This window comes from Rhodospirillales bacterium (assembly GCA_016699855.1).
In the GTDB taxonomy this organism is placed as follows: domain Bacteria; phylum Pseudomonadota; class Alphaproteobacteria; order Reyranellales; family Reyranellaceae.
On sequence record CP064988.1, the window covers coordinates 1,507,215 to 2,415,418 of the forward strand.

A 908,204-nucleotide genomic window follows, 5' to 3' on the forward strand; every position below is an offset into this window, starting at 1 on the left:
ACTGGCGGCTGATGGCCTTCGGTTCGCTGATCCTCTCCGCCGGCTTCGCCGCCGCGCTGGTCTGGCAATCGGCGCGCGGCACGATCGTGCCCTGGGTGGTGCAGGTCGACCGGCTCGGCCAGGCGCAGGCAGTGGCGCCGGCTGTTGCCGACTATCGCCCGACCGACCCCCAAATCGCCTTCCACCTGGCACGATTCATCGAGCAGGTCCGCTCGATCCCGGCCGACGCCATCATCGTGCGGCAGAACTGGCTGCGCGCCTACGACTTCACGACTGATCGCGGCGCGGCAGCGCTCAACGATTATGCGCGGGCCAACGACCCGTTCACCAAGGTCGGCCGCCAGCAGATCGCCGTCGAGGTCTCCAGCGTTATCCGCGCGTCCCCCGACAGCTTCCGCGTGGCCTGGGTCGAGCGCCGCTACGAGAACGGCCAGCTCGCCACGACCGAACGCTGGACCGCGATCCTGACGATCGTCGTGCAGGTCCCGCGGAACGCCGATCGGCTCAGAGCGAACCCGCTCGGCATCTACGTCAACGCCATCAACTGGTCACGGGAGCTTGGGCAATGAAGCCGTATTTCCGTAAAGCCGGAAACCCGGCTTCACACATTCTCGTATTTCCGGCTCTGCGCCGAGGCGCATTGCCGACCCTCCTGCTGGCCACCTCCGCACTTGCCGGCTGCGCCACCAGCACTCCGCCTCCGGAAATTTCCTACGACGCCGCTGCTCCGGCCGTGCAGACCGTCGATCCGCCGGCGCCCGTCACCGTCGTCGAGATCCCGCGACCGCTTCCGTTGCCTGGACAGATGCAGCGCGTCGAACCCTCTCGAACCACACCGGAGCCGACCGATCCGACCGCCCGGGTCAACCAGGCCAACGCCGCTGCGCGCATGCAGCCGATGCGCAACGGCTTCATCAACTCAATGCAGGTCTACCCATTCACGCAAGGCGCGCTCTATCAGGTTTACACCGCCGTCGGGCAGATCACCGACATCGCGTTGCAGCCGGGCGAGCAGCTCGTCGGTTCGGGCCCGGTCGCCGCTGGCGACACGGTGCGCTGGATCATCGGCGACACGCAGAGCGGCGCCGGGCCCACCTTGCAGGTCCATATCCTCGTCAAACCCACTCGGCCCGACCTGATGACCAATCTCGTCATCAACACCAACTTGCGCACCTACCATATGGAGCTTCGCTCTACCGAGCGGACCTACATGGCCTCGGTCTCCTGGCAATATCCGCAGGATCAGCTCATCGCGCTGCGTCGCCAGAACCAACAGGCCGAAGCCGCGCAGCCGGTCGCATCCGGCGTCGATCTCGCCAATGTCAACTTCCGCTACGCGATCGATGGCGACCGCGCGCCGTGGCGGCCACTGCGCGCCTTCGACGACGGCCGCCAGGTCTTCATCGAATTCCCGCGCGGCATCGGCCAGGGAGAGATGCCGCCGCTGTTCGTGGTCGGTCCCGAGGGTAACACCTCGGAACTGGTGAACTACCGGGTTCGCGGCCATCACATGATCGTCGATAGGCTCTTCGCCGCCGCCGAGTTGCGGTATGGCTCTGGCGATCGCCAGAAGCGCGTCCGCATCGTGCGTACCGATGGGAGGCCAGCGTCGTGAGCGAGACGGATCCCCGGAAAGAGGAAGGTCCGGACGAGGAGGCACGGCCGTTGATCAGCGCGCCCGTCGGTCCCGCGCCGATGCGGCTGCGCGCCGAACCGCCGCGCGTCACCCGACTGTCGCGAAAGGTGCTGGCCGGTCTCGGCCTGGTCGCGAGCGTCGGGATTGGCGGGGCGCTAATCTATGCCCTTCAGACCCGCGACGGCGGTCGGCCGAACGAGGAACTCTACTCGACCGATAACCGCTCGACGGCCGATGGCATCGCGGGCCTGCCACGCGACTATAGCGGCGTACCTCAGCTAGGCCCGCCGCTTCCGGGCGACCTCGGACGCCCAATTCTCGGAGCCCAGAACCGCGGCCAGCCCGTACCGACGCCCGGCGTAGCCCCGCCCAACCCCGGCCTCAGTCCGGAAGAGCAACGGCGCATTCAGGAGCTTGAATCCGCACGCACGGCGCGCTTGTTCGCCGGCACCGAGACCCGCACTGCCAATCCGGCGCCCACGCCGCCGGCCGCTGCTGCGGTCCCGCCCATCCCGGATCTCACCGGTCTCGGTCTGGCGCCGCCGCCGGCGACGCCTACGGCCCAGGATCGCCAGAACGCCTTTCTCAACGCAGCCGCTGACCGCCGCACCGTTGCGCCCGATCGCGTCTCCGCTCCGGCTTCGCCCAACATCCTGCAGGCTGGCGCCATCATCCCGGCCGCGCTGATTACCGGTATCCGCTCCGATCTTCCTGGCCAGATCACCGCACAGGTCACCGAAAACATCTACGACAGCCCGACGGGTCGCATCCTCCTCGTGCCCCAAGGCACGCGCGTCATTGGCCAGTACGATAACAACGTCCAGTTCGGACAAAACCGCGTGCTGCTCGCCTGGAACCGGCTGATCTTCCCGAGCGGACGGTCGATCGTACTGGAGCGTCAGCCCGGCGCCGACGCCGAGGGCTATGCCGGCCTCCAGGACGGCGTCGATTATCACTGGTGGGAGCTCGCCAAGGCGGCGGGGCTCTCAACGCTGCTCAGCATCGGTTCGGAGCTGGCGGTCGATGATGAGGACCGGCTGCTCCGCGCCATCCGCGACGGCGGTCAGGACACCTTCAATCAGGCGGGACAGGAGATCGTCCGCCGACAACTCAACATCCCCCCGACGCTGACAATCCGTCCGGGCTTCCCAGTCAGGGTCATCGTCACGCGCGACATGATCCTCGAACCCTACGGAGGCTGAACGTGACCAAACTGAAACTTGGCCCCATCGTCGACGACAAGCCGGTCAAAGTGACCGTCGAGCTACCGGCCTCGCTCCACAGCAATTTGAAGGCTTACGCCGAGCTTCTTGCCCGCGAACAGCAGCAGGCCATTGGCGATCCCGTAAAGCTCATCGTCCCTATGCTCGAACGATTTATCGCGACGGATCGAGGGTTCGCCAAGGCTCGCAGGGACCAGAACCAGCTGAAGACGCCCCCACGAGAGGCATAGATGCGGGTTCAGTTCTCGTATCAGCGCTACCTCGTAGCGATCTGCATCCGCTGCTTGCCAGCAGCTGCGCGGTCTGCAGGAAGCTCAGGAAGGCCGGATTGTCGTTCGCCCCTAACCAGACGACGCTGAACGGCACGATGTCGGCTCGAGCGGTCAGCGGCCGCAGCACCAGACCAGGGACCTTGACCGCGTTCCACGCTGCGGAGACCAGAGTGATGCCCTGGCCAAGGCTGACGAGGTTCATCAGCGTGTCTTGCAGTGCCGCCTTGTCTTCGACGTCAGGATAGGTGCTGTAGTCAGCCGACCGACGAACGATATAGTCATGCACCTCCGGGCCAGGCTCGCCCCGGCTGACGATGAAGTGCTCCGCCTTGATATCGGGCCAGTCGAGCTTGGGCCTTCCCGCAAGCGGATGGCCGGCCCACAGCGCGACATGGACGCGCTCGCGCCACAACTCGCGTGTCTCGCATCCGGGAACGGGATCCGACCCTGTGATGATGGCAACATCCAGTCGCTGGGCCCGGACCGCCGCTAGGTGCTCGCGCCGGCCGCCGTCGCGCAGATCGATTCTGACCCGCGGGTGCCGCTCCGTATAGGCTTGGACCAGTTGGCGCAGGAATCCGCCAGCCAGCGAGGTCAGGATGCCGATGCGTACCAGGCCTGTTTCAGCACGGCGCGTCGCACGGGCGGAACGTCTTGCCGACTCAAGTTGCTCAAGCGCTGGCGCGACCTCCGCCAGGAACCGCTCTCCCGCCGGTGTCAGCCGCACGCCGCAGCGTGTCCGCTCGAACAGTGTCACGCCGAGATGATCCTCGAGTTGCTTGAGGGCACGACTGATACTCGACTGGTCGACATCGCACATTTCCGCGGCGCGCCTGAAGCTGCCGACCTGGGCGGCGACGGTGAGGTAATGAAGTTGCCGAAGAGCATGCCTCATGCCACCGCCCCGGCTAGGAATGCAGCGACTTTCTTCCTCAGCTCTGGCGCGATCCCTCTTGGGAAGTGCGAAGCGATCTCGGGCTTATTCACTTCGCGTCCGTTCGTGCATCTGGGCGGAGCGTGAGCAGGCAAACTGCAGCCGTGATCGTCGCGAGCAGCGCCAGGACGATGAGGAGGGTCACGAGGGCGTCCGTGGATCCGAAGCTGACTCCGAGCGCAGAGCCGCTGACGACCAACCCCGCCCGCAGCAGGTCGACACTAAAGTCATCGACAATCTGCGGCAGCACGTCGACGCTCGGATACTCGGTGGCACCGATGGCAAATCCGCCGACCATCATCGCCAACAAGGCGGGCAGTCTGTTCGTACTCATACTCAAAGTGAATCTGCCTTCTCGGGTTGGGCCGGATTGGCGATGAAGGGCTCGGTCGATGAGGATGCGCGGAGAAAGCCGTCCGCGCCGGATTTCACTCGACATGAAAGATATCACAAGGTATGTTTCTAGTCGAGCCGCTCTTACCGGCATCAACCCTCAGGTTCAAGCCTTTGGCCGTGTGGCTCGCCGGAGGGCGCGCTGCACATTGAACGAACGATGCGAAAGGCACGATGGTCATGCGAAAAGTAGTCGTCATTTTTGGAGCCGGCCCCGGCCTAGGGGCCTCGGTCGCCAGGCGCTTCGGCAACGAAGGCTATCAAGTCGCGCTAGTGGGTCGCCGGCTCAAACCGTTGACAGCGCTCGCAGAAGAACTCGGGCAGAGCGGCATCCCTGCGGTGGCATTCTCAGCGGACCTGGGGCACACGGATAACGCCAAGGCCGTAGCCATGAACATTCAGGACCGGCTGGGGCGGATCGATGCTGTCTATTATGCCCCCTCTGGAACGGAGGCATTTTTGCCTGCCGTCGAGATGACCGTCGAGATGACCCGCGAACGAACCGAACTCATGTTTCATGGCCTCGTCGCCATCATGAACGCGGTTCTGCCGCAGATGCGACAGCGCGGCGAGGGAGCTATCCTGGCGGGCTTCGGGGCCTCGGCTGTCGTTGGCGAGCCCTTTATGAGCGGGCCGGCACCAGCCCAGGCGGCGGCGCGAAACTACCTCTATTCACTTCATGGAGAAGTGCTCGGAGATGGTGTTCGCGTGGGCATGGTGACTATCGCCGCCGTCATCAAGGAAAGCGCTTATTATCAATCCGTCTTAGCGGGCGCAGACGACGCGCCGGATGGCTTCGAAATGCCGCTCGTCGATCCAGACGATCTCGCAGGCCAGCTTTGGGAGGTTGCTGCCGGGCGGGGCGAATTGGAGAAGGCTTTCCCCTCCGCAGAATCCTAGCAAGCCCGAGGTCTCACAAAGTGAATCCGGATGTAGTTAGACATTCCACTCCTTTGAAAAGCCTGGCGGTTCTCCGCGCGGCAAGCAACTCCTAGTTAGTTCACCCGTGCTGCACCTCGCTCAACTTGTTGACTTGACGCCCGTTCGAAGATACCGCCCGGTCGGTATGATTCCCTGACCCCGCTTGGAAATTTCATGAGCTATGATTCGACATTAACGCGTCCCGGTGTGGCGAACCTCGCCTGGAGGATGGTCGCGTGACCGGACCGAACGCCTATGAGCGCAAGAAGGATCCCCAGGGCGTCCGGCGCGCGCTGCTGAACAAGGCGGCGCATCTCGCCGCCGAGCAGGGTCTCGCTGCCGTCACCGTGGAAGCGGTGGCACGCGCGGCGGGCGTCACCAAGGGTGGGCTGTTCCATCACTTCCCGAACAAGAGCGCCTTGATTCACGCCATGTTCGCCGACCTGCTGGCGCATTTCGACGCGGCGATCGATGCGCGCATGGCGCAAGATCCGGTCGCCCATGGACGCTTCACCCGCGCCTATTTGGAAGCGGTGTTTACCGATCAGGCGCTCGGCGACGACAACCCTTCGGCCGCCCTGTCAGTTTCGACGATCGCCGATCCCGAGCTGCTGGGCGAATGGTCCACGTGGCTGGCGCAGCGCCTCGAACAGCATGCCGCAACCGATGACAACGCGCTCTGTGAAGTGGTGCGCTTAGCGGCCGATGGCGTCTGGCTGATCTCGATTTCTCCTGATCCCACGTCGCCAATCAACTTTGCCCGCGCCCGCGCAGCGATGCTCGCGCTGACAATGCTCGGTGCTTGATTCTCTCAGTTTCCGGCTTCGGCCGATGGAGTTATGCCTTGTGACCCTGTTTCCTTCTCTTGGCCGTTTCGGCGTGCCTCTAGTCGCGTCGCTGATCCTTGCCGGTTGCGGAGATGCGGGTGGCGGCGCGCGAGGTGGAGGCGCGCAGGGCGCTAACCCGCCGCCGCTTGTCGAGGTGATCACGGTCCAATCGCAGGCGGTGCCGAACATTGTCGAACTGCCCGGCCGTATCCAGGCGGTGCGCTTGGCCGAGGTCCGCGCGCGCGTCGATGGGATCGTCGAGCGCCGCCTCTATCAGGAAGGCACCGACGTCGCCGCAGGGGATCCCCTCTTTCGGATTGATCCGCGTGATATGACGGCCCAGTCGGATCAGGCGCGGGCGGCGCTGCGTCGAGCGGAGGCGGCGAGGCTCAATGCCCGGCAGATCGTCAGCCGCTTTGGTCCGCTGGTGTCCGACAAGTCGGTCAGCGCGATGGAGTACGATCAGGCGCAGGCCAATCTGCGACAGGCGGAGGCGAGCGTCGATGATGCCCGCGCGACGCTCGCCCGCACGCAGCTTCAGCTTGGCTATACTCTCGTCCGAGCGCCGATCGCCGGTCGTGTCGGTAGCGCTCAGGTTACGGAAGGTGCGCTCGTCAGCGCGGGGTCGGCGACGCTGATGACGACCGTCGATCAACTCTCGCCGGTCTACGCGGTGTTTACCCAATCGAGCGCGGCAGTGCTCGACTTACTAGACGCGCAACGCACGGGCACGGTCGATGTGCCCGCACTTTCCCAGATAGAGGTAAAGCTGATCCTCGCCAACGGACGCGAGTACGGCCCGACCGGACGGCTCGATTTCGCCGCGCAGACGGTCGATCCCTCCACTGGCAGCCAGACGCTGCGCGCGGTCTTCCCGAATGACGCACGCCTTCTGCTACCCGGGCAGTTCGTCCGCGGCCGGATCTCCCTCGGCACGCTTCCACAGGGCATCATGATCCCAGCCCAGGCGGTGCAGATGGGACAGAACACCGCCGTCGTCTCAGTGGTCGGCCGTGACATGACCGTAGCGTCGCGCACCGTGCAGCTTGGCAACCAGTCCGGCGGCAACTGGATCGTCCTATCCGGCCTCAAGCCCGGCGAGCGGGTGATCATCGCCGGATGGCAGAAGGTCCAGCCTGGCCAGCCGGTGCGGGTGAAGGGCGATGCCCGAGCCACGACAAAGCCGCAGGGCGGCCGCTAACCCATGGACAAGCTGTTCGTTCAGAAACCCGCCGTCGCGTGGGTGATCGCTCTCTTCATCACGCTGTTCGGCTCGATGGCGCTCGTCAACCTGCCGATCGAGCAATATCCCGCGGTGGCACCTCCGTCGCTGACGCTGAGCTACACCTATAACGGCGCTGACGCCGAGACCATGGACAAGAACGTCACCGCCGTACTGGAGCGCGAGCTCAATGGTGTGAAGCGGTTCCTCTACATGTCCTCGGTCAGCCGGGCCAACGGCACCGGCGAAGTCGTCGTCACGTTTCAATCGGGCACCAATCTCGATGTGGCGCGCACCCAGATTCAGGATCGTCTCAACCGGGCCGAACCGCGCCTGCCCGAGGAGGTCCGCCGCCTCGGCATCAGTATCCAGGACAACGCCTCGGGTTTCTTGCAGGTGGTCGCGATCAAATCGAAGACCGGCAAGACCTCGCCGCTCGAACTGGGCAATTTCGCCGGCACCAAGATCGTCAATGAGCTGCGTCGGGTCCCTGGTGTCGGCAACGTCAACATGTTCTCGTCGGAAAAGGCGATGCGCATCTGGCTCGATCCGGAAAAGCTAGCGGGTTACGGCTTGTCTTCGACCGAAGCGCTCGCCGCCGTGCAGGAGCAGAACAGCCAGACCGCCGGCGGAGGATTGGCTGAACAGCCGCTCGCCAATGGCGCGGCTTTCAACGCGCGTATCGTCACCCAGAACCGCTTCACGACGCCCGAGCAGTTCCGCAACATCATCGTGCGTTCCAACCCCGATGGCTCCGCGGTGCGTCTGAGCGACGTCGCCCGCGTCGAGGTGGGCGCCGACAGCTATGCCTTCAAATCGACCCTCGACGGCAAGGAAGTGGCCGGGCTGGCGATCCAGCTGTCGTCGGGCGCTAACGCCATCGCCACCAAGAACGCTGTCGCGGCCAAACTGCGCGCGCTGGAAGCTACCTTCCCCGAGGACATCACCTGGTCGGTGCCCTATGACACCACCCCATTCATCCAGGCCTCGATCGACAATGTCATCCAGACGCTGGTCGAGGCCATGGCGCTGGTGTTCCTCGTCATGTTCCTGTTCCTGCAGAACTGGCGCGCGACGCTCATTCCCGCGGTCGTGGTGCCCGTGGCGCTGCTCGGCGGCAGTCTCGGTCTGTGGCTGTTCGGTTTCTCGTACAACCAGCTGACGTTGTTTGCGATGGTGGTGTCGATCGGCATCCTGGTCGATGACGCAATCGTCGTGGTCGAGAACGTTGAACGACTGATGGCCGAAGAAGGCCTTTCTCCCGCCGCCGCCACGATCAAGGCGATGGGCCAGATTCGCGGCGCGATCATCGGCATCACGCTGGTGCTGATCGCCGTGTTCATCCCCATGGCGTTCTTCCCCGGCTCCACCGGCGGTATTTACCGCCAGTTCTCGGTAACGCTCGCGGTCTCGATCTTCTTCTCCGCATTGCTCGCGCTCACGCTCACTCCAGCGCTGTGCGCGACGTTGCTCAAGCCGCATCCGCTGGGCGGGCATCAGGACGCGCCGGCCAGGCCTGGCTGGCGCGGATGGCCGCAGCGCTTCTTTGGCTGGTTCAACCGCATGTTCGCGCGTTCGACCGACAAATATGTCAGCGGCGTCGGAGCGATGCTGTCGCGCCCGCTACGCTGGCTGGCGGTTTTCGTCGCCATCTTCGGCGTGACGATCCTGCTGTTCGGACGCCTGCCGGGCGGTTTCCTGCCCGACGAGGATCAGGGCTATTTCGTCATCAGCTACGATGCGCCCGCTGGCTCGACCATGCAGCACACCTCGGCGGCGGTCGCGGCGACCGAAAAGGCGTTCCATCAACTGCCGCAGGCTCAGACGATCTTCTCGGTCGTCGGCTTCAACTTCTCGGGCCAGGGTCAGTCGGCGGCCCTTTCCTGGGGCATGCTCAAGCCCTATGCCGAGCGGCATGGCGCGCAGGGCTCGGCGGCCTCGACGATCGGCGCGATCTTCGGCGCTGCCGGGGACATCCCGGGTGCCTCGCTCTTCGCCGTGAATCCGCCCGCGATCGACAGTCTGGGCAATGCGACCGGCTTCACGATGAAGGTCGAAGACCGCAGCGGCAACGATCCCGCCGGCCTGCAGGCGGCGATGGGCCAAATACTGGGCGAGGCGGCGCAGAACCCAAAACTGATGGCGGTGCGCCCGGAAGGTCAGGGTACCTCGCCGCAGCTCTATGTCGACATCGACCGGGTCCAGGCGCGCGCACTCGGGCTCTCGATCGCTGACGTCAACGCCACACTCTCGATCGCCTTCGGCTCCGCCTATGCCAACGACTTCTCCAACCAAGGTAGCGTGCAGCGGGTCTATTTGCAGGCCGACGCCAGTCAGCGGATGACGCCCGAGGACGTGCTGAAGCTGCGGGTGCGGAGCCGCAACGGTCAGATGGCGCCATTCTCGGCCTTCACTCGCGTCACCTGGACGAACGGTCCGACGCAACTCCAGCGCTACAACGGTTATCCCGCGTTGACGATCGCCGGCCAAGCCGCGCCCGGCCAGTCATCGGGCACCGCGCTGAAGGAAATGGAAGCTATTGCTGACCGAGTGCTCAAGTCGCACCAGGCCTATGAATGGACCGGCACGGCGTTCGAGGAAAAGCAGGCGGGCGGTCAGATCGGCCTGCTGCTTGGCCTGTCGCTCGTCGTCGTCTTCCTGCTCCTGGTGGCGCTCTACAACAGCTGGGCGATCCCCTTCTCAGTGCTGCTGGTGGTGCCGTTCGGCGTGCTGGGCGCGGTGATCTTCACCATGCTGCGCGGACTGTCGGCCGACGTCTATTTCAACATCGGGCTCATCACCATCATCGGCCTAGCCGCCAAGAATGCGATCCTCGTCGTGGAGTTCGCGATCGACGACGAGGTGGGGGATCGCACGCCTCTTCAAGCGACACTGGAAGCGGCTCGACAGCGTCTGCGTCCGATCCTGATGACCAGCCTCGCCTTCATTCTCGGCATGGTGCCGTTGGTGATCGCGGGCGGCGCGGGCGCGGCCAGTCGGCATGCTGTCGGCACCGGGGTGATGGGCGGCATGATCGCAGCCACCGCGTTCGGCATCTTCTTCACGCCGCTCTTCTACTTCGCCGCGCGCAAATGGCTCGCGCGGCCGCGCCAGGATCACGGGGAGGATGCCGTGCAGACGCCACCCATTTCCGGTCCGGACGAAAAGCGGGGAGTTCCGGCCGATGCGTAAGCTCGTGATCCTCGCCAGCGCGGCGACCTTGTCCGCCTGCAACCTCGCCCCGCGCTATCATCAACCAATCGCACCGGTTTCCGCGGCCTTTCCCGAAGTGCAGGCCGGAGCCCGCGCGGCGAACGAGATCGGCTGGCGCGAGTTCTTCGGCGATCCCAGGCTCCAGGCCTATCTCGCCGCGGCGCTCGCCAACAATCGCGATCTCGCCCAGTCGGTCGCCCGAGTGGCGCAGGCGCGGGCGCAATACCGCATCCAAGATGCTGAGCGCCTACCGCAGCTCAACCTGCAGGCCGGCGCCTCACGCACGCGCCAGCCCGCCAACTTGCCGGCTCTTGGCAGTACGCCGTCGCCCGGCGGTCCGGCCGCCATTACCTTCGAGCAGTATAATCTGGGTGTTCAGGTACCGAGCTTCGAGCTCGATTTCTGGGGCCGAGTGCGCAACCTGTCCGAAGCGCAGCGGCATCAATATCTGGCGACGGTCGAGGCCGAGCGCGCTTTCCGCCTCTCGCTGGTCGGCCAGGTCGCAGCGACCTATCTCCAGATACGTGCGGGCGAAGAGCAGATCGCGCTCGCTGAGCGTACTCTGGCGAGCCGCCAGGAGGGCGAGCGGATTGCGCGGCGCCGGCTGGAGGCGGGCGTCACCTCCACAGTCGACCATGATCAGGCGGTGCTGCTGGTCACCCAAGCTGAAGCCGAACGCGCGGAGCTGCGTCGCACCACCTCCCAGGCGGAGAACCTGCTGACGGTGCTGGTCGGCGGCCCCATTGATCAGACTCTTCCGTCACCGCGGCCCTTGGCGGACCAAGGTCAGTTCGCGAGCATCGAACCGGGCCTGCCGTCATCGCTCCTCGCCAACCGGCCCGACATTCTGCAGGTCGAGCAGCAGTTGCGCGGGGCCAACGCCGACATCGGCGCCGCGCGTGCCGCTTTCCTGCCGTCCATATCCCTGACTGGGTTGGCAGGGGTCGTATCGCCACAGCTGGGCGAGTTGCTAAATTCGGGATCGCGCCAGCATCAAGCGTCGTCTGCGGCCCTGCTCCCGATCTTCGATTGGGGTCGGCGCGACGCGCTGCTCAAGCTCAGCCGGGCTCGCGCCGACGAGCTGGTGGCGGCTTATCAGCGCGTAGCGCAGGGTGCTTTCCGCGAGGTCGCCGACGCACTGATCGCGCGGCAGCGGTACGCCGAGCAGATCGACGCCCAAACCCGTGCCGTTGTCGTCCAGCGTCACCTCGCCCAGACCGCGCGCCGACGGTACGATAATGGCATTGCCATCTATCTCGAGGTGGCCGACGCCGAGCGGAACCTGTTCGCGGCCGAGCAGCAATTGCTCGCTCTGCGCAGCGCCGAACTGCAAAACGGCGTCTCGCTCTATGTCGCGCTCGGTGGCGGCCTGACCGAGACCTCCCATGTCGCTGCCCAAGCAGCAAACTCGACTAGCTATTAGGAAGGCAACGGTATGACTGCCTCGCATTCGAACAGGTGGATGTTGCTGGTGACGGTGGCGGCGGGACTGCTGCTGATCACCCTCGACAATTCCGTGCTCTACACCGCGCTTCCGACGCTCACCCGCGAGCTGGACGCCTCATCGACACAAGGGCTGTGGATCATCAATGCCTATCCGCTGGTGATGGCTGGGCTGTTGCTTGGAACCGGCACGCTGGGCGACCGCATCGGCCACCGACAGATGTTCCTGATCGGCCTGGTGCTGTTCGGCATCGCCTCGCTCGTCGCGGCGTTTTCACCTTCCGCCAATATCCTGATCGCGGCGCGGGCGTTCCTGGCCGTTGGCGCGGCAGCGATGATGCCGGCGACGCTGGCCCTGGTGCGGGTCACCTTCACGGTCGAACGGGAGCGCAATTTCGCGATCGCGGTCTGGGGATCGTTGGCGGTCGTGGGCGCCGCGCTCGGACCGATCCTCGGCGGCTTCCTGTTGGAGCATTTCTGGTGGGGATCGGTGTTCCTGATCAACGTCCCGGTGGTCATCGCCGCCTTCGTCTCGACCCTGATCGTCGCGCCGAAGGGCGAGAAGGATCATTCAAAGCCGTGGGACCTCGTCTCCTCGCTACAGGCGCTTGTCGCGCTGTCGGCTCTCGTGATCGCGATCAAGGAATCGGCGCATGCTGGCCAGTCCTGGCTGGTTCCGGCGGGAGCCCTGGTCGTCGCCGTCGCGGCAAGCACCCTGTTCGTCCGCCGCCAGTCGCGGCTAGCCTTTCCGCTGCTCGACTTCGCCATCTTCCGCAACGCCGCCTTTACCTCGGGCGTGATGGCGGCCGCCTTCGCCATGTTCGCGATCGGCGGCATCCAGCTTGTCACCACGCAACGCTTCCAGCTCGTCGCCGGCTTCTCGCCGCTCGAGGCGGGCCTTCTCGTCTCGGCGGCTGCGGTGGGCTCGCTGCCAACCGCGCTGCTGGGCGGGGCGTTCCTGCACCGGATCGGGCTTCGCTTCCTGATCTCAGGGGGGCTCGCGGCCGCTACCCTTGCCGTCCTGCTCGCGACCTGGGGCCTGACGCACGGTCTCGGCTGGCTAATCGCCGGCATGGCTTTGACGGGGGCTGGCGTCGGTGCGGCGATGTCGGTCGCCTCGACGGCGATCGTCGGCAACGCGCCTGTCCATCGCGCCGGCATGGCCGCATCGATGGAGGAAGTCTCCTATGAGTTCGGCAGCCTGCTCGCCGTTGCCTTCCTCGGCAGCCTGCTGTCGGCGATCTACACGTTCAGCATCGCGCTGCCGCCAGGCGCTCCCGAAGCGGCCCGCGACAGCATGAGCGCGGCTCTCGAACTTGCCGCACAGGCTGGAGCTGGCGGCCAGCCCGTGCTGGAGGCCGCGAGCCAGGCCTTCGACCGCGGCTATCAAACGGTAATGTATGTGATCGCCGCCGTGCTTGCAGCGGGCTCGATCAGCACCGGCGTGCTGCTTCGCAAGTACGGCCCCGGCTCGCAATCCTCGACCTATCCCTCGCATTGACAGGGACGTTCTTATGCGAACCAGCAAGCGCACGCAGATCCTCGACGCCATCGTCGACATCATCCAGCGCGACGGCGTCACCGCCCTCAGGACCAGTCAGCAGTCACCAATAACGACAGGAATTCGAGGACTTTCATGCTGCTGCAACTGTTTCGCGGGATCGCCGTCATCGAAGGCATCACGACGCTCGCTCTCGTCCTCATCGCGATGCCACCCAAATATCTGGCCGGCAACGAGGCGATCATGCCGCTCGCCGGCTGGGGGCATGGCTATGCCTTCGTCGCCTACATGCTCGCGATCATACCCGCACTCTGGGGCAAGGGGTTCACCGCCTGGGAATGGACGCAAACCGTTCTCGCGTCGCTGGTCCCGTTCGGAACCTTCCTCAACGACCCGATGCTGAAACGCAAACTGCCGAACCGGGAGGCCTGAACCCATGTGGAACTCCCGCACATCCAATTTCGGTCGGGGAGAGCGCGGTCCTTGGGTGTGAAGGTGGCGATCGAGGCCGGACCGACATCATCGGCCGGGTTTGCTACCTTCTCGCCGTGAGAATGGCGAAACCGTAGATCTGCTTCAGGATATCGCGCACATGGATCGCCGTCGCCGGTGCGCCCCGTTCCACGATCTTGGCGCAATGGGCTCGGAGATCATCGGGGGTGATCTCAATCAGCAGACGGTTTCGCCAGATCGGCATAAGCTCCCGTTTCGATTTTGAGGGAGCAAAGAACGGAAGCGGCCGTTATCCAGCAAAGTCGAAACGGAGGCTGTAGTGATCCACCATGTCTCGATAGGGACGAATGATATCGGGCGTTCGAAGCGCTTCTACGATGCCGTTTTGCCCCTCGTGGGCATATTGCCCATGGCTGAGGACGAGGGTGGACTGGGTTACGGAAGCGGTACGTTTCACTTCAGCGTCCAAGTTCCAATCGATGGCAAAGCTGCGACGGTGGGCAATGGCACGCATATCGCCTTTGCCGTCGAGGACCGTTCCATGGTCGATCGATTTTACGCCGCAGCATTGAGATATGGCGGCAGCGACGATGGCGCTCCGGGGCTGCGGCCGGCCTATGATGCCAACTATTATGGGGCGTTCGTCCGCGATCCCGATGGTCACAAAATCGAGGCGGTGACCTACTCGGCAAAATAGTCGCTAATGGAGCCGCCCATGCCGACCCGTTCCTACGCAATTCTCGAAGCCCCTTCCACATTGGGCCTGGCGACCTATGGAGTGGAGCGTTTGCCCGAGCAGCTGCTGGATTTCGGCCTTGCGGTGCGCATCCATGCGCGCCGCGCCGTGCGGCTGGCCGTGCCTCCAAAGGATCCTGTGCCCGATCCCGAGACCGGTATCCTGAACACCAAGGCAATTGCGACGTGGTCGCCCAAGCTCGCCGACGCGGTGGAAGCGGTGCTCGACGCGGGCGAGTTTCCGGTAGTGCTAGGTGGCGATTGCACGATCGTGCTGGGCTCGATGCTCGCGTTTCGACGGCGCGGTCGCTACGGCCTGTTCTTTATCGACGGCAACGCCGATTTCTTCCAGCCCGAGGCAGAACCGAATGGTGAGGGCGCCTCGATGGATCTTGCCCTCGTCACCGGCTTCGGCCCGTCGCACCTAACCGACATTGAAGGTCTCTGTCCTCTGGTCCGTCCCGAAGACGCTGTCGCGTTCGCGTATCGCGATCATGAGGATCAGGAGGAATATGGTAGCCAGCCGCTCCCTAAAGAGCTCAAGGCGATTGACTTTCCCGCCGCGCGCGCGGCGGGCATCGAGGCCGCTGCGCGCGAAGCGGTCGACCACCTGACGCGAGAGGAACTGGACGGCTTCTTGATTCATCTCGACGCCGATTGCCTCGACGACGCCATTATGCCAGCTGTCGATTTCCGCGTGCCGGGTGGGTTATCGTGGGACGAGCTAGGGGTCGCGCTTCGGGTTGCCTTGGCGAGCGGCAAGGCAGTCGGCATCGAGATCACCATCTACAATCCGCGCCTTGATAAGGACGGCAGCGCCGGGCGCGGCCTGGCCGACGTATTAGCCGTAGCGCTCGGAACGGCAGCGCCCTGAACGCGGCGAGCAACGTATGCTTTCCGGCGCGCTTTGGCCCGAGGCCGAGCAGAACAGCACGATGATGCTCCCAGCCTTTCTTGGTCAGTATCAGGCCGTCAGAGTCTGCCGAAGCGGACTCGGCGGCATGGATCGCCCTGAGCGCAAGGCCGGCCAAACGCGGTGCGGAACGAGCAGTATCGATACTACTCACCGTCCGCCTCCGATGCTGCGGTAGACGACGATCGCCGCGTCGAGCTGGGCATGTGCATCGGCCTTAGCCACCAGGCCGCAACAATCAGGACGGCGCGCGCAATCGCGACGGCGCCCCAAAGACGCCGATCGCGCAGTGCGCCGGGCCGGAAGGAAAGAACGTTCATGGGCGGCCTAGCGAATGAAGAATTCGACAGGCACGACGAATTCGATCGTGTCGCCCACGATATCGACCGGCGGTTTCGGCAGGGGCTGCGCCCGACGCGGCAGGTTCACGGCTTCGGAATCGAGCGCAGCGGAGCCGGAGGATCGTTCGAGACGCGACGAAAGCACCCGGCCGTTCCGGTCGATGACGAAGCGGATGTAGGGCACGCCCTGCTGGCGGCGTGACTGCGCCGACGATGGGTAGCGCTTCACCTTGTTCAGCGCGCCGAGCACCAGTCCCTGCCAGGTCGGGACACCGCTCGACAGCGTCGGGGCCGGCGGCGCGGGGCGCGCGGGCGGCGCTGTCGTCTCCGCTGCCGGAGCCTTTGCCTCCATCTTCGGCTCGGGCGGTTGAACCGGCAGCGCCACGGCCGGGGTCAGCGCCTGCGGCGTCTTCACCATCTCGCGCTGCACGACGGGCTTGGACAGGTCGGCCTTGTCCTGCTTCGGTCCTGGCGGCCGCTCGGTCGGCGGAGCCGGAGGTGCGGCCAGCGGCATCATGTCGATGACGATCGCCGGTTCGGGCGCGGGCGTGCTTATCGTCGGGCCCAGCCAATAGGCCGCGACGAGCGCCGGAACGGCATGGACGCCGACCACGACGGCGAGCGCGATGGCCCAGCGCCGGACCTCACGCGGATCAGCGAGTGGATCGGCAGAAGGGACGATCTCAGGCCGCGGCGCGATCTGATTCATCGCATTCACTGGCCCGCCGTCTCTTCCATGCCGACCAATGCGACCTTGAGATAGCCCGCTCCGCGAAGCTCGTTCATCGCCTTCATCAGCGTGTCGTAGTCGACTGTCTTGTCGGCGCGCAGGAACACGCGCTGTTCCTTGTCGTTTCCGGTGCGGCGGTCGAGTTCGGCCGGCAATGCTTCATGACTGACCGGCGTATTGTCGAGCGCGAGGGTGCGGTCGGCCTTGATGGTCAGGAATATCTGCTTGTCCGGTTTAGGCTGCGGCTGCGCGGTGGACGCCGGCAGGTCGACCTTCACGTCCACTGTCGCCAAGGGTGCCGCGACCATTAAGATGATGAGCAGGACGAGCATCACGTCGATGAACGGCGTGACGTTGATCTCATGGGTTTCTTCCATGTCGTCGTCATGGTGAAGCTTGGCGGCCATCCTCTTTACTCCGCCACATGCAGTTCGGGCTTGCCGACGATCCCACGCGAATGATCGCGGGACACAAGGCGCAGCACGGCGGCAGAGGTATCGCTGATCAACGCCTTGTAGGCAGCGATCTGGCGGGCGAAATGATTGTAGATCACGACGGCTGGGATAGCCGCGACCAGGCCCATCGCCGTCGCCAGCAACGCCTCGGCGATGCCGGGCGCGACCACGGCGAGGTTGGTCGTCTGCGAGGCGGAGATGCCGATAAAGCTGTTCATGATGCCCCACACCGTGCCGAACAGACCGACGAAGGGCGCGGTCGCGCCGATCGTCGCCAGCACACTAGTTCCTCGCGTCATGCGCCTTCCCGCCGCTGCCTCGATGCGGTCCAGCCGCGAGGCGACGCGCTCTTTCAAGCCCTCGCCGTCGTGCAGGGCGTCGGCCGACTGCCTGATCTCCGTTGCCGCCACGCCCAACAGCGTCACGGATACGACCGCGTCCTTGCCAACCGTCTGCGTCGCCTCGCTGAGAGAGCGTGCGCCCTCGATCTTCTCGAACGCGGTCCGCTGCGCCGCTAACACCTTCTTGAGTTCCACCGATTTGGCGACCAGTACGGTCCATGTGATGACCGAAGCGATTGCGAGGCCGATCATCACAGCCTTCACCACCCAATCGGCAGAAACGAACATCCCCCAAGCGGTGAGGCCTTCCGGCAGAGTCCCGGTCATCGGTTGAGCAAGGGCTGGGGTTGCCGCACTGGCAAGAGCGACGGCAAACGCGGCCCACCGGCGGAATGTGCTTGTAGTCATGATCGGGGCTTTCTGTCGGTAGCCGCGTAGCGGCAGGGTTAGGAAGGCCGGAGTGCTCATGGGAGGATCCCGGCGGGCAGTTGCCAAGCGAGCGCAAGCAACACGCTGCCGACTGCCAGCCATGCCCAGGTCCGCGTCAGGTTGCGGGCATGGAACACAACCATGGCGATGACAGCGAAGATGGCGAAGCTCGCCAGCGTGGCGGCATGGACGGCTTCGACCCGATTCATGCCGAGCGCCGCCAGTGCGAGGGACAAGGCGACGGTGACTAGCGCGGCCAGGCCATAAGCGCCGAGCGTTCCGGCAAGAACGCGAACGGCGACCGCCCAGCGGGCACGGGCCGGATCGCCCAACCGCATCATCGCCGAACCTTTCCGATGAATGCGCGCTCGGTTGATGTTGACCGCCACGACAAGCGCGGCCGCGATGGTCAGCCATCCGAACCACGCGACCACGCCATAACCATAGCCAAGACCGATCTCCGCGACGGCGAACGCAAGCGCCAGCAGCACGAATCCCGTTGCGCGCAGAATCCGATCGCCAGATGGTGGCAGCCTGCGGCCAAGCCAGTCCCGCTGGTGCCGGGGCATCGCCAGCAGCAGCAGTGCGAACCCGGCGAACGACAACAAAAAGATCGGGGCGTCGATCACAGGATGGCCTCAACCGACGCGCATGTGCGCCGCTCGGCGGCGGCGTTCGGTTTGCGCGCCGCGACCTTTCCTGCTGCGAACGCCAGCGCGGCCGCCATCACCAGCACGGTCAGGTCGAAGCCGACGAAGATCCAATCGCGCGCGATCAGGCTGGGGATCAGGCCGCGCTCGGTGGTGCAGGCATTGACGACGGGAACCAGCGCATAGAGCAGCGCACCCGCCGCCAGCGTCTCGATCCATGCTCGCTTCGCCGGACGCCCGATCGACCAGACGAATAGCGCGCCCCAGGCGATGAACAGGCTGTTGATTTCCCAATCGGCCCGGTGTGCCATGCCGATGGGCAACAGGCGGTTGGCGAGGAAATAGACGGCGATCGCGGCGGTTGCTCCAGCGACGACACCGATGTTCAGCCGCCCGACCAGCTTGAACCCGATGTGCGGGCGATCAGGATCGGAGAGCTTGGCGCGGCGCTTCACCGTCCAGAGGACAAGTCCGCTGGCGATCATCGCCGTACCGCCAGCGCCGGCCAGAAAGTAAAGCCAGCGCAATACCGGGTCGGCGAAGCGGGCAGCATGGAGGTCGATCATCACGCCATTCGTGGCGATTGCCGGGCCTTGCGCCTGCGGAGCTTGAAGCACCTCGCCGGTGACGCCGTTCAGGTGGACGGCGCCGTGCGGACTGGGAAGTCGGTCGCGTTGCGGCAATATCTCCACGACGGCATTGGCATCGCCGGGGTGCTCGACCACGATATAACCGGGAACGAAATCAACACCGACTCTCGTCGCACGGGCGACGAGGTCGCTCAGCGGCAAAAGGGGCGCGGATCGGCCGCTGGCCTCGACATGCGGATGCGGAGCGACCGCATCGAAAAAGGCATCGCGAACCGGATAGGCGGCGCTGATCGCCCAGGGCATGGCGACGAACATCAGCGTGACCAGGCCGGTATAGGTAATCATGAGGTGAAACGGCAGCGCCAGCACACCCGCGACATTGTGTGCGTCAAGCCAGCTTCGCTGCCCCTTGCCGAAGCGCAGCGTGAAGAAATCGGCGAACATCTTCTTGTGCGTGACGACGCCCGAAAGGATTGCAACCAGCATCGCCAGCGACGCCGCTATAACAATGTAGCGCGCCCAGAGCGCCGGCATGTAATACAGATTGTAATGGAAGAGATAGAGGAAGGTGCCGCCTTGCGTCTCGCGGATCGTGACCGGCTCACCAGTGATCGGGTCGAGCGTGGCCTGCTCCCGCTGGGACGGTGTTACGCCTTTCGGCAGCCATGACACATAGAATCCGTCGCCCCGCTCGGCTCCCTCGAACGACAGGGTCCAGCCATCCGCACCCGCTGCTCTTGTCGCCAGCAGCGCGCCCGCCGCATCAAGCGCCCGAGCGGATACCGGCGCGACTCGGGCCTCAGGCCGCATCCAGCGGTTGATCTCCAAGTGGAAAAATGCCGTCGTTCCGAACATGAATATGAGGAACAGCACCCAGCCGGGCAACAGTCCTGCCCAAGTGTGCAGCCACGCCATCGACTGACGAAAACTACTGTTCGACGGCGCATCCGTCGTCTGCTGATCGTTTTCTTTACATGGCATCTCAGATCGCCCCGAGCGCCAGTTTAAAACTTGGCGTTTACACTGAACAGGACGCTGCGCGGTTCGCCGTAATAGCCGAAGGACGTGTCCGTATAATATGACTTGTCGAACAGGTTGTTGGCATTGAATGCGACCGAAAGCCGGTCGGTGACGTCGAAGCGCGCCAACAGGCTTACCAAAGCATAGGCGCCCTGTTCGACCCTGAGGTCGATATCGATGTCATCATGCGCGCCATTTTGCCAGACGATACCACCACCAATGGTCAACCGATCGTTCAGGACCGATGGTTTCCATGTGGTCTGCAACTTGGCACTCTTCCGTGGCGTATAAGTATTGACGAGTTGGCCGGCAGGATTCCTCGTTACGTTCTGGCTATAGCCCGTATAGAGGTTCCAGCGATCAGTGACGGCGCCGCTTAGCTCGATCTCCCAGCCGCGTGTCTTGTTACCTTTCCCCGTCGATCGATAGGCGCTGTCGCCGTTCGGCAGGATGAACTCCGGCACGACCAGTCTGGCTTCATTGTCACGCTTGGCCTCGTAGATTGCCGCGTTAATGGTTAGGCGCTCGTCCAGCAAGGCCGCCTTGAGGCCGATCTCCTTGTTGCTGCCCACAATCGGATCAATGATGCTGTTGTTCACATCGCGTAGGCTCTGCGGAGTGAAGAGATCGGCATAGCTGGCATAAACGGTCAGTTCCGGAATGATGTCGAACGTCGCTGCATAGAATGGCGTGAACACCTTGCCCGGTTTGGTTTCCTCGAACGTCGCGGTGCCGGCTATTCTGTTCTCGACACGTTGCGAGGTCCGCCAGGCCGTCAGGCGGCCGCCGATGATGACATGAAGCGGGTCGGCGAGTGACAGGCGGACGCTTCCGAAGATGCCGTCCATCTTCTCCTTCGCGGTGTCGAAGACGGTTCGCGCGCCGCGTGCCGGTTTCGGCACGATGCCTGTGAAGGTGAAGATGTTCGTGTCGACCCCATCCAGATTAAGCGGCGCTATGCCCCCGGATTGCCGATCATCCCGCCGACGGTAGCCATTGACGCCGAACATGAGCATGTGCTCACGGCCAAACAGCCCGAAGCTGCCGTTGAGATGGGCGTCATAGGTCCATTGGTCGCGCCTTCCGTCCGCGTCGAAGAACCAGAAGGACCGGCCATTTCCCGCCCGGTCAGGCACGCCCCTGCCGAGGAAATAGGCTCTTGGATCAGATAGGGTTCGCGTCCAGCCGAGCGCGGCCACCAACTTCCAGTCCTCGCCGATCTGTTGTTCCAGCGTGATATCGGCCCGGTTCTCGGTCTTGTCCCAACGCGCCCATGTGGTGGCTAGATTGGTCGAACGTGGCATGTCGAGCCGGCCACCGTCGCTATAATAACGCGGCAAGCCGCCATGGGTCGCCCCGCGCGAATTAGTATCCTGCCAGACATTGGCGATACGCAGCAGAGTCGACGGACCAACATCCACCTCCAGCATTCCGGAAAGGAGCAGGCGGTCATCGGACGCGCGGACGCGCCAGGAATCACCCGTATGGTACAGGCCGATCAACCTAGCTCGCACCCCTCCATTGGCGGCAATCGGTACGGTGAGGTCGACGCCTCCACGATACAGGTCTCGGCTGCCGACAGAGGCGAAACCGGAAAGGGCAAATTCCCTGCCTGGCTTCTTGCGGATCAGGTTGAGGGTGGCGGAAGGATCGCCGGTCGCGCTCAACAACCCCGTAGCACCGCGCACCAGTTCGATCCTGTCGTACAGATACGTATCCAGATAGGGACTGGCGATCGGGGAAGGCGTGATGGGCGTAAATGGCGAAGCGATCCCGTCGACCTGCATGTTGGTGATGACAAAGCCGCGCGCGACAAAATTGCTTCGGTCGCTCTCGCCGCGCTCTTCCGTAACGCCGACGATGCTTGTCAGCACCGACTGCATCGTCTGCATCTGGAAATCGTCGATGCGCTGCCGGGTGACGATCGTGACCGATTGGGGCGTCTCCCTCACCGTCAGCGGCAGCCGGCTCGCAGTCGTGGTTTGCGAACCGGTGTAGAGGCCAGTCCCTTCGGTCGCCGCCGAATCGCTGGTGATGCTCGCCGCGGCACCGGCGCGAGAGCCTTCACCCTCGACCCGCACCGGACCCAACTGGATCGCTCCGTCGGAGACTTGCGGCGCGGGCTCAAGCCGCACGGCATCCCGCCCGTCGAACCTGAAGGTCAACCCGGTGCCTGTCAGAAGCCAGCTAAGCGCTTCGGCCGGCGGGAGATCACCGGAAACCGCCGTGCTGGTGCGCCCCTCCACTAGCGGCCCCTGTGTTGTGACCTGAAGCCCGGATTGCTGGCTGAAGATCAGCAGCGCCTCGCGCAACGATTGAGCCGGAATGTCGAAGCGGCGCTGCTGAACGGAAGCGCCCTGCGCCTGGGCCACTGCCGGCAATGCGACTCCGCCCAGCGCTGTGGTCGCCATCAGCAGCGCGCTGAATACCGCTCCGCGCTGCGCCGTAAATCCGTTCCTCATGTAACCCCCGCTCCTTACAAATGACCTGCCAGACAGCTCTATGCGAATGCGATGCAGTAGCGAGTCATAGGATGGATGGTCGGGGAAGCCGGATTTCCTCAAATTTCGGGATTATTTTTTTTGCGCCCGCTCAAGGCATTGATTTGCAGCGCTTTATCGGGTGACGATCATCAGCCAGGGCGTGACGCGCATTACGTCTCCCCCATAAGGAGCGACGATGAGCTTGAGGCTGCGAGCAGGGTCGCGAAAGTCATAAGCGCCGCTGACGAGCTTCTTTCCAAGCGAGCTGTCTGCGAGGATGATCTTGCCCCCGTACCAAGGCCGCATCTCGTCGATCGCCTCGGAGATCGGACGATTGCGTACGGCGACCTTGCCCGAGCGCCACGCCCCGACCAATTCGGGCGCCTCTTGCCCTGCCGACAATGGAGCGCCCGGCACGATACGGACCCATTGGCCTGCGGTGAGTTCGCGCGCGGCAAACGGCTTCGTCCCGCTATCTTCGACGCGCACCCGTCCATGGCGAACGGCGACGCGGGTCAACTCGCCAACCATGCGAACCTCGAAGCCCGTGCCAAGGACAGTCGTGGTAACATCGCGCGCCGCCACCCGAAACGGCCGAGCGGGATCGCGACGCACCTCGAACATCGCCTGGCCGGAGAGGAGGCGGATTTCACGGCCGCGCGGGCCAAAATCGACAGCGATGGCGCTGTCCGGCCCGAGCTGCGCTGTCGAGCCATCGGCGAGTGTGATCGTTTCGACCTCACCTGTTCCTGAGACATGATCGGCGGCCAAACGCAGGCTGAGTGTCGGCGCTGCGATCACAGCGACGCAAGCCGCAGCGGCGGCAACGGCTGCCTGCCTCCATCGCCGGCCCGGTCCAAGGGCGCCGCGACGCCGCGCACTCCGCCGCGCTGTGACGGACGGCAGTTCGTAGGTACGCCGCTCGGCCGGCGCGGTGGCGATGATCCTGGCGGTCTCGCCCAACTCCGACCATGCGCCGGCGTGACGCGGATCGGCGTCGCGCCACTGTGCGAAGCGGGCGCGCAATTCGGGATCGTCGGGGCTTTCCCGCAGGGCGATGAACCATTCGGCTGCGGCGCGCTCCGGCGTCAATCCATCTGTCATCACAGCCGGCCAGCCGTCAGGCATAAGACGCAGATGCCCATGGGCGCTGGTCGAAAGACGCGACTGATCCTGCATATCGGATAGATGTTCGACCGCGGGGCTTTTCCCGTGATTTTTTCCAGTCGCACGAATTCAGAGCCCCTCACGCCGCCGCTGATTGCAGATATCCATGCCCTCGGCGATGAGCCGGTGGGTATAGGACACGGACAGGCCGAGTCTCTCAGCAATCTCGCGGAGCTTCATATCCTCGAAATGGTACATCTTGATCGCGGCCCTTTGCCGGGTCGGCATGGCGTCGATCGTGTCGAGTATCCGTTCCATCATCTGGCGGGCCGCCAGTTCGGCTTCTGCCGACGGCCGGTCATCCGCGAGGCCGCGCAGGTCGTCCACCGCCACGAGGGTTTCGCGCGACCGACGTCGGGCCTGGGCGAAGACGAGGTTGCGGATGATGCGGCGAAGATAGCCGATGGGTTCGCGGATCACGGCCTCGTCTGGCTGGCGATCCATCAGCAGCCAGGCGTCCTGAACGATATCCTCGGCACCCGCGCGGTCGCCCGACAGCTTGCCCGCATAGTTCACGAGCGTGTCGCGGTGCGTCCTGTAAAGGCGCAAGGCTATACGTTCGTGGTTCAAGCTGCCTGACTTCCTTCGCGCGCGCCTCGCGCGAAGTGGAAGAAACCGACCAGTTGCGAGACGTTCGCAATAAGGCCTAGCGGAAGGTCAGCCGTTCTGCAACGAAAACCGACCCGCGCCATCCGCGCAGTGGAGACGGGTGGAAAATCGCGGTCCGCGTGCATCCTTCCTTTGAGCGCCTCGGACACCAATTCGGCGAAGGGCGATGGGCTTTCGTGCCAAAATTCTCGCTGACTCTCGGCGCGCGTTACACGCATGACGAGAAGCGGCTGAACTATGTTCATGGCGGCAGCCTAGCGCCGATCTAGGGGGCCGCGGTCGCCCCCGCTCAGACGATCGACGACAAGCGAAACTGGGGCGCGTTCACGCCCCAGGTGACGCTCGAGTTCATTCCTTCCCCCGCCCTGCGCACCTGCCTCTGCGGGCTTCGGCGGTTATCGCCCAAACCCGCCGCCGAGCGCCTGGTGGAGCGTCACTTGGTTCTGTAGCCGCAAGAGCCGGTTGGCCGATAGCGAGAGGTTTGCGCCGCGCCGCCGCTCCTGCGCGTCCAGCCAGGTTCGGAGCGGCACGGCGCCGGCGCGGTAACGCACTTCATAGAGGCGCTCGGCCTCGCTGGCGGCGTCGCGGGCGCGCAGCAGCGCATCGCCCTGCGCATCCAGCTCCGCGCGGGCCGACAGCGCAGTCTCGACCTCGGCCAGTGCGGTGTAGAGCGACTTGCGGAACAGGATCACCGCCTCCTCATACTGGGTGCGGGCGATGGCCGTATCGAACCGCATCGCGCGGGCATTCAGGAATGGCAGGGTAAGGCCCGCCCCGAGGGTCGCGACTGGATTGGCGATCAGGTTGAGGAGCCCGGTGCTCGACGTACCGAGCGCCCCGGTCAAGGTCAGCGCCGGATAGTAGCTGGCGCGGGTGGCATCGCCGCTGGCCAGCGTGCGGCGCAGACGCAGCTCGGCGGCGCGCAAGTCCGGCCTCCGGCCGAGTAGATCGGCGGGCAAACCGGCGGCCACGCTCGGCAGAGGCGCGCGGCCGAGCGCCTCGGGCTCAGGCCCGGGCGGCGATACGCCGTCGAGCAACACCATCAGCGCCTCGCGCGCCTCGGTGCGGGTCTGCCGGAGCTGGCTCAACGCCGCCTCCTGCGCCGTGACCGTCTGCTCCACCTCGCGCCTTTCGAGCGCCGAGACGGCGCCGGCGCGATACTGGGTATCGACCAGCGTCTGGGTGCGCCGGGCATAGGCGAGGCTTTGCTCGCCAAGCGCGATGCGCTCGTTGGCCAGCGCGATCTGCCAATGCAGCGAGGCCGCCGTGCCGACCAGCGACAGGAAGGCGGCGTCACGATCCTCGGCGGTGGCGAACGCTTCGAACCAGGCGGTGTCGCGCTCGGCATCGAGACGGCCGAACAGGTCGACCTCCCAGCTCAGGCCAAGCGAGCCCGTGGCGGTCTCGGCCGTGCGCGGCGCGGCCCCGGAGAGCGGGCGGGAGGCGCCCGTCGAGAGACTGCCGCTGGGGATCGGCAGCAAGGCGTTGCCAGTGCGCCGCGCCTGCAAGGTCGCGCGGCGGACTCTGACCGCCGCGGCGGAAAGGTCGGGATTGCGCGCGATGGCCAGATCGACCAGCGCGTCGAGAGACGGATCGCCCAACTCGTGCCACCAGGCGTCGTCAGCAACCATCGGCCAAGCCGTCGAGCTGGCGTGCTGAAACGTCGGCGGCAACGGGGCGAGCGGTGGCGCGTAGGGCGTATGTGTGGCCGAAGCGCAGCCCGAGAGGAGCAGGCCGGTTAAGATTGCGACGGAGAGTGAATGACGCATCAGTCGCGCGCCAGGGCTTCGACGGGATCGAGCCGGGCGGCGTTGCGCGCCGGCAGGAAGCCGAACAGGATGCCGATCCCGGTCGAGCAGGCGAAGGCGAGCAGGATCGAAGGCAGCGAAAAGACCATCTGGAACCCGCTCCCGGATAGAGTGACGATCAGACCGAGCGCCAGCGCCAGGGCAACGCCGATCGCGCCGCCAATCAGGCAGACCAGCACCGCTTCGATCAGGAACTGCTGGAGGATGTCGCTCTGGCGCGCGCCGACCGCCATCCGCACCCCGATCTCGCGCGTGCGCTCAGTGACCGACACCAGCATGATGTTCATCACCCCGATGCCGCCAACCACCAGCGCGATCACCGCGATCGCCGAGATCAGCAGGGTCAGCGTTGCGCTGGTCTGGGTGATCGCCTGGCGGATCTGGTCGGAATTGAAGATGAAGAAATCCTTGGTCCCATGGCGTCGCGTCAGGAGCTGCGTCACCGCCTGCTGGGCGGCGGCGGTCGACACCGTGTCGGCGACGCGGACGGTGATGCTTTCAAGATGACTCTTGCCGAGCATCCGGGTGGCGGCGGCGCTGTAGGGGACATAGACGGTCGGGTTTGAGCCGCCGAAGCCGCCGCCCTGGGCAGGCTTGAGCACGCCGATGACCCGCGCCGGCATCGCGCCGAGCAGGACCGTCGCGCCGATCGGGTCCGCGTCATGCGGGAACAGCGCCGTTTTCGCCTTCTGATCGAGGACCGCGACCTGAGCGAGCCGAGCCGCCGCAGCCTCGTCGAACAGGCGTCCGGCGGAGACGCGCAAGCCCTTGACCCGGAAGTGATCGGCGCTGACTCCGTTCACTTGCGCGGTGACCGCGAGATTGGAACGACGCGCGGTGACGCTGGATGAGACGTTCGGCGAGACGCTGTCGACATAGGACTGTCGCGCCAGGGCGCTTGCGTCAGGTTCGGTCAGGGTCTGGACAGCCGCGGCGCGCAGGTCGCCGAAATCCTTGCCCGGAAAGACCTCGATCGTGTTGGTGCCGAGTTCGCTGATCTGCGCCATCACCTTGGCCTGCGCGCCCTTGCCGAGCGCCACTACCGAGACCACCGAGGCGATGCCGATGATGATGCCCAGCATCGTCAGGAAGGTCCGCATCCGGTGCGCCGCCATCGCCAGCAACGCCATGCGGAATGCCTCGCCGAAGCGGTCGGCGAGCGCCCGCCAAGTTGAGGCGGCGGGCTGCGCCGCAGCCAGCGATGACGGCGCACGCTCGCTGTCTTGGCCGGTCCGCCGATCGGCGACGATAATCCCGTCGCTGATCTCGATGATCCGCCGGGCGTGCGCCGCGACGGCCATGTCGTGGGTGACCAGGATGATGGTGTGGCCTTCGGCGTTCAGATCCTGGAGGATGCGCATCACTTCCACGCCGCTCGCCTTGTCGAGCGCGCCGGTCGGCTCGTCAGCCAGGATCACCGTGCCGCCGTTCATCAGCGCCCGCGCGATCGAGACGCGCTGCTGCTGCCCCCCGGATAGTTGGCCGGGCCGGTGATGAGTGCGGTCGGCCAGACCCAGACGGCCGAGCAAGCTCCGCGCGCGGTCCTCCCGCGCCGCCGCATCGCGGCCGGCATAGATCGCCGGGACGGCGACATTGCCGATGGCGGTCAGGTCGGAGAGCAGATGATAGCGCTGGAAGATGAACCCGAAATGCTCGCGGCGCAGCGCCGCCAGCTCGTCAGGCGCCAGCGTGCCGGTGTCGCGGCCCTCGACCCGGTAGGACCCCGAGGTGGGCCGGTCGAGACAGCCGAGGATGTTCATCAGCGTCGACTTGCCCGAGCCCGAAGCTCCGACGATCGCGACCAGCTCACCGGCGTGGATCTCAAGGTCGATGTCCTTGAGCACGGCGACCACGCCCTCGCCGGCGGGGAATTCTCGCCTAAGCCCGGTCATCTGCAGGAGCGGCTCCATCATGATCAGAATCCCATTCCCGAAGCCGCTTCCGGCGCGCCGGTCGTCGCGTCGGCGAGCACGACTTTTTCGCCGGGCCGCAGGCCGGCCAGGACGACGACATTGCTGTCGTCGGCGATGCCGATCCGGACCTTGCGGTCGGCGGGCCGGCCACGATCGTCGATCACGCGGACGTTATGGCGGCCTTGCGCGTCGGCGGCGCCCAGCGCGGCCGAGGGGATGATCACAGCCGCTTTCACCCGCGCCAGCAGCACCGAGACCTGGGCCGTCATCGAGGGACGTAACCGGCCATCGGCGTTCGGAACGTCAAACAGCGCGTTGTAATAGATAGCGGTGGAGGCGCCGGCGCCGCTTGATGTGCCGGCCGGATTGGCCCCTTCGCTCGATATAGAGTCGGGCGCCGGCTCAATCCGCTCGATCCGCGCATAGTGGCGGCGGCCAGTCGCCCCCAGCGTCGTGAACCACACGGTCTGGCCGGGCCGAACCTTCTCGACATCAGCCTCAGAAATCTCCGCGCGCACCGTCATCACGTCGAGCTGGGCGAGCATGACGATCGTCGGGGCCGACTGGAACGAGTTCACCGTCTGGCCCTGTTTAGTGACCACCGCAACGACCACGCCGTCCATCGGCGCGACGATGCGGGTGAAGCCGAGGTTCAGCCGCGCGGTATCGACCTGGGTGCGCGCCTGGACGATCTGGGCGTCGAGCGAGCGGATCTCACCGCGCACCGACAGCAGAGCCGCGCGGGCGGCTTCATAGTCCGCCCGCGCCGTTGCGTCGGCGGCGAGCATCGTTTCCTGTCGCCGATGCGCGAGTTCGGCCTGCACCAGTCCACCTTCACGCGCCGCCTTCTGGGCGAGCAGCGACTGCACGGCCGCCTCGGCGTTGCGCAGCGCGAGCTGTTGTGGCTGGGCGTCGATATCGGCGATCGGATCGCCGGCTTTCACCGACTGGCCGAGGCTGACGTAGAGGCGCCGGACCTGACCGGAGACCTGCGCGCCCACGCTGACCAACTCCTTGGGGCGAAGCTTGCCGGTGGCCAGCACCGTTTGCTCGATGTCCCCCACCGTCACGACGGCGGTGGCGAGCCCCGTCGCTGGCGCTGGCCGTAGCGCGACGTAAAGGGCGATCGCGACTAGGATCAGCGCGACGGGCAGGACGATCTGGATGAGGCGGCGTCTGGATGGCATGCCGCGGCTTATGCCCTGCGCGAAGCGATCCGTGGGTCAAGTCTTCGCAAGCTAAGTGGAAAGAATGCGTAAAGGCGGCTGACATCGTTACGGATATCGCCCAGCATCGAACGATGCCGTGGTTAGAAAACAAGTGACCGATATCTTGATTATCGACGATGATGCGGAGCTGAGCCGGATGCTCGGCGAGTATCTCGCCGACGAGGGCTTCACGGTGACAACGTCCGGGAACGGTCACGACGGCGCCGACCTCGCGCTTTCGGGGCGCTTCGCCGCGGTGATCCTCGACATCATGCTGCCGCGCATCAACGGCATCGAGGTCCTGCGCCGCCTCCGCCAGGAAAGCGATATCCCGGTCATCATGCTCACGGCCCGAGGGGATGATGTCGATCGGGTCGTCGGGCTGGAGCTGGGCGCCGACGACTATATCGCCAAGCCTTATTATCCGCGCGAACTGGTCGCCCGGCTCCGCGCGGTCCTGCGGCGCATGGGAACCACACGGACAACCGCCCCCTTGTCACGCGGCGCCCTCCTTCTCGATCCAGCCCGGCGCGCAACCCTGTGGGAGGGCCGACCAGTCGACCTCACCGCCACCGAGTTCAACCTGCTTGAAGCGCTGCTGCGGGCCGGCCCTGCCGTGGCCACCAAGGAAGAGCTGTCATTGACCGCGCTCGGGCGAACGCGGCAGCGCTACGACCGCAGCATCGACGTCCATGTGAGCAACCTGCGTCAGAAGCTGGCACGGGCCAGCGGCGGCGCGATCGAGATCGAGACGATCCGGGGGTCGGTTATCGGCTGACGGCGCGACCATGAAGCGGCGGCTGTTCTGGAAAATCTGGATGGCGTTCTTCGCCACCATCCTGCTGCTCGGCAGCGGTCTCTGGCTGTTCTGGTCCCTGCGTCCGGCGCAGGTTTATCCCGAGTGGGATGGGCCTTATGCCGTTGGGAACGTCCTGATCGAAAGCGCCGCCACGGCGCTGCGCGACGGAGGTTCTGACGCCTTGGCTCGTCAGACTGCCGCCTGGCCGGGCGCGCATCGCGCCAGGTTGACGGTCACAGCCTTGTCGGCCGATCGCTGTCAGCCCGAGGCTGATCACAGACGGCTCGCAAGGCAGATTGGGCAGGACTACTGCCTGCGCTATGCAACGCCGCCGTTGCCCGCTGGCGATGGCTGGAGCAGCCAGGTCTTGCCCCCCGATTATTTGATCGCGACCGCGCTGGCTGGCCTCGTGTTCAGCGCGGCCCTGGCCTGGTATCTCACCCGCCCGATCCACCGGCTGCGGCGCGGGTTCGAGCGCCTGGCCGGAGGGGATCTGTCTGTCCGTCTTGGGCCGTCGGTCGGCCGGCGCCGCGATGAGGTCGCCGATCTGGCGCGGGATTTCGACCAGATGGCGACCCGTCTGGAGGAGTTGGTCGCCGCCCGCGATCGTCTTCTCCACGATGTATCGCACGAACTACGCTCGCCGTTGGCCCGCATGCGGCTGGCGACGGGCCTGCTGCGCCGCGATCCGAGCCGGCTTGAATCGTCACTCGACCGCGTCGACCGCGAGGCCGATCAGCTCGACGCGCTGATCGGAGAATTGCTGACACTCGCCAAGCTCGAAAGCGGCGTGGACGGGTCGACGGAGTATTTCGACCTGCTCGACGTCCTGGAACTGGTCCTCGAGAATGCCGGGTTTGAGGCGGCTGCGGCAGGAGTCACTCTCAACGCCGACCTTCCCGACGAGGGGGACGACACCGCCTGGCTCATCCTCGGGAGTGGCCTGCTCGCCCATCGCGCCATCGAGAACATCTTGCGCAACGCCCTGCGCTTCTCCGCCTCAGGTCAGACGATCGACATCCGTCTCGAACGATGCGCCGCCGCCCGCTGCATCGTCATGGTCGATGATCAGGGGCCAGGCATCGGTGAAAGCGGCCCTAGCGACCTGTTGCAGCCGTTTGTTCAAGGCGGGGCGGTCAGCGGCAGCGGATTTGGGCTCGGCCTCGCCATCGCCCAGCGCGCCATCGCAACCTGTGGCGGTTCGGTCAAGCTGGCCAATCGCGCGCCTTCCGGGCTTCGGGTCACAATCAGCTTGCCCTTGGCGCGGGACATAGCGCCCGCCTAGCCGGAAGGTGTTACGGCAACCACTCTCGCGACGTCGCGGAACTCATTTCGCCGCCTCCAATCGGCGCAGGACGGGCGACAGGAAGCCCAGGAGGCTGACCAGTCCGCCGAGGACGCCCATCAGCACGAACAAGCCATCGGATCCCGATCAACTCACCCACGGGTGTCGCGATGGCGCCGGACCGGCTGCTCGACTATCCGAGGATCGGCGAGAAGCTGGAAGCCTATGAGCCGCGCGCGGTCCGCCAGATCATCGTCGGCAATTACGAGATGCGCTACGAGATCGCCGCCGCGACGATCTTCATCCTGCGTCTCTGGCATTGCCGCGAAAACCGCAGCTTCGAGTCGCAGGACTGAAGATGTGGACGACCGAAGAGACGCGACCATGAAGCTTGCCGCTGTCCACCCCAGCGGGTGGAAGTCGATCGCGAAGAAGTCCGCATCATGGGCTCGAAGAGCAACCTGCTGCGATTGCTTGCCGCTAACGGCGCAGGAACGACGGCAGGCGGGGTGCCCACTGTTGTTCCGAACTGGCGGGCCACGAGGGATTCGAAATCCCCATCGTCACATTCCGTAGAGAAAGAAGGTGGTGCGGGTGGTCGGAATCGAACCGACACTCCTTGCGGAACCGGATTTTGAATCCGGCGCGTCTACCAGTTCCACCACACCCGCACATTTGCCGCCGATTCTAGCCGAGGCTCTGTGCACCTATACTGCACCTAGAGCGAAAACAGAATATCGTCAGCCTCTTTTCCTTCCTTCATAACCCTCTGAAAACACGACGTTTTCAACTCGTCGTGTTTTCCTGTGGATTGGTAGACAAACCACTTTTTGAGTCAACTGCGTCTACCAGTTCCGCCACGCGGGCACGCGACAGGGCCGCCCGATTAGCCTCTTTCCCATCCGCTCGCAAGGCGGCGGCCGGCCCCGGCGCCGGGCGCCGCCCACGAATCGACACACGTTTGAAATGAACACCCCCTCGACTCGCGACGATATTCGGGACATGCTTTTCGCAGCGCCCCGGCGAACACCGGGCGGGTGGGGTACTTCATTACAGGGACGCGCGCCGGCGCACCGCGCCGCGTCGCAAGGGGAGACTATTTATGGCCGTCGATCTCAAATCGCTCGTCGCCAAGCTCAACCAGCCGTGCCGCAAGGCGCTGGAGGACGCCGCCGGCCTGACGATGACGCGCACGCACTACAACGTCGAGATCGAGCACTGGCTGATCAAGCTGCTGGAGATCAAGGACGGCGACATCGCGCGCATCGTCGGCCGCTACGAGGCCGATCTCGGCCGGCTGACCGCCGATCTCAACCGCGCCGTCGAGCGCTTCAAGACCGGCAACGGCCGCCCGCCGGGCCTGGCGCCGCAGGTCGTGGGCCTGGCGCGCGAGGCGTGGATCTTCGCGTCCGTCAACAAGGGCGAGCACCAGGTGCGCTCCGGCCACATCCTCGTCGCGATGCTGTCGGACGAGACGATGTCGATCGCCGCCAACAACGCCTCGAGCCAGTTCGCCAAGATCCCGGTCGAGGCGCTGGCGCGCGACTTCGACGCCGCCACCGAGGGCTCCGCCGAGGCCAGGGCGGCCGAGGCGATGCAGCACGTGCAGTCCGGCCAGGCGGCGGCCGGCGGACCGGCGGCGCCCAAGGGCAGCACCGGCTCGCTCGACCTCTACACCACCGACCTGACGGCGCGCGCCAAGGCCGGCAAGCTCGATCCCGTGCTCGGCCGCGACGCCGAGATCCGGCAGTGCATCGACATCCTGCTGCGCCGCCGCCAGAACAATCCGATCCTCACCGGCGAGGCCGGCGTCGGCAAGACGTCGGTGGTCGACGGGCTGGCGCTGAAGATCGCCGAGGGCGACGTGCCGGACAAGCTGAAGAACTGCGCGATCCGCGTGCTCGACCTCGGCCTGCTGCAGGCCGGCGCCGGCATGAAGGGCGAGTTCGAGAACCGGCTCAACGGCGTGCTGCAGGACGTCAAGGCCTCGCCGCAACCGATCATCATGTTCATCGACGAGGCGCACATGATGATCGGCGCCGGCGGCCAGGCCGGCCAGGGCGACGCCGCCAACCTGCTGAAGCCGGCGCTGGCGCGCGGCGAGCTGCGCACGATCGCGGCCACGACCTGGGCCGAGTACAAGAAGTACTTCGAGCGCGACCCCGCCCTGACGCGGCGCTTCCAGGTCGTGAAGGTCGAGGAGCCCGACGAGAAGAACGGCATCGACATGCTGCGCGGGCTGGCCAACGTCATGGAGAAGCACCACGGCGTGCGCGTGCTCGACGAGGCGGTGCAGGAGGCCGTGCGCCTGTCCAACCGCTACGTCGCCGGCCGCCAGCTGCCCGACAAGGCGATCAGCGTGCTCGACACGGCCTGCGCGCGCGTCGCGATGGGTCTGGCCTCGACGCCGCCGGCGGTCGACGACCTGCGCCGCCGCATCGGGCTGCTCGACGGCCTGATCGCGATCCAGAAGCGCGAGCAGCAGGCCGGCACCGACCACGCCGAGGAGATCGCCGAGGGCGAGGTGCTGCTCGCCCGGCTGCGCGAGGAGCTGACGGCGCTCGAGGAGCGCTGGGCCAAGGAGAAGGTGCTGGTCGACGAGGTGACCAAGCTGCGCACCGAGCTCGAGGGCGAGGTCGACGAGACGGCGCGCCCGGCCAAGAAGGCGCAGCTCGACGCCAAGTGGGCCGAGATGAAGGCGCTGCAGGGCGAGTCGCCGCTGGTGATGCCGCTGGTCGACGCGCAGGCGGCGGCGGCGATCGTCGGCGACTGGACCGGCATCCCGGTCGGTCGGATGCTGGGCGACCAGATCCGCACCGTGCTCAACCTCAAGAACAAGATGGCCGAGCGCGTCATCGGCCAGGACCACGCGCTGGAGCTGATCGGCAAGGGCATGCGCACGGCGCGCGCGCGCATGCAGGATCCGCGCAAGCCGCTGGGCGTGTTCATGCTCGCCGGCACGTCCGGCACCGGCAAGACCGAGACGGCGCTGACGCTGGCCGAGGAGATGTACGGCGGCGACCACGCGCTGACGATCATCAACATGAGCGAGTTCAAGGAGGAGCATAAGGTCTCGATGCTCGTCGGCTCGCCGCCGGGCTACGTCGGCTACGGCGAGGGCGGCGTGCTGACCGAGGCGGTGCGCCGCCACCCCTACTCCGTGATCCTGCTCGACGAGGTCGAGAAGGCGCATCCCGGCGTGCAGGACGTGTTCTACCAGGTGTTCGACAAGGGCATGCTGCGCGACGGCGAGGGCCGCGACATCGACTTCAAGAACACGGTCATCATCCTGACGTCGAACGCCGGCACCGACCTGATCGCCAAGCTGTGCGCCGACCCCGACACGCGGCCCAATCCCGACGCTCTCAACGAGGCGCTGCATCCGGAGCTGCTGAAGACCTTCAAGCCGGCCTTCCTCGGCCGCATCACGATCGTGCCGTACTATCCGCTCGACGACGACACCATCAAGAAGATCGTCCGCCTGCAGATGGGCCGCGTCGTGAAGCGCGTCGCCGACAACTACAAGGCGACGATGACCTACGCCGAGGCCATGGTCGACACCATCGCCAGCCGCTGCACCGAGGTGGCGTCCGGCGCCCGCAACATCGAGCAGATCATCCAGCGCACCCTGCTCCCCGAGCTGTCCAGCGAGTTCCTCGGCGCGATGGCCGACGGAAAAGTTATCCACAAGGTTCACGTGGGGGTGGACAGCGAAGGGCGATTCGAGTATATGATTGAGTAATCGCTCATATTGAGTGCCTCCTCCGACGGAGGGACGCGGCCTGGCCCGGGCCGCGGCGTATCGGAGGATGGATCGGGCAGGCGCAGAGTAGGCCCCGCGCGGGCCACACATGGAGGATACAATGGCTGACATCTACGTCGAAATGACCGGCATTCCCGGCAACGCGACCGCCAAGGGTTACGAGAACCAGATCGTCGTCGACTCGTGCCAGTGGGGCGCCCACAACGCCGCGCCGGTCACCGGCGGTTCGGCGTCCGGCGCCCAGGGCGGCGGCGGCAAGGCGAGCTTCTCGGAGTGCTCGATGTCGAAGCAGACCGACAAGGCCTCGGCGCCGCTGATGCTGCACTGCGCCACCGGCAAGCACATCCCGACGACCAAGATCTCGTTCGTGTCGTCGAAGAACGACAACACGACCCAGCTCGAGATGAAGATCACGCTGACGGACTGCCTGGTCTCGAGCTACTCGAACTCCGGCCACGGCGGCGGTAGCCAGGGCGTGGCGATGGACATGTTCAGCCTCGCCTTCGCGAAGATCGAGTTCGAGCACAACACCTTCGACGCGAAGGGCAAGCCGACCCCGTCGAAGGCGATGTACGACGTCACCTCGGCGACCAAGGGCTAGGGTCCAAGGCCGAGCGCCACACGCGGAACGGCGCCGCCCCGACGGGCGGCGCCGTTTCCGTTGAAGGGACGGCCGGGCGCATCCGGCCGTCGACAGTCGCATCAAATAAATGATTGGTTGATCACTTTTTTATTGACCGCGGCGCGCCGGCGGCATAACGTTGCGCGGTTTCGGACGCGGGTTATCCTCGCGTCAAGCAGGAGGGCGAGATGGCCCAGGGCACCAGAAGGGTCCGGCAGGATCGGCGTTGGCTGCAGGCCCGGACGCCGCTCGCGCAGGACGAGTTCATCCTGACGGGGTTCACCGGCGAGGAGCGCGTCAACGAGCCGTTCCGGTTCATGCTCCGCTTCCTCTCGCACGTGGAGCACATCGAGCCCGAGCGCCTGCTCGGCGCCGACATCGCCTTCTCGATCGGCCTCACCGACGAGGATCTGCGCTGGTTCCACGGGATCTGCAGCCGCGTGCTGTACGGCCAGCGCCTGTCCGGCAAGCGCGAGGAGGAGAGCTGGTTCGAGTACCACCTCGAGGTGGTGCCGCAGATGTGGCTGCTGACGCACCGGGTCGACTGCCGCATCTTCCAGCAGAAGACCACGCGCGACATCATCTCCGACGTCATGCAGCGCGGCGGCCAGCCGACGCCGACCTTCCAGCTCTCCGGCCCGGGACGCACGTGGGAGTACTGCGTGCAGTACCACGAGAGCGATTTCGACTTCGTGTCGCGGCTGATGGAGGAGGAAGGGATCTTCTACTTCCACAAGCACTCGGAGCAGCGCCACGAGCTCGTGATCGCCGACAGGACCAGCGCCTACGAGCCGGCCCGCGACAACGAGGTCTACCTGCGCACGACGCACGCGCACCAGTCGCGCGTCACGCACTGGGACAAGCAGCACCGCTTCCTGCCCAGCCGCTGGGCGCACAAGGACTACGATTTCAAGGTGCCGAAGAAGGACCTGCTGGCCCAGAAGAACCGCCGCGGCGACATCCGCGTCAGCCGGGCCGGCGAGTTCGAGATCTTCGACTGGCCGGGCGACTACATCGACAAGGGCAACGCGGACGGCAAGGGCGACCGCATCGCGGTGCGCCGCATGGAGGCGCTCGAGGCGACCTGGACGGTGGTCGAGGGCCGCGGCGACGCACGCTCGTTCACCGCCGGCGCCCGTTTCAAGCTCAAGGAGAACGAGGTCAAGCAGGACGACGACAAGGAGTGGGTGCTGCAGCACGTCTCGCACGCCGCCAGCGGCGGCTCGTTCCTCGGCGGCGACGAGGAGGGCGCCCATTACTCGAACTCGTTCACCTGCGTGCCGAAGGACGTCGTGCTGCGGCCGGAGCGCAAGACGCGCCGCCCCGTGATCCCCGGCCCGCAGACCGCCGTCGTGACCGGTTCCGGCGAGATCGACGTCGACGAGTACGGCCGCATCTTCGTGCAGTTCCACTGGGACCGCCACGCCAGCGGCCAGACGTCGTGCCGCATCCGCTGCGCCCAGTCGCTGGCCGGCGACAAGTTCGGCGCCGTGTTCCATCCGCGCGTCGGCCAGGAGGTCGTGGTCACCTTCATCGACGGCGACCCGGACAAGCCGCTGGTGACGGGCTGCGTCTACAACGGCGACAACAAGCCGCCGTGGGATCTGCCCGGCAACAAGACGCAGAGCGGCTGGGAGACGCGCAGCACCACCGGCGGCGGCAAGGCCAACGCCAACCTGATCCGGTTCGAGGACAAGAAGGGCTCCGAGGTCCTGTTCATCCACGCCGAGAAGGACCAGTTGCGCGAGGTCGAGAACGACGACACCCTCGACGTGGGACACGACCAGACCGAGACCATCAAGAACAACCGCGAGACCACGATCACGCAGGGGAACGACACGCTCACCGTCAAGACGGGCAAGCAGAAGATCAAGGTGGCCCAGGAGATCGTGATCGAGTGCGGCGACATGGGGACGCGGATAACGATGACGCCGGGGACCATCAAGCTCGAGTCGATGAAGATCGACATCGTCGCCAACGGCATGATGAACATAAAGGCCGGCGGCGTGATGACGATCACGGGCGCCATGGTGAAGATCAACTGAGCCGAAGGCACGCGGGAGAGAAGGCATGGCGGAGGACACGCGGCCGTTCGTGAAGCTGGCGAGCACGTCGGTCGGCGACGTGGCGGCGCGCTGCGAGCTCACGGACCCGGCCAAGGATCTGGCGCGCACGGCGCGGGAGCCGGACGCCTATCTGCGGCAACTGGTCGACGCCGGCATGCGCTCGGACGCGATCCGCTGGCTGGCCCAGGGCCTGCGGCCGCGCGAGAGCGTGTGGTGGGCCTGCATCGCCACGCGGTGCTTCGCCGAATGGGGCCACAAGCTCGAGGAGCCGGACGTCGCGGCGCTGACCGCCGCCGAGGGCTGGGTGTTCAAACCCGACGAGGAGAACCGCCGGGCGGCGATGTCCAAGGCCGAGGTCACCGGCTACCAGACGCCGGCGTCGTGGGCGGCGGTCGCGGCGTTCTGGAGCGGCGGCAGCCTGTCGTCGCCCGAGCTGCCGGTGGTGCCGCCGCCGCCGCACCTGATCGGCCGCGCCGTGTGGGGCGCGGTGATGCTGGCGACCACGTCCGGTCCGCCGGCCGAGGTCGAGGCGCGCCAGAACCGCCTGCTCGGCCAGGGCCTCGACATCGCCCGCGGCGGCAGCGGCAAGGGCCCCGCGGCCTGACCGCGCGGCGGCGGTACCCGCCGCTCAAACGGCGCTTCGCGCCGCCGCGTCGAGGCCGTATCATCGGCGCCGTCGTTCCCGAGGTGCGTTCCCGATGCCGTCAGATCAGCCCTTGCGCCTGCGCGTCCACGCCCATCCGCTGACCGAGACGCCACCGCCGCCCGTGCTGCTGGTCGGCGGCGCGATCACCGTCGGCAGGCGGGACGACAACGGCTGGATCCTGCCCGACCAAAGCGCCAGCGTGTCCCGCCGCCACGCCACGATCGAGGAGCGCAACGGCCGCTGGTGCGTGATCGACGATTCCGCCAACGGCACGTTCCTCAACGGCCAGATGATCGGCAAGGGCGGCGTCCGGCCGCTGACGCCGGGCGACGTGATCAAGATCGGCGACTACGAGGTGATCGTCGAGACGTCGACGGACTCCGGCGCGCCGCCGATGCGCTCCGGCATGCCGGGACTGCCGCCCGCCGCCGACCCGTTCGGCATCGGCGACCTGTCGCGCCCGGAGTACGGCGCGCCGCCGCCGCCGCCGTCCGGCCCGTCGCCGTTCGATCCGCCGCCGCCGGAACGCCCGCTCGAGGGACCGCGCGCCGCCGACATCTTCGGCGATTTCGGCGCCCGCGACGTCGCCCCCGGCGTCGGCATCGGCGCCAATCCCGACACGCCGCTGGCGGCGCTGGGCGGTGGCATCGATTCGGCGATCGACGGTCTGGGCGGCGGAGCGCCGGCGTTCGGCGGCGGCGCCGATCCGTTCGGCGCGCAGCGGCCGCCGGCGGGCGACGGATGGGGCGCGCCGGGCGCGCCCTCCCCCGGGTTCGGCGGCGGCGGACTGATCAACGATCCGCTGTCGGCGCCGGGCGGCGGCTCGGCGTTCGGCGATCCGTTCGGCTCGGCCAACGCCATCCGCGACCCGCTCGCCAACGCCCAAGGGCCGCGCAACGACGCGCTCGGCTCGTCCGATCCCTTCAGCACGCCCGGCGGCGCGTCGGTGTTCGGCACCGACCGCGGCGGCTCGGCCGATTCATTCGGCGCGACGCCGCCGCCGGCGCCGCTCGGCTTCGACGCCGTGCCGATCGCGCCGGTCAGCGGCCCCGGAAGCTCGGCGCTGCCGTCGGACTGGAATTCCGCGCCGGGTGCCGGCCTGGCGCCGCCGCCGGCCGACCTCGACCCGATCGAGCAGGCGCTGTCGGGCCTCGGCGCGGGCGCCGGCGGCGCGGGCGCGGCGCGACCGACGCCCAGCGGCGGCGCCATGCCGTTCGGCGCGGCCGCCGCGCTGGGCGCCGGCGCGCTCGCCGGCGCGGCCGCGCGCCCCGCTCCCGGCGGCCCGCCACCTTCACGGCCCGCTCCAGCGCCAGCGCCGGCGGCGCCCGCCGCCCCGGCCGGCGCGCAATGGCTGCAGTCCCCGCCGCCCGGCGCGGCGGCCGGCGGGCTGTTCGGCGACGCCAGCGCCGGCGCCGAGGATCCGTTCTCCCATCCCGCCGCCCCGGCGGCGGCGGCGCGCGCCCCGCGACCCGCGACTCCCGTCGGAGCGGCGATGGCGCCGCAGGGTCCGCCGCCGCAGGCGTTCCAGCATGGCGCCGCGCCCCCGCCGCCCGCGCCCGCGCGGCCCATGCCGGCGCCGGTCGCGTCGCCGGCCGCGGCCGCGCCCGCCGCGGCGTCCGCCGGCGGCGACGCGTTGCTGCAGGCCTTCATCGAGGGCGCCGGGCTGCGCGAGATCCCCGCCGGCCTCGACACCGTGAAGGCGATGCGCACGCTCGGCTCCTCGACGCGCGCCATCGTGTCGACGCTGGCGCGGCTGCTCGAGGCCCGCCGCCTGCTGAAGGGCGAGTTCCGCATCACGCAGACCGTGGTCGGCGCGCGCGAGAACAATCCGCTGAAGTTCTCGGTCGACGACAGCGAGCTGATGCTGGTGCTGCTCGGCGCCGTGCGGCCCGGCTTCCAGAGCGGCGAGGCCGCCGTGTGGGACGCCGGCCGCGACCTCGAGGCGCACCAGGTGGCGATGCTGTCGGCGTTCCGCGCCACGCTCGACGCCGTGTTCGCGCGGCTGTCGCCCGAGGCGGTCGCCGCCGGCGAGGAGGCCGGCTTCTTCGGCCGCGTCCTGCCGCAGGCGCGCGACGCCGCGCTGTGGGAGCGCTACGCCAAGATGCACGCCGAGATGCGGCAGGATCTCGGCAACACGCTGGCAGGGCGCATCGGCCAGATCTTCGCCGAGGCCTACGAGGCCGAGAACGGACGCCGCGGCGGCTCGCGCTGAGCCCGCCCGCCGTTCAGGGGACGCGGTCGCACGACAGGGTCGCCTCGTCGCGGTCCGCGACGTGCGGCGTGGCGCTCACCCAGGTGTTCCATCCCAGCATGGCGCCGCCGTCGAGCTTGAGCGGCGGCACGTCCTCCTTGCGCAGCGTCAGGCGGACGTCGAAGTACAGCGCCTCCCCCGTGAACAGCCGCGCGAAGTGCACGAGCTCGCGCAGCAGCGAACGGTCGGGCAGGAAGTCGCGGAACCGGGCGTAGGTCAACGGTCCGAGCGAGATCCGGTAGGCGCCCTCCGGCCGCATCGTCCTCTCGCCGATGACCGCCTCGCCGCCGAGCCGGCAGAACCCGCCGGGCGAGAGCCGCGTGCGGTCGGCCTCGGGCAGCCGGTCCCAGCGCGGCACGAACGTGTCGACGACGATGCGCTCGCCGAAGAAATCCGACAGCACGCTCTCCAGCGCCACGGCCGAGCGCGGATGGCCGGCGAGCGCGCCGGCGTAGTAGCGGAACGCCTCGTGGGTCGGCGCCAGACGCCCCTTCAACCCGCTCGTGCCGAACCCCACGAGGGCGTCGATCAGGCCGGTGACGCCGGCCTCGGCCGGCGTGGCGTCGCGCTTGTCGGCCCCGCCCGGCTCCTGCGCGGACAGCCGGTACTTGGTCCAGGCGCGCATGAAGAAGCTGGCGCTGCGGTGGAGGAACAGGTCGAGGAACGCCGCCAGCGCGGCGTCCTTCTCGCGCAGGCGCCCGATGACCATCTCGGAATAGGCCTGCGGCAGGACGCCGGAAGCGCCGATCAGGCCCATGTATCCGACCACCAGCGTCGGCGCCGCGCCGGGAGATTCGCGGAAGCCCGAGATCTCGGCCGCCGGAACGCCAGCTCGGGATCGCCCGCGAAGCGGACCGCCTCGTCGCGCGGATGGGCGTCGCGGCCCACCGGCGCGTTGCCGGCGACCCGCCCGGCGCCGGCGTGCGCGGCGCCGCGCTCCAGCACCAGCAAGGCCTGGAGCGGATCGAACGCCCGCGGATCGGACCGCAGGCGCTCGATCAGAGGAGCGTCTTCTCGCCCGTCCGTGGCGGCCATGTCGCGAGCTTTCCCGTGCGGCCGCTGAGGCGCGCCGTGGTGCGAGTGAACGCGTTGACGTTCGCGTAGAGTCCGAAGAACCGGTCGAGCACGCAGGCCATCAGATAGGCGGCGGCCTGCGGGAAGCGCGCGGGATCGAAGGTGACGTCTATGTCCAGCCCGTTGGCGATCGCGCTCGAGCCGCCGGTGGCGACCCGCGCGATCGAACGCCGGCTCTCGACCGACACGATGCCCTCGATCGGTCCGCGCGTCACCTCCTGATCGCCCCAGTCGTAGAGCCGCAGCACCTCGCGAAGCGCCTCGGCGCCCTCGGCGCCATCGGTGATCGACAGGTGGTTGAGCGAGAGGTGGGACAGCAGGCGCCACAGGCGTCCCGACGACAACGGCGGCCGCCGCGTCGGCGTGAACGGCGTGACCATCACGAGCCGGCCGACCGCCGGCAGCGGCGTCGCCAGATCGAGCCTGATCTCGCCGCCGACGCCGGACAGGCGTCCCAGCAGGTCGCGGTTGAACGCCAGCGTGTCGATCGACACCACCCAGTTGGCGGGCGCGCCGGCGCCGGCGTCGCGGTCCATCACCGACAGGAACACCTCGGTGCCGCGGTCGCGCGATCCGACGCTGACGCGCCGGCTGACCTGCCAGAACCGGCTGCCGCGCGCCGAGTCGTGGCGGACGCCGAAGAACGGCGACAGCACGCTCTCCTCGCCGCCCGGCGCGGTCGCCACGACGCGCTCGATCGAGTGGATCTCGAGCGCCTCCGGGCGTCGCGCGTCGGCCACGATGCGGTTCTCGAACTGGGTGCCGTCGAGGCGCACCGGCTCGGCCCGGTGGCGGAACAGGTTCACCACCGGCACGCAGTTGAGCGCCAGGTCGCCCAGCGACACGCCGCGCTCGAGCTCCTTGTCGCTGTCGCCGAGGTAGAGGTAGACGTCGAGCTCGCGGCCGGCGCCGGCCATGCAGCGCGCCGAGATCCCGGATATCTCGAAGAACAGGAACTTCTGCGGCAGCGCGAAGAACTCGGTCAGCAGGCGGTAGCCGACGAAGGACCGCGCCGTGTAGGGCAGCATGCCGTCGTCGCGGTCGAAGCCGACGGCGCGGACGGCCGACGGCGGCAGGAACACCGCGCGCGGATCGTCCGGTCCCTCGGAGACGGCGACGCCCACCAGCCGGTTCATGACCAGCTCGTAGAGCGGAAGGGCCCGCACCAGCGGCGCGGCGAGGTAGAAGCGCAGCGGGTCGGGTTGAAGATCGCCGAACACCGCCTGTTCGCCCGCGCAGCGCAGCTTGAGGTGCAGGACGCCCAGCGCGGCGCCGCCGCGCGGGTTGACCGGCGCGCGGAACGGCCGGCCCTGCAGTGCGGTGTGCGTCACGTCGATCGGCCACACCCGCAGGTCGCGGGTGGTGCGCAGCCGGCAGCGCTCGCCGTCGACCGGCGGCGTCTCGAGCTCCTCGTGCGCCGGCAGATCGACCGGCTCGGCGACGTCGGGCGCGATCTGGGCGCGCGCGATGCCCATCGGCGGCGTCGGCAGCAGGTAGTGCGGATAGAGCGCGTTGAGCACCGACTCGGTGAGCTCGGGGAACTCGTCCTCGACCTTGAGACGGACGCGCGCGTTCAGCAGCGCGACGGCCTCGATCAGCCGCTCGATATGCGGATCGTCCGAGACGTCGGGTCCGAGCCGCAGCCGTCCCGCGACCTTGGGATAGGCCTCGGCGAAACGCTGCGCGTCGCGCCGCAGGAACTCGAGCTCGCGGTTGTAGAGCGGAAAGAGGTCGTCCATCCGCCGCTCACCCGTCCGCCACGGACATCTGGCGCGTGAGCGCGTCGACGCTGGTGTCGAAGCTGACGGGCTCGGGCGCCGGATCGGCCTGCATCAGCGCCTCGATGCGGAACCGCGCCGCGCGGTCGAGCTCGTCGCCGATGCCCTCGAACCGCACCTCGACCGACGACAGCCGCGGCTCGAACCGGCGGATCGTCTCCTGCACGCGCCGGCGCAGGTTCTGGCGCCAGTCGCCCTGCATCGAGAGGACGGCGAAGTCCGGCAGGCCGTAGCCGACGACCGAGGAGTCGATCTCGCCCAGCACGTCGGGCCAGCCGCGGCAGCGCTCGCGCGTGTTCAGCAGCGCCTCGAGGTCGCGCCGCACCGCGTTGCGCAGCCGCTGCAGCGTCTGCGCCGGCGTCATCGGATGGTCGTGCTCGGCCTCCGGCCGCTCGTCGATCAGGCGGTCCAGCACCGAGAGCTGGGCGCGCAGCGTGTCGTCGTCGATGGCCATCGCGGGCGTCCCCGGGTCAGGCCGGAGCGGTGAATTCGACCGTCGACAGCTCGTCGAAGCCCACGCCGTCGTCGCCGACCAGGAAAAGGCGCAGGCCGACGCCGCGCGTCGGCGCGCCCTCGCCGCCGGCCCAGTCGGTGGTGCGGCCGAGGCGGCAGGCGTCGATGTCGCCGCCCGTCGGCGCCGTCGGATAGGTCGACGGCACGTAGACGACGCCCTCGGGCCCGCCGCGCACGTCCATCGCGCACTGGCGCCAGACGATGTCGCGCGGCCGCGACGGCTTCTCGAACACCATGAGGTCGATCTTGTCGGTCGGAATCCACAGGTACTTGCCGGTCGTGGTCAGGACCTCGACGAAGCCGGCGCACAGATCGTCGGCGTCGCGGAAATCGTCGAACGCGGCGCCGCCCTCGCCCAGCCGGCCGGCGATCCGCGGACGCTTCTCCTCGGCCTCGGCGAGGATCGCCGCCGCCTCGGCGGCGTGGCCGTCGCGCAGCTCGATGAGCGCGCGCAGCGCCGCCTCGACGCTGGGGCCCGGGTCGGTCGCGACCTCGGGCGCGCGGCCCTTCTCGAACACCTCGCGGCGGGCCATCGCGGCCCGCACCAGCTGGCGCGACAGCGCCACGGCGACGGCGAGGTTGGTGTGCTGGGTCGACAGCAGGTCGAGCTGCCGGTCGGCCTTGTCGTAGGCGCCGACGATCATGTGCATCTCGGCGAGGAACGCCCGCGCCTCGGGATCGGTCGGCTTGTCGCGCACCAGCGCGGTCTGCGCCTCGATGGCCTCGTCGAGCTTGCCGTCGCGGAAAAGCGTCTTGCCGTCGCTAGCCATGTGCCCTGACTCCTGTCGATCGCGGTGGCGCGGCGGTCACGCCGCCCGTTGCTGCTGCTGCCGCACGGTGCTGATGAGGCTGAAGGTGGCGCCGATCTCGTCGAGCTGGAACTGCGGCTGCAGCCGCGCGACGACGGCGTAGTGGCCCGGCTTGCCCGGCATCTCGCGCACGTCGATCTGGGCGGCGCGCAGCGGGTACTTCGCCTTCATCTCGAGCGACGCGTCGCCCTCGCCGAGGCAGTACTGCGCGATCCACGTCGCCAGGCGCTTCTCGCAGCTCTCCGGCGTCGACGACGAGCCGATCACGTCGCGCGCCAGCACCTTGATGTAGTGCGCGAAGCGCGACGCGCACAGGATCTGCTGCAGCATCGACGACAGCCGCGCGTTGGCGCGCGCCGCCGGCTTGTCGTAGCGCGCCGGCTGCCACACCGACTGGTTCGACTGGAACACGACGTAGGGCGTCAGGCGGGCGCGCACGACCGGGATGAAGCCGAGGTCGGAGAGCTCGCGCTCCTGCCGCTCCGTCAGCGAGATCTCGACCGGCGCGCGCACGCCGACGCCGCGGCGGTCCGTCGCGAACCATGGCGCCGGCAGCTCGTCGACCAGGCCGCCGCCGGGCAGGTTGCGTCCCGCGCCGCGGATGTCGCCGAACCAGCCGTAGGTCGCGTAGGAGCGGATGACGGTGGCGCCGAAAGCGTAGGCGGCGGACGCCCACAGCCACTGCCCCGCGTTCTCCGCGTGCGCCGACTCGCGGTAGATGAAGCCGTCGGCGCGCGCGCCGTCGGGGCGGTACGGCAGGCGCATAAGCACGCGCGGGAGCGCGATGCCGAGGTAGCGGGAGTCCTCGGTCCCGGACCGCAGGCTGCGCCAGCCGAGGAACTCGGGTCTCAGGAACAGGCCGGTGAGGTCGACGGTCGACGTCAGGTCGCGGAACGAGTCGAGGCCGAACATGGAGGCGGCGCAACCGAGCACGGTGGGCGTGTGCGGCGCGGCGACGACGCCGGCCAGCGCCCGCAGCGTGTCGAGGTCGCGCGGATGCTTGGTCGGCGCGTAGTCGGCGATCATGAGGCCGAAAGGCTCGCCGCCCGGCGTGTCGAACTCCTGGGTGTAGATCTTGTCGAACGCCTCGCTCTGGTCGAACTCGACGGCGCGCTCGAGGTCGCGGGTGAGCTCCGCCCATGACAGGTTCAGCAGGCGGATCTTGACGCCCTTGGCGCCGTCCGCGACGCGCACGAGCCACAGCAGCCCGCGCCACGATCCCTCGAGGCGCTGGACCTTCGGATGGTGGAGGATCTCGTCGAGCTGGCGCGAGATCAGCGCGTCGATGCCGGCGATCAGCCGGTCGATGCGCTCGGCGCACGCCCGGTTGGCGGCGGCGAAGGCGCGCCGCCGCGCGTCGGTCAGCCGGACGGACCCGGCCGTGCGACCGCCGCCGCCGTCCGGCGCCTCGGCGCCGGACGGCGGGAAGTCGACGGCGAGACCCGCGTCCGCGAGCGAATGGCCCGCGGCGTCCCGGGGAAGCGCGTCCTCGGGCGCGGTCACGCGTGCCCCGTCAGCCCGCCTTCTGCGGGATGCGGGCGACCATGCGCAGCGAGGTGGTCAGCTCCTCGAGCTGCAGCCACGGCCTCAGGTGCGCGACCGCGTAGTACGAGCCGGGCGCGCCCGGAACCTCGCTCACGGTGACGCGCGCCTCGCGCAGGGGGTACTTGGCCTTCATCTCCGGACCCACGTCGGGATTGGTGTTCACGTAGTTGTTGATCCACGTGTTCAGCCATTTCTCGGCGTCGTCCCGCTCCATGAACGAGCCGATCTTGTCGCGGCCCATGATCTTCAGGTAGTGGGCGAAGCGCGACGAGGCCATGATGTACGGCAGCCGCGAGGAGATCGCGTCGTTGGCGGTCGCCTCGTGCTTGTCGAACTTCTTCGGCCGGTGCGCCGTCTGGGCGCCGAAGAACACCGCGTAGTCCGTGTTCTTGTAGTGGCAGAGCGGCAGGAACCCGAGGTCCGACAGCTCCTTCTCGCGCCGGTCCGTGATCGCGATCTCGGTCGGGCACTTCTGGTCGACGTCGCCGTCGTCGCTGGTGAAGGTGTGCGACGGCAGGTTCTGCACCATGCCGCCGTTCTCGGCGCCGCGGATCGACGTGCAGAACCCGCTGCGCGCGAACGAGTCGGTGAGGCGGGCGCCGAGCACGTAGGCGGAGTTCATCCAGCAGTAGTGCTCGTGCGCGAGCGCCTTGCCGGGCTCGCCCTCCTCGTAGCCGAACTCGTCGATCGGCTTGGTCTCGCGGCCGTAGGGCAGGCGGGCCAGCGAGCGCGGCATCGTCAACGTGACGAAGCGCGAGTCCTCGCTGTCGCGGAACGACTTCCAGGCCGCGAACTTGACGCTCTCGAAGGGCTTCTTGAGGTCGCGCACGTCCTTGAGGCCGCGGAAGTCCTCGATCTCGAACATCTTCGAGTCGGCCGCCGCGATGAACGGCGCGAAGCTCGCCGCCGCGACGCCGCCGAGGCCGCGCAGCAGCTCGATGTCGTCGGGGTGCGGCGAGAACTCGTAGTCGCCGATCAGCGCGCCGTAGGGCTCGCCGCCCGGCGTGCCGAACTCGTTCTCGTAGATCTTCTTGAACAGCAGGCTCTGGTCGAACTCCGTCGCCTTGGCGAAGTCGTTGAGCATGTGCCGCTTGGACATGTTGAGCACCTTGATCTTCAAGGTGGTCCCCGTCTCGCTGTTCATCACGAGATGGTGCAGGCCGCGCCAGCTGCCCTCGAGCTTGAGGAACTTCTCGTTGTGCATGATCTCGGCCAGCTGCGACGAGATCTTGCCGTCGATCGCGTCGATCGCCTTCTTGATCGTCTGCGTCAGGTTGCGGCTGAACTTGACCGTGCCGGCCATCGCCTGCTCGGTCAGGGCCCGCAGCAGGTCCTGGGCCTCGTTGGCCTCGGTCTGCTTGGTGGCGCCGATCGCCTGGTCCAGCAGCGAGACGCTTTCGGTGGTCGTGGTGGCGGCCGCGGCCGCCTGCGTCTGGGTCTCCCTAGCCATCGATCAGCCCTCCCCGCCGCGCTTCTTGATCTCTTCCTGGAGCTGCTTGAGCGAGCCCTCGTCGGCGAGGATCTTCTCCAGCAGCGCCTCGAGGTCGCCCGAGCGGTCGGCCTTGCCGAGCAGATCGCGCAGCTTGTCGCGGGCCTCGCGGAGCTTCTTGAGCGGCTCGACCTGGTCGACGATGCGCGCCGGCTCGAAATCGTCCATCGAGTTGAACTTGAGGTTGACGGCCATCTCGCTGCCGTCGTTCTCGAGCTTGTTCGCGACGCGCAGGTTCGCGCCCGGCGCCATGTTCGACATGATGCGGTTGAAGTTGTCGCGGTCGATCGACGTGAACTTGCGGTCCCGCACCTCGGGCAGCTTCTGCGTCGGATCGCCGGAGAAGTCGCCCATCACGCCGACCACGAAGGGCAGCTCCTTCTGGACGGTCGCGCCCTCGGTCTCGACTTCGTACTTGATGTGAACACGCGGCTTGCGCACGCGGTCGAGTTTCTCTTGCGTACTCATCGGCCTGCCTCCTTCGATCGATCCTCACGTGACCATAACACACGAATCGGCGCCGGGCGCCACGTTCACTCCGGCGGCGGCGGGCGCGCGCCCGCGTTCTGGAGCATGCGCCGGCGCGTGTCGTCGTCCGGCAGCAGGTCGGCCAGCAGCTCGTAGAGAGCGGCATGCGGGCGCGGTCGACCGTGCCCTCGATGGCGTAGGAGATCGGCGAGTGCGGCTCGCGCTCGCGGAAGTACCGCGCCACCGCCGACAGCATCTCGATCGCCTGCTCGCGGCTCGCGAACGTGCCGGTGCGCGCGAACCCGACGTCGGCGGCCGCGCCCGGCGCGCCGCCGGCCGCCGCCGCCGCCGCGCCGTCAGCCGCCGCCGCCGTCTCCTCGACGATGTAGTGCGTCGCTATCTGCTTGAGCATCGCCTCGACGGCGTCGAGCGTCTCGACCAGCTGCGCGAACGACGGCGCGTCGCCGGCCATCTTCTCCTCGAACACCGCGCCCAGGCGCCGCACCGCCTCGCGCGCCGCCAGCAGGTCGCGGTTGAGCGGCAGGTAGAAGCGTCGGCCGCCGTTGCGGACGACGTTGTCGACCTCGCCCAGGCGCGAGTCGCGCTGCAGCAGCTCGCAGTTCCACAGCGCCAGCGCGCCGTTCTCGCCCGGCTCGGTGATCTCGATCTTCTTCAGCGGCGCGATCAGCGCGCCCTCGCCGTCGGTGCCGTTGAGCGCCGCGAAGGGTTGCGCCTTGGCGCCGGGATCGTCGGGATCCTGCATCGAATGCACGGCGTCCCAGTAGCGTTCCGCGAGGTCGGCGGCGAGATTGAAGCCGTCGCGCACGCCGGCGAAGCCGTGCAGGCGCGTCAGCGCCTCGACCATCCACGCGACGACCTCGAGGTCCTTTGAACTCTCGCGCAGCGCCTTGTCGCAGGCGTCGAGCAGCTGCGCCCACTCCGGCACCAGCGGCGGCGTCACAGGCGGCGCGCCGTCCTCGCCGCCGACCACCTCGCGCTCGGCGCGGCGCTCGGCGGCGCGCGCCTGCTGCCGCAGACTGCGCAGCGTGTAGAACAGGGCGGTGTCGGACGTGTCCTCGCGCAGGTCGGGTCCCGTCGGATTGTCCTCGGCGATCGGCGCGAGCAACGCGTCGAACTCGATGACGGGCGGCGTTCCCTGCGCGTCGGCCATGGTCGGCTCAGACTCCGGTTGCGGTGGGGGACGCGCCGGCGCCGTCCGGACGATCACGCGCGAGCATCATGGTCCCCCCCCTGCGCGGCCGGATCAACAAGCGACGCAACCCCAAGCCGGAACACTAGCAGCATCGCCGCGGAAATCGCAAGCGCAAATGAGTGATCGCTCGGCGCGATTGGATATCGACGGCGATCGGCGCGCGCGGCGCCGCGCGGAACGGAAGACCGCGCGCGCGGACGCCGGGTCTACGCCGCCTGGAGACCCAGACGCGCCGCCATCTGGAGGAGCACCTGCGCCTGCTTGATCGAGGCGTTGTCGATCAGCTTGCCGTCGAGCGCGACGGCGCCCTTGCCCTCGCTCTGCGCCTTGAGCATCGCGTCGAGGACGCGCTTGGCCTTGGCTATCTCCTCGGCGCTGGGGCCGAACACCTCGTTGGCGAGTCCGACCTGCGAGGGGATGGATCGCCCATTTCCCCTCGCAGCCCAGCACGGCGGCGCGGTTGGCCTGGGCGCGGAAGCCCTCGGCGTCGGAGAAATCGCCGAACGGGCCGTCGATCGGCCGCAGACCGTGGGCGCGGGCGGCGACGACCATGCGCGAGATCGCGTAGTGCCAGACGTCGCCCCAGAAATAATCGCGCTTTCCGGCCGCGTCCTTGTCCGTCAGCACGCCGTACTGCGGGTGCGGACCGCCGATGTTGACGGTCTTCGCCTTGGTCGAGGCGGCGTAGTCCGCGACGCCGAAATGCAGCGACTCGTTGCGCTTGCTCGCGCCGGCGATGGCGTCGACGTTCTGCATGCCCAGCGCCGTCTCGATGATCATCTCGAAACCGATGCGCTTCTTCGCCCTGGTCGCCGTCTCGATCTGGGTCACCAGCATGTCCAGCGCGTAGATGTCGGCGGCGGTGCCGGCCTTGGGGATCATGATCAGGTCGAGCTTGTCGACGGCCTGCTCGAGCACGTCGATCACGTCGCGGTACATCCAGTGGGTATCGAGCCCGTTGATCCGCAGCGACACCGTCTTGCCGCGCCAATCCATCGTGTTCAGGGCCTCGACGCAGTTCCTGCGCGCCCGCTCCTTGTCGTCCGGCGCGACGGCGTCCTCGAGGTCCAGGAAGATCACGTCGGCGGCGCCCATGGCCGCCTTCTCGAACAGCTCCACCCGGCTGCACGGAACCGCCAGTTCGCTGCGGTTCAGGCGCTGCGGCGCGGGCTCGGCGACGGTGAACGACATGGCGCGGTCCTCTATGCGGCGGATGCGAAGGTCCCATCACCTTTGTTGCATCGCAGCATCGACGTCAAGGGGCCGGTCAGTCCTTGGCCAACGGATGCTTGTCCTCGACCAGCGCGCGCAGCTTCTCGTCCAGCACGTGGGTGTAGATCTGGGTGGTCGCGATGTCGGCGTGGCCGAGCATCATCTGCACGGCGCGCAGGTCGGCGCCATGGGCCAGCAGATGGCTGGCGAAGGCATGCCGCAGCACATGCGGCGACACGCGCGACGGCGCGATGCCGCACTCGACGGCGAGCTCCTTGAGCACCTGCGCGAAGCGCTGGCGGGTCAGGTGGCCCTCTCGGCCGCGCGACGGGAACAGGAACGGCGAGGCGTGCGCGCCCTTCAACGCGGCGGCCCGCGCGCCGAGCCAGGCGAGGACCGCGTCGCGCGCCGGCTCGCCCAGCGGCACGAGGCGTTCCTTGTCGCCCTTGCCGCGCACGATCAGCGCCTCGGGATCGCGCTCGACCGACGCCAGCGGCAGCGTCACCAGCTCCGACACGCGCATGCCGGTGGCGTAGAGCAGCTCGACCAGCGCCGCGAGGCGCAAGCCCTCCAGCGCGTCGCGCCGGCGCGCCGCCTCGATCAGCGCCGCGACCTCCTCCTGCGTCAGCACCTTCGGCAGGCTGCGCTCCAGCCGGGGCGAGTCCAGGGTCGACGACGGATCGTCGGCACGCCGCCCATCGGCCAGCAGGAAGCGGAAGAACTGGCGGATCGCGCTCAGCCGCCGCGCCGAGGTGCGGCCGCTCATGCCGATGTGCCGCTGGCTGGCGATGTAGGCGCGCAGCGCTTCCGGTGTGGCGTCGAGCGGTCCCTCGCGGCGGCGCGCCAGGAACGCGCACAGCCCGTCAAGATCGCGGCCGTAGGAATCGAGCGTGTTGCGCGCCGCGCCGCGCTCGGCCGCCAGCATCTCGAGGAACAACTCGGTCTCCGGCGGACGCTGCGGCCGCTCCCGCGCGCGCCGGCCGCGCGGCCGGCGCGGCGCCTCGGCCGATGGGCGCGCGGCGGCGCCGGGCGCGTCCTCGGCCATCGCCGTCAGACCCCGGTCGCCAGCACGTGCTCGACCGCGAGCGCGCGCGCGAACGACGCCAGACCGACCGCGCGCAGGGCCGCGATGCCGCGGGCGATGGCGTCGGGATCGGCGCGCGACAGCGGCGTCGCGCCGATCGCCACCAGCAGGTTCGCGACCGTCTCGCCGGCGCGGCCGGCGGCGGCGGCGGCCTCCATCGCGCGCAGCGCGTCGGGCGCGGCGACGACACCACGCGCCGCGCCCGGCGGAATGGCCGCGCCGCCGGATGTCCGAGGGCGCGCAACGCGCCCGCGAGCGCCATGGCGCGCCCCGGCGCGCGCGCCGGATCGTCTGCCTGCGCCAGCTCGAGCCAGCGCGCCAGCCGCGACTCGTCGAGCGTCGCGCGCGGATCGAGGTCGGCCAGCGTCGCCACCGGCAGCAGGCGCTCCAGCGCGTCGACCGCGCGCGCGTCGCGCGCCGACTCGGCGAAGGCGAGATCGAGCCACGCCCGCGCCCGCGGATAATCGGCCGCGATCAGCGCCGCGCGCAGGCCCTCGCCGACCACCGCGATCTGGGCCGGCGCCACCGGCAGCGCGGCGATGCGCGGGCCCGAGGCCCGCACCAGGCCGGCGAACGCGTCCTGGCCACGCGCCTGCGCGAACATCGCGGCCAGCGCCTGCGCCACGGCGGCGTCGCCGCGCGCGTCGCGGACGGCGACATGGAGCGTGGCGCGGCCGGCGGCGGGCTGCTCGCGCGCGAGCGCCTCGTAGAGCCGCGCCAGGGTCTCGGGCTCGACCACGCCCGCCGCCTCGCCCGCCTCCGCCAGCGCCACGCGCCGCGCCAGCGGCACGGCGGGGTTGTCGACCAGCGCGCGCAACAGACCCGGCGTCGGCGCATCGGCGCCGGCGACGGGCGCGAGCTTCTGGATCTCGAGAAGGACGACGTTGAGCGCGTTCGCGGGGCCGGCGCGGGTCGCGCGACCGCCCGAGAGCGCGGCTTCCAGCAGCGCGGCGAACGCGGGATCGGCCGATGGCCGGGCCTCGGCCGCGGCGCGTGCGCCGGCGGGGTCGCCTTGAAGCAGGCGGCACAACGCGACCGCGTCGCTCCAGTAGGTGTCGGTCGCCGCGGCGTCGCCCGCGGGACCGTAGGACGCGATCCGGGCGCACGCCGAGGCGCGATGGCCGGCGAGCAGCAGGCTGTCGGTCAGCAGCCGCGCGACCGGCTCCGACTCGCGCCCGGCCGCGGCGCGCGACATCTCGTTGGCGCTCTCCGCCTCGCCCATCGCCGCCAGACCGCGCAGGCGCGCCTCGTAGAGGCTCTCGCCCGGCGCCGCGCCGGACGGCGGCGCGACGCGGCTGGCGAGGAGGCGGAACTTCAGATCGCGCAGCACGCGCGACGACGGCGCCATCGGCAGCGCCGCGACCAGGCGCTTCGCCTCCGCCATCGTCGTGCCGCGCCACGTCGCGGCCGGCAGGCCGCCCGATCCGGCGTCGATCAGGCCGGCGCGGGCGGCGGCGCCGGCGTCCAGCGACTCCGGCGCGGGACGCGCCGCGGCGGCCGCGGTCGATGCCGCCGCGGCCGGGGGCGTCGGTGGCGCCGCGGGCGCCGTCACGGGCGACGGCGCCGAGGAGGGCGTGGTCGGCGGCGGCGGCGTGGCGCTGGGCGGTGTCGTCGGCGCGGGGGTCGGCGGCTCGGTCGCCGCGGCGGCCGGCTGGCCCGCGGCCGGCGGCGTCGCCGGGACGGCCGGCACGGCGACGGGCTCCGCGGGCTTGCTCTCGCGCGGCCGCGGAGTCTCGACTGGCGGCAGCCCCGCCGGACTCCAGGTGCCGCCCGGGAACCCGAACTGCGCCACCGCCGGCGTCACCGGCGCCAGCGTCGCGAGGATGATCGACACCATCAGCGCGCGCCGGCGGCCGGCGTCACTTGGCGAAGCGTTCATGGGGGATCGCGATCTCGTGCGAGCGCATCGGCGGCGGCACGTCGATGACCGCCAGCGCGATGAATCCGACGACGCACAGCGCCGCCACGACGATGGCGACGATGCCGCCGACGCCGATTCTCGGCTGGTATCCGCTTCTGCGGCCGATCACGTCGGTCGCCTTTCGCTCAAAGGGGGACCACCCGCGCCCCGCTTGTGCGGCGGCGCGCGAGCGGCGATAAAGAGCACACTACCCTGCGGCGGCCGCGATGACAAACGCGCGGCGACGCGCAACACTTTGAGAACGTTCGGTGAATCGCCTTTCGTCGGAACAGGGACACGCGCCGACGGCGGAGCCCGCCCCGGCCGCGCTGGCGCTATCGGCGCGTTCCATCGCCCTGGTCGGGCTGATGGGCGCCGGCAAGAGCGCGATCGGGCGGCGGCTGGCCGCCCGCCTCGGCCTGCCGTTCGTCGACGCCGACACCGAGATCGAGCAGGCCGCCGGCTGCACCATCGCGGAGTTCTTCGAGCGCTACGGCGAGCCCGAGTTCCGGGCCGGCGAACGCCGCGTCATCCAGCGTCTGCTCGACGGGCCGCGCATCGTGCTGGCGACCGGCGGCGGCGCCTACATGGATCCCGCGACGCGCGCCGCGATGCGCGAGCGCGCCGTGACCATCTGGCTGCGCGCCGAGCTGCCGGTGCTGCTCGAGCGCGTCGCGCGGCGCACGCACCGCCCGTTGCTGCGCGGCGGCGAGCCCGGCGAGATCCTTCGCCTGCTGATGGAGGCCCGCTATCCCGTCTACGCCGAGGCCGACGTGATCGTCGACAGCCACGACGCGCCGACCGACCGCACCACCGACGACGTCGCGGCGGCGCTCGAGGCCTATCTCGGCGCGCGCGCCGCGGACGCCGCGGCATGACGCCGGCGCGCCGGGTCGCGGTCGAGCTCGCCGACCGCCGCTACGCGATCGAGATCGGGCCCGACCTGCTCGACCACGCCGGCGCGTTGTGCGCGCCGCACATCCCGCGGCGGCGCTGCGTGGTCGTGACCGACGCCAACGTCGAGGCGTTGCACCTGCCGCGCGTCGTCGCGTCGCTGGAGGCGGCCGGCATCCGCGCCGACCGCGTCGCGGTGCCGCCGGGCGAGGGCAGCAAATCGTTCGAGTCGTTCGGGCGGCTGATGGATTCGCTGCTCGACCTGCGGCCGGACCGCGACACCGTGCTGGTGGCGCTGGGCGGCGGCGTTGTCGGCGACCTCACCGGCTTCGCCGCGGCGACGCTGCTGCGCGGCGTAGAGTTCATCCAGATTCCGACCACGCTGCTCGCGCAGGTCGACAGCTCGGTCGGCGGCAAGACCGGCATCAACACGCGCCACGGCAAGAACCTTGTCGGCGCCTTCCACCAGCCGCGGCTGGTGATCGCCGACACCGCCGCGCTCGACACGCTGCCGCGGCGCGAACTGCTGGCGGGCTACGCCGAGATCGTGAAGTACGGGCTGATCGACGACGCGCCGTTCTTCGACTGGCTCGAGGCCAACGGCGCGCGACTGCTGGCCGGCGACGCCGCCGCCCGCGTCGAGGCGGTGGCGCGCAGCTGCGAATCCAAGGCCCGCATCGTCGCCGCCGACGAGCGCGAGACCGGCGACCTGCGGGCGCTGCTCAACCTCGGCCACACATTTGGCCACGCGCTCGAGAAGGAGACCGGCTATGGGCCGGACCTGCTGCACGGCGAGGCCGTCGGCATCGGCATGGCGATGGCGTTCGACATGTCGGCGGCGATGGGGCTGTGCCCGCCGGAGGACTCGGCGCGCGTGCGCCGCCACCTCGACTCGGTCGGCATGGCAACGTCGCCGCGCGCGATCCCCGGCGACAACACGCGGGCCTGGGACGCCGACCGCTTCGTCGGCCACATGCGCGGCGACAAGAAGAACCGCGACGGGCGCATCACCTTCATCCTCGCGCGCGGCATCGGCCGGTCGTTCGTCGCCCGCGGCATCGACGAGGCGCCGGCGCTGGACGCCGTGCGCCGCGCCATCGCCGGCTGAGGACCGCTCAGGCCGCGACCGGCGGCGCCTCGGCGGCCGGCGCCGGATCGTCGGGCGCCAGCTTGCGCACGGCCGGCGACGCGGCCACGACGCCGCGCGCGGCGTAGGCCTCGTGGTTGGCCTCGATCTCGTCGAGCTTGTAGAGGTAGTTGACCATCAGCCCGTGCGACTGGCGCAGGCCGTTGGCCGAGAGGTCGGCCCCGGGCAACAGGCGCTCCAGCCGCGCGCCGTTGCCGAGGTGGAAGCGCGCCACCGGATCGACCGGACGCCCGCCGAGGCTGCGCGCCCGCAGGAAGTAGTGCGCCGCCAGCGGCGTGAGCGTCGCGCGCGCGGCCGCGACCTTGGCCGGATCGTCGATCCACGCCGGATCGTCGAGGACGGCCAGCGCGTCGGCGGCGCGCGCCACCGGCGCCGCCGGCTTCTTGCGCGCGCGCTCGCGCTTCAGCCACGCCGCGAAGCCCGGCGCCGGCGACAGGGTCGCGAAATGCGTCAACCGGGGCAGCTCGCGGCGCAGATCCTCGACCACCTGCTTGATCAGGAAATTGCCGAACGAGATGCCGCGCAGCCCGTCCTGGCAGTTCGAGATCGAGTAGAACACCGCCGTCGTGGCGTCGGTCGCGGCGATCGGCTCGCGGCCCTCGGCCAGCAGCGGCGCGATCGCCGAGGGGATGCCGCGGGTCAGCGCGACCTCGACGAAGATCAACGGCTCGTCGACCAGGCGCGGATGGAAGAAGGCGAAGCAGCGCCTGTCGGTCGGCTCCAACCGCCGGCGCAGATCGTCCCAGCCGCTGATCTCGTGGACCGCCTCGTAGCGGATGATCTTCTCGAGGATGTTGGCGGGAGTCGTCCAGTCGATGCGCCGCAGCACGAGGAAGCCGCGGTTGAACCACGACGCGAAGAGATGCGCGAAGTCGGAATCGACGGCGGCCAGCGCCGGATCGCCCGGCACGCGCTTGAGCAGCTCCTCGCGCAGGCGCACCAGCGCGCCGATGCCGCCCGGCGCCAGGTTGAGGCGGCGGATCAGCTCCTGGCGGCGCGATTCGGCGGCGGCGTGCAGCGCCGACGCGGCGCCGGGCTTGGGGTCGGCGAGATAGGCCTCGGCCGCCGCGCGCAGGCGCTTGGCGTCGGGTCCGAACCGCTCGGCCAGCGCCGACAGGAAGGCGCCGCGGCCGGCCTCGTCGAGCGCCGTCCAGCGGTCGAGCACCTCGCGCGCCAGCGCCACGCCGGACGCCTCGCCGCGGCTCGACAGCAGCGCCTCGCACAGCGCCGCCAGCCCCTCGCCGCCCGACGCGGCGTCGCGCGGCGCCATGCCGAGCAGGTCGCGGCCGCGGTCGGCGATGGTCTGCAGCAGGTCACCGAGGAACGAACCGGACATCGACGTTACTCCCGTGACGGCACCCCACGCGGTCAAGGATGCCATGCCGCGCCGGCGGTTGCGCGGCGACATACCGCCACTATAGTCCGCGCCTCGTGAATCGCCGTTCATGCGAGAGGACCGTCATGCCGTTGTCCGCGCCCGTCGCGCGCCAGGATCTGCACACGCGAAACGTCGTCTGCCGCGGCTTCTTCCGCGACGACGGGATGTGGGACATCGAGGGCCGCATCACCGACGAGAAGCACTACCGCCACGCCGGCGAGTGGCGCGGCGACCTCGAGGCGGGCGACTACGTCCACAGCATGTCGATCCGTCTGACCATCGACGAGACCATGACGATCCGCGATGTCGAGACCGTGACGGACGCCTCGCCGTACCGGATCTGCCCCGACATCGCACCGAACTTCCGCAAGCTGATCGGCCTGCGCGTCACCGGCGGCTTCCACCGCCAGGCGCGCGAGCGGGTCGGCGGCACGATGGGCTGCACGCACATCGTCGAGCTGCTGGGTCCGGTGGCGACGACGGCGTACCAGACCATCGGCTCGGACAAGGCGCGCGAGCTGATGCGCGCGTTCAAGGCGCGGCAGGCGGTCGAGCGCGGCGAGGCGCCGCCGGCGAAGCCCAAACCGCGCGACGTGTCGGAGATGCGCCCGCCCCGCGTGATGGACACCTGCCACGCCTGGGCGTCGGACGGCCCGGTGATCCGCCGCTGGGCGCCGTTGTTCTACCAGGGACCCGACGGTGCCGCCGTGCGCGCCGACGCGGAGGCCAAGATCCGCGCCCGCGTCGCCGCCTACGACGAGGAGCCGCCGGGCGGCTGACGCCTCAGGCGCGCGACGGCAGCAGGACGCCGGGGTTCATCACGCCGGCGGGGTCGAGCGCGTCCTTGGCGCCCTTGAGCGCGGCGGCGAACAGGTCGGGGCGCTGCTTCACGTACCACGGCATGTGGTCGCGGCCGACGGCGTGGTGGTGCGTGATCGTGCCGCCCAGCCGGTTGAGCGCGTCCGAGCACGCGGTCTTGATGGCGCGCCACTGCGCCTCCATCGCGCCGGGCCGGCCCTTGCCGTAGAAGCTGAAATAGGGCGCCGGCCCGTCGGGGTAGACGTGGGTGAAGCGGCACGACGCGACGTAGCCCGGCCCGCACTCGCGCAGCATCGCCGCGTTCAGCGCGTCCATCACGCCGGCGTGGAAATCGCCGAAGCGGTCCCAGGTGGTCGACGTCTCGAACGTGTCGAACAGGACCGCCAGCGGCGTCAGGATCTCGCGGAAGAACGGCATGCGGATGAAGGCGTTGCGCCACGCGCCGGAGGCGCCGGCGCGGTGGCCGCCCTCGGCGGTGAGCTGGTCGGTGTCCGGCTGGCCGCGATGGTCGCGGGCGCACTCCAGGGCGCGCGCCATCCACGGCCCGACATCGTGGTCGGCCGATTCGAAGGCCAGCACCATGATGTCGGACGATCCGTCGCCGGCGCCCGTCGTCAGCGCCTCGACGCGGTCGAGCAGACGGACGTTGGACGGATAGAGGCCGGCCTGCGAGATCGCGCGGACCGCGCCCCAGGCGTCCTCGAACGTGGCGAAGCGCACCGACGTGCCGGCGCGGAAGCGCGGGCGGTCCTGCAGCCGCATCCACGCCTCGGTGACCAGGCCGAGCGAGCCCTCCGAGCCGATCACCATGCGGTCGGGGCTGGGGCCGGCGCCGGAGCCGGGAAGCCGGAAGCTGTCCCAGACGCCGCGCGGCGTGATCATCCGCGCGGATTCCACGAAATCGTCGATATGCGTGTAGAGCGTCGCGAAGTGCCCGCCCGAACGCGTCGCGATCCAGCCGCCCAGGGTCGAGTACTCGAAGCTCTGCGGAAAATGCCGCAGCGTCAGATCGTGCGGCTTGAGCTGCGCCTCCAGCGCCGGTCCCAGCACGCCCGCCTGGATGCGCGCCGCGCGGCTCTTCCGATCGACCTCCAGCACGCGGTCCAGCCGCTGGAGATTGACCGAGACGACGCCTTTGAAGGCGCCGCCGACGGCCGGCTCGACGCCGCCGACCACCGAGGAACCGCCGCCGAACGGGATGACGGCGACGCCGCTCGATCCGGCCCAGTCCAGCAGGGCGGCGATGTCGGCCTCGTCGGCGGGATAGGCGACGACGTCCGGCGGCTCGGGCACGCGGCGCTCGAAGATGCGCACGGAGTCGATGAAGGATTTGCCGTAGGCGTGCACCAGCCGGTCGATGCGGGCGCTGGAGCAGAACCGCGCGAGGCTGGCCGGCGGCGACACCCGCGGCGGGCGCAGCTCGAATTCGTCCTCGCGCGGCGGCGTGTCGTCGAAGCTTGCGGCGCCGTAGCGCTCGCCCGCCAGCCGGTGGACGAAGGCGCGCTCCTCGGCCGTGGCGCCCTCGCCCTCGAAGCCCCAGCCCCAGAATTTCATCCGCCGCGGCAGGAATGAAGACATCGGCTCGCCCTCCCCTCGTTCCGTCGACGCATCATGGGCGGCGCGCGGCGCGGCACGCAACGGCCGACGAGAATTGCGCACGGAGCAACTGCCGAGCGTTCCCGCCGGAAACCCGGCCTACTTCCGCTCAAGACCGCGTCGGCCAACAGCGCCACGCCCCGGCCGGGTCGCTTCCTGCGTTTCGATATACGCGAGCGCCCAAGCGGAAAACGCCCGTTCCTCCGCGATCTCGTGCAGCAACGACGAGCGCATCTCGGGATGGCTCGTGGCGACGTCCCCCTCCTTGGAGGCGATCCAAGCCGCGCGCAACGCCAGAGCGCGACGCGCCCGCTTGAAACGCCGCAGAAGGAGGAGCCCGCCAACCATGGCCCAACTCCGTTCCACATGGTCGGCGCGATTTACCGAGCGCATCGCCACGAGCACGCTCGCGGCGGTCCGACGCCGCTCCAACCATGCGAACGGCCCGATGTCCATCTCCGCCAGCATGGCCTCGACGATCGGTTCGATGGCGGCGTCGCGCGGAAAGCCCGCCTCGAACATGCCTTCGTCGCACGGCCCGCAATCGTAGCCTCGTGGAAAGAGCGAGAGCGCTGTCGCATGCAGGAACGGCTGCGATTCTCGCGCGCGCAGTGGCGGCGGCGCGTTCGCGGCGAGAAAGTCGACGACACGGGGTGACGTCATCCCGATGCTTGGACTTACGGCGAAGCTGATGGAGGGCGGATCGCGCCAATCCACCCAGCTGTGGAATCCGAAATCGATCAACGCCGTGGCCTCGGGAGAGAGCACCTTTTCGAAACTCTGGCCAGGCAGGTCCTTCCACGGCGGCAGGGCCACGTACCCGCGTGCCGCCATGCGCGGCCGAAGCGCGCGCAGGACCAGCTCCTTGCGGCGCCGGGTGGACGGGGGACGTACATCCTGTGGTTTTATCATGAGAATGACTTTCGTCATTTTATATTATAGTGAACATATATGAAAATGATGTTCGGGGGCAACACACCGCCCGGATTCTTGTGACCCGCGGCGAGGAGCGAGCGGTGGGCCTCCTTACCGACAGGGGTGACCAGGAGGCCTTCGCGCACGGCGGCGATAGCCTCGGTCTGCCCTCGTGACAGCGACGCGTTCGGACCGTTCTTCACTTCGACGAAAGCCCAGGTCCTTCCATCCGGCATCTTGACGAACTGGTCGATGCGAGCGCTGATCTCTCCGGTCTGGCCCCGGCGTCGAATCGTGATCGGAATTTCCGTTTGTACGACTTCGCCTCCTGCGCGCTTCAAGGACTGCGTCCACTTCATGACGCCCATCTTGCCTTTCAAGATCGGCCAGACACCCGTGAACGACCCCGGCCGCCCTTCCTGAACGCGATGGATGTTCTCCCGCCACGAACGCCTTCGATCATCCTCGATCTCGGTCGAGTCGATGTCGTCGCCATCGGCGCGATCGCCGACACCGCCGCCGCTTCCATTGACGAGATGGCTCGCGAGTTCTGGATGCTGCGCTAGAAAATCGTGGACAATACGCAGCGGCTCCGGAACGCTCGGATCGTTCTCGCGGTGCATCGCGCGCGCGTTCTCAGTCGACGCATCTGAACGTCGCGCCGCCGCAACAGCGGCGCGCACATCACGGAGTCGCGACAGAACCTGGACTCGAGCGTCGGGGTCAGAGATCCCTCGCCGGCGCAACTCGTCGCGCGATTGGAGCAGCGCCTTCGTCAACGTGTCGCGGTTGTCGGCGAGAAATCCGTCATCGAACCCCGCGGCCCGGAGCTCTGCGGCGACATCGGCCTCAAACCGCGTGTCCCGATGATCGTTTGAGCGTGACGTAGTCGAGACGGAACGAGAGGCTGCCTCCGGTCTCAGACCGGCCGGCCGCGTCTCTTGCTCCAGCGTGCGGGCGTCCTGGTAGAGCCGCCACGCCGTCGCGCGCAACGCATCCGGCGTCGCATCCCCAGGAACCGCGACGCCGGCAGGATCGTGCGCCGGGTCGGCGGCGCCAAGTGCGCGTGAGTCGGCCGTGCGTCCGATCGCTATCGATTGCCGCCGCAAGCTGTCGGCCGCGCGCGTTGCAGCGTCGGCCGGAGGCGGCGACGGCGCTACCGTAGCTAAAACCAGTGCCTCAAGATCGCGGTCGACGATACCGTTCGACGAAAAAGCGCTGCGGCTGGGCAAACCTTCATCGATTGGTCCGAACGTCATGAGCCGGCCTCCACAGATATTCGTTCTGTGAATGCCATAGTAAATTCTCAAACTGGATAAATTTAAAAACAGGCAGCAGCATGCAATTTTCTGCGTTAGTTAATTGATATCGCTCACGTAAATTATATCGAAACCTTTCCATAGTCGAAAAATCAACGAGATATGACAGCGTGTCTATATCGAACACGATCCGTCAAATTACAGTATAAATGTTCATAATGCATATATTATCAAGCCGCGGACAACTCTGTGGCCTCGTTGCGGCGCTGGAAATGGAATGCTTGTCTGCCCGTCCCGCCGCGACAGAGCCCACGCCGTGACCGAAGAAACCGCCCCGCGCCACGAGACGCCAGAGCCGTTCAAGATCGACGTGCCGGAGCGCGCGCTGATCGATCTCGACGAGCGGCTGCGCAAGTGGCGGCCGCCGGTGTTCGTGGCCGGCGGCGGGTGGGACTACGGCACGGAGGAGCGTTTCCTCAAGGAGCTGATCGACCACTGGCGCCACGGCTACGACTGGCGGCGCTGCGAGGAGCGGTTGAACGCGTTCCCCAACTACCTCGTCGACATCGGCCCGCAGCGGCTGCACTTCATCCGCGAGCCGGGCACGGTGGTCGACGGCGCGCCGCCGCCGGTGCCGCTGATCCTGACGCATGGCTGGCCGGGCTCGGTGGTCGAGGTCCTCGACGTGATCGACAAGCTGGCGCATCCCGAGCGCCACGGCGGCGACGCGCTCGACGCCTTCGACGTCGTCGTGCCGTCGCTGCCGGGCTACGGCTGGTCGGGGCCGCCGATGCGTGACGGCGGGCCGGGCCCGATCGGGCCGCGCGCCATCGGCCGGCTGTGGCACAGGCTGATGACCGAGGCGTTGAACTACCGCCGGCCCTACGTGGCGCAGGGCGGCGACTGGGGCGCCGCGGTCTCGACCTGGCTGGCGCACGACCATCCCGTGGTCGAGAAGGACGACGTCAAGACTGGCTGCCAGGCGCTGCATCTGAACATGATGGTGTTCCGGCCGGGCATCGACCGGAAGGCGACGGCGCTGACGCCCGAGGAGACGGCGTGGCTGAAGGCGGCGACGGACGAGCGCGCCGCCAAGACCGCCTACCAGGGGATCCAGAACACCAAGCCGCAGTCGCTGGGGATCGGGTTGACCGATTCGCCCGCCGGGCTGGCGGCGTGGATCGTCGAGAAGTTCCACGGCTGGAGCGATTGCGGCGGCGACCTCCGCTCGCGCTTCTCGATGGACACGCTGCTCGACAACGTCATGGTCTACTGGCTCAACGGCAACATGGCGACGGCCACGTGGCTGTACCGCGGCGTGCGCGAGGAGGACGCCCGGCTGGCCGTCGGCGAGAAGGTGGCGACGCCGACGGCGTTCATGGCGTTCCCCGCCGATCTAGCGCCGCCGCCGCCGGAGGCGTGGGTCGAGCGCGCGTACAACCTGCGGCGCTACCGCGCGCAGCCGCGCGGCGGCCATTTCGCGGCGCTCGAGGAACCCGACCTGCTGGTCGACGACATCCGCGACTTCGTCCGGCCGCTGCGCTTCGGCGCCGCCAACGATTGACGATGGCGCCGGCGCCGGTCGCGATGCGCGCCGCGAAGCGGCACGAGCTGGCCGCGATCCAGGACATCGAGAGCGCGGCCGACACGGTGTTCCGCTGCGCCGCCATGCCGTGGGTGCTGGCGATGCCGCCCGCGGATCTCGAGATCCTGGAGACGGCGCGACGCCGCGGCCACCTGCGCGTCGCGGTCGACCGCGCCGACACGCCGATCGGCTTCGCGCTGCTCTCGACGCTGGGCGGCGAGGCGTTCCTCCACCAGCTCTCGGTCGTGCCGCGCCACGCCGGCCGCGGCGTCGGCGGCGCGCTGCTGGAGGCGGCATGCGCGATCGCCCGCGACGAGGGCCGCGCCAGCGTCGCGCTGTCGACGGCGCTGGGCGTGCCGTGGAACGCCCCGTTCTACGCGCGGCGCGGCTTCGTCGTGGTGCCGCCGCGCGACTACACCGCCGCGATGCGGCGCGAGCGCGCGCACGAGATGCGCATGGGCCATCCGGCGTGGCGCCGCTGCTTCATGCGCCGCGCGCTGGACGCCGCCGGCGCGCCAAATCCGGGCGCATCCGCGCTATAGTGCTTCCGCCCGACGGCGGGATGCCGGCGCGGACGGCAGGGGGGACCGACGATGTTCGAGCGCATGGACGTGCAGCAGCTCTTTCCGACGCCGCTGTGGGTCCTCGACCTGAAGCCCGACGCGCACCGCGCGCTCAACGCGCGGCTGAAGGCTGAGATCGACAAGCTCGCGACGCCGCGGCCGCCGGTGCCGGCCGGCGCCAACTGGCAGACCGATCCGGTCCTGCACAAGCTGCCGCAGTTCGCCGATTTCACGGCGCTGGTCGAGCAGGCCGCCCGGGGCGCGCTGCGCTCGCTGCGGCTGGAGAAGTACGGCCTGTTCGTGACCGGATGCTGGGCCAACATCAACCCGCCCAACGGGATCAACTCGAGCCACAGCCATCCCAACAACTTCCTGAGCGGCGTGTACTACGTCTCGATCCCGACCGGCGGCGACCGCATCGAGTTCCTCGACCCGCGGCCGCAGGCCGCCGTGATGATGCCGCAGCCGGCGGAGTTCAACGTCTTCAACGGCAACAGCGTGACGGTCGAGGCGAAGGACGGGCGGATGGTGCTGTTCCCGGGCTGGCTGACGCACCAGGTGCCGGTCAACGCCTCGGCGTCGGAGCGCTACTCGATCGCCTTCAACCTGATGTTCGAGCGCTTCGGCGAAACGGCGGCGATGCCGCTGTGGAAGGGCCGCATCCCGCTCACGCCGCCGGGGTGACGGGCGGACGACCGATCGGAGGGACCGCGATGCTGGTGAGATTTCTCCTCGCGCTGCTGCTGACGTTCCCCGTCGCGGCCGGCCACGCGCAGGCGCCGCCGGCCGCGACGCCATCAGCCGCCGAACGCGAGCGCGCGCTGGCGTCGGCCTGGGAGGCGGCCTCGCAGGCCGCGAAGCGCGGGCCGGCGACGGTCGCGCTGATCGACCAGGGCAGCTTCGCGGTGCCCGCCGGCGCCGTCTACATCCCGCTGCCGCAGGCGGCGGCGCTGATGCGCGCGATGGGCAACACGGTGCGGCCGAACATGCTCGGCGTGCTGGCCTCGGAATCTGGCGACGACTGGATGGCGGTGCTGACCTTCGTCAAGGAAGGCCACATCAAGGACGACGACGCGCGCGAGTGGAACGCCGACGATCTGCTGGCGAGCCTGCGCGAGGGCACCGCCGCCGGCAACGAGGAACGCCGCCGCCGGGGATTTCCCGGGCTGGAGCTGATCGGCTGGATCGAGAAGCCGGCCTACGACGCCGCCACGCAACGGCTGGTGTGGTCGGTCAACGCGCGCCAGGAGGGCGCAGCGCCCGACGCCGACCGCACCGTGAACTACAACACCTACGTGCTGGGCCGCGAAGGCTATTTCAGCCTGAACTTCCTGACGTCGGAGAAGCTGATCCCGGCGCAGAAGCCGGTCGCGCACGGATTGCTGGCCGGACTCAGTTTCGTCGACGGCAAGCGCTACGCCGATTTCGACGCCTCGACCGACAAGGTCGCGGCCTACGGGCTGGCGGCGCTGGTCGGCGGCGCGGCGCTGAAGAAATTCGGGCTGTTCGCCGTGATCGGCGCGTTCCTGCTCAAATTCTCCAAGCTCGGCCTGCTCCTGCTGATCCCCGTGCTGTGGATCGGCCGCAAGCTGTTCACGCGCCGCGGCGGCGGCCAGTCCTAGGACGCGCCGCGCTCACTTGCGGGTGGCGTCGCGCATCGCGGCGAGGTCGAAACGCTCGGCGAACGACAGCGCCTCGTCGGGGCCGACGCGCGTGAACTGGATCATCAGCGTCGGCGCCGCGGCGGCCTGCGTGTTGAACGGGTTGCCCGAGGTCAGCGACACGATCACGATCCCGGCGCGGTCGGCCTTGTCGTACATGCTGAAGACCGGGAAGCCCTTGACCGTGACGGGCTCCGGCGCGGCGCCGCCGCCGGCCAGCCCCATCATCTGGACCTGCGCGCCCATCGGATGCCCGATGCCGAGGATGGCCGTGATCTCCGCGTCGCCGCGCTTGTACTCGCGCGTCGCCCAGGTCATGTCCTGGCCCTGCATCTGCACGCTCATGCCGTCGGCCTTGCCGCCCTTCCACTGCGGCACGTCGACCAGCAGGGCCGCGAGCGCCTTGTGGGACTGGGCCGCCGCGCCCAGCGGCAGGGCGGCGGCGAGCGGCGCGAGGGCGGCGAGCGCCGCGGCGCGTCGTGTCAGGGCGAGCATGCGATCCTCCCGGCTCCGTCGCGGTCCGGCTACATCGCGCCGTGGCAGTGCTTGAACTTCTTGCCGGAGCCGCAGGGGCACGCGGCGTTGCGCGGCACCTTGCCCCAGGTCGACGGATCGGCCGGGTCGACCGCGCGCTGGCCGCGCCGCGCGGCAGGCGCGGACTCGCCGGCGCCGCGCTGGCCGCCCGGCGCCGAGACGGCGGGGTCGTCGGGATCGAGCGAGGCCGGGGGCGCGTCGCGGAACACCGCGCCGTCGTCGGCCATCGCCGCGGCCAGCGCCGGATCGGCGTGGATCGCGCGCAGCTGCTCCGGCGGCGTCTCCTCCGGCATCGGGACCGGCTCCTCCATGCGGATCTGCACGTGCGCCAGCACCTGCGAGGCGGTCTCGCGCATGCCCGCGAGCATCGACTCGAACAGGTCGAACGCCTCGCGCTTGTACTCGTTCAGCGGATCCTTCTGGCCGTAGGCGCGCAGCCCGATCCCCTGGCGCAGGTGGTCGAGGTGGAGCAGATGCTCCTTCCACGACTGGTCGAACACCTGCATCAGCACGCTCTTCTCGACCTGGCGCAGGATGTCGGGGCCGTAGTTGGCGGCCTTCTCCGCCATCTGGCGGTCGACCGCGTCGAGCAGGCGCTGGCGGATCTCGTCGTCGGCGATGCCCTCCTCCCTGGCCCAGGCGTCGACCGGCAGATCGAGGCCGAACACGCGCTCGACGTTGTCCTTGAGGCCGGCGACGTCCCACTGCTCGGGATAGGCGCTCTCGGGGATGGCGCGCTTGACGAAGCCCTCGACGACGGAATGGCGCATCCCGCCGACCATCTCCGAGAGGTCCTCCTGCGCCATCAGCTCGAGGCGCTCGCGGTAGATCTCCTTGCGCTGCGCGTTCATGACGTCGTCGAAGCGCAGCAGGTTCTTGCGCATCTCGAAGTTGCGCGCCTCGACCTTCTGCTGCGCGCGCTCCAGCGCCTTGTTGATCCAGCGGTGGACGATCGCCTCGCCCTCCTCCAGCTTCAGGCGCTGCAGCACGCCGTCCATGCGCTCCATGCCGAAGATGCGCATCAGGTCGTCGTCGAGCGACAGGAAGAACTTGGACGCGCCGGGATCGCCCTGGCGGCCGGAGCGGCCGCGCAGCTGGTTGTCGATGCGCCGGCTCTCGTGGCGCTCGGTGCCGATGACGTAGAGGCCGCCGGCCTTGAGCACCGCCTCGCGCGCGGCGGCCACCTCGGCCTCGATCGCGCGGCGGCCCTCGGCCAGCGCCGCCTCGTCGGTGACGCCGGCGAGATCGACCCGCACCCGCATCTCGACGTTGCCGCCGAGCTGGATGTCGGTGCCGCGGCCGGCCATGTTGGTGGCGATCGTCACGGCGCCGACCCGGCCGGCCTGGGCGATGATGGTCGCCTCCTGCTCGTGGTAGCGGGCGTTGAGCACGCTGTGCGGCACGCCGCGCTTCTTGAGCTCCTCCGACAGCGCCTCGGACTTCTCGATCGACACCGTGCCGACCAGCACCGGCTGCTCGCGTCCGCGGCACTCCTCGATCAGGTCGATGATCGCCTTCGTCTTCTCGCGCGCCGTGCGGTAGACCTCGTCGTCGTGGTCCTTGCGCGCGACGGGGACGTTGGTCGGGATCTCGACCACCTCGAGGTTGTAGATCTCCTGGAACTCGGCCGCCTCGGTCATCGCCGTGCCGGTCATGCCGGCCAGCTTCGGGTAGATGCGGAACAGGTTCTGGAAGGTGATCGAGGCCAGCGTCTGGTTCTCGCGCTGGATATCGACGCCCTCCTTGGCCTCCAGCGCCTGGTGCAGGCCCTCCGAGTAGCGGCGCCCGCTCATCATGCGGCCGGTGAACTCGTCGATGATGACGACCTGGCCGTCCTTGACGATGTAGTCGACGTCGCGCGCGAACAGCTTGTGGGCGCGCAGCGCCTGGGTGGCGTGGTGGACCAGCGAGACGTTCTGCAGCGCGTAGAGGTTGCTGTCGGCGTCGAGCAGGCCCTTCTCCTTCATCAGGCGCTCGATCTCCTCGGTGCCGGCCTCGGTGAACGACACCGCGCGCTGCTTCTCGTCCTTCTCGTAATGGTCGGCCGTCAGCAGCGGGACCAGCGCGTCGCAGGCGCGGTACAGCTCGGAGGAGTCCTCGGCCGGGCCGGAGATGATCAGCGGCGTGCGCGCCTCGTCGACCAGGATCGAGTCGACCTCGTCGACGATCGCGAAATTGTACTCCCGCTGCGTCATCTGATCGCGGCGGTACTTCATGTTGTCGCGCAGGTAGTCGAAGCCGAACTCGTTGTTTGTGCCGTAGGTGACGTCGCAGGCGTAGGCCTCGCGGCGCTCGTCGTCCGACATGTCGTGGACGATCACGCCGACGGTCAGGCCGAGGAAGCGGTAGACGCGGCCCATCCAGTCGGAGTCGCGGCCGGCCAGGTAGTCGTTGACGGTGACGACGTGCACGCCCTTGCCCGACAGGGCGTTGAGGTAGACCGCGAGCGTGGCGACCAGCGTCTTGCCCTCGCCGGTCTTCATCTCGGCGATCTTGCCCTGGTGCAGCACGATGCCGCCCATGAGCTGGACGTCGAAGTGCCGCTGGCCGAGCGCCCGGCGGGCGCCCTCGCGCACGGTGGCGAAGGCCTCGACCAGCAGGTCGTCCAGCGTATCGCCCTTGGCGATGCGCTCGCGGAACATCGGCGTGCGCGCCCGCAGCTCGTCGTCCGACAGCTTCAACAGGTCCGGCTCGAGCGCGTTGATCCGCGCCACGACCTTGTCGAGCCCCTTCACGAACCGGTCGTTGGCGGTGCCGAAGATACGGCGGGCGACAGCCCCGAACATGAAAAACCTCGGCGAATCAAACGGGTCGCGGGGAATCGGCCTTCTCAGGCGGACCCGGCCGGGGAGAGATAGAGACGGCATCCGCGGGTGTCAACGCGACGCCGCCCGCGCGGGCGTCACGGTCGAGTGCGGCCCGGGACGCCCGGCCGGCCCGCCCCCGCCAGCGGCCCGGAAATCCCGCCACTGGCTCCGGAATCGCGCATTTTCGCCGCAATCCGCGTCGATCTTGCGACCGGGCGCGGATTATCTGGATTCGGAGAGACCGTTGGACGGCGACAGGCTGCTGGAGACCACCGGCGACGAGCTGCGCCCGCTGGGCGTCGGTGGCGTCGCGGTGCACCGCGCCTTCGGCCAGCTCCGCGCCGTGCTCGGCCGCCGGCTCGGCGCCCGCCACGCCGCCCTGCTCGCCGAGCCGCACGTCAGCGACGGCGACACGGATTGGTACAGTCCCGCCATCGGGCCGGTCGTCCGCCTCGGCATGCTGCCGCCGGCCCGGCGCGCCGCCGCGCTGGACGACCTCGCCGGATTGCTCCGTGACATCGAGGCCCTGGCGGCGGCGCTCGAACGCGAACCGGCGACGGACGGACCGCGGCTGGCCGCCAGCCTCCGCCTCGCCCTCCACCGCCCCGGCGACCACCTCGTCTTCGTCGTCGGCGACCAGCCGGTGATCGTCGGTTGGGGCTGCGAACCGGATACCGCGCTGCCGTCGTCGTTCCTGCCGGCGGTCACCGACGCGCCGGCGACAGCGGCCGCGCCGGCGTCGATCGACGGGCTCGCTGCCGCTGGCGCCGCGCCCGCGGCGCTCCTCGCCCCTCCGCCATCCGCGCCCGCGTCGCGCCGCCGCCTGTATGCCGGAGGCGCCGTCGCGTGCCTGTTGGTCGGCGTCGTGGCGGCCGGCGCCTGGTCGCTAGTGGCGCCGCCGACCACCGGCCGGGTGGTCGAGGCCCGGCGCGCCGCCGAAGCGCCGCGCGTCGCCGCGACGACGGCGCGCGCGCCGGCCGGCGTGGCGGGCGCCCTGCCGTCCGCCCCGGATGTCGACGACCCGTCGATCGCGCTGTCGGTCACCCTCGCCGCCGAGCGCGAACGCGGCCGCGAACTCGGCATCGAGCTGGCGTCGCTGCGCGAGCGCGCGCGCCGCGAACTCGAGATCTGCGCCGCCACGCCACCGGCGCCGCCGCGTTCCACCGCCCCGCCGGCGATGGCATCGGCCGCCCCGAAGCCGTCGGCCGCCACGCCGGCGCCGGCCGCCGGCGCCCTCGTGCTGGCCGCGCCGGCGCATCGCGCGGCGGCCGCCGAATGCCCGCCGCCGCGCCGCGCCGACGCGCCGCCGCCCGACATCGTGATCGTGCTCGACGCGTCCGACAGCATGATGGCGGCCAGCGGCTCGCCCGTGGCGGCGCGCGACGCCACCGCGGCGCGCGAACGCCGCGGCGACCGGACCGCCGACGTCAAGGCCAAGCCGGCGCCGCCCGGCGCGCGGCGCATCGACGACGCCAAGCGCGCCGTCGCGCGCGTGGTGCCGCGCCTCGGCAGCGACGTCGCCGTCGGCTACATCAGCGCCGCCGGCTGCCGCGGGATCACCGCCCACGGCACGTTCGAGGCGGGCCAGCGAGACCGCCTGATGGCGCTGGTCGACACCACGCCGACGCGCGGCGGCACGCCGCTGGCGCGCGCGATCGACCGCGCCGGCGCCATGCTGCGCGCCGACGACGGCGTCATCGTCGTGATGACCGACGGCGGCGACACCTGCGGCGGCAACGTCTGCGCCGTGGCGCAGCGCCTGCACGAGGCGCGTCCCGGCGTCCGCGTCCATCTGATCGACCTCTCGGGCGGCGCCGGCGAGGCGATGTGCCTGGCCGGCATCACCGGCGGGCGCGTCCTCGTCGCGACCAACGCGCAGGCGGCGCAGGCGGCGCTGGGCATCGCGACGACGCGGCCCCCGGCGCCGGCGGCCTGCCAACCCGCCCGCTAGATATGCTACGAAGGGCCGGGACGGCGCGCCGGCGCCGTCTCCCCTCGACGCCGCCGATCCCGGCGGCGTCCGGTTCGCGCAGGGAGTCCATGCCGCGATGAGCTCGGGACCTTTCCTGATCGGCGCCGAGACGGCGCGCTATCGGGCGCTGGGCGAAGGCGGCGACCTCGTGTGGCGCCGCGCCACGCAGCTGCGCGCCGCCGTGGACACGCGCCTCGGCAAGCGTCACGCCGAGCTGTTCGCGATCCCCCGCGCCGGCGAGACGTCGGACCGCGTCGACTGGTACGCCCCGTTCGAGGGCGCCGCGCGGGCGTGGAGCGATCTGGCCGAGCCGGAGCGCCGGGCGCTCCAGGCGAAGGTGCAGGAGCTGCGCCCGGAGCTCGAGCGCCTGGTCGAGCGCCTCGACGCCGCCGGCCGGTCCGACGGCGAGCGGGCGTTCGGCAAGCTGCTGCGCCACGCCCTGATCGCGCCCGGACCCGAGACGTTGTTCGCGGTCGACGGCAAACCGGTGCTGGCGTTCTGGGGATTCGCGCCCGACGACGGCAAGCCCGGCCAGCTTCTCGGCATCGCCGCCGCGCCGGCCGCGTCGCTGCCGACGTGGAACGCGCCGACCATGGCCGCGCCGCCGCCCTCGACCACGATCATGGCGCCGTCGTCGACGACCATCGTGGCACCGCCGTCGACCACCGTGGTCGCGCCGCCGTCGGCGCCGACCATGGCGCAGCCGCCCGGTGGCTATCCGCCGCCGCCGGGCATGACGCAGGTCGGCGCCTATCCCCCGCCGCCTGGCGTCTACCCGCCACCGCCCGGCGCCTACCCACCGCCGCCAGGCGGGTATCCGCCACCACCCGGCGGTGGATACCCGCCGCCACCGCCCGGTGGCTTCCCGCCGCCGCCGATGGCCGCCGCGGCCGCGCAGCCGCCGTCGAACTGGTGGAAATGGACGCTGGTGGCGTCGATTCTGCTGCTGGCGCTGGCGGGCTCTGCGTATCTCGTCGCGCCGTACCTACCGTTGTGGAACGGCATGACGCAGGCCCAGATCAACGAGGAGGTCGCCCGCCGCATGGCCGGCGCACCGGGCGCGCCCGGCGGCGTCGCGGTCCTCGACCGTTCCGCCCTCGACGCCGAGACGCGCCGCACCGAGGCGTTGACCACCGATCTGCAGCGGCTGTTGACCCAGGTGGTCGAGAAGCGCGCGCAATGCACGCCCGGCCGGCAGGGATCGGTGATCGTCCCCGGCGGCACCGTGCCCGGCACGACGGTCCCCGGCGGCACCGTACCGGGTACCGGCGTCCCCGGTGGTCCGGTGGTCGGCGGACCCGGCACGGTGCCGGCGGCGACGACGCCCGGCGCCGAGCGCGGACCGGCCATCGGTCCCGACGGCAAGCCACTCGATCCGTCGCGGACGCCCAAGGCCGGCGAACTGGACCCCGGCAAGGGACCCGGAACCGCGCCGCGCCCGGGTGAGCCGAAAACCGCCATGACCCCGCCGGAGAAGGGCAAGGGCGAGCCCGGCACCACGCCACGCCCGCCGGAGGCGAAGCCCGGCGAGCCCCAGGAAAAGGGCAAAGCGGGCCCCGGCGCGGCGCCGAAGGGCGAGCCCAAGACGGCTGCCACGACTCCGCCACCGGCCGGCAAACCGATCGAGCCCAAGGTCGAGGCGGCGCCGGGTCCGGCCGGTCCGCAGGGCAAGGCGCCGGGCAAGCCCGGCGAAAAGCCGTTCGAGAAGCCGGCCGAGAAGCCGATCGAGCAGATCAAGCTACCGCCGGGGCCCGGCACCGGGTTCCTCGAAGGCACCTGGCGCTCCGACACGGACCTGACGACGCAGTCCGGCGAGGAGGTCCGCCCGCAATACACCTTCGACAAGGACGGCAAGGGCACCACCAAGATCACCCAGAAAAACGGCGTGGTGTGCGAGGGTCCGGCGCAGGCCACGCGCGAGGCCGACGGCAAGCTGGTGATCCGCGAGAGCGAGGCGCTCAAATGCTCGGACGGCACGACCTTCGCGCCCTCGACGGTGACGTGCGCGCCCGGCCAGCAGGGTGTCGCGCAGTGCACCGGCCGGAGCGAGGGCGGACCGCCCTACACGGTGCGCCTCGGCCGCTGATCGCGTGGCGCGGCGGCAGCCGCGCCGGCGTGACGTGACGGTGGAACTCCGGCGCCGGGACTGCCGCGGCGCGGGCGCTCGCTGACGAAGGTTGCGGCGCGGTGCCACCCGCCGATACACTGTCGCCACGCGTCGCACCGGCGCGCCGCCCGCCGTCAGCGTCGTCATCATGAGCGATCTCGCCTATCTCCCCCGATATCCCCAGCCGACGACCCTGATCGCCAAGAGCGGCGTGCAGTTCCTCGATTTCGGCTTCGATCCCAACCGCCTCATCGTCAAGGAGTGGCGGTTCCAGGACACCAACGCGCTCGGAGCGACGTCGCCGTCGCCCGACAAGCTCGTCCAGTTCGAGTACGACGCCGGCACCGGCGTCTACACGGTGATGGAGGGCGGCAAGCGCAAGGAGGCGCAGGGCAACCTCGACATCGGATTGAAGGACGCGCTGGCGCCGTTCATCGACAAGTGGATCCCCGTGCCGTTCTTCCAGGTGCGGCCGGGCCGCAGCTTCAAGGACGGCCCCAGCGACTGGGCGCGCGTGCGGCTGGTCGATCTGGAGGCGCGCAACGGCGAGGGCTTCCGCGACGAGCACGGCTTCCGCTACCGCATCGTGCTGGCGTTCGACACCGGCCTGCTGCCGGAGCTCGAGGGCCGCGCCTACCTCGCGCCCTCGGCCAAGGACGTCGCGTCGGGCGCGATCTTCTCGCTGGCGCCGCGCCAGGCCGACAACCAGTGGTTCCTGCGCCAGGACTGGGTGCAGAAGTGGATCGACGAATCGTTCCGCGAGCTGTTCCCCAAGCTGTCGCCGCAGGAGATCGAGAGCGAGGCCAAGCGCTCGCCGGCCGAGCCCACGGCGCGCTACCTGTCGTTCCTCGGCCTGCTCGACGGCGCCGGCGTCTTTCCGCCGATCAAGATGGTCGGCGACGCCGAGCATCCCGGCCGCGGCGCGATCGACGTCGACCTCGTGCTCGACGTCGGCAACTCGCGCACCTGCGGCATGCTGATCGAGTCGACGGGCGAGCGGGCGGCCAACCTCAACGATTCCTACGAGCTGGCGCTGCGCGACCTGACGCATCCCGAGCGGGTCTACGCCAAGCCGTTCGAGTCGCGCATCGAGTTCGCGCAGGCGGAGTTCGGCAAGAACCACCTGTCGCGGCTGGGCGGACGCACCGACGCCTTCGTGTGGCCGACCATGGCGCGCATCGGGCCCGAGGCGACGCGGCTGGCGGCGCGCCGCCGCGGCACCGAGGGCAACACCGGCATGTCCTCGCCCAAGCGCTACCTGTGGGACGTCGACGCCCAGAAGCGCGAATGGCTGTTCAACACCGCCTTCTCGTCGGAGATGGGCACCATGGCCGCCAACAGCGGCCCGCTGGCGCAGCTCGTCAACCAGAAGGGCGAGGCGCTGCACCGGCTCGATCCGGAGGACCCCGACAACCTGCCGGTGTTCGAGCCGCTCTACTCGCGGTCGTCGATGATGACCTTCGCGATGTGCGAGATCGTGCTGCAGGCGCTGACGCAGATGAACTCGGCGGCGCAGCGCGGCCGGCGCAGCCACGCCGAGGTGCCGCGCCGCCTGCGGCGCATCCTGATGACGGTGCCGACCGGCATGCCGCTGGCCGAGCGCCAGATCTTCAAGCGCCGCGCCGAGGCGGCGCGCGACCTGGTGTGGATGGTGCTGGGCTGGCGTCTCGACGACTGGGACGCGCCGCCGCCGGAGGTGTTCCTCGAGTGGGACGAGGCGAGCTGCACCCAGCTCGTCTACCTCTACACCGAGGTCGCGCGGAATTTCGGCGGCGACGCGCGCGCCTTCTTCCAGGCGGCGCGCAAGCCGCGCCTGCGCCAGGACCGCTCCGACACGCTGCGCATCGCCAGCCTCGACATCGGGGGCGGCACCACCGACCTGATCATCAACACCTACACGGTCGAGGGCGCCGGCACGTCGGTGACCATCCATCCCGAGCAGAACTACCGCGAGGGCTTCAACAAGGCCGGCGACGACATCCTGCTGCGCGTCATCCAGCAGCACGTGCTGCCGCCGATCGAGCGGGCGCTGGCCGACGCCGGCATCGCCGCCGCCGACGACCTCACGGCCGAGCTGTTCGGCGGCGACCGCGGCGGCGAGGACGTCGAGACCCGCAACCTGCGCCGGCAGTTCGCGCTCCAGGTGGCGAGCCCGATCGGGCTGGCGCTGCTGGGCGCCTGCGAGGCCTACGCGCCGCTCGACGGGACGGCGTCGGCCGAGGCGCGGCCCTTCGAGTCGTTCTTCGCCGCGCACGCCCGGCCGGCGGCCGAGGTGGTGACCTTCATCAACGAGACCGCGCGCAAGCGCGGCGGCCGCGACTTCGACCTGCGCAAGGTGGTGTTCCCGGTCGACCTGCCGGGCATCGACGACACCGTGCAGGCCGAGATCAAGAACGTGCTGACGCCGCTGTGCGAGCTGGTCTACGCCTACGACTGCGACCTGCTGCTGCTGACCGGCCGCCCGTCGCGGCTGCCGGCGCTGCGCTCGCTGGCGCTGAAGCTGCTGCCGCTGTCGCCCGACCGCGTCGTGCCGCTGCACGAGTACCGCGCCGGCGTCTGGTATCCTTTCCGCGACAGCCGCATGCGGGTCGGCGACCCCAAGACCACGGTCGCGGTCGGCGCCATGATCTGCGCCCTGGGCCAGTCGCAGCTGCCCGGCTTCTCGTTCCGCTCCGACAAGCTGAAGGCGCGCAGCACCGCGCGCTTCATCGGCAAGATCGAGGGCGCCGGGCGGATGCTGAAGCAGGACACGTACTACTCCAACGTCGACCTCGACAATCCCGAGTTCCAGCTTCCCGAGTCGCCGTTCGAGTTCCGCGGCCCCATGACGCTGGGCTTCCGGCAGATGGACCTCGAGCGCTGGCCGACGACGCGGCTGTACTTCCTCGAGTACGCCAGCAAGAAGGACGGCGACGCGCTGAGCCGGCGCACGCCGCTGTTCGTGACGCTCAAGCGCGCGCGGCCCAGCGAGCGCGGCGGCGTCGACGTCGAGAACGTCGACATCGGCACGGTGGTCGACCGCGACAGCAACAACGTCAACCGCCGCGCGCTCTCGCTGCGGCTGCAGACGCTGGCGCAGTCCGAGGGCTACTGGCTCGACACCGGCATGCTGAAGACGGTCTGAACGACGGCGGCGCGCGAAGGACGGATACCCGCAAGATGGAAGAAGTCGATCTCAAGCTCTCGCGCGACTGCGACGCCACCGCGACGGCGGCGTCGGAGGCGATCGCGTGGATCCGCGACGTCGCGCCCACCGCCGAGAGCATCGGCCAGCAGTCCGGCCCGCTGGTGTCCGAGCTGCAGAAGGTGCGCAACCAGAGCCGCAAGCTGGCGCGCGCCGCCAAGCGCAAGATGTGCGTCGGCGTGTTCGGCCCCAGCCAGGCCGGCAAATCCTACCTCGTGTCGATCCTCGCCAGCCGCGAGGGCCGGCCGCTGACGGCGAAGTTCGACGGCAAGTCCTACGACTTCCTGCGCGAGATCAACCCGCCGGGCGGCCGCGAGTCGACCGGTCTGGTGACGCGGCTGAGCGCCGACGCCGCCGACGCGCCCGATGGATATCCGGTCGAGCTGCGGCTGGTGACGCAGACCGACATCGTCAAGATCCTGGCCAACTCGTTCTACCTCGACTTCGACCACCAGAAGGCGGCGTTCCAGCGGCCGGACTCCGAGCGCATCCGCAAGCGGCTGGGCGAGCTGCGGCCGCTGGCCAAGGACAAGCCGGTCGACGGGCTGGACGAGGACGACGTGCTCGACCTGGTCGAGTACTTCGACGGCTACTTCAAGGGCATGACGCAGGACTTCCACGTCGACTTCTGGCGCGAGGCGATGTCGCTGGCGCCGCGGCTGGCGGGCGCCGACCGCGCGCGGCTGTGGTCGCTGCTGTGGTACGATTTCGAGCCCTACACGAAGCTGTACCTCGAGCTGTTCGAGGGCCTCAAGAAGCTGTCCTTCGCCGAGGAGGCGCACTGCCGCATCGACGCGCTGGTGCCGCGCGAGAACAGCATCATCGACGTGCTGATCCTCGACCGCCTCGGCACCGACTCGGCCGACGCGCTGAAGGTGCGGCCGCGCAAGTCCGGCGCGCCCGAGGCCGAGCTGGCGCGCTCGCTGATCTGCGCGCTGACGGCGGAGCTGCGCATCTCGATCGACGACAAGCCGTGGCCGTTCTTCGACCACACCGACCTGCTCGACTTCCCCGGCGCGCGCTCGCGCCTGAAGCTCGAGAAGCTCGAGGACGCCGGCAAGGGCAGCGACGGCACGCAGAAGGCCAACCCGCTGCGCGAGCTGCTGCTGCGCGGCAAGGTCGCCTACCTGTTCCAGCGCTACTCCGCCGAGCGCGAGATCTCGGCCATCCTGCTGTGCATCCCCGACGGCGTGCAGGAGGTGCGCGACCTGTCGCCGATGATGGAGGGCTGGGTCAACGCCACCTTCGGCGAGACGCCGCAGGCGCGCGCCAAGCAGAAGAACGGCCTGTTCCTCGTGCTCACCAAGATGGACCGCGAGTTCGAGCAGAAGGCCGGCGAGACCGAGTTCAGCGGCCGCTGGTCGGCGCGCGTCAACAACTCGCTGCTGACGAATTTCCGCGGCGACTGGCCGCGAAACTGGGACGGCCGGCCGTTCCGCAACACGCTGTGGCTGCGCAACCCGACGGTCAAGGACGAGCGCCTGATGACCTACGCGGACAACCGCGAGGTCGGCATCGCCGACGCGTTCAAGGAGCGCTGCGACCAGCTGCGCGCCGCCTTCGTCGAGAACGAGATCGTGCGCCAGCACTTCGCCGATCCGGCGACGGCGTGGGACGAGTCGTTCCGCCCCAACGACGGCGGCCTGTCCTACATCGTCGCCAACCTGTCGCCGGTGTGCGATCCCGCGATCAAGCGCTCGCAGGTGCGCGGCCAGATCGACGAGCAGATCCGCCGCCTGTCGGACCGGCTGGCCGGCTTCCACAACGGCACCGACGCCGACGCGCGCCAGAAGAAGCAGCAGCTGGTCCAGCAGGTGCTGCGCGGGCTGGGCCCGTGCATCAAGGCGCAGCGCTTCGGCGAGCTGATCTCCGGGCTGCAGGTCGACGAGGAGGAGCTGCGCGGCATCTATTTCCGCGTCGCCACGCTGAAGGCCGGCGCCAACGGCAAGGACGGCGCGCCGGCGCCGCGCGCGGGCGAGGCGGTCGGCGCGGGCGTCGATCTCGGCGACATCTTCGGCGAGGTGTTCGGCGACGACGCCACGGTCGCGGCGCCGGAGGGCGCGGGCGGCGGCGGCTCGCTGCAGGACCGCTCGCAGCGCTTCGCCGGCGAGGCGGTGGCGCACTGGATGGAGCGCCTGCGCCGTACCGGCGGCGACGAGCGCGCGGCGTCGCACTTCTCGATCGACCGGCAGCATTTCGGCTGGCTGGTCGACGAGCTGACGGTCGGCGCCAACCGGCTGCGCATGGCCGACCACCTCGCCAAGGAGGTGCGCGTCGTCGAGAACAACGCCAACGCCAAGTGGGAGGACATCGCCGAGCGCCAGGTGCGGGCGGCGGCGAACGCCATCAACCGCTACGTCGACTGGCTCGGCTACGACCGCGTCACCCGCGACCTGCGCCCCGGCCTGCCGCCGCAGGCGCCGACGCGGCGCGTGTTCGAGGATCCCTCGGCCTTCTCGGAGAGCGGCCCGCCGCCGCTGACCGAGGAGCCGCTGCCGATCTACAACACCTTCTGCGCCGACTGGATGCGCGCCTTCCTGCAGCTGGCGATGGACAACGTCGGCTTCGAGGGCGGCCGCGACATCACGCCGGAGCAGAACGACCGCCTCGGCGCGATCCTGAACCGCGCCGACAAGGCCCGTCTGGCGGCGTGACGCCGCGGCCCTGATTCGGCGTTCCGGCGACGCGCGCCGGCCGATGTGAGAGTCCCGTGTTTCCGGCATCGGATCGCCCCGCATGGACGGATCCGAGCGTTCGATTCGCGTTTGTATATTGTATTTTGCATACAATATACAAAATGACCTCTTTCGAGCCCGGAACCCGGTCGCGCCTTCGGCTGGCCGGTCCAGCTCGCGACGCCGGCCGCGGCTCGAGCGGGCTCGGAACGCCTCGGGGTGGCGCTCCGGCCCGGCGCCGGCGCGGCCGATCGACCGGCGTCCATTGCCGGAACCGCGATGGCGGGCCAAAATGGCGCCGCAATCGCGACATTAGAGTGGGGCCATGCGCGCCGAAGTCCTTCCCAAGCCGGAACTGCCCGGTCACGCCGTGCTGCGCGTCCATGGTTTGGACGCCGGCGCCGACGGTTTGACCATCTGCATCGAGCGCCGGCAGGGACCGGAGAAGTACCTCTCGGACGGAGGCTGGCAGCGCTCGGAGACATGGCTGGCGCCGGAACGGATCGAGGGCTTCGAGGGCGGCATCGACTTCCACGTCGGCCCCGTCGTCTGCGACATGGTCGCGGGCATGACCGCGCGGCTGTCGATCCGCGAGCCCGGCATCGGCACCGTCGGCGCCACCGTGGTGGCGTGGCCGGCGATGCAGACCTCGGGCGCCTACGACCCCAACCGCATCCTGACGGACGATTCGGCGGCCGGCACCGGCCGGTCCTTCGGCACCGGCTCGGCGCCCACCATCGTCGCCAACCTCAAGGCGGCGCCGGCGCTGCCGTCGATCCTGCAGGCGCCGCCGGAGCCCGATCCGCCGCCGCCGCCGCTCCAGATGGAGCCGCCGCCCCCGTTCCAGCCGCCGCCCTTCCAGCCGCCTCCGTTCCAACCGCCGCCGTTCCAGCCGCCGCCGCAGGCCGAACCGCCGCCGGCGTTCGCGCCCGATCCGCCGCCGATGTTCGCGCCGCAGGCCGAGCCGCCGCCGCCGTTCGGCATGGATTCGCCGTTCGACCGGCCGACCACCGTCAGCACGCCGGAGCCGCGGCCGGCCCCGCCGCCGAAGAAATCGGGCGGCGCCGGAATCTGGATCGCGCTCGCGGCCGTCCTCGTGCTGCTGATCGGCGGTGGAGGCGGAGCGTACTGGTGGTTCTTCATGCGCGAGGAGCCGGTCGTCATCGTCGATCCGAACAAGCCGGATCCGAACAAGGGCGGACCGCAGACGGCCGACTACACCACGCCGATCCGCAAGCAGGTCGAGGACTTCCTCAAGACCAACCCGACGCCGGCGCAGATCGTCGAGAAAGGTCGCGCCTTCCTCAAGGCCGGCCAGCTCGAGGGCGCGTTCCTTGTCTGGCGCCACGGCGCGGAGACCGGCGATCCGGTCGCCGCCGCCGAGCTCGGTGGATTCTACGACCCGGTGAACCCGATCGCCAATTCGCCGTTTCCACCCAGCGCCGAGCGCGCCGCGCAATGGTACGAGCGCGCCGCCAAGGTCGAGCTACCGGCGGCGATGCGCAAACTCGGCATGCTCTACGCCAAGGGCGGCGAGGGATTTCCAGCCGACAAGTCCAAGGCGCGGGACTGGCTGACCAAGGCCGCCGACAAGGGCGACGCCGAGGCCAAGCGGGCGTTGGCGGAGCTTTGACCGGCGCGGCGCGTTGTCGCTCGCGCGGCCGGCGGGACCGCGCGTCCGCACGCCGCCGCGCCGCAGATCCGACAGGAGCCGCGACATGAACCGCTTTCCATCGACCGGGCGCGCGCGCCGCCTCGCCGCCGCCGTGCTCGTGGCCGCGACCGCGCTGGCGTGCTGGGCGCCGACGGCCGGCGCGCAGCGGACGCCGCCGCCCGCCGGCCCGCGCGCGCCGCTGCTGATGGAGGGCAAGAAGACGCTGTTCCAGCGCGTGCTCACGCGGCCCGACGCGCGCCCGTTCGACAAGCCGGCCGGCACCGCCGGCGCGGCGCTGCCGCCGATGACGGCGCTCTACGTCTACGCCCGCCAGAAGGTCGGCGCCGGCGAATGGTTGGAGGTCGGGGCCACGTCCGACGGCCGCGCCCCGGCCGGGTGGCTCAAGGCCGAGGACACGGTGGCGTGGAAGCAGACGCTGACGCTGGCCTTCACCAACCCCTCGGGCCGAGGCCGCACGATGTTCTTCCGCGAGCGCGAGGCGCTGCAGAAGGTGCTGGAGGCGGAGGACCGCCAGGCCCAGGCGCGGGCGTTGCGCGACCAGATCGTGGCCGGCGGCGCCCTGCCCGCCGCGTTCCCGGTGCTGTCGATCGAGCCGACCACGCACATCGACATCGCGCAGAAATTCTACCTGCTGCCGATCCTCGAGGCGTCCGAGACCTACCTCGCCAACAACATGAAGGCGCGCATGCTGAAGGTGGCGTCCGTCGCGCTGCGCGAGGAGGGCGAGGATCCGCTGAAGCCGAAGGTGCGGCAGAACATGTACGAGTCGCTGAAGGATTTCAGGCTCGGCGTGGTCTTCGTGGTCGACACCACCACCTCGATGCAGCCCTATCTCGACAAGGCGCGCGAGGCGGCCAAGCGCTTCTACGACCAGATCGAGCGCGCCGGCCTGAAGGCCAGCTACGGCCTCGTCGCCTTCCGCAGCAGCCTGCAGGTGACGCCGGGGCTGGAGTACCTGACCAAGGTCTACGCCCAGCCCAAGGAGGCGCTCGACGGCAAGGCCTTCATGGAGAAGCTGAAGGACCTCAAGGCCACGACCGTCTCCAGCCACGCCTTCACCGAGGATTCGATCGCCGGCCTCAAGGCGGCGATCGACGAGATCGACTGGACCGGGTTCGACGGCCGCATCGTCGTGCTGATCACCGACGCGGGGCCGCTCAAGAGCAGCGACCCGACGTCGGCGACCGGCCTGGACATCGGCGGCGTGCGGGCGCTGGCAGACGCCAACAACATCCACATCATGGCGGTGCATCTGCGCACCGCCGCCGGCAAGGCCGACCACCAGCCGGCCGGCGCGCAGTACACGACGCTGACCGGCGGGGGCAACCTGCCCGGCGCGCTCTACTATCCGATCGAGGCCGGCGGCGTCGGCGATTTCGGCAAGAGCATGGACGGCGTCGCCGAGGGCGTCACCGGCCTGATGCGCGCCTTCGCGCAGGGCAAGCTGGAGGAGCAGCGCCGGCAGGAGGCGCAGGCGGCGCCGCAGACCGGCCAGCCGCCGCGCATCCAGCGCGACGTGGCGCTGATCGGCCACGCCATGGCGCTGGCCTATCTCGGCCGCCAGAACCAGACCGTGGCGCCCAAGATGTTCGAGGCGTGGGCGACCGACCGCGACGTCGACACGCCCACGGCGACGGCGCTGGAGGTGCGCGTCCTGCTCAGCAAGAACCAGCTCAGCGACCTGCAGCAGACGATCAAGCGCGTGATCGACGCCGGCAAGCGCGGCCAGCTCACGCCGTCGGGCTTCTTCGACGAGCTGCGGAGCGCGGCGGCGGCGATGAGCCGCGATCCGTCGCGTATCGGCCGCGGTGGCGGCGAGAAGCTGGGCGAGCTGGGGCTGATGGGGGAGTACCTCGACGACCTGCCGTACAAGAGCAAGCTGATGGGCATCGACCAGCAGACCTGGTCGACCTGGTCGATCGCCGAGCAGCAGGCGCTGATCGACGAGCTCGAGGCCAAGGCGCGGCTCTACGAGCGGCTGCACAACGACACCAAGCTGTGGGTGGCGTTGGGTGGACCGAACACCAACCCCGGCGATCTCGTCTATCCGATCCCGCTCGACGCGATGCCTTGAGGCCGGCGGCGGGACGTCCCCGATGACGGAGCGCGCCGCGCCGCTGCTGTCGCTGCGCGGCGTCGCCAAACGCCGCGAATCGGCCGGCGCGCGCTTCGAGCTGCGCGTCGAGTCCCTCGATGTCGCGGCGGGCGAGCGCGTCGCGCTGGTCGGCGAGAGCGGTTCCGGCAAGAGCACGTTGCTCGATCTTCTGGCGCTGGCGTCGGCGCCGGACGACGCGGAGGCGTTCGCTTTGGCGACGGCGGACGGCGCCACCGACGCCGCCGCGTTGTGGCGCGACGGCGACGGCGACGCGCTGGCGGCGCTGCGCGCCCGCCATGTCGGCTACGTGCCGCATACCGGCGGGCTGTTCGCCTTCCTGAACGTGTTCGACAACATCGACCTGCCGCGCCGCCTGCTCGGCATGGCCGACGACGGCACCACGGCGGCGCTCGCCAAGCGGCTGGGCGTGGCAGACCATCTACGCAAGAAGCCGGCGGCGCTCTCGGTCGGCCAGCGCCAGCGCGTCGCCATCGCGCGCGCGCTGGCGCACGGCCCCGCGCTGGTGCTGGCCGACGAGCCGACCGCGTCGGTCGATCCCGCGACCGCCGATCTGGTGACGGAGCTGCTGCTGGAGCAGACCGCCGAGCGCGGCGCGGCGCTGATCCTGGCGTCGCACGACTGGGCGCGGATCGAACGGCTGGGCCTGCCGCGCGTCGCGCCCGAGATCGAACGCCGCCGCGACGGCGACGGCGTCGTCGTCCGCTCGGTGTTCGCGAGGACATCGTGAGCGCCGCCGCCCGCCCGCCGCGCGATCTCGCGCGCATCGTGTCGCTGGCGCTGGCCGACGCGCGCCACGAGTGGCGCTCGACCCTGTGCCTGGTGCTGGCGCTGGCGGCCGTGCTGGCGCCGCTGCTGGTGCTGTTCGGCCTGCGCTTCGGCGTCGTGCAGACGCTGACCGACCGGCTGGCGCGCGACCCCCGCAACCTCGAGATCGCGCCGATCGGCGCCGGCCGTTTCGACGCGGCGTGGTTCGACAGGGCCAAGTCGTGGCCGGAGGTCGCGTTCCTCGTGCCCCGCACCCGCGCCATCGCGGCCAGCGTCGATCTGCTGCGGCCCGGGGGCTCCGCGCTGAACGTCGAGCTGGTGCCCACGGCGCCGGGCGATCCGCTGGCCGTCGCGGTCGCGCCCGACCCGGGAACGCCCGGCGACGGGGCGCTGTCGATCACCCTGTCCGGCTCGGTGGCGCGCAAACTAGGCCTGACGCCCGGCGACGCGTTGGCGGGCATCGTCGGCCGCAGCGTCGAGGGGCGTGTCGAGAACATCCGCCTCGCGCTGCGCGTCGGGAGCGTGCTGCCGGAGAACGCCTATCCGCGCGACGCCGCGTTCGTGCCGGTCGGACTGTTGGACGCCACCGAGTCCTTCCGCGATGGATACGCCGAGCCGCTGCTGAAGGCCGATGGCAGGCCGCGGCCGGAGGGCGCGCGGCTCTACGCGGGCTTCCGCATGTACGGCCGCACCATCCACGACGTGCCGGCGCTGCGCGACCGGCTGCGGGCGGAGAAGGTCGAGGTCTCCACCCGCGCCGCCGAGATCGAACAGTTGATCTCGCTCGACCGCAATCTCGGCCTGCTGTTCTGGCTGATCGCCGGTATCGGTACCGTCGGCTTCCTGCTGTCGCTGGGCGTCAGCCTGTGGGGCGCGGTCGAGCGCAAGCGGCGCGATCTCGCGACCCTGCGCCTGCTCGGCTTCCGCGCCCGCGCCACCGTCGCCTTCCCGGTGGTGCAGGCCGCGGCCGTCGCGGTCCTCGGCATCGCGCTGGCGCTGGCGGTGTTCGCGGTCGTGGCGCGCGCCATCAACGTCGAGTTCGAGACCAGCCTCGGCGCCGGCGAGGCGGCGTGCCGCCTGCTGCCCGGCCACGTCGCCGCCGCCGCCGCCGCGACGATCGTCTGCGCCCTGCTGGCCTCGGCGCTGGCCGGGCGCCGCGCCGCGCGCGTCGATCCCGCCGAAGGTCTGCGGGAACTATGACATCGCCTTCGACAAGTGGTTAGCGGGACAGCCGGAGATGTCGCCATGACCTTCGCGCTTTCGTTACTCCCTCCCCCCTTGTGGGGGACGGTCGGGGTGGGGGGTGCCACCGCACGGGATCGGCTCGGTGAGTCGCTTCGGCGCCGCGATTCGATCTCGAACATCGTCACCTGCGCCCCCCCACCCCGACCGTCCCCCACAAGGGGGGAGGGAGCATGAGCAATCGACTCGCGGCGCTAAGGGTGGATGCTCCCGCCGCTTGCGGGAGAGGGAGCGAGAAGGCGCGTGATTTCGCGTGGCACGAGATGGCGACATTGAGATCGCGAACCGCCCCACCATCCGCCCGCGCGGCGGTTTGTGACGCCGGCCGGATTCCAGTATATGGGCGCCGCCCCGGCGCCTTCCCGCGCGCGGCATGAGGATGGCGATGGCGCACAACCGCCGGATTTCCGTGATCGGACTGGGATATGTCGGCCTGCCGGTGGCCGCGGCGTTCGCGCGCGCCGGCGTGCCGACGGTGGGTTTGGACATCTCGCCGGCCCGGATCGCCGAGCTGACGGCGGGCCGCGACCGCACCGGCGAGGTCGACCCGGCCGACCTCAAATCCCCGCATCTGCGGTTCACGACCGATCCCGCCGCGCTGGGCGACGCCGACTTCCACATCGTCACGGTCCCGACGCCGATCGACGCGTCGAACCGGCCGGATCTCGGCCCGCTGCGCGCCGCCTCGACCACGATCGGCAGGGCGCTGCGCAAGGGCGGCGTCGTGGTCTACGAGTCGACCGTGTACCCCGGCGTCACCGAGGACGAATGCGTGCCGATCCTCGAAAAGGAGTCGGGCCTGCGCTGGAAGACCGATTTCAACGTCGGCTACTCGCCGGAGCGGATCAATCCCGGCGACAAGGAGCGCCGCTTCGAGACCATCCTGAAGATCGTGTCGGGCGACACGCCAGCGACGCTCGACCTGGTCGACGCGGTCTATGGCGGCGTCGTGCGCGCCGGCACCCACCGCGCGCCGTCGATCCGGGTGGCGGAGGCCGCCAAGGCGGTCGAGAACACCCAGCGCGACATCAACATCGCCCTGATCAACGAGCTGGCGCTGATCTTCGACCGCATGGACATCGACACCCGCGACGTGCTGGCCGCCGCCGGCACCAAATGGAACTTCCTGCCGTTCAAGCCCGGCCTGGTCGGCGGCCACTGCATCGGCGTCGATCCGTATTACCTGACGCACGCCGCCGAATCGGTGGGCTACAACTCGCAGGTGATCCTGTCGGGACGCCGCGTCAACGACGGCATGGGCCTCTACGTCGCCAACCGCGTGGTGCGCAACCTGATGCGCCGCGGCTGGAGCGGCCGGCCGCTGGTCACCATCCTCGGCGTCACGTTCAAGGAGGACGTGCCGGACGTGCGCAACACCCGGGTCGCCGACATCGCCCGCGAGCTGCGCAATTTCGGCATCGCCGTGCAGCTCCACGATCCGCTCGCCGATCCCGCCGAGGTGCGACACGAGTACGGCCTCGAGCTGATGCCGCTCGACGCCATGTCGCCGGCCGACGCCGTCGTGGCCGCGGTCGCGCACGCCGACTACGTCGCGGGCGGCTGGTCGCTGGTGCGTGGATTGCTGCGCCCGAAGGGCGGCTTCGTCGCCGACGTGCAGGGCCTGCTTGACCGCGCGACAGTCCCGCCCGACGTGACGTTGTGGCGGCTGTAGGAACGCCGCCGGCCGGGGGTCAGCCCTCGACCAGCGTGCGGATACGCTTCTTGGCGCCGTACCAGGTGCGGGTCTTGTTCTCGAGCACGAACCGGTAGCGCACGCCCGGCCGCTTGGCCGCCGCCGCCGCGAGCACCGGCCGCCACCACGATTCCGGCCGCGCCGTGCAATGGGCGTTCTCGCCGTTGGGCAGCACCGATTTGGCGAGGTGGCAGGCGATGTTGCCGTACACGAATTTCTCCGCGAACCCGAAGATCTCGTCGAGGATCCAGGGGATGTCGGACTCGGGGCAGTGCTCCAGCACGTCGGTGCACACCACGCCGTCGAAGCGGCCCGCCGGCAGACCGGTGAACGGCGGATAGGCCGCGTCGTAGCAGGTCACCTCGTCGAGACCCCAGAACGACTTCAGGCTCTGGACCTTGCGTCCGTCGCTGAGCGTCAGGTCGGTCCACTGGTACTGCATGCCCTTGCCGGCGCCGTAGTCGAGCAGCGTGCGCGCGCCGGTGCGGTCGATCAGCTCCTTGATCGGCACGGCGTGGATCGGCAGCGAGCGGCCCGGAAAGACCTCCTCGGGCGGCAGGTTGCGCGCCTTCTCGCCGTCCACGTGCATCTCGCGGTACATGCCGACGAGCTGCTGGTAGCGGGGGCTCGGGTTGGCGCGGCTGAAGGCCGTCTGGGTCGACATCGATCTCTGTCCTCGGCAGGCGCCGCCGGCGCGGGTCGGTCGGCGGGTTCGTAGGGGCCGCGCCGACTCCCGTCAAGCCGGCCGGTCAGGGGCTCCTGGGCGGCGCCTCAGGCACCAGCCGCAGCGATTTCAGCTGCGCCGCGATCGCCTCGGCGGCGACGCGGTGGCCCAGCGGCGTCATATGCTCGTCGTCGAGCCCGAAATACAGCTTCGGCTTGCCCGGCCCGCCGGCCGCCTGGACCGCCGCCAACAGCTCGATCACGGGGATGTCGAGCGCCTTGCCGAGCGCCTTCAGCTCGCGCTCCGGCTTGGCGATGTCGATCCGCGCCTTGGGCAGCGCCTGGCGCATCCGCGCCAGCGTCTCCGGCTCGCCCTGCAGCTTGTTGACGTAGGACCACATCGCGAACCGCGCGCCGGCGTCGCGCGAGCGGTCCCGCATCTCGCCGATCAGCGCGCCGGTCACGGCCCAGCCGTCGCGCCAGAGCCGCTCGTACTGGTCGCGGGTACGCCCCTTCAGGGCGTACTCCATGGCGAAGTCCTCCATCATGATCCAGCCGATCCAGACGTTGGGATCGGTCCTGCGGCCGCCGCCCAGCGCGCGGTTCGCCTGCCGGATCACCTTCTGCGTCATCGGGCCGACCAGCGCGTCGTAGACGCGTTCGCCCAGTCCCGGCCCCTTGCGCTGGCGGTCCAGCGCGGTGGCCAGCGGCTCGTTGTCGATCACGACCTTGCCGGCGGCGTCGAGCCGGGCGTAGGGCCGGCGCGCGTCGCGCTGGAACCACCGCTGCAGCGGATAGTGGCTGGTCTGCACGTCGTTGCCGGGCGAGAAGCCGAGCAGCACGAGGTCGGGCTTGTACTTGAGGCCCTCCTCCACCAGCCAGAGATACTCCTGCACCGTGCTGTAGGCCGCGACGCTCAGGTTGATCACCTCGAAGCGGCCGGCGCCGAGCGCGTCCTGGAGCTGGGCGGCGAGATGCTCGCGGTCGCCGACGCCGCTGCCGAAGGTCCCCGAATCGGAGACCACGAGGATGCGGAACACGCCCGGCTTGGGCGCCGCGTCGAACTCCGGCCCGCGCACGCCCTTCGAGTTGATGGTGGCGACCTGGGAGAACGCCAGCTTCTGCATGTGGAACACGGCGCCGGGCCGGTGCGCCCAGCCGCGCGTGGCGTGCGGCACGTGCCACTCGCGCTCGTTCTCCGCCGCGTAGCCGAGCCGGCCGTGGAAGGCCAGCCGCAGGGCGTACTCGGCGGCCCACAACGCCAGCCAGGCCGAGACCAGGACGAGCGCCACCGACGCGGACCAGCGCCCCATGCGGGCCTTCCAACCGGTCATTCCGCCTTCCTCCCGCGCGTCGATGAAGGGATCCGCCTCAATGCCGGCCGGTCGCCTCGAGCAGCTCGAAGGTCGACAGCTTGTTGACGTTGTCGACGCGGACCCGGTAGCGGCGCCGCAGATTGTGCCGCAGGAAATGGACGTTGTTGAAACGGCCGTCGACGACCATGAAGAAGCCGCCCTTCAGCGACGGCTCCAGCAGGATGAGGTCCGCCGCCGCCGCCTGGCGCGGCCCGCCGCTCTCCAGCGTGAACGACAGGCCGCCGACCTCGCCGACCACGTCGAGCGGGTTGGGCGCGTCGAGATAGACGAAATCCGGCACCACGCTCGGCAGATCGACGTAGCGGTGGCACAGCTGGCCGTTCACCTCGCAGGCCCGCACCTCGCTGTGGTGGAACTCGACGAAGCCGCGCAGCGAGTCCGGCACCTTGCCGGCGGCGTTGCGGATCCAGCGCTCGTTGGCGTCGACCGACCACAGTTTCGGCGGCGGTTGAAGCGTGGCCTTCGCCTTGGCGGGGCCGGCGGGAGGCGCCTCGCGGGCGTTCAACGACAGGGCGTGCGCCAGCACCAGCGTGCTGAAACCGGTGCCGAACTCGAGGATCGTGGTCGGCCGCCGGCGCCGGACGATGGCGTGGAGGTTGTGCAGGTCGTGGAGCACCGGCGGGATCTCGGACCCCTCGCCGGTCCGCAGCAGCTCCATCGCGCCGCAGCGCTCGAGGTACTCCCGCGCCTTCGCTTCGTTCCGGCGGCGCAGAAATGGGCCAAACATGCGGTGTCCCTTGGAGGTGCAGATGTGTCGCCGCCGTCCGCGGGCCGGGACCGGATACGCCCGCGGTCAACGGGTGTCAACGCGGCCGGGACCGCGGACCGGCGGCGCGTCCATGGTCACGCGGGCGGCGCCGCGGCGGCGCGCCGTATGCGCGAATCGACGGCGCGCATCACGACCGCGCCGAACACGGCGCAGCTCAGCGCCTCCGTGAATATCCGCGACCACGCGGCGCCGACCAGGCCGAACTGCCACGTCGCCAGGATCAGCACCGGCACCGTGACGCAGGTCATGATGAAGGCCAGCTTCAGGTTACGGTAGGCGCGGCCCATCGCGGTCAGCGCCGGCATGAACGGCGAGGCGAACATCGTGATCACGCGCGAGCACAGGAACAGCAGGCCGGGCTCGAACGCGGCCACGAAGTCCTTCTGCGTGGCGCGGAAGAAGAACAGGTCGAGCAGCGCCGGCCCCCACAGGGCGTAGACGACCACGACGCCGACGGCGCCGACGGTCGAGACGGCGCCGCCGCGCAGCACGAGGCTGCGGAAGCCGCGGTAGTCGCCGGCGCTCCACATCCGGGCCAGCTGCGGGAACACGGAGTAGACGAACAGCTTCGCGGGCACGCCGAGCACCGACGACACCTGCTTGACGATCTTCCAGAGCGCGACGCCCGTGGCCCCCAGGAACGCCGCGACGATGAGGTCGTCGGCCTCCTTGGCGACGACGGCCAGCGAGATGCGCGCGTTGTTGGACAGCGCGAACTTCCAGATGCCGCGGTGGCCGGCCGTCTTGGAGGCGAGGAAATGGGACCAGCCCGGCGCCAGGCCGCGCTTGGCGAGCTCGCGCCAGCCCAGCCACACCGTGACCGCGCGGTCGACGGCCGACGACGCGAGGTAGGCGGCGCCGAACGCCCACAGGTCCCAGCCTTGCCAGAAGCAGACCGCGCAGAGCGCGACGCGGACGCCGGGGCCGATCGGCTGGGTCACCGCCTGGATGCCGAACTTGTCGAACAGCCGCAGGATGCCCACCGGCGTCGCGCTCACCGTGAAGAACGCCGACAGGCTCATGAACAGCACGAACGGCAGGTAGTCGCGCGTCACGTCCTTGACCGGCAGGATCAGCCACGCGAGCCCGGCGCACACCAGCAGCGCCGCGACCGCCGTTCCAAGGTCGAGCAGGGTGCCGAACGCGATCAGCCGCTTGAACGCGTCGTTGTCCTCGCGCGCCAGATCGTCGGCGCCGTACTTGACCACCGCCTCCCAGGTCGAGAACTTGAGCGCGTTGCCGATGAGATGCGTGAAGCTCAGGGTCGTGACCAGGATGCCGAAGGCCAGGAGGCCCAGGCCGGCGGTCGCGAACCAGATCGCGCCCAGCCCCACGATGGCGCTGAAGACGTGCCCGGTGAACAGCTTGAGCACGTTGGCGTAGAGCTTCGCGAGCACGGCGTCATGCCGCCACGCCCACACGCGCGCGGCGACGGCGCGCGGCGTCAGGCCGTCGGATCGCGTTGTCGATGGAGGCACGGACATCCGGGGGAACCGTTGCGGGCGAATTGAGGCGGCGTCGTGGCGGGCGGCGGACCGTCGGAACGGCCGCGGCCGCGCCGGGCGGGCGGCGACGCGCGCGCTACCGGCGCCGTCGCGGCGGGACTTCCAGCGCGGTCGCGCCGTCCGCGCACGCCACGGTCAGCGGCGGAACTCCCAGTGCACCAGCGCCAGGGAGTTGAACGGATTCCACCCGATCACGTCGCGCTCCATCCGCCGCACGACGATGTCGGGCCGGCGCTGGATCTCGCCGAACAGGTTCCTGTTGTAGTCGTTGATCTCGAGATAGCGCCGCCGCATCTGGCCCAGCAGCGTGTCGGTCGGCTGCAGATCGTAGGCGGGCTCGATGTGGAACACCGCCGATATCTTGTCCTTGTAGCGCGCCAGCGTGTCGAGCGTGCTCCGCGAATCGGGGATCTGCTCCTGGGCCTGGCTGGTCAGCACGACGACCGGCCCGTCGGCCTTCTCGATCACCGCGTAGCGGCTGTCGTAGAAATCGACGCGCTCGACCGAGATGTCGGGATGCGCCGCGTACAGGCCGTCCGCCAGCTCCACCGCGCTCGCCGTGAACTCGCCACCCCGGTAGGCCTTCCCGGGAAAGCGGCGGCGCAGCGACCAGAGCACATGCCCGAATCCGCAGCCGAGCTCGACGATGGTGCGGCAATCGGCCACCGCGCCGGCCATCCACTCGTACAGCAGCTCGTCGTACCAGCGCATGATCTGGGCCGCCGGCGCGGCGACCAGCTCGCCCTTGTAGACACCGGGACGCAACTCGGCCGGATCGAGCAGATAGTGCTTCTCGCGGAGCTGGTCGGCGTCGAGCGTGCCGCCGGAGCGCTTCCACGCGTCGAGGCAGGCCTGCCATTTCACCTTGCCGTACTCGTCGTCGATCTTGGCCTGGTCGCGCCGCGGGACCTCGAACGCCGCCAGCCCGAGCAGCCGGGCCGGCCAGTCGGACCAACGCGGCAAATCGTCGATTTCTATGCGCCTCGGGCTGTTCATTGCGTGGATTTCATTGGATGATGCCGGGGGGTCGGCGGTTCGCGGGGACTGCTATCATCGGCCTTGCGACGGGGCAAGGGGCCGCTAAATCTGCAGAGAGCGCTCATTTCCGTGGCGCCGAACGGGCTATCGGCGCGGACGGCGGGCGCACGCGGTCGAATTTCAGCGCGACTCCTGTTGCATCGCGGCGGCCGATGCCGGAAACATCCGGCCGCCCGACGTCGACGCATCGCGGGCGGGGAACAGGGAGCCGAGAACGACTCATGAACACCGGCCAGCAGGACGATACCCGTCGCTACTTCCACGATTTCGCCGAGGATTGGCGGCGCAAGGGGTCGGGCGAGATCGCGGCGCGGGTCAACATCATCGCCCAGCGCAACCAAGTGGCGCTCGACACGCTGGCCGGCCTCAAGGCGCCGCGGCGGGTGCTCGACATCGGCTGCGGGACCGGCGATCTGGCGCTGGACGTCGCGCGTCGCGGCGTCGAGGCCGTCGGGATCGATTTCGCCGCCGACATGATCCGGATCTGCGAGGAGGCGCGCGCCGCCGCCGGCCTCGGCAACGCGCGCTTCGAGCACGTATCGATGTTCGACTTCGATCCGCGCGGCGCGAAATTCGACCTGATCAGCGCCCAGGGGTTGATCGAGTACATCTCGTCGGAGCAGCTCGACGCGCTGTGCCGGAAGGTCCTCGACATGCTGGCGCCGGGCGGCGCCTTCGTCGTCGGCTCGCGCAACCGGCTGTTCAACGTGGTGTCGCTCAACGCGTTCACGGCCGTCGAGCGGGAGCTCGGCAACCTCGACGACCTCTCGCGCGAGGCGCAGGCGTGCGCCACGGCGTCCGGCCAGGCGGAAGCGATCGCGGCGATGGAGGGCATCGCGCGGACCTATCCGCAACCGGACCGCCATCCGACGACCGGCGTCGCCGTGTCGGTGCGCTACCAGTACAGCCCCGGCGAGCTGGCCGCGCGGCTGCGGCGGTTCGGCTTCGCGCCCCGGGCGCTGGCCGGCGCGCACTACCACGGCCTGCCGCCGGCCGTCGCCGGCGAGTGGCCGGCGCTGCACGCCGTGCTCGCGGACACGGTGTACCGCGAGCGGCGCGACGACGTGCGGCTCCTGCCGTTCTGCTCGACCTTCGTGCTCGACGCGCGTCGGCCGGCGTGACGACGGGCGACCGGGGGATCGGGACGACGACATGAGCACGGCGCTGACGGTCGTCAACTACCACTACGTGCACACGCCCGTGCGCGGGCCGTTCGGCCGCCTCGTCGGTCGCTCGTATGAGGATTTCCACGGCCAGCTCGACCATATCCAGCGCAACTTCACGGTGGTCGGCCCCGACCGCCTGCTCGACGCGCTTGCCGGTCGCCGGCCGTTGCCGGCGAAGGCCTGCGCGCTGACCTTCGATGACGGCTACCGCGTCCACCACTCCGTCGCGTTCCAGGCGCTGCGGGCGCGCGGCCTGTCGGGATTCTTCTTCCCACCCGCGCTTTCCGCCCTCGAGCCGGTCGTGCTCGACGTGCACAAGATCCACTTCGCGCTCGCCTCGTCGACGCCGCACGCCGACATGGCGGCGGAACTGCGCGACTGGATCGACGCCGAGGCCGGCGTCCGGGCGCTGGAACCGGCCGACGCCTACTGGAAGACCTACGCGACGCCGTCGCGCTGGGACCCGCCGGCGACCATGTTCATCAAACGCGTGCTGCAGAAGGGGCTTCCGGAGGCGGCCCGCGACGCCGCCGTCGACTGGCTGTTCCGCCGCTTCGCGGGACACGTCGAGGCCGAGCTGTCGCGGGCGTTCTACATGAGCCCGGCCGAGCTCTCCGAGATGATCGCCGCCGGCATGTATGTCGGCTGCCATGGTTACGCGCACCGCTGGCTCGACACGCTGTCGGACGCCGACCGGCGCGAGGAGCTCGACCGCTCGCTGGCGTTCCTCTCGGGGATCGGCGCGCCCACCGACCGGTGGTTGATGTGCTACCCGTACGGCGGATTCAACGCGCCGCTGCTCGACGCGCTACGGCCGCTGGGGTGCGTCGGCGGGTTCACGACCAGGGTCGCCACGGCCGACCTCGCGACCGACGACCCGCTGCTGCTGCCGCGGCTGGACACCAACGACCTGCCGCTGCGCGCGGCGGCGTAGGCGGCGCTACCTGGGCGCCGCGCCGGCGGGGACGATCCGGAAGATGTTCTCGTCCAAAGTCGCGGCCCGCACGCCCTCGAACCGCCCCAGGATGCCGGCGAAGGCGTCGATCCGCCGCTGCACCTCGGGCTCCACGATGCCCGGGAAGCGGTGGCGCGTGTAGGCGACGTTGGATTTGTGGCGCGGCACGCTGGCCGCGCGCTCCTTCTGCCGCGTGCGCCAGCGCGCCGCGATGTGGCCGACGAGGCGGTCACCGAGGCCCGGCGCGCCGCCGCCGTCGCCGGCCCGTTCGACGCCCTCCACGACATCGGCGATGCGCTCGACCGCGAGCGGCCCGTCGAACGCCGAGATGTGCCTGTCGAGCAGCTCGCGCTGGGCGCGCGCCTCGGAGGCGTCGATCTCGAACCGGCCGGCGAGGATCGCGTCGACGGTGTCGATCAGCTCGGCCTCGCCGAAGATCTCGTGGCTCAGGCTGTTGGGAAGCTTCAGGTCGTACTCGTCGGACGCGACCGGGCGGTACGCCAGCGGCCGCGCGCCGAGCACGTAGGCCTCCAGCCCGGTGGTGCAGCCGTTGTGGATCACGGCCTGCGCCGCCAGCAGCCATGGCACGACGTTGCCCTCGTGAAGCACCACGACGTTCGTCGCCCCCTGCGCCGCGCGCGTCCAGGTCTCGTGGTTCTCGGCCGGATGCGGCCGGATGACGATCGGCGTGTCGGGGAAGCGCGCCGCCAGCGCCGGAATGGCGCGCTGGAAGGCGGTGAAGATGCCGTAGCGGTGGTGCGCCAGCGACGTCGCCCAGTCGGCGCCGGCCAGCGGCGCCGCGCCGCCGTCAGGCACGCGGACCGGCGTCAGGTTGGGGAAGAAATGGTTGAGGCTGCCGAAATTCGTGTTGATCAGCACGAAGCGGCCGAACCGCCGCGTCAGCGCCGCGACGTCGTCGGCGAAGAACGCCCGGAGCTCGGGCCGCATCATGTCGACGCGCGGATTGCCGGTCTCGTGGATCGGCACGCCGTGGTAGTGCGGCGACTCCCGCCACGCCAGCGCGTTGTCGGGCCCCCACGCCATCAGCGCCGACGTCGCCTGCAACGCCGGCCGCGCGACGCGGGCGCGGCGGTAGGTCTCGCGCGTGTAGTAGAACTGCGCCTCCTCGTCGAGCGCCACGATCGTGTGCCCGAGCCGCTTGAGGATGCCGGAGATGCGGTCGCTGGAGTGGCGCACGTCCTTGCCGACGTAGATCGAGCGCGGCAGGCGCGCGATGGCCATGTGGATCTCGTTGCGCGAGCCGACGACGCTGGCGAAGCCGCGCTCCGCCAGCACGCAGGCCAGCAGCAGCTTCGCGTCGAATTCGCGCGACTGGATCTCGCTGGGGATGATGACGGGCGTGCGGGCGGGGTCCATGGGCCTCAGAAGTCGAAATAGACGAATTTCTTGGAGCTGCCCTGGCTGAGCGTGATGGCCAGGGCCCAGACCAGCCCGATCGCCGGCCAGAACACCGCCTGCGGCAGGCGGCTGGTCCAGCGGCGGATGACCCGGTGATCGTCCCAGCGGTGGGTCAGCACGAACACCGCCAGCAGCGTCAACGGAAACGCGTTGGCGGCGGCGAACGCCGCGATGTCGCCGGCCGGGGCCGTGAACGGGCCAGTCGCCACGCGCACCATCGCGCCGACGACGGTCTCGCCGCCGGACTGCCCGCCGCTCTGCAGTCCCAACGCGCCGGCGCGGAACGGCACCCACACCCAGGTCACGAAGTTGAACGTGACGAACAACCACACCCAGCGCGGAACCGCGGCCACGACGCCGGCGAAGGGCGACCAGCGGACCATGTGGACCAGACCGATGGCGGCGCCGTGCAGCGCGCCCCACACGACGAACGTCCAGTTGGCGCCGTGCCACAGCCCGCCGAGCAGCATCGTGATCAGCAGATTGAGGATCTGGCGGACCTTGCCGCCGCGGTTGCCGCCGAGCGGGATGTAGAGATAGTCGCGCAGCCAGGTGCTCAGCGTGATGTGCCAGCGGCGCCAGAACTCGACGATCGACACCGACGCGTAGGGCTGGCGGAAATTGGTCGGCAGCCGCACCCCGATCGCCAGCGCCACGCCGATCGCCATGTCGGTGTAGCCGCTGAAATCGCAGTAGATCTGCAGCGTGAAGCCGTAGATCGCCAGCAGGTAGTCGAACGCCGTCAGGCTTCCCTGCCCCATGTAGACGCGGTCGACGGCGTCGGCGAGCGGATCGGCAAGCACCAGCTTCTTGAACAGCCCGAGCGAGAACACCGCCAGCCCGAACACCAGCCGCCGGCCGAGCGCGCGGCGCGCCGACTGGCGGCGCGCGAGCTGCGGCATCAGCTCGTGCGGCCGCAGGATCGGGCCCGCGATCAGGTGCGGGAAGTAGAGCACGAGCCCGGTCAGCAGGCCGAGACGGCGCTCGACCGGATAGGTGCGGCGGTAGACGTCGACCACGTAGGCGATCAGCGTGAAGGTAACGAAGCTGATGCCCAGCGGCAGCGCGATCCCCAGCGGCTTGCCGGTCCAGCCGAAGGCCGGGCCGAGCACGTCGGCGTAGATGAAGTCGGTGTACTTAACGAACGCCAGCGGCAGCAGCAGCGCCGCCACCAGTCCGACCATGCGGCGCTTGCGGTCGGGATCGGCCGCCGCGCGCTCCATCCACAGCACGCCGAGATAGGCCAGCAGCATCAGCGCGTGCGGGATCCAGACGTAGCGCCAGTTCCACCAGCCGTAGAACACCGTGCTGGCGACGATGACGAGCGCCAGCCGGTGCCGCGCCGGCACGACCACGTGCAGCAGCAGGTAGAGGAGGAAGAACGCGAAGAATTCGGGCGCGCTGAAGAGCACGGGCGGGTTCCGGCCGGAGGGCAGCCCGCTAGGAACCCGACCGGGCGCGGCGCGTCAAGCGCGGCGGCGCCACGGCCTAGTTCCCGCGGCGGATGGCGGGGAAGATCGCCTCGGCCATCAGGCGGTGGCCGAGGCCGTTGGGATGCGGGTCGCCGGGCATCGACCACAGCTCCTGCGGCGTGCGGTTGCGCATCGCCGGCAGCAGGTCGACGTAGGTGAAGCCGTCGGCGGCCGCGATGGCCTTCACCCGCTCGTGGATGAAGTCGAACTTGTAGTCGACGAGGTCGTGCACGTCGGGCGTCATCGCGAGGTAGACGCGGATGCCCTTGGAGTCGGCGTAGGTCTTCAGCCGCTTGAGCGCCTCGATCATCGACTTGTAGCCGGGCTGGTCGGGCGCGTAGACCGCCTTGTAGTGCTCCTCCAGCGACTTCTCGCCGGCCTTCCCGGTGACCCGCGACAGCGCGATCCACAGCGTGACGGCGAGCTGGCTGTTGCGCAGCAGCCAGTTGCCGCCGCCGGCGTCGAGCCGCTCGGCGTCGCGCACGAAATAGTGCACGACGATGTCGGTCGGCTGGAGGTGCGTCATCGTGGTCAGGAAGCGCTGGGCGTAGCGCTCGGCGTTGTAGTTGCCGATGCCCGCGTTCATGACGACGACGTTCTCGCCGGCCTTGCGCAGCATCTCCTCCAGCCGCGCCTCGACCGTCTCGTTCTCCGGCACGCCCCAGCCCAGCGTCACCGAGCTGCCGAGGAACAGGATGCGGCGCTGGCCGGGGACGACCGGCGGCGTCGGACCGCCGCGCAGGCCGTCCTCGTTGATGCGGATGTCGACCGACTGGAGTTTCGCCGACCTGCCGCGCACGTGCTCGTGGCCGAGCACGGGGTCGGCGGCGCGCTTCTTCAGCTCCAGCGCGTAGCGCCACATCTCGATGTCGTAGTTGCGCATGTCGCCGTTCTTGAAGCGCAGCGCGGCCTCGCCGATCCCGAGCGCGACGATCGTCGACACGGCGAACAGGGCGATGGAGGAGAGGATGTTCTTCACGTTGGCGTTCCGGCGTGGCGCTCAGATGTCGTAGGTCAGGCGTTTCTCGATCAGCGGCGGCGACGTCGCCAGCGCCTCGGCGATCTTGGCGCCGGCGTGGCCGTCGCCGTACAGCGTGTCGCGCGGATGGCGGCCGGCGCGGGTCTGCCGGCGCAGGGCCGCGAGGATCTCGACGGCGTCGTAGTTGACGTCCTGGACGTTGAGCCCGCGGTCGCGGCCGGACTGCCGCGAGCCGATGTTCACGGCCGGCACGCCGAGCCAGGCGCATTCGCGGATCGCGACGCTGGAATTGCCGACGATGGCGCGGCTGCGGTCGAGCAGCGAGATGAAATCCTCGGGCGGCAGGTTTCGGAAGAACGCGACGCGCGGCAGGCGGCCGGCGGCGCGCAGCTCGCGCAGCGTCGCCGACACCCCGTCCGATCCGGCGTCGACGTTGGGCCAGAACCACAGCGCCGGCAGGCCGAGCTCGGCGACCGCCGCGGCGGTCTCGCGCGTCTGCGCCGCGGCCTCGCCGTGCTCGCTGGTGACGGGGTGCTGCGCCACCACGACGAAGCCGTCCCGCAGCGGCAACCCGGAATCCGCCTCGAGCCGCGCCAGGACGGCGTCGCCGGCGCGCGCGTCGGCGATGGCGGCGCGCGCCACGTCGATCGACGGGCAGCCCGTGACGATGACCCGGCCGAGCCGCTCGCCCATGCGCACGACCCGCTCCTGCGCCTTGTCGTTGGCGACCAGGTGCAGATCGGCGAGCTTGGTGACGGCGTGGCGCACCTTCTCGTCGATGTTGCCGGTGACCTCGCCGCCCTGGACGTGCGCGAGCGGGATGTTCATGTAGGCCGCCGCCACGGCGGTCGCCATGGTCTCGAACCGGTCGGCGACGCTGACCACCCAGTCGGGCTTCAGCGCGTCGAAGGCGTCGGCCATCGCCGTCAATCCGGCGCCGGTCGAGCGGGCCTGGCCGACCAGGGTGCCGCTCTCCGTGCCCATCGAGACGCGCCGGTGGATCCTGAAGCCCTCGGCCTCGATCACGTCGGCGACGTTGCCGTAGTCGTCGCTCAGCGCCGAGCCGGCGGCGATCAACTGCAGCTCGAGGTCGTCGCGCGCGTGGATCGCCGTCAGCGCCGAGCGGATGCGGGCGTAGCTCGGGCGCGCGGTGACGGCGACGCAGATCTTGCGCGGCCGCGCCGTCACGCCCCGGGCTCCAGATCGTCCCAGGTCAGCGGCCGGTCCTCGGCCACGTCGCGCGCCAGGCGCCGCCCCACCACCGCCGCCTTGTCGCGCGCCGGGATGCCGGTGCCGGGCTTCTTCGACGTCAGCTGCGCGCGGTCAGGACCGTTCCGGCGGGCAGACCGGCGACCAGCGCCACGCTCTTCATGAAGATGTGGCGCATGGAGTCGAGCGCGCGTGCGCTCTCCGCCTTGTCGACCGGCGCCGCGCGCATGGACTCGACGAAGCGCACGCCCTCCACCAGCTGCGCCAGCTCCTCCGGCGTCACCGACGCGACCGTGTCCGGACCGAACATGCGGCGCGACAGCGCGACGTGGACCTCGAGCACCTCGATGCCCAGCGTCGCCGCGGCGATGCCCGGGAAGATCTTCGACGAGTGGTCGGACAGCCCGAGCGCCGCTCCGGCGCCGAAGCGCTGGCGGAACAGCGGCAGCACGTTGAGCCCTACCGCCTCCGGCGGCGTCGGATACATCGTCGAGCACTGCATCACCGCGTAGGGCGCGCCGCGCCGGCGCACGACCTCGACGGAAGCCGCAAGTTCGTCGATGTCGCTCATGCCGCTCGACAGCATCACCGGCTGGCCGGTGGCCGCCATCGCGTCGATCATCTCGTGGTTGGTGACCTCGCCCGACGCGACCTTCCAGCCGGCGACGCCGACGCGCTTCAACAGCTCGACCGCCCGCATCGAGAAGGGCGAACTGAGGAACAGCAGGCCGCGCTCGTCGGCGTGCGCCTTCAGGCCGTGCCACTGCTCCTCGGTGAACTCCATGCGCTTCCAGTAATCGTAGCGCGTGGCGTCCTGGCGGCTGAATTTCTTGCGCCACGGCTCGGCCGGCGTGCTCTCGGCCTCGGCGATGTGGGTCTGGAACTTGATCGCGTCGGCGCCCGCGTCGGCGACCGCGTCGATGAACGCGTGCGCCTGGCCGAGGCTGCCGTCATGGGCCTGGGCGACCTCGCCGATGATCGTGCAGGGACGCCCCGGACGGGGGTCGGTGAGCCACGTCGCGGGCTTGGCCGGAGCGGTCATAGTATATTGATTTCCTTCGCTTTTTCGCCTCTTACGCGGCGGCTACGGCGGAAAGCGGGCGCAAACTACCCGCGTGCCGGGGGCAAGTCAAAGCGCGGTCCCCCACAGCGCCAGCAGGTCGGGGCGCTGGCGGTCGGCGCCGGACGCCAACGGCGCGCCCTTGTCGAGGATCCAGTCGGCGATGTCGCGGTGCAGCGCCTCGGCGTCGAGATCGCGCAGCAGCATGTGGTAGCCCTTGGGATAGAACGCCAGCCGCGAATCGGCACGACGGGGCAACGCCGCGATGGCGCCGCGCATCGGCCCCTCGGGAATGATGCGGTCGTTCAGGCCGTAGAGCAGCAGATACGGCGTCGCGATCCCCGGCACGGCGGCGCGCCCGGAATCCATCAGGTCGGCGAGGCCCCAGATCATGTCGAACCGCGGATAGCGCAGCACTTTCGGATCGCGCGAATAGCGTTCCAGCATGCGCCGGTTGTTCGACGGCTGGAAATCGATCGAGGTCGGGCCGACCGGGTGCCAGGGCGCGACATGGGCGAAGAACCACAGTCCCGACCGGCCGAGCGCCCCGATCGTGTCGCGCGAGCGCACCGCCGGGCCGATCAGGATCAAGCCCGCAGGCGCCGCGCCGTGTTCGGGACGCGAGGCCAGACGGCCGGCGGCCGTGAGCGCCACGGCCCCGCCCATGCTCTCGCCCAGCAGGTACACGGGCTTGCCGGGATGCCGCGCCGCGACCAGCGCGACCGCCGCCAGCGCGTCGTCGACCATCGTCTCGACCCCGGCCCAGCGTCCGCGGTTGGGGCCGTCGCCGAAACCGCGCTGGTCGAACGCGTAGGTCGCGATGCCGCGCGCCGCCCAGGCCGGCGCCGGATCCTCGAACGCGCCGGAGTAGTCCCCAAAGCCGTGCAGGGCGACGATCACCGCCTTCGGCCTGCCCGGGCCATCCGCCGGCCACACGCGCAACGGCAACACCGCGCCGTCGGACGCCAGGATTCGCGAACCGTCGAGCGCCGGCGCCCCGACCGCCGGCCCCGCCGGCGCCACGACGGGCGCGCAGCCGGCCGTCAGCGCCAGCGCCGCAGCGCTCACCACCGCGACAACGCGGGACCGCCATCCACTCATCGCGGCAGTATAGCCCAAGGCACGGCCGGGGTTGATCGCGGGGACGCGATGGCTATGATCCGCGCGCCCGCCGTCCGGAGTACCTGAACATGGCCGAAACCAAGCCGCCCGAGACGATCGAAGTCGAGACCGACCGCGTCGGTTGCGACGGCGGCGGCGGCGCGCTCGGCCACCCCAAGGTGTTCCTCAACCTCGGCAAGGACGGCGAGGTCCATTGTCCCTACTGCGGCCGGCTCTACCGCCTGAAGGCCGGCGCCCACGTCCACCACGCCCACTGACGGCGGCGGCGGCCTGCCCTTTCCGGATTGCTCCCGGCGCCGCGCTGCGCCAGCATCGCCTCTCCATGGCGGAGGATGTCGATGCGCACGCTCGGTGGCGGCCTGTACTACACGGACCTGAAGGTCGGCGAGAAATTCCGGACCCAGGGCCGCACGATCTTCGAGGCCGACCTGGTGAATTTCATCTCCTGCACGGGGATGAACGAGCTTCTGTTCAACAACATCGAGTACATCGAGAACCACTCGCCGACGAAGAAGCGGCTGGTGCCCGGCGCGCTGGTCTACAGCTTCGCCGAGGGGTTGCTGATCCCGGTGTCGATCCAGGGCACCGGCATGGCGTTCCTGAGCATGTCGCTGGACGTCAAGGGGCCGAGCTTCGTCGGCGACACGATCCACGTCGAATGCGAGGTGACAGAGGTGCGGCCGACGTCGAAGGATCCGACCCGCGGCCTGGTGCGCACCATGAACCAGGTGAAGAACCAGCGCGGCGAGACGGTGCTGACCTACGATCCGCTGCGCATGGTGCGCGGCCGGCCATGACCGCCGCGCCGCGACGGAGGTCGCCATGAGCAAGGTCGTCGTCGAGCACGACGGTCCGCTGACGATCGTCTCGATCAACCGCTTCGCGGAGGCGCGAAACGCCGTCGACGCCGAGACGGCCGTGCTGCTGCGCGCGGCCTTCGAGGCGTTCGACCGCGACGACCAACGATCCGTTGCGATCCTCACCGGCGCCGGCGGCGGCTTCTGCGCCGGCTACGACCTGAAGACGGTCGCCGGCGACACGCCGCGCGCGCTCCACGATCCCGAGGGGCCGGGCCCGATGGGTCCGTCGCGTCTGCTGCTGTCGAAGCCGGTGATCGCCGCCGTCGAGGGCTACGCCGTGGCCGGCGGGCTCGAGCTGGCGCTCTGGTGCGACCTGCGCGTGGCCTCGGGCACCGCCAAATTCGGCGTGTTCTGCCGGCGCTGGGGGGTGCCGTTGATCGACGGCGGCACCGTGCGGCTGCCGCGGCTGATCGGCCACAGCCGGGCGCTGGACATGATCCTCACCGGCCGCGAGATCGGCGCCGAGGAGGCGTTCGCCTGGGGCCTGGCCAACCGGCTCGCGCCGGCCGGCGGCGCGCTGGCGGCGGCGAAGGAGCTGGCGCTGTCGTTGACGCGCTTCCCGCAGCTCTGCCTGCGCAGCGACCGGCTGTCGTCGTACGAGCAGTGGAACCTGTCGGTGCCCGACGCGCTGCGCAACGAGGGACGGCGCGGCATGGCGGCGCTGACCCGCGAGGCGCGCGCGGGCGCCGGCCGGTTCGCCGCCGGCAAGGGCCGCGGCGGCGATTTCGGAGATCTGTGACGATGGCCTACGAGACCTCGATGCCGCTGTCGGACGACGCCGTGGCGCGCTACCAGACGGACGGCGCGATCTGCATCCGGGGCGCGTTCGACGCGGCGTGGATCGAGCGGCTGCGCGGCGCCATCGACGCCGACATGGCGGCGCCCGGGCCGATGGTCCGCATCAACACGCCGGCCGGCGCGCCGGCCTGTTCTTCGTCGATTTCCAGCTCTGGCAACGGCACGCGGCGTGCCGCGATTTCGTGTTCGAGTCGCCGGCGGCCGGGATCGCGGCGCGGCTGATGGGCTCGGCGGGCGTCGTCTACTACCACGACCATCTGCTGGTGAAGGAGCCCGGCACGGCCGAGCGCACGCCGTGGCACCACGACCAGCCCTACTACCCGATCGACGGCGCGCAGATCGTGTCGTTCTGGCTGCCGCTCGATCCGGTGGCACGCGACACGTCGGTCGAATACGTCCGCGGCTCGCACCGCTGGGGCCGCTGGTTCCGGCCGAAATTCTTCCGCCAGGGCGGCGTCGATCTCAAGGTGGCCGACGACCGCTTCGAGGACATGATCGACATCGACGCCGAGCGCGGCGACCACGAGTTCCTGTCGTGGGACATGGCGCCGGGCGACGTGGTCGCGTTCCACGCGCTGACCGTGCACGGCGCGCCGGGCAACCGATCGACCACGACGCGGCGGCGCGCCTGGGCGACGCGCTGGTGCGGCGACGACGCGCGCTACGCCGCTCGCAGCGGCCAGATCTCGCCGCCGATCGAGGGCCACGGCCTGCGGCCGGGCGACCCCATCGAGTGCGCGACGTTTCCGCGCGTGCTGCCGCGCGCGGGCGCCTAGGAATCGTACTTGAGCAGCGTGTCGACCGGCACGTCGAGCCGGTCGCGCCCCTTCAGGAACTCCAGCTCGATCACGCACAGCGCCGCCGAGACCTCCGCGCCGACCTGGCGCAGCAGGCGGACGCCGGCGTCGAGCGTGCCGCCGGTCGCCAGTAGATCGTCGATCAGCACGACGCGCTGGCCGGGCCGCACGGCGTCGTCGTGGATCTCGAGTGAATCGACGCCGTATTCCAGCGTGTACTCCGCCCGCGCGACGCTGCCCGGCAGCTTGCCCTTCTTGCGCAGGATGGTGAATCCGCAGCCCAGCGCGTAGGCGACCGGCGCCCCGAAGATGAACCCGCGCGACTCGATGCCGGCCAGCAGGTCGGGACGGTGCGGCCGCGCCAGGTCGGCCAGCGAATCGACGGCCTGCCGCCACGCGCCGGAATGCAGCAGCAGGGTCGTGACGTCGTAGAAGAGGATGCCCGGCTTGGGGAAATCGGGGATCGAGCGGATATGGGATTTAAGATCGAGCGGCATGGCGTCCTGTCTGGAAAGCGACGACGCCATGGTAGCCGGGGCGCGGTCGGCCCGCCAAACGCAAAGCGCCGCCGTCAGTGCCCGCGTTCGATGGCGAAGTCGACGGCCTCCAGCAGCGCGCGCTTGACCGGGCCGTCGGCGAACAGGCCGAGGGCGTCCCGGGCCATGGCGCCGTAGTGCCGGGCGCGCTCCAGGGTGTCGGCGAGCGCGCCGTGGCGGCGCAGCAGCTCGAGCGCCGCGTCGAGGTCGGCCGGCGTCTGGTCGAGCCTCTCGAGGCAGCGCTTCCAGAAGCCGCGCTCCTCCTCGTCGCCGCGCAGGAACGCGAGGATCACCGGCAACGTGACCTTGCCCTCGCGGAAATCGTCGCCCACAGCCTTGCCCAGCCGCGCCGAGCTGCCGCCGTAGTCGAGCGCGTCGTCGACCAGCTGGAAGGCGATGCCGAGGTTCATGCCGTAGCTGGCCAGCGCGGCGCGCTCGGCCACGGGGCGCTCGGCGATCACCGGCGCGATCTCGGCCGCCGCCGAGAACAGCTTGGCGGTCTTGGCGCGGATCACCTCGAGGTAGGTGGCCTCGCCGGTGGCGGTGTTGTTGGCGGTCGAGAGCTGCAGCACCTCGCCCTCGGCGATGACGCTGGAGGCGCCGCTGAGGATGCCGAGCACCTCGATCGAGCCGACCTCGACCATCAGCTCGAAGGCGCGGGTGAACAGGAAGTCGCCGACCAGCACGCTGGCCTTGTTGCCCCACAGCGCGTGCGCGGCGGGCTGGCCGCGGCGCAGATCGCTGCCGTCGACGACGTCGTCGTGCAGCAGGGTGGCGGAATGGATGAACTCGACGCAGGCCGCGAGCTGCACGTGATGCTCGCCGCGATAGCCGCACAGCTTGGCGGCGGCCACGGTGAGCATCGGCCGCATGCGCTTGCCGCCGGCGCCGACCAGGTGGTCGGCCAGCTTCGGCACCAGCGCCACCGAGGATTGCATGCGGGCGCCGATCATGGCGTTGACGCGCTCGAGATCGGCGGCGCACAAGGCGACCAGCGGATCGAGGCTCGGCGCCTTCTTCCGCTTCTCGTCGAACGGCAGGACCACGGCCATCGTCGTCTCCCCGCGGGCGGCGGACCTTTTGACGGCCGGCCCGTCCACCCCCCGCCGCGACGTGTCGCACAGGTGGCGATAAGGTGCAAATAATGTGCAGCGGACGGCGGCGCCTTGTGACCGCGCGTCGCAGGGATCCGGGATGACCGCCGCCGATTCGACCACCGACGACGCCTTCCTCGACGGCCGCCTGCGCCTGACCCAGCCGGCGCGCGGCTACCGGGCGGCGATCGACGCGGTGCTGCTGGCCGCCGCCGTCGAGCTGGCGCCCGGGCAACGCGCGTTGGACGTCGGCTGCGGCGTCGGCACGGCGGCCCTGTGCCTGCTGGCCCGCGCCCGCGCCTCCAGGATCGCCGGCGTCTCGGCGATGGGGCTGGAGGTCCAGCGCGGCGTCGCGGCGCTGGCCCGGCTGAATGGCTCGGGCAACGGATTCGAGGACGCTTTCACGGTGGTCGACGGCGACGTCGCGGCACCGCCGGCGGCGCTGGTCGGCATGGTGTTCGACCAGATCCTCACCAACCCGCCCTACCTGCCGCCGGAGCGTGCAGATCCCTCGCCCGATCCGGCCAAGGCCCTGGCGACGGTCGAGTCGAGCGCCGATCTGGCGTCGTGGCTCGCCTTCTGCCGCGACCATCTGGCGCCCGGGGGCACGCTGACGCTGATCCACCGGGCGGACCGGCTGGTCGAGATCGAGCGCCTCCTGGCCGACGGCTTCGGCGACATCGCGATCCGCCCGCTGGCGCCGCGCGACGGCGTCGCCGCCCGGCGGGTGCTCGTCCGCGCCGGGCGCGGCGGTTCCGGCCCGACCTCGCGCCTCGCGCCGCTCGTCCTGCACGCACCCGGCGGTGGATTCACGCCGGCGGTGGAGGCCGCGTTGCGCGACGCCGCCCCGCTCGCCTGGTAGCCCGCGCGCTTGCGCCGAGGCCGGCGACGCACGACATACGGAAACCCGCGCCTCCAGGACCTCCCATGTTCGACCGCCTCGTCGACCTGATCGCCCGCCTCCCCTTCGTGAAGATCGAGCGTCCGCCGGTCGTGCCCGTCGTGCGGCTGGTCGGCATGATCGCGCCCGCCGGCATGATCGGCCGGGCGCTATCGCTGGCGACGGTGGCCGGCGGCCTCGAGGCCGCCTTCGGCGTCCGCGGCGCCAAGGCGGTGGCGTTGATCGTCAACTCGCCCGGCGGCTCCCCGGCGCAGTCGGCGCTGATCGCGCGGCGGATCCGGTCGCTGGCCGAGGAGAAGAAGCTGCCGGTGCACGTCTTCGTCGAGGATCTGGCGGCCTCCGGCGGCTACTGGCTGGCCTGCGCCGGCGACGACATCCACGCCGACGCCAGTTCCATCGTCGGCTCGATCGGCGTGGTCAGCGCCGGCTTCGGCTTCACGGGATTGCTGGAGAAGTGGGGCGTCGAGCGGCGCGTGCACACGTCCGGCAGCAGCAAGTCGCAGCTCGATCCGTTCCGCCCCGAGAACCCCGACGATGTCGCCCGGCTGCGCGCTCTGCAGGACGAGATCCACGTCGCGTTCAAGGACTGGGTGCGCGAACGGCGCGCCACGCGGCTCAAGGGCGACGACGCGACGCTGTTCGAAGGCGAGTACTGGACCGGACGGCGGGCGCTCGAACTGGGTCTAATCGACGGCGTCGGACACCTGCGCGACACGCTGCGCGCCCGCTACGGCGAGAAGGTGCGCACGCCGCTGGTCGGCGAACGCCGCGGCTTCTCGCTGCGCCGGCTGATCGGACTGGAGGCCGCCATCCCCGCGCCCGACGCCGTCGCCGACGCGTTGATCGACGCCGCCGACCGCCGCGCCGCCTGGGCCCGCTACGGGCTGTAGCGCCGGCGCTAAGGCGCGATCCCCAGCTTCCGCATCGCCGCCACCATTGCATCCGAATCGGGGCAGTCGCCGGCGGCCGGACGCGGCGGCTTCGCTGCCTCGCGCCACACCGCGCCCTCGCCCGGCGCGACGCCGTAGGTGCAGGCGATCAGACGGCCCGTCGACGACACCGCGACGGTGACGTTGCTGGGCCCGCAATTATGCGCCTGGCACATCCAGCCCACGGTCCAGTCGCCGGTGCGAACGACAGGCGAAGTCGGGCCCCAGCCCTTGCGCAGCTTGGCCGCCAGCGGCGCGCCCAGGGTCCGGTCCAGCGCCGGACCGAGCGTCGTCCAGAAGTCGCGGCCGTCGATCTTGTCGAAGGTGTATCTGCCCACCCACGCCGACGGGTCGGCGGCGAGCGCCGGCGCGGTGGCGAACAACGCCGCGACGAGCGCCGCGCGGGCGGTTCCACGCCGACGTCTCACGGCATGCCTCGCGGCTCGGGAATCACCACACCGTCTCCAGGATCGCCTTCACCGCGTCGGTGTCGGGGATCGGGCGCGGATTGGTGCGCACCCAGAGGTTCTGCATCGCCGCCTTGGCGACGGCGTCGAACTGCTCGCGCTTCAGTCCGACCTCGCGCAGCGTCGACGGCAGGCCGAGCGCCTTCACCAGATCCGCGACGCAGTCCGCCGCCGCGACGCCGGGCCGGTCGAAGGCGGCGACGATGCGCTTCTGGCGTTCGGCCGTGACGGCGTTGTTGTAGCGCAACACCGCCGGCAGCATGACGCAGGATGTGTATCCATGCGGCACGTCGGCCGCGCCGCCCAGCGCGTGGCCGATGCCGTGGCTGGCGCCGTAGTTGATGCGGTTGATGCCGCAGCCCGCCAGCCACACCGCGACCATGCTTTCCAGCCGGGCGTCGAGATCGGCGGGGTCGGCCTTGGTGCGCGGCAGCGAGCGCGCCAGCAGCCGCAATCCCTCGGCCTGCAGCGCGTCGGTGTAGGGATGCGAGTCCGGCGACTCCAGGCCCTCGGCGGCGTGGTCGACGGCGCGGATGCCGGTCGACAGCCACAGCCACATCGGCGTGTGCAGCGTGATCGACGGATCCAGGATCACCGACAGCGGGCCGATCTCCTTGGCCACGAACGCGTCCTTCACCTTGCGCTTGGGATCCGTGCAACCGCCGAGATTGCTGTACTCGGCGCCCGACAGGGTCGTGCCGACCGCGATCTGGCGCAGCGGCGGGCTCTTGATCTCGGGGAACACGCGCTTGCCGTCCGGCCCGACGCGCACGTGCCACTTGTCGAGCGAGTCGACGTCGCGGATGTCCTCGGCCAGGCAGATCAGCATCACCTTCACGGTGTCGATCGGAGATCCGCCGCCGACGGTGACGATCAGATCGGCGCGGGCGGCGCGCACCGCCTCCGCGCCGGCGACCACCGCCGGGCGCGGCGTGTGGGCGTAGGTGTCGTCGAACAGGCCGGCGAAGCGCGGTCCCAGCGCCCGCTGGATGTCGCCGACCACCGGGGTGCGCCGCGACAAGGTCTTGGAGGACACGATGAACACGCGTCTGGCGCCGAGCCGGTTCGCCTCGTCGACCACCGCCGCGCCGGCCGGGCGGCCCCAGATGATGTTCTCCTGCGACAGGTAGGTGAACGAGCCGGGCTTCATGTCGGTCTCCGCGATCCGTGCTTCCGGCGCCGACCATAGCCGCCGGCCGCCGCCATCGCGAGCGGCACGAAAGGCGGACCGGGCCCGGAACGGCTTGACCTCGCGGGCGGCGCCCCGCACAACCGCGCCATGGGTTTCATCGGCAAGTTCATGCTGGTCGCGGCCGTGATCGGCTTGGCGCTGTTCGGCTGGCGCTGGTGGCAGGCCGCCAACGGCCGCCTGGGCGCGCGGCGCGATGCACGGCGCGACGAGGTCCGGCCGCCATCGCGGCCACCGGCCGACGATCTGGTGTCCTGCGGCGTCTGCGGCGACTACGTCTCCGTCGACCAGGGCCGCTGCGCCAGGGGCAACTGCCCCCGCGGCTAGGCGGACGGGCCGCGCGCGGGCGTCGCGGCGCCGCGCCTTGACCCGTCCGGGGCCCTCCATATGTTGCGGCGCGGCGAAAATCCGTCGCACGGTCCGGAAAACCTTGGAGAATCAAGCCCGTGTCGCTGCCGGCCGAGCTTCCGAAGCCGACCTGCTTCCAGGAACTGATCCTGACGCTCCAGAGCTACTGGGCGGCGCAGGGCTGCGTCGTGCTGCAGCCCTACGACATGGAGATGGGTGCCGGCACGTTCCACACGGCGACGACGCTGCGCACGCTCGGGCCCGATCCGTGGTGGGTCTGCTACGTGCAGCCGTCGCGGCGGCCGAAGGACGGCCGCTACGGCGAGAACCCCAACCGCCTGCAGCACTACTACCAGTTCCAGGTCGTGCTGAAGCCGTCGCCGAGCGACATCCTCGACCGCTACTTCGGCTCGCTGAAGGCCATCGGCATCGATCCCGACGTGCACGACCTGCGCCTCGTCGAGGACGACTGGGAGAGCCCGACGCTGGGCGCCTGGGGCCTCGGCTGGGAGGTGTGGTGCGACGGCATGGAGGTGACGCAGTTCACCTATTTCCAGCAGGTCGGCGGCATCGAGTGCGAGGTTGTGTCGGGCGAGATCACGTACGGCCTCGAACGGCTGGCGATGTACCTGTTCGACAAGAAGAGCGTCTACGAGCTGCCGTTCAACCGCGCCGACTCGGCGGTGCCGCTGACCTACGGCGACGTGTTCCTGCGCAACGAGCGCGAGCAGTCGGCCTACAATTTCGAGCGCGCCGACACCGAGATGCTGTTCCGCCATTTCCAGGACGCGGAGAAGGAATGCGCCGCCCTGCTGGGAGACGCGGACGTGAAGCTCGCGCTGCCGGCCTACGAGCAGTGCGTGCGCGCCAGCCACGTCTTCAACCTGCTCGACGCGCGCGGCGTCATCAGCGTGACCGAGCGCCAAGCGTATATCGGCCGCGTGCGCGCGCTGTCGAAGGCGTGCTGCGAGGCGTGGCTCGCCGGAGCCCGGCGATGACCGCCGCGCGCGACGCCGCGATGCGGGGGGCCTGAACCATGGCCAAGCTCCTGGTCGAATTGCTGTCGGAGGAGATCCCGGCGCGCATGCAGGCGCGCGCGGCCGAGGATTTCCGGAAGCTGGTGGTCGACGGGCTGCGGGCCGCCGGACTGGTCTTCGCCGACGCCCGCGCCTTCGCCACGCCGCGCCGCCTCGCGCTGGCGGTCGACGGCATCCCCGCGTCGCGACCCGACACGACGGACGAGCGCCGCGGTCCGCGAGTCGGCGCGCCCGACGGCGCGATCCAGGGGTTCCTGAAGGGCGCCGGGCTGGCGTCGCTCGAGCAGGCCGAGAAGCGCGACACCGGCAAGGGCGAGTTCTGGTTCGCCGTCGTCCACAAGAAGGGCGGACCGACCGCCGACATCCTGCCGGAGATCGTTCTGGCGGCGATCCGCGGCCTGTCGTGGCCGAAATCGATGCGCTGGGGCACCGGCACCTTCGCCTGGGTGCGGCCGCTGCATTCGATCATCGCGATGTTCGACGGCAAGGTGCTGCCCGGCGCGCTCGAGCTGGGCGGCGACATGGCGCCGATCGCGTTCGGCGACCGCACGCGCGGCCACCGCTTCCTGTCGCACGGCGCGATCAAGGTGGTCGATTTCTCGGACTACGCCCGCCAGCTCCGCAAGGCCCGCGTGATCCTCGACGCGCGCGAGCGCAAGGCGGTGATCCACGCCAAGGTCGCGACGCTCGCCGCCGACGCCGGTCTGCGTCTGCGCGAGGACGACGGGCTGCTCGACGAGGTCGCCGGCCTCGTGGAATGGCCGAGCCCGCACATGGGCACGATCGACCCCGCCTTCATGGACGTGCCGGCCGAGGTGCTGATCACCTCGATGCGCGCGCACCAGCGCTATTTCGCCTGCGTCAAGCCCGACGGCGCGCTCGCCAACCGCTTCGTCATCGTCGCCAACACGCTGACCCACGACGGCGGCACCGAGATCATCGCCGGCAACGAGCGCGTGCTGCGCGCCCGGCTGAGCGACGCGAAATTCTTCTGGGACCAGGACCGCAAGGTGAAGCTGGCGGACAGGCTGCCGGCGCTGGACGGCATCGTGTTCCACGCCAAGCTCGGCACCCAGGGCGAGCGCGTGAAGCGCATCGCGGCGCTGGCCAAAGCGATTGTGGCTCTGGAGCCCGAATTCTTTAGGGGGGTCGATCCGGCCGATGTCGAGTTGGCCGCGACCCTATGCAAGGCCGACCTCACCAGCGGCATGGTCGGCGAGTTCCCCGAGCTGCAAGGCGTGATGGGCCGCTACTACGCGCGCGGCGAGGGGCTGCCGCTGCCAGTCTGCGACGCCATCGCCGAGCACTATCAGCCAGTCGGCCCGAGCGATTCCTGCCCGACCGCGCCAATCTCGGTCGTTGTGGCTCTCGCCGACAAGATCGACATTCTGGTTGGTTTCTGGGGCATCAAGGAAACGCCGACCGGGTCGCGCGATCCCTACGCGTTGCGCCGCGCGGCGCTCGGTGTCATCCGCCTGCTGACGGAGAACAATCTCCGGCTTGCCCTCGACGCGGTGTTCGACGCCGCCGAGTCGCGGCATCTCCAATCCGAACGCGGTCGAGAGGGCGTCGCCGACCGCGCCCACCTCCTCGACTTTTTCGCCGACCGCCTGAAGGTGCAGGTCCGCGAGCGGGGCGTGCGGCACGATCTGGTGGACGCGGTGTTCGCGCTGGGCGGCGAGGACGACCTCGTGCGCCTGCTGGCCAGGGTGACGGCGCTGCAGGAATTCGTCGGGACCGAGGACGGCAAAAACCTCCTCGTCGCCTACAACCGCGCCGCCAACATCGTGAAGGCCGAGGAGCGCAAGGAGAAGGATCTCGCCGCCCGCCTCGCGGGCGACGCCGATCCCGCGCTGCTCGAGGCGCCGGAGGAGAAGGCGGTGCACGCCGCCCTGACGGTCGCCCGCGCCGCCGTCGATCCGGCGCTGGCGCGCGAGGATTTCACGGCCGCGATGGCGGCGCTGGCCGCGCTGCGCGCCCCGCTCGACGCGTTTTTCGACAAGGTGACGGTGAACGTCGCGGAAAATCCGCCGCTGCGCCTCAATCGCCTCAAATTGCTGCGCGACATCCGCGCCGCCGTCGACGGCGTCGCGGATTTCTCGAGGATCGAGGGATAGGCGCCGCGGCGCCGCACGGCTTGAGGATCACGGGATCGCCATGACCAAGTGGGTATACGGCTTCGGCAACGGCGCCGCCGACGGCAAGGCGGAGCTGCGCGAGCTGCTCGGCGGCAAGGGCGCCAACCTCGCGGAGATGTCCAGCATCGGCCTGCCGGTGCCACCGGGCTTCACGGTCACCACCGAGCTGTGCACGTATTTCTACGCCAACGGCCGCACCTACCCGGCCGAGCTGAAGGCGCAGGTGACGGAGGCGCTCGGCAACATCGAGGCCATCGTCGGCCGCAAATTCGGCGACGCGGCAAATCCGCTGCTGGTCTCCGTGCGCTCCGGCGCGCGCGCCTCGATGCCCGGCATGATGGACACGGTGCTGAACCTCGGGCTCAACGACGCCACCGTGCTGGGGCTGGCGCGGTCGTCGGGCGACGAGCGCTTCGCCTACGATTCCTACCGCCGCTTCATCCAGATGTACGCCAACGTGGTGCTCGACCTCGACCACCACGATTTCGAGGAGGTGCTGGAGCGCAAGAAGGAGGACCTCGACCTCCGTCTCGACACCGCGCTCACGGCCGAGCACTGGAAGGACGTCATCCGCCAGTACAAGAAGGTGGTCGAGCGCGGCCTCGGCAGGCCGTTCCCGCAGGATCCGCACGAGCAGCTCTGGGGCGCCATCGGCGCGGTGTTCGGCAGCTGGATGAACCAGCGCGCCATCACCTACCGCAAGCTGCATTCCATCCCCGAGAGCTGGGGCACCGCCGTCAACGTGCAGGCGATGGTGTTCGGCAACATGGGCGAGGACTGCGCCACCGGCGTCGCCTTCACGCGCAACCCGTCGACCGGCGAGAACGTGTTCTACGGCGAGTACCTGGTGAACGCGCAGGGCGAGGACGTGGTCGCCGGCATCCGCACGCCGCAGCAGCTCACGATCGCCGGCAAGGCGGCGCAGAAATCCGACAAGCCGGCGATGGAGGAGACGATGCCGGCCGTCTACGCGCAGCTGGCCGAGATCCGGAACACGCTCGAGCGGCACTACCGCGACATGCAGGACATCGAGTTCACGGTGCAGTCAGGCAAGCTCTACATGCTGCAGACCCGCAACGGCAAGCGCACCGCCAAGGCGGCGCTGCGCATCGCCGTCGACCTCGTGCGCGAGGGCCTGATCGACAAGCGCGAGGCCGTGGCCCGCGTCGTGCCCGCGTCGCTCGACCAGCTCCTGCATCCGACGCTCGACCCCAAGGCGGCGCGCAAGGTGATCGCCCGCGGCCTGCCGGCCTCGCCCGGCGCGGCGTCGGGGATCGCCGTGTTCACCGCCGACGAGGCGGAGAAGCGCGCCCGCGGCGGCGCCCGCGTGATCCTGGTGCGGCGCGAGACCAGCCCCGAGGACATCCACGGCATGCACGCCGCCGAGGGCATCCTGACCTCGACCGGCGGCATGACCAGCCACGCCGCCGTGGTGGCGCGCGGCATGGGCCGGCCCTGCGTCGCCGGCGCCGGCGACGTGCGCATCGACGCCGCCGCCGGCACGCTGACGGTGCGCGGCACCGTGGTGCGCGCCGGCGAGGACATCACGCTCGACGGCTCGACCGGCGAGATCATGCTCGGGGTGGTGCCGACCATCCAGCCGGAGCTGAGCGACGATTTCGCCGAGCTGATGGCGTGGGCCGACGGCATCCGCACGCTCAAGGTCCGCACCAATGCCGACACCCCGGCCGACGCCCGCACCGCGCGCGAGTTCGGCGCCGAGGGCATCGGGCTGTGCCGCACCGAGCACATGTTCTTCGAGGGCGACCGCATCGTGGCGGTGCGCGAGATGATCCTGGCGGACGACGAGAAGGGCCGCCGCACGGCGCTGGCCAAGCTCCAGCCGATGCAGCGCCGCGACTTCGCCGAGCTGTTCGAGATCATGGTCGGGCTGCCGGTGACGATCCGCCTGCTCGATCCGCCGCTGCACGAGTTCCTGCCGAAGACGCAGGCCGAGATGGCGCAGGTCGCGGCCGAGCTGGGCCTCGCCGTGGCCGAGATCGAGGCGCGCGCCGCCAAGCTGCACGAGTTCAATCCGATGCTGGGCCACCGCGGCGTGCGGCTGGGCATCTCGTACCCCGAGATCTACGAGATGCAGGCCCGCGCCATCTTCGAGGCGGTGGTCGACATCGCGAGGAAGGGCGGCGCCACGGTCGAGCCGGAGATCATGATCCCGCTGGTGGCGACGCGGAAGGAGTTCGACCTCATGAAGGAGGTCGTCGACCGTGTGGCGACCGAGGTCGGCGGCGTCGCCGGCATGACGCTGGAGTACAAGGTCGGCACCATGATCGAGCTGCCGCGCGCGGCGCTGCGGGCCGGCGACATCGCCGCGACGGCGGAGTTCTTCAGCTTCGGCACCAACGACCTGACCCAGACCACGTTCGGCCTGTCGCGCGACGACTCCGCCTCGTTCCTCGAGCGCTACCAGCGCCGCGGCATCTTCGAGAACGATCCGTTCGCCACGCTCGACATCGAGGGCGTCGGCGAGCTGATCCGCATCGCGAGCGAGCGCGGCCGCGCCACGCGGCCCGACCTCAAGCTCGGCATCTGCGGCGAGCACGGCGGCGATCCGGCCTCGGTGTTCTTCTGCCACCAGGTGGGTCTGGACTACGTGAGCTGCTCGCCGTTCCGCGTGCCGATCGCCCGTCTCGCCGCCGCCCAGGCCGCGCTCGGCGTCGCGCTCAAGAACGACTGACACGGCCGATCCATCGAGGTCGCTCCGTCACTCCGCGCGGCGCTCGGGATGGCGACGGTGGGCGGCCCTGAACCATGGCGTCGGCGTTCCGCGGTCCGGACCGGCGCGATTGCCACCTCCGGAGGCGCGCCCTAGCCTTCGCGCCGGGGGGGCTCGCCTCGCCTGGCCCGACCTCCGCCGGCGACAACCACCCCCCCCCCCTCCACCGCCCGCCCGACCCGGGGGCCGGAGGCCGCGCCGGGGCGGGCGGCTGCCGCCGCACACGGGGGAGCTCCACGACGGTCTGCACTGGTTCGTCGAGGCGCAGGACAAGGGCATGTGGAACGGCGTCGGACCGGGCTTCCTCAAGTACCAGCAGGGCTCGTTCAAGCGCGTCGACGAGATGCGCGCCTCGGGCTTCGCGTGGGACCACCGGCGGGGCGCGGCGCCGCGGCCGACCACGCCGGAGCTGCGCATCGCCGACCTCGACCGCGACGGGCAGGACGCCGAGATCGTCTACGGCTGCCTGATGATCAACGAGATGATCGCCGATCCCGGCCTCCGGACGTGGTGCGACGGCATCTACAACGACTGGGTCGCCGATTTCGCCAAGCGCGCCGATCCCAACCGCGTCTTCCCGCTGGCGATCATCCCCAACCACGACCCGAAGGCCGCGGCCGCCGAGCTGCGGCGCTGCGCGAAGATGGGCCTGAAGGGCGGCGACCTCGCCTTCAAACGCATGACGCCGCCGCTGTGGCACCACGACTGGGACGCGCTGTGGCAGGCCTCGGCCGAGTGCCGGTTCCCGATCTCGTTCCATTCGACCGGCTTCAAGGCGCTGCGCGCGCCCGACGACGCGGCGATGGAGAAGGAGTATTTCACCCAGTTCCGGCTCGTGCGCTCGGCGCTGTTCCAGCTCGACACGATGGAGGTTCTGGTCTCGGTGCTGGCGTCGGGCGCCTGCGAGCGCTTCCCCGACTTCAAGTTCGTGCTCGGCGAGTCGGGCGTGACGTGGCTGCCCTACGTGTTCGACCGGCTGGATACGGAGTACGAGGACCGCGCGCGCAGCCTCGGCCTCAAGATGAAGCCGAGCGACTATTTCCGCCGCCAGGGGTTCGTGACCTACCAGCAGGACAAGTACCTCGAGCCGATCCTGCCGTTGATCGGCGAGGACAACATCATCTGGGGCGCCGACTATCCGCACCCCGACTGCCTGTGGCCGGATTCGCGGACGATCCTCGCCGAGAACCTCGCGAACTTCACCCCGGCGGTGCGCCGCAAGCTCACGCGCGACAACGCCCTGCGCCTGTACGGGCTGAACTGACCGCGGCGACGCCGCGGTCGCGCCCGGCGCGGCCGCGCGCTACGCTTCCTCCGTGCGATCCGAAACGGACACCCTCGCGGCGCTGGGCGCCGGCGGCAAACCGGCGCTGGCGGCGGCGCTCGCGCGGCTCGAGCGCGATCCGGATTCCGACGCCAGCCGCCGCCTGCTGGACGAGGCCTACCGCCATCCCCGCGCGCACGTCGTCGGCGTCACCGGCCCGCCCGGCGTCGGCAAATCGACGCTGTTGTCGTCGCTGATCGCGGAATGGCGCGGCCGCGGCCGCGGCGTCGGGGTGATCGCGGTCGATCCGTCGTCGCGCCGCACCGGCGGCGCGCTGCTCGGCGACCGCGCCCGGCTGGCGACCGATCCCGGGGATGCCGGCGTGTTCGTCCGCTCGATGGCGGCGCGCGACCGGCTCGGCGGCCTCGCCGAACTGACCCTCGGCGCCATGGTCGTGATGCGCGCGCTGTTCGACGTGGTGCTGATCGAGACGGTGGGCGTCGGCCAGTCCGAGACCGACGTCGCCGGCGTCGCCGACACGGTGCTGTTCTGCGTCCAGCCCGGCTCGGGCGATTCGCTGCAGTTCATGAAGGCGGGCATCGTCGAGATCCCGCACGTCGTCGCCGTCACCAAGGCCGATCTCGGCGCCATGGCCGAGCGCGCGCGCAGCGACGTGTCGGGCGCGCTGACCCTGACCGACCCGACCGCGCCGGACTGGACTCCCCGGGTGCTGGCGGTGTCGGCGCGCAGCGGCGGCGGCATGGCCGAACTGGTGGCCGCGCTCGACGCCCATCTCGACTCGCTGCGCGACGGCGGCCGTCTCGACGCGGCGCGCCACGCGCAGGCGGAGATCTGGGTCGCGGCCGCGATCCGCGACCGCTTCGGCCGCGACGGTCTGGCGCGCGCCGGCCATCTCGGGCTGGCCGCCGGCGAATCGCCGTTCCAGCGCGTCGCCGCCATCGCCGCGCGGCTGGCGGACCGCGGTTGACCTAGAACCCGAACGCGGCCCGCACGTTGCCGCCGAGCAGGGCGGCGCGCGCGGCGTCGGGCAGCGCGGCGGCCATCTCCTCGAGCGACGCGAGATAGTCGCCGGTGTGGTCGGGGTGCGGATAGTCGCTGGCCCAGAAGAACCGGTCGGCGCCGTAGATCCCCGACAGCGCGGGGATGGTGCGCTCGTCGGGATCGGCGGAGATCCAGACCTGGCGGCGGAAATAGTCGCTGGGCTTCAGCTTCAACGGCGCGCGGCCGCCGATGAACGTCGCGCCCGTCACGCCGTCGAGCCGATCGAGCCAGTAGCCGATCCAGCCGGCGCCCGATTCGAGGATCACCAGCTTCAGCGCCGGAAAGCGGTCGAAGGTGGCGAAGTCGAAGAAGGTCGTGAAGGCGTGGCGCACGCCGTCGGCCGCGGTGGCGCTGGCCAGCAGCGACAGGCGGTGGGCGTTCTCGAACCGGGTCGAGCGCAGCGAGAACGGCTCGAAGGCGGGATGGATGGCGATCGGAACGTCGAGCGCGCAGGCCTTGGCGAACACCGGATCGTGGTCGGGATGGCCGTGCGGCTTGCGGGTCCAGGTGAACGGCACGACGAAGCCGCCGTGGCAGCCGTCGTTGACGGCGCGCTCGAGCTCGGCGGCGGCGGCCAGCGGATCGCCCAGCGAGAGATGCGCGACCGGGATCAGCCTGCCGCCGGATTTGCGGCAGAAATCGGCGATCCAGCGATTGTAGGCGCGGCAATAGGCCTGCGACAGCTCGGCGTCGTCGAGCTCGGCTTCCCACAGGATTCCGAGCGTCGGATAGAGCACGGCCGCGTCCAGTCCCTCGGCGTCGAGCAGCGCCAGGCGCTGCGCCGGATCGCAGGCGCCGAACGGCATGTTGGCGGCGTAGGTGCGGTCCGGCCGCGGCGCGAACTCCGCCAGCTCCTTCTGCCCCATCCGGCCGAGGGTCGCGGGATAGCCCTTGCGGGTCATCTTCGACGGCGCGCCGCCGATCTCGAGGTACTCCAGCCCGTCGGTGTCGCGGCGCAGGCGCAGCGCGCGGTCGCGGTAGCGCGCCTCGATGTAGTCCTCCCACAGCCCGGCGTCCTCCAGCACGTGGCCGTCGGCGTCGACGCCGCCGGGGTACTTCAGGCGATGGACGGACGATAGGTCGAACACGGGCTGCATGCGGTCGCTCCGATACGCGCGGCGCGGGGCGCCACGCCGGCATGATCGCGCGCGCGGGCCATGCGCCGCAACCGAAGATAGGCGTACGTCCGCTTCGCGCCCGCGGCATGGCACGCCGGCGCGTCGGCGCGCTACAAGCGGCGGGGCCGGCGCCGCGCCGGCGCGATCCACCACGGAGCCGTCACGATGTCGCGCGATCCCCGCCTCGCCCGCCGCGCCTCCTACCGGTTCTGGACGCGCGACACGATCCGGTTCAGCGACACCGACATGGCCGGCCACGTCAACAACGTGGCGATGTGCGCCTATCTGGAGACCGGCCGGCTGCTGTTCGTGCGCGAGATCAGGCTGCGCGACCGGCCGCCGCCGCAGCGCGGCATCGCCGCCGGCCTGAACGTCAGCTTCCTGCGCGAATCGCACTGGCCGGGCGAGGTCGAGATCGGCTGTGGCGTCGTGCGCATCGGCAACGCCTCACTCAACATCGGCGGCGGCGTTTTCATCGGCGACGCCTGCATCGCGGCGGCCGAGATGACGATCGTGAACTTGAGCGGGTCGGCCCCGGCGCCGTTCGACGCCGAGACACGCGCGAAGCTGGAACGTTGGCTGCTGCCGGTGGTGTGACGGCGCGCCGTCGCGCCGTCGCGCCCAGCTATGAGCGACCGGCCAAAGCGTTTCCGCTGTCATCCCGAGCGTAGCGAGGGATCCAGGGAGCGGCGCCTAGATCCCTCGCTACGCTCGGGATGACAGCGGGGTATGGGGTCCGTCAGGCCGCGAGTGGCAAGGCCGGACGGACCTCCTCCAGCCCGTCAGCCGCCGTGGCGGAGATCGTGGTGCGCACCATGTAGCGCGCCTCGTCGTGCGGCCACGGCCGGCCGCGGTGCATGGTGGCGCGGTTGTCCCACATGATCACGTCGCCGGGCCGCCAGGTGTGGCCGTAGGTGAACTCCGGCCGTGTCGCCTCGTCCATCAGCCGGCCGAGCAGCGCCTTGGCCTCGTTGTCGCCCATGCCGTCGACCGCGCCGGCGTGCGAGGCGATGTAGAGGGAGCGCCGGTCGTTGGCGGGATTGCGCCACGTCATGCGCCAACGCACCGGCGGCAGCGCCGCCCGCTCGGCCGGCGTCATCAACTCGGGATCGATCTGGTCGCGGGAGTTGGCGTAGCTATGGGTGACCACGGCGTCGCGCAGCCGCGCCTTGTCGGCCGCCGGCAGCCGGTCCCACGCCAGCCGGGTCGAGGTGAACTGCGTCTCGCCGCCGTGGGTCGGGATGGTGCGGGCCGACAGCACGGAGGCCAGCGCCGGCGTGCGCTTGAACGAGCTGTCGGTGTGCCAGAGCTGGTTGGCGCGCGCGACCAGCGCCTGCCGGTGGGTCGGCGGCACCAGCGCGCCGTCGACGCCGACATTCGTCAGGCGGCCATAGAGCGTGCCGGCGCTGAACGAGCCGACCTTGGTGACCTCCAGCGGGCCGAAGGCGCGGGAATAGGCGATCTGCAGGTCGTCGGCGACGTTCTGGTCGCGGAACAGCAGGACCGAATGCTCCTCGAACGCCGCGCGCACGGCGGCGTAGGCCTCGGCGCTGCTGGCGACGTCGATCAGGCCGACACCCCTGATCTCGGCGCCGAATCCCGGTCCGATCGGAATCACGTCCATCGCCGTCCCCTCCTCCGTCCGCGTCCCGTCACGGCGGGACTTCGCCACCCTAGTCTACCGCCATTCGCCGCCGGGCGCAGGCCCCGCGCCTACGACCGCAGCGCCATCTCGGCCCGCGCCGCCATCGCCAGCAGCGGCCGGTCGTGCAGCCGGGGCGCCACGATCTGCAGGCCGACGGGCAGGCCGTCCCGACCGGCGCCGCAGGGCACGGAGATCGCCGGCGCCAAGGCGAGGTTGAACAGCGGCGTGAAGGCGGCATGGCCGCGCGGTCCGGCCGGCTTGTTCTCGATGATCTCCGGGAACACCCTCTCGACCGGCCACGACACGCAGGCCGTGGTCGGCGTCAGCAGGTAGTCGTACCCGGTGAAGAACGCCGCCACGGAACGGGCGGCGGCGTCGGCGAAGCGGAACGCGGCCACGACGTCGGTACCCGCCACGCTCCGGCCGCGCTCGATCAGACCGGCGACGTTGTCGCCGACCAGGTCGGGATCGGCGGCGTGACGCTCGCCGTAGAGCAGCGCGCTGGCGGCGGCGTTGACGGCGGCGAAGGCCAGCTCGCCCGTCCCCTCCGGCCACGTGATATCGGCGAGGTCGATGGCCCACCCGGCGGCGCGCAGCCGCTCGATAGCGGCGTCGACCGCGCTCCGGACGTCGGCGTCGACCGCGACGTCGAGCCCCAGCCGAGGGCTGTAGGCGATGCGCGGCCGCGCCGGCGGCGCGATGTCGAACGTCGGCACCGAATGCGGATCGCGCGGATCGGCGCCGGCCATCACCTCGAACATGATCCGGGCGTCCGCCACGGTGCGGCCCATCGGCGCCGTGACGCCGTAGAGCGGCCCGTAAGCGCCGCCGAAACCAAACGGCGACGGGATAGCGCCGGCCGAGGTCTTGAGGCCAACGACGCCGCAATGCGACGCCGGACGCCGCCCCGACCCGCCGCCATCGGTGCCCAGCGCGATGGGCGAGAAGCCGGCCGCCAGTCCCGCCGCCGCGCCGCCCGAGGAGCCGCCGGGCGTGAGCGCCGGGTTCATCGGGTGGCGGGTCGGGCCGTAGACCTTGTTCTCGGTGTGGCCCTTGGCGGCCATCTCGGGCGTGTTGGTCATGCCCAGAAACACGCCACCCGCCGCCTTAAGCCGCTCGACCGCGACAGCGTCGCGCGGCGCGATGAAGTCCTTGTAAAGCAGCGAGCCGTTGGTGACGCGCCGGCCGGCGACCCAGGTCGTGTCCTTCACCGTGTACGGCACGCCCAACAGGGCGCCATCGAACCCGTCCTTGCGGCGCCGGTCGACGGCGTCGGCCGCCGCCCGCGCCTCGGTGGGGTTGAAATCGACGACCGCGTTGAGCGCGGGGTTGCGCGCCTCGATCCGCGCGATCGCCGCCTCCGCGACATCGCGCGCGCTGCTTTTCCCCGCGCGCACGGCGGCGGCGATGGCCGAAGCCTCTTGATCCAGCAAATCCATGGCCGCGCACCCTCGTCCGCCCCGCTCCGGTCGATCCTGTCTGCACGCTCCTCGCCCGACAAGACCGCACGCCCTTCGCCGGCGCATCGCAGACGCGCGGCCGCGACGCCGACCACGCGGAAATTGTTGCCGGTGGGAGCGGCGGGTATACGCTGTCAGGGCACCCGCCGCCCCGCGCCCGCACGGAGGACCCCGCCATGGACATGCCGATCGCCGACCCGCCGCTGACGGGCGTCGACGTGTACGAGCTGCCGCCGGAGCAGGGCGAGCTGGTGCTGCGCCGGCAGCTCGCGGCGGCCTACCGGCTGGTCGACCATTTCGGCTGGACCGAGCTGATCTACGGCCATCTGACCGCGCGGGTGCCCGGCGACAAGCCGCATTTCCTGATCAACCCCTACGGGCTGAACTACGACGAGGTCACGGCGTCGAACCTCGTGAAGATCGACATGGACGGCAACGTCGTCGAGCCCTCGGCCCATCCCGTCAACTTCGCGGGCTTCGTCATCCATTCCGCCATCCACATGGCGCACGCCGCGCGCCACAAGGTGGTGATGCACACCCACACCCGCGCCGGTATGGCGGTGTGCGCGCTGAAGGACGGGCTGCTGCCGATCTCGATGGTGTCGACGGCGTTCCACGGCAAGCTGGCGACCCACGACTACGAGGGCCCCAGCCTCGACCTCGACGAGCGCGGCCGGCTGCTGGCCAATCTCGGCGACCACCAGGCGATGCTGCTGCGCAACCACGGTCTGCTGGTCACCGGCCGCTCGGTGCCGGAGGCGTTCCTGCGGCTGTACCGGCTGGAGCGCGCCTGCCAGATCCAGATCGACGCGGCCGCCGCCGGCGCCCTCAACGTCATGGGCGACAACCTCGCGGGCAAATCCGGCGCCGACATGGACCGGTTCTCCGAGATGGAGTCGTCCGCGGGGGTCGGCGATCTCGAGTTCGCCGCCCTGATCCGCAAGCTCGACAAGACCGACACCGGCTGGCGCCACTGATCGCGGAAGGCCGCGCGGGGCTACTCCGCTCTGCGCCGGCGGCTGTTGTCACGTCGCCGCCGCGTCGGCATGTTGCGCCGCGCCCGCTTCCGGGCGGACGGATCTGGAGCAAGGCATGGCCGGCGCGTTGGACGGCGTTCTCGTGATCTCGGTCGAGCAGGCCGTCGCCGCGCCGTACTGCGCGGCGCGGCTGGCGGACGCCGGCGCTCGGGTCATCAAGATCGAGCGGCCGGAAGGGGATTTCGCCAGGGGCTACGACACGCATATCCGCGGCGAGAGCGCGTATTTCGTGTTCCTGAACCGCGGCAAGGAATCGGTCTGCCTCGACTTCAAGAAGCCCGACGACCTCGCCCTGCTCCACCGCATGATCGACCGCGCCGACGTGCTGATCCAGAACCTGGCGCCGGGCGCCGCGACGCGCGCCGGCTTCGGCGCCGCGGCCATGCGGGCGCGCAATCCGCGCCTGGTCACGGTCGACGTGTCGGGCTACGGCGATTTCGGACCCTACGAGCACCGCCGGGCCTACGACCTGCTGGTGCAGGCCGAGTCGGGGCTGGCCTCCATCACCGGCTCGCAGCACGCGCCGGGCCGCGTCGGCATCTCGGCCACCGACATCGGCACCGGCATGTACGCGCACGCCGCCGTGCTCGAGGCGCTGATCGCGCGCGGCGTCACCGGCAAGGGCCGCCACATCGAGCTGTCGCTGTTCTCCTCGATGGCGGAATGGATGGCGATCCCGTTGATGTCGTGGGAGCACAATTCCTACGACTGGCCGCGGCTGGGCCTGACGCATCCCTTCATCGCGCCCTACGGCGTCTATCCGACGGGCGACGACGTGCCGATCCTGATCTCGATCCAGAACGACAAGGAGTGGGCGCGTCTGTGCGTCCAGGTGCTCGACCGGCCGGACATGGTCGACGATCCGCGCTTCGCCACCAACAACGCGCGCAACGCCATCCGCGACGAGACCAACGCCATCGTCGCCGCCGTGTTCCACGCCCACACCTGGGACTCGATCACGCCGAAGCTCGAGGCCGCGCAGATCGCCTACGCGCGCGTCTCCACCGTCAAGGACCTCGGCGCCCATCCGCAGGTCCGCCGCACGACGATCACGGCCGCGTCGGGCGACGTCAGCGTGCCGGCGCTGGCCGCCACCATCGACGGCGACGTGCGGAAGCTGGGAAAGGTGCCGGCGCTGGGCGAGCACACCGAGCGGGTGCGCGCCGAGTTCGCGGCCTGACGACGGCGGCATGGTCCCGGCCCGGCTGGCGTTCTTCTTCGGCGCCTATTTCTTCGCCGGCGGCGCGGCCCTGAGCTATTGGGCGGTATGGCTCAAGGATCGCGGCGTCGGCGACGCCGAGATCGGCACGATCTATATGGCGCGCCAGTTCGTCACCGTCGCCGCCACCATCGCGGCGGGCTGGCTGGCGCAGCGCCTCGCCGGTACGCGCGGTCTGATGCTGGCGCTGCTCGCCGGCGGGCTGGCGATGATCGTGGCCTACGAGTTCTCGTGGGGATTCTGGCCCAACCTCGTCGTCACCATGATCTGGGGCGCGATGTGGCATCCCGTGCTGTCGCTGGGCGACGGCAACGCCGTCGCCGTGACGCGCGCCGGCGGCATCGACTACGCGCGGGTGCGCATGTGGGGATCGGTGACATTCATCGTCGGCGCGCTGGCGGCAGGCGTCGCCGTCGACCGGTGGGGACCGCCGTGGGTGCTGTACCTGCTGGGACTGGGCGTGGCGCTGACGATCCCCGCGGTGGCGCTCCTGCCGATGCCGGCGGCGAAGACCGCGTCGGCCGAGCGCGGCACAGCGCGGGCGCGCGACCTGCTGCGCAACCCGTCCTTCGCGCTGTTCCTGGTCGCGAGCGGCTTCTGCCAGGCGAGCCACGCCGTGCTCTACAGCTTCGGCACCTTGTCGTGGCGCGACGCCGGCATCGACGACGTGGTGATCAGCCTCCTATGGGGCGAGAGCGTGCTGGTCGAGATCGGCCTGTTCATGGTCGGCGGCGCGCTGACGGTGCGCTTCGGCGCCGTCGGCATGCTGGCGCTCGGCGCGGGCGGCGCCCTGGTGCGCTGGGCGGCGATGCCGTGGTTCGGCACCGAAGTCGCGGCGCTGGTGGCACTGCAGGCGCTGCACGCGCTGACCTTCGGCGCCACGCACCTCGCCGCCATGGCGTTCCTGCGCCAGGCGGTCCCGACCCACGCGATGCCGCTGGCGCAGAGTCTGTACTACGGGCTGGCGAGCGGCCTCGTCATCGCCGTGGTGTTCCAGCTCTCGGGCGCGCTCTACGCCCGGTTCGGCGGCGACGCGTTCTTCGCCATGGCGGCGCTGGCGGGCGTCAGCCTGCTCGCGACGATCGCGCTGTCGCGCCGATGGAACGGCGCGCCGCTGATCTAGGGTGCTGGCGGTCGGGCGGGATCGAGCGGACGTCCACCGGCCGCCGGCTCGGGCCCGCTTACATCGCCCGTCGGACAAGGTACAGTGCACGGGCTGGAGGCGCGCATCGACACCGAGACCGGCGCCCGATGGACACGGAGGACGTCGTGCCCGACGCCATGACAGCGCAGTCCGACCACGACCAGCTCGTCGCGCTCAACCGCGACTACATCTCGTCCGTCCAGAACGGCGACGTCGGGCGCTTCGACGAGATCCTCGCCGCCGACTTCCGCTGCTCGAATCCCGACGGCTCGCTGCTCGACCGCGCCGGCTTCCTGGCGCAGACCGCGAAGCCGGTGACCATCTCCGGCCTGGTGGCGGAGGACGTCGAGATCCGGATGTTCGGCGACACCGCCATCATCCACGCCCGCACGCGCTACGCGCACGCCGATGGCCGCGCCGGCGGCGGCCGCTACACCGACGTCTGGGTACGCCAGGGCGGAGTCTGGCTCTGCGTCTCCGCCCACGTCACGCGGCTGTAGCCGCGACCGTTCAGCGGCTGCGTCCGCGGGCGTCGATCGTCCAGATGTCGACGAGGGTCCCGTCGCGCACGACGTGGTAGGCGTCGTAGAGGTTGACCGTCGGATCGCAATGCGGCGGCACCAGCGTGACCCGCGCGCCGTGCGCCGGCGCCTCGGCGCCCTCCGGCGCGATCACCGCGCAGTGCTCGTCGCCCATGAACCGCGTCTTGCTGCCGGGGACGGCGCCGTCGAGGATCGTCGGCGGTCCGGATTCGGTCGCCATCGCCTTGAGTCCGGCGTCCATCGTCGCCATCCCCTGGGTGTTGCGGCTGACCACCCGGGCGTCGATCTGCAGGGACTGCTCGTAACCCGGCGCGCCGTCTCCGGTGATGTCGCAGATGTTGTACTGGTGGTCCATGAACACGTAGGAGCCGACCTGGAACTCGGTGAAGACGCCGAGCCGCGCGTCGATGCGGTGGGTGCCGGTTCCCGAGCCGGTGACGATCCCCGGCTTCAGGCCGGCGGCGTCGAGCGACGCGACGATGCCCTTCAGGTACGCCGTGCGCTCCTCGATCTGCTTCTTCCGTTCGGCGTAGTCCTCGATGTGCTGGTGGCGGCCGCAGTAGAACTGCACGCCGGCGTAGGTTAGCGAGGCGTGCCCGGCGATGCGCTTGGCCAGCGCGAGGACCGCCTCGGGCGAGGCCACGCCGGTGCGGTGCATGCCCGGATCGATGTCGATGACCACGGCGAGCGCCTTCCCGGACCTCTTCGCCGCCGCCGCGAGCGCCTCGACGTTGTCGGGATGGTCGACCACGACCATCAAGCCGATGGCGCGGGCGTTGAGCGCGATCAGCCGCTCGATGCCGGGCGCCGGGACCACCGGCGAGGTGATCAGCAACCCGCCGATGCCGCCATCCGTCAACGCCTCGGCCTCGCCGAGCTTGGCGCAGCAATTGCCGAGCGCGCCGGCGGCGATCTGGCGTCGCGCGATCTCCGCGCATTTGTGGGTCTTGGCGTGCGGCCGCAGCTTGACGCCGTGCGTCGCCGCGAACGCCGCCATCGCGGCGATGTTGCGCTCCAGCCGCTCGATGTCGAGCGCCAGCGACGGCGTGTTCAGAAGGCCGCGCGAGCCCTGCTGGCCGATCAGGTGCGCGTGAAGTCGATGCGAATCCGTGGGGTGCATGGGGTACTCCTCGGCGCGACATTAGCGCCAAGCAGGCCTGCGCGGTACCGGCCTTGAAGCGTCCGCCGCGGGGCGCCTATGCTCGCACCAGATCCGGCGGCGACCGGACGGGAGGACCGCCATGAAGTTCGGGATTTTCTACGAGATCTCCATCCCGCGGCCGTGGACGCGCGAGCGCGAGCGCGAGGTCTACATGAACTGCCTCGAGCAGGTGAAGCTCGCCGACGAGCTGGGCTTCGAGCAGGTCTGGGCGGTCGAGCACCACTTCCTCGAGGAGTACTCGCACTGCTCGGCGCCGGAGCTGTTCCTCACGGCCTGCGCGATGGTCACCAAGAACATCCGCGTCGGCCACGGCATCGTGGTCTGCGTGCCGGAGTTCAACCACCCCATCAAGATCGCCGAGAAGACCGCCACGCTCGACATCCTGTCGGGCGGACGGCTGGAGGTCGGCACCGGCCGCTCGGCCACGTGGACCGAGCTGGGCGGCTTCCGCGCGAACCCCGACGACACCAAGAAGTCGTGGGACGAGTTCGTCCGCTGCCTGCCGAAGATGTGGACGCAGGAGACGTTCTCCTACCAGGGCGAGTTCTGGTCGATGCCCGAGCGCACGATCCTGCCGAAGCCCTACCAGCGTCCCCATCCGCCGATGTGGGTCGCCGTCACCAGCCCCGGCACCGAGCTCGACGCCGCCGACCGCGGCCTGGGCAGCCTCGGCCTGACCTTCTCCGGTTTCGCCGAGCAGGAGAAGAAGATCAGCGAGTACCGCCGGCGCATCCAGCTCTGCGATCCGGTCGGCGCCTTCGTCAACGAGCGCGTCGACACCACCAACTTCCTGTTCTGCCACGAGGACAACGAGCAGGGCGTCGCCATGGGCCGCAAGCTCGGCGACACGTTCAACTACCTCGCCGCCCAGCTGATCTCGACGCGCGAGGTGTTCGCGTCGCGCTCGTATCCGTCGCTCGGCCTGCTGCCGCAGCTGCGCCGCGCCGCCACCGGTCCCGACGCCACCAACGAGCAGGCCGAGGGCCTGGCCTTCGGCAACCCCGAGCGCATCATCCGCGCCGTCAAGCGCTGGGAGGCGATCGGCGTCGACCGCATCAACTTCATCCTGAACTGCAACGAGGTCATCCCGCAGGAACAGGTGCTCGCCAGCCTGCGCCTGTTCGCCAAGGAGGTGATGCCGGCGTTCGCCAAGAAACCCGCGCCGGCGCTCGCGTCGGCCGCCGCCGGAGCCTAGGCGATGCCGCAGTATGGCCAGCTCGACCTCGCCACCATCGCGGCACGCCTGCCGACGCTGCCGCATCTCGACGCCGAGGCGTGGGCGCTGCCCGGCGCGGAGACCATGCAGCTCCTCGTCGAGACGTCGCGGGCGGCGGCCGACAGGCTGCTGCCCCGGGCGATGCACCCCGCCGTGCCGTCGTACCTCGCGATCAGCGTCACGCGCTTCCCCGAGAGTCCGGTCGGCGCCTTCACGCTGGCGACCGTCCGGCTGGGCAGCCGCGCCGGGGCGCATCCCCGCGGGCTGGTGCTGGGCGCCTACGCCAGCTCGCCGGAGGCGGCGGCGGCACTGAGCGCCGGCTGGGCGATCCCCGCGACCGCCGCGAAAGTGTCGCTGACCCGCCGGCACGACCGGCTGATCGGCAGCGTCGTCAAGGACGGCGCCACGCTGCTCGATTGCGCGCTGGTGAACCCCGAGGCGATCGCCGGATCGGACGTGCAGCTCATCAACTGGGTGACGATGGCCAACGCGCCGCTCGACGGTGTCGTCTCGCCGATGCTGATCCAGGTCGATCCGAAATACGTGTTCCACAAGGCGGAGCGCGGCCGTCCGGAGGTGAGCGCGTTCGACGCGGCGGCGTGGAACGCCGGCGACCTGCGGCCGGCCGACCCGATCGTGGCGACGGCCTGCGTGGTCGATACCGACCTGCCGCGCATCCGATTCGTGATGGATCCGCTCAAGCCGGTGCACCAGGGCACCCGGCGCGTGCGCGCCTCGCGGGCCGAGGACTGAGCGCCGCGCGGTGTCCGACCGCCTGACGATCTACGGCACCGCGCGCACCCGCGCGATGCGCGCGATCTGGATGGCCGAGGAGCTCGGCCGTCCCTACGACATCGCGGCGGTCGACGCGACCGCCGGCGGCGACCTCAGGGCGGCGCTGCTCGCGGCCAATCCGAACGGCCGCGTGCCCACCGTCGACGACGGCGGCTTCACCGTCTGGGAGTCGATGGCGGTGAACCTCTACCTGGCGAAGAAATACGGCGGGGCACTGTATCCGGCCTCGCTCGAGGGCGAGGCGCGCGCCTGGCAGTGGAGCTTCTGGGCCGTCACCGAGATCGACCAGCCGATCATCGACTGGGCGCGGCACAGCTTCGTCCTGCCGCCCGCCGAGCGCGACCGCGCCACGGCCGCCGCGGCGCTCCTGCGGCTCGACCGACCGCTATCGGCGCTCGAGGCCCATCTCGGCGGCGCGCCGTGGATCGGCGAGCCCGACCGCTTCACCGTCGCCGATCTCAACGCCGCGGCGACGATGTACCGGGCGCTGGCGATGGACCTGTCGGCGCGCCCGAGGGTCGCGGACTGGCTCCAGCGCTGCTGGGACCGCCCCGCCGCCAAACGCACCCGCGCCATGCGGGAGTGACGGCGGCGCGCCACTCAAGTCCCTCTCCGCCACGAAATGGAGGAGAGGGGGTGGGCGGCGCCGTGACTCCCCTGTCGTCATTGAAGTCACGCCTGCGTCGTGCCGACCACCGAGAATTTCGGATTGCCGTCGGGGAGCACGGCGAAGGCCGCGGTGGATTGCGCGATCGGCGCCGGATCGCCGTCGGCGAAGAACACCACCTCGCCGAACACCGTGGAGCGGCCGAGCTTGAGCGCGCGGGCCTCGGCGATGACATCGCGGTCGACGGCGGCGCGCATGAAGTTGGTGGTCAGGCTGATCGTCGCCATCGACGGCAGGCGTCCCAGCGCCTCGGCGAAGGTCAGCACCAGCAGCGTGTCGGCGGCGGCCATCAGCGCCTGGCCCAGCAGCACGCCGCCGGGCCGCTGGATATGGACGGAGCGCGGTAGACGCGCGCGCACGCCGTCCTTGGAGACCGCCTCGACGCGCAGGCCGAGGTCGCACACCCAGGCCGGAAAATGGCCGCCCGGCGTCAGCATCTCCTGCGCCGTCGCGACCGTCAGCAACCCCATGGTCCGATCCCCGATTCGCGCTACGATGCGGCCAGCATAGACGATCCGGGAACCGAGTCATGAGCGCCATCGCCGACGGCTTCGCGCGGGACTATCCCGACGCGCGCGTGAAGTTCTGCGCCGCGGCGGCGGCGCAGGGCGGCCGCTTCCGATCCTACGAGAACCCGACGCGCGGGCCCGACGGCGGCCGGCTGTTCATGGACACCGTCCGCTTCGGCGACGAGGGCGCGCCGAACATGCTGGTGCTGATGGCCGCCACGCACGGCGTCGAGGGCTTCTGCGGCTCCGGCGCGATGGTCAACTGGCTGCGCGCCGGCGGGCCGTCGCGGCTGCCGCGCGGCACCGGCGCGCTGCTGATCCACGGCGTCAATCCACACGGCTTCGCCTGGATCCGCCGCGTCAACGAGGACAACGTCGACCTCAACCGAAACTTCATCGACCACGGCAAGCCGCCGCCGCGCAACGACGGCTACGCCGAGCTGGCCGACGCGCTGAAGCCCGCAGTGTGGGACGACGCGTCGCTGGCGGCGGCGCAGCGCGTGATCGACGCATACACCCAGAAGCACGGCGCGTTCGGCTTCCAGGGCGCCGTGACCGGCGGTCAGTACACCCACCGCGACGGTTTGTTCTACGGCGGCGCAAAGCCGACCTGGTCGAACCGCACCATCCGCAAGGTCATCCGCCGCGAGCTCGGCGCGGCGAAGCGCATCGGCTGCGTCGATTTCCACACCGGACTGGGGCCGTTCGGCCACGGCGAGATCATCGGCATCGGCGATCCCGGCTCGCCGATCCTCAACCGCGCGCGGGCATGGTGGGGCGACGAGGTCACCTCGCCCGAGGGCGGCACGTCGAGCTCGGCCGTGGTCACCGGCGTGGTGATCGACGCCTTCCCGCAGGAGGCGCCCGACGCCGAGTTCACGGGCATCGCGCTGGAATACGGCACCTACCCCGTGCCCGAGGTGCTGGAGGCGGTGCGGCGCGACAACTGGCTGCACCACCACGGCGACGTCGCGTCGGCGCAGGGCCGCGAATTCAAGGCCTACACGCAGGAGCGGTTCTATCCCGCCGGCGACAAGTGGGCGGAGCTCGTCTGGGCCCGCGCCGACGAGATCATCGGCAAGGCCGTGCGCGGCCTCAACGGCTAGGCGCGGCGCGCTCGCTCCCCGCGGGCGGCCACCGCCTCGCGGTGCGCGAGGTAGCTCGTGCTGGCGACGATGATCGCGGCGCCGGCGAAGGTCTCCCAGTCGGCGTTCCGGCCGAACAGGAAGTGGTCGAACAGCGCCGCCCAGACGATGCCGAGGAACATGATCGGCTGCACCGCCGAGATGTCGGCCAGCTTGTAGGCGGTGGTCATCGTGAGGTAGCCGAGCTGGCCGAACAGCCCCGCGACCACCAGCCAGCCGAGCTGCGTCCAAGTCGGCGTCTGCCAGTCCCACAGCGCCAGCGGGAAGAAGCAGACCACGGCCAGCACGCTCTGCCAGAACACGATCGAGCGCGGCCCTTCCTTCGCCGTCAGCTTCTTGGCGACCAGGTTGGAGCCGGCGATCACCGGCACCGAGGCCAGCATGATCAGCGTGCCCATGCTCACCTCGGCGAATCCCGGGCGCACGATCACCAGCACGCCGGCGAAGCCGATCACGACGGCGGCCCAGCGCCGCGCCCGCACCTTCTCGCCCAGAAACAGCGCGGCGCCGACCGCGACGAAGATCGGGCCGCTGAAGCCCAGCGCCGCCGTCTCGGCCAGGGTGATCGTCACCACGGCCGTGTACCAGAGGTAGTAGCCACAGGTGTGGAACGCCGCTCGCAGCCCGTGCCATGGCAGCTGCGTCGTGCGCAGCCCGGCGACACCGCCGGACGCCAGCATGAACGGCAGGATCATCAGCAGCCCCGCGGTCCAGCGGCTCCACGACACCATCATCGGCGGCAGTTCGACGACGAGGTGTTTCACCGTGCCGTTGAGGCACTGGAAGAAGACACCGGAGACGACGGCGAGGACCAGGCCGCGCAACGTCGGCGAGGGCACGAGGCGCTCGAACGCGGCGAACGCCCCGGCGATCATGGCGCCGCCGCCGGGGTCGAGACGGCGGTCATTCCGCCGGCTTCGCGGCGGGCGGCGCGGCGGCCGCGTTCCGGCGCGCCCGCGCCAGCAACGCCTCGTGCCGCGCCAGCCATAGCGTGGCCGAGAAAATCACCGCGCCGCCGATCAAGGTCCACGATTCGGGGACCGCGCTGAACACCAGGAAGCCGCCGAGCGACGCCCACAGCAGATCGAGGAAGCGCACCGGCTGGATGACGGAGACGTCGGTCGCCTTGAGGGCCCGGGTGACGCAGTAGTGGCCGCCGGCGCCCAGAACGCCGCAGACGATGAACCACAGCCACTGCTCCAGCGTCGGCCACTTCCAGACGAACAGCGCGAACGGCAGGCTGAACACGGCCACGAGGAGATGCTGCCACAGCACGACGATCTCGGTGGAGTCGTGCCGGGTCAGCACCTTCGCGGTGATGAACGAGGCCGCGAACACCGGCGCCGCGAGCAGCATGACCGCGTTGCCGACGCTCATGCCCGACAGCTCGACGCCGCTCCAGGGGTGCAGCACGATGATGACGCCGACGAAACCCATGAGGACGGCGCCCCAGCGCGCCAGACTCATCCGCTCGCCCAGCACGAGGACCGCGCCGAGGCACATGAAGATGGGGCCGGTGAAGCTCATGGCCGTCATCTCGGTCATCGTGACCATCGGCAGCGCGTAGAACCAAAGCAGCAGGCCACCGCAGTGGAACACCGCGCGCAGCGCCTGGAGCCCCGGCGCGCGCGTCATGCTGCGCGCCAGCCCGATGCGGAACATCATCGGCACGAACACGAGGAAGCCGAACAGGTAGCGCAGGAAGCCGACCAGCCACGGGTCGAGCCCGTCGTGCGTCAGCCACTTCATGATGGTGTTCAGGAAGGTGAACAGCGCGCCGCTGGCCGCCATCCACAACATGCCGCGCAACGTCGCAGGCAACCCCGCGAGCCGCGCGCCCGCCCGTCCCGCCGTCAACGTGGAACCCTTTCCCGATCGTGCGCCGCCATTATCCCGGCGCGCGGGGCCGCCACCAGCGGCGGCTTCGCGCGTCTGGCATGCGCCGCCCGGCCGCGGCGGGTGGTCAGAACGAGCGTTTGAAGAACGATTGCAACGGCGCCACGTCGAGCGCGCCGGCCTTGGCGGCGGCGATGCCCTCGACGGCGGCGCGCGCGCCGGCGGCCGTCGTGTAGTACGGCAGCTTGTTCATCAGCGACGCGCGCCGCAGCGTGAAGCTGTCGGCCGTCGCCTGGGCGCCCTCGGTGGTGTTGAACACGAGGTGCACGCCGCCGTCCTTGATCAGATCGACGATGTGCGGCCGGCCTTCCAGCACCTTGTTGATGCGCGTGGTCTCGACGCCCTTGCCGCGCAGGTAGTCGGCCGTGCCGCCGGTGGCGACGATGCGGAAGCCCAGCCCCGCCAGCTTGCGCGCCGCGCCGACGATGCCCGGCTTGTCGGTGTCGCGCACGGAGATGAACACGGTGCCCTCGGTCGGCACCTTGGTGCCGCTGCCGAGCTGCGACTTGGCGAAGGCGCGGCCGAAATCGCTGTCGATGCCCATGACCTCGCCGGTCGAGCGCATCTCCGGTCCGAGCGTGACGTCGACGCCGGGGAAGCGCGCGAAGGGGAACACCGCCTCCTTGACGCAGATGTGCCTGCCGACCGACGCCGACCTGAGGTCGAGGTCCTTCAGCGTCTCGCCGGCCATCAGGCGGGAGGCGTATTTGGCGATCGGCAGGCCGGTGGCCTTGGCGACGAACGGCACGGTGCGCGAGGCGCGCGGATTGACCTCCAGCACGTAGACCACGCCGTCCTTGACGGCGTACTGCACGTTCATCAGACCGACGACCTTGAGCGCCTGGGCCATGGCCACGGTCTGGCGCTCGATCTCCTGCACCACCTTCCTGGCCAGCGAATACGGCGGCAGCGAGCAGGCGGAGTCGCCGGAGTGCACGCCGGCCTCCTCGATGTGCTCCATGATGCCGGCGACGAACACGCCGTTCTGGCCGTCGCACAGCGCGTCGACGTCGACCTCGATGGCGTCGGTCAGGTAGGTGTCGATCAGCACGGGATTGCTGCCGGAGACCTTCACGGCCTCGCGCATGTAGCGCTCGAGCCCCTCGCGGTCGTGCACGATGCGCATGGCGCGGCCGCCGAGCACGTAGGACGGCCGGATCACAACCGGATAGCCGATGCGCTCGGCGATCTCGATCGCCTGCTTCTGCGACGTCGCCGTGCCGTTCTCCGGCTGCAGGAGCTTGAGCTTGTGCAGCAGCTTCTGGAACCGCTCGCGGTCCTCGGCCAGGTCGATGGCGTCGGGCGTGGTGCCGAGGATCGGGATGCCGGCGGCCTCCAGCGGCTTGGCCAGCTTCAGCGGCGTCTGGCCGCCGAACTGCACGATCAGACCGAGCACCTCGCCGCGCGCCTGCTCCTTGCGCACCAGCTCGACCACGTCCTCGGCGGTCAGCGGCTCGAAATAGAGCCGGTCGCTGGTGTCGTAGTCGGTCGACACCGTCTCCGGGTTGCAGTTGACCATGATGGTCTCGATGCCGGCCTCGCGCAGCGCGTAGGCGGCGTGCACGCAGCAATAGTCGAACTCGATGCCCTGCCCGATGCGGTTCGGACCGCCGCCGAGGATGATGATCTTGCGCCGGTCGCTGACGTTGGCCTCGCACTCCGGCGTCTGCACGCCGTCGCCCTCGTAGCAGGAGTAGAGGTAGGGCGTGCGCGATTCGAACTCGGCGGCGCAGGTGTCGATGCGCTTGTAGACCGGCCGCACGTCGAGCTTGATCCGCAGCGCCGTCACGTCGCCGCCCTTCAGGCGTGCCGCCCGCCAGCTCGGCCAGCCGGTCGTCGGAGAAGCCCATCTTCTTGAGGCGCAGCAGGCCCTGCCGGTCCTTGGGCAAACCGGCCTTGCGGACCTCGTCCTCGGCCCGCACCAGCTCCTCGATCTGGCGCAGGAACCACGGCTCGTAGCGGCAGGCCTGCGCCACATCGTCTACCGACAGGCCGTGGCGGAACGCCTGGGCGATGGTCAGCACGCGGTCCGGCGTCGGCTTGGCGAGCGCCGCGACCAGCGCCGCGCGGGCCGGCGCGCCGGGGATCTCGATCTCGTTGAGCCCGGTCAGCCCGGTCTCCATCGAGCGCAGCGCCTTCTGCAGCGACTCCTGGAAATTGCGGCCGATCGACATCGCCTCGCCGACGCTCTTCATCGAGGTCGTGAGGTACGGATCGGCGCCGGGGAACTTCTCGAACGCGAAGCGCGGGATCTTGGTGACGACGTAGTCGATGGTCGGCTCGAACGAGGCCGGCGTGACGCCGGTGATGTCGTTGGCGAGCTCGTCGAGCGTGTATCCCACCGCCAGCCGGGCGGCGACCTTGGCGATCGGGAATCCGGTGGCCTTCGACGCCAGCGCCGAGCTGCGCGACACCCGCGGGTTCATCTCGATCACGACCATGCGGCCGGTCTTGGGATCGATCGCGAACTGGACGTTCGATCCGCCGGTGTCGACCCCGATCTCGCGCAGCGTCGCGATCGAGGCGTTGCGCATGATCTGGTATTCCTTGTCGGTCAAGGTCAGCGCCGGCGCCACCGTGACCGAGTCGCCCGTGTGGATACCCATCGGATCGACGTTCTCGATCGAGCAGATGATGATGCAGTTGTCGGCGCGGTCGCGCACGACCTCCATCTCGTACTCCTTCCAGCCGAGCACGGATTCCTCGACCAGCACCTCGGTGGTCGGCGACGCCTCGAGCCCGCTCTGCACGATCTCGAAATATTCGTCGCGGTTGTAGGCGATGCCGCCGCCGGTGCCGCCGAGCGTGAAGCTGGGCCGGATGATCGCCGGCAGGCCGACCGCCTCCAGCGCCTTCACCGCCTCCTCGCGGTCGTGGACGATCTGGCTCTTCGGCGACTCCAGCCCGATCTTCGTCATGGCGTCGCGGAACAGCAGACGGTCCTCGGCCTTGTCGATAGCCTCGGCGTTGGCGCCGATCAGCTCGACGCCGTACTTCGCCAGCCGGCCGTCGCGGTGCAGCGCCATCGCGGTGTTGAGCGCCGTCTGGCCGCCCATCGTCGGCAGCACCGCGTCGGGCCGCTCCTTCTCGATGATGCGCGCCACCATGTCGGGCGTGATCGGCTCGATGTAGGTGGCGTCCGCCAGACCGGGGTCGGTCATGATGGTGGCCGGGTTCGAGTTCACCAGGATCACCCGGTAGCCCTCGGCCTTCAGCGCCTTGCACGCCTGCACGCCGGAATAGTCGAACTCGCAGGCCTGCCCGATCACGATCGGCCCGGCGCCGATCACGAGGATGGATTTTATGTCGGTGCGCTTCGGCATCGCGGGCGCCTCACTTCTTCTTTGTCTTGGTGGCCGCGATCATCTCGACGAAGCGGTCGAACAGGTAGTGGCTGTCCTCCGGGCCGGGCGACGCCTCGGGGTGGTACTGCACCGAGAAGGCCGGCTTGTCGGTCAGCCGCAGCCCCTCGTTGCTGCCGTCGAACAGCGAGACGTGCGTGACCTCGGCGTTGGCCGGCAGGGTCTCCGGCAGCACCTCGAAGCCGTGGTTCTGGCTGGTGATCTCGACCTTGCCTGTGGTCAGGTCCTTGACCGGCTGGTTGGCGCCGCGGTGGCCCTTGGCCATCTTCGCCGTCCTGCCGCCGATCGCCAGCGCCAGCATCTGGTGTCCGAGGCAGATGCCGAACAGCGGCACCCCGGCGGCGAGCACGCCCTGGATCGTCGGCACGGAGTAGATTCCGGTGGCCGCCGGATCGCCGGGACCGTTGGACAGGAACACACCGTCCGGCTTGTGCCGCAGCACGTCCTCGGCCGTGGCCGTCGCCGGCACCACCGTGACCTTGCAGCCGGCGGCCGCGAGGCAGCGCAGGATGTTGCGCTTGGCGCCGTAGTCGACGGCGACGACGTGCAGCGTCGGCGCGGTCTGCTTGCCGTAGCCCTTGCCCAGCGTCCAGGTGGTCTCGTCCCAGGAATAGGTCTGGCGCGTGGTCACGTCCTTGGCGAGGTCCATGCCCTCGAGGCCGGGCCAGGCCGCGGCCTTCTTGACCAGCGCGGAAACGCCGATCCTGCCGTCCGGCGCGTGGACGACGACGCCGTTGGGCGCGCCGCCGTCGCGGATGCGCCGCGTGATCTGCCGCGTGTCGACGCCGCAGACGCCGGGCAGCCGGTGCGATTTCAGCCACGCGTCGAGGTGGCGCGTCGCGCGCCAGCTCGCCGGCTCGGTGATGTCCTCGCGCAGCACCGCGCCGCGCGCCGCCGGCGTGATGGTCTCGATGTCCTCGTCGTTCGTGCCGACGTTGCCGATATGCGGGAAGGTGAACGTGATGATCTGACCGGCGTAGGACGGATCGGTCATGATCTCCTGGTAGCCGGTCATCGAGGTGTTGAAGCAGACCTCGCCCACCGCCGAGGCGGCCGCCCCGATGCCGCGCCCCCAGAACACCGATCCATCCGCCAGAACGAGGGCGGCGGTCGCGCCTTTCGGCTGCGCGGGCGCGACCCGAGTCGCGGCGGCCGAAGGGGCGCCGGTCGAGGAGGAGGAGGCCATGGGTTTGGTCCGGTCGGTTGGGCCCCCCGCGCGCGACACGCCGACGACCACGAAATCCGGCGCTTTGTAATGTTCGGCCGGTGACGCGTCAACCCCGTGCTGGGGAGGAAAAATCGGGCGATTTCAATGGGTTATTTTCATTGCCCGGCGCGCCGGGGGCGACTATGGTGCGTCCTTTCCGGCATAGATACGGCGTTTCCGCCGCCCCGCTCCCGTTCGAGGCCCGCCATGCTGCGCGACCAGTTCACCGAAGCGCTCAAGGACGCGATGCGCGCCAAGGACGCGGCCGCCGTCTCCACCATCCGGCTGATGATCGCCAAGATGAAGGAATGGGACATCGAGGCGCGCACCAAGGGCAACAAGGACGGCGTCCCGGACGCCGATCTGCTGCAGATGCTGTCCGGCATGGTGAAACAGCGGCAGGAGAGCGTTGCCGCCTACCAGCAAGGCAACCGGCAGGACCTCGCCGACAAGGAGACCGCCGAGATCGCGGTGATCCGGCGCTTCATGCCGCAGCAGCTCGACGATTCCGGCATCGAGGCGGCGATCCGCAAGGCCATCGCCGAGACCGGCGCCAGCGGCGTCAAGGGCATGGGTCCGGTGATGGCGTGGCTGAAGGCCAATCTCGCGGGCCAGATGGATTTCGCCAAGGCCAGCGCCACCGCGAAGAAGCTGCTCGGCGGCTGAGTCGCCGCCGCGTCGGGGCCGCCGGCGTGACGAGGTCAGGCGTCCGCACCGCCGCCCTCGCGCTGATCGCCTTGGTGCTCGCCGCGTGCGCGGCCTCCGAAACCGCCACCCCGACCAGCCAAGAGATCGTCGTCGGGGACGTTCGACCACGCGGCGGGATGATCGCCGCCGGCATCCCGGCTAGCCGCGAAGCCCTCGTGCGCTTCCGCCTCGCCGGCCGCGTCGCGCGGGTCAACGATGGCGATACCGCCGAGATCCGGCTCGCCGACGGCGCCGTTGTCGCCCTTCGCTTCTCCGATATCGACGCGCCGGAGACCGGCCACGGACCGGAGCGGCCGGGCCAGCCCGGCGCGCGCCACGCGCGTACGGCGTTGCGCCAGCTGCTTCCGCTCGGCCGTGCGGTGCGCGCGGAATGCTACGAGCGCGACCGCTACGATCGCGCCGTGTGCCACGTGTTCGTAGGCGCGGTGAACGCCAACCTCGAGCAACTCCGCGGTGGTTGGGCGATGCTGCCGCGCCGGGCGGCCTGGGTCCGCGACCCCGAAAGCCCGGCGGCTGAAGGCGAGGCGCGACGCGCCCGGCGCGGTCTGTGGGCGTCGGCCGCCCCGGTGCATCCGGACGATTGGCGCCAGCGCTGCTGGGAGCGCCGGGACTGCGCCGGCGCGGAGTAGCGCGGAAGCGCGGTGGCTAAATCGCGCGGTGGCCGCGGAGCCCGCTCGTTCCCGCCGATTCAGTCCCCGCTATTCGCCCACCGTACGGCGTGCGCCGGCGGCCTCGAGCGCCTATGGTGCGCCATGGCCTTCCCGCCGGAATTCATCGAGGAACTGCGCAACCGCATCACGCTCTCCGAGCTGGTCGGACGCCGGGTCGCGCTCAAGCGCAAGGGCCGCGAGCACGCCGGCCTGTGCCCGTTCCACAACGAGAAGACGCCGAGCTTCTGGGTCAACGACCAGAAGAACTTCTTCCACTGCTTCGGCTGCGGCGCCCATGGCGACGCCATCGGCTTCACCATGCGGATCGACAACCTCCAGTTCCTCGAGGCGATCGAGAAGCTGGCGGGCGAGGCCGGCCTGCAGGTGCCGGTGGCGACGCCGCAGGAGCGCGAGCGCGCCCGCGTCGCCGCCACGCTGCATTCCGTCACCGAGGCGGCGGCGCGCTGGTTCGAGCAGCAGCTCCGCATGCCGCACGGCAAGGCCGGTCTCGACTACCTGCGCCGCCGCGGCTTGTCGGACGACGCCATCGCGCGCTTCCGGCTGGGCTTCGCGCCCGACAACCGCGAGGCGTTGATGGCGGCGCTGAAGCGCGACGCCGACGCCTCGGATGAACAGCTCGTCGAAGCGGGCCTCGTGATCGTGCCGGACGAGGGCGGGCGGGCGCCCTACGACCGCTTCCGCGGCCGCGTGATGTTCCCGATCCACGACCGGCGCGGACGCGTGATCGCGTTCGGCGGCCGCGTCATCGGCGACGGCGAGCCGAAGTACCTGAACTCGCCGGAGACGGCGCTGTTCCACAAGGGCGACAACCTCTACTGCCTGCACTTCGCGCGCGAGGCGGCCGGCCGCGACAAGCCGGTGATCGTCGCCGAAGGCTACATGGACGCCATCGCGCTGCAGCTCGCGGGGTTCGACGGCGCGGTGGCGCCGCTGGGCACGGCGCTGACCGAGGGTCAGCTCGCGATCCTGTGGAAGCTGGCGGACGAGCCCTATCTCTGTTTCGACGGCGACAACGCCGGCCGCCGCGCTGCCCTTCGGGCCGCCGAGCGCGCCCTTCCGCTGCTCAAGCCCGGCAAGAGCCTGCGCTTCATCGCGCTGCCGACCGGCGAGGATCCCGACAGCCTGATCCGCCGCGCCGGACGGCCGGCGTTCGACGCCTGTCTCGCCGCGGCGCGGCCGCTGGTCGAGATGGTGTGGGAGTTGGAGACCGACGGCCGGCCGGTCGACACGCCGGAGCGCCGCGCCAAGATCGAGCAGGCGCTCCAACGACGCGTCGCGGAGATCGCCGACGAGACGGTGCGCGGCTACTACCGCGACACGATCCGCGAACGCCTGTGGCAATCGCGGCGCGGCGGCCGCGGCGGCCCGGCGCCGCAAGGTGGCGCGCCCGGCGTCTATGTCGGCGCCCGGCGCCATCTGCCGGCGCGGCCGTTCGCGCGCGGGCCGGGCGCCGGCCGCTTCGGGGCGCCGGCCGAACCGCAATGGTTCGCGCCCGGCTCGGCGGCGGCGGCCGGCAGCGCCGACCAGGACGTGGCGCGGCGCGAACAACGCCTGCTCGGCGCGTTCCTGCTGCGGCCCCGCGCGATGGCGCCCAGGCTCGACGAACTGGTCGACCTGCCGCTGGATTCCGCCGAGGCGGCCGAATTGCGCGCCGCGCTGGTCGACGCCTACGACGGGCTGATCGCGCCCGCCGCCGAGACGCCGCCGGAGCCGCTGGCGACGGACGCGCTGCCGGCGGACGCCCGCGTCGCCGCCGCCCGCGCGCAGACCGCGGCGCGCGACTGGATGGGCGGTCGCGGGCGCGCGCTCGACGACGCCGAGTTCATCGAGAAATGGGCCGCCATGGCCGAGATGCACCGCGACAAGCTGGCCGACGCGGCGGAACGGACGCGCCTGGCCGGCCAAGCCGGCGACGACGACTCCAGCGAGGCGCTGGAGCGCGCGATGTCCGTCGGGCTGCACCTCGCCCGTAGCTTCCGCGGCGCCGACCGCGGCTAGCGCTTTCGCAGCCCTTCCCCATCGGCGGACATCGGCTACGATGGTCCGTCGATCCGAACCCGCAGGAGTCCGCCATGGCCGATCCGATCTTGTTCCCCGGCACCGTCGAATGGTCGGGCGAGAATCCCGGCATCTCGCTCAAGGAGCGGCCCGACGGCGCATTCACGACATTGGCGAGCTTCTTCCGCGTCGTGCTGTCGCCGCACGGGCGGGGCCATGCGCTGGTGCTGATGCGCTCGCCGCAGGACGCCAATCCGCCGGCCGAGCGCTCGAACGTCGTGCTGCACGACAACGAGAAGCTGGCGCGCTACCTCGTCAGCGATTTCGTGTCGAATTTCGGCGCCTGGAAGGGCCTGCCCGGCATGGCGTCGCTGGCCTACCGCAGACTCGACAGCGTCGAGAGCGGCGGCGATCCGTCGAGCGCCTATAGCGAGACGGTGAAGGCCGGCGATCTGACCGTGAAGATGGAATGGACCGGCCTCGGCGCGCCGTTCTGCTTCGCGCTGCCGCCGGACAAATCGGCCACCGGCCGGCACCACATGCCCAGCCTATTCGTGGGCTGCGCCGACGCCACCATCACGGTCAACGGCAAGTCGATCCCCGGCAAGCCGGCGCCGCGCGAGGTCGCCGGCAACGCGATCTCGACCGCGATGCTGGCGTTCTCGGAGACGTGGATCAAGGTCTGAGGCGCGGCCTCAGAACTTCGGCGTGGGGCCGACGTGGAGCGCGGCCCACGTCATGGGGCCGACGATGCCGTCGACGGCGAGGCCGCGCGACGCCTGGAACTGCTTCACGCGCGCGTCGGTCTTCGCACCGAAGACGCCGTCGACCCAGAGCGGCGGCGGTCCCATGCGGACGTTGAGGATGTTCTGGCAGTAGGCCACGCGCGGTCCGCTGGAGCCCATGCGGATCGTCGTCGACTGTCCGCCGGATGGATTGGTTTGGGGCTTCGACAGGCCGCCGCCGGACGAGGGCGACCACCCGCCGGCGCCGGAGCCGGAGCCGCCCTGCGGCTTCTGGCCGGCCATCGCCGCCTCGCCGGCGGACATGATGTTGTAGTGGTTCTGGATCATAATGTTGCGGAACTGCTCGGCCTTCACGGCCTGGTTCCGCTCCATTGCCTCGATGATCTTTTGCACGGGACTATTGATGTTCTTCTCGATGCCCCCGAACTGCTTCATCAGGTTTTGCATCAGCTTCGGTGCGACGCCCTGTTGCGCCAATTTCTTCAGGGGATCCTGCTCGGTGGACATGTAACCTCCGCAAGCATGGGTGGAGCGTCGCCTTCAGATCGTCTTCTGGCGGCAGTGTCGCACTTGCGGTGCGGAAAGGCCACGGAAGTCCCCGCGAGACCACAAAAAGTGATCGATTATTGATTTTATTCCAACGCGGCAATGTTTTTGCGAAAACGGACGGACGATTTGGTGCTAGGCGCACCGCGCACAGGCGGCGATCACCGGCAGGAAATCCCGGAATGAGGGCGTCTCCGCTCCCGGGATCTTGGCCTCCTCGTCGAACCGACGCAGGGTGATCGCGTCGCGCCAGAACGGCTCGGCCTCGAACGCCGCCCGCTCGACCGCGTCCATCGGCCCGCCCTGCAGGCGCAGGCTCAGCACCGAATCGGCGGACAAACGCCCGGCGTAGGTCGGATCGGCGGCGACGAGGTAGCGCTTGGCCGCGACATGCAGACGGACGGGATCGACCACCTCGGCCGGGAACCACGTCGCCAGCCATTCGGCGCCCAGCGCCTCGTGGCGGTCGTCGACGCCCTCGGCGGCCGGATTCTCACCGAGGTCGTGCACCAGATTGCCGACATCGTGCAGCAGACACGCGACCACCAGGGCGTCGGATTTGCCGGCCCGGCGCGCCAGATGGGCCGATTGCAGCGCGTGTTCGAGCTGGCTGACGCCCTCCAAGCCGTAGGCGCGGACGGCGCGGGTCTCGTAGACGCGGGTCAGATCGTCGAGCGTCATGGTCGGGCCTCGCGGGCGCTGGAACGTCTCCGGCGCGGCTTTAGACCCCGGCCGCGCCGCGATCAACGGGCGCGACATCCGCGATCCGGGGCCGCCGCGCCCGCCCGCCCCGCGATCCAACGCGCTCCGGCGGGTTTTTCACTGGCAGCGCGCGGACGGCGTCGCTATATACCGCTGGCCTGTCGCTCCCCCGGCGACGGGCTTTTTGTCCTGTCCGGGTCCCGCGCCCCGGCCGGACGGCGCCCTTTCCCGCCCCCGCGAACCTGGGAATAGAACCGATGGCGACCAAGCCGGCGACCGCCGCCGAAGCTCCCGAGAAACCCGAGGACTCCATCGACTCGCCGCTGCTCGACTCGCTCGGCGCCGGCCTGAAGAAGCTGGTGCAGAAGGGCAAGGAGCGCGGCTACGTCACGGTCAACGAGCTGGCCGCCGCGCTGCCGCCCGACGACGTGACCTCGGAGCAGATCGAGGACACGATGGCGATGATGTCCGAGATGGGCATCACGCTGGTCGACGCCGAGGACACCGAGGACGGCGGCGAGGAGAAGCCGGCCGCCAACGGCACGCCGACCGACGGCAAGGTCGCGGCGCCCGCCTCGGGCGAGGACGAGGAGGAGGATTTCGGCCGCACGGACGATCCCGTGCGCATGTACCTGCGCGAGATGGGCAGCGTCGAGCTGCTCAGCCGCGAGGGCGAGATCGCGATCGCCAAGCGCATCGAGGCCGGCCAGGAGAAGATGATCGGCGCCATCTGCGAGGGGCCGCTGACCATCAAGGCGCTGCTGGAGTGGCGCGACGCGCTCAACGAGAACCGCATCCTGCTGCGCGACATCATCGACCTCGAGGCGACCTACGGCGGCGCCCCCGGCGCCGAGGGCGCCAAGGTCGAGGGCGCGCCGGGTGCCGTTCCCGGCCAGCCGCCCAGGCCGCCGGGCCCCCGGCCGCCGATGCCGCCGCGCGTCGCGCCGGCCGCCGTCGAGGGCGAGGCCGGCGGCGAGGCCGTGGAGGGCGTCGAGGAGGACGACGCCGCCAACGTGCCGCTGTCGGCGATGGAGGAGAAGCTCAAGCCCGAGGTCCTCAAGACCCTGTCGAAGATCGCCAAGACCTACGGCGAGATGTCGAAGGTGCAGAACCGGCGCCTCTCGACGCTGCAGCGCGGCCACAAGCCGTCGCCGGAGTTCGAGCGCCGCTACGAGCATTTCCGCAAGAAGATCGTCGAGATGGTGCGCACCATCCATCTCAACAACAACCGCATCGAGCAGCTGCGCGACCAGCTCTACGAGGCCGCCCGCAAGCTGATGATGGCGGAGGGCAAGCTGCTGCGCCACGCCGACGCCTTCCGCATCCGGCGCGACGAGTTCCTGCAGGCCTATCTCGGCCACGAGCTCGACCCGAACTGGCTCGACAAGGTCCAGAAGCTGCCCAACAAGGGCTGGAAGGAGCTGGCGCGCCGCCGCGCCGGCGACATCGCCATCGCCCGCGCCGAGGTCGCCGAGCTGTCGGCCCAGTCCGGCCTGCCGATCTCGGAGTTCCGCCGCATCGTCAAGACGGTGCAGGAGGGCGAGCGCGAGGCCACCCGCGCCAAGAAGGAGATGGTCGAGGCCAACCTGCGCCTCGTCATCTCCATCGCCAAGAAATACACCAACCGCGGCCTGCAGTTCCTCGACCTGATCCAGGAGGGAAACATCGGGCTGATGAAGGCGGTCGACAAGTTCGAGTACCGCCGCGGCTACAAGTTCTCGACCTACGCCACGTGGTGGATCCGCCAGGCGATCACGCGCTCGATCGCCGACCAGGCGCGCACGATCCGCATCCCCGTGCACATGATCGAGACGATCAACAAGCTGGTGCGCACCAGCCGCCAGATGCTGCACGAGATCGGCCGCGAGCCCACGCCGGAGGAGCTGGCCGAGAAGCTCGGCATGCCGCTGGAGAAGGTGCGCAAGGTGCTGAAGATCGCCAAGGAGCCGATCAGCCTCGAGACGCCGATCGGCGACGAGGAGGATTCGCACCTCGGCGACTTCATCGAGGACAAGAACGCGGTCATCCCGCTCGACGCCGCCATCCAGGGCAATCTGCGCGAGACCACGACCAAGGTGCTGGCGACGCTGACCGCCCGCGAGGAGCGCGTGCTGCGCATGCGCTTCGGCATCGGCATGAACACCGACCACACGCTGGAGGAGGTCGGCCAGCAGTTCTCGGTCACCCGCGAGCGCATCCGGCAGATCGAGGCCAAGGCGCTGCGCAAGCTGAAGCATCCCAGCCGCTCGCGGCTGCTGCGCAGCTTCCTCGACCAGGGCTGAGCCCGGCGCGGACGCGCCGCGCGGAACGGAACGAGGGCCGCCGGCGGAAGCCGCGCGGCCCTTTCCACGCCCGCCCGCCGCCGGCGCTTGCCGGAACGGAGCGATTCCCCTTACATCGGCGCCGCGCGCGGGGGGCCCGTAGTTCAGCGGTTAGAACGGACCGCTCATAACGGTTATGTCGCAGGTTCGAATCCTGCCGGGCCTACCGCGCGCGCCAGGTCAGCCGCGCGCGAAGGCGGCGGCCACCGCGGCGAGGCACATCGCCGCCGCGACCACGGACGTCGTGTCGGCGTAGCGGATGTAGATCCGGCGCAGCGCCTCGTTGACGACGCCGCCGGGGTAGCCCTCCGGCAGATCCGCGCCGTTGTCGAGCATCGCCCAGACCTCGGTGGCGCGGTGGTTGCGGCCGCGGGCCCGCAGGGCCATCAGCCCCAGCCCGGCGGCGATCAGCGACACGAGGATCGCGCCCGAGCGCAGGCACAGGACGATGTCGTAGGACAGGCCGAACATCACGGTGACGACGCCCAGCCAGGCGAAGGCGCAGCCGCGGCGCACCGAGACGTTGGCGAGATACTCGATCCGGTCCATCGCGATCCCCTCGCGGCAACGGGCCCGGCGCCGCGGCGGACGTCCGGAGAGATCCCGCGGATCGTAGGCGGGCGCCGGCCACCGGACCAGCCCCCGCCGTCAGGCGACGGCGCCGGACATCAACAGCATGCGCACGAGCGCCGGGACGCTCAGGAACAGGGCGGCGGCGATCCACACCCACATCGGCGCGGCGGAGCCGCGCAGCCCGGGCGCCACGCGCTCGAGCAGGGCCGCCGGCACGCCGGCGACCATCAGCGTCGTGGTCGAGACGACGAGGCTGCTGAGATAGAACAGCGCGCCCGGGCCGTCCGGCAGCCATGTCGGCGCCCAGATCAGGCTGGCGCGCGCGACGAGCTGCACGAAGGGCGAGAAGATCCCGTTGACGACGCAGATCGCGAGCGTGAGCGCGAACAGGTTGGCGCGGTCCACGGTCAACCTCCCGTCGGCAGGCGCGGCACCATGCCGGCGCCGGCGAGGACGAGGAAGGCCGCGATCCGCAGATAGTAGAACCAGATCGCCGTCAGCAGCGGCAGCCACACCGGCCGCACGATCGACGGCGTGATGAAGCCGACGATCCTGACCGGCCACTCCGTGAGCGCCACGAACGCGCGCCAGATGTAGTTTCCGGGCTGCATCGCCGGCATGAAGAAGCCGAGCAGGAACCGCCCGACGCAGCTCCAGACCACGATCGCCAGACCGTAGTTCAGGATCCAGAACGGCAGATAGCCGAGGATGTAGTCGCCGGAGCCCATGTGGCCTGCCCTGTCCGCGCGGGGGCGTAGTGAAATCCGGTTTCACGCCGCCGGGCAAGCGCCGTGGCGCCGCCGGCGGAAACGACGAAGGGGCGGGTCTCCCCGCCCCTTCGGTTGCGTGGGCCGTCCGGCCGGAGCGTCAGCCCCGGGCCCGCTCGATGTCGGTCACCGCGCCGGTGGGGACGCGGATGGAGTCGATGAACTCCTGCATCTCCTTCGACGCCGGCTTCGACACCATGCCGACGATCCACATGGCGACGAACGCCGCGGGGATGCCGAAGATGCCGACCGAGATGTTGTTGATGCCCCAGATGTACGCGACGTCGCGGCCGCGGATCTTGACCATCTGGATGTCGCCCATCCACGACAGCGCGCTCTTGACCCACAGGCCGTAGAACTCGGTCGTGATCAGGAAGAACATGCACAGGCCGAAGCCGACGACGATGCCCCATATGCCGGCGGCGTCGCCGCAGCGCTTCCACCAGATGCCGAGCACCAGGCCCGCGAACAGGCCGGCGGCGGCGATGGAGAACGCCCAGGACACGAGGAACAGGATGTCCGCCCCGAGCGTCCCGGCCACGTAGGCCGCGATCAGCGCCACGAACATCAGCAGCACGCGGCTGATGATGAGGCGGCGCTTGGTGTCCGCGTTGGGGTCGATCATCTTGTAGTACAGGTCGTGGCTCAGCGCGTTGGCGATAGCCAGCAGCAGACCGTCGGCGGTCGACAGCGCGGCGGCGAGGCCGCCCGCCGCCACGAGGCCGGCGATCACGTAGGGCAGGCCGGCGATCTCCGGCGTCGCGAGCACGACCGCGTCGGGATGGATGCGGAACTCGCTGAGCTGGAGGATGCCGTCGGCGTTGCCGGCGACGCCCTTGCACATCGCGTACTGCGCCGCCGCGTTGGCCGCGTCGCAGACGCCGATCACCCCGACCCGGCCCCATTCCGCGAGCCACGCCGGCAGCTTCGCGATCGGCTGTCCGATCACGTTCTGGTAGACCTCCAGCTTCGCGAAGGCGGCGTAGGCCGGCGCCGTGAAGTAGAGCAGGAAGATGAAGAACAGCGACCACGCCACCGAGTCGCGCGCCTGCTTGACGGTCGGCGTGGTGAAGTAGCGCATCAGGATGTGCGGCAGCGACGCGGTGCCGACCATCAGGCAGAGGATCAGCGCGAAGAAGTTCCACATCGCCGTGGCGCTGAAGGCGCCCTTGGCGTCGACGAACGCCGCCGCGTGCGGCTGGGCGATCTGCAGCGTCTTCTCGAGCGCCTCGATCTTCTCCAGCGCGATGCCGTAGGTGAGCTGCGGGATCGGGATGCCCGTCAGCTTGGCCGACATCACCATGACCGGGATCAGGTAGGCGATGATCAGGATGATGTACTGGGCCACCTGGGTCCAGGTGACCGCCTTCATGCCGCCGAGCAGCGAGCACAGCAGGATGCCGGCGAGGCCGACGAAGCAGGCGATCTCGAAGCCGATGCCGAGGAAGCGCGACGTGATGATGCCGACGCCGACGATCTGGGCCACGACGTAGGTGAACGACGCGACGACCAGCACGATGACGGCCAGCAGGCGCACGACGTTGCCGCCGTAGCGGGCGCCGAAGAAGTCCGGCACCGTGAACTGGCCGAACTTGCGCAGGTACGGCGCCATCAGGATCGACACCAGCACGTAGCCGCCGGTCCAGCCCAGCACGAAGGCGAGGCCGCCGTAGCCGCCGAAGTAGAGCGATCCGGCCATGCCGATGAACGAGGCGGCGCTCATCCAGTCGGCGCCTGTCGCCATGCCGTTGTAGAACGCCGGCACGACGCGGCCTGCGACGTAGTACTCCGACACCTCCGAGGTGCGCGACATGACGCCGATCAGCGCGTAGACGCCGATGGTCATGAACACGAAGAGGTATCCGAGGATCCGGTTCGGCACCCCGAAATACTCGAGGATGCCGATGAGGACGGTGAAAAAGACGAACCCGCCCGTGTACATCAGGTACACGCGGCCGAGGTTCTGGAGGAAGCCCCCCTGCATAGCGGCCATGGTCGGTCCCTCCCTACTCGTCCGAAACGCCGAATTCGCGGTCGATCTTGCCCTGGGCCCTGGCGTTCCAGATGCACATGAGCACGAACGCGATCAGCGAACCCTGCGCGGCCATGTAGTAGCCGAGCGGAAAACCGATGACGCGGATCTTGTTGAGCGACGGCGCGAAGAAGTGGATTCCGAAGCTGAACACGAACCACGCGGCGAGGATCATCCACATCAGCGTGGACGTCCTTTTCCAGTACGCGGCGAACCGTTCCGGACTGAGCTTGTTGTCCATTCGGACGTCTCCCTCTGTTGGGCCCCCAGGAACGCCAGACCCGGCGCCCCCGCCCGCCCCGGTCCGCCGCCGGCGCGGGCGGAGGTGGAGGCATCGCGGGTCGTGTTAGCGGTCGCGTTGAAAGTCTCGTTTCCCCCCGACATGATCTTCCGGTTTCCCGGGCCTGTCGGTTATTTACTTGTCGCCACGATACACAAGGATCGCCGAAAAGAATTGCGGCGTTCTGCCGCTGTCCGCGCGGCGACCGAATGCCCTTACTGTCGCAGGGGAAAAGGTGGGCGCCGATGCTCTCGAGACTGAGGGACTACTTCTTTCCACCGCCGATCGAAGACGTCGCCGCGCTGCGCCGCTTCCTCAGCGGCGAGGCATCCTACATCGCGCAGCGCGCCACCTACGAGTTCTCGCGCAACACGCTGGCGTGGTTCGGGCAGCACCATTTCGGCGACGACAAGTTCAACGAGGCGTTCGCGGTCTGCCGCTGGGAGTCCTACGCCGCGATCCTCGCCGGCATGGTCGTGCTGACGCGCGGTCATTTGTTGTCGGCTGGGGTCCACCACGACGCGCTGCCGGCGCCGCTGACGCGTCTCTACGCCGAGGCGCTCGGCGAGTATCCCGTGCCGGCGCACCGGCCCGAGGGCTGGCGCGACATCGAGGAGGCGCTGCTCGGACGGCTGCGCGCGCTCGGCGCCGACGCCCGCCCGGAGGTGCGCGCCGTGGCGGCGGCGGCGGCGACGCGCGCGTTCGAGACGCTGCCCGTGCTCTCGCGGGACAAGGACGAGGACCGGCGCGTCATCACCGGCGCGGTCACCTTCGGGATGATCTCGTTCGCCGACCGCCTGCGGACCCGGGTCGACGCCGGCAGCGTCGTCGAGCGCCTCGACCCGGCGCGGCCTTCGGGCTCCTGAGATGGCGACGGCGCGCGCCCTCGTCTCACGCCTGATGGAGGGCCTCGGCGTCGTCGAGGCCGATGGCCGCGTCCCGCGCGCGATGCTCGGCCGGCCGCTGCGCGCGACGCGCTTCGTGTCGATCGACCTCGAGACCACCGGCCTGGACCGCCGGCGCGACGCGATCGTGTCGGTCGCCGCCGTCGAGATCGACGGGCTCGCGCCGGTCGAACCACCGGCGCTGAACGCGCTGGTCGCACCCGGACGGGGTATCCCGGCCGCCGCGACCGCGATCCACGGCATCACCGACTCGATGGTCGCCGGGGCGCCGCCGATCGACCGCCTGCTGCCCGCGATCGTCGAACTGTGCGCCGGCGCCGTCGTCGTGGGCCACCATGTCGCCTTCGACATCGCCATGCTGCGCGGCGCCGCGCGCGCCGCCGGCCACTCCATGCCGCCGCTCGCATGGCTCGACACCTGGCGCATGGCCGGCGCGCTCGATCCGCGCCTCGCGCACCGCGATATGGCCGACATCGCGCGCCGTCTCGGCGTCGATCCCGACGCCTTCCGCCGCCACGACGCCCTCGACGACGCGCGGCTGGCGGCGCGGCTCTTCGTGCGGCTGGCCGACCGCTACGCCGAGCTCGGGCACGCCACGCTGGGCGCGGTCGAGGCGATGTCGCGTCGCTGGCGGCCGGCTGGATGAGCGGGGGCGGCATGGACGCGGCGCAGTTCGAACGCATCGACGGTTTCCCCTACCGCAAGCGGGTCCGCGACACGATGTCGGCGCCGGCCGTCACCGTCCCGGCCGACGCCACCCTGGGCGACGCGGTCGAGGCGATGACGACGCGCGCCGTCAGCTCGGTGCTCGTGGTCGACGGGACCGGCCGGTGCGTCGGCATCGTCACCGAGCGCGACGCCTTGCGCGCGCTACGGCGCGACATCCCCGGCGTCCTGGCCACGCCCGCGGCGGCGGCGATGACGTCGCCGGTCGCGGGCGTGGCCGCCGACGATTTCCTGTTCCGCGCGATCGGCCGGATGGACCGGCTCGGCGTGCGGCACCTTCCCGTGCTCGACGCGGCCGGCCGGCCGCTGGGGATGCTCAGCGCGCGCACCTTGTTGAAAGTGAGATCCTCGACCGCGCTCGCGGTCGGCGACGAGGTCGATGTCGCCGCCGACGCCGCGGCGCTACGCGCGGCGCACGACCGGTTGCCGCCGCTGGCTGTCGGTCTACTGGCCGACGGGGTGCCGGCCACCGGGATCGCCGGCGTCGTCTCGGCGGTGACGCGCGACATCACCGCGCGCGCGGCGGCCCTCGCCATCGCCTCGGCGCGCGCCGAGGGGCGCGGCGAGCCGCCCTGCCGCTGGTGCCTGCTGGTCCTCGGTTCGGCCGGCCGCGGCGATTCCCTGCTGGCGCCCGACCAGGACAACGCTCTGATCCTGGACCCGCCGGCCAGCACCGACGCCAACGCGGTGGACGCGTGGTTCGCCGCCTTCGCCGGCCGCCTGAACGAGACGCTGGCCGAGGCCGGTATCCCGTTGTGCAAGGGCGGCGTGATGGCCAGGGAACCCGCCTTCCGCCGCACGGCGGTGGGCTGGCGCGCCGCGGTCGACGGCTGGATCGCGAAGCCGGACGGCGAGGCGGTGCTCGCCGCCGACATCTTCTTCGATTTCGCGCCGGTGGCCGGCGACGCGGCGCTGGCCGACGGGTTGCGCGCCGACGCTCTGGCACGGGCGGCCGCGGCGCCGGTCTTCCTGCGGCGGTTGGCCGCCGACCTCGATGGCGCCGCCGCGGCGCTGGGCTGGCTGGGCCGCTTCCGGCTGGTCGACGGCCGCGTCGATCTGAAGCGCGGCGGCACGCTGCCGATCACCGCCGGGCTGCGCGCGCTGGCGCTGCGGCGCGGGATCGCCGCGACGTCGACGCTCGACCGCCTGGAGGCGCTGCGGGCCGTCGGCGCGGTCGGCGCCGAGGACGCCGCCGCGATCGGCGAGGCCTACGGCGTCATCGTCGACGCGGTCATGCGCCAGCAGATCGCCGACCTCGCGGCCGGCCGCCCGGCGGGACCGCGGGTCGATCCCCGGGCGCTCGACCGCCGGAGCCGGCGCGCGCTGCGCGCCGCCGTCGGGCGGGCGGCGCTGATGCCGGCGATGGTGAACGACGCGCTCGCCGGCTGACCGGCCTCAGACGATGTAGAGCCGGGACGCCAGCGGCTCGCCGCGCACGTTCTCCAGCGCCTCCATCGTTGCGCGGTAGCCGGCCTCGACGGCGCGGTCGAACTCCTGCCACTCCAGCAGGTCGATGTCCTGCATCGACGGCAGCACCAGCAGATCGACGGCGGACCGGTCGGCCAGCGCGCGCGACGTGCTGCCGATCAGCGCCGAGCGGAGCAACAATCGGACGATGGACGGGATCGGCAGCGTCTGGCTGCGCTTCCAGACGAGACGGCGGGCGAACTCCCACGCCGACCACGAATCGACCACGTCGGCGCCGGCCACGAGGCCGCCGCCGGTGTCGATGTCGGCGCCGATGACCGGCCCGCGGCCGATCGCGCGCATCGCGTCGACCGGGAAGTTGTCGATCACGCCGCCGTCGACGTGCACGTGGCCGCCGTCGACGACGGGCGGCAGCACGCCGGGGATCGAGACGCTGGCGCGCAGCCAGTACCAGAGCTTGCCGCGGCGGTGCACGTCGGCGCTCTGCCGCGTCAGGTTGGCCGAGACGCAGTAGAACGGCTTGGGCATGTCCTCGATGTCGAAATCGCCGAACGCCATGCGCAGCAGCGACGTCACCTTGCGGCCGGAGTAGAGCGACACCAGCGGCAGCGTGAAGCCGCTGAGCGGGTTGGAATCGACGAAGGAGCGCCGGAAGCGCTCGCCGAGTTCCTCGTCGGTCCAGCCCGAGGCCGCGCCGGCGGCGACGATGGCGCCCATGCTGGTGCCGCCGAACATGTCGACGGGCACGCCCGCCTCGCGCAGCGCCTTGATGACCCCGATATGGGCGAAGCCGCGGGCGCCGCCGCCGGCCATGACGACGCCGACCGAGCGGTTCAGCAGCAGCCGCGCGAGCCGGTTGAAGTCGTTGTCGCGCCCCAGCCGCACGTGGTGGTGCATGCCGTAGTCCTGGCCGGCCAGCCATGTCGCGGTCGAGCCGGGCCTGGGCCGGCGGCCGTCATGCACCAGCACCAGCTCGCGCCGGGCGCGGAACGGGCCGCCGCGGAACGCCTCCTCGGCGCGGATCGCGTCGATCAGCTGCGGGCCCTGCGGCGGCTCGCCGGCGCGCGCGACCACCAGCAGGGAGTCGGCCTGCCGCAGGCAGCGCCGCGTCCACGGGGTGAGCCCGGTGTCGGCCCGGTAGACGACGAACGCCGATTCCGCCTCGGCGCGGTGGAAGTACTCCGGCGGCTCGCCGGCGGCGTCGGGGCCGATCACGGCGACCTTGCCGGCGCCGCCCTGCAACCTCATCAGCGCCGCGGCGAGGCCGCCGGCGAAATCCGCCGCCGGCGCGTCGCGCCCGTGCGGCATCAGCGCGATTGTGCGCGGCGGGCGCTGGTCCGGCCGCGGCGTGGAACCGTAGCGGTCCACCAGCTTGCTCAGCAGGCCCATCAGGGCCCCGGGGTGGTCGGCGCACAGGCGCTCGAAATCGGCGCGCGTCAGGCGCAGCACCTCGCTGTCGCGGATCGCCGCGACGGTGTGCGAACGGCGCCGGTGGCCGATCAGCGACATCTCGCCGACGATGTCGCCGACCGGGATCTCGGCGATGACCCGGGGGCTGCCGTCGAGAGCCGGACTGTCGAACACCGCGAGGCAGCCGAACGACACCACGTAGAGCGCGTCGCCGGGGTCGCCGGACTGGAACAGCGTGCCGCCGCCGGGCACGGGCACCGGCTCGACGCGGGTCTCCACCGCCGCCAACGTACCCTCGTCGAGGCCCGAGAACAGCGGCGCCCGCCGCAGCGCCGCGGCGCGCCGCGCGCTCGTCTCGACCGGCCATGCCGCGCCGTCCGCCATGTCTCCCCTTCCTCCCGGCCCGCGCGCAAGATCGCACCGCGCGACGCCCGCCGGCAAGCCGCGCCGCACCGGCCGGCGGCGGCTCGCCGGCGGTTCGCCGCCGGCGAGGGTTCCGCGCCGCGAACACCCGCCGGCCGCGAGCCTTGCCGGACGGGTCGCCGCTGCTAGTATCCGGCCCTCGATTGCGGCCGCGGCGGCGCGCAGGCGCGCGGGAGTGTGGACCATGGATCTCGCCTTCACCAAAGAGGACCTCGCCTTCCGCGACGAGGTGCGCGCCTTCGTCGAGGCCGAGCTGCCGGCCGACGTCCGCGACAAGGTCGCCAAGGGCAAGCATCTGGAGCGCGACGACTACATGCGCTGGCAGCAGGCGCTCGGGCGCAGGGGCTGGCTGGTCTACACATGGCCGAAGAAGCACGGCGGCCCGGGCTGGACTGTGACCCAGCGCTACATCTTCGAGAACGTCTGCGCCGACATGAACGCGCCGGGCATCATCCCGTTCGGCTCGAAGATGGTCGGTCCCGTGATATACACCTTCGGCACCGACGAGCAGAAGGCGACCTACCTGCCGGGCATCCGCGAATCGAAGGTGTGGTGGTGCCAGGGCTATTCCGAGCCCGGTTCCGGCTCCGACCTCGCCTCGCTGCGCACCCGCGCGGTGCGCGACGGCGACCACTACGTGGTCAACGGCTCGAAGACCTGGAACACGATGGGCCACTGGGCCGACTGGATCTTCTGCCTCGTGCGCACCGACCCCGACTCGAAGCCGCAGGAGGGGATCTCGTTCCTGCTGATCGACATGAAGACGCCAGGCATCACCGTGAAGCCGATCATCATGGCCGACGGCGGCCACGAGGTGAACGAGGTGTTCTTCGACGACGTCCGCGTGCCGGTCGCCAACCTCGTCGGCAAGGAGGGCGAGGGCTGGACCTGCGCCAAGTTCCTGCTCGCCAACGAGCGGCTGGGCATCGCCGCCGTGCCGCAGTCCAAGCGCGGCGTCGACGCGGTCAAGAAGATCGCGCGCGCCGAGAACGACAACGGCCGCCCGCTGATCGAGGACGCGTCCTTCCGCGAGAAGATCGCCGACCTCGAGATCCAGGTGACGGCGCTGGAGTACACCGAGCTGCGCGCGCTCTCGGCCATGGCGGCCGGCGGGGCGCCGGGCCCGGAGGTGTCGTTCCTCAAGATCCGCGGCTCGGAGATCCAGCAGCGCATCACCGAGCTGGCGCTGGAGGCGGTCGGCTACTACGCCATGCCGTACCAGCCGGCGCTGCTGTGGCACGGCGCCAACGAGGAGCCGATCGGGCCGGAGCACGCGCACACCGCGGCGCCGCGCTACTTCAACGTGCGCAAGACGTCGATCTACGGCGGATCGAACGAGATCCAGAAGAACGTGATCTCCAAGATGGTGCTTGGACTCTAGGCGCGCGGACGCGGCGCGCGCCGCCGGAATTTCGTAGGGAGCGGGACAAATGGACCTGTCGTATTCGGACGAACAGAAGCAGATCAAGGAAGGCGTCGAGCGCTTCGTGCGCGAGCAGTACGCCTTCGAGACGCGCCGCAAGATCGCGGCCACCGACCGCGGCTGGTCGCCGGAGAACTGGGCCAAGTTCGCCGAGCTGGGCTGGCTCGGCATGTCGTTCTCCGAGGACGACGGCGGCTTCGGCGGCGGCGCGGTCGAGACCTCGATCATCATGGAGGCGTTCGGGTCCGGGCTGGTGCTCGAGCCGTACCTGCCGACCGTGGTGATGGGCGGCGGCCTGCTGGCCGCCGGCGGCACGGCGGCCCAGAAGGAGGCGCTGCTGGCGCCGATGATCGCCGGCGAGAAGCAGTTCGCCGCCGCCTACGTCGAGAAGCAGGCGCGCTACAACCTCGCCGACGTCGCCGTGACGGCGAAGAAGAGCGGCGCCGGCTGGACGATCTCGGGCCACAAGGGCGTCGTCTACAACGCCGCCTCGGCCGACACGATCTTCGTCACCGCGCGCACCGCCGGCGGCCAGCGCGACGAGAAGGGCGTCACCGTGTTCGCGGTCGACGCCAAGGCCAAGGGCGTGTCGCGCCGCGACTACCCGACCCAGGACGCGCTGCGCGCCTCGGAGGTCACCTTCGCCGACGTCGCGGTCGGCGCCGACGCGGTGGTCGGCGAGGTCGACGGCGGCCTGGCGCTGTTCGAGGGCGTGGTCGACCGCGCCATCGTGGCGATGTGCGCCGAGGCGGTCGGCTGCATGGACGCGCTGAACAAGGCGACCTTGGAGTACATCAAGACCCGCAAGCAGTTCGGCGTGCCGATCGGCAAGTTCCAGGTGCTGCAGCACCGCATGGTCGACTGCTTCACGAACGCGCAGGAGGCGCGCTCGATGACGCTGATGGCGACGCTCAAGATCGACGACCCCGACGCCGCCACGCGCAAGAAGGCGGCGTCCGGCGCCAAGGTGCAGATCGGCAAGTCCGGCCGCTTCGTCGGCCAGAGCGCGGTGCAGATGCACGGCGGCATGGGCGTCACCGACGAGCTCAGCGTCAGCCACTACTTCAAGCGCCTGACGATGATCGAGACGATGTTCGGCAACCAGCAGCACCACCTCAGCCGCTACGCCGGCCTGTCGATGGCCGCCTGAGCGACCGCCTCCTTGTTCCAGGAGAACGCCCCGGACCGGCCGTCCGGGGCGTTTCCACGTTCGGATATCGGACCGCCCCGATCGCGTTTCCACGATCCGGAACCGGGGCCACGCCGGTATGGCTTCCAGTCGAATTTCGCTGTCGCGCCGGCCGCGGACCGGGTCTAAGGTGAACGCCTGTTTACGACGCCGTCGCAGCCCGCGTGACGGGGCGCATAGTCGGCGCGGCGTCGCGACGGATGACCGGGAGGGGATCTGCGAATGGTCGGTATCGTGGCATACGGCGCCTATGTGCCGCGGCTGCGCCTGCAGCGGCAGGCGGTCTACGACGCGAACAAATGGTTCGCGCCCAATCTGCGCGGCCAGGCCAAAGGCGAGCGGTCGATGGCCAACTGGGACGAGGACTCGGTCACCATGGCGGTCGAGGCGGCGCGCGACTGCCTCGGCGAGGTCGACGCCAAGTCGCTGCGCAACCTGCACTTCGCCTCGACCACGCTACCCTTCAAGGACCGCCAGAACGCCGGCGTGATCGCCGCCGCGCTGACCGTCGAGCAAGGCCTGATGGCGTCCGACGTCGCGGGCTCGCAGAAGGCCGGCACCTCGGCATTGATCGCCTCGCTGCGCTCGGCCGACAGCGGTCCCTCGATGGTGGTCGCCTCCGACAAGCGGCTGACGCGCGTCGCCTCGGCCGCCGAGCTGCAGTACGGCGACGCCGCCGCGGCGTTCCTGTGCGGCACCGACAAGGTGATCGCCAAGCTGGTCGCGACGCACTCCGTGTCGATGGACTTCATCGACCATTTCCGCGGCGACGAGTCGGACTTCGACTACGGCTGGGAGGAGCGCTGGATCCGCGACGAGGGCTACCTGAAGATCGTGCCCCCGGCGGTCAAGGCGGCGCTGGCGGCGGCGAACCTCAAGGGCGCCGACATCGCGCACTTCATCATGGCCAGCCTGATGCCGGCGGTGCCGAAGCAGATGGCCAAGATGTCGGGCATCGCCGAGACGGCGGTGCGCGACGCGCTGTCGGACCGCCTCGGCGACACCGGCACCGCGCACCCGCTGGTGATGCTGGCGCACACGCTGGAGACCGCCAAGGCCGGCGAGCGCATCATGGTGCTGGGCTTCGGCCAGGGCCTCGACGTGATCATCCTCGAGGCCACCGGCGAGCTCGCCAAGCTACCCAAGCGCATGGGCGTGTCGGGCTGGCTGGCGCGGCGCAAGGCGGAGACGAACTATCTCAAGTTCCTCGCCTTCAACGAGATGCTGCCGATCGACAAGGGCATGCGCGCGGAGTTCGACAAGAAGACCGCGCTGTCGATCCTGTGGCGCAAGCGCGACATGATCTACGGCCTGGTGGGGGGCAAGTGCCGGGTGTGCGGCACGGTGCAGTTCCCCAAGAGCCAGGTCTGCGTCAATCCGAACTGCCACGCGGTCGACAGCCAGGACGACTACCGCATGTCGGGCCTCGAGGCCTCGGTCATGTCGTTCACCGCCGACTCGCTCACCTACTCGCCGGACCCGCCGGCGTGGTACGGCATGATCACGTTCCCCGAGGGCGGCCGCTTCATGGCCGACTTCACGGACTGCGACAAGGAGCAGGTCAAGGTCGGCGCCAAGATGCGGATGACGTTCCGCATCCGCGACAACGACCAGATGCGCGGCGGCTTCAAGCGCTACTTCTGGAAGGCGACGCCGGTCTGACCGGCGCCGCCTCCGCGATCAAGGACGACGGTATCTTCCGCCTTCACTGCACGAAAGGAGACGTGCGATGGCCAAGGGAATTCGCGACAAGGTCGCCATCCTCGGGATGGGTTGCTCGAAGTTCGGCGAGCGCTGGGAGAGCGGCGCCGAGGAGTTGATGCTCGAGGCGTTCAAGGAGGCGCTGGCAGACGCCGGCGTCGACAAGAAGCAGCTCCAGGCGGCGTGGTTCTCGACCGCGATCGACGAGGTGCACGTCGGCAAGTCGGGCATCCCGCTGTCGATGACGCTGCGGCTCGACAACATCCCCGTCACGCATGTCGAGAACATGTGCGCATCAGGCACCGAGGCCTTCCGTGGCGCGGTCTATGCCGTCGCCTCGGGCGCCGTCGACTTCGCGCTGGCGCTGGGCGTCGAGAAGCTCAAGGACACCGGCTACGGCGGCCTCCCCGGCGGCCGCGGCGCGCCGCTGCAGCAGCTGTGGAACGCCAACGGCACCGCGCCGGGCAACTTCGCCCAGCTCGCCTCGGCCTACCAGGCGGCGCACGGCGTCGGCTACGACGACATCAAGAAGGCCATCGGCCACGTCTCGTGGAAGAGCCACCAGAACGGCGCCAAGAACGCCAAGGCCCATCTCCAGAAGGCGGTCGAGATGGACACCATCCTCAACGCGCCGATGATCGCGGCGCCGCTGGGGCTGTTCGACTGCTGCGGCGTGTCCGACGGCGCGGCGGCGGCGATCGTGACCACGCCGGAGATCGCGAAGTCGCTCGGCCGCCACGACGTCATCAGCGTCAAGGCGCTGCAGCTCAGCGTGTCGAACGGCTCGGAGTCGGGCTTCAACTCGTGGGACGGCAGCTACTTCCACACCACGCGCATCGCGTCGAAGAAGGCCTACGAGGAGGCCGGCATCAAGAACCCCCGCGAGGAGGTCTCGATGTTCGAGGTGCACGACTGCTTCTCCGTCACCGAGCTGGTGACGATGGAGGATCTGCACATCTCCGAGACCGGCAAGGGCTGGAAGGACGTGCTCGACGGCTTCTACGACGCCGACGGCAAGATCCCCTGCCAGATCGACGGCGGCCTGAAGTGCTTCGGCCATCCGATCGGCGCCTCGGGCCTGCGCATGCTCTACGAGATGTACCTGCAGCTGCAGGGCAAGGCGGGCCCCCGCCAGCTCAAGGATCCGCGCATCGGCATGACCCACAACCTCGGCGGCTCGCCGCGCGAGAACGTGGCGTCGGTGTCCATCATCGGCCGCCTCGACGCCTGACCGACCCGTTCCGCCGCCCGGTCCCCCGAGGGACCGGGCGGTTTTTTTCGCCCGTCCCGCCCGCCCGAACGGAGCCCGCCGCTCCGCTCCGGTGGACAGGACCGCCAACGAAGACAACGGAGGAACCGACCGCCCATGCTCGACAAGAAACACATCGGCCACGCCTTCAAGCCGTTCACCACCACGGTCGAGGCCGGCAAGATCCGCCTCTTCTGCAAGGCGATCGGCGAGGAGAACCCGGTCTACCAGGACGAGGCCGCGGCCAAGGCCGCCGGCTACCGCGCCATCCCGGCGCCGCCGACCTTCCTGACGGCGGTGACCAACGACGATCCCGACAAGGGCGGCCTGCTGCGGCTGCTGAACGTCGATATCGGCCTGATCCTGCACGGCGAGCAGCACTACGAGTACCTCGCCCCGGTGCATGTCGGCGACCGCATCACGTGCCAGTCGAAGGTGGTGGACATCTACGACAAGAAGGGCGGCGCCCTGTGGTTCGTGGTGTCCGAGATGGAGCTCAAGGACGCCGGCAGCGGCAAGCCCGTGGCGCGCGCCCGTGGCGTGACGGTCGTGCGCAACCCCGACGCGGCGAAAAAGGCCTGAGGAGACGATCATGGCGAACGCACCGAAATTCGCGGACGTGAAGGTCGGCGACAAAGTCCCGTCCCTCGTCCTGCCGCCGATCAGCCGCCACCAGCTCGCGCTCTATTGCGGCGGTTCGGGCGACCACAACCCGATCCACGTCGACATCGACTTCGCCAAGAAGTTCGGTTTCAAGGACGTGTTCGCGCACGGCATGCTGTCGATGGCCTTCCTCGGCCGGCTGGCGACGTCCTATGCGCCTCAGTCGGCCCTGCGCAACCTCGGCACGCGCTTCACGTCGATCACCTGGGTCGGCGACGTGATCACGGTGTCCGGCGTCGTGACGGGCAAGCGCGAGGCCAACGGCGAGAAGCTGGTCGACCTCGACATCCGCTGCACCAACCAGAACGGCCAGGACACGCTCCAGGGCAACGCCACGGTGGCGCTGGCCTAGGGGCCCGATTGGCGGACCCCTTCCCGCTGTCATCCCGAGCGCAGCGAGGGATCCAGGAGCGGCGCCTGGATCCCTCGCTGCGCTCGGGATGACAGCGGGGTGATCGGTACGACGCCGCCCCCGCCACGCGGCCGGAACCACACTAGAGAACCAGGAGAATCGACATGGGTCAGCTCGACGGACGCGTCGCCATCGTCACCGGATCGGGACGCGGCATCGGCCAGGAGGTCGCGCTCCGCCTCGTGCGCGACGGCGCCAAGGTTGTGGTCAACGATCTCGACGAGGGTCCGGCCAAGGAGACCATCGCGCTGATCGAGAAGATGGGCGGCAAGGCGGTGGCCTGCAATGGCGACGTCGCGGCCAAGGATTTCGGCGACCGCATCGTCAAGACCGCCATCGACGCGTTCGGCGACTGCCACGTCGTCGTGAACAACGCCGGCTACACCTGGGACAGCGTCATCCAGAAGATGACCGACGAGCAGTGGTACGCGATCCTCGACGTGCATCTGACGGCGCCGTTCCGCATCCTGCGCGCCTTCCAGCAGCACCTGCGCGGCGCCGTCGAGAAGGAGCGCTCGGCCGGCACGCGCATCGTGCGCAAGGTCGTCAACATCTCCTCGACCTCGGGCGTCAACGGCAACGCCGGCCAGGTCAACTACTCGGCCGGCAAGGCCGGAATCATCGGCGTCACCAAGACGCTGGCCAAGGAGTTCGGCCGCTACGACACGACGGTCAACGCCGTCGCGTTCGGCTACATCCAGACGCGCCTCACCAAGCCGCTGAGCGAGGGCGAGGCCGGCGAGATCGAGGTCCAGGGCCGCAAGGTCAAGATCGGCGTCCAGGGCGGCCGCATCGCCGCCATGAACCAGATGATCCCGCTGGGCCGCGGCGGCCTGCCCGAGGAGGCGGCCGGATCGGTCTATCTGTTCTGCAGCCCCGACAGCGACTACGTCAGCGGCCAGTGCCTGGTCGTCAACGGCGGCCTCTGAGCGGCGCTCCAACATCCATCGACGCGACGGGCGGCCCACGGGCCGCCCGTTTCATTTCAGGGAGGCCGGCCGTCGCGCATCTACCGTTTCGAACGCAGCATCGTCGCCAGCGCCAGCGCGCTGACGGCGGTCGCGGCGGCGACGAGCGAGAAGCCGGCGGCGTAGGAGCTTGTCGCGTACAGGATGGCGCGGAACACCAGCGGCGCCAGCATCGGCCCGATGAACATGAACAGCACCGCGGCGCCGGTATATTCGCCGACGCGGCCAGGCGGCGCGCGGCGCGCGACCTCGGCCAGCATCACGCCGTGCCAACCCAGCGCCGTGGCGCCGAGGACGGCCGCGACGCCGTACAGCGCCCAGCGCGGCCAGTCCGGCGCGGCGCCGGCGTAGGCGATACCGCCCGCCGACATCACCATGCCGACCAGGCACAGCATGGCCAGCGGCCGGCCGGTGGCGTCGGCCACCGCGCCCCAGAACACGCGGCCGATGGCCCCGGCGGCGGTGGCCACCGACAGCAATGCGCCGGCCGCGACGATGTCCATCCCCAGCCGCTCGACGCCGAACAGCGTGGTGAAGCCGACCACGCTGGTCTGCATCACGCCGAAGGCGGTCGAGCCGAGATAGAGCCGGCGCAGCACCGGATCGGCCCATGCCACGCGCAGCGGCGCCAGGATCTCGCGCGGCCGCGGAAACGCGCCGGGCCGCGCGCCATCGCCCGGACGCGGCGTCTCGTAGCGCGCCCGGGTCGGGTGGATCGCCAGCGCCAGCGCCACGCAGGCGGCCGACAGCGCGAGCGCCGCCCAGCGCCAGCCGAACCCCACCGCGATCGCCGGCAGCGCCAGCCCGCCCAGCGTGTAGCCCAGCGGCACGCCGCTCTGCTTGATCGAGAAGGTGACGTTGGCGAGCGACGGCGGCGTCACGCGCGACAGGATCATCGAGCTGGCCACGGTCAGCGGGCCGACGCCGAAGCCGATGCACAGCGCCGCGAACGGCAGCAGCCACAACGATCCCGTCGCGAACAGCGCCGCGCCGCAAGCGCAGGACAGCAGGCCCGCCTGCGTCAGGCGGATCTCGCCGAGGCGCGCCGCCAGCGGCCCGCCGCAGATCGCACCCAACATGCAGGCGACGTAGATCAGCGACACGAAATAGGCGAGGTCCTCGCCGCGCACGCCGATATCGGCGGCCGCCAGCGGCGCCAGCACCGGCGCGGTGTTGCTGCCGACGGTGGAGAAGGTCTGCGCCGCCGTCAGGATCAGCACGGCGAGCGCGTAGTGTCCGATGCCGCGCCGCGCGATGTCCGCCTCGCCCATCGGCGGATTGCGCACGATGGCGGCCGCCCGGACAACCGCCGCCGCCGCGCGACAGCCATGACGGTGGCGCTTTATCCACACACCCTCGGATCCGGAGGCCACCCGCAAGTGAACCATTCAAAGTTGTCATTTCTTCCGACGTCGAAACGCGGCTACGCCTCGGTCGGCAAATTTTCAACAACCAGTCGCTTCGATCTGTCAATCTGATCATTGATGAAGCTCAGTGCGTCCACGCCGGTATCCACGCCCAGCTCGGTGCACTCACGACAAATGCGCGCGACGGCCTCAGGTGAAAGTTGCCTCGCCGCGCTCTGAACGACAAGCACAGTCAAAATTGGAAGTTCATTGCGGATGCAATAGCTAATCACACGTTCAAGTGTATTTGACATTACTTGCTGCGAGTGCCGGCCCTGCCAAGGCGTGTTCGGACGGAATGATGCCCAAAGCTGCCCGTAGGTAAGTAGGTTGTCCTCCGACTTCTTGGACAGCTCAATGATTCTCTGCGCCACCTCCCGTGTATCAAATGGGCTGGGCAGGCGGCGACGGCGTTCCAAGAGAACTTCCGCCAAAGAGTATTTCCCACCGCCGGTACGATCCATCCGTCGATAGTTGTTGTGAAGGTTCTCTAACTGATCATCGGTGAGATCCGAAATTGGCATCGTACGCTCCGCAAGAAGCTAATGGATAAAAGTACCACACAAAACACGCTTCCTTTGCTGCGTTGGCTGTCGACCCTGAAGAATGCTGCCGATCACCGAAGACCTGATGCTGGAGATCGACTGCGCGGATCCCGCACCGCCACCCGCCAAGGCGCCCGCGGCGCCTCGCGCGGTAGGTACGCCGCCTCGGCGTTGCCGCTGACGGCTTCAGGCTCGGCGGGGCCAGGCGTCCGTCGTCGCGCCGACCGGCGGCGTACGCCGCTCCACGGATTTCGGTCCACGACCTGCGAGCAGGGCACCGGCGCTCAGAAGTCCGCCCCTCCCCCTTACAAGACCGACGCCGGCCGCCGCTTGTAGGACGCGGACTGCGTCCCGCCGGGACGTGGCCGCCGTCCAGTTCAGACGGCGGACCCCGCCTGTAGGCACGGTTACCGGTCTAAAACGCTCCGAAAATTTGCAATGTCATGCAACGACTGGAACCCCGATCGGCGGACGCACGTCCCGGCCGGACGAGGCGCCGCGTTAGGCGGCGTTGATCAGCCAAACCCCGGCGCAGATCAGCACCAGGCCGCCGATCTTCAGCGCCGTCAGCGGCTCGCCGAACATCGTCCAGGCGAGGACGGCGACGATCACGTAGCTGAGCGACACGCTGGGGAAGGCGATCGACACGGGGATGCGGCGGATCGCGATCAGATAGGCGAAGGCCGCGGCGCCGTAGAGGAACAGGCCGAGGATGGTCGTCGGCCGCAGGAGCTGGGCGACGAGGGTGGGCGCGTCGGCGCCCTGCTTCAGCAGGATCTGTCCGCCGATGCCGGCGAGGATGCCGATGCCGAGCGCCGCGTAGTAGGGCCACATGGGACGGGTCTCCGGGATCGGGGCGCGGGCCGTCACGCCTCGCGCGGCGCGGCGTTGGCGGGTGGCGGCTCGGCGACGGGGGAGGATTGCGCGCGGTCGTCGACGGCGTGCGGCCGGCCGGCGGCTGCCGTGCCGGCGGCGGGGCTGCGGCGCTCGACGCCCTCGTGGCCACGGGCGTAGACGTCGCGCACGAGGTATTGCGGCTTGCGGTTCACGGCCAGGAACATGCGGCCGAGATACTCGCCCATCATGCCGAGGATCAGGAGCTGCACGCCCGCCAGCAGCGCCAGCGCCGACATCAGCGACGCCCAGCCCGACGGCAGGTCGCGGCGGAACACCGCCTCGAGCAGCACCACGACGAAGCCCAGCATGCCGACGCCGCTGAGCGCGATGCCGCCGATGCTGGCGACGCGCAGCGGCATCACCGAGAAGTTCAGGAACATCGACAGCCACAGGCGCAGCAGGCGGCGCAGCGTGTAGTTGCTGCGGCCCTCGGCCCGCGGCAGGTGGCGGACCTGCAGCCGGCCGACCTTCTGCGTCATCTGGAACACCAGCCCGTCGACGTAGGGGTACGGGCCGTCGTAGACCGCCAGCCGCTCGCACAGGAAGGCGCTGAGGCAGCGGAAGCTCGACAGGTACAGGCCGCGCGGCTTGTCGATCAGGCGGTCGGCGCACCAGTTGGTGAAACGGCTGCCGAGATTGCGCCAGGCGGCGTGCTCCTTGGTCTCGTAGTAGGTGTAGACCGCGTCGAAGCCGCCGTCGCGGGCGTGCTCGAACAGCCGCACGACCTCCTCCGGCGGGTTCTGGAGGTCGTCGTCCATGGTGATGGCGTAGTCGCCGCGCGCGTGCGCCAGACCGGCCATGACGGCGTTGTGCTCGCCGAAATTGCGCGACAGGTCGACCACGACGACCGGCGCGCCGGGGCGGTCGACCAGCGCGCGGCAGACCTCGAGGCTGCCGTCGGGGCTGCCGTCGTTGACCAGCACGATCTCGTGGCCGCCGGCGACCACCAGCGCGCGCAACGCCTCGACCAGCTCGCCGACGCTGGCCGAGCCGTTGTAGACCGGCACCACGACGCTGAGCGCGAAAGGCCTGCTCATCTCTTCTCCGCCACCACGAGGATGGATCCGCCGAACGGCAGCGCCAGACCGCGCGCGATCAACCAGCGCTCCACGCCGGTCACCGCGCCGAACAGCGCGTCGATGGGCGCCGGGAACGGCTTGACGTCGCTGGACCCGCCGCCGGCGACCAGCCGGCGCAGCGCCATTAAGGGGAACAGAAACATGTTCCAGTAGGTCGCCCGCCGCACCGCGAAGCCCGCCGCCGCCACCATGCCCACCGCCTCGCCCCGCGTGAACCGCCGGGCGTTGTGCACCTCGCGGTCGTGCGCCGACAGCATCCAGCGGTAGGCCGGCAGATTCAGCACCAGGATTCCGCCCAAACGCAGGCAGCGATGCGCCTCCCGCAAGGCGGCGGGGGGATCGACGAGGCGGTGCGACAGCACGTCGGCGCTGACGATGGCGGCGGCGGCGCCGTCGGCGAGCGGCGGCTGGACGATGGAGCCGACCGCGACCGCGGCGCCGCTCTTGGCGCGGGCGGTGGCGGCGGCCGCCGCGTCGTACTCGACGCCGGCCAGCGCCACGCCCGGCAGGCGCGCCGCCAGCCGCTTGAGCAGCCCGCCCGTGCCGCAGCCGAAATCGACCAAGGGCGCGCCGGTGGTCGCGGCGATCCCGGCCTCGACCAGCCGGTCGCCGATCAACGCGTGCAGCACCCGGTACCACCACATGTGGTCCTCCAGCCCTGCCATGGCGTCGTACTCGGCGCGTTCCATCGTGCCTGTATAGCGGATGGTTCCGCCGCGGGCCGCCGGTTTTCGGCCGGCCGCGCGACGGGCTGCGCGGCCGCTCCGCCAACCGGATGCGGGGTGGCGACGGCGCCAACCGTCCGGCGGCGACGCCGATGAGCCGGACCCGGAGGCACGGCGGCCAACCGTCCGGCCGGGACGCGCCCGGCCGGCGGTCCGGATGCGGGACGGCACAGGCGCCATCCACCCAGCGGGGGCGTATATGCCGATGGCACGCGAAGACGCAGGTGGCCGTCACCCGGCGAGTGCGCGACCGTCCCGCCGCGGCTCGACGACGCGTCGACCCGGCGGCGGGCGGCGCGTGACGGCGCCGCGCCGGCCTTGCTATGGTCCGCGCGCGCGCGCCGCTCCCGGCCGTGGCGCCACCGAGCCCGCCGCCCCGCACCGTGGACACCCGCAGCACCGCCCCGCCCGACCCGGAAGCGTCCTCGCCGCGTGAGACGCTGGCGCCGGTACCGCCGCCGCCGGCGCCGGGCGCGCCGGAGGTCGTGCACCATCCCCGCCGTTTCCTGCGCGAGCGCCTGCCGATCGGAGCCGACCACGCCATCGCCGCCCTGCTGCTGCTGATCCCCGGCGGCTGGCTGGCCGGCTACCTGCTGCCGCCGGTCAACCACGACGTCGCCGCCGTGCTCGACGTCGCCCACCGCTGGCTCGGCGGCGAGCGGCTCTACCAGGACATCATCGACGTCAATCTTCCGCTCGTGTTCGTGCTGTACGCCATCCCCGACCTGCTGGCGCGGGCCACCGCCTTCGTGGGCTGGAGACCCGAGACCTGGCTGACCCTGTGCTTCTACGGAGCCATCGCCGCCGCCTTCCTGAGCTGCCGCGCGCTCACCCGCCGCGTCCCCTCCCTCGCGCATCCGCTGACCGAGGCGCTGGTGCCGCCGACGCTGCTGTTCCTGTTCGCGGTGCTGCCGAACGAGAACTTCGCGCAGCGCGAACACCTGATGTTCATCGCCACCGCCCCCTACATGCTGCACGCCGCGGCGCGCGCCGAGGGCCGCGAGTCGGCGATCGGCCGGATCGGGACGTGGGCGATCGCGCTGGCCGCCGGCATCGGACTGGCGCAGAAGCCGCATTTCATGCTGATCCCGCTGGCCGTCGAGGCCTATCTGCTGCTGCATCGCGGTTGGCGCCGGACCTTCACCGACCTCGTGCCGTGGATCATCGGCGGCTGCGCGCTGGCGCATCTCGCGCTGATCTTCCTCGGCACGCCGGCCTACGTCTCGTTCGTGCTGCCGATCATCTGGGATTCCTACGCCAATCTCGGCGATGTGCGCTGGCACCAGGTGTTGCTGGGTCCGGTGCTGGGACCCACCCTGCTGGCGCTGCTGGCGTTCGGCCTGCTCGCGATCTTCCTCGCGCGCACGGTGGCGGCGCGCGTCATCGTCGCCTACGGCGTCGGCGCGGCGCTGGCGGCGGCCGCGCAGGCCAAGGGCTGGCCCTACCACGTGCTGCCGGCGCTGTCGGCCGCGATCCTGCTGGCGTCGGTGACGCTGTCGCAGATGGTCGACCGCTACCTGCCGCTCGACCGCGAGGCGCACCGCATGCCCGTGACGGCGATCGGCGCGACCTTCCTGATCCTGCTGTACTTCCAGGCCGCGCTGTTCACGCCGCCGTTCCAGAAGCAACGCCAGTTCGACGACAGCATCACCGGCGTGCTGATGCACGTCGTCGCCCAGAACGCGCCGAACAAACGCATCCTCGTGCTCTCGCCCGGAATCTATCCGCACTATCCGCTGGTCAACTACGGCGGCCTGCGCATGACCATGCGCTTCCAGACGATGTGGGTGCTGCAGGGCATATACGCGGACTGCGAGGAATTCCCCACGCTCTACACCGCGCCGGAGGACATGTCCGACGTCGAGCGCTTCGTGTTCGACTCGGTGTCCGAGGACTTCGAGCGCCAGCGCCCCGACCTCGTGATCGTAGACCGTATCGCCGGCGTTCCGCGCTGCCAGGGCCGCGTGTTCGACTACCTCGAGTATTTCCAGCGCAACGCCCGCTTCGCCAAGGCGTTCGAGCGGTACGTGCGCTTCATGGAAGTCGACCGGTACACCATCTACAAGCGGCGCTGAGGCCGCGTCCCACCTGCCGTCGACCGCGCGTCAGGCCGGCGGGCGGCGGTCCGGCGGGACGCGCTTGAGGTCGGGGACGCGGAACACGCCGGAGGCGGTCAGCACGGTCTCGCCGGCGCATACCAGCTCGGTGCGGCAGAAACAGAAATTCGCCGTGCGCCGGGTCACGACGGCCTTGCCGTCGACCCAGTTCCCCAGCTTCGCGCCGCGCACGAAATCGCAGTTCATCGAGATCGTCGGATGCGGCCAGCGGATCCCCGTCGTGAAGCCGCAGCCGATCCCCATCACCATGTCGGCGACGGTGACCAGCAGGCCGCCATGGGCGACGCCCATCGGGTTGCCGTGGCGCCGCTCCAGCGGCAGGCCGATGCGCATGCCGTCGGCCTCGATCCGCACGTAGAGCGGGCCGACCAGACCGATGAAATCGTCGGGGATGTCGAAGGCGGTGAAGCCCTCGGGGATCGTCGCGTCCATGCGCGCCTCAACCGAACAGGCCGTCGCGCGAGCCCGCGGCGGCGACGAGACGGACGCGGATATCCTCCGGGATCGGGCGGCTCCGGCCCGACGCCGGGTCGATCACCACCACGACCGCGTGCCCTGTCGCGGCGCAGGCGCCGGACTGGTCGAAGATCGCCTGCCCCACCACGAACGATGACCGCCGGATCTCCATCAGACGCGCGCCGGCCCGGATGTTGCCGGGGTAGAACATCTGGCGCCGCAGATCGAGCTCGAGATGCGCCGCCACGACGGACAGCCCGGCCTCCTCGATGAACCGCATGCGCTCTTTGATGTAGAGCACGCGGGCGTTCTCGATGAACGCCATGAAGGCCACGTTGTTGACGTGGCCGTTGGCGTCGACGTCCTGGAAGCGCAGGTTCTCCGTCGTCAGATAGCCGAACGATCCGGCATCGGTCAGGTCGACCGCCGGCGACCCGCCGGCCACGTCCACGGGCGCGTTCATCGCGGCGGTCAACCCTTCGCGAACTCGACGCAGACGCCGCCGGCGTCCTTGGCCGACACCAGCACGCGCCCGGCGTCCGGCCGGACGTGCGCCACGCCGTTGGCCGCGAGCGTGGCGGCGGTCGCGGCGGGATCGGCCACCGCGAAGCTCAGCAGCGCGGGATGGTCGTCGTTCCGCTCCGTCTCCGCGCCGGGATAGCGGGCGCGGAACCGCGCGCGCGTCATGAACCGGATCGGTGTGCCGCCGCTCTCGACCAGCAGGTCGTCCCCGTCGCGCCGCACCGCGTCGGCGCCGAAGACGCGGCGCACGTAGTCCTCGTCGATGGCGGGATCGGACGCGATCACGGCGGCGCCGGCCACGCCCTTCACGCCGTTGGGATGCTTCGCCCACTCCGCGCGGTAGACGAACTGCGGCGTGCGGTGCTCGCACACGAAGTAGCCCAGCAGCTTCGCCCGCTTGGTGCCGAGGCGGACGGTGCGGAAGGCGGCGTGCTCCATCCGGCCCGCGATCTCCACGTCGCGGCCGAAATCCAGCACCGCGTCGGGCTGCAGCCCGGCGGCGGTCCACGCCGCGTGCGCGATGTCGGCGCCGTCGGTGCGCAGCGCGGCGTTGACGAGTCCGCCGCCCTTCTCCAGCAGCGCCCGCCGCTCGGCGTTGAACTCGTTGGGGGTCACGATGCCGATCAGCTCGTAGTAGTTGTCGGCGAAGATCATCAGGTGGTTCGCCGTGCCCAGCCGCGTGTGGAAGCCGCGCGGCTGCACCTGGAACCCGAGGCGCTTGTAGGCGGCCTCGGCGGCGTCTATGTCCTTCACCACCACCACCGCGTGGTCGATGCCCTTTACCGCCTGCTTCGCCATCGCGTCCTCCCGTCGCGGCGCGTCAATCCGCCGCCGGACGGCGGCGGATGAACTCGCGACCCTGCATCGTCATCACCAGCTCGCCCGCCTGGTTGACGACCTCGAACTCCTTGAAGATCAGCCCGATGTCGCGGCGGCTCGACGATTCGCGCTTCTCCACCAGCGTGACGCTGGCGGTCAGCGTGTCGCCGGGCCGCACCGGCTTGAGCCAGCGCACGTCCTGGACGCCGGCGCCGCCGACGCTGGTGTCGGGATGGCTGAAATTGTCGACCAGCAGGCGCATCACGGCGGCGCATGTGTGCCAGCCGCTGGCGATCAGGCCGCCGAACATCGAGGCCTCCGCGGCCGCCTTGTCGACGTGGAAAGGCTGCGGATCGAAGTCGCGCCCGAACGACACGACGCGCTCCTCGGTGAAGCTGGTCGAGCCGATCGGATAGACGCGCCCGAGCTCGAAATCCTCCCAGTAGCGCTTGGGGCCCGGCATGCCGCGCCTAGGCCGCCGGCCGGCGGCGGAACATGCCCATGCCGCGCACGGTCATGACGGGCTCGCCGTTCTGGTCGCGCACGGTCCACTCGTTGCGGATCACACCGATATGCGGCTTGCTGCGCGACGGCGTCTTCTCGTAGGCGCGCACCGAGACATGGATCGTGTCGCCGGCCCGCACCGGCTTGTGCCAGCGGATCTCGTCGAGGCCGGGCGAACCGAGGCTGGTCTCGGGATTGAGGTACCCGTCGACCATCAGCCGCATCATGGCCGCCCCGGTGTGCCAGCCGCTGGCGATCAGGCCGCCGAACATCGAGGCCTCCGCGGCCTTCTTGTCGACGTGGATCGGCTGCGGATCGAACTCGAGGCCGAACGCCACGATCTCCGCCTCAGTCATGACGCGCGAGCCGAGCTCGTAGACCTTGTCGAGCTCGATGTCTTCCCAGTAGCGCAGCGGTCCGGGCATGGCGGCGGCGTTCTCCCGTCCGCCATCAAGCATAGGGCCGGCGGGCATGCAACCCGACGGCGCGGATGTCAGTCCTCAAGGTAGCGCCGCTCCAGATGTCGCCTGAAGGCCTCGACGCCGAGCGGCGCGCCGGTGGCCGCCGTGAGGATCTCGTCGGTCGTCGCCGAGGCGCCGCGTCCGTGCACGTTGGCGCGCAGCCAGGCGTAGAGCGGCGTGAAATCGCCGCGCGCGAGGCCCGGCTCGATGCCGGGATCGACCGCCGTCGCGGCGGCGAAGAGCTGGGCCGCGGCCAGCGCGCCCAGCGTGTAGGTTGGAAAGTAGCCCCAAGCGCCGTCGGGCCAGTGGATGTCCTGCAGGCAGCCCAGCGCGTCGGTCGGCGGCCGGATTCCCAGCGCCTTCTCCATGCCGTCGTTCCAGGCGCCGGGGAGATCGGCCAGAGCCAGATCGCCGGCCAGCATGGCGCGCTCGAGCCGGTAGCGCAGGATGACGTGCGATGGATAGCAGATCTCGTCGGCGTCGACGCGGATGAAGCCCGGCCGGACCACGGTGTAGAGCCGGTGGATGTTGTCGGCCTCCCATCGAGGTCCGGCGCCGTCGAACGCCGCACGCATCCGGGGCGCCGCGAAACCGATGAAGGCGCGGCCGCGGCAGGCCTGCATCTCCAGGAGCAGCGACTGCGACTCGTGCAGCGTCATCCCACGGGCGCGGCCGACGGGCTGGTGGCGCCACGCGGCGGGCAGACCGCCCTCGTACATCGCGTGCCCGGTCTCGTGCAGCACGCCCATCAGCGCGCGCGCGAAATCCGCCTCGTCGTAGCGGGTGGTCAGACGGATGTCGTCCGGCGTGCCGCCGGTGAACGGATGCGCCGAGACGTCGAGCCGGCCGCGGTCGAAATCGAAGCCGACGGCCTTCATCATCTCCAGCCCGAGGCGACGCTGCGCCTCGACCGGGAACGGACCGGCGAGCGGCAGCGGCGCCGGACGCGCGGCCTGCCGCTCCATGGCGCGGGCGCGCAGCTCCGGCAAGAAGGATTCGAGCGCGTCGAACACCGCGTCGATGCGCGCGGCGCGGCCGCCGGGCTCGAATTCGTCGAGCAGGGCGTCGTAGAGACCGACACCCAGCCGCGCCGCCTTGGCCTGCCCGGCCTCGCGCCGAAGGTCGAGCACGCGCTGGAGATGCGGCCGCAGCGACGCGAAGTCGTCCTTCGCGCGCGCCTCGCGCCACGCCATCTCGCACGCGGCGGCGGCGCGCGAGGAAGCCTCGACCAGCTCCGGCGACAGCGCCGTGGCATGGGTCCAGATCCGGCGCATCTCCCGAAGATTAGCGGCCCGCCAGGCGTCGAGCCCGCCGGCGGCGGTCGCGCCGTCGAGCAGGTCGCCCATGTCCGGCGCCGTCAGGCGCTCGTGCGCGATCACGCCCAGCGCCGCCATCTGCTCGGCGCGGTCGGCCGAGCTGCCCGGCGGCATCATCGCCGAGCGGTCCCAGCCGAGGATCGCCATCGCGCCCTCGACGGCGCTGAGGCGGCGGAACCGCGTCTCGAGCTCGCGGTAGGCGGCGTTGTCGGTCACGTCATGTCCTCTAGCCGCGCTCCGGTGGCGGCGGCACGACCGGCCCGTCGCGACGCCAGTGGTAGACGAGGTAGACTCCGATAAGCGTGACGGCGAGCAGGAACCACGTGATGGCGTATTGCAGGTGGTCGTTGGGGATGTCGATGCGCGTCTGCCCGCCGATCGGGTAAAGGCCGGGATTGGGCGTGGCGTCGGCCGCGACCCACCAACGGTCGGCCTTGAGCGCGGCGCCGTCCGCTAGTCCCGCCGTGCGCCGCATGGTGGCGACGTCGACAGTGAGCCAGACGTTGCGGTCCGGCCGGTTCTCGGGGACGAACCAGCCCTTGCGGTCGGCCTCGGTCAGCCGCACGACCCCCTCGACGGTGACGGTGCCGGCGGCCTGCCCCTGCGCGCGTCGCGCCGGGTTCTTGTATTCCTCCGGCAGCCAGCCGCGGTTGAACAGGATGGTCGCGCCGTCGGCCAGGCGCAGCGGCGTGACGACGTGGACGCCGACGTTGCCGCGCATGCTGCGCGCCAGCAGGTACATCTCCTTGTCGTGCAGGAAGGTGCCCGTCAGGCGGACCTTGCGGTACTCGGCGGCGGCGGGATCGGCGGCGACCGCGGCGGGCTCGAGCGGCGGCTGCGCCATGTGCGACTTCAGCCGGTCGACCAGCTCGGTCTTCCACGCCAGGCGCTGGGTCTGCCAGACGCCGAGCCCGGCCATCACCAGCACCGCCGGCACGGTGAAGACAGTGGCCCAGAAGGTCGGCCGGAAGCGGCCGCCGGCGATCACCGGTCGTCCTCCCCGCCGGCGGTCGAGCGGTGGCGGTACTGCTGGGCCACGAGAATCCCCTTGATCAGACGCAGCGGCAGGATCGTCATCGCCAGGGTGACGGGCCCCCACACCACGACGTGAAGCCACCACGGCGGGTCGAACCGGAACTCCATCCACAACACCAGCGGCACCAGCAGCGCTCCCAGACCGAGGATCACGAACACCGCCGGTCCGTCGCCCGCGTCGTGCCCGCGCAGATCGAGCCCGCACTCGGCGCAGCGCTCGCGCACCGTCAGCAGCGCGGTGAACAGGGCGCCCCGCCCGCACCGCGGACACCTGCCGGCCAGGCCGGTGGCGAAGGGCGACAGATGCGGCCAGTGCGTCATCGCGCGACCCTAGCATGGCGGCGCGCCGCCGACGGCGCCCCGCAAAAGCGAACGCCGGCTCCCGCGAGGGAGCCGGCGTCGCGCGGAAGGACGCTGGCGCGCGTCAGTGCGCGGCCGGCACGGCGCTGCCCAGACCCCACCAGTAGATGGCGAAGAACAGGAAGATCCACACCACGTCGACGAAGTGCCAGTACCAGGCGGCCGCCTCGAAGCCGAAATGCTGCTCCGGCTTGAAGTGGCCCTTCATGGCGCGGAACAGGCAGACCGTCAGGAAGATCGTGCCGACCAGCACGTGGAAGCCGTGGAAGCCGGTCGCCATGTAGAAGGTCGACGAGTAGATGCCGTCCTTGAAGCCGAAGGCGGCGTGGCTGTACTCGTAGGCCTGCACCGCCGTGAAGAAGGCGCCGAGGATGACGGTGACAAGCAGGCCGCGCACGGCGTTCTTCTGGTCGCCCTCGAGGATGGCGTGATGCGCCCACGTCACCGTCGTGCCGGACAGCAACAGGATCAGCGTGTTCATCAGCGGCAGATCGAACGGATCGAACGGCGAGACGCCCTTGGGCGGCCAGACGCCGCCGGTGAACTCCGTGCGCGCCGGCATGTTGTAGGCGCCGGGGTAGAGCGAGGCGTCGAAGAAGGCCCAGAAGAAGGCCAGGAAGAAGAACACCTCCGAGGCGATGAACAGCATCATGCCGTAGCGCAGGCCGAGCTGGACGACGGGCGTGTGGTTGATCCGCGACTCGCGGATCACGTCGGCCCACCAGAACCACATCGTGAGCAGCACCAGCAGCAGGCCGGGCGCGACCGTCCACGGCCCGGCGGCCGTCAACGCGGCCTTGTTGCCCTCGCCGAGCATCGAGGGATGCAGGTAGAGGGCGGCGCCGAACGCCAGCAGCACGCCCGCGATCGAGCCGACCAGCGGCCACGCGCTGGGATCGACGAGGTGGAACGGATGCTTCTGTTCGGCGTGCGCGGCGTCGGCCATATCAACCACCCTTCCTTGGAACTTCCGTGCCGCGCGGCGCGTCGGCGCCCGCCGCGGGCTTGCGCGCCCGGGCGAGGTCGTCGAGCAGCGCCCTCGCGCGGTCGGTCCTGGCTTCGAAGAACGTGTAGGACAGCGTGATCGCCGCCACCTTGTCGTACCGGCGGTCGTCGGCCATCGCCGGATCGACGAAGAACGTCACCGGCATGTCGACGCTCTCGCCCGGCATCAGGAGCTGCTCGGTGAAGCAGAAGCACTGGATCTTGTTGAACCACTGGCCGGCGATGTCGGGCGTGACGTTGAACGTCGCGGTGCCGACGATCGGCCGCGCGGCGTTGTTGGTGACGCGGTAGAAGACCAGCTTCTCCTCGCCCAGCCGCGCCTCGACCTGGCGCTGCAGCGGCTCGAAGGTCCACGGCAGGTTGCCGTCGCGGTTGGCGTCGAAGCGCACGCGCACCACGCGGTCGAGCACGCGGCCCGGCGCGGCGGCGGCGACCTGGGTGGTGCCGGCGAAGCCGGTGACGCGGCAGAACAGCTCGTACAGCGGCACCGAGGCGTAGGCGACGCCGACCATGGCGGCGGTGAACGCGAACGCCGCCAGCCCGACCCGGCGGTTGCGGCGCGCGAGGTCGGCGGCCGGCCTCACCGCGGCGCTCCCGGCAGCACCCCGGCGCCGCCGATCTTGATGATCGTGATGACGAAGAACAGCGCGAACACCGCGACGATCGCGCCGAGCACGATCCAGTTCTTGGCGCGCTGCCGCTCGTGGCGCTCGCTCTGCCACGGCTTGCGGGCGGGTTCGTCGGCCATCGCCATGCCTCCCGCGCCCCTAGGCGAACGCCAGGCGGTCCGCGACGAGAGCCGCGAACAGCAGGAAAAGGTACGCCAGCGAGAACTTGAACATGGCCCGCGCCGGGCCGGCCTCGCCCTCCGCCGCGCGCCAGACCCGCAGGCAGAACGCGAGGAACGCCACGCCCATCGCCAGCGAGAACGCGCCGTAGCCCCAGCCCGCGACGCCGGTGACGGTCGGCAGGATCCCGGTCGGCAGCAGCAGGAGGCAGTAGGCCAGCATCTGGATCTTGGTGGCGCGCTCGCCCGCGACCACCGGCAGCATCGGCACGCCGGCGCGGCGGTAGTCGTCGTTGTGGAACAGCGACAGCGCCCAGAAATGCGGCGGCGTCCACATGAAGATCAGCAGGAACAGCGACAGCGACGCCCAGTCGATGCTGCCCGTGACCGCGGCCCAGCCGATCATCGGCGGGAAGGCGCCGGCGGCGCCGCCGATGACGATGTTCTGCGGCGTCCGCCGCTTCAGCCAGATGGTGTAGACGAAGACGTAGAACGCGATGGTAAGCGCCAGCAGCCCGCCGGCGACGACGTTGGTCGCCACCGTCATCAGCACGACCGAGAAGATCGCCAGCAGGACGCCGAAGCCCAGCGCGTCGTCGGGCGCGATCTTGCCGGCCGGGATCGGCCGGCGCCGCGTGCGCGTCATGACGGCGTCGATGTCGCGGTCGAACCACATGTTGATGGCGCCCGACGCGCCGGCGCCGATCGCGATGGCGGCCACCGCCACCGTCGCCAGCACGGGATGGATGTGGCCGGGCGCCAGCCACAGCCCGACGAAGCCCGTGAACACGACCAGCGACATCACGCGCGGCTTGAGCAGCGCGATCCAGTCGCCGACGCGCGAGACGCCGCGGATGTCCGCGGCGCCGTCGGGCTTCAGGGCGTCGGCCGAGAGGTCGGTCATCGCGTTCCCAGGAATCGCCGGAAAGGCGCGCGCGGACGCCGGAGCCCGCGCGGCCGCGTCAGTGGTGCGCCGCGTCGCTCACCTTCGGCAGCTCGTCGAAGGTGTGGAACGCGGGCGGCGAGGAGACGGTCCACTCGATCGTCGTGGCGCCGTCGCCCCAGTAGTTCTCTCCGACCTTGCGGCCGCCGAAATAGATCGTGTAGACCGCCGATGCCGCCCACAGCAGCGTCGCGCCGAAGCCGATGAAGGCGCCGATCGACGACACGTAGTTCCAGGTGTGGAACGCCTCCGGGTAGTCGATGTAGTGGCGCGGCATGCCGGCCAGGCCGGAGAAATGCATCGGGAAGAACGTCAGGTTGACGCCGACGAAGGTCGCCCAGAAATGGATCTGCGCGATCGTCTCGTTGTACTGGCGGCCGGTCATCTTGCCGATCCAGTAGTAGTAGCCGGCGAAGATGCCGTAGACGGCGCCCAGCGACAGCACGTAGTGGAAGTGGGCGATGACGTAGTAGGTGTTGTGCAGCGCGATGTCGACGCCGGCGTTGGCCAGCACGACGCCGGTGACGCCGCCGACCGTGAACAGGAAGATCAGGCCGAGCGCCCACAGCATCGGCACCTCGAACTTGATCGAGCCGCCCCACATCGTGGCGATCCAGCTGAAGATCTTCACGCCGGTCGGCACCGCGATCACCATGGTCGCGGCCATGAAGTAGGCGCGCGTGTCGACGTCCATGCCGACGGTGTACATGTGGTGAGCCCACACCACGAAGCCGACGACGCCGATCGCCACCATGGCGTAGGCCATGCCGAGGTAGCCGAACACCGGCTTGCGCGAGAAGGTCGAGACGATCTGGCTCACGATGCCGAACGCCGGCAGGATCATGATGTAGACCTCGGGATGCCCGAAGAACCAGAACAGGTGCATGAACAGCATCGGATCGCCGCCCTTGGCGGGATCGAAGAAGCCGGTGCCGAAATTGCGGTCGGTCAGCAGCATGGTGATGCAGCCCGCCAGAACCGGCAGCGCCAGCAGCAGCAGGAACGCCGTCACCAGGATCGACCACGCGAACAGCGGCATGCGGTGGAGCGTCATGCCCGGCGCGCGCATGTTGAAGATCGTGGTGATGAAGTTGGCGGCGCCGAGGATCGAGGCCGCGCCCGCGAGGTGGAGCGAGAAGATCGCGAAATCCATGGACGGTCCGGGATGGCCCGATCCGCTCAACGGCACGTAGATCGTCCAGCCGGTGCCGACGCCGTCGCCGAAGATCAGCGAGCACAGCAGCATGATGAAGCCGGCGACCGTCAGCCAGAACGAGATGTTGTTCATGCGCGGGAACGCCATGTCCGGCGCGCCGATCATGATCGGCACGAACCAGTTGCCGAACCCGCCGATCAACGCCGGCATGACGACGAAGAACACCATGATCAGGCCGTGCGCCGTCACGACGGAGTTCCAGAGGTGGCCGTTCGGAGCGCCGTCCGGACCGTTCATGTACTGCACGCCGGGGTGCAGCAGCTCCATCCGCATGTAGACCGACAGCGCGCCGCCGACGATGCCGGCGACCGCCGCGAAGATCAGGTACAGCGTCCCGATGTCCTTATGGTTGGTCGACATGAACCAGCGGCTGAAGAAGCCCGGGGTGTGGTCGTGGTGGTCGTGGGCGCCGTGCGCGGCGTGCGTTCCGGTGGCCATGGGGACAATCCTTCCGTGACGCGGACTCTAGGGATGCGTGATGGTTCCGGCGGCCGCGTCAGCGCGGCGCGACGGCGGCGATCTCGATGGCCGGCGCCGGAGCCGCGAAGCCGGCGGTCTTGCGCGCGGCCGACCACTTCTCGAACTCGGCCTTGGAGACCACCCGCACCGCGATCGGCATGTAGGCGTGGTCCTTGCCGCAGATCTGCGAGCACTGGCCGTAGAACACGCCCTCCTTGGTCGCCTTGAACCAGGTCTCGTTGGTGCGCCCGATGATGGCGTCCTGCTTGACGCCGAACGCCGGGACGGCCCAGGAGTGCATGACGTCGGTCGAGGCGACCAGGACGCGCACGTTGGTGTCGACCGGCACGACCAGCTCGTTGTCGACCGCCAGCAGCCACGGCCGGGTCCGCTTGTCGGCGTCCGGCAGCTTGGCCCAGTCGTCCTTCTTGAGCATGTAGCTGTCGAACGACACCACCTCGTTCTTGGCCGTCTTGAGATCATGGTACTCGTAGGTCCAGTACCACTGGTGGGCCACGACCTTGACCGTCATGCCGGCCTCGAAGGTGCGGTCCATGAAATACAGCAGCCGGAACGACGGAATCGCGATGCCGATCAGGATGAAGATCGGCAGCACCGTCCACGCCACCTCGAGCAACGTGTGGTGGGTCGTCTGCGAGGGGACCGGGTTGGCCGAGGCGCGGAACTTGACCATCACGTAGACCATGAGGGCCAGCACGAACAACGTGATGACCGTGATGATCCAGAGCAACCCCGTGTGCAGCGCGACCAGCCGCTCCATCACCGGCGTCGCCGGCTCGGACAGGTTCATCTGGCCGGGATGCGGCACGCCGACCGTTCCCTGGGCCAGCGCCGCGCCGGCCGAAGCCAGCGCCACGCCGATGCCGAGAAGCCCGTTCCGGACCGCCGCGCCCATCTTGCCGATCATGCCCCTACGCTCCCTCTCGACCATCGGCCGCGCCCCTCGACGGGGGCGCGCGATCCCCGGCGCCCGCAGCGCCGGGAAACGGCCGTTATCTAGCAGAACCCATTGGCGGACGTAACGCTTTTTCGGTCGCGGCCGCCGTGCGTCAGCCCGCCGCAGCGTGGATATCCCCGGCTTCCGGCGCCGCCTGCGCTCGTCAGTTTCGCGGTGCAACGCGACCGCGGCGACGACCGCCGGACGTGGACGTCGCGCCGGTCGCTGCCTATGTTCCCGGCTGGTCACAGGAGTTCCCATGTCCCAATCCCTCGCCACCGCCGACACGCTGTTCTTCGAGCGCGCGGGGCTCGACCGCGACCGCACCGTCGGCGTCGTGCGCGACGCCTTGGATGGCGCCGACGACGGCGAATTGTTCCTCGAGTACGCCCAGAGCGAAGCCTTGGCGTGGGACGACGGCAAGCTCAAGAGCGCCAGTTTCGACACCACGCAGGGATTCGGGCTGCGGGCCGTGTCCGGCGAGACGACCGGCTTCGCGCACGCTTCCAGCCTCGACGAGGCGGCGCTGCGGCGCGCCGCCGCCACGGTCAAGGCGGTCCGGTCGGGCCACGGGGGCACCGCCGCCGAGGGGCCGCGCGGCACCAACGCCGCCCTCTACACCGACGAGAATCCGATCGGCGGCGTCGCCTTCGAGGACAAGGTGAAGTTGCTGGCCGAGATCGACGCCTACGCGCGTGCCACCGAGCCGACCCTGCGCCAGGTCTCGGCCTCGCTGTCGGCCAGCTGGCAGGTGATCGAGATCGTGCGGGCGGACGGAAGGCGGGTCGCCGACGTGCGTCCACTGGTGCGCCTCAACGTCTCGGTGGTCGCCGAGCGCGGCGGCCGGCGCGAGACCGGCTCCTGCGGCAGCGGCGGCCGCACCCTCTACGGCGAGATCCTGAACCCCGACTACTGGAAGGACCAGACCGACGAGGCCATCCGGCAGGCGCTGGTGAATCTCGATTCGATCGACGCACCGGCCGGCGAGATGCCGGTCGTGCTCGGCCCGGGCTGGTCCGGCATCCTGTGGCACGAGGCGGTCGGCCACGGGCTGGAGGGCGATTTCCACCGCAAGAAGACCTCGGTGTTCACGCGCCTTATGGGCGAGCGCATCGCCGCGCCGGGCGTCACGGTGGTCGACGACGGCACGATGATGGACCGCCGCGGGTCTCTGACGATCGACGACGAGGGCACGCCGACCGGGCGCACGACCCTGATCGAGGACGGCCGCCTGGTCGGGCTGATGCAGGACCGGATGAACGCCCGGCTGATGGGGGCGGCGCCGACCGGCAACGGCCGCCGCCAGAGCCACGGCCACCAGCCGATGCCGCGCATGACCAACACGCTGATGCTGGCGGGCGGCCACAAGCCCGAGGAGATCATGGCCTCGGTGCCGCGCGGCCTCTACGCGGTGAATTTCGGCGGCGGCCAGGTCGACATCGTCAGCGGCAAGTTCGTCTTCAGCTGCACCGAGGCCTACGTGATCGAGAACGGCAGGATCGGCGCGCCGGTCAAGGGCGCCACGCTGATCGGCGCCGGCGCCGACGCGTTGATGCGCATCGGCATGATCGGCGACGACATGGAGCTGGATCTGGGCGTCGGCACGTGGGGCAAGGACGGCCAAGGCGTTCCCGTGGGCGTCGGCCAGCCGACCGTGCGGATCGACGCGCTGACCGTCGGCGGCACGCGGACGTGATCGGCGCTACCGCTTGCGCGAGACCTTGAAGGAGTCGGTGAAACGCAGGGCGGCGCCCTTCGAGCGCATGTCGGCGCCGTAGGTCGCCAGCAGCCGGTAGAGCCGGTCGCCGACCAGCCAGGTACGCATGACGACGCCCTGGCCGTCGTCGCCCTGGATGTCGAGCGCGTAGCCGTCCCAGCCCTCGAGCGTGACCGCCTCGTCGCGCAGATAGTGGAATTTGGGCCGCGGAAACGCCTTGTCGACGGCGCCGCGGCCGAGCTCGCGCGCGACCTCCTTCGAGTCGCGGCCGGCGAGCGCCTCCGGCTTGTAGTCGACATGGTCGAAGTCGAAGTTCTGCCGTTCCAGGCTCGCCTGCCACGCGATCCGCGGGCCGACGTGCGCCGGCTCGGTCGCCGACGCCACCGACCGCTCGACCGGCGACGGCATCTCGATCCGGAACGCCATGTCCGGCGGCACGACATCGGTCCAAAGCGGCGACTGGGCCGACGCGCGCGATGCCACGACGGCCGGCAGGGCGGCGAGGATCAGGCGGCGGGACAAATCGGGCATGGCGCGGACACTCCACGACGCGGCGCGCCCGCGACTTACCACGGCGCACGCCCGCCCGTCAGCCGCCGGCGGTCACGATGTCGGCACCCCGTCGGCGCACGCCCGCATCCGCAGATCGCCCTTGTCGCCGGTGCGGCGCGTCGTCCACACCGCGACCAGGGTCGAGCCGTCGGTCGCGACCCAGCCGCGGTTGGCGCCGTCGACGATGTATTTGGGATCGCCCGGCGGGTCGGTGCGCTCGCGCACCTCGATGCCGCCGTCGGCCGGCCGGAACCGCGCCGTCAGGCGCAGCGCGATCACCCGGTCGCCGGCGTCGTAGGTGCCGGCACCGACGACCTCGCTCTCGCCGCGCACCGGCTCGCCGGGCGGTTCGAAGCGGTAGACGACGCGGTCGATCTTGCGGTCGCCGCGCCAGCGGAACTCGCCGCAATACATGCGTGCCAGCGGCACAGCCTCAGCCGGCGCCGGGCCCTGCGCCACGGCGGCGGCATGCGGCGCGGAAGCCAGCGCGGTCGCGACCGTGAGGCGAGCGCGGAACGCGGCCCGTCCGCGCGTCAATTCACCCCGCGCAGCTTCGTGCCGGCGACCGTGATCCGGTGCATCAGCCGCCGTTCGCCGTGGTAGTCGTTGGCGGCGTAGTGCCATGTGGCGCGGTTGTCCCAGAAGGCGATCGAGCCCGGCGCCCAGCGGAACCGGCACGAGAACTCCGGCCGCACGGCGTGGCGGTAGAGGTGCTGCAGCAGCGGCTGGCTGTCCTCGACCGACCAGCCCTCGAAGCGCAGCGTGAAGGCCGAGTTGACGTACAGCGCCCTGCGGCCGCTCTCGGGATGCGCGATCACCACGGGATGGACCACCTCGCCTCGCGTGGCGTGGACGTTGCCGATGCGGCCGCCCTCGGTGTTGCGCGCGTTGTAGCCCTTGGCGCCGAACACGTGCTCGTCGGAATGCACCGCGTTCAGCCCCTCCAGCGTCCGCTTCAGCCCATCGGAGAGCGCGTCGTAGGCGGCGTACATGCTCGAGAACAGCGTGTCGCCGCCCTCGTCCGGCACCTCGCGCGCCAGCAGGATCGAGCCCATCGCGGGCTCCGGATCGTAGCTGTGGTCGGTGTGCCAGCCGCCGCCGATATTCGTCCTCTGCTCGGGCTCCTTGCGCACCTCCGCGATCTCGGGGTAGCCCTCGACCGCCTTGAAGAAGCGGTTGATGTCGATCGGTCCCCAGCGCCGGGCGAACGCCAGATGCTGTTCCGGCGTCAGCTTCTGGTCGCGGAAGAAGATCACGCCGTGCTCGGCGAAGGCGCGTCGGGTCTCCTCCCACTGCGCGTTGCTCAGCGACGTGACGTCGACGCCGAGCACCTCGGCGCCGCAGGCGCCGGACATGCGCCGCACGGTGATCGTCTCGTAGCCCATCGGTCCCTCCTCGCGTTTCATCGTATCGAACGCCCGCGCTGACGCGCGGTCAAGCGCCGACGCCCAGCAGCATCAGGGCGACCGAGACCGTGACGACGCTGGCCAGCGTCGACAGCACGACTCCGTTGGTCGCCAGCCCGACCCCGGCGCCGTAGCGCTGGGCGATCAGATAGACGTTGGCGCCGGCCGGCAGCGTGGCGTCGATCGTGGCCACGGTCAGCCACAGCGGGTCGAGCCGGAACACGTAGCGCCCCAGCACGTAGACCAGCGCCGGCAGGGCGACGAGCTTGACCGCCGCGCTCAGCATGCCCTCGCGCCAGTGGCCGCGGAATCCGACATGCGCCAGCGAGGCGCCGAGCATGATCAGGCCGCACGGCGCCGCCGCCTGCGCCGCCAGCGCCATGGCGCGGTCGAGCACCGCCGGCAGCGCCAGGCCGGGGACGCGCGCCGTCAAGGCGCCCCAGAGCAACCCCGCGAAGATGGCCGGCAGCACGGGATGCTTGAACATGGCCGCGGTGGCCGCCAGCAACGTGCGGCCGATGCCGCCGCGGCCTGCGCCCTGGCCGAGCTCGATCAAGAACGACGTCAGGGTCAGCAGGATCAGGGAATGCACGCTGATGATCATCAGCAGCGGCACCAGACCGTCCTCGCCGAACGCCAGCGTCACCAGCGGGATGCCGAGCCCGACGCCGTTGGAGAACGAGCTCGACAACGCCAGCACGGCGCGCTCCGGCGCGGCCATGCCGAGGGCGTAGCGGCCGACCAGCAGCATGGCGCCGAACACGCCCAGCGCGCCGCCGAAGAACGCCAGCAGGATCGACGGATCGAGCGTCTCCAGCCGCACCTTGGCCATCGACCGGAACAGCAGGCAGGCGAACAGTATGTAGAACGTGGCGTTGCCGAAGCCGCGCAAGCCCTCGGGCGAGAGCAGCGACGTGCGCCCCAGCGCGTAGCCCGCCAGCGCGATCACCAGCACCGGCGCCACGATGTCGAGGACGGCGCCCATGGCGGCGGCGCGTCCGGCGCGCCCGAGCTAAGCGCTTTCGCGCGCGACGCGGGTGATCTTGTAACCGGCGTTCTCGGGGATGGTCAGGAACTTCTTGCCGTCGAAATCCTTGACCACCGGCAGCACCGTCACGACCGGCCGCCGCCGCGACGTCTCGATCGCCGCCTCGACCGTGGGCGACTCGCCAAGCATCAGAAGGTTCTGGCGGGTCGGGAACACCATCGTGCGCTGGCCGGCGTCGGCCTCGGCGACGGCCTGGTTCGGCTCGATCCACACCGAGTCCACCGACTCCGAGCCGTCGTGCAACGCCACCTGGTCGGCCGGCGCGGCGGCGACGAAGAACCACGTGTCGAAGCGCTTCGGCACCATCGCGGGGGTGATCCAGTGGGCGTAGGGCACCATCCCCTCGACCACCAGCTCGAGATCCTCGGCCTCCACCATGTCGAGGATGCTGGCGTCGTCCTTCGCCAGCCGCTCGCGCCAGCGCGCCTCGATCGGCGCCAGCTCGGCGGCGCCGATCAGCGCCGCGGCGCCGCGCTTGCGGGCCAGCAGGATGCCGCACTCCTCGAACGCCTCGCGCACCCCGGCGACGCGGAACTTCAGCTCGGCGTCATCGACGCCGTCGGCGCCGGCGCAGCGCGCCCGCACCCGCGGATCGCCGTCGGCGTCCTCCAGCTTGCCGCCGGGAAACACCAGCGCGCCGGAGAACGAGTCGATCTTGTGGTGGCGCACCACCATGAAAACCTCGACCGCCGAGGCGCCGCCCTGCCGCCGCGAGGGCCGCAGCAGCAGCACGGTGGTCGCCGGCAGCGCCGGCGAGGGGGCCTTCTGTTCGCTCATCGCAAGTCCATCCTCGATTCCACCATCGTCCGCAGCCGCGCTTTCAGCCGCGCGTCGGATCGTCCGACACCTGCACCAGCAGCTTGCCGAAATTGCGCCCTTTGAGCAGGCCGATGAAGGCCTCCGGCGCGTTGTCGATGCCCTTCACCACGTCCTCGCGGTACTTGATCCGCCCCGCCTTCACCCCGGCCGGCACCTCCTGCCAGAACTCGGGCATGTCGTTGAAGTGGTCGCTGACGATGAAGCCCTTGACCAGCGCGCGCTTGACCAGCAGCAGCCGCCAGTCCGGGCCGGGATTGAGCCTGGTCTCGTTGTACTGCGAGATCAGCCCGCACAGCGGCACCCGCGCGAAATCGTTGAGCTGAGGCAGCACCGCGGCCTGCACCGCGCCGCCGACGTTCTCGAAATAGACGTCGATGCCCTTCGGGCAGGCCTCGCGCACCGCCTTGAACAGGTTCGCGCCGGCCGCCTTGTAGTCGACGCAGGCGTCGAAGCCGAGCTCGCCCACGACGTAGTCGCATTTGTCCTTGCCGCCGGCGATACCCACCGCGCGGCAGCCCTTCATCCTCGCGATCTGCCCGACCACCGAGCCGACCGCGCCGGACGCCGCCGACACGACCACCGTCTCGCCCGGCTTGGGCTGGCCGATACGCATCAGGCCCCACCACGCGGTCATCCCCGGCATGCCCAGCACCGAAAGCGCCGTGGAGATCGGCGCCGCCTTCGGATCGAGCTTCATGACGCCGGCGCCGTCCGAAACGGCGAGGCTTTGCCAGCCGCTGTACTCGGCGACGAAATCGCCCTCCTTGAACTTCGGATTCCGCGACTTGACCACCTGCCCGACGGTGCCGCCGACCATCGGTTCACCGAGGCCGACATTGGCGGCGTAGCCCTTGGCCTCGGCCATGCGGCCGCGCATGTATGGATCGAGCGACAGCCAGATGGTGCGCGACAGGTACTGGCCCTCGGCCGGCTCCGGCGCGGGCGCGTCGACGACGTCGAAATCGGCCGGCGTCGGTTCCCCGGCCGGGCGCGCCTTCAGCAGCACGCGTCGGTTCGTCTCGGCCATCGATCCCTCCATCCCGGCGGCGCGCAACCTATCAGAACGGCCATGGCGCGCCACCCGGCGGCGGCGCCGGTCTGCGTTGCGAAACGGGCCGTCAGGTCTCGCCGAGGATCTCTCGGACGCCGCGGGCGGTGAACGGTTGCGCGATCTGGCCGAGGAAGCCCTGCGCGATCTCGCCTTTGATGCCGATCTCGGCCGGCGGTCGGCGCGGCGGGTTGAAATACGTGCCGAACAAGTGGTCCCACAGCACCAGGTTCTCGCCGTAGTTCCGGTTGCCCTCGGCCGGATCGGTCGAGTGGTGCCAGCGGTGCAGGTTCGGCGTGTTGAAGACCAGGTCGAGCGGGCCGGTCCGCATGTCGACGTTGCAGTGCGTGAGCACGCCGACGAAGGCGGTGACGGCGGCGAACCAGACGTAGACCGGCAGCGGCGCGCCCAGCAGCCATAGCAGCGACTGGCTCAGCGCGATCTTCACAAACGTGTCGACGACGTGGAAGCGGCCCGTGTTGACGAACCACAGGCGGGTGACGCTGTGGTGCAGCGCGTGGAAGCGCCACATCAATCCCCATTCGTGCGCCAGCCGGTGCGCTGCGTAGAGGCCGAGCTCGGCGACGACCAGCGCGAGCGCCACCTGCGCGAACATCGGCCATTGCGAGGGCCACAGCGCGAACGGCGCCACCGAGGACGGCTCGACCACGCGGGTCGCCACCACCGTCAGGGTCAGGGCGACGGCGGTGGCGAGCTGGACCGCGCCCTTGTTCAGCAGCGTGTGCGCGAGGTCGACCAACGTCTGGCTGTCGTTGGCGAGCCACCGCCGCTCGTGCGGCAGGACGCGCTCCAGGCCCCCCAGCGCCAGCGCCACCGCCAGATACAGCGCGTTGAACCACAGCAGCGGATGGTCGCTCGCCATCGCGAAGGCGGTGCCGACGAGACCGACGATCATGGTCAGTGGCCACGCCGAATAGGATAGGATGGTCATCGGCAGGGAAAGCGGTCCGGCGGGCGTCGACATCGGGTCCTCGGGCGCGCTGGACGCCCGCGGGACCCTCCCGCCGCGACCGCGCCGGGCGGGATGTTGACCGAATCCAGGGCGCGGGGAAACGGCGATCGCGTCGCACCAGCCGTGACGCGTGACCGGGCGTTCAGCGGACACCCGCAAAAGTTGCTTTACCTTACACGATATCTCCGGTAGTAAGAGCGGTAGAGGCGTCGGGATCCTCCAACGATTGGACAACCTTCGACGACGGGACGCGAACGGCATGCGACCACCGATGCTGGAAGTTGCGGCCGACCTCGCCAAGGCGCATGTGCCGATCTACCGCGAATTGCGGCGGCGCTTGGCGGAGGATGGTTTCACGCGCGTGAGCAATCGTCGCCTGCGGAAGGCGGCCGCGGACGAGGTCGTCGCCGGGATTTGGTTCTCGAAGAAGCGAGGGCGCGTCTCGTTCGACATCACGGCATCGGTGCACGTCCAATGGCGGCGCGCCGACGCCAAACCCCGCGCGACCTACGACGTACCGGCCCTGATCGCCAGCGACGACTCCGACGTCGCGGAGCCCTGGTCGGTGACGTTCGACGCAGGATGCCGTGCCGACGACGGCATCACGCTCCTGATTTCGCGGCTCCGGGCCGACGCCCACCCGTTCATCGATCGACATCGTTCGCACGACGCGATCGTGGCGACGGGGCGCGCCGACCGCTCCGTAGCCGGCGTTGGCGACCGGCGCCGGGGGTCCCTCTGGCAGGGAGAGTTCGACTTCCCCTCCAGAATGACATGCTCCACGAACTATCCGGAATTCCTCACCGACGGCAGATGAAGCCGGCGCGACAGGAACGCCATGTCGCGTCCGTTTGCGCGCACACCTGAATTGCGACACCCTTCCACCCCTCGACGCCAGACCACCGGAGCGACCACCGTGACCGAAGCAGCGAGCGCCGCGACGCCGACCGGACCAGCAGACGTGACCGCCGCTCTGGCCGCGAAGGCCGCCGGACTGCGCTACCAGCACCTCTCGCCGGAAGCCCGCACGGTGGCCAAGCAATGCGTGCTCGATTTCCTCGGCGTCTCGATCTCGGGCATGGACGAGCCGCTGACCGGTATCCTCAGCGAGGTCGCGGGCGAGGACGGCGGTAGCGCGCGCTCGACGGTGATCGGCCGCGGCGAGCATGTCGGCATCGCGACGGCGGCGCTGATCAACGGCGCCATGGGCCACGCGCTCGACTACGACGACGTGCATCTCGGCATGGGCGGTCACCCCACCGTCCCCGTGGCGCCGGCGGTGCTGGCGCTGGCCGAGGCCCGCGGCCTGTCCGGGCGCGACGTCGTCACCGCGTTCGTGGCCGGGCTCGAGACGGAGTGCCGCATCGGCCGCCTGGTCGGCCCCAGCCACTACGCGGCGGGCTGGCACAACACCGGCACGATCGGCGCGTTCGGCGCTGCGGCGGCCTGCGCCAATCTGCTGGGCCTCGACGCCGAGCGCACGCGCCACGCGCTGGGCATCGCCGGCACCCAGGCGGCCGGGCTGAAGAGCGTGTTCGGCACGATGTGCAAGCCGCTGCACGCCGGCAAGGCGGCGCAGAACGGCGTGCAGGCGGCGCGCTGGGCGGCCAAGGGCTTCACCTCGCACCCCTCGATCCTCGACGTCCCGCAGGGTTTCCTCGCGACGCAGTCGACGACGCCGCGGCCGGCCGAGGCGCTGGCCGAGCCGGAGGGCGGCTTCCACATCCCCGCGACGCTCTTCAAGTACCACGCCGCCTGCTACCTGACGCATTCCAGCATCGAGGCGGTGCGGACGCTGAAGGAGCGCTTCAAGCTGACGGGCGAGGAGGTCGAGCGCGTCACGCTACGGATCGACGAGGGCCATCTGAAGGTCTGCGGAATCCCCGAGCCGCGCACGGGTCTGGAGATCAAGTTCTCGCTGCGCTTCACGGCGGCGATGGCATTGGCCGGCCGCGACACCGCCAACGACAGCGTCTACACCGACGAGCTCGCGAACGATCCGGCGCTGGCGGCGCTGCGCGACAAGGTCGCGATCGAGACGCGCCGCCACGACCGCCACAGCGCCGCCGAGGTGGTGATGCGCCTGCGCGACGGCCGCGAGGTCAGCGAGACCACCGACGTCGGCGAGCCGATGGCCGACCTCGACGCGCAATGGCACAAGCTGGCCGCGAAGTTCCGCGCGCTGGTGGCGCCGGTGCTGGGCGCCGAGCGCACCGAGCGGCTGGTCGCGGCCTGCCGCGACCTCGACTCGGTCGAGGACCTCGGCGCGTTCATGGCGATGACGACGCGGCACTGATCGCCACGCGGAAATCGCCGGGCGCGGGCGGCTCGACGCGCGCCACCGCCGGCGCCATCATCGCGCGCCGATGACGACGCCCAGCCCCCGCACCTTCGTCTGCCTGCCCGGCGCCTGGATGGGCGGCTGGACGTGGCAGTTCGTCGCCGCGCGGCTGCGCGCCGCCGGCCACGCCGTCCACACGCCGACGTTCCGTGGCGTCGGCGAGCGCGCCGCGGAGCTCGGGCCGGATATCAGCAACGACACCTGCGTCGAGGATACCCTGGCCTGCCTCGCCGACAGCGACCTGCGCGACGTCGTGCTGGTCGGCCACAGCTTCGGCAGCCTGATCGCGCAGATGGCGGTCGACCGCGATCCGTCGCGGGTGGCGCATCTCGTGATCCTCGACGGCGGCATCGCGCGCGACGGCCAGTCGATCTTCGGCCGCATCCCCGAGCGCATCGCCGCCAAGCGCCGGACGCTGGCCTACGAGGTCGGCGGCGTGAAGGTGCTGCCCTTCGCGCCGGTCGGTAGCCTGATCATCGACGATCCGGCGCTGGCGGCGTGGACGCACGAGCGGCTCACGCCGCATCCGCTGCGCTGCTACACCGAGCCCGTGCGCATCGCCAACGGACCCGGCAACGGCCTGCCGATGACCTACATCGCCTGCGTCAAGCCGCGCTATCCGGTCTCCGCCGGCAACCACGAGCGGGCGCAGGCCATGCCCGGCGTGCGGTTCCGCGCGATCGAGGCCGGCCACAACTGCGTCATCTCGGCGCCCGGCCTCGTCGCCGACGAGCTCCTCGCGGTGCCATGAGGCCGGTATGACGGCGCGGCTCATGATCCTCGTCGCCGGCCCCTGACGCTCCGGCACCCGCGGCGATCCCGACCTCATCCAGCGCACTCTCGACGCCATGGAGGAGACCGCGCCGCGCGTCTTCCGCCTCGGCCATCTGCCGGCGCCGGGCGAGCGGTTCGCGCTGCCGCCGCTGGAACGCGCCGGCTCGACGCGGATCGGCGACGCGGTGTTCGACCAGATATTCCACCCCGTGGCCCGCGAGCGGATCGGCAAGTGCGACACCGTCCTGCGCATCGACGGTCCGTCCGCCGGCGCCGACGACATGGTCGCCACCGCGCGCCGACTGGGCAAAGCCGTGTTCACGGAACTCGCCGAAATTCCGCTCAGCGCGCGTTCGTAGGACGACGTCCGGCCGACCGAACGCGAACGCAGGTCGCGCGTCCATCTGTCATCCCGAGCGTAGCGAGGGATCTAGGCGCCTCCCCTGGATCCCTCGCTACGCTCGGGATGACAGATGGGGCGATGCGGCGTCGCGCACGGCGCCTCCAGTGATCGCGTCCTAGAAGCTCTCCTTGTACGGCCGCAGGTCGACCTCCTGGGTCCAGGCGCTGCGGTGCTGGCCATGGATGTGCCAATAGGTGTCGGCGATCGCGTCGACGTCGAGCAGCCCGTCCGGTCCGGCCTGCTCGCGGCGCGCCGGCATGCGCGAGATCAGCCGTTCGCCGTCGATGCCGCCGTCGACCACGACGTGGGCCACATGGATGCCGGCCGGGCCGAACTCACGCGCCATGGACTGGGCGATGCCGCGCAGGCCCATCTTTGCCGCCGCGAAGGCCGCGAAGCGTGCGCGCCCGCGCAGACTGGCGCTGGCGCCGGTGAAGATCACCGTGCCGCGGCCCAGGGGCGCGAAGCGGCGCGCCGCCTCGCGCGCGAACACGAAGCCGGCGAAGCACCCCAGCCGCCACAGCGACTCGAAATCCGCGACGCTGAACTCGCGCAGATCGCCCGACATGTTGTTGCCGACGTTGAACACCGCGACCTCGGCCGGCGCGCCCTCGGCGTCGTCGGCCATCGCGCGGTCGAACAGCGCCGCCACGTCGGCCTCGCTGGTCGCGTCGGCGACGACGGACGCGGCCGAGCCGCCGGCGGCGCGGATCGACGCCGCGACCTTGTCGACCTTGGCCGCCGTGCGGCCGGCCACGATCACGTGGTAGCCCTCGCGCGCGAACCGCCGACCCACCGCCGCGCCCACGCCGCGTTCCGCCCCGACCCCGAGGACCAACGCCTTCTTCGCCTTCGCCATTTCCCGCCTCCTGTTCCGCGGCGGCATCCTGCGCGCCGCCGCGCCCGGTACCAACCGCATCCTCCTCATGGGGCCATCAGCGCGGCTTGCGCGAAGCGCGCCGCGTTCTGTAGGGTCCGCGCCATGACGGACCTGCCCTATCCGATCGAGGAACTCGATCTCGCCGCCCCGCTCGACCGGCACCGCGACGTGGTGAAGCCGGAATGGATCGACTGGAACGGCCACATGAACGTCGGCTACTACATCGTGGCCTTCGACAAGGCGACCGACACGCTGTGCAAGCAGCTCGGGGTCGGCTTCGAGTACACGCGCGACAAGATCGGCATGACGTTCGTGCTGGAGGCGCACGCCACCTACGACCAGGAGGTCAAGGAGGGTGATCCGCTGCGCATCACGACGCAGATCCTCGGCCACGACGCGAAGAAGGTGCACTACTTCCACACCATGTACCACGCCACCGAGGGCTTCGTGGCCGCGACCAACGAGCTGATCCTGATGAACATCGACTACGCCACGCGCCGCTCGGCGCCGTGGCCGGCCGAAGCGGCCCGCCGCCTCGATCTCATGGCGGCGGCCCACGCGACGCTGCCGGCGCCGGAGAAAGCCGGCCGTGTGATCGGGCTGCGCCGGAAATGACCGCGACCGCCACGCCGCGCGCCGTCCGCCCGGCCGTGCCGGAGCCGATCGCGCTCCTGCCGTACGAGCTGCCCGAGCTCGACACGAGGGCGCCGCTCGACCTGCACCGCGCCACCGTGCCGCCGGAGTGGGTCGACTGGAACGGCCACATGAACATGTCGCGCTACCTCGAGGCGTTCGATTTCGCCTCCGGCGCGTTCACGACGCAGATCGGCATGGGCCGCCGCTACGTCGGCAACAAGCTGGGCATGACCTTCGTGCTGGAGGCGCACATCACCTACGACCGCGAGGTCAAGGGCGGCGACGACCTGCGCTTCACGACGCAGCTGCTCGACCACGATTCCAAGCGCCTGCACCTCTTCCACCAGATGTACCACGCGCAGCAGGGCTTCCTCGCGGCGACCTGCGAGCTGATGATCATGCATATCGACCATGCCACGCGCCGGCCGGGTCCGTTCCCCGCGCAGACGCGGGAGCGTCTGGCGCTGATGGCGGCGACGCACGGCGGGCTGCCGCGGCCGGCCAAGTCCGGCCGGCTGATCGGCATACCGAAGCGCTGAACGCCGGCCGGCGGTGCTACACTCGCCGCCATGTCAGAGGCCAATCTCGTCGCCCGCACCGGGGCCGCCCCGCCGACCGTCGAGACCCTGGCGCGCGACCTCGCCGCGCTGGGCGTGGCGCCGGGCGACGTGCTGCTGGTGCATTGCGCGCTGTCTTCGCTGGGCTGGGTGGTCGGCGGCGCGCCGGCGGTGGTGGCGGCGGTGACCCGCGCCGTCGGCCCCGACGGCACGATCGCGATGCCGACCCAGAGCGGCCACCTCACCGACCCCGCCGAGTGGCAGGCGCCGCCGGTGCCGCGCGAATGGCTGCCGGTGATCCGCGCCAACATGCCGGCGTTCGATCCGGCGACGACGCCGACCCGGCGCATGGGCGTCGTCGCCGAGAATTTCCGCACCCACCCCGGCGCGCTGCGCAGCCGCCACCCGCACGTGTCGTTCGCCGCCCGCGGCCCGCGCGCCGCCGAGATCACCTCCGGCCACGGCTACGACGACGGCATGGGCGAGAACTCGCCGCTGGCGCGGCTCTACGATCTCGACGCCTCCGTGCTGCTGCTGGGCGTCGGGCACGCCCGCAACACCTCGCTGCACCTCGCCGAGCACCGCGCCGCCTGGCCGTCGAAGGAGCGCAGGACGGTCGCCGGGCCCATACTCGTCGACGGACGCCGCCAGTGGGCGACGTTCTCCGACATCGATTTCGACGACGGCGATTTCGACGACATCGGCCACGCCTACGAGATCGCGACCGGCGCGGTCGCGGTCGGACCCGTCGGCCGCGCCACCGCGCGGCTGATGCGCCAGCGCCCGCTGGTCGATTTCGCCGCCCGCTGGATGGCCGCGAACCGGCGATAGGCCCGCACGGCGCCCGCCTCAGCGGCCCTTGAACACCGGATTGCGCTTCTCCGCGAAGGCCAGCATCGCCTCGCGCGAGTCCTCCGTCGTGCCCAGCTCGGCGGTCATGTTCTGCTCGAAGCGATAGCCGTCGCGCAGCGTGGTGAACTCGATCGTGTTCAGCGAGTGCTTGGCGTACTTCATCGCCACGGGGCTCTTGCCGGCGATCTGGCGCGCGAACTCCATCGCGGTGTCCATCAGCTTGTCGAGCGGCACGCAGGCCTCGACCACGCCCAGCCGGTAGCACTCCGCCGCCGGCACGCGGTAGCCCGTGAACATCATGCGCCGCACCAGCGAGTGCCGGCCGAACAGGCGCATGGCGTGGCGGCCGCCGCCCATCAGGCCGACGTCGATCTCCGGCAATCCGATCGCGGCGTTCTCGGCGGCGACGAGGATGTCGCAGGACGCGGCCACCGCGAGGCCGGCGCCCAGCGCCACGCCGTTGATGGCCCCGATCACCGGCTTTCGGCATTCGACGATGCTGTGGAAGCACTCCCGGGCGCGGCGGTTGTGGCCCCATTGCTCGCCCGGACCGCGCACCTGGCCGGCTCGGCCCTTGATGTCGGCGCCGGCCGAGAACGTCTTGCCGGCGCCCGTCAGCACGGCCACGCGGATGTCGTCGCGGTCGCTGATCTCGTCGAACACCGAGATCATGTCCTCGTGGAACTGCCGGTTCTGGGCGTTGACCGGCGGGTTGTCCATCGTCACGACGGCGATGAAACCGGACACATCGAGCTTCACGGTCGCGCGTTCCATGGGGTGTTCCTCCTCTATCGTCGCGGGCGGCGTCTTGCTCAGTCGGCGGCGAGGCGCGCCAGCGCCTCGCCGCGCACGCGGTACGGCAGCCACGTGTCGATATGGGCGCAGCCCAGGGTCTCGTAGAAGCGCCGCGCCGGATTCCAGTGCAGCACGTTGAGGTCGATGCGGCCGTAGCCCTCGCGCGCGCATTCCCGCGCCAGCGCCGCCATCAGCGCGCGTCCGACGCCGGCGGCGCGGACGTCGGTCTCGACCCAGATGTCCTCGAGGAACACGCCGCGGCGCGCCTCCCAGACGGAGTAGTTGAAGGTGTAGAGCGCGAAGCCGACCGGCCGCCCGTCGAGCTCGGCGATCAGCGCGCGGAACTTGGCGTCCGGCCCGAAGCCGTCGCGCGCGAGGATCTCCGGCGTCGCCTTCACCGCGTCGGGCTCGCCCTCGAACGTCGCCAGCGCGACGGAGAAGCGGTGGATCGTGCCGGCGTCGCCGGCGACGGCGGCGCGGACGGTGACGTTGGACATGTTGCGCCTCGCTATGTCGATCGGCCGGCGGCGAGACCGCGCCCCGCGTCGCGGCGCGCGAGGTCGACGGCCTCGCGGATCGCGGCCTCGTCGCCGACATGGTTGGCCAGCAGCAGGATCAGCTTCGCCTGGAAGGCGCGCGCGCCGGCGTCGTCGAGGTCCTTGTGGGCGTCGACGATCAGGTTGTAGACGTCGTCCGGCCGGGCGAGGTTGAGGTCGGTCTTCAGCGCCGCCATGTCAGCCTCCCGTCGCGCGGCGCAACGCCGCCGCCACCGCCGCCGCGTCGCCGCGCCGCCAGCGCCCCGCCACGACCTGGTCGGGCCGGACCAGATACGAAGTACCGGCGCGCGCGCCGCAACGCCGCACCAGATGTCCCTCGACGTCCCGCGCCGCCGTCCATCCGGCGGCGGAGGCCGCGCCATCCGACACCAGCAGGCACACGGCAGGCGATGGCGCCGACGCCAGCCGCTCCGGCGCGCCGCGCAGCGCCGCCGGCGGCGCGCCGTCGGAATCCGCGAACGCGACCAACGCGAAGCGGCCGGCGACCGCTTCGACCGCCCACGCCGCGCCGCCCTCGAGCGGCGCGTCGACGAAGGCGTCGCCGGGTGCCGGCCCGGCGGTCCAATCGTCGTCGACGTCCGGCGTGTGCAGCGGCGAGACCGGCATCGGCGTCGGCCGCGACAGCCGGCCGCTGTTGACCATGGCGCGCGCGAACGGCGCGTCGCGGGCGAGGTCGAGCGCGGCGTCGCGGAAATCCAGCGCCGCCGGGAATTTCGGCGTGATGAAATCGGTGCTGCGCGTCGATTGCCTGATGTTCTCGCGCGCCGCCTGGGCGCGTTCGATGGAATAGCTCTCCAGCAGCGACGCCGGCGCGTCGCCGCGCGCCACCAGCGCCAGCTTCCAGCCGAGATTGTCGGCGTCCTGCGCGCCGGAATTGCCGCCCCTGGCGCCGAACGGCGACACGACATGCGCGGCGTCGCCGGCGAACACCACGCGGCCCTCGACGAACCGCGGCAGCATCCGGCACGAGAAGCGGTAGACGCTGGTCCACTCGTGCTCCCACACGGCGTCCCGCCCGAACATCACGCGCAGACGGCGGTCGATGTTCTCGACGCGCCGCTCCGCCTCGGCGTCGGCGTCCGGGCCGAGCTGGAAATCGACGCGCAGCACGTCGTCGGCCTGGCGGTGCAACAGCACCGAATTGTCGGGATGGAACGGCGGATAGAACCAGTATTTCCGCACGTTCGGCAGCGCCGCGCGCATGCGGATGTCGGCGATCAGGAACTGGTCGTCGAAGGTCTCGCCCTCGAACGGCAAACCCATCATCGTCCGCACCGGGCTGCGGGCGCCGTCGCACGCCACCACCCACGCGGCCCGCAGCGCGTAGCGTCCGTCCGGCGTCTCGACGTCGAGCGCGACGTGGTCGTCCGCCGGCCGCACCGCGACCACCTTGTTGCGCCAGCGCAGATCGACGCCGCCGACCTCGGCGATGCGCTCGATCAGGTACTGCTCGCAGTAGTACTGCTGGAGGTTGATGAAGGCGGGGAAGCGCTGGCCGGGCTCGGGCTGGAGGCCGAAGCGGTAGACCGGCCTGTCGCCGAGATAGACCTCGCCGGTGTCCCAGGTCACGCCCTTCGCGACCATGCGGTCGGCGACGCCGAGGCGGTGCCAGATCTCGAGCGTCCGCTGGGCCTGGCAGATCGAGCGGCTGCCGACGCTGACGGTGTCGTCCTCGTCGACGACGACGACCGCGACACCCTTCAGCGCCAGGTCCAGCGCCAGCGTCAACCCGACAAGCCCGGCGCCGACGACGACCACGGGCGCGACACCGCCGCCGCCTTTCAGCTCGGGAGGCGGCGTGTAGGCGTATCTCGGATAGGCGTAGCTGGCCATCGCCGGACGCGCCGGCTCAGGCGCCCTGCTCGAGCGCCTTCCACATCTCGATGTCTCGCTCGGCGGTCCAGATGCGCGGATGCTCGACGCCCTTGGCCTCGTCGTAGGCGCGCGTCACGTCGAACGGCATGCAGTGGTCGAAGATCACCCAGTTGCCGTAGCGCGGCCGCATCGCCGCCAGCGCCGCGTCGTAGGCGGTCTTCAGGTCGGCGCCGGAATCCGCCCGGCGCTTCACCTCGGCGTAGAGCTCGGCGATGAAGGACTGCGTGCTGGCGAGGCCCGATTCGACCGCCGCCGGCGTGGTCAGCGCGTCGCCGCGGCCGGGCACCAGCGCCTCGGCGTTCATGTCGCGCAGCGTCTGCAGCGTCGCCGGCCAGTCCTGGAAATAGGCGTCGCCGGCGTAGGGCGTGGCCGCGAACTCGACCAGGTCGCCCGAGAACAGCACCCGCTCCTGCGGCAGCCACACGATCGTGTCGCCCTTGGTGTGGCCGCGGCCGGCGTGGATGATGTCGACCTGCAGCTTGCCCATCCACAGCGTCATGCGGTCCTTGAACGTGATCGTCGGCCAGGTCAGGCCGGGGATCGAATCGGCGTCGCGGAACAGCCGCGGAAAGCGCTGGAACTCCGACTTCCAGTCCTGCTGGCCGCGCTCGACGATCAGCTCGCGCGTCGCCTCGCTGGCGATGATGTGCTGCGGCTCGTAGCCCGACGCGCCGAGCACGCGCACGGCGTGGTAGTGCGTCAGCGTCACGTAGCGGATCGGCTTGTCGGTGACCGTGCGGATGCGCTCGATGACGGTGCGCGCCATAGCCGGCGTGGCCTGCGCGTCGACCACCATGACGCAGTCGTCGCCGATCACGATTCCGGTGTTCGGATCGCCCTCGGCGGTGAAGGCGTAGGCGTGGTCGCTCAGCCGGCTGAAGGTGATCTTCTTGTCTTCGAGATCCGCCTGCGATGCGAAGGCCCTGGCCATCGTCGTCCCTCCGTTACGCGGCGCGGCCGGGGGCGTCCGCGCCATTGGGCACGATGGTAAACGGCATCCGCCGCGGCGAGTCAACGCGCCCGGGACGCGGTCTCAGAGCGAGCCGTCGAGCTTCAGATAGCGGTAGCGGTCGACCGACCGCACGACCACGTCGACCACGATGCCGTCGCGCTCGACGCCGAGCGTCACGGACGTGCCGCCCGGACCCAGCGACCAGAGCTTGCGGTAGAACTCCGCGATCTCGTCGACGTCGACGCCGTCGACTCGGCGGATCAGATCGCCGCGCGTCAGCCCGGCGCGCTCCGCCGGGCTGTCGGGCGCGACGTAGGCGACGGCGAGCCGGCCCGGCATCTGCTGCGTGTAGACGCCCAGCCACGGCCGCGACGCGCCGGCGCGCTCGCCGCGCTTCAGCGTCTCGAGGATCGGCTTCAACTTCTCGACAGGGATGAACATGTTGCCCGGTAGGACGCCGCCGTGGGCGCGGTAGGCGTCGCCGACGAACAGCGAGCCGATGCCCAGCAGCGCGCCGTCCTCGCCGATCAGGGCGGCGCCGCCGAACGAGCCGTAGGGCGGCGAGGTGAAGACGGCGTTCTCCAGCAGGTATTCCCAGTAGCCCGCGAAATCGCGGCGGTCCGTGACGATGGCGCGCTGCGCCGCCCCGGGGCCGCCGTGGCCGGCCACGGTGACCACGTCCTTGAACTTCAGCGCCGCCGAGTCGCCCAGGCTGAGCGCCTTGGCGCGCAGCGGCAGCGCCGTGCGCACCAGCCCGAAGCCGGAATCGAAATCGTAGGCCACGATGCTGGCCGAGAGCCGCCGTCCACCGGCCTCGACGACCTCGACCGAGCGCGCCTCCATGATCAGGTAGCCGACGGTCAGCACCAGGCCGTCGTCGTCGACCAGCACGCCGTGGCCGGCGCGCTCCGTGCCCAGAGTCTCGGCGGTGCGGGCGGAACGCGGCACCTCGGCGCGCAACGACACGACGGCGTCGAGCGCCCGCACCACGGCGGCGGAAAGCGGCTTGCTGTCGTCCGGCGGCGCGTCGCGGCCCGACGGCGCGCGCGTCTGCGCGGCGGGCGAGCTGGCGACGAACACCGGCACGAGGCTGGCCATCGCGATCTTGCGCAGTTTCGATCCGGGTTCGCGCGCCATGCCGTCCTCCTCGTCCGGAGAAGAAGCGTCGATGCCGAAGCCTACCACACGCCGCGCCCGCCCGGCAGCGGCCGACGGTGAACGGCCGGTGACCGCCTCGCGTTCCACGATCAGCGTGGGTTCCGTTCCGTGCGGAAATACTCGCCGGAGAAATAGCCGCGGGCGCCGCAGAACATGCGGCAGGTCTCGTTCTCCTGGGCCTCGACCTCGAAGCCGCCGGGAATCGGCGTGATCTTGACGGCGCAGCGCTTGGCGTCGTCCGGCTTGTCGTCGTTCTCGTAGACGTCCATCACCAGACCGTCGCCGGCGGCGCGCACCTTGCCTTCAAGGCCGCAGGAATGCGCCGTCGGACCGTTGGTGGTCGAGATCTCGCCGAGCCACTGTCCGCCGAGTCGGCGCAGGCGCAGCGCGCCATACCAGCCGTCGCCGCCGGCGGTGTACCGACCGGAGAAATCGCCGGACAGGCCGGGACTGCGCGCGCCCGGCGCGCCGGGCACCGTCTCGCGCGTCGGCATGTCGAGCAGCCACGAGATGCGGTAGTTGTGCATGATCTCGAGGCACGACGCGATCCAGCCGCGCATGTCCGGCGGCGGCATCGGCGCGCGCGGGCCGTTCTCGTCGAGGCATCCCCTGTCGCGGGTCGTCAGCCAGTCCGCCTGGTCGCGCGCCAACGCATCGCGGTCGGCCGGGGTGCGTCGGCTCTCCAGCGCCTCGCGATAGGCCCGCGCCAGGGTCCGGTCGGCCTCGCCCAGCGACGCCTCGGCGCAGATCATGCGCTCCACCACGGTCGCCGCGCGCCGGCAGTCGAAGGACGGATTGGATTGCGCGTGCGCGCCCGCGGCGACGAGGGCGGCCGCGCAGATCGCGGCGGCGATTCCCATAGGGTACATGGACGCTCCGTGGATCGAACTGCGCGGGATCATAGGGCGGGCGCCGTCGGACCGCCAACGCTTGGCCGTGCGCCGGCCGGGCGGGTCGGCTATGGTGCGCGCGCCATGGCCGACCCCTACCATCGCCCGCCCACCGCGAACGACAATCCGCCGCCGCTGCCCGATCCGGCGTCGCGGCCGGACGCCGTCGGCATGGCGGCGCGGCGGCCCGGCGCCGAGCTTCCGTCGCCGCCGAAATGGTGGGGGCCGATGCCCAAGCTGGAGGGCCCGGTCGCCTCGGTCGTGCGCTTCGTCTGGAACATCGCGATCTCGTGCGTGATCGCCGGCATCGTCGCGCTGTTCGCGCACGCCGTCGCGGTCGAGGTGGTCGAACGCTTTTTCGGTCCACCCGGACCGGGGCTGCTGCGCGGATTGTCGCTGGGCGGCTGGGCGCTGGGGCTCGGCTTGGCGGCGGTGCTGGCGCTGTCCTATTACCTGGATGACGACGCGGCCTGAGCCGCGCGGAAAATAGAGAGTCGAGCGTATGGCGAAGTCGAAGAAGAAATCAGCGGCGAAGAAGAAGCCCGCCGCGAAGAAGGCGGCGGGCGCCAAAAAGGCGGCCAAGCCCGCGAAGGTGAAATCCGCCGCCACGCGCGCGCCGGCGAAGAATAGCGCGAAGAAGCCGGCCGCGAAGAAGGTGGCGGCACGCAAGCCCGCGGCGGCGAGAAAGCCCGCGGCGGCGACAGCGAAGGCACCGGCCAAGGCGAAGACGACCGTGAAACCGGCGCCACGGACGCCAAAGGCGGGCAAAGGCGCGGCCGGCGCGAAGCCCCTCGCCCCGCCTGCGCGGGGAGAGGAGGCAAGAGGCGCCGTCCGGAATACGACGCCAGTCGCGGGGCCCTCATTCGTCGCCCGATCCATCGCCACGCGCGACGCCTCCGACCAGCCCGCCGGCGTCGATCCCGGCTTGCTGCAGGACCTCATCGGATGGGCGCGCGCCGCCGGGGCGGACGCCGCCGACGCCATCGTGGTCGCCGGCACCAGCCTGTCGGTGGCGCAGCGTCTGGGCGTGCGCGAGAAGCTGGAGCGCAGCGAGGGCCGCGACCTCGGCCTGCGCGTGCTGGTGGGCACGCGTCAGGCGATCGTCTCGTCGACCGATTTCGCGCCCGCCGGCCTGCGCGAGCTCGCGGGCCGCGCCGTGGCGATGGCGCGCGCCGTGCCGGAGGATCCCGTGTGCGGGCTGGCGCCGGAGGAGCTGCTGGCGCGCGAGCGGCCCGAGCTCGACCTCGACGACGGTCGCGAGCCTTCGCCGGAAACGCTGATGGGTTGGTGCGCCGAGGCCGAGGACGCCGCGCGCGCCGTTGCCGGCGTCACCAACTCCGAAGGCGCCGAGGCCGGCTGGGGTCGCACCGCCGTCGCCATGGCGATGTCCAACGGCTTCACGGGCGGCTATGCCCGCGCCGGCTACTCGTTGTCCTGCGCCGTGCTGGCGGGCGACGGCACCGCGATGGAGCGCGACTACGACTGGACGACCGGCGTCTACGTCGAGGAGCTCGAAGCGCCCGCCGCGATCGGCCGCAAGGCCGGCGAAGGCGCGGTGAAGCGCCTCAATCCCGGCCGCATGGCCAGCGGCAAGGCGCCGGTCGTGTTCGACCGCCGCGTCTCCGGCGGTATGCTCGGCCACCTCGCCGGCGCCATCAACGGCCGCGCCATCGCCCGTGGCGCCTCGTTCCTGCTCGACGCGCTGGGAAGCGACGTCTTCGCGGCCGGCGTCACCATCGTCGACGATCCGCACCGCCGTCGCGGCTCCGCCTCCAAGCCGTTCGACGGCGAGGGCCTGCCGACGACGCGGCGCGCCATCGTCGACAAGGGCCGCCTGACGACGTGGATCCTCGATCTGGCGGCGGCGCGGCAGCTCAAGATGGCGCCGACGGGGCACGCCGCGCGCGGCGTCTCCGGCCCGCCCTCGCCCTCGACCACAAATCTGCACATGGAGCCGGGCCGCGACAGCGTCGGCGACCTGATCGGCGACGTGGCGGACGGACTTTACGTGACCGAATTGATCGGCTTCGGCGTCAACGGCGTGACCGGCGACTACAGCCGCGGCGCCGCCGGGTTCCGCATCGAGGGCGGCCGCCTGACGACGCCGGTGTCGGGCATCACCATCGCCGGCAATCTCAAGGACATGTTCCGCGCGCTGACGCCGGCCGACGATCTGCGCTTCAAGGGCGCGGTCAACGCGCCGACCATCCGGATCGACGGCATGACCATCGCCGGCGCCTGAGGACGGGCGCCCGATCCCGGCGGCGCCGCCGCCGCCCGTCGCGCGATCACTTCGCCGCGCGCGAGGCGCCAATCGCGGCCGGATCGCCTATGATGGCCGCACCCGCCCGATCGCACCGGAATCCCCGCCCAATGCCGACTCCGATCCCTCCTCGATCCTCCGGTCGCGCGCGCGCGGCCGCCATCGCCATCGCCGCCACGTCGATGGCCGCGTCGCCGCCAGTGTTCGCGCAGAGCGATTTCACGGCCTGCCTCGAGTCGATCCGCGAGCAGGCCGTGGCGCAGGGCGTACCGCGCGCCACCGCAGACGGCGCGCTGCGCGGTCTGACGCCCGACCCCCGTGTGGTCGACCTCGATGGCCGGCAGCCGGAGTTCTCGCTGACGCTGGGCCGCTACCTCGGCAACGCCATCAGCGCGGAACGCGTCGCCAAGGGACAGCAGATGCTGGCGCGCCACCGCGCCCAGCTCGACGCCATCGAGCGCGAGTTCGGCGTGCCGCCGGCCTACATCGTTTCGTTCTGGGGCATGGAGTCGAACTATGGCGCCTTCACCGGCGATTTCCCGGTGATCCGCTCGGTGGCGACCTTGGCGTGCCAGACGGCGCGGCGCGAGTTCTTCTCCAACGAGCTGGTGCAGGCGCTGAGAATCCTCGCCGCCAACCGCATGACGCCGGCGCAGATGAAGGGTTCGTGGGCCGGCGCGATGGGCAACACGCAGTTCATGCCCTCGACCTACACCGCCTACGCCATCGACCGCGACGGCGACGGCCGCGTCGATCTCTGGCGCAGCCTGCCGGACGTGTTCGGCTCGTCGGCCAACTACCTCGCCAAGGTCGGCTGGAAGCGCGGCCAGCCCTCGCACGAGGAGGTCTTGCTGCCGGCCAGCTTCGACTACGCGCGGGTCGATCCGACCGTCGAGCGCCCGATCCGCGAATGGCGCGCGATGGGGATCGCGCGCGCCGACGGCCGGCCGCTGTCCGATTCGACGGAGAAGGCGGCGCTGGCCCTGCCGGCGGGCCACCGCGGACCGGCGTTCCTGCTGTGGCCGAACTACAAGGTCATCATGATCTGGAACCGCTCCCAGCTCTACGCCATCGCGATAGGCCAGCTCGCGGCGCAGATCGACGGCCGCCCAGGCCTGATCCGCCAGCCGCCGGCCGACGACCAGCCGCTGGCGCGCGCCGACGTGGTCGACCTGCAGAACCGCCTCCAGCGGCTCGGGCTCTACCAGGACGACGTCGACGGCCTGCTGGGACCGAAGACCCGCGCCGCCTTCCGGGCCTTCCAGGTCCGCGCGAAGCTCGTCGCCGACGGCTATCCGACACCCGACGGGCTGGCGCGGTTGCGCGCCGCGTCGCCCTGAGGATCCACCACCGGACACCGAGCCACGCCGATGTCCCTCGAGCTCTACCTCGCCTTCATCGCCGCCTGCGTCGTCGTCGCCGCCGTCCCCGGACCGATGGTGGCGCTGGTCGTCGCCAACAGCCTGACGCACGGCGCGCGGGCCGGGCTGGCCAACGTCGCCGGCGCCCAGCTCGGCCTCGCGATCATGCTCGGCACCTTGGTGGTCGGCCTGGCCACGGTCGTCGCCACGATGGGCGCATGGTTCGACTGGCTGCGGTTGGTCGGCGCCGCCTACCTCGTCTGGATCGGCGTCAAGATGCTGCGCGCCGGCGGCGGCGGATTGGCGCCGGGCGCGGTCGCCGCGCCGCGTGGCGGCTTCTTCCTCCAGGGCCTCCTGGTGATGTTGAGCAATCCCAAGGTGCTGCTGTTCTTCGGCGCGTTCATTCCACAGTTCGTCGATTCCGGCGGCGACCGCGCGACGCGGGTCGTGGTCCTCGGCGCCACGGCGATGGCCGTCGCGGCGCTGTCGGACGGCGCCTACGCCCTTTTGGCGGCGCGCGCCGCCCGCACGCTGTCGCGCCGCCGGGCGCGGGCGCTGACCACGGCCGGCGGCGCCATGCTGGTCGGCGGCGGCATCTGGATGGCGCTCGCGCGGCCGCGCTAGGGCCGGTCACGCGTCCGGCATCAGCAGCGTCAGCCGCCGCGGCGCGACACGGATCGTGACGGGCAGTTTCATCGCGTTGTCGCCATCGATCTGCAGCGGCGCCGCGGCGCCGTCGCTCGCGCGGATCGAGACCTCGCGCGCCTCGACGACGTTGAATCCGCGAGCGCGCGCCAGCCGGTCCATCAGCAGCGCCGCGCCGTAGCGCACGATGTCGGCGCGGCCACCGCCGTCGAACAGGCACACCGACAGGACCGGACGCCTCACGCTCTCACCGGGCGCCAGCGTGTACGATCCGCCGTACGAGCGCGCGTTGCTGACGATCACCGAGGCCGCCTCGCGCGCCACCCCGTCGATCTCGACGCGGTATCGCGCGCGCGCGCCGCGCGCCATCTCGGCCAGCGCGCGCCAGACATAGGCGCCCTTGCCGAGCCGCCGCTTCAGCGCGCCGTCGACGCCAGCGACCACGCGCGCGTCGAAACCGGCGCCAGCCATCAGGACGAACGGCGCGGAAGCGCCGGAGACGCCTGCCGCCTCGCCGAGATGGATCGGCGTCGCCGCCCCGCGCGCCAGCGCGCGACCGACCGCCGCGGCGTCGAACGCCAGGCCGATCTCGCGCGCCAGCACGTTGACGGTGCCCAGCGGGACGATGCCCAGCGCCGGCGGCGCGTCGTCGCGCGCCAGCAACCCGGCCGCGACCTCGTTGACCGTGCCGTCGCCGCCGGCGGCGACCACCACGTCGACGCGACTTGAGTCGGCGCCCAGCGCCAGCCGCCGGGCGTCGCCCCGCAGAGACGTCGACGCGACCGCGACGACGACAGCCCCCGCGCCCCGCGCCGCCTCCAGCGCGGCGGATAGCCGCCGCTCCTGCCAACGTCCCGCGACGGGATTGTGGACGATCAGCAATCGGCGACCGGAGGGACCATCCAGCGATGACATTTTGCGGGCTACCAACGAGGCTCGATTGCAACGGTACTGCATCACTACCGTAGCACGACCGTCATCGCCGGCGGCTAGCGTCCGGCCGTCGACTCAAGCCCTCGTGGCCGGTCCGACGGCGTACCGCGATGGACGGGGCGATGAACGCGGAAGGCGCAGTTCCCACGACGCACTGGCGGGCGATCTATCTTTCCGACGTGCATCTCGGCACCCGCGGCTGCCAAGCCGACAAGCTGCTCGATTTCCTGCGCCGCCACGACAGCGACTGCCTCTACCTCGTCGGCGACATCGTCGACGGCTGGCGCCTGCGCCGCTGGTGGTACTGGCCGCAGGCCCACAACGACGTCGTCCAGAAGATTCTGCGCAAGGCGCGCAAGGGCACGCGCGTCGTCTACGTGCCGGGCAACCACGACGAGGCGGCGCGCGACTATTGCGGCCTCACATTCGGCGGCGTCCAGGTCGTGCGCGAGGCTATCCACGAGACGGCCGACGGCAAGCGCCTGCTGGTCATCCACGGCGACCAGTTCGACGGCGTCGTGCGCTACGCCCGCTGGTTGGCGATGCTCGGCGACTGGGCCTACGCGCTGGCCCTGAAGCTCAACACGGTCGTCAACGGCGCCCGGCGCCTGCTGCGTATGCCGTACTGGTCGCTCGCGGGCTACCTGAAGGAACGCGTCAAGAACGCCGTGCAGTTCATCGGCGACTACGAGGCGGCGGTCGCCACGGAGGCGCGCGGCCGTGGCGTCGACGGCGTCGTCTGCGGGCATATCCACCACGCCCAGGCGAGGACCATAGACGGCATCCTCTACTACAACGACGGCGACTGGGTCGAAAGTTGCACCGCGCTGGTCGAAGACTACGAAGGCCGGATGTCGATTCTGCGGTGGCCCGAAATCTCCGGTCGCCACGGCAACGAGGCCGTCCGCGCGCCGCTACCGCTGGCGGCGGAGTGATCGAGGGCGATGCGCGTCGCAATCGTCACCGACGCGTGGCATCCACAGGTGAATGGCGTGGTGCGTACGATCGACGCCACGCGCGCCGAGCTGCGCCGTCTCGGCCACGAGATCGAAGTGTTCGGTCCGGACCGCTTCGGGACCCTGCCTTGCCCGACCTATCCCGACATCCGGCTGTCGATCATGCCCGGCCGGCGTCTCGCCTCCTTGCTCTCCGCGTTCCTGCCGGCGGCGGTCCATATCGCGACAGAAGGTCCCCTTGGAAGCGCCGCGCGCGGGTTCTGCCGCCGCCGCGGGCTGCCGTTCACGACCGCCTACCACACGCGCTTCCCCGAGTACCTCGGCGCGCGGTTTGGCGTGCCGGTGGCGTGGACCTACGCGGCGCTACGACGCTTCCACGCGCCGGCTACCGCCGTGATGGTTTCGACGCCCAGCGTCCGCGACGCGCTCGCGGGTCGCGGCTTCGCGAATCTGCGGCCATGGACGCGCGGCGTGGACACGTCTCTGTTCCGGCCGCGCTCCGATCCCACGCCGGCGTCCGAGGATGGACGGCCGGTGTTCCTGTACGTCGGCCGGCTCGCGGTCGAGAAGAACCTCGACGCGTTCCTGTCGCTCGATCTTCCGGGCCACCGCTGGGTGGTCGGCGACGGGCCGGAGTTCGAAAGGCTGCGCGCCCGTTACCCGGACGCGCGCTTCTTCGGGCGGCGGCAAGGCGAAGCGCTGGCTACGCTCTACCGCGCCGCCGACGTGTTCGTCTTTCCCAGCCGCACGGACACGTTCGGTCTGGTTCTGCTTGAAGCGCTCGCTTCCGGTCTGCCGGTCGCCGCGTTTCCCGTTCCGGGTCCGCTCGACGTCATCGGCGACGCGCCCGTCGGCGTTCTCGACCATGACCTGCGCGCAGCGGCCCTACGGGCGCTGCAGGTGGAGCCCGCCGCCTGCCGCGCGCAGGCGGCGCGCTTCTCGTGGCGCGCCAGCGCCGAGATGTTCCTCGCGAACCTGGCGCCGTACGATCCAATGCCGACCCCGTGCGGGGCTCAGCCGCCCGGTTCGCCGGCCGCCACCCAGGCCTGAAACGCCGCCTTGGTGGCGTCGTCGGGCGGATAGGTCCCCATCACGGGCTTGCCCTTGAGGATCTGGATGGCGACGAACTTCTCCAGCCGCTCCTGCGCCATCGAATCGCGCGCCACCTCCTCGGCGATGTGGCGAGGCACGATCACGACGCCGTCGCCGTCCGACACGACCACGTCGTTGGGAAACACCGGCACGCCGCCACAGCCCACCGGTAGCTGGACGTCGACCGGCAGCAGATGCGTCATGCTCGGCGGCGCCGTGACGCCGGCGGCGAACACCGGCAGTTTCATGCCCGACACCACCGGCTGGTCGCGCATCGCGCCGTCGGACACCACGCCCGCGACGCCGCGCACCTGCAGCCGCGCCACGAGAATGTCGCCGAACGTGCCGCTGCGCAGCTCGCCGCCGGTCGACACCACCAGCACGGCGCCGGCCGGCGTGTGCTCGACCGCGTGCTTCTGCGCGTTCTCCGGATCGGACGGGCTCGGCGGCGGACACAGATCCTCGCGCCCGGCGATGTAGCGCAGCGTGTAGGCCGGACCGACCATGCGGCTGGCGGCCGGATTCATCGGCCGGACGTTGATCGCCATGTTGCGCAGGCCGCGCTTCATCAGCTGCATCGTGATGGTGGCGGTGCTGGCGTACATGAATTGCGCGATCGCCTCCGCGTCCAGCGGCTTGAACTCGACCTCTCCCATCGGCGGCCTCCCTTTCTTTTCGATGGACCGAACCGTCGCGCGAACCGTCGATGCGATCAACCGGCGACGCGCCGATGTCAGAACAGCGATCCCTGCGGGCCGCCGCGCGGCGGCTTCGCGCGGGACGACGCGGGCGCCGGCGCGGTCCGATCATCTTGCGCGCCGCCGTCCACCACCGCGCCGACGGCGCCGTCGCCGAACTCGACGACGATCCTGGCCCCGGGCGCGACGGCGGCCGCCGACAGCACCGGCGCGCCCGCCGCGTCCCTGACCAGCGCGAAGCCGCGCGCCAGCGTGCCTTTGAACGAGTAGCTCTCGAGCAGCTTGCCGACGCCGTCCAGCGTGGCGGCGCGGCCGTCGAGGAGCTGCGACAACGCGCGCGACAGCCGCTGGGCCAAGGCGTCGGTGCGCTCGACGCCGCGCAGGGTCTGGTCGCGCACGCGGTCGCGGTAGCCGCGCATCACGACCATCAGCATGTCGCCGGCCGCGGCCAGACGCGCGGCCTCGCGGTCGACGATCTCGCGCGGACTGCGCAGACCGGCCGCCGCCGTCGCCAGCGCCGCGCGCCGCCGCTCGACCAGCGTCGTCGTGGCGCGGACCAGACGTCCGGAGAGGTCGTCGACGCGCTGGCCGCGTTCCTCGATCATGCGCATCGGGTCGGGCAGACCGCGCGCCAGGCCGGCCAGCTCGGTTCCGGCCTCGCGCAGGCGGCGGTTCAAGGCGGTGAGCAGACGGCCGTCCATGCCGCGCACGTTCGCCAGCAGCTCGGCGCGCACGGGCACCGCCATCTCGGCCGCCGCCGTCGGCGTCGGCGCGCGGCGGTCGGCGGCGAAATCGATCAGCGTGGTGTCGGTCTCGTGGCCCACGGCGGAGATCAGCGGGATCGCCGAGCCCGCCGCGGCGCGCACGACGATCTCCTCGTTGAAGGCCCACAGGTCCTCGAGGCTGCCGCCGCCGCGCGCCACGATCAGCACGTCCGGCCGCGGCGTGGCGCCATCCGGCGGCAGGGCGTTGAATCCCGCGATGGCGGCCGCCACCTCGGCGGCGGCCTTCTCGCCCTGCACGGCCACCGGCCAGATCAGGACGTGGCGCGGGAAGCGGTCGGCGAGGCGGTGCAGGATGTCGCGGATCACCGCGCCGCTGGGCGACGTGACGACGCCGATGACCTCCGGCAGATAGGGCAGCGGCCTCTTGCGGTCGGCGTCGAACAGGCCCTCGGCGGCGAGCTTCCTGCGCCGGTCCTCCAGCAGCTTGAGCAGCGCGCCCTCGCCCGCCAGCTCCATGCGTTCGACGATGATCTGGTACTTCGACGAGCCGGGATAGGTGGTGACGCGCCCCGTGGCGATCACCTCCAGCCCCTCCTCGATCTTCAGGCCCAGCCGCGGCAGCGAGCCCTTCCAGCACACCGCGTCGAGCACGGCGTCCATGTCCTTGAGGCGGACATAGCAGTGGCCGGAGCGCGGGAAGCTGGGCTGCGAGATCTCGCCGCGCACGCGCACGCGCGGGAACGCCTGCTCGACCTCCCGCTTGAGCGCGAAGCTCAGCTCGGAGACCGAGAATTCCGGCAGGTTGTGGCCGGCGGCCTCGGCGGCGTCGCTCACGGGCGGGCTCCCGGTGACGCGGTCATCTGGCGGCATCCAGCCGGCTCAACGGCGCCTTCCACCTCAGTATGGCGCCATCCGCCGTCATCAAGGTGGCGTCGTTGCGCAGGACGGTCGCCACGATGAGCCGGTCCATGGGATCGTTGTGCATGTCGGCGAGCCCTGCCGCCTCTATCGCGATTGGCGCGTCCACTGGAAACTCGACCACGCCCAGCGCCAGCACGTTTTGCCGCCACGTCGCGGGATCGGGTGACAACGCGATTCTGCCTTTGCGATGCTCGTTCGCCAATTCGTAGAACGTGACCGCCGAGACGCCGACGGCGTCGTCGCGCAACGCTTCGTCGCACCGCGCACGCGCCAGCCGGCCGAGCTCCCGTCGGCCTTCCATCAGCCAGAGCAGCACATGGCTATCCAATATCACCGTCATCGCGCCGCCCCGAAATGTTCCTCCACTCGCGGTCCTCGTCCCAGTCCGGCGCGCTCGGGCCGACGATATCGCCATGGATCGCGACCGTCCCCTTCAAGGCGCCGAACAAGGTCGCCGGCTTCTCGCGCAACGGCACGATCCGCCCGACCGGCCGTCCGTTCTTTGTCACGGTCACGGTCTCGCCGGTGCGCTCGACCTCGTCGAGCACGGCGAGAAACTTCGCTTTGCATTCCGACGCCTTCATGGTTTTAGTCATCGCGCGCCCGCCTGATTTGACCATGGTCATGACCATGGTCATATTGGAGAGGATCGCCGGCCGTTTCAAGGCATTGGGGTGGATGCGATGCGGATTCTGGTGGTCGGAAGCGGCGGGCGCGAACACGCGCTGTGCTGGGCGATCTCGGCCTCGCCGCTGTGCGACAAGCTCTTCTGCGCGCCGGGCAACGCCGGCATCGCCGGAGTGGCGGAATGCGTCGCCATCGGCATCGACGACATCGCCAGGATCGTCGAATTCGCCCGCCGCGAGGGCGTCGACTTCGTCGTGGTCGGCCCAGAGGCGCCGCTGGTCGCCGGGCTGGCCGACCGGCTGACGGAGGCCGGTATCGCGGTGTTCGGTCCCTCCGCCGCCGCCGCGCGGCTGGAAGGCTCCAAAGGCTTCACCAAGGACCTCTGCCGCAAGTACGGCATTCCCACGGCCGGCTACGAGCGCTTCACCGACGCCACAGCCGCCAAGGCCTACATCCACCGCCAAGGCAACGTCTGGAAGGCCCAGCCGATCGTGGTGAAGGCCGATGGTCTGGCGGCCGGCAAGGGCGTGATCATCGCCGCCGACGCCGCCGAGGCCTGCGCCGCCGTCGACGACATGCTGGGAGGTGGACGTTTCGGCGCCGCCGGAGCCTCGGTCGTGGTCGAGGAGTTCATGACCGGCGAGGAGGCCAGCTTCTTCGTCCTGGTCGACGGCGCGCACATCCTGCCGTTGGTCGCGGCGCAGGACCACAAGCGCGTCGGCGACGGCGACACCGGCCCGAATACCGGCGGCATGGGCGCCTATTCGCCGGCGCCGTGCGTGACACCGGAGGTCGAGGCCCGCGTGCTCGACGAGATCATCCGGCCCACGGTGCGCGCGATGGCCGCCGAAGGCGCGCCTTACCGCGGCGTGCTGTTCGCCGGGGTGATGCTGACGCCGTCGGGTCCGAAGCTGATCGAGTACAACTGTCGTTTCGGCGACCCTGAATGCCAGGTGCTGATGACGCGCCTGAAGTCCGACATCGTGCCGGCACTGCTGGCGACCGCCGAGGGCGGTCTCGACCATCTCGATCTGCGCTGGCACGACGACACGGCGCTGACCGTCGTGATGGCGGCGCGCGGCTATCCCGAAGCGCCGCTCAAGGGCACCGAGATCCGGGGCCTGGAGGCCGCGGGCGCGGTCGGGGGCGCGATGGTGTTCCACGCCGGCACCCGGCGCGACGGTGACCGGATCCTCGCCGATGGCGGCCGCGTGCTGAACGTCACCGCCATGGCGCCCACGGTCGAAGAGGCGCGCCGGCGCGCCTACGCCGCCGTCGACCGGATCGACTGGCCGGAAGGCTTCTGCCGCCGCGATATCGCATGGCGGGCCCTCGCGCCGCGCGCGTGACACCCCGGAACGGCGCTCCTAACGTATCGCACCGCACAATAACCGCGCCGGATCCCGAAATGCCCGATTGGCACGACCACGCCCAGCGCCTGCTGTCGCAGCTGCGCTTCCCCTGCGGCGACGCCCCCGAGTCGGGCGCGATCAAGGCCGTGGCGCCGGGCATCCACTGGCTGCGGATGCCGCTGCCGTTCCAGCTGAACCACATCAATCTCTATCTGCTGGAGGAAGCCGACGGCTGGACCATCGTCGACACCGGCATGCAGCTCGACGAGACCAAGGCGCTGTGGGAGCGGATCTTCGCCACCCACCTGGGCGGCAAGCCGGTCAAGGCGGTCGTCGTCACCCACATGCACCCCGACCATGTCGGGCTCGCCGGCTGGCTGTGCGCGCGCTGGAAGGCGCCGCTGCACATGTCGCTGGGCGACTACATGTCGGCGATGTCGATCCGCAACGAGCTGATCGACGGCGAGGAGTCGCGCGCCGCGCACCTGCGCGGCGGCGGCGTGCCCGAGGACAAGATCTCGATCTTCCACCGCCACCGCGGCGGCTACGGCAAGGGCGTCGGCCCGCTGCCGGGCGCGTTCAACCGCATGATGCACGGCGACCGGTTGATGCTCGGCGGGCACCGCTGGCAGGTGATCGTCGGCCGCGGCCACGCGCCGGAGCACGTCTCGCTGTGGTGCGCCGATCTCAACCTGATGATCTCCGGCGACCAGGTGCTGCCGAAGATCAGCACCAACATCGGCGTCTGGCCGAACGAGCCGATGGCCGATTCGCTGACCTGGTTCCTGACCGGCTTCGTGCGCTTCCGCCGCCTGCCGGCCGACGCGCTGGTGCTGCCCAGCCATGGCTTCCCGTTCATCGGCCTGCACACGCGGCTCGACCAGCTCGTCGCCCACCACGAGGCGCGCCTGACCGAGATGCTGGCGGCGATCGTCGGCCGCGGCGAGTCCGGCGCCACCGGCTGGGAGATGGTGCCCGTCCTGTTCCCGCGCCATCTCGACAGCAACCAGGTGGTGTTCGCGTTCGGCGAGACGCTGGCGCATCTGCACTGCCTCGAATCGCGCGGCCACGTGCGCCGCGTCACGACCGGCGGCGTGCACAAATTCATCGCCGTCGCGCGCGACGACCTCGCCTCGCCCGACGGTGATCCCGAAGGCGAGCTGCTCGAGGTCGGCCAGGTCTGACGCGCGGGCCGAGCGGGCTTCCCTGGCATCCCGAGCGCAGCGAGGGATGCAGGCGCCGGCTCTAGATCCCTCGCTGCGCTCGGGATGCCAGCAGGGCGAGGCGCAAGGGTCGCGCGCCCGTCCGATCGGCACGCGCGGCCTGCCGCCTCTACCGGCCCGCGCTCAGCGTGATCTCGGTGGCGACGTTGCCGTCGGCGTCGAGCGCCCACAGGTCGAACTGGTCGGGATAGGGCGATGGTCCACCGCCCAGCGTCACCGGCTTGTCGACGTAGAGCGGACGGCGGTTACGGGTCGAGATCTGGCGGAACGGCCGCCCCAGCTTGGCGCGCGCCAGCTCGAGCAGCAGCAATGTCGTGAGGCCGCCGTTGACGATCCGGTCGGGATAACCCTCGACACCGCGCGCGTAGTCGGCGTCGTAGTGGATACGGTGGCCGTTGAAAGTCAGCGCCGAGTAGCGGAACAGCATCGTCGCGTCGGGCGTGACCGCCCGTTTCCACACCGCCATGCCTTCGGGCCGTTGCGGCGGCGGGGCCTTCGCCGGTCCGCTGGCGGCCTCTCGGAACACGACGTCCTGCTCCTCGACGATGCGCACGTCGCCGCGCGCGCTGATGCGGTGGAGGATGGTGACGAACACCATGGCGCCGCCGCGGCCGGTCTTGGGTTCGATCGCCGTGATCTCCGATTCGCGCTCGACCTCGTCGCCGATCAGCAGCGGCTCGCCGAACAACGCGCGGCGGCCCGCGAACATGCGCCGAGGCAACGGTACCGGCGGCAGGAAGTCGCCGCGCTCCGGGATGCCGTCGACGGCGAGCGCGGCCTGCGGCGCGACCGTCGCGAACAGCGCGGCGTACCACGGTTGCGGCAGCTCGGCGCCGTCGACCAGCGGCGCCGGATCGACATCGAGCAGCGCCGCCATGCGGTGCGCCATCTGGCGCGTCACCTGGTCGGCGGCGGTCTGCTTGCGGCCCAGCCACGCCGCGTATTCGCCGGCGCCTGCGCCCGCCTCATCCGTCATCGGCCCGTCCCCTCGTTAGACCGCATGGCGGTCAGCGGAAATCGCGCAGCGCCGGATCGGCGATCCGCGTGTCCTGGCCGGCGACCGGATCGTCGATCGCCTGGCGCAGGCTGGTGGCGCCTTTCCATTCCGCGCGCGGCCGTACGCGGCCGTCGGCGCCGACCTGGTCGAGGCCCCAGTAGATCTCGAGCCGGTGGCCGTCGGGATCGCGGAACTCGACGGCGATCTGCACCCCGGCGCGGCGGCGGCCCTCGAAATCGATCGCCACGGCGTGGCGGCGCAGATGGTCGCGGGCGCGCAGCACCTCGTCGAGCGTCGAGACCTCGAACGCCATGTGGTGCAGCCCCGCGTCGGCGGGCGGCGGGCCGGAGGCGCGCACCAGCGCGACGCCGTGGTGGTCCGGATTGAACCGCAGGAACACCATGCCGCCGGGCATCATGTCGTCGCCGTACACGTCGGAGATTCGCATGCCGAGCACTTCCGTGTAGAAGCGCGTCGAGCGCTCGAGATCGGCGACGTGCAGAACGACGTGCCCGATCTTGTTGACGCGGAACGGCGGCGGCGTCCGCCCCTCGGCGGCGCGGATGCGGTCGGGATTCGTCGCGCCCGTCATGGTGCTACCTCCTTGCGGCCGCGCCGCTGGCGCCGTCAATCGACGCGCCATGGTCCGGGGATGAAGACCCACCGGCCGTTGACGTGCACCAGCCCGTCGAACGCCATGCCGGCGGTCTTGCCGGGCTCGACGAACTTGAAGCGGACGATCGGCACCCCGGGCCGGAGGTCGCCGGCGACCTTGGCGTAGCCGCCGGGGAACTCGCCCGCCACGGGCTTGCCCGCGATCAGATCGTCGGTGCTGGCGAACACGACGAGGATCTCCGTCTGCCCCGCCTTGCCGGCGATGACCTGGCCAGAGGCCCAGAGCTGGCGATGCGCCGCCTCGAGCCTGGACGCGCGCGGCTCGCCATAGACCGTGCGGTAGTCCGTCGCTGTCGGGCGCAGCCGCGTCATCGCGGCGTCCACGTCGACGGTGGAGCCGGGCGCGAACTGCGCGATCAAGGCGCGCGCGCCGGCCTCGGTCGGCGGAAACGCCTGGGCGCGGACCGGCGCGGCGGCGAGGGCCGCGCAGCCGGCCAGCGCGATGACGGCGCGCCGTCGAAATCCCATGGCGGACGCTCTCCATTCAAATGGCCCCGGCTCCACGCCGGAGCGGCTGAAACTACGCCCGCCCGGGCCGCGCGTCCAAGCGGCGTCAGGCGCGTTCCAGCGCCGCGCACACCGCCTCGGTGACCTGCGCGGTCGTGGCGGTGCCGCCGAGATCGCGCGTCAGGAACTTGCGCTCCGCCGTCACCGTCTCGATCGCCTTCATCAGACGCCGCGCCGCATCCGCCTCGCCGAGATGCTCCAGCATCATGACGCCGGACCAGAACGTGCCGATCGGATTGGCGATCCCTTTGCCCATGATGTCGAAGGCCGAGCCGTGGATCGGCTCGAACATCGAGGGGTAGTGGCGCTCGGGATTGACGTTGCCGGTCGGGGCGATGCCGATGCTGCCGGCCAAGGCGGCGGCGAGGTCGCTGAGGATGTCGGCGTGCAGGTTGGTCGCGACGATGGTGTCCAGCGACGCGGGCCGGTTCACCATCCGCGCGGTGGCGGCGTCGACCAGCTCCTTGTCGACTGTCACGTCGGGGAACTCCTTCGCCACCTCCGCCGCGATCTCGTCCCACATGACCATGCCGTGGCGCTGGGCGTTCGACTTGGTGACCACGGTCAGCTTCCTGCGCGGCCGCGACGCCGCCAAGGCGAAGGCGAAGCGCATGATGCGGGCGACGCCGACCCGCGTGAAGATCGACACCTCCGTGGCGACCTCCTCGGGATGGCCGCGGTGCGAGCGGCCGCCCTGGCCGGCGTACTCGCCCTCGCTATTCTCCCGCACGATCACCCAGTCGAGCTTTCCGGGCGGACATTCGGCCAGCGGGCTTTTCAAGCCCGGCAGCACGCGCGTCGGCCGCACATTGGCGTACTGGTCGAAGCCCTGGCAGATCCTGAGCCGCAAGCCCCACAAGGTCACGTGGTCGGGCACCTCCGGATCGCCGACGGCGCCGAAATAGATCGCGTCGAACGACTTCAACGCGTCCAGCCCGTTGTCCGGCATGAGCTGGCCGGTACGGCGGTACAGGTCGGAGCCCCAGTCGAAATCGACGACGTCCAGATTGAAGGCGTTGGTCAGGCGCGACAGGCGGCGCAGCACCGTCAGGCCGGCCGGGATCACCTCCTTGCCGATGCCGTCGCCCGGGATGGCCGCGATGCGATGCGTGCGCACCGGGCCCAGGCCGGCCGTCTCGACGCGCGGCCGGACCGGCGTCGACGTGGCCGCGGACGTGGACGTCGTCGTCGGCCGGACAGGTGGGGGATCGACGGTCGGCGACGCCGTCGCCTGCCTGATGCCGGCACGGTAGGCGCGGCCGTAGCCGGCGATCAGATCGGCGCGGTCCAACGCGTTGATGATGCGGCGCGCCTCGCGCCAATCCTCCGTCGACCCGTCGAAATAATCCGCCAGCTTCCGCGACGTGAACGCCCCTGTGATCATGCCGTGGAACATGATCTTGGCGGCGAGTTCCGGCTCGAGCGCCTTGTCCGGATCCGCCTCGAGATCGACGCCGAACGTCGCGCCCATCACGGCGTAGTTGCGCCGGCCGGTGAGCTGCACGTAACCGCGGCCCTTGAAGCGCACGCCGTCGCCGGGCTGCGTGTTGCCGAGGTCGGTGCGGCCCTCGTAGGCGGCGCCCGACGCGTACTCGCGGATCGGCCGCATCGTGCGGTCGGTCTCGTGGTGCGTCGTCGCCAGGCAGTAGGCGAGCCAGCGCTCGTCCTTGCCGGCGTGGCCGGCCTCCCAGCCGTCGAGGATGAAGTTGAGGCCGTCGACCTGGTCCTGCTGCAGCGAGCCGCCGAACAGCTCGCGCCGGACATGGTCGAAGAAGAACTTGCGGTCGATCATGTTCGCATCCCCACGCGCGGGTGGCACCCGCGGACCCTACCCCGGACCGGTGGACGCCCCTACGTGTCCGCGCCCACACTTCGCATGAATTCGCGCCGCCATCACGTCCGGCGGCGCTCTCGCCTTCCACCGCCGGTGGGCGTATAAGCGCCGCCGCCCACCGGCCTGTGCCGCCGGAGCGGGCTTGGAGGCCGATATGAACGAGATCTCCCGCGGGACGGCCGTCGCCGTCGCCGCCATGGTCGCCATCGTGGCGCTCAGCAACTACACCGTCCAGTTCCCGATCAACGCCTGGTTGACCTGGGGCGCGGCGATCTACCCCGTGAGCTTCCTCGTCACCGACCTCGCCAACCGCGCCTTCGGGCCGGAACGCGCCCGCGTCGTCGTGTATTGCGGGTTCGCCGCCGGTGTTCTGGCGTCCGGCCTGCTGGCGCCCTGGCGCATCGCGGTGGCGTCGGGGATCGCCTTCCTGGTCGGCCAGCTGCTCGACATCCACGCCTTCGACCGGCTTCGGCGCGCCACCTGGTGGAAGGCGCCGCTGGTCGGCTCGGCGCTGGGCTCGATCGTCGATACCGCGCTGTTCTTCGGAATCGCCTTCATCGGCGTCATGCCGTTCCTGCCGCCGCAGCAGGGACCGTCGGTGATCACGCTCACACTGGGCGACCTCGCCGTGAAACTGGCGCTGGCGCTGGTGTTCCTGGCGCCGTTCCGCGCCCTGATGAACGTCGTCGTCCCGGCGCGGCAGCGGACGGCCTAGGCGGCCGGTCGGATTCCCGTGCGCGTCGATCTGTTCGATTTCGAGCTGCCAGAAGCGCTGATCGCGCAGCGGCCGGCGCGGCCGCGCGACTCGGCGCGGCTGCTGCGCCTACCGGCCGCCGGCGACGCCACCGCGCATACCGTGCGGGACCTGCCCGATCTGGTCGACGCCCGCGACCTGCTGGTGTTCAACGACACGCGGGTGCTGCCGGCGCGGCTCTATGGCGCCGCGGCGGCGCGCGGATCGAAGCGCTGCTGCTGCGCGCGCTGGATGAACGACGCTGGACGGCGATGGCGCGGCCGGCGGGGCGGCTACGCCCGGGCGAGCGCCTGGACTTCGAGGGCGGCATCGCCGCCACGGTGGCGGCGCGGCGCGGCGACGGCACGCTCGAGCTCGAGTTCGACCTGCCGCGAGCCGCGCTGGCCGAGGCGCTGCGCGCCCACGGCCACATGCCGCTGCCGCCCTACATCCGCGGCGGCCGCGACGATGCCGCCGACCGCGACGACTACCAGACGGCGCTCGCGGCGCGCGACGGCGCCATCGCGGCCCCGACGGCGGCGCTGCATTTCACGTCCGGCCTGCTCGAGCGCCTGCGCGCCAAGGGCTGCGGCATCGCCACGGTGACCCTGCACGTCGGCGCCGGCACGTTCCACCCGGTGCGCGTCGAGGACACGCGCGACCACGCCATGCACGAGGAATGGGGCGAGGTCGGCGCGGCGGCGGTCGACGCCATCGCCGCCTGCCGCGCCCGCGGCGGCCGCGTCGTGGCGGTGGGAACGACGACGCTGCGCCTGCTCGAGACGGTGGCCGCGCGGAACGAAGGACGGCTGACGCCGTGGACCGGCGACACCGGAATCTTCATCACCCCGGGCTACCGCTTCGCGGTCGTCGACCGGCTGATGACCAACTTCCATCTGCCGCGTTCGACGCTGTTCATGCTGGTGGCGGCGTTCGCCGGGCTGGACCGGATGCGGGCGCTCTACGCGCGCGCCATCGCCGACGGCTACCGCTTCTATTCCTATGGAGATTGCTGCCTGCTCGACCGGGCCGGCAGCGCGGAGACCGCGCCGTGACCGGCCGGCCGTCACTTGTAGTGCTTGACGCAGGCCAGCAGCTCGTCGAGCGCCACGTAGGTGCCGATCAGCGTGATGTTGAAGCCGTCCTGTCCGCGGGGATCGATGTACAGGCGGTTGCCGGCCTTGATCTCGCGGAACAGCGACTCCGAGTCCGCGAGCCCGAGAAACAGCGCGGTCTCGGTCAGGGCCTCGGCCTGGCCGCTGCGCCGGGTGTAGTTGTCGACCCAGTATGTGACCCCGCCCTTCGATCCCTGCCGCCAGTTCCACTTCGGGTTGTTGATGACCACGCCCCACTGCCAGTCGCCGTCGACCATGAACATCACCGACGCGCCGCCGCCGTAGGTGCCGGTGGCGGTGCAGTGCTCGAACGCGCCCTGCCTTCCATTGGCTTCGATCAGCCACGCGCCGGTGTTGTAGCTGCGCAGCACCTCCGCGCGCGCCGGCATCGTCGCGAAAACCGCCGACAAAACAGCCACGAGAATCGCCGTTACTCCCCTCATCGCCCTCTCCCCCTGGAAATCCCGCCATGCTCCGCCGCGCGCCCGCCGACAGTCCGCCCGTTCGTCGGACGCGACCGCGTCGCCGCGCGCCACCCGTCGCCCGCCATTTTATATCGCCGGTCGATTTTCGTCGAGGGCGCGCTCACAACGGCGGGCGCGGCGACCGCCATCACGCCGCCGCGAGACCCGCACGTGGAGTTCCGCCGATGATCGGCTTCGACCTGCTTGCCAGCGACGGCGCCGCCCGGCGCGGCCGCATCGCCACCGCCCACGGCGTCGTCGAGACGCCGGCCTTCATGCCGGTCGGCACGGCGGCCACGGTGAAGGCCATGTTGCCCGAATCGGTCGCCGCCACCGGCGCGCACATCGTGCTCGGCAACACCTACCACCTGATGCTGCGGCCGGGCGCCGAGCGCGTCGAGGCGCTGGGCGGACTGCACAAATTCATGAACTGGCCCGGCCCGATCCTGACCGATTCCGGCGGCTTCCAGGTGATGTCGCTGTCGAAGCTGCGCACGCTCGACGCCGGCGGCGTGACGTTCCGCTCGCATATCGACGGCTCGACGCATCGCCTGACGCCGGCCCGCTCGATCGGCATCCAACGCCGGCTCGACGCCGACATCACGATGTCGTTCGACGAATGCGCGCCGTGGCCGATCGACCACGACGGCGCGGCGGCGTCGATGCGGCTATCGATGCGCTGGGCGGCCGACGGCCGCGCCGCGTTCACCGACCGCGACGGCTACGGCCTGTTCGGCATCGTCCAGGGCAGCGTGTTCGAGGATCTGCGGCTGGAGTCCGCCCGCGCGCTGACGGAGATCGGCTTCGACGGCTACGCCATCGGCGGCCTCGCCGTCGGCGAGGGCCAGGAGGCGATGTTCCGCACGCTCGATTTCACCGCGCCGGCGCTACCGGCCGACCGGCCGCGGTACCTCATGGGCGTCGGCCGGCCGGCCGACATCGTCGGCGCGGTCAGACGCGGGATCGACATGTTCGACTGCGTCATGCCGACCCGCGCCGGCCGCACGGCGCAGGCCTTCACATGGCGCGGCGAACTGAACCTGCGCAACGCGCGCCACCGCGACGATCCGCGGCCGATCTCGGCGGAGTGCGCGTGCCCGGCGTGCGCCTCGTACAGCCGCGCCTATTTCCACCACCTGATCCGCGCCGACGAGATGCTCGGGCCGATGCTGCTGACCTGGCACAACCTGCACTTCTACCAGGACGTGATGCGCGGCCTGCGCGGCGCCATCGAGGCGGGAACGCTCGACGCGTGGATCGCGGCGTTCGAGGCGAAGCAGGCCGAGGGCGACATCCCGGCGCTTTAGCGATGCCGCTCAGCGCCCCCGCGCCAGCGTCGCGGACCGCCGGCAGGGGCCGTCGATCTCGGCAAGCGTGAGCGATCCGCCGGCGGCCTTGCCGGTCCATTTGGCGTTCTGCCGCTCGCGCTCGCGCATCGCGCGCAGCGCCGTCAGCTTCACCGATCCGTCGGCCGCGACCGCGCCGTTGAGCTGCCACAGCGCCGGCGGCGGCGGCAGGCGCTCGCCCTTCTTGCCCTGCACCCGGGCGCCGCCGGAATCGGGCTCGCTGGCCGTGCCGTCGACCAGCCCGCCCTCGACCACGATGCGGACGGTCAGCGGCGCGCAGGCGCCGCCGGCGGCCTGGCCGGTCCAGACGCCGTCGGCGGCGTTGCGCGGCGCGGGCGTCTGCGCGGCGGCGGACGCGGCCGCCAGCGCGGCGACGAGCGCGAGCGATAGGATCGACGCGTGGCGTGGCGCGGGGCGGCGGATCGGCTTCGACGTCACGTGAACTCCCCCGGAGGCGCCGCCGGGCGGCGCGCCGCCCGCACCATACGCGAGCCGGCCCGGTCGTCCAGCGCCCTCGTCAACGCCGGCCGAACAGGCGCTCGATGTCGGCGAGCTTGAGCTCGACGTAGGTCGGACGGCCGTGGTTGCACTGGCCGGAATGCGGCGTGGCCTCCATCTGCCGCAGCAGCGCGTTCATCTCGTCGACCGACAGGCGGCGGCCGGCGCGCACGCTGCCGTGGCAGGCCATGGTGCCGCAGACCTCCTCCAGCCGCTCCTTGAGCGAGAGGTGCTCGCCGTACTCCGCCAGCTCGTCGGCGAGGTCGCGCACCAGGCCCGCGATGTCGGTGTCGCCGAGCATCGCGGGGGTCTCGCGCACCGCCACGGCGCCGGGGCCGAACGGCTCGATCACCAGTCCGAGCTCGCCGAGCTGCTCCATGCGCGGCAGCAGGCGCCGCACCGAATCCTCGCCCAGCTCGACGATCTCCGGGATCAGCAGCGTCTGGCGCCTCACGCCCTGCGCCGCCAGCGACTCCTTCATGCGCTCGTAGACCAGACGCTCGTGCGCGGCGTGCTGGTCGACGATCACGACGCCGTCGCCGGTCTGGGCCACGATGTAGGTCTCGTGCACCTGCGCGCGCGCCGCGCCCAGCGGATAGCGGCGCAGGTCCTCGACGGCGGCCGCGCCGCCCTGTACGGCCGGCGCCGACGGCGCGTCGATGCCGGCGTGCGGCGCGAAGAACGCGGTCGCCGCCTCGGCGAAGCCCGGCGTCGGCCGCGGCGCCGAGAATCCGCCGCCGCTCCAGCCGCCGGCCATCGGCGATCCGCCGAACGGCCGGGCCGCGCCCAGCGCCGCCTGCGACACCGTGGTGCTGGCGCGGTGGCCGGCGGCGGCCAGCGCGTGGCGGATGGCGCCGACGATCAGGCCGCGCACGATCCCGGCGTCGCGGAACCGCACCTCGGTCTTGGCCGGATGCACGTTGACGTCGACCATGCCGGTCGGCGCCTCGAGGAACAACGCCACCATGGGATGGCGGTCGCGCGCGAGGAAATCCTGGTAGGCGCCGCGCACCGCGCCGGCCAGCAGCTTGTCGCGCACCGGCCGGCCGTTGACGAACAGGTACTGGTGCTGCGCGGTGCCGCGGTTGAGCGTCGGCAGCCCGACATGGCCGGTCAGCGCGAAACCCTCGCGCTCCGCCCGGATCGGCAGGCTGTTCTGTGCGAAATCGCGCCCCATCACCGTGGCGAGCCGCTCCAGCCGCGCGCCGTCGACGCCGTCCTCGACCAGCGACGCGGCGACGGCGGGATAGGCGAACACCTTGCGGCCGTCGTCCTCCAGCGCGAAGGCGATGCCGGGATGCGCCATCGCGAGGCGCCGCATGGCGTCGGCGACCTGCGCCGATTCGCTGCGCGGCTCCTTGAGGAACTTCAGCCGCGCGGGCACGGCGTAGAACAGGTCGCGCACCTCGACCCGCGTGCCCGGCGGATGCGCCGCCGGCTGCGGCCGCCCCTTGGCGCCGCCGTCGACACGCAGCGACCAGGCGCTGTCGGCGCCCTTCGGCCGCGACGTCAGGACGAAGCGGCTGACCGAGGCGATCGACGGCAGCGCCTCGCCGCGGAAGCCCAGCGTGCGGATGTCGAGCAGATCGTCGCCGTCGGCCAGCTTCGACGTGCAGTGCCGCTCGACCGCCAGCGACATCTCGTCGGCGTCCATGCCGGCGCCGTCGTCGACCACCGCGATCAGCCCGCGCCCGCCGTCGGCGAGCGTGACGGCGATCCGGGTCGCGCCGGCGTCGATGGCGTTCTCCACCAGCTCCTTGACCGCCGACGCGGGGCGCTCGACCACCTCGCCGGCGGCGATGCGGTCGACGAGGGTCGGTGGAAGGCGGTGGATCGCGGCCATGTTCCCGATTAACGCGTCCCGCGGACGCGCGATATCCGCCGGCCGGCGTTCATTTGCGCGCCGCGAGGTACTGCCGGGTCAGCACCTTGCCCTGCTCGACCGCCGGCTGGTCGAAGGCGTCGAGCTCGAGCAGATCGGCGGCGATGATCGTCTCCAGCATGTAGTGCATCAGCAGCGCGCCCATCACGCGCTCGTCCAGCCGGTCGATGCGCAGAACGCGCGTCGGCCGGCCGTTCTTCGCCAGCGTCGCCGCCGTCGCCTCCGCCTCGGCCATCAGCAGATCGCCCAGCGAGCGCTCCGCGAGGTAGTCCAGCGATCTGTCGCCGGCCAGCGCCGCGCGCGGAATCCGCGCGCCCTCGCCGGCGGTGTCGCGGATCAGGACCGTGAACATCTTGTCGGCCGGCCCGTCGAGATAGAGCTGCAGCTGGCTGTGCTGGTCGACCGTGCCCATGGCGCGGATCGGCGTGGTGCCCTTGCCGCCCTTGCCGAGGCTCTCGGCCCAGAGCTGGCGGTACCACAGGCCGAAGAACGCCAGCCTGTCGACGTAGGGCATCAGCACCGTGGTGGCGATCCCGCGCTCGCGCCACAGCGCGATCGACGCCGCCGCCCCGGTCGCCGGCGCGCTCTCCGCCGCCGCGTTGGCGCCCAAGGCCTCGTCGAGCACGGCGGCCGCGCCCTCACGGATCGCCACCGTGTCGAGGCCCGCCGCCATCGCCGGCAGCATGCCGACCAGCGACAGCACCGAATACCGGCCGCCCACCAGCGGATCGTGCTCGAGAACATCGCAGCCGACCCGCGTCGCGATCCGGCGCAGCGGGTTGTCGGCCGCCTCGGTGATGGCGACGAGGTGCGCCGCCACCGCCGCCTTGCCGAGCTTCCGCTCCAGCGCGTCGAGCACGACGAACAGCTGGGTCAGGGTCTCGGCCGTGCCGCCCGACTTGGAGATCGCGACGAACACCGTCCGCGCCAGATCGAGCCGCGTCAGGAGCTGCTCGAAGGTCGCCGGATCGACGTTGTCCATGAACCACAGCTTGGGTCCATCGACCGGACCGAAGCCGATGTCGGTCATCGCCGCCAGTGTCTGGCCGCCGAGGCTGGAACCGCCCGTCCCGAGCACGACGACATGGGCGAACTCACGCAGCCTATTGGCGACCGGCCGCAGCGCCGCCAGATCGTCGCGCGCCGCCGGCAGGCGCAGCAGCGGCAGCGAGCCGTCGGCGTGGCGTCGGCGCAGCCGCTCCAGCGCCGGCGCGGCGCGTTCCAGCTCGGCGGCGTAGGCCGCGCGCGTCAATCCGCGGTCGCCGACGCGGTCGGCGAACAGATCGTCGAGCTCCTGACGGTAGTGCATCGGGGGGCGCTTTCGGTTTTTTATAGAGTAGTGGACGGCATCGCCGGCGGAAAGGACCGGGAGCGGGCTTCTGCCTGTGGATTCCGGCGGATTGGGGGCGGATCGCGCCTCAGCCGGCCAGCGCGCCGGCCGGCGCCAGCACGACGCCGGCGGCGGCCATCGCCGCGGCCTGCGCCGCCCGGCTGCCGCCGAGATCGATGGCGGCGCAGCCATCCTCGGCGACCGCCACGTCGAAGCCGAGCCGCCGCGCGTCCAGCGCCGAGTACGCGACGCAGAAATCGTAGGCCAGCCCGCACAGCAGCAACCGCGCGACACCCCGGGCGCGCAGCCAGCCAGCGAGGCCGGTCGTCGTCGTCCGGTCGTTCTCGAAAAAGGCCGAATACGAGTCGACCGCCGCCCGCATGCCCTTGCGCACGATCAAGGCCGCGGCGTCCGCGCGCAGGTCGTGGTGGAACGCGGCGCCCGGGCTCCCTTGGACGCAGTGGTCCGGCCACAGCGTCTGAGGCCCGTAGTCGACCTCGATGGTCTCGAACGGCTGGCGACCGGGATGGCCGGAGGCGAAGGAACGGTGCCCGGCGGGATGCCAGTCCTGCGTCAGCACGACCAGATCGGCCGCCTCCACCAGGCGGTTGACCGCCGGCACGACGGCGTCGCCGCCCGGCACGGCGAGCGCGCCGCCGGGGCAGAAATCGTTCTGCACGTCGATGACGACCAGGGCGGTTCCCGGCCCGGTCCAGCTTCCGGATCCCATGCCGGCGATCATGGAAAGCGGCCCTGCCGCTGTCCACCCCGGCCGCGGCGCCTAGTCGGCGACGATGAACGTCACCAGCTCCGGCCACGCCGTCAGCACCGCGAGCGTGACCAGATCGGCGCAGACGAACGGCCAGACGCCGCGGAACACGTCGCCCAGCGGGATGTCGGGCCGCACGCCGTTGACCACGAAGGCCGAGAGCCCGACCGGCGGCGTCAGCAGGCCGATGCCGCACAGCTTCACGACGATGATGCCGAACCAGATCGGATCGTAGCCGAGGTTGGTGACGATCGGGTACACGATCGGCAGCGTCAGCAGCATCATGCCGATCGCGTCCATGAACATGCCGAGGATGAAGTACAGCAGGTAGATCGCCAGCAGGATCAGCAGCGGCGAGACCTTCATGCCGCCGACCCATTCGGAGATCGCGGTCGGCAGGTCGGCGAAGCCGAGGAAGCGCACGAAGATCAGCACGCCCCACACGATGGTGAAGATCATCACCGTCAGCCGCGCGGTGTCGAGCAGCGCGCCGCGCAGGTCGGCGCGCGTCATGCCGTTGCGCCACGCGAACACCAGCGTCGAGAACGCGCCCAGCGCGCCGGCCTCCGTCGGCGTCGCCCAGCCGAACAGCATGGCCGTGAAGATCAGCACGATGACGATCACGATCGGCATGGTGCCGGGCAGCGTCTCGAAGCGCTGGCGCCAGGTGAAGCCGCGGATCGGCGGCCCCATCTCCGGCGAGATCCTGCAGCGGATCACGACGATGACGCTGTAGATGAGCGCCGAGATGATGCCCGGCACGAAGCCCGCCACCAGCAGCTTGCCGACCGACTGCGCGACGATGATGGCGTAGATCACCAGCAGCGCCGAGGGCGGGATCAGCGAGTCCAGCGTCGAGCCGGCCGCCACGACGCCGGCCGCGAGGCGGCGGTCGTAGCCGGCCTTGAGCATCTCCGGGATCGCCACGCGCGCGAACACCGCCGCCGCCGCGGTGCTGGCGCCGGACACCGCCGAGAACGCCGCGACGGCGAAGATCGTGCCGACCGCGAGGCCGCCGGGCAACCAGCCCAGCCAGCGCTTGGCGGCCTCGAAGCTCGTGGTCGTCATGCCCGCGTAGTAGGCGAGGTAGCCGATCAGCACGAACATCGGCAGGACCGAGAGCGTGTAGTTGACCGATTTCGCGTACGGGACCGTGCCGGCGGCGGTGAGGCCGGCCTCGACGCTGCCGGTCATCGCCACCAACCCGATCGTGCCCACGATCGCCGCCGCGTAGGCGATGCGCACGCCGATCAGGGCGAGAAGCACGAGCGCCGCGCAGCCGACGCTCCCGAGCGTGACCGGATCCATCCCTCAGCCCTTCCCCGGCGCCGCCGCGCGCGCGGCCGCCTCGCGGCCCAGCGCCTCCTCGATCTCGGCCTGGGCGATCTGCTCCGTCGTCAGGATCACCGGCACGGCGAGCGGCGCGCGCGACGGATCGGCGATCAGTCGTCCGTAGCCCCACAGCTGCAGCGCCAGACGCAGCGCCAGCGTCGCCAGCGCCACCGGCACGATCAGCTTCGAGGGCCACTGCGGCAGGCGGATGTCCATCGAGGAATCGCCCTTGGTGAACGCGCGCCAGAAATTCTCGAACGTCGCCTCGACGAGGACGAGGGTGATGGCGAGCGCCAGCAGCACCGCGAACGCCTCCGCGATCCACAGCGCGCGGCCGCGCAGCAGGCCGATGACGATGTCCATGCGGATATGGCCGCCTACGCGCTGGCAGTAGGCGACGCCGAGCACGGCGTACAGCACCGCGATGAACTCGATCCAGTCGATGTAGCCATGGATCGCGAAGGGCTGGACGGACGGCCACACGTCGTGCAGCGCGCCACTGATGCCGCGGGCCGCGATCTGCACGACGCCCAGCACCATGATCCCGAAGATCGACAGCGCCGCGACGAGGTTCAGCAGATTCTCGAGCCGGCCGAACCGGTGGTCCCAGCGCGCCAAGGCGGGCGCGCCGGGCGGCGGCGCGCGCGTCGCGGCCGGGGCCTGGTGGGTGGCCACTGGCCCGGCCCCGGCGTCAGCGCCCGGACGCCGCCGTCACGAACCGCCGTGCCGCTTGTTCGAATCCGCCGCCGTCCGCATGACGAGGTCGAACAGCTCCTGCGCCGGCACGCCCTTCGCGGCGTTGTCCGCGATCCACTTGTCCCACACCGGCTTGCCGCCGGCCTTGCGCAGCTCGTCAAGCTCTGCGGGCGTGTAGGTGATGAACTCCAGCCGCTTCTTGAAGACGGGGACGTTCTTGTCGTCCGTCTCCTTGTAGTGCGACGCAAGCGTGTCGCGGATCCTCGGCTTGATCTCGTCGAACAGCGCCTGGTACTGCGGCGGCAGCTTGGCCCAGTGGTCTCGGTTGATCACCGTCGGGCAGCCCTGGGTGCCCGGCGCGAGATTGGTCGTGTACCACTTGCCGATCTCGAACGTCTTCATCGACTGGTGGGCGTACGTCGAGGGCAGCGACACGGCGTCGACGGTGCCGCGCTCCATCAGCGTGTAGACCTCGCTCGCCGGCACCGACGTCGGCACGGCGCCGAGCGCGCGCATCGCGTCGCCGATGCCGCCCAGCGCGCGCACCCGCAGGCCCTTCCAGTCCGCGAGCTTGCGCGGCGGCGGCGAGCTGCGGCCGATGAACTCGTATTGCGGCAGCAGCTGCGAGCTGAACAGCGTGGCGTTCCACTTCGCCATCTCGCCCTGGATGAAGGGGTGCTTGTGCACCGCCTCGTGCACGTCCCACTGCACCCGGTAGTCCGGCAGGGGCAGGAACGGCAGGTCGAGCACGGTCAGCCCCGGCTGCTTGTCCGGATGGTAGGACGAGCAGATCAGCGAGGCCTCGAGCGCGCCCTTGCTGACGAGGTCGAGCAGCTCCTTCTCGCCGCCGAGCGTGCCGTATCCGATCGTGATCGTGAACTTGCCGCCGGTGCGGTCCTTGACGTGCTTGGCGAGGAGCTCCATGCCCTCGGTGACGGCGCGGCGCTTGCCCCACGCCGCCATCTTCCATTTCACGTCCGGTCCGTCGACCGTCTGCGCCATCGTCTCCGCCCACGGCGAGAGACCGAGAATGGCGACGCCAAGCGCCGCCACCGCCATCCTGCCTGCCATGACACCCTCCCGTGTCGGGCCGGCGTCGATGCGTCCGGCCTCATTTTGTGCCCGACTATAGGCACGGGCCGGCGGGGCCCGCAATCCGCGACCGGCCCACGCGCCGCTTCCACCGCGCCGCCCGCCGCTCTAGCGTCGCGGCCATGCGCGCCGGCCCCGGACGTCCCGGCGGCGCGCGCGAAGGGGGCGGACGCATGGACATCGAGCGCGGACTGGCGAGGACCTTCGCCGGCCACATCCACTACCGCGCGCTCGGCGCCGGTCCGGCGATCGTGCTGACGCACATCAACCAGCAATCCTCGGCCGTGATGGTCGAGCTGATGCGCGCGCTGGCGCCCGGATTCCGCGTCGTGGCGATCGACTATCCAAGCCACGGGCACTCAGACCACATCGACTGGCAGCCGGCGATCGCGGACTACGCGCGCTGCGCCGTCGAGACGCTCGATTTCCTGGGGATCGACGCGTTCCACGCGATGGGCGAGGCGGTCGGCGCCGCCGTGTCGATCGAGCTGGGCGCGGCCCACCCCGACCGCTGCCGCCGCATCGTGCCGGTCAACACGCCGTTCTTCGCCGACGACGCCACGGCGGCGCGCGACATCGCCGACATCGCGCGGGTGCGGCCGAGCGATCCCAGCGGCTTCCCCGCCGCGCGCACCATCGAGTACCTGCTGGCGAACGATCCCGAGCACGCGCCGGTTGCGCCGACGCAGTCGTGGATGGACCGAATCAACGTCGCGCAGCTCGAGATCGGCCGCGACCGCTGGCAGGCGATGGGCGCGCTGCGGAAGTTCGACACGCTGGGCCGCTTCGCGGCGGTGCGCTGTCCCGCGCTGATGCTCTATGGCGAGAACTTCATCTACGGCGCGCACCGCGACAAGCTGCTGGCGCGCAATCCCGCCGCCCGCGCCGAGATCGTCCCCGGCGCCCGGTTCTGCATGACGTGGGAGCGCGCCGACGAGGTGGCGGCGCGCGCGGCGGCGTTCCTGCGCTGAGGGCCCGCCCTAGCGGCGGCCCGGATCGTCGTCGTCCGGCAGATCGAGCAGGTCGGCGAGCTCGCCGGCGGCGTCGAGCGTGAGCTCGTCCATCAGCTCGTCGAACGGCACCTCGCGCTGCTCCTTGGTGTCGAGATTCTTCAGCGCCACCACGCCCTTGGCCAGCTCGTTGTCGCCCATGATCAGCGCGTGCGAGGCGTTGAGCCGCTCGGCGCGCTGCAGGCGGCGCTTCATGTTGCCGCGGTAGGCCAGCTCTACCGGCACGTCGAGGTCGCGCAGCTCGCGCGCCAGCGCCAGCGCGCGGCGCTCGGCGGCGGCGCCCATCGGCACGATGGCGACCGGCCGCTCCGGCGCCACCGGCTCGTTGGCCAGCATCGCGAGCCGCTCGATGCCGCCGGCCCAGCCGATGCCGGCCGTCGGCGGACCGCCGAGCTGCTCGATCAGCCCGTCGTAGCGGCCGCCGCCGAGCACCGTGCCCTGCGCCCCGAGATGGGTGGTGACGAACTCGAACGCGGTGTGCGTGTAGTAGTCCAGCCCGCGCACCAGCGCGGCGTCGACCTCGAAGGCCACGCCCGACGCCTCGAGCCCGGCCTTGACCGCCGCGAAGAACGCCGTCGACGCCGGATTGAGGTGGTCCGAGAGCGACGGCGCGCCGGCGTTCACCTCGCGGTCGCCCTCGTCCTTGCTGTCGAGGATGCGCATGGGGTTGCGCTCGAGGCGGCGCAGCGACTCCTCCGACAGCCGCGCGCGGTTGGCGCCGTAGTAGTCCACCAGCACCTTGCGGTAGGCCGTCCGGCTCTCCGGATCGCCCAGCGAGTTCAGCTTCAGCGAGCAGCGGTCGAGGATGCCGAGGCGGTCGAGGATGTCGGCCGCGACGCAGATCACCTCGACGTCGCATTCCGGCTCCGGCGCGCCCAGCACCTCGATGTCGATCTGGTGGAACTGGCGCTGGCGGCCCTTCTGCGGCCGCTCGTAGCGGAACATCGGGCCGTGCGCGAAGAGCTTCAGCGGCGTCTGCTGCTGCAGCTCGCCGTTGGACACGAAGGCGCGGCAGATGCCGGCGGTGTACTCCGGTCGCAGGGTCAGGCCTTCGTCGCCGCGGTCGGTGAAGCTGTACATCTCCTTCGAGACCACGTCGGTCGCCTCGCCGATGCCGCGCGCGAACAGCTCGGTGAATTCGAACACCGGCGTCGCCATCTCGCGGTAGCCGTACAGCCGCGCCACGTCGCGCGCCGTGTTCACGACGTGCGCGAAGCGCGGAAACTCGTCCGGCAGGATGTCGTGGGTGCCGCGCACGGGCTGGAGCTTGGACATGGTGTGGATTCCGGATGGGGAGAACGCACGCCAGGCGCGGGGCGCGCCGGCGCGGGGATCGGACGCCGGCGCTAGCCGGCGGCGGCGGAATGTCGGTCGACGGCCTTCGCGGCCTCGATCTCCGCCGCCTTCCTCTCGATCATCGCGGCGAGATGCTCGACGATGTCGGGGTCCTTCATGCGGTGGTGCGGCACGCCGGCGACGTAGACCTGGTGGGTGCCGTTGCCGCCGCCGGTGAAGCCGATGTCGGTCTCGCGCGCCTCGCCCGGCCCGTTCACGACGCAGCCGATCACCGAAACGGTCATCGGCGTGACGATGTGGGCCACGCGCCTCTCCAGCGCCTCGACCGTGCGGATCACGTCGTATTGCTGCCGCGCGCAGGACGGGCAGGAGACGATGTTCACGCCGCGGTGGCGCAGGTTCAGCGCCTTCAGCATCTCGAAGCCGACGCGCACCTCCTCCTCCGGCTCGGCCGACAGCGAGACGCGCACCGTGTCGCCGAGGCCGCCCCACAGCAGCATGCCCAGCCCGATCGAGGATTTGACGGTGCCCGTGCGCGTGCCGCCGGCCTCGGTGACGCCGATGTGCAGGGGATAGTCGCAGGCCTCCGCCAGGCCCTGGTAGGCGGCGACCGCGAGGAACACGTCCGACGCCTTGACGCTGATCTTGAACTCCCGGAAATCGTGGTCCTCGAGGATGCGCGCGTGGTCGAGCGCGCTCTCGACCATCGCCTCGGGGCACGGCTCGCCGTACTTCTCCAGCAGGTCGCGCTCCAGCGAGCCGGCGTTGACGCCGATGCGCATCGAGCAGCCGTGGTCCTTGGCCGCCTTGACCACCTCGCGCACGCGCTCGGCGCTGCCGATGTTGCCGGGGTTGATCCGCAGGCAGGCCGCGCCCGCCTCCGCCGCCTCTATCGCGCGCCTGTAGTGGAAATGGATGTCGGCGACGACCGGCACCCTGGACGCGCGCACGATCTCCCTCAGCGCCCGGGTCGAATCCTCGTCCGGACAAGATACGCGGACGATGTCGACGCCGGCCTCCTCGCAGCGGCGGATCTGGTCGATCGTCGCCTTTGCGTCGGCGGTCGAGGTGTTGGTCATCGTCTGGACGGTGATCGGCGAATCGCCGCCGACCGGCACCGCGCCGACCATGATCCGCCGCGACGCGCGGCGCTGGATGTCGCGATAGGGTCTGACGCTCATCGGTTGGGCTCCGCCGCGCCGGCCGCGGGGCCGGGCGGGCCGCAATCTACCCGAATTCGACGGCGATGTTCAGCGCGGGGTGGGCGCGATCGGCCGCAGCTCGAAGGCGACGTGCTCCGGCACCTTGTAGCTGTCGCCGGCGCGCACGAAGGTCGTGGCCAGCAATTCGCCGCCCTGCCCGCGCAGATGGAGCCACGAATCGGCCTGCGCGGTGATGACGCGGGCCGATCCCGACATCCCGCCGGTGACGGTGCGCGCCCGTACCTCGGGCTTGGTCTCGGCGGGCGTCGTCTCGGTCGCGGGCGTGGCGCGCGCCTCCTGCGGCGGCCGCGGCTCGGCGGCGGCCGCCGACGTGGCGGACGCCGGCGGCGCCGCGGGCGTGGCCGGCACGGCGCTGGTCGTACCGCCGGTGGTCGCCGAAACGCCCATCGGACCCATGCCCAACGGCGCCGGCGCTTCCTGCGCCCGCGCGGCGGCGGCGGGCGGCTGGGCCGGACGACCGGCGGCCGGCGCGGATGCCGTCGCGGCCGGCGCCGGAGCCGGCGTCGCGGGCGGCGTCGCCGGACGGGCGGCCGGTGGCGGTGCGGCGGCGCGCGGTGGCTCGGCGGCGACAGGCGGCGGCGCAGCCGCGGTCGCCGGTGGCGGCGCGGCCGCTGTCGGCGCGGTGGCGGCGGGCGCGGGCGCGGGCGCGGCGATCGCGGGCGGCGCGGCCGGGGTCGGCGCCGTGGTCGCGCCCGTCGCGGCCGGCTCAGCCGGCTTCTGGCCCGCGACGAGTTCGCGCGGCACGTCCGGAACGCGCGGTCCGGCGACGATCTGGTCGCGCGTCAGCGCGTGCCACGACACGTAGGCGCCGGCCAGCAGCAGCAGCGACGCCACGACCATCAGACCCTTGGGCGCGCGGCGCGCGGCCGGCACGACGGGGAAGTTCAGCGTCGCCGCCGGCTGCGCGGGCAGGTCGCCGGCGCGGTAGGTCTCCAGCACGCGCTCGGGATCGAGCCCGACCCGCTCGGCGTAGCCGCGCAGGAACGCCGGCACGTAGGCGGCGCCGGGAAGATCCTCGAACCGCCCGGCCTCGATCGCCTCGAGGCTATGGACGCGGATGCGCGTGTCCTCGGCGACCTGGGCGATGTCGATGCGCAGCGACTCGCGCGCCTCGCGCAGCATCTGCCCGACGGCGGCGCCACCGCCGGAGACGGCGTGGTCGGCCTGCCAGGACGTGTGGTCGCGCATGATGATGGTCGCGTTCGCTCGAAATTTCGCGGCGGGGATCGAATGAGCCGGACTCATAACAGAGAGTCCCGCGGGGGAAAACCTGACTCTTCCTCCTCGCGCGATATCACCGGCCATTCACAATGAAATACCGTGATCCTTCGCGTAGAGGCGAATCTTCGTGCGCAGCGAGCGGTCGGCGCCGCCCATCGCACCCAGCAGGAAGCGCTGGAAATCCACGAGATTCAGAGATCGCAGCATCGATTTAACGGCGCCGACCGAAGCGGGCGACATTGAGAGCGTGCGCACGCCGATTCCGAGCAACGCCAGCGCCTCGACCGGCCGCCCGGCCATTTCGCCGCACACGCTGACATCCACCCCGGCGCGTCTGCACGCGTCGACCACAAAATGTAGCGCCCGCAGCGCCGCCGGCGACAAGCAGTCGTAGCGATTGCCGATGCGCGCGTTGCCGCGATCGGCCGCGAACAGGAATTGCATCAGATCGTTGCTGCCGATCGACACGAAGCCGACCTCGGCCAGCAGCGCGTCGAGTTGCCAGATCAGCGACGGCACCTCCAGCATCACGCCCACCGACAGCTTCGACGGCGTCGCCACGCCGCGCGCCTTGGCCCGCGCCAGCTCGAGATCGAGCAGATGGCGCGCGGCGCTGAACTCTGCGACGTCGGCGACCATCGGGAACATGATCTGCAGCGGCCGGCCGGCGGCGGCGGCGATCATCGCGCGCAGCTGGTGGCGCAGCATCGACGGACGGTCGAGGCCGATGCGGATCGCGCGCCAGCCCATCGCCGGATTCTCGTCGTCGAACTCGCCGACATACGGCAGCACCTTGTCGCCGCCGACGTCGAGCGTGCGGAACGCGACGGGCCGTCCCTCGGCCATGTCCAAGACGCGGCCGTAGAGCCAGGTCTGCGCCTCGACGTCGGGGAACTCCGAGCGGACCATGAACGGGATCTCGGTCCGGTAGAGGCCGACGCCGTCGCTGCCGGTCGGCGCGAGATGGTTCATGTCGATCATCAGGCCGGCGTTGATGCGCAGCGACACCGGCACGCCGTCCCGCGTCGTCGACGGCAGGTCGCGCAGCCTCGCGTACTCCTGCCGCCGCGCCTCGCGCATCAGGATCGTCTCGGCGATCTGCTGCTGGATCTCGTCGGCCGGCCGCACCAGCACCTGCGCGTTGTCGCCGTCGACGACGATGGCGTCGCCGGTCTCGACGCGCTGCAGCACGTTGGCGGCGCGGCCGACGACCGGGATGTCGAGCGCGCGCGCCACGATGGCCACGTGCGACAGCGCCGATCCCTCCTCGAGCACCAGCCCGCGCAGCTTGGCGCGGTCGTACTCCAGCAGCTCGGCCGGCCCGAGGTCGCGCGCGACCACGACCATGTCGTCGGGCCACTGCGCCGGATCGGCGGCCGACGTCCGGCCGGTCAACCGCATCAACAGCCGGTTGGTCAGGTCGCTCAGGTCCGACAGGCGCTCGCGGATGTAGGGATCGGTGATCTCCGCGAAGCGCGCCCGGGTGTCGTCGAAGGCGCGCTGGACGGCGGCCTCGGCGGTCAGGCCGCCCTCGATCGCCTCGCGGATCCGCTCCACCCAGCCGCGGTCGTCGGCGAACATGCGGAACGTCTCGAGCACCTCGCGGTGCTCGCCGTGCCCGAGGTCGCCGTCCTCCAGCATCCGGTCGAGATCGGCGCGCACGGCGTGCAGCGCCTCGCCGAACCGCGCCAGCTCGGCCTTGGCGTCCTCGGCCACGACCTTGGTGATGAAGATGCGCGGCTCGTGCAGCACGGCGCGGCCGATCGCCACGCCGCCGTTCATCTGCACGCCCTCGATGCGCACCGGGAGCAGGCCGATGCCGTCGACCTGCTTGATCTCGTTCGGATTGACGAGGTCGCCCGCCGCCACCAGCTCGGCCAGCACCATCGCGACCGTCTGGAGGGTCTCGATCTCCTCCTCGTCGTACTGGCGGCTCTTGCGGTTCTGGACGGCGATGACGCCCAGCACGCGCTCGCCGCGCAGCACCGGCACGCCGGCCATCGACTGGTAGATCTCCTCGCCGGTCTCGGGCCGGTAGGCGAAGTTGGGATGGCTCTGCGCGTCGGCCAGCGCCAGCGGACGGGCGTGCGCGGCGATGTCGCCGACGATTCCCTCGCCGACCCGCAGCCGCGTGCGGTGCACGGCGTCGGGATTGAGGCCCTGGGTGGCGTAGAGCTCGAGCACCTCGCCGGCGCGCAGGACGTAGATCGAGCACACCTCGGCCACCATCTCGCTGGCGACGAGGCGCACGATCTGGTCGAGGCGCTCCTGCGCGGAAACCGCGCGCGCCATCAGGTCCCGGAGCCGCTTCAGTACCAGTCGCGGCCCGGCCAATGGAGTTCTAGGCTCCATGGTCAGACCGCTCCGCTGGTCGCTCGAATTCGGCGGAAAGCGGTCGCCTGCTGTTTGCGGGAATGGCGGTGCGGCGCGGCGCGGCGCGCGACCGGGCGCCACGGCGCTCCGATGAGCGTCGCTTCGCAAGTCCGGTGGATGTCGCGCGCGCCGTGCATATGGGCCTTATCGCCGCTTTCCCGCGCCCAGTCCAGCGCGACGGCCCGCCGGCGGCGGCCGGCCCGCGCGACCGAGCGCGAGGCGCCGCGGCGGCGACGCCGGCGGCGCGGGGAATTCATCTTCGGATGAGAATTTCTCGTCGATCCGCGCCGTCAGCCCGGCGTCAGGCGGCGTCGAGTCCGTAGGCCGTGTGCAGGGCGCGCACCGCCAGCTCGGTGTACTCGGCCTCGATCAGCACGCTGATCTTGATCTCGGAGGTCGAGATCACCTCGATGTTGATGCCGCGCTTGGCCAGCGTCTCGAACATCGTCAGCGCCACGCCGGCGTGGCTGCGCATGCCGACCCCGATCACCGACAGCTTGGCGACGTTGGCGTCGGTCTTGAGCTCCTTGTACGACAGGTCGGCCCTGGCCTTCTCCAGCTCGGCCACGGCGCGCGCCAGATCGGCCTTGGGCAGCGTGAAGGTGATGTCGGTCGCCTTGCCGTCCGACGAGACGTTCTGGACGATCATGTCGACGTTGATGTTGGTGGCGGCCAGCGGCCCGAACAGGGCGGCGGCGACGCCGGGCCGGTCGGCGACGCCGGCGACGGTGATCTTCACGTCGTCCTTGGCGTAGGCGATGCCGCTGACGACCGACTGCTCCAATCCCTTGGCCATGATCTCTTCCTCATCCACGACGAGCGTGCCCGGCAGGTCGCTGCCCGGCGGGACGTCGAACGTGACGACGTCGTTGAGCTTGCGGAAAGACGCCAGGACCTGCACGCGCACGCGGTGGTTCATGGCGAGCTCGACGGAGCGCGTCTGCAGCACCTTCGAGCCCAGCGACGCCATCTCCAGCATCTCCTCGTAGGTCACCATCGGCAGCTTGCGCGCCTTGTCGGTGATGCGGGGATCGGTGGTGTAGACGCCGTCGACGTCGGTGTAGATGTCGCAGCGGTCCGCCTTCAGCGCCGCGGCCAGGGCCACGGCCGAGGTGTCGGATCCGCCGCGGCCGAGCGTGGTGACGCGGCCCTCGCCGCTGACGCCCTGGAAGCCGGGCACGACGCAGACCTCGCCGGCGGCCATCGCCGCCGCGATCTCGGTCGTGTCGACGCTCTGGATGCGCGCCTTGCCGTAGGCGTCGTCGGTGCGGATCGGCAGCTGCCATGACAGGAACGACCGCGCCTTGAGACCGAGCTGCTGCAGAGCCAGCGCCGCCAGACCGACCGTCACCTGCTCGCCGGTGGCGACGACGACGTCGTATTCGCGCGCGTCGTGCAGGGGCGCGATCCTCTGGACGTAGTCGACCAGCTGGTTGGTCACGCCGGACATCGCCGACAGCACCACGGCGACCTCGTGGCCGCGGTCGACCTCGAGCTTGACCATGCGGGCGACGTTGCGGATGCGGTCGAGGTCGCCGACCGAGGTGCCACCGAACTTCAAGACGAGTCGCGCCATCATCCCCTCTGCGAACCACGCCTCCCCCGGCGCTCGCGCCGGACAACGTGGACGGCGATGGCGAAGGGCGGACCGGCCGGCAGCGATGCATTGTCGCGCACGGTGCCGGTCCCGCGAAAGGCGCGTATATCTAGCGGCGGGTCGGCGGCCGGGCAAGCCGCGCGACCGGCCCCGGGAGACCGCGACGATGACCGCCACGACCGTCGATCCGGCCGAGATCGAGCGCTTCTCGCGCATCGCCGACGAGTGGTGGGACGCCGACGGCAAGTTCGCCCCCCTCCACCGTCTCAATCCGGCGCGCATCGCCTTCATCCGCGACCGCGCCGCGGCCCGGTTCGGCCGCGACCCATTGGGACCGGAGCCGCTGGCCGGACTGGCGCTGCTCGACATCGGCTGCGGCGGCGGGCTGGTCTGCGAGCCGATGCGGCGGCTGGGCGCCGATGTCACGGGGATCGACGCGTCGGAACGGAACGTGGCCGTCGCCGCCGTCCACGCGGAACGGATGGGGTTGGGGATCGCGTACCGCGCCGCCACCGTCGAACGGCTGCGCGACGAGGCGCGGCGCTTCGACGTGGTGCTGGCGCTGGAGGTGGTCGAGCACGTCGCGGATCCCGATCTGTTCCTCGAAGGCTGCGCGGCCCTCGTGGCGCCCGGCGGGCTGCTGGTCGTCAGCACGTTGAACCGCACCCTGAAGGCCTTCGCGCTGGCGGTGGCCGGCGCCGAGTACGTGCTGCGCTGGCTGCCGCGCGGCACGCACGACTGGCGCAAATTCCTGAAGCCGTCGGAGGTGGCGCGGCCGCTGCGCGCCGCCGGCCTGTCGGTCGACGCGATGGCCGGCATCGTCTACAGCCCGCTGACGGGCCGCTGGCGCGTCGACCCCGCCGATCTCGACGTCAACTACGTGATGGTGGCCACCCGCCCGGCCGGCTGAATCCGCATCGCTGCCCCGACCGCGCGCTTGCCGCGCGCCGCCGTCGCCGGCGTATAGTGCCGGCGACGAAACGCCGAGGGGGACCCGAGATGAAGATGCGCGCCGCCATCCTGACGACCTGCTCGGCACCGCAGCCCTTCGCCAAGAGCCGGCCGCTGAGCATCGAGGAGATCGACCTCGATCCGCCCGGCGAGGGCGAGGTGCTGGTCAAGGTCGGCGGCGCGGGCCTGTGCCACTCCGACCTGTCGATCATCAACGGCGATCGGCCGCGGCCGGTGCCGATGGTGCCCGGCCACGAGGGCTCCGGCGAGATCGTCGAGGTCGGCGCCGGCGTGCACGACGTCAAGGTCGGCGACCACATCTGCTTCACCTTCAACGTCAGCTGCGGCCGCTGCCGCCGCTGCCTCGAGGGCCGGCCCTACATCTGCGAACGCTCGATCTCGCCGCGCGCCGCGGGACAGCTCCTGTCCGGCGCCACGCGCCTGCGCCGCGGCGGCGAGCGCGTGAACCACGCCTCGGGCGTCTCGTGCTTCGCCGAGTACGCCGTGGTCGACCGCGGCTCGGTCGTGGTGATCGACAAGTCGCTGCCGCTCGACCTCGCGGCGCTGTTCGGCTGCGCCGTCGTGACCGGCGTCGGCGCCGTGATCAACACCGCCCAGATCCGGCCGGGCAGCTCGGTCGCCGTGGTCGGCCTCGGCGGCGTCGGTCTCAGCGGTCTGCTGGGCGCCGTGCTCGCCGGCGCCGGGCAGATCGTCGCCGTCGACCTGGCGGAGGACAAGCTCGGCCTGGCGCGCCAGCTCGGCGCCACCCACACCGTCAACGCGCGCGACGCCGACCACATCAAGCAGATCCACGACATCACCAGCGGCGGCGTCGACTACGCGTTCGACTTCGCGGGCACGATCAAGGCGATGGAGACGGCGTACCTGGCGACTCGCTGGGGCGGCACCACGGTGTCGGCCGGGCTGTCGCCGATCTCGGCCGATTTCGCCTTCAAGCAGAGCGGGCTGGTGAGCGAGGAGAAGACGATCAAGGGCAGCTACATGGGCAGCTGCGTGCCGGTGCGCGACATCCCGCGCTTCATCGCGCTCTACCAGCAGGGCCGCCTGCCGGTCGACCGGATGGTCAGCCGCCGCGTCGGTTTCGACGAGATCAACGAGGGCTTCGACCGGCTGCAATCCGTCGCCACCGTGCGCCAGATCCTCGTGCCGCACGGCTGAGGCGGCGGCGTCCGATCATGGGAGCGCCTCCGCGTCGAGCGGAGGTGCCGCGTCACACCATCTCCACCGTCATCCCGAGCGCGGCGAGGGATCCAAGGGCGCTGCGTGGATCGCTCGCCGCGCTCGGGATGACAATTGGAGCGCTCGAACGGGGAACGCGGCCTAGTTGCCCTTGTTGACCCAGGGCAGGCGGCCGAACTCGATGCCCTCGTCGGCCAGCGCCGCGGCCTCGGAATCGGACGTCTCGCCGTAGATGCCGCGCTTGTCGGTCTCGCCGTAGTGGATCTTGCGCGCCTCCTCGGCGAACTTGTCGCCGACGTAGTCGCAGTTCTTCTCGACCTGGCCGCGCAGCTCCAGCAGCGCCTTGCGCAGCTCCGGCGGCATGTTCGGCGCCATCGCGGCGGCCTGCGGCTGTCCTTCGGCCGGCCCGTCGGCGGGCGCGGGAACCGGCGCGGCGCGGCGCGGCTTGCGGGCGTTGCCCTTGGTCGGCAGGTTCGGCGCCATCAGCGCGCGCTCGACCTTGGTCGTGCCACAGGCCGGGCATTCCAGAAGCCCGCGCTTCTCCTGGCGCTCGTAGGTGTCGCTGTCCTTGAACCAGCCCTCGAACTCGTGGCTCTTGGCGCAACGCAGGCTGTACTTGATCATCGTTGTGACGGATTTCGCCGCGAATGGATGGCACTCGACGCGCCGGAGTGCCAATAGAGATGGGCGATGCCGCGCCGTTTGACAAGCGGCGTCGCGCCGCCGCCCGCAGGGTGCCCGATCCGATGACCTTGGAAACGCCGCCGTCGCCCTGGATCCAGCGCTGGATCGGCCTGTGCCGGCCCGGCGGCACCGCGCTGGATGTCGCGGCCGGCGGCGGCCGCCACACGCTTCTGCTCTCGGCGCATGGACTCGCGGTCAGCGCGGTCGACCGCGACGCGGCGGCGCTGCGCGCCCGCGTCGCCGGCTGCGAGCCGGCCGTCCGGGTGGTCGAGGCGGAACTCGAAGCCGGGGCGCCGTGGCCGTTCGCCGGCGAAACGTTCGACGCGGTCGTCGTCGCCAACTACCTGCACCGGCCGCTGTTCCCGGCGCTGCTGGCGGCGGTGGCGCCGGGCGGTGCGTTTCTCCACGAAACCTTCATGGTCGGCAACGAGCGCCACGGCCGGCCGCGCAACCCGGATTTCCTGCTCCGCGACGGCGAACTGCTCGACGTGGCGCGCGCGGGCGGCCTGTCGGTGGTCGCCTACGAGGCGCTGGAAGTCGCCATGCCGCGGCCCGCCGTCGTGCAGCGCGTCGCGGCAAGGCGTCCGGCCGGCGCCTAGGCGCGCTTGCGGCCCTTGGCGCCGATCATCGCGGCGCTGATCTTGCGCCCGGCCTTGCGCAGCTCCTCGGCGGCGCGGGCGTTCTCGTCCTCGTCGAACAGCGAGGCGAGCTGCTCCATCATCGTGCCGCCGAGCTGGTCGGCGTCGACGATGGTGACGGCGCGTCGGTAGTAGCGCGTGACGTCGTGGCCGATGCCGATGGCCACCAGCTCGACCGGCGAGCGCGACTCGATCCAGTCGATCACGTCGCGCAGATGGCGCTCGAGGTAGTTGCCGGGGTTCACCGACAGCGTCGAGTCGTCGACCGGCGCGCCGTCGGAGATCACCATCAGGATCTTGCGGTCCTCGGTGCGCGGCAGCAGGCGCTCGTGCGCCCACAGCAGCGCCTCGCCGTCGATGTTCTCCTTGAGTATGCCCTCACGCAGCATCAGGCCGAGGTTCTTGCGGGCGCGGCGCCACGGCGAGTCGGCGGTCTTGTAGATGATGTGGCGCAGGTCGTTGAGGCGGCCGGGGTTGGCCGGCTTGCCGGCGGCCAGCCACTGCTCGCGGCTCTGCCCGCCCTTCCAGGCGCGCGTCGTGAAGCCCAGGATCTCGACCTTCACGCCGCAGCGCTCGAGCGTGCGCGCGAGGATGTCGGCGCTCATCGCCGCCACCGTGATCGGCCGGCCGCGCATCGAGCCGGAATTGTCGATCAGCAGCGTCACGACGGTGTCGCGGAAGGTGGTGTCCTTCTCCAGCTTGAACGACAGCGGCTGGGTCGGGTTGGCGACCACGCGCGCCAGGCGCGCGCCGTCGAGCCAGCCCTCGTCGAGGTCGAACTCCCACGACCGGTTCTGCTGCGCCATCAGCTTGCGCTGCAGACGGTTGGCGAGGCGGCCGATGACGCCGGAGAGGTGCGAGAGCTGCTGGTCGAGATGCTGGCGCAGCCGCGCCAGCTCGTCGGCGTCGCACAGGTCCACGGCGTCGACGATCTCGTCGAACTTGTTGGTGTAGGGATGGTACTGCTGGCCGCGCGGCTCGTTGCTCAGCGCGCCCGGCGGCAGCCACGGGCGTTCCGAGCGTCCCGGCTCCTCCTCGTCGCCGGAGCCCATCTGCATCTCGGTCTGGGCCTGGTCGGCGACCGTCTCCGACGCGTCGTCCTGCTCGGAGGTCTCGTCGGTCTCCTCGCCCGAGGCGCCGTAGCCGTGCGTCTCGGTCGAGTCCTGGCCGTCCTCTCCGGACTCGTTGGACTCGCCGTCGGGGTTCTCGGACTGGTCGGAATCGTCCTGGTTCTCGTCGTCGAGGTCCGAGGCGTCGTCGCCCAGCCGCAGGTCCTTGATCAGCCGGCGCAGGGCGCGGGCGAACTGGTCCTGGCTGTTGATCGTCTCCGACAGCTTGTCGAGGTCCTTGCCGGCGGCGGCCTCGATCTCCGGGCGCCACTGGTCGACCATCTCGCGCGCCGCCTCCGGCGGCGCCACGCCCAGCAGGCGCTCGCGCACCAGAAGCCCGACCACGTCGGCCAGCGGCGCGTCGTCCTTGTTGCGCAGGCGGCGGTAGCCGCGCTGCTCGCAGCGCTCCGTCCACAGCGCGTCGATGTTGCCGGCGACGCCGGGCATGCGCCGCGCGCCGATCGACTCGACGCGGACCTGCTCGACCACGTCGTAGACAGCGCGCGCCGCCTCGCCCGACGGCATGCGGCGCAGATGCGCGCGGCGGTCGTGGTAGCGCAGCTTCAGCGCCATCGAGTCGGATTCGCCGCGCGCGCGCGCGACGTCGTCGGCCGGCAGGTCGCGCGCCGGCACGGTGACGCGCGCCTCGTTGCCCATCAGCGTGCCGCCGTCGGGCACGAACGTCACGTTGACGTCCTTGCGCGACACCGCGCGCATGGCCGCGGCCGTCAGACGCCGGAACTCCTCGAGCGGCGTGGTGTCCTTGCCGGCCACCGTCGTCCCCTATCGGCTCAGTGCAGCTTGGCCTTGCCGTGGCCCATCGGCAGCTCCTTGCCGAAGCAGCGCTGGTAGTACTCGGCCACGGTGGTGCGCTCGACCTCGTCGCACTTGTTGAGGAAGGTCAGGCGGAAGGCGAAGCCGACATCGCCGAAGATCTGCGCGTTCTGCGCCCAGGTGATGACGGTGCGGGGCGACATCACGGTCGAGATGTCGCCGGCGATGAAGCCGGCGCGCGTCAGGTCGGCCAGCGCCACCATGTTGCTGACGGTCTTGCGGCCCGCCTCGGTGTCGTAGGGCTTCGACTTGGCCAGCACGATGCCGACCTCCTGGTCGTGCGGCAGGTAGTTCAGCACGGTGACGATCGACCAGCGGTCCATCTGTCCCTGGTTGATCTGCTGGGTGCCGTGGTAGAGGCCGGTCGTGTCGCCGAGGCCGACCGTGTTGGCGGTCGAGAACAGGCGGAACGCCGGATGCGGGTGGATCACCTTGTTCTGGTCGAGCAGGGTCAGCTTGCCCTCGACCTCGAGCACGCGCTGGATCACGAACATCACGTCGGCGCGGCCGGCGTCGTACTCGTCGAACACCAGGGCGCAGGCGTTCTGGAGCGCCCAGGGGAGGATGCCCTCCTTGTACTCGGTGACCTGCTTGCCGTCCTTCAGCACGATCGCGTCCTTGCCGATCAGGTCGATGCGGCTGACGTGGCTGTCGAGGTTGATGCGGATGCACGGCCAGTTGAGGCGCGCCGCCACCTGCTCGATGTGCGTCGACTTGCCGGTGCCGTGGTAGCCCTGGATCATGACGCGGCGGTTGTGCGCGAAGCCGGCGAGGATCGCCAGCGTCGTGTCGTGGTCGAACAGGTAGTCGGGATCGACCGGAGGCGTGTGCTCGGTCGGCTTGCTGAAGGCCGGGACCGTCATGTCGCTGTCGATGCCGAATTGCTCGCGGACGGAGACCTTGGTGTCGGGCAGACCGGAAACGGACGTCATCACACTTTTCCAAAAGGAGGACGAGTTCGACCGCGTCTCGGTCGAAGGGCGGCGGAGGATGGCAGGCCGGCCTGCCCCCGGCAAGGGCCGAAACGCCGACGCGGCGTGCGCCCCGCGCAGGGCTGGCGCGACGCCGATTCCGCCTGTTTTTCAACGCTTTGCCGGCCGGCCGAGGACGCCGCGATCCGCCACCCCGCGGCTATTCGGCGGTGAAATGCGGGCTCTGCTTCAAGGTCGAGTAGGCGTGGTTGATCAACTTCAACCGCTCCTCCGCCTCCTTGCTGCCGCCGTTGGCGTCGGGGTGGTGGCGCTTGGCCAGCTCTTTGTAGCGCGCGCGCACCGCCTCGAAGGTCTGCGGCCAGCCGAGGTCGAGGATCGACAGCGCCTGCTGCTCCGACGGCGTGAGGCCGTTGGTCTGCGCCGCCGGCGTGCGCCGCTGGCGCGCCGCGAGGATGTCGGAGTCGGCGAGGATGTCGTAGGGATCGAGCAGGATCTCGAACGGATCCTTGGCCGCGGCGGCCGCCTTGCGCGCGCCCATCTGCCAGGTCGGCCGCCGCCACGTCTGGTCGGCGCGCAACTGCGCCTCGATCGAGGCGGCGTCCATGCCGGCGTAGAAATCCCACTTCGAATTGTACTCGCGCACGTGCTCGAGGCAGAACCAGCGGTAGTGGTTGAGCTGGGCGCGCGACTTCGGCGCCCGGAACTCGCCGGCGGCGGCGCAGCCCGGCCGCTCGCAGACGCGCCCCGCGACGGCCGCGCCGGCGACGGGCGAAACGGATTTGCGTCGGCGTCCGGGCATTCTAGATATATGCCCGCGGCCGGCGCCACGGGCAAGCCATGGCGGGCCGCGACCGGAGGGGATCGACCATGGGTGCCGTCGCCGACGCCATCGACCGCAAGCTGCGCGCCGCGCTGGCGCCGACGACGCTCGTCGTCGTCGACGATTCGTCGAAGCACGCCGGCCATTCCGGCGCGCGCGCCGGCGGCGAGAGCCATTTCAGCGTCGAGATCGTCTCGGCGGCGTTCGAGGGCAGGAGCCGCGTCGCGCGGCAGCGCCTGGTCTACGGGTTGCTGAAGGACGAGTTCGACGCCGGCCTGCACGCGCTGGCGCTTGTCACGCGGACGCCGGGCGAAGGCTGATCCGCGCGGCGGCGCGTCAGAGACGACGGTCGTAGGGCTTGCCGGCGATCTTGGTGGCCGTCCGGCCGCCGCGGGCGACCGACCAGACCGGCGGACCCCAGTCGAGGCCCTGACCGTTGCCCTCGCCGCCCTGGACCTCGACGTCCCACTGGTAGGCCAGCAGCTTCATCGTCTCGAAGCCGTCGCCGCGCGCCACGCCGCAGCCGCGGATCTCGAACCGGCCGTCGGGCGCGAAGTATCCCCGCAACCGTCCCAGCGCCGGCCCGAGCGCCGTCAGCGTCCGGTAGGACAGGGTGGAGCCGTGATCCGCGCCGGACCAGCCGCCGGTGACGGCGTGGACGCCGACGCCCACGTGCCGCGCGTCGACCAGGCCGTGGCCCCAGAGCCCGAGGATCTTGATGCTGCCGTACTGGCCCTCCGCCGCCGCCATGACGAGGTCGATCATCCGCGCGACGGCGTTCGACATCGCGTAAATCTCGATCATCTTGGACTCGACCGACGCGCCGCCGCCGTAGTTCTTGAGCATCTCCTTGAAGTGCGCCCCGCCTTCGCCGCTCATGTCGACGACGTCGATGACGTAGGGTTTCGGATCCATCGCAAGACTCCCAGGCTCGTTCCCCGGCCCGTCGTCCGCCGCGCTCAGAGGCCTTTCTGCCCCATCGCGAGGAATTTCTCCCGCCGGTCCTTGCGCAGGGCGGCGGCGTCCATGTCGGCGAGCGACGCCAGCTCGCGCTCGATGGCGTCGCCGGCCGACTTGATGGCGGCCTCCGGATCGCGGTGCGCGCCGCCGAGCGGCTCGGGCACGATCGCGTCGCACACGCCGAGCTTGCGCAGGTCCTCCGACGTCAGGCGCATCGCCTCGGCGGCGTCCTGCGCCTGCTCGTTCGACCGCCACAGGATCGAGGCGCAGCCCTCCGGCGAGATCACCGAGTAGACGGCGTGCTCCATCATCAGCACGCGGTTCGCGGTCGCGATGGCGACGGCGCCGCCGGAGCCGCCCTCGCCGATCACCAGGCTGACCATCGGCACGCCGAGCGACAGGCAGGTCTCGATGCCGCGGGCGATCGCCTCGCCCTGGCCGCGCTCCTCGGCGTCGACGCCGGGATAGGCGCCGGCGGTGTCGACGAAGGTCAGCATGGGCAGGCCGAAGCGGTCGGCCAGGCGCATCAGGCGCTGCGCCTTGCGGTAGCCCTCGGGCTTCATCATGCCGAAATTGCGCTCGAGGCGGCTCTCGGTGTCGTCGCCCTTCTCCTGGCCGACGACGACGACCGGCCGGCCGCGGAAACGGCCCAGCCCGCCGACGCAGGCCGCGTCCTCGGCGAAGCCGCGGTCGCCCGCCATCGGCGTGAACTCGTCGACCAGCCGCGTGATGTAGCTCAGCGCGTGCGGCCGCTCGGGGTGGCGGGCGACCTGCACCCGCTGCCACGCCGTCAGCTTCGCGTAGGTCGCGCGCAGCTGCCGGTCGACCTTGACTTGGAGGCGCGCGACCTCGTCGGCGATGTTGACGCCGTCGCCGTCGCCGAGGTGGCGCAGCTCCATGATCTTGCCTTCGAGCTCGGCGACGGGCTTCTCGAAGTCCAAGAAAACGGTGGCCATGCTGCTGCGTCTCCGGGATCGGCGGTCGTGACACCATCGCCCGCGCCCCGCGCGGCGCGATGGTCGCTAGGGCTTGCCGGCGCGCGCTGGCGGTGTCAAGCGGCGCGCCGGCCGCGCGCCGTCGCCGTCAACTGGGCTCGTCGTCGGCCGGCGGGCGCCACGGAATGCTGGGTCCGCCGTCGCCCGCGTCGCACGCGACGGTCACGACGGTGACGTTGTCGTGGCCGCCGGCCGACAGCGCCGCGGCCACGAGCGAGCCGGGCAGCGCCGCGAAGTCGCCATCGGTCATCAGCGTCGCGATCTCCGCGTCGCTCAGCATCTTGCTCAGCCCGTCGGTGCACAGCACGAAGCGGTCGCCCGGCCGCAGGCGGCCGGCGACGCGGTCGAACTGGATCTGCAGGCCGACGCCGAGCGCGCGGGTGATCACGTTGGAACGCGGGTAGCGCTCGGCCTCCTCCGGCGTCAGCGCGCCGGCGTCGATCAACTCCTGGACCTCGGAGTGGTCGTGCGTGATCTGCGTCAGCGCGTTGTCGCGAAGCAGGTAGCAGCGGCTGTCGCCGGCCCACACGCATGTGTAGTGCCAGCCGCGCGCCAACAGCACCACGACGGTGCTGGCGATCATGCCGCCGCCGCGCTCCTCGGCGCGCTTCACCATGCGCCGGTTCGCCTCCTCGAGCCGCGACACCGCCAGCGCCAGCAGCTCCGGCGCGCCGCCGCCGGGCGGGATATCCTTGAGCACCTCGACGATCTGCGCGCTCGCCCAGTCCCCGGCATGCGCGCCGCCGACGCCGTCCGCGACCATCCAGAGCCCGGCCTCCGGGCGTTCCAGGAAATTGTCCTCGTTCTGTTTGCGGACCATGCCCGGATGCGTCTTGCCGACGCCGCGCAGCACCGGCGGCAGGGCGTCGTCGCCGCCCGGCCCGCCGTCGGCCGGCTGGACGCCGCTGAAATGCGTCCGGGTCGCTTCGTCGCTCATGCCGCGTTGTCCTCGCGATCTTCATGGTCGAACAGCCCGCCGGTCGGCACGGGCGGCACGTCATGGCCGGAATCACCGAACAGATCGTCGGCGACCGCCGGCGCGGAGGTTGACGACGCCGGCGGCCGGCGCGTCACTCCATCGGTCTCGGCCTCGAACTCCGCCGGCGGATCGGCGGTGATCCGGATGGTCGGCGACGTCGACGCGGAGTCCGGGTCGAGCAACGCGTCGTCGGGCAGCGTCGCGCCGAGGGACCGCGGCGCCTCGGCCGGCATCAGCGCGTCCATCGGAAGCAACGCGTCGGCCGGCAGGCGCGCCTCGACGGCCGGCGGGGCTTCGTCCGCGGATGGTGCGTCGAGCGCGAACAGCGCGCCCGGCGGCGATGATCCCGGCGCCGGTGGCGCGTCGAGCGCGAACAGCGCGCCTGGTGGCGGTGTCCCGGGCGCGGGCGGCGGGTCGAGCGCGAACAACGCGGGCGGCGCCGGCGGCGATCCGGGCGCTGATGGCGCGTCGGCCTCGAGCAGCCGGTCGAACATGCCGCCGGGCGTCTCGGCCGGCAGCGCGGCCAGGGTGTTGTCTGGCGTCAGCAGCGCCTCGTGGATGCCGAGCGGCGACGACGCCATGACGACCGCGCCGGCACCCGCGGCGGCCGCGGCGGCGGCCGGCGCAGCCCACGCGGGCGCGCCCGGATCGGCCGGTCCGGCCGGCGCGGCGAACAGCGTGGCGCCGGGGCGCGGTGCCGACTGGTCGGCGATCAACCCGATGAACGCGTCCGCCGGCGGCAGGCCCGGCAGAATCCAAGCCGAAGGTGGCACGTGGCCGCCGCCGCGCGACGCGAACACGCAGCGCGGCGCCGCCATCACGAGGCCGGCGACCGCCATCGCCAGGCCTCCGCCGGCCGGATCGCCCGGCGTCGCGCGCGCGCGCCAGCCGCCGGCCCAGACGTCGGCCGGGGCCGACGGCGGCGGCGGCAGCGCGGTCACCGCGTCGCCGAAGCGGTCGAAATCGACGCTCTCGTCGAGCGCCGCCAGCGCCACGCCCTCGACGGCGGCCATCCAGTCGGTCGCCACCAGCGACGCCACCGGCGCGCCGTGCGGCACCGCGCTCGCGAGCGTCAGCGGATAGTAGCGGCCGGCGCGGTCGACGCTGGGCATGAGCACGCCGGCCCACGCGTCCGGGCCGCACACGCCGGCGACGAACGCGAACCGCCAGATCGGCGCGCACAACCAGACGTCCAGCCAGCCCGCGCCCAGCGCCGCGCGGCTCGCCGCCATGCCGCGCTGCACCCAGGCGTCCCAGTCCTCGACGAAGGCGTTCGGCAGGTCGCGCCGCACGAAGTCGCCGCGCCCCGGCAGCTTGCCGAAGAAGCCCGTCCGCCCCGGCGGCGGCGCGGTCGCGAGCGGCGTGGCGGCGGCCGGACTCATAGCGGCAGGCACTGGAACGTCGTGTAGTGCGGCCGCGCCGACAGCGGATTCTTGGCGTTGCGGAACTCGAGGTCGAGCGCGACGCCGTTCGACAACGTCATCCGCCAGCGGTTGCCGCCGCCGGCCGCGCCCGATCCCAGGAACACGCGCAGGAACGCCCACTGGCCCTCGAAATTCTGGTTGCCGGCGTCGCCCGCGACCTGCGCGCCGCTGCCGGCGCCCGCCGGCCACTGCATGTTGCGCGGCCCGGCGCCCGGCTCGAGCTGCATGACGTCGCCGCCGATCTCGAGCGAGGCGCCCTTGCGGGTGCCGTCCGTCGGCCGCAGCGTGAAGGTCACGCCGAGCGCGGCGCCGCCGGGGCCGAAGAACGAGTCGCGGATCTCCTGTGCCCGGTACAGCATCGGCGGCACCGCGTTCGAGAGCTGGAGCGGCGTGGCGTCGGCCCGCCACTTCCACGGCACCGTGCTGGTGTCGAGGTACGGCAGCAGCGAGCGCTGCACGAAGCCGTCGATGCGCTGGCCCTTGGCGAACATCTCGGCGAAATCGTCGAGCGTGGTGTCGCGCGCCGGCCCGGCGCCGAGGTTCAGCGGATAGCGCTGCGCGATGCGCTGCTGGCAGAAGACGACGACGTCGCGCTGCCACGCCTCCTGGAGCTGGCGGCGGGTGCTCTCGAGGCCGACGTCGCGGCTGTCGGAGGCCAGCGCGTTGGCGAGGCTCTGCACCGGCCCCGGGAAGCGGCCGGACTGCGTGCGCAGCTCCTGCGCGAGCTGCGCCATGGTGACGCCGCTGGCGCCGGGAAGCGCGGCCGTCGGTCCGGTCATCTCGCTGGCCTTGCGCGCCAGCGACTCGAGCACGCGCAGGAAGTCGAACATCTGCGACGAGGTCGCGCCCGAGGGGCCGACGAAGCGGTGCAGCCACGAGAACTCGCGGTCGACGCTCTCGCCCGCCTTGGTGCCGTCGCCCAGCAGGCGCGTCAGCTCGACGGCGATCGCGCCGATGCCGGACACGATGCGGTCGACGCGCTGGCCGGCGGTGCCGCCGGCGGCGACCGTGGACTGGTCGAGCTTCGGCGCGGTGCCGAGCTGCGTCTCGGACACCACCGCCTCCCAGAAATTGCGCAGCGGCGAATCGGCGCCCGACAGGGTGAACAGCGACTTGGCCGCCTGCTCCGGGTCGGTGAGCCGCGGCAGCGCCACGTCCTCGAGGATGCCCTTCCACAGGATGATGTAGCGGCCCATGTAGCTCTTGGTCGTGTCCTCGGTCGCCTGCGTCAGCGCCGGGCCGCCGGTCAGCGTGGTCGCGGTGCCGATCACCCAGGAATCGGTGCTGGCCCGCACCACCGCCTCGCCGACGTTCTTGAGGAAGAACTCGTAGTAGCCCTTCTTGGTGTAGAGGTAGGGCACCGCGTAGGGCACCGTGTCGGCCGACAACTGGGTCTTGCTGCGGCGGACCAGGACGCGCTCGGCCTCGGTGCGCTGCGCGCCGACATGGTCGAGCAGGCGCCAGACCGGGCGGTTCTTCAGCGCCTCGTGGCCCTCCAGCCGCTTGAGCGCGCGGGCGCCGACCGTGAGGTCGGAGATGCGCGCGCGGGCGCGGCCCGTGAGGTCGGGGTCGAGCTTGAGGTTGTCCCAGGTCGGATCGGCCGCCAGCGCCTCGATGTGCGCCTTGAGCTCGGTGCGGTCGGACAGCGAGACCTGCGACGCGACGAAATCGTCGTCGAACCACTTGGCGAGGAACTTGGCGTTGTCGGGCGTGATCCTGCCCGGCTCGCCCAGCAGACGGTAGGCCTTGAGCGCCTCGAAGATGTACTCCTTGGTCCCCGCCTCGATGTTCGCGTCGTTCGACGGCCGCACGTTGACGCGCGCCGCCAGGCGCCCCTGCGCCTGCATCGCCAGCCTGGGCAGCAGCAGCGTGCGCAATCCGCGCTTGTAGAGCTCGCCGGTCTGCAGCGCGAAGCGCTCGGTCTGCCCGAGGCCGAAGCCGACCGCCTCGGTCTTGCCGGCCGCGCGCGCGTCGAAGCCCGTGGGCAGGCGCCGCAGGTCGTTGAGCAACGACAGCTCGGCGCGCGGATCGTGGTTGACGTTGCGGAAGAGGTCCTTCTCGTTGGCCTCGTTGTAGCCGCGGCGCTCGGCCTCGTCGATGCGCTTGGTCAGCGCGGCGACGCCGGTCTCGACGCTCTCTACCAGCGCCCTGTTCTCGAGGAAGCTCCAGGTCCAGATGCCGGCGGCGGCGAGGAAGAACAGGCCCGACGCCGCGTAGGCGGCGGCGCGGATCATCTTGCGGCGCCGCTCGACCACCGGGTTGAAGCCGACCAGACCGGCCTCGTTGAACACCACGTCGTCGAAGAAGCGCCGCAGGAAGAAGCCGCGGCCCTGGCCGACCTGCGGCGGCAGCGCCTGCTGCTGGATGCCGAACTTGGACGAGATCGCGCCCATCAGCCGGTCGATCGGGCTGCCCTGCTGCGTCGCCGACGTGAAGTACACGCCGCGCAGCGTCAGCTTCGAGGCGTAGCGCGTGTCGTTGAACGCCTCGGCCAGCACCTCGTCGACGACGCGGCCGAGCGAGGCGAACTGGGTCGGAAAGCCGTAGATCAGCGTGCGGCGCTGCAGGTCGCGCTCGTTCTGGAGCCGGTCGAGCAGCCGCGAGCGCTGGCGCTCGACGAGGCGGTCGAACAGCGCCGAGAACCGCCCCTGCACCGATTCGCCGGCGGCCGGCGGCGGCAGCGGCATCGTCAGGCCGAGCACCTGCTCGCGCGTCTCGCGGTCGAGGTCGTCGAAGAACTCGACGAAGCCCGCGATCATGTCGAGCTTGGTCAGCACGAGGTAGATCGGCAGCGTCACGCCGAAGGCGTCCTGCAGCTCCTGCAGGCGCGTGCGCACCGAGCGGGCGTGGGAGACGCGCTCCTCGTGCGTGATGCCGAGCAGGTCGGGCACGCCGAACACCACCAGCACGCCGTTGAGCGGCTGGCGCTCGCGCGTCTTGCGCAGCAGCGAGAGGAAGTTGCCCCACGCCGCCTGGTCGACCTTGGAGTCGCTGTCCTGCGTCGTGTAGCGGCCGGCGGTGTCGAGGATCACCGCCTTCTCGGTGAACCACCAGTCGCAGTTGCGCGTGCCGCCGACGCCCTTCAGCGCCTGCGCGCCGTGCTTCTCGGCCAGCGGGAAGCGCAGGCCGGAGTTCAGCAGCGCCGTGGTCTTGCCGGCGCCGGGGGGGCCGATGATGGTGTACCAGGGCAGGCCGTAGAGGCTCTGCCCGTCCTTGCCGAGCGATTTGCGCAGGTCGGTCAGCGCCGCCTTGAGGCGCTCCTCGAGCTGCTGGCGCTCGGCGCTGATCGCCTCGCCGGCGACGTCCTTCTCTCCGCCCGCGACGATGCCGGCGACCAGATCCTTGTCGGCCTTGCGCGTGCGACGCCAGTGCAGGAACAGCAGCAGCGCGAACAGCGCGACGATGACCGCGATGACGATCGAGCGCGCGATCCAGCCGTCGAGCGGCGCGCCGCCGCCGATCGAGACCAGCGGTCCGCCGAACCACACGATCAACGACAGGATCAGCGCCCCGAGCGGATGGAGGCACCACGGACTGAGAAGGGCCCGGCCGACGCTTTTCATGCGGGTGATCCTCGGTCGATCCGGCGCGCTACTGCGCTTCCGCCGGGTCTGGACGGAACAACAGGACCTCGATGCGCCGGTTGCGCGACTTGCCTTCCTCGGTCTTGTTGTCGGCGGCGGGCTCGGTGTCGGCCTTGCCCAGCACCTTGAAGCGCTCGCGCTCGCTGGCGCCGGCGGCCTTGACCATGATCGCGGTCGCGTTCTCGGCGCGCGACTGCGACAGCACCTGGTTGCTGGGGAAGCGCAGCGTGCGGATCGGGTCGCTGTCGGTGTGGCCGACCACCAGCACCTGGCCCTGGCCCTGCTTGGTCTTGAGCTCCTGGCCGATGCGCACCAGGAGCTGCTCGAGCTCGGCGCTGGGCGTCGATTCGCCGGACGGGAACATGGCACTGAAGTTGATGGTGATGCGCATGGCGCGGCCCTTGGTGTCGACCGTCACCTTGCCGGCCTTGATCTCGGGCTCGAGGAAGATCGCGAAGTGCTCCGGCGGCGGCTTCGCCTCCTCGACCACGGGCGGCGGCGGCACGTCGGGCCCCTTCGGCACCGGCAGTCGGACGCCGACCTGGGTCAGCAGCGCCTTGAACCGGCCCTCCGCGGATTCCGACTTGGACGACAGCGCGATCAGGAACGCGCCGAACAGGAGGAACGCCAGCAGCGCCGCCAGCGTCGCGACCAGCCACGCCGGGATGCGACGCTCGTTCGCCTTCGCCGGCGCGTCGACGCCGCGCCAGTCCGGCGACAGCTCGCGCTCGAGCGGACCGGCCAGCGTGCGCAGCGTCTGCCACACCTTCTCGCGCACCATGTCGTGCTCGGCCGGGCCGCGCTGGCGGAGGCGGTAGCGGCCGAGGAACCCCAGAGACATGCAGTCGTACATGAGCTGCAAGGCGGGCCTGTTGGCCGTGGGAGCCTGCATCATGCGCTCCAGGTACGCGTAGAAGCGCTCACCCCCCTCGACGTCGCCGTGGAAGGCGCTGACCATGGTGCGCTTGTTCCAGCCGCTATGGGCGCCCCACGGCGTGTTCATCACCACGTCGTCGATGGTGGCGGCCAGCGCGTAGTGCGAGGCGCGCAGGATCTCGGGCTGCACGCCCGCCTCGCGCCCGGCCTTCGCGAAGCCGTGCAGGTCCTGGTAGACGCTCTCGCGCACCACGTTGACGTCGACCTGCCCGGTCATGGCGCGCAGGCGGGCCGCCAGACCCAGCAGCGGCACGGCGGCGGCGGCCACCGGCGAGCCGGTGCCGCGCGCCATGTCGGCGTTGTCGATCGGCGCGCCGATGGGCCGGCCGGCCACGGCCGCCGCCAGACGGCCCGGGCCGGGCTGTTGCTGCTGTGGATAACCACCCTGCTGCGGCGGATAGGCGCCCTGCTGCGGCGGATAGCCGGCGGGCGTCGTCTGGGCCATGGGGTCCTGCGGCGGGTAGCCCTGCTGCGGCGGATAGCCCGGCGGCTGCTCGCCCGGCGCCTGCGGCGGATAGGGCTGCTGCTGCGGCGGATAGCCGGCCGCCTGCTGCGGCGGATACGGGGCCTGCTGCGGCGGATAGCCGGCCGCCTGCTGCGGCGGATAGCCGGGCTGCGGCTGCTGGAGTCCGGGCGGCGGCGAGGTCGGCCGGTTGAAGCCGCCGGGCCGCACCATGGTGCGGTCGCCTCCGCCACCACCACCGCCGCCGCGGTCGCCGAACGGATCGTCGGGATTACCGGCCATGCTCGCCTCCCCGGATCGATTGTCGCGTCACGATTGCTGCCGGATGGCCCAGAGTTCCATCGCCAGCTTGGGCCATTCGCCGCCGACATGGATGGCGATGCCACCCGATGTCGCGAGGCCCCGGAAGAACTCGCTCGAACGGTCGAGCTCGAAATAGACGGTGCTCGCGTTGAACGGCAGCTGCGGCGGCGCCACCGGCAGCGGCGCCAGCTTGATGCCCGGCAGCGCCACGTTGACGAGCTGCACGATCTGCTCGACCGGACCGATCTTGACGCTGGCCGGGAAGGTCCGGCGCAGCGCGTCGGGCGTGATCTCGGCCCGCACCGCCAGCACGAACGGCGCCGTGCGCAGCAGGGTCTTGTCCTGGATGACGCCGACATGCACGCCGTAGCGGCGCTCCTGCAGCGGGATCTGCACGGCGCCCTGCTCCAGCACCGCCGACAGCGCCTGGCGCAGCGCCGCGATCACCGGCTCGAAGGTCTTCTGCAGATCGTCGTGGCGGTAGCTCGGGAACTCGACCGGCCGGCGGCGCTGCGAGGTGAAGGTCGCCAGCTCGCCCGCCATCGACACCAGCAGCCCGTACCAGTCCTGCGGATGCGGCGTCGGGGTCTGCGCGATGTGCGCCGCCAGCGGCGCGTATTTGTTGGCCACCTGCAGCAGCAGCAGGTTGGTCATCTCGGCCGCCCCGCGCATGCTGGGCTGCGCCAGACGCGCGGCGATCGCCTCGGCCCGGTTGTGCAGCAGCCCGTGCAGCTCGACGGCGAACGAGGTCAAAGGCGGCGACGCCTCGATCGACATCGCCGGCGGGATGTACTGGTCGTCGACGACCACCTGCTTGCTGTCGCCGCGCATCTCGATGATGCGCGCGATCGGTAGCGTGCTGAAACCGCCGAGATCGCCGAAACCCTCGATCGCGAAGCGCAGCCGGGGCTTGCCGACCGAGACCGGCGCCACGATGTCGCTGCCGACCACCGAGTCGGCGGCGTCGTACTCGCTGGCGGCGAAGCGGGCGGCGACCTCGTCGCGCTCGCCGACCACCGTGTCGGGCAGGCCCTGGCGCGCCAGCGGCAGCACCAGGCAGACGCGCTGGTTGCGCGTGGTCTCCGGCACGTCGATCGGCGGCGGCGCCGGCACGTCCTCGGGAATCGCGAACGGCGTGCCGTCGTCGAGCACGCCGGAGGCCGAGGAGATGCCGAACTTGCCGATGTTCAGCGCCGCCTTGTCGATCTGGAACGCGGTCACGCCCCATCCGAACGAGCGCACCGGCTCGACCCGCTGGTGCAGGATGCGGTCGATATGGCGCGCCTGCTGCTGGAAGTGCTGCGGGCGGAGGAACATGCCCTCCGACCACACGACGCGGCTATTGGTCCCCATGACCCGGCCCACTCCCCTGTGCCCGTCGCCGGTCGCCCGGCGCCCGCGACAGCGCGCGACCCCGCGCGCGATCGACGGTGTTCCTCGCTATCATAGTGCGCGAACGCAGGGGGTGTGAAAAGGGGGAAACGTGAGCGCGCGCTAACGAAACGGTATCGTTCGGCGGCGGTTGACACGGTCGGCGGCGCGGCGACGCGACGGCGGTGGGCGCGGTGGCGGCGACTCCGGACGCGCGGGGCGTGCCCGCTTGCAGGCGGGTGACTCCGTCTTGAAAGAGGGTGTGATGCGCGTCCGCGGCGCCAGTGGTCGTGAGACGGGTATCGTGTCTTGTCCGGGCGGGTACACCGTCTTGCGGAGACGCGGTGCGCGTCCGCGGAAGACGGTGGCCGCGTCTTGTGAGGCTGGCGGAGTCGGGTCGAAGAAAAACGCGATTCCGGCGCGCGGCGACGTTCGACACGATTCCCTTCTCCCCCGTCCGCGGGGGAGAAGGTGGCGCGTAGCGCCGGATGAGGGGCGCGGCGCCGCGGCCACGCACGATCATCGCCATCACCTTGGGGTCAGGCCTGCAAAACGGCAAATTTTCCCGAACCGCGCGCGCCGAAAAATGCCGTTTTGCAGGCCTGACCCCCAAGCGCCTCGCTGCGCTCGGGCTGACGGACGAGCCACACCCGCGCCTTGCGACCGCGTCGCCGGCCCGATAGCGTTCCCGCAGCCACCGCCGCTCCGGAGGCCGCCCTGTCCCGGTCGTCCGCTTCCGCCCTCCCGGCAACGTCTTCCGCCCATCACCGCGCCGCCCGCGCCCACGCGGTGATCGACGGCGAGCTGACGGTGGGCCAGTTCATCGCCTTCACGATGTTCGCCAACCACGTGATCCAGCCGATCCTGCGGCTGAGCCAGATGTGGCAGGACTTCCAGCAGGTCCGCATCTCGGTCAACCGGCTGGGCGACATCCTCAACACCCCCACGGAGCCGACCTACAAGGCCGGCCGGGTCGTGCTACCGCCCATCCGCGGCGACATCGAGTTCGACGCCGTCACCTTCCGCTACCGCTCCGACGGCCCGGAGGTGCTGCGACGGCTGTCCCTGAAGATCCCCGCCGGACAGGTGATCGGCATCACCGGCGCCTCGGGCTCGGGCAAGAGCACGCTGGCCAAGCTCGTTCAGCGGCTCTACGTGCCGGAATCGGGCCGGGTGCTGGTGGACGGCGTCGACCTGGCGCTGATCGATCCGGCGTGGCTGAGGCGGCAGGTCGGCGTGGTGCCGCAGGAGTCGGTGCTGTTCAACCGCTCGGTCCGGGACAACATCGCGCTGGCCGACCGCACGGTGTCGATGGACCGGATCGTCAAGGCCGCGACCATGGCGGGCGCGCACGAGTTCATCCTCCAGATGCCGGAGGGCTACGACACGCAGATCGAGGAGCGGGGGATGAACCTGTCCGGCGGCCAGCGGCAGCGAATCGCCATCGCGCGGGCGCTGCTGATGGACCCGCGCATCCTGATCTTCGACGAGGCGACGAGCGCGCTGGACGCGGAGACCGAGGCCATCGTGCAGGACAACATGGCGGAGATCGTGAAGGGGCGAACTGTGATTGTCATCGCCCATAGGCAGAGCGCACTCCGACTGTGCACTCAACGATACGAACTTTCGAAACGTGCCACCAGCAGTGGAGGCTAACCCGCGATGAAGACCGACCGACCTTCCTCCAAAGTTGACATCGGCCAGATGAAAGGTTGTTGGATTCCGTTTCCGCGACGTTCCCTTGCAATCAAGCCCGCAATCTTCACTGTTTTCAGCTGCTCACTACATCTAGCGCTTTCAATGGCGCTCGGCGTTGGAGCTGTCGGTCAAGAATTGCCGATGCAAAGCCCGCAAGCTCATATTTTAACCGGCATCGCCCCTGAAAAATGGGAAACCCAGTTTCGTATGGAATTGCCACTATGGGAAAGCGCGCGCAACACCGTACCCTCCACGGCTGTGTTCCTTGCGCACGTATTCAAATTTCACAAGGAACGGCACCCGGACAAACCATCTTCTTTGTGCCTAAATCACCAAAAGATTCTAGCGTCACAATTTGAGCGAATCGAGGAATTCGACGGAGAACCTGTGAGAGACATCTTCTCGCCGCAGGTAACCGCAGCCCAACAATCCTGCCTTCCCAATTTCTTTGGAACGATGAGGAATTCGCCCCCGGAGCTTCTCGATGGAGAATCAAAGGAAGCCATCACGACCACCACGTGGGGAAACGTACTTTACCGCCTAAGCTCCGCCGGAGATTCGCGCCGAAGAGCGAACCAATATATTGCTTACCTTGGCGACCGCATCTGTGCATTCGATGTTGCTACAGAGAGCTTTGGAGATTGTGACGAAAGCTACGCGGTTGGATGGATAATGGATAGGGACAGCTGCAAGATAGACGAATTTTATTTGCCTTCTCTATCTAGGTCTACGAATCGTGCGCCGGTCATACCAAATCGCATAGACCATGATCGCCATTTATCCCATAGGACCATCTTTCGGTTGGGTGGCCAGCTCTATGCCGTGGGCATTACGGGACGGGCTGCCGATGAAAATGCAGAACGCGCGGCGGAGAAGCTTATCGACGGTTCGGCGAAGGCCGGCCTGTTCGAAAACATCCACGTCACACTATTGATCATAGGTGAGGCGTCCACAGGCCTAAATACTACCGGAATCGTTCAAACCTGTCAGTTCCTCTATTAACTACATGCGCGATTGTTCATCGCCAAAGAAACCCAAGGGATGCCGTCATGTCTCAGTTTGACATACGAACTCTTGCCGAGATCGCGAGACAGCGCTTTGGTAGATTTGAAGGAAACCCCGCTGTCCTGCATGTCGACTACTTGGGCCAAGCCACCATTGCGGGCGGAATTGCTCTTACCTATTTGAGAAGTCGCAGTGTGACGGGGTCAGGCCTGCAAAACGGCAAATTTTTCCGGCCGCCGCGCGAATGAAAAATGCCGTTTTGCAGGCCTGACCCCAAATCGGGGTGCCGCACGTAATTCGTGTGTTGAAAGATAGTCATTCCCGCGCACACTGGCCGCCATCGGACGGGAGGGCGGCATGGCGCGGCGGCGGCGCATCCACATCGACGGCGCGTTCTACCACGTGATGCTGCGCGGCAACGGCGGGCAGGCGGTGTTCGCCGACGATTCCGACCGCCGCGCGCTGGAGCGGCTGCTGGCCGAGGGCGTCGAGCGCCACGGCCACCGCCTGCACGCCTATTGCTGGATGACCAACCACCTGCATCTCTGCGTGCAGGTCGGCGCCACGCCGCTGGCGCCCATCGTCCAGAACCTCGCCTTCCGACACGCGCGGCGCCTCAACCGCCGCGGCGCGCGCATCGGCCATCTGTTCCAGGGCCGCTACCGCGCCCTGCTGGTGGCCGACGAAAGCTATCTGCTGGCGCTGGTGCGCTACATCCACCGCAACCCGGTGGCCGCCGGGCTGGTGGCCGACGCCGCCGACTGGCGGTGGTCGAGCCACGCCGCCTATCTCGGCCGCCGCCCCGCGCCGCCCTGGCTGACCACCGCGCCGATCCTCGCGCGGCTGGCCGCCGACCCGACGCTGGCGCGCCGCCGCATGGCCGCGTGGGTCGCCGACGGGTCCGATGATCCCGCCGCCGGCGCGGAGTTCGCGCACGACGCCGACGACGCGACGTCCGCGCGCGATATCGACGGCGACACGTGGACGCTCTACGCCGAGGCCTTCGAGGCCGGCGACCGCGTCCTCGGCCCCGAGCCGCCACCGCGTCGTACCCGCGACCTCGACACCGCGCCATGGTTCGTCGGCGCCGCCGAGCCGGTCCCCTTCCGCCCGCCCCCGCGCGGCGCCCGTCGCCAGCGCCTTGGCCTGGCGCCGCCACCGCCATCGCCCGCCGCCCTTCTCGCCGCCGCCCGCGCTCTCCTCGCACCCCCGTGCGCCCCGCCGCCGTGGGGTCAGGCCTGCAAAACGGCAGATTCCGAATCGGCACCGGCCGATCTGTTCGACGCGCTTGGCGACGGGCGGGATGACGCGGCCGGCGCCGGTGAGTCGACCACCGGCGACGACGCGGCACCTATTCTGACGACATCGACCATCGAGGAACCGCCCGTCATCACCGAGCGCGGCCACGCCGCCGCCCGCCTGCGCGGCGCCGCCACCGCGCTGGCGCTCGATCTACGCGTCGCCTCGCTGGCGGAGATGGCACGTGAGCTCGACCGCGACGCCTCGGCGCTGGGCCGCGCCGTCGCGCGCTTCCGCGCCGCGCTGGCCGCCGATCCCGCGCTCGCCGCCCGCTACGCCGCCGCAAGCGCCGCGCTCATCGCCACCGCGTTGGGGTCAGGCCTGCAAAACGGCAGATTTTCCGAACCGGCGGCGCCGAAAAATGCCGTTTCGTTGGGGTCAGGCCTGCAAAACGGCAGATCTTCCGAACCGGCGGCGCCGAAAATTGCCGCTTTGCAGGCCTGCCCCCGCAGGCACCCGGACGGTCGAAGCGGACTTTGAACCGGACTTGCAATCGGTCGTTCCGCGGGTTTCAAGGCTTCTAGCGCCATGATAGTATTACATTATGAGCTCAGACATACCGGACACCGAAGCGGACATCGTAGCGGCGGATCGCGGAGAGCATATCTCCCTCATGGAGCCGATGCTCATCACCGACGGCTCGCGCCATCGGACGAGCCTGAACGACCTCGCGCTGGAGCTGGCCCAAAGGGCCGCCGGTTTCCGCCGCAGCCTTCCCGAGAGCCTTCTGACGTCCCTCGCCGATCTCGTCCGGGCGATGAACTGCTACTACAGCAACCTGATCGAAGGACACGATACGCACCCCGTCGATATCGAACGGGCTCTCAAGAACGACTACAGCGCCGAGCCGCGCAAGCGCGATCTCCAGCTTGAAGCCAAGGCGCACATCACCGTGCAGCGATGGATCGACGGCGGCGGGCTCGCCGGCCGCGCCGTCACGGCGGACGGCCTGTGCGAGATCCACCGCCGGTTCTGCGGATCGCTGCCCGACGAACTGCTCCGGGTCGACCATCCCGCGACCGGCGAACGCATCCGCGTCGTGCCGGGAGCGTTGCGGAAACGGGATGTGGAAGTCGGCGCGCACGTGGCGGTCAGCCCCGGCGCGGTCGGGCGTTTCCTTGAACGCTTCGGCCGGGCGTACGGCGCCGTCGGCAGGACGGACTCCATCATCGCGACGGCGGCGGCGCATCACCGGCTCGTGTGGATCCACCCGTTCATCGACGGCAACGGCCGCGTCGCCCGCCTGATGTCGCACGCCATGCTGCTCGAGACGCTGGATACCGGCGCCGTGTGGTCGGTCGCCCGCGGGCTGGCGCGCAGCGTGCGGACCTACAAGGCGCGTCTCGCCAACTGCGACCTGCCCCGCCGCAACGATCTGGACGGGCGGGGGTCGCTCAGCGAGGAGGCGCTCGTCGATTTCACGCGCTACTTCCTCGAGACGTGCATCGACCAGGTGACGTTCATGGAGGGGCTCATGCGGCCGGATCAACTGCGGACGCGCATCCTCCTGTGGGCCGAGGAGCAAACGCGGCTCAACGCGCTCCCTCCGAGATCGGGCGCGATTCTGGAGGCCGTCCTGTATCGCGGCGCGCTGCCTCGCGCGGATGTCGCCGGCATCGTCGGGACCGGCGAGCGCCAGGCCCGCAGAGTGGTGGCCGCCCTGACGGCGCGCGATGTGCTCGTGGCGGAGACGTCGCGCGCCCCGCTGCGCCTCGCCTTCCCGGCGGCGCTGGCCGGACGCTGGATGCCCGGCCTCTTCCCCGAAAAGGCATGACGACCGACGAGCGCAGCGATGGATGAGAAGCAGCAGCGGTGACGGGGTCAGGCCTCTGACGGGGTCAGGCCTGCAAAACGGCAAATTTCCCGAACCGGCCGCGCCGAAAAATGCCGTTTTGCAGGCCTGACCCCAAGGCCCCCCAAGGCCCCGCTGCTATAGTCGACGCCCGATCAACCAAGGAGAACCAACCCCGGTGCACAGGCTCGAGACGGTCTCGCGGTACGGGTTCTGGGCGGTGCTGGCGCTGGCGCCGCTGCCGCTGGGGTCCAATCGCGACTGGGCGTGGAGCCCGCTGGCGGTCGTGGTCGGCCTGCTGCTGGTCGCGCGCGCCGCGGCGGCGTGGCGCGGCGACGACGGCGCGCCGGCGCTCGATCCGCGCCGTCTGTGGCTGCCGATCGCGTGCCTGCTGGTGGTGTCGGCGTGGGCGCTGGCGCAGACCGTCGCGTGGACGCCGTCGGGCTGGCATAGCGGGCTCTACGGCGCCGCCGGCGAGGCGCTGGGCGCGGCGCCGGCCGGGCGCGTGTCGATCGATCCCGAGCTGACGCAGGCGGCGCTGATGCGTCTGCTGACCTACGCCGGCATGTTCTGGCTGGCGCTGGGCGTGTGCCGCGATCCGGCCGACGCGCGCCGCACCTTGCGGGTCGCGGTCGCGGCGGCGGCGGGCTACGCGCTCTACGGGCTGCTCAACGAGTTCGCCACCGGCTCGCGCTTCGCGCTGTGGTACGAGCGCCCGTTCGCGCATGTCCGGCGGCTGTCGGCGGTGTTCATCAACGCCGACAACTACGCGACCTACGCCGGGCTGGGATTCACCGCGGCGCTGGCCGGCTTCCTGCCGCGGCTGCTGGGCCGGCTCGACGAGGCGTCGTCGCGGCGGCTGGCGGTGCGCGCGGCGCTCGACCACGCCATCGGCGCGGGCGCGCCGTGGCTGTTCGCGGCCACCCTCACTTTCGGCACGCTGCTGATGACCGGCTCGCGCGCCGGCCTCGCCGCCACCGTGGTCGCGGCCTTCGTCGTGGTCGCGGGCGCGCTCGCGATCCGCCGCCAGAGCCGGACCACGGCCGTCGCGGTGTCTGTCGCGGTGCTGGCGACGGTGGCGCTGTGCCTGGCGCTGGTCGGCGACCGGCTGTTCGCGGCGCTCGACGCGGCGTATCTCGAGACGGCGTTCGAGGCGCGCGCGCGGCTCTACCGCGAGGCGTCGGCGGCGCTGGCGGCGGCGCCGTGGACCGGCTGGGGTTTCGGGACCTACATCCACGTGTTCCCGCTGTTCCAGGGCGTGGACCAGCCGATCCCGTTCGAGAAGGCGCACAGCGTCCATCTCGAGAACGCCATCGATCTCGGCGTGCCGATGGCGGTCGTCCTGACCTTGATGGTGGCGGCGCCGGTCCTGCGCTGCGTCCACGGCGCCTGGACGCGGCGGCGCGACCAGCACTTCGCGCTGCTGGCGGTGGCCGCCGGCGTGCTGACGGGCCTGCACGCCGTGGTCGATTTCGGCCTGCAGATCCCCGGCATCGCCGTGGTGTTCGCCGCCCTGCTCGGCATGGGGGTGGCGCAGAGCTGGAGCAGCCGGCTGACGGAGGCGTAGGGCGCGTCCGCGCCGCCGCTACGCGCCGGAGAGCGGGAAGACGCGCGCGACGTTCTCCGTCATTCCGAGCGCAGCGAGGAATCCTTCAGCGGTCGAAAGATTCCTCGCTACGCTCGGAATGACGGTGAGGGAGCGGACGCCATCTCAAACGCCCTCCCGGTCGCGCGTGGAGTCAACGTCGCGCTCGATGCCCTCTCCGCCGCGCAGCGGGGGAGAGGGAGAAGACGCGCGACAGCACCGCTATGCCCTCTCCCCGCTGCGCGGCGGAGAAGAAGACGGCGCGCGATACTCACCGTCATCCCGAGCGCAGCGAGGGATCTTGAGGCGGCGGAAAGATTCCTCGCTGCGCTCGGCATGACGGTGAGAGGGAATGCGATTCCACCTGTCATCCAGAGCGCCGCGAGGGATCCAGGCGCCGCCACTGGATCCCTCGCGGCGCTCGGGATGACAGGAGGGACGGGTCCCACCCGGAGCGCGCCCGCCTAACGACCGCGCCTAACGCCCCCGCCTATCGCGGCGCCGCGGCCTTGTCCTTCTCGTTGGCGAGACGCACGAACGCCGCCGTCGCCTCGGGGTCGTCGGCCAGCGACCACAGCGCGAGCACGCGGCCGTCGTTGCGGTCGATGGCGGGCAGCACCTCCTCGCCCGGCCACGGCGTGCCGCGCCACACCGTCCTGATCTGGCGGCGCGCGACGGCGAGCTCGTCGGGCCGGAAATGGCGCCAGTTGCGCAGGATCATCTCCAGCCGCGGCAGCCACATGCGGCGCGCGTTGGGCGCGACGTCGAGCGACATCGCCAGCGCCGCCGCCACCGCGCGGCCGGGTCCGTCGCGCGCCTCGCGCACGGCGGCCAGCCGGAACCAGCCGTAGCCGTTGCCAGGCGACAGCGGCAGCGCCGCCAGCAGCAGCGCCTCGGCCTCGTCGAGATCGGCGCGACGCGCGGCCGTGTCCGCGCCGCGCGACTCGGCGCGGGCCATCAGTAGCAGCGCCAGATCGCCGCGCCGGCGGCCGGACTCGTTCCACGCCAGCGCGCCGCGCAGCGCCGCCTCGCCGGCGGCCAGCTCGGCGGCGGACGGCGTCCTGCGCGCGGCCAGCGCCGAGAGCGCCGGCTCGGCGCCCATCGCGCGCCACGCCGCGACGGTGCGCGGCAGGCCCAGCGCGACGATGGCGGCGCCGAGGATCAACCCGACGACGGCCATCCGGCGGCGCGCGCGCGACGACGGACGCTTCGGCTTGGGCGGCGGCGCGGCCTCGGCCGTCGTTTCGTCGGCGGCGTCACCGCTCATGGCAGGGCCATCGCAATTGGCGTCGCGACGCCCCCTCACCTGGCCTCTCCCCCGATGGGGGAGAGGAACATGAAGGCGGCGGCGCTCCGGTCGCCGTTCCCAAGCCTCTTTCTCCTCTCCCCCACCGGGGCAGAGGCAGGGTGAGGGGGCGCCGGCCTCGGCCACGTACCGCACCCGCCCAAGGCGGCCCGTGTCGACGCGTCCGGCGCGCGTGGCGCGTGGGCACGGCGGTCACGTCGCGATGAAGCGCCGGTCGGCGCCGGACAGGACGACGCAGGTCAGATGGCCGCTGACATAGGCGCCGGTGTCGATGCCGATGCGGTTGAAGCGCACCTCCGGCTCGTCGGTGACGGTGTGGCCGTGCACCACGACGCGCCCGCCATGGGGATCGCGCGAGTGCAGGAACTCGTCGCGGATCCACAGCAGGTCGTCGGGGTCCTGCTTGTCGAGCGGCACGCCCGGCCGGATGCCGGCGTGCGCGAACAGGTAGTCGCCCTCGCTGTGGGTCAGCTTGCAGGCGCGCATGAAGGCGACGTGCTCGGGCGGCACGGCGGCGACCAGCCGCGCGCGGATGGCGTCGACGTCCTCGGGATCGACCGGCGGCCGCGGCACGCCGACGCCGTAGGAATAGAGCGTCTCCAACCCGCCGAAGCGGAACCAGTCGAACGCCACCACGCCGCCATCGAGGAAGCCGAGGAACGCCTCCTCGTGGTTGCCGAGCAGGAACACCGGCTCGAAGCCGTCGGGCACGCCGGCGACCAGCCGCTCCAGCACCTGGCGCGATTCCATGCCGCGGTCGACGTAGTCGCCGACGAACACCAGCACGCGGGCGGCGTCGCCGGCCGTCTCCTCGGCGTCCTCGACGATGCGCGCCAGCAGCCGCTCCAGCAGGTCGGCGCGGCCGTGGATGTCGCCGATGGCGTAGACGACGCGGCCGTCGGGCGCGCGCGCCGTGGACGGCGTCGGCTGTGGAGAGGCGCGGAACCAACCGAACATGCGCTGATGTCCCGGATCGCCGTCGCGCGGCCGGCGCGGAGTCCGGCCGCCGCTCACGACGTGTAGTAGCTCTTGTACTTGGAGTAGTAGTAGCCGACGTCGCCGTAGCCGTACTTGGAGTGGCGGCGCACGTTGACCTGCGACATCACCACGCCGACCCGCTTGTTGACGTCGCGCAGCAGGCGCGTGGCGTTGCCGACGATCTCGCGCGGCGTCTTCTCCCAGCGCACCAGGAACACGACGTAGTTGGCGAGCCGGCTGAGGATGCGCGAATCCGACACCGCCATGACCGGCGGCGTGTCGAGCACCACGAGGTCGTACTCGTCGGCGAGCTTCTCGATGAAGCGCCGCATGGTGTTGGATTCGAGGATCTCGGTCGGGTTCGGCGTGTTGGGGCGGGCGGTGATGTAGAACAGGCCGCTGGCCTCGTCGCGGCCGAGGATCTCCTCCAGCGTCTTGGCGCCGGAGAGGTGCTCGTCGATCGTGCCGCCGGTCGCCTTGCCGCCGATCGTGCGCGCGACGTTGGGGCGCCGCAGGTCGCAGTCGACCACGACGACGCGCTTGCCCGAGGAGGAGCGCGCCAGCAGCGCCGCCAGCGACACCGCGAAGGTGGTCTTGCCCTCGCCCGGCAGCGACGACGTGATCATCACCACCTTGGGCGGCTGGTCGAGGTTGCCCAGCATGATCGCGGTGTGGGCCGAGCGCAGCGACTCGCCGTAGCTCGAGGTCGGCTTCTCGATCGCGAAGCGCGCCGGGTTGCGGCCGCCCAGGGTGAGACGCGACAGGCCGGGGATCATGCCGACCGCCGGCAGGCCGAGCGCGGCCTCGATCTGCTCGGTCGAGCGGTAGCCGCCGTCGAGCTTCTCCAGCAGCAGGATCAGGCCCAGCGCCAGCGCCGAGGACAGCGTCAGCGCCAGCGCCAGCGTCAGCGTGTAGCGCGGCGAGCTGGGCGAGGCCGGCGTCGTGGCGGCCGACAGCACGCGGGCGTCGGGCTGCTGGATGTCCTGCTGCTCGCGCAGCTCCTTGGAGCGGGTCAGGAACTGCTCGTAGATGGCGCGGCTGGACTCGGCCTCGCGCTCCAGCGGCTTGAGGTTGGCCATCGCCTGGCCGGTGTCGCCGGACTGCCGCTCGGCGGTGTCGAGGCGGCCCTTGAGCTCGGCCTCCTTGGACTCGGCGGCGGCCACCTCGGCGCGCACCGAGGTGGCGATCTTGGCGATCTCGGCGCGGATCTTGCCCTGGATCTCGCCGAGCTGGCCGCGCGCCTGCATCAGCCGCGGATGGGCGTCGCCGTAGCGCTGGCTGAGGTCGCCGACCTGGCGGCTGACCTCGGCCTCCTGGCCGCGCAGCGCGCCGATCAGCGGGTTGGCCAGCACCTCGGGGATCGCGGCGGCGCCGCCGGGGTTGCGCTCGGCCGCCTGCAGCGACTGCAGCCGCGAGCGCTTCGACGCCAGCTCGGCGCGGGCGATGTTGAGCTGGGTGTTGACCTCGGACTGCGACTGCGCCGTCACGGTCGAGGTGCTGCCCATCGTCAGGTTGTGGCGCGAGCGGTACTCGGCGACGGCGCGCTCGGCGGTCTCGACGTTGCGCTTGAGCTCCAGCAGGCGGTCGGTGAGGAAGGTGGTGGCGATCCGGTTCGCCTCCAGCTTGGCGTTGAGCTGGTCGACGATGTACTCGCCGGCGATCGTGTTGGCGATCAGCGCCGCCTTGCGCGCGTCGGCCGACTCGAACTGCACGAGGATCACGTAGGAGCGGCCGCGCGGCGCGATGGTCAGCGCGTCGGCCACGCGCTCGACCACCTGGGCGCGGCGGCGCTCGCGGGCGGCGTCGGGCGGCGGCGGCGGCGGCGCCGTCCGGCCCAGGATCCGGTCGGCCTCGGCGCGGGCCATCGCCCACCACGCCCACGGCCCGGCCGCCGGCGCGCGGCGCGCGAACTCCTCGTCGTCCTCGAGCTTGAGCTTCTCCACGACGCGCTCGAGCAGCGAGCGCGAGCGCAGGATCTCGACCTCGGTCTGCAGCGCCGCCGTGTCCGACGTGGCGATGCCCTGCATCACCTCCTCGACCTTGGTGACGCGCAGCTTGCGGGCGTCGAGCATCACCAGCGCCGAGCCGCGGTACATCGGCGTCATCTGCGACAGCGCCAGCCCGACCAGCGCCATGACCAGCGCCACGACGCCGGCCATGTGCCACTTGCGGCGGTTCACCAGCAGCACGATGTCGCGCGGCGACAGCGCGGGCGCGCGCCCGCCGCGCGCCGGCGGCGGCGCGGCCGGCGCCGCCTGGGCGCCGCCGTCGGGCCCGCGCGGGCCGGCGAGGGTGGAGATCACGTTCACTTGCCGCTCCATCGGACACGCGCGGCGCGACGCGCGCGCCACGGGGCGCTTCTACCGCACGCGGCCGCCGCGGACCAGCGCCCGGCGCGCGACCGGACCTAGAAGAAGCGCTCGGGGACGCGGATGGTGTCGCCGGGGAAGATCGGCGCGTCCTCCGCGACCCGCTCCTGGGTCGACTGGCCGAAGCGCTGGACCGTGATCCGCGACTTCGAGGCGCGGTAGGTGTAGCCGCCGGCGATGGCGACCGCCTGGGCCACGGTCATGCCGTTGACGTAGGGGTACGAGCCGCGCTTCTCGACCTCGCCGAGGATGAAGAACGGGCGGCGGTTGACGACCTCGGCGCTGACCCTGGGATTGCGCAGGTAGCCGCTGCTCTTGTACTTGGCGGCGATCATCTGCTCGACCTCGGGCAGCGACAGCCCGCCGACCTGCATGCGGCCGATCGCCTTGAGCGACAGGCTGCCGGCGCCGTCGACCTCGAACTCGCCCGACAGCTCCTCCTCGCCGAACACGGTGACGCGCACCTTGTCGCCGGCGCCGAGCTTGTACTGGCCCTGGGCGCGGACGGACGGCGCCGCGAGGACGCAGACCAGCGCCGCGGCGAGGCCGGGCAGCGCGCGGCGGCCGAGGGCCGCGGGCGCGCCGGCGCGCTCCTCCCCGGCCGGGCGGGACGGCGACGCCATGGCAGGCGCCGCCGCTAGAACTGCACGCCGCCGCGCAGCGCCACGAGGTGGCGCGAGAAGTCGTTGCCGGCGGCGTTGGAGTTGCGGTTGGTGAACTGGTAGCTCGGGCCGACGTAGAAGTTCTCGGTCGGCAGGTAGCGCAGCCCGATCTCGAAGTTGATGTAGTCGTCGTTGCGCGAGGTCGCGCCCGGCGTGTTGATCCGCTTGTAGTCGTTGATCGTGTAGCTGAAGCCGCCGTTGATCTTCACGTTGGGACGCATCGCGTAGTCGACGTTGACGCCGAACGCGGTGGCCCAGTAGCCGGCCTGCGTGGTCGACACGGTCTCCTCGATCGTGCGCTTCACGAACGGCTTCACGAACAGCGGCACGATCGGGTTCCAGAAGCCGGTCATCCCGAACATCACGCCGCGGATGTGGCCGAGCCGCGAATCGCTGTAGTCCTGGTCGCGGTAGCCGACGAACGCCTCGACCTGGGTGATGCCGCCGAAGTCGATGGTCGCGCCGAGCAGCGCCTCCCAGCCCGTCGAGTCGCGGCGGAAGCCGGCGCTGTCGACGTTGCGGTTGTAGTTGCGCTGGTTCAGGCCGCCCTGGACCCAGATTTCGTACTTCTCGACCAGCTCGTAGCCGAGGCGCAGCGACTCGGTCCACTCCGTGCGGTCGCGGTCGCGGTTGGTGATCGATGCGCCGCCCGGCTGATTGCGGTTGTTCGTGTACTTGTAGTTGTCGACACGCCCGTCGAGGCGGGCGCTGAACCGGTTCATCCTCTGGTAGTAGCCGAGGTTGGCGATCGACTGGTTGTACTTGTTCGGATCCGTGATGGCATTGGGCGTGGCGTTGGGGCTGCCCGGATCCTCGTGCAGACGGTTGAACTGCGCGCCGCCGTAGATGTTCCACTGCCTCTGGATGTCGACGCGGAACTCGGAACCGACGCGGAAGTCCTGGTAGTCCATGCGCGAGTTCTTCGCGTAGAACCCGAAGGCCCCCGACGTGAAGAAGTTGAGCATGTGGTTGTTCCAGTTGGAGCGAAGCTCGAGTCCCGGGCGCACCACCGTCACGAAATCGTCGCGGGTGCCGCCCGACGTCGCGTAGACGTTGCTGTTGTAAAGCTCGACCAGCTCGAGAACGGGGAACACCCGGAACGAGCCCACCGGCATGCCGACCGGATCGTAGTTCTCGCCCTTGCCCGGCGTCACCGTGCCCGGCCGCGGCGTCTGCGCGGCGGCGCCGGCGAAGGTGCCGGCCACGAGGAACGCGGCGGCCGCGATCCTGACGCCGAACTCGAAACTTTTGCGCATCGTCCGCCGTCTCCCGTCCATTCCCGCCGCAACGCCCGTCAAGCGCCGGCCGGTCAATTCGCGCTGCCGTAGAACTGGTTCGGCACCTCCGACGTCGTGCCCGCCAGCCCGCTGCCGCCGTCGCCGCCGGAGGTGCTCGAGCCGCCGCCCTGGGTCCGGTTCGGCTCCGCCCGCCGCACGCGGCGCTCCGAATTCACGACGCCGATCGAACCCAGCGTGTAAGGATTGGTGTTCACGACGCGCATCGCCTCGGCAACGAGCGGATCCGCCGGGCCCGGCGGAACCCCCTTGAGGATATCCAGCGCGACCATCGCCGCGATCGCGGCCAGCGCCGGATCCGTCGCCTGCCGCTCGACCGCGAACTTCACGAGAGCGCCCGCGATCTCGAGCGCCAAGGTCGGATTGGCCTGGGCGATCATGTTCAACGCGTTCGCGTCGCCCTGTTCCGCCGCCGCCTTGATCTGGTCGGCCACGGCCGGAGGAAGGCCGCCCGCCTGGGCATGCGCGCCGCCGGCAAGCAGAAGCGCCGCCAACAAGGCCGCGCCGCTCATCGTCACCCGTGTGAACATTCCGTCGGTCCTCGATCCATATTCCGCCATGATCCGCCCGCCACCGACCCGAGCGGTCGATTCGCATGCCTATTCATGGCGGGGCGTCCGCCGCGTCGCGGCGCGCCTCAAGGCAAAAATACAGAAACACTTCGCGCACGTATACCGGTTTTCGAGTTCCCCGGCATTGCGATCATGTTACAGAACAATATTATGTTACAATATTAGCACATTTCAACAATATATTGATTCATAACAAATTTTAGGAATGCATCCGATTGCGCCCGCAATTCGAGGCGCGGATGGCCCGAAATTCTACGTCCGAAATTCCGGAACCAGCGTCCGCAAAACCGCGAGCGCGGCGGCCGTGTCGGATCGCACGCATGCGTCGCCGAGCGCCGCGAAGGCGTCGACGAGGCGCGCCCGGTCGACCGTCCGCGGGGCGGCGATCAGGATGCGCGGCAGGCGGGTCGGTTCCACCCTTTCCTGGCCATGGAACAACTCCTCGTGGAGTTTCTCGCCCGGGCGCAGGCCTGTGAAGGCGATCTTGATGTCGATGTCGGGCCGCAACCCGGCCAGCCGGATCATCTGCCGCGCGAGGTCGACGATCTTCACCGGCCGGCCCATGTCGAGCACGAACACGCGTCCGGCGGCATCGCCATCTGCCATGCCCAGGGCCGAGGCGTGGAGCACGAGCTGGACCGCCTCGCGGATGGTCATGAAGAATCGCGCGATGTCCGGATGGGTGACCGTGAGCGGCCCGCCCGCCTCGAGCTGGCGGCGGAACAGCGGCACCACCGAGCCCGCCGAGCCGAGCACGTTGCCGAACCGCACGATCGTGAACCGGGTGGCGGGGCGTTCCAGCGCCAGCGACTGGCAGTAGCTCTCGGCGGAGCGCTTGGTGGCGCCCATCACGCTCGACGGATTGACCGCCTTGTCGGTCGAGATCATCACCATCGCGCGCACGCCGGACTCGACGCAGGCGTCCGCGACGTTGCGGGTGCCCAGCACGTTCACGGCGACGGCCGCCAGCGGATTGGCCTCGACCAGCGGCACGTGCTTGAGCGCGGCGGCGTGGAACACGATGTCCGGCCGTTCGTCCCGCAGCAGCGCCCGCAACGGCTCGGCGTCGCGGACATCGAGGATGCGGGCCGACCGCGCCAGCTTCGGCCAGCGCTCGGCGGCCTCCATGTCGATCGCGTAGAGGTTGAACTCGGCGGAATCGACGAGGCACATCCGGGCCGGCCCGAAGGCCGCGATCTGGCGCACCAGCTCGGCGCCGATCGACCCGCCGGCGCCCGTGACCAGCACGCGCCGGCCGCCGACCATGGCCGCCACCGGCGTCTCGTCGAGCACGATCTGCGGACGCCCCAGCAGATCCTCGACCGAGACCGGCTGGAGCTCGACCTTGTCGTCGATCCCCGGCCGCAGACGGGACATGTCGGGCACCCGCGACACGGGCACGCCGAGCCGCTCGGCGGTGTCGAGCAGCGACGCCAGCGTGTCGGGCGCGAGGTCGGGATCGGCGATCACGATCCGCCGCGGCCGCTGGGCGTCGTCGCGGAAGCGCGCGACCACCGCCGCCAGCTCGCCGACCGCGCCGAGATGCGGCACGCCGTGCAGGCGGACGCCCGGCCGGGAGATCGAATCGGCCACGAAGCCGGCGGCGTGGTACTCCGCGCCGGCGGCGTCGAGCGCGCGCAGGAACAGGTTGGCCGACGGCCCGGCGCCGACGATCAGCACCGGCGTGCGGCCGTGGCGGGCGCCGCCCGGCAGCGGCACCAGCCGGCCCTCGCGGAACAGCCGGTAGCCGACCCGGCCGGCGGCCAGCAGGAAGATCAGCACCACCCACGACATGCCGACGAACGAGCGCGGGATCTCCGTCAGGCGCGTGGTCACGAAGCTCAGAGGCACGTAGAGCAGCACCGCCAGCGTCGCGGCGCGCACGATCGTCAGCATGTCGGCGGTCGAGGCGTAGCGCCAGTTGGTGCGGTACAGGCCGGTCAGCGGGAACGCCACGGCGCAGGCGCCGACGAAGGGCAGCAGCGCGCCGAACATCAGCGTGGTGTCGTCGAACTGGCCGAGGCCGCCGGTGCGGAAGAACAGCGCCGCGAACACCGAGATCGCGGCCATCGTCAGGTCGTGGACGACGACCATCCACGTGTCGCGGCGGATCCAGTCGGACGGTCTCACGGCCGCGCCCGCCGCGCCGTCACGACGCCGCCACCCCGAGGCCGGGCGAGCGCAGCCGGCGCAGGAGCGCGTGGTTCAGCGAGGTGCGCGCCGCCAGGGCGTCGCCGGGATGCAGCAGGCGCACGCGCAGCTCGAACTCCATCGCCGTCGGGGTCAGCGCCTTGAACAGCACCACCGGCGGCGGATCCGACAGCACGTAGGGATTCTCGGCGGCCACCGCGCGCAGCATCGGCTCGACGGCGGCCACGTCGACGCCGTGCGCGACGCTGACCGGCATGTCGAGCCGGCCGATGGTGTCGGCGTGCGTCCAGTTGACGACCGCGCTCTGGAGGAACTCGCTGTTGGGCACGATGACGGTGGCGCGCTGGTCGGTCTCGATCTCGGTGGCGCGCAGGTTCACGCGGCGCACGACGCCGTCGTACTTGCCCACCGTCACGCGCTCGCCGACGCGCACCGGCCGCTCGATCAGCAGGATGAGGCCCGAGACCGTGTTGTTGGCGATGTTCTGGAGGCCGAGGCCGATGCCGACGGACAGCGCGCCGACGATCAGGGCGAGGCTGGTGAAGTCGACGCCCAGCGCGGTGACCGCCAGCAGCACCGCGATGACGACGCCGAAGTAGTTGGCCACGGCGTCGATCGAGACGCTGGCCGATTCCTGGACCTGCAGCCCCGGCAGCACCCGCTCGCGCAGCAGACGGCGCAGGCCGCGGAACACCAGCACGACGACGGCGAACACCGCCACCGCCATCAGCACGTCGAGCGGCGAGATCGTGCGCTCGCCGATGCGCACGCCGGCGGCGAGCTTCACGGCGCGGTCGACGATGTCGTCGGTGTCGGCGCCCCACAGGACGGGCAGCGTCAGCGCCACGCCGCAGAACAGCGCGAAGTCGACGGCCAGCAGGAACAGCAGCCGGCCGTGCGCCGGCAGCGACGCCGTGATCCCGAACGCCTCGCGCAGGCGGCGGCCGGCGCTCGAGGCCGGCGCCGCCGCCGCCGCGAACAGGTCCGACGCCAGGGCGCGAAGCACGAGGACGACGAAGGCGAGCAGCGCCGTCGCGATGATCGAGTCGACCACCCGGTCGGCCAGCGCCGCGTAGCCGGCCAACGCCGCCGCCGCGACGACCGCCAGCGCCAGGCCGATCACGGCGCGGCCCAGCGCCCAGGCGCCGCCGCCGAGCAGCGCCGGCCCGCCATCCTCGCCCGGCGTCGAGGAGGTCCACGCGTCGGCGCGCAGCACGGGCACCGCCATCAGAAGCACGACGATCGCGCCGATCGAGACGAGGATCGCCTCGGCGTTCGGCCGGCCGTGGTCGGCGGCGAACTCGCCCGGCGCGATCGCCGCGTTGAGGATGGAGAGCGCCACGACGGCGGCGGCGAGCGGCAGTCCGCGGCCGGCGATCAACCGCGCGCTCTCGGCCGAGAACGGCGCGATGCGCCAGCGCGGATGGCGCGGCGTCAGGCTGGCCTCCGCGAGCCCCTGCACGAAGAGGAAGAGCAGGACGTTGCGGAACGCCTCGCCGGCGAAGACGACCAGCGGCCGGGTCGGCTCGCCGTTCGCGCCGCCGAAATGAACGTCGATCATGTTGGTGGCGTAGCGGATGGCGACGACGGCGAGGCCGACGCGGCTGACGATGTCGAGGACCGCGACCCCGAGGCGCCGCCGGTAGCTCGGCGCGTCGATCCCGTCGCGCCGCACGACGCGGCGGCGCAGCCACACCAGCGCCAGCGCCAGCGCGCCGTAGAACGCCGTGTTGAACGCCACGACGCCCGCCGCCGAGCGCGCCGGATCGCGCGGCGCCGCGGCCGCGAAGTACGCGCGCCACGACGCGGCGAGCGTGCGCCACGCGTCGCCGACCTCGGCGCCGGCCTTGCCCCAGGTGGCCGGCGACAGCGGCGACGGGCCGGCCCGGAACAGCGGCGCCCACACCAGCTCGCCGCGCAGCCGCGCGATGCGGTCGAGCGCCTGGCCGGCGCGGGCGATCGCGTCCTCGGCCAGCTTCACGGCGCCCTCGGCGTTGGTGACCTCCAGGCGCAGCCGCTCGAGCTGGACGCGGACCTCCTCGCTCTCGGGCGACGGCGCCGCCGCCGGCTTGGGCTCCGCCGGCTTCGCCTCGGCGGGGCGCGCCTCGGGCGGGCGCGCCTCCATCCGCCCCAGCCGCCCGCGCAGGCCGCGCGCCGTCTCCCGCGTGCGCTTGGCCTCCTCCTCCGCCTCGTCCCGGACGTCGCGCGCCGTCGAACGCGCCTCGTCGAGCTCGACCAGGGCCAGACCGGGGCGCGACAGGACGTCCTCGACGCGGTCGAGCGTGCGCGACCAGCCGGTGGCCTTCGACGCGAACACGCGCTCCGGCGGGAGCGCCTGGGCACGGACGTCGACCGCGGTCGACAGGACCGCGATCGCCGCGGTCAGGCCGACGAGGAGACGACGGACGTTGCGCTGCATCGACGCTCCCGGTGATTCGGCGACGCGATATCCTGTCACGGCGCGCGGCGCAACCGCAACGCGTTGAGGACGACCGCGACGCTCGAGCCCGCCATCGCGGCGCCGGCGAGCGCCGGCGGCAGCGCGCCGAGCATCGCCAGCGGCACCGCCACGACGTTGTAGCCGAACGCCCAGGCCAGGTTCTGGACGATGTTGCCGCGGATGCGGCGGGCGAGATCGAGCAGCTCCGCGACCAGCGCCGGATCGTCGCGCAGCAGCGCGACGTCGGCGGCGCCCAGCGCCAGGTCGGCGCCGCCGCCCATCGCGACGCCGACGTCGGCGGCGGCCAGCGCGGGAGCGTCGTTGATGCCGTCGCCGACCATCGCCACGCCGCCGGCGCGTTTGAAGCCCGCGAGGTCGGCCGCCTTGCCCTCCGGCGTGCGCGCCGCCAGCACGACCGCGATGTCGAGCCCGGCCGCGACCGCGCGCGCCGTCGGCTCGGAATCGCCGGTGATCATCGCCACCTCGACGCCGCGCCGGCGCAGCGCGGCGACGGCGTCGCGCGACGTCGGCCGGGCGGCGTCGGCGATCGCCACGCACCCCAGCGCCACGCCGCCCCTGGCGGCGAACACCACCGTCGCGCCGACGGCCTCGTGCGCCGCCACCGTCTCCAGGGCCGAGATGTCGACGGCGCCTTCGCGCATCAGCGCGCGGCCGCCGACGGCGACGTCGGCGCCGTCGACGACGGCCGTGACGCCGCGGCCGACCACGGCGTTGAAATCGCGCGCCGGCGGCAGCGCCAGGCCGGCGGCCCGCGCCTTGATCGCGCGCGCGAGGGGGTGCTCGCTGCCGGCCTGCGCGGCGGCGGTCGCCAGCAGCAAGGCCGCCTCGGGCACGCCGGCGGCCGGCAGCAGCGCGGTGACGACCGGACGACCGGCGGTCAGCGTGCCGGTCTTGTCGAACGCCACCGTGCGCACGCGCGCCAGCCGCTCGATCGCCGCCGGCACGCGGATCAGGATGCCGCGGCGCGCCGCCGCGCCGAGGCCGACGGCGATCGCCATCGGCGTCGCCAGTCCCAGCGCGCAGGGGCAGGCCACGACCAGCACGGTCATCGCGACGACCAGCGCGCGCGGCGCCGATGCGCCGGCCGCCATCCAGCCCGCGAACGCGGCCACCGACAGCGCGAGGATCGCCGGCACGAACACCCGGGTCACGCGGTCGACCAGCGCCTCGACCGGCATCTTGCCGGTCTGCGCCTCGGCCACCGCGCGCGCGATGCGCGCCGTCCGGGTGGCGTCGCCGACCGCGGTGGCGCGGATGTCGAGCGCGCCGTCGAGCGTCGTGGATCCGGCGATCACCAGGTCGCCGGCGGATTTCGAGACCGGCCGGCTCTCGCCGGTGACGACGGCCTCCGACACCGAGGCGCGGCCGTCGACCACGACGCCGTCGACGGCCACGTCCTCGCCGGGACGCGCCACCACCACGTCGTCGACCGCCAGCGAACCGATCGCCACCTCGACCTCGACGCCGTCGCGCCGCACGCGCGCCACCGCCGGCCGCAATCCGCGCAGCGCCTCGATCGCGGCGACGGTGGCGCGCTTGGCCCGCGTCTCGATCCATCGTCCCAGACGCACCAGCGCGATCACCATCGCGCTGGCCTCGAAATACAGCGCCGGCGCGCCGTGGGCCGCGTGTCCGCCGGCGCCGGGCAGCCAGCCGGCCATGACGGCGAGCGACAGGATGAACGCCGCCGACGTGCCCAGCGCGACGAGCGTGTCCATGGTCGCCGCGCCCGCGCGCGCGCCCTTCCACGCCGCGCGGTAGAACGGCCACGCGAACACCGTCTGCAACGGCAGCGCCAGCGCGAGTTGGAGCGCGGGCGGCAGGAAGGACGGCCGGGCCAGCAGATGGTTGACCATGTCCACGGCGAACGGCGCCGCCAGCGCCAGCGCCGCGGCCATCGCCGGCGCGCCGTCGATCCAGCGCTCGGCCGGCGCCGCGACGGCGCCGTCGACGACGGGACGGGCCCCGTAGCCGGCCCGCGCGACGGCGGCGACCACGTCGCGCGGCGCGACGACGCCGCCCGGCGCGTCGACCTCGGCGCGCGCGGTCGCGAGGTTGACGCGCGCGGCCTCGACCCCGGGCAACGCCCGCAGCGCGCGCTCGACGCGGCCGGCGCAGGCGGCGCAGGTCATCCCCTCGATGGTGAAGGCCAGCGTGCGCCGCGCGACCGCGTATCCCGCGTCGGCCACGGCCGTCGACAAGGCGGCCGGATCGGCGCCGGGCGCCAGATCGACGCGCGCCGTCGCCGCCGCGAGGTTGACGGCCACGGCCGCCACGCCCGGCGCGCGCGCCAGCGCCCGCTCGACGCGGCCGGCGCACGCGGCGCAGGTCATGCCTTCGATCGGCAGCAGCAGGCGCGCGCCGGGGAGACCACCATCCATGGCGCCCATGTCGTGCCGCGCGCCGTCCACGTCAACCGCGCGTCGTGCGGCGACGCGGCGCGGCCCGCGTCAATCCGGCAGAGCCTCGCCCATCGCGCCCTCGCTGTTGACCAGCAGCACGCGGGCGCGCGCGTCGAGACCGAGCGCGGCGTAGGCCTCGCGGTCGACGCAGGCGCGGATCAGACCGGCCGCGCCGGCCGCGCCGGAGGGGCCGGACTCGATCGCCGGATCGCCGTCGAGCGGGTCCGCGAGGCGCCGCCGCGTCGGCGTCACGAGGTCCTCGCCGATGGTCATGAACCAGTCGGCGGCGAGGCCGATCACCGGCCACGTCACCGGCGAGATCTCGCGGCAGGCCAGGCCGCCCATCGCGGTGGCGGCATCGCCGCTGGCTAGCGCCGGGGCGCCCGCGAGGTTGCTCTGGAACCAGCAATCGGCGCTCTCGGGCTCGACCACGACGAAGGTCGGCCGCCTGGCCATCTCGGCCCACATGTGGCCGATCACGGCCGCGGCGAGGCCGCCGACGCCGGCCTGGACGAAGACGTGCGTCGGACCCTCGGGCCACTGCTCGAGCGCCTCCTGGACCAGCACCGTGTAGCCGCGCATGACGTCGCGCGGCACGCGCTCGTAGCCCTCCCACGAGGTGTCGGAGATGATCGTCCAGCCCTTCTCGGCGGCGGCGCGGCGGCAGGCGGCGACGGCCGCGTCGTAGTCGCCGTCGACGCGCACGACCTCGGCGCCGCGGGCGCGGATCGCGGCCTCCTTCTCGGCGCTGGTGAAGGCCGGCAGGAACACCACGCAGCGGGTGCCGAACAGCTTCGCGCCGGCCGCCACCGAACGGCCGTGGTTGCCGGAGCTGGCGGTCGTGAACACCGTGCCGCCCCACAGCTCGCGGCCCTCGCCGGCCATGAGCCGCGCGTAGGTGACGTTCGCGTGCCACGCCTCGCCGCAGACGCTCGACAGGTGGTTGCCGACCGCGAGCACGCCGCCCAGCGCCTTGAAGGCGCCGAAGCCGAAACGCTTCGACTCGTCCTTCACGCGGATCTCGCCGACGCCCAGCGTCGCGGCCAGCGCCGGCAGCGCCAGCAGCGGCGTGACGCGGTGCGCCGGGCATTCGGCGAGGCCGCGCGCCAGCTCGGCGACGCCGTTGGGGTTGACGACGTACCGCTGCTCGCGGCCGAACGGCCGGTCGCGGCGGGCGCGGGGATTGGCGGCGAGCCAGGCGGGAACCATGGTGGCGATTCTAGCGCGCCGCTCCGCCGCCGTCGCCCCCTGTGCCTCGGCGGCGGGATCGCCTAATGTGGCGGCGGAGGCCGACCATGAAAGTGAACGTGACCATCGACTGCACCCCCGAGGAGGCCCGCAGCTTCTTCGGACTGCCGGACCTCAAGCCGATGCAGGACCGCATCCTGGCCGAGGTCGAGCAGCGCATGAAGGCCGGTCTGGGCGCCATGGATCCGGCGGAGGTGTTCAAGACCTGGCTGCCGGCGTCGATGCAGGGCGTCGAGCAGGTCCAGCAGATGTTCTGGCAGCAGCTCGCGTCGATGTCGGGCGCGCAGAAGAAATAGGAACCGCCGCCGATGACCGACGATCCCGCGCCGTACTACCGCGCGCACGTGTTCTGCTGCACCAACCGCCGCGAGGCCGGCCATCCGCGCGGCTGCTGCGCCGACGCCGGCGGCGAGGCGCTGCGCGACCACATGAAGGCCCGCGCCCGCGAGATGGGCCTCAAGGACGTGCGCATCAACAACGCGGGCTGCCTCGACCGCTGCGAGCTGGGACCGACGGTGGTGATCTATCCCGAGGGCGTCTGGTACGCGTGTCCGACCAAGGCCGACGTCGACGAGATCCTCGAGACCCATCTGCGCGACGGCCGCCGCGTGGAGCGCCTGATGCTGCTGCCGACCGACAAGCGCCGGTCGGACCGCCGCGTCTGACCCCGGCACCGGACCCCGAGCAACGGAGACGCAAATGAGCCGCGCCATGGGACTGGGCATCGCCACCCTCGCCGTCGTCGGCGCCCTGCTCGCGCTGTGGAAGCCGTGGGGCGTGCCGGCCGGCGACGCCGCCCGCGCCGCCATCGCGCGGGCGACGACGGAGAAGGAGACCGCCGAGAAGTCGCTCGCGTCGGCCAGGACGGAGCTCGACAAGGCCGTGGCGGCGGCCGCGGCGGCCAAAGGCGAGGCCGATTCGCGCGTCGCCGCCGCGAGGGCCGAGGCCGACAAGGCGCTGGCGCGGCGCGGGCCGAGGGCGATCTGCGCCTCGCCGGCGCCGCCAAGGCGCTGGCCGAGCTGAAGGCCGAGGGCGAGCGCGCCCGGGCGGCGGCAAAATCGGAGATGGACGGCGCGGTCGCGGCCGCCAAGGCCGAGGCCGAGCGCGCGGTCGCGGCGGCCAGAGCGGAGACCGAGAAGGCGGTGGCGGCGGTCAAGGCGGAGGCCGAGAAGGCCGCCGGCGCCGGCGGCGCCGACCGGTTCGCGGCGCTGCGCGCGGAGCTCGAGAAGGCGGCCGCGGCGGCCAGGGCCGACGCCGAGAGGGCGATCGCCGCCGCCAAGGCCGACGCCGAGAAGATCGTCGCCGACGCGCGCGGCAAGTGCGCCGCCGCCGTCGCGGCGCAATCCGCCGCGCCGAGCACCGCGGCGATCGGCGCCGACGACATAGCCAAGGAGCTCGCGGTGTCGGGGAAGATCGCGCTCTACGGCATCCAGTTCGACTCCAGCAAATCGAACATCAAGGGCGAATCCAAGGAATCCATGGACGAGCTCGCCGCGCTGCTGAAGAGCGACCCCAAGCTCAAGCTGCTGGTGGTCGGCCACACCGACAGCCAGGGCGACTTCACGTTCAACCGCAACCTGTCGGAGCAACGGGCGCAGGCCGTGGTCAAGGAGCTGACGGGCAAGCACGGGGTGGCGGCGGCGCGGCTGTCGTTCGCCGGCGTCGCCGATCTGGTGCCGGTCGCGACCAACGACAGCGAAGAGGGCCGCGTGCGCAACCGGCGCGTCGAGATCGTCAAGCGCTAGCGGCGCGGCGCCGCGCTACTCCAGGAGCTCGCCGAGGCGGCGGATGACGCGGTCCGGACGCGCGGCGGCGTCGTCCGGAAGCCCGTCGCCGTGCGGATCGAACCAGATGCCGCGCATGCCCAGCCGCTGCGGCATCACGACCTCCCATTCGAGGTTGTCGCCGACCATCCAGGCGCGCGCCGGCGGCGCGCCGATCTTGGCCAGCGCGTGGACGTAGACCTCCGGCTCGGGCTTGCCCTTGCCGAACTCGCCCTCGATCTGGATGTGCTCGAAACGGTGCGCGAGATCGAACCGCTCGACCTTGGCGCGCTGGATCTCGGACTGGCCGTTGGTCACCAGCGCCAGCCGCACGCCGGCGGCGCGCAGCGCGTCGATGGTGGCGTGCGAGTCGGGATAGAGGGCGTATTCCCGCCGCCGCAGCTCGGTGAAGGCGTCCGCCAGCTCGTCGGCCAGCGCGGGATCGGCGCGGCCCAGCCGCGCGAAGGCCGCGCGGACCACCAGGCGGCGCGCGCCGGATATGTCGAGGCGCCAGCGGGCGGCGGCGGCGGGGTCGCTCCAGAACGTGCGGGCCTCGGAGACGATGACGCCGCGCAGGCGGTCCAGATCCTCGCCCGCGGGACCGGCCGAGAGCGGCGCGCGATAGCCGTCGAGCAGGCGCGCCCACGCCTCCTCCGGCTTGGCGTAGGCGCGGATGATCGTGTCGTCGAGGTCGAACAGGATCGCGTCGGGAAGCTCGGGCATCGCGTCGACGGCATTACGCGGAATCGCGCCGCCACGCCAGCGCGGCCACGCCTCATACCGCGTCGCGCGCGGCCTTCTCGGCGATTCCCGAGACGCCCTCGCGGCGCGCCAGCTCGGCCCAGACCTGCCACGGCTTGACCCCGAGCGTCGCCCACAGCGCCAGCAGGTGGTAGAGCAAGTCGGCGCTCTCCATCACCAGCTTGCGGCGGTCGCCCTTGATCGCCTCGATCACGGTCTCGGTCGCCTCCTCGCCCAGCTTCTGCGCCAGCTTCTCCGTGCCGCGCGCCATCAGCTTGGCGGTGTACGACGTCGCCGGATCGGCGCCTTTGCGGCTCTCGATGGTGTCGTAGAGCCGGTCGAGCATGTGCGGCGCCCGCGCCGCCGCGCGTTCGTGGTCCTTGCCGGTGGATTTCTTCGCCTTGGCGGCCTTCTTGCGGCCGTCCTTCTCTTTTTTCTTGGCCATCGTCCGCCGTTCCGCGCTGGGGGAGGTGCGCGCCGGCCTGTTCCGGCCGGTTCTTGTGCGGTTGCTTCCCGACTTTGATTCTACGCCGATTTCGCGGATTGTCGAACGGGAACGCCGCGGCGGGCGAGATGGGCCTTGGCCTCGGCGATGGTGAAGGTGCCGAAATGGAAGATCGAGGCCGCCAGCACCGCGCTGGCGCCGCCGATCGTCACGCCGTCGGCCAGATCGTCCAGCGTGCCGACGCCGCCCGAGGCGATCACCGGCACCGGCACGGCGGCGCTGACGGCGCGCGTCAGCTCGAGGTCGAACCCCGCCTTGGTGCCGTCGCGGTCCATCGAGGTCAGCAGGATCTCGCCGGCGCCGCTGGCGGCCATGCGCCGCGCCCAGTCGACGGCGTCGATCCCGGTGGTCTGCCGGCCGCCATGGGTGAAGACCTCCCAGCGGCCCGGCCCCGTCGCCTTGGCGTCGATCGCGACCACGACGCACTGGTCGCCGTACTTCTCCGCCGCCTCGCGCACGAACTCCGGCCGGGACACGGCGGCGGAGTTGATCGACACCTTGTCGGCGCCGGCCAGCAGCAGCTTGCGGATGTCCTCGACCGCGCGCACGCCGCCGCCGACCGTCACCGGCATGAAGCAGTGGTCGGCGGTGCGCCGCACCACGTCGTAGATCGTGTCGCGGTTCTCGTGGCTGGCGGTGATGTCGAGGAAGGTCAACTCGTCGGCGCCGGCGGCGTCGTAGACCCGCGCCTGCTCGACCGGGTCGCCGGCGTCGACCAGGTCGACGAACTTCACGCCCTTGACCACGCGGCCGGCGTGGACGTCGAGGCAGGGGATGATCCTGACCTTGAGCATCGCCGCGGCGCTATCCGCGCAGCACCCGGAGCGCCTCGGCCAGGCCGATGCGTCCGTCGTAGAGAGAGCGGCCGGCGACGACGCCGACGATGCCGGTGGCCTCCTGCCGCTTCAGCTCGCGCAGGTCGTCGATGGTGGCGACGCCGCCCGAGGCGATCACCGGCGTCGTCAGGTGCAGCGCCATGGTGACGGTCTGGTCGACGTTGACGCCGCCCATCGCGCCGTCGCGGTTGATGTCGGTGTAGATGATCGCGGCGACGCCGGCGTCCTCGAACTTCAGCGCCAGGTCGAGCGCCTTGACCGTCGACTGCTTGGTCCAGCCATCGACCGCGACGACGCCGTCGCGGGCGTCGATGCCGACCGCGATCCGGCCCGGCCACTGGCGGCAGGCGTCGCGCACGAGGTTGGCGTTGCTGACCGCGACCGTGCCGAGGATCACCCGCCGCACGCCGGCGTCGAGCCACAGCGCGATGGTCTCGATGTCGCGGATGCCGCCGCCGAGCTGGATCGGCAGCTCGCCGACCGCCTCGAGGATCGACACCACCGCCGCCTTGTTGACCGGGCGTCCCTCGATCGCGCCGTTGAGGTCGACCAGATGCAGCCACTCGCAGCCGGCGTCGACGAAGCGCCGCGCCTGGTCGGCGGGCGAGACGTTGAAGATCGTCGCCTTCTCCATGTCGCCGCGCAGCAGGCGGACGCACTGGCCGTCTTTGAGGTCGATGGCGGGAAAGAGGATCATGGGTGCGCGCGCTCGGGCCGGTCCGGAAACGCGCAGGGGTGTAGCGGAACGCGGCGGCGATGGGAAGCGCCGCCGCCCGCGCTCCCGATCAGAACGGAATCTCGAACGCGTCGCCCTTCGCGCGCACGCGCACCGCGTGCGGGGCGCCGAAATGCGCCGGCATCAGCAGGCCGCCGTTGCCGGCGACGATCTCCAGCGCGCGGCGGCGCGAGGCCCGCGCGCCCGCGGCGTCCGCGCAGAAGCCGCTGTTCAGCTCGGGATGGAACACCTGAAGCGGATGGTGGCAGATGTCGCCGATCAGCAGCGCGTGGCCGTCGCCGGACTCGACGTGCATGATCATCGACCCCGGGGTGTGGCCGGCCGCCAGCTCCAGCCGGATGCCCGGCTCGATCTCGTGGCCGTCGTCGACCATCACGGCCATCCCGGCCGCGTGGATCGGCCCGATCGAGTCGTTGAACACGGCGGCGTCCTGCGAGTCCGGCTCGCGCTCGGCGTTGGCCTTCATCCACTCGAATTCGCGCCGGCAGTAAAGGTACTTCGCGTTCGGGAAGGTCGGCACCCAGCGGCCGTCGAGCAGGCGCGTGTTCCAGCCGACGTGGTCTACGTGCATGTGGGTGCAGAACACGAAGTCGATGTCGTCGACACCGAGACCGAGCGCCTCCAGCCGCTGCACGTAGGGCTGGCTCAGCATGTTGAAGCCGGGATTGCCCGGCCGCGGCTTGTCGTTGCCGATGCAGGTGTCGATCAGGATGTTGTGGTTCGCCGTGCGCAGGATCCAGGAATGCGTGCCCATCACGAACCGGCCGGCCTCCGGGTCGTAGTGGTTCGGCGTCAGCCACGAGGCGTGCCGCTCCAGCAGATCCGGCGTCAGGTCGGGCAGCAGGAATTTGGGCGGAAACGCCTTGCCCAGCGTCTCCTTCAGCCGCAGCACCGTGATGGCGCCGAGCTTGAACTCGGTCGGCACGGCGACGGGTCGGTTCATCGGTGTTCCTCCATGGCGCGCGGTCGCCGCGGGCCGCGTCTTGTCGCCGCGCATGTCACCTGATAGGTGCCGTCCATGCAACAGCCGATCCGCATCGCGCCCTCGATCCTGTCCGCCGATTTCGCCGCGCTGGGCCGCGAGGTCGCCGCGATCACGGCGGCCGGCGCCGACCTGGTCCACGTCGACGTGATGGACGGCCATTTCGTGCCCAACCTCACCATCGGGCCGGCCGTGGTGAAGGCGTTGCGGCCGCATTCCGCCCTGCCGTTCGACGTCCATCTGATGATCTCGCCGGTCGACGCCTTCGCCGCCGAGTTCGCCGCCGCCGGCGCCGACATCGTGTCGTTCCACCCCGAGGCCGGACCGCATCCGCACCGCACCGTCCAGCTGATCAAATCCCTGGGCAGGAAGGCGGGGATCGTCCTGAATCCGGGGACGCCGGCCGGCGTGGTCGAGCCCCTGCTGGGCGACATCGACCTGATCCTCGCGATGAGCGTCAATCCGGGCTTCGGCGGCCAGAGCTTCATCGAAAGCCAGCTCGCGAAGATCGCGGCCTTGCGGCGCATGATCGACGCCTCCGGACGGAGCATCGATCTGGAGGTCGACGGCGGCATCAACCCGGAGACCGCGCGCAGGGCCGTCGCGGCCGGCGCCGACATGCTGGTGGCCGGCACCGCCGTGTTCGCCGGCGGCCCGGAGCGCTACGCCGCCAACATCCGGGCGCTGCGCGGCGCCTGATTCAGGCGCGCACCTCCTGGCGCTGGAACACCACGTAGGCCAGCGCGAAGACGACGATCATCGCGGCGACCAGCGCCGTGATCTGCGGCCAGGCGAGCAGCAGGCTCTGCCCGACCGGCAGCGGCGCGCCGTGGACCATCCCCTGGAGCTGGCTGACGAACACCAGCCCGAGCGAGCGCTGCGAGGGATTGAGCAGCGGCTGGGCCGATCCGAAGAACAGCGTGTTGGGCGACAGGCGCGACAGCGCCAGGCTCCACGCGGCGTTGTCGGGATCGGTCAGTCCGCGCGCGGCGTAGACGAGGTCCGGGGGCGCGATCGTCTGGGCCGCGACCTGGGCCATGATCGGCCACAGGATGGTGAAGAACAGCCACACGCCGAGCGCGCACAACGCCGCCGACGCGGCCGAACGCATCGCCACCGAGAACAGCATCGCCACGCCCAGCCAGACGCCGGCGTAGGCGATGGCCACGAGCAGGAAGGCGCAGCCGCGCAGCACCTCCGGCCCGCCCGGCGGCACGCCGAGCGCCAGCAATCCGACGCCCAGGATCAGCAGCCACAGCGCGACGAGGGCCACCGTCACGGTGGCCAGCGCCGCCAGGAACTTCCCGAGCAGCAGCGCGTCGCGGTAGATCGGCTGCGCCAGGATGCGGCTCATGGTGCGCCGGGCGAACTCGCCGTTGACCGAGTCGAACGCCAGCCCGACCGCGACCAGCGGGATCAGCAGGCTGAGAAGGGTCATCAGCGCCGGCACCGGCATCTGCTCGCTGCTGTAGGTGAACAGCAGCAGGTACAGGAACGGCTCGTTGGCGCTCGACGCCCGGATGTCGCGGATCGCGACGTAGACCGGGAAGATTCCGATCAGGACAACCAGCGCCTGCAGCACGAAGTTGCGCGCGCCGCCGAGGTGGTCGGCGAACTCCTTCACGAACACCGCGCCGAGGCCGGTGAACGGCGAGCCCTCACGCCGCATCGCGGTGCTCCTCGAAGTAGCGGGCGTAGATCGCCTCGAGGCTGGGATCGGCCGCCGCCAGGCGCTGCAGCCGTCCGCCGCCGCCCACGACGGTCTGGGCGATGTCGGCCATCACGTCGCGCGCCGCCGTGACCCGCCAGCCGCGGCCGTCGCGCTCGACCCGCTGCACGCCGGCGACGCCGGCCAGGCGCGCCTCCATGTCCGGACCGTCGGCCTCGACATGGGCGGCGTGGCCGGCGCCGAGCACCATCGCGCCGAGCTCGCGCACCGTGCCCATCAGCGCGATGCGCCCCTTGTTGAACAGCGCGACGCGGTCGCAGATGCTCTGCACGCGGTCGAGCAGGTGCGACGACAGCAGCACCGCGACGCCGTCGGCCTTGAGGTCGCGGATCAGGTCGAGCAGCTCGAAGGTCGATTGCGGATCGAGGCCGGAGGTCGGCTCGTCGAGGATCGCGATCTCCGCCCTCTTCGCGATGATCTCCGCGATGCCCAGCCGCTGGCGCATGCCGCGCGAGAAGGTGGCGACGCGCTTGTCGGCGACGTCCGACAGGCGCACGCGCGCCAGCGCGCCGTCGATGCGGCGCCCTGCCTCGTCGCGCGCGAAACCCGCCAGCCGCAGCATGTAGCGCATGTTCTCGCGCGCCGTGAGGTTGTCGTAGAAGCCGACGGAGTCCGGCAGGTAGCCGACGCGCTTCTTGACCGCCAGCGGGTCGCGCACCGGATCGTGCCCGGCGACGGTGACCGAGCCGGCGCTGGCCTCGGTCAGCCCGAGCAGCATCAGGATGGTCGTCGTCTTGCCGGCGCCGTTGGGCCCGAGCAGTCCGAAGATCTCGCCGGCGGCGACGTCGAAATCGACCGCGTCGACGGCGGTTGCCGCGCCGTAGCGCTTGGTCAGGCCGCGCGCCTGGATGATCGCCTCGCCCATGGCGGCGGCTCCGGCGCTAGCGGCGGCCGAAGCGCATCACGGCGCCGACCAGCACCAGCAGCGCGACGGCGATGATGCCGACGCCGACGACGCCCCACAGCGTCGAGGTCGTCACCGTGACGCGGAAATCCGCCGTCACCGTGTCGCCCTTGGCCGTCGCCCGCATCGCGTTCTGGTAGTCGCCGGCCAGCGCCTTGGCCGGCGGCGTGATGGTGGCCTGGACCTCCTTCTTCTCGCCGGGTCCCAGCCGGTCGATCGTCTTGGGCTCGACCTCGACCTTCCAGTTGGCGGGCGCCGTGCCGCCGAGCTCGATCTCCTCCGCCGCCGCCGTGCCGTCGTTGCTGACGACCATCGTGAAGGTCGAGGCCTTGCCCGCCTCGGCCTCGGCCGAGAGGCGGCCGTCCTTGCCCGTCAGTTTCAGCGTCGGCTGGCCCTGCACCAGCATCGCGACCTGGGTCTGGGCGCTGGCGCCCTCGGCCTCGACGCGGATGCGCACGGGATAGGAGCCGGCGGCGACGTCGCGCGGTGGCTTGACGCTGACCTTGAGCTCCTTGCTCTGGCCGGCCTCGACCGGGATCGACGACAGCTCGGCGCTGCCGAACGCCTCGGTGAACGTCGCGGTGAAGCCCTTCTGCGCGTCGGCGGCGAAGCGCACCACCAGGTCCTTGCCCGAATCGTTGCTGACGGTGAACTGGTAGTCGAAGCTCGATTTCGGCGTGCCGCGCAGCTCCGGCAGTTTGGCCTTGATCGACAGCTTGGCCGGGATCTCGCCGCCGATCGAGACCACCAGCGGCAGCTCGGCCCTGGCCGAGGCGCTCTGCGCGCGCACCAGCACCGGATAGGTGCCGGCCTTGGCGTTTGCCGGCACGTCGAGGCGCAGGCTCAGCGAGACGCTCTCGTTGCTGGCGGGCATCGCCGAGGACACGGGCTGGCCGCCGCCGAGCACGTCGATCTTCCAGCCCTCCGGCACGCCGGAGACCGCCACCGCCACGACGTCGGGCGGCAGGCCGGCGTTCTGCAGTTTGAGCTTCACCGTCGTGACCTCGCCGGCCCGCGCGCCGGTGGAGGGGAAATCGGTGATCAGCCAGAGGCCCTTGGGCGGCGGATCGGCGGCCCGGACCGCGGCCGGCGCGGCGAGCGCCAGAAGGATGGCGAACAGCGTCGACAAACGCGCGATGCGCATGACGTCTCCCCGGTCGTGTCTCGTTGCGGCGGAATCCCCCGCCGGTCGGCCCGTCCCGCGTCGCCGGCGGCGCGTCCAAGGGCGGCGCGCGCGGGACGCGGTCGCGGCGGGCGGCCGCGGACTGGAGCGGGCGACGGGATTTGAACCCGCGACCCTCGGCATGGGAGGCCGATGCTCTACCGCTGAGCTACGCCCGCGCTCCGCCGCCACTATAGGCGGGCCGCGCCGGCGCCTTCAAGCGCGCCGCGGACGCTCGCCGGCCGCCGGACGATCTGCTACAAGCCGCGTCGTTTCGGAACGACGACGCGAAAGGAAAGATCCATGGATGTCAAAGGTCAGGCCGCCATCGTCACCGGCGGCGCCTCGGGTCTCGGCGGCGCGACGGCCAGCGCGCTGGCGGCGGCCGGCGCCAAGGTCGCCGTGTTCGACGTCCAGGAGGAGGCCGGAAGGAAGAAGGCGGCCGAGCTCGGCGGCATCTTCGTGAAATGCAACGTCGCCGACGCCGCCGAGGCCGAGGCCGCCGTGAAGACGGTGGTCGAGAAGCTGGGCGCCCCGCGCGTTGCCGTGAACTGCGCCGGCATCGGCCGCGCCGCGCGCACGATCTCCAAGACGGGGCCGCACGACCTCGCGATGTTCTCGCAGGTGATCGCGGTCAACCTGATCGGCACGTTCAACATCATCCGCCTGGCGGCGTGGGCGATGTCGCAGGCCGAGCCGATGGTCGACGGCGAGCGCGGCGTGATCGTCAACACCGCCTCGGTCGCGGCCTACGACGGCCAGATCGGCCAGGCGGCGTACTCGGCGTCGAAGGGCGGCGTCGTCGGCATGACCCTGCCGATCGCGCGCGACCTGTCGTCGGTCGGCGTGCGCGTCTGCACCATCGCGCCGGGCCTGTTCCTGACGCCGATGATGATGGGCCTGCCGCCGGAGGCGCAGAAGAGCCTCGGCGCCTCGGTGCCGTTCCCGCAGCGCCTCGGCGATCCCGCCGAGTACGCCTCGCTGGCGATGCACATCGTGGCGAACCGCATGCTCAACGGCGAGGTCATCCGCCTCGACGGCGCGATCCGCCTGGCGCCGAAGTAGCCTCCGCGATCGACGACGGCGCGGCGCCGGCCTTCCCCCGGCGCCGTTTCCGCGTCCGCGACCGGGCGCGATCGCCGCGGCGCGCGCACGTCGCCGCCGTCGCCCCTACCGTCATCCCGAGCGCGGCGAGGGATCCAGGGTCGGCGCCAAGATCACTCGCTACGCGCGGGATGACGGTGTCGGACGACGTGCCGCTAGCCGCGCGCGACGGTGTCCATGAAGGCCGCGAGCGCGACGTCGAGCTCGGTCACGCCGCCGGAATCATGCGTCGAGAGCGTGACGTCGACACGGTTGTAGACGTTCGACCATTCCGGATGGTGGTCGAGCTTCTCCGCCATCAGCGCCGCGCGCGCCATGAACGCGAACGCGGCGTTGAAGTCCGCGAACTTGAAGCTCTTCGCGATGGCGTCGCGGCCGTCGACCTCGCGCCATCCGTCGAGACGGGCGAGCGCGTCCGTCCGCGCCGCGCCGGCGAGTTTCACGCGCATGTGATCCACCTCACTTGACATCGTCGGCCGCGATCGTAGACGCGGAACGCGCGCGTCCCAAGCCCGCTTGTGCCGGCCGCGGCGCGGCGTTAGGTCTTCGCCGTGGCCTCCTACAACGACAAGACGCCGCCGCGCGTCTTCACCTCGGCGCCGACCCTCGAGGAGATCGAGGAGATGGCGGCGGAGGCGCTCGCCTCCGTGCCGGCGGATTTCCGCCGCAGCGTCGGCAACGTCCGAATCCACGTCGAGGAATTCCCGACCGAGGAGATCGAGCGCGAGATGGAGCTGGAGAGCCCGCTCGACCTGCTCGGCCTCTACCAGGGCGTGTCGATGGCCGAGAAGAGCGTCGACCACGTCGCCAACGACATCGACCGCATCCTGCTCTACCGCCGCCCGATCCTCGACTACTGGTGCGAGACCGGCGAGGACCTCGCCCACATCGTGCGCCACGTGCTGATCCACGAGATCGGCCACCATTTCGGCCTCAGCGACGACGACATGGAGGTCATCGAGGAGCAGGCCGAGGCCGCCAGCGACGGCTAGGCGGCGCGCGCCGCCCGGCGCGCGGCCACGAACGCCGCCGCCTCGCGCCACGGATCCAGCGTCCAGAACGAGCGCGCGCGGCCCGATGGCGAGGACAGCGCGAAGTAGGCGATGCCGCGCGCGGCCGGCGGCAGCGCCGCGGCCATCTCCGCCGGCTGGCGCCCGTAGCCGACAGCGCGCGCGCCGAGGAACGCGGCGGCGGCGTTCTTGCTGGTGAACGCCACCGCCGCCGGCCGGAAGCGCGCCAGCTTGCGCAGCAACGCGGCGCGGTCGAACGCGTCGGGCGACAGCTCGTGGTCGCTGCCGTACTCGGTCTTCGCCAGATCGGTGAGGCCGAGCCCGTGCGCCAGCACGTCGCGGAACGCCGCGGCGGCGAGCGGCGCGGGCAGCAGGCCGACGGCGTGCAGCGTCGGCCAGAACGCGTTGCCGCGGTTGGCGTAGTAGGCGCCGGCGCGGAACGACGCCGGGCTCGGCGCGGTGCCGCAGAACACCAGATCGAGGCCGGGCGCCAGCACGTCCGGCAGGATGTGCGCGGTGTCGGCCTTCGCCGGAGGCCGCCTACTCGGCCTTGATCCCCGCCGCACGGATCACCTCGCCCCATTTCGCGTGCTCGGCGCGGACGTAGGGCACCAGCTCGTCGCCCTTCATCGGCCATGGCTCGACGCCCATCTGCGCGAACTTCGCCTTCAGATCGGCGTCCTCGAGCGACGCGTTGGTCGCCGTCCGCAGCCGCTCGACCGCGTCGGCCGGCGTGCCGGCCGGCGTGAACAGCATCGCCCAAGCGTTGAGCACGACGTCGGGATAGCCGGACTCGGCGAAGGTCGGCACGTCCGGCAGCGTCGGCGAGCGCTTCGCGCCGGTGACCGCGACCGCCTTCAGCTTGCCGGACTGCGCCAGCGCGCGGAGGCTGTCGAAATTGGACACCACCAGCGGGATGTGCCCGGCGATGGCGTCGGCCGCCGCCGGCGCCGCCCCCTTGTACGCCGCCAGCGCGATGTCGATGCCGGCGCGCAGCTTGAACAGCGCCATCGACAGGCTGGGCGAGGTGCTCGCGCCCGACGATCCGTAGTTGATCTTGCCGGGCTCCGCCTTCGCCGCCGCCACCAGCTTCGGGATCGTGTCGTGCGGGAAGGACGGGTTGGCGCAGAGCAGGTTCGGCTGCGCCCCGACCATCGCCACGGCGGTGAAATCCGTGAACGGATCGTACGGCACCTTCAGCGTGTGCGGGTTGATGGCGTGCGAGGAGATGTTGCCGAGCAGCACGGTGTATCCGTCCGGCGCCGAGCGCGCGACGATCTCGGCCGCCAGCGCGCCGCTGGCGCCCGGCCGGTTGTCGGCGACGACCGACTGTCCCAGACGCTCCGACAGCTTGGCCGCGACCAGCCGGCCGACATTGTCCTGCGCGCCGCCCGGCGGGAACGGAATGACCAGCCGCAGCGGCCGCGACGGCCAGGCCTGGGCGCGGACGCCCCCGGCCGCCAGCAGCGGCGCCGCCAGCGCGGCGCCCGCGATCACTCCACGACGACGGATTCCCATGGTCACCCCTCCATTGACGTCGCGGCCGTCGGCCGGCCGCGCGCGGCTCAAGCCGACACCAGAGCGGACGCCGCTTCAAGCGAAACCGGCGCGTCGGCGAGCAGCAGGTCGATCGCCCGCTCCTCCCAGTCGTCGGCGCCCAGCGCGAACGGATCGCCGGGCGTCAGGCGTTGCTCCAGCACCATGCGCGCCAGCAGCAGACGGCGCGCGTCGCCGCCGGCCGCGCCCAGCGCGGCGCCCTCGACCGCCAGCAGCGCCGCGGTGGCGGCGTGGTACAGCGCGCCCGAGGCCTGCCGGCAGCGCCGCTCATGCCGCGGGTCGGCGGCGACGCGGCCTGCGAAATCGACGGCGCGGCCCAGCGCGGCGCCGAGCAGGCCGCGGAACTGCCCCGGCAGGCCGGCCGCGCCGCCCATCATCTCCGCGAGCGCGTCGCGCATCGCCAGATGGCCGTTGGATTTCGCGACGGCGCGGGTGATGACGTCGAGCGCGTTGATGTTGCTGGTGCCCTCCCACAGCGTGCCGATCTGCGCGTCGCGCACGAGGCGGGCGTTGACCCATTCCTCGACGTAGCCGGCGCCGCCGCGCACCTCCAGCGCGTGGGTGGCGACGCCGATGTTGTCGCGGCAGGCGCGGAACTTGAAGACGGGCGTGAGGATGCGCAGCAGGTCGGCGGCGCCCTGCCCCCCGGAATTGGCGCGGTCCATCGTCGCCGCCGACCACAGCGACATCGACAGCGCCTGCTCGGTCGGCACCATGATCTTCATGAGCTGCCGGCGCATCAGCGGGAAGGCGTCGATCGTCGTCCCGAAGGCGCGGCGGTGGCGCGCCACGGTCATCGCCTCGTTGAGGCAGCGGCGCATCATCGCGGCGGCCCGCACGCCGTGCGACAGGCGCGAGAGGTTCACCTGGTTCATCATCTGCTTGAAGCCGTTGGCCAGGTCGCCGACGAGGTACGCCGTGGCGCCCTCGAGCCGGACCTCGCCGGACGCCATCGAGCGCGTGCCGAGCTTGTCCTTCAGCCGCACCACGCGGTAGGCGTTGCGCGAGCCGTCCTCGAGCCGCCGCGGCAGCGCGAACAATCCCAGCCCCTTGGTGCCGGCGGCGGCGCCGCGCGGCCGCGCCAGCATCACGGTCACATCGGCGTCGGCGTGGCTGCAGAACCATTTGTCGCCGAAGATGCGCCAGCGCTCGACGCCGTCGGCGCCGGTTCCGATCCGCTCGGCCTCGGTCTCGATGGCGCCCACGTCCGAGCCGCCGGCCTTCTCGGTCATGAACTGCGCGCCCTTCAGCACCGTCTCCATGTCGGTCGACAGCAGCCGGTCCATCAGCATGCGCTTGAGCGGATCGGACGCGTACTTCTTGAGCGTCAGGTTCGAGGTGTCCGACATGCTGATCGGGCACATCAGCCCGAACTCGGCCTGAACGAACAGGTAGGTGAAGGCGTACTTCACGGTGGCCGGCGCCGGCTCGGGCATGCCGAGCACGCCGGCGCGGTGGCTCATGGCGTGCATGCCGAACTCGCCGAACGCGATCCGCTCCATCTCGCGGTAGGCGGGGTGGTACTCGATCCACTCCTCGTCGCGGCCGAAGCGGTCGCGCGGATGCAGCACCGGCCCGCGCTTGTCGGCGATGTCCGCCAGCTCGTCGAGCCGGCCGCCGGCCAGCGCGCCCATGCGGTCGAAATGCGGCTCCATCCGCGTCCGCCACTCCCGCGGCATGTACAGGCCGAGCAGGTCGCGGAAGCCGCGGTCGGCGCGGAAGAAGTTCATGCCGCGGCAATCCGGGGCGATGTGGTGCGCGCCGAAGGGGCGCGGCGGCTCGGTCGCCAGGCGGCTCGAATCGTCGGGCATGTCGTCTCTCCTCCCCGCGCGCGGCGTCCTAGGACCAGCCGCGCGACAATATCCTCTCGACATAGGCGGGCACGACCTCCGTCGCCGGACCGTACAGCCGCTCCTTGAAGAACGTGTGCCCGTCCGACGGCTCGAGGTTCAGCTCGACCGTGTGGGCGCGCGGCGCGCGCCGGCGGACGTGCTGCACGAAGCCGGCGGCCGGGTATACCGCGCCCGAGGTGCCGATCGACATGAACAGCGCGCAGCGCTCCAGCGCGGCGTGGATCTCGTCCATGTGGAGCGGCATCTCGCCGAACCACACCACGTGCGGCCGCGTCGCGCCCGTGGCACCGCACCGGCCGCACACCGTGTCGACCGACAGCTCGATGTCGAGGTCGCTGACCGCCCCGCACGCCATGCAGCGCACCTGCCCGGCGCGGCCGTGCATGTGCATCACGGAACTCGATCCCGCCGCCTCGTGCAGCAGGTCGATGTTCTGGGTGACGACCACCACCTCGCCCGGCCACTCGCGCTCCAGCCGCGCCAGGGCGGCGTGCGCGGCGTTGGGCCGGATGTTCCCGCCGGCGAACAGGGCGCGGCCGGCATTGTGGAACGCCAGCACCTTGGCGGGATCGCGGTGCCACGCCTCGATGGTCGCGACCTCCTCGAGATCGACCCTGGTCCAGATCCCGTCCTTGTCGCGGAACGTGTCGATCCCCGACTCCTTGGAGATGCCCGCGCCCGTCAGCGCGACGATGGTCGGATGGCCGATGTCCTGGTGCATGCGCTGATCCGCGTTCCCGTCCCGGCGCGATGATAGCGCGCCGGGACGCGCGTCAGACCCCGCCGCCGGGCGGCGGCGCGGCGGGCGGCGGCGCGTCGCGGCGCGCCACGGCCACCAGATCGTCGGGCGCGCCCAGCCGGCGCAGCAGCGCCGACACCATGGCGAGCGCGCGGCGGCGCGAGACGATCGCGACGAAAGTGGTCGCGACCAGCGCCAGATCGACCGCCATCGAGCGGTGCGCGACGTAGAACAATCCCAGCCGGCTCTTCCAAGGCCGGATGAGGGCGTCGTAGGCGGCGTCGACGTCGGCCGCGCCGCGCAGCACCTCGGCCTCGTCGGCGAACACGATGGAGGCGAAGTCGGTGACGCCGGGCTTCACGGCGAACACGCCCATCTCCTCCGGCGTGTAGCGCGGCAGCCACGACGGCACCTGCGGCCGGGGCCCGACCAGGCTCATGTCGCCGGCCAGCACGTTCCAGAGCTGGGTCAGCTCGTCGATCTTGAAGCGCCGCAGGAAGCGCCCGACCGGCGTGACCCGCGGATCGTCGCCCGGGGTCGACGGACCGCCGATGCGGTCTGCGTCCACCACCATGGTGCGGATCTTCACGATCCTGAAGGTCGCGCGACCACCGCGCGCGGCGCGCTCCGCGCGGTAGAGCGGCGCGTGGAGATCGCCGAGCCACACCGCGAGCGTCGCCACCAGCAGGACGGGCGACAGGAGCAGCAGGCCGAGCGCCGCCGCGATCCGGTCGACCGCCGCTTTCGCCAGCTCACCCACGACGGCGCGCCACCGGCGGCGCGGTCACTTGCGCGCCGCGATGTCGCGCGCCGCGGCCATGATGGCGGTCCGCCCCATGCCGTAGACGTCGCGCAGATAGGCCTGGCCGCCGACCGTGGTCGCGAACTCGCCGCGCAGGCCCAGACGCGCGAACGCGCGCGGACGCAGGCCATGCTCGAGACAGTGCTCGGCGACCGCGCCGCCCAGCCCGCCGCTGACGACATGCTCCTCGATCGTCACGAGCCCGCCGGTCTCGGCGCAGGCCGCCGCCAGCCCCGCGCCGTCGACCGGCGTCAGCGTGTGCATCGACAGCACGCGGCAGCGCAGGCCCTCGCCCGCCAGCGCGTCGGCGGCGGCGACCGCGTCGCCGAGGATGCCGCCGCAGGCGACAAGGGTGACGTCGCCGCCGTCGCGCACGCGGCGCGACCGGCCGAGCGCGAACCCCTCGCCGGCGGCGTTGGTGCGCCCGGCCGAGGATTTGTCGAGCCGCAGATAGGCCGGTCCCGGCGCGGCGATCAGCGCGTCGACGGACTCCTCCGCCTCCCACAGATCTCCCGGCGCGACGACGGTCATGCCCGGCAGCGCGCGCAGGATGGCGAGATCCTCGGTCGCGAAATGGCTGAAGCCCAGCGGCCCGTAGGAGAAGCCGCCGCCGATCGCCACCGATTTGACCGCGGCGCCGTGATAGCAGGCGTCGTTGCGCAGCTGCTCGAGGCAGCGCAGCGTCGGGAAGTTGCCGATCGAGTAGGTGAAGACGACGTGGCCTTCGAGCGCCATGCCGGTCGCCACGGCGGCGAGGTTCTGCTCCGCCACGCCGACGTTGAGGTACTGCCGCGGCAGCGCCTCGGCGAAGCGCGTCAGCACGCCGAAGCCGAGATCGGCCGTGATCAGCATGATCCGCGGATCTGCCGTGGCGCGCTCCAGCAGGCGGGCGACGAAGGCGTCCCTCATGGAGCCGCCGCCGTCAGCTCGGCCAACGCCGCGTCGTACTCGGCGTCGCGCGGCGTGCGGTAGTGCCACAGCACGGAGTTCTCCATGAAGGAGACGCCCCTGCCCTTCACCGTGTGCGCGATCACGACGACGGGCCGGTCGCGCGACGCGCCGAAAGCGGCGCGCAGCGCGTCGTGGTCGTGGCCGTCGACCTCGCGCGCCTCCCAGCCGAAGCTGCGCCACTTGTCGGCGAACGGCTCCAGCCGCAGCGTGTCGGCGACCGGCGCCAGGCTCTGGATCTTGTTGTAGTCGACGACCGCCACGAGGTTGTCGAGCCGGTGGTGGGCCGCGAACATCGCCGCCTCCCAGTTCGAGCCCTCGTCGCATTCGCCGTCGCTCAACAGGCAGAAGACCCGGTGCGTCTTGCCCGCGAGCTTCGCCGCGTAGGCCATGCCGCCGCATACCGGCAGCCCGTGGCCCAGCGAGCCGGTCGACAATTCCACGCCGGGCACGCCCTTGTGCGAGACATGGCCGCTCAGCCGCGAGCCGTCGGCGCAATGGGTGTCGAGCCACTCGACCGGGAAGAAGCCGCGCTCCGCCAGCGCCGCGTAGACGCCGGCGCCGGCGTGGCCCTTCGACAGCACGAAGCGGTCGCGGTCCGGCCAATCCGGCCGCGCCGGATCGACGCGCAGGACGGCGCCATAGAGCACCGCCAGAACGTCGGCCTCGGAGAAGATCGAGCCGATATGCGAGGAGCCGCCGCGGTTGACCATGCGCAGCGCGTGCACCCGGATACGGCGCGCGAGCGCCCGCGTGTCGATCGCGCCCGGCGGGTTCACGCCGGACGCCCGAAGAAGCGCCGGACGCTGGCGCCGACGTGGTCGACGTCGTCGTCCGACAGGAGGTGGTTCATCGGCAGCAGCAGGCAGCGACGGAAGAACGCGTCGGCGCGCGGCGGCGTCTGCGTGAATCCGAGTCCGCGGAACTGGTGGATCGCGGTGCCGCCCCATTGCAGGATCGTGCCGATGCCGTCCTCGGCGAGATGCGCGCGCAGCGCGTCGCGGCGGCGTGTCTCGATCTCGTAGTTCTGGAACACGTCGAACCGCTCGGGATCGGCGCCGGGCGCCGCCGGACGCGCGACCTCCTCGATATCCGCCAAGGCGGAATCGTAGCGCGCCGCGATCGCGCGGCGGCGCGCGATGTCGGCGTCGTAGTGGCGCGTCAATTTGTAGGCCAGGATCGCGGCGTGGATGTTGTCGATGCGGCTGTTGGTGCCCCACACCGTCGTGTCCGCCGGAATCACCTTGTCGACGCCGGAGCCGTGGTTGCGCATGGCGCGCACGCCGGCGGCGATTTCGTCGTCGTCGGTCACCAGCGCGCCGGCGTCGCCGAACCCGCCCAGGGTCTTCGATGGATAGAAGCTGAACGCGCCCCATGCGCCGAAGGTGCCGGCCTGCCGTCCCTTGTAGGTCGCGCCGAGCGCCTGCGCGGAATCCTCGACCAGCGCCAGGCCGTGGCGCCGCGCCACGTCGCCCAACGCGTCCATGTCGGCCGTCGTGCCGTTGACCTGCACCGGCATGAGGGCGCGGGTGCGCGGCGTGATCGCGGCCTCGGTCGCGGCGGCGTCCATCAAGTTGCGCGCGTCGATGTCGACGGGCACCGGCGTGGCGCCGGCGTATACGACGGCCTGCGCCGTGGCGAGGAAGGTATGCGACGGGATCAGCACCTCGTCGCCCGGCCCGATGCCGAGCGCGCGCAGGCCGAGGCTCATGGCGTTGGTGCAGTCGGCCAGCGCCACGGCGTGCCTGGAACCGGTGACGCCGCGCAGCGCGGTCTCGAACTCCTCGACGTCGCGCTGGAGGATGAAGCCGCCGCGGTCGGCGGTCTCCGCGAAGATGCGCACGTAGTCGTCGCGGTGCTCGCGGAACAGCGCCGCCCAGTCGAAAAACGGCACCTTGCGGACGGGTCGCGGCACGGCCATGTCGGCTCTGGCGTTCCTCTGGCGCCGCGCGAATCGCGGCCGGCGCTATCGCGCGACGCATAGCCCAAAGCCCGTCCGCTGACAACGCGGCGCCCCCTCGCCATGCCGCATGGCGCGTTCCGCGCCCGCCGGACGCGGCGGAATGCTATGATCGCCGTCGACGGCCCGCGGCGCGGGCGCGGAACGGGAGGCGCTGGTGGCGCGCAGGATCGGAGCGGCGGGGAAGGCGAAGGCGGTCGCGGTGCAGGGCGGCTTGCGCACCGAGGCGGAGCGCGTCGAGGGCGCGCGCTACCGCGCCTGCTTCGAGCGCCATCCCGGCACCTGGGAAAGCAAGATGGACAACTTCCCGAAGTATGTCCGCCGCCAGGCCATGACGCGGTTCCTCGCGCTCTACGAGCTGTTCAAGCTGGTCCAGAACGTCAAGGGATCGGTGGTCGAGTGCGGCGTGCACGAGGGATTCGGCCTGATGACCTGGGCGCGCCTGACCGCGATCCTCGAGCCGGTGAACCTGACGCGGCGCATCTACGGTTTCGACACCTTCGCCGGCTTCCCGTCGGTGGCGGCCAAGGACCGCTCCTCCGTCGGCGCCGCGGTCAGAAAGGGCGCGCTGCGCGCCGACAGCCGCGACGAGCTGCTCGAGCTGTCGGCCATCAACGATTCGACCCGCTTCCTCGGGCACGTGCCGAAGGTCGAGCTGGTGAAGGGCGACGCGACGAGGACGATCCCCGCCTTCATCAAGTCGCATCCGCACCTGCTCGTCAGCCTGCTGTACCTCGACTTCGACCTCCACGCGCCCACCAAGGCGGCGCTCGACCATTTCCTGCCGCGCATGCCCAAGGGCGCGGTGATCGCGTTCGACGAGCTCGACAATCCGCTGTGGCCGGGCGAGACGCTGGCCTGCGTCGAGCTGATGCGCAAAAGACCCTTGAGGATCGAGCGCTTCCCGTTCGATCCGTTCATCGGCTTCGCGCGCCTGGACTGACGGCCGGACGGCCGCGCGCCTCCGCCGGCCGCATGGCCGCGTCGCGCGAGGCGACCGGCCGGGCGCTGGACCGAACCCGGCCCGCATGGTGAATTCCGCACGCGTCGACCGCACCGGCGGCGCGGCCGTTGGGGATCACGCCATGACCGAATTTTTCCTGCCGCGCCGTCGGGCGCTGATCGCCGGCGGCGCCGGCCTGCTGGCCGCGCCGGCCATCGTCCGCGGGGCGTTCGGACAGGGCGCCTATCCGTCGAAGCCCGTGCGCCTGATCGTGGCCTTCGCGCCCGGCGGCACCACGGACCTGCTCGCGCGCCTCGTCGCCAACCATCTGCAGGCGACGATGGGCCAGCAATTCGTGGTCGAGAACCGCACCGGCGCCGGCGGCAACATCGGCGCCGACATCGTCGCCAAGGCGGCGCCCGACGGCTACACGCTGCTGTTCGGCACGGTCGGCTCGGCCGTGACCAACCAGTTCCTCTACAAGAGCATGCCGCACGACTCCAAGACCGCCTTCGCGCCTGTGGCGCTGGTCGGCGAGGTCGCCAACGTGCTGGCCGTGCATCCCGACGTGCCCGCCAGATCGGTGAAGGAGTTCATCGAGCTGGCGAAGGCCAAGGGCGGACAGCTCAACTACGGCTCGCCCGCCGTCGGCGGCACCGGCCACCTCGCCATGGAGCTGTTCAAGGTCGAGACCGGCATCAAGGTCGAGCACATCGTCTACAAGGGCAGCTCGCTGGTGATCCAGGATCTGCTGCCCGGCCGCGTGCAGTGCACGATCGACAACCTGCCGCCCTACCTGCCGCACATCCGCAGCGGCGCGCTGCGGGCGCTGGCGGTGACCTCGTCGAAGCGCTGGTTCTCGCTGCCCGACACCCCGACCATCGCCGAGTCGGGCGTGCCCGGCTACGAGGCCGCGCCGTGGTGGTACGTCGCGGCGCCGGCCGGCACGCCGGCCGACATCGTCAAGAAGCTCAGCGACGAGATCGTGCGCGGCGTGAAGTCGGCGGACATGGACAAGCGCATCCGCGACGCCGGCGCCGCGCCGCTGCCGGGCACCCACGAGGAGCTGGCCAGGCACATCGCGTCGGAGACCGTGAAGTGGAAGAAGGTGGTCGACGCGGCCGGCCTGAAGCCGGAGTGAGCGCCGCCCGCGCCGGTCAGTAGCCCAGCGGATACTCCGCCTCCAGCGTGTACTCGGCCCCGTCGGGCCGCGTGACGCTGGAGTAGAGGCCGAAGCGGTCGACCTCGAACGGCCCGATCCGCAGCAGATTGTTCGACGCCACGAATTGCGCGATGTGGTGGCCCATCTCGGCGCGCCGGTCGAACCGCGCCAGCGTGACGTGGGGCCGGAAACGGCGGCGCTCCAGCCGCACGCCCTCGCCGCGCAGCGCTGACACCACCCGCGTGCGCAACAGCGTCAGCGCCTCGTTCGCGGCGACGGCGGCGTAGAGCGCGCGCGGCGCCGCGCCGTCGACGAAATGATCGACGCCGGCGATCTCGAGATCCAGCACCGGCCCCTCGACCGGCGCCAGCGCGTCGGCGATGTCAGCGGCGAGGTTGGAATCGACCTCGCCGACGAAGGCCAGCGTGACGTGAAAATTCTCCGACGGCACCCAGTTCGCGTCCGGCACGCCGCCCTGCAGCGCCGACAGCGCGTCGGCGATGTCGTCGGGGATCGGCAGCGCGACGAACAGACGGGGCATGGCGCGGGGCCGGCGTGGCTCAGACGCTGCCGCCGCCGTCGACCGGCAGGACCGCGCCGGTGATGAAGGCCGATTCGTCCGACGCCAGGAACACCGCGGCCTCCGCCGCGTCGGACGCGCGGCCCGCGCGGCCCAGCGGCGTGCCGCCCGCGAACCGGACCGGCGGGACCACCGCCGCGCCCGCCTCCGCCGCGCCTATGGGCGCCGGCATGGACGTCGCCATCGGCATCGCCTCGGCCGCCTCCGCACACAGCGCGTTGAACCTCAGGCCTTTGGGTCCGTACTCGACCGCCAGCGCCTTCACGGCGGCGATGGCGGCGGCCGACGCCGCCGCGGGCCACACGAACCCCGCTCGCGGGCGCAGCCCGGCGCTCGAGGCGAGCACGATCATCACGCCGCCGCCCGCCGCCTCCCATGCCGGGACGCAGGCGCGCACCGCGTGGCGCAGCCCGCGGAGTCCGGCCGTCAACAATCTATCCAGCTCATCGTCGGACACGTCTACGGCGGCCCGGCCCCACGCCGCCGCGCCGTCGCCAAGGACGAACACGTCCATGCGGCCGAATTCGCGACCCGCCGCGGCGACCAGCGCGCGGGCGCCGGCCGCGCTCGTCACGTCGCCCGCGACGTGGACGGCGCGACCGCCGCTCTCGACGATCGCCGCCGCGACCACCGCGCCGGCCGCCGCGTCGGCCACCACCACGGCGGCGCCCTCCGCCGCGAAGCGCCGCGCGATCGCCGCGCCGATCCCGCGCCCCGCGCCGGCGACCACCGCGACCTTGCCATTGAGACGCATCGAGGGCTCCGATCGACTAGATCCCCGCGCCGCCGGCGCGGGACCACCGGAACGACCTATACCAGCTTCACCCACTCCTTCACCCAGGCGAGCGCCTCCTCGTCGGGCAGGGGCTGCTCGGAGGCGTCGACCTCCAGCCGCTCGCCCAGCCGCTTCGCGCCCAGCCCGCCGAGCACGGCGTCCATCTGCTTGCCGCCGCCGCAGAACGTGTCCTGGTAGGTCATGTCGCCCAGCGCGATGACGCCGTAGCGTTTGGCCGACAGGTCGGGCCTGGCCTGCGACAGCGCGGTGTGCAGCGGCAGCATGTTGCTGGGGATGTCGCCCGACCCGTGCGTGGCGCACACCACCAGCAGCGTGTCGTGCGGCTCGAGATCGGCGGGCGCCACCGCCTTGTCGGTGACCACGACCGCGTGGCCGGCGGCGGCCAGCGGATCGCGCACCGCCTCCGCCACCATCTGGGCGTTGCCGGATTCGGTGCCGATCAGGATCAGGATGTTGGACATGGCCCACAGCGTCGTTTCAATTCGGTATCGCGATGCTGAATTAACCGACGGGCGCGCCCCGCGCAAGCGGCATTCGACGGCGGGATGCCCGCGTTCCGCGCAGCGCTTCCGCCTCTGAACGCCGGTTTACCCCGTCCGCGAACGCGTGCCACAGTGCGCGCCGGATTGGAGAGACCATGACCGAGACACCCGTCATCGTCGATGTCGCCGACGGCGTCATGACGATCACCCTGAACCGGCCGGCCCGGCTCAACGCCATGAACGGTGACCTGATGGCCGGGCTCGCGGCCGCCTTCGACCGCGCCCGCGACGACGCAGCCGTGCGCTGCGTGCTGATCACCGGCACCGGCCGCGCCTTCTGCGCCGGCGCCGATCTGGCCGGCGGTGGATCGAGCGGCGGGCTGGGCGACTCCGACGCCGGCGGCCGGCCCGACGTCGGCGCCGTGATGGACAAGGTCTACAACCCGGTGATGCGGCGCATCCGCGCCCTGCCCAAGCCGGTGATCGCGGCCGTCAACGGCGTGGCGGCCGGCGGCGGCGCGAACCTGGCGCTGGCCTGCGACATCGTGCTGGCGGCGCGCTCGGCGCGCTTCGACCAGGCGTTCGTGCGCATCTCGCTGATGCCCGATCTCGGCGGCACGTATTTCCTGCCCAAGAACGTCGGCGACGCCCGCGCCCGGGCGCTGGCGATGCTCGGCGCGTCGGTGCCGGCGGAACAGGCCGAGCGCATGGGCATGGTTTGGCAGGTGGTCGACGACGACGCGCTGCCCGCCGAGGCGCAGAAGCTGGCGAAGCGCATGGCGGCGGGGCCGACGCTGTCCTACGCCGCGATCAAGAACGCCATGAACAAGGCGGCCACCAATTCGCTCGACCAGCAGCTCGACCTCGAGCGCGACTCGCAGAGCGCGCTGGGCCGCAGCGCCGACTTCAAGGAGGGGGTCGCCGCCTTCCTCGCCAAACGGCCGGCCAATTTCACCGGCGCCTGAGCGCGCCGAATTCCATCCGGAGCGGGACATGACCTACGCCACCATCAAGCTCGAGACCGTCGACGGCCTCGCCACCCTCACCCTGAACGCGCCGGAGAAGCTCAACGCCGTCTCGCGCGCGATGATCCGCGAGATCAAGGACGCGTGGGAATCGATCGCCGCCGACGACAAGGTCCGCGCCGTGCTGCTGACCGGCGCCGGCCGCGGCTTCTGCGCCGGCGCCGACCTCAGCGATCCGGCGCGCGAGGGCGGCCCGACGGCCGATTCCGGCTCGGCGCTGGAGCAGTTCTTCAACCCCGTCATCCGCCAGATGCGCGCCGTGCCCAAGCCGATCGTCGCCGCCGTCAACGGCGTCGCCGCCGGCGTCGGCATGAGCTTCGCCATCGCCAGCGACATCGCGATCGCCGGCAAGTCGGCCAGCTTCCTGCAGGCCTTCGCGCGCATCGGGCTGCTGCCGGACGGCGGCAGCACCTGGTTCCTGCCGCGCCTGATCGGCGACCAGCGGGCCCGCGCCATGGCGATGCTGGCGCCGCAGATCTCCGCCGAGAAGGCGCGCGACTGGGGCCTGATCTGGGACGTGGTCGAGGATGCCGAGCTGATCCCGGCGGCGACGGCCATCGCGCGCAAGCTGGCCGACGGTCCGACCCTGGCGCTGGGCCGCATCAAGACCGCGCTGAACCTGGCCAACGGCAACGACCTGTCGGCCCAGCTCGACGTCGAGCGCGACTTCCAGAGCGCGCTGGGCCGCAGCGCCGATTTCAAGGAGGGCGTCGCCGCCTTCCTCGCCAAGCGCCCGGCGAAATTCGCAGGCAAGTGAGCCCGGCTGACGAATAGATCCATCCCGTCACTCCGAGCGCGGCGAGGAATCTTTCCGCCGCTGAAAGATTCCTCGCCGCGCTCGAAATGACGAAACAATCGGGAGAGAGACGATGCAAACCAACACGCTGACGCCCAGGATCAAAGAGCTGGCCTCCGGCCTGCAATTCCCCGAGGGCCCGATCGCCATGCCCGACGGCTCGGTCATCCTGGTCGAGATCCGCCGCAAGACGCTGACCCGCGTCGGCGCCGACGGCAAGGTGTCGGTGATCGCCGAGCTGGGCGGCGGACCCAACGGCGCGGCGATGGGGCCGAACGGCAAGATCTACGTCACCAACAACGGCGGCTTCGACTGGATCACGCTGCCCGACGGCCGCATGTTCCCCGGCACGCAGCCCGCCGACTACAAGGGCGGCTATATCCAGGTCGTCGATCCCGCGACCGGCAAGTTCGAGACGCTCTATGATTCCTGCGACGGCCGGAAGCTGAACGGCCCCAACGACCTGGTGTTCGACGACGACGGCGGCTTCTGGTTCACCGACCTCGGCAAGACCCGCGCGCGCGACAACGACCGCGGCGCCGTCTACTACGCCAAGGCCGACGGATCGAAGATCGAGGAGAAGATCTTCCCGCTGGAGCGGCCCAACGGCTGCGGCCTGTCGCCGGACTGCAAGTGGCTCTACGTGGTCGAGACGCCGACCGCGCGCTGCTGGGGCTTCGAGCTATCGGGCCCGGGCGAGATCAAATCGGCCAACGGCCCCTACCGCGGCGAGAAGGGCCGCGTCGTGGCCGGTCTGGGCGGCTACCAGATGTTCGACTCGCTGGCCGTCGACTCGACGGGCCACATCTGCGTCGCCACCCTGATCACCGGCGCGGTGTCCGACATCTGGCCGGACGGCAGCCGCGTCGACCAGTACAAGCTGCCCGATCCGATGGTCACCAACGTCTGCTTCGGCGGCGAGGGACTGCGCACCGCCTACGCCACGCTGTCGATCACCGGCAAGCTGGTGTCGTTCGAGTGGCCGCGGGCGGGCCACGGGCTGAAGCATCTCAACCGGCCGTAGCGCCGCGTTCCGCTCCGCGGGCCGCCGCATGGCGCGCCTGCGCGGCGGGCGGGGCTGCCCCTTCGACTCCCCGCCGCCGCGGTGCTAGGCAGACTCCGACCGAGGACGCGGTGAACCCGCGTCCGCAACGACGGAGCCGACCATGACCGAAGCCCTCATCTGCGACGCCGCGCGCACGCCGGTCGGACGCTACAACGGCGCGCTGGCGCCGGTGCGCGTCGACGACCTCGGCGCGGTGCCGATCAAGGCGCTGATGGAGCGCAACAAGGGCGTCGACTGGGGCTCGGTCGACGACGTGATCTACGGCTGCGTCAACCAGGCCGGCGAGGACAACCGCAACGTCGCGCGCATGTCCGGCCTGCTGGCCGGGCTGCCGGTCGAGGTCGCCGGCGCCACCGTCAACCGCCTGTGCGGCTCGGGCATCGAGGCCACCGCGATGGCCGCCCGCGCCATCCGCACCGGCGACGCGCACCTGATGATCGCCGGCGGCGTCGAGGGCATGACCCGCTCGCCCTACGTCATGGGCAAGCCCGAGGCCGGCTTCGACCGCAACATGAAGCTGGAGGACACCGTGCTGGGCTGGCGCTTCGTCAACCCGGCGATGAAGTCGCGCTACGGCATCGACCCGATGGGCCAGACCGCCGAGAACGTGGCCCAGGAGCACCAGATCAGCCGCGTCGACCAGGACGCCTTCGCCTACCGCAGCCAGCAGCGCTGCAAGAAGGCGATGGACCGCGGCTTCTTCGCCAAGGAGATCGTCCCGGTCACCGTCCGCAAGGGCAAGACCGAGAGCGTCGCCAGCGTCGACGAGCACCCGCGCGGCGACACCACGATGGAGCAGCTCTCGAAGCTGCCGGCGGCGTTCCGCGACGGCGGCTCGGTCACCGCCGGCAACTCCTCGGGCATCAACGACGGCGCCGGCGCGATGATCGTCGCGTCGGAGAAGGCCGCGCGCGAGAACGGCCTGACGCCGCGCGCGCGCATCCTCGCCACCGCGTCGGCCGGCGTGCCGCCGCGCGTCATGGGCATCGGTCCGGTGCCGGCGACCCGCAAGCTGCTCGACCGGCTGGGCATGAGGATCGGCGATTTCGACTTCATCGAGCTCAACGAGGCGTTCGCCGCCCAGGGTCTCGCCGTGATGCGCCAGCTCGGCCTGCCGGACGACGCCGAGCACGTGAACCCCAACGGCGGCGCCATCGCGCTCGGCCATCCGCTGGGCGCCAGCGGCGTTCGCCTGATCATGACGGCGCTGAACCAGCTCGAGACCACCGGCGCCAAGCGCGCCCTGTGCACGATGTGCATCGGCGTCGGCCAGGGCGTCGCCATCGCCATCGAGCGCGTCTGACGCGCGGCGGGTCTCGCCTCTCAGGATCGGAAAGGGCGCCGCGAGGCGCCCTTTTTCGTTCGACGGCCGCGCAAGCCGCGGCGCGTCGACGCTTCGCCGAATGGGGCGCGCGACATGGCTTCCGTCATCCCGAGCGGAGCGCCGAAGGCGCGCAGTCGAGGGACCTTGTCCGTTCCGCGGGCGCGCAAAGATCCCTCGACTACGGCGCTACGCGCCTCCGCTCGGGATGACGACATCGAGCGCGGCGGCCATTCCTCGTCGGACGGACACGCCCTCACCCGTAGCGCATCAACGTCTCGCCGTGGCGGCGCAGCCACGCCTTGCACGCGGCCATGTCGCCGTCGGTGAGGCGCTCCGCCGTGGCCCAGAAGCGAGGGCCGTGGTTGCGGTAGGCGAGATGGGCGACCTCGTGCGCGGCGAGGTAGTCGAGGATCTCCGGCGGCGCGAACACAAGCCGCGTCGAGAAGCTCATGTCGCCGTCGCGCGCGCAGCTTCCCCATTGCGTGGCCGTGTCGCGGATCGTCAGCCGGCCGGCGCGCCGTTCGATCAGCGCCGCCTTGTCGTCGACCAGCGGCCGCATCCGCTCCGACAGGCGCGCGCCGAACCAGTCCCACAAGCGCCGCGGCAGATGCTCGGGGCGGCCGGCGACGTGCAGTTCGCCGTCCTCGATCCAGACCGTGCCCCGGGCGTCGGCGCGGTGGCGGACCACGTGCGGCGTGCCGAACAGCGGCAGCGCGACGCCGTCGGCGAACGGCACGCGGTCGGGCAGACGCCGCGTCCGCGCCGCGATCCAGCCGGCGTTGGCGCGGGCGAAGTCGATGGCGCGTTCCTTCGCCATCCGGTCCGGCACGACCAGCCGGATCGCGCCGCCGCGCGGATCGACGCGCATGGAGACGCGGCGCGCGCGCGCGCTGCGCCGCAGCCAGATGGTCAGGACGGCGCCGGCGTGCTCGATCTCGACCGGCACCGGTTCCGCCGGCGATGGCGGCGCGGCCGCCGCCGGCCTGGCGCGGCCGCGCAGTCCCGCCAGCGCGCGGAAGAGGGGGAATTCCATGTCGTCGCTTCCCTTTGGCGGCGATCATTGTTCTCGATTCGGACGCATCCTACCATGGCGCCGACCACCTCCTCCGCGGGAAAGATCGAGACATGATTCCGAACCAGGCCGAGCACGACGCGATCCGCGAGACGGGCCGCGCGGAGATGCGCGAGATCCTCGGCGCCGACTACACCGCGCGCCGCGACGCCTCGACCAACGACTTCAACGGCCCGATCCGGCGCCTGTCGGAGGAGTTCGCCTACGCCACGCTGTGGACGCGGCCCGGCCTCGACCGCAAGCAGCGCAGCATGATCACGCTGGCGATGATCTGCGCGCTCAACCGCCCGCACGAGCTGCGCGTCCATCTGGTGGCGGCGCTCAACAACGGCATGACCAGCGAGGAGATCCGCGAGGTCTTCACGCACGCCGTCGCCTATTGCGGCTTCCCCGCCGCGATCGACGCGCTGCGCGAGGCCGAGACGGTGCTGCGCGACAACGGCAAGCTCTAGGAGTTTCCCGACGTGACCCTCGACATCGACCAGCTGCGCGCCGAGACGCCGGGCTGCGCCCATGTGCTGCATCTCAACAACGCCGGATCGAGCCTGCCGACGCGGCGCACGCTGGACGCGACGCTCGACCACCTCAAGCTGGAGGCGGAGATCGGCGGCTACGAGGCCGCCGACCGCGAGCGCGGACGACTCGACGCCTTCTATCCCTCGATCGCGCGGCTGATCGGCGCGCGGCCGGACGAGATCGCCTACATCGAGAACGCCACCCGCGCCTGGGACCTGCCGTTCTACACGCTGGCGGAATCCTTCGAGCCCGGCGACCGCATCCTGACCTGCCGCAGCGAATACTCCAGCAACTACATCTCGTTCCTCCAGGTCGCGCGCAAGACCGGCGTCGAGATCGTGGCCGTGCCCGACGACAACACCGGCCAGCTCGATGTCGGCGCGCTCGCCAAGCTGATCGACGACCGCGTCAAGCTGATCGCCGTCAGCCACATCCCGACCCAGGGCGGGCTGGTGCAGCCGGCCGCCGAGATCGGCCGCCTGGCGCGCGCCGCCCGCGTGCCCTACCTGCTCGACGCCTGCCAGTCGGTCGGGCAGATGCCGATCGACGTCGACGCCATCGGCTGCGACTACCTCTCCGCCACCGGGCGCAAGTACATGCGCGGGCCGCGCGGCACGGGCTTCCTCTACGCGCGGCGCGAGACCACGAAGGACGTCGAGCCGATCTTCCTCGACAACCACGCCGCGCGCTGGGTGGCGACGGAGCGCTACGAGGCGCTGCCGGACGCGCGGCGCTTCGAGAACTGGGAGCGCTATTTCGCGGGCGTGCTCGGACTCGCCACCGCCGCCGACCAGCTCGTCGCGCTCGGCATGGACGCGGTGTGGGCGCGCGTGCACGCGCTCGGCGAGGGGCTGCGCGCGCGGCTCTCGGCGCTCAGGGGCGTGCGCGTCACCGATCTCGGCGCGCTCCGTTGCGGCATCGTCACCTTCGCGGTCGACGGCGTCGACCACCCCGCCATCAAGGCGGCGCTGCGGGCGCGGCGGATCAACGTCTCGGTCTCGACCCAGTTCTCCTCGCGGCTCGATCTCGAGAGCCGCGGACTGAAGGACGTGATGCGCGCCCTCCGTCCACGTCTACAACACCGAGGACGAGCTCGACCGCTTCGTCGCGGCGTTCGAGGAGGTCCGCGCCGCGCTTTGAGGCGGCGGATGATCCGACCTCTCGCGTCTCGCTCCCTCTCCGCCCGCATGTCGACCTATTCCCTCTCCGCCGCGCAGCGGGGGAGAGGGAAGAGACGCCGCCCCTCCCCTATTTGTGCACCGCCTCCAGCTTGTGGCCGTCGGGGTCGACGATGAACGCGGCGTAGTAGGCCGCGCCGTACTTCGGACGCGGACCCGGCGCGCCGTCGTCGCGGCCACCACCGCGCACGGCCGCGGCGTGGAACGCGTCGACCGCCGCGCGGTCCGGCGCGTCGAAGGCGAGGTGAAATCCGGGGCCGGGCGCCACGACCTGGCCGGGACGCGCGAACAGCGCCAGCTTGTCGCCGCCGCCGGGCTCGCCGTAGCCGACGGCGTGGGCCGAGGTCCACACGCGGACGTATCCCAGCGGCGCCAGCACCGCGTCGTAGAAACGCCCCGCGGCGTCGAGATCGGAGACGCCGAACGACAGATGGCCGAGCATCGCCATCGCGGCGCGTCCCGGCGACGCGCTACTCCGCCGCCCGCGCGAGACGGTGGTCGGGCAGATCGACCGACTGGTCGATCTCCTCGCCGACCGCGAACTTCTTGAGCTCGGGCATCACCTCGCGCGCGAACTGCGTCATGTTGCGCACGCCCTCCTCGTGCGGCATGCCCGCGTAGGAGAACACGCCGACATAGGCCTTGTTCTCGGTCTGGGCGTTGATCTTGAGGATCTTGTCGTAGACCTGCTCGGGCGTGCCGTAGACCTGCAGCTCGGCGAAGAACTCGATCGCCTTCTGGTCGCCGTAGACCGCCAGCTTCTCGTTCATCTTCGAGTAGTACTCGTAGCCCTTGGTGTTCTTGATGTGCTCGCCGGCGAACTGGTAGTGGTCGAGCACGGTCTGGTAGTAGCCGCCGATGTACCGCATCGCCATCTCGCGCGCGCGCTCGGCGCTGGAGTCGACGAAGGTCCAGCCGGCCGAGATCGGCTTCGGCGGCGCCACGCCGTTGATCTCCTGGAACAGCTTCTTGTACTCGGTCAGCTCTTTCTCGACCTCGCGCCACGGCTTCTGCGGGATGATCAGCAGCCCGACGCCGAGACGGGCCATGATCAGCGCGCTCTCCGGCGACACGGCCGCGGCGTAGGTGCGGCCGCGGAAGCTCTTGAACGGCGCCGGCCGGATCGCCGCCGGCGGCTGCTTGTAGAACTTGCCGTCGTAGCGCATCACGCCGCTCTCGAGCCCGGTGAGCAGCGCGTCGGCGTACTCCACGAAGCGCTCGCGGCTCTCGCCCATGTCGAGGCGGAAGCCGTCGAACTCCACCTTGCCCGCGCCGCGGCCCAGACCGAGGATCATGCGGCCGTCGGAGAGGTGGTCGAGCATCGACACCTCCTCGGCCACGCGCATGGGATCGTGCCACGGCAGCACCACGACCATCGAGCCCAGCCGCAGCGTCTTGGACTTGCCGGCCATGTAGGACAGGAACTGCACGACGTCCGGGCACATCGTGTAGTCGGTGAAATGGTGCTCCACCGACCAGACCGACTGGAAGCCCAGCGGCTCGGCCATCTCGGCCAGCGCGATGTCGTTGCGGTAGACCTGCCGGTCGGTGAGCTGCCGTCCGGTGTTCTGGAAGATCGCGGCCATTCCGACGTGCATGGCTTGGCTCCTCGGTGTTGAAGCTGGATGTAGCGGACATGGTAAACGTCGGTTCACAAGCTTGACCAGCGGCAATTCCGGATGACGCCGCCGCAGTTTCGCCGCCGTGCGGGCCGACGATGCGCCGACCATGACCTCGCGCCGACTCGTCCTCGCGTCCGCTCTCGCCCTGGGTATCCCGGCCGCGCGCGCCCAGCCGGCATCGCGTCCGGACTGGCTGGCGGCCGCGCCGCGCGAACGGATCGCCGACCGATTCCCGCCGCCGCCATCGCACAAGCGTCCCGACAGCCCGGCCGATGGCTTCGGCGTCTGGCTGCGCGCGCTGCCGCTGCTGCCGGCGGGCGCGCCCGTGCTGCTGCACGACGGACGCCCGCGCGGTCGGCAGGACGGCGTCGCCGCCGTGGTCGACATCGATGTCGGCGCCAGGGATCTGCAGCAATGCGCCGACGCCATCATCCGTCTGCGGGCCGAGTATCTGCGCGCCGCCGGCCGGATGGCGGCGCTGTCGTTCCGCTTCACCAACGGCGATCCCTACGCCTACGCCGACTACCTCGCGGGCCGCCGGCCGGTGCCGCGCGGCGCCGGGATCGCATGGTCGACGGCGGCGCGCGCCGCCGACACGCGCGCGGCGTTCCGGCACTGGCTCGACATCGTGTTCACCTACGCCGGCACGCTGTCGCTGGCGCGCGAGCTCGCGGCGGTGCGCGAACCCGCGCGCATCGAGGCCGGCGACGTCCTGATCCAACCAGGCTCGCCCGGCCACGCCATCGTCGCGGTCGACGTCGCGACGCGCCCGGACGGCGGCCGGATCGCGTCGTTCGCGCAGAGCTTCATGCCGGCGCAGAGCGTGCACGTGCTGCGCGGACCCGTCGCGGGCGCGTGGTATCCCGTCGACGCCGGCCAGCCGATCGACACGCCGGACTGGCGCTTCGCGGCTTCCGACCTCAGGCGCTTCCCGACGGTCTGACGCCGGGCCGCGCGCGCGCCAGCTCCTCCAGCATCCAGCTGCGCAGCGCCACGATCTTGGCGCGCTCCACGGTGGTCGCCGGACACACCAGCCACCACGCCTTGCCGCTGGCGACGATGTCGGGGAACGGCTGCACCAAGCGGCCCTCGCGCAGATCGTCGCGGAACAGGTCGGGCGGGCCGATGGCCACACCGGCGCCCTCGATCGCCGCCTCGACCGCGAACTTGGTGGAGTCCAGCGTCAAGACGCGCTTGGGCTTGAAATCCTCCAGCCCCATCGCGCGCAGCCAGATCGGCCATTCGGGATCGCCGGTGACCTCGATCAGCGGCACCTTGCGCAGATCGGCCAGCGTCTTGAGCCGCGCCGCATGGCGGGCGCCGCATAGCGGTGTCAGCACGTCGTCGAACAGCCGCGTGGCGTGCAGCCCGGCCGGCGGCCGCGCCAGGAAGCGCACGGCGCAGTCGATGTCCTCGCGGTCGAAATCGATCGAGCGGTTGGTGGTCGTGAGGCGCACCTCGATCTCGGGGTGCCGCGTCTGGAAGCGGTGCAGCCTGGGCACCAGCCAGCCCAGCGCGAAGGTCGTCGCCAGACTCACGGTCAACACGCGGCTGCCGGCGCGGCGGTCGAAGCGCTCCAGCGCCAGCGCCATGCGGTCGAAGGCGTCGCGCAGATCCGGCAGCAGCGCCTCGCCGTCGGCGGTCAGCGCCAGCCCGCGCGGCAGGCGGCGGAACAGCGCCACGCCCAGCCGGACCTCCAGGCCCTTCACCTGGTGGCTGATCGCGGCGGGCGTGACCGCGAGTTCGTCGGCCGCGCCGACGAAGCCGCCATGGCGGGCGGCGGCCTCGAAGGCGCGGAGCGCGTTGAGCGGCGGCAGGGTGCGGGACATGGCCGGTAGGGTGAGAAATATTGTGCCTTAGGACAAGAAAGCATCGTTTGCGGGACAAGCGCAAGAAGCAGAAACAGGAAGCGTCGAGGCGATCCGGAGAAAGAGGGACTTGCCTCAGGAGACCTTGGTCATGTCGTCCGCAGCCCACGCCCCTTCGGGATCCTTCACCCGCGCCGGCGCCGCGCCGGTCTCGCCGATGGCCGCCGTCAAAGCCGCCTTCGCGTGGTGGGCGGACCGGCAGGAGCTGGCGCGCTCGCGGCGCGCGCTGCTGACGCTCGACGACCGCATGCTGCGCGACATCGGGGTCGACCGCGCCACCGCCCGCGACGAGGGCGAGAAGCCCTTCTGGCGCTAGGCCGCGATCAGGCGACCGGCACGGTCAACGCCCGCGGCAGGACGGTCAGCCTCAGCGGCAGATTGCCGACGGTCTCGCCGTCGAGATCCACCAGGGTCTCGACGTCGCAGGCGAAGTCGAAGACGCGGCCGCGCCGCATCGACACCTTCGGGTGCGCGACGTGGCCGCCGTCGAACAGCTTCGGCAGCACTTTCAGCAGCACCTCGGCGCGGCCGAGATCGCCCATCTCGACGTAGTCGAGCACGCCGTCGTCGCACAGCGCGCCCGGCGCCAGCCGCATGCCGCCGCCGCCGTTCTCGGTGTTGGCGATCATGCCGGTGAACACCACGCGCGCCTCGCCCGCGCCGTCGTCGACGCGCACGGTCACGTGCCGCGGGCGGTAGCCCATGGCCACCACGGGCGTCATCAGGAAGTAGGCGAAGCGGCCCAGCTTCTTGAGCCAGCGCGACGCCGAGGTGCGGTGGCTGATGGTCGCGGCACCACCGTAGCTGGCGACGAGATAGCCGTAGCGCGTCGCCGGCGCGCCGTCGAAGCCGGCGAAATCGGCGCGCACGAGATCGATCCTCCGCGTGCGGCCCGACGCGATCGCGGCCACCGCGCCGTCCGGCGCCGCGAGATGGCCCAGCGCGCGGCACAGCTCGTTGGCGGTGCCGGCCGGGATCGGACACAGCACGACGCCCTCGGCGACGCGGTCGTCGTCGATCAGCCCGTTGATCACCTCGTTGACCGTGCCGTCGCCGCCGACCGCGACGAAGCGGCGGCAGCCCTCGGCCAGCGCCGCCCGCGCCAGCGCCGTCGCCTCGCCCGGCCGCGTCGTGAACGCCACGTCCAGCGGTCCCAGCGCGGCCTCGAGCCGCGAACGCCGCTCCGGCCAGCGCCGCGCCGAGCTTCCCTTGTTCGCCATCGGGTTGACGATGACCTTGGTCTTCATGGCCGTTCCCGGACACCCCTCAAAAGTCGGTATTGCGAAGCCGGCGGGGACTTTCCCCGATGCCCATTCAATCGGCATCGGAACCACTTGGCGGCCGGCTCGAACAGGGTCGAACCCGGGTTTGTATATTGTATTTTGTATACAATATACAATTTGACCCCTTTGCGTTAGGGATACCCGGCGCGGCGGCCCGCTAACGCGCCCGCTGCCAGCGCTCGTGGTTGGAGTGGAAGGTGCCCGCGTTGACCGGCGTGAAGGGATAGGCGACCGGAATCGGCGGCGCGCGGTCCTCGCAGCGCGCGCCGGCGCCGTCGCCCTGGCAGCTGCGCATGATGCTCAGCGCGAAGCGCGAGGTGGTCGCGGTGTAGCGGCCTTGGTGGCGCAGGCCGGTGATGAAGTTCTCGTAGAGGAAGGTGCCGTCGGCGCGGAACGCGATGCGCATGTTCTCGCGCGGTTGGTCGCGCGCCCAGTTCCACGTGCCGACGAGGTAGGCGGCCGGCGAGTCGTATTTGCCGCCCGGCAGTTCCAGCGTCTGCGCGTTCGCGGTCGCTGGCGTCAACGCCAGCGTCAGCGCCGCCAAGGCGATGACGGCGGCGTGGCGCAGGCGGGCGGGGAGGGTCGGCATCGCGGCGGTCCTTTCGCGGATTCGTGGTTCGTCGTCGGCCGCGCGGCCGACCTCACGCATCATCGCGTCGTTCCACGCGACCGTCACGCGCGTTTGGCGTCGCGGATGGGGTCTGAGCCGATCCCATCCGTCATCCCGGACGTCGTGATGGGTCATGCGCGTATCGCACGCCTCCAGAAGATCCCTCACTTCGTTCGGGATGACGGGAGATGGTGCGGGAATTTATCGCGCGAAGCGCGGCCGCCAGCGCGCGGCCTCGCGGACAATCCGCCGTTTTGCAGGCCTGACCCCGGCGGGCCCAGCCTCGACTTCACGCTCGACGAGGGCGAGGCGAAGCGGATCTGGCGCGCGCCACCGGCCTGAAACGCGGCACGGCGAATGCGCAGTTCCGCAGGCACGCCCCAACACATCCCATCCATCATCCCGAGCGGCGCGCCATAGGCGCACAGTCGAGGGATCGTTCCACGTCGCGGGAGCGCGACAAGATCCTTCGACCACGGCGCTGACCGCCTCCACCCGGAAGACGATAGCGGACGCCGTGGGCGCCGCTCCAAGGCGCCTAGCGCCGGACGTCGATGCTGGCGGGCTGGCCGGAGTCCTGGAAGGAGCCGGAGGCGCGCAGGCGGCCGTCGGCGTGGGTGCCGCGCAGCCGCGCCCAGAACTTGCCGTTGGATTTGTGCTCCTGGACGTCCGCACGCACCTCGCCGGTCGGCGACACCGTGCCCTCGATGGTGTACTCGCGCGCGTTCCACGTCCAACGGCCCGACACCACGCCGCCGCTGACGGAGATCGTCACCTTGGTGCAGCGATCACGGATGTTGACGCAGAAATCGCCGCTGTAGCTGCCTGCGGCCGGAGTGGCGACCACTGGCGCCTTGGCGGCGGGCGGCGGCGCGGCCGCCGCGGTCTGGGCCGGCGGCGGGCGCTTGGCTTCTTCCTCCGCTTTGCGTTTGGCCTCTTCTTCCGCCTTCCGCTTCGCCTCGTCCTCCGCCTTGCGCTTGTCCTCCTCCAGCTTCTTCTGCTCCTCGTCGTGGCGCGCCAGCGCCGGCGCGGCCTGACGCTGCAGCGCCGCCCATTGCGGGCCTGTCAGGTATCCCGTGTCGGGTTCATTGCGCGATTTCTGCCACGCCGCGATCATCGCCCGCGAGCGCGGGCCGAAGGCGCCGTCGGCGCCGCCGGTGTTGTGGCCGACGGCGGTCAGCGCGACCTGCACGCGCTTGCGGTCGGTCTCCGTCAGCCGCAGCGCCGCCTCGGCGGCTTCCGCCTGGCGCTTGACCTCCGCCGCCGATTTCGCGGTGTCCTCCGCCGCGCGACGCTTCTCCTCCTCCGCCTTCCGCGCCGCCTCCGCCTCGGCCAAGGTCTTGGCCTCCGCCAGCGCCTTCTCCTGCGCGATCCGCTCGGCTTTCGCCTTCTCCTCGGTGGCCGCGCGCTGGGCCTCCTCGCGACGGCGCGCGGCCTCGGCGTCGGCCCGCGCCTTCGCCTCCTCCTCCGCCTTGCGCCGCGCCTCGGACTCCGCGGCGGCTTTCTCCGCCGCCGCGCGACGCGCCGTCTCGTCGGCCAGGCGCCGACGCTCGGCGTCCGCGTCGGCGGCGCGACGGGCCGTCTCCTCGGCCACCCGACGGCGCGCGGCGTCCTCGGCCGCCGCTTGCCGCGCCGATTCCTCGGCCGCACGGCGACGCTCCGTCTCGGCGGCCGCCGCGACGCGCTGACGCTCGGCCTGCTCCGCCGCGGCCTTCTCGGCCGCCGCCTTGCGCGCGGCCTCCGCGTCGGCGCGGGCCCGCGCCTCCTCCTCCGCCCGGCGCCGCGCCACGGCCTCGGCGGCGGCCTTGTCCTCGGCCGCCTTGCGCGCCACCTCGGCCTCGATCTTGCGGCGCGCCTCCTCGGCGATCCGGCGCTTCTCGTCCTCCTCGGCCTGGCGACGCGCGGCCTCGAAGCGCACCAACCGCTCCGACTCCGCCCGGCGCGCGGCCTCCTCCTCGCGCAGACGCGCCGCCAGCGCGGTCTGGCGGCGGGCCTCGTCGTCGGCCCGGCGCGCGGTCGCCTCGACGGTCTCCGGCACGGACGGGGGACGCAGCGCGAACCACGCGCCGCCGCCGGCCAGCGCCAGCGCCGCCAGACCCGCGGCGATCCAGGCCACCGGCGCGCGCCCGCGCCTGGCGGACGGCCGCACCGTGGCGTCGATCCGCCGCGTGTCGGCGACGCCCTCCAGTTCGCGCGTCCCGGCCGATCCCCGTCCGCCGGCGCTCTGGCCCGACAGCAGGGCGCGAAGATCCGCGATGCTCTGCGGCCGGTCGGCGGCGCGCAGCGCCAGCCCGGCGTCGATCGCCCGCAGCAGGCTGGGCGCGTAGCGGCCCTTGCCGGCCTCGACCGCCGGCACCAGCGGCTCGCCGGTGGCGCGCTCCATCGCGCTGACCGGCGTGCGGGAGGCGACGCAATGGTAGAGCGTGCTCGACAGCGCGAAGATGTCGGTCCACGGCCCCTGCCGGCCGGACAGCGCCATCTGCTCCGGCGCGGCGTAGCCCGGCGTGTAGATGGCGGTCATCGCCTGGGTGCGGCCTTCCAGCGCCACGCGCGCGGCGCCGAAATCGATCAGTGTCGGGCGGCCATCGGCGTCGAGCAGGATGTTGGCGGGTTTGATGTCGCGGTGCAGGAAGCCGGTCTTGTGCACCCGCTCCAGCCCGTCGAGCAGGGGATAAAGGAACTGCTCGATGGCGGGCTGCGGCAGGCGCCCGTCGCGCTTGAGGCGGGCCTCCAGGGTGCCGCCGCGCAGCAGCGCCATGACCATGTAGGCCGTGCCGTTGGCCTCCATGTAGTCGTAGACAGCGACGATGCCCGGCGCGTCCTCGAGCCGGGCCAGGGTCTTGGCCTCGTCGAGGAAGCGCTCGCGCCCCCAGATGAAATCCTCGGCGGTGCGGGTGGAGCGCGGCAGCACCGTGCCGTCGCCCTGGCGCATGGCGAAGCTGGTCGGCAGGTACTCCTTGACGGCGACGTCGCGGTCGAGACGGGTGTCGCGGGCGCGGTAGGTGATGCCGAAACCGCCCTGGCCCAGCGTCTCGATGATCTCGTATTTGCCGACGCGCGCGCCCGCGGGCAGGGCGCCGAACGGGTCGCCCTCCTCCATCCGTCCCTGATGGGACGCCAGCGCCGGACGATCGTCGGCGACCATCGCATCTCCCCGTGGAGGGATGGTCTACGAGCGGAGGGCGGAGATCAAGGGCGGAGGGGGTGGGCCTGCTGCGAGGCACCGAATAGCGGAGCGCCGACAGCGTCACGGCGAGCCGAGGACGCTTGCCAGAGGCAGGATTCCTGACCCTTAGCGGTTCGATGCTCCGCTACCAACTGGAATCATAAGAGGCTTTATCATAGAGGGCCGGGTGCCTCTCCTCCAAACGAGGTGCAAGCAGCAGTTCACGGGCTTTGACGCATCTGGCCGCTTCAAGGAACGCCACCGTCGTCAGGAGCGGATCGAGTTCAGAGTACCAACGTTGCGCCTCCAGCAGCTCCAAATGCTCCATCACAGAACCGAAGCCCTTGGTATACGCGTCTACCGCAGCCATTCCGGCTTCATGGCGCAGAAGCAGGTCCGCCTCGTCGCATATCCGCGCAAACTCGGCGTGCTGCATATCCATTGCTCCGAAGCTTCCGCGCAGCAGCGCTCTGCGGCATTTGGCGACCCGAGATCGAACAACGGCCGTTCCGGGATTCCGCGAATACACCTCCGGCTCCGCGTTCAACACCTCCGCAACAAATGGACGAATGGAACTGGCCTCCGTCGTCCACCACAGGTGCTCAGAATCCGGGATCCCTCCGGAGACAAACCACATCATCTTGCAGAGAATGGGGGTCATGTCTGAATGACGACGCAATCGCGGCCCCTGCATCGGTCCCCTATCCCGCCTATGTTCAGCGGCGAGCTCGTGGAACCAACCAGGCGTCATCTCGTAGGTGGCAATCTCGGGCGTACCCCGCAAGAAGTTCGCGCGCAGTCTCCAGTTTTTGGAGACCGACTGCTCCTCGAACTTAAGCCGTGCCTCACTGCCCGAGGTCTCGCGAATATTCGCCGCTATGGCTCGGGCCAAATCTGACTCGCCGACAAAGACAAAGAACGCGGGTCGACGGGTAGTATCCGTATGTGAGTCCTCGCCGGCCAATGTCGGATACAACGAATACCGCCCGTTCGAATATTCGAACAACGCTTCGCCTGCTTCCGCCAGCATGCCGACGAAGTAAGGGCAGAAATGAGACGCCAGAGGACTGTCCGGCGCGACGACATAGACCTGCAGCGAAGTAGTCAGGCTCATATTGATGTTTCCACTCGGTCCGACGGGACGACCCCAGTCGAATATCGGGAGCGGCGATCTCCGAGACGCTATCCGGGGGAAGACACAGTCGCAAGGCGATGACGGCAGTTCGTCACCGCCACAAAAGAAGAGCTTTCCTGTCACTTCCAAACGCAACGAGGGACTTTCGAAAACGTGCGATACTGGAACGATCCCTCGCGGCGTTCGGGATGGCGGGAGAAGGACCGGGGCTCAACCCGCAAAGCCGAACCTCCAGCGCGCGGCTTCCCGGCGAATTTGCCGTTTTGCGGGGCCGGCCGGACTCCCTAAGCTGCCGCCACCATCCGCGACCAGGAGCCAGCCCGTGAGCATCGACCCGCAGATCGCCGCCTTCGCCGCCGACATGACGGCGTGGCGCCGCGACATCCACGCCCATCCCGAGCTGGGATTCGAGGAGGAGCGGACCAGCGCCATCGTCGCGGCGCGGCTGAAGGAGTTCGGCTGCGAGGTCGCGACCGGCATCGGCAGGACCGGCGTCGTCGGCACCATCCGCGTGGGCAACAACCCGCGCGCCATCGGCCTGCGCGCCGACATGGACGCGCTGCCGATGGACGAGCTCAACACCTTCGCGCACGCCTCGACCCACAAGGGCCGCATGCACGCCTGCGGCCACGACGGCCACACCACGATGCTGCTGGGCGCGGCGAAATACCTGGCGGCGACGCGCAATTTCGACGGCACCGTGCACTTCATCTTCCAGCCGGCCGAGGAGGGCCGCGGCGGCGCCGAGGCGATGGTCAAGGACGGGCTGTTCGACAAGTTCCCGTGCGAGGTGGTGTTCGGCATGCACAACCGGCCGAAGATGGAGGTCGGCAAGTTCATGATCCGGCCCGGTCCGCAGATGGCCGGCGGCGGGCTGTTCGACATCCACATCAAGGGCAAGGGCGCGCACGGCGCGCGGCCGGAGAGCGGCGTCGATCCGGTGGTGATCGGCGGCCACATCATCACGGCGCTGCAGACGGTGGTGTCGCGCACCTTGGCGCCGCTGGATTCCGGCGTCATCAGCATCACGCAGATGCACGCCGGCGACGCCTACAACGTGATCCCCGAGACCGCCGTGCTGCGCGGCACGGTGCGCGCCTTCCGCAAGGAGGTGATGGCGACGATCAAGGAGAGGATCGAGCGCATCGCCACCGGCATCGCTTCGACCCTGGGCGGCGAGGCCAAGGCCGACGTGCGCATCGTGTTCCCGCCGCTGGTCAACACGCCCGAGGAGGCGATGTGGATCGCCGACGTGGCGGCGGGGATCGTCGGCGAGGAGAACGTCGAACGGAACGGCCACTTCGTCATGGCGTCGGAGGATTTCTCCTACATGCTGGAGAAGGTGCCGGGCGCCTTCATCCTGATCGGCAACGGCGGCGGCGAAGGCGGCTGCGAGGTCCACAACCCGTCCTACGATTTCAACGACGCCGCCCTCCCGCTCGGCGCCACGCTGTGGGCCCGCGCCGTAGAGACGCGGCTGGCGAAGCGGGATTGAGACGGCGCGCCGCGGCGCGGTCGGCGCATGGGTCCGCGGCGGCGTTCGAGGAGGTCATCGCCATGGCGCTGGACTGGAAGGCGACGGGGGACGCGCGCGAGGCGGTGGCCGACGGCGTCACCTACCGGGTCGCGCCGGGCGGCAGCAGCAAGTTCTTCCTGGCGTGGTTGGATGACGAGATCATCGGCCAGGCCGAGACTTTGGCCGGCGCCCAGGCGTTGTGCGAAGCGGCGTCCCGTGGGCCGCGTCGCTAGCGACCCGCGGGCGCCCGCCCGGCTTTGACCCCATCCGGCGCGCCTGCTAAGGGCGTGCGCGACAGGAACGGGAACCCATGAACGCCCCCAACAGCTACCGCGCCGGCCCGGACGAGCGCGGCCATTTCGGCATTTTCGGCGGCCGCTACGTCGCCGAGACGCTGATGCCTCTGATCCTCGAGCTCGAGAAGGCCTACGACGCGGCCAGGACCGATCCCGCCTTCAAGGCGGAGATCGCCAAGCTCAACACCCACTACGCCGGCCGGCCGAGCCCGCTGTACCACGCCGAGCGCCTCACCAAGCAGCTCGGCGGCGCCAAGATCTACTTCAAGCGCGACGAGCTGAACCACACCGGCTCGCACAAGATCAACAACGTGCTGGGCCAGGTGCTGCTGGCCAAGCGCATGGGCAAGACGCGGATCATCGCGGAGACCGGCGCCGGCCAGCACGGCGTCGCCACCGCCACGGCCTGCGCGCTGTTCGACCTGCCCTGCGTGGTGTTCATGGGCGCGGTCGACGTCGAGCGCCAGGCGCCGAACGTGTTCCGCATGAAGATGCTGGGCGCCGAGGTGCGGCCGGTGACGGCGGGATCGGCGACCCTGAAGGACGCCATGAACGAGGCGCTGCGCGACTGGACCGCCACCGTCGAGACGACGTTCTACTGCATCGGCACGGTGGCCGGTCCGCATCCCTATCCGATGATGGTGCGCGACTTCCAGTCGGTGATCGGCGAGGAGACGCGGGGGCAGATGATGGCGGCCGAGGGCCGCCTGCCCGACACGCTGGTGGCCTGCATCGGCGGCGGCAGCAACGCGATGGGCCTGTTCCACCCCTTCCTCGACGACAAGGGCGTGCGCATCATCGGCGTCGAGGCCGGCGGCAAGGGCGTGCACACCGGCGAGCACGCCGCCTCGCTGACCGGGGGCCGGCCCGGCGTGCTGCACGGCAACCGCACCTACCTGCTGCAGGACAGCGAGGGCCAGATCACCGAGGCGCACTCGATCTCGGCCGGGCTCGACTATCCCGGCATCGGGCCGGAGCATTCCTGGCTGAAGGACGTCGGCCGCGTCGAGTACGTGTCGGCGACCGACGACGAGGCGCTGTCGGCGTTCCAGCTGTTGTCGCGGATCGAGGGCATCATCCCCGCGCTGGAGCCCGCGCACGCGCTGGCGCACGTGCTGAAGCTGGCGCCGACGCTGCCGAAGGACAATCTGCTGGTGATGAACCTGTGCGGCCGCGGCGACAAGGACGTGTTCGCGGTGGCCGAGCGGCTGGGGGTGAAGCTGTGAGCCGCATCGCCGGACGCTTCGCGCGCCTCAAGGACGAGGGCCGCGCCGCGCTGATCACCTACGTCACGGCCGGCGATCCCGACCTCGACACGTCCTACCAGATCCTCAAGGGCCTGCCGGCGGCCGGCGCCGACCTGATCGAGCTGGGCATGCCGTTCACCGACCCGATGGCCGACGGTCCGTCGATCCAGGCGGCCGGCCAGCGCGCGCTGAAGGCCGGCATCTCGATGGACAAGACCTTCGCCATGGTCCGGCGCTTCCGCGCCGAGACCGGCGACGACGCCACGCCCATCCTGCTGATGGGCTACTACAACATGATCTACCAGCGCGGCGCGCAGAAGTTCTGCCAGGACGCCGCCGCGGCGGGCGTCGACGGCATGATCATCGTCGACCTGCCGCCGGAGGAGGCCGACGAGCTGAAGCCGCACGCGGTCAAGGCCGGCCTCGACACCGTGCTGCTGACGGCGCCGACGACGGACGCCAAGCGCCTGCCGGCGATCCTCGAATACGCCTCGGGCTTCCTCTATTTCGTCTCGGTGCTGGGCATCACCGGCACCCGGTCGTCGACCGAGGACGCGGTCAAGACCCACGTCGCGGCGCTGCGCACGCAGACCAAGCTGCCGATCGGCGTCGGCTTCGGCATCCGCACGCCCGAGCAGGCCGCCGGCGTCGCCCGCCACGCCGACGCCGCCGTGGTCGGCTCGGCCATCGTCGAGCGCGTCAAGGGCGGACTCGACGAGGCCGGCAAACCGCGGCCCGATCTGCTGCCCGGCGTCTTCGCCTACATCCGCGCGCTGGCCGACGGGGTGCGGGGCGCGCGCAAGAAGTAAACGACCGGACTGGCCCTACGCGCCACCCGGCGACAGCGACCGCGCCAGTTCGATCATCGCCGCCCGGTCGAGCCGCGGCGGCGGCGGCCGGTCGGCGTCGCCGGTCGCGCGGCGGAAGCGGATGTGCCACGCCGACAATCCGCCGATCAGGAAGCGCGCCTCGGCGCCGGCGACGGTGTCGCCGTCATCCGGTCCCAGCCCGACGACCTGCGGATACCAGCCGCCGCCCTCGACGATGCGCTCCGGCGCGCTCCATCCATCGGGGCGCGCGAGATCGGCGTTGAACGAGACCGCGACGCCGGCGGCGTGGAATCCCGGATGCGGCCCGGCGACGTGGCCGAGCAGCATCACATGCGCGCCGAGGTCGCGGTTGAAGTGGACCGCGGGTCCCCAGAACGAGTCGGGATCGGCGTGCCGCCAGCCGCGCGCGACCGGCCACAACGGCGTCGGCAGGGTCCCCCGCGCCGGCCGCCATCCGCCGTCGCGCCAGATCTCGACGGCGCCGGCGGGCGCGTCGCGCGCCGCCACCGGGTAGCGCGCCACGGCGACGCCCTGCGCCCGCTCGTCGGCGACGTAGCTCGAGAAGTGGATGTAGAGGAAGCGCGCCTCGCGGTCGGCGACGACGCTGAAATCGCCGTAGCCGCCGGCCATGAAGCCGTTGGCCGCGCCGGTATCGACCAGGCCCGCCGGCGCCCGCAACGCCTCGCCGAGGCAGCGCCAGGTCGCGCCGTCGTCGTCGGACGCCAGCGCGCCGATATGCGGCACGAACAGCCGCGCCGGCGCGGGCGCCGGCTCCTCCGCGTGGTACCAGCCGTGGAGGCGGCCGCGGGCGTCGCGCCAGGTCGACTCGATCCACTTGCCGACGGCCGGATCGGGATCGTCGACGATCCGGACGGGGACCGGCGCGCCGAGCGCGCGCAGGCCGTCGTCGCCGACGCCGCCGCGCGCCGGCGCGACGCGCCGGTAGGCGTGTCCCCGCGGCTCGTGGCGCGACACGAACGCGAACAGCCGGCCGCCGTGGACATGCACCGGCGAGTTGCAGTCCGTGCGCCGCAGCGGCGGCGCGTGCAGCGCCAGCGGCGCGGCCGCGACCAGTTCGGCGACATGGCGCGTCGTGGTCGGGCCCATCCGCGGCCGCCCTAACCCGCGCCGCGGTCGCCGGCGAGGCCGCGCGGGCGGATGATCCAGAACACCGCCAGCGCCACCGCCATGAGGACCGCCACGGCGAGAAACGACAGACCCCAGGCGGTCCGCGACATGCCGCCGGAGAGATCCAGCGTCCAGCCGATGATCAACGGCCCGACGAAGCCGCCGGTGTAGCCGAGCATGGAATGCACCGCGAGCGTGGCGCCGCGCCGCGACGGCTCGGCGGTGCCGGCCGCGCCGGCGGTCAGCGACGACGAATCGAGCCACACGAACAGGCCGTAGACCACGAGCATCGCCGCGGCGAGCGCGTAGGACGCCGAGCCGACGAAACCCAGCGTGGCGGCCAGCAGGATCGAGGCGCCCATGGCGAGCGCGATCAACCGGCGGCGCCCCAGCCGGATCGCGGCCTCGTTGCCGGCGACGCTGGCGGCGGTGCCGACGAGGCCGAGCGCGGTCGCCACCATCGTCGGCGTCAGGCCGTGGTCGCCATCGCCGGAGCTGACGGCGACCCAGCCGAGGAAGGCCACCGCCCAGCCGCGCAGCGCGTTCATCTCCAGCGTGTGCACGCAGTAGGCGATGGCGTAGGCCATGGCCGAGCGGTTGCGCAGCACCGGCCGGAAATCGAACAGGCCGCCGCCCGCCGCCGGCGCCGGCACCGTCGCCGCGGCCTTGGGCGGCGCGAAAAGCGCGACCACCGCCCACGCGACGGCGGCGCTGATTCCGGCGGCGATGAAGGCGACGTGCCAGCCGCCCCATCCCGCCAGCAGATCGGCGCAGGCGAACGACACCGCGCCGGAAACGCCGATGCTGGCGGCGTGGCCGGCGACGGCGCGCGACATCAGCTTGCCCTCGACGCGGTCGGCCAGCAGCTTGAGCCCGGTCATGTAGGTGCCGGCCCAGCCCATGCCGGTGAGCGCGCGGGTCGCCAGCGCCGACCAGAAGCCCTCGGCGCAGAGGCCGAACAGCAGATGGCCGGCGACCGTCGCGGCGACGCCGAAAAGGTATATGCGCTTCGGGTCGACGCGGTCGGTAAGGGTGACCAGCACCGGCACCGCCACGATGTAGGCCGCGTAGAAACCGGCCGTGATCCAGCCGGCCTCGCTGTTGCTGAGCCGCCAGAGCTCCATCATGCGCGGCATCAGAGCCGGCCAGAAGAACGCTCCGATCTGCACGAGGACCTGGGCGGCGCACACCAGCGCGACGAGGCGCGCCGGCGACAGGCCGGGACGCGGCGCGGGGGCCACCTAGTCGTCGTCCTCGAACAGCATGTCGCAGACGAACGGGTTGGTCTTGCGCTCCCAGCCGAAGGTCGACGTCTGGCCGTGGCCGGGCACGAAGGTGATGTCGTCGCCCAGCGGGAACAGCTTGCGGCGGATCGAGTCGAAGAGCTGCTCCTGGTTTCCACGCGGGAAATCGGTGCGCCCGACCGAACCCCGGAACAGCACGTCGCCGACGAACGCCACCCTGGCGGCCTTGTCGACGAACACGACGTGGCCCGGCGTGTGGCCGGGGCAGTGCACGACGTCGAGCGTCTGGTTGCCGACCGTCACGGTCTCGCCGTCGTGCAGCCAGCGGTGCGGCACGAACGGTTTCGGCACCGGGAAACCGTACTTCTTGTTCGAGTCCGGCAGGCCCTCGATCAGGTAGAGGTCTTCCTCGTGCGGTCCCTCGATCTCGACGCCGTAGGCCTCGGCGATCGCGCCGGCGGCGGAGGCGTGGTCGACATGGCCGTGGGTCAGCAGCACCTTGGCGACGCTCATGCCCGTCTGGGTCATGGCCTCCTTCAGGCGTTCGACGTCGCCGCCGGGATCGACCAGCGCGCCCTGGTTGGTCTCCTCGCACCACACCAGCGAACAATTCTGCTGGAACGGCGTCACGGGGCAGACGGCGACTTTGAGCATGGCGGTCGGGTTCCGGGGCGCGCGGCGGGTCGACGACGTTCCTAGGCCGGATCGCGCGCGCTTGCCAAGGGCGCCGGCGGATCCGACGACTCGCGCGGGCCCTTCACGCGGCGGCCGATTGCGCTAGACTCCCGGAATGATCCGAACGTTCGCCGCCGCGTCCACGGCCCTCCTCCTCGCCGCCCTGTCGTCCGTCCCCGCCGGGGCGCAGATGAGCACCGTGCCGACGCCCACCGGCCCGGCGCCGGCCGGCCCGTCGATCGTGGTCGACGCCCAGACCGGCGAGGTGCTGCACCAGCGCGACGCCGGCGCGCCCTGGTATCCCGCGTCGCTCACCAAGATGATGACGCTGTACGTGCTGTTCGAGGAGCTGAAGGCCGGCCGCATGGGACTGCACGAGCAGCTCGCGTTCTCGGACTACGCCTACAACCAGCAACCCTCGAAGCTGGTCCTGCCCAAGGGCTTCAAGATCACGATGGAGCAGGCGATCCTCGCCCTGATCCTGCGCTCGGCGAACGATGTCGCGGTGGCGGTGGGCGAGCGCATCTCCGGCTCCGAGCCGGCCTTCGCGCAGCGCATGACCGCGACGGCGCACCGGCTGGGCATGAACGGCACGGTGTTCCGCAACGCCAGCGGCTGGAAGGATCCCGGCCAGGTCACGACGGCGCGCGACATGGCGATCCTCGCGATCGCGCTGCTGCGCGACTTCCCGCAGTACTATCCCTACTTCAACGCCCACGACGTCGTGATCAACAACGCGCGCATCACGCACTCCGTGAAGTTCATCGAGAAGTATCCCGGCGCCGACGGGCTCAAGACGGGCTTTCTCTGCTCCTCGGGCTTCAACCTCGTGGCGTCGGCGACGCGCGACGGCCGCCGCCTGATCGGCGTGAATTCCGGCTTCCGCCGCGCCGACCTGCGCGACGAGCACATGGTCCGCGCCTTCGACGAGGCCATCCGCGTGCGCAGCGGCGGCAACCGGCCGAAGGTCTGGCAGGTCGCCTCGACCGGCGGCGCGCCGGCGACGGTGATCGCCGACGCCGAATGCGTGCCGGCGCGCTACGACTATCCCGGCGACGGCGCCTGGGTCGGCACCTATCCGACGCTCCAGGCCGCGCGGCAGGCCCATGCCGCCGCGCAGGCGAAGCTGGCCGATGGCAAGCGCAACTGGCTGGGGCGCGAATGGATCGTCGACGTGGTGGTGGGCAAGCAGCGCAAATGGGCCACCGTGGTGGCCGACCTCGAACCCGCCGCCGCCGGCCAGCTCTGCGGCGCCTATCGAGCGGCCGGGCAATTCTGCCAGGTCGTGAAGCCCCACGAATTGGTGCGTCCGTTCCAGAATCTGGCGCGTTGAGGTCGCGCGTCCAGACCATAAAGCGTTGATATCGTTGAATATCGCGCGCTTTGCCGGCCCCGGCGTTTCGTGCGATACGAGTCCAGTGGAACGGGTGCCCCGACCCGCTCCCGATCGCGGGACGACGAGATGAACTGGCTGACCAACCTGGTGCCGCCGAAGCTGCGCGCGCTCGTGGCGAAGAAAGAGGCGCCCGAGAACCTGTGGCAGAAGTGTCCGGCCTGCGAGCAGATGCTGCTCAACCGCGAGCTCGAGGAGAACCAGCAGGTCTGCGTCCATTGCGGCCACCACATGCGGATCCGGCCGGCCAAGCGGCTGCCCGTGCTGTTGGACGACGGCAAGTTCGAGACCCACGCGCTGCCCAAGGCTGTGGTCGATCCGCTGAAGTTCCGCGACCAGCAGCGCTACACCGACCGCCTGAAGACGGCGCAGGGCAAGAACGGCGCAGGTAGCGACGCGATCATCGTCGCCAGCGGCCGCATCGGCGGCGCGCCGGCCGTGGTGGCGGCGTTCGATTTCGGATTCATGGGCGGCTCGATGGGCATCGCCGTCGGCGAGGGCTTCGTCACCGCGGCGCGGCTGGCGGTCGAGAGATCGGCGCCGCTGATCCTGTTCTCCGCGTCGGGCGGCGCGCGCATGCAGGAGGGCATCCTGTCGCTGATGCAGCTGCCGCGCACGACGATCGGCGTGCAGCTCGTGAAGGAGGCCGGCCTCCCCTACATCGTCGTGCTGACCGATCCGACCACCGGCGGCGTCACGGCCTCGCTGGCGATGCTGGGCGACGTGCACATCGCCGAGCCCGGCGCGCTGATCGGCTTCTCGGGCCAGCGCGTCATCCAGGACACGATCCGCGAGACGCTGCCGCCGGGCTTCCAGCGCGCCGAGTACCAGCTCGACCACGGCATGGTCGACATGGTCGTGCACCGCCACAAGCTGCGCGAGACGCTGATCCGGATCACGAGCCTGCTGATGAAGCGCGCGGCGCCGGCGACCGCCGCCTGAACGAACCGGCGCGCGGCGTCCCGCGCGCGAGGGCCCCGCCATGGCCACGGACGCGATCCTCGAACGGCTGATGCGGCTGCATCCGCGCGTGATCGACCTGGAGCTGGGCCGCACGCGCGCGCTTCTCGACGCGCTCGGCAATCCCGAGCGGAACGTGCCGCCGGTCGTCCACGTCGCCGGCACCAACGGCAAGGGATCTCTGGTCGCCTACGTCCGCGCCATGGCCGAGGCGGCCGGGCTGAGCGTCCACGTCTTCACCTCGCCGCATCTCGTGCGTTTCCACGAGCGCGTCCGGCTCGCCGGCCGGCTGATCGACGAGGAGGAGCTGGCGATCACGCTGGAGATCTGCGAGCGGGCCAATTCCGGCGCGCCGATCACCTTCTTCGAGATCACCACCGCCGCGGCGCTGCTGGCCTTCGCGCGCCATCCCGCCGACCTGCTGCTGCTCGAGGTCGGGCTCGGCGGGCGGTTCGACGCCACCAACGTCGTCGACCGCTCCATCGTCACCGCCGTCACGCCGATCGGCTACGACCACACGCAATTTCTGGGCGACACGCTTGCGGCGATCGCCGGCGAGAAGGCGGGGATCTTCCGCCGCGGCGTGCCCGCCGTGGTCGGTCGCCAGCGGCCGGAGCCGGCTGGGGTGTTCGAGGAGGAGGCCGGCAAGCTGGACGCGCCGCTGTACCGCATGGGCGCGGAGTGGCGGGTCGAGCCGCGCGACGACGGCTTCCGCTACGAGAGCGCGTCGCTGGCGCTCGACCTGCCGCCGCCGCGGCTGGTCGGCGCGCACCAGATCGACAACGCCGGCACCGCCGTCGCCGTCGTCGAGCGCCTGCGCGCGGCGGGCTTCGCGATCGGCGACGACGCGATCCGCGCCGGGCTGCGCTCGGTGGAATGGCCGGCGCGGCTCCAGAGGCTCGCGCGCGGCCCGCTGGTCGACGCCCTGCCGCCGGGCTGCGAGCTGTGGCTCGACGGCGGCCACAACGAGGATTGCGGCATCGCGCTCGCCGCCCAGGCGCGCGCCTGGGCGCGCGAGCCGGCGGCGCTGCCGCTGCATCTCGTGTTCGGCATGCTGACGACCAAGGACGCCGGCGGCTTCCTGCGGCCGCTGGCCCGCCACGCCACCGACGCGCGCGCCGTGCCGATCCCCGGCCACGCGGCCTATTCGCCGGAGCAGGCCTGCGTCATCGCCGCCGATGTCGGCCTCGCCTGCCTGCCGGCGCCGACGGTGCCCGACGCGGTCGAGGATCTGATCGCCTCGCAGGTCGCGCCGTTCCGCATCCTCGTCTGCGGCTCGCTCTACCTCGCCGGCGCCGTCCTCGAACGCCACGGCTGACGCGCCCGCGAGCGACGCACGCTCCCTCTCCGCCCGCTTGCGGGGGGAAAGGGAAGGGGCCCACGCGAAGCATGGAACGCCGTATCGGCGAAGCCGATACGGCGGGGGCGGGGCGGGTCGCCGTGGCGTCGTCGATGCTGGATACGAGCGCACGTCGCTTCTCCAGTCGACGTCGCGACCGATACGACGACCACCTCACCATCCCATCGCTGCGCGATGGGCCCCACCCTCTCCCCCGCTGCGCGGCGGAGAGGGGGAAGGACGCGGTCGCATCGGGCGGCGCGCTACTTCAGCAGGCTGCCCAGCACGCCGCGGACCAGCGAGCCGGCGATGCCGCCGCCGCCGCGACCGCCGCCGAACACCGCCTTGGTCATCTCGCGCACGGCGACGTTCGTGACCGTGCGCGCGGCGGTCTTCTTGACCGTGTCCATGACGCTGTCGCTGCGCCGTCCCGCCGGCGCGCGCGGCGCCGGCGCGGGCGCCTCCTCGGGTGGCATGGCACGCTTCAGGCGCGGCTGCGCGCGCGGCGCGGCCTCCTCCTGTGGCGGTGGCGGCGCGTAGCCGCCGCCGGCGGGCTCGCCCCAGCGCGGCTCCTGCTGCTGCGGCGGCGCGCCCCAGGCGCCGCCCGGAGCCGGCGGCGGCGGCGGCGCGCCGTACTGGCCGCGGCGGCGCGGCGCTTCGGGCGGCGGCGGCGCCGCCGAATCCCGCACCTGGCCGGCGCCGGCGCGGCCCATCAGCACCTCGTACGCCGATTCGCGGTCGACCATGCGCTCGTACTTGCCGGCGATCGGGCTGCCCTGGATCGCGGCCTTGCGCTCGGCGTCGCTCGCCGGCCCGATGCGCGACTGCGGCGGCGCCACGAGGCAGCGCTCGACCGGCGTCGGCGTGCCCTTGGCGTCGAGGAACGACACCAGCGCCTCGCCGACGCCGAGTTCGACGATCGCCACGGCGGCGTCGAACTTCTTGTTCGGCCGGAAGGTCTGCGCCGCCGTCTTCACCGCCTTCTGGTCCTTCGGCGTGAAGGCGCGCAGCGCGTGCTGGACGCGGTTGCCGAGCTGTCCGAGCACGGATTCCGGCACGTCGAGCGGATTCTGCGAGATGAAGTAGACGCCGACGCCCTTGGAGCGGATCAGCCGCACCACCTGCTCGATCTTGTCGAGCAGCGCCTTGGGCGCGTCGTCGAACAGCAGGTGCGCCTCGTCGAAGAAGAACACGAATTTCGGCCGGTCGGCGTCGCCGACCTCGGGCATCACCTCGAACAGCTCCGACAGCATCCACAGCAGGAAAGTCGCGTACAGGCGCGGGGCTGTTCATCAGTTTGTCGGCGGCGAGGATGTTGACGCAGCCCGTACCGTTGGCGTCGCGCCGGATCATGTCGCGCAGGTCGAGCGCCGGCTCGCCGAAGAACGCCTCGCCGCCCTGCTGCGAGAGCACCAGGAGCTGGCGCTGGATCGCGCCGACGGTGGCCTTCGACACGTTGCCGTACTCGGTGGTGAGCTGGCCGGCGTTCTCGCCGCACCACTGCAGCATCGAGGTCAGGTCCTTGAAGTCGAGCAGCATCAGCCCCTGCTCGTCGGCGATCCTGAAGACGATGTTGAGCACGCCCTCCTGGGTGTCGTTGAGGTCGAGCAGGCGCGACAGCAGCAGCGGCCCCATCTCAGACACCGTCGTGCGGATCGGATGGCCCTTCTCGCCGAACAAACCCCAGAACAGCACCGGGAAGGGTCGGCCGGCGTAGCCGTCGATGCCGAGCAGCTTGGCCCTCTCCAGCGCGCGCGGATTGTCGCCGCCCTTCTGCGACATGCCCGACAGGTCGCCCTTCACGTCGGCCATGAACACCGGCACGCCGTAGGCCGCGAAACCCTCGGCCAGCGTCTGCAGCGACACCGTCTTGCCGGTGCCGGTGGCGCCGGCGATCAGGCCGTGGCGGTTGCCGTACTTGCAGAGCAGGAACTGGTCGGTGTCGCCCGCGCCGACGAAGATCGAAAGGTCATCGCTCATCTTGCCGTCCCCGACGTCCGTTTGGGCCCGATGGCCACGCGTCAGTAAAGCACGGGCGCCGCCCGGCGCGCCATCGACCGCGCCGGTCACGGCGCCGGCGGAAAGCCGTAGAGCGACCGCGGATTGTCGACGAGGATGCGCCGGCGCGTCGCCGCGTCCTCGATCCATTCCGGGATCAGGTCGACCAGGTCGCCGTCGTTCGGCATGCCGCGGCCGTCCATGTTCACGTGCGGCCAGTCCGTGCCCCACACCAGCCGCTCGGGCGCGTGCGCCACCAACGCGCGCGCGACCGGCGTCGCCGCGGCGTAGGGATGGTCGCCCGGCACGCAGCGCATCGGACCGGACAGCTTCACCCACACCCGGCCGGTGTCGAGCATCCGCAGCACCGCCTTGAACGCGGGCTGGTCGACGCCGCCAGCGCCGCGGACGCTGGCGAGATGGTCGAGGACGATCGTGTTCGGCAGCGCCAGCAGCGCGCCGGCGAAATTCTCGATCCCTCCGTCATGGGCGTAGAACTGCACGTGCCAGCCATGCGCGTGGACCTTCGCCGCGAGGTCGGCGGAGATCGTCGGCGTGGCGCCGCCGCGCGACGTGCTTTGGAACCGCACGCCGCGCACACCAAGCCGCGTCGCGCCGGCGAGCGCGTCGTCGCCGACGTCTTCGCGTACCAGCGCCACGCCGCGGAAGCGGTCGGGGAAGCGCTGCAACGTGTCGAGCAGATGGCGCATGTCCGGGCCGTAGGCGCCGGCGCTGACGATCACGGCGCCGGAGACGCCGAGCGTGTCCTGCAACGCGATGTTGGTCTCCGGCAGCGCGTCGCGCGAGGCGTAGAACGCCTGCGGGTCGAACGGATACCGCTCCACCGGACCGAACAGGTGGATGTGGCTGTCGATCGTCCCTGGCGGACACCGGAACCGCGGCGTCCGCGGATCCGGATCGGGCGGCTGCGTCAGTCGCACCATGGCGTCGCTCCCGGCGCGCGGTCGGCCGTGACCTCCGCTACGCCGGCGCCACGATGTAGCCGGCGCGCGGGAAGTGCACGACCACCGTGCCGGTCCGCTCGTGCGCGCGGCGCACCGCGATCTCGGTGGCGTTGAGCGTCACCAGCTCGCCCGACACCGGCACCTTGCCGGTGTCGTCCGGCGTCACCGTCACCGCCGCGCCTGCCGCCAGGCCGCGGGGATCGGCCGGATCCACGCCGGCGGGGGTCTCGGGTTCGGCCGCCTTCGCCACGTCGAGCGCCTCCGCGGACGACATCTCGACCGGCGCGCCGTGGCCGAAGCGCGCCATCCGGCCGGCCCAGGCGCCGACCCGCGGCAACCCGTCCAGCGGCGAGGCGTTCTCCCCCAGACGCGCGCGCATGAACCACACCGGATTGTAGACCGCGACGTCGGCCAGCGACGGTTGGCCGCCGAGCAGAAAAGCGCGGCCGTCCGACAGCATGGTCTCGACATGCGTCAGCCCGGCGTAGACCTGGTCGCGCGCCATCGGCTGCGCGGATTTGAGGAAGCCCGCGTCGAAGGATCGGCCGGAGAACTCGCTCCGGTCCTTCTTGAACGCCTCGGGCATCTTGTCGCCGAGTTCGCCCATGACGACGCCGACGGCGGCCCAGAACAGCGTGCGGTCGGCCCAGAACGACAGCGCCTCGGCGACGCCCTCGTGCCCGGCCGGCGTCAGCGGCAGCGCCGGGAACCGGCTCTGCAGCGCGCGCGCGATGATCTGGGTGTCGCAATAGACGTCGGCGCCGATCTGGAGCACGGGCGTCTTGCGGTAGCCGCCGGTCAGCGGCATCAGGTCCGGCTTGGGCATGACGTTGGGGATCGTGACCGAGCGCCACGGGAGCCCCTTCAAGCCGAGGATCACGCGGACCTTCTCGGCGTAGGGCGACGTCGGATAGTGGTGCAGGATGATGTCGGGCATGGTGGAACCTCCGGTGGCGGGCGACGCTATCCGTTCTTCAGCGCCAAGGCGAGCGCCGGCGCCGCATTGACCCCGCCGGCGGCAAAGCGTTCTATCGACGGATCATCCGGAGACGCAGACATGGCCACCGCCGCACCGCCCGCCTCGACCGGCGGCAACGCCAAGACCCTCGTGCTGACCGGCGCCAGCCGCGGCATCGGGCACGCGACGGTCAAGCGCTTCGGCGCCGCCGGCTGGCGCATCATCACGGTCTCGCGGCAGCCGTTCAGCGCGCTGTGCCCGTGGCCGGGCGGCGGCGAGAACCACGTCCAGCTCGACCTCGCCGATCCGGTCGACCTCGGCCGCGGCATCGAGCAGATCAAGTCGCGGCTGCGCGGCGGCCGGCTCGACGCGCTGGTCAACAACGCCGCGATCTCGCCCAAGGGCGACGGCGGCTCGCGGCTGGGCGCGCTCGACACGCCGTTCGACCTGTGGCGCCAGGTGTTCAACGTCAACTTCTTCGCGCCGGTGGCGCTGGCGCGCGGCCTGATCGAGGAGCTCGGCAACGCCCGCGGCTGCGTCGTCAACGTGACGTCGATCGCCGGCTCGCGCGTGCATCCCTTCGCCGGCTCGGCCTACGCCACGTCGAAGGCGGCGCTGGCGACGCTGACGCGCGAGATGGCGCACGATTTCGGGCCGCGCGGCATCCGCGTCAACGCGATCGCGCCGGGCGAGATCGACACCGCGATCCTGTCGCCCGGCACCGAGCGGATCGTCGCCGAGCAGATCCCGATGCGCCGGCTGGGCACGACGGATGAAGTCGCCGACGTGATCCATTTCCTGTGCGAGGGCGGCAGCTCCTACGTCACCGGCGCCGAGATCCAGATCAACGGCGGCCAGCACGTCTGAGCCGGCGGCGCGTCACAGCGCGTCGAGCAGCGCCTTCTCGAAGCCGGCGCGCGCCGCCCGCGCGATGAAGCGCGGCCGCAGACCGGTCGACGCGAAGCGGCCCGACGCGCGGTCGTCGGCGCCGGCGGCCGGCGGCTCGTAGAAGAACAGGTCGCGGCCGGAATCGTCGGGCGCCAGCTCCGCGAGATGCGTCACGCGCCGGACGCCGTCGCGCCGCGTCTCGAGCTGCACCAGCAGGTCGAAGCCCGCGCCGAGCCCGCCGGCGACCGCCGCCCGCGGCGAGGTCGCGTCGACGGTCGCGGCGATCCCCTCGACGCCGCGTCCGGCGGCCTCGGCCAGCGCGGCGAGCTGGGCGGCCGGCGCGTCGTCGACCAGCAGATGGTCGGCGCGCAGGCGCAGCGCGGCGGCCACGGCGGCGGCGAACGCCGCCTCGCCGCCGGCCCCGAGCAGGCCCACGACGTGCGGACGGTCCAGCCGCAGCGACGGCGCCCGCTCCACCGTCACGACGCGGTCGTCGGCCGCGGCGGCGCGCCCGAGCGCCGCCAGCATCGCGGTGCGGCCGGTGCCGGCGCCGCCGGCCACCAGCACGTTGAGCCGGCTGCGCACCGCGACGCGCAGGACCGTGGCCATCTGGGTCGACAGCGCGCCCTCCGCCACCAGCGATTCCAGCGTCGTGGCGACGTCGCGCGCGCGGCGCAGCACCAGCAGCGGCTCGCCGCTCGACATCGGCGGCACGACGATGGTCGCGCGCGCGCCGTCGGGCTGCGCGCAGTCGATGAACGGCGACGCCGGGCCGGCCGGCGCGACGCCGGCGCGGCGCGCCAGGCGTTCCAGCACGCCCTCGAGCTGGGCGGCGTCGCGGAACGCCGCCGATGTGGGCTCGAGCCGGCCGCGGCGCTCGACGAACACCGAACGGACGCCGTTGACGAGCACGGCGCCGACGGCCTCGTCGCGCCACAGCGCGTCGATCGGCCCGAGACCGAACAACTCGTCGAACGCCAGCCGGTCGAGCCGGTCGCGGTCCTCGGAATCGACCGCCACCGCGGCCTCGACCAGCGCCGCGTCGATCGCGCCGCGCAACCACACCAGAACGTCGCGACGCGGCGCCGGCAACGGCGGCGCGTCGCCGCGGCGCGCCAGCAACGCCGGCGCGATCGCCGCCATCGCCGCGTCGACCGACACCACGGTCGCGCCGCGCCGCGGACGTGGCGGCGGCTCGGAGGGCGCCATCCGCGGCGGCATGGCCGGCGGCGGTTCGGGCGGGGGTGGGACCGGGGCCCGCGGCGGTGCCGTCAGCGCGGACTCTGGCGGCGCGGGTGGCGGCGCGATGGGTGGTGCAGGTGGCGGACGGGGCGTCGCGGGCGGCGCCGCGGTCCGCTCCTCCGCCGCGGGCGCGCGCGGCGACGGCGTCGCTTCGAGATCGCCGGCGCCCGACACCGGCTCGGCGCGCGACACCAGCGGCGACGGAATGGCGGGCACGACCGCGACGGCCGGCGGTTCGAGCGGCTCGCCGCTCCACGCCGGCGCCGGCTGCGACGGCGCCGCCGCCGGGCCGTCGAACGCCACGAGTCCGCCGGGTTCGGCTGGCGCCACCGGCGTGGCCGCCGGCGGCGCGCCCGCGCGGAGCGTCGGCCAGCCACGCTGGCAATTGTCGAGCAGTTCGACGACGACGCGCCGCAGCTCGTAGCTCGTCAACGTCACGCCGCGCGTGCGGAAGTAGCTATGGACCAGCTCGCCCAGCTTGTAGGCGATGTCGCCCGCCGACGGCCCGCTGCGCAGCGCCTCCTCGACCGGTTGCCTCAGATCCGCGAACAGACTCGCCCAGACGCGGCCGACCAGCGTGCCGCGCGCGTCGCCGCGGGCCTGCGGAAAGATCGTCGCGTAGCCGCCATCCGAGGTGTCGGCCGGCCCGGTGGTATCGTCGCTGGAATCGAGGGGCACACCGTCGGCGCGCATGCATATACCGTGGACTAAGGACTAGAGAGCATCGCGTGCAATATCGGCGCACCATAGCTTGGACGCCCCGGCGCCGGCATTGAAAAACACTGAGAAAGCCTTATTTCATGGGCATTACTTTGATTCACCGCCGGACACCGTCGTTTACGGATGAACGCTGATATGCGACATTAGACGCATGAAGAGGCGCCGCCTTTCACGCGTCGCGCAATCGTTTGAGCGACGCATCTGAACCACGATCTCACCTTCGCCCCGATCGCGTCGTGGCGCGACGCGGACCCGCGCGCGACGCCCGTCGTGGCGCGCACACCAGTCCGGCGCCAAGTCGGCAGCGTCGCGGCCGCGATCGCGCTCCATGCCGCGATCATCGCGGCACTGACGCTGTCGACGTACGCGCGGCGTCCCGAACCGCGACTCGAGGAGATCGCGCTGGTCGACGCGGTGCCGCCGGCGCCGGCACCGCCACCCGTCGCGGCGTCGAAGCAGGAACCCAAGCCCGAGCCGAAGCCCGAACGGCAGCCGGAGCCAGCCGCCGAGCGCCTCCCGACGCCGGTGCCGCCACCGCCACCGGAAGCCTCGACCCCGTCTGAACCGAAACCGCCGGGCCCCGCCGAGGCGCAGCCCTCCGAGGCGTCCCCCGCACCGGCGCCGCCGACGCCAACGCCACCACCCGAACCGTCATCCGCCGAAGCGCCGCCCGCGACGGCCGCGCCGCCGGCGCCGACCATCCCCGCGCCGCCACCACCCGAGCCGCCGCCGCCGGTCACCGAGATGCCCCCGCCGCCTGTCGCGCGCGCGCCGTCGCCGATCCTCGACCGCGGCTTCTCGTTGCGGCCCGACGAGCCGCCGGTGTCGGCCGCCGAGATCAACGGCCCGTCCATCCTGTTCCGGCCACCACCGGCGCCGGCGCGGACGGGCGCTGCGGCCGCACGCCCGGCGGCGGCGCGTCTCGCGACCCTGGTGGTGACGCCCGCCGGCGGCGGGCCGGCGCGCACCCCGTATCCGGAGGAGGCGCGCCGCAACGGCGAGCAGGGCGACGTGCTGGTCGAGGTCGAGATCGACGCCTCCGGCGCCGTCCGCGACGCACGCGTGCGTCGCTCGAGCGGCCACGCGAGACTCGACGCCGCCGCGCTCAGGTCCGGCGCCGCGCTGCGGTTCCGCCCGCCGCGGCCGCCCGAGGGCGCGCGTCTCGTCGGCACGGTCCTGGTCGAGGTGCCGTTCAGTTTCAGGCTGCCGTGAGGGGCCCACCGGACGGCGCCGCCCGCGCTTGCGCCGTGCGGCCGGTTCGGCCATGTTCCGCGCCTCGCAACCATCGCCACGCGGGGAAACGCATGCGCACGATCACGATGTTGATGGCCGTCGTCGCCCTTTTCACGGCGAGCGCGCAGGCCGTCGCGCAGACCCGGCCGGGAGTCCCCATGGACAAGGAAAACACCCTCTACATCGACCTGAAGGACGGCCGCGTCGTCATCCAGATGCGCCCCGACCTCGCGCCCGGCCACGTGGCGCAGATCAAGAAGCACGCGCGCGACGGCAAGTACGACGGCGTCGTGTTCCACCGCGTGATCGACGGCTTCATGGCCCAGACCGGCGATCCGACGGGCACCGGTTCGGGCGGTATCGGCGAGCCGCTCAAGGCGGAGTTCTCGAAGGAGCCGCACGTGCGCGGCACCCTGTCGATGGCGCGCACCAACGATCCCAACAGCGCACGCAGCCAGTTCTTCATCTGCTTCGGCGACGCCGGCTTCCTCGACGGCAAGTACACCGTGTGGGGCAAGGTGATTTCCGGCATGGAGTTCGTCGACAAGATCAAGCGCGGCGAGCCGCCCTCGAATCCCGACAAGATGCTGAAGGTACGCGTCGCCGCCGACGTGAAGGACTAGCGCCCGTCCGCGGGGCCCGCGCCGGCGGACGCGGCCGCGCCGCGATGGCCGGGTCGAAGCGACCGGCGACCGCGCCGACGAACGCGCCCGCGGCGTCGACGCGGTCGATCCCGCGGCTGGCCCTGGCGCTGGGAGTCCTCGGCACAGCGCCGTTCGCGCTGGCGGCCGGCGCGGTGCTGTGGGCGCCGCAGCCGTGGCCGCTATTCGCGTTCAGCGCGCTGATCGGGTACGGGACGTGCGTGCTGTCGTTCCTCGGCGCGGTGCACTGGGGCCTGGCGATGCGCGATCCGGCGCCGCGGCCGTCGCAGTTCCTGATCGGCGCGGCGGCGCCGCTGACGGCGTGGCTGTCGCTGGCGTTCGGCTCGGCGGTCGCCGTCCTCGGACTGGCGACGGGTTTCCTGGCGATGCTCGCCTACGACATCGCCGCCGCGCGCCGCGGCGCCGCGCCGGCGTGGTATCCGCGCCTGCGCTGGCCGCTCACCGGAATCGCCCTGCTCTGCCTCGTGACGCCGGCCGCCGCCGGCGTCCGGTGACGCGCCGCCGCCGTCACCTCGTGACGGTGTGGAACGCCTTGGCGATGACCTTCCATTGGCCGTCGAGCTTCAGCAGCGTCAAATAATCGGTGAAGTAGCGCGGCGGAATCTGGCATTCGACCTTGGCGAAGGCGGTGGCCGGCCCGCTGAAATCGATCGACACGATGCGGTCGCGGCGCTCGTCGCCCTTGGACTTCGCCGACGGCCGGCTCTCGATCATCTTGAACCACTCCGCGCGCGGCAGATCCGCGGCGGCGCCGTCGGCCCCGACGCTGTAGAGATGCGACGCTGGATGGAACGCCTCGCCCAGCTTTTTCGTGTCGCCCTCGTAGAGACCGTCGAAATAGATCCGCAATGTCCGCTCGACAGCGGCGATCTCCGACTGCATATCCGCCTCCAGAAAAGACCCGATGGCGAAAAATAGAGCACATCGCCGCCGGGGCCGCCACCGCGCGGGTGGTCGACATGGCGCGCGGATTGCTTGATCAAATTCGAGGCACGCCCGATCGCGCGGGCGCCCGAAAGGCCCGTCATGAGTATCCACGTCGCCCTGACCCACCGCACCAGCTACACCTATGACCGGCTGGTCGAGCTCGGTCCGCAGACCGTCCGCCTGCGGCCGGCGCCCCATTGCCGCACCCCGATCCTGTCCTATTCGCTGCGCGTCGAGCCCTCGCCCCATTTCATCAACTGGCAGCAGGACCCCCAGGGCAACCATCTGGCGCGGCTGGTATTCCCCGAGAAAGCGGGGAAATTCTCGGTCAGCGTCGACCTGGTCGCCGACATGGCGGTCATCAATCCGTTCGATTTCTTCCTCGACACCGACGCCGAGACGTATCCGTTCGCCTACGACCCCGGCCTGTCGGAGGATCTGGCGCCGTTCCGCAAGACGACCGCGCCGGGTCCGCTGCTGGCGGCCTGGCTGGCCAAGGTCGACCGCGGCGGGGCGCCGCGCACGATCGACTTCCTGGTCGGGCTGAACCAGCGGCTGCAGAAGGAGATCGGCTACGTCATCCGGCTCGAACCCGGCGTGCAGACCTTCGAGGAGACGCTGGGCGTCGCCAAGGGATCATGCCGCGACACGTCGTGGCTGCTGGTCAACATCCTGCGCCATCTCGGCTTCGCGGCGCGCTTCGTGTCGGGATACCTGATCCAGTTGCGGCCCGACGAGAAACCCCTCGACGGTCCGGAAGGGCCGACCAGCGACTTCACCGACCTGCACGCATGGTGCGAGGTGTACCTGCCCGGCGCGGGATGGATCGGATTCGATCCGACGTCGGGCCTGATGGCCGGCGAGGGCCACATTCCCCTGGCCTGCACGCCTGAGCCGCAGAGCGCGGCGCCGGTCGAGGGGCTGGTCGGCAAGGCCGAGGTCGAGTTCTCGTTCGCCATGTCGGTGACCCGCGTGCGCGAGACGCCGCGCACCACGCTGCCCTACGCCGACGCGACGTGGGACGACATGCTGGCGCTCGGCGACGAGGTCGAGCGCGACCTGGTGGACGGCGACGCGCGGCTGACCATGGGCGGCGAGCCGACCTTCGTGTCGATCGACGACATGGACGGCGCGGCGTGGAACACCGAGGCGCTGGGCGCCGACAAGCGGCGCCTCGCCGGACGTCTGTTCCGCCGCCTGGCGGCGCGCTTCGCGACCAGCCCGCTGCTGCACTACGGCCAGGGCAAGTGGTATCCGGGCGAGCAGCTGCCGCGCTGGGCTCTGGGCTGCCACTGGCGCCGCGACGGCGAGCCGATCTGGCGCGACGCCGGACTCTACGCCCAGGAGGAGAAGCCGGCGGGCGCGACCGTCGAGGACGCGGCGCGATTCGCGCACGCGCTGTGCGAGCGGCTGCGCATCGACCCTGCCTATCTGATCCCGGCGTTCGAGGACACCTGGTACTACCTGTGGCGTGAGCGCCGGCTGCCGGTGAACGTCGATCCGTCGGCGTCCAAGGTGAAGGACGAGATGGAACGCGCGCGTCTGGCGCGCATCTTCGAGCAGGGTCTGGAGAGCGTCGTCGGCCACGTGCTGCCGATCACGCGCGACCGCTTCAACGGCCGGCGCTGGCGGTCGGGGCCTTGGTTCCTGCGGCCGGAGAAGCTGTATCTCGCGCCCGGCGATTCACCCATCGGCTTCCGCCTGCCGCTCGACTCGCTGCCGTGGGCGGCGCCGGGCGACATGCCCGCGGCGCTCGAGATGGACGCGATGGCGCCGCGCGAGCCGCTGCCGCCGTTCGACGCGTTCCGCGCCTCGGCCGCGACGCGCATGCTGAGCGCCACCTCCGCCGCCGGCGCGCCGGCGGCCCCCGGCGACGGCGCCGCCGACATCTGGCGCGACGCGCTGCGGCCCGACTCGGCGTCCGCGCCGCCGCCGCCGCGCGGCCAGTCGGCGGCGCGCACCGTCCGCACCGCGATCGCCTTCGAGCCGCGCGACGGGCATCTCCACGTGTTCATGCCGCCGGCGGAGACCGCCGAGGACTATCTCGACCTCGTCGCCGCGGTCGAGGACGCCGCCCGCGCGAGCGGCCAGCCGGTCTTCATCGAGGGCTATCCGCCGCCGTTCGATCCGCGGCTGCGCCATTTCTCGGTGACGCCCGATCCCGGCGTCATCGAGGTCAACATCCACCCCTCGGAGACGTGGCGCGACCTGGTGGCGACCACCGAGGCGGTCTACGCCGAGGCGCGCGAGACCCGGCTCGGGGCGCAGAAATTCATGCTCGACGGGCGCCACACTGGCACCGGCGGCGGCAACCACGTCACCGTCGGCGCCGCGAGCCCGGCCGACTCGCCGTTGCTGCGGCGGCCCGACCTGCTCAAGAGCCTGATCGGCTACTGGCACAACCATCCCTCGCTCTCCTACCTGTTCTCGGGCCTGTTCATCGGCCCGACCAGCCAGCACCCGCGCGTCGACGAGGCGCGCAACGACTCGCTGTTCGAGCTGGAGATCGCGTTCCGCCAGATCTCGGCCGGCGGCGCGGCGCCGCCGTGGCTGGTCGACCGCGTGTTCCGCAACCTGCTGGTCGACGTCACCGGCAACACGCACCGCGCCGAGTTCTGCATCGACAAGCTGTTCTCGCCGGACAGCGCGTCGGGCCGCCGCGGCCTGCTCGAGCTGCGCGCCTTCGAGATGCCGCCGCACGTGCGCATGAGCGTGGCGCAGCTCCTGCTGCTGCGTGGCCTGATCGCGAGGTTCTGGCGCGAGCCGTACGAGCGGCCGCTGACGCGCTGGGGCACGCGCCTGCACGACGATTTCATGCTGCCGCACTTCGTCTGGCAGGACTTCACCGAGGTGGTCGACGACCTGCGCGCCGGCGGCCGCGGCTTCGACGCCGCGTGGTACCTGCCGCACTACGAGTTCCGCTTCCCCGAGATCGGCGCCATCGCCCACCGCGGCGTCGAGCTCGAGCTGCGCCACGCGCTGGAGCCATGGCACGTCCTCGGCGAGGAAGGCGGCGCCGGCGGCACGGTGCGCTACGTCGATTCGTCGCTCGAGCGGCTGCAGGTGAAGGTCGCGGGCCTCAACGACGCGCGCCACGTGGTCGCCTGCAACGGCCGCGCGCTGCCGCTGCGCGCCACCGGCGTGCCGGGCGAGCACGTCGCCGGCGTGCGCTTCCGCGCCTGGCAGCCGCCCACCGGCCTGCACCCGACGATCGGCGTGCACGCGCCGCTGGTGTTCGACATCCACGACACGTGGACCGGCCGCTCGATCGGCGGCTGCACCTACCACGTCGTGCATCCCGGCGGCCGCAGCCACGACCGCTTCCCGGTCAACGCCAACGAGGCCGAGGCGCGCCGCCGCGTGCGCTTCGCGCCGGTCGGCCACAGCCAGGGCGCGGCCGCGCCGCCCCTGCCCCTGGCCAACCCCGAACACCCCGTCACCCTGGATCTGCGGCGCGCCTGAGCCCGGCGGCGGTGGACCCGGGGCGGCCGGCGTGCGAACGTCGGCGCCCCTTCGAAAAAGAGAACCGACCGCCGATATGGAGGCCCTCCGCGCCGCGGGCGCCCCGACAGGGACGTACGACGAGCTGGTCAACGGCCAGCGCGGCATCCGCTACCATTGGCAGGGACTGCTGAGCGTCGTCCGGTCGCTGCCGGGCGTCAGCCTCCGCGACCGCGTCGAGCGCGCCCAGCGGCAGCTGGTCGAGGGCGGCGCCACGCGCTCGTCGCGGCCGCCGGACGGCGCCCCGGTCGAGGGCTGGTCGTTCGAGGCGCTGCCGCTGATCCTGACGTCGCCGGAATGGGAGGCGATCGAGGCCGGCCTGATCCAGCGCGCGCGCCTGCTCGACGCGGTGATCGGCGACGTCTACGGGGCGCAGCGCCTGCCGCGCGAGCGGCTGCTGCCGGCCGCGCTGGTCCACGCCAACGCGCAGTTCCTGCGGCCGTGCCGCGCGCCGGGCTCGCCGCCGCCGGCGCGCAACCTGGTGTTCTACGCCGCCGATCTGGTGCGCACGCCCGACGGATCCTGGACGGTGCTGGCCGACCACGCCCAGGCGCCGGCCGGCGCCGGCTACGCGCTGCATCTGCGCCGCACGCTGGCGCGCACGCTGCCGGAGGCCTTCCGCGCCATGCCGGTGCGCGAGATCGGCCCGTTCTTCGAGGCCTGCCAGGCGACGCTCAACGGCATGGCCGCCGCCGGCCGCGACAACCCGATCGTGGCGTTGCTGACCGCCGGCCCGTACTCGCGGACCTATTTCGAGCAGGTGTTCCTGGCGCGCGCGCTGGGCGTGGCGCTGGTCGAGGGCGGCGACCTGACGGTGCGCGGCGACGGCGTGGCGATGAAGACGCTGGACGGGCTGAAGCCGGTCGACGTCCTGCTGCGGCGGCTCGACAGCGCCTACTGCGATCCGCTCGAGCTGCGCGCCGATTCGACGCTCGGCGTCGGCGGCCTTCTGGAGGCGGCGCGCGCCGGCAAGGTCGCGCTGGCCAACGCCGTCGGCAGCGGCGTCGTCGACACCCCGGCGCTGTCGCCGTTCCTGCCGGCGCTGGCGCGCCACCTGCTCGGCGAGGAGCTGCGCCTGCCGGCCGTCGACGTCTGGTGGCTGGGCGAGCGCGCCGCCCTCGACTACGTCCTGGCCCATCTCGACGCGATGACGGTGCGGCCGGCGCTCGACGCCGACCGCGAGCCGGTCGTCGCGCGCGATCTCGATCCGGCCGCGCGCGCCGCCCTCGTCGAACGCATGATCGCCCGGCCGCACGCCTACGTCGCGCAGCGCGCCGTCGAGCCGTCCTTCGCGCCTGCGCTGGCGCCCGAGGGCCTGCGCCCGGACCCGGTGGTGCTGCGCGTGTTCCTCGTCGCGCACGGCGACGGCTACATCGCCATGCCCGGCGGCCTCGCGCGCTCGCCGCCGGGATCGGCGCTGGCCGCGCTGGGCCGCGTCGACGGCCGCGTGCGCGACGTCTGGGTGCTGGCCGACGACAGCGCCGAGATCGTGGTGCCGCCGACGGCGCGCTTCCAGCGGCTGGCGATCCAGCGCGGCGGCGACCTCCAGAGCCGCGCCGCCGACAATCTGTTCTGGCTCGGCCGCTACGTCGAGCGCGTCGACAACCTCGCGCGGCTGGCGCGCGCGACGCTCGGCCGGCTGGCGCTGGGACCGATGGGCGTGCGCGACCTGATCGAGCTGCGCCTGCTGGGGCTGGCGCTCGGCGACGCCGGGCTGGTCGAGCGCCGCGACGCGATGGCGCCGCCCGACAGCAACGCGCTGGCGCAGGCCATCATGCGCTGCGGCGCCGACGGAAGGCCGCTCGCCTCGGCGCTGACCTCGGTGCGGCAGCTCGCCGGCACGCTGCGCGACCGGTTGTCGGCCGACATGGGCTCGGCGATCGACGTGACGCTGGGCGCGGTGGCCGCCCGCTTCGCGCGGCCGCGCGCCGACGTCGACCAGCTGATGGCGGCGTGCGACGACGCGATCCGCTTCGCCGCCACCTTCTCGGGCCTCGCGCAGGAGAACATGACCCGCGGCAGCGGCTGGCGGATGCTCGACCTCGGCCGCCGCCTGGAGCGCGGCCGCTACGTCTGCCGCGCCGCGCTGTCGCCCTTCGCGCAGACGCCGATCCTGTGGGAGCCGGCGATGCGGCTGGCGCTCGAGCTCTGCGACTCGACGATCACCTACCGCGGCCGCTACCTCGCGACGCTGGAGCCGGCGCCGACCCTCGACCTGGTGCTGCTCGACGAGAGCAACCCGCGCGCGCTGGCGTTCCAGATCCACGCCATCTCGCGGCACCTCGCAGACCTCGGCCGCGCCACCGGCGCGCGCGTCGCGTTCGCGGGCGAGGACCTGCTGACCGACTGCCGCGACAGCGTGGCGATGTTCCAGACCGACGAGCGCGCCTGGCGCCACGAAGGCCTCGCGCTGGCGGCGCTGCGCGACGCCGTCGAGCGCGCCGGCGCGGCGCTGTCGTCGCTGTCCGAGGACGTGACGCGGACCTACTTCTCCCTCGTCCCGGCGGCGCGCACCGTCGGCTCGATGCGCTGAGGCGGCGATGCGCTACACCGTCTCGCACCGCACCACCTACAGCTACGCCAGCGCCGTCGACCTCGCCTACCACGCCGCCCATCTGCGTCCGCGCGCCCTGCGCGGCCAGAGCGTGTCGGGCTGCGAGATCCTGATCGATCCCCCGCCGTCGTCGTCCGGCCGCCACCTCGACCACTACGGCAACGCCGTCGACGCCTTCCGCATCGACTCGCCGCACACCGTGCTCACGGTCGAAATGCGGGCCGAGATCGACGTGGCGCTGCCGGCGCCGCCGGACGCCGGGGACACGCCGCCGTGGGAGTCCGTCCGCGACGCGCTGTCGCAGGCTTTCCCCGACAGCGTCGGCGCCGCCGAGTTCATCCATCCGTCGCCGCTGGTCCAGACGATCGCCGCGGCGCGCGCCTACGCGCTGCCATCCTTCGCGTCCGGCCGCCCCGTGCTGGCCGCCGCGCTCGACCTGACGCGCCGAGTCCACGAAGATTTCGCCTACACCCCCGGCGCGACCGACGTGTCGACGCCGCTCGAGGAGGTCTTCGCGCGCCGCGTCGGCGTCTGCCAGGATTTCGCCCATGTGCAGATCGCTGCCCTGCGCTCGCTCGGCCTGCCGGCCGCCTACGTGTCGGGCTATTTGCGCACCTATCCGAGCGAGGGCGCCGCCGAGCTGCGCGGCGCCGACGCCAGCCACGCCTGGATCGCGGTGTGGTGCGGCGTCGAGGCCGGCTGGGTGCATCTCGATCCGACCAACGACCTCGTGGCCCACGAGGAGCACGTGGTCGTCGCGTGGGGCCGCGACTTCTCCGATGTCAGCCCGGTGCGCGGCGTGATCCTCGGCGGCGGCAAGCACACCTACGGCGTCGAGGTCGAGCTGCGGCCCCTGCCGCCGCCGGAAGGATGATCAGACCGGCCCGTGCGGCGCGACGAGGATCTTGCCGGCGCGCTCGCCGCGCTGGGCGTGCGCCAACGCCGCCTTGATGTCGTCGATCGGATAGACCTTCTCGACCGGCGCGTGGAGCGTGCCGTCCATCACCAGGGCGCCGAGCTCGGCGTAGATCGCGCGCACCTCGGCCGGCGTCCGCCGCGCCAGGAAGCGGCCCAGCATGAAGCCGCTCAGGATCTGGCCGTCGTAGATGACGGCGCCGCGCGGCATGACGGGATCCTCGCCCGACATCGAGCCGTAGTTGCAGACCGTCCCGCCGTCGGCGACGCAGGCCGACACGCGGCCCGTGGCGGCGCCCGCGACCGCGTCGAGGCCCAGCCGGATGCGGGCGCCACCGGTCGCCGTCCGCGCCCTCTCGAACACGTCCGGCCCGTCGACGACGCAGGCGTCGGCGCCCAGCGCGCGCAGTTCCGCGAACAACGATTCGCGGCGCACGATGTTCAGCGTCTTGAGGCCGCGCCGGCGCGCCAGCGCGATCACCAGCCGGCCGACGGCGGAGTTGGCGACGTTCTGGACCACCCAGTCGCCCGGCTTCAGATCGACGATGTCGCTCAGCATCAGCAGCGCGGTCGGCGGATTGATGCGCAGCATCGCGGCCTGCCGCAGATCCATGCCGGCCGGCACCGGGATCGCGTCGTCGGCCTTCACGCGCCGCCGCTGCGCCCAGTTCTCACGCTGGAGGTTGATCACGAGATCGCCGGGCTTCACGTGCGCCACCCCGGCGCCGACCGCGGCGACGCGTCCGACGCATTCCGCGCCCGGCGTCGACGGCAGCGGCGGCTTCAGCCGGTAGCTGCCGCGGCAGAACCACAGATCGGCGGGGTTGATCGGAAACGCGAGCACGTCGAACACGACCTCGCCCACCGCCGGCGCGCCGACATCGTCGACCTCGGCGCAGCGCGCCACCTCGTCCGGCACCCCGTAGGCATCGAGCAGCACTTTTTTCATCGTCCATCCCCGCGTCAGCGGCGCGCACGGTGCGGCGCCGGCCGCGCCGCGTCAACGATGGGCGCGGGCGGACGCCGCCCGGCGCCACGGAACCGCGCCGGCCGTGACGGGAGTCGCGGCTGGCTGGCTCGGATTTTGCTTAAGTTTCGCGCAGTGTATGGGCTAGAACCAAACGACGCCGCGAACGGAGGGGACCGCATGGCGGGCAGGGACGCGTTCGACGAGATGCTCAGCGGTCCCGACGGCGTCCGGGCGCCGTACCGCGCGGTCGCCGACTGGCTGGCGCGCACGCCGGCCAACGAGATGGTCGCCAAGCGCCGCGAGGTCGAGCAGTTCTACCGCCGCCAGGGGATCACCTTCGGGGCCTACGGCGCGGTCGACGGCCACGAGACCACGATCCCGTTCGACATCGTGCCCCGGGTGATCGCCGCCGACGAGTGGACGTTCCTCGAGCGCGGTCTGTCGCAGCGCGTGCGGGCGCTGAACGCGTTCCTGGTCGACGCCTACGGCGCGCGCGAGATCTGCCGCGCCGGCGTCGTGCCCGAGCGCCAGCTCCTGCTCAACGCCGAGTTCGCCGCGCAGGCCCAGGGCGTGAAGCTGCCCGGCGGCATCCACGTGCACATCGCCGGCATCGACATGGTCCGCGTCGGCGAGAAGGATTTCTACGTCCTCGAGGACAACGTGCGCACCCCGTCGGGCGTGTCCTACGTGCTGGAGAACCGCGAGGTGATGATGCGCCTCGTGCCCGACGTGTTCGCCACGCTGGGCGTGCGGCCGGTCGCCAACTACACCGAGGAGCTGCTGAACACGCTGCGCTCGGTGTCGCATTCCGACGACGCGGAGCCCACCGTCGTGCTGCTGACGCCGGGGCATTTCAACAGCGCCTATTTCGAGCACGCCTTCCTGGCCGACGAGATGGGCATCGAGCTGGTCGAGGGCACCGACCTGTTCGTCGACGAGGGCCGCGTCTACATGCGCACGCCGCGCGGGCCGCAGCGCGTCGACGTGGTCTACCGCCGGCTCGACGACGCGTTCCTCGATCCGCTGGCGTTCCGGCCCGACTCGATGCTGGGCGTGCCGGGGCTGGTGGGCGCGCTGCGCGCCGGCCGCGTCAACATCGTCAACGCCATCGGCAACGGCGTCGCCGACGACAAGTCGACCTACCTGCACGTGCCGGACATGATCCGCTTCTACCTCGGCGAGGAGCCGCTGCTGAACAACGTGCCGACCTGGCGCTGCGACCGGCCTGACGAGTTCAAATACGTGCTGGAGCACCTGCCGGAGGTGGTCGTGAAGGAGGTGCACGGCTCCGGCGGCAAGGGGATGCTGGTCGGCCCGACCTCCTCGCGCGCCGAGATCGAGGAGTTCCGCGCCATGCTGGTGGCGCGGCCCGACAACTACATCGCGCAGCCGACGCTGGCGCTGAGCACCTGCCCGACCTTCGTCGACAGCGGCGTGGCGCCGCGCCACGTCGATCTGCGGCCGTTCATCCTGTCGCGCCGCGACGGCGGCGTGACGATCGTGCCCGGCGGGCTGACGCGGGTCGCGCTCAAGGAGGGTTCGCTGGTCGTCAACTCCAGCCAGGGCGGCGGCACCAAGGACACCTGGGTCCTGGCGCCGCGGCCCGGCGAGCCGGCGGTCTGAGGCCGCGCCATGCTCAGCAGCACCGCCAAGAACCTCTACTGGCTGGGGCGCTACCTGCAGCGCGCCGAGAGCACGGCGCGCCTGCTCGAGGCGACGCAGCGCATGGCGCTGCAGTCGGGCGCCGCCGAGGCCGAGGCGGTGGCCTCGATCTTCGGCCTCGAGGACGCGTTCTTCGTCCGCCATCCCGCCGGCGGCGTGCCCGAGCTGCTCGACTTCATGACGCTCGACGAGGACAACCTCTCCAGCCTGCTCAGCACCGTGCGCGCGGCGCGCGACAACGCCCGCTCCGAGCGCAACAACCTGACCACCGACGTCTGGGAGAGCCTCAACGGGCTGTGGCTGGAGGTGTCTGCGACGGCGCGACGGCCGCGCGCCATCGTCGACCGCGGCGCGCTGATCGAGACGGTGAAGAAGCAGACCGTGATGATCCTCGGCGCGGCGCAGACGACGCTGCTGCGCGACGACGCCTACAACTTCCTGTCGCTCGGCATGTACATCGAGCGCTCCGACAACACCGCCCGCGTGCTCGACGAGAAGTTCCACCGGCTGCGGCCGGACGGCACGCCCGACGCGGCGGCGGCCGACTATTTCGAATGGTCGGAGATCCTCGCCTGCATCGGCGCGGTGCGCACCTACCGCCGCATCTACCACAGCCGCATCGAGCCGATGAAGGTGGCCGACCTGATGATCCTGCGCCGCGACCTGCCGCGCTCGATCCACCACTGCCTGTGGCAGGTCGACCTCAATCTGCGCGAGCTGGCCGATTCCTACGGCGCGCGCGGCGAGGCCGACCGCCAGGCCGGCGCGCTGCACGCCCATCTGCGCTACGGCCGCGTCGAGGACGTCTTCGCCGCCGGGCTGAAGGCGTATCTCCGCGACATCCGCGTGCGCACGTCGCGGCTTTCCGACCAGATCGGCCGGCAGTTCCTGTTCGACTGACGGAGCGCAGCATGCAGGTCGCCGTCACCCACGTCACGCGCTTCGCCTTCCGGGAGCCGGTGCGCCATTCCATCCACGACGTGCGCCTCACGCCGCGTCCCGGCGAGGGCCAGCGCGTCCTGTCGTGGCGTCTGCGCGGGTCCGGACGGCGCGCCGACTGGACAGACGGGCACGGCAACGGCGTGTCGACCTTCTCGGTCACCGGCGCGCACGGCGAGGTCGTGATCGTCGCCGAGGGCGTCTACGCGTGGGAGGGCGACGCGGCGTGGCTGCGCTATCCCGACCAGGACACGCTGCCGCCGATCTACTGGCTGCGCAACGGCGGGCTGGCGCGCCACGATTCGACGCTCGACGCCGCGATCGCGGATTTCGCCGGCCGCGCCGGCGACGCCGGCGCGCGGGTGCCGCTGCTGCACGATCTGATGCGCCGCGTCGGCGAGCTGGTGCGCTACCGCGCCGGCGTGTCGGATGTCGAGACCACCGCGCTCGACGCGCTGCGCCGCGGCGAGGGCGTGCGCCAGGACCAGGCGCACGTGTTCATCGCCTGCTGCCGCCGGCTCGGCATCCCGGCGCGCTACGTCAGCGGCTACCACTACGTCGAGGGCGCCCCGCCCGACGCCGGATCGAGCAACGCCTGGGCCGAGGCGCATGTCGACGGCCTCGGCTGGGTCGGTTTCGATCCGGTCGACCGCCAGTCGCCGGCTGGCGAATACCTGAAGCTGGCCATCGGGCTGGACTACGCCGAGGCGGCGCCGGTGACCGGCCGCCGGGTCGGCGCCACCGCCGGCGCCGAGTCGACCATGAGCGTCTCCGTCACGCTGCGCCGCGTCGACTGACGCGCGCCGGCGTCTCCGCCGCCGGCAACTGGAACATACGTTGACTTGGAAGCACCCCACCGTATCGTAACAGATCGCTCATCATGGAAGTGAGACGCTCGTCATGGGCTCGTCACGCCAGTTCGGTTGGCTCGTCAATCTGGCGGTCGCGCTCGGCGCCGGCGCCGCGGTGAGCGCGTTCGGCCAGCAACGGTTGCCCGCGGATCCCATCCGCATGGCCGAGTCGCCACCCCGCCTTCAATCATTCGACGGCGCCATATCCGGCTTCTCGTGGTTGCACAGCAACATTTTAGTCTACGCCGTCATTACCGAAACACGCAGCACGCGTTTCCAAGTCTGGCGCAATGGAAGCTCGACGACGACGCTGATCGATAGTGCGCAGCTCGGCGGTACAATGTGTGCCACGAAAGCAAGCTTGTTCATCCGCCGACGGTCGGCGACCGCGCCCCGACCCGCCGTCGACGGTGGTGCCATTTCACTCTATGGCGTCACCGAGGATCTGGTAGTCACGCACATCGGCGACCGTGAGGCTTCGCGCCTAGGCAATATCACTTTGCGACAGAGCATCGGATCGCTCACCTCACCGGCCGAGGACACCGACTGGAGCACCATCGACTGCTCGATCACAGACCGCGCGACTGATAGGTCCAATTCTGGTTCCCATGATTGGCTGAAACTCAACGGCGCCGATGGATGGCTCCGTTTTTCAACTCCCGATGTATCGACCCCCGGATTCAACGCTGACGTTGCAGATTGGTCGGTTTCGTTCCACGCCAATCGCGACGCACCGGGCCGCAATCTCGCCATCGACGGAAAACTCACTCGGCGCGAATGCGTGCGGTTGGTCGACGGCGACGGCCGCTATTTCGTCATCGCATGCCACGGCTGGCGCGCCGCACCATCCGGAACGTGTCTGGTGGGATGGTGGCTGACACCGGCGAACGGGCGGCTTGAACGCGTCTGCGTGCCCAACAAGGATTTGGCGGCGCAAGGCGCCACGTTGCTTCCGCGACGGGGCGGCTGGACGGCGATCCTCGAAAAGCGCCGTACGACACAAGGGGACAGATCCGGTGGAATCTACTCCGTCGACCCTGACGGACGCGCCACAAAGCTTTTCAACGGGTTCGTGAGCGAATACGCGCCCTCGCCGGACGGTTGTTGGGTCGCCTTCAGGTACACGACGCCAGGAAAGGACGACGAACGGGATCACCGAGTCCGCGACCGTCCCCTCGCCGTGATCCACGTATGCGGCGGGTCCGCGCGCTGAATCGGGCGTTCCGCGTCATCGCCGCCCGAGCCGACGCGCCCGCGTCCGACATTGTCCCGGCACAATATTCGTGCCGCCGCGCCTTGCTTCCCGCAGGTGCGAAAGCTAGGTTGCGCCGCCCAAAAACGGGCCCGCGCCCGGCGGCATCCGGGCGGCTTCCAGGAACCCCCGCCATGGCCTTCATCGCCGACCGTCTCAGCCGCATCAAGCCGTCTCCCACGAACGCCGCGCAGGGCAAATTCCTGGAGATGAAGGCGGCGGGCAAAGACGTCATCGGGCTGGCGGCCGGCGAGCCGGACTTCCCGACGCCCGACCACATCAAGGAGGCCGCCTACAAGGCGATCCGCGAGAACGACACGCGCTACACCGCGATCGCCGGCACGCCGGCGCTGCGCCAGGCGATCGTCGACAAGTTCAAGCGCGACCACGGGCTGGAGTACAAGGTCTCGCAGACCGTCGTCACCAACGGCGGCAAGCAGATCATCTTCAACGCCATGCTGGCGACCATGAACGCCGGCGACGAGGTGATCATCCCGGCGCCGTACTGGGTGTCGTACCCGGAGATGGTGGCCGTCGCCGACGGCACGCCGGTGATCATCCCGTGCCCGGAGTCCAAGGGCTTCAAGCTGCAGCCGGAGGACCTCGAGCGCGCCATCACGCCGCGCACGAAGTGGCTGATCCTGAACTCGCCGTCCAACCCGACCGGCGCGGCCTATTCCAAGGCCGAGCTGCGCGGGCTGTGCGACGTGTTGGTGCGGCACCCGCACGTCTGGGTGCTGACCGACGACATGTACGAGAAGCTGGTCTACGACGACTTCGTGTTCACGACGCCGGCGCAGGTCGAGCCGGCGCTGTTCGACCGCACGCTGACCATGAACGGCGTGTCGAAGGCCTACTGCATGACCGGCTGGCGCATCGGCTACGCCGCCGGTCCGCAGGCGCTGATCAACGCCATGATCACGGTGCAGTCGCAGAGCACGTCGAACGCCAGCTCGATCAGCCAGGCCGCCTCGGTGGCCGCGCTCAACGGGCCGACCGACTTCATTCCGCGCAACAACGCGGTGTTCAAGCAGCGGCGCGACCTGATCGTGTCGATGCTGAACCAGTCCACCGGCATCAAATGCCCGCGGCCGGAGGGCGCGTTCTACGTCTACCCGTCCTGCGCCGGCACGATCGGCAAGAAGACGCCGGACGGCAAGACGATCGGCGACGACACCGACTTCGTGAACTACCTGCTCGAGAGCGAGGGCCTGTCGGTGGTCCAGGGCTCGGCCTTCGGCATGGGTCCGGCGTTCCGCATCTCCTACGCCACGGCGACGGAGCTGCTCGAGGAGGCCGGCCGCCGCATCCAGCGGGCCTGCGCCGCGCTGACCTGACCGGCCGGAGCGGCCCTCTTCTTCACGCTCCCCCCTTGTGGGGGAGGGCCGGGGTGGAGGGGTCGTGCAAGTCCCGATGATCGCCGGCGAATCGTGCCGTCGATGCGATTCGAAATCGAGCGCGGCGCTCGGCCCACCCCCCTCCCCGACCCTCCCCCACAAGGGAGGAGGGAGAATGAGGAGGCCGCACGCGAAGCGATGGCGGGCATGACCACGGTGTCTTGGCACACGCGGGAAGAAGCGCGACCGCCGCGAACCGACCCGCTACTTCCACCCCCGCGCCATTGACTCCCCACGCCGGCGGGTGGAACGATCCCGTCTGTTAACGCCCCTGTCGGCGTCGCGGGCTTCTCCCGCGTTCGCGCCGCGCCGGATGGACTGGTTGACGTTGCGTTTTCGACGCGCACGGACGCGGGGCGAGAACGAGATCGGGGCCCACGGGCCCTCCCACCCGGTCGCCGGCCGGGAGCCGACGGCGCGCCATGCCGGCGCGCCGCCTTGAGGGAGGGCTTTGACATGCCGGACACCATGATCAGCGCGGCCGCCTCGGGCGCGGAACGCGTGGGCGGCGGCGCCCACCGCGTCGTCGCCCTGTGCGGACCCTATCTCTCGGGCAAGACCACGCTGCTCAGATCGATGCTGTTCGCGGCCGGCGCGATCCCCCGCCGCGGCCGGCCGCGTGACGGCGCCTCGGTCGGCGACGGCTCGCCCGAGGCGCGCAAATTCGGCATGGGCACCGAGCTCAACGCGGTGTCGTTCGCCTATCTCGGCGATTCCTGGACCCTGCTGGACTGTCCCGGCTCGATCGAGTTCCAGCAGGATTCCCTGACCGCGCTGTCGGTGTGCGACGTCGCGGTGGTGGTGTGCGAGGCGCTGCCGGACCGCGTGGCGGCGCTGGCGCCGCTGCTGCGGGCGCTCGAGGAGCGGCACGTGCCGCACCTGATCTTCGTCAACAAGATGGACACGGCCCACGTCCGCGTGCGCGACCTGCTGTCGGCGCTGCAGGGCGTGTCGGCGCGCAAGCTGGTGCTGCGCCAGGTGCCGATCCGCCGCGCGTCCGCCGACGGCGCCGAGCAGACCGTGGGCTACGTCGACCTGGTCAGCGAGCGCGCCTACCGCTACGCGCGGACCGGACCGTCCGACCTGGTCGAGATGCCGGCGGAGGTGCTGCCGCGCGAGACCGAGGCGCGGCGCGAGATGCTGGAGAACCTCGCGGAGTACGACGACACGCTGCTGGAGCAGCTGATCGAGGACATCGCGCCGGAGAAGTCGCTGGTCTACCGCGACCTGCACGACGAGCTCGGCGCCGACAAGATCGTGCCGGTGCTGCTGGGCGCCGGCGAGCGCGAGAACGGCGTGCGCCGCCTGCTGAAGGCGCTGCGCCACGACGCGCCGTTCGCCGGCGAGACGGCGGCGCGGCTCGGCCGGAGCGACGGCGCCGGCGCCGTCGTGGAGTGTTTCCGCGTCTCTCACCAGGCCCACGCCGGACGGCTGTCGCTGTGCCGGGTGTGGCGCGGCGCCATCGCCGAGGGCGAGACGCTGGGCGGCGTCCGCATCGGCGGCATCCTGCGGCCGTTCGGCCAGCGCCTCGACAAGGTGCCGCGCGCCGGCGCCGGCGAGGTGGTGGCGCTGGCGAAGATCGACGCGCTGGGCGCCGGCCGGACGCTGTCCGCCGCCGGGATCGCCGAGGTGGCGGGACGCGCCGCGGCCGACGCGCAGGTCTACGCGCTGGCGATCACGCCGCGGAACCGCAGCGACGAGGTCAAGCTCTCCACCGCGCTGCACAAGATCCTCGAGGAGGACCCGTCGCTGGCCGCCGGCCACCGCGAGGACACCGGCGAGTACCTGCTGCGCGGCCAGGGCGAGATGCACCTGCGCGTCACGCTCGACCGCCTCGCCAGCCGTTACAACGTGCCGGTCGACGCCGCGCCGCCGCGCGTCGCCTACAAGGAGACGATCCGCAGGGGCGTCCAGCAGCACGGCCGCTACAAGCGCCAGACCGGCGGCCACGGCCAGTTCGCCGACATCAAGATCGAGCTGCGGCCGCTGGCGCGCGGCGAGGGCTTCCGCTTCGTCGACAGGATCGTGGGCGGCGTGGTGCCGCGCAACTTCATCCCCGCCGTCGACGAGGGCGTGCGCGACTACCTCAAGCGCGGGCCGCTCGGCCAGCCCGTGGTCGACGTCGAGGTCACGCTGTTCGACGGCCAGTACCACGCCGTCGACAGCTCGGAGATGTCGTTCAAGATGGCGGCGCGCGTCGCCATGGACGAGGCGATGCCGAAATGCGACCCGGTGCTGCTGGAGCCGATCCTCAGGGTCGTGGTGACCGCGCCGAGCGAGGCGACGCCGCGCGTCCAGCGCCTGATCTCCGGCCGCCGCGGCCAGCTCCTGGGCTTCGACATGCGCGAGGGCTGGGACGGCTGGGACGAGGTGTCGGCGCTGATGCCCGAATCCGAGATCGGCGACATCATCATCGACATCCGGTCGGCGACGCAGGGCGTCGGCACCTACCGCACCAGCTTCGACCACCTGCAGGAGACCACCGGCAAGGCGGCCGACAAGGCGATCGAGGAGTCGAGGCGCCGGACGTCCGAGGCGCACTGAGCGGTCGCGCGGCATCACGACCCGGTGAGGCGGGCGCCGCCGCGCTTCACCGCGGCGGCCGTCCATGGGATTCTGCCGCCACGGCGATCCCCGCCGTGCTGGAGGCAAAGACATGTTTGGACGGCGGTCGACGATCGCCGGCGGACTCGTCCTCGCCGCCGCGCCGCTCCTGGGCCTTCCGGCCCGGGCGCAGGCCGGGCGGCCGCAGGTCGTGTTCGCCGGCCACGAGCTTTGAGGCGGTTGCAAGATCTGGCGTGCCCAGTCCGAACCCGGTTTCCGCGCGTCGGAAGCCTTCAAGAAGCTTGATTTCCACGTCGTCCATCCCGCGAACGGATCGCTGGTGATGAAGGAGGAGAGCTGGCCCGCCGCGGCGCGCTGGATCCTGACCGACTTCCTGATGAGCGAGGAGGGCGCGCAGCGGCCCAACGCGACGCCGCGGTTCATCCTGGCGCGCGACGGCAAGATCCTGTTCACCGCCATCGGCAACGGCGGCTGGAAGGACCGGATGGTGCCCGAGATCGAGAAGATCACCGGCGCCAAGGTCTGACCGGTCCATCATCCGGAAACGAAGGCCGGTCCGCGCCGCGGGCCGGCCTTTTCCATGGGTGCGCCGCCGCCGGCGTCACGCCGAGGTGACTTGAAGCGCGCGCCGATCCGCCGCAACAAGGGGCGCGGTCGACAGGAGTTGCGCGATGCTGATCAAACGCACCATCGGATGGGAACTGCCGGAGCGTCTCGCGACGCCGGAAGCCACGTTCCTGAACCGGCGCGCGCTGGTCGCGGCGATGGGGTTGGCGCCGGTCGCGGCGATGGCCGCCGCGGCGCCGGCGGCCGCGCAAGGCGCCGATCCCTCGGCGAGAATCTATCCGGTGTCGCGCAATCCCGCGCACGCGCTCGACGGCATCACGCCGGAGAAGCTGGCGACGACGTACAACAACTTCTACGAGTTCGGATCGCACAAGACGATCTCCTCGGACGCGCGGGAGCGGCTCAAGATCCGGCCGTGGACGGTCAGGATCGACGGCATGGTCGAGAAGCCGATCGAGCTGGGGATCGACGATCTGCTGGCGCGGATGCCGCTGGAGGAGCGCGTCTACCGCCACCGCTGCGTCGAGACCTGGGCGATGGTGGTGCCCTACAGCGGCTTCCCGCTGAAGGCGCTGGTCGAGCTCGCCAAGCCGGCGTCGGGCGCGACGTACCTCGTGATGAAGACGCTCGCCAACCCGTCGATGTTCCCGGGCCAGCGCGAGTTCTACTATCCGTGGCCCTACACCGAGGGGCTGACGATGGCGGAGGCGACGCACGATCTATCGTTCATCGCCACCGGCCTCTACGGCAAGCCGATCCCGGCCCAGAACGGCGCGCCGCTGCGGCTGGCGACGCCGTGGAAGTACGGCTTCAAACACGTGAAGTCGATCGTCAGCTTCACCTTCTCGGACAAACGGCCGGTGTCGTTCTGGGAGAAGCTGATCCCGACGGAGTACGGCTTCTGGGCCAACGTGAATCCGGACGTGCCGCATCCGCGCTGGAGCCAGGCGACCGAGAAGATGCTGGGCAGCGAGGAGCGCGTGCCGACCCGGCTATACAACGGCTACGGCGAGTTCGTCGCCAGCCTCTACAAGGACCTGCCGCGCGACGAGAAGCCGTTCATGTAGACCGCCGCGCCGCCCGGTCTTGCGGGCGCGGGCGCGGCGTGGTTGTTTCCGGCCGCTTTTCCGACCGGGAGACCAGAACGTGATCCTCGACCGCCGCACCACGCTCGTCGGCGCCGCCGCGGCGCTGGCCACCGCGCCCGCCCGGGCGCAGGACGCTTTTCCGAGCAAGCCGCTGCGCATCGTCGTGCCGTTCGCCGCCGGCAGCGCCACCGACCTCGCCGGCCGCGGGCTCGGCGCCAAGCTGCAGGAGATCCTCAAGCAGCCCGTGGTGATCGAGAACAAGCCCGGCGCCAGCGGCCAGCTCGGCGCGCAGGCGGTCGCGACGGCGGCGCCCGACGGCTACACGCTGCTGATGGGCACCAACACCACGAACGCCGCCAACGGCGCGCTGTTCAAGAAGCTGTCCTACGATCCGGCCAAGGATTTCGCGCCGATCGCGCGCGTCGTCATGGGCGTCAACTGTCTGGTGGTGAATCCGGACCTGCCGGTCAAGACCACGGCCGAGCTGATCGCCTACGCCAAGGCCAATCCCGGCAAGCTCAACTACGCCGAGGCCAGCGCCTCGCAGCGCCTGTCGGCCGAGCAGTTCAACCAGCTGGCCGGCGTCAAGATCGAGCGCGTGCCCTACAAGGCCAGTCCGCAGGCGCTGGGCGACGTGGTCGCGGGCCAGGTCCAGATCATGTTTCCCGACCTGCCGCAGGCGCTGGCGCAGGTGCAGGCCGGCAAGGTGCGGGCGTTGGGCGTCACCGGCGCCAAGCGCACCAGCATCGCGCCCGACATCCCGGCGCTGGCCGAGGCGGTGCCGGGCTACGAGCTGGTCTACTGGCTGGCCGTGTTCGCGCCGGCCGCGACTCCGGCGCCGGTCCAGAAGCGGCTCTACGACGCCGTGGCCGAGGCGATGAAGGACGAGGCCACCGGCCGCGCCATGACGCAGGGCCGCATGGAGGTCTCGGTGATCGGCCTCGCGGAGTTCGGCGCCTTCGTCGTCGCCGAGACCGACAAGTGGACCAAGGCGATCAAGGCCGCCGGCATCGAGCCGGAGTGACGCCGCGCCCATGATCCGGGGCGGCCGAGCGCCGCTCCGTCCCGCTCCGCGGAAATCGCCGCCCGCCACCCGCCCTCATGACCGCCCTGCGCGGCGCGCGAGTCGACGCGCGCGCGCGCGGGCCCTATGCTCCCCGCAAATGGAATGGATGCGGAGGGAGCGCCGTGGCGAAGGTCATCATCGAGTCGAACGGGCCGGTGCGGACGGTGTGGATGAACCGTCCGAGAAGAGGAACGCGCTCGACAGCGGCCTGCTGGCCGAGCTGATCGCGGCGTTCCAGGCGCCGGTCGCGCCGCAGGACCGCGTGCTGGTGGTGCGCGGCAAGGGCGACGTGTTCTGCGCCGGCCTCGACATGGCGGAGCGCCGCGAGACCATCGGCACCGGCAGCGCCAGCGGCATCGAGGTGATGCTGCGCGCCATCGAGCTCTGCCCGCTGCCCGTGGTCGCCGTGGTGCAAGGCGATGCGATCGCCGGCGGCAACGAGCTGGCGCTGCACTGCGACCTCGTGGTCGCGAGCCAGAAGGCGCGCTTCGGCATGTCGCTGGCCCAGGTCGGGCTGGCGCCGAACTGGTTCCTCGCCAAGAAGCTGATGGAGGTGCTGGGCCCCGTCACGACGCGCGAGATGCTGCTGCTGGGCGATCCGCTGCCCGCGACCAAGCTGCACGCGCTCGGCCTGATCGCGCGCTGCGTGCCCGCCGACGCGCTCGAGGCCGAGGCGTCGAAGGTGATCGGCCGGCTGGCCGCCAACGCGCCGCTGTCGCTCAAGGCGATGAAGGCGCTGACGGTGCGGCAGATGGAGTTCCGCGACGCCATCCCGCACGCCGATGTCGACGCGCTGGTGCAGGCCGCGATGAAGAGCCAGGACGCGCAGGAGGGCATGAAGGCGCGGCTGGAGAAGCGCAAGGCCGCCTTCAAGGGAAGCTGACCATGGAGCTGCGCCCGTCCAAGCCATGGACCGACATGACCGAGGAGGCCGTCCGCCGCCTGCCCGGCCAGCTCGGCGTCTACCAGATCGCCGACGCCTCGGGCGCCGTGGTCAAGATCGGCTTCGCCGGCGGCCGCTCGGCCTTCGGCGTGCGCAGCGCCCTGCTCGACGAGCTGGCGGCGCTGGGCTCCGGCCACAGGTTCCGGGTCGAGATCAACATGCAGTACACGACGCGCTTCAACGAGCTGCTGATGCTGCACAAGGCCGACCACGGCGCGCTGCCGGCGCTCAACGCCGTCGACCCGCCGCCGCGGCTGGGGACGCTCAGCCCGCGCTGAGGCGCGCCAGCGCCCGCCGTCACGCACTCCGACAAGGTGGAACGACCATGGATTTCGAACCGTCCTCCGAGCAGCGGATGCTGATCGACCAGGTGCGCCGCTTCGTGCGCGAGGAGATCATCCCGCTGGAGGCCAGGCTCGACCCCGACGCCTCGGAGCTGGCGCCCGACGACCACGCGCGGCTGGTCGAGAAGACCAAGGCGATGGGTCTCTACGGCATCGACATCCCGGTCGAGTTCGGCGGTCCGGACATCGACCTGGTCACCCGCACGCTGCTGGCCATCGAGATGGCGCAGCACCGCGCCGGCCTGTATGCGCCGTGCTATGGCGTGTTCGGCGGCGCTGGCCTTGCGCAGCTGTTCGAGGCCAACGACGACCAGAAGGAGCGCTATCTCTATCCCACTCTGCGCGGCGAGAAGAAGGCGTTCTTCGGACTCACCGAGCCGTCGGGCGGCAGCGACCCGGCGCGCGCCATCCGCACCCGGGCCGAGCGCAAGGACAACGGCTGGGTGCTGAACGGCGCCAAGATCTTCATCTCCGGCGCCGACCGCGCCCAGTACGGCATCGTGTTCGCGCGCACAGACGCCTCAAAGGGGCGCGGCGGCATCACCTGCTTCATCATCGACTCCGGCACGCCCGGCTTCCACGTGCGCCGCGTCGTGCACACGCTGCGCTCGTCGAGCTACGCCACCGAGCTCGAGTTCAAGGATTGCTGGGTGTCCGACCACCAGGTGCTGGGCGAGGTCAACAAGGGCTTCGCGGTGGCCAACGACCGCCTGACGCGCCAGCGCATCCCCTACGCGGCGGGCTGCATCGGCGTCGCCATCGCCGCGCACGAGATGGCGGTGGAGTGGTCGAAGATGCGCGAGACCTTCGGCGCGCGGCTGAGCGACCGGCAGGCGGTGCAGTGGATGCTGGTCGACAACGAGATCGACATCCGCACCGCGCGCCACTTCACGCTGGAGGCGGCCGAGAAGGCGCGCCGCGGCCTGCCCTTCCGCACCGAGGCGGCGATCGCCAAGCTGACGGCGTCGGAGGGCGGCGGCCGCGTCGTCGACCGCTCGATGCAGATCCACGGCGGCATGGGCATGACCAAGGACCTGCCGCTGGAGCGCTGGTACCGCGAGATGCGCATCCGCCGCGTCGGCGAGGGCCCCAGCGAGGTGCAGCGCATGCTGATCGCGCGCGAGATCCTCGGCACCTCGGCGCGCTGATCCGGTGGGGCGGCGGCCTCACGGCCGCGTGACCATCCATAATCCCGTCACGTAGACCGCCGAGACCGCGATCTGCGCGGCGGCGATCGGGCCGCCGATCCGCAGGAAGCGGCCGAAGCTGATGGGCCGCCCCTCGCGCGCGCTGATGCCGGCGGCGACGATGTTGGCGGTGGCGCCGATCAAGGTCGCGTTGCCGCCCAGCGTGGCGCCGAACATCATCGCCACGAACACCGGAAGCGACGCCGCCGGCCAGGCGTCGAACGCCGCGCCCATCGCCTCCTCCGGCACCGACTCGATCACGACGAAGTAGCCCTTGACGACGATCAGCAGCGCCATGACGACCGGCGTGTTGGCGAGCGCGCTCGACAGGATCGCGACGCCGGCCAGCAGCGCGATCGCCACCGCCGGCAGGTTGGTCCCGAAGGCGGCGTGCATCATCGTGGTGACCGCCGACAGCGCGCCGGTCTTCACCAGCGCCTGCACCATCAGCAGCATGCAGAAGATGAAGATCAGCGTGCGCCAGTCGACGTCGGACAGCACCTTCTCGACCGGCTCGATGCGCCAATGGTAGATCGCCAGCAACGCCAGCGTGGCCGCGAGGATGGCGACCCCCGGCGCGCCCTGGCTCACGGGCAGGCGGTCGCCGAACACGAAGAGCAGCGCCATGAGGGCGAGGATGAGCAGCGCGGCGGCCGCGAAGCCCTTGTTCTTGATCTCCATCGGCGCCGCCGGCGGCGCCGCGCCGCGCCGCGTCGTCCACGCCGCGCGCGCCAGCCACGGCATCAGGGCCACGACGACGAGGATGGCGAGGACGCCGCCGAGGCTGACCCGCCGCAGATACTCGCCGAACGACAGGTGGATGGCGCTGCCGACGAGGTAGGTCGCGGGATCCCCGACCAGCGTCAGCAGGCCGGAGGCGTTGCTGATGGTCGCGAGGACGATCAGCGGCGGCACGAAGTCGACGTCCAGCGCGCGGCAGGCGCCGACGACCACCGGCGCCAGCAGCAGCACGACGGTCGCGTTGGGCAGCACGGCGCAGAGCGGCGTCACCAGCAGCGCCATGCCCAGCATCAGGCGGCGGCCGCTGCCGCCGCTGAACGCCAGCAGGCGGTTGCCGACGAGCCCGAAGAATCCGGTCGGCGTCAGCACGCGCGCCACCACCATGCCGCCGAACAGCAGGGCGATCGTGCCGCCGCCGGACTCCACGGCCGCGACGACATCGTGGGCGGTGACCGCGCCGATCACCGTGAAGGCGACGACGCCCATCATCGCCGCGACCGCGAGGTCGATGAGGTCGAACGCGATGGCGAGGACGACCGCGGCGAACACGGCGACGACGACGACGAGCTGGCCGGACATCCATTCCCCCGCAGGACGCCGCATCGTCGTACGGCGGGCGCGGCGGTGGCAAGCGCGGCCTGCGCGGCGCGCGGCGGCCGGCGGAAGGCGCCGACGCGGCCCTACCGCGGCGCGGCCGGGCCGCCGGCCGGACGTCCGGTCCAACGCGCGTAGGCGAGCGTGGCGACCGCGCAGACGACGAGATAGAGCAGCACCGCCGGCAGCACGAGCGTGTCGTCGGGGAAATTGGCCCGGGCGAGCGCGACGGCGACCGCCGGATGACGGGAGCCGCTGGCGAGCGCCAGCATGGCGCGTTCCTCCGGCACGCCGCCGCCGAGCAGATGGCCCGCGACGAGCCCCGCGACGACGAGCGCCGCGAACGCGAGAATCGTGCCGTCGCCGAGGAGCGACAGCATCGCCGGCCCCGCCCCGACCAGCGCCGGCAGCAGCGCCGCGGCGAGCAACGCCAGCGCCACGACGCGCGCCGGCCGCGCGGCCCGGTCGGCGAGGTCCGGCGCGAAACGCCGCGCCGCGATGCCGGCGGCCAGCGGCGCGAACACCGAGACCGACATCTGCGCCGCCACCGTCACCGGCGACATCGCGAGCGTGGCCGGCGACAACCGGTCGAGCAAGCCCATCGTCAGGGGCACGAGCGCGATGGAGAGCGCGGCGGCGGCCACCAGCAGGCCGACCGCGTATGTCCGCTGGTCGCCGGTCCGCGTCGCCTTGATCGGCAGGAACGGCGGCACCGGCGAGATCGCGATCGCGACCAGCGCGATCCTCACGGCATGGTGGAAGTCGAACGCGAGCACCAGGGCCACCGCGAACACCGGCACAACGACGTTCATGGCCACGACCATGCGCAGCAGCTTTCCGGGGTTGCGGAACATGTGGGTGGCGTCGCGCGCGGTCGCCGTCAGCCCGATGCTGAGGACGAGCAGGAAGATGCTCGTCCTCAGGGCCGATGGAATCAACTCCGCGAGAGTCATCCGACTCCGGCCCCTCGGCGCCCGCGAAACGCCGGCCGCGCGGCTACCGCAGCATCGACGAGACCGGGGTCTCGGTCGTGTCGCTCGCGAGCCGTCCGTCGCGCACCGCCCGGCGGAACAGCGCGTAGTCCCGCTCGACCTGGTTGGCGTAGTGCACGGCGTGGTCGGCCAGCGCGTCGCCGAACGCGTCGCCCTTGCCGATGTATCCGGCGATCATGGCCGGATCCCCGGCTTTGGCGTGCGCGCGCGCCAGCGCCAGACCGCACATCCGGGCGTAGAACGCGAGGTGCCGCGGTTTGAAGGTCTCCAGCCGCGGGGACACCTTCATGTCGCGGAGCTGGCGGACGAAGAAGTCCCGGCCTTCGGCGACGCTGGTCCACCCGAGAAAGATGTCGCTGGCGGCCTGCATCAGGCGCTGTCCGACCACGATGCGCTCGCCGTTGTGCTCGTAGCGCGGCGGGCCGGCGAGGCCCTCGAGCACGGAGGGGCGCGCCTCCTTGAACTGGAGGAACAGCGGATCGTCGTCATCGGCCATGAACAGGCCCACGAAGCAACGCGTGCCGACGCTGCCGACGCCGACGACCTTGACGGCGATGTCCACGAGCCGCCAGCGGTCGAACAAGGCCTGCCGGTCGCCACTCAACGTCACCCGGTAACTCTGCATGGCCGAGCGGATCTGCGCGTTCGCCTCCTCCTCCGACCGGTGGTCGGAGAGGTGGTAGAGGAGCGGCGGCTGGTCCAGAAGACGGGCCGTATCGCCCTTCGCGATCGCGAGCTTCTCGAACACCTGCGCCGAATTCCTGTCCTGCGCGCGCTTGGAGGCGGCGGCGACCCTCGTCAGAATATCCTCGTCGTCGCCCGCCTCCTCGGCGATGTCGTCCACGCTCAACTGGTCGTACCAGAGATCGAGAGTCATGGCGTCCGCCTTCTTGAGCATGCGCTTCTGGTAGGCGAACACGGCCTGTTCCGCCGCGTCGCGGCAGTCCTTCGCGTCGAACCCGCGCCACCTTCCCGCCAGCATGACGCTGGTGGCCAGCCGCTTCAGATCCCACTCGAACGGCGCCGGGAACGTCTCGTCGAAATCGTTGATGTCGAAGGTCAGGGCACGCTCCGGCGTGGCGAAGCCGCCGAAATTCATCAGATGGCAGTCGCCGCAGGCCTGCACCTCGATGCCGCTGGACGGCATCTGGGCGAGATCATGCGCCTGGAGCAACGCCGTGCCGCGGAAGAACGCGAAGGCGGATTCCATCATCCGGCCGTGCCGCACCGGCACGAGATGCTGCCAGCGGTCCTTGTTCGACCCCTCGATCAGCTCGACCGGATCGCGCTTGGCGCCGCCCACCTCGGTCGCGCGCGCGTGCGAGGCGCGGGAACAGGCGTCGCGGACCTTCTTGCCCTGCGCGCGGCGCTCGGCGCGGCCCGGCCGTTCCTGGCCGAATATGATCGGTGACTTCGCCATTGACGCCTCCCCGCTTCATTTGACGCCGACTTGACGGCCGCGCGGCCCCAACCGGCCACGGCATCATTCGCCGCGCAATCGGGAGCGGGCATATATAGCGATGCCGCGCCGTGACCGATTGACGAAGGTCAAGACGGCGGACGGCCGTCGCTGATCTACTGGCCGCCGGTCGCGATCCGCCGCGGCACCCGTGCCGCCAAACGCGGGTCGCCGATCAGCGGGGCGCGCGTGGACGCGCCCGCCGCCCCGGAGCGGGACCGCGCTCCGAGCTTGCATCGGGAAAGGCGCGACGCAATGAGAGACCCTACGCGCACCGCCTCGAGCGTGACGGGTGGCTGTTCGCCGTGGACGATGTCGATGGCGGCGGCGCGTCGTCTGCTCGCCCGCTGGAAGGGGCGGCCCGCGCGAAGGCCCTCGCGCCTGATCCACCGGGCTGGTTGGCGCGCCGGACTTCTCCCGGCGTTGCTGCTGCTGGCCGGATGCTCGTCCATCGGGCCGGCGACGATCCCGCGCGACCGCACCGACTACATCTCCTCGGTCGCGGAGTCGTGGAAGCAGCAGACCCTCCTGAACATCGTCCGCGTCCGCTACGGCGACGCGCCGTCGTTCCTGGAGGTGTCGTCGGTCGTCAACTCCTACACGCTCCAGGGCCAGGTCTCGGCCGGCGCCGTGTTCAACTCGGATCGCACGGCGTCGCTTCCCGAGCGGTCCCTGTCGATCGGCGCCGGCGCGGCGTACCAGGACCGGCCCACCATCTCCTACACGCCGCTGGCCGGCGACAAGTTCGCCAAGAGCATGCTGCGCCCGATCCCGCCCAGCGCCATCTTCCAGCTGGTGCAGGCCGGATATCCGGCGGAGAACGTCCTGCTGCTCACGGTGCGGTCGCTCAACGGCATCTTCAACCGCGTCACATCGGGCGGCCAGGGCCGCCCGGCGGATCCCCGGTTCTACGCGATCCTCGACGCGCTGGGACGCCTCCAGGCGTCCGGCAGCGCGAGCCTGCGGATCGAGAAGCGCGGCGGCGAGGATGTCGGCGTGCTGGTCCTCACGCCCAGCCGTTCGCCCGAGGTGAACCGCGACCTGAAATTCCTCTCCGACACGCTCAACCTCAGACCCGGCCGGAACAACGAGTTCGACGTCGTGTTCGGCGCCACGCAGCGGAACGATCGCGAGCTGGCCGTGCTGTCGCGCTCGATGACGGAGATCCTCGTCGAGCTGGCCGGCGGCATCGAAGTCCCGCCCGAGCATGTCGCGCGCGGACGCACGGTGCCGGCCGCGCGGCTCTCCACGGCCGAGGACCGGCGCGACCGGCCGGTCGTCCGCGTCCTGTCGGGCGCCAGCCCGCCGGCCGGCGCCTATTCCGCCGTGAGCTACCGCGGCACCTGGTACTGGGTCGACGACCACGACTTCGCCTCGAAGCGCGTCTTCACGTTCCTGATGATGTTCTTCTCGCTGGCCGAGACCGGCGTCAGCTCCAAGGCGCCGACCCTGACGCTGCCGGTGAACTGACGTCGGCCAGGCCGCCGGCCGGGGATGTCCACGCCGGCGCGCGCCGGCGCCGGCGCCGGCATGGCGATGGCGCCGCTTGCATCGCGATCCACGGCCCGTGTTTAATGTCCCGCATGATGTCCACCCCACGGCCGCCGCGGCGCGGCGATGCCTGACCACGCGACGCCGTCGCCCGACTTCTCCGCCGTGCCGCCGATGCCCGACGGACGCGCGGCGGACGAGCACATCGCCGAGGTCGCCGGCCGCTCCGAGGCGGTGCGCGTGCCGATGGGCAATGGCGGCCGCATGATGTGGCACGTCTGGGGCGGCAATTCCGGCCGTCCGCCGCTGGTGCTGTTCCATGGCGGCTCCGGCTCGTGGATCCACTGGATCCGCAACGTCGAGGCGCTGGCGCGCGACTTCACCGTCTACGCCGCCGACCTGCCGGGCCTGGGCGACAGCGACCCGCCCGACGACGTGCGCGACGTCTGGTCGGTGACGCGCTGCGTCAAGACGGCGATGGACCAGCTCCTGCCGCGCGACCGGCGCTACGACATCTGCGGCTTCTCGTTCGGCGGCATGGTCGGCGGCCACGTCTCGACACTGCTCGACGAGCGGCTGCGCAGCGTCACGCTGGTCGGGCCCGGCGGCTTCCGCCTGCGGCGCGAGCCGCGCGGCGCGCTGGTCAAGCTGACGCGCGACATGGGTCCGGAGCGGCTGGCCGCCGAGGCGCGGCGCAATCTCGAACTGCTGATGGTGCACGATCCCGCCTCGATCGACGGCGTCGCCATCCACATGCAGATGCTGAACACGATGCGCGCGAAGACCAAGAGCCGCGTCATGTCGGCGGCCGGCGTTCTCAGCGACGTGCTGCCGAGGATCACCACGCGGCTGAACGCCATCTGGGGCGAGTTCGATTCGACCGCCTATCCCCACTACGCCGAGCGCGAGACGCTGCTGCGCGGCCACCAGCCGGACATCGACCTGCGCTACATCGCCGGCGGCGGCCACTGGGTGGCGTACGAGAAGGCCGGTGAGTTCAACGCCATGCTGCCGGACATGCTCGGGCGGATGCCGCCGTGAAGGTCGGGGTCCTCCAGTTCTTCTCCTGGCCCGGCCGCAACGGACCGCTGGCCGACGTCTACGCCCGCGCGCTGGAGCGCATCGAGATCATGGACCGCGGCGGTTTCGACGCCGTGTGGCTGGCCGAGCACCATTTCACGACCTTCAGCGTCTGCCCCTCCGTGCACATGCTCGGCGTCCTGGCGGCGGCGCGCACGACGCGGCTGCGCATCGGCACGGCCGTGTCGCTGGCGGCGCTCTATCACCCGCTGCGCCTGGCCGAGGAGGTGGCGCTGCTCGACGTGATCTCCGGCGGGCGCGTCAACTGGGGCGCCGGCCGCGGCTTCGCGCCGAGCGAGTTCAACGCCTTCGGCGTGCCGCCGGAGGAGAGCACGACGCGCTTCCGCGAGGCCGTCGAGATCGTGCTGGCGGCGTGGGCGGACGCGCCGCTGAGGTTCGAGGGCGCGCATTTCCGCTTCGACGGGATCGAGGTCCTGCCCAAGCCGCTGCAGCGGCCGGGGCCGCCGGTGTGGATGGCGGCGACCTCCGAGCCGGCGATCGACTGGGCGGCGTCGCGCGGCTTCTCGATCCTGATGGACCCGCACGCGACGATGGCCGAGATCGGCGCCAAGCGGCGCCACTACGCGACCAGGCTGGCGGAAGCGGGCCACTCCGACGCCGGCCGCGACATCCCGATGGCGCGGCTGGTGGCGCTGGCGCCGACCGCCGCCGAGGCCGAAGCGGTGGCGCGCCGCGGCGCGCAGTGGCTGGTCGATTCCTACGCCGGGCCGAAGCACGAGAAGATCCTGCACACCGTGGACGTGACCGGCCCCGGCGATCCCATCGAGCGCTACCTCAAACACGTCATCCTGCACGGCACGCCGGACATGGTGGCCGACCGCATCGCCGCGCTGCGCGGCGAGGTCGGGATGAACTACCTCATGGCCGCGCCGCTCAGCCGCCAGAGCTTCCAGCTGCTGGCCGACGAGGTCCTGCCGCGGATCGCGTAGACGCGATCGCCTCCCCGTCCCGCTCGCGGGGAACCCGCCGCTCTATCCTCTCCTCGTCCCGCTTGCGGGGCGACGAGACCACGACTCGCCGCCGGTCTGCGGCGCACGGATCTCTCACCACCTGCCGCCGCCGAGGAGACGGTGACTCGACGGCGTCGGCGATCTACGGTGCGCGCACGGGCGACGGGGGGCGGGGCGCGATGATTCCGGGGATTCTCGAGGGCGTGAAGGTCGTGGAGTTCGGCCAGAACCTGGCCGGGCCGTATTGCGGGCAGATCCTCGCCTTCATGGGCGCCGACGTGGTGAAGATCGAGCGGCCCGACGGCGACGACGCGCGCAAATGGGGGCCGCCCTTCGTCGACGGCTCGGCCACCGGCTTCGCGGCGCTGAACCGGGCCAAGAAGTCGATCACCGTCGATCTCGCCGACGCCGCCCAGCGCGCCGCGCTGGTCGAGCGCATCGGCGCGTCGGACGTGTTCGTGCACAATCTGCGCGCCGACGTGCCGGCCAAGTTCGGGCTCGACGCCGCCACGCTGACCGCGAAGTTCCCGCGGCTCGTCCACGCCGATCTCGGCGCCTTCGGCCATCTCGGCCCGTGGGCGGAACGGCCGGGCTACGAACCGATCATCCAGGCCGTGGCCGGGCTGATCTCGCTCAACGGCGATCCAAATGGTCCGCCGGCCCGCATCGGCGTGTCGATCATCGACCTCAGCACCGGCATGTGGACGGCGATCGGCATCCTCGCGGCGCTGCTGCGCAAGGCGCGCACCGGCCGCGGCTGCGTCGTCAACACGTCGTTGTTCGAGACCGGGCTGATGTGGGCGTCGAACCACGTCGCGGCCTTCAGCACGACCGGCGCGGTGCCGCCGCGGCAGGGCACCGGCCATCCGTCGCTGACGCCCTACCAGGCGTTCGAGTGCGACGACGGGCCCCTGATGATCTGCCCCGGCAACGACCGGCTGTGGCGCAAATTCGCCGAGGCGCTGGGCCATCCGGAGTGGCCGGACGATCCGCGCTTCCTGACGAACCCAGACCGCATGCGCCACCGCGAGCTGCTGCTCGGCATGGTCGCGGACATCATGAGGCGCGAGAGCCGCGCCCACTGGTCGGCCAAGCTCGACGCGCGCGGCGTGCCGAACGGGCCGCTGAACACGGTGCCGGAGGTGATGGCGCTGGCGCAGGTGGCGGCGCTGGGCATGTTCATGAAGCCCTACGCCGACGCGCCGTCGCTGTTCCACGGTCTGCCGGTGTCGTTCGACGGCCGGCGCGCCGGCGACGACTCGCGCGCGCCGAAAATCGGCGAGCACGACGGCAAGATCTGAGGCGCGCTGAACCAACGGACGGAGGAAGCGGCATGATCGAGGACATCCTGGACATCAAGACGCGCGACGGCGCGATGGAGACCTTCGTCTGCCGGCCGGATCGCGGCGGACCCTATCCGGCGGTGCTCATGCTGATGGACGCGCCGGGCATCCGCGAGGAGCTCTACGACATGGCGCGCCGGCTGGGCACGGTCGGCTACATGGTGCTGCTGCCCAACCTCTACTACCGCGCCGGCCGCGACACCAAGTACGGCCCGACCGTGCTCGACCACGGCAGCCCCGAGCACACGCGCATGCGCGCGGTGCGCACCAAGATGACGATCCCGCCGGTGATGGACGACGTCGCGGCGATGCTGGACTACATCGACGCGCATCCGCACGCGCGCAAAGGTCCGGTCGGCACGCATGGCTACTGCATGAGCGGGCCGTATTCGCTGGCGGCGGCCGCGCGCTATCCCGACCGGATCGCCGCCGCGGCGTCGTTCTACGGCACCTGGCTGGTCAGCGACGCGGTCGAGAGCCCGCATCTCAATCTCGGCAAGGCCAGGGGCGAGCTCTACATCGCCTGCGCCGAGCACGACGAGCTGGCGCCGCTGCCGATGGTCGCGACGTTGAAGGAGCTGTTCGACAAGTCCGGCGCCAAGGGCGAGCTGGAGATGTACCCGCAGGTGCACCACGGCTTCGCCTTCCCGCAGCGCAAGGTCTACGAGAAGGCGGCGGCCGAGCGGCACTGGGAGCGGTTGATCGCGCTGTACAAGCGCACCATCGGCTGACACGGCGGGCGGCATCACGCCGCCAGCGCGCCGCGCGGCTGGGCGCGGCGGTAGCCCAGCGCCTCGGCGATGTGCAGACGGCGCACCGCGTCGCTGCCGTCGAGATCGGCCAGGGTGCGCGCGACGCGCAGGGTGCGCGCATAGCCGCGCGCCGACAGACGCAGCCGCTCCGTCGCCTGGGCCAGCAGCGCCGCGCCGGGCGCGTCGGGCGTCGCGACCGCGGCGAGGATGTCGCCATCGGCGTCGGCGTTGCAGGTCGGGACGCGTGGCACCGCGGCCGCGCCATCGGAGTCGCCGGCCGACGACGACGCCTCGACGCCCCGCTTGGCGATCTCCGCGAACCGCGCGCGCTGCGCTTGGCGGGCCACCGCGACGCGGGCCGCGACATCGGCGCTGCGCTCCGCCGGCGGCGGCAGCGATAGGTCGGCGGGGCTGACGGCGGGCACATCGATCACCAGGTCCAGCCGGTCCCAGAGCGGCCCCGACACGCGACCCTGGTAGTCGGCGACGCAGCGCGGCTGCCGCGCGCAGGCGCGCGAAGGATCGTCGGCGCCGCCGCAGCGGCACGGGTTCATCGCCGCCACCAGGCAGACCTTGGCGGGGAAGGTGACATGGGCGTTGGCGCGCGCCACCACGACGCGGCCGGTCTCCAGCGGCTGGCGCAGCGCCTCCAGCGCCATGCGGTTGAACTCCGGCAGCTCGTCGAGGAACAGCACGCCGCGGTGCGCCAGCGACATCTCGCCCGGCCGCACGCGCAGACCGCCGCCGACCAGCGCCGCCAGGGTCGCGGAATGGTGCGGGTCGCGGAACGGCCGCCGCCGCGTCAGGCGGCCCTCGGGCAGCTCGCCGGCCAGCGACTGCAGCATGCTGACCTCGAGCGCCTCCTCCGGCTCGAGCGGCGGCAGCAGGCCGGGCAGCCGCGCCGCCAGCATCGACTTGCCGGCGCCGGGCGGGCCGATCATCAGCAGATTGTGGCCGCCGGCCGCCGTCACCTCGAGCGCGCGCTTGGCCGATTCCTGGCCCTTCACGTCGCGCAGATCGGGATAGCTCGCGGCGTCCTCCGCCAGCAGCGCCGCCGGCGGCGTCAACACCTGCGTGCCTTTGAGGTGGTTGATCAGCGCCAGCAGCGAGGGCGCGGCGATCACCTCGCCGCAGCGCGCCGCGCGGCGGCCGCCGGCCTCATCGTCCTCGCCGGCGGCGTCGACCGCGTCGAAGCCGCCCCACGCCGCCTCGCCGCCGCACGACGCCGGGCAGATGACGCCGCGGCCGCCGCCGGCGGCGTGGACGGCCGCCGGCAGCACGCCGGCGACGCGGGTGAGCGCGCCGTCCAGCGCCAGCTCGCCCAGCGCGACGTAGCCCTCGAGGATGTCCGGCGGCACGACGCCGATCGCCGCCATCAGCGCCAGCGCGATCGGCAGGTCGTAGTGCGAACCCTCCTTGGCGAGATCGGCCGGCGAGAGGTTGACGATGATGCGCCGGGGCGGCAGTCCCAGCCCGAGCGCCGCCAGCGCCGCGCGCACCCGCTCCCGGCTCTCGCCCACCGCCTTGTCCGGCAACCCGACCACGGCGAAGGCCGGCACGCCGGGTGAGATCTGCACCTGCACGTCGATCGGCACGACCTCCATGCCCTGGAACGCCACCGTGCGGATACGCGCGACCATCCCGATCCCTCCTGCCCCTCTGCCACTCAACATAAGAATGAATCGTGAACAATAAAATATACCTTTGGTTGCAATCGACATCGTCCGAACACGGCCGCCCGCCGTGGTGTAAGGTCGACGCGCACGGGCGGCACGACCCGCGATCCTTGGAGGGAACGATGATTTTCGAGATGCGCACCTATCTGCTGAAGCCGGGCACGGCGCCGCAGGTCGAGGAGCTGTTCGCGGCGTCGATCGCCGGGCGCACCAGATTCTCGCGGCTGGGCGGCTACTGGCGCACCGAGGTCGGCACGCTCAACCAGATCATCCACGTGTGGCCCTACGCCGACTCCGCCGAGCGCGACCGGGTGCGCGCCGAGGCGGTCAAGAGCGGCGCCTGGCCGCCGAAGATCGCGGACTTCGTGCTCGACATGGAGACCAAGATCCTGCACCCCGCGCCGTTCTCGCCGCATTTCGAGCCGGGCGAGCACGGCGGCATCTACGAGTTCCGCACCTACACCTACGGTCCCGGCGCGATCCCGAAGGTGGTCGAGGCGTGGGCGCCCCGGATCAAGGACCGCGCCGCGGTCTCGCCGCTGATCTTCGCGGGCTTCACCGATATCGGGCCGCTCAACCAGTGGGTCCATGTCTGGGCCTACAAGGACATGGGCGAGCGCGAGCGGCTGCGCGCCCAGGCGATGAAGCCCGGCAGCTGGCCGCCGCCGCGCGGCGAAGGCGTGGTCATGCACAGGATGGAGAACTGCTTCGCCGTGCCGGCGAAGTTCTCGCCGCTGCGCTGACGCCGCCGAAGCCGGCTCCCCGGCGTCCGGTTCCATTCGCTTCCCCGGCCCGACGGGCCCTACCAACGGAGACGGCTATGGCGAAGAAGCCCACCGAGCAGGCGGAGTTCAACTTCAAGCGGGCCGAGGAGGCGGCGATGTCGATCGTCAACGGGCTCAAGCCCAAGAACGATCCGACCTCGACCATCCACTACAACACCTCGGTCGGCATCACCCATCTCGCGCGCGGGATGGGGCACCTCGCGGTCGGCCTGCGCGCGACCTACCTCCTGCTCGAGGAGGTCAACCGCAAGCTCGACGCGCAGGCGCGCGGCGGCCGCGCCTAGGCGGCGCGCGCCGTCTCCTTCGACCACCGTCACCGGCGAGCGCGACGACCATGCCCTCTTCCGAACCCATCCTGATCGCCGGCGGCGGCATCGGCGGTCTAGCCGCCGCCGTCGGACTGGCGCGCAAGGGCCGCCGCGTCGTCGTGCTGGAGAAGGCGTCGGCGCTGGGCGAGATCGGCGCCGGCATCCAGCTCGGGCCCAACGCGTTCCACGCCTTCGACTATCTCGGGGTCGGCGACGCCGCGCGCGCGATGGCGGTCTACATCGACAAACTGCGCCTGATGGACGCGATGACCGGCGCGGAGATCGCCCACGTCCCGCTCGACGCGCCCTTCCGCGAACGCTTCGGCAATCCCTACGGCGTCGTCCACCGCGGCGACCTGCACGCGGTCTTCCTGCGCGCCTGCCGCGAGAGTCCGCTGGTCGAACTGCGCACGGCGGCGGAGGTCGTCGACTACGACCAGGATGGCGATGGCGTGCGCGCCATCCTCGCCGACGGCGCGCGCGTCGACGGCGCCGCGCTGATCGGCGCCGACGGACTGTGGTCGAAAGTGCGCGCCAAGGTGGTCGGCGACGGCCCGCCGCGCGTCACCGGCCACACGACCTACCGCTCCGTGATCCCGACCGAGCGCATGCCCGAGGATCTGCGCTGGAACGCCGCCACGCTATGGGCCGGCCCGAAGTGCCACATCGTCCATTACCCGCTGTCGGGCTGGAAGGTGTTCAACCTCGTGGTCACCTACCACAACGACGCGCCGGAGCCGGTCGCCGGCAAGCCGGTCTCGGCCGACGAGGTGCGCGCCGGCTTCGCGCATGTCGCCGACGTGGCGCGCGGCATCATCGACCACGGCGTTGACTGGAAGCTGTGGGTCCTGTGCGACCGCGATCCGGTGCTGGAATGGGTCGACGGCCGCGTGGCGCTGCTGGGCGACGCCGCGCACCCGACGTTGCAGTACATGGCGCAGGGCGCCTGCATGGCGATGGAGGACGCGGTCTGCCTGAGCCACGAGGTCGACGCGGCGCCCGAGGATCTGCCGCGCGCGCTCCGGACCTACCGCGACCGGCGCGTCCACCGCACCGCGCGCATCCAGATCCAGTCGCGCCTGGTCGGCGACCACATCTACCACCCCGCCGGCGGCCACGCCGCGCTGCGCAACGCCATCATGGGCGCCATGTCGGCCGCCGACTACTACGACAGCCTGCAATGGCTCTACGGCGGCACCGGCCTCGCCGGCGGCGCGGCGGCGGTGCGGTAGGGCGGCTTCAACCTGCCCCATCTGTCATCCCGAGCGCAGCGAGGGATCCAAGGGTGGCGACTGGATCCCTCGCTGCGCTCGGGATGACAGTCAGGGCTGGGTCATCCGGGGCGAACGGTTCTTCGCGCCGCAGGCCGCGCGGCCGCGCGCTCAGCCGCCGCGCGCCAGGCGCGTGACCTCGGCGAGGACGGCCGGATCGCGGAACGCGGCGTTGTGGTCGGCGCCGGGCAGGATCGTCGCGGTGGCGCGCAGGCCGCGCGCGGCCAGCGACGCTGCGTAGTCGCGCGCCAGATACGGCTGCGTGTTGTCGTCGCGCTCGCCGGTGATGGCCGAGACCACGGTGTTCGCGGGCACCCGCGCCGCGTAGGTCGACGGCGATTCGCTGCGGCTCCACGGGCGGCGCCCCTCCCGCCAGCGGGCGATGTCGCAGGGGCAGGCGACGAGGACCGCCGCGTCCGCCACGCCGGGATGGCGGCCGAGGATCACGCCGGCGGTGGCCGCGCCGCCGGAATGGCCGACGAGCACCACGCGCGCGGCGCGGTGGTGCGCCTTCAGCGCCGCCACGGCGCCGGCGACGGCGTCGATGTTGGCGGCGGTGTACTGGTCGACGCGGCCGTGGTTGCTGCCGCTCGAGGCACCGCCGGCGCCGTCGTCGTAACCGGGCCGCACGAGCGCGACGACGACCGCGCCGGGGATGGCGTTGGCGAAGGTCTCGGCGATCGGGAGGTGGTAGCGCGCCGGCCCGCCCGACGAGACGTCGCCGTGCAGCACGACGACGAGGACCGGCCGCGCGCCGCCGGCGCCGTAGGTCCGCAGCGCCAGGCACTCGCCAGCGCCGGTGGCCCGCGTAAGGTTGTCCGGCGAGGCGCAGGGCGCGGCGGACGCAGCCGCCGGCGCGGCGAGCGCGAGGGTGGCGGACGCGGCGGCGAGAAGGCGGCGGAAGGACGATGCGACTTCCATGCGACGACGCGCTCCCCATGTGGCGCCGACGCCCGCGGCGCTCAATCCGCGACGGTTCCCGCCAGACGTTCCACCGCCTCGGCGTAGTCGCGCATGAAATCGTAGACGACCTCGCGGGCCGATGTCTCGACGTTCATCAGCCCGACCGCCTGGCCGACGTAGTACGTGGCCAGCGCCTGGGCGCCTGGGTGGCCGCCCTCGGCCAGCTTGTCGACCCGCGCCAGCGCCCGCTTCGCGACGAGTCCCTGCAGCGGCATCGGCAGCGGATCTGGCGCGCCCTCGGCGCCCCACGCGTCGGTCCATGGCGAGCGCAGCTGGCGCGTGTACTTGCCGGTGCGGCTGCGCGAGCGGACGGTGTCGCGCGACGACGCCGCCAGCATCTTGCGCTTCACGACGCCGGTCGTCTCCGCCTCCGCCGTGGTCAGCCATACCGAGCCGGTCCAGGCGCCATGCGCGCCCATCGCCATGCAGGCCGCCATCTGCCGCCCGGTGGCGATGCCGCCGGCCGCCAGCACGAACACGCCGGGGAAGCGGTCGACCGCCTCGATCACCTCCGGCACCAGCACCATCGTCGAGACTTCGCCGCAATGGCCGCCGGCCTCGGTGCCGGCGACGATGAGCACCTCGACGCCGGCCTGGGCGTGCCGGACGGCGTGCTCGCGCGCGCCGGTCAGCGCGCCCACGGGGATGCCCTTGCGCCTGGCGCGCGCGAACATCGATTCCGGCGGCACGCCCAGCGCGTTGACGATCATGCCGATGGGATGCGCGAAGGCGACGTCGAGCAGCCGTTCGGCGCCGTCGCCGCGCATGTTCTCGCCCTGGGCGTTGGTGAAGGTGCCGTCCCACAGCCCGTCGGTCGCGATCCCGTTGCGGCGCAGCAGATCCTCGACGTAGGCGCGGTGCTCCGGCGGCACGCGGGCCTCGAGCTCGGCGGCGCTCACATCGCCCTCCTTGCCCTCCATCTTGTTGGGGATCAGCAGGTCGACGCCGTAGGGCTTGCCCCGCACCTTGTCGTCGATCCACGCCAGCTCGATCTCGAGCGTCTCCGGCGTGTGGCCGACGGCGCCGAGCACGCCCATGCCGCCGGCGTTGGTCACGGCGGCGATCACGTCGCGGCAGTGGCTGAAGGCGAACAGCGGGAACTCGATCCCGAGCCGCGCGCAGAGTGCCGATTTCATGTTCCCGCTCCAATTGCCGGACCGCGCGGCCGATGGACTGCGCGCGACGGGAGCCGATCCCGCGGCGCGAGCTTCGCACGGGCGGCCCAGGCGATGGAACGTGTACGTTCGCCCGTCCGTCGGCGGCGCGCGTCGCGTTACGCCGGTGTTGCCGCGCGGCCACAGTGACGGCATGTCGCGATCCGGCGCGCCTCAACGTTGACTTGAGTCAACCGTCCGCCACGCCACCGCGCCTAAGACACCGCGCATCGCGCCCGGGTGGAGGGCGCGTCGTCCGGTGGAGAGGGTTATGCGTAGCGGAATTCGTGGCGTGGCGGCGGCGGCGGCAATCGGCGTCGCGGCATCGGCGGTCGGTGGCGGCGTGGCGGCGCAGGAGGCGCCGGAGGGCCAGTTCATGGTCCGCCTCCGCGCGCTCTACATGGTGCCGGCGAACAACTCGACCGCGATCCCGGCGCTCGGCGTGCCGAAGGACAAGATCAGCGTCAACGACCGGGTCTTCCCCGAGATCGATTTCAGCTACTTCATCACGCCGAACTTCGCGGCCGAGCTCGTGCTGACCTATCCGCAGAAGCACAAGCTGAAGATCGCCGGTACGCCGATCGGATCCGTCCGCCATCTGCCGCCGACGCTGCTCGCCCAGTACCATTTCACCGATCTGGGCGCGTTCAAGCCGTACGTCGGCGCGGGCGTGAACCTGACTCTGTTCATGAACGACAAGCTCTCGGTGGCGGGCCTGCCGCTCAAGACCCAGGGCTCCAGCTTCGGTCCCGCCCTGCAGGTCGGCGTCGACTACAAGATCAAGGACGGCTGGTACGCCAACCTCGACGTCAAGAAGGTCTGGATCGACACCGACGTGAAGCTCAAGGCCACCGGCCAGAAGGTGGCGCGCGCCGACATCGATCCATGGCTGTTCAGCGTGGGCGTCGGCTACCGCTTCTAGCCGGGCGACGGACGGTCACGGCGGCTCGATGTAGTCGCCCGCGAGTCCCAGGATCCGCGACATCTCCTCGCCGGCGTCGCGCGTGGCGGCGGCGAACTCCTGCCGCCGGCGCCGGCCGCGTTCGGACGGCGCGGCGATCATGACGGCGGCCACCAGCGCGCGGTTGACGTCGAACACCGGCGCGCCGAATCCCCACAGGCCCTCGGCCGTCTGGTCGCGCGTCTCGGCGACGCCGGTGCGGCGGACCTCGGCGGCGACGGCGCGCAGCGTGGCGGCGTCGACGACGGTGCGCGGCGTGTAGGCGCGACGCGGCGCGTCGGCGAGGTAGCGGCGCGTGAACGCCTCGCCGCGGAACGCCATCACGACGCGGCCGGCCGCCGTGCAGTAGAGCGGCCGGCTGGTGCCGACGACGGCGGCGTAGCGGATCGCCTCGGGACCGTCGGCGATGTCCGTGTAGGTGACCTCGCGGCCGTTGGCCGCGGGCACCGCCAGCAGCGCCGTCTCGCCGCAGCGCGCCGCCAGCGCCGGCAGCGCCGCGGCGACGCGACGGACGGCGGGCTCCCCGCGCACCAGCAGCGCGCCGAGGCGGATCGCCGCCGCCCCCAGCCGGTAGCCGCCGTGCCGGTTGACGACGTAGCCGTCGCGCTCCAGCGCCCGCAGCAGGCTGAGAAGGCTGGTTTTGGGCAGATCCAGCGCGCGGCCTAGTCCCGCGAGGGTGAGGCCGTCGCGCTCGACGGCCAGCGCCTCGATCGCCGCCATGACGCGCGACGGCGCGCGCGGGGCGCCGGCGCCCCGACGGCCGCCGCGGGCGCCCCGGTCCGCGATCTTGGCGCTTGCGCCCCCATCCATCCGGCGGCAGTCTCCAGAAACCGATAGTTGAACACTGTTCCGATATCGGAACGATGTCAAGAACGCCGGTCGACGCGGCGGCCGCAGCGATGGAGGAAGCGATGAACCAGGTCGTCGTCAACGCGCCCAACAAGTGGCGGCTGGAGACGCCCGGCTCCGACGGCTGGATGCGCAGCGCGCGCGCCGACGCGGCGCGCAAGTACTTCATGGTGTCGGCCGACTGCCACGCCAACGAGCCGGCCGACCTGTGGGCGACGCGCATCGACGCGAAGTACCGCGACCGGCTGCCGCGCGTGATCACCGACAAGGACGGCGTGCAGTGGCGCGTGTCGGAGGGCCACCGGCCCGACCGCCTGCGCATCATGGCGCTGGAGGGCGAGGACCAGCTGCGCGTGCGCTCCGGCGCGACCGCCGAGGGCCGGCTGGCCGACCACGACATGGACGGCATCGACGTCGAGCTGATGTTCCCCAACAAGGGGCTGTCGATGTGGGCGACGCCCGACGCCGCGTTCGCGATGGCGCAATGCAGGGTGTGGAACGACTGGGCGCACGAGCAGTACGCCGGCCACCGCGACCGCATCATCCCCGCCGGCGCGCTGGCCACCGCCGATCTCGAGGGCTCGATCGCGGAGGTCGGGCGCCTCGCCAAGCTCGGCTTCCGCTGCCTGACCCTGCCGTGCAAGCCGGTGTGGGGCGGCCACGACGTCGACCACGTCAATTACAACCTGCCGCACTTCGACCGGCTGTGGGCGGCCATCCAGGACGCCGATCTGCCGATCACCTTCCACGTCTCGACCGGCCGCGATCCGCGCGCCGCCCGCGGCAACGGCGGCGCGGTGGTGAACTACGTCTCGCACTCGCTGTCGCCGACCATCGAGCCGGTCGCCAATCTCTGCGCGTCGGGCGTGCTGGAGCGCTTCCCGAAGCTGCGCTTCGCCACCATCGAGGCCGGCATCGGCTGGGTGCCGTGGCTGCTGGAGGCGATGGACGAGGCCTACAAGAAGCACCATTTCTGGGTGCGGCCGAAGCTCCAGGGCCTGCCCAGCGAGTACTACAGGGCGCACGGCTTCTCGTCGTTCCAGGAGGACAAGGCCGGGCTCGACCTCGCGGAATCGCACGGCCTGGCCGACAATTTCCTGTGGGCCAACGACTATCCGCACCACGAGGGCACGTGGCCGCATTCCGCCGAGGCGGTGGAGCGCACCATGGGCCAGCTCTCCGATTCGAGCCGCGCCAAGATCCTCGGGCTGAACGCCGCGCGCTTCCTCAAGCTCGACGTGCCGGCGAAATACAAGGCGTAGATTACCTCCCTTCTCCCCCGTCATCGGAGGAGAAGGTGCCCGAAGGGCGGATGAGGGGCTCTCCCTGGAGTCGCTCCGGTCCGCCATCAGCGCGGTCGCGGGACCGCGAAGCCCCTCATCCGGCGCTGCGCGCCACCTTCTCCCCCGATGACGGAGGAGAAGGGAATATCCGACAGGAGTTCCGATGACCGAGCGCAGTCTGCGCGGCAAGGTGGCCGTGGTGGGCGTCGGCGAGACCGCCTACTACAAGCACGGCAAGTCGCCCGATCCCGAGTTCGTGCTGGCGCTGAAGGCGATCCTCGCCGCCGCCGGGGACGCCGGGATCGATCCACGCCAGATCGACGGCTTCGCGTCGTACAGCAACGACCGCAACGATCCCTCGCGGCTGGCCGCCGCGCTGGGCCTGCCGGAGCTGCGCTTCTCCAACATGCAGTGGGGCGGCGGCGGCGGAGGAGGATCGGGCGCCATGGGCAACGCGGCCGCCGCGGTCGCGACCGGCATGGCCGATTGCGTCGTGGTGTTCCGGGCGCTGGCGCAGGGCCAGTTCCAGCGCTTCGGCGCGGCGGCGCCGGGCGGCGTGGCGACGGGCGAGGCGGCGCTGAACGCGCCCTACGGCGTGATGTCGCCGGCGCAGCGCTACGCCATGCGCGCGATGCGCTTCCTGCACGAGAACAGGATCGGCGACGGCGCCCAGCGCGCCATCGCGCTGGCGTCCTACCACCACGCCCAGCTCAACCCGCGCGCCGTCATGCACGGCAAGCCGCTGACGGCGGCGCAGTACGACGCGTCGCGCTGGATCGTCGAGCCGTGGCGGCTGTTCGACTGCTGCATGGAGAACGACGGCGCCGCGGCCCTGATCCTGATGCCGGCCGAGCGCGCCCTCGACCTCAAGCAGAAGCCCGCCTACATCCTCGGCGCGGCGCAGGGCTCGGAGTACCGCAACGCCGCGCGCGGCCACAACGCGCCGCTCTACGCGACGTCGAGCTTCACCACGGTGGCGCCCCGGCTCTACGCCATGGCCGGCGTCGGGCCGAAGGACGTCGACGTGCTGCAGAGCTACGAGAATTTCACCGGCGGCGTGCTCATGAGCCTGGTCGAGCACGGCTTCTTCAAGGCCGGGGAGGCCGACGAATTCCTCGTCAAGGAGAACCTGCTGGCGCCATCCGGCAAGCTGCCGCTCAACACCAGCGGCGGCAATCTGGCGGAATGCTACATGCACGGGCTGGAGCTGCAGATCGAGGCCGTGCGCCAGCTGCGCGGCACGTCCACGGCGCAGGTCGAGGACCCGGAGGTGTCGATGGTGATCTCCGGGCCGATGGTGACGCCGGTGTCGAGCATGATCTTCGGAAGCCGGGAGACGCTGTGATGACGGGCGCGACCTATCTCAATCCCGGCCTGCCGGTCCCCGTCGCCGAGAACGACGGCCTCGACAAGCCGTACTGGGACGCCGCGCGCCGCGGCGTCCTGATGGTGCAGCGCTGCGGCGCCTGCGGCGCGTGGCAGTGGGGTCCCGAGTGGATCTGCCACAAATGCCTGTCGTTCGACATGCGCTGGACCGAGGTGAAGGGCCGCGGGCGCATCTATAGCTGGGAGCGCCCATGGCATCCCGTCCATCCGGCGCTGAAGGACCAGGGTCCCTACATCGTGGTGCTCGTGGAACTGCCCGAGGCCGGCGGCGTGCGCATGCTCGGCAACCTGCTGGGCGATCCGCGCCAGGACGTGCGCATCGGCGCCGAGGTCGAGGCCGTGTTCGAGCCGCACGACGACGCCAAGCCCCCCTACACGCTGGTGCAGTGGCGCTACGTCTGACGGAACGCGCGTCGCCTCCCCGATTCGCGCGGCACTTTCTTCCGCACCGCAGCAAACGGGACGACGCGCCGGCGGTTGACCGCGGCGCCTCGACCGCTATCGTCCCGAGGTGGTCCGCGCGCGTCGCGCGGATCGCGGCCGGCCGCTCCGCGCGGCCGCGCCGACGCCGTAGCGTAGACCGCCCGCGTCGCCTCGACCGCTCCATGTAAAAAATGAATCCAGGGGGAAACGATCCATGCGCAAGCCCATCCGCGCGGCCGCGCTCGCCGCCGCCTTCGTCGCCGCGAGCGCCGCCGCCTCGGCGCAGAAGCCCGGCGGCACGCTCAAGATCCAGCTGATGGACACGCCGCCCAGCCCCTCGATCCACGAGGAGGCCACGGTCAGCGTCGCCGTGCCGTTCATGGCGCTGTACAACAACCTCGTGATGTACGACCAGCAGGTCGCGCGCAACACGATGCAGTCGATCGTGCCCGACCTCGCGACGTCCTGGACGACCAGCGCCGACGGCAAGAAGGTCGTCTTCAAGCTGCGGCCGGGCGTGAAGTGGCACGACGGCAAGCCGTTCACCGCGCAGGACGTGCGCTGCACCTTCGAGACGCTGCTGGGCACCACCGAGCCCAAGCTGCGGCGCAACCCGCGCGGCGCCTGGTACTCCAACGTCGAGAAGGTGACCGCCGATTCCGAGCTCGAGGCGACGTTCCACCTCAAGCATCCGCAGCCCTCGCTGCTGGCGCTGCTGGCGTCGGGCTACACGCCGGTCTACCCCTGCCACGTGCCGCTCGCGCAGATGCGGCGACAGCCGATCGGCACCGGGCCCTTCAAGCTCGTCGAGTTCCGGATGAACGAGGGCGTCAAGCTGGCGAGGAACGCGGCGTACTGGAAGCCGGGCCGGCCCTACCTCGACGCCATCGAGTACACGATCCTGCCGGACCGCTCGACGCGCATGCTGTCCTTCGTGTCGGGGCAGTTCGACATGACCTTCCCCAGCGACGTCACCGTGCCGTTGCTCAAGAACATCCGCCGGGACGCGCCCCACGCGCAGTGCACGATGCGGCCGTCCGGCGTCAGCGCCAACCTGATCATCAACCGCGACGCGCCGCCGTTCGACGACGCCCGCATCCGCCGCGCGCTCGCCCTGACGCTCGACCGCAAGGCGTTCGTCGACATCCTGTCGGAGGGCCACGACCGGATCGGCGGCACGATGCTGCCGCCGCCGGAGGGCGTCTGGGGGATGCCGCCGGAGATGCTGAAGGAGCTGCCGGGCTACGGCGACGTCGAGAAGTCCCGCGAGGCGGCGCGCGACCTGATGAAGCAGGCCGGCTACGGCGCCGACAAACGGCTGAAGATCAAGGTCAGCACCCGCAACATCGCCGCCTTCCGCGATCCGGCCGTGATCCTGATCGACCATCTGCGGCACATCTTCGTCGACGGCGAGCTCGAGATCGTCGACACCGCCGTCTACTACAACCGCATGTTCAAGAAGGACTACGTCGTGGCGTTGAACCTGACCGGCAGCGCGGTCGACGACCCCGACCAGCACTTCTTCGAGAACTACGCCTGCGGCTCGGCGCGCAACTACAACAATTTCTGCGACGCGGGGATCACGGCGGCGATGGCGGCGCAGTCGCGCGAGCTCGATTTCGAGAAGCGCAGGAAGATGGTGTGGGACATCGACCGCAGGCTGCAGGAGGACGGCGCCCGGCCGATCATCGTGCACGGCGTCGCGGCCGGATGCTGGCAGCCGCACGTCAAGGGTCTGACCATGATGGTCAACAGCATCTACAACGGCTGGCGCTTCGAGGACATCTGGCTCGACAAGTAGCGGCGGGCGCCGGCGGAACCGCGTTCCGCCGGCGCGCCCGGATCGCCCTCGTCAGGTCTTGCCGAACACCGGCACCTTGTCGCCCTCGTCCTCTAGGGCGGCGGCGCCCTCGGTCGGCAGCGTGCGCGCGTAGTTCAGCGCGCCGTCGATGTCGCCCGCCCAGACCTCCTTGGGCAGCTCGTACAGCAGCTCGACGCCGTAACCGTTGGGGTCGCGGATGTAGAGGCTGTGGGTCATGCCGTGGTCGACGCGGCGCTCGAACTTGACGCCGCGCGACTGCAGGAAGGCGAGCTGCCGCAGCCACGATTCGCGGTCCGGCAGCGTGATGGCGACGTGGTTCACCGCCGTCGGCATGCCGAACATGCTCCATTCCTTGGGCGGCTCCGGCAGCGACGCGTTCTCGACCAGCGCGATGTCGTGGTGGTGCGTGTGGCCATCCTGGTCGCCGCTGTAGAAGCGCATCTTCGGCGGCTCCGGCCGCTGCGGCGTCGGCTTGAGCTGGCCGACCTGCCGGAAGCCCAGCATCTCGGTCCAGAACCGGTGCGACTCCTCGATGTTCCGCACGTTGAGCACGAGGTGGTTGATACCGCGCGGCGTCACCGCCCGCTCCGGCGCGACCGGGTTGCTTCCGTCCATGGCACGCTCCCTTGGCTATGGGCGCCGGCGGCCCCGGCGCGCGCGTTCCTCCCGGCCACGTTAGCACAGGATCGCCCCCGGCGGGGACGCCGGGTGCGTCCTCCCGCCGCCGGCGCCGGTCCGCGGCGCCGCCGGGTGGCCGCCGGCGTCAGCGGCCCTTGAACTTGGGCGGCCGCTTCTCCTTGAAGGCGCGGGCCCCCTCGGCGGCGTCCTCGCCCTTGTTGACGCGCTCGAGGTCGACCATGGCGTGCGCCATGCGCTCGGACGGGCCCTGCGGCAGCACGGATTTCGTCACGAACCGCTTGATGGTCTTCAGCACCAGCGGCGCGAAGCCCGCCAGCTCGGTGCCCCAGGCGACCGCCTCCTCGACCTGTTTGCCGACCGGCACGACGCGGTTCACCAAGCCCACCTCGTAGGCGCGCCGCGCCTCCATCGGCCGGCACATCATCACGATCTCCATCGCGATCTTGTGCGGGATGCGGCCGGCGAGGCCGGAGATGATGCCGCCGCTGAAGCCGAGCTTGGCCTCGGGGTAGTAGAACTTCGTCGATTCGCTGGCGATGCAGAGATCGGCCATCGCCACCATCACCATGGCGCCGCCGACGCACCAGCCCGAGGTCGCCGCGATCACCGGCTTCTCGGTGGTGATGCCCAGCGTCGGAATGCAGCGCCACAGCTCCGGCAGGTCGGTGACGTCGGCGCCGGCCGAGAAGTTCTTGTCGCCCGCGCCGGTGATCACGGCGGCGTGCTGGGCGTCGTCGGCGTCGAACTCGCGGAACGCCGCCTGCATGTCGAGCGCCACGGCGCGGCTGATGGCGTTGCCCTTGTCGGGCCGGTTGATGGTGAAGACGGTGACCGGACCCTCGCGTTCGACCTTGACGACGTCTGACATGTGCCGCGGCTCCTTCTGGCGCTAGACCTTGATGTTGCCCCTCTTGATCACGTCGGCGAAGGCCGCGCTCTCGACCGCGATGCGCGCCTTCATCGCGTCGGGGTCGAGGAAGGTGGCGCGCTGCCCGGCCTGGTCGAGCTTGGCTATCGTGTCCGGATTGGCCAGCGACTCGCCGATCGCCTTGGCGAACTTGTCGACGATCGGGCGCGGCGTGCCGGCCGGCGCCATCAGCCCGTACCAGCTATCGGCGCCATTCTTGCCGTAGCCCTGCTCGCGCAGCGTCCTCATCTGCGGCATGCCGTGCCAGCGCGTGTCGCTGAGCGAGGCCAGCCCCTTGAGCTTGCCCGCCTTGATGTGCGGCAGCGTGAGCTGGTCGAACTGCAGCTGCACCTGCCCCGCCAGCAGGTCCTGCAGCGCCTGGGCGCTGCCCTTGTACGGGACGTGCGTGATGTTGATGCCGGCCTCGAGCTTCAGCATCTCGCCGTAGAGGTGCGTGATCGTCGCCATCCCCGACGAGCCCCAGTTGACCTTGCCGGGATTGGCCTTGGCGTAGGCCACCAGGCCGGCGACGTCATCGAACGGCATCGAGGGATGCGTCGCCAGCGCGCCCATCGACGTCGCCATGCGGGCGACGTGCGCGAAGTCCTTCTCGGGGTGGTAGGGCAGCGGCTGCAGATGCGGCGTGATCGCCACCATGGCGATGGTCATGCCGAGGAAAGTGTAGCCGTCGGGCGCCTGGTTCTTGACGAACTCCGCGCCGATCGCGCCGCTGGCGCCGCCCTTGTTGTCGAAGATGAAGGGCTGGCCCAGCGCCGTCGCGACCTTGTCGAGCGTGATGCGGGTCGCGAGGTCGGTCGGTCCGCCCGGCGGATAGGCGATGACGATCCGCACCGGCTTGTTGGGCCAGTCGCCCTGCGCGCCGACGATGGAGGGCGCGGCAAGACCCGCCGCAGCCAGTCCCGTGACCACCGCTCTCCTGCGCATCGCCATCCTCCCTGGAGTCCCGCCGGTTCGCCGGCTGTCGGATTGCCGGCGACTATACACCGCGGCGACGCGGCGGAAAGCGCCGCCGCCGCGATTTGCCGCCGCCGCCGGCGCGCGGCAGGATGCCGCCCGCCATCCCGCCAGGAGACCCGCCCGTGCTCGACGATCCGCCGCTGCTGACGATCCGCGAGAGTTTCACGCGGCCCGACCCCGCCAAGGTCGCGGCGCTGCGGGGCGCCCAGACGGGCCATCTGGTCGACTGCATGGAGGGCCGCGGCGCCCTCGACTACCGCGTGAAGCCTGTCGATCCCGCGAACGCCGCGTTCTGCGGCGTCGCTGTCACGGCCTTCGCCTACCCCGCCGACAATCTCGCGGTGTTCGGCGCGATGGAGCAGGCGCGCGACGGCGACGTGATCGTCTGCGCCAACGACGGCTTCACCCGCACGGCCGTGATCGGCGACCTGGTCTGCGGCATGATGCGTAACAAGGGCGTCGCCGCCTTCGTCACCGACGGCCTCGTGCGCGACGTGGCCGGCATCATTCCGACCGGCCTGCCGACCTTCGGCGCCGGCGTGTCGCCCAATTCGCCGGCCCGCAACGGGCCGGGCACCGTCAACCTGCCGGTGACCATCGGCGGCGTGCCGGTGTCGCCCGGCGACGTGGTGGTGGGCGACGCCGACGGCGTGGTGGTCGTGCCGCGCGGCATGCTCGACATCGTCGCCGAGCGCCTGGCGGCGGTGCGGACCGCCGAGGCCGCCGCCGAGGCCCGCGTCAAGGCCGGCGCCACCTCGACGCCGGCGGCCGAGCGGCTGCTGAAATCCGACCGCGTGAAGCGGATATGACCGTGGCGCGACGCCCCGTTGGAGGTTCTACGAACATGACCCGCGGCAAAACCGCCATCGGACTGGCGGTCGTCCTCCTTGCCCTCGCTCCGGCGGCCGCCACCGCGCAGGAGCGCCTCGTGGGTTGCTCCGTCGACTCCGACGGCAAACGGATGTTCGACGGCCGTTGCCGCTTCATCCCGGACCAGGGCGGATCCTTCGCGCTGGCGCACGCCGACCCGAACCGGCCGCTCTACGGCCGCATCCTGTCGATCAGCGTGTTCATCGTCTCGCCGGGCGTCGCCGAGGTGCGCGGCCTCACGGACGCCGGCAACAACTCGCGCTGGGGCGAAGCCCGACGCTCGCGGCAGGACGCCGCCTGCTGGGTCGGCTCGGATTTCACGGTGTGCGCGCGCTAGCCGCCGCCATCGACGCCGTCGCGGCGCGGGCGCCGGACGCGCGGAGCCGCGCGTGACGATCACCGCCGCGCAGGCCTTGGGATTCGCGGTCGCGCTCGGTGTCGGGCTGCTGGTCGGCGTCGAGCGCGAACGCCGCAAGGGCGTCGGCCCCGACCGCGCCGTCGCCGGCGTGAGGACCTTCACGATCGCCGCGCTGCTCGGCGCCGCCTGCGCGACCGTCGACGGCGACTGGCTGGTGGCGGCGGCGACGCTCGGCGTCGCGCTGCTCACGGCGGCCGCCTACCGGCGCGCCCGCGCCGGGGATCCCGGTCTCACCACGGAGATCGCGCTGATCCTGATGCCGCCGCTCGGCGCGCTGGCCATGCGCGCGCCGGCGCTGGCCGCCGGCCTCGGCGTCGCCGTCGCCATCCTGCTGGCGGCGCGCGACGTCATGCACGACTTCGTGCGCGGCGCGCTGAGCGAGCGCGAGATCGCCGACGGCCTGGCGCTCGGCGCCGCCGCGTTGATCGTGCTGCCGCTCATGCCCGACGCCGGCATCGGGCCGTGGGCGGCGTTCAATCCGCGGGTGGTCTGGACCATCGTCGTGCTCGTGATGGCGGTCGGCGCGGTCGGCCACGTCGCGCTGCGCGCGCTCGGGCCCCGGACGGGCCTGCCGCTGGCCGGCCTGGTCTCCGGATTCGTGTCCAGCACCGCGACGATCGGCGCGATGGGCGTCCGCGCCGCGCGCGAACCCGCCATCGCGCGGCCCGCCATCGCCGCCGCCGTGCTGTCGACGGTCGCGACCGTGGCGCAGCTGGCGCTGGTGCTGACGGCGCTCGACCGGGCGACGCTACGGACGCTGGCGCCGTCGCTGGTCGGCGCCGGCCTCGCCGCGCTGGCGTACGGCGCGGTCTTCACGCTGCGCGCGTTGGCGGCGCCGGCCGGCGGCGACACCGCGACCGGCCGCGCCTTCGAACCGCGCGCCGCGGTCGCGCTCGCCCTGGTCGTCGCGGCGGTGCTGTTCGGCGCGGCGGCCTTGAACGACCTCTACGGCGCGCGCGGCGCGCTCGTGGCGGCGGCCATAGCGGGCCTCGTCGACGCGCACGCCGCCGCCGCCTCCGTCGCGACGCTGGCCGCCGACGGCAAGCTGCCGGCGGACGCCGCGGCCCTCGCGATCCTCGCCGGTTTCACGGCCAACACCGCGGCGAAGCTGGTGGTGGCGTTCGCCGCCGGCGGCGCGCGCTTCGCCGGCGCCATCGCGCCGGGTCTGGCGCTGGTGGCCGCCGCCGCGTGGGCCGGGTTCTTCCTCGCGCCACGCCTCGCGCCCTGGCTTTGAGTCCGTCGCCTCGCGGGTCAGGCCAGCGCCGCCTCGATCTCGCGCAGCGCGCCGGCCCAAGCCTCGGCGGCGGCGTCCTCGCCGCGGGTGACGCCCTCCAGCCGGACGAAGCGCGTGTCGCGCAGGCCGATCGTCGCGAGGATCTCGCGCAGGTAGGACGTCAGGAAGTCGGGCTGCCGCGCGCGCTCGCCGGTGTAGTAGCCGCCCGACGCGACGACGACGTAGCTCGGCCGGTCGCGCAGCGTGCCGACCTTGCCGCCCGGCTCGATCGTGAAGCTGCGGCCGGCGCGCACGACCTGGTCGATCCACGCCTTCAGGCACGCCGGCACCGTGTAGTTGTGCATCGGCGTGGAGATCAGCAACGCGTCGGTCGCCTCGAGCTCGGCGATCAACGCCTCGGACTCCGCGAGCGCCGCGACGCCGCGCGCGCTCTCGGCGGTGCGGTGCGCCGGCATGGCCTTCGTGAACGCCTGGTCGACGAAGCCCGGCGGCGCGCGGCCGAGATCGCGACGGGTGACGGCCAGTCCGCCGCCGCCCGCGCGCAGCCGCGCCTCGAGCGCGTCGGCGGCGCGCCAGCTCCATGCCTCCGGTCCCTTGGGGCTGCAATCCAGACGCAAAAGCCGTGTGGCGCTCATCGATTCGTCCCCGAGCCGCGTCCGATGGGAACCGCGAACCGGAAGGCGCGCGGCGGCATACCGTAGCGGAAGTAGAAGCGCTGGCCGAGCAGGTTGTCGATCGCGGTGTCGAGCGCGCTCGGACCATCGGCTCGCGAAACCCGCGGCCGGCGCCGGATTCGACCTCCATGCCGCCTCCGTCATCCCGAGCGCAGCGAGAGATCTCTCCGCCGCCTCAGGATCGCTCGCGCCGCTCGGGATGACAGGAAGAGCCGATCGCCACAGAGTCCGCTCGCGATCGCGCCGCCGTCACGCCGGCTTGGTCGCCAGCCCGCGGGCCAGGCTCCAGCGGTGGACCTCGGACGGGCCGTCGTAGATCCGGAAGGCGCGGATCTCGCGGAAGATGCGCTCGACCGGCGTGTCGCCGGTGACGCCCAGCCCGCCCAGCACCTGCACGCAGCGGTCGGCGACGCGGTACAGGGCCTCCGACACCGCGACCTTGGCGACGCTCGATTCGACGCGCGCGCTGCGGCCCTGGTCCAGCACCCAGGCGCAATGCCACACCGCCAGCCGCGAGAGGTGCAGGTCGATCTCGTTGTCGGCGAGCTGGAAGCCGACGCCCTCGTGCTCGATCAGGGTCCTGCCGAACGCCTTGCGGCGGTTGGCGTAGTCCACGGCGATGTCGTGCGCCCGCCTGGCGGCGCCGAGCCAGCGCATGCAGTGCGTCAGCCGCGCCGGCGCCAGCCGCACCTGGGCGTAGCGGAAGCCGCGGCCGACCTCGCCCAGCACGTCGTCCTTGTGCACGCGCAGGTCCTCGAAGCGGATCACGGCGTGGCCGCCGGTCATCGACTCCTCGATCGTGTCGATGACGCGCTCCGTGACGACGCCCTTCGACGGCAGGTCGACGAGGAAGATGGTGGCGCCGAGGTCGACGCCGGCGTCCATCGTGCGCGCCATGATGATCATCATGCCGGCGCCGTCGGCGCCGGTGATCAGCCACTTCGTGCCGTTGATCACGTAGTGGTCGCCGTCGCGCACCGCCAGCGTGTTCATCGCGCCGGGATCGGAGCCGGCGCCGGGCGGCGGTTCGGTCATGGCGAAGCAGGAGCGGATGTCGCCGGCGGCCAGCGGCCTGAGCCAGCGCCGCTTGTGCGCCTCGCTCGCCACCGCCTCGAGCATGTGCATGTTGCCCTCGTCCGGCGCCATGCAGTGCAGCGCGATCGGGCCGAGCAGCGAGTAGCCGGCCTCCTCGAACACGATCGCGCGCTCGCGGTGGCTCAGCCCGAGTCCGCCGAACTCCGGCGCGCATTGCGGCGACAACAGCCCGGCGGCGCGCGCCTTGGCGTTCAGCTCCCGCCGCAGCGCGTCGCTCGGTCCGTGCGGCGACTGCCGCGGATCGCGCTCGCAGGGGATCACGACGTCGCGCACGAAGTCGCGCGTGCGCTTCTGGAGGTCGAGCTCGCGCTCGGTGGGGCTGAAATCGATCATGTCGCTCTCCGTCCGGTGCCGGCGCGATCTACGGGCGCCGAGGCGCGCGCGTCAACCGCGCGCGGCGGCGTCGTACCTGCCCCAGAGGCCGTGCTTGCGGTGGCTGGCGCCGCGCAGCCGCTCGACGAAGGCGGCGTGCGCCTCGCGTCCCTCGACCCCGCCCAGCGTCCCGTCGAGCGCCGCGAGATCGGCCAGCGCCGCGATCACCGCGTCGTAGTGCCGGATGACGCCGTCGCGCACGACGCGGGTCACCACCTTGCGCAGCAGCGCCTCGCACTCGGCCGGATGCGTGTCGCGCAGCGCGGCGGCGGCGGCCAGCAGCCGGTCGACGTCGTGGGCGTCGAGATCGGCGAGGCGCTCGCGCACCAGCCGCGCCGCGGCCTCGAGGTTCGGCCACGCCAGCAGGAAGTCCAGGGCCACGCCGGCGTGCCGCGACGCCACGACGTAGGCGATGGCGCGGCGTTCGACCGGATCGTCCTCGAAATCCGGCAGCCGCTTCAGGTACGCGCGCAGCGCGTCCGGCGACAAGGTGCGCTCGAACCACGCCCAGCGCGCCGCCTGCGCCTCGTCGCGCCGGCCCAGCGCGTCGAGGATCCGCAGACGGGCGTCGATGGCGCGCGGCGCGCGCGCGTTGTAGCGGGCGTCGTCGAGCCAGCCCAGCGCCTCCTCGGCGCGCCCGGTCGCCAGCAGCCGCTCGGCGATGGCGACGCTGTCGACGTGGTCGTGGTGGTCGCGCGTCGCAACGGCGATGTAGTCGTCGACGTCGCCCAGCGAATCGGCGATGCGCAGCAGCGGCTGGCGCAGGCGCATGGCGGCGACCTTGGCGTGGTAGGCCGGGCCGAACGCCATCCGCCACGGCGCCCGCAGATGCTCCTCGGGCAGCGCGTCGAGCCGCGCCCGCAGCGCCGCGCGCAGCGCCTCCAGCCCCTCGCGGCCCAGCAGCGGATCGAACGTCTCCAGCTCGACCTCGACGTTGACGTCGTCGGCCAGCAGCCGCTCCAGCATGAAGGCGACGGTCTCGGACGCGTCGCGGTCCGGCATCGCGCCCCACAGCCGCACCAGCGCGCGCGTCGAGTCGGTCAGCGCCTCGGTCACGCGGTGGTGGCCGCCGGCGCGCGCCGCGATGTCGCCCTCGGTCTCGGCGATCCGGCGCAGCAGCGCCACCGCCAGCCGGTGGTCCGTCGGCGCGATCGCGTTCTCGACGATCCCCGCCAGGGCCGCGACCTCGCGCGCGAGATCGCGGATGGCGGACGCCGACTCGACGGCCGGGCCGCGCGGCAGGGCGTTGACCCGCCGCTCGATCTCGATCGCCAGGTCCTCGCCGCCGGCGTCCTCCGCCAGCGCCAGCGCGACGCGTCCGCGCAGCGCCCGGTCGTGGCGCGCCTCCTCGGCCAGAAGCGCCGCCAGCCGCTCGACGCCCAGCCGCCGCAGGTTGGCGGCGGTGACGGTCGTCGACGCGCGCGCCGGCGGTCTGCCCACGACGCCGGCCGCCGCCTACTTCACGCGCTCGAGGATGCTGACGTAGTTCGCGACCGCGGCGCCGCCCATGTTGAACACTCCGCCCAGCGACGCCCTTGGGCAGCTGCATGGCGCCGGCCGTCTCCGACAGCTGCATCGCCGTCATCACGTGCATCGACACGCCGGTGGCGCCGACCGGATGGCCCTTGGCCTTGAGGCCGCCGGACACGTTGACCGGCAGCTTGCCGTCGCGCTCGACCCAGCCCTCGAGGATCGCGCGCTCGCCCTGCCCGCGCGGCGTCAGCCCCATCGCCTCGTACTCGATCAGCTCGGCGGCGGTGAAGCAATCGTGGGTCTCGACGAAGCTGAGGTCCAGCAGGTCGAGCTTGGCCGAGGCCAGCGCGCGCTGCCACGCGAGCGTCGGGCCATCGAACTGGATGATGTCGCGCCGGCTCATCGGCAGGAAGTCGTTGACGTGCTCGGCGGCGCGGAAGGCCATCGCCTGTTTCATGCCCAGCGCGGTGTCGCTGTCGGCCAGGATCACGGCGGCGGCGCCGTCGGTCACCGGCGAGCAGTCCGTGCGCTTGAGCGGACCGGCCACGAACGGGTTCTTGTCCGACGGGTTGCGGCAGAACTCGTAGGCGAACTCCTTCTGGAAATGCGCGTAGGGGTTCTTGGCGCCGTTCCTATGCGCCTTCACGGCGATGCGCGCCAGCGCGTCCGACTTGTCGCCATACCGCTGGAAATAGGCGGCCGTGATCTTGCCGAAGATGCCGGCGAAGCCCGCCTCGATCTCGGCCTCCTCGGCGACGTAGGACGCCTTGATCAGCACGTCGCCGGCCTGGGCGCTGTTGAGCTCGGTCATCTTCTCGACGCCGACCACCAGCACGAAGCGCGCCTTGCGCGCCGCCAGCGTGTTGATCCCCATGTGGATCGCGGCCGAGCCGGTGGCGCAGGCGTTCTCGACCCGGGTCGAGGGCTTGAAGCGCAGGTCGGGATGGGTCTGCAACGGCAGCGAGGAGTGGAACTCCTGCTTCACGAAGCCGCCGTTCATGTTGCCGACGTAGATCGCGTCGACGTCCTTCGGCTCGACGCCGGCGTGCGCCATCGCCTCGGCCGCGACCTTCACCACCATCGACTCGCTGGTCTCGCCGTCGAGCTTGCCGAATTTCGAGTGGGCCCAGCCCACGATGCACGCGGTCATGTCCGCCTCCGCCAGGGTTGCGATGGATCACCGAGCATAGACCCGCCGGCGCGGTGCGTCGATGACGCCACCGGATCTACGGCGCGAAGGCCAGCATCTGGCAGTTGGCGAAGCGCTGGCCGGTCAGGTGGTAGAAGAACGCGCTGTGCCCGACCACGGCGATGCGCCGCTCCGGCCGGCCGCGCAACCAGGCGCGGAACGCCGCCACGCGCGCCTCGACCGCCTCCAGCGGCTCGACCGGCTGGCCGCGCTCGTCGACATCGTGGGCGTGCCACCACGGGTCGTCGAGATGGTCGAAGGCGAGGTCGGGGAAATCCGTCGCCAGCGCCGCCGGCGAGCGGCCGATGTCGCAGCTGGCGGTGACCCGCTCGCGGTGCAGCGTCTCGATCAGCAACGGCCGGTCCGCCCCGAACAGGCCGCGGGCGGTCTGTATGGCGCGGGTGAAGGGCGAGGTCACCACCAGCTCGGCGTCGAGACGCGCGGCGGCGGCGCGGGCGGCGGCGACCTGGCTCTCGCCCTTGGGCGACAGCGGCGCGTCGATCAACCCCGGATCGATGCCGGTGCGAGCGTAGAGGTCGTTGAAGGTCGATTCGCCGTGCCGGATCAGCACGATGGAGGATGTCGCCATGATGGCGGGGAAATAGCCCCGACGCGGTCCGGATTCAACCGCCGTTCGCGGTCATCAGCCCTTCGCGTCCGGCACCCCGCATGTCCGGCGCGCCGGCGCCGTCACCGACTCTCCTCGGCGGCGATCGAGGCGGCGATGCCGGCGTCGATCGCGGCGCGGTCGGTGATGCCGGCGGGGCTGTCCCGTCCCGGCAGGAATTTGCGGAAATGCGTCCAGCGCTGGCGGCTGACCGCCTCCAGCCGCGCCAGCTCGGCCAGCGGATCGACGTGGTCGTCGACCCGCAGATCGAGGTCGGAATATTCCTCGACGCCGTGGATCAGCAGCGCCGCCGACTGCCGGCCGCGCTTGTCGCCGCCCGCCGCCTCGCCGGCCACGAGCGCGGTGACCAGCCGGCGCGCGAACGGCAGCGCGGCGAGGCCTTCGATGTAGGCGCGCGCCGTCTCCTCGACCACCGCCGGCCCGGCCAGCATGTTGCCGGCGATCGAGAAGCCGTCGCCGATCACATGCCCGCACCACGCCACGCATTCGGCCCCCGTGCGCGCCGCCGAGCGGCCGTCGCGGTCCATCACGTGGAGCTGGCGGTGCTCGCGGCCCGCGTCGGCGGCGGCCAGCAGCCGCACGACCTCGTCGGCCGCGATCCCGTCTTCGAGCAGGCGCAGCCCGCGCGGTCCGTAGAGCGGATTGACCAGCGCCTGTGTCGCCACGGCGCCGACGCCGCTCCTGATGAACGGCACGCGGCCGCCGACCGCGAAGAACCTCGTCGCGACGGCGATGCCGAGGCATCCCGTGGCGGGATCGCGCGCGATGATCGACCAGGTCATGCCGCGCTCAGCGTCCGGCCGCGTAGCCCTGCATGCCGCGCGGATTGGCGGCGGCCTTGCGCCACGGATCGTCGCGCGACGCCGCCGTCAGGCGGCCCTCCGACCAGTCGTCGTTCATCTCGACCTTGTGGCCGCGGCGCTTGAGCTCGGCCACCGTCGCCGGCGGCACGCGGCCCTCGAGCACAAGCACGCCGGGCCGCGCCGTGCGCGGCCAGAACGAGCTGGGGAAATGCTCGCTGTGCCAGGCCGGCGCGTCGATCGCCTCCTGGAGGTTCATGCCGGCGTGCACGTGGCGCAGGAAGAACTGCGCGATCCACTGGTCCTGCTGGTCGCCGCCGGGCGAGCCCCAGGCGAGATAGGGCTCGCCGTCGCGCAGCGCGAAGGTCGGCGTCAAGGTCGTGCGCGGCCGCTTGCCCGGCGCCAGCGTCCCCGGCAGCCCCTCCTCCAGCCAGAACATCTGCGCGCGCGTGCCCAGCGGGAAGCCCAGCTCGGGGATCACCGGCGAGCTCTGCAGCCAGCCGCCGCTGGGCGTCGAGGTGACCATGTTGCCGTCGCGGTCGACGATGTCGAAATGCACCGTATCGCCGCGCGCCTCGCCCAGCCGGCCGACCGTCGGCTCGCCGGCGCCGCTCGAACCGACAGCGGAGCGCTTGCCGTCGGCCTGGCGCAGCTTCACGACGCCGCCATAGCCGTCGATCCGGCCGGGCCGCAACTCCAGCGACGCGGTGTCGTCGATCAGCTTGCGGCGGTCGGCGTTGTAGGCGTCGGACAGCAGGGTCGCCATCGGCACGTCGACGAAGGCGGGATCGCCGTAGAAGGCCTCGCGGTCGGCGAAGGCCAGCTTGGCGCATTCGACCTGGAGATGGATGAAATCCGGCCCCTTCGGATCGAGCCCGTCGAGGTCGTAGCCGGCCAGCAGCGCCAGCTGCTGCAGCATCGCCGGACCCTGGCTCCAGGCGCCGGCCTTGCAGACGGTGTAGCGGCCGTACTGGTAGGTCAGCGGCGCCTCGACCGTGGCCTTCCACTTCGCCATGTCGTCGCCGTTGAGCACGCCGCGGTGGCGCCGGCCGCTGACGTCCATCACCTCCTGCGTGCGGCAGAACGCGTCGACGGCCTCGGCGACGAAGCCCTGCGACCATGTCGACCGCGCCTTCTCGATCTGCGCCACGCGGTCGCCGCCGGCCGTCTCGGCCTCGCGCACGATGCGCTCGTAGGTGTCGGCGAAGGCGGGGTTGCGGAACATCGAGCCGGGCTTCGGCACGTTCCCGCCGGGCAGGAACACCGCCGCCGAGGTCGGCCAGTGCTCGGTGAACTGCTTGCGCACGGTGTTGATGGTGGCGCAGGCGCGCTCGACGATCGGATTGCCGTGGCGCGCGTAGCCGATCGCCGCCTCCAGCACGTCCCTCGGCCGCATCGTGCCGTAGTCGCGCAGCAGCAGCATGTAGGCGTCGAACGTACCGGGCACGCACGGCGCCAGCAGACCGGTGCCGGGGATCAGGTCCAGCCCCAGCGAACGGAAGTGCGCGATCGTCGCGCCGGCCGGCGCCGGGCCCTGGCCGCAGATCACCTCCGGCCGGCCGCGGCGGACGTCGTGGACGATGATCGGCACGTCGCCGCCGGGGCCGCACAGATGCGGCTCGACCACCTGCAAGGTGAAGGCGGTCGCGGCGGCGGCGTCGAAGGCGTTGCCGCCGCGCTCGAGCACGCCCATGCCGACCGCCGTGGCGATCCAGTGGGTCGAGGCGACGACGCCGAACGTGCCGACGATCTCCGGCCGCGTCGTGAACGGATCGGGGTTGATGACGGCCATGCGGCCCTCCTGCGCTGGACCGCCGACCGTACCAGACGTCGGCCGCACCGCCATTCGGAAAGCGGGCGGGGTGATGCAGCAGGTTACGCATTAGACGCCGCGTTCTCCTCCCTTCTCCCCCGTCTTCGGGGGAGAAGGTGGCGCGGAGCGCCGGATGAGGGGCGCGGCCGCGCGGACGGTCGCGAGCGCGCGCCTCCTTGCCCGCTAACGTCGGAGACGAAGACCCCTCATCCCCGCCACGGCTGCCGCAGCGTACCTTCGGGCACCGTCTCCCCCGAAGACGGGGAGAAGGGAAGATGAGATCGCGGACCGCAGGGGGGGGGGAGGGAGCATGAAGGCACCGCGCCGACTTCGAAATTGAGACCTCATCCCCGGCGTCGCGGCGCTCGCGTCGGGCGCGCATCTCGGCCATAATTCGGCCCCGGCGGATGCGCTAGGATCGCGTCCGCGCGACGTTGATCGCGACGGAACAGGGACGCCATGGCCGACGGAACCACTGCGAACGGCGAGAAGAAGGGCCCCGGCGGCGCCGCGATCGCCGGCTTCGTGCTCGGCGGCATAGCCCTGCTCCTGATCGGTCTCGCGCTCGGCTGGTACCTGTTCTACCGCGTCATCTACAACCAGCCGGTCCAGCCGGCGCCGCCGCCGGCCCCGCCGGCGGCCGCCCCGTCCGGACCCCGCCGCCGTCGCGGCGCTGGAGACGGCGCTCGACCGGCAGCGCAAATCCAACAAGGATCTCGAGGACCAGATCGCCAAGCTGCGCGGCGCGTTGCAGGGCGACGTGTGCACGATCGTCGATCCGCGCGGCCTGGGCATCCCCGGCGCGCCGGCCGGTGGTCCCGGCTCGACGACCATGGTCCCGGGCGGGACATCGGTTCCCGGTGGACCGGCCGGCAAGGGCGCGACATCGACGCCGGGCGGCACGGGCGGCCCCGGCGCCACCGGCGGTCCGGGCACGACCCGGGCGGCACCCCGGCACGCCACCGGGCACGCCGCCCGGTGGAACGCCGGGCAAGGGCGCCGAGACCAAGACGCCGCCGGGCACGCCTCCCGGCACCACGCCACCGGGCGCGACCGGACCGACCGGCTCGGCCGCCGACCTCGTGCCGGTGCTCGAGGCCGCGACCGCGATCATCCTGTCGCCCGGCGGCCACGGCTCCGGCTTCTTCATCGGCCGCAACATGGTGGTGACCAACCGCCACGTCGTGAAGGAGCCGTATCCGGGCAACAAGGTCTATCTCGCCAGCCGCAAGTTCGGCACGGTGCTCGAGGGCACGGTGATCGCGGCGGCGGGCACCGGCCAGGCCGGCGGCTCGGATTTCGCCGTGATCCGCGTCGACGACCAGGTGCCGGCCCACATCAAGCCGTTGCCGCTGGCGGCCGAGCCGGCCTCGCTCAAGCAGGTCGTCGCCGCCGGCTATCCCGGCGCCGTCGTGCGCAACGACCGCAACTTCATCGACCTGATCAAGGGCGACCCGAGCAAGGCGCCCGAGCTCGTGCTGACGCGCGGCGAGATCAGCGCGGTGCAGAACCGCGAGCGCGGCATCCCGTCGGTGGCGCACACCGCGGCGATCTCCTCGGGCAATTCCGGCGGTCCGCTGGTCGATTCCTGCGGCCGCGTGGTCGGCATCAACACCTTCGGCACCAAGGCCGAGGCCGGCCCCGGCGGCGGCTTCGCGCTGGGCTCGACCGGCATCGCCAACTTCCTGAAGTCCAGCGACGTGCCGTTCGACTGGCAGGAAGTCGCCTGCGCCAAGTGACCGGCGCCTAGCACCCGACGGCCGGCGCGGACACGGCGCGATGGAAGTCCTGTTCTCCATCGTGTTCGAGGTCGTCGGCGAGCTGCTGCTCCAGCTCGTCGCCCTCGTCTTCGGCGAGGCCATGGGCAAGGCGTTCGGCGCCGCCTTCAAACCGCGTTCCAGCGCCGCCTCGATCGTGCTGCACGGGATCTTCGGAATCGCCGCCGGCGCGCTGTCGCTGTGGCTCTGGCCGGCGCGCGGCCTCGGCTCGGCCGCCGGCCCGTGGGTGGCGCTGCTGATCTGCCCGGCGGTCGCCGGCGCCGCGCTGGCGGCCTACGCCGCCTTCGCCACGCGGGTCGATCCACCGGCCGCCGGCGGAGGCTCGGCGCCCGCCGCCAATGACGACGACACTTCGCCGGCCGGCGAGCGCCGCGCCCGGATCGTCACGGGATTCTTCTCCGGCTACCTGCTGGCGCTGGGCGTCGGCGCCGTGCGCCACGCCTTCGCGATCTGACGCTTCCAGAGTGGCGAGCCACCCTGCCCTCTCCGCCGCGCAGCGGGGGAGGGCGCCGTGCGCCACGCCTTCGCGACCTGACGCTTCCAGAGTGGCGAGCCACCCTGCCCTCTCCGCCGCGTAGCGGGGGAGAGGGAGGGGGACCCGCCGCGTCAGCGGCGGGGAGGGTGAGGTGGTGGACCGATCGGCACGAACGTCGATGGCGATCGAGGAGGGTTCCCGTCGACCTCATCCACGGTCGACATCGAAGCGCGAGCACTTCACTTCTCGACCGCGGCCCATACGACGACCACCTCACCCTCCCATGCGTCGCATGGGCCCCGCGCTCTCCTCCGCTGCGCGGCGGAGAGGGAATGGCGGCGGCACTACCGCGTGCCGGTCGCCTGGTCGATGGCCTGCTGCAGCAGGGTCTTCTGCCGCGTCAGATCGTCGAGCTGGCGGCGCTTCTCGGCGTCGGCCAGGGTCGGGTTCTGCTGCACCATGTCGCCGCGGCGCTGGAGATCGTCGACCTGGCCGCGCAGGCGCGCCAGCTCGGCGGCGTTGCCGGTGCGCGACGCCTCGGCCGAGGCCAGCCGCGAGCGCATACGGTTGATGTCGGCGGACAGCGCCGCGCTCTGGCGCTGCAAGGCCGCCTTCTCGCCCGCGACCTGCTGGCGCTCGGCCTGCGCGGCGCTGGCCTGCTGCTGGAGCTGCTGGTTGCGCTGCTGCTCGGCGGTCAGCGTCTCGCGCCGCTCCTGCGTCTGGCGTTCGTAGGTGCCGCTCGACAGCCCGCCGACGCCGCCGAAGAAGCCGCCCTTGCTGGGATCGCTGGAATTGCAGGCCGCGAGCGTGAACAGCGCCGCGCCGGCGAGGATGGTCTTGCGCATGGTCGAGCCTCCGAGATCGGCCACCGTCAGCCCGTGCGGCTGATCGCGATGGCGCCGTTGAGGTCGTTGAGCTGGCCCTGCAGCGTCGAGATCTGGCGGCTCAGCCGCGCGATCTCGGCGTCCATCTGCGCGGTGCTCGCGCCGGGGGCCTCGGACTTGGTGGCGTTGCGGGCCTGGATGTAGTCGTTCTGGCGCTCCTGCAGCCGCGCGATGGTCTGCTGGATCGAGGCCGCGTCCTGCTCGGCGACCGCGACCTTGCTGTTGAGCTCGGCCTGCGAGGCGCGGCGCGCGTTGACGTCGGCGCGCAGCCGCGCGAGATCGGCCTTGTCCTGGGCCACGACGGCGCGCGTGGTCGCGATCATCTGCTCCAGCTTGGCGTTGTCGGAGCGCACGTCCGACGTCATCGAGTCCAGGCGCTGGTTCTCGTTGACGTAGGCCTCCTTCTTCTTGGCGACGTAGGTGCCGGCGGCGGCGCCCACCAGGCCGCCGGCGGCGGCGCCGATCAGCGCGCCGCGGGCGCGGTTCTTGCCGCCCACCAGCGCGCCGATCAGCGCGCCGGCGACCGCGCCGGCCACCGCGCCCTCGGCGATGGTGCGGTTGAAATCCTCGGCCTGGGCGCGCAGCTGGCGCTGCTCCGGCGTCAGGCTGGTGTCGCTCGACGAGCCGGCGCCGCCGCCGGTGACGCAGCCGCCGAGCATGGCGGCGCAGGCCGCCGCGGCGACGGCCGACCGCATGGCGCGGGGACGGAAGAAGGCGAACATCTGGAGTCTCCTCAGGGTAGCGCGAGAATGTCCTTGAACCACGTCTCCGGCTGCACGCCGGAGGCCTTCCGGTACGCCGCGACATGCTGCGCGACGATTCCGGCGAAGCGGTCGAGATGGCCCGTCCCGCTCTTCTCGAACTCGATCTTCAGGGTGCCCAACTGCTGACGCACTGTCGAGTCGTCGAAATCCTGTGCGATCTGCACGATCGTGTCGGCGTAGTAGCGCAGATTGCCCTTCAGCGTCTCGTCGAGGTCCTTCAAGCGCGCGTCGAGCGCGGCGACATCCATGCCGGCCTGCTTCTGCGTGTCGCGGCTGCGCCGCACCTGGTCGACGAAGCGGCGGTCCAGCCGCAGCTTGTCGCCGAGGAACGCCGCCAGCCGGATCAGGCTCTTGGCGGCGCGGCCGCGCATCGTCACCTCGTCGTCGAGCCGCTGCGCGTAGTCGCGCCGCACCGCCGCCAGCCGGGCGCGGATCTCGGGGTCGGTGGTGGCGCGCAGGATGGTCTGCAGCTCGGCCAGCGGATCGCCCTGCGCCTTGTCGCCGCTGCGCAGCATCTCCGGCTTCTCGAGCGCGTCCCACGCCTTCTTGGTGACGGCGAAGCGCGCCGCCGAGGGGATCACCGGCGCCACCAGCGCGAGGCGGAAGCCGACGGTCGGCACGCGGCGGGCGCCCTTGTCGTCGAACGGCACCAGCTCGTTGCGGTAGGCCGAGCGCACGTCGTCCTCCGAGGTCTGGTAGTTGCCGCCCTTCACGGTGTAGCCGCCGGCCTGGCCGTGCAGGCGCGCCAGCTTGTTGAGGCGGAACGGGTCCAGCACGATCTCGTCGACGTTGCCCAGCATGTCGTGCAGGCCCAGCGGATTGGGCTTCAGCGCGCCGACCAGCTGCAGCTCGCCGTTGGACGATTTCTGGCTGCGGAACCAGACGTATTTCTCCATGCCGTCGGGCATCGGGAAGGCGCGGTCCTCGAACTGCGAGGCCGACACCGCGATGCCGCCGCGCGCGGCGAATTCCCACTCCGCCTCGGTCGGCAGACGCAGGAAGCCCGGTGCGCCGTCCTCGCTCGGCAGTTTGGCGCGGGCGTTGGCCAGCAGCCATTCGGTGTAGGTCTGCGCCGCTTTCGCGGCGTCGAACCACGTGGCGCCGGTGACGGGGCGCAGGCCGGCGCGGGTCGGCCCCTCGCACTTGCCGTCGAGCGCCTTCATCTGCAGCTCGGTGGTCTCGTACTTGGCGATCCAGTAGATCTTGCGCGTCGCGTCCTTGGGGTCGGCGAAGGCGCCGTCGATGTAGTCGTAGCGGCTGCCCTCGGCGAAGGCGAAGCGCTCGTCGGTGCCGCCGACCACGATCTTGCGGTCGGCCAGCGCCGATTCGTGCGGCACCTCCACGCGACGGAACACCATCGCCCCGCCGCACGGCATCGGCAGGACCAGATCGCCCTCGGCCGGCTGCGGGTTGTGGAAGCGCTCCGCCCACGGCGCCGGCGCCGCGGCGGGCGGCGTCTGCTGCGCGCCCGCCGGCGCGGCAGCGGACATGCCGACGGCGACCGCGGCGATCGCAGCCGCGCGGCGCAGCGCGCTCACGCATCTCGCAGCAAATCGCTCCTCATACCCCGCCCCCCCTTGTTGGTTGGCGGATTCACGCGCGAGGAGTGGTGACGCTTTCGCCCTCTCCGCCGCGCAGCGGGGGAGAGGGAGGGGATCCGCCGCGCAGCGGTGGGGGGGGTGAGCTGGTGTCCGCATCGGCGGGACCGCCGATGACGTATCGAAACGAGCGATACAGGACGCTTCCATTGACCTGGTGAAATCTGATCCCTGCGCGGGGTGCGTTGTCATCACGACCGCGTCCGGTACGGCGGCCACCTCACCCTTCCCTTGCTTCGCATGGGCCCCTTCCCTCTCCCCCGCTACGCGGCGGAGAGGGAGAAGACCGCGCAACAGGGCAGGTAGGAACGCGCTCCCCCGTTTTGGAGGCAGGTTGGGGCGCAGGATCGTCGGAAGGTCGGACATCGGCACGTGTCGGTCGCTCGCGGGACGTGGAAGGTCGCCGTTCGGCGCCACCGTGGCGCGCGATTGTGGAGAAAAGCGGGACGTGATCGTGTCGGACCCGCGCGCGGAGTCTACGCGGCTCACGGCAGCTTCATCCCCCGCGCCGCCATCGCGGCGCGCAGACGGTCGGGATAGTCGGTGATCACCCCGTCGACGCCCATCGCGATCAGCCGGTCCATCTCGGCGCGGTCGTTGACGGTCCAGGGAATCACTTTCAATCCCAACGCTTGGGCCTCCTTGACCAGTTCGGGCGTCAGATTGCGCCAGAACACCGACCACACCGAGCAACCCGCCGCCTTGACCAGCCGCGGCAGCGACCCGCCGTGGTCGGCGAGCTTCAGACCGGCGTGCCACGGCGAGGCGCCGCCGCCGGCGCGCCTGACGGTATCCATATTGGTCGATTCGATCGTCAGACAACTGGTCTCGATGTCCGGCGCCTGCTTCTTGGTCTCCAGCAGGGTGCGCCAGTCGAACGACTGCACGACGGCGCGGCCGGCGATGCCCTCGCGGCGGAAGGCCGCGATCGTCATCCGCGCGAAGGTCGCGGGATCCGGCGCCACGCCGGCGGGCATGTCCGGCGTCAGCTTGGTCTCGATGTTGAACCGCATCGCGGGCTTGCCGGCCGATCTCGTCAGCGCCACCAGCTCCGACAAGGCCGGGATGCGCTCGCCGTCGACCGCCTTCTGCTCCGGCCATTGGCGGGCGTAGCGGCCCTCGGGATTGAGGCGGCCGACGTCGTAGGATTTCACCTGCGCGAGCGTCAGGCCGCGGATCGCCGGGCCGGTCGACGTCAGCCATTTGCCGCCGGAATCGCGGGTCAGATCGGGGTTGAGCGCGGGATCGTGCGACAGCACCAGCACGTCGTCGGCCGTCACCGCCAGATCGGTCTCCAGCGTGGTGACGCCGATCTCCAGCGCGAGCCGGAAGGCGGCCAGCGTGTTCTCCGGCGCCAGCCCGCGCGCGCCGCGGTGGCCCTGGAGGTCGAAGCCCTGCGCGCCCGCGACCGCCGGCGACAGCGCCGCCAGCAGCGCCGCGAAAGCCGCCGTGGATCGCGTCCACGTGCGCCGCGTCGAGATCGGCCGTTTCATCGCCACCGCCCCCACTGACCATTCCAACTGTCATCCCGAGCGTAGCGAGGGATCCAGGCGCCGAACCTGGATCCCTCGCTACGCTCGGGATGACAGAATATCCGAACGCGGCTACGCGCGGTAAGTCGCGAGCACGAGCGCGGCGCCGAGGCACAGGCCGGCGGCCGCCAGCATCGAGGGCACGAGGAAGCTGCCGGTCATGTCGTGGCCGTAGCCCGCGACGATGGGGCCGACGATCTGGCCGACGCCGAACGCCGCCGTCATCGCCGCCAGCCGCCGCCGCGCGTCGCCGGCGGCGAGCGTGCGCGCCGCCATCAGGCCGAGCGCCGTCAACCCGACGAAGGTGCCGCCCAGCAGCACCGCCGACACGCCCAGCCCGACCACGCCGCCCCAGGCGACGCTGGCGGCCACCCCTATCGCCTCGACCACGCTGGCCAGCGCGAAGGCGCGCGTCAGCCCGATCCGCCGTCCGACCAACGTCCACACCGCGACGGACGGCATCGCCGCGAGCCCGACCACCAGCCAGATCGCGGTCTCGGCGCCGGCGATGGCGCCCGGTCCACGCACGATGGCGACGATGAACGTGGCCGTGATGACGTAGCCGAAGCCGAACAAGCCGTAGGCCACGGCCAACGCCCACAGGCCGGGTCCCGTCGACGCCCGCGTGGCGACCGCGGAGGGCGCGGCGGACGCGCGCGCCTCCGGAATCAGCGCCGCCGTGACCGCGAGCGCCAGCAGCGACACCGCGCCGCCGCCGAACCACATCGCGCGCCAGTCGGCGCCGACGCCGTCCAGCGCCGCCGTGAGGACCGCCGATAGCGCGATCCCCGCGCCGACGCCGGCGAAATGCGCCGCCGACAGCCCGCCGCGGCCCGCCGCCGCCAGCCGGTCGAGCACCAGCGACGAGGCGAACACCAGCGTGACGGCGCTGGCGACGCCGCCGATGAAGCGCAGCGCCAGGAACGCCGGCGTCGACGCGGCCAGCCCCATCGCGCCGGTGCTCAACGCGCTGGCCGCCAGCGCCACCAGCAGCCAACGCCGCGCGCCACCGGGCACGGCCGATATCGCCGCCGCCGCCAACGCGCCGGCGAGGTAGCCGGCGAAATTGGCCGACGCGATCAGCCCGGCCTCGCCCTTGGTCAGCCCGAGCGCCTCGACCATCGACGGCAGCAGCGGCGTGTAGAGGAAGCGTCCGATGCCCATCGCGGCCGCCATCGCCGTGGCGCCGCCGAGCGCCAGCGCCAGCGGCCGGACGGGTGTTTCGATCATGGCGCGAGACTAGCACGGGGACCGGCGCTAGACTTTTCGCCGCACGCTTTCGAACCGGACCGGGAGACCGACGATGGACGCCAACGCGATGCTGCGCGAATTCTGCGACGCCGTCGAAAAGAAGGACGGGGCGCGCTTCGCCCGTCTGTTCACCGACGACGGCGTCTACCACGACGTGTTCTACGGCGCGTTCCAAGGCCACGCCCGCATCGCCTCGATGATCGAGGACTGGTTCTACAAGACCGCCACTGACTTCCGCTGGGACATGCACGACCCCGTGTTCGACGGCAGGACGCTCTACGCCCGCTACACCTTCAGCTACCGGTCGCTGCTGCCGGAGGCCAAGGGCGCGCGCGCCATGTTCGAGGGCGTCTCGATCATGCGCATCCGCGACGGCCGCATCGCGGAGTACCGCGAGGTCGCCAACGCCGCCACCGGCTTCGTCGACATGAACTTCGCGCCGGAGCGCATCGCCAAGATCCTCAAGCGCGAGGGCGACGAGCTCAAGGGCCGGCCCGAGATGAAGCGGCATCTCGCCTGAAGCCATGCGCCTGGGCATCCTCGAACCGGGCGTCACGCCCGACGACCTGATCGACACGCACGGCACCATGCCGGCGATGGCCGAACGCCTGCTGGCGCCGCTCGATCCGTCGCTGCGCTTCGCCACGTGGCGCGTGGTCGACGACGTGTTCCCGGCCTCGGTGCGCGACGCCGACGCCTGGCTGGTGATGGGCTCCAAGCACGGCGTCTACGAGGACCTGCCGTGGATGCGCCGCCTGAAGGGCTTCCTGCGCGACGCCGTCGCCGCCGAGGTGCCGGTGGTCGGCATCTGCTTCGGCCACCAGATCCTCGCCGAGGCGATGGGCGGGCGGGTCGAGAAATCGGCGCGCGGCTGGGGCGTCGGCATCCACCGCTACGCCCTGCCGGACGCCGCCGGCGGCGGCGAGCTGGCGGTCCACGCGATGCACCAGGACCAGGTGGTCGAACCGCCGCCCGGCGCGGCGCTGATCGCGACCTCGGATTTCTGCCCGTACGCCGGCTTCGACTACGCCGGCCGCGCCATCTCGTTCCAGCCGCATCCCGAGTTCGACGAGGCCTTCGCGCGCGCCCTGGTCGAGACGCGCCGGGGCGACGCGATCCCGCTCGACGTCGCCGACGCCGCGCTGGCGACCTTCGGCCGCGGCACCGACGCGGTCCGCCTCGCGCGCTGGATCCTCGACTTCCTCAGGACGCGCCCGTTAGTAGAGCGAAGTCAGCTGCCCAACGTCGGCGGGACATCGTAAGTTCGAAAGTCAGAGTGGAGCGCGCCATGCCTCCCCTTACCATCGACAGCGCGCCTTTGGCCCTACATCATGTCTGACTCTAGTGTTCCACCAAACGCGCGCGATAGTTTGGGTCGAGGTACTCGTTAATATCTTTACGAAGTTGTGGGAGGTATTTTGGAATTTCGTAGTCGAGGCGATGGCGTACTTCCTCCCTCCCGACGTCTCCCTTGGTCGAAATATCCTCGTGCGATTTGTTCCAGAACTGGAGGAGTTCGCCTTGGTAGCGCGCAAATTTGGAGGCCATTGACTCGTCAAGATAGACTGATTGCCGGAGGATGATGTCATGAAATTTGTGCATTGGATCCATATTGACACCAGTATTCTTTACGTAGAGTGCCTTCCTCATGAAATCCAAATAGTCCGCAAACGCATTGTAGATTTCTATAAGCGACTCGAGCCGCTTTTCGTGAAGCTTCGTAAACTTCACAATATCTTGCTGAAGATCTTTCTTAAACGTTTCGATGCTTTTGGTGATTCTTCTCGACAGAAAAAGAACAATTACTGAAGCGATCACTCCTGGGATCGCTGTTCCAAGAAGGCTCGACCAGAACGTCGCCCAATTCATGCAGGCCTCCCGAGTTTAACGAGTGCTGATACGAAGGCGCCCTCGTTTGATGCGTGGAAACGCAAGGTTACTGCTCAGGCAGCGCCCACTTTTCTAGCGGCTCTTGCGCACCTCCCTACACGACAGCTCGTTCAAGTTGGTATTACATCGCAATCCTACGCCGCCGCCTTCCTCTCGTCCTCGATGATGCGCTGGTAGGCCGGCAGCGTCAGGAACTCGTGGAACACCGGCTGCTCGACCAGGTCGATCATGAGCTGGGCGGCGTCCTCGTGGCGGCTGGCGGCGTAGGCGGCCTCGCCCATCCGCGCCTTCACCTTGTCGAGCTCCTCGCGCACGATCGCGCGCACCAGCTCCTTGGTGATGGCGCGCCCGTCGTCGAGCTTCTGGCCGTGGCGCACCCACTGCCAGACCTGCGCGCGGCTGATCTCGGCGGTGGCGGCGTCCTCCATCAGGTTGAACAGCGGCACGCAGCCGATGCCGCGCAGCCACGCCTCGACGTAGCCGATGCCGACCGCCACGTTCTGCCGCAGGCCGGCCTCGCTCTTGCCGCCCTCCGGCATCTGGATCAGGTCGGCCGGCGTGACGTGCACGTCCTGGCGCTTGCGGGCGATCTGGTTGGGCTCCTTCATGACCGCGTCGAACTCGGCCTTTGCGATCTCGACCAGGCCGGGATGCGCCACCCAGGTGCCGTCGTGGCCGTCGCCGGCCTCGCGCTTCTTGTCGGCGCGCACCCGCTCCATCGCGGCGTCGTTGGCGGCGGGGTCGTTCTTGATCGGGATCTGCGCCGCCATGCCGCCCATGGCGTGGACCTCGCGGCGGTGGCAGGTCTTGATGACGAGCTGGCTGTAGCTGCGCAGGAAATGCGCCGTCATCGTCACCTCGCCGCGGTTGGGCAGCACCGCCCAGCTCTGCTCGCGGAACTTCTTGATGAAGCTGAAGATGTAGTCCCAGCGGCCGCAGTTGAGTCCGGCGGAGTGCTGGCGCAGCTCCCACAGGATCTCGTCCATCTCGAAGGTGGCGAGGATGGTCTCGATCAGCACCGTGCCCTTGACCGTGCCCTGCGGCACGCCGACGACGTTCTGGGCGTGGACGAACACGTCGTTCCACAGCCGCGCCTCGAGATGGCTCTCCATCTTCGGCAGGTAGAAATACGTGCCGCTGCCGCGCGCCAACCGCTCCTTGGCGTTGTGGAAGAAGTACAGGCCGAAATCGAACAGCGAGCCCGACATCGGCTTGCCGTCGACGAACAGGTGCATCTCCGGCAGGTGCCAGCCGCGCGGCCGCACGAACAGCACGGCGGTCTTGTCGTTGAGCTTGTAGGCCTTGCCGCTGGCCGCCTCGACGAAGTCGATCTGGCGGCGGTTGGCGTCGCGCAGGTTGATCTGGCCCTCGAGCATGTTGGCCCAGGTCGGCGTCGAGGCGTCCTCGAAATCGGCCATGAAGACGTTGGCGCCGCAGTTCAGCGCGTTGACGATCATCTTGCGGTCGACCGGCCCGGTGATCTCGACGCGGCGGTCGAGGATGTCCTTGGGCAGCGGCGCCACCGTCCAGTCGCCGTCGCGGACCGCCTGCGTCTCGGGCAGGAAGTCGGGCTTCTCGCCGGCGTCGAGCCGCTTCTGCCGCTCGGCGCGCGCCGCCAGCAGCGCCTCGCGCGTCGGGTTGAAGCGGCGCTGCAGGTCGACGATGAAGGCCAGCGCCTCGGGCGTGAGGATGGTCTCGAAGCCGGGCTTCACCGCGCCGCGCAGTTCGACGCCCTCGGGCAGCTGGATCGACATCGGTATCTCCTCCCGGACGCGCCGGTTCGTTCGTGATCGCCTTGATTGACCGGCATTTAACCAATCCCCCCGCGAGGCGCCACCCGGATTCCGCCGCCGCCCTGCCGCCCGCCGGCACAGGATCGCTGAGCGGATGGCACAAGTCGTCAGTCCTTTCCCTCTCCGCCGCGCAGCGGGGGAGAGGGCGGGGCCCGCGCCGAAGGCGCGGGTACGCCGTATCGGCGAAGCGCCGATACGGCGGCGGTGAGGTGGTCGTCGTACCGTCCGTAACGTCGATCAGAGAACCGCCGTGCGCGAATATCCAACGTCGATACCCACACGACGACCCACCTCACCCCGACCCTCTCCCCCCGCAAGCGGGCGGAGAGGGAGAATGGCGCGGAGCGGTGCCCCACCGTTGCGGCCACGCCACCGCCGGTCTACCAACCACCGGAGGGGAGCGCGCGCCGCATGGATACCGCCTACGTCGTCGAGTGGCTGAATCTGCTGGGGCGCTGGGCCCACATGATCGTCGGCGTCGCCTGGATCGGCGCCTCGTTCTATTTCATCTGGCTCGACGACAGCCTGGAGCCGCCCAAGTCCGCGGACGATGCCGCCCGCGGCGTCGGCGGCGAGGTCTGGTCGGTGCACGGCGGCGGCTTCTACCACGCGCAGAAATACCGCGTGGCGCCGCCCGAACTGCCGCCGACCCTGCACTGGTTCAAGTGGGAGGCCTACACCACCTGGATCAGCGGCATGTTCCTGATGGCGCTGGTCTACTACTACGGCGCCGAGGTCGCGCTGGTCGATCCGCTGGTGCGCGACCTGTCGCAGGGCTGGGCGATCGCCATCGGGCTGGCCTTCATCGCCGGCGGCTGGATCGTCTACGACGGGCTGTGCCGCAGTCCGCTGGGGAACGACACCGCCGTGCTGGCGGCGATCCTCGCCGCGCTGGTGGCGGCGGCCGCGTGGGGCCTGTGCCAGCTCTTCTCCGGCCGCGGCGCCTTCATCCATTTCGGCGCCATGCTCGGCACGATCATGGTCGCCAACGTCTTCGTCGTGATCATCCCCGGCCAGAAGGAGCTGGTGAAGGCCAAGAGGGAGGGGCGCGCGCCCGATCCGAGATACGGGCTGATGGGCAAGCAGCGCTCGCTGCACAACACGTTCTTCACCCTGCCCGTGCTGTTCGCGATGATCGCCAACCACTACGCCTTCGCCACCGGCCACCGCTGGAACTGGGCCATCCTGATCGCCCTGACCGTGGCCGGCGGGCTGGTGCGGCTGTGGTTCGTGCAGCGCCACACCGGCGCCGGCAATCCGATGACGCTGGCGGCGGGGCTGCTGACCTTGATCGTCACGGCGGTGGTCGTGGCGCCGCGCGACGAGGTCGCCGTCGAGCTGGCCGGCAAGACGGAGTTCGCGCAGGTGGCGCAGGTCGTGGGGCAGCGCTGCGCCGGCTGCCACGCGCTGCGCCCGACCCGCGAGGGCTTCGCCGCGCCGCCCAAGGGCGTGATGCTGGAGACGCCGGGCCAGCTCAAAGCCTACGCGCCGGCGCTGCTGCAGCAGGTCTGGCACTCCCGCGCCATGCCGCCGGGCAACGTCACCGAGCTGACCGACGACGAGCGCGCCCTGATCGCCCGCTGGGTCCGCCAGGGCGCGCCGACGCGTTAGGCGTTCAACGTCCGCGTCGATCGCGCCGAGCGAAACCACCTCTCCGCCGCGCAGCGGGGGAGAGGGCGGGGCCCGCGCCGAAGGCGGGGGAGGGTGAGGTGGTCGCGGCATCGAACGCCTTTGTGACAGGATGGACGCACGCGTTGATATCGAACGCCCGACGGTCGATGAGGATCGCCTGACCAGGTACGTCGACACACCAACGACATTCCCACCGCTCCGACCACCACCTCACCCTCCCCATGCTTCGCATGGTCCCCCTCTCCCCGCTGCGCGGCGGAGAGGGGATGTGCGCCGGACCTCCAATCCGCCATCGCCGCGGCCACAAGACGAGTCGCGGTAGGAATGCGGGCGGCGCGGCGTTAAGCTTCCGCGTCGCGGGAGCGCGGGGAGCGCATGTTCGGTCGAGGTCCGGGATTGACGTGGCAGAAGCTGGCGCTGGCGCTGCTGGTCGTCGTGGCCGCGGCGCTGTGGTCCCAGTTCGGCGGCGGCTTCGGCGGCGGCAAGCCCCTGGGCGGCGAGCGCACGACGGTCGAGCGCCCCGCGGGCGGCGGCCAGCAGCAGGCCCGCGCGCCCGGCGGCAAGGCGTGGGGCGCCACCATCGGCTTCGCCAACCGCGACCGGCTCGACGAGCATTTCGAGAAGCACGGCGCGGAGTTCGGCAGCATCGGCAAGGCCGAGTACCTGCGCCGCGCCCAGGAGCTGCGCGACGCGCCCGCCGGCGGCGACGTGCTCGAGGCGGTCCGCCGCGACGGCGTCGTCAGCCGCTTCGACCGCCGCTCCGGCGCCTTCCTCGCCTTCAATCCGAACGGCGTGATCCGCACCTATTTCCGGCCCAACGACGGCGAGCGCTATTTCCGCCGCCAGGCCGAGCGCGACCGCTGAGCCCGCCGCGATGAAGCCGCCGGCGCCGCCGCCCGATCTCGACAAGCTGGCCGACCGCGTCGGGCGGTGGGAGAAGACCGTGGCCGCGCTCGCCGGCGGCTACACGCTGACGCTCGACGACTGGCTCAACGACATGGATCTGCGCCAGCTCATCGCCGAGCAGTGGCCGCAATTCTCCGCCGCCGAGCGCGGCGCGCTGGACGACCGCCTCGCGCTGGCCGACGCCCAGTTCCGCCGCGCGACGCGCGAGGCCGGAAAATGCCTGTGGGGAAAGCGCAACGCCAGGCGCGACGGCTGGAAGCCCACGCGCCATTGGTGGTATTTCCGTCAGCCGAGGAATGGCGATCCGGAGTTGATGGCCGAGATCGCCGCGGTCCGCTGACGCGGCCGCCGGGGGGAGCCGGGAGCATGGATGTGCCGACCAGACGGGGAGCCTGCGCGCTGGCGCTGTCGTTCCTGGCCGCGGCCTGCGCCGGCGGCGAGCGCGCCGCCGCGCCGGAGCCGCCGCTGCCGACCCGCACGCCCGACGGCCGCGTGATCGTGCGCGGCCAGGGCCTCGTCTACGCCATCCAGCCGCCGCCGGGCTGGACCGTCAGCAGCGTGCGCGCCGCCGACCGCTCGACGCGCTCGACCCTGACCGTGGCCGACCTGTCGCCGGCCGACGGTTCGCCGGTGTCGATCTCCGGCCAGGTGCGCACCAAGACGCGCGCCGCCAGCTCGATCGATTCCTGGGTCGAGTCGGTGACGACGACGCGGCGGCGCGACGATCCCGACTTCACGATGTCGCGGCGCGGTCCGATCGCGGTCGAGGGCGGCAAGCGCGCCGAGCTGTTCGTGCTGACCAACGCGAAATCGACCACCGGCGCCGGCTCGACGATCGACCACGAGGCGGTCGTGGTGGTCGACGACGGCGGCGCGCTGGCCGAGATCTTCCTGACCACGAAGACGCGCGAGCTGCTCGACCGCCACGTGCCCACGCTGCGCGGCGTGGCGTTCACCTACGGGCGGCTGGGCTGACGGGCTGAAGAGCTCAGGGGCTGACGAGCTGACGGGCTGACGGGCTGACGGACTGACGGACTGAAGGGCCGGCGTCGCGCCGGCGGAGACGGGAGGACGGCCATGACGGCGTCGCTGATTCCCCAGGTTCTGGCCGACGGCAAGGTGCTGGTGTCACGCGACGGGCCGGTGCAGACGATCATCGTCAACCGGCCGGAGGTGCGGAACGCGCTCGACAACGACGCCGCCCGCGCGCTGGCCGCCGCCTTCGCCGCGTTCGACGCCGATGACACCGCCCGCGTCGCCGTGCTCACCGGCGCCGGCGGCGCCTTCTGCTCCGGCGCCGACCTCAAGGCGCTGGGCGCCGGCGTCGACTATTTCCCGTGGGCCGGCAGCGACGACGGCCCGTTGCGCGCGCCGCCGTCGAAGCCGCTGATCGCCGCGATCGAGGGCCACGCCTGCGCCGGCGGGCTCGGCCTGGCGCTGTTCTGCGACATCCGCGTCGTCGACGAGACCGCCGTGTTCGGCGTGTTCTCGCGCCGCTGGGGCGTGCCGATGAGCGACGGCACGACCGTCCGCCTGCCCCGGATCGTCGGCATGGGCCGGGCGCTGGACATGCTGATCACCGGCCGCGCCGTCGGCGCCGACGAGGCGGTCGCCATCGGCCTGGCCAGCCGCAAGGTCGGGCGCGGCCGCACGCGGGCCGAGGCCGAGAAATTGGCGCGCGAGATCGCCGGCTTCCCGCAGATCGCGCTGCGCTCGGACCGCAGATCGACCTACGAAGCGTTCGACCGCGACCAGGCCGCCGCCCTCCGCCGCGAGATGGAGCTGTCGCTGGAGGCGCGCCGCGTCGAGGCCCAGGGCGGCGCCGCCCGCTTCGCCGAGGGCGCCGGCAGGCACGGCAGCTTCAAGGATTGAACGTCCAGCCGCCGCGCGTGGTCGTTGGTGACGCTAGGGGTCGAGCCGCTCCGCCCATTCCGTCGTCCCGAGCGCCGCGAGCGGAGCCGCCCTGCCCATTCCGTCATTCCGAGCGGCGGCGAGCGGACCCGCCCGCCCATTCCGTCATTCCGAGCGCAGCGACGAATCTTCCGGCGGCGGAAAGATCCCTCGCTACGCTCGGGACGACGGTTGGGCGAACGTGCCACACGTCGCGCGCCCTGCCCTGCGCCGATCCCGCCCTACCGCACCTCCGGCCGCACGACGCGCGCCAGGGTCAGCACGTCGACATGGGCGGCGCCGGCGCGGCGCAGGGCGCGGGCGCAGGACTCGACCGTGGCGCCGGTGGTCAGCACGTCGTCGACCAGCAGCACCGTCCGGTCGCGCACCATCGCGCGGTGGCGCGGCTCGACGCTGAACGCGCCGGCGACGTTGCGTCGGCGTTCGCGGGCCGAGAGATCGGCCTGCGACGGGGTGCGGCGGTGGCGCACGAGCAGATCGGGCACCACCAGCCGGCCCGACGCCGCGCCGATGGCGCGCGCCAGCTCGGCCGACTGGTTGTAGCGCCGCCACAGCAGGCGCCAGCGGTGCAGCGGCACCGGCGCCACGATGTCGGCGTCGGCCAGCAGCGACGCGCCGGCCCGCGCCATCCAGCGCCCGAAAGCCGGCGTCGCGTCGAGCCGGTCGGCGTGCTTGAACATCAGCACCATGCCGCGCGAGCCCTCGGCGTAGCGGAACGCCGCGCGCGCCCGGCGGTAGCGCGGCGGCTTCGCCATGCAGGCCGCGCACAGCGCGTCGGGCCCGACATCGGTCTCGAACGGATAGCCGCAGCGCGCGCAGGCCGGCGGCGCCACGAACTCGACCTTGGCCCAGCACGCCGCGCACAACGCGCCGGGCTCGTCGACGGGATCGCCGCAGGACAGGCACAGCGGCGGCAGCACCGCGTCCAGCGCGACGCGGCCCCAGCGCCGCGCGACGGCGGCCACGGCCGGAAGCGGCGCGGCGGCGAGGCGGCGACGGAGGGCGTCGAGCGGCATGGTGGAAATTCCAGCGTTGGAATCCGACGATTCCAAGGCGGCCGCGATGGACCCATGCTAGATCGTATGCCGAGTGGACGGGCTCCGGCCGTCCTCCCGAGCGCGGCGAGGGATCTTTCCGCCGTCGAAAGATCCCTCGCCGCGCTCGGGAGGACGGTGACGAGACGTCGATCCCGTTCCACCGCCTGGCGCTCTGGAAACCGCCGACCAATTCGACCGCCTGGTGCTTTGGAAGCCGCCGACCCGTTCAACCGCATGAGGCCTCGAAAGCCACCGATGACGACGCCCGCCGATGATCCGATGCTGGTGTTCGACCGCGCCACGCTGCGGCGGCGCCGCGAGCGCGCGGCGGTGGCGTGGGACGGGGCCGCGTTCCTCAAGCGCGAGATCGCCGAGCGCCTGGTCGACCGCCTCGACGACATCCGCCGCGCCTTCCCGCTGGCGGTCGACCTCGGCTGCCACGGCGGCGAGGTCGGCGCCGCGCTGCGCCACGCCGGGGGACCGCCGCGCGCCGACGGCCGCCGCCGCGGCGGCGTCGAGACGCTGGTGTCCGTCGACCTCGCGGCGCCCTTCGCGCGCCGCGCGGCGGCGCACGGGCCGGCGCTGGCCGCCGACGAGGAGCTGCTGCCGTTCGCGCCGGCGTCGGTCGATCTCGTCACCTCGGCGATGGCGCTGCACTGGGTCAACGACCTGCCCGGCGCGCTGGCGCAGATCGCCGGCGCGCTGCGGCCGGACGGGCTGTTCCTCGCCGCCATGCTGGGCGGCGGCACGCTGTTCGAGCTGCGCCGGGCGCTGGCGCAGGCCGAGAGCGACATCGACGGCGGCCTCAGCCCGCGCGTCTCGCCCTTCGCCGACCTGCGCGACGCCGCCGGCCTGCTGCAGCGCGCCGGCTTCGCCATGCCGGTGGCCGACAGCGAGACGATCGAGGTGCGCTACGCCGACACGCTGGCGCTGATGCGCGACCTCAAGGCGATGGGCGAGAGCAACGCCGTGCGCGGCCGGCGCGGCGGACTGGGCGGCCGCGAGGTGCTGGCGCGCGCCGCGGCGCTGCACGACGCGGCCCATCGCGGCGCCGACGGCCGCGTGCCGGCGCGCTTCGAGGTGTTGTTCCTGCACGGCTGGGCGCCGCACGCCTCGCAGCCGAAACCGCTGCGCCCCGGCAGCGCCGCCGCGCGGCTGGCCGACGCGCTCGGCACCGTCGAACGCTCCGCCGGCGAGAAGCCGGGCGGCTGAGGCCGCGTCCGGACAGGATCGGGCGACTCCTTGTCCACGTCATCCCGAGCGCAGCGAGGGGTGGATTCACATTCGAGGCGCAACAGTTTGTGGAAGAAGACCTCGGCCGGGGACCTGAAGGCGAGGCACTTGCGGGGCGTGTTGTTGTAGGCGGCAATCGCGGCGTCGAGGCGGTCGAGAGTGATCGTGTCGAGGTCGGTCTTGCGTGGCAAGCGTCCGCGCAGGCGTCCGATGGCGTTCTCGACGCCGCCCTTCTGCCACGGGCTGTGGGGGTCGCAGAAGAAGGCGCGGAGGCCGAGGGCGTCGGCGAGCGAGCCGTGGCGGGCGAACTCCGTGCCGTTGTCGAAGGTGATGGTGCGTCGCAGGCGGGGATCGAGCCGCTGGAACCAGGCGAGAAGCCGCTCGGCGACGGGTCCGGGGAGCTTGCCGGGCTGGTGCGCCGCCAGGACCAGACGGGACTTGCGTTCGTGGGCGACGAGGATGGTCCGGCCGGGCGTGGCGAACGACATGAGGTCGCCCTCCCAGTGGCCGAAGGTGCGGCGGCCGTCGACGCCGGGGGGCCGTAGATCGATGGGGACGCGGCCCTTGATGAGATCGTCGACGGAGCGTTTGCGCCGTCCGAGCCGGCCGCGGCGGTGCTTGCGGCGCGGCAGGTAGTTGCGCCGGCGGCGTCGTTGGTGCGACGGCGCTGGGCGTGGATGAAGCGGTAGATGCTCGTGGCTGATGCTGGCGGCGCGCTCGCGTCCGAGGCGGCCGGCGACCTGCTCGGGCGACCAGCCCTGGGCGAGGCGCCCGAGGACGAGGCCGCGCAGGTCCGCGTCGCGTTCGAGGCGGGAGCCGGTCCATCGCCGGGCGCGGGCCTGCTCCTGGGCGTAGGCCGGCCTGTAGCCGACCGTGGTCCCGCTGTTGCGCCTCAGCTCGCGCGAGATGGTCGATGGCGCGCGATCCACAGCTGCAGCGATCTGGCGGATCGACTGGCCGGCTTGTCGAAGGCGGGCAATCTCGCACCGCTCGTCGAGGTCGAGGTGGTCGTATCGTGTACCCATGGCAACACCTTAAGCTGGTGTTGCGCCTCGTTTGTGAACTCAGGGGGATCTTTCCATCGCGCCAAGATCCCTCGCTGCGCTCGGGATGACGTGAACTCGAGCGGCACGATCTGGAGCCGACCGTTCTATCGAGGATGGATTCCGAGGCCGCCCGACGGGTTCCGCGGCCGCGCCATTCGCGGCATCATCGCGGCGCCCAGCGCGAGGAGTCCCGATGTCCTACCGTTCCGTGTTCCGCCCCGGCCTGTTCGACGGCCGCACCATCATCGTCACCGGCGGCGGCAGCGGGCTCGGAAGGTGCGCCGCGCACGAGCTGCGCGCGCTGGGCGCGCGGCTGGTCCTGATCGGCCGCACGCGCTCGAAGCTCGAGGAGGTCAAGGAGGAGCTCGGCGATCCCGCCACCTTCATCCACACCGCCGACCTGCGGCGCGAGGACGAGGTCGCCGCCGCGATCGCCGCGACGCTCGACGCCTGCGGCCGCGTCGACGGGCTGGTCAACAACGCCGGCGGCCAGTTCCCGGCCCGGCTGCGCGACATCTCGCTCAACGGCTGGAACGCGGTGGTCAACAACAACATGACCGCGACCTTCCTCGTCTCCAAGGCGGTCTACCTGGCGTGGATGGAGGCCAACGGCGGCGCCATCGTCAACGTCGGCGCCGACTGGGAGATGGGCATGCCCGGCATGGGCCACAACGGCTCGGCGCGCGCCGGCCAGGCGGCGTTCACCTACACCGCCTCGGTCGAGTGGGCCCATTCCGGCGTGCGCGTGAACTCGGTGATCCCCGGCTTCATCGCCTCCTCCGGCTTCGACAGGTATCCGGAGAGCGCGCGGGCGACGATCCGCGGCGTCACCAAGCGCGTGCCGCTCAAGCGCCACGGCACCGAGGCGGAGATCGCGGCGGCGATCTGCTTCCTGCTGAGCGAGGCGGCGGCCTACATCACCGGCATCCAGATCCGCGTCGACGGCGGCCTGCACAACAACAACCGCTCCTCGTTCTACGAGGTGCCGGACCACGACCGCTCGACGCCGTACGACGGCTTCCCCCTCTACAAGCGGCCGCGCATGCTCGACGGCTGACGCCGCGCTACGTACGCGTCGGCCCGCCGGTTCCCCCGCTCACGCGGAATTGCGCGGCAATTATTTTCGGCCTCCGGCGGCTCGGATGGGATCCGCGGCTCGTGGCGGGGCGTAGCACTCGCGCATCCACCCCGACGCTTCGGGGAGCCGGTGCTGTCTCTTCAGGAGGAATGGAACGATGACGAATCGCAGGATCGTCGGCGCGGTGGCGCTCGCCTTCGCACTGGCGTCGGGCGCGGCGCTGGCGCCGATGGCCGCCGTCGCGCAGGAGAAGACCGTGATGGTCGGCGGCGCGGCGATGTACCCGTCCAAGGACATCGTCGACAACGCCGCGAACTCGAAGGACCACACGACGCTGGTCGCGGCCGTCAAGGCCGCGGGCCTGGTCGACACGCTCAAGGGCGCGGGTCCCTTCACCGTGTTCGCGCCGACCAACGCCGCGTTCGCGGCGCTGCCGGCCGGCACGGTCGACACGCTGCTGAAGCCCGAGAACAAGGCGACGCTGACCAAGGTGCTCACCTACCACGTCGTCGCCGGCAAGGTCGACGCGGCGACGCTCACGGGGTTGATCGCCAAGGGCGGCGGCAAGCACGCCGTCAAGACGGTGTCGGGCGACACGCTGACCGCCAGCGTCGAGGGCGGCAAGGTGACGCTCACCGACGCCAAGGGCGGCAAGTCCGTCGTGACGATCGCCGACGTCACGCAGAAGAACGGCGTGATCCACGTCGTCGACAAGGTGCTGCTGCCGTAGGCATCGCACCACGACCGGACGGCGCCTGCGCGCGCCGTCCGGCTCCGCCCGCGGGCCGCTCCGGCGTCCGCCTACGGGCTCTTGCGGATCCTGGTCACCGTGATCTGGCCGTTCACGCGCTCGGCCTCGAACACGACCTTGTCGCCGGGTTTGACCGTGGCCAGCATCGCCGGGTCGCCGACACGGAAGACCATCGTCATCGAGTCCATGTCGAGGTTCTTGATCGGTCCGTGCCGCATCGTGATCTTGCCGGCGGCGGCGTCGATCTTCGTGACCTCGCCGGTGGCCGGCGTCGGCGCGGTCTGCGCGTGGACGGCCGCGGCCGGAACGGCCAACGCGGCGACGACGGCGGCCGCGAGGATGAGCTTGCGCATGTCCGGATCTCCCGTGTGGTGGTCGATGGTCACTTCACGACGACGACGCCGTGCATCCCCGCCTCGCGGTGGCCGGGGATCAGGCACGAGAAGTCGAACGTCCCCGGCTTCGTGAAGCGCCACAGGATCTCGCCGGTGGTCCCCGGCTTCAGCCGCCGGGCGTTGGGATCGTCGTGCTCCATGTCGGGGTTCTTCTTCATCTCCTCGGCGTGCTTGAGGTTCTCCTCCAGCGTCGCGACCACCATCTCGTGGTCGATCCCGCCGTTGTTGCGCAGCACGAAGCGTATCTGCTCGCCGCGCCGGACCTCGATCCGCGCCGGCGTGAACAGCATCCGGCCGCCGTCCTCGCGCATGGTGACGTGCACGGCGCGCGACGGTTGCCTCGGATCGCCGGGCGTGCCGTAGGCGGTCTCGCCGTCGTGGCTGTGGCTGTGTCCCGGCGCGCCGCCCGGCGCGGCCGCGGCGGGTCCGGCCGCCAGCGCCATGATGGCGATGGCGGCCGTGGTGGTGCCGATGCGTCCGATCATTGGTCCGTCTCCTTCCGCTTCCGCGGTCCCGTTCAATGCTTGTGGCCGTGCGGTTTGACCGCCCGCATCGCCGGCGCGCCGCCCGGCGCGGGCGCCGCCGTCCGCGGCGCGGCCGGGGCCGCCGGCGCCGGACCCGTCCACTCGTACGCGACCGTGCCCGGCGGATGCTTGTAGGGGCCGGGATCGGCGTAGTCGTCGGCGGCCAGGCCATCGCGCACCTTCACCACCGAGAACATGCCGCCCATCTCGAGCGGCCCGAACTGGCCGAACCCGGTCATCATCGGCAGCGTGTTGTCCGGCAGCGGCATCTCCATGCCGCCCATCTCCGCCATGCCGGCGGAGCCCATCGCCATGTAGTCCGGCACGAGGCGCTTCATCTTCTTCGCGAACTCGCGCTTGTCGACGCCGATGTAGGTTCTCACGTCGTGTCCCATCGCGTTCATCGTGTGGTGCGATTTGTGGCAGTGGATCGCCCAGTCGCCCGGCGCGTCGGCGGTGAACTCGAAGGCCCGCATCGCGCCGACCGCGACGTCGATGGTGACCTCGGGCCAGCGCGCCTCCGGCCGCACCCAGCCGCCGTCGGTGCACGTCACCTCGAAATCGTAGCCGTGCATGTGGATGGGATGGTTGGTCATCGTCAGGTTGCCGACCCGCACCCGCGTCCGGTCGCCCTTGCGCACGACCAGCGGATCGATGCCGGGGAAGGCGCGGCTGTTCCAGGTCCAGAGGTTGAAGTCGAGCATGGTGTTGACCTGCGGCACGTACGCGCCCGGCCGGATGTCGAAGGCGTTGAGCAGGAACACGAAGTCGCGGTCGACCCGGTGCAGCTTGGGATCGCGCGGGTGGACCACGAAGAAGCCCATCATGCCCATCGCCATCTGCGTCATCTCGTCGGCGTGCGGGTGGTACATGAAGGTGCCGCTCTTGCGCAGCTCGAACTCGTAGACGAACGTCGCGCCCGGCTTGATGTGCGGCTGGGTCAGCCCGCCGACGCCGTCCATGCCGCACGGCAGGAGCTGGCCGTGCCAGTGCACGGTGGTGTGCTCCGGCAGCCGGTTGGTGACGAAGATGCGGACCTTGTCGCCCTCGACCGCCTCGATCGTCGGGCCGGGGCTCTGCCCGTTGTAGCCCCATAGATGCGCCGTCATGCCCGGCGCGATCTCGCGCAGCACCGGCTCGGCGACCAGGTGGAACTCCTTCCAGCCCTCCTTCACGCGCGACGGCAACGTCCAGCCGTTGAGCGTGACCACCGGCTGGTAGTCGGGGCCGCTGGTGGGACGCAGCGGCGGACGCATCTTCGCGTCGGCGACGCTCGGCGCCTCGGGGATCGCCTGCGCCTGGACGCGGCCCGAGACGGCGGCGGCGCCCAGCAGGGCGAGGCCGGACGCGCCCATCAATCCGCGGCGTGAGTAGCTCATGACATCCTCCGGGATCAGTGTTTGCCGCCGCCGCCGGCCGGCGCGTCGGCCGCCGGCGTCGACATCGTCTCGATCGTGCCGCCGCCGATCACGGCGGCGCGCAGGTTGATCTCCGCCAGCAGGAAGGCGCGGCGCGCCTCGATGGCGGCGATGTTGGAGGCGACGCGCTCGCGCGTCTCCACCAGCAGCTCGAACACGTCCGCGAGCATGCCGTTGTAGCGCAGCAGGGTCTCCTGCGAGATCACGCGGCGCAGCGGCAGCACGCGGTTCTGGTAATGCGCCGCGATCTCATGGGTGGCGCGGTAGGCCTCGTAGGCGCCGCGCGCCTCCGACCGCGCGTCGACCGCCTTGGCCGCCAGCCGGTTCACCGCCCGCATGTAGGTCTCGCGCTCGCGCCGCGACTTGACCTCGCCGCCGTCGAAGATCGGGATCTCCAGCTCGACCTCGAAGCCGCGGCGTCTCGTCCTGCCTTCGGGGTCGCGCTCGGTGTCGTAGAGGCCGGACAGTTCGAGCAGCGAGACGGACCGCGTCGCCTCCGTCAGCCGCATCGACCGCGCGACGATGGCGAGCTCCTGCCGCGCGACCGCGAGGTCGACCCGTCTGGAGACCGCCTCGGCCTCGATGTCGTCGGCGCGCTCGGCCGCGCCGGGCAGCGCCGGCAGGCGCGGCGGCAGACGCAGATCGCGCGCCTGGTCCCACAGGCCGAGCAACCGCGCCAGCGTCTCGCGCTCCTGACGCGCGCGCAGCCGCGCCTGCGCGAGCTGGGCGCCGATCTCGGCGTAGGCCGCCGCCGCGCGGGCCTGCTCGATGCGCGTGGCGCCGCCGGTCTCGCCCAGCTTGCGCATCAGATCGGCCGTCGCGTCGGCGGCGAGGCGCGACTGCTCGAGGTAGGCGACGACCTCCTGCGCCGCGATCGCCGCCACCCAGGCGCGGCGCGCGTCGAGCGCCAGCCGGTAGGTGGCCGCGACGGCGGCCTGCTGCGCCTGCGCGAAGCGCTGCCGCGCGATCTCGCGGCGCGCCGGCAGGGTTCCGAGCGCGAGGATGTCGCCGAGCAGCTTGACCTCCCACTCGACGATCCCGCTGCCGGCGAGGCGCGACACGGAGATCCGCGGATTGGCGGGCAGCGACGACTCGACGGCGGCGATCTCGCTGAGACCGAGGTCGTTGTAGGCCGCCTGCAGGGCGCGGTTGTTGAGCAGCGCGATCCGCACGGCGGCGTCCGGCGTCAACGGCTCCCTCAGCAGCGCCTCGACCTGGTCGCGGACGCGGCGCGCATCCGCCTCCGACGCGATCTTCACCGCCTCCGCGCCGACCCCGCCGCGCACCTTCTCCGCGACCACGGACATGCCGCCGTCGGGCGAGAACTCGGCGCAGGCGGCCAGCGACAGCGCCGCCAGCAGCGCCGCGGCGGCCGCGCGCGCGCGGCTCATCGCGGCCTCCCGGCGCCCGGCGCGACGCGTTCGTTCATCTCGCGCCAGGATTTTGGCTCCACCGGCCGGTGGTCCACGGTGCCGGCGGTGACCGGGATGTAGGCCGCGGCCGGCGCGGCCGTGGTGGCGTCGGCCGGGTCGGGACCGTCGGTGATCCGGGGCGGCGGCGTGGCGCAGCCGGCCAGCGTCAAGGCCAGCGCGGCCGCGACGACGGGCACGCGCGCCATCCACCCCGCCGGGGTGGCGTGTGATAGGGACATCGATCTCTCCCGAACGCCGTCGGCTCGCGGACGTCGTGCGACGCCGCGCGGCCGGGACGGCCACGACGGACACGCGCGCCCGCGGGGACGCGCGTCAGCGCTTCGGAGGGATCAGGGCCTCGGAGGCGGCGGATCGACGCCGCGCGTCAGCGACACAGTCGCGCGGACCGGCGCGAACGGCGACGCCGCGCGCGCCGGCGCCGCCATGGGGGCCGCGTCGGCGACGACGCCCAGCGGCAGGCAGGCCGTGAAGCAGCAGGCGTGGTTGACCATGTCGTGCGAATCCGCGCGCCCGCCGTCGCCGTGGCACGGCATCGCGACCTCGGCCTTGGCGGCGGCGCCGGCCGCCCAGGCGGCGTTGCCGGCCGCCAGCGGCGCCCACAGCGCGAACGCCAGCGCGACGAGGAGCCGGAGCCCCGCCGATAGCCGTCGCCTGCCCGAAAGTCGCGTCATCCCGCGACTATATGGGGCGCAAACGGGCGCCGACAATCCATTTCGCGCCGCGACGCGGTCGCGACGGGACTCGTGGATATCGCACGTGGCCGCGCGAATGGGTTCGGTCCCTGAACGCACCGTGGCCGCATGAGTCGTCGCCGCGCCCTTCCGTCCACGCGGAGGCCGTGCGAGAAGCGGCCATGACCGATTTCGCGACCATCGGCGGCGTGTCCGCCGTCATCGACCGCTACGACGCCTTCGTGCTCGACCTCTGGGGCGTGGTGCACAACGGGCGGGAGCCCTATCCCGGCGTGCTGGACTGCCTGACGCGCCTGAAGGCGGCCGGCAAGGGCACCCTGCTGCTGTCGAACGCGCCGCGCCGCGCCTACGCCGCGGTGGGACGCCTCGCCGAGATGGGCGTCACCCGCGACCTGTTCGGCGACATCCTGACCTCGGGCGACGACACCTGGCACGCGCTGCGCACCCGCGGCGCGCCGGACGCCGAGCCGTTCTACCGCGACCTCGGCCGGCGCGCCTTCCTGCTCGGCGCCGGCCGCGACCTCAGCCTGTTCGACGAGGTCGACGTCGAGCAGGTCCGCGACGTCTCCGGCGCCGATTTCATCCTCTGCACCAACCTGTTCGAGTACGGCGACACGCCGGATACCTACGCCGCGTTGCTGCGCGAGGGACGCGCGCGGGATCTGCCGATGATCTGCGCCAACCCCGATCTGGTGGTCGTCATCGGCGAGACGCTGGAGTACTGCGCCGGCGCCATCGGCGCGGCCTACGAGAAGCTGGGCGGCTTCGTCATGTACCACGGCAAGCCGCACGCTCCGGTCTACGCGCGCGCCCGCGCCATGCTGGGCGGCGCTGATCCGCGCCGCGTGCTGTGCGTCGGCGACTCGCTGCGCACCGACATCGCCGGCGCCAACGCCGCCGGCCTCGACTCGCTGCTGGTCACCGGCGGCATCCACAAGGACGAGTTCGTCGACGCCGCCGGCGCGATCGACCCGGCGCGCATCGCCGCGATGGCGGCGCGCGAGAAAGCGCGACCGACCTGGATCGGCCCCGGCCTGCGCTGGTGATCGCGCCGGTGTGACGCGGCGCGAGTTGCGTGGCGTCGCGGCGCGACGGACACTGGCGCGGCGGGATTGGCGGAGCGCGCGATGGGTCAGGTCGAGTGGCGGTGGCGGTTCGCGGACCTGACGCCGGCGGCGTTCTGGCCGGCGCTGGCCGACACCAACCGCTTCAACGAGATCCTCGGCCTGCCGCCCTACGCGCTGGTCGAGACGCCGCTGGCGAACGGCACCGTCGCGCGCCACGGCACGGGCAAGGTCGCCGGCATCGAGCTGGCGTGGGAGGAGAAGCCCTACGAGTGGGTGCTGCACCGCAGCTTCCGCCAGACCCGCGTGTTCTCGAAGGGACCGTTCACGGTGTTCGGTCCGATCGTGACCGTCGAGCCCGAGGGCGCCGGCTGCGTCGTGAACTACACGCTGCGCTGGGAGCCGGCCGGCTGGCTCGGCCGCCTCGCCGGCCTGCGGCTGGCGCGCGCCACCGGCCCGAAGCTCGACAAGCGCATGCGCGAGGCGGCCGACTTCCTGCGCGGCGCGCGGCCGGCGATGTTCGCGTTCGATCCGCCGGCGCCGCCGGTCGGCGCGCGCGAGCGGCTCGACGCGATGGTCGTGAAGGCCGAGGCCACCGGCTACGCGCACGGTCTGGCGCGCCGGCTGGCCGACCGGCTTCTGTCGGCGATGGATGTCGACCTGCAGCGCGTGCGCGCCAAGGCGCTAGCGGCGGAGTGGAACCTGCCGCCGCGGCGCGCGATCGAGCTGTGTCTCGCCGGCGTGAAGGCCGGCATGCTCGGCATGAAGTGGGATCTGCTGTGCTCGAACTGCCGCGGCGCCAAGGCGTCGGCGGCGTCGCTCGACCAGCTGCCGCGCGGCGCCCACTGCCCGTCCTGCAACATCGACTACGCGCGCGATTTCACCCGCAACGTCGAGCTGACCTTCGCGCCGTCGCCGACCATCCGCGCGCTCGGCATGGGCGGCTTCTGCCTCAGCGGTCCCGGCGCGACGCCGCACGTGCCGGTGCAGCAGCTGCTGGCGCCGGGCGAGCGGCGGATCGTGCGCTTCACGCCCGAGCCGGGATTGTACCGTCTCCGCACGCTGCATCCCGGCGCCGTGGTCGACCTCGACCATGCCGGCGGCCCCTTCCCCGGCCTGCGCGTCACGCCGGCGGGCGTCGAGGCGCTGCCGGCGGGTGCCGAGGGCGAGGTCGCCTTCGTCAACGATTCGGGCTTCGAGTGCGCCGCGCTCATCGAGCGGCGGGAGTGGGTGCGCGACGCGCTGACGGCGCACGAGGCCACCACCTTGCAGGCGTTCCGCGACCTGTTCGCCGACGCCACGCTGCGGCCGGGCGACGAGGCGGGAATCGGACAGATCGCGATCCTGTTCACCGACCTGCGCGGCTCGACCGGGCTCTACGAGCGGATCGGCGACGCCGCCGCCTACAACCTCGTGCGCGAGCATTTCGCGACGCTGGCGTCCGCCGTGCGCGACCGGAATGGCGCCGTCGTGAAGACCATCGGCGACGCCGTCATGGCGACCTTCGCCGATCCGGCCGACGGCGTGCGCGCGGCGCTGGCGATCCGCGACGATCTCGCGGCGCTCGACGCGCGGCTCGCCGCCGAGCGCGGCCTCGCCGCCGGCGCGCTGGTGGTCAAGATCGGCGTCCACGCCGGGCCGAGCATCGCCGTCAACCTCAACGACCGGCTCGACTATTTCGGCGGCACGGTGAATCTCGCGGCCCGCCTGCAGGGCCAGTCGCAGGGCGGCGACATCGTGCTGTCGCGCGCCGTGGCCGACGATCCCGCCGTGCGGCCGCTGATCGCCGGCCTCGACCGCCGCGAGGAGACCGTCGCCCTCAAAGGCTTCGACGCCCCCGTGCCCTTCATCCGCTTGCTGTGAGCGCGCGAGCGGATTCCGCGCGCCGACTCCCCATCGCCACGGATGGCGCACCGCATCCACCAACGCCGCGGATGGCGCACCACGTCCACCACCGCCGCGGATGGCCCGCCAACCCCACCAGCGTCATCCTGAGCGCGTAGCGCCGTAGTCGAAGGATCTTGCCGCGTCGCCCGGCCGGGGAAAGATCCTTCGACTGCGCGCCTTCGGCGCTCCGCTCAGGACGACGGGAAAAGAGTCGTGCGCGCGATCCGAAGCGGCGGCGTCCGCGAGGCCACGCATTCTCTCCCGCGTCACCCCTCCCGCCGGATTGACGGCGACGGCACGCGGCGGTGGAAGTACACTGGCGGCGGTTCTTTCTGCACGGGAGTGCGGCGATGGTGGACGGCGACGGCCCGCCGCGACCCGCGGCCGAGCGCGGACGGCTCGCGGAACTGGCGCGCGACATCTGGTCGGCTGGAATCCGCCGGCCGGCGCGCCATGTCGGCCGCGCCGCCGTCCGCGCCGGGCCGTCGGCGGCGGCCTTCATAACCGGCGCCGGCAACGTCGTCGACAGCCTGCGCAAGGCGATCGTCGGCGCCGCGCTGGTGCTGGCCATCGGGTTCGGCGTCTGGGTGATCTGGGAGGCGGTGCATTCCGAGCCGATCTTCGTCGAGCCGGTGCACGTCCATAAGGATCTCGACGGCCGGCTGCCGCCGGGCGACGTGATGGCGCAGCGTCTGGCGTCGCATTTCGGCGAGTTCGCCAGCGCCGTGGCCGAGATGAAGGCCGAGCGCGAGATGCGCTTCGGCGGCGACCGCGACATCCCCAAGCTCGAGATCCCCGGCGTCGGGCTGTCGCTGCAGTCGCTGGTGACGATGGCGCGGCGCCTGCTCGACCGCCGCGAGCACCGCGTGATCGGCGACGTGTCGCTCGACACGGCGCCTGCCGCGGCCGCCGCCAGCGCGACGCCGGCGGCCGACGCCTGCAAGTCGCGGACGACGATGCTCCTGCGGGTGCGCTCCGACCGCCACGGCGAGATCGTGCGCGAGCGCTGGGAGGTCTGCGCGGCGCGCGAGGGCGGCCCGCTGCTGGTCGATCCCGACCGGCTCGACGCGCGGCTCAAGCAGGCGGCGCTGGCGAGCTTCGAGCGCATCGACCCCTGCGCCGCGGCGGCCTACTACTACAAGAACTGGTGGACGCGCGACGCCGACGGCAAGCCGATCGACGCCGGTCTCAACCGCGCCTCGACCATGGTGGCGCGCTGCATCGCCACGCGCGGCGACCGCGAGGCGCCCTACGGCTACTACCTGTGGGCGCTGATCCGCCAGGCCGCCGGCAATCCCGACGAGGCCGCCGACCATTTCGCCAGCTCCGAGAACCTCCAGCGCCGCGCCGCGCCGTTCTGGCGCCGCTGGACCGGCACGGTGCGCTACCTGCCGGCGCTCTACGCCCATTGGGGCAACGTGCTGATGGACATCGCCGGCAACGCCGAGTCGGTCGGCGACCGCGCGCGGATGGAGGCGGCGCTGGCCGACGCGCGCCGGCGCTACAGCCAGGCGCTGCGCGCCGACCGCCGCTCGGCGCTGGCCTACAACGGGCTGGGCAACGCGCTGCTGAAGCTGCGCGCCACCGACGCCGCGATCGAGACCTACATCGCCGGCGCCAAGGCCAACCGCTTCGATCCGCTGGTCCGCCACAGCCTCGCCAACGCGTTGCTCGGACGGCTCGCGGCCGACGATCCGGCCAAGGTCGACGACGCCGGCCGCGTGGCGCTGCGCAACGCCGAGAAGAACCACCGCAAGGCGGCCAACCTGGTGCCCGACAACGCCTACTACGCCGCCAGCTGGGGCGCCTCGCTGCTGCTGCTGGCCAAGGTCGAGGATGCGCGGCTGGCGCGCCCCGGCCTCGAGGCCGCCGCCATCGTCACCACCAGCGCCGCCCGCGCGCGCCACCTCGCCGACGCCGAGACCGCCTTCCAGCGGGCGCTGGCCGCCGCCGGCGGCGAGCACTGGGCCGCGCACGAAGGGCTGGCCGAGGTCGCGGCGCTGGCCGGACGCCCCGGCGGCGCCCCCGCGGTCTACGAGAAGGCGCTGGCGGTCTACCAGAGATCGGCCGAGCGCCGGCCGGCCGACCCGGACGCGAAGGTGTCGGTGGCGCGCGCGCTGCTGGCGCTGGACCGCGACGCCGAGGCGCTGGCGACGGAGCTCGCGGCGGCGGCCGCCGATCCCGCGCACGTCGTGGCGCGGTACATCGCGGCGTGCGTGGCGCGGCGCCAGAACCGGCCCGACGACGCGCGCGCCGCCATCGCCGAGGTCCAGCGCCGCACGCCGGGCGCGCGCGCCGAGGGCATGCTGCGCCGCTGCCTCGCCGACCTCCCCGCCAGCGGCCCCGGCCGCTGAGCGCCGCCGAATATGCGGCGGCGCCTGTCTCGCTCATCCATCCAGGCCACGGCATTCGCGCATCTCAACGCGCCCGCCGCCCTCATGCTCCCTCCCCCCTTGTGGGCAGGGCGATCGCATATGGAGCGGCGACGCCCCCTCACCTAACCTCTCCCCCCCCCTGTATGGACCGGAGACAAGGTGGATGGGTGTGCGGGCGTCGTATCGACCACTACTCTCAAGCGTCTTTCTCCTCTCCCCTATCGGGGAAGAGGAACGGCGGAACGAAGTTCCGCCGGGAGTGAGGGGGTCGCCGGCCGCGCGGCGGAAAGCGAGGAGGCGCCGCCGCCTCCCGGGCGGCTCCATATCGGACGCGTGACCACGCGCGCGGCGCCGCCGCGCGTCAGCGCTTGCGGCCGAACCTCTCGCCGATCGCGGCGAAGATGGCGCGCGCCGCCATCGCCTCGCCGCCCTCCGGCCGTCCCGGCCGCGCCGTCTGGTTCCACGCCATGGTGTCGATATGCGCCCACGGCACCGAGTCGGGCACGAACTCGCGCAGGAACAGCGCCGCGGTGATGGCGCCGCCGAACGGCGACTGGGCGGCGTTGTTGATGTCGGCGATCTTGCTGTCGAGGAAGCGCCGGTAGTCGCTCCACAACGGCATGCGCCACAGCGGATCCTCGCGCTCGCGGCCGGCCTTGAGCAGCGCCTCGGCCAGCGCGTCGTCGTTGCAGAACAGCGCCGGCAGCTCCGGCCCCAGCGCCACGCGGGCGGCGCCGGTCAGCGTCGCCACGTCGATCATCATCGCGGGCTTGAAACGCGCCGCGTAGGTCAGCGCGTCGCACAGGATCAGCCGGCCCTCGGCGTCGGTGTTGCCGATCTCCACCGTCACGCCCTTGCGCGAGCGGATCACGTCCATCGGCCGGAACGCGTTGCCCGAGACGCTGTTCTCGACCGCCGGGATCAGCACGCGCAGGCGCACGTCGAGCCGCGCCGCCATGATCATCGACGCCGCCGCCAGCACCGTGGCGGCGCCGCCCATGTCCTTCTTCATCATCAGCATGCCGGTGGCGGGCTTGAGGTCGAGGCCGCCGGAATCGAAGCACACGCCCTTGCCGATCAGGGTCACCTTCGGCGCCCCGGCGCGGCCCCACACGATGTCGACCAGCCTGGGCGCGCGGGTCGAGGCGCGGCCGACCGCGTGGATCACCGGGAAGTTGCGCCGCAGCAGCTCCTCGCCGGCGATCGCCGAGAAGCGCGCGCGGTGGCGCTGCGCCAGCTTCTTGGCGGCGGCCGCCAGCTCGGCCGGGCCCATGTCGTTGGCCGGCGTGGTGATCAGGTCGCGGCCGAGGAACATGCCGTCGACCACGCGCTCGACGGCGGCGCGGTCGCATTTCGCCGGCCACACCAGCCGCGGTCCCGGCTTGGCGCGGCCGCGGTAGCGCGTGAAGCGCCACGTGCCCAGCGCGAAGGCGGTCGCCGCGGCGGTCGCGGCGGCGGCGTCGAGGTCGCCGACCAGGCAGTACTCGCCCGGCGGCAGGCGCGTGGCGAGCGCGCCGTAGTCCCACATCGTGGCCTCGCGCGAGCGCACCAGCACGGCCATCGCGGCGCGGCCCTCGTCGCCCGGCACCAGCGCGAACTCGCCGGACTTGCCGCCGACGCCCGAGGCCTGCAGCCACGCGCGCGTGGCGGCGCGCTGGCGCTTCGACCACGCCGCCCAGTCCGACGGCGCGACCACGGCGACGGGGATCGCGGCCGGACCGCGATCGAGAAACGGCAGCGGCAAGGACCCCTCCCGACCAGTTGTGCTTTTCGCGACGAAACCCCAGCATGATCGCGAATCGGGCGCGCTGGCAATGTGAATGTGCCGGTCGTCCGCCGCCGGTCCGCCGGACGCGCGCGTGGAGGTCACATGGCGGAATTCAGCCTGGTCATCGGCAACAAGAACTACTCGTCGTGGTCGTTGCGCGGCTGGCTGGTCGCCAAGATCGCCGGCATCGAGTTCGAGGAGATCCAGATCCGGCTGTACGAGCCGGACACCGCGACGCGGATCGCACGCCACTCGCCGTCGGGCCTGCTGCCGGTGCTGGTCGACAAGGGGCTCTCGATCTGGGACACGCTGTCGATCGCCGAGTACCTGCACGAGATCCGGCCGGATCGCGGCATGTGGCCGAAGGGCGCCGCGGCGCGCGCCACCGCGCGCTCGGTCGCCGCCGAGATGCATTCCGGCTTCGTCGACCTGCGGCGCGAGATGCCGATGAACATCCGCGCCTCGTTCCCCGGCCACGGCCACACGCCCGAGGCGCTGGCCCAGGTCCAGCGGCTGGCCGGCATGTGGCTGGACTGCCGCAAGCGCTTCGCCGGCTCGGCCGAGCGCGACGACGGCTTCCTGTTCGGCACCTTCACGGCGGCCGACGCGATGTTCGCGCCGGTGGCCACGCGCCTGCGCACCTACGGCGTCAGCCTCGACCCCGAGGCGCGGCGCTACGTCGACGCGCTGCTGGCGCATCCGTTCATGAAGGAATGGTGCGACGCCGCCGCCCACGAGCCGTGGCTGATCGCCCAGTACGAGTTCCGCTGACGGCGCGACGGGCGCGGCCCCCTCAATCCTTCAGCACGCCGCGTTCGCGGTAGAAGCGCTGGGCGCCCTCGTGCAGCGGCACGGCCAGGCCGTCGATCGCGGTCTCGAGGCGGATCGCCGCCGCGCTGGGGTGGCCGCGGTCGAGCCGGGCGCGGTTCGAGGGATGGAACAGCGCCCGCAGGTTGCCGTGCACGGTGTCGCCGTCGACCGCCGCGCTGGTCAGCCAATGGGCGGCGACGGTGATGGTCTGGCGCGCGTCGATGCCGTCGTAGTGTTCGGCGCCGACCGTCGTGGTGCCGATCCACGGACGCTCGCGGCGCAAGCGCTCGGCGACCGGCGTCGAGACCGGCAGCAGGTCGACCGGCGACTGCCGCGCCAGCGCCACCAGCAGCGGCGCCGGCTCGCCCGCCACCATCACGAAGGCGTCGATCGCGCCCTCGCGCAGCCGCGCGCTGGCGGCCTGCGGCGAGAGATAGACCGCGTCGATGTCGCGCCGGCCCAGCCCGTACGCCGCCATCAGGGTGCGCGCCACCGGCAGCGTGCCGGACTCGCGCTCGCCCATCGACACGGTCCGCCCGCGCAGGTCCGCGACGCTCTCCAGCCCGGTGCCGCGGCGGACGACGACGTGCACCGACTCGGTGAACAGGTTGGCGATCGACCGCAGCAGCGGCATGGCGCGGCCGGAGAACAGGTCGTCGCCGCGGTACGCCGCCGCGCCGATGTCGGCCTGGGCCAGCGCCGAGTCCAGGGCGCCCTCGCCGAGGCGGCGCAGATTCTCGACCGAGCCCTGGGTCGCCAGCGCCTCGGCGACGAGGCCGGGGATGCCGCAATTGCCGCCGGCCTCGCAGGGCCGGCCGCCGGGCGGATTGCTGATGACCGCCGAGATCAGGCCGGCGATCGGGAAGTACGTCCCGCCGATCGGGCCGGAGCCGATGAGGAAGTGCCGCTCCTCGCCCGGACGCTGCGCGCGGACCCCGCCGCCGAGGATGGCGGCCGGAACGGCGGCGGCGAGCACGGAGCGGCGGGACGGCACGGACGGACTTCCAACGCGGGCGGATCGGCAGAGTACTCTCCGCGGCCGCGCGCGACAACGCGCGCCGGCGCGGCGGCGCGCGATTTCGCGATCACATCGACGGGAGTCGCCGCCACACCGCCGCCACGATCGCCGCCCGCGCGCGGGCCGATCGCGGATGCCGCGCCTCTATCTTCCCTTCTCCCCCGTCTTCGGGGGAGAAGGTGCCCGAAGGGCGGATGAGGGGTCTTCGTCCTCGTCCTCGCCGGCGCGTGCGTCATGCCGACGATCTCGCTTGCGCGCCGCGCCGCGCCCCTCATCCGGCGCTACGCGCCACCTTCTCCCCCGAAGACGGGGGAGAAGGGAAGAAACGCCGCAGGCCGCCTCGCGCGCCGCAAGCCGCGTCCGACGCCCCGCCCGCGCTCACCACACGCCGAAGAAGATGCCGTGCTTCTTGTGGGTCGCGGTGCGGGCCGCCACGTAGGCATCGTCGACCGTGACGCGCGATTTGCGCGCCGCCATCCACGCCGCCAGCCGGGCCCGCATCTCCTCGCGCACCCGGGCGTAGCCGGCGTCGCGGCCGAGATCCGCCATCTCGCGGGGATCGTTCGCCAGGTCGAAGAGCTGCGGCGGGAAGTCCAGCCAGTCGACGTATTTCCAGCGCTCGGTCCGCACCATCCACGCCCGGCAGTCGCGCGGATGGCGGTCCAGCAGCAGGCGGGCCTCGCGGAAGGCGTAGTCGAGCTCCGAGAACACCGCGTCGCGCCAGCCCGCGGTCTCGTCGCGGGCGCGGGCCGGGCTCGAGCCGCCGCCGGCCGGGATGTCGCCGCGGCGGGTCAGCGGCAGCAGCGAGCGTCCCTCGATCAGATGCCGGGCCGGCGGCAGGCCCAGCGCGTCGAGGCAGGTCGGCAGCACGTCGACCGCCTCGACCAGCCGCGCGTCGACCGTGCCCCTTGTGCCGTCGGCGGCGGCATCGGGATCGACGACGATGAACGGCACCCGCACCGCCTCCTCGTAGAAGATCTCCTTCTCGCCCAGCCAGTGGTCGCCGAGGAAATCGCCGTGGTCGGCGGTGAACACGATCAGCGTGTCGTCGAGCCGCCCCAGCCGCTTCAGGACCGCCATCAGCCGCGCCAGATGGTCGTCGATCTGGCCGATCAGCCCCATGTAGGTCGGCCGCACGGTGGAGGGTCCATCGGGCCGCGAGAACGAGACGGCCTCCTCGTGCCGGCGGTAGGCCGCCAGCACCGGATGCTGGTCGCGCAGCTCGGCCTCGGTGCGGTTCGGCGGCAGGCAGTGCTGCGGCCCGTAGAGCTGGTGGTAGGGCGCCGGCGCCATGTAGGGCCAGTGCGGCTTGACGTAGCTGAGATGCAGGAACCACGGCGCCTCGCCCTGGCCCTCGACGAAGCGGATCGCCTGGTCGGTCATGTAGGCGGTCTCGGAATGCGCCTCCGCCACCCGCGCCGGCAGCCGCGCGTTGCGCATGTTCCAGCCGCTGGCCTTGGCGCCGTCCGGCCCGTCTGCGGCGATCACGAAGTCGCTCCACGGATCGTCGGCGACGTAGCCATGGGCGCGCAGATAGGCGGGATAGCCGCTCTCGACGCCCGGCGGCGAATGGCCGTCGTAGCGGTCCAGCTCCTCGAAGCCGCCGTTGCGCAGCAGGGCCGCGAACGCCGAGCCGCCCTCGATGCCGTAGCGCTCCAGCGCGTCGAGATCGGGCAGCACGTGGGTCTTGCCGGCCAGCGCCACGCGGATGCCGGCCGGCCGCAGATGGTCGCCGATGGTCTTCTCGCGCAGGCTCAGCGGCACCCGGTTCCACGTCGCGCCGTGGCTCATCACATAGCGGCCGGTATAGTAGGACATGCGCGACGGCCCGCAGACCGCCGACTGCACGTAGGCGCCGGGGAAGCGCACGCCCCGGGCCGCGAGCGCGTCGATCGCGGGCGTGCGCAGGTGGGGATGGCCGGCGCAGCCGAGATGGTCGGCGCGCAGCTGGTCGCACATGATGAAGAGGACGTTCCGGACCTTGCCCATACGCTTTCCCCGCCGCGGCGCTCCCTCCGACCTTAGACGGAGCGCCGCCCCGGGTCACGCGGCCGCCGGCGGACGCGCCGGTCACGCCCCCGGCCGGATCGCCTCAAGCCTTTCCGTCGTCGGCCACGACGTGGTCCGCCGCGTGCTCGACCACTGGTTCGGGCCGCCCGACGGACCGCGCCATTGCGAGCCCCGGGGCTTCTGGTTCACCAGCACGCCGGCGCTCGACGACGAGCTGCGCCGGCGCTTCGGCGCCGACATCGCCGCGGCGATGCGCGGCCGGCTGCGGGCGCTGGAGCGCACGCCCCGGGGCGCGCTGGCGCTGTGCCTGCTGCTCGACCAGATGACGCGCAACACCGCCCGCGGCTCGGCCGCCGCCTTCGCCGGCGACACCGCCTCCCTCGCCATCGCCCGGCGCGCCGTGGCGCGCGGCTTCGACGGGCGCCTGAAGCCGATCCAGCGCGTGTTCCTCTACCTGCCGTACGAGCACAGCGAGTCGCGCGGCGACCAGGGACGCTGCGTCGGCCTGATGGCCGCCATCCGCCCGCCGCGCAACCTGCGCTACGCCGTGGCCCACCGCGAGATCATCGCGAAATTCGGCCGCTTCCCCCACCGCAACGCCGCGCTGGGGCGCCAGGACACCGACGCCGAGCGGGCGTATCTCGCGGGGGAGCATCAGCGCTTCGGGCAGTGAGTTCCGTGCCTCCGGCCCCGGTGTGACCGCCGCGCGCTGCGCGAGACGCGCTTGTTGCCGTTGCCGTTGCCGTTGCCGTTGCCGTCGCCGTCGCCGTCGCCGTCGCCGTCGCCGTTGCCGGCGTGGCGCCGTCCTCTCCACTGTCATCCTGAGCGGAGGCGCGTAGCGCCGTAGTCGAAGGATCTTGGCGCGATCCCGCGGCGAGGAAAGATCCCTCGACTGCGCGCCTATGGCGCTCCGCTCGGGATGACGGGAGAGGCGTGGCGGGCTCCACACCATGGAGCGCCGCAAGCCATCAAAGAGACGGGCCGCCCGCCATCGAAGAGACATTGCCGCCGGCCGCGCATTTTGTCCCGCTCCGCCAACGCACCGCGCCCTCCCGATCGCCCCGCGCTACTTGCCACGTTCGATGAACCGCAGCGACCGCCCGTCGTCGGTGGACAGCACAAGCATGCCGCCCGGCCCCGTCGACCAGCGCGTCACCGCCGCCAGCAACTCCATCGTCCGCCGTTCGGTCTCGGTCAGCACCACCGAGGCGCAGACCTGTTCGGTCGTGCGCCTCAACCCCGAGAATCGGATCGCGCCGCCGTCGCGCGTGAACGTCGCCTCGAAGCCGTTGCAGCCCGCGTCGCCATAGGCGCGGCCCGAGGGGTCGAGCGTCAGGGTCGGCCGCGGCGGCGTGTTCGGGCCGGCGGGCGGCTGCGGCTCGCCGATCCAGCGGCCGTGCGGCGGCGTCGCGGCCGGCCAGCCCGAGGCGCGCCTGGCGGCCTGCGCCAGCGTCAGGGTCCGGCACTCCACCGGGCCCTCGCCCGCGCGCCAGAACAGCAGGCCGCGCTCGCCCTGCGCCGGATAGACGACGACCACCACCTTGGGCGCGGCGCGGTGGCGCGACGCGGCGCCGTCGCGGCACGCCGTCCCGTCGAACTCGAACACCAGCCGCGGGAAGGCGCCGTCCTCGAACGCGCGCGCGCCGACCGCCGGCAGCGCGCAGGACAGCGGCGGCACGGCGCCGCCGTCGTCCACTTTCAGCGTCGCCGGCCCGCCGACGCGCCACGACAGCGCGCCGCGGCCGCCCTCGCCGTCGAAGCCGCAGTCGAGATCCGCCGCCCCGGCCGCCGACGCGGCGAGGCAGAGCGCGGCGGCGAGCGTGATCGTTCTCACCGTGGGGGAAGCCGCGAGCGCGATCATCCTCGCCACGGGAGCGGCCGGGAGCGCGAGTCCCATCGCCCGCATCGGTGATGTCGCGCCGGGCGCCAGCGCGCTCATCGGCAGCGCGCCTTGGTCGCGGTGATCAGCCGCGTCAGCTCGGGCGTGCGCTCGACCGCCGGCAGGCAGCGCTGCGCCTCGAGCACGCCGCGCAGCAGCGCCGGCTCGTAGGCCCGCCGCTCGCCGTCGAACAACACGTCGCGCACGCGGCGCTGCAGCTCGGCGTCGGCCGACTTGCCGCAGACGCCCGACAGCTCGGCCAGCGCCGTGCGGCGGTTGGTGTCGGTGGCGTTGGGCCGCTCGTAGGACTCGACCCAGGTGCGGACATCGCCGCAGGCCGACGCGACGGATGGCGCGAGGATGGGCGACGCGAGGGCTAGGGACGCGGCGACGAGCCAGACGCGCATGCGATGCCTCCTGCGGGCGGGCCGCGCTCCGGCCGGCCACCCTGTCGAGCCTCGCATGCTACCATGGCGGCGCTGTGGCGGCGGACGGTCCCGCCCGCGCCCACCGCCGGCCACTCGGTCGAGCTTCGCATGCTACCATCGCGGCGCCGCGGCGGCGTATGGCCGCCCACGCTCCGGCCGGCCATCGTGTCGATCCTCGCACGCCAAGGCAGCGCGGTGGCGGCGGATCGGCCGGCCGCGCTCCGTCCGGCCACACGGTCGATCATCGCATGCTACCATCGCGGCGCCGCGGCGGCGGATGGCCGGTCGCGCCCACCGCCGGACGCAAGATGACCCCGCTCCGCCGCCTCCTCGCCCGCCTGCGCGGCGCCGTCGCCGCGCCGCCGCCGCGCCGCGTGCTTTACGTCCACGAGGACGACATGGGCGACGTCGAGCTGCTGCCGGAAGCGGCGCGCGCGTGGTGCGCCGAGGAGCTGCGCCGCATCGACGCCTTCGCCGCAGCGCACGAGGCGCCCGACGGGCTCGGCTGGACGGACATCCATGTCCGGCCGCCGGCGCCGGCCCGCCTTGGCGATCTCGGTCTGCGCGCCGCCGCCGCCGCCGCGCGGCTGCGGCGCGTCGCGCCGGCCTACGACGGGGTGGAGACCGGCACCTATTCGGACGTCGAGGTCGCGGCGGGCGCGACGGCGTTCGGGGCGGACGGGTCGGGCGCACTGGTGCTGCACGTCGACGCCGCCGGGGCGCTGACCGGCGTCGATGTGGTGCCGCAGGGCGGCGCCGGGCTGGGCCCGCTGCTCGACGCCGTGCGTGATCTGGCGGCGCCGTCCCGGCTGGTCGCGGTCGCGTGGAACCGGGGCGCGCTGGCGGCGCTCGACGACCCCGGCGAACGCGCCGCCTTCATCCGCGCGATCGCCGGCTGAACGGGTTTCGCGCCAGCCCGTGGGCGCCCCCGTCCCTCGGTCATTCCGAGCGCAGCGAGGAATCTTTTAGCGGCCGATGGATCGCCGGCGCCGCCCCGCCGCAAGGCGCCTCTGGTCCCAAGGGCGACGACACGTCGGTATCGGACCCTGACCGTCATTCCGAGCGCAGCGAAGACTCTTTAAGCGACCGATGGATCGCCCGCGCCGCCCCGCCGCAAGGCGCCTCTGGTCCCAAGGGCGACGACACGTCGGTATCGGACCCTGATCGTCATTCCGAGCGCAGCGAGGACTCTTTAAGCGACCGATGGATCGCCGGCGCCGCCCGGCATTTCGGGACGGACGGCCCGTTGCAAGACGCCGGACCCCGCGTGCAAGCCGTTTTGTATATTGTATGCAAAATACAATATACAAAACTCCAAGTATATGCTCATTCCGAATCGACAAGAATCGATCCGATGCATATCCGGCAATGGTTATACGTCACCCCATCGCGTCGAATTCAGCGTGACGCTTGCTATCGTCAACGATATCGTTGACTCTTGTTGTACGGGTACAATTTCTTCAGCCTGCCGCCGCGATCATCGCGCGGTAGAGCGCCGCCAGCGGCGCGTCGAAACAACAGAAAACCACGCGTTCGACGCCGCGATCTGCCGCCAGAAACGAACGCGTCTCGGCCACCGCGATGCGCGTCGCGGGCTCGCGCGGATAGCCGTAGATTCCGGTGCTGATCGCCGGGAACGCGACCGAGCGCAGCCCGTGCGCGGCGGCCAGCGCCAGCGACTCGCGGTAGCACGACGCCAGCAGCGCCGGCTCGCCCCGGCCGCCGCCCTGCCAGACCGGGCCGACGCTGTGGATCACGTGGCGCGCCATGAGCCGGTAGCCCGCCGTGATCCTGGCGCTTCCGGTGGCGCAGCCGCCCAGCGTCCGGCATTCGGCCAGCAGCGCCGGGCCCGCCGCGCGGTGGATCGCGCCGTCGACGCCGCCGCCGCCGAGCAGAGTGGTGTTGGCGGCGTTGACGATGGCGTCGACGTCGAGCGCCGTGATGTCGCCCTCGACCACCTCGATGACGCCGCTCACGGCGCGGCCGCCGCGGCCGACGGCGCCGGCGCCGCCGCCGTCGGATCGAGCGTGTGCAGCTCCTGCGGACGGCCGACGCCGCGCAGCGCGTAGCGGCCCAGCGACACGAAGGCCGCCGGCGATCCCGACGCCGCGACGAAGGCGTCCGACAGCACGACGTCCTGGTCGAGCGTGCGGCTGAGCGCGCCCATGCGGCCGGCCTCGTTGACGGCGGCGCCGAGCACGGTGAAGTCCAGCCGCCGCGCGCCGCCGAAATTGCCGTAGATCAACTCGCCCTCGTGCAGCGCCAGATGCAGCCGCGTCGTCGCGGCGCCGTCGGCGGCGCGGCGGACGTTGAGCGCGGCGATCCCGGCTTCGCAGGCGCGCCACGCCGCCAGCGCGCGGCGGCAGGCGACGGCGGGATCGGCGTCGCGGAAGATCGCCAGCACGCCGTCGCCGATGAACTTCAGCACGTCGCCGCCGGCGGCGTCGATCGCGTCGACCACGATGCCGGCGTAGTCGTTGAGCAGCGCCAGCGTCGCGTCGTGCGCCATCGAGTCGGCCAGCCGCGTGTAGTCGACGAGGTCGCTGAACCACACCACGGCGCGGATCGGCTCGGCGCGGCCGCGCTCGACGTTGCCGGCGCGCACGCGGCGCGCGGCGTCGGCGCCGAGATAGGTGTCGAGCAGCGTGCGCGCGGTGCCGACCACGCCGCGCATCTGCGACACCAGCGCCACCGCCGGCCACACCGCGCGCAGCAGCGCGAGATCTGAATCGCCGAAGCCGCCGGGCCGGTCGGTGGTGACCGACACCACGATGGTGCCGACGTCGGAGAAGCGCGCGCGGGCCGCCATCGGCGCGGCGAGCGCGAGATAGTCGGTGGCGCCCTCGGCGCGGAACGTGCGCAGCGCCGGGAACGCGGACTCCGGCGCCGGCGGCTCGAGCCGCGCGCGGAACTCGGTCTCGCCGCGGTCGAGCATGTGGCGGAACGGGCTCTCGGCGATGTCGCGCCGGTTGACGGCGCTCTCGGCGCGCCTGACCTGCAGCCGCGTCGCGCCTTCGCGCGGCAGCCACCGCAGGGCGCGCGCGTCGATCGTGGGATCGAGCACCTCGCTGGCCAGCCACACGCGGGAGACCGGCACGCCGGCGTCGACCAGCCGCCGCGCGAGCTCGTCGACGATCGCCATGTCGGTGGCGTCCGAACCGCCGGCCTCGAGCAGCCACGCGATGATCGGCGCGGCGCGGCCGGGATCCGCCGGCGGCGTCATCGCGGCGCCGGCGCCGACAGCGCCGCGCGCATCTCCGCGGTCGACGCCAGCCGTCCGCCGGCCGCCTCGATCCGCCGCCGCGCGTCGGCCACCAGCGCGCGGTTGTCGCTCGCGCAGCCCAGCGGCGAATCCTCCAGCCCGACGCGCACGTGGCCGCCGCGCGCCACCGCGATCCCGATCAGCGGCGCGATCTCGACGCCGAGCCCGGCCACCATCCACGGCGCGCCCGGCGCCTCGGCGGCGAGCAGATGCAGATACGCCTCGACCGCCCAGGGCTCGGCCGGGAAGCCGAACGCCATGTCGCGCGAGAACATCAGCCGGTAGATCGGCTCCGGCGCGCCCGGATAGGCGCGGCGCAGCGCGGCGCCCAGGCGCAGGAAGCCCGGCTCGTAGATCGCGTAGGACGGCGTCATGCCGTGGCGCTGCGCCAGCGCCAGCCCGTGGCGGATATGCGCCTCGGGATTGGCGTAGACGAATCCGGCGCGGCCCGCGGCGACGTCGGCGAAGTGGACGAGGTTGGTCGAGCCGGGATCGACCACGGCCCATTCGATCAACCCGGCGGCGAGCAGCTTCTCGACGGCGGCGAAGCGCGCGGCGGCCGTCATCGCGCGCGGCGAATCGGCGTTGCCGGCGAACGGGATCGTCGGATAGCAGACGACGTCGACGCGGGCGCGGATGCGCTCGATGATCGGCGCGTAGATCTCGTAGTCGTCGCGCTGCCGGCCGGTCGCCGGATCGTAGGCGTGGAAATGCACGATGGCCGCGCCGAGCGCCGCGCAGGCCACCGCGTCCTCGACGATCGCGTCGGCGGTCACCGGGATCTCGGGCTGCAGACGGCGCGACCACGGGCCGTTCAACGCCACCTCGAGCCACGTGTCCTGGGTCATCGGCGGTCCCTCTCCGCCGCGATGGTCGTCCGCGACGGCGCCGCACGCAAGTCCGGCGGCGCCTGTCGCGTGATGGTCGCGCCAATGAGAAAGGGCCGCTCCAAGGAGCGGCCCTTCGTGTCGTCGCCTTGCGTCGATCGTCAGTTCAGGACGATCTCGACGCGGCGGTTCTGCGGCTCGCGCACGCCGTCCGCGGTCTGCACCAGCGGCATGCTCTCGCCGCGGCCCACCACCGCGATCTGGTTCGCCGGAATGCCCTCGCGCACCAGCTGGTCCTTCACAGCGTTCGCGCGGCGCAGCGACAGCGCCATGTTGTAGGCGTCGCCGCCAGACTTGTCGGCGTGGCCGGTGACATCGAGGCGGGTCGACTTGCCGGCCTTGGCGTCGGCCGCCGCCTGCTTGATCGTCGTCGCCGCCGTCGGCGTGATCAGCGCGCGGTCGAAGTCGAAGAACACGATGTAGCTCTTCTTGCCGCTCGCCACCGGCGGCTTCGGCGCCATCGGACCCGACGGCGGCGCGCCCCAGTTGTACGCCAGGCGCACGAACGGGCCATGGATGAGACGATCCGTCCGGCCGGCGTTCAATGCCGCGCCGAAGCCGTTGTACTCCTGCTTCGGGGTCACGCCGTTCCAGACCGAGAACTGGTAGCCGGCCGCGAGATGCCACAGCGGCGCGATCTCCCAGTCCAAACCAGCCTTGCCATCGAACTCCCAGATCACGCGGCTGTCGCTGACCGAGCCGACGCCCGCCGTGCCGCCGGCCGCCGTCTTCGTCTTGCCGAACAACGCGCTCGCGCCCAGCCCGCCGAACACGCTGATCGACTCGGTGAGCCGCAGCGAGCCGTCCACGCCGACGCGCGGGCCGACGCCCCAACTGGTCATCTTCGCGGTGAACGCGCCGCCCTGACCGTCGTCGTCCTTCAGATTCCACCGCGCGTAGCGCACGGCGACGAACGGCCGCACGCCGTAGCCCGGGCCGCGGATGTTGTAGCCGACCTCGCCGTCCACCATCCAGAACCCGCCGCCGTCCAGCGCGTGCGTGGCGGTACTGGCCGAGTACGACGCCTGGCGCGGGCCGCGCGACAGGAACGCGCCCTCGAACGCGGCGGCGACATCCCAACCGCCGAAATCGTAGCCAAGCTGGCCGCGACCGCCGAAACCGTCGCCGACGCCGGCGCCTTGGCCGCCAAGCTGGGGCGACACGTAGACGTTCTTCAGGTCGCCATCGACGATGTAGGTGCCGTTCAAAAACCCGTAGAAACCCGGCTGTTGCACCTGCGCCTGCGCGGCGCCGGCCGTCAGGGCGCCCAGCGCCGCGCCGGCGACCAGAAATTTCCGCATCACGATCTCCCCCTCGAAAACAGGCCGCGTTCGCACCCGGCCCCGATATGACACCCGACGATAAAAATACCGCAAGCCGTTGCCGGCGCCACAAGATTCACCCGCCGGCGGCGCTTTTTCGTCGCGGTGTGGCCGGAACGCCATGCCCGGCACCCGTCCGACGAAAAAGGCCGCCCCGAGGGGCGGCCCTTCGCGTTCCGGTGGGTGACCGGCTTAGTTCAGGACGATCTCGACCCGGCGGTTCTGCGGCTCGCGCACGCCGTCCGCGGTCTGCACCAGCGGCATGCTCTCGCCACGGCCGACGACGGCGATCTGGTTCGCCGCGATGCCCTCGCGCACCAGCTGGTCCTTGACCGCGTTCGCGCGGCGCAGCGACAGCGCCATGTTGTAGGCGTCGCCGCCCGACTTGTCGGCGTGGCCGGTGACATCGAGGCGGGTCGACTTGCCGGCCTTGGCGTCCGCCGCGGCCTGCTTGATCGTCGTCGCCGCCGTCGGCGTGATCAGCGCCCGGTCGAAGTCGAAGAACACGATGTAGCTCTTCTTGCCGGCCACCTTCGGCGGCTGGACCGGCGCCGGTCCCGACGGCGGCGCGCCCCAGTTGTACGCGAAGCGGATGAACGGGCCGTGGTTCAAGAAGCCGCTGCGGCCCTGCGGACCCGCGACCGCGCCGTTGTTCGTCATGAACGAGTAGGCGACGCCGTCCAGCCACTCCACGCGGTAACCGGCCGCGATGTGGAAGAGCGGCGCGACCTCCCAGTCGAGGCCGGCCTTGGCGCCGATGTCCCAGAACATCCGCGACGTCTTGTCGTTCGGCCGGATCGCCGCCAGCGCCGCGCCGTGCTCGGACTTGATCTTGCCGAACAGGAACGCGGTGTCGATACCGCCGAACAGGCTGATCGACTCCGTCAGACGCAGCGAGCCGTCGACGCCGATCCGGGGACCGACGCCCCAGGCCTTGACGTCGCTGGCCAGCCCCAGAACCGCGTCCGAGATGTCGTAGGTCGCGCGCTGGTACCGCAGGCCGATGAACGGCCGCACGCCGTAGCCCGGGCCCGAGATCGTGTAGCCGGCGTCGAGATCGACGTTCCACACCTTGGCGTCGGTGATCCGCGTGGAGAAGCCGTTGGTCGCCTGCGCGTCGCCGCGCTTGAAGTCGATGTAGCGGCCGCCCAGCGCGATATCCCACGCGCCCTCGAAGCGGTAACCCAGCTGAAGCGCACCGCCCAAGCCGGCGCCGGGCGCGGCGCGGTCGTCGACGACATTGTCGAGCAACGCCGTGCCGCCGGCGTTGTTCTTGATGGCGTACATGCCGTCGATGGACCCGAAGAAGCCCGGACCGCTCTGCACCTGCGCCTGCGCCACGCCCGCCGTCAGGGCGCCCAGGGCCGCGCCGGTCATCAAGATCCGCTTCATGCAACTCTCTCCTCGACGCCTGTTCCGGCCGGACGCGGCCCAGCGTGGAAAATCACCGCGTCAAAGTACAGAAGCCGGACCGCCGCGCCAACGACCGATCATGATTCCTGGACCAAGCGCGGCGGAATCCCCGCCGATGTGGCATTCCGGCAACGCGCCGGCGGGACCGGCACAGGACCCAACGAAGAAGGGCCGCCCCGAGGGGCGGCCCTTCGCGTTCCGGTCAGTGACCGGCTTAGTTCAGGACGATCTCGACCCGGCGGTTCTGCGGCTCGCGCACGCCGTCAGCGGTCTGCACCAGCGGCATCGACTCGCCGCGGCCGACCACCGCGATCTGGTTCGCCGGGATGCCCTCGCGGACGAGCTGGTCCTTCACCGCGTTCGCCCGGCGCAACGACAGCGCCATGTTGTAGGCGTCGCCGCCCGACTTGTCGGCGTGGCCCGTGACATCGAGGCGCGTGCTCTTGCCGGCCTTGGCGTCGGCCGCCGCCTGCTTGATCGTCGTCGCCGCCGTCGGCGTGATCAGCGCCCGGTCGAAGTCGAAGAACACGATGTAGCTCTTCTTGCCGGCCACCTTCGGCGGCTGGACCGGCGCCGGTCCCGACGGCGGCGCGCCCCAGTTGTACGCCAGGCGCACGAACGGGCCGTGCTCGAGAAGCCCGCTGCGGCCCTGCGCCCCGAGGCGAACAACCCGCTCGGCGCGAGAGCCGCGTCGAACATCACGCCGTCGTTGTACATCGCGCGGTAGCCGGCGGCGATGTGCACCAGCGGCACGATCTCCCAATCGACACCGACCTGGCCGCCGATCTGCCAGAACATGCGGCCGCGATTGGTCGTGGCGCCAAGACCCGCCGCCGAGTGCGTATCCTTGGCCTTGCCGAACAGGAAAGCCGTGTTCAGTCCGGCGATCAAGCTGACGCTGTCGGTGACGCGCAACGCGCCGTCGACCCCGATCGTCGGGCCGGCCCCCCAGCTCTTCACGCGGTCGGAGATGCCGAAGGTCGGCTCCGACGCCTTCTGCTTGTACTGCAGATACCGCACGCCCAGCGACGGACGCACGCCCCAGCCGGGACCCGACAGCGTGTAGCCGGCCTCAAGGTCGACGTTCCAGATCTTGCCGTCGTCGAGCCGCCAGAGGACCGGGTTCGTGTTCCGCCCGATCTTGCCCTTGCTGTAGTCCTGGTAGCCGCCGCCGAGGGCCATGTCCCAGGCGCCGTCGAAGCGCCATCCCAGCTTCGCCTTGCCCCCGAAACCATCACCGAGGCTGGTCTTGTCCGAGGCGGTTGGTAAGCCGGAAACCGCCATGCTCGACGAATGCCCGGGCGGCAGATTGTACAGGCCGTCGATCGTGCCGAAGAAGCCCGGCTGCTGGACCTGCGCCTGCGCACCGCCCGCCAGCAGCGCGCCCAGCGCCGCACCGGTCATCAACATCCGCTTCATGCCGCTCTCTCCCCCTGCGCCCATCCGCCCCGGTCACGGCCCGGCGCCGAAAATCACCGCGTCAAAATACCCAAGCCGGACCGCCGCGCCAACGACCGATCATGATTCCTGGACCAAGCGCGGCGGAATCCCCGCCGATGTGGCATTCCGGCAACGCGCCGGCGGGACCGGCACAGGACCCAAAGAAAGGGCCGCCCCGAGGGGCGGCCCTTCGCGTTCCGGTCAGTGACCGGCTTAGTTCAGGACGATCTCGACGCGGCGGTTCTGCGGCTCGCGCACGCCGTCGGCCGTCTGCACCAGCGGCATGCTCTCGCCACGGCCCACCACCGCGATCTGGTTCGCCGGGATGCCCTCGCGCACCAGCTGGTCCTTCACAGCGTTTCCACGACGCAGCGACAGCGCCATGTTGTAGGCGTCGCCGCCCGACTTGTCGGCGTGGCCGGTGACATCGAGGCGGGTCGACTTGCCGGCCTTGGCGTCCGCCGCGGCCTGCTTGATCGTCGTCGCCGCCGTCGGCGTGATCAGCGCCCGGTCGAAGTCGAAGAACACGATGTAGCTCTTCTTGCCGGCCACCTTCGGCGGCTGGACCGGCGCCGGTCCCGACGGCGGCGCGCCCCAGTTGTACGCCAGACGCACGAACGGGCCGTGGTTCAACGTGCCGCTGCGGCCGCGCGGTGAGCCCGCCCCGCCAACGTCGCGGATAAGGACGCTGAACATGTTGCCGTCGATCCACTCGACCTGGTAGCCGGCGGCGAGGTGGACCAGCGGCGCGATCTCCCAGTCGAGGCCCGCCCGGGCGGCGATGTCCCAGATCAGACGGCCGGTGTTGCCGCTGTTGCCGCCGACGCCGACCAGCGCCGCGTCGGGATTCGACTTGATCTTGCCGAACAGGAACGACGTCTCGACGCCGCCGATCAGGCTGACCGACTCCGTCAGACGCAGCGCGCCGTCGACACCCACCCGCGGGCCGATGCCCCACGACTTCGTCTCCGACGCCAACGGGGTGCCCACCGTGTGGGTGAGATCCGCCGTGCTGCGCTGGTAGCGCACGCCCACGAATGGCCGCACGCCGTAGCCCGGTCCGCTGATCGTGTAGCCGACCGATCCATCGATGTTCCACACCTGCGCGTCGGTCACCGTGGTGACCGTGGCGCCGCCACCGCGCGAATCGCCCCGGCGGTAGTCCATGAAACGGCCGCCGATCGCCACGTCCCACGCCGTGGCGTCGAAGCGGTAGCCGATCTGCCCCTGCGCGCCCAGCCCGACGCCGGGCTGCGCCTTCTGGGTGGCGTTGGTGACGTCGAAGAACGACGTGCCGCCGGATTGCGTCTTCAACGCCATCAACCCGTCGATCGAGCCGAAGAAGCCCGGCTGCTGGACCTGCGCCTGCGCACCGCCCGCCAGCAGCGCGCCCAGCGCCGCACCGGTCATCAACATCCGCTTCATGCCGCTCTCTCCCCCTGCGCCCATCCGCCCCGGTCACGGCCCGGCGCCGAAAATCACCGCGTCAAAATACCCAAGCCGGACCGCCGCGCCAACGACCGATCATGATTCCCCGACCAAGCGCGGTGGAATCCCCGGAGACGTGGCATTCCGGCAACATCCGGGCCGGCTGTCGTCGGCCCCAACGAGAAAGGGCCGCCCCGAGGGGCGGCCCTTCGCGTTCCGGTGGGTGACCGGCTTAGTTCAGGACGATCTCGACGCGGCGGTTCTGCGGCTCGCGCACGCCGTCGGCGGTCTGCACCAGCGGCATGCTCTCGCCGCGGCCGACCACCGCGATCTGGTTCGCCGGGATGCCCTCGCGCACCAGCTGGTCCTTCACCCCGTTCGCGCGGCGCAGCGACAGCGCCATGTTGTAGGCGTCGCCGCCCGACTTGTCGGCGTGGCCCGTCACGTCGATACGGGTCGACTTGCCGGCCTTCGCGTCCGCCGCGGCCTGCTTGATCGTGTTCACCGCCGTCGGCGTGATCACGGCGCGGTCGAAATCGAAGAACACGATGTAGCTCTTCTTGCCCGTCGCCGCCGGCGGCTTCGGTGCCATCGGGCCCGACGGCGGCGCGCCCCAGTTGTAGGCCAGACGCACGAACGGACCGTGCACGAGCTGCCCGCTACGCCCGCGCGGCGACTGGGAGACGAACAGGTCGGTCGCCGCGTAGGTGAACATGTTGCCGTCGATCCACTCCACCCGGTAGCCGGCGGCGATGTGGAACAGCGGCGCCACTTCCCAGTCCAGGCCGATCTTACCGCCGATGTCCCAGACCATCCGGCCCGTGTTGCCGCTGTTGCCGCCGATGCCGGCGAGCGCCGCGTTGGGGTTGGATCTGGCCTTGCCGAACAGGAACGACGTGTCGATGCCGCCGAACAGGCTCACCGTCTCCATCAAGCGCAGCGAGCCATCGACGCCGATCCGCGGGCCGATGCCCCACACCTTGGTCTCGGACGCGAATGGACCGGCGGGCTGGTGCAGGATGTCGGCGGTGCTACGCTGGTAGCGCACGCCCACGAACGGCCGCACGCCGTAACCGGGGCCGCTGATCGTGTAGCCGACCACGCCATCCACGTTCCACAGCTTGGCGTCCGTGACGGTCGTCGTGCTGACGCCGGCGGGCTGCGCATCGCCGCGGCGGAAATCCATGAACCGGCCGCCGATCGCGACGTCCCACGCCGTGCCGTCGAAGCGGTAGCCGATCTGACCCTCGGCGCCGAAGCCGGTGCCAGGCGTCGCCTTGCGCGCGCCGTTGGTGATATCGAAGGACGCGGTGCCACCGGAGTTGGACTTCAACGCCATCAACCCGTCGATCGAGCCGAAGAAGCCCGGCTGCTGCACCTGCGCCTGTGCCGCGCCGGCCATCAGCGCACCCATCGCGGCGCCGGCCAGTAGAACCTTCTTCATCGGAACCCCTCTCCCCGGATCACACGGCATGACGCCCCCGGCACGGCAGGGGCGACAATCCATCCGCGAGAATAACGGAACCGGCCCCGGGGGCCAACCGCCGGAGCCTGAATTACCGGTCGCGCCGTCGGAATCTCCGGAGATGTGGCATTCCGGCAACAGGCGGGCCGGCCGGCGCCAGCCCCAACGAGAAAGGGCCGCCCCGAGGGGCGGCCCTTCGCGTTCCGGTGGGTGACCGGCTTAGTTCAGGACGATCTCGACCCGGCGGTTCTGCGGCTCGCGCACGCCGTCGGCGGTCTGCACCAGCGGCATGCTCTCGCCGCGGCCCACGACGGCGATCTGGTTCGCCGGGATGCCCTCGCGCACCAGCTGGTCCTTCACCGCGTTCGCGCGGCGCAGCGACAGCGCCATGTTGTAGGCGTCGCCACCCGACTTGTCGGCGTGGCCCGTGACATCGAGGCGCGTGCTCTTGCCCGCCTTCGCGTCCGCCGCGGCCTGCTTGATCGTCGTCGCCGCCGTCGGCGTGATCAGGGCGCGGTCGAAGTCGAAGAACACGATGTAGCTCTTCTTGCCGGCCACCTTCGGCGGCTGGACCGGCGCCGGACCGGACGGCGGCGCGCCCCAGTTGTACGCCAAGCGCACGAACGGGCCGTGCTCGACACGCTCGCCACGGCCGCTCTGCGGCACGAAGCCCTCGTTCTTGAAGAACGTACCGCTCGAGATGTCGAGCCGGTAGCCGGCCGCGATGTGGAACAGCGGCGCGATCTCCCAATCGAGGCCGACGCGGCCGTCGAAATTGTACATCGTCCGGCTGTCCTTGCCGGAGTTGACGATCGGGCCGCCGCTCGACTTCGTCCGGCCGAACAGGACCGAGAAGTCGAAGCCGCCGAACACGCTGACGGGGCCGGCCAGGTTCAGCGTGCCGTCGAAGCCGACGCGCGGGCCGACGCCATAGGCCTTGTTATCGTTGAAGCAGCAGCCCGGCGGCGCGTCGGGGTGGTACCCCATGTCGTGCTTCCAATGCTGGTAGCGCACACCGAGCATCGGACGGACGCCCCAGCCCGGGCCGGTGATGTTGTAGCCGACCTCGAGATCGACGTTCCACGTCTTGGCGTCGTCGACACCGAAATCGTTGACGCCGCCACCGCGGCGCTTGCCGGCCTTCAGGTCACCGTACTTGCCGCCGAGCGCGACATCCCAAGCGGTGCCGTCGAAACGGTAGCCGAGGCGGGCGCTGCCGCCCCAGCCGTCACCGGGTACGAATGTGATGCCGCTGAGAAAGCCGTTGCCGGAATTGATGCCGCCCGAGCCACCGGTGAACCAGTAGAAACCGTCGATCGAGCCGAAGAAGCCCGATTGCTGGACCTGCGCCTGCGCGGTTCCGGTGAACAGCGCCGCCACCGCGGCGCCCGCCATCATCAGCTTCCTCATGCCGTCTCTCCCTCTAACGAAAACCGATACCGCGCCCCGACGCGACCGGCGTGCGAACTCGACCGTGAAAATATCCGGAGGCGACGGCGCTAGCCATTGGAATCTGGGCGGAATCCGCGGGCGGGCACCGAATTTGCCGAGGTGTTGCGGATTTGCCACAGCGTCTGCGGGCGACGTCGGGCCCAACGAAAAGGGCCGCCCCGACGGGCGGCCCTTCGCGTTCCGGTGGGTGACCGGCTTAGTTCAGGACGATCTCGACGCGGCGGTTCTGCGGCTCGCGCACGCCGTCCGCGGTCTGCACCAGCGGCATGCTCTCGCCGCGGCCCACCACCGCGATCTGGTTCGCCGGAATGCCCTCGCGCACCAGCTGGTCCTTCACAGCGTTCGCGCGGCGCAGCGACAGCGCCATGTTGTAGGCGTCGCCGCCCGACTTGTCGGCGTGGCCCGTGACATCGAGGCGCGTGCTCTTGCCGGCCTTGGCGTCGGCCGCCGCCTGCTTGATCGTCGTCGCCGCCGTCGGCGTGATCAGCGCCCGGTCGAAGTCGAAGAACACGATGTAGCTCTTCTTGCCGCTCGCCACCGGCGGCTTCGGCGCCTCCGGACCGGACGGCGGCGCGCCCCAGTTGTACGCCAGGCGCACGAACGGGCCGTGCTCCAAAAGACCCGACCGGCCGCCACCAACGATGTTCGGAGCGGCGGCGCCACAGCACTGGTTGCTCATCAGGCCGTCCCAGTACGTCGCCTTATATCCGGCGGCGAGGTGCCATAGCGGCGCGATCTCCCAGTCGATGCCGATGCGGCCGCCGACCTCCCAGATCATCCGGCTGTCGGAGCTGCTGCCGAGAGTCGTGCGGTCCTTGACCTTGCCGAACAGGAACGACGTCGCGACGCCGCCGGTCAGGCTCAAGGAGTCGGTGAGCCGAAGCGAGGCATCCGCGCCGACGCGCGGACCGAACCCGTAGCTCTTGATATCGTCGGTGCGCGCGTTGCAGCTGTCGTTCAGCTTCGCGTCCCACTGCGCGTATCGCGCGCCGATGAACGGCCGCACGCCATAGCCCGGACCGGAGATCGTGTAGCCGCCCTCGAGATCGGCGGTCCACAGCTTGCCGTCCGGCATCTGGACCGAGGTCGCGCCGCAAGCCGGGAACGGCTGGGCCTTGCCCTTCGTGTAGTCGAGGTAGCTGCCGGCGATCGCGACATCCCAGCCGCCACCGAACGCGTAGCCCAGCTTCGCGCCGCCGCCGAAACCATCGCCGACGCTCGCGCGCGACGCGACGCCACCGAAGGTATTGGCGACCATGCCGCCGCCCGGTTTCACCGCGTACTGGCCATCGATGTAGCCGAAGAAGCCCGGCGTCATCGTCTGCACCTGCGCCTGCGCGGCGCCCGCCATCAGCGCGCCCAGCGTGGCGCCGGCCACGAGAATCCGCTTCATGTCCGCATCTCCCCTCGAAATCCCCGATGGCGGCGCCGGGACACGACCGGCACGACCATCCGAATGCGAAAATAGCCGGGCCGATCCGCGCCGCCAATAGTCGCGGCCCCGCCTCACCGGCCACGCGGCGCAAATCCTCGGTAGTGTGACATTTCCGCAATAGCGCCCGAGCCTTTGATCCACAACGAGAAAGGGCCGCCCCGAGGGGCGGCCCTGCACGTGTCGGACCGGCGCGGCGCCGGGCGCTCACCAGTAGCGCACGTCGCCGGTATCGAGGTGCACGAAGCCGGAACGGGCGTAGTAGCCGACGCCACCGAGGCCCAGCCCGCGCGCCGCCTGGCGGATCTGGTAGGCGCTGTGGCCGGGCAGCTTCACGTCGATCGCCTGGCCGCGCATGTGCAGGCTGTCGGAGGCCACGCCGCGGCTGGTGCTGGCCAGCCAGGCGTTGGTCTCGGGCGAGCGGTAGGCCGACAGCACCTCGAAGCTGGAATCGCTGCCGAGATTGCGCCGGACATGCCACAGCACGTCGAACAGGCGGGGATCCATCTGGACCGAGGAGCCGTTGCGCGAGTCGCGCAGCGCGGCGTTCAGGCGGTCGATCTCGGACTGCACGTAGCGGCCGTTGCGCCAGTACGTCGCGGTCACCGTCTCCTGCGTGTTGACGTTGTGCAGGGTGAGCGTGCGCGGCGTGCCGTCGTCGGGCGGCGGCGGCAGCTTCTCGGGCGACGGCGCGTATTCCGGCACCGGCGGCCGCGGCACGGCGCCGTAACGGGTGCTCCGCAGGCTCGACGCGGCCATCGCCGGGGTCGGCACCGATCCACGGCCGACGGCGGCGACGCGGGTCGCCTGCGGCGCGGCGGCGGGACGTGGCGCGACATAGGTCGCGGTCCTGGTCGCGGCCGGGGCGGCGGTCGGCTTGCCGGCGGGGGTCACAACCTTGGTCTTGGCGGCGACCGGGCCGGCGGCCGGCTTGGGCGCGGCGACGGCGCCGCCCGGCGTGGCGACCGCGGCGGCCAGCGACTTGACCACGACCGGCTTGGCCGGCGCGACCACCACCGGCTTGGCCGGCGCGGGCTTCGGCGCCGCCTTAGGCGCCTGGGCCATCGCGGCGCCCGACGCGCCCAGGACGAGGGCCGCCGAGAACAACGACGCGACGCAGTGACGGACCGGCATCAGCAATTCTTCTCGCAGGGGGTGGGCGGAAATGTTGCAGAAATGCAACACACTTGTACCTGATTCCGGGAAGGGCGCCAATCGCTAACAAATAAGCGCGCGCTCACAGAAATCACACGGGTCGCGATCACCCTTGCCGGGGCGCGGCGACGGCCTCGATCTCGGCGCGCATCGTGGGACTCGAGTCGAGCAGCCGTTTGAACTCGCGGGCGTCGAGCACGAGCAGATGGCAGACGCCCTCGGCGACCACGTCGGCGTTGCGCGGCTTGCCGTCGAGCAGCGCCTTCTCGCCGAAGAAATCGCCCTCCTTGAGGACCACCTCGCCGACCACGAGGCGCACCTTGGCGGCGCCGGCGGCGATGAAGTACATGGCGTCGCCCTTGCCGCCGCGGGCGACGATCAGCTCGCCGGGCAGCGCGATGCGGGCGCGCAGCCGCCGGCCGACCGCCCGGACCTCCTCCGGGGACAGGCCGGCGAACAGCGACACCCGGCCGATCATCGCCGTCAGCTCGATGCCCAGCCGCAGCGGCGGCCGCCGCGACGCCTCGGCGCGGCGCGCGTCCATCGCCTTCTCGAGATCGGCGTGGACCTCGGCGTTGATCGCGGAGTTGCGCCATTGCCGGTCGTACTCGGCCGATTCGAGGCGGTAGGCGGCGCGCTGCAGATGCTGAAGCCGCACGGCCTCGGCGTAGCCGGCGTACTGCAGCGACAGCGCCCGCAAGGCGCGCTCGACGCCGTCGCGGCGCTCCTCGAGCCGGGCGGCGGCCTCGTCGCGCGCCTCGACGCCGAGCAGGCCGGCGACCTCGTGCCGGTTGAAATGCGCCAGCTCCCGCAGCACCACGCGCACGATCAGCAGCGCCTCGAAGCGGTCGGCGAGCCGGTCGGCCAGCGGGCCCTCCCAGCCGAACGTCCCGTGCAGCCACAGCGCGACCTTGAAGGCGCGGCCGTACTCGGCGACCTCGCGCAGCGCCAGCGCGTAGCCGGCGGCGCCCTCGGTCCGCACCCGGTCGAGGACCCGCTCGGCGCCGAGGACGAGCCGGCCGACCATGCGGCGCGAGACGGTCTGGTGCTCGAACTGCTCCAGGTAGAGCTCGCGCTCGCGCGCGCACAGGGTGCGCAGGGCGTAGGCGACGCGCTTGTCGAGCGGCAGCGCGACGTCGTCGCCGGCGGCGCCGAGCGCCTCCTCGAGATGCGGCACGCAGCGCGCGACGTCGGACCCACGCCGTAGGCGTCGGCCACCTCGTGCACCTGCCCGGCCACCGTGGCGCGCGACAGGCGCAGGACGCGCTCGCGCAGCGCGGCGTCGGTGGCGTCCAGCTCGTTGAGGCGGAAGAAGCGCATCAGCGGCCGCAGCGAGGGCGCGTTGACGAACAGCGTCGCGATCACGAACAGGGTCGCCAGGATGGCGACGAAGTCGCGCGCCTCCTGCGGCAGCCGCGGGTTGGCGTAGGCGACCAGCGCCAGCGCCAGCGTCACCGCCCCGCGCAGGCCGCCCCACACGATCATCGTCTTGTAGCGGTTGTCGACCGGCTGCACCCGGCCCAGCGCCTCCAGCGCCGGCAGCAGCCCGAACAGCACCAGCGCGCGGGCCCCGAAGGCGGCGAAATAGAGCGCCGCCAGGCCCAGCATGTGGGATTTCGTGACGCCGGCCAGCAGGTTGACCGCCACCATCGAGGCCAGCAGGAAGATCATCGAGCTGGCCCAGAACTCGAGCTGGTGCCAGCTGTGCTGCAGCGCCTCCCACTGCCGCGGCTGGAGCCGGGTGGGGCCCGCCGCCGCCAGGGTCAGCGCCGCCGCCACGACCGCGACCACGCCGGAGACGTGGATGTACTTGTCGCCGACGATGTAGGCGAGATAGGCGAGGCTGACGGTGACCGACACCACCGCCACCGACGAGGCGCCGAGGCGCGACAGGATCATCAGCGCGCCCTGCGCCAGCACGAAGCCCAGCGCCAGGCCGCCGAGGAACTCGCGCAGGAAGATGAAGACCGGCGACGCCGCGCTGCCCAGCGCGCGGCCGCCCAGGATGTCGATCAGGATGACGAAGGCGGTGATGGCGGCGGCGTCGTTGAACAGCGCCTCGCCCTCGGCCAGGATCGACAGGCGCTTGGGCGCGCCGACGTCGCGCAGGATGCCGATGACGGCGGCCGGATCGGTGGTCGAGACGATCGCGCCGAGCAGCAGGCAGACGTGGATGTCGACGCCGGTGGCGAGATGCACCAGCCCGCCGACCACGCCGATGCACACGAACACCGCCACGATCGCCAGCAGCAGGACCGCCGAGATCTCGTCGAACAGCCGGCGCACGTCGATCATCAGGCCGGCGGTGAACAGCAGCGGCGGCAGGAAGACGTAGAGGAACGTCTCGGGACTGAGGACCAGCGCGCGCAGGCCGTCGAAGGCGTCGCCCATCGGCGAGGCGCCGGCCGCGAGGTCGACGCGCGTCGCGGCGACGCCGAGCAGCATGCCGAGGACGGCCAGCAGCACGGTGTGGGGGATGCGCAGGCGCTCGGCCACCGGCACCAGCAGGCTGACCGCCGCCAACGCCAGCGCGATGGCGAACAGCGCCGCGACGACCGCCGTCATCGCCGGCGCCGCGTCCGTTCAGTTCGGCCGATGTCCCGCCCTTCGGTCCTCAACGCCCCGGCTCCGCTGCGCTCGCTCGATCGATCATTCCTCGGCGCGGACCCGTTCACCGGCGCGCCAGGTGCCGGACGTGGTCTTGCCGTCCGCCGCCACGGCGACACCGTAGCCATCCGGCAGACCGTCGACAAACGTTCCATGGAAACGCGCGCCGTCGCGCTCCGTGACGATCCCCGCGCCATGGCGCTTGCCGGCGCGGAATCCGCCCTCGTAGCGCTGGCCCGACGGCAGCGTCTCGACGCCGGGACCCTCTAGCTCGCCGTCGCGCCACACGCCGGCGCGCGTCGCGGCGCCCGCGCCGGCGCCGACCACGCGCACCCCCGGCCCCTCCGGCTTACCGCCCTTGACCTCGCCGGCGTGGCGCTCGCCCGGCGCCAGCGCGAACACGCCGGCGCCTTCCGGCACGCCGGCGCGCCAGTCGCCCTCGTAGCCGCGGCCGTCGGTGGTGCGCAGCGTGCCCAGACCGTCGAGCGCGTCGTCCTTCCAGTCGCCGGCCTGCCGCTCGCCGGTCGGCAGCTCGGCCACGCCGAGCCCGGCCCGCTTGCCGTCGGCCATGATGCCGACGAAGCCGCCGCCGCCTTCGAACGTCGCCGACACGGCGCCCGGCAGGTCGGGTTTGCCGGCCTCGGCGGCGCGGATGCGCGCCTCGCCGGCGCGTTCCAGCGCCCGGGTCCGCGCCAGCTCGGCGCGCTCCGCCTCGGCCTGGGCGCGCGTGGCGCCCTGGCGTGTGGTCTCCACCAGCTTGTCGCGCGCCGCCGCGTTGGTCGCCGTCGACGCCCCGCTGGACTTGCCGGACGCGGCCGGCGCGCCGGCGACGGGGCCGGGCGCGCGTCCCAGAATCTCGTCGATCGAACCCGGCGCGCCGGGCTTGCCCGCAACGCCCGGCTCTGCGCCGCCCGGCTTCACCGGCACCGGCTCGCCCTTGGGTTCGATCCGGCCCGGCGTCGCGCCGGCCTCGGGCTTGGCGGGCAGGCGCGGCATGGCGTAGCCGGGGTCGGTCTCGCCGCCCGGCGCGGCCGCGGGCTTCGGCGCGGCCGCCGACGGCGTGGCGCCGGGCTTCGCCTCGGCGATGGCCGTGGGCCCGGTCGGCTTGACCGGCACGACGGGACCGGTCTCGGTGGTCGGCGGCTTGTCGCCGCCGCGCAGCAACGCCCAAGCGCCACCACCGGCAACCAGCATGACCGCCGCGGCGATCGCCAACTGGACGGCGCCGATCCGCGCGCGCCGGGGCGGCGGGGCGTCGGACGCCATAGGCACAGCCTGAAGGCGCGCGTCGCCGCCATCGCGCGTCGCGCCACCAAGACGGCGCGGCGCGGCCACGGCCGGCGCCGGCGTGGCGGACGCGACCGGCGGCTCGGCGGCGGCGGCCTTGGCCTGCGCGGCCCGCGCGCGCGCCGGAATCGGGTCGGACATGACGCGCGTGCGCGCCGCGCTGTCGGCGCCGGGGCCATCGGCGGCGGCGGCCGAGGCGACGCCGAACCGCGCGCGCCATGACGCGATGTCGGCGGGGCGGTCCTCGGCGTGCACCGCCAGGCCCCAGTCGATGGACTCGAGGAAGGCGCGGTCGAAGCCGGCGATTCCCGCCTCGACCAGCGGTCGATAGGGATCCTTGCGCACGCGCGACGGCGCCTCGGGCGGCGGAGCGCCCGCGATCGCGTGGTAGGCGACCGCCGACAGGCCGTAGATGTCGGTCCACGGCCCCTGCTCGCCCTCGACCTCGTACTGCTCGATCGGCGCGTAGCGCGGCGTGACGATGCTGGTGAGGGTGGCGCCACCCCGGCCCAGCGCCGCGCGCGGCGCCGAAATCGATCAGCACCGGCGAGCCGTCGGGCCGCACGATGATGTTGGACGGCTTCAGGTCGCGGTGCAGGAATCCGGCGGCGTGGACCTGCGCCAGCCCGTCGGCGATACCGTCGACGATGGCGCGCACGCGCGCCGGCGGCAGACGACCGGGACCGGCCAGCAGCGGTCCCAGCGGCGTGCCGGCCTCGTGCTCCATCACCATGTAGGCGGTGCCGTTGGCCTCGAAGAAGCGCAGCACCGGCACGATGTTGCGATGGCGGAAGCGCGCCAGCACGCGGGCCTCGTCGAGGAAGCGGTCCAGACCCCAGCGGTAGTCCTCGGCCAGCTTGCGGCTGCGCGGCGCCACCGTGGCGCCCTCGGCGCGGACCGCGAACTCGACCGGCAGGTACTCCTTGATCGCGACCTGCTTGCGTAGCGTCGTGTCGGTGGCGAGATAGGTGATCCCGAACCCGCCATGGCCCAGCACGCTGTCGATGCGGAACTCGTTGAGCTGATGGCGCGGCGGCAGCGCGTTGGGATAGTCGGCGGCGGCGGTGGTCATGGCATCCCGACCGGCGGCGGCGGAAGCGCCGGAATCCGGACGCTAATAGCGCCCGGAATCGGGCGGGAAAAGGGCCGCGACGCGGACGCGCGCTACGCCGATGCGATCCAGCGCCGCCAGATCCACAGCACCGCCACCGTCAGCGCCGCGCCGGCCAGCATGTCGACGAAATGGTGGCTGCCGTAGACCGGCACGCCCGCGAGCAGCGCGGCGTTGACCGCCAGCGCCATCGGGCCGACGAACCGCACGCTCCAGGTCGCGGCGATGATCAGCAGGCTGATCGTGGTGTGGAAGGACGGGCACACCACCAGCCCGGTCAGCTTCGAGAGGTCGAGCGTGCGCGTCTCGCCGGCGTGGGCGGCGACGATGTCCTTGATGAAGAACGCCTTGCCGCCGTCGGGAACGCCATGCGTGTGGTGCGCGCCCAGCGCCGGGAGCAGCGCGCCGAGCACGACCACGGCGAGCGCCGACAGCGCCAGCGCGCCGATGAACTCGCGCAGCCGCGCCGAGCGGCCGGTGAAGCCGAGGAACGCCGCCACCGCCATGATCTGCGGCACCGAGCTGGCGTAGAGCGCCGCCAGCGCGATCCGCATCCACACCGGCAGCGAGTCGGTGAAGCGCGCGTAGGCCGGCCAGTCGAGGCCCAGCGCGCGGTCGGCGGCGGCGAGGTGGCCGTCGACCATCGGCAGGCCCATGCGGATCAGCAGGTAGCTGGCCGGACCCGCGACCATCGTGAACGCGAAGAGCTGGCCGAGCGCGCCCAGCGTGTCGGCGATGCGCGGCCCGCGTCCGGTGGCGCCGTAGATATAGCCGATGCCGAGCAGCGCCACGGGCGCCAGCAGATGCAGCAGGAACGGACCGGGCGCGAGGCGGATGCCGGTCGCCAGCAGGGCGACGACGTCGAACAGGGCGAAGGCGGCGACCAGAAGCCAGACCACGCGCGAGCCGCGCGGCGCGGCGCGCCATGCCGCCAACAGCGAGGCGCGGGAGAGCGCGTTCGCCAGAGGTGCCGCGGCGGATGCCGGCGGCGGTGCGGTGTCGAGGCTCACGGCGTTCCTCGGGAGCGCGTCGGCGTCGGACGGGGATGCGTACGCATGGCGCGGGAAACTCCGGCCGGCCGGGCTGAAATGCGGTGACGAATCCGAAATCAAGGCGCCGGACCATCGTCTCGAAATTTAGGCGTGCGCAGCATGAACGTCAATAAAAATCGTTCATTCACAATTTAGTACGATAATTTCTTCATGTTATTTTGGGACACGGCCAATGACGATCGATGAACCCGGCGCCCTTGGCGCAGGCTGGAGGGGCTGATAGGCAGCGCCGGCCGTCCCGTCCAACCGGAACAACGACCATGCCACGCCTTCCACGCCGCCGCTTCGCCGCCCTCGCCGGCGCGAGCCTCGCGGCGCTGCCGCTCTCCTCCGCGCGCGCCCAGGCGTGGCCAGCCAAGCCGCTGCGGCTGATCGTGCCCTACCCGCCGGGCGGCACCACCGACACGCTGGCGCGCGTCATCGCCGGCAAACTGGCCGAGCCGCTGGGCCAGCCGGTCCTCGTCGACAACAAGGCCGGCGCGGCCGGCAACATCGGCACCGATCTCGCCGCCAAGGCGCCGGCCGACGGCCATACGCTGTGCCTCGGCAACAACTCGACCCACGCCACCAACCAGACGCTGTTCCCCAACGCAGGCTTCGACGCCGCCCGCGACTTCGCCGGCATCAGCCTCGTGGCGACGGTGACGCACGTGCTGGTGGCGCATCCGGATTTCGCCGCCAAGTCGCTCGCGGCGCTGATCGCCGACGCCAAGGCGCGGCCGGGGAAGATCGACTACGCGTCCAGCAGCCCCGGATCGGCGTCGCATCTGGCGATGGAGCTGTTCAAGGGCGCGCTGGGAATCGACCTCACGCACGTGCCCTACAAGGGCGTGGCGCCGGCGGTGCAGGATCTGGTCGCGGGGCAGGTGCCGGTGGGGTTCATGACGCTGCCGGCGGTGAAAGGACAGATCGACGCCGGCAAGCTGCGCGCGCTGGCGGTCACGTCCGCCAAGCGCCACCCGACGCTGCCCGACGCGCCGACCATCGCCGAGGCCGCGATCCCCGGCTTCCTGGCCGACGCGTGGTTCGGGGTGTTCGCGCCCAAGGGCGTCGCCCCGGCGATCATCGCGCGGCTCAACGCCGAGATCCACAAGGCGCTGGCGGCGCCGGACGCGCGCGACGCGATCGTGAAGGCTGGCTTCGACATCGTCACATCGACGCCGGCGGAGACCGACGCCTTCGTGACCGCCGAGATCGCCAAGTGGGCCGGGGTCGTGAAGCGCGCCGGCGTCAAGGCGGAGTGAGAATAGCCATGACCCTCCCCACCGCCGACGACGTCGCGCGCGCCCATGAACGGATCGCGGCCAGCATCCGGCGCACGCCGGTGGTCGAGCTCGCGGCCGGCGCGTTCGGGCTGCCGGCGGCGCTGGCGGTCAAACTCGAATCGCTGCAGCACAGCGGCACGTTCAAGGGCCGGGGCGCGTTCAACAAGCTGATGGTGTCGCCGCCGGGACCGGCCGGCGTCGTCGCCGCGTCCGGCGGCAACCACGGCGCCGCCATCGCCTTCGCCGCCCGCGCGCTGGGCCACCGCGCCGAGATCTTCGTGCCCACGACGTCGAGCCCTGCCAAGGTCGAGCGCCTGCGCGCCTACGGCGCCACGGTGCATCAGATCGGCGACGTCTACATGGAGGCGCGCGCCGCCAGCGAGGCGCGCGCGCGGGAGACCGGCGCCACCATAGCCTCGGCCTACGACGATCCCGACGTGTTCTGCGGCGCCGGCACGACGGCGCGCGAGTTCGAGGCGCAGGCGGCGTTCGACACGCTGCTGGTCGCGGTCGGCGGCGGCGGCTTGATCGCCGGCTGCGCGCTGTGGTGCGGCGGACGCAAGCGGATCGTGGCGGTCGAGACCGAGGGCACGCCGACGCTGCACGCGGCGCTGGCGGCCGGACGGCCGGTCGACGTCGAGGTCGGCGGCCTGGCGGCCGACGCGCTCGGCGCCACCCGCATCGGCGCGCCGAACTTCGAGATCGTCGGCGGCGTGGTCCGCGACAGCGTGCTCGTGAGCGACGACGACGTGCGCGCCGCGCAGCGCGCCTTGTGGTCGGAGCTGCGGGTGATGGCCGAGCCGGCCGGCGCCGCCGGGCTGGCGGCGCTGCTGTCGGGCGCCTATCGGCCGGCGCCGGACGAGCGCGTCGGCGTGATCGTGTGCGGCGCCAACGTCGATCCGGCGTCGATCGGCTGACGTCTCAGGGCAGACGCCAGCGGGCGAAGAAGCGCCAGATCTCGGCGGTCGCGTCGAGCGCGGCCGAATGCGGGCCGACCATCGATTCCGGCAGGCCGCTGCGCGCGCCGCCGGGCCATTCATGGCCCAGCCCGCGCACGAGGCTGTAGCGCACCTCGACGCCGTCGCGGCAGCCGCGCCACGCCAGCGTGTCGACGCCGCCGGAATCGTCGCGCGCCGCGGCGTCGGGACAGCCGTTCAGCGCGCGCCAGCGGCCGACGACGACGGCGAGCGGTTCCTTGGGATAGCGCCCGCCCCATGGCAGCGAGATCACGCCGCCCTCGACGGGATTGAGCGGATCGCGGTCGCCGGAGAGATAGAAAACGGGCATGGCGCGGGCCGGCGCGCGCGGCGCCGCGACCATGATGCCGGCCACCGGCGCGATGGCGGCGACGCGCGGCGCCAGTTCCTGGCCGACGCGCTGGGCCATGCCGGCGCCGGACGAGAAGCCGGTGACGTAGACGCGGGCGGGGTCGATCCGGTGGCTGCGCGCCAGCGACTCGATCAGGGCGGCGACCAGGCCGACGTCATCGCTGGCGCGGATGTTCGGCGAGCCGCGGCCGGAGCCGTCGTTCCACACCCGGGGATTGGTCGCGAACGACGCCGGCCGGCCGGCGAAGGACGGCGAGGCGTCGGGCGCGGCGACGACGAAGCCCTCGGCCTCGGCCTTGCGGTCCCAGCGGTATGCGCGCGCCGCCTGCTCGCCGCCGCCGCCGGCGCCGTGCAGCACGATCACCAGCGGCGCGCCGGGCTTGGCCGAGGCCGGCGCGTGCAGCCAGTAGCCGCGTTCGACGCCGTCGACCCTCAGCGTGCGCGGCTCGCCGGCGCGGGCGGGCGCGGACGCCAGCGCGAGCAGCGCCGCCAGCGACAGCAATCCCGATGTGAACGCGCGCATGAGGCCCCGCTCCGTGCCGATGGCGATACGGAGTCTACGCGCCGCCCTAGCGGTCCATCCCCGGCGCCGGAGGACCCTCAGCGTCCGAAGAACGCCGCCATGGCACCCGCGGCCTCGTCGTTGGCGACCAGGCCCTGCTTGAGGAAGCGCGTCATCGAGAAGAAGCCGTGGATGGTGCCGGGAAAGTTGGCGTAGGTGGTCTTCACGCCGGCGGCCAGCAGCTTCTCGGCGTACGCCTTGCCCTCGTCCTTGAGCGGATCGTAGCCGGCGGTCAGCACGTAGGCCGCCGGCAGGCCGGTGAAATCGCCCGACAGAAGCGGCGAGAGGCGCAGGTCGGCGAGGTCGGCGCCGGCCGGCACGTAGTGGCGCCAGAACCAGTCCATCAGGTCCTTGGTCAAAAAGTAGTTCCCGCCCAGCGTCCGGCGGGACTCGGTCTCCACCGTGCTGTCGGTGGCGGGATAGATCAGCATCTGGAAGGCCGGCATGCCCTCGCCCGCCCGCTTCATCGCCTGGCACACCACCGCCGACAGCGCGCCGCCGGCCGAGTCGCCGCCGACCGCGAGCTTGCCGGCCTCGGCGCCGAACGCGGCGGCGTTGTCGCGGATGTGGCGGAACGCGGCGATGGCGTCCTCGACCGGGGCCGGAAAGGGATGCTCCGGCGCCAGCCGGTAGTCGATCGCGACCACCTGGCAGCGGCTCTTGTTGGCGAGGCGCCGGCAGGTCGAATCGTGGGTCTCGAGGTTGCCGATCACGAAGCCGCCGCCGTGGTAGTAGACCAGCGTCGGCAGCGTGGTCTCGGCCACGCCGGCCGGCCAGTAGCGCCGCCAGCCGATCGGCCCGGCGGGCCCGGGCAGCGCCCCGTCCTCCACCTTGGCGACGTCCGGCGGATCGGCCTCGCCCGCCGCCGACATCTCGTCGGCCATCCGGCGCGCGTCGGCGGCCGGCAGGGTGTGCAGCTTGGGCCGGCCGGCGGCGGCGGCCTTCTCCATCAGGTCGAGAACGAAAGCGGCTTCGGCGTCGAGCATGTCGTTTTCCTCATACGGGGGCGCCGCCGACGCGGCGTGCCGGCCTTTGCGGCGCCTTGTGCGATGCGGTAAGACCCCACGCATAGTGCGGGAGCCGCCTGCGGCGGAGCAAGACCATGGCCGATTTTCCGAACAAGTCCCTCGCCGACTGGGAGAAGCTGGCGCAGCGCGAGCTCAAGGACAAGCCGCTCGCGGCGCTGGACTGGATGACCCCGGAGGGCATCCGGGTGAAGCCGCTCTACACGGCCGCCGACCTCGAGAACCTCGAGACGCTGGGCACGGTGCCGGGCTTCCCGCCGTTCCTGCGCGGCCCCAAGGCGACGATGTACGCCGGCCGGCCGTGGACGGTGCGCCAGTACGCCGGCTTCTCGACCGCCGAGGAGAGCAACAAGTTCTACCGCGCCAACCTCGCCGCCGGGCAGCAGGGCGTGTCGGTGGCTTTCGACCTCGCCACCCACCGCGGCTACGACAGCGACCATCCGCGCGTGGAGGGCGACGTCGGCAAGGCCGGCGTGGCGATCGATTCCGTCGAGGACATGAAGATCCTGTTCGACGGCATCCCGCTCGACCGCATGAGCGTGTCGATGACCATGAACGGCGCCGTGCTGCCGGTGCTGGCCGGCTACATCGTCGCGGCCGAGGAGCAGGGCGTCAGCCAGGAGAAGCTGGCGGGGACCATCCAGAACGACATCCTCAAGGAGTTCATGGTCCGCAACACCTACATCTACCCGCCCGGCCCGAGCATGCGGATCGTCGCCGACATCATCGAGTACACGGCGAAGAACATGCCGAAGTTCAACTCGATCTCGATCAGCGGCTACCACATGCAGGAGGCCGGCGCGACGCAGGTGCAGGAGCTGGCGTTCACGCTGGCCGACGGGCTGGAGTACGTGCGCGCGGCGCTGGGCAAGGGGCTGGACATCGACGCCTTCGCGCCCCGCCTGAGCTTCTTCTGGGCGATCGGCATGAATTTCTTCATGGAGATCGCCAAGATGCGCGCCGCCCGCTTCCTGTGGGCCGAGCTGATCGCGCCGTTCGGACCGAAGAAGAGCGACAGCCTGGCGCTGCGCACGCACTGCCAGACCTCGGGCGTCTCGCTGACCGAGCAGGATCCGTACAACAACGTCGTGCGCACCACGATCGAGGCGCTGGCCGCCGTGCTGGGCGGCACGCAGTCGCTGCACACCAACGCCTTCGACGAGGCGATCGCGCTGCCGTCGGTGACCTCGGCGCGCATCGCGCGCAACACCCAGCTCATCATCCAGCACGAGAGCGGCGTCACCAACGTGGTCGATCCGCTGGCCGGCAGCTACTACCTCGAGAGCCTGACCGCGAGCATGGTCGCGGAGGCGCGCAAGCTGATCCAGGAGGTCGAGGCGCTGGGCGGCATGACCAGGGCGGTCGAGGCCGGCATGCCGAAGCTGCGCATCGAGGAGGCCGCCGCGCGCCGCCAGGCCCGCGTCGACCGCGGCGAGGAGGTCGTGGTCGGGGTCAACAAGTACAAGCTCAAGCAGGAGGATCCGGTCGACATCCTCGACGTCGACAACGCCGCCGTGCGCGAGGCGCAGGTGACGCGGCTCAAGACGATCCGCGGCAAGCGCGACGCCGCGGCGGTCGCCGCCGCGCTGAAGGCGCTGTCCGACGCCGCCGCCGACGGCAGCGGCAACCTGCTCGACCTCGCGGTCAAGGCGACGCGGGCGCGCGCCACGGTGGGCGAGATCTCCGACGCGCTGGAGACGGTGTTCACGCGCCACAACGCCACGATCCGCTCGATCTCGGGCGTCTACAACCAGGGCTGGGAGGGCGACGAGGGCTACAAGCGCATCCAGTCGGAGATCGCCGCCTTCGCCGAGGAGGAGGGCCGCCGGCCGCGCATGATGGTCTGCAAGATGGGCCAGGACGGCCACGACCGCGGCGCCAAGGTGATCGCCACGGCGTTCGCCGATCTCGGCTTCGACGTCGATATCGGGCCGCTGTTCCAGACGCCCGAGGAGGCCGCGCGCCAGGCGATCGAGAACGACGTGCACGTGGTCGGCGTGTCGAGCCAGGCCGCCGGCCACAAGACGCTGGTGCCGGCGCTGATCGAGGCGCTGCGCGCGCAGGACGGCGGCGACATCCTCGTGGTGTGCGGCGGCGTCATCCCGGCGCAGGACTACGAGTTCCTGACCCGGGCCGGCGTCGCGGCGATCTACGGACCGGGCACCAACATCCCGAAGGCGGCGCACGAGATCCTGGCGCTGCTGCGCGGCGAGCGGAAGCTGGCCGCCGAATAGCCGCGGGCCGCGCCGCGGTTCGGGGTCCGCGACAGGGCGTCAGCGCGGCGCGCCGAGCGCCACGCGGTCCTCGGGCGACAGCGCGCGCCGCGTGACGCTCTTGAGGCGTCCGTGGACGACGCCGAAGCTGGTCGCCATCTCCATCTTCACCGGGATCGGCCGGTCGAGGCCGTCGACCGTGGCCAGCCACAGCTTCGGCGGATCCTTCTCGTAGGCGTTCTTGCGCAGATCATCGTCGTCGTAGCCGGCGATGCGCGTCATGCGCGCGGCGCAGACCACCGCCTCGCCGCGCGCCGCGGGGATCTCCGTCGGCTTCACCGTCTCCGTCCTCAGGCGCGACAGCGTCACGTCGAAGCGCCGCTTGCTGTCGAAGATCGGATAGGTGCGGTCGCAGGCCGACGCGCCCGTGAACACCGCCGTCAGGGTCGCGGTCAGCGGGTCGAAGGCGCCGTTCTTCTGCTCCGGCGTCACCGCTTTGTGGGTCTTCACCGCCAGCTGCGGCTCGTGCGTCTCGCTGAACGATCCGGCGCCGGTGTAGCCGACCAGCCAGGTGCGCACCTTGCTCTTGAACTGGATCCACGACCAGCCGCTGGCCGGCGAGACGCCACCGGGGACGAACGTGCCCCACGCCCGGTTGCGGCCGTTGAAGGTCGAGGAGAACGCGGCCGCGAGCCCCTCCTTGTTGAAGTCGGTGTCGACGAGGTAGCGCGCGCCGTCGATGCGCAGGTCGCCGCCGGCGCGGAACACCCGCGCGCCGCCGACCGTGAACTCGTACTCCAGCCGCACGGCGTAGGCCTCGCCCGGCGGCCGCTGCGCGGTGGCCGGCGCGGCGGCGAACGACGCGAACACCGCCAGCGCGGCCAGCGCGACCGCGCCGGACCTCCGATCGACCATCCGGGACATCCGCACCTCCCCACGCGCCGCGGCGACAAGCGGCGGCAAAAAGGATAGGAGATGGGCGCGCGGCGCCGCAATGGCGCCGCCCGATTTTCCACGCACCGGTGCCGTCCGCCCCATGTCGCCTCCCGCCCGTGAAAAAACCCCGATCCGCGCCAGCGACGCGTGGGGCGCGATCCGCATGCTCCTGCCGCATTTGTGGCCGCGCAATGCGCCGGAATTGCGGCTGCGCGTCGTCGCCGCGGTGGTGCTGCTGGTGTCGGCCAAGCTGGTCAACATCTGGGTGCCGGTGCTCTACAAATACGCCGTCGACGCGCTGAGCGATCCGCGCGCCCAGGCGGTCGCCGTGCCGGTGTTCCTGCTGCTGGCCTACGGCGGGGCGCGGGTGCTGTCGCAGGCCTTCGGCGAGCTGCGCGACGCGATCTTCGCCAAGGTGGCGCAGCGCGCCATCCGCAACATCGCGCTGGAGACCTTCGACCACCTGCACCGGCTGTCGCTGCGCTTCCACCTCGAGCGCCAGACCGGCGGGCTGTCGCGCGTCATCGAGCGCGGCACCCATGGCATGAACTACGTCATCAACTTCATGACGTTCAACATCGTGCCGACGATCCTCGAGATCGTCCTGGTCGCGGCCCTGCTGTGGTGGCTGTACGACTGGCGGTTCGCGGCCGCGACCCTGGCGGCCATCGTCGGCTACGTCGTCTACACGGTGAAGCTGTCGGAGTGGCGCGCCATGCTGGTGCGGCGCATGAACGACAGCGACACCGACGCCAACGCCAAGGCGATCGACAGCCTGCTGAACTACGAGACCGTGAAGTACTTCGGCAACGAGCGGCACGAGGCCGCCCGCTTCGACGTCGCGCGCCAGCGCTACGAGCGCGCCGCGATCCGCAGCCGCGTCTCGCTGTCGATCCTCAACGTCGGCCAGGGGTTGATCATCTCCCTCGGCCTGCTGGCCGTCATGGCGATGGCCGGCCAGGGCGTGATCGACCGCACCATGACGCTGGGCGACTTCGTCGCCGTCAACGCCTTCCTGATCCAGCTCTACCAGCCGCTGAACATGCTGGGCTTCGCGTTCCGCGAGATCCGGGACGGGCTGGTCAGCATGGAGAAGATGTTCGCGCTGCGCGCCGTGCCCGAGGAGGTCGCCGACCGGCCGGGCGCGCCCGACCTGCCGCCGGGACCGGGCGCGGTGGCCTTCGAGGGCGTCGATTTCCACTACGAGGCCGACCGCCGCATCCTGCGCGACGTCGACATCCGCGTGCCGGCGGGCCGGACGGTCGCCATCGTCGGCCCGTCCGGGGCCGGCAAGTCGACGGTGTCGCGCATCCTCTACCGGTTCTACGACGTCGCCGCCGGACGCGTGACCATCGACGGCCACGACATCCGCGCCGTCTCGCAGAAGAGCCTGCGCGCCGCCATCGGAATCGTCCCGCAGGACACCGTGCTGTTCAACGACACGGTCTACTACAACATCGCCTACGGCCGCCCCGACGCCACGACGGAGGAGGTCGAGGCCGCCGCCCGCCTGGCGCGCATCCACGATTTCATCGTCTCGCTTCCCAAGGGCTACGGGACCATGGTCGGCGAGCGCGGCCTGAAGCTGTCGGGCGGCGAGAAGCAGCGCGTGGCGATCGCGCGCACCATCCTCAAGGACCCGCGCATCCTGCTGTTCGACGAGGCGACCAGCGCGCCTGGACTCGCGCACCGAGCAGGAGATCCAGCAGTCGCTGCGCGACGTCTCCCGCGGCCGCACCACGATCGTCATCGCCCACCGCCTGTCGACGGTGGTCGACGCCGACGAGATCGTGGTGCTGACGGCCGGCGTGGTGGTCGAGCGCGGCACGCACGCCGCGCTGATGGCGCGCGACGGCGTCTACGCCGACATGTGGCGCCGTCAGCAGGAGGCCGCCGAGGAGGCCGAGCGCCAGACGACCGAGCCGCCGTCGCTGCGCGTCGAGGGGCGCCTGCGGGCGGGCGACTGACGCCGCGATGACGCCGCGCGGCCCGGTTTCGCCGCCGCCGGCAACTGCGGGCGGCCCGCTGTGGCCGGTGCACGTCGCCATCCTCGGCGCCGGGCTGATGATGGGCGCGGCCATGCCGCTGGTGCCGCTGGCGCTGGAGGCGCGCGGCATCGACAACACCACGATCGGCCTGAACGGCGCCATGTGGGCGGTCGGCCTGCTGGCGGCCGGGCCGTTCATCCCGCGCTGGGCTGCGCGGCTCGGCACCCTGCCGCTGCTATGGCTGGCGCTGCTGGCGAACGCGCTGCTGACGCTCGGCTACGTCTGGACCGACGACCTGCCGACGTGGTTCGCGCTGCGCTTCGCGCAGGGCGCGGCCACCGGCGTCCCGTGGATGTTGACCGAGATCTGGATCAACCTCGTGACCGAGGAGCGCCGCCGCGGCCGCGCGCTGGCGTTGTACTCGACGTTGATGGCGGCCGGCCTGGCCGCCGGCCCGCTGCTGCTGCAGTTCACCGGGACGCGCGGCGCGACGCCGTTCCTGGCCTGCGCGGCGCTGTCGATCGCCGTCGCGGTCCCGCTGGTCGGCGCCATCGGACGGGCGCCGGCGATCCGGCCGGAGCGCGGTGGCGGCGGCGCGCTGGGCGCCGTCGCGCTGGCGCCGCTGGCGATGGTGGCGGCGCTGGTCGCGGGACTGGCTGAGACCGTCGTCTTCACCTTCCTGTCGATCTACGCCGTCGGCGCCGGCGTGGCGGAGGCCACCGCGACGCTATGGCAGTCGGCCTTCCTCGTCGGCAACCTCGCGCTGCAGCTGCCGATCGGCTGGCTGGCGGACCGGTTGGACCGCGCCATGCTGATCGCGGTCTGCGCCCTGGCCTGCGCGCTCGCCGCCGCCGCGCTGCCGCTGGCCGGCACCGCGCCGCTGCTCGTCGTGCCGCTGCTGGCGGTGTGGGGCGGCCTGTCGTTCGGGCTCTACACGGTCGGGCTGACGATCCTCGGCGAGCGCTTCGCGGCCGGCGACATGGCGCGCGCCAACGCCGCCTTCGTGATGGTCTACACGTTCGGCAGCCTCGTCGGTCCGCCCGCCTCGGGCAAGGCGATGGACGCCTTCGGCGGCGCCGGGCTCGGCCTGTCTCTGGCCGCGGCCTACGCCGTCTGCGCGGTCGTGGCGGCGTTCGCCACGCGCCGCCCCGCTGACAAGGGCGGGCCGATCCGCTAGACGGACGCGATGGACGCGACCGCCGACGTAACGGGCGAATTCGATCCGCTCTACGCGCCGCTGGTGGCCGGCGACCGGCGGGCGCTGGCGCGCGCCATCACGCTGATCGAATCGACCCGCGACGACCACCGCGCGCGCGCCGACGCGCTGCTGACGGCGCTGCTGCCGCGCACCGGACGCTCGACGCGCCTGGGGATCACCGGCGTGCCCGGCGTCGGCAAATCGACCTTCATCGAGCGTTTCGGCCTGGAGCTGGTCGGCAAGGGCCACCGGCTGGCGGTGCTGGCGGTCGATCCGTCCTCGCGTCGCACCGGCGGCTCGATCCTCGGCGACAAGACGCGCATGGAGCTGCTGTCGCGCGATCCCCGCGCCTTCATCCGCCCCTCGCCTGCCGGCGCACGCTGGGCGGCGTGGCGCGGCGCACGCACGACGCGCTGCTGCTGGTCGAGGCCGCCGGCTTCGACGTGGTCGTGGTCGAGACGGTCGGCGTCGGCCAGTCGGAGACGGCGGTGTCGGACATGGTCGACATGTTCCTGCTGCTGCTGCTGCCGGCCGGCGGCGACGATCTGCAGGGCATCAAGAAGGGCGTCGTCGAGCTGGCCGACCTGCTGGTCGTCAACAAGGCCGACGGCGAGCTGGCCAAGGCCGCCAACCGTTCGGTCGCCGACTACCAGCACGCGCTGCGCCTGCTGCATCCGCCGTCGGCCGACTGGTCGCCGGAGGTGCGCACCTGCTCGGCGCTCGAGGGCCACGGCGTGCCGGAGGTATGGGAGGCGGTGCAACGCTACCGCGCCGCGCGCGGCGAGGCCGGGATCGCGCGCCGCCGCGGCGAGCAGGCGCGCGCCTGGCTGTGGAACGAGATCGGCGAGACGCTGCTGGCGTCGCTGCGGCGGCATCCCGACGTCAAACGCTCGCTGGCGGCGCTCGAGCGTCAGGTCGAGGCCGGGACGCTGGCGCCGTCGACGGCGGCGCGGCGCGTGCTCGCGACGTTCCTCGGCCGATGACCAAGCCCCGGTCGCCCGCGACGTCCAAGCCCGCGGCGGCGGCGCCGCGCGCGTCGGTCGCGGCGCGGATCGCTGGGGTCGCCGGCGCGGCGCCCAAGGGCGGCCGCGGCGCGCCGGTCGATCCGGCCGAGGTCGCCTCGCAGGAGCTGCCGTTCTGGAAGCGCAAGACGCTGGCGAAGATGACCAAGGCGGAATGGGAGTCGCTGTGCGACGGCTGCGGCAAATGCTGCGTCAACAAGCTGGAGTACGAGGACACCGGCGCGATCGTGCAGACCAACACCTGCTGCCAGCTGCTCGACACGCATTCCTGCCTCTGCAAGGACTACCCCAACCGCAAGAAGATCGTGCCGGAGTGCATCCAGCTCACGCCCAAGGTGGTCGAGACGATGGACTGGCTGCCGCGCAGCTGCGCCTACCGGTTGGTGTGGCAGGGCCGCGACCTGTTCTGGTGGCATCCCCTGATCTCGGGCGACCCCGAGACGGTGCACACCGCCGGCGTCTCGGCCCGCGACAAGGTGATCTCCGAGCTCGAGGCCGGCGACATCAACGACCATGTCCTCGACGACTGGCTCTGAAGGCGGCGGACCCAGTCTGGAGACGGCGCGCCTGCGGCTGCGTCCGTGGGCGGCGCGCGATCTGGCGCCGTTCGCCGCCATGAACGCCGATCCGCGCGTGATGGAGCACTTCCCCGGCACACTGACGCGGGCCGAGAGCGACGCGTTGGTGGCGCGCATCGAAGAGCATTTCGTCCGCCACGGCTTCGGTTTATGGGTGATCGAGGTCGCCGCCGACGGCGCCTTCGCCGGCTTCACGGGCCTGGCGGTGCCGCGCTTCGAGGCGCCTTTCACGCCCTGCGTCGAGATCGGCTGGCGGCTGGCGCCCGCCCACTGGGGCCAAGGCTACGCCACCGAGGCGGCCCGGGCCGCGCTCGTCTTCGGGTTCAAGACGGCCGGTCTGGAGGAGATCGTCTCGTTCACCGTGCCCGCCAACCTGCCGTCGCGCCGCGTGATGGAGCGGCTGGGCATGACGCGCGATCCGCAGGACGATTTCGACCATCCCGCCCTGCCGCCCGGCCACGAACTGCGCCGGCACGTGCTCTACCGCCTCCGGCGGACCGATTGGGCGCGCTCAACCTCTTGATTTTCAATGATTTCTGGCGGATCACGGCGGCGGCCTAGCGCCGGCTCGGGCGGCCCGACGCGGCGGCTTCATCGGCTTGACGCGGCCCGGCCCGGCCCGTACAACGGCGCCCGCGCACCGGCCCTTCTGGGCCGGAAATCGTTTTTGGGCGGCCCTCGGGCGCCCGTTTGAAGGATCGAGCACCATGTCCCGCCGCTGCGAGCTCTCCGGCAAAGGCGTCCAGGTCGGCAACAACGTCAGCCACGCCAACAACAAGACCAAGCGCCGGTTCCTGCCGAACCTGCAGCCGGCCTCGGTGCTGTCGGACGCGCTGGGCCACGCCGTGCGTCTGCGCCTGACGCCGCGCGCCATCCGCACGATCGAGCACAACGGCGGCATCGACTCCTACCTGCTGGGCACCAACACCAGCAAGCTGACGCCGGAGATGAAGACGCTGAAGAAGCGCGTCGAGACGGCGAAGGCCAAGCGCGAGAAGAAGGCGGCCTGAGCGCCGCGTTCCGCCGGCAAGGAAAGGGCCCGCGACGCGGGCCCTTTTTCGTTGCGACGTCCGCGCCTCAGCGCAGGATGCGGACGATCGTGTTGAAATCGTCGGTCCACACGCCGAGCTCCGGTCGCGCGCGGATCTCGGTCACCGCGCCGGCCAGCGGCGCCTTCTCGAAGGCCGACCGGTCCGGCGCCATCAGCACCCAGTCGCTGACCGGCATCCCAGCGGCGTCGCGGTCGCGCACCATGCCGACGGCGAGCTTGGCGTCGAGCGCGATCTCGCGCAACGCCGGCGCGAGGTCGAGGAACTTGTTGCTGATGTGGAACGCGACGATGCCGCCATCGACGACGTGGCGGCGGTAGAGCCTCAGCGCCTCGCGCGTCACCAGATGCATCGGAACCGAGTCGCCCGAGAACGCGTCGATGATCAGGATGTCGTAGCGCTGCGGCGCCTCGCGCTCGAGCTGGAGACGCGCGTCGCCGAGCACCGTCTCGATGGTCGCGGCGCTGTCGGCCAGGTAGGTGAAGTCGCGCCGCGCCATGGTGATGACCGCGGGGTTGATCTCGTAGAGGCGGTAGGTGTCGCCGGCCCGGCCGTACGCCGCCAGCGCGCCGGCGCCCAGACCGACGACGCCGACCCGGCGCGGCGCGGCGCCCTCGAGCGACAACAGCGCGCGGCCGCCGCCGCTCTTTGCGGTAGTACCCGGCCGGCTCGCGCCGGCGCGCCGGGTCGAGCCACTGGCGGCCGTGGACGATCGCGCCGTGCACGATCCAGCGCTGGCGCGCACCCTCGGACTCGCCGTCCATGACGCGCAGCACGCCGTAGAAGTTGCGGGTCAGCACGATGGCCGTGGTGCGCAGGTTCTGGATGTGCATGACGGTCGCGAAGCAGGTCGCCACCAGGGCGACGAGCAGCGACGCCCGCACCAGCGGCGTCGACGTCCGCATGCGCAGGAACAGCAGCAGCGACAGCGCCGCGATGCCGATCTCGATCTCGAAATGGTCGGGCAGCGCCAGCGGCGCGCCGATGCCCACGAGGGCGGCGCCGATCGCGCCGCCGAGCGCGATCGTCAGGTAGAAGCCGGTGAGGTGGCGCCCGGTCGGTTTGAGCCGCGCCAGCTCGCCATGGCAGGCCATGCAGGCGACGAAGAGGCCGCCGCAGAACACCGCGAGCTGGAGCCACAGGACGTGCCGTAGCGCGCCGAACGAGAGGCCGGCGGCCATGGCCACGACGGCGGCGGCGGCGGCGATCGCGAACGGCACCGGCCGGTACCAGCCCTCGCGCTCGAAGCAGATGATGAACGTCGCGAGATAGATCGACAGCGGGACGACCCACAGCAGCGGGATCGACGCCACGTCCTGCGTCAGGTGGTTGGACACCCCGAGCAGCAGGATCGATCCCAGCGCGGCCAGCGTCGTCCACAGCGCGTAGTCGCGCAGCGTCGGCGCCGGCGCGTCCGGCGCGTCGTCGGCCGCCGCCGCGGCCGATGGCGCGGCCTCGGGCAGCCGGCGGTCGAGCAGCGCGACCACCGCGCAGAGCACGATGTAGACCGCGTAGCCGCCGGACCAGATCCACGCCTGCGCGCCGGTGGTCAGCCACGGCTCGACCAGGAACGGATAGCCGAGCAGCGCCAGGAACGAGGCGAGGTTCGACAAAGCGAACAGGCGGTAGGGGCTCTGGCCCGGCCGCGCGCGCGCGAACCACGCCTGCAGCAGCGGTCCGTTGGCCGAGAGCGCGAGGAACGGCAGGCCGATCGTCGCGGCGAGGAAGCCGACGATGCGCCACGACGGATTCTCGTCACCGCGCGGCTTCCACGATTCGTCGGCCAGGATCGGCAGCCACAGCACGCTGAGCGCCAGCACCGCGACGTGGATCAACGCGCGCGTGCGCGGCGAGATGTGGCGGGTGACGGCGTGGGCGTAGGCGTAGCCTGCCAGCAGCGCGACCTGGAAGAACACCATGCAGGTCGTCCACACCGACGAGGCGCCGCCGAACCACGGCAGGATCTGCTTGGCGACGATAGGCTGGACGAAGAACAGCAGGAACGAGCCGACGAAGATCGTCGCGGCGTGCAGCGGCATCCGGGGGCGGTCCGTCTTTCGCTGGACCGTCGGGCGCGGTCCTTCAGGGGCTCCCGCAACCTACACGAAACCGCCGAATCCGTCGAGGCGACGGCGCGGTCGGTGGTGGGTCAGTGTGATCCCACGCGCTTCACGGACCCCGAGGAAACGCGTCGAGTGGACTCTCATCCTCCCTCCCCCTTTGTGGGGGAGGGCTGGGGTGGGGGGTGCTACCGCACCACGCTTGTAACGTGGGCTGGGCGGACGGCATCGTGACAGGGAAAGTCCGCGCTCCTCGGCAAGCGCCGCACCCCCCGCCCCAGCCCTCCCCCACAAGTGGGGAGGGAGCATGATAGCGCGACGCCCGTAACGTTATCGCAAACCGACCCACCGCCGTCCGTTCGGCGCGAACGGCCTCGCCAGCGAGCCTTGCCGGTCATTCGATCTTGATCTTCGCGGTCCTCACGACCTCGCCCCAGCGCGCGATCTCCGCTTTCAGGAACGCCGCCAGCTCGTCCGGCGTGCCGCCGACCGTCTCGGCGCCGAGCTCGGCGAACTTGGCGCGCATGTCCTCCGCCTTGACGATCTTCGCGACCTCGCGGTGCAGGCGCGCGACAATGGCGGCCGGCGTGCCGGCCGGCGCCAGGAGCGCGTTCCACTCCGACATCTCGAGACCGGTCACGCCCGCCTCGGCCATGGTCGGCACGTCGGGCGCCGCCGGCGAGCGCTTGGCGCTGGTGACGCCCAGCGCGCGGACGCGGCCGGCCTTGGCGTGCGGCCAGGCCGAGCTCATGTTGCCGAAATAGAACGGCACGTGTCCGGCCGCGATGTCGACGATCGCCAGCGCGCCGCCCTTGTAGGGCACGTGCTGGATGTCGGTGCCGGTGCGCAGCTTGAACAGCTCGGCCGCGAGGTGCTGCGCCGAGCCCTGCCCCGAGGAGGCGTAGGACAGCTTGCCCGGCTGGGCCTTGGCCATCGCCACGAGCTCGGCGACGTTCTTCGCGGCGAAGCCCGGCGTCACCACCAGCAGCTCCGGCACGACCACCAGCAGCGAGATCGCCGCGAAATCGTCCGGCGTGCGGAACGGCATCTTGGCCTGCAACGACGGATTGACCGCGTGCGCGAAGGCGCCGATCAGCAGCGTGTGCCCGTCGGGGGCCGCTTTGGCCACGAAATCGTCGCCGATCATGCCGCCCGCGCCGGGCTTGTTGTCGACCACGACGGTCTGGCCGAGCGCCTCCTGGAGCTTCGGCGCGATCAGCCGCGCCGTGGTGTCGGCGCCGCCGCCGGCCGAATACGGCACGACGATGCGCACGGGCTTGGTCGGGTACTCCTGCGCCCGCGCCAACGCGCCGGCGACGCCCGTCGCCAGCGCGCCGCCGAGCAGCGCGCGTCGTTCGATCCGCATGACGTCCTCCCGCGTTCCTTGATTCCGGCCAGCCTATCGCGGATGGCCGCCCGCCGGTATCGCGCGATCGTCGGCTACAGCGGCGGACGGCGGCGGTGGTGCGACGTGGCGCGCTGGAAGGCGTGCCCGGCGCGCAGGATCGCGGCCTCGTCCATGGGACGGCCGACGATCTGGAATCCGACCGGCATGCCCTCGGCCGTCGCGCCGCCCGGCAGCGTCAATGTCGGGCTACCGCTCATGTCGAACGGCGCGGTGAAGCGCATGCGCCGGTAGCGCGCCGCCAGCGCGTCGGCCGGCGACAGCCGCTCGGTGCGCTCGCGCATCAGCTCCAGCGTCGGCGCGGCCTCGTCCATCACCGGCGCCAGCAGCAGATCGACCCGCGTGAACAGGCGCGCCAGCGCGCCGGTGTAGCGCGCCCGCCGCATCTGCATCGCGTGCATCTCCATGCCGTCCACGGCGCGGCCGGTGCGCAGCAGACCCGCCAGCACCGGACCGTACTCGGCCTCGCGCGCCGGAAACGTGGCGGCGTGGACCACGGCGGCCTCGACGCCGCACATCGGCAGCCAGTCGCGCACGACCTCGTCGGGCGCCGGCAGCGACACGTCGACGATCTCGGCGCCGAGCCCGCCGAGGACGCGGGCGCCCTCCTCCACCGCGGCGACGAAGTTCGAATCCGAGGCGACCGCGTTGCCGCCGCGGTCGATGCCGATGCGCAGGCCACGCACGCCGCCGTCGATGGCGCCGAGATAGTCGGGCACCGCGTCCTGAACCGCCGTCGGATCGTCGGCATCGGCGCCGGCCAATATCCCGAGCATCGCCGCGGCGTCGATCGCGGAGCGGCACATCGGCCCGACATGGTCCAGCGACTCGCCCAGCGCGAAGACGCCGTGGCGGCTGACGCGGCCCCAGGTCGGCTTCAGGCCGGTGACGTTGTTCATGGTCGAGGGGAAGCGGATCGAGCCGCCGGTGTCGGTGCCCAGCGAGCCGAAACAAAGCCCGGCCGCCGTCGCCACGCCGGACCCGGACGACGACACGCCGGTCCAGTGCGCCGCGCTCCACGGGTTGACCGGCGGATCGATCGAGGGATGGTGCTGGCCGAAAGCGCCCTCGGTGAGCTGGAGCTTGCCGAGCAGGACGGTGCCGGCGTCGCGCAGGCGCGTGACGACCGTGGCGTCGTGGCCGGGCCGGAAATCGCGGTGGATCGCCATGCCGCCGGCGGTCGGAATCCCCTTGGTGAAGCACAGATCCTTCACCGCGATCGGCACGCCGTGCAGCGGCCCGCGCCTATCGCCGCGCGCCAGTTCGGCGTCTGCCCGCGCCGCCTGCCCCAGCGCCAGATCGGCGGTGAGCGTCGCGTAGGCCTTCAGCCGCGGCGCCAGCGCCTCGATGCGCGCCAGTTGCGCGCGCGTCGCCTCGACCGACGACACCTCGCGCGCCGCGATCCGCCGCCCGATCTCGACGGCGTCCATGTAGTGGAGGTCGGTGTCCATCACTTGTGATTCCCTTCTCTATTCCGCGACGCCGGCGGCGAGGCGCAGCAGCTTCAGCGAGCGTTCGCGGTCGGCGGGGCGCACCAGCGCCGAGAAGCCGGCGAGGCGCTGCTCCAGCCATTGCGGCGCGATGCGGCGGATCCGCTCGATCTCGGCGGCGGCGCGCGCCAGGTCGCCGAGCCCGGCGTGGTTGAGGGCGAGGTAGTGCAGGATCGGCGCGTAGTCCGGCTGCTGGCGCTTGCCCAGCGTGCCCCACTCGACGCCGGCGGCGTAGTCGCCGTCGACGAAGGCGCCGGCGCACAGGCAGGTGTAGACGTTGTACTGCTGCGGATCGCGCGGGCTCAGCCGCAGCGCCTCGCGCAGATGGCCCTTCCCCGCGGCGGTGTCGCCGGACGCGACCTCGGCCCAGCCCAGCGCGACCAGCGTGCCGACGTCGTTGGGGTTCTGGCGCCACGCCTCCTGCATGTCGTCCAGCGCCTCGTCGAAGCGCTGCGCCAGCCAGAGCGCCGCGCCCTTGTAGACGTGCGCCATGTACTGCGCGCGGTCGATCTCCAGCGCGCGCCTTCCGGCGTCGATGGTGCGCTCGATCATCGTCTCGAGCGGCCCGCCGGTGCGGAAATTGGCGTGCTGCCAGCAGGCGAAGGCGATCGTCGTCCAGGCGCGCGCGCAGCGCGGATCGAGCGCGATGGCCGCCTCGGCCTGGGCGATCGCGCGGTCGCGCAGGCCGGCGTCGACTCGCACGTAGGCCTGCATGGCGTCGGCCCAAGCGCCCAGCGCCATCTCGTAGGCGCCGAAATGCGCCGGCCGCTGGCGGCGCACGGTCGCCACCTCGGCCGCCTCGACCTCCGGCGCCACGGCCGCGACGATGCGGCGGGTGATGTCCTCCTGGACGTCGAACACGTCCTCGACGACGCAGTCGTAGCGCTCGGCCCAGAGATGCGCGCCGCTGGCGGCGTCGACCAGCTGGGCGTTGATGCGGGCGCGCTTGCCGGACATGCGGACGCTGCCCTCCAGCGCGTAGCGCACGCCCAGCTCGCGCGCGACCTGGCGCACGTCGACGGCGCGGCCCTTGTACGTGAAGGCGCTGTTGCGCGCGATCACGAACAGCGAGGCGAAGCGCGACAGCTCGGTGGTGACGTCCTCGCACATGCCGTCGACGAAGGCGTCGCGGGCGGGGTCGCGGTCGAGGTTGTCGAACGGCAGCACGACGATCGAGGGCCGCGACGGCGCGTCGGACTCGACGGCGGCCGGCGCCGGGCGCGCCGCCGGCGCCGTCGACCAGTCGACGCTCCACACCCGCAGCGGCCGCGCGATGTTGCGCACGCCGCGCCAGCCGAGGTCGCGCAGCGGGCGCTCGAACTTGCCGGCGACGTCCTCGCGCACGCGGTCCGACACCAGGATGCCGCCGGGCTCGGCCAGCCCCTGCAGGCGGGCCGCCACGTTGATGCCGTCGCCGAAGATGTCGTCGCCGTCGACCACGACGTCGGCGACGTTGATGCCGACGCGCAGCGCCACGCGCCGCTCCGCCGGCACGCCCGCGCCACCGGCGGTGACGCCCTCCTGGATCTCGACCGCGCAGCGCACGGCGTCCACCGCCGACTCGAACTCCATCAACGCCGAGTCGCCGGCGGTCTTCACGACGCGGCCGCCATGGCGCGACACCGCCGGCTTCACGACGTTGACGTAGATGCCGGCGACCGCCGACAGCGTCGTCGTCTCGTCGGCCTCGACCATGCGGCTGAAGCCGACGACGTCGGCGCTCACGATCGCGCTGAGCCGGCGCTTCACCGGCGTCGGGGGCGTCTCAGGGGGCGCCACGGAAGGTCCTCACATCGTCGCGCCGATCTTCCACGGCTCGAACTCGTCGTCGCCGATGCCCATTGCAGAAAATTCCATCGGCCTGAAAGGGGCCGCGTCGCCCGATGACATCTCGAGCACATGAACGTGGCAACATAGGCGGGATGCGCCGCCAAGGCAGCCGGCGGGCGTCAGCTTCCGGCGCGGGCGCGGAACCTAAAGGCACGTCGAGTTCCATGAAGCTTCGTGTGTGCGAACCGGGGCAAAATCCAATCGAACGGTGAACTTAACGCGACAGAGACCAGTAGGGGTCACTGAGGTCCCGCGTCTCCGCCATGCCACCCAGCCAAGATCCGTAGTGCATTCGAATGTCTTAGGCGAACTACCGGTCGACTTGCACTCGAACTCCGACCTCTTCAAGACGGCTCTAAGCTCGGCGCCACTCATCGTCGAGACGCTGGCCTGCCATCGATCCTTGAGGACGCTATCCGACACCGGGGGATCGCTATCGACATCGCGGAGCAGAGCCGGGAAAGAAAATATGGAGGCAGCCTGCCTCTCGCTCAACACGAAACACGCGCCACGTTCGAGCTCGCGCGCCCGTCCCTGCGCTGGCTGCCGGGCGCTATCGATCCGCGAAGCGCAGAATGACGCCAGCTCATAGATCAAGCCTTCACTGCCACCGTTGAACGTGGATTGCGGAGGTATTCCTGTCCTAGCGATCACTCGACTGGCGCACTCAGGCGACAGCAACTTCATGCTTTCGACCGAACGAAACGGTGTCGCGCTTCCAAGACCGGAGCAAACGCCGAAGAGACCGTCGCGGACCTCTTCCATCGTGTCCCAGTCACCCTGCTTGGCAAGCGCCTCACCTAGTCCGACCACGCAAGAAAGGGCGACCGCGATTCCATGCCGAACGTAGGATCGTGCGTACATCGACAGACCCTCACATCGTCGCGCCGATCTTCCACGGCTCGAACTCGTCGTCGCCGATGCCCAGCGCCTCGCTCTTGGTCTTCTCGCCGGACGCCACCCGCAGGACCAGGTCGAAGATCGCGCGGCCGGATTCCTGGATCGACTCGTCGCCGTCGACGATGGTGCCGCAGTTGATGTCCATGTCGTCGGTCATGCGGCGGTAGAGCGCGGTGTTGGTCGCGAGCTTGATCGACGGCGTGGGCTTGCAGCCGAACACGCTGCCGCGGCCGGTGGTGAAGCACAGCACGTTGGCGCCGCCGGCCACCTGGCCGGTCGCCGACACCGGATCGTAGCCGGGCGAATCCATGTAGACGAAACCCTTGGCGGTGATCGGCTCGGCGTATTTGTAGACGTCGACGAGATTCGTGGTGCCGCCCTTGGCGACGGCGCCCAGCGACTTCTCGAGGATCGTCGTCAGGCCGCCGGCCTTGTTGCCCGGCGACGGGTTGTTGTTCATCTCGCCGCCGGTGCGCGCGCAATGGTCCTCCCACCATTTGATGCGCTCGACGATCTTCTCGCCCACCTCGCGGCTGGCGGCGCGGCGCGTCAGCAGATGCTCGGCGCCGTAGATCTCCGGCGTCTCCGACAGCACGGCCGAGCCGCCGTTGCGCACCAGCAGGTCGACGGCGGCGCCGAGCGCCGGGTTGGCCGAGATGCCGGAATAGCCGTCCGAGCCGCCGCATTGCAGCGCCAGGATCAGCTCACCGGCCGGGATCGGCTCGCGCCGCACCGCGTTCGCCTCGGGCAGGATCTCCTTGAGGAAGCCGACGGCGCGACCGACCGTCTTGGCCACGCCGCCCTCCTCCTGGATCGCCATCGGGATCAGCTTCGGGCCCTCCTTCAGGCCCTCGGCGTGCATGAGGCCGGCGATCTGGTTGGTCTCGCAGCCGAGGCCGAGCACGACGACGGCGGCCATGTTGGGATGGCGCGTGTAGCCCGCGAGCGTGCGGCGCAGCACGTCCATCTCCAGTCCCGACGCCGCCATGCCGCAGCCGCCGCCATGGGTCAACGGCACGACGCCGTCGATGTTGGGGTAGGCCTCGAGCAGCGGCGCCAGCTTGCTGGCGATCATCCGGCTGGTCGCGGCCGAGCAGTTCACGGTGGTGACGATGCCGACGTAGTTGCGCGTCGCGGCGCGGCCGTCGGCGCGGCGGTAGCCCTGGAACGTCGCGGGATCGGCGACGTAGTCGGTCGGGCGCGAATCGGCGCAGAACGCGTAGTCGCGCTCGAAATCGCCCATGACGCAGTTGTGCGTGTGCACGTGGGTGCCGGCCGGCAGATCGTCGGTCGCGAAGCCGATGATCTGGTTGTACTTGCGGATCGGCGCGCCTCTGGCGATCGCCGTCGTCGAGGCCTTGTGGCCGGGCGGCACGCGCTGGGCCACGGCGACCCCCGGCTCGATCTCGGTGCCGGGCAGCAGGTCCATGCGCGCGACGACGACGTTGTCGGCGGCATGCAGGCGGATGACGAGCGGCGCGGCCATGGCGGGACCTCCGGGACCTGGGGCGGCGCACTCTAGCGCGGCCACCGGCCGAGCGGCCAGCGGCGACGCGGCGCCGGTCATCCGCCGGGCCTTTGCCGGCCCGGACGGGGCGAAGCCGGACGACGCGCGTCCGCCCCCGGCGTCCCCGCCGAGGGGGCAACCCAGCTACGTGTACCCTGACAATTTCTGAGTCGAACGGGTCGACGAAGTCGCTATTTTCGGCGCCGTCGACAAGCCGCGAAGCGGCGGAGGGAACACGGCGATGGACACGATCACCTTCTTCGAGGGCAAGTGGCACGACGGCAGCCCCAATCTGATGGGCCCGCGCGACCACGCCTTCTGGCTGTCGTCGATCGTGTTCGACGGCGGCCGCGCCTACGACGGCTGCGGCCCCGACCTCGACCTGCACTCCGCCCGCGTCGTGCGCTCGGCGCGCGCGCTGGGCCTCAATCCGACCAAGACGGCCGCGGAGATCCTCGAGCTCAGCAAGGAGGGGGTGCGCAAGTTCGGCCCCACGGCCGAGCTCTACGTGCGGCCGATGTTCTGGGCGACGAAGGGCGGCGCCGGGCCGATCTCGGTCGATCCCGACAGCGTCAAATTCTGCCTGTGCATCTACGTGGCGCCGATGCCGAAGGCCGGCAGCCTCACCCTGGGCCTGTGCCGCACCATCCGCCGGCCGACGCCGGAGACCGCGCCGACCGACGCCAAGGCGTCGTGCCTCTACCCCAATTCCAGCCGCGGCGTCGCCGAGGTGCTGAAGCGCGGCTTCCTCAACGGCGTCGTGCTCGACGCCATGGGCAACGTCGCGGAGACCTGCAGCTCCAATCTGTTCCTGGTGAAGGACGGCGTGGTCGTCACGCCGGTGGCCAACGGCTCGTTCCTCGCCGGAATCACGCGCAACCGCGCCATCGACCTGCTGCGCCGGTCCGGCGCCACGGTGGTCGAGCGCACCGTCACGCCGGACGAGCTCGACACCGCCGACGAGATCTTCACCACCGGCAACGCCGGCAAGGTGCAGGCCTGCACGCGCTACGAGAGCCGCGACCTGCAGCCCGGCCCGGTGGCGCGCAAGGCCGCCGAGCTCTACCGCGACTTCGCGCAGACGCAGCGCGTGGTGTGACGCCGACGGCCTTCCCGGCGGCCACGGGCGCGCGATAGGATCGCGCGGACGGAGACTTCGGGGAGGCGGCCATGACGCGGCGGGCGCGGATCACGGCGGGCGCGTTCGTCCTGTCGATCCTCGCGGCCGCCGCGGCGACGGCGCGGCCGGACGCCGACTGGGACCGCTGCCGCGGATCGGACGCGCCCGACGTGGTGATCGCGGCCTGCGGCGCGGTCATCGCCGCCGGCGCCACCAACGAGCGGCTGGCGGTGGCGCACCACAACCGCGGCGTGGCGCACCAGCTCCAGGGCGCGCGCGGACTGGCGATCCGCGACTACGACGAGGCCATCCGCCGCGATCCCGGCGTCGCCGACAGCCACTACAACCGCGGCCTCGTGCACGCGCTCGACGGAAGGCACGACCGCGCGCTGGCCGATTTCGACCGCGCCATCGCGCTCGATCCCGCCGTCGCCGTCTTCTACGACGACCGCGGCCAGTCGCACTTCGCGCGCGGCGCCTACGACCTCGCGCTGGCCGACTACGACCGCGCCCTGGCGATCGATCCCGACGACGCGCGCTTCCACGGCAACCGCGGCAACGCGCGCTACATGAAGGGCGACCTCGCGGGGGCGCTGGCGGACTACGACCGCGCCATCGCGCTGAAGGCGGACTACGCCTTCGCCTACAACAACCGCTGCTGGGTGCGCACGGTGGCCGGCCGCGCCGGGGAGGCGCTGCGCGACTGCGACGAGTCGCTGCGGCTGGCGCCGGGCACGGCGCACGGGCTGGGCTCGCGCGCGCTGGCGCATCTGGCGCTCGGCCGCGCCTCGATGGCGCGCATCGACATCGAGGCGGCGCTGCGCGCCGGGCCGGAGGACGGCCAGCGCCACTACGTGCGCGGCATGGTGCTGCTGGCGCAGGCGCTGCCCGACGACGCCGCGCGCGCCTTCGCCGAGGCGCGCCGGCTGGCGCCGCCCGGCAAGTTCGAGCGCTGGGAGCGCGAGCTGGATCCGTTGCGGAAGCCGTAGCGCGGCGCGTGCGATTCCTCCAGCCGACGCTCGGGACGCGGCCGCTCGCGACGCGGTGGCTGCCCGCATGCGATATGCGCGTCCACGTGGTATCGTCTCCCGATTGACGGGACCCGCCATGTCGCTGTTCGCGCGCGTGCTCAGAATCCTCCGGCCCGGGCCGAAATCCGCGCCGCCGCCATCCGTTGTCCCGATTGACGATGCGTTTCTGCGGTGCGTCGACCCAGACATCACGGTCCCGACCGCGGCGAGGATCGCGGCGTGCGGCGAGTTCATCGCGAGCGGAGGAGGTTCGTACGAGGACCGCGTTACGGCCCACCATGTCAGGGGCCTCATGCTCGCCATGGGCGGCGCGCACGACCGCGCCATCGCGGATTTCACCGCCGCGGATCGCATCATTCCGAGCCTTCCCGGAATCTCCGTCGCCCGCGGTATCTCGAGGCACGGGATCGGGGATCTCGACGGGGCGCTGGCGGACTTCGACCGCGCGCTGCGGCTCCAACACTCCTCCGAGGCATTCTGGCGGCGGGGCGATGTCTGGTTCGACAAGGGCGATCTCGACAGCGCGATCGCCGACTACGACAGATCGATGGATCCGAACCCCGACACACCGGCCCCATACGTGGGCCGGGCCCGTGCGCGGCATGCGAAAGGCGACCTTGACGGTGCGCTGGAGGACGCCGAGGCGGCGGTGCGCGTCGGTCCGCTGGACGCGCAGGCCTTCGGCGCGCGCGCCAACGTCCGCGCGGCGCGAGGGGATATCGACGGCGCGATCATGGACTACGGCGAGGCGATCCGGTTCGATCCGACCGTCGCGGCGATCCGCTACAACCGGGCCAGGGCGTGGCTGGACAAGGGCGATCATGATCGTGCCCTCATCGACCTCGGCGAGGCGCTCAGGCTGAACCCTGGCGACCCTCTGATTCGCACCGACCGCGGCCTGGCAAGGACAAGCAAAGGCGAGCTCGATCTCGCCATCGCGGAGTTCGACGCGGCCCTTCTCGCCGACCCCGGCCATCAGCGCGCGCTTCTCGGGCGCGCTCTGGTCCTGAGATGGAAGGGGGAGTTCGGCCGCTCGATCACGGATCTCGACAAGGTCCTCGCCGCGGGGCCGATCGGTCCGTTGCCGCTGCATCTCCGGGGCCTCGCGAGGCAAGGAAGCGGCGACTTCCACGGTGCCGTCGAGGATTTCGACCATGCGCTTCGGCTCGATCCGCGTGCCGCAGCGGTATTCATCGACCGTGGCCTCGCCCGGAATGGCCTGCGCGACGACGACGGCGCGATCGCGGATTTTGACGAAGCGATACGTCTAGATCCGACCAACGCGCTCGCGTTCCATTGCCGCGGGACGACTTGGAGCTGGAAGGGCGACGTCGAACGGGCTGTCGCGGATTTCGACGAGGCGATCAACCTCGACCCGATCTTCGCCGCGACATACGCCAGCCGCGCGGAGGCGCTCGACACACTCGGCGACACAGACCGCGCCATGAGCGACGTGGAGTCGGCGATCCGCCTCGACCCGCTCGATCCCTTCGCGTGGACCAAACGCGGTGACCTGTGGGCGGCCATGGGCGAGCGCGAACGCGCCTCGCGGGATTTCGACGAGGCGATCCGCGTCGGTCCCGGGTTCGCGATGGCCTACGGCCGGCGTGGCTGGCAGCGGGCGATCTCCGGGGATCTCGCGGGCGCCGCCGTTGACTGCGAGCGCGCGCTGGAGATCGAAAATCTGGACGCGGGGTCCAATGACGCCCGAGCCCTGCTTCGAATGCTTGGCGGCGACCTGGCGGGCGCCCGCGCCGATTTGGCAAACTCGGCGCGGGGCGATCCCCACTACGGGAAGTGCCACTACATGCTGGCGATGATCCACGAGATGGAGGGCGACGCGGAGGGCGCGGCGCGCGAATTCGCCGAGGCACGCAAGCGCGCGACTCCCGGCCATTGGGAGCGCTGGGCCCGCGACCTCGATCCGTTCCGGAAACGGTAGAACGCCGGCGGCGCGCGGCCTAGGCGCCGCGGCCGGCTTTCGCGCGCGAGATGATCATCTTCATGATCTGCGCCGTGCCGTCGCCGATCTCCAGCCCCATCACGTCGCGCAGGCGCTGCTGGTGCGGCAGGTCCATCGACCAGCCGTAATGGCCGTGGGTGAGCAGGCATTGGTGGATCACGTCCACCGCCGTCTTCGGGCCGAGCCATTTGCACATCGCCGCCTCGGCGGTGTGCGGCTGGGCGGCGTCGCGCAGGCGCAGCGCGTGGTAGCAGAGCTGCCGCGCCGCCTCGATCATCGTCTCGCCCTCGGCCAGAGGGAAGGTGACGCCCTGGTTGCGGATGATCGGCGCGCCGAAGGCCTCGCGGCCGCGCGCGTACTCCCAGGTCTCGTCGAGCGACGCCTGCGCGGCGCCGCAGCACTGCAGGCCGATCAGCGCGCGGCTGTAGTCGAAGCCCTGCATCACCTGCGTGAAGCCCATGCCCTCGGCGGCGATGCGGTGCGACTCGGGCACGAACACCGCGTCGTAGAAGATCGAACCGCGGCCGACGGCGCGGCTGCCGAGGTCGTCGAACCGCGTCGTCGACACGCCCTTGGAGTCCATCGGCACGAGGAACGCCGTCACCCCGCGGGCGCCCGATCCGGGCTCGCCGGTGCGCGCGAAGACGATGGCGGCGTCGGCCTGGTCGGCCATGCTGATCGAGGATTTCTCGCCGTTCAGGACGTAGCCGCCGGGCGCGCGCCGCGCCGACACCACGAGGTTGGCGGCGTCGGAGCCGCCGCGCGGCTCGGTCAGCGCCAGCGCCACCACGGCCTCGCCGGCGACGATGCGCCTGATCCACGCCGACGCCAGCTCGGGCGCCGCGTTGCGCGCCAGGATCGCGCCCTCGAGCGAGCCCAGCAGCTGGGCGTAGGCGACGTTGAAGTCGCCGTGCGCGACCGCCTCGATCACCAGCCCGGCGGTGACGCTGGGCTGGCCCAGCCCGCCGAACGCCTCCGGCAGGTCGACGCCGATCAGCCCCAGCGCGCCCATCTCGGCGATCAGCGCGCGGTCGATGCGGCCCTCGCGCTCGCGCGCCATGTAGCCCGGCGCCAGGCGCTCGCGCGCGAAGCGGCGCGCCGTCTCCTGGAACGCCCTCTGTTCGTCGGTGATCGCGGACGCGCCCATACCGTCGCTCCCGGCCCGCGGGCCTATTTCCTCGTGAACTTGCGGAAGTCCGGCTTGCGCTTCTCCATGAAGGCGGCGACGCCCTCGCGCGACTCCTCGCTGGCGTAGTACATCTTCAGCGACTGCATGCCCATGCCGCCGATGCCGCGGATGTTCTCGCTGTCGGCGTTGAAAGAGCGCTTGGCGATGGCGATCGCGGTCGGGCTCTTGGCCATGATCTCGGCGCACCAGCGCGCGATCTCGGCGTCGAGCTGGTCGTGCGGCACGACCGCGTTGACGAGCCCCATCGCCAGCGCCTCGGCGGCGGGATAGCGGCGGCACATGTACCACATCTCGCGCGCCTTCTTCTCGCCGACGACGCGGGCGAGATAGGCGGTGCCGTAGCCGGGATCGACCGAGCCCATGCTGGGGCCGACCTGGCCGAACACCGCCTTCTCCGACGCGATCGTGAAGTCGCACAGCGTCGCCAGCACGTTGCCGCCGCCGATGGCGTAGCCCTGCACGCGCGCGATCACCGGCTTGGGCGCGTCGCGGATGATGGTGTGCAGGTCCTCGACCGGCAGGCCGACCATGCCGCGGCCGTCGTAGTTGCCCTCGTGCGCCGACTGGTCGCCGCCGGTGCAGAAGGCGCGGTCGCCGGCCCCGCCGAGCACGATGACCCCGACCGAATCGTCCCAGCCGGCGCGGTTAAGCGCGTGGATCAACTCCTCGCAGGTGCGCCCGCGGAAGGCGTTCATCACCTTCGGCCGGTTGATGGTGACGCGCGCGACCCCTTCGGCGACGTCGTAGAGGATGTCCTCGTAGGTCATGGCGTCGTCTCCCTCGGTCGTTGTCGTGGATGCCGGCGACGCGCGGCGGAAATAGACGGCGATGGCCGCGCCGGCCGGCGTCCCGACCGGGGACGCGCCAGCGCTACTCCTCTAGCAGCGAACGCAGCATCCACGCCGCCTGCTCGTGCACGGTGAGGCGCTGGGTCAGCAGGTCGGCGGTGGGCTCGTCGCCGGCCTTGTCGGCCAGCGGGAAGACGCCGCGCGCCGTGCGCGCCACCGCCTCGTGGCCCTCGACCAGGATGCGCACCATGTCGAGCGCCTTGGGCGGCTTGACCGGCGCGTCGGCGATCGAGCTGAGCCGGCCGTACTGCGCGTAGCTGCCCGGCGCGGGATGGCCCAGCGAGCGGATGCGCTCGGCGATCGGATCGACGGCGTTCCACAGCTCGGTGTACTGGACCATGAACATCGCGTGCAGCGTGTTGAACATCGGCCCGGTGACGTTCCAGTGGAAATTGTGGGTCGTCAGGTACAGCGTGTAGGTGTCGGCCAGCAGCCGCGACAGGCCGGCGGCGATCGCCGCGCGGTCCTTCTCGGCGATGCCGATGCTGATCGCCGGTACGGCCGCGCGCGCCTTGCTCTTCGCCATGGTCCCACCTCTAGAATCGAGGCCGCCACGGTAGGCCGGCGCCGCGCCGCGCTCAAGAAGCACGATGCCGCGTCAGTCGCGCTCGGCGTCGAGCCAGCGCTTGAGGCGGTCGAGATCGTCGAACATGCGCTCCAGATCGCGCGGCGACCGGTCGGCGAAGGCCGCGCCGAGCGCCGGCATCAGCGCGTCGACGGCGGCGGCGTGGCGCGCTGCGCCCGCTCGGCTCAGGCGCAGCGTCTTCGAGCGGCCGTCGCGCGGGTTCGCGGATTCGACCAGCCATCCCTTCTCGACCAGCTTCTGGATCGTCTTCGTGACGCCGGGCTGCGGCTGCTGCAGCGCGTGCGCCACGGCGGTGACGGTCCGGTCCTCGTCCGGCCGGTGGCTGAAATGGTTGAGCATGACGAATTGCGGCAGCGGCAGGTCGAGCGGCGCCAGCAACCGGTTGCCGAGGCTGGTCGCGAGCTGGTCGATGATGCCGATCCAGTTGACGATGCGGAACGGCAACGGCGGCGCCTCGATGGGCGCCCGCGCCGCGCCGGCGGACGCCGGCGCCGTCTTTCGTGTCCGCGCTGCCATCAGGCCACCACGAAGCTTCCCGCCGGCCGCCGGGGCGACGGCGCGGCTTCCGCAGCATAGCCGAGGCGGAAGAACATCTGCAGCGTCCTTGCGTCGGCGGTTCCGGTTTCGCGCCGCATGTCCGCGAACAGGCCGGCCATCTCCGGGTACTCCTGCAGCGTCTGGCTGTGCGGCTGGATCGCGACGCCCCGCGCGCTCGCCGCGAGCGCGAGGCGGGCGTAGGCGCGGCCGGCGGCGATCTGGGCGGCGCGCGAATTGTCGTCGGTCGACAGCCAGCCGAACGAGGCCGCGCTGGCGTAACCCTTCATCGCGTAGTCGAGGCCGCCCTGGAACGCCATCGTGCCCGGCGTCAGGGCCTTCTCCGGGGTCATCAGCCCGGCGTGGCGCAGCGCCCACATCATCGGGCCGTGCAGCGAGATGCCGTCGCGGTGGCGCGCGATCTCGGCGGCGCCGATCCGCGCCACGTCGATGCTCTCCTTGAGCGTGCGCGGCGTGCGCATCTCCAGTTCGCTACCGGCGCTGGCGACGCGCCGCAGCGTGGCGACGCGGTCCGGCTCCACCGCGGCGGCGAAGGCGATCCCGGGCGCGCCGGCCACCGCCGCCGCCAGCGCCGCGGCGTCCGCCGCCGACACCGGCCGGCCATCGAACGCGGTCTTGGTGGTACGCCGCCGCGGGATCTGCGCGTGGAGCGGATCGGCGCGCATCGCCGGGCCCTTCACGAAGCGGATCCGCGCCACGGGACGATCGTCGACGTCCCGCGCGTCGAACGCGCCCTCGGGAAACGTCTCGATCTCGACGCGGTGGCCCTCGGCGCCGGCCGCCAGCGACAGCAGCTCGAGGAACGCGCCATGGCCGATCAGGATCTGCCGGCTGTGCGGGTCGGTGTGCGGCAGCAGCCGTGCGCGGTCGACGTAGAGCGTCGCCACGCCGGGTTCGCGCAGATCGACCTTCCAGGATTGGAGATTGTGCGGATTGGGCGCCAGGATCGCCCAGGCCAGCGCGCGACGGCGGATGTCGGCGACTTCGGCCGACGGCCCGTTCCAGCCCTCGACCGCCTCCGCCGGCATGGCGTCCAGCCGCGGCGCGGCCACGGCGCCCGCCGCCGCCAGCACCACGCCACCGCCCACGATTCGGATGAATCCACGCCGCGCCATCGCCATGTCCGCCTCCGATATAAATGCTATGGAATGTTGATATATTCTTTGGAATATTATGGCAAGCAAAAAACATTCATCGGAATATTTACACTCCCCGGCGCTATTTGGATGGAGGCGCGCCGGGCTTCGCGGGCGTGGCCGACGCCGGCGACGCGACCGACGGCTCGGGCAGGGCGCGGTCCAGCAGGCGCTCGGCCAGCCGCGTCGGCAGGGCCGGATCGCCGGCCGGCGGATTGCGGCCCTGGCTCCACGCGAGCGCGGAGTAGGCCTCGTCGATGGCCAGCCCCGGATAGCGGCCGGCGGCCATCATCTCGGCGTACATCGACCGGCCGCCGCTCAGCGTGCCCTTGGCCAGCAGCCGGTAGGTCTCGGCCGGCTGATCGGTCGGCCACCGCTGCGGCTTCGCCACGGCCTGCGCGACGTGGTCGAAGAACGCCGCCGCGGTGTCGCGGTGCTCCGTGGCGAACACGCCGGCCCAGCCGCCCGGTTTCGGCGCCTCGACCAATCGTTTGCCGATCGCGGCGATGTCGCGCACCGCGGTCGGTTCGTCGGTCCGACGCAGAGTGACGCGGATCGCCAACGTCAGCGCCTTGATCCGCAGGACCTTCTCGGCCTCGGCGCGACGTTCCGCCTCCTCGCCCGGCGAGCGTCCGCCGGCCGGGGGTGTCTGGGCGGCCGCGGTCGCCGCCACCGCGGCGGCGAGCAGCGCGCCGATGACCGCGCGGCGTCGCGCGTGACGACCGGTCACGCCGGCGGCCCCGAGGTCCACGAGCCGCCACATTTGATCCCGGAGCCGCTGCCGCTCCAGGTGCCCGAGCCCGACCGCGTGCCGCCGGCCGCGACGACGGAGCCCACCCACCGGACGGAGAAGCTTGAATCACCGCTTCCCACCGCCAGCTTGCCGTCCGGCCCCAGCGTGCCCGACAACGGCCCCGGCGATCCGCCGCCGCTGTACACGTACTGGCCGCTGACGGCGCCGCCCTTGGCGACGGCGACCCTGAACGTGCCCCCGACCTTCGTGCCCTGGTCGCATCCGCCGCCCCACGTGCCGGCCAGGCTGAACGGCGGATCCAAGGGGTTCGCCGGCGCGGCTGTGACCGCAGGCGGCGGGGATAGCTCGGCACGGCGCTTTTCGATGCAGATCTCGACGCTGCGCATCATCACCCGGACCATGCCGAGCCGACCGCGGTGCATCCGCAGATACTCGAGCGCCAGTGTTTCCGCGTCGTCGGCGGTGACGAGCTTATCCTTGGCCTCATTGCGCTTCAAATTCACGCCGTCCAGCCGGCGCTGCAGGGAATCCATGATGTGCTTGGGCTCGCCGCGCGCGTTGGCCTGCTCGACCATCTCCTCCGACCTGGCCGTCTCGATCGTCCATCGGCGGTATTGGTGCCGCTGCTTCTCGATCTCGGCCCGCGCGGCCTCCAGCTTCGCTTCGCGCTCGCGCAGACCCCGCTCGCCGGTCGCGACGCGCTCCCTGGCCCGCCGCGCCAGATCGTCGAGCGCCTCGGCGTCGCGCGCGGCGGCCGCGAGGGCGCATTGCGCCTCGATATGCTCGAATATCTTGAGCGCCATCTCCTCATCCACGGCGCCCCCGGCGCGCGGGGTCTGGGCTACCACGGGCCCGGCGGCGAGCGCACACAGAGCCGCCACGAGGATCACGGCGGTCGCCCGGCGGGAGACGTCAGGTCCGATCAGACGCATGGAGTCCTCCCTCGAAGACGACGCCACTACGCTGCGAACAGTGGACCGGCGGTCCAACGGGTGGTCAGGACGCGCTCCCGGCTCGACCCGTGTGACCCGACGTTATCGCAGTCGTATGCGTTCATCCAGACGGGAGCGGGCGGTCGAGGGAAGCGGCCGCGAAGACGGAAGGCGGCCCTACGCCGCCTCGCCGAGATCCTCGCCGGCGAGCGCGCGGTCGATCAGGCGCACGACGTTGTCGCGACCGTAGAGCTTGATGAAGGCGCCCATGCGCGGGCCCTGGTCGCTGCCCAGCAGCACCTGGTAGAGCGCGCCGAACCAGTCGCGCAGCTTGTCCTTGGCGAAGTGCCGCTTGCCGGCCTCGTAGACCTCGTTCTGGATCGCCTCGGCGGTGGCGTCGTCGGACATCGTCCGCAGCGTCGTGGCGAGATCGGCCAGCGCCGGACGCTCGGCGTCGCTGGGCAGCCGGAACTTCTTGTTCGCCTTCACGAAGTCGACGTAGTAGCGCGCCGCGCGCGCCAGCAGCGTGTCGAGATAGGGCGCGGTCTCCGGCGTCGCGCCCGGCACGTAGCGGCGCAGATATTGCCAGAGCACGTCCTTGTCGTCGGTGTTGGCGACGCCGGCGAGGTTGAGCAGCATCGCGAAGCTGACGCCGGCGACGCGGTTGTCCGGCGCCTTGCCGTCGTGGATATGCCACGCCGGGTTCTCGAGCGCCTTGTCCGGCGTCTCGGCCGGCAGCTTCTCGACGAAGGCGAGATACTCGTCGACGGCGCGCGGGATGACGTCGAAGTACAGCCGCTTGGCCCGCCGCGGCTGCTGGAACATGTACAGCGCCAGCGATTCCGGCGGCGCGTAGGCCAGCCACTCCTCGACCGAGAGCCCGTTGCCCTTCGACTTGGAGATCTTGCGGCCCTGGTCGTCGAGGAACAGCTCGTAGAAGAAGCCGTCCGGCGGCGTGCCGCCGAGGATGCGCACGATCTTGGCGCTGAGCTCGGCCGACGGGATCAGGTCCTTGCCGTACATCTCGAAATCGACGCCGAGCGCGTGCCAGCGCCCGGCCCAGTCGGCCTTCCACTGCAGCTTGACGTTGCCGCCGGTGACCGGCGTCTCGACCAGCGCGCCGTCGCCGTCGCGGTAGACGATGGTGCCGGCGTCGGCGTCCGTCGCGACCACCGGCGCCTGCAGCACGCGGCCGGTCTTGCGGCACACCGGCAGGAAGACGCTGTAGGTGCTCTGCCGCTCCTCGCCCAGGGTCGGCAGCATGACGGCCTGGATCTCGTCGTAGTGGCGCAGCATCGCCAGCAGCATCGGATCGAACCGGCCGGACTTGTACCAGTCGGTCGCCGACTGGAACTCGTACTCGAAGCCGAACGAATCGAGGAACGCGTTGAGGCGGGCGTTGTTGTGCGCGCCGAAGCTCTCGTGCGTGCCGAACGGATCGGGCACCGCCGTCAGCGGCTTGCCGAGGTGCTGCGCCAGCATCTCTTTGTTGGGCACGTTGTCCGGCACCTTGCGGAAGCCGTCCATGTCGTCGGAGAAGCAGAACAGCCGCGTCGGCACGTCCGACAGCCGCCGGAACGCCTGGCGCACCATGGTGGTGCGCACGACCTCGCCGAAGGTGCCGATATGCGGCAGGCCCGAGGGGCCGTAGCCGGTCTCGAACAGCACGTAGCCCTTGGCCGGCGTTTTCGAGACGTCGGCTCCGCCCAGTCGCGCGACGATCTTGCGCGCCTCCTCGAAGGGCCACGCCCGCGCCTGTTCCGCCAAGAGCCGTTCCGCGCCCATGCCGCCGTCCAATCCGTGGAAAACCGCGTCCGCGCGCGGAAAGCGGGCAAACTAGGTGCGGTCCGACAGGGCGTCAACCGCGCCACGGCGCCACGCCGACCGCAGCGCCAGCAGGGTTCCCGCCGAGAACACGAGGCGTCCGACCAGCGCGGTGCTCAGGATGCCGGCGACGGACGACAGCGCCGACGAGACCGGCGCGGCCGCCGACGCCTCGGCGGTGGCGTCGACGCCGTCACCGACCCAGTGCCCCCAGCCGAGCGCGGCGCCGGCGGCCGCGATCCACGTGATCGCCGCGGCCACGGTCCAGCGGCGCGCCGAGAATCCGCCGCGCGCCAGCAGGCGTCCCGACCAGACGGTCCAACCGGCGACCACGAGCGTCGCCACGACCAGGCCGTTCCAGCGCCACTCCGGCAGCAGATGGTTGGTCGCCCAGATGCCGCAGACAGCCACCGCGACGGCCGCGCAGCCCAGCGGCGCCCATGGCGCCGGCGATGGATGGACGCGGCGCAGCAGCCACGCCTCGACTCCGAGCGTCAGGCCCTGCCCGACCAGCTCGACCTGGAACCGCTCCCATCCGTACTCGCCCTCGAGCCAGGCGACAGCCTCGGCGAGCGGCAGCTCGGCAGGGAGGTGGCGCAGGCCGTCGCCGATGGCGACGCGCACGGTCGCGTAGGCCGCGAGCAGGGCGGCGGGCAGCGCGCCGGCAGCGATCCAGATCGCGGCGAAGCGCGCATCGATGGCGCCGCCGCTCAGATGCGGCTCCCCACGTCGCGCGGCGCGCGGCGGGACACCCAACCGGCGGTCACGATCCCGAACAATGCCCCGGCGGCGGCGGACGCCAGCATCGGCGCGTAGAGGCCGGCGTGGGTCAAGGTCTGGAACATCGAGGCGCCGCCATCGGGCAGGGCGGCGCCGAACGGCTTGAGGAAAGCCTCGGTGCCGATCACCAGGGCCACCATCGTCGCGAACGACAACGCCACCGCGATCACGACCCACGCGGCGGCGGCCCGCGCGATCCACTCCAGCCCGGCGGATCGGCCGCCGACGGCGACGCCGGCCTGCGCCAAGGCGCAGGCCGATCCGAGCAGCGCCGTGGAGATCAGCGCGCGCATCATCTGGCGCGTCCACATCTCGGCCGCCTCGCCGGCCGGCGTCATCGCGTCGCCGGACACCACGTCGGCGACGAAGCGCGACACCGCGCCGGCGACCGCCGACACCGGGGCGTCGAATTCCGCCATCGTCTCGGCCCACACCAGGGCGCCGCCGGCGCCGACCGCGACGACCATGCCGGCGCCGAACCACAGCCACCACAGCGGCGCCAGCGGCCGCAGCGCGAAGGCCTGCACGGCGACCAGCACGAGGACCAGCGCGACCGGCGTGCTGGCGTCGACGATGTCGACCATGATGTGCAGCGCCGGCGCCCCCGGATCGCCGAGCGACGCCGCCAGCCCCGCGCCCTTGACGACCGCCAGCGTCACCGCAGCCACCGCGTGGGCGCGCGCCCATTCGCGCGCGGGGGTCCCGGACTCCATGCGCCAGCGATACGGGCCGGCCCGGCGCCGGTCAACCGCCGACGCCGCGCGGCTACTGCGGCGTGAGGTTCAGCTCGCGCACGGAGGACACCAGCTGCGGCCCCATCTCCTTGATGAACGCCTCGAAATCGGCGCGGCCCTGGATGCCCTGGTCGAGGCCGAACTGGTCGACCAGACCCTTCACGCGCGGCGTGGCGTTGGCCTCGACCATGCCGGCGGACAGCGCGTCGACGATCTCGCGCGGCGTGGCGGCCGGCGCGACGCAGCACACCATGCTCTCCATCAGGAAGTAGGGATGCGTCGCGCCCTGCTCGAGGAACGTCCTCACGTCGGGCAGCTTGCTCCTCATGCGCGTGCGCGTCGGCACGGCGACCGGCCGGATGTTGCCGGCCTGCAGCGCCGACAGCGCGCCGAGATAGGTCGAGCACGCGGCCTGGGTCACGCCCGCCGACAGATCGGCCCACATCGGCGCCTCGCCGCGGTAGTGGACCGGCTCCATGCTCAGCCCGTAGATCTCGTTGAGCTTGACGCAGAAGATGTGCGACAGCGACCCCGGCCCGGTGGTGCCGAAGCTGGTCTTGTTGGCCTTGGCGTAGGCCACGAGGTCGGCGAGGCCGGCGTTTCCGGGCACCGACTTGTGCACGAACAGCGGCACCTTGCCGGCCGACAGCATGGCGATCGGCGTGAAGTCGCGCTCGGTGTCGTAGGGGACGTTCTTGAAGATGACCCGGTTCTGGAACATCGCGGTCGAGTTCGTGAACAGGATCGTGTAGCCGTCGGGCGGCGATTTCGCGACCAGCTCGGCCGCGATCATCGAGCCGGCGCCGGTCTTGTTCTCGACCACGAACGGCTGCTTGTGCTTCTCCGTCAGGAACTCCGCCGTGACGCGGGCCATGATGTCGGTGAGCCCGCCGGCGGCGTAGCCGCAGACGAAGCGCACGGGCTTGTTCGGCCAGCCCGCCGGTTGGGCGCGGCCGGCGCCGGCCGCGAGACCGGCGAGCGCCAAGGCGCTTCCACCGACGAAACCCCGCCGGGTCGTGCGATCGATCATCGTTTCCTCCGCATCCACCGGATTCCAGCGCCGGCGACGGCCCCATCCGGATATTTACTTGCTGGCTGACAAGCAAGTGCTAGAGTGCCGCGTATGAGGGCAGAGGGCAAGGCCGAGTTTCAGGTCGCGGGCGAGACCGCGCGCCGCACCCAGGCGGCGCGGCGCGGCGAGTCGGACCGGCGCATGCTGCGCGCCGCGACGCGGCTGTTCGCGCGCCAGGGCGTCGCCGGCACCAGCCTCGCCGAGGTCGGCGTCGCCGCCGGCTACAGCCGCGGCCTCCCGGTCGAGCGCTTCGGCAGCAAGCGCGGCCTGATCGAGGCCCTGCTCGACTCGATGGCGGCGTGGTTCGAGACTCGGGTCGCGGCCTCGCCGGGCGGCCGGCGCGGCGTCGCCGCCGTGATCGAGCGCATCGACGCGCATGTCGACGGCGCGCGCCGCAGCCCGCTGGCCACGGCGGCGCTCTACGCCGTCTACGTCGAATCGCTGGGCGCGGCGCCGGCGCTGCGGCCGCGCGTCAACGCGCTGATCGACAAATGGCGCGCCGACCTCGCCGCCCGCCTGCGCGAGGGCCAGCGCGACGGCGAGATCCGCGACGACATCGACTGCGCCCAGCAGGCCGCCATCATCCTCGGCGCCCTGCGCGGTCTGGTGATCGAGCATCTGATGGGCGACACCACGACCGATCTCGACGCCATCCGCGACGCGCTGGTCGGGCTGGTGCGCGCCACGCTGCCCGCGGGCGAACCGGCCGGCGGCGCGCGGCGACGGCGGGCCGGAAGGACGACAGGCCGATGACAGGCATCCGACGCGACCCGCGCGTTCCCGCGCCCGAGGACTGCGTGCTGCGCCACCTCGTCGACCGGCGCGCCGCCACGACGCCCGACAAGGTGTTCGTGCGCTTCGACGACGGCGCTGAGTGGACCTACGCCGAGTTGCGCCGCCGCGTGGCGCGCGCCGCCGCGGGTTTGCAGCGCCTCGGCGCACGGCAGGGCGACATGGTGCTGAGCTGGCTGCCCAACGGGCCGGACGCGCTCGTCGTCTGGTTCGCGCTCAACTACCTCGGCGCGGTCTACGTGCCGCTGAACCTCGCCTGGCGCGGGCGGCTGCTGGAGCACGCCATCCGCCTCGCCGGCGCGCGCCTGATCGTCGGCCACGCCGCCCTGCTGCCGCGGCTGGCGGATATCGACCGCGGATCGTTGACCGACGCGGTCGTGGTCGGCGGCGACGGAACGGCGGCGCTTCCCGCCGGTCTGACGGCGCACCCGGCCGGCGTCCTCGCGGTCGACGGCGCCGAACCGGCGCCGCCCGAGCGCCCGATCATGCCGTGGGACACCCAGACGGTGATCTACACGTCGGGCACCACCGGTCCGTCGAAGGGCGTGCTCTGCTCCTACGCCCAGTCGGCCGCTTGCTCCAACGCGCTGGACGCGGTCGACGGGAACGACCGCAACCTCGTGAACCTGCCGCTGTTCCACGCCGGCGGCACCGGCGCCGTCAACCGCATGCTTCTGAAGGGCGGCTCGATCGCGCTGGTCGAGTCGTTCGACACCCGCGCCTTCTGGGACACGGTGCGGCGCACGCGGGCGACCTGCCTGACCCTGCTCGGGGCGATGGTGCCGTTCCTGATGAAGGAGCCGCCGTCGGACCGCGACCGCGACCACACGCTGCGCACCGTCGTGATGGTGCCGCTGAGCGACGATCCGCGCGCCTTCGCCGAGCGCTTCGGCGTCGTGGTCTACACCACGTTCAACATGACGGAGACGTCGTGGCCGCTGGTGTCGGAGCGCGACCCCGTGACGCGCGGCACCTGCGGCCGGCCGCGCCCGGGCGTCGAGGCGCGGCTGGTCGACGCCGACGACTGCGAGGTGCCGGTCGGCGCCGTCGGCGAGCTGATCCTGCGCACCGACGCGCCGTGGGCGATGAACCACGGCTACCACGGCGATCCCGAGGCCACGGCGCGCGCCTGGCGCAACGGCTGGTTCCACACCGGCGACGCCTTCCGCGTCGATTCCGGCGGCAACTACTTCTTCGTCGACCGCATGAAGGACGCGATCCGCCGCCGCGGCGAGAACATCTCGTCGTTCGAGGTCGAGGCCGAGATCGGTGCCCACCCCGACGTGCGCGAGGTCGCCGTCGTCGGCGTGCCGTCCGAGCTCGGCGAGGACGACGTGCTGGCCGTGGTCGCGCCGGTCGAGGGCCGCGTCGTCGACCCGGCGGCGCTGATCGAGCATCTGCGGCCGCGCATGGCGCATTTCATGATCCCGCGCTACGTGCGGATGCTTCCCGAACTACCGAAGACCCCGACGCAGAAGGTGCAGAAGCACCTGCTGCGCGGAGACGGCGTCACCCCGGACACCTGGGACCGCGAGGCGGCCGGAATCCGGATCCGCCGGGAGAGGATCACATGAACGACTCAGCAAGGGCGCCGGGCGCCTCCGCCGCGGCCGACGCGACGCCGACCATCCGCGAGCTGATCGACGGCGTCGCCGCCGCGCGCGGCGCGCTGGGCGACGCGGCGCGGGCCGACGCCGTCGAGCGTCTGCGCGCCCGCGGACGCCTCAGCGCCCGCGAGCGCCTCGCGCGGCTGGTCGACCCCGGCTCGTTCGACGAGCTGGGCGCGCTGGTCGTGGCGCAGGACGAGCCCGACCCGGTCAAATCGCAGGCGCTGCGCGAGCGCACGCCGGCCGACGGCGTGGTCGCCGGCACCGCGCGCATCGACGGCCGTCCGGTGGTCGTGTTCTCGCAGGATTTCAGCGTCCACGGCGGCAGCATCGGCCGGCTCGGCAGCGCCAAGACCCAGCGCGCGCTGAAGATAGCCATCACCGAGGGCGTGCCGCTGGTGATGATCCTCGACGGCGGCGGTCACCGCATCCAGGACGGCCAGGACTCGCGGCACTTCGCCGCCGCCAACGGCATGTTCCACGACATGGCGCGCGCCTCGGGCTGGATACCGATGGTCGCCCTGATGCTGGGCGCCGGCTTCGCCGGGCCGACCAACTACGCCGGCATGGCCGATCTGGTCGTCATGGTGCGCGGCCTATCGACGATGGGACTCGCGGGGCCGGCGCTGGTGAAGGCCGCGACCGGCGAGGAGCCGGACATCCAGGCGCTGGGCGGCGCCGAGGTCCAGGTCGACCGCCAAGGTATCGCCGATCTCGGCGTCGCCGACGAGGACGCGGCGCTGGCGGCCGCGAAGCGCTTCCTCTCCTACCTGCCGGCCAACGCCCGCGACGTGGCGCCGACGACCTCCGTCGACGGCGTCGCCGCGCGGCTCGACGATTCGATCCTCGACCTCGTGCCGGTCTCGACCCGCAAGGCCTACGACGTCCGCAAGGTGCTGGCCAAGATCGTCGATCCCGGCAGCGTCATGGAACTGAAGCCGACCTTCGCCGGCAATCTCGTGACGGCGCTGGCGCGGCTCGGCGGCCGGCCAGTGGGCCTCATCGCCAACCAGGCGCTGCGTCTGGGCGGCATGCTCGACGCCAACGCCTGCGACAAGGGCGCGCATTTCATCGCCATGTGCGACGCCTTCGGCGTGCCGCTGGTGTCGTTCATCGACGTGCCCGGCTTCTCGATCGGCTCCGGCGCCGAGCGCACCGGGCTCGGACGGCGCAGCGCCAAGCTGGTGTTCGAATGGGGCCACGCCAGCGTGCCGCGCGTCTCGGTCGTGCTGCGCAAGGGCTACGGGCTGGGCTATTTCGCCATGGCCGGCGGCCGCAGCTTCGGTGCCGACGCGTGCTTCGCCTGGCCGACCGCCGAGATCTGCGCCATGTCCATCGAGGGCGCGATCGACGTCGCGTTCCGCAAGGAGTACCAGTCGGCGACCGATCCGATGGCGCGCCGCGCCGAGATGATCGCCGAGACCAAACGGCGCGTGAACGCGCTGCGCGCCGCCGAGGGCTTCGGAATCGACGACATCATCGACCCGCGGGACACGCGCCGGCGGCTGATCGAGACGCTGTCGCGGGCCCGCCCGCGGCGGCCCAACGACCACCCGCCAAAGCACCGTTCGATCGTTCCGATCTGACCGCCCGCCCGGGGCGCGCGGCGGCGCCGGCGACGGCGCGGCGGCGTTCCCGAAACGTGCTATGTGCGGGCGCATGCCCGCCGACGCGCCCGTTCCCCGCGCCCCGCCCGCCGCGCTCGTCGTGACCGCGCGCGCGGCGCTGTGGGCGACCGCCGACGGCGCCGTCGCGACGCTGACGCACGACGAGGCGCGCGCCCGCGCGCTGGCCGGCGCGGCGCCGATCGTGTGCCACGCGCCGTCGACGTTCCTCCGGCTCGGAATCGAGACGCAACCGGCGCGCGACGCGCTCGAGCTGTTCGCGTTCGCGCGGCCGGCGACGTTCTGCCTGCCGACGGTGCGCGGACTCGCGGAGGCGTTCGACCTGCCCGAGCCGGCCTCGCCCGAGACCGAGGCGCGCACGCTGCTGGCCTGCGCGCGGGCGATGCTCGACGAGATCGAGGACGGCGCGGCGCGCGAGCCGGCGGAGACGCGCGCGCTCGCACTTGCCATGCGCGCCGGCGGCTGGCCGTGGGGCGACGCCGTGCTCGCGGCGCTCGGCGTGGCGCCCGATTCGCCGCGCCCGCGGGGCTTCGCCGGGCTGGACGCGTGGAAGCGGCTGCCGTCGTGGGAGGACGAACCGCCGGCGACGCCGCCCTCGTCCCTGCCGGTGGAGCCCGCGGCGGCGCGGGCGCGGCTGGCCGAACTGCTCGAGCGCGGCGGCGCCAGCGAGGCGCGCCCGACGCAGAGCGACTACGCCTCGGCGGTGTCGATGGCGTTCCGGCCGCGCGAGCGCGAAGGCGAGCCGCACATGGTGCTGGCGGAGGCCGGGACCGGCGTCGGCAAGACCCTCGGCTACGTCGCGCCGGCCTCGCTCTGGGCGGAGACCAACGGCGCGCCGGTGTGGGTCGCGACCTACACCCGCAACCTGCAGCGCCAGATCGACTCCGAACTGGACCGCCTGCACCCCGACCGCGCCACCAAGCGGCGCAAGGTCGTGGTCCGCAAGGGCCGCGAAAACTACCTCTGCCTGTTGAATTTCGAGGAGGCGGCGCAGCGCGCGCTGGGGACGCCGGCCAACGCGGTCGGCCTGGGCCTGCTGGCGCGCTGGATCGCCGCCACGCGCGACGGCGACATGGTCGGCGGCGATCTGCCGGCGTGGCTGGGCGATCTGATCGGCCGCGGCCGGCTGCAAAGGCTGGCGGACCGGCGCGGCGAATGCGTCTACGCCGGCTGCGAGCACTACCGGCGCTGCTTCGTCGAACGCACCATCCGCCGCGCGCGCACCGCCGACATCGTGATCGCCAACCACGCGCTGGTGATGATCCAGGCGGCGACCGGCGGACTCGACGATAATTCACGCCCGACGCGATACGTGTTCGACGAGGGCCACCACCTGTTCGACGCCGCCGACGGCGCCTTCGCCGCGCATCTGACCGGCGTCGAGGCGTCCGATCTGCGGCGCTGGCTGCTCGGCGCGGAGGGCGCGCGCGGCAGCCGCGCCCGCGGCCTGGAGCGGCGCGTCGGCGAACTGGTCGAGGGCGATCCCGGCGCCTCCGCGGCGTTGCGCGCGCTGCTGGCGGCGGCGCTGGAGCTGCCGTCGGCCAACTGGCAGACCCGCGTCGCCGACGGCACGGTGCTGGGCCCGACCGAGGAGTTCCTCGCGCTCACCCGCGCGCAGGTGCTGGCGCGCACGGCGGCGGACGACTCGCCGCACGGCGTCGAATGCGACGTGCGGCCGCCCGCGCCCGGTCTGGTCGACGCCGCGAACGGACTGGCCGAGGCGCTGGAGGCGATCCTGAAGCCGGCGCTGGCGCTGCGCCGCGCGCTGCTGGCCAAGCTCGACGACGAGGCGGCCGAGCTCGACACCGCGGCCCGCAACCGTATCGAGGGCGTCTCGCGCTCGCTGTTGAACCGCTGCGAGATCCAGCTGCGGGCGTGGATCGGCATGCTGCGCGAGCTCGAGCTGGAGGCCGCGCGCCCCGCCTTCGTCGACTGGTTCGCGATCGACCGCAGCGACGGCCGCGAGTTCGACGTCGGCATGTACCGCCACTACCTCGATCCGACCGAGCCGTTCGCGGAGGCCGTGGTCAAGCCGGCGCACGGCGTGGTCGTGACCTCGGCGACGCTGCGCGACTGGAGCGGCGCCAACGATCCGCCGCCGGCGCCGGCCATCGGACTCGCGACGGCCGAGTCGGCCGACTGGGTCGCGGCCGAGGCGCGGACCGGCGCCCGACACCTCGCCGCCCCCGCGATCCGCGCCGCCGTGGCCTCGCCCTTCGACTACGCCGAGCAGACCCGCGTGATCATCGTGCGCGACGTGGCGCGCGACTCGACCGAGCAGGTGGCGGCCGCCTACCGCGAGCTGTTCCTCGCCGCCGACGGCGGCGGGCTCGGCCTGTTCACGGCGATCGGCCGGCTGCGCGCCGTGTACCCGCGACTAGTCGAGCCCCTGGAGGCGCGCGGTATCGCGCTGCACGCCCAGCACGTCGGCGGCATGGACGCCGCCACCCTGGTCGACATCTTCCGGGCCGAGGAGCGCTCGTGCCTGCTGGGCACCGACGCGGTGCGCGACGGCGTCGACGTGCCGGGACGGTCGCTGCGTCTGATCGTGTTCGACCGCGTGCCGTGGCCGCGCCCCGACATCCTGCACCGCGCCCGCAAGGCGGCGCACCGCGCGGCCGGCAACCCGGCCAACGGTTACGACGACATGCTGACGAGGTTCAGGCTGAAGCAGGCGTTCGGCCGGCTGGTACGCCGCGCCGACGACCGCGGCGTGTTCGTGCTGCTCGACAACCGCCTGCCGTCGCGTCTGCTGACGGCGTTCCCGCCCGGCGTCGCGATCACGCGCACCGGGCTGGCGGACGCCGTGGCGGCGACGCGGGCGTTCCTGGGGCCCGGCGTCTAGCGCCGCGCCATCGCGGTCGTGAGCTTCTTCGAGACTTCGTTGAAATCGACCATCTGCGACACCTCCTTGATGGAGGGCGGCATCGGGCCGACGTACTTCTCGTAGAATTTCGGCCCGACCTGCGACGCGCCGACGGCGATGCCGGCCATCACGAGCTTGCCCATCAACCACTTGAGCATGAAATCCACCCTCCGAACGAGGCGCCAAAAATTGAAGCGCGTAGAAATTAATTTCCTTATGAAACATGGTTTAACATTAAATTCCTAATGTATTAAATGAAATATCTCGGAATCACGCCGGGATCGCGTCTGCGCGAACCGACCGGCGGAATTGAAACGGCCGGGCAATGGCCCGGCCGCTCCGCCGCCGCCGCGACGACGGGTTCTATTTCTTCAGCAGATCGCGGATCTCGGTGAGCAGCTCCTCCTCGCGGCTCGGCGCCGGCGGCGCCTTCGGGGCGGCCGCCGCGGCCTCGTCCTTCTGCTTCATGCGGTTGATGGCCTTGACCACCATGAACAGGATCCACGCGATGATCAGGAAGTTGACGACGACGGTGATGAAGGTGCCGTAGCCCAGCGTGGCGCCGGCCTTCTTGGCGGCGTCGTAGGTCGCCGCCTTCGCGCCGGCCATCTGGAAGAAGTAGTTGGTGAAATCGAGGCCGCCGAAGATCGCGCCGACGATCGGCATGAACACGTCGTTGACCATCGACTCGACGATCTTGCCGAAGGCCGCGCCGATGATCACGCCGATGGCGAGATCGACGACGTTGCCCTTCATGGCGAACTCTTTGAATTCCTTGAGCATCGCGCTCCCCCGCTGTGTGCCGGCCGGCATTCGCCGGCTCGGCGTCGATTATGAGCGATCCGACGAGAGAGGGAGAGGACAATCGCCGTCAACCTTGTGTGATTTCCCCCAAGGTGCGCCGCGTCAGCCGACGCGCAGTAGGACCACCAGGGCCGACACGGTGAACACCGACGCGACCGTCGTCAGCAACACGGTCGCCGAGGCCTCCTCGACGAAGGTGTCGTACTCCTTGGCGAGCACGAAGCAGTTGGCGGCGCTCGGCAGCGCCGCCAGCAGGATCGCCGCCTTGCCCCACATCGAGTCGAGGTCGAGGAACCAGGGCAGCAGCGCCAGGGCGAGCAGCGGCTGCAGCACGATCTTCCCCGCCGTCGCGACGCCGACCTCGCGCAGCGAGCGCGGCAGGCCCTTGTCCGACAGGAAGTGGCCGATCGCGAACAGCGCGCACGGCCCCGCCGCCGACGCCAGAAGGTCGAGGAAGCGCTGGACCGGATCGGGGATCGGGATCGAGAAGCCGGACGCGATCAGTCCGAGGCCGACGGCCTGCACGATCGGGCTGCGCAGCACCGACTTGCCGACGCGCGCCAGCGTGGACAGGAACCCGTAGCCGCGCTGCTGGCCGAACTCGACCACGATCAGCCCGAAGGTCAGCATGCCGGCCGCGCCCATGCAGGCGGCGAGCGTCCCCGGCAGCGCGCCGGCCGGTCCGAAGGCGGCGATGCAGAGCGGGATCCCCATGTAACCGACGTTGCCGAAGCACGCCGCCAGCCCGTGCAGGCTCATGTGCGCGAGGCCGGCGCGCGACATCAGGCGCGCCATCGCCATGCCGACGACGAACGTCGCGAGCATGCTGCCGCCGAACACGATGGCGAACGGCCCGTTCAGGATCTCCGAGAGCCGCACCTTGGCCAGCGCCATGAACAGCATGGCCGGCAGCGCGAACCACGTGACGAAGCCGTTCAGCGCGCCGGTGCCGTTGACGCCCAGCATGTTCCGGCGGCCCGCGATCCAGCCGATGCCGATCAGCGCGAAGATCGGGAACGCGACAGTAAGGATCGCATGCATGTCGCGCGTCCGCGCCGGCGCCGCGTCAGGCGTCCGAGGGCATGCGCACCGCGCGGTCCGTCGTGCGGCGCGCGGCGGCACGCGCGCGGACGGCCGGAACTCGAAGCTGGTTCATGAGAGCGGCCTGCGGAATTCGGTGCGGAAGGGGCGTGGCGTGGTCGCGCATAGCACCCGCGCCGTGTCACCGGAAGCGCGCGTGTCGCCGCGCTTGACCGCGACGGGGCGGCGGCGGCATGTGGCCGACACCGGCGCCCGGGCGGCGTCGGGCGATGAGATGGAGCGTTCGACGATGACGGCGATGCAGGATGGGCTGATCTGGACGATGGTGCTTGCGTCCGCCGCCAATCGCGACCTGACGAAGATCGAGATCGACACGATGCAGGATCTGGTCGCTCACTTGCCGGTTTTTCGTGGATTCAAGGTTGCGCGGCTGCCGACCGTCACCGAGGCCTGCGCCACCGTCCTCGCCGGCCGTAACGGCCTCGATAAAGTCGCGGCACGCATCAAACAGGCCGTGCCGCGGCGACTCGGCGAGACGGCTTATGCGCTGGCCTGCGACATCATCGCGGCCGAAGGGCACGTCGACGTCAACGAAATCGGCGTCCTCGACCTGTTGGCGGAGCTGTTTTCCTTGGACTCGCTCACTTGCGCGGCGCTCGAGGCCGGCGCCCGGGCACGCTACGCGCGCGCGTAGGTGCACGAACGACAAACCATATGATGTGCCTGCGGCCACCAACGCTCATAGATCAACTGGTTCCACTGGAATTTTCTTGCGTGAGACATTAATTGGTTGACCTAAACGGCTGGTTTTTATACTCTCCACTGGTTCGTTAGTGCATATTTTAGCGAACGCATCCTCCAGGACCGGCTGACACAGCGACCCGTGTCGGCCGGTCCACCGGATCTCCTGATCCGGTGCTATGAAGAGCAAGATAGCTTGGAGTTAAGTATGCGTGTGTTGGTTGAGTACGTCGCGTTCGCCATTGCCGGCGACGCGTTTGTGAGCGCTCAGAGCATGATTGGCTCTGCCGCTGTGCCGCGATAGAAGCGGCGTTCCGCTCCCTCGACTGTCCTCCCGCATCGTTCGCCGCGTCTTCAATGCCAGCGGCGGTATTGTGCCGACGCCGCGTCTGCGACACGTTGCGCGCAAGTTCTCGAAACGTGGATGGAGGCTGCGATGGGCGGGCTGATCTCGACGGCCGATCTGGCGGCGCGTCTGGGCGATCCGACGCTGCGGATATTCGACAGCACGACGTATCTTCGGCCCAACCCGGGCGGCGGCTTCACCGTCGAGAACGGCGCGAAGGGTTACGCCGAGCGCGGCCACATCCCGGGCGCGGCGCTGATCGACCTGCAAAGCGACCTCTGCGACGCCGCCAGTCCGCTACGCTTCACAATGCCGTCGACCGACGCGTTCGCGCGCCAGGCCGGCGCCAAGGGGATCGGCGACGGGTTCGACGTCGTGGTCTATTGCGACGGCGATATCTGGTGGTCGACACGCGTCTGGTGGATGCTGCGCGCCGCCGGCTTCGACCGCGCCTTCGTGCTCGACGGCGGCCTCAAGAAGTGGGTCGCGGAAGGCCGCCCGTTGGAGACGACGCCGCGCGCGCATCCGCCGGCGCGGCTGACGCCGAGGCCGCGCGACGGCCTGCTGGTCGGCAAGGACGCGGTGGCCGCGGCCCTCGACGGCGGCGACGCGATCGTCGTCAACTGCCTGCGGCCCGAGCAGCACGCCGGCACCAGTCCGGTGCACTACGGTCGACCCGGCCGCATCGCCGGCAGCGTCAACGTGCCGGCCGCGGCGCTGTTCGCGGCCGACAACAGCTTCCTGCCGCCGGCCGAGCTGGCGGCGAAGTTCGCCGCCCGCGGCATCGTGCCGGGCAGGCGCGTCGTCGCCTATTGCGGCGGCGGCATCGCGGCCACCGGCGACGCCTTCGCGCTGGTCGCCCTGCTCGGCCGCGACGGGGTGAGCGTCTACGACGCCTCGCTGCAGGAATGGGCCGCCGACAACGCGCTGCCGATGGCGACCGGCGAAGCGGCGTGAGGCGGCGCCCGGGTCAATAGGCCGACATGCCGCCATCGGCGGGGATGACGGCGCCGTTGACCATGCGCGATTCGTCGGACGCCAGGAACAACGCGACGTTGGCGATGTCCTCGGCCTCGCCGGTGCCGAACGGGTAGCGGCCGCCGACTTCGAGCCCGCCGGCGTTGGGCCGGTCCGCCGTCATCTCGATCCGCGCCTTGACGCGGTCCGTCATGATCACGCCGGGGCAGATGGCGTTGGCGCGGATGCCCTTGCGCGAGTAGGCGCCGGCCAGCGCGCGGGTGAAGGAAATCACGCCGCCCTTCGCCGTGGTGTAGACGTGGGCCACGAAGTTGCCGCGCAGGGCCACGATCGACGACACGTTGACGATGACGCCGCCGCCCTGCCCCACCATGATCGGCACGGCGTGGCGGCAGCACAGGAACGGGCCCTTGAGATCGAGCCCGATGGTGTGGTCCCAGATCGCCATGTCGACGTCGGCGACGCGCTTGTCGTCCTTCACCGACCCGCCGGCGCAGTTGAACAGCACGTCGACGCGGCCGAATTTCTCGACCGTGGCCCGCATCAACGCCTGGACGCTGGCCTCGTCGGTGACGTCGGTGTGGACGAAGAGCGCGTCCGCGCCGGCCTCGGCGGCGCTCGACGCGCCGAGCGCCCGGTCGATCTCCGCGACCACGACCTTGGCGCCCTCGCGCGCGAAAATCCGCGCCGCCGCCCGCCCGATGCCCGAGCCGCCACCGGTGACCACGGCCACCTTGCCCGCCAGACGCGCCATCGCCATCCCCCGCTTTTCGCCGGCGGCGGATCGCGGCCGGGCCGTCGCGCCGATCGCGCCGCGCGACCAGCCGACGATAGCAGCGCCAATTCGCCATCCCAAGCGGACGGCGCACGCGTTAGTCTGCGCCGCCACCGCCACCACACGGAGTCCACCCGCATGGCCGCCTATCTGATCGTCGAGATCGACACGAAGGATCCCGATCTCATGGCCGAGTACCGCAAGCACACGCCGGGGCTGATCGCCCGGTTCGGCGGCAGGTTCATCGTGCGCGGCGGCGAGACCGAGACGGTCGAGGGCGGCTGGGCGCCGCCGCGGCTGGTCGTGATCGAATTTCCCGACATGGCGACCGCGCGCCGGTTCTACCATTCCGAGGAGTACAAGCCGGTGCTCGCGATGCGGCTGAAGGCCGGAAACTGCCGCGCCGTCATCGCCGACGGCGCGCCGCCGGCATGAGCGGGGCGGACCCGCGCCGCGTCGAGGCCACGCTCGGCGGCTACCAGGCGGTGGCCACGGTCTACAACGCGCTGATGACCGGTCTCGTGCTGTCGCTGGTGACGCGCCGCGGCGCCGATGTCGCCCGCGATTTCGTGCGGGCGCATTTCCGCCGCCAGCACCACGAGAAGTTCCTGCCCGGCCTGCGCAAGCTCGGCCTCGACCGCGAGCCGCACGCGGTCGCCTGCGCGCTCTACCACTACCACTCCAACGCGCTGGGCGGCGTCAAGACCGAGTACTGGCGCGAGAGCGACCGCAAGGCGTGGGTGCGCTATCCGCCGCCACGCTGGATCTGGCTGGGCACGGCCGCCTGCGCCGTGCCGCACGAGGTGAACATCGCCATGCTCCACGGCTGGCACGGCCACAACGGCGTCAGCCTCGGCAATCCGCGCCTGGGCTTCGTGTGCACCGGCACGCTGACCTCCGGCGCGCCGGGTCTGGAGGGATACTACGTCGAGCACGACCGCGAGCTCGCGCCGGAGGAGCGCGTGCGGTTCACCGACCAGGAGAGGATGCCGCGGATCGATCCGGCGGCGCAGCCGGCGCTCGACGTCGGGGCGTGGCCCGAGGAACGCCGCCGCCGCACGCACCGCGGCTACGCGATGGAGTACGTGCGCTCGCTGACACCGACCTTGATCGGATTGATCGGCCGCGACGCGGCCTGCGCCGAGATCGGCCGCGCCGCGCGGCTGATCGGCATGCAGTTCCACGACGACATGGCGGCCGCGCTGGGCATGGTCCCCGGCGCCGGCGGCGCGGGGGGCTTCGCGGCCTTCCTCGCGGCGATGCTGGCGGCACAGGGCGAGAGCGTCTCGATCGACCCGACGCCGGACGCCGCGCGCGTGGCGATCGGCGGCTGGCGCCTGATGGACGGCGTCGCGCTGGACGTCGCCGAGCGCGGCGCGGCGTTCACGGCGTGGAACGAGCTGTGGGTCGGCGCGGCATCGGCGCACGACCGCTTCCTGCGGCTCGAGGTGGCGCGCGACGGATCGGGCGGGGCCGTCTGGACGATCGGCTGACCGGCCCGCCCGCGCGTCACCGGGACCGGGCGGCCCAGACCTCTATGGCGCGGCGGTAGCCGTCGTGGAGGCGCAGGCCGTCGAGCGCGTCCGGCGCGACCCACCGCAGTTCGCGGTGCTCGGCCCCCGGGCGCGGATCGACGACGTCGAGCGCGCGGCATCCGAACGCGACGATCCACACGAAGCGGCCCGGCAGGACCTCGTAGGTCCATTCGCGCAGCAACGGGCCGACCTCGACGCCGATATTCGCCTCCTCGCGCGCCTCGCGCGCCAGCGCCGCGGTCCAGCTTTCATCCGCGTCGGGCCGGCCGCCGGGCAGGTCCCACGCGTCCCGGATATCGCGCAACAGCAACGCGCGGCCGTCGACCAGCACGACGCCCTTCACCGACACGGGATGGCCGTGGCGGCGACGGGGATCGTCGTCCACCATCACGCGCCCGCGACGCCGGCGCGCACCCACCACGCCGGCCGCGCCGCGGAGATCGAGGCGCCGGCCGCCGCCGCCGCCGCCGCGTCGTCGTAGATGCCGAAGCAGGTCGCGCCGCTGCCGCTCATGGCCGCGTACCGGCAGGTCGATCCGCCGCGCAGCGCCGCGAGCGCGGCGCCGATCGCCGGCGCGCGCGACAGCGCCGCGTCCGTCAGGTCGTTGCCGCGCGCGGCCAGCGCGCGCGCCAGATCCGCGGCGGCGCGGAACCCGGCGCGCGGCGGATCGGCCGGCGCGTAAGGCGCGCCGGCGGGACGCGCCGCCGCGAAGGCGCGGAACACCTCCGGCGTCGGCGACGCGACGCCCGGATTGACCAGCAGCAATCCGAACGCCGGCAGGGTGGGCGCCGGCGCCACGCGTTCGCCGACGCCGGACACCAGCGCCGGCCGGCCGGCCAGGCACATCGGCACGTCGGCGCCGAGCGACGCGGCGAGGTCGAACAGCTCCTCCTCGGGCATCGCCAGCGACCAGAGGTCGACCAGCGCGCGCAACGCCGCCGCCGCGTCGGTCGAGCCGCCGCCGAGGCCGGCCGCCACGGGCAGGTTCTTGACGAGGCGCAGACGCGCGCGCGGCGAGACGCCGGCGCGGCCGGCCAGCGCCCGCGCGGCGCGCAGGACGAGGTTGGAGTCGGGTGGCTCGCGCGCCAGCGCGGCCGCGAATGGCCCGTCGACCTCGAGGACCAGCGACGGCGACGGCGACGCCTCGATCCGGTCGGCGGCGTCGGCGAACACCACCAGCGAGTCCAGAAGATGGAAGCCATCGGGCCGACGGCCGACCACGCGCAGGTACAGGTTGACCTTGGCCCGGCCTTCGCGGACGACCGTGGCGCCGCCGTCCACGGCCGCCCTCAGCCGCCGAGGGCGCGCGCGGTCACTTCTTCTCCGCCGGCGCGATCACTGTCGGCTTGTCGAGCTCGGGCGTCAGGCCCTCGACCAGCTTGCGCCGCAGCGGATCGACGCGCTCGGCCTCCGGCTTCTGGTTCAGCGCCCGCTCCCACTGGAACCGCGCCTCGCGTTTGCGGCCGACGTGCCAGTAGGCGTCGCCGAGATGCTCGACGATGGTGGCGTCGTCGGCCTTCAGCTGGATCGCCTTCTCCAGCAGCTCGACGGCCTCGTCGAACTTGCCGAGACGGTAGTACCCCCAGCCCAGCGAGTCGGTGATGGCGCCGTCGTCGGGCACGAGATTGACCGCCTCCTTGAGCAGCTTGAGGCCCTCGTCGAGGTTGACCGCCTGGTCGATCCACGAGTAGCCGAGGTAGTTGAGCACGAAGGCGCGGTTGCGCCGGCGCTGCTCCGTGGTCGGCGGCAGCAGCGCCAGGGCGCGCTTGAAATCGGCCTCGGCGCGCGGCCAGTCCTTGATCCGCTCGAGCGCGATGCCGCGGGTGTAGAACAGCGACCAGTGACGCTCCTCGACCTTCGCGACCCTGCCGATCGCGGTGTCGTAGGCCTTCACGGACTCGGCGAACCGGTCCTTGGTGCGGTGCAGGTCGCCCAGCGCGGCGGCGGCGTCGATCCGCTCCGGCCGCTCCGCCACCATCGCCTGCAGACGCTGCGCAGCCTCGTCGAACTTGCCGGTCTCGGCCAGCGCGGCGGCGGCGCGCAGACGCGCCCGCCATTGCAGCGGCGAGGCGCGGTCGACGGCGGCGTAGTGCGCGATGGCCTTCTCGTGCTGGCCCATGGTCTCGTGGATCTCGCCGGTCAGCAGCCGCGCGCCGTCGAGCGCCGGCGCCAGGTCCAGCGCCAGCAGAGCGAAGATCAGTCCGACATCCTCCGCGCTCTCCCGCCGCGCCGTTCCGCCCGCCGCCATCGCGCCGCCGATATCGGCCAGCACCTCGGCGATCATCTCCGCCGGCGTCGGCGGCCGCGCCTGGCCGTCGCCGCGCGCGGCGGCCTCCATCACCACGGCGTCGGCGTTGCGCTCGCCGTACGTCCTCAGGACCTCGCGCGCCTCGTCCGCCCGCCCGCCGCGGCGCATCACGCCGGCGAGGGCCAGGATCGCGCGCAGCTGCACACCGCTATCGTCGTCGCGCGCCGCCTCGCGCAGCCGCGCCTCGGCGGCGGCGCGGTCGCCGGCCTGCTCCTCGAGCAGCCCTTCGTGCAGCTTGTAGACCGCCTGGAAGCCTTCGCTCGCGGCCGGCTTGACCTGCGCCAGCTTGGCGCGCGCGGCGGCGAAATCCTTCTGCCCGACCTTCAGCCACGCCTCGGTGAACGGTCGCAGAAGTCCGATCTGGCTGTCCTCGCCGAGCTTGGCGGCGAACGGCTCGGCGCCCTTGAAGTCGCCGCGCTTGATGGCGGCGACCGCCATGGCGAGATTCGACAGTCCGTCTGTCGAGCTGACCTCCAGCAGCCTCGGCGCCAGCTCGGCGGCCGAGGCGGCGCGGCCGGTCAGCAGCCGCAGCCGGAACGCCAGAAGCTGGACCTCGAGCTGGTCGGGCGCGCGGCGCAGCGCCTGCTCGGCGAAGCCGTGGGCGGCCTCGTAGTCGCGCTGCGCCTCGGCGGCGCGGCCGGCGAGGAAGAACCCGTCGACGCTCTGCGGCGGGCGCGCCCGCGGCGCCGGCGGCGTCTCGCCGCCGCGCGGGCTCTGCGCCAGCGCGATCGGACCGCGCCGCATCAGGTCGACGCCGACGGCGACCGCCGCCGCCGCGGCCAGCATGACGAACGAGCCCACCACGAAAATCCGGGCGTTCTTCGCATCCATGGAGACGACTCCTTCGATCGGCGCGGCCCGGCTTTCCGCCGGCGCCGCGGCCGGCGCGTTCACATCCCCGGATAGTTGGGACCGCCGCCGCCCTCGGGCACGGTCCAGTCGATGTTCTGCGACGGATCCTTGATGTCGCAGGTCTTGCAGTGCACGCAGTTCTGCGCGTTGATCTGGAAGCGCGGCTGGCCGCCCTCGTCCGGTCACCACCTCGTAGACGCCGGCCGGGCAGTAGCGCTGCGCCGGCTCGGCCCATTTCGGCAGGTTGACGCCGATCGGGATCGAGGCATCGCGCAGCTTCAGATGCGACGGCTGGTCCTCCTCGTGGTTGGTCGCCGAGAGGAAGACGGAGCTGAGCTTGTCGAAGCTGACGACGTTGTCCGGCTTCGGGTACACGATCGGCTTGCACTCGCTGGCCGGCTTCAGCGTCTCGAAATCGGCCTTGGTGTGGCGCAGCGTCCACGGCAGACGGATGCCGAGATCGTGCATCCACATGTCGAAGCCGCCGTACACCGTGCCGAGCAACGTGCCCCAGCGCAGCGCCGGCTTGACGTTGCGGACCTTGTCGAGATCCTTCCATAGCCACGATTCGCGCAGCGCCTTGGGGTACTCGGCCAGCTCGTCGCGGCCCTCGCCACCGGCCTTGAGCGCCGCGAACGCCGCGTCGGCGGCCAGCATGCCGCTCTTCATCGCGTTGTGGCTGCCCTTGATGCGCGGCACGTTGACGAAGCCGGCCGAGCAGCCGATCAGCGCGCCGCCGGGGAACACCAGCTTCGGAACCGACTGCCAGCCGCCCTCGGTGATCGCGCGGGCGCCGTAGGCGATGCGCTTGCCGCCCTCGAGATAGGCGCGCACCTCGGGGTGCGTCTTGAAGCGCTGGAACTCGTCGAACGGGGACAGGTACGGGTTCTCGTAGTTGAGGTGCACCACGTAGCCGATCGACACGAGGTTGTCGTCGTAGTGGTACATGAAGGAGCCGCCGGACGAGCCGCTCTCCGACATCGGCCAGCCCTGGGTGTGCACCACGAGGCCGGGCTGGTGCTTGTCCTTCGGCACCTCCCAGACTTCCTTGAGGCCGATGCCGAACTTCTGCGGCTGCACGCCCTCGCGCAGCCTGAACTTCTCGAACAGCGTCTTGGCCAGCGACCCGCGCACGCCCTCGGCGATCAGCGTGTACTTGGCGTGCAGCTCCATGCCGGGCGTGTAGCTGTCCTTCTTCCCGCCGTTCTTGCCGCCCATGTCGCCGGTGGCGACGCCCTTGACCGAGCCGTCCTCGTGGTAGAGCACCTCGGCCGCGGCGAAGCCCGGATAGATCTCGACGCCCAGCGCCTCGGCCTGCTGCCCCAGCCAGCGGCAGAGGTTGCCGAGGCTGACGATGTAGTTGCCGTGGTTGTTCATCAACCGCGGCATCAGGAAGTTCGGGAAGCGGACCGACGACGGCTGGGTCAGCAGCAGGAAGCGGTCGTCCGTCACCTCGGTGTGGACCGGGGCGCCCTTCTCCTTCCAGTCCGGGATCAGCTCGTCGAGCGCGATCGGGTCGATCACCGCGCCCGACAGGATGTGCGCGCCGACCTCGGAGCCCTTCTCGATCAGGCAGACCGAGACCTCGTGGCCCTGCTCGGCCGCGAGCTGTTTGAGCCGGATCGCCGCCGCCAGGCCGGCGGGCCCGCCGCCCACGACCACGACATCGTATTCCATCGACTCGCGCGACATCGCCCTCTCCCCGCCGTCTCCGCCCCCCGCGAGGGCGGGGCGCCGGCGTCCCTCTCAACGACCATCGGGCGCGCCCGCGACCGGCGCCTCCCCGCCCTCACAGATAGCCTACCGGCGGTGCCGACGCCACCGGCCGCGACGACGCGGCGCCGACCGACGGAAACGGCCGTTCAGGGATCGAGTTCCGCGTCCTTCTTCGGGATCAGGTCGTAGGGCAGCGCGAAGCCCGGCATCGCCCGCAGCCGCCCGCTCCATGCCAGCACGTTCGGCCAGCCCGCGATGTCCATGCCGCCCTCGGCCATGAACACCATGCGGCCCCAGCAGCCGATGTCGGCGATGGTGCAGGAATCGCCGACCAGCCACTCGCGTCCCGCGAGCGCGCGGTCGATAAAATCCAGCGCCGCCGCCGCCAGCGGCCGGAAATGGTCCATGACGGCCGGATCGACGGTCCGGAAGCGGCTGAAATGGCGGACCTTGGCGATGTTGGTGATGGCGTCGGCCTCCCACGACAGCCATTCCCGCGCCCGCCAGCGCGCCTGCTCGTCGGCGCCCTCGAAGCGGCCGGTGGCGCGCGCCAGATAGTCGAGCACGACGTTGGACTGCACCACCGTCAGGCCGCGGTGGCGCAGCGCCGGCACCTGGCCGTAGCGGTTGACCGCCAGGTAGTCGGCCGATTTCTGGACGCCGTTCTTCAGGTTCACGGTGCGGAACGAGAACGGCAGCCGCGCCAGCGACAGGAACAGCATCGGCTTGTAGGTCGAGCTCGACGTGAAGCTGCCGTAGAGCGTCAGGCGGTCGTCGGTCATGCGGGCTCCGGCGGTGGATCGGCGGCGACCCTAGACCGGACCCGCGACGATGTCGCGCCGCGGCGGCGGGGCGCGTTGCCCCCGGGCCGCCGCCATGCGATGAGGCGGCCTTCGACCGCCCGCGAGGAGAGGACCATGATCGGCAGGCTCAACCATGTCGGCGTCGCGACGCCGTCGATCGCGGATTCCGCGAAGATGTACCGGGATTTCTTCGGCGCGACGGACATCACGCCGAAGCGCGCGATGCCCGAGCAGGGCGTGTGGGTCAGCTTCGTGAACCTGCCGAACTCGCAGATAGAGCTGATCGAGCCTTACGGCGAGAACTCGCCGATCGCCGCGTTCCTGGCGAAGAACCCCCAAGGCGGCCAGCACCACGTCTGCTTCGAGGTGCCGGACATCATCGTCGCGCGCGACGACATGCGGGCCAAGGGCGCGACGGTGCTGGGCACCGGCGAGCCGCGCATCGGCGCCCACGGCACGCCGGTGATCTTCCTGCATCCCAAGGACATGGGCGGCGTGCTGGTCGAACTCATGGAGACGCCGAAGGCGGCGCACTGAGGCGGCGCCGGTCCGGATCCGCGACGGTGGAAAACCCGGCGGTGGACGACCGGCCCCGCCCGGCCCATCCTCAAGTGAAGTCATGAACGCCACGCCCGCATCGACCGACGCCGCCGCGCTTCTGCGCTGGTACGTCGAGTCCGGCGTCGACGAGGCGACGGCGGACGAGCCGGTCGACCGCTACGCCGCGACGGCGGCGATGGCGGCGCGCGCCACGGCCGCGGTCCCGTCGGCGCCGACGGCGCGCCCGGTCGCGGCGCCCTCGGCCGCCCCGGCGTTCCGCGAGGCGCGCGCGCCCGTGCCGGCCGCGCCCCCGCCGACCCGGACCGTGCCTCTGGAATCGCCGAAGCTGGTCGAGGACGCGCGCGCCGCCGCCGCCGCCGCCAACTCGCTCGCCGAGCTGGAGGCCGCGATCCGCGCCTTCGACGGCTGCACCCTGAAGAAGCTGGCGAAGAACACGGTGTTCGCCGACGGCGTCGCCGGCGCGCCGGTCATGATCGTCGGCGAGGCGCCGGGCGAGGACGAGGACCGCCAGGGCAAGCCGTTCGTCGGCGTCAGCGGCCAGTTGATGGACCGGATGTTCGCCGCCATCGGCATGGACCGCGCGCGCGACCTCTACATCACCAACATCCTTCCGTGGCGGCCGCCGGGCAACCGCACGCCCAACCTCAGCGACGTCGCGATCTGCGTCGCCTTCGCGCGCCGCCACATCGAGCTGGCGAAGCCGAGGATCGTCGTGCTGGCCGGCAATGTGCCGACCAAGGCGCTGCTGGAGACCGAGCAGGGCATCACGAAGCTACGCGGCAAATGGGTCGACCTCGCGCTGTCGGGCGGGACGACCGTGCCGGCGCTGCCGATCTTCCACCCCGCCTATCTGCTGCGCACCCCCGGCGGCAAGCGCCAGACCTGGACCGATCTGCTGGCGCTGCGCGAGCGGCTCGACGCGCCGGCCGGCTGAGCGCCGCGTCGCCCCGCGGAAGACGCCGGCCGTCGCCGCGGCCCCGGCGTTGACATCCGCGCCGGCCGCGCCACGCTGCGGCCGATGGACTCCGGAAGGAACGAACGATGCCCTACGCCACGGGACGCGTGATCCACGACGCCGACGCCCACATCATGGAGGTGCCGGGCTTCCTCGACGCGTATCTCGACGCGCGCTCGCGGACGCTGGTGACCGACAAGGCGCTGTTCCCGCGGCGCGAAGGCTTCCATGCCGCCCTCAGCGAGAGGCATCTCGCCGGCGCCGCGGCGGGGGCCGACGCGTTCGACGACACGCAGATCATGCTGCGCAAGAACTGGGACGCGCTGGGCTCGTACCGCAAGGCCGACCGTCCGCGCTCGATCGACCTGCTGGGTTTCGCCAGCCAGCTCATGTTCACGACGGCGCTGCTCAACTACTCCGACGTGCTGGAGACCGGCGACGATCTCGACCTGATGTACGCGGTCGCCGACGCGCACACCCGCCACATGGTCGATTTCTGCGCCGTCGACCGGCGCCTGCTGCCGACCGCCTACGTGCCGCTGGCGGATTTCGAGCGCACGCGGAAGGCGGCGGCGGCGGCCATCCGCCACGGCGCCAAGGCGCTGATGATCCCCTCGCGCTGCCCGCGCGACCATTCGCCGAGCCATATCGGGCTCGATCCACTGTGGGCGCAGGCGCAGGAGGCCGGCCTGCCGGTCGTGTTCCACGTCGGCGGCGGCGGAAAGCAGCTCGCGCCCGCGTATTTCAACAACGGATTGCCGCCGGTTCCGGACTTCCACGGCGGCGACGACAATTTCAAGTCGATCGACTACATGGCGATCGCCTATCCACCGATGCAGGCGCTGACGGCGCTGATCGTCGACCGCGTGCTCGACCGCTTCCCGCGGCTGATGTTCGGCGTGATCGAGCAGGGCGCGGCCTGGGTGCCGTTCCTGATGCGCAACCTCGACTCGGCGCACAACGCCTTCATCAAGAACGAGGAGCGGCTGCAGAAGATGTCGATGCGGCCCAGCGAGTTCATCAAGCGGCAGGTGCGGGTGACGCCCTATCCGCACGAGGACGCGGGCTGGATCATCGCCAATTCCGGCGACTCGGTTTGCCTGTTCTCGTCGGACTACCCCCACGTCGAGGGTGGCCGGAACCCGATCAAGCGCTTCGAGGCCTCGATGGACGCCGCCGGGATCCCGGACGGCGCGCGCCGGAAATTCTACTGCGACAACTTCATCGAGATGATGGGCGCCGGCCTCGCGGCCGACCTCCGCTATCCCGCGCAGGCCGCGGCGTAGACCCGCGCCGTCAGATGCCCTCGCCGTAGGTGCCCGATCCGTCGGCGCGCCAGCGCAGCATGCCGCCGGCGAGATTGGCCACGTCCGCAAAACCCGCTTCACGCAGAACCGAGACGGCCTGCGCGGAGCGGCTGCCGGAACGGCACACCGCGACCACCGGCCGGCCGCGATCGAGCTCGTCGACGCGCGCCCGCAACTGGCCAAGCGGAATCAGCACCGCGCCGGCGATGTGGCCGAGCGGACCGTCGAACTCCTCCGGCTCGCGCACGTCGAGGACTTGAAGGCCACCGCGGTGCTCCTCCAGCGCGTGGCCCTGGATCTCCCAGACGCCGGCGAAGCTGTAGCGCAGAGGCGCCCAGTCCGGCTCGGCGGTCGCCTGCGCCTCGTCGTCGGGCCGGCCGCAGCGCATGTTGGCGGGCACCGCGACGTCGAGCTTCTTGGGATGCGGCAGATTCAGGTTGGCCATGTGGCCGGCGAAATCCGCGACCTCAACGCCGGCGCCGAGCCGCGGATTGAAACGGCTCTCCTCGCGCACGCTGGTGACGGTCAGCCCCTTGTAGTCGTGGGCCGGGTAGAGGAGGCAGTCGGCGGGCAAGGTCAGGATGCGGTCGTGCACCGAGCGGAACAGCGTCGGCGCGTCGCCCTGCTGGAAGTCGGTGCGGCCGTTGCCGCGGATCAGCAGGCAGTCGCCGGTGAACGCCATGGAATGGTCGTCCAGCACGTAGGTGAGGCACCCCGCCGTGTGGCCCGGGGTGGCGCGGACCTCGAGGAAGCGGCGGCCGAACCCGATCCGGTCGCCATGCGCGAGGTAGCGGTCGGCGCCCTCGGCGCCCGATGCCGCCGCCAGCGCGATGGCGCCGCCGAGCCGCCGGCGCAACAGCCACGCGCCGGTGACGTGGTCGGCGTGCACGTGGGTCTCCACGATCGCCACGACCTTGAGGCCGAGCTCCTCGACCAGCGCGGCGTCGCGGCGCGCCTGCTCGAACACCGGATCGACGATCACGGCCTGGCGCGTGTCCGCGTCGCCCAGCAGATAGGTGTAGGTCGACGACTGCGGATCGAAGAGCTGGCGGAAGACGAGCATCGCGTCGCTTTCCCTTCCCGGCGGCGTGCGACCACAGCATCCCGCGCCCCGGCTGTCCAGCGCCCGGGGCTTGCGCGCGGCCGCCGGACGGTGTCGCATGCGCGCCGCCCGACACATCTGATGGATACGACCCCCATGGCCACGCTCGACGCCGTCGAAAGCCGGCTTTTCACGACGCGCGATTTCAAGCTCGACGGCGGCGCCACGTTGCCGGTCTGCGAGGTCGCCTACGAGACCCACGGCGCCATGAACGCCGCCGCCGACAACGTCGTCCTGATCACCCACGGCTACACGTCGAGCGCGCACGTCGCCGGCCGCTACGCGCCGGGGAAGGCGGCGCGCGGCGTGGCCCAGGACGCCGCCGGCTGGTGGGACGCGCTGATCGGCCCCGGCAAGGCGATCGACACCGATCGTTACTTCGTCGTGTCGACGAACGCGTTGGGCTCGTGCCACGGCTCGACCGGTCCGGCGAGCGTCGATCCCGCGACCGGCAAGCCCTACGGCCCGACCTTCCCGGAGGTGACGCTGCGCGATTCCGTGCGCGCGCAGAGGGCGCTGCTGGACAGTCTCGGCGTGAAGCGCCTGCTGGCGGTCGTCGGGCCGTCGATGGGCGGCTTCCAGGCGTTCCAGTGGTCGGTGACCTATCCCGATTTCATGAAGGGCGTCGTGCCGACGGTGACGGCGCCGAGCATGCCGCCGGGCGGGATCGACGCGGTCGAGGCGCTACGCAAGCGGCTGGCGGGCGATCCCAACTGGAATGGCGGCTGGTACTACGAGAACGGCGGCATCAAGACCGTGCTGGCCGCGATCCGCCACGACACGCTGGTGCAGTACGGCCAGCGCGAGATCCTGGCGGCGACGATCCCCGATCCGGCCAAGCGCGAGGCGGCGATCGAGGCGGCGGCGCGCGCCTGGGCGGAGACCTACGACGGCCACGCGTTGATCGCGCTGCGCCAGGCGATCGGCTCGTTCGACATCGGCAAGGAGTACGACCGCATCAAGGCCAGGGTGCTCTACGTGATCGCGCCGAACGACAAGCTGTTCCCCGGCGCGCTGTGCGTGAAGCGCGCCGCCGAGCTGCGCGCCGCCGGCGTCGACGTGACCTACGTCGAGCTGGTCACCGACAAGGGCCACATGGCGAGCCACGTCGACGCCCTGCAATGGGCGCCGGCGCTGCGCGCGTTCCTGGCGCGGCTCGAGGCGCTCTGACGCCGCCGCCGGCGGGATGACGGCGACCGTGAGGGCGGTCGGGGCGGGCGACGCGCCGGAGTTCGCCGGCCGCGCGGCCGAACTCGACGCCGTGCGGCGCGCGCTGGCGCCGGGAGGCCCGGTGCGGGTGGCGATCACCGGCGTCGCCGGCATCGGCAAGTCGGCGCTCGCCCGCGCCATCGTCGACGCCATCCGCGCGCGCGGTGGCCGCGCGCGCTGGCTGGCCGCCGACACCGGCGCCAGCCTCGCGCTCGGCCTGCGCGACGCGGCGGCCGACGACACGGTCGACCTGCACGTGCTCGACGACGCCGCCGGGCCGGCGGCCATCGCCGCGCTGGTCGACGCGATCGCCGGGCCCGTGCTGCTGACGACGCGCGTCGCCGGCTGGGAATCCTCGGCCGCGGTCGTGGCGTTGGAGGCGCCGGCCACCGACGAGGCCACCGCCATGCTGCGCGCGATGGCGCACGACGCGCCGCCAGACGCCGCGGGGTCGCTGGCCCGGTGCCTCGACGCGCTGCCGGGGGCGATGCACGTCGCCGCCGCCTACGCGCGCCACGCCGGGGTCGGCTTCGACGAGGTCGAGCGGCGCGTCGTGGCCGCCGCCGCGGCCTACCGCTACATGCCGCAACCCGCGGCGCGCATGGTCGGGCTGCTCGACATCGCGCTGGACCGCGCGTGCGAGATCCACGCCGACGCCGACAGGACGATGGCCTGCTTCGCCACGATGGCGCCGCGGCCGGTGCCATGGCCGCTGCCGCTGCCCGGCGTCGACGGCGCGGCCGCCGGCACGGCGCTGTCGACGCTCGGGCTGATCGACGTGGCCGGAGGCGATGCGACGATGCGCGCCGGCTTCGCGGCGGCGGCGCGCGTGCGCATGAAATGGCGACGTCTCGAGATCGAGACCATCGCCCGCGTCGCCGACGCGCTGGACGCCGCGACGAAGACAGCCGACGCTGGGACGATGACGGCGCTGGCGCCGCACCTGCAGAGCGCGTTCGCCGACGCCGATCCGCGGCCGCCGGACGTGGTCGCGCTGGCCGCCGCCGCCGTGCGCGCGGCCACCGCGCTGCGCGATGCCGGCTTCGCCGACGAAGGTCAGCCGCTGCTCGCGGCGGCGTGGACGGCCGCGACCGCGTGGCCGCAGCTCATCAAGGAGGAGATGCGCCTGCAGATCCGATTCGGCGCCTGGCCCGCCGATCCGCCGCCGGAAGCGCCGCCCGCCGCGCCCGCGCCGCGCGCGGCCAGACGCGCAGCGCGCCCGCCACGCCCGAACGGCGATGCCGAGGTCGACGCCCTGATGGCCCGCGCCTTGGAGGCGGGGGCGGCGGGCGACCAAGGCCGCGCCTGCGCCGACTACGAGCGCGCGCTGGCGTTGGCCGAGATCCGCCTCGGCGGCGACCATCCACGCATCGCGGCGGTCCTGAGCGAGATGTCGCTTGCGGTGGCGGCGCGGGGTGATCCGGCGCGCGCGCACGAACTCGCCGGACGCTCCTTGGCGCTGCGCGAGGCGGCGCGGCCGCGGGTGCCGCTGGATATCGCCCATAGCCGCAACAACCTCGGCCTGATCCTCGCCCGGGGCGACGATCCGGCGGCGGCGCGGCCGCTCTACGAGAGCGCGCTGCGCGTGTTCCGCCGCGCCCACGGCGCCGACCACGCGACCACCGCCACGACCACCGCGAACCTCGCGGTATTGCTGGAGCGCCTCGGCGAGCGCGACGCCGCGCGGCGGCGCTACCGCGAGGCGATCCGCGCCTATGCCGCCGCCGGGGACGCGGACGATCCCCGACTCAACCGCGTGCGCGCGAGCTACGCGGCGCTGCTGATGGCCGCCGGCGACACGGCACAGGCCGTCACGCTGGCCCGCGAGGCGCATGGCCACCATCTGCGCCGGCTGGGCGCGGAGCACCCGTGGACCCGCGACTCCGCGGCGCGGCTGGCGGATAGCGAGGCGGCCCACGCCGACGCGTCCGCCGCCGTGGACGCGGCGGACGGCCCGCGCCAGACTTGCGGCGACGACGGGGAGCGGCGGCACGATGGCCGATAGCGGCGACGAGACCTCGAGCCATGGCGCGTCGGGCGATCTGAACGTCGGTGGTCCGTCGTGGACGACGCCGGACGTGCGGTCGCCCTTGGACCTGGACGATGGAGCGGCCGGCGGCTTCGCGCCATCGTCGTCATCGTCGGCGCCGCCGCTGCTCAATCCGGCGATCCAGCGCCTGTTCGAGGGTGGCGGCGGATCGACGGAGCCGCCGCCGTTCGACCTGCGCGACTTCGCCGAAACGCCGCGCGTGTTCCTGCCGATCGACGCCGACGGCTCGCCGGTGGTCGAGCGCGCCGGCGACCGGGCCTACGAGCTGGCGCTCCAGCCAGCGGGTCGTGGCAAGGGCGCGCGGCCGGTGCGCGGACGGGGCGGCCGCCTGATGGTGGTGCTGCGAGACGCGCCGGCGGGGCGGCACGCCGTGCGCGACGGGGCGACCCTCGCCGACGCGATGCCGAAAGGCGTCGACGGCCTGCTGCTGCGCGGCTGGGCCGCCACGCCGCGCGAGATCGACGCCGCGGGCGTCGCGGCGCTGCGCGACATCGTCCGCGGCCGCGCCGTGGCGGTGATGGTCGCGAAGCCGGGCGAGGGACACGCGGCGGCGCTGCTGGCGGCGACCTGGTGGGTCGACAAGGCGTGGACGGCCGGCGCCATCGACGAGGCCAGCCTGGGTCTGCGCCTGGTGTCGGTGTTCACGGATCGCGGCTTGGCCGCCGATACCACCGTGGCGCCGATGGCCGGCGCCGACCTGTTCCGTCGCCTGGTCGACGACGACGACGCCGACGGGCTGGTCGTCGATCCGCACGATTCGATCCACGTCGAGGGCGCCATCATCGGCCGGCCGGTGATCGCGCCGGGCATCGCCGCCGGCATGCTGGAGGGTCGCGACCGACGGCCGGGCGCCGCGCCTCTGCCGGCGCGCGACACGACCGAGATGGAGATGTGGCTCGAAAGCCATGGCTTCCCCGCGCGCGGGCGGCGCATGGTCGACGCGCCGATCCCGGACGGGCCGCATCTGGTGCGCGCAGTGGCGACGGAGCGCGTCGCCGGATGGTCGATGCTGGAGACCGCCGACGGCTTCCGGGATCTGATGAACGCCGGCGACGAGACCTGGAGCCCCGTCTTCGTCCTCCCGCCGCCCGGCGCGCCGCGGCCGGCGCGGTCGGCCATCCTCTGCCCCGGACTGTTGGCCAGCACGCTGTCGCTCGGCCGGCCGGAGCGGCCGGGCCGGCGTCTCGGCGTGGCGCGGATCGTCGGCGCCGACGACCGCGCCGCCGCCGCCCGCCACGCCGCGATGGCGCGCGAGCTGCTGGCGCTGCTGCCGCCCGGCGCCGACACGATGCCGCGCCTGGCGTGCCTCAGCGCGTCGGGCGCCGGCGTGCTGCGCCGCGCGCCCAAGCTGGCGACGCGGGCGTGGATCGAGGGGCGGCTGCGCGCCGCCGAGGCCGACGCGCGCGGGCTGGTGTGGTTCGGCTGACGCCGCGCGGCGGCGGAGTCAGCCCGCCATGCGCACGACGTTGAAGCGCGAATCGCCGTCGCGCTTCACCTGCGCCACGAGATCGACCTCCCACGTGAGGTACTGGTTCATCGCCGCCTCGACGCCGTCCGTGCGGTCGTACGGCCGGTACCACACGTCGGTCGGCGGATCGGCCATGTTCACATGGCCCTTCTCCAGCGGCAGGCGCGCGTCGCGCCAGCTCTTCATGCCGTCCTCCAGGACGGCGAGCGGCAGATCGACGACGCCGGACTCCGCGACGTCGGCCGCCGCCAGCCGCGCCAGCAGACCGTCCGGCGACGTGAACACGACGCGCTTCGCCGCCGGCGATTTCGCGACCATCTCCGGCAGGGTCTTCGCCAGCCCGGCGCGGACCGCGAACCACGCGCCCGGCACGTGGCCGTCGCGGTACCGCAGCGAGGTGTCGAGATCGACCACCAGCGCCTCGTTCGAATCGACCAGCGTCTTGAGCTCGGCCGCCGCGATCGTCGCCACGTCGACCGCGCCGAGGCCGGGCACGGCGCGCCGCTCGGCGCCCGTCTCGATCTCGTCGGTCAACGGACGGTGCTTGAGAACGTAGGTCCTGTTCCAGCCCATCTGCAGCAGCCAGTGCGCCGTCATCGTCGCGCGCACGCCGTCGTTGTCGTGCAGGACGATCGTGGCGTTCCGGACGCCGACGTACTGGTCGGTGGCCTGCACGAGCTGGCCGCCGGGCGCGTGGCGGAAGCCGCGCAGATGGCCCTTCGCGTATTCGCCGCCGTCGCGCACGTCGAGCTTGTAGACGCTCTCCGCGCCCGCCGCCGCCTCGGCCTCGACCCGCTTCAGCTCGTGCATGTGGATGGTGCGCACGCCGGCCTTGGCGGCGACCCGCGCCGCGGCGTCGCGCGCCCAGCCGGCGGCGGCCTGGCTCTGGCCGCGGTAGGTGTCGGTCTTGCCGCGCGCCACCTCGAGCCCGGCCAGATGCCAGCCCATCGTGCCGTTCTTGAGCGCGATGACCTTGTTGGGCAGTCCGGCGTTGATCAGCGATTGCGCGCCGATGATCGAGCGCGTGCGGCCGGCGCAGTTGACCACCACCTGCGTCTCCGGCTTGGGCGCGAAATCCTTGACGCGGTAGACGAGCTCCGCGCCCGGCACGTCGACGCCGCCGGGAATCGACATGTTGCGGTATTCCTCCATCGGGCGGCTGTCGAGGATCACCATGTCGGCGCCCTCGTCGGCCAGCTTCTTGAGGTCGGCGGCGTCGATGCGCGGCGTGTCGCAATCGTGCTCGACCACCTCGCCGAACGCCTTGCTCGGCACGTTGACGCCGCCGAACACCTCGTAGCCGGCGTCGCGCCACGCCTTGAGGCCGCCGTCCATCACCACGACGTCGTTGTAGCCGCAGCGCGACAGCCGGGCGGCGGCGCGGTTGGCGCGGCCGGTCTGGCCCTCCTCGCCGGTGTCCATCAGCACGACGCGGGCGTTGGGGTTCGGCAGCAGCGCGCGCACCCGCAGCTCCAGCTTCGACAGCGGCAGCGGCGTGGCGAAGAACGGATGGCCCTCGGAGAACTCGCCCTCCTCGCGCACGTCGAAGAACGCGAAGGCGGCGTCCGTCGCCAGCGCCGCCTTGACCTCGGCGGCCGTCACCAGCGGCGTGAGGATTCGCGGCATCGCCATGAAGCGTTGCGCGGTACCGGTCGCGGGATCCACCGTCACGCGGTCGTACAGGCGCTCCAGGCTGAGGCCGTAGAGGTGCAGATGCAGCGCGGGCCCGCCGCCGGCCGGCACCTCGATGGTGTGGAAATCGTCGGGCATGAACTCGATGCCGTTGCCCTTGACGATGGTGCGTTCCCCCGAGCGCTTCAGCTCGACATGGTCGGGGTCGTTGCGGCCGGTGTCGACGCGGTCGTAGCGGACGTTGTGCTCCTGGCCGTGGACGCCGGATATGCAAGCCCATGTCGTGTGGTTGTGGGGCGGCACCAGCTTGCCCTCGAGCCCGGCCGAGGCGTAGAGCGCGAAGCGGTGGTCGGGATCCTCGGATATCCGGTAGATGCCGCCGTCGCGCCGCACCGGGAACTGCTCCAGCGGAAACAGATCGGTCCGGCTCGCCAGCGACGTCAGTTCGGCGCCGATCAGGGCCAACGCCTCGCGCGTGACGCCGTCGCGCGCCTCGATCCCGCGGACCTTGTCCAGCGTCGCGCGCGCGGCGTCGGCGCGCTCGTTCCATGGCGACATCATCTCTCTCCTTCGATCCCCGGCCGGACTATAGGGCCGCGGCCGGGGCCGGCAAGCGCGCAGGGACGGCGCGCCGCGGGGCGCTTGCCGCGTTCCCGGCGATCCAGTAACCAAGCGGCGAAGGCGTCGCGCCGGCGCGGCGCGCCGGACGTTCACGGGGTCGCACGCACATGAAGCGTTTCGTCTTGCTGGCCGGCGTCGCGGCCATGGCGGCGATGCTGGCGCCGCAAGCCGGCGCGCAGCAGCCGCCCAAAGGAAAGCCCGCCGTCGCGCCCGCGGCCAAGCCCGCCGCCGCGGCGGCGAAGCCGGCGGCCCGGCCGGCGGCGCGCACCGCCGTCGCGGCGCGCGGTCGGCCGGCCTTCCGCCCGGCGGCGGCGCCGCGGCAGGCCTACGTGCCGCCGGCGCCGACCATCGACATCGACCCCACGGCGCAGCTTCCCGGCGACCTGCCGACGGTGCTCGATTCCGGCGATGTCGGCCGCTACCAGCGCATCTTCGCGGCTCAAGCGGGCGGCGACTTCGCCGGCGCCGACGCCGACATCGCGGCGCTACGCGACAAGACGCTGCTGGGCTACGTGCTGGCGCAGCGGTACCTGGCGACCGGCTTCACAGCCAGCTACGACGATCTCTCGGCATGGCTGCGCGACTACGGCGACCATCCCGACGCGCCGAACCTGTTCAAGCTCGCGCTGACGCGCAAGCCGGCCGGCGCGCCCGAGCCGCAGGCCGCGAGCTTCGTCTCTAGCGCCCCGAGCGGCCGCTCGCTGGCGCCGGACTCCCGCAGGCTCAGCGGCGGCGACAGCACCCAGGCCGCGACCATCCGAGCCCGGTTGGCGCGCATGATCGAGGACACCGGCTTCTCGGCGGCGCGCCGGCTGCTCGACGAGCCGTTCACGCAGCAGGCGCTGGGCGCCGAGGAGGTCGGCCGCTGGCGCGCGCAGATCGCCACCCGCCAGCTCGAGAGCGGCGGCGCCGACCAGCCGGTCGGCCACGAGACCAACGGCGCCGAGCGCCCGTCGGCCGCCTTCCAGGCCGGCATCGCGGCGTGGCGCAAGGGCAACTACGCCGAGGCCGCGCGTCTGTTCGAGAGCGTCGCGGAGGCGACGGCCGGCAGCGCTTACTCGGCGACCATCGCGGGCGGCGCCTTCTGGGCGGCGCGCGCCAACCTGATGGCCGGCAATCCCGAGCGCTTCTCGCTGTGGCTGAAGCGGGCGGCGATCTACGATCGCACCTTCTACGGCCTGATCGCGTTGCGCACGCTGGGCGTCGAGCCGCGGCCGCAATGGCGCGCCGCCGATCTCGACTCCTCGCGGCGCGCGCTGATCCGCGACGACCGCGCCGGGCGCCGGGCGCTGGCGCTGCTCCAGCTCAAGGCCGTCAGCAACGCCGAGCAGGAGCTGTTCGCGACCTCGCTCGACGCCGATCCGCGCATGGTCTCCGCCGTGCTCGCGCTGGCCGAGAAGGCCCGCCTCCCCGGCCTCGCGCTCAAGGTGGCCAACGCCGCGCGCGAACGGCCGGAGAAGATCGACGGACTCGACAACGCGCTCTATCCGATCCCGCCCTACGAGCCGACCGGCGGCTTCAACGTCGACCGCGCGCTGGTCTACGCGGTGATGCGCCAGGAATCGGCCTTCAATCCGCGCGCCCGTTCGTGGGCCGGCGCCATGGGCCTGATGCAGCTGATGCCCGGCACAGCGACCCTGGTCGAGCGCCAGATCGGCGCCGGCGGCGACCGCTACCAGGCGGCGCACAACGTGGCGCTGGGTCAGGCCTACCTGAAGGGCCTGCTCGACGACTATGGCGCCAACCTGTTCCACGCCGTGCCCGCCTACAACGCCGGCCCCGGCAGCGTGAACAAGTGGCTGGGCGGCCCCGACGCCGGCGATCCGCTGCTGTTCGTCGCCACCATCCCGTTCAACGAGACGCGCGGCTACGTCGAGGCGGTGATGTCGAACTACTGGATCTACCGGCTGCGGCTGGGCCAGAAGTCGCGCTCGCTCGAGCAGATCGCGCAACACCAGTGGCCGACCCACAGTCCGCAGGACGTGCGGCGATAGCGCGACGGCGCCGGGAGACCCATACGATGCTGCCGCTCGCCGGGGTGAAGGTGATCGAATTCTGCCAGGTCGCGGCCGGGCCGTTCTGCGGCATGCTGCTGGCCGATCTCGGCGCCGACGTGGTCAAGATCGAGCCGCCCGAGGGCGACATGCTGCGGCAATGGCCGCCGATCACTGACGGTTTCAGCGAGAATTTCGCGTCCTTGAACCGCGAGAAGCGCTCCGTGCGCCTCGACCTCAAGGATCCCGCGCACAAGAAGGCGGCGCGGGCGCTGATCCTGTCGGCCGACGTGGTGGTCGAGAACAACCGCGCCGGCGTGATGGACCGTCTCGGCCTCGGCTACGAATCGCTGCGCGGCGAGAAGCCCGGCCTCGTCTACTGCTCGATCTCGGCGTTCGGCCAGACCGGCCCGCGCAGCGGCGAGGGCGGTTTCGACGTCACGGTGCAGGCGATGAGCGGCATCATGAGCGTCACCGGCGAGCCCGACGGCGCGCCGGTGAAGTGCGGCGTGCCGGTGTCGGACTTCGCCGCCGGGCTCTACGGCGCCTTCGCGATCGCCGCCAAGCTGCGCGCCGTGGCGCTGGGGGAACCCGGCGGACACATCGACGTCTCGATGCTCGGCGCCAGCCTCGGCATCGCGGCGCTGCAGACCAGCGAGTTCTTCGGCACCGGCAACGATCCCAAGAAGCTCGGCTCGGCCCACCCGCGCAACGCGCCCTACCAGGCGTTCAAGGCGGCGGACGGGCATTTCGTCATCGCCGCCGGCAACAACAAACTGTGGGAATCGGTCGCCGATGTCGTCGGCCGCCGCGAATTGCGCGACGATCCGCGCTTCGCGACCACGCTGCTGCGCGCGCAACACCAGATCGCGCTCAAGGACCTGCTTGAGATCGAGTTCGCGAAGCGGCCGGTCGACCACTGGATCGCGGCGTTCGAGAAGGCCGGCGTGCCGCACGGCCGCATCAACGCCTACTCGCAGATCCTCGCCGATCCGCAGGTCGAGCACATGGGGTGGGTGCAGCCGATGACGCTGCCGTCGGGCGCCGCGACGCGGACCTTCGGCTTCCCGGTCAAGCTCGACGGCGCGACGCTGCCGCTGCGCCGCGACCCGCCGGCGCTGGGCGCCGACACCGAGGCGGTGCTGCGCGAGGTCGCGGCGCGCGCGGCGGAATAAAGGCGCGGCGCATCCCATCCCCGCGGAAGCGGCTCTGGTGGCGCAAGGCGCGCACGTCGACACTCCAGCCGAAACCGGGAGGAAATCCGTGACCAAACCGTTCGCCGGCATCCGCATCCTCGACTTCACGCGCGTGCTGGCGGGGCCCTACGGCACCTACCAGTTCGCCCTGCTCGGCGCCGACGTGGTCAAGATCGAGTCGCGCGACGGCGACGACATGCGCCGCGGCGGGCCCGACAAGAAGCTGGCCGACCGCGGCCTGTCGCCAGGGTGGCAGGCGGTCAACGCCGGCAAGCGCAGCGTCACGCTCGACCTGAAGAAGCCGGAGGCGGTCGAGATCGTGAAGAAGCTCGCCGCCACCGCCGACGTGGTGTGGGAGAATTTCCGGCCCGGCGTGATGGACGGCCTGGGCATCGGCTACGCGGCGCTGTCGGCGGTCAATCCGCGGCTGATCTACTGCGCGGTGTCGGGCTTCGGCCAGACCGGGCCGGAGCGCGGCGCGGCGGCGTTCGACGGCATGATCCAGGCGATGTCCGGGCTGATGTCGATCACCGGCCATCCCGAGACCGGCCCGACGCGCGCCGGCTTCCCGGCATGCGACGTGACCGCCGGCGCGACGGCGGCGTTCGGCGTCGCCACGGCGCTGTTCCAGCGCACCCACACCGGACGCGGCCAGCTGGTCGACGTCGCGATGCTGGACTCGATGCTGGCGTTCCTCGGCACCGTGGTGGCGGAGTGGACGGTCGGCAAGTCGAAGCCTCGGCAGGCCGGCAACCTCTCGGTCACGCGCAAGCCCACGGGCGACATGTTCCCGACCGCCGAGGGATACATCGTGCTGGCGGTCATGACCGACAAGCAGTTCGACAGCCTGATGCGCGAGATCGGCCGGCCCGACGCGGTCGACGATCCGCGCTTCAAGGACTGGGACTCGCGCATCGCCAACGCCGGACCGCTGCGCGCGATCATCGTCGAGGCGATGGCCAAGGACACGGCCGCGAACTGGGCGGAGCGGTTGCGCAAGGCCGACGCGCCGTGCGGCAAGGTCTACGGACTCGACGAGATCCTGGCGCATCCGCAGCTCGGGCACCGCGACGTTCTGCAGGGCTACGACGGCGCGGACGGACGCGTCACGCTGGCCGGCAACGGCTTCAAGCTGGCGCATGGCGGCGGCACGATCGAGCGGCCGCCGGCGCTGCTCGGACAGCACACCGACGAGATCCTGCGCGAGGCCGGCTACGACGCCGCCGGCGTGGCGCGCCTGCGCGCGCAGCGCGTGGTGTGAGGCCGCGGGCGCCGTCCCTTCAAACGCCGACGGCGCGCCCGGTCTCCCGGACGCGCCGTCGTCGTGGACGTCGACCCCGCGGGGTCGCGGATCAGAACGCCTTGCCGAGGCTGAAGACGGCGCGGCCCGAGCAGTAGTTGAACCCGCCGCCGTTGCAGCGGCTCTTGCTGATGTTGGTGTCGACGTAAGTCAGGCCGAGGTCGATGCCGTAGACCGTCGCGACCAGCCCGATCTGCCACTCCGTGTAGTCCGGGTTGAAGAAGCGGGCATTGCGCTGGATCGACTGGTGACCGATGCCGGCGAAGGCCTTGAACGAGACCTTCTCGTGGATCGTGATGAAGCTGAGCGGCACCGTCAGCATCGCGCCCTTGTACCAGGCGTCGCCCGAGTTGGCGAAGAAGTTCGGGCTGTAGCGCACCTGGCCGGAGAGCTGGGCGAAGCCGAAATCGTAGGTCAGCTGGCCGCCGAACTCGTCGAACGGCAGTCGCGCGGCCTTGAGCGCGCCGGGATAGCGGTAGCCGATCCAGCCGAGGTCGATGAGCAGCTTCTCGTCGAAAGCCTTGAACTTCACGCCGGCGACCATGTCGATCTCGACCGACTCGTCGACATCGGGCGAGAAGTTGACGCTGCTGCCCCAGAAGCCGCCGTAGATCGATATCGGCAGCCCGGTGAACGCCAGCGGCACCTCGTAGGTGAGCCCGCCCTGCAGGGCCGGATCGTTCTTGCTCTGCGAGATGCCGCGGAAGCGGTAGTCGCTCGTGAGCGTCACGACGCCCGTGATCATGCCGCCGAACGGCGCGTTCGGCTCCGGCGCGGCCGGCGCCGCCGGCGCGGGCGCCGGTGCGGGCGTCGCGGCCGGGGCGGTCTGCGCCAGACCGACAGCGGGAGCGCCGACGATGGCGGCGGCCATGGCCGCCCACACGGTGAAACTCTTGATCTTCATCGACGTCACCCTTCGATCGTTTCGGCACATGGCTCGATGGCCCGCACGCGCGGCTTCGCGCATCCGCCGCTGCAAGCCGCGTGCCGGACGGACTAGGTGCAGGACAGCGCTGTTACAAGCGTCTTGAACGACGGGCGCGGGTGAATTGCGCGGGGCGCGCGGCGGACGGTCGCGATTCGGGCAATCTGCGCGTTTTCACGGCAGGGCCGCGGCTTGCGGCGCGGCGCGGCCGGTCGCGGCGGGCGCGTACGGTGATGGCACGAAACTTGATGTGGTCCCCCGAGCTTTCCCGCGCCCCCGGCCATGATGGACGTCGGCGCGGCCGAGAGATGGATGTCAGGGGGATGCGATGAAGCTGGTGATCGCGGTCATCAAGCCCTTCAAGCTGGACGAGGTGCGCGAGGCGCTCACCGCGGTCGGCGTGCAGGGCTTGACGGTGACCGAAGTGAAGGGTTTCGGCCGCCAGAAGGGCCAGACCGAGATCTACCGCGGCGCCGAGTACGCCGTGAGTTTCTTGCCCAAGGTGAAGATCGAGATCGTCGTGGCCGACGGACTGGTCGAGCAGGTCGTCGAGACGATCCGCAAGACGGCCAGCACCGGCAAGATCGGCGACGGCAAGATCTTCGTGCTCGCGGTCTCGCAGGCGGTTCGCATCCGCACCGGCGAGACCGGCGGCGACGCGCTCTGATCGGGGGATGACGACGATGAACACGAAACGGTTCCGCGACCTCGGCCTCGCCGCCGCCGGCGCCGGCCTCACGGCCGTCTACGCGCTGACGACGCTGGCGCAGACCACGCCGCCCGCCGCGACCCCGCCGGCGGCGCCCGCCGCCCCGGCCGCGCCGGCGGCCGCGGCCCTCAAGATCGACACCGGCGACACCGCCTGGATGCTGATCTCGACGGCGCTGGTCCTGATGATGACCATCCCCGGCCTGGCGCTGTTCTACGGCGGCATGGTGCGCAAGAAGAACGTGCTCGCGACCACCATGCAGAGCTTCGCCATCTGCTGCCTCGTCACCGTGCTCTGGATGGTGCTCGGCTACAGCCTGGCGTTCACCGAGGGCAACGCCTATTTCGGCGGGCTGGGGCGCTTCTTCCTCGCCGGCCTGAAGGTCGACGGCATCATCGACCTCGCGAAGACCATCCCCGAATCGGTCTTCATGTGCTTCCAGCTCACCTTCGCGATCATCACCCCGGCGCTGATCGCGGGCGCCTTCGCGGAGCGCATGAAGTTCTCGGCCCTGCTGTGGTTCACGGGCCTATGGTCGCTCCTGGTCTACGCGCCGATCGCGCACGGCGTGTGGGGTCCGGGCGGCTTCATGGGCGCCGACGGCTGGTTCGGCAAGTCCTCCATGCTGGACTTCGCGGGCGGCACCGTGGTGCACATCAACGCCGGCGTCGCCGGACTGGTCTGCGCCTACGTGGTCGGCAAGCGCCGCAACTACGGGACCGAGAACATGGCGCCGCACAACCTGGTGCTGTCGTTGATCGGCGCCTCGCTGCTGTGGGTCGGCTGGTTCGGCTTCAACGCCGGCTCGGCGCTCGGCGCCAACGGCAACGCGGGCATGGCCATGGCCGTGACCCAGATCGCCGCCGCCGCCGCGGCGCTGGCGTGGATGTTCGCCGAGTGGGTCGTCCTCAAGAAGCCGTCGGTCCTCGGCATCGTGTCGGGCGCGGTCGCCGGCCTCGTGGCCATCACGCCGGCCTCCGGCTTCGTCGATCCCACGGCGGCGCTGGTCATCGGCATCGTCGCCGGCGTGGTCTGCTTCCTCGGCGCGACGACGCTCAAGAAGGCGATGGGCTACGACGACTCGCTGGACGCCTTCGGCGTGCACGGCATCGGCGGCCTGGTCGGCGCCGTCCTCACCGGCGTGTTCGCCAAGGCGGCGATCGGCGGCGAGGGCAAGTCCGGCCTGATCGACGGCGCGCCGGGCCAGGTGCTCGTCCAGATCTACGGCTCGTGCATCACCATGGTGTACTGCGCGATCGTGACCTTCGTGATCCTCAAGATCGTCGACGTGACCATCGGCCTGCGCGCCGATCCGGAGCACGAGGTCGAGGGTCTCGACATCAACCTGCACGGCGAGACCGTGCACTGACGAACACGGAGCGGAGCCGCGCGGCTCCGCTCCGACCGCGTTCCCCTCCGCCGCCCGGTCGCTCGCACCCGGTGGCTCCTTCGAACCCGGCGCCGCGGCGCCGGGTTTTTTTCGTCGTCGGCGCCGATGAACCGACGCGACTGTCCAATTTCTGCCCACCGCCGCCTAGATTCGCCGCAGACATCGATCGATCGATGCCTACCATATGCGCGCCGCATCTCCGACGGATCCTCACAAATCCACAAATTCTTTACTTTTCAATGCCTTGAATAAGATCAAAAATTAGGCACAATCTTTGCATCACGCCTACATGGCGATTGTCTTCCGAATGGGCGCGCTTCACGCGCGCCAACGCCGAACATGGAGGGATCCGAGCCCATGAAACTGATCATCGCGATCATCAAGCCTTTCAAACTCGAGGAAGTGCGCGAAGCGCTGACCGGCATGGGCGTCCAGGGCCTGACGGTCTCGGAGGTCAAGGGCTACGGCCGCCAGAAGGGCCAGACGGAGATCTACCGCGGCGCCGAGTACGCCGTGAACTTCCTTCCCAAGGTGAAGATCGAGGCGGTGCTGGAAGACGCCCAGGTCGACCGCGCGGTCGAGGCGATCCAGAAGGCGGCCGCCACGGGCAAGATCGGCGACGGCAAGGTGTTCGTGCTCGACGTCGCGCACGCCGTGCGCATCCGCACCGGCGAGACCGGCAACGAGGCGCTGTGAGGCCGCCACGCCGCGCCTGAAAATCAAGGGGAGAGAGATATGACGACGTCCGCAACGCCGCGCGCCTTGGCGCGCGCGCTCGCGCCGCTCGCCGCCGCCGGCCTGGCGCTGCTGCCCGGCCTGGCGATGGCAGCCGACAAGCCGAAGATCGACAGCGGCGACACCGCCTGGATGATCGTCGCCACCGCGCTGGTGCTGATGATGTCGCTGCCCGGCCTGGCGCTGTTCTACGCCGGCATGGTGCGCAGGAAGAACGTGCTGGCGACCACCGCGCAGACGCTGGCGACGGTGGCGCTGGTGTCGGTGCTGTGGGTCGTCGTCGGTTACAGCCTGGTGTTCACCAAGGGCAACGCCTTCATCGGCGATTTCTCGCGGCTGTTCATGTCCGGCATGACGATGGACTCGGTGCACGACCTCGCCAAGACCGTGCCCGAGAACGTCTTCATGATGTTCCAGCTGACGTTCGCCGCGATCACGCCGGCGATCGTCGTCGGCGCGCTGGCCGACCGGCTGAAAATTCTCGGCCATGCTGTGGATCATGGGCCTGTGGCTGCTGTTCGTGTACTGCCCCGTCGCCCACTGGGTGTGGGGCGGCGGCTTCCTCGGCGACGGCGGCTGGCTGGGCGAGAAGGGCGTGCTCGACTTCGCCGGCGGCATCGTCGTGCATATCAACGCCGGAATCGCCGGCCTCGTCGCCTGCATCGTGATCGGACCGCGGCGCGGCTATCCGCACGAGAACATGGCGCCGCACAACATGGTGCTGACGATGGTCGGCGTGTCGCTGCTGTGGGTCGGCTGGTTCGGCTTCAACGCCGGCTCGGCGGTGGCCGCCGATTCGCGCGCCGGCATGGCGATGACCGTGACGCACGTTTCGGCCGCCACGGCGGCGCTGGCGTGGATGTTCGCGGAGTGGGCGACGCTGGGCAAGCCCAGCCTGCTGGGCATCGCGTCGGGCGCGGTGGCGGGGCTCGGCACGATCACCCCAGCCTCCGGCTTCGTCGACGTCGGCGGCGCGCTGGCGATCGGACTCGTCGCCGGGCTGGCCTGCTTCTACGCCTCGACCGCGTTCAAGCGGCGTATGGGCTACGACGACTCGCTCGACGTGTTCGGCGTGCACGGGGTCGGCGGCATCGCCGGCACGCTGCTGGCCGGCGTGTTCGCGTCCAGCGCCATCGCCGGCCCGGACGTGAAGGGCCTGATCGAGGGCAACGGTGGACAGCTGATGAAGCAGCTCTGGGGGATCCTGGCCTGCGTCGCGTGGTCGGGCGCCGTCACCTGGATCATCATGAAGATCGTCGACGTCACCGTGGGGCTTCGCGTCACGCCCGAGCAGGAGGTCGAAGGCCTCGACATCAACCTGCACGGCGAATCGGTGCACTAGGCCCGCCGCCGGTCGCGGCGGCACGGAAGCGGGCGGGGCGCGGTCCATGATCGCGCCCCATTTGCGTGGCGTCATCCCGCCACCGCCGGCCGTCCCCGTGATAGGGTCGCGCCGTCCGTCGACGCCGGCGCAATGAAACGGAGTTCGCCAATGCCCCCCCGCCTCCTCCATCCCGTGATTCTCGCCGGCGCGCTCGCCGGCCTCCTCTCCGCCTGCGCGACCGGCTCCGGTGGCGGCGCGTCGTCGTCCGGCGGGCGCCTCGTCGAGGCGTTCGATCCCACCGGCAGCGCGCTGTCGGCGGCGTTCCGCAAGCCGACGCCGGAGGGCGCCGCGCAGGCGGCGCTGTCCGAGCACGTCACCAGCGCGGCGTTCCTCGAGCAGTATCCGGCGACGCGACGGGCCGCGAATTGCGGGCCGACCGGCCCCTGCGCCCACCGCGTGGCGCTGGTCTACGTCGACGGCCGCGGACGGCCGGTCGGCGAGCCGCCGAGCTGCGGGCGGATCACGGCGACGCTGGACCGCGCCGCGTCGGGCCGCGTGGCGGTGCAGTCCGTGGCGTGGGACAGCCGCGGCGGGGTCTGCGGGAAATAGACGCCGGCGCCGCGCCGTCTCAACGCTGCGCAGCGCGCGACAGGAAATCGACCGCGAGATGGCTGAGCGCCCGGACGCCGGGCTTGAGACCGGCCTCGTCGACGAAGAAGCGCGGCGAGTGGTTCGGCGCCGCGCCGCCCATTCCGGTGACGCCCGGCCGCTTGTCGGCCGGCGTGATCCCCAGCAGGAAGAACACGCCCGGCGACTCCTTGGCGAGGACCGAGAAGTCCTCGGACCCCATGACCGGCCGCGCCTCGAGGATCTCGGCGGCTCCGGCGGAGCGCCGCAGACTGTCCTGCGCCCACGCCGTCAGCGCCGGATCGTTGAAAGTCACGGGATAGCCGCGCCGCACCGACACCCGGGCCCTGGCGCCGGCGGCCGCCGCGATCCCCTCGGCGACCGACCTCACCTTGTCCGCCAACTGCCCGCGGATCTCCTCGTCGTGGGCGCGCAGCGTGCCGACCATGACGACGTCGTCGGGGATGATGTTGCCGCGGTTGCCGCCCTGGATGCTGCCGATCGTCACGACGACCGGGGACTTCGTGACGTCGATCATGCGGCTCGGGATGGTCTGCAAGGCCATCACGATCTGGGCCGACACCACGATCGGATCGACGCCGTGCCACGGCAGCGCGCCGTGCGTCTGACGGCCGATGACCTCGATGCGGAGCGCGTCGGAGCTGGCGAGCAGCCCCGCCGGCTTCAGCGCGATCTGGCCCACCCGCAGTCCCGACGTGACGTGCAGACCGAATATGGGGTCGGGCCGGGGGTCGCGCATCGCGCAGTCGGCGACCATCGCCACCGCGCCGCCGCGGCTGCCCGGCGCGCCCTCCTCCGCCGGCTGGAACAGCAGCTTGACGGTGCCCGGCAGGTCCTCGCGGATCGACGCCAGCACCTCGGCGACGCCCATCAGGATGGCCACGTGCGCGTCGTGGCCGCAGGCGTGCATGACGCCGACGGTGCGGCCGCCCCAGCTCGCCGTGACCTTCGACGCGAACGGAAGATCGACCTCCTCCTTGACCGGCAGCGCGTCCATGTCGGCGCGCAGCGCCACGACCGGACCGGGCTTGCCTCCCTTGAGCAGCGCCACCACGCCGGTGACGCCGACGCCGGTGCGGACCTCGTAACCCAGCGCCTTGAGGTGCGCCGCGACGATGCCGGCGGTGCGCACCTCCTGGAAGCCGAGTTCGGGATGCTCGTGGATGTCGCGCCGCCAGGCGATCACCTTGGCCTCGACCGCGTCGACGCGGGCGTCGATCCGCGCAGCAAGCGGCTCGGCGCCAGCCGGGGCGGCGGCGGCGACGGCCAGCGCGGCGCCGAACGCCAGCGCCCGCAGAGGGCGGCGCATGGCGCCGGGCCAGCGACGCGGAATCGACGGGGCGTTCAGCATCGCCAGCCTCTCCGGGCGCGGGGTCGCAGCCGCGTCTACGCCTTCGCCAGTCCCGACTTGATCAGCAGCGGCTTGACGTCGGTGTAGTATTTCTCCGCGAAGGCGCGGTACTCCGCCGGCGTCTTGCGCCACGGCACCTGGATGAACTTGTCGAGCAGCGGCTGGTGGGCGGGATCGGCCATGGCCTCCGTGTAGACCTCGTGCAGCGTCTCGATCGCCGCGCGCGGCAGGTCCTTCGGGCCGACGAGCCCGTAGGGGCTGACGGCGATGGCATTGATGCCACGCTCGACCAGCGTCGGCTTGTCGGGGTACTTCGGGAGCCGCACCGGCGTCGCCATCGCCAGCAGGCGCAGCTGCCCGCTATCGACGAACGGCGCCCACTGCGCGCCGTCGGGCACGAAATGGATGTGCTCGCCCAGCAGCGCCGGCACGAACTCGGCGCCGCCCTTGTACGGGACGTGGGTGAACTTCGCGCCGCTGGCCTGCTCGATCTCGATCGTCAGCAGGTGGCCCGTGCCGCCGATGCCCGACGTGCCGTAGTTGTACTTCTCCGGCTCCTTCTTGCCGGCCGCGATCAGGTCCTCGATCGTCTGCCAGGGCGAGTTCGCCTTGACCACCACGCCGAAGGTGAACTCCGACAACCCGGTGATGTAGCTGAAGTCGCGCAGCGGATGCCAGTTGGCCTGCTGGTAGTGCGGATAGCGCAGGCTGTTGATCGTCATGCAGGCGATGGTGTGGCCGTCGGGCTTGACGTTGACCATCTGCGCCGCCGCCAGCGTCGCGCCGGCGCCCGCCTTGACGTCGACGATGACCTGCTGGCCCAGCGCCTTCGACACGCGCTCGGCGAGGAAGCGCAGATGCACGTCGCACACGCCGCCCGCCGCCAGAGGATTGTAGACGGTGATCGGCTTCTCGGGCTTCCACTTCGCCTGCGCCCGGACCGCGCCGGGCACCACAGTCGGCGCGGCGAGCGCCGCGCCGGCGGAGGCCAGAAACTTCCGGCGCGTCCCCGCGCCGCCACGATATCCATCCATGCGATTCTCCCAACAGGCGCCTTGTCGTTCGGCGCGTCGGCGCCGGCCGGCGATAGCGCATGTTGGGCCCGGACGACCGCCCTCCGTCAAGCCTCGTCCGCGGCGTGGCCAGCCGCCGATCAACCCTTCGCCAGACCGGCCTTCACCAGCATCGGCTTGACGTCGACATAGTATTTCTCGGCGAAGGCGCGGTACTCGGCCGGGGTCTTGTACCAGGTGGCCTGGATGACGCGGTCCAGCAGCTGCTGATGGGCGGGGTCGTCCATCGCCGCCTTGAACGCGTCGTGAAGGCCCTGCACGACGTTGGCCGGCATGTCCTTCGGTCCGACCAGCCCGTAGGGGCTGTGCGCCACGACGTTGATGCCGCGCTCGACCAGGGTCGGCGCGTCGGGGTACTTGGGAAAGCGCTTCTCGGTCGCCATCGCCAGGATGCGCACCTGGCCGTTGTCGACGAACGGCGCCCATTGCGAGGCGTCGGGGATGAACTGGATGTGCCCGCCCAGCATCGCCTGCATCCACTCCGCGCCGCCCTTGTAGGGGATGTGCGTGAACTTGGCGCCGGTCGACTGCTCGATCTCGATCATCATCAGGTGGCCGGTGCCGCCGATGCCGGACGTGCCGTAGTTGAACTTCTCCGGCTCCTTCTTGCCGGCCGCGATCAGGTCCTCGATCGTCTTCCACGGCGAGTCGGCGCGCACCACCACGCCGATCGTGTAGGCGGACACCCCGATGATGTAGGTGAAGTCGCGCAGCGGATGCCACGCCGCCTGCTGGTAGTGCGGATAGCGCAGGCTGTTGATGCTCATGCAGGCGATGGCGTGGCCGTCCGGCTTCATCGGCGCCATGGTCGCGGCCGCCAGCGTGCCGGCGGCGCCGGGCTTCACGTCGACGATCACCTGCTGGCCCAGCACCTTGCCGGCCTTCTCGGCCAGGAAGCGCATGTGCACGTCGGTCGAGCCGCCGGCGGCGAACGGATTGTAGAGCGTCACGGGCCGCTCCGGCTTCCACGCCGCCTGCGCCCGCGCGCCCGCGGGCAGGATCGTCGGCGCTGCCAGGGCGGCGCCGGCGGCGAACAAGTGGCGGCGGGTGAGCGGCGAGGGACGGTCGCTACGCATGTGCGGTCTCCGGGGCGGCGGGTGGAAGGCGGCGCGCATCCTGCTGAGGGCGGGGCCGGCCGTCCACCACCACCACCGCATCCCCGCCACGCGCCGTTGACCGCCCCGCCCGCGCGCTGCTACCGCTGCCGGGACAACGCCGCCCCGATGGCGGCCCATATGGAGGAAACGCGATGAAGCTGCACACCTCGATCGGCCCCAATCCGCGCGTCGTGCACATGTTCATGAAGGAAAAGGGCATCGAGCTGCCGCTGGTGCAGATCGACATCCGTGGCGGCGACAACCGCAAGGAGCCCTATCTGAAGGTCAACCCGGCCGGCCAGAGCCCGGCGCTGGAGCTCGACGACGGCACGGTCATCACCGAGATCACCGCGATCTGCGAGTACCTCGACGACGTCACCAAGTCCGGTCCGTCGCTTATCGGATCGAATCCCAAGGAGCGCGCCGAGACGCACATGTGGGTGCGCCGTATCGATCTGAACATCCTCGAGCCGATGGCCAACGGCTTCCGCTACAGCGAGGGCATCAAGATGTTCGAGAGCCGGATGCGCTGCCTGCCGGAGGCCGCCGCCGGGCTGAAGGCGATCGCCCAGGACAAGCTGAAATGGCTCGACGGGCTGATGGCCGGCAAGACCTGGATCGCCGGCGACCGCTTCACCCTGGCCGACGTGCTGCTGTTCGTGTTCCTCGAGTTCGGCAAGAGCGTCGGACAGCCGATCAATCCGGAGTTCAAGAACATCGCCGCCTGGCACGAGCGCGTGAAGGCGCGGCCGAGCGCCGCCTGACATGCCCGGAGCGGCGGCCGTGGACGACGATCTGCTGTTCCTCCCGGCCGTCGACGCGGCCAGCCTGATCCGCCGGCGCCGCCTGTCGCCGGCGGAATACATGACGGCGGTGCTCGACGCGGCGGCGCGCTCGCAGCCGCGCATCAACGCGTTCGTGACGATCGACCGCGACCGGGCGCTGGCCGGCGCCCGCGCCGCCGAGGCCGCGGTGGCGTCCGGCGGCCCGCTGGGTCCGCTGCACGGCCTGCCGGTCAGCGTGAAGGACCTGATCGACGTCGCGGGCATGCGCACGACCCATGGCTCGCGCATCTACGCCGACAACGTCGCGACGGCCGACGGCGTGACGCCGGCCCGTCTGACCGCCGCCGGCGCCATCGTGTTCGGCAAGACGACGACGCCGGAGTTCGGCCACAAGGGCCTGACCGACAGCCCGTTGCAGGGCACGACGCGCAATCCGTGGTCGACCGACCGGACCTCGGGTGGATCGAGCGGCGGCGCCGCGGCGTCGATCGCAGCCGGCATCGGCCCGCTGGCGGTCGGCACGGACGGCGCCGGCTCGGTGCGCGGCCCGGCGGCGACCTGCGGCATCGTCGGGCTGAAGCCGACGCTGGGCGCCGTGCCGATGGAGACGGCGTCGGACGTGTTCGCCAACAACAGCTACGCCGGTCCGATGACGCGCACGGTCGGCGACGCCGCTCTGATGTTCGCCTCGATGGTCGGGCCCGACGACCGCGATCCCTGGACCTTCAACGCCCGGCTGGCGCCCGTCTCGCCGCTACTCCAGGCCGAGGGGTTGAAGGGCGTGCGCGTCGGCTACATCGAGCGCATGGCCAACCGCCTGCTCGACCGCGAGGTGCGCGCCAACACCGAGGCGTCGCTGCGCGCGCTGGAATCGCTGGGCGCCGAGATCGAGCCGGTGACCGAGGCGGTCGACTGGATCGAACACGAGGGCCGCGTCCTCTACCAGAGCGCCATCGCCGCCAGGATGAAGCCGCAGATGGCGCGCTGGCGGTCGGAGATGGATCCGTCGATGGTCGCCTTCGCCGACTGGGGCGAGGGCTTCTCGATGCACGACGTGCGCAACGCGGAGTACGCGCGCACCGGCCTGTTCCAGCGCGTGCAGGGCCTGCTGCGGCGCTTCGACTTCCTCGTCTCGCCGACCACGGCACGCACCGCGCTCGACGCCGGTTTCGACGCCACCGCCGAGGTGGTGATCGAGAACGAGCGCTGCGGGCTGACGCGCCAGAGCTGGACCGCCTACCAGTACCCGTTCAACCTCACCGGCCATCCCGCGATCTCCGTGCCGTCCGGCTTCGCGTCCGACGGGCTGCCGACCGGGCTGCAGATCATCGGCCGCTGGTGGCACGACCTCGACGTGCTGCGCGTCGCCGCGTTGTTCGAGCGCGCCCGGCCGTGGGCCCACCGCCGCCCGCCCGCCGCCTGAATCCGCCGCGCCTCGGAAGGAGCCTCGCGATGAAACTCGGCATGTTCATGATGCCGTTCCACCACCCCGACCGCGACTACGGGACGGTGCTGCGCGAGGACCAGGAGGCGATCATCCTCGCCGACAGGCTCGGCTACGACGAGGTCTATGTCGGCGAGCATTCGACCTCGTGGTCGGAGCGCATCTCCTCGCCGCTGATGTTCCTCTCGACTCTGGTCGACCGCACCTCGCGCATCAGGCTCGGCACCGGCGTCATCAACCTGCCGCAGACGCACCCCGCCATCGTCGCGGCGCAGGCCGCGATGTTCGACCACCTCAGCGGCGGACGCTTCATCATGGGCGTCGGGCCGGGCGGACTGGTCAGCGATCTCGAGATGTTCGCGCTGGGCGATCCGCAGGCCCGCCCGCGCATGACGCAGGAGGCGATCGACATCATCCTGAAGCTGTGGTCGCGGGATCCGCCCTACGAACACGATGGCGAGTTCTGGAAGATCGGCCTCAGGAACGGCGTGTGGCCGGAGTTCGGCGTCGGCAAGGTGCCGCGGCCGCTGCAGGCGCCGCATCCGCCGATCGCGCTGACGCTGGTGACGCCGGACTCCTCGACCGGCGCGGTCGCCGGCCGGCGCGGCTTCATCCCGATCTCCGGCAACTTCTTCAACGAGCGCTTCCTGCGCGGCCACTGGAACAAGTACGCGGAGGGCTGCGACGAGGCCGGGCGCGCCGCCGATCCGGCGGCGTGGCGCGTGGCGCGCTGCGTGCTGGTGGCGCGCAGCGACGCCGAGGCCGAGGACTACATGTCCGATCCCGGCAACGGCATGTCGTACTACTACAGCTTCTTCCGCCACAGCATGGCGCAGGGGCGCGCGGCGCTGTTCATGCTCAATCCGAACCCCGACCGGAGCACCGACGCCGCGCTGACGGTCGACGCGATCAAGCGCGGACAAGTCATCTACGGCGGGCCGAAGCGCGTGCTGGAACAGCTCGTGGCGCTGCGCGGACGCATCGGCCCGTTCGGCGCCCTGCTCGCCACCGGCCACGACTGGGACGACGGCCCGCTGTGGCGCCGATCGATGGAGCTGCTGGCGACCGAGGTGTGGCCGGCGTTCCAGCGCCACTGCGCGACGGTCTGACCCCGGCAGCCTACCGCAGCGACGCCAGCACCAGCGCGCGGTAGAGGCGCTCCTTCAGTCCGGACGGCGCCGCGAGCGCCATGCGCTGGAGGCACGCCGCCTCGTCGGCCGACGGCGACGACAACCCACCGGCGGCCAGCCGCAGCAGGCCGAGGGTCGACGCCGACGCGGTCTTGAGCCGTTGCAGCGCGGGGATCAACCGGCGTTCGACGTCGGTGAAATCGGTGCCGAACGGGAACGGCGGCAGATCGCCGTCGTCGATCGCCGGCCGCAGCGCGCGCTCGATCCGCTCGGGGAAATTCTCGCGGCTCGCCGCCGGGATCTCGTAGGGACGCGCGATCTTGCCGGCGTCCTTGGCCTGTCGCAGCAATTCCTCTTGGAAGCGCGAATCGGCGACCGCCAGCATCGCCGCCACGACCTCCGAGTCGGTGCGGCCACGCAGATCGGCGGCGCCATACTCCGTCACGACAATGTCGCGCAGATGCCGCGGGATGGTGGTGTGGCCGTAGCTGTAGCGGATGTTCGAGGCGGCGCGGCCGCCCTCCTCGCGCGTCGCGCCCAGTGTCAGGATCGAGCGCGCGCCCTCGAGCGCGAAGGCCTGCGCCACGAAATTGTACTGCCCGCCGACGCCGCTGACGACGCGGCCGTCCTCGAGCCCGTCCGACACGACGGCCCCCAGCAGGGTCGCCATCATGGCGTTGTTGACGAAGCGGGCGCCGACGCGGGCGCGGCGCTTTCCCGCCTCGTCGCCGAACAGCTCGTTGACGAACGACACCGGCGTCATGCGGATGCGGTCGCGCTCGGCGTCGGGCATCTCGCGCAACGCGCGGTAGAAGCCGCGCGGACCGAGGAAGAACGCGGCGTGCAGCACGGCGCCGTCGACCTCGCGCATCAGGACGCCGGCGCGGATCAGCTCGAGGAATCCGTCGACGAACATCTCGCTGCAACCGTAGAGGCCGGCGTCGAACGGCGCCTCCTCCAGCATCGCCGGCGCGGCGGCGCCTAGCGGCAGCCGCGCCGACACCTCGCGGAACCGGGCGTTTCCGGCATGGCGCAGGATCAGCGCCCGGCACACCGCGTCGCCGACCGAGCCGATGCCGATCTGCAGCGTGCCGCCGTCGGGCACCATCCGCGCGACGTGCAGACCGGTGGCGTACTCCACGACGCTGACCGGCGGCTTGGGCGGCGCGAACAGCGGGAACTGCGCGGCCGCGCCGTCGAACGCGTGGTCGAAGGCGTCGCGCGGCAGGTCGGCGTCGGCGCCCATGAAGGGCAGCTCGTCGCTGACCTGCGCCACGAGGCGGAACGACGCCTTGCCGGCGGCGCGGGCCGCCAGCAGGTCCATCGTCAGATCCGGATTGCAGCTCAGCGAGTAGCGGTCGCCGCGCTTGGCCACGAGCTGCGCCACCACGTTGACGCCGCGGTCGAGCACGTAGCCGGCGGCGTGCGTGTAGTTGGCGGAGATGTAGCTCTGCTGCGCGCCGGGCGAGCCCAGCCAGCGACCCGCCAGCATGAAGAACTCGTTGACCTCGATGTTCGGCGGCAGCGTCCCGGCCCGCCGCGGCGCGGCGTAGGCGAGATCGGGCCAGCCCGCGAACAGGCGCTCGGCCAGCGGTCCGACGAAGCGGCGTTCGAGGTCGCTGCCGCCGCGCGGCGGCTCCAGGGTCAGCGCCGTGAAGATGCGCAGCTTGATCGAGGGGTCGGCGGCGGCGCGGGCGTAGAGCGCGTTGACCACGTGGTTGGCCTTGCCCAGCCCCAGCGGCAGGGCCAGCGTGATCGTCTTCCCGACCTCGGCGATGATCGCGTCGGCGACCGATCCGGCGTCCTCGTGGCGTCGCGGCCGCATCAATCCTCCCCGCGCTCGACGCCGGCCCGTCCCGTCCGGCGGCCGACTATCGCACGATCGCGCGGCGGCTACACCGACGCCGGCGCCGGCGGATAGGCGATGGCGACGACCTCCAGCTCCTCGACGCCGCCGGGCGTGCGCATCTTCACCACGTCGCCGACCTGCGCCTTGAGCAGCGCCCGCGCCACCGGCGAGATCCAGCTCACGTGGTCCGGCGCGGCATCGACCTCGTCGATGCCGACGATGGTGACGGTGCGCTCGCGGTCCTTGGCGTCGGCGTAGGTCACGGTGGCGCCGAAGAACACCTGGTCGCGCCGCGGCTGGCGCGCGGCGTCGACCACCTCGGCCGCCTCCAGCCGCTTGCCGAGGAAGCGGATGCGGCGGTCGATCTCGCGCAGCCGCTTCTTGCCATAGAGGTAGTCGCCGTTCTCCGAACGGTCGCCGTTGGCGGCGGCCCACGACACCACCTTCACGACCTCCGGCCGCTCGACTTTCATCAGGTCGAGCATCTCCGTCCGCAGCCGCTGGAAGCCCGCGGGGGTGATGTAGTTCTTGACGCCGGCCGGCAGCGCCGGCGCGCCACCATCGGCGTCGTCGTCGTCGCCATCGGATTCCTTGACGAACGCCTTGCTCATGGCCCCGGCCTCCGGAACGGCATGCCCGCCGCGCGGTCCAGCCCCGCGCCGCCGGCGATGACGCCGCTCCTCCCCTCCGGTTACAACCAACCGGGCAAGCCGGGCAAGCGCGGCGACGGCCACGACCGGACGAACCGGCCGGGCGGAACGTCGGTCGCGGCGGGAGGGAACGTGTCGTCGCTGACGGAATCGCGCGCGCTGCTGGCCGACGCCGGCTTCCGTCGGCTGTGGCTGATCGGCGCCGTCACCAGCGTCATGCGCTGGCTCGACATGCTGACCGCGGGCATCTTCGTGTTCGACGTCACCGGCTCGCCCGGCATGGTCGCCGCCGTGACCCTGCTGCGCCTCGTGCCGATGGTCGCCGGCGCCTACGCCGGCACCCTGGTCGAGCGCCTGCCGCTGCGCCGCGTGCTGCGCTTCGGGCTCGTCGCGCTCGCCATCCTCTACGCGATCCTCGCTGCGCTCGGCGTGGCCGGGCTGCTGACCGTCTGGCAGGTCGCGCTGGGCGTGCTGCTGGTCGGCGTCTACTGGGCGCTCGACGGCTCGGTGCGCCGCACCCTGCTCAGCGACGTCGCCGGCGTCGCCCGCACCGGTCCGGCGATCGCGCTGGACTGGTCGACCATCAACGCGACGCGCGCGATCGGGCCGCTGGCCGGCGGCGCGGTCTACGCCGCGCTCGGCGTCGGCGCCTGCTACGCGCTGGGCGTCGCCTGCTTCGGCCTGGCGCTGGCGATGGCCGCGCGGCTCGACGTCGGCGGCACCGCCGCCGTGACCGAGCGCCGCCATGTGTGGGCGGCGATCCGCGACGGCTTCAGGATCGCCTGGGCCAGCCCGATGCTGCTGGGCACGCTGGCGGTGACGACGACGCTGAACTTCTTCGGCTTCCCCTACAGCAGCATGCTGCCGGTGGTCGGCAAGGAGGTGCTGCACGCCTCGCCGGCCGGCGTCGGCCTGCTGTCCTCGGCCGAGGGCTTCGGCGCCTTCGTGGCGTCGCTTGCGCTGGCCGGTCTGGCGCGGCCGAGCTGGTTCGCGCGCGCCTATCTGCTCGGCTCGTTCGGCGTCGCCATAGGCGCTCTGGTCCTCGGCCTGTCGACCGACTACGCGCTGTCGCTGCTGGCGATGCTGTTCGCCGGGTTCGGCATGGCGCTGTTCGCCACGATGCAGAGCACGCTGATCCTGACGCACGCGCCGGCCGACAGCCGCTCGCGGCTGATGGGCGTGCTGACGACCTGCATCGGCGTGGGCCAGCTCGGCATCGCCCATATCGGCGTGCTGGCGGCCAGCTTCGGCGCCGCGACCGCCATCGTCGTGTCGGAGGTCGAGGCGGTCGTCGTGCCGGCGCTCTGCGTCTGGCGCTGGCCGGCGCTGTGGCGCGACCGGCGCTGACGTCCGTCGCTCACGCCGTCCAGTCGAGCACCGCCTTGGCGACGGTGTCGGGCCGGTCGAGCTCGGCCAGATGTCCCGCGCCGGCCACGATCTCGATCCTCGTGCGGCCCTTGATGGCGTTGGCGAAGGTGTCGGCGTAGCCGCGCGGCATGATCCGATCCGCCTCGCCCCACAGCAGCAGCGTCGGCGCCGCGATCAGCGGCAGGCGCTTGGCCAGCCGGGTGTCGCCCAGCGGCCAGAAGATGCGCCGCCGCGGCCTCGCTGGCCCGGGTCATCTCGATCGGCCATTCGATCGAATTGGCGCCGGCCGGCATCTCGACCAGCTTCGTCCAGTTCGACGGCTCGGCGCACATCAGGCCGGGCAGATTCTCGACGCGTTGCGCCCAGGGGTCGGTCGCGGGATCCTTCTCGTCGTAGAGCCCGAACGGCGCGATCAACGCCATGCGGCGGACCGTCTCGGGGAACACCGCGGCCATCTCGGCCGCCAGCGCGCCGCCGGCCGAGCTGCCGACCAGATCGGCGCCGCGCAGCCCGGCGGCGTCGAGCAGATGGCGGACCGCGAGGATCCAGTCGAGATGCGAGTCGAGGGCGGTATGGCCGGTGGCGCCGGGGAAGCCCGGTAGCGATGGAACAACCACCTCGCGCGTCTCGGCCAGACGGTCGAGGAACGGGATCCAGCGCGGCAGGCCGCCGAAGCCGGCGAGGAAGCCGATCTTCTGGCCCTTGCCCTTGCGCCACACCCGGCACGGGAAGCCGTTGACGTCGACCGTCGACGATTGCGGTTCGCTCAAGACAATCTCCGAATCAAGTTTTTCGCTCGGCCTCTTGTCTCCTGTCCCCGCGACGGCGGGGAGAGGAAGGGCCCCATGCGCTGCATGGGAAGGTGAGGGGCATTGCGGCGCCCGCGCGGCGGAGCGTGGGCCTAGTGGGCGCAACGGCCATCGCGAAGCCCCTCATCCGGCGCTTCGCGCCGCCTTCTCCCCGCCTGCGCGGAGAGAAGGAAACGCCTACTCCGCCGCCAGTCTCGGCGAGAACGCCGGCACGGCGGCGCGCTCGCGCGCGGCCATCGGCTTGGGCCACCACTTGTCCTCCCACTCCGGGAACAGGTCCTTGACCCTGGGCATCACCTTCTCGGCGAACAGCTTGGTGTTGTAGTGCGTCGTCGCCTTGCTCATGTTGCCGTACTGCAGCAGCAGCATCAGGTGGCCGACGTTGAGGCTGGTCGCGACGTGGCGGATCTGCTCCACCACCTCGTCGGGCGAGCCGATGATGACGTAGCCGCCGTCGACGATGTCCTTCATGTTGGTGGCCTTCATCTTCAGCTTGTTGCTGTAGCTGGCCGTGTTCGCCGCCTGCGCCACCATGCTCTGGATGCCGGCGCGCTGCGTCGCCTCGGTGGTGTAGCCCGGCGGCGTCGCGAAGCGTGCATCGACGTGCAGGCAGCGGCCGTAGAAATACTCCGCCGGCTCGGTGTAGAGCTCCAGCGCCTGCTCGCGGGTCTCGGCGACGCCGACGAACTGCAGGAAGCCGGCGCGGTAGGGGTTCCTGTCCTTGCCGAGCTTCTCCATCTCCTTCCAGAAGCCCTGCATCGTCGTCAGCCCGGCCTTGTAGCCGTAGTACGACAGGTAGCAGTAGACGTAATCCATCTCGGCGCACCAGCGCCACGTCTCGACCGAGCCGCCGCCCGGCACCCAGATCGGCGGATGCGGATCGTTCTGGATCGGCCGCGGCCAGATGTTGACGTAGCGCTGCTGGTTGAAGCGGCCGGAGAACGCGAACGTCTCCTTCTCGGTCCACGCCTTCTTCACCAGGTCGTGCGCCTCGTAGTAGCGCTCGCGCAGCAGCGAGGGGTTCTGGCCGTAGGCGTAGCAGGTGTCCATCGGCGAGCCGACCGGGAAGCCGGCGATCAGCCGGCCGCCGGAGATGCAGTCGATCATCGCGAACTCCTCCGCGACGCGGGTCGGCGGATTGTAGAGCGCGAGGCTGTTGCCCATGACGCAGATCGCGGTGTCGGTGGTGCGGCGCGCCAGCGACGAGGCGATCAGGTTGGGCGACGGCATCAGGCCGTAGCCGTTGGAATGGTGCTCGTTGACGCAGACGGCGTCGAAGCCGCACTCCGCCGCGAACTCCAGCTCGTCCATGAAGTCGTTGTACATGAGGTGCGCGCGCTTCGGGTCGAAGAGCGAGGAATGGATGTCGACCCACACGCTGGGATGCTTCTGGTTGAAATCGTCCGGCAGCTCCGTGTACGGCATCAGGTGGAACCACATCAGTTTCATGGTCGCTCTCCTTCGCTCCGGCCGGCGCCGATATTAACGTTCATTCACAGCGGGTAGTGAACGCGCCGGCGCCCGCCGGAGTCAACCCGTGTGGACGCTGGCGGACGCGGCGTGGCGGGATGGCCGCCATGCGCCGGTCTCGTGCGCGGCGGCTATTGCGACGGTGGCGCGCGGCGCCGGAACACGAACCCGCCGAGGACGCCGAGCGGTGTCAGGATCGCCGCCGCCACGAGCGCGGGACGGCCGGGGATGCGCGCCAACCAGCGACGGTCGTCGACGAGGATGACCGGCGCATTGGGATCGTGCGGGCGGTAGGCGATCCGGACCACCGGCTTGGCGTAGCGGCCGACCTCGCCGATCCCGATGCGCCGCGCGTAGTCGTCGCTGATCTTCAGGTCCGACGCCGCCCGCGAGTCGGCGGGCCCGGCGGTCCATCGGATATCGATCACGAACGCCTCGTCCGTGGGTCTCCCGTCGCGGTCGGTGCGCGTGTACCGGCGGGCGTGCTGGACGACCTCCGCCTCGGCGATCGCGCCCTCGGCCAGGGTGGTCTCGGCGCGGACGTTCATCCAACCGATACCGCCGGCGACGAGCCCCGCGACCGCCATGGCGTAGGCGGCGAACTCGAACGCGCCGCGGCGGCCGCCGAGGGCGGCCGGCGCCGGCGGATCGCTCGAGGGTCCCGGTCCTCCGGTCATCGCCGCGCGCGCCGCGTCACCGGGCGTAGCGCTGGCAGGCGTCGGCGTAGCCGATGCGCTTCTCCGGCGGCAGCTCGGGATAGCGCGTGCGCAGATGCGCCAGCATCAGACGGACGTCGTCGGGACGGTCGGCGCGCAGCGCGCAGTCCAGGAACAACTGCTTGAGCACGTCCTGCTGGGCGTGGCTGCCGCCGAGCTTGTGCATCTCCGCCAGCGCCGGACGCATGGTGTCGAGCGCGCGGCCGTGGTCGCCGCGGCGGTGCGCGAGGACCGCCTCGCAGACCGGCACCGCGACGCGCGCGACGATCGACGACGTCGTCGCCGGTCCGTCGCCGAACGCGCGCATCGCGCGCAGATAGGCCGCCGCCGCGTCGAAGCGGCCGGCGGCCGCCAGCGCCATCATCCAGTGCGGCAGGGTGAAGGCCGACAGGCAGTCGTCGAGCCGGCCCTCGGCCTTGTCGGCGATCTCCTCCCAGCGGTCGCCGACGTCGACGCCCTGGCGCTCGAGGCGGAACAGCATGGAAGCCGCGTTCTGCACGTCGATGTAGACGTCGGGCTGCGCGACGGTCAGCGGCGAGGCGAGGTTCCGGAAGCCCTTGTCGTAGAGCCCGAGCACGCGGTCGAACTCGCGCCGCTCCAGATGGAACATGGCGCGGTGCCACCACAGGTGATGCTTGAGGTTGTTGCCGCCCTCCCAGTGCCGCTCCAGCCCGTCGAGCCAGGCGATGCCGTCGCCGTGGCGGCCCTGCATCTCCATCACGTGCGCCACGGCGTGCGTGCCCCACAGATCGCCGGGATCGATCTCGATCGCCTGCCGGCCGGCGGGTTCGGCCGCGTCGTAGTCGCCAGCCTCCTCGCGTGCGAAGCACAGGCACGACAGCAGCGTGGCGTAGCCCGGCAGCTCGCGGCCCCACGTGTCGGCGACCCGTTCCACCGATTCCCGCATGGTGCGCGGCCGGCCCAGCCAGAAATAGTTGAAGTGCGACAGGCGCAGCGCCAGCACATCGACGGGATGGTCGGCGAGGATCGCCTCCCAGGTGGCCAGCGCGGCGTCGAGGTCGCCGGCGATCCACTGGTCCAGCGCCGCGACATGGGCGCGTTCGCGCGGCGTCGCGCCGGCGGCGGCGGCGCGCGCCGCGTCGGCGGCCTCGCGCGCGGCGGCGACGTTGGCGCGCTTGTACGACAGCATCGCGAAATGGCCCTTGAGGCACTGCGCCAGCGCGCAGCCCGGATCGGCGGCCAGCGCCCGCGCGAGATGCGTCGGCGTGTCGAGGCGGTACTTCAGATAGCCGAGGATGGCCCGGTTGAGCGCGTCGGCGGCGTCCGCCGAGGCGCAGGTGATCGGCAGGCCATGCAGGTCGTGGTGCGTCGTCATGCGGTCGGAGCCCTCCCGGCCAGCGAGAGTCGGGCTCCGCCCGGCGGAAGTCAAACGCGCCGCGACGCCGATGGACCGTTGAGCCGCATGGTGAACACCGGCATCCTGCGGCGGCATGCTCGACTTCCTGCTCCGCCGCCTGTCGGCCGCGCTGGTCACCCTGGCGCTGGCCAGCGTCGTGGTGTTCGCGGTGCTCGAGATCCTGCCCGGCGATCCGGCGCTGGTGATGCTCGGCACCGAGGCGCGGCCCGACACGCTGGCGGCGCTGCGCGCCAAGTTCGGCTTCGACCGGCCGGCGCCGGAACGCTACCTGTCGTGGATCGCCGGCCTGCTGACGTTCGATCTCGGCAACAGCCACGCCTACGGCTCGCCGGTCTCGAAGCTGATCCTCGACCGGCTCGTCGTCACCCTGCCGCTCGGCGCCATGGCGCTGACCTGGGCGACTTGCGTCGCCATTCCGCTGGGCGTGTTCGCGGCCTCGCGCCGCGGCCGGCCCGGCGACTGGGCGGTGATGGGATTCAGCCAGCTCGGCATCTCGGTCCCGAATTTCTGGTTCGGCATCCTGCTGGCGCTGCTGTTCGCGGTGACGTTGAAGTGGTTCCCCGCCGGCGGCTTCCCCGGCTGGGCCCAGGATCCGCTGCGGTCGCTGCATTCCCTCGTGCTGCCGGCGCTGGCGCTGAGCCTGTCGGAGATCGCGATCCTGACCCGCGTCACGCGCTCCTCGATGCTCGACACGCTGCGCGAGGACTACGTGCGCACCGCCCGCGCCAAGGGCGTCGGCGAGCGCGACGTGCTGATGCGCCACGCATTGCGCAACGCGCTGATCCCGATCGTCACCGTCGCCGGGCTGATCGCGGGATTCCTCGTCGCCGGCGCGATCATCGTCGAGACGGTGTTCTACCTGCCGGGCATCGGCAAGCTGGTGTTCGACTCGATCAACAACCGCGACCTGATCGTCATCAAGAACATCGTCATGCTGCTGACCGTGCTGGTGCTGGCGGTCAACCTCGCGGTCGACTTCGTCTACGCGCTGCTCGATCCGCGCCCCAAGGCGGTGGTGTGATGGCGGGGTTCTGGTCGCGCGCGCGCCGCCACGTCGGCTTCCTCGCCGGCCTGGCGCTGGTGTCGCTGGTCGTCGGCACGGCGCTGCTGTCGACCGTGTGGACGCCGCACGACCACGACGACCTGCGCATGGCGCTGAAGCTGCGGCCGTCGGACGCGACCTACGTCCTCGGCACCGACCATCGCGGCCGCGACGTGCTCTCGCGCATCATGGTCGGCGCCCAGACCTCGATCACCGTCGGTCTGATCGCGGTGTCGATCGGCATGACGGCCGGAATCTGCCTCGGCGCCTGGGCCGCGGCGCGGCGCGGCTGGGTCGACGAGGTGCTGTCGCGCTTCAACGATCTGCTGTTCGCCTTTCCCGCCGTGCTGATGGCGATCCTGATCACCAGCGTGTTCGGCGCCAGCGCCACCAACGCCATCCTCGCCATCGGCATCTTCAACGTGCCGGTGTTCGCGCGGGTGACGCGCGGCGCGGCGTTGTCGATGTGGGGCCGCGATTTCGTGCGCGCCGCCGGCGCGCTGGGGCTGGGTCCTCTGGCGGTGACGGTGCGACACGTGCTGCCCAACATCGCCAGCGTGCTGCTGGTGCAGGCCACGATCCAGTTCGCGGTCGCGATCCTGGCCGAGGCCGGGCTGTCGTATCTGGGGCTCGGCGCGCAGCCGCCGGTGCCGTCCTGGGGCCGCATGCTCTACGACGCGCAGACCTATCTGCACGACGCGCCGGCGCTGGCGATCTATCCCGGCCTCGCCATCGCGCTGACGGTGCTCGGTCTCAACATGCTGGGCGACGGCCTGCGCGACCTGCTCGACCCGCGCCTGCGCGTGATGCGCGTCGGCTGACGCCGGCTCAGGACTCCGCCGGCGGCCTCAGCAACGCCAGCGCCAGGGCGGCGACCGCGCTCGCCAGCGCCAGCGCCTGCCACGGGCCGAACGGCTCGCCATGCGCCCACACGCCGCCGACCACCGCGACCACCGGCACGAGGATGGTCGACAGGCTGGCGATGTTGGCGGGCAGCAGATGCACGATGCGGAACCAGATCATGGTGCCGACGGCGGTCGGCACGGCGGTGAGCCAGATCAGCGACAGCAGCGCCGGCGTCGACACCGGCGTCCACCGCCACTCCGCGAACAGCGCCGCGCCGGCGATGATCGGCACCGCGCCGATCAGCATCTGCCACGCCGTCAGCACCAGCGGCGGCACGCCGCGCCAGTCCGCGCGCTTCTGGATCAACGTGCCGGCGGCCCAGCCGATACCCGCCAGCAGCGCGCAGCCGATGCCGGCCGGCGCGCCCGCGATCTTGCCGAGATTGGGCACCGCGAGGAAGCCGACCGTGGCGGCGCCGAACACCAGCGCCAGCGCCACGCGCCCGCTCAGGCGCTCGCCGAGGAACAGCGTCCCCGCCAGCGCCGCCCACAACGGCATCGTGTAGCCGAGCACCGAGGCCTGGCCGGACGGGATGAACAGCGTCGCCGCCGTCGCGGCCACGTACCACACCGTGATCGTGCCCATCGCGCCGCCGGCCAGCGCCGGCCACGCCGCGCGCGGCACGCCCAGCGGCATCCGCCGCGCCGCCGCGATGCCGATCAGCAACACGCCGGCGCCGGTCACGGCGATGGCGCGGAACGTCCACACCGAGAGGTCGCGCAGCACGATGTTGAACATCGGCCAGCTGCCGCCCCACAGGATCGCCAGCAGGATCACCAGCGGCAGCGCGCGGCTGGTCGGGACGGCGGCCATCGGGCGGCGCCTCAGCCCTTGGCCGCGGCGGCGCGCGGCGGCGTCAGCGCCAGCCACAACGACAGCGCCGAGCACGCCAGCGCCGCGAGCTGCGCCGGCCCCAGCGGCTCGCCGAACGCGATGGCGCCGGACACCATGGCGACGATCGGCACCGACACCGACGACAGGCCGGCGACCTGCGCCGGCAGCAGGCCGACGATGGCGAACCATGTCGCCGTGCCGATCGACATGGGAATCAGCGCGATGTAGATCGACACCGCGATGGCGCCGAGGCCCGGCCGCGGCCAGGCGCCGTCGAAGACCAGGAAGCCGGCGACGATCGGCGGCAGGCACAGCAGCATCTGCCACGCCGTCAGCGACAGGCCCATGCCACCCCAATCCGTGCGCTTGACGACGATGGTGCCGACCGCCCACGCCAGCCCGGCGCCGAGCCCGGCCGCGAGTCCGGCGGGGGCGCCGGCGTAGACGCCGAAATTCGGCGCCATCAGCAGCGCCACGGCGGCGACGCCCAGCGCCAGCGCCGCCAGCAGCCGGGGCGTGAAGCGCTGTCCGAGAAACATCGTCGACAGCGCCGCCAGCCACAGCGGCATCGAATAGGCCAGCACCGAGGACTGGCCCGACGGCAGGTGGACCACGGCCAGCGCCGTGGCCATGTTCCAGATCGTCAGGTTGCACATCGAGGCGATCAGCAACGGGCCCCAGCGGCCCGGCGGCACGCGCAGCGACTCGCCGCGCAGCCGCACCGCCGCGAACAGCCCGCCCGACGCGATGGCGACGACGAAGACGCGGAAGCTCCACACCGACATCTCGGCCAGCGCGACGCGGAACAGGGACCAGTTGGTGCCCCAGAGCAGGGTCAGCAGCGCGAGGAGGAAAAGGGCCTTCCTCGGCGTGCCGGAAACGGCGGCCATCGGATTCGCGGACCTGGGGCGGGCGGTTGAGAGGCGGCGCGACCATAGACGCGACCGCGGCGCGGTCCAAGCCTACCGGCGCGCGGGTGCCATGAATCGATGTCCGCGCCGGCGGCGTGGCCTCACGTCGATCGTTCCTCCGGCGCGCCCAGCGAGCAGCCGGCGATGCGCCACGAGCCGTCGGGCTGGCGCTCCATGGTGTAGAACGCCGTCACCGCGGCGCCGTCGGGTCCGACGATATGGACCTTCTGCAGCGCCAGCCCGTCCCTGACGACGATGTCGCGGAACGCGAACTCGCGCGGCCGGTAGACCGGGCGGTAGCCTTCGCGCACCATCTCCATGAAACGGTCGACGCCGCCGAACATCCGCCGGATGGCCGGCGCGGCGTAGCCGAACGCCGCGGCGCCGTCGTCGCGGCGGAACGCCTCGATCTGGCCGGCGATGACGTCGCGGATCGCCGCGCGGTCGGCGTCGGACGGCGGATCGGCCGCCCGCGCGGGCGCGCCGGCCGCGATGATCGCCGCGGCGGCGCCGATCGACGCGCCGGCCAGGAACCGACGTCTTCCGCTTCCGCTGAGCATGGTCCACATTCCCGGTCTCCGCCGCCGGCTAGCGTCGCGGCGCGAACGGCAACGTCGGCATCCGGACCGCGTCGGCGGGCACGACGAACCACGACGGATGCTGCGCCGCGCGAGTCGCGCGCGCGGCGACCCATGTCGCGCGTTCGCCCGAGAGCTCGATCGTCCGCAGCGGCACGCCGTCGACCGTCATGCACGCGCGCAGCGTCGCGCCGACGGTCCGTTCGAACTCGTAGTCGACGCACTCCTCGCCGGCGATCCTGTCGGCGCCGAGCCGCGTCGCCTCGACCTCCCACGCCGTCACGGCCCCGCCCACCGTCGTCGGATCGATCTCCATCGCGAACGTCCTGCCGGCGCGTTGCATCACCACGATCGCGTTGCGCTTCGCGCGGTCGAAATGGATGGTCGCCTCCGCGCCGTCCATCGTGGCGTCGACCCTCATCCGGCCGTTCCTGTGCCGCATGGTCATCGGCGTCTCGACGCCGCCTCGCGTCAGCGTGCCCTCGACCAGGAAGTCGACGGCCGGCAGCGGCAGGGGCTCCGCGTGGACGACCGTCGTCGCGCAACCGGCGCAAAGGACGGCGAGCAGGAAGGCCAAACGTTTCATCCGCGGCGCTCCATGGTCCGGCCGCCCCGACGCTAGCGCTTCGGCGGCAGCTGCACGCGCATGGCGTCGCCCGGCACCGCGAACAGCGACGCCTCCTGCGGCGCGCGCGTCACCTGCGTGGCGATCCACGCCACGCGGTCGCGCGACACGTCGATCGTCCGCAGCGGCACGCCGTCGCGAGCGAGGCAGACGCGCTGCTTGCGGCCCTTGGCGTTCTCGACCTCGTACTCGACGCAGTTCTCGCCGGCGACGGTGGCCGAGCCGACGCGCGTGGCGTCGAGGTCCCACGGCGTCTGCGCGCCGGCGGCGCGATCGGGATCGATCTCGAGCGCCACCTTCTGGCCGAACCGGATCGACACCACGGTGGCGCTGCGGACGGCGTGGTCGATGAAGATCGAGGTCGCCTGGCCGTCGGCCTCGGTGTCGACGCGCACCTTGCCGGCCTTGTGCCGCATCGTCGCCGGCGCGGCGCCCTTGCCGCCGGTCAGCGTCCCCTGGGCCGCGAAATCGACCGTCGGCCTGGGCAGCGGCTCGGCGGCGGCGGACGTGGCGAGGGCCGCGCACAGGGCGGCGGCGAGCGGCGGAAAACGGTTCATCGGGGTCCTCCCGGACGACGGCGGCGCGGAGTCGTCGTCAGCCGGCGTCATTCGGCCGCGGCATGTTGCCCATTTTGTGGCTGAAGCGTCGGCCGGCGAAGATGTGGACGTGGAAGTGGAACACGATCTGCCCGCCATCGGCGCCGCTGTTGGCGACCAGCCGGTAGCCGTCCGCGTCGAGGCCCAGCGCGCCCGCGACCTTGCCGACGGCGCGCCAGAAGCCGGCCACGGCCGCGTCCGGCGCGGTCGCGGCGAAATCGACGTTCGAGACGTACGCGCCCTTGGGGATCACCAGCACGTGCACCGGCGCCAGCGGATTGATGTCGTGGAACGCCAGCGCGAACTCGTCCTCGTAGACCTTCTTGCACGGGAGTTCACCGCGCAGGATGCGCGCGAAGACGTTGTTCCGGTCGTAGGCCATGGCGTCTCCCGGGGGCGGCGTCAGCGCGTCTGCGCGCGCGCCAGATGGACGGCGAGTCCGACGAAGAACACGCCCGCCAGGGCGTCCATCGCGCGGCGCAGCCACGGCGCGCGGCGCAGCGCCGCCGCCGCGCGTCCGGTCAGCGCCGCCACGCCCATGAGATAGAGCGTTCCCGGCACGCTGAAGCGCAGGCCCAACAGCGCCAGCTGCAACGCCACGTCGCCGCGCGCCGGATCGACGAATTGCGGCAGGAACGCCACGAAGAACACGGCCATCTTCGGATTGAGCGCGTTGGTCAGCGCGCCGCGCGCGAACATGCCCAAAGCGCCGCGCCGGATCGCGTCCGGCCGGGCGACGGCCGGCGCCGGCGGGGCCGCGCCAGGCGTCGCGCAGCGCCTGAAAGCCGAGCCAGGCGAGATAGAGGGCGCCCGCCACCTTCAACAGGCTGAACGCCAGCGCCGACGCCGCGATCATGGCGCTGACCCCGATCGAGGCCAGCGCGATATGGAACAGGCAGCCGGCGAACACGCCCAGCGCCGCCATGATCCCCGCCCGCGGCCCGTCGGTCGCCGAGGTCGCGGCCACGAGGAATGTGTCTGGGCCCGGCGTCAGGATCAGCAACGCGGCGGCGCCGGCATAGAGCCATAGCAGCGTGGGATCGAGCGGCATCGTCGCCTCCGGACGGTGTCGACGGATGTCAGTTGCTCGGCCGGTCGAGCGAGGTCGGCGCCGGATCGACCACGCGCACCCGGTCGGCGCCGATCTCCAGCACCGCCAGCGCCCGCTCGACGCGGCCGTCGGGGCGGAACCGGTAGAGCCCGTCCAGACCCTGGAAGCCCGCGGGGTCGGTCAGCGCGGCGGCCGAGAAATCGCCGCCGGGCTTCAGCCGTGCCAGCCGCGCCGACATCATCACCGCGTCGTAGGACAACGTCGCGAGGCGGTGCGGCGGCTTGCCGTGCACCGCCGCGAAACGCCGTTCGAAATCGGCGCGCCGCGCCGGATCGGGCGCCGCGAACCAGGCGCCGGGGATGGCGCCCTCCGCCGCGATGGTCGGCGTGTCCCATACGCCGGTGCCGAGCAACCGCGCCTTCGCCGGATCCAGCCCGGCGTCGCGCAGCGCCTGGCCCGCCGATGCCAGCGACGCGCCGGCGACCGGCAGGAACACCGCGGTCGCACCGCCGGCGCCGTCGTTCAGGGCGGCGCCGATCCGGCGGGCGCCGGCGGAGACGTCGCCGCCGGCGGCGGGCAGCCGCTCGGCGGCCACCACGGTGCCACCGCGGGAGGCCACCGCGTCGCGCAGCGCCCGGGTCGCCTGGTCGCCGTAGGGCGTGGACGGCGAGAACGCCGCGAAGCGCTTGATGCCGCGGGATAGCGCGTACTCGGCCACCCGCGTGACCTGCGGCCGCATCGCCAACCCCATCGGATAGAGGCCGGGCTGGGCCACGCCCTCGTCGTTGGAGAAGCTCACCATCTCGAGCTTGACCTCGCGCGCCGCCTGGGCGGCGGCGGCGGCGGCCGGACCGAACAACGGCCCGAGCAGGATCGAGGCGCCTTCGCGCGCGGCGCGTTCGACGGCGGCGATGGCCCGTTCGGGCGTGTCGCCGGCGTCGATCGGCATGATCGCCACGTCGCGGCCGGCGCCGTCGAAGATCGCCAGCTCGGCGGCCTCGAGCATCGCCGTGCCGACGTCGCGGCCGCGGCCGGTCAACGGCAACAGCAACGCGATCTTGACCTTGCCGCTGGGCGTCGGACGCGGCACCGCCTCGGGCCGCGCCTCGGCCTCGCCGGGCGTCTTGGTCCGGGCCATGGCGGGACTTGGCGGCGCCGGGCTGATAGGCTTGATCGGCGCCGCGCAGGCGGCGAGCAGCAGACCGAGCGTCGCCATCGCGAGGCAGCCGGGCACGGGTCCGCCGGAGCGGAGCGATAGCGAACGGAACATGACCGATCTCCCGACAGACGAAGACGCGCCGGACGACGGTAGCGACGCGCTCCGGCCAAGTAAACCGGCGCCGGGCCTGTACATCGTCGCGACGCCGATCGGCAACGCGCGCGACATCACCCTGCGCGCGCTCGACACGCTGCGCGGCGCCGACCTGGTCGCGTGCGAGGACACGCGCACCACGCGCAGGCTGCTGGGCATTCATGGCGTTTCGGCGGCGACCTTCGCCTGCCACGACCACAACGAGGCGGAGGCCGCCGCCCGCATCGTCGCCGAGATCGCCGCCGGCCGGGTCGTGGCGCTGGTCAGCGACGCCGGCATGCCGCTGGTGTCGGATCCCGGCCACCGCGTGGTGCGCGCCGTGCTCGCGGCCGGTCTGCCGGTGACCACCGTGCCCGGCGCCTCGGCGCCGTTGGCGGCGCTGGCGCTGTCCGGTCTGCCGAGCGACCGGTTCCTGTTCGCGGGCTTCCTGCCGTCGCGCGGGCCCGACCGGCGGCGCGCGATCGCCGAGCTCGCGGCGGCGCCGGCGACGCTGGTGCTGTTCGAGGCGCCGCACCGCCTGGTCGAGACCCTGGCCGATCTCGCCGACCTTCTGGGCGCGCGCGAGGCCGCCGTGGCGCGCGAGCTGACGAAGCGTTTCGAGGAGGTGCGCCGCGCCCCGCTCGACGCGCTGTCCGCCCACTATTCCGCCGCCGGCCCGCCGCGCGGCGAGATCGTGATCGTGGTGGCGCCGCCCGGCGAGGACACCCGGCCGGCGTCCGCCGGGGATATCGACGGCGCGCTGCGCGCGGCGCTGGCGCAGACCGGCGTCAAGGAGGCCGCCGCCGAGGTCGCGGCCCGCTACGGCCGGCCGCGGCGCGAGGTCTACGCGCGCGCGCTCGAGCTGAAGCGCGGCGGCGCGTAGCCCCGTGCCACCGCGACGGCCATCCGCTTCCGATCCCAAGCGCGTAGCCGCCGACCGCTTCGGCCGCTGGGCCGAGTGGCGCTGCGTCTGGCGGTTGCGCCTGACCGGCCACCGCGTGCTGGCGCGCCGCCTTCGCACGCCGGTCGGCGAGATCGACATCGTCGCGCGCCGCGGCGGCACGCTGCTGTTCATCGAGGTCAAGGCGCGCGCCACGGTCGACGACGCGGCCCTCGCCTTGACAGAGTCCCAGCTTCGGCGCATCGCTCGCGCCGCGGAGGCGTTCGTCGCGCGCCATCCCGCGCTCGCGGACCACGCGATGCGTTTCGACGCGATGTACGTGACGCCACGCGGCTGGCCGGTCCACGCGACCGACGCGTGGCGCCCGGGGAGCTGACGGCTGGGCATGACGGCGGACGACGCGGCGATCGGCGCGGCGCGGACGCGCGCGAAGGAGGTCCTCGCGCGGTTGACGACGCTGTGCGCCGCCGGCGGTCACGACATCGACGTCGTCGAGGCCGCGCTGACCCTGTCGCTCCTGCGCCGGCCGGCGCTCGACCTCGACCCCTACCGCGCGCATGTCGCGGCGCTCGCCGCCGAGATCGGCGCCCTCGTGAAACGCCGCCATCCGCCGCTCGACGCGCTGCGCGAGGTGCTGGCCAAGGGCTACGGCTACCGCGGCGACCGCGAGACCTACGACGATCCGCAGAACGCCGATCTCGCCAGCGTCATCGACCGCCGCCGCGGCCTGCCCGTCGCCCTCGGGCTGGTGTGGATGGGCGCGGCGCGGGCGCAGGGATGGGGCTGCGTCGGGCTGGGCTTCCCCGGCCATTTCCTGATCCGCCTCGAGGCCGGCGGCGCCCACGCCATCCTCGATCCGTTCGGCGAGGGCGCGGCGCTGGAGGCGCGCGACCTGCGCGCCCTGCTGCGGTCCTCCGCCGGCGCCGGCGCCGAGATCGCGCCGGCGCACGTCGCCGCCGTGCCCGACGCCGACGTGCTGCTGCGGCTCGAGAACAACATCAAGACGCGCCAGCTGCGCGCCGGCGACGACGCCGGCGCCGGCGCCACGATCGAGCGCATGACGGCGATCGCGCCGGGACGGGCCGAGCTGTGGTTCGAGGCCGCCACCATCCACGCCGGCGCCGGCGCGGTCGGCGGCGCCGTGAAGGCGTTCGACCGCTTCCTCGCGCTCGACGCCGCCCAGCCGCCCTCGCCCGATCCCGAGATCACCGCCGTCCGCGCCCGGGCGCGCGACCGCGCCGCCTCTCTTGCGGGAACTCCGGCGGCGGCTTAACTGATCCGCGGCGCCGGGACGCGGCGCGCGGAGGAGCGGAGCGCATGGGGCTGAGGGTCGCTTTCCAGATGGACCACGTGTCGACCGTCGACATCGACGGCGATTCGACCTTCGCGCTGGCGTTGGAGGCGCAGAAGCGCGGCCACGCGATGTTCCACTACACGCCGGCCGACCTGTATTTCCTCGACGGCCGGGTGCGCGCCCGCGTCCAGCCGACGACCGTGCGGCGGGTCAAGGGCGACCACTACGCGCTGGGCGCGCCCGAGGACCTCGATCTCGCCGACGTCCACGTCGTCTGGCCGCGCCAGGATCCGCCGTTCGACATGGCCTACCTCACCACGACGCACCTGCTCGAGCGCATCCATCCCGCGACGCTGGTCGTCAACGACCCGGCCGAGGTGCGCAACGCGCCGGAGAAGCTGTTCGTCACGACGTTCGAGGGCGTCATGCCGCCGACGCTGATCACCAGCGACGCCGCGCGCATCCGCGGCTTCCGCGACGTGCACAAGGACATCATCATCAAGCCGCTCTACGGCAATGGCGGCGCCGGCGTGTTCCGCGTCAGGCCCGACGACGAGAACCTCGCCTCGCTGCTGGAGATGTTCACCAAGGCCTCGCGCGAGCCGCTGATCGCCCAGCGCTACGTGCCGGAGGTGCGCAAGGGCGACAAGCGCATCATCCTGATCGACGGCGAGGCCGCCGGCGTCGTCAACCGGATCCCGGCGGAGGGCGAGGCGCGCTCCAACATGCACGTCGGCGGCCGGGCCGTGAAGTCGACGCTGACGGCGCGCGACCGCTGGATATGCGACGCCATCGGCCCCGAGCTGAGGCGCCGTGGCATGATCTTCGTCGGCATCGACGTGATCGGCGACTATCTCACCGAGATCAACGTCACCTCGCCGACCGGCCTGCAGCAGATCGACCGCTTCGACGGCGTCAACCTCGAGGGCCGCATCTGGGACGCCGTCGAGGCGCGGCGGCGCGGCCGATGACCGCCGGCCGCTTGACCGGCGCGGCGACCGGTCCGAGATTTACCGGGCGCGGCGACGCGTGACGGGGGTCGCAACGATGAAACGGATAGCAGCGGTTCTCGCGGCCGTCCTGGCGCTGGCGGCGGCGCCGGCGGCGGCGCAGATCGAAATCCTCCTCAGCAAGCCGATCCTCGGCGCCGTCGAGCGCGGCGAGATCGATGCCGTCCGCCAGGCGCTGCTGAAGGGTGAGAGCCCCAACCAGATCGACGCGCGGCGCCAGCCGCTGCTGATCCTCGCGGTGTCGAAAGGCCACGTCGAGGTCGCCGAGGTCCTGCTCAAGGGCGGCGCCATCGTCGACGCGACGGACGGCGAGGGCCGCACGGCCCTGCTGCGCGCCGCCGAGCGCAACGATCCGGAGATGGTCCAGCTCCTGCTGCGCCGCAACGCCAAGCCGAACATCGGCGACCGGGCGGGCATGACGCCCCTGATGCTGGCGGCGCGCAACGGATCGAACGAGATCGCGCGCGCCCTGCTCGACCGCAAGGCCAATCCGAACGCCGCCGACCACACCGGCAGGACCGCGCTCGCCTACGCCCGCGAGGCGCGCCGCGGCAGCGTCGGCGACCTGATCCGCCGGGCCGGCGGACGCGAGTGAGACGGCGTCAGGCGGCCTCGAGCGGCGCGTGCAGCCGGGTCGTCCCCGGCACCACGATGCCGCCACGGTCGCCGATGTCGATCCTGCCGTAGCGCTGCGCGAACACCGGCGGCAGCGGCCGGGCGCCGGGCACAGCCAGCCATAGCCGCAGCAGATGGCGACGGCGCTCGGGCTCGGGCCAGTCCACGAAGCCGGTGCGGTCGTGCAGCAGCGTGTGGTTGTGCACGAGCTGGACGTCGCCAGGCGTGAACTCCAGATGGAGGTTGAGCGCCGGGTCGTTGGCCAGCGAATCGAACATGTCCAAGGCCTCGCGCGACGCCGCGTCGATGCGCGGCGCGTCGGCGAAACGCTGGGCGCTGTCGATGTACTGGCGCTGGTAGATCGCCGTCAAATGTCCCTCGTGCCAGTTGAACACGGGAATCTCGAAATACGGCTTCATCCCCTCCGGCACCTCGCCGCGCCGGTCGGTCGCGACCGGGCGCATCAACAGCGCCAGCAGATCGGGGCGCCGCCGGCGCATCTCGTTGAAGATCGTGGTCGAGCTGACCAGCGTCGACAACCCGCCGCTGCGCGACGTGCGCAGGCACAGCAACCCGACGACGTCGCAGGAATCGGTGTGGTAGGTCTGCCGCTCGTTGGTCTGGTAGATGCGGACGTTGGGATCGCCGCTGCTGAGGCCCATGTCCTTGACGTGGCCCAGCACGTGCCCCTTGGCGTTTTGCGAACGGGCCGAGCCGATATGCACGCCGAGCCCGAAATAGGCGGTCGCGGACTGGCGGATGGTCCACCGGTCGACCGGCAGGCCGCGCAGCACGGTGAACCCCCGGCCGCGCAGCAACTCGTCCTTGGCGCGCGCCAGGCGGGCGGTGACGGTCGGCAGCGGAAACGCGGCCGCGGTCATGTCCGCGATATCTGTGCCGCGGGCCACGAAGGCGTCGGTCGCCGCCTCGATCTCGGCGACCTCCGCCGGCGACAGGCGGACCAGCCAGTCGTCGCGGCGCAGCACCTCGGGGCCGTACCAGGCGGCGGGGCCGTCCTGTTCGGGCGGTAGTCGGGCGGTCTCGGCGTCCATTTCCGGCGGCTCCCCTCGGATGACGGGAACCGGTTTAGCGCCGTCGCGCGCCGACCGTAAAGCCGGACTGAGGTAGGCTGGCGAACCGCGGGGGTCTACTTGCGCTTGGCCGCCGAGGCGAGCTTGACGGCGCGGGAGGCCGAACCGACCGCCTTGACCATCTCGAAGATGCGCTTGCGGACCTTGGCGTCGTCGATCTTGTAGTAGCCGCGCACCAGCTCGAGCGTCTCGCGCTTGGCCAGCGGGTCCTTCTCCTCGTTGAACGAGGCGGCGTCCTCCGAGAAACCGCCCTTGCGGCCGCGGCCCTTGCGGGCGCCGACCAGCACGTTGACCGGCATGTCCTCGAAAAAGTACGAGACCGGCACGTCCAGGACCTTGCTGAACTCGTACAAGCGGCTGGAACCGATGCGGTTGGCGCCGCGCTCGTACTTCTGGATCTGCTGGAACGTGAGGCCGACCGATTCGCCGAGTTTCTCCTGACTCATGCCCAAGAGCGTGCGCCGCTGCCGGACACGCAACCCGACATGGACGTCCACGGGATGACCTGCCATGACTCGAACTCCCAGATGATCGTCCGACGCGCCCCACAACGCGTCTAGCCGCTGCGACATCGTCCCGGCCGGATGGCCCTGCCCGGGCCCGATACCACCGGACGTCCCAAGACAGACTTCCCAATCCATACGCCAGCGGTCGTTATGGGAACCGACCTGTTTCGTTATAATGCCGTTAAATGTTATTAATGAAAATACATTTGTTGATATTCGAGGTTGATTCTCGCAAAATTGAACGCCTGAAGGTTGCACTCCGAACGAAAATTCTTATCGCCGACGCGGCCCGGCGCCCCACCCGGCAATCCCGAGCATGCCCACCAGCAACGCGAGAAACGTCCAATCGCTCCATCGCGCGTAGAACGTCGGCGGCAGGGCGGCCGGCAACTCATGGTCGATCACGCCGGTCTTGTTCATGCCCAGCCGCGCCTCGATGCGCCCGTACGGGTCGATCGCGGCGGAGATTCCGGTGTTGGCCACCCGGATCTGCGGCAGCCCCTCCTCTATGGATCGCATGCGGGCGCTGACGAGATGCTGATGGGGGCCGCTGGATTCACCGAACCAGGAGTCGTTGGTGACGTTGAGGATCCAGCCGGGCCGGTCGGCGCCGTCGACCACAGCGCCGGGGAAGATCACCTCGTAGCAGATGACCACCGCCATCGCCGGTAGACCCGGCAGGCGGATCGTGCGGCGCTCGGCGCCGGCCTCGAACGAGCCCCGGCCGATCGTGTCCGCGAGAATCGGGAACCAGCGGCGCAACGGCAGGTACTCGCCCAGCGGGACGAGGTGGATTTTATCGTAGGTGGCGAGGATCGCGCCGCCGCCGTCGACCGCGTGCAGGCTGTTCCAGATCGGCCGCTGGCCGCCCGGCGGCGCGACGGCGGTCTCGGCCGGGGTCATCGCGCCGCGGGGCGCGCCCAGCAGCAGATAGCCGCCGGGCGGCACGATCCGGGCCGCCATCCGCCGGTAGTCCGGCGATTCCGCGAACACGAACGGCGTCGCGGTCTCCGGCCAGATCACCACCTTGGTCGCGGCCGGACGCTCCAGCGTGCTCAGGCGCATCAGCTGCTCGAAATGCCGGTCGCGCAGCTCGCGGCGCCACTTCTCCCCCTGCGGCACGTTGGGCTGCACCAGCCGCAGCGACACCGTCGGCGAGGCCGGTGTCGACGGCGCCAGCCGAAGCGCGCCGGCCGCGAACGGCGCCGCCAGCGCCAGCGCCGCCAGTCCGAGGCCGATCCGCGGCACCGCGGTCAGCGCCGCCGGCAGGCCGAGCAGCGCCACGGTGAGCGCGCTCAGCCCGTAGCTGCCGACCCACGCCGCCGGCTGCGCCAGCGCGTCGGCGAACATCCAGACGTGGGACGCGGGATTCCACGGATAGCCGGTGAAGACGTGGCCGCGCAGCCATTCGAAGCCCGCGGACGCCGCGCCGAACGCCACCGGGCCGCGCCAGCCCGCGCCGATCGCAGGCCGGCGCGCCACGAGCCATGCCCAGCTCGATCCCGCGAAGCCGACGAACAAGGCCAGCAGCACCGCCAGGCCGCCGACGATCGGCGGACCGAAGGCGGCGAAATCCGCCGGCGGCACCTGGAACGCCTCGAGGATCCACAGGCTGCCGACGGTGAAGTAGCCCGTGCCCCACAGCGTTCCGTCGAGCATGCCGCGGCGGCCCGGCCGCGCCGCGCCGGACGCGGCGGCGCCGGTCAGCAGCCACAGCAGGCCGACGAGGCCCACCGGCATCAGCGGGAAGACATGCCATGGCGGCATCGAGAAGCCGGCGCCGGTGCCCAGCGCCAGCGCCAGCGCCCAGCGGCGCCAGCCGCGCAGCCCGCCGATGCCGCGCGCCACCGCGCCGACGCGATCGAACACACCCATGCCGCCGTTGTAGCGCGCCGGCGGCGGCCACGCATCATGGGCGCGGCGCGGCCGGAGCACATCCCGACGGGGAGATGCTCCGCCGTCATCCCGAGCGCGGCGAGGGATTCAGGGACGGCGCCTTGATCCCTCGCTGCGCTCGGGATGACAGTGGGGGTCGGAATGTCGGAATGGACGCCTATCCAACGCCAGCGTCTACAGCTTCAGCCCTGCGCGCTCGACGCGCACGGCGGCGCGCGGATGGTCACAACGGCGGCTCGATGCGCACCGCGACGCGCGGCCGCGCCGCGCGGACGGTCACAACGGCAGCTCGACGCGTACGACGCCGGGGTCCTCGCGGTCGCGGGCGGCGCGGAAGCCGAGGCGGCGGCACAAGGTCAGCATCGGCTCGTTCTCGGCCAGCACCATGCCGGTCAACGTCTTGAGGCCGCTCGCGCGGGCGTAGGCGATGATCCGCTCCATCAGCAGCGTGCCCAGACCGCGGCCCTTCAGATCGGTGCGCACGGTGACGGCGAACTCCGCCGACTCGTTGTCGGGATCGGCGGCCAGCCGCACCACGCCCCAGCCATGCGACGCGCCGTCGGGCTCGACACCGATCGCGACCAGCGCCATCTGGCGGTCGTAGTCGAGCTGCGTCAGGCGCGCCGCCATGTCGTGCGACAGCCGCGCCATCGGCGCGAAGAAGCGCAGGCGTACGTCCTCGCGGTCCATCCGCCCGATCATGCGGATGACCTCCGGCTCGTCCTCCGGCCGCAGCGGGCGCAAGGCGAACGACGTGCCGTCGCGCAGCGTCTCCCGCCGCTCCAGCTCCTTCGGATAGGGCCGGATCGCCAGCCGCGGCGCCGCCCGCGGCGCCGGCGTCAGCCACACCCGCGCCTCCATCGCGATCACCCCGGCGCCGTCGACCCGCAGCGGATCGATCCGCAGGGTCGCGACGTCGGGCAGCTCGACGGCGATCTGCGCCACCTTGATCAAGGTCAGCGCCAGCGCGTCGAGCGCCACCGGCGCGCGCTCGGAATCGCCCTGCAGCAGGCGCCAGACGCGGGTGCGCGCCATCGCCTCGCGCGCGAGGTGCATGTTGAGCGGCGGCAGCGCCAGCGCCCGGTCGTCGAGACGCCGTCCGACCAGACCGCCGCGACCGAACACCACCACCGGCCCGAACACCGGATCGTCGCGCAGCGCCACCACCAGATCGTAGGCGTCGACCTCGACCGGCCGGAACGTCGGCGCCGTCGTGATCGACGCGGCGCGCAGCAGCGCCAGCGATTCGACGGATGACAGCTCGATCCGCCCCGCCCGGCGCGCGGCGTCGATCACCGCCCTGGCGGCGGCGATGTCGATGGCGAACGCCTCCGGCTGCGAGGCCGGCGTCTCCATCAGGATCTCGCGGTTGCGCCGGAACTGCACGAGATGCATGAAGCCGCGCACCGCCTGGCGCGGCGTGTCGTAGACCGGAAGCCCCGCCGCCGTGAACGCCTCGCGCGCGCCGCGCTGCGTCTCGCCGCCGACCCAGCTCGCCAGCACCGGCTTGCGCGTGCCCGAGGCCGCCGCCGCGGCGATCACCGCGTCGGCGGCGGCGCGGGAATCGACGAAGGCCGACGGCGCCTGCGTCACCAGCAGCGCGTCGACCATCGGATCGTCGAGCGCCGCTGAGGTGGCCGCCGTGTAACGCTCCGGCGGCGCGTCGCTGCCGATGTCGTTCGGCCCGCCGCCCGCCGCGGCGACGAGGCGCCCGCCCAGCTCGTGCAGCGCGTCGGCCGCGAGCACGCCCAGACCGCCGCCATTGGCGAGGATCGCCAGCCGGTCGCCGGAGGGATGCCGCTTGGCGGCCAACGTGGTCGTCGCCTCGAACAACTCGTCGAGATCGCCGACCCGCAGCATGCCGGCGCGGCGGAACGCCGCCTCGTAGACCTCGTCGGCGCCGACCGCGCCGCCCGGCGCGTGGACGGCGCGCGCCGAGGCCGGCGTGCGGCCGGTCTTGAGCGCGATCACCGGCTTGGACCGGGCCGCGGCGCGCGCCGCCGACAGGAAACGCCGGGAGTCGCGCACCGATTCGATGTGCACGAGGATGGCGCGCGTGCGCTCGTCCAGCGCCAGCCAGTCGAGCATCAAGCCGAAATCGACATCGACCGCCTCGCCCAGGGTGACGACGTGGCTGAAGCCGATGCGCCGGGTCGCCGCCCAGTCCAGCGCCGCCGACGCGACCGCCGCCGATTGCGTCACGAAGGCCAGATCGCCGTCGGGCGCGGCCGTGGCCAGCAGGCTGGCGTCGAGCCCGATCGCCGGCGATTGCAGCCCGGCCGAGGCCGGCCCCAGCAGGCTCATCCCGGCGCGCCGCGCGTAGCGCGTCGCCAGCTCGACGGCCTTGCCGTGGCGGCGCTGATCGCCGCCGCCGAGATCGGCCGCGAACACCACGGCGGCGCGGCAGCCGCGTTTCGCCAGATCGCGCACCGCGCCGGGCACGGCCGCCGCAGGCGCGGCGATCAGCGCGAGATCGGGAATCTCCGGCAGGTCCTTCGGCGCGCGGAACGCCGGCCGCGCGGCGTCGACGCGGCCCTTGGGATTGACCGGCCACACCGCGCCCTTGAACGCGCCCGACGTGAGGCGCCGCAGCAGCAGCTCGCCGACCGACCCGGGCCGCGCGCTGGCGCCGATCAGCGCCACCGACCGCGGCCGCAGCATGGTCTCGAGACGGCGCAGACTCATGCCATCAACATGGGCCCCCGCCGCGGCCCCTGCCAAGCCACGATCAGCGACCCGTCGTCGCGGGCCGTCGTGGGCGCCGCCGTATTCCCTCTCCGCCGCGCAGCGGGGGAGAGGGAGGGGACCCGCCGCGTAGCGGTGGGGAGGGTGAGGTGGTCGTGGTATCGGGCGCGTTGTCGATGGAGATGCGACGAGCGTTCATATCGAGCGTCGATGACGCCACCGCCACCCACCTCACCCTTCCCATGCTTCGCATGGGCCCCTTCCCTCTCCCCCCACTACGTGGGCGGAGAGGGAGAAGAAGGCGCCGGCCGCGCCCGATGCAGCCACCACAGGCCGGCGACCAGCGCCAGGCCGGGGACCGCCAGCAATGTCGTGAGCGCCCAGAACGCCGGCCAGCTCACGCTCTCCGCCAGATAGCCGCTGCCCGACGACATCACGGTGCGTCCCAGCGCCGTCAGCGAGGTGAACAGCGCGTACTGCGTGCCCGCCATCCCCGAGGTGCACAGGCTCGACAGGTAGGCGACCAGCGCGATCGCGCCCATCGAGCCGGTGAAATTGTCGATCGTGATGGCGACGGTCAGCACCACGACGTCGTGGCCGGCCACCGCCTGCCACGCGAAGAGCAGGTTGGTGACGGCCTGCAGCGCGCCGCCGATCAGCAGCGCCTTGAACAGGCCGTAGCGCGCCACCACGACGCCGCCGACGATGCCGCCCAGCAGCGTGCCGGCGACGCCGAAGCTCTTGGTGACGCCGAAGATCTCCGGCCCGGAGAAGCCCAGCGCGACCAGGAACGGCCGCGTCATGGTGCCGCCGATGGCGTCGCCGAATTTGTAGAACATGGCGAACAGCAGCACGAGCAGCCAGCCGCGGTAGCGGATGAACTCGGCGAACGGCGCCACCACGGCGCCCAGCGCCCAGTCCGCCGCCGTCGTGAACGGCCGCCGCGCGACCTTCGGCTCCGGCGACATCAGCGTGATGACCAGCGTCGAGGCCATCAGCGCGGCGAGGATCGTGAACACCGCCGGCCACGACATGAACGCCGGCAGCAGCAGCACCAGCGCGTCGACCGTCCACAGCGCCACGCGGTAGCCGAGCTGGGTCGTGGCCGAGCCGGCGCCCTGCTCGTGCTCGGCCAGCGCCTCGATGCGGTAGGCGTCGATGGCGATGTCCTGGGTCGCGGAGAAGAACGCGATCAGCACCGCGAACAGCGCCGTCCACCACGGATCGACGGTGGGATCGCTCCAGCCCAGCCCGGTGATGCACGCGACCAGCGCGACCTGCGACACCAGCATCCACGAGCGCCGGCGGCCCAGCAGCCGGTCGAGGACGGGGATCGCGAGCTGGTCGACCAGCGGCGCCCACACGAATTTGAACGTGTACGGCGCGCCGACCAGCGCGAACAGACCGATGGTCTTGAGGTCGACGCCGACCTTGCTGAGCCAGTAGCTCAGCGACGACAGGGTCAGCAGCAGCGGCATGCCGCTGGCGAAACCCTGCAGCAGGATCGTGAGCTGCTTGCGGTCGCGGTAGACCTCGGCGGCGTCGCGCCAGCGTCGCATCGTGGCGTTCACGCCCCGGCTCCCGGCCCGCGGCGGCGGCTCAGAGCAGCGTCTTCAGCGGCGTCTCCGGCCGGGCGCCGAAATGCGAGATCACCTCGCCCGCCGCCGCGCCGCCGATGCGGGCGCATTCCGCCAGCTTCAGACCGCGCGTGAAGCCGTAGAGGAACCCCGCCGCGTAGAGGTCGCCCGCGCCGGTGGTGTCGACCACCTTCGACACCTTGGCGGCGTCGACCACGTGGACCTCGTCGCCGGACACGACCACCGAGCCCTTGGCGCTGCGCGTCAGCGCCGCCGTCTTGCCGTCGTGGCGCACGCCCTGCAGCGCCTCGTCGAAGGTCTTCGCCTGGTAGAGCGAGAGAATCTCGCTCTCGTTGGCGAACAGCACGTCGACCTTCTCGCGCAGCAGCGCGCGGAACTCGTCGCGCCAGCGGTCGACGCAGAACGAGTCGCTCAGGGTCAGCGACACCTTGCGGCCGGCGGCGCGGGCGGCGTCCATCGCCTTGCGCACGGCCGCCTTGGCGTCGGGCGCGTCCCACAGATAGCCCTCGATGTAGGTGACCGCCGCCGAGGCCACGAGCTTGGCGTCGACATCGGCCGGCCCCAGCGTCACGCAGGCGCCGAGATAGGTGTTCATCGTGCGCTGCGCGTCGGGCGTCACGAAGATCAGGCAGCGCGCGGTCGGCGGCCCGTCGGTCGCCGCCGCCGTGTCGAACGCGACGCCGGCTGAGCGGATGTCGTGGCGGAAGGTCCAGCCCAGCCCGTCGTCGCGCACCTTGCCGATATAGGCCGCCTTGCCGCCCAGCGACGCCACGCCGACCATGGTGTTGGCGCAGGAGCCGCCGGACACCTCGACGCCGCCCTGCATCGCCCGGTACAGCGCCTCGGCCCGCTCGGCGTCGATCAGCGCCATGCCGCCCTTGGCCAGCCGGTTGAGGGACAGGAACTCGTCGTCGGTGCGGGCGAGCACGTCGACGATGGCGTTGCCGATGCCGAGCACGTCGATGGAGGCTGATGCGGTCATTCCGGGCGGGTCCGTGGCGGTGGTTTCGGGGGCGCGCCGCACTATACCGGCCCCCCGACTCCGCCGCGAGCGGGATCGGGTAGGGGCGGCGCCTCGGTACGGCCGGTCAAGACTCTCGGCTGTCGTCGCAACCTCGCGGGGACGCCTGTATGCTTGATCGGAACGATGGGCGCGACGGCCGCCTGACCGGGCCATGACGCGGCCGAGTTTCGTCAACCGGCGATGCGAGGGGCAAATGCGCCAAGGCGATAACAATGACCGCTCCATATGCCTAGCCTCGGTCGTCGCGTCACGCGCCAAATCGACGATTGGACGCGCTAGTTCGCCGCGGAGGATTCCTATGGCACACCGTCAAATATGGCTTGCGCTGGCTCTCGCGTGCGCCGCACCGGGCGGGAAGGCGCAGAACCTCGATCCATTTGTACCAGACGAGTTTCCCAAGCGGATTTCCAGCGAGGTGGCTTCCGCCTCGTTCGCCAAAGTGCCCGTGGTCCGTTTTCAGGGCGAGATACGCTGGTTCACGATCCACGACAAACGCGCATCATCCATGGAACGGACGTGTTTTACAATTGCATTGGAGGAGTTGCTTCGATCGTACTTCCGATATTCGAACACGCGCCTTGTTTTTGTGACTAGCGCCGCCGACGCGAACTTCCTGTTCAATACGGATACAACGGATGAAGGGTTTGCGGCGCTTATCAGGAGCAAGGTACCCGACCCTTCAAAATATTCTCTCGGATTTCTCTCGTCGGAGGGAAAATTCCACGAGCGTGACCGGCAACGTATCGAAGCTTCTCGTCCGCTGTACAACCGCCCTGACAAGGCCGTGATCGAGGATTGGGACCGTGTCCACTCCGCCTTTTTTGCAAAAAGCGATGGTCAGATCGATATAGCCTACGTATGGCGAAGAGATTGGACGACAACTGGCTTGTATCCTCACTACGGCGTTCAAAACTCGCCCTATGGCTACGCGCCGCGAAGTCCTGGATGCTATGGAGCGGACAGATCAGTCAGTCGTTTTAAAAGCTACATAGCGTTCGCCCTGGGCGCCGCGATCTGGCCCAGAATGGAGGGCGTCGTTGCCGATTACTGGGACCATACAATCAACGTTATTGAGTTCTATCCCTTGCTGGTCCGCCTTCTCTATCATCCCGAAGTTGAGACAGGAAAATCCGGTGAAGCCCTGAGGCTGACGATATCGAGAGTTCTCGCGCGCGAGCGAGCGTCACGCTGAAGCGCAAATCAATCATGACGGGGTCAGGCCTGTCATGACGGGGTCAGGCCTGCAAACCGGCAGATTCGACTGCCGTTGATGCCATGAAAGATGCAACCTTGCGGCCCTGAAGGGGTGAGAGGGCACCGCAATGAGCGACGACTCCACAGACTCGTCGACAATTGAGAACCTCCTGCGGCGACACGTCGAGGGTGCCGGCATCGACCTCCTCAGGACGACTCCCGCGAAGGGCGATCTGCCCTACACGGTCGTCGTCGATATCCCCGCCGCGATGTGGATCGACGACGCGGTGACCGTCTTTCGATCGTGCGGCCCGATCCTCCGCCGGCACGTCGCCGATACGCCCGGCGGATGGGCATGGGCGGTCCTCGCAATGCGCGACCTCCAACCCATCGGTGTCCACTGGGGCGGCTGGGACGGACGCGACGACGCATGGGTCGCGAAGCCGCCGCGCGCCGAGGGATCGGAGTCGATGGAGTGGCGGCGGGTCTACGACGCCGTCCGCGAGCACCTGGCGCCGCTCGGCCGGGACGACGCATTCGGCGACGGGGAGTACTGGGTCGTCGAGGAGGACTATGGCTCGCGCGAGCAGATCGTCTGCGTCTTCAAGCTCGACTTCGCGACACCGGCGCTGTTCGAGATGCTGCGGGAATTCCTCGGCGGCGCGTTTCCCGACTGGGCGATCGTCCTCAAACTGGAACTCGATCCGCCCGACAGCGACGTGGTGATGAAGGCCGTCTCGATCACCGCCCACAGGATCGTGGAGCACTGGGACCGGGAGGCGATGCGGCGGCGCTTCGGCGCGCGCTTCAAGGCGTAAGCGCCGCCCGAATCAAACCGACTCCGTCACGCGGCTTCACGCCGTGTCGTGGAAGATCACGCCCAGCGTGAACCGCCGACCCGACGTCACGACGCTGACGCCGTGGCGCATCGCCGTGCGGTACCAGCCGCGCGCGCCCTTCACCGGCCGCTCGTTGACGGCGAACAGCACGGCGTCACCTTGCCCCAGCCGCGCGACGGAGCCGCGCGACTGCATGCGCGGCCGCTGCTCCATCAGCAGGAACTCGCCGCCGGTGAAATCGACGGCGGGATCGCTCAGCAGCACCGTGAGCTGGATCGGGAACACCATCTCGCCGTAGAGGTCGCGATGCAGGGCGTTCCAGTCGCCGGCCTCGTATTTGAGCAGCAGCGGCGTCGGCCGCGTCTGCCCGGCGGCGTGGCAGCGCGCCAGCCACGGCGCCAGCGTCGCGGGGAAGTCGGCGGGCTGGCCCAGCCGTTCGCGCCAGCGATTGGCGACCGCGGCCAAGGGCGGATAGGCCGCCGCGCGGACCGCCGCGACCGCCTCGGGCGGCGCGTTGTCGAAATAGCGATACTCGCCCCGCCCGAAGCCGTGGCGCTGCATGACCACGCGGGAGCGGAAGCCCGTGGGACGTTCGTACAACGCCGCCAGATCCGTGCATTCTGTATGCGTCAAAACGAAAGGCGCGATGGCGAAGCCGTCGGCGTCGAGCGCCGCGCCGAGCGCCTCCCAATCCAGGGCGGCGACGCGGTCGGCGATGTCTGGCGTTCCGGGCATGGGTCGGACAATGCCGCCGCCGCGCGGCCCGCGCCATCCGGCACCCCGCGGGGAATTCCCGCTATTGGCGCGCGGGGGCGGTTTCGATATGGTCCGCCGGGTTCGCCCTCTCCCGCCCACCGGGGGAGGGTTTTTTTCAAGGCGCGGCGAGGCGGCGATGGCGGAACCGGTGGCGGAGTCCAAGGAACAGCGGCGCCTGATCCGCATGGCGGAGACGATCTCGCAGGCGCTGCCGTACATGCGCCGCAACACCGGCGCGACCTACGTCGTCAAGTACGGCGGCCACGCCATGACCGACCCCAAGCTGGGCGACCTGTTCGCGCGCGACATCGTGCTGATGAAGCAGGTCGGCATGGAGCCGATCGTGGTCCATGGCGGCGGCCCGCAGATCAACCGCATGCTGGAGCGCGTCGGCATCAAGAGCCAGTTCGTCAACGGCCTGCGGGTGACCGACGCCGCCACCATGGAGATCGTCGAGATGGTGCTGGCCGGCAGCATCAACAAGGCGATCGTGGCCGACATCAACGAGTGCGGCGGCACCGCCGTCGGCATCTGCGGCAAGGACGGCAACCTGATCCTGGCGCGCAAGGTGTCGGAGATGCGCGACCCGCGCACCGGCGAGCTGCTGAAGGTCGACCTGCAGCAGGTCGGCGAGCCGGCCAAGATCAACGTCATGGTGCTGGAGCAGCTCGCCAAGGCCGGCGTCATCCCGGTGGTGGCGCCGATCGGCTTCGGCGTCGACGACGAGCTGACCTACAACATCAACGCCGACACCTCGGCCGGCGCCATCGCCGGCGCGATGAAGGCCAAGCGGCTGTACTTCCTGACCGACGTCCCGGGCGTGCTCGACAAGGACAAGAACCTGATCCGCGAGATGACGGTTCAGCAGGCCCGCGCCCTGATCGCCGACGGCACCATCAACGGCGGCATGATCCCGAAGGTCGAGAACTGCATCGACGCGGTCAACGCCGGCGTCGAGGCCGCCGTGATCATGGACGGCCGCGTGCCCCACGCCCTGCTGCTGGAGATCTTCACCGAGGCCGGAATCGGCACGATGGTGACGCGCCGCTGAGAGTCGAGCCGTTCGTACGCCGCCGCCGCTCATCCTCCCTCTCCGCCGCGCAGCGGGGCAGAGGGCCCATGAGGCCCCCCGCCGCTTGACGGCGGACCCGGCCGACCATACCTACGCCGGACCATCGTCCCGGACCCCCGAATGGCCCTGCTCCCGATCCTCGTCGCCCCCGACCCGCGCCTGAAGAAGAAATCCACGCCCGTGAAGGTGGTGGACGATGGCGTGCGCCGGCTGCTGGACGACATGCTGGAGACGATGCGGGCGGCGCCGGGCATCGGCCTGGCGGCGCCGCAGGTGAACGTCCACAAGCGCATCGTGGTGATGGAGATCGAGCGCGAGGGCGTCAGCACCGGACCGCTGTTCCTGATCAACCCCGAGATCGTCGAGGTGTCGGACGAGGACGCCACCTACAACGAGGGCTGCCTGTCGGTGCCGGAGCACTACGCCGACGTCTCGCGGCCGGCCCGCGTCACCGTGCGCCATCTCGACCGCGACGGCGTCCAGCGCGACATGGCCTGCGACGGGCTGCTGGCGACCTGCGTGCAGCACGAGATGGACCATCTCGACGGCATCCTGTTCATCGACAAGATCTCGGCCCTGAAGCGCGGCATCATCCTGCGCAAGCTGGTGAAGGCCCGGAAGGACGCCGAGCGCGACGGCGCCGACAAGAAGAAGGCCAAAGCGGACGCCAGCGCCGCGATGTCGTGAGCGCCTTCGGCGCGACGTCCTGAGCGCCCTCGGCGCGACGTCCTGAGCGCCTCCGGCGCGACATTCTGAGCGCCTCCGGCGCGGCATTCTGAGCACCGTCGCCGCGCCATCGCCGATTGCCGCCGCCGCCGCGCCGCGCCTATAAGGCGCGCATGAGACTGGCCTTCCTGGGCACCTCCGAATTCGCCACCCCGGCGTTGCGCGCGCTGGTCGAGGCCGGCCACGAGATCGCCGCCGTGTACACCCGCGCGCCCAAGCCGGCCGGCCGCGGCCAGCGCGAGCGCAAATCGCCGGTCCACGAGCTGGCGGAGACGCTGTCGCTGGAGGTGCGCACGCCCCGCACCCTGCGCACCGACGAGGCCGCCGCCGCGTTCAAGGCGCTCGACCTCGACGCCGCCGTGGTCGTGTCCTACGGCCACATCCTGCCCAAGGCGTTCCTCGACGCGCCCGTGCTGGGCTGCTTCAACATCCACGGCTCGCTGCTGCCGCGCTGGCGCGGCGCCGCGCCGATCCACCGCGCGCTGCTGGCCGGCGACGACCAGACCGGCGTCACCATCATCCGCATGGACGAGGGGCTGGACACCGGCGCCATGCTGCTGGCCGAGACCGTGCCGATCCGCGCCGACGCCACCGCCAGCTCGCTGCACGACCAGCTCGCGGCGCTGGGCGCGCGGCTGATCGTCTCGACGCTCGACGGGCTGGTCGCCGGCACGCTGGCCGCCGTGCCGCAGCCGGCCGAGGGCGCGACCTACGCGCGCAAGCTGGAGCGCGGCGAGGGCGCGCTGGACTGGCGCAAGCCCGCCGCCGAGCTCGAGCGCCAGGTGCGCGCCTTCGATCCGTGGCCCGGCGCGTGGTTCGACGTGCCGCTGCCCGGCGGCGGCGTCGAGCGCGTCAAGGCGCTGGGCGTCGAACTGGCGCTGGCCGGCGGCAAGCCCGGCACGGTGGCGCTGGCGCGCGACGGCGTGCCCGTCGTGACGACCGGCGTCGGCGGGTTGCGGCTCAAGCGGCTGCAACGCCCCGGCAAGGGCCCGACCGACGGCGCCGCCTTCGCCCGCGGCTTCCCGCTGGCCGGCATGGTCCTGCCGCCGCCGGCCGTCGACGCCGCGTCGACGACCTAGCGCGGCCTTGCGACGATGCGCGCGCGTCGGGGAAGCCTGACCCCTCATCCGCCCCTGCCGGGCACCTTCTCCGCTGCGGACGGGGGAGAATGGAAGAGGAGCGCGACTTCCGAATTTTCCCCTTCTCCCCCGGCTGCGGGGGCGACGGTGCCCGGAGGTCGGATGCGGGGCGTCCTCGCGGCCGCGCGCCCCGCGCCATGACCCGCTTCAAGCTCACGCTCGAATACGACGGCGCGCCGTTCGTCGGCTGGCAGCGGCAGACCACCGGCCCGTCGGTGCAATCGACGCTCGAGACCGCGATCACTGCCTTCTGCGGCGAGGTGGCCGCGACCTACGCGGCGGGCCGCACCGATTCCGGCGTCCATGCCCGCGGCCAGGTCGTCCATGTCGATATCGCCCGGCCGACGGCGCCGGACACGGTGCGCGACGCGGTGAACTTCCACCTGCGGCCGCATCCCGTCAGCGTGCTGTCGGCGGAGGTCGTCGACGCGTCGTTCCACGCCCGCTTCTCGGCCACCGGCCGCCGCTACCGCTACCGCATCGTCGCCCGCCGCGGCCGTCTGGCGCTCGATGCCGGCCGCGCCTGGCTGGTCGGCGCGCCGCTCGACCTCGCGGCGATGCGCGACGCCGCCGCGCGGCTGGTCGGCACGCGCGACTTCACCAGCTTCCGCTCGACCCAGTGCCAGGCGAAGTCGCCGGTCAAGACGCTGGACCGGCTCGACGTCGCGCGCGACGGCGAGGAGATCGCCATCGACGTGGCCTCGCGCTCGTTCCTGCACAACCAGGTGCGGATCATGGTCGGCACGTTGAAGCTGGTCGGTGAGGGCCGCTGGTCGCCCGACGACGTCTCGGCCGTGCTGGCGGCGCGCGACCGCGCCCGCGGCGGCCCGACGGCGCCGCCGGACGGGCTCTATCTGATGGAGGTGCGCTACGACGGCGCGCAGGACGGCGCGGCGGCCGACGACGATTCGTGAGGGATCGCGCTCAGGCCGTCGCCGGTCTCAGCCCGAGCGTGCCGAAGAGGATGAGGCTGGCGGTCGCGCTGAGGAAGAATTCCATCACCGCCAACGCGATCGCGACCAGCCAGGTCGTGTCCAGCGCGTGGCGCAGGATGCGCGCCAGCCACGTGCCGGCGAGCAGCGCCAGGGTCACGCCGATCGCCGCGTCGAGCGCCGTCGTCCCCGCAAGCCGCGTCGCCGAGCCGACGAACACGTACAGCGTGAAGATGGGCACGGTCGCCCAGTTCACCGCCACGACCGCGCCGAAATAGTGGCGCGAACGGTCGATCCGGCGCACCACCTCGAGCAGGGCGACCGGGAACATCGTCCAGCCGATGACGTAGAACAGCGCCTCGACCACCACGATCAGCTCGAGCGGCGCGACCGTCTGGTACTCGGCGTAGCTCGTCATCCGGTGCAGGACGTAGAGCGGCGCCAGCAGGACCGCGGCGCCGAACGAGCGCCGGAAGCCCTCGGCCGAGCGGTCGAGCCCGTGCAGCCCGCCGGCGTCGTTGCGCATCAGCCGCAGCGCGCCGCCCACGCCGCGCGCGATCTCGGACAGGCTCAGCACGATGGGAGGCGGGCGGGCGCGGCGGTCATGGTGCGCAGCATAGGGCATCGCCGCCCTCGCGACGAGGTCCGGCGCGGCGGATCGCGGGGCGGCTCCCGGATCGCCCGCCACGATCACGCCGTTCTCGACGACATGTGTTCACGCCCGATCCCGGCGAGCGTGCGGGGACATCGCACAGTCCGCGTTCTCCTCCCTTCTCCCTGGTCCTCGGGCAGGGCTATCGCATATGGCTCGGAGGCGACGTGCGGCGTCGCTGCTCCATATGCGAAAGCCCTGCGTCTTCAGGGGAGAAGGGACGAGACGCCGCCTACCGCCGCGCGCGCGGTCAGTCCTCGGCGTCGGCTTCGCGCTCCGCGAGCAGCCGCTCGGCCTCGGCCATCGTCGCGCGGTCGATGTCGCGGCGGAAATCGACCGGATCCGCGCCGGCGACGGGGAGACCGGCCAGTTCGATCCGCGCGCGGCCGGCCCGCTGGTAGTCGGCCCACGCCGCGCGCGCCGCCGCGACCACGCGCAGCACGGCCGTCTCGTCGGAGTCGAGGTCGCCCCGGATCTCCTTCTCGACCTCGGCCTGGAGCCACGCGCCGAGCGCCACCAGCCCGCGCTCCGACCCGCGCCATCGCAGGAGTTCGGGCACGTCGACGAAGGCGTTGCTCACGACGCCCTCCTCCATGTCGGCGAGATCGAACTCGTGGCGGAAGTGCTTCGGACCCGACGCGTCGGCCAGCAGGTACGGCAGCTCGATCACGGCGCGGCCCTCGGCGAGCAGCTTCGGCAACGCCGCGCGCGCGGCGTCGGCGAGGCGCGTCATCGCCGCCATGTCCTCGATGACCATGTCGAACTGCTCCGCCGCCGTCTGCTCGACCCAGTCGGCGAACGCCTCGAGGAACTTGTCGGCACCCTGGCGCTTGAGGATGTCGCCCGCCGTGATCGGCGGGTCGTCGTCCTTCGCCGGGCCCTCGTCGCGCGCCGCGGCGGGCGATGCCGCGTATCCGCCCGCGTCGGGCGTGTCGATCACCCGCGGCCGCTGGCGGAACACCACCGCGAGCGCCACGAACGCCAGCAGCGCGCCCGCGCCGGCAATGAGCCAGACCGTGTCCATCGCGCCCTCCTCCCCCGACCGCCGCTTCGTCTACCGCTCGCCGCCGCGGACCGGCGCGTCGAGCGCGCGCACCGCGGCGTCCACCGTCACGGAATCTATGTCGCACGCGAGATCGAACGCGGGTTTGTCGGGATCGGCGACCAGCCCGGTGAACTCGACGCGCGCGGCGGCGCCCGAATCGACCTGCGCCACCGCCGTCCGCGCCGCGCCGGCGAGGGACAGAACCAGATCCGTCCGACCGGCCGTCCATTGGCCGGTCTCCTCGCGGATCCGCCAGTCGAGCCACGCGCCGATCGCGACCACCCGGCGGTCGGCGCCCCGCCACTCCAGGAACTCGCGCGTATCGATGCAGCCGATGTCGATGACGGACCGCTCGAGCCACGGCAGATCGAACTCGCGCCGGAACGACCGCGGCCCGACCGGGGTCGGCAGCGCCGGCAGGTCGACCGTCGCGCGGCCGTCGGCGAGGATCGCGGGTATCGCCACCTCGGCCGCGTCCGCGATCATCGTGGACGCGCCGGGCTGCTCGCTGAGATCGCCGAACTCGTCGAACACGGCCTTCTCGATCGCGTCGCCGCCGGCCTCGAGGAAGCCGTCGGCACCGCGCTCGGCCAGCACGTCGCCGACGTAGGACCAGGTCCCGGCCGCGCCCGCCGGCGCCGCGTCATCCGACGACGCCCCGGCCCCGGCGCCGGGCGTGTCGATCACGCGCGGACCGCGGCGCGACGCCATCCACGCGACGATGACGACGGCCACCACCGCCGCGCCGCCGACCAGCCACGTCAGATCCACCACGCATCCTCCGCAGACACCGGACGCCGCAGCCTACCACGCCGGAGTCGCGCCGGCGCGCCGACAGCTGGTGGACGCCATTTCGAAGCGAGGGGAATTCGCCCTCTCCGCCGCGCGGCGGGGGAGAGGGAAAAGTCTGCGCCGCCGACCGCGGCGCGAGCCGCCTACTTCTTGTCGGTCTTGGCCGTCGTCGAGCCGGCGGGCGCCGGCGCCTTGGCGCCGAACTCCACGGGCACGCCGAGCTTGCGCATGATCACGTATTGTTGCGCCATCGACAGCAGGTTGTTCCACGCCCAGTAGATCACCAGCCCGGCGGCGAACGGCGCCAGCATGAAGGTGAACATGATCGGCAGGAACTGGAAGATGCGCGCCTGCATCGGATCGGCCGGCTGCGGGTTCAGCATCTGCTGGAAGTACATCGTCACGCCCATGATGATGGGCCATATGCCGATGTCGAAGATCTGCAGCAGCTCCGGCACGTTCCACGCGAACAGCCCGAAGCCCTGCAGCAGCGTCAGCGGATCGGGCGCCGCGAGGTCCTTGATCCAGCCGTAGAACGGCTGGTGGCGCATCTCGATCGTCGTGTAGAGCACCTTGTAGAGCGCGAAGAACACGGGGATCTGCAGGAGCACGGGCAGGCAGCCGGCGGCGGGGTTGACCTTCTCCTTCTTGTAGAGCGCCATCAGCTCCTGGTTCATCTTCACCTTGTCGTCGCCGAGCCGCGCCCGCAGCTTCTCCATCTCGGGCTGCAGCTTCTTCATCTTCGTCATCGACTCGTAGGACTTGTTGGCGAGCGGGAAGAACAGCAGCTTCACCAGCACGGTCAGCGCCAGGATGGCGAGGCCGAAATTGCCGATCTGGCGGAACAGCCAGTCGAGCACGAGGAACAGCGGCTTGGTGAAGAACCAGAACCAGCCCCAGTCGATCGTCAGGTCGAACTTCGCGATGCCGTAGCGGTCGGTGTAGTCGTTGATGACGTTGACGATCTTGGCGCCGGCGTAGAGGCGCGACTCGCTCTCGAGCGTGGCGCCCGGCGCGACGGTCAGGGCCGAGGTGCTGATGAAGTACGCGATGTACTTCTTCACGCCGCCGTCGGGGTTCATCAGGATCTCGGTCTTCACCGGCATCTTCTGGTCCGGCACCAGCGTCGCCATCCAGTACTTGTCGGTGAACCCGACCCAGCCGCCGGTGGTCGGCACGGTCTTGGTCTTGCCGTCCTTGAAGTCGGACCACGAGAATTCCTGCAGCTTGCCGTCGAAGGCGCCGTAGGGGCCCTCGTGCAGCAGGTAGATGCCCTCGGTCTTGGGCTCGCCGTGGCGCACCACCAGGCCGGTCGGATGCAGCGACACCGGCGCGGCGGTCTTGTTCTCGATCGACTGCGCGACCGTGAACAGGAACTCGGCGTCGACCGTGATCCGCTGCCGGAACACCAGGCCCTCGCCGTTGTCCCAGCTCAGCGTGACGGTGTCGCCCGGGCCGATCGACGCGCGGTCGGCCGTCCACACCGTGTCCGGGGTCGGCGCCTTGACCGCGACGCCGGCCGGCGCCTGCCATCCGAAGCGCACGAAGTACGTGTCGGGGCCGCGCTCCGGCGCCAGCACGACCACCGGCGGCGAGGCCGGATCGACCTTGGCGCGGTGCTTGCGCAGGCTGACGTCGTCGATGCGCGCGCCGGTCAGCGAGATCGAGCCGTCGATCTGCGGCGTGGTCACGCGCACGCGGTCGGTCAGCCGCAACGCCTGGGCGCGGTCCATCGCCGGCGCTGCCGGCGACGGCGTCCCGCCGGCGCTCGGCGCGCCGGGCGCGCCCGGCGGCGTCGGGACTCCGGCGGGCGAGGGCACGCCGGGCGCCTGCTGCTGGCGCTGGTCGCGCGCCTGCTGCTCGCGCTGCTGCTGGGCGCGCTGCTCGGCCGACGGCTGGAACACCAGCTGCCAGCCGACGATGATCGCGACCGAAAGCGCGATGGCGAGGATCAGGTTGCGCTGTTCCATCTCGATATCCGTCAGAATTCGCCGGGTCGCGCGGCGCGCGGGAGGTCGCGGGGAAGCCGCCCGTCCGGCGGCGGCACGGGGTCATACCCCATCGCGCCCCACGGATGACAGCGGCAAAGGCGGCGCGCCGCCAGCCATCCGCCGCGCCACGCGCCGTGCGCGGCGAGCGCGCCGGCGGCGTAGCGCGAGCAGCTGGGCTCGAAGCGGCAGGCGCCGCGGAAGAAAAACGCCAGGGTGAGCTGGTAGAGGCGCACCAGCGCCCGCAGCGCCGCGCTCACGACGCGGCCTCCGGCGCGGGGTCCGATGGCGCCAGCGCGCGCAGCCGGCGCAGGGCCGCGGCGAGATCCTTCGTCATGTCGGCGAAATCGCGCTCGACCGCGCCGGCGCGGCCGATCAGCACGTAGTCGAGATCGGCGCGCGCCACCGGCGCCAGCGCGGTGCGCGCCAGCGCCCGCAGCCGCCGCTTGGCGCGGTTGCGCACCACGGCGTTGCCGACGCGTTTCGTGACGGTGAATCCGACCCGCGGGCCCGGCGTCGGCGGCGCCACCGCGGGGCGGTCGGCGATCTGCAGGATGAAGCTGGCCGCGACGTATTTGCGGCCGGCGGCCTGGATGCGCAGGAAATCGGCCCGCTTCGGCAGACGGGCGATACCGGCGCGACGTCCGACGGACGAGGGCGCGGCGGCGCTGGACGCGGGCGGGGCGGCCGTCATGTCGGCCGGTACGGGCGGCGGAGGGGTGTCGTCGAACGCATCGACGACGGGAGCGCGGCCGGCCTTAGGCCGACAAGCGCTTGCGGCCCTTGGCGCGGCGGTTGGCGATGACCTTGCGGCCACCGACCGTCGACATCCGGCTGCGGAAGCCGTGACGGCGGGCGCGCACCAGTTTGCTGGGCTGGAAAGTGCGTTTCACGGCGCGAACTCCTCGAAACCCGCACGCCGCCCGCGGGCGGCGTCGGGACCGCGCGGCCCCGGGGAAAATGACGACGACCGCCCTGCGCGTTCCCCGTGTCCGGCGGTCGAGGCCGGGGGACGGGAGACCTTCTGGGCGGCCGAAAGCCGGGTGGCTATACGGGCGGCGCCGGCGGAAGTCAACCAAACCGGGGCCGCCGGAGGCCGCCGCCGCACACGGGCCGATCACCGAGGAGTGACGCCATATGAGTCGCGCCGGCGCGCCGCCGCGTCCTATAAACGACGCTGTAACCAACCGGAAACCCGGTTGCGTGGGGCGACCGGCGAATTCCCATGGTGGAGCAAGGCGTTAGCGCGGCGGCCAAGCCGACCGGGGCATCCCGGTGGCGGCGCGCGCTGCCGTTCGCGGTCCTGCTTCTGGCGATGGCGGCGGTGTTCGCGTCGGGTCTGCACCAGCACGTCTCGTTCGAGACGCTGCGCACGCATCGCGCCGCGCTCGCGGCCTGGGTGGCCGACAACCGCGTGCTCGGCATGCTGACCTACGTGCTGGGCTACGCGGCGCTGACGGCGCTGTCGCTGCCGTTCGGCTTCCTCGCGACCCTGGTCGGCGGCTTCCTGTTCGGCTGGATCTTCGGCACGCTGTTGACGGTGGTCGGCGCCACGACGGGCGCGGTGGCGGTGTTCCTCGCCGCGCGCGGCGCCTTCGGCGACGTGCTGCGCGGCCGCGCCGACGGCTTCCTCGGCAAGCTCGAGGCCGGCTTCCGCCGCGACGCGTTCAACTATCTTCTGTTCCTGCGGCTGGTGCCGGCGTTTCCCTTCTGGCTGGTCAACATCGCGCCGGCGTTCCTCGGCGTGAGGCTGCGCACCTACGCGCTGGCGACCTTCCTCGGCATCATCCCCGGCACGGCGGTGTTCTGCAGCGTCGGCGCCGGACTCGGCGCGGTGTTCGACCGCGGCGAGGCGCCGAGCCCGAAGCTGGTGTTCGAGCCGCACGTGCTGCTGCCGCTGCTGGCGCTGGCGGCGCTGTCGTTGATGCCGGTGCTCTACGCGCGCTGGAAGGCGCGCGGCGGCGCGCCGGCGTCGCGCGGTGATGCGCCGAGCGGACGCGGCGGCGCGCCAACCGGACGTGGAGCCGCGCCCGAGGGGCGCGGAGGCGCGCCGTGAGCGGCGTGGCGATGGACTCCACCGCGCGCATGGCGGCCGGCGACGACGCGGGCGGCGCCAAGTCCGCGCGCGTGGCGGGAACCGACGCGCCGGCGGCGGTCGCGCGCAAGCGTCTCGACGTCGACATCTGCGTGATCGGCGGCGGCTCGGGCGGGCTGGTGGTCGCGGCGGGCGCCGCCCAGCTCGGTCTCGACACCGTGCTGCTCGAGCGCGGCAAGATGGGCGGCGATTGCCTCAACTACGGCTGCGTGCCGTCGAAGGCGCTGATCGCCGCGGCGCACGCCGCCCAGCAGGCGCGCGAGGCCAAGCGCTTCGGCGTCGACGCCGGCGAGCCGCGGATAGACTTCGGCGCGGTGATCGACCACGTGCACGGCGTGATCGCCGCGATCGAGCCCAACGATTCGGTGGCGCGGTTCGAGGGCCTCGGCGTGCGCGTCATCGCCGAGAGCGGACGCTTCACGTCGCCGGACGAAGTGACGGCGGGCGACTTCGTCATCCGCGCGCGCAAATTCGTCGTCGCGACGGGCTCGCGCGCGGTGGCGCCGCCGATCCCCGGCCTCGCCGACACGCCCTATCTCACCAACGAGACGCTGTTCGAGAACCGCGCGCTGCCGGAACACCTCCTCGTCATCGGCGGCGGTCCGATCGGGCTCGAGATGGCGCAGGCGTTCCGCCGCCTCGGTGCGCGCGTCACCGTGCTCGAGGCCGCCCGCGTCATGGCGAAGGACGATCCCGAGCTCGTCGCCATCGCGGTCGCGCGCCTGAAGCGCGAAGGCGTGGAGATCGTCGAGGGCGCGCGCATCGCCTCGGTCGCGCGCGATGGCGCCGGCGTGGTCGTGACGCTCGACGCGTCGCAAGGCCAGCGCCGCATAGCCGGCTCGCATCTGCTGGTCGCCGCCGGCCGCGCGCCGAACATCGACGGGCTCGGCCTCGACATCGCCGGCGTCGCGACCGACAAGCGCGGCATCGTCACCGACCGCCGGCTGCGCACCAGCAACCGCCGCGTCTACGCGGTCGGCGACGTCAACGGCCGCGCGCCCTTCACGCACATGGCCGCGGCGCAGGCCGCGACGGTGATCAAGCACGCGCTGTTCCGCGTGCCCGCCGACATCGACAAGGTGGCGGCGCCGTGGTGCACCTACACCGAGCCGGAGCTGGCGCAGGTCGGGCTGAGCGAGGCGCAGGCGCGCGAGCGCCACGGCGAGCGGATCAAGGTCATGCGCTGGCATCTCGCCGACAACGACCGCGCCCAGGCCGAGCGCGCCACCGAGGGCATGATCAAGGTCGTGGTCGACCGCAAGGGCCGCGTGCTCGGCGCCGGCATCGCCGCGGCGCGCGCCGGCGACCTGATCGCGCCGTGGTGCGTGGCGGTCTCGCGGGGGCTCAAGATCGGCGCCATGGCGCAGGCCGTCGTGCCCTACCCGACCGTCGGCGAGATCGGCAAGCGCGCGGCGGGCGCCTACTACACCGAGACGCTGTTCTCCGACCGCACCCGGCGCCTCGTCCGGTTCCTGTTCAGGACCTGGCCGCTGACGCTGCTCTAGGCGTCACGCCGGGACGCGTTCCGGCGCGTCGCCGCCGGCGCTAGTCGGACTTTGTCGGAATACGTGGAAAGGCCCGTGGCGCAAGCATCGGAGCGCCTCGCGGGACGCGACGGCGCAGGCTTCGAATCGGGCTGGAATCGGGTTTGTATATTGTATTTTGCATACAATATACAATTCGACGATTTCAGGCCGAATTTCCCAATGAAATGGGCCAAGCGCTCATGCTTTTGGGGCCGTAGACCGCGCTCGCAAGAACGCGGCGCGTGACGCCCCGGCGGTCAGGCGCCCTATCGCGGTCAGCCACCCGTCATGTCGCGCGCCGCGAGATTTCTCGAGGGCCGCGACGCGGGCGCCGCGGCGAAGGATTCCTCGCTCCGCTCGGAATGACGGGGCGGGTGGCGCGGACTCCGCGATGGGGTCAGGCCTAGCGCTCCCACCCACGATGGGGTCAGGCCTGCAAAACGGCAAACTTTGCGGGCCAGCCGCTCGAAAAAAATGCCGCTTTGCAGGCCTGACCCCACCGCTCCGCCCACGTTTCGAACGCGCTGTGATCTCGCGGATCCCGCCCGGCGCCTGCCACCCGTCATGTCGAGCGGCGCGAGACATCTTGGGGGCCGCGACGCGGGCGAGACCGCGAAAGATTCCTCGCTTCGCTCGGAATGACGGAGCGGGTGGCGCGGACCCCGCGATGGGGTCAGGCTGAGCTGCCCCGGGTTTCGCGGACCGTTTTATTCGGGGTCAGCCTTCGCGGCTTCGTAGCCCGCAGGCCTGCGATGGGGTCAGGCCTGCAAAACGGCAAATTTTGCCGGACAGCCGCTCGGAAAAAATGCCGCTTTGCAGGCCTGACCCCACCGCTGTCGAGCGGAGCGAGACATCTTGAGGGCCGCGACGCGGGCGCCGCGGGCCGCGGCCATGGGCGCGGGGTGCGGCCTGGCGCGGCCCGCCCGCCTGCGACGGGGCGGACCGTCGCCAGGCGGCCGGGTCCGACCCTGCCACGATCCACAGGGGAGGGTTGCCGGTGGTGGTCGTGACGGGGGCGGGTCGGCTGCTACAGTCCGGCCGGGCCGCCGGGCGCTCCCGAAATCGCGGGACGCCGGCGGCCGAGGAGGAAGCGATGTTCTCACACGTGTTTGTCGGCGCCGACGATGTCGCGGCGTCGAAGAAGTTCTACGACGCGGCGCTGGGCGCGCTGGGCGTGCCGGAAGGCAAGTCCGACCCGCGCGGGCGGGTGTTCTACCGCACCGCGGCCGGCATGTTCGGCCTCACCAAGCCGATCGACGGCGCCGCGGCGACGCACGCCAACGGCGGCACCATCGGCTTCGCCGCCGACAGCCCGGAGAAGGTGAAGGCGTTCCACGACGCCGGCGTCGCCAACGGCGGCAAGAGCATCGAGGATCCGCCGGGCTGGCGCGAGAACGGCGCGGTGCGGCTGTACCTCGCCTATCTGCGCGATCCCCACGGCAACAAGATCTGCGCGATGCATCGCGGCTAGGGCGAGTAGGAGTCGGGCCTGCGGAGCGGCGGATTTTCCGTACGTCCGCTTGCCGCAGATGCCGTTTTGCAGGCCCGACCCCAGGACTCGTACTCAAGAAGGCGGACGATTTCGAGGCCCTCCTGCGCGCCATCGCTTGTGCCGCGAGACCACCGCCCAGCCAGCGCTCAAGTCGTTCGTGGTCGCGGAGATCCTGCCGCGTCCGCACGTTACCAACGGAGCGGATCTCAAGGCCCATATCTCTGCCCGCAGCGTCTCCAGCCTGTACCGCGTCGGCAGCTGCCGCATGGGCCGCAAGGCCGACGCAGAGGTCGATCCCCAGTTTCGCGTCCTCAAAATAGGTCGGCCGCGCGTCGCCGACGCCTCGATGATGCTCTTGATCGTCGCCCTCAATACCAACGCGCCGGCCACCAAGATCGGCGAGAACTGCGCGGACACCGTACACGCGGCGATCCGGTGAGGGACTAAGGGCGACACTTCGCGACATGATCAGCGCCGCAAAGAGCCAAGCGCCTCCACATTCTCGCTTTTCACGTTGCAATTGTATAATGTTCGTGATATGTTCTTTGCTATATATGCACGAAACACGGTAAAATCCACCGCGAGATACAGCCAGTTAGGAGGCGTAACTTGGCGGCCAAGAATCAGAAATTTTTCGACGAGCGGACTGATGAGTCCGAGGTGAAGGCGCGGATCATCGAGAAGTATTTCTCGACCTGGGCAAACGTGGTGATGGGCGCAGCAGCGACACGGGACAACAAGATCGCTTACTTCGACCTGTATGCGGGGCCAGGCCGATACAAGGATGGTTCAAAATCTACGCCGCTGCTGGTTCTAGAGAAAGCCATCGCGCATCCGAAGATGTCGCAGATGCTCGTCGCAATGTTCAATGACAGCGACGAGGCGCATACGAGCACGCTTCAAGGGGAAATTGATAACCTCAAGGGGATAGAGAACCTGAAATATCCCCCTCAGGTCCGACTTGGCGCAGTTGATGAGGCGTTCGCGAACTGGTTCACGTCGACCAATTTCGTACCGATGTTCAGCTTCGTCGATCCGTGGGGATACAAGGGCCTCTCGCTTCAGTTAGTCAACGGCGTCATTAAGAACTGGGGCTGCGATACGGTCTTCTTCTTAAACTATAACCGCGTCAACATGGGTTTCAATAACCCGGCCGTGAAGAAGCACATTGTGGCGCTCTTCGGTGAGGCTCGTACCGATGAGATGATCGATGCCATGAATGGTATGGGCTCAGACAAACGCGAGGCTCACATTCTCGAAAACCTCGCTGACGCCATCAAGGAGATGGTGCCGAAGGCGTATGTGCTACCGTTTCGCTTCCGCAATGAAAAGGGCTCACGCACTTCACATATCCTCGTTTTCGTGTCGAAGCACTTCCGTGGCTATGACATCATGAAAGGCATCATGGCTGGCGAAAGCTCGACGGAGTATGAAGGCGTTCCCACCTTCACCTACTCTCCCGCCGACAAAGAGTACCCCCTGTTGTTCTCGCTATCTCACTTCTCTCTGTCACAACTCAAGAAGGACCTCGTCAAGAGTTACAAAGGTAAAACGATTGTTAACGAAAAGCTATACGAGCAGCACAGCGTGGATACGCCATATCTACGTCCTAACTATCGTGAGGTGATCCTTGAGCTTGAGGCCGAAGGTAGGGTCACATGCAGCAAACACAATCGGGGGACCCTTGCGAAGCACGTAGAGATAACGTTCAAGTAGGAGTAGGCGATGGGCACCAACTCAGCGATCGAATGGACGGAAGCGACATGGAACCCGGTCGCGGGCTGTACCGTCCTCTCGCCCGGCTGCACCAACTGCTACGCAATGCGCCTTGCTGCGCGCCTGGAGATGATGGGCCAACCGAAGTACGCCGGCCTCACCCGTAAGACCGGTGGCAGGTGGAAGTGGAACAGTAAGATCACGCTCGACGAGGCGTCGCTTGAGCTCCCGAAGGGCTGGAAGACGGCCCGCACCATTTTCGTCAACTCAATGTCGGACCTTTTCCACGAGGCGGTGCCCTTGGAGTTCGTCGCCAAGGTTTTTCACACGATGGTCGACACGCCGCAGCACACTTACCAAGTATTGACAAAACGTGCGGAGCGCGCTGAAGAGCTTGCAGCGTCGTTGCCGTGGCCGAAGAACGTCTGGCTGGGCGTAAGTGTGGAGAATGATGATTTCACTTACCGCATCGATCACCTTCGACGCACGCCGGCAGCGATCAAGTTCCTGAGCCTTGAGCCGCTTCTTGGTCCGCTTGATGACCTGAATCTAAGAGATATCGATTGGGCGATCGCCGGTGGCGAGAGCGGGCCAAGCGCGCGGCCAATGCCGATAGAATGGGTCCGTTCGATTCGCGATCAATGCACCCGCGCGGGTGTCGCATTCCACTTCAAACAGTGGGGGGCGTGAACAAGAAGCGCACCGGGCGCACGCTCGACGGTCGCACGTGGGATGAACTACCGCGCGCCAATAAGAGACGCGAAGAGCAGCCCGCACTCGCGCTCTAAAAAGACAAAACGAGTCAGTCGCTCCCGCGAGAATTACTATGTATTTGATTCGATTGGCTTAGGCGCTCACCCCTCCAGCTGCCGCTTCAGCGCCGACCATCGGTCGAGGATCGGCAGCAGCTTGTCCTCCTTCTCCGCCGGCAGGGAGAAGACGACGCGGTCGACGCCGATCTTCTCGCAGAACCGCAGCTTGTCGATGTCGTCGGGCACGCGGAAGATGGTGATGGGCAGCGATGCCGGATCGCGGCCGGCGTCGGCCGCCATCTTGCGGAACTTGTCGATCACCACGCCGACGCCGTCCTGCTCCAGCCGGTCGGCGCGCGGGATCCAGCCGTCGCCGTAGCGGATCGCGCGCCGCGCGGCGTAGGGGAAGGCGCCGCCGACGATGATCGGCGGGTGCGGCTTCTGGAACGGCTTGGGCCACTGCTTCATCTTGTCGAAATTGACGAACTCGCCGTGGTACTCCGGCTCGTCCTGGGTCCAGATCGTCTTCATCGCCTCGATGCGCTCGCGCGCCAGCTTGTGGCGGCTGTCGAAGGCGGTGCCGTGGTTCTCGATCTCGTCCTGGTTCCAGCCGTTGCCGACGCCGAAGATGAAGCGCCCGTTCGAGAGCTGGTCCAGCGTCGACACCATCTTGGCCGTGACGATGGGATCGCGCTGCGTGACCAGCGCGATGCCGGTGCCGACCCGCAGCCTCGTCGTGACGGCGGCGGCGCCGTGCAGCGCCAGGAACGGATCCATGATCTCGTAATAGGGCCGGATCAGCGGTCCGCCGGCGGGATACTCCGATTTGCGCGACGAGGGGATGTGGGTGTGCTCCGGCACCCACAGCGACTCGAAGCCGCGTTCCTCCAGCGCGCGCCCCAGCGCGTCCGGCCGCATGGAGTCCGTGGTGAAGAACATCACCGCGCCGATTTTCATGCCCGTCCCTCCGATATGATCGGCGCCAGTGTGCGCCGGCCGGGGGTGCGGCCGTCAAGACCGGCGGGGGCGACGGGATGGCGGGGCGCCCGGAGCGGGTCCCCGCGCGATCAGCTCCAGCGGAAGGGCTTCCTGTGCAGCGCGGACGGATCGAGCCGGGCGGGATGCGCCATCTGCGATCCCAGCTTCCGCACCCGCGCGTTGACGCAGCGCATCGTCATGGCCCGGCGCAGCTCGGGATCGGAGAACGCGGCACGCGCGCCGGTCGCCGAATAGCCGCGCGCCTCCAGCTTCGCCTCGATGTCCGCGAGATCGACGAATTCGCCGCTGTCGGCCAGCTCCCGCAGGACCGGCAGAATCGAATCGTCCCGTCCGCCCGTGCTCGACATGCCAACCCCCCGGCGCATGATCCACGTAGAGCGCGCGAAGCTACTCTCCGCGGGCCGGCGCGGCCATCGGAATTTGCACCTCGATTTCCGCGGCCGGCGCGGCGTTTGCGCGCGGACTGGCCGCCGGCGGCGGGCGGGGCCATTCTCGCGCGGCGGCGCCGCGGCTCGGGACGGCGGCGGCGGGAGGATCGCCATGCGCGACGGGGAGATGGCGCCGGAGCTGGAGGTCATCAGCTGGTTCAACGCGCCGGCGCCGTTGACGCTGGCGGGACTGCGCGGCCGGCCGGTGCTGCTGCACGCCTTCCAGATGCTGTGTCCGGGCTGCGTGGCGCACGGCACGCCGCAGGCGCAGCGGGCGCACGCGATGTTCGAAGCAACCGACCTGCAGGTGATCGGCCTGCACAGCGTGTTCGAGCATCACGAGGCGATGACGCCGGTGTCGCTGGCGGCGTTCATCCACGAGTACCGCCTGACGATGCCGATCGCCGTCGACAAGCCGGGCGACGACGGGCCGCTGCCGATGACGATGCGGCGCTACGGCATGCGGGGCACGCCGACCGCGATCCTGATCGGCCGCGACGGGCGCGTGCTGCACCACGGCTTCGGCCAGGAGGACGACATGGCCATGGGCGCACGGATCGCGATGGCGCTGGCGTCGGGCGGGACCGTGGCTGATTGACACTATACCACTACGTAACTAGTTCGCGAAATCTGCCCTCAAGGTAGCGGTCAATCTCTATCCGGCGAAGCTCTTGAATACTCTGGAGCATCCGAATGATATCTTCATCTTCAAGAACAATTATAAAGCCGTGCCCATCGCGCGCCGTGTCGCGACAGCGGTTGATGAACAACTCTCGATTGTCGAGCCTTCGCCCAATCAGAAATCCGAGGCGTCCGCGCGCCGGCGAGAAGCGCCCAGCCATCTGATCCAGCTCTGGATTGGCGATTTCTCTCGTGTAGTTTTTGCACTCCACCCAAATAGTTCCAGCCGCAGTGCCCGCGTCGCGCGCCCGTCGAAAGAAAAAGCCGCTAATACTGTTGTTTGTGTACGCGATATCCACGCGCTTCCGTCCGTCGTTCAGTTCAACTTCCTTCTGTGGATAGACAAGCTCTGGATAGAAAATAAACTCTAGTGCACCGATCATGAATTGATGGAATCGCGCCGCCGAGTCGTTGCCGCTTTGTATCGATCGAAGCTCATCCGCCAGCGCGCGAGCAAACATCGGCTCATCAAACTCTTCATCAAGATCACGAGTCGGCATACCGCTATGCACACCCAGCATTCTCTTATAGCGCGCAAGGACATCTGGATGATCTTCAGAGAACTCAGCCAAGAAATGCTTAGCGAGCGGGAAGCGTGCCTCCAAACTCTTCTTCGTGACACGCCGCCGACCATTCTTCAACGTCTCAACCAATGACGTGTTTTGACTGAGATGCTCTGCTTGAAGATAAGTTAACACAAACTCATTGTAATAGCGCTGGTGGGCAAACTCCATCGACCAACGAACCGCCGATTTTGGCACGAACAATCTTTTCCGACCATCGATGACGGGAAGAGAGACGAACGCCTCATACCAGCGCGCGCCATCCACGTCCCACATCCACCCTGAGGGTACGCCTTGCCGCATCTCCATACCGTGTAGATGACACTGACTCTGAGTGTATTCTATTAGCTGCTTCCGTATGACGTTCGTCGTTATGTCCGAGATTTTGTCCGGCCCGATTCCATCGACAAACAACTCGCAATCGGAAAGCTCAGTCAATAGTCCAGTCCGCGCCGCGCGACTCGAAGCAATCTTTCGATATAGCTCCCGAGCTTGGAAGCCGCTGACGCCTCGACCCGCAGATGCGCCTCTGGACAGCCCAAGGCAAGTCTCATTGGGCTCACGCAGCCGATCAAGGAGGCCGTGTCCACGTCCGTCGTCCCGTGATTGAATGGATTGAATTATTGCTTCAAAGAAACTGACAAGGGAGTTATGGCAGTCCACAAACCAGCCGCCCTCTCGATGAGAGAACGAATACGGATCAACGAACAGCGGTAAGTCTGTCGAGAGGTCAACATCGACAAAATCCAGCTGTGGCTGTGAAAGTTCAAGTCGGAAATACTCGGATATTCGAGCCATTCGACATCCTGTGTATAAGTAGAATTTGTAAGAATTGTACATATCAACGCGTGCGGTCAACAGCACGTTTGCCGATGAATCATGAGACGCCGACCGAATGCTCACAATCTCGACGCGACCCTACGGCATCGCAAAACCGGTAGCACCGGCGGCGACATCACTCCCCCTCGAATCGCGGCGGCCGCATAGCGTCCGCGCATCGACGCCATAGGGAGGCGATATTTCAGGCGGCGGCGTGGAACGCGCATGGTGACGGCATCCGACGAGCCGACGACACGCGATGTCGCGGGGGAGCGGAGCGACAACGGAACCATCCGCAGGAGACCGTCATGAAGACCACCATCGCGCTGGCCGCCGCCGTCGGCGCCGGCATCGCCCTCGCCCTCGCCACCGGCGCCACCCAGGCGCAGGAAGCCAAGACCGAGAAGTGCTACGGCGTCGCCAAGGCCGGCAAGAACGACTGCCAGACCGCGACCAGCTCGTGCGCCGGCACGTCCAAGCGCGACGCGCAGGCCGACGCCTGGGTGAGCGTGCCCGCCGGCGTGTGCGCCAAGATCGTCGGCGGCGTCGTCAAGTAGACGCGCCGACCCGCGACGGACGCCGCGCGCCGCCGAGGCCGGCGCGTCACGGCCCCCGCCAGCGCCGGCCCGACACCGACTCCCGTCTAGGCCGCGCGGCGTCCGCCCACCGCCTTCCGATCCGCACCGCCCGCAGAGGGATTCCGACCATGCGCACCCTGACCGCGTTTCCCGCCGCCGCGTCGAGCATCGACCGCGCCGGCCCCTCCCTGCGCGGCCCCGTCGCCCGGCTGGCGGCGCTGCGCGCCACGCTGGCGCGCGCGCCGGAGAGTCTGTTCACGCTGGCGTTCCGCATCGCCGTCGCGGCGGTGTTCTTCAAGTCGGGTCTGGTGAAGATCCAGAGCTTCGAGAGCACCGTCGGGTTGTTCCGCGACGAGTACAAGCTGCCGGTCCTGCCGCCGGAGATCGCGGCGTATCTCGGCACCGCGGCGGAGCTGACGCTGCCGGTGCTGGTCGCGGCCGGCCTGTTCGCGCGGCTCGGCGCGCTGGGGCTGCTGGTGATGACCGCGACGATCCAGTTCCTGGTCTATCCCGAGAACTGGGCCGAGCATCTGATGTGGGCGTCGCTGCTGGCGTGGATCGTCTCGCGCGGCCCCGGAGTCCTGTCCATCGACCACCTCGTCGCGCGCCGGCTGTTCGGCCTGAAGTGACGGCGGATACCGCATTCAGTCGTCGACGACATCCTCACCTTCCACCCTCCCCCTTGTGGGCTAGCGGATTCACACTGCCCGGCCGTCGCGTTGGAAGGCAGGAAAGTGCTGGCGCATCGGCGCTTTCCCCCTCTCCGCCCGCTTGCGGGGGAGAGGGCGGGGCCCATGCGGAGCATGGAACGCCGTATCGGCGGAGCCGATATGGCGGGGGTGAGGTGGGCGGCGATGGCGTCGCCAACGCTCGATATCGACGCATGTGGCCTCTCCAATCGACACCGCCACTGATCCCGCGACCACCTCACCCTCCCATGCTTCGCATGGGCCCCGCCCTCTCCCCCGCTGCGCGGCGGAGAGGGAACTTACCCGAGCACCGAGGCACCCATGTTCGATCAGCCCACTGACGCGACGATGCCGATGGCGGAGTCCGCGCCCGCCACCGCGGCCAGCCCGCCGGCGACACCGCGGCGGCCGCGGGTGGTGATCGTCGGCGCCGGATTCGGCGGGCTGGCCGCGGCGCGGCGTCTGGCGGGCGCGGCGGTCGACGTCACCGTGGTCGACCGCCGCAACTACCATCTGTTCCAGCCGCTGCTCTACCAGGTGGCGACGGCGGGATTGTCGCCGGCGCAGATCGCCACCCCGATCCGCGCCGAGCTGCGCCACGCGCCCAACGTGCGCGTGCGCATGGGCCGCGTCACCGCGATCGATCCGGCACGGCGAGTCGTCGTCCTCGAGGACGGCGAGATCGCCTACGACTGCCTCGTGCTGGCGACCGGCGCGCGGCATTCCTATTTCGGCAACGAGGCGTGGGAGCGCTTCGCGCCCGGCCTCAAGAAGATCGACGACGCCACCGAGATCCGCCGCCGCATCCTCACCGCCTTCGAGAAGGCCGAGGCCACGACCGACCCCGAACGCCGCCTCGCGCTGCTGACCTTCGTCGTGGTCGGCGGCGGGCCGACCGGCGTCGAGATGGCCGGCGCCATCGCCGAGCTGGCGCGCACCGCGCTGCGCCGCGACTTCCGCGCCATCGATCCGGCCGACGCCCGCGTGGTGCTGGTCGAGGGTGGATCGCGCGTGCTGGCGTCGTTCCCGCCGGAGCTGTCCGACCGCGCGCTGCGCTCGCTGCGCGGGCTGGGCGTCGAGGTGCGGCTGGGCCTGGCGGTGACGGCGTGCGACGCCGACGGCGTGGATGTCGGCGGCCAGCGCATCGCGGCGGCGACCATCGTGTGGGGCGCCGGCACCATGGCGTCGCCGGCCGCGAAATGGCTCAGGGCCGACGCCGACCGCGCCGGCCGGCTGATCGTCGACTCCGATTTCGCGGTGCCCGGCCATCCCGACATCTTCGCGATCGGCGACACGGCCTGCGCGACGGGTCCGGACGGACGGCCCTATCCCGGCCTGGCGCCGGTCGCCGCGCAGCAGGGACGCCACGTCGCCGACCTTCTTCTGGCGCGGCTGGCGGGCGGCCGCGCGCCGAAGCCGTTCCGCTACCGCGACCGGGGCGCGATGGCGACGATCGGGCGCGGCCACGCCGTCGCCGATCTCGGCGGCCGGCTGCGCTTCGGCGGCCGCGTCGCGTGGCTGCTGTGGGGCGCCGTGCACGTGGCGTTCCTCGCCGGCTTCCGAAACCGGCTGGCCGTCCTGGTCGACTGGCTGTGGTCCTACGCCACCTTCCGCGCCGGCGCCCGCCTGATCACCGGCTCCGAGCCGCGCTGAGGCGCCCGCGGGCGCCGCGCCGCTCCGGACGCCGCGGTCGCGTGATCGAGCGACGTTGTCGCGCCACCTCCGGCGGAGGGATCCTTCGACCGCGGCGCTACGCGCGTCCGCTCGGGATGACGGTTGGTGGGCGGTTCGGGAATTTCGGGACGGTCGTCATCAGCGGTCGGTAGGAACGCACCACGGCCCTTCCGTCATCCTGAACGGAGCGCCGTAGGCGCGCAGTCGAAGGATCTTTCACGCGCGAACGTCGCGCGTCGATCGCACGACCGCGCGCCCGCGCCGCGGCGTCACACGCGCTGGCGCGGGCCGTTCCAGGGGAAGCGCAGGGCCTCGTTGACGAAGGCGCCGACGGCGGGCAGGTGCGGGCGGCCGCGCACCGTGGAGATCTGCACGGTGCGCGCGATCTCCGGCTCGATCAGCGGGCGCACGCACAGGCCGGGCAGCGTCACGGAATGCTCGGGGATGTAGGTGAAGCCCAGCCCGGTCAGCGCCATGGTCTGGACCCAGTCGTCGCGGTCGCTGCGGAACACGGTCCGGACGCCGATGCCGGCCTTGCCGAGCAGGTCCGACACGTAGCCGTCGAACTCGCACTCCGCGCGGCAGACATAGGCCGCGCCGTCGAGATCGGCCAGCCGCACCGCGTTCTGGCGCTCGAAGGCGTGGCCCGGCGCGACGCCGATCACGAAGCGCTCGTCGTACAGCCGGCGCGACTGGAAGCGCTCGTCGACCGCGCCGGGCACGGCGTAGATCGCCACGTCGTAGCCGCCCTTCGCGAGGTTGTCGGCGATGGTCGCGGCGTTGCCGTCGCTGACGCGCAGCGCGATGCCGGGATGGCGGTCGCGGAACGCCCGCAGGAACGGCAGCAGGCGGCCGGGGCCGATGGTGCACATCAGCCCGACGCGCAGCTCGGTGTCCTCGGCCTTGGCGAAGCTGCGGGCGCGCTCCTTGGCGGCCTCGGTCTCGGTCAGCACCTGGGCGAGATGCGGGCGCATCATCTCGCCCAGCCCGGTCAGATGCGTGTTGTTGCGCTCGCGCCGGAACAGCTGGCCGCCGAGCTCGTCCTCCAGCCCCTTGATGGCGCGCGTCAGAGACGGCTGCGCCACGTTGCAGCGCTCCGCCGCGCGGGTGAAGTTGAGGGTCTCGCACACCGCCAGGAAGTAGCGGATCTGGTGCATTTCCATGAGGCCGGCTCCCGTCGAGGATCTCCGGTTTAACCCCGATCGCCATACGGCACGGCTATCGTGACGCGAGCCGATGGCTATTTCCACCGGCCGCCGCGCCGCGCCACACTCGCGGACTCTAGGCAGCCGGGACGACCGCGTGAAGGCGTCGCGCGGGGATATCCGGCGCCGGCGGGGGAACGACGGCATGGATCTGGCCCGGACCTTGGAACTTCTGCGCGATCGCCACATGGCCGCCATCGACCCGTTCGCACGCGACGCCTTCGAGGAGGAGCTCGACCGCCTGCGCATGCTGCGGGTGGTCGAGGACAGCCTCGGGATCGGCGACACGCTGCCGGATTTCGAGCTGCCAGACGGCGGCGGCGCGCTCTGGCGCTCGACGGCGCTGCTCGACCGCGGCCCGCTGGTGCTGTCGTTCTTCCGCGGCGGCTGGTGCCCCTATTGCGAGATCACGATGGCGGCGCTGGACGACGCCCGCGCCGGCATCGCGGCGCTGGGCGCGTCGGTGGTCGGCATCTGCCCGGAGACGCCCGAGCTGGTCGGCGCCACGGCGCGGGCGCGCGGGCTGGGCTATCCGCTGCTGAGCGACGCGCGCAACGCCTACGCCCGGCTGTGCGGCGTCGCCTACGAGCTGTCGCCCGACCACGTGCGCGTCCACCGCGACCGCAAGCGGGCGCTGCCGGCGATGCACGGCGACACGGCCTGGCGTCTGCCGCTGCCCGCCGTGTACGTCGTCGAGCCCGGCGGCCGCGTGGTCTACGCCTTCGCCGACGTCGATCCGGCGCGCTTCCCCGAGCCGGACGCGCTGCTGGCGGCGCTGCGGACGCTGGCGGCGTAAGCATCGCCGCTGGCGGCGGCGCGATGCCCGCCGCGTATCGACTCCGCAGTCCATCGGCATTTCCGTTGCATGTCCCTCCGGCGCATGGTGCCTCTCGCGACGGCGGGGGCCTTCGCACCGAGGACACGCCCACATGGCCAACGGACACATGCTCGGCGGCAGGACCGCCATCGTCACCGGCTCGACCAGCGGCATCGGGCTCGGCATCGCCGACGCGCTGGCCACCGCCGGCGCCAACGTCGTGCTCAACGGCTTCGGCGACGCCATGGAGATCGAGCGGATCCGCGGCGACCTCGCGCAGCGCACCGGCGCCAAGGTCGTCTACTCGCCGGCCGACATGTCGAAAGCCAAGGCGATCGAGAACATGATGCGCCAGACCATCGACACGTTCGGCGCGGTCGACATCCTGGTGAACAACGCCGGCATCCAGCACGTGGCGCCGATCGAGGAGTTCCCCGAGGAGAAATGGGACGCGATCCTCGCCATCAACCTGTCGTCCGCGTTCCACGCCACGCGGCTGGCGGTGCCGGGGATGCGCAAGAAGGGCTGGGGCCGGATCGTCAACGTCGCCTCGGCGCACGCGCTGGTCGGCTCGCCCTACAAATCGGCCTACGTCGCGGCCAAGCACGGCGTCTACGGGCTCACGAAGGTCGTGGCGCTGGAGACGGCGGAGGACGGCATCACCTGCAACGCGGTGTGCCCGGGCTACGTGCGCACGCCGCTGGTCGAGCGGCAGATCGACGACCAGGCCCGGGCGCACGGGATCCCGCGCGACAAGGTGGTGACCGACATCCTGCTCAGGCAGCAGCCCAACAAGCGGTTCGTCGAGGTCGCCGAGCTGGCGGCGCTGACGGTGTTCCTGTGCAGCGACGCCGGCGCCTCGCTGACCGGCGTGGCGCTGCCGATGGACGGCGGCTGGACGGCGCACTAGACCGCCGGCGGGCGGCGAGGGAGGACGCGATGGACGGGCATGTCGAGCGGCCGGCGGTGGCGGCGGGGACGAAGCGGATCAACCTCGCGCTGCAGGGCGGCGGCGCGCACGGCGCCTACACCTGGGGCGTGCTCGACCGGCTGCTGGAGGACGAGCGGATCGAGGTCGAGGCGATCAGCGGCACCTCGGCCGGCGCCATGAACGCCGCGGTGTTCGCCGACGGCATGGGCCGCGGCGGCCGCGCCGAGGCCAAGCGCGCGCTGGAGGCGTTCTGGCGCAACATCAGCGAGGCGGCGCGGTTCAGCCCGCTGCAACCGACGCCGTTCGACCGCCTGACCAACGGCTGGAACCTCGACAGCTCGCCGGCCTTCCTGACCTTCGACCTGCTGTCGCGGATGCTGTCGCCGTACCAGACGAATCCCGCGAACATCAATCCGTTGCGGGACGTGCTCGAGAGGTCGGTCGATTTCCAGCGGCTCGAGGGCTGCCGCGCGGTCAAGCTGTTCATCTCGGCGTCCAACGTGCGCACCGGCAAGATCCGCGTGTTCCAGAGCGGCGAGATCACGGCCGACGTCCTGCTGGCCTCGGCCTGCCTGCCGTTCATGTTCCAGGCGATCACGATCGGCGGCGATCCCTACTGGGACGGCGGCTACATGGGCAACCCCGCCGTCTATCCGCTGATCTACGGCGCCGAGTCGCGCGACGTGGTGATCGTGCAGGTCAATCCGCTGACCTGCGACACGGTGCCGACCACGGCGACCGAGATCATGAACAGGCTCAACGAGATCAGCTTCAACTCGAGCCTGATGCGCGAGATGCGGGCGATCGCCTTCGTGACGACGCTGGTCGACGCCGGCCACCTCGACACCGGCACCTACAAGCGCATGAACGTCCACTGGATCGACGCCGAGGCGCACATGAAGACGCTGGGGGTGTCGAGCAAGCTCAACGCCTCGTGGGAGTTCCTCAGCCACCTCAAGGGCATCGGCCGCGAGGTCGCCTCGACCTGGCTGCGCGACCACTTCGACGCGCTGGGTGTGCGGTCGAGCGTCGACATCGCCGCGAAGTTCCTCTGAGGGCGCGTCCGCGAAGCGGCGCCGCCTCTTCCCTCTCCGCCGCGCAGCGGGGGAGAGGGTGGGGCCCATCGCGAAGCGATGGGAGGGTGAGGTGGTCGTGGTGTCGGTGGCGATGTCGATGGGTAAAGCGACGTGCGCCCATATCGAGCGTCGACACCTCGGCGGCGACCACCTCACCCTCCCGCGCTGCGCGCGGGCCCCTCCCTCTCCCCCACTCCGTGGCGGAGAGGGCGCGAGACGCGGCGGCCGCGCTCGCGCCGCGCCGCGCGGTCGGCTAACGTCGCCGCCATGCCGGACGCCACGATCCACGACGCCGCCGCGACCGCCGCCGCGTCGAAGCGCCGCCGCGGGCTGGGCTTCGGGCTGTCGCCGCGCATCCTGGCGCTGGTGGTGGTCGCGGTCATGACGGCCGAGGTGGCGCTGTTCCTGCCGTCGATCGCGCGCTTCCGCCTGACCTGGCTTGAGGAGCGCGTCGAGACCGGCATGCTGGCGACGCTGGCGCTCGACGCCACGCCCGACAACATGGTCGACGAGAAGCTGGCGCGCACGCTGCTCGACCACGCGCGCGTCGACTCGGTGACCGTGTTCGAGCCCGGCAAGCCCAAGCGCTCGCTGATGCCGGCCGGCACGCCGCGGCCGCGCGCCACCTTCGAACTGCAGGACGCCATGATCCCGGAGCTGATCTGGGACGCGCTGGCGGCGATGGCGCGGACCGGGCCGTACGCGCTGCGGGTCGGCGGCCGGTCGTCGCGGCTGCCCGAGGCCAAGGTCTACGTCTACGTCGACGAGGCGCCGCTGCGCGTGGCCATGTACGGCTACGCGTGGCGCATCCTGGTGCTGTCGCTGATCATCGCCGCCTTCACCGCGGCGCTGATCTACTTCGCCCTGCGCTGGCTGATCGTGCGGCCGCTGCAGCGCGTCTCGGCCGAGATGACCGCGTTCCGCCGCGCGCCCGAGGACGAGACGACCGGCGGCGCGCCGGCGCCGCGGCGCGACGAGATCGGCATCGTCGACCGCGAGTTCGACATCCTGCGCGACGAGCTGCGCGCGGCGCTGCGCCAGAAGACTCGGCTGGCCGAGCTCGGCGCCGGCATGAGCAAGATCAACCACGACCTGCGCAACATGCTGGCGACGGCGCAGCTGCTGACCGACCGGCTGGCGCGCAGCGACGATCCCAAGGTCCGCGCCATCGCGCCGATCATGCTGCAGTCGATCGACCGCGCCGTGGCGCTGTGCGGCGACACGCTGGCCTTCGTGCGCGACCGGCCGCCGCCCCGGCTGGCGCCGGTCGATTTCGCCGACCTGGTCGACGAGGTGGGCGTGGCGCTGGTCGAGCAGGGCGAGCAGGGCGATCCCAACGCGGTGCGCGACTGGGTGAACGAGGTGCCGCCCGACGCCCGCCCGCGCGCCGACCGCCACATGCTGTTCCGCGCGCTGTCCAATCTCGGCCGCAACGCCTTCGAGGCCGGCGCCCGGCGCGTGGTCGTGCGGCTGGCGCCCGGCGAGGGCGTCGACGTCGTCGACGTCGCCGACGACGGGCCCGGCGTGCCGGAGGCCGTCGTGGCGTCGCTGTTCACGCCGTTCTCGCGCGAGGGCCGCGCCGGCGGCTCGGGGCTCGGCCTCGCCATCGCCCGCGACCTGGTGCGCGCGCATGGCGGCGACATCACGCTGGCGGCCAACGGGCCGGACGGCGCCACGTTCCGGTTCACGATCCCGGCGCGCGGCGCTCCGTGACGGCGGCGAGCCAGAACGCCAGCGCCACCAGCGCGAGGACGAACAGCGTCCACACCACCGCGCCGTAGCCGCCGGTCAGCGTCCAGATCGCCGCCATCAGCAGCGGGCCGGCGGCGCGCGCCAGCATGCCCGGCGTGCCCAGCGCGCCGCTGATGGCGCCGTAGGCGTTGGGTCCGAACATCTCCGGCACGATGGTGCCGCGCACGATGGTGACGATGCCGTTGGGCAGGCCGTAGACGATGGCGAAGGCGACGATCAGGGTGGCGTCGGCCGGCAGGAACAGCAGCGCCATGGCGACCGGGTAGAGGGCGAACGAGACGGTGCCGATCAACCGCGTCGAGATCCGCTGGCCCGCGAACACCACGAGCAGCCGGCCGGCGACCTGCATCGGTCCGATCACGGCGTAGCCGGCGACGATGGCGGCCATCGACAGCCCGCGCTCCAGCATCAGCGGCACGAGATGGAAGCCGACGGCGGTGAACACCACGCTCATCGCCGTGAAGCACACCGAGAGGTACCAGAACGCCGGCCGCCGCAGCGCCGAGGCCAGCGCCGCCTTGTCGCGCGGCAGGTCCGGCTTGCCGCCGCCGCGCTCGGCCGGCGGGATCAGGATCCAGTGGATCGCGGCGCACAGCAGGTTGCAGGCCGCCATCATCAGCAGCGCGTCGCGCCAGCCGGCGCGGTCGATCGTGAACTGGATCAGCGGGATGAACACGGTGCTGGCGAAGCCGCCGACCAGCGTGATGGCGGTGATCGCGCGGCGCGCGTCGCGCGGGAAGACGCGGGCCACGGCGGCGAAGGACGGCTCGTACAGGGTGCCGGCCATGGCGACGCCGATCAGGGCCCAGACCGCGTAGAAGCCGATCAGCGAATCGACCAGCGGCCACAGCGCCAGCAGCGCCGCGCCGGCCAGCGACGCCAGGGTCATGAGCCCGCGCGCGCCGTGCCGGTCGATCCACACGCCGGCCGAGAACGCGCACAACCCCGAGGTCAGCAGGCCGATCGACAGCGCGGCGTTGAGGTCGGTGCGCGACCAGCCCAGCTCGCGCTCCATCGGCACCACGAGCACGGCGAAGCCGTAGTACATCGTGCCCCACGAGATGACCTGGCCGACCGAGATCCCCCACACCAGCGTCCAGGCGCGGACGCCGCGGAGCGGCAGGCCGCCGGCGGCGGCGTTCTGGTCGACCGGTGGAATGGCCATCGCGCGGCGTCAGTCGAGCTGGAGCAGCAGGCCTTTGAGGTAGGCCGTCTCGGGCAGGCCGGGATGCACGGGATGGTCCATGCCGGCGCCCGACGTGCGCAGGATGCGGCCGTCGCGGCCGGCGTCGTGCAGTCCGCGGCGGACCTGGTCGGCGAACAGCGGCGGATCGACGAGGTGCGAGCAGGAAGCGGCGAACAGCAGGCCGCCGGGCGCCACCAGCGGCGCCGCCAGCCGCGTCATCTTGCGGTAGCCCTGCGCGCCGGGCTTGAGGTCCTTGCGGCTCTTCACGAAGGCCGGCGGATCGCACACCACGATGTCGTAGCGCTCGCCGGCCTTGTGCAGCCGCGTCATCTCCTCGAACGCCTCGGCCTTGGTGAAGGCGCAGCGCGACTCCACGCCGTTCATCGCCGCCGACGCCTTCGCGAAATCGAGCGCCGGCTGCGAGCGGTCGACCATGGTGACCGAGGCCGCGCCCTCGACCGCCGCCAGCACGCCGAAGCCGCCGGCGTAGGTGAAGACGTCGAGCACGCGGGCGCCCTGCGCGAAGGCCGCGACCATGGCGCGGTTGTCGCGCTGGTCGAAGAACCAGCCGGTCTTCTGGCCCTCGGCCGGATCGCAGGCGAAGCGCGCGCCGTTCTCCTGGACGTCCACCGGGCCGGCGATCCCGCCCTTGGCGAGGCGCGACTCCAGCTCGAGCCCCTCGAGGCGGCGGGCCGGCGAATCGTTCTTCAGCAGGATCGCCGACGGCGCCGCCACGGCGTCGAGCGCCGCGACGATGTCGTCGATCATGCGCTCGGCGCCGGCGGTGTTGGCCTGCACGACGCAGAGATCGCCGTAGCGGTCGACGATGATCCCGGGCAGCCCGTCGGCCTCGGCGTGGACCAGCCGGTAGAACGGCACGCCGGCGTAGAGCCGCGTCCGCAGCGCCAGCGCGGCGGCCAGCTTGCGCTCGACCAGCGCTCGGTCGAGGCGGGCCTCGCCGTCGCGGGTCACGAGGCGCGCGGCGATCAGCGAGTGCGGATTGAAGGTGGCGACGCCCAGCGCGTCGCCGCTGGCGGCGCGCAGCACCACGGCCGAGCCGGGCGCGATGGCCTTGGTGGCCGGCTCCATCAGTATCTCGTTCGAGAACGCCCAGGGATGGCCCGCGCGGACGCGGTGGTCCTCTCCCCCACGCATCAGGACGCTCGGATACTTCGACATTGATTTCCCAACCCGGCGGCCGCGCCGGTTTCCAGCGGATGATCCATCCTCCTAGCGCGAAGCGCGCGCCGAGTCGAAGCCGGAAACGCGGCGATGTCCCCGCACGTGGCGTGCGCGCAGGCGTCAGTCGCCGCGGGCGACTCCATCGCGGCGGGGATCGGCGCCACCCTCGTAACCGAGCAGGCGCCCGTCGGAATCGCGCCGCGCGCGCACGCCGTGCAGGCCGCCGGCGTGCGGCGCGACGACGACGCGGTGGCCGCGCGCCGAAAGCGCCTCGACGAGGCGCGCGGTCGCCTGATCGTCGACGCCGCGCTCGATCTCGGTCGCCGGTCCGCGGTTGAGCGCGCGCCGCGCCGAGATCGCCGCCTGCATGTCGAGGCCCTCGTAGAGGATCCCGGCCAGCGTCTGCAGCACGTCGCCGATGATGCGCGAGCCGCCGGCCGAGCCGACCGCGAGCGCGAAGCGGCCGTCGGCATCGACGGCGATCACCGGCGACATCGACGACCGCGGCCGCTTGCCGGGCTCGACGCGGTTGGCGACGGCGCGGCCGCCGGCCATCGGCCGGGCGGTGAAATCCGTCAGCTCGTTGTTGAGCGGGAAGCCGCCGACGAAGCGGCGCGCGCCGAACGGCCCCTCGACCGTCGTGGTGAACGAGACCGCGTCGCCCCAGCGGTCGACGACCACGAGATGGCTGGTGCCACCCTCCGGCTTCACCGGCTCGGCGCCGGCGGGTGGTGTTGGCGCGCCGGGCGGGACACCGGCCGCGACCGCCGCCATGACGCCGTCGCGCCGCAGCGCCGCGGCGCGGCCGGCGAGATACGCGGGATCGAGCAACCCGTCGGCGGGCACCGGCGTGAAGGATGGATCGCCCAGCCAGCGCTCGCGGTCGGCGAAGATCAGCCGTCCGATCTCGGCCAGGCGGTGGGCGGTCTCGACCTCCGACGCCGGCGCGGCGGCGCCCGGCGCCACGGGCCACATCGCCAGCCCCTGGAGCACCGCCAGCGGGCCCGACGACGGCGGACCCATGCCGCAGACCTGGAGATCGGCGACCGGCGCGCACAGCGGCGCGCGGCGCAGCGGACGGTAGCCGGCGAGGTCGGCCAGGGTCATCGCGCCCGGCCGCGGCGCGCGCGCCACCGCCGCGACGATCTCCGCCGCCAAGGGCCCGGTGTGCAGCGCGTCGGCGCCGCCTTCGGCCAGCGTCCGCAGCGTCGCCGCCAGCGCGGGATTGCGGACGATGTCGCCGCGCTTGCGCGGCGCGCCCGCGGCGTCGAAGAAGATCCTCAGCGCCTGCGGATCGTCCTTGAGGCCGGGATCGTTCTCCAGCGCGCGCGCCAGCCGTGGCGGCGCCGGGAACCCCTCCTCGGCCAGCCGCGCGGCCGGCGCGAACAAGTCGCGCCAAGGCAGCCTGCCGTGGACGCGATGGACCGCCTCGAGCATGCGCATCGCGCCGGGCACGCCGATGGACAGGCCCGAGGCCACCGCCAGTGGAAACTCCAAGGGGCGGCCGGCGGTGTCGAGGAACATCGTCGCGGTGGCGGCGGCCGGCGCGGTCTCGCGCCCGTCCCACGCGGCGATCCGGCGACCGCGCGCGTCGTAGTGCAGCAGGAAGCCGCCGCCGCCGATACCCGAGGCCTGCGGCTCGACCACGCCGAGGACGAGCTGGACGGCGATGGCGGCGTCGACCGCCGAGCCGCCCTTGCGGAGGATGTCCAGGCCGGCCTCGACCGCCATCGGGTTGGCGGCGGCCACGATGTGCGTGCGCGCGAGCGCCAACGGTTCGCGCGCCATGATCGGCCCGGCCGGCGCCGCGCCGAGCGCGAAGGCCAGCGCCACGGACTTGAGCCGGATCAAGGGACGGCGCTGGATGATCGACCACAAACGCGGCATTGAGGACTCCGGCGGGCGGACGGCGCGTGCCGGCCGGTAGCCTGTGTCGGGGCCGCGTCGCGCGCAAGCGTGGCGTCCAGACGCCCGTCGACGGAAGGAAACGCATGCTGCTATCGATGCTCGCGGCGATCGCGCTGGTGCTCGTCACCCTGTTGATCCACTACGAGACGCTGCGGATCACGGGGGAATTGCTGCCGCGCCTCACCATCGTCTCGCCACGCTTCCGCATCGTGTTCGTGGTGCTGGCCTGCTTCGTGGCGCACACCATCGAGGTCTGGGTGTTCGGCCTGTCGTACATGTGGCTCGATTCGTGGCCGGGCTTCGGCGATTTCGCGGGGCCGCCGCACCCCGCCTTCACGCTCGAGGACTACGTCTACTTCTCGGTGACGACCTACACCTCGCTCGGCTACGGCGACATCTATCCGACCGGCGGGCTGCGGCTGATGGCCGGCGTCGAGGCGCTGACCGGGCTGCTGATGATCGGCTGGTCGGCGTCGTTCACCTACATCGAGATGCGCGAGCTGTGGTCGTTCCACGGCCGCGGCCGGCGCGATCGCGATTGACCGGCCGCGCGCGGCGTCGTTAGCGTCGCGGCCGGACAGCGAGAGGTATCGATGACGCGCCCCGGCCCGCGCAACCTGATCACCGACGTCGACGGCATCCTGGTCGGCAACGCCGAGGACCGGCGCGCGCGCAGCGGCACCACCGTGGTGCTGTGCGATCCGCCGGCCTGCGCCGCGGTCGACGTGCGCGGCGGCGCGCCGGGCACCCGCGACACCGACCTGCTGGATCCTTCATGCCGGGTCGACCGGATCGACGGCGTGTTCCTGTCCGGCGGCTCGGCGTTCGGCCTGTCGGCCGGTGACGGCGTGATGAAGTGGCTGCGAGAGCGCGGCCGCGGCGTCCAGGTCGGGCCGGTCAACGTGCCGATCGTGCCCGGCGCCATCCTGTTCGATCTGCTGAACGGCGGCGACAAGGAGTGGGATTGGCCGCCCTACCGCGAGCTGGGCTACGCCGCGACCGACGCCGCCGGCCGCGACTTCGCGCTCGGCAATTCCGGCGCCGGGCTGGGCGCCAAGGCCGGCAACCTGAAGGGCGGGCTGGGCAGCGCCTCGGCGGTCGACCCGGCCACCGGCTTGCAGGTCGGCGCGCTGGTCGCGGTCAACGCCCGCGGCTTCGCCACCATGGGCGACATGGCGCAGTTCTGGGCCTGGGCGGTGGAGCAAGGCGACGAGTTCGGCGGTCTGCCGCCGCCGCCGCGCAAGCTCGGCCTGAAGGTGTCGCACAGCAGGGGCGAGCTGGAGCACGACGCGCCCGATCCGGTGGCGGCGGCCCACGCCGATCCGCGCGGCAACACCACCATCGCGGTGGTCGCTACCAACGCCCGGCTCGACAAGGCGGGATGCCGGCGGCTGGCGGTGATGGCGCAGGACGGCCTCGCCCGCTCGCTGCGGCCGATCCACACCCCCTCCGACGGCGACTGCGTTTTCTTTATCGCGACCGGCCGGCGGGCCGGCGACCTCGATCCGCTGGCGGCCGCGGAGCTGGGCACGCTGGCGGCGGACTGTCTTGCCCGGGCGGTGGCGCGCGCCGTCTATCATGCGGAGACTCTTGGGGAATCGCGCTCTTGGCGGGACACGTTCCGGCGTTGAAGGCCGCGGGCGACGTCACGGTCCTGAGGTCGGCTTTTCACATAAAAGACGCGGATTTCTGGCGCGAATTGGCGATTTCACGCTAAGATTGATCGATGCGGAGGGATTGATAACCCCGCGCACATCGCCAATATACCGCGACGAGAATCGTGGTTGGGGAGACAAGCATGGCTCAGTGGGACATGAACGCGCAGCAGCAGCCCTACGCCGGGTACGGCGCGACGACCATCGACCAGGCGGCCTTCGACGCCGGCCTGCGCGCGCACATGCTGCGCGTCTACAACTACATGGCCTCGGGACTGGCGCTGAGCGGCATCGTGGCGCTGGCGCTGTTCTCGTCGCCGGACATCGCCGGCATCTTCTTCCAGACCCGCGTTCTGGCCAGCGGCCGCTCGGTCGTGACCGGGCTGAACCTGCTCGGCTGGGTCGCGATCCTGGCGCCGCTCGGCCTGATGCTGCTGACCGCGTTCCGGGCGCAGAAGATGAGCGTGCCTGCGATCCACGCGGTGTACTGGTCGATCACGGCGCTGATGGGCGTCAGCCTGTCGCTGCTGCTGTTCCGCTACACCGGCGCCAGCGTGGCGCGGACCTTCTTCATCACGGCGGCGGCGTTCGGCGGCCTGAGCCTCTACGGCTACACCACCAAGCGCGACCTGTCGGGTTGGGGCAAGTTCCTGATGATGGGCGTGATCGGCCTCGTCATCGCGTCGATCGTGAACCTCATCTGGCCGATGGGCGCGCTCAGCTTCATCATCTCGGCCGTCGGCGTGCTGATCTTCTCGGCGCTGATCGCCTACGACACGCAGTCGATCAAGCAGCAGTACAGCGAGGCCTACGGCACGGACGTGCAGGAGAAGCTCGCGGTGTTCGGCGCGCTCAGCCTGTACCTCGACTTCGTGAACCTGTTCCAGTTCCTCATGAGCTTCTTCGGGGAAAAGGAATAACGAACGCCGCCGCCGTCCATCGGACGGCTCGGCGGAACGCCCGGACCGGAAGGTCCGGGCGTTTTCGTTTCGACGGCCCGACGCCCGGAGCCCGGCATGATCGCCCAGACCCGCAGGTTCCTCGCCACCGAGGCCGGCCCCGGCGCCTGCCTCGTGGCCGCCGCGGCGGTATCCCTCGTCCTCGCGAACTCGCCGCTGGCGCCGCACGCCCGCGCGTTGCTCCTGACGCCGCTCAGCCTGGCGTTCGGCGAGATCGGCCTCGCCAAGCCGCTGCTGCTGTGGATCAACGACGGCCTGATGGCGGTGTTCTTCCTGCTGGTCGGCCTCGAGATCAAGCGCGAGGCGCTGGAGGGCGAGCTGTCGAAGCCGTCGCAGATGGCGCTGCCGGCCGTGGCGGCGCTGGGCGGCATGGTGGCGCCGGCGGCGGTCTACGCCGCGTTCAACCTCGGCGATCCCGTCGCGCTGCGCGGCTGGGCGATCCCCGCCGCCACCGACATCGCCTTCTGCGTCGCGGTGCTGGCGCTGCTGGGTCCCAGGGTGCCGCTGGCGCTGAAGCTGTTCCTGACCACGCTGGCGGTGGTCGACGATCTCGGCGCCATCGTCGTGATCGCGGTGTTCTACACCGCCGACCTCTCGGGACTGGCGCTGGCGCTGGCGGGGCTCTGCGTCGCGGCGATGGTCGCGCTCAACCTCGCGGGCGTGCGCCGCTTCGGACCCTACCTGCTGGTCGGCGTCGTGTTGTGGGTGTGCGTGCTGAAGTCGGGCGTGCACGCGACGCTGGCCGGCGTCGTGACCGCGCTGTGCCTGCCGCTGCGCGGCGGCGACGAGGCGCCGGACGACCGCCCGTTCATCCATCTCGAGCACGCGCTGCATCCATGGGTGTCGTTCCTGATCATGCCGGTGTTCGCCTTCGCCAACGCCGGCGTGTCGTTCGAGGGCCTGACCCTGGCGCGGCTGGCCGAGCCGATCCCGCTGGGCATCGCCGCCGGGCTGTTCGTGGGCAAGCAGATCGGCGTGTTCGGCGCCGCCGCGCTGGTGATCCGCGCGGGCGCCGCGACCCTGCCGACCGGCGCCACCTGGACGGGGCTGTACGGCGCCTCCTTGTGCGCCGGCATCGGCTTCACCATGAGCCTGTTCATCGGCAACCTGGCCTGGGCGGACCCGGACTACGGCTCGCCGCTGCGGCTGGGGGTGCTGGTCGGCTCGCTGCTCTCGGCGGCGGCCGGCTACGCCGTGCTGCGCCTCATGCCGGCGAGGACCTAGGGCGCGTAGGGTGTTATGTGACGGCGCCTTTTCAATCTCGCTCCCCCCTTGTGGGGCAGGGAGCATGAGGGCGCGGGGGCGGTGAGATCTGCGAATGCCATAGCCCACAAGGGCGAGGAGCATGAGAAACCGCGCCGCTTGCCAGCGGGCCGGGGGCGTCGGAAAGTCCGGCGCGACCGCGCCATCACCGCGAAAGGCGATACCCCGTGAGCACCGCGAATCCGTTCGACCTGTCCGAGGCCACGCTGCGCGGGCTGACCAACTCGAAGTGGCACAAATACGGCCCGGACGTGCTGCCGGCCTTCGTGGCGGAGATGGATTTCGCCGTCGCCGAGCCGATCCAGGACGCCGTGCGCCGCATCGTCGACCGCCGCGACTACGGCTATCCGATGCGCGGCGGCGGCAAGGCCGGGCTGGCGCTGGCGGCGGCCTTCGCCACGCGCATGAAGGACCGCTTCGACTGGAGCGTCGATCCCGATCTGGTGGTGCCCGTCGCCGATCTGGTGCAGGGCACGTTCGCGCCGGTGCTGGCGTTCTCCGATCCCGGCGACGGCGTGATCCTGCAGACGCCGAACTATCCGCCGTTCCGCGAGGTCATCCGCACGACGGGCCGCAAGCTGATCGCGCTGCCGATGGTCGACGACGGCACGCGCCATGTCTGCGACATCGCCGCGCTGGCCAAGGAGTGCGACGCGAAGACCCGCATCTTCACGCTGTGCAATCCGCAGAACCCCACGGGCCGCGTGTTCACGCGCGCGGAGCTGCTGGAATTCGGCCGCTTCGCGATCGAGCGCGACCTGATCGTGATCGCCGACGAGATCCACGCGGACATCGTCTATCCCGGCCATCGCCACATCCCGTTCGCCTCGCTGGGCCCGGAATACGCCGCGCGCACGGTGACGCTGACCTCGGCGACCAAGAGCTTCAACATCCCCGGCCTGCGCGCCGCGCTGCTGCATTTCGGCGACGCCGCCCTGCGCGACCGGTTCCTCCAGCGCATCCCCGCCCGCCTGATGGGCGACGCCAACGCCATCGGCGTCGACGCCACCGTGGCGGCGTGGACCGAGGGCCAGCCGTGGCTCGACGCGGTGACGGCGCATCTGCTCAAGGCGCGCGACCGGCTGGTCGAGACCGTGCGCAAGGAGACGCCAAAGGTGAAGGTGCACGCGCCGGAGGGCACGTTCCTGGCGTGGCTGGACTGCTCGGCGCTCGGGCTCAACACGCCGGCGTTCGACTTCTTCCACGACAAGGCGAAGATCGCCTTCAGCGCCGGCGAGACCTTCGATCCGGCCTGCGCGCAGTTCGTGCGCTTCAACTTCGCGACCTCGATGCCGATCCTCGACGGCATCCTCGACCGCTACACGACGGCGGTGCGGGCGGTGTGAGGCGGCGATACGGGCCGCGCGGCCCGGCGCCGGGGCGGCGGCGGCCGGGGCGCCTTCTTGCCAGCGTGGGCCAATCCCGCTATCTCTCCGCCCGCCGGACCCGTAGCTCAGCTGGATAGAGCGCTGCCCTCCGAAGGCAGAGGTCGTGAGTTCGAATCTCGCCGGGTCCGCCAATCATTTCAATGAGTTAGAACCCACCGACACCTCATTCAATCCTATAAAGATACCATATAGCTACCGGCAATTGGGCCCGAAGCTCGGCTAAAATGCCGGCGGGTGTGAAAACAGGATCAGAGCGGCTACTCCGCCGCGCCGACAGGTAGTGGCCGATCCTGAGGATGCGGAAGATCCGCTACCGGGAACCTTGGATCACACTTCGAGTGTCACCTCGAGCTGGCTTCCCGCGCAACCCGGCGCACTGCAAGATTTCCCACGAATTGACGTGGCAAGAGTCAGGCGGAGGCAGGCCGATCAGCCGGGCGACGGCGAGGATCTTCGGTAGGGTAGGGTTGGGTTGCGACACGCAGCACCGACCGGGGATCGACACCATGACCGACGACAAGATGGCGCTTCGCGAGCATCTGGAGAAGGGCTCCGACGCCGGTGTGCTGCGCGAGATGATCGGCCTCGCCGCCCAGCGGCTAATGGAGCTGGAGGCCGAAGGCCTGTGCGGGGCGGGGCACGGAGAGCGCAGCGCGCAGCGGCGCAACCAGCGCAACGGCTACCGCGAGCGCGACTGGGAGACGCGGGCCGGCACGGTCGAGCTGCGCATCCCGAAGCTGCGCAAGGGCAGCTACTTCCCGGACCCCCGGCGGACGGCCGAGAAGGCGCTGACGGCGGTGATCTCAGCGCAAACGCGAAGCGTTTGTCGCGGGGAGGCCTACGTGCAGGGCATCTCGGCCCGCTCGGTCGACGAGCTGGTCAAGGCCATGGCATGGACGGGATCAGCAAGGGCCAGGTCAGCCGGCTGTGCGCCGAGATCAACGCGAGGCTGCAGACCTTCCTGCGCCGCCCGATCGAGGGCGACTGCCCTACATGTGGCTCGACGCCACCTACGTCAGAGCCCGCCACTACCACCGTATCGTCTCGGTCGCCGTCAACGGCGACGGCCGGCTGGAGGTGTTGGGGATGACGGTCGGCAACAGCGGGGCCGAGCCGCTCTGGACCGTGTTCCCGCGCTCGCTGGCGCGTCGCGGCCTGCGGGGCGTCAGACGGGTCGTGTCGGACGCCACGAGGGTTTGAAGGCCGCCGGCGCCAAGGTGCTGGGCGCGACCTGGCGGCGCTGCCACGTCCACTTCACGCGCAACGGGATGGCCCCTGATCTGCCAGAGCTTCGGGAGGCTCCGGAGCGGCGATGGCTTGCTGTCATGTATCCGGCCGGTTGACGCGGCAGGCGGAAGCACCGCTGGCCATGACGGTGTTCGCTGCGGTCAAGTTCTTCCCTCGTGTAGCGAACTGGCGGCTGCCACTCAGCTGCCAGACGTTCACCTCCTCAAGCACTGGCTGAGATCGCAGTAGTTCAAACCGATCGCCGTCGATTGCGCCAGCGTGTAGCTTCATCGCGTGCGCGACTCCGATCGGCAAGACTTGCTGACAGCGGCCGACGCCCGGATAGTGTGCACTCTGCCCGCTACCATCGGAATGGTCACGCTATGGACAAGCATCACCTCATCAGCGTCTTCGTCGCCGTCGTCGATGCCAATGGGCTGTCCGGCGCGGCACGCAAGCTCAAGGTCTCACCGCCGGTGGTCACCCGGGCGATCAATGAGCTCGAAGAGAATCTCGGCGTGCGGCTGCTCACGCGCACCACGCGCGTCGTGCGCGTGACCGAGGCCGGTGCACGCTATGCCGAGGACTGCCGCCGCATCCTGGCCGAGCTGGCCGAGGCCGACGAGTCCGTCAGCGGCCAGCATGGCGCGCCGCAAGGTCAGATCGCCATCACGGCGCCCGGATGGTTCGGGGCCAAGTTCATCACCCCCATCGTCACCGAGTACCTGGACCGGCATCCGCAGGTGAACGCGTCCTGCTGGTTCATGGATCGCGTGGTCAACATGGTCGAGGAAGGCGTGGACGTGGCCGTGCGCATCGCCGAGCTGCCGGATTCTTCGCTGCAGGCCATCTCGGTCGGGCGCATGCGCGTGCTGCTCTGCGCGTCGCCTGCCTACCTTGCCCGCGCGGGCACGCCGCGCACCCCGTCCGACCTCGCGTCGCACAACGTCGTGTGCGCGGGCGCCGTGGCGCCCGGCCACGAAATGCGCTTCACCCAGGACGGCAAGTCGCGCGCGATGAAGATGCATCCCAGGCTGGCCACGACCACCAACGAGTCGGCGGTCGCAGCCGCAGTCGCCGGCTTCGGGCTGACACAGCAGATGCGCTACAAGGTGGCCGAACCCTTGGCCAGCGGTCAGCTGCAAGAGGTCCTGTGCGACTTCGAGCCGCCGGCGTTGCCGGTGCATGTATTGCATCGCGAGGGCCGCCTCGCCTCGCGACGTGTGCGTGCCTTCCTCGATCTGGCCATCGAGCGGCTGCGTGCGCTGCCCGCACTCCAAGCGTAGTGCGCCGCGATCGTTCCGGGACTGACAAGACTCTCTTAGCGCCAGCGCGGCTTCTCCCTGGCGAGCAGCGGCCACAGATTTCGGCACCGCCACCCGAGGTGCCGCCGTGCCCCATGCCTTCGCCGAGATTGCCTTCACGCCTGAGGTGAAAGCCGCGCAGCAGCGCGACGGGAGCCGTGCCGGCTACGCACGCAGCTTCGAGGGCGATGGCGAGCCCTTCAATGACCGGTTGGGTCCGACCGAGGTGGACTTCCTCGCCAAGCTACGGAGCTTCTACCTGGCCACCGTGTCCGAGACCGGCTGGCCCTATGTGCAGCATCGCGGCGGGCCGGCGGGATTCGTCCAGGTTCTGGACGAACAGAACATCGCCTTTGCGGACTATGCCGGCAACCGGCAGCTGATCAGCGTCGGCAACTTGGCGGGCAATCCACGCGTGGCCTTGATCGCGGTGGACTACACCAAGCGCGTCCGCCTCAAGCTGCTCGGCACGATGGCCGTGCAGCCGCTGGCCGACGACAAGGCACTCGCGGCACGGCTCATGACGCCCGGACCGCGTGCGCGGCCGCAGCGCGCGATGGTAATCCGCCTCGAAGGCTTCGACTGGAACTGTCCACAGCACATCCCGCTGCGCCTGGACGCTGACGACGTGCAGCGCGCGCTGGACCAGCGCGACGCGCGCATCGCCGAACTCGAATCACGTCTGGTGGTCCTGGCCCGGCAGGCCAAGGGCTAACGCACGCGATCTGCACGGCCACGCTTTTTTCCCCACTCGCCCCAAGGAGACCACGATGAAGCCCAACCATACTCTCAAGCTCTACCGCCATCCGTTGTCGGGCCACGCGCACCGCGTGGAGCTTGCGCTGTCGCTGATGGGCCTGCCCTACGAACTGATCACCGTCGACCTGATGAAGGGGGCCCACAAGAAGCCCGAATTCCTAGCGCTGAACCCCTTCGGCCAGGTGCCGGTACTGGACGACGGCGGCACGATCGTCTTCGACTCGAACGCCATCCTCGTCTACCTCGCCAGCACCTACGACGCCGATCACCGCTGGCTGCCGCGCGACGCGAAGCAGCAGGCCGCCGTGCAGGCCTGGCTGTCGGTAGCTGCCGGCCTGATCGCCTTCGGCCCCGCCGCTGCGCGCCTGATCACGGTGTTCGGTGCGAAGTACAACCCGGAGGATGTGATCGGCCGCGCGCATCAGCTGTTGAAGGTGATGGAAGCGCAGCTGGCCACGCGCGCCTGGCTCGCCGGTGCGAACGTCACCATCGCCGACATCGCCGCCTACAGCTACGTCTCGGCCGCGCCCGAGGGCAACGTGGATCTCTCGGCCTATCCGCATGTGCGCGCCTGGCTGGCCCGCATCGAAGCGTTGCCTGGCTTCGTGCCCTTCCAGCGCACGGCCGTCGGCCTGGCCGCCTGAGCGGCTGACCCGACACACCGCACCGAGCAGCGCGCATGAACCAGCCCGATCCCGGCACCGCCAGCACCAACCCGTTTCACGCCGGCGAACAGGCGGTGCAGGCGCGGCTGGGCGTTCAGGCGCGCATGCTCGATGTGGGGCGGCGCGTGATTCGCCCCTACATGCCCGACCAACATCGCGCGTTCTTCGCCCAACTGCCCTTCGTGCTGCTGGGCTCGGTCGATGCGCTCGGCCGGCCCTGGGCTTCGGTGCTGGTGGGCGAGCCGGGCTTCATGCGCTCGCCGGACCCCACCCATCTGGAGATCGCCGCGCGTCCGGTGCCGGGCGATCCGCTGCTGCAAGGTCTGGCGCCCGGCGCTCCGTTGGGCTTGCTCGGCATCGAGTTGCACACCCGGCGACGCAACCGCATGAACGGGCGCGTCGAGTCCGTCGTCGAGGGCGGCATTCGGGTGACCGTCGAGCAGACGGTCGGCAATTGCCCGCAATACATCCAGGGCCGCGAGACCGAGTGGGCACGCGACGCCCACGACAACGCGCCGCGCGACAGCGTTGCGCTGGAGCGGCTGGACGACGCGGCGCTCGCGCTCGTGCGTGCGTCGGACACGTTGTTCGTCGCCACGCGTGCACCCGCCGATGGCTTGCACGCCGGCAGCGCCGACGTGTCGCATCGCGGCGGCCGCAGCGGCTTCGTGCGCGCGGAGGACGACCGCACGCTGCTGGTGCCGGACTTCACCGGCAACTTCCTGTTCATGACCTTCGGCAACCTCGAGCTCGACCCGCGCGCTGGCGTGCTGTTTGTCGACTTTGCCACCGGCGACCTGCTCACCCTGACCGGCCGCGCCGAGGTGGTGTGGGAAGGTCCCGAGGTGCAGGGCTTCGAGGGGGCCGAGCGCGCCTGGCGCTTCCACATCGAGGCCGGCTGGCGGATGACCGATGCGCTGCCGCTGCGCTGGCGCTTTCGCGACTGGTCGCCCAACACGCTGATCACCGGCAGCTGGGAGGAAGCGGCGCGGCGGATCGAGGTGCAGCGCCTGGCGCAGACCTGGCGGCCCTACCGTGTGACCCGGGTGGTCGACGAGAGCCGCGTGATCCGCTCCTTCCACCTCGAACCGGCGGACGGTCTGGCGCAGCCGGCCTTCACGGCGGGCCAGTACCTGCCGATCCGCCTGCGCGAGCGCGGGGACGCAGCGCCGCTGCAGCGGACCTACACGATCTCCAGCGCGCCCGGCGATGCCGACCTGCGCATCAGCGTCAAGCGCGAAGGCGCGGCATCGAACTTCCTGCATGATCGCGTGGCCGTCGGCGATACCATCGAGGCGCTGGCACCACGCGGCCACTTCACGCTCGATGCGACGCTGCGCCGCAGCGCGGTGCTGATCGGCGCCGGCGTCGGCATCACGCCGATGGTGTCGTTCGCGCGGCACATCGTGGCCGAAGGCTTCCGCCTGCGCCGTATGCGGCCAACTCACCTGATCCAGGTGGCGCGCGACGCGCAGGTGCGCGCCTTTGCCGGCGAATTGCTGGCCTTGGCGACGCGTGCCGCCGGCGCGCTGAAGCTGCATGTCGTGCAGGACGACGGCGCGCCGGGCACGCTGGCCGGCCCGCTCACGATCGACCACCTCACGACGCTGCTACCGTTCGACGACCACGAGTTCTTCCTCTGCGGCCCGCCCGGCTTCATGCAGGCGCTATATGATGGGCTGCGCGAGCTCGGTGTGCGCGACGCGCGCATCCAGGCCGAAGCCTTCGGTCCTGCCTCTCTGAAGCGGCATCCCGATGGCGTTGCCGCAGTCGCCGCGCCACCGCCCGCACCGCCGGCCAGCGAAGCGACCGTGGTCTTCCGGCGCAGCGGCGACAGCGCGGTCTGGACGCCCGCGCACGGCACCTTGCTCGAATTCGCGGAAGGCAAGGGCTACTCGCCGCCCTACGCCTGCCGCGCCGGGCATTGCGGCTCCTGCGCGACGCCGCTGCGCGGCGGCAGCGTTACCTATGCCGAAGCGACCAACTTCAGGCCCTCCGAGGGTGAGGCGCTGTTGTGCTGCGCCCGGCCCGCGGCGGGTGGCGGCGAGCGCATCGAGCTGGACTTGTAGTTCTTCCTCGCAGTCAGACCACGCACTGGAGCATCGATGAACCCCGTCCGCGAATCCCGGCCGCCGCTGCCGCCGTTCACCCGCGAAACCGCCGTCCAGAAGGTGCGCCTGGCCGAGGACGCCTGGAACTCTCGCGACCCACAGCGCGTGGCCCTCGCCTACACACTCGACAGCGTGTGGCGCAACCGCACCGAGTTCCCAGTCGGGCGCGAGGCCATCCAGGCCTTCCTGCAACGCAAATGGGCCCGCGAGCTCGACTACCGGCTGATCAAGGAGCTGTGGGCGCATGACGGACGTCGCATCGCGGTGCGCTTCGCCTACGAGTGGCACGACGACGCAGGTCAGTGGTTCCGCTCCTACGGCAACGAGAACTGGGCGTTCAACGACAACGGCCTGATGCAAATGCGATTTGCCAGCATCAACGACAAGCCCATTCCCGCGGATGAGCGCCTGATGCACTGGCCGCAGGGCCGACGTCCCGACGACCACCCGGGCCTCAGCGCTCTGGGCCTGTGAGGCCGGCGATGATGCGTACCCCGGACACGACGCAGACCGACGTCGCCATAATCGGCGCGGGCTCGGCGGGCATGTCGGCCTACCGCGCCGCGCTGCGCCATACCCAGCGCGTGCTGGTGATCGAGAGTCAAGTCTATGGCACCACCTGCGCCCGCGTGGGTTGCATGCCCAGCAAGCTGCTGATCGCGGCGGCGGACGCGGCGCACGCGGCGCGGCACGCCGACCGCTTCGGTGTGAACGTGCCCGAGTTGCGGATCGACGGCCGCGCGGTGATGGCGCGCGTGCGCAGCGAGCGCGATCGCTTCGTCGCCTTTGTCGTCGACGCGGTCGACGCCTGGCCGGCTGCGCATCGCTGGCAGGGGCATGCCCGTTTCATCGACGGGCAGACGCTTGCCGTCGATGGACCTGGCGGCGAAAGGCGCATTCAGGCGGGGCGTATCGTCATCGCCACCGGCTCGCGGCCCGCCGTACCGTACGCTTGGCGCGCCGCGCTGGGCGATCGCCTGATCGTCAATGACGATGTCTTCGACTGGACCGATCTTCCAAGCTCGGTAGCCGTCGTGGGGGCCGGCGTAATCGGGATCGAACTGGCACAGGCGCTGCATCGTCTCGGCGTGCGGGTGCGGCTGTTCGGCCGTGGCGGCCGCGTCGGCCCCCTGACCGATCCAGCACTGCAAACGCTGGCGCGCGCGCTGTTCGGCGACGAGCTGGCACTGACCTTGAACGTGCAGGAGCTGCAGCCGCGTCGCGAGGGCGACGAGGTGGTGCTGCGCAGCGTGCATGCCGATGGCAGCGTGCACGAGGAGCGTTTCGAGTTCGTGCTCGCCGCCACCGGGCGCCGCCCCAACCTCGACGGTCTCGGCCTCGAGCACAGCGGGCTGGCGCTCGATGGACAAGGCGTGCCGGTGTTCGATCGGCGCACCGGCCAGGCGGGCGCGAGCGCGGTCTTCATCGCGGGCGACGCCGCCGACGACCGGCCGCTGCTGCACGAGGCAGCCGACGATGGCCGCATCGCGGGCGACAACGCCGGCCGCTGGCCCGACATGCGAGCGCGGCCGCGTCGCGCGCCGCTGGCCGTGGTGTTCAGCGATCCGCAGATCGCGATGGCGGGCGCTACGTTCGCCGAGCTGGTTGCGTCGGGCGCTTCATTCGAAAGCGGCGAGGTGTCATTCACAGACCAGGGCCGCAGCCGGGTGATGGGCTACAACCGAGGTGCGCTGCGGGTGTTTGCCGAGCGCGGCAGCGGCCGCCTGCTGGGCGCCGAGATGATCGGACCCGCGGCCGAACACCTGAGCCATCTGCTGGCGTGGTCGGTGCAGCGCGGCGACACGGTGCAGCAGATGCTCGACAGCCCCTTCTATCACCCGGTCGTCGAGGAGGGGTTGCGAACCGCGCTGCGTGATGCGCAGCGCTCCTTGCGATTGCCCACGCCGTTGCCGGAAGTATGCCTGGAGTGCGCCACGTGATCGACGTCTACACCGCCAACACACCCAACGGTGTCAAGGTGCCGATCACTCTCGAAGAGCTGGGCGTGCCGCACCGCATCCTGCGCGTGGATCTCGCCGCGCTGGAGCTGAAGCGCCCCACCTTTCTGCGCATCAGTCCCAACGGCCGCGTCCCCGCCATCGTCGATCCGGATGGGCCGGGGGGCGCTACCTTGTCGGTCTTCGAGTCAGGCGCCATCGTCTGGTACCTGGCCGAGAAGTTCGGCGCGCTGATCCCGACCGATCCCATCGGACGCGTTCGTGCATTGGAGTACACGTTCTTCCAGGTGGGTGGGATCGGCCCGATGTTCGGCCAGGCCGGCTGGTTCGCCCGTTCGGCACCGCAGCGCGTAGACCTTGCGATCGAGCGCTACCGCACCGAGTCGAATCGCCTCACCGCTGTGCTGGACGCGCGGCTGCGGCAAGGGCCCTGGCTGGCCGGCGGCGAATTCTCGGTGGCCGACATCATGAACTTCGGCTGGCTCGACTCATCGGCCTACGCTGGCGTCAGTCTGACGGACTACCCGGCCGTCCAGGAGTGGGCTGTTCGCATGCGCAAGCGGCGCGGCGTGCAGCGCGGTCTGGCAGCGCTGGCCTGACGCCGCTCAATTCAACCTGCCCGCAATCGATTTTCACCCTTCGCGCAGGCGCTGATGCTCTCTCGGCGGGGAAAGGCGCCGCGGACCGCCTCTCGGCGTGGTGTCCGCGGCACGATTCAGATTTCGCCGCGCCAGGTCAGCTGCGGACGGCGAGGATCCTCGCGACAGCCTCCTCCGTGAGCCAGACGGCGTTCGCCACCATGCGGAAGTTGATGAGCGAGGCCAAATAGCCATCCCCCTCCGGCACCTTTGCACCCGCGGTCGCGTCCTTGACCACCGCGACCTCGAAGCCCTGCTCCATCAGTTCGCGCATGTGGCTCTCGACGCAGAGATTCGACGACATCCCGGCGAGGATCACATGGTCGACCCGCTGCTTGCGCAGCTGGAGGCCGACATCGTTCTGCTCCGGCCCGTAGATCTTGTGCGGCGAGGCGATGATCGTCTTCCTGTCGAAGATGTAGGGCTTGTAGATGTCCACGAAGTCGGCGCCCGAGCCCTCGAAGCCTGCCATGTTGAGCGGGCCGGCGCGGTCGAACATCTTGATGCTGTGCATCACCCGTTCCAGGGTGCCCTCGAACTTCCAGCCATGGTCGGTCGGGAAGTAGTAGTGCGGGGAGACCACGACGGGGATGTCGGCCGTCTTGGCGGCGCGGAAGAGGCGTTCGAGGTTAGCGACCACATTGTGCTCGCGCACGCTCTCCCCGACCACGCCCCAGGCAACGCCGCCCTCGGTCAGGAAGTCGTTCTGCGGGTCCACAACGACGAGCGCGGTGCGGCCGCGCACGAGTTCCATCGTGCTGCGCGGCAGGGCGGGGTTGGGCGGATCGGCATAGGCCGAAGGCGTCTGCGCCGCCGCCGTGCCGGCGACAGTGCCGGCTGTGACCGTACGCGTCGCGGCGCGGCGGCCAGGATCGTTCGAAGAAGTATCGTTGTTGTCCATGTCGCAGGTGTCCTTTCGGAATTGTGGGACGCGCGGCGCGGCCCCCGCGCGCGAGGGGCCTGCCGTGTTCAGGCGTTCAGGCGCGGCCAGTTCTGCTCCGCGCGGCCGAACAGCGTGTTGCGATCGGCCCGCCACAGCCCCATGACCGTCGGGTTGAAGAAGACGAAGAGCTTGTCATCGCGCACCTCCCAGCCGGTGACCGGGTCGATGTCGAACAGCTTGCCGTTCGCCACGCCCCAGGCGCAGAAGCCGCCGTACTGCGGCTCATAGCGCGCCGGACTGCGCAAGAAGGCTTCGCGGTTCTGCGCGTTCGCGAACCGATAGACGCCGCCGCCCCGCTCGACGGTGAGGTTCTCGCGCCCGGCAACGGCCGTGCCCGAGAAGTATGCGACGGCGTCATAGCCTTTTAGCGCCTGCCCGGCATGCATCTGGTTGATGGTTCCGCCCGTGCGGGACTGCGCGCGCGCGGGGAGGATCCGCCGAGCGTAGCGACGGCAACGCCGCCAAGGATGAGGCGGCGGTTGATCGTGATGGTCATCGTCTCTTCTCCTGTCTGTCGTGCGCGCGGGAAAAGCATTCGCCGCCGCGCCGGCGCCTTGAGCGCGCGGGTTCGGTCCGCGCGCCGCGTCGGCCTGGAGCTCATCCGGCGCGACGCCGAGAAGATCGCGCTGCAGCGGCACATCGGGAATGCGTGGCGCGGTAAACACTCCCTTCCGTCCACGAGAAGGATCACGCCGGCAGATCGCCCCTCGGGATCAACGGATCGTCCGACCGAGGAAGTCGCGGATCTGCGCCGCCATCTCCGGCCCCTTTGTCTCCAGGGCGAAGTGACCCGCATCGAGCATGTGCAATTCGGCGCGCGGGAGATCGCGCAAGTACGCTTGCCCGCCGGGTGCCGGAAAGATCTGGTCGCGCTTGCCCCAGAGGATCAGCGTGGGTGGCTGGTGCTTGCGGAAATACGCCTGCACCTGGGGATAGAGCGCGACGTTCTTCCGATAGTCGTAGAACAGATCGAGCTGGATCTCCTGGTTGCCGGGACGGTCGAGATAGACCTGATCCAGCATCCAAGCATCGGGGCTCACGAGGGTCTTGTCCGGCTCGCCATGCGTATACTGCCACTCGGTGGCGGCGAGTGCGAGGAACTGGCGTAGCTTCTCGCGGCTCTCAATCCTGCCGTCGCGCCAGTAGGCCTTGAACGCATCCCAGAATCCGAGCAGGCCCTCGTCGTAGGCATTGCCGTTCTGCACGATCAGCGCGCTCACCCGCTCGGGATGCGCGAGAGCGACCCGCCAGCCGACGGGCGCGCCATAGTCCATCACGTAGAGCGCATAGCGCGCGACGCCGAGTTGGCGTAGCAACGCGCCGACGATGCGGCCGTAGTTCTCGAAACTGTAGTCGAAGCGCGCGCGATCGGGCATCGCGCTGCGGCCATAGCCGGGATAGTCCGGCGCGATCACGCGGTAGCGATCGGCGAGTGCCGGGATCAGGTTGCGATACTGCTGCGACGAAGTCGGAAAGCCGTGCAGCAGCACGATCGTCGGCGCATCGCGCCTGCCGGCCTCGCGATAGAAGACGTCGACGCCATCGACCTCGACGGTCCGATAGTGGATCCGGGCGTCGCCCGGATCGGCGACGATGGAGGTCTGCGCGCGCGCGGTGCCAGTCGCCGCGGCGACGAGGGCTGTGGCGGCGGTCGCACGGAGCAGGACGCTGCGGCTGATGGTCGTCATAGCGATGTCAATCCCCTCGCGGTGGCGCGGCGGGGGTCGCCGGGCCATCGGGAACGAAGATGACCGGCGCGCCTGCTTGTCAGAATGCGCGACGCGGGGAATTGATCATTGCGCGCGCGGGAAAGGTGACGGCTCGGCCGGACGAGATGTAGCGCCCGATAAGGGGGCGGCGGCAGCCTGCTCGACGCGGCGACGGATGACCTTGTCGCGCGCCGTCGCGATGAACGCCATCGTGCTTGTGCCGGCCTGACCGCGGGCAGGATCGCTGGTACTCGTCGGGCGTTTGCCCGACCCCTGGTGCTGGATGGATCGCCGGGCGGCGACCTTGCCGTGATGGCGTCGCGCGCTACTACTTCGCGACAGCGCGGCCGAGGCGGGCCCGGGAGAGGAGGCGGCTGCCGCGGAGCGTCGCGAGCGCGCTGACAACGGCGGCCATGCCGATGTTCCAGCTCAGCACGAGGGCCGAGGCCTCAAGCGGGTGGAACAGGTTCAGCGCGAAGGATGCCACGCCGGCCACCGCGAGCGCGGCGAGGAGGGAGACGAGACGCGGCTGCGGTCGCGCGGAGTGGCGCAGCATGAAGGCCGAGACCAGCGCAAGCGGATACACAACCAACGATGCTCCGCCAATCGGCGGGGTCTATCCTTACATGAAGATATACATTGGCGAGTTCAGTTAATTCTCGAGTTCCCTGATTCAGGTACCGACGACCGACGCATCGGTCAGTTGCCTCGAACGCACTCAGATCTACATCGTCAGCGCACCGGTCATCGGCAACACGCAGGAAGTTGCTTCCAGCACCCGCAGGCAGGGGATGCCGTAGCGGTAAGGGTGCCGGATATGGCTGTTCGGTTCACGTGCGCGTGTCGAGCATCACGCAAAGAGCGACATCGATCTCGCGGTGATGATGCCGGAACTTGATTGGTACTGGTGGCACTCAGCGTGGGAGAAGGCACCGGACGCGGAGCTCGCGTATCCGATTCACCTCGAATGGTATCGGCCCGATGCTGGTTTGAAGATCGTCGGCGCGGCTATCAATCAAGACGGGCTCCTGCTCTACCAGCGTTAAGTTCCAACCTCGGTGGGGCCTGGGATCAGGCCTGCAAAGCGGCATTTTCCCCCTCGCCGCGCCATGGGAAATTCGCCGTTTGCAAGCCTGACCCCAACGCGATGGAGAGCACGCTGATCGGATAGGAACCCGAGCGCCTACGCGCGGTTCTCCTCGGGATCGCGTTTCTGGGGAATGGACCGAACGACATGGCCGACCTGATCATCTGGACCTACGACCGGGTGCCGGAGATGCCGCGCGGGTTCGTGCGCGACCTGCGGCTGCGGTGGGCGTGCGAGGAGGCCGGCCTCGCCTATTCGGTGCGGACGGTGCCGTTCGAGGGACGGGAGACCAACCATCTGGCGCGCCAGCCCTTCGGGCAGATCCCGTTCCTGAGCGACGGCGGCGTGGAGATGTTCGAGAGCGGCGCCGGGCTGCTGCATCTGGCGCGGAAGAGCGAGGCGTTGATGCCGCGCGATCCCGCCGGCGAAGCGGAGACGGTGCAATGGATCGTCGCCGCGCTCAATTCGATCGAGATGGTCAGCGTGCCATGGTGGTTCCTCAAGGTGACGGGCGCGACGGAGAACGGTCTCGCCGGTTGGCTGGGAAGCCGCCTCGGCCAGCTCGAGAAGGTGTTGGCGCAGCGGGAATGGCTGGCGGCCGGCCGCTTCACGTCGGCGGACCTGCTGATGGCCGACGTCCTGCGCGTCCCCGACGTCCGCGCCTTCGGCGACCGGCCCGCGAGCGAGGCCTACGTGGCCCGCGTCACCGACCGCCCCGCGTTCAGGAAGGCGCACGCCGACCAGATCGCGCATTTCGCCGCCGCCGACGCGAACAGGCCGGCCGCCGGCTAGAGTCCCGGGCCACGACCTCGCGGCACCGGCGCGGGCCGCGCCGCCGCGCGTGCGCACGACGGCGGCTTCATGCTAAGCGGCGCTGTCGTTCCCCGCGGCGCCCGCCGCCGCCGTCCCGCCGCAGGAGCCCGGTTCCCATGATCGATTTCCAGGCCGCGCCGCTATGGATGATCTTCGCGCTCAGCGTCGTCCTCGTCGGCGGCGCCAACGAGGCGGGGCGCTACGTGCGGCGGCGATTCCAGGTCGACGGCGACGACAACACGGCCACGCTGGAAGGGTCGGTGCTGGGCATGCTCGGGCTGATGATCGGCTTCAGCTTCGCGATATCGGTCTCGAATTTCGACGCGCGGCGCGACGCCCTGCTGGACGAGGCCAACGCGATCGGCACCACGGGCCTGCGCGCGCGCCTGCTGCCGGCGCCGCACAACCGCGAGGTCCTGGACCTGCTGCGCGAGTACACCAAGCTGCGCGTCGACGTCGCCGCCTCGACCCGCTCGATGGCGGCGCTCGACAAGCTGATCGACCGCTCCAACACGATCCACGAGGCGCTGTGGCAGCAGGCCAAGGCCGTCGCCGCCAAGGATCCCGGCATGGTGCCGACGGGCCTGTTCATCCAGTCGCTGAACGACATGATCGACAGCCACCTGAAGCGCCTGACGGCGGCCCGCGTGCGGCTGCCGGGGATGGTGCTGTTCACGCTCTACGGGATCGCGGCCGTCGCCGCCGGCCTGGTCGGCTACACCACCGGCCTGACGGCGCGGCGCGCCATTCTGCCGACCTACGTCGTCAGCGCCGTCGCCGTGGCCGTGATCCTGCTGGTCGCCGATCTCGACCGGCCCGACGCCGGATTCACCCGCGTCGACCAGCAGCCCATGATCGAGACCGCCAAGGGCCTCGCCGGCTACAAGGACTAGCCGCGGCGGGTCGGGAACGATTCCGGCGGCCCGGCCGGCGCGACGTCCACGCTTCGGTCGCCGCCGTCAGTACTGCGCGCCGACGCGCAGGAACACCTGGCTGCGGTCGTACTCCGCCGCGCCGAGGTTCGACCGGCGCGCCTGGAAGCGGTAGTCCGCGCCGACGTAGTAGTTCTCGTTGATGCCGTACTTGAGCCCGACGCTCGCGTCGTAGTCGTGGTCGCGGCGGCCGCTGTCCTGGAAGTCGCTCCGCGCGTATCCGGCGCGCAACGTCAGCGCCAGATCGCGCGTGATGTCCTGCTCGAGCCGCGCGCCGACCGACGACAGGACGTACGCGGGCGAACCGAACGACGTCGTCTCCTCGATGCTGCGGTCGAACCAGCCGACGACGAGCGTGCCGGCGACCGGCCGCCAGCGCACCGACCCCTGAAGGGCCGGCGTGCCCACGGTGGAGAAGCGCGAGTCTCGGTAGTTCTGGTACATGAACCCGGCGAACACCTCGCCGTCCAGCTTGGGCGACACGGTGAAACGCGCGCCCATGCCGGTCACGAAGCCCTGCGAGTTGCGCCGGAATCCGTTGTCGTCGCGGTAGCCGTCGTAGTTCCTCAGGTCGTGCGCCAGCTGGCCGAACAACTGGAACGACGGCGAGAACACGTAGCCGACCCGGAACCCCGTCTCAAGGTGGCTGCGGCTGCGGTCGCTGTTGTTGATCCGCCCGGCGAGCGAGTCCGCGTCGTCGAAATCGAGGTGGCGGTAGGTCGAGCCGAAGCGGAACCGCCACGCGCCGCTGCGATGGGCGATGCCCGCGTAGGCGCGCTGCTCCCAGTAGATCGTCGGTTCGATGCCGTTGACCGCGTCCGGCGAGTCGCGGTCCTCGTGATCGCGCTTGCCCAGGACGCCGCCGAACAGGCTGGTGGACGGCCCCAGATCGTAGGTGCCTTCGGCCGAGAACCAGAAATCGAGGGCGTTCTCGCGATTGTACTGACGGTAGCGCGAGACGTCGACATGGCCCTGGACGACGGCCGAGTGCGACGAACCGCGGTTCTCGCCGACCAGCGCCAGCGCGGCCACACCGACGATATCGCCGCGCTTACCGCGCTTGGTCGCGTAGACGTTGTCGTCGTACACGACCGCCGCGTCGACGGTCGGGAAAATGCGGAACCCTCCCGCGTCGAAGCCGAGACGGGACGCGCGTTCGCGCTCCGCCTCCGCGTTGGCGACGACAAGCCGCTCCTGCGGGCCTTCCACGACGGTGCCGGGGGGCAACCGCGTCTGCGTGCGCGGATCCACCGAGGCCGTCTGGCCCACCGCCGCCGTCACGGCGCGCGCCACCGCGTCCCGGTTCGCCGGAGGCGCCGCGGCCACGATCCGATCGATGATGGCCCGGTAGACGGGCAGGTTCGCGCCACGAAGAAAGCGCACAGCGACCGCGGCGTCACGGGCGAGATTCGCCGCCGTCTCGGGCGTTCCCGCGAGTTCCGGACGGCGTCGCAGGACTCCGTCGAGCGCCTCCAACAGCGCGCCGGGTCCACCCTCCTCGGCCGCCACCCGGAACGGCGCGGCCTCGGCGCTCACGCGCTGGGCGTCGGCGGTCTGCGAAACAGCGAACGACGCGACCAGCGCGAGCGCCCCGAGGCAGGCTTGAAACCTTGGCAACTTGGCACCCTCAATCCGCCGCGGAACGGTCTAAAGCCGGGCAACAACCGTATATAATCAAATGCTAATTCAACCACAAGGTAATCGGCGAACGCCTCCGGCGATCCGGACGCATGCCTGTAGCGCGTCGGGAGCTTCCGGCAGTTGACATCAATCAAGGTCCGCCGATCTCCTGTATATTAGAAATCGCTAATTCAATTCGGAGAGTTCGCAGCGCTTTCCGCCATCCACAGGCGGGCGGGGGATACCGTGGTCTCAATCGCATCTAACATCCGCGGGCGTCGGCCGCGCATCTTGGCGATCGCCTCGATCTTCGCGGCGTTGCCGATGCTCGCGACGACCGTGGCGGCGGAGCAGATCGGGCAGGTCCGCGCGGGTTCGCCGGGATCGGGTCCGGGTGGCGCGGCCGCAGGCGCGCCGCCAGCAGGCGGCAGCGGCGCGTCGACGGGACCGGGCCCCGTCAACCAGAGCCAGTACGGGCCGCCGGCGTCGAAAGGAGCTCCGGCGCCAGCGACGCCGTCGGCGCCGGCGCAGGCGCGCAACCTCGTCGATCTCGACAGCGTCGCGCGTGGCGATCTGTGCGGCGACTACCGGCTCGGCGCGATGGTCGCGGCGGAGCGCCTGAGATCGCCGAATCTCCGGCGGCTCGACTTCGCGCAACGCTATCTCGCACCGGGATTCGACGCGGGCAAGAACCAGACGGGCGTCCGGATCCTGGCGAGCTACCAGGAGGAGATGGAGCGGCCACGTCCGGACCCGCTCGTCGCCGGAACGTACATCGCGATGGTGTCCACGGTGCCGGTGACGGACGGGCTTGTCGAGCAATTGAACGCGATCCTGTGCGTCTCCGGCGCGCCCAAGCGCATCTCGGCGATCGCGGCCGCGGCGCGGCAGCAAAAATCGGCGCGGTAGCGGAACCGACGCCAGACAATCCAGGTCGTGAAAGGACGGGATATGGAGATCGGACGGCGAATCCTCCTCGTGGTGATCGGTGGATCGCTCGGCGCGGCCTTCAGCGCGGATACCGTGATGGCGCAAGGCCACGGCGGCGGCGGCGGCGGCGGCGGAGGTCATGAAGGCGGCGGTGGCGGCGGCGGTGGCGGCCATGGCGGCGGCGGGCATCAGCGCCGCGTGCGGGCCGGCGGCGGCCATGGACGCGGCGGACACGGCGGCGGGCACGACGAGCCGGGCAGCGGAGAGGCCGGGACGCTCGACACTTCGATCCGCGGCGGCGGAGCCAGTCCGCACGGACACATCACCGACAGTCCCGGCAGTTGGACGGTGATCGACAAAGTGCTCGGCCGATAGCGCGCCGCAACGCGCGGGCGCGCCGTAGCAAGGACGACAAGGAGAAGGCCGCGCAGGACGACGCGTCCGCGTCGTACCGGCCGGCCGGGAGATCCGACGCCGCATGACGCGGCGCCGGAAGGTCACGGATGGCTATTCATCCAACATCGGAGGCAGAAATGTCAGATTCCAGGAAGATCGCGCTCCTGTCGGGCGTGGCGGCTTTGGCGCTCGCGGTGGCGCCGGTCTCGTTCGTCGCGACCGACCTCGGGTTCGGCGGCGGCGCGGCGTTCGCCCAGAGCGGCGGAGGTCACAGCGGCGCTGGACAGGGTGGCGCCGGCGGCAGCGGCAAGGGCGGCAGCACCAAAGGAACCGGCCAGGGCGGCCCGTCCGCCGACAGCGACGCCAAGGGTCCCAAGTTCAAGGGCGGCGAGACGCGGCCGGAGCCGGGTTCGCGCGGCGGCAAGCCGGTGTGGGCGCAGGAGGGCATCCCCGAGATCGAGCTCGGCCGCCTGAATGTCGCTCGGGCGCCGGCGCACGTGCTGGAGAAGGCGTTCTACGAGGCGCTGGCCAACTTCGATCCGACCAAGTCGGCCGCGCTGTACTCGATGTCGGCGGCCGAGTTCGCCGCCTATCTGCGGGCCAACTACGCCACGGTGGTCCGCGTCGACTCGCCGCTGGAGAATCTCGGCCTGCTCAAGGACATCCTCGCCGACGGCCAGACGCAGCTGCCGGGCGTGACGCCGCGGTCGAAGATCGATCTCGCCGCGATCTTCCTCGGCTCGGCCTCCGACAAGACGATCCCGATCACCACCGACACCGTGCGGGCGATGATCACGATCCTCGGCATGCCCGCGTTGAGCGACGCGGAGATCTCCGCGCTGGCGGCCGGCGCCGAGGCCGTGCGTCAGGCGATCCTCGCCGGCCACGGCTGATCGGCCGGACCTCGGCGGCCGTCACCCGGCCGCCGACGGATCATTTGGAAGCGGGCGCCTCGCGAGAGGCGCCCGCTTTCGTTCGCGCGGGCGACGCGCCGGCGGCGCGATCAGCGCGGTCGATCGATCACACCGCCGCCGCCCGGACCATGTCGGCGCATTTCTCGCCGATCATGATCGACGGCGCGTTGGTGTTGCCGGCGACGATCGAGGGCATGATCGAGGCGTCGGCGACGCGCAGGCGGCCGATTCCATGCACGCGCAGCTGGGGATCGACCACCGCGTCGGGCTCGCGGCCCATGCGGCAGGTGCCGACGGGATGCAGGTTCGACACGCCGCGGGCGCGGATGTCGGCCTTCAGGTCCTCGTCGCTGGCGACCTGGGGGCCGGGCAGGATCTCCTCGACCACGAACGGCTTGAGCGCCGGTTGGGCCGCGATCTCGCGGCACAGGCGCATGCCGTGCAGCAGCGCCTCGAAATCGTAGGCGCTCTTGAGGAAGTTGAAGCGGATCTCCGGCGGCGCCAGCGGATCGGCGCTCTTGAGCCGCACCGTGCCCCGCCCGTCGGGCCGCAGATGCACGGGGCTCAGGCCGAAGGCCGAGAACGGCTGCGCCACGACGCCGTGGCGGTTGCGCTCCTTGATCGCCCAGCTGAACATGTTGATCTGCAGGTCAGGCCGCTCCAGCCGCTTGTCGCTGCGCACCAGCGCGCCGACATACAGCCCCATGCTGGCCAGCGGGCCGGTGCGGCCGAAGGCGTACTGGAACGCCGCCTTGATGCGCACCGGCAGGCTGTTGGCGAGGTCGTTCATGGTCACCGGCTGGGAGCAGCGGTAGGCGACGTAGGTGTTGAAATGGTCGTGCAGGTGCGACCCGACGCCCGGCATGTCGCGCACCACCGCGACGCCGTGCTCGCGCAGATGCGCCGCCGGACCGAGGCCGGACAGCATCAGCAGCTGCGGCGAGCCGTAGACGCCGCCGGACACGATCACCTCGCGCCGCGCGCGCGCCGTCCTGAGGCCCGCGGGCGTCCGGTACTCGACGCCGGTGGCGGCGCCGTCCTCGATCAGCACGCGGGTGGCGTGCGCGCCGGTGGCGATCGTCAGATTGGCCCGCCGCCTGGCGCCGCTGAGATAGGCCTTGGCGCCTGGACCAGCGCCGCGCGTTGCCGATCGTGGTCTGGTAGTAGCCGACGCCCTCCTGGGTGGCGCCGTTGAAATCGGGATTGGCGGGGATGCCGGCCTGCATGGCGGCGTCGTGCATCGCCTTGGCGAGCGTCGGCTTCCAGCGGTGGTCGGTGACCTTCAGAGGGCCGCCGACGCCGTGGAAATCGTCGGCGCCGCGCTCCTGGTCCTCGGCGCGCTTGAAATAGGGCAGCACCGAATCGTAGTCCCAGCCCTCGCAGCCGCGCTGGCGCCACTCGTCGTAGTCGGCGGCGTTGCCGCGCATGTAGACCATGCCGTTGATCGAGCTGGTGCCGCCCAGCACCTTGCCGCGGGGCTGGTACATGACGCGGCCGTTGAGCTCGGGCTCCGGCTCGCTGTCGAACATCCAGTTCACGCGCGGATTGTTGAACGTCTTGTGGTAGCCCAGCGGCACGTGGATCCACGGATAGGTGTCGCGCGGGCCGGCCTCGAGCAGCAGCACGCGGAAGCGGCCGTCCTCGCTCAGCCGGCCGGCCACGGCGCAGCCCGCGGAGCCGGCGCCGGTCACGATGAAATCGTACTCGTCCGCACCCTGCACAAACGCCTCCCACGATCCGCCCGCCATCGCACGCCGCGCGCCGCGCGACGGATCGACATTCGGGGTCCCGCCGCGCGACCGCAAGGCCGTTCTCGCGGTTGCGCCGGGCCGGCCCGCCCGCGAAGATCGCGCGGTCTCGCGTTCACGGGGAGCGACCATGACGGCGACCACCCTGCCGGTGTCCGGGCCGGCGATCGATTTCGAGCGGCTGGACTGGATGTGGTTCAAGGGCGGGCCGCGCTTCGACTATCCGATCGACTACGGGCTGGCGGTGCTCGGCGCGCGCCCGGCCGAGGGCCGCATCGACTTCCTCGGCCGCTGGGCGCCCGGCGCCTACTGCCATTTCCACCGCCACACCGGCGACACCACGACGCTGATCCTCGAGGGCGAGCACCGCGTGCTGGATGTCACCGACGCCGGCGACCGGCTGAGGATCCGTCCGCGCGGCGACTACGCCCACAGTCCGGCCGGCGACCTGCACATGGAATACGCCGGACCGGCCGGCTCGCTGGTGTTCTTCAGCATGACGACGCCCGACGGCCGCGTCTTCGAGGTGCTCGACAAGGACCGGAAGCTCCTGAGCACCGTCACCATCGACGACATGGTCTCCGGCCGCCTCAAGCGATGAGCGCGCGGGGGCGCCGCGACGCCACGGATCGCCGTCCGTCAATCCGGGAAGGTGGGGTGCCGCTTCCTGAGCTCGGGGCCGGTCAGGTTGGTCACGAAGTCGATGCGCTCGCCGTTGGCGAGCTCGAAGCGGCCCATGGTGTAGAAGCGCCAGCGCTCGCCCTCCTCCTCGCGGATCTCGCGCTGGCTTCCCTTGGCGGTCACGCGGCCGCCGAAGCACGAGTAGGTGCGCTCCTTGCCGGCGCCCGCCGACCGGCTGCTGCACACCAGCTGGCGGTCGGCGTTATGCAGGCGCGACTCGCCGCCCTGGTTGACGCGGAACCCGAGCATGGTCTGCGTCGCCGCGCCGGCGCGCGTCACCGCGACGATCGCGGTGTCGTAGAGCGCCGGCCCGGCGAACGTCTCGCTCGACACGCGCAGGCGTTCGGCGGGCCTTCCGGAGACCACGACGGCGCAGGCGCAGCGGTCGCGGTCGGCCTGCGCGTACTCCGCCAGCCGCTCGCGCATCTGCCGCTCGCAATCCCGCCGCGCCGTCTCGACGCGGGCGGCCTCGGCGTCGAGGGTCCAGGTCGTCAAGGGCGGACAGAACGGCGCCGCGGCGCCGAACATCGTGATGGTGCGCGACATCCAGTCCGGGGTCTTGGACCAGCGCGAGATCGGCATGGCGAGACGGCTGCGCACGCCCGGCGCCTGGTCGAGGCGGACGACGCGCTTGTCCGGCAGCTCGATCTGGATCGACGGCGACGCCGGCGTCTGGGCGGCCGCGGCGCCGGCCGCGACGCACGACGCCGCCACGGCGAACGCCGCCGCGACGCGCCCCGACAATTCCGCCGCGCTCCGCGCCATCCGCCCCATCACCGCTCCGATCCGGGTGGCCGCCACGCCGCGCCACCCCGGCGATTGCCGCCGGACCGCCTCCGCCTTGTCAAGCCCGGCGGCCCCTTACGGCGACGGGTGGCGGCGCGCTAGGCTGCGACGCGGCGTCGACCGGCGCGCGCCCGGGGGCCGCGAGATCCGCCGCGGAGCGACGCGGCACCGGGGACGACGCCCGCGGGAGGACGCCGCATGCGCCTGCTGATCGAGAACGCCACGCTGTGGGACGGCACCGGCGCGGCGCCGTTTCCCGCCAAGGTGCTGGTCGAGGGCGACCGCATCGCCGCCGTCGCGCCGGGAGCGGAGACCGTGGCCGCCGATGGCGCCGAGCGCATCGACGCCGGCGGCAAGTTCCTGATGCCGGGGCTGGTCGAAGGCCACGCGCACCTGACCTTCGTCGACGTCAGCCGCGGCACCGCGCTGGGCGAGCTGCCGCCGGAGGAGCACACGCTGCTGGCGATGGACGCGGCCCGCAAGCTGCTGGCGGCCGGCTTCACCAGCGCCTGCGGCGCGGCCTCGGCGAAGATGCGGCTCGACGTCGTGCTGCGCGACGCCATCGCGTCGGGCCTGATCGACGGTCCGCGCATGCTCGCGGCAGGGCCCGAGCTGACAGTGACCGGCGGGCTGGGCGACGGACGGCGCCTGCATCTGCACCAGGAGAGCTTCGGCCTGCCGGTGGACGGCGCCGACGAGATGCTGCGCACCGTGCGGCTGTGCCTGCGCGAGGGCGTCGACACGGTGAAGATCAACATCTCCGGCGATTTCGGCACGGAGTCGGCGCCGTCCGAGGCCGCCGTCATGACCGACGCCGAGATCGCCGTGGCGGTCGAGGCGACGCACGCCATCGGCCGGCGCGTGGCGGCGCACGCGCGCGCATCGGAATCGGTCAAGCGCGCCGTGCGCCACGGCGTCGACGTGATCTACCATTGCGACTTCGCCGACGACGAGGCGCTGGACATGCTGGAGTCGGTCAAGGACCGGATCTTCACCGGACCGGCGATCGGCATCGTGCTGACGCGCATCGACAGCCTGCGCGGCGACAACAGCCCGCAGGGCCGCGCGGTCTACGAGCGGCTGAAGCCGCTCTACGAGGCGACCTGCCGCACGCACGGCGAGATGCGCCGGCGCGGCATCCGCGTGGTGGCGGGCGGCGACTACGGTTTCGCCGGCAACCCGCAGGGCACCAACGCCCGCGACCTCGAGCATTTCACCCGGCATTTCGGCTTCTCGCCGTCGGAGGCGCTGCTGGCCGCGACCCGCACCGGCGGCCAGATCATGCGCCGCGGCCACGAGCTGGGCATGGTCAAGCCCGGCTACCTCGCCGACCTGCTGCTGGTCGACGGCGATCCGCTGGCCGACATCCGCGTGCTGCAGGACAACACGCGCTTCGCCTTCGTCATGAAGGACGGGGTGCGCTACATCCCCTGCGCCGGACAACCGCACGTCCGGCGGACGCACTGACCGCCCGCCCCGCCGAGGAACCCGACACGATGCCCACGCTCAAGCGCCCCGACGCCGAGATCTACTACGAGGTCCACGGTTCGGGCTTCCCGCTGCTGCTGTTCGCGCCCGGCGGGTTGAAATCCCAGCTCGCGTACTGGCGGGCCAGCCCGGCCGATCCCTCGAAGCCGGCGGCGTGGATGGATCCGATGAAGGCGCTGTCGGACACGTTCTCCGTGGTCGGCATGGATCAGCGCAACGCCGGCGCCTCGACGGCGGCGGTGAAGGCCGACCACGGCTGGCACACTTTCGCCGCCGACCATCTGGCGCTGATGGACCATCTCGGCTTCGACCGCTTCCACGTGATGGGCGGCTGCATCGGCGGCACCTACTGCCTGACGCTCTGCAGGCTGGCGCCGGCGCGCGTCACGGCGGCGGTGCTGCAGAACCCGATCGGCCTGCACGAGAACAAGGACGTCTGGGACGCCGCCATCGAAGGCTACCGCAGGACCGTCCAGGCGCGCGATCCGTCGGTGACCGACGCCGTGATCGACAGCTTCGGCCGCAACATGTTCGGCGGCGACTTCGTCTTCTCGGTCGACCGCGACTTCGTGCGCGGCTGCCGCACGCCCTTGTACCTGCAGCCGGGCGTCGACAAACCCCATCCGGCGCGCACCAGCGAGGAGCTGGCCGCGCTGGCGCCCGACATCGAGGTGCAGACGGACTGGCGCGGCCCCGAGCATCTCGACGAATCGATCCGCCGCGTGCGCGCGTTCCTGTCGCGCCACACGCCGCGCTGACCAGATCCGCTTCCGACCGCCGAGGATCCCGCATGACGACCCGCCGCGCCCTTCTCGCCACCGGCCTCGCCGCGACCATCGTCCCCGCCCCGGCCGTCCGCGCCCAGGCGTGGCCGACCAAGCCGATCCGCTGGATCGTGCCGTTCGTGCCCGGCGGCGGCACCGACACCGTCAGCCGCCTGCTGGCCGAGCAGCTCGGCAAGGCGGTGGGGCAGCAGGTGCTGGTCGAGAACAGGGGCGGCGCCGGCGGCAACATCGGCACCACGGAGATCGCGCGCGCCGCGCCCGACGGACACACCGTCGGGCTGATCTCGGTCGCCAGCCACGCCATCAACCCCGTGCTCTACAAGACGCTGCCCTACGATCCCGACAAGGACATCGTGGCGATCTCGCTGGTGGCGTCGCTGGCCAACCTGCTGACGGTGACGCCGTCGCTGCCGGTCAAGACGGTGCCGGAGCTGATCGCGCTGCTGAAGGCGGCGCCGGGCAAGTACAGCTTCGCCTCGTCCGGCATCGGCACGACGCTGCATCTCAGCGGCGAGTTGTTCAAGAAGATGGCCGGCGTCGACATGGTGCACGTGCCGTACAAGGGCGCCGGCGCGGCTTTCCAGGACGTGATGTCCGGCGAGGTCAACATGATCTTCAGCAACGCGCCCAGCGCGCTGCAGCACGCGCGCAGCGGCAAGGTGCGCGGCATCGCCGTCACCTCGCCGACCCGCTTCAAGGCGGCGCCGGAGTTCCCGACCATCGGCGAGACGCTGCCGGGCTACCAGGCGACGTCGTGGTACGGCGTCGGCGCCCCGGCGGGCACGCCCGAGCCGGTCGTCGCGCGCATCGAGGCGGCGCTGTCGGACGCGCTGCGCCAGCCCGACATGCAGGCGAAATGGTTCGAGATGGGCCTCGACGTGCCGCCGCTGGGCCGCGAGGGGCTGGGCGCGTTCGTCGCGCGCGAGCGCGCGCTATGGGGGCCGGTGGTCAGGGAGTCCGGCGCCCGCGTCGAGTGAGGCGGCGCGGCGTCAGCCCTCGGCGCGCAGCTCCGCGAACACGTCCTTGGCGACCAGCATCGCCTCGCGCACCGACGGCAGGCCGATATAGCCGCTGAGGTGCAGCAGCGCCTCGCCGAGCTCGTCCTCGGTCCAGCCCTGGCGGCGCGCCATGCGCAGATGGATCGCCAGCTCCGGCCAGCGCGCTTGGGAGGTGTCGGAAATCACGCAGATCAGCGTCCGCGTCTTGAGGTCGAGGCCCGGCCGCGACCACAGCATGCCGAACACCGCCTCGCGCGCGTAGTCGCCGAACTTGCGCATCAGCGGATCGGCGTAGACGTCGGCGTTCATCTTCGCGGCGAACGCCGGACCCATCAGCTCGCTGCGGATCTCCGTGCCCTTCTTGTAGTTCTCGCTCTCGGCCATGGCGCTCCTCCTCGTTTCGGACGCCCGAGCCTAGAGCGGATCGCGCGCCGGAGGAATGCGCCGGGCGCGCACGCCCTTCGCGCCATGGCGTGGGGCGACCCTGCCACGCCCTCCCCGTCGTCATCCCGAGCGCCGCGAGGGATCTTTCCAACGCCAGAAGATCCCTCGCCGCGCTCGGGATGACAGGGTGCGTCGATGTCGCTGGAGCGGCCGGCTACCGGCGGCCGCCGAGCCAGGTGATGGTCACGTCGCCGCGCGGCCGGGCGCGACAGGCCAGAGTCTGGCCGGCCTTGATCTGAGCCGGCGTCAGCGAGGCGTCGTTGCGCGGCAGCAGCGACACCTTGCCGGAGTCGAGACGGCTGGCGCAGGCGCCGCAATTGCCGGTGGCGCAGGCGTAGGGATAGTCGATCCCCGCCGCGACGGCGGCCTGCAGGATGGTGCGGTCGGCGGCGCAGTCGATCACGCGGCCGGCGTTGGCGATGGTGACGCGATGGCTCTTGGCGGCGCGGGGCATCGGATCGTCCCTCACGCCGTCGCGGCGTGGCGGCGCGACGGCGTCGCGCGCACCGAGCCGAACTGCGGGTGGTACCAGGAGACCGACGGGAAGCGCGCCAGCGCGTAGCCGTAGAGCGCCAGGCCGACCGCCGGCTGGTCGCCGACCACCACGGTGGCGTGGATGTCGTGGTCGGCCATCGCCATGCCGTTGCCGGGCTCGACCATCACCTCGCCGACCTTCACGACCTCGGCGGCGCCGGTCGTCGCGCCGTCGTCGACGCGGCGCCAGAAGGTGTGGCGCTCGCGGCCGGACACGGCGGCGTTGACGCACCAGATGCCGTGGTCGTGTGGGGCGGCCTCCTTGCCCGGCAGACCGATCGTCAGATAGAGGCCATGGCCGTCGCCGTCCTCGATCAGCAGCGGATGGTTGCGGCCCTCGGCCAGCGGCATGGCGAAATCGGCCGCCGGGAACAGCTCGGCCTTGCGCGCCAGCCCCACCAGCTTGAGCTTGATGGCGTGCAGCGCCGAGGGCGTGATCCCCTCCTTGGCGGTGATGGCGTGGACCTCGGCCATCAGCTTCGCGCAGGCGCGGTTCCGTCGGTCGGCGATGGTCATCGGGGCTCCACCGGGATGTGTCGTGGCGGCACGTTAGCGCCGGCGCCACCGGCGGTCGAGCCGCGCCCCGCCCGCCTGGACGTTGACGCGGCCAGCGCGGCGGCGGCCGGCGGCATCTCGCTGCTCGGCGTCCAGGCCGGCGCCCCGGCGACCACCTTCGGCGTGGCCGGGCCGGGCGCCTCGCTCACCAACTCGATCATCAAAAGACTGGGAGCAGGCGCCGACGGCGACCGTCGTGGCGATCAACGCGGACACGGTCAAGGATACCGCGAAATACATCGCCAGCGAGGGCGCCGGCAACATCGCCGCGCTCCAGGCGTTCCGCGCGCTGGAGGGCGTCGGCCGGTCCGACCAGATCCTGCGCTCGCTGCAGGGCGAGATCGAGAAGCAGTCCGCGAAACTGGCGCAGGAAGGATTGAAGCGCTCGGCCGCGCGCCGCGCGGGCAACCGCCTCGCGACCGCCCAGACGCAGGCCGCCCCGCGCACGGCGGAGCAGGCGGGGTTCCGGCAGACCGCGCGCGTCGCCGGCGCCGCGATGCGCGGCATCCCCGTCGTGTTCGCGGCGTGGGACATCCTCGACGCGATCACGGACTACAACGACACCGTCGCCGGCGCCCGCTGAGGCGCCGCCATCCGCAGGGGCGTGCCGCCGGGCCTCCGGCGCGCTAGCGTGCGGACGGCGTCCATGCCGGGCGCCGCGACGCCGCGCCCCGGAATGCCGACGATCTCAGCTTCGACCCTGTACGCGCTGGTGCAATGTCCGCACCGGGTGGCGCGCGACGCGTTCGATCCGCCGTCGGACCGGGACGCCGTCGGCGCGTTCACGCGCATGCTGTGGGACAACGGCACGCGGTTCGAGCGCGAGACCATCGCGGCGCTGGCCACGCCCTACGTGGAGCTCGGCGGCCTGGCGCCCGCCGACAAGGGAAGCGCGACGCTGGCCGCGATGGGCCGCGGCGAGGCGCTGATCCACGGCGGCCGCGTCGCCCACGGCGATCTCGTCGCCGAGCCCGATCTGCTCCGCCGCGAGGGCGCGGGCTACGTCCCGGGCGACATCAAGTCGGGCGCCGCCGCCGACGGCGGCGATTCGCGCGACGGCAGGCTGAACCGCCGCTACGCCGTCCAGCTCGCGCTGTGCGTCGACATCCTCGAGCGCCTCGGCCTCTCCGCCGGACGCCGGGGCTTCGTGTGGGACGCGGGCGGCCACGAGGTCGCCTACGACCTCGAGGCGCGCGGCGACCGCGCCCGCGGCACGCTCTGGGAGGTTTACGAGCGCGCGCTCGAACAGGCGCGCGGCATCCTCGCCGGGGCGGTCGTCACCCTGCCGGCGGCGTCCACCGCCTGCCGGCTGTGCCACTGGAACTCGACGTGCCGCGCCGCGATCGTGGCGGCCGACGACCTGACGCTGATCCCCGAACTGGGCCGCGCGCGGCGCGACGCGATGATCGGCCGGGTGCGCAGCGTCGCCGAGCTCGCGCGGGCCGACGTGGAGGCGTTCATCCACGGCGCGCGGACGGATTTCCCGCGCGTGAGTCCGGACACCCTGCGCCGCTTCCACGCGCGCGCGCGGCTTCTGAAATCCCCGGATCCCCGACCCTATCTGCGGGCGCCGCACGGCCTGCCGTCGGCGGCGCGCGAGATCTTTCTGGATATCGAAGCGGACCCGTTGCGCGACAGGGTCTATCTGCACGGCCTGATCGAGGCCGACAGGCCGCGCGCGGCGCTGCGCTTCACGTCCTTCGTGGCCGAGCGGCCCGACGCCGCGTCCGAGCGGCGCGCGTTCGCCGACGCGCTCGCCCACCTCGCGGCGCGGCCGGACGCGGTCGTCTTCGTCTATTCCGCCTACGAGCGGCGCATGTACCGCAAGCTCGCGGCGCGGTATCCCGAGCTCGACGCGGCGGCGGCGGTGGAGGCGCTGTTCGCGCCCGGACGCGCGGTCGATCTGCACGAGACGGTCCGCGCCGCGACCGAATGGCCGACCAGCGATCTCTCGATCAAGACGCTGGCCGGCCATCTCGGATTCAAGTGGCGCGACCCCAACCCATCGGGCGCGGCGTCGATCGAATGGTACGACCGCTACGTCGCCGACGGCGACGCGGCGTCGCTCCGGCGCATCGTCGACTACAACGAGGACGACTGCCGGGCGATGGTCGTCCTGCTGGACGCCATCCGGTCGCTGCCGCCACCGTAGAAACGCGATGTCCGCCGCCGGCGCCAGCCGCTCGCGGCCCGTGTGCCCAATTGGACAGCGCCCGCCGCGCCGCGCGCCCACAACGCCGCCTCATCCCGCGTACCCGTGGCCGTAACCGGCGGAACGACCATGCCGGCCACCCGCCCCGGCGTCGCGAGCAGGGGAACCTCAATGATACGTCGCACGTTCATCCACGTCGGCCTCTCCGGCATCGCGCTCGGCGCGCTCGCCACCACCGGCTGCCAGACCACGCGCGAGGCGCCGTCGCGGAGGACCGAGTTCCGCGCCAGGCTCGGCGGCGCGAGCGAAGTGCCGGCCAACCGGAGTCAGGGCAAGGGCGAGATGGAAGCGACCTACGATCCCGCATCCAAGGAACTCGCGTGGCGTCTGCACTACGCCGACCTGAGCGGGCCGGCGACCGGCGCGCATTTCCATGGACCGGCCGCGGCCGGCGCCAACGCCGGCGTGGTCGTGCCGATCACCGGCAGCGTCGTCGGCACGTGGCATCGCGGCGAGGCTCGGCTGACCGACGCGCAGGCGGCCGACCTCATGGCCGGCCGCTGGTACGTCAACGTGCACACCGCGCGGTTCCCGGGCGGCGAGATCCGCGGCCAGGTCCTCCCCGACGGACGGTAGCGCGACACACCGACGCCGGCGCGACGGACACGCCGGCGTCACGACGGAATACGGCGCGACCAAGGAGATAGAACATGCGCTTCTCACACATCGCGGCGATCTGCGGCGGCGCCCTGCTTGGCATCGCGGCCTTCGCCGCGGCGGCCGTCGCCCAGGGCGGGCCGCCGTCGCAGGCCGGGCGGCTCGCCTTCATCGAGGGAACGGTGTCCTTCCACGACGAGGAGCGGACGCAGTGGACCCGCGCGGTGGTCAACACGCCGCTGACATCCGGCGATTCGCTGTGGACCGAGCCGGGCGCCCGCGCCGAGCTCTCGCTCGCGGGAACGCGCCTGCGGATGGAGGGCGGCACGCAGCTCGACGTCCTGCAGCTCGATGACGGACGCACCCGGCTGCAGCTCGCGCAGGGCCGCGTCGACATCCGCGCTTTCACGATGGACACGGCGCGTCCCTACGAGATCGTCACGCCGCGCGGCACGATCACGCTGACCCGGGAGGGCGACTACTACATCGAGGCCGGCTCGATCGACCATGCGACGCGCCTCGGCGTGCGCTCGGGCGCGGGACGGATCGACGGTCTCGAGGGCCAGACGCTGGTGGTCGCGGCGGGAGAGGTCGGCGAGCTCTACGGCGTCGCGGGCGCGGCGCAGCTGCGCACGGTGCGGACGGCACCGCCGCCGGCTCCGGCCTACTGGGCGGCGCGCGACCGGCAGATCGCCTACGGACAGCCGTCGCCGTACCTGCCGCCGAACGTCGTCGGCTACGAGGATATGAACGCCTACGGCGGCTGGAGCGACGAGGGCGAGTACGGCCGGGTGTGGACGCCGCGCGCCGTGCCCGCCGGATGGGCGCCGTACCGCAACGGCCACTGGACCTACGTGCGGCCGTGGGGCTGGACCTGGGTCGACGAGCAGCCTTGGGGATTCGCGCCGTTCCACTACGGTCGCTGGGCGAACGTCCGCGGCCGGTGGGTGTGGGTGCCGCCCCGCCGCGACGTCGCGCCGGTCTACGCGCCGGCCCTCGTCGCGTTCATCGGCGCCGCCTTGCTCGGCGACAGCGGTCGCGCGCCGGTGGGCTGGTTTCCGCTCGGCGCGCGCGAGGTCTACGTGCCGTCGTACACGACCGACCGGACGTACTTCCGCAACATCAACCGTTCGAGCGTCAACGACGACGCCGTCATCGACGGGCGCTACCAGCGCGCCCAGCGCCGCGACGCGCCGGGCGCCGACGACCGCGCAACGACGTACAGCAACCGGCGCTTCACGACGGTCGTGCCGGCCGAGGATTTCACGCGGTCGCGTCCTGTGGCGCGGGCGGCGCTGACGGTCGCGCCGGAGAAGCTCGCGGCAGCGCCGGTCGCGCCGGTTGCCGCGCCTCCAGCGCCGGTCCAGCCGGCCGCCACGACGCCGCCGGCGACGGGTCCCGATGGCCGGCCGCGTCCGGTCGCCGAACCGCCACGCGCCACGACGCCGACGACCGGCGCGCCGGTGACGAACACACCGGCGGGCGCGATGCCGACGATCGGCCGGCCGGCGGCCACCGATAGGCCGGTCGCCCCCGGTCCCAAACTCGTCACGCGTCCGAACGCACCGCCGGCGCCGGCGGCCGGCGCGCCGCAGGGCAAACCAGTGCCGCCGCCGCTGCTGCCGCGGACGGGTGCGCCCCCGCCCCCGCTGACCGATGACAAGACGCCGACGCCCATCGCGAGGCCCGAGCCCAAGGCGCCGGCGGGCGCACCGCCGCCACGCGTGTCCGCGCCGACGACGGCGCCGCCCGCCGGGCGCCCGGCCGAGCCCGGCGCGCCGCCGGCGCAGGTGCCGGCTGCCCGTACAGCGCCCGCGCCGACGCCGCCGGCGGTCACGAAGCCCGAGCCGCCGCCGAAGGCCAACGCCCCCGCGCCTGCGCAACCGCCCGCCCAGGCGCCGGCGAGGACGGAGACGGCGCCAAAGGCGGCGCAGCCACCCGCGACCGCGAAGCCCGAAGCGACGCCGAAGCCCGCCGTGGTCGCACCGACCACACGCGCGCCGGCTCCGCCGCCCGCCGCCGACGACAAGGAAACACCGCCGTCGGCGGCGGGACCCGCTCCGCGTGGACAACAGAAGAAGAACGACTAGCGGGACATCTCCGGCGCCGCGCAAGAAGCCCGCGCGCCATCGCGGGCAGAGTCTTCAGTCACGACATCGGCCCGTCCCGGCTTCCGCCAGGACGGGCCGACGCGTTTGCGGCCGGCTAGCGGAAAGCCGGTCCCGCCAGTCGATCCGCCCGTCGCGGTTGCGGTCGACGCTGCTGTGCCGCCCTTGGTCGCGCCAGTCGACGCGGCCATCGCGGTTGCGGTCGCGCCAGCCCTCGTGACGGCCGTGGTCGTGGCCGTAGTGGCGGTGGTCGCGCCAGTCGTGACGGCCGTCGCCGTTCCGGTCCCACGCGTGACGACGGCCGTGGTCGTGGACACGATGGTCGCGCCAGTCGTGGCGGCCGTCGTGGTTGCGGTCGCGCGTGTCGTGATGGCGGCTGTCGTGTCGGCGCTGGTCGCGCCAGTCGCCGGCCTGCGCCTGCGTGGCGACGCCCAGTCCGATCACGCCGGTGACGATCGCCGCGATGAGTCTACGTGACATCGAGACCTCCTCCGTGCGGCCGGGCCAGGAGGGCGACAGGGCGCTCCAAAGCGTTCCGGCACGCAACGAACGTGGCGGGCGATTGTGGTCCGGACTCGGACGCGAAAATGGAAATGCCGGGGCGATTTATGGCGGAATCGGCGCGCACGGACGCGATGCCGCAAGCGCGAAGGGTGGCGGCGGCCGTCGCGCCGACCAGCGGTCTCAGCGCTGGAGGCGCTTCACCGCCTCCTGCGCCGCGCGCTGCGCCTCGCCGTCCGATTCCTGCGCCGCCGCGGCGCGGAAATACTCCAGCGCCTTGTCCTTGTCGGCGGCGACGCCCTCGCCGCTCTCGTAGGCGCGCGCGAGGTACACGTAGGCCCACGGGTTCTTGAAGAACGCCGCCTGCCGCCACAGTGCCACGGCCGCCGCCTGGTCGCGCGGCACGCCGCCGCGCCCGCCGTGCATGAACCGGGCGAAGTTGACCATGCCGTTGGAGTGTCCGAGATCGGCCGCCGCGCGGAACCACGCCGCCGCGGCGGCGTCGTCCTTCGGCCGGCCGATGCCGTCGCGGATGAAGTAGCCGCACAAGTTCATGCCGCTTGAATCGCCGGCCTCCGCCGCTTCGCAGGCCAGCCGCAACGCCCGCGCGTGGTCACGTCCGACGCCGGCGCCGTCGCGCAGCATCGCCGCGAGCTCCCATTTCGCGACGGCGTGTCCGCGCTTGGCCGCCAGCTCGAACAAGCGCGCGGCGAGCGCGTCGTCCCGGCGGATGCGGCCGGCGTAGCGGTAGCCGCGCGCCAGGCCGACCAGGTCCCCGGTCCAGCCGTTGCGCGCGCGGACGCAGATCCGCCGGTGTATCCCCTCGGGGATCGACTCGCAGTCCGGCACGACGGCGCGCGCCTCCTCGTCGCGCAGCACCTCGGCGTCGCGCAGGAATTGGAGCAGATCGGCGGTCGATTGCGACTTGACGCGCTCGTCGCCGCCGATCGTGTAGCCGGCCTCGATACAGGTCGCGGACAGGAACTTGGTCAGGTTGGGCTCGTCGGGCCGCCTTCCCGTCGCGCGATCGGTGACGCCGCCGTCGGCCTCGCGGAAGAACCGGCCGGCGCACGCGCGCGCCGTCCAGTCCTTGAGCAGGAACTCGGCCCCGGTGGTCGCCTCGTGTGCGTGGTGGACGCCGGGATAGACGGCCCAGCGCACGTTGGCGTTGCCGGCGGCGCGCAGCCGCAGGATCAGCTCGACACAAGGTAGCGCCGGCGTGCCGTCGTCGAGCTCCGCGAGCATGAAGAAGATCGGCGCGCCGGTGGTGGCCGTGTCGCGCGGCTGCAGGTTGCAGCCACCCGGCGTGATCGCGACGTGGGCGGCGAATCGGATATCGGTGGCCGCGAGGCCGCGGCGGAACTGCTCCAGCGCCACGGCCTGCGCCGCCTCGCCTCCGCGCGACATGCCCATGACGGCGATGCGCGAGGAATCGACCCAGCCCTGCGCCGCCAGCCAGCGGAATCCAGCGACCGCGTCGGCGTTGGATCGCGACTGCGGCACGCGGTTCTGGTCGTCGCCGGTTCCCAGCACGCCGCGCGGCGTGAAGCTGTCGATGACGAGCGCGGCGATTCCGGCGGCGGCGAGGACCCGGGCATAGTGTCGCTCCGTGTACGACCGCACGCCGCCGCTGGAGTTGACGATCACCATCGCCGGCACGCGGCCTTCGAGCTTCGGCCGGTAGAGGTCGGCGGTCACGCGGTCCTCGCGCATGGCGCCGCGATCGGCCGGCCAGCGCGACACGAGTTCCACGCCCTTCGTCAGAGTCCACGGATCCGCCGCCACCGCCGGGAACGGGCCCCACATGGCGGCCGCCAGCAGCAGGCCGAGACATAAAGCCCGTCGCATGGTCATCCGATCCCCCGGACTGCGAACGCACCAATACGATGTTGGATCGCGCTACGGCCGCGTGCAAGCGACCGGGCGGCCGCCGCGCGCTACGGCTGGTTGTCGATCATGAACTCGCGGATGTCGCCGGCCGGACAGCCGCCTGGAACCGGCGCCGGACCCGGCGCGCAGTAGGCGACGAAGCGCGCCTGGGCGTCGCGCGCGGTCAGCAGCAGCGCCAGCGCGGCCTCCCTCAGAGGCGGCGCGACCGTCGCCGGAATGGTGAACTTGCGGGCCGGGACGCGCTCGTTCTGCACGGTGAAGTGGATGCGGCCGGCGGACTCGACGACCGCCGTCACGCAGCCCGTCGTTCCGGTCCCCGGCTGGCCCGGCGTGAAGTACGTCCAGCACGGCGGCCGGCCGCCGCCGGCGGGGGCCAGCGGTGGCCCGTCGACGGCGGTGATGATCGCGCTGGTGGTGTCCGGTCGGCGGGTGACGGTCAGGCGGGCGTCGGCCGGCGCCTGGTACCAGCGCAGCGAGCGGGCCACCAGCAGCACCGCGCGCACGTAGGGTTCGAGCGCCATCGGATCGGGCGTGCCGGTCTGCATCCACACGAGATCGGGGCGGCCCAACGGGCGGAAGCTGACGCCGAGCGCGCTGTCGATGGGACTCTCCGCGTCCAACTTGAACGAGAGTCCAGAGATCGTCCCCCGGCACAACGTCGGCGACGGCGCAGAGCTCTCGCTCGGACAGGAATCGGGCGCCGTGGGATGCGCGCACGCCGCGAGCGCCAGCAGCATCGCGGCGAGGGTGGCTCCAAGCGGAACGCGGGACGGACGCATCGTCGATCACTCCCTGGCGGTGGCGACGCGACTGTAGCGCGCATCGTGGGCGCCCGGTAGCGGCGTGGGCGTTGCGGTGGCCCGCTTAATCTGGATCAACGCCGCCGCGTCGCGCATCGGGCAGTTTGCGGCCGGGCTGCCGCCCGAGCGCGAGGCGCCGACGACGATGGAGATACCGGAGGAGCACCGCGCGCTGCGGGACATGGTTGCGCGCTTCGTCGAGCGCGAACTCATGCCGCTCGAGCCGGCGATGCTGGCGCGCGAGGCGAGCGGCGGGGAGCTGAGGCTGACCGGCGAGGAGGCCGCGCCGCTGCGGGCGAAGTGCCGCGAACTGGGCCTGTGGGCGCTCGACGCGCCGGCGGAGATCGGCGGCGCCGACCTGCCGGCGACGGCGATGATGCTGGTGCAGGAGGAGTTGTCGCGCACCGTCGTGCCGTTCTCGATCCCGCCGGAATCCCCGGTGCTGCGCCTGCTGATGTCCTGCGCCAACGAGGACCAGCGACGCAGGTATCTCGCCCCCTACGCCGAGGGCCGGCTGCGCTCGGCCACCGCGATCTCCGAACCGGGCGCCGGCGCCGATCCGACGGCGATGGCCACGCGGGCCGAACGGGATGGCGGCGATTGGATCATCAACGGCCGCAAGATATGGATCAGCTACATGCCGGAGGCCGACTTCACGGTGCTGCTGGCGCGCACCGAGGCCGGGCGCGACCACCACGGCATCACCGCGTTCATCGTCGACAAGGGCACGCCGGGGTTCGCCATCGCCCGCGAGATCCCGATGCTGGGCGGCCACCGCACCTACGAGCTGACGCTGGACGATTGCCGCGTGCCGTCATCGCAGGTGCTCGGCGAGGTCGGCCATGGCTTCGCCCACATGCAGCTCCGCCTGACGCGCCGCCGTCTGCTGATGGGTCCGATGTGTGTCGGCATCGCGCGGCGCGCGCTCGACATGATGTGCGCCCACGTCAAGCGGCGCGCGACGTTCGGTGTGAAGCTGGCCGACCGCCAGGCGGTCCAGTGGTGGATCGCCGACGCGGCCATGAAGATCCACGCCTGCCGGCTGATGGCGCTCGACGCGGCGGCGAAACACGATTCCGGGGCCGACGTGCGCACCGAGGCGTCCATGATCAAGGTGTTCGCCACCGAGATGGCGACGGAGGTCGTCGACCACGCGATGCAGGCCTTCGGCGCGATGGGCATGGCGAAGGAGCTGCCGCTGCAGCTCATGGCGCAGAGGGTGCGGGTGATGCGCGTCTACGAAGGTCCGAGCGAGGTGCACCGCATGGTCGTCGCGCGCCGCGCGCTGGCCGGCCGCCTCTAGGCGCGCCGCCGTGGACGACATCACGATCGCGCGCGCGATCCACGTTCTCGCCGTGGTCCACTGGATCGGCGGCGTCGCTCTCGTGACGACCGTCCTCCTGCCGGCGGCCGCGCGTCTGGCCGGGCCGGCGGCGCGGCTGGCGCTGTTCGAGGCCGTCGAGGGACGCTTCGCGCGCCAGGCGCGGATCTCCGTCGCGCTCGCGGGCTTGTCCGGAATCTACATGACGCACCGGCTGGACGCGTGGGACCGCTTCCTCGATCCAGCCGCGTGGTGGATGCACGCGATGGCGCTGCTGTGGATCGCGTTCACCGCGGTGCTGTTCGTGGCCGAGCCGCTGTTCCTCCACCGCTGGTTCCACGCCCGCGCGGCCACGCGGCCGGCGGAGACCTTCCGGCTCGTCGGCCGGGCGCACTGGGCGCTGCTCGCCGCCAGCGCCTTGACCACCGCCGCCGCGGTGGCCGGCGCGCACGGATTGTTCCTCTGATGCGCGCCGACCGCCGGGCGCCGCGATGACGATCTTCAGCCTCTGCGAGAGCCTCGGGCCCTAGGACGCGCCGTCGCAGCCCTTCATGACGGGCCGCCCACGGGCGGCGCAGCGCTCCACGGCCGCCGCGCCGGCGCCGGTCAGCGGCGACCAGCACGCCACCGCGTCGTCGACGCCGATGTGCAGGCGCAGCTTGCGGCCGGCGGGATGGGCGTGCAGCGCCCAGCGTCCGTCGGGCCATTCCACGCGCAGGACGAGATCGGCGGCGCCGGCGTTGCCGAAGCAGGCGAACTCCTCGGCGCGCACGGCGCCGGGGCAGTCGCCGGCGGCGGCGGGCGCGGCGGCCGCCGCGAGCGCGACGGCGAGCGCCGCGAGATTCGATAGACGCATGACGCCTCCACGCGCGGACCCGGCCCGTCGGCCGCGCCTCATTCGTCCATCGACCCGCCGGAGCGCATCAGGGTCGCGGCGTCGTGGTTCTCGCCGATCGACAGCGCGCAGATGCGCGAGAGATGCGTGTAGGGCAGGCCGCTCTCCTCGTGCCAGGCGTTGAACCGTGCCTGGACGCGGGCGAGGTCGCGCTTCGAGGTCGCCGTCTCGGAGATCGCGACGCCGGCGTCGCGCAGGCACGCGACCACGTCGCGCGACAGCGCGAAGCCGTCCTTGCCGATGAAGCGCAGGAAATACTGCCCGCTCATGCCGCCCAGCCGCGAGCCGCGCTTCGCCAGCAGATCGAGCAACCCGGCCTGGTCAGACGCCGGCCACGCCGCCAGCATCCTCCCGAAGCCTCCATGCTCCTTCGCGATCTCCGCCACGAAGCGCGCGTTGGCGCGCACGGACTGGATCTTGGCGGCGTTGCGCACGATGCGCGCGTCGCGCGTGAGCTTCTCCCAGTACTCGTCGGGCTGGAACAGCAGCCGCTTCGGCACGAAGCCGAGGAACGCCTCCTCGAAGCCCGGCCATTTCTTCTCGATCACGCTCCAGACGAAGCCGGCGCTGAACACGCGCCGGGTCATCTCGGCCAGGACGCGGTCGTCGCCGAGCTTCGCCAGCGCCTTGTCGCCCGCGACCTTGGGCAGCAGTTTCGCCAGCGCCGCCGGTCCGCCCTTGCGCCTGGCGGCGCGCGCGTGGATGGTCTTGAAGGACGCCGCCATCGCCGGCGTCACTCCGGCTTCAGCACGCCCGAGGCGAACAACGGCTCGAGCGCCGCCGCCTCGGCCACCATGAACGCATCGAACTGGGCCGGCGTCATCGGCCGCGGATCGGCGCCCATCTCGGACAGGCGCTGGCGCACGCCCGGGTCGGCCAACGCCGCGGCGAGCGCGGCGTTGAGCGCCGCGAGGACCGGCGGCGGCGTCTTCGCCGGCGCCACCAGCCCGGCCGCCGTCACCGACTCGAAATCCTTGAGACCGAGCTCCTGCAGGGTCGGCACGTCGGGCAGGTCGCGCACCCGCGCCGCCGTCGTCACCGCCAACGGCCGCAGCTTGCCGGCCTTGATGTGGGCCAGCGAGCTCGACACCTGGTCGACGCAGGAGTCGATCTGGCCGGCGATCAGATCGTTGAGCGCCGGCCCCGAACCGCGGTAGGGCACGACGTTGAACTTGACGCCGGCGGCGTCCTGCAGCCGCATCAACGTGATGTGGTTGGTCGTGCCGTTGCCGGCGTGGCCGACGCTGGCGCCGCCGGGGTTGGCGCGCAGATGCGCGATCAACGCGGCGTAGTCCTTGAAGCGGCTGGCGGCGGGGACCTCGAGCAGCATCGGCGTGGCGCTGATCATGCCGATGGCGTCGAAGCTCGCGCGGTTGTACGGCGGGGCGCTGGTCAGCCGCGGGCTCACCAGCACCGTGCCGGTCGACACGATGGCGATGGTGTAGCCGTCGGGCGCCGCCTTGGCGACGGCGTCGGCGCCGATCACGCCGCCGGCGCCGGCGCGGTTCTCGACCACGACGGACTGGCCGAGCGTCCGGGCCATCGGCTCCGCGACGACGCGCGCCGTGAGATCGAGATTGCCACCGGGCGCGAACGGCACCACGAGGCGGATCGGCCGCGCCGGATAGGTCTGCGCCCCGGCCGCGCCCGCGAAGGCGCCCGTCGCCAGCGCGGCGCCCGCGCCCATCATCCGTCTACGAAGCATCCCGTCCCTCCTGCGCGCCGCGACGCGGCGATCCAGCCCCGACGCTACGCCATCGCCGCCACCGCGGCCACGCCCGGCCCGCAGGCGCACCGCCGACACGCCAATACACGACGCGAGGTATGGCCTCGAAGCATAGGAAATCACGGAAATTGATGCGCTCCGTCATCTTAAACCACGATCTTATTTGGGGTTCACCGGCGTGCACATACAATCAATCGTATTCGCGTGGCGCGTGCGACGTGCCCGACCATTCATTTCGGAAAGAGAGCCAGGCCATGCGCCCGGAGGAGATACGACCGCTCACGACGCTTCGTTTCGTCGGCGCGATGGCGGTGTTCGTCGGACACCTGCCGTTCCTGCCGGACGACATCTCCGGCTGGTGGTCGAACACGCTGCTGGTCGCGAACGCCTTCGGCACGATCGCGGTCGGCTTCTTCTTCGTGCTGTCCGGCTACATCCTCGCCTACATCTACGCCGGCCGCGTCGACGGCTTCGGCGCGCCGGCCACGGCGAACTACCTGGCGGGTCGGATCGCCAAGATCTATCCGCTGCACCTCGCGACCCTGCTGCTGTGGCTGCCGCTCGAATGGCTGGCGTCGAAGCCGCTCGACGTCACGCTCGTCAAGATCGCCGTGGTCGCGCCGCTGCTGCAGGCCTTCGTCCCGCACCCCTCCGTGATCGGCGCCTTGAACCTGCCGTCGTGGAGCCTGTCCGACGAGATGTTCTTCTACCTGCTGTTCCCGCTGCTGATCCCGTTGGTGATGCGCGCGTCGCGCCGGACCGCCGTCGTGGCGGTCCTCGCCATCGCGGCCCTGGGCTGCGCCTCGGCGATGGCGCTACGCGGATTGACGCCGGCCTACGAAGCGTGGATCGCGACGCTGCCCGCCGGCTGGGACGCGTTCGTCCAGCGACTCGACCTTCTGTATTGGCTGACCTACATGGCGCCGTTCACGCGGGTGCTCGACTTCATCGCCGGCCTGCTGCTGTTCCGCGCGCTCGGCGGACTCGGCAAGCCCGGCTTCGCGCTGGCGTCGGCCGCCGAGATCGGCATCGTCGCGCTGATCGTCGCGGTGATCGGGTTCTGGGGCACGCCCGGCGACCACCACCGGCTCGTCGCCGGCTTCATGCCGACGGCGATCGCCGTGGCCGCGATCTTCGCGCTCGACGCTGGAATCCTGTCGCGCGCGCTGTCGTGGGGCCCGCTGCTCTACCTCGGCCGCGTCAGCTTCGCGATCTACATGGTCCACTACGTCGTGTTCGGCTACGCGCGGCCGTTCCTGCCGACGGGGACGGTCTCCAGCGCCACGTTCCTGGCGTGGTCGGCCGGCCTGCTCGCGGTCACGCTGGCGGCGTCGGTCCTGCTCTACCACCTGGTCGAGCTGCCGATGCAGCGCCGCGCCCGCGACCTCGCGCTGCCGCCGATCCGCGCCATCATCGCCCGCTGGACCAACCGGCGCGCGCCCGCCGCGATCCGCGTCGCGCCGGCGGAGTAGGACCGCCCCTACACGAACCGCGGTTTGAAGCCGCCGCCGACGCTGTCGATGTGGCAGGCGTGCGGGGCGCCGAAATGCGCGGGCATCAGCAGATCGCCCGACCCGGCGCAGTGCTCCAGCACCTTGCGGCGGCTCTTGCGCGCGTTGTCGGCGTCGGCGCAGGCGAAGCTGTTCCAGGACGGATTGTAGACCTGGATGGCGTGGTGGACGATGTCGCCGCAGAACACCGCGTTGCCGCCGCCGGCCGACATCTTCACCGCCACGGTGCCGGGCGTGTGGCCGGGCGCCGGCTCGACCGAGAAATGCTCGTCGATGCGGTGCGCGCCGCTCACCATCTCGGCCAGCCCGGCCTCGACCACCGGCAGCACGCTGTCGCGGAACGCGCCGTAGTTGGCCGGCCCCTTCTCGGGATCGCGGTCGACGGCGAGGAAGTGGTCGTACTCCTCCTTGCCGAAGATGTAGCGCGCGTTGGGGAACGTGGGCACCCATCGACCGTTGTCCAGCCGCGTGTTCCAGCCGACGTGGTCGATGTGCATATGCGTGCACATCACCATGTCGACCTGCTCCGGCCGCACGCCGGTGGCGGCGAAGCGCTCCATGTAGCGCGTCTCCAGCCGGTGGAAGAGCGGCCGCGTCGGGCGCTCCTTGTGGTTGCCGACGCAGGAATCGATGAGGATGGTCTTGCCGCCGACCTTGATCAGCCAGCTGTGCATGCTGAGCTTGAGGAAGCCGGTGGCGGGATCGAAATGGCCCGGCGCCAGCCAGCCCATGTGCGGCGCGACGGCGGCGGCGTTCCAGTCGGCGAAGAACTTCGCCGCCTCGAAATTGGCCTCGTAGCTCTCCTCGACGCGCGCGACCGTCGCCGCGCCGACCTTGATCTCCGTCATCCCGTTCCTCCCCGCGCGCCGCACCGGCGCTGTACTATGCCGCCACGTCTTCCTCCCTCTCCGCCCGCTTGCGGGGGGAGAGGGTCGGGGTGAGGTGGGTCGACGTGAAATCTCCGGTGACCGATATCGAGACCTCTAGCCTCTCCGCGAGCATCCGTTCCGACACAGCGACCACCTCACCCTTCCCGTCGCTGCGCGACGGGCCCCTTCCCTCTCCCCCACTTCGTGGCGGAGAGGGAAAAAGGCGCGCGCTAGATCACGCGGCGGGGCGGGCCTCGGCCGCCGCCGCCCGCGGTAGCGCCGATTCGCTGGCGGGATCGCCGGCGATGCGGCTGTGCCACATGACGCGCGGCTCGCGCATGTCCCACGGCGTCGCCTGGTGCAGCAGGCAGCGGTTGTCCCAGACCACCGCGTCGCCCGGCGCCCAGTCGTGGTGGTAGACGCGCGGCGGCCGGCACGCGAAGTCGACCAGCTCGTCCAGCAGCCGCTCGGACTCGGCCATGTCCATACCGGGGATGGCGTGCGCGTGGCGGCCGATCAGCAGCGATCTCCGGCCGGTCTCGGGATGCGTCTTGACCAGGGGCCGCAGCGGCACCGGACCATCATGGAAGCCGTAGCCGCTATACTCGCTGTCCTTCTTCTTCGGCTGGTGCCCCAGCTTCGACTGGCTGTAGTGCAGCGAATGGTGGGCCGCGAGCGCCTCGACCTTCGACCGCAGAGCGCCGTCGAGCGCGTCGTAGGCGGCGCGCATATCGGCCCAGCCGGTCCGGCCGCCGGATTTCGGCACCACCTCGGCGCTGAACACCGCGCCCTTGGCCTGCACCGGCATGTAGGTGCTGTCGGCGTGCCAGCCCATGTTGCCCTTGAGGATTTTCACGACGTCGTCGTTGTCGGCCTCGATCCGCAGCGTGCCGTCGGATTTGACGTTGCTGATCGCGGCCATGTCGAACTCGAGCGGGCCGAACCGCTTGGCGAAGGCGATCTGCTCGTCGCGCTTGAGGTGCTGGTCGGGGAACACCAGCAGCGCGTATTCCAGCCACGTCGCGTGCAGGTCGCGCCACGTGGCGTCGTCGATCGACGCCAGCCTCACGCCGGTGATCCTCGCGCCGAAGCTGGCGTCGAGCGGTTCGACCTCGAATGCGCGTGCCATGTCTGGTCTCCCGGTTGGCTCCGAGCGGCGGGCGTTTCCCCGGCGGAAGCGTAGCGGACGACCGGCGGCCGGCAAAGGCGGCCGCGCCGCGGCGCCGGCCGGTCTCGTATGCGGATTTGCCGGCCGGCCGGATCGGCGGGATAGTCGCGCCGGTGGACGCGGGGACGTCGGCGGCTGGAGGAGGACGCGGAGGATGCGGTTCGGCGGCGCGGTGTTCTTCACCGACTATTCGATGCCGGCGCCCGATCTGGCGCGGGCGCTGGAGGAGCGCGGATTCGAGTCCGTGTGGGCGGCCGAGCACTCGCACATCCCCGCCTCGCGCAAGACGCCGTTCCCCGGCGGCGGCGAGTTGCCCAAGCCCTACTACGACGGCATGGACCCGTTCGTGGCGCTGACGGCGGCGGCCGTCGCCACGACGACCTTGAAGATCGGCACCGCCGTCTGCCTGGTGCAGCAGCGCGACGCGATCCAGACCGCCAAGCTGGTGTCGTCGATCGACCGGATCAGCGGCGGCCGCTTCCTGTTCGGGATCGGCGGCGGCTGGAACCAGGACGAGATGGAGAACCACGGCGTCGTCTACAAGAGCCGCTTCAAGCGCGTGCGCGAGAGCGTCGAGGCGATGAAGGAGATCTGGAGCAAGCCGCTGGCCGAGTACCACGGCGAGTTCGTGAACTTCGATCCGATGTACCAGTGGCCCAAGCCGGTCCAGAGCCCGCATCCGCCGATCCTCGTCGGCGGCGCCTTCCCGCACGGCGCGCGCCGCGCCATCCGCTACGGCGACGGCTGGATCCCGGTCTCGGTGCTGGGCGACGTCGGCGAGCTGCTCCCGGCGTTCCACAAGATGGCGCGCGAGGCCGGCCGCGACCCGGCGACGATCGAGATCACGCTGATGGGCCACGGCAGCGACGTCGAGAAGCTGAAGCGCTTCGCCGATCTCGGCGTCGGCCGCGTGGTGGCCATGCTGCCCTCGGCCGACCGCGACCGGACCATGGCCTCGATCGACCGCTGGACCGAGGTGATTCGGAAGGTGAACGGGTGACCGTCGCGGTGACGCGCGCGAAGTCACGCGCGGAGGCGCCCCGCCCTCGCCGTCATCGCTCCGGGCGGCGGCGCGCGACGTGATGCGCCACACCCACTATCGTCATCCTGAGCGGAGGCGCGGAGCGCCGTAGTTGAATGATCCGTCCTCGATCGGCGACCGGGACAGATCCTTCGACTGCGCGCCTTCGGCGCTCCGCCCGGGATGACGATGCGAAGGACAAGGGTCGGTTGGTGGCGTGAGCGAGCGCGGCGACCCGCGGCCCGCGAAGATGAAGGAGGACTCGACCATGAAATTCGGCGTCACCATCGCGCCCAGCGTGTCGGACTGGCGGCTGTTCGTCGATCTCGAGAACATGGGCTACGACTGCGCCTGGGCGGCGGATTCGCAGATGCTCTACTCCGACGCCTACGCCACGCTGGCGCTGGCGGCGGCCAACACCTCGCGCATCCGGCTGGGCACCGGCGTCTCGGTGGCGGCGACGCGGCTGGCGCCGGTCACCGCGCATTCGATCGCCACCATCAACAAGCTGGCGCCGGGGCGCGTGTTCCTCGGCATCGGCACCGGCCACACCGCGATGCGCGTGATGGGCAAGGACCCGATGAAGGCCGGCGCCTTCCGCGAGTACCTGCGCGTGTTGCGCGCGCTGCTGCACGGCGAGGAGGTCGACTACGCGCTCGACGGCGAGCGCCAGGACATCCGCTTCCTGCACCCCGACCACGGCTTCATCGACGTGGCGCATCCCGTGCCGATCTATGTCGCCGCCGACGGACCGCTGGCGTTGAAGACGGCCGGCGCCTATGGCGACGGCCGCGTCTGTTCGCACAACCAGACCAAGGCGCGGCTTCAGAAGAGCCTCGACGCGATGCGCGACGGCGCCGCCGCCGTCGGCCGGACCCTGCCCGCGGACTTCCACACCGCCGCGCTGGGCTACGCCTGCGTGCTCCAGCCCGGCGAGAGCGCGACCTCGGACCGCGTGATCGACGAGATCGGCCCGATGGCGCTGGCGTCGCTGCACTACTGGTGGGAGCTGTACCAGAAGGACGGCGACACCAGCACCGTCGCCGGGCGCTGCCGGAACCTGTGGGACGAGTACCTCGCCTTCACGGAAAAAATGGAAACGCCCGCGGCGAAACGCTACCAGCAGGTCCACCTCGGCCATTGCGCCTTCGTGCCGCCGGAGGAGCGCCGCTTCGTCACCGAGGATCTGATCCGCTCGACCGGCGGTCTGGTCGGCACGCCCGACGAGATCCTGGCGATGCTGCGCGAGCGCGCGTCGATGGGGTTGTCGGAAATCACGCTGCTGCCGGCCATGGCGCACGCGCGCCGCAACCTCGGCGATTTCGCCAAGCACGTGATCGCGCGGTACTGACGGGTTAGGCGGGGGACCGGACGCGCGGCGACGGACCGGCTGCCGCCGCGCCGCGTGCCTACTTCAGCGTGTCGGCGCCGGCCTTGGCGACGACGCCGTCCTGCGGCGAGGTCACGCCGCTGACGCCGATCGAGCCTACGATGACGCCGTTGTGGATCAGCGGCAGGCCGCCCTCGACCGTGACGATGTCGGGCGACAGGGTCATCACGGAGGCGCGGCCGCCGTTGACGACGTCCTCCATCACCTTCGACGACCGCTTGTAGAGCAGCGCCGTGCGCGCCTTGCCGACGGCGATGCCGGCGCTCGCGAGCTGCGTGCCGTCGCGCCGCTCCAGGTACATCAGATGGCCGCCGTCATCGAGGATGGCGACCACGACGGTCCAGTTGTTCTTCTCGGCCTCGGCCATGGCGGCGGCCGCGATCTTCTTGGCCTCGGCGATGCTGAGCGCCTTCTTGTCCAGCATCTGCGCGCCGGCGCCCGCGATGGACGCGACGCCCGCGAACGCCGCCACCGTCGCGGCGGCGATGATTCTCCTGAACATGACGATCTCCTCCCCCTTCTCGTGTCGCCGCTTCGCGCGGTCGCGCGATCTTCCGCCCGATCGCCGCCCGCCGGCCAGCCCGCCTCACGCGGCCGTGAACACGACCGGGGACTGGCGCCGGCCGCGTCCGGTCGTTAAGAGGGCGCCCCCATGCTCCTCAAGGAAGCCCGCGCCACCCTGGCCCTGGCGCTGCCGATCATCGGCACCCAGCTCGCGCAGATGGCCATCCACACCACCGACGTGTTCCTGCTGGCGCGGCTGTCGGAGCGCGCGCTGGCGGCCAGCGCGCTGGCGGTGTCGATCTACGGGCTGTTCATGATGATGTGCCTGGGGTTGGCGATGGGCACCTCGGCGCTGGCGGCGCAGGCGCTCGGCCGCGACCGCGGCGACGCCGCGAGCGTGCGCCACGCCACCCACGACGGATTGATCGTGTGCTCGGCCGCCTCGGCCGTGTCGGTGCTGGCGCTGTGGTTCTGCGGGCCGGTGCTGCTGTGGACCGGCCAGGAGCCGTCGCTGGTAGAGGACACCGTGTGGTTCGTGCGGCTGCTGAGCCTCGGCTTCCCCGCCGTGATCCTGTTCTCGGTGCTGCGCGGTTTCACGGCGGCGCTGGAGCGGCCACGGCCGGCGATGGTGTTGATGGTCGCCGCCGTGGTCTTCAACGCCGTCGTCAACACCGTGCTGGTGTTCGGCGCCTTCGGCGTGCCGAGCCTCGGCCTTACCGGCGCGGCGATCGGCTCGACCGTCGGCAACATCGCGACGCTGCTCGCGCTGATGGTCTATCTCCGGATCGATCCACAATTCGCCGCCTACCGGCTGGCGCGCGGCTGGTGGCGCAGCACGCCGGCGCGGCTGGCGCGCTACCTCCGCATCTCGGCGCCGATCGCGCTCACCTTCGCCTCGGAGATCGGCTTGTTCTCGGCGGCGGCACTGCTGATGGGCCGGCTGGGCGAGAACGAGGTCGCGGCCCACCAGGTGGCGCTGCAATGGGCCGCGATCACCTTCATGGTGCCGATGGGCATCGCGCAGGCGGCCACCGTGCGCGTCGGCCTCGCCGCCGGCGCCGGCGACCACGCCGGCGCGCGCCGCGCCGGCTGGATCGCCATCGCGATGGGCGTGGGCTTCATGGCCTGCGCCGGCCTGACGTTCTGGCAGGCCGGCGGTCCGCTGATCGCGGTGTTCGTGCCGTCGCCGGCCTCGCCAGTCTACGCGCTGGCCGTGGCCTATCTGGCGTGGGCCGCGCTGTTCCAGGTGGTCGACGGCGCACAGGCCGTGGCCAACGGCAGCCTGCGCGGCCTGCACGACACCGCCGTGCCGATGGCGCTGGCGGCCGGCGGCTACTGGTTGGCGGCGTTCCCGGCGGCGCTGTGGTTCGGCCTGTCCACGCCGTGGCGCGGCGAGGGCGTGTGGGCCGGCCTCGCGCTGGGTCTGGCGCTGGTCGCCGGATTGCTGCTGTGGCGCTTCGCGGTCCGCGCCGATCGTCGCGCGTCTACATCCAGATGAGGACGCCCCACGCCGCGACGTTGGCGAGCAGCCACGCGCCGACCATCCAGTAGACGCGGATCTGCATCCGCCGGGCGCGTTCGCCGTAGGCGCCGGACGCGATTCCGCGCGCCATCCCCGCGACATCGGCCGCGTCCGTGGTGTGCGTCCCGATCCGCTCCTGCTCCTCCATCAGCGCGCGGCCGCCCGGGGTGTCGCCGATCCTCGTGTGGTACCACCACGCCAATGCGATCATGGGCAGCACCATGACGGCCATGCAGAACAGCAGGTAGGCGTCGCGCAAGGCGGACGTCGCGACCGCGGGATCGCCGTTCATGACGCCGCCTGCGCGGCGCGCGCTTCCAGCCGCGCTTCGGGCGGCGCCGGCGCGGGTCCGCGCGGCGCCTGCGGGAACGCCACGACCGTCGCCTCGTCGGCCGCCGGCGCCGCGGTCTCGACGGCGTCGAGGCCGAGGAAGCCGTCGAGCAACCGCGTGAAGCGCGCGCGGGCGGCGCGGTCCGACAGCGTGTGGTCGGCGCCCTCGACGATCTCGACGCGGGCGCAGCCGCGCTCGACCAGCCGCGCGCCGGCGGTGCCGAGCTCGTGGTTCTCCAGCACGGCCAGCCCGTTGTCGCCCTCGCTGTAGACCAGCAACGAGCGCAGGCGCCGGGCGGCGAAGGCGTCGAACTGGCGGGCGACGGGGTTCTCCGACGGCGACCAGCCGAACACCTTGTCGTGGAACGAGCGCATGCGCCGCGCCGCCAGGCCGAGGCCGCGCTCGGCCATGGCGCGGACGCGTTCGCGGTCGGCCTTGTCGCCGCGCAGCATCCGGCGCCACGCCTCGGCGCTGCCCAGCGCGCGCGCCACGCTGCCGGCGAGGTCGCCGCCGGACTGGCCGATGGTGCGGCACACGACCTGGAACGAATCGCCGGCGCGCCACTCGAAGGCCTGCAGGTTGACCAGCACCTGGCCCTTGATCCTCGGATCGGCGGCGGCGGCGTGGTAGGCGAGGAAGGCGCCGGAACACAGGCCGACCACGGTGACGTCGCGCCGGCCGCGCGCCTCGAGCCAGTCGATCGCGGCCGACACGTCGGCGCAGGACTCCTTGTCGTAGAGCCCGTTCTCGGGCTTGCCCGGCCATTCCGGGCTATCGCCCAGGCCGGCCACGTCGATACGCAGCGAAGCGACGCCACGCGACGCCAGATGGCGCGCCAGCTCGACGGCGAAGCGCCCGAAACCGATGTGGTGGTGGTTGCCGGTGTTGACGAACAGCACCGTCGGGCCGCTCGACACCAGCTTCGCCGGCGCGCACGACACCCCGAACAGCCGCTGGTCGCGGCCGAAGAACGCGGCCTCCTCGACCACGCCGTCGAGCTCGAGGCGGGCGGGCGCCGCCGGCGCCGACGCGCCGGTCGCGGCGAACACCATCCCCGCGCCCAGCCACGCGGCGAGCGCGGCGAAGGTCGCGTGGGGGACCTCCTGGCCGTAGACCAGCTCGTCCATGAACTTGCGGTAGCCCGGGAACGGCTCCACGGCCACATCGACGCCGAGTGCCGCCAACGCCTCGCCGAAGCGGCGGTCGGTCGGCGCCTCGTTGGGCGACAGGATCAGGGCGCGTCGCGCCGGACGCGCCGCGAGCTTGCGCAGATCGATCGTGGCGATGTCGCGCATGGTCTCGGGCGTCAGCGTGAAGCCCCCGACCTCGAGCGGGTCGGAGTCGCTGGGCACCGGCGCCGTCTCCATCGCCTGTCCCGGCCGGAACGCGGCGAAGGTCTTGAGCTCGCGCACGTGGCCGCGTCCGGCGACCACCGGCGCGATCAGCGCCAGCGAATCGACGCCGCCGATCTCCTCGGCTACCAGCGTCGCCATCGCGCCGCCCAGACGCAGCCCGACGATCGCGATCTCGGTGACGCCGGCGCGCGCCTTCATCCACGCCACCGCCGCCTTCACGCTGTCGAGCCAGGCGCGCAGCCGCGCCGGATCGAGGTCGCAGCCCTCCGAGTCTCCGGCGCCGCGGTAGTCGAAGCGCAGCACCGGCATGCCGGCGGCGGCGATGCGCTCGGCCAGCCCGCGCCACGGCCGGTGGGTGCAGAGCTCCTCGTAGCCCAGCGGCGCGCACATCACGACGCCGCGCGAACCCGCCGCCGGATGCAGCCAGCCGAAGCAACCGTCGAACACGACCGGAGTCATGACGATCTCCCGTAGACTAGAGGCGACGCGGCGTTGAGCGCGTGGATCTCGCCGGCCGGCGTCGCGCCGGCGCCGGCGCCGACCCGAGCGACGAGCGGCACGATCCGCTCGACGCCGGGGGCGAGGTGGAAGAACTCCTCGGCGGCGCGGAAATTCGCGTCGTCGACATGGATGGAGCGCGCCAGCCGGGCGGTCGACAGCCTCAGCGCCCAGCCGCCGTCACGCGGCGCGATCGAGGCGGCGAGGCCGAGTTCGACCGGCGTCTCGGCGCGGCCCATCGGGAAGTGGAACGCCTCGGCGAGCACCGCGCCGGTGGCGGCGTCGGCCAGCGTCGCCACGACGGCGTCGTGCTGCGGCGCGCCGAACCGGTAGGCGTAGGTCACGTCGAAGAACGCGCCGATCAGATCGGCCGAGGAGATCGTCCGCGCCGAGCGCGCCGGCAGCGCCACGTCGCGGCGGGCGCGCCGCACCGGCACGGCGCCGTCGCGCAGGCAGACCAGCGACAGCGTGGCGGCGATGGCGGCCGGCGTCTCGTTGGTCAGATGCAGCGCCAGCCCGTCGAGACCCTCGTCGGTCATCGCCAGCTGCACCGGCCGGCAGGCGCGGCGCAGCGCGTGCCACGCCGCCTTCGGCGCGCCCAGCGAATCGACCACGCCCCAGCCGGCGCCGGGCCGCAGATCCTGCAGCATCCACAGCAGCGCGCCGCCGCACGACGACGCGGGACGCCGCCACTCCGCGATCGTCGCCTCGATCACCTCGCCGGTGACGGCGCGGGAGAGGCGCAGATAGCGGTCGGGTTCGGACCGGCGCAGCGCGGTAGGGACGGCGCCGTACAAGGTCGTGAGATAGTGGTCGCGGACGTCGTCGAAGTCCCAATCGGCGCCGCCGTCGCGCGGCACCGCCGCCTTCCACGCCGCGTCGCCGGGCGCCGCGATGCCGGCGGCGGCGAGCGTCGCGGCCTCCGGCACGTTGGCGAAGGCCAGGCACTCCGACGCGAAACGCACCTCGGCGCGGCGCGCGTCCTCGAGCGGCCGGCGGTAGGCGCCGACGCCGTAGTAGTGCGTGACGCCAGCGCCGGTCGAGAACGGCAGATCGCCGCCGCTCGGCGAATTGGGCACGTAAGGCACGTCCGGCCGCCACGTGCGCGCGACCTCCGGCAGGATCGCGTCGAACAACGGGCCGCCCCACGTCGCCTTCGGCAGGCCGAGCATGGCGGCCTGCTGCGCGACCTCGCTGCCGCCGCACAGCACCGCCAGCGAGGGCGAGGTCTGCGTGCGGTCGAGCATCTGCCCGGCCTCGCGGCGCACGCTCTCGACGAAGGCGTCGTCGTTGGCCGGATAGTCGAGGTTGGCGAACATGAAGTCCTGCCACACCAGCAGGCCCAGTTCGTCGCACAGCTCGAAGAACGCATCGCCCTCGTAGGCCATGGTGCCGCCGATCCGGACCATGTTCATTCCGGCGTCGCGCGCGCGCGCCAGCCACGGCGCGCAGGCGTCGCGCGACGCCGGCAACGCGACGATGTCGGCCGAACTCCAGCACGCGCCGCGGCAGAACACCGGGACGCCGTTGACGCGCAGCGCGAAGCCGGCGCCGTCGGGCCCGCGGTCGACCTCGATCGCGCGGAATCCGACGCGCGGCAGCTCGACGACCGCGTCGCCGACCTCGACGCGCGGCGCGTAGAGCCGGGGCGTCCCGTGGGTGTGCGGCCACCACGGCTCCACCGCGTCGATCCGCAGCTCCCCGCGCAGCGTGCCGGCGTCGGTCCAGGCCAGGGCCGCGCGCCGGCCCTCGACGATAAGCGTCGCGTCCGGCCGCGCCCCGCCGCGCCACTCGACCGACAGCTCGACCGACAGCGCGCCGACGTCGCCGTCGAGGCGCGCGCGCACGTCGGCGCGGCGCACGGCGAGCGGGCCGGTCTCCTCGACGCTCTCGATCGCGCGCCACGGGCCGACGGCGTGCACCGACGGGCACCAGCCGGGCATGCGGCCGAGGAAGGTCGTGCGCACGTGGCGCAGCCCGCCGGCGTCGACCAGGCGCGTGCGCCAGCGGGCGCGGCCCCGTCGCTCGGCCAGCGCCGGCGCCAGGGCGCGAAAGGCGATCGCGATCTCGTTGTCGGCGCGCGCCGGCGCCTCGATCTCGTGCGCGCGGAACATGTTGTCGGAGCGCAGCAGCGCCTCGCCGTTCAGCCACACCTCGGCATGCGTCGCCAGCCCGTGCAGACGCAGGCGCCGCAGGCCGGGTCCGGCGAAATGCGCGCGGTACCAGACGTCGCGGTCGTGCAGCGGCTCGGGGGCGGCGGGATCGAAGCGGCCGGCGGCGCGCAAGGCCTCGGCGGCGGTGCCCGGCACGCGGGCCGGGATCCAGTCGGTGATGGCGGCGAGTCCGGCCGGCGTCGCGACGGCGCCCGGCGCGGTGGCGGCGAGGCGCCAGTCGTCCGACAGCGCGGCAACGCGGCATCCGGTGAGGGCGGCGATACGGGCCACGGCGTTCAGCGTCCGGCGCCACGGATGGCGCGCGCCGCGACCCGCGTCGCGCCGACGTTCCGCGTTCCCTGATCAGCCCGATCGACCACGCCGCTACCCCTTCCAGGGGCTCGGACGGATTCCCGATGTTGACGGGCCGGCCACGTCGCTGCGGCGCGACGCGCTCGCGGCCACCGACGGCAAGGCCGCTGGCGTCCGCTTCGGACACGATCCACCGTTCGCGGAAACCCCTTTCCGCGGGCGGTCAGTCGTTCGTACGTGTGTCCCCGGCTTCGAACGGCGGCGAAATCACCCCAGCGCCGCGTTCCTCAACGTCTCAAGAACCTTCCAAGCCCCGTTTTTTCTGATCCGGAGCGCCCAAATACGGCGCCCCACGCTTTTGATATCGCCCGCACCGTCTATCGCCGGTCCTACACCCCTGTGGAACCAACGCGATCCAAGCCGTTGAAAACTACGGAAGCTAGAGAACGGAGTCAAAGCTCATGATGACCTTTTTTCGACGGCGCGCCCGGCCGGTTCACCAAGCTCGCCGCCGACCCGCGAGACCATTGATTCAACGGAGTCTTTCGGCACCGACCCGCGCCGCGCGGCGTGACGCCATCATCATCTCACAAGAAGAGGCGACCACAGCCACAGCCTACGACAGGCCCGTCAACGCACAGATTTTTTGATGAATAATTGACGGTACGACTTTCAAAAACCACGCAGAAACTCGATCTGAATTCGACCACTTCCATCCGATCCGGCGCGGATCAATTTACGCGGTCGCGCGACCAAACTGCGACAATCCGCCACAGGTCATCGGCGGCGGCGCCTCAGCGTACGACCTGCGCCAGCCTGTCGAACACGCCGCCATACGCCTTCGCGAGCGCATCGAACGATGCGTCGAGGTCGACCGGCTTGCGGCGGTTCACGCCACGCGCGATCTGGAACTGCATCGCCTTGGCGGTGTCGGCGATCCGCTCGGCGTCGACCGCGGCCGCCTCGAGGTCTTGCGTCCCCGACGTGGCGTCGAGCCAGCGAAGGTACGACCCCAGTAGCTCAAAATTGGCACCGAGCTGGCGCAGGAGGTTGAACGCGTAGAGATGGAAATACGCCATCGGCCGCGCCAGCAGCGTCTCCATATGGGCGGGAAACGCGGCCCGGAACGCGCCGATGGGATCGGCGGGGCGGCGCGCCAGATGGCCGCGCAGAAGCGCCAGCGACGCCGCGCGCAGCGCCCCGCCTTCCAGCGCCGGCGCGTCGCGTTTGACGAACTCGACGTACGGAAACAGCGCGTCGGGCGCGTCGCGTTGCGCCGGCAGACGGCGGAACACGCCGTCGAAGTCCTCGCCCTCGAGCGCGTGGCAGACGGCGTTGTGGAAATAGACCATGCGCCGCGCGGCGGTATCGAGCGACGCCACGCCGACGGTGGTCTTCACGTGCTCGCGGCGGTAGGCGGTGCCGCGCGTGTCCGGCAGGTAGAAGCTGTCCATCTCGACGAGGACCAGCCGGCCGCGCGCGAGTTGCTCGGCGACATGCGCCTCGACCGTGTCGTAGACCGCCAGCTCCTGGACCGAGAGGCCGTGCAGCGCCCGCAGATCCTCGAGCGGATGCTTGAAGAACGTGAACTGGTCGCCCTCGAAATCCTGCGCCACGGTGAACGCCAGGCCGGCGACTGGATCGAACCCGTTGGCGTGCAGCAGCTCGATCCACAGATCGACGTAGCAGTTGGTCTCCGGCCAGCGCCGGTCGGCCGCGTGAAGCGCGTGCTGGCGGTACGCCGCCGGGTCGGGGACCGCGAAGCGCGCCGCCGCCGTCACGCCGTCAGCCCCAAAGCAGGTCGCGCACCGCCTTGGGCCAGGCCGCGACGTCGAAGCCATGGTGGCGGAACAGCGCCAGCGCCACGCGCTCCATGCCGAAGCCGACGCAGGCCGTGTGCGCGGTGCCGCCATCGGCGGTGTGGATCTCCCACAGATGGCCGAAATGGTCCTGGTGGTAGTTGAAGCTGAGGCAGGCCGTCGGCGTGCCCTCGCCGGTGATCGGGATCAGCAGCTCGAACTTCAGGTTCTGGTCGCGCTGGTTGACGGCCAGCATCCTGCCGGCGCGGCCGAAGAACGGATCGTTGGCGACATCGACGTCGAGCGGCACGCCGAGTCTTCCCATCATCTCGCGGCCGCGGCCGAGCCACAGCTCTCGGAACTCGACGACCTGGGCCGGCGTGCCGATGCGGATGTACTCGCGCATGCGGAAGAGCTGCATCCGCGCCGGATCGATCGACGGCTCGTGGCGGAAGCAGTACGAGAACACGTCGACCAGACGGCCGGCCTCGGGCAGGACGCCGCGCGCGGCGATCGTCGGGTAGATCGGGTAGCAGGCGGCCGGCGTCATCACGACGTTCGTGGCGATCTGGCCGCGGGTCCAGTCCTCGCCGTCCTCCAGGCTCTTGAGCAGGGCGCGGTGGGCGCGCTCGTCGCCCATGAAGCTGTGCACGGTGCCGGCGAGCTGGGGGAAGCTCTTGAGGTACTCGCTGCGCTCGAACTCCGTCCGGTTGATGGCCGGCGGGAAGCGCATGATCTCGGCGCCGTCGCCGCCGCCGTAGCCGGTGACGTAGGCGTCGAAGCGCGCGACCACGTCCTCGAAGACGCCGCTGCGCCCGTAGAGGCCGTCGACCCCCATCGGGATCAGCAGTCCGTGGCGGACCAGTTCGTCGCGGAAGGCGGCGTGCGCGGCGGTGCTCATGCGAACAGTCCCGGATCGTCCTTCAACGCCAGAAGGAGGTTGGCGGTGTTGCCGTGGATGCGGTCGTTGCTGACCATCAGCGCCGCCGAATGCGCGTCGCGCAGGTGGCGGCCGAGGCTGTAGTCGGTGTCGTTGCGGTAGGCCGACAGCCCGCACACCAGCAGCGCCTGGTGGATGATGCGCACGGCGATGTCGGCGCTGCCGGTCTTCAGCGCGTTCATCGACACCGCGAAGGCGAGCGAACCCAGCGTGTCGGGCGCGGCCATCGCGGCCTCGTAGCGGCGCGTCGCGGCGGCGACGTTGGCGCGCATGAGCTGGAGATCGGCGACGGTCTCGGACAGGCGCAGCGCGCCGGCCGGCGTGGCGCCGGGCTTGCGGCGGGCCTCGGCGCGGATGTAGGCGCGGGCGCGGCCGACGGCGTCGGAGGCGATGCCCGACCACATCGCGCTCCACACGAGATGCGTCACCGGCAGCATGGTCTGGGCCGACATCTCGGCGTACGGCGCCGGCAGGATCTGCTCGACATGGCCCTTCGCGCGCAGCCAGTAGCCGTCGCTGCAGGTGCCGCGCATGCCCAGCGTGTCCCAGGTCGAGGTACGCTCCAGCGCGTAGTCGTCGCGCAGGACGGCGACGATCACCTGGTCGGAGGCCGGCGCGTCGGGCGCGCGGCGCGCCGTGGCGAGGATGCCGTCGGCGTCGGCGCCGTAGGAGATCACGGTGGCGTTCTTCGCCAGCGAGAACCGCTCGCCGTCGCGCTCGACCGCGCACACGCTGCTGCGCACGTCGCCGCCGACGCCGGCCTCGGTGGTCGCCGAGGCGAGCAGGAGCTGATCGGCCGCCAGCCGGCGCATCAGGCCGCGGTGCCATTCGACGCCCTGCCCATGGCGCACGACGCACGCCACCTGGATCTGGTGCATGGCGTAGATCATCGCCGTCGAGGGGCAGAAATGGCCCAGCGCGTGGCAGGCCTCGACGATCTCGGCGATCGGCGCGCCCTCGCCGCCGAGGTCGCGCGGCACCATGGCGCCGAGCAGCTTGGCGTCGCGCAGCGCGGCGAAGGATTCGCGCGGGAAGCGCGCCTCCTTGTCGACCGAATCGGCGTGCCGGGCGGCGACGGCGGCGCCGACCGCGCGCGCGCGTTGCGCCAGCGGGCTCACGCCGCGGCCCGCGCGCCCAGCAACTCGGAGACGGCCGAGCGGATGGCCTCGACGCTCTCGAAGGTCTTGCGGCGCAGCAGACGGTCGGGGAACTCGACGTCGAACCGCTCCTCCAGCCCGAGCATCAAGTTGACCGTCGCGTGCGACGTCAGCCCTGCGGCGTAGAGGTCGTCCTGATCCTTGAGCGTCGCGATATCGACCGCGAGCGCGCCACTCTCGGCGATCACGCTGCGGATCGCCTCGACGGTCGCTGACATAACATTATCTCCGTCCAATAACTTATTAATATATCTACGCTTTATATTATCATCATATTCGCGAAAAATGCAACTCCCGGGACGACTGACATGCTCCCGAGCTTTGTGCCGACAGAATGACGTTTCCCTTCCACCCCGTCATCCCGAGCATCGCGAGGGATCCTTGTCCGGCGGAAGGATCCCTCGCGATGCTCGGGATGACGGGAAGGCGGGCGAACGCGCCGGGTCGGTATCTCGTCTAGGCGGCGAAATAGCGGTCGAGGATGCGCTCGTAGACGGCGGTCAGCGCCTCGATGTCGGCCGCCGCCGTGCGTTCGTCGACCTTGTGCATGCTCTCGCCGACCAGGCCGAACTCGACCACCGGGCAATGGGCGCGGATGAAGCGCGCGTCCGAGGTGCCGCCGGTGGTGCTGAGCTCGGGGTCGAGGCCGGTGACGTCCCGCACCGCCGCGCCGATCAGATCGGAGAGCTCGCCCGGCGGCGTGTAGAACGACTCGCCGGAGACCTGCGCGTCCAGCTCGTAGAGGCCGTGGCCGCCGAGCGCGGCGTTCACCTTGTCGAGCCGGGCGCGGATCTCGTCGAGCAGGGTCGCCGAGGTCCACAGGTCGTTGAAGCGGCTGTTGAAGCGCGCCTTGGCGACGCCGGGCACGACATTGGTCGCGGCGTTGTCGACGTCGAACGTGGTGAACTGCAGCGACGTCGGCTGGAAATGCGCGCTGCCGGAATCGAGCGGCTGCGACGCCAGCGCGTCGGCCATGCGCGCCAGACGGTGGATCGGGTTGTCGACCATGTGCGGATAGGCGACGTGGCCCTGGACGCCGCGCACCGTCATGGTGACGTTGACGCTGCCGCGGCGGCCGATCTTCATCATGTCGCCGAAGCGGCGCGCGCAGGTCGGCTCGCCGACCAGGCACGCGTCGATCGTCTCGCGCCGTTCCGCGAGGCGCTTGAGCATCTTCACCGTGCCGTTGACCGCCGGGCCCTCCTCGTCGCCGGTGATCAGCAGGCTGATCGATCCGCCGAAGGCGCGGCCGCGCCGGGCGATGAAGCGGTCGGCGGCGGCGATGAAGGCCGCGATCGCGCCCTTCATGTCCGCGGCGCCGCGGCCGAACACGACGCCCTGGTCGAGCGTCGCGGCGAACGGTCCCACGCTCCACGATTTGAGGTCGCCGACCGGCACCACGTCGCTATGGCCGGCGAAGCAGAAATGCCGGCCGCCGTCGCCGACGCGGGCGTAGAGGTTGGCGATGTCCGGCGTGCCGGCCTCGCTGAAATCCATGCGCTCGCAGCGGAAGCCGCGCGGCGCCAGCGCCCGCTCCAATGTCGCCAGCGCGCCGGCGTCGGCTGGCGTCACGCTCTCGCAACGGATCAGCGCGCGCGTCAGCTCGACCGGATCGACGGCAGTGTTCGGCAGGGCATCGGGCATCGGGGCGGCGCCTCCGGCGCTAGTCGCGCAGCAGCTCGTTGATCGAGGTCTTGCTGCGGGTCTGGGCGTCGACCGTCTTCACGATCACCGCGCAGTAGGTCGACGGCCGGTTCGGACCGCCGGGAAGGTTGCCCGGAACGACCACCGAGTAGGCCGGCACGCGGCCGGTGTGGATCTGGCCGCTGGCGCGGTCGACGATCTTGGTGGTGGCCGAGATGAACACGCCCATCGACAGCACCGCGCCGGTCTCGACGATGACGCCCTCGACGACCTCCGAACGGGCGCCGATGAAGCAGTTGTCCTCGATGATGACCGGATTGGCCTGCAACGGCTCGAGCACGCCGCCGATGCCGACACCGCCCGAGAGGTGGCAGTTCTTGCCGATCTGGGCGCAGGAGCCGACCGTGGCCCAGGTGTCGACCATGGTGCCGTCGTCGACGTAGGCGCCGAGGTTCACGAAGGACGGCATCAGCACCACGTTGCGGCCGACATAGGAGCCGCGGCGGGCGATCGAGCCGGGCACGGCGCGGAAGCCGGCCTTGGCGAAGCGCGCGGCGTCCCAGCCCGACGTCTTGAGCGGCACCTTGTCGAACCACGGCGCGCCGCCGATCCCCGGGAAGACGGCGCCGCCGTCCATCGGCACGCTGTCGTAGAGCCGGAACGAGAGCAGCACGGCCTTCTTCAGCCACTGGTTCACGACCCACTCGCCGCCGTGCTTCTCGGCCGTGCGGAACGTGCCGTCGTCCAGCCCGGCGATCGCGGCCTCGACCGCGTCGCGGACCTCGCCCTTGGTGGCGCTGCTGATGCCGTCGCGTGCTTCCCAGGCGGCTTCGACGGCGGTCCTCAGTGCGGCGCTCATGATCTCTCCCCTCGCGGATGGCGGGCCGGACCTTACGCGGCGCGGCCTTCGAGTCAACCGCCGGCCCCGGCGGCGGCAACGAAGAAGGCCGCCCTCGCGGGCGGCCTTCGGAGGCGTCGTCCGGGCGGCGGCGCGGTCAGTGCGCGTCGGCCCAGACCTTGCGTTTCACGGCGTACATCAGGCCGGTCAGGATCAGCAGGAAGATGGCGACGCGCACGCCGGTGCGCTTGCGGTCCTCCATCTTCGGCTCCGACGCCCAGGCGAGGAACGTGACCACGTCCCGCGCCATGCTCGGCACGTCGTTCTTGGCGCCGTCGACGAAGGTGACCTGGCCGTCGTTGATCGGCTTCGCCATCGCGATCTGCATGCCGGGGAAGTACTTGTTGAAGCTCATGCCCGACTGCAGCTTGAACTTCTCGTCGATGTGGAGCTTCTTCTTGTCGTCGGCCGACAGCTTGTCGAGGTCGTCGTAGCCCTGCAGCAGCGAGAACACGTAGCGCGCGCCCTTGGGCCGCGCCTTGACCACGAGGCTGAGGTCGGGCGGATAGGCGCCGTTGTTGGCGGCGCGCGCGGCGGCCTCGTTCGGGAACGGCTTGCGGAAGCGGTCGGCCGGCCGGGCCGGGCGCTTGATCGCCTCGCCCTTGTCGTTGACGTCGTCGACCTCGAACTCGGCCGCCAGCGCCTTCACCTGGTTCTCGGTCAGGCCGAGATCCATGAGGTTGCGGTAGGCCAGCAGCGACATCGAGTGGCAGGCGGCGCAGACCTCCTTGTAGATCTGGAAGCCGCGCTGGGCGGCCGCCCGGTCGTAGGTGCCGAACGGCCCCTCGAAGGTGAAGGTCGCGGGCAGCAGATCGGCGCCGCCGCCGGCGGCGAGGACGGGCGCCGTGGCGGCGGGCGCCACCAGCAGCGAGAGGGCGAGCGCGCCCTTGGCGATCACGTTGCGCATCGCGGGGCTCCTCACTTTCCGTCCTTTTTGAGCACCGCGTCGGCGATGCTGGCGGGCAGCGGCAGGGGCCGCTCCACCTTGCCGAGGACCGGCAGCAGGATCAGGAAGTGGAAGAAGTAGTAGGCGGTGGCGATCCGCGTGATCGGGACGAACTTCCCTTCCGGCGGGTTGGCGCCGCACCAGCCGAGCACGAAGCAGTCGACCAGCAGGATCCAGAAGAACCACTTGTAGATCGGCCGGAACCGCGCCGAGCGCACCTTCGAGCTGTCGAGCCACGGCAGGATGAACAGCACCGCGATGGCGCCGAACATCGCCAGCACGCCGCCGAGCTTGTCCGGCACCGCGCGCAGGATCGCGTAGAACGGCAGGAAGTACCATTCCGGCACGATGTGCGGCGGCGTCACCAGCGGGTTGGCCTTCTCGTAGTTGTCCGGCTCGCCGAAGAAGTCCGGCGCGAAGAACACGAACAGGGCGTAGACCAGCATGAACACGACGACCGCGAAGCCGTCCTTGGTGACGTAGTAGGGGCTGAACGGCAGCGTGTCCTGCGGGCCCTTGGGGTCGATGCCCAGCGGGTTGTTCGAGCCGGCCACGTGCATCGCCGCGACGTGCAGGATGACCACGCCGAAGATCACGAACGGCAGCAGGTAGTGCAGCGAGAAGAAGCGGTTCAGCGTCGGGTTGTCGACCGAGAAGCCGCCCCACAGGAAGGTCACGATGTCCTTGCCGACCACCGGGATCGCCGAGAACAGGTTGGTGATGACGGTGGCGCCCCAGAAGCTCATCTGGCCCCACGGCAGCACGTAGCCCATGAACGCCGTCGCCATCATCAGCAGCAGGATGGTGACGCCCAGGATCCACAGCAGCTCGCGCGGGTTCTTGTAGGAGCCGTAGTAGAGGCCGCGGAAGACGTGGATGTAGACCGCGATGAAGAAGAACGATCCGCCGTTCATGTGCATGTAGCGGATCAGCCAGCCGTGGTTCACGTCGCGCATGATGCGCTCGACCGAGTCGAACGCGTGGTCGACGTGCGGCGTGTAGTTCATCGCCAGCACGATGCCCGTGACCATCATCGTCACGAGCATCAGCATGGCGATGCCGCCGAAGCTCCACCAGTAGTTGAAGTTGCGCGGCGTCGGGAAGACGCCGTACTCGTGGTGCATGAAGGTGAAGATCGGCAGACGCTTGTCGATCCACTTGACGACCGGGTTGTTGAATCCCGGCGGCGCGCCCGAAGTCGAGGCCATGACGTTCGTTCTCCCCGGCCTAGCCGATCTTGAGCGTTGCTTCGTCGAGGAAGGTGTATTCCGGCACCTCGAGATTCTTGGGCGCCGGGCCCTTCCGGATGCGGCCGGACGTGTCGTAGTGCGACCCGTGGCACGGGCAGAACCAGCCGCCGTACTCGCCGCGGTCGGAGCCGACCTGCTGGCCGCCCGGCACGCAGCCGAGATGCGTGCAGACGCCGACCAGGACCAGCCATTCCTCCTTGCCCTTCTGCACGCGCTTGGCATCGGCCTCCGGGTCCGGCAGGGCGGCCTTGTCGTCGGCCTGCGCCTTCTTGACCTCCTCGGCGGTGCGGCGGCGGATGAACACCGGCTTGCCGCGCCACTTCACCGTGACGCTCTGGCCGGCCTCGATGCCCTTGAGCGACACCTCGGTCGAGGCCAGCGCCAGCGTGTCGGCGGCCGGCGCCAGATTGTTGAGGAACGGCCAGGCCGCGATCACGCCGCCGACGGCGGCGGTCGCGCCGGTCGCGACGAACAGGAAATCGCGCCGCGACGCGGCGGCGCCGTGACCGGCGCCACCCGTGACCGTCGCCGATTTGTTGGAAGTCGCCATTCGTTCCGTTTCCCCAATGCGTCGCCGGTCCGCGCGGCCCGCGAAAAGCGGCCGTAATGAACCCGAAAGCCCTGTTGGATTCAAGGATTTGTTACCCCGGCCGCGGAGGGCTGGCCCGCGACCGATGCGACGGCTTGACGCACGCCGGCGGCGCGACGTCTCGCACCGTGTAAATCACGCGCCGGCCGCTGGCGATAGGGCGCGATGTCGCTCGCGCGCCCGCCATGCGAAACAGACGTGGCGGCGGGCGCGCGGGCGCCCCGGCCGGGGTAGAAAGCGCCATGCGCCTCGCCCTGTACCAGCCCGATATCGCCCCCAACGCCGGCGCCATGCTGCGGCTCGCCGCCTGTCTCGGCGTCGGTGTCGACCTGATCGAGCCTTGCGGCTTCCCGGTCGACGACCGGCGCCTGCGCCGCGCCGGCATGGACTACATCGACCACGTTGCGCTGACCCGCCATGATTCATGGGACGCGTTCCGGCGAGACCGCGCGCCCGGCCGGCTGGTGCTGCTGACCACCTCCGGCGAGGCCCGGTTCCCGCAGGTCGCGTTCCGCGCCGACGATATCCTGATGGTCGGCCGCGAATCCGCCGGCGTGCCGGGCGAGGTCCACGCCGCCGCCGATCTGCGGCTGCGCCTGCCGATGCGGCCCGGCCTGCGCTCGTTCAATGTCGCGCTGGCGGCCGCCATGGTATTGACCGAGGCCCTTCGCCAGACCGATGGACTCGCGGCCCTGACATGACCACCACCGAGACGCCGGCCGAGCGCCGGCCCGTCGCCGATCCCTCGCCGCTGGGCGCCGACATCGCGGCGCGCAAGGACGCGGCGCGGCGCTGGTTCGAGGCGCTGCGCGACCGCATCTGCGTGGCGTTCGAGCGGCTCGAGGACGAGCTGGCCGGCACCCACCGCGAGCTGCCGCCGGGCCGCTTCGAGCGCACGGCGTGGACGCGCGCCGCGTCGGCCGGCGAGGGCGACCGCGGCGGCGGCGTGATGTCGGTGATGCGCGGACGCGTGTTCGAGAAGGTGGGCGTCAACGTCTCGACGGTGTTCGGCGAGTTCTCGCCGGAGTTCCGCCAGCAGATCCCCGGCGCCCAGGCCGATCCGCGATTCTGGGCTTCGGGCGTGTCGCTGGTGGCGCACATGCGCTCGCCGAAGGTGCCGGCGGTGCACATGAACACGCGCTGCATCGTGACGACGCGCGCCTGGTTCGGCGGCGGCGCCGACCTGACGCCGATGACGCCGGACGCCGCCGACACCGCGGAATTCCACGCCGCGCTGAAGGCCGCCTGCGACTCGGCCGATCGCGCGTACTACCCGCGCTACAAGGCCTGGTGCGACCGCTACTTCTACCTGCCGCATCGCGGCGAGGCGCGCGGCGTCGGCGGCATCTTCTACGACTATCTCGACTCCGGCGACCGCGACCGAGACTTCGCCTTCACGCGCGGCGTCGGCGAGGCGTTCCTCGACGTCTATCCGCGCATCGTGCGCCGCCACATGGACGCGCCGTGGACGGCCGAGGAGCGCGAGCACCAGCTGCGCCGGCGCGGCCGCTACGTCGAGTTCAACCTGCTGCACGACCGCGGCACCAAGTTCGGCCTGATGACCGGCGGCAACGTCGAGGCCATCCTGATGTCGCTGCCACCCGAGGTGCGCTGGTGAGCCGCGGACGCCGGAGCGGCCCCGCATGACCGCCGATCCCTCCCCGGCCGCACCGCTGGCCGGGCTGCGGGTGCTCGATTTCGGGCACACGATCATGGGGCCCTGCGCCGGCGTGCTGTTCGCCGATCTGGGCGCCGACGTGGTCAAGATCGAGCCGGTCGACGGCGATCCGACCCGGCGCCTGCCCGGCTTCGCCGGCGGCTTCTTCGCCACCTTCAACCGCAACAAACGCAGCGTCGCGGTCGACCTCAAGAAGCCGGAGGGCGTGGCGGTGGTCCACCGCCTCGCGGCCGGCGCCGACATCGTGCTGGAGAACTACGGCCACGGCACGATCGAACGGCTGGGCTGCGGCTGGGAGGATCTCGAGAAGGTCAATCCGCGGCTGATCTACCTGGCGCTCAAGGGCTACCTCAAAGGCCCGTACGAGCGGCGCGGCGCGCTCGACGAGGTCGTGCAGATGCAGAGCGGCCTGGCCTACATGACCGGCCCCCCGGGCCAGCCGCTGCGCGCCGGCGCCTCGATCATCGACATCCTCGGCGCCGTGTTCGGCGTCGTCGCCGCCATGGCCGCGCTGCGCGAGCGCGACCGCACCGGCCGCGGCCAGCGCGTCGGCGGCGCGCTGTTCGAGACGGCGGCGTTCCTGATGGGCTCGCACATCGCCGGCGGCGCCGTGACCGGCCAGCCGATGCCGCCGTTCCCGGCGCGCAAGGGCGCGTGGGGCGTCTACGACGTGTTCACCGGCGCCGACGGCACGCAGGTCTTCGTCGGCCTGACCAGCGACGGCCACTGGGCGCGCTTCTGCGCCACCTTCGGGCTCGACGACCTCGGCGCCGATCCCCGGCTGCGCACCAACGCGCTGCGCACCACGGAGCGCGCCTGGCTGATCCCGCGGCTGCGCGAGGTCCTCGGCGCGCGCAGCGCCGCCGACATCGTCGCCGGCTGCGCCGCCGCCGACGTGCCCTACGCCCGCATCGGCCAGCCCGCCGATCTGCTCGACGACGCGCAGCTCCAGGTACCGGGCGGCCTGCTGGCGACGGCGCTGTCGGCGCTGGGCGGCGGCGGCGGCGCGGTGGTCGGCGTGCCCGGCCTGCCGGTCGAGTTCGGCGACGGACGCGCGCGCGCCGCGCTGACGCGCCAACCACCGCGCATCGGCGAGCACGGCCGCGAGATTCTCGCCGAGGCCGGCTACACCCCGGCCGAGATCGACGCGCTGGCCGCCGCCGGCGTGCTCGCGGCCTGACGGCGCGCGCACCGCCGGCGCCACGGGTCATTCCGAGCGCCGCGAGGAATCTTTCAGCCGCCCAAAGATTCCTCGCGGCGCTCGGAATGACGGGTCGGAGTCGGCGGACGCCGCCCATCCGTCCGACCCGCCGCTGCATCCACGGACGCGCCACTCCAGAGGAAAATGCGCTAGCCTCGCGGGGCGGCGAGGAGCGCGGAAACGGAGAGGCGGCATGACCGGGCAGTTCGTGACCATCGAGAAGGGGCTGGGCACCGGCGGCCGGATCGCCGTCGTGCGCTTCGACCGCGGCGACGGCGTCAACGCGCTGTCGTCGGCCGCGATGCGCCAGCTCACCGACGCCGCGCGCGAGTTCGAGGACGACCTCGCCACCTCCGTCGTGGTGCTCACGGGCGCGGCGCGCGGCTTCAGCGCCGGCTTCGACCTCAAGGAGCCGGCCGGACGCGACCGCGCCGCGCTGCCGCTGGGCGCGCGCCGGATCGCGCTGCGCAACGGACCCCGGCTGTGCCGCGCCTGGTACGAGATGGACCAGGTCACGATCTGCGCCATCGAGGGCCATTGCGTCGGCGGCGGCGTGGCGCTGGCGGCGTCGCTCGATTTCCGCTTCTGCGCCGCGTCGGCGCATTTCCGGATCCCCGAGGTCGAGCTGGGCATGAACATGAGCTGGGGGTCGGTGCCGCGGCTGCTGCAGCTCATGGGCCCGGCGCGCACCAAGCAGGCCGTGATCCTGGCGTCGGACCGCATCACCGCCGCCGACGCCAAGGAGTGGCGGCTGGTCGAGACCGTGACGCCCGATGGCGGCGCCTTCGCCGAGGCGATGCGCTTCGCCGAGCGCATCGCCATCCAGCCGCCGGTGCCGGTGCAGATGGTGAAGCAGTCGGTGAATCGACTCGCCGGCGCGCTCGACGATCTGGCGGCGCACATGGACCTCGACCAGTTCGCGCTCGCCAGCGCCGGCGAGGACCACGCCGAGGGCGTGCGCGCCTTCGCGGAGAAGCGCAAGCCGGTGTTCCGCGGCCGCTGACGCGCCGTCGTACGGCGCGCGCGGAACCCGCGGCGCGCTACCGCCCGCGCTGGTCGCGCTCCGCGCCGGCCTCGCGCGGATGGGCGTAGGGATGCCAGTTGGCGTCGACCGCCTCGGTCGCCGCGGCGCGCATCAGCTCCGCGCCCCGCCGCCACGCCGCGATCAGCCGGTCCTCGGCGGCGTAGTCGAACGGATCGCCCAGCGCGCGCTCGACGTCGCCGCCCGGTTCCGGCGGATGCTCGACGTACCAGCGCACGGTGCGCGCCAGCGCGTCGCGCACGCCCAAAACGTCGCGGTAGCCCAGCTCCGTGCGGATGCGCGTCAGGTCGAGGAGCTGGTGCCCGAGCGGGCTCAGCACCATGCGCCGCTGCGCGCCCGCGACCTCGTAGGGCACCGGCACGATCTCGACCTCGCGCTTCAGCTCGGCGGCGATGACCTCGACGATCTGCGCCAGGGTGAGCTGCTCGAGGTCGCCGCAATTGTAGATCTTGCCGGCGGCCGTGGCGGGCTGGTCGACGGCCAGCAGCACGGCGTGCGCCAGGTTGCCGGCCCAGCCGTGCGTCGAGAGGTGCATGCCGAAATGCGGCAGCACGATCTGGCGGCGCCCGTCGAGCACGCGGCGGATCACCGACCACTCGCGCGGCCGAAGCTGATACGGCCCGTAGACGTAGGGATAGCGGAACACCGTGCCGCCGGGGTGCGCCCGCAGCACGGCCTGCTCGGTCTGCGCGATCAGCCAGCCGAAGCGCTGCTCGGTCTCGCTGGCGACCACCGGCGCGTCCTCGGGCACGGGGCTGGACATGCCCGCCGGCGACAGCGCGTGCGGATCGATCCAGCCGCGGTAGGCGGCGTAGCCGCCGATGCCGATGAACCGGCCGGCGCGTCCCGCCAGCGCCGCCGCCAGCAGGCGCACGCGGCCGTAGGTCGCGACCACCAGATCGAACTCGCGGCCGGCCAGCGCCGCGTCGATGGTCTCGGCGAAATGCGGATCGCCGTGGATGTGCTCGACATCGTCGGGGATCTCCGGGATCTCGTGCGCGCCGCGATGGAAGATCGTCACCGCGTAGCCGCGCCGGCGCAACCCGTCGACGATGAACGGCCCCGTCGGCCCGGTGCCGCCGACCACAAGCGCTTTCATCCATTCATCTCCCATGCCGTACGTGCGGGGGACGATAATCTAACGCGGTTTAGAATGCTATCGGCGCCCCGACCCCGCCGTCATCCCGAGCGCGGCGAGGCATCCAAGGTCGGCGCCCGTGTCCCTCGCCGCGCTCGGGATGACGGCGGGGCATGATCGATCCGCTCGCGTCACCGCGGCGCGAACAGCCGCACGAGATCGGGATGGCCGGTCGCGGCCGTGACGCCGCCGTCGACGACGAGGTTGGCGCCGGTCACGAAGCCAGCCTCGTCGGCGGCGAGGAACGCGATGGCGGCGGCGACCTCCTCCGGCCGGCCGTAGCGCCCGACGGGAATCGCGTCGGCGAACGCGGCGGCGATGCGCGGGTCCCCGGCCGTGGCGGCCGCCAGCGGCGTGTCGATGGCGCCGGGCGACACGGCGTTGACGCGGATTCGCTCCGACGCCAGCTCCAGCGCGAAGCTACGGGTGAAGTTCAGCGCGCCGGCCTTGGCCGCGTTGTACGCGGGCATGCCGCGGTCGCCCGCCATGGCGGCGACCGACGCCACGTTCACGATCGCGGCGCCCTCAGCGCGGCCCGAGGCGATGGTGGCGCGCAGATGCGGCAGCGCCGCCTGGCACGACTCGAACACGCCCGTGAGGTTGATGTCGATCAGGCGGCGCCAGTGCTTGGGCGCCAGCGCACCGGCCGGACCGAACGCGGCGACGCCGGCGCTGTTCACCACCACATCGAGGCGATCGAAGCGGTCAACGGCCGCCGCGTAGAGCGCGTCGAGCGAGCCGCGATCGACGACGTCGGCGGCGTGGAACACCGCGCGGTCGGACGCGAAGGACGCCGCGGCGGCGGCGCCGACATCGGACCGCCGCGCCGCGATCACGACGCGCGCGCCCTCGTCATGGAGCCGCCGGGCCGCCGCGAGCCCGATACCCGACGTGCCGCCCAGCACGACCGCGACCTTGTCGTTGAATCGCGCCGACGGGAGTGTCATCGATTCAATTCCTCCCCTCCGCGCCCGCACCGCGTGACCGCGACGAAGCCCCTCATCCGCCCCTTCGGGGCACCTTCTCCCCCTCGTCAGGGGAGAAGGAAGATCTCTTCGACACTCAATCTCCCGCCTCGCGCGGGCAAGGAGGGAAGGCGCCATATCAAACCTCCCTTCTCCCCCGTCATCGGGGGAGAAGGTGGCGCGCAGCGCCGGATGAGGGGTCGTCAGACCCGCCCCAGTTCGCGCCTGGCGATCTCGACGAGGCGGAATTTCTGGACCTTGCCGGTCGGCGTCGTCGGCAACTCGGCGGTCGTCAGGAACAGCACGTGTTTCGGCACCTTGAACTTCGCCAGCCGCCCGCGCGCCAGCTCGATCAGCTCGGCCTCGGTGGTCGACCCGCCGGGCGACAGCACGACGCAGGCGCAGCCGATCTCGCCCCAGCGGTCGTCGGGCACGCCGATGACGAAGGCCTGGCCGACGGCGGGATGGCCGGTCAGCAGCTCCTCGACCTCCTTCGGCGACACCAGCTCCCCGCCGGATTTGTAGAGTTCCTTCGAGCGACCGGTGAGCTCGAGGTAGCCGTCCGGGCGGATCCGGCCAAGATCGCCCGACCTCACCCAGCCGCCCGGCAGGATCAGCGCCGCCGTCTCCGTCGGCTTGGCGAAGTAGCCGGTGGTCGCGACCGGTCCGCGGCCGCACAGCTCGCCCTCGGCGCCCTGCGGCAGATCCTCGCCGGTCATGGGATCGACGGTCTTGTACTCGGCGATCAGACCGCCGCGCTCCGGCATGCCGGCGACTCCCGCGTCGACCGGCGTGCCCACCGTGGTCGCGACCATCGACAGCTCGTCGTCGGGCAGCGTGAAGGTGGTGGCCGACGTCATCTCCGTCATGCCGTAGCCGGTGAACACCTCCTTGAAGCCGAGGCGGTCGCGCAGCTTCTGCCACACCCACACCGGCGTCGGCGCGGCGGCGGCCAGCACGGCGATCAACGAGGAGAGATCGTAGCTATCGATGTCGGGATGCTCGAGCAGCGCCACGCTCATCGTCGGCACCATCATCAGGTAGCTGGCGCGGTGGCGCTGCACGCCGGCGAAGGTCGTGGCCGCGTCGAAGGTGAGCTGCGGAATCAGCGCGCCGCCGACGAAGATCGCCGCCACCATGCCCTGGACCAGCGCGAAGGCGTGATAGAGCGGCAGCGCCGTGAGGATGCGGCGGCCGTCCTCGAACGCCAGCCCGTAGGCGCCGCCGTAGCCCGACCGCGCGAGGTTGTCGTGCGTCTGGATCACGCCCTTGGGCAGACCGGTCGTGCCCGACGTGTACATCACGACAGCCGCGTCGTCGGGCCGCGCCGGACTGGGCGGCAGCGGCGACGAGTCGGCGGCGCCGCGCGCCTCGACATCCGCCAGCGTCGTGACGCCGGGGCGGCCGGAATCCTCGGTCACGACGATCCCCGACAGCTTCGGGAAGCGGTCGAACCGGCCGGCGGCCCAGCCCGGCGCGATCTCGTCGAACGACGCGAGATAGTCGAGGCCGCGGAACGACGCCATGGTGACCACCAGACGGCATTCCGACTGGCCGACGACGTAGGCCAGCTCCTCGGCCTTGAACAGGAAGTTGACGGGGATCAGCGCCGCGCCCAGCCGCCACACCGCGTAGGCGATCGGCACGAACTCCGGATGGTTGGCCATCACCATCGCCACGCGGTCGCCCGGCCGCACGCCCATCGCCCGCAGCCCGCGCGCCAGCCGCTCGGCCCGCGCCGACACCTCGGCGTATGTCATCGCGGTGTCGTCGGTCAGCACGTAGGGCCGCGCGGCGTAGGCCGCCACCGCGTCGGCCAGCCGGACGTCCATCGTCGTCGGCGTCCAGACCGGATACCGCGCCGCCAGCGCCGCGCGCCGCCGTTCGACCGACTCCACCACCGGCCCCTCCCCGATTGAAGCCCTCGTTGGCGAAATTCTACTTTGAATTAGAAATTTCTGGCAAGAGAGGCGACGGCCATGCCCTCACATCGGCTGGAGTACTAATTCTGCGTCGTCCTGAGCGCCGGCGAAGGACCTCGCCGCCCGCCAAGGTCACAAGCGGCCACGAGCTTGCAGGCGAGCGCCCATTAAACCAAAATGTTGGCATCACAAATAACACCAACGCCTCGATATGCCGCTCGACCACTACGTATCACAGGTGCACCTTAAGAAATTCTACTCCGCCTCCTTAGGCGGCGGGATGATGCACGCGATGAAGAAGTCTGACCTCAAGGTGTTCCCGTGCAGGTCGCAGGACGTGTGTCGGATCGAAAACGGCAGCACGACGCCATTCCTTGAGAATGAACGGATAGTCGAGGAATTCCTCCGAGAATACGTAGAGCCAAAATACAACGCCGCCATTGGCAACCTGATATCCGATGAAATCGATGTCGATTGCATCCTCGCGATCTCTGGGTTCACGGCGTACATCCTCACCTGCTCACCCACCGTCCTACGAACAAACGTTGCAATGCCAAGAACCATGGTGGAGCACACGGCAGCAATCTTAGACAGGCGCGGCGCCCTTCAAAGGGCTCCCGCCGCTCTAGGGAACAAGACGCTCACACAGCTGGTTCAAGAAGGGGTTGTCAAAATTTCTATAGACCCGAAGTTCGTGCAGGCGAACGGAGTCGGTCAGATCGTCGAAATCGCCAACATTTTTGGCAACAGCCACTGGGAGATATTGATCAACGACTGTCTCGATAGCCCCTTCTTCACCAGCGACTTTCCAATTGGCATCGAGCAATCGGCGGACCCACGGGTAGTGAATAGAGTCGTCCCTTTGGCTCCATACATCGCCGTACGTATTCACCCAGATATTGGATTTAGACGGGGAGACAAAGACTTCTCATTCAGTCGATTTTCCCGGTCGCACCGAAAAATCTCCAAGCAGGAGGTCCTATCAATCAATCGGCTGCTTGTTAGGTGTGCCGAGGATATCGTTTTCTACTCAGCACCATTTCCATGGGTGACAAACTTCATCGCGAAGAATCGGAATTATCGCGTCAACACAATCGCCTACAAAATGCCGGCACCAGACGGCAGCTTTCATCTTTTCTCTCAGAAGTTGACGCCTCATGCGTGGTCATCATGACCCGAACGGTAGCTGTCTAGCTAACGACGGGCACCGTGAGTACAGGCGTCCACAAAACAGATCGCTTAACTGCTGCGCTGCGCACCTCTGCCTAGGATGGCAGCTAGGAGTCTACGTCCGTCCACGCGGTACGATAGAGGTACACACTCGAAAATCTATTCTTCGGAGGATCGTCGGAGAGATGCGCGCGGCTAAGACGGCACCGGCGCCACCGGGTCGGGCCGCGACGGGAGCTCGGCCAGCACGCGTTCGCGGGCGTCGTCGCCCATCGTCACCCAGCGCGCGATCTCGTCGATGGTGCGTTTGCAGCCGCGGCAGTAGCCGGCGGCGGGATCGATCACGCACACCGCGACGCATGGCGACACGATCGGCCGGCGGCGGGGCGGCGGTGGCGACGGGTCGGTCACGGCCGGAATCGCCGCGTCGGCCGGCGGACTAGGTGTCGCGCTTCACGGCAAGCTGGCTGAGCTGGCCCTGCAGCTCCTCGAGCTTGCGGCGCAATTCCTCCAGCGCCTGCGTCTCGCCGCCGGGCGGGACCGGCGGCGGCGGGGCCATCGGCGCGACCGGCGCCGGCTCGGGGTCGCGCGCCGCGGCGGCCGCCGTCGTGGCGGCCACGCCGGGCATCGCCATGAACGGGTTGAACACCTTCATGGCCTGCTCGAACATCGCCATGCTCTGGCGCGTCTGCTGCTCCATCTGCGCGAACGGGTTGAAGCCGAACGCGCCCTGCATCGCCTCGCGCATGCGCTCCTGGTTGCGCGAGAAGGTCTGCATCGACATCTCGAGATACTGCGGCACGAGGCCCTGCAGGTTGTCGCCGTAGAACGAGATCAACTGGCGCAGGAACGGGATCGGCAGCAGGGTCTGGCCGCCCTTGTTCTCCTCGTCGAAGATGATCTGGGTCAGCACCGAGCGGGTGATGTCGTCGCCGCTGCGCGCGTCGTAGACCACGAAATCGGTCTTGTCCTTCACCATCTGCGCGAGATGCTCGAGCGTGACGTACATCGACGTCGAGGTGTTGTAGAGCCGGCGGTTGGCGTACTTCTTGATCACCACCGGCGCCGATTTCGCACCCGCGGTCGTATCCGTCGCGTTCGCCATGGTGTCGTTCCCGCCCTTTGGTTGCGTCGCAGCCGCCGCGCCGCACAACGCGTCAAGCTAACGCCCGGCCGGCAGAGCGACAAGCCCGTTGTGCGCCGCGACAAGATTTCCACCCGATTCCATGCTGCGCAGCATGGATCGCGGTATAGTGCGGCATGGCCGACGATCCCGACTTCGACCCGCTGGCGAAACGTTACCTCGACCTGTGGCAGGGCCAGCTCTCGGCGCTGTCGTCGGATCGCCAGCTCACCGAGACGCTGACCCGGCTGCTGGCCACCACCAACGCCAGCATGACGGCCGCTTTCGACGCCGCGCGGAGGGCCCATGCCGCCACCCCCGACCCAGACGCCGCCGGCCAGGGTCGGCCCGCGTCCGCTGCCGCTGCATCTGCTGACGGCGCTGCAGAGCTGGGGGAGCTCCGAGCTCGGCTGGAAGCTGTCGAACGGCAGCTCCGGGGACTCGAGGACCGGGTCGCCGCCATCGGCGCCGCCGCCCGGCCCAAGCGTCGCAGCCCCGTCAAACGCAAGCCCGCCGCCGAGACCTGACGCGACCGGCGCCGACGATCCGGCGGCGGCGCTGGCCGGTCTGCGCGCCGAGATCGAGGCCGCCCGCGCGCGCGCCGGCGCGGCGGACTCCGCCGGCGACGACGATCCGTTCCGCGCCGCGCTGCGCCGGCAGATCTTCCACCGGCTCGACCGGCTGGCGGCCGGCGTGCTGGCCTATCGCGACCATCCCGCGCGGCGCGCGCTCGACGATCCGCCGGCGATCTGGCGCGAGGGCCGGACCGTGCTGCGCGATGTCGGCGGCGCCGCCGGCGTCGCGGTCGCCGACGACGCGACGCCGATCCTGCTGGTGCCGTCGCTGATCAACGGCTGGCAGGTGCTCGATCTGGCGCCGGGCCGCAGCTTCGCGCGCGCGCTGGCCGCCGCCGGCTTCCGCCCGTACATCGTCGACTGGGGCACACCCGACGACGCCGATCGGAAGCTCGACACCGCCGCGTGCGTCGAGCGGCTGGGCCGCGGGCTCGACGCGATCGCCGCCCGTCACGGCCGTGCCGCGCTGCCGGTGCTGGGCTACTGCATGGGCGGCACGCTGGCGGTCGGTCTGGCCGCCATCCGCCCGCGCGGCGTGTCGGCGCTGGTGGCGCTGGCGGCGCCGTGGGATTTCCACGCCGACCGCGCCAGCCACGGCATGCTGATCACGATGGGGCCGATGCTGGCCGAGCTAGCGGACCGCGCCGGCGAGCTGCCGGTCGACGTCATCCAGACGCTGTTCTGGTCGCTCGACCCTTGGCTGGTGGTGAACAAATTCCTGCGCTTCGCCGCGCTCGATCCCGCCGGCGACCAGGCGCGCGACTTCGTGCTGCTGGAGGACTGGCTCAACGAGGGCGCGCCGCTGCCCGGCCCGATGACGCGCGACTGCCTCGTGGGCTGGTATGGCGAGAACCGGCCGGCGACCGGCGGCTGGACGATCGGCGGGGTGGTGGTGCGGCCACGCGAGCTCGCGGTGCCGACGCTTGTGGTGGTGCCGACGCAGGACCGCATCGTGCCGCCGCTGTCGGCCGCCGCGCTGGCCGGGCCCGACGGCGTGCCCGGCGCCACGCGGCTCGACCTGCCGCTGGGCCATATCGGCATGATGGTCGGCAGCGGCGCGGCGAAACGCTGCTGGGCGCCGCTGATCGACTGGCTGCGCGCGGCGGCGGCGAAGACCTGACGTTTCCGCGCGGCGCGGCGGCCCGCTACACTGCGCGCCGCACGATCATGGACACGCCGGCGCCCCCCTCCCTTCCGACCGATCCGCCGCGGCCCATGGCGCGGGCGACGGATTGGCGGCTATGGGCCGCGTGGGGCGTGGCGCTGGCGCTATCGGCCGCGTTCCGCACGCGCACGCTGCTGCTCGACGCCGAGCGCGCCGGGCTGGGCTTCGATCTGGCCTGGGCCGCGACCTTGGAAGTCACCAGCCACCTGACCTTGGCCGCGATGCTGCCGGCGGTCTACTGGGTCCACCGGCGCTGGTCGTTGCTGCCGCCGTCATGGCGCCGCGCCGCGATCCACATCGCCGCGACCATCCCGTTCTGCGTCGTCCACGTCGCGGTCATGATGGTGGCGCGCTGGCTGATCCTGGGCGCGTGGGGCGGGCGGCCCTATCTCCTCGACCTCGGGGTCGACCGGTTCCTGTACGAGTACCTCAAGGACGTGCCGACCTACGCCATCTTCGGCGGCGTGATCGTGCTGTTCGACCATCTCTTCGGCATGACCCCGGCCGCGTTCGCGCCACCCGCGGCCGCGCCTGCCGTGGCGACGCGGGAACCGGCGCCGGAATCCGTGCCGACGCCCGCGCCGCCCGCCCGGCCGGAGCGCTTCGCCGTACGCCGGCGCGGCAAGGAGATCCTGGTCGCGGTCGCGGACATCGGCTGGGTCGAGGCCTCCGGCAACTACGCCGTCCTGCATGTCGGCGCCGAGACCTACGAGCTGCGCGCGACTCTCACGCGGCTGGAGACCGAGCTCGACCCCGCGAAGTTCGTCCGGGTGCACAAATCGTACATGGTCAATATCGGGCGGGTGCGCGAGGTCGAGCCTTGGGTCAACGGCGACTGGCGCATCCGCATGGACGACGGCGCCGAGGTCAGCCTCAGCCGCCGCTTCCGCGCCCGGTTCGAAGCGCTGGTACCGGTCCGGAGCTGAGCGCCGGTCGTCCCGCCGGGCCGCCGTTCGTCCCACCGGCGCCGCCGGTCGTCACATTCCACCCCAAGGCGCCGGCCGGAAACGGCAAACCGGCCCCATCGACATCCCGCGATGGAGCCCGACCGTGACCGCCGCCACCCCGCCCGACCGCCGCGCCGACCTCGACTGGCTGCGCGTGCTCGCCTTCGGCCTGCTGATCCTCTACCACGCCGGCATGGCCTTCTCGGGCTGGAGCTGGCACATCGAGGACGCCGAGAGCCCCGTCTGGCTGCGCGAGGCCATGCGCTTCACCAACCGCTGGCGCATGCCCCTGGTGTTCGTGGTGTCCGGCGCCGCCATCGCGCTGGCGCTGGGCCGCCGCACGATCGGCGGTTTCGCCGCCGACCGCGCCCGGCGGCTGCTGCTGCCGCTGGTCTTCGGCATGGCCGTGATCGTGCCGCCGCAGGTCTACGCCGAGCGGGTCCACCGTGGCCAGTTCGCCGGCTCGTTCGTGGAGTGGCTGCCGCAGGCCTTCACCGGCGTCTATCCGGCCGGCAACCTGAGCTGGCACCACCTCTGGTTCCTCGCCTACGTGCTGGTCCTGACGGCGCTGCTGCTGCCGTGCTTCCTGTGGGCCCGCACGCCGGCCGGCGCGGCGCGGCTCGACGCCGCGTCCAGCGTCGTCGCGCGCCACCACCTGCACTGGCTGGTGCCGCTGCCGCTGATTGCGATCCAGCTCTGGCTGGCGCCGGTGTCCAGCAACCCGAACGGGCTGGTCGGCGACTGGGTCGGGCTGGCGTGGCACGGCACGCTGCTGCTCTATGGCGCGCTGCTCTTCCGCAGCGACGATCTGCTGGCGGCGCTGGAGAAGTGGCGCTGGGTGGCGTTGGCCATTGGCGTCGCGGTCTACGCCATCCTCCATCAGACGTTCCTCGCCGGCACGGTGCGGCCGCGCATCGCGCCGGAGGACCGCGCGCTGTTCACGGCGCTGGGCAATCTCGACACCGTGGCGTGGCTGTTCGCGATCATCGGCTTCGCGCGCCGCCATCTGACGGCGCGGCCGGCCTTCCTCGCGCGCGCCACCGAGGCGGTCTATCCCTTCTACATCCTGCATCAGACCGTGACGGTGGTCGCCGTCCACTGGCTGGTGCGCAGCGGCCTGCCGGTCGGCGTCAAGTTCGCGCTAGCCGCGTTCATCACCTTCGCCGGCACGTGGCTGCTGTACGAATTCGTCGTGCGCAGGGTCGATATCCTGCGTCCGTTGTTCGGCATGCGCCCGCGCTTGCCCCCGGCGCCCGCCCGCGCTCAAATCGCCGCCGCCAACCCCGACGGAGGAAACACATGGGTTCGATGATCGAGTACAAGCGGCCGGACGGCGGCGCGAACCGCGGCTATCTGGCGATGGCCGGACAGGGCAAGCCCGGCATCATCGTCATCCAGGAATGGTGGGGCCTGAACGACCAGATCATGGGCGCCGCCGACCGCTTCGCGCGCGCCGGCTTCAACGCGCTGGCGCCCGACCTCTACAAGGGCCGCGTCACGCAGAAGCCGGACGAGGCCAACCACCTGATGACCGGCCTCGACTTCCCCGGCGCCACCCACCAGGACATCGCCGGCGCCGCCGCCCACCTCAAGGGCCTCGGCGGCAAGGTCGGCGTGATGGGCTACTGCATGGGCGGCGCGCTGACGGTGGCGTCGGCGGTGCACGTGCCCGGCCTGTCGGCGGCGGTCTGCTACTACGGCATCCCGCCGGCCGATTTCGCCGATCCGGCGAAGATCAAGATCCCGTTCCAGGGCCACTTCGCCAACCGCGACGACTGGTGCACGCCTGCGGCGGCGCAGGCGCTGGAGAAGGCCATGAAGGGCGCCGGCCAGTCGCCGGACATCCATTTCTACGAGGCCAACCACGGCTTCAGCAACGAGCGCAGCGAACAGAACTACGACACCGCCTCGGCCAACCTCGCGTGGGAGCGCACGCTCGCGTTCCTCGGCAAGAACCTTTGAGGCGCGCGGCCCTCGCTCGAAAAGCGACGGGCGGCCCGCGGGCCGCCCGTATCCGTTCGACAGCGGTAGCTACGCGGCCATCGCCTTGGTGAACACCTCGACGAAGCGGTCGACATCGGCCTCGTCGTTGTAGACATGCGGGCTCAGCCGCAGGCGGCCCAGCCGCGGCGCGGCGTAGACCTGCGCCGCCGCCAGCCGCGGCACCAGATCGGCCGGCATGCCGCCGGGGAACTCGAGACTGAGGATATGCGGCGCCCGCGTGCCCTGCGGCGGCAGGCGGACCTGCCCGCGCGCCACGCCGCCGCTGGCGCGCAACCCGTCCTCGAGCCGCGCCGTCAGCATCGCGAGCCGCGCCACGATGGCGTCGTTGCCCCAGCCGGCCATCATCTCCATGCCGACCGCCGCCATCTCCATGCCGATGAAATGGTCGCGCTCGCCCATGTCGTAGCGCCGCGCGCCCTCCACGTAGCGCGTGTCGCTGAGATAGACCTCGTCCTCGGCCACGACGCGGCGGCGGCCGAACGCGGTCTGCTCCAGCGGCACGCCGTCCTGGTGCCGCTTGGCGACGTAGACGAAGGCGCGGCCGTAGGGACCCAGCACCCATTTGTAGGTCGGGAAGATCAGCACGTCGGGATCGAGCGCGCGCATGTCCAGCCGGCGCACGCCGGCGTCGTGCGTGGCGTCGACCAGCAGCATCGCGCCGGCGGCCTTCACCGCGGCGGCGACGCGGGCCAGATCGACCGCGCCGCCATCGGACCAGTGCACCGAGGAGATCGACGCCAGCGCCAGCGGCGCGGCGCCCGGCCGCGACACCGCCGCCAGCACCGCCGCGGTCCAGTCGCCGTCGGCCGCGCGCGCGACGCTCTCGACCGTGAAGCCGCCGGCCTCGGCGCGCGACATCCACTCCAGCATCGGCGAGGTGTGGTCGTCGGCCAGGGTCAGCACGCGCGAGCCGGCCGGCACCTTCAGGATCTTGCCGGCTGTCGCGACGCCGTAGCCGACCGACGACACCAGCGCGACGTCGGCCGGATCGGCGCCGATCAGCGCGGCGGCGGCGCGCCGCGCGCGCTCGTGCGTCGTGCCCGCGAGATCGCCCGCCAGCTCCCATGGCCGGCCCTTGCGCGCGACGCCGGCGCGGCCGGCCTCCTGCACCGCCAGCGGCAGCGGGCTCCACGACGCGGCGTTGAGGTAGCAGACCTCGCGCGGGATATCGAACAGATGGCGCTGGGCGGGAAGCATGCGCGGCACTCCGGAGGGCGGGACGGCGCGCAGACTAAGGGTCCGTCGATCACGAGTCAGCGGCGGAGTTGTATGCGGACAAGTCGCGCGACGACGACGCTAGAACTCCAGCTCCTCGCGCACCGCCTCGATGCCCTTGCGGGCGCAGCGGTCGTCGGCCTCGCCGCCGGGGGCGCCGGAGACGCCGACCGCGCCGAGCGTGGCGCCGCCGGCCTCGACCGGCACCCCGCCGCCGACCGCCACGACGCGCGGCAGGTGACGCACGCCGGACTGCGCCGGGTCCGCCGTGGCGCGCGCGAAGGCCAGCGTGTCCTGGCGGAACGAGATCGCGGTCCACGCCTTGTCGACCGCCGTGGTCACGGTGTGCGGCCCGGCGAAGCGGTCGCGCAGCAGCACCTGCGCCACCCCGGCGCGGTCGGTCACGGCCACGGCGACCTGGAAGCCCTCCTTGCGGCAGGCCTCCAGCGTGGCGCGCGCCAGCTTCAACGCCGTCTCCGGCGTCAGCTGCCTCACGGCGTAGGTCGCCTCCTGCGCGATGGACGCGGCGGGCGCCACCGCGGCGAGGGCGACGAGGGACGCGGCGAGCGCGCGCGTGGCTGCGGACATGGTCGACTCCTTCGAAAGCGTGACGTGATTCCTCAGCCGCGCGTCACCATCGCCGGCACGAGGTCGCGGACCGACGGCGCGCCCATCTGCTGCATGGTCGCCAAGGTCTCGCGCCGCAGGATCGACAATACCGCCTCGACGCCGGGCTGGCCGAAGGCGCCCAGACCCCACAGGTAGGGGCGGCCGACGCACACCGCCCGCGCCCCCAGCGCCAGCGCCTTGACGATGTCGGCGCCGCGGCGGAAGCCGCTATCGACCAGCACCGGCACGCGCCCGCCGACCGCGGCGACCACCTCCGGCAGCGTCTCGATGGTCGAGCGGCCGGCATCCTCGCCGCGGCCGCCATGGTTGGACACGATGATGCCGTCGACGCCGTGCTCGACCGCCAGCCGCGCGTCCTCGCCGGTGAGGATGCCCTTGAGCACGATCTTCGCCGACACCGCGTCGCGCAGGCGCTTCACCGAATCCCAGGTCAGCGTCAGCGCGCCGGTCGAGCGCAGGCCGCCGACGTCGATTCCGTCGAACATCGGCTTGCGCCTGACGAAGGCGCGCAGGTCCACGCCGTGGCATTCGCCGCAACTGCGCGGATCGGTGCGCCACATGCGCTGGTAGGTCTCCCAGTTCTGCCGCGCCAGCACGTCGACGGTCAGCACGATGACGCCGCAGCCCGCCCGCTCGGCGCGCTTGGCGATCGCGGAACCGACCTTCCAGTCGTCGGTCGGATAGAGCTGGAACCACACCGCCCGGCCGCGCGCGGCGTTGACGTCCTCGACCGAGCTGGTCGCCACCGTCGACAGCATCTGCAGATGGTCGCCGCGGCGCGCCGCCTTGGCGACCGCGATCTCGCCCTCGTCGTGGAAGGCGCGGTTGCTGCCGGTCGGCGCCAGCGCCACGGGGCTGGCGTAGGTGGCGCCGAACAGCTCGACCTTCATGTCGACGCGGCCGACATCGACCATGCGGCGCGGCCGCAGCTGGAACTCCGCGAAGGCCGAGCGGTTGGCGCGCAACGTCGCCTCGTCGTCGACGCCGGTCGCCATGTAGCCAAAATGCGCCGGCGGCACGGCGCGGCGCATCGCCGGCTCGAAGTCGAACACGTTCAGCGCCTTCGACGGATCGTCGATCACCGCCTCGAGCCCGCGCGGCGCCCAGATCATCGGGTCGGGCAGGCGCGACGGCGCGGCGGTCTGCGCCGCCGCCGGCGCGCCGGCCAGCAGCGGGCTGGCCGCGACGTAGCGCAGGAAGCGGCGGCGGGAGGCGGCGGGATCGGTCATGGTCCTGATCATAGAACGCCGGCATCGAAGTCGTCGTGCGCCGATTGCCCCATCGGCGTCCTCGCCATCCGCCGACCGGGTGTCAGCCCTCGTCCATGGGCGGCACATGCCGCGGAAGATCCATCGAATCGTGAAGGACCCGCGGCACCTCCACGATCCGGTCACCGTCGTGTCGACCAAGCCGGAAGAGGAAGAGATGGCGCGCGCGCCGTCCACGCCCGGACGCGTGCATGGTGAACAGGCCGGCGCCGACATCGTCGCGCCGCCGCGCGCCCGGCGTTCGCGGCCCATCGGCCAGCGCCGCGAGCGCGCCGGACACTATCCGGGAATAGATCGCCGTTTGCGCGTCGCCGAAACGGTCGGCCGTCCAGCCGTAGACATTCTGGAGATCGGCCTCCGCCGCCCTCGAGAGGCGGACCTCCCAAGCGCCGGCCACGGCGCTCAGACGCCTCTGCGCCGCCGCGCTATCACTTCCTTCGCGAGATTCTCGACATGCGCGCGCAGAGCCGCCGGCGTATTGAAGCTCCGGTACCTGCCCGCCTCCATGTCGGCGATGCCGATCTTCGCGGCCTCGCGGAGCGCCTTGAGTTTCGCGCGCTCCTCTGCGTCGCGGCTCTCGACCATGCGCAGCCCGTCGCGCAGCACCTCGCTGGCGTTCTGATAGCGCCCCGACGACACAAGCTCGTCTACCAAATCGGCTTGACGTTGCGTCAGGACGACATTCCGCGTCGGCATCGCCCGCTCCCCGAATGAAACAGCGTTGGCATATTATGCCATGGAGGAGCGGCGCGCCAGCCGGCCGCTCACCACATCGTCTTGCGCGCCCGTTCCGGCCACTCGGCGTCGTAGGTGGCGCCGCCGACGCGGTCCTGGCTGAGCGCGGCGAGGATCTGGCCGGCGCTGGGCAGGCTCGATGGCGCGACGTGGCGGGCGGGATTCCACAGCTCCGAGCGGACCAGCGCGCGGGCGCACTGGAAATAGACCGCGTCGACCGTCAGCACGATCACCGAGCGGGGCGCCTTGCCGTCGACCGCGAACGACTCCAGCAGCGCCGGCTCGGCGCTGAGGACCGCGCGGCCGTTGACGCGCAGCGTGTTGCCGACGCCGGGGATCAGGAACAGCAGCGCGACCCTGGGGTCGCGCACGATGTTGCGCAGCGAGTCGATGCGGTTGTTGCCCCGCCGGTCGGGCATCAGCAGGGTCTTCTCGTCGCGCACGCGCACGAAGCCGCGCTGGTCGCCGCGCGGCGAGCAATCCAATCCCTCCGGGCCCGCCGTCGCCAGCGACACGAACGGCGCGGCCTCGATGTAGGCGCGGTACTGCGGCGTGATCCAGTCGACCTCCTTCACGGTCGAGGCCTCCCCCGGCGCGCCGTAGAGCGCCTCCAGCTCGGTGATCGACGTGATCGTGGACATCGCGGACGCTCCGGATCGGGTGGCGCGGGAAGCTACGGCGCGGCGGTTTCCGATGGAAGCCGCGCGGCGGCGAGCAGGGCGCGCAGCGACGGCTCGTGGAAGCCCAGCGCGTCGAGGCGCTCGACGGTGTTGGCGAGGTAGTCGAGGTTGCTGCCGGTGGCGCCGACGCCGCGGCGGATCAGCGGCGCGGCGTCGGCGTGCGGCAGCTTGCCGGCGTATTGCCGATGGTCGCGGTTGGCGAGGTAGACCAGCGCCTCGACCCGCGCGCCACCGGCCAGGGTCACCGGCCGCACGGTCTCGACATAGACGCCGTCGTTGAGGATCTCGCGGTCCCAGAGATAGCGGCGGACGGCGTCGTGGCCGTCGCGCGGCAGGCGGTGGACCATGCCGCGGCAGGTGCCGCCGGGCAGCAGGCCGAGGATCAGGCCGGGCGCCTCGGGCGTGCCGCGGTAGTGCTCCGACCGGATGCAGAAGGCGCGGTGCCAACCGGCCAGGCGCGCGCCCATGGTCTCCGTCGTGGCGAAGCCCGGGTTCCACATCAGCGAACCGTAGGCGAACACCCAGCCCGGCCGCGCGGCGACCGGGGCCACGCTCGAGGCGGGGTAGCCGGGCCGGCGCGCGGCGGCCCTCGGGACGTCCATCGGCGGCGTGGTCAGGCCGTCACGCGGGTGACGGCCCGGCGGTTGCCCTTACGCGCCTTCTCGCTCTTGCCGGCCTTCTTGGGGTCGGGTTTCGCGTCGGGCTTGGCCTCCGCCTTCGCGGCGCGGCGCGGCGCCGGCGCGTCCTCGAACGCCACCACGGTGATGCGCTCGGCCGCGACGCCCTGCTTCACGAGGTAGTCGCGCACCTCGCGGCCGCGCGACAGGCAGAACTCGCGCGCCTTGGCGCCCTCGAGATCGTCGTCGCAATAGGCCTCGACCGTGATCTTCAGATCGGCGCGGCCCTTCAGCCAGACGGCCTGGTTGTCGAGGATCTTCAACGACCGCAGCGTCAGGTCCTTGGACTGGTAGTTGAACATCACCGTGTCGCCGACGGCCACGGCGAACTCGGCCTGGAGCTGGGTCGGCGGCACCGGCGTGGGCGCGGCGGTCGCGGCCGGCGCCGCAGGAGCCGTGGTGGCGGGCGCCGGCACCGGCGGCTCGGTGCGCGCGCCCGGCGTGATCATCGGCGCGCTGGTCGGCGGCGTCGCGGGTTTGGGCGGCGTCTGGGCCGTGGCGCCCGCGAGGGCGGCGCACAGGCCGAGGGCTGCGAGCGGAACGAGGCGGGAGATCATCGGCGATGCCCTCCTTAGGCGGACTACACTCAGGTCGTGACGGCGAAATGCGGCGTTTTCGGGTCCGACGCCGCCGCTCACGCCTGCTTCATGCCGATCAGCGCGCGGCGGATCGAGCGGGTGCGGCTGAACAGGTCGAACAGCTTGTCGCCCTCGCCCCAGCGGATCGCGCGCTGCAGGTAGAACAGATCCTCCTGGAAGCGGCCGAGGATCTCGAGCACCGCCTCGCGGTTGGTGAGGAACACGTCGCGCCACATCGTCGGATCGGAGGCGGCGATGCGCGTGAAGTCGCGGAAACCGCCGGCGGCGAACTTGATCACCTCCGAGCGGCGCTCGCCCGCCATGTCGTCGGCGGTGCCGACGATGGTGTAGGCGATGAGGTGCGGCAGGTGCGAGACGATGCCCAGCACCTTGTCGTGCCAGTCCGGCGCCATGAACTCGACCATGCTGCCACAGCGGCGCCAGAACGCCGCCAGCTTGTCGCGCGCCGCCGGATCGACGCCGGGCAGCGGCGTCAGGATGCACCAGCGGCCCTCGAACAGCTCGGGGAAGCCGGCCTCGGGTCCGGAATGCTCGGTGCCGGCGATCGGATGGGCGGGCACGAAATGCGTGCCCGCCGGCAGGAACGGCGCCATGTCGCGGATGACCGCCTGTTTGACCGAGCCGACGTCGGACACGATCGCGCCGGGCTTGAGCCTGGGCCCGAAGGCGCGCGCCGCCGCGCCGCAGGCGCCGACCGGCGTGCAGACGATGACGAGGTCGGCGCCCTCGACGGCCTTGGCGATGTCGGTGCCGCAATGGTCGACGATGCCCATGCGCGTGGCGGTCCGCGCCGTGGCCTTGCTGCGCGTGGCGGCGACGATCTCGCGCGCCAGACCCTCGCGGCGCACCACCTGCGCGATCGAGGAGCCGATCAGGCCGATGCCGATCAGCGCGATCTTGTCGAACAGCGGCGCCGGCTTGCGGACGCGGCGCGGCGCGGCCTTCCTCGCCGCCGGCTTGCGCGCCGGCGCCTTGGCGCGCTTCGCGGCCGCCGTCTTCTTCTTCGCGGCCATGGCGTCAGCGCCGCGCGACGAAGCGCGCCAGCGAGTCGCGCACGGCGCGCACCTCCTCCGGATTGCCGATGGTGATGCGTAGATGGTCGCCCAGCCCGTAGGCGCCGACCATGCGCGGAATCAGCCCGTCGCCCATCATCGCGTCGTTGGCGGCGGCGGCGCGCTCGGCGGCGCCGAAACCGACGAGCACGAAATTGCCGACGCTCGGACGCACGGCGAGGCCGAGCTTCGTGAGCTCGGTCGTCAGCCACGGCAGCCACTCGTCGTTGTTGGCGCGCACCGCCTCGGTGTGCGCCTTGTCGGCGAGCGCGGCGACGCCGGCGGTCTGGGCCGCGAGGTTGACGTTGAACGGCTGGCGCAGCCGGTTCATCACGTCGACGACGTGCTCCGGTCCGTACATCCAGCCCAGACGCAGCCCGCCCAGCCCGTAGATCTTCGAGAAGGTGCGCGTCATGACGACGTTCTCGGAGCTCCTCACGAGATCGACGCCGGCGTCGTAGTCGTTGCGCGCCACGTACTCGGCGTAGGCCGCGTCGATGATCAGCAGCGTCGAGCGCGGCAGGCCGTCGCGCAGCCGCTTGACCTCGTCGCGCGTGACGTAGCTGCCCGTGGGATTGTTCGGATTCGCCAGGCACACGATCCTCGTGCGCGCCGTCACCCGCGCCAGCATCGCCGTCACGTCGGTGCGAAAATCCTTCTCCGGCGCCGCCACGGGCGTGGCGCCGACGCCTTTGGCGTTGAGCGGGTACATCAGGAAGCCGTGGGCGCTGTACAGCAGCTCGTCACCGGGCCCGCAGTAGGCCCGCACCAGGAGATTCAAGAGCTCGTCCGAGCCGGCGCCGCAGACGATGCGGGCCGGATCCAGCCCGTGGTGGGCGCCCAGCGCCGCGCGCAGCTTGTCGGTGCCGCCGTCGGGGTAGCGGTGCAGCTCCGACGCGGCCGCCGCGTAGGCCGCCATCGCCTTCGGGCTGGGCCCCAGCGCGCCCTCGTTGGAGGACAGCTTCATCACCCTGGCGCGGCCCTCGACGGTGTCCTTGCCGCCGACATAGGGCGCGATCTCCAGGATGCCGGGCCGCGGCTCGGGGCGGGACATGCGGGTCGTCTCCTGAACGAAAATCAGCGCAAAACCGGCGACACGGCGTAGGCGCCCAGCGACAGCACACGGGCGCCGGGCGATCCCAGCGCCTCGACCAGCGCCGCCAGGCGGGGGTCGGCGTCGCCGACGTAGCCGGCGACCTCCAGCAGGTCGTGGTGGGCGCCCTGCTGGTCGAAATCCCACGCCGACAGCGGCGCCCCCAGCCCCGCCTTGGCGGCGGCCGAATTCACCCGGGCGCGGCTGATCTCGGCGTGCGTCTCCACCAGGATCAGCGAGCGGTCCTCGCCACTGTCCTCGGCCTCCAGCCGGGCCAGCACGAAGCCGCCCAGACCGCCGCCCCGGGCGTTGGGCATGGGAACGAACGGCAGGCGCTGCACCACGTTGGGCATCGCCGGATCGCCGCTGGCCAGACCGGGCCACCACGGGCGCGGATCGTCGGCCTGCGGCACCGGCACCACGCCGACCACGTTGGGATCGGCGCGCACGGCGGCCAGCACCTGGGCCGGGCTCTCATGCGCCGTGAACGGGATGGTCACCCCGAAATGGTCGCGCGCCAGATCCCAGTAGCCCGGCTGGTCGGCCGGCCGGTAGACCGCGACCCGGATCGGGCATTGCAGGAAGGTGAAGGACGAGACGATCTCGCGCCAAAGACGCACCAGGGCGGGCGCCGGGAAGGATCCGGCGTGCCGTCCCAACAGGCGGCGGATGACCTTGGCCTCGCGGCCGGGACGCAGCGCCAGGCCGCCGGCGCCACCCTTGGCGGCGCCGATGCGGCCGACCAGCTCGGCGCGGCGCATCAGCAGGTCGTGCACGGCGTCGTCGATGCCGTCGATCTGCTGGCGCAATTCGTCAAGCGGGGCGGTCATCGGCGGTGGGGTCCGGGCAGGGCGGAAAAACGAGGCGTACACCTAGCCGCGACCGGCCCGGAACGCAAAGAAAACATTGACACTTCAAGGGGTGCCTCCCTAGCTACCGGCCGTCTTCCGGAAGGATCGCCACCAGCGGAAACGAAGCCCCTCATCCGGCGCTACGCGCCACCTTCTCCCCCTCGTCAGGGGGAGAAGGGAAGATCCGCCGTGCTCCTTCTCCACCGTCATCGGGGGAGAAGGTGCCCGGAGGTCCGCCGCGGCAGCCGCGGCGGGGATCAGGGGCGCCGCTTCCATCACGCTGTCCGGCGCCCTATACAACCGCCCCCTCCAACCCCTTCTCCCGTCCGATGGAATCCACCGCCGCACCGACCGACGAGACACCGACCACCGCCGCGCCCGTCGCGGCCCAGGTGGCGACGGCGGCCGTGCGCAAGGCGCTGGAGGCCTGCCATCAGGTGACGCTGGGGCCGCTGAAGCTGGATTGCGGCGTGACGCTGCCCGGCCACCGCGTCGCCTACCAGACCTACGGCGCGCTCAACGCCGAGAAATCCAACGCGGTGCTGATCTGCCACGCGCTGACGCTGGATCAATTCGTGGCCGACACCCATCCCGTGACCGGCCGCGAGGGCTGGTGGGAGCCGGTGGTCGGCGCCGGCCGCATCCTCGATCCGGCCAAGTACTTCATCATCTGCGCCAACGTGCTGGGCGGCTGCATGGGCAGCACCGGCCCGCTCGACCTGGCGCCGGCCGACGGCAAGCCGTTCAACCTCGCCTTCCCCGTCGTCACCATCGCCGACATGGTGCGTGCGCAGGCCGCCCTGCTCGACCATCTCGGCATCGACAGCCTGTTCTGCGTCACCGGCGGGTCGATGGGTGGCATGCAGGTGCTGCAATGGGCCTCGGCCTATCCCAAACGCGTGTTCTCGGCGATCCCGATCGCCACGGCGGCGCGGCACTCCGCGCAGAACATCGCCTTCCACGAGGTCGGACGGCAGGCGATCATGGCCGATCCGGACTGGCACGGCGGCGACTACCACGCCCACGGCACGCGCCCGGCGCGCGGCCTGGCCGTGGCCCGGATGACCGCGCACATCACCTACCTCAGCGAGGTCGCGCTGCAGCGCAAGTTCGGCCGCCAGCTCCAGGACAAGCAGGCGCTGGGCTTCGGCTTCGACGCCGATTTCCAGGTCGAGAGCTACCTGCGCCACCAGGGCCGCTCGTTCGTCGAGCGCTTCGACGCCAACGCCTATCTCTACATCACGCGCGCGATGGATTATTTCGACCTCGCGGCCGAGCACGGCGGCTCGCTGGCGGCGGCGTTCAAGGGCAGCCCGACGCGCTTCTGCCTCGTCTCCTTCACCAGCGACTGGCTGTTCCCGACGCCGGAGAGCCGCGAGATCGTGCGCGCGCTCAACGCCGTGGCCGCCAACGTCTCGTTCGTCGAGGTCGAGACCGACAAGGGCCACGACGCCTTCCTGCTCGACGAGCCGGAGCTGTTCCGCACCCTCGAGGGCTTTCTCAGGGGCGCCGGCAACGCCCGCGGGCTGAAGGTCTGACGGCGATGGCGCTGGACGAACCCCGCATCGGCAACCGCGTCGACCTCCGGCTGATCGCCGACATGGTCAGCCCCGGGACGCGGGTGCTCGACGTCGGCTGCGGCGACGGCGCGCTGCTGGCGCATCTGGCGCGGGCCAAGGGCGTCGACGCGCGCGGCATGGAGCTGAGCCAGGCCGGCGTCAACGCCTGCGTCGCCAACGGCCTGAGCGTCATCCAGGGCGACGCCGACACCGATCTGCGCCACTACCCCGACGGCGCCTTCGACTACGTGATCCTGAGCCAGACCCTGCAGGCGACGCGCCAGCCGCGCGACGTGCTGGAGCAGATGCTGCGCGTCGGCAAGCGCGCCATCGTGTCGTTCCCGAATTTCGGCCACTGGCAGGTGCGGCTCGGAATCCTGTTCGGCGGCCGCATGCCGGAGAACGCCGCCCTGCCGCACCGCTGGTACGACACGCCCAACATCCACCTCTGCACCATCGACGATTTCCGCGCCCTGTGCCGCGAGGCCGGCGTCGTGGTCGAGCAGGCCACCGCCCTGGGCCGAGGCGGCCGGCCGATCGCCGTCCCCACGTTGATGGCGAACCTGTTCGGACAGCAGGGGCTGTTCCTGCTGCGGCGGTAGCACCCGCTGCAAGACGGCGGGGGCGGCTAGCTAGACGGGTCGTGCGGAGTGAAATCCGCCGATCCACGACCACGAACAGCGGGACGGCGCACCGGTCCTACAAGGCGGGGTAGGCGGTCTTGTCCGGACGGTGTGGGTGTCCGGGCGGGACGCGGTATGCGTCTTCGCCGCGAAAACCGGGGGTGATCCACGATGGACGCGGGGCGCGGTGGCGCGGCGGTTGCTTGGGCGCCAAATATGGTAGCCCACATTCGCGCGCATCGACTTCATCTTTACCAACATGACTCGCCCGGCCGAACGGGTCGTCGCCTTCTAAACGAAACGCGGACCCTGCGAGCAATGGATCACAGAAGGCAACAACGCGATCCGGTGGACGCGCCTGTCGTGCAGGATGTTCGCCGCCAACGCGGTGCGTCCGCGGCCGCATGGGCTGGCTTACAACCTCGGCGATTTCCTGCGGACGCTGACGACGCCCGGGCCGATCATCGACTGGTCGATGACCCGCCGCGCGAGAAGCTGATCAAGATCGGCGCGAGGATCGTCAGCCACGGCCGCTATATCGCCTTCCAAATGGGTGACGTCGCGTGCCGCGTCCGCTTTTCGCCGACATCCTGCGGCTGATCGCCGAACTGCGACCGCCGCCTGATCCGGCGCCGGCATGAGACGCGCGGTCGTCATGCGGTCAAGAGCGCCCGACAGGCGCGGTGCGTCCAACGGCCAGGGAAAACGCCCAGATCGGCGCCGCGAGCGAAATTTCTGACCGCTCAAGACGCCGGTATCCGCTCGCGCCTCGCCTCCGCCTTGCGGAAAGACCGCAAGCGTCCCAAGATTTAGCCGAGATCGGCGGTCATCTGGAGAATCCCGGTTTGTATCGCGTCGAAGGTCGGGCCAGTTCGTCCGAACTGGAGCAGAATGCATGAGGGATATTGGCGACTGGCTGGCGGCGCTGGGACTGTCCCGCTACGAGGCCGCCTTCCGCACGAACGATATCGACGTGGATGTCGCCGCCGGCCTGACTGCGGACGATCTGCGCGAGATGGGTGTTTCTTCGATCGGGCATCGCCGCAAGCTGCTCGAAGCCATTGCGGCGCTATCGGCAGCGCCGCAGAGCGCGGCGGCCGACCTGCAGTACCGTGCCGACACGACGGAGAGACAGAAGCCGACGTCGGAGGCTGAACGGCGGTACCTCACGGTGATGTTTGTCGACCTCGTCAGCTCGACCGCGCTGTCCGCGCGACTTGATCCCGAGGATATGAGCGGCGTGATCCGCGCCTATCAGAACGCGGTCGCGGGTGAGATCGCCCGCGTCGAGGGGCACGTGGCGAAATTCATGGGCGACGGCGTGCTGGCCTATTTCGGCTGGCCGCGCGCCCACGAGGACGAGCCCGAGCGTGCGGTCCGCGCCGGCCTGTCGATCGTCGCGGCAGTCAGCCGCCTGCAGGGCGGCGGTGCGCCGCTGGCCTGCCGGGTTGGTGTCGCGACCGGTCTGGTGGTGGTGGGCGACCTGGTCGGCGAAGGTGGTGCCCGCGAGGAAGCCGTGATCGGCGACACCCCGAACTTCGCCGCACGGCTTCAAGCGATCGCAGCCCCCGGCCAGGTGATCGTGGCCGAGGCAACGCGCCGCCGTCTGGGCGATATCTTCGCGCTCGAGTCGTTGCCGATACGCGAGTTCAAGGGCATCGACGGCACTGCCGAGGCTTTTACAGTCCTTGGCGAACGCACGCTGGCCAGTCGCTTCGCCGCGCGCCAGGGCAACACGCTGACGCCCATCGTTGGCCGGGATCAAGAGCTGGCGCTGCTGGTTGAGCGGTGGCGGCAAGCGGAGGGTGGCGAGGGACAGGCGATCCTGCTGACCGGTGAGGCCGGCATCGGCAAGTCGCGGATCGCCGAGGCGCTGGTGGCGGCTGTCGAGGCCGGGCCGCACGTTCTGTTGCGATACCAGTGCTCGCCGTATCACGGCGACAGTGCGCTCTACCCGGCGATCCAGCAGCTGACGCAGGCCGCGCGATTCGCGCCTGACGAGAGCGTCGACAGGCGGTTGGATAGATTGGAGACCCTTCTGGCGCACGGCGCCGGCGATGGCGCGGCCGCGGCGGCGCCGCTGATCGCCGAGCTGCTCGGACTCGACGGCAGCGGGCGCTACGGCGCCTCGACGCTGACGCCACAGCAACGCCGCAGCCGCACTCTCGCCGCCCTGGTCGACCAGCTTGGCGGGCTGGCGCGGCACCGGCCGGTCCTGTGGCTGGTCGAGGACGTGCACTGGATCGACCCGACGACTCTGGAGCTGATCGAACTCGCGCTCGACAGGCTTGCGGGTCGCCGGGTGCTGCTCGTGGTGACGACACGGCCCACCTTCAAGGCGCCCTTGGCCAGCCATCCGGCCATGACGCGGCTGACGCTCAACCGGCTGGCCCGCGCTGCGACGCAATCCATCATCGTGCGCGTCACCGGCGGGCGCAGGCTGCCCGAGCCGCTGGTCGATGAGATCGCCGCGCGGACCGACGGCGTGCCGCTCTTCGTCGAGGAAATGACCAAGGCGGTGGTGGAATCCGGCGCGCTGCGCGAGGCCGCCGATGCGTACGAGCTTGACGGGCCGCTCAGTGCGCTCGCGGTGCCAGCCACCCTTCACGACTCGCTGATGGCCCGGCTCGACCGTCTGCACGGCGTGAAGGAGGTCGCGCAGACCGCCGCCGTCATCGGCCGCGCCTTCGATCACGAAACGCTTGCCGCGTTGTCGCCATTGCCCGAAGCGGAGCTTGCCGACGCACTCGACCGTCTCGTCGACGCGGAGCTGGTGTTCCGTCGCGGTGGCGGCCGGCAGGCGACTTATCTCTTCAAGCATGCGCTGGTCCGCGACGCCGCCTATGAAAGCCTGTTGAAGGCGCGTCGCGTGAGGCTGCACGGACAACTGCACGACGTGATGGTCGCGCGCGGGGACGCGGCGCCCGAGATCCGCGCCCAGCACGCTGAAGCGGCCGGCCGCCTCGAAGTCGCGCTGGATGCCTGGGAAGAGGCCGGGCGCGCAGCGGTGACCCGCCCGGCCTTTCGCGAGGCCATTGCGGATTTTCAAGCGGCCGTCCGCCTTTGCGGTGCGCTTGGCGCCGAGACGCGCTGGATGTTGCGCGAACAGGCGATCCAGGTCGAACTCGGTCAGGCGCTGATGGCCAGCGAGGGGTACCAGGGCGCAGCCACGGTCGCGGCGTTCGAGAGGGCGATGGCACTCGCAGACCCGGCCGGCGACCCCGCGCTCCAACTCCCCGCGATCTACGGTCTCTGGGCAGGGCGCTACATCGCGGCGACCGGCTCGGCGCAAGTCGCCGAACGCCTGGCCGAGATTGCCGAGGCGCAGCCTGACGACGGCCCGCGTCTGGTCTCGCTGCGCGCTCTGGCTCTGGAGAGTTTTCATGCCGGGGCCTACCGCAAGACGCTCGCGCTCAGCGCGAGGTCGTTCGCGCTATACCGGCCCGAGGTGCATTTCGATCTGAAGTTCCGCTTCGGACACGATCCACGGGTCGCGGCGAGCAACTACCTGAGTTGGTCTCTCTGGCATCTCGGGTTCGCCGATCAGTCGGCGCGGCAATTGGAAAAGTCGCTCGCCTGGGCGCGCGAAGCCGACCATCCGAACACGACCGGCCTAGCGCTCTGTATGGCCGCGACGCTGGTCAACCTCTGGCAGCGTAGGCCCGAGCAGGCTGAGGAGGCTGCGCGCGCGGCGCTGCGGGTCGCGGAGGAGATGTCGCTCGCGCTTTGGCACGCTTGGGGCCTCACCCATCTCGGGGCGGCATTGTTTCGTCAGGGAAAGGCATCCGGTATTGCCGAGATCGAGGCGGGCTTCGACGAAGCGAAGCGCATAGGGGCCGCAAGGTTCGACCCGCTTCATCACTCGTTCGCGGCCGAGGCCTATGCCCACGAGGGACGCCACGACGCCGCGGCAGACGCCATGGCGAAGGCCCTCGAAGCCCTGGCGCGCAGCGAGGATGTCGCTCTCGCCTCGGACATCCACCGGGTCGGTGCGGCCGTCGTTCTGCGTGCCGATGCCGGCGCAAAGGATACCGCCGAGGCCGAACTACGCCGCGCGCTCGACATCGCACGGAAACAAGAGGCGCTGTCGCTGCAACTTCGCGCGGCGCGCGATCTGGCGGCGCTTCTCGATGGGCGGCGGCAGCGGCAGCAGGCTCACGACCTTCTCGCCCCCATTGTGGGCGCGTTCACCGAGGGCTTCGAGACGCCCGATCTGATCGAAGCGGCCGCTCTGTTGTCATCGCTTCGCTGACCGTTGCGCCTTTTCTGCCGCCTCGTCGGCGCCACCTGATCGAGCAGAACGAAGAATGGGCCGTTCAACGCGCCCGCTACATCACGCCGGAAAGCATCGCCCCATCAGCGATGATGCCGGCGTCGGGCTACCGACCGTGGCTACTTGATCGATCCGACGTCAGACGGATACCACCTTTGATCGCTAAATCAGGCCTTGCGCGGCGGGGTTCCGCTGACGTCGTTGAACTTTCGGACGCGCCGACAATGGCCCGTGACTTCACCAAAGAGGAACTCCGCGCCGCACGCGCGCGCGGCCGTGGTCCGCGCAAGCGCATCCGGACGTCCGGCGTCGACCGGCACGAGCATCGACGGCGGGGTCGTGATCAAAAAGCGCGCCCGTCCATCGGATCGGCCAGCGTCGGCGCTGGACGGCGATAGTCGACCTGCCCTGCGGCATCCCCCTCACAGCACCGGCGGCACGAAGCCGCCGTACTCGCGCTCCATCAGCGCGGCGAGCGCGATGGGCGTGCGGTCCTCCAGCATCGGGCCGACGATCTGCGCGCCGATAGGCAGGCCCCCGGCGCCGCGGTCGATCGGCGCCACGGTGGCCGGCAGCCCGGCGGCGGTGGCGAAGCCGGCCCAGACGAGGTTGACGATATAGGGGTGCTTCGCGCCGTCGATGTCGAGCCGCCGGCCGGCCACGTCCGACGCGTCGTGCGGGAAGGCCAGGGTCGGCATCGCCGGGCACACCACCGCGTCGAACTCCTGGAACAGCGCCCGCCAGCGCCGGCGCATGCCGTCGCGCACGATGTCGGCGGCGCGCCACTCCCGCCAGCCGGCGTTGATCGAGCGCAGCCACAGCGCGTCGAGGCCCGGGTCGTCGGCGGGCATGGCGGCGGCCGCGGCGCGGACGCGCTCGTAGTACTCCGGCGGACGTCCCTGCGCGAGCACCGGGCTCAGCAGGCGCACGAAGTTGCGCGTCGCCTCGGCGAGATCGGGCAGCAGCGGGCTGGCGCGCGCGACCTTGGCGCCGCTCTTCGCCAGCCGGCCCGCGAGCCGGTCGAACGCCTGCGCGATGTCCTTCGCGACCGGCGCCAGCGGGTGGCTGTCGAGCACGAGGACGCGGAATCCCGCGAGGCCGGTGTGGCGGGCCGGCGGCAGCGCGACCTTCCACGCGACGCCCTCGGCCCGCTCGTCGGCGCCGGCCACGATGTCCAGCGCGGTCGCGATGTCGGCGGCGCTGCGCGCCATCGGCCCGACGACCGAGAGGCCGTTGCCGCTCGCGGTCGGCACGGCGCGCGGGAAGGTGTGCCCGCGCTCCGGCACGATGCCGTGCGACGGCTTGTGGCCGTAGACGCCGGTGAAGTGCGCGGGCGTGCGCAGCGATCCGCCGATGTCGGAGCCCATCTCGAGGGCCACGTAGCCGCACGCCAGCGCGGCGGCGGCGCCGCCGGACGAGCCGCCGGGCGTGCGGTCGATATCGTGGGGATTGTTGGTGCGGCCGTGGATCGGGTTGATGGTCTGCCAGTCGGCCAGCCCGACCGGCACGTTGGTCTTGCCCAGCACGACGGCGCCCGCCGCCTTCAGCCGCGACACCACCACGGCGTCCTCCGCCGGCCGCCAGTCCTTGAACGCGGGGATGCCCCAGGTCGTCGGCAGGCCGGCGACGTCGTAGGATTCCTTGACCGTCATCGGCACGCCCAGCAACGGACGGCGCTCGCCGCGCGCCAGCGCCTCGTCGGCCGCCTTGGCGGCCGCGCGGGCGCGGTCGAAATCGCGCACGACCACCGCGTTGATGTGCGGATCCAGCGTCGCGATGCGCTTGAGGCTGGCCTCGAGCAGCTCGACCGCGGACACCTTGCGCGCCGCCAGCGCCTCGACGAGCTGCGCCACGGTCCGGTATTGCGGATCCTCGCTGGCGCGCGGCGGCGGCGGCGCGCTCTGCGCCGACGCCGCGCGGTGCGCCGCCGCGGCGACCGTCGCCGCGACCGCCATGCCGATGCCTTCCCGACGCCCGATCATCCCGCCCATGTCCGCGCTCCGGCCGCCGCGCCGCCCGCCGACGCGCATCCAGCGGCCAGTATTCGTCCCCGGCGGACGGCGGACAAGTCCCGTCCGCGCGACGCGCCGGAGCGGATGCGCCGCCGGCGACGCGTCGACGCACCGCCCCGGAATCCGGCCGACCCGATGGACCGTCGATGCGGGCGGGATACACTGCGCCCCGGCGCTTCACAGCCGATGGCCGGCCATACCGGGCCGACCGCACCCGCAACCGACGCACAGGAGACCAGCGCGATGTCGACATGGTCGGAATGGCTCGATCCCCGCCGCCCCACCGGCGTGCTGGTGCTGCTGCTGCCGGCGGTCGCCGGCTGGACCTCGCTCTACTGGCTGGCCGACGCGCTGCTGCCGCTGATCGGCGCCTGGACCCATCTGGTGGTGCCGGCCGGCGCCGTGGTCGTCGTCGCCATCGCCATCCGGCTGGCCGCCGGCGGACGCCGCGGCGCCTGACGCCGGCGCGCGGCGGGAACGGCGCTAGACCGCGCCTTCGGGCAGGTGCGGCAGCACCTCGTCGTCGGGGACCTTCGTCAGATCCTTGTCGACCTCGACCGCCACGGCGGCGGCGACGCGGTCGGACAGCTCGGCCCGCAGATCACCCATCGTCACCGGCGCGGCGACCACCACCAGCCGGTCGTAGCCGCCGGCCGCGAGGCCGGAATCGAGCGCGGCGGCGAGCCGGCGCGCGAAGGCGCGCTTCAGCCGGCGGTGCGGGTCGGTGCGCGGCTCCATGGCCGAGCGCGCGTCGGTGGTCGAGCTGAAGCTGCGGCCGGGACGGTCGGCCGCGAGGTCGCGGGTCGCGGCGTGGTCGGCCTCGAACGCCATGCCCTCGACCTCGCGCAGGCCGCCGCCGCGCGGGCCGCATTCCAGCACGCGCGCGCGGGCGCCGTCGGCGATCAGAATCCAAGTCCGTGCGCGCTTCATCCCGTGCCTCCACCATCGATCACACCGGCGCAGAAAACACCCGCGGCGCGCCGGGCGGATTGCGCCACGTCAAGGGAGGCGTCCGGCCCCGCCCCTAGATTGATGCCGGCGATCCGGGAGGGCCGCGCATGAAAGCCATGGACATCATGACGCCGCGGCCGGTCTCGATCGGCGCCGACGCCTCGATCCAGGACGCGATCGCCCTGATGCTGCGGCACCGGATCAGCGGGCTGCCGGTGGTCGACGGCGAGGGCCGGGTGGCCGGCGTGGTCACGGAGGGCGACTTCCTGCGGCGCGTCGAGACGGGCACGGCGCCGCGCCGCCGCCGCTGGATCGAGTTCCTGCTCGGTCCGGGCCGGACGGCGGCGGAGTACACCGAGACCCATGGCCGCAAGGTCGGCGACGTCATGACGCGCGATCCGCGCACCATCGACGAGGAGACGCCGCTGCCGCGCATCGTCGACCTGATGGAGGGCGAGGGCGTGAAGCGGCTGCCGGTGACGCGCGACGGCCGGCTGGTCGGCATCGTCAGCCGGGCGAACATCCTGCAGGCGGTGGCGGGACTGCCGGCGGACGCCACGGCGCCGGCCCCCGGCGATTCCGCGATCCGCGAGCGGATCCTGGCCGAGTTCGCCGCCGAGAGCTGGGCGCCGATGGCGCTGGTCAACGTGACGGTGCGCGACGGCGAGGTCGATCTGTGGGGCACGCTGGTCGACGACCGGCAGCGGCGCGCGATCTGCGTGGCGGCGGAGAACGTGCCCGGCGTCAAGCGCGTGCGCGACCACCTCGTCTGGGAACCCGTAGCGGGCCTCGCGGTCTGAGCGGCGGGACGACTGTCGATGGAGGGGCCGTTGCGACATCCGATTCTCCTCGCGGCGACGACCGCCGCCGCCCTCCTCGCCGCGGCCGCCGCCGGGGCGCAGGAGCACGGCCAGGCGCGCCGCGGACTGGCGCTGGCGCAGATGCGCTGCGCGGCGTGCCATGCCGTGGACGCCACGCCGCGGCGTTCGCCGCGTCTCGACGCGCCGGCGTTCGCCACCATCGCGGCGACGCCGGGCATGACCGCGACGGCGCTGCTGGCGTCGCTCCAGACGTCGCACCAGACGATGCCCGACCTGATCCTCGAACCCGACGACATGGCGGACGTGATCGCCCACATCCTGAGCCTCGGCACAGGCCGCTGAGACGCGGCCGCCGCGGCTGGCGGCATCCGGCCGCCGGCCCGCGCTCAGCCCAGCGCCTTGGCGTAGGTCCCCATGTCGAAATAGTCCCGCCACACCGCGATCCTGCCGTCGCGCATCTCGAACACGCCGCAGCACGGCAGATCGACCTTGCGGCCGTCCTTCGCCACCGTGCGGTCGAGGCGCTCCGCGATCACCAGGTCGCCGCGCGCCAGCACGTTCAACGCGTCCCATTCGGTCGCGGACCAGCCGGCGAGGAAGCGCGCGATGTAGGGCTTGAGCGCGGCGCGGCCCTTCACGGGCGGCAGCATCATGTTGTGGTAGACGCCGTCCTCGGTGAAGAAGCCGACCAGCGCGTCGGCGTCCATGCGCGACCACGCGGCGATGAAATCGCGGATCACGCGCTCGTTGCCGTCCATGTCCGTCCCTCCGGAAACGGCGCCACTGTACGCGCGTTTCCGGCGTCGCGGGAGGGCGCCGCCGTCACGTCTTCGGCGCCTCGATCGTGATCTCGAGCTTCTTGGTCGGGCCGCCACCGCCGATCTGGCCGTTGTAGAAGAGGAACCCGATCACGGCGACGACCACCACGAGGCCGCCGACGATGAAGTAGAGGCCGCCACCGGGGCCGCTGGTCGCTTGCTCGGCCATGCGGCCCTCCTGTGTCGTCCGCCGTCAGTTCGGCGCACATCATGCGCGGCGGCGTCGACTCCGACGCCGTCGGTCGTTCCCGTTGGAACCGCCGTCAGTTCTTGGGCGCCGGCGGCGTGACCGGCGGCACCGGCAAGGTCGGGGCGGGCGGCGCCGGCGTGGCGGCGGGGGTCTCGATTTTGATATCGACGTTGCGCGTGCCGCCGCCGATGTGGCCGCCCCAGAACAGGTAGGCCACGACCGCGACCGCCAGGCCGCCGACGATGAAGTAGAGACCGTTGCCGTTGCCGGCGGTGTCACGCGTCTGTTCGGCCATGGGAGCCTCCTGGGGAGCGCGCGGGGAGCGCGCGTTCGACGTGGGCGCCGCCGCGGGGTCGCGGAAGCGCCGGCGGATTCGACCGGAACGCGCGGGCGGCGCGCTGCTCGCCGCGCCGCCTGGTGGCGCTAGATGCAGGACGGACCGTAGCGGGTCTCGACGCAGCAGCGGTCCTTGCCCTCCGGACGGTAGCCGGTGACGTAGCCGCGCGGCGTCGGATAGGAGCAGCTGCCGTCGGAGCCGTAGGTCTGTTCGCGTCCACGGCCCTGGTACGGCCGGCCCTGGTAGCCGCGGTCGGGATCGTAGAAATAGTCCTTCCAATCGACGCGCCCGTCGCAATTGCGGTCGCCTTGCTGGCACCACGGCCGCTGCGGGTCGCGGCCCGGGCCCTGCGCGAAGGCGGGCGCGGCGGCGGAAATTCCGATCGCGCTGGCGATCAACGCGATAACGATCTTCGAGCGCATGGGCGTCCTCCAGGTGTGTGGAGGAGCAACGCCGTTTCCGCGCCGGGGTTCCCGCGGGTCGCGCGGGGCGATCGGCTTTCCGGTCAGTCCAGCGGCGCGGTCGAGAGCCACCAGCCGTCGCCGGAGGCCCAGCAGGTGGCGTCGGGCCGGTCGTCGCGGCGCAGCGAGCGCACCTCCTCCATGCCGCCGCCGTCGAACGCCGCGCTGAGCCGCCTCGCGGTGGCGGTGTCGCGGGCGCCGACGCAGGGGATGAAACCGGCGGCGCAGACGAAGCGCGCGGCGTATGGCTCCGCGGCGACGCGCGTCACAAGCAGCATCGCGCCCATGCCGCGCCACGGCGTCATCGGGAAGATCAGCCGTCCGCCGGGACGCAGCGCGTCGAGCCAGGCCGGCATCGGACCGGTGGCGCCGGCGCTGACGTAGACGATGTCCGACGGCGGCAGCGCGACGTCCCGCGCGCCCGAACCGGCGTGGACGACGACGTTCGACCGGTCCGCGAGATTGCCGGCGGCGCGGGCGGCGAGGTCGGGCGCCAGCTCCCACGCCTCGACGCGCCCGGCGGCTCCGACCAGCTCGGCGAGGATCGCGGTGTAGTAGCCGGTGCCGGCGCCGATCTGCGCCACGCGTTCCCCCGGCATCGGCGCGACCGCGTCGAGCATGCGGGCGTGCAGGCTGGGCTGGCCGTTGTTGATTCCGCGGTCGGGCGCCAGGCCCAGCAGCACGTCGCGGTAGATCAGCGCTTCGTCCGCGGCCGGCACCTCGGCGTAGCCGCCGCCTTGCCGGATCCACCACGGCGGCGGACCGCAGAAGCGGCCGCGGTCGATCGTCGCGAAGGCGGCGCGCAAACTGGGATCCGCGGTGCCGGCCAGCGCCGTCACGGTGTCGGCGTAGGCGCGGCGGACGGCGGCGATGTCGTCGGTCATGGCGCGGGGCGCGTGCCGGGTGGACGCCACGACGCCACGACGCCGCGGCGCGGCGCCTCAGCGCGGCGCGGGATCGGGCGCCGACGGGACGGCGCCCGGCGTCGAGGCACGCGGCGACCAGCGGCCGGCCGCCGAGTCGCCGGCGCGCGCCACGCGCAGCCTGGGACGCACGGCCTGCGCCGCCGGCGCCTCGCGCTGGGCGACGCCGGCATAGAGCTGCTTGCCGGCCTCGATCATGGCGACGCCGGCGAGGCGGCCGAGCCAGCGCGCGCCGAAGCGCTCGACCGACGGCGCCATGCCTAGCAGCAGGCGCGAGCGCACCGGCGGCATGTAGAGGGCGCGCGCCTCGCGCAGCGGCGTGAACATGTTGGCGCGCAGCAGCGCCGCGAGCTGGCGCGCCGAGTAGGGATAGCCCTGGTAGAAGGGCGAGTTGTCGATCTGGGCCCACAGCCCGGTGCGGTTGGGCACGACCACGACCATGCGTCCGCCGTCGGCCAGCGCCCGCCACGCCTCGCGCAGCAGCGGCTTGACGCGCTCCGTGCACTCCAGCGCGTGCACCACCAGCATGCGGTCGACCGAGCGGTCGGGCAGCGGCAGGTCGGTCTCGTCGACCAGCGCCGACAGGTTGCCGCCCTCGCGCGGCCAGTGCAGCACGCCCTGCTGCGCCGGCATCAGCGCCAGCACGCGCTCGGCCTCGGGCAGGAACGGCCACAGGAAGGGCGCGGCGTAGCCGACGCCGGCGACACGCAGGCCGCGGGTGTCGGGCCACAGCTCGCGCAGGCGCGCGCCCAGCAGCCGGCGCGCCACCATGCCGACCGGCTCGGCGTAGAAATCGCGAAGGTCGACGACGTCAGTGTACATCATGTCATTCTAGCACATCGGCGGGCCGGGCGCCGCGACGGCGGTGGCCGCCTCGACCCCGGCCACCACGGCATGCCTCAAGACGTCGCGACGTCGGATAGCGGTCCGTGATGCCCGAGCGCCGCCTGCTTGCGCCCCGGGCGTCGCAAATCGTCATCCCGGGCGCAGCGAGGGATCTTTGCGCCGCGCAAAGATCCCTCGCTGCGCCCGGGATGACGGAGAAGCGGCGGTGCGCCATCGGCACCGTCACGGACACCACCCCGACCGAGGAGACGCCGGCTCGACCGCGAAGGCGTGGTCGACGTCGGTGAGGACGCCGGCGGCGCCGTCGAAGACGCCGGCGGGGATGACGCTTCGGAGCGCGGGTGCTAGCGTCGCGTTCCGCGTTTTCCGGAAGGCGCCATGGCCAGCCTCGACATCGTCCAGATCCCCGTCCTCAGCGACAACTACGTCTATCTCGTGCGCGAGCCCGACTCCGGCGCGGTCGGCGTGGTCGACCCCGCCGTCGCCGACGCGCCGTTGGCCGAGGCCGCGAAGCGCGGCTGGAAGATCACGCACGTGATCAACACCCACCACCACGGCGACCATGTCGGCGGCAACCTCGAGATCCAGAAGGCGACCGGCGCCACCATCGTCGGCCCCAAACCCGACCGCGAGCGCATCCCCGGCATCCAGGTCGAGCTGGGCGACGGCGACACGTTCCAGTTCGGGGCCGAGCGCGCCACCGTCATGTTCGTGCCCGGCCACACGCGGGGCCACATCGCCTACCACTTCCCGGAATCGCGCGCGCTGTTCGTCGGCGACACGCTGTTCGCGCTGGGCTGCGGCCGCATGTTCGAGGGCACCGCGCCGGTGATGTGGAATTCGCTGTCGCGCCTCCGCGCCCTCCCCGACGACACCCGCGTCTACTGCGCGCACGAGTACACGCAGAGCAACGCCCGCTTCGCGCTGCACGTCGATCCCGGCAACGCGGCGCTGCGCGCGCGCTCCGCCGCGATCGACGCCGCCCGCGCCGAGGGGCGGCCGACGGTGCCGTCGCTCCTGGGCGAGGAGAAGGCCACCAACCCGTTCCTGCGGCCCGACGATCCGGCGCTGCGGCGCTCGGTCGGGCTCGAGGGCGCCGCCGATTTCGAGGTGTTCGGCGAGGTGCGCAAGCGCAAGGATTCGTTCCGCTAGCGACGCGGCGCGCCGACATCGACGACCAGCACGACACACCGGAGGAAACGCGAAATGGCCAAGATGAAGCTCGTGTACTCGCAGAGCTCGCCCTACACCCGCAAGGTGATGGTGGTGGCGCACGAGGCCGGCCTCGACGGCAAGATCGAGAAGCGGCCGGCGATGACGACGCCGGTGGCGCCGTCGGCCGAGGTCAAGAAGGGCAATCCGCTGGCCAAGCTGCCGTCGTTGCAGGCCGAAGGCACGTCGCTCTACGACTCGCGCGTCATCTGCGCCTATCTCGACTCGAAGAACCGCCGCAAGAAGATGTACCCCGCGTCGGGCAAGGCGCGCTGGACGGCGCTTCGCCAGGAGGCGCTGGCCGACGGGCTGCTCGACGCCGCCCTGCTCGCCCGCTACGAGAATTCGCTGCGGCCGGGGGCCCTGCGCTGGCCGGAGTGGGTCGACGGCCAGATGGCCAAGATCGAGGGCGCGCTGGACGCCATGGAGAAGGAGGCCGCCACGCTGCGCGGCGCGCCGACCATCGGCCACATCGCGTTCGGCTGCGCGCTGGGCTATCTCGACTTCCGCTTCCCCGACATCGGCTGGCGCGCCAGGCGCCGGAAGCTGGCGAAGTGGTACGCCGCCTTCAGCCAGCGGCCGTCGATGCAGGCCACGCTGCCGCCGCAGGGCTGAGCCGGCGCTCGCGATGGCCGATGAGACGGCCGACGATCTGATCCGCCGCCTCGGGTTGCGGCCGCATCCCGAAGGCGGCCACTACCGCGAGACCTACCGCGCGCCGGCGCCGCCCGGCGGGACGCGCGGCGCCGTCACGGCGATCCACTTCCTGCTGCGGGCCGGCGAGCGCTCGCATTGGCATCGCGTCGACGCCGTCGAGATCTGGCACTGGTACGCCGGCGCGGCGCTGGAGTTGTCGATCGCGGCCGACGGCGCGGCGGCGCGCGCGTCGATCCTCGGGACCGATTTCGCCGCCGGCCATGTTCCGCAGATCGCGGTGCCGGCCCACGCCTGGCAGGCGGCGCGCAGCCTCGGCGATTGGACCCTGGTCGGCTGCACCGTGTCGCCGGCCTTCGAGTTCGCGGGCTTCACGCTGGCGCCGCCGGGCTGGGAACCGCCGGGCTGAGCGGCGCTACGATCGACCGCCCCAGAGATCGCGCGCCGCGAGCGCCGCGCCGGCCACCACCAGCGCCGTCGACAACAGCAGCGTCGCGCTGGGCGCCGCGTCGCCGAGCGCGATCAACAGCGCCGTCGACAGCACCGGCGTGGCGTAGCTCAGGGCGCCGAGCGCGCGGATGTCGCCGCGCTTGACGCCGACGTCCCAGAGATAGAACGCCGCGCCGACCGGCCCGACGCCCATCGCCGCGACGGCGGCCCAGGCGCCCGCCGTGGCCGGCCACACCGTGGTCTCGGTGGCGACGTGGCACAGCGTCGCCAGCGCCGCCGACGCCGCGCAGAAGCCGGCGATGGCGTCGGTCGGCACCGCGCCCAGGCGCCGCGAGAGCACCGAGTAGAGCGCCCAGACGAAGGCGCAGCCCAGCGCCGCGAGATAGCCGGGCCAATGCGCGCCGGCGAAGCCGACGCCGCCCTTGCCCAGCGCCAGCGCCGCGACGCCGGCCAGGCCCAGCGCCGCGCCGGCCAGATGCCACCAGCGCAGACGTTCCCCCGCGACCGGCGCGGCCATCAGCACGATCAGCAGCGGCCAGAGATAGTTGACGAGATTGGCCTCGGCCGCGGGCGCCAGCCGCAGGGCGATGAAATAGAGCAGATGGTAGCCGAACAGCCCGCCGATCCCGAGCAGCCAGACGCGGCCGGGCAGCGCCATAGCGGCGCGCGGCGACCGTCCGGCGGCGGCGATCCAGAGGAAGCCGATGGCGGCGCCGGTCGCGAAGGTCATGGCCACGAGCTGGAACGGCGGGATGGCGCCGGTGGCGACCGTCAGCGCCGCCAGCGCCGCCCACAACAGGACGGCGCCGGCGCCCGTGACGGTGGCGCGGCGGCGGTCGGTCGGGGTCATCGCGGCGGCACTCTATCGACGCGTCCGCCCACGCGCCATCGCCGGCGCGGCGCCCGCGCCACGGCGGTGCGCGGCCCGCGCCACGGCGGCGCCGTCCGTGCTATCGTCGCGCCATGCCGTTGCGACGCCCTCCCAGCCCCGCGAAGACCTTCCTCGCGCGTTGCGTCTTCGCGATCGGCTGGCTGGGCGCCGCCGGCATGGTGGCCGCCGGTCCGCTGAGCCGCGGCGGCTGGCTGCGCCACGAGGCGCTGCTGGCGATCTTCGTCGCGGCGGCGGTGCTGGGTCTCGCCGCCATCGTCGGCGGCCTGGCGCTGGCGCCGCTGCTGCCGACGCACGAGCGGCGCGCGACAGCGGCCTCGACCCTGCTGGGATGGCTGTTCCACGCCGCCGTCGTCGCGGCCTTCGCGGCCGCGATCTGCTTCGTGGTGGCCAACATGGCGCCGACGACCTTCGCCGCCGTGGCGCCGCCCGCGACGCTGCTCGCCACCTCGGCCGGCGCGGCCGTCGCCGCCGTCGTCCTCGGCATCCTGTGGTCGCTCGCCGCGCCACGCGGCGCCACGCGCCCGGGTCTGCTGTCGGCGTTGTTCGGCGTCGCGCTCGGCGTCGCCGCCGCGTGGGTGCCGATGAGCTGGAAGCTGAAGGCCGACTCGCTGCCGCGGCTGCACGAGATCAGCACCGACCTCGACGATCCGCCGAAATTCGCCGCCCTGCTGGGGCCGCGCGCCGACGCGCAGAATCCGCCGGAGCACGGCGGCGCCGAGGTCGCGCGGCGCCAGCGCGAGGGCTACCCCGACATCGCGCCGCTGACGCTGCCGCGGCCGCCCGCGGAAGTGATGGCGCGGATCGACAGGCTGGCGCGCGAGGCCGGCTGGACGGTCGTCGCCAGCGACGCAGCCGGCGGCCGGCTCGAAGCCGTCGCGCGCTCGCGCTGGTTCGGCTTCAGCGACGACATCGTCGTGCGGGTCGTCGCCGCCGGCGGCGGCGCGCGCGTCGACATGCGGTCGAAGTCGCGCGTCGGCGTCAGCGACCTCGGCGTCAACGCCGCCCGCGTGCGCGCCTTCCTCGCCCGCCTGCGCGACGGCGGCTAGGCGGCGGCGCCGACGACGCCGGATTTCGACAGCTCGGCGATCTCGGCGGCGGAGAACCCGGACTCCGCGAGGACCGACTCCGTGTCCGCGCCGCGCTTGGGCGCCGGCCCCTTGACGCTCTCGCGCGTGCGGCTGAAGCGCGGCGCCGGCGCCGGCTGCTCGAAGCCGCCGACGTCGACGTAGGCGCCGCGCGCCTTGGCGGCGGGATGGTGCGGCGCCTCGCTCATGGTCAGCACCGGCGCGAAGCAGATGTCCGTGCCCTCCATGATCGCGCACCACTCGTCGCGGGTCTTGGTCTTGAACAGGTCGTCGAGCTTGGCCTTCATCATCGGCCATTGCGCGCGGTCGTGCTGCGCCGGCAGGTTCTGGCCGGACAGTCCGGCCTTCTCGATCAGCAGCGCGTAGAACTGCGGCTCGATCGAGCCGATCGAGACGTACTTGCCGTCCTTGGTCTCGTAGGTGTCGTAGAAATGCGCGCCGCCGTCGAGCATGTTGACCTCGCGCTCCTTGTCGTTCCACAGCCCGGCGCCGACCATGCCGTAGAGCGCGCCCAGCAGCAGCGCCGCGCCGTCGACCATGGCGGCGTCGACCACCTGGCCCTTGCCCGATTTCTGCGCCTCGAGCAGGCCGCACACCATGCCGAACGCCAGCAGCATGCCGCCGCCGCCGAAATCGCCGACGAGGTTGAGCGGCGGCACCGGCTTCTGGCCCTTGCGGCCGATGGCGTGCAGCGCGCCGGTGAGCGCGATGTAGTTCTGGTCGTGGCCGGCTGCCTTGGCCAGCGGACCGGTCTGGCCCCAGCCGGTCATGCGGCCATAGACGATCTTCGGGTTGCGCTTCATGCAGGCCTCGGGGCCGACGCCGAGGCGCTCGGCGACGCCGGGGCGGAACGGCTCCATGATGCCGTCGGCCTTGGCGCACAGCCGCAGCACCACCTCGGCGCCCTCCGGCTTCTGCAGGTCGACCGACACCGAGCGGCGGCTGCGGCCGTGGACGTTGAACTTCGGATCCGCGAAGCGGTCCATGACGTGCGATTTGGTGCGGTCGACGCGGATCACGTCGGCGCCCATGTCGCCCAGCATCATCGCCGACATCGGCGCGGGGCCGATGCCCGCCAGCTCGATGATCCGGTAGCCCGTCAACGGTCCCGACATTGTTTCCTCCTCGCGCCTCGTGGAATTCCGACGGCGGCGATGTTAGCCGATGCCGCGCGCTTGGAAAGGGTCGCGCCGCGCTTCCCTGCGTTGTGCCGGCGGTCTACAGTCCGGCGCCCCATCAGCGATCTGGGATATCGGGACCGTCCAGAATGCCGTCCGTCTCCGTACTCGGCCGCGCCGCGCTCGCGGCCGCGATGACCCTGGTCCTCGGCGCCACGTCGGCGCCCGCGCAGCAGCAACCGCAGCCCAAGCCGCCGGCGCCCGCCGCACCTCAGGCCAAGCCGGCTCCGGCGCCCGCCGCTCCCGCCCAAGCCGCGCCCGCGCCGACCACCCCGCCGGCCGCCGCCGTTCCGCCGCCGCCACCCGAGCCGGCGATGAAGCCGCCGATCTCGTTCACGACCCAGATCCTCGTGCCCGGCTCGCACTTCCACGGCGTGCACGGCCTGGCCTTCAACAAGGACGACCAGCTCTTCGCCGGTAGCGTCGTCGGCCAGGCGATCTACCGGATCAACGTCGACAGCGGCGAGGTCACGCGCGAGGTCGATCCGCCGCAGGGCATGGCCGACGACATCGCGTTCGGTCCCGACGGATCGATGGCGTGGACCGCGTTCCTCGAGGGCGTGGTGTACGTGCGCAAGGACCGCGAGGTCGCCAAGGCGGTCGCCACCGGCCTGCCCGGCATCAACTCGCTGGCCTTCGCCTGCAACGTCGTGGTCACCGAGGAGCGGCGCGGCGAGCGCGTCGAGAAGGTCACCAAGCGCGTGTTCGACGGCCGTCTGTTCGCGACGCAGGTGTTCCTCGGCGACGCGCTCTACGAGATCGACGTCAAGGGCGAGAAGCCGCCGCGCAAGATCCTCGAGAATCTCGGCGGGCTCAACGGCTTCGAGTTCGGGCCGGACTGCGCGCTCTACGGGCCGTTGTGGTTCAAGGGCCAGGTCGTGCGCATCGACGTCGAGAAGGGCACCATCGAGAAGGTGGCCGACGGCTTCCGCACGCCGGCGGCCGTCAATTTCGACAGCAAGGGCCGGCTCTACGTGGTCGACACCGCGCTCGGTCAGCTCGTGCGCGTCGAGGTCGCCACCGGCGCCAAGACGCTGATCGCCACGCTCAAGCCCGGCCTCGACAACCTCGCCATCGACAGCCGCGACCGCGTGTTCGTCTCGAGCATGGTCGACAACGCCATCCACCTCGTCGACACCGAGACCAGCTCGTGGCGCACCATCGTCGAGGGCCGGCTCGCGATCCCCAGCGACCTCGCCGTGTCCAGCGAGGGCGGACGCGAGACGCTGCACCTCGCGGACATCTTCTCGTACCGCACGATCGACGGCGCCACCGGCGCGGTCGAGACGCCGCTGCGCATGCAGGGCGACGCGCTGGAGTATCCGTTCGGCGTCTCCGTCGGCGCCCGCCACGTGGTGATGACCAGCTGGTTCACCGGCAGCGTGCAGCGCGTCGACCGCAGGACCGGCAGGAGCGTCGGAATCCTGCACGAGTTCAAGGCGCCGATGGACGCGATCGAGACCGACAAGGGCGACCTGCTGGTGCTCGAGCTCGGCACCGGCAGCCTGCTGCGCGTGACCGGCCCGGAGGGCAAGGACCGCATGGTCGTGGCCAAGGATCTCACGGCGCCGTCCGCCATGGTCGCGGGCCCCAACGACATCGTCTACATCAGCGACACTGGCGCCGGCGCCATCGTGCAGATCGACGTCGCCAGCGGCGCGCGCCGGGTCGTGATCGACGGCCTGAAGGGCCCGGAGGGCATCGATCTCGGGCCGGACGGCCGGCTCTACGTGGCCGAGGTCGGCACGCGCTCGGTGCTGGCGATCGATCCCAAGGACGGCGCGAAGACCGTCGTCGCCGACGAGCTGGCCATCGGGCTCGCGGCGGCCAAGGGCACGCCGCCATCGTACGTGACCACCGGCGTCGCGGTCGGAAAGTCGGGCGCCGTCTACGTGTCGTCCGACATCCGCAACGCCATCTACAAGCTCATCCCGAAGCCCTAGGGCGCGGCGACGCGCGGAGACCGATCGTGGCCGGCATCCCCTTCATCAAGGATCTGGAGTTCACCTACGGCGCGCCGCGCGAGGTGACGCCGCTGGTGCGCCGCGTCGTGGCGAGGAACCCCAGCGCGTTCACATTCAAGGGCACGGGCACCTACATCATCGGCAGGGGCAACGTCGCCATCGTCGATCCCGGCCCCGACATGGCCGACCACGTCGACGCGGTGCTGAACGCCGTGCGCGGCGAGACCGTCACGCACATCCTCGTGACCCACACGCATGTCGACCATTCGCCGGCGACGCCGGCGCTGAAGGCCGCGACGGGCGCGCCGGTGTTCGCGTTCGGCGGCCATCCCAAGCCGCCGGAGGGCGTCGCCACCGAGCAGGGCGGCGACAAGGATTTCAAACCCGACGTGACCCTGCGCGACGGCGAGGTGGTGTCGGGCAAGGGTTGGACCGTCGAGGCGGTCCACACGCCGGGCCACATCTCCAACCATCTGTGCTTCGCGTTGCGCGAGGACAAGGCGCTGCTCAGCGGCGACCACGTGATGGGCTGGTCGACGGCGGTGATCTCGCCGCCCGACGGCAACATGCGCGACTACTTCACCTCGCTGCGCAAGCTGCTGCCGCGCGAGGAGACGCTGTACATCCCCACCCACGGCGCCGAGATCCGCGATCCACGGCCGTTCGTGCAGGCCTATATCGAGCACCGGCTGGGCCGCGAGGACCAGATCATGGCCTGCGTGCGCGACGGGCTGGACACCGTGCCGGCGATGGTCGCGCGCATGTACAAGGACGTGGCCCCGCACCTGCATCCGGCCGCCGGCCGCTCGGTGCTGGCGCATCTCGTGCAGTTCGTGGCCGACGGCCGCGTGCTGTCGGACGGCCCCGCCACGATCGCGTCGCGCTACCGGCTGCCGTAGCCAACCGCTTTCAGCGGAACACCGCGGCGAACGCGTCCATGAAGCCGCGTTCGAACGCGGCGTGGGAGTATCTGTCCCGGATCAGCGTCACGCCGCCGTCGGCGAGGCGCGCGCGCAGGGCCGCGTCGCCGACCAGGGCGACGAGCCGGTCGGCCATGTCCTCGACCGCGAAGCCGCACAGCAGGCCGGTCTCGCCGTCGATGGTGAAATCCTCCGGCCCGCCGCAGCGCGTCGACAGCACCGGCGTGCCGCAGGCCATCGCCTCGGTGCCGACGATGGACAGGCCCTCCTGGTGCGAGGCGATGACGTAGACGTCGAGCGAGCGGTACCAGTCCGGCATGTCGTCGACCGGCACCGGCGGCCCGATCACGAGGCGGTCGGCGATCGCGCCGGCGTCGTTGGCGGCGATGAAGTCTGCCCGCGCCATGTTGCCGCGCAGATGCAGCTCGATGTCGGGATGCGTCCGCGCGGCGCGCTCGAACGCCTTCACCAGCAACGCCATGTTCTTGCGCGGATCGGAGATGCGGCCGTTGAAACCGACGCGCAGCTTGCGGCCGGCCGGCGACGGCCGCCCGGCGGGCGTGAAACGCTCCGCGTCGACCGGGATCGGCAGCACGCCGCGCAGCCGCGCGCGCGGCGTCACCGCGGCCAGCGCGTCCTGGGTGTACTGGCTGATCGACAGCACCTCGCCATGCTCGAGGATGCGCCGCTCCTGCCGGGCGCAGATCCACGCGTTCAACGCGGCGTCGTAGACGCGGCGCCACGCCGGCCAGCGCGCCACGCGGTCGACCCGGTCCGGCGCGTAGGGCGAGGCCAGCCATTGCAGGGTCGGCAGCCCGAGCTTGACCGGCGCCCACGCGGTCAGCGGGTTGCCGGAGATCACGACGTGGCGGGCGTGCGACTCGACCAGCTCCCGCCACGGCGGCCACGGCTGGTGGTGGGCCCACTCCATCTCGGGCAGGCGCGTGCCGACGCGGACCCGGCGGAACTCCATGCCGTCGACCTCCTCGGTCGACGGTCCATGCATCAAGGTGCGCCAGATCGGCACCGAGAGATGCCGGGACTCCTCGTAGTAGGCGCGCCACGCCATGGTCGGGACATGGCCGTGCCGGCGCAGCAGCCCGGCGACCATCGGTCCCATCGACGTGACCCCGCCCAGGACGGGCGGCAAGGTCATGATCAGGACCGAATCGGACGCGGGCGGCGGCATGGCGGCTCCTTTTACCGGAATGCGGCCGCCGGTCACGCCCTCACCGGCGGATTGGTCGCACAAGCATGACGATTTCTCGACCCCCGGCGGTTTGAACCCGTCCGGCGGGTCGGCTAGAATTATATCGTTCGTATACAAACGACAATGCCGCCTTGCGTCCGGAGTCTCGATGTCCGTCCTCGCCCTGAAGCACGATCTGCGCTTCGAAGACCTGTACGACCGCGACGGGCTGACACGTCTGGACGCCGCCTTCATGCGCCATCTCGCGGCCGTCGATACCGCGCTGCACAATCGTCTGGCGGCCGGCCGCGCCGCGCCGGAGTCGCTGGCCGCCAAGGACGAGAGCCAGTTGCTGATCGACCTGGCGCCGGCGCTCGAGGATTTCATAGCCGAGCTGTTCGGGATCGCCGGCGAGGCCGCCACCTTGCGCGCCGCCCACGACCAGCTGATGCCGCTCTACGACTGCAAGCGGCTGTTCGTGCAGCGCCACGCCGCGCGCGCGGTGAAGCAGCCCGAGGCCGAGGCGCTCGACGCCGCCGCCGTCACCTCGGCGGCCGACGCCGTGGTCGGCGTGGCGATGGACGACGCCTCGATCGATCTGGAGGCGCGCGAGCTGGCCTTCGCCGCCGCCGTGCGCCGGACGCTCGGCGACGAGTACAAGGTCACGGCGCCGACGCCTGAGACAGACGCGCTGACACGCTACGCCGCCTGGGCGCTGTTCGCGGCCGCCGGCAAGGTCCGCCACCGCACCGGCGCGCTGTTCAAGCAGCCGCACAAGCTGGATTTCGCGCGGCTGGTGCCGGTCGAGACCGCGATGGTCGAGGGCGTCACGATGATGACGCTGCCGCGCGCGTTGCGCCGCGCCCGCGAGGGCTTCGCGCTGACCGACCAGGGCGGCGATCTCGCCTACGCGCTCGACCACTCGCAGTACTGCATCTGGTGCCACAACCAGGGCAAGGACAGCTGCTCGCGCGGCCTGAAGGACAAGAAGACCGGCGCCTTCGCGAAGAACCCGTTCGGCGTGACCCTGGCGGGCTGCCCGCTGGAGGAGAAGATCTCCGAGATGAACCTGGTCAAGGGCCGGGGCTTCTCGATCGGCGCGCTGGCGATCGTCGCGGTCGACAATCCGCTCTGCGCCGCCACCGGCCACCGCATCTGCAACGACTGCATGAAGGGCTGCATCTACCAGAAGCAGGAACCGGTCGACATCCCGCAGATCGAGACGCGCACGCTCAAGGACGTGCTGGCGCTGCCGTGGGGCTTCGAGATCTATTCGCTGCTGACGCGCTGGAACCCGATGGATCTACGCCGCCCGCTGCCGCGTCCCGCCAGCGGCCGCACCGCGCTGGTGGTCGGACTCGGTCCCGCCGGCTTCAACCTGTCGCACCATCTGCTCAACGACGGCCACGCCATCGTCGCCATCGACGGGCTGAAGATCGAGCCGCTGCCGCCGGCGCAGTGCGGCGTCGCGGCCGACGGCGCGCGCGCGGCGTTCAAGCCGGTGCGCGACGTCGAGAGCCTGCGTGACGACCTCGGCGAGCGCGTGCCGGCCGGCTTCGGCGGCGTCGCCGAGTACGGCATCACGGTGCGCTGGGACAAGAGCTTTCTCAAAGTGGTGCGCCTGCTGCTGGAGCGCCGCCGCGAGTTCGCGATGACCGGCGGCACCCGCTTCGGCGGCGCGCTCACGATCGAGAGCGCCTTCGCCATGGGCTTCGACCACGTGGCGCTGTGCATGGGCGCCGGCCGCCCGACCGTGATCGACATGCCCAACGGGCTGGCGCGCGGCGTGCGGCAGGCCTCCGATTTCCTGATGGCGCTGCAGCTCACCGGCGCGGCCAAGAAGGACTCGCTGGCCAATCTGCAGATCCGCCTGCCCGTGGTCGTGATCGGCGGCGGCCTGACGGCGATCGACACCGCCACCGAGTCGATGGCGTACTACCCGCTGCAGGTCGAGAAATTCCTGTCGCGCCACGAGGCGCTGGTGGCGGAGCGCGGCGAGGCGGCGGTGCGCGCCGGCTGGAGCGCGGAGGAGCGCGGGATCGCCGACGAGTTCATCGCCCACGCCCACGCGTTGCGGAACGAGCGCGCCGCGGCGGCCGGCGAGAAGCGCCTGCCCGACTTCGCCGGCCTGATCGACTCGTGGGGCGGCGTCACCATCGCCTACCGCCGCAAGCTGGTCGACGCGCCGTCCTACACCTTGAACCACGAGGAGGTTCACAAGGGGCTGGAGGAAGGCATCCGCTTCGCCGAGGGATTGTCGCCGGTCGCCGTCGAGATCGACGCGCACGGCCACGCCAGCGCGCTGAAGGTGAGGGGCGAGCGCGACGGCGCCGCCTTCGAGGCGACGCTGCCGGCGCGTTCCATCCTGGTAGCGGCCGGCACCCAGCCCAACACCGTGCTGGCGCGCGAGGATGCCGACCACGTCGTGCTCGACGGCAAATATTTCCGCGCCATCGACGACGACGGCGCGCCGGTCACGCCGGAGCGCGTCGCCAAGCCGGCCGAGGCCCGCGTGCTGATGTACCGCCACCCCGACGGGCGCGACGTGTCGTTCTGGGGCGACCTGCACCCCTCCTTCGCCGGCAACGTCGTCAAGGCGATGGGCGGCACCAAGCAGGGCTATCCCGTGGTGTCGCGCCGGCTGGCGGCGCGCGCGCCGGAGGCGGCGCCCGCGGCGCTGATCGCGCGGATCAACCGCGAGTTCCGCGCCACGGTGCACGCCATCAACCGGCTGACGCCGACCATCGTCGAGGTCGTGGTCAAGGCGCCGGCGGCGGCGCGCGCCTTCGAGCCGGGCCAGTTCTACCGCCTGCAGAATTTCGAGGCCGAGGCGAAGCGGATCGACGGCACCGTCATGGCGATGGAGGGCATCGCGCTGACCGGCGCCTGGGTCGACAAGGACGCAGGCCTGCTCTCGACCATCGTGCTGGAGATGGGCGGCTCGTCGGATCTCTGCGCCCATCTGCGGCCCGGCGAGCCGGTGATCCTGATGGGCCCGACCGGCGCCCCGACCGAGATCGAGGGCGGCGAGACGGTGGTGCTGGTCGGCGGCGGGCTGGGCAACGCCGTGCTGTTCTCGATCGGCGCCGCGTTCCGCGCCGCCGGCTCGAAGGTGCTGTACTTCGCCGGCTATAAGAGGATCGTCGACCGCTACAAGGTGGCCGAGATCGAGGCCGCCGCCGACGTCGTGGTGTGGTGCTGCGACGAGGCGCCGGGCTTCGCGCCGGGCCGGCCGGGCGACAAGGCGGTCGCCACCAACATCGTCGAGGCGATGCGCCGCTACGCCGCCGGCGAGCTGGGCGCGCAGCCGATCCCGTTCCGCGCGCTCGACCGCGTCGTCGCCATCGGCTCGGACGGCATGATGAACGCGGTGCGTCTGGCGCGGCACGGCGTGCTGAAGCCGTTCATCGACAAGCCCGGCCACGCCCCGCTGGGCAGCATCAACAGCCCGATGCAGTGCATGATGAAGGAGATCTGCGCCCAGTGCCTGCAGCGCCACGTCGATCCCGAGACGGGCAAGGAGACGGTGGTGTTCTCCTGCTTCAACCAGGACCAGCGGCTCGATCTCGTAGATTTCACCAATCTGCGCCAGCGCCTCGCTCAGAACGGCGCGCAGGAGCGGCTGGCGAAGGGCTGGATCGACCGCGCGCTGACCATGGCCGGCGCACGGCTGGCGGCGGAGTAGCCGCGGCCGTCAGCGCCGCGTGGTCGCGGCCTCCAGCATGCGGACGATGTCGGTCTGACCGCGCTTGCGGGCGTGTTCCAGCGGCGTGACGCCCTGACCGTCGGGCTTGCCGGGCGCCGCGCCGGCCTCCAGCAGCAGGCGCACGATCTCGGCGTGGCGCGGCCCGCCGTCGCCGAGGATGATGGCCTCCAGCAACGCGGTCCAACCCAGCTTGTTGACGTGGTCGACGTCGACCGCCGTGCCCAGCATCACGCGCACCGTCTCGACGTGGCCGTAATGCGCCGCCGGGATCAGCGCCGTGCCGCCGTAGCGGTTGACGCTTTTAAGATCGGCGCCGTTGGCCAGCGTCAGCCGCAGGATGGCGGTGAAGCCGCGGGCGCCGGCCAGCAGATAGGCGCTGTTCTCCTGGTCGTCCTTCGCGTTGACGTCGGCGCCGGCCGCGATCAACGCGCGCGCCGCCGCGACATGGCCGCCATAGGTCGCGGCCAGCAACGCCGTGCGGCCGGTCCCGTCGCGGGCGCGCACCGAGGCGCCGGCCTCCAGCAGACGCGCCACCACGGCTGCGTCGCCGCGCGCCGCCGCGTCGATCAGCGCCCGGTCGTCGCCGGTGGCCTGTTGCGCGGACGCCGCGTCGATCATCGCGAACGCCCCGACGAGCGCGGCGGCGAGGACCGACCGCGCGGCGAACCGCCGGTGGAGCGGCCGCGCGCCGGGAATCCCGTCGACCGCCACGCCGCGCCTAGCCGAACGCCTTCGGCGCCGCGAGGATCAGCAGATGGATCGCGGCGCTGAGCAACACGCCGAACGTCAGCACCATGCCGGCGAGCCGGCCGGGACTCTCGCCGGGATTGCCCGACAGGCCCTGCGCATGGGCCAGGCGGCCGACCACGAGGACGGCGCCGTAGATGTGCACGGCCACGCGCGGCGCGCCGCACAGCTCGACCAGCGCGATCAGGATCAGCGCCAGCGGCGCGTACTCCGCGAAATTGCCGAACACGCGGATGGCGCGCTGCAAGCCGGCGTCGCCGCCATCGCCGATGCCCACCTTGGAGCGTTGGCGGTGGCGGATGACGCTGACCGCCAGACCGACGCAGATGAAGGCCAGAAGCGCGCCGTAGAAGGCCGAGATGTGCGGCATGTGGTTTCGTTCTCCCTGTTTCCGCGATCCTGCGGCATCCCGCCGCCGCGGTCGAGAGGCGTCGGTTCAACTTCCCGCCAGCGGCCTCATCACCGCCCACAGGTCGTTCTTGCGCTCGAAGCCCACGCCCGGCGCGTCGGGCAGCGCGACGCGGCCGTCGACCACGGGGCGGTCGTCGGCGAAGCCGCCGAACGGCGCGAACACGCGGGGATAGGATTCGTTGCCGCCGCATTGCAGACCGACGGCGATGTTCAGCGCGAATTGGTGGCCGCCATGCGGCACGCAGCGGCGCGGCGACCAGCCGTTGGCCTTGAGCATGTCGAGCGTGCGCAGGTACTCGACCAGCCCGTAGCTCAGCGCCGGGTCGAACTGCAGGATGTCGCGGTCCGGCCGCAGCCCGCCGTGGCGGATCAGGTTGCGGGCGTCCTGCATCGAGAACAAATTCTCGCCGGTGGCCAGCGGCTGGGCGTACTGGGTCGCCAGCGCGGCGTGCGCGAGGTAGTCGAGCGGATCGAGCGGCTCCTCGTACCAGCGTAGGCCGAAGGGCGCGATCGCCGCGCCGCAAGCCAGCGCCTCGGGCAGATCGAAGCGGCCGTTGACGTCGACCGCCAGCCGCTCGCCGGCGCCGACGATCCTGAGCACCGCCTCGATGCGCTTGAGGTCGTCGGCCAAGGGCACGCCGCCGATCTTCATCTTCACGCAGGTGTAGCCGAGATCGAGATAGGCCTTCATCTCGTCCTGGAGCTGCGCCAGATCCTTGCCGGGATAGTAGTAGCCGCCGGCGGCGTAGACCCACGCCCTGTCGTCGTGCGCGCCGCCGTTGAAGCGGTCCGACAGCAGCTTCCACAGCGGCACGCGCTCGACCTTGGCGACGGCGTCCCACAGCGCCATGTCGAGCACGCCCACCGCCACCGAGCGCTCGCCGTGGCCGCCGGGCTTCTCGTTTTTCATCATCGCGTCCCAGCACTTCGCTGGGTCGATCAGGCCGCGGGCGTCCAACAGCGAGTCCGGCGCCGCCGCCCGCAGCCGCGGGATGAAGCGCTCCGCCAGCAGGCCGGGCTGGGCGTAGCGGCCGTTGGAGTTGAAGCCGAAGCCGACCACCGGCTTGCCATCGACCACGCGGTCGGTGACCACGGCCACGACGCTGGCGGTCATCTGGCTGAAATCGACGTAGGCGTTGGCGATGTTCGAGCTGATCGGCGCGACCGCGCTGTGGATGTCGACGATGCGCATGGAGGGTCTCCTAGACGGGGAGGAAACCGCGCAGAAGCCCGAAGGCGCCGGCGCAGAACAGGATGGCGAGCGCGACGCCGCGGTAGAGGCGTTCGCGGGTCGGGTCGAACAGGCGCGTGCCGACCGCCGAACCGGCCAGCATCAACGGCAGCAGCACGATGCCGCGCACGATGGCGTCGATTCCGGCCAGGCCGCTCCAGAACATGATGGCGATCAGCGGGAAATGCGTCGCCATGTAGTAGACGATGATGTTGGCGCGGTGCCGCGCCGGCGGATCGTTGCCGGCCAGCAGGTACATCAGCACCGGCGGCCCGCCGACGCTGGTGACCGACATCATCATGCCCGACAGCGCGCCGACGGCGGCGCCGGCCGCCACCGAGCGCTCGCCGCGCCAGCGCAGGCCGCTGGCCATCACGACGACGAACACCACGATGATCGCCGACACCGCCGTGACGATCGCGTTCTTGTCGACGTTGGACAGCAGCCAGACGCCCAGCGGCATGGCGAGGCAGGCGACCACGCTCATCGGACCGATGATCCGCCAGTCGCATTCGCGCCGCGCGGCCGGGAAGAGCTGGAGACTGACCGCCAGCTCGATCGCGACGACGGTGGCGATCATGCCGGTCGGACCGAAACCGATGGCGAAGATCGGCGCCATCAGCATGGCCGACCCGAAGCCGGCGAAGCCGCGCATCAACCCGGCGACGAGGACGACGGCGGCGGGGAACCAGAAGCCGGTGCCGGCGAACAGGCCGGCGACGTAGGCGAAGGCGGACTCGATCACGGAACTCTCGGCGGGTGGCGCCCGGCGCCGCCTCGACGGCGCGCGTCGGCGATGGACGCGACGATGTCGGGCAGGTCGCGGGCGAGGCGGAAGCCGGTGTAGCGGTTCGGCCCGCCGCCGGCGAAGGACAGGCGGCTGGCGGCGCGCAGCAGCTCCGGCGCGCTGTTCCAGCTGCCGCCCTTGGCGACGCGCCGGCCGCAATCGCCGTCGAGCCGCGCGGCGCCGTCGTCGGGCGCGCCGGCGTGCGTGGGATGCCAGCAATCGGCGACCCATTCGGCGGCGTTGCCGAGCATGTCGCGCAGCCCGAAGGCGTTGGGCTGGAAGCGGCCGACCGGCGCGGTGCCGGCGTGGCCGTCGGCGCAGACCGCGTCGCGCGAATCGGCGCGGCGCCGGCCCTGCCAATCGCGGTCGACGCCGTTGGCGTTGATGCAGGTCGCGGCCAGATCGTCGCCCCAGTAGCGCGGGCCGGTCGTGCCGGCGCGTGCCGCGTACTCCCACTCCGCCTCGCTCGGCAGGCGGTAGGGCTTGCCCGTGGCGCGCGCCAGCCACGCCGCGTACGCCGCCGCGTCGTCCCACGACACGCACAGCACGGGATGATCGGAGTCCTGGTCCAGGCCGGTGCGCTCCCATGAGAGGCCGCCGGGCCGCGTCCACGCGAACTCGGCGTTGAGATACTCGCAATCCAGCCGCGCGCGGCGGCCGGTGGCGCGCGCGAAGACGGCGTACTCGCCGCGCGTCACCTCGTGGCGCGCCATCGCGAAGCCCTTGCGGATGCGCACGTCGCGCGGCGGACCCTCGCGACCGACCATGGCGTCGCCGCCGAGCTCGCGGCGCTCCTCGTCGATTCCGGCGCCCATGCGGAACGTTCCCGGCCGCAGCGCCACCATCTCCGGGCAATCCGCGCAGTCGCGGAACGCGCGCGGCGGCGCGTCGCCCTCGGCGCGCGCCGTGGCGCAGGTGAGCGCCGCGAGCAGCGCCAGGAGAAGACCGCCTCGCATCACGGCGTCCCGCCGGCCGGCGCCAGCGCGAGATCGAGCGCCGCGCGGGCGTCGGGATCGCGCGCCTCGCCGCGCCACGCGACGCGGCCGCGGTTCAGGACGACGGCGCGGTTGGCGAGCGCCAGCGCGCGCACGGCGTTCTGCTCGGCCAGCAGCACGCCGACGCCCTCGCTGGCGATCCGGCAGAGCTGGACGAAGACCTCGTCGGCGACGCGCGGCGCCAGCCCCAGCGACGGCTCGTCGAGCAGCAGGATGCGCGGACCCGACGCCAGCGCGCGCGCGATCGACAGCATCTGCTGCTGGCCGCCGGACAGCCGCCAGGCCCGCTCCGACGCCTTCTCCTCGAGCGCCGGGAACATCCCGAACAGCGCGTCGACGCGCACCCGCCGCTCGTACGCCGTGTCGTCGACCGCGACCTCGATGTTCTCGCGCACGGTGAGACCGGCGAAGACGCGGCGACCCTCCGGCGCGTAGCCGAGGCCGGCGCGGGCGCGGCCCTCCGGCGGCAGCGCATCGATGGCGCGTCCGTCGAGCAGGATGTGGCCGCCGCGCGCCGGCACGAGGCCCATGACCGCGCGCAGCGTCGTCGACTTGCCGGCGCCGTTGGCGCCCAGCAGCGCCACGACCTCGCCCGGCGCGACCTCCAGCGAGAGGTCGTCCAGCGCGGTGGCGCCGCCATAGGCCACCGTCAGGCCCGAGACGACGAGGCCGGCGGCGGTCACGCCGCGGCCTCCGGCGCGGCGTCGCCGAAATAGGCCGCGCGCACGGCGGGATCGCGCCGCACCGCCGCGACCGGGCCGTCGGCGACGACGCGGCCGCGGTCGAGGCAGACCAGCCGCTCGACGCAGGCCGCGAGGAAGGCCACGTCGTGGTCGACGATCAGCAGCGCCACACCGGTGGCGTTGACCGCGCGCAGCCGCGCCGCGAGGTCGGCGCGCTCCGCCGGCGACAATCCGGCGCCGGGCTCGTCGAGGATCAGCAGCGCCGGCCGCGTCGCCAGCGCGCGCGCGATCTCGACCAGCCGGCGGCGGCCGGCCGGCAGCGCGCCGCAAGGGATGTCGACGCCGTCGCCGAAGCCGATCCGGACCAGCGCCGCGCGCGCGGCCGTCCGGGCGTCGGAATCGGCAGGCCGCGGCGTTCCGGCGGCGGCGGCGCTGGCGACCGCGTCGAGCGCCGACGCGTCCGCAGGCAGCTCGGCGTGCTGGAAAGTGCGCGCGACGCCAGCGCGCGCGATCGCGAACGGCGCACGGCCGTCGAGACGGATCGCGCCCAACTGGACGCCACCGGAATCGGGGACGACGAGACCGGTGACGACGTTGACCACCGTCGTCTTGCCCGAGCCGTTGGGCCCGATGAGACCGACCGCGGCGCGCGCCGGCACCGCGAACGACACGCCGTCGAGCGCGCGCACGCCGCCGAAATCCTTGACCACCGCCTCCAGACGCAGTGCCGCGCCGCCCGTCGGCGCCGCCCGCGACGGCACGATGGCGGACCGGGGCGTCGCGGACCGCATCGGCGCCCCGCGCAGCCGCGCGGCCACCGCGTCGAGCGCGCCGGCGAGGCCCTCCGGCATGGCGATGACGACGAGCAGCGCCAGCAGGCCGAAGGCGATGAGGTGGCGGTTCTCGAGGAAGCGGAACCACTCCGGCGCGTGCGTCAGCAGGATCGCGCCCAGCGCCGCGCCGGCGACCGAGCGGCGGCCGCCGATCACCGTGGCGATCAGGCAGGCGACCATCACCGGCATGTCGGCGACGTCGGGCGACACGACGCCGACGACGTGGGCGTGCAGCGCGCCGGCGAGACCGGCGAGGCCGGCGCCGGCGACGAAGGCGGTGAAGCGGAGCGCCGCCACGTCGACGCCGATCGACTGGGCCGCCAGCGGCAGTTCGCGCGCCAGATCGGAGACCGCGCCGCGCAGGCCGGCGAAGGCGCGCGTCACCGCGACGCCGGCCACCGCGAACAGACACCATACCAGCAGCAACGTCGGCCAGCCGCGCGCCACGCCGAGGCCGAACGGCGCCGCGGGCGGCACGCCGGCGATGCCGTTGGCGCCACCGGTGAGCGTCTCGAGATTGACCAGCGCGAGATGGACGAGCTGCGCCACCGCCAGCGTCGCCAGCGCGAAGTAGTGCGTCTCCAGCCGCAGCACGACGGCGCCGACCAGCGCCGCGACCGCCATCGCAGCCAGCGCCGCCAACGGCAGCGAGATCGCGGCCGCCCACGGCGCGTGCAGCGAGGCCAGCGCGGCGGCGTAGGCGCCGAGCCCGAACAACGCGCCCTGCGCCAACGACAGCGCGCCGGCGTGGCCGAACACGAGCTGGTAGCCCAGCACCAGCAGCGCCTGCACGCCGGCCAGCGTCGCCAGCCGCACCGCGTAGCCGTCGCCGGCCAGCGCCAGTCCGCCCGCCGCGGCGACGGCGGCGAGCAGCAGGGCCGGCGTCGCGCCGCGCCCGAGCGCGCCGGGGAGACCGCCCGCGGCGCTCACGCGCGCCGGCCGACGGCTTCGCCGAACAGCCCCCGCGGCCGCAGCAGCAGGATCGCCAGCACCACGACGTAGAGCGCCGCCTGGGCCCACACCGCCGACAGCGCGGCCGACACCAAGGTCTCGAACAACGCGATCAGCAGCGCCGCCAGCAGCGCGCCGGGCACGCTGCCCCAGCCGCCCAGCGCGGCCGCGATGTAGGCTTTGAGCATGTAGCCCGGCCCCTGCGTCGAGAGCACGAGGAACTGGTGGCCGAGCAGCGCGCCGGCCAGCCCGGCCAGCGCGCCCGCCAGCGCGAAGGCGCCGAGGATCAGCCGCGTCGCGCCGATGCCCAGCGCCCGCGCCATCTCGCGGTCCTGCGCCACCGCGCGCAGCCGGCGGCCGGTCTGCGTGCGCTCCAGAAGCAGCCAGACGCCGCCCAGCGCGACCGCCGCGACGGCCACCACCGCCAGCGGCTGGCGGCCGAGCGCGACGCCGGCGACGGTGAACGGCGCGCCGTCCCACACCGGCGGCGCGGTGCGCGGCTCGGGGCCGAAGAACGCCGTGGCGGATTGCTCGAACACGGCGGCGAGCGCAATGGTGGCGACGAACATCGAGGCCGGCGGCCGGTCGCGCAGCGGCCAGTAGCCGAGCGCCGCGATCAGCAGGCCGAGCGCGCCTGACGCGACCACGACCAGCGGCAGCAGCGCGATCCCCGGCATCCGCAGGCCGGCGGCGGCGCAGAGCGAGGCGATGACCACGGCCGCGACGCCGCCCAGCATGACCGCGTCGCCATGCGCGAAATTGACGGCGCCGGCGGCGTTGAGCGCCAGCACGAAGCCCAGCGCCACCAGCGCGTAGGCGGCGCCGAGCGCGAGCGCGTTGAGCAGGAGCTGCGCCGTCGGCATGTCCGCTTATACGGCGCGCCGCCGGGCAAGTCGAAGGGGCGGCGGCGCGGACGCCCGCGGCCGCGGATCAGGGGCGCTGGTCGCCGAACACGCCGCCCTGCTTGAGCGGACGGCCGCCCTCGTTGTGGAGCTCCCAGTAGTCGACGATGACGGCGCCCGAGGACAGGCGCTCGAGCATGGCGCGGACGGCGTCGTACTGGTTGCCGCGCAGATGCAGCCAGATGCGCAGCTCGCCCTCGGTCTGGTCGTCGCATTGCGGATACAGGACGGCGGGGAAATCGTCGAAGGTCAGCCACGCGACGCCGGTCTTGCCCTCGACGTTGGAGGCGCCGTGCACCACCAGCACCGAGATCTGCTTCACGACGATGCCGCCGTCGGCGCCAGGCAGTTCGAAATCGCCCGCCCAGGGGAACCAGCGGCGCGCGACGACGGAGCGCCGCGGCATCGGCTCGACGTCCGCCGCCGGCTCGGGCGCGGCGGGCCCGGACAGGTGGTCGAAATACGTCCGCAGCGCCGCCGTCTGCCATTTGGCGAGCGTCCTGCGCTTCATCGCTTTCGAGGGCATCGCGGATCCTCCGGCGCCGGACGGAGCGCGGCATCGACGCCGTCCCTCGCGCGCCGGCATGACACCACGAGCGGTCAGGACGCGTCCATGCGACCGATGCGACACCTCGAAACGACAAGAGCCGCCCCGAGGGGCGGCTCTCCGTGTCCTGGCCCGGAAGCCCGGGCCTAGTTCAGGACGATCTCGACGCGGCGGTTCTGCGGCTCGCGGACGCCGTCGGCGGTCTGCACCAGCGGCATCGACTCGCCACGGCCCACCACCGCGATCTGGTTCGCCGGGATGCCCTCGCGCACCAGCTGGTCCTTCACCGCGTTCGCACGACGCAGCGACAGCGCCATGTTGTAGGCGTCGCCACCCGACTTGTCGGCGTGGCCCGTCACGTCCAGGCGCGTCGACTTGCCGGCCTTGGCGTCCGCCGCCGCCTGCTTGATCGTCGTCGCGGCCGTCGGCGTGATCAGCGCCCGGTCGAAGTCGAAGAACACGATGTAGCTCTTCTTGCCGGCGGGCGGCGGCGGCTGCATCGGCGCCGCGCCCATCGGCGGCGCGCCCCAGTTGTAGGCCAGACGCACGAACGGGCCGTGGATCAACTGGCCGGAACGGCCCCGCGGGCTGCCAACGCCCACGTTCGGCGTCAGCCAGTCGTAGTAGACGCCGTCCATCCACTCGACCTTGTACCCGGCGGCGATGTGGAACAGCGGCGCGACCTCCCAGTCGAGGCCGGCCTTGGCGCCGATGTTCCAGAACATCCGGCTGCGGCTGTCGCTGGGGTTGCCGACGTTGTTCGATTCCCTGATCTTGCCGAATAGGAACGCCGTCTCGACGGCGCCGAACAGGCTGATCGATTCGGTCAGACGCAGCGAGCCGTCGACGCCGATCTTCGGACCGATGCCCCAGGCCTTGCCTTGGTAGCTCACGCCGGGGATGAAGTTGAAATCGTAGGTGAAACGCTGGTAGCGCACGCCGAGGTTCGGGCGGACGCCCCACCCGGGACCGGAGATCGTGTAGCCAACCGTACCGTCGATGTGCCAGGTCTTGGCGTCCGAGATCTGGTCGACGCCGCCGCCGTCCGTCTCGCCCTTGCCGCGACTCAAGTCGATGTAGCGACCGCCCAGACTGATGTCCCACGCGCCGTCGAAGCGGTAGCCGAACTCAGCGCCCGCGCCCCAGCCGTCGCCGGGATTGACGTTGGTGTTGGCCTGGTCGACGAACGCCGTGCCGCCGGAGCGCGCCGGCATCACGTACATGCCATCGATGTAGCCGAAGAAACCGGGGCCGGACTGGACCTGCGCCTGCGCGGCGGCGGAAACAAGGACGCCGAGCGCCACGCCCGACAACATCAGCTTCTTCATATCGATCTCCGTAGGAGCAATAATATCGGCCACCGCAATCGACGCGGAACTGCCGTGAAAGTACCGGAAGCGGCGCCCACATCCAACCGTATCCTCCCATTGAATCAATACTCACCGTCGTTTTCCAGATGTAGTTGCACAACGGCAACAGTGGGCGGACGGCGCGCCGGCCGATTGACTTGGCCGGGGTCGCCGACCACAACCCGGGCCATGGCGCCGCCACCCTTCGCCCCGTCCCTGCCTCTGATCGAATCGGCCGTCGGCATGCCCGACGCGCGCCCGATCCGGCGCTGGTTGGCGGTGGTCGCGGCCATGGTCTTCGCCATGGTGGTGATCGGCGCGCTCACCCGGTTGACCGAATCCGGACTCTCGATGGTCGATTGGCGGCCGGTGACGGGCTGGCTACCACCCCTGACGGATACCGCTTGGCAGGCCGAGCTCGCGAAATACGCCGCGTCGCCGCAGGGGCGGCTGGTCAACCACGGCATCACCGTGGAGCAGTTCAAGGGCATCTTCTGGCTGGAGTACTTCCACCGCCTATGGGGCCGGCTGATCGGGCTGGCCTACGGGCTGCCGTTGCTGTGGTTCATGTTGCGTCGCGGCATACCGCCCGGCCTGACGCCGCATCTCCTCGGTCTGCTGGCGCTGGGCGGCCTGCAAGGCCTGATGGGCTGGCTGATGGTCGCCAGCGGTTTGATCGACCGGCCGTCGGTGAGCCACTACCGGCTGGCCGCGCATCTGGCGCTGGCGGCCATCCTCTACGCTTGGCTGATGGCCTTGGTGTTCCGCTTGGCTCCGGCCCGGACCGCGCGACCGGCCGGACCGGGCGACGGTCGCGTGCTGCGTCTCACCTTCGCGGTCATCGGGTTGCTCGCCGCGACCATGGTCTGGGGCGCCTTCGTCGCCGGCCTGCGCGCCGGCCAGGTGCACACCACCTTCCCGACCATGTCCGGCTACTGGCTACCGCCGGGACTCATCGACACGCAGCCGGCGTGGCTGAGCTTCGTCGGGACGCAGACCGGCACGCAGTTCGTCCACCGCCTGCTGGCGGCCGCGACCTTGATCGCGTGTCTGGCGCTGTGGTGGCGCGCGCGCCGCGACGATGTCGGCGCCGGCGCGTGGCCGGCCGCCAACATGACCGGCGCGATGGTGGCGCTGCAGTTCGCGCTGGGCGTGGCGACCATCCTCAGCGGCGCGCAGATCGCGCTGGCGACGCTGCACCAGGCCGGCGCCTTCCTGTTGTTGACCGCGCTGACGCTGCTCGCCTGCCGTCTCGCACCGCCACGGCGGTAGCGCGGGAGCGCTCCCTCGCTTCGATGATGGCAGATGGTGTGCGACGATGTTACGCTCCGCACCGGGACAACGACGCGGCGAGGCCGCGAGGGGAGAACAAGCATGGCCCAGCCGCCGCAACCGCCGAACTGGGGCGCGCAACAGCAGCCGCCGCCGCATCCCGGCTATCCGCAACAGGGTGGCTATCCGCAGCAGGGCGGCTATCCGCCGCCACAGGGCTACCCGCAGCCGGGTCAGGGCTATCCGCCGCAGCAGGGCTATCCGCAACCGGGCCAGGGCTACCCGCCGCAGCAGGGCGGCTATCCGCCGCCGGGCTACCCCGGTGCGCCCGCCTATCCGCCGCCGGGCTACGGCGCCGCGACCGGCATGGCGCCGGCCGGCTTCTGGATCCGTTTCATCGCCGCCCTCGTCGACGGCATCATCATCGGAATCCCGATGATGATCCTGATGGCGATCCTGTTCGGCGGCTCGTTCGGCGCCATCATGAGCGCCAGCACGACCAACGACGAGGCCGCGATCGCCGCGGCGGCGGCCGGCGCCGCCGGCGCCTTCCTGATCTTCATCCCGATCGCGATCATCATCGGCTGGCTCTACGAGGCGCTGATGCTGAGCTCGGCCGCCGGCGCGACGCTCGGCAAGCGCATGGTCGGCGTGAAAGTGCTGAAGGGCGACGGCACGCGGCTGTCGTTCGGCCGCGCCACCGGCCGCCACTTCGCCAAGGCGATCGTGACGCCGATGATCCCGTTCGCGATCGGCTACATCATGGCCGGGTTCACCGAGCGCAAGCGCGCGCTGCACGACATGATCGGCGACACGATGGTCGTGAAGAGCTGACCGGCGGTCCGGAATCCGCCGCGAAGGGCGCCCGGCGACGGGCGCCCTTTCTCGTTCCCGGCGCCGCCGTTTGAACCGCACGGGAATCGATCCGATTTGCGCGCGCGTCCGGCCGACGCCGCGCCACCACGGAGTGCGAATCGATGTCGAACGTCCCCGCCACGGCGCCGGCGCCGTTCATCGCGGCGCGCTACGGCGGCTTCTGGCGCCGTCTCATCGCGCTGGTCGTCGACAACTTCATCGTCGCGATCCTGGTCGGGCTGGCGCTGGAGGCGTTCGGCCGCTCGCTGCTGGCACCCGGCCTGTCGCTCGACGATCCGGCGAAGCGCGCCGAGACGCTGGCCTATCTCGGACGCAACACGCCGATCGCGCTGCTGACGGTGTGGCTGTACGAGGCGTTGATGCTCAGCTTCGGGCCGCAGGCGACGGTCGGCAAATGGCTGGTCGGGCTGAAGGTGGTCGGTGTCGACGGCGCGCGGCTGAGCTTCGGCCGCGCCACGCTGCGGCTGCTGGTCAAGGCGGTCGGCCACGCGCTGCTCGGGATCGGCAGCGCGATCTCGGCGTTGATGCTACTGTTCTCGTACCGCAAACGCGCCATCCACGACCGCATCGCCGGCACGCTGGTGGTGCGGCGCTGAGCCCTTCCGATAGAGCGGCGCCACGCCGTAGCGACTCCAAGCCGTCATCCCGAGCGCAGCGAGGGATCTTGAGGATGCGGAAAGATCCCTCGCCGCGCTCGGGATGACAGGAGGCGTTCGTTCACCCGCGAAGGGCGCGCATCGCATCCCCCTCGAACGCGATGGCATGGCACGCTAGGATGGCGCATTCGGTCCAACGCGGCGCGGGAGCCTGCACATGCCATCGTGGATTCCTCCGTCCGGCGGTCCGCCGCCGCCTCCAGGGCCCGGTGCGCCCGCGCAGGGGCCGCAATGGGGCGCGCCGGCCCCGGGCCCGCAGGGGGCGCCGCAACCTCCCTATCCGCCGCAGCAACCCTACCAAGGCCAACCGCCCTACGGCGCGCCGCCGCCGGGGTATCCACCGCCGGGGTATCCACCGGGATACCCGCCGCCCGGGTATCCGCCGCAAGGCTATCCGCCGCAGCAACCCTACGGCGCGCCTCCGCCGCCGCCTCAGCCTGGCGTCGGCATGGACATCGTGGACTACAAGATCCACGGCCAGGAGATGCAGTACGTCGAGGTCGAGCTCGATCCCGGCGAGGCCGCGGTCGGCGAAGCCGGCAGCATGATGTACATGGACGCCGGCATCGCCATGGAGGCGGTGTTCGGCGACGGCCGGCGGGCCGACGCGCCGGGCGCCGGCGGCGGTTTCATGGGCAAGCTGATGGGCGCCGGCAAGCGGCTGCTGACCGGCGAGTCGCTGTTCACCACGGTCTACAGCAACCCGACGCCGCAGAAGCGCAAGGTGGCGTTCGCGGCGCCCTATCCCGGCGCCATCCTGCCGATGGACCTGCGCACGCTGGGCGGCACGCTGATCTGCCAGAAGGACGCGTTCCTGTGCGCCGCCCGCGGCGTGTCGCTGGGCATCTTCTTCCAGCGCAAGATCGGCGTCGGCTTCTTCGGCGGCGAGGGCTTCATCATGCAGAAGCTCGAGGGCGACGGGCTGGCCTTCGTGCACTGCAGCGGCACGGTGATGACGCGCGAGCTCCAGCCCGGCGAGACGCTGTTCGTCGACACCGGCTGCCTCGTGGCGATGACGCCGCAGACGCAGTTCGACATCCAGTACGTCGGCAACATCAAGACCGCGCTGTTCGGCGGCGAGGGCATCTTCTTCGCCCGGGTCACCGGTCCCGGCACGGTGTGGCTGCAGAGCCTGCCGTTCTCGCGCCTGGCGTCGCGCATTTTCGCGGCCGCGCCGCAGCGCGGTGGCGGCGGCAAGGAGGAAGGCAGCGTGCTCGGCGGCCTCGGCCGCGTGTTCGACGGCGACAACAGTTGACCGTCGCCGATCCATCGGGGGCCGGCCCGTGCCCGACGCGATGACCGCCGGCGTCGAGGCGCGGCCCCTGCTGCTCGGCCTGCTGGGCTCCCCGATCAAGCATTCGGCGGCGCCGGCGATGCACCGCGCCGCCGGCGACGCGACCGGCTTCCGCGTGCACTACCAGCTGATCGACGTGCCCGGCGCCGACGCGACGCGCCTGCGCGCCCTGCTCGACGCCGTGCGCGCCTTCGGCTTCGGCGGCATGAACGTGACGTTCCCCTACAAGGCCGCCGTGCTGCCGTTCCTCGACGCGCTGGCGCCGGGCATCGACGCGATGGGCGCGGTCAACACGATCGTCGCCAGCGACGGCCGTCTGACCGGGCACAACACCGACTCGACCGGCTTCGGCCGCGCCTTCGACGAGGTGGTCGGCGGCGCGCTCGACCGGCCCGTGGCGCTGATCGGCGCCGGCGGCGTCGGCCGCGCCGCCGCCTTCGCGCTGGCGGCGCGCGGCGTCGTCGAGCTGCGCGTGCTCGACAGCGACCGCGCCAGCGCCGAGGCGCTGGCGGTGTCGCTGGCCGGCCGCGCGCGGGTCGTGGTCGCCCGCGACGCCGCCGACGCGCTCGACGGCGCCGCCGGCCTGATCAACGGCACGCCGATCGGGATGCTGCCGAACCGCGACCTGCCGCTGCCGGCGGGCCTGCTGCGGCCCGGCCTCTGGGTCGCGGACGCGGTCTACAACCCGCTATGGACGCCGCTGCTGCTCGCCGCGCGCGACCGCGGCTGCCGGGTGATGACGGGACGCGAGCTGTGCGTGCACCAGGCGTGCGACGCCTTCGCGCTGTTCTCCGGCGCGACGCCGCCCTACGCCGCCGTCGCGGCGGCGTTCGACGCGGTGATCGCGGCGCGGGGCTGACGCGGAGACCGAACCGCCGAGGCCGCGGCGGACGCCCGCAGGGTCCGCGATAGCGGACGCCCGGACGCGCTGCAGGATCGGCACCGGTCGCGCGCCGACGACCATGCTCGCGGCGCATCCGCCGGACCGACGGCCGCGATCGACGAAGGGACGCGACATGACCGACACCCGCGCGCGGATCTGGATTCCCCTCGTCGCCGCCGCGCTGACATGTTGCGGGCTTTCGATAGCGCGCGCGGCGCCGGACGAGGAGCTGCTGGGCAAGGGGCTCGGCTATCCCGTCGGCACGCGCGCCACGTGGTTCGCCGACGAGAAGGTGCGGGTCGGCTCGTTCAGCCAGCTCGACAGCATCCTGCCGCACAACACGCTGGCGCGCGCAGAGGCGCCGCGGCCGCTGCCCGCCGCCGCCGAGACGCCGGCCTACGTCTACGCCGGCCGCACGATCGACGATTTCCTCGCGCGGCGGCGGATCACCGGGCTGATGGTGATCAAGGACGGCGTCGTCCAGATCGAGCGCTACCAGTACGACCGCACGCCGGCGCACCGGTTCCTGTCGAACTCGATGGCCAAGTCGATCACCTCGATCGCGGTCGGCATCGCGCTCCAGGAAGGACTGATCAAGTCGCTGGACGACAACGCCGCCGTCTACGTCCCCGAGCTGGCCGGCGCGCCCTACGGCGAGACGCCGATCCGGGCGCTCTTGCGCATGTCGTCGGGCGTCAAGTTCAGCGAGCGCTATGACGGCAACGACGACCTCATGAAATACGTGTTGCGCCAGCACCGCGAGGGGACATTCGCGGCGTTGCGCGGCTTCTCGACCCGCGACCTGCCGCCGGGGCAGCGCTTCCAGTACGCCTCGGTCGAGACCATCGCGCTCGGCCTCGTGGTGCGCGGCGCGACCGGGCGGACGCTGTCGGACTATGTCGCGGAGAAGCTGTGGCGGCCGATGGGCGCCGAGGCCGACGCCACGTGGACGGTCGACCCCGGTCGCGTCGAGTACGCCTGGGGCAATTTCAACGCCACGCTGCGCGACTGGGGACGGCTGGCGATCCTGCTGGCCGACGACGGCGCCCGCGACGACCGCCAGATCATCCCGCGCGACTACCTGCGGGAGGCGACTGATTTCACCCGGCATCCCGCCGCCTTCGCACCCCGGACCGCGACGCCCTACTTCGGGTACGGCTACCAGTTCTGGACGTACCCCACGAAGGTCCGGCGCTTCGCCCTGCTGGGCGTGTTCGGGCAGTCGATCTTCGTCGATCCGCAGCTACGGCTGGCGCTGGTGATCACGGCGGCGCAGCGCGAGGCGAACAGCTCGACCGACGGCTTCGGCGCCGAGCGCGACCAGCTCTGGCGCGCGCTGGTGCAGCACCACGGCGGGAGCTGGTGAGAGGACGCGCGAACGGGCCGGTCTCGCGTAGGCGGCTACGAGCGCGGCTTGTCGATGAACAGCATGAAGCGGGCGAGAGGGCGCTTGAATAGAAGCAGATAGGCGACGTGCGCGCCGACCAGGAGCACCAGCAGATTCGCGAACCACTCGTGCAGCTCGTCGAGAACCCCGCCACCCCGATCCGCATCGCGGCGGCGCCCGGAGCCGCTCGATCCACGTTCGCCTCCGCCGGCCTCGGGCGGCGCGGGCGCGTTGATCGTGGCCACGCCGATCGCCCGCCCGCGGTCCATCGCGATCCCGCTCGCGGTCACTCCGATCAGGCAGGCCGCGATGGCCGCGAGCAGCGTGCGGCTGATCGCCGGGTGGGTCATCGCGTTGCCGAGCTTGAGGCCGTCGAAGATCGGATAGAAGCGAGACAGTCCAAGGTGACGCAGCCCCGTCGCCGCCGCGACGAGCCGCAACACGATCGCGCCGGCCACCCCATAGCCAAGCCAAGCGTGTATCCGGCCGGTCTCGCCGGTGGCGTAGGCCAGAACGACGAGTATCGCGAGGACCGCGTGGTAGGCGCGAAGGAACTTCAAGATCGACGGCATGCGGCCTTCCTTCGGATCGACGCCCGGGGGGCGGGACGGAACGAGAGGCTGGCAGCAATGGGACTCCACCCCGCAAAGCCTCCAAGGGCAGGCGAATCGGCGCGCCCTTGCGCCGGGCCGGCGCGAGGCCGCTGACGCGCAGTGCGTCCGCGCGGCCGGGCCCGCCCCTGGATCTCGATGGCGCCGCGGCGCTATGGGCGCTTCCTGTACAGAGCGCAGGAATCCAGACGGGCGGGGTGGTTCTTCAGAGATCCGAGGGTGCGGACCCGGGCGCTGGCGCAGCGCGCGTTCAATGCGTGACGGGCCGCCGCGTCGAGCGTCGCGTGCCGCGCGCCGTCGGCGGAGTAGCCGCGGGCGCGCAAGCCCGTCTCGACGTCCCAGAAATCGATGCACCGGCCCGAATCGGCCAGTTCGTCCATCGTGGCGCGCATCGATGCGCTCCGTGCGCCGGTGATCGTCATGTCCATCCCCTCGGTGTCGGGCCCTCCCGATGGGCGGACTCTGTCACCGACCCGGCCCCGCGCGTGTGCAATGCGGCACACGCCCGTTGATTCGCCGCCGCCGGCGGAGGCCGGGGCCCGCTCAGGTGTCGAAGGTCGTGCCCTCCGACGTCGTCCTGGCGATGTCGCCGTCGAGCACGACGTGGCCGCTGTCGTCGAGCCCCTTCAGCGCCTTCTCGACCCGGTCGGCCGACAGGTGGGTCTTGTCGATGATGGATTTGCGCGGAACGCGCGCGCGCGGGCCGAAGCCGCGGATCGCGTCGAGGACCGCGAACTCGTCGTACGTCATTTCAAACCCCATCGCCGATGGACGCCTGCCGGCACCTTAGCACGACCGCGCGCGGCCGCGTCCGGCGCTGTCAGATCCCGGCGTGGCGTTCGATGACGTTGTCCTCGGGATCGCGGAAGAACATCGCGCGGTGCCGACACGACGCGATCTCGATCGGCGGCCTGACGATCGGCACGCCCTTGGCGACCAGTTCGGCGTGCCAAGCGTCGATGGCCGGCGGCGCCACCCGGAACGCGAGCTGCACCGAGGCGGCGTCCGGCACGGCGGCGCCGTCGTGCCAGGCGGCCCAAGGTCCGCGCGGGCGCAACGTGAGCAGGCTCGATCCGACGCGGAAGCTCACCCAGGTCGGCGTGTCCAGCTCGACCGCAAAGCCCATGACGTCGCGGTAGAAGGCGCGCGTCTCCTCGATGCGCGAGCACAGCGGGATCGTGTGGTCGAGATCGTTGATACCGACGGCGACCACCCAGTCCTCCGTCCGCCGGCACGGCGGCCCGATCCCAGGGCGGACGCCACCGCGAGGTCGACCGCTCCGGCGCGGGTCCGCGCACGCCGCGGTGCGCGACGGCGCGGAACGCGGTATCGATACCGCCTCGGCGGCTTCGCGCGACGGCGCGGCGGCGGCAACGGGAGGATCGGCGATGGCGCGTCCCATCGGATTGGCGGCGCTGACGGTGCTGGAGCTGCGACCGCCGGACCAGGTGGCGTGCGCGGCGGCGGCCGGCTTCAGCCATGTCGGCCTGCGCCTGATCCCGGCGACCCCCGACGACACGCTGCATCCGATGATCGGCGACACCGCGATGGCGCGCGAGGTCGCCCAACGGCTGGTCGACACCGGGGTGAAGGTCCTCGACATCGAGATCTTCCGGCTGCGCCCGCACACCCGCGTGCAGGACTACGCCGCCGCCTTCGACGCCGGCGCGCGGCTCGGCGCGAAGCACGCGCTGGTGGCCGGCAACGATCCGGACGAGGCGCGGCTGATCGACAATTTCGCCGCCATCTGCGAGCTGGCGGCGCGCTTCGAGCTGACCGCCGATCTCGAGCCGATGCCGTGGACCGACGCGCGCTCCGTGCCGCAGGCCGCGCGCATCGTCGCCGCCGCCGGCCGCGCCAATGGCGGCGTGCTGGTCGACGCCATCCACTGGGACCGCTCGGCGGGCACGCCCGACGACATCCGCGCCGTGCCACCCGGGCGCCTCCGCTACGCCCAGCTCTGCGACGCGCCGGCCGAGCGGCCGACCGACACCGACGAGATCCTGCGACAGGCCCGCGCCGAGCGACTGTTCCCCGGCGAGGGCGGGCTCGACCTGCGCGGTATGCTGCGGGCCCTGCCGCCGGACATCCCGCTCAGTCTGGAGATTCCCACGCTGGCGCTGGCGAAGACCGTCCCCGCCGTCGAGCGCGCCCGCCGCGCCCTGGCCGCGACGCGCGCGCTGCTGGCGGCGTTGGCGGAGGAGGAGCGGTAGGACACCACGGCCGTGATCCGGCCGCGCGGTGCTTCTCCCGTCATTCCGAGCGGAGGCGCGTAGCGCCGTGGTCGAAGAATCCTTCCGCGGTGCGCGGACCGACAAGATCCGTCGACTGCGCGCCTGCGGCGCTGCGCTCAGGATGACGTGGGGAGCGGTCGTGCGCGATGTCTACGTGCGCGTGGTGCGCGCCGCCACTGCCGGGCGCGACCGCGTCCGTCAGTCCAGATACCCGTCGAGGAAGTCGAACACGGTGGCCTTGAACAGCGCGTGGGCGATGATCGAGAAATGGTCGCAGCCCGGCACGACCACGGCCTTGGCGCCGGGGATGGCCGAGGCCAGGCCCTGCGGCGCGCCGGCCAGCGCGTCGCGGGCGCCGGCGATCACCAAGGTAGGCACGGCGAGCGCGCCCAGCGCGGCGCGGTCGATCTCCATGCGGGCGCCGCGCGAACAGGCGGCCAGCGCCAGCCGGTCCTCCTTCTGCTCGTCGGCGAAGTGCCGGAAGCTGCGCATCATCGGGTCCTCGATGGTGGCGGGATCGGCCGCCTCCATCGCCGCCGCCATGCGCCCGTCGGACGGTTGCGGCTCCAGCATCCTGCCGCCGACGCCGCCGAGCACGAGGTCGCGGAAGCGGCCGCCATGCGACAGCGCCGCCGTCAGCGACAGGTGCGAGCCCATCGAGAAGCCGATCAGCGCGGCGCGCTCGATCGCGAGATGGTCCATCAGCGCCACGATGTCGCCGGCCATGGCGCGGCGGTCGTAGAGCGCGGGATCGTGCGGCTTGGCGCTCTGGCCGTGGCCGCGGAAGTCGAGCGCGACGCAGCGCATGCCCTTGCGCTCGAACGCGTCGTACCAGCCCATGCGCTTCCAGTTCTCGTAGCGGTTCGACGAGAAGCCGTGCGCCAGCACGACGCTGCGGCGCGCGTCGCGCGGGCCGACGTCCTCGTAGGCGAGATCGAGACCGTCCGAGGTGAACGTGGCCATGGTCGCTCCTCCCGGCACGGCGCTCAGGCGCCGGTGCCGCCGTCGTGCATGTGGCAGGAGACCGCGCGTCCGTCGCCGAGGTCGCGCAGGACCGGCTCGACCTCGCGGCAGCGCGGCCCGGCGTGCGGGCAGCGCGTGTTGAAGCCGCAGCCCGGCGGCGGCCGCAGCGCGCTGGGCACCTCGCCGGAGATCACCGTCCGCGGGCGCGACGCCTCGAGCTCGGGATCGGGGATCGGGATCGCGGCCAGCAGCGCGCGTGTAGGGATGCCGCGGATCGCGGTACAGCGCGTCGCGGGTGGCGACCTCGACGATGCGGCCGAGATACATCACCGCGACGCGGTCCGAGATGTGTCGCACCACCGACAGGTCGTGGGCGATGAACACGTAGGTCAGGCCGAGCCGCGCCTGCAGATCCATGAACAGGTTCACGACCTGCGCCTGGATCGACACGTCGAGCGCCGAGACCGGCTCGTCGCAGATCACCAGCCGGGGGTTCATCGCCAGTGCGCGGGCGATGCCGATGCGCTGGCGCTGGCCGCCGGAGAACTCGTGCGGGTAGCGGTCGGACATGTCCGGCAGCAGGCCGACGATGTCGAGCAGCTCCGCGACGCGCTCGCGGTAGACCGCCCGGTCGCCGGCCAGCCCGTGCACCACCAGCGGTTCGCCGACGATGTCGCAGACGCGCATGCGCGGGTTCAGCGAGCCGTAGGGGTCCTGGTAGACCATCTGCATGCGGCGGCGGATCGGGCGCATGCGCGCCTCGTCGTGGTCCGTGATGTCCTCGCCTTCCAGCACGATGCGGCCGGCGGTCGGCTTGAGCATGCGCAGGATGGCGAGGCCGGTGGTCGACTTGCCGCAACCGCTCTCGCCGACCAGCCCCAGCGTCTCGCCGCGCTTGAGCGTGAACGAGACGCCGTCGACGGCCTTCACGGTCGCGACCTGCGTCTGGAAGACGACGCCCTTCATGACCGGGAAATGGACCTTGAGATCCTCGACGCGCAGAATCTCGTCGCCGGCGGGCGCGGCGGCGGTCGGCGGGGCGGCGGGCGCGGCGGTGTCAGGCATCGACGAAGCAGGCCTTGGAATGGCCGGGCCCGACCGCCTCGAGCTCCGGCTTCTCGGCCCGGCAGCGATCGGTGGCCAGGCCGCAGCGCGGCGCGAAGGCGCAACCCGGCGGCAGCGCGGCGAGGTTGGGCGGCTGGCCCTCGATCGGCACCAGCGGCCGGCTGGTGTCGCCGTCCAGCCGCGGCACCGAGGCCATCAGGCCGCGGGTGTAGGGATGGCGCGGCGACTTGTAGAGGATGCGCGCAGGCGCGGCCTCGACCACGCGGCCGCCGTACATGACGATGACGCGGTCGGCGTAGCGCGCGACGACGCCGAGGTCGTGGGTGATCAGGATCAGCGACGTCCCGCGGTCGACGGCCTGGCTCTTGAGCAGGTCGAGGATCTGCGCCTGCACCGTGACGTCCAGCGCGGTGGTCGGCTCGTCGGCGATGATCAGCCTCGGCTCGCACGCGAGCGCCATCGCGATCATGACGCGCTGCCGCATGCCGCCGGAGTACTGGTGCGGATAGGAGTTCAGGCGGCTGGCGGCGTCGGGAATCCGCACGCGGCCCAGCATCTCCTTGGCCTTCTCGAGCGCCGCCGCCCAGCTGACCTGGCGGTGGAGCTGGACCGGCTCCGCGACCTGCATGCCGACGGTCAGCGCCGGGTTCAGCGACGACATCGGTTCCTGGAAGATCATGGCGATGCGGTCGCCGCGGATGGCGCGGATCTCCGGCTCGGTGAGCTTGAGCAGGTCGACGCCGTCGAACAGCACCTCGCCGGATTCGATCCGGCCCGGCGGATCGGGGATCAGTCGCAGGATCGACAGCGCCGTCACGCTCTTGCCCGAGCCGGACTCGCCCACGATCGCCACCGTCTCGCCGACGCCGACGTCGAACGAGACGCGGTCGACCGCGGCGACCGATCCGCGCTCGGTGCGGAAGCGCGTGACGAGGTCGCGGACCTGGAGAAGCGGCGCTGTCATCGGGCGCGGCGCGCGGGGGGGGGGGGGGGGGGGGGGGGGGGGGGGGGGGGGGGGGGGGGGGTCCACCGGGGCGGGCATCAGAAGCCCATCTTCTTCTTCATCTCCTGGTCGACCCAGATGCGGGCGTAGACCGGACCGGGGCGCACCGCGCCGACGCGCAGCTCGCCGTTGTAATTTTTCACCCACGGCCACCACGCGGTGTAGACGTACGGCGTCGGCAGCCAGATGTACGGCGCCTTGTCGAGGATCTCGCGCGTCAGCTCGCGCAGCGTCTCCATCCGCTTCTCCTCGTCCGGCTCCCGGTAGGCCGCGTCCATGCGCTTGTCGTACTCGGGGTCGGACCAGCCCGACGGGTTCCAGGTCTGCTTTGTGACGAAGCTCTTGCGGATCGTCGTGGTCGGGTTGGTGTGGCCGTTGTTCATGAAGTAGGCCGGCGTCATCGTCCGCGTCGTCATCGCCGACAGGAACGCCGCGTACTCCATCGGCTGGATCTCGAGCTTGACGCCGACCTGCTCCAGGTACGCCGCGACCAGCGGCAGCAGGTCCATGTGGTCGGGGCTGCACGAGCAGACCTGGACCTTCGTGGTGAAGCCCTTCGGGAAGCCGGCCTCGGCCAGCAGCTTCTTCGCCTTGGCCGGATCGTAGGTGAACAGCTCCTTCACCGACGCCGGCATCTTCTCCAGCGGCTCGAAATAGCCGCCGTAGTCGGGATGCTGGGGATAGGCGAACAGCTCGGCGTTGCCGTTGTAGTAGGCCGAGACGATCTCCTTCTTGTTGACCGCCATGTTGAGCGCGCGGCGCACGCGGACGTCCTTGAACGGGCCGTCGACGTCGACGCGCATCGCCATGAACGTGCCGGACTGCGCCAGCCAGCGGTTCCATCTCAGCGCCGGCGCGCTCTTCTTGAGGCTCTCGACGTTCTGCCAGCGGATGGCTTCGAGGATGTCGAGCTTGCCGGTGCGCAGCGAGGCGATCGAGGTCGCCTCGTCCTTGATCGTGCGATAGACGACCTTGTCGAGGAACGGCAGCTTGTACTCCTTGCCGCCGATCCTCTCCTTGTCCCAGTACACCGGGTTCTTGGTGTAGGTGTTCGAGTTGCCGGACACGAAATCGGTCAGCATGAACGGGCCGGTGCCGTTGGCGTTCTTCCAGTTCGCCGGCGCCGGCGTCGGACACCTCCTTCGGGTAGATGCCGGAGTAGTAGCCCCAGCCGAAGCGGTAGTCCCACTCGGCGAAGTGGTGCTTGAAGGTGAAGACCACGGTGTGCGTGCCGGTCGCCTCGACCTTCTCGATGTGGTCGAAATAGCCCAGCAGCTTCTTCGGGCTGGTCGCAAGCCGCGTGTAGCTGTGCACGACGTCGTCGGCGACCAGTTCGCGGCTCTTCATGACGCCGGGCTTCTCGGGGAACATCACGCCTTTGCGCAGCTGGATCTCGACGCGCAGCGGGTCCTTCTTCCACGCCCAGGTCTCGGCCAGCTCGCCGCGGATGGCGTCCGACGGCAGGTGCGCGTCGAGGATGAACGCGTGCTTGCCGCCGGCCTTGACGCTCTTCGACAGGTCGCCGGCGAACAGCTGCTCGTACATCGCGCCGCTGTCGTGGTTGGATTTCCAGTTCCAGTCCGCCGGATCCCACGACAGCGCCGACAGCGTCACGTAGACGGTGCCGATCTCCAGCGTGCCGCCGTATTTCGGCGCCTCCGGCGCCTGCGCCGCGGCCCCGCCGGCCGAGGCGCCGATTCCCAGCGCCAAGGCGCCGGCCAGCAGCGCTCCCTTGGTCCGTCCGATAGCGATGCGCATGCGTCCCTCCCCTGCGATCCCGGACCGCGCGCTCACGCGGCGTGCCGCAGCACGGCGCCCGCGCGCGCGCCGGTGAACGCGCCGTCGAGCACGTTGACCGCGCCGTTGACGATGGTGGCCTTGTAGCCCGTGGCGCGCTGGACGAAGCGCGGCGCGCCGCCGGGGAAGTCGTTGACCAGCTCGGGCTGGAGTTCGGCGACCGTCGCCGCGTCGAACACGTTGACGTCGGCGCGCATGCCCGGCGCCAGCACGCCGCGGTCGCGCAGCCCCATGACTCGCGCCGGCATCGAGGTCATGCGCCTGACCGCCTGGCCCATCGAGAAGAAGCGCCGCTCGCGCACCCAGTACGACAGCATGAACGTCGCCCAGCCGGCGTCCATCACCTGCGAGACGTGCGCGCCGGCGTCGCCGAGGCTGGGGAAGCAGCGGTCGCTGCGGAACATGTGGGCCAGCGCGTCGATGTCGGGGTTGAACATCCGTAGCGTGAACAGCGCCCGGCCGCCGGTCTCGCGCGACAGCCGCAGGAACGTCTCGGCCCAGTGCTCGCCGCGCGCCCGCGCCATGGCGACGAGGTTCAGCTCCTCCGCGCCGGTGTAGTCGGGCGACGCGCCGGCGCCGAGGTAGAACACCTTCTCGACCGGCGTGCCGAGGTTCTGCTTGAAGCCGTTCTCGCGGACCTCCGCCATCAGCGCGGCGTGGATATCCGGGTCGCCCAGCGCGGCGACCTTGTCCGCCAGCGTCGGCATGCGCCGTAGACGCGACCACGTCGCGCCGCGCACGGGCAGCGAGGCCTGCAGGCCGTAGATCATGCCCGAACCGCGCACCTGCGTGATGGCGGTGATGTCGCGGCCCTCGCACAGCGTCTCGAGCGCGTCGCGCCGCCGGCCGGCCAGCGCGACGTCGCCGCCGCCGGCGCCGTAGCTGCACAGCACGCGGCCCTTGGCGGAATCCGCGATGTCGCCCAGCAGCGCGAGGTCGGCGCCGACCGCCTGGACCAGCGCGCCGCGCGGCGCCACCACCTTGGCGATCTCGATGATCTCCGCCGGATCGGCGAAGGTGCCGGGGATGGCGCGGCCGTCCGGCAGCTTGTGCTCGGCGAAGCGGTTGATCGAGAAGCCGGCCGCGCCGGCGTCGATCGAGCGGGCGACCACGTCGACCATGCGCCGCATGTCGTCCTCGGTCGCCGCCTCCTCGACGGCGCGGTCGCCCATGACGTAGAAGCGCACGGCGCTGTGGCCGACCAGGCCGGCGATGTTGATGCCCGGCCGGAGCGCCTCGACGGCGTCGAGATAGCCGCCGTAGTCCTCCCAGCTCCACGGCAGGCCCGACAGGATCGCCTGGCGCGGGATGTCCTCGACGGTCTCCATCATGCCGGCGAGCAGTTCCTTGTCGGCCGGCCGCACCGGCGCGAAGGTGACTCCGCAATTGCCCAGCAGCGCCGTGGTGACGCCGTGCCAGCTCACCGGCGTGCAGTCGGGGTCCCACCCGATCTGCGCGTCGAGATGGGTGTGGATGTCGATGAAGCCCGGCGTGACCGTCATACCCTCGGCGTCGATCTCGCGCCGGCCGCGGCCCTCGACCGCGCCGACGGCGGTGACGACGCCGCCCTCGATCCCGATGTCGCCGCGCACCGGCTCCGCGCCGGTGCCGTCGACGATCTCGCCGCCGCGGATCACGATATCGTACGCCATGGCCGTTCCCTCCAGAGCCGGTGGCCGGTCCCGCGACGCGCGGGCCGGCGTCAGAATCCCATCTTCTTCTTCATGTCCTGGTCGACCCAGATGCGGGCGTAGATCGGGCCGGGACGCACCGCGCCGACGCGCAGCTCGCCGCCGTAGTTCTTCACCCACGGCCACCACGCCGTGTAGACGTACGGGATCGGCATCCACACGTAGGGCGCCTGGTCGACGATCTCGCGCGTCAGCTCGCGCAGCAGCTTGATGCGGTCCGCCTCGTCCTTGCTGCGGAACACCTGGTCCATCTTGGCGTCGTACTTCGGATCGGAGAAGCCCGCCGGATTCCACAGCTCGCCGGTGATGAAGCTCTTGTGGATCGTGCGCGTCGGATTGACGTGGCCGGAGTTCATGAAATAGGCCGGCGCGTGGGTGCGCGAGCTCATGGCGCTGAGGAACGCGCCGTACTCCATGGGCTGGATCTCGAGCTTGACGCCGATCTGCTCGTAGTAGGCGGCGATCAGCGGCAGCAGGTCCATGTGGTCGGGGTTGCAGGCGCAGACCTGGACCTTGGTGGTGAAGCCCTTCGGGTACCCCGCCTCGGCCAGCAGCTTCTTCGCCTTGGCCGGATCGTAGGTGAACAGCTCCTTCACCGACGCCGGCATCTGGTCGAGCGTCTCGAAGTACGGACCGTAGTCGGGGTGCTGCGGATAGGCGAACAGCTCGGCCTCGCCGTTGTAGTAGGCCTTGACGACCTCCTGCTTGTTGACCGCCATGTTGAGCGCGCGGCGCACGCGGACGTCCTTGAACGGGCCGTCGACGTCCATGCGCATCGCCATGAACGTGCCGGACTGGTTGAGCCACTTGTTCCACTGCAGCTGCGGCGCGCTCTTCTTGAGGCTCTCGACGTTCTGCCAGCGGATCGCCTCGAGGATGTCGAGCTTGCCGGTGCGCAGCGCCGTGATCCACGTCGCCTCGTCCTTGATCGTCCGGTACACCACCTTGTCGACGAACGGCAGCTGGTACTCCTTGCCGCCGACCGTCTCCTTGCCCCAGTAGACCGGGTTCTTGGTGTAGGTGTTCGAGTTGCCCTGCACGAAGTCGGCGAGCTGGAACGGCCCGGTGCCGACGGCGTTCTTCCAGTTGGTGGCGCCGGCGTCGACCATCTCCTTGGCGTAGATCGGCGAGTAGTAGCCCCAGCCGAAGCGGTAGTCCCATTCGGCGTGGAAGTACTTCATGTGGAAGACGACGGTGTGGCTGTCGGGCGTCTCGACCTTCTCGACGTGGTCGAAATAGCCCTTCTGCTGCTTCGGGCTGCTGATCAGCCGCCTGAAGGTGTAGGCCACGTCCTCCGAGGTCAGCTCGCGGCTCTTCATGACGCCGGGTTTGGCCGGGAACATCACGCCCTTGCGCAGCTTGATCTCGACCCGCAGCGGATTCTCCTTCCACGACCAGCTCTCGGCCAGCTCGCCCTTGATGGCGTCCGACGCGAGGTAGCCGTCCGCCACGAACGGGTGCTTGCCGCCGTTGCGGCGCGCCTTCGACAGGTCGCCGACGAAGAGCTGCTCGAGGTAGTGGCCGGTGTCGTGGTTGAGCTTCCAGTTCCAGTCGTGCGGATCGAACGACAGGGCCGACAGCGTCACGTAGACCGTGCCGATCTCCAGCGTGCCGCCGTATTTCGGCGCCTCCTGCGCCTGCGCCGGCGCGGCCATCGCCGCCGTGACTCCAAGCGCGGCGCCCAGCGCGGCGTTCCTGAATGCGATCATCGTGTCCTCCCCTGCTCCGGCGCCGTCGTCGCGGCGCTCGTCGTCCCGTCCTTCGTCTAGCGGCTGCCGCGCATGCGCGGATCGAGCAGATCGCGCAGCGCGTCGCCGAACATCGCGATGGCGTAGACCACCACCGTCAGGCACAGGCCCGGCGCCATCGCCAGCCACGGCCCCTGGTACATGTAGGCGCGGCCCGACCCGGACAGCATGCCGCCCCAGGTCGGCGCCGGCGGCGGCACCCCGAAACCGAGGAACGACAGGCCGGACTCGGCCAGGATCACGGCGCCGACGCGGTTGGTGAACAGCACGATCACCGGCGCCATGACGTTGGGCAGCACGTGGCGCAGCAGGATGCGGAAGGTGCGCGCGCCGGTCGACTGCGCGGCGTGCACGTACATGTTCTCGCGCACCGAGACGACGGCGCCGCGCACGATGCGAGAGCCGGCGATGCCCAGCGCCAGACCCAGCACGACGATGATCTGCGGCATGCCCGGCCCGACCACCGAGACGACGACGATCAGGATGATCAGCTCGGGGAAGCTCATCCAGGCGTCGACGAAGCGCTGCGTGACCATGTCGAACTTGCCGCCAAGGTACCCCGTGAGGATGCCCAGCACGATCGAGATGACGGTGGCGAGGCCGGCGGCGCCGAAGCCGATGATGACCGAGAGCTGCGCCCCGTAGAGGCAGCGCGAGAGCATGTCGCGGCCGAGGTTGTCGGTGCCGAACGGGAAGGCGAGGCTTGGCGGCTTCAGCCGGTGCAGCATGTTGGGCTGGTTGAACCCGTACGGCGCCAGCACGTCGGCGAAGATCCCGCAGAACAGGAACAGCACGCACACGACGCCGCCGATCGCGCCCAGCGGCTTCTCCCGCACCAGGCGGACGACGAACGCCATGAAGGGGCCGCGGCGGCGCGCCGGCGCCGCGGCGTCGAGGCTGTCGGCGACCGCGGTCATCTGTAGCGCACCTTCGGATCGAGAAGTCCGTAGCTGAGGTCGACGACGAGGTTGATCACCATCACGGCGACGCCGACGATCAGGAACACGCCGGTGATGATCGGGTAGTCCCGCGCGCTGACCGCCTCCAGCAGCAGCAGCCCCATCCCCGGGATCACGAAGATCTGCTCCATGATGACGGCGCCGCCGATCAGGATCGGCGCCTGCAGGCCGATCAGCGTGACGACGGGGATCATGGCGTTGCGCAGGGCGTGGCGCATCACGACCAGCGGCTCGTTGAGGCCCTTGGCCCAGGCGGTGCGCACGTAGTCCTGCCGCAGCACCTCCAGCATCATCGTGCGCGTCAGGCGCATGGTCACCGCCGACAGCGAGCAGCCGAGGATGATCGACGGCACCAGCATCTGCGAGAGGTTGCGCAGCGGGTCGTCGGTGAACTTCGCGAACTTGATCTCCGGCGACCAGCCCCACCAGATCGACGGGAACACCATCACCAGGGTGCCCAGCCAGAAACTCGGGACCGCCAGCATGAGGATGGAGAACGACCGCGCCAGATAGTCGCCGCCGGTGTCCTGGCGCACCGCCGAGAACACGCCGATCGGGATCGCCACGGTCAGCGCGACCAGCAGCGACAGCAGGCCCAGCTCGAAGGTCACGGGCAGGCGCTGCAGGATCTGCTCGGTGACGGGCGTGTTCTGCCACAGCGACCGGCCCATGTCGCCGGAGAACAGGATGGCGCCGACCCAGCGGAAGTACTGCAGGTGCATGGGCTGATCGAGGCCCAGCGCGGCCTCGAGCGCGAGGCGGTCCTTCTTGCCGGCGGCGATGTCGTTCTGGCTCATCATCAGGTCGATGATGTCGCCGGGGATCAGGCGCACGGTCACGAACACGATGACGCTGGCGAAGAACAGCGTCGGAATCAACGCAAGCAGGCGGCGCGCGATATAGGCCTGCATCGCTTGGCGTCCCTCCGCTCGCGTGGCCGCGCCGCGCCGGCGCGTCCCGTGGCGGAACCCCGGCGGTGGCGTCGGTCGTCGACTGCGACGCGGGCCGAGCCCGGCGTCTCCCACCGCGACGCCTCTTGCCGGGCGTTCGCGCGCGAAGGCTACGCGTCGGCGCGGCCGGCCGTCAATCGCGCCGCCCGCGCCCGACGCGCCGGCGGCGCGCGCGTTCCGCAAGGCGGGCGCGGACGCCACGGCGGGACGCGAAAAGGGCGACGGCCCGGGTTTCCCTGGACCGTCGCCCCCGTCTCCGTGTCGCCGGCGCGGCCGGCGGCGGCGTCGCTACCGGGCGCGGCCGTTGTGGCGCGCCGTGTGGATCGCGCGGCTCTGATGGGCCTGCATGCCGCGGATGCGGCCGCGCTCCGCCGCCGTCACCTCGCCGTCGGCGCGGGCGCGGCGCTCGACCGTCGCGACGCGGGCCTGGCCACCTTCCAGCCGCCGGAACTCGGCCGGGGTCAGCGAGCCGTCGCGGGCGCCGGCGTAGATGCGCGCCTGCTGGTGGCGCTGATGCGCGTTGATGCCGGCGGGATGCGGCGTCCCGCCGCCCGCGACGCTGCCCTGGCCGTCGTGGCGCTGGCGGTAGATCGCGCCGCTCTGGTGACGCTGCATCGCCGTCAGACGGGCGCGCTCGGCGGCGGTCACCTCGCCGTCGTGCTTCGCCCTGGCCTCGGCGCCGGCGACCCGCGCCTGGCCGCGGTCGAGCCGGCGCTGCTCGGCCTCGGTCAGGGACCCGTCGAGCGTGCCGGCGTCGATGCGGCGCTCCTGGTTGACCTGGCGCTGGTCGATGCGCGGCGTACCGACGCCGCCCTCGGCGGGTTCGGCGGCCGCGGCGGCCGACAGGCCGGCGGCGAGCAGCGCGCCCAGCAAGGCGACGCGCGGAATGGCGATGTGACGGGTCATGGTGCGGGGTTCCTGTCCGGATCGGCGGGGTTTCCGCCCCGCCTTGATAAGCCTTACGGGCCAACGCGGCCCGGCATCCCCCGCGATTCGGCGGGGCGCGCGTCAAGGCGTCATGAAAATGTCGTCGACCGGCACGCGGTAGCCGCTGGCGAGGCGGTTCGTCTCGTTGGCCAGCCCGACGACCGCCATCAATTCACCGAACATCGCCTCGCTCATCCCCTTCCGGCGCGCCTGCGCCGTGTGCGAGGCGACGCAGTAGGCGCAATCGTTGGTCACGGACACCGCGAGGTAGACCATCTCCTTCACGAGCGGATCGAGCGCGCCCGGCCCCATCACGGACGTCATGTTCGACCACATCCGGCGCATCTGCCCGGGATGGCGCGCCATCGCCTTCCAGAAATTGTTGACCGCGCGCGGATCGATGCCGCGCGCCCGGGCGATCTCCTCGAACACCGCGCGCGCCTCCGGGGCCGCCGCGTCGTACTCGACCAGGACTCCATCCGTCATCACCGTGCCTCCATGATATCGCGGCGCCGGCGGGGGGATGCCGGCCGGCGCGTCGTGGAGAGCGAAGGTGCGTCGCTTCGGCGGCGCGGTCCACCCGCGTCCGCGCGCCGCTCAGGCGTAGCCGAGCATGCGCGAGATCAGGCGGCCGGGCGCCAACGCCCCCGCCCCGGCGCCGAGGATGGCTCCGGCGTACAGGCCCAGCACGTAGTAGCGGTGGCCGCGGATACGGCCGGCGCGCGCCGCGCGGATCGCCAGCACGACCATCGCCAGCACCAGCACCGACAATCCGTGGATGATGCCGAAGCGGCCGATCACCGGCACCAGCGTCGCCGCGATGAGGAACGAGCTCAGCGCCGCGACCACCATGAGCCCCATCCACACCCGGCCCAACGCGCGATGGACCGGCGTTCCCTTCGGCCGCGACAGGACCCACGCGCCCAGTCCGAAGGCGGCGACCGCCGCCACGAGATGGATCCGCGTCGCCGCGGAGGCGTCGAGAAAGGGCTGGATGTCCATCGCGGTTCTCCTGGCGTCCCCGGCGCCGCCCGGGGTTGCGGGTAGCGGCACCGGCAGCTAATGTTGTCACTGTCAACTTAGATGCCCGGAGTAATGTTGTCAATGCCAACATCCACCCGGCGCGGCGGAGCGCCCAGCCCGCCCGTCCCCGCCGCCGCCAAGCCGGCGGCCGCCTACCACCACGGCGATCTGCGGGCGGCGATTCTCGAGGCCGCCAAGGCGGCGCTCGACGCGCGCGGGCCGGCGGGTCTCAGCCTGCGCGAGATCGCCCGCCGGCTCGGCGTGTCGCACAACGCGCCGTCGCGCCACTTCGCCTCGCGCGAGGCGCTGCTCGCGGCGCTGGCGGCCGACGGTTTCCGCGAGCTGGCGCGGCGCACCCGCGCCGCCGCCGCGGCGGCCACGCCGGACGAGCGGCTGCGCGCCACCGGCGTGGCCTACATCGCGTTCGCGCTCGACCAGCCGGCGACCTTCCGCCTGATGTTCTCGGGCCTGCTCGGCAAGGACGCCACGCCCGACCTGCTCGCCGCCGCGATGGCCAGCCTCGGCGGGTTGCGGGCCGAGGCCGGCCGCGCCCACGGCGCGGAGCGCGCCGTCGAGGCCACGATCGGCGCCTGGGCCTGCGCCCACGGGCTGGCGACGCTGCTGCTGGACGGCCAGATCCCGGAGGCGATGGCGCGCGGCCGCACGCGGCTGGAGATCGCCGCCGACGTGCTCGGCGGCATGGCGCGGCGGGCCGGCGGCGCCGGTTGAAAGCGGCGGTTTCAGGGCGGCCGGCGCGGTGGTGGCGAAACAAAATGGGTGCGGCGGCGGGAGCGCCGTTGCTACGCTCGCGTTGACGGTCCGACCATGAACGCGCCCCCGCTCCACCGCCGCGCGGTGCTCGGAACCGCGCTCGCCGCCCTCGCCGGCGGCGGCGCGGCCAAGGCTGACGCGTCCCCGCCGTTCGTGCTGGTGCACGGCGCCTGGCATGGCGCGTGGTGCTGGCAGCGGCTGACGCCGCTGCTGGCGGCGCGCGGGCACTGGTCCTACGCGCCGACGCTCTCTGGCTGCGGCGAGCGCACCGCCGAGATCGGCCCGCACATCACGCTCGACACCCATATCGACGAGATCGTGCAGCTGCTCTACGCCCACGATCTGCGCGACGTCGTGCTGGTCGGACACAGCTACGCCGGCGCGGTGATCAGCGGCGTCGCCGACCGCGTGCCACAGCTGCTGCGCCGGCTGGTCTACCTCGACGCCGTGATCCCCGAGAACGGCGTCAGCCTGAGCGGCGCCAACCTCTACGAACTGGACGAACGCGCCGCCAGCACGGCGCAGCGCAAGGCCGGGATCCTGCCGGTGCCCGGGAGCACCTTCGGCATCGCCGACCGCGCGCTGCTGGCCTGGGTGCAGCGGAACCTGCGGCCGCATCCGCTGAACACGTTCGACCAGCCGCTGTTCCTCACCAACCCGGTCGGCAACGGCGTGCCCGGCGACTACATCGCCTGCACCCGGCCGGCGATGATGCCGCACGGCACCTACCGCGGCGTCGTGAGGGCGAATCCGGACTGGCGCTGGTTCGACCTGCCGACCAGCCACGACGCGATGGTGACGGCGCCGCAGGAGCTGGCGACCCTGCTGACGAAGGCCGCCGCGGCGCCGGCGGCCCGCCGCGAGGTGGCGCCGTTGGATCCGCCGGCGCCGGCCCGCGGCCCGTCCGAGATCGCGCCGCGCGGCGCCGCCGACAAAGGAAAAGGGCGGCCTTCCGGCCGCCCCTAGTGGTGTCGCGGATGCGCGGCGCGCCTTAGTACATGTGCTGGCCGCCGTTGATGCTGATCGTCGAGCCGGTGATGAAGCCGGCGTCGTCGGCGACCAGGAACACCACGCCGCGCGCGATCTCGTCGGCCTTGCCCAGCCGCCCGACCGGGATCTTGGCGACGATCTTCTCGAGCACCGCGGCCGGCACGGCCGAGACCATGTCGGTGTCGGTGTAGCCCGGCGCGATGGCGTTGACGGTGATGTTCTTGGAGGCGCCCTCCTGGGCCAGCGCCTTGGTGAAGCCGTGGATGCCCGACTTGGCGGCGGCGTAGTTCACCTGGCCGTACTGGCCGCCCTGGCCGTTGATCGAGCCGATGTTGACGATGCGCCCGAAGCCGCGCGCGTTCATGCCGTCCCACACCGCCTTGCAGACGTTGAAGCAGCTGCCGAGGTTGGTGTCGATCACCTGGTCCCACATGTCGCGCGACAGCCGCCGCATCGTGGAGTCTCGGGTGATGCCGGCGTTGTTGACAACGACCTCGATCGGACCGAGTTCCTTCTCGATCTGCGCCACCGCGGCGCTCACCGCGGCGAAATCGCCGACATCGAACTTGTAGACCGGGATCCCCGTCTCGGCCTTGAAGGTCTGCGCCGCCACGTCGTTGCCGGCGTAGTTCGCGGCCACGTTGTATCCCCGCAGCTTCAACATGCGCGAGATCGCCGCGCCGATGCCGCGGGTTCCGCCCGTCACGAGCGCCACACGTCCTGCCATTGTCCCCTCCCTGCGCGCGCCGGCGGCGTTCGACACCGCCGGACGCCGCCACCCTAGCCGATCCGGAGCCGCGCGTCGGCCCCTCGACGCGCCGCTTTTCGCACCGCCGGGGCCGAATGTCCGCGATCCATGTTGTCGCAAACGGCCGTTCACACGCCGCGGTCAATCGTCGTCCTCGGGGTCCGCGCAACGGTCGACGCAGGCAAAATCGGTCTCCCATCGTCCGCTCGCGGCGTCGAGGCGCGTGCATTCCACCCGGCAGCGCGCCAAGTCGGCGTGGCGGCGGCCGCGGCGCTCCTGCGTGCCGCGCCATAGCGGATCGGCGGCGGCGGCCGCCAGCCGGGCCTCGGCGCGGCCCTGCAGCGCCGCGCAGTGGGCGGTGTACGGCCCCCCGCGCCGCACGCAGTCACGCAGGTGCGACACGAGATTCTCCGCCGCGTAGTGGCAGGCGTCGGCGTCGCCATAGTCCCGCGTGGCGCGCGCCCTGGCGCATTCGCGATCGGCACCGGCTTCCATCAGGACGGCGCGGCAGTAGAGGCCGAGTTGGTCCTTACGCCGTTCAAGCGTCCGGATCTCGCGCTCCGACGGGCAGGCCTGGGCCGCGGCCGACAGCTCCGACACCATCACCGACAAAGCGACGATGGCGGAGAGGATCCAACGACTGAAGGCCATATCGCTCCCCGCGGCGCCTCCATCCGGTGTCGATGGTACCGGCCCCCGCGACCGCCGTCCACGCGCGGCCGGCGCCCTCACGTCGGATGGCGCGCACCGCCGACGATCGAGATGAAGGCGTCGAGCGCGCGCGATGGCGCGGCGTCGCGGCGACGGATGAACACGGTCGCCACGTCGGCGTCGGCAGCCGGCAGGGCGTGCAGCGTCAGGCCGCGCGCGCCGCCGGCGCCGGCGGTCCCCGCCGCCACCAGCGCGCGCGGCAGCAGCGTGACGCCGATGCCGGCCGCGACGCAGGCCAGCATCGCCTCGATGGTGCCGAACTCGAGCGTCCGCGTCGCGACGACGCCGCGGCGCGCCAGCACGTCCTCGAGCCGCTGCCGGTAGGAGCAGCCCGCGCGCAGCACCACGATGCGCGTCTCGCGTCCGGCGCGCAGCGCCTCGATCGACCGCAGGGCCGGGCCGCCGACGACGGCCAGCGTCTCGCGGAACACGACGCGCTCGACGAGGTCGGGATGGTCGACCGGCCCGCACACGAACGCGCCCTCGACGTCGCGGCGCAGCGTCGAGCCGACCAGCTCGGCGGTGGTGCCGGCGCGCAGCGCGAGGTCGACGTCCGGCCAGCGCGCCGTGAAGCGCGCCAGCGGCCGCGCCAGACGCAGCGCCGCCGTTGTCTCCAGCGTGCCCAGGGTCAGCGGCCCGGTCGGGGTGCCGTCGTCGCGCACGGCGCGGCGGGCGTCGACCAGCATGGTGCGCAGGCGCTCCGCGTAGGGCAGCAGGCGGCGGCCGGCGTCGGTCAGCGCCACGCCGCGGCGCGAGCGCGTGAACAGCGGCGTGCCCAGTTCGCCCTCCAGCGACCGCACACGGGCGGTCACGTTCGACTGAACCGTGTTCAGCTCGACGGCGGCGCGGCTCATGGCCCCGGCGCGGGCGACGGTCTCGAATATGCGCAGGTCGGCGGCGTCCATGGCGCGCTCCAAATATCACTGAAACAGATGCTTCAGATCACATAATATCGGTTATCAAGGGGGCCAGCACCGGCGTAGGCTCGCCGCCTTCGACCCTCACGGGAGGCACGGCCATGTGGCCCGACCGCCGCTTTCTCGACCTCGTCGGCATCGAGCACCCGATCGTCCAGGCGCCGATGGCCGGCTTCGGGCCGCCGGCGCTGGCCGCGGCCGTGTCGGAAGTGGGCGGGCTGGGCTCGCTGGCCTGCGCCACGCTGACGCTCGACCAGACGCGGGCCGGCGTCGGCGTGATCCGCCAGCGCACCGACCGGCCGATCAACGTCAATTTCTTCGTCCATACGCCGCCGGTGCCCGATCCCGCGCGCGAGGCGGCGTGGCGCGAATCGCTCGGCGCGTACTACGCCGAGTTCGGCATCGACCCCGCGACCATCCCAGAGGGACCCGGCCGCGCGCCGTTCGATGCCGCCGCGTGCGACCTTATGGTCGAGCTGCGGCCGCGCGTCGTGAGCTTCCATTTCGGGCTGCCGGAGCAGCGTCTGTTCGAGCGCGTCAAGGCGGCGGGCTGCGTGACCATGAGCTCGGCGACGACGGTCGAGGAGGCGCGCTGGCTCGAGGCCCGCGGCGTCGACGCCATCATCGCGCAGGGCGCCGAGGCCGGCGGCCACCGCGGCATGTTCCTCACCACCGACACGGCCGCCCAGCCCGGCACGATGGCGCTGGTGCCGCAGATCGTCGACGCGGTGAACGTCCCCGTGGTCGCGGCCGGCGGCATCGCCGATGCGCGCGGCGTGGTCGCGGCGCTGGCGCTGGGCGCCAGCGCGGCCCAGATCGGCACCGCCTATCTATTCTGCGACGAGGCCGGCACGTCGGCGGTGCATCGCGCCGCGCTCAAGTCCGGCGCCGCCGACGCGACGTCGCTGACCAACATCTTCACCGGCCGGCCGGCGCGCGGTCTGCTGAACCGCGTGATGCGCGAGCAGGGCCCGATCAGCCCGCACGCGCCGGCGTTCCCGCTCGCGACGTCGGCGATCCAGCCGCTGCGCGCCGCCGCCGAGGCCAAGGGATCCGGTGATTTCTCGCCGCTGTGGTCGGGGCAAGCCGCCGCGCTGGGTCGCGACGGGCCGGCCGCCGATCTCACGCGCGCGCTGGCCGACGGCGCCCGCGCCGGCATGCGCGCGTTGGCGGGACGCTGACACGGAAACGCCCGCCCCTCGCGGGGCGGGCGTCGTCGGTTCCGGGGATGGAGCGGCGGCGCGTCAGGCGCGCTCGACGCACATCGCGATGCCCATGCCGCCGCCGATGCAGAGCGTGGCGAGGCCCTTCTTGGCGTCGCGCTTCTTCATCTCGTGCAGCAGGGTGGTCAGCACCCGCGCGCCCGAGGCGCCGATCGGGTGGCCGAGCGCGATGGCGCCGCCGTTGACGTTGAGTTTGGCCGGATCAAGGCCCAGCTCCTTGCCGACCGCCAGCGCCTGCGCCGCGAACGCCTCGTTGGCCTCGACGAGGTCGAGATCCTTGACCGTCCAGCCGGCCTTCTTCAGCGCCGCCTGCGAGGCGGTCACCGGGCCGATGCCCATGATCGACGGGTCGACACCGGTGGTCGCCCACGACACGATCTTCGCCAGCGGCGTGACGCCGCGCTTCTTGGCCTCCTCGGCGCTCATCAGCACGATGGCGGCGGCGCCGTCGTTTATGCCCGAGGCGTTGCCGGCCGTCACGCTGCCGTCCTTCGAGAAGGCGGGACGCAGCTTCGAAAGGGACTCGGCCGTCGTGCCGTGGCGCGGGAACTCGTCGGTGTCGACCACGACATCGCCCTTGCGGGTCTTGACCGTGACCGGGACGATCTCGTCCTTGAAGCGTCCGCTCTTCTGCGCGGCCTCGGCCTTGTTCTGCGAACCGGCGGCGAAGGCGTCCTGCTCGGCGCGGGTGATCTGGTACTTCTGCGCCACGTTCTCGGCGGTGCTGCCCATGTGGTAGCCGTTGAAGGCGTCCCACAGGCCGTCCTTGATCATCGAATCGACGAACTTGAAGTCGCCCATCTTGGTGCCGTCGCGCATGTGCGCGACGTGCGGCGCCTGGCTCATGCTCTCCTGGCCGCCGACCACCATGATGCTGGCGTCGCCGTTCTTGATCGCCTGCCAGCCGAACGCCACCGCGCGCAGACCCGAGCCGCAGAGCTGGTTGATGCCGAGCGCGGTCTTGTCGACGGGGATGCCGGCGTTGACCGCCGCCTGGCGGGCGGGGTTCTGTCCCTGACCGGCCGACAGGATCTGGCCCATGATGACCTCGTCGACCTCCTCCGGCTTGACGCCGGCGCGGTCGAGCGCGCCCACGATGGCGACGCGGCCCAGTTCGTGCGCAGGGACCGCGCCGAAGGCGCCGTTGAACGAGCCGATCGGCGTGCGCGCCGCCGCGGCGATGACGATGTCGGTCATGATTCCCTCCTCCGGTGTCCACTTCCCGCGATGGCGCGGGGCGGCGCGGTCCCGCCGCGCGATGCGCGGCCGGCCGCTTCTGGAACGCGATGTAAACTAGGCCCGGCCGACACGACGCCACAACCTGCCGGGGTCGTCGAACTCGCATAGCTCATGCTGCGGCGCAACATGGCATGCGCGCGCAGGGATGAGCGACCGCCGCCCGCCCGGAGTCCGCCCGGCGGGACCGCGGCGTCGGCTATTTCGCCGACAGCACCATCACCATCTGCCGGCCTTCCATCTTCGGGAACTGCTCGATCTTGGACAGGTCGGCGGTGTCGTCGCGCACCCGCTCCAGCACCTTCATGCCGAGCTCCTGATGCGCCATCTCGCGGCCGCGGAAGCGCAGGGTCACCTTGACCTTGTCGCCCTCCTCGAGGAAGCGGCGCATCGAGCGCATCTTGACGTCGTAGTCGTGGTCGTCGGTGCCCGGCCGGAACTTGACCTCCTTGACCTCGATGACCTTCTGCTTCTTGCGCGCCTCGTTGGCCTTCTTCTGGGCCTCGTACTTGTACTTGCCGTAGTCGCCGATCTTGCACACGGGCGGTTCGGCGTTGGGCGAGATCTCGATCAGATCGAGGCCGGCCTCGATGGCCATCTCGATCGCCTCGCGGGTATCGAGCACCCCGACCATGTCGCCCGCCTCGTTGATGAGGCGCACGTTGAACGCCCGGATCTCCCGGTTCACGCGCGGACCCTCGCGGGCGGGCGCGGATTGCTGCATCGGCCTGGCTATGTCGCTCTCCTTCGAAACGGCCCCGACTCCCGTCGGCGGCTGAAATGCGGCCGGATCCGCGGACCCGGCCGGCTCGTCGACGCGGCTTCCTAAAGTGGAGGCCGCGCCTCTTCCTTCAATTTATGAACCGCGTCGGACAACGCAAGGGTTTCCTGCTTGTCCGACCCGAGACGGCGCACCACGACGGCGCGATTCTCGATGTCGCGCTTGCCGACCGCGATCAGCAAAGGGGTCTTGGCCAGCGAATGCTCGCGGACCTTGTAGTTGATCTTTTCGTTGCGCAGATCGGTCTCGACCCGCAGCCCAGCCGCGCGCAGCGCCGCCGCGACCTCCTCGGCATAGGAATCGGCGTCGCTGACGATGGTGCACACCACCGCTTGTGTCGGTGCCAGCCAGAGCGGGAAACGCCCGGCGTAATTCTCGATCAGGATGCCGATCATCCGCTCCATCGAGCCGAAGATCGCGCGATGCAGCATCACGGGGACGTGCCGTGCGCCGTCCTCGCCGATATAGGCGGCGCCCAGCCGCTCCGGCACGACGAAATCGACCTGCAGCGTGCCGCACTGCCAGTCGCCTCCGATGGCGTCACGCAGCACGAACTCCAGTTTGGGCCCGTAGAACGCGCCCTCGCCGGGGTTGAGGATCAGGTCGATGCCGGCCGCCTTGGAGGCCTCGCGCAGCGCCGACTCCGCCTGGTCCCAAACCGCGTCGCTGCCGGCGCGCACCGGCGGCCGGTCCGAGAACTTAACGAAGAAGTCGGGGAAGCCGAGGTCGCGGTAGATGCCGCGCAGCAGGTCGCAGAAGCGGATCGTCTCCGCCTCGATCTGCTGCTCGGTGCAGAAGATGTGGGCGTCGTCCTGGGTGAAGTTGCGCACGCGAAGGATGCCGTGCAGCGCGCCGGCCGGCTCGAACCGGTGGCACGAGCCGAACTCGGCGAGCCGCAGCGGCAGGTCGCGGTAGCTCTTGAGGCCCTGGTTGAAGATCTGCACGTGGCACGGGCAGTTCATCGGCTTCAGCGCGAACACGCGTGCCGACGGATCGGCGATGTAGTCGCGCAAACCGTCCTCGTTCTCCGAGATGTACATGTTCTCGCGGAACTTCTCCCAATGGCCGGAAGCCTCCCACAGCCGCCGGTCCACCAGCTGCGGAGTCTTGACCTCCACGTAGCCGCCGTCGTCGAGACGTCGGCGCAGGAAGGTCTCCAGCGTGCGCCAGAGTTGCCAGCCCTTGGGGTGCCAGAACACCATGCCGGCGGCCTCCTCCTGCTGATGGAAGAGTCCCATCTCGCGGCCGATCCTGCGGTGGTCGCGCTTCTCAGCCTCCTCGAGCTGGGTCAGATACGCCTTGAGCTCCTTGTCCGAGAAGAACGCCGTGCCGTAGATCCGCTGCAGCTGCGCGTTCTTCGCGTCGCCGCGCCAGTAGGCGCCGGACACGCGCATCAGCTTGAACGCCTTGCCGAGCTTCCCGGTCGAGGGCAGGTGCGGACCGCGGCACATGTCGAGCCAGTCGCCCTGGCGGTAGACCGTGATCTCCTCGTGCTCCGGCAGCGCGTCGGACCATTCGGCCTTGAAGCTCTCGCCATGGTCGACGAAGTGCCGCTTCAGGCGCGCGCGGTCCCACACCTCGCGCACGATCGGCAGGTCGCGGTCCACGATCTCGGCCATGCGGGCCTCGATGCGCGCGAAATCCTCGGGCCTGAACGGCTCGGCGCGGGCGAAGTCGTAGTAAAAGCCGGCCTCGGTGGCGGGGCCGAAGGTGATCTGCGTGCCGGGGAAAAGCTCCTGCACGGCCTGGGCGAGGATGTGCGCGGCGTCGTGGCGCAGCAGCTCCAGCGCCTCCGGGTCGCGGGCGGTCACAAGCGCGACCTTGGCGTCGCGCTCGATCGGCCGCGCGAGGTCGCGCAGTTCGCCGTCGACTTTCACCGCCAGGGCGGCCTTGGCCAGACCGGGGCCGATCGAGGCGGCCAGGTCGGCGCCCGAGACGGCGCGGTCGAAGGACCTGACGCTGCCGTCGGGCAGAACGAGATTGATCATCGGATTTCGCTCGGAATCTTGAAATGGTCGCGCGGCGCCGCCGCGGGGCTCGGGCGCGTGCCGCCAGCGCTCGGCGGACGCAGGCCGGGAGGCCGTTCCGGACAGGAACTGACGCCCGGCCGCCTCAAGTTCGGTCGGTGGACGTTCGCCGACCCGCCGAAGCGGTCGAAACGGAGGTCCGGTGCGCGATCATGGCGCATGAGGTACGTGCGGGTCGCCGCGCTGTCAAGCCGCCGCGTGCGCCGGCGCGCGATCGAGCACGTCGGCATAGAGCTCCAGGGTGCGGCGGCACATGGCCTCGGTGGTGAAATTCTCGCGCACGTGGCGCTGGGCGCGGTGCGACAGGACGGCCCGCCGTTCCGGTGACAGGCCGAGCGCGGTGTCGAGCGCGCGGGCCAGCGCCGCAGGGTCGTCGGACGCCGCCGCCCAGCCGGTCTCGTCGGGCACCATCCCCTCGACGGCGCCGCCATCGGCGTCGCACACCACGGGACGGCTCATCGCCTGGGCCTCGACGATGATCCGGCTGAACCCCTGCCCGCCACCGCCGGCGACCACGACGTCGGCCAGCATGTAGGCGGCCGGCATGTCCGCGCAGTACGGCGCCAGCCCGACGATGCCACCCAGTCCGGCCGTCTCGATGTCGCGCTTCAGCGTCGATTCGAACGACGACGGCGGATCGCCGGCGCCGACCAGCAGGCAATAGATGTCGGACCGCCCGAGCGCGCGCACGGCCTCGATCAGCCGCCGCTGGCCGCGATTCTCGGTCAACCGGCCGGGGAACAGCACGACGCGGCGGTCGTCGGGCAGGCGCCACTGCGAGGCCAGCTTGATGACGCGCTCGGCGCGCACCGTGGCCGGGTTGAAGCGGTCGAGATTGATGCCGGCGCGGATCGTCACCAGGCGTCCGTCGGGCGGCGCGTGCCGGGCGGCGATGTCGCGGGCGACGAAATCCGACACGGCGATGACGCGGTCCGCCTGCGCCTGCGCCGCCTCCATGCGCCGTCCGGCCCAGCTTTCGGCCCGGGTCGGCCGGTGCGCGGTGGCCACGAACTTCACGGCCGCGGCGCGCGTCAGATGGCGCGCCGTCCACGCCGCGGCGCGCGAGCGGGCGTGCACGATGTCGATGCCGTGCTCCGTCATCGCCTCGCGCAATCTGCGCGCGTTCGACCACGCCGCCACCAGACCGTCGCGGTCCGCCGGCACGCTCAGCAGCGGCACCTTGAGGCGGCGCAACTCGCCCAGCATCGCGCCGGCGGCGGGCGCGGCGATCACCGCGCGGCCGCCGGCAGCCACGACCGCGGCCGCGGTGTCGACCGCGGCGCGCGCGACGCCGCCGCCATCCAGCGCGGGGACGATCTGCAGGACGTTGGGCGCGCGGCTCGCGTCCGTCGCGGGCGGGATGCTACTTTCGCTCATCTCGACGCTGCGTGGACGCTCTCGACGCTGGAGGAACTTCCCGACATGGCGGCAGGAACGGAGGATATCCGGACCTTAACACGGCCCGATGGCGCGACAATCGCGTGCCGCGCGCGGCAGGGTCGCGGGCCCACCGTCGTGTTCTTCGGCGGCTTCCGCTCGGACATGACCGGCACCAAGGCGACGGCGCTCGACGCGTGGGCGGCGGCCGCCGGCCGCGCCTACGTGCGCTTCGACTATTTCGCGCACGGCGCGTCGTCCGGCGATTTCCGCGACGGCACCATCGGCCGCTGGCTCGACGATTCGCTGACGGTCGTCGACACGCTGACCGCGGGCCCGCTCGTGCTGGTCGGCTCGAGCATGGGCGGCTGGCTGTCCTTGCTGACGGCCAAGGCGCGGCCCGACCGGGTCGCCGGCTGGATCGGCATCGCCGCCGCGCCCGACTTCACCGAGGATCTGATGCTGCAACGTCTGACGCCGGAGCAGCGCGCGACCCTGGAGCGCGACGGGATCCTGCGGCGTCCCAGCCGCTACGTCGACGAACCCGACCTGCTGACTTGGCGCCTGATCGAGGAGGGCCGGAACCATCTGGTTCTGCGCGCGCCGTTGCGCCTCGCGGGTCCGGCGCATCTATTCCACGGCATGCGCGATCCCGACGTGCCGTGGGAGCATTCGCGGCGGCTTTTCGAGCACATCGAGGCGCCGGACACCGCATTCACGCTCACGAGGGATGGCGACCACCGCCTGTCGACGCCGGCCGATATCGCCCGCCTGACCGATGCGGTGGCGCGCATGTGCGGCGCGTGAGGCGGCCTCAGTGTTCCGCCGTCTCGGCGGCGTGGATGGCGAGCAGCCCTTCGCGGTAGGTCGGATAGGCCAGCGCGACGCCCAGTTCGCGGCGCAGGCGGTCGTTCCGCACGCGGCGGCTCTCGGCATAGAAGGACCGCGCCATCGGCGAGAGCGAGGCCTCGATCTCGGTGTAGGGAACCAGGGGCGGCGGCTCGATGCCGAGCAGCGCGCACGCGAAGGCCACGACGTCCGCCTGCGGCGCGGGCTCGTCGTCGGCCACGTTGTAGATCCGGCCGTCCCCGCCGCGGTCGATCGCCGCCAGCACCGCCGTGCCGATATCGTCGACGTGGATACGCGAGAACATCTGGCCGGGCTTGTCGACGCGGCGCGCCGTGCCGGCACGGACCTGGTCGAGCGCGCTGCGGCCGGGGCCGTAGATGCCGGGCAGGCGGAAGATGTCCGGTGCGCGGCCGACGCGCCCGCCGAGCGCGGTCCATTGCGCCTCCGCCACGACGCGCCGCCGGGCGCGCTCGCTGGACGGCGCGACCGGCGCGTCCTCGTCGACCCAGCCGCCGCCACGGTCGCCATAGACGCCGGTGGTGCCGAGGTAGCCGAGCCAGCGCGGCGCCGCGCGCGCGACATCGTCGGCGAGGAGCGTCAGACCGGGATCGCCGGAATCGTCAGGCGGGATCGATCCCAGGACGTGCGTGGCGCCCGACAGCGCCGCGCGCGCGGCGTCGGCGCCGCCCTCGACCAGCGGCACGGCCTCGATGCCCTCCGCGCGCAGGGCCCGCGCCTTGTCCCCGCCGCGCACCGTGCCGGCGACCGCGAAGCCGCGCGCCCGCGCGCGCCGCGCCAGCCGGAGCGCGGAGTCGCCGAGGCCGAGGATGAACAGGCGGTCGCTGGTCACGGGCTCCCCTGGTCGGGTGGCGGGATGCGAGGCGCTTGCGTCGGGATGCGCGCCGGCCCAAGTGTATACGCCATGCGCCGCCTCGCCGCCGTCACCGCGTTCGTCTGCCTCGCGACCTCCGCCGCGGGCGCGGGCGCGCAATCGCCCTTCGCCGATCCCAACCGCCAGTACCAGTCGTGCATGGCCGTGGCGCGCAGCGAACCGCGCCGGGCGCTGGAGGTGGCGCAGTCGTGGCACGCGGCCGGCGGCGGCATCGGCGCGCGCCATTGCGCGGCGATCGCGATGTACGAGCTGGGCCAGTACATCGAGGCGGCGCAGCGTCTCGAGGGGCTGGGCCGCGAGATGACCGGCCAGAGCCTCGCGCTGCGCGCCGAGGTCTTCGCGCAGTCCGGCCAGGCCTACCAGGCGGCGCGCATCGCCGACCGCGCGCTGCAGATGCAGAACGCCGCCATCCTGCTCGACCCGAAGAACGCCGAGATCTGGGTCGACCGCAGCATCACCTACGCAGCCGTCGGCGCCTACCGCGACGCGGTCGCCGACCTGACACGGGCGCTGTCGCTGGCGCCCGCCCGCCCCGACATCCTCGTGGTGCGCGCCGCCGCCCACCGCAACCTCAATGACGCCGCCGCGGCGCGCAACGACGCCGAGGCCGCGCTCAAGCTCGAGCCCAACTACCCGGAAGGCCTGCTCGAACGCGGGCTGGCCCGCCGGATGCTGCGCGACAAGGCCGGCAGCGACGCCGATCTTCGCAAGGTGCTCTCGGTCGTGCCGGCCAACAGCGAGCTGGCGGAACGGGCCAACGCGGGACTGGCGGCGCCGCTGGGTCCACCGCCGGCCGCCGTGCCCGGAACGCCGCCGGCGCCGCGTAAACCCGGTGAGAAGCCGCGCTGAGCCGCGGCCGCGCTCACATGTCGCGGATGTCGCGGCCGTCGCGCACCATCGTCTCCATCAGCGCCGCCGCCTCGTCCGACACCGCGAGATCGAGGAACAGGGTGCGTTCGAGCGCCAGTCCGCGCGACAGCGGCGTCTCGTGCGCGAGCCGGATCAGGCGCTTGATATGGCCGGTGGCGCGTGGCGGCTTCCGGGCGCACTCCGCGGCGATCTCCATGGCGCGGTCGAAGGCGCTGCCGTCCACCGCCTCGTGCACCATGCCGATCGACGCCGCCTCGTCGGGCGTCACGACGCGGCCGCGCAGCGACATCTCCAGCGCCCGCGCCGGGCCGACCACGCGCGCCAGGCGCTGCGTGCCGCCGGCGCCGGCGAGGATGCCGATGTTGATCTCCGGCTGCCCCAGCGTGTAGGGCCCGCGCGCGGCGATCCGGATGTCGCACGCCAGGCAGAACTCGAACCCGCCGCCCATGGCGATGCCATCGATCGCCGCGATCGCGGCCTTGGGCATCGTCTCCAGACGCGCGAACACGCCGTCCAACGGCCGCTCCGGCGCCAGCCTCTCCTCGATGAACGTCCGGCCCTTGGCGCGCAGGTTCCGCGACAGCGCCGACAGCTCCGCGACGTCGTAGTGGCGGATGAACACCCCGGGGATGCGGCTGGTGAACACCACGGCGCGCACGGCGTCGTCGGCCGCGACCCCGGCCGTGACCGCGTCGAGCTCGGCGACGACGGCGGCGTCGAGGTAGCCCATCGGTGGATTGTCGAACGCGACCACCGCGACCGCGCCGACCCGTTCGACGTGCACCTTCGGCATGGCGCGGACTCCCGGCGGCGGATGGCGGCCGTCAGGCCGGTGCGGCGACGTCGTAGCGGCCGGACGGCCGGTAGCGGTCGAGATAGGACGGCAGGATCGCCTCGGCCGAATGCGGCGCCATGCCGAGCTCGGCGAAGCCCGGCCGGCCGGCGCCGACCACGCTGTCGCGCGTCAGCAGGTCGAGCTGGTCGCGGGTGATCGGCGGCACCGGCAGGAACTCGGCGAAGAACGCCGCGATCCGCGCCGGCCACACCGGCAGCGACACGATCCGCCGCGTCCGGCCGGTCATCCGCAGCGTCAGCTCGGCGAGCTCGCGGTAGGTGTAGACCCGCGGTCCGCCCAGCTCATAGACGCCGAACGCGGCGCGCGGATCGAGCAGCGCCCGCGCCGCCGCCTCGGCCACGTCGACGACGTAGACCGGCTGGAAGCGGGCGGTGCCGCCCGCGAACACCGGCATGAACGGCGCCATCTTGGCGGTCAGCGCCAGCTTGTTGAAGAACTTGTCCTCGGGTCCGAACACGACGCTGGGCCGCAGGATCGTCACTGCGGGAAACGCGCGGTTCATCTCGTGCTCGGCCATCGCCTTGGATTCGACGAAGGCGTTGCCGCTGCGCGGCGCCTGGGCGCCGAGGCCGGAGACGTGGATCAACCGCGACACGCCGGCCCGCGCGGCGGCCTCCGCGATGTGGCGGGCGCCTGCGGCGTGCACCGCGTCGTAGCGCTGGCGGCCGCGCTGGAAGGGGATGCCGGCGGCGTTGACGACGGCTTGGCTGCCGGCGACGGCGGCGGCGACCGAGGCCGGGTATCGCAGGTTGGCGAGCACCGCCATGACCTGGCCGACATCGCCCGCCATGTGCGTGAAATCGGCCAGCTCGGGATGGCGCACGGCGACGCGCACGCGCAGGCCGCGCGCCGCCAGCGCGCGCACCACGTGGCGGCCGACGAAGCCCGTGCCGCCGAACACCGTCACCTGCCTGATATCCATCGTTCGCCTCTCCACCCGGCGCGCCACCCCGCCGCCCGCGTATAGTACAACGCCGCGCCATCCGGAAAGGGCTCCGCGCGCCGCGGCCGGGGCGAGCGCGCGCTGTTGACATCGCGCGGCCGGGGCAGTACCAGTCCGCCGCCCGCAAGCGGACGGGACGTGCCCTGGTGGCGGAATTGGTAGACGCGCTAGATTCAGGTTCTAGTGCCGCGAGGCGTGGAAGTTCGAGTCTTCTCCAGGGCACCATCCGCCGCGCCGTCCCTCCGGGACGGCGTTTCCTTTTGGAGGACGCGTCCGCGCGTTGAGCCATGGCGAACCATCTGCATCGCGGCGATCTGCCCGGCGGGCTCGACCTCGGACCGGTCGTCGCCATCGACAGCGAGACGATGGGCCTCAATCCCCACCGCGACCGGCTGTGCGTGGTGCAACTCTCGGCCGGCGACGGCGACGCCCATCTCGTGCAGTTCGCCAAGGGGATCTACCACGCGCCCAACCTGAAGGCGCTGCTGACGGATCCGACCCGCCTGAAGCTGTTCCACTTCGCGCGCTTCGACATCGCGGTCATGCGCCACTACCTCGGCGTCGACACCAGGCCGGTGTATTGCACCAAGATCGCGGCCAAGCTGGTGCGGACGTTCACCGATAAATACGGCCTGAAGGACCTCTGCAAGGACCTCGCCGGGGTCGACCTGTCGAAGCAGCAGCAGAGTTCCGACTGGGGCGCCGACAAGCTGACCGACGAGCAGATCGCCTACGCCGCGTCCGACGTCCTGCATCTGCACAAGATCAAGGCCCGGCTCGACGAGATGCTGGAGCGGGAGGGCCGCCGCGACCTCGCCGAGGCCGCGTTCCGATTCCTGCCGGCCCGCGCCCAGCTCGACCTCGACGGCTGGCCCGATATCGACATATTCGCGCACTAGGTACAGGCGGGCGCTTCGACTTGGGGCGCCTCGAACCGTCCCCGGATCCATATTTTCCGTGACGAGGCGTCGCGCATTGGCGCGAAAATTGCTTTGGCGCCGCCGACGGGGCGCTGTTAAGGTGCACGGCTATGAACGCTTCGCCCCGCGTCGCACCATCCGGCCCGCCTTCGGCAGGCCCCAGGGGCGACCTCGACAGCGCCCGCCGGGTCCTCGCGACGGAGGCCTCGGCGCTGCGTGCGCTCGCCGACGGGCTGGGAGAGCCGTTCGCGCGCGCGCTCGACCTGCTGGGCGGCGCGCGCGGCCGGGTCATCGTGTCCGGCATGGGCAAGAACAGCCATATCGGCGGCAAGATCGCGGCCACTTTCGCCTCGACCGGCACGCCGGCCCATTTCGTCCATCCCGCCGAGGCCTCGCACGGCGATCTCGGCATGGTCGTCGCTGACGACGTCGTGCTGGCGATCTCCAATTCCGGCGAGACGCCGGAATTGTCGGACCTGATCCTGCACGTCAAACGCTTCGCGATTCCGTTGGTCGCGATCGTCGGCCGGAACGACTCGACGCTGGCGCGCGCGGCCGACGCGGTGTTGACGCTGCCTGACGTGCCGGAGGCCTGCCCGATGGGCCTCGCGCCGACCACGTCGACCACCGCGACCCTGGCGCTGGGCGACGCGCTGGCGGTGGCGCTGCTGGAACGCAAGGGATTCACAGCGTCCCATTTCCGCGTGTTCCATCCCGGCGGCCGGCTCGGCCAGCGCCTGGTCAAGGTCGGCGACATCATGCACCGCGCGCCGGCGCTGCCTGTGGTCGGCGAGGCCACGCCGATGGCCGAGGCGCTGATCGAGATGACGGCCAAAAGCTTCGGCTGCGTCGCCGTGGTCGACTCCGCCGGCCGCCTGACCGGGATCGTGACCGACGGCGACCTGCGGCGCCACATGGACCCCGGCCTGCTCGCCCGCGCCGCGCGCGAGATCATGACGCCAAGGCCGCGCACGATCGCCGCCGACGCGCTGGCGGCCGAGGCCGTGCGCGCGATGAACGCTACCGGCAAAGGCATCACCAGCCTGTTCGTGCTCGAGGAGGGCCGTCCGGTCGGCATCCTGCATCTGCACGACTGCCTGCGCGCGGGCGTCGCATGACCGGCGCGGTTCCTCCAGTCGACGGCGTCGCGGTCGCGCCGGGCATCCAGCGCTTCGTCGCCGATCCCGGCCGCGACCGCAGCCGGCTGGACCGCGTCATCGGTTTGAAGCGCGACGATTCCGATCCGTGGGTCGCGGCCTACGCCGACCATATCCGCGTGGCGCTGCCGCTGATCGCGCTGGCCGTCGTGCTGGCCGGATTGGTGTGGCCGATGTTCGGTGGATCGACCGGCATTCCGCTCGGCCGCATGCCGCAGGTGCAGGACCGGCAGGAGTACATGCGGATGACCAGTCCGCATTTCGCCGGCAACGACAAGGGCCGCAAACCCTACACCGTCACCGCCGACCACGCCGTGCAGCGGACCAAGCAGGAGAAGGTGTTCGATCTGGCGCGGCCCAAGGCCGACCTTCTCGATGGCAAGAACCGCTGGTTGGCGATCACCGCCGACACCGGCCGCTACGACGAAAAGCTGCATCTGCTGGACCTTGCCGGCGAGGTGACGCTGTTCCAGGACAACGGCCACACGCTCGTCACCGAGCGGGCGCGCGTCGACCTCGACGGGTCGGCGGCCTATGGCGACCGGCCGGTCACGGGACACGGCCCCAGCGGCGAGCTGGCCGGCGAAGGCTTCCACGCCAGCCAGCGCGGCGAGCGCGTCGTGCTGACCGGCAAGTCGCGCGTCGTCCTCGAGGCCAAGGACGATCCGCCGGCGTCGACCGCTCCCACCGCGCCGCCGTCGGGTGGCGGCTGACATGGCGCGCGCCGCGATCCTCCGCCCGGCGCTCGCGGCGTGCGTCTGGCTGGCGCTGGCCGCCGCCGCCCCGGCGCAGCAGCAGGCCGCCAAGCCGGAGGCGCGCGAGAAGCCCAGGGTCGAGATCTCGGCCGACGAGGGCATCGAGTGGGACAAGATCGCCCGCGTCTACGTCGCGCGCGGCAACGCCCGCGTGACCCGCGGCGAATACACGATCACCGCAGACAAGGTGACCGCGTACTACCGCGAGACCGGGGGCAAGAACGACGTGTTCCGGGTCGACGCCGAGGGCAACGTCAGGATCGCCAGCGTCGATTCGATCGCCACCGGCGACAAGGGCGTCTACGACAACGACAACAAGGTCGCGCGCCTGACCGGCCGCAACCTCGCGATCTCCAATCCGGACGGCCGGTTGACGGCGCGCGACAGCATCGAGCTGTGGGACGAGAAGCGCTACGCGGTCGCCCGCGGCGCCGTCGTGCTGACGCGCGACAACGAGGAGATGCGGGCCGACCAGATGGTGGCGTATTTCGAGCCCAAGGACGGCTCGGCGCCGGCGCCCGGCGCGGTCGCCTCCAAGGGCAAACAGCGCATCGCCAGGGTCGAGGCGCTGGGGCACGTCTACCTCGCCTCGTGCGAGGGGGTTCGCGCACGCCGACAAGGGACTGTACGACCCCAACACCGGCACGGCCGTGCTGACCGGCAACGTGCGCCTGACGCGCGGCCGCGAGCAGATGAACGGCGAGACCGCCGAGATGAACACGCGCACTGGTTTCACAAGGCTGACGGGCGGGCGGGTCACCGGCCTCCTCGAGCCCAACAAGGAGGCCGCCGAGCCCGATCCCAATCCGACCGGACGGCCCGGCGCCCGCCCTTGCGGCGAGCCGAAGCCGGCGGGCGCCGCGCCCGCCGCCGCGCAGCCGAAGCGCTGAACACGGGACCGGGGGCGCGACGACCACGATGTTCGGTGGATTGAAAGGGTGGCGCCCGAAAGCGCCGGCGCCGGGCGGCCAGCGGCCCGGCCCGCGTCTGGTGTCGACCGACAGCGGTCTGCAGGCGCACGCGCTGTGCAAGACCTACAACCGCCGCCCGGTCGTGCGCGACGTGTCGATCACCGTGCAGCGCGGCGAGGCGGTCGGCCTGCTCGGGCCCAACGGCGCCGGCAAGACGACGACGTTCTACATGATGTGCGGGCTGGTGCAGGCCGATTCCGGGTCCGTCACGCTCGACGGACGCGACATCACGGCGCTGCCGATGTTCCGCCGCGCCCGCCTCGGCGTCGGCTACCTGCCGCAGGAAGCCTCGGTGTTCCGCACCATGAGCGTCGCCGACAACCTGCGCGCCGTGCTCGAGCTGGTCGAGCCGGACCGGCGCGCGCTCGAGGACACGGTCGACGCGCTGCTCGAGGAGTTCAACATCGCCCATCTGCGCGACGCGCCCGCCATGGCGCTGTCGGGCGGCGAGCGCCGCCGCGTCGAGATCGCGCGCGCGCTGGCGTCGCGGCCGCATTTCATCCTGCTCGACGAGCCGCTGGCCGGCGTGGATCCGATCGCCGTCGAGGAGATCCGCGAGATGGTCAGCCACCTGCGCGACCGCGGCATCGGCGTGCTGATCACCGATCACAACGTGCGCGACACGCTGGAGATCGTCGACCGCGCCTACATCATGCACGCCGGCCAGGTGCTGGTGGAGGGCCGTCCCGCCGAGATCGTCGCCAACGAGGAAGTGCAGCGCGTCTACCTCGGCAAGCGCTTCACGCTCTAGCGCCGCCCGGGATCAGAGCGAGACCATGGCGATCGGCCCCCGCCTCGTCCTCGGCCAGCGCCAGTCGCTGGTGATGACGCCCCAGCTGCAGCAGGCGATCAAGCTGTTGCAGCTGTCGCAGCTCGAGCTCGCCGCCTACATCGCCAGCGAACTGGAGAGCAATCCCCTGCTCGCCGAGGCGCCGCGCGACGACGAGGCGCCGGTGGCGGAGCCGGTCGCCGCCGCGCCCGAGCCGGCCGCCGCGCCGGCCGATTCGGCCGCCGCCATCGCCGACGGCGCCACGGCGCTCGGCGAGGCCGACGACCGCTGGGAGGGCGAGTACCGCGACGCCGGCGGCGACGGCACCTCGACGCGCGGCGAGACGCGCCGCGACGACGGCGACGAGCGGCCGGACTCGGTCGCCCGCATCGCGGCCGGCGACATCTCCCTGCAACGCCACGTACTGGCGCAGATCGCGCTGGAGCTCACCGATCCCGCCGACCGGACGCTGGCGGTCCGCCTCGTCGACCTGCTCGACGAGACCGGCTACCTCGCCGAGGATCCCGCGCCGGTGGCGGCCGCGCTCGGAATGTCGGCCGAGCGGCTCGAGGCGGTCCTCGCCCGGCTGCGGCGGCTCGATCCGCCGGGCCTGTTCAGCCGCGGACTGGCGGAGTGCCTGGCGGCGCAGCTCGAGGAACGCGACCGGCTCGATCCGGCGATGCGCGCGCTGCTCGACAACCTCGACCTGCTGGCGCGGCGCGACCTCGCCGGCCTCTCGCGGCGCTGCGGCGTCGACGCCGAGGACGTGGCCGACATGCTCGCCGAGATCCGCACGCTCGACCCCAAGCCGGGACTGCGCTTCGGCGGCGAGCCGGCGCGGGCGGCGACTCCGGACGTGTTCCTGCGGCGCGTGCGCCACGCCGAGCTGGGCGAGGTGTGGATGGTCGAGCTCAACACCGACGCGCTGCCGCGCGTGCTGGCCGACCGCGGCTACTTCAAGGCGCTGGTGCGCGGCGCGCGCGACAAGTCGGAGAAGGAGTTCGTCGGCGAGCGCTGGCAGAACGCCAACTGGCTGGTGAAGGCGCTCGAGCAGCGCGCCACCACGATCCTCAAGGTGTCGCGCGAGATCGTGGCCCAGCAGGACGCGTTCTTCCGCCACGGCGTGACGGCGCTGCGGCCGCTGGTGCTGCGCGACATCGCCGCCGCCACCGGCCTGCACGAGAGCACCGTCAGCCGCGTCACCACCAACAAGTTCATGGCCACGCCGCGCGGCACCTTCGAGCTCAAGTATTTCTTCACCAGCGCGATCCCCGCCACCCGCGGCGCCGAATCGGTGTCGGCCGAGGCGGTGCGCGCGCGCATCCGCGGCCTGGTCGACGGCGAACGCGCCGACGCGCCGGTGTCGGACGACCGCCTCGTCGAGCTGCTGCGCGAGCAGGGTGTCGAGATCGCGCGCCGCACGGTCGCGAAATACCGCGAGGCGATGCGCATCCCCTCCTCCGTCCAGCGCCGCCGCGAGAAGACCTTCGCCGGCCACGGCTCGGCGGCGCAGGCGGCGGCGGGCTGACGGCGATGCGCGGCCGGACCCTATCGGTCGCGGTGGTCGGCGGCGGCATCGGCGGACTCGCGGCGGCGGCGTCCCTGCTGCGCGCCGGCATCGACGCGCGGGTCTACGAGCAGGCGGCGTCGCTGGGCGAGATCGGCGCCGGCATCCAGATCAGCCCCAACGCGTCGCGCATCCTGCACGGGCTCGGCCTCGCCGACGCCCTGGCGGTCGACGGCGTCCGGCCCGTGGCCGTGCACCAGCGGCGCTGGGACGACGGCCGCACCCTGCAGCGCGCGCCGCTGGGGCCCGAGGTCGAGGCCGCGTTCGGCTCGCCCTACTACCATTTCCACCGCGCCGATCTGATCGCGGCGATCGCCTCGGCGGTGCCGGTGGAGCGGGTCCGTCTCGGCCACCGCTTCGCGGAGATGACCGACCACGGCGACCGCGTCGAGGCGCGGTTCGAGAACGGCGCGCGGATCGAGGCCGACATCCTGGTCGGCGCCGACGGCATCCATTCGCGCGTGCGACAGGCGCTGTTCGGTCCCGACCGGCCGCGCTTCACCGGCTGCGTCGCGTGGCGCGGCCTGGTGCCGGCGGAGCGGCTACGGCATCTCGACCTCGAGGTGGTGTCCAACAACTGGATGGGGCCGGCCGGCCATGTCGTGCACTACTTCGTCGCCGGCGGCCGGCTGGTGAACTTCGTCGTCGTCAAGGAGCAGGACGGCTGGACCCGCGAATCGTGGGTCGAACCGGGCGAGGTGGCCGACGCGCTGGCGGCGCTCGAGGGCTGGCATCCGCGGGTGCGCGAGATGGTGGGCGCGGTCGACCAGACGTTCCGCTGGGCGTTGTTCGACCGCGATCCGCTGCCGCGCTGGACCGCCGGCCGCGCCACGTTGCTGGGCGATTCGTGCCACGCCATGCTGCCGTTCATGGCCCAGGGCGCGGCGCAGTCGATCGAGGACGGCGCCACGCTCGCGGCCTGCCTGCGCGGGGCGGCGGACGATGGCGATGTCGCCGGCGCGCTGGCGCGCTACGAGGCTCTGCGCAAGCCGCGCGCGACCCGGCTGCAGGAGATGTCGCGCGCCAACAAGATCCGTTTCCACCTCGCGGACGGGCCGGAACGGGAGAAGCGCGACGCCCAGATGGCGCAGGCCGGCGACCGCACCATCGCGGCGATGGCGTGGCTCTACGGGCACGACGCGGCGCGGCCGGAGGCGGCGGCCTGACGCCGTCAGGCCGGCGTCGCGCCGGGTTTGCCGCTCTCGACCGTGAACGACGCCAAGGTGCGCGCCGCCGTCGCCGGATCGCGCACGTCCTCGACCATGCGGAGATCGGCCGACAGCCGGTCGCGGCCGATCGACAGCTCGACATGGCCGCGGTGGCGCGCCGTCGCGAAGCGCACGTGCGGGTTCTCGGCGCGCAACGCCGCCTCGGCCAGCTCGCCACGGTAGGGGCCGGGCGAGCTGATCGAGGTGCCGACGAACTCCGTCGCCACCACGGCGCCGGCCCCCGACGCGCCGCCCCGCAGGTCGGCGACGATGTTGGTGTGGAGGTCGCCGGACAACACGACGGGATTGGCCAGCCGGCTGGACACGACGGCGTCGAGCAGACGGCCGCGCGCGGCGGGATAGCCGTCCCAGATGTCGGTGCGCCGCAGCTCCGCCGGACCGGGCATCAGATCGACCGGCGCCACGAGCGTCTGGTTGGCGATCAGGTTCCAGCGCGTCGAGGCGGCGCGGAAGCCGGCGTGCAGCCACTCCTCCTGGGCCCGCCCCAGCATCGTCAGTTCGGGCGACAGCCGCTCGACGCAGTCCGCGCCGACGTTGTTGCTGCCGGAGCGGCCCGGCCGCGGGCACGGTTGCGGGCTGCGGTACTGCCGGCCGTCGAGGAACGCGATCTCCAGCAGGTCGCCGAAGCGGACGCGGCGGTGGATCGCCGCGTCGGGGCCGCGCGGCCGCATCGACGGCCGTACCGGCATGTGCTCCCACCACGCGCGGTACGCGGCGGCGCGGATGGCGCGGAACCGCGCCGGGTCCATGCGCTCCTGCGAGACGTCGCCGGCGTAGTCGTTCTCGACCTCGTGGTCGTCCCACACCGGGAACCACGGGGCCGCCGCGTGCGCGGCGCGCAGATCGGCGTCCGATTTGTAGAGCGCGTAGCGCCGGCGGTACTCGTCGAGCGTCCGCGGCTTGCCGGCGCCGTGTTGGCGGACCTTCTCCCCGCGGATCGAGCTCTCGTAGATGTAGTCGCCTAGGAACAGAACGGCGTCGGGAGGCCGCCGACCGGGGGTGGTCCGGATGGCGTCGCGCCACGCGCCGTAGAACCCGGTCTCGTAGTGCTGGCAGGACGCGAACACGAGATCGAAGCGGTCGACCGCCTGGTCCGGCGCCGGCGCCGTGCGGGCGCGGCCGGCGGGGCCTCGGTGGTCCGGCGGCAGGGCGAAGCGGTACCAGTAGTCGCGGCCGGGCCTCAGACCGCGGACCTCGACGTGGACGGAATGCGCGTCCTGCGGCAGCGCGAGGATCTCGGCGCTGCGCACGACGCGGCGGAACTCCGGATCCTCGGCGATGTCGTAGACCAGACGGTAGGCGTCGCCGTGGAGCGGCGCGGTCGACGCCGGATCGGCCAGAACGCGGGTCCAGATGACGAAACCGTCGGGGGTCGATTCACCGGACGCCACGCCGAGCGCGAACGGATCGCGGTCGAACCCCGGACGCGCCAGCACGCGGCCGCCGGGCAGAGCCAGCGCCGCGGCGGCGCCGGCGAACAGGCGCCGCGACACCGCCGGCGCCGCCGGCGGAAGCGGGACGGACACGGCCGAGCGGCGCGCGGTCAGTGGTAGGGATCGGCGGCGTCGCGCAGGCCGTCGCCGAAGAACTGGAACGACAGGATCACGAGGATCACCGGCACCACCGGCAGCATCAGCCACCAGTTGACGGCGACGACGTTGATGTCGGCGGCGTCGTTGAGCAGGACGCCCCACGACACGATCGGCGGCCGCAGCCCCAGACCGAGGAACGACAGCGCGGTCTCGGCAAGGATCATCGACGGCACGCTGAGCGTCGCCGACGCGATCAGATGGCTCATGAAGCTGGGGATCAGGTGCCGGCCGATGATGCGCTGGGGCGAGGCGCCCATCAGATGCGCCGCCGTCGCGAAATCCTCCTCGCGCAGGCTGAGCAGCTTCGACCGGACGGCCCGGGCCAGCCCGGGCCAGTCGAGCAGCGCCAGGATCAGCGTGATGCCGAAATAGACCAGCAACGGCGACCACGTGACCGGCATCGCGGCCGACAGCGCCAGCCAGAGCGGCAGATGCGGGAAGCTCTTGATGATCTCGATGGTGCGCTGGATGACGTTGTCGATCCAGCCGCCGTAGTAGCCGGCGATGCCGCCCAGGACCAGGCCGAGCGCGAAGCTGAGCGTGATGCCGAACAGGCCGACCGTCAGCGACACGCGCGCCGCGTAGACGACGCGGCTGAACATGTCGCGCCCCAGCCGGTCGGTGCCGAACAGGAAGAACGTGCCTTCGCGCGCCGGGCACACCAGGTGGAAATCGGCGTCGAACATGCCCCAGAACTCGTAGGCCTCGCCGCGGCAGAGGAAGCGCAGCGGCTGCGGCTTCGTCGTGTCCGGCGTGTAGACGCGCTGCAGCGTGTCCGGATCGCGAGTCTGCGTGTAGCCGTAGACGAACGGTCCGACGAACTTGCCCTCGTGGAACAGGTGCACGCCCTGCGGCGGCGCGAAGATGTGCTTGATGTGCCGCGCCTGCTGGTCGTAGGGCGCGATCACCTCGCTGAACAGCGTCGAGACGTACATCGCCAGCAGGAAGAAGCCGCACACCACGGCCGGCTTGTGGCGGCGCAGGCGCCACCACATCAGCTTCCACTGGTTGGCCATGTAGAAGCGTTCCTGCTCCGCCGTCAGCCGCTCGGCGACGTACGGATCCCAGGGCTCGGCGCTGACGTAGTGCTCCGGCCGCGGCGGCGCGGCGGCGCCGGCGGGAGGTTCGGGCGGCGCGCGGAGCGGATCGCGGACGGGATTCACCGGCGCCTCACTTCTCGGCCGTGGTGCCGAAGCGGATGCGCGGATCGAGCGCCGCCAGCAGCAGATCGGAGATCAGCGTGCCGACCACCGTGAGCGCCGCCACGAACAGCAGGAATGTGGCGGCGAGATTGACGTCCTGGCTCTTCAGGGCCGCCAGCAGCATCGGGCCGGTGGTCGGCAGCGACAGCACGACGGAGACGATCACCGAGCCGGAGATCACCTCCGGCAGGATGTGGCCGATGTCGGCGACGAAGGGGTTGAGCGCGTGGCGCAGCGGATACTTCACCAGCAGCTTGAACGGCGGCAGACCCTTGGCCCGGCCGGTGGTGACGTACTGCTTCTGCAGCTCGTCGAGCAGGTTGGCGCGCAGGCGGCGGATCATGCCGGCGGTGCCGGCGGTGCCGATCACGACCACGGGGATCACGAGGTGCTCCATCACCGAGCGGAACTTGCCCCAGCTCCACGGCGCGTCGACGTACTGAGGATCCATCAGGCCGCCGACCGAGACGCCGAAATACACCTTGCCGACGTACAGCAGCACCAGCGCCAGCAGGAAGTTGGGCGTCGCCAGGCCGATGAAGCCGATGAACGACGCGATGTAGTCGCCGGGGCGGTACTGGTGGGTCGCGGCGTAGACCCCGATCACGAACGACACGACCCAGATGAAGATGATGGTGCAGGTCTCCATCACGATGGTCAGCGCCAGCCGCTCGCCGATGAGCTGCGAGACCGGGAGCTGGTCCTGGCAGCTCAGGCCGAAATCCCAGGTGAACACGCCCGAGATCCAGCGCAGGTACTGGATCCAGATCGGCTGGTCGAGGCCGTAGAGCCGGCGCAGCTCCTCGGCCTTGCGCGCGGCGTCGGGATCGCCGCGCGACATCAGCTCGTCGATGATCGTCGTGACGCAGTCGCCGGGCGGCAGGTTGATGATGAAGTAGACGATGACGCTGATGATCGCCAGCGTCGGGATCATGATCAGCACGCGCTTGGCGACGTAGCGCAGCATCAGCGCGTCTCCCCCTCGGGCCGCGGCAGGCGGACGCCGCGCGGCCGGTGGGCCGCCGGATCCAGCCGCTCGACCGGCGCCGGCTCGACGTCGTGGTAGGCGGCCGGGTCGACGCTCGTCCACTCCACGAGGAAGAACGCGGCCCCGACGCAGCCGTACAGCAGCAGCACGGCGCACACGAACCGGTAGTTCCAGTCGTCGCGGCGCGGCCGCGCCGGGATATCGGCGAGGCGGTGGACGGCGAAGCCGCGCGGCGACCGGCCCGACGCGGTCACTTGCCCGCTCCGAGCCAGAACGTCTCCGGCCGGTACACGCCGAAGAACGCGCCGGGATCCCAGTTGTGGATGCCCTTCTGCGGCAGGTTGCGCAGCCGCGCGTTGACGACGACCGGCTGCGGCACCGACGAAACGACGCCGATCGTGTAGACGAAGTCGGCGTGCAGCTTCAGCAGTTCGTGCCAGATCCGCTCCTGCTCGGCGCGGTCGTCGACGCATTCCCACCGCGCCGCGAGCTCGTTCATGCGCCGCACGGTCGCCAGGTCGATCGCCTCGCCCGACTTGCCGCGCGTCTCGCGGAACTGGCCCCAGGCCGAGCACCACAACGTGGTCTGCGTCAGGCAGGCGAACTCCGCCGGGCTCGAACTGGCGCGCGCCAGACCGTTCTCGAACCCGGTCCAGATCGTCATCTGCGTCTCGCCGGCGTACAGCCGCGTGCGCAGGTCCTGGCGGTCGCGGGCGCGGACATGCAGCTTGACCCCGATCTTCTTCCAGCCGTCGGCGACGAGTTGCAGCAGATCGGCCTCCTCGTTGCCCTCGCCCGCCGACTCCAGAAGAATGTGCAGCGGCCTTCCGTCCGGCAGCAGCCGCACGCCATAGGCGTCCCGCCCGCGCAGATTTCCCTTTTTGCCGTCCCCGAGCGGAAGCTCGACCTTGTCGAGCAGGCGGTTGGCCTCCTTGACGTCGAACTTGGTCCACTTCGACGCGTACTCCTCGCGGAACAGCGGCGACTGCGGGCGCACGGTGTTCTGCGACGGCGCGGCGAGGCCGATATACATGATCTCGTTGATCTCCTCGCGGTCGATCGCCATCGACAGCGCGCGCCGGAAGTTGGGCTCGCGGAACAGCGCGCGGTAGACTGGATCCTTGACCGTGAGGTTGGGATAGATCGCGAGGTGGTTGCCGGTGGCGGTGTCCCACAGCCGCACGTCGAACCCGAACTGCTTCGCGCCGCGGCGCAGGAAGGTGTAGTTGTCGAACCGCAGATAGCGCGCCTGAAGGTCGCTCTCGCCCGACCCGGCCTTGAGCGGCAGCACCGAGGCGCTGGCGATGTTCATCACCACCCGGTCGAGGTACGGGAGCTGGACGCCCTTGGCGTCGATCCGGTGGTAGTACGGGTTGCGCTCGAAGATCAGCCGCTGCGACGGCGGCCGCGTGACCAGCGCCCACGGCTGCAGCGTCGGCAGGTCCGGGTTCTCGTTGCGGTACATGTCGTCCGTGCGGTTGTGCAGGGACGCCCAGTTGCGCTGGCGCCGCTCCTTGATCTTCGCGGCGAGATCGGCCGGGTCGGCGTAGCGTTTGTGGAACTGCCGCAGATAGTGCGCCGGCCGGAAGATGAACAGCGGCGCGGGCCGCGCCATCGCCTGGAGGAAGCCCGGATTGGGCGCGGTCCACGTGTAGCGCACGGTCGTCTCGTCGACGATCTCGACCTTCGGCGGCTTGCCGTCGACCATCATCTCGATCGGCGGTCCGACCGGCGAGAGCTCGCGGTTGTTGGCGACGTCCTCCCAGTAGTAGCGGAAATCCTCGCTGGTGAACGGGGCGCCGTCGGACCAGCGGTGGCCCTTGCGCAGCCGGAGCGTGAAGACGCGGCCGTCGGCGATCTCGACAGACTCCAGGATGTCGGCGGCCAGGTCGAACTTGTGGTCGAACGCCACCAGCCTGGCGTTGCCGTAGACGACCATCATGCGGACGTCGCGCGCGGTGGCCATCAGCAGGTTGATCTCGCCTCCCGGCGCGCCGGGGCCGTCGGGTCCCGCGAACTCCGTCACGACGTAGGGCGTCGCGGGCAGGCGCTTGTCGACGGGCGGCAGCTGACCCTCCTTGACGCGCTCCGCGAGGAACGCCGACTCGACCGGCGCCGGCGCGGCCGCGTCCGGGCCGCGCAGCGACCGCACCGCGCCGGTCGGCGCGGCCGGCACGCACACCGGCGCGTCGGCCGCCGGCTTTTGCGCTTGGACGCTCGCGGCGCCGAGCGCCAGCGCCGCGAGCGCCGCGCGGAACGTCGTCCGGACGATGGCGGCGGTCATGCGGCCTTCTCCGCCGTGCGGCCGAGCAGGCCGGCGGCCGCGCGCACGAAATGCCCGCGGCCGAGGTCGAGCCATTCCAGCGGCTCGACCCCGGTGTCCGTGAACGGCGCCGGCCAGGCCTGGGGCATCGACGCCTTGCCCTCCATCAGCGCGTGCAGGTCGAGCTTCTTCGACGGATCGGGCTCCGGCACCGCCGACAGCAGCGCCTGCGTGTAGGGGTGCACGGGGTCGCTGAACAGCTCGCTCCCCGGCGCCAGTTCGACCAGCCGTCCGGCGCACATAACCGCGATCCGGTCGGCGATGTAGTCGACCACCGCGAGGTTGTGGCTGATGAACAGGTAGGTCAGGCCGAGTTTCTCCTGGAGGTCCTTCAGCAGATTCAGGATCTGCGCCTGGATCGAGACGTCGAGCGCCGACACCGGCTCGTCGCAGATCACCATGTCGGGCCGCAGCGCCAGCGCGCGCGCGATGCCCAGACGCTGGCGCTGGCCGCCCGAGAACGAGTGCGGATAGCGGTTGAGATGCCGGCGGTCGAGCCCGACCAGCTCCATCAGCTCGCCGACCATCTCGCGCCGGTGGGCGTCGTCGCCGACCTTGTGGATGATCAGCGGCTCGCCGATCAGGTCGAACACGGTCATGCGGGGGTTGAGCGAGCTGAACGGGTCCTGGAAGATGAACTGCAGCTTGCGGCGGAACGCGACCAGCTCCGGCCCCTCGAGCGCCAGCACGTCGATCTTGCGCCCCCAGTCGTCGAACGTGACGCCGCCGCCGGCGGCCACGGCGTCTGCCGAGATGGCGCGCATCAGGATCTTGCTGAGCGTCGTCTTGCCACAGCCGCTCTCGCCGACCAGGCCCAGGCACTCGCCGCGCTTGACGTCGAAGCTGACGTCGGCGACCGCCCGCACGGTGCGCGTGGTGCCGCCGCCGAACAGCGACTCGACGAAATTGTCCGCCTTGCGGATGGTGTAGGTCTTGTGCAGGTGACGCACGTCGAGGATCGGCGCCGCGGGGTCGAACCCGGCGGCGGGCTCGACCGCCTTCTTCTCGGCCAGCAGATGGCCGGTCGCCGCCTTGATCTCGCGGATCGGCACCAGCCGCTCGTCCTCCGCCATGCCGAAGCGCGGGACGGCGTGCAGCAGCGCCTTGAGGTAGGGATGCTCGGCGCGGCGGAAGATGTCGTCGATGCCGCCGCTCTCGACCACCTTGCCGCGGTACATGACCACGACCTCGTCGGCGACGTTGGCGACCACGCCGAGATCGTGCGTGATCATCAGCATCGCCATCCCCAGCTCCTTCTGGAGATCCTTCATCAGTTTGATGATCTGCGCCTGGATGGTCACGTCGAGCGCCGTGGTCGGCTCGTCGGCGATCAACAGCGCCGGGCGGCACACCAGCGACATCGCGATCATGGCGCGCTGGCGCAGGCCGCCCGACAGCTCGAACGGATAGGTCCGCAGCGCGCGCTTAGGGTCGGGGAAGCCGACCATGCGCAGCATCGCCTCGGTCATCTCCCAGGCCGCCTTCTTGTCGAGGCGGCCGTTGGACGCCTCCGCCGCCTCCTCGATCTGGCGGCCGATCGAATGCATGTTGGACAGGCGACCACCGTGAAGAGCCACCGCCTCGCCGATCTGGTCGCCGACCGTGTGCAGCGCCGATAGCGACGTCATCGGCTCCTGGAAGATGATCGAGATGCGCCCGCCGCGGATGCTGCGCATCTCCGGACCGCTGCGGTCGAGCTTCGCGATGTCGACAGGCGGCGCGTCGGGCCAGCGCGGATCGGTGAACAGGATCGAGCCGCCGGCGATGGTCGCCGCCCTCGGCAGGAGCCCCATGATGGCCTGGCTGCAAACCGACTTGCCGGAGCCGGACTCGCCGACCAGAGCCACCGTGGCGCCGGGACGCACGGTGAAATTCACGCCGTCGACGGCGTCGAGGGTGCCGTCGTGCACCTTGAACCGGATCTTGAGGTTCTCGACGCGCAGCAACTCGCTCATGCCGGCGCCTCCGCGTTCACGGTGGAAGGGGACGGCAGCGCGATGTCCAGCGCCGCGAAATTGGCGCGGGTCGCCGGGCTCAGTTCCAGACCGTTCGCGACGGCGGCCCTGGCGGCGAGCCGCGCGATGTCGTCGAAGCGCTCGAGCGTCGAATCCATCCGTAGAGCGCGGCCTTCGCCCGCCAGGGTCAGGTGCATCCACCCGCCCTTCCGGTCCTTGCGCGTGGCGTAGTAGGCGAGCTTCAGGACCTTCAGCGTCCGCCACGGGACGCTGCCGCCGAGCGTCCCCGCGGCGGTGATTCCGTCGTTGTCAGCCGTGATCTCGGTGGTTTGCCGGATGAAGGTGCGCGCGGCGAACGTCAGGAACAGGACGCCGAGCGCCGCGAGGCACAGCGTCACCGTGTTGCGCGTGACGAAGAGGGCGGGGACCAGGCACACGACCACCCCGACCGCGGCGCGCGCGTAGTCGGCGTAGATCGCCGACCGGTCGTATCGCACGGGGCCGATCATGCCGGCGCGCCGACGCCCCGCGCTGCCGCGCGGCCTGCCGGGTATCTGGACGATGGACGGGTCACGGACCGAATATCTCCCTCGGGGACACTATGCGGGCGCCGGCATGAGCGTGCAATCGATTCCATAGTTCGTCGAGAAAGCCCCAGACGTCGGGACCATGGCCGCGATGATGCGTCAGAACGCCCGTCGCCTCCAGCGCGACGGCGGGCGAGCCGGTCCCGGCCGCCCGGCGCGCCGCGAGATGGCCGGTCAATGCCGCGAGCGCGCGCGCCTCGCCGGCGAAGCCGCGCGTACCGCGCCAATCCACCGGATCCACGTGGGTGTTGACTTGCCGGAAGCCGCGGACCGGCTCGGCGCGCTTGCGCACGCCCGACGCCGACAGGGCCCGGAAGCCGATCTCCGGCAGCACGGGCACCATCGTCGGCGCGATACGGTTCCACGGTGGCACGAGGACCGGCAGGAAGCGGTCCCCGAACGCCTGCGACAACGCCAGCATCCCCGTTCCCAGCTCGCCGATGACAGGCATCGCCGGCCGGTGCGGACCCAGTTCGATCTTTTTCTCGCCCGCCGGCGCGTGGTTCTGGTGCGCGTAGCCGTGCTGCAGGACGACCACATCCCGACCAGCCGATGCCAGCCGCGCGGCCAGGGACGGGTCGAGCGACGCCGGAATCGCCGCGATCGCCACGCCGACATCGTGCCGCGCCGCCACCGCCAGCAGGTTCTCGAGCGCCGGCGTCGCCGCCTTGGCGTCGTCGTCGCGCCACCACACCGTCGCCACCCGGCCGTCGTCGCGCCACCGCGCCAGCTCCGCGTCGAGCGCCGCCCACGACGTCATCGCCGCGCCCCCAGCCAGCCGTCGACCAGCGCCAGCGTCTTGCGCACGCCGTCGGCGTCGATCTTGGGAAATGTGCGGATCGACGGGCCGTCCATCGCACGCTCGATGGCGGCCGCCAGCGTCTCCGGCGACAGCGTCGCCTCCGCCGCGACCTGGAACACGCCGCGTTCCGCCAGCAGCTCGGCGCGCAGCTCCTGCTCGGTCTCCAGACCGCCGGCGTAGGGCGCGATGACGGCGCGGTCGGCCACCGACAGCGTCTCGATCATGGTGTTGTAGCCGCCCTGCGAGATCGACAGGGCGCAGTTGCGCAGCATGGTCGTGAAGTCGGCGCGCGCGCGCTCGACGACCACGCCGGGGACGCCGGCCGCGAGCGCCTTGAGAGCGGCGAAGTCGCCTTCCGGCATCGCCGGGCCGCACAGGAAGCGCCAGGGACGGTCGCGCAGGCGCGTCGAGGTCCGCGCGCCGAGCGCCGCGCGCATCAGCGGCGCGCCGACCGCGCCGCCGCCGGCCGACACCAGCACCTCGCCGCGTCCGGGCTCGGCGGACGCGCCGGCCGCGGGCAGGCCGTCGATCACGTAGCCGGTGTGGAACGTGCGGTCCTCGATCTCGCGCCAGCGCGGGAAGGTGCGCGCGAACGGGATGAACGCCGGATCGCCATGCACCATCGTCCAGTCGAAGTGGCGGTCGAACAGATCGATCATCTCGTCGACGCGCTCCGGCTTGGGCGAGCGCACGAGGATGTCGCGGACCGACGACACCATCACCGGCCGCGACGGCAGCGCGCGCGCCGCCTCGACAAGCGGCACGAGTTCGAAGCGGAGCTGCCGGCGGCCGAACGGAAACAGCTCGGTGACGACCATGTCCGGCCGGTGCGCCCGCAGCGTGTCGAGCAGCAGGCCGACGCGGCGCGCCTTGAAGGCGTCGTCGACGAGGACGTCGCGTTCGTCGACCAGCACCTTGAAGCGCTTGTCGGTGGCGCGCACCGGCGGAAGCTGCACCATGCGCGCGCCGCCGAAATCGAGGCCCGGCACCGGCATGCCGCCCGATGTGAGGACGGTGTCGTACCCCGCCGCCGCGAAATGGCGGACCAGCGTGGCGGCACGGCGCAGATGGCCGATGCCCAGCAGATGCTGGCAGTGGAAGAGGATACGCGCGGTCACGGCGGCCACGCCGCGCCGTCGAGCGGGAGGTTGAGCCGGTCGATCTCCGGCGCGCCGCCGGCGCCGACGCGGAACAGATGGACGCGGGACCAGTCCAGCCGCGCGGGCTGCCGCCCGGTCATGTCCCATCCCGTCGCCATGGCCAGCACCACGCGGATCAACCCCTTGTGCGAGACGGCGATGGTGTCGCGGCCGTCGGCGGCGGTCCGCGCCAGCCACGGCCGCAGGCGCGCCATCGCCTGGCGCGGACTTTCGCCGCCGGGCGGCGTCATGTCGAGGCCGCGACCTTCGTTGCGCCGCATCGCATCGGCGGCGTCGGCGCGAAGCGCGTCGAGCGTGCGGCCTTCCCAGCCGCCGAAGCTCAGCTCGATCAAGGCCGGTTCGATCTCGCGAGACGGCGGCGCGCCGAGCAGCGCCGCCGTCTCGCGCGCCCTCGACAACGGGCTGACGCTCCATCGCCAATCCAACACCGCGCGCGGCAACGACCAGCCCGCGACGCGCGCGTGGCCTGCGGCCGACAGCGGGATGTCGCTCGTCCCTTGGAGCCGCTTGGCGGCGTTCCACGCCGTGGGTCCATGGCGCAGGAAGGCGACGCGCGCGGTCACGGCGACGCCGCCGGAAGCGCCGCCAACGCCGCCGCGAGCGCGCGCCCGGCGGCGTCGAGATCGTGCAGCCGCGCGATCCGCGCCGCCGCGCCGGCCGCGAGGCGGGCGCGCGCCGCCGGATCGTCGAGCAGCGCGGCCACCGCGCGCGCGAACGCCGGTGCGTCGCCGAGCGGCGCCAGAATCCCCGACTCGCCCGCGCCGACCACGGCGGGAACGCCACGTGTATGCCCCGCCACGACGGGAAGACCCGCCGCCTGCGCCTCGAGGAAACCGATGCCGTAGGCCTCGTTGACCGCCGGCCAGACATGGATGTCGGCGGCGGCGTAGAGCGCCGGCAGGGACTCTGCGGTCCGCACGCCCGCGAACGCGACGCGGCCGGACATCGCGGCGAAGGCGCGCTCGACCTCGGCGCGCGCCTCGCCGTCTCCGACGACCAGCAGCCGCCAGTCGCGGTCGCCGAGCGCCGACAGCGCCTCGGCCAGCACGCGGTAGGATTGGAGCTTGTCGGGCGGCCGCATCATCGCGACCGCGATCAGGACGGGCACGCCGGCGGGCCAGCCAAAGGCCGCGCGCAACGCCGCGCGATGGCGCTCGCGACCGGCCGCGGCGGCGCGAAACGGCGCGGCGTCGAGAAACGGCGGCAACGACACCATGCGATCAGGCGACGCCAGCAACGGCAGCAGGCACGGCGCGTCGTCGGGGTTCAATGTCAGCACCAGGTCGGCGGCGCGCACCGCGTCTGCCACGGCGCGATGGCCGAGATCCCACGGTCCACCGGCGCGCTTGGGCGCGTAGGACGCCTCGGCGACGATGTACGGGATCGCGAGCGCGCGGGCGACGGCCGGTCCGATCCAGTCCGGCCGCTTGTACCAGAGGTGGTAGGTGAACCACGCCGTCGGCCGCGCCGGATCGTCGGGCGCCAACGCGTGCCAGCGCGTGACGAGGTCCTCGGCGCGATGGCGCCCGGCGTCGCGCAGCGCCGGCAGCGCGTCCGGCGCGCCGACGCCCGGCCGGTGGTCGGCGTGGCGGTCGAGCGGGTCGACGCGGTGGCCAAGACGCTCCAGCAGCGCCGCCAGCGCCCGCGCCATCGCCCTGTCGCCCGACGGCACGGGGTGGTCGAGCGGCTTCAGCGGCGTGTGGAAGGCGAAGCGCATGGACACGTGGGCGGGCGGGGAACGCGGCGACGCGCCGCGGGCCGCTCACACGCCCGACAGCGCCTTGATCTCGGCGTCGGTCAGGCCGACGACCTTGGCGATATCGACGAGCTGGCCCCAAGTCGTCTCGTCCACCGGCACGCCCTTGGCGAGCTTCTCCTTGCGCCGCGCGCGCTCCGGCTCGCCGGGCGTGAGAACCTCGTCGACGCCGGGCTGCGGCTTGGCGGACTTCACCCAGGCGAGGAAGTCGCGCGTGTCCTCGCGCCAGATGCCGCCCCCGCCCAGCTTCGAGGGGTCGATGATCACCGACAGCATGTTGTTCACGATGTCGGTCGAGTTGGCCACGATCGTCTTGGGCGAGTGCGTGAGACCGCCGGTCAAAGCGCCGGAAAGGATGTCGCACATGACCGCGAGTCCGCCGCCCTTGTGCGCGCCGAACGGCAGGATGGCGCCGAACGGGCCGTTGCCCCACATCACGCCGGGATCGCTCGTCGCATTGCCCTCGTGGTCGATCAGCAGGCCCGGCTCCATCTCGCTGCGCTTGTTGTAGGCGACCCGCACCTTGCCCATCGCCACCTGGCTGGTGGCGAAGTCGAGCACGACGTGCTCGCCGTTCTCGCCCGGCACGACGCAGCAATAGGGGTTGGTCGAGAACCGCGGCTCGGCGGCGCCGAACGCCGCCACCAGCGATTTGTGTCCGTGCACGTTGACGTAGTGCATCGACACCATGCCGGCATCGGCGCAGCGCTCGCCCCAGGCGCCGATGCGGCCGATGTGGTGGCAGTTCTTCAAGGCCACGACGCAGACGCCGTGCGCGCGGGCGCGCTCGACGCCGAAATCCATCGCCTCGCGCGCCACGACCTGGCCGTAGCCCTTGCCGCCGTCGACCGTGATGAGCGCGCCGTTGTCGAGCACGATCCTGGCGTGCCAGTTGCGCACGCAGTTGCCGGAGCGGGCGTTCTCGACGTAGCGCGGCAGCATGCCGACGCCGTGGCTGTCGTGGCCGTAGAGGTTGGCCAGCACGAGGTTCTCGGCGACGATGCGCGCCTCCTCGGCCGAGCTGCCGTCCTTCTCGCAGATCGCCGCCGCGAACCGCGTCAGCCGGTCCGCGTTCACCAGCACTTCGCCCACTTTCGCCATTCCAGGTTCCCTCCGCGCGGCCCGCCGCTCCGTGTTTCAGCCCGGATACCAGCGCGGCTTGCGCTTGTCGATGAAGCTGTCCAGCCCCTCGGCGGCCTCGGGCGAGCGCCGCTTGGCGGCGTGCTGGCGCACCAGGCCGTCGTAGGCGACCTCGCCGACGTCGAGGCCGGCGTAGGCGCGCGCCACCGCCTTGGTCTGCGCGTTGCCCGCGCCGTCGTTCATCAGGAACATGTCGATGAACCTCGCCGCGGTGGCGTCGAGCTCCGCCAGCGGGCAGACCTCGTGCGCCAGGCCGATGCGCCGCGCCTCCTCGGCGCCGAACCGCTCGCAGGTCAGCGCGTAGCGGCGGACCTGGCGCACGCCGATGGCGGCGTTGAGCTGCGGCAGGATGATCCCCGCCATCAGGCCCCAGCGCGTCTCGGTGATGGCGAACACCGCGTCGTCGGCCGCGATCACCACGTCGCAGGAAGCGACGATGCCCGTGCCGCCGCCGAAGCAGCCGCCCTGCACCAGCGCGATGGTCGGCACCGGCGCGGCGTCGAGCCGGCGGATCGCCTCGGCCGTCGCCCGCGACACGCGGAGGTTCTCCTCGTCGGTGCCGCGCGAAACGCCCTTGATCCACGCCAGATCCGCGCCGGCCTGGAAGTGGCGGCCGTTGCCGCGCAGCACGACGACGCGCAGGCCGGGCCGCGCGCCGAGGTCGTCCATCGCGTCGAGCAGGCCCTGGATCATCTCGCCGTTGTAGGCGTTGTTGACGCGCGGGCGGTTGAGCGTGACCGTCGCCACGCCGCGCGCGTCCATCGACCACAACACGGGCTTTCCTGCGGCATCCTCAAGCATCGCGATCTCCCTCAAGGCAGGCGGTTGGCGACGACCATGAACCACGGCCGCTCGATCGTGCGCAACACGCGGCCCTCGTCGTCGATCGGCACGAGCGAGCGCGACACCGTGTCCTGCACGTTGCCGCCCACCGCCGACAGCGTGCGCTTCCGCCGGTCGACCGCGACGACGATGTCGCAATGCCCGAGATCGACCGTCTCGACGGCGGCGTCCCACGCCTGCCGCGCGCGCGGGCCGGCCGGCAGGAACACCGCCCGCAGGACGGCGTCGCTCTCGCGCCGCCGGCTGGCGCAGATCAGATCGCCCGGCTCGGGCGCGCGTTGTTCGACGGGGTGCGCCTCGAACAGCGGCCGGCCGACCCGCGCCGGCGCCGCCTCGTGGGCGCGGCCGCGGCGGAGGATGTCGCGCAGATAGGCGGAATGCAGCGCGTCGCCGCGGAAGTCGCGCGACGCCACGCCGGCCTCGCGCAACGCCGCCGAGACGAACACCGCCGACCAGGCGTTGTCGCAGACCGGCGGCGCCGACGGGTCGCGGCGTTCCGGCGGCGTCAGCTCGGAATGCGCGACGCCGCCCGGCAGCGGCGCCCAGTAGACGGCGCGGATGCGCCCGCAATGCCGCCGCTCCGGCGTCTCGGCGGTCCAGCGCGGCGGATCGGGCGGCCCGACGCGGCGCAGATCGACGACATGGCCGCGTCGGCCGTCGCCGAAGCGCTTCCACTCCGCGTCGAGCCACGCCAGCAGCGCCGCGCGCGCGCCCGGCTGGTAGCGGTCGCGCGCGTCGCCGCCATCCTCCCGCGGCGGCGCCACCGCCGCGCACGCGGCGAGCGTCGCGCCGACGAACGCCGCGCCGCACGCGCGCCGCGCAAGCGCGCGCACATCCCTCAAAGGCATCGCGCCCTCCGATGATCGCGGCCGAACCTAGCATGGCGCCGCGCGTTGCGGCGGTGCGGCGGCCGTCGCATCATGCCGCGCGCCGCCCGGATCCACCCGGCGCGCGGGGGGAGGACGGGTCGGGATGCGGTTGTCGCGCGCGGGGCTTCTGGCGTTCGTGTCGCAGGCCCTGCCGATCGCCGGCCTCGGCCTGCCGATCGTGGTCTACCTGCCGCCGTTCTACGCCGACGAGATGGGGCTGGGACTCGCGGCCGTCGGCTCGGTGTTCATGGTCACCCGCCTGTTCGACGTCGCCATCGATCCGGTGTTCGGCTTCGCCGCCGACCGCCTCGGCACGCGCGTGGGCCGCCGCAAACCGTGGATCGCCGCGTCGCTGCCGATCCTCGCGGTCAGCGTCTGGATGATCTTCGCGCCCGCGGGCGCGGTCGGCGCCGGCTATCTGCTGTTCTGGCTCGTCGTCATGTACGTCGGCTGGACCTTCGCCACGATCTCGATCATGGCGTGGAGCGCCGAGCTGGCGACCGACTACGACGCGCGCACGCGCGTGCAGGGCGCCTACCAGGCGGCGCTGATGGTGGGATTGATCGCGGTGCTGGTGATTCCGGCGGCCTACGAGATGCTCGGCCACGCGGCGTTGCGCGACAAGATGCGCGGCGTCGGCTGGTTCATCGTCATCTTGCTGCCGCTGACCTTCTGCGCGGCGCTGCGCTGGGTGCCCGAGCCGCGGGTGGTCGAGCGCGGCCATGTCGGCTGGCGCGACATGGCGCGGGCGCTGGTCGAGAGCCGCCCGTTGCGACGCCTGCTGGTCGCCGACCTGCTGGTGGGACTGTCCAGCGGCGTGTCGGGCTCGCTGATCGTGTTCGTGGCGCGCGACGCCTTCGCGCTCGGCGACCGGTCGGGCGTTCTGATGCTGGCGTATTTCGCCGTCGGCTGCGCGGCGATCCCGCTGTGGATCTGGATCAGCCGCCGGGCCGAGAAGCACGTGGCGCTGATCTGGGCGCAGTTGTACTCGGTCGTCCTGCTGCCGGTGTTTTTCCTCGCGCGGCCGGGCGACTTCGTCGTCGCGCTGGCGGTCATCGCGTCGTTCGGCGTGCCCTACGCCTCGCACCGCTTCCTGATGAAGGCGATGATGGCCGACATCACCGACGCCGACCAGCTGCGCACCGGCCGGATGCAGGCCGGCGTCTATTTCGGCCTTCTGGCGATGACCGAGAAGATCGGTCTGGCGCTGGCGGTCGGCGTCGCCTATCCGCTGCTGGCGTGGGTCGGCTACAAGACCGGCACCGCCAACGACAAGGCGGCGCTCGACGGCCTGCTGCTGCTGTTCGTGGCGCTGCCGGCCGTCCTGCACGTGCTGGCGGCGCTGTCGCTGTGGCGGTTCCCGCTGGGCCGCGACCAGCAGCGCGCGTTGCGCGAACGCCTCGATTCCGGCGCGGCCGCGGACTGACGCGGCGCGCGGCGCTCACATCTCCCACGGCGGCGGATCGAAGCGCCGCGACAGGAACTCGACGAACACCGACACCTTCGGCGACAGCAGCCGGCGGTGCGGATAGACCGCGTGGATCGGCACCGCGTCGTGCGGCGTGAACGGCGCCAGCACCTGCTTGAGGCGGCCGTCGCCGATCGCCCGCGCCACGGTGAAATGGGTGAGGCGCACCAGCCCGACGCCGGCCACGGCGAGCTCGTAGAGCATGTCGCCGTCGTCGGCCCGCACCTTGCCGTGGACCGCGTACTCGCGCGTCACGCCGTCGACGACGAAAGGCCACCGGTTGAGATGCGGCCGGTCGCGGAAACCGAGGCAGTCGTGGCGCACCAGCTCGTCGGGATGCGCCGGCTCGCCGCGCTTGGCGAGGTACGCCGGCGCCGCCGCGACCACGCGCCGGTCCTCGCCGATCTTGCGCGCCACGAAGCTGGAGTCCGCGAGGCGTCCGACCCGCAGCGCGACGTCGAAGCCCTCCTGCACGAGGTCGACCATGCGGTCGGTGAAGGACAGGTCGAGCTCGATGCCGGGATGGGTCTCGAGGAATTCCGGCACCAGCGGCAGCACCTGGTGCATGCCGAACGCCAGCGACGTCGTCACCTTGAGCAGGCCGCGCGCGGCCTGGCCCCGCCGGCCGATCGCCGCCTCGGCCGATTCGATGTCGCCGAGGATGCGCGCGGCGTCGCGGTAGAACGCCTCGCCCTCCTCCGTCAGCGCCAGCTTGCGGGTGGTGCGGTTGAACAGCCGCACGCCGAGCCGTTCCTCCAGCCGCGTCACCAGTTTGCTGACGGCAGACGGCGTCAGGCCGAGCTGCGGCGCGGCGGCGGAGAAGCCATTGGCTTCGACCACCTTCACGAAAGCTGAGAGATCGCCGGTCCGGTCCATGTCATTCGTGAACCAAATTCATGATGGAGTGTATTTTAATCCACCTTATGTGAATGACAATCACTAATTAGATTGCTGCCATGAAGCGGCGTCGCGTCGCTGTCAGCGAGGATCATCCGCCATGAACGCCGCCACCGACATCTCCCGCCTGTACAACGATGCGCGCCGCCACCGCGCGCAGGCCATGTCCGGCCTGTTCGCCCGGCTCTACCGCGCCGTCGCGCCAGATCGCTCCGAGATCCGCCGCTAGAGGCGCTGGCGCGGCCCCGCGGGCCGCGCCAGTCTGGATCGCGATGTCCGACGACGCCGTCTGGCGCCAGTACGCGCGCTACAACACGCTGGCCAACGTCCGCCTCTACGAGGCGGCGGCGGGCCTCGACGATGCCGCGCGCAAGCGCGACCTCGGCGCCTTCTTCGGCAGCCTGCACGGCACGTTGAACCACCTGCTTCTGGGCGACCGCATCTGGCTGGCGCGGTTCGAGGGCGGCGCCCATCCGTCGACCGGCCTCGACGCCGTCCTGCACGAGGATTTCGACGCGCTGCGCTGCGAACGCGTGGCGCTGGACGCGCGCATCGAGACTTTCTTCGACGCGCCGCCGCCGGGATTCCACGACCGGCCGTTCCGCTACGTCAACAACGAGGGCCGCGTCTTCGTCGATCCGCCATCGCTGATCGTGCCGCACTTCTTCAACCACCAGACCCACCACCGCGGCCAGGCGCACACCTTGCTGTCGATGCTCGGTCTCGGCCGCGACGCGCCGGTCCTCGACCTGCACCGCGTCATCAAGCCGGATCCCTGAGGTCCGATCCCCCAGGGCGGCGTCAGGGCGCCGGTTCGCGGCGCGGCCACGACAGCCCGTCGGGATCGAGCACGCCGCGCCGCACCAGCGAGGCCCACGCCTCCTCCGGCGTGTCGACGATCTCGAACAGCGCCAGGTCGCCGCCCGCGACCATGCCGGTGTCGACCAGCCATTTGAAATCCACGGCGCGACGCCAGAACTCGGCGCCGACCAGCACGACCGGCGCGCGCGGCCCTTTGCCGGTCTGCTGCAGCGTCAGGATCTCGAACAGCTCGTCGAAGGTCCCGAACCCGCCGGGGAACACCGCCAGCGCGCGGGCGCGCATGGCGAGGTGCATCTTGCGCATCGCGAAGTAGTGGAACTGGAAGGTCAGCGCCGGCGTCGAGTAGGCGTTCGGCTCCTGTTCCATCGGCAGGACGATGTTGAACCCAATCGACGGCGCGCCGGCCTCGCTGGCGCGCGGTTGGCAACCTCCATCACGCCCGGACCGCCGCCGGTCGCGACGACGTTGAAATGCTCGCCGTCGCGCGGCGCCAGCGCGCCGCCCTCGCGCGACACGATCCCGGCGAAGGCCCGCGCCGCCTCGTAGTGCGCGCCCGCCGCCTCCAGCCGCGTCACGGCGGCGCGCTCGTCGTCCGTGCGCGCCGCGTGGCGCGCCGCCGCCACCGCCTCGGGAGACGGCATGCGGGCGCTGCCGAACACGATCACCGTCGAGCGGATGCGCCAGTCGCGCAGCGCCAGCTCGGCCTTCTCGTACTCCAGCGCGAAGCGCACCCCGCGCAACTCGTCGCGGCGCAGGAACGCGCCGTCGTCGACCGGCAGGATGAAGCTCCGGGATGCCTTCTGCGCCTCGTTGTCCACCATGGTTTCCGCATTCCGTCTGAGGGGAGTCGATGGCGGCCATTGTACGCGGAAACGCCGCGCACCACCTGACTCCCGGGGCACGAGTCCGGCTATACTCCGCTCCGGACCGGAGGCTCGCATGCAACTCGACGACACACCCGAAAGCGAACACGTCGACGACCAGCGCGATGGCGGTGGCGGCGGTGGATTCGGCGGCGGCGGGCCGTTCGGCGGCGGCGGCGGCATGGGCGGCGGCGGCTTCGGCGGCGGCGGCGGTCTGCCGATCCCCGGCGGCGGCATCGGCGGTATCGGCATGATCGTGTTGGTGGTCGGCGCTTTGTTCTTCGGCGTCAATCCGCTGGCGCTGCTGGGCGGCGGCGGTGGCTTCGGCGGCGGCGGCGCGCCGACCCCGTCCTACCGCGAGCAGCCCGCGCCGCCGCAGATGCGCCAGCAGGGCCAGCCCCAGGGCCAGGCCCGCCCGCAGGGGCGCAACGACGAGATGACGGTGTTCGTGCGCCGCGTGCTCGGCAGCACCGAGGAGACGTGGAACGAGTATTTCCCCGCCCGCATGAACCGCCGCTACGAGCCGCCGACGCTGGTGCTGTTCAGCGGCTCGGTGCGCTCGGCCTGCGGCATGGCCGACGCGGCCGTGGGGCCGTTCTACTGCCCCGGCGACAAGCGCGTGTACATCGACCTGTCGTTCTACGACGAGCTGCGCACGCGCTTCCGCGCGCCCGGCGATTTCGCGCAGGCCTACGTCATCGCGCACGAGATCGGCCACCACATCCAGAACATGATGGGCATCCTCGACAAGGCGCAGGCGGCCAAGGCGCGCATGAGCAAGGCGCAGGCCAACGCGCTGCAGGTGCGGGTCGAGCTGCAGGCCGACTGCATCGCCGGCGTCTGGGCGTTCCACGCCAACCGCAAGCGCAAGATCCTGGAGCCCGGCGACGTCGAGGAGGGCATGGGCGCGGCCGCCGCGATCGGCGACGACCGCCTGCAGCGCCAGGCCCGCGGCTACGTGCAGCCCGAGAGCTTCACCCACGGAAGCTCGGCGCAGCGCCAGCGCTGGCTGATGCGCGGCCTGCAGAGCGGCGACCTGGGCCAGTGCGACACGTTCAGCGCCAAGGAACTGTAGCGCGCGGCGTCCCGTCGTTGATGAGCAAGGGCCCGGCCGACGCCGGGCCCTTCTTGATTCAAGACGCGGTGATCAGACGTAGCTGATCGCCACCGAACCGCATTTCTCGACGGAGCCGATCAGCGTGTCGCCGGCCACCACCGCCGCGACGCCCTCCGGCGTGCCCGTGTAGATCAGGTCGCCGGCGCCGAGGATGACGAGGCCGGAGAGGTAGGAGATCGTCTCGGCGACGTTCCAGATCAGCTCGTTGAGGTTGGCCTTCTGGCGCGTCTTGCCGTTGACGTCGAGCTGGATGGCGCCGGCGTCGGGGTGGCCGATCTCGCTGGCGCGGTGGATCCGGCCGATCGGCGCGCCCTGGTCGAAGCCCTTGCCCATGTCCCACGGCCGGCCCTTGTCGCGGGCCGCGTTCTGCAGATCGCGGCGTGTCATGTCGAGGCCGGCGGCGTAGCCCCAGGCATGCTCCAGCGCCTTGTCGACCGGCACGTTGACGCCGCCTTTGCCGATGGCGACGACCAGCTCCATCTCGTGGTGCAGGTTCTTGGTCGCCAGCGGATACGGCAGCTTGACGGGATTGGCCGGATCGGGCGCCACGACGATGGCGTCGGTCGGCTTGGCGAAGAAGAACGGCGGCTCGCGGTCGGGATCGCCACCCATTTCGCGCGCGTGGGCGGCGTAGTTGCGGCCGACGCAGTAGATGCGGCGGACCGGGAACAGGTCGGACGTGCCGACGACGGGCACGCCGACAGTGGGCGGCGGCGGGATCACATAGGCCATGCGGGGCTCCGGATGCAAAAGGCGCGCGCAGGCTTAGCGCGGACGGCGGGTGCGGAGCAAGGTCGCGCCGCCGCCGGTCACTTCGTCAGGTCGAGGCGGCGCTGGAGCGGCAGGCCGCCGAGCGTGCCCTCGATCCCGCGCAGCGCGCGCTGCCACTCGGCACGGGCCTCGGCGACGCGCCCCAGACCGTGGAGCACATCGCCCAGGGTCCTGCGGAGGTCCATGTTGTCCGCGCCGCCGAACCGCGCCAGCCCGGCCCGCAGCATCGCCTCGGCCTTGGCGCCGTCGCCGAGGCGGAAGTGGATCCACGCCAGCGCGGGCACCCAGAGATAGGCGTCGCGCCTCTTGCCCGCCTCCTCGACCGCGGCCCGCGCGACCTCCAGGGCGCCGCGCCCCGTCTCGGGATGCTCCGCCAGGGCCGCGGCGAGGTTGCGCAGATCGGCGGCGTCGAAGATCTTCAGCTCGATCATCCGCTGCAGCACGGCCACGGCGGCGGCCTCGTCCCGCGGGCCCCCGCGTCCCGCCGCCGCCATGGCGCCGGCCGGCCCCGCGGCGTGCTCGTAGCCGGCTTCGAACGCCCGGAAGTACCACTGCCGCGCCGCGGCGACATCGGTCAGCGCGCCGTCGCTGCCGTCGCCGCTCAGGTAGTGGTCGGCCAGCTCGTGCATCGCCACCGCGATCCCCTGTTCGGCGGCGCAGTGGTAGAGCAGACGCGCGCGGGCGCTGTCGGCCGACGCGCGCGCGCCGCCGGCGCCGGACATCCGCGCGAGCATCAGACACGCGACCGGCTCGCCGCGGGCGGCGGCCTGGCGGAACCACGGCAGCGGATCCTCGGTCGCGCGCGCGTCGCTGCGCCGGGCCTCCACCAGCGCCACACCCAGCCGCGACGCCGCTTCGACATCGCCGCGCTGCGCCGCGCGGCGCAGCAGTTTCATGCCGTCCTCGGGATTGAACTGGTACGGCGGGGCATACTCGTCGTTGGTCCGGATCGCGCCGACGACGTAGAGCGCGTCGACATCCTCGCCCGCGACCTTCGCGCGCGCGGCGCGGTAGGCCTGGCGCATGAGATCAACGACCTCGCCGTCGGCGATCCTCGTTCCGTCGAGGAACACCGCGAGCTCGAACTTGCCGCGTGGATAATCGTCGGTCGCGGCGCGCCGGAACCATCTCGCGGCCTCCTCGACGTCGCGCGGCACGCCCAGGCCGCGCTGATGGGCGCGCGCCAGGTCGAGCGCGGCGGCCGGCAGCCCCGCCTCGGCGGCCCGGCGCAGCAGCGCGACCGCCATCGGCAGATCGCGCGTCATGCCATCACCCTGCATCAGGGCCCGGCCGAACTTGTGGGCGCCGGCGGCGTCGCCGCGGGCGGCGGCGTAGCATGTTTCCAGCATCGGCCCGGCGCGCGACACGCGCATGACGCAGTCGAACACATCGAAGCCGGGCGGCGTCCGGGCGGCGGCCGCACCCGCCGCCAACGCGCCCAGCGCGAGCCCCACGACGCAGACGGTTGCAAGGACGCGCATGGAAACCTCCCGGCCGGACGTCGAGCGGCGACGACGATTGCCGGCCGGCGCGGAAAACGCAATACGGGGCCGCGGCGGCCCCGCGCGGCGTCAGCGCAGCCGCTTGTAGACGTCGCGCGCGAAGCGCCACAGCGCGGTGTCGCGCAGGCCGCCGGACACGGAGCCGCCGCCCGCGAAGTCCGCCAGCATGGCGTCCTCCCCCAACGACTCGGCCCAAGGCCGCAGCGTCTCGACGGCACCGCCGCGCTCGCCCGGCGACAGCATGCGCGAACACTCCGCCAGCCGCGACCGCAGCCGCGCGCGCTGCGCGGCGGCGATGCGCGCGGCGTCGGCGCCGGGCACGCGCGCGGCCACCTCGGGGATCACGCGCAGGGCGATGGCGACGTCGTCCTCCAGCACCTGCGGCAGGCGCCTCAGGCCGATCTCCGGCCGGTACTCGACGCGGTAGTCGGCCAGGAAGGCGGGGCGGTGCACGAACGGTCCCAGCGCCGCCAAGCGAAGCCACAGCGCCCAGTCGCCATAGAGATGCAGGCTCTCGTCGAAGCCGCCGACATGCGCCCAGGCCGCCTTGCGGAAGGCGTGCGCGGCGGGGTGCACTTTCGCGGCCGAGATCTGGACGTGCAGGTTCTCGGGCGGCGCGGCGTAGGGTTTGACCGACAGCACGCGTTCCTCGCGGATGACGCGGCCCTCGCCGTCGATGTGGCGGAAATCGCCGCTGACCAGCACCGCCTCGGAATGGTGCGCGATCGCCGTCGCGATCTCGGTCGAGAAGCCCGGCAGCGCCCGGTCGTCGGAGCCCATGAGCGACACCCATGTGCCGCGCGCCTGTGAGACCGCGAAATTGTAATTGCCCATCATGCCCATGCGGCGCGGCGGGTCGACGACGCGCACGCGTCCGGCGTAGCGCGCGATCAGCTCGCGCGACCCGTCGTCGCTGCCGTCGTCGCAGACGACGATCTCGGAGATGCGCGCCTTCTGCGCCAGCAGCGACTCGATGGTCTCGCCGACGTAGCGGACGTGGTTGTAGGACGGCACCACGAAGGAATGCAGGATCGGCGATTCGTCCCGCGCCGGATCGATCGAGAAATCGCCGGGCCGCCAGTCCGGTCGCGGTGGAGGCGGCGTCATGGCCGGGGCCGCACGACCGAGCGGACGCGCCGGTAGGCCTCGCGCAGCGCGCCGCGGGCGCGGCTGCCGCGCCAGCCGGTCGGCACCGCGCCGCCGTCGGCGAAGCGCTCGAGCAGGCGGCGCTCGCCGACCTGGCCGGCCCAGTCGCGCAGGATCTCGACCGCGAAGGCGCGCTCGTCCGGTTCCAGCATGCCGGCGGTCTCGCGCAGCACGGCGCGGAAGCGCTGGCGGCCGCCGGCGCGCAGCCGCGCGGCGTCGATCCCGGACATCGTCGCGGCGATCTCGGGGATCAGCGTCATCTGCACGTCGACGTCGTCGCGCAGGCTCTGCGGCAGCCTTCCCTTGGCGATGCCCGGCCGGTACGCCACGCGGTACTGCGCGATGATCTGGCGCACGTGGGCGAAATCGCCGAGCGCCGACAGCTTCAACCACAGGCCCCAGTCGCCATAGAGCCGCAGCCGGGTCTCGAAGCCGCCTGCCTTCTCCCACGCGTCGCGCCGGAAGGCGTGCGCGGCGACCTGCACCATGTTGGCCGGCACCAGCCGGTACAACGTCTCAGGCGGGCTGACGACGCGCTTGGCGGTCACCGTCCCGGCCGACAGCAGCACGCGGCCGTCCGCGTCGATCTGGTCGACGTCGCCGCTGACCACGACGGCGCCGGGATGGGCAGCCACGCCGGCGGCGATCACGCGCGTGAACCGCGGCAGCGCCAGATCGTCGGCGCCCATGATCGACACCCACTCGGTGCGCGCGTGCGAGACGCCCCAGTTCCAGTTGAACGCCATGCCGCGGTGCTCGGGCGGCTGGACGATCCGGATGCGGTCGCCGAAGCGGCGCAGCACGTCCATCGAATGGTCGACGCTGAAATCCTCGGACACGACGATCTCGGATCCGGCCATGTCCTGGGCGAGCAACGACTCGACCGTCAGGCCGACGTAGTCGGCCTGGTTGTGCGACGGAACGACGAATGTGTGGCTGAAGCCCATTTGCCGGTTCCATATGTCAAGAAACGGCCGCGAAAACAATCGCGTGGGCGGCTCCGCCGCCATCGTTGCGCCGCGGCGGAGGCAGGGCCGCGGCGCGGCGCGTTGACAGCGCCCGCACCGCCCCGTCCAATCCGCCGGATGGAGGAACGCCATGAAGTTCGGCATATTCTACGAGCACCAGCTGCCCCGGCCGTGGGCCGAGAAGAGCGAGTACCAGCTGCTGCAGGACTCGCTGACCCAGATCGAGCTGGCCGACCGGCTGGGCTACGACTACGCGTGGGAGGTCGAGCACCACTTCCTCGAGGAATATTCGCACTCCTCCGCGCCGGAGGTGTTCCTCGGCGCCGCCAGCCCCCGGCGCGCAACGTCATTCCCAAGCCCTACCAGAAGCCGCATCCGCCGCTGTGGGTGGCGTGCTCCAACATCCAGACCATCGGCAAGGCCGGCGAATGGGGCATGGGCGCGCTGGGCTTCACCTTCGTCTCGCCCGAGGCGGCCCGGGCGTGGGTGCACAAGTACTACAACAACCTGACGCGCAACCAACGGAAGCTGACCGACTACGTCGCCAACCCCAACATCGCGATGGTCTCCGGCTTCATGTGCGCCGAGACCGACGCGGAGGCGCTGGAGAAGGCGGCCGGGTGGACGTTCTTCATCTTCGCGCTCAGCTACTACGGCCGCAAAGGCGTCGACGCGCCGGGCACGAGCGACCTCTGGAAGGAGTACCAGAACTGGAAGGGCGGACCCGAAGAGCAGAAGGCGCTCGAGGCGGGCCTGATCGGCTCGCCGGAGACCATCCGTCGCAAGCTGCGCCAGTTCCAGGCCAGCCATGTCGACCAGGTGATCCTGCTCAACCAGGCGGGCAAGACAAGCCACAAGGACATCTGCGAGTCGCTGGAGCTGTTCGCCAGGGAGGTGATGCCGGAGTTCCACGCCGCCGAGCCGGCGCACCAGGAGTGGAAGCGCGGCGTGCTCGACGGCACCACGCTCCTCGAGGATCTCGACACGCAGCGCTACGACATCTTCTCGCACCAGAACGAGCACATCGTCCGGCTGACGCCGGAGCAGCTCAAGGCTAAGATGGCGGAGAAGGAAGGCGCCGCCGGCAAGGTCGCCGCCGGCGACGACTGAAGGCCCTTCCAGAACGTGCAAGGAGACCAGACATGAAGCGCACAGCCGTAGCCGCCGCGATCGCCCTCGCCGCCTTCGCGCCGGCGGCCCACGCCTCGAGCTATTTCGTCCATTGCGCCAACAACAAGATCGAGGTCGAATCGCGCAACCTCGAGCAGATGAAGATCGCGCGCGGTTCCGACACCTGCCAGCTCGGTTCCTTCAGCTACCTCTCCGACGCCCAGAGCTTCGCGCAGAAGAACTTCGGCGGCGCCGGCGCGAAATGCTCGTGCCGTTGAGGCGCGCGGCGGTCGTCGCCGTCGTCGCCGCCGCGGCCTGGGCGGCGCCGGCGTCGTCGCAGTCGACGACGCACTACTACGTCTACTGCGCCAACAACAAGATCGAGGTCGACACGCGCGACGGCCCGCAGATGCGCTCCGCCCGCGGCAGCGGCATCTGCCAGATGGGCCAGTTCAACTACCGCATGGACGCCGAGAGCTTCGCCAAGAAGAATTTCGGCGGCGTCGGCGGCAAGTGCGCCTGCCGTTGAGCCGCCGCGGCGCCGGCTATTCCTGCCAGGGGAAGCGCGGCGCGAACAGATCCTGGCTGTAGCGCGACAGGCGGTACGTCTCGGTCGCGTTGACCAGCGCCGCGCGCACGCCCGGCTCGAGCGCCGAGTGCCCGGCGTCGGGCACCACGACGTAGGTCGCCTCCGGCCAGGCCCGCACCAGCTCGTCGGCGGTCACCGGCGGGCAGACGATGTCGTAGCGTCCCTGCACGATGGTGCAGGGAAGATGGCGGACGCGGTCCAGCTCCTTCCACGGCCAGCCGTCGGGCAGGAAGGTGCGGTTCACGAAGTAGTGGGCCTCGATCCGCGCCAGCGCCAGCGCGAAGCCGCCGCCGTCGGCGTCCAGCCCGCCCTTGTGGCCGGGATAGAGGGTGGAGCACGCCGCCTCGTAGCGGCTCCAAGCCCGCGCCGCCGGACGATGCCGGCCGGGGTCGGGATCGGTCAGCCGGCGGTAGTAGCCGCCCAGCACGTCGCCGCGCTCGGCCGGCGGCAGATGCTCGACGAATTCGCGCCACGCCTCGGGAAACACCGTCCGCATGCCCTGCAGGAACCAGTGCACCTCGCTCTCGCGCCCGAGGAACACGCCGCGCAGGATGAAGCCGAGGCAACGGTCGGGATAGCGCAGCCCGTAGGCGAGCCCCAGGGTGGAGCCCCACGATCCGCCGAAGATCAGCCATTGGCGGATGCCGAGATGCTGGCGCAGCTTCTCGATGTCCTCGACCAGGTGGCGCGTGGTGTTGTCGACGACGTCGGCCAGCGGCACCGAACGGCCGGCGCCGCGCTGGTCGAAGATCACGACGCGATAGAATGTCGGGTCGAAGAAACGACGATGCACCGGCGCCGAACCCGCGCCGGGCCCGCCATGCAGGAACACGACGGGGATGCCGTCCGGGTTGCCGCTTTGTTCCCAGTAGAGGGTATGCCGATCATCGACCGCGAGCATGCCGCTGGCATAGGGGACGAGGTCGGGGAACAGCTCCGACCGTAACGGATTCTCCGACCTCGGCATGCGCTCCGCGACTTTCCGCAACCCGGCGTCGCGCTGGCGCTTCCGCGCGCGATCCGTAATCTGGATTGTATGCATCGACGGGCGAGCGTCAAATCCGCCGCGTGGGCCGCGCTCGCGACGCTGCTGTGCGCGCCGTGCGCGGCGGCGCGCGCGTGCGAACCCGGGGACGGATTCGTCAGGATCGCGGTCGCCGCGACCATCGACGGCGACACGATGCGGGAGAGGACGGCCAGGAATGGCGGCTGGCCGGCGTCGTCGCGCCGAAGCGCGGCGACGGCGCGCGTCCACCGCCACGTGCGGAAGGGACGCCGCCCGGTCCGTCCGCCGACGACGACCGGGGCGGGCGCCGCGCCACCGCGTCGCCCGCCGACGCCGCCCGCGCCGCGCTCGACGCCCTGGTCACGGGACGCCGGGTCTGGCTGCGTGCGACCGGCGATTCCGTCGATCGGCACGGGCGGCGCTTCGCGATCGCGCGGACCGAGGATTGCGCGCCGCTCGACGAGGCGCTGCTGGGCGCCGGGCACTTGCGGGTCTACCCCGTCGCCGCCGCCGCCGCCGAGATCCCGCGCCTGCTGCGGGCCGAGGCGGCGGCGCGCGCCGACGCGCGCGGGCTCTGGGGCGATCCACGCTACGCCCTGCGCCGGCCGGGGGAGCTGGCGCGCCAGCTCGACAGTTTCGTCGTGGTCGAAGGCCGCGTGAGCGGCGTCGACGGCGGGCGCGGACGCGCGCGGCTGGCGTTCGGCGACGATTTCAACGTGACGATCGAGGCGCGCGTCCGCAGAATGTTGACGGCGCGCGGAATCGATCCGGCGGCGCTGGCTGGCCGCGCCGTGCGGGTCCGCGGCTGGCTGCGGGCGCGCGACGGCGTGGCGGCGATCGACTTGACCACCGCCGATCAGTTGGAGATCGCCGAGCGATGACCGTCACGTCCGCCATCCGACGCTGGATTCCGTGCCTGCGCGCGATGGCCCTCGCATTCGTGTTCGCGGCCGCCGCCTGCACGCCCGGCGGGAACGCCGGCGGCCCGGCGGTCTCGGGCGCCGACGTCTCGACCGCCGCGTCGCGCCCGCCCGAGCTCCGCGACGTGGCCCTGCGCGGCTATGGCGGCCTCTACGTGGAAGGTCCGGCCCCGGCCTATCTCGAGGCGGTCGGCCGCCGGATCGCGGCCGCGAACGACCTCGGCGAGTGGCGCTTCACGATGGTCGATTCGCCGGCGCCCAACGCCTTCACCATCGGCACGCGCGAGGTGTTCGTGGCGCGCGGCCTGCTGGCGGTTCTCCAGGACGAGGCCGAGCTGGCGTCGGTCGTCGGCCACGAGATGGCCCATGTCGTGGCCGGCCACCGCGCCCAGCGCGCCGCCCAGCGCGCGCAGGCGCTGTCGTCGGTCGTGCAGGTGGCGCGCAACACGCGCGACCCGCAGCTCGCCAGCGCCATGGCGATGATGGAGCTGACGCGGCTGCAGGCCTATTCGCGCGAGCACGAGTTCGAGGCCGACCGCATCGCCATCCGCCTGATCGCCAAGGCCGGCTACGACCCCGACGCCGCCGCGTCGGCGCTGCGGCGGATCCTCGCCTACGAGGGCTTCGCCGCGCGCGAGGCCGGGCGGACGGCGGCCGACCCGGGCCGCGGCGCCCAGCTCGACTCGCACCCCCGCACGGTCGACCGCGTCGAGGCGGCGCGGCGCGAGATCGGCGGCGCCGCCGGCGGCAGGCGCGAGGCCGAGGCCTATCTCGCGGCGACCGACGGGCTGCTGTTCGGCGATTCGCCGCGCGAGGGGTTCGCGCGCGGCCGGCGGTTCGTGCATCCGCAGCTCGGCTTCGCGTTCGACGCGCCGGCCGGCTACCGCCTGCTCAACGGCCCGCGCGCGGTGCTGGCGGTCGGTCCGACCGGCTCCGGCATGGTGTTCACCTGCGTCGCGCGCGCGCCGGAAGGCGCGACGACGGACGCGATGCGACGCCTCTATCCGAACATCAACCTGGTCGACGCGCGCGAGCTGCGCGTCAACGGCATGGAGGCGGCCACCGCCGTCGCCGGGCGCGCCGCCGGCGCCGGGGATAGCGAGATGCGCGTCGTGGCGATCCGCTACGACGGCTCGATCTGCACCTTCCGGATGGTGTGGACCGGCTCCGGCGGGGCGGAGCTCTTGCAGGCGGCCCAGACCTTCCGGCGCCTGTCGGCGAGCGACGCCGCGATGGCGCGGCCGTTGCGCCTGCGCGTCGTCGACGTGGCGCCGGGAGAGTCGACGCGCTCGCTCGCGGCGCGGACGCCGTTCGACGACGGCGTGCGCCGCGAACGCTTCGAACTGATCAACGGCCTCGACGGCGGCGAGAACGTCGCCGCCGGCCGCCGCGTGCGCGTCGTCGTCGCGGAATGACCGCCGGCGCGCCGACGCCGCTGGTCGCGACGGTCGACGGGCCGGGCGCGACCACGGGGACGCTCGCGTTCGGCGGTTTCCGCTGGCGCTGCGCGTTCGGACGCGGCGGCGTGCGGGTCGACAAGCGCGAGGGCGATGGCGCCACGCCGGCCGGGCTGTGGCCGCTACGGCGCGTCTGGTACCGCGCCGACCGGGTGGCGACGCCGGAGACGTCGTTGCCGGTCCGCGCCATCGCCGAGGCGGATGGCTGGTGCGACGATCCCGCCTCGCCCGACTACAACCGCCCTGTCATCCTGCCGCACCCCGCCCGGCACGAGCGCCTCTGGCGTGACGACGGCCTCTACGACGTGCTGGTAGAGATCGGCCACAACGACGATCCGCCGCGCGCCGGCCTCGGCAGCGCGATCTTCATGCACGTCGCCCGCCCCGGATACGCCCCGACCGAGGGTTGCGTCGCGCTGCGGATCGAGGATCTCCGGGTGGCGTTGCGGAGCTGCGACGCCGGAATCGCGCTGCGGATCGAGACGCCGTGACCACCACGCCGACGCGGCCCGTTGTCCCGGCGTGGCCCCGTCCGGGCGGTGTCGCCCTCGATCCGGCGGCATGCGACCACGCCGCGGCCTGACGCCCGGCTGTCCCCGCCGGTTCCCCGCGACGCCGCGCCGCTTGGCAGACCGGCGGACCTCCCGCTAGAAAACCGGGAACGAGCAAGTCCGGCCGGCGGCGAACGCCCGGCCGCGAGGGAAGGAAGCCAGCGCCATGTCCGATCAGTTGCTGCCCGTGCCGCCGGAGTTCGCCGCCAACGCCATCGTCGACGAGGCGAAGTACCGCGAGATGTACGCCGCGTCGGTGGCGAACCCGGTCCGGTTCTGGGGCGAACACGGCAAGCGGATCGACTGGATCAAGCCATACACGCAGGTGAAGGACGTCGACTACACCGGCGACGTGCGCATCCGCTGGTACCACGACGGCGTCCTGAACGTGTCGGCCAACTGCGTCGACCGCCACCTGCCCAAGCGCGCCAACCAGGTGGCGATCATCTGGGAGGGCGACGATCCGTCCGAGCACAAGCTGATCACCTACAAGGAGATGCACGGGCACGTCTGCCGGCTGGCGAACGTCATGAAGGCGCGTGGCGTCAAGAAGGGCGACCGCGTCACCATCTACATGCCGATGATCCCGGAGGCGGCCTACGCGATGCTCGCCTGCGCCCGCGTCGGCGCGATCCATTCCGTGGTGTTCGGCGGCTTCTCGCCGGACTCGCTGGTCAACCGCATACAGGACTGCGACTCGAACTTCGTCATCACCGCCGACGAGGGCCTGCGCGGCGGCAAAAAGGTGCCCCTGAAGGCCAACGTCGACGCCGCGCTCGCCACCTGCCCCGGCGTCAAGACGGTGGTCGTCGTGAAGCGCACCGGCGGCGCCGTCACGATGAGCCCGGGTCGCGACGTCTGGTACCATGAGGAGTGCGCCAAGGTCTCGGCGGACTGCCCGCCGGAGCCGATGAACGCCGAGGATCCGCTGTTCATCCTCTACACCTCCGGCTCGACCGGCAAGCCCAAGGGCGTCGTGCACACCACCGGCGGCTATCTGGTCTACGCCTCGATGACGCACCAGTACGTCTTCGACTACCACGACGGCGACATCTACTGGTGCACGGCCGACGTCGGCTGGGTCACCGGCCACAGCTACATCGTCTACGGCCCGCTCGCCAACGGCGCCACGACGCTGATGTTCGAGGGCGTGCCGAACTATCCCGACTCCAGCCGCTTCTGGCAGGTCGTCGACAAGCACAAGGTCAACATCTTCTACACCGCGCCCACCGCGATCCGCGCGCTGATGCGCGAGGGCGAGGCGCCGGTGAAGAAGACCTCGCGCAAGTCGCTCCGCCTGCTCGGCTCGGTCGGCGAGCCGATCAATCCCGAGGCGTGGCTGTGGTACCACCGCGTCGTCGGCGACGGCCGCTGCCCGATCGTCGACACGTGGTGGCAGACCGAGACCGGCGGCATCCTGATCACGCCGCTGCCCGGCGCGACGCCGCTCAAGCCCGGCTCGGCGACGCTGCCATTCTTCGGCATCAAGCCGGCCGTGGTCGACGCCAACGGCGTCGCGCTGGACGGCGCCTGCGAGGGCAACCTGATCCTGACCGACAGCTGGCCGGGCCAGATGCGCACGGTCTACGGCGACCACAAGCGCTTCGTGGAGACGTATTTCTCGGCCTACAAAGGCAGCTACTTCACCGGTGACGGCTGCCGCCGCGACGAGGACGGCTACTACTGGATCACCGGCCGCGTCGACGACGTCATCAACGTCTCGGGCCACCGCATGGGCACGGCCGAGGTCGAGAGCGCGCTGGTGGCGCACCCAAGGTCGCCGAGGCCGCCGTCGTCGGCTACCCGCACGACATCAAGGGCCAGGGCATCTACGCCTACGTCACGCTGAAGCTCGGCGTCGAGCCGACCGAGGCCCTGCGCAAGGAGCTGGTGGCGCACGTGCGCAAGGAGATCGGCCCGATCGCCTCGCCCGACCTGATCCAATGGGCGCCCGGGCTGCCCAAGACGCGCTCCGGCAAGATCATGCGCCGCATCCTGCGCAAGATCGCCGAGGACGAGTTCGGCAGCCTCGGCGACACCTCGACCCTGGCCGATCCCGCCGTTGTCGACGACCTGATCAACAACCGAATGAACCGTCGGTAGCGCGCGGGACGCGCCGGTGACGGACGGCGCCGGCGTGGCGGACGGCGCGCCGCGCTGGCGGCGGATCGCCGACGCCGATCTGCCCGCGATCGACGCGATCTCGGACCTACTTCACCCCGGCCTTCCGGAAACCCGCGGGGGGCCGCCGAGAAGCGGCGGGCCCCCCGCCGGCCCGCCCCCCCTCCCTCCTGGGCGGCGCCGTCGTCGGCTATGGCATCGCCCATCCGTGGACGCTGCGCGACGTGCCGAAGCTCGACCATGTCCTCGGCGCCCTTCCGCCCACGCCGGACTGCGTGTTCATCCACGACGTCGCGATCCTGCCCGCCGCGCGCGGCCACCGCGCCTCGGCCGCGTTCGTCGAACGGATGCGCGACATCGCGCGCGGCCTCGACATCCGCGCGTTGGCGCTGGTGTCGGTCTACGATACGCGCCCGGTGTGGAGCCGGTACGGCTTTCGGGCGGTCGACGACGCGGCTCTGGCGCCGGCGCTCGCGCCCTATGGAGCCGACGCGCGCTACATGGTCGCCGATATCCGCTGACGGAACGGATGCCTCAAAGCCGTAGCGCGAGGCGGATGAGCGCCGCGATCAGCGCCAGCGTCGCGACGCCGGCGACCCACAATCCGGCGAACCACGCGAGGCGGCGCGCCGTCGATGGCCGCGGAGCGGCGGGGGCCTCGTCGCGCATCGTCAGTGGTATCCGCCGTGCGCGTTCACCTTGCCGCGGAACACCCAGTAGGAATACGCGGTGTAGGCGAGGATCATCGGCACCAGCACCACCGTGCCGACCAGCAGGAACCACAGGCTGCTCTCCGGCGCCGCCGCCTGATGGATGGTGACGGCGTGCGGCACGATGTAGGGGTGGAAGCCGATCCCCAGCCCGACGAAGCACAGCACGAACAGGCTCTGCGCGGCGAGGAACGGCATCAGCTCGCGGCGCGCCTTGAGCCCCGCCAGCAGCGCGAAGCCGGCGGCCGCGACCAGCAACGGCACCGGCGCGGTGTAGAGGATCTGCGGCCACGCCAGCCAACGCGCCGTGTAGACGGGGTTCAGAAACGGCGTCCACAGGCTGACGACCGCGATCAGCGCCAGCGTCGCGGCGCCGCACAGCGTCGCCTGCCGGTAGGCCGCGCGCTGCACCGCGCCCTCCGCCTTCAGCACCAGCCAGGTGGCGCCGAGCAGCGCGTAGCCGACCACCAGCGCAGCGCCGGTCAGCAGGCTGAATCCCGTCGCCCAGTCCCACCATCCGCCGGCGTAGGCGCGACCGGCGACGGGGATTCCCTGCACCAGCGCGCCAAGCGCGACGCCCTGCGCGAACGCCGCTGGCGATCGAGCCGCCGGCGAAGGCCCAATCCCACAGGAACTGCCCGCGCCGCGTCTTCCAGCGGAACTCGAACGCCACGCCGCGGAAGATCAGCCCGAGCAGCATCACGGTGATCGGCGCGTAGAGCGCCGGCATGACCACGGCGAAGGCCAGCGGAAAGACGGCGAACAAGCCGCCGCCGCCCAGCACCAGCCAGGTCTCGTTGCCGTCCCACACCGGCGCGACGGAGTTCATCATCTCGTCGCGTTCGGCCTCGGAGCGCGCGAACGGAAACAGGATGCCGACCCCGAGGTCGAAGCCGTCGAGCACGACGTAGGCCAGCACCGCGAAAGCGATCAGGCCGGCCCACACCGTCGGAAGATCGAACGCCATCGTTCCCTCCCTCACCGCGCCGACGACGCCAGTTCCTGCGCCGGCGCCGGCGTGATCCCCGCCGCCTTGACCGGTTCGTCCGGCGGCAGGTCCGGCTCGCCGTGCCGCGGCGGCGCACCCATCAGGCGCAGGATGTAGAACGTGCCGGCGCCGAACAGCAGGAAGTACACGACGACGAACGCGACCAGCGAGGCGCCGACCGCGGCGGCGTCGACGGCCGACGCCGATTGCGCCGTCGTGAGCAAGCAGTAGACCGTGTAGGGCTGGCGTCCGACCTCGGTCGTGACCCAGCCCGCCAGCACGGCGGCGAAGCCGGACGGGCCCATCAGCACCGCGGCGCGATGGGTCCACGGCGCGTCGTACAGGCGGCCACGCCAGCGCAGCAGCACGCTCCACATGCCGATGGTGACCATGGCTACGCCGATCCCGACCATGATCCGGAAGCTCCAGAACACGATCGCCACCGGCGGCCGCTGATCGACCGGCCATTCCTTCAGACCGCGGACCGTGCCGTCGAGGCTGTGCGTCAGGATTAGGCTGCCGAGCCACGGGATCTCGACGGCGTAGTCGACGCGCTCCGTGCGCGCGTTCGGCAGGCCGAACAGGATCAGCGGCGCGCCGACGCGGGGCTCGAAATGACCCTCCATCGCCGCGACCTTGGCCGGCTGGTGCTCGAGCGTGTTCAAGCCGTGGAAATCGCCGGCGACGACCTGGATCGGCGCCACCACGGCCGCCATCCACATCGCCATCGAGAACATGACGCGCGCGCCGGGGTTGGCGCGGTCGCGCAGCAGGTGCCACGCGGCGACGCCACCGACCACGAACGCGGTCGTCAGGTACGCCGCCAGCACCATGTGGACGAGCCGGTACGGGAAGGATGGATTGAAGATCACCGCCCACCAGTCCACCGGCACGAACTGCCCGGCCTCGTTGATCGCGTAGCCCGCCGGCGTCTGCATCCAGCTGTTGACCGACAGGATCCAGAACGCCGACATGAAGGTGCCGAGTGCCACCATCGCGGTGGCGAGGAAATGCAGGCGCGGACCGACGCGTTCGCGGCCGAACAGCATGACGCCGAGGAAGCCGGCCTCGAGGAAGAACGCCGACAGCACCTCGTAGCCCATCAGCGGACCCAGCACCGGGCCGACCTTGTCGGCCCAGACGCTCCAGTTGGTGCCGATCTGGTAGCTCATGACGATGCCCGACACGACGCCCATGCCGAAGGCGACGGCGAATATCTTCTTCCAGTAGTTGAACAGGTCGAGGAACACCGGCCGGCCGGTCCACAGCGCCAGCCCGTTCAGGGTCGCGAGATAGCTGGCCAGCCCGATCGTGAAGGCCGGGAAGATGATGTGCGCGCTGATGGTGAAGGCGAACTGGATGCGCGCCAGGGTCACCGCATCGAAAGCGTCCACCGCCGATCTCCCGCGAATGCGACGCATCCGAGATTGGCCCGATTCCGCCGGCGCGCAAGCGGTTCGGTCGAAGATGCCGCGGGTCGCGGCGCCCCGCCTATCGCGACGAGAGGCGGGCGGCCAGCGCCCGGCCTAGCGGCCCGGCGCGCGACACGGATACGCCACCGAGGCCGAGCCACGCCGCCATGAGGTCCAGCTCGTCACGCAGCGGTCCCGCGACCTCGCCGGCCGCGACGCCGTCCTCGAGATGCGCCGCCCGCACGAGCAGCCGGGACGCCGCGCGGTCGGCCTTGAGATCGACGCGCGCCACCAGCCGGTCGCCGAGCAGGAACGGCAGCACGTAATAGCCGTACTGCCGCTTCGGCGCCGGCGTGTAGATCTCGATCCGATAGCGGAAGCCGAAGATCCGCTCCGTCCGGTCGCGCTCCCAGATCAGGGGGTCGAACGGCACCAGCAAGGCGCGCGCGTCGACCCGGCGCGGCCGGCGCGCCGCCGGATGGAGGTAGGCGGGATGGCTCCACCCCTCCACACACGCCGGCAGCAGCTCGCCCGCCTCGACCAGTTCGCGCAGCCGGGCGCGCGTGTCCGCGACCCCGAGACGGAAATAGTCGCGCAGGTCGGTCTCCGTCGCGACCCCGAGCGCGGCCGCCGACAGGCGCAGCAGCTGGCGCTGCGCGTCCTCGACCGACGGCGTCGGCATCGCCAGCACCGACGGCGGCAGCGCCCGCTCGGTGAGATCGTAGACGCGCTCGAAGGCGCCGCGCCGCGTCGCCGTCGTGATCTCGCCGGCGAAGAACAACCACTCCAGCGCCCGCTTGCCGTCGCTCCAGCCCCACCAGGCGCCACCACCGCGGCCGCCATCGGTCAGCTCGGACGCCGCCAGCGGGCCGCGGTCGGCGATCTGCGCGCGCACCGAGTCGATGAAGGCGCCGCGCTCGCGGCGGAACGCCGTGAGCTGCGCCTTGCCGTCGCTGCCGTCGGCCGCCGCCGCGCGCGCCATGCGCCAACGCATCAAAGGCTGCGTCGTGCCCGGCAACAGCGACGCCTCGTGGCCCCAGAACTCGAACAGCTTCCGCCGGTGCCCGTCATAGGCCATGCGGTCGAGCAGCGCCGGATCGTAGCGGCCCAGCCGCGAGAACAGCGGCAGGTAGTGGGCGCGGGTCAGCACGTTGACGGAGTCGATCTGCAGCAGGCCCAGCCGCTCGATCATCCGGCGCAGGTGGCCGGCACCGATCACGACGTCGGGTCGCGGCGCGGCAAATCCCTGCGCCGCCAAGGCGATTCGCCGCGCGGCGGCGGCCGACAGTCGTTCCGGCGCCCGCGATGTCATCACCGACACTGGCGTAGATGCAGTAATGATTTCTATTTTATCTTTATATTTCATATAACTAATATGCATTCTTAACTTGAATTAAGATGTTGTTCCACGTTACTCTTCCCGGGATGAAGACGCCGTCGATAGCCACCATCATCCGGGATCGCGCGGGGTGGCGAACGCCGCCTGCGCCGGCCGGGCACCGCGCCGTCGCTCCCGTGGCCGGCACCGGCTCGTCGGCGACGTTCCGGTTCGACCGCCTCGACGCCCTCCGCTTCCTCGCCGCGCTGTGGGTCGCGCTCGGCCATGGCGCCGCGCCGCAGGTTCCGGCGGCGTGGATCGGTGATTCGGTGGCGCTGCACATCGTCGTTGGACTCTACAAGAACCTGTTCAACGGCCAAGCGGCGGTCATCGTCTTCTTCCTGATCTCGGGCTTCTGCGTCCACTTTCCGCAGCGCGCCGGCGGCGCGTTCGACCCGGTCGCGCATCTGTTGCGCCGTTCGTTCCGGCTCGTGCCGCCGATGCTCGCGGCCATGTTCGCCGCCCGCGCGCTGGGCATCGCGCCGGCGGCGTTCGACGGGATCATCTGGACGCTGTACGCCGAGCTGGTCTTCTACGCGCTGTACCCCGTCCTGCTGGCCGTCGCGCGCCGCCATGGCTGGGGTCCCGTCGTCCTGGCGGCCTACGCGCTGGCCTTCGCGACCCTCGTCGCCGGCCAACCGACGCCGTTCTTCGACGGCATGGGCATGCCCGCCACATGGGCGCTCGGGCTGCCCTGCTGGCTGTTGGGCTGCCTCCTCGCCGACCGGCTCGATGCGCCGAACGCGGGCGTCGCCCCCGCGCGGTCGCGCGCGACGCTGTGGGCGCTGCGTCTCGCTGTCATCGGCGCCGCCGTCGTCTGCAGCGCGCTGCGGTTCAAGACCGCGATCGGCCATACGTGGACCCTGCCGGTGTACGCGCTTCTCGCCTACCTGTGGCTGTCGCGCGAACTCGTCGACGCGCGCGACGCGGGCGGCGACGGCGCCTTCTGGCGCCATTGCGCGCGCGCCGGCACATGGAGCTACTCGCTCTACCTCACGCATCTGTTGGTCCTGCTGCCCGGCCGCGCCCTCGACGCGCCGGCCGGCGTCGCGACCGTCGCGGCGATCCCGGCGATGCTCGTCGTCGCCTACGCGTTCCACCGGGCGGTCGAGCGGCCGTCCCACGAGGCGGCGCGGGCGCTTGCCGCGCTGTGGACCGGAAAACGCCGACCCGGCGCCGCGGCCGCGATCGGCGACTAGGCCCTCAGGTCGACCGCCGTCGCCACCGGCGACGCGGGGCTGTACCGCGCATCGGACGCCCCGACGATCGCCGACACCGGCCGTCCTGGCGCCATCCGGATGCCGCCGGCCGCCCCCGTGAAACCTTATTCAAGACCCGCGCCGGACCATATTGGACCCCACGTCTCATCCTGCGTGAGGCGTCAGGAGCCGTAGTGCCGCTGTTCACGTTCCAACCAGCAAGGAACGCCATGACCCGCAGATTGATCGCCGCCGCCGTCGTCACCGTGCTCGGATTGGGCGTCACCGCCCAGGCCATGGCACGCGACGGGCGTCCGCAAGGCCACCACGAGCAGCGCCGCGACCGCGACCACCAGCGCCACGGCGAGCGCGACCACCGCCACCACGGCGACCGCGACCACCAGCGCCATGGCGGCTGGGACCGCGGCCGGCACGAGGGCTGGCGCGACCGCAACCACGATGGCCGAGTCGACTGGCGCGACCAGCCCGGCCACAGCCGGCGCGACCAGCCCGGCGAGGCCCGGCGCGACCGCAACGGCGACGGCCGTGTCGACTGGCGGGACCGGCTCGGCGCGGCCCAGCGCGAGCAGCCCGCGTCGCGTCTTCAGGATTGGTGGCGCCGGTAGTCGCAGCCGCGTCCCGGCAGGGTTCGGGACGCGACAGAGGATCGTGGTGTAGCGTCCAACGGCCGCCGGGAGCGATCCCGGCGGCCGCGTCGCGTCCGGCGTCGGCGCGTGACGTCTTGTCCCCGAGCGGGCTTCTCTCGGAGATCATTATCTGGCAAATGTTTACCGCACATTTTTAATACCTTGGCCGGCATACGGAAGACCATGTGACCGCGGATGCCCGGCGTCCCCGCCTCCGCCACGTTTAGGCCGCTTTTTCGGACCCGCATGCGCCATGACCCCGTTCCGGAGGATATTCGGACGCCGACCCGTCCACCGCACCCGTGGCGCGCTCGTCCTCGCGCTGGCGGTGATCTTCGTCGCCGTGCCCGGGATCTGGCTGTGGACGTCGCGTCCCGCGCCGACACCGCCGCCGCCCGCGGTCGCGGCCGTGACGCCGACGCCGGCAGCACCGGCGGCCGCGTCGCCGCCGTCCACAGCGGGCACGTTGCCGTCTCCAACGCCGACATCGCCGACGCCGGCGGCGCCGGCGGCCGCGTCGCCGCCGTCCACAGCGGGCACGTTGCCGTCTCCAACGCCGCCATCGCCGACGCCGGCCGCCGCGGTGCCGCCGACGCCGGCGGCCGTCTCGAAGACGGAGATCCTGTGGGAGGACGAGGGCAAGCTTCTGGCCGGATCGCACCCGCTGTCATGGCGGCGTCTCACCAGGATCAAAGGCAACCGCTCCGGCCGGATCGAGATCGTCGACGAGGCCGGTGTCTGGAAGATCTCGGGTCGACAGGAGGGCGCCGCGGCCGAGACCGCCGGCGATTCGATCGCGATCGACGGCGTCGTGCTGTCGGTGACCGAGGGAACCGTTGTGATGCGCGGTGAGATCGTCTTCCGCCGCGCCAACGTCAACGGCGGGCAGGCGTGCAAAACCAGCGGCGACCTGCGTTTCTATCGCCGCCGGACGGATCCGTTCTGGCGGCTGGAAGGCGGCCAGAACCCGTGCAACGGCGAGCTCGAGGTCGTCGACATCCGGTTGCGGCCCGAGCAGGCGCCGACGCGGCCGGCGCGCAAACCGCAGGCGAAGCCACAGGCGCAATGAGCGCGCCACGCGGCCGGGCTTGCGCGCGGCGGCCGCGGCGCGGCACGGTGCGGAGACACCCGCACCGGAGACCAGCGCGATGACGTCAGCGCCCACGACACCACAGCTGAAGACCGCCGCCGATCTGCACGCCGACCAGGTGGCCTATTGGAGCGGCGATGGCGGCGCGACCTGGCTCAAGGGCGAAGCGCGTTACGAAGCCGCGCTGGCCCCGCTCGGCGCCCGCGCGCTGGCCGCCGCCGCCGTGGCCTCCGGCGAGAGGGTCCTCGATATCGGCTGCGGGCTCGGCGCGACGACGCGGGCGCTGGCGCGCGCGGCCGGCCCGTCGGGTTCGGCGCTCGGCGTCGATCTGTCGGCGCCGATGATGGCCGAGGCGGGGCGCCGCGCCGCGGCCGAAGGTCTCGCCAACGCGCGGTTCGAGGCCGGCGACGTCTCCAGGCGCGCGTTCGACGCCGGCGCCTTCGATCTCGTGTTCTCGCGCTTCGGCGTGATGTTCTTCGGCGACTCCACGGCGGCCTTCGCGCATATCCGCCACGCGCTGCGGCCGGGCGGACGCCTGACGTTCCTGTGCTGGCGCGCGTTCAAGGAGAACGGCTGGGCCTTCGTGCCGTTCGCCGCCGCCGGCGCGCTGCTGCCGCCGCTCCCGCGCCCCGGTCCCGACGAACCAGGCCCGTTCTCGTTCGCCGACCCGGCGCGGATCCGCCGCGTCCTCGACGGCGCCGGCTTCGCCGACATCGCGGTCGATGCGGTCGACGGCGCGGTCGATCTGTCGTCGGGGTCGCTCGACGACGCCGTCGCGCAAGCGCTGGAGATGGGCCCGGCGTCGCGCGCGCTGAAGGACGCGCCGGACGAGCTGCGGGCGCGCGCCACGGCCGCGATCCGCGCCGCGTTGGCGCCGCACGCGACGCCAGCGGGCGTGGCCCTGCCCGCGGCGTGCTGGCTGGTGACGGCGCGCAATCCGGGGTGACGACGCCGCCGGCGCGACGCGCCGTCGCGCGCCGTGCGAGGCCCTTGCGCCGGGGCGCGTTCTCTCCGCAGGATGCGCGCCTGACAAGATGGAGATTCCCGCCATGAAGCGCAGAACCGTCCTCGGCCTCGCGGCCGGCGCCGCCGGCTCGGCCGCCCTGCCCGCGTTCGCGCAGCAGGGCCCGATCAAGATCGGCGAGCTCAACAGCTACAAGGTCTTCCCCGCCTTCCTCGAGCCCTACAAGCGCGGCTGGGAGCTGGCGGTCGAGCAGGTCAACGCCGCCGGCGGCGTGCTCGGCCGCAAGATCGAGATCGTCTCGCGCGACGACGGCGGCACGCCGGCCGAGGCGGTGCGCGTCGCCGAGGAGCTTCTGAGCCGCGAGGGCGTCGCCTTCCTGATCGGCACCTTCCCGTCGAACGTCGGACTGGCGGTCGCCGATTTCGCCAAGCAGCGCAAGACGCTGTTCATCGCCGCCGAGCCGCTGACCGACAAGATCGTCTGGGACCAGGGCAACCGCTACACCTACCGCCTGCGCGCCTCGACCTACATGCAGACGGCGATGCTGATCCCCGACGCGGCCAAGCTGAAGAAGAAGCGCTGGGCGATCGTCTATCCGAACTACGAATACGGCCAGTCGGCGACGGCGGCGTTCAAGAAGCTGCTGTCGGCCAAGCAGCCCGGCGTCGAGTTCGTCATCGAGCAGGCCGCGCCGCTCGGCAAGATCGAGGCCGGCGCGGTGGCGCAGGCGCTGGCCGACGCCAAGCCCGACGCGATCTTCAGCTCTCTGTTCGGCGCGGACCTCGCGAAGTTCGTGCGCGAGGGAAGCTCGCGCGAGCTGTTCAAGGGCCGCGAGGTGTTCAACCTGCTGGCCGGCGAGCCCGAGTATCTCGATCCGCTGAAGGACGAGGCGCCGAAGGGCTGGTACGTCACCGGCTATCCGTGGAACGAGATCAAGACGCCGGAGCACAAGGCGTTCCTCGACGCCTATCAGGCGAAGTACAAGGACTACCCGCGGCTGGGTTCGATCGTGGGCTACGCCACGGTCCAGTCCGCCGTGGCCGCGATCCGCAAGGCCGGCGCGCTCGACCAGGAGAAGCTGGTCGACGGCATGAAGGGGCTGACCCACTCGACGCCGTTCGGCGACGTCACCTACCGCGCGCTCGACAACCAGTCGACCATGGGCGCGTACGTGGGCCGCATCGACGTCAAGGACGGCAAGGGCGTGATGGTCGACTGGCGCTACGTCGACGGCAAGGACGCCCTGCCGCCCGACGACGAGGTCCGCAAGCTGCGCCCGGCGGGGTGATGCCCGGTGTTCTTTCCCCTTTCCGCCTGATGGGCGGTGTCGAGGCGCCCCCTCACCTAGCCTCTCCCCCGATGGGGGAGAGGAATCTGATCGCGCCGTGCGCCTCCAACCTCTTCCTCCTTTCCGCCCACGGGCGAGCGGATTCGCACATCCTGCCGAGTCCGCCGTCCTCATGCTCCCTCCCCCCTTGTGGGGGAGGGCCGGGGTGGGGGGTGGTACCGCACCAAATCCGTTCCGTGACTCGCTTAGGTGACGCCGCTCGATCTCGATCATCGCGACCTGCAGCACCCCCCTCCCCACCCCTCCCCCACAAGGGGGGAGGGAGGTTTGAAAACCGCCTCGCATCAAGACGCGTGAATCCGCTAGGCCCCACCGTGGGAGAGGTCAGGTGAGGGGGGCGGCGGCGGCCGCGACTCCGCGGGGACGAGGACGAACGGCGGCGCGCCACACGCATGACGGCCGGACGTGACCTTCGCCTCGTTCATCGCGCAACTGCTCAACGGCTTCGCCGGCGCCTCGTCGCTGTTCATGGTGGCGGCCGGGCTGTCGCTGATCTTCGGCGTCACGCGCATCGTCAACTTCGCGCACGGCTCGCTCTACATGGTCGGGCTCTACGTCGCGTACTCGCTGCTCGAGGGCCTGACGACCAAGGTGTTCGCGTTCGGCGGCTTCGGACGCACGCCGCTGGGGTTCTGGGCGGCGGTCGCCGGCGCGGCGCTGGTCACCGGCGGCGTCGGCGCGCTGGTCGAGATGACGATCCTGCGCCGCATCTACCGCGCGCCGGAGTTGTTCCAGCTCCTCGCCACCTTCGCCGTCGTGCTCGTGGTCAAGGACGCCGCGCTCGGCATCTGGGGGGCGGAGGACCTCGTCGGACCGCGGGCGCCCGGTCTGAACGGCACCATCGACATCCTCGGCCGCCGCGTGCCGACCTACGATCTGGCGCTGATCGCGCTGGCGCCGCTGATCCTGCTGGGATTGTGGCTGGCGCTGACGCGCACGCGCTGGGGCGCGCTGGTGCGGGCCGCGACGCAGGACCGCGAGATGGTCGGCGCGCTCGGCGTCGACGAGCGCCGGCTGTTCACCGGCGTGTTCTTCATCGGCTCGGCGCTGGCGGGGCTCGGCGGCGCGCTTCAGCTGCCGCGCGAGCCGGCCAATCTCGGCCTCGATCTGGCGGTGATCGCCGACGCCTTCGTGGTCACCGTGGTCGGTGGGCTGGGCAGCGTGCCCGGCGCCTTCCTGGCCGCGATGCTGATCGGCGTGGTCAAGGCGTTCTGCATCGCCGCCGGCACGCAGACCTTCCTCGGCGTCGAGATCTCGTTCTCGAAGCTGACGCTGGTGGTCGAGTTCCTCGTGATGGCGGCGGTGCTGGTGGCGCGGCCCTACGGTCTGCTCGGCCGCGCGCCGGCCGCCGCGCGCGCCGTCGCCGAGGCCGCCGCGCAACCGGCGCCACCGGGCTGGAAAGCCTGGGCGCCGGCGCTGGCGGTGCTGGCGCTGGTGCCGCTGCTGGCCCCGGGCGACCGCTACCTGCTGGTGCTGCTGACCGACATCATCATCTTCGCGCTGTTCGCCGTCAGCCTGCACGTGATCATGGGACCGGCCGGCATGGTGTCGTTCGGCCACGCCGCGTATTTCGGCATCGGCGCCTACGCCGCCGCGCTGCTGCTCAAGCGCGCAGCCCTGCCGATGGAGATCGCGCTGCTGCTCGCGCCGCTGGCGTCGGGAGCGTTCGCGCTGCTGTTCGGCTGGTTCTGCGTGCGGCTGTCCGGCGTCTACCTCGCGATGCTGACCTTGGCGTTCGCGCAGATCGCGTGGTCGGTCATCTTCCAGTGGGACGCGTTCACCGGCGGCAGCAACGGGCTGACCGGCGTCTGGCCCTCGGGTTGGCTGTCCTCCAAGAGCGCCTACTACTGGCTGACCTTGGCGCTGTGCGCCGCCGGGATCGCGTTCCTGTGGCGGGCGCTGGTGTCGCCGTTCGGCTACGCGCTGCGCGCCGGACGCGACTCGCCGCTGCGCGCCGAGGCCATCGGCATCGACCTGCGGCGCCAGCAATGGTTCGCCTTCGCGCTGGTCGGCGCCTTCGCCGGCCTCGCCGGTGCGTTGTCGGCCTTCTCCAAGGGGAGCATCTCGCCGGAGGCCGCCGGCATCGCGCTGTCGACCGACGCGCTGGTCATGGTGCTGCTCGGCGGCGTCGAGACCGTGACCGGTCCGATCGCCGGCGCCGCGGTGTTCACCTGGCTGAAGGACGAGCTGGCGCGGCGCACCGAGTTCTGGCGCGCCATGCTCGGCTTCGTGATCCTGGCGCTGGTGCTCGCCTTCCCGCAGGGCGTCTCCGGCGGCGCGGCCCTGCTGTGGCGGCGCTGGCGCGAACGCGGAGCGGCGGCATGACGGCGGTGCGCTTCACTCCCAAATCGTTTCATACTCCCTCCCCCCTTGTGGGGGAGGGTCGGGGAGGGGGGTGCCGCACACGAAGTGCCTCGGCTGAACTCTTCCGTCCGTCCGTGCGTCTCAGACAGGGCACCCTGTGCGAAGGACCCCCTCCCGACCCCCCCCCAAGGGGGAGGGAAGAAAGCGCGGCGGTTATACGCCAGAGGGAGCGTCATGACCGCCACCCCCGTCCTCGACGTGCGTGGACTGTCGAAGGCGTTCGGCGGCGTGCGCGCGGTCGACGGCGTCGATTTCGCGGTGTCGGCCGGCGAGCTGCTGGCGCTGATCGGCCCCAACGGCGCGGGCAAATCGACCTGCTTCAACATGATCAACGGCCAGCTCCCGGCCGATTCCGGCAGCGCGCGCTTCCTCGGCCGCGACATCCTCGGGCTGCGGCCGCGCGACATCTGGCGGCTGGGCGTCGGTCGCACGTTCCAGATCACCGCCACCTTCGTGTCGATGACGGTGCGCGAGAACGTGCAGATGGCGCTGATCTCGCATCACGGCCGGACGCTGTCGCCGTTCGCGCGCGCCTCGGCGCTGCACGTCGCGGCGGCGGACGCGCTGCTCGAGCGCGTCGGCATGCGCGACCAGGGCGGCCGCGTCTGCGGCGTGCTGGCCTACGGCGACCTCAAGCGCGTCGAGCTGGCCGTCGCGCTGGCCAACGATCCCAAGCTGCTGCTGATGGACGAGCCGACCGCGGGCATGGCGCCGAAGGAGCGCGTCGAGCTGATGGCGCTGACGGCGCGGCTGGCCAAGGAGCGCGGAATCGCCGTGTTGTTCACCGAGCACGACATGGACGTCGTCTTCGCCCACGCCGACCGGGTCATCGTGCTCGACCACGGCCGGCTGATCGCCGAGGGCGCGCCGGCCGAGGTGCGCGCCGATCCCGGCGTGCGCGCCGTCTATCTCGGCACCGGCGCGACCTACGGGCACGGCGCGGTGGAGACGCCGGCATGCTGAGCGTCGCCGGCCTGCACGCCTACTACGGCCGCGCGCACATCCTCGCCGACATGGCGCTGGAGGCGCGCGCCGGCGAGGTGCTGGCGCTGCTGGGACGCAACGGCGCCGGCAAGTCGACGACGATGAAGGCGGTCATGGGCCTGGTGCCGCCGGCGCGCGGCGAGGTGCGGTTCGACGGCGCGCGCATCGACGGTCTGCAGCCGTTCCGCATCGCCCGGCTCGGGCTCGGCTTCGTGCCGGAGGACCGGCGCGTGTTCACCGACCTGTCGGTGATGGAGAACCTCGAGGTCGGCCGGCAGCCGCCGCGCGACGGCGCGCCATCGTGGACGCCGGACAAGCTGTTCGCGCTGTTCCCCAATCTCGGACGCATGCGCGACCGCCCCGGCGGACGCATGTCCGGCGGCGAGCAGCAGATGCTGACCATCGCGCGCACCTTGATGGGCAATCCGAAATGCGTGCTGCTCGACGAGCCGTCGGAGGGGCTGGCGCCGCTGATCGTCGAGCAGATGGCCGGCGCCATCCGGGCGCTGAAATCGGAGGGTCTGTGCGTGGTACTGTCGGAACAGAACCTGCATTTCTCGTCGCTGGTGGCCGACCGCGCCGTCATCGTCGAGAAGGGCCGCGCGCGGTTCGCCGGCACCATGGACGAGCTGCGCGCCGACCCGGCGGCGCGCGAACAGTACCTGAGCGTGTGAGGACGATGGGACGGCTCCGAACATCTCCCGCGGCGCGACGCGCCTCGAGCGCCGCCGTGCGCACACCGGCGATGGCGGCGCGTGGACGACGCGAAGCCCCCTCACCTGGCCTCTCCCGCGGTGGGGAAGAGGAACATGAGCGTGAGAGCGTGGATTCCGCCGCTCGCCTCCAGCCTCTTTCTCCTCTCCCTCATCGGGGGAGAGGTCGGGTGAGGAGGCGCCGGCCGCCGCTCCGCGCCTCCGCGGGAGACGGTGCTCCGCAGCGGCGGATCAGGGGCGTCTTCGACGCGTCCGCCGCGATGATGGACGCGCCATGACCGGCCCCACCTCCACCGTCGTCGGCATCGATGTCGGCGGCACCTTCACCGACCTGGTCGCCATGGATCCGGCGACGGGCAAGGTGTCGCTGGCCAAGGTGCCGACCACGACCGACAACCAGGCCTTCGGCTTCGTGGCCGCGCTCGACGCCGCGGGTCTCGACGTCGCGGCGCTGGCGTCGATCGTGCACGGCACCACGACGACGACCAACGCGTTGCTCGAGCGCAAGATCGCCCGCGTCGGCCTGATCACCACCCGGGGGTTCCGCGACGTGCTCGAGCTGGGGCGGCGCACCCGGCCCAACTCGTATGGATTGACCGGCTCGTTCGAGCCGTTGATCCCGCGCGAGTTGCGGCTGGAGGTGCCGGAGCGCATGGACGCCGAGGGCGGCGTGGTGACGCCGCTCGACGAGGACGCCGTGCGCGGCGCGGTCGCGACGCTCACGGACGCCGGCTGCGACGCGCTCGTCATCCACTTCCTGCACAGCTACATCAATCCGGCGCACGAGCGGCGCGCCGAGGAGATCGCGCGCGCGTCGTGGCCCAACGCCTACGTCACCGCCGGCCACCGCGTCGTCTCGGAGTACCGCGAGTACGAGCGCGGCACGACGGCCAGCGTCAACGCCGCCATCCAGCCGATCCTCGACCGCTACGTCGCACGCCTGCTCGGCGAGCTGTCCAGCCGCGGCTTCAGCCGCGAGCTGCTGGTGATGCAGGGCAATGGCGGCACGGTCGCGGCGCGCCTGGTCGCGGAGTCGGCGGTCAACACCGTGATGTCCGGGCCGGCGTCGGGCGTCATGGCCGCCGCCTACACCGGCCGCGCCTGCGGCCAGCCCAACCTGATCACCTACGACATGGGCGGCACGTCCACGGACGTCGGGCTTATCAAGGACGGCGTGCCGCAGGTGTCGAGCGAGCTCGACCTCGAGTACGGCATCCCGATCCACGTGCCGATGGTCGACGTGCACACCATCGGCGCCGGCGGCGGCTCGATCGCGCATGTCGATCCGTCGGGCATGCTGCGCGTCGGACCGCGCAGCGCCGGCGCCACGCCGGGGCCGATCTGCTACGGCCGCGGCGGCACGGCGCCGACCATCACCGACGCCAACCTGGCGCTGGGCCGGCTCGATCCGGCGCGGCTGCTGTCGGTCGCCGAGCCGGTGTCGCTCGACCACGTGCGCGCGCGCATCGAGGCCGAGGCCGGCCGGCCGCTCGGTCTCGGCTGGGCCGACGCGGCCGCCGCCATCCTGCGCATCGCCAACGACCGCATGGCCGGCGCCATCCGGCTGGTGTCGCTGGCGCGCGGCCACGATCCGCGCGACTTCGCGCTGTTCGCGTTCGGCGGCGCGGGTCCCCTTCACGCCGGCGCGCTGGCGCGCGAGCTCGGCATCCCCAAGGTGCTGATCCCGGCGCGGCCGGGCCTGACCAACGCGCTGGGCTGCGTCGTGGCCGATGTGCGCCACGATTTCGTGCGCACCGTGAACACGCCGCTGCCGGCGCTCGAGCCCGCGACCGTGCGCGCGATCCTGTCGGCGCAGATCGCCGAGGGCGAGGCGCTGCTGGGGCGCGAAGGCGTCGCGATCGAGGGCGTGACGCGGCTGCATTTCGCCGACATGCAGTTCCAGGGTCAGAGCCATATGCTGACCGTGCCGCTGCCGGAGATCGGCGTCGACGTCGAGGCGCTGCGCGCCGCCTTCGAGGCGGCCTACTGGACGCGCTTCGGGGTCGAGCTGCCCGAGATCCGCGCCGTGCTGGTGAACCTGCACACCGCCATCATCGGCCGCCGCCCGCGCGTCGACCTCGCGGCGCTGGCGGCCGGCGACAAGGCCGCCGATCTCGCGGGCGCGCTGGCCGGACGCCGCCCGGTGTGGTTCGCGCAAGGTGGATGGATCGACACGCCGGTCTATCTGCGCGACCGTCTGCCGGCCGATTCCCGCTTCGAAGGCCCGGCGATCGTGCAGCAGTTGGACTGCACCACCGTGGTCGAACCCGGCGACCGCGTCTCGGTCGACGCCATCGGCGATCTCGTGATGGAGGTGTCGTGATGCCCGATACGGCCGCCGTTCCCGTCCGCGTCGACGCCGGCGCGTTCGATCCCGTCACGCTCGCCGTGATCCAGAACGGCCTCAACCAGGTCTGCAACGAGATGGACCTCGCCTTCGTGCGCGCCGCCTTCTCGCCGGTGATCTCCGAGGGCATGGACCGCTCCGACGGCATCTACGACGCGGTCGACGGCTCGCTGATCGCGCAGGGCGAGCTGGGCCTGCCGGTGTTCGTCGGCACGATGCAGTTCTCCACGCAGGCGGTGATCGAGCGCGTGCGCACGCACTACGACGGCGCGGTCGAGCCCGGCGACGTGTTCATCGTCAACGATCCCTATCTCGGCGGCACGCATCTGATGGACGTGCGCTTCGTGAAGCCGTTTTTCTATCGAGGCGCGTTGTTCGCGTGGCTCGCGAACACCGGCCACTGGCCGGATATCGGCGGCATGGTGCCCGGCGGCTTCTCGGCCAGCGCGACGGAGGTGGAGCAGGAGGGCCTGCGCCTGCCGCCGATCAAGTTCTTCAAGAAGGGCGTGATGGACCGCGAGATCCTCGCGATCCTGATGAGCAACATGCGCATCGCCGACCAGCGCATCGGCGACATCAAGGCGCAGGCCGCCGCCCTCGACACCGGCGAACGCCGCCTGACGGAGCTGATCGACAGGTACGGCGCCGACACGGTGCGCGCCGCCATCGCCGAGCTGCGCGTGAGGGCCTCGCGCCAGATGCGCGCCCGCATCGCCACCATCCCCGACGGCGTCTACGAGGGACGCTCGACGGTCGATTCCGACGGCGTGGTCGACGAGCCGCTGACCATCCGCATGCGGATCGAGAAGCGCGGCGAGACGCTGAGATTCGACATGACCGGCTCGAGCCCGCCCTGCCGCGGGCCGATGAACAGCGTCATCGCCACGACCAAGTCGTCGATCTACCTGGCCATCAAGCACGTGTTCCCCGACGTGCCGATCAACGCCGGCACCTTCGAGCCGCTGGAGATCGTCGAGCCCGAGGGCACGTTCCTCTACGCGCGCTATCCGCGTCCGGTGTCGGGCTGCGCCGCCGAGGTCAGCCAGCGCATCGCCGAGGCGGTGTTCGCGGCGCTGACGCACGCCATCCCCGATCGGCTGTTCGCGGCGCCCGCCGGCACGTCGGGCAATCTCGGCATCGGCGGCTACGATCCCGCGCGCCAGCGGCCCTACGTGATGTACCTTTTCACCGGCGGCGGCTACGGCGGCTCGTTCGAGGGCGACGGGCTCAGCAACGGATGCTCCACCATCGGCATCTCCAAGATGCAGCCGGTCGAGGTGATGGAGCAGTACTACCCCATCCTGTTCGACGAGTTCGCGCTGGCCGAGGGCTCCGGCGGCGCCGGCAGGCACCGCGGCGGCATGGGCATCCGCTACGCCATCCGCATCCGCCGCGGCACGGCGCGGGTGTCGATGGTGATGGACCACGGCCGCGTCGGCCCGCAGGGCGCGCTGGGCGGCGGCGACGGCGGCGTCAACACGGTGCGCGTCGACCACGGCGGCGTCAGCTACGTGCCGCCGCATCTGTCGAAGGACCAGGACATCGAGGTCGGGCCGGGCGACGTCGTGCGCGTCAGCACGCCCGGCGGCGGCGGCTACGGCGACCCGCGCGAGCGGGACCCGGCGCTGATCGCGCGCGACCTGCGGCGGGGCTACTACACCCCGGCGCAGGCGGCGGCGCTGTTCGGCCCCGACGCGGCGCGGTAGTTCCGCCGTCCCCGCACCGACCTCCCGGGATACAGCAGGAGCCGCGCGGTGGCGTTCGCCGCGCGGTCATTTTCACGCCTCTCGCAAACTCGCCCGCCGGATTTGAAGGTCCCGTATTTCAAGCAACGGATCGATTTCGTGCGCACAGGGATCGCGCCGATTCGGGTTTTGTATATTGTATTTTGTATACAATATACAAAACGGCTGATTTAACGCCCGAATCCGGCCGGTCGACGCTGTTCCGTAAGGAAAATTCCGATCTCAGGGCGTGACGCGGCACCTTCGATTCGTCACGCTCAAGGGGGCCGCTTAACCTGCCGAACGATGAGGACACAACGTCAGCCCCGGCGCGCCGTTCGCGTCATCTTGCTCGGCGGCGGCTACGATGACGAGTACGAGCGCGAGCCGGCGCCGCTCGTGCGCGACCTGCGGCGGACGTACTACACCGAGGCGCGGATGGTGGCGCTGATCGGCGCCAGTACCCTCGCGCCAGAACCGACGGCTGAGGACCCTCAACGATGAACGACGTTCCGCCCGCCGACACCAAGCCTTCGAAGTTCTTCGGTGGATCGACGTTGCCGAATCCGGTGCACGTGCCCACGGATGTAAGAAAGTATCTCGCACAGGCGCACCATTGGAAGGTCGGCTTCTCGGCTTGCGAACTCGCGACCAGCTGGGTCGGCGCCGGCGACATTCCGACACCGGTACGGCAAGTGCTCGACAGCGCGCCGGAGTGGCAGGGCGCCGCATTCATCGAGGGCAATTTTGAGAAGCAGGTCGACCTGAGGACGCCCGGTCGTCCAAGCCAGACGGATCTCATGGTCACCATGCGCTTGGCTTCGGGAGCCGGAATCCTCGCAGTCGAAGGGAAGGTCGACGAGTCTTTCGGCCCCTTCGTGCGCGAATTGCCGGACACCACGGGCTACGGCGTTCGGACCGCCCATCTTCAACGCCTTCTTGGCGTCACGCCGACCGACGCTGGCGGACTGCGATATCAGCTCTTCCACCGGACCGCGTCGGCGCTGTTCGAGGCCGAGCGCTATGCGGCGAACCATGCGGTGATGCTGGTGCATTCGTTCAGCAAATCGGACTCGTCGTTGCCCGATTTCGTCACATTCGCGACCGCAATCGGAATGGTCGGCGCCGGAAAGGGCCGGCTGTCCGAACCCAGAATCTTCGCCGGAGCGCCGTCGGTGAGCTTGCGGATGGGGTGGGTCGCCCGATCGTCCGTCGGCGCGATCAGACGACATGAGCTGAGTCCGGAAGCCCGCAGTGGCATGGCGATAGCGACGGTGATCGGCGCGCCGCCGCACCCCGCTGTGGAACGCCGTCCTCGCCCACTGCCGCCATCCCGGACATCGCGAGGGATCCAGGAGCGTCGCCTGGATCCCTCGCTCCGCTCGGAATGACAGCGTTGGCGGCGGACTCCGCCGCCCTACGCCGCGCGCCTCAACCGCGCGAGGTTCTCGATCGTGGTGGCGCAGGCGACGGCGGCCTCGGCGCCCTTCACCGTGAAATGCTCGCGGAAGAAGGCGCGGTGCTCGTCGTGCTCGTGGAAGCGCTGCGGCGTCAGCACGGCCGAGATCATCGGCACCTCGGTCTCGATCTGCACGCGCATCAGCCCGTCGATCACCGCGTCGGCCACGAACTCGTGCCGGTAGATGCCGCCGTCGACCACGAAGCCCGACGACACGACCGCGGCGTAGCGGCCGGTCTTGGCCAGCATCTTGGCGTGCAGCGGGATCTCGAAGGCGCCGGGCACCTCGTAGAGGTCGATGGCGTCGGCGGCGTAGCCGCGTTCCGCCATGCCGGCGACGAACGAGTCGCGGCACCGGTCGACGATGTCCCGGTGCCAGCACGATTGCACGAACGCGATCCGCGGCCCGCCATCGGCGCCGCTTCCCTTGTCGTCGACTTGAGCGTTGTCCTGTATCCGCTGATTCATGGCCATCTCCATCGAGCCGTTGAATCAGGGCGCACGAGCCGACGAGACGACGCGATCCGCCCGCAAGCGGATCGACGCGCCGTCGTCCTCCCGTTCTCTTCCATCCGGACTGTGACCGTCGGCTCCGGTATTCGACCGGATCTGCTGACCCCGCCGACCGAGATCGACGGGCGCTCGCGGGCTCGCGCGCCGAGGCGCGCCTACCGCCGGTGGGGATTTCCGCCCCGCCCTGAGAACGCTTGCCGCGGAGGACATCCCCGCGACGTGGGAGTCGTAGCATCGGCATCGGCGGGACCTGCGGAATCTCTTGGCATGGCCGGCATGCGCGCGCGTAATCTGCGCGCCGACGGGATGATCGTATGTGATTGGAAAGCTAGGAGCGCGGCCGCGGCGGACGCCCCCTCACCTAGCCTCTCCCCCTCCGGGGGAGAGGAATATGAATGTCGGGACGCAGCGTCGACGCGCTCACGTTCCTCTCCCTCGATGGGGGAAGGGAGTATGAAAGTCGGGGAGCGACATGGAAGCCGCGTCCACGCGCTCATGTTCCTCTCCCTCGTCGGAGGAGAGGGGGAAGGAGGCCGCGGGCGCGCGGCAGGAGAGGCGTCCACGCGCTCATGTTCCTCTCCCCCGGAGGGGGAGAGGTTAGGTGAGGGGGAGTCGCGGTATCGACGGGACGGCCATCGTTCCGCGGGGAGGATCGACCATGCTTAGACGCACGCTTCTCGCGGCCGCGCCGGCGATCGTCGCCAGCCGCGCCGCCCCGGCGCAGACGCAGAAGCCGCTGCGCATGATCGTCGGCTTCGCGCCGGGTGGCGGCACCGACGCCGTCGTGCGCGTGGTCGGCCAGGAGATCACACGCGCCACGGGCCGTCAGGTGATCATCGAGAACCGGCCGGGCGCCGGCGGCAACATCGCCACGCGCGAGATCGTGCGCGCCGCGCCGGACGGCGACACGATCATGTTGAACTCGGCCGGCCCGCTGGCGATCAACCACCACGCGATGAAGGACGTGGGCTTCGACGCGCAGGCCGACATGACGCCGATCACCATGGCGGTGGAGTTCCCCAACGCCGTCGTCGTGCATCCCGGCGTCAAGGCCGGGACCTTGGCGGAGTACCTCGCGCTCGGCCGGCGGCCCGAGGGCATCACCTTCGGCAGCTCTGGCCAGGGCTCGGCCGGACACCTCGCGGGCGAGCTGCTGCGCGTGATGTCCGGCGTGAATCTGGTGCACGTCGCCTACCGGGGCGGCGGGCCGGCCATGAACGACCTCGTCGCCGGCCATGTGCCCTCGCTGTTCGCCAGCGCGCCGACCGCAACGGAGATGATCAAGTCCGGCCGCATCCGCGGGCTGGCCACCACCGGCGCCAAGCGCTCGCCCTTCCTGCCGGACGTGCCGACCGTGGCCGAACAGGGCTTCGCCGGCTACGACGCCGCCAACTGGTACGCCTTCGTCGGCCCGCGCGGCATGGATCCGGCCGTGGTCGCCCGTCTCGCCGCCACGCTGACGGCGGCGCTGACCGCCGGCGACGTGCGCGCGGCGCTGGAGCGGCAGGGCATGGAGGTCGCGACGACGACGCCGGCGGCGCTGGCCGCGCGCATCGCGCGCGAGAACGAGACCTGGGGCCGCGTCGTGCGCGCCGCCGGCATCCGCATCGAATAGCGCCGCCGCCCGCGCCAACACCACCACCAACGAACAGAGTTCCATATGCCCGACATCCGCGTCTCCAACGAGGGCGGCATCGTCCGTCTCGTCATCGACCACGTCGAGAAGCACAACGCCATGACGCTGGACATGTGGCGCCGGCTGGGCGACGCGCTGGAGGCGCTGACGCGCGACGACCGCGCCCGCGTGATCGTGGTGTCCGGCGCCGGCGACAAGGCGTTCTGCACCGGCAACGACATCTCGGAGTTCGGCCGCGTGCGCGACACGGCGGAGCGTATCGCCGTCTACAACGCCGCCACGCGGCGCGCCTGCGACCTGCTGAAGGACATCGAGAAGCCGACCATCGCCGCGATCCAGGGTTTCTGCATGGGCGGCGGGCTGGAGATCGCGTTGCTGTGCGACCTGCGCTACGCCAGCGCCGCCAGCCGCTTCGCGATCCCGGCGGCGAAGCTGGGGCTGCCCTACCGCTACGAGGATCTCGCCGCCGTGGCCGCCAGCGTCGGCGCCGCCCGCACACGGGAGATGCTCTACACCGGCCGCCAGTACGACGCGGCCGACGCGGCGCGGATCGGCCTCGTGCTCGACGTGGTCGCCGACCGCGCCGCGCTTGACCGGCATATCGACGACACGGCCGCGACCATCGCCGCCAACGCGCCGCTGACCCAGCGCGCCTGCAAGCTGATGCTCAAGCAGATCGCGCGGCGCGACGCGCCGCCGGACGTCGCCTACTGCCACCTTCTGGCCGACGAGGTCTACGCCAGCGCCGACTACGCCGAGGGCCGCCGGGCGCGCGACGAGAAGCGCAAGCCGGCGTTCACGGGACGCTGATCGGGATTCCGTGCCGTATTCTCCCTCTCCGCCGCGCAGCGGGGGAGAGGGCGGGGCCCATGCGAAGCATGGAACGCCGTATCGGTGAAGCCGATACGGCGGGGGTGAGGTGGTGTTCGTATCGGTAGCGATGTCGCTTGGGGAAGCGAAGTATGTCGATATCGAACCCCGGTGACTCCACGGCCGCCCACCTCACCCTTCCCGCGCTGCGCGCGGGCCCCTTCCCTCTCCCCCCGCAAGCGGGCGGAGAGGGAGAAAACACCGCGCCATCTGAAAGACGCACCCTCTCGGAACGCCCCCACCCGTGACAGCCGGCGCGGGATGTCGCAACATCGCGCCACCCCCCGACTCCCGCAGGAGGCCGCCATGGTGGCGCCCAGCAAATTCGCCCACGTCGTCTACAACACGCACCGCTACGAGGAGATGATCGACTGGTACCTCAAGGTGTTCGAGGCGCGGATCCAGCACCGCGACGACCGGCTGGCGTTCCTGACCTACGACGACGAGCACCACCGCTTCGCCTTCCTCAATCTCGGCCCGATGCCCCCGGGCGGGCTGCCGGCGCGGATCGGCAACGAGGTCGGCGTCAACCACCTCGCCTACACCTGGAACGGGCTCGGCGAGCTGGTGGGGACCTACAAGCGCCTGAAGGCGATGGGCGTGACGCCGTTCCGGCCGATCCGACACGGGCTGACGCTGTCGATGTACTACCGCGATCCCGACCACAACGGCCTGGAGTTCCAGATCGACCTGATGGACGCCGCGCTGGCCAACGACTTCATGGCCGGCGAGGCGTTCGCGGCCAATCCCGTGGGCGAGCCGTTCGATCCCGACGCGCTGGCGGCGCGCTACGAGTCCGGCCGGCCGGTCGACGATCTGATCTTCCGGTCGGACCAGCCGGAGAGCGCGGCGGCGACGCCGATCGCCGCCATGGACGCCACCACCAAGGCCCGGTTCGGCGCCAGCCCGAGCGGTCGCGCCTGAGATCGCGCGCCGGCGCGGCGGACATATGACGACGCCCGCGCTGGACGCCGCGGCGGGGCCGCTCGCCGGGCTGCGCGTGCTGGAGATCGGGCATTTCGTGGCGGCGCCGTTCTGCGCCCGGCTGCTGGCCGATCTCGGCGCCGACGTCATCAAGATCGAGCCGCCGGGCAAAGGCGATCCCGTGCGCGGCTGGGGCGGAAGCATCGACGACAAGTCGCTGTGGTGGTCGGTGCACGGGCGCAACAAGCGCTGCGTCACGCTCGATCTCAAGCACGCCCGCGCGCGCGACATCGTCCTCGGACTGGTCCGGCGATGCGACGCGGTGGTCGAGAATTTCCGGCCCGGACAACTGGCGCGGCTGGGCTTCTCCGACGACGCGCTGCGCGCGGTCAATCCCGGCCTGATGGTCGTCCACATCTCCGGCTTCGGGCAGGACGGCCCCTACCGCGACCGCGCCGCCTTCGGCGTGATCGGCGAGGCGATGGGCGGCATCCGCCATCTCACCGCCTATCCACCGGGCATGACCGATCTGCCGCCGGTGCGCACCGGGGTGTCGCTGGGCGACAGCGTGACGGCGATCTACGCGGCGTTCGGATTGATGGCGGCGCTGTGGCGGCGCGCGCGCGACGGCGGCGGCCCCGGCCGCTCGATCGACGCGGCGCTGACCGAGTCGGTGTTCAGCCTGCTGGAGGGCTGCCTGCCGGAGTACGGCGCGCTGGGCGTGGTGCGGCAGCCCACCGGTTCGACCTTGCCGACCAACGCGCCGTCCAACGCCTACCGCACCCGCGACGGCGCGTGGCTGCTGATCGCGGCCAACTCCGACCCGTTGTTCGCCAAGCTCGCGGCGCTGATGGACATGCCCGGCCTGGCCGGCCAGCCGCGGTTCCGCGACAACCCCGCGCGCTGCGCCAACGCCGCCGCGCTCGACGCGCTGATCGGCGGCTGGGTCGGCGGGCGCGACGCCGCCGATCTCGAGGCCGCGCTGGCCGCCGCCGACATCCCCGCCTCGCGCGTCTTCACCACCGCCGACTGCGCGGTCGATCCGCAGTTCCGCGCGCGCGGATTCGTGCGCGCGGTCGACGATCCCGCGTTCGGCCGCGCCATCCTGCATCCCGGGATCGTGCCGCGCTTCGACGGACCGGACGGCGGCGGCGCGATCCGCTGGCCCGGCCCGGCGGTTGGCGCGCACAACGAGGAGGTCTATCGTGGCCTGCTCGGTCTCGACGCGCCGGCGTTCGAGGCGTTGCGGCGGGAGAAGGCGATATGAGCGGCACCGATCGCGCCATCGAGATCGTCGAGGTGGCGCCGCGCGACGGCTTCCAGGCGGTCGGTCCGTTCATCGCCACCGCGCGCAAGGTGGCGCATATCGAGGCGCTGCTCGACGCCGGCATCCGCCGCATGGAGATCGGCTCGTTCGTGAGCCCGAAGGCGATCCCGCAGCTCGCCGACACGCGCGACGTGGTCGCCGCCGTCGGCGCGCGCGCGGGATGCCGGCTGTCGGTGCTGGTGCCCAATGAGAAGGGCGCGCGGCTGGCGGCCGACCGCGGCGTGCGCGAGATCGTCTGGGTGCTGTCGGCGTCCGAATCGCACAACCGCGAGAACGTGCGCCGCACCGTGGCGGAGTCGATCGAGGATTTCCGCCGCGCGGTCGACGCGCTGTCGGACCTGCCGCTGGCGTGGCGCTTCAACGTCGCCACCAGCTACGACTGCCCGTTCGAGGGCCGCACGCCGGCCGACGCCGTGTACGCGATCCTCGACCAGGTCGCGCGGCGCCTGCCGGCGGTCGAGATCGGCCTGTGCGATTCCACCGGCCGCGCCTTCCCCGACCAGGTCGGCGCGCTGTGCGCCGGCGCCATGGCGCGGTTCGGCGGGCCGGGCGTCGGCTGGGCGTTCCACGGCCACGACACCTACGGGCTGGGTGTCGCCAACGCGCTGGCGGCGTGGCAGGCGGGCGTGCGCGTGTTCGACTCCTCGGCCGCCGGACTGGGAGGTTGCCCGTTCGCGCCCGGCGCCACCGGCAACACCGCGACCGAGGATCTCGTCTTCGCGTTCGGCAACATGGGCGTGGCGACGGGCATCGATCTGGCCCGGCTGCTGCCGGCCTGCGACGACGTCGCCACGATCCCCGGCGCCGCCATCGGCGGCCACGTCCGCACCATCCCCCGCGCCCGCGTGCTGGCCGACAGGGTGGCGCGCTGACAGGCGACACGGCCTTCACCGCCATCCCGCGCGCCCGCGTGCTCGCCGACCGCGTCGCGCGATGACTCCTGAACCGCGCGAGCCGCGGCGCGCCGTCGTCCCGAGCGCAGCGCCATCCCGCGCACACCGTCATCCCACGCACACCGTCATCCCGCGCACACCGTCATCCCGAGCGTACTGTCATCCCGGGCGCGGCGAGGGATCCTTCGGCAGTTGAAAGATCCCTCGCCGCGCCCGGGATGACGGAGCGCGGAGCGTTCCTTCGTCGCCCCGAATCGCGCCGTGCCGACGCCCGACGGTCAGGGCTGGAACTTCGCCGGATCGACGCGGCGCAGGATCTCGGCGAGCGGACCCAGCCCGCCGGGCCAGCCGTCGCGCGCGAACGCGAAGTGGCCGCCGTCGCGGGTGCGGATCACGGCGGCGGTGCCCGGCTCGATCTCGAGATCCGCGCCAGCGGTGATCGGCGCGCGGCGCGTCGCGCGGCCATGGGGCAGCGAGCGGTCGAGCGCGGCGGCGAGATTGTCGGCGAAGCCGCCGGGGGTGACGATCGAGGCGGTGTGCAGGCAGACCGCGAAGGCGTGGTCGCGGCGCGCCTGGAACCAGTCGCCATAGCCGTGCAACGCGCTGTAGGGCGCGTCGAGCAGGATCAGTCCCACCGTCCGCTCGCGCACGACCGGCGCGCGCAGCAGATCGGCGCAGGGCCGCCAGCCGCCGCTATAGGCCGCGAGGATCAGCGGCGCGCGGCGCAGCGCCTCCAGCCCGGCGTTCCGCCCGCCCCGCGCGGCGGCCACCTTGACGGCGATCTCGTCGAGGAAGGCCGCGACATGCGCGGCGTCGTGGAACGCGGGGATGTCGTTGGCGGCGGCGTCGCGATGGCCTTGCGGCGCCACGAGCAGGCCGTTGAAGCCGCTGGCGTCGACCTGCTCGACCACGCGGTGGTCGTCGACGACGTGGAACGGCCCGGCGCCGTCGGCCTCCTTGGCGCGCGTGCGCGCCAGTGACGGCCGCGCATGGCCCTCGGCGGCGGCGCTCAACAGCGCGTTGAAGCCGTGCAGGAAGACGACGACGGCCGAAGGCTTCGCCGGATCGAACGCCGGCGGCGCGTGCAGCAGGACGCGGTCGTCTCCCGTCACGGTCGGCCGGCCGTCGTCGCCCGCCTCGAACGCGAACGCGCCGTGCGCGAAGCGCTCGATGCGCGGCCACGGCGCGCCGCGGACGAGCGGGCCCGTGAACACGGCCGGCGCGCGCGGCCGCGCCGGCGCCTTGCCGCGGTGCGCGCGCGGCCCGGCCCGCTTCGCGCCGGTTCTGGATCGCGCCGCCACCGCCGCCGCCTCAACCGCGCGCCGGACGCGGACGCGTCGCGGCGAGGATGGCGCGCACGGGCTCGCGCGGCGGGCCGTCGATCGGCATGCGGGCGTGCAGCTCGCTGGCGCCCAGCGGCACGAACGCCGCCGTGCCGGCGCCGATCGCGGCCGGCAGCGAGCGGCCGAAGGCGATCCGCCGCGCGCCGAGCCGCTCCATCAGGGCGGCGTTGCTGGCGGCCGTCGCCTCGGTGTAGAGGCTGACGAGGAAGCCGCGGTGGCGCGCGGCGGTGAACCAGGTGGTGAAACGGTCCTCGTCGTCGTAGAGCGCGTCGAGCAGCACCATGCCGACGAGGCGGCGGCCGACGCCGCCGCGCTCGGCGACCCACGCCGCCGGCTTGTAGCCGCCGCTGAACGCCACGACGACGACCTTGGCGGTGCGCATCGCGCCCTGCCAGCTGGCGCGCGCCGGGCCGGCCGGCGCCGCCGCGGCGGCCAGGCGGAGTCCCGCCTCGTCGATGAAGCGCGCGAAGGCGCCGGGACGCTGGAACTTGCCGGGCGTGGAGTCGGCGGCGTCGCGCGCGAACTGCGGCGCGAACAGCACGGCGTTGAGGCCGGAGGCGTCGATCTGGCGCGCCAGCTCGTACTCCGCCGCCGCCTTCTCGATCATCGTGCCGTGGCCGTGGAAGAACGCGACGATGGTCGCGGGACGCGACGGATCGAACGACGCGGGCGCGTGCAGGAACGCGCGCGGGTCGCGGTAGGCCTGGTCCTCCCACACGACCTCGCCGCCGCGCAGCGTGCGGCCCAGCCGGCGGCCGGGGCCCGCGACGTCGAAGAACGGCCGGCGCAGCTCCTCGTCGCGGCCGCGGTAGGGGAAGGGCGCGGAGTCGAGCGGGATGAAGCGCGTGACCGCGGCGGCCGCCGGACGCGCCGGGCTCCGGCGGGGCGGATCGGCCGCCGCGGCCGTCCCCGCCAGCGGCGCCGCCGCCAGGGCGCCGAGCAGACGCGCGACGCCGCGTCGACGCAGGGTCGGACGCGGCCCGCTCATCGTGCCGCGGCTACGCGGGCGCGGCGCCGCCGCGCAACGGCAGCAGCACGCGGTAGAAGGCGGGGATGGCGATCAGATAGGCGGCGCCGCCGACCGCGAGCACCGCCGGCAGGCCGAACGACGTGGCGACGATCGGCACCAGCGCGGCGCCGATCACCGAGAACGAGCCGTTGATGCCCCAGGCCCACAGGAACATGTGGTCCTTGCCGAGGCGTCCCAGCATCGTCATGCCGGTCGGCATCGGGAAGCCCATCAGGAAGGCCGGCGGGAAGATGATGGCGAGACAGGCGAGGATGCGCACGAAGTAGGGCAGCGTGCCGATCGCGTCGAGCAACGGATCGAGCAGGAAGCCGTAGCCGATCAGGATCGCGCCGATCGCCAGGAACACCTTGGGCATGAAGGTGCGGGCGCGGTCCATGAAGCGCTCGGAGTAGAAGCTGCCGAGGCCGGAGAACACCAGCATGCCGGTGATCAGCACCGAGGCCGACACCGTGGCGTTCGACAGCGCCAGCATGAAGTGGCTGATCATGCCGACCTCGACGATGATGTAGCCGAGGCCGAGGCACAGGAAGTAGACCATGGCGCCGAACTTGCCGGGGTAGCGGCTGAAGATCGTGCGCCAGCCGAACGCGACCGGGAACAGCACCAGCGCGACGGCGGCGACGGCGGCGATGCCGAGCGTCGCCCAGATCAGCAGGTAGCCCCACTCGTCCTGCACGACCTCGAGCCGCTCCGACACCCGCAGCAGGTCCTTCACCTTCACGTAGGCGGCGAAATAGGGCTGGTGGTTGGTCAGCTCGCGCGTGTCGAACACGTACTCGGCCGCGACCTTGTCCCAGCCGCCGTTGACGAGGTAGTGCCAGGCGATGCGGCTGATCGTGATCGCCGGCACCTTGGGCTTGTCGGGGTCGTCGGCGGTCGAGGGCGCGCCCGGGATCTCGAACTTCGACGTGAAGTCGCAGTAGCCCTTGGGCCCCGCCTTCGGCGTCGCCGGCGCGGCGGCCTTCGGCGCCGTCGGGTCCTTCGGGCCGGTCGGGTCGTCGCCCTGCTCGCCCTCGAAGAAGATGGCGTTGCAGTAGTCCTTCAGGGTCTCGGCCGTGTATTTCGGCTCGAACGGCATGCCGGGATGGTAGATGTCGTCGAACGACATCTCCTTGGTGTGCTTGCGCAGCGTCTCGATGTCGGCCGCGCCGAACCCGTCGCGCTTGTAGAGCACGGTCACGGTCGAGAGGTAGCTCGACGCCACGTAGAACCGGTCGGCGATCTTCGCGCCGTCGATGTCGCGCGCCGCGGCGGCCATCGTGGCGTAGAGCTTGAGCACCGATTTCGGCGGCTCCTCCTTGTTCCAGAGGGTGACCGCCAGCACGCCGCCGGGCTTGAGCGCGCGCATGTAGCCGCGCATCGCCTCGCGCGTGTAGCCGAACTTCTCGACGATCGAGAAGCCGCCGGGCGCCGACAGGCCGGCCGAATCGGCCAGCGCCAGGTCGATCACGTCGTAGCGGTTCTTGGTGTAGGCGAGGTAGAGCCGGCCGTCGTAGTCGATGACCTCGACGCGCTTGTCGTTGAGGATGTCGCCGGTGAACGCGCGCAGGCCGGCGTCGGTGCGGAACGCGTCGAGCACCATCGGATTGCCCTCTGCGACCGTCACCTTGCGCGACCCCGCGCGCAGCGCCACGGTGGTCGACAGCCCGCCGCCGAACTGGGTGACGAAGGTCTCGGGATCCTTCTTCAGCACGTAGGGGTAGTACATCGACAGGTAGCGGAAATACGCGGTCTGCCAGTCCGGCAGCTGCTTGATGATGCCGCTCGGGCCCTCGCTGTCGATGTACATGCCGAGATACGACTTCTCCGGCATCTCCTTCAGGTTGAAGGCGGCGTTGTCGCTGAGGCCGGGCGCGAAGTGGAGGTAGGAGCTGGCGTAGACCTCCATGTAGCCGAACGGCGTCGCGCGCTCGTAGACGCGCTGGTTGTCCGGGAACTTTCGCGCGTAGGACACGCCCTTGTAGTCGGACACCGCGAGCTTGGAGATGCCCAGCGCCGGCGGCAGCGCGTAGTGCGCGCCGATCGACAGCGCCGCCACGACCAGCGTCTCGACGATTCCGCGGCGGTCGAACACGGCGTGGAACCAGAGCACGGCGCCGGCCGCCCACAGCAGCAGCGGCGCCACGATCAGGTTCTCGGGCACGAACACGTACATCGCCAGCAGGAACATCAGGCCGCAGGCGCCGGAACCCGCGAGATCGGCGAAATAGACGCGGTTGAAGGTCTTCTGCGCCTTGAGGAACACGACGCCGAGGTAGAAGGCGCCGCACAGGAACGGCAGGAAGTAGAGGATGAAATTGGCGAACAACCGCCACTTCTGGGCCGGGTCCGAGATCAGGAAGATGGCGTTGAACGGCACCTGCTGGGCGACCAGGTTCGAGCCGACCATCATCGGCCCGAACAGCAGCAGCGCCGCCTTCACCGTGCCGCGCCAGTGCCGCTCGAACCAGCCCTTGCCGATGCACATGACGGCGCTGGTCAGGCCGAAGCCGAACATCGCGAGGCTGACGACCAGCGAGCCGAAATGCGCCCAGCTGCCGACCGAGAAGATCCGCATGACGCAGATCTGCAGGGCGATCACCGCGCCGGCGACCAGCGCCACCGAGAGGTAGAACGACAGCGACGGGTTGGCGTCGAAATCGACGTCCGGCAGCGCGCCGGCGGCGGTCCTGGTGGCCATGTGCGGAGGGGTCCGGTGTTGGTTCGTCGGCGGGTCTGACGCCCGCCTGGGGAGGGGATCGCGCGCGCGACCCGGCGAAACGACGAAGGCCCCCGCGACGGTCGCGCCGCGCGGGGGCCTCCGGTTCGGGCCGGGCCGAAGGCCTCAGCGGTTGTGGCTGCCCTTGATCTCGCCGTCGACCAGCTTGGTGAAGGGCACGAACGGCACGATCTTGCCGCCGTAGATGTCCTCGCGGGTGACGCTGATCGAGCCGTCGGCGGCCTGCGTCTTGACGATCTTCAGCACGCGCTGGGCGCCCGGCGGTCCGACCGGGATCACCATGATGCCGCCGGGCTTGAGCTGGTTGAGCAGCGGCGGCGGCACGTGGTCGATGCCGCAGGTGACGATGATCTTGTCGAACGGCCCGGCCTCGGCCCAGCCGTAGTAGCCGTCGGCCTGCTTGGTGTGGATGCCCTTGAACTCCTCGTAGCCCGCCACGATGGCCTTGTCGTAGAGGCCGCGGGTGCGGGTCGCGAGCGGGGCGATGATCTCGATCGTGTAGACCTTGTCGGTCAGCTGCGCGAGGAACGCCGCCTGCGTGCCCGATCCGGTGCCGATCTCCAGCACCTTCTCGCCGCGCTTGACGTCGATCACGTCGGTCATGCGGCTCTGCAGATGCGGGCCCGACATCGTCACGCCGTAGCCGATGTCGAGGAAGGCGTGCTCGTAGCCGCGGTTGGCGATCGCCGGCGACACCGAGGCGAACACCTCGCGCGGCGTCAGCAGGAACGCGCGCTTGGTCTTGTCGGACCACAGGTCCTTGTTGCGCACGACCTGGACGAAACGGTCCCAGCGCATGCCGAGCCACTTGTCGGACTCGCCGCGGTTGGCCTTCATCCACGCGATGTAGTTCTCGCGGCTGTCCATCGGCGGGGACTTGTCGACCCCGATCGGCTTGAACTGGGCGAGAGCCGGAAGAGCGCTGGCGGTGAGGAAGAGGGCCGTCACCCCGGCCAAAGCAGCGCGCCACATAGGCGAGCCTCCGTTTCAACGGGTTGTTGTAACCGTCCGGAATTTAACACAATTACTTGTGCCATATTCCCGAATCCGATTGGCGCCTCTTGTATGCCAGCCGTCCCCGCCGCGCCAGAGCCAACTGCGCCGCCGCGATGAATTTTTCGCGCGCAAACGCCGGGCAGGTCCGCGGTCGGCGCGATTGTGGCGGCGCGACGCCATCGATAGGGTCCGCCGCCGTCAACGACCGCCCTTCCGGAGCGCCCCCGCCATGATCCGTCAGCCTCGAATCCCCCGCCGCGCCGTGCTCGCCGCCGCCGCCCTCCCGGCCCTCGCGGCACCCTCGATCGGGCGCGCGCAAGCCGCTTGGAAGCCGACGCAGTCCGTGCGCATCGTCGTCCCTGCGGCGCCGGGCGGCGGCACCGACATCCTCGCGCGCCTCATCGGCGCCCATCTGCAGCAGGCGTGGGGCGTGTCCGTCGTCATCGACAACAAATCCGGCGCCGGCGGCGTGGTCGGCACGATGGAGGTGCTGCGCGCCAATCCCGACGGGCACACCATCCTCATGGGCAACATCGGCCCGCAGTCGATCGCCTACTCGCTGTACCGCAACCTGCCGTACAAGATCGAAGGGCTGGTTCCGGTCAGCAACGTGCTGGCGACGCCGAACGTGCTGGTGGTGCATCCCTCGGTGCCGGCCACGACGGTTCCCGAGTTCGTCGCTTGGCTGCGCAAGCAGGATGGCAAGGTCTCCTACGCCTCGTCCGGCACCGGCCAGTCGCCGCACCTCTCCGGCGCCTGGTTCCTCCAGCTCGTCGGCGCCAAGGCGACGCACGTGCCCTACCGGGGCGCCGCGCCGGCGCTGGCCGACCTCGTCGCCGGTCAGACGCAGTATTTCTTCGACAACCTGACCACGGCGATCGAGTTCGTGCGCGCCGGCAAGCTGCGCGCGCTGGGCATCACCTCCGCGCGCCGCAATCCGATGGTGCCCGAGCTGCAGCCGATCCGCGAGACGATGCCGGAACTGGCGCCGTTCGACGTCTCGGCCTGGTTCGGCATGTTCTACGCCGCCGGCGTGCCGAAGGCGGCCGTCGATTCGCTCAACGCCGAGATCAAGGTCTGGATCGAGCAGGACGCGACGAAGAAGCGCTTCGAGCAGATGGCCGGCTATCCGGCCTGGTCGCCGCCCGCCGAGTTCGCGGCCTTCGTCAACGCGCAGATCGCGCAGTGGAAGGGCGTGATCCAGAAGGAAGGCCTCCAGCTCGACGTGAACTGAGGCCGCGGCCCGCCGGCCACGCCGCGCCGGCGGACGGCTCAGTCGTACTTGCGCGCGTCGTCGATCACCTTGCCGTCGTTCGGCAGGCTGCCCGGCGCGACGAACGCCACGCCGCCGCGCACCTTGCACAAGCCCTGGACGCTGGCCTCGACAGCCTTGGCCAGCTCCGGCGAGCCGCCGCCGGCGGCCTCGGCCTTCAGGACCATGACGTCCTGCTTGTCGATCCACTCCACCACGAGGCGCACCTTCAGCAGCTCGGGGTGGCGCTTCTGGACGGCGACCACCTGCTCGGGGTCGACGAACATGCCCTTCACCTTGGTGCGCTGGTCGGCGCGGCCCATCCAGCCCTTGATGCGGGTGTTGGTGCGCCCGCACGGGCTGGTCCCCGCCAGCACCGCCGACAGGTCGCCGGTGCCGAAGCGGACCAGCGGATAGGCCTTGTTGAAGGTCGTGACGACGACCTCTCCGACCTCGCCGTCTGGCACGGGATCGCCGGTGCCCGGACGCACGATCTCGACGATCACGCCCTCGTCGATGATCATGCCCTCGAGCGCCTCGCTCTCGTAGGCGACGCTGCCGAGATCGGCGGTGCCGTAGCCCTGGAGCGCGAAGATGCCGCGGGCGTTGAACTCCTTGCGCAGCGCCGGCGGGAACGCCTCGGCGCCGACCACCGCCTTCTTGATCGACGACACGTCGCGGCCCAGCTCCGCGGCCTTCTCCAGCAGGATGCGCAGGAAGGAGGGCGTGCCGACGTAGGCGGTCGGACGGATCGCCTCGATGGCGTCGAGCTGCAGCTCGGTGTTGCCGACGCCGGCGGGGACCACGGCGCAGCCGATGGCGCGGATCGACGACTCCATCATCATGCCGGCGGGCGTCAGATGGTAGGAGTAGGTGTTGTGCACGATGTCGTCGGCGCGGAAGCCGGCGGCGTACATGCCGCGGGCGCCGCGGAAGAAGTCCTTCTCGTCGGTGTCGATCTCGAAGATCGGCCCCGGCGACATGAACACGTGCCGGATCTGCGACATCGGCACGCCCAGCAGCCCGCCCATCGGCGGCTTGGCCTTCTGCAGCGCGCCCAGCGTCGACTTGCGCAGCACCGGCAGCCGGGCCAGCGCGGCGCGGCTGGTGACGCCGGCCGGATCGACATCCTTGAGATGCTCCGCGAAGAACGGCGAGTTCGCCTTGGCGTGCGCGATCTGCGCCGGCAACGCCGCCATCTGCGCGCGCTCGCGCTCGGCCGGATCCCGGGTCTCGAGGGTGTCGTAGTGCTTCGACATGGCGCGCCTCCCCTGCGCGGACTTCTCCATCGCCGGCGCCACAATCCCAGCGATCCGGCCCCGCGGCAAGCCGTGGTCAGAAGCGCAGGACGCGGATCCACCGGGTGAGGTCGAGCAGGCTCACCAGCGCGGCGGCGACGTAGGTGAGCGCCGCCGCGCGCAGCACGCCGCGGGCGGCGGGGATGTCGGCCGGCGGCAGGTAGCCCTCGCCCTCCAGCACCGGCAGGGCGCGGCCGAAGCTGGCGTCGAACTCGACCGGAAGCGTCGCGAGGTGGACGACCACGCGGCACGCCAGGAGCGCGATCCCCAGCGCGATCTGGCCGATGAACAGCGCCGGCGCGCGCGTGGCGATGGCGACGACCGGCACCAGCACCATGACCACGGCGGCGACCTGCTCGACGCGGATCGCGAACCCCGCCAGACGCTGGCGCCAGTGGAACATCGGCATGCCGGCGGCGTGCTGCAGCGCGTGGCCGACCTCGTGCGCCGCGACGGCGACCGCCGTGACCGAGCGCCCGTCGAAATTGGCGGCGGACAGGCGCACGGCGCGGTCGCGCGAATCGTAGTGGTCGCCGTCGACGACGCGCTCGACCTTCACGTCCGCCAGGCCGGCGCGGTCGAGCAGGTGGCGCGCCAGCTCGCCGCCGGTGCCGGGGAAATCGGGCCGGTCGGCGGCGTTGGCGCGCATGACGCGCCGGACCCAGAGCTGCGGGCCGAACACGACCGCGAGCAGGACCGGGAGGAGGACGACGATCAGCACGCCGCATGCTGCCGCGCCGGCCGCCGGGCGGCAAGCCGCGGCGCGACGGGCGGGCCGCGGCGCTAGAGCCAGCGCTTGCGGCGGCGGTACTGCTTGACGTCCCGGAAGCTCTTGCGGCCGGCCGAGCCGAGGCCGAGGTAGAACTCCTTGACGTCCTCGTTCTCGCGCAGCGCCGCCGCGTCGCCGTCGAGCACGACGCGGCCGTTCTCGAGGATGTAGCCGTAGTGGGCGTAGCGAAGCGCCACGTTGGTGTTCTGCTCGGCCAGCAGGAAGCTGACGCGCTCCTTCTCGTTGAGCGCGCGCACGATCTCGAAGATCTCCTCGACCAGCTGCGGCGCGAGACCCATGGACGGCTCGTCGAGCAGGATGGTGCGCGGGCGGCTCATCAGCGCGCGGCCGATCGCGCACATCTGCTGCTCGCCGCCCGACGTGTAGCCGGCCTGGCTGGAGCGCCGCGTCTTGAGCCGCGGGAAGTAGTGGTAGACCTTCTCCAGGTCGTCGGCGATCTGCTTGCGCTTGCCGCCGTGGATGAAGGCCCCGGTCAGCAGGTTCTCCTCGATCGTGAGGTGGCCGAAGCAGTGCCGCCCCTCCATCACCTGGATCACGCCGCGCCGCACCAGCTCGTTCGAGGTCAGCTGGTCGACGCGTTCGCCGCGGTAGGTGACCGAGCCCTTGGTGACGTCGCCGCGCTCGGTGCGCAGCAGGCAGGAGATCGTCTTGAGCGTCGTCGACTTGCCGGCGCCGTTGGCGCCGAGCAGCGCCACCACGCCGCCCTCGGGCACCGACAGGGACACGCCCTTCAGCACGAGGATGACGTGGTTGTAGATGACCTCGACGTTGGCGACGGCGAGGATCGGCGGCGCGGCGGCGGGGGCCGCGGCGGTGGCGGTCGGGGCGGCGGACATGGTCGGTCGTTTCCGTGGTTGGCCGGTCGGCGCTTCGGCGGGGACCGCGCGGCGGCGCGGGCCCGGCGGAAACCCCCGCGCCCCGGAGGGCGCGGGAGGAACCGGTCGGCGTCAGCCGTCCTTGGAGCAGTCGCGCGGCGTGATCTTCTTCTCGGCCGCGTACTTGGCCGCCGTCTCCTTGACCATCGGCGCCAGGATCTGGTCGTCGCCCTGGTACCAGTCGGAGATCACCTTCCAGGCCTTGCCGTCCCACTGGTGCAGGCGCGAGGCGCGCGCGCCCTCGTGGTCGGCGCAGGTCACCTTGAGCGGCTGCAGCACGCCCTCGAAGCCCAGCGCCTTGATGCGCTCGGCCGTGAGGTTGAGGTTCTCGAGGCCCCAGCGGACCTGCTCGCCGGTCAGCGGCTTGTTGCCGAACTTGGCCTGCGCGGTGCGGATCGCCTCGACGCCGAGCATCGCGTTGATCAGGCCGCGGTTGTAGAGCACGTGGCCGATCTCCTCCGGCTTGGCCTGGCTCTGCCCCTTCGACACGACGAACTTCTCGATGTCGACGTGCACGGCGTACTTGCCGGAGCCGTGCTGCAGCATCAGCGCCTTGTAGCCCGCGCCCTTCTCGCCGGCCGGGATCACGTCGGGCTCGGCGCCCGACCACCACACGCCGATCATCTTGTCGCGCGGGTAGTTGACGTTGCCGGCCTCGGTCACGGAGGTCGAGTTCATCACGCCCCAGCCCCACAGGAGCACGTAGTCCGGCCGCTGCTGGCGGATCTGCAGCCACTGCGACTTCTGCTCGTTGCCGGGATGCGGCACGGGGATCGGCAGGAACTCGAAGCCGAGCCGCTTGCTCATCGCGTCGAGCAGGGCGATCGGCTCCTTGCCGTAGGGCGAGTCGTGGTAGACCAGCGCGATCTTCTTGCCCTTGAGCTTGTCGGCGCCGCCCATCTCCTTGGCGATGTGCTGCATGGCGACGTTGGCCGCCGTCCAGTAGGTGCCGAGCAGCGGGAAGTTCCACTGGAACACCGCGCCGTCGCGCGACTCCGACCGGCCGTAGCCCATCGTGATCAGCGGGATCTTGTCGCCCGGCGCCTTCTCGGTCAGCGCGAAGGTGATGCCGGTCGACAGCGGGCTGACGAACGACGCGCCGGTCGGGCCCTTGCCCTTGAGGCGCTCGTAGCACTCGACGCCGCGGTCGGTGGCGTAGCCGGTCTCGCACTCCTCGAACGTCAGCTTGACGCCGTTGATGCCGCCGTCGCGCTCGTTGATCATCCGCAGGTAGTCGCCCATGCCGTTGGCGAACGGGATGCCGTTCGGCGCGTAGGCGCCGGTGCGGTACACCAGCAGCGGCACGAACTGCTCGTTCTGCGCCGACGCCGGCGCGGCCAACGACGCCGCGCCCGCCACCATGGCTGCGGCGAGCATCCCCAACCTCATCGCTTTACCCATCTCGCTTCCTCCTTTTGCCGGACCGTCGGCGGGCGGCGCCCGCTGGTGTCCGGAAGATAGAGCGCCCGACCACGCACCGCCATCCCGGGCGACCGCGGCGGGCGCGCCGCGGCCCCGGACCGTCCGCGCTCAGTGCGGGAACGGCCACAGGCGCAGCTTCTCCTTGGCGATCGACCACAGCCGCGCGAGCCCGTGCGGCTCGACGATCAGGAAGAACACGATCAGCGCGCCGAACACCATGAACTCGATGTGCGACACGGTCGCGGTGCTGATCGTCCATCCGACCAGGGCGCCGAGCGGCGGCAGCGCCTGGTTGAGGAAGATCGGCAGCACGACCACGAACGCCGCGCCGAGGAAGCTGCCGAGGATCGACCCCAGCCCGCCGATGATGATCATGAACATCAGCTGGAACGAGCGGTCGATGTTGAAGGTCAGCGGCTCCCACGAGCCGAGGTGCACGAACGCCCAGAGCGCGCCGGCGACGCCGATCAGGAACGACGACACAGCGAAGGCGCTGAGCTTGGCGAACATCGGGCGGATGCCGATGATCTCGGCGGCGATGTCCATGTCGCGGATCGCCATCCACTGGCGGCCGATATGGCCGCGCACCAGGTTCTTGGCGGCCAGCGCCAGCGCCACGGTGAAGGTCAGCGCCACCAGGTACTTCGCGGTCGGCGACGACAGGTCGAGGCCGAACGCCTGGAGCGGCGGGGCGTTGACGGAGCCCGACGGCGTGTAGTTGGTGAACCACTTCACGCGCAGGAACGCCCAGTCGAAGAAGAACTGCGCCGCCAGCGTGGCGCAGGCCAGGTAGAAGCCCTTGATGCGCAGGCTGGGGATTCCGAACGCCACCCCGACGGCGGCGGCGGCGAAACCGCTGAGCAGCACGCAGACGAAGGGGTTGAGGAAATCCAGGCGGATCGCGAGGTTGTAGGCGGCGTAGGCGCCGATCGCCATGAAGGCGCCGGAGCCGAGCGACACCTGTCCGCAGTAGCCCATCAGCACGTTGAGGCCGATCGCCGCCAGCGCGAGGATGACGGTCGGGATCAGGATCGCCTTGTACATGTAGTCGGAGGCGAACGCCGGAACCAGCAGGTACGCGGCGGCGACCGCCGCCAGCACCACGGCCTTGTCCTGCAGGATCGGGAAGATCGCCTGGTCGTCGACGTAGGACGTCTTGTACTGGCCGGCTTCGCGGTAGATCACGGCGTTTCCCCCGGCCTCAGACGCGCTCGATGATCTTCTCGCCGAACAGGCCCTGCGGCCTGACCAGCAGGAAGGCGAGCGCCAGCACGTACGCGAACCAGATCTCGATGCCGCCGCCCATCGACGGACCGACGTACACCTCGGCCAGCTTCTCGCCGGCGCCGATGATCAGGCCGCCGATGATGGCGCCGGGCACCGAGGTCAGGCCGCCGAGGATCACCACCGGCAGCGCCTTGAGCGCCACCAGCGACAGCGAGAACTGCACGCCGAGCTTGCTGCCCCAGACCACGCCGGCCACCAGCGCCACCAGCCCGGCGACCAGCCAGACGATGAACCAGATCTGGTTCAGCGGGATGCCGACGGACTGGGCGGCGGCGTGGTCGTCGGCGACCGCGCGCAGCGCGCGTCCGACGCGGGTGCGCTGGAAGAACACCGCCAGCGCGGCCACCAGCAGGCCGGCGATCACGCCCGCCCAGACGTCGAGCTGGTTCACCAGCACGCCGCCGTCGAACACCGCCTCGAGGATGAACATGGGCTCCTTGGGCAGGCCGATGTGGAGCGGATAGACGTCGGAGCCGAACACCGTCTGCGCCAGCCCCTCGATGAAGAAGGTGACGCCGATCGTCGCCATGAACAGGATGATGCCCTCCTGGTTCACGAGCTTGCGCAGCACCAGGCGCTCGACCCCCCACGCGACCACCGCCATGACGGCGCCGGCGAAGGCGAACGCGGCGACCAGCGCCACGCCGAACGGCCAGCCCCACTTGCCCTGCATCACCTCCAGCGACCGGACCAGCGCCAGCGCCGCCGTCAGCACCATCGCGCCCTGCGCGAAGTTGAACACGCCCGACGCCTTGAAGATCAGCACGAAGCCGAGCGCGACCAGCGAGTAGAGGACGCCGGCGAGAAGACCGCCGGTGAGGACCTCGATGAAGAAACCCATCTCCGCGGCCCTCTCAGTGCGTCGTGCCGAGGTAGGCGGCGATCACTTCGGGATCCGCCTTCACCTCCGCGGGCGTGCCGTCGCCGATCTTGCGGCCGTAGTCGAGCACGACGACGCGGTCGGAGATGTCCATCACCACCCCCATGTCGTGCTCGATCAGGCAGATCGTGGTGCCGAACTCCTCGTTGACCTCGAGCACGAAGCGGCACATGTCCTGCTTCTCCTCGATGTTCATGCCGGCCATGGGCTCGTCGAGCAGCAGCAGCTCGGGCTCGGCGGCCAGCGCGCGGCCCAGCTCGACGCGCTTCTGCAGCCCGTAGGGCAGGCGGCCGACCGGCGTCTTGCGCACGTGCTGGATCTCGAGGAAGTCGATGACCCGCTCGACGTGCGCGCGGTGCTCGATCTCCTCGCGCCGGGCGGCGCCGAGATGCAGCGCCTGCGCGAACACGCCGGTCGACATCTTGAGGTTGCGGCCGGTCATGATGTTGTCGAGCGTCGACATGCCCTTGAACAAGGCGATGTTCTGGAACGTCCGCGCGATGCCCTGCGCCGCCGCCTCGTGCGGCTTCATCCGCTCGCGCGTCACGCCCTTGTAGGTGATGCGGCCCTCCTGCGGATGGTAGAAGCCGTTGATGCAGTTGAGCATCGAGGACTTGCCGGCGCCGTTGGGTCCGATGATGGCGCGGACCTCGCCGCGGCGGATGTCGAAGCTGATGCCGGTCAGCGCCTTGACGCCGCCGAACGACAGCGAGATGTCCTCGACCGACAGCAGGACCTCGGTGAAATCGCGCGCGCGCGTCATGGCGTTCAACCCGCCTTGCGCAGCGCCGGCGACGGCGCCACGTCGCGGATCGCCACGTCGCCCTCGACCATGCCCTTGCGGCCGTCCTCGAAGGTGACCTCGGTGCGGATATGGGCGCGGTCGCGGCCGTCGTACAGCGCCTCCATCAGCGCGCCGTAGCGCTCGGCGATGAAGCCGCGCCGGACCTTGCGGGTGCGCGTCAGCTCGCCGTCGTCGGCCTCCAGCAGCTTCGGCAGGATCAGGAAGCGCCGGATCTGGGCCCCGGCCATCTTCGGGTCGGCCGCCAGGTCGCGGTTGACCTGCCCGACCTCGCCCGCGACCAGGTCGAGCACCTCCGGCCGCGCCGCCAGCTCCTGGTAGGACGCGTAGGCGATGTCCTGGCGCTCGGCCCAGTTGCCGACCGCCACGAGGTCGATGTTGATGAAGGCCGTCACGAAGCCCCGGCCGTCGCCGAACGCCACAGCCTCGTTGATGTGCGGGTAGAACTTCAGCTTGTTCTCGATGTACTTCGGCGCGAACAGCGTGCCGTCCGTCAGCTTCCCGACGTCCTTGGCGCGGTCGATGATGCGCAGGTGCCCGGAATCGTCGACGTAGCCGGCGTCGCCCGAATGGACCCAGCCGTCGGCCGTCTTCGTCTCCGCCGTCGCCGCCGGGTTCTTGTAGTACTCGAGGAACACGCCGGGTCCGCGGAACAGGATCTCGCCGTTGTCGGCCACCTTGATCTCGACCTGCGGCGCCGGCTTGCCGACGGTCTCCAGCCGGACGTCGCCGTTGGGATGCATCGTCACGAACACGCTGGCCTCGGTCTGGCCGTAGAGCTGCTTCATGTTGATGCCGAGCGAGCGGTAGAAATTGAAGATGTCCGGCCCCACCGCCTCGCCGGCGGTGTAGGCGACGCGCACCCGCGACATCCCCAGCGTGTTGCGCAGCGGGCCGACCACCAGCCATCCGCCCAGCGCGTGGAGCAGGCGGTCGCCCAGCGGCACGGGCCGGCCGTCCAGCAACGCGCCGCCGACCCGGCGCGCGACCTCCATGAAGTACGCGAACATCCGCCGCTTGAGGGCGCCGGCGTCCTCCATGCGGATCATCATGGAAGTCAGCATGCTCTCGAGCACGCGCGGCGGGGCGAAATAGTAGGTGGGTCCGATCTCGCGCAGGTCGGTCTGGACCGTCTCCGCCGATTCCGGGCAGTTCACCGTGAAGCCGACGACGTGGCCCTGGGCGTAGGAGAAGATGTGGTCGCCGACCCACGCCATCGGCAGGTAGCTCAGGATCTCGTCGGTGTCGCGCAGGCCGTCGAACTCGGCGGCGTTGGCGGCGCTGATCCGGAGGTTGTCGAAGCTCAGCACGACGCCCTTGGGACGGCCGGTCGTGCCCGAGGTGTAGAGCATCACGGCGGCGTCGCCGCCGGCCCCCTTGGCGATCTCGGCGTCGAGGAAACCCGGCTTGTCGCGCTCGAGCGCCCGGCCCTTGTCCTGGACGGCCGCGTAGGAGTGGAGGCCCTCGTAGTCGCGCAGGCCGCGCGGATCCTCGTAGATCAGGGTGGCGAGCGCCGGCACCGAGTCGCGGATCTCGAGCAGCTTGTCGATCTGCTCCTGGTTCTCGGCCAGCGCGAAGCGGGCGTCGGCGTTCTCCACGACGTAGGCCATCTCGGTCGCGACCGCGTCCTGGTATACGGGCACCGGGATGCCGCCGAGCATCTGGGCCGCGTCCATCGCCCAGTAGAGCCGCGGACGGTTGTCGCCGACGATGACCAGCTTGTCGCCGCGGCCGAACCCCAACGCCGCCAGACCGGCGGCGAACGCGCGCGTTTCCGCCAGCATCCGCGACCAGGTGTAGGTCTGCCAGATGCCGTATTCCTTTTCGCGATAGGCGGGCCGCCCGCCGCGATCACGCGCGTTGCGTGCCAGCAGCTTCGGAAAAGTGTCGGCGGTCTCCGGGCCCCCGTGAGCCATACGTCCTCCCAATGACGTCGTCGTCGCGTCGTTGGCGTCGCGGCCATCTTACGGGCCGTCGAACGCATCGCGCGTTTTTGTGCGTTGCAGCAATGCTTTAAGACGGCGTTTGGTAGCGGGTCGCCTCCGGGTGGTCAAGCGCGCGCCCTGCGACAAATCGTAGAGGCGGGCGCCGGGCCGCCGCCCGGATCCGCCGGCCCGCGAACATCGTTCGCGGCGACGCGTCGGATGGGGTAGCGTGCCGGCGGACTTTGGCCGGCTTCGCCGGGGCGGACGTCCACATGGGCCGTCGGGGAGACCGGACGAAAATTGGTGGAAGGCCCGATGAAGCGTCGCGTCGCGTTCACTCGACTCGCGGCCGCCATCGTGTGCGTCGATGGCGCGGGACGCGCGCGCGGCGCTCGCCCAGCGACCCGCGCGCATCGGCGCGATCCACTGGGAATCCGCCGACGCGACGTACCGCATGGTCGAACTGCGCGACGGATTGCTGCCGCTCGGCTACGTCGAGGGGCGCAACATCGAGATCCTGTGGCGCTGGGCGGGGACCAGCCGCGCGCGCGCCCGCCAGGCGGCCGAGGAGCTCGAGGCGGCGGGCGTGTCGCTGATCTACGCGCACTCGACGCCGACCGTGCACGCCGTCAAGGAGGCCGCGCACCGGACGCCCGTGGTGATCACGGCCGCGGACGTGCTGGCGACCGGCATCGTCGGCAACCTGACACGGCCCGGCGGCCTGATCACGGGGGTGACCACGATCGGCCCCGAGCTCGCCCCGAAGCGCCTGCAGATACTGAAGGACGTGCTGCCCCGGATCCGGCGGGTGGGCTTCCTCGCCTCCTCGGTGGACCCGAACGGCGAGACCTTCGTGCGCGAGACCCTGGCCGCCGGCGCGAGCGTCGGCGTGGCGGTCGTCCCCGTGCGCGTGCGCGGCGCCGAGGAATTCCCCGACGCGCTCGAACGCATGCGCGCGGCGGGCGCCGAGGCCGTCATCCTCCAGACGCTGTTCCTCGGCGTCGCGCGGCGCTTCATCGACGCCGCGATGGTCCACAAGATACCCTGCGTCGGCGACCAGCCCGGCTTCGTCGACGCCGGCGCGCTGCTCGCCTTCGGCGCCGACCGCGCCGCGCTCAACCTCCGGATCGGCGTGTACATCGACCGCATCCTCAAAGGCGCGGCGCACGGCGATCTGCCGATCGAGCAGCCGTCGAAGTTCCGCCTGGTCGTCAACATGAAGGCCGCCCGCGCGCTCGGACTGACCGTGCCGCCCTCTGTGCTGGAACTCGCCGACGAGGTGGTCGAATGAGGCGGCGCGGACTGCTCTCGGCGCTGGCCGGCGGGCTTCTCGCGACGCCGGCCGGCGCCCGGACGGGCGGACCGCGCCGCGTCGGCGTGCTGATGATGAACGAGACGCTGTTCGACGCGGCGCTGCTGCGCAAGGCGATGGCCGAGCGCGGCCTGGTCGAGGGTGTGGCGTTCATCGTCGACTTCCGGTCGGCGGACGGCGACACGAACCGCCTCGACGCGCTGGCGCGCGAGCTGGTCGCCGCCAAGGTCGACGCCATCGTCGCGTGGCAGACGCCGCCGGCGGTCGCCGCCCGGCGCGCGACGAGCGGCGTTCCGATCGTGATGTCGGCCGGCGACCCGGTCGGCAACGGTCTGGTGGCCAGTTTGGCGCGGCCCGGCGGCAACGTGACGGGCATCGACGCCTCGACGGCGGAGCTCGGCGGCAAGCGCCTGGAGCTGCTGCGCGAATTGCTGCCGGCGGCGCGGCGGATCGGCGTCATGACCAATCCGCCGGACCCGTTCGCGGTCCCTTTCGTACGCCAGATCGAGGCCGCGGCGCCGCGTATCGGACTCGCGGTCGAGGTCGTCGGCGTGGACGACGCCGGCGCGCTCGACGGGCTCGTCCGGTCGATGGTCGAACGGCGGATCGACGCCGCGATCGTGCAGCCCAGCCTGCCCGTGAAACGCATCGCCGAGCTGGCGCTGGCGCACCGCCTGCCGGCGATGTCGGACAACCGCGTCTTCGCGCACAGCGGCGGATTGCTCGCCTACGGCTCGAATCTCGCCGAGCGCTACCGCCTGGTCGCGACCTATCTCGACCGGATATTCAAGGGCGCCAACCCGGCCGACCTGCCGGTGATGCGCCCGACGCAGTTCGACCTGCTCGTCAACCTGCGGACCGCGAAGGCGCTGGGGATCGAGGTCCCGTCGGCGTTCCTGCAGCGCGCCGACGAGGTGATCGAATGAGGCGGCGGGCCGTCCTCGCCGGCGGTGGAGCGCTCGCCACGACCGGCGCGGCGCGGGCCCAGCGTCCCGCGCGCCCCTTCCGGATCGGCTATCTCGGCGCCGGCGGTCCCGGCGAGACGGCGTTCGCGTTGTTCGGCGCCGGACTGGGCCGGATCGGCTGGGTGGAGGGGCGCGACTACGTCCTGCGGACGCGCTTCGCGAACAGCGACACGTCGCGGCTGCCGGCGCTGCTCGATCCGCTGCTGGGCGAGGGGATCGACGTGCTCGTGGCCATCGGCGCGGCGACGCGGGTGGTGCCGGTCGCGGAACGCGCCGTGCCGGTCGTGTTCTCGTTCAGCGGCGATCCGGTCGTGGCCGGCTACGTGCGCAGCCTCGCGCGCCCCGGCGGCAACGCCACCGGCAACTCGCAGCTGATGTGGGAGCTCGTGGGCAAGCGGCTGGAGCTGCTGCGGGAGATCGCGCCGGACGCGCGCCGGACGCTGGTGGTGCAGAGCCCGGACCACCCCGGCGAGACCGAGGAGCGCAGCCGCACGCAAGGCGCCGGCGCGCAGCTCGGCCTGGAGCTGATGGTCCGGCCGGTGCGCGACCGCGCCGCGCTGGAGGCCGCGCTGGCCGAGGGCGAGGCGGCGCGCTGCGATTCGATGCTCTGCTTCAACGACTCGGTCACGCTGCCCAACCGGCACCTGATCGCCGACCAGGCGCGCCGCATGCGCGTGCCGAGCGTGTTCCCGCGGCGCGATTTCTGCGAGGTCGGCGGCCTCGCCAGCTTCGGTCCGAACTACCCGGCGCTGGTCGCCCGGCTCGCCGTGTTCGTGGAGCGCATCGCCGGTGGCGCGCGCGCCGGCGACATCCCGGTCGAGTGGCCGACGGTGATCGAGACGGTCGCCAACAAGCGGACCGCCGACGCGATCGGCCGCGCCCTGCCCGCCATCGTCCTCGCCCGCGCCGACGAGGTGATCGAATGAGGCGGCGGCTCATGCTCGGCGCGGCAGGCGCTCTCGCCGCGCCGCTCGCCGTGGCCGCGCAACGTCCGCGCGCGGCGGCGCGTCGCCATGGTCCATCCCGTTGCGCCCGTCGCGACGATGACGCCGGCGGGATCGCCGCGCTACAAGGCGCTGTTCGAGGAGCTCTCACGGCTCGGGTACGCGGAGGGTGGCGGACTCGTCGTCGACCGGTGGTCGGCGGAAGGCCGCGCCGAGCGGCTGCCGGCCATCGCGCACGAGGCCGTCGCTTTGCGGCCGGACGCGATCTTCACCACGACCGCGCCGGTCGGCCGCGCGCTGATGGCCGCGACCGGGTCGATTCCGATCGTGGCGATCTCCAACGACTTCGTGGGGAACGGCTTCACGACGAGCCTGTCGCGGCCGACGGCCAACGTCACCGGCGTGTCCATAGACGCCGGGGTCGAGATCGTCGGCAAGCGCGTCGAGCTGCTGCGCCAACTGGCGCCGGCGATCGTCAGGCTTGCGTATCTCGGCCGCGCGGCCTCGTGGGACGGCCCGGACGCGCGCTTCCTGCGCGACGTCTGCGCCCAGCTGGGCGTCGCGGTGTTCCCGGTGCTCGGCGGCGGAACCATCGATGAGGCGGCCTATCTCGCCGCCTTCGCCACCGCGGCCGCGGAGCGGGCCGATTCGCTCCTCGTCGCCGCGCAGGCCGAGAACACCGTGTACCAGCGCCTGATCGTCGCGTCGGCGGCGCGGACGCGGTTGCCGGCGATCCACGAATCGCGCGACTGGGTCGAGGTCGGCGGATTGATGTCCTACGGCATCGATCCCAGGAACACCTACCGCCAGGTCGGCGCCGCGCTGGCGCGGATCCTCTCCGGCGCGAGCCCGCGCGACATCCCGTTCAACCAGCCGACCAGGTTCGAGCTGGTCATCAACCAGCGCACGGCGCGCGCTCTCGGGTACGAGATCCCACCGCTGTTGACCGAGCGCGCCGACGAGGTGATCGAATGACCGCCGCCGCGACGCCGGACACGGCGGCCGCGCCGCCCGCGCCCGCGCCGACGCGGCGCGGCGGGCTGTTCGCCAAGTACTTCCTGTCGCTGATGGGCATCGTGACGGTGGTGCTCGCCATCAACGGCGGCTTCGACACGTGGTTCGCCTACGAGAACGCGCGCGACACGCTGGCGCGCATCCAGCGCGAGAAGGCCGAGTCCGCCGGCCAGCGGGTCAGCCAGTTCATCGGCGAGATCGAGCGCCAGATCGGCTGGACGACGGCGCCGCAATGGGCCGCCGGGCCGCTCGAGACGCGCCGCTTCGACTTCATCCGCCTGCTGCGCCAGGTGCCGGCGATCACCGAGCTGGCGCAGATCGACGGCACGGGACGCGAGCAGCTCAAGGTCTCGCGGCTGGCGATGGACGTGGTCGCCTCCGGCGCCGACTGGTCGACCGACGCGCGCTTCCTGCAGATCCAGGACCGCCGCGCCTGGTACAGCCCGGTCTACCTCCGCAAGGAGTCCGAGCCCTACATGTCGGTGTCGCTGGCGCGTGCCGGACGGCGGGCCGGCGCCACCGTCGCCGAGGTCAACCTCAAGCTGACGTGGGACGTCGTCAACGCCATCAAGATCGGCGACAAGGGCTACGCCTACGTCGTCGACCGCGGCGGCCGGCTGATCGCCCATCCCGACATCAGCCTGGTGCTGCGCAACACCGACATGACCCGCCTCGCGCACGTGCGCGCGACGTCGGAGCTGGCGCGCGATCCGCAGGAGACCGGCCCGCCGCCGGTGGTGACCGGCGTCAACCTCGACGGCGCGCGCGTCCTGTCGGCGGCGGCCGTCATCCCGGATCTCGGCTGGCTGGTGTTCGTCGAACTGCCGCTCAGCGAGGCGTACCGGCCGCTCTACCAGGCGCTGTGGCAGACCGGCGCGCTGCTGGCGGTCGGCCTGGTGATCGCCGCGCTCGCCGCCTGGGTGATGGCGCGGCGCATGATCGTGCCGATCCGCGCGCTGTCGACCGGCGCCGCCGAGCTCGGCGCCGGCGACCTCGGACACCGCATCGAGGTGCGCACCGGCGACGAGATCGAGGAGCTGGCCGGCACGTTCAACCGCATGGCCGAGCGGCTGGAGGAGAGCTACGCCGGTCTCGAGCAGAAGGTCGACGAGCGCACGCAGGAGCTGGCGCGGTCGGTCGACGAGCTGACCGCGTCGGGCGAGATCCTGCGCCTGATCGCCAGCACGCCCGACGATCTGCAGCCGATGTTCCAGTCGATCCTCCAGCACGGCACCCGGCTCTGCGAGGCGGCGTTCGGCGTGTTGTGGATGGTCGACGGCGAGATGGCGCGGCCCGTGGCGATGCGCGACGTCCCGCCGGCCTACGCCGACTTCCTGACGCGTGGTCTGAAGGACGGAACGCTGCGGCCGGGGCCGGAGACGCCGCTGGCCCGGGCGCGGGTCAGCCGGCGGCCGGCGCAGGTCGAGGACGCGCGCGCCGTCGTGGATCGCGCCAGCGGCCCGTCGCGGGGCATGGGCGTCGAACTGGGCGGCGTCCGCTCGCTGCTGTGCGTGCCGATGCTGCGGCAAGGCGAGGTGATGGGCGTCCTGTCGATCTACCGGCAGGAGGTCCGGCCGTTCACCGAGCAGCAGGTCGGCCTGCTCACCACGTTCGCCGACCAGGCGGTGATCGCGATGGAGAACGCGCGCCTGATCACCGAGCAGCGCGAGGCGCTGGAACGGCAGACGGCGACGGCGGACGTGCTGCGGGTCATCAACGCCTCGCCCGGCGACCTCGCGCCGGTGTTCGACGCGATACTGGAGAAGGCGCACAGCCTGTGTGGCGCGCCGTGCGGCAGCCTGCAGCTCTACGACGGGGAGCGGTTCCGGGCGGTCGCGGTCCGGGGCATGGCCGAGCCGTTCGCGGCGATGCTGAGGGAGGGATACCGGGCCAGCGCCGGCAACCTTCTGCTCTCCGGCGGCGGCCGCCCGGTCCAGGTCGCCGATATGGCGGAGTTCGTCGCCCGATCCCCGGCCGGCGACCCGATCCTGCGCGCGACGGTGGACCTCGGCGGAATCCGGACATTGCTCACCGTTCCGCTGCTGAAGGACGATGTGCTGCTCGGCCGCATCGTCGCCGCGCGCCAGGAGGCGCGGCCGTTCTCCGAGAAGCAGATCGCGCTGCTCGGCACGTTCGCCGACCAGGCGGTGATCGCGATCGAGAATTCCCGCCTGCTGGGCGAGCTCCGGTCGCGGACGGACGAGCTCAGCGAAGCGCTGGAGTACCAGACCGCGGCGACCGACGTGCTGAAGGTGATCAGCCGCTCGACCTTCGACCTCGACCCGGTGCTGCGCTCGCTGCTGGGGACCGCCGTGCGCGTCGCCGGCGCGGATATGGGCGGCGTCTTCCTGCCGTCCGGCGGCGTGTTCAAGCAGCACGTGGGGCTGCACCTCTATCCCGAGTACGAAGCGCGCGAGAAGGACCAGGAGATCGCGCCCGGCCGGGGCACGCTGGTCGGCAGGGTGGCGATGGACGGGGCGGTGGTGCACGTGCTCGACGCCTTGGCCGATCCGGAGTACGCGCCGAAGGACGACGCCGCGGTCGGCAACGTGCGCACGATGCTGGGCGTGCCGCTGATGCGCGAGGGGCAGGTCATCGGCGTGATGGCGCTGTCGCGCACGCGGGTCGAGGCGTTCACGTCCACCGACATCGAGCGGGTGCGCAGCTTCGCCGACCAGGCGGTGATCGCGGTCGAGAACTCGCGCCTGCTGGGCGAGCTGCGCGCGCGGACGGACGAGCTCAGCGAGGCGCTGGAGTACCAGACCGCGACCGCCGACGTGCTGAAGGTGATCAGCCGGTCGACCTTCGATCTGGAGCCCGTGCTGCATTCGCTGATCGTCACCGCCGTCCGCATCTGCGACGCCGACATGGGCAACGTCTTCCAGCCGGTCGACGGGGTCTTCCGGCAGATCGTCGGCTTCCACCAGCATCCCGAGGTCGCCGCGCGGGAGGCGCGCCAGGAGATAACGGCCGGACGCGGCACGCTCGTCGGCCGGGTGGCGCTGGAAGGCGAGACGGCGCATGTGCTCGACGCTCTGGCCGACCCGGACTACGAGCTCAAGGACGAAGCCGAAATCGGCAGCGTGCGCACGATGCTCGGTGTCCCGCTGACGCGGGAAGGCCAGTTGACCGGCGTCCTGTGCCTGGCGCGCACGCGCGTCGAGCCGTTCACGCCGGCGCAGATCGATCTCGTCCGCGCGTTCGCCGACCAGGCCGTCATCGCGATCGAGAACGTGCGCCTGCTGACGGAGATCCGCGACAAGAGCCTCCAGCTCGAGATCGCCAGCCGCCACAAGTCGCAGTTCCTCGCCAACATGAGCCACGAGCTGCGCACGCCGCTCAACGCCGTGCTGGGCTACGCCGAGCTGATCGTCGACGGCATCTACGGCGACGTGCCCGACAAGGCGCGCGAGGTGCTGGAGCGCATCCAGACCAACGGCCGCCACCTGCTGGCGCTGATCAACGACGTGCTCGACCTGTCGAAGATCGAGGCCGGGCAGCTGAACCTGACCCTGGAGCCCTACGCGGTCGGATCGGTGGTCGCCACCGTCGCCGCGGCCACCGGGTCGCTGGCGTCGGCCAAGGGGCTGGCGCTGCGCACCGAGGTCGCCGAGGGCCTGCCCAACGGCCGCGGCGACGAGCGCCGGATCGCGCAGGTGCTGCTGAACCTGGCGGGCAACGCCATCAAGTTCACCGACAGCGGCGAGGTCGCGATCCGCGCGGCGGCGCGCGACGGCATGTTCGAGATCAGCGTGTCCGACACCGGGCCCGGCATCGCGCCGGAGGACCAGCAGCGGATCTTCGAGGAGTTCCAGCAGGTGGACAACAGCAGCACCCGCAAGAAGGGCGGCACCGGGCTGGGTCTGGCCATCTCGCGCCGCATCGTGCAGATGCATGGCGGCCGCCTGGCGGTCGAGTCGGTCCCGGGACAGGGATCGACGTTCCGTGTCACACTCCCGATCAACGTCGAATCGCAGGTGGGGGCATGACCAAGCGCGTGCTCGTGATCGAGGACACCGAGGACAACCGGCGGATCGTGCGCGATCTGCTGACCAGCGTCGGCTACGAGCTGATCGAGGCCGTCGACGGCGGCGAGGGCGTCGAGGCGGCGATCCGCGAGGTGCCCGACCTGATCCTGATGGACATCCAGCTGCCGGTGTTCGACGGCTACGAGGCCACGCGCCGCATCAAGGCGAACGAGGGCACGCGCCACATCCCGATCATCGCCGTGACGTCCTACGCGCTGAGCGGCGACGACCAGAAGGCCAAGGACGCCGGCTGCGACGCCTATCTCGCCAAGCCGTACAGCCCGCGCCAGCTGCTGGCGATGATCCGGACCCATCTCGGGGAGTAGCCGGAAGGTGGACGCTCCCGCGCGCATTCTCGTGGTCGACGACATCGCGGAGAACCGCGACATCCTGCGCGCCCGGCTGGAGAGCCTGGGCTACGCGATCGAGGACGCGGTCGACGGGCTCGACGCGCTGGCGCGGATCGCCGCGTCCCCGCCGGATCTCGTGCTGCTCGACGTGATGATGCCGGGCATGGACGGTTTCGAGGTCTGCCGCCGTCTGCGCGCCGACGCCGCGCTGCCGTTCGTGCCGATCATCCTGGTGACGGCGCGGGCCGAGACCAAGGACCTCGTGACCGGCCTCGACGCCGGCGCCGACGACTATCTCTTCAAGCCGTTCGACCACGCCACGCTGGTGGCGCGCGTGCGCGCCATGCTGCGCATCAAGCGCCTGCACGACCAGGTGCAGAGCCAGGCGCGCGACCTCGCCGGCATGAACGCCGAGCTCGAGCGGCGCGTCGCGGAGCAGGTGCGCGAGATCGACCGCATCGGCGCGTTGAAGCGGTTCCTGGCGCCGCAGCTGGCCGAGGCGATCGTGGCGCGCGGCGACGAGTCGGTGCTCGAGAGCCACCGGCGCGACGTCTCGGTGCTGCTGTGCGACCTGCGGGGCTACACCGCTTTCGTCGAGACGGCGGAGCCCGAGGAGATCATGTCGGTCCTCGGCGAATACCACGGCGCGCTGGGGCCGCTGATCGAGAGCGCCGAGGGCACGCTGGACCGCTTCACCGGCGACGGCCTGATGGTGTTCTTCAACGACCCCCTGCCCTGTCCCGACCCGGCGGAGCGCGCGGTCGGTCTCGCCGTCGCGATGCGCGACGCCGTGGCGGAGCTCGCCAGGACGTGGCGGCGGCGCGGCCACCAGCTTGGATTCGGAATCGGCGTGGCGCAGGGTTTCGCCACGCTGGGGCGCATCGGCTTCCGAGACCGCTTCGACTACAGCGCCATCGGCACGACCCCGAACCTCGCGGCGCGGCTCTGCGCCGAGGCCAAGGACGGCCAGATCCTGATAAGTCCGCGCGTCGCGGTCGCGGTCGACGCGATCGCGGCGCTGGAGCCGCTCGGCGAGTTCAGCCTCAAGGGGCTGGCGCGTCCGATCGAGGTGCACAACGTGGTCGGGATGCGGACCTGACCGGCGCAAGAGGAGGAGTTCAGCCATGACGTCGCTGCGCGGCAATGCCGGCCCCCGCTACAAGCACGTCGCCGGCGAGACGGCGCCGTACGAGAGCATCGTCGTCGACAAGCTGACGCCGATCATCGGCGCCGAGATCTCCGGCGTCGACCTCGCCCGGCCGCTGGGCAACAAGACGGTCGACGAGCTGCACCGCGCGCTGGCCGAGAACTCGGTGATCTTCTTCCGCGACCAGGACATCACGCCGGAGCGGCACCTCGCCTTCGGCCGGCTGTGGGGCGACCTGCATATCCATCCCGCGGCCCCGCACGCGCCCGGAATTCCGGAGCTGATGATCATCCACGCCGACAAGGACTCGCCGCGCGCCAACGGCGAGGGCTGGCACAGCGACGTGTCGTGCGACGCCGAGCCGCCGATGGGCAGCATCCTGCTGATCCGGCACTGCCCGCCCAAGGGCGGCGACACGCTGTTCGCCAGCATGTACGCCGCCTACGAGGCGTTGAGCGACCGGCTGAAGGCCTATCTCGACGGCTTGCGCGCCGTGCACGACGGGGAGCACGTCTACCGCGGCACCTACGCCAACCTCGGCGTCGCCGACAAGCCGGTCTATCCGCGCGCCGAGCATCCGGTGGTGCGCACCCATCCCGTCACCGGCCGCAAGGCGCTCTACGTCAACCGCGGCTTCACCACGCGCATCCTCGGCGTGCCGCGCGACGAGAGCGACGCCATCCTGCGCTATCTCTACGAGCACATGGAGAGCCCGCTATGGCAGGTGCGGTTCCGCTGGCGCGAGAACTCCATCGCCTTCTGGGACAACCGCTGCGTACAGCACCGCGCGATGTGGGACTACTGGCCGCACACCCGCACCGGCAACCGCGTCACCGTCAAGGGCGACGTGCCGGTGTGAGCTACCGCCGGCGCGGACCCCACGGCCGCAGCAGCAGCGACGCGGCGACGATCGCGGCGTAGAGGAAGACCGCCGCCGCCAGCATCCAGAACAGCGTCGGCAGGTCGGCGCCGAACGCCGCGACGCAGAGATAGCCGCCGATTCCGGCGACGCACAGCCGCACGACGCTGGCGGCCAGCGGCATGCCCTGCCGGTTGGCGCCCTGCGAGGCGAAGCTCATGGCCATGCCGAAGCCGATGCAGCCGTAGAACGGCGCCACGCGCGTGAGGTAGTGCACGGCGGCCTCGATCACGACCGGCTCGCCGCTGAACATCCCGGCCCAGCCGTGCGGCACCAGCGCGACGACGAGGCCCAGCGCGCCGGTCAGCGCCGCCGCCATGCCGGCGCCGACCCAGGCGACCGAGCGCGCGCGGCGCCAGTCGCCGGCGCCGGCGGCCATGCCGACCAGCGTCGTCAGCGCCGTGCCGATGCCGAACGCCAGCGGCACCAGGGTGAACTCCAGCCGCGCGCCGACGCCGTAGCCGGCCAGCGCGGCGTCGCCGAACGGCCGGATCGCGAGGTTCACCAGCATCGTGGTGATGTTGAGGAACAGCGCCGACAGCGACGAGATCAGGCCGACCTTCAGGATCGGCGCGAGATGCGCCATCGACACGCCGCGACCGGCCAACGTCGGCGTGATCCCGGCGGCGCCGCGCCACAGGCGCCGCGCCATCAACGCCGCCGACAGCAGCATGGTCGCGATCATCGACACCGCGGCGCCGGCGATGCCCATGCCTTCCCAGCCGCCCAGACCCCAGCCGGCGGTGCCGAGCACGAGGAAGGCGGATAGCGGCACCTGCAGGATCGACGAGAACATCATGTGCTTGCCCGGCGTCGCGGCGTCGCCGGTGCCGCGCAGGATGGCGGCGAAGATGAACATCGCCCATGGCGCGATCGTGCCGGCGAACGCCACGGTGGCGTAGGTGACGGCGTAGCCCAGAGTCTCGCCGCGCGCGCCGAAGGCGCCGAGCAGCGTCTCGCCGAACACCGCCATCGCCAGCAGCCACAGCGCCGCGAAGCCGGCGCCGACGATCAGGGCGTGGCCGGCCAGGACCGAGGCGCGGACGCGGTCGCCGGCGCCCAGCGCGCGCGCCACCGAGGCCGCGACACCGCCGCCGATGCCGCCGGCGGCCATCATCGTCATCAGCATCAGGAACGGGAACACGAGCTGGAAGCCGGCCAGCGCAGCGGTGCCGAGCCGGCCGATCACGTACATCTCGGCGACACCGACGATGGTCTGCACGATCATCACCAGCGTGGTCGGGGCGGCGATGCGCAGGATCGTGCGCACCATCGGCGCGGTCAGCAGCGGATGCGGGGCGGACATGGACACGGACGCGGCTGACATGGACATGGCTGGCGGGGACCTCCGGGCGTCCCTATACCCGAAGGCCGCATCCGGTACCCCGTCGGATTCCTCATGGGGTCATGAACGGGCGCGCGACCGCTACGCCCCGGACATGCGCCGGATCGTCGCCGTGGTGCTGAAGCCGTCGGCCAGCGACGCCAGCACGACGCGGCCGCCCCAGCCCTCGACCTGGTCGGCGCCGACCACGGTGTCGCGCGTGTAGTCGGCGCCCTTCACCAGCACGTCGGGGCGTAGCGCGTCGATCGTCTTGAGCGGCGTGTCCTCGTCGAACACGGTCACGAGATCGACGTCGGCGAGCGACGCCAGCACGGTGGCGCGCGCGGACTCGCCGTTGACCGGCCGGCCCTCGCCCTTGAGGCGCCGCACCGAGGCGTCGCTGTTGAGCCCGACCACCAGCCGGTCGCAGGCGGCGCGCGCCTGGCGCATCAGCGACACGTGGCCGGGATGCAGCAGGTCGAAACAGCCGTTGGTGAAGCCGACGCGCAGGCCTGCGGCGCGCCAGCGCGCCGCCTCGGCGACCAGACGCGCGCGGTCGACGATCTTGGCGGCGTGGCCCGCGACGCGCGCGCCGGCCAGCGCCGCCGCCAGCTCGGCGAGCGTGCAGGTGGCGGTGCCGAGCTTGGCGACCACCACGCCGGCCGCGACGTTGGCCAGCGCCGCGGCGTCGGCCAGCGGCGCGCCGGCGGCGAGCGCCGCCACCAGGGTCGCGATCACCGTGTCGCCGGCGCCGGAGACGTCGAACACCTCGAGCGCGTGCGCCGGCAGATGCACGGCCGGCGCGCCGCCCTCAACCAAGGTCATGCCGCGGGCGCCGCGCGTCGCCAGCACCGCCGCCACTCCGGCGCGCGCGATCACCGCGCGGCAGGCCGCCTCGACCTCGGCATCCTCGCGTGTCGGCAGGCCGGTCGCCTCGGCCAGCTCGCGCGCGTTCGGCGTCAGCAGATCGGCGCCGGCGTAGAGCGTGAAATCGCGGCCCTTGGGATCGACGACGACGCGCTTGCCGGCGGCGCGGGCGGCGGCGATCGCGGCGACCGCGACGCCGTCGGCCAGCGCGCCCTTGCCGTAATCCGACAGCGCGACGACGTCGCACTCCGGCAGCGCCGAGGACAGGCGCGACAGCAGATCCTGCCGCGCCGACGGCGACAGGGGCGCGGCCGTCTCCTTGTCGGCGCGAAGCAATTGCTGCGATCCGCCGACGTAGCGCGTCTTGACGGTGCTGATCCGGGCCGGCTCGACCACGAGATGCGGTTCGATCGCCGCCTCGGCGCCCATCAGGCGGGCGATCTCGCGGCCCGCCGGATCGGCGCCGGCCACGGTCAGGAACGCCACCTTGGCGCCCAGCGCCGCGAGGTTGCGGGCGACGTTGCCGGCACCGCCGAGCATCGCGACCTCGCGGTCGATCCGCAGCACCGGGATCGGCGCCTCCGGCGACACGCGCTCGACCACGCCGTAGACGAAGCGGTCCAGCATGACGTCGCCGACCACCAGCGTGCGCGTCGCGCCCAGCGCCGGCAGGCGCGCGACCAGCGCGTCGGCGCCCGTCGTCGCGACGCCGCCCGCGGTCTTCACGACGCCGGCTCCAGCGGAAGGACGCCGAGGGCGATCTCTATCGCGCCGCACAGCGCGTGGCCAAGCAGGTGGTGCATCTCCTGGATGCGCGCGGTGGCGAAGGACGGCACCAGCAGCAGCGGGTCGGCGAGGCCCGCCATCTGGCCGCCGTCGCCGCCGCCGAATCCGGCGGCGATCAGCCCACGCTCGCGCGCCCTGGCGAGTCCCAGCAGGACGTTGCGGCTGCGGCCGGAGGTCGACAGGCCGATGGCGACGTCGCCGGCCCGGCCATGCGCCTCGATCTGGCGCTCGAACACGCGGTCGAAGCCGTAGTCGTTGCCGATCGCGGTCAGGGTCGGGCCGTCGGTGGTCAAGGCCAGCGCCGGCAGCGGGCCGCGCTCGCGCTTCAGGCGCACGACGAACTCCGTGGCGACGTGCTGGGCGTCGGCGGCGCTGCCGCCGTTGCCGAAGAACAGCAGCTTGCCGCCGGCCTCGATGGCGCGCGCGCCGATCTCGACCAGACGCGCGAAATCGCCGGCCAGACCGCGCCTGGTCTCCGCCGCGACGGCGAGATGCTCGTCGAACTGGGCCGCGAAGTAGCCGGGGAGGAAGTCGGTTCGCAATGCCATGCGGAATCGTGTCGCGCCTTCACCGGCCCGGCGGTGGACCGCGCCGCGTGCGCGCGATCATGAATCAATCCGCGCCGGGTGCCTAGGGCCATCCCCCCGACTCGTCTCACATACCGCGATATGGACGCGGAGCAAGTCGGTCGCCTATATTCGTTCGCCCGCTTGGCGTACGCGATCAGCCTCTTGAGTTGCCGCGCCGCGCGAACGTGTCACCTGAGCCGCGACGAACTAGAGGGAGCGCTTCGATGGCTCATTTGCTCAAGCCTGACATGCCGGCAGTGCTGGAACGTACCCACCTCACTGGGAGTTTTGATACGTTCCTATTGCCTGTCTATGAGGCGGGCTCCAATGCTATTCACGCGCTGTTGGACAAGCTCGGTGGCGACAAGATTTCCGACAGATGGAAAATTGCGGTTCCAGTTCACGTTTGGCGCAACATCTGAGGAATTCTCAGTAACTATTTCTGACAACGCGAACGGACTAGACACGGAGAATTTCCTCGCTTTCCGAACTCCATTCACGGGCCACAAGCTTAAGCGCGGCGGGAAGGGCTTCGGGCGCTTTGTTGCTTTCAAAGTATATGAGGAAGTATATTACTACTCCAAATCTCTCGGCGCGATGGACGAAGTTGAGGAGCGTTCATTCCGCTTCGACGTATATGCCGATGAAGAAATCATAGAAATGAAAGGTGGTGTCTCACCGGAGTCTACACCCGGTTGTGCCGTGACATTTCGAAGAGTGAAATCCATTTATCAGAGATACTGGGAAGCACTATCAGAGGAAAGAATCCTCGATCATCTATCAAGCAATTTTCTCACCTATCTAGTGGATGGCCGAATGCCACATACCATAGTGACGATTGGTGAGAAGGATATTGATCTACGTACGCATTTTATGCGCATATTTAAACTCGAGAAATCTCATAACTTCAACCTTGAGCTTCGCGAACAAACTTTCGATTTCAAGTGCGATATCTCTCGTGTCGAGAGGGGGAAGCCCTTCAATCGGCATGCATTAATGTTTTTTGCCGACAATCGACTCCTTGGCGCGGGGCGGAACATTGAGAACAAAATCGGGAGGCCCGCCTTTCAGCGATCAGATGGAACCGAGTACGTTATCATCGCGACCCTGTCGGGATCATTCTTTGATGCTCACGCAAATCAGGCTCGAACGGCTCTAGAGGCGAGCGAGGAAGAAGTATCCGAGATCGTTGAAAAGGCATGCCAGGCGATCTTGACGACCGAGAGGGAGCAGCATGATCGGATAAAATCCGCCCAGCGAGATGAACTGGTGCAGCTGCTCACACGTCATCCTTTGCTGCGGTATGGTCTATCCGGAACGACGGTTTCAGACTACGTCCGCTCAAAACCCAACAACTGGCGGCAGGAGAACTTTGTCTCAGACTTGTCAATACAACGACTTCGTGAGGAGCGACGGTGGACAACCTACGTACAGAGTACAATCGCAGACAAGGATCTCTTCCAGAAACGGAAGAATGAGCTATTGAAGCGTGTGTCAGATACTTATCGTGACGCTCTAGCTGAGTACATCGTACACCGAAAGGCCGTGATCGAGATTGCTGATAAGCTTCGTGGTACCAGTGTCGCAGGTACAATGAGCCTTGAGGACGCGTTTCATGAGCTAATATTCCCGCGCCACGAAGACTCTGCATCTACTAAGCAATTTTTCCAGAACAATCTGTTGCTGCTCGACGAGCGCTTGGCGTTTGCATCATATATATCGAGCGATCGAACACTCCATGGTGGCCGACGTCATCTAGGTGACAAGGTAGTTGATGTCGCATTCTACAATGAATGCTATGTCACCGGTGGGCAGGGAAGCAACAGCATTGTCGTCGTTGAGTTCAAGCGGCCCGGGCGCAACGATTACGCTTTCGGGCGCGAGGGAAGTGATCCAATTCGGCAGATTCACGATACGGTTGAACATATTCGAGAGCGTAAGTCTCTTCTAACAACCAGTGGAAAAACAATTGCAATTCCGGATGGTACTCCTATCTCGGCAATCATCGTTGCCGATATTGAACCGACTCTAAGGGCTTTAGCGAAGCGGTACGACTTTGATGAAACTTGGGATAAGCTCGGACTTGTGAAATACCACACCGAGTACGATGTATTTATTGAAATCGTTGGATTTGACAAACTGATCTCAGATGCAGAGAAGCGAAATGCCGCTTTCTTTGAAATACTCTTGAGCGACCTAGGAAATTAGTGCTGATGCAGTGGATCTTGAAGTCAATGATGGACACAAACTACCTCATCCCGGCTTGCGCCACGGCGTGAACGCCAGCACGCCGGCGGCGATCAAGGCGTAGGCCAGCATCGCCGCGGCGATGGCCCAGCACAGCGCGGCGTAACCGAGGTCGAGGCGCAGCGCGACGAAGGCGCCGAGCGCCGCCAGCGCGAGCCGCGCGGTGGCCGCCAGCACGGGCCCGAGGATGCGGCCCGACCCCTGGGTCGCGAAGTACAGGCAGACGCCGAAGCCGAAGCAACCGAAAGTCGGGCCGACCCGCTGGAGATACTCCGCTGTCGCGGCGCGGACGGCGGGGTCGGCGGTGTAGATGCCGCTCCACCACTCGGGTTTGATGGCGAAGACCAGCCCGATCACCCCGCTGATCGCGCCGGCGAACAACGCGCCGAACAGCGCGATGCGCCGGGCGCGCTGGATCTGGCCGGCGCCGACGTTCATGCCGACCATCGGCACCAGCGCCGCGCCGATACCGAACACGACGGGGATCTGGAGCATCTCCAGCCGCGCGCCGATGCCGTATCCCGCCAGCGCGACGGCGCCGAAGCCGGCGACCATCGCCGACATCAGGAGCACGGTGCCGGCGTTCTGCAGCGAGAAGAACACCGCCACGCCGCCGACCCGGAGGATGTCGCGGAACATCGCGCCCGACGGTACGACGCCGGCCAGCGACACCCGCACCCGCGCGCGTGGCGAGCGCAGATAGACCAGCGTCGCCAGCGTGCCGGCGGCGCTGGCGACCACGGTCGACCAGCCGATGCCGGCGATGCCCAGCGCCGGCACCGGTCCGGCGCCGAGCGTCAGCGTGAAGGCCAGCGCGACCTGCAGCGCCGCCGTCGCCAGCATGATCGCCGTCGGCACCGCCATGTCGCCGGTGCCGCGCACCACGCTGATCAACGTGGCCATCAACCAGATGCCGGCGACGCCGGCGAACAGGACGTTGGAGTAGTCGAGCGCCAGCGTCAGCACCGCGCCTCTCGCGCCCAGCGCGCCGTAGATCGAGGCGCCGAAACCGCACATCAGCGCCGTGAAGAACAGGCCGAAACCCGTCGCGATGGCCAGCGCGTGCAGCGCCAGGGCGCGCGCCCGCGCCGTGTCGCGGGCGCCGAGCGCGCGGGCCACGGCCGAGGACACGCCGCCGCCCATGGCGCCGTTGGCCATGGTCTGCATCAGGACGAGGAACGGGAACACGTAGGCGTTGGCCGCCAGCGCCTCGGCGCCCAGCGCGCCGACGAACGCCGTCTCGGCCACGGTGACGAGGCTGGCGACGATGACCGTCACCGCGTTGGGCGCGGCGAGCCGCAGAATGGTCGGCAGGATCGGCGCCGCGAGGATCATCCGCTCGCGGGCGCTGCGTTCCGGGGGCTGGGACACGGATTCCTCGGGCGTTGCGGCGACAGCACTACGCGGTTCCCCGCGCCGCCGCACATGAGAAATGCGACGGGAGGCACGAGCGGGATCGCGGCCCGCGGCGCGGGCGCCACGATTCGCGGCGGGACTGCTATCATGGCGCCGGCGACACGGGCGGAGGATGGGCATGGCGGCGATCTACGAATTCGGCGGCCTCGACGGCGCGACGATCCAGGTCGCCAGCGCCGCCCGGCTCGACGATTTCCGGGCGCGCTTCTTCGGCCTGTGGCCGCTGCGGCGGATCGAGGCGACCGACGACGACCGCGTCGACATCGCCATCGACGCCATCAGCGACGGCTTCCACATCCGCCACGGCGCGCTGGAAGGCGGCGCCGTCGAGGTGCCGGACGCCGCCGAGGCCGCGAACCAGCTGGTCGGGTTGCTGGCCGCGGAGCTGCTGTCGCGGCGCGGCGATCTGATCGGCACGCACGCCGGCGCCGCCGCCGGCCCCGGCGGCGTGATCCTTCTGGTGGGCGATTCGCTCAGCGGCAAGAGCACCCTGGCGCTGCAGCTCGCGCGGCGCGGCGCGCGCTTCTTCGGCGACGACCGCATCGCGCTGGCGCCCGGCGGCTTCGGCGGGGGCCGCGCGCCCGCCGCCATCGGCCTCGGCCTGACGCCGCGCATGCGCCTGCCCGTGCATCCCGGCGCCGGCGCCACGCTGGCCGCCTTCGTCGAGGGCAACGCCGTGGTCGAGCACATGGACTGGCAGGGCGAGCCGACCGTGGCCTACATCGACCTCGCGATCGACGCGTTCCCGGTGGCGGCGTTCGGCGACTCCGCGCCGGTCGCGGCCCTCGTGCTGCCGCGCCGGCGCGACGACGACGCGGACGTCCTGTTCCTCGACGACGCGACGCAGAACGAGGCGGCGCTGGCCCTGCTGCGCCAGTCGACCGCGCCGGGCATGGAGTCGCGCGCGCTGGTGGCGGCGGTGGCGCAGGTCGCCAGGGCCGTGCCGTGCCTGCGTCTGGAATACGGCAGCAGCGCCGCGGCGTGCGATCTGCTGTGCCAGCGCTTCGACATCTCGTGAGCGGCGCGGCGACGGCTTGACGCCGCGCGCGCCGCGCCCGAGAACGCCGCCATGCCCCGCTACCGGCGCGCGCCCGACATCGTCGCCACGACGCTCGACGACGGCACGTTCCTCGTCGATCCTGCGACGCAGGATATCTTCCATCTCGACGCGCTGGGCGGCGGCGTGTGGAACGCGCTGGCCGATCCGGAGTCGCGCGACGATCTGCTGGCGCTGCTGCGCGAGGCGTTCCCCGACATCGACCCCGCCGTCGTGGCGGCGGATCTCGACGCGCTGCTGGCCGATCTGTCGGCGCGCGGCCTGGTCGCGGTGGCGTGACGGCGGCGCGCGCCGAGCCTAGACGCGTCCCCGCGCCTCGGCGGGGACACCGTCGCCGGGACGCAGCAACCCGGCCAGCCGGCGCGCGTTGAGCCGCGCCACCGTCGACGGCGCGTGCACGAGGACCGCCTCGCGCCACAGCGCGGCGGCGCCGGAGACGTCGTCCGGAAACATCCCCAGCCATTCGCCGACGACCGACGCGAAGACAGCGCCCGCGTATCCGCGCGGCGGCGCACCGCGGCCGGCGGGGATCGCCGTGGACGGCAGTCCGAGCGCCACGAGCAGGGCCAGCGTCACGTCCAGCGCGCGCCGCAGGCGGGCGGCGCCGGCGCGCCGGTCGATCTCGTCCCAGTCCAGCGACGCGCCGCGCGCGACCAGAAGCCGCGCCGCGTCGACCATCTTCGAGATCGTCTGCCAGCCGAACCGGTCCTTGGCGGCGTTGGAGACGCAGATCAGCAGGACGTGCTCGTCCTTCGGCGCCCGGAACGGACCCGCCGGACCCGCGACCGCGCGCGCGCCGGCGAACACGTCCGCCGCCGGCAGTCCGAGCGTCAGCGGATAGGCGTCGGGCGCGACGTGCAGGTCGATGTTCACGACGCCGTCGGGCGAATGGAACGGCACGAAGCTGGCGTCGGACACGAAGCCCCAGCGGCGCGCGCCGACGGCGCCGAAGCGGTAGCCCAGCGGCGCGAACACGTCGATCGCCGCGCCCAGCGCGTCGCGCGGCACCAGCACGTCGAGGTCGCCGACGATGCGCGCCGAGGGGTCGGGATGGAGCAGATGGGCATTGGCGAATCCCTTGAGCGCCACCGCCGGCACGCCGGCGGCATCCAGCCGCGCCAACGCCGCCGCCTGCGCCGCCAGCGTGAGCTTCGACAGGAGCGCGGCCGGTCGGGCGGCGGCCGGATCGACCAGAGGCGTGCCGAAACGCGACGCCAGCGGCGCCAGAAGGCTGGCCGCCCAGCCGGGGGAGACGCGCCGCAGCAGCCGGTCGACCAGCGTCCGCGACACCGCGGCCAGGTCCTCCAACGACGCGTCGGGCGGGGCGGTGCCGGTCAGCGCCGTCGTCCACAGGATCCGGGCCGCCTGCCCGGCCACGCGATCGGTCACAAATCCACGCCTGGACGGGCCCGGATGGCGTGAATCCGCGCCTTTCCGCGCCTTTCGGCCGCGCGCCGGATGGGTATAGGCCGCTGTCGCATTCCCGATACGATATGTTAATGTGCTGTCTTAACAAGTCCTTAAGGGCGAGCCACGGACCCCGAAAACTCCCGGATGTCGTCGTTCCTGTTCTGGGCGCTGACCGGCCTCGTCTGCCTGTCGCCGCTCCCCCTCGGGTCCAACCGGCCCCTGCCGTGGAGCGTGCTGGCGCTCACGGTCGGAATCATGCTGGCGCTCTGGGGGATCGACCGCGTGCGCGCGGTCGCGGGTGGCGGTCGGATGCGACGCTCGCACCGCGAGCCCGCCGCGCCGGCGACGACCATCGACCGCGCCGCGCTCGGCCTGGCGGTCGGCTTCGCCGTCCTGTTCCTGTGGTACGTGGTCCAGAGCTCGACGGCGGCGCCGTCCGTCCTCCACCATCCCGCCTGGGCCGAGGCGGCGCAGGCGCTGGGGATCGCGTCGAGCGCGTCGCCCAGCCTCGATCCGACGGCCAGCCGCACGCTGGCGATGAAGATCTTCAGCTACGCCGGCGTGTTCTTCCTCTCATTGCAGCTTTGCCGCGACCGCCAGCGTGCGCGGTTCGCGCTGTGGGCCATCGGCCTGGCCGGATTCGGCTACGCGCTCTACGGCCTGGTCGCCAAGTTCGGCGGTTTCGCCACGATCCTGTGGTTCCCCAAGACGGCCTACGTCGAGAGCGTCACCTCGACCTTCATCAACCGCAACAGCTACGCGACCTACGCCGGGCTGGCGGTGATCGCCGTGCTGGCGCCGCTGCTGTCGGAGTTCCGCCGCATCATGCGCAGCTCCGGCGGCCTGATCCGTCTGCTGGTCGCGGTGTCGGAGGAGGCGACGCCGGCGATGTACGCCGGCATCGCCGCGGTCTGCGCCGGCCTGGTCGCCGTCATCCTGACCGGCTCGCGCGCCGGCCTGATGTCGCTGGCGCTGGGACTGGCGGTGTTCTGGACCGGCATGCTGCTGGCGCGGGACATCCGGCTGCGCACCTGGTTCGCCGGCTTCGCGATCGGCGCGGTGGCGCTGGCCGGCGCGCTGGCGTTGAGCGGCGAACATCTGCTCAAGCGCGTGATGGACGGCGGGCCGGAATCGCGCGGCGCGCTCTACGAGGTCGGCCGCGCCGCGATGGCCGAGCGGCCGCTGGCCGGCCACGGGCTGGGCACGTTCGGGCCGGCGTTCAACCGCGCCAATGACGGCACCGCGCGCTTCGAGACCTACGTCGATCTCGCCCACAACACCTACCTCGAGCTCGCGACCGAGGCCGGCATCCCCGCCTTCCTGCTGAGCCTCGCGCTGGTCGGCGCGGTGGTCGGCGCCGGCGCCACCGGCCTGTTCGCGCGCGGCCGCGGCAGCGCCGCGTCGATCGCCGCGGTGGCGGGCGCGGCCCTCGTCGGCGCCCACGCGATGGTGGATTTCAGCGTCCAGATGCCGGCCGTGGCGGTGACGTTCATGCTGATGCTCGGCGCGGCGGCGGCGCAGGCGTTGACGGCCGAGCGCGGCGTCGTGTCGATCCATCCGCTCGACGTCGCCGAGGCGCACGCGGAGAGCCGCACCGGCAGCCGCCGGCGGCGGCGTGTCCCGGCCGGCCGGCGCCACTCCGACCGTCCGCTCTCGGCCGACGACGCGGTCACGCCGTCGCCGCAGCTGGTGATCGACGCCGTGCAGGTGACGCCGACGACGGCGTCCGGCCGCGTCGACCTCGGCGCGCTGGGCGCGATGCGGGGCGCGCGCGGGCTGGCGCCGGCGCCGATGCGGCCGGTCCGCCCGTCCGAGGCGATATCGGAGCCGTCGCCACCGCGCGGCGTGTCGCCGGCCACGGATGGCCTGTCGTCGGACGAGCGCGCGGCGGCGATGCGCGCGGCGCTGGCGCCGCTGTTCGCCGGATCGCGCGACGGTCCGCGGTTGGACGAGGGAACGGCCGTGACGATCGAGGCGGAAGCCACGCCGGTCGACACGATGCCGTCGGCCGCCGCGCCGGACTCCGACGACGACGTCCACATCCTCGACCCCCGCGACGCGCTGGACGGCGACACGACGGCGGAGACCGTCGAGGCGCCCGCCGCCGTGGCTCCACCGACGCCCGTGATCACGCGCATCGAGACGCCGAAACCGTACGCGCCGCCCGCCGCGACACCCGCGCCGCCGACCACCCCGTCCACCGGCATGCCGGAGTCCAGCGACTACGCCGCCGCGCTGGCGCGTTGGCGCGCCCTGCGCTCGCGACCCGGCGGCGTCGACGCCGCGACCGCGACGCTGGGCGCCGCCGGCGGCCTCGGCGCCACGCGTGCGCCGTCCGCGTCCGGCGCGACCGAGGGCGTCATCACGTCGCTGCCCGGCCGGCCGCCGGCGCATGACGGGCCGCCGTCGCCGTCCGAGATGCCGCAGCCCAGCGTCGTGCCGTTCACGTCCGGGCTGACGCCGCCGCCCGAGCCGCAGGACGGCCTGTCCGCCGTGCTCGACGCCGGCGACGGCATGCAGCCACCGACGCCGACGGCTTGGCCCGGCGTGACGACGCTGCGCACCAGCCCGGCCGAGGACACGCGGATCGAACCCGACGACGTCAAGCCGCGCCGCAGCGCCGAGATCGTCGAGCTGCCGCGCGGCCCGCGCGCCTCGTAGCGCGACGCTCCGGCGGCGTTTCCCCTATACTCGGCAGGTGCCAAGGGGAGCCCGCCGATGAAGATCACCGCCGTCGACTCGATGCTGCTGTCGATCCCGTTCGAGGACCACGGCGGCGCGTGGGTGGCGAAGCGGTTCCAGACGCTGCTGGTACGCATCGACACCGACCAGGGCCTCAGCGGCTGGGGCGAGGTGTTCACCAAGAACGGCGAGGCGGCGCTGAAGGCGCTGTTCGACACGCACGTGGCGCCGTCTTTGATCGGGCGCGATCCATCGCACATCCGCGCCATCGCGCGCGACCTGCAGCGTCAGCACCACAATTTCGGCCGTGTGGGCGTGATGGCGTTCTGCGTCTCGGCGGTCGATCTGGCGCTGTGGGACATCCTCGGCCAGGCCGCCGGCCTGCCGTTGCACCGCCTGCTCGGCGGAAGCGCCGTCACGGACGTGCCGCTCTACGCCAGCCTGACACGCTACGGCGAGCCCGCGAAGGTCGCGCGGGCCTGCGAGCGCGCCGTCGCCGAGGGCTACCGCGCGATCAAGCTGCACGAGGTCACGGTCGAGGCCACGGCGGCGGCGCGCGCCGCGATCGGGCCCGACATCGCGCTCATGCTCGACACCAACTGCCCGTGGGATCTGGCCGAGGCGAAGCGGATCGCGAAGCGGCTGGAGGCCTACGACCTGACGTGGCTGGAGGAGCCGACCTGGCCGCCGGAAAGCTACGCGACGCTGGCCGCGCTGCGGCGGTCGACGTCGATCCCGATCGCCGCCGGCGAGAACGCGGGCAGCCTCGCCGACTACCGCATGATGTTCGAGGCCGGCGCCGTCGACATCGTGCAGCCGGACATCGCCAAGGCGCACGGCCACACCGAGGCGTTGAAGATCGCGGCGCTGGCCGAGGCGCACGACGTCCAGTTCATGCCGCACTGCTTCATGATCGGCGCCGGCTACGCCCACACGCTGCATCTCTGCGCCGCGCTGGGCGTGCCGATGCTGGAGCGCTACTTCATCGAGCTGGCGGCCGAGCCGATGGGCGACGTGGTCAAGCCCTCGGGCGGCCGCGTCGCGGCGCCGGCCGGCCCCGGCCTCGGCTGCGCGCCCGACCCGCTGGCCGTGAAGCTGTACCGGGTGGCGTGAGGCGGACACCAACGGCCGGCGTGCCGTCCGCGGCGGCGAAGCCCCTCATCCGGCGCTTCGCGCCACCTTCTCCCCGCTGACGGGGGAGAAGGGGAAATCAATCTCTTCCCTTCTCCCCCTGACGAGGGGGAGAAAGTGCCCGAGGGTACGCCGCGGCAGCCGCGGCGGGGATGAGGGGTCTTCGTCCCGCCAACCGGCATCCATCGACCCACGAAATCCTCTATCCTCGACGTGACCCAATCACATCCGGAGTCCGACACGATGGACCGCCCCCTCGAATTCGGCTGGTTCCTGCCGACCGCCGGCGACACCACCGCCTATGGCGAGCGCGACGCGCTGGTGCCGTCGTCGCCGGAGCTGTTCCAGAAGGTGGTCGACGCCGCCGAGGCCGCCGGCTTCGAGTACATGCTGATCCCCGTGCAGACGGCGTGCTGGGAGGCGTGGGTCACCGGCGCGATGATGGCGGGCCGCTCGAAGTCGATCCGCATGCTGGTGGCGGCGCGGCCCGGCTACATCAACCCCGTGCTGATGGCCAAGATGGTCTCGACCTTCGACCAGCTCAGCGGCGGGCGAATCTGCGTCAATCTGATCGCCGGGCAGAGCGAGAAGGAGAACCGCTCCGAGGGGATCCTGTACGACAAGGAGGAGCGCTACGCGATCATGGACGAGGAGGTCACGATCCTGAAGAAGCTGTGGACGACGAAGGGACCCGTCAGCCACAGCGGCAGGCACTACACGCTGACCGAGACGCAGATCCGGCCGGAGCCGTTCCAGAAGCCGCATCCCCGCTTCTATCTCGGCGGCGGCTCCAAGGACGCGTGGGAGATCTCCGCGAAGCACGCCGACGTGCACCTGTTCTGGGGCGACACCTACGCCCGCATCGCCGACAACATGGCGGAGATCCGCGCCATGGCGGCGCGCCACGGACGGGGCGAGGCGATCGGCTTCGGCATGCGGCTGCAGATCGTGTGCCGCGAGAGCGAGGCCGAGGCGTGGGACGCCGCCAACCGGCTGGTCAGCAGCGTCAGCGCCGAGCAGACGAAATTCGTGCGCGAGCATTTCGCCACGTCGGAGGCCAACCGCCGCGTCCAGGAGCTGGCCGCGACCATGGGCGACCTGATCGAGCCGCATCTGTGGACCGGCATCACCCGCACGCGGCCCGGCGCCGGCATCGCCGTGGTCGGGAACCCGCGGCAGTGCGCCGACACCCTGCAGAACTTCATCGACCTCGGCTGCCACTCCTTCTGCCTGTCGGGCTACCTGCACGACGAGGAGGCGGAGCGCTTCGGCCGCCTCGTGCGCCCGCTGCTGGTCGAGCGCAACGCGGGAAGGATGAAGGCGGCGTAGCTTGTCAATGCCTATTGAAGCCGCCGTTTAGGGACTCTACGAGCTCGAGATTGCGAGCGCGCTTGCCAAACTCCCGCTTGAGGTCGTCCCTAAGCTCGTCCATGCGCTGTGGGGTGCCGTCGCCGAACGGATCAATGATTCCTCTGTCACTCGCGCCATGAATCTCGAACGAAACGCCATCACGTCCGAGAATTTCGAATTTCATGGTCACATATTTGGAGACATATCTCCCCTTCGCAACGGACGGCCCACACTCCGGGCAGGCCATACCTCGACGCGTTGCAACTGCTTTGATTGCATCCGTGGCCTCGTTCAACTCGAGTGGCCAAACGCCGTCCGTCGCTCGAATCACATATCTATCTTGGTACTGCATTGGAATATAGCTCGCCATGACGGCCAAAGCCGACACGGCTATGATCGGCATCGCCGCAATTCGCCGGGGCACGAAAATGGGAATCTGGAATGCCTCGGGGCCGCGCGCCACCCGGGCGGCGAACGGCAGCACGGCGAACGCGATCAGGTCCGTGTAGTCGACCGTCCGCCCGATCGGATAGACGGTCGAGACCATCCGGATGAACGGTTCGGACGCGGGGCTCTTCCACCAGATGAACGCCGCGCAGATCGCCGCCGCGACGAGAAGCGTCCGACGCGGAAACGCCGCCATGGCGAACAACGCGACGAGGAGGATGCCCGCGAAATCCGACAGCTTGCCCGTCACCCACCCCGGATACGCGGCCTTGAGCACGTGGTCGTTGAGCAGAAGCGCGACCAGGCTCGCGACCAGCGGCCAGCTCGTCGCCACCAGACCGATTCGACGGACGATATCGCGATCCACTCCCTCGTCCTCCAGGCAACGTCGCCGACGCCTATGCGTGCTGGACGCTCAACGCTCCTTCGCCACTACCGGACCCAACGCCCGGCGCACGCCCTCGGGATCGCCCGCGATCACCTTGAGATAGGCCCGCGCGGGCTGGTCGGGTTCGGTCCGGCCCTGCTCCCAGTCGCGCAAGGTGCCGACGGGGATGTGGTAGCGGGCGGCGAACTCCTCCTGAGTGAGACCCAGCGCGCGGCGCAGAGTGCTGATACGCGGCACGCGGCGGGCCGTAGCGAACTCGTCCGCCGTCATCGGACGCGCGTCCGGATCGGCCGCCGCCGCCGCGGACACCTGCGTGGGCGTCATCGGGCGTGGCGGACGGATCGCAATCCGGCGCCCGCCGCCGCGAGAGACCTTCATGACCGCGCCGTCATCGCGGATTTGCAGGATAGTAGCCATTCCATCCGTGAGTTTAGTCGAGATCGAGCGTCGTCCCAAATCGCACTCCACGTCCGCCGAATCGCGTGACCGGAACGAAGCCCCTCATCCGGCCGCCGCTTCGCGGCGTCCACCTTCTCCCCTCCTGCGAGGGGAGAAGGGAAGTTCGGCGGTGCCTTCGCACTCTTCCTTCTCCCCTCGACGGAGGGGAGAAGGTGCCCCGAAGGGGCGGATGAGGGGCTTCGCCCGACCCACGCACCCACTCCGCAGGGCCTCCACTACGTCGACGGCGCCACCGCCCCGCGCGGCAGGTGCGCGATGGAGTTGGCGTAGTAGCGCAGCACGGCGGCGTCGGCGGTGTTGATGGTGTAGACGCCGTCGTCGTCGCGCAGCACGAGGCGGCGCAGCGTGAGCATGCGCAGACCGACATGGACGGCGTAGTCGCGGTCGCCCCTGGGCACGTAGAGCTTGGCGCCGCCCGCCACCAGCGCGTCCATCAGCGCGACGCAGCGCGCTTTCAGCTCCAGCTCGTCGAGCGGCCGCTCGGCCTCGAGCAGCGCCGTCGCCACCAGCGGCGTCGCCAGCACCGGCACCACCCGCGCGATCTCGGCCATCAGGTCGCCGGCCAGCGCGCCCACGGCCTCGAAGCGCTTCTCCTTCGACAGCGGCCGCAGGTCGCCGCCGAAGCGCTCGGCATTGTCGGACAGCCAGGCGCGGGCCGAGACCGGCAGGCCGAAATTCACGCAGGCGTAGCCGAAGCGGTACCAGCGGCCGGTCAGCATCTGCCGCAGATTGCGGCCGGCGAAGCGCAGGGTGGTGCGCATGGCCTGCCAGCCGCTGGCGCGCTCGGCCTCGGGATCGCCGGCGCGCAGCTGGGTGCGGTCCTCCAGCACGCGGTCGTAGTTGATGCCGACGGGCACGAACACGACGTCCCTTCCGCCCTTGGGGTCGAACGACTTCAGCGCGTAGTCCAGCAGGCCCAGCCGGGCCTCGCGCAGGCGTCCGTCCCGGGTCAGCCCGCCCTCAGGGTACATCGCCTGCGCGACGCCGGCCTCGGTCGCCATGTGGACGTAGCGCTCCAGCACGCGGCGGTAGACCGGGTCGTTGGAGTTGCGACGCACGAAGAACGCGCCCATCGACTTGATCAGCGACTGCAGCGGCTGGATGCGGGCCCATTCGCCGACGGCGTAGCTGAGCGCCGTGCGGTCGGCGGCGAGGAAGGCGACCAGCACGTAGTCCATGTTGCTGCGGTGATTGATGACAAACACCACCGTGGCGTCGCGGTCGACGGCGGCCAGCGCGGCGTCGTCGGCGAAGCCCAGCCGCACGCGGTAGAGCAGCCGCGCCAGCGCCCGGGCCAGCGTGTAGCCGACGCGGAAATAGACGTAGGCGTTGAACGCCGGGACGATCTCGTTGGCGTAGCGGCGCACGCGGGCCATCTCGGCCTCGCGCGGCACGTTCTCGGCCTGGGCGCGCTCGTTGGCGGCGGCGATGACCTGCGGATCGTAGATCAGGCGGTCGACCAGCACCTGCCGCTTGGTGAGCTGGAACGGTTTGATGCGGATGTCGAGCCGGTCGTTGACGCGGTCGATCAGGCGGTTGACGCGGCGGCGCAGGAACCAGCGGCCGGACGGGATCAGCAGCCGGTCGAGCAGCGACCACAGCGCGAACGCCGCGATCGGCAGGAACAGCCACAGCGGCACCGTGACCGGCTCGTCCATCCTCGGCCGCCCTCCCCCGGGGTCGTTTGTTGTCCGGAGTGTAGCAGCCGCGGCGGAAACGCGGGTAGGTTATGGTCCGGATCCGGGCGGTGACCCCTCATCCCCGCCGCGGCTGCCGCGGCGTACCTTCGAGCACCTTCTCCCCCGAAGACGGGGAGAAGGGGAAGAGATCTGAATTCCCTTCTCCCCCGTCTTCGGGGGAGAAGGTGGCGCGGAGCGCCGGATGAGGGGTCCGCGGGCACAGGAGTGACGTTCGATGGCCTACATCGCCGGGGTCGGCAACACGCGCTACGGCAAGGTCGAGGGCTCCTCGACCTTGAGCCTCGCCAGCGAGGCGGCGCATCTGGCGATGGCCGACGCCGGGCTGGGCGTGAAGGACATCGACGGCGTGCTGACCGGCTACAGCACGACGCTGCCGCACATCATGCTGGCCACGGTGATCGCCGAGCGCATGGGCATCCGGCCGGTCTACGCCCACGCCATGCAGGCCGGCGGCGCCACCGGCGTCGCCATGGTGATGCTGGCCAAGCTGCTGGTCGACAGCGGCCAGTGCCGCGCGGTGCTGGCGCTGGCCGGCGAGAACCGCGCGTCGGGCCAGAGCCGCGACCAGTCGATCCAGACGCTGGCGCAGGCCGGGCACAGCGATTTCGAGGTGCCCTACGGCGCCACCATCCCCGCCTATTACGGCCTGCTGGCGGCGCGCTACATGCACCAGTTCGGCGTGACCGGCGCCGATCTGGCGGAGCTCGCGGTGTTGATGCGGCGCCACGCCGGCACGCATCCCGACGCGCATCTGCGCACGCCGGTCACGCTGGACGACGTCATGGCGTCGAAGCCCATCGCCCTGCCGCTGCGGCTGCTGGATTGCTGCCCGGTGTCGGACGGCGGCGTGGCGGTGGTGGTGACACGCGAGCCGACCGGCGCGGCGCGGGTGCGCATCCGCGGCGCCGGCCAGGCGCATCTGCACCAGCACATCAGCTGCATGCGCGACTGGGCCGATTGCGGCGCGGCGCAGGCGGCGGGGCGCGCCTTCGCCGAGGCCGGGATGACGACGAAGGACGTCGACTACCTCGCGGTCTACGACTCCTTCACCATCACGCTGGCGATGCTGCTGGAGGAGACCGGCTTCGCGCCGCGCGGCGGCGCCGGCGCCATGGCGCGCGACGGACGTTTCGGCGTCGCGGGCGACCTGCCGCTGAACACCCATGGCGGGCTGCTGTCGTTCGGCCATTGCGGCGTCGGCGGCGGGCTGGCGCATCTGGTCGAGGCGCAGCGCCAGCTCGCGGGCAAGGCCGGCGCGCGGCAGGTCAAGAAGGCGACGACGGCCTTCATCCACGGCGACGGCGGCGTGATGTCGTCGCACGTGTCGATGCTGCTCGAGCGGATGTGAGGAGACGACGATGAGCGCGACCCCCACGACCTTCCCCGCCGGCGACGACATCGCGCGCGCGTGGTGGAACGGCGTCGCCGACGGGCGCATCGGCTACCAGGTGTGCGCCGACTGCGGCGCGGTCCAGTTCTATCCGCGCAGCCATTGCACGGCCTGCGGCTCGGCGCGCTGCGAGACGCGCGCGTCGAAGGGCGCCGGCGCGATCTTCTCGATCACCGTGGTGCACCGGCCGCCGTCGGAGGCGCTGCGGGCGCACGCGCCCTACGCCATCGCGCTGGTCGATCTCGACGAGGGCTTCCGCATGATGGCGCACGCCGATCCCGGCTGCGCCATCGGCGACCGCGTGACCGCGGCGTTCATCCCGTTCGGCGACCGCGTGGTGCCGCGCTTCGCGCGCGCGTGAGGCGATCCGCCCGGCGGCGTCACTCCGCCGCGACGGCCTCCTCGACGAACATCCGGCGGTCGAAATCGTCGGCCACCCGGCCGTCGTTCTCGATCATCGTCGCGGCGTCGAGGTCGGCGTATTCCATGACGTTCATGTCGCGGAACGCCTTCTGGACGCGGGGGCCCATCAGGCCGATGTCCTTGATCGTCGGCACGATGCGGCTGAACAGCCGGCCGCGGAACGAGTTCATGGTCTTGGAATTGAACGTGATCTCGTTGAGCTTGTCGATCGGCAGGCCGGCGCGCTCCCACACCTCGGCCTGGTTGAACCGGTCGCGCATGAAGTAGAGCGCCTCGACGACGAACTCCTCGCGCTCGTCGCGCTCGTGGTCGGAGAGCGCGGGATAGTAGTCGCGCAGCGCCAGCCGGCCGAACGACACGTGCCGCGCCTCGTCCTGCATGACGTAGGCGTTCACCGCCGACGCCAGCTTGCTGCGGGCCTTGTCGCGGATCGCCTGGAACGCGGCCAGCGCGAGGCCCTCGACCATGATCTGCATGCCGAGATAGGTGAAATCCCAGCGGCGCTCGGTCAGCGTCTGCTCGAGCAGCGCCTTCAGCGACGGCGTGATCGGATAGGCCAGGTTCAGCTTCTCGTGCAGCAGGCGCTTGTAGACCTCGACGTGGCGCGCCTCGTCCATCACCTGCGTCGCGGCGTAGAACTTGGCGTTCATGTCCGGCACCGTGGAGACGATCTTGGCGGTCGCGATCAGCGCGCCCTGCTCGCCGTGCATGAACTGGGAGATCGTGTGGGCCTGCAGGTTGCGCCGCAGCCACGCCTTCTCCTTCGCGGTCATGCGGCGCCAGTAGTCGGTGTCGAAGATCGAGAGGGACTCGTCGTCGAGCCCCATCGGATTGTCGTCGTCGAGATCGAGCTTCCAGTCGATGCGGACGTTGGCGTCCCACTGCTGCTTCTTGCCCTTGTCGTAGAGGTCGAGCAGCGCGGCCGAGCCGTCGTCGTACTCCCAGTTGAACAGCACCTCGGTCTTGCCGTCGAAGTGCCAGCCGGTCATGTCGACCGGCAGGGCGTAGATTCGTGCTGAGGTCATGGGGCGTTCCTTCCGTGGCAGGACCGGCGGAATATGACGGATGCGTCACTTTCGCCTGGAAGGAAACGGCAATGCCGGCGCGGGCTCTTTGATCCAGATCAAAATCCGTCGCGCGCGCGCGAAAAAGCGGCGGACTTCCGTCCGCCGCCTGTTCCGTTCCGCGCGTCCGGCGGAGGGCGACGCCGCTACTGGGCGGCGATCTGCTCCTGGACGAACCGCTTCTTGTCGAAATCGTCGGCGACCTTGAGGTCGTTCGCGAGGATCGCGGTGGCGTCGATCTTGGCGTACTCCATCACGTTCATGTCCTGCAGCGCCTTCTGCACCTTGGGACCGAACAGGCCGATGTCCTTGAGGATCGGCACGATGCGGGTGAACAGGCGCGAGCGGAACGCCTGCATGACGCCGGAGTTGAAGGCGTACTCCATCAGCTTGTCGACCGGCAGGCCCGAGCGCATCCACACCTCGGCCTGGTTGAACCGGTCGCGCATGAAGTACAGCGCCTCGACGGCGAACTCCTCGCGCTCGTTGCGCTCGGCGTCGCTGAGGTGCGGGTAGTACTCGCGCAGCGCCAGGCGCCCGAACGTGACGTGGCGCGCCTCGTCCTGCATGACGTAGGCGTTTACCGAGCCGGCGAGGTTGTTCTTGGCGGTGTCGCGGATGCGCTGGAACGCGGCCAGCGCGAGGCCCTCGATCAGCACCTGCATGCCGAGATAGGTGAAGTCCCAGCGCTTGTCGCTCAGCGTCTGCTCGAGCAGGTTCTTCAGCGACTCCGTGATCGGATACGCCATCTTGAACTTCTCGTGGATCAGCCGCTTGTAGCTCTCGACATGGCGCGCCTCGTCCATCACCTGCGTCGCGGCGTAGAACTTGGCGTTCATGTCCGGCACGGTGTTGACGATCTTGGCGGTCGCGATCAGCGCGCCCTGCTCGCCGTGCATGAACTGGCAGATCGAATGGCACTGGAGGTTCCAGCGCAGGTCGATCTTCTCCTTCTCCGTCATCTTGTCCCAGAAGGGCGAGCCGAAGATCGGGATCGTCTCGTCGGACATGCCCATCGGGTTGTCCTCGAACAGCTCCTGCGACCAGTCGAGGCGGGTCGAGGCGTCCCACTGCTGCTGCTTGCCCTTCTCGTAGAGGTTCAGCAGATCGGCGCTGCCGTCCTCGTACTCCCAGTTGAAGTGCATCTCGGTCTGGCCGTTGAACTTCCAGTCCGTGATCTCGACCGGCAGCGTGTAGATCCTCTTGGTCGACATAGTTCCCGCTCCCTTCGCCGGTCCCGCGCGCCGGCGCTCGATTTGGCGGCGTGGGCCGCGACACGGAACGGCACAAACTTGACGCACCGTTCACTTTGATGCCCGGACCTATAGCACGGGCCGTGCGTACTGTCAGGCGGAATCCCGGCGCCGCCCCCGGCGGGGGTCAATGGGCGTTCACGGCTGCAGGCGGTAGCCGCCCTTGTCGGTCAGCAGGATCTGCGCGTTGCCGGGATCCTTCTCGATCTTCTGCCGCAGCCGGTAGATGTGGGTCTCCAGCGTGTGCGTCGTGACGCCGGCGTTGTAGCCCCAGACCTCTCCCAGCAGCTGCTCGCGCGCCACCGAGCGCACGCCGGAGCGGTAGAGGTACTTGAGGATCGAGGTCTCCTTCTCGGTCAGGCGGACCTTCTTCTTGCCGCCCTTCTCCACCAGCATCTTGGAGGCCGGCTGGAACTCGTAGGGACCGATCTGGAGGACGGCGTCCTCGCTGCGCTCGTGCTGGCGCAGGTGGGCGCGCAGTCGGGCCAGCAGCACGTTGATCCGGAACGGCTTGGTGATGTAGTCGTTGGCGCCGGAATCGAGGCCGAGGATGGCGTCGGCGTCGGTGTCGGCCGCCGTCAGCATGATCACCGGCGCGCGCACGCCCTCGCGGCGCATCAGCTTGCAGATGTCGCGGCCGTCGGCGTCGGGCAGGCCGACATCCAGCAGCACGGCGTCGAACAGGTGCTTCTTGGCGGTCGACAAGCCCTCGGCGCCGGTGCCGGCCTGGACCGTCACGAACCCGTCGTAGAGCTCGAGCTGCTCCGCCAGCACGGCGCGCAGCGAGGCGTCGTCGTCGACGAGGAGGATCTTCTTGCCTTTGTTCATGTCGCTGTCCGGTGGCCGAGAGGCGAGGGAGGACGGGAACGGCGGCGGTACGCGCGGCGCGGCGCCGGCCGACGCCGGGCCGGGCAGGCCGAGGACGGAGACGAAACGGTCATCGGGCATGTGTATACCATCACGGGATCGGACCCCGCCATGATGCGCCGGCTATCGCCGCCATGCCCGTCACGTCGCCTCACGTCCGCGTCACACCCCCATCAGGCCGAGGAGCGCCGGGCGCAGCTTCCCGTCGGGGTCGAACAGCCGGTCCACGATCGAGAAATGCTCGTCGCCGGGGGTCTCGAAGACCGCGCGCGGCGCGGCGCCCGCCGCCGTCAGCGCGGCGGCGTAGTCGCGGGTCTGGCGCACGAGTTCGGGCAGCTCGGCGGCGCCGACCGCCAGCACCACCGGCGGCGCGTCGCGCCTGACGTGCCGGATCGGACTCAGCGCGGCCGCCTCGGCGGCGTCCATGCGGCAGGCGGCGTTGAGATAGCTCAGCCGGATCGGTTCGAGGTCGTAGATGCCCGACAGCGGCAGCGCCCCGGCCAGCGCCGGCCGGTCGAACCCCCGCGCCCGCCAGTCGGTGTGCGCCAGCGACGCCGCGATATGGCCGCCGGCCGAGTGGCCCGCCACCACCAGCCGCGACGGATCGAGGCCGATCTCCGCCGCGTGGCGGTGCAGCCAGACGACGGCGGCGCGCGTCTGCTCGATCAGCGTCGTCATCGTGACGTCCGGGCACAGATCGTAGGTCGCGGCGATGTACAGGGCGCCGCGCGCGGTGATCGCCGGCGCCGGGAACGAGTAGCCGTCCTTGTGGTTGCCCTGCCAGTAGCCACCGTGGAAATACAGCAGCGCCGGACGGCCGGCGGCGGGCGCGTCGCCGGGCGGCCGGAAGATGTCCAGCCGCTGCCGCGGCGCCGGCCCGTAGGCGATGTCGAGCGCGCATGGCGTCGAGGCGCGCGCCGCGGCGCTCGCCGCCAGCCAGCGGTCGACCCGGCTCTGGAAGCCGGGCACGTGGGCGCGGTTGTTGTAGGCGGCGTCGAGCGCGGCCTGGTCGAAGTCGCGGTAGACGGGTCCGGTCATGGTCGATGCGCTCGCGGCTCGGAACGGGGTCGGCCACCCTATCCGGCGCCGCGCCGGGGCTCCAGCGCCGCGGGCGGGCGGTCGTGCCGCCAGTCGGATCGACCCGGCCGGCGTCCGTGACTCGCCGCGCGCGGATCGCTAAAAGACCGGCCATGTCCCTCGCCCCTTCGGATATCGAGACCGTCCCGGCCGAACCGCCCGTGTCGCTGGTGCCGGTCGAGCGCGCGATGGCCGAGCTGCGCCGGGGCGGCGTGGTGCTGATCCACGACGCCGACGGCGCCGCCGGTCTGGTGGTCGCCGCCGAGTCGTGCGGCGACGCGGCGCTGGCGCGCCTGCGCGGGCTGGCCAGCGACGCGCCGGCGCTGGTCACCACGCGCCGCCGCGCCGAGGCCGTCGGCATCGAGATTCCGCCGCACATCGCCGGCGGCATGGGCGCCGCCAACAAGCCGGTGACGCTCGACCTTCCCGCGGGCGTGCCGGTCGCGGTGATCCTCGAGCCGACGGCCCCGGACCAGCGCGGGCACGTGGCGGCGCGCTACCTGTCGCGCCCGGTCGCGAGCCACGCGCCGGCGATCGCGGAGGCGGCGATCGAGCTGGCGAAGCTGGCGCGCCTGATGCCCGCGGTCGTCGTCGGCCCGCTGCCGCGCGACCGCCTGCGCGAATGGCGCGACTGGGCCGCGGCGCGCGACGCGCTCTACGTCGAGGCGCGCGACGTGCGCGGCTACGAGAAGGCGTCGGCCTTCGACCTGCGCCCGGTGGCCGACGCCCGGGTGCCGCTGGAGAACGCCGAGAACGCCCGCATCGTGGCGTGGCGGCCGCAGGACGGCGGCAAGGAGCACCTCGCCATCGTCGTGGGCGAGATCGACCCGACGCGGCCCGTGCTGATCCGCCTGCATTCGGAGTGCTTCACCGGCGACCTGCTGGGCAGTCTGCGCTGCGACTGCGGCGAGCAGCTGCGCGGCGCCATCGCCGAGATCGCGCGCGCCGGCTCCGGCGTGCTGCTGTACCTGGCCCAGGAGGGCCGCGGCATCGGCCTCGTCAACAAGCTGCGCGCCTACCGCCTGCAGGACAGCGGCTTCGACACGGTCGACGCCAACGAGCAGCTCGGCTTCGAGTCGGACGAGCGGATGTACTGGCCCGCCGCCGTCATGCTGCGGCAGATGGGCATCGCCCGGGTGCGCCTGATGACCAACAACCCGGAGAAGATCGACCAGCTCGGCGACTACGGCATCGAGGTCGTGGAGCGCGTGCCGCACGTCTTCCCGGCCAACGGCCACAACGAGAAATACCTGCGCACCAAGGCGGAGAAGAGCGGCCATCTGCTCTGAGCCGCGCCGCGCCGCGTCCGTCCCCTTCGAGGCCATCCCCGCGATGATCAGCTTCCTCACCGATCTCGAGGCGCACGCGCAGGCCGCCGCCCGCCGCGAGGCGGACTACCGGATGGAGGCGCGCGACCGGCTCGACGCGCTGGAGGCGCAGCGCGTCGCGGCCTACCGCCGCCTGAACCTGATGCGCGGCCTCTCGGCGGCGATGGGCGAGATCGAGGAGGCGGCGGCGGCCGTCGAGCGCGGCGTCGCCCACGTCTGCGGCGAGACCTCCTGGACGGACGCCGACGAGGGCGTGGCCGAGGTGCGCCAACGGCTGCTGCCCGTCGCCGAGGCGACGCTGGCTGCCGACCGGGCGCCGGCGGGAACGCCGCCGACCCAGGCGCCGACGCTGGCGTTGTCGGCGTTCGAGGCGTGGTACCGGGCCCGCTTCGGCGTCGAGTTCACGTCGCTGATGGCGCGCGACGCGCCGAGCTTCACGCCGGTCGTGGATTTCTGAGATGTCGGCGGCGTTCGACGCATGGCTGCGCGAGACCTTCGCCAGCACGCGCGGCTTCACGGCGCTGCTGGTGCTGGTGCGCGCCGACGCCCGCACGATCTGGCCGCTGGGTTCGTCCTACGCCAACGTCATCGGCAACGAGCTGGAGTGGGGCGATTTCCGGCGCATGCTCGACGCGTCGAAGCTCGACTGGAACGCGGTCGCGATCTTCGCGGCGACGGCCGAGGGCGGCGGGCCGTTGAGCGACGCGGAGGCGAAGAGCCGGCTGCGCGCGGCGCAGGAGCGCGTGATCGCCGACCACGCCGCCGTCAACGAGAGCGCGTTCTTCGACCGCAAGGGAAGGCCGCTGCGCCTCGACCCGGCGGATTGATCCGCCACCGCGCGCTCACGCCGCGCCGCAGCCCTCGAAGCACGTCTCCGCCATCAGCGCCAGGAACGGCTCGACGGCCGCGTCGGCGCCGATCAGCGCCGCGCGCGCGGCCGGCGGGTCGTCGGCCGCCAGCACCACGAACCAGCCCTTGCCGTACATGTCGAGATTGAGCCAGCGCGGGTTCTCCATCAGGTCCTCGTTGCTCTCGACGATGGTGCCGGCGAACGCCACCTTCGCCGGCGACACCAGCTTGCCGGACTCGATGACGGCGCAGGCCTGCCCGGCGTCGAGATGCCGGTCGGCGCGGCGCGGCGTGGCGGCCACGATCTCGCCGGCCATGCCGACCGCGACCATGGTGCCGCCGACGCGGTAGCGGCCGTCGCCGAGGTCGCGGTACCACAGCATGTTGGCGACGTCGTAGAGCAGGTCGTCGGGCAGCAGGCAGCCTTTCACCGTCGCCATCGCGGCCTCCTCAGTAGGTCAGCACGCGGGTGTCGTCGGCCATCGCGGCCTCGACCATGTAGGCGGCGCCGACGAGGCCCGCGCATTCCGGGATCAGCTCGTCGCGGTCGATGCCCAGCATGTCGAGGTTGGCGGCGCAGGCGAGGAAGCGCGCGCCGTGGCCGTGCGCCTCGCGGATGAAGTCGTGAACCGTGCGGCCGGAGCCGGCCTTCACCTCGATGCCGGCGGCGACGCCGCGGGCCATCAGCCTGCCGGCGGCGCCGGTGCAGATGACCTCGACCTTGTAGTCCATCGCCGCCGCCACGGCGGCCTGGTACAGCGGCGCGCCGAGCTCCGCCGGATTGCGCGGGTCGCTGTTGATCATGATGATGGTCAGCCGGTTCGCCATGGCGCGACAATCGCCGCTTCCGGACGGATCGACAAGGGACGCGGGCATGGACGCGATCAGGGTGGTCGATTGCGGCGTCGCGCCGCCGGCGCGCTGCGAGGCCCAGTACCATGGCCTCTCCGCGGTTTGGCGGCCGGGCGACCGGCCGATCGTCGCCCTGGCCCGCCCATCGGCGCCCTATCTCTGCGTCGGCGCCAGCCAGGATCCGGCCGTCGAGCTCGACCTGCCGCTCTGCCGCGCGCGCGGCTGGCCGGTGTTCCGCCGCGCGCTCGGTGGCGGCGCGATCTACCTCGACGGCGGTCAGCAGTTCTTCCATTTCATCCTGCCGCGCCGCGCCATGCCGCGCGATCCGCCCGCGCTGTACGCGCGCCTGATGTCGCCGGCGCTCGCGGCCTTCGGCGATTTCGGCGTCGCCGCGTCGTTCGCGCCGCCCGGCGATCTGCGTGCCGCCGGCCGCAAGATCGGCGGCGTCACCGCGGGGATCGTCGGCGAGGCGCTCGTGGTGGGCAGCAGCTTCATCGCGACGTTCGACACCGCGGCGATGGCCGACGCCATCGCGGCGCCGTCACCGGCGTTCCGCGCCGGGCTCAGGAAGGCGCTCGACGACAACATGACGACGCTCTCCCGGCTGCTCGATCCCGTGCCGGCGCTCGACGCGGTGAAAGTGGCGTTCCTGCGCCATCTGCAGACGGCTTACGACGCGGTCGTCGAGCCGTCGACGACGACGGCGCCGGAGGACGATGCGATCGCGGCGTACGAAGCCCGGCTGTCCGACGCCATGCCCGAGGTGGAACACGCCAGGCGGCTGACGCCGGGCGGCGTGCGCGTCACCGCCGGCCGGCATCTGACCGAGGCGGAGCATCGTTGCGCCGGCGGGCTGATCCGGGTGCGTCTGCTCGAGCACGACGGGCGAATCGAGGAGCTGACTCTCGGGGGCGACGCGGCCCGGGCCCCGGAGGACCGCCTGGCCGCGCTGGCGACGGCGCTGGTCGGATGCCGGCTCGACGACGGCGGGTTCGGGGCGGCGGTCGAGCGGGAGCTCGACCGCCTCGATGTGACCATCGACGGCGTCGACGGCCGCGACGTCGCCAGAGCGGTCGAGGCGGCCTACGCCGGGGCGCGCCGCCGACGCTTGGGCGGGGCCGGCGGCGGGCAGTAGATCGCGGCCAGCGTCTCGATCACCCGCGCGGCGTCGCGATCGGCGACGCGGTAGTAGATCGTCTGGCCGGCGCGCCGGGTGGCGACGATCCCGGCCGCGCGCAGCCGCGCGAGGTGCTGGGACACGGCCGACTGCCCGAGCCCGACGGCGTCGGCGAGCTCGCCTACGGAACGCTCGCCTTCCGCCAGCGCGCACAGGATCATCAGCCGCCGCTCGTTCGCGAGCTCCTTGAGCAGGCGCGTGGCCGTCGCCGCGCGCCCGGCGAAATCCTGGGGATCGATCCCGTCGAGCATGACGTTCCGTTCTTCCTGGGTGTGGACGACGGCGCTTTATTTTAGCTATAGCTAATATTAAAGTTCCTTGGTACGGATTCCAATATGACGCGTGGGATGCCGCCGCGGAAGCGTAGGCTCGAGGGCTCTCCCGGCGGGACGGTACATGGTAACGAGCGCCGGTCAACGGCGGCACCATCGGGGGAGAACGGAGCGATGCCCATTCGGAGGACGACAGGCGCCCGCGCGGCGGCATGGACGGTCGGTGCGGCGATGATGGCGGCGCTGGCGGCGCCCGTGGCGGTCGCGCAGGCGCCGGCGCCCGCGCCGCTGCACCTGGAAGGATCGTCGGCGCCACAGCCGTGGACACGCTATCCCGACTGGAACAAGGCGACCTGGGACAAGTACAACACGCTCGCCCGCCGCGACGTGACGCCGAGGCACGGCGCCGAGATCGAGGTCAAGGACGAGATCACGGGCGATCCGAAGAAGGGCCAGGAGCTGGCCTTCGCCCGCGCCCGCGGCGGCGGCTGCCTCGCTTGCCACGTGATGGGGCCGGCGACGCAGGAGACGCCGGGCAACGTCGGGCCGGATCTGTCGGAGATCGGCACGGCGGGCCGCACCGACCAGTGGCTGTTCAACTCGATCTACGATCCGCGCGTCTATAACGAGCGCAGCGTGATGCCGCCCTGGGGCGCGCACGGCTTCTACAGCGTCGAGGAGATCCGCGACATGGTCGCGTTCCTCAAGACGCTGAAGACGCCGGCCAAGTTCAAGACGCGGCTGGACGACCCGGCGCTGCGTCCCAAGCCCGTCGAGGACCGCGACGCCCTCGATCCATTCGTCAATCCGGCGGCGGAACGCATCGAGACCGGCGAGGCGCTGTTCCGCGCCGCCGCGCCCGGCGGCAAGAGCTGCGCGTCCTGCCACGCCGACGCCAAGGCGAAGTTCGCCGGCTGGGCGACGTCGATGCCGAAGTGGGAGCCCCGGCTCAAGAAGACGCTCGGCGTGGAGGAGTTCATCCACCGCCACGCCAAGGCGACGATGGAGGTCGAGTGGCGGATGCAGAGCGTCCCGAACACGGACATGACCGTGTATCTGCATTCGCTGTCCAACGGCCGCGAGATCAAGCTCGACCTGTCGACGCCGGAGGCCCGGTCGGCGCTGGCGCGCGGCAAGGCGCTGACCGAGACCAAGATCGGCCAGTTCAACCTCGCCTGCGTCGACTGCCACGAGGCCGACAAGGGCGGCCTGAAGTGGTTGCGCGGCCAGTGGCTGGGCGAGTTCCGCGGCCAGCTCGACCACTTCCCGACGTGGCGCACCAGCCGCGGCTCCGGCCAGATCTGGGACATCCGCAAGCGCTTCCAGTGGTGCAACATCCAGGTGCGCTCCAACGAGCTGCCGCCCGACGCGCCGGAATACGGCGACCTCGAGATGTTCCTGAAGAGTCTGAACCAGGGTTTGAAACTCACGGCGCCCAACATCCGCCACTGAGCGGGCGCGCGCCATCCATGGAGGGCCTATCGATGAACACCGCCACCAATCCGGGCCGCCGGCGCGTGATCGTCGGCGCGCTGGGCGCCGGCGCCGCGGCGACCCTCGCCGCGATCCTCCCCGTCGCCGCGGGGGCCACGCCGGAGAGCGCCAAGGCGCTGCTGCAGACCCTCGCCAAGGGCGACCCGAAGGAGGGCCGGATCGCGATCCGCGCGCCGGAGATCGCCGAGAACGGCAACGCCGTGCCCGTGACCGTCTCGGTCGAGAGCCCGATGACCGAGAAGGACCACGTCAAGGCGATCCACATCGTCGCCGACGGGAACCCCAACCCCGGCGTCGCCAGCTTCAATCTCACCCCGCTCGCCGGGAAGGCCGAGGTCCAGCTGCGCGTGCGGATGGCGACGACGCAGAAGGTCGTCGTCGTCGCGGAGATGTCCGACGGTTCGCTGTGGACGGCGGCCCGCGAGGTGAAGGTCACCATCGGCGGATGCGGCGGCTGAGACCGGCCGCGATCCCCGTCCACCCATCATCCGAGGAGCCGTTCCATGGCCGACGACATCAAGCCGCGCATCCGCGTGCCGCAGACCGCCAAGAAGGGCGAGGTCATCGAGGTCAAGACGCTGGTCACCCACCCGATGGAGTCGGGCCAGCGCAAGGACGCCGAGGGCAAGACCATCCCGCGGCGGATCATCAACGCGGTGGCCGTGACCTACAACGGCAAACCCGTGTTCTCGGCGAAGCTCGAGCCCGCGATCTCGGCCAACCCCTACCTGTCGTTCTTCGTGCGCATCGAGGAGGCCGGCACGCTGGCGTTCGAGTGGAAGGACGACAACGGCGACGTCTACAAGGCCGAACAGAAGGTCGCGGTCGGCTGAGGTTCCGATGACCGCGCTGTCGCGCCGCGACCTTCTGCAGCTCGGGCTGGCGACCGGCGCGATCGGCCTCGGCGCGACGCGGGCGCTGGCCCAGCAGCGGATCACGCAGGACGAGTTGCTGCGGTTCGACGCCACCGGCCAGGTCACCCTGCTCCACTTCACGGACATCCATGCCCAGCTTCGGCCGCTGCGCTTCCGCGAGCCGTCGGCCAATATCGGCGTCGGAGAGGCCGCCGGCCTGCCGCCGCATCTGACCGGCCGCGCGATGCTCGACGCGTTCGGCGTCAAGGGCGGCTCGCCCGAGGCGCATGCGCTGGCGTCCACCGACTTCCCCGCGCTGGCGAAGGCCTACGGCCGGGTCGGCGGGATCGACCGCATGGCGACGGCGGTGAAGGCCGTGCGCGCTGAGCGGCCGGGCCGCACGCTGCTGCTCGACGGCGGCGACACGTGGCAGGGCTCGTACACCTCGCTGGCGACGCGCGGCGAGGACATGGTCGAGGTCATGAACGCGCTCGGCGTCGAGGCGATGACGGCCCACTGGGAATTCACCCATGGCGCCGACCGCGTGAAGGCGCTGAAGGACAAGCTGAAGTTCCCGTTCCTCGCCGGCAACGTGAAGGACACCGGCTTCGGCGATCCCGTGTTCGACGCCGAGGCGGTGTTCGAGCGCGGCGGCCTGCGCATCGGCGTGATCGGCCAGGCGTTCCCCTACACGCCCGTCGCCAACCCGCGCTGGATGATCCCCGACTGGTCTTTCGGCATCGAGGAGGACCGCGTCCGGGAACGCGTCGAGGCGATGCGCGGCCGGGGCGTCGATCTCGTGGTCCTGCTCAGCCACAACGGCTTCGACGTCGACCGCAAGCTGGCGTCGCGCGTCAAGGGCATCGACGTGATCCTGACCGGCCACACCCACGACGCGATCCCGCGGCCGGTCGTGGTCGGCGACACGCTGCTGGTCGCCGCGGGCAGCCACGGCAAGTTCCTGGCCCGGCTCGACCTCGACGTGAAGGCGAAGCGGATCGCGGCGTGGCGTTTCAAGCTGATCCCGCTCTTCTCCGACGCGATCGCGCCCGACGCCGACATGGCGGCGCTGGTGAAACGCATCCGCGCGCCGCACGAGGCGGCGCTGTCGAAAGTGCTGGCGACGACGGAGTCGACGCTCTACCGGCGGGGCAATTTCGGCGGCACGATGGACGACCTCATCTGCCGGGCGCTGCTGAAGGAGCGCGACGCCGAGATCGCGTTGTCGCCGGGCTTCCGCTGGGGCGCCTCGCTGCTGCCCGGCGATCCGATCACCGCCGAGGACGTCCACAACCAGACCGCCATCACCTACCCCGCCGTCTACCGCAACGAGATGACCGGCGCGTTCCTCAAGGAGGTCCTCGAGGACGTTGCCGACAATCTGTTCAATCCCGACCCCTACTACCAGCAGGGCGGCGACATGGTGCGGGTCGGCGGCATGGCCTACGCGATCGACGTCGCGGCGCCGGCCGGAAGGCGCATCTCGGACATGACCTTGCTGTCGACCGGCGCGTCGATCGATCCCGGCAAGACGTACGTCGTCGCCGGCTGGGCGTCGGTCAACGAAGGCACGCAGGGGCCGCCGGTGTACGACCTCGTCGCCCGGCACCTCGAATCGGCCAAGACGGTGCGGCTCGACGACGTCAGGCCGGTGCGCGTGACCGGAGCCGATCCGCGCGGATTGACGGAATAGGCGACCGCGGGAGCGGCCGGACGGGAGGGATTGGAATGATCGACGATCCGGTGGAAGTCGCGCGCGCGGCCGCGTCGCGCCCGGTCCACGGCGCCGCGCCGGCCGGGCGCCGCGGCTTCCTGACGGCGGCCGGACTGGCGGCTGGCGGCGCCTTGCTGCGGCCGTCCGGAGCGCTCGCGGCGCCGGACGAGAACCTGCCGCCGAACGTGCCGGAGTGGACGAAGTCGCTCGGCGCCTCGGTGGTCGACGCCCCCTACGGCGCGCCGTCCAAGTACGAGAAGGGCGTCGTCCGCCGCCACGTCGAATGGCTGACCGCGACCGAGCACTCCTCCATCAACTTCACGCCGATCCACGAGCTCGATGGCATCATCACGCCCAGCGGCCTGTGCTTCGAGCGCCATCACGGCGGCGTGCCGGAGATCGATCCGGCGCAGCACCGGCTGATCGTCCACGGCATGGTCGACCGGCCGCTGATCTTCACGATGGACGACCTCGTGCGCTTCCCGTCGGTGTCGCGCGTGCTGTTCCTCGAATGCCCCGCCAACGGCGGCATGGAGTGGAAGGGCGCGCAGATGGACGGCTGCCAGTTCACCCACGGCATGATCCATTGCTGCGAGTGGACCGGCGTGCGCCTGTCGACACTGCTGGCAGAGGCCGGCGTCAAGCCCGAGGCGAAGTGGCTGCTGGCGGAGGGCGCCGACGCCGCCGCGATGACGCGCTCGATCCCGCTGGCGAAGGCGCTCGACGACTGCATCGTCTGCTACTCGCAGAACGGCGAGCGCATCCGCCCCGAGCAGGGCTACCCCGTGCGCCTGATGGTGCCGGGCTGGGAGGGCAACGTGAACGTGAAGTGGCTGCGCCGGATCAAACTGGGCGACCGGCCGTGGCACCACCGCGAGGAGACGTCGAAGTACACCGACCTGATGCCGGACGGCAAGGCGCGGCAGTTCACCTTCGTGCAGGAGGCGAACTCGGTGGTCACCTCGCCGTCGCCGGAGAAGCCGCTCCGCCACGGCAAGGGTTTCCACGAGATCCGCGGCCTGGCGTGGAGCGGCCGCGGCCGCGTCAAGCGGGTCGACGTGTCGGTCGACGGCGGCAACAACTGGCGGACCGCGGCGTTGCAGGAGCCGGTGCTGAGCCAGGCGCTGACGCGCTTCCGTCTGCCGTGGGACTGGGACGGCGCGCCGGCGCTGGTGCAGAGCCGCGCCATCGACGAGACCGGCTACGTGCAGCCCACCATCGAGCAGCTGCGCAAGGCGCGCGGCCTGAACTCGATCTACCACAAGAACGCGGTGCAGACTTGGCGGGTCAATCCGGACGGGAAGGTCAACAATGTCCAGATCCTCTGACCGCCGGCCGTGGATCGCGGCGCTGACCGGCGCGCTCGCCGTCGGCCTCGCGGTCGCCGCCATTCGGCCCGGCCGGGCGCAGGCGCCGGCCCGCTACGGCTTCGGCCAGCCGGCGACGGCGGCGCAGATCAAGGGCTGGGACATCGACATCCGCGGCGACGACGGGCTCGGCCTGCCGCCGGGCAAAGGCACGGTCAAGCAGGGCGAGACGCTCTATCTGGCGCAGTGCGCCAGCTGCCACGGCGAGTTCGGCGAGGGCAACGGACGCTGGCCGGAGCTGATGGGCGGCGGGGGCACGCTGACCTCGGACGATCCGCGCAAGACCATCGGCAGCTACTGGCCCTACGCGCCGGTGGTGTTCGACTACGTGCGGCGCACCATGCCGTTCAACGCGCCGCAATCGCTGAGCGACGACGAGGTCTACGCGATCACGGCGTATCTCCTGCACATCAACGACGTGCTGCCGGCCGACGCCGAGCTCGACGCCGCGAGGTTGAAGGCGGTCAAGCTGCCCAACCGTGACGGCTTCATCCAGGGCGATCCGCGGCCGGATGTCGTGACCATGGGCGAGCCGTGCATGTCCAATTGCCGGACGACCCCGCCGAAGGTCACCTCCGACCTGGCGCAGCGCCTCGGCGTCACCCCCGACCGCAAGCCCAAGGACTGACCGCGCGCGTAAGGTGCGCTAACCCTCGGATCAAGTTATTCTCGTTTGAAGCGGCGGGCGCGGACGGGTTCAACCGGGACGCGGAAGGCCGGCGCCGCGCGACGAAGGCGCGGCGCGGGAAACCGGCAGGGGAGGAAAGGCATGAGATTGTCGATGATCGCCGTGGTGGCGATGGCGGCGGCCATGACGGCCGGCGCGGCGCGGGCGCAGAGCCCCGGACCCACCGGACAGGCGATGGTCCAGAACTGCTACGTGTGCCACGGGCCGGGCGGGAAGACCGACGGCGCCATCGCGCCACTCGCCGGGCTGCCGCGCGACCACGTCGTGCGGACGCTGACGGAGTTCAAGACCGACCGGCGCCCCGGCACGATCATGAACCGCATCGCCAAGAGCTACAGCGACGAGCAGATCGCGCTGATCGCCGATTTCATCGCCACGTTGAAGTGAGGGAGCGCGCCATGACCATCACCCGTCGTTCCCTCCTCGGCGCCGCCTCGGCCGGCGCCGGACTCTCCCTGCTCGGCGCGCCGGCGATCGCGCAGGCCGGCGCCAAGGTCGTGGTCGTCGGCGGCGGCTTCGGCGGCGCCGCGGCGGCGCGCTACCTCAAGAAGGCCGACGCCGCGATCGACGTCACCCTGGTCGAACGGGACGACAAGTTCGTCACCTGCCCGTTCTCGAACTACGTGATCGCGGGCTTCCGCAAGATCGAGGACATCACCCACGGCTACGACGGCGTGCGCAAGGCGGGCGTCAAAGTCGTCAAGGGCGAGGCCACGGCCATCGACACGACGGCGCGCGTGGTCACGCTCGGCGACGGCGCGAAGCTACCGTACGACCGGCTGGTCGTGTCGCCCGGCGTCGATCTCGATTTCGCCGCCCTGCCCGGCTACACCGAGGCCGCCAGCGAGCGGATGCCGCACGCCTGGAAGGCCGGCGCCCAGACGCTGCTGCTGCGCCGCCAGCTCGAGGCGATGCCGGACGGCGGCACGTTCATCCTCAGCGCCCCGGCCAATCCGTTCCGCTGCCCGCCCGGCCCTTACGAGCGTGTCAGCGTCGTCGCCTGGTACCTCAAGAACAACAAGCCGAAATCGAAGATCCTCGTGCTCGACGCCAAGGACGAGTTCTCCAAGCAGGGCCTGTTCCAGGCGGCGTGGGAAAGCGAGTTCCCCGGCATGATCACGTGGATCGCCGGCAAGGATGGCGGCAAGGTCGAGAGCGTCGATCCCGCCGGGATGTCGGTGAAATCCGGCTTCGGCGCCGAGAAGGGCGCGGTCGTCAACGTGATCCCGCCGCAGCGCGCCGGCAGGATCGCGCAGATCGCGGGGCTCACCGACGAGAAGGGCTGGTGCCCGGTCGATCCCTCCACGTTCGCCTCGCGCAAGGCGGAGAACGTCCACGTCATCGGCGACGCCTGCATCGCCGGCGCGATGCCGAAATCCGGCTCGTCCGCCAACGCCCACGGCAAGGCCGCGGCCGCGGCGATCGCGGCGTCGCTGGCGCGCAAGCCGGCGCAGCCACCGGCGCTGTTCAACATCTGCTACAGCCTGGTGAAGCCGGACTACGGCATCTCCGTCACCAACGTCTACATGGCGACCGCCGACAAGGGGATCGTCGCCGTTCCGAACTCCGGTGGCGTCAGCGTGCGCGCGACGACGGCGTTGAACGAGCGCAAGCTCGAGGCCGACTACACCGTCGGCTGGTACAAGGCGATCACCGCCGACACCTGGGGCTGAACGGCGGCGATCCTCAGATCACAGCCGGCGGCAGGCCGGCGCGGCGGCGCGCCGCCTGAAGCGTGTTGTGCAGCAGGCAGGCCACCGTCATCGGGCCGACGCCGCCGGGCACCGGCGTGATGGCCCGCGCCACGGCGGCGGCGGGCTCGTAGTCGACGTCGCCGATCAACCGCGACTTGCCGTCCGGCAGCGCCACCCTGTTGATGCCGACATCGATCACCGTGGCGCCGGGCTTGATCCAGCCGCCCTGCACGACGCGCGGCCGGCCGATCGCGGCGACCAGGATGTCGGCGCGGCGGCATAGCTCGGGCAGGTCGCGGGTGCGCGAATGCGCCACCGTCACGGTGCAGTCCTCGCGCGTCAGCAGCTGCGCCATCGGCTTCCCGACCAGCGTCGAGCGGCCGATCATCACGGCGTCGGCGCCGGACAGCGAGCCCAGCGAATCCTTGAGCAGCATCAGGCAGCCCAGCGGCGTGCAGGCGACGGAGAAATCCAGCGGGTCGGCGCCGGTGGCCAGCACGAGACGGCCGGCGTTGGTGGCGCCGAGCCCGTCGACGTCCTTGGCGGGATCGACGGCCTCGATCACGCGGTGCGCGGAGATGTGCTTGGGCAGCGGCAGCTGCACGAGGATGCCGTGCACGGCCGGATCGGCGTTGAGCCGCGCGATCAACGCCAGCAACTCGGCCTCGGTGGTCGCCTCCGGCAGCTTGTGCTCGAAGCCCGCCATGCCGGCCTCGATGGTCTGCCGGCCCTTGTTGCGGACGTAGACCTCGCTGGCGGGGTCGTCGCCGACAAGCACGGCGGCGAGGCCCGGCGTCACGCCGGCCGAGGCCTTGAGCGCGGCGACCTCGCGCGCGACGCGGGCGCGCAGGCCGGCCGCGAAGCTCTTGCCGTCGATGATGCTGGCTGTCATGCGGGTCTCCGTCCGGCCTCGGGCGGCGGCGGTGTAGACCGATCCGCCGGCGGATGCCACCGCGACAAGATGGCGGCGAGCGCGGCGGGATCGCCCGCCACCATCACGACCTTGCGCCGCGCCGTGGCGCCGAGGACGATCTCGAAGGCGGACCGCGGCAGATCCCATTCGCGCGCAAGCAGCGCGACCACGGCGGCGTTGGCGGCGCCGTCCTCTGGCGCCGTTGTCACCGAGACCGCCAGCGCCACGCCGTCGACCTCCGGCGCGAGCCCGTCGATCGCGTTCCGCCGCGCGCGCGGCCGCACCTTCAGGCGGACGCGGACGCCGCCGGCGGCGGGCGCGAAGAACGTCAAAAGATCGAAGGCGGCTGGCCGAAACTGAGCGGAATGAGCAGCGAGCGCTGAATGAATAGAATCAACAAGATGAGGATCAGCGGCGACAGGTCAATCCCGCCGAGATTGGGCATGAAACGGCGGATCGGCCGCAGCAGAGGTACGGTTAGACGGTTGGTCGTATCCCACACCACGCGCACGAATTTATTGCGGTAGTTCAGGACGTTGAACGCCAGCAGCCAGCTCATGATCGCCTGCGCGATCAACACGACCATGATGAACTGGAGGAGGATATTGAGAACATAGGCGAGTGAGGAGATCACGGCGGGCGCCCCGCTTCGGTTGCGTGGTGGCGCAAGGCATAGACGAGGGTCGGCGTCGGAGCAAGGCGGCCGGCCACGGCGCCACGGAAAACGGCGCCGGAGACGATCCGGCGCCGTTCGTCGGTGGATTCCGGCGTCGTCAGCCGACGCGCGAGAGCGAGAACTCCAGCGCGCCGAAGCGGATCTTCTTGGATTGCGTGATCTCGCGGATGCCGTGGCTCGGCAGCAGCTGCGCGCCGTCGATCCAGGTGCCGCCCGGCGTGCCGAGATCCTCGAGACCGAGGCGGCCCGGCGCCAGATGCACGCGCGCGTGCGGGTTGCCGATCGACGCCTCCGGCACGACCAGCTCGCCGCCGCCGGCCGAGCCGGTGATGGTGTAGACCTGCTTGCCGTCGGCGGCGACGAGCGTGAACGGCACGCCGCCGGGCCCGGGCGTCGAGAACGACCAGCCCGGCGCGCTCGCCGGCGCCGCCTCTGGCGCGGGCTGCGGCGCGGCGGCCGGCGGTGGCGCCTCGGCTGGACCGGGAGGCATCTCGCCCGATGGCGTCGAGCGACCGGTGACGACCGTCGCCATCGGGTCGACCGGCGCGGCGGCTGGCGGCGGCGCGGCGGCCGGCGGATATCCGGGCGCGGGCTGTGGCGGATAGCCCGGCGTCGGTGCCGGCGGCTGGCCGCCCTGCGGCGGGTAGCCCGGCTGGGGTGGCTGACCTTGCTGCGGCGGATAACCCGGCTGGGGCGGTTGACCCTGCTGCGGCGGATAGCCCTGCGGCGGCGCCGGCGGCTGACCGGGCTGCGGCGTATAACCTTGCGGCGGCTGCTGAGGATAGCCCTGCGGCGGCGGTGGCGGATAGCCGCCGGGCGCCTGCGGCGGGTAACCCTGCGGCGGCTGCTGCGGGTATCCCTGCTGCGGCGGATAGCCTTGCGGCGGCGGCGCGTAGCCCTGCGGCGGTTGGCGATACGGCTGCGGCGGATATCCCGGCGGCGGCGCCGGATAGCCCGGCGGCGGCGCGCCGTAGCCGGGCTGGCCGTAGGGCGCCGGGGCCATGCCCGCGCCCGGCAGCTCGAACGGCACCTTGCCGCCCTCGCGCGGCCAGCGCACGAACGCGAGCGCGTAGAGCAGACCGAGCTGCAGCAGACCGACAAGGCCGCCGATGATCGGGATGAGGCCGAGGATGAAACCGCCGACGCCGATCGCCACCGCGTACCAGCCGGGATAACCGGCCTTCTCGAGGATCCGCCACCACATCCAGACGCCGAGCGCCGTGAACAGGAGGGTGAAGATGATGCTCGTGATCATCGACGGCCTCCCGACATCTGCGCGATCACGTCCTGCACGGTCGAGCGTCGTCCGGACTCGCCGGCCGGCCACTTCGCGAACGCCAGGATCGCCATCACGACCAGCGTCCCGAGGCCCGGGAACAGGTTGAGCAGCGACAGGAACGGCGAGAATCCGGCCCGTTTGAGGATGAACCAGAATGGCACGGTCAGGATCGCCGCGACGACCAGCCAGATGATGAGGAAGAACACCCCCATCGTCGCGAATACCGCTCCGAAATCGCCCCCGCCCATCGGCGCCTCCCGTATCCAGAAAACCGCGACGCTACACCGTCGCCACGAGTTCGATCTCGACCTTGGCGTCGCGCGGCAGCCGCGCCACCTGGATGGTGCTGCGCGCCGGCGCCGGGTCGGGGAAATACGTCGCGTAGACGCCGTTCATCGCCTGGAAGTCGTTCATGTCGGCGAGAAACACCGTCGTCTTGACGGCCTTGCCGAGGTCGCTGCCGGCCGCCGCCAGCACCGCGCGCAGATTTTTCAGCACCTGGTGCGTCTGCGCCTCGATGGTGTCGCCGGCGAACTGGCCGGTGGCGGGATCGATCGGAATCTGGCCGGCGCAGTACACCATGCCGCCGGCGGTGATCGCCTGCGAATATGGACCTAGCGCCGCCGGCGCCGCGTCGGAATGAACCTTCTGACGGACCATGCCGTTCTGCCCCCAATTTCCGCGCGAACGTCGCATGAGCGGCCGCTCCGAGGCAAGGAAAACGCGCGCCGCACGCGAATCTCCGCCGTGAATCGGCGTTTTCCGACGACGCGCGCCGACGCCGGCTCTTTCCTTGACTCAATCCCGGCCCGTCACCATTATCCGCGCCGTTTTCGGGCGGAGGGGCTGTAGCTCAGCTGGGAGAGCGCCTCGTTCGCAATGAGGAGGTCAGGGGTTCGATCCCCCTCAGCTCCACCATCCGCAAGGCCGGACGCCGAGGGAGCGCGCGCTCCTCGTCCGCCTGTCCGAGAACGGCCGGCGCGGCGCGCCGATGGCCCCGAAATTGCGTTTCGACCATGTCCGGCCTAACGTCGGCCGTCGTGGATTCATTCTCGGAGGCTTGAACATGGTTCAACGTCGCATAGCCACCATCGCCCTCGCGGCGTTTCTCACCGCCGGGCCCGCGCTGGCGCAGACCGCCCTGCCGCCGCTGCGCACCGGGGTCGACGGCACCTTCGCGCCGCACGCCATGCCCAAGCTGGGCGGCGGCATCGAGGGCTTCCAGATCGACCTGTTCACCGAGGTCGCCAAGCGCATGAAGCGCGAGATCACGATCGACGCCGTGAGCTTCTCGACCTTGATCCCCGGCATGGCGTCGGGCCGCTACGATTTCATCGCCGCGCCCACCACCGTGACCAAGGAGCGGGCCGAGAACATGCTGTTCACGGCCGGCTACCTGTGGACCGCCTTCCAGTTCGGCATCAAGAAAGGCTCGGCTCCGATCAAGGGCTGGGAGGATCTCAAGGGCAAGGCGGTGTCGGTCAACAAGGGCACGCCCTACGAGAAGCTGAGCAAGGAGATGGGCGAGAAGCACGGCTTCACCGTGCAGGTCTACGACACCCAGCCGGACGCCACCCAGGCCGTGCTGTCGGGCCGCGCCTACGCCACGCTCGGCGGCAACACCACGATCGTCTACGCCGCCAGCAAGAACCCGCAGTTCGTCGCCGACCTCGAGCTCAAGGAGACGCGCGCCCACTGGGCCGCGCCGGTGCCCAAGGGCAACGTCGAGCTGCGCAAGCAGCTCCAGGACGCGCTGGACTGCATGAAGAAGGACGGCACCATCGTGAAGCTCTCGACCAAGTGGTTCGGCCGCGAGCCGCCGGCCGACGGTCTGGAGCGCGTCATCACGCCGGGTTACGGCGTGCCGGGCATGCCCGGCTACGATCCGACGCCGCACGCGCTGAACTGCGGCTGACCCCGGCCGATGGCCGGCAAGCCGATCGTCGAGGCGCGCGGCGTCCACAAGCATTTCGGCGCCCTTCATGTCCTGAAGGGCGTCGACCTCGCGGTCGCCGAGCGCGAGCTGGTGTTCGTCATCGGACCGTCGGGCTCGGGCAAGTCGACGCTGCTGCGCTGCCTCAACCGGCTGGAGGAGCCGTCGTCGGGCGGCGTCGTGGTCGACGGCATCGACATGCTCGACCCGCGCACCGACATCAACCGCGCGCGCCAGCGCATCGGCATGGTGTTCCAGTCGTTCAACCTCTATCCGCACATGACGGCGCTGGGCAACGTCACGCTGGCGCTGCGGAAAGTCGCCGGAAAATCGCGCGCCGAGGCCGACGAGGCCGGCCGCGCGGCGCTGGAGCGCGTCGGGCTGGCCGACCGCGCCGACCACCGTCCCGCCGAGCTGTCCGGCGGCCAGCAGCAGCGCGTCGCCATCGCCCGCGCCATCGCGCTGGAGCCGCGGGTCATGCTGTTCGACGAGCCGACCAGCGCGCTCGATCCCGAGCTGGTGGGCTCGGTGCTCGCGGTCATGCGCTCGCTGCGCGAGAGCGGCATGACGATGATCGTGGTCAGCCACGAAATGGGCTTCGCGCGCGCCGCCGCCGACCGCGTGGTGTTCATGGACGACGGCCTGATCGTCGAGCAGGGACCGCCGGCGCGCATCTTCGAGAGTCCGACCGAGGAGCGCACGCGCGCCTTCATCGGCCAGATCCAGCGCCATTGAGGCGCCGCCGATGACCAACTGGGAGCGCTTCCTCGACACGTTCTTCAACGCCAAGGTCATGGCGAAGTACCTGCCGGACATCCTCTCCGGCGTCGTGGTCACGATCGAGCTGGCGGTGCTGATCATCGTCACCGGCCTGCTCGCGGGCCTGGCGCTGGCGCTGCTGCGCAGCCTCGCGATCCGGCCGCTGAACTGGCTGATCATCTTCACCGTCGACCTGTTCCGCTCGCTGCCGCCGCTGGTCATCATCGTGCTGCTGTATTTCGGCCTGCCGGCGTCGGACATCTCGCCGTCGGGATTCGTCTCGACCTGGCTGTCGCTGGCGCTGGTGCTGATGGCGTTCTCAGAGGAGATCTTCTGGGCCGGCATCACCTCGGTGCCGAAGGGACAGTGGGAGGCGGCGCGCTCGACCGGCCTGTCGTTCGGGCGGACGTTGATCGACGTGGTGCTGCCGCAGGCGCTGCGCATAACCATCCCGCCGCTGACCAACCGCACCATCGCGATCACCAAGGGCACGGCGCTGGGCACCGTGGTCGCGGTCACCGAGATCCTGGGCCAGGCCAGCTCGGCGATGTCGAACTCGTACAACCCCTCGCCGCTCATGATGGGCGCCGCCGCCTACATCGTGCTGTTCTTCCCGGTCGTGGTAGCGGGGCGCTGGATCGAGACCAAATTCGCGTGGAAGCGATGATCCAGAGCTTCTTCAACCCCGAGATCATCGCCGCCGCCTGGCCGATCGTGCTCTCCGGCCTGCTGAACACGGTGCTGCTGTCGCTGCTGGTGGTGCCGCTGGGTCTGGCCGGCGGGCTGATCCTCGCGCTGCTGGCGAGCGTGCGGCATCCCGCCGTGCGCTGGCCGCTGATGGCGTGGGTCGATTTCTTCCGCGCCTTCCCGCCGCTGGTGCTGCTGGTGCTGCTGTTCGCCGGCCTGCCCTTCGCCGGCCTCGAGCTGGGCGGCTTCGCCTGCGTGGCGATCGCCTTCTTCCTCAACACCGGCGCCTACTACGGCGAGATCCTGCGCGCAGGCATCGACTCCGTCCCGAACGGCCAGATCGAGGCGGCGCGCTCGACCGGGCTGGGCCGCCTCCAGACCATGGCCCATGTCGTGCTGCCACAGGCCGTGCGCAACGTGCTGCCGGACCTGCTGTCGAACACGCTGGAGGTGGTGAAGCTGACCTCGCTGGGCAGCGTCGTGGCGGTGCCCGAACTGCTCTACCAGGCGCGCCAGGCGCAGAGCCTGACCTACAACCCGACGCCGATCGTGGTGGCCGCGATCGTCTACTTCCTGCTGCTGTGGCCGCTGGTGCGCCTGCTGAGCCGGCTGGAGAACCGCGCGCTGGCGGGACGGCGCTGAGGCCGGCTTTACAAAGCCGTCCCGACCCACTAGACGTGCCGCGCCTTGACGACCGGGTTCCGGGCGGAGGGGGCCGTAGCTCAGCTGGGAGAGCGCCTCGTTCGCAATGAGGAGGTCAGGGGTTCGATCCCCCTCGGCTCCACCATCCGCCCATACGCAACCAACGGCGCCCTCTCGGGCGCCGTTGGTCGTTCCGGGGCAACGTTCACGCCGTCGGCGGCGCGCTCCAGCGCGGACCCGGCGGGTCGAGCGAACGCACGACGTGCACCATCAGCGCCATGCCGAGCACCGGCACGATCAAGTTCAGCAGCGGCACCGTGCCGCCGAGCGCGATCAGGATGCCGGTCAGCCAGACGCGGCCCGGCTTCTGGCGCCGCGCCGCGGTCACCTCGGCGACGGGCGCGCGGCGCAGCCCGACCTGCTCGAAATACTCCGACCCGATCAGCCGGCCGTTGACGGCGTAGAACAAAATTAGCCCGGTGGGCGGCACGAACAGCAGCAGCAGGTACACCGGCAGCAGCACCAGGTTGATGGCCACCAGCAGGCCGAAGAATTTCAGGCCGGAGACGATGCCGGTCCACACCGGGATGCCGTGCGCCTTGCCGAGATGCGGGTAGTGCCGCGCCTCGACCGCGTCGGCGACCTCCTCGAGGAACAGGCTGACGATCACGCCGAACGACGCGGGGAAGAGCAGGAACGGCAGAAGGAAGGCGGCCAACCCCGCCAGCCAGCGCACGCCCTGGTTCAGCCAGCGGTTGGCGCCGTCTCCGATCCAGCCGATCTGGAAGGTCGGAATCATGCCGACGAGGAAGCCGGCCGCGACCCAGATCAGGACCCCGATCACCAGCGCCAGCGCCAGCGATTTGAGGATCACCCAGCGCAGCCTCGGATCGCCGAGCTGGCTGAAGGATTTCTCGAGCGCGCCGAAAAGCGAGTACTCCATGGCGCGCAATATAGCGGCCGGGAGCGCCGCCCGCCAAGCCGCGGCGCCCCGGATCAGGCGGGTGGCGGCGTCCAGCGCGGCGCGGGCGGGTCCAGCGAACGCGCGACGTGGAGGACCAGCGCGACGCCGACGATCGGCATCACGAGGTTGAGCAACGGGATCGTGCAGCCGCACGCGATCGCGGCGCCGGCGAGCCACACCCGGCTGCCGCCAGCGTCCCGCCTCTCTCTCGCGCGCTCCGGACTCTCGCGCCGCGCGTCGATGCGACGCAACAGGACGTCGCCGATCAACCAGCCGTTCACCGCGTAGAAAAGGAGGACCGGCGCCGGTTGGAACGGGAGCAGGATCACGTACATCGGCGTCAGCAGCGTGTTCGCGACGCAGAAGAGGCCGAGGAGGCGAAGGCCGGAGACGACGTCCACGACGACCGGCGCGGCCGGTACGGCCGCGAGGTGCGGATAGTGCCGCGCTTCGCAGCGCCCGGCCACCCTGTCGACCACGAGCGCGTTGGTGAGGCAGAGGCAGACGGGAAACGCGGCGAGCGGCAGGGTGAAAGCGAGGCCGACGGCGACCGCGCGCACCATGACGTTGAGCCACCGGTTGAGGAACGCCGCGTATTCGCTGGACCACTCAAGCTCGATGACCGGCATCGACCTCACGAGCCAGAGCGCGCCGACGAACACCGCGACGTGGAAGGCGACGGCGATCGCGGCGCAAAGCGCGATCGACCCGCGAAGCCTGGGGTCGTCGAGCTGGCCGAACGACCGCCCGACCATCGTCGCGATGGAAAAATCCATCCTTGGAGTATAGCGGGCACGGGTCGCCACGCCACGCCGCGGGACGATCACCGCGCGGCCGTGCCGGTCGACAAGACGCCCGCGGACTATCGGGCGCGAAGGGTCGACGAACGTCCGGGGACGGCGTCAGCGGTCGAGCCGCGCGGCGCCGACCATCGGCCCGAAATCGGCCATCTGCACCAGCACGGCGACGCCGGACGCCGGCAGCCGCGCCGCCGGCACCGTCCAGGCGGCGGCCTCGCCACGCCACGCCGCCAGCCGCTCGATCGAGCGCACGACGTTGTGGTTCACCAGCGTGGCGCCGCCGTTCTCGCCGCGCGCCACCTGCGTGCTGTGGCGCGCGTCGAACGTCACCAGCCACACGTCGCAGCCCTCGACCCCGGGGGTCGCGGGCAGGGACACCGCGACGCCGTCGCCCGCGCGGGCCAGCGCCGGACGCGCGCGGCGTCCGTCGCGCTCGTCGGCCGCCCGGAGCAGAAGCTCCACCTTCGTGAGATCGCGGCCCGAATTGTGGGCCAGACCGCCGACCACCATCTCCGGCGTGTAGACGTAGCGCTGTTTGAGCGACTTGGCGTAGCCGCGCTGGCGCTCGGTGAAGGCGGCGCTGGCGAACGGATCCTTCCAGCCTATGTAGTCCCAGTAGTCGACGTGGAAGGACAGCGCCAGCACGCCCTGCCGCCGCGCCAGCTCGCCGAGATTGCGGTCGGCCGGCGGGCAGGAGGAGCAGCCCTGCGAGGTGAACAATTCGACCACCAACGGACCGTGCTCCGAAGCGGCCGTCGGTCCGCCGGCGAGGGCGGCTCCGGCCGCCGCGCCGAGGAGGACGCGACGGCGCCCAAGCGCGCCGGCCCCCGCGAGGGGTCCGCGAGCGGCACGAAAGCCACGCCACGACGAGGAAACCATAGGGCAAATTCTGCGCGCGCCCCGGTCCGCTTGCGAATCAATTCGCGGTGACGCCCGGCGCCGGGCGCGGCCCGGCGCCCGCTTCGGACTCGCCTTTTGCCGGCGAATCGCTATGTTATATTCTAACATAATGGCCCGCCGATGACCGACCACGATCACGCCCACCACGACCACGCGCCGCCCGCCCCGGCGGCGGCGGCCGATTTCGCCTCGGCGCTGATGTCGATGAGCGCGGCCCGCCGCATGGCGTGGGCGGCCGGCGCCGTCGCGGCGCTGTGGCTGGCGGTGTTCTGGGCGCTGTCGTTCCAGCCGGCCAAGCTGGCGGCCCTGGCCGCCCTGCCGGGAGCGGCATCGTGAGCGTCGCGCTGCGCCTGCGGGACGTGACGGTCAGCTACGACCGCCACCCCGCCGTCCACCACGTCAGCGCCGACATCGCCGAGGGCGCGTTGACCGCCGTGGTCGGTCCCAACGGCGCCGGCAAGTCCACCCTGCTCAAGGCCATGGTCGGGCTGGTGCGCGGCGTCAGCGGCAAGATCGAGTTCCCCGGCCGCGACCGCTCGCGCGTCGCCTATCTGCCGCAGCAGGCCGAGATCGACCGCGCCTTCCCGATCAGCGTGTTCGACATGGTGCTGCTGGGCGCCTGGACCGGCATCGGCGGGTTCGGCGCGGCGCGGCCCGCCGACCACGCCGGCGCGCTGCGCGCCATCGACGCGGTCGGTCTGCGCGGCTTCGAGCGGCGGCCGCTGGCGACGCTGTCGTCGGGCCAGTTCCAGCGCGCGTTGTTCGCGCGCATGCTGCTGCAGGACGCCGAGATCATCCTGCTCGACGAACCGTTCAACGCCATCGACTCGCGCACCACGGCGGATCTGCTGGCGCTGGTGCGGCGCTGGCGCGACGACAAGCGCACGGTCGTGTGCGTGCTGCACGATCTCGACCAGGTCCGCGCGCATTTCGGCGACACGCTGCTGCTGGCGCGCGAGCTGGTGGCGGCCGGTCCGACCGAGCGCACGTTGACGCCGGCCAACCTGCTGAAGGCCCGCGCCATGGCCGAATCGTGGGACGACCACGCCGAGTTCTGCGCCGCCGACCGCGCGGCGTGATCAAGTGACCGCCGCTTTGGACGTCATGGCGACGACGCGCACGTCGCGATCGGGCCGACGAGAAGCCCCTCATCCGCCCCTTCGGGCACCTTCTCCCCCGATGACGGGGGAGAAGGGGTTGTCTTTCCGTCTCCCCCTGACGAGGGGGAGAAGGTGCCCGAAGGGGCGGATGAGGGGCTTCCCGGCCGCTCCAATCCGCGCCCTCCGCGGTTAGGCGCCGCCCGTGGACAACCCCTACGACCTGCTGTTCGCGCCGTTCATAGACCACGGCTTCATGCGCCGCGCGCTGGTGGCGTGCCTGGCGCTGTCGGCCGGCAGCGCCACCGTGGGCGTGTTCCTGATCCTGCGGCGCATGAGCCTGATGGGCGACGCGCTGGCGCACGCGCTGCTGCCGGGCGCGGCGATCGGCTTCCTCGCCGGCGGCCTGTCGCTGCCGGCGATGAGCGCCGGCGGCTTCGTCGCGGGCATCGCGACCGCGCTGCTGTCCGGCATGGTGTCGCGCTACACCAACCTGCGCGAGGACGCGAGCTTCGCGGCCGCCTACCTGACGGCGCTGGCGCTGGGCGTGATGATCGTGTCGCTCAAGGGCTCGACCGTCGATCTGATGCACATACTCTTCGGCACCATCCTCGCGGTCGACGACCTGTCGCTGGTGCTCGTCGCCGGCACCGCGTCGCTCACGCTGCTGGGCATGGCCGCGATCTACCGGCCGCTGGTGGTGGAGTGCTTCAACCCCGGCTTCCTCGCCGCCGTCGGCGCGCGCGGCTCGATCTACCACTACGGCTTCCTCGGGCTGGCGGTGCTCAACATGGTGGCGGCGTTCCAGGCGCTCGGCACGCTGATGGCGCTGGGCCTGCTGCTGCTGCCGGCGGTGGCCGCCTCGTTCTGGGCCCGCGACGTCGCCTGGATGGCGCTGGTGGCGTTCCCGATGGCGGCGCTGTCGGGCGTCGCGGGGCTGCTGATCTCCTACCATTCCGGCCTGCCGTCGGGCCCGTCGATCGTGCTGGTCGCCAGCCTGTTCTACATCGCCTCGCTGCTGGTCGGCTCCAACGACAGCGTGCGGCAGAGGGCGCAGGGGCCGGCGCATCTGAGGGGGTAGCGCGCGCGGCCTTGGCGACGCCGCGACACTGGGGTCGGCGCGAACGATAGATTGACGACAACGCACGCCGGTCTACTTGGAGCAGTGGAGACTCGCAATAGTCGAGAAATTGCTACTCGCGTCCTGTGGGGGCAATCGCAACGGACACACCAATGTCGATTTTAAAGTCCACAGTACCCTTGTTGAGTGTGCACGTACCAGCAGAGAGGACAGGCGCTTCGACTGATGTGGAATCAGTCTGGCTCTGAACTTCCCAGTCACCATAGTAGCGCGTGTGACCGTCGCGCTCACGCATGACCAAAAGATTCCGCTCGAAACGCATCGTCAGTGCACAATCCTCGAAATGTGACCAGCCAGTCTCTCGTTGTGCGTGCGAAGCAGCGGCATCGTTGTGAAAGAAGATGTTTAGGTTGCCGTACGTCCAATGGATGGCGACGACGTTCTCAAGAGTCGGTCCATCAAAACCCCAATCCGAGAGCCGCTCCCGCGGGTAGTTGCGTCCATGCAACGTGACTAGGCGCATCGTTTGCTGCATTTCTACCTCCTAAGAGCTTCGCGAAAATTGGTCTTCAGAATTCGAACTTCGTCAGAAGCGCAGCATCGAATAGAGAGTGGCAATATATATGTCAATTAACACCAAAGATTGTGTCCCTCTCGTCGATGGGGCACCTGGCAGTTGATGATGACGCGTCCTCCGCGTAGCCTCTGCCGTGACGGCGCAGCAATATTGGATGTCGAGCTCATGTCATGACCAAGGCCGTTTTCACGGTGAAGGTCGACCCGACCTATGACGACTTGCCAGAGCGTTGGTACCACTTCCCTCGCCCCTACCTCCGTCAGGCAGAGGCGGCCGTTGGCGATCTGATCGTCTACTACGAGCCGCGCCGCCAGGATTCTGATCCGGCCGGCCGTGCCGGCCGACAGGCGTATTTCGCAACGGCGCGCGTGGAGGGAATTCGTTCCGACCCGCGGCGCGCCGACCATTTCTTCGCCGATATTGACCCACACAGCTACGTCGAGTTCGATCGGCCCGTACCGTTCCGCGACGGCCGGGAGTATTTCGAGCGCGGTCTGCGCAAGGTCGACGGATCGACCAATAAAGGCGCGTTCGGCCGCGCCGTGCGCAATATCGCGGCCGACGAGTACGAGGCGATCGTCTCGGCAGGATGTTCGCCGACGCTGGACTCGCTCCGGATCGAATCAGCCGTGCAGCCGGGCCTTGCTGAGGAGCCGATGTTCTTCGAGCGACCCATCGTCGAGCGAATCCAGAACAAGCGGTTCCGCGACGCCATCTTCGCCCGGCATATCCGCGATATCTACCGCGATACCTGCGCCATGACGGGCATCCGCATTGTCAACGGCGGCAACCGCGCGGAGATGGAAGCGGCGCACATCATCCCCGTCGAGGAGAACGGCCCGGACTCGGTGCGCAACGGCCTCGCGCTCTGCCGTACCGTCCACTGGCTGTTCGACCGGGGCTTCGTGTCCGTCGCGGACGACCACTCGATCCTTCTAGCGGAGAAGCAAGTCGACGACCGGCTCGCGACGCTATTTCGGTCCGAGGGCAGAATTCTCGTGCCAGACGATCCACGCGCGCAACCGCACCCGCAGTTTCTGCGATGGCACCGGGAGAACCGATTCAAGGGCGCCCCGCCCGCCTATTGAATTCGACGTCGGGCTCGTCAGGATCTGACGTCCCTTTCATTTAGCGCCCCGCCACGCGTCGCGGCCGGCGCGCCGCCGTCTGCGGCGCGCCGACGCCCTCCGCCAGCAGCGCGGTCGCGAGCTGGTTCAGGCTGACGCCCTCCGTCCGGGCGCGATCAACGAGCCGGCGGTGCAGCGACTTCGGTACACGTTGCACCCACTTGCCGCTATAGGCGACCTGCGACGCCGGCGGCGGCACGACGTCGCCGAACTCGCGCGCCGTCAGTACCCAGGACCGGATCGCGTCGCGGATCTCCGCCAGCGCCTCCTCGGCGGTCTCGCCGGTCGCCAAGCATCCCGCCAGCTCCGGCACGCGCGCGGCATAGCCGCCGCCATCCTCCACGGACAGGCGCTCCAAGGTCACGCTGTAGGCGTCGACGGGAACGTCGTCGTCCCCCATCCGCTTACGCATCCCCATCGTCGTCCTCCATCAGCGCCACGAACAGCCGGACATAGACCGGCTTGATCGGCTTGCGCGCCGGCACCGTCAGCCGCCGTCCATCGGAATGTCGGAACGTGACGTGGCTCGTTCCCGGCTGGCGGTGCGCGACGCCGGCCCGATCGGCGACCGCCTTCAAATCCTCGATGCGCCAGTCCCCTCTGGGATTGGCGCGCATCCGCTCGAGACGCTTGTCGGCCGACACCATGCGGTAATATAGTATCGCTAGCGGTATCAATCAATGTCGTCGGCGCGGACCGGTGGTCCACGCGCCGCCCGGCCGATCCGCGCACAGCCGAGACGCGTCCGGGAGACTGACACCCCCTCCCCGCCGTGCTAGCGAATCGGCATGGCTCCACCGTCCGCCGCCCCGACCCCGTCCGCCACCACGCCCGCCGGCGAGGACCGGCCGTTGCGCCATCTCTGGCTGGTCGACGGCTCGGGCTACATCTTCCGCGCCTTCCACGCGCTGCCGCCGATGACGCGGCCGGACGGCACCCCGATCAACGCGGTGTTCGGCTTCTGCAAGATGCTGACGCAGTTCATCGAGGACCCGGCCATCGACCACGTCGCGGTCATCCTCGACGCCGGCCGCCACACCTTCCGCAACGCGATCTACCCCGAGTACAAGGCGCACCGGCCGGAGCCGCCGGAGGAGCTGGTGCCGCAGTTCCCGCTGTTCCGCGAGGCCACCCGCGCGTTCGGGCTGCCGTGCATCGAGATGCCGGGCTACGAGGCCGACGACCTGATCGCGACCTACGCGCGCGAGGCCGTGGCGGCCGGCGCCGACGTCACCATCGTGTCGTCCGACAAGGACCTGATGCAGCTGGTCGGCGACCGGGTGGCGCTGTTCGATCCGATCAAGATGCGCCGCATGGGCCGCGACGAGGTGGTCGAGAAGTTCGGCGTTCCGCCCGACAAGGTGGTCGACGTGCAGGCGCTGGCCGGTGATTCGACC

General features: G+C 71.3%; 817 protein-coding genes, 7 tRNA genes, 31 pseudogenes and 1 riboswitch (2 of these 856 cut by a window edge). Of the genes and pseudogenes, 395 read left to right on the plus strand and 460 right to left on the minus strand.

Annotated features, from left to right (window positions below; genetic code table 11):
* The 4 genes in view from IPK81_07075 to IPK81_07090 are tightly spaced (at most 2 nt apart) and all read left to right on the plus strand, a layout consistent with a single transcriptional unit that may run on beyond the window.
* Positions 1 to 569, plus strand: partial view of a conjugal transfer protein TrbF gene (locus tag IPK81_07075; protein ID QQS13953.1) — the 3' portion only. 115 nt of this gene lie to the left of the window's left edge; 569 of the gene's 684 nt are visible here — the last part of the coding sequence; its start codon lies beyond the left edge, outside the window; it ends in the stop codon at positions 567 to 569.
* Positions 566 to 1,615, plus strand: a complete 1,050-nt coding sequence (gene trbG / locus IPK81_07080) for a P-type conjugative transfer protein TrbG (GenBank protein QQS13954.1) — start codon at positions 566 to 568, stop codon at positions 1,613 to 1,615. Before IPK81_07075 ends, trbG begins: the two co-directional genes overlap by 4 nt.
* Positions 1,612 to 2,838, plus strand: coding sequence for a TrbI/VirB10 family protein (locus IPK81_07085; protein QQS13955.1), 1,227 nt, complete (start codon positions 1,612 to 1,614; stop codon positions 2,836 to 2,838). The genes trbG and IPK81_07085 overlap by 4 nt, the downstream gene beginning before the upstream one ends.
* 2 nt (positions 2,839 to 2,840) lie before the next feature.
* Positions 2,841 to 3,089, plus strand: coding sequence for a DUF2274 domain-containing protein (locus tag IPK81_07090; GenBank protein ID QQS13956.1), 249 nt, complete (start codon positions 2,841 to 2,843; stop codon positions 3,087 to 3,089).
* On the opposite strand, the gene IPK81_07095 is transcribed toward IPK81_07090, so the two are convergent.
* Complete coding sequence (locus IPK81_07095; GenBank protein QQS13957.1) at positions 3,013 to 4,026, minus strand: LysR family transcriptional regulator; 1,014 nt, start codon at positions 4,024 to 4,026, stop codon at positions 3,013 to 3,015. The genes IPK81_07090 and IPK81_07095 overlap by 77 nt on opposite strands.
* A 196-nt stretch (positions 4,027 to 4,222) precedes the next feature.
* A pseudogene (locus IPK81_07100) lies at positions 4,223 to 4,363 on the minus strand (MFS transporter).
* A gap of 275 nt (positions 4,364 to 4,638) precedes the next feature.
* Here IPK81_07100 and IPK81_07105 point away from each other — a divergent pair.
* The 9 genes from IPK81_07105 (at position 4,639) to IPK81_07145 (ending at position 15,647) form a co-directional block, all read left to right on the plus strand.
* On the plus strand, positions 4,639 to 5,358 hold the full coding sequence (locus tag IPK81_07105; protein QQS14989.1) for an SDR family NAD(P)-dependent oxidoreductase: 720 nt from the start codon (positions 4,639 to 4,641) through the stop codon (positions 5,356 to 5,358).
* Between the two features lie 257 nt (positions 5,359 to 5,615).
* Positions 5,616 to 6,185 carry a TetR family transcriptional regulator gene (locus tag IPK81_07110; GenBank protein ID QQS13958.1) on the plus strand — a complete coding sequence of 190 codons (570 nt, stop codon included), beginning with the start codon at positions 5,616 to 5,618 and terminating at the stop codon, positions 6,183 to 6,185.
* A 25-nt stretch (positions 6,186 to 6,210) separates the two neighbouring features.
* Positions 6,211 to 7,407, plus strand: a complete 1,197-nt coding sequence (locus IPK81_07115) for an efflux RND transporter periplasmic adaptor subunit (protein QQS14990.1) — start codon at positions 6,211 to 6,213, stop codon at positions 7,405 to 7,407.
* A 3-nt stretch (positions 7,408 to 7,410) separates the two neighbouring features.
* Complete coding sequence (locus IPK81_07120) at positions 7,411 to 10,620, plus strand: multidrug efflux RND transporter permease subunit (GenBank protein QQS13959.1); 3,210 nt, start codon at positions 7,411 to 7,413, stop codon at positions 10,618 to 10,620.
* Positions 10,613 to 12,064: an efflux transporter outer membrane subunit gene (locus tag IPK81_07125; protein ID QQS13960.1), complete on the plus strand. Its 1,452-nt coding sequence runs from the start codon at positions 10,613 to 10,615 to the stop codon at positions 12,062 to 12,064. The genes IPK81_07120 and IPK81_07125 overlap by 8 nt, the downstream gene beginning before the upstream one ends.
* 12 nt (positions 12,065 to 12,076) lie before the next feature.
* Positions 12,077 to 13,585, plus strand: a complete 1,509-nt coding sequence (locus IPK81_07130) for an MFS transporter (protein ID QQS13961.1) — start codon at positions 12,077 to 12,079, stop codon at positions 13,583 to 13,585.
* 147 nt (positions 13,586 to 13,732) lie between these two features.
* Positions 13,733 to 14,017 (plus strand): DUF3817 domain-containing protein, encoded by a 285-nt coding sequence (locus tag IPK81_07135; protein ID QQS14991.1) that lies wholly within the window; start codon positions 13,733 to 13,735, stop codon positions 14,015 to 14,017.
* Between the two features lie 340 nt (positions 14,018 to 14,357).
* Complete coding sequence (locus IPK81_07140) at positions 14,358 to 14,735, plus strand: VOC family protein (protein ID QQS13962.1); 378 nt, start codon at positions 14,358 to 14,360, stop codon at positions 14,733 to 14,735.
* Between the two features lie 18 nt (positions 14,736 to 14,753).
* Positions 14,754 to 15,647, plus strand: a complete 894-nt coding sequence (locus tag IPK81_07145) for an arginase family protein (protein ID QQS13963.1) — start codon at positions 14,754 to 14,756, stop codon at positions 15,645 to 15,647.
* A gap of 366 nt (positions 15,648 to 16,013) precedes the next feature.
* On the opposite strand, the gene IPK81_07150 is transcribed toward IPK81_07145, so the two are convergent.
* The 12 genes and pseudogenes from IPK81_07150 to IPK81_07205 all read right to left on the minus strand — a co-directional run bounded on the left by IPK81_07150 (position 16,014) and on the right by IPK81_07205 (position 29,409).
* Positions 16,014 to 16,736: a TonB family protein gene (locus tag IPK81_07150; GenBank protein ID QQS13964.1), complete on the minus strand. Its 723-nt coding sequence runs from the start codon at positions 16,734 to 16,736 to the stop codon at positions 16,014 to 16,016.
* A gap of 5 nt (positions 16,737 to 16,741) precedes the next feature.
* Complete coding sequence (exbD, locus tag IPK81_07155) at positions 16,742 to 17,164, minus strand: TonB system transport protein ExbD (GenBank protein QQS13965.1); 423 nt, start codon at positions 17,162 to 17,164, stop codon at positions 16,742 to 16,744.
* 5 nt (positions 17,165 to 17,169) lie between these two features.
* Entirely contained in the window at positions 17,170 to 17,841 is a 672-nt protein-coding gene (gene exbB / locus IPK81_07160; protein ID QQS14992.1) for a tonB-system energizer ExbB, read from the minus strand.
* Between the two features lie 176 nt (positions 17,842 to 18,017).
* Positions 18,018 to 18,323, minus strand: a complete 306-nt coding sequence (locus IPK81_07165) for a hypothetical protein (protein ID QQS14993.1) — start codon at positions 18,321 to 18,323, stop codon at positions 18,018 to 18,020.
* Positions 18,324 to 18,341: 18 nt separating this feature from the next.
* Positions 18,342 to 18,611 (minus strand): annotated as a pseudogene (locus tag IPK81_07170) (DUF3325 domain-containing protein).
* Positions 18,608 to 20,203, minus strand: coding sequence for a PepSY domain-containing protein (locus IPK81_07175; protein ID QQS13966.1), 1,596 nt, complete (start codon positions 20,201 to 20,203; stop codon positions 18,608 to 18,610). Before IPK81_07175 ends, IPK81_07170 begins: the two are co-directional and overlap by 4 nt.
* 23 nt (positions 20,204 to 20,226) lie before the next feature.
* Positions 20,227 to 22,704, minus strand: coding sequence for a TonB-dependent siderophore receptor (locus IPK81_07180; protein ID QQS13967.1), 2,478 nt, complete (start codon positions 22,702 to 22,704; stop codon positions 20,227 to 20,229).
* A gap of 153 nt (positions 22,705 to 22,857) precedes the next feature.
* Complete coding sequence (locus tag IPK81_07185) at positions 22,858 to 23,904, minus strand: FecR domain-containing protein (protein ID QQS13968.1); 1,047 nt, start codon at positions 23,902 to 23,904, stop codon at positions 22,858 to 22,860.
* Positions 23,905 to 23,961: 57 nt separating this feature from the next.
* Positions 23,962 to 24,441 carry a sigma-70 family RNA polymerase sigma factor gene (locus IPK81_07190; GenBank protein QQS14994.1) on the minus strand — a complete coding sequence of 160 codons (480 nt, stop codon included), beginning with the start codon at positions 24,439 to 24,441 and terminating at the stop codon, positions 23,962 to 23,964.
* Between the two features lie 455 nt (positions 24,442 to 24,896).
* Complete coding sequence (locus IPK81_07195; GenBank protein QQS13969.1) at positions 24,897 to 26,270, minus strand: efflux transporter outer membrane subunit; 1,374 nt, start codon at positions 26,268 to 26,270, stop codon at positions 24,897 to 24,899.
* Positions 26,270 to 28,222, minus strand: coding sequence for a MacB family efflux pump subunit (gene macB, locus IPK81_07200; GenBank protein QQS13970.1), 1,953 nt, complete (start codon positions 28,220 to 28,222; stop codon positions 26,270 to 26,272). The genes IPK81_07195 and macB overlap by 1 nt, the downstream gene beginning before the upstream one ends.
* Positions 28,223 to 28,224: 2 nt before the next feature.
* Entirely contained in the window at positions 28,225 to 29,409 is a 1,185-nt protein-coding gene (locus IPK81_07205; GenBank protein QQS13971.1) for an efflux RND transporter periplasmic adaptor subunit, read from the minus strand.
* 178 nt (positions 29,410 to 29,587) lie between these two features.
* Between IPK81_07205 and IPK81_07210 the strand changes: the two genes are divergently transcribed.
* The 3 genes from IPK81_07210 to IPK81_07220 all read left to right on the plus strand — a co-directional run bounded on the left by IPK81_07210 (position 29,588) and on the right by IPK81_07220 (position 31,870).
* Positions 29,588 to 30,208, plus strand: a complete 621-nt coding sequence (locus tag IPK81_07210) for a response regulator transcription factor (GenBank protein ID QQS14995.1) — start codon at positions 29,588 to 29,590, stop codon at positions 30,206 to 30,208.
* A gap of 40 nt (positions 30,209 to 30,248) precedes the next feature.
* A complete protein-coding gene (locus tag IPK81_07215) occupies positions 30,249 to 31,514 on the plus strand; it encodes a HAMP domain-containing protein (protein QQS13972.1) in 1,266 nt (421 codons plus the stop codon).
* Positions 31,515 to 31,684: 170 nt separating this feature from the next.
* Positions 31,685 to 31,870, plus strand: a complete 186-nt coding sequence (locus tag IPK81_07220; GenBank protein QQS13973.1) for a type II toxin-antitoxin system RelE/ParE family toxin — start codon at positions 31,685 to 31,687, stop codon at positions 31,868 to 31,870.
* Between the two features lie 230 nt (positions 31,871 to 32,100).
* Here the strand turns inward: IPK81_07220 and IPK81_07225 are convergent.
* Positions 32,101 to 32,185 (minus strand) — tRNA-Leu (locus IPK81_07225).
* Positions 32,186 to 32,616: 431 nt separating this feature from the next.
* Between IPK81_07225 and tssH the strand changes: the two genes are divergently transcribed.
* From tssH to tagH, 5 genes are all read left to right on the plus strand, one after another.
* On the plus strand, positions 32,617 to 35,256 hold the full coding sequence (gene tssH, locus IPK81_07230) for a type VI secretion system ATPase TssH (GenBank protein QQS13974.1): 2,640 nt from the start codon (positions 32,617 to 32,619) through the stop codon (positions 35,254 to 35,256).
* A 121-nt stretch (positions 35,257 to 35,377) separates the two neighbouring features.
* Complete coding sequence (locus IPK81_07235) at positions 35,378 to 35,878, plus strand: type VI secretion system tube protein Hcp (protein QQS13975.1); 501 nt, start codon at positions 35,378 to 35,380, stop codon at positions 35,876 to 35,878.
* A 209-nt stretch (positions 35,879 to 36,087) separates the two neighbouring features.
* Positions 36,088 to 37,944 carry a type VI secretion system tip protein VgrG gene (gene tssI / locus IPK81_07240; protein QQS13976.1) on the plus strand — a complete coding sequence of 619 codons (1,857 nt, stop codon included), beginning with the start codon at positions 36,088 to 36,090 and terminating at the stop codon, positions 37,942 to 37,944.
* A 25-nt stretch (positions 37,945 to 37,969) separates the two neighbouring features.
* Positions 37,970 to 38,569, plus strand: a complete 600-nt coding sequence (locus IPK81_07245) for a hypothetical protein (GenBank protein ID QQS13977.1) — start codon at positions 37,970 to 37,972, stop codon at positions 38,567 to 38,569.
* A 94-nt stretch (positions 38,570 to 38,663) separates the two neighbouring features.
* Positions 38,664 to 40,823, plus strand: coding sequence for a type VI secretion system-associated FHA domain protein TagH (gene tagH, locus IPK81_07250; GenBank protein QQS13978.1), 2,160 nt, complete (start codon positions 38,664 to 38,666; stop codon positions 40,821 to 40,823).
* A 13-nt stretch (positions 40,824 to 40,836) separates the two neighbouring features.
* On the opposite strand, the pseudogene tssG reads toward tagH, so the two are convergent.
* From tssG to IPK81_07305, 11 genes and pseudogenes are all read right to left on the minus strand, one after another.
* Positions 40,837 to 41,787 (minus strand): annotated as a pseudogene (tssG, locus tag IPK81_07255) (type VI secretion system baseplate subunit TssG).
* A 73-nt stretch (positions 41,788 to 41,860) separates the two neighbouring features.
* The gene (gene tssF, locus IPK81_07260) at positions 41,861 to 43,675 is read right to left on the minus strand and encodes a type VI secretion system baseplate subunit TssF (GenBank protein ID QQS13979.1); all 1,815 of its coding nucleotides are present in this window, start codon (positions 43,673 to 43,675) and stop codon (positions 41,861 to 41,863) included.
* Positions 43,676 to 43,682: 7 nt separating this feature from the next.
* A complete protein-coding gene (gene tssE / locus IPK81_07265; GenBank protein ID QQS13980.1) occupies positions 43,683 to 44,168 on the minus strand; it encodes a type VI secretion system baseplate subunit TssE in 486 nt (161 codons plus the stop codon).
* A 16-nt stretch (positions 44,169 to 44,184) separates the two neighbouring features.
* On the minus strand, positions 44,185 to 44,997 hold the full coding sequence (locus IPK81_07270; GenBank protein QQS13981.1) for a SciE type virulence protein: 813 nt from the start codon (positions 44,995 to 44,997) through the stop codon (positions 44,185 to 44,187).
* Positions 44,998 to 45,033: 36 nt separating this feature from the next.
* On the minus strand, positions 45,034 to 46,539 hold the full coding sequence (gene tssC / locus IPK81_07275) for a type VI secretion system contractile sheath large subunit (GenBank protein ID QQS13982.1): 1,506 nt from the start codon (positions 46,537 to 46,539) through the stop codon (positions 45,034 to 45,036).
* A 10-nt stretch (positions 46,540 to 46,549) separates the two neighbouring features.
* Positions 46,550 to 48,031, minus strand: coding sequence for a type VI secretion system contractile sheath large subunit (gene tssC / locus IPK81_07280; protein QQS13983.1), 1,482 nt, complete (start codon positions 48,029 to 48,031; stop codon positions 46,550 to 46,552).
* Positions 48,032 to 48,034: 3 nt separating this feature from the next.
* Positions 48,035 to 48,538, minus strand: a complete 504-nt coding sequence (gene tssB, locus IPK81_07285; protein QQS13984.1) for a type VI secretion system contractile sheath small subunit — start codon at positions 48,536 to 48,538, stop codon at positions 48,035 to 48,037.
* A 154-nt stretch (positions 48,539 to 48,692) separates the two neighbouring features.
* A pseudogene (gene tssA, locus IPK81_07290) lies at positions 48,693 to 49,709 on the minus strand (type VI secretion system protein TssA).
* Positions 49,710 to 49,957: 248 nt separating this feature from the next.
* Positions 49,958 to 50,942: pseudogene (locus tag IPK81_07295) on the minus strand (CoA ester lyase).
* Positions 50,943 to 51,018: 76 nt separating this feature from the next.
* Positions 51,019 to 52,008 (minus strand): site-specific tyrosine recombinase XerD, encoded by a 990-nt coding sequence (gene xerD, locus IPK81_07300; GenBank protein ID QQS13985.1) that lies wholly within the window; start codon positions 52,006 to 52,008, stop codon positions 51,019 to 51,021.
* Between the two features lie 1,898 nt (positions 52,009 to 53,906).
* Positions 53,907 to 54,077: a hypothetical protein gene (locus IPK81_07305; GenBank protein QQS13986.1), complete on the minus strand. Its 171-nt coding sequence runs from the start codon at positions 54,075 to 54,077 to the stop codon at positions 53,907 to 53,909.
* A 139-nt stretch (positions 54,078 to 54,216) separates the two neighbouring features.
* On the opposite strand from IPK81_07305, the gene IPK81_07310 reads away from it, so the two are divergent.
* Positions 54,217 to 54,825 carry a shikimate kinase gene (locus IPK81_07310; protein ID QQS13987.1) on the plus strand — a complete coding sequence of 203 codons (609 nt, stop codon included), beginning with the start codon at positions 54,217 to 54,219 and terminating at the stop codon, positions 54,823 to 54,825.
* The gene (locus IPK81_07315; GenBank protein ID QQS13988.1) at positions 54,822 to 55,949 is read left to right on the plus strand and encodes a 3-dehydroquinate synthase; all 1,128 of its coding nucleotides are present in this window, start codon (positions 54,822 to 54,824) and stop codon (positions 55,947 to 55,949) included. Before IPK81_07310 ends, IPK81_07315 begins: the two co-directional genes overlap by 4 nt.
* A gap of 7 nt (positions 55,950 to 55,956) precedes the next feature.
* On the opposite strand, the gene IPK81_07320 is transcribed toward IPK81_07315, so the two are convergent.
* Positions 55,957 to 57,324 (minus strand): malonyl-CoA decarboxylase, encoded by a 1,368-nt coding sequence (locus IPK81_07320; protein QQS13989.1) that lies wholly within the window; start codon positions 57,322 to 57,324, stop codon positions 55,957 to 55,959.
* 125 nt (positions 57,325 to 57,449) lie between these two features.
* Between IPK81_07320 and IPK81_07325 the strand changes: the two genes are divergently transcribed.
* Positions 57,450 to 58,145, plus strand: a complete 696-nt coding sequence (locus IPK81_07325) for a DUF2889 domain-containing protein (GenBank protein QQS13990.1) — start codon at positions 57,450 to 57,452, stop codon at positions 58,143 to 58,145.
* A 4-nt stretch (positions 58,146 to 58,149) separates the two neighbouring features.
* Here the strand turns inward: IPK81_07325 and IPK81_07330 are convergent, their stop codons facing one another.
* The 3 genes from IPK81_07330 to IPK81_07340 all read right to left on the minus strand — a co-directional run bounded on the left by IPK81_07330 (position 58,150) and on the right by IPK81_07340 (position 61,955).
* A complete protein-coding gene (locus IPK81_07330; GenBank protein ID QQS14996.1) occupies positions 58,150 to 59,751 on the minus strand; it encodes an FAD-binding oxidoreductase in 1,602 nt (533 codons plus the stop codon).
* Positions 59,752 to 59,880: 129 nt separating this feature from the next.
* Entirely contained in the window at positions 59,881 to 60,711 is an 831-nt protein-coding gene (locus IPK81_07335) for a hypothetical protein (GenBank protein QQS13991.1), read from the minus strand.
* Positions 60,708 to 61,955, minus strand: a complete 1,248-nt coding sequence (locus IPK81_07340; protein ID QQS13992.1) for a hypothetical protein — start codon at positions 61,953 to 61,955, stop codon at positions 60,708 to 60,710. The genes IPK81_07335 and IPK81_07340 overlap by 4 nt, the downstream gene beginning before the upstream one ends.
* Before the next feature lie 316 nt (positions 61,956 to 62,271).
* Between IPK81_07340 and IPK81_07345 the strand changes: the two genes are divergently transcribed.
* Genes IPK81_07345 through IPK81_07360 form a run of 4 tightly spaced genes read left to right on the plus strand, consistent with a single transcriptional unit; the run spans position 62,272 to position 65,725 of the window.
* Positions 62,272 to 63,519 carry an epoxide hydrolase gene (locus IPK81_07345; protein QQS13993.1) on the plus strand — a complete coding sequence of 416 codons (1,248 nt, stop codon included), beginning with the start codon at positions 62,272 to 62,274 and terminating at the stop codon, positions 63,517 to 63,519.
* A 2-nt stretch (positions 63,520 to 63,521) separates the two neighbouring features.
* Positions 63,522 to 64,082: a GNAT family N-acetyltransferase gene (locus tag IPK81_07350; protein QQS13994.1), complete on the plus strand. Its 561-nt coding sequence runs from the start codon at positions 63,522 to 63,524 to the stop codon at positions 64,080 to 64,082.
* A 51-nt stretch (positions 64,083 to 64,133) separates the two neighbouring features.
* Positions 64,134 to 64,787 carry a hypothetical protein gene (locus IPK81_07355; GenBank protein ID QQS13995.1) on the plus strand — a complete coding sequence of 218 codons (654 nt, stop codon included), beginning with the start codon at positions 64,134 to 64,136 and terminating at the stop codon, positions 64,785 to 64,787.
* 29 nt (positions 64,788 to 64,816) lie between these two features.
* The gene (locus tag IPK81_07360) at positions 64,817 to 65,725 is read left to right on the plus strand and encodes a DUF2167 domain-containing protein (GenBank protein ID QQS13996.1); all 909 of its coding nucleotides are present in this window, start codon (positions 64,817 to 64,819) and stop codon (positions 65,723 to 65,725) included.
* 12 nt (positions 65,726 to 65,737) lie between these two features.
* Here IPK81_07360 and IPK81_07365 read toward each other — a convergent pair whose 3' ends face one another.
* Together IPK81_07365 and secA are read right to left on the minus strand one after the other, a co-directional pair.
* Positions 65,738 to 66,259 carry a hypothetical protein gene (locus IPK81_07365; GenBank protein ID QQS13997.1) on the minus strand — a complete coding sequence of 174 codons (522 nt, stop codon included), beginning with the start codon at positions 66,257 to 66,259 and terminating at the stop codon, positions 65,738 to 65,740.
* Between the two features lie 29 nt (positions 66,260 to 66,288).
* Positions 66,289 to 69,084, minus strand: coding sequence for a preprotein translocase subunit SecA (secA, locus tag IPK81_07370; GenBank protein ID QQS13998.1), 2,796 nt, complete (start codon positions 69,082 to 69,084; stop codon positions 66,289 to 66,291).
* A 265-nt stretch (positions 69,085 to 69,349) separates the two neighbouring features.
* Between secA and IPK81_07375 the strand changes: the two genes are divergently transcribed.
* From IPK81_07375 to IPK81_07415, 9 genes are all read left to right on the plus strand, one after another.
* A complete protein-coding gene (locus IPK81_07375; protein ID QQS13999.1) occupies positions 69,350 to 71,056 on the plus strand; it encodes a VWA domain-containing protein in 1,707 nt (568 codons plus the stop codon).
* Positions 71,057 to 71,153: 97 nt separating this feature from the next.
* Positions 71,154 to 73,163 carry a hypothetical protein gene (locus IPK81_07380; GenBank protein QQS14000.1) on the plus strand — a complete coding sequence of 670 codons (2,010 nt, stop codon included), beginning with the start codon at positions 71,154 to 71,156 and terminating at the stop codon, positions 73,161 to 73,163.
* Positions 73,164 to 73,332: 169 nt separating this feature from the next.
* Positions 73,333 to 76,308 carry a virulence factor SrfB gene (locus tag IPK81_07385; GenBank protein ID QQS14001.1) on the plus strand — a complete coding sequence of 992 codons (2,976 nt, stop codon included), beginning with the start codon at positions 73,333 to 73,335 and terminating at the stop codon, positions 76,306 to 76,308.
* 35 nt (positions 76,309 to 76,343) lie between these two features.
* A complete protein-coding gene (locus tag IPK81_07390) occupies positions 76,344 to 79,022 on the plus strand; it encodes a virulence factor (protein QQS14002.1) in 2,679 nt (892 codons plus the stop codon).
* 346 nt (positions 79,023 to 79,368) lie between these two features.
* A complete protein-coding gene (locus IPK81_07395) occupies positions 79,369 to 80,676 on the plus strand; it encodes a sel1 repeat family protein (GenBank protein ID QQS14003.1) in 1,308 nt (435 codons plus the stop codon).
* Between the two features lie 85 nt (positions 80,677 to 80,761).
* Positions 80,762 to 82,792 (plus strand): VWA domain-containing protein, encoded by a 2,031-nt coding sequence (locus IPK81_07400; GenBank protein QQS14004.1) that lies wholly within the window; start codon positions 80,762 to 80,764, stop codon positions 82,790 to 82,792.
* Between the two features lie 22 nt (positions 82,793 to 82,814).
* Positions 82,815 to 83,561, plus strand: a complete 747-nt coding sequence (locus IPK81_07405) for an ATP-binding cassette domain-containing protein (GenBank protein ID QQS14005.1) — start codon at positions 82,815 to 82,817, stop codon at positions 83,559 to 83,561.
* A 35-nt stretch (positions 83,562 to 83,596) separates the two neighbouring features.
* The gene (locus IPK81_07410) at positions 83,597 to 84,799 is read left to right on the plus strand and encodes an ABC transporter permease (protein ID QQS14997.1); all 1,203 of its coding nucleotides are present in this window, start codon (positions 83,597 to 83,599) and stop codon (positions 84,797 to 84,799) included.
* Between the two features lie 427 nt (positions 84,800 to 85,226).
* A complete protein-coding gene (locus IPK81_07415; GenBank protein QQS14006.1) occupies positions 85,227 to 86,513 on the plus strand; it encodes a nucleotide sugar dehydrogenase in 1,287 nt (428 codons plus the stop codon).
* A 19-nt stretch (positions 86,514 to 86,532) separates the two neighbouring features.
* Here the strand turns inward: IPK81_07415 and IPK81_07420 are convergent, their stop codons facing one another.
* The 5 genes from IPK81_07420 to IPK81_07440 form a co-directional block, all read right to left on the minus strand.
* Positions 86,533 to 87,198 carry a class I SAM-dependent methyltransferase gene (locus IPK81_07420; protein QQS14007.1) on the minus strand — a complete coding sequence of 222 codons (666 nt, stop codon included), beginning with the start codon at positions 87,196 to 87,198 and terminating at the stop codon, positions 86,533 to 86,535.
* 85 nt (positions 87,199 to 87,283) lie between these two features.
* Positions 87,284 to 88,531, minus strand: a complete 1,248-nt coding sequence (locus IPK81_07425) for a hypothetical protein (protein QQS14008.1) — start codon at positions 88,529 to 88,531, stop codon at positions 87,284 to 87,286.
* Positions 88,532 to 88,568: 37 nt separating this feature from the next.
* Complete coding sequence (locus IPK81_07430) at positions 88,569 to 89,300, minus strand: hypothetical protein (GenBank protein ID QQS14009.1); 732 nt, start codon at positions 89,298 to 89,300, stop codon at positions 88,569 to 88,571.
* Between the two features lie 116 nt (positions 89,301 to 89,416).
* Positions 89,417 to 90,826, minus strand: coding sequence for a lipopolysaccharide biosynthesis protein (locus IPK81_07435; GenBank protein ID QQS14010.1), 1,410 nt, complete (start codon positions 90,824 to 90,826; stop codon positions 89,417 to 89,419).
* Positions 90,827 to 90,982: 156 nt separating this feature from the next.
* Positions 90,983 to 91,810 carry a class I SAM-dependent methyltransferase gene (locus IPK81_07440; GenBank protein QQS14011.1) on the minus strand — a complete coding sequence of 276 codons (828 nt, stop codon included), beginning with the start codon at positions 91,808 to 91,810 and terminating at the stop codon, positions 90,983 to 90,985.
* A gap of 296 nt (positions 91,811 to 92,106) precedes the next feature.
* On the opposite strand from IPK81_07440, the gene IPK81_07445 reads away from it, so the two are divergent.
* Entirely contained in the window at positions 92,107 to 93,006 is a 900-nt protein-coding gene (locus IPK81_07445) for a class I SAM-dependent methyltransferase (GenBank protein ID QQS14012.1), read from the plus strand.
* 31 nt (positions 93,007 to 93,037) lie between these two features.
* On the plus strand, positions 93,038 to 93,985 hold the full coding sequence (locus IPK81_07450) for a polysaccharide deacetylase family protein (protein ID QQS14013.1): 948 nt from the start codon (positions 93,038 to 93,040) through the stop codon (positions 93,983 to 93,985).
* 6 nt (positions 93,986 to 93,991) lie between these two features.
* On the opposite strand, the gene IPK81_07455 is transcribed toward IPK81_07450, so the two are convergent.
* The 6 genes and pseudogenes from IPK81_07455 to IPK81_07480 form a co-directional block, all read right to left on the minus strand.
* The gene (locus IPK81_07455; GenBank protein ID QQS14014.1) at positions 93,992 to 95,383 is read right to left on the minus strand and encodes a hypothetical protein; all 1,392 of its coding nucleotides are present in this window, start codon (positions 95,381 to 95,383) and stop codon (positions 93,992 to 93,994) included.
* A 5-nt stretch (positions 95,384 to 95,388) separates the two neighbouring features.
* On the minus strand, positions 95,389 to 96,837 hold the full coding sequence (locus IPK81_07460) for an MBOAT family protein (protein QQS14015.1): 1,449 nt from the start codon (positions 96,835 to 96,837) through the stop codon (positions 95,389 to 95,391).
* 76 nt (positions 96,838 to 96,913) lie between these two features.
* Entirely contained in the window at positions 96,914 to 97,876 is a 963-nt protein-coding gene (locus IPK81_07465; protein ID QQS14016.1) for an SGNH/GDSL hydrolase family protein, read from the minus strand.
* 21 nt (positions 97,877 to 97,897) lie between these two features.
* Positions 97,898 to 99,064 (minus strand): UDP-N-acetylglucosamine 2-epimerase (hydrolyzing), encoded by a 1,167-nt coding sequence (gene neuC / locus IPK81_07470; protein ID QQS14017.1) that lies wholly within the window; start codon positions 99,062 to 99,064, stop codon positions 97,898 to 97,900.
* A pseudogene (locus tag IPK81_07475) lies at positions 99,061 to 100,127 on the minus strand (N-acetylneuraminate synthase family protein). Before IPK81_07475 ends, neuC begins: the two are co-directional and overlap by 4 nt.
* A gap of 87 nt (positions 100,128 to 100,214) precedes the next feature.
* On the minus strand, positions 100,215 to 101,213 hold the full coding sequence (locus IPK81_07480) for a lysophospholipase (protein QQS14018.1): 999 nt from the start codon (positions 101,211 to 101,213) through the stop codon (positions 100,215 to 100,217).
* Between the two features lie 122 nt (positions 101,214 to 101,335).
* On the opposite strand from IPK81_07480, the gene IPK81_07485 reads away from it, so the two are divergent.
* From IPK81_07485 to IPK81_07500, 4 genes and pseudogenes are all read left to right on the plus strand, one after another.
* Complete coding sequence (locus tag IPK81_07485; protein QQS14019.1) at positions 101,336 to 101,524, plus strand: zinc-finger domain-containing protein; 189 nt, start codon at positions 101,336 to 101,338, stop codon at positions 101,522 to 101,524.
* Between the two features lie 81 nt (positions 101,525 to 101,605).
* Complete coding sequence (locus IPK81_07490) at positions 101,606 to 102,064, plus strand: MaoC family dehydratase N-terminal domain-containing protein (GenBank protein ID QQS14020.1); 459 nt, start codon at positions 101,606 to 101,608, stop codon at positions 102,062 to 102,064.
* Positions 102,065 to 102,089: 25 nt separating this feature from the next.
* Positions 102,090 to 102,866: a crotonase/enoyl-CoA hydratase family protein gene (locus IPK81_07495; protein QQS14021.1), complete on the plus strand. Its 777-nt coding sequence runs from the start codon at positions 102,090 to 102,092 to the stop codon at positions 102,864 to 102,866.
* A gap of 20 nt (positions 102,867 to 102,886) precedes the next feature.
* Positions 102,887 to 103,701, plus strand: a pseudogene (locus IPK81_07500) (phytanoyl-CoA dioxygenase family protein).
* Here the strand turns inward: IPK81_07500 and IPK81_07505 are convergent.
* Positions 103,698 to 104,219, minus strand: a complete 522-nt coding sequence (locus tag IPK81_07505) for an adenine phosphoribosyltransferase (protein QQS14022.1) — start codon at positions 104,217 to 104,219, stop codon at positions 103,698 to 103,700. The pseudogene IPK81_07500 and the gene IPK81_07505 sit on opposite strands and share 4 nt — an antisense overlap.
* Before the next feature lie 74 nt (positions 104,220 to 104,293).
* A complete protein-coding gene (locus tag IPK81_07510; GenBank protein ID QQS14023.1) occupies positions 104,294 to 105,310 on the minus strand; it encodes a polyprenyl synthetase family protein in 1,017 nt (338 codons plus the stop codon).
* Between the two features lie 142 nt (positions 105,311 to 105,452).
* On the opposite strand from IPK81_07510, the gene IPK81_07515 reads away from it, so the two are divergent.
* Both IPK81_07515 and IPK81_07520 read left to right on the plus strand, forming a co-directional pair.
* Positions 105,453 to 106,214 carry a methyltransferase gene (locus IPK81_07515; protein QQS14024.1) on the plus strand — a complete coding sequence of 254 codons (762 nt, stop codon included), beginning with the start codon at positions 105,453 to 105,455 and terminating at the stop codon, positions 106,212 to 106,214.
* Positions 106,215 to 106,279: 65 nt separating this feature from the next.
* Entirely contained in the window at positions 106,280 to 107,143 is an 864-nt protein-coding gene (locus tag IPK81_07520; GenBank protein QQS14025.1) for a S49 family peptidase, read from the plus strand.
* An 8-nt stretch (positions 107,144 to 107,151) separates the two neighbouring features.
* Here IPK81_07520 and IPK81_07525 read toward each other — a convergent pair whose 3' ends face one another.
* On the minus strand, positions 107,152 to 107,610 hold the full coding sequence (locus IPK81_07525; GenBank protein ID QQS14026.1) for a hypothetical protein: 459 nt from the start codon (positions 107,608 to 107,610) through the stop codon (positions 107,152 to 107,154).
* 22 nt (positions 107,611 to 107,632) lie between these two features.
* Positions 107,633 to 108,799, minus strand: coding sequence for an iron-containing alcohol dehydrogenase (locus tag IPK81_07530; protein ID QQS14027.1), 1,167 nt, complete (start codon positions 108,797 to 108,799; stop codon positions 107,633 to 107,635).
* Positions 108,800 to 108,928: 129 nt separating this feature from the next.
* Between IPK81_07530 and IPK81_07535 the strand changes: the two genes are divergently transcribed.
* The 6 genes from IPK81_07535 (at position 108,929) to meaB (IPK81_07560) (ending at position 117,347) form a co-directional block, all read left to right on the plus strand.
* Positions 108,929 to 109,165 carry a hypothetical protein gene (locus IPK81_07535; GenBank protein QQS14028.1) on the plus strand — a complete coding sequence of 79 codons (237 nt, stop codon included), beginning with the start codon at positions 108,929 to 108,931 and terminating at the stop codon, positions 109,163 to 109,165.
* Between the two features lie 119 nt (positions 109,166 to 109,284).
* Entirely contained in the window at positions 109,285 to 110,184 is a 900-nt protein-coding gene (locus IPK81_07540) for a glycine--tRNA ligase subunit alpha (GenBank protein ID QQS14029.1), read from the plus strand.
* Positions 110,185 to 110,222: 38 nt separating this feature from the next.
* Entirely contained in the window at positions 110,223 to 112,340 is a 2,118-nt protein-coding gene (locus IPK81_07545) for a glycine--tRNA ligase subunit beta (GenBank protein ID QQS14030.1), read from the plus strand.
* 40 nt (positions 112,341 to 112,380) lie between these two features.
* Positions 112,381 to 115,056 (plus strand): pyruvate, phosphate dikinase, encoded by a 2,676-nt coding sequence (locus IPK81_07550; GenBank protein QQS14031.1) that lies wholly within the window; start codon positions 112,381 to 112,383, stop codon positions 115,054 to 115,056.
* 316 nt (positions 115,057 to 115,372) lie between these two features.
* Positions 115,373 to 116,359: an amidohydrolase gene (locus tag IPK81_07555; GenBank protein ID QQS14032.1), complete on the plus strand. Its 987-nt coding sequence runs from the start codon at positions 115,373 to 115,375 to the stop codon at positions 116,357 to 116,359.
* A 52-nt stretch (positions 116,360 to 116,411) separates the two neighbouring features.
* The gene (gene meaB / locus IPK81_07560; GenBank protein ID QQS14033.1) at positions 116,412 to 117,347 is read left to right on the plus strand and encodes a methylmalonyl Co-A mutase-associated GTPase MeaB; all 936 of its coding nucleotides are present in this window, start codon (positions 116,412 to 116,414) and stop codon (positions 117,345 to 117,347) included.
* A gap of 1 nt (position 117,348) precedes the next feature.
* Here meaB (IPK81_07560) and IPK81_07565 read toward each other — a convergent pair whose 3' ends face one another.
* The gene (locus tag IPK81_07565; protein QQS14034.1) at positions 117,349 to 118,518 is read right to left on the minus strand and encodes an amidohydrolase family protein; all 1,170 of its coding nucleotides are present in this window, start codon (positions 118,516 to 118,518) and stop codon (positions 117,349 to 117,351) included.
* A 186-nt stretch (positions 118,519 to 118,704) separates the two neighbouring features.
* On the opposite strand from IPK81_07565, the gene IPK81_07570 reads away from it, so the two are divergent.
* Entirely contained in the window at positions 118,705 to 119,136 is a 432-nt protein-coding gene (locus IPK81_07570) for a thioesterase family protein (GenBank protein ID QQS14035.1), read from the plus strand.
* 142 nt (positions 119,137 to 119,278) lie between these two features.
* Here IPK81_07570 and IPK81_07575 read toward each other — a convergent pair whose 3' ends face one another.
* Positions 119,279 to 120,163, minus strand: a complete 885-nt coding sequence (locus IPK81_07575; GenBank protein QQS14036.1) for a TauD/TfdA family dioxygenase — start codon at positions 120,161 to 120,163, stop codon at positions 119,279 to 119,281.
* Positions 120,164 to 120,252: 89 nt separating this feature from the next.
* The gene (locus tag IPK81_07580) at positions 120,253 to 121,623 is read right to left on the minus strand and encodes an amidase (protein QQS14037.1); all 1,371 of its coding nucleotides are present in this window, start codon (positions 121,621 to 121,623) and stop codon (positions 120,253 to 120,255) included.
* 203 nt (positions 121,624 to 121,826) lie between these two features.
* Between IPK81_07580 and IPK81_07585 the strand changes: the two genes are divergently transcribed.
* The 4 genes from IPK81_07585 (at position 121,827) to IPK81_07600 (ending at position 125,544) form a co-directional block, all read left to right on the plus strand.
* Positions 121,827 to 122,621, plus strand: coding sequence for a class II aldolase/adducin family protein (locus IPK81_07585; protein ID QQS14998.1), 795 nt, complete (start codon positions 121,827 to 121,829; stop codon positions 122,619 to 122,621).
* A 115-nt stretch (positions 122,622 to 122,736) separates the two neighbouring features.
* Positions 122,737 to 123,861, plus strand: coding sequence for a CoA transferase (locus IPK81_07590; GenBank protein ID QQS14038.1), 1,125 nt, complete (start codon positions 122,737 to 122,739; stop codon positions 123,859 to 123,861).
* Between the two features lie 10 nt (positions 123,862 to 123,871).
* Positions 123,872 to 125,023: an MFS transporter gene (locus tag IPK81_07595; protein QQS14039.1), complete on the plus strand. Its 1,152-nt coding sequence runs from the start codon at positions 123,872 to 123,874 to the stop codon at positions 125,021 to 125,023.
* Between the two features lie 158 nt (positions 125,024 to 125,181).
* Positions 125,182 to 125,544, plus strand: a complete 363-nt coding sequence (locus IPK81_07600; GenBank protein ID QQS14999.1) for a nuclear transport factor 2 family protein — start codon at positions 125,182 to 125,184, stop codon at positions 125,542 to 125,544.
* A gap of 10 nt (positions 125,545 to 125,554) precedes the next feature.
* Here IPK81_07600 and IPK81_07605 read toward each other — a convergent pair whose 3' ends face one another.
* Positions 125,555 to 126,706: a DSD1 family PLP-dependent enzyme gene (locus IPK81_07605; GenBank protein QQS14040.1), complete on the minus strand. Its 1,152-nt coding sequence runs from the start codon at positions 126,704 to 126,706 to the stop codon at positions 125,555 to 125,557.
* Positions 126,707 to 126,827: 121 nt separating this feature from the next.
* Between IPK81_07605 and IPK81_07610 the strand changes: the two genes are divergently transcribed.
* The 3 genes from IPK81_07610 to IPK81_07620 are packed head-to-tail and all read left to right on the plus strand — an operon-like array spanning position 126,828 to position 129,345.
* On the plus strand, positions 126,828 to 127,943 hold the full coding sequence (locus IPK81_07610; GenBank protein QQS14041.1) for an LLM class flavin-dependent oxidoreductase: 1,116 nt from the start codon (positions 126,828 to 126,830) through the stop codon (positions 127,941 to 127,943).
* A 3-nt stretch (positions 127,944 to 127,946) separates the two neighbouring features.
* Complete coding sequence (locus IPK81_07615; GenBank protein QQS14042.1) at positions 127,947 to 128,717, plus strand: acetoacetate decarboxylase family protein; 771 nt, start codon at positions 127,947 to 127,949, stop codon at positions 128,715 to 128,717.
* A 10-nt stretch (positions 128,718 to 128,727) separates the two neighbouring features.
* A complete protein-coding gene (locus tag IPK81_07620) occupies positions 128,728 to 129,345 on the plus strand; it encodes a glutathione S-transferase family protein (protein ID QQS14043.1) in 618 nt (205 codons plus the stop codon).
* Between the two features lie 86 nt (positions 129,346 to 129,431).
* Here the strand turns inward: IPK81_07620 and IPK81_07625 are convergent, their stop codons facing one another.
* A complete protein-coding gene (locus IPK81_07625; protein QQS14044.1) occupies positions 129,432 to 129,896 on the minus strand; it encodes a PaaI family thioesterase in 465 nt (154 codons plus the stop codon).
* A gap of 59 nt (positions 129,897 to 129,955) precedes the next feature.
* Here IPK81_07625 and IPK81_07630 point away from each other — a divergent pair, with 59 nt between their 5' ends.
* Positions 129,956 to 131,041, plus strand: a complete 1,086-nt coding sequence (locus IPK81_07630; GenBank protein ID QQS14045.1) for a M14 family metallopeptidase — start codon at positions 129,956 to 129,958, stop codon at positions 131,039 to 131,041.
* Here IPK81_07630 and IPK81_07635 read toward each other — a convergent pair.
* The 4 genes and pseudogenes from IPK81_07635 to carA all read right to left on the minus strand — a co-directional run bounded on the left by IPK81_07635 (position 131,038) and on the right by carA (position 137,524).
* On the minus strand, positions 131,038 to 131,955 hold the full coding sequence (locus tag IPK81_07635; protein QQS14046.1) for a DMT family transporter: 918 nt from the start codon (positions 131,953 to 131,955) through the stop codon (positions 131,038 to 131,040). The two genes, IPK81_07630 and IPK81_07635, sit on opposite strands and share 4 nt — an antisense overlap.
* 28 nt (positions 131,956 to 131,983) lie before the next feature.
* Positions 131,984 to 132,880 carry a DMT family transporter gene (locus IPK81_07640; GenBank protein ID QQS15000.1) on the minus strand — a complete coding sequence of 299 codons (897 nt, stop codon included), beginning with the start codon at positions 132,878 to 132,880 and terminating at the stop codon, positions 131,984 to 131,986.
* A gap of 163 nt (positions 132,881 to 133,043) precedes the next feature.
* Positions 133,044 to 136,299: pseudogene (gene carB, locus IPK81_07645) on the minus strand (carbamoyl-phosphate synthase large subunit).
* Positions 136,300 to 136,309: 10 nt separating this feature from the next.
* A complete protein-coding gene (gene carA, locus IPK81_07650; GenBank protein ID QQS14047.1) occupies positions 136,310 to 137,524 on the minus strand; it encodes a glutamine-hydrolyzing carbamoyl-phosphate synthase small subunit in 1,215 nt (404 codons plus the stop codon).
* A gap of 228 nt (positions 137,525 to 137,752) precedes the next feature.
* Here carA and IPK81_07655 point away from each other — a divergent pair, with 228 nt between their 5' ends.
* From IPK81_07655 to IPK81_07670, 4 genes are all read left to right on the plus strand, one after another.
* A complete protein-coding gene (locus IPK81_07655; protein QQS14048.1) occupies positions 137,753 to 138,211 on the plus strand; it encodes a GatB/YqeY domain-containing protein in 459 nt (152 codons plus the stop codon).
* 71 nt (positions 138,212 to 138,282) lie between these two features.
* Positions 138,283 to 138,882 carry a thermonuclease family protein gene (locus IPK81_07660; GenBank protein QQS14049.1) on the plus strand — a complete coding sequence of 200 codons (600 nt, stop codon included), beginning with the start codon at positions 138,283 to 138,285 and terminating at the stop codon, positions 138,880 to 138,882.
* A 123-nt stretch (positions 138,883 to 139,005) separates the two neighbouring features.
* Positions 139,006 to 140,922, plus strand: a complete 1,917-nt coding sequence (locus IPK81_07665) for a DNA primase (GenBank protein ID QQS14050.1) — start codon at positions 139,006 to 139,008, stop codon at positions 140,920 to 140,922.
* Positions 140,923 to 140,996: 74 nt separating this feature from the next.
* Positions 140,997 to 141,608: a hypothetical protein gene (locus tag IPK81_07670; GenBank protein ID QQS14051.1), complete on the plus strand. Its 612-nt coding sequence runs from the start codon at positions 140,997 to 140,999 to the stop codon at positions 141,606 to 141,608.
* 9 nt (positions 141,609 to 141,617) lie between these two features.
* On the opposite strand, the gene IPK81_07675 is transcribed toward IPK81_07670, so the two are convergent.
* Positions 141,618 to 142,103, minus strand: a complete 486-nt coding sequence (locus IPK81_07675; protein ID QQS15001.1) for a peptidoglycan-binding protein — start codon at positions 142,101 to 142,103, stop codon at positions 141,618 to 141,620.
* 246 nt (positions 142,104 to 142,349) lie between these two features.
* Positions 142,350 to 142,895, minus strand: coding sequence for an HD domain-containing protein (locus IPK81_07680; protein ID QQS14052.1), 546 nt, complete (start codon positions 142,893 to 142,895; stop codon positions 142,350 to 142,352).
* Between the two features lie 278 nt (positions 142,896 to 143,173).
* Here IPK81_07680 and rpoD point away from each other — a divergent pair, with 278 nt between their 5' ends.
* Together rpoD and IPK81_07690 are read left to right on the plus strand one after the other, a co-directional pair.
* Positions 143,174 to 145,198 (plus strand): RNA polymerase sigma factor RpoD, encoded by a 2,025-nt coding sequence (gene rpoD / locus IPK81_07685; GenBank protein QQS14053.1) that lies wholly within the window; start codon positions 143,174 to 143,176, stop codon positions 145,196 to 145,198.
* A 132-nt stretch (positions 145,199 to 145,330) separates the two neighbouring features.
* Positions 145,331 to 145,403: transfer RNA gene (locus IPK81_07690), tRNA-Met, on the plus strand.
* Between the two features lie 14 nt (positions 145,404 to 145,417).
* Here the strand turns inward: IPK81_07690 and IPK81_07695 are convergent.
* The 5 genes from IPK81_07695 to IPK81_07715 all read right to left on the minus strand — a co-directional run bounded on the left by IPK81_07695 (position 145,418) and on the right by IPK81_07715 (position 148,850).
* Complete coding sequence (locus IPK81_07695) at positions 145,418 to 145,786, minus strand: hypothetical protein (protein ID QQS14054.1); 369 nt, start codon at positions 145,784 to 145,786, stop codon at positions 145,418 to 145,420.
* Positions 145,787 to 145,885: 99 nt separating this feature from the next.
* Positions 145,886 to 146,215 carry a hypothetical protein gene (locus IPK81_07700; protein ID QQS14055.1) on the minus strand — a complete coding sequence of 110 codons (330 nt, stop codon included), beginning with the start codon at positions 146,213 to 146,215 and terminating at the stop codon, positions 145,886 to 145,888.
* A gap of 2 nt (positions 146,216 to 146,217) precedes the next feature.
* Positions 146,218 to 146,538 carry a hypothetical protein gene (locus IPK81_07705; protein QQS14056.1) on the minus strand — a complete coding sequence of 107 codons (321 nt, stop codon included), beginning with the start codon at positions 146,536 to 146,538 and terminating at the stop codon, positions 146,218 to 146,220.
* A gap of 139 nt (positions 146,539 to 146,677) precedes the next feature.
* Positions 146,678 to 148,570 carry a cation acetate symporter gene (locus IPK81_07710; protein QQS14057.1) on the minus strand — a complete coding sequence of 631 codons (1,893 nt, stop codon included), beginning with the start codon at positions 148,568 to 148,570 and terminating at the stop codon, positions 146,678 to 146,680.
* A 13-nt stretch (positions 148,571 to 148,583) separates the two neighbouring features.
* Positions 148,584 to 148,850, minus strand: a complete 267-nt coding sequence (locus IPK81_07715) for a DUF4212 domain-containing protein (protein ID QQS14058.1) — start codon at positions 148,848 to 148,850, stop codon at positions 148,584 to 148,586.
* Positions 148,851 to 149,134: 284 nt separating this feature from the next.
* On the opposite strand from IPK81_07715, the gene IPK81_07720 reads away from it, so the two are divergent.
* From IPK81_07720 to IPK81_07730, 3 genes are read left to right on the plus strand one after another with little or no spacing between them, the layout of a single operon-like run.
* Complete coding sequence (locus IPK81_07720) at positions 149,135 to 149,755, plus strand: hypothetical protein (GenBank protein QQS14059.1); 621 nt, start codon at positions 149,135 to 149,137, stop codon at positions 149,753 to 149,755.
* Position 149,756: 1 nt separating this feature from the next.
* The gene (locus IPK81_07725) at positions 149,757 to 150,440 is read left to right on the plus strand and encodes a 3'-5' exonuclease (protein QQS14060.1); all 684 of its coding nucleotides are present in this window, start codon (positions 149,757 to 149,759) and stop codon (positions 150,438 to 150,440) included.
* Positions 150,437 to 151,909, plus strand: coding sequence for a CBS domain-containing protein (locus tag IPK81_07730; GenBank protein ID QQS14061.1), 1,473 nt, complete (start codon positions 150,437 to 150,439; stop codon positions 151,907 to 151,909). The genes IPK81_07725 and IPK81_07730 overlap by 4 nt, the downstream gene beginning before the upstream one ends.
* Positions 151,910 to 151,915: 6 nt before the next feature.
* Here IPK81_07730 and IPK81_07735 read toward each other — a convergent pair whose 3' ends face one another.
* Positions 151,916 to 153,742, minus strand: a complete 1,827-nt coding sequence (locus IPK81_07735; protein QQS14062.1) for a patatin-like phospholipase family protein — start codon at positions 153,740 to 153,742, stop codon at positions 151,916 to 151,918.
* Between the two features lie 223 nt (positions 153,743 to 153,965).
* On the opposite strand from IPK81_07735, the gene IPK81_07740 reads away from it, so the two are divergent.
* The 7 genes from IPK81_07740 (at position 153,966) to IPK81_07770 (ending at position 161,347) form a co-directional block, all read left to right on the plus strand.
* The gene (locus IPK81_07740) at positions 153,966 to 155,162 is read left to right on the plus strand and encodes an acyl-CoA dehydrogenase family protein (protein ID QQS14063.1); all 1,197 of its coding nucleotides are present in this window, start codon (positions 153,966 to 153,968) and stop codon (positions 155,160 to 155,162) included.
* Between the two features lie 49 nt (positions 155,163 to 155,211).
* Positions 155,212 to 156,354 (plus strand): acyl-CoA dehydrogenase family protein, encoded by a 1,143-nt coding sequence (locus IPK81_07745; GenBank protein QQS14064.1) that lies wholly within the window; start codon positions 155,212 to 155,214, stop codon positions 156,352 to 156,354.
* Between the two features lie 261 nt (positions 156,355 to 156,615).
* Positions 156,616 to 158,055: a hydroxymethylglutaryl-CoA synthase family protein gene (locus tag IPK81_07750; protein QQS14065.1), complete on the plus strand. Its 1,440-nt coding sequence runs from the start codon at positions 156,616 to 156,618 to the stop codon at positions 158,053 to 158,055.
* A 67-nt stretch (positions 158,056 to 158,122) separates the two neighbouring features.
* Positions 158,123 to 159,325, plus strand: a complete 1,203-nt coding sequence (locus IPK81_07755) for an acetyl-CoA acetyltransferase (protein ID QQS14066.1) — start codon at positions 158,123 to 158,125, stop codon at positions 159,323 to 159,325.
* A 135-nt stretch (positions 159,326 to 159,460) separates the two neighbouring features.
* The gene (locus IPK81_07760; GenBank protein QQS14067.1) at positions 159,461 to 159,925 is read left to right on the plus strand and encodes a MaoC family dehydratase N-terminal domain-containing protein; all 465 of its coding nucleotides are present in this window, start codon (positions 159,461 to 159,463) and stop codon (positions 159,923 to 159,925) included.
* Positions 159,926 to 159,935: 10 nt separating this feature from the next.
* Positions 159,936 to 160,358, plus strand: coding sequence for a MaoC family dehydratase (locus IPK81_07765; protein QQS14068.1), 423 nt, complete (start codon positions 159,936 to 159,938; stop codon positions 160,356 to 160,358).
* Between the two features lie 164 nt (positions 160,359 to 160,522).
* A complete protein-coding gene (locus tag IPK81_07770) occupies positions 160,523 to 161,347 on the plus strand; it encodes an SDR family oxidoreductase (protein QQS14069.1) in 825 nt (274 codons plus the stop codon).
* Between the two features lie 80 nt (positions 161,348 to 161,427).
* Here the strand turns inward: IPK81_07770 and IPK81_07775 are convergent, their stop codons facing one another.
* The 5 genes from IPK81_07775 to IPK81_07795 all read right to left on the minus strand — a co-directional run bounded on the left by IPK81_07775 (position 161,428) and on the right by IPK81_07795 (position 166,002).
* A complete protein-coding gene (locus tag IPK81_07775; GenBank protein QQS14070.1) occupies positions 161,428 to 162,672 on the minus strand; it encodes an MFS transporter in 1,245 nt (414 codons plus the stop codon).
* A gap of 137 nt (positions 162,673 to 162,809) precedes the next feature.
* Entirely contained in the window at positions 162,810 to 163,316 is a 507-nt protein-coding gene (locus tag IPK81_07780; protein ID QQS14071.1) for a hypothetical protein, read from the minus strand.
* Positions 163,317 to 163,838: 522 nt separating this feature from the next.
* Positions 163,839 to 164,171 carry an EamA family transporter gene (locus IPK81_07785; GenBank protein QQS14072.1) on the minus strand — a complete coding sequence of 111 codons (333 nt, stop codon included), beginning with the start codon at positions 164,169 to 164,171 and terminating at the stop codon, positions 163,839 to 163,841.
* A 32-nt stretch (positions 164,172 to 164,203) separates the two neighbouring features.
* On the minus strand, positions 164,204 to 165,271 hold the full coding sequence (locus IPK81_07790) for a glycosyltransferase family 2 protein (protein ID QQS14073.1): 1,068 nt from the start codon (positions 165,269 to 165,271) through the stop codon (positions 164,204 to 164,206).
* The gene (locus IPK81_07795) at positions 165,268 to 166,002 is read right to left on the minus strand and encodes a class I SAM-dependent methyltransferase (protein ID QQS14074.1); all 735 of its coding nucleotides are present in this window, start codon (positions 166,000 to 166,002) and stop codon (positions 165,268 to 165,270) included. The genes IPK81_07790 and IPK81_07795 overlap by 4 nt, the downstream gene beginning before the upstream one ends.
* Before the next feature lie 419 nt (positions 166,003 to 166,421).
* On the opposite strand from IPK81_07795, the gene IPK81_07800 reads away from it, so the two are divergent.
* Positions 166,422 to 168,113 carry a hypothetical protein gene (locus tag IPK81_07800; GenBank protein ID QQS14075.1) on the plus strand — a complete coding sequence of 564 codons (1,692 nt, stop codon included), beginning with the start codon at positions 166,422 to 166,424 and terminating at the stop codon, positions 168,111 to 168,113.
* 30 nt (positions 168,114 to 168,143) lie between these two features.
* On the opposite strand, the gene IPK81_07805 is transcribed toward IPK81_07800, so the two are convergent.
* From IPK81_07805 to coxB, 14 genes are all read right to left on the minus strand, one after another.
* On the minus strand, positions 168,144 to 168,587 hold the full coding sequence (locus IPK81_07805; GenBank protein ID QQS14076.1) for a PaaI family thioesterase: 444 nt from the start codon (positions 168,585 to 168,587) through the stop codon (positions 168,144 to 168,146).
* A gap of 7 nt (positions 168,588 to 168,594) precedes the next feature.
* The gene (locus tag IPK81_07810) at positions 168,595 to 169,074 is read right to left on the minus strand and encodes an acyl-CoA thioesterase (protein QQS14077.1); all 480 of its coding nucleotides are present in this window, start codon (positions 169,072 to 169,074) and stop codon (positions 168,595 to 168,597) included.
* A gap of 8 nt (positions 169,075 to 169,082) precedes the next feature.
* Positions 169,083 to 169,931, minus strand: coding sequence for a VOC family protein (locus tag IPK81_07815; protein QQS14078.1), 849 nt, complete (start codon positions 169,929 to 169,931; stop codon positions 169,083 to 169,085).
* Positions 169,932 to 169,953: 22 nt separating this feature from the next.
* Positions 169,954 to 170,415: a MaoC family dehydratase gene (locus tag IPK81_07820; protein QQS14079.1), complete on the minus strand. Its 462-nt coding sequence runs from the start codon at positions 170,413 to 170,415 to the stop codon at positions 169,954 to 169,956.
* Between the two features lie 7 nt (positions 170,416 to 170,422).
* The gene (locus tag IPK81_07825; protein QQS14080.1) at positions 170,423 to 170,881 is read right to left on the minus strand and encodes a MaoC family dehydratase; all 459 of its coding nucleotides are present in this window, start codon (positions 170,879 to 170,881) and stop codon (positions 170,423 to 170,425) included.
* Positions 170,882 to 170,949: 68 nt separating this feature from the next.
* Positions 170,950 to 172,449, minus strand: coding sequence for a carboxypeptidase M32 (locus IPK81_07830; protein ID QQS14081.1), 1,500 nt, complete (start codon positions 172,447 to 172,449; stop codon positions 170,950 to 170,952).
* Between the two features lie 10 nt (positions 172,450 to 172,459).
* Positions 172,460 to 173,221, minus strand: a complete 762-nt coding sequence (locus IPK81_07835) for an SURF1 family protein (protein ID QQS14082.1) — start codon at positions 173,219 to 173,221, stop codon at positions 172,460 to 172,462.
* A complete protein-coding gene (locus IPK81_07840) occupies positions 173,218 to 173,589 on the minus strand; it encodes a DUF983 domain-containing protein (GenBank protein ID QQS14083.1) in 372 nt (123 codons plus the stop codon). Before IPK81_07840 ends, IPK81_07835 begins: the two co-directional genes overlap by 4 nt.
* Before the next feature lie 103 nt (positions 173,590 to 173,692).
* On the minus strand, positions 173,693 to 174,574 hold the full coding sequence (locus IPK81_07845) for a cytochrome c oxidase subunit 3 (protein QQS14084.1): 882 nt from the start codon (positions 174,572 to 174,574) through the stop codon (positions 173,693 to 173,695).
* Between the two features lies 1 nt (position 174,575).
* Complete coding sequence (locus IPK81_07850; GenBank protein ID QQS14085.1) at positions 174,576 to 175,217, minus strand: cytochrome c oxidase assembly protein; 642 nt, start codon at positions 175,215 to 175,217, stop codon at positions 174,576 to 174,578.
* Positions 175,214 to 175,381, minus strand: a complete 168-nt coding sequence (locus IPK81_07855; GenBank protein ID QQS14086.1) for a hypothetical protein — start codon at positions 175,379 to 175,381, stop codon at positions 175,214 to 175,216. Before IPK81_07855 ends, IPK81_07850 begins: the two co-directional genes overlap by 4 nt.
* 19 nt (positions 175,382 to 175,400) lie before the next feature.
* Positions 175,401 to 176,324 (minus strand): protoheme IX farnesyltransferase, encoded by a 924-nt coding sequence (locus IPK81_07860; GenBank protein QQS14087.1) that lies wholly within the window; start codon positions 176,322 to 176,324, stop codon positions 175,401 to 175,403.
* A 58-nt stretch (positions 176,325 to 176,382) separates the two neighbouring features.
* On the minus strand, positions 176,383 to 178,017 hold the full coding sequence (gene ctaD / locus IPK81_07865) for a cytochrome c oxidase subunit I (protein QQS14088.1): 1,635 nt from the start codon (positions 178,015 to 178,017) through the stop codon (positions 176,383 to 176,385).
* 58 nt (positions 178,018 to 178,075) lie between these two features.
* Positions 178,076 to 178,954, minus strand: coding sequence for a cytochrome c oxidase subunit II (gene coxB, locus IPK81_07870; GenBank protein QQS15002.1), 879 nt, complete (start codon positions 178,952 to 178,954; stop codon positions 178,076 to 178,078).
* Positions 178,955 to 179,255: 301 nt separating this feature from the next.
* Between coxB and tldD the strand changes: the two genes are divergently transcribed.
* Positions 179,256 to 180,692 carry a metalloprotease TldD gene (tldD, locus tag IPK81_07875; protein QQS14089.1) on the plus strand — a complete coding sequence of 479 codons (1,437 nt, stop codon included), beginning with the start codon at positions 179,256 to 179,258 and terminating at the stop codon, positions 180,690 to 180,692.
* A 6-nt stretch (positions 180,693 to 180,698) separates the two neighbouring features.
* On the opposite strand, the gene IPK81_07880 is transcribed toward tldD, so the two are convergent.
* From IPK81_07880 to IPK81_07910, 7 genes are all read right to left on the minus strand, one after another.
* Positions 180,699 to 181,244: a hypothetical protein gene (locus tag IPK81_07880; protein ID QQS14090.1), complete on the minus strand. Its 546-nt coding sequence runs from the start codon at positions 181,242 to 181,244 to the stop codon at positions 180,699 to 180,701.
* 72 nt (positions 181,245 to 181,316) lie between these two features.
* The gene (locus tag IPK81_07885; protein ID QQS14091.1) at positions 181,317 to 181,694 is read right to left on the minus strand and encodes a hypothetical protein; all 378 of its coding nucleotides are present in this window, start codon (positions 181,692 to 181,694) and stop codon (positions 181,317 to 181,319) included.
* 104 nt (positions 181,695 to 181,798) lie between these two features.
* On the minus strand, positions 181,799 to 182,650 hold the full coding sequence (locus IPK81_07890; protein ID QQS14092.1) for a TauD/TfdA family dioxygenase: 852 nt from the start codon (positions 182,648 to 182,650) through the stop codon (positions 181,799 to 181,801).
* Between the two features lie 49 nt (positions 182,651 to 182,699).
* Positions 182,700 to 183,656 (minus strand): AEC family transporter, encoded by a 957-nt coding sequence (locus IPK81_07895; GenBank protein QQS14093.1) that lies wholly within the window; start codon positions 183,654 to 183,656, stop codon positions 182,700 to 182,702.
* Between the two features lie 27 nt (positions 183,657 to 183,683).
* A complete protein-coding gene (locus IPK81_07900; protein QQS14094.1) occupies positions 183,684 to 184,496 on the minus strand; it encodes an NUDIX hydrolase in 813 nt (270 codons plus the stop codon).
* 43 nt (positions 184,497 to 184,539) lie between these two features.
* Entirely contained in the window at positions 184,540 to 185,565 is a 1,026-nt protein-coding gene (locus tag IPK81_07905; GenBank protein QQS14095.1) for an NADP-dependent oxidoreductase, read from the minus strand.
* A gap of 91 nt (positions 185,566 to 185,656) precedes the next feature.
* Positions 185,657 to 186,538 (minus strand): sterol desaturase family protein, encoded by an 882-nt coding sequence (locus tag IPK81_07910; GenBank protein QQS15003.1) that lies wholly within the window; start codon positions 186,536 to 186,538, stop codon positions 185,657 to 185,659.
* A gap of 280 nt (positions 186,539 to 186,818) precedes the next feature.
* On the opposite strand from IPK81_07910, the gene IPK81_07915 reads away from it, so the two are divergent.
* The 4 genes and pseudogenes from IPK81_07915 (at position 186,819) to IPK81_07930 (ending at position 190,033) form a co-directional block, all read left to right on the plus strand.
* Complete coding sequence (locus IPK81_07915; protein ID QQS14096.1) at positions 186,819 to 187,376, plus strand: hypothetical protein; 558 nt, start codon at positions 186,819 to 186,821, stop codon at positions 187,374 to 187,376.
* Between the two features lie 99 nt (positions 187,377 to 187,475).
* Complete coding sequence (locus IPK81_07920; GenBank protein ID QQS14097.1) at positions 187,476 to 188,855, plus strand: MmgE/PrpD family protein; 1,380 nt, start codon at positions 187,476 to 187,478, stop codon at positions 188,853 to 188,855.
* Positions 188,856 to 188,925: 70 nt separating this feature from the next.
* On the plus strand, positions 188,926 to 189,651 hold the full coding sequence (locus IPK81_07925) for an alpha/beta hydrolase (protein ID QQS14098.1): 726 nt from the start codon (positions 188,926 to 188,928) through the stop codon (positions 189,649 to 189,651).
* A 7-nt stretch (positions 189,652 to 189,658) separates the two neighbouring features.
* A pseudogene (locus IPK81_07930) lies at positions 189,659 to 190,033 on the plus strand (DUF4406 domain-containing protein).
* 159 nt (positions 190,034 to 190,192) lie between these two features.
* Here the strand turns inward: IPK81_07930 and IPK81_07935 are convergent.
* On the minus strand, positions 190,193 to 190,936 hold the full coding sequence (locus IPK81_07935; protein ID QQS14099.1) for an SDR family NAD(P)-dependent oxidoreductase: 744 nt from the start codon (positions 190,934 to 190,936) through the stop codon (positions 190,193 to 190,195).
* Positions 190,937 to 191,059: 123 nt separating this feature from the next.
* On the opposite strand from IPK81_07935, the gene IPK81_07940 reads away from it, so the two are divergent.
* From IPK81_07940 to IPK81_07950, 3 genes are read left to right on the plus strand one after another with little or no spacing between them, the layout of a single operon-like run.
* The gene (locus tag IPK81_07940) at positions 191,060 to 191,572 is read left to right on the plus strand and encodes a thioesterase family protein (protein ID QQS14100.1); all 513 of its coding nucleotides are present in this window, start codon (positions 191,060 to 191,062) and stop codon (positions 191,570 to 191,572) included.
* Complete coding sequence (locus IPK81_07945; protein QQS14101.1) at positions 191,569 to 192,132, plus strand: thioesterase family protein; 564 nt, start codon at positions 191,569 to 191,571, stop codon at positions 192,130 to 192,132. Before IPK81_07940 ends, IPK81_07945 begins: the two co-directional genes overlap by 4 nt.
* Before the next feature lie 30 nt (positions 192,133 to 192,162).
* On the plus strand, positions 192,163 to 192,981 hold the full coding sequence (locus IPK81_07950; GenBank protein QQS14102.1) for an AAC(3) family N-acetyltransferase: 819 nt from the start codon (positions 192,163 to 192,165) through the stop codon (positions 192,979 to 192,981).
* An 18-nt stretch (positions 192,982 to 192,999) separates the two neighbouring features.
* On the opposite strand, the gene IPK81_07955 is transcribed toward IPK81_07950, so the two are convergent.
* The 7 genes from IPK81_07955 to IPK81_07985 form a co-directional block, all read right to left on the minus strand.
* Positions 193,000 to 193,776, minus strand: coding sequence for an enoyl-CoA hydratase/isomerase family protein (locus tag IPK81_07955; GenBank protein ID QQS14103.1), 777 nt, complete (start codon positions 193,774 to 193,776; stop codon positions 193,000 to 193,002).
* Positions 193,777 to 193,814: 38 nt separating this feature from the next.
* Entirely contained in the window at positions 193,815 to 194,294 is a 480-nt protein-coding gene (locus IPK81_07960) for a GNAT family N-acetyltransferase (protein QQS14104.1), read from the minus strand.
* An 11-nt stretch (positions 194,295 to 194,305) separates the two neighbouring features.
* Positions 194,306 to 194,530 carry a DUF2783 domain-containing protein gene (locus IPK81_07965; protein ID QQS14105.1) on the minus strand — a complete coding sequence of 75 codons (225 nt, stop codon included), beginning with the start codon at positions 194,528 to 194,530 and terminating at the stop codon, positions 194,306 to 194,308.
* A 1-nt stretch (position 194,531) separates the two neighbouring features.
* A complete protein-coding gene (locus tag IPK81_07970; protein QQS14106.1) occupies positions 194,532 to 196,187 on the minus strand; it encodes an FAD-dependent monooxygenase in 1,656 nt (551 codons plus the stop codon).
* A 16-nt stretch (positions 196,188 to 196,203) separates the two neighbouring features.
* The gene (locus IPK81_07975) at positions 196,204 to 197,160 is read right to left on the minus strand and encodes an MBL fold metallo-hydrolase (GenBank protein ID QQS14107.1); all 957 of its coding nucleotides are present in this window, start codon (positions 197,158 to 197,160) and stop codon (positions 196,204 to 196,206) included.
* Positions 197,161 to 197,262: 102 nt separating this feature from the next.
* The gene (locus IPK81_07980; GenBank protein ID QQS15004.1) at positions 197,263 to 198,279 is read right to left on the minus strand and encodes a serine protease; all 1,017 of its coding nucleotides are present in this window, start codon (positions 198,277 to 198,279) and stop codon (positions 197,263 to 197,265) included.
* A 149-nt stretch (positions 198,280 to 198,428) separates the two neighbouring features.
* Positions 198,429 to 199,208: a DUF1311 domain-containing protein gene (locus IPK81_07985; GenBank protein ID QQS14108.1), complete on the minus strand. Its 780-nt coding sequence runs from the start codon at positions 199,206 to 199,208 to the stop codon at positions 198,429 to 198,431.
* A gap of 105 nt (positions 199,209 to 199,313) precedes the next feature.
* Here IPK81_07985 and IPK81_07990 point away from each other — a divergent pair, with 105 nt between their 5' ends.
* The 4 genes from IPK81_07990 (at position 199,314) to IPK81_08005 (ending at position 203,477) form a co-directional block, all read left to right on the plus strand.
* A complete protein-coding gene (locus tag IPK81_07990) occupies positions 199,314 to 199,703 on the plus strand; it encodes a hypothetical protein (protein ID QQS14109.1) in 390 nt (129 codons plus the stop codon).
* Between the two features lie 28 nt (positions 199,704 to 199,731).
* Positions 199,732 to 201,471 (plus strand): TldD/PmbA family protein, encoded by a 1,740-nt coding sequence (locus IPK81_07995; protein QQS14110.1) that lies wholly within the window; start codon positions 199,732 to 199,734, stop codon positions 201,469 to 201,471.
* A 131-nt stretch (positions 201,472 to 201,602) separates the two neighbouring features.
* Entirely contained in the window at positions 201,603 to 202,832 is a 1,230-nt protein-coding gene (locus tag IPK81_08000) for a lytic murein transglycosylase (protein ID QQS14111.1), read from the plus strand.
* A gap of 30 nt (positions 202,833 to 202,862) precedes the next feature.
* Positions 202,863 to 203,477 (plus strand): LysE family translocator, encoded by a 615-nt coding sequence (locus IPK81_08005; protein ID QQS14112.1) that lies wholly within the window; start codon positions 202,863 to 202,865, stop codon positions 203,475 to 203,477.
* 6 nt (positions 203,478 to 203,483) lie between these two features.
* Here the strand turns inward: IPK81_08005 and IPK81_08010 are convergent, their stop codons facing one another.
* Positions 203,484 to 204,413: a diacylglycerol kinase family lipid kinase gene (locus IPK81_08010; protein ID QQS14113.1), complete on the minus strand. Its 930-nt coding sequence runs from the start codon at positions 204,411 to 204,413 to the stop codon at positions 203,484 to 203,486.
* Positions 204,414 to 204,553: 140 nt separating this feature from the next.
* Here IPK81_08010 and IPK81_08015 point away from each other — a divergent pair, with 140 nt between their 5' ends.
* A complete protein-coding gene (locus IPK81_08015) occupies positions 204,554 to 205,366 on the plus strand; it encodes a UDP-2,3-diacylglucosamine diphosphatase (GenBank protein ID QQS14114.1) in 813 nt (270 codons plus the stop codon).
* 9 nt (positions 205,367 to 205,375) lie between these two features.
* Complete coding sequence (locus IPK81_08020; GenBank protein QQS14115.1) at positions 205,376 to 206,437, plus strand: glycosyltransferase family 1 protein; 1,062 nt, start codon at positions 205,376 to 205,378, stop codon at positions 206,435 to 206,437.
* Here IPK81_08020 and IPK81_08025 read toward each other — a convergent pair.
* The 4 genes from IPK81_08025 to IPK81_08040 all read right to left on the minus strand — a co-directional run bounded on the left by IPK81_08025 (position 206,401) and on the right by IPK81_08040 (position 209,419).
* Complete coding sequence (locus IPK81_08025) at positions 206,401 to 207,135, minus strand: ribonuclease activity regulator RraA (protein QQS14116.1); 735 nt, start codon at positions 207,133 to 207,135, stop codon at positions 206,401 to 206,403. The genes IPK81_08020 and IPK81_08025 overlap by 37 nt on opposite strands.
* Before the next feature lie 77 nt (positions 207,136 to 207,212).
* Entirely contained in the window at positions 207,213 to 208,772 is a 1,560-nt protein-coding gene (locus IPK81_08030; GenBank protein ID QQS14117.1) for an exodeoxyribonuclease VII large subunit, read from the minus strand.
* On the minus strand, positions 208,759 to 209,163 hold the full coding sequence (locus IPK81_08035; protein QQS14118.1) for a type II toxin-antitoxin system VapC family toxin: 405 nt from the start codon (positions 209,161 to 209,163) through the stop codon (positions 208,759 to 208,761). Before IPK81_08035 ends, IPK81_08030 begins: the two co-directional genes overlap by 14 nt.
* A complete protein-coding gene (locus tag IPK81_08040) occupies positions 209,144 to 209,419 on the minus strand; it encodes a type II toxin-antitoxin system prevent-host-death family antitoxin (GenBank protein QQS15005.1) in 276 nt (91 codons plus the stop codon). The genes IPK81_08035 and IPK81_08040 overlap by 20 nt, the downstream gene beginning before the upstream one ends.
* 87 nt (positions 209,420 to 209,506) lie before the next feature.
* On the opposite strand from IPK81_08040, the gene purD reads away from it, so the two are divergent.
* Complete coding sequence (gene purD / locus IPK81_08045; GenBank protein QQS14119.1) at positions 209,507 to 210,799, plus strand: phosphoribosylamine--glycine ligase; 1,293 nt, start codon at positions 209,507 to 209,509, stop codon at positions 210,797 to 210,799.
* Positions 210,800 to 210,858: 59 nt separating this feature from the next.
* Positions 210,859 to 211,986, plus strand: a complete 1,128-nt coding sequence (locus IPK81_08050) for an MBL fold metallo-hydrolase (protein QQS14120.1) — start codon at positions 210,859 to 210,861, stop codon at positions 211,984 to 211,986.
* A gap of 148 nt (positions 211,987 to 212,134) precedes the next feature.
* Here IPK81_08050 and IPK81_08055 read toward each other — a convergent pair whose 3' ends face one another.
* The 4 genes from IPK81_08055 to IPK81_08070 form a co-directional block, all read right to left on the minus strand.
* The gene (locus tag IPK81_08055) at positions 212,135 to 213,001 is read right to left on the minus strand and encodes a MaoC family dehydratase N-terminal domain-containing protein (protein ID QQS14121.1); all 867 of its coding nucleotides are present in this window, start codon (positions 212,999 to 213,001) and stop codon (positions 212,135 to 212,137) included.
* Between the two features lie 31 nt (positions 213,002 to 213,032).
* Entirely contained in the window at positions 213,033 to 213,614 is a 582-nt protein-coding gene (locus IPK81_08060; GenBank protein ID QQS14122.1) for a VOC family protein, read from the minus strand.
* 35 nt (positions 213,615 to 213,649) lie between these two features.
* A complete protein-coding gene (locus IPK81_08065) occupies positions 213,650 to 214,165 on the minus strand; it encodes a hypothetical protein (protein ID QQS14123.1) in 516 nt (171 codons plus the stop codon).
* 85 nt (positions 214,166 to 214,250) lie between these two features.
* Positions 214,251 to 215,321, minus strand: coding sequence for a tartrate dehydrogenase (locus tag IPK81_08070; GenBank protein ID QQS15006.1), 1,071 nt, complete (start codon positions 215,319 to 215,321; stop codon positions 214,251 to 214,253).
* Positions 215,322 to 216,192: 871 nt separating this feature from the next.
* On the opposite strand from IPK81_08070, the gene IPK81_08075 reads away from it, so the two are divergent.
* Positions 216,193 to 216,753: a VUT family protein gene (locus tag IPK81_08075; GenBank protein QQS14124.1), complete on the plus strand. Its 561-nt coding sequence runs from the start codon at positions 216,193 to 216,195 to the stop codon at positions 216,751 to 216,753.
* A gap of 18 nt (positions 216,754 to 216,771) precedes the next feature.
* Positions 216,772 to 217,826, plus strand: a pseudogene (queA, locus tag IPK81_08080) (tRNA preQ1(34) S-adenosylmethionine ribosyltransferase-isomerase QueA).
* A gap of 11 nt (positions 217,827 to 217,837) precedes the next feature.
* Here the strand turns inward: queA and IPK81_08085 are convergent.
* Positions 217,838 to 218,329 carry a hypothetical protein gene (locus tag IPK81_08085; GenBank protein QQS14125.1) on the minus strand — a complete coding sequence of 164 codons (492 nt, stop codon included), beginning with the start codon at positions 218,327 to 218,329 and terminating at the stop codon, positions 217,838 to 217,840.
* A gap of 206 nt (positions 218,330 to 218,535) precedes the next feature.
* Here IPK81_08085 and tgt point away from each other — a divergent pair, with 206 nt between their 5' ends.
* A complete protein-coding gene (gene tgt / locus IPK81_08090; GenBank protein QQS14126.1) occupies positions 218,536 to 219,657 on the plus strand; it encodes a tRNA guanosine(34) transglycosylase Tgt in 1,122 nt (373 codons plus the stop codon).
* A 9-nt stretch (positions 219,658 to 219,666) separates the two neighbouring features.
* Here tgt and IPK81_08095 read toward each other — a convergent pair whose 3' ends face one another.
* The 7 genes from IPK81_08095 to dctP all read right to left on the minus strand — a co-directional run bounded on the left by IPK81_08095 (position 219,667) and on the right by dctP (position 227,274).
* A complete protein-coding gene (locus IPK81_08095; protein QQS14127.1) occupies positions 219,667 to 220,134 on the minus strand; it encodes a hypothetical protein in 468 nt (155 codons plus the stop codon).
* A gap of 79 nt (positions 220,135 to 220,213) precedes the next feature.
* Positions 220,214 to 222,037, minus strand: coding sequence for a DNA mismatch repair endonuclease MutL (mutL, locus tag IPK81_08100; protein QQS14128.1), 1,824 nt, complete (start codon positions 222,035 to 222,037; stop codon positions 220,214 to 220,216).
* 49 nt (positions 222,038 to 222,086) lie between these two features.
* Complete coding sequence (locus tag IPK81_08105) at positions 222,087 to 223,385, minus strand: glucose-6-phosphate isomerase (protein QQS14129.1); 1,299 nt, start codon at positions 223,383 to 223,385, stop codon at positions 222,087 to 222,089.
* 109 nt (positions 223,386 to 223,494) lie between these two features.
* The gene (pncA, locus tag IPK81_08110; protein QQS15007.1) at positions 223,495 to 224,136 is read right to left on the minus strand and encodes a bifunctional nicotinamidase/pyrazinamidase; all 642 of its coding nucleotides are present in this window, start codon (positions 224,134 to 224,136) and stop codon (positions 223,495 to 223,497) included.
* Positions 224,137 to 224,187: 51 nt separating this feature from the next.
* A complete protein-coding gene (locus IPK81_08115; protein QQS14130.1) occupies positions 224,188 to 225,483 on the minus strand; it encodes a TRAP transporter large permease in 1,296 nt (431 codons plus the stop codon).
* 3 nt (positions 225,484 to 225,486) lie between these two features.
* A complete protein-coding gene (locus tag IPK81_08120) occupies positions 225,487 to 226,182 on the minus strand; it encodes a TRAP transporter small permease (GenBank protein ID QQS14131.1) in 696 nt (231 codons plus the stop codon).
* A gap of 36 nt (positions 226,183 to 226,218) precedes the next feature.
* A complete protein-coding gene (gene dctP, locus IPK81_08125; protein ID QQS14132.1) occupies positions 226,219 to 227,274 on the minus strand; it encodes a TRAP transporter substrate-binding protein DctP in 1,056 nt (351 codons plus the stop codon).
* A gap of 194 nt (positions 227,275 to 227,468) precedes the next feature.
* Between dctP and IPK81_08130 the strand changes: the two genes are divergently transcribed.
* On the plus strand, positions 227,469 to 228,266 hold the full coding sequence (locus IPK81_08130) for an alpha/beta fold hydrolase (GenBank protein QQS14133.1): 798 nt from the start codon (positions 227,469 to 227,471) through the stop codon (positions 228,264 to 228,266).
* Positions 228,267 to 228,275: 9 nt separating this feature from the next.
* On the opposite strand, the gene IPK81_08135 is transcribed toward IPK81_08130, so the two are convergent.
* The 5 genes from IPK81_08135 to IPK81_08155 form a co-directional block, all read right to left on the minus strand.
* Positions 228,276 to 229,580, minus strand: a complete 1,305-nt coding sequence (locus IPK81_08135; GenBank protein ID QQS14134.1) for a histidine--tRNA ligase — start codon at positions 229,578 to 229,580, stop codon at positions 228,276 to 228,278.
* 71 nt (positions 229,581 to 229,651) lie between these two features.
* A complete protein-coding gene (ispG, locus tag IPK81_08140; protein ID QQS14135.1) occupies positions 229,652 to 230,782 on the minus strand; it encodes a flavodoxin-dependent (E)-4-hydroxy-3-methylbut-2-enyl-diphosphate synthase in 1,131 nt (376 codons plus the stop codon).
* A 69-nt stretch (positions 230,783 to 230,851) separates the two neighbouring features.
* Complete coding sequence (locus tag IPK81_08145; GenBank protein QQS14136.1) at positions 230,852 to 232,012, minus strand: helix-turn-helix domain-containing protein; 1,161 nt, start codon at positions 232,010 to 232,012, stop codon at positions 230,852 to 230,854.
* A gap of 117 nt (positions 232,013 to 232,129) precedes the next feature.
* Positions 232,130 to 234,337 carry a phosphoenolpyruvate--protein phosphotransferase gene (ptsP, locus tag IPK81_08150; GenBank protein QQS14137.1) on the minus strand — a complete coding sequence of 736 codons (2,208 nt, stop codon included), beginning with the start codon at positions 234,335 to 234,337 and terminating at the stop codon, positions 232,130 to 232,132.
* Between the two features lie 382 nt (positions 234,338 to 234,719).
* Entirely contained in the window at positions 234,720 to 235,994 is a 1,275-nt protein-coding gene (locus tag IPK81_08155; protein QQS14138.1) for an aspartate kinase, read from the minus strand.
* 187 nt (positions 235,995 to 236,181) lie between these two features.
* Here IPK81_08155 and ubiG point away from each other — a divergent pair, with 187 nt between their 5' ends.
* Both ubiG and IPK81_08165 read left to right on the plus strand, forming a co-directional pair.
* Positions 236,182 to 236,925, plus strand: coding sequence for a bifunctional 2-polyprenyl-6-hydroxyphenol methylase/3-demethylubiquinol 3-O-methyltransferase UbiG (gene ubiG, locus IPK81_08160; GenBank protein ID QQS14139.1), 744 nt, complete (start codon positions 236,182 to 236,184; stop codon positions 236,923 to 236,925).
* Between the two features lie 89 nt (positions 236,926 to 237,014).
* Positions 237,015 to 238,145 carry a zinc-dependent alcohol dehydrogenase family protein gene (locus IPK81_08165; protein ID QQS14140.1) on the plus strand — a complete coding sequence of 377 codons (1,131 nt, stop codon included), beginning with the start codon at positions 237,015 to 237,017 and terminating at the stop codon, positions 238,143 to 238,145.
* Between the two features lie 162 nt (positions 238,146 to 238,307).
* On the opposite strand, the gene IPK81_08170 is transcribed toward IPK81_08165, so the two are convergent.
* A complete protein-coding gene (locus IPK81_08170; GenBank protein QQS14141.1) occupies positions 238,308 to 238,790 on the minus strand; it encodes a DUF1178 family protein in 483 nt (160 codons plus the stop codon).
* A 122-nt stretch (positions 238,791 to 238,912) separates the two neighbouring features.
* Between IPK81_08170 and IPK81_08175 the strand changes: the two genes are divergently transcribed.
* On the plus strand, positions 238,913 to 239,449 hold the full coding sequence (locus IPK81_08175) for a class I SAM-dependent methyltransferase (protein ID QQS15008.1): 537 nt from the start codon (positions 238,913 to 238,915) through the stop codon (positions 239,447 to 239,449).
* Here the strand turns inward: IPK81_08175 and cobT are convergent.
* The 3 genes from cobT to IPK81_08190 all read right to left on the minus strand — a co-directional run bounded on the left by cobT (position 239,446) and on the right by IPK81_08190 (position 243,162).
* Entirely contained in the window at positions 239,446 to 241,371 is a 1,926-nt protein-coding gene (gene cobT, locus IPK81_08180; protein ID QQS14142.1) for a cobaltochelatase subunit CobT, read from the minus strand. The two genes, IPK81_08175 and cobT, sit on opposite strands and share 4 nt — an antisense overlap.
* A gap of 17 nt (positions 241,372 to 241,388) precedes the next feature.
* Entirely contained in the window at positions 241,389 to 242,363 is a 975-nt protein-coding gene (gene cobS / locus IPK81_08185) for a cobaltochelatase subunit CobS (GenBank protein ID QQS14143.1), read from the minus strand.
* Between the two features lie 199 nt (positions 242,364 to 242,562).
* Positions 242,563 to 243,162, minus strand: a complete 600-nt coding sequence (locus IPK81_08190) for a J domain-containing protein (protein ID QQS14144.1) — start codon at positions 243,160 to 243,162, stop codon at positions 242,563 to 242,565.
* Positions 243,163 to 243,230: 68 nt separating this feature from the next.
* Between IPK81_08190 and IPK81_08195 the strand changes: the two genes are divergently transcribed.
* Positions 243,231 to 243,503 carry a BolA family transcriptional regulator gene (locus tag IPK81_08195; GenBank protein QQS14145.1) on the plus strand — a complete coding sequence of 91 codons (273 nt, stop codon included), beginning with the start codon at positions 243,231 to 243,233 and terminating at the stop codon, positions 243,501 to 243,503.
* Positions 243,504 to 243,519: 16 nt separating this feature from the next.
* Here the strand turns inward: IPK81_08195 and IPK81_08200 are convergent, their stop codons facing one another.
* The 7 genes and pseudogenes from IPK81_08200 to tssK form a co-directional block, all read right to left on the minus strand.
* The gene (locus IPK81_08200; GenBank protein ID QQS14146.1) at positions 243,520 to 244,098 is read right to left on the minus strand and encodes a hypothetical protein; all 579 of its coding nucleotides are present in this window, start codon (positions 244,096 to 244,098) and stop codon (positions 243,520 to 243,522) included.
* 44 nt (positions 244,099 to 244,142) lie between these two features.
* A complete protein-coding gene (locus IPK81_08205) occupies positions 244,143 to 245,099 on the minus strand; it encodes an acetyl-CoA carboxylase carboxyltransferase subunit alpha (GenBank protein ID QQS14147.1) in 957 nt (318 codons plus the stop codon).
* 127 nt (positions 245,100 to 245,226) lie between these two features.
* The gene (locus IPK81_08210) at positions 245,227 to 246,075 is read right to left on the minus strand and encodes a serine/threonine-protein phosphatase (GenBank protein ID QQS14148.1); all 849 of its coding nucleotides are present in this window, start codon (positions 246,073 to 246,075) and stop codon (positions 245,227 to 245,229) included.
* Positions 246,076 to 247,169: 1,094 nt separating this feature from the next.
* Positions 247,170 to 247,499: pseudogene (gene tagF, locus IPK81_08215) on the minus strand (type VI secretion system-associated protein TagF).
* Entirely contained in the window at positions 247,496 to 251,104 is a 3,609-nt protein-coding gene (gene tssM, locus IPK81_08220; GenBank protein ID QQS14149.1) for a type VI secretion system membrane subunit TssM, read from the minus strand. The pseudogene tagF and the gene tssM overlap by 4 nt, the downstream one beginning before the upstream one ends.
* Before the next feature lie 28 nt (positions 251,105 to 251,132).
* Positions 251,133 to 252,806, minus strand: a complete 1,674-nt coding sequence (locus tag IPK81_08225; GenBank protein QQS14150.1) for a DotU family type IV/VI secretion system protein — start codon at positions 252,804 to 252,806, stop codon at positions 251,133 to 251,135.
* 27 nt (positions 252,807 to 252,833) lie between these two features.
* Positions 252,834 to 254,180, minus strand: a complete 1,347-nt coding sequence (tssK, locus tag IPK81_08230; GenBank protein QQS14151.1) for a type VI secretion system baseplate subunit TssK — start codon at positions 254,178 to 254,180, stop codon at positions 252,834 to 252,836.
* Between the two features lie 852 nt (positions 254,181 to 255,032).
* On the opposite strand from tssK, the gene IPK81_08235 reads away from it, so the two are divergent.
* The 5 genes from IPK81_08235 to IPK81_08255 all read left to right on the plus strand — a co-directional run bounded on the left by IPK81_08235 (position 255,033) and on the right by IPK81_08255 (position 261,559).
* A complete protein-coding gene (locus IPK81_08235) occupies positions 255,033 to 255,854 on the plus strand; it encodes an ATP-binding cassette domain-containing protein (protein ID QQS15009.1) in 822 nt (273 codons plus the stop codon).
* 6 nt (positions 255,855 to 255,860) lie between these two features.
* Positions 255,861 to 256,898, plus strand: a complete 1,038-nt coding sequence (locus IPK81_08240; GenBank protein QQS14152.1) for a hypothetical protein — start codon at positions 255,861 to 255,863, stop codon at positions 256,896 to 256,898.
* A gap of 360 nt (positions 256,899 to 257,258) precedes the next feature.
* A complete protein-coding gene (locus IPK81_08245) occupies positions 257,259 to 258,680 on the plus strand; it encodes a transposase (GenBank protein QQS14153.1) in 1,422 nt (473 codons plus the stop codon).
* A gap of 133 nt (positions 258,681 to 258,813) precedes the next feature.
* Positions 258,814 to 259,974 carry a Fic family protein gene (locus IPK81_08250; protein QQS14154.1) on the plus strand — a complete coding sequence of 387 codons (1,161 nt, stop codon included), beginning with the start codon at positions 258,814 to 258,816 and terminating at the stop codon, positions 259,972 to 259,974.
* Positions 259,975 to 260,170: 196 nt separating this feature from the next.
* Positions 260,171 to 261,559: an O-antigen ligase family protein gene (locus tag IPK81_08255; GenBank protein ID QQS14155.1), complete on the plus strand. Its 1,389-nt coding sequence runs from the start codon at positions 260,171 to 260,173 to the stop codon at positions 261,557 to 261,559.
* A 508-nt stretch (positions 261,560 to 262,067) separates the two neighbouring features.
* Here IPK81_08255 and IPK81_08260 read toward each other — a convergent pair.
* The 10 genes from IPK81_08260 to IPK81_08305 all read right to left on the minus strand — a co-directional run bounded on the left by IPK81_08260 (position 262,068) and on the right by IPK81_08305 (position 276,982).
* A complete protein-coding gene (locus IPK81_08260) occupies positions 262,068 to 262,844 on the minus strand; it encodes a hypothetical protein (protein QQS14156.1) in 777 nt (258 codons plus the stop codon).
* A 231-nt stretch (positions 262,845 to 263,075) separates the two neighbouring features.
* Entirely contained in the window at positions 263,076 to 263,840 is a 765-nt protein-coding gene (locus tag IPK81_08265; GenBank protein QQS14157.1) for a serine/threonine protein phosphatase, read from the minus strand.
* Positions 263,841 to 263,893: 53 nt separating this feature from the next.
* Positions 263,894 to 266,170 carry a polysaccharide biosynthesis tyrosine autokinase gene (locus IPK81_08270; protein ID QQS14158.1) on the minus strand — a complete coding sequence of 759 codons (2,277 nt, stop codon included), beginning with the start codon at positions 266,168 to 266,170 and terminating at the stop codon, positions 263,894 to 263,896.
* 98 nt (positions 266,171 to 266,268) lie between these two features.
* Positions 266,269 to 266,853 carry a polysaccharide export protein gene (locus IPK81_08275; protein ID QQS14159.1) on the minus strand — a complete coding sequence of 195 codons (585 nt, stop codon included), beginning with the start codon at positions 266,851 to 266,853 and terminating at the stop codon, positions 266,269 to 266,271.
* Positions 266,854 to 266,867: 14 nt separating this feature from the next.
* The gene (locus IPK81_08280; protein ID QQS14160.1) at positions 266,868 to 268,148 is read right to left on the minus strand and encodes an outer membrane beta-barrel protein; all 1,281 of its coding nucleotides are present in this window, start codon (positions 268,146 to 268,148) and stop codon (positions 266,868 to 266,870) included.
* A 53-nt stretch (positions 268,149 to 268,201) separates the two neighbouring features.
* Complete coding sequence (locus IPK81_08285; GenBank protein ID QQS14161.1) at positions 268,202 to 268,699, minus strand: hypothetical protein; 498 nt, start codon at positions 268,697 to 268,699, stop codon at positions 268,202 to 268,204.
* A gap of 312 nt (positions 268,700 to 269,011) precedes the next feature.
* A complete protein-coding gene (locus tag IPK81_08290) occupies positions 269,012 to 270,853 on the minus strand; it encodes a polysaccharide biosynthesis protein (protein QQS15010.1) in 1,842 nt (613 codons plus the stop codon).
* 55 nt (positions 270,854 to 270,908) lie between these two features.
* Complete coding sequence (locus IPK81_08295; protein QQS14162.1) at positions 270,909 to 273,329, minus strand: DUF3772 domain-containing protein; 2,421 nt, start codon at positions 273,327 to 273,329, stop codon at positions 270,909 to 270,911.
* A 35-nt stretch (positions 273,330 to 273,364) separates the two neighbouring features.
* Positions 273,365 to 275,752, minus strand: a complete 2,388-nt coding sequence (gene cadA / locus IPK81_08300) for a cadmium-translocating P-type ATPase (protein QQS14163.1) — start codon at positions 275,750 to 275,752, stop codon at positions 273,365 to 273,367.
* Between the two features lie 69 nt (positions 275,753 to 275,821).
* Positions 275,822 to 276,982: a diaminopropionate ammonia-lyase gene (locus tag IPK81_08305; GenBank protein QQS14164.1), complete on the minus strand. Its 1,161-nt coding sequence runs from the start codon at positions 276,980 to 276,982 to the stop codon at positions 275,822 to 275,824.
* Positions 276,983 to 277,068: 86 nt separating this feature from the next.
* Here IPK81_08305 and IPK81_08310 point away from each other — a divergent pair, with 86 nt between their 5' ends.
* Genes IPK81_08310 through IPK81_08325 form a run of 4 tightly spaced genes read left to right on the plus strand, consistent with a single transcriptional unit; the run spans position 277,069 to position 278,766 of the window.
* The gene (locus IPK81_08310; protein QQS14165.1) at positions 277,069 to 277,317 is read left to right on the plus strand and encodes a hypothetical protein; all 249 of its coding nucleotides are present in this window, start codon (positions 277,069 to 277,071) and stop codon (positions 277,315 to 277,317) included.
* A 12-nt stretch (positions 277,318 to 277,329) separates the two neighbouring features.
* Positions 277,330 to 277,686, plus strand: a complete 357-nt coding sequence (locus IPK81_08315) for a (2Fe-2S) ferredoxin domain-containing protein (protein ID QQS14166.1) — start codon at positions 277,330 to 277,332, stop codon at positions 277,684 to 277,686.
* A gap of 34 nt (positions 277,687 to 277,720) precedes the next feature.
* Positions 277,721 to 278,044, plus strand: a complete 324-nt coding sequence (locus IPK81_08320) for a hypothetical protein (GenBank protein ID QQS14167.1) — start codon at positions 277,721 to 277,723, stop codon at positions 278,042 to 278,044.
* A gap of 41 nt (positions 278,045 to 278,085) precedes the next feature.
* Positions 278,086 to 278,766, plus strand: coding sequence for an OmpA family protein (locus tag IPK81_08325; GenBank protein ID QQS14168.1), 681 nt, complete (start codon positions 278,086 to 278,088; stop codon positions 278,764 to 278,766).
* Between the two features lie 15 nt (positions 278,767 to 278,781).
* On the opposite strand, the gene IPK81_08330 is transcribed toward IPK81_08325, so the two are convergent.
* The 5 genes from IPK81_08330 to IPK81_08350 form a co-directional block, all read right to left on the minus strand.
* Complete coding sequence (locus tag IPK81_08330; protein QQS14169.1) at positions 278,782 to 279,507, minus strand: HAD family hydrolase; 726 nt, start codon at positions 279,505 to 279,507, stop codon at positions 278,782 to 278,784.
* Between the two features lie 52 nt (positions 279,508 to 279,559).
* Positions 279,560 to 279,970, minus strand: coding sequence for a phosphoribosyl-ATP diphosphatase (locus IPK81_08335; protein QQS14170.1), 411 nt, complete (start codon positions 279,968 to 279,970; stop codon positions 279,560 to 279,562).
* A gap of 80 nt (positions 279,971 to 280,050) precedes the next feature.
* Positions 280,051 to 280,824, minus strand: coding sequence for an imidazole glycerol phosphate synthase subunit HisF (hisF, locus tag IPK81_08340; protein ID QQS14171.1), 774 nt, complete (start codon positions 280,822 to 280,824; stop codon positions 280,051 to 280,053).
* A 10-nt stretch (positions 280,825 to 280,834) separates the two neighbouring features.
* Positions 280,835 to 281,563, minus strand: coding sequence for a 1-(5-phosphoribosyl)-5-[(5-phosphoribosylamino)methylideneamino]imidazole-4-carboxamide isomerase (gene hisA / locus IPK81_08345; GenBank protein QQS14172.1), 729 nt, complete (start codon positions 281,561 to 281,563; stop codon positions 280,835 to 280,837).
* An 88-nt stretch (positions 281,564 to 281,651) separates the two neighbouring features.
* Positions 281,652 to 282,545, minus strand: a complete 894-nt coding sequence (locus IPK81_08350) for an MBL fold metallo-hydrolase (protein ID QQS14173.1) — start codon at positions 282,543 to 282,545, stop codon at positions 281,652 to 281,654.
* A 75-nt stretch (positions 282,546 to 282,620) separates the two neighbouring features.
* On the opposite strand from IPK81_08350, the gene IPK81_08355 reads away from it, so the two are divergent.
* Entirely contained in the window at positions 282,621 to 283,283 is a 663-nt protein-coding gene (locus tag IPK81_08355) for a ribulose-phosphate 3-epimerase (GenBank protein ID QQS14174.1), read from the plus strand.
* A 1-nt stretch (position 283,284) separates the two neighbouring features.
* On the opposite strand, the gene IPK81_08360 is transcribed toward IPK81_08355, so the two are convergent.
* The 4 genes from IPK81_08360 to IPK81_08375 form a co-directional block, all read right to left on the minus strand.
* The gene (locus IPK81_08360; protein QQS14175.1) at positions 283,285 to 284,253 is read right to left on the minus strand and encodes an ABC transporter permease; all 969 of its coding nucleotides are present in this window, start codon (positions 284,251 to 284,253) and stop codon (positions 283,285 to 283,287) included.
* Positions 284,243 to 285,178: an ABC transporter ATP-binding protein gene (locus IPK81_08365; protein ID QQS14176.1), complete on the minus strand. Its 936-nt coding sequence runs from the start codon at positions 285,176 to 285,178 to the stop codon at positions 284,243 to 284,245. Before IPK81_08365 ends, IPK81_08360 begins: the two co-directional genes overlap by 11 nt.
* A 16-nt stretch (positions 285,179 to 285,194) precedes the next feature.
* On the minus strand, positions 285,195 to 286,361 hold the full coding sequence (locus tag IPK81_08370) for a hypothetical protein (GenBank protein ID QQS14177.1): 1,167 nt from the start codon (positions 286,359 to 286,361) through the stop codon (positions 285,195 to 285,197).
* A 122-nt stretch (positions 286,362 to 286,483) separates the two neighbouring features.
* A tRNA-Gly gene (locus IPK81_08375) sits at positions 286,484 to 286,558 on the minus strand.
* Positions 286,559 to 286,682: 124 nt separating this feature from the next.
* Here IPK81_08375 and IPK81_08380 point away from each other — a divergent pair.
* The gene (locus tag IPK81_08380) at positions 286,683 to 287,444 is read left to right on the plus strand and encodes an SDR family NAD(P)-dependent oxidoreductase (protein QQS14178.1); all 762 of its coding nucleotides are present in this window, start codon (positions 286,683 to 286,685) and stop codon (positions 287,442 to 287,444) included.
* Between the two features lie 194 nt (positions 287,445 to 287,638).
* Here the strand turns inward: IPK81_08380 and IPK81_08385 are convergent, their stop codons facing one another.
* Positions 287,639 to 287,932, minus strand: coding sequence for a 4a-hydroxytetrahydrobiopterin dehydratase (locus IPK81_08385; protein QQS14179.1), 294 nt, complete (start codon positions 287,930 to 287,932; stop codon positions 287,639 to 287,641).
* A 174-nt stretch (positions 287,933 to 288,106) separates the two neighbouring features.
* Between IPK81_08385 and IPK81_08390 the strand changes: the two genes are divergently transcribed.
* Positions 288,107 to 288,475, plus strand: coding sequence for a metallopeptidase family protein (locus IPK81_08390; GenBank protein QQS15011.1), 369 nt, complete (start codon positions 288,107 to 288,109; stop codon positions 288,473 to 288,475).
* Here IPK81_08390 and IPK81_08395 read toward each other — a convergent pair.
* The 8 genes from IPK81_08395 to IPK81_08430 are packed head-to-tail and all read right to left on the minus strand — an operon-like array spanning position 288,472 to position 296,313.
* The gene (locus IPK81_08395; GenBank protein ID QQS15012.1) at positions 288,472 to 289,002 is read right to left on the minus strand and encodes a mismatch-specific DNA-glycosylase; all 531 of its coding nucleotides are present in this window, start codon (positions 289,000 to 289,002) and stop codon (positions 288,472 to 288,474) included. The genes IPK81_08390 and IPK81_08395 overlap by 4 nt on opposite strands.
* A gap of 31 nt (positions 289,003 to 289,033) precedes the next feature.
* On the minus strand, positions 289,034 to 290,011 hold the full coding sequence (locus IPK81_08400; protein QQS14180.1) for a tripartite tricarboxylate transporter substrate binding protein: 978 nt from the start codon (positions 290,009 to 290,011) through the stop codon (positions 289,034 to 289,036).
* A gap of 47 nt (positions 290,012 to 290,058) precedes the next feature.
* Positions 290,059 to 291,861 (minus strand): acyl-CoA dehydrogenase family protein, encoded by a 1,803-nt coding sequence (locus tag IPK81_08405; GenBank protein ID QQS14181.1) that lies wholly within the window; start codon positions 291,859 to 291,861, stop codon positions 290,059 to 290,061.
* 28 nt (positions 291,862 to 291,889) lie between these two features.
* Entirely contained in the window at positions 291,890 to 292,624 is a 735-nt protein-coding gene (locus IPK81_08410) for an NAD-dependent deacylase (protein ID QQS14182.1), read from the minus strand.
* Between the two features lie 52 nt (positions 292,625 to 292,676).
* Complete coding sequence (locus IPK81_08415; protein QQS15013.1) at positions 292,677 to 293,393, minus strand: sugar transferase; 717 nt, start codon at positions 293,391 to 293,393, stop codon at positions 292,677 to 292,679.
* A 33-nt stretch (positions 293,394 to 293,426) separates the two neighbouring features.
* Positions 293,427 to 294,353, minus strand: a complete 927-nt coding sequence (locus tag IPK81_08420) for a transketolase (protein QQS14183.1) — start codon at positions 294,351 to 294,353, stop codon at positions 293,427 to 293,429.
* Positions 294,350 to 295,153 (minus strand): transketolase, encoded by an 804-nt coding sequence (locus tag IPK81_08425; GenBank protein QQS15014.1) that lies wholly within the window; start codon positions 295,151 to 295,153, stop codon positions 294,350 to 294,352. The genes IPK81_08420 and IPK81_08425 overlap by 4 nt, the downstream gene beginning before the upstream one ends.
* Positions 295,154 to 295,167: 14 nt before the next feature.
* Positions 295,168 to 296,313, minus strand: coding sequence for a DegT/DnrJ/EryC1/StrS family aminotransferase (locus IPK81_08430; protein QQS14184.1), 1,146 nt, complete (start codon positions 296,311 to 296,313; stop codon positions 295,168 to 295,170).
* Between the two features lie 334 nt (positions 296,314 to 296,647).
* Here IPK81_08430 and IPK81_08435 point away from each other — a divergent pair, with 334 nt between their 5' ends.
* Both IPK81_08435 and IPK81_08440 read left to right on the plus strand, forming a co-directional pair.
* Entirely contained in the window at positions 296,648 to 297,295 is a 648-nt protein-coding gene (locus tag IPK81_08435) for a class I SAM-dependent methyltransferase (GenBank protein ID QQS15015.1), read from the plus strand.
* A 142-nt stretch (positions 297,296 to 297,437) separates the two neighbouring features.
* Positions 297,438 to 298,436 (plus strand): tripartite tricarboxylate transporter substrate binding protein, encoded by a 999-nt coding sequence (locus IPK81_08440; protein QQS14185.1) that lies wholly within the window; start codon positions 297,438 to 297,440, stop codon positions 298,434 to 298,436.
* A gap of 16 nt (positions 298,437 to 298,452) precedes the next feature.
* On the opposite strand, the gene thpR is transcribed toward IPK81_08440, so the two are convergent.
* Genes thpR through IPK81_08455 form a run of 3 tightly spaced genes read right to left on the minus strand, consistent with a single transcriptional unit; the run spans position 298,453 to position 300,294 of the window.
* Positions 298,453 to 298,998, minus strand: coding sequence for an RNA 2',3'-cyclic phosphodiesterase (gene thpR, locus IPK81_08445; protein QQS14186.1), 546 nt, complete (start codon positions 298,996 to 298,998; stop codon positions 298,453 to 298,455).
* Positions 298,999 to 299,017: 19 nt separating this feature from the next.
* The gene (locus tag IPK81_08450) at positions 299,018 to 299,866 is read right to left on the minus strand and encodes an SDR family oxidoreductase (GenBank protein QQS14187.1); all 849 of its coding nucleotides are present in this window, start codon (positions 299,864 to 299,866) and stop codon (positions 299,018 to 299,020) included.
* Positions 299,848 to 300,294 carry a flavodoxin domain-containing protein gene (locus tag IPK81_08455; protein ID QQS14188.1) on the minus strand — a complete coding sequence of 149 codons (447 nt, stop codon included), beginning with the start codon at positions 300,292 to 300,294 and terminating at the stop codon, positions 299,848 to 299,850. Before IPK81_08455 ends, IPK81_08450 begins: the two co-directional genes overlap by 19 nt.
* 176 nt (positions 300,295 to 300,470) lie before the next feature.
* Here IPK81_08455 and IPK81_08460 point away from each other — a divergent pair, with 176 nt between their 5' ends.
* From IPK81_08460 to pcaF, 4 genes are all read left to right on the plus strand, one after another.
* On the plus strand, positions 300,471 to 301,280 hold the full coding sequence (locus IPK81_08460) for a 2-(1,2-epoxy-1,2-dihydrophenyl)acetyl-CoA isomerase (protein ID QQS14189.1): 810 nt from the start codon (positions 300,471 to 300,473) through the stop codon (positions 301,278 to 301,280).
* Positions 301,281 to 301,308: 28 nt separating this feature from the next.
* Positions 301,309 to 302,097 (plus strand): enoyl-CoA hydratase/isomerase family protein, encoded by a 789-nt coding sequence (locus tag IPK81_08465; protein ID QQS14190.1) that lies wholly within the window; start codon positions 301,309 to 301,311, stop codon positions 302,095 to 302,097.
* A gap of 112 nt (positions 302,098 to 302,209) precedes the next feature.
* On the plus strand, positions 302,210 to 303,160 hold the full coding sequence (locus IPK81_08470; protein ID QQS14191.1) for an SMP-30/gluconolactonase/LRE family protein: 951 nt from the start codon (positions 302,210 to 302,212) through the stop codon (positions 303,158 to 303,160).
* A gap of 142 nt (positions 303,161 to 303,302) precedes the next feature.
* A complete protein-coding gene (pcaF, locus tag IPK81_08475) occupies positions 303,303 to 304,505 on the plus strand; it encodes a 3-oxoadipyl-CoA thiolase (protein ID QQS14192.1) in 1,203 nt (400 codons plus the stop codon).
* Between the two features lie 274 nt (positions 304,506 to 304,779).
* On the opposite strand, the gene IPK81_08480 is transcribed toward pcaF, so the two are convergent.
* Positions 304,780 to 305,559, minus strand: coding sequence for a M48 family metallopeptidase (locus IPK81_08480; GenBank protein ID QQS14193.1), 780 nt, complete (start codon positions 305,557 to 305,559; stop codon positions 304,780 to 304,782).
* A gap of 146 nt (positions 305,560 to 305,705) precedes the next feature.
* On the opposite strand from IPK81_08480, the gene IPK81_08485 reads away from it, so the two are divergent.
* Together IPK81_08485 and IPK81_08490 are read left to right on the plus strand one after the other, a co-directional pair.
* Entirely contained in the window at positions 305,706 to 306,050 is a 345-nt protein-coding gene (locus IPK81_08485) for a carboxymuconolactone decarboxylase family protein (GenBank protein QQS15016.1), read from the plus strand.
* A 12-nt stretch (positions 306,051 to 306,062) separates the two neighbouring features.
* Positions 306,063 to 307,254 (plus strand): annotated as a pseudogene (locus IPK81_08490) (aminotransferase class V-fold PLP-dependent enzyme).
* 108 nt (positions 307,255 to 307,362) lie between these two features.
* On the opposite strand, the gene IPK81_08495 reads toward IPK81_08490, so the two are convergent.
* Together IPK81_08495 and IPK81_08500 are read right to left on the minus strand one after the other, a co-directional pair.
* Positions 307,363 to 307,734: a VOC family protein gene (locus IPK81_08495; GenBank protein QQS15017.1), complete on the minus strand. Its 372-nt coding sequence runs from the start codon at positions 307,732 to 307,734 to the stop codon at positions 307,363 to 307,365.
* 28 nt (positions 307,735 to 307,762) lie between these two features.
* Positions 307,763 to 308,890: an LLM class flavin-dependent oxidoreductase gene (locus IPK81_08500; protein ID QQS14194.1), complete on the minus strand. Its 1,128-nt coding sequence runs from the start codon at positions 308,888 to 308,890 to the stop codon at positions 307,763 to 307,765.
* 130 nt (positions 308,891 to 309,020) lie between these two features.
* Between IPK81_08500 and IPK81_08505 the strand changes: the two genes are divergently transcribed.
* A complete protein-coding gene (locus tag IPK81_08505; protein ID QQS14195.1) occupies positions 309,021 to 309,857 on the plus strand; it encodes a hypothetical protein in 837 nt (278 codons plus the stop codon).
* Here the strand turns inward: IPK81_08505 and gcvA are convergent.
* Positions 309,835 to 310,743: a transcriptional regulator GcvA gene (gcvA, locus tag IPK81_08510; protein ID QQS14196.1), complete on the minus strand. Its 909-nt coding sequence runs from the start codon at positions 310,741 to 310,743 to the stop codon at positions 309,835 to 309,837. The genes IPK81_08505 and gcvA overlap by 23 nt on opposite strands.
* 196 nt (positions 310,744 to 310,939) lie before the next feature.
* Here gcvA and IPK81_08515 point away from each other — a divergent pair, with 196 nt between their 5' ends.
* The gene (locus IPK81_08515) at positions 310,940 to 311,098 is read left to right on the plus strand and encodes a DUF1127 domain-containing protein (protein ID QQS15018.1); all 159 of its coding nucleotides are present in this window, start codon (positions 310,940 to 310,942) and stop codon (positions 311,096 to 311,098) included.
* Positions 311,099 to 311,105: 7 nt separating this feature from the next.
* Here the strand turns inward: IPK81_08515 and IPK81_08520 are convergent, their stop codons facing one another.
* From IPK81_08520 to IPK81_08535, 4 genes are all read right to left on the minus strand, one after another.
* Entirely contained in the window at positions 311,106 to 312,029 is a 924-nt protein-coding gene (locus IPK81_08520) for a diacylglycerol kinase family lipid kinase (protein QQS14197.1), read from the minus strand.
* Between the two features lie 193 nt (positions 312,030 to 312,222).
* On the minus strand, positions 312,223 to 312,654 hold the full coding sequence (locus IPK81_08525; protein QQS14198.1) for a hypothetical protein: 432 nt from the start codon (positions 312,652 to 312,654) through the stop codon (positions 312,223 to 312,225).
* Positions 312,655 to 313,213: 559 nt separating this feature from the next.
* Entirely contained in the window at positions 313,214 to 315,820 is a 2,607-nt protein-coding gene (locus IPK81_08530) for a protein kinase (protein ID QQS14199.1), read from the minus strand.
* A 166-nt stretch (positions 315,821 to 315,986) separates the two neighbouring features.
* Positions 315,987 to 316,955, minus strand: a complete 969-nt coding sequence (locus tag IPK81_08535; protein ID QQS14200.1) for a hypothetical protein — start codon at positions 316,953 to 316,955, stop codon at positions 315,987 to 315,989.
* 343 nt (positions 316,956 to 317,298) lie between these two features.
* On the opposite strand from IPK81_08535, the gene IPK81_08540 reads away from it, so the two are divergent.
* From IPK81_08540 to IPK81_08555, 4 genes are all read left to right on the plus strand, one after another.
* Complete coding sequence (locus tag IPK81_08540; GenBank protein QQS14201.1) at positions 317,299 to 318,471, plus strand: amidohydrolase; 1,173 nt, start codon at positions 317,299 to 317,301, stop codon at positions 318,469 to 318,471.
* Between the two features lie 62 nt (positions 318,472 to 318,533).
* Positions 318,534 to 318,725, plus strand: a complete 192-nt coding sequence (locus tag IPK81_08545; GenBank protein ID QQS14202.1) for a hypothetical protein — start codon at positions 318,534 to 318,536, stop codon at positions 318,723 to 318,725.
* Positions 318,726 to 318,802: 77 nt separating this feature from the next.
* Positions 318,803 to 320,014, plus strand: a complete 1,212-nt coding sequence (gene trpB / locus IPK81_08550; GenBank protein ID QQS14203.1) for a tryptophan synthase subunit beta — start codon at positions 318,803 to 318,805, stop codon at positions 320,012 to 320,014.
* Positions 320,011 to 320,844, plus strand: coding sequence for a tryptophan synthase subunit alpha (locus IPK81_08555; GenBank protein ID QQS14204.1), 834 nt, complete (start codon positions 320,011 to 320,013; stop codon positions 320,842 to 320,844). The genes trpB and IPK81_08555 overlap by 4 nt, the downstream gene beginning before the upstream one ends.
* 15 nt (positions 320,845 to 320,859) lie before the next feature.
* Here the strand turns inward: IPK81_08555 and IPK81_08560 are convergent, their stop codons facing one another.
* The 3 genes from IPK81_08560 to IPK81_08570 are packed head-to-tail and all read right to left on the minus strand — an operon-like array spanning position 320,860 to position 323,891.
* Positions 320,860 to 321,972 carry a hypothetical protein gene (locus tag IPK81_08560; protein ID QQS14205.1) on the minus strand — a complete coding sequence of 371 codons (1,113 nt, stop codon included), beginning with the start codon at positions 321,970 to 321,972 and terminating at the stop codon, positions 320,860 to 320,862.
* 11 nt (positions 321,973 to 321,983) lie between these two features.
* Entirely contained in the window at positions 321,984 to 323,234 is a 1,251-nt protein-coding gene (locus tag IPK81_08565; protein ID QQS14206.1) for an MFS transporter, read from the minus strand.
* Complete coding sequence (locus IPK81_08570) at positions 323,235 to 323,891, minus strand: MBL fold metallo-hydrolase (GenBank protein ID QQS14207.1); 657 nt, start codon at positions 323,889 to 323,891, stop codon at positions 323,235 to 323,237.
* A gap of 136 nt (positions 323,892 to 324,027) precedes the next feature.
* Here IPK81_08570 and IPK81_08575 point away from each other — a divergent pair, with 136 nt between their 5' ends.
* The 3 genes from IPK81_08575 (at position 324,028) to IPK81_08585 (ending at position 327,583) form a co-directional block, all read left to right on the plus strand.
* Complete coding sequence (locus tag IPK81_08575; protein ID QQS14208.1) at positions 324,028 to 325,245, plus strand: D-alanyl-D-alanine carboxypeptidase; 1,218 nt, start codon at positions 324,028 to 324,030, stop codon at positions 325,243 to 325,245.
* A 129-nt stretch (positions 325,246 to 325,374) separates the two neighbouring features.
* Positions 325,375 to 326,247, plus strand: a complete 873-nt coding sequence (locus tag IPK81_08580; GenBank protein QQS14209.1) for an acetyl-CoA carboxylase carboxyltransferase subunit beta — start codon at positions 325,375 to 325,377, stop codon at positions 326,245 to 326,247.
* Positions 326,248 to 326,287: 40 nt separating this feature from the next.
* Positions 326,288 to 327,583, plus strand: a complete 1,296-nt coding sequence (locus IPK81_08585) for a bifunctional folylpolyglutamate synthase/dihydrofolate synthase (GenBank protein ID QQS14210.1) — start codon at positions 326,288 to 326,290, stop codon at positions 327,581 to 327,583.
* Between the two features lie 284 nt (positions 327,584 to 327,867).
* Here the strand turns inward: IPK81_08585 and IPK81_08590 are convergent.
* From IPK81_08590 to IPK81_08600, 3 genes and pseudogenes are all read right to left on the minus strand, one after another.
* Positions 327,868 to 329,584, minus strand: a pseudogene (locus IPK81_08590) (DUF853 family protein).
* A gap of 86 nt (positions 329,585 to 329,670) precedes the next feature.
* Positions 329,671 to 330,546, minus strand: coding sequence for an amidohydrolase family protein (locus tag IPK81_08595; protein ID QQS14211.1), 876 nt, complete (start codon positions 330,544 to 330,546; stop codon positions 329,671 to 329,673).
* 37 nt (positions 330,547 to 330,583) lie between these two features.
* A complete protein-coding gene (locus IPK81_08600; protein ID QQS14212.1) occupies positions 330,584 to 331,504 on the minus strand; it encodes a glutathione S-transferase family protein in 921 nt (306 codons plus the stop codon).
* Positions 331,505 to 331,624: 120 nt separating this feature from the next.
* On the opposite strand from IPK81_08600, the gene IPK81_08605 reads away from it, so the two are divergent.
* Positions 331,625 to 332,392 (plus strand): SDR family oxidoreductase, encoded by a 768-nt coding sequence (locus IPK81_08605; GenBank protein QQS14213.1) that lies wholly within the window; start codon positions 331,625 to 331,627, stop codon positions 332,390 to 332,392.
* 12 nt (positions 332,393 to 332,404) lie between these two features.
* Here IPK81_08605 and IPK81_08610 read toward each other — a convergent pair whose 3' ends face one another.
* Entirely contained in the window at positions 332,405 to 334,348 is a 1,944-nt protein-coding gene (locus IPK81_08610) for a CpaF family protein (GenBank protein QQS14214.1), read from the minus strand.
* Between the two features lie 297 nt (positions 334,349 to 334,645).
* Here IPK81_08610 and IPK81_08615 point away from each other — a divergent pair, with 297 nt between their 5' ends.
* The 3 genes from IPK81_08615 (at position 334,646) to IPK81_08625 (ending at position 336,764) form a co-directional block, all read left to right on the plus strand.
* Positions 334,646 to 335,587: an energy transducer TonB gene (locus tag IPK81_08615; GenBank protein QQS14215.1), complete on the plus strand. Its 942-nt coding sequence runs from the start codon at positions 334,646 to 334,648 to the stop codon at positions 335,585 to 335,587.
* A 107-nt stretch (positions 335,588 to 335,694) separates the two neighbouring features.
* Positions 335,695 to 336,231, plus strand: coding sequence for a peptidylprolyl isomerase (locus IPK81_08620; protein ID QQS15019.1), 537 nt, complete (start codon positions 335,695 to 335,697; stop codon positions 336,229 to 336,231).
* Positions 336,232 to 336,275: 44 nt separating this feature from the next.
* The gene (locus tag IPK81_08625; GenBank protein QQS14216.1) at positions 336,276 to 336,764 is read left to right on the plus strand and encodes a DUF3429 domain-containing protein; all 489 of its coding nucleotides are present in this window, start codon (positions 336,276 to 336,278) and stop codon (positions 336,762 to 336,764) included.
* A 13-nt stretch (positions 336,765 to 336,777) separates the two neighbouring features.
* Here IPK81_08625 and IPK81_08630 read toward each other — a convergent pair whose 3' ends face one another.
* A complete protein-coding gene (locus tag IPK81_08630; GenBank protein ID QQS14217.1) occupies positions 336,778 to 337,152 on the minus strand; it encodes a nuclear transport factor 2 family protein in 375 nt (124 codons plus the stop codon).
* Positions 337,153 to 337,296: 144 nt separating this feature from the next.
* On the opposite strand from IPK81_08630, the gene IPK81_08635 reads away from it, so the two are divergent.
* The 3 genes from IPK81_08635 (at position 337,297) to IPK81_08645 (ending at position 344,126) form a co-directional block, all read left to right on the plus strand.
* On the plus strand, positions 337,297 to 340,659 hold the full coding sequence (locus IPK81_08635; protein QQS14218.1) for a transglutaminase family protein: 3,363 nt from the start codon (positions 337,297 to 337,299) through the stop codon (positions 340,657 to 340,659).
* A 76-nt stretch (positions 340,660 to 340,735) separates the two neighbouring features.
* Positions 340,736 to 343,231: a circularly permuted type 2 ATP-grasp protein gene (locus IPK81_08640; protein QQS14219.1), complete on the plus strand. Its 2,496-nt coding sequence runs from the start codon at positions 340,736 to 340,738 to the stop codon at positions 343,229 to 343,231.
* Between the two features lie 7 nt (positions 343,232 to 343,238).
* Complete coding sequence (locus IPK81_08645; protein QQS14220.1) at positions 343,239 to 344,126, plus strand: transglutaminase family protein; 888 nt, start codon at positions 343,239 to 343,241, stop codon at positions 344,124 to 344,126.
* Here IPK81_08645 and IPK81_08650 read toward each other — a convergent pair whose 3' ends face one another.
* Positions 344,127 to 345,116, minus strand: a complete 990-nt coding sequence (locus IPK81_08650; protein QQS14221.1) for a zinc-dependent alcohol dehydrogenase family protein — start codon at positions 345,114 to 345,116, stop codon at positions 344,127 to 344,129.
* Positions 345,117 to 345,314: 198 nt separating this feature from the next.
* Between IPK81_08650 and IPK81_08655 the strand changes: the two genes are divergently transcribed.
* The 6 genes from IPK81_08655 (at position 345,315) to IPK81_08680 (ending at position 353,782) form a co-directional block, all read left to right on the plus strand.
* Entirely contained in the window at positions 345,315 to 346,760 is a 1,446-nt protein-coding gene (locus IPK81_08655; GenBank protein QQS14222.1) for a circularly permuted type 2 ATP-grasp protein, read from the plus strand.
* Between the two features lie 9 nt (positions 346,761 to 346,769).
* Positions 346,770 to 347,699: an alpha-E domain-containing protein gene (locus tag IPK81_08660; protein QQS14223.1), complete on the plus strand. Its 930-nt coding sequence runs from the start codon at positions 346,770 to 346,772 to the stop codon at positions 347,697 to 347,699.
* A gap of 11 nt (positions 347,700 to 347,710) precedes the next feature.
* Positions 347,711 to 348,535 (plus strand): transglutaminase family protein, encoded by an 825-nt coding sequence (locus tag IPK81_08665; protein QQS14224.1) that lies wholly within the window; start codon positions 347,711 to 347,713, stop codon positions 348,533 to 348,535.
* A gap of 103 nt (positions 348,536 to 348,638) precedes the next feature.
* Positions 348,639 to 349,802: a hypothetical protein gene (locus tag IPK81_08670; GenBank protein QQS14225.1), complete on the plus strand. Its 1,164-nt coding sequence runs from the start codon at positions 348,639 to 348,641 to the stop codon at positions 349,800 to 349,802.
* Positions 349,803 to 349,975: 173 nt separating this feature from the next.
* Positions 349,976 to 351,178 (plus strand): pyridoxal phosphate-dependent aminotransferase, encoded by a 1,203-nt coding sequence (locus tag IPK81_08675; protein QQS14226.1) that lies wholly within the window; start codon positions 349,976 to 349,978, stop codon positions 351,176 to 351,178.
* A 528-nt stretch (positions 351,179 to 351,706) separates the two neighbouring features.
* A complete protein-coding gene (locus IPK81_08680; GenBank protein QQS15020.1) occupies positions 351,707 to 353,782 on the plus strand; it encodes an elongation factor G in 2,076 nt (691 codons plus the stop codon).
* 46 nt (positions 353,783 to 353,828) lie between these two features.
* Here IPK81_08680 and IPK81_08685 read toward each other — a convergent pair whose 3' ends face one another.
* On the minus strand, positions 353,829 to 354,095 hold the full coding sequence (locus tag IPK81_08685; protein QQS14227.1) for a hypothetical protein: 267 nt from the start codon (positions 354,093 to 354,095) through the stop codon (positions 353,829 to 353,831).
* Positions 354,096 to 354,125: 30 nt separating this feature from the next.
* Here IPK81_08685 and IPK81_08690 point away from each other — a divergent pair, with 30 nt between their 5' ends.
* From IPK81_08690 to IPK81_08715, 6 genes are all read left to right on the plus strand, one after another.
* Complete coding sequence (locus tag IPK81_08690; GenBank protein ID QQS14228.1) at positions 354,126 to 354,329, plus strand: hypothetical protein; 204 nt, start codon at positions 354,126 to 354,128, stop codon at positions 354,327 to 354,329.
* A 145-nt stretch (positions 354,330 to 354,474) separates the two neighbouring features.
* The gene (gene msrP / locus IPK81_08695) at positions 354,475 to 355,437 is read left to right on the plus strand and encodes a protein-methionine-sulfoxide reductase catalytic subunit MsrP (GenBank protein ID QQS14229.1); all 963 of its coding nucleotides are present in this window, start codon (positions 354,475 to 354,477) and stop codon (positions 355,435 to 355,437) included.
* A gap of 79 nt (positions 355,438 to 355,516) precedes the next feature.
* Entirely contained in the window at positions 355,517 to 356,482 is a 966-nt protein-coding gene (locus IPK81_08700; protein QQS14230.1) for a tripartite tricarboxylate transporter substrate binding protein, read from the plus strand.
* A 208-nt stretch (positions 356,483 to 356,690) separates the two neighbouring features.
* Positions 356,691 to 357,407 carry an enoyl-CoA hydratase/isomerase family protein gene (locus tag IPK81_08705; protein ID QQS14231.1) on the plus strand — a complete coding sequence of 239 codons (717 nt, stop codon included), beginning with the start codon at positions 356,691 to 356,693 and terminating at the stop codon, positions 357,405 to 357,407.
* 2 nt (positions 357,408 to 357,409) lie between these two features.
* Positions 357,410 to 357,745, plus strand: coding sequence for a hypothetical protein (locus tag IPK81_08710; GenBank protein ID QQS14232.1), 336 nt, complete (start codon positions 357,410 to 357,412; stop codon positions 357,743 to 357,745).
* A gap of 47 nt (positions 357,746 to 357,792) precedes the next feature.
* Positions 357,793 to 358,959 (plus strand): acyl-CoA dehydrogenase family protein, encoded by a 1,167-nt coding sequence (locus tag IPK81_08715; protein QQS14233.1) that lies wholly within the window; start codon positions 357,793 to 357,795, stop codon positions 358,957 to 358,959.
* Between the two features lie 18 nt (positions 358,960 to 358,977).
* Here the strand turns inward: IPK81_08715 and IPK81_08720 are convergent, their stop codons facing one another.
* The 3 genes from IPK81_08720 to IPK81_08730 form a co-directional block, all read right to left on the minus strand.
* Positions 358,978 to 360,318 carry a citrate transporter gene (locus IPK81_08720; GenBank protein QQS14234.1) on the minus strand — a complete coding sequence of 447 codons (1,341 nt, stop codon included), beginning with the start codon at positions 360,316 to 360,318 and terminating at the stop codon, positions 358,978 to 358,980.
* 101 nt (positions 360,319 to 360,419) lie between these two features.
* The gene (locus IPK81_08725; GenBank protein QQS14235.1) at positions 360,420 to 361,286 is read right to left on the minus strand and encodes a Na+-dependent transporter; all 867 of its coding nucleotides are present in this window, start codon (positions 361,284 to 361,286) and stop codon (positions 360,420 to 360,422) included.
* 43 nt (positions 361,287 to 361,329) lie between these two features.
* Complete coding sequence (locus IPK81_08730; GenBank protein QQS14236.1) at positions 361,330 to 362,745, minus strand: DUF2252 domain-containing protein; 1,416 nt, start codon at positions 362,743 to 362,745, stop codon at positions 361,330 to 361,332.
* A gap of 357 nt (positions 362,746 to 363,102) precedes the next feature.
* On the opposite strand from IPK81_08730, the gene IPK81_08735 reads away from it, so the two are divergent.
* From IPK81_08735 to IPK81_08755, 5 genes are all read left to right on the plus strand, one after another.
* Entirely contained in the window at positions 363,103 to 364,254 is a 1,152-nt protein-coding gene (locus tag IPK81_08735) for a hypothetical protein (protein ID QQS14237.1), read from the plus strand.
* Positions 364,255 to 364,401: 147 nt separating this feature from the next.
* Positions 364,402 to 365,316, plus strand: coding sequence for an alpha/beta hydrolase (locus tag IPK81_08740; GenBank protein QQS14238.1), 915 nt, complete (start codon positions 364,402 to 364,404; stop codon positions 365,314 to 365,316).
* Positions 365,313 to 366,305 carry an LLM class flavin-dependent oxidoreductase gene (locus tag IPK81_08745; protein ID QQS14239.1) on the plus strand — a complete coding sequence of 331 codons (993 nt, stop codon included), beginning with the start codon at positions 365,313 to 365,315 and terminating at the stop codon, positions 366,303 to 366,305. The genes IPK81_08740 and IPK81_08745 overlap by 4 nt, the downstream gene beginning before the upstream one ends.
* 200 nt (positions 366,306 to 366,505) lie before the next feature.
* Positions 366,506 to 367,627, plus strand: a complete 1,122-nt coding sequence (locus IPK81_08750; protein QQS14240.1) for a CoA transferase — start codon at positions 366,506 to 366,508, stop codon at positions 367,625 to 367,627.
* 32 nt (positions 367,628 to 367,659) lie between these two features.
* The gene (locus tag IPK81_08755) at positions 367,660 to 368,400 is read left to right on the plus strand and encodes a dienelactone hydrolase family protein (protein ID QQS14241.1); all 741 of its coding nucleotides are present in this window, start codon (positions 367,660 to 367,662) and stop codon (positions 368,398 to 368,400) included.
* Between the two features lie 14 nt (positions 368,401 to 368,414).
* Here IPK81_08755 and IPK81_08760 read toward each other — a convergent pair whose 3' ends face one another.
* Positions 368,415 to 370,061 carry a YifB family Mg chelatase-like AAA ATPase gene (locus IPK81_08760; protein ID QQS14242.1) on the minus strand — a complete coding sequence of 549 codons (1,647 nt, stop codon included), beginning with the start codon at positions 370,059 to 370,061 and terminating at the stop codon, positions 368,415 to 368,417.
* Between the two features lie 158 nt (positions 370,062 to 370,219).
* Between IPK81_08760 and IPK81_08765 the strand changes: the two genes are divergently transcribed.
* From IPK81_08765 to IPK81_08775, 3 genes are all read left to right on the plus strand, one after another.
* On the plus strand, positions 370,220 to 370,840 hold the full coding sequence (locus IPK81_08765) for an NIPSNAP family protein (protein QQS14243.1): 621 nt from the start codon (positions 370,220 to 370,222) through the stop codon (positions 370,838 to 370,840).
* A 77-nt stretch (positions 370,841 to 370,917) separates the two neighbouring features.
* A complete protein-coding gene (locus IPK81_08770; protein QQS14244.1) occupies positions 370,918 to 371,166 on the plus strand; it encodes a hypothetical protein in 249 nt (82 codons plus the stop codon).
* Positions 371,167 to 371,216: 50 nt separating this feature from the next.
* Positions 371,217 to 372,422 (plus strand): 3-hydroxybenzoate 6-monooxygenase, encoded by a 1,206-nt coding sequence (locus IPK81_08775; GenBank protein ID QQS14245.1) that lies wholly within the window; start codon positions 371,217 to 371,219, stop codon positions 372,420 to 372,422.
* A gap of 150 nt (positions 372,423 to 372,572) precedes the next feature.
* On the opposite strand, the gene IPK81_08780 is transcribed toward IPK81_08775, so the two are convergent.
* Together IPK81_08780 and IPK81_08785 are read right to left on the minus strand one after the other, a co-directional pair.
* A complete protein-coding gene (locus tag IPK81_08780; protein ID QQS14246.1) occupies positions 372,573 to 373,382 on the minus strand; it encodes a prolyl oligopeptidase family serine peptidase in 810 nt (269 codons plus the stop codon).
* A 41-nt stretch (positions 373,383 to 373,423) separates the two neighbouring features.
* Positions 373,424 to 374,560, minus strand: a complete 1,137-nt coding sequence (locus IPK81_08785) for a nitronate monooxygenase (protein QQS14247.1) — start codon at positions 374,558 to 374,560, stop codon at positions 373,424 to 373,426.
* Between the two features lie 289 nt (positions 374,561 to 374,849).
* On the opposite strand from IPK81_08785, the gene IPK81_08790 reads away from it, so the two are divergent.
* Positions 374,850 to 375,500, plus strand: a complete 651-nt coding sequence (locus IPK81_08790) for an OmpW family protein (GenBank protein ID QQS14248.1) — start codon at positions 374,850 to 374,852, stop codon at positions 375,498 to 375,500.
* A 15-nt stretch (positions 375,501 to 375,515) separates the two neighbouring features.
* Here IPK81_08790 and IPK81_08795 read toward each other — a convergent pair whose 3' ends face one another.
* Entirely contained in the window at positions 375,516 to 376,349 is an 834-nt protein-coding gene (locus tag IPK81_08795; protein ID QQS14249.1) for an IclR family transcriptional regulator, read from the minus strand.
* Between the two features lie 101 nt (positions 376,350 to 376,450).
* Here IPK81_08795 and IPK81_08800 point away from each other — a divergent pair, with 101 nt between their 5' ends.
* The 4 genes from IPK81_08800 to IPK81_08815 all read left to right on the plus strand — a co-directional run bounded on the left by IPK81_08800 (position 376,451) and on the right by IPK81_08815 (position 381,281).
* Positions 376,451 to 377,650: an amidohydrolase gene (locus tag IPK81_08800; GenBank protein ID QQS14250.1), complete on the plus strand. Its 1,200-nt coding sequence runs from the start codon at positions 376,451 to 376,453 to the stop codon at positions 377,648 to 377,650.
* 184 nt (positions 377,651 to 377,834) lie between these two features.
* Positions 377,835 to 379,016 carry an acetyl-CoA acetyltransferase gene (locus IPK81_08805; protein ID QQS14251.1) on the plus strand — a complete coding sequence of 394 codons (1,182 nt, stop codon included), beginning with the start codon at positions 377,835 to 377,837 and terminating at the stop codon, positions 379,014 to 379,016.
* The gene (locus tag IPK81_08810; protein QQS14252.1) at positions 379,016 to 379,459 is read left to right on the plus strand and encodes an OB-fold domain-containing protein; all 444 of its coding nucleotides are present in this window, start codon (positions 379,016 to 379,018) and stop codon (positions 379,457 to 379,459) included. The genes IPK81_08805 and IPK81_08810 overlap by 1 nt, the downstream gene beginning before the upstream one ends.
* Positions 379,460 to 379,694: 235 nt before the next feature.
* The gene (locus IPK81_08815) at positions 379,695 to 381,281 is read left to right on the plus strand and encodes a peptide ABC transporter substrate-binding protein (GenBank protein ID QQS14253.1); all 1,587 of its coding nucleotides are present in this window, start codon (positions 379,695 to 379,697) and stop codon (positions 381,279 to 381,281) included.
* A 51-nt stretch (positions 381,282 to 381,332) separates the two neighbouring features.
* On the opposite strand, the gene IPK81_08820 is transcribed toward IPK81_08815, so the two are convergent.
* The 3 genes from IPK81_08820 to IPK81_08830 all read right to left on the minus strand — a co-directional run bounded on the left by IPK81_08820 (position 381,333) and on the right by IPK81_08830 (position 383,793).
* Positions 381,333 to 381,917 (minus strand): VOC family protein, encoded by a 585-nt coding sequence (locus tag IPK81_08820; protein QQS14254.1) that lies wholly within the window; start codon positions 381,915 to 381,917, stop codon positions 381,333 to 381,335.
* A gap of 148 nt (positions 381,918 to 382,065) precedes the next feature.
* The gene (locus IPK81_08825; GenBank protein QQS14255.1) at positions 382,066 to 382,809 is read right to left on the minus strand and encodes an enoyl-CoA hydratase/isomerase family protein; all 744 of its coding nucleotides are present in this window, start codon (positions 382,807 to 382,809) and stop codon (positions 382,066 to 382,068) included.
* Positions 382,810 to 382,830: 21 nt separating this feature from the next.
* Positions 382,831 to 383,793, minus strand: a complete 963-nt coding sequence (locus IPK81_08830) for a tripartite tricarboxylate transporter substrate binding protein (protein QQS14256.1) — start codon at positions 383,791 to 383,793, stop codon at positions 382,831 to 382,833.
* Positions 383,794 to 383,948: 155 nt separating this feature from the next.
* Between IPK81_08830 and IPK81_08835 the strand changes: the two genes are divergently transcribed.
* From IPK81_08835 to IPK81_08845, 3 genes are read left to right on the plus strand one after another with little or no spacing between them, the layout of a single operon-like run.
* Entirely contained in the window at positions 383,949 to 384,635 is a 687-nt protein-coding gene (locus tag IPK81_08835; protein QQS14257.1) for an RraA family protein, read from the plus strand.
* A 35-nt stretch (positions 384,636 to 384,670) separates the two neighbouring features.
* The gene (locus tag IPK81_08840; GenBank protein ID QQS15265.1) at positions 384,671 to 385,033 is read left to right on the plus strand and encodes a hypothetical protein; all 363 of its coding nucleotides are present in this window, start codon (positions 384,671 to 384,673) and stop codon (positions 385,031 to 385,033) included.
* A gap of 52 nt (positions 385,034 to 385,085) precedes the next feature.
* Positions 385,086 to 386,348: an MgtC/SapB family protein gene (locus IPK81_08845; GenBank protein QQS14258.1), complete on the plus strand. Its 1,263-nt coding sequence runs from the start codon at positions 385,086 to 385,088 to the stop codon at positions 386,346 to 386,348.
* 17 nt (positions 386,349 to 386,365) lie between these two features.
* Here IPK81_08845 and IPK81_08850 read toward each other — a convergent pair whose 3' ends face one another.
* From IPK81_08850 to IPK81_08880, 7 genes and pseudogenes are all read right to left on the minus strand, one after another.
* Entirely contained in the window at positions 386,366 to 386,983 is a 618-nt protein-coding gene (locus tag IPK81_08850; protein ID QQS14259.1) for an NAD(P)H-dependent oxidoreductase, read from the minus strand.
* Between the two features lie 288 nt (positions 386,984 to 387,271).
* Positions 387,272 to 388,447, minus strand: a complete 1,176-nt coding sequence (locus tag IPK81_08855; protein ID QQS15021.1) for an acyl-CoA dehydrogenase family protein — start codon at positions 388,445 to 388,447, stop codon at positions 387,272 to 387,274.
* Positions 388,448 to 388,501: 54 nt separating this feature from the next.
* Entirely contained in the window at positions 388,502 to 389,929 is a 1,428-nt protein-coding gene (locus IPK81_08860; GenBank protein QQS14260.1) for a hypothetical protein, read from the minus strand.
* Between the two features lie 15 nt (positions 389,930 to 389,944).
* Positions 389,945 to 391,112, minus strand: a pseudogene (locus IPK81_08865) (acetyl-CoA acetyltransferase).
* Positions 391,113 to 391,188: 76 nt separating this feature from the next.
* Positions 391,189 to 391,740, minus strand: a complete 552-nt coding sequence (locus IPK81_08870; protein ID QQS14261.1) for a histidine phosphatase family protein — start codon at positions 391,738 to 391,740, stop codon at positions 391,189 to 391,191.
* 101 nt (positions 391,741 to 391,841) lie between these two features.
* Positions 391,842 to 392,561, minus strand: a complete 720-nt coding sequence (locus tag IPK81_08875; protein ID QQS14262.1) for a DUF1028 domain-containing protein — start codon at positions 392,559 to 392,561, stop codon at positions 391,842 to 391,844.
* A gap of 7 nt (positions 392,562 to 392,568) precedes the next feature.
* Positions 392,569 to 394,371, minus strand: coding sequence for a gamma-glutamyltransferase family protein (locus IPK81_08880; protein ID QQS14263.1), 1,803 nt, complete (start codon positions 394,369 to 394,371; stop codon positions 392,569 to 392,571).
* Between the two features lie 881 nt (positions 394,372 to 395,252).
* Here IPK81_08880 and IPK81_08885 point away from each other — a divergent pair.
* Positions 395,253 to 396,131: a trypsin-like peptidase domain-containing protein gene (locus tag IPK81_08885; protein ID QQS14264.1), complete on the plus strand. Its 879-nt coding sequence runs from the start codon at positions 395,253 to 395,255 to the stop codon at positions 396,129 to 396,131.
* A gap of 40 nt (positions 396,132 to 396,171) precedes the next feature.
* Positions 396,172 to 396,624: a hypothetical protein gene (locus tag IPK81_08890; GenBank protein QQS14265.1), complete on the plus strand. Its 453-nt coding sequence runs from the start codon at positions 396,172 to 396,174 to the stop codon at positions 396,622 to 396,624.
* A gap of 365 nt (positions 396,625 to 396,989) precedes the next feature.
* On the opposite strand, the gene IPK81_08895 is transcribed toward IPK81_08890, so the two are convergent.
* From IPK81_08895 to IPK81_08915, 5 genes are all read right to left on the minus strand, one after another.
* Positions 396,990 to 397,490 (minus strand): hypothetical protein, encoded by a 501-nt coding sequence (locus tag IPK81_08895; GenBank protein ID QQS14266.1) that lies wholly within the window; start codon positions 397,488 to 397,490, stop codon positions 396,990 to 396,992.
* A gap of 26 nt (positions 397,491 to 397,516) precedes the next feature.
* Positions 397,517 to 398,251 carry a glycine zipper 2TM domain-containing protein gene (locus tag IPK81_08900; GenBank protein ID QQS14267.1) on the minus strand — a complete coding sequence of 245 codons (735 nt, stop codon included), beginning with the start codon at positions 398,249 to 398,251 and terminating at the stop codon, positions 397,517 to 397,519.
* Positions 398,252 to 398,262: 11 nt separating this feature from the next.
* Positions 398,263 to 399,831, minus strand: a complete 1,569-nt coding sequence (locus IPK81_08905; GenBank protein QQS14268.1) for an SUMF1/EgtB/PvdO family nonheme iron enzyme — start codon at positions 399,829 to 399,831, stop codon at positions 398,263 to 398,265.
* Positions 399,832 to 400,376: 545 nt separating this feature from the next.
* Positions 400,377 to 401,384, minus strand: coding sequence for a glycerophosphodiester phosphodiesterase (locus IPK81_08910; protein ID QQS14269.1), 1,008 nt, complete (start codon positions 401,382 to 401,384; stop codon positions 400,377 to 400,379).
* Between the two features lie 111 nt (positions 401,385 to 401,495).
* Positions 401,496 to 402,653, minus strand: a complete 1,158-nt coding sequence (locus tag IPK81_08915) for a YbfB/YjiJ family MFS transporter (GenBank protein ID QQS14270.1) — start codon at positions 402,651 to 402,653, stop codon at positions 401,496 to 401,498.
* Between the two features lie 73 nt (positions 402,654 to 402,726).
* Between IPK81_08915 and IPK81_08920 the strand changes: the two genes are divergently transcribed.
* Together IPK81_08920 and IPK81_08925 are read left to right on the plus strand one after the other, a co-directional pair.
* The gene (locus IPK81_08920; protein QQS14271.1) at positions 402,727 to 403,194 is read left to right on the plus strand and encodes a nuclear transport factor 2 family protein; all 468 of its coding nucleotides are present in this window, start codon (positions 402,727 to 402,729) and stop codon (positions 403,192 to 403,194) included.
* 4 nt (positions 403,195 to 403,198) lie between these two features.
* On the plus strand, positions 403,199 to 403,936 hold the full coding sequence (locus IPK81_08925) for a type 1 glutamine amidotransferase (protein ID QQS14272.1): 738 nt from the start codon (positions 403,199 to 403,201) through the stop codon (positions 403,934 to 403,936).
* 79 nt (positions 403,937 to 404,015) lie between these two features.
* On the opposite strand, the gene IPK81_08930 is transcribed toward IPK81_08925, so the two are convergent.
* The gene (locus IPK81_08930) at positions 404,016 to 404,543 is read right to left on the minus strand and encodes a hypothetical protein (protein QQS14273.1); all 528 of its coding nucleotides are present in this window, start codon (positions 404,541 to 404,543) and stop codon (positions 404,016 to 404,018) included.
* Between the two features lie 155 nt (positions 404,544 to 404,698).
* On the minus strand, positions 404,699 to 406,318 hold the full coding sequence (gene aceB, locus IPK81_08935; protein ID QQS14274.1) for a malate synthase A: 1,620 nt from the start codon (positions 406,316 to 406,318) through the stop codon (positions 404,699 to 404,701).
* A 450-nt stretch (positions 406,319 to 406,768) separates the two neighbouring features.
* Here aceB and IPK81_08940 point away from each other — a divergent pair, with 450 nt between their 5' ends.
* From IPK81_08940 to IPK81_08960, 5 genes are all read left to right on the plus strand, one after another.
* Positions 406,769 to 407,968: a urate hydroxylase PuuD gene (locus tag IPK81_08940; protein QQS14275.1), complete on the plus strand. Its 1,200-nt coding sequence runs from the start codon at positions 406,769 to 406,771 to the stop codon at positions 407,966 to 407,968.
* 396 nt (positions 407,969 to 408,364) lie between these two features.
* Entirely contained in the window at positions 408,365 to 408,853 is a 489-nt protein-coding gene (locus IPK81_08945; protein ID QQS14276.1) for a hypothetical protein, read from the plus strand.
* 10 nt (positions 408,854 to 408,863) lie between these two features.
* Positions 408,864 to 409,235, plus strand: coding sequence for a hypothetical protein (locus tag IPK81_08950; GenBank protein ID QQS14277.1), 372 nt, complete (start codon positions 408,864 to 408,866; stop codon positions 409,233 to 409,235).
* A gap of 32 nt (positions 409,236 to 409,267) precedes the next feature.
* Entirely contained in the window at positions 409,268 to 409,870 is a 603-nt protein-coding gene (locus IPK81_08955) for a hypothetical protein (protein ID QQS14278.1), read from the plus strand.
* A gap of 102 nt (positions 409,871 to 409,972) precedes the next feature.
* A complete protein-coding gene (locus tag IPK81_08960; protein QQS14279.1) occupies positions 409,973 to 410,767 on the plus strand; it encodes a crotonase/enoyl-CoA hydratase family protein in 795 nt (264 codons plus the stop codon).
* Between the two features lie 260 nt (positions 410,768 to 411,027).
* Here IPK81_08960 and IPK81_08965 read toward each other — a convergent pair whose 3' ends face one another.
* A complete protein-coding gene (locus IPK81_08965) occupies positions 411,028 to 411,822 on the minus strand; it encodes a ComF family protein (protein ID QQS14280.1) in 795 nt (264 codons plus the stop codon).
* Positions 411,823 to 412,098: 276 nt separating this feature from the next.
* Between IPK81_08965 and IPK81_08970 the strand changes: the two genes are divergently transcribed.
* Positions 412,099 to 413,055, plus strand: a complete 957-nt coding sequence (locus IPK81_08970) for a methyltransferase domain-containing protein (GenBank protein QQS14281.1) — start codon at positions 412,099 to 412,101, stop codon at positions 413,053 to 413,055.
* A 95-nt stretch (positions 413,056 to 413,150) separates the two neighbouring features.
* Here the strand turns inward: IPK81_08970 and IPK81_08975 are convergent.
* Positions 413,151 to 414,101: pseudogene (locus tag IPK81_08975) on the minus strand (IS30 family transposase).
* 214 nt (positions 414,102 to 414,315) lie between these two features.
* On the opposite strand from IPK81_08975, the gene IPK81_08980 reads away from it, so the two are divergent.
* Both IPK81_08980 and IPK81_08985 read left to right on the plus strand, forming a co-directional pair.
* Positions 414,316 to 415,179, plus strand: a complete 864-nt coding sequence (locus tag IPK81_08980; protein QQS14282.1) for an SDR family oxidoreductase — start codon at positions 414,316 to 414,318, stop codon at positions 415,177 to 415,179.
* Positions 415,180 to 415,357: 178 nt separating this feature from the next.
* The gene (locus IPK81_08985) at positions 415,358 to 415,930 is read left to right on the plus strand and encodes a fasciclin domain-containing protein (GenBank protein ID QQS14283.1); all 573 of its coding nucleotides are present in this window, start codon (positions 415,358 to 415,360) and stop codon (positions 415,928 to 415,930) included.
* Between the two features lie 71 nt (positions 415,931 to 416,001).
* On the opposite strand, the gene IPK81_08990 is transcribed toward IPK81_08985, so the two are convergent.
* The 6 genes from IPK81_08990 to IPK81_09015 form a co-directional block, all read right to left on the minus strand.
* On the minus strand, positions 416,002 to 416,304 hold the full coding sequence (locus tag IPK81_08990; GenBank protein QQS14284.1) for a copper-binding protein: 303 nt from the start codon (positions 416,302 to 416,304) through the stop codon (positions 416,002 to 416,004).
* A 29-nt stretch (positions 416,305 to 416,333) separates the two neighbouring features.
* Positions 416,334 to 416,789: a cupredoxin family protein gene (locus tag IPK81_08995; GenBank protein ID QQS15022.1), complete on the minus strand. Its 456-nt coding sequence runs from the start codon at positions 416,787 to 416,789 to the stop codon at positions 416,334 to 416,336.
* 74 nt (positions 416,790 to 416,863) lie between these two features.
* On the minus strand, positions 416,864 to 418,249 hold the full coding sequence (locus IPK81_09000; GenBank protein QQS14285.1) for a copper oxidase: 1,386 nt from the start codon (positions 418,247 to 418,249) through the stop codon (positions 416,864 to 416,866).
* A gap of 14 nt (positions 418,250 to 418,263) precedes the next feature.
* Entirely contained in the window at positions 418,264 to 419,679 is a 1,416-nt protein-coding gene (locus tag IPK81_09005; GenBank protein ID QQS14286.1) for a TolC family protein, read from the minus strand.
* Entirely contained in the window at positions 419,676 to 419,906 is a 231-nt protein-coding gene (locus tag IPK81_09010; protein ID QQS15023.1) for a hypothetical protein, read from the minus strand. The genes IPK81_09005 and IPK81_09010 overlap by 4 nt, the downstream gene beginning before the upstream one ends.
* 144 nt (positions 419,907 to 420,050) lie before the next feature.
* Entirely contained in the window at positions 420,051 to 420,392 is a 342-nt protein-coding gene (locus IPK81_09015) for a hypothetical protein (protein QQS14287.1), read from the minus strand.
* Positions 420,393 to 420,574: 182 nt separating this feature from the next.
* Here IPK81_09015 and IPK81_09020 point away from each other — a divergent pair, with 182 nt between their 5' ends.
* The 3 genes from IPK81_09020 to IPK81_09030 all read left to right on the plus strand — a co-directional run bounded on the left by IPK81_09020 (position 420,575) and on the right by IPK81_09030 (position 425,718).
* Positions 420,575 to 421,459: a TIGR01459 family HAD-type hydrolase gene (locus IPK81_09020; protein ID QQS14288.1), complete on the plus strand. Its 885-nt coding sequence runs from the start codon at positions 420,575 to 420,577 to the stop codon at positions 421,457 to 421,459.
* Between the two features lie 81 nt (positions 421,460 to 421,540).
* Positions 421,541 to 423,340 carry a hypothetical protein gene (locus IPK81_09025; GenBank protein QQS14289.1) on the plus strand — a complete coding sequence of 600 codons (1,800 nt, stop codon included), beginning with the start codon at positions 421,541 to 421,543 and terminating at the stop codon, positions 423,338 to 423,340.
* Between the two features lie 374 nt (positions 423,341 to 423,714).
* Positions 423,715 to 425,718 carry a tetratricopeptide repeat protein gene (locus tag IPK81_09030; protein ID QQS14290.1) on the plus strand — a complete coding sequence of 668 codons (2,004 nt, stop codon included), beginning with the start codon at positions 423,715 to 423,717 and terminating at the stop codon, positions 425,716 to 425,718.
* 382 nt (positions 425,719 to 426,100) lie between these two features.
* Here the strand turns inward: IPK81_09030 and IPK81_09035 are convergent, their stop codons facing one another.
* Positions 426,101 to 427,300 carry a leucyl aminopeptidase family protein gene (locus IPK81_09035; protein ID QQS15024.1) on the minus strand — a complete coding sequence of 400 codons (1,200 nt, stop codon included), beginning with the start codon at positions 427,298 to 427,300 and terminating at the stop codon, positions 426,101 to 426,103.
* Positions 427,301 to 427,609: 309 nt separating this feature from the next.
* Between IPK81_09035 and IPK81_09040 the strand changes: the two genes are divergently transcribed.
* On the plus strand, positions 427,610 to 428,278 hold the full coding sequence (locus IPK81_09040; GenBank protein ID QQS14291.1) for a glutathione S-transferase family protein: 669 nt from the start codon (positions 427,610 to 427,612) through the stop codon (positions 428,276 to 428,278).
* Between the two features lie 22 nt (positions 428,279 to 428,300).
* On the opposite strand, the gene IPK81_09045 is transcribed toward IPK81_09040, so the two are convergent.
* Both IPK81_09045 and IPK81_09050 read right to left on the minus strand, forming a co-directional pair.
* A complete protein-coding gene (locus IPK81_09045) occupies positions 428,301 to 429,311 on the minus strand; it encodes a TAXI family TRAP transporter solute-binding subunit (GenBank protein QQS14292.1) in 1,011 nt (336 codons plus the stop codon).
* A 402-nt stretch (positions 429,312 to 429,713) separates the two neighbouring features.
* Entirely contained in the window at positions 429,714 to 431,324 is a 1,611-nt protein-coding gene (locus tag IPK81_09050) for a sulfatase-like hydrolase/transferase (GenBank protein ID QQS14293.1), read from the minus strand.
* Between IPK81_09050 and IPK81_09055 the strand changes: the two genes are divergently transcribed.
* The gene (locus tag IPK81_09055) at positions 431,296 to 432,018 is read left to right on the plus strand and encodes a DUF924 domain-containing protein (GenBank protein ID QQS14294.1); all 723 of its coding nucleotides are present in this window, start codon (positions 431,296 to 431,298) and stop codon (positions 432,016 to 432,018) included. The genes IPK81_09050 and IPK81_09055 overlap by 29 nt on opposite strands.
* Before the next feature lie 393 nt (positions 432,019 to 432,411).
* Here the strand turns inward: IPK81_09055 and IPK81_09060 are convergent, their stop codons facing one another.
* Both IPK81_09060 and IPK81_09065 read right to left on the minus strand, forming a co-directional pair.
* Positions 432,412 to 433,179: an META domain-containing protein gene (locus tag IPK81_09060; protein ID QQS14295.1), complete on the minus strand. Its 768-nt coding sequence runs from the start codon at positions 433,177 to 433,179 to the stop codon at positions 432,412 to 432,414.
* Positions 433,180 to 433,280: 101 nt separating this feature from the next.
* Positions 433,281 to 433,631, minus strand: a complete 351-nt coding sequence (locus tag IPK81_09065; GenBank protein QQS14296.1) for a hypothetical protein — start codon at positions 433,629 to 433,631, stop codon at positions 433,281 to 433,283.
* 329 nt (positions 433,632 to 433,960) lie between these two features.
* Between IPK81_09065 and IPK81_09070 the strand changes: the two genes are divergently transcribed.
* Positions 433,961 to 434,551, plus strand: a complete 591-nt coding sequence (locus IPK81_09070) for a hypothetical protein (GenBank protein ID QQS14297.1) — start codon at positions 433,961 to 433,963, stop codon at positions 434,549 to 434,551.
* Between the two features lie 561 nt (positions 434,552 to 435,112).
* Here IPK81_09070 and IPK81_09075 read toward each other — a convergent pair.
* The 15 genes and pseudogenes from IPK81_09075 to IPK81_09145 form a co-directional block, all read right to left on the minus strand.
* Positions 435,113 to 435,628: an O-acetyl-ADP-ribose deacetylase gene (locus tag IPK81_09075; protein QQS14298.1), complete on the minus strand. Its 516-nt coding sequence runs from the start codon at positions 435,626 to 435,628 to the stop codon at positions 435,113 to 435,115.
* Positions 435,625 to 436,875 (minus strand): adenylate/guanylate cyclase domain-containing protein, encoded by a 1,251-nt coding sequence (locus IPK81_09080; protein ID QQS14299.1) that lies wholly within the window; start codon positions 436,873 to 436,875, stop codon positions 435,625 to 435,627. Before IPK81_09080 ends, IPK81_09075 begins: the two co-directional genes overlap by 4 nt.
* Positions 436,872 to 437,762, minus strand: coding sequence for a 3-keto-5-aminohexanoate cleavage protein (locus tag IPK81_09085; protein QQS14300.1), 891 nt, complete (start codon positions 437,760 to 437,762; stop codon positions 436,872 to 436,874). Before IPK81_09085 ends, IPK81_09080 begins: the two co-directional genes overlap by 4 nt.
* A 140-nt stretch (positions 437,763 to 437,902) precedes the next feature.
* Positions 437,903 to 439,102, minus strand: a complete 1,200-nt coding sequence (locus tag IPK81_09090; GenBank protein QQS14301.1) for an OmpA family protein — start codon at positions 439,100 to 439,102, stop codon at positions 437,903 to 437,905.
* Positions 439,103 to 439,315: 213 nt separating this feature from the next.
* Complete coding sequence (locus tag IPK81_09095) at positions 439,316 to 439,783, minus strand: OmpA family protein (GenBank protein QQS15025.1); 468 nt, start codon at positions 439,781 to 439,783, stop codon at positions 439,316 to 439,318.
* Between the two features lie 967 nt (positions 439,784 to 440,750).
* A complete protein-coding gene (locus tag IPK81_09100; protein ID QQS15026.1) occupies positions 440,751 to 441,329 on the minus strand; it encodes an OmpA family protein in 579 nt (192 codons plus the stop codon).
* An 860-nt stretch (positions 441,330 to 442,189) separates the two neighbouring features.
* On the minus strand, positions 442,190 to 443,401 hold the full coding sequence (locus tag IPK81_09105; protein ID QQS14302.1) for an OmpA family protein: 1,212 nt from the start codon (positions 443,399 to 443,401) through the stop codon (positions 442,190 to 442,192).
* Between the two features lie 235 nt (positions 443,402 to 443,636).
* Complete coding sequence (locus IPK81_09110; protein QQS15027.1) at positions 443,637 to 444,119, minus strand: OmpA family protein; 483 nt, start codon at positions 444,117 to 444,119, stop codon at positions 443,637 to 443,639.
* Between the two features lie 969 nt (positions 444,120 to 445,088).
* Positions 445,089 to 446,279, minus strand: coding sequence for an OmpA family protein (locus IPK81_09115; GenBank protein ID QQS14303.1), 1,191 nt, complete (start codon positions 446,277 to 446,279; stop codon positions 445,089 to 445,091).
* 238 nt (positions 446,280 to 446,517) lie between these two features.
* Positions 446,518 to 447,099, minus strand: a complete 582-nt coding sequence (locus IPK81_09120; protein ID QQS15028.1) for an OmpA family protein — start codon at positions 447,097 to 447,099, stop codon at positions 446,518 to 446,520.
* A gap of 861 nt (positions 447,100 to 447,960) precedes the next feature.
* Positions 447,961 to 448,887 (minus strand): DUF882 domain-containing protein, encoded by a 927-nt coding sequence (locus tag IPK81_09125; GenBank protein QQS14304.1) that lies wholly within the window; start codon positions 448,885 to 448,887, stop codon positions 447,961 to 447,963.
* A gap of 849 nt (positions 448,888 to 449,736) precedes the next feature.
* The gene (locus IPK81_09130; protein ID QQS14305.1) at positions 449,737 to 451,473 is read right to left on the minus strand and encodes a sodium:proton antiporter; all 1,737 of its coding nucleotides are present in this window, start codon (positions 451,471 to 451,473) and stop codon (positions 449,737 to 449,739) included.
* A gap of 84 nt (positions 451,474 to 451,557) precedes the next feature.
* Positions 451,558 to 453,147 (minus strand): hypothetical protein, encoded by a 1,590-nt coding sequence (locus tag IPK81_09135; protein QQS14306.1) that lies wholly within the window; start codon positions 453,145 to 453,147, stop codon positions 451,558 to 451,560.
* A gap of 163 nt (positions 453,148 to 453,310) precedes the next feature.
* Positions 453,311 to 453,874 (minus strand): annotated as a pseudogene (locus IPK81_09140) (serine/threonine protein kinase).
* 92 nt (positions 453,875 to 453,966) lie between these two features.
* The gene (locus tag IPK81_09145) at positions 453,967 to 454,923 is read right to left on the minus strand and encodes a phosphatase PAP2 family protein (protein QQS14307.1); all 957 of its coding nucleotides are present in this window, start codon (positions 454,921 to 454,923) and stop codon (positions 453,967 to 453,969) included.
* Positions 454,924 to 455,225: 302 nt separating this feature from the next.
* On the opposite strand from IPK81_09145, the gene IPK81_09150 reads away from it, so the two are divergent.
* Complete coding sequence (locus tag IPK81_09150) at positions 455,226 to 456,209, plus strand: tripartite tricarboxylate transporter substrate binding protein (GenBank protein QQS14308.1); 984 nt, start codon at positions 455,226 to 455,228, stop codon at positions 456,207 to 456,209.
* Between the two features lie 8 nt (positions 456,210 to 456,217).
* Positions 456,218 to 457,147, plus strand: coding sequence for a threonine/serine dehydratase (locus IPK81_09155; GenBank protein QQS14309.1), 930 nt, complete (start codon positions 456,218 to 456,220; stop codon positions 457,145 to 457,147).
* Positions 457,148 to 457,151: 4 nt separating this feature from the next.
* Here IPK81_09155 and IPK81_09160 read toward each other — a convergent pair whose 3' ends face one another.
* Together IPK81_09160 and IPK81_09165 are read right to left on the minus strand one after the other, a co-directional pair.
* Positions 457,152 to 458,081, minus strand: coding sequence for a dienelactone hydrolase family protein (locus IPK81_09160; protein QQS14310.1), 930 nt, complete (start codon positions 458,079 to 458,081; stop codon positions 457,152 to 457,154).
* 77 nt (positions 458,082 to 458,158) lie between these two features.
* Positions 458,159 to 459,106, minus strand: a complete 948-nt coding sequence (locus IPK81_09165; protein ID QQS14311.1) for an alpha/beta hydrolase — start codon at positions 459,104 to 459,106, stop codon at positions 458,159 to 458,161.
* A 116-nt stretch (positions 459,107 to 459,222) separates the two neighbouring features.
* Between IPK81_09165 and scpA the strand changes: the two genes are divergently transcribed.
* A complete protein-coding gene (gene scpA, locus IPK81_09170; protein QQS14312.1) occupies positions 459,223 to 461,379 on the plus strand; it encodes a methylmalonyl-CoA mutase in 2,157 nt (718 codons plus the stop codon).
* Between the two features lie 39 nt (positions 461,380 to 461,418).
* On the opposite strand, the gene IPK81_09175 is transcribed toward scpA, so the two are convergent.
* Positions 461,419 to 462,273 (minus strand): DUF3108 domain-containing protein, encoded by an 855-nt coding sequence (locus IPK81_09175; protein QQS14313.1) that lies wholly within the window; start codon positions 462,271 to 462,273, stop codon positions 461,419 to 461,421.
* A gap of 121 nt (positions 462,274 to 462,394) precedes the next feature.
* On the opposite strand from IPK81_09175, the pseudogene IPK81_09180 reads away from it, so the two are divergent.
* The 6 genes and pseudogenes from IPK81_09180 to rpmB all read left to right on the plus strand — a co-directional run bounded on the left by IPK81_09180 (position 462,395) and on the right by rpmB (position 468,090).
* Positions 462,395 to 464,261: pseudogene (locus IPK81_09180) on the plus strand (ABC transporter ATP-binding protein/permease).
* A 7-nt stretch (positions 464,262 to 464,268) separates the two neighbouring features.
* Positions 464,269 to 465,459 (plus strand): MFS transporter, encoded by a 1,191-nt coding sequence (locus IPK81_09185; GenBank protein QQS14314.1) that lies wholly within the window; start codon positions 464,269 to 464,271, stop codon positions 465,457 to 465,459.
* Positions 465,460 to 465,468: 9 nt separating this feature from the next.
* Positions 465,469 to 466,463: pseudogene (gene meaB / locus IPK81_09190) on the plus strand (methylmalonyl Co-A mutase-associated GTPase MeaB).
* Positions 466,460 to 467,038 (plus strand): YcgN family cysteine cluster protein, encoded by a 579-nt coding sequence (locus tag IPK81_09195; GenBank protein ID QQS14315.1) that lies wholly within the window; start codon positions 466,460 to 466,462, stop codon positions 467,036 to 467,038. Before meaB (IPK81_09190) ends, IPK81_09195 begins: the two are co-directional and overlap by 4 nt.
* Entirely contained in the window at positions 467,016 to 467,603 is a 588-nt protein-coding gene (locus IPK81_09200) for a GNAT family N-acetyltransferase (GenBank protein QQS14316.1), read from the plus strand. The genes IPK81_09195 and IPK81_09200 overlap by 23 nt, the downstream gene beginning before the upstream one ends.
* A 184-nt stretch (positions 467,604 to 467,787) precedes the next feature.
* Positions 467,788 to 468,090, plus strand: coding sequence for a 50S ribosomal protein L28 (rpmB, locus tag IPK81_09205; GenBank protein QQS14317.1), 303 nt, complete (start codon positions 467,788 to 467,790; stop codon positions 468,088 to 468,090).
* Positions 468,091 to 468,157: 67 nt separating this feature from the next.
* On the opposite strand, the pseudogene IPK81_09210 reads toward rpmB, so the two are convergent.
* From IPK81_09210 to IPK81_09230, 5 genes and pseudogenes are all read right to left on the minus strand, one after another.
* Positions 468,158 to 470,168, minus strand: a pseudogene (locus tag IPK81_09210) (fused MFS/spermidine synthase).
* Positions 470,169 to 470,583: 415 nt separating this feature from the next.
* Entirely contained in the window at positions 470,584 to 471,555 is a 972-nt protein-coding gene (locus IPK81_09215; GenBank protein QQS14318.1) for a tripartite tricarboxylate transporter substrate binding protein, read from the minus strand.
* A 74-nt stretch (positions 471,556 to 471,629) separates the two neighbouring features.
* Positions 471,630 to 473,048, minus strand: coding sequence for an amidase (locus tag IPK81_09220; GenBank protein QQS14319.1), 1,419 nt, complete (start codon positions 473,046 to 473,048; stop codon positions 471,630 to 471,632).
* A gap of 15 nt (positions 473,049 to 473,063) precedes the next feature.
* Entirely contained in the window at positions 473,064 to 474,863 is a 1,800-nt protein-coding gene (locus IPK81_09225) for an adenylate/guanylate cyclase domain-containing protein (protein QQS14320.1), read from the minus strand.
* Between the two features lie 925 nt (positions 474,864 to 475,788).
* The gene (locus IPK81_09230; protein ID QQS14321.1) at positions 475,789 to 477,300 is read right to left on the minus strand and encodes an altronate dehydratase; all 1,512 of its coding nucleotides are present in this window, start codon (positions 477,298 to 477,300) and stop codon (positions 475,789 to 475,791) included.
* A 262-nt stretch (positions 477,301 to 477,562) separates the two neighbouring features.
* On the opposite strand from IPK81_09230, the gene IPK81_09235 reads away from it, so the two are divergent.
* The 3 genes from IPK81_09235 (at position 477,563) to IPK81_09245 (ending at position 481,414) form a co-directional block, all read left to right on the plus strand.
* Entirely contained in the window at positions 477,563 to 478,420 is an 858-nt protein-coding gene (locus tag IPK81_09235) for a branched-chain amino acid aminotransferase (protein ID QQS14322.1), read from the plus strand.
* Positions 478,421 to 478,491: 71 nt separating this feature from the next.
* Complete coding sequence (locus IPK81_09240; GenBank protein ID QQS14323.1) at positions 478,492 to 479,430, plus strand: tetratricopeptide repeat protein; 939 nt, start codon at positions 478,492 to 478,494, stop codon at positions 479,428 to 479,430.
* Between the two features lie 118 nt (positions 479,431 to 479,548).
* Positions 479,549 to 481,414, plus strand: coding sequence for a tetratricopeptide repeat protein (locus tag IPK81_09245; protein QQS14324.1), 1,866 nt, complete (start codon positions 479,549 to 479,551; stop codon positions 481,412 to 481,414).
* A gap of 19 nt (positions 481,415 to 481,433) precedes the next feature.
* On the opposite strand, the gene IPK81_09250 is transcribed toward IPK81_09245, so the two are convergent.
* The 11 genes from IPK81_09250 to IPK81_09300 form a co-directional block, all read right to left on the minus strand.
* The gene (locus IPK81_09250; protein QQS14325.1) at positions 481,434 to 482,582 is read right to left on the minus strand and encodes an acyl-CoA dehydrogenase family protein; all 1,149 of its coding nucleotides are present in this window, start codon (positions 482,580 to 482,582) and stop codon (positions 481,434 to 481,436) included.
* A 23-nt stretch (positions 482,583 to 482,605) separates the two neighbouring features.
* Positions 482,606 to 483,391 (minus strand): 2-ketocyclohexanecarboxyl-CoA hydrolase, encoded by a 786-nt coding sequence (badI, locus tag IPK81_09255; protein ID QQS14326.1) that lies wholly within the window; start codon positions 483,389 to 483,391, stop codon positions 482,606 to 482,608.
* A gap of 103 nt (positions 483,392 to 483,494) precedes the next feature.
* Positions 483,495 to 483,998, minus strand: coding sequence for a DNA starvation/stationary phase protection protein (locus tag IPK81_09260; GenBank protein QQS14327.1), 504 nt, complete (start codon positions 483,996 to 483,998; stop codon positions 483,495 to 483,497).
* A gap of 72 nt (positions 483,999 to 484,070) precedes the next feature.
* Positions 484,071 to 484,574 carry a MarR family transcriptional regulator gene (locus IPK81_09265; GenBank protein ID QQS14328.1) on the minus strand — a complete coding sequence of 168 codons (504 nt, stop codon included), beginning with the start codon at positions 484,572 to 484,574 and terminating at the stop codon, positions 484,071 to 484,073.
* A complete protein-coding gene (locus IPK81_09270) occupies positions 484,574 to 485,734 on the minus strand; it encodes a twin-arginine translocation pathway signal protein (protein ID QQS14329.1) in 1,161 nt (386 codons plus the stop codon). Before IPK81_09270 ends, IPK81_09265 begins: the two co-directional genes overlap by 1 nt.
* A 97-nt stretch (positions 485,735 to 485,831) precedes the next feature.
* On the minus strand, positions 485,832 to 486,479 hold the full coding sequence (locus tag IPK81_09275; protein ID QQS14330.1) for a hypothetical protein: 648 nt from the start codon (positions 486,477 to 486,479) through the stop codon (positions 485,832 to 485,834).
* Positions 486,476 to 487,306: a hypothetical protein gene (locus IPK81_09280; protein ID QQS14331.1), complete on the minus strand. Its 831-nt coding sequence runs from the start codon at positions 487,304 to 487,306 to the stop codon at positions 486,476 to 486,478. The genes IPK81_09275 and IPK81_09280 overlap by 4 nt, the downstream gene beginning before the upstream one ends.
* A 306-nt stretch (positions 487,307 to 487,612) precedes the next feature.
* Positions 487,613 to 489,220, minus strand: coding sequence for a lysine--tRNA ligase (locus tag IPK81_09285; GenBank protein QQS14332.1), 1,608 nt, complete (start codon positions 489,218 to 489,220; stop codon positions 487,613 to 487,615).
* Between the two features lie 51 nt (positions 489,221 to 489,271).
* Positions 489,272 to 490,015, minus strand: coding sequence for a hypothetical protein (locus IPK81_09290; protein ID QQS14333.1), 744 nt, complete (start codon positions 490,013 to 490,015; stop codon positions 489,272 to 489,274).
* Positions 489,970 to 490,752, minus strand: coding sequence for a hypothetical protein (locus IPK81_09295; protein QQS14334.1), 783 nt, complete (start codon positions 490,750 to 490,752; stop codon positions 489,970 to 489,972). Before IPK81_09295 ends, IPK81_09290 begins: the two co-directional genes overlap by 46 nt.
* A 52-nt stretch (positions 490,753 to 490,804) precedes the next feature.
* A complete protein-coding gene (locus IPK81_09300) occupies positions 490,805 to 491,803 on the minus strand; it encodes a tripartite tricarboxylate transporter substrate binding protein (protein ID QQS15029.1) in 999 nt (332 codons plus the stop codon).
* A gap of 84 nt (positions 491,804 to 491,887) precedes the next feature.
* Between IPK81_09300 and IPK81_09305 the strand changes: the two genes are divergently transcribed.
* The 4 genes from IPK81_09305 (at position 491,888) to IPK81_09320 (ending at position 498,714) form a co-directional block, all read left to right on the plus strand.
* Positions 491,888 to 492,598: a TetR/AcrR family transcriptional regulator gene (locus IPK81_09305; GenBank protein ID QQS14335.1), complete on the plus strand. Its 711-nt coding sequence runs from the start codon at positions 491,888 to 491,890 to the stop codon at positions 492,596 to 492,598.
* On the plus strand, positions 492,595 to 494,211 hold the full coding sequence (locus IPK81_09310) for an AMP-binding protein (GenBank protein ID QQS14336.1): 1,617 nt from the start codon (positions 492,595 to 492,597) through the stop codon (positions 494,209 to 494,211). The genes IPK81_09305 and IPK81_09310 overlap by 4 nt, the downstream gene beginning before the upstream one ends.
* Positions 494,208 to 495,830, plus strand: a complete 1,623-nt coding sequence (locus tag IPK81_09315) for an acyl-CoA carboxylase (GenBank protein ID QQS14337.1) — start codon at positions 494,208 to 494,210, stop codon at positions 495,828 to 495,830. Before IPK81_09310 ends, IPK81_09315 begins: the two co-directional genes overlap by 4 nt.
* Positions 495,831 to 495,903: 73 nt before the next feature.
* Complete coding sequence (locus IPK81_09320) at positions 495,904 to 498,714, plus strand: ATP-dependent DNA helicase (GenBank protein ID QQS14338.1); 2,811 nt, start codon at positions 495,904 to 495,906, stop codon at positions 498,712 to 498,714.
* On the opposite strand, the gene IPK81_09325 is transcribed toward IPK81_09320, so the two are convergent.
* The 3 genes from IPK81_09325 to IPK81_09335 all read right to left on the minus strand — a co-directional run bounded on the left by IPK81_09325 (position 498,711) and on the right by IPK81_09335 (position 500,580).
* On the minus strand, positions 498,711 to 498,893 hold the full coding sequence (locus tag IPK81_09325) for a hypothetical protein (protein QQS14339.1): 183 nt from the start codon (positions 498,891 to 498,893) through the stop codon (positions 498,711 to 498,713). The genes IPK81_09320 and IPK81_09325 overlap by 4 nt on opposite strands.
* Before the next feature lie 205 nt (positions 498,894 to 499,098).
* Positions 499,099 to 499,518: a large conductance mechanosensitive channel protein MscL gene (mscL, locus tag IPK81_09330; protein ID QQS14340.1), complete on the minus strand. Its 420-nt coding sequence runs from the start codon at positions 499,516 to 499,518 to the stop codon at positions 499,099 to 499,101.
* Between the two features lie 123 nt (positions 499,519 to 499,641).
* The gene (locus IPK81_09335) at positions 499,642 to 500,580 is read right to left on the minus strand and encodes an AEC family transporter (GenBank protein QQS14341.1); all 939 of its coding nucleotides are present in this window, start codon (positions 500,578 to 500,580) and stop codon (positions 499,642 to 499,644) included.
* Here IPK81_09335 and IPK81_09340 point away from each other — a divergent pair.
* Positions 500,579 to 501,274: a tellurite resistance TerB family protein gene (locus IPK81_09340; protein ID QQS14342.1), complete on the plus strand. Its 696-nt coding sequence runs from the start codon at positions 500,579 to 500,581 to the stop codon at positions 501,272 to 501,274. The two genes, IPK81_09335 and IPK81_09340, sit on opposite strands and share 2 nt — an antisense overlap.
* 483 nt (positions 501,275 to 501,757) lie before the next feature.
* Positions 501,758 to 502,624, plus strand: coding sequence for a sulfurtransferase (locus IPK81_09345; protein QQS14343.1), 867 nt, complete (start codon positions 501,758 to 501,760; stop codon positions 502,622 to 502,624).
* 13 nt (positions 502,625 to 502,637) lie between these two features.
* On the opposite strand, the gene IPK81_09350 is transcribed toward IPK81_09345, so the two are convergent.
* On the minus strand, positions 502,638 to 503,399 hold the full coding sequence (locus IPK81_09350; GenBank protein ID QQS15030.1) for an SDR family oxidoreductase: 762 nt from the start codon (positions 503,397 to 503,399) through the stop codon (positions 502,638 to 502,640).
* A gap of 159 nt (positions 503,400 to 503,558) precedes the next feature.
* Here IPK81_09350 and IPK81_09355 point away from each other — a divergent pair, with 159 nt between their 5' ends.
* Both IPK81_09355 and IPK81_09360 read left to right on the plus strand, forming a co-directional pair.
* Positions 503,559 to 503,855, plus strand: a complete 297-nt coding sequence (locus tag IPK81_09355; GenBank protein QQS14344.1) for a DUF1330 domain-containing protein — start codon at positions 503,559 to 503,561, stop codon at positions 503,853 to 503,855.
* Positions 503,852 to 504,913, plus strand: a complete 1,062-nt coding sequence (locus IPK81_09360) for a hypothetical protein (protein QQS14345.1) — start codon at positions 503,852 to 503,854, stop codon at positions 504,911 to 504,913. The genes IPK81_09355 and IPK81_09360 overlap by 4 nt, the downstream gene beginning before the upstream one ends.
* A 16-nt stretch (positions 504,914 to 504,929) precedes the next feature.
* On the opposite strand, the gene IPK81_09365 is transcribed toward IPK81_09360, so the two are convergent.
* From IPK81_09365 to IPK81_09385, 5 genes and pseudogenes are all read right to left on the minus strand, one after another.
* Entirely contained in the window at positions 504,930 to 505,340 is a 411-nt protein-coding gene (locus tag IPK81_09365) for an NUDIX hydrolase (protein QQS14346.1), read from the minus strand.
* 2 nt (positions 505,341 to 505,342) lie between these two features.
* Complete coding sequence (locus tag IPK81_09370) at positions 505,343 to 506,236, minus strand: 4-(cytidine 5'-diphospho)-2-C-methyl-D-erythritol kinase (GenBank protein ID QQS14347.1); 894 nt, start codon at positions 506,234 to 506,236, stop codon at positions 505,343 to 505,345.
* Between the two features lie 31 nt (positions 506,237 to 506,267).
* On the minus strand, positions 506,268 to 508,094 hold the full coding sequence (locus IPK81_09375) for a tetratricopeptide repeat protein (protein QQS14348.1): 1,827 nt from the start codon (positions 508,092 to 508,094) through the stop codon (positions 506,268 to 506,270).
* A gap of 59 nt (positions 508,095 to 508,153) precedes the next feature.
* Positions 508,154 to 509,807: pseudogene (locus IPK81_09380) on the minus strand (electron transfer flavoprotein-ubiquinone oxidoreductase).
* A 170-nt stretch (positions 509,808 to 509,977) separates the two neighbouring features.
* Positions 509,978 to 510,613 (minus strand): glutathione S-transferase family protein, encoded by a 636-nt coding sequence (locus IPK81_09385; protein QQS14349.1) that lies wholly within the window; start codon positions 510,611 to 510,613, stop codon positions 509,978 to 509,980.
* Positions 510,614 to 510,748: 135 nt separating this feature from the next.
* Here IPK81_09385 and mce point away from each other — a divergent pair, with 135 nt between their 5' ends.
* The 3 genes from mce (at position 510,749) to IPK81_09400 (ending at position 513,436) form a co-directional block, all read left to right on the plus strand.
* A complete protein-coding gene (gene mce, locus IPK81_09390) occupies positions 510,749 to 511,171 on the plus strand; it encodes a methylmalonyl-CoA epimerase (GenBank protein QQS14350.1) in 423 nt (140 codons plus the stop codon).
* 82 nt (positions 511,172 to 511,253) lie between these two features.
* Entirely contained in the window at positions 511,254 to 512,129 is an 876-nt protein-coding gene (locus IPK81_09395; protein ID QQS14351.1) for a uracil-DNA glycosylase, read from the plus strand.
* A 107-nt stretch (positions 512,130 to 512,236) separates the two neighbouring features.
* Entirely contained in the window at positions 512,237 to 513,436 is a 1,200-nt protein-coding gene (locus IPK81_09400; GenBank protein ID QQS14352.1) for an amidohydrolase family protein, read from the plus strand.
* 10 nt (positions 513,437 to 513,446) lie between these two features.
* On the opposite strand, the gene IPK81_09405 is transcribed toward IPK81_09400, so the two are convergent.
* Positions 513,447 to 514,520 (minus strand): MBL fold metallo-hydrolase, encoded by a 1,074-nt coding sequence (locus IPK81_09405; protein ID QQS14353.1) that lies wholly within the window; start codon positions 514,518 to 514,520, stop codon positions 513,447 to 513,449.
* A 135-nt stretch (positions 514,521 to 514,655) separates the two neighbouring features.
* Between IPK81_09405 and IPK81_09410 the strand changes: the two genes are divergently transcribed.
* The 3 genes from IPK81_09410 to IPK81_09420 are packed head-to-tail and all read left to right on the plus strand — an operon-like array spanning position 514,656 to position 519,244.
* Complete coding sequence (locus IPK81_09410) at positions 514,656 to 515,729, plus strand: alpha/beta fold hydrolase (GenBank protein QQS14354.1); 1,074 nt, start codon at positions 514,656 to 514,658, stop codon at positions 515,727 to 515,729.
* Positions 515,730 to 515,757: 28 nt separating this feature from the next.
* A complete protein-coding gene (locus IPK81_09415; protein QQS14355.1) occupies positions 515,758 to 517,773 on the plus strand; it encodes an ATP-binding protein in 2,016 nt (671 codons plus the stop codon).
* Entirely contained in the window at positions 517,763 to 519,244 is a 1,482-nt protein-coding gene (locus tag IPK81_09420; protein ID QQS14356.1) for a hypothetical protein, read from the plus strand. The genes IPK81_09415 and IPK81_09420 overlap by 11 nt, the downstream gene beginning before the upstream one ends.
* A gap of 18 nt (positions 519,245 to 519,262) precedes the next feature.
* Here IPK81_09420 and IPK81_09425 read toward each other — a convergent pair whose 3' ends face one another.
* The gene (locus IPK81_09425; GenBank protein QQS14357.1) at positions 519,263 to 521,476 is read right to left on the minus strand and encodes a sulfurtransferase; all 2,214 of its coding nucleotides are present in this window, start codon (positions 521,474 to 521,476) and stop codon (positions 519,263 to 519,265) included.
* 170 nt (positions 521,477 to 521,646) lie between these two features.
* Here IPK81_09425 and IPK81_09430 point away from each other — a divergent pair, with 170 nt between their 5' ends.
* From IPK81_09430 to IPK81_09440, 3 genes are all read left to right on the plus strand, one after another.
* Positions 521,647 to 523,533, plus strand: a complete 1,887-nt coding sequence (locus IPK81_09430) for a lytic transglycosylase domain-containing protein (protein QQS14358.1) — start codon at positions 521,647 to 521,649, stop codon at positions 523,531 to 523,533.
* Positions 523,534 to 523,559: 26 nt separating this feature from the next.
* Entirely contained in the window at positions 523,560 to 524,708 is a 1,149-nt protein-coding gene (locus tag IPK81_09435; GenBank protein ID QQS14359.1) for a CoA transferase, read from the plus strand.
* A gap of 88 nt (positions 524,709 to 524,796) precedes the next feature.
* A complete protein-coding gene (locus IPK81_09440; GenBank protein QQS14360.1) occupies positions 524,797 to 525,990 on the plus strand; it encodes a CoA transferase in 1,194 nt (397 codons plus the stop codon).
* Positions 525,991 to 526,081: 91 nt separating this feature from the next.
* Here the strand turns inward: IPK81_09440 and IPK81_09445 are convergent, their stop codons facing one another.
* Positions 526,082 to 526,933: a hypothetical protein gene (locus IPK81_09445; protein ID QQS14361.1), complete on the minus strand. Its 852-nt coding sequence runs from the start codon at positions 526,931 to 526,933 to the stop codon at positions 526,082 to 526,084.
* Between the two features lie 349 nt (positions 526,934 to 527,282).
* Between IPK81_09445 and IPK81_09450 the strand changes: the two genes are divergently transcribed.
* From IPK81_09450 to IPK81_09470, 5 genes and pseudogenes are all read left to right on the plus strand, one after another.
* Positions 527,283 to 527,621: a P-II family nitrogen regulator gene (locus IPK81_09450; GenBank protein ID QQS14362.1), complete on the plus strand. Its 339-nt coding sequence runs from the start codon at positions 527,283 to 527,285 to the stop codon at positions 527,619 to 527,621.
* Positions 527,622 to 527,628: 7 nt separating this feature from the next.
* The gene (locus tag IPK81_09455) at positions 527,629 to 529,032 is read left to right on the plus strand and encodes an ammonium transporter (GenBank protein QQS14363.1); all 1,404 of its coding nucleotides are present in this window, start codon (positions 527,629 to 527,631) and stop codon (positions 529,030 to 529,032) included.
* A 378-nt stretch (positions 529,033 to 529,410) separates the two neighbouring features.
* Positions 529,411 to 529,749: a P-II family nitrogen regulator gene (locus tag IPK81_09460; protein ID QQS14364.1), complete on the plus strand. Its 339-nt coding sequence runs from the start codon at positions 529,411 to 529,413 to the stop codon at positions 529,747 to 529,749.
* A gap of 39 nt (positions 529,750 to 529,788) precedes the next feature.
* Positions 529,789 to 531,130 (plus strand): annotated as a pseudogene (locus IPK81_09465) (ammonium transporter).
* 150 nt (positions 531,131 to 531,280) lie between these two features.
* Complete coding sequence (locus tag IPK81_09470) at positions 531,281 to 531,721, plus strand: hypothetical protein (GenBank protein QQS14365.1); 441 nt, start codon at positions 531,281 to 531,283, stop codon at positions 531,719 to 531,721.
* A 19-nt stretch (positions 531,722 to 531,740) separates the two neighbouring features.
* Here the strand turns inward: IPK81_09470 and IPK81_09475 are convergent, their stop codons facing one another.
* The 3 genes from IPK81_09475 to IPK81_09485 form a co-directional block, all read right to left on the minus strand.
* Positions 531,741 to 533,069, minus strand: a complete 1,329-nt coding sequence (locus tag IPK81_09475; GenBank protein ID QQS15031.1) for an amidohydrolase — start codon at positions 533,067 to 533,069, stop codon at positions 531,741 to 531,743.
* Between the two features lie 77 nt (positions 533,070 to 533,146).
* Entirely contained in the window at positions 533,147 to 534,145 is a 999-nt protein-coding gene (locus IPK81_09480) for a tripartite tricarboxylate transporter substrate binding protein (protein ID QQS14366.1), read from the minus strand.
* Positions 534,146 to 534,264: 119 nt separating this feature from the next.
* On the minus strand, positions 534,265 to 535,260 hold the full coding sequence (locus tag IPK81_09485) for a tripartite tricarboxylate transporter substrate binding protein (protein ID QQS14367.1): 996 nt from the start codon (positions 535,258 to 535,260) through the stop codon (positions 534,265 to 534,267).
* A gap of 173 nt (positions 535,261 to 535,433) precedes the next feature.
* On the opposite strand from IPK81_09485, the gene IPK81_09490 reads away from it, so the two are divergent.
* The 3 genes from IPK81_09490 to IPK81_09500 are packed head-to-tail and all read left to right on the plus strand — an operon-like array spanning position 535,434 to position 538,619.
* A complete protein-coding gene (locus tag IPK81_09490) occupies positions 535,434 to 536,045 on the plus strand; it encodes a glutathione S-transferase family protein (protein QQS14368.1) in 612 nt (203 codons plus the stop codon).
* A gap of 19 nt (positions 536,046 to 536,064) precedes the next feature.
* Positions 536,065 to 537,489 (plus strand): amidase, encoded by a 1,425-nt coding sequence (locus IPK81_09495; protein QQS14369.1) that lies wholly within the window; start codon positions 536,065 to 536,067, stop codon positions 537,487 to 537,489.
* A 29-nt stretch (positions 537,490 to 537,518) separates the two neighbouring features.
* Entirely contained in the window at positions 537,519 to 538,619 is a 1,101-nt protein-coding gene (locus IPK81_09500; GenBank protein QQS14370.1) for an LLM class flavin-dependent oxidoreductase, read from the plus strand.
* A 10-nt stretch (positions 538,620 to 538,629) separates the two neighbouring features.
* Here the strand turns inward: IPK81_09500 and IPK81_09505 are convergent, their stop codons facing one another.
* Complete coding sequence (locus tag IPK81_09505; GenBank protein QQS14371.1) at positions 538,630 to 540,465, minus strand: acetyl-CoA hydrolase; 1,836 nt, start codon at positions 540,463 to 540,465, stop codon at positions 538,630 to 538,632.
* Between the two features lie 68 nt (positions 540,466 to 540,533).
* A complete protein-coding gene (gene greB, locus IPK81_09510; GenBank protein QQS14372.1) occupies positions 540,534 to 541,100 on the minus strand; it encodes a transcription elongation factor GreB in 567 nt (188 codons plus the stop codon).
* Between the two features lie 57 nt (positions 541,101 to 541,157).
* Here greB and IPK81_09515 point away from each other — a divergent pair, with 57 nt between their 5' ends.
* Complete coding sequence (locus tag IPK81_09515; protein ID QQS14373.1) at positions 541,158 to 542,486, plus strand: MFS transporter; 1,329 nt, start codon at positions 541,158 to 541,160, stop codon at positions 542,484 to 542,486.
* Positions 542,487 to 542,496: 10 nt separating this feature from the next.
* On the opposite strand, the gene IPK81_09520 is transcribed toward IPK81_09515, so the two are convergent.
* Positions 542,497 to 542,730, minus strand: a complete 234-nt coding sequence (locus IPK81_09520; GenBank protein QQS15032.1) for an alpha/beta hydrolase — start codon at positions 542,728 to 542,730, stop codon at positions 542,497 to 542,499.
* Here IPK81_09520 and IPK81_09525 point away from each other — a divergent pair.
* Positions 542,636 to 543,109 carry a hypothetical protein gene (locus IPK81_09525; protein QQS15266.1) on the plus strand — a complete coding sequence of 158 codons (474 nt, stop codon included), beginning with the start codon at positions 542,636 to 542,638 and terminating at the stop codon, positions 543,107 to 543,109. The genes IPK81_09520 and IPK81_09525 overlap by 95 nt on opposite strands.
* Positions 543,110 to 543,493: 384 nt before the next feature.
* Here the strand turns inward: IPK81_09525 and IPK81_09530 are convergent, their stop codons facing one another.
* The 3 genes from IPK81_09530 to IPK81_09540 form a co-directional block, all read right to left on the minus strand.
* Positions 543,494 to 544,765 carry an LLM class flavin-dependent oxidoreductase gene (locus tag IPK81_09530; GenBank protein ID QQS14374.1) on the minus strand — a complete coding sequence of 424 codons (1,272 nt, stop codon included), beginning with the start codon at positions 544,763 to 544,765 and terminating at the stop codon, positions 543,494 to 543,496.
* A gap of 152 nt (positions 544,766 to 544,917) precedes the next feature.
* Positions 544,918 to 545,463: a hypothetical protein gene (locus IPK81_09535; protein ID QQS14375.1), complete on the minus strand. Its 546-nt coding sequence runs from the start codon at positions 545,461 to 545,463 to the stop codon at positions 544,918 to 544,920.
* Between the two features lie 16 nt (positions 545,464 to 545,479).
* Positions 545,480 to 546,838, minus strand: coding sequence for a tetratricopeptide repeat protein (locus tag IPK81_09540; protein ID QQS14376.1), 1,359 nt, complete (start codon positions 546,836 to 546,838; stop codon positions 545,480 to 545,482).
* Positions 546,839 to 546,953: 115 nt separating this feature from the next.
* Between IPK81_09540 and IPK81_09545 the strand changes: the two genes are divergently transcribed.
* Together IPK81_09545 and IPK81_09550 are read left to right on the plus strand one after the other, a co-directional pair.
* Positions 546,954 to 547,901: an ABC transporter permease gene (locus tag IPK81_09545; protein ID QQS14377.1), complete on the plus strand. Its 948-nt coding sequence runs from the start codon at positions 546,954 to 546,956 to the stop codon at positions 547,899 to 547,901.
* Positions 547,901 to 548,743, plus strand: coding sequence for an ABC transporter permease (locus IPK81_09550; protein QQS14378.1), 843 nt, complete (start codon positions 547,901 to 547,903; stop codon positions 548,741 to 548,743). Before IPK81_09545 ends, IPK81_09550 begins: the two co-directional genes overlap by 1 nt.
* A gap of 7 nt (positions 548,744 to 548,750) precedes the next feature.
* Here the strand turns inward: IPK81_09550 and IPK81_09555 are convergent, their stop codons facing one another.
* The 8 genes and pseudogenes from IPK81_09555 to IPK81_09590 form a co-directional block, all read right to left on the minus strand.
* Positions 548,751 to 549,641, minus strand: a complete 891-nt coding sequence (locus IPK81_09555; GenBank protein ID QQS14379.1) for a DMT family transporter — start codon at positions 549,639 to 549,641, stop codon at positions 548,751 to 548,753.
* An 11-nt stretch (positions 549,642 to 549,652) separates the two neighbouring features.
* A complete protein-coding gene (locus IPK81_09560) occupies positions 549,653 to 550,552 on the minus strand; it encodes a DMT family transporter (GenBank protein QQS14380.1) in 900 nt (299 codons plus the stop codon).
* A 122-nt stretch (positions 550,553 to 550,674) separates the two neighbouring features.
* A complete protein-coding gene (locus IPK81_09565) occupies positions 550,675 to 551,133 on the minus strand; it encodes a DUF4864 domain-containing protein (protein QQS14381.1) in 459 nt (152 codons plus the stop codon).
* Between the two features lie 28 nt (positions 551,134 to 551,161).
* Entirely contained in the window at positions 551,162 to 551,737 is a 576-nt protein-coding gene (locus IPK81_09570) for a hypothetical protein (GenBank protein QQS14382.1), read from the minus strand.
* A 32-nt stretch (positions 551,738 to 551,769) separates the two neighbouring features.
* Positions 551,770 to 552,333: a hypothetical protein gene (locus tag IPK81_09575; GenBank protein QQS14383.1), complete on the minus strand. Its 564-nt coding sequence runs from the start codon at positions 552,331 to 552,333 to the stop codon at positions 551,770 to 551,772.
* 37 nt (positions 552,334 to 552,370) lie between these two features.
* Positions 552,371 to 552,754, minus strand: a complete 384-nt coding sequence (locus IPK81_09580) for a histidine triad nucleotide-binding protein (GenBank protein QQS14384.1) — start codon at positions 552,752 to 552,754, stop codon at positions 552,371 to 552,373.
* 20 nt (positions 552,755 to 552,774) lie between these two features.
* Positions 552,775 to 553,423 (minus strand): annotated as a pseudogene (locus IPK81_09585) (LysE family translocator).
* Positions 553,424 to 553,451: 28 nt separating this feature from the next.
* Entirely contained in the window at positions 553,452 to 554,693 is a 1,242-nt protein-coding gene (locus IPK81_09590; protein ID QQS14385.1) for a penicillin-binding protein activator, read from the minus strand.
* On the opposite strand from IPK81_09590, the gene rsmI reads away from it, so the two are divergent.
* From rsmI to IPK81_09615, 5 genes are all read left to right on the plus strand, one after another.
* Positions 554,692 to 555,597, plus strand: a complete 906-nt coding sequence (gene rsmI / locus IPK81_09595; GenBank protein ID QQS14386.1) for a 16S rRNA (cytidine(1402)-2'-O)-methyltransferase — start codon at positions 554,692 to 554,694, stop codon at positions 555,595 to 555,597. The genes IPK81_09590 and rsmI overlap by 2 nt on opposite strands.
* Before the next feature lie 4 nt (positions 555,598 to 555,601).
* Positions 555,602 to 555,991 (plus strand): YraN family protein, encoded by a 390-nt coding sequence (locus IPK81_09600; protein ID QQS14387.1) that lies wholly within the window; start codon positions 555,602 to 555,604, stop codon positions 555,989 to 555,991.
* A gap of 9 nt (positions 555,992 to 556,000) precedes the next feature.
* The gene (locus tag IPK81_09605; protein QQS14388.1) at positions 556,001 to 556,888 is read left to right on the plus strand and encodes a transglutaminase family protein; all 888 of its coding nucleotides are present in this window, start codon (positions 556,001 to 556,003) and stop codon (positions 556,886 to 556,888) included.
* Positions 556,889 to 556,932: 44 nt separating this feature from the next.
* On the plus strand, positions 556,933 to 557,880 hold the full coding sequence (gshB, locus tag IPK81_09610; GenBank protein QQS14389.1) for a glutathione synthase: 948 nt from the start codon (positions 556,933 to 556,935) through the stop codon (positions 557,878 to 557,880).
* A 76-nt stretch (positions 557,881 to 557,956) separates the two neighbouring features.
* Entirely contained in the window at positions 557,957 to 558,514 is a 558-nt protein-coding gene (locus IPK81_09615) for an ankyrin repeat domain-containing protein (protein ID QQS14390.1), read from the plus strand.
* Positions 558,515 to 558,521: 7 nt separating this feature from the next.
* On the opposite strand, the gene IPK81_09620 is transcribed toward IPK81_09615, so the two are convergent.
* The 6 genes from IPK81_09620 to IPK81_09645 form a co-directional block, all read right to left on the minus strand.
* Complete coding sequence (locus tag IPK81_09620) at positions 558,522 to 559,586, minus strand: TauD/TfdA family dioxygenase (protein ID QQS14391.1); 1,065 nt, start codon at positions 559,584 to 559,586, stop codon at positions 558,522 to 558,524.
* Between the two features lie 95 nt (positions 559,587 to 559,681).
* A complete protein-coding gene (locus IPK81_09625; protein QQS14392.1) occupies positions 559,682 to 560,197 on the minus strand; it encodes a helix-turn-helix transcriptional regulator in 516 nt (171 codons plus the stop codon).
* 207 nt (positions 560,198 to 560,404) lie between these two features.
* Positions 560,405 to 562,006, minus strand: a complete 1,602-nt coding sequence (gene lnt, locus IPK81_09630; protein ID QQS14393.1) for an apolipoprotein N-acyltransferase — start codon at positions 562,004 to 562,006, stop codon at positions 560,405 to 560,407.
* 297 nt (positions 562,007 to 562,303) lie between these two features.
* Positions 562,304 to 564,712 carry a GNAT family N-acetyltransferase gene (locus IPK81_09635; GenBank protein ID QQS14394.1) on the minus strand — a complete coding sequence of 803 codons (2,409 nt, stop codon included), beginning with the start codon at positions 564,710 to 564,712 and terminating at the stop codon, positions 562,304 to 562,306.
* 275 nt (positions 564,713 to 564,987) lie between these two features.
* Positions 564,988 to 566,271: an MFS transporter gene (locus tag IPK81_09640; GenBank protein ID QQS15033.1), complete on the minus strand. Its 1,284-nt coding sequence runs from the start codon at positions 566,269 to 566,271 to the stop codon at positions 564,988 to 564,990.
* A 40-nt stretch (positions 566,272 to 566,311) separates the two neighbouring features.
* The gene (locus IPK81_09645; GenBank protein ID QQS14395.1) at positions 566,312 to 567,292 is read right to left on the minus strand and encodes an adenosine kinase; all 981 of its coding nucleotides are present in this window, start codon (positions 567,290 to 567,292) and stop codon (positions 566,312 to 566,314) included.
* A 340-nt stretch (positions 567,293 to 567,632) separates the two neighbouring features.
* Here IPK81_09645 and IPK81_09650 point away from each other — a divergent pair, with 340 nt between their 5' ends.
* Together IPK81_09650 and IPK81_09655 are read left to right on the plus strand one after the other, a co-directional pair.
* Positions 567,633 to 568,526: a hypothetical protein gene (locus IPK81_09650; protein QQS14396.1), complete on the plus strand. Its 894-nt coding sequence runs from the start codon at positions 567,633 to 567,635 to the stop codon at positions 568,524 to 568,526.
* A gap of 130 nt (positions 568,527 to 568,656) precedes the next feature.
* On the plus strand, positions 568,657 to 569,346 hold the full coding sequence (locus IPK81_09655; protein ID QQS14397.1) for a hypothetical protein: 690 nt from the start codon (positions 568,657 to 568,659) through the stop codon (positions 569,344 to 569,346).
* 36 nt (positions 569,347 to 569,382) lie between these two features.
* Here the strand turns inward: IPK81_09655 and IPK81_09660 are convergent, their stop codons facing one another.
* Positions 569,383 to 570,102, minus strand: coding sequence for a 2OG-Fe(II) oxygenase (locus IPK81_09660; GenBank protein QQS14398.1), 720 nt, complete (start codon positions 570,100 to 570,102; stop codon positions 569,383 to 569,385).
* A 157-nt stretch (positions 570,103 to 570,259) separates the two neighbouring features.
* On the opposite strand from IPK81_09660, the gene argB reads away from it, so the two are divergent.
* The 4 genes from argB (at position 570,260) to truA (ending at position 573,974) form a co-directional block, all read left to right on the plus strand.
* Positions 570,260 to 571,174 carry an acetylglutamate kinase gene (argB, locus tag IPK81_09665; GenBank protein QQS14399.1) on the plus strand — a complete coding sequence of 305 codons (915 nt, stop codon included), beginning with the start codon at positions 570,260 to 570,262 and terminating at the stop codon, positions 571,172 to 571,174.
* A 141-nt stretch (positions 571,175 to 571,315) separates the two neighbouring features.
* A complete protein-coding gene (locus IPK81_09670) occupies positions 571,316 to 571,882 on the plus strand; it encodes a peptide deformylase (GenBank protein QQS14400.1) in 567 nt (188 codons plus the stop codon).
* A 152-nt stretch (positions 571,883 to 572,034) separates the two neighbouring features.
* Positions 572,035 to 573,000 carry a methionyl-tRNA formyltransferase gene (locus tag IPK81_09675; protein QQS14401.1) on the plus strand — a complete coding sequence of 322 codons (966 nt, stop codon included), beginning with the start codon at positions 572,035 to 572,037 and terminating at the stop codon, positions 572,998 to 573,000.
* A gap of 197 nt (positions 573,001 to 573,197) precedes the next feature.
* Complete coding sequence (gene truA, locus IPK81_09680) at positions 573,198 to 573,974, plus strand: tRNA pseudouridine(38-40) synthase TruA (GenBank protein QQS14402.1); 777 nt, start codon at positions 573,198 to 573,200, stop codon at positions 573,972 to 573,974.
* Between the two features lie 10 nt (positions 573,975 to 573,984).
* Here truA and IPK81_09685 read toward each other — a convergent pair whose 3' ends face one another.
* The 7 genes from IPK81_09685 to rpmH form a co-directional block, all read right to left on the minus strand.
* Complete coding sequence (locus IPK81_09685) at positions 573,985 to 574,617, minus strand: hypothetical protein (GenBank protein QQS14403.1); 633 nt, start codon at positions 574,615 to 574,617, stop codon at positions 573,985 to 573,987.
* Positions 574,618 to 574,894: 277 nt separating this feature from the next.
* Positions 574,895 to 575,668: a hypothetical protein gene (locus IPK81_09690; protein ID QQS14404.1), complete on the minus strand. Its 774-nt coding sequence runs from the start codon at positions 575,666 to 575,668 to the stop codon at positions 574,895 to 574,897.
* Positions 575,669 to 575,698: 30 nt separating this feature from the next.
* Entirely contained in the window at positions 575,699 to 576,463 is a 765-nt protein-coding gene (locus IPK81_09695) for a hypothetical protein (GenBank protein ID QQS14405.1), read from the minus strand.
* A gap of 161 nt (positions 576,464 to 576,624) precedes the next feature.
* A complete protein-coding gene (yidC, locus tag IPK81_09700; GenBank protein QQS14406.1) occupies positions 576,625 to 578,451 on the minus strand; it encodes a membrane protein insertase YidC in 1,827 nt (608 codons plus the stop codon).
* A gap of 11 nt (positions 578,452 to 578,462) precedes the next feature.
* On the minus strand, positions 578,463 to 578,729 hold the full coding sequence (gene yidD, locus IPK81_09705) for a membrane protein insertion efficiency factor YidD (GenBank protein ID QQS14407.1): 267 nt from the start codon (positions 578,727 to 578,729) through the stop codon (positions 578,463 to 578,465).
* Positions 578,726 to 579,163, minus strand: coding sequence for a ribonuclease P protein component (rnpA, locus tag IPK81_09710; protein ID QQS14408.1), 438 nt, complete (start codon positions 579,161 to 579,163; stop codon positions 578,726 to 578,728). Before rnpA ends, yidD begins: the two co-directional genes overlap by 4 nt.
* Positions 579,164 to 579,227: 64 nt before the next feature.
* Positions 579,228 to 579,362 carry a 50S ribosomal protein L34 gene (gene rpmH / locus IPK81_09715; GenBank protein QQS14409.1) on the minus strand — a complete coding sequence of 45 codons (135 nt, stop codon included), beginning with the start codon at positions 579,360 to 579,362 and terminating at the stop codon, positions 579,228 to 579,230.
* Between the two features lie 332 nt (positions 579,363 to 579,694).
* Between rpmH and IPK81_09720 the strand changes: the two genes are divergently transcribed.
* The 6 genes and pseudogenes from IPK81_09720 to IPK81_09745 all read left to right on the plus strand — a co-directional run bounded on the left by IPK81_09720 (position 579,695) and on the right by IPK81_09745 (position 586,086).
* The gene (locus IPK81_09720) at positions 579,695 to 580,525 is read left to right on the plus strand and encodes a TVP38/TMEM64 family protein (GenBank protein ID QQS14410.1); all 831 of its coding nucleotides are present in this window, start codon (positions 579,695 to 579,697) and stop codon (positions 580,523 to 580,525) included.
* A gap of 29 nt (positions 580,526 to 580,554) precedes the next feature.
* A complete protein-coding gene (locus IPK81_09725; GenBank protein ID QQS15034.1) occupies positions 580,555 to 582,069 on the plus strand; it encodes an FAD-dependent oxidoreductase in 1,515 nt (504 codons plus the stop codon).
* 1,114 nt (positions 582,070 to 583,183) lie between these two features.
* A complete protein-coding gene (locus IPK81_09730; protein ID QQS14411.1) occupies positions 583,184 to 583,561 on the plus strand; it encodes a VOC family protein in 378 nt (125 codons plus the stop codon).
* A 178-nt stretch (positions 583,562 to 583,739) separates the two neighbouring features.
* A complete protein-coding gene (locus tag IPK81_09735) occupies positions 583,740 to 584,021 on the plus strand; it encodes a hypothetical protein (GenBank protein QQS14412.1) in 282 nt (93 codons plus the stop codon).
* 170 nt (positions 584,022 to 584,191) lie between these two features.
* Positions 584,192 to 585,298, plus strand: a complete 1,107-nt coding sequence (locus IPK81_09740) for a three-Cys-motif partner protein TcmP (protein ID QQS14413.1) — start codon at positions 584,192 to 584,194, stop codon at positions 585,296 to 585,298.
* A 9-nt stretch (positions 585,299 to 585,307) separates the two neighbouring features.
* Positions 585,308 to 586,086: pseudogene (locus IPK81_09745) on the plus strand (phage Gp37/Gp68 family protein).
* A 66-nt stretch (positions 586,087 to 586,152) separates the two neighbouring features.
* Here the strand turns inward: IPK81_09745 and IPK81_09750 are convergent.
* Positions 586,153 to 587,007, minus strand: coding sequence for an LLM class F420-dependent oxidoreductase (locus IPK81_09750; protein QQS14414.1), 855 nt, complete (start codon positions 587,005 to 587,007; stop codon positions 586,153 to 586,155).
* Positions 587,008 to 587,117: 110 nt separating this feature from the next.
* On the minus strand, positions 587,118 to 587,396 hold the full coding sequence (locus tag IPK81_09755) for a hypothetical protein (GenBank protein ID QQS14415.1): 279 nt from the start codon (positions 587,394 to 587,396) through the stop codon (positions 587,118 to 587,120).
* Between the two features lie 193 nt (positions 587,397 to 587,589).
* Between IPK81_09755 and IPK81_09760 the strand changes: the two genes are divergently transcribed.
* Positions 587,590 to 588,075: a redoxin domain-containing protein gene (locus IPK81_09760; GenBank protein ID QQS14416.1), complete on the plus strand. Its 486-nt coding sequence runs from the start codon at positions 587,590 to 587,592 to the stop codon at positions 588,073 to 588,075.
* Between the two features lie 10 nt (positions 588,076 to 588,085).
* Here the strand turns inward: IPK81_09760 and IPK81_09765 are convergent, their stop codons facing one another.
* Positions 588,086 to 588,988, minus strand: a complete 903-nt coding sequence (locus IPK81_09765) for a hypothetical protein (protein QQS14417.1) — start codon at positions 588,986 to 588,988, stop codon at positions 588,086 to 588,088.
* Between the two features lie 860 nt (positions 588,989 to 589,848).
* Between IPK81_09765 and IPK81_09770 the strand changes: the two genes are divergently transcribed.
* From IPK81_09770 to IPK81_09780, 3 genes are all read left to right on the plus strand, one after another.
* The gene (locus IPK81_09770; GenBank protein ID QQS14418.1) at positions 589,849 to 590,097 is read left to right on the plus strand and encodes a DUF2282 domain-containing protein; all 249 of its coding nucleotides are present in this window, start codon (positions 589,849 to 589,851) and stop codon (positions 590,095 to 590,097) included.
* Positions 590,098 to 590,246: 149 nt separating this feature from the next.
* Positions 590,247 to 590,747, plus strand: coding sequence for a DoxX family protein (locus tag IPK81_09775; GenBank protein ID QQS14419.1), 501 nt, complete (start codon positions 590,247 to 590,249; stop codon positions 590,745 to 590,747).
* A 408-nt stretch (positions 590,748 to 591,155) separates the two neighbouring features.
* Positions 591,156 to 592,460, plus strand: a complete 1,305-nt coding sequence (locus tag IPK81_09780; protein ID QQS15035.1) for an NAD(P)/FAD-dependent oxidoreductase — start codon at positions 591,156 to 591,158, stop codon at positions 592,458 to 592,460.
* Between the two features lie 290 nt (positions 592,461 to 592,750).
* Here IPK81_09780 and IPK81_09785 read toward each other — a convergent pair whose 3' ends face one another.
* A complete protein-coding gene (locus IPK81_09785; GenBank protein ID QQS14420.1) occupies positions 592,751 to 593,644 on the minus strand; it encodes a LysR family transcriptional regulator in 894 nt (297 codons plus the stop codon).
* A gap of 187 nt (positions 593,645 to 593,831) precedes the next feature.
* Between IPK81_09785 and IPK81_09790 the strand changes: the two genes are divergently transcribed.
* The 4 genes from IPK81_09790 to IPK81_09805 all read left to right on the plus strand — a co-directional run bounded on the left by IPK81_09790 (position 593,832) and on the right by IPK81_09805 (position 598,223).
* Complete coding sequence (locus IPK81_09790) at positions 593,832 to 594,482, plus strand: AhpC/TSA family protein (protein QQS14421.1); 651 nt, start codon at positions 593,832 to 593,834, stop codon at positions 594,480 to 594,482.
* 148 nt (positions 594,483 to 594,630) lie between these two features.
* The gene (locus IPK81_09795; protein QQS15036.1) at positions 594,631 to 595,413 is read left to right on the plus strand and encodes a 3-hydroxybutyrate dehydrogenase; all 783 of its coding nucleotides are present in this window, start codon (positions 594,631 to 594,633) and stop codon (positions 595,411 to 595,413) included.
* Positions 595,414 to 595,442: 29 nt separating this feature from the next.
* Positions 595,443 to 596,489, plus strand: a complete 1,047-nt coding sequence (locus IPK81_09800) for a patatin-like phospholipase family protein (GenBank protein QQS14422.1) — start codon at positions 595,443 to 595,445, stop codon at positions 596,487 to 596,489.
* 288 nt (positions 596,490 to 596,777) lie between these two features.
* Positions 596,778 to 598,223, plus strand: coding sequence for a HAMP domain-containing histidine kinase (locus tag IPK81_09805; protein ID QQS14423.1), 1,446 nt, complete (start codon positions 596,778 to 596,780; stop codon positions 598,221 to 598,223).
* On the opposite strand, the gene IPK81_09810 is transcribed toward IPK81_09805, so the two are convergent.
* The 3 genes from IPK81_09810 to IPK81_09820 form a co-directional block, all read right to left on the minus strand.
* Complete coding sequence (locus IPK81_09810) at positions 598,195 to 599,427, minus strand: MFS transporter (protein ID QQS14424.1); 1,233 nt, start codon at positions 599,425 to 599,427, stop codon at positions 598,195 to 598,197. The genes IPK81_09805 and IPK81_09810 overlap by 29 nt on opposite strands.
* 9 nt (positions 599,428 to 599,436) lie before the next feature.
* Positions 599,437 to 600,627 (minus strand): class I SAM-dependent rRNA methyltransferase, encoded by a 1,191-nt coding sequence (locus tag IPK81_09815; protein ID QQS14425.1) that lies wholly within the window; start codon positions 600,625 to 600,627, stop codon positions 599,437 to 599,439.
* Positions 600,628 to 600,750: 123 nt separating this feature from the next.
* Complete coding sequence (locus tag IPK81_09820; protein QQS14426.1) at positions 600,751 to 602,517, minus strand: gamma-glutamyltransferase family protein; 1,767 nt, start codon at positions 602,515 to 602,517, stop codon at positions 600,751 to 600,753.
* Positions 602,518 to 602,621: 104 nt separating this feature from the next.
* On the opposite strand from IPK81_09820, the gene IPK81_09825 reads away from it, so the two are divergent.
* The 14 genes and pseudogenes from IPK81_09825 (at position 602,622) to IPK81_09890 (ending at position 616,426) form a co-directional block, all read left to right on the plus strand.
* Positions 602,622 to 603,080, plus strand: coding sequence for a two pore domain potassium channel family protein (locus IPK81_09825; GenBank protein QQS14427.1), 459 nt, complete (start codon positions 602,622 to 602,624; stop codon positions 603,078 to 603,080).
* 51 nt (positions 603,081 to 603,131) lie between these two features.
* The gene (locus IPK81_09830; protein QQS14428.1) at positions 603,132 to 604,169 is read left to right on the plus strand and encodes a P1 family peptidase; all 1,038 of its coding nucleotides are present in this window, start codon (positions 603,132 to 603,134) and stop codon (positions 604,167 to 604,169) included.
* A 182-nt stretch (positions 604,170 to 604,351) separates the two neighbouring features.
* Positions 604,352 to 605,113, plus strand: a complete 762-nt coding sequence (locus IPK81_09835; GenBank protein ID QQS15037.1) for a Bax inhibitor-1/YccA family protein — start codon at positions 604,352 to 604,354, stop codon at positions 605,111 to 605,113.
* Positions 605,114 to 605,209: 96 nt separating this feature from the next.
* Positions 605,210 to 606,376, plus strand: coding sequence for a Na+/H+ antiporter NhaA (nhaA, locus tag IPK81_09840; protein QQS14429.1), 1,167 nt, complete (start codon positions 605,210 to 605,212; stop codon positions 606,374 to 606,376).
* A gap of 314 nt (positions 606,377 to 606,690) precedes the next feature.
* On the plus strand, positions 606,691 to 607,761 hold the full coding sequence (locus IPK81_09845; GenBank protein QQS15038.1) for an aminotransferase class I/II-fold pyridoxal phosphate-dependent enzyme: 1,071 nt from the start codon (positions 606,691 to 606,693) through the stop codon (positions 607,759 to 607,761).
* Positions 607,762 to 607,857: 96 nt separating this feature from the next.
* Positions 607,858 to 607,934 (plus strand) — tRNA-Arg (locus IPK81_09850).
* A gap of 375 nt (positions 607,935 to 608,309) precedes the next feature.
* Positions 608,310 to 609,077: pseudogene (locus IPK81_09855) on the plus strand (transposase).
* A gap of 336 nt (positions 609,078 to 609,413) precedes the next feature.
* Positions 609,414 to 610,316, plus strand: coding sequence for a LysR family transcriptional regulator (locus tag IPK81_09860; protein QQS14430.1), 903 nt, complete (start codon positions 609,414 to 609,416; stop codon positions 610,314 to 610,316).
* A gap of 106 nt (positions 610,317 to 610,422) precedes the next feature.
* Positions 610,423 to 611,049, plus strand: coding sequence for a pyridoxamine 5'-phosphate oxidase family protein (locus tag IPK81_09865; protein QQS14431.1), 627 nt, complete (start codon positions 610,423 to 610,425; stop codon positions 611,047 to 611,049).
* A 55-nt stretch (positions 611,050 to 611,104) separates the two neighbouring features.
* Positions 611,105 to 611,737 (plus strand): glutathione S-transferase, encoded by a 633-nt coding sequence (locus tag IPK81_09870; GenBank protein ID QQS14432.1) that lies wholly within the window; start codon positions 611,105 to 611,107, stop codon positions 611,735 to 611,737.
* Between the two features lie 35 nt (positions 611,738 to 611,772).
* Entirely contained in the window at positions 611,773 to 613,827 is a 2,055-nt protein-coding gene (locus IPK81_09875) for a pyridoxamine 5'-phosphate oxidase family protein (protein QQS14433.1), read from the plus strand.
* Between the two features lie 36 nt (positions 613,828 to 613,863).
* Positions 613,864 to 614,343, plus strand: a complete 480-nt coding sequence (locus IPK81_09880; GenBank protein QQS14434.1) for a nuclear transport factor 2 family protein — start codon at positions 613,864 to 613,866, stop codon at positions 614,341 to 614,343.
* Between the two features lie 11 nt (positions 614,344 to 614,354).
* Positions 614,355 to 615,809, plus strand: a complete 1,455-nt coding sequence (locus IPK81_09885) for a dihydrolipoyl dehydrogenase (protein QQS15039.1) — start codon at positions 614,355 to 614,357, stop codon at positions 615,807 to 615,809.
* Complete coding sequence (locus tag IPK81_09890) at positions 615,806 to 616,426, plus strand: glutathione S-transferase N-terminal domain-containing protein (protein ID QQS14435.1); 621 nt, start codon at positions 615,806 to 615,808, stop codon at positions 616,424 to 616,426. Before IPK81_09885 ends, IPK81_09890 begins: the two co-directional genes overlap by 4 nt.
* A 136-nt stretch (positions 616,427 to 616,562) precedes the next feature.
* On the opposite strand, the gene IPK81_09895 is transcribed toward IPK81_09890, so the two are convergent.
* The 4 genes from IPK81_09895 to IPK81_09910 form a co-directional block, all read right to left on the minus strand.
* Positions 616,563 to 617,366 carry a cysteine hydrolase gene (locus IPK81_09895; protein QQS14436.1) on the minus strand — a complete coding sequence of 268 codons (804 nt, stop codon included), beginning with the start codon at positions 617,364 to 617,366 and terminating at the stop codon, positions 616,563 to 616,565.
* A 68-nt stretch (positions 617,367 to 617,434) separates the two neighbouring features.
* Entirely contained in the window at positions 617,435 to 618,073 is a 639-nt protein-coding gene (locus IPK81_09900) for a hypothetical protein (protein QQS14437.1), read from the minus strand.
* 48 nt (positions 618,074 to 618,121) lie between these two features.
* A complete protein-coding gene (locus tag IPK81_09905; protein QQS14438.1) occupies positions 618,122 to 619,096 on the minus strand; it encodes an alpha/beta hydrolase in 975 nt (324 codons plus the stop codon).
* A 349-nt stretch (positions 619,097 to 619,445) separates the two neighbouring features.
* Positions 619,446 to 619,709, minus strand: coding sequence for a DUF1109 family protein (locus IPK81_09910; GenBank protein QQS14439.1), 264 nt, complete (start codon positions 619,707 to 619,709; stop codon positions 619,446 to 619,448).
* A gap of 223 nt (positions 619,710 to 619,932) precedes the next feature.
* On the opposite strand from IPK81_09910, the gene IPK81_09915 reads away from it, so the two are divergent.
* The 3 genes from IPK81_09915 to IPK81_09925 all read left to right on the plus strand — a co-directional run bounded on the left by IPK81_09915 (position 619,933) and on the right by IPK81_09925 (position 621,910).
* A complete protein-coding gene (locus IPK81_09915; protein ID QQS15040.1) occupies positions 619,933 to 620,163 on the plus strand; it encodes a nucleotidyltransferase domain-containing protein in 231 nt (76 codons plus the stop codon).
* Positions 620,164 to 620,351: 188 nt separating this feature from the next.
* Positions 620,352 to 620,996 (plus strand): glutathione S-transferase family protein, encoded by a 645-nt coding sequence (locus IPK81_09920; GenBank protein ID QQS14440.1) that lies wholly within the window; start codon positions 620,352 to 620,354, stop codon positions 620,994 to 620,996.
* A 137-nt stretch (positions 620,997 to 621,133) separates the two neighbouring features.
* Entirely contained in the window at positions 621,134 to 621,910 is a 777-nt protein-coding gene (locus IPK81_09925; protein ID QQS14441.1) for a hypothetical protein, read from the plus strand.
* Between the two features lie 66 nt (positions 621,911 to 621,976).
* Here IPK81_09925 and IPK81_09930 read toward each other — a convergent pair whose 3' ends face one another.
* Positions 621,977 to 623,566 (minus strand): outer membrane beta-barrel protein, encoded by a 1,590-nt coding sequence (locus IPK81_09930; protein QQS14442.1) that lies wholly within the window; start codon positions 623,564 to 623,566, stop codon positions 621,977 to 621,979.
* A 294-nt stretch (positions 623,567 to 623,860) separates the two neighbouring features.
* Between IPK81_09930 and IPK81_09935 the strand changes: the two genes are divergently transcribed.
* The 3 genes from IPK81_09935 (at position 623,861) to IPK81_09945 (ending at position 625,788) form a co-directional block, all read left to right on the plus strand.
* The gene (locus IPK81_09935) at positions 623,861 to 624,478 is read left to right on the plus strand and encodes a hypothetical protein (GenBank protein QQS14443.1); all 618 of its coding nucleotides are present in this window, start codon (positions 623,861 to 623,863) and stop codon (positions 624,476 to 624,478) included.
* A 42-nt stretch (positions 624,479 to 624,520) separates the two neighbouring features.
* Positions 624,521 to 624,874 carry a hypothetical protein gene (locus IPK81_09940; GenBank protein QQS14444.1) on the plus strand — a complete coding sequence of 118 codons (354 nt, stop codon included), beginning with the start codon at positions 624,521 to 624,523 and terminating at the stop codon, positions 624,872 to 624,874.
* Positions 624,875 to 625,032: 158 nt separating this feature from the next.
* On the plus strand, positions 625,033 to 625,788 hold the full coding sequence (locus tag IPK81_09945; GenBank protein QQS14445.1) for a hypothetical protein: 756 nt from the start codon (positions 625,033 to 625,035) through the stop codon (positions 625,786 to 625,788).
* 127 nt (positions 625,789 to 625,915) lie between these two features.
* On the opposite strand, the pseudogene IPK81_09950 reads toward IPK81_09945, so the two are convergent.
* Positions 625,916 to 627,557: pseudogene (locus IPK81_09950) on the minus strand (choline dehydrogenase).
* 130 nt (positions 627,558 to 627,687) lie between these two features.
* On the opposite strand from IPK81_09950, the gene IPK81_09955 reads away from it, so the two are divergent.
* The gene (locus IPK81_09955; protein QQS14446.1) at positions 627,688 to 628,158 is read left to right on the plus strand and encodes a hypothetical protein; all 471 of its coding nucleotides are present in this window, start codon (positions 627,688 to 627,690) and stop codon (positions 628,156 to 628,158) included.
* 38 nt (positions 628,159 to 628,196) lie between these two features.
* Here IPK81_09955 and IPK81_09960 read toward each other — a convergent pair whose 3' ends face one another.
* Positions 628,197 to 629,003, minus strand: a complete 807-nt coding sequence (locus IPK81_09960) for a hypothetical protein (GenBank protein QQS14447.1) — start codon at positions 629,001 to 629,003, stop codon at positions 628,197 to 628,199.
* 219 nt (positions 629,004 to 629,222) lie between these two features.
* Here IPK81_09960 and IPK81_09965 point away from each other — a divergent pair, with 219 nt between their 5' ends.
* From IPK81_09965 to IPK81_09975, 3 genes are read left to right on the plus strand one after another with little or no spacing between them, the layout of a single operon-like run.
* On the plus strand, positions 629,223 to 630,491 hold the full coding sequence (locus IPK81_09965; protein ID QQS14448.1) for an amidohydrolase family protein: 1,269 nt from the start codon (positions 629,223 to 629,225) through the stop codon (positions 630,489 to 630,491).
* A gap of 29 nt (positions 630,492 to 630,520) precedes the next feature.
* Positions 630,521 to 631,270, plus strand: a complete 750-nt coding sequence (locus tag IPK81_09970; protein ID QQS14449.1) for an alpha/beta fold hydrolase — start codon at positions 630,521 to 630,523, stop codon at positions 631,268 to 631,270.
* Between the two features lie 32 nt (positions 631,271 to 631,302).
* Positions 631,303 to 632,274, plus strand: a complete 972-nt coding sequence (locus IPK81_09975; protein ID QQS14450.1) for a tripartite tricarboxylate transporter substrate binding protein — start codon at positions 631,303 to 631,305, stop codon at positions 632,272 to 632,274.
* Between the two features lie 12 nt (positions 632,275 to 632,286).
* Here IPK81_09975 and IPK81_09980 read toward each other — a convergent pair whose 3' ends face one another.
* The 3 genes from IPK81_09980 to IPK81_09990 all read right to left on the minus strand — a co-directional run bounded on the left by IPK81_09980 (position 632,287) and on the right by IPK81_09990 (position 633,789).
* Positions 632,287 to 632,679, minus strand: coding sequence for a carboxymuconolactone decarboxylase family protein (locus IPK81_09980; protein ID QQS14451.1), 393 nt, complete (start codon positions 632,677 to 632,679; stop codon positions 632,287 to 632,289).
* 214 nt (positions 632,680 to 632,893) lie between these two features.
* Complete coding sequence (locus IPK81_09985; protein QQS14452.1) at positions 632,894 to 633,193, minus strand: 2Fe-2S iron-sulfur cluster binding domain-containing protein; 300 nt, start codon at positions 633,191 to 633,193, stop codon at positions 632,894 to 632,896.
* A gap of 11 nt (positions 633,194 to 633,204) precedes the next feature.
* Positions 633,205 to 633,789 carry a hypothetical protein gene (locus IPK81_09990; GenBank protein ID QQS14453.1) on the minus strand — a complete coding sequence of 195 codons (585 nt, stop codon included), beginning with the start codon at positions 633,787 to 633,789 and terminating at the stop codon, positions 633,205 to 633,207.
* Positions 633,790 to 634,024: 235 nt separating this feature from the next.
* Between IPK81_09990 and IPK81_09995 the strand changes: the two genes are divergently transcribed.
* The 4 genes from IPK81_09995 to IPK81_10010 all read left to right on the plus strand — a co-directional run bounded on the left by IPK81_09995 (position 634,025) and on the right by IPK81_10010 (position 638,727).
* A complete protein-coding gene (locus tag IPK81_09995; GenBank protein ID QQS14454.1) occupies positions 634,025 to 634,411 on the plus strand; it encodes a hypothetical protein in 387 nt (128 codons plus the stop codon).
* A 63-nt stretch (positions 634,412 to 634,474) separates the two neighbouring features.
* Positions 634,475 to 635,980, plus strand: a complete 1,506-nt coding sequence (locus IPK81_10000; protein QQS14455.1) for a TM0106 family RecB-like putative nuclease — start codon at positions 634,475 to 634,477, stop codon at positions 635,978 to 635,980.
* A gap of 171 nt (positions 635,981 to 636,151) precedes the next feature.
* Positions 636,152 to 636,616 carry a CHRD domain-containing protein gene (locus IPK81_10005; protein QQS14456.1) on the plus strand — a complete coding sequence of 155 codons (465 nt, stop codon included), beginning with the start codon at positions 636,152 to 636,154 and terminating at the stop codon, positions 636,614 to 636,616.
* 74 nt (positions 636,617 to 636,690) lie between these two features.
* A complete protein-coding gene (locus tag IPK81_10010; GenBank protein QQS14457.1) occupies positions 636,691 to 638,727 on the plus strand; it encodes a FecR domain-containing protein in 2,037 nt (678 codons plus the stop codon).
* 54 nt (positions 638,728 to 638,781) lie between these two features.
* On the opposite strand, the gene IPK81_10015 is transcribed toward IPK81_10010, so the two are convergent.
* The 3 genes from IPK81_10015 to IPK81_10025 form a co-directional block, all read right to left on the minus strand.
* Entirely contained in the window at positions 638,782 to 639,225 is a 444-nt protein-coding gene (locus IPK81_10015) for a hypothetical protein (protein ID QQS14458.1), read from the minus strand.
* A 204-nt stretch (positions 639,226 to 639,429) separates the two neighbouring features.
* Complete coding sequence (locus IPK81_10020; protein ID QQS14459.1) at positions 639,430 to 641,100, minus strand: SEL1-like repeat protein; 1,671 nt, start codon at positions 641,098 to 641,100, stop codon at positions 639,430 to 639,432.
* 83 nt (positions 641,101 to 641,183) lie between these two features.
* A complete protein-coding gene (locus tag IPK81_10025) occupies positions 641,184 to 641,915 on the minus strand; it encodes a hypothetical protein (GenBank protein ID QQS14460.1) in 732 nt (243 codons plus the stop codon).
* A gap of 166 nt (positions 641,916 to 642,081) precedes the next feature.
* On the opposite strand from IPK81_10025, the gene IPK81_10030 reads away from it, so the two are divergent.
* Entirely contained in the window at positions 642,082 to 643,239 is a 1,158-nt protein-coding gene (locus IPK81_10030) for an acyl-CoA dehydrogenase family protein (GenBank protein ID QQS15041.1), read from the plus strand.
* Positions 643,240 to 643,249: 10 nt separating this feature from the next.
* Entirely contained in the window at positions 643,250 to 643,723 is a 474-nt protein-coding gene (locus IPK81_10035; GenBank protein QQS14461.1) for a hypothetical protein, read from the plus strand.
* A 60-nt stretch (positions 643,724 to 643,783) separates the two neighbouring features.
* Here IPK81_10035 and IPK81_10040 read toward each other — a convergent pair whose 3' ends face one another.
* Genes IPK81_10040 through IPK81_10050 form a run of 3 tightly spaced genes read right to left on the minus strand, consistent with a single transcriptional unit; the run spans position 643,784 to position 645,857 of the window.
* Entirely contained in the window at positions 643,784 to 644,113 is a 330-nt protein-coding gene (locus tag IPK81_10040; GenBank protein QQS14462.1) for a hypothetical protein, read from the minus strand.
* A 38-nt stretch (positions 644,114 to 644,151) separates the two neighbouring features.
* Positions 644,152 to 644,877, minus strand: a complete 726-nt coding sequence (locus IPK81_10045; protein QQS14463.1) for a DNA-3-methyladenine glycosylase I — start codon at positions 644,875 to 644,877, stop codon at positions 644,152 to 644,154.
* An 8-nt stretch (positions 644,878 to 644,885) separates the two neighbouring features.
* A complete protein-coding gene (locus tag IPK81_10050) occupies positions 644,886 to 645,857 on the minus strand; it encodes a tripartite tricarboxylate transporter substrate binding protein (GenBank protein ID QQS14464.1) in 972 nt (323 codons plus the stop codon).
* 275 nt (positions 645,858 to 646,132) lie between these two features.
* Between IPK81_10050 and IPK81_10055 the strand changes: the two genes are divergently transcribed.
* Positions 646,133 to 647,350 carry an acyltransferase gene (locus IPK81_10055; GenBank protein QQS14465.1) on the plus strand — a complete coding sequence of 406 codons (1,218 nt, stop codon included), beginning with the start codon at positions 646,133 to 646,135 and terminating at the stop codon, positions 647,348 to 647,350.
* An 8-nt stretch (positions 647,351 to 647,358) separates the two neighbouring features.
* Here IPK81_10055 and IPK81_10060 read toward each other — a convergent pair whose 3' ends face one another.
* Together IPK81_10060 and IPK81_10065 are read right to left on the minus strand one after the other, a co-directional pair.
* Complete coding sequence (locus IPK81_10060; protein QQS14466.1) at positions 647,359 to 648,237, minus strand: MBL fold metallo-hydrolase; 879 nt, start codon at positions 648,235 to 648,237, stop codon at positions 647,359 to 647,361.
* A 256-nt stretch (positions 648,238 to 648,493) separates the two neighbouring features.
* Positions 648,494 to 649,387 (minus strand): TauD/TfdA family dioxygenase, encoded by an 894-nt coding sequence (locus IPK81_10065; protein QQS14467.1) that lies wholly within the window; start codon positions 649,385 to 649,387, stop codon positions 648,494 to 648,496.
* Positions 649,388 to 649,580: 193 nt separating this feature from the next.
* Here IPK81_10065 and IPK81_10070 point away from each other — a divergent pair, with 193 nt between their 5' ends.
* Together IPK81_10070 and IPK81_10075 are read left to right on the plus strand one after the other, a co-directional pair.
* The gene (locus IPK81_10070; GenBank protein ID QQS14468.1) at positions 649,581 to 650,426 is read left to right on the plus strand and encodes an LLM class F420-dependent oxidoreductase; all 846 of its coding nucleotides are present in this window, start codon (positions 649,581 to 649,583) and stop codon (positions 650,424 to 650,426) included.
* A gap of 289 nt (positions 650,427 to 650,715) precedes the next feature.
* Complete coding sequence (locus tag IPK81_10075) at positions 650,716 to 651,798, plus strand: LLM class flavin-dependent oxidoreductase (protein QQS14469.1); 1,083 nt, start codon at positions 650,716 to 650,718, stop codon at positions 651,796 to 651,798.
* A gap of 58 nt (positions 651,799 to 651,856) precedes the next feature.
* Here the strand turns inward: IPK81_10075 and IPK81_10080 are convergent, their stop codons facing one another.
* Positions 651,857 to 652,261 carry a heme-binding protein gene (locus IPK81_10080; GenBank protein QQS15042.1) on the minus strand — a complete coding sequence of 135 codons (405 nt, stop codon included), beginning with the start codon at positions 652,259 to 652,261 and terminating at the stop codon, positions 651,857 to 651,859.
* Positions 652,262 to 652,489: 228 nt separating this feature from the next.
* Here IPK81_10080 and IPK81_10085 point away from each other — a divergent pair, with 228 nt between their 5' ends.
* On the plus strand, positions 652,490 to 653,839 hold the full coding sequence (locus tag IPK81_10085; protein ID QQS14470.1) for an MATE family efflux transporter: 1,350 nt from the start codon (positions 652,490 to 652,492) through the stop codon (positions 653,837 to 653,839).
* Here IPK81_10085 and IPK81_10090 read toward each other — a convergent pair.
* The 12 genes from IPK81_10090 to petA form a co-directional block, all read right to left on the minus strand.
* Positions 653,826 to 654,155 (minus strand): hypothetical protein, encoded by a 330-nt coding sequence (locus tag IPK81_10090; GenBank protein QQS14471.1) that lies wholly within the window; start codon positions 654,153 to 654,155, stop codon positions 653,826 to 653,828. The genes IPK81_10085 and IPK81_10090 overlap by 14 nt on opposite strands.
* Positions 654,152 to 656,008, minus strand: coding sequence for an alpha/beta fold hydrolase (locus IPK81_10095; GenBank protein ID QQS14472.1), 1,857 nt, complete (start codon positions 656,006 to 656,008; stop codon positions 654,152 to 654,154). Before IPK81_10095 ends, IPK81_10090 begins: the two co-directional genes overlap by 4 nt.
* Entirely contained in the window at positions 656,005 to 658,491 is a 2,487-nt protein-coding gene (locus IPK81_10100; GenBank protein QQS14473.1) for a glycoside hydrolase family 2 protein, read from the minus strand. Before IPK81_10100 ends, IPK81_10095 begins: the two co-directional genes overlap by 4 nt.
* Before the next feature lie 815 nt (positions 658,492 to 659,306).
* Positions 659,307 to 660,353, minus strand: a complete 1,047-nt coding sequence (locus IPK81_10105) for a DUF1839 family protein (GenBank protein ID QQS14474.1) — start codon at positions 660,351 to 660,353, stop codon at positions 659,307 to 659,309.
* Positions 660,298 to 661,212, minus strand: coding sequence for an amino acid--[acyl-carrier-protein] ligase (locus IPK81_10110; GenBank protein QQS14475.1), 915 nt, complete (start codon positions 661,210 to 661,212; stop codon positions 660,298 to 660,300). Before IPK81_10110 ends, IPK81_10105 begins: the two co-directional genes overlap by 56 nt.
* Positions 661,209 to 662,369 (minus strand): acyl-CoA/acyl-ACP dehydrogenase, encoded by a 1,161-nt coding sequence (locus tag IPK81_10115; protein ID QQS14476.1) that lies wholly within the window; start codon positions 662,367 to 662,369, stop codon positions 661,209 to 661,211. The genes IPK81_10110 and IPK81_10115 overlap by 4 nt, the downstream gene beginning before the upstream one ends.
* On the minus strand, positions 662,366 to 662,626 hold the full coding sequence (locus IPK81_10120; protein QQS14477.1) for an acyl carrier protein: 261 nt from the start codon (positions 662,624 to 662,626) through the stop codon (positions 662,366 to 662,368). Before IPK81_10120 ends, IPK81_10115 begins: the two co-directional genes overlap by 4 nt.
* Positions 662,627 to 662,864: 238 nt before the next feature.
* Positions 662,865 to 664,052, minus strand: a complete 1,188-nt coding sequence (dapE, locus tag IPK81_10125; GenBank protein QQS14478.1) for a succinyl-diaminopimelate desuccinylase — start codon at positions 664,050 to 664,052, stop codon at positions 662,865 to 662,867.
* A 19-nt stretch (positions 664,053 to 664,071) separates the two neighbouring features.
* Positions 664,072 to 664,911 carry a 2,3,4,5-tetrahydropyridine-2,6-dicarboxylate N-succinyltransferase gene (gene dapD / locus IPK81_10130; protein ID QQS14479.1) on the minus strand — a complete coding sequence of 280 codons (840 nt, stop codon included), beginning with the start codon at positions 664,909 to 664,911 and terminating at the stop codon, positions 664,072 to 664,074.
* Between the two features lie 136 nt (positions 664,912 to 665,047).
* Complete coding sequence (locus IPK81_10135) at positions 665,048 to 665,857, minus strand: cytochrome c1 (GenBank protein QQS14480.1); 810 nt, start codon at positions 665,855 to 665,857, stop codon at positions 665,048 to 665,050.
* Between the two features lie 11 nt (positions 665,858 to 665,868).
* Positions 665,869 to 667,104: a cytochrome b N-terminal domain-containing protein gene (locus IPK81_10140; GenBank protein QQS14481.1), complete on the minus strand. Its 1,236-nt coding sequence runs from the start codon at positions 667,102 to 667,104 to the stop codon at positions 665,869 to 665,871.
* A gap of 19 nt (positions 667,105 to 667,123) precedes the next feature.
* Entirely contained in the window at positions 667,124 to 667,696 is a 573-nt protein-coding gene (petA, locus tag IPK81_10145) for a ubiquinol-cytochrome c reductase iron-sulfur subunit (GenBank protein QQS14482.1), read from the minus strand.
* A gap of 281 nt (positions 667,697 to 667,977) precedes the next feature.
* Here petA and IPK81_10150 point away from each other — a divergent pair, with 281 nt between their 5' ends.
* From IPK81_10150 to IPK81_10165, 4 genes are all read left to right on the plus strand, one after another.
* Positions 667,978 to 668,436 (plus strand): tRNA (cytidine(34)-2'-O)-methyltransferase, encoded by a 459-nt coding sequence (locus tag IPK81_10150; GenBank protein QQS14483.1) that lies wholly within the window; start codon positions 667,978 to 667,980, stop codon positions 668,434 to 668,436.
* On the plus strand, positions 668,433 to 669,353 hold the full coding sequence (gene hemF / locus IPK81_10155; GenBank protein ID QQS14484.1) for an oxygen-dependent coproporphyrinogen oxidase: 921 nt from the start codon (positions 668,433 to 668,435) through the stop codon (positions 669,351 to 669,353). Before IPK81_10150 ends, hemF begins: the two co-directional genes overlap by 4 nt.
* A gap of 25 nt (positions 669,354 to 669,378) precedes the next feature.
* Positions 669,379 to 670,593, plus strand: a complete 1,215-nt coding sequence (locus tag IPK81_10160; protein QQS14485.1) for a CoA transferase — start codon at positions 669,379 to 669,381, stop codon at positions 670,591 to 670,593.
* Between the two features lie 214 nt (positions 670,594 to 670,807).
* On the plus strand, positions 670,808 to 671,617 hold the full coding sequence (locus IPK81_10165; GenBank protein QQS14486.1) for an enoyl-CoA hydratase/isomerase family protein: 810 nt from the start codon (positions 670,808 to 670,810) through the stop codon (positions 671,615 to 671,617).
* Positions 671,618 to 671,654: 37 nt separating this feature from the next.
* On the opposite strand, the gene IPK81_10170 is transcribed toward IPK81_10165, so the two are convergent.
* The 3 genes from IPK81_10170 to IPK81_10180 all read right to left on the minus strand — a co-directional run bounded on the left by IPK81_10170 (position 671,655) and on the right by IPK81_10180 (position 675,660).
* Complete coding sequence (locus IPK81_10170) at positions 671,655 to 672,755, minus strand: NAD-dependent epimerase/dehydratase family protein (protein QQS14487.1); 1,101 nt, start codon at positions 672,753 to 672,755, stop codon at positions 671,655 to 671,657.
* A gap of 170 nt (positions 672,756 to 672,925) precedes the next feature.
* Complete coding sequence (locus IPK81_10175; protein QQS14488.1) at positions 672,926 to 673,741, minus strand: SDR family oxidoreductase; 816 nt, start codon at positions 673,739 to 673,741, stop codon at positions 672,926 to 672,928.
* A 221-nt stretch (positions 673,742 to 673,962) separates the two neighbouring features.
* Positions 673,963 to 675,660, minus strand: a complete 1,698-nt coding sequence (locus IPK81_10180) for an acyl--CoA ligase (protein QQS14489.1) — start codon at positions 675,658 to 675,660, stop codon at positions 673,963 to 673,965.
* A gap of 232 nt (positions 675,661 to 675,892) precedes the next feature.
* Here IPK81_10180 and IPK81_10185 point away from each other — a divergent pair, with 232 nt between their 5' ends.
* Complete coding sequence (locus IPK81_10185) at positions 675,893 to 676,855, plus strand: DUF4238 domain-containing protein (protein ID QQS14490.1); 963 nt, start codon at positions 675,893 to 675,895, stop codon at positions 676,853 to 676,855.
* 191 nt (positions 676,856 to 677,046) lie between these two features.
* Here IPK81_10185 and IPK81_10190 read toward each other — a convergent pair whose 3' ends face one another.
* Positions 677,047 to 677,262 (minus strand): DUF1289 domain-containing protein, encoded by a 216-nt coding sequence (locus IPK81_10190; protein ID QQS14491.1) that lies wholly within the window; start codon positions 677,260 to 677,262, stop codon positions 677,047 to 677,049.
* A gap of 28 nt (positions 677,263 to 677,290) precedes the next feature.
* Positions 677,291 to 677,956: a polyhydroxyalkanoate synthesis repressor PhaR gene (gene phaR / locus IPK81_10195; protein ID QQS14492.1), complete on the minus strand. Its 666-nt coding sequence runs from the start codon at positions 677,954 to 677,956 to the stop codon at positions 677,291 to 677,293.
* Between the two features lie 324 nt (positions 677,957 to 678,280).
* On the opposite strand from phaR, the gene IPK81_10200 reads away from it, so the two are divergent.
* The 4 genes from IPK81_10200 (at position 678,281) to IPK81_10215 (ending at position 682,623) form a co-directional block, all read left to right on the plus strand.
* Positions 678,281 to 679,669: an alpha/beta fold hydrolase gene (locus IPK81_10200; GenBank protein ID QQS14493.1), complete on the plus strand. Its 1,389-nt coding sequence runs from the start codon at positions 678,281 to 678,283 to the stop codon at positions 679,667 to 679,669.
* A 95-nt stretch (positions 679,670 to 679,764) separates the two neighbouring features.
* Complete coding sequence (locus IPK81_10205) at positions 679,765 to 680,640, plus strand: LytTR family transcriptional regulator (protein ID QQS14494.1); 876 nt, start codon at positions 679,765 to 679,767, stop codon at positions 680,638 to 680,640.
* Positions 680,641 to 680,764: 124 nt separating this feature from the next.
* The gene (locus tag IPK81_10210; GenBank protein ID QQS14495.1) at positions 680,765 to 681,973 is read left to right on the plus strand and encodes an acyltransferase family protein; all 1,209 of its coding nucleotides are present in this window, start codon (positions 680,765 to 680,767) and stop codon (positions 681,971 to 681,973) included.
* Entirely contained in the window at positions 681,961 to 682,623 is a 663-nt protein-coding gene (locus IPK81_10215; GenBank protein ID QQS14496.1) for a dienelactone hydrolase family protein, read from the plus strand. The genes IPK81_10210 and IPK81_10215 overlap by 13 nt, the downstream gene beginning before the upstream one ends.
* A gap of 69 nt (positions 682,624 to 682,692) precedes the next feature.
* On the opposite strand, the gene IPK81_10220 is transcribed toward IPK81_10215, so the two are convergent.
* The 11 genes from IPK81_10220 to IPK81_10270 all read right to left on the minus strand — a co-directional run bounded on the left by IPK81_10220 (position 682,693) and on the right by IPK81_10270 (position 691,444).
* Complete coding sequence (locus IPK81_10220; protein ID QQS14497.1) at positions 682,693 to 683,862, minus strand: aminotransferase class V-fold PLP-dependent enzyme; 1,170 nt, start codon at positions 683,860 to 683,862, stop codon at positions 682,693 to 682,695.
* 99 nt (positions 683,863 to 683,961) lie between these two features.
* A complete protein-coding gene (locus tag IPK81_10225) occupies positions 683,962 to 684,468 on the minus strand; it encodes a heme-binding protein (GenBank protein QQS14498.1) in 507 nt (168 codons plus the stop codon).
* Positions 684,469 to 684,500: 32 nt separating this feature from the next.
* On the minus strand, positions 684,501 to 685,739 hold the full coding sequence (locus IPK81_10230) for an alpha-hydroxy-acid oxidizing protein (GenBank protein ID QQS14499.1): 1,239 nt from the start codon (positions 685,737 to 685,739) through the stop codon (positions 684,501 to 684,503).
* An 82-nt stretch (positions 685,740 to 685,821) separates the two neighbouring features.
* Positions 685,822 to 686,175, minus strand: a complete 354-nt coding sequence (locus tag IPK81_10235; GenBank protein QQS14500.1) for a type II toxin-antitoxin system RelE/ParE family toxin — start codon at positions 686,173 to 686,175, stop codon at positions 685,822 to 685,824.
* A gap of 5 nt (positions 686,176 to 686,180) precedes the next feature.
* Positions 686,181 to 686,474: a type II toxin-antitoxin system ParD family antitoxin gene (locus IPK81_10240; GenBank protein QQS14501.1), complete on the minus strand. Its 294-nt coding sequence runs from the start codon at positions 686,472 to 686,474 to the stop codon at positions 686,181 to 686,183.
* 68 nt (positions 686,475 to 686,542) lie between these two features.
* Entirely contained in the window at positions 686,543 to 687,154 is a 612-nt protein-coding gene (locus IPK81_10245; protein QQS14502.1) for a pyridoxamine 5'-phosphate oxidase family protein, read from the minus strand.
* A 32-nt stretch (positions 687,155 to 687,186) separates the two neighbouring features.
* Complete coding sequence (locus IPK81_10250; GenBank protein QQS14503.1) at positions 687,187 to 687,795, minus strand: gamma-glutamylcyclotransferase; 609 nt, start codon at positions 687,793 to 687,795, stop codon at positions 687,187 to 687,189.
* A gap of 11 nt (positions 687,796 to 687,806) precedes the next feature.
* Entirely contained in the window at positions 687,807 to 688,427 is a 621-nt protein-coding gene (locus IPK81_10255) for an OmpA family protein (protein QQS14504.1), read from the minus strand.
* Positions 688,428 to 688,504: 77 nt separating this feature from the next.
* Positions 688,505 to 689,482 (minus strand): prephenate/arogenate dehydrogenase family protein, encoded by a 978-nt coding sequence (locus IPK81_10260; protein QQS14505.1) that lies wholly within the window; start codon positions 689,480 to 689,482, stop codon positions 688,505 to 688,507.
* A gap of 4 nt (positions 689,483 to 689,486) precedes the next feature.
* A complete protein-coding gene (locus tag IPK81_10265) occupies positions 689,487 to 690,575 on the minus strand; it encodes a histidinol-phosphate transaminase (GenBank protein ID QQS14506.1) in 1,089 nt (362 codons plus the stop codon).
* Between the two features lie 23 nt (positions 690,576 to 690,598).
* Positions 690,599 to 691,444 (minus strand): chorismate mutase, encoded by an 846-nt coding sequence (locus IPK81_10270; GenBank protein ID QQS14507.1) that lies wholly within the window; start codon positions 691,442 to 691,444, stop codon positions 690,599 to 690,601.
* A 350-nt stretch (positions 691,445 to 691,794) separates the two neighbouring features.
* On the opposite strand from IPK81_10270, the gene IPK81_10275 reads away from it, so the two are divergent.
* From IPK81_10275 to IPK81_10290, 4 genes are all read left to right on the plus strand, one after another.
* Positions 691,795 to 693,003 (plus strand): homoserine O-acetyltransferase, encoded by a 1,209-nt coding sequence (locus IPK81_10275; GenBank protein QQS14508.1) that lies wholly within the window; start codon positions 691,795 to 691,797, stop codon positions 693,001 to 693,003.
* A gap of 5 nt (positions 693,004 to 693,008) precedes the next feature.
* On the plus strand, positions 693,009 to 693,626 hold the full coding sequence (metW, locus tag IPK81_10280) for a methionine biosynthesis protein MetW (GenBank protein ID QQS14509.1): 618 nt from the start codon (positions 693,009 to 693,011) through the stop codon (positions 693,624 to 693,626).
* A gap of 343 nt (positions 693,627 to 693,969) precedes the next feature.
* Positions 693,970 to 694,146: a hypothetical protein gene (locus IPK81_10285; protein QQS15043.1), complete on the plus strand. Its 177-nt coding sequence runs from the start codon at positions 693,970 to 693,972 to the stop codon at positions 694,144 to 694,146.
* Positions 694,147 to 694,542: 396 nt separating this feature from the next.
* Complete coding sequence (locus IPK81_10290) at positions 694,543 to 697,899, plus strand: AAA family ATPase (protein ID QQS14510.1); 3,357 nt, start codon at positions 694,543 to 694,545, stop codon at positions 697,897 to 697,899.
* A 188-nt stretch (positions 697,900 to 698,087) separates the two neighbouring features.
* On the opposite strand, the gene IPK81_10295 is transcribed toward IPK81_10290, so the two are convergent.
* Together IPK81_10295 and IPK81_10300 are read right to left on the minus strand one after the other, a co-directional pair.
* Positions 698,088 to 698,267 (minus strand): hypothetical protein, encoded by a 180-nt coding sequence (locus IPK81_10295; protein QQS14511.1) that lies wholly within the window; start codon positions 698,265 to 698,267, stop codon positions 698,088 to 698,090.
* A gap of 75 nt (positions 698,268 to 698,342) precedes the next feature.
* On the minus strand, positions 698,343 to 699,875 hold the full coding sequence (locus IPK81_10300) for an amidase (GenBank protein ID QQS15044.1): 1,533 nt from the start codon (positions 699,873 to 699,875) through the stop codon (positions 698,343 to 698,345).
* 300 nt (positions 699,876 to 700,175) lie between these two features.
* Here IPK81_10300 and IPK81_10305 point away from each other — a divergent pair, with 300 nt between their 5' ends.
* Positions 700,176 to 700,391 carry a hypothetical protein gene (locus tag IPK81_10305; GenBank protein ID QQS14512.1) on the plus strand — a complete coding sequence of 72 codons (216 nt, stop codon included), beginning with the start codon at positions 700,176 to 700,178 and terminating at the stop codon, positions 700,389 to 700,391.
* 24 nt (positions 700,392 to 700,415) lie between these two features.
* Here IPK81_10305 and IPK81_10310 read toward each other — a convergent pair whose 3' ends face one another.
* Complete coding sequence (locus IPK81_10310) at positions 700,416 to 700,862, minus strand: host attachment protein (GenBank protein ID QQS14513.1); 447 nt, start codon at positions 700,860 to 700,862, stop codon at positions 700,416 to 700,418.
* Positions 700,863 to 700,990: 128 nt separating this feature from the next.
* Here IPK81_10310 and IPK81_10315 point away from each other — a divergent pair, with 128 nt between their 5' ends.
* Both IPK81_10315 and IPK81_10320 read left to right on the plus strand, forming a co-directional pair.
* Positions 700,991 to 701,683 (plus strand): CBS domain-containing protein, encoded by a 693-nt coding sequence (locus IPK81_10315; GenBank protein QQS14514.1) that lies wholly within the window; start codon positions 700,991 to 700,993, stop codon positions 701,681 to 701,683.
* 30 nt (positions 701,684 to 701,713) lie between these two features.
* Entirely contained in the window at positions 701,714 to 702,046 is a 333-nt protein-coding gene (locus tag IPK81_10320; protein ID QQS14515.1) for a c-type cytochrome, read from the plus strand.
* A 44-nt stretch (positions 702,047 to 702,090) separates the two neighbouring features.
* Here the strand turns inward: IPK81_10320 and IPK81_10325 are convergent, their stop codons facing one another.
* The 6 genes from IPK81_10325 to IPK81_10350 form a co-directional block, all read right to left on the minus strand.
* Positions 702,091 to 702,462, minus strand: a complete 372-nt coding sequence (locus tag IPK81_10325) for a nuclear transport factor 2 family protein (protein ID QQS14516.1) — start codon at positions 702,460 to 702,462, stop codon at positions 702,091 to 702,093.
* Positions 702,463 to 702,526: 64 nt separating this feature from the next.
* Positions 702,527 to 702,691 (minus strand): hypothetical protein, encoded by a 165-nt coding sequence (locus tag IPK81_10330; protein ID QQS14517.1) that lies wholly within the window; start codon positions 702,689 to 702,691, stop codon positions 702,527 to 702,529.
* Between the two features lie 94 nt (positions 702,692 to 702,785).
* Positions 702,786 to 703,007, minus strand: coding sequence for a hypothetical protein (locus tag IPK81_10335; protein ID QQS14518.1), 222 nt, complete (start codon positions 703,005 to 703,007; stop codon positions 702,786 to 702,788).
* Positions 703,008 to 703,135: 128 nt separating this feature from the next.
* Positions 703,136 to 703,471 (minus strand): hypothetical protein, encoded by a 336-nt coding sequence (locus tag IPK81_10340; GenBank protein QQS14519.1) that lies wholly within the window; start codon positions 703,469 to 703,471, stop codon positions 703,136 to 703,138.
* An 83-nt stretch (positions 703,472 to 703,554) separates the two neighbouring features.
* Complete coding sequence (locus IPK81_10345; GenBank protein QQS14520.1) at positions 703,555 to 704,394, minus strand: protein-L-isoaspartate(D-aspartate) O-methyltransferase; 840 nt, start codon at positions 704,392 to 704,394, stop codon at positions 703,555 to 703,557.
* Between the two features lie 57 nt (positions 704,395 to 704,451).
* Entirely contained in the window at positions 704,452 to 705,255 is an 804-nt protein-coding gene (locus IPK81_10350) for a methyltransferase domain-containing protein (GenBank protein QQS15045.1), read from the minus strand.
* A gap of 402 nt (positions 705,256 to 705,657) precedes the next feature.
* Here IPK81_10350 and gloB point away from each other — a divergent pair, with 402 nt between their 5' ends.
* The 3 genes from gloB to IPK81_10365 all read left to right on the plus strand — a co-directional run bounded on the left by gloB (position 705,658) and on the right by IPK81_10365 (position 707,554).
* Positions 705,658 to 706,431, plus strand: coding sequence for a hydroxyacylglutathione hydrolase (gene gloB / locus IPK81_10355; GenBank protein QQS14521.1), 774 nt, complete (start codon positions 705,658 to 705,660; stop codon positions 706,429 to 706,431).
* A 63-nt stretch (positions 706,432 to 706,494) separates the two neighbouring features.
* On the plus strand, positions 706,495 to 707,106 hold the full coding sequence (locus IPK81_10360) for a glutathione S-transferase family protein (protein ID QQS15046.1): 612 nt from the start codon (positions 706,495 to 706,497) through the stop codon (positions 707,104 to 707,106).
* A 13-nt stretch (positions 707,107 to 707,119) separates the two neighbouring features.
* On the plus strand, positions 707,120 to 707,554 hold the full coding sequence (locus IPK81_10365) for a cupin domain-containing protein (protein ID QQS14522.1): 435 nt from the start codon (positions 707,120 to 707,122) through the stop codon (positions 707,552 to 707,554).
* A 6-nt stretch (positions 707,555 to 707,560) separates the two neighbouring features.
* Here the strand turns inward: IPK81_10365 and IPK81_10370 are convergent, their stop codons facing one another.
* Entirely contained in the window at positions 707,561 to 708,445 is an 885-nt protein-coding gene (locus tag IPK81_10370) for an EamA family transporter (GenBank protein ID QQS14523.1), read from the minus strand.
* Between the two features lie 113 nt (positions 708,446 to 708,558).
* Between IPK81_10370 and IPK81_10375 the strand changes: the two genes are divergently transcribed.
* On the plus strand, positions 708,559 to 709,533 hold the full coding sequence (locus IPK81_10375) for a DUF1499 domain-containing protein (GenBank protein QQS14524.1): 975 nt from the start codon (positions 708,559 to 708,561) through the stop codon (positions 709,531 to 709,533).
* Here IPK81_10375 and IPK81_10380 read toward each other — a convergent pair.
* Positions 709,530 to 710,687 carry a CoA transferase gene (locus IPK81_10380; protein QQS14525.1) on the minus strand — a complete coding sequence of 386 codons (1,158 nt, stop codon included), beginning with the start codon at positions 710,685 to 710,687 and terminating at the stop codon, positions 709,530 to 709,532. The two genes, IPK81_10375 and IPK81_10380, sit on opposite strands and share 4 nt — an antisense overlap.
* A 152-nt stretch (positions 710,688 to 710,839) precedes the next feature.
* On the opposite strand from IPK81_10380, the gene IPK81_10385 reads away from it, so the two are divergent.
* Complete coding sequence (locus IPK81_10385) at positions 710,840 to 712,693, plus strand: SMP-30/gluconolactonase/LRE family protein (protein QQS14526.1); 1,854 nt, start codon at positions 710,840 to 710,842, stop codon at positions 712,691 to 712,693.
* A 23-nt stretch (positions 712,694 to 712,716) separates the two neighbouring features.
* Positions 712,717 to 713,613 (plus strand): MBL fold metallo-hydrolase, encoded by an 897-nt coding sequence (locus tag IPK81_10390; GenBank protein ID QQS15047.1) that lies wholly within the window; start codon positions 712,717 to 712,719, stop codon positions 713,611 to 713,613.
* 10 nt (positions 713,614 to 713,623) lie between these two features.
* Here IPK81_10390 and IPK81_10395 read toward each other — a convergent pair whose 3' ends face one another.
* Complete coding sequence (locus IPK81_10395) at positions 713,624 to 714,823, minus strand: glycosyltransferase family 4 protein (GenBank protein ID QQS14527.1); 1,200 nt, start codon at positions 714,821 to 714,823, stop codon at positions 713,624 to 713,626.
* A 169-nt stretch (positions 714,824 to 714,992) separates the two neighbouring features.
* Between IPK81_10395 and IPK81_10400 the strand changes: the two genes are divergently transcribed.
* Complete coding sequence (locus IPK81_10400) at positions 714,993 to 718,508, plus strand: FAD-dependent oxidoreductase (GenBank protein ID QQS14528.1); 3,516 nt, start codon at positions 714,993 to 714,995, stop codon at positions 718,506 to 718,508.
* A 9-nt stretch (positions 718,509 to 718,517) separates the two neighbouring features.
* On the opposite strand, the gene IPK81_10405 is transcribed toward IPK81_10400, so the two are convergent.
* From IPK81_10405 to IPK81_10450, 10 genes are all read right to left on the minus strand, one after another.
* Positions 718,518 to 719,147, minus strand: coding sequence for an ankyrin repeat domain-containing protein (locus IPK81_10405; protein QQS15048.1), 630 nt, complete (start codon positions 719,145 to 719,147; stop codon positions 718,518 to 718,520).
* A gap of 100 nt (positions 719,148 to 719,247) precedes the next feature.
* Positions 719,248 to 719,646 carry an MAPEG family protein gene (locus IPK81_10410; protein ID QQS14529.1) on the minus strand — a complete coding sequence of 133 codons (399 nt, stop codon included), beginning with the start codon at positions 719,644 to 719,646 and terminating at the stop codon, positions 719,248 to 719,250.
* A gap of 66 nt (positions 719,647 to 719,712) precedes the next feature.
* Entirely contained in the window at positions 719,713 to 720,879 is a 1,167-nt protein-coding gene (locus IPK81_10415) for a mandelate racemase/muconate lactonizing enzyme family protein (protein QQS14530.1), read from the minus strand.
* 10 nt (positions 720,880 to 720,889) lie between these two features.
* Positions 720,890 to 721,663, minus strand: a complete 774-nt coding sequence (locus IPK81_10420) for a sulfite exporter TauE/SafE family protein (GenBank protein QQS14531.1) — start codon at positions 721,661 to 721,663, stop codon at positions 720,890 to 720,892.
* Positions 721,660 to 722,661, minus strand: a complete 1,002-nt coding sequence (locus IPK81_10425; protein ID QQS14532.1) for a formylglycine-generating enzyme family protein — start codon at positions 722,659 to 722,661, stop codon at positions 721,660 to 721,662. Before IPK81_10425 ends, IPK81_10420 begins: the two co-directional genes overlap by 4 nt.
* Entirely contained in the window at positions 722,661 to 723,383 is a 723-nt protein-coding gene (locus IPK81_10430; protein ID QQS14533.1) for an ABC transporter ATP-binding protein, read from the minus strand. Before IPK81_10430 ends, IPK81_10425 begins: the two co-directional genes overlap by 1 nt.
* Positions 723,380 to 725,146, minus strand: coding sequence for an ATP-binding cassette domain-containing protein (locus IPK81_10435; protein QQS14534.1), 1,767 nt, complete (start codon positions 725,144 to 725,146; stop codon positions 723,380 to 723,382). Before IPK81_10435 ends, IPK81_10430 begins: the two co-directional genes overlap by 4 nt.
* Positions 725,143 to 726,030, minus strand: a complete 888-nt coding sequence (locus tag IPK81_10440; protein ID QQS14535.1) for a branched-chain amino acid ABC transporter permease — start codon at positions 726,028 to 726,030, stop codon at positions 725,143 to 725,145. Before IPK81_10440 ends, IPK81_10435 begins: the two co-directional genes overlap by 4 nt.
* Positions 726,031 to 726,097: 67 nt before the next feature.
* Positions 726,098 to 726,595: a hypothetical protein gene (locus IPK81_10445; GenBank protein ID QQS14536.1), complete on the minus strand. Its 498-nt coding sequence runs from the start codon at positions 726,593 to 726,595 to the stop codon at positions 726,098 to 726,100.
* A gap of 167 nt (positions 726,596 to 726,762) precedes the next feature.
* The gene (locus IPK81_10450) at positions 726,763 to 727,341 is read right to left on the minus strand and encodes an OmpA family protein (GenBank protein QQS15049.1); all 579 of its coding nucleotides are present in this window, start codon (positions 727,339 to 727,341) and stop codon (positions 726,763 to 726,765) included.
* A gap of 867 nt (positions 727,342 to 728,208) precedes the next feature.
* Between IPK81_10450 and IPK81_10455 the strand changes: the two genes are divergently transcribed.
* From IPK81_10455 to IPK81_10480, 6 genes are all read left to right on the plus strand, one after another.
* Complete coding sequence (locus IPK81_10455; GenBank protein QQS14537.1) at positions 728,209 to 729,237, plus strand: COX15/CtaA family protein; 1,029 nt, start codon at positions 728,209 to 728,211, stop codon at positions 729,235 to 729,237.
* A 366-nt stretch (positions 729,238 to 729,603) separates the two neighbouring features.
* Complete coding sequence (locus IPK81_10460) at positions 729,604 to 730,071, plus strand: RDD family protein (GenBank protein ID QQS15050.1); 468 nt, start codon at positions 729,604 to 729,606, stop codon at positions 730,069 to 730,071.
* Between the two features lie 143 nt (positions 730,072 to 730,214).
* Positions 730,215 to 730,709, plus strand: coding sequence for an RDD family protein (locus tag IPK81_10465; protein QQS14538.1), 495 nt, complete (start codon positions 730,215 to 730,217; stop codon positions 730,707 to 730,709).
* 508 nt (positions 730,710 to 731,217) lie between these two features.
* Complete coding sequence (locus tag IPK81_10470; protein QQS14539.1) at positions 731,218 to 732,024, plus strand: TIGR00266 family protein; 807 nt, start codon at positions 731,218 to 731,220, stop codon at positions 732,022 to 732,024.
* Between the two features lie 40 nt (positions 732,025 to 732,064).
* Positions 732,065 to 732,922: a shikimate dehydrogenase gene (locus tag IPK81_10475; protein QQS15051.1), complete on the plus strand. Its 858-nt coding sequence runs from the start codon at positions 732,065 to 732,067 to the stop codon at positions 732,920 to 732,922.
* 157 nt (positions 732,923 to 733,079) lie between these two features.
* A complete protein-coding gene (locus tag IPK81_10480) occupies positions 733,080 to 734,312 on the plus strand; it encodes a serine hydrolase (GenBank protein QQS14540.1) in 1,233 nt (410 codons plus the stop codon).
* 35 nt (positions 734,313 to 734,347) lie between these two features.
* Here the strand turns inward: IPK81_10480 and IPK81_10485 are convergent, their stop codons facing one another.
* The 4 genes from IPK81_10485 to IPK81_10500 form a co-directional block, all read right to left on the minus strand.
* A complete protein-coding gene (locus tag IPK81_10485) occupies positions 734,348 to 734,905 on the minus strand; it encodes a cytochrome b/b6 domain-containing protein (GenBank protein QQS14541.1) in 558 nt (185 codons plus the stop codon).
* Positions 734,906 to 735,096: 191 nt separating this feature from the next.
* Complete coding sequence (locus IPK81_10490; protein QQS14542.1) at positions 735,097 to 735,366, minus strand: hypothetical protein; 270 nt, start codon at positions 735,364 to 735,366, stop codon at positions 735,097 to 735,099.
* A gap of 121 nt (positions 735,367 to 735,487) precedes the next feature.
* Complete coding sequence (locus tag IPK81_10495) at positions 735,488 to 735,694, minus strand: hypothetical protein (GenBank protein QQS14543.1); 207 nt, start codon at positions 735,692 to 735,694, stop codon at positions 735,488 to 735,490.
* A gap of 70 nt (positions 735,695 to 735,764) precedes the next feature.
* Positions 735,765 to 736,157, minus strand: a complete 393-nt coding sequence (locus IPK81_10500; protein QQS14544.1) for a VOC family protein — start codon at positions 736,155 to 736,157, stop codon at positions 735,765 to 735,767.
* A 175-nt stretch (positions 736,158 to 736,332) separates the two neighbouring features.
* Here IPK81_10500 and IPK81_10505 point away from each other — a divergent pair, with 175 nt between their 5' ends.
* The gene (locus tag IPK81_10505; GenBank protein ID QQS14545.1) at positions 736,333 to 737,157 is read left to right on the plus strand and encodes a sugar phosphate isomerase/epimerase; all 825 of its coding nucleotides are present in this window, start codon (positions 736,333 to 736,335) and stop codon (positions 737,155 to 737,157) included.
* Between the two features lie 219 nt (positions 737,158 to 737,376).
* Here the strand turns inward: IPK81_10505 and IPK81_10510 are convergent, their stop codons facing one another.
* The 11 genes and pseudogenes from IPK81_10510 to IPK81_10560 form a co-directional block, all read right to left on the minus strand.
* The gene (locus IPK81_10510) at positions 737,377 to 738,141 is read right to left on the minus strand and encodes an alpha/beta hydrolase (GenBank protein QQS14546.1); all 765 of its coding nucleotides are present in this window, start codon (positions 738,139 to 738,141) and stop codon (positions 737,377 to 737,379) included.
* A gap of 23 nt (positions 738,142 to 738,164) precedes the next feature.
* A pseudogene (locus IPK81_10515) lies at positions 738,165 to 739,206 on the minus strand (dipeptide ABC transporter ATP-binding protein).
* On the minus strand, positions 739,199 to 740,170 hold the full coding sequence (locus tag IPK81_10520) for an ABC transporter ATP-binding protein (GenBank protein ID QQS14547.1): 972 nt from the start codon (positions 740,168 to 740,170) through the stop codon (positions 739,199 to 739,201). Before IPK81_10520 ends, IPK81_10515 begins: the two are co-directional and overlap by 8 nt.
* A 77-nt stretch (positions 740,171 to 740,247) precedes the next feature.
* A pseudogene (locus IPK81_10525) lies at positions 740,248 to 741,967 on the minus strand (ABC transporter substrate-binding protein).
* A gap of 32 nt (positions 741,968 to 741,999) precedes the next feature.
* Positions 742,000 to 743,658, minus strand: coding sequence for an amidohydrolase family protein (locus tag IPK81_10530; GenBank protein QQS14548.1), 1,659 nt, complete (start codon positions 743,656 to 743,658; stop codon positions 742,000 to 742,002).
* A 50-nt stretch (positions 743,659 to 743,708) separates the two neighbouring features.
* A complete protein-coding gene (locus tag IPK81_10535) occupies positions 743,709 to 745,406 on the minus strand; it encodes an ABC transporter substrate-binding protein (protein QQS14549.1) in 1,698 nt (565 codons plus the stop codon).
* Positions 745,407 to 745,462: 56 nt separating this feature from the next.
* Complete coding sequence (locus tag IPK81_10540; GenBank protein ID QQS14550.1) at positions 745,463 to 746,362, minus strand: ABC transporter permease; 900 nt, start codon at positions 746,360 to 746,362, stop codon at positions 745,463 to 745,465.
* Positions 746,359 to 747,315 (minus strand): ABC transporter permease, encoded by a 957-nt coding sequence (locus IPK81_10545; GenBank protein ID QQS14551.1) that lies wholly within the window; start codon positions 747,313 to 747,315, stop codon positions 746,359 to 746,361. Before IPK81_10545 ends, IPK81_10540 begins: the two co-directional genes overlap by 4 nt.
* Positions 747,316 to 747,642: 327 nt before the next feature.
* A complete protein-coding gene (locus IPK81_10550; protein ID QQS14552.1) occupies positions 747,643 to 748,260 on the minus strand; it encodes a hypothetical protein in 618 nt (205 codons plus the stop codon).
* 102 nt (positions 748,261 to 748,362) lie between these two features.
* Positions 748,363 to 748,767, minus strand: a complete 405-nt coding sequence (locus IPK81_10555; GenBank protein QQS14553.1) for a carboxymuconolactone decarboxylase family protein — start codon at positions 748,765 to 748,767, stop codon at positions 748,363 to 748,365.
* A gap of 111 nt (positions 748,768 to 748,878) precedes the next feature.
* Positions 748,879 to 749,283 (minus strand): DUF2306 domain-containing protein, encoded by a 405-nt coding sequence (locus tag IPK81_10560; GenBank protein ID QQS14554.1) that lies wholly within the window; start codon positions 749,281 to 749,283, stop codon positions 748,879 to 748,881.
* A 102-nt stretch (positions 749,284 to 749,385) separates the two neighbouring features.
* On the opposite strand from IPK81_10560, the gene IPK81_10565 reads away from it, so the two are divergent.
* Together IPK81_10565 and IPK81_10570 are read left to right on the plus strand one after the other, a co-directional pair.
* Positions 749,386 to 750,033 carry a WHG domain-containing protein gene (locus tag IPK81_10565; GenBank protein QQS14555.1) on the plus strand — a complete coding sequence of 216 codons (648 nt, stop codon included), beginning with the start codon at positions 749,386 to 749,388 and terminating at the stop codon, positions 750,031 to 750,033.
* A 96-nt stretch (positions 750,034 to 750,129) separates the two neighbouring features.
* Positions 750,130 to 751,041 (plus strand): alpha/beta fold hydrolase, encoded by a 912-nt coding sequence (locus tag IPK81_10570; protein QQS14556.1) that lies wholly within the window; start codon positions 750,130 to 750,132, stop codon positions 751,039 to 751,041.
* A gap of 25 nt (positions 751,042 to 751,066) precedes the next feature.
* On the opposite strand, the gene phbB is transcribed toward IPK81_10570, so the two are convergent.
* The 3 genes from phbB to IPK81_10585 all read right to left on the minus strand — a co-directional run bounded on the left by phbB (position 751,067) and on the right by IPK81_10585 (position 753,429).
* A complete protein-coding gene (gene phbB, locus IPK81_10575; protein ID QQS14557.1) occupies positions 751,067 to 751,792 on the minus strand; it encodes an acetoacetyl-CoA reductase in 726 nt (241 codons plus the stop codon).
* A 162-nt stretch (positions 751,793 to 751,954) separates the two neighbouring features.
* Positions 751,955 to 752,464: a hypothetical protein gene (locus IPK81_10580; GenBank protein QQS14558.1), complete on the minus strand. Its 510-nt coding sequence runs from the start codon at positions 752,462 to 752,464 to the stop codon at positions 751,955 to 751,957.
* Positions 752,465 to 752,541: 77 nt separating this feature from the next.
* A complete protein-coding gene (locus IPK81_10585) occupies positions 752,542 to 753,429 on the minus strand; it encodes a LysR family transcriptional regulator (GenBank protein ID QQS14559.1) in 888 nt (295 codons plus the stop codon).
* Between the two features lie 113 nt (positions 753,430 to 753,542).
* Between IPK81_10585 and IPK81_10590 the strand changes: the two genes are divergently transcribed.
* Entirely contained in the window at positions 753,543 to 754,622 is a 1,080-nt protein-coding gene (locus IPK81_10590; GenBank protein ID QQS14560.1) for a nitronate monooxygenase, read from the plus strand.
* 63 nt (positions 754,623 to 754,685) lie between these two features.
* On the opposite strand, the gene IPK81_10595 is transcribed toward IPK81_10590, so the two are convergent.
* The 4 genes from IPK81_10595 to IPK81_10610 form a co-directional block, all read right to left on the minus strand.
* Positions 754,686 to 755,861: an acetyl-CoA C-acetyltransferase gene (locus tag IPK81_10595; protein ID QQS14561.1), complete on the minus strand. Its 1,176-nt coding sequence runs from the start codon at positions 755,859 to 755,861 to the stop codon at positions 754,686 to 754,688.
* A 238-nt stretch (positions 755,862 to 756,099) separates the two neighbouring features.
* Positions 756,100 to 756,624: a translation initiation factor IF-3 gene (locus tag IPK81_10600; protein ID QQS14562.1), complete on the minus strand. Its 525-nt coding sequence runs from the start codon at positions 756,622 to 756,624 to the stop codon at positions 756,100 to 756,102.
* A 101-nt stretch (positions 756,625 to 756,725) separates the two neighbouring features.
* Positions 756,726 to 758,669, minus strand: coding sequence for a threonine--tRNA ligase (gene thrS, locus IPK81_10605; protein ID QQS14563.1), 1,944 nt, complete (start codon positions 758,667 to 758,669; stop codon positions 756,726 to 756,728).
* Positions 758,670 to 758,894: 225 nt separating this feature from the next.
* Positions 758,895 to 760,085 carry a glycosyltransferase gene (locus IPK81_10610; GenBank protein QQS14564.1) on the minus strand — a complete coding sequence of 397 codons (1,191 nt, stop codon included), beginning with the start codon at positions 760,083 to 760,085 and terminating at the stop codon, positions 758,895 to 758,897.
* Positions 760,086 to 760,130: 45 nt separating this feature from the next.
* On the opposite strand from IPK81_10610, the gene IPK81_10615 reads away from it, so the two are divergent.
* The gene (locus IPK81_10615; protein QQS14565.1) at positions 760,131 to 760,892 is read left to right on the plus strand and encodes an alpha/beta hydrolase; all 762 of its coding nucleotides are present in this window, start codon (positions 760,131 to 760,133) and stop codon (positions 760,890 to 760,892) included.
* A gap of 7 nt (positions 760,893 to 760,899) precedes the next feature.
* Here IPK81_10615 and IPK81_10620 read toward each other — a convergent pair whose 3' ends face one another.
* Complete coding sequence (locus IPK81_10620; GenBank protein ID QQS14566.1) at positions 760,900 to 761,784, minus strand: SDR family oxidoreductase; 885 nt, start codon at positions 761,782 to 761,784, stop codon at positions 760,900 to 760,902.
* A 72-nt stretch (positions 761,785 to 761,856) separates the two neighbouring features.
* Here IPK81_10620 and IPK81_10625 point away from each other — a divergent pair, with 72 nt between their 5' ends.
* Entirely contained in the window at positions 761,857 to 762,675 is an 819-nt protein-coding gene (locus IPK81_10625; protein QQS14567.1) for a tetratricopeptide repeat protein, read from the plus strand.
* 13 nt (positions 762,676 to 762,688) lie between these two features.
* Here IPK81_10625 and IPK81_10630 read toward each other — a convergent pair whose 3' ends face one another.
* A complete protein-coding gene (locus tag IPK81_10630; GenBank protein ID QQS14568.1) occupies positions 762,689 to 763,489 on the minus strand; it encodes an enoyl-CoA hydratase/isomerase family protein in 801 nt (266 codons plus the stop codon).
* Between the two features lie 31 nt (positions 763,490 to 763,520).
* Positions 763,521 to 764,474 (minus strand): complex I NDUFA9 subunit family protein, encoded by a 954-nt coding sequence (locus IPK81_10635; protein QQS14569.1) that lies wholly within the window; start codon positions 764,472 to 764,474, stop codon positions 763,521 to 763,523.
* A 161-nt stretch (positions 764,475 to 764,635) separates the two neighbouring features.
* On the opposite strand from IPK81_10635, the gene IPK81_10640 reads away from it, so the two are divergent.
* From IPK81_10640 to IPK81_10675, 8 genes are all read left to right on the plus strand, one after another.
* A tRNA-Leu gene (locus IPK81_10640) sits at positions 764,636 to 764,720 on the plus strand.
* A 62-nt stretch (positions 764,721 to 764,782) separates the two neighbouring features.
* The gene (locus IPK81_10645; protein ID QQS14570.1) at positions 764,783 to 765,394 is read left to right on the plus strand and encodes a ribonuclease D; all 612 of its coding nucleotides are present in this window, start codon (positions 764,783 to 764,785) and stop codon (positions 765,392 to 765,394) included.
* Positions 765,395 to 765,525: 131 nt separating this feature from the next.
* A complete protein-coding gene (locus IPK81_10650) occupies positions 765,526 to 766,533 on the plus strand; it encodes a KpsF/GutQ family sugar-phosphate isomerase (protein ID QQS14571.1) in 1,008 nt (335 codons plus the stop codon).
* Positions 766,530 to 767,285: an LPS export ABC transporter periplasmic protein LptC gene (gene lptC, locus IPK81_10655; GenBank protein QQS14572.1), complete on the plus strand. Its 756-nt coding sequence runs from the start codon at positions 766,530 to 766,532 to the stop codon at positions 767,283 to 767,285. The genes IPK81_10650 and lptC overlap by 4 nt, the downstream gene beginning before the upstream one ends.
* Before the next feature lie 527 nt (positions 767,286 to 767,812).
* Positions 767,813 to 768,217: a hypothetical protein gene (locus tag IPK81_10660; protein ID QQS15052.1), complete on the plus strand. Its 405-nt coding sequence runs from the start codon at positions 767,813 to 767,815 to the stop codon at positions 768,215 to 768,217.
* A gap of 28 nt (positions 768,218 to 768,245) precedes the next feature.
* Entirely contained in the window at positions 768,246 to 769,049 is an 804-nt protein-coding gene (gene lptB, locus IPK81_10665; GenBank protein QQS14573.1) for an LPS export ABC transporter ATP-binding protein, read from the plus strand.
* Between the two features lie 25 nt (positions 769,050 to 769,074).
* A complete protein-coding gene (gene rpoN, locus IPK81_10670) occupies positions 769,075 to 770,595 on the plus strand; it encodes an RNA polymerase factor sigma-54 (protein QQS14574.1) in 1,521 nt (506 codons plus the stop codon).
* A gap of 5 nt (positions 770,596 to 770,600) precedes the next feature.
* Entirely contained in the window at positions 770,601 to 771,800 is a 1,200-nt protein-coding gene (locus tag IPK81_10675) for an FAD-dependent monooxygenase (protein ID QQS14575.1), read from the plus strand.
* Between the two features lie 5 nt (positions 771,801 to 771,805).
* Here IPK81_10675 and IPK81_10680 read toward each other — a convergent pair whose 3' ends face one another.
* From IPK81_10680 to IPK81_10745, 14 genes are all read right to left on the minus strand, one after another.
* Positions 771,806 to 773,389, minus strand: a complete 1,584-nt coding sequence (locus tag IPK81_10680) for an alkaline phosphatase D family protein (GenBank protein QQS14576.1) — start codon at positions 773,387 to 773,389, stop codon at positions 771,806 to 771,808.
* Between the two features lie 17 nt (positions 773,390 to 773,406).
* A complete protein-coding gene (locus tag IPK81_10685; protein ID QQS15053.1) occupies positions 773,407 to 774,471 on the minus strand; it encodes an ABC transporter permease in 1,065 nt (354 codons plus the stop codon).
* Positions 774,472 to 774,625: 154 nt separating this feature from the next.
* Positions 774,626 to 775,624 carry an ABC transporter permease gene (locus tag IPK81_10690; protein ID QQS14577.1) on the minus strand — a complete coding sequence of 333 codons (999 nt, stop codon included), beginning with the start codon at positions 775,622 to 775,624 and terminating at the stop codon, positions 774,626 to 774,628.
* Positions 775,624 to 775,899 carry a hypothetical protein gene (locus tag IPK81_10695; GenBank protein QQS14578.1) on the minus strand — a complete coding sequence of 92 codons (276 nt, stop codon included), beginning with the start codon at positions 775,897 to 775,899 and terminating at the stop codon, positions 775,624 to 775,626. The genes IPK81_10690 and IPK81_10695 overlap by 1 nt, the downstream gene beginning before the upstream one ends.
* Positions 775,896 to 777,929: an ABC transporter substrate-binding protein gene (locus IPK81_10700; protein ID QQS14579.1), complete on the minus strand. Its 2,034-nt coding sequence runs from the start codon at positions 777,927 to 777,929 to the stop codon at positions 775,896 to 775,898. Before IPK81_10700 ends, IPK81_10695 begins: the two co-directional genes overlap by 4 nt.
* The gene (locus tag IPK81_10705) at positions 777,926 to 779,923 is read right to left on the minus strand and encodes an ABC transporter ATP-binding protein (GenBank protein QQS14580.1); all 1,998 of its coding nucleotides are present in this window, start codon (positions 779,921 to 779,923) and stop codon (positions 777,926 to 777,928) included. The genes IPK81_10700 and IPK81_10705 overlap by 4 nt, the downstream gene beginning before the upstream one ends.
* Positions 779,920 to 780,432, minus strand: coding sequence for a hypothetical protein (locus IPK81_10710; protein QQS14581.1), 513 nt, complete (start codon positions 780,430 to 780,432; stop codon positions 779,920 to 779,922). The genes IPK81_10705 and IPK81_10710 overlap by 4 nt, the downstream gene beginning before the upstream one ends.
* Positions 780,433 to 780,493: 61 nt before the next feature.
* On the minus strand, positions 780,494 to 781,270 hold the full coding sequence (locus tag IPK81_10715; GenBank protein ID QQS14582.1) for a polysaccharide deacetylase family protein: 777 nt from the start codon (positions 781,268 to 781,270) through the stop codon (positions 780,494 to 780,496).
* A complete protein-coding gene (locus IPK81_10720; GenBank protein ID QQS14583.1) occupies positions 781,267 to 782,430 on the minus strand; it encodes a glycosyl transferase in 1,164 nt (387 codons plus the stop codon). The genes IPK81_10715 and IPK81_10720 overlap by 4 nt, the downstream gene beginning before the upstream one ends.
* On the minus strand, positions 782,427 to 783,014 hold the full coding sequence (locus IPK81_10725) for a histidine phosphatase family protein (GenBank protein ID QQS15054.1): 588 nt from the start codon (positions 783,012 to 783,014) through the stop codon (positions 782,427 to 782,429). Before IPK81_10725 ends, IPK81_10720 begins: the two co-directional genes overlap by 4 nt.
* 17 nt (positions 783,015 to 783,031) lie before the next feature.
* Positions 783,032 to 784,189 carry a glycosyltransferase family 4 protein gene (locus IPK81_10730; GenBank protein QQS14584.1) on the minus strand — a complete coding sequence of 386 codons (1,158 nt, stop codon included), beginning with the start codon at positions 784,187 to 784,189 and terminating at the stop codon, positions 783,032 to 783,034.
* Between the two features lie 45 nt (positions 784,190 to 784,234).
* Positions 784,235 to 785,329, minus strand: a complete 1,095-nt coding sequence (locus IPK81_10735) for a malate/lactate/ureidoglycolate dehydrogenase (GenBank protein QQS14585.1) — start codon at positions 785,327 to 785,329, stop codon at positions 784,235 to 784,237.
* 36 nt (positions 785,330 to 785,365) lie between these two features.
* Positions 785,366 to 786,169 carry an enoyl-CoA hydratase/isomerase family protein gene (locus tag IPK81_10740; GenBank protein ID QQS14586.1) on the minus strand — a complete coding sequence of 268 codons (804 nt, stop codon included), beginning with the start codon at positions 786,167 to 786,169 and terminating at the stop codon, positions 785,366 to 785,368.
* 11 nt (positions 786,170 to 786,180) lie between these two features.
* Complete coding sequence (locus IPK81_10745; GenBank protein QQS14587.1) at positions 786,181 to 787,059, minus strand: DUF2272 domain-containing protein; 879 nt, start codon at positions 787,057 to 787,059, stop codon at positions 786,181 to 786,183.
* Between the two features lie 124 nt (positions 787,060 to 787,183).
* Here IPK81_10745 and IPK81_10750 point away from each other — a divergent pair, with 124 nt between their 5' ends.
* Complete coding sequence (locus IPK81_10750) at positions 787,184 to 788,506, plus strand: MFS transporter (protein ID QQS14588.1); 1,323 nt, start codon at positions 787,184 to 787,186, stop codon at positions 788,504 to 788,506.
* A 15-nt stretch (positions 788,507 to 788,521) separates the two neighbouring features.
* Here the strand turns inward: IPK81_10750 and IPK81_10755 are convergent, their stop codons facing one another.
* Complete coding sequence (locus tag IPK81_10755; GenBank protein ID QQS14589.1) at positions 788,522 to 789,424, minus strand: LysR family transcriptional regulator; 903 nt, start codon at positions 789,422 to 789,424, stop codon at positions 788,522 to 788,524.
* A 293-nt stretch (positions 789,425 to 789,717) separates the two neighbouring features.
* Here IPK81_10755 and IPK81_10760 point away from each other — a divergent pair, with 293 nt between their 5' ends.
* Positions 789,718 to 790,224, plus strand: coding sequence for a DinB family protein (locus tag IPK81_10760; protein ID QQS14590.1), 507 nt, complete (start codon positions 789,718 to 789,720; stop codon positions 790,222 to 790,224).
* 22 nt (positions 790,225 to 790,246) lie between these two features.
* On the opposite strand, the pseudogene IPK81_10765 reads toward IPK81_10760, so the two are convergent.
* Positions 790,247 to 791,088 (minus strand): annotated as a pseudogene (locus IPK81_10765) (LOG family protein).
* A gap of 118 nt (positions 791,089 to 791,206) precedes the next feature.
* Between IPK81_10765 and IPK81_10770 the strand changes: the two are divergent.
* On the plus strand, positions 791,207 to 792,205 hold the full coding sequence (locus IPK81_10770; GenBank protein ID QQS14591.1) for a neutral zinc metallopeptidase: 999 nt from the start codon (positions 791,207 to 791,209) through the stop codon (positions 792,203 to 792,205).
* Between the two features lie 72 nt (positions 792,206 to 792,277).
* Here the strand turns inward: IPK81_10770 and IPK81_10775 are convergent, their stop codons facing one another.
* From IPK81_10775 to IPK81_10790, 4 genes are all read right to left on the minus strand, one after another.
* A complete protein-coding gene (locus IPK81_10775; protein QQS14592.1) occupies positions 792,278 to 792,979 on the minus strand; it encodes a fumarylacetoacetate hydrolase family protein in 702 nt (233 codons plus the stop codon).
* Between the two features lie 77 nt (positions 792,980 to 793,056).
* Entirely contained in the window at positions 793,057 to 794,499 is a 1,443-nt protein-coding gene (locus IPK81_10780) for a sel1 repeat family protein (GenBank protein QQS14593.1), read from the minus strand.
* Between the two features lie 90 nt (positions 794,500 to 794,589).
* Entirely contained in the window at positions 794,590 to 795,627 is a 1,038-nt protein-coding gene (locus IPK81_10785) for a glycosyltransferase (protein ID QQS14594.1), read from the minus strand.
* Entirely contained in the window at positions 795,624 to 796,613 is a 990-nt protein-coding gene (locus IPK81_10790; protein ID QQS14595.1) for a glycosyltransferase, read from the minus strand. The genes IPK81_10785 and IPK81_10790 overlap by 4 nt, the downstream gene beginning before the upstream one ends.
* Before the next feature lie 151 nt (positions 796,614 to 796,764).
* On the opposite strand from IPK81_10790, the pseudogene IPK81_10795 reads away from it, so the two are divergent.
* The 3 genes and pseudogenes from IPK81_10795 to IPK81_10805 all read left to right on the plus strand — a co-directional run bounded on the left by IPK81_10795 (position 796,765) and on the right by IPK81_10805 (position 798,273).
* Positions 796,765 to 797,630: pseudogene (locus IPK81_10795) on the plus strand (LLM class flavin-dependent oxidoreductase).
* Positions 797,631 to 797,776: 146 nt separating this feature from the next.
* Positions 797,777 to 798,022 (plus strand): hypothetical protein, encoded by a 246-nt coding sequence (locus IPK81_10800; protein ID QQS14596.1) that lies wholly within the window; start codon positions 797,777 to 797,779, stop codon positions 798,020 to 798,022.
* Positions 798,013 to 798,273 (plus strand): hypothetical protein, encoded by a 261-nt coding sequence (locus IPK81_10805; protein QQS14597.1) that lies wholly within the window; start codon positions 798,013 to 798,015, stop codon positions 798,271 to 798,273. Before IPK81_10800 ends, IPK81_10805 begins: the two co-directional genes overlap by 10 nt.
* Before the next feature lie 16 nt (positions 798,274 to 798,289).
* Here the strand turns inward: IPK81_10805 and pip are convergent, their stop codons facing one another.
* Positions 798,290 to 799,300 carry a prolyl aminopeptidase gene (gene pip, locus IPK81_10810; GenBank protein ID QQS14598.1) on the minus strand — a complete coding sequence of 337 codons (1,011 nt, stop codon included), beginning with the start codon at positions 799,298 to 799,300 and terminating at the stop codon, positions 798,290 to 798,292.
* Between the two features lie 152 nt (positions 799,301 to 799,452).
* Here pip and IPK81_10815 point away from each other — a divergent pair, with 152 nt between their 5' ends.
* The 5 genes and pseudogenes from IPK81_10815 to IPK81_10835 all read left to right on the plus strand — a co-directional run bounded on the left by IPK81_10815 (position 799,453) and on the right by IPK81_10835 (position 804,909).
* Entirely contained in the window at positions 799,453 to 800,220 is a 768-nt protein-coding gene (locus tag IPK81_10815) for a thermonuclease family protein (protein ID QQS14599.1), read from the plus strand.
* Positions 800,217 to 801,674, plus strand: coding sequence for a M48 family metalloprotease (locus tag IPK81_10820; GenBank protein QQS14600.1), 1,458 nt, complete (start codon positions 800,217 to 800,219; stop codon positions 801,672 to 801,674). The genes IPK81_10815 and IPK81_10820 overlap by 4 nt, the downstream gene beginning before the upstream one ends.
* A complete protein-coding gene (locus IPK81_10825) occupies positions 801,671 to 802,207 on the plus strand; it encodes a L,D-transpeptidase family protein (protein QQS14601.1) in 537 nt (178 codons plus the stop codon). Before IPK81_10820 ends, IPK81_10825 begins: the two co-directional genes overlap by 4 nt.
* Positions 802,208 to 802,433: 226 nt before the next feature.
* Positions 802,434 to 804,370, plus strand: a pseudogene (gene acs / locus IPK81_10830) (acetate--CoA ligase).
* Positions 804,371 to 804,447: 77 nt separating this feature from the next.
* Entirely contained in the window at positions 804,448 to 804,909 is a 462-nt protein-coding gene (locus IPK81_10835) for a GNAT family N-acetyltransferase (protein ID QQS15055.1), read from the plus strand.
* Positions 804,910 to 804,922: 13 nt separating this feature from the next.
* Here IPK81_10835 and IPK81_10840 read toward each other — a convergent pair whose 3' ends face one another.
* The 4 genes and pseudogenes from IPK81_10840 to IPK81_10855 form a co-directional block, all read right to left on the minus strand.
* A complete protein-coding gene (locus IPK81_10840) occupies positions 804,923 to 805,057 on the minus strand; it encodes a DUF2474 family protein (protein QQS14602.1) in 135 nt (44 codons plus the stop codon).
* A 2-nt stretch (positions 805,058 to 805,059) separates the two neighbouring features.
* Positions 805,060 to 806,065: pseudogene (gene cydB / locus IPK81_10845) on the minus strand (cytochrome d ubiquinol oxidase subunit II).
* Positions 806,066 to 806,076: 11 nt separating this feature from the next.
* Entirely contained in the window at positions 806,077 to 807,480 is a 1,404-nt protein-coding gene (locus IPK81_10850) for a cytochrome ubiquinol oxidase subunit I (protein QQS14603.1), read from the minus strand.
* A 97-nt stretch (positions 807,481 to 807,577) separates the two neighbouring features.
* Positions 807,578 to 808,810: a YcaQ family DNA glycosylase gene (locus IPK81_10855; GenBank protein QQS14604.1), complete on the minus strand. Its 1,233-nt coding sequence runs from the start codon at positions 808,808 to 808,810 to the stop codon at positions 807,578 to 807,580.
* Between the two features lie 203 nt (positions 808,811 to 809,013).
* On the opposite strand from IPK81_10855, the gene IPK81_10860 reads away from it, so the two are divergent.
* The 12 genes from IPK81_10860 (at position 809,014) to IPK81_10915 (ending at position 823,647) form a co-directional block, all read left to right on the plus strand.
* Entirely contained in the window at positions 809,014 to 810,075 is a 1,062-nt protein-coding gene (locus tag IPK81_10860) for an acyltransferase (GenBank protein ID QQS14605.1), read from the plus strand.
* Between the two features lie 230 nt (positions 810,076 to 810,305).
* The gene (locus tag IPK81_10865) at positions 810,306 to 810,701 is read left to right on the plus strand and encodes a hypothetical protein (protein QQS14606.1); all 396 of its coding nucleotides are present in this window, start codon (positions 810,306 to 810,308) and stop codon (positions 810,699 to 810,701) included.
* A gap of 274 nt (positions 810,702 to 810,975) precedes the next feature.
* Positions 810,976 to 811,791, plus strand: coding sequence for a hypothetical protein (locus IPK81_10870; GenBank protein QQS14607.1), 816 nt, complete (start codon positions 810,976 to 810,978; stop codon positions 811,789 to 811,791).
* Positions 811,792 to 811,870: 79 nt separating this feature from the next.
* Positions 811,871 to 812,758 carry a class I SAM-dependent methyltransferase gene (locus IPK81_10875; protein ID QQS14608.1) on the plus strand — a complete coding sequence of 296 codons (888 nt, stop codon included), beginning with the start codon at positions 811,871 to 811,873 and terminating at the stop codon, positions 812,756 to 812,758.
* Positions 812,759 to 812,846: 88 nt separating this feature from the next.
* Positions 812,847 to 814,064 (plus strand): ABC transporter substrate-binding protein, encoded by a 1,218-nt coding sequence (locus tag IPK81_10880; GenBank protein ID QQS14609.1) that lies wholly within the window; start codon positions 812,847 to 812,849, stop codon positions 814,062 to 814,064.
* A 465-nt stretch (positions 814,065 to 814,529) separates the two neighbouring features.
* Complete coding sequence (locus IPK81_10885) at positions 814,530 to 816,449, plus strand: ABC transporter permease (protein QQS14610.1); 1,920 nt, start codon at positions 814,530 to 814,532, stop codon at positions 816,447 to 816,449.
* Between the two features lie 213 nt (positions 816,450 to 816,662).
* The gene (locus IPK81_10890) at positions 816,663 to 817,451 is read left to right on the plus strand and encodes an ABC transporter ATP-binding protein (GenBank protein QQS14611.1); all 789 of its coding nucleotides are present in this window, start codon (positions 816,663 to 816,665) and stop codon (positions 817,449 to 817,451) included.
* Positions 817,445 to 818,146: an ABC transporter ATP-binding protein gene (locus IPK81_10895; protein QQS14612.1), complete on the plus strand. Its 702-nt coding sequence runs from the start codon at positions 817,445 to 817,447 to the stop codon at positions 818,144 to 818,146. Before IPK81_10890 ends, IPK81_10895 begins: the two co-directional genes overlap by 7 nt.
* A 313-nt stretch (positions 818,147 to 818,459) precedes the next feature.
* Positions 818,460 to 820,508: a hydantoinase/oxoprolinase family protein gene (locus IPK81_10900; protein QQS14613.1), complete on the plus strand. Its 2,049-nt coding sequence runs from the start codon at positions 818,460 to 818,462 to the stop codon at positions 820,506 to 820,508.
* Positions 820,508 to 822,238, plus strand: a complete 1,731-nt coding sequence (locus IPK81_10905) for a hydantoinase B/oxoprolinase family protein (protein QQS14614.1) — start codon at positions 820,508 to 820,510, stop codon at positions 822,236 to 822,238. The genes IPK81_10900 and IPK81_10905 overlap by 1 nt, the downstream gene beginning before the upstream one ends.
* Positions 822,239 to 822,604: 366 nt before the next feature.
* Positions 822,605 to 822,760, plus strand: coding sequence for a hypothetical protein (locus tag IPK81_10910; protein QQS14615.1), 156 nt, complete (start codon positions 822,605 to 822,607; stop codon positions 822,758 to 822,760).
* A complete protein-coding gene (locus IPK81_10915; protein ID QQS14616.1) occupies positions 822,757 to 823,647 on the plus strand; it encodes a hypothetical protein in 891 nt (296 codons plus the stop codon). The genes IPK81_10910 and IPK81_10915 overlap by 4 nt, the downstream gene beginning before the upstream one ends.
* A gap of 26 nt (positions 823,648 to 823,673) precedes the next feature.
* Here IPK81_10915 and IPK81_10920 read toward each other — a convergent pair whose 3' ends face one another.
* A complete protein-coding gene (locus IPK81_10920) occupies positions 823,674 to 824,183 on the minus strand; it encodes a 6,7-dimethyl-8-ribityllumazine synthase (protein ID QQS14617.1) in 510 nt (169 codons plus the stop codon).
* Positions 824,184 to 824,271: 88 nt separating this feature from the next.
* Positions 824,272 to 824,424, minus strand: a riboswitch (FMN riboswitch).
* A 462-nt stretch (positions 824,425 to 824,886) separates the two neighbouring features.
* Here IPK81_10920 and IPK81_10925 point away from each other — a divergent pair.
* From IPK81_10925 to IPK81_10945, 5 genes are all read left to right on the plus strand, one after another.
* Entirely contained in the window at positions 824,887 to 825,843 is a 957-nt protein-coding gene (locus IPK81_10925) for a tripartite tricarboxylate transporter substrate binding protein (GenBank protein QQS14618.1), read from the plus strand.
* A gap of 45 nt (positions 825,844 to 825,888) precedes the next feature.
* Positions 825,889 to 826,674 (plus strand): enoyl-CoA hydratase/isomerase family protein, encoded by a 786-nt coding sequence (locus tag IPK81_10930; protein ID QQS14619.1) that lies wholly within the window; start codon positions 825,889 to 825,891, stop codon positions 826,672 to 826,674.
* 366 nt (positions 826,675 to 827,040) lie between these two features.
* The gene (locus IPK81_10935; GenBank protein ID QQS14620.1) at positions 827,041 to 827,658 is read left to right on the plus strand and encodes a VOC family protein; all 618 of its coding nucleotides are present in this window, start codon (positions 827,041 to 827,043) and stop codon (positions 827,656 to 827,658) included.
* Between the two features lie 25 nt (positions 827,659 to 827,683).
* Entirely contained in the window at positions 827,684 to 828,925 is a 1,242-nt protein-coding gene (locus tag IPK81_10940) for a CoA transferase (protein QQS14621.1), read from the plus strand.
* The gene (locus tag IPK81_10945; GenBank protein ID QQS14622.1) at positions 828,922 to 829,857 is read left to right on the plus strand and encodes a hydroxymethylglutaryl-CoA lyase; all 936 of its coding nucleotides are present in this window, start codon (positions 828,922 to 828,924) and stop codon (positions 829,855 to 829,857) included. Before IPK81_10940 ends, IPK81_10945 begins: the two co-directional genes overlap by 4 nt.
* A 299-nt stretch (positions 829,858 to 830,156) precedes the next feature.
* On the opposite strand, the gene IPK81_10950 is transcribed toward IPK81_10945, so the two are convergent.
* The 4 genes from IPK81_10950 to IPK81_10965 form a co-directional block, all read right to left on the minus strand.
* Positions 830,157 to 831,092 carry a hypothetical protein gene (locus IPK81_10950; protein QQS14623.1) on the minus strand — a complete coding sequence of 312 codons (936 nt, stop codon included), beginning with the start codon at positions 831,090 to 831,092 and terminating at the stop codon, positions 830,157 to 830,159.
* Positions 831,093 to 831,189: 97 nt separating this feature from the next.
* A complete protein-coding gene (locus tag IPK81_10955) occupies positions 831,190 to 832,209 on the minus strand; it encodes a hypothetical protein (GenBank protein QQS14624.1) in 1,020 nt (339 codons plus the stop codon).
* A gap of 10 nt (positions 832,210 to 832,219) precedes the next feature.
* A complete protein-coding gene (locus IPK81_10960; protein ID QQS14625.1) occupies positions 832,220 to 834,931 on the minus strand; it encodes a hypothetical protein in 2,712 nt (903 codons plus the stop codon).
* A gap of 144 nt (positions 834,932 to 835,075) precedes the next feature.
* A complete protein-coding gene (locus IPK81_10965) occupies positions 835,076 to 835,807 on the minus strand; it encodes a protein-L-isoaspartate O-methyltransferase (protein QQS15056.1) in 732 nt (243 codons plus the stop codon).
* 388 nt (positions 835,808 to 836,195) lie between these two features.
* Between IPK81_10965 and IPK81_10970 the strand changes: the two genes are divergently transcribed.
* Positions 836,196 to 837,200 (plus strand): tripartite tricarboxylate transporter substrate binding protein, encoded by a 1,005-nt coding sequence (locus IPK81_10970; protein ID QQS14626.1) that lies wholly within the window; start codon positions 836,196 to 836,198, stop codon positions 837,198 to 837,200.
* Between the two features lie 38 nt (positions 837,201 to 837,238).
* Here IPK81_10970 and IPK81_10975 read toward each other — a convergent pair whose 3' ends face one another.
* The 8 genes from IPK81_10975 to IPK81_11010 all read right to left on the minus strand — a co-directional run bounded on the left by IPK81_10975 (position 837,239) and on the right by IPK81_11010 (position 846,488).
* Positions 837,239 to 838,477: an AMP-binding protein gene (locus IPK81_10975; GenBank protein QQS14627.1), complete on the minus strand. Its 1,239-nt coding sequence runs from the start codon at positions 838,475 to 838,477 to the stop codon at positions 837,239 to 837,241.
* Between the two features lie 76 nt (positions 838,478 to 838,553).
* A complete protein-coding gene (locus tag IPK81_10980) occupies positions 838,554 to 839,237 on the minus strand; it encodes a zinc metallopeptidase (GenBank protein ID QQS14628.1) in 684 nt (227 codons plus the stop codon).
* Between the two features lie 62 nt (positions 839,238 to 839,299).
* Entirely contained in the window at positions 839,300 to 840,142 is an 843-nt protein-coding gene (locus tag IPK81_10985; protein QQS14629.1) for an ABC transporter ATP-binding protein, read from the minus strand.
* A gap of 111 nt (positions 840,143 to 840,253) precedes the next feature.
* Positions 840,254 to 841,570, minus strand: coding sequence for an ABC transporter substrate-binding protein (locus tag IPK81_10990; GenBank protein ID QQS15057.1), 1,317 nt, complete (start codon positions 841,568 to 841,570; stop codon positions 840,254 to 840,256).
* Positions 841,571 to 841,711: 141 nt separating this feature from the next.
* The gene (locus tag IPK81_10995; protein ID QQS14630.1) at positions 841,712 to 842,788 is read right to left on the minus strand and encodes a branched-chain amino acid ABC transporter permease; all 1,077 of its coding nucleotides are present in this window, start codon (positions 842,786 to 842,788) and stop codon (positions 841,712 to 841,714) included.
* A gap of 16 nt (positions 842,789 to 842,804) precedes the next feature.
* On the minus strand, positions 842,805 to 843,731 hold the full coding sequence (locus tag IPK81_11000; protein QQS14631.1) for a branched-chain amino acid ABC transporter permease: 927 nt from the start codon (positions 843,729 to 843,731) through the stop codon (positions 842,805 to 842,807).
* A gap of 13 nt (positions 843,732 to 843,744) precedes the next feature.
* Positions 843,745 to 844,533 (minus strand): ABC transporter ATP-binding protein, encoded by a 789-nt coding sequence (locus IPK81_11005; GenBank protein ID QQS14632.1) that lies wholly within the window; start codon positions 844,531 to 844,533, stop codon positions 843,745 to 843,747.
* Positions 844,534 to 844,538: 5 nt separating this feature from the next.
* A complete protein-coding gene (locus IPK81_11010; protein ID QQS14633.1) occupies positions 844,539 to 846,488 on the minus strand; it encodes an AMP-binding protein in 1,950 nt (649 codons plus the stop codon).
* Between the two features lie 376 nt (positions 846,489 to 846,864).
* Here IPK81_11010 and IPK81_11015 point away from each other — a divergent pair, with 376 nt between their 5' ends.
* The 8 genes from IPK81_11015 (at position 846,865) to IPK81_11050 (ending at position 857,116) form a co-directional block, all read left to right on the plus strand.
* Positions 846,865 to 847,788, plus strand: coding sequence for an ABC transporter substrate-binding protein (locus IPK81_11015; protein QQS14634.1), 924 nt, complete (start codon positions 846,865 to 846,867; stop codon positions 847,786 to 847,788).
* Positions 847,785 to 848,735 carry an ABC transporter substrate-binding protein gene (locus IPK81_11020; GenBank protein QQS14635.1) on the plus strand — a complete coding sequence of 317 codons (951 nt, stop codon included), beginning with the start codon at positions 847,785 to 847,787 and terminating at the stop codon, positions 848,733 to 848,735. The genes IPK81_11015 and IPK81_11020 overlap by 4 nt, the downstream gene beginning before the upstream one ends.
* Complete coding sequence (locus tag IPK81_11025; GenBank protein ID QQS14636.1) at positions 848,732 to 849,700, plus strand: ABC transporter substrate-binding protein; 969 nt, start codon at positions 848,732 to 848,734, stop codon at positions 849,698 to 849,700. The genes IPK81_11020 and IPK81_11025 overlap by 4 nt, the downstream gene beginning before the upstream one ends.
* 87 nt (positions 849,701 to 849,787) lie before the next feature.
* Positions 849,788 to 850,693, plus strand: a complete 906-nt coding sequence (locus tag IPK81_11030) for an ABC transporter substrate-binding protein (GenBank protein QQS14637.1) — start codon at positions 849,788 to 849,790, stop codon at positions 850,691 to 850,693.
* Positions 850,690 to 854,721 carry a GAF domain-containing protein gene (locus IPK81_11035; protein ID QQS14638.1) on the plus strand — a complete coding sequence of 1,344 codons (4,032 nt, stop codon included), beginning with the start codon at positions 850,690 to 850,692 and terminating at the stop codon, positions 854,719 to 854,721. Before IPK81_11030 ends, IPK81_11035 begins: the two co-directional genes overlap by 4 nt.
* The gene (locus tag IPK81_11040; protein QQS14639.1) at positions 854,718 to 855,086 is read left to right on the plus strand and encodes a response regulator; all 369 of its coding nucleotides are present in this window, start codon (positions 854,718 to 854,720) and stop codon (positions 855,084 to 855,086) included. Before IPK81_11035 ends, IPK81_11040 begins: the two co-directional genes overlap by 4 nt.
* 7 nt (positions 855,087 to 855,093) lie before the next feature.
* The gene (locus IPK81_11045) at positions 855,094 to 856,209 is read left to right on the plus strand and encodes a response regulator (GenBank protein ID QQS14640.1); all 1,116 of its coding nucleotides are present in this window, start codon (positions 855,094 to 855,096) and stop codon (positions 856,207 to 856,209) included.
* Between the two features lie 25 nt (positions 856,210 to 856,234).
* Positions 856,235 to 857,116: a TauD/TfdA family dioxygenase gene (locus tag IPK81_11050; GenBank protein QQS14641.1), complete on the plus strand. Its 882-nt coding sequence runs from the start codon at positions 856,235 to 856,237 to the stop codon at positions 857,114 to 857,116.
* Position 857,117: 1 nt separating this feature from the next.
* On the opposite strand, the gene IPK81_11055 is transcribed toward IPK81_11050, so the two are convergent.
* From IPK81_11055 to IPK81_11065, 3 genes are all read right to left on the minus strand, one after another.
* Positions 857,118 to 858,482, minus strand: a complete 1,365-nt coding sequence (locus IPK81_11055) for an MATE family efflux transporter (protein ID QQS14642.1) — start codon at positions 858,480 to 858,482, stop codon at positions 857,118 to 857,120.
* Between the two features lie 120 nt (positions 858,483 to 858,602).
* A complete protein-coding gene (rfaE2, locus tag IPK81_11060) occupies positions 858,603 to 859,994 on the minus strand; it encodes a D-glycero-beta-D-manno-heptose 1-phosphate adenylyltransferase (protein ID QQS15058.1) in 1,392 nt (463 codons plus the stop codon).
* 95 nt (positions 859,995 to 860,089) lie between these two features.
* Complete coding sequence (locus IPK81_11065) at positions 860,090 to 860,701, minus strand: SIS domain-containing protein (GenBank protein ID QQS14643.1); 612 nt, start codon at positions 860,699 to 860,701, stop codon at positions 860,090 to 860,092.
* Positions 860,702 to 860,946: 245 nt separating this feature from the next.
* Between IPK81_11065 and IPK81_11070 the strand changes: the two genes are divergently transcribed.
* Positions 860,947 to 861,144 carry a hypothetical protein gene (locus tag IPK81_11070; protein ID QQS14644.1) on the plus strand — a complete coding sequence of 66 codons (198 nt, stop codon included), beginning with the start codon at positions 860,947 to 860,949 and terminating at the stop codon, positions 861,142 to 861,144.
* Positions 861,110 to 862,930, plus strand: coding sequence for a hypothetical protein (locus tag IPK81_11075; protein ID QQS14645.1), 1,821 nt, complete (start codon positions 861,110 to 861,112; stop codon positions 862,928 to 862,930). Before IPK81_11070 ends, IPK81_11075 begins: the two co-directional genes overlap by 35 nt.
* A 45-nt stretch (positions 862,931 to 862,975) precedes the next feature.
* Here IPK81_11075 and IPK81_11080 read toward each other — a convergent pair whose 3' ends face one another.
* Positions 862,976 to 864,340, minus strand: coding sequence for an MATE family efflux transporter (locus IPK81_11080; protein QQS14646.1), 1,365 nt, complete (start codon positions 864,338 to 864,340; stop codon positions 862,976 to 862,978).
* A 163-nt stretch (positions 864,341 to 864,503) separates the two neighbouring features.
* Between IPK81_11080 and IPK81_11085 the strand changes: the two genes are divergently transcribed.
* Together IPK81_11085 and IPK81_11090 are read left to right on the plus strand one after the other, a co-directional pair.
* The gene (locus IPK81_11085; GenBank protein ID QQS14647.1) at positions 864,504 to 865,403 is read left to right on the plus strand and encodes a hypothetical protein; all 900 of its coding nucleotides are present in this window, start codon (positions 864,504 to 864,506) and stop codon (positions 865,401 to 865,403) included.
* A 51-nt stretch (positions 865,404 to 865,454) separates the two neighbouring features.
* Complete coding sequence (locus IPK81_11090; protein QQS14648.1) at positions 865,455 to 865,721, plus strand: PqqD family protein; 267 nt, start codon at positions 865,455 to 865,457, stop codon at positions 865,719 to 865,721.
* A gap of 18 nt (positions 865,722 to 865,739) precedes the next feature.
* On the opposite strand, the gene IPK81_11095 is transcribed toward IPK81_11090, so the two are convergent.
* The gene (locus IPK81_11095; protein ID QQS14649.1) at positions 865,740 to 866,831 is read right to left on the minus strand and encodes a nucleotidyltransferase family protein; all 1,092 of its coding nucleotides are present in this window, start codon (positions 866,829 to 866,831) and stop codon (positions 865,740 to 865,742) included.
* A 165-nt stretch (positions 866,832 to 866,996) separates the two neighbouring features.
* On the opposite strand from IPK81_11095, the gene IPK81_11100 reads away from it, so the two are divergent.
* From IPK81_11100 to IPK81_11110, 3 genes are all read left to right on the plus strand, one after another.
* Complete coding sequence (locus tag IPK81_11100) at positions 866,997 to 869,513, plus strand: O-antigen ligase family protein (protein QQS14650.1); 2,517 nt, start codon at positions 866,997 to 866,999, stop codon at positions 869,511 to 869,513.
* Positions 869,514 to 869,570: 57 nt separating this feature from the next.
* Positions 869,571 to 870,647 carry a mandelate racemase/muconate lactonizing enzyme family protein gene (locus IPK81_11105; GenBank protein QQS14651.1) on the plus strand — a complete coding sequence of 359 codons (1,077 nt, stop codon included), beginning with the start codon at positions 869,571 to 869,573 and terminating at the stop codon, positions 870,645 to 870,647.
* Positions 870,648 to 870,908: 261 nt separating this feature from the next.
* Positions 870,909 to 871,994 carry an LLM class flavin-dependent oxidoreductase gene (locus tag IPK81_11110; GenBank protein ID QQS14652.1) on the plus strand — a complete coding sequence of 362 codons (1,086 nt, stop codon included), beginning with the start codon at positions 870,909 to 870,911 and terminating at the stop codon, positions 871,992 to 871,994.
* A gap of 4 nt (positions 871,995 to 871,998) precedes the next feature.
* Here the strand turns inward: IPK81_11110 and IPK81_11115 are convergent, their stop codons facing one another.
* The 3 genes from IPK81_11115 to IPK81_11125 form a co-directional block, all read right to left on the minus strand.
* Positions 871,999 to 872,829 carry a hypothetical protein gene (locus tag IPK81_11115; GenBank protein ID QQS14653.1) on the minus strand — a complete coding sequence of 277 codons (831 nt, stop codon included), beginning with the start codon at positions 872,827 to 872,829 and terminating at the stop codon, positions 871,999 to 872,001.
* Between the two features lie 48 nt (positions 872,830 to 872,877).
* Positions 872,878 to 873,174 (minus strand): helix-turn-helix domain-containing protein, encoded by a 297-nt coding sequence (locus tag IPK81_11120; protein QQS15059.1) that lies wholly within the window; start codon positions 873,172 to 873,174, stop codon positions 872,878 to 872,880.
* 350 nt (positions 873,175 to 873,524) lie between these two features.
* Entirely contained in the window at positions 873,525 to 874,967 is a 1,443-nt protein-coding gene (locus tag IPK81_11125; GenBank protein ID QQS14654.1) for a 1-acyl-sn-glycerol-3-phosphate acyltransferase, read from the minus strand.
* A gap of 256 nt (positions 874,968 to 875,223) precedes the next feature.
* Here IPK81_11125 and IPK81_11130 point away from each other — a divergent pair, with 256 nt between their 5' ends.
* Both IPK81_11130 and IPK81_11135 read left to right on the plus strand, forming a co-directional pair.
* Complete coding sequence (locus tag IPK81_11130; GenBank protein ID QQS14655.1) at positions 875,224 to 876,357, plus strand: thiolase family protein; 1,134 nt, start codon at positions 875,224 to 875,226, stop codon at positions 876,355 to 876,357.
* 10 nt (positions 876,358 to 876,367) lie between these two features.
* Positions 876,368 to 876,760, plus strand: a complete 393-nt coding sequence (locus IPK81_11135; protein QQS14656.1) for a Zn-ribbon domain-containing OB-fold protein — start codon at positions 876,368 to 876,370, stop codon at positions 876,758 to 876,760.
* Positions 876,761 to 876,779: 19 nt separating this feature from the next.
* On the opposite strand, the gene IPK81_11140 is transcribed toward IPK81_11135, so the two are convergent.
* The 4 genes from IPK81_11140 to IPK81_11155 all read right to left on the minus strand — a co-directional run bounded on the left by IPK81_11140 (position 876,780) and on the right by IPK81_11155 (position 881,044).
* Positions 876,780 to 877,847 (minus strand): ferritin-like domain-containing protein, encoded by a 1,068-nt coding sequence (locus IPK81_11140; GenBank protein ID QQS14657.1) that lies wholly within the window; start codon positions 877,845 to 877,847, stop codon positions 876,780 to 876,782.
* A 185-nt stretch (positions 877,848 to 878,032) separates the two neighbouring features.
* Positions 878,033 to 879,100: a ferritin-like domain-containing protein gene (locus IPK81_11145; protein ID QQS14658.1), complete on the minus strand. Its 1,068-nt coding sequence runs from the start codon at positions 879,098 to 879,100 to the stop codon at positions 878,033 to 878,035.
* A gap of 177 nt (positions 879,101 to 879,277) precedes the next feature.
* Positions 879,278 to 879,967, minus strand: coding sequence for a response regulator transcription factor (locus IPK81_11150; GenBank protein QQS14659.1), 690 nt, complete (start codon positions 879,965 to 879,967; stop codon positions 879,278 to 879,280).
* A gap of 201 nt (positions 879,968 to 880,168) precedes the next feature.
* Positions 880,169 to 881,044, minus strand: a complete 876-nt coding sequence (locus IPK81_11155; protein ID QQS14660.1) for an alpha/beta hydrolase — start codon at positions 881,042 to 881,044, stop codon at positions 880,169 to 880,171.
* Positions 881,045 to 881,196: 152 nt separating this feature from the next.
* On the opposite strand from IPK81_11155, the gene ribA reads away from it, so the two are divergent.
* From ribA to IPK81_11170, 3 genes are read left to right on the plus strand one after another with little or no spacing between them, the layout of a single operon-like run.
* Positions 881,197 to 882,372, plus strand: a complete 1,176-nt coding sequence (gene ribA, locus IPK81_11160; GenBank protein QQS14661.1) for a GTP cyclohydrolase II — start codon at positions 881,197 to 881,199, stop codon at positions 882,370 to 882,372.
* 43 nt (positions 882,373 to 882,415) lie between these two features.
* Complete coding sequence (locus tag IPK81_11165; protein ID QQS14662.1) at positions 882,416 to 882,868, plus strand: hypothetical protein; 453 nt, start codon at positions 882,416 to 882,418, stop codon at positions 882,866 to 882,868.
* 1 nt (position 882,869) lies between these two features.
* On the plus strand, positions 882,870 to 883,238 hold the full coding sequence (locus IPK81_11170) for a hypothetical protein (GenBank protein ID QQS14663.1): 369 nt from the start codon (positions 882,870 to 882,872) through the stop codon (positions 883,236 to 883,238).
* A gap of 15 nt (positions 883,239 to 883,253) precedes the next feature.
* On the opposite strand, the gene IPK81_11175 is transcribed toward IPK81_11170, so the two are convergent.
* Both IPK81_11175 and IPK81_11180 read right to left on the minus strand, forming a co-directional pair.
* Positions 883,254 to 883,700 (minus strand): glycine cleavage system protein H, encoded by a 447-nt coding sequence (locus tag IPK81_11175; GenBank protein ID QQS14664.1) that lies wholly within the window; start codon positions 883,698 to 883,700, stop codon positions 883,254 to 883,256.
* A 10-nt stretch (positions 883,701 to 883,710) separates the two neighbouring features.
* Complete coding sequence (locus tag IPK81_11180) at positions 883,711 to 884,088, minus strand: DsrE/DsrF/DrsH-like family protein (GenBank protein QQS14665.1); 378 nt, start codon at positions 884,086 to 884,088, stop codon at positions 883,711 to 883,713.
* A 46-nt stretch (positions 884,089 to 884,134) separates the two neighbouring features.
* Between IPK81_11180 and IPK81_11185 the strand changes: the two genes are divergently transcribed.
* Positions 884,135 to 885,247 carry a lipoate--protein ligase family protein gene (locus IPK81_11185; GenBank protein ID QQS14666.1) on the plus strand — a complete coding sequence of 371 codons (1,113 nt, stop codon included), beginning with the start codon at positions 884,135 to 884,137 and terminating at the stop codon, positions 885,245 to 885,247.
* On the opposite strand, the gene IPK81_11190 is transcribed toward IPK81_11185, so the two are convergent.
* A complete protein-coding gene (locus tag IPK81_11190) occupies positions 885,196 to 885,540 on the minus strand; it encodes a helix-turn-helix transcriptional regulator (GenBank protein QQS14667.1) in 345 nt (114 codons plus the stop codon). The genes IPK81_11185 and IPK81_11190 overlap by 52 nt on opposite strands.
* Positions 885,541 to 885,792: 252 nt before the next feature.
* Here IPK81_11190 and soxA point away from each other — a divergent pair, with 252 nt between their 5' ends.
* The 8 genes from soxA to IPK81_11230 all read left to right on the plus strand — a co-directional run bounded on the left by soxA (position 885,793) and on the right by IPK81_11230 (position 893,351).
* Positions 885,793 to 887,013 (plus strand): sulfur oxidation c-type cytochrome SoxA, encoded by a 1,221-nt coding sequence (gene soxA, locus IPK81_11195; protein ID QQS15060.1) that lies wholly within the window; start codon positions 885,793 to 885,795, stop codon positions 887,011 to 887,013.
* 32 nt (positions 887,014 to 887,045) lie between these two features.
* Entirely contained in the window at positions 887,046 to 887,513 is a 468-nt protein-coding gene (soxY, locus tag IPK81_11200; protein QQS14668.1) for a thiosulfate oxidation carrier protein SoxY, read from the plus strand.
* A 45-nt stretch (positions 887,514 to 887,558) separates the two neighbouring features.
* Positions 887,559 to 887,888 (plus strand): thiosulfate oxidation carrier complex protein SoxZ, encoded by a 330-nt coding sequence (gene soxZ / locus IPK81_11205; protein ID QQS14669.1) that lies wholly within the window; start codon positions 887,559 to 887,561, stop codon positions 887,886 to 887,888.
* A gap of 7 nt (positions 887,889 to 887,895) precedes the next feature.
* Positions 887,896 to 889,602, plus strand: a complete 1,707-nt coding sequence (gene soxB / locus IPK81_11210; protein QQS14670.1) for a thiosulfohydrolase SoxB — start codon at positions 887,896 to 887,898, stop codon at positions 889,600 to 889,602.
* 35 nt (positions 889,603 to 889,637) lie between these two features.
* Positions 889,638 to 890,951 (plus strand): sulfite dehydrogenase, encoded by a 1,314-nt coding sequence (gene soxC, locus IPK81_11215; GenBank protein QQS14671.1) that lies wholly within the window; start codon positions 889,638 to 889,640, stop codon positions 890,949 to 890,951.
* Complete coding sequence (locus IPK81_11220; GenBank protein QQS14672.1) at positions 890,935 to 891,618, plus strand: cytochrome c; 684 nt, start codon at positions 890,935 to 890,937, stop codon at positions 891,616 to 891,618. The genes soxC and IPK81_11220 overlap by 17 nt, the downstream gene beginning before the upstream one ends.
* 141 nt (positions 891,619 to 891,759) lie before the next feature.
* On the plus strand, positions 891,760 to 892,065 hold the full coding sequence (locus IPK81_11225; GenBank protein ID QQS14673.1) for a cytochrome C: 306 nt from the start codon (positions 891,760 to 891,762) through the stop codon (positions 892,063 to 892,065).
* A gap of 11 nt (positions 892,066 to 892,076) precedes the next feature.
* Complete coding sequence (locus tag IPK81_11230; protein QQS14674.1) at positions 892,077 to 893,351, plus strand: FAD-dependent oxidoreductase; 1,275 nt, start codon at positions 892,077 to 892,079, stop codon at positions 893,349 to 893,351.
* A gap of 13 nt (positions 893,352 to 893,364) precedes the next feature.
* On the opposite strand, the gene folD is transcribed toward IPK81_11230, so the two are convergent.
* From folD to IPK81_11260, 6 genes are all read right to left on the minus strand, one after another.
* A complete protein-coding gene (gene folD, locus IPK81_11235; protein ID QQS14675.1) occupies positions 893,365 to 894,264 on the minus strand; it encodes a bifunctional methylenetetrahydrofolate dehydrogenase/methenyltetrahydrofolate cyclohydrolase FolD in 900 nt (299 codons plus the stop codon).
* Positions 894,261 to 894,617 carry a DUF167 domain-containing protein gene (locus IPK81_11240; protein QQS14676.1) on the minus strand — a complete coding sequence of 119 codons (357 nt, stop codon included), beginning with the start codon at positions 894,615 to 894,617 and terminating at the stop codon, positions 894,261 to 894,263. The genes folD and IPK81_11240 overlap by 4 nt, the downstream gene beginning before the upstream one ends.
* Positions 894,614 to 894,916 (minus strand): YggT family protein, encoded by a 303-nt coding sequence (locus IPK81_11245; GenBank protein QQS15061.1) that lies wholly within the window; start codon positions 894,914 to 894,916, stop codon positions 894,614 to 894,616. Before IPK81_11245 ends, IPK81_11240 begins: the two co-directional genes overlap by 4 nt.
* Positions 894,917 to 895,058: 142 nt before the next feature.
* The gene (locus IPK81_11250) at positions 895,059 to 896,216 is read right to left on the minus strand and encodes a hypothetical protein (GenBank protein QQS14677.1); all 1,158 of its coding nucleotides are present in this window, start codon (positions 896,214 to 896,216) and stop codon (positions 895,059 to 895,061) included.
* A complete protein-coding gene (locus IPK81_11255; GenBank protein QQS15062.1) occupies positions 896,213 to 896,452 on the minus strand; it encodes a hypothetical protein in 240 nt (79 codons plus the stop codon). The genes IPK81_11250 and IPK81_11255 overlap by 4 nt, the downstream gene beginning before the upstream one ends.
* Positions 896,453 to 896,519: 67 nt before the next feature.
* On the minus strand, positions 896,520 to 896,900 hold the full coding sequence (locus tag IPK81_11260) for a RidA family protein (GenBank protein QQS15063.1): 381 nt from the start codon (positions 896,898 to 896,900) through the stop codon (positions 896,520 to 896,522).
* Positions 896,901 to 897,082: 182 nt separating this feature from the next.
* Here IPK81_11260 and IPK81_11265 point away from each other — a divergent pair.
* From IPK81_11265 to IPK81_11290, 6 genes are all read left to right on the plus strand, one after another.
* Positions 897,083 to 897,158: transfer RNA gene (locus tag IPK81_11265), tRNA-Ala, on the plus strand.
* Between the two features lie 148 nt (positions 897,159 to 897,306).
* Positions 897,307 to 898,155: a transporter substrate-binding domain-containing protein gene (locus IPK81_11270; GenBank protein QQS14678.1), complete on the plus strand. Its 849-nt coding sequence runs from the start codon at positions 897,307 to 897,309 to the stop codon at positions 898,153 to 898,155.
* 9 nt (positions 898,156 to 898,164) lie between these two features.
* Entirely contained in the window at positions 898,165 to 898,908 is a 744-nt protein-coding gene (locus tag IPK81_11275; protein ID QQS14679.1) for an amino acid ABC transporter ATP-binding protein, read from the plus strand.
* A gap of 10 nt (positions 898,909 to 898,918) precedes the next feature.
* On the plus strand, positions 898,919 to 899,599 hold the full coding sequence (locus tag IPK81_11280) for an amino acid ABC transporter permease (GenBank protein ID QQS14680.1): 681 nt from the start codon (positions 898,919 to 898,921) through the stop codon (positions 899,597 to 899,599).
* A complete protein-coding gene (locus IPK81_11285) occupies positions 899,587 to 900,261 on the plus strand; it encodes an amino acid ABC transporter permease (GenBank protein ID QQS14681.1) in 675 nt (224 codons plus the stop codon). Before IPK81_11280 ends, IPK81_11285 begins: the two co-directional genes overlap by 13 nt.
* A 69-nt stretch (positions 900,262 to 900,330) precedes the next feature.
* Positions 900,331 to 900,406 (plus strand) — tRNA-Ala (locus IPK81_11290).
* Between the two features lie 60 nt (positions 900,407 to 900,466).
* Here the strand turns inward: IPK81_11290 and IPK81_11295 are convergent.
* From IPK81_11295 to IPK81_11305, 3 genes are all read right to left on the minus strand, one after another.
* A complete protein-coding gene (locus IPK81_11295; protein QQS14682.1) occupies positions 900,467 to 901,204 on the minus strand; it encodes an EI24 domain-containing protein in 738 nt (245 codons plus the stop codon).
* 53 nt (positions 901,205 to 901,257) lie between these two features.
* Positions 901,258 to 902,001 carry an EI24 domain-containing protein gene (locus tag IPK81_11300; protein ID QQS14683.1) on the minus strand — a complete coding sequence of 248 codons (744 nt, stop codon included), beginning with the start codon at positions 901,999 to 902,001 and terminating at the stop codon, positions 901,258 to 901,260.
* 126 nt (positions 902,002 to 902,127) lie between these two features.
* A complete protein-coding gene (locus tag IPK81_11305; GenBank protein QQS14684.1) occupies positions 902,128 to 902,757 on the minus strand; it encodes a DUF1223 domain-containing protein in 630 nt (209 codons plus the stop codon).
* A 288-nt stretch (positions 902,758 to 903,045) separates the two neighbouring features.
* On the opposite strand from IPK81_11305, the gene IPK81_11310 reads away from it, so the two are divergent.
* The 3 genes from IPK81_11310 to IPK81_11320 all read left to right on the plus strand — a co-directional run bounded on the left by IPK81_11310 (position 903,046) and on the right by IPK81_11320 (position 905,103).
* The gene (locus IPK81_11310) at positions 903,046 to 903,261 is read left to right on the plus strand and encodes a hypothetical protein (protein QQS15267.1); all 216 of its coding nucleotides are present in this window, start codon (positions 903,046 to 903,048) and stop codon (positions 903,259 to 903,261) included.
* Complete coding sequence (locus tag IPK81_11315) at positions 903,258 to 904,004, plus strand: metal ABC transporter ATP-binding protein (protein QQS14685.1); 747 nt, start codon at positions 903,258 to 903,260, stop codon at positions 904,002 to 904,004. The genes IPK81_11310 and IPK81_11315 overlap by 4 nt, the downstream gene beginning before the upstream one ends.
* 274 nt (positions 904,005 to 904,278) lie before the next feature.
* Positions 904,279 to 905,103 carry a metal ABC transporter permease gene (locus IPK81_11320; GenBank protein ID QQS15064.1) on the plus strand — a complete coding sequence of 275 codons (825 nt, stop codon included), beginning with the start codon at positions 904,279 to 904,281 and terminating at the stop codon, positions 905,101 to 905,103.
* 112 nt (positions 905,104 to 905,215) lie between these two features.
* On the opposite strand, the gene IPK81_11325 is transcribed toward IPK81_11320, so the two are convergent.
* On the minus strand, positions 905,216 to 905,638 hold the full coding sequence (locus IPK81_11325; protein QQS14686.1) for a hypothetical protein: 423 nt from the start codon (positions 905,636 to 905,638) through the stop codon (positions 905,216 to 905,218).
* Between the two features lie 212 nt (positions 905,639 to 905,850).
* Between IPK81_11325 and IPK81_11330 the strand changes: the two genes are divergently transcribed.
* Entirely contained in the window at positions 905,851 to 906,768 is a 918-nt protein-coding gene (locus tag IPK81_11330; protein QQS14687.1) for an HNH endonuclease, read from the plus strand.
* A 40-nt stretch (positions 906,769 to 906,808) separates the two neighbouring features.
* Here IPK81_11330 and IPK81_11335 read toward each other — a convergent pair whose 3' ends face one another.
* Together IPK81_11335 and IPK81_11340 are read right to left on the minus strand one after the other, a co-directional pair.
* Positions 906,809 to 907,207: a type II toxin-antitoxin system HicB family antitoxin gene (locus IPK81_11335; GenBank protein QQS15065.1), complete on the minus strand. Its 399-nt coding sequence runs from the start codon at positions 907,205 to 907,207 to the stop codon at positions 906,809 to 906,811.
* 4 nt (positions 907,208 to 907,211) lie between these two features.
* The gene (locus IPK81_11340) at positions 907,212 to 907,454 is read right to left on the minus strand and encodes a hypothetical protein (protein ID QQS14688.1); all 243 of its coding nucleotides are present in this window, start codon (positions 907,452 to 907,454) and stop codon (positions 907,212 to 907,214) included.
* A gap of 141 nt (positions 907,455 to 907,595) precedes the next feature.
* Here IPK81_11340 and polA point away from each other — a divergent pair, with 141 nt between their 5' ends.
* Positions 907,596 to 908,204, plus strand: partial view of a DNA polymerase I gene (polA, locus tag IPK81_11345; protein ID QQS14689.1) — the 5' portion only. It continues 2,394 nt past the right edge of the window; the window shows 609 of its 3,003 coding nt (coding positions 1-609); it begins with the start codon at positions 907,596 to 907,598; its stop codon lies beyond the right edge, outside the window.

Excerpts from the sequence above, each read along its gene's own strand:
- IPK81_09050 (QQS14293.1), bottom strand. The coding sequence starts at position 431,324 with ATGGGCAAGGTCCGGAACGTCCTCTTCATCATGTGCGACCAGCTGCGC.
- IPK81_08755 (QQS14241.1), top strand. The coding sequence starts at position 367,660 with ATGATCGAGGACATCCTGGACATCAAGACGCGCGACGGCGCGATGGAG.
- IPK81_10385 (QQS14526.1), top strand. The coding sequence starts at position 710,840 with ATGCCGTCCGTCTCCGTACTCGGCCGCGCCGCGCTCGCGGCCGCGATG.
- IPK81_09445 (QQS14361.1), bottom strand. The coding sequence starts at position 526,933 with ATGAAGATCAAGAGTTTCACCGTGTGGGCGGCCATGGCCGCCGCCATC.
- IPK81_07740 (QQS14063.1), top strand. The coding sequence starts at position 153,966 with ATGGATCTCGCCTTCACCAAAGAGGACCTCGCCTTCCGCGACGAGGTG.
- IPK81_10060 (QQS14466.1), bottom strand. The coding sequence starts at position 648,237 with ATGACGGAGATCAAGGTCGGCGCGGCGACGGTCGCGCGCGTCGAGGAG.
- IPK81_09250 (QQS14325.1), bottom strand. The coding sequence starts at position 482,582 with ATGGGCGCGTCCGCGATCACCGACGAACAGAGGGCGTTCCAGGAGACG.
- IPK81_09505 (QQS14371.1), bottom strand. The coding sequence starts at position 540,465 with ATGCGGCCGCGACGCCACGAGGACGCCGGATCGGTCGCCGACGCGATC.
- IPK81_09015 (QQS14287.1), bottom strand. The coding sequence starts at position 420,392 with ATGACGCGACTTTCGGGCAGGCGACGGCTATCGGCGGGGCTCCGGCTC.
- IPK81_07705 (QQS14056.1), bottom strand. The coding sequence starts at position 146,538 with ATGGGCTCCGGCGACTACATCCTCGGCTATCTGCCGTTCTGGATCCTG.
- IPK81_08480 (QQS14193.1), bottom strand. The coding sequence starts at position 305,559 with ATGGAATTCCCCCTCTTCCGCGCGCTGGCGGGACTGCGCGGCCGCGCC.
- IPK81_10260 (QQS14505.1), bottom strand. The coding sequence starts at position 689,482 with ATGGCCGCGAAGAAGAAGACGGCGGCCGCGAAGCGCGCCAAGGCGCCG.
- IPK81_09515 (QQS14373.1), top strand. The coding sequence starts at position 541,158 with ATGACGCCGCTCCTCCCCTCCGGTTACAACCAACCGGGCAAGCCGGGC.
- IPK81_07575 (QQS14036.1), bottom strand. The coding sequence starts at position 120,163 with ATGGACGTGATTCCGATCGGACCGGGATTCGGCGCCGAGATCAGGGGT.
- IPK81_07360 (QQS13996.1), top strand. The coding sequence starts at position 64,817 with ATGCTGGTGAGATTTCTCCTCGCGCTGCTGCTGACGTTCCCCGTCGCG.
- IPK81_07580 (QQS14037.1), bottom strand. The coding sequence starts at position 121,623 with ATGGATTTGCTGGATCAAGAGGCTTCGGCCATCGCCGCCGCCGTGCGC.
- IPK81_09540 (QQS14376.1), bottom strand. The coding sequence starts at position 546,838 with ATGACGACGCACCACGACCTGCATGGCCTGCCGATCACCTGCGCCTCG.
- IPK81_07365 (QQS13997.1), bottom strand. The coding sequence starts at position 66,259 with ATGCTCGCCCTGACACGACGCGCCGCGGCGCTCGCCGCCCTCGCGCCG.
- IPK81_08580 (QQS14209.1), top strand. The coding sequence starts at position 325,375 with ATGAACTGGCTGACCAACCTGGTGCCGCCGAAGCTGCGCGCGCTCGTG.
- IPK81_07935 (QQS14099.1), bottom strand. The coding sequence starts at position 190,936 with ATGGCGAAGGCGAAGAAGGCGTTGGTCCTCGGGGTCGGGGCGGAACGC.
- IPK81_07515 (QQS14024.1), top strand. The coding sequence starts at position 105,453 with ATGACCGCCGCCGATTCGACCACCGACGACGCCTTCCTCGACGGCCGC.
- IPK81_08645 (QQS14220.1), top strand. The coding sequence starts at position 343,239 with ATGCGCTACACCGTCTCGCACCGCACCACCTACAGCTACGCCAGCGCC.
- tldD (QQS14089.1), top strand. The coding sequence starts at position 179,256 with ATGTCCCAATCCCTCGCCACCGCCGACACGCTGTTCTTCGAGCGCGCG.
- IPK81_08355 (QQS14174.1), top strand. The coding sequence starts at position 282,621 with ATGCAACAGCCGATCCGCATCGCGCCCTCGATCCTGTCCGCCGATTTC.
- IPK81_07420 (QQS14007.1), bottom strand. The coding sequence starts at position 87,198 with ATGTCGACCCAGACGGCCTTCAGCCGCGCCAACCCGAGCCCCCGCTAC.
- IPK81_07220 (QQS13973.1), top strand. The coding sequence starts at position 31,685 with ATGGCGCCGGACCGGCTGCTCGACTATCCGAGGATCGGCGAGAAGCTG.
- IPK81_08275 (QQS14159.1), bottom strand. The coding sequence starts at position 266,853 with ATGGCGTCGCCGTCCCGCCCGGCCGGGGAGGAGCGCGCCGGCGCGCCC.
- IPK81_07600 (QQS14999.1), top strand. The coding sequence starts at position 125,182 with ATGACAGCGCAGTCCGACCACGACCAGCTCGTCGCGCTCAACCGCGAC.
- IPK81_09320 (QQS14338.1), top strand. The coding sequence starts at position 495,904 with ATGCCCGCCGACGCGCCCGTTCCCCGCGCCCCGCCCGCCGCGCTCGTC.
- gshB (QQS14389.1), top strand. The coding sequence starts at position 556,933 with ATGGGGCTGAGGGTCGCTTTCCAGATGGACCACGTGTCGACCGTCGAC.
- IPK81_07890 (QQS14092.1), bottom strand. The coding sequence starts at position 182,650 with ATGGGCTACGAGACGATCACCGTGCGGCGCATGTCCGGCGCCTGCGGC.
- IPK81_10985 (QQS14629.1), bottom strand. The coding sequence starts at position 840,142 with ATGTCCGCCGCCCCGACCGCCACCGCCGCGGCCCCCGCCGCCGCGCCG.
- IPK81_08225 (QQS14150.1), bottom strand. The coding sequence starts at position 252,806 with ATGGCCGGTAATCCCGACGATCCGTTCGGCGACCGCGGCGGCGGTGGT.
- IPK81_08785 (QQS14247.1), bottom strand. The coding sequence starts at position 374,560 with ATGAAATCGGCACTCTGCGCGCGGCTCGGGATCGAGTTCCCGCTGTTC.
- IPK81_08895 (QQS14266.1), bottom strand. The coding sequence starts at position 397,490 with ATGCGCAAGACCATCCTCGCCGGCGCGGCGCTGTTCACGCTCGCGGCC.
- IPK81_10865 (QQS14606.1), top strand. The coding sequence starts at position 810,306 with ATGACCCGCAGATTGATCGCCGCCGCCGTCGTCACCGTGCTCGGATTG.
- IPK81_11005 (QQS14632.1), bottom strand. The coding sequence starts at position 844,533 with ATGACGCGCGCGCGCGATTTCACCGAGGTCCTGCTGTCGGTCGAGGAC.
- IPK81_07755 (QQS14066.1), top strand. The coding sequence starts at position 158,123 with ATGGCCAAGGGAATTCGCGACAAGGTCGCCATCCTCGGGATGGGTTGC.
- IPK81_07550 (QQS14031.1), top strand. The coding sequence starts at position 112,381 with ATGACCAAGTGGGTATACGGCTTCGGCAACGGCGCCGCCGACGGCAAG.
- IPK81_11015 (QQS14634.1), top strand. The coding sequence starts at position 846,865 with ATGGCGCGGGACGCGCGCGCGGCGCTCGCCCAGCGACCCGCGCGCATC.
- IPK81_10740 (QQS14586.1), bottom strand. The coding sequence starts at position 786,169 with ATGCTTGAGGATGCCGCAGGAAAGCCCGTGTTGTGGTCGATGGACGCG.
- IPK81_07720 (QQS14059.1), top strand. The coding sequence starts at position 149,135 with ATGCTCTCGAGACTGAGGGACTACTTCTTTCCACCGCCGATCGAAGAC.
- IPK81_11270 (QQS14678.1), top strand. The coding sequence starts at position 897,307 with ATGGTTCAACGTCGCATAGCCACCATCGCCCTCGCGGCGTTTCTCACC.
- IPK81_09580 (QQS14384.1), bottom strand. The coding sequence starts at position 552,754 with ATGGCCTACGACCGGAACAACGTCTTCGCGCGCATCCTGCGCGGTGAA.
- IPK81_09875 (QQS14433.1), top strand. The coding sequence starts at position 611,773 with ATGAACCAGCCCGATCCCGGCACCGCCAGCACCAACCCGTTTCACGCC.
- IPK81_10550 (QQS14552.1), bottom strand. The coding sequence starts at position 748,260 with ATGACCCGTCACATCGCCATTCCGCGCGTCGCCTTGCTGGGCGCGCTG.
- IPK81_08940 (QQS14275.1), top strand. The coding sequence starts at position 406,769 with ATGGATACCGCCTACGTCGTCGAGTGGCTGAATCTGCTGGGGCGCTGG.
- IPK81_08640 (QQS14219.1), top strand. The coding sequence starts at position 340,736 with ATGGAGGCCCTCCGCGCCGCGGGCGCCCCGACAGGGACGTACGACGAG.
- IPK81_07790 (QQS14073.1), bottom strand. The coding sequence starts at position 165,271 with ATGAGCAGGCCTTTCGCGCTCAGCGTCGTGGTGCCGGTCTACAACGGC.
- IPK81_09785 (QQS14420.1), bottom strand. The coding sequence starts at position 593,644 with ATGGAAATGCACCAGATCCGCTACTTCCTGGCGGTGTGCGAGACCCTC.
- IPK81_08155 (QQS14138.1), bottom strand. The coding sequence starts at position 235,994 with ATGGCGCGACTCGTCTTGAAGTTCGGTGGCACCTCGGTCGGCGACCTC.
- tssI (QQS13976.1), top strand. The coding sequence starts at position 36,088 with ATGGCCCAGGGCACCAGAAGGGTCCGGCAGGATCGGCGTTGGCTGCAG.
- IPK81_09635 (QQS14394.1), bottom strand. The coding sequence starts at position 564,712 with ATGAGTCTGCGCCGTCTCGAGACCATGCTGCGGCCGCGGTCGGTGGCG.
- IPK81_08515 (QQS15018.1), top strand. The coding sequence starts at position 310,940 with ATGGCCGCCGTCAAAGCCGCCTTCGCGTGGTGGGCGGACCGGCAGGAG.
- IPK81_10895 (QQS14612.1), top strand. The coding sequence starts at position 817,445 with ATGCTGAGCGTCGCCGGCCTGCACGCCTACTACGGCCGCGCGCACATC.
- IPK81_11140 (QQS14657.1), bottom strand. The coding sequence starts at position 877,847 with ATGACCTCAGCACGAATCTACGCCCTGCCGGTCGACATGACCGGCTGG.
- IPK81_11000 (QQS14631.1), bottom strand. The coding sequence starts at position 843,731 with ATGGGTTTCTTCATCGAGGTCCTCACCGGCGGTCTTCTCGCCGGCGTC.
- IPK81_11280 (QQS14680.1), top strand. The coding sequence starts at position 898,919 with ATGACCAACTGGGAGCGCTTCCTCGACACGTTCTTCAACGCCAAGGTC.
- IPK81_09265 (QQS14328.1), bottom strand. The coding sequence starts at position 484,574 with ATGGCAGCGCGGACACGAAAGACGGCGCCGGCGTCCGCCGGCGCGGCG.
- IPK81_08250 (QQS14154.1), top strand. The coding sequence starts at position 258,814 with ATGGAGCCGATGCTCATCACCGACGGCTCGCGCCATCGGACGAGCCTG.
- IPK81_08350 (QQS14173.1), bottom strand. The coding sequence starts at position 282,545 with ATGAACCGACCCGTCGCCGTGCCGACCGAGTTCAAGCTCGGCGCCATC.
- IPK81_07665 (QQS14050.1), top strand. The coding sequence starts at position 139,006 with ATGGCCTTCCCGCCGGAATTCATCGAGGAACTGCGCAACCGCATCACG.
- IPK81_09425 (QQS14357.1), bottom strand. The coding sequence starts at position 521,476 with ATGTCGCCATGGAACGAGCGCGCCGACGCCGCGCGCGCGACGCTGGAC.
- ispG (QQS14135.1), bottom strand. The coding sequence starts at position 230,782 with ATGAGCGTCAGACCCTATCGCGACATCCAGCGCCGCGCGTCGCGGCGG.
- IPK81_08605 (QQS14213.1), top strand. The coding sequence starts at position 331,625 with ATGGCCACCGCCGCACCGCCCGCCTCGACCGGCGGCAACGCCAAGACC.
- IPK81_10150 (QQS14483.1), top strand. The coding sequence starts at position 667,978 with ATGCGCCTCGCCCTGTACCAGCCCGATATCGCCCCCAACGCCGGCGCC.
- IPK81_10940 (QQS14621.1), top strand. The coding sequence starts at position 827,684 with ATGACGACGCCCGCGCTGGACGCCGCGGCGGGGCCGCTCGCCGGGCTG.
- IPK81_10445 (QQS14536.1), bottom strand. The coding sequence starts at position 726,595 with ATGCCCTCGAAAGCGATGAAGCGCAGGACGCTCGCCAAATGGCAGACG.
- IPK81_08320 (QQS14167.1), top strand. The coding sequence starts at position 277,721 with ATGAGCCGCGCCATGGGACTGGGCATCGCCACCCTCGCCGTCGTCGGC.
- IPK81_08000 (QQS14111.1), top strand. The coding sequence starts at position 201,603 with ATGCCGACTCCGATCCCTCCTCGATCCTCCGGTCGCGCGCGCGCGGCC.
- IPK81_09105 (QQS14302.1), bottom strand. The coding sequence starts at position 443,401 with ATGAAGCGGATGTTGATGACCGGTGCGGCGCTGGGCGCGCTGCTGGCG.
- IPK81_09120 (QQS15028.1), bottom strand. The coding sequence starts at position 447,099 with ATGATCTGGGAGGTCGGCGGCCGCATCGGCATCGACTGGGAGATCGCG.
- IPK81_09815 (QQS14425.1), bottom strand. The coding sequence starts at position 600,627 with ATGTCGAAGTATCCGAGCGTCCTGATGCGTGGGGGAGAGGACCACCGC.
- IPK81_10635 (QQS14569.1), bottom strand. The coding sequence starts at position 764,474 with ATGGATATCAGGCAGGTGACGGTGTTCGGCGGCACGGGCTTCGTCGGC.
- IPK81_08165 (QQS14140.1), top strand. The coding sequence starts at position 237,015 with ATGAAGATGCGCGCCGCCATCCTGACGACCTGCTCGGCACCGCAGCCC.
- IPK81_10945 (QQS14622.1), top strand. The coding sequence starts at position 828,922 with ATGAGCGGCACCGATCGCGCCATCGAGATCGTCGAGGTGGCGCCGCGC.
- IPK81_07520 (QQS14025.1), top strand. The coding sequence starts at position 106,280 with ATGTTCGACCGCCTCGTCGACCTGATCGCCCGCCTCCCCTTCGTGAAG.
- IPK81_07535 (QQS14028.1), top strand. The coding sequence starts at position 108,929 with ATGGGTTTCATCGGCAAGTTCATGCTGGTCGCGGCCGTGATCGGCTTG.
- IPK81_11340 (QQS14688.1), bottom strand. The coding sequence starts at position 907,454 with ATGGTGTCGGCCGACAAGCGTCTCGAGCGGATGCGCGCCAATCCCAGA.
- IPK81_09095 (QQS15025.1), bottom strand. The coding sequence starts at position 439,783 with ATGACGAACAACGGCGCGGTCGCGGGTCCGCAGGGCCGCAGCGGCTTC.
- IPK81_09355 (QQS14344.1), top strand. The coding sequence starts at position 503,559 with ATGGCCGCCTATCTGATCGTCGAGATCGACACGAAGGATCCCGATCTC.
- IPK81_10440 (QQS14535.1), bottom strand. The coding sequence starts at position 726,030 with ATGCCGACGGCGCAGCTCCTGCTCAACGCGCTCGCGCTCGGCGCCGCC.
- cadA (QQS14163.1), bottom strand. The coding sequence starts at position 275,752 with ATGGATGGTGGTCTCCCCGGCGCGCGCCTGCTGCTGCCGATCGAAGGC.
- IPK81_09385 (QQS14349.1), bottom strand. The coding sequence starts at position 510,613 with ATGACCGACGACCGCCTGACGCTCTACGGCAGCTTCACGTCGAGCTCG.
- IPK81_08335 (QQS14170.1), bottom strand. The coding sequence starts at position 279,970 with ATGGCCAAGAAAAAAGAGAAGGACGGCCGCAAGAAGGCCGCCAAGGCG.
- soxA (QQS15060.1), top strand. The coding sequence starts at position 885,793 with ATGATGGCGGCGCTGGCGGCGCCCGTGGCGGTCGCGCAGGCGCCGGCG.
- IPK81_08630 (QQS14217.1), bottom strand. The coding sequence starts at position 337,152 with ATGCAGTCGGAGATCGCCGCTGTCGAGCGGACATTGCGGATCTATTTC.
- IPK81_08675 (QQS14226.1), top strand. The coding sequence starts at position 349,976 with ATGGCCTTCATCGCCGACCGTCTCAGCCGCATCAAGCCGTCTCCCACG.
- IPK81_09200 (QQS14316.1), top strand. The coding sequence starts at position 467,016 with ATGTCCTCGACGACTGGCTCTGAAGGCGGCGGACCCAGTCTGGAGACG.
- IPK81_09590 (QQS14385.1), bottom strand. The coding sequence starts at position 554,693 with ATGTTCCGTTCGCTATCGCTCCGCTCCGGCGGACCCGTGCCCGGCTGC.
- IPK81_07925 (QQS14098.1), top strand. The coding sequence starts at position 188,926 with ATGACGACGCCCAGCCCCCGCACCTTCGTCTGCCTGCCCGGCGCCTGG.
- IPK81_08575 (QQS14208.1), top strand. The coding sequence starts at position 324,028 with ATGATCCGAACGTTCGCCGCCGCGTCCACGGCCCTCCTCCTCGCCGCC.
- IPK81_09750 (QQS14414.1), bottom strand. The coding sequence starts at position 587,007 with ATGAAAATCGGCGCGGTGATGTTCTTCACCACGGACTCCATGCGGCCG.
- IPK81_07855 (QQS14086.1), bottom strand. The coding sequence starts at position 175,381 with ATGGCCGACGAACCCGCCCGCAAGCCGTGGCAGAGCGAGCGCCACGAG.
- hisA (QQS14172.1), bottom strand. The coding sequence starts at position 281,563 with ATGATCCTCTTTCCCGCCATCGACCTCAAAGACGGCCAGTGCGTCCGC.
- IPK81_08085 (QQS14125.1), bottom strand. The coding sequence starts at position 218,329 with ATGAGGGGAGTAACGGCGATTCTCGTGGCTGTTTTGTCGGCGGTTTTC.
- IPK81_09030 (QQS14290.1), top strand. The coding sequence starts at position 423,715 with ATGGTGGACGGCGACGGCCCGCCGCGACCCGCGGCCGAGCGCGGACGG.
- IPK81_08050 (QQS14120.1), top strand. The coding sequence starts at position 210,859 with ATGCCCGATTGGCACGACCACGCCCAGCGCCTGCTGTCGCAGCTGCGC.
- IPK81_07905 (QQS14095.1), bottom strand. The coding sequence starts at position 185,565 with ATGGCCGAGACGAACCGACGCGTGCTGCTGAAGGCGCGCCCGGCCGGG.
- IPK81_08730 (QQS14236.1), bottom strand. The coding sequence starts at position 362,745 with ATGGCGAAGTCACCGATCATATTCGGCCAGGAACGGCCGGGCCGCGCC.
- IPK81_09795 (QQS15036.1), top strand. The coding sequence starts at position 594,631 with ATGCTCGGCGGCAGGACCGCCATCGTCACCGGCTCGACCAGCGGCATC.
- IPK81_11275 (QQS14679.1), top strand. The coding sequence starts at position 898,165 with ATGGCCGGCAAGCCGATCGTCGAGGCGCGCGGCGTCCACAAGCATTTC.
- IPK81_08390 (QQS15011.1), top strand. The coding sequence starts at position 288,107 with ATGGCGGCGGAGGCGCTCGCCTCCGTGCCGGCGGATTTCCGCCGCAGC.
- IPK81_07335 (QQS13991.1), bottom strand. The coding sequence starts at position 60,711 with ATGACGAAAGTCATTCTCATGATAAAACCACAGGATGTACGTCCCCCG.
- IPK81_08430 (QQS14184.1), bottom strand. The coding sequence starts at position 296,313 with ATGGCCGTGCCGCGACCCGTCCGCAAGGTGCCGTTTTTCGACTGGGCG.
- IPK81_11335 (QQS15065.1), bottom strand. The coding sequence starts at position 907,207 with ATGGGGGACGACGACGTTCCCGTCGACGCCTACAGCGTGACCTTGGAG.
- IPK81_10360 (QQS15046.1), top strand. The coding sequence starts at position 706,495 with ATGAAGCTCGTGTACTCGCAGAGCTCGCCCTACACCCGCAAGGTGATG.
- IPK81_07860 (QQS14087.1), bottom strand. The coding sequence starts at position 176,324 with ATGACCGACCTCTCGGCCGACGCCCTGAAGCCCGACGGCGCCGCGGAC.
- IPK81_08780 (QQS14246.1), bottom strand. The coding sequence starts at position 373,382 with ATGGAAGTCGCATCGTCCTTCCGCCGCCTTCTCGCCGCCGCGTCCGCC.
- IPK81_10715 (QQS14582.1), bottom strand. The coding sequence starts at position 781,270 with ATGACGTCGTGGGCGGCGCTCGACGCGGAGCTGGCGCGGTGGCGCGAC.
- IPK81_07430 (QQS14009.1), bottom strand. The coding sequence starts at position 89,300 with ATGTTTGGCCCATTTCTGCGCCGCCGGAACGAAGCGAAGGCGCGGGAG.
- IPK81_09805 (QQS14423.1), top strand. The coding sequence starts at position 596,778 with ATGCCGGACGCCACGATCCACGACGCCGCCGCGACCGCCGCCGCGTCG.
- IPK81_10785 (QQS14594.1), bottom strand. The coding sequence starts at position 795,627 with ATGACGCCGCCTCCACCGCGACCGGACTGGCGGCCCGGCGATTTCTCG.
- tssC (QQS13983.1), bottom strand. The coding sequence starts at position 48,031 with ATGGCTAGGGAGACCCAGACGCAGGCGGCCGCGGCCGCCACCACGACC.
- IPK81_10730 (QQS14584.1), bottom strand. The coding sequence starts at position 784,189 with ATGCGCTTCGCCTTCCACACGCCGCTGAAGCCGCTCGACCACCCCGTG.
- IPK81_09755 (QQS14415.1), bottom strand. The coding sequence starts at position 587,396 with ATGTCGAGCACGGGCGGACGGGACGATTCGATTCTGCCGGTCCTGCGG.
- IPK81_10345 (QQS14520.1), bottom strand. The coding sequence starts at position 704,394 with ATGACCGACGACATCGCCGCCGTCCGCCGCGCCTACGCCGACACCGTG.
- IPK81_08520 (QQS14197.1), bottom strand. The coding sequence starts at position 312,029 with ATGAAGACCAAGGTCATCGTCAACCCGATGGCGAACAAGGGAAGCTCG.
- IPK81_10315 (QQS14514.1), top strand. The coding sequence starts at position 700,991 with ATGAAAGCCATGGACATCATGACGCCGCGGCCGGTCTCGATCGGCGCC.
- ctaD (QQS14088.1), bottom strand. The coding sequence starts at position 178,017 with ATGGCCACCGGAACGCACGCCGCGCACGGCGCCCACGACCACCACGAC.
- IPK81_10400 (QQS14528.1), top strand. The coding sequence starts at position 714,993 with ATGTCCGTCCTCGCCCTGAAGCACGATCTGCGCTTCGAAGACCTGTAC.
- IPK81_09325 (QQS14339.1), bottom strand. The coding sequence starts at position 498,893 with ATGCTCAAGTGGTTGATGGGCAAGCTCGTGATGGCCGGCATCGCCGTC.
- IPK81_07545 (QQS14030.1), top strand. The coding sequence starts at position 110,223 with ATGGCCAAGCTCCTGGTCGAATTGCTGTCGGAGGAGATCCCGGCGCGC.
- IPK81_10530 (QQS14548.1), bottom strand. The coding sequence starts at position 743,658 with ATGGCGTACGATATCGTGATCCGCGGCGGCGAGATCGTCGACGGCACC.
- IPK81_09675 (QQS14401.1), top strand. The coding sequence starts at position 572,035 with ATGAGACTGGCCTTCCTGGGCACCTCCGAATTCGCCACCCCGGCGTTG.
- IPK81_08620 (QQS15019.1), top strand. The coding sequence starts at position 335,695 with ATGTTGATGGCCGTCGTCGCCCTTTTCACGGCGAGCGCGCAGGCCGTC.
- IPK81_10245 (QQS14502.1), bottom strand. The coding sequence starts at position 687,154 with ATGTCCACGATCACGTCGATCACCGAGCTGGAGGCGCTCTACGGCGCG.
- IPK81_09760 (QQS14416.1), top strand. The coding sequence starts at position 587,590 with ATGCGCGACGGGGAGATGGCGCCGGAGCTGGAGGTCATCAGCTGGTTC.
- hisF (QQS14171.1), bottom strand. The coding sequence starts at position 280,824 with ATGCTCAAGGTCAGGATCATCCCCTGCCTCGACGTCCACGCCGGCCGC.
- IPK81_10560 (QQS14554.1), bottom strand. The coding sequence starts at position 749,283 with ATGGACATCCAGCCCTTTCTCGACGCCTCCGCGGCGACGCGGATCCAT.
- IPK81_07095 (QQS13957.1), bottom strand. The coding sequence starts at position 4,026 with ATGAGGCATGCTCTTCGGCAACTTCATTACCTCACCGTCGCCGCCCAG.
- IPK81_07945 (QQS14101.1), top strand. The coding sequence starts at position 191,569 with ATGACCGCGACCGCCACGCCGCGCGCCGTCCGCCCGGCCGTGCCGGAG.
- IPK81_09945 (QQS14445.1), top strand. The coding sequence starts at position 625,033 with ATGTCAGATTCCAGGAAGATCGCGCTCCTGTCGGGCGTGGCGGCTTTG.
- IPK81_07970 (QQS14106.1), bottom strand. The coding sequence starts at position 196,187 with ATGGCCAGCTACGCCTATCCGAGATACGCCTACACGCCGCCTCCCGAG.
- IPK81_09000 (QQS14285.1), bottom strand. The coding sequence starts at position 418,249 with ATGAGCTACTCACGCCGCGGATTGATGGGCGCGTCCGGCCTCGCCCTG.
- IPK81_07980 (QQS15004.1), bottom strand. The coding sequence starts at position 198,279 with ATGGCCAGCCTCGTGCCGGTGTTCGTCGCCAGCTCGCCCGCCGCGCAG.
- IPK81_08420 (QQS14183.1), bottom strand. The coding sequence starts at position 294,353 with ATGAGGGACGCCTTCGTCGCCCGCCTGCTGGAGCGCGCCACGGCAGAT.
- IPK81_09285 (QQS14332.1), bottom strand. The coding sequence starts at position 489,220 with ATGGGCGCGGAACGGCTCTTGGCGGAACAGGCGCGGGCGTGGCCCTTC.
- phaR (QQS14492.1), bottom strand. The coding sequence starts at position 677,956 with ATGGCGAACGCGACGGATACGACCGCGGGTGCGAAATCGGCGCCGGTG.
- IPK81_07495 (QQS14021.1), top strand. The coding sequence starts at position 102,090 with ATGAGCAAGGTCGTCGTCGAGCACGACGGTCCGCTGACGATCGTCTCG.
- IPK81_07405 (QQS14005.1), top strand. The coding sequence starts at position 82,815 with ATGACGGAGCGCGCCGCGCCGCTGCTGTCGCTGCGCGGCGTCGCCAAA.
- IPK81_08625 (QQS14216.1), top strand. The coding sequence starts at position 336,276 with ATGGCCGGGTCGAAGCGACCGGCGACCGCGCCGACGAACGCGCCCGCG.
- IPK81_07185 (QQS13968.1), bottom strand. The coding sequence starts at position 23,904 with ATGCAGGATCAGTCGCGTCTTTCGACCAGCGCCCATGGGCATCTGCGT.
- IPK81_07105 (QQS14989.1), top strand. The coding sequence starts at position 4,639 with ATGCGAAAAGTAGTCGTCATTTTTGGAGCCGGCCCCGGCCTAGGGGCC.
- IPK81_08295 (QQS14162.1), bottom strand. The coding sequence starts at position 273,329 with ATGCAGCGCAACGTCCGTCGTCTCCTCGTCGGCCTGACCGCGGCGATC.
- IPK81_07725 (QQS14060.1), top strand. The coding sequence starts at position 149,757 with ATGGCGACGGCGCGCGCCCTCGTCTCACGCCTGATGGAGGGCCTCGGC.
- IPK81_10705 (QQS14580.1), bottom strand. The coding sequence starts at position 779,923 with ATGAGCGAGTTGCTGCGCGTCGAGAACCTCAAGATCCGGTTCAAGGTG.
- IPK81_07990 (QQS14109.1), top strand. The coding sequence starts at position 199,314 with ATGGCCGACCCCTACCATCGCCCGCCCACCGCGAACGACAATCCGCCG.
- IPK81_10135 (QQS14480.1), bottom strand. The coding sequence starts at position 665,857 with ATGCGCAACGTGATCGCCAAGGGCGCGCTCGCCCTCTCGCTGCTGGTG.
- IPK81_11150 (QQS14659.1), bottom strand. The coding sequence starts at position 879,967 with ATGAACAAAGGCAAGAAGATCCTCCTCGTCGACGACGACGCCTCGCTG.
- IPK81_10050 (QQS14464.1), bottom strand. The coding sequence starts at position 645,857 with ATGCTTCGTAGACGGATGATGGGCGCGGGCGCCGCGCTGGCGACGGGC.
- metW (QQS14509.1), top strand. The coding sequence starts at position 693,009 with ATGGCGCTGGACGAACCCCGCATCGGCAACCGCGTCGACCTCCGGCTG.
- tssF (QQS13979.1), bottom strand. The coding sequence starts at position 43,675 with ATGGACGACCTCTTTCCGCTCTACAACCGCGAGCTCGAGTTCCTGCGG.
- IPK81_08805 (QQS14251.1), top strand. The coding sequence starts at position 377,835 with ATGACCGAGCGCAGTCTGCGCGGCAAGGTGGCCGTGGTGGGCGTCGGC.
- IPK81_10990 (QQS15057.1), bottom strand. The coding sequence starts at position 841,570 with ATGAGGTTGGGGATGCTCGCCGCAGCCATGGTGGCGGGCGCGGCGTCG.
- IPK81_10165 (QQS14486.1), top strand. The coding sequence starts at position 670,808 with ATGACCGGGCAGTTCGTGACCATCGAGAAGGGGCTGGGCACCGGCGGC.
- IPK81_10340 (QQS14519.1), bottom strand. The coding sequence starts at position 703,471 with ATGCGCTCGAAGATCGTTATCGCGTTGATCGCCAGCGCGATCGGAATT.
- IPK81_08020 (QQS14115.1), top strand. The coding sequence starts at position 205,376 with ATGCGCGTCGCAATCGTCACCGACGCGTGGCATCCACAGGTGAATGGC.
- IPK81_09860 (QQS14430.1), top strand. The coding sequence starts at position 609,414 with ATGGACAAGCATCACCTCATCAGCGTCTTCGTCGCCGTCGTCGATGCC.
- IPK81_08065 (QQS14123.1), bottom strand. The coding sequence starts at position 214,165 with ATGGGATTTCGACGGCGCGCCGTCATCGCGCTGGCCGGCTGCGCGGCC.
- IPK81_08585 (QQS14210.1), top strand. The coding sequence starts at position 326,288 with ATGGCCACGGACGCGATCCTCGAACGGCTGATGCGGCTGCATCCGCGC.
- IPK81_08880 (QQS14263.1), bottom strand. The coding sequence starts at position 394,371 with ATGGCCGTCATCAACCCCGATCCGTTCACGACGCGGCCGGAGATCGTC.
- IPK81_10490 (QQS14542.1), bottom strand. The coding sequence starts at position 735,366 with ATGACGATCACCGGCGCACGGAGCGCATCGATGCGCGCCACGATGGAC.
- IPK81_08460 (QQS14189.1), top strand. The coding sequence starts at position 300,471 with ATGACCGAGACACCCGTCATCGTCGATGTCGCCGACGGCGTCATGACG.
- IPK81_07605 (QQS14040.1), bottom strand. The coding sequence starts at position 126,706 with ATGCACCCCACGGATTCGCATCGACTTCACGCGCACCTGATCGGCCAG.
- IPK81_07730 (QQS14061.1), top strand. The coding sequence starts at position 150,437 with ATGAGCGGGGGCGGCATGGACGCGGCGCAGTTCGAACGCATCGACGGT.
- IPK81_10215 (QQS14496.1), top strand. The coding sequence starts at position 681,961 with ATGGGTTCGATGATCGAGTACAAGCGGCCGGACGGCGGCGCGAACCGC.
- IPK81_11050 (QQS14641.1), top strand. The coding sequence starts at position 856,235 with ATGACGTCGCTGCGCGGCAATGCCGGCCCCCGCTACAAGCACGTCGCC.
- IPK81_08660 (QQS14223.1), top strand. The coding sequence starts at position 346,770 with ATGCTCAGCAGCACCGCCAAGAACCTCTACTGGCTGGGGCGCTACCTG.
- IPK81_09150 (QQS14308.1), top strand. The coding sequence starts at position 455,226 with ATGCCACGCCTTCCACGCCGCCGCTTCGCCGCCCTCGCCGGCGCGAGC.
- IPK81_09455 (QQS14363.1), top strand. The coding sequence starts at position 527,629 with ATGACGACGATGAACACGAAACGGTTCCGCGACCTCGGCCTCGCCGCC.
- IPK81_09300 (QQS15029.1), bottom strand. The coding sequence starts at position 491,803 with ATGATCGATCGCACGACCCGGCGGGGTTTCGTCGGTGGAAGCGCCTTG.
- IPK81_07215 (QQS13972.1), top strand. The coding sequence starts at position 30,249 with ATGGCGTTCTTCGCCACCATCCTGCTGCTCGGCAGCGGTCTCTGGCTG.
- IPK81_11020 (QQS14635.1), top strand. The coding sequence starts at position 847,785 with ATGAGGCGGCGCGGACTGCTCTCGGCGCTGGCCGGCGGGCTTCTCGCG.
- IPK81_08030 (QQS14117.1), bottom strand. The coding sequence starts at position 208,772 with ATGCCGCCAGATGACCGCGTCACCGGGAGCCCGCCCGTGAGCGACGCC.
- IPK81_08260 (QQS14156.1), bottom strand. The coding sequence starts at position 262,844 with ATGAGCGGTGACGCCGCCGACGAAACGACGGCCGAGGCCGCGCCGCCG.
- IPK81_10005 (QQS14456.1), top strand. The coding sequence starts at position 636,152 with ATGATACGTCGCACGTTCATCCACGTCGGCCTCTCCGGCATCGCGCTC.
- IPK81_09870 (QQS14432.1), top strand. The coding sequence starts at position 611,105 with ATGAAGCCCAACCATACTCTCAAGCTCTACCGCCATCCGTTGTCGGGC.
- IPK81_11325 (QQS14686.1), bottom strand. The coding sequence starts at position 905,638 with ATGCAGCAAACGATGCGCCTAGTCACGTTGCATGGACGCAACTACCCG.
- IPK81_10970 (QQS14626.1), top strand. The coding sequence starts at position 836,196 with ATGATCCGTCAGCCTCGAATCCCCCGCCGCGCCGTGCTCGCCGCCGCC.
- IPK81_09790 (QQS14421.1), top strand. The coding sequence starts at position 593,832 with ATGGATCTGGCCCGGACCTTGGAACTTCTGCGCGATCGCCACATGGCC.
- IPK81_09895 (QQS14436.1), bottom strand. The coding sequence starts at position 617,366 with ATGGACAACAACGATACTTCTTCGAACGATCCTGGCCGCCGCGCCGCG.
- IPK81_09080 (QQS14299.1), bottom strand. The coding sequence starts at position 436,875 with ATGACGCCGCCGGCGGATCCCGGCCGCGCCGCGCCGATCATCGCGTGG.
- IPK81_10965 (QQS15056.1), bottom strand. The coding sequence starts at position 835,807 with ATGAAGGCCAACCGCGGCGAGTCCGACAAGTGGCTCGGCATGCGCTGG.
- IPK81_10175 (QQS14488.1), bottom strand. The coding sequence starts at position 673,741 with ATGACACTCCCGTCGGCGCGATTCAACGACAAGGTCGCGGTCGTGCTG.
- IPK81_07395 (QQS14003.1), top strand. The coding sequence starts at position 79,369 with ATGCGCGCCGAAGTCCTTCCCAAGCCGGAACTGCCCGGTCACGCCGTG.
- IPK81_10870 (QQS14607.1), top strand. The coding sequence starts at position 810,976 with ATGACCCCGTTCCGGAGGATATTCGGACGCCGACCCGTCCACCGCACC.
- IPK81_09125 (QQS14304.1), bottom strand. The coding sequence starts at position 448,887 with ATGCCGGTCCGTCACTGCGTCGCGTCGTTGTTCTCGGCGGCCCTCGTC.
- IPK81_08200 (QQS14146.1), bottom strand. The coding sequence starts at position 244,098 with ATGGATCCGAAACCCTACGTCATCGACGTCGTCGACATGAGCGGCGAA.
- IPK81_07510 (QQS14023.1), bottom strand. The coding sequence starts at position 105,310 with ATGGCCGTGGTCCTGCCGTTCGACGAGAAGCGGAAGAAGGCGCCGAGC.
- IPK81_08280 (QQS14160.1), bottom strand. The coding sequence starts at position 268,148 with ATGCGCAAAAGTTTCGAGTTCGGCGTCAGGATCGCGGCCGCCGCGTTC.
- IPK81_07210 (QQS14995.1), top strand. The coding sequence starts at position 29,588 with ATGCTCGGCGAGTATCTCGCCGACGAGGGCTTCACGGTGACAACGTCC.
- IPK81_08655 (QQS14222.1), top strand. The coding sequence starts at position 345,315 with ATGGCGGGCAGGGACGCGTTCGACGAGATGCTCAGCGGTCCCGACGGC.
- IPK81_09965 (QQS14448.1), top strand. The coding sequence starts at position 629,223 with ATGCGCCTGCTGATCGAGAACGCCACGCTGTGGGACGGCACCGGCGCG.
- IPK81_09800 (QQS14422.1), top strand. The coding sequence starts at position 595,443 with ATGGACGGGCATGTCGAGCGGCCGGCGGTGGCGGCGGGGACGAAGCGG.
- IPK81_08240 (QQS14152.1), top strand. The coding sequence starts at position 255,861 with ATGAAGACCGACCGACCTTCCTCCAAAGTTGACATCGGCCAGATGAAA.
- IPK81_11185 (QQS14666.1), top strand. The coding sequence starts at position 884,135 with ATGGACGCGATCAGGGTGGTCGATTGCGGCGTCGCGCCGCCGGCGCGC.
- IPK81_07805 (QQS14076.1), bottom strand. The coding sequence starts at position 168,587 with ATGGACGCGACGATCCCCGAGGGCTTCACCGCCTTCGACATCCCCGAC.
- IPK81_07910 (QQS15003.1), bottom strand. The coding sequence starts at position 186,538 with ATGACCATCCTATCCTATTCGGCGTGGCCACTGACCATGATCGTCGGT.
- IPK81_09810 (QQS14424.1), bottom strand. The coding sequence starts at position 599,427 with ATGGCCATTCCACCGGTCGACCAGAACGCCGCCGCCGGCGGCCTGCCG.
- IPK81_11310 (QQS15267.1), top strand. The coding sequence starts at position 903,046 with ATGACCGACCACGATCACGCCCACCACGACCACGCGCCGCCCGCCCCG.
- tssM (QQS14149.1), bottom strand. The coding sequence starts at position 251,104 with ATGAAAAGCGTCGGCCGGGCCCTTCTCAGTCCGTGGTGCCTCCATCCG.
- gloB (QQS14521.1), top strand. The coding sequence starts at position 705,658 with ATGGCCAGCCTCGACATCGTCCAGATCCCCGTCCTCAGCGACAACTAC.
- IPK81_09660 (QQS14398.1), bottom strand. The coding sequence starts at position 570,102 with ATGCCCGGAACGCCAGACATCGCCGACCGCGTCGCCGCCCTGGATTGG.
- carA (QQS14047.1), bottom strand. The coding sequence starts at position 137,524 with ATGGCCTCCTCCTCCTCGACCGGCGCCCCTTCGGCCGCCGCGACTCGG.
- IPK81_09720 (QQS14410.1), top strand. The coding sequence starts at position 579,695 with ATGGTGGAGCAAGGCGTTAGCGCGGCGGCCAAGCCGACCGGGGCATCC.
- coxB (QQS15002.1), bottom strand. The coding sequence starts at position 178,954 with ATGGGCGCGGCGGTCCGGAACGGGCTTCTCGGCATCGGCGTGGCGCTG.
- IPK81_09460 (QQS14364.1), top strand. The coding sequence starts at position 529,411 with ATGAAACTGATCATCGCGATCATCAAGCCTTTCAAACTCGAGGAAGTG.
- IPK81_07505 (QQS14022.1), bottom strand. The coding sequence starts at position 104,219 with ATGCCGCTCGATCTTAAATCCCATATCCGCTCGATCCCCGATTTCCCC.
- IPK81_10935 (QQS14620.1), top strand. The coding sequence starts at position 827,041 with ATGGTGGCGCCCAGCAAATTCGCCCACGTCGTCTACAACACGCACCGC.
- dctP (QQS14132.1), bottom strand. The coding sequence starts at position 227,274 with ATGGCAGGCAGGATGGCGGTGGCGGCGCTTGGCGTCGCCATTCTCGGT.
- rpmB (QQS14317.1), top strand. The coding sequence starts at position 467,788 with ATGTCCCGCCGCTGCGAGCTCTCCGGCAAAGGCGTCCAGGTCGGCAAC.
- IPK81_09110 (QQS15027.1), bottom strand. The coding sequence starts at position 444,119 with ATGTTCACCTACGCGGCGACCGACCTGTTCGTCTCCCAGTCGCCGCGC.
- IPK81_07340 (QQS13992.1), bottom strand. The coding sequence starts at position 61,955 with ATGACGTTCGGACCAATCGATGAAGGTTTGCCCAGCCGCAGCGCTTTT.
- IPK81_10370 (QQS14523.1), bottom strand. The coding sequence starts at position 708,445 with ATGACCCCGACCGACCGCCGCCGCGCCACCGTCACGGGCGCCGGCGCC.
- IPK81_10095 (QQS14472.1), bottom strand. The coding sequence starts at position 656,008 with ATGACTCCGGTCGTGTTCGACGGTTGCTTCGGCTGGCTGCATCCGGCG.
- IPK81_08535 (QQS14200.1), bottom strand. The coding sequence starts at position 316,955 with ATGAGCCTGACTACTTCGCTGCAGGTCTATGTCGTCGCGCCGGACAGT.
- IPK81_08635 (QQS14218.1), top strand. The coding sequence starts at position 337,297 with ATGAGTATCCACGTCGCCCTGACCCACCGCACCAGCTACACCTATGAC.
- dapE (QQS14478.1), bottom strand. The coding sequence starts at position 664,052 with ATGCCCGATGCCCTGCCGAACACTGCCGTCGATCCGGTCGAGCTGACG.
- lnt (QQS14393.1), bottom strand. The coding sequence starts at position 562,006 with ATGGGTGTGTTCGATCGCGTCGGCGCGGTGGCGCGCGGCATCGGCGGG.
- IPK81_10105 (QQS14474.1), bottom strand. The coding sequence starts at position 660,353 with ATGGCTTCGACGTCGCGGCCTGGCCCAAGGCGGTGCGCGACCTGCTTT.
- argB (QQS14399.1), top strand. The coding sequence starts at position 570,260 with ATGGCGGAACCGGTGGCGGAGTCCAAGGAACAGCGGCGCCTGATCCGC.
- IPK81_07995 (QQS14110.1), top strand. The coding sequence starts at position 199,732 with ATGGCGAAGTCGAAGAAGAAATCAGCGGCGAAGAAGAAGCCCGCCGCG.
- IPK81_08800 (QQS14250.1), top strand. The coding sequence starts at position 376,451 with ATGAACCAGGTCGTCGTCAACGCGCCCAACAAGTGGCGGCTGGAGACG.
- IPK81_10415 (QQS14530.1), bottom strand. The coding sequence starts at position 720,879 with ATGCGCATCGTCGACATCCACAGCGCGGTCGCGCCGATCAGCTCGAAC.
- IPK81_08920 (QQS14271.1), top strand. The coding sequence starts at position 402,727 with ATGGACGCCAACGCGATGCTGCGCGAATTCTGCGACGCCGTCGAAAAG.
- IPK81_09845 (QQS15038.1), top strand. The coding sequence starts at position 606,691 with ATGGATTTCGCCGTCGCCGAGCCGATCCAGGACGCCGTGCGCCGCATC.
- hemF (QQS14484.1), top strand. The coding sequence starts at position 668,433 with ATGACCACCACCGAGACGCCGGCCGAGCGCCGGCCCGTCGCCGATCCC.
- IPK81_09430 (QQS14358.1), top strand. The coding sequence starts at position 521,647 with ATGAAGCGTTTCGTCTTGCTGGCCGGCGTCGCGGCCATGGCGGCGATG.
- IPK81_10000 (QQS14455.1), top strand. The coding sequence starts at position 634,475 with ATGCCGGGCGCCGCGACGCCGCGCCCCGGAATGCCGACGATCTCAGCT.
- IPK81_07985 (QQS14108.1), bottom strand. The coding sequence starts at position 199,208 with ATGTACCCTATGGGAATCGCCGCCGCGATCTGCGCGGCCGCCCTCGTC.
- IPK81_10540 (QQS14550.1), bottom strand. The coding sequence starts at position 746,362 with ATGACCGCGGTCGCCGACAGCCTCGACGCCGCGGCGCCGGCGCGCCGC.
- IPK81_10290 (QQS14510.1), top strand. The coding sequence starts at position 694,543 with ATGAGGGATATTGGCGACTGGCTGGCGGCGCTGGGACTGTCCCGCTAC.
- soxB (QQS14670.1), top strand. The coding sequence starts at position 887,896 with ATGACCGCGCTGTCGCGCCGCGACCTTCTGCAGCTCGGGCTGGCGACC.
- IPK81_07715 (QQS14058.1), bottom strand. The coding sequence starts at position 148,850 with ATGGACAACAAGCTCAGTCCGGAACGGTTCGCCGCGTACTGGAAAAGG.
- IPK81_07385 (QQS14001.1), top strand. The coding sequence starts at position 73,333 with ATGAGCGATCTCGCCTATCTCCCCCGATATCCCCAGCCGACGACCCTG.
- IPK81_08115 (QQS14130.1), bottom strand. The coding sequence starts at position 225,483 with ATGGATCCGGTCACGCTCGGGAGCGTCGGCTGCGCGGCGCTCGTGCTT.
- IPK81_09560 (QQS14380.1), bottom strand. The coding sequence starts at position 550,552 with ATGGCCGCCGTTTCCGGCACGCCGAGGAAGGCCCTTTTCCTCCTCGCG.
- IPK81_07400 (QQS14004.1), top strand. The coding sequence starts at position 80,762 with ATGAACCGCTTTCCATCGACCGGGCGCGCGCGCCGCCTCGCCGCCGCC.
- IPK81_08130 (QQS14133.1), top strand. The coding sequence starts at position 227,469 with ATGGACATCGAGCGCGGACTGGCGAGGACCTTCGCCGGCCACATCCAC.
- IPK81_09955 (QQS14446.1), top strand. The coding sequence starts at position 627,688 with ATGACGGCGACCACCCTGCCGGTGTCCGGGCCGGCGATCGATTTCGAG.
- IPK81_07245 (QQS13977.1), top strand. The coding sequence starts at position 37,970 with ATGGCGGAGGACACGCGGCCGTTCGTGAAGCTGGCGAGCACGTCGGTC.
- IPK81_10020 (QQS14459.1), bottom strand. The coding sequence starts at position 641,100 with ATGACCATGCGACGGGCTTTATGTCTCGGCCTGCTGCTGGCGGCCGCC.
- IPK81_08190 (QQS14144.1), bottom strand. The coding sequence starts at position 243,162 with ATGCCCGGACGCCGACGCAAATCCGTTTCGCCCGTCGCCGGCGCGGCC.
- IPK81_11220 (QQS14672.1), top strand. The coding sequence starts at position 890,935 with ATGTCCAGATCCTCTGACCGCCGGCCGTGGATCGCGGCGCTGACCGGC.
- IPK81_09625 (QQS14392.1), bottom strand. The coding sequence starts at position 560,197 with ATGTCGCAGCGGCTAGACGCGTTGTGGGGCGCGTCGGACGATCATCTG.
- IPK81_07940 (QQS14100.1), top strand. The coding sequence starts at position 191,060 with ATGACGGACCTGCCCTATCCGATCGAGGAACTCGATCTCGCCGCCCCG.
- IPK81_07270 (QQS13981.1), bottom strand. The coding sequence starts at position 44,997 with ATGGCTAGCGACGGCAAGACGCTTTTCCGCGACGGCAAGCTCGACGAG.
- IPK81_10610 (QQS14564.1), bottom strand. The coding sequence starts at position 760,085 with ATGAGCGAAAGTAGCATCCCGCCCGCGACGGACGCGAGCCGCGCGCCC.
- IPK81_09975 (QQS14450.1), top strand. The coding sequence starts at position 631,303 with ATGACGACCCGCCGCGCCCTTCTCGCCACCGGCCTCGCCGCGACCATC.
- IPK81_10650 (QQS14571.1), top strand. The coding sequence starts at position 765,526 with ATGAACGCTTCGCCCCGCGTCGCACCATCCGGCCCGCCTTCGGCAGGC.
- IPK81_10055 (QQS14465.1), top strand. The coding sequence starts at position 646,133 with ATGCGCCCGGAGGAGATACGACCGCTCACGACGCTTCGTTTCGTCGGC.
- lptC (QQS14572.1), top strand. The coding sequence starts at position 766,530 with ATGACCGGCGCGGTTCCTCCAGTCGACGGCGTCGCGGTCGCGCCGGGC.
- IPK81_07490 (QQS14020.1), top strand. The coding sequence starts at position 101,606 with ATGCGCACGCTCGGTGGCGGCCTGTACTACACGGACCTGAAGGTCGGC.
- IPK81_10555 (QQS14553.1), bottom strand. The coding sequence starts at position 748,767 with ATGACGGATGGAGTCCTGGTCGAGTACGACGCGGCGGCCCCGGAGGCG.
- IPK81_10750 (QQS14588.1), top strand. The coding sequence starts at position 787,184 with ATGCGGTTGTCGCGCGCGGGGCTTCTGGCGTTCGTGTCGCAGGCCCTG.
- IPK81_09295 (QQS14334.1), bottom strand. The coding sequence starts at position 490,752 with ATGGAGTCCGGGACCCCCGCGCGCGAATGGGCGCGCGCCCACGCGGTG.
- mutL (QQS14128.1), bottom strand. The coding sequence starts at position 222,037 with ATGGCCGCGATCCACCGCCTTCCACCGACCCTCGTCGACCGCATCGCC.
- IPK81_10220 (QQS14497.1), bottom strand. The coding sequence starts at position 683,862 with ATGCTTCCCGCCCAGCGCCATCTGTTCGATATCCCGCGCGAGGTCTGC.
- IPK81_11180 (QQS14665.1), bottom strand. The coding sequence starts at position 884,088 with ATGGCGAACCGGCTGACCATCATCATGATCAACAGCGACCCGCGCAAT.
- IPK81_08525 (QQS14198.1), bottom strand. The coding sequence starts at position 312,654 with ATGCCGACCCTCCCCGCCCGCCTGCGCCACGCCGCCGTCATCGCCTTG.
- IPK81_08680 (QQS15020.1), top strand. The coding sequence starts at position 351,707 with ATGATCAGCGCGGCCGCCTCGGGCGCGGAACGCGTGGGCGGCGGCGCC.
- IPK81_08360 (QQS14175.1), bottom strand. The coding sequence starts at position 284,253 with ATGCGGCGTGAGGGCTCGCCGTTCACCGGCCTCGGCGCGGTGTTCGTG.
- IPK81_11110 (QQS14652.1), top strand. The coding sequence starts at position 870,909 with ATGGACCGCCCCCTCGAATTCGGCTGGTTCCTGCCGACCGCCGGCGAC.
- IPK81_08765 (QQS14243.1), top strand. The coding sequence starts at position 370,220 with ATGATTTTCGAGATGCGCACCTATCTGCTGAAGCCGGGCACGGCGCCG.
- IPK81_09475 (QQS15031.1), bottom strand. The coding sequence starts at position 533,069 with ATGCGCCGCCCTCTGCGGGCGCTGGCGTTCGGCGCCGCGCTGGCCGTC.
- IPK81_07195 (QQS13969.1), bottom strand. The coding sequence starts at position 26,270 with ATGCGTCATTCACTCTCCGTCGCAATCTTAACCGGCCTGCTCCTCTCG.
- IPK81_08435 (QQS15015.1), top strand. The coding sequence starts at position 296,648 with ATGGACAACTTCCCGAAGTATGTCCGCCGCCAGGCCATGACGCGGTTC.
- IPK81_08010 (QQS14113.1), bottom strand. The coding sequence starts at position 204,413 with ATGTCATCGCTGGATGGTCCCTCCGGTCGCCGATTGCTGATCGTCCAC.
- IPK81_09920 (QQS14440.1), top strand. The coding sequence starts at position 620,352 with ATGGCCGACCTGATCATCTGGACCTACGACCGGGTGCCGGAGATGCCG.
- IPK81_09880 (QQS14434.1), top strand. The coding sequence starts at position 613,864 with ATGAACCCCGTCCGCGAATCCCGGCCGCCGCTGCCGCCGTTCACCCGC.
- IPK81_08740 (QQS14238.1), top strand. The coding sequence starts at position 364,402 with ATGCCTGACCACGCGACGCCGTCGCCCGACTTCTCCGCCGTGCCGCCG.
- trpB (QQS14203.1), top strand. The coding sequence starts at position 318,803 with ATGAACGCCCCCAACAGCTACCGCGCCGGCCCGGACGAGCGCGGCCAT.
- IPK81_11100 (QQS14650.1), top strand. The coding sequence starts at position 866,997 with ATGTCGTCGTTCCTGTTCTGGGCGCTGACCGGCCTCGTCTGCCTGTCG.
- trbG (QQS13954.1), top strand. The coding sequence starts at position 566 with ATGAAGCCGTATTTCCGTAAAGCCGGAAACCCGGCTTCACACATTCTC.
- IPK81_07530 (QQS14027.1), bottom strand. The coding sequence starts at position 108,799 with ATGAAGCCCGGCTCGTTCACCTACCTGTCGCAGGAGAACATCATCTGG.
- IPK81_08980 (QQS14282.1), top strand. The coding sequence starts at position 414,316 with ATGTCCTACCGTTCCGTGTTCCGCCCCGGCCTGTTCGACGGCCGCACC.
- IPK81_07125 (QQS13960.1), top strand. The coding sequence starts at position 10,613 with ATGCGTAAGCTCGTGATCCTCGCCAGCGCGGCGACCTTGTCCGCCTGC.
- IPK81_07115 (QQS14990.1), top strand. The coding sequence starts at position 6,211 with ATGGAGTTATGCCTTGTGACCCTGTTTCCTTCTCTTGGCCGTTTCGGC.
- IPK81_09885 (QQS15039.1), top strand. The coding sequence starts at position 614,355 with ATGCGTACCCCGGACACGACGCAGACCGACGTCGCCATAATCGGCGCG.
- IPK81_08990 (QQS14284.1), bottom strand. The coding sequence starts at position 416,304 with ATGCGCAAGCTCATCCTCGCGGCCGCCGTCGTCGCCGCGTTGGCCGTT.
- IPK81_09825 (QQS14427.1), top strand. The coding sequence starts at position 602,622 with ATGCTGCTATCGATGCTCGCGGCGATCGCGCTGGTGCTCGTCACCCTG.
- IPK81_10510 (QQS14546.1), bottom strand. The coding sequence starts at position 738,141 with ATGGCCACGTTCACCTCGGACGGTCTCGATCTCGCCTACGAGGACGTC.
- exbD (QQS13965.1), bottom strand. The coding sequence starts at position 17,164 with ATGGCCGCCAAGCTTCACCATGACGACGACATGGAAGAAACCCATGAG.
- IPK81_11055 (QQS14642.1), bottom strand. The coding sequence starts at position 858,482 with ATGTCCGCCCCGCATCCGCTGCTGACCGCGCCGATGGTGCGCACGATC.
- xerD (QQS13985.1), bottom strand. The coding sequence starts at position 52,008 with ATGGCCGAGGACGCGCCCGGCGCCGCCGCGCGCCCATCGGCCGAGGCG.
- IPK81_08965 (QQS14280.1), bottom strand. The coding sequence starts at position 411,822 with ATGCCGCTCGACGCCCTCCGTCGCCGCCTCGCCGCCGCGCCGCTTCCG.
- IPK81_09645 (QQS14395.1), bottom strand. The coding sequence starts at position 567,292 with ATGACCGCATCAGCCTCCATCGACGTGCTCGGCATCGGCAACGCCATC.
- IPK81_09065 (QQS14296.1), bottom strand. The coding sequence starts at position 433,631 with ATGCGCGTCTGGCTCGTCGCCGCGTCCCTAGCCCTCGCGTCGCCCATC.
- IPK81_08820 (QQS14254.1), bottom strand. The coding sequence starts at position 381,917 with ATGGACGGAAGCAACCCGGTCGCGCCGGAGCGGGCGGTGACGCCGCGC.
- IPK81_09270 (QQS14329.1), bottom strand. The coding sequence starts at position 485,734 with ATGGCGATGGCGCGGCGTGGATTCATCCGAATCGTGGGCGGTGGCGTG.
- secA (QQS13998.1), bottom strand. The coding sequence starts at position 69,084 with ATGTTCGGGGCTGTCGCCCGCCGTATCTTCGGCACCGCCAACGACCGG.
- IPK81_11085 (QQS14647.1), top strand. The coding sequence starts at position 864,504 with ATGGCGGCGATCTACGAATTCGGCGGCCTCGACGGCGCGACGATCCAG.
- IPK81_08195 (QQS14145.1), top strand. The coding sequence starts at position 243,231 with ATGGGTGCCGTCGCCGACGCCATCGACCGCAAGCTGCGCGCCGCGCTG.
- IPK81_08265 (QQS14157.1), bottom strand. The coding sequence starts at position 263,840 with ATGTTCGGTTGGTTCCGCGCCTCTCCACAGCCGACGCCGTCCACGGCG.
- IPK81_10590 (QQS14560.1), top strand. The coding sequence starts at position 753,543 with ATGTGGCCCGACCGCCGCTTTCTCGACCTCGTCGGCATCGAGCACCCG.
- IPK81_09655 (QQS14397.1), top strand. The coding sequence starts at position 568,657 with ATGAGCGACGACTCCACAGACTCGTCGACAATTGAGAACCTCCTGCGG.
- IPK81_11330 (QQS14687.1), top strand. The coding sequence starts at position 905,851 with ATGACCAAGGCCGTTTTCACGGTGAAGGTCGACCCGACCTATGACGAC.
- IPK81_10585 (QQS14559.1), bottom strand. The coding sequence starts at position 753,429 with ATGGACGCCGCCGACCTGCGCATATTCGAGACCGTCGCCCGCGCCGGG.
- IPK81_07960 (QQS14104.1), bottom strand. The coding sequence starts at position 194,294 with ATGTCCAACGTCACCGTCCGCGCCGCCGTCGCCGGCGACGCCGGCACG.
- badI (QQS14326.1), bottom strand. The coding sequence starts at position 483,391 with ATGACCTACGAGGACATCCTCTACGACGTCGCCGAAGGGGTCGCGCGC.
- IPK81_09970 (QQS14449.1), top strand. The coding sequence starts at position 630,521 with ATGCCCACGCTCAAGCGCCCCGACGCCGAGATCTACTACGAGGTCCAC.
- IPK81_11145 (QQS14658.1), bottom strand. The coding sequence starts at position 879,100 with ATGTCGACCAAGAGGATCTACACGCTGCCGGTCGAGATCACGGACTGG.
- IPK81_08960 (QQS14279.1), top strand. The coding sequence starts at position 409,973 with ATGACGGCGTCGCTGATTCCCCAGGTTCTGGCCGACGGCAAGGTGCTG.
- IPK81_07130 (QQS13961.1), top strand. The coding sequence starts at position 12,077 with ATGACTGCCTCGCATTCGAACAGGTGGATGTTGCTGGTGACGGTGGCG.
- IPK81_07165 (QQS14993.1), bottom strand. The coding sequence starts at position 18,323 with ATGATGCGGTTGGGCGATCCGGCCCGTGCCCGCTGGGCGGTCGCCGTT.
- IPK81_09410 (QQS14354.1), top strand. The coding sequence starts at position 514,656 with ATGGCCACGCTCGACGCCGTCGAAAGCCGGCTTTTCACGACGCGCGAT.
- IPK81_09770 (QQS14418.1), top strand. The coding sequence starts at position 589,849 with ATGAAGACCACCATCGCGCTGGCCGCCGCCGTCGGCGCCGGCATCGCC.
- IPK81_10930 (QQS14619.1), top strand. The coding sequence starts at position 825,889 with ATGCCCGACATCCGCGTCTCCAACGAGGGCGGCATCGTCCGTCTCGTC.
- IPK81_10630 (QQS14568.1), bottom strand. The coding sequence starts at position 763,489 with ATGCCGAAGGTGCACGTCGAACGGGTCGGCGCGGTCGCGGTGGTCGCG.
- IPK81_10875 (QQS14608.1), top strand. The coding sequence starts at position 811,871 with ATGACGTCAGCGCCCACGACACCACAGCTGAAGACCGCCGCCGATCTG.
- IPK81_09820 (QQS14426.1), bottom strand. The coding sequence starts at position 602,517 with ATGCCGCGTTTGTGGTCGATCATCCAGCGCCGTCCCTTGATCCGGCTC.
- IPK81_08925 (QQS14272.1), top strand. The coding sequence starts at position 403,199 with ATGCGCCTGGGCATCCTCGAACCGGGCGTCACGCCCGACGACCTGATC.
- ribA (QQS14661.1), top strand. The coding sequence starts at position 881,197 with ATGTCCCTCGCCCCTTCGGATATCGAGACCGTCCCGGCCGAACCGCCC.
- IPK81_07390 (QQS14002.1), top strand. The coding sequence starts at position 76,344 with ATGGAAGAAGTCGATCTCAAGCTCTCGCGCGACTGCGACGCCACCGCG.
- ubiG (QQS14139.1), top strand. The coding sequence starts at position 236,182 with ATGACCGCCACGACCGTCGATCCGGCCGAGATCGAGCGCTTCTCGCGC.
- IPK81_11255 (QQS15062.1), bottom strand. The coding sequence starts at position 896,452 with ATGGGGGTGTTCTTCCTCATCATCTGGCTGGTCGTCGCGGCGATCCTG.
- IPK81_10915 (QQS14616.1), top strand. The coding sequence starts at position 822,757 with ATGAACGACGTTCCGCCCGCCGACACCAAGCCTTCGAAGTTCTTCGGT.
- IPK81_09070 (QQS14297.1), top strand. The coding sequence starts at position 433,961 with ATGACCCCGCTCCGCCGCCTCCTCGCCCGCCTGCGCGGCGCCGTCGCC.
- macB (QQS13970.1), bottom strand. The coding sequence starts at position 28,222 with ATGATGGAGCCGCTCCTGCAGATGACCGGGCTTAGGCGAGAATTCCCC.
- IPK81_08235 (QQS15009.1), top strand. The coding sequence starts at position 255,033 with ATGTTCGCCAACCACGTGATCCAGCCGATCCTGCGGCTGAGCCAGATG.
- IPK81_09940 (QQS14444.1), top strand. The coding sequence starts at position 624,521 with ATGGAGATCGGACGGCGAATCCTCCTCGTGGTGATCGGTGGATCGCTC.
- IPK81_08175 (QQS15008.1), top strand. The coding sequence starts at position 238,913 with ATGACCTTGGAAACGCCGCCGTCGCCCTGGATCCAGCGCTGGATCGGC.
- IPK81_08735 (QQS14237.1), top strand. The coding sequence starts at position 363,103 with ATGGCGGCGGCGCGTCGTCTGCTCGCCCGCTGGAAGGGGCGGCCCGCG.
- IPK81_10460 (QQS15050.1), top strand. The coding sequence starts at position 729,604 with ATGGCGCCGGCCGGCTTCTGGATCCGTTTCATCGCCGCCCTCGTCGAC.
- IPK81_09685 (QQS14403.1), bottom strand. The coding sequence starts at position 574,617 with ATGCCCTATGCTGCGCACCATGACCGCCGCGCCCGCCCGCCTCCCATC.
- IPK81_09010 (QQS15023.1), bottom strand. The coding sequence starts at position 419,906 with ATGGCGCGCGTGCCCGTCGTCGCGGCCGCGCTGGCCTTGACGCTGGCC.
- IPK81_09500 (QQS14370.1), top strand. The coding sequence starts at position 537,519 with ATGAAACTCGGCATGTTCATGATGCCGTTCCACCACCCCGACCGCGAC.
- IPK81_07625 (QQS14044.1), bottom strand. The coding sequence starts at position 129,896 with ATGGGGTTGCTGACGGTCGCGACGGCGCAGGAGATGCTGACGCCGGGC.
- IPK81_10270 (QQS14507.1), bottom strand. The coding sequence starts at position 691,444 with ATGACCGCCCCGCTTGACGAATTGCGCCAGCAGATCGACGGCATCGAC.
- nhaA (QQS14429.1), top strand. The coding sequence starts at position 605,210 with ATGATCGCCCAGACCCGCAGGTTCCTCGCCACCGAGGCCGGCCCCGGC.
- IPK81_09960 (QQS14447.1), bottom strand. The coding sequence starts at position 629,003 with ATGGCGCGGAGCGCGGCGGAATTGTCGGGGCGCGTCGCGGCGGCGTTC.
- IPK81_10185 (QQS14490.1), top strand. The coding sequence starts at position 675,893 with ATGCCGCTCGACCACTACGTATCACAGGTGCACCTTAAGAAATTCTAC.
- folD (QQS14675.1), bottom strand. The coding sequence starts at position 894,264 with ATGACAGCCAGCATCATCGACGGCAAGAGCTTCGCGGCCGGCCTGCGC.
- IPK81_10275 (QQS14508.1), top strand. The coding sequence starts at position 691,795 with ATGGAATCCACCGCCGCACCGACCGACGAGACACCGACCACCGCCGCG.
- msrP (QQS14229.1), top strand. The coding sequence starts at position 354,475 with ATGCTGATCAAACGCACCATCGGATGGGAACTGCCGGAGCGTCTCGCG.
- IPK81_07380 (QQS14000.1), top strand. The coding sequence starts at position 71,154 with ATGAGCTCGGGACCTTTCCTGATCGGCGCCGAGACGGCGCGCTATCGG.
- IPK81_09040 (QQS14291.1), top strand. The coding sequence starts at position 427,610 with ATGGCGGAATTCAGCCTGGTCATCGGCAACAAGAACTACTCGTCGTGG.
- IPK81_11070 (QQS14644.1), top strand. The coding sequence starts at position 860,947 with ATGGCTCATTTGCTCAAGCCTGACATGCCGGCAGTGCTGGAACGTACC.
- IPK81_07435 (QQS14010.1), bottom strand. The coding sequence starts at position 90,826 with ATGTCCGTGCCTCCATCGACAACGCGATCCGACGGCCTGACGCCGCGC.
- IPK81_08690 (QQS14228.1), top strand. The coding sequence starts at position 354,126 with ATGAAGGAGGAGAGCTGGCCCGCCGCGGCGCGCTGGATCCTGACCGAC.
- truA (QQS14402.1), top strand. The coding sequence starts at position 573,198 with ATGACCCGCTTCAAGCTCACGCTCGAATACGACGGCGCGCCGTTCGTC.
- IPK81_10745 (QQS14587.1), bottom strand. The coding sequence starts at position 787,059 with ATGCCTTTGAGGGATGTGCGCGCGCTTGCGCGGCGCGCGTGCGGCGCG.
- IPK81_07355 (QQS13995.1), top strand. The coding sequence starts at position 64,134 with ATGTTCGAGCGCATGGACGTGCAGCAGCTCTTTCCGACGCCGCTGTGG.
- IPK81_07955 (QQS14103.1), bottom strand. The coding sequence starts at position 193,776 with ATGGAACGCGCGACCGTGAAGCTCGATGTGTCCGGTTTCATCGCCGTC.
- petA (QQS14482.1), bottom strand. The coding sequence starts at position 667,696 with ATGGCGACTTCCAACAAATCGGCGACGGTCACGGGTGGCGCCGGTCAC.
- yidC (QQS14406.1), bottom strand. The coding sequence starts at position 578,451 with ATGGAACAGCGCAACCTGATCCTCGCCATCGCGCTTTCGGTCGCGATC.
- IPK81_08775 (QQS14245.1), top strand. The coding sequence starts at position 371,217 with ATGCCCTCTTCCGAACCCATCCTGATCGCCGGCGGCGGCATCGGCGGT.
- IPK81_07915 (QQS14096.1), top strand. The coding sequence starts at position 186,819 with ATGCGACCACCGATGCTGGAAGTTGCGGCCGACCTCGCCAAGGCGCAT.
- IPK81_08875 (QQS14262.1), bottom strand. The coding sequence starts at position 392,561 with ATGACCTGGTCGATCATCGCGCGCGATCCCGCCACGGGATGCCTCGGC.
- IPK81_10840 (QQS14602.1), bottom strand. The coding sequence starts at position 805,057 with ATGCGCGACGAGGCCCCCGCCGCTCCGCGGCCATCGACGGCGCGCCGC.
- IPK81_08385 (QQS14179.1), bottom strand. The coding sequence starts at position 287,932 with ATGCGCGTGAAACTCGCCGGCGCGGCGCGGACGGACGCGCTCGCCCGT.
- rpoD (QQS14053.1), top strand. The coding sequence starts at position 143,174 with ATGGCGACCAAGCCGGCGACCGCCGCCGAAGCTCCCGAGAAACCCGAG.
- IPK81_07640 (QQS15000.1), bottom strand. The coding sequence starts at position 132,880 with ATGTTGTGGATGGCGGCCAGCGGCGCGCTGTTCACCTTCCTGAACACC.
- IPK81_10010 (QQS14457.1), top strand. The coding sequence starts at position 636,691 with ATGCGCTTCTCACACATCGCGGCGATCTGCGGCGGCGCCCTGCTTGGC.
- IPK81_10600 (QQS14562.1), bottom strand. The coding sequence starts at position 756,624 with ATGCAGCAATCCGCGCCCGCCCGCGAGGGTCCGCGCGTGAACCGGGAG.
- IPK81_07565 (QQS14034.1), bottom strand. The coding sequence starts at position 118,518 with ATGCAGCCCGTGTTCGACCTATCGTCCGTCCATCGCCTGAAGTACCCC.
- IPK81_08610 (QQS14214.1), bottom strand. The coding sequence starts at position 334,348 with ATGCGCGCCGACGGTGTGCCCCTCGATTCCAGCGACGATACCACCGGG.
- IPK81_07175 (QQS13966.1), bottom strand. The coding sequence starts at position 20,203 with ATGCCATGTAAAGAAAACGATCAGCAGACGACGGATGCGCCGTCGAAC.
- IPK81_07120 (QQS13959.1), top strand. The coding sequence starts at position 7,411 with ATGGACAAGCTGTTCGTTCAGAAACCCGCCGTCGCGTGGGTGATCGCT.
- IPK81_08900 (QQS14267.1), bottom strand. The coding sequence starts at position 398,251 with ATGTTCGCCTTCTTCCGTCCCCGCGCCATGCGGTCGGCCGTCGCCGCG.
- IPK81_10425 (QQS14532.1), bottom strand. The coding sequence starts at position 722,661 with ATGCGAGGCGGTCTTCTCCTGGCGCTGCTCGCGGCGCTCACCTGCGCC.
- IPK81_08440 (QQS14185.1), top strand. The coding sequence starts at position 297,438 with ATGACCGAATTTTTCCTGCCGCGCCGTCGGGCGCTGATCGCCGGCGGC.
- IPK81_11035 (QQS14638.1), top strand. The coding sequence starts at position 850,690 with ATGACCGCCGCCGCGACGCCGGACACGGCGGCCGCGCCGCCCGCGCCC.
- thrS (QQS14563.1), bottom strand. The coding sequence starts at position 758,669 with ATGATCAATCTCGTTCTGCCCGACGGCAGCGTCAGGTCCTTCGACCGC.
- IPK81_08715 (QQS14233.1), top strand. The coding sequence starts at position 357,793 with ATGGATTTCGAACCGTCCTCCGAGCAGCGGATGCTGATCGACCAGGTG.
- IPK81_08995 (QQS15022.1), bottom strand. The coding sequence starts at position 416,789 with ATGGCGCTGGCGGCCGGACCCGCCGCGGCCGCGCCGGGCGGCGCGCCG.
- IPK81_10760 (QQS14590.1), top strand. The coding sequence starts at position 789,718 with ATGTCCGACGACGCCGTCTGGCGCCAGTACGCGCGCTACAACACGCTG.
- IPK81_10250 (QQS14503.1), bottom strand. The coding sequence starts at position 687,795 with ATGGACGTCCCGAGGGCCGCCGCGCGCCGGCCCGGCTACCCCGCCTCG.
- tssE (QQS13980.1), bottom strand. The coding sequence starts at position 44,168 with ATGGCCATCGACGACGACACGCTGCGCGCCCAGCTCTCGGTGCTGGAC.
- IPK81_11320 (QQS15064.1), top strand. The coding sequence starts at position 904,279 with ATGCGCCGCGCGCTGGTGGCGTGCCTGGCGCTGTCGGCCGGCAGCGCC.
- IPK81_07235 (QQS13975.1), top strand. The coding sequence starts at position 35,378 with ATGGCTGACATCTACGTCGAAATGACCGGCATTCCCGGCAACGCGACC.
- IPK81_10205 (QQS14494.1), top strand. The coding sequence starts at position 679,765 with ATGGCGCGGGCGACGGATTGGCGGCTATGGGCCGCGTGGGGCGTGGCG.
- IPK81_10230 (QQS14499.1), bottom strand. The coding sequence starts at position 685,739 with ATGACCGATCCCGCCGCCTCCCGCCGCCGCTTCCTGCGCTACGTCGCG.
- IPK81_09025 (QQS14289.1), top strand. The coding sequence starts at position 421,541 with ATGGGTCAGGTCGAGTGGCGGTGGCGGTTCGCGGACCTGACGCCGGCG.
- rsmI (QQS14386.1), top strand. The coding sequence starts at position 554,692 with ATGACCGATCTCCCGACAGACGAAGACGCGCCGGACGACGGTAGCGAC.
- IPK81_09525 (QQS15266.1), top strand. The coding sequence starts at position 542,636 with ATGATCCGATCCGCCTCGCCCCACAGCAGCAGCGTCGGCGCCGCGATC.
- rnpA (QQS14408.1), bottom strand. The coding sequence starts at position 579,163 with ATGACGGCCGCCCCGCCCGCGTCCAGCGCCGCCGCGCCCTCGTCCGTC.
- IPK81_10140 (QQS14481.1), bottom strand. The coding sequence starts at position 667,104 with ATGGCCTCGACTTCGGGCGCGCCGCCGGGATTCAACAACCCGGTCGTC.
- IPK81_07765 (QQS14068.1), top strand. The coding sequence starts at position 159,936 with ATGGCGAACGCACCGAAATTCGCGGACGTGAAGGTCGGCGACAAAGTC.
- IPK81_09160 (QQS14310.1), bottom strand. The coding sequence starts at position 458,081 with ATGCGCGCGTTCACATCGGGATTGCTGTCGCTGGCGGCGCTGCTCGCG.
- tssH (QQS13974.1), top strand. The coding sequence starts at position 32,617 with ATGGCCGTCGATCTCAAATCGCTCGTCGCCAAGCTCAACCAGCCGTGC.
- IPK81_08305 (QQS14164.1), bottom strand. The coding sequence starts at position 276,982 with ATGGTTCCCGCCTGGCTCGCCGCCAATCCCCGCGCCCGCCGCGACCGG.
- IPK81_11090 (QQS14648.1), top strand. The coding sequence starts at position 865,455 with ATGCCCCGCTACCGGCGCGCGCCCGACATCGTCGCCACGACGCTCGAC.
- IPK81_10800 (QQS14596.1), top strand. The coding sequence starts at position 797,777 with ATGAAGCGCACAGCCGTAGCCGCCGCGATCGCCCTCGCCGCCTTCGCG.
- IPK81_10690 (QQS14577.1), bottom strand. The coding sequence starts at position 775,624 with ATGCTGCGCTACGTCGCCAAGCGCGTGCTGATCATGATCCCGACGCTG.
- IPK81_10335 (QQS14518.1), bottom strand. The coding sequence starts at position 703,007 with ATGGCCGAACAGACGCGTGACACCGCCGGCAACGGCAACGGTCTCTAC.
- IPK81_10240 (QQS14501.1), bottom strand. The coding sequence starts at position 686,474 with ATGCCGACGCGGAATGTCGTCCTGACGCAACGTCAAGCCGATTTGGTA.
- IPK81_08015 (QQS14114.1), top strand. The coding sequence starts at position 204,554 with ATGAACGCGGAAGGCGCAGTTCCCACGACGCACTGGCGGGCGATCTAT.
- IPK81_08380 (QQS14178.1), top strand. The coding sequence starts at position 286,683 with ATGGATGTCAAAGGTCAGGCCGCCATCGTCACCGGCGGCGCCTCGGGT.
- IPK81_07680 (QQS14052.1), bottom strand. The coding sequence starts at position 142,895 with ATGACGCTCGACGATCTGACCCGCGTCTACGAGACCCGCGCCGTCCGC.
- IPK81_10535 (QQS14549.1), bottom strand. The coding sequence starts at position 745,406 with ATGATCGCATTCAGGAACGCCGCGCTGGGCGCCGCGCTTGGAGTCACG.
- IPK81_10405 (QQS15048.1), bottom strand. The coding sequence starts at position 719,147 with ATGATCGACGCGGCGTCCGCGCAACAGGCCACCGGCGACGACCGGGCG.
- IPK81_07820 (QQS14079.1), bottom strand. The coding sequence starts at position 170,415 with ATGCCGGGCCCCAAGCGCTACTGGGAGGATTTCGAGCTCGGGCGCGTC.
- mscL (QQS14340.1), bottom strand. The coding sequence starts at position 499,518 with ATGCTCAAGGAATTCAAAGAGTTCGCCATGAAGGGCAACGTCGTCGAT.
- IPK81_08825 (QQS14255.1), bottom strand. The coding sequence starts at position 382,809 with ATGTCAGACGTCGTCAAGGTCGAACGCGAGGGTCCGGTCACCGTCTTC.
- IPK81_08285 (QQS14161.1), bottom strand. The coding sequence starts at position 268,699 with ATGAGCGGCGCGGCCTTGTTGGCGGCGCTTCTGCTTGCCGGCGGCGCG.
- IPK81_07780 (QQS14071.1), bottom strand. The coding sequence starts at position 163,316 with ATGCCAATTTCGGATCTCACCGATGATCAGTTAGAGAACCTTCACAAC.
- IPK81_09980 (QQS14451.1), bottom strand. The coding sequence starts at position 632,679 with ATGGCCGAGAGCGAGAACTACAAGAAGGGCACGGAGATCCGCAGCGAG.
- IPK81_08500 (QQS14194.1), bottom strand. The coding sequence starts at position 308,890 with ATGCACGTCGGAATGGCCGCGATCTTCCAGAACACCGGACGGCAGCTC.
- purD (QQS14119.1), top strand. The coding sequence starts at position 209,507 with ATGCGGATTCTGGTGGTCGGAAGCGGCGGGCGCGAACACGCGCTGTGC.
- IPK81_08210 (QQS14148.1), bottom strand. The coding sequence starts at position 246,075 with ATGAGCGACGAAGCGACCCGGACGCATTTCAGCGGCGTCCAGCCGGCC.
- IPK81_08495 (QQS15017.1), bottom strand. The coding sequence starts at position 307,734 with ATGCTCGGCCATCTGTCGTTCGGCGTCTCCGATCTCGACGCCGCGGGG.
- IPK81_09245 (QQS14324.1), top strand. The coding sequence starts at position 479,549 with ATGTCGCTGTTCGCGCGCGTGCTCAGAATCCTCCGGCCCGGGCCGAAA.
- IPK81_09690 (QQS14404.1), bottom strand. The coding sequence starts at position 575,668 with ATGGACACGGTCTGGCTCATTGCCGGCGCGGGCGCGCTGCTGGCGTTC.
- IPK81_07655 (QQS14048.1), top strand. The coding sequence starts at position 137,753 with ATGCTGCGCGACCAGTTCACCGAAGCGCTCAAGGACGCGATGCGCGCC.
- IPK81_10880 (QQS14609.1), top strand. The coding sequence starts at position 812,847 with ATGGAGATTCCCGCCATGAAGCGCAGAACCGTCCTCGGCCTCGCGGCC.
- IPK81_08410 (QQS14182.1), bottom strand. The coding sequence starts at position 292,624 with ATGCACCAGGACATCGGCCATCCGACCATCGTCGCGCTGACGGGCGCG.
- IPK81_10170 (QQS14487.1), bottom strand. The coding sequence starts at position 672,755 with ATGAAAGCGCTTGTGGTCGGCGGCACCGGGCCGACGGGGCCGTTCATC.
- IPK81_07975 (QQS14107.1), bottom strand. The coding sequence starts at position 197,160 with ATGGCCAGGGCCTTCGCATCGCAGGCGGATCTCGAAGACAAGAAGATC.
- IPK81_09185 (QQS14314.1), top strand. The coding sequence starts at position 464,269 with ATGACGCCGCGCGGCCCGGTTTCGCCGCCGCCGGCAACTGCGGGCGGC.
- IPK81_09650 (QQS14396.1), top strand. The coding sequence starts at position 567,633 with ATGGCACACCGTCAAATATGGCTTGCGCTGGCTCTCGCGTGCGCCGCA.
- IPK81_07585 (QQS14998.1), top strand. The coding sequence starts at position 121,827 with ATGCCGATCGCCGACCCGCCGCTGACGGGCGTCGACGTGTACGAGCTG.
- IPK81_09215 (QQS14318.1), bottom strand. The coding sequence starts at position 471,555 with ATGCGGATCGAACGACGCGCGCTGCTCGGCGGCGCGCTGGCGACGGGC.
- IPK81_10365 (QQS14522.1), top strand. The coding sequence starts at position 707,120 with ATGGCCGATGAGACGGCCGACGATCTGATCCGCCGCCTCGGGTTGCGG.
- IPK81_07150 (QQS13964.1), bottom strand. The coding sequence starts at position 16,736 with ATGAATCAGATCGCGCCGCGGCCTGAGATCGTCCCTTCTGCCGATCCA.
- IPK81_08710 (QQS14232.1), top strand. The coding sequence starts at position 357,410 with ATGGAGCTGCGCCCGTCCAAGCCATGGACCGACATGACCGAGGAGGCC.
- IPK81_10770 (QQS14591.1), top strand. The coding sequence starts at position 791,207 with ATGCAACTCGACGACACACCCGAAAGCGAACACGTCGACGACCAGCGC.
- IPK81_09485 (QQS14367.1), bottom strand. The coding sequence starts at position 535,260 with ATGCGTAGCGACCGTCCCTCGCCGCTCACCCGCCGCCACTTGTTCGCC.
- IPK81_10615 (QQS14565.1), top strand. The coding sequence starts at position 760,131 with ATGGCGGCAGGAACGGAGGATATCCGGACCTTAACACGGCCCGATGGC.
- IPK81_11165 (QQS14662.1), top strand. The coding sequence starts at position 882,416 with ATGATCAGCTTCCTCACCGATCTCGAGGCGCACGCGCAGGCCGCCGCC.
- IPK81_10580 (QQS14558.1), bottom strand. The coding sequence starts at position 752,464 with ATGGCCTTCAGTCGTTGGATCCTCTCCGCCATCGTCGCTTTGTCGGTG.
- IPK81_09020 (QQS14288.1), top strand. The coding sequence starts at position 420,575 with ATGACCGATTTCGCGACCATCGGCGGCGTGTCCGCCGTCATCGACCGC.
- IPK81_08330 (QQS14169.1), bottom strand. The coding sequence starts at position 279,507 with ATGCCCGAGCTTCCCGACGCGATCCTGTTCGACCTCGACGACACGATC.
- IPK81_10685 (QQS15053.1), bottom strand. The coding sequence starts at position 774,471 with ATGGCCAACCAGTGGAAGCTGATGTGGTGGCGCCTGCGCCGCCACAAG.
- IPK81_07450 (QQS14013.1), top strand. The coding sequence starts at position 93,038 with ATGAGCACGGCGCTGACGGTCGTCAACTACCACTACGTGCACACGCCC.
- IPK81_08725 (QQS14235.1), bottom strand. The coding sequence starts at position 361,286 with ATGACTCTCGCGGAGTTGATTCCATCGGCCCTGAGGACGAGCATCTTC.
- IPK81_10825 (QQS14601.1), top strand. The coding sequence starts at position 801,671 with ATGACCGCCGGCGCGCCGACGCCGCTGGTCGCGACGGTCGACGGGCCG.
- IPK81_10545 (QQS14551.1), bottom strand. The coding sequence starts at position 747,315 with ATGCAGGCCTATATCGCGCGCCGCCTGCTTGCGTTGATTCCGACGCTG.
- IPK81_09615 (QQS14390.1), top strand. The coding sequence starts at position 557,957 with ATGAAACGGATAGCAGCGGTTCTCGCGGCCGTCCTGGCGCTGGCGGCG.
- IPK81_07810 (QQS14077.1), bottom strand. The coding sequence starts at position 169,074 with ATGAACGCGCCCGTGGACGTGGCCGGCGGGTCGCCGGCGGTCGACCTG.
- IPK81_07455 (QQS14014.1), bottom strand. The coding sequence starts at position 95,383 with ATGGACCCCGCCCGCACGCCCGTCATCATCCCCAGCGAGATCCAGTCG.
- tssB (QQS13984.1), bottom strand. The coding sequence starts at position 48,538 with ATGAGTACGCAAGAGAAACTCGACCGCGTGCGCAAGCCGCGTGTTCAC.
- IPK81_11120 (QQS15059.1), bottom strand. The coding sequence starts at position 873,174 with ATGACGCCCACGCAGGTGTCCGCGGCGGCGGCGGCCGATCCGGACGCG.
- IPK81_08790 (QQS14248.1), top strand. The coding sequence starts at position 374,850 with ATGCGTAGCGGAATTCGTGGCGTGGCGGCGGCGGCGGCAATCGGCGTC.
- IPK81_09550 (QQS14378.1), top strand. The coding sequence starts at position 547,901 with ATGGCGGGGTTCTGGTCGCGCGCGCGCCGCCACGTCGGCTTCCTCGCC.
- IPK81_08830 (QQS14256.1), bottom strand. The coding sequence starts at position 383,793 with ATGCGCAGGAGAGCGGTGGTCACGGGACTGGCTGCGGCGGGTCTTGCC.
- tssK (QQS14151.1), bottom strand. The coding sequence starts at position 254,180 with ATGGGGACCAATAGCCGCGTCGTGTGGTCGGAGGGCATGTTCCTCCGC.
- IPK81_11030 (QQS14637.1), top strand. The coding sequence starts at position 849,788 with ATGGTCCATCCCGTTGCGCCCGTCGCGACGATGACGCCGGCGGGATCG.
- IPK81_09620 (QQS14391.1), bottom strand. The coding sequence starts at position 559,586 with ATGGACGCCGAGACCGCCCGACTACCGCCCGAACAGGACGGCCCCGCC.
- IPK81_09005 (QQS14286.1), bottom strand. The coding sequence starts at position 419,679 with ATGAGCCGCGCGCGCGCGGCCGCCGCGGCGCTGCTGGCGGCGCTGTCG.
- IPK81_10080 (QQS15042.1), bottom strand. The coding sequence starts at position 652,261 with ATGCTGGACAAGAAGGCGCTCAGCATCGCCGAGGCCAAGAAGATCGCG.
- IPK81_09155 (QQS14309.1), top strand. The coding sequence starts at position 456,218 with ATGACCCTCCCCACCGCCGACGACGTCGCGCGCGCCCATGAACGGATC.
- IPK81_09315 (QQS14337.1), top strand. The coding sequence starts at position 494,208 with ATGAACGACTCAGCAAGGGCGCCGGGCGCCTCCGCCGCGGCCGACGCG.
- IPK81_09345 (QQS14343.1), top strand. The coding sequence starts at position 501,758 with ATGGGCGGGCTGATCTCGACGGCCGATCTGGCGGCGCGTCTGGGCGAT.
- IPK81_10265 (QQS14506.1), bottom strand. The coding sequence starts at position 690,575 with ATGTCCCGCCCCGAGCCGCGGCCCGGCATCCTGGAGATCGCGCCCTAT.
- IPK81_10160 (QQS14485.1), top strand. The coding sequence starts at position 669,379 with ATGACCGCCGATCCCTCCCCGGCCGCACCGCTGGCCGGGCTGCGGGTG.
- IPK81_07695 (QQS14054.1), bottom strand. The coding sequence starts at position 145,786 with ATGGACCGGATCGAGTATCTCGCCAACGTCTCGGTGCGCCGCGGCTGC.
- IPK81_08485 (QQS15016.1), top strand. The coding sequence starts at position 305,706 with ATGCGCGAGATCCTCGGCGCCGACTACACCGCGCGCCGCGACGCCTCG.
- IPK81_08570 (QQS14207.1), bottom strand. The coding sequence starts at position 323,891 with ATGCTCAAAGTCGCCGTCTGCCCCGTGACGCCGTTCCAGCAGAATTGT.
- IPK81_09340 (QQS14342.1), top strand. The coding sequence starts at position 500,579 with ATGTCGCGCGTCCGCGCCGGCGCCGCGTCAGGCGTCCGAGGGCATGCG.
- IPK81_07570 (QQS14035.1), top strand. The coding sequence starts at position 118,705 with ATGTCGCGCGATCCCCGCCTCGCCCGCCGCGCCTCCTACCGGTTCTGG.
- IPK81_10570 (QQS14556.1), top strand. The coding sequence starts at position 750,130 with ATGAACGCGCCCCCGCTCCACCGCCGCGCGGTGCTCGGAACCGCGCTC.
- IPK81_08750 (QQS14240.1), top strand. The coding sequence starts at position 366,506 with ATGATTCCGGGGATTCTCGAGGGCGTGAAGGTCGTGGAGTTCGGCCAG.
- IPK81_07670 (QQS14051.1), top strand. The coding sequence starts at position 140,997 with ATGGCCGATCCGATCTTGTTCCCCGGCACCGTCGAATGGTCGGGCGAG.
- IPK81_10395 (QQS14527.1), bottom strand. The coding sequence starts at position 714,823 with ATGCCGCCGCCCGCGTCCGATTCGGTCCTGATCATGACCTTGCCGCCC.
- IPK81_10040 (QQS14462.1), bottom strand. The coding sequence starts at position 644,113 with ATGCGTCTATCGAATCTCGCGGCGCTCGCCGTCGCGCTCGCGGCGGCC.
- IPK81_09670 (QQS14400.1), top strand. The coding sequence starts at position 571,316 with ATGGCCCTGCTCCCGATCCTCGTCGCCCCCGACCCGCGCCTGAAGAAG.
- IPK81_10455 (QQS14537.1), top strand. The coding sequence starts at position 728,209 with ATGCCCGACGCGCGCCCGATCCGGCGCTGGTTGGCGGTGGTCGCGGCC.
- tgt (QQS14126.1), top strand. The coding sequence starts at position 218,536 with ATGATCGGCTTCGACCTGCTTGCCAGCGACGGCGCCGCCCGGCGCGGC.
- IPK81_08470 (QQS14191.1), top strand. The coding sequence starts at position 302,210 with ATGCAAACCAACACGCTGACGCCCAGGATCAAAGAGCTGGCCTCCGGC.
- IPK81_08315 (QQS14166.1), top strand. The coding sequence starts at position 277,330 with ATGACCGACGATCCCGCGCCGTACTACCGCGCGCACGTGTTCTGCTGC.
- IPK81_11225 (QQS14673.1), top strand. The coding sequence starts at position 891,760 with ATGAGATTGTCGATGATCGCCGTGGTGGCGATGGCGGCGGCCATGACG.
- IPK81_11295 (QQS14682.1), bottom strand. The coding sequence starts at position 901,204 with ATGGAGTACTCGCTTTTCGGCGCGCTCGAGAAATCCTTCAGCCAGCTC.
- IPK81_08035 (QQS14118.1), bottom strand. The coding sequence starts at position 209,163 with ATGACGGTGATATTGGATAGCCATGTGCTGCTCTGGCTGATGGAAGGC.
- IPK81_09780 (QQS15035.1), top strand. The coding sequence starts at position 591,156 with ATGCCGATGGCGGAGTCCGCGCCCGCCACCGCGGCCAGCCCGCCGGCG.
- IPK81_11025 (QQS14636.1), top strand. The coding sequence starts at position 848,732 with ATGAGGCGGCGGGCCGTCCTCGCCGGCGGTGGAGCGCTCGCCACGACC.
- IPK81_09450 (QQS14362.1), top strand. The coding sequence starts at position 527,283 with ATGAAGCTGGTGATCGCGGTCATCAAGCCCTTCAAGCTGGACGAGGTG.
- IPK81_08505 (QQS14195.1), top strand. The coding sequence starts at position 309,021 with ATGACCTCGCGCCGACTCGTCCTCGCGTCCGCTCTCGCCCTGGGTATC.
- IPK81_10495 (QQS14543.1), bottom strand. The coding sequence starts at position 735,694 with ATGACGTACGACGAGTTCGCGGTCCTCGACGCGATCCGCGGCTTCGGC.
- IPK81_07840 (QQS14083.1), bottom strand. The coding sequence starts at position 173,589 with ATGACGCACTGGCCGCATCTGTCGCCCTTCGCCACCGGCCTGGCCGGC.
- IPK81_08135 (QQS14134.1), bottom strand. The coding sequence starts at position 229,580 with ATGTCCAAGCTCCAGCCCGTGCGCGGCACCCACGACATCCTGCCGGAC.
- IPK81_10960 (QQS14625.1), bottom strand. The coding sequence starts at position 834,931 with ATGGCCACCAGGACCGCCGCCGGCGCGCTGCCGGACGTCGATTTCGAC.
- IPK81_09240 (QQS14323.1), top strand. The coding sequence starts at position 478,492 with ATGACGCGGCGGGCGCGGATCACGGCGGGCGCGTTCGTCCTGTCGATC.
- IPK81_08005 (QQS14112.1), top strand. The coding sequence starts at position 202,863 with ATGTCCCTCGAGCTCTACCTCGCCTTCATCGCCGCCTGCGTCGTCGTC.
- IPK81_11300 (QQS14683.1), bottom strand. The coding sequence starts at position 902,001 with ATGGATTTTTCCATCGCGACGATGGTCGGGCGGTCGTTCGGCCAGCTC.
- IPK81_10090 (QQS14471.1), bottom strand. The coding sequence starts at position 654,155 with ATGAACGGCGATCCCGCGGTCGCGACGTCCGCCTTGCGCGACGCCTAC.
- IPK81_11260 (QQS15063.1), bottom strand. The coding sequence starts at position 896,900 with ATGGTCCGTCAGAAGGTTCATTCCGACGCGGCGCCGGCGGCGCTAGGT.
- IPK81_09640 (QQS15033.1), bottom strand. The coding sequence starts at position 566,271 with ATGCGACGCTGGCGCGACGCCGCCGAGGTCTACCGCGACCGCAAGCAG.
- IPK81_08720 (QQS14234.1), bottom strand. The coding sequence starts at position 360,318 with ATGTCCGGCCAGCTCGTCGTCGTCGTCGCCGTGTTCGCCGCGGTCGTC.
- IPK81_10075 (QQS14469.1), top strand. The coding sequence starts at position 650,716 with ATGAAATTCGGCGTCACCATCGCGCCCAGCGTGTCGGACTGGCGGCTG.
- IPK81_09165 (QQS14311.1), bottom strand. The coding sequence starts at position 459,106 with ATGCTCGACGCCGAAGCCGCTTTCGTTCTCGACCTGATGGAGAAGGCC.
- IPK81_11125 (QQS14654.1), bottom strand. The coding sequence starts at position 874,967 with ATGGACGAGCCGGTCACGGTGCCGCTGTGGCTGTTCCTGCCGATCGCG.
- IPK81_08530 (QQS14199.1), bottom strand. The coding sequence starts at position 315,820 with ATGGTCGCCGACGATCGTCCGGCGCTGGCGTCCCATCAGGGACGGATG.
- IPK81_07630 (QQS14045.1), top strand. The coding sequence starts at position 129,956 with ATGAGCGCCATCGCCGACGGCTTCGCGCGGGACTATCCCGACGCGCGC.
- IPK81_09090 (QQS14301.1), bottom strand. The coding sequence starts at position 439,102 with ATGCGGAAATTTCTGGTCGCCGGCGCGGCGCTGGGCGCCCTGACGGCC.
- lptB (QQS14573.1), top strand. The coding sequence starts at position 768,246 with ATGTTCGGTGGATTGAAAGGGTGGCGCCCGAAAGCGCCGGCGCCGGGC.
- IPK81_08060 (QQS14122.1), bottom strand. The coding sequence starts at position 213,614 with ATGACGGGCGCGACGAATCCCGACCGCATCCGCGCCGCCGAGGGGCGG.
- IPK81_08560 (QQS14205.1), bottom strand. The coding sequence starts at position 321,972 with ATGGGCCCGACCACGACGCGCCATGTCGCCGAACTGGTCGCGGCCGCG.
- IPK81_08850 (QQS14259.1), bottom strand. The coding sequence starts at position 386,983 with ATGAGCGCCACACGGCTTTTGCGTCTGGATTGCAGCCCCAAGGGACCG.
- IPK81_09130 (QQS14305.1), bottom strand. The coding sequence starts at position 451,473 with ATGACGGCGGTCGTCGCGGCGCTGTTCGCCATCGCGCTGGCGTTGGCG.
- IPK81_09775 (QQS14419.1), top strand. The coding sequence starts at position 590,247 with ATGCGCACCCTGACCGCGTTTCCCGCCGCCGCGTCGAGCATCGACCGC.
- IPK81_10200 (QQS14493.1), top strand. The coding sequence starts at position 678,281 with ATGCCGCCACCCCCGACCCAGACGCCGCCGGCCAGGGTCGGCCCGCGT.
- IPK81_08665 (QQS14224.1), top strand. The coding sequence starts at position 347,711 with ATGCAGGTCGCCGTCACCCACGTCACGCGCTTCGCCTTCCGGGAGCCG.
- IPK81_10110 (QQS14475.1), bottom strand. The coding sequence starts at position 661,212 with ATGAGCACCGCCGCGCACGCCGCCTTCCGCGACGAACTGGTCCGCCAC.
- IPK81_08890 (QQS14265.1), top strand. The coding sequence starts at position 396,172 with ATGGAAGTCCTGTTCTCCATCGTGTTCGAGGTCGTCGGCGAGCTGCTG.
- IPK81_10350 (QQS15045.1), bottom strand. The coding sequence starts at position 705,255 with ATGTACACTGACGTCGTCGACCTTCGCGATTTCTACGCCGAGCCGGTC.
- IPK81_08025 (QQS14116.1), bottom strand. The coding sequence starts at position 207,135 with ATGGGAGAGGTCGAGTTCAAGCCGCTGGACGCGGAGGCGATCGCGCAA.
- IPK81_08170 (QQS14141.1), bottom strand. The coding sequence starts at position 238,790 with ATGATCAAGTACAGCCTGCGTTGCGCCAAGAGCCACGAGTTCGAGGGC.
- IPK81_08945 (QQS14276.1), top strand. The coding sequence starts at position 408,365 with ATGTTCGGTCGAGGTCCGGGATTGACGTGGCAGAAGCTGGCGCTGGCG.
- IPK81_10065 (QQS14467.1), bottom strand. The coding sequence starts at position 649,387 with ATGGCACGCGCATTCGAGGTCGAACCGCTCGACGCCAGCTTCGGCGCG.
- IPK81_09570 (QQS14382.1), bottom strand. The coding sequence starts at position 551,737 with ATGAAACGTTTGGCCTTCCTGCTCGCCGTCCTTTGCGCCGGTTGCGCG.
- IPK81_09335 (QQS14341.1), bottom strand. The coding sequence starts at position 500,580 with ATGCATGCGATCCTTACTGTCGCGTTCCCGATCTTCGCGCTGATCGGC.
- IPK81_09230 (QQS14321.1), bottom strand. The coding sequence starts at position 477,300 with ATGGCCGCGCCGCTCGTCATCCGCCTGCATGCCGCCGACAACGTCGTC.
- IPK81_07770 (QQS14069.1), top strand. The coding sequence starts at position 160,523 with ATGGGTCAGCTCGACGGACGCGTCGCCATCGTCACCGGATCGGGACGC.
- IPK81_07750 (QQS14065.1), top strand. The coding sequence starts at position 156,616 with ATGGTCGGTATCGTGGCATACGGCGCCTATGTGCCGCGGCTGCGCCTG.
- IPK81_09195 (QQS14315.1), top strand. The coding sequence starts at position 466,460 with ATGACCAAGCCCCGGTCGCCCGCGACGTCCAAGCCCGCGGCGGCGGCG.
- IPK81_09085 (QQS14300.1), bottom strand. The coding sequence starts at position 437,762 with ATGACCCAGGACACGTGGCTCGAGGTGGCGTTGAACGGCCCGTGGTCG.
- IPK81_07180 (QQS13967.1), bottom strand. The coding sequence starts at position 22,704 with ATGAGGAACGGATTTACGGCGCAGCGCGGAGCGGTATTCAGCGCGCTG.
- IPK81_07595 (QQS14039.1), top strand. The coding sequence starts at position 123,872 with ATGGTCCCGGCCCGGCTGGCGTTCTTCTTCGGCGCCTATTTCTTCGCC.
- IPK81_07590 (QQS14038.1), top strand. The coding sequence starts at position 122,737 with ATGGCCGGCGCGTTGGACGGCGTTCTCGTGATCTCGGTCGAGCAGGCC.
- IPK81_10030 (QQS15041.1), top strand. The coding sequence starts at position 642,082 with ATGGAGATACCGGAGGAGCACCGCGCGCTGCGGGACATGGTTGCGCGC.
- IPK81_08970 (QQS14281.1), top strand. The coding sequence starts at position 412,099 with ATGACGACGCCCGCCGATGATCCGATGCTGGTGTTCGACCGCGCCACG.
- thpR (QQS14186.1), bottom strand. The coding sequence starts at position 298,998 with ATGCCCCGTCTGTTCGTCGCGCTGCCGATCCCCGACGACATCGCCGAC.
- IPK81_08365 (QQS14176.1), bottom strand. The coding sequence starts at position 285,178 with ATGGGCGAGGCGATCATCCAGGCGCGCGGCCTGACCAAGCGCTACGGC.
- IPK81_08400 (QQS14180.1), bottom strand. The coding sequence starts at position 290,011 with ATGGGAATCCGTCGTCGTGGAGTGATCGCGGGCGCCGCGCTGGCGGCG.
- IPK81_10925 (QQS14618.1), top strand. The coding sequence starts at position 824,887 with ATGCTTAGACGCACGCTTCTCGCGGCCGCGCCGGCGATCGTCGCCAGC.
- IPK81_10595 (QQS14561.1), bottom strand. The coding sequence starts at position 755,861 with ATGACCGACATCGTCATCGCCGCGGCGGCGCGCACGCCGATCGGCTCG.
- IPK81_10025 (QQS14460.1), bottom strand. The coding sequence starts at position 641,915 with ATGCGTCCGTCCCGCGTTCCGCTTGGAGCCACCCTCGCCGCGATGCTG.
- IPK81_10410 (QQS14529.1), bottom strand. The coding sequence starts at position 719,646 with ATGCCGCACATCTCGGCCTTCTACGGCGCGCTTCTGGCCTTCATCTGC.
- IPK81_09435 (QQS14359.1), top strand. The coding sequence starts at position 523,560 with ATGCTGCCGCTCGCCGGGGTGAAGGTGATCGAATTCTGCCAGGTCGCG.
- IPK81_09575 (QQS14383.1), bottom strand. The coding sequence starts at position 552,333 with ATGAACCGTTTTCCGCCGCTCGCCGCCGCCCTGTGCGCGGCCCTCGCC.
- IPK81_09990 (QQS14453.1), bottom strand. The coding sequence starts at position 633,789 with ATGACCATCGCCGACCGACGGAACCGCGCCTGCGCGAAGCTGATGGCC.
- IPK81_08310 (QQS14165.1), top strand. The coding sequence starts at position 277,069 with ATGAAAGTGAACGTGACCATCGACTGCACCCCCGAGGAGGCCCGCAGC.
- IPK81_09055 (QQS14294.1), top strand. The coding sequence starts at position 431,296 with ATGAAGAGGACGTTCCGGACCTTGCCCATACGCTTTCCCCGCCGCGGC.
- greB (QQS14372.1), bottom strand. The coding sequence starts at position 541,100 with ATGAGCAAGGCGTTCGTCAAGGAATCCGATGGCGACGACGACGACGCC.
- IPK81_08810 (QQS14252.1), top strand. The coding sequence starts at position 379,016 with ATGACGGGCGCGACCTATCTCAATCCCGGCCTGCCGGTCCCCGTCGCC.
- IPK81_11155 (QQS14660.1), bottom strand. The coding sequence starts at position 881,044 with ATGACCGGACCCGTCTACCGCGACTTCGACCAGGCCGCGCTCGACGCC.
- IPK81_09925 (QQS14441.1), top strand. The coding sequence starts at position 621,134 with ATGATCGATTTCCAGGCCGCGCCGCTATGGATGATCTTCGCGCTCAGC.
- IPK81_09535 (QQS14375.1), bottom strand. The coding sequence starts at position 545,463 with ATGACCGGAGGACCGGGACCCTCGAGCGATCCGCCGGCGCCGGCCGCC.
- IPK81_10780 (QQS14593.1), bottom strand. The coding sequence starts at position 794,499 with ATGCGCGTCCTTGCAACCGTCTGCGTCGTGGGGCTCGCGCTGGGCGCG.
- IPK81_07205 (QQS13971.1), bottom strand. The coding sequence starts at position 29,409 with ATGCCATCCAGACGCCGCCTCATCCAGATCGTCCTGCCCGTCGCGCTG.
- IPK81_08545 (QQS14202.1), top strand. The coding sequence starts at position 318,534 with ATGGCGCTGGACTGGAAGGCGACGGGGGACGCGCGCGAGGCGGTGGCC.
- IPK81_07425 (QQS14008.1), bottom strand. The coding sequence starts at position 88,531 with ATGACCGGTTGGAAGGCCCGCATGGGGCGCTGGTCCGCGTCGGTGGCG.
- exbB (QQS14992.1), bottom strand. The coding sequence starts at position 17,841 with ATGTTCGTTTCTGCCGATTGGGTGGTGAAGGCTGTGATGATCGGCCTC.
- IPK81_08055 (QQS14121.1), bottom strand. The coding sequence starts at position 213,001 with ATGACGGATGAGGCGGGCGCAGGCGCCGGCGAATACGCGGCGTGGCTG.
- IPK81_10470 (QQS14539.1), top strand. The coding sequence starts at position 731,218 with ATGGACATCGTGGACTACAAGATCCACGGCCAGGAGATGCAGTACGTC.
- IPK81_10905 (QQS14614.1), top strand. The coding sequence starts at position 820,508 with ATGCCCGATACGGCCGCCGTTCCCGTCCGCGTCGACGCCGGCGCGTTC.
- IPK81_10015 (QQS14458.1), bottom strand. The coding sequence starts at position 639,225 with ATGTCACGTAGACTCATCGCGGCGATCGTCACCGGCGTGATCGGACTG.
- IPK81_10480 (QQS14540.1), top strand. The coding sequence starts at position 733,080 with ATGACCGACACCCGCGCGCGGATCTGGATTCCCCTCGTCGCCGCCGCG.
- IPK81_10310 (QQS14513.1), bottom strand. The coding sequence starts at position 700,862 with ATGAAGCGCGCACGGACTTGGATTCTGATCGCCGACGGCGCCCGCGCG.
- IPK81_09480 (QQS14366.1), bottom strand. The coding sequence starts at position 534,145 with ATGGATGGATATCGTGGCGGCGCGGGGACGCGCCGGAAGTTTCTGGCC.
- IPK81_10120 (QQS14477.1), bottom strand. The coding sequence starts at position 662,626 with ATGTCAGCGACCGTCGAGGCGATCCGCAGCGTGATCGCCGAGAGTGGC.
- IPK81_10735 (QQS14585.1), bottom strand. The coding sequence starts at position 785,329 with ATGGCGAAAGTGGGCGAAGTGCTGGTGAACGCGGACCGGCTGACGCGG.
- IPK81_09490 (QQS14368.1), top strand. The coding sequence starts at position 535,434 with ATGAAGCTGCACACCTCGATCGGCCCCAATCCGCGCGTCGTGCACATG.
- IPK81_07895 (QQS14093.1), bottom strand. The coding sequence starts at position 183,656 with ATGGGCGCCGTCCTCGACATCGTGGCGCCGGTGCTGGTGATCGCGCTG.
- IPK81_11105 (QQS14651.1), top strand. The coding sequence starts at position 869,571 with ATGAAGATCACCGCCGTCGACTCGATGCTGCTGTCGATCCCGTTCGAG.
- IPK81_09725 (QQS15034.1), top strand. The coding sequence starts at position 580,555 with ATGGCGGCCGGCGACGACGCGGGCGGCGCCAAGTCCGCGCGCGTGGCG.
- IPK81_10855 (QQS14604.1), bottom strand. The coding sequence starts at position 808,810 with ATGACATCGCGGGCGCCGGAACGACTGTCGGCCGCCGCCGCGCGGCGA.
- IPK81_10475 (QQS15051.1), top strand. The coding sequence starts at position 732,065 with ATGACCGCCGGCGTCGAGGCGCGGCCCCTGCTGCTCGGCCTGCTGGGC.
- IPK81_09175 (QQS14313.1), bottom strand. The coding sequence starts at position 462,273 with ATGGTCGATCGGAGGTCCGGCGCGGTCGCGCTGGCCGCGCTGGCGGTG.
- IPK81_07880 (QQS14090.1), bottom strand. The coding sequence starts at position 181,244 with ATGCCCGATTTGTCCCGCCGCCTGATCCTCGCCGCCCTGCCGGCCGTC.
- IPK81_10465 (QQS14538.1), top strand. The coding sequence starts at position 730,215 with ATGTCGAACGTCCCCGCCACGGCGCCGGCGCCGTTCATCGCGGCGCGC.
- IPK81_08815 (QQS14253.1), top strand. The coding sequence starts at position 379,695 with ATGCGCAAGCCCATCCGCGCGGCCGCGCTCGCCGCCGCCTTCGTCGCC.
- IPK81_09835 (QQS15037.1), top strand. The coding sequence starts at position 604,352 with ATGAACGCGCAGCAGCAGCCCTACGCCGGGTACGGCGCGACGACCATC.
- IPK81_10820 (QQS14600.1), top strand. The coding sequence starts at position 800,217 with ATGACCGTCACGTCCGCCATCCGACGCTGGATTCCGTGCCTGCGCGCG.
- IPK81_07950 (QQS14102.1), top strand. The coding sequence starts at position 192,163 with ATGTCAGAGGCCAATCTCGTCGCCCGCACCGGGGCCGCCCCGCCGACC.
- IPK81_09395 (QQS14351.1), top strand. The coding sequence starts at position 511,254 with ATGAACGCCACGCCCGCATCGACCGACGCCGCCGCGCTTCTGCGCTGG.
- IPK81_07760 (QQS14067.1), top strand. The coding sequence starts at position 159,461 with ATGCTCGACAAGAAACACATCGGCCACGCCTTCAAGCCGTTCACCACC.
- IPK81_08840 (QQS15265.1), top strand. The coding sequence starts at position 384,671 with ATGACCCGCGGCAAAACCGCCATCGGACTGGCGGTCGTCCTCCTTGCC.
- IPK81_07445 (QQS14012.1), top strand. The coding sequence starts at position 92,107 with ATGAACACCGGCCAGCAGGACGATACCCGTCGCTACTTCCACGATTTC.
- IPK81_09605 (QQS14388.1), top strand. The coding sequence starts at position 556,001 with ATGACGGCGGACGACGCGGCGATCGGCGCGGCGCGGACGCGCGCGAAG.
- IPK81_10755 (QQS14589.1), bottom strand. The coding sequence starts at position 789,424 with ATGGACCGGACCGGCGATCTCTCAGCTTTCGTGAAGGTGGTCGAAGCC.
- aceB (QQS14274.1), bottom strand. The coding sequence starts at position 406,318 with ATGTCGATCCAGCTGCCCGAGGGCGTCGAACTGCGCGGCGCGGTGAAG.
- IPK81_10225 (QQS14498.1), bottom strand. The coding sequence starts at position 684,468 with ATGTCCGCAGCCACGCGCGCGCTCGCCGCGTCCCTCGTCGCCCTCGCC.
- IPK81_09260 (QQS14327.1), bottom strand. The coding sequence starts at position 483,998 with ATGGCGAAGAGCAAGGCGCGCGCGGCCGTACCGGCGATCAGCATCGGC.
- IPK81_10305 (QQS14512.1), top strand. The coding sequence starts at position 700,176 with ATGTCGACATGGTCGGAATGGCTCGATCCCCGCCGCCCCACCGGCGTG.
- IPK81_08795 (QQS14249.1), bottom strand. The coding sequence starts at position 376,349 with ATGGATGGGGGCGCAAGCGCCAAGATCGCGGACCGGGGCGCCCGCGGC.
- IPK81_08145 (QQS14136.1), bottom strand. The coding sequence starts at position 232,012 with ATGCGCGACCACACGTCCTGGCAGGCCGACCACGCCGTCTCCGGCGGT.
- IPK81_08985 (QQS14283.1), top strand. The coding sequence starts at position 415,358 with ATGACGAATCGCAGGATCGTCGGCGCGGTGGCGCTCGCCTTCGCACTG.
- IPK81_09350 (QQS15030.1), bottom strand. The coding sequence starts at position 503,399 with ATGGCGCGTCTGGCGGGCAAGGTGGCCGTGGTCACCGGTGGCGGCTCG.
- IPK81_10645 (QQS14570.1), top strand. The coding sequence starts at position 764,783 with ATGGCGAACCATCTGCATCGCGGCGATCTGCCCGGCGGGCTCGACCTC.
- IPK81_08915 (QQS14270.1), bottom strand. The coding sequence starts at position 402,653 with ATGATCGAAACACCCGTCCGGCCGCTGGCGCTGGCGCTCGGCGGCGCC.
- IPK81_09545 (QQS14377.1), top strand. The coding sequence starts at position 546,954 with ATGCTCGACTTCCTGCTCCGCCGCCTGTCGGCCGCGCTGGTCACCCTG.
- IPK81_10675 (QQS14575.1), top strand. The coding sequence starts at position 770,601 with ATGCGCGGCCGGACCCTATCGGTCGCGGTGGTCGGCGGCGGCATCGGC.
- IPK81_11065 (QQS14643.1), bottom strand. The coding sequence starts at position 860,701 with ATGGCATTGCGAACCGACTTCCTCCCCGGCTACTTCGCGGCCCAGTTC.
- IPK81_10775 (QQS14592.1), bottom strand. The coding sequence starts at position 792,979 with ATGGCCTATGTGATCCCGCCGCCGCCCACTGTCGGCGTGCCCGTCGTC.
- IPK81_07900 (QQS14094.1), bottom strand. The coding sequence starts at position 184,496 with ATGAGCGAACAGAAGGCCCCCTCGCCGGCGCTGCCGGCGACCACCGTG.
- IPK81_10375 (QQS14524.1), top strand. The coding sequence starts at position 708,559 with ATGCCGTTGCGACGCCCTCCCAGCCCCGCGAAGACCTTCCTCGCGCGT.
- IPK81_07350 (QQS13994.1), top strand. The coding sequence starts at position 63,522 with ATGGCGCCGGCGCCGGTCGCGATGCGCGCCGCGAAGCGGCACGAGCTG.
- IPK81_09310 (QQS14336.1), top strand. The coding sequence starts at position 492,595 with ATGACAGGCATCCGACGCGACCCGCGCGTTCCCGCGCCCGAGGACTGC.
- IPK81_10380 (QQS14525.1), bottom strand. The coding sequence starts at position 710,687 with ATGTCGGGACCGTTGACGGGCTACCGGATCATCGAGCTGGCGGGCATC.
- mce (QQS14350.1), top strand. The coding sequence starts at position 510,749 with ATGATCGGCAGGCTCAACCATGTCGGCGTCGCGACGCCGTCGATCGCG.
- IPK81_07785 (QQS14072.1), bottom strand. The coding sequence starts at position 164,171 with ATGTGGCCCTACTACGCGGCGCTCGGCATCGGCATCCTCGCCGGCATC.
- IPK81_08950 (QQS14277.1), top strand. The coding sequence starts at position 408,864 with ATGAAGCCGCCGGCGCCGCCGCCCGATCTCGACAAGCTGGCCGACCGC.
- IPK81_11040 (QQS14639.1), top strand. The coding sequence starts at position 854,718 with ATGACCAAGCGCGTGCTCGTGATCGAGGACACCGAGGACAACCGGCGG.
- IPK81_08405 (QQS14181.1), bottom strand. The coding sequence starts at position 291,861 with ATGCCCGACGATTCGAGCCGCCTGGCGACCGAGCCGCCGCGCCCCTTC.
- IPK81_10505 (QQS14545.1), top strand. The coding sequence starts at position 736,333 with ATGGCGCGTCCCATCGGATTGGCGGCGCTGACGGTGCTGGAGCTGCGA.
- IPK81_10625 (QQS14567.1), top strand. The coding sequence starts at position 761,857 with ATGCGCCGCCTCGCCGCCGTCACCGCGTTCGTCTGCCTCGCGACCTCC.
- IPK81_10700 (QQS14579.1), bottom strand. The coding sequence starts at position 777,929 with ATGACCGCCGCCATCGTCCGGACGACGTTCCGCGCGGCGCTCGCGGCG.
- IPK81_10485 (QQS14541.1), bottom strand. The coding sequence starts at position 734,905 with ATGCCGTCGATCTTGAAGTTCCTTCGCGCCTACCACGCGGTCCTCGCG.
- IPK81_07825 (QQS14080.1), bottom strand. The coding sequence starts at position 170,881 with ATGCCCGGACCGCTGCGCTACTGGGAAGACATCGAGCTCGACAAGGTC.
- IPK81_07815 (QQS14078.1), bottom strand. The coding sequence starts at position 169,931 with ATGGCGAAGCAGGCGGTAAAGGGCATCGACCACGCGGTGGTGGTGGTG.
- IPK81_10565 (QQS14555.1), top strand. The coding sequence starts at position 749,386 with ATGCCAACATCCACCCGGCGCGGCGGAGCGCCCAGCCCGCCCGTCCCC.
- IPK81_07610 (QQS14041.1), top strand. The coding sequence starts at position 126,828 with ATGAAGTTCGGGATTTTCTACGAGATCTCCATCCCGCGGCCGTGGACG.
- ptsP (QQS14137.1), bottom strand. The coding sequence starts at position 234,337 with ATGGCGCGCGCGGTTTCCGCGCAGGAGCGCCTCGACCAGATCGTGCGC.
- IPK81_10070 (QQS14468.1), top strand. The coding sequence starts at position 649,581 with ATGCGGTTCGGCGGCGCGGTGTTCTTCACCGACTATTCGATGCCGGCG.
- IPK81_08290 (QQS15010.1), bottom strand. The coding sequence starts at position 270,853 with ATGGTCGTCGTCCACGACCTGACGATGGCCGCGATCTCGGTGTTCGCG.
- IPK81_08105 (QQS14129.1), bottom strand. The coding sequence starts at position 223,385 with ATGCACTACCGTCAGGAGCTCGACGATCTGTTCGCCGACCGCGTCGGC.
- IPK81_10450 (QQS15049.1), bottom strand. The coding sequence starts at position 727,341 with ATGTTCTGGAACATCGGCGCCAAGGCCGGCCTCGACTGGGAGGTCGCG.
- IPK81_08910 (QQS14269.1), bottom strand. The coding sequence starts at position 401,384 with ATGAAACGGCCGATCTCGACGCGGCGCACGTGGACGCGATCCACGGCG.
- IPK81_08760 (QQS14242.1), bottom strand. The coding sequence starts at position 370,061 with ATGGTCGCGCGTATCCGCACGGTGGCGTTCCAGGGCATGGAGGTCGTG.
- IPK81_08650 (QQS14221.1), bottom strand. The coding sequence starts at position 345,116 with ATGAAAAAAGTGCTGCTCGATGCCTACGGGGTGCCGGACGAGGTGGCG.
- IPK81_10325 (QQS14516.1), bottom strand. The coding sequence starts at position 702,462 with ATGGACGGCAACGAGCGCGTGATCCGCGATTTCATCGCCGCGTGGTCG.
- IPK81_08600 (QQS14212.1), bottom strand. The coding sequence starts at position 331,504 with ATGCCCGACATCATCCTGCACCACTATCCGACGTCGCCCTACGCCGAG.
- IPK81_08870 (QQS14261.1), bottom strand. The coding sequence starts at position 391,740 with ATGGCGACATCCTCCATCGTGCTGATCCGGCACGGCGAATCGACCTTC.
- rfaE2 (QQS15058.1), bottom strand. The coding sequence starts at position 859,994 with ATGCTGGACCGCTTCGTCTACGGCGTGGTCGAGCGCGTGTCGCCGGAG.
- IPK81_07615 (QQS14042.1), top strand. The coding sequence starts at position 127,947 with ATGCCGCAGTATGGCCAGCTCGACCTCGCCACCATCGCGGCACGCCTG.
- IPK81_10975 (QQS14627.1), bottom strand. The coding sequence starts at position 838,477 with ATGTCGAAGCACTACGACACCCTCGAGACCCGGGATCCGGCCGAGCGC.
- rpoN (QQS14574.1), top strand. The coding sequence starts at position 769,075 with ATGGCGATCGGCCCCCGCCTCGTCCTCGGCCAGCGCCAGTCGCTGGTG.
- IPK81_08465 (QQS14190.1), top strand. The coding sequence starts at position 301,309 with ATGACCTACGCCACCATCAAGCTCGAGACCGTCGACGGCCTCGCCACC.
- IPK81_09235 (QQS14322.1), top strand. The coding sequence starts at position 477,563 with ATGGACACGATCACCTTCTTCGAGGGCAAGTGGCACGACGGCAGCCCC.
- scpA (QQS14312.1), top strand. The coding sequence starts at position 459,223 with ATGGCCGATTTTCCGAACAAGTCCCTCGCCGACTGGGAGAAGCTGGCG.
- IPK81_11230 (QQS14674.1), top strand. The coding sequence starts at position 892,077 with ATGACCATCACCCGTCGTTCCCTCCTCGGCGCCGCCTCGGCCGGCGCC.
- IPK81_10790 (QQS14595.1), bottom strand. The coding sequence starts at position 796,613 with ATGGGCTTCAGCCACACATTCGTCGTTCCGTCGCACAACCAGGCCGAC.
- IPK81_11190 (QQS14667.1), bottom strand. The coding sequence starts at position 885,540 with ATGCTCGACGGGATCGATCCCCAGGATTTCGCCGGGCGCGCGGCGACG.
- IPK81_09565 (QQS14381.1), bottom strand. The coding sequence starts at position 551,133 with ATGCTCAGCGGAAGCGGAAGACGTCGGTTCCTGGCCGGCGCGTCGATC.
- IPK81_07845 (QQS14084.1), bottom strand. The coding sequence starts at position 174,574 with ATGGCCGACGCCGCGCACGCCGAACAGAAGCATCCGTTCCACCTCGTC.
- pip (QQS14598.1), bottom strand. The coding sequence starts at position 799,300 with ATGCCGAGGTCGGAGAATCCGTTACGGTCGGAGCTGTTCCCCGACCTC.
- IPK81_10255 (QQS14504.1), bottom strand. The coding sequence starts at position 688,427 with ATGATCTCCCGCCTCGTTCCGCTCGCAGCCCTCGGCCTGTGCGCCGCC.
- IPK81_08930 (QQS14273.1), bottom strand. The coding sequence starts at position 404,543 with ATGAATTGGGCGACGTTCTGGTCGAGCCTTCTTGGAACAGCGATCCCA.
- IPK81_08325 (QQS14168.1), top strand. The coding sequence starts at position 278,086 with ATGGACGGCGCGGTCGCGGCCGCCAAGGCCGAGGCCGAGCGCGCGGTC.
- IPK81_07635 (QQS14046.1), bottom strand. The coding sequence starts at position 131,955 with ATGATCGCCGGGGCGTTCGCCGCGTTCGAGCGCCTCGTGCCCTCGCCG.
- IPK81_07795 (QQS14074.1), bottom strand. The coding sequence starts at position 166,002 with ATGGAACGCGCCGAGTACGACGCCATGGCAGGGCTGGAGGACCACATG.
- soxZ (QQS14669.1), top strand. The coding sequence starts at position 887,559 with ATGGCCGACGACATCAAGCCGCGCATCCGCGTGCCGCAGACCGCCAAG.
- IPK81_07710 (QQS14057.1), bottom strand. The coding sequence starts at position 148,570 with ATGGCCGCTATGCAGGGGGGCTTCCTCCAGAACCTCGGCCGCGTGTAC.
- soxY (QQS14668.1), top strand. The coding sequence starts at position 887,046 with ATGAACACCGCCACCAATCCGGGCCGCCGGCGCGTGATCGTCGGCGCG.
- IPK81_08770 (QQS14244.1), top strand. The coding sequence starts at position 370,918 with ATGGCGAAGAAGCCCACCGAGCAGGCGGAGTTCAACTTCAAGCGGGCC.
- IPK81_10520 (QQS14547.1), bottom strand. The coding sequence starts at position 740,170 with ATGACAGCGCCGCTTCTCCAGGTCCGCGACCTCGTCACGCGCTTCCGC.
- IPK81_10710 (QQS14581.1), bottom strand. The coding sequence starts at position 780,432 with ATGATCGGCCCCGTGCGATACGACCGGTCGGCGATCTACGCCGACTAC.
- IPK81_08455 (QQS14188.1), bottom strand. The coding sequence starts at position 300,294 with ATGTCCAACATCCTGATCCTGATCGGCACCGAATCCGGCAACGCCCAG.
- IPK81_08205 (QQS14147.1), bottom strand. The coding sequence starts at position 245,099 with ATGGCCACCGTTTTCTTGGACTTCGAGAAGCCCGTCGCCGAGCTCGAA.
- IPK81_09280 (QQS14331.1), bottom strand. The coding sequence starts at position 487,306 with ATGGCGCTCAAGATATTCGAGCATATCGAGGCGCAATGCGCCCTCGCG.
- IPK81_11135 (QQS14656.1), top strand. The coding sequence starts at position 876,368 with ATGAGCGCGACCCCCACGACCTTCCCCGCCGGCGACGACATCGCGCGC.
- tagH (QQS13978.1), top strand. The coding sequence starts at position 38,664 with ATGCCGTCAGATCAGCCCTTGCGCCTGCGCGTCCACGCCCATCCGCTG.
- IPK81_10955 (QQS14624.1), bottom strand. The coding sequence starts at position 832,209 with ATGAGCGGGCCGCGTCCGACCCTGCGTCGACGCGGCGTCGCGCGTCTG.
- soxC (QQS14671.1), top strand. The coding sequence starts at position 889,638 with ATGATCGACGATCCGGTGGAAGTCGCGCGCGCGGCCGCGTCGCGCCCG.
- IPK81_07965 (QQS14105.1), bottom strand. The coding sequence starts at position 194,530 with ATGGCGGCGCTGAAGACCGACCTCAACCTCGCCCGGCCGGACGACGTC.
- pcaF (QQS14192.1), top strand. The coding sequence starts at position 303,303 with ATGACCGAAGCCCTCATCTGCGACGCCGCGCGCACGCCGGTCGGACGC.
- IPK81_09470 (QQS14365.1), top strand. The coding sequence starts at position 531,281 with ATGCCCCCCCGCCTCCTCCATCCCGTGATTCTCGCCGGCGCGCTCGCC.
- IPK81_10045 (QQS14463.1), bottom strand. The coding sequence starts at position 644,877 with ATGGCGGCGTCCTTCAAGACCATCCACGCGCGCGCCGCCAGGCGCAAG.
- IPK81_09985 (QQS14452.1), bottom strand. The coding sequence starts at position 633,193 with ATGCCCCGCGCCGCCAAGAGCCATCGCGTCACCATCGCCAACGCCGGC.
- IPK81_07145 (QQS13963.1), top strand. The coding sequence starts at position 14,754 with ATGCCGACCCGTTCCTACGCAATTCTCGAAGCCCCTTCCACATTGGGC.
- IPK81_09555 (QQS14379.1), bottom strand. The coding sequence starts at position 549,641 with ATGGCCGCCGTCCCGACCAGCCGCGCGCTGCCGCTGGTGATCCTGCTG.
- dapD (QQS14479.1), bottom strand. The coding sequence starts at position 664,911 with ATGAGCGCCGCACTGAGGACCGCCGTCGAAGCCGCCTGGGAAGCACGC.
- IPK81_08075 (QQS14124.1), top strand. The coding sequence starts at position 216,193 with ATGAACGAGATCTCCCGCGGGACGGCCGTCGCCGTCGCCGCCATGGTC.
- IPK81_09405 (QQS14353.1), bottom strand. The coding sequence starts at position 514,520 with ATGCTCGTCTTCCGCCAGCTCTTCGATCCGCAGTCGTCGACCTACACC.
- IPK81_07735 (QQS14062.1), bottom strand. The coding sequence starts at position 153,742 with ATGGCGGACGGCGCGGCATGGCCGGTCGAGACGAGCGCGCGGCGCGCC.
- cobS (QQS14143.1), bottom strand. The coding sequence starts at position 242,363 with ATGACGTCCGTTTCCGGTCTGCCCGACACCAAGGTCTCCGTCCGCGAG.
- IPK81_08595 (QQS14211.1), bottom strand. The coding sequence starts at position 330,546 with ATGGTGCGACTGACGCAGCCGCCCGATCCGGATCCGCGGACGCCGCGG.
- IPK81_08245 (QQS14153.1), top strand. The coding sequence starts at position 257,259 with ATGGCGCGGCGGCGGCGCATCCACATCGACGGCGCGTTCTACCACGTG.
- IPK81_09115 (QQS14303.1), bottom strand. The coding sequence starts at position 446,279 with ATGAGGAAGCTGATGATGGCGGGCGCCGCGGTGGCGGCGCTGTTCACC.
- IPK81_09035 (QQS15024.1), bottom strand. The coding sequence starts at position 427,300 with ATGGCCGTGCTGGTGCGCTCGCGCGAGGCCACGATGTGGGACTACGGC.
- IPK81_09375 (QQS14348.1), bottom strand. The coding sequence starts at position 508,094 with ATGGATGCGAAGAACGCCCGGATTTTCGTGGTGGGCTCGTTCGTCATG.
- IPK81_07485 (QQS14019.1), top strand. The coding sequence starts at position 101,336 with ATGGCCGAAACCAAGCCGCCCGAGACGATCGAAGTCGAGACCGACCGC.
- IPK81_07555 (QQS14032.1), top strand. The coding sequence starts at position 115,373 with ATGTGGAACGGCGTCGGACCGGGCTTCCTCAAGTACCAGCAGGGCTCG.
- IPK81_09730 (QQS14411.1), top strand. The coding sequence starts at position 583,184 with ATGTTCTCACACGTGTTTGTCGGCGCCGACGATGTCGCGGCGTCGAAG.
- IPK81_07320 (QQS13989.1), bottom strand. The coding sequence starts at position 57,324 with ATGTCCGGTTCGTTCCTCGGTGACCTGCTGCAGACCATCGCCGACCGC.
- IPK81_09400 (QQS14352.1), top strand. The coding sequence starts at position 512,237 with ATGCCCTACGCCACGGGACGCGTGATCCACGACGCCGACGCCCACATC.
- IPK81_11175 (QQS14664.1), bottom strand. The coding sequence starts at position 883,700 with ATGGCGACGGTGAAAGGCTGCCTGCTGCCCGACGACCTGCTCTACGAC.
- IPK81_10920 (QQS14617.1), bottom strand. The coding sequence starts at position 824,183 with ATGAATCAGCGGATACAGGACAACGCTCAAGTCGACGACAAGGGAAGC.
- gcvA (QQS14196.1), bottom strand. The coding sequence starts at position 310,743 with ATGTCCCGCACCCTGCCGCCGCTCAACGCGCTCCGCGCCTTCGAGGCC.
- IPK81_09905 (QQS14438.1), bottom strand. The coding sequence starts at position 619,096 with ATGACGACCATCAGCCGCAGCGTCCTGCTCCGTGCGACCGCCGCCACA.
- IPK81_07315 (QQS13988.1), top strand. The coding sequence starts at position 54,822 with ATGACGCCGGCGCGCCGGGTCGCGGTCGAGCTCGCCGACCGCCGCTAC.
- IPK81_08370 (QQS14177.1), bottom strand. The coding sequence starts at position 286,361 with ATGCGCATCGCGCGTTTGTCGACGCTGTTCGCCATCCTTCTGGCGCTC.
- IPK81_09830 (QQS14428.1), top strand. The coding sequence starts at position 603,132 with ATGACGCGCCCCGGCCCGCGCAACCTGATCACCGACGTCGACGGCATC.
- phbB (QQS14557.1), bottom strand. The coding sequence starts at position 751,792 with ATGGCAGGACGTGTGGCGCTCGTGACGGGCGGAACCCGCGGCATCGGC.
- IPK81_07415 (QQS14006.1), top strand. The coding sequence starts at position 85,227 with ATGGCGCACAACCGCCGGATTTCCGTGATCGGACTGGGATATGTCGGC.
- IPK81_11010 (QQS14633.1), bottom strand. The coding sequence starts at position 846,488 with ATGGCTCACGGGGGCCCGGAGACCGCCGACACTTTTCCGAAGCTGCTG.
- IPK81_10300 (QQS15044.1), bottom strand. The coding sequence starts at position 699,875 with ATGGCGGTCGCGGCGACGGTCGCCGCGGCGGCGCACCGCGCGGCGTCG.
- IPK81_07745 (QQS14064.1), top strand. The coding sequence starts at position 155,212 with ATGGACCTGTCGTATTCGGACGAACAGAAGCAGATCAAGGAAGGCGTC.
- pncA (QQS15007.1), bottom strand. The coding sequence starts at position 224,136 with ATGGGATCCGGAAGCTGGACCGGGCCGGGAACCGCCCTGGTCGTCATC.
- IPK81_09530 (QQS14374.1), bottom strand. The coding sequence starts at position 544,765 with ATGAAACTGATGTGGTTCCACCTGATGCCGTACACGGAGCTGCCGGAC.
- IPK81_08670 (QQS14225.1), top strand. The coding sequence starts at position 348,639 with ATGGGCTCGTCACGCCAGTTCGGTTGGCTCGTCAATCTGGCGGTCGCG.
- IPK81_10085 (QQS14470.1), top strand. The coding sequence starts at position 652,490 with ATGCTCCTCAAGGAAGCCCGCGCCACCCTGGCCCTGGCGCTGCCGATC.
- IPK81_09420 (QQS14356.1), top strand. The coding sequence starts at position 517,763 with ATGGCCGATAGCGGCGACGAGACCTCGAGCCATGGCGCGTCGGGCGAT.
- IPK81_07325 (QQS13990.1), top strand. The coding sequence starts at position 57,450 with ATGCCGTTGTCCGCGCCCGTCGCGCGCCAGGATCTGCACACGCGAAAC.
- IPK81_10900 (QQS14613.1), top strand. The coding sequence starts at position 818,460 with ATGACCGGCCCCACCTCCACCGTCGTCGGCATCGATGTCGGCGGCACC.
- IPK81_08040 (QQS15005.1), bottom strand. The coding sequence starts at position 209,419 with ATGACTAAAACCATGAAGGCGTCGGAATGCAAAGCGAAGTTTCTCGCC.
- IPK81_11250 (QQS14677.1), bottom strand. The coding sequence starts at position 896,216 with ATGATCACGAGCATCATCTTCACCCTCCTGTTCACGGCGCTCGGCGTC.
- IPK81_10890 (QQS14611.1), top strand. The coding sequence starts at position 816,663 with ATGACCGCCACCCCCGTCCTCGACGTGCGTGGACTGTCGAAGGCGTTC.
- IPK81_09360 (QQS14345.1), top strand. The coding sequence starts at position 503,852 with ATGAGCGGGGCGGACCCGCGCCGCGTCGAGGCCACGCTCGGCGGCTAC.
- IPK81_07675 (QQS15001.1), bottom strand. The coding sequence starts at position 142,103 with ATGAAGCAGTTCGGGGGCATCGAGAAGAACATCAATAGTCCCGTGCAA.
- IPK81_11170 (QQS14663.1), top strand. The coding sequence starts at position 882,870 with ATGTCGGCGGCGTTCGACGCATGGCTGCGCGAGACCTTCGCCAGCACG.
- IPK81_10330 (QQS14517.1), bottom strand. The coding sequence starts at position 702,691 with ATGGCCGAGCAAGCGACCAGCGGCCCCGGTGGCGGCCTCTACTTCATC.
- IPK81_11130 (QQS14655.1), top strand. The coding sequence starts at position 875,224 with ATGGCCTACATCGCCGGGGTCGGCAACACGCGCTACGGCAAGGTCGAG.